At 44.8% G+C, this 922,746-nt stretch carries 868 protein-coding genes, 9 tRNA genes, 3 rRNA genes, 1 other RNA gene, 11 pseudogenes, 10 riboswitches and 4 other annotated features (2 of these 906 only partly in view); of the genes and pseudogenes, 754 read left to right on the top strand and 138 right to left on the bottom strand.

Translation table 11 applies throughout. The annotated features are described in order from the left end of the window. The 20 genes from DESYODRAFT_RS23125 to cdd form a co-directional block, all read left to right on the top strand. Positions 1 to 246, top strand: partial view of a cyclodeaminase/cyclohydrolase family protein gene (locus DESYODRAFT_RS23125; protein ID WP_007786782.1) — the 3' end only. The gene continues 381 nt to the left of window position 1, outside the view; 246 of the gene's 627 nt are visible here — the last part of the coding sequence; the start codon falls outside the window, past its left edge; its stop codon occupies positions 244 to 246. 157 nt (positions 247 to 403) lie between these two features. After that, entirely contained in the window at positions 404 to 1,279 is an 876-nt protein-coding gene (locus DESYODRAFT_RS23120) for an AraC family transcriptional regulator (protein WP_007786781.1), read from the top strand. 222 nt (positions 1,280 to 1,501) lie between these two features. After that, positions 1,502 to 3,307, top strand: coding sequence for a translation elongation factor 4 (lepA, locus tag DESYODRAFT_RS23115; protein ID WP_007786779.1), 1,806 nt, complete (start codon positions 1,502 to 1,504; stop codon positions 3,305 to 3,307). A 118-nt stretch (positions 3,308 to 3,425) separates the two neighbouring features. Then, positions 3,426 to 4,622 carry a radical SAM family heme chaperone HemW gene (hemW, locus tag DESYODRAFT_RS23110; protein WP_007786778.1) on the top strand — a complete coding sequence of 399 codons (1,197 nt, stop codon included), beginning with the start codon at positions 3,426 to 3,428 and terminating at the stop codon, positions 4,620 to 4,622. Between the two features lie 264 nt (positions 4,623 to 4,886). Further along, positions 4,887 to 5,918, top strand: coding sequence for a heat-inducible transcriptional repressor HrcA (gene hrcA / locus DESYODRAFT_RS23105; protein WP_007786776.1), 1,032 nt, complete (start codon positions 4,887 to 4,889; stop codon positions 5,916 to 5,918). 124 nt (positions 5,919 to 6,042) lie between these two features. Next, complete coding sequence (grpE, locus tag DESYODRAFT_RS23100) at positions 6,043 to 6,645, top strand: nucleotide exchange factor GrpE (protein ID WP_007786775.1); 603 nt, start codon at positions 6,043 to 6,045, stop codon at positions 6,643 to 6,645. 21 nt (positions 6,646 to 6,666) lie between these two features. Further along, positions 6,667 to 8,508, top strand: a complete 1,842-nt coding sequence (dnaK, locus tag DESYODRAFT_RS23095; RefSeq protein WP_007786773.1) for a molecular chaperone DnaK — start codon at positions 6,667 to 6,669, stop codon at positions 8,506 to 8,508. Positions 8,509 to 8,756: 248 nt separating this feature from the next. Then, a complete protein-coding gene (gene dnaJ / locus DESYODRAFT_RS23090; protein WP_007786771.1) occupies positions 8,757 to 9,863 on the top strand; it encodes a molecular chaperone DnaJ in 1,107 nt (368 codons plus the stop codon). Positions 9,864 to 9,878: 15 nt separating this feature from the next. Beyond that, positions 9,879 to 10,805: a 50S ribosomal protein L11 methyltransferase gene (gene prmA / locus DESYODRAFT_RS23085; RefSeq protein ID WP_007786769.1), complete on the top strand. Its 927-nt coding sequence runs from the start codon at positions 9,879 to 9,881 to the stop codon at positions 10,803 to 10,805. A 1-nt stretch (position 10,806) separates the two neighbouring features. After that, positions 10,807 to 11,544 carry a 16S rRNA (uracil(1498)-N(3))-methyltransferase gene (locus DESYODRAFT_RS23080; protein WP_007786766.1) on the top strand — a complete coding sequence of 246 codons (738 nt, stop codon included), beginning with the start codon at positions 10,807 to 10,809 and terminating at the stop codon, positions 11,542 to 11,544. Between the two features lie 26 nt (positions 11,545 to 11,570). Then, entirely contained in the window at positions 11,571 to 12,902 is a 1,332-nt protein-coding gene (gene mtaB, locus DESYODRAFT_RS23075) for a tRNA (N(6)-L-threonylcarbamoyladenosine(37)-C(2))-methylthiotransferase MtaB (protein WP_007786765.1), read from the top strand. Between the two features lie 57 nt (positions 12,903 to 12,959). Beyond that, positions 12,960 to 13,304 carry a histidine triad nucleotide-binding protein gene (locus tag DESYODRAFT_RS23070; protein ID WP_042340042.1) on the top strand — a complete coding sequence of 115 codons (345 nt, stop codon included), beginning with the start codon at positions 12,960 to 12,962 and terminating at the stop codon, positions 13,302 to 13,304. A gap of 111 nt (positions 13,305 to 13,415) precedes the next feature. Then, positions 13,416 to 13,592, top strand: coding sequence for a 30S ribosomal protein S21 (gene rpsU, locus DESYODRAFT_RS23065; RefSeq protein WP_007786763.1), 177 nt, complete (start codon positions 13,416 to 13,418; stop codon positions 13,590 to 13,592). A 13-nt stretch (positions 13,593 to 13,605) separates the two neighbouring features. Next, positions 13,606 to 14,058 carry a GatB/YqeY domain-containing protein gene (locus DESYODRAFT_RS23060; protein WP_007786761.1) on the top strand — a complete coding sequence of 151 codons (453 nt, stop codon included), beginning with the start codon at positions 13,606 to 13,608 and terminating at the stop codon, positions 14,056 to 14,058. Positions 14,059 to 14,193: 135 nt separating this feature from the next. Beyond that, on the top strand, positions 14,194 to 14,475 hold the full coding sequence (locus DESYODRAFT_RS23055; protein WP_007786760.1) for a YabP/YqfC family sporulation protein: 282 nt from the start codon (positions 14,194 to 14,196) through the stop codon (positions 14,473 to 14,475). After that, positions 14,475 to 15,665 carry a sporulation protein YqfD gene (locus DESYODRAFT_RS23050; RefSeq protein WP_007786759.1) on the top strand — a complete coding sequence of 397 codons (1,191 nt, stop codon included), beginning with the start codon at positions 14,475 to 14,477 and terminating at the stop codon, positions 15,663 to 15,665. The genes DESYODRAFT_RS23055 and DESYODRAFT_RS23050 overlap by 1 nt, the downstream gene beginning before the upstream one ends. Before the next feature lie 87 nt (positions 15,666 to 15,752). After that, positions 15,753 to 18,011, top strand: a complete 2,259-nt coding sequence (locus DESYODRAFT_RS23045; RefSeq protein ID WP_083842268.1) for an HD family phosphohydrolase — start codon at positions 15,753 to 15,755, stop codon at positions 18,009 to 18,011. 183 nt (positions 18,012 to 18,194) lie between these two features. Continuing rightward, positions 18,195 to 18,668 (top strand): rRNA maturation RNase YbeY, encoded by a 474-nt coding sequence (gene ybeY, locus DESYODRAFT_RS23040; RefSeq protein WP_042340038.1) that lies wholly within the window; start codon positions 18,195 to 18,197, stop codon positions 18,666 to 18,668. Positions 18,669 to 18,702: 34 nt separating this feature from the next. Then, the gene (locus DESYODRAFT_RS23035) at positions 18,703 to 19,086 is read left to right on the top strand and encodes a diacylglycerol kinase family protein (RefSeq protein ID WP_007786756.1); all 384 of its coding nucleotides are present in this window, start codon (positions 18,703 to 18,705) and stop codon (positions 19,084 to 19,086) included. Positions 19,087 to 19,165: 79 nt separating this feature from the next. Further along, entirely contained in the window at positions 19,166 to 19,606 is a 441-nt protein-coding gene (gene cdd / locus DESYODRAFT_RS23030; protein WP_042340037.1) for a cytidine deaminase, read from the top strand. A 134-nt stretch (positions 19,607 to 19,740) separates the two neighbouring features. On the opposite strand, the gene DESYODRAFT_RS23025 is transcribed toward cdd, so the two are convergent. From DESYODRAFT_RS23025 to DESYODRAFT_RS23015, 3 genes are read right to left on the bottom strand one after another with little or no spacing between them, the layout of a single operon-like run. Next, positions 19,741 to 20,640 (bottom strand): glycine betaine ABC transporter substrate-binding protein, encoded by a 900-nt coding sequence (locus DESYODRAFT_RS23025; protein WP_007786754.1) that lies wholly within the window; start codon positions 20,638 to 20,640, stop codon positions 19,741 to 19,743. 53 nt (positions 20,641 to 20,693) lie between these two features. After that, the gene (locus DESYODRAFT_RS23020; RefSeq protein ID WP_007786753.1) at positions 20,694 to 21,326 is read right to left on the bottom strand and encodes an ABC transporter permease; all 633 of its coding nucleotides are present in this window, start codon (positions 21,324 to 21,326) and stop codon (positions 20,694 to 20,696) included. Positions 21,327 to 21,337: 11 nt separating this feature from the next. After that, complete coding sequence (locus DESYODRAFT_RS23015) at positions 21,338 to 22,468, bottom strand: ABC transporter ATP-binding protein (RefSeq protein ID WP_042340036.1); 1,131 nt, start codon at positions 22,466 to 22,468, stop codon at positions 21,338 to 21,340. Positions 22,469 to 23,059: 591 nt separating this feature from the next. Here DESYODRAFT_RS23015 and era point away from each other — a divergent pair. The 18 genes from era (at position 23,060) to DESYODRAFT_RS22930 (ending at position 40,192) form a co-directional block, all read left to right on the top strand. Next, on the top strand, positions 23,060 to 23,995 hold the full coding sequence (gene era, locus DESYODRAFT_RS23010) for a GTPase Era (protein ID WP_007786750.1): 936 nt from the start codon (positions 23,060 to 23,062) through the stop codon (positions 23,993 to 23,995). Positions 23,996 to 23,999: 4 nt separating this feature from the next. Next, positions 24,000 to 24,635, top strand: coding sequence for a deoxyribose-phosphate aldolase (gene deoC / locus DESYODRAFT_RS23005; protein ID WP_007786748.1), 636 nt, complete (start codon positions 24,000 to 24,002; stop codon positions 24,633 to 24,635). An 87-nt stretch (positions 24,636 to 24,722) separates the two neighbouring features. Next, on the top strand, positions 24,723 to 25,508 hold the full coding sequence (gene recO, locus DESYODRAFT_RS23000) for a DNA repair protein RecO (RefSeq protein ID WP_007786746.1): 786 nt from the start codon (positions 24,723 to 24,725) through the stop codon (positions 25,506 to 25,508). After that, positions 25,501 to 25,935: a DUF4342 domain-containing protein gene (locus DESYODRAFT_RS22995; RefSeq protein WP_042339036.1), complete on the top strand. Its 435-nt coding sequence runs from the start codon at positions 25,501 to 25,503 to the stop codon at positions 25,933 to 25,935. The genes recO and DESYODRAFT_RS22995 overlap by 8 nt, the downstream gene beginning before the upstream one ends. Before the next feature lie 56 nt (positions 25,936 to 25,991). After that, entirely contained in the window at positions 25,992 to 26,555 is a 564-nt protein-coding gene (locus DESYODRAFT_RS22990) for an NUDIX hydrolase (RefSeq protein WP_007786742.1), read from the top strand. Between the two features lie 391 nt (positions 26,556 to 26,946). Then, on the top strand, positions 26,947 to 28,173 hold the full coding sequence (gene pduL, locus DESYODRAFT_RS22985; protein ID WP_007786741.1) for a phosphate propanoyltransferase: 1,227 nt from the start codon (positions 26,947 to 26,949) through the stop codon (positions 28,171 to 28,173). Between the two features lie 415 nt (positions 28,174 to 28,588). Further along, positions 28,589 to 29,479: a glycine--tRNA ligase subunit alpha gene (glyQ, locus tag DESYODRAFT_RS22980; RefSeq protein ID WP_007786739.1), complete on the top strand. Its 891-nt coding sequence runs from the start codon at positions 28,589 to 28,591 to the stop codon at positions 29,477 to 29,479. Position 29,480: 1 nt separating this feature from the next. After that, positions 29,481 to 31,556 (top strand): glycine--tRNA ligase subunit beta, encoded by a 2,076-nt coding sequence (glyS, locus tag DESYODRAFT_RS22975; protein ID WP_007786738.1) that lies wholly within the window; start codon positions 29,481 to 29,483, stop codon positions 31,554 to 31,556. 232 nt (positions 31,557 to 31,788) lie between these two features. After that, positions 31,789 to 32,427: a transcriptional regulator CcpN gene (ccpN, locus tag DESYODRAFT_RS22970; protein WP_007786737.1), complete on the top strand. Its 639-nt coding sequence runs from the start codon at positions 31,789 to 31,791 to the stop codon at positions 32,425 to 32,427. A gap of 167 nt (positions 32,428 to 32,594) precedes the next feature. Continuing rightward, positions 32,595 to 33,416, top strand: coding sequence for a pyruvate, water dikinase regulatory protein (locus tag DESYODRAFT_RS22965; RefSeq protein ID WP_007786736.1), 822 nt, complete (start codon positions 32,595 to 32,597; stop codon positions 33,414 to 33,416). Further along, a complete protein-coding gene (gene ppdK / locus DESYODRAFT_RS22960; RefSeq protein WP_007786735.1) occupies positions 33,409 to 36,066 on the top strand; it encodes a pyruvate, phosphate dikinase in 2,658 nt (885 codons plus the stop codon). Before DESYODRAFT_RS22965 ends, ppdK begins: the two co-directional genes overlap by 8 nt. A gap of 374 nt (positions 36,067 to 36,440) precedes the next feature. Then, positions 36,441 to 37,217 carry a DUF1883 domain-containing protein gene (locus DESYODRAFT_RS22955; protein WP_007786734.1) on the top strand — a complete coding sequence of 259 codons (777 nt, stop codon included), beginning with the start codon at positions 36,441 to 36,443 and terminating at the stop codon, positions 37,215 to 37,217. A 117-nt stretch (positions 37,218 to 37,334) separates the two neighbouring features. Further along, positions 37,335 to 37,967 (top strand): hypothetical protein, encoded by a 633-nt coding sequence (locus tag DESYODRAFT_RS22950; protein ID WP_007786732.1) that lies wholly within the window; start codon positions 37,335 to 37,337, stop codon positions 37,965 to 37,967. Between the two features lie 211 nt (positions 37,968 to 38,178). Next, positions 38,179 to 38,307, top strand: a complete 129-nt coding sequence (locus DESYODRAFT_RS30030; protein WP_083842267.1) for a toxin-antitoxin system HicB family antitoxin — start codon at positions 38,179 to 38,181, stop codon at positions 38,305 to 38,307. Positions 38,308 to 38,763: 456 nt separating this feature from the next. Then, on the top strand, positions 38,764 to 39,069 hold the full coding sequence (locus DESYODRAFT_RS22945; protein ID WP_007786730.1) for a hypothetical protein: 306 nt from the start codon (positions 38,764 to 38,766) through the stop codon (positions 39,067 to 39,069). Between the two features lie 216 nt (positions 39,070 to 39,285). Further along, positions 39,286 to 39,531, top strand: a complete 246-nt coding sequence (locus DESYODRAFT_RS22940) for a hypothetical protein (protein WP_007786728.1) — start codon at positions 39,286 to 39,288, stop codon at positions 39,529 to 39,531. Between the two features lie 120 nt (positions 39,532 to 39,651). Beyond that, positions 39,652 to 39,921 carry a hypothetical protein gene (locus DESYODRAFT_RS22935; RefSeq protein ID WP_007786727.1) on the top strand — a complete coding sequence of 90 codons (270 nt, stop codon included), beginning with the start codon at positions 39,652 to 39,654 and terminating at the stop codon, positions 39,919 to 39,921. Beyond that, entirely contained in the window at positions 39,914 to 40,192 is a 279-nt protein-coding gene (locus DESYODRAFT_RS22930) for a DUF4160 domain-containing protein (RefSeq protein WP_007786726.1), read from the top strand. The genes DESYODRAFT_RS22935 and DESYODRAFT_RS22930 overlap by 8 nt, the downstream gene beginning before the upstream one ends. A gap of 98 nt (positions 40,193 to 40,290) precedes the next feature. Here the strand turns inward: DESYODRAFT_RS22930 and DESYODRAFT_RS22925 are convergent, their stop codons facing one another. After that, positions 40,291 to 40,599, bottom strand: coding sequence for a DUF4386 family protein (locus DESYODRAFT_RS22925; protein WP_007786725.1), 309 nt, complete (start codon positions 40,597 to 40,599; stop codon positions 40,291 to 40,293). Between the two features lie 674 nt (positions 40,600 to 41,273). After that, positions 41,274 to 42,956, bottom strand: coding sequence for an IS1634 family transposase (locus tag DESYODRAFT_RS22920; RefSeq protein ID WP_007782527.1), 1,683 nt, complete (start codon positions 42,954 to 42,956; stop codon positions 41,274 to 41,276). Positions 42,957 to 43,176: 220 nt separating this feature from the next. On the opposite strand from DESYODRAFT_RS22920, the gene DESYODRAFT_RS22915 reads away from it, so the two are divergent. The 3 genes from DESYODRAFT_RS22915 (at position 43,177) to DESYODRAFT_RS26770 (ending at position 45,506) form a co-directional block, all read left to right on the top strand. After that, positions 43,177 to 43,488, top strand: coding sequence for a type II toxin-antitoxin system RelB/DinJ family antitoxin (locus DESYODRAFT_RS22915; protein WP_427854329.1), 312 nt, complete (start codon positions 43,177 to 43,179; stop codon positions 43,486 to 43,488). Then, the gene (locus tag DESYODRAFT_RS22910; protein ID WP_007786721.1) at positions 43,485 to 43,802 is read left to right on the top strand and encodes a type II toxin-antitoxin system RelE/ParE family toxin; all 318 of its coding nucleotides are present in this window, start codon (positions 43,485 to 43,487) and stop codon (positions 43,800 to 43,802) included. Before DESYODRAFT_RS22915 ends, DESYODRAFT_RS22910 begins: the two co-directional genes overlap by 4 nt. Positions 43,803 to 44,294: 492 nt before the next feature. Then, the gene (locus DESYODRAFT_RS26770) at positions 44,295 to 45,506 is read left to right on the top strand and encodes a GGDEF domain-containing protein (protein ID WP_157137236.1); all 1,212 of its coding nucleotides are present in this window, start codon (positions 44,295 to 44,297) and stop codon (positions 45,504 to 45,506) included. Between the two features lie 189 nt (positions 45,507 to 45,695). On the opposite strand, the gene DESYODRAFT_RS22900 is transcribed toward DESYODRAFT_RS26770, so the two are convergent. Next, entirely contained in the window at positions 45,696 to 45,989 is a 294-nt protein-coding gene (locus DESYODRAFT_RS22900; protein WP_007786719.1) for a hypothetical protein, read from the bottom strand. Beyond that, a complete protein-coding gene (locus DESYODRAFT_RS22895) occupies positions 45,986 to 46,210 on the bottom strand; it encodes a helix-turn-helix transcriptional regulator (RefSeq protein ID WP_007786717.1) in 225 nt (74 codons plus the stop codon). Before DESYODRAFT_RS22895 ends, DESYODRAFT_RS22900 begins: the two co-directional genes overlap by 4 nt. Positions 46,211 to 46,618: 408 nt before the next feature. Between DESYODRAFT_RS22895 and DESYODRAFT_RS22890 the strand changes: the two genes are divergently transcribed. Then, positions 46,619 to 47,107, top strand: coding sequence for a pyridoxamine 5'-phosphate oxidase family protein (locus DESYODRAFT_RS22890; RefSeq protein ID WP_007786715.1), 489 nt, complete (start codon positions 46,619 to 46,621; stop codon positions 47,105 to 47,107). A gap of 167 nt (positions 47,108 to 47,274) precedes the next feature. Here the strand turns inward: DESYODRAFT_RS22890 and DESYODRAFT_RS22885 are convergent, their stop codons facing one another. The 3 genes from DESYODRAFT_RS22885 to DESYODRAFT_RS22875 are packed head-to-tail and all read right to left on the bottom strand — an operon-like array spanning position 47,275 to position 48,425. Continuing rightward, positions 47,275 to 47,772: a hypothetical protein gene (locus DESYODRAFT_RS22885; RefSeq protein ID WP_007786713.1), complete on the bottom strand. Its 498-nt coding sequence runs from the start codon at positions 47,770 to 47,772 to the stop codon at positions 47,275 to 47,277. Between the two features lie 45 nt (positions 47,773 to 47,817). Next, on the bottom strand, positions 47,818 to 48,105 hold the full coding sequence (locus DESYODRAFT_RS22880; protein ID WP_007786711.1) for a hypothetical protein: 288 nt from the start codon (positions 48,103 to 48,105) through the stop codon (positions 47,818 to 47,820). Next, on the bottom strand, positions 48,102 to 48,425 hold the full coding sequence (locus tag DESYODRAFT_RS22875; RefSeq protein ID WP_242833506.1) for an ArsR/SmtB family transcription factor: 324 nt from the start codon (positions 48,423 to 48,425) through the stop codon (positions 48,102 to 48,104). Before DESYODRAFT_RS22875 ends, DESYODRAFT_RS22880 begins: the two co-directional genes overlap by 4 nt. A gap of 327 nt (positions 48,426 to 48,752) precedes the next feature. On the opposite strand from DESYODRAFT_RS22875, the gene DESYODRAFT_RS22870 reads away from it, so the two are divergent. The 14 genes from DESYODRAFT_RS22870 to DESYODRAFT_RS22805 all read left to right on the top strand — a co-directional run bounded on the left by DESYODRAFT_RS22870 (position 48,753) and on the right by DESYODRAFT_RS22805 (position 64,965). Then, positions 48,753 to 49,265 carry a GNAT family N-acetyltransferase gene (locus DESYODRAFT_RS22870; protein ID WP_007786710.1) on the top strand — a complete coding sequence of 171 codons (513 nt, stop codon included), beginning with the start codon at positions 48,753 to 48,755 and terminating at the stop codon, positions 49,263 to 49,265. A 162-nt stretch (positions 49,266 to 49,427) separates the two neighbouring features. Continuing rightward, a complete protein-coding gene (locus DESYODRAFT_RS22865) occupies positions 49,428 to 49,655 on the top strand; it encodes a hypothetical protein (RefSeq protein WP_242833505.1) in 228 nt (75 codons plus the stop codon). A gap of 662 nt (positions 49,656 to 50,317) precedes the next feature. Continuing rightward, positions 50,318 to 50,461, top strand: coding sequence for a DUF3102 domain-containing protein (locus DESYODRAFT_RS27670; protein WP_083842214.1), 144 nt, complete (start codon positions 50,318 to 50,320; stop codon positions 50,459 to 50,461). Between the two features lie 400 nt (positions 50,462 to 50,861). Continuing rightward, positions 50,862 to 52,904 (top strand): sensor histidine kinase, encoded by a 2,043-nt coding sequence (locus DESYODRAFT_RS22855; RefSeq protein WP_083842213.1) that lies wholly within the window; start codon positions 50,862 to 50,864, stop codon positions 52,902 to 52,904. 457 nt (positions 52,905 to 53,361) lie between these two features. Beyond that, positions 53,362 to 55,035, top strand: coding sequence for a methyl-accepting chemotaxis protein (locus DESYODRAFT_RS22850; RefSeq protein ID WP_007786707.1), 1,674 nt, complete (start codon positions 53,362 to 53,364; stop codon positions 55,033 to 55,035). 444 nt (positions 55,036 to 55,479) lie between these two features. Then, the gene (locus tag DESYODRAFT_RS22840; protein ID WP_007786705.1) at positions 55,480 to 56,160 is read left to right on the top strand and encodes a response regulator transcription factor; all 681 of its coding nucleotides are present in this window, start codon (positions 55,480 to 55,482) and stop codon (positions 56,158 to 56,160) included. 181 nt (positions 56,161 to 56,341) lie between these two features. Continuing rightward, positions 56,342 to 58,948 (top strand): PocR ligand-binding domain-containing protein, encoded by a 2,607-nt coding sequence (locus tag DESYODRAFT_RS22835; protein WP_007786704.1) that lies wholly within the window; start codon positions 56,342 to 56,344, stop codon positions 58,946 to 58,948. A gap of 174 nt (positions 58,949 to 59,122) precedes the next feature. Next, positions 59,123 to 59,635: an RNA polymerase sigma factor gene (locus DESYODRAFT_RS22830; protein ID WP_007786702.1), complete on the top strand. Its 513-nt coding sequence runs from the start codon at positions 59,123 to 59,125 to the stop codon at positions 59,633 to 59,635. Positions 59,636 to 59,637: 2 nt separating this feature from the next. After that, the gene (locus DESYODRAFT_RS22825) at positions 59,638 to 60,606 is read left to right on the top strand and encodes an anti-sigma factor family protein (protein ID WP_007786700.1); all 969 of its coding nucleotides are present in this window, start codon (positions 59,638 to 59,640) and stop codon (positions 60,604 to 60,606) included. Beyond that, positions 60,599 to 61,237, top strand: a complete 639-nt coding sequence (locus DESYODRAFT_RS22820) for a hypothetical protein (RefSeq protein ID WP_007786699.1) — start codon at positions 60,599 to 60,601, stop codon at positions 61,235 to 61,237. The genes DESYODRAFT_RS22825 and DESYODRAFT_RS22820 overlap by 8 nt, the downstream gene beginning before the upstream one ends. Beyond that, complete coding sequence (locus DESYODRAFT_RS29395; RefSeq protein WP_007786697.1) at positions 61,224 to 61,535, top strand: hypothetical protein; 312 nt, start codon at positions 61,224 to 61,226, stop codon at positions 61,533 to 61,535. Before DESYODRAFT_RS22820 ends, DESYODRAFT_RS29395 begins: the two co-directional genes overlap by 14 nt. A gap of 372 nt (positions 61,536 to 61,907) precedes the next feature. Then, the gene (locus tag DESYODRAFT_RS22815; RefSeq protein WP_007786695.1) at positions 61,908 to 62,591 is read left to right on the top strand and encodes a rubredoxin; all 684 of its coding nucleotides are present in this window, start codon (positions 61,908 to 61,910) and stop codon (positions 62,589 to 62,591) included. 523 nt (positions 62,592 to 63,114) lie between these two features. Next, positions 63,115 to 63,648, top strand: coding sequence for a rubrerythrin (rbr, locus tag DESYODRAFT_RS30085; RefSeq protein ID WP_042340030.1), 534 nt, complete (start codon positions 63,115 to 63,117; stop codon positions 63,646 to 63,648). 321 nt (positions 63,649 to 63,969) lie between these two features. Beyond that, a complete protein-coding gene (locus DESYODRAFT_RS22805) occupies positions 63,970 to 64,965 on the top strand; it encodes a deoxyguanosinetriphosphate triphosphohydrolase (RefSeq protein WP_007786691.1) in 996 nt (331 codons plus the stop codon). A 162-nt stretch (positions 64,966 to 65,127) separates the two neighbouring features. On the opposite strand, the gene DESYODRAFT_RS22800 is transcribed toward DESYODRAFT_RS22805, so the two are convergent. Continuing rightward, complete coding sequence (locus DESYODRAFT_RS22800; RefSeq protein WP_007786690.1) at positions 65,128 to 65,709, bottom strand: GerMN domain-containing protein; 582 nt, start codon at positions 65,707 to 65,709, stop codon at positions 65,128 to 65,130. Between the two features lie 417 nt (positions 65,710 to 66,126). Here DESYODRAFT_RS22800 and dnaG point away from each other — a divergent pair, with 417 nt between their 5' ends. From dnaG to rnpB, 15 genes are all read left to right on the top strand, one after another. Next, entirely contained in the window at positions 66,127 to 67,950 is a 1,824-nt protein-coding gene (gene dnaG / locus DESYODRAFT_RS22795) for a DNA primase (protein ID WP_085938803.1), read from the top strand. Then, positions 67,940 to 69,130, top strand: coding sequence for an RNA polymerase sigma factor RpoD (gene rpoD / locus DESYODRAFT_RS22790; protein ID WP_007786686.1), 1,191 nt, complete (start codon positions 67,940 to 67,942; stop codon positions 69,128 to 69,130). The genes dnaG and rpoD overlap by 11 nt, the downstream gene beginning before the upstream one ends. 456 nt (positions 69,131 to 69,586) lie before the next feature. Then, positions 69,587 to 69,661: transfer RNA gene (locus DESYODRAFT_RS22785), tRNA-Asn, on the top strand. A 21-nt stretch (positions 69,662 to 69,682) separates the two neighbouring features. Continuing rightward, positions 69,683 to 69,757: transfer RNA gene (locus tag DESYODRAFT_RS22780), tRNA-Ile, on the top strand. Between the two features lie 109 nt (positions 69,758 to 69,866). Then, positions 69,867 to 69,941 (top strand) — tRNA-Val (locus DESYODRAFT_RS22775). Positions 69,942 to 70,275: 334 nt separating this feature from the next. After that, complete coding sequence (locus tag DESYODRAFT_RS22770) at positions 70,276 to 71,889, top strand: IS1634 family transposase (protein ID WP_007783284.1); 1,614 nt, start codon at positions 70,276 to 70,278, stop codon at positions 71,887 to 71,889. A 452-nt stretch (positions 71,890 to 72,341) separates the two neighbouring features. Continuing rightward, complete coding sequence (locus DESYODRAFT_RS22765) at positions 72,342 to 72,881, top strand: MerR family transcriptional regulator (protein WP_007786683.1); 540 nt, start codon at positions 72,342 to 72,344, stop codon at positions 72,879 to 72,881. A gap of 3 nt (positions 72,882 to 72,884) precedes the next feature. Beyond that, a complete protein-coding gene (locus DESYODRAFT_RS22760; protein WP_007786682.1) occupies positions 72,885 to 73,133 on the top strand; it encodes a PIN domain-containing protein in 249 nt (82 codons plus the stop codon). A gap of 26 nt (positions 73,134 to 73,159) precedes the next feature. Continuing rightward, positions 73,160 to 73,438 (top strand): hypothetical protein, encoded by a 279-nt coding sequence (locus tag DESYODRAFT_RS22755; protein WP_007786680.1) that lies wholly within the window; start codon positions 73,160 to 73,162, stop codon positions 73,436 to 73,438. Between the two features lie 211 nt (positions 73,439 to 73,649). Further along, positions 73,650 to 73,943 carry a hypothetical protein gene (locus DESYODRAFT_RS22750; protein WP_007786679.1) on the top strand — a complete coding sequence of 98 codons (294 nt, stop codon included), beginning with the start codon at positions 73,650 to 73,652 and terminating at the stop codon, positions 73,941 to 73,943. A gap of 466 nt (positions 73,944 to 74,409) precedes the next feature. Continuing rightward, positions 74,410 to 76,077, top strand: a complete 1,668-nt coding sequence (locus DESYODRAFT_RS22745) for a thiamine pyrophosphate-binding protein (RefSeq protein ID WP_007786677.1) — start codon at positions 74,410 to 74,412, stop codon at positions 76,075 to 76,077. 274 nt (positions 76,078 to 76,351) lie between these two features. Beyond that, complete coding sequence (locus tag DESYODRAFT_RS22740) at positions 76,352 to 77,149, top strand: tRNA (adenine(22)-N(1))-methyltransferase (RefSeq protein ID WP_007786675.1); 798 nt, start codon at positions 76,352 to 76,354, stop codon at positions 77,147 to 77,149. After that, positions 77,140 to 77,979 (top strand): Nif3-like dinuclear metal center hexameric protein, encoded by an 840-nt coding sequence (locus DESYODRAFT_RS22735; RefSeq protein WP_007786672.1) that lies wholly within the window; start codon positions 77,140 to 77,142, stop codon positions 77,977 to 77,979. Before DESYODRAFT_RS22740 ends, DESYODRAFT_RS22735 begins: the two co-directional genes overlap by 10 nt. 231 nt (positions 77,980 to 78,210) lie before the next feature. Further along, on the top strand, positions 78,211 to 78,366 hold the full coding sequence (locus DESYODRAFT_RS28840) for a hypothetical protein (protein ID WP_007786669.1): 156 nt from the start codon (positions 78,211 to 78,213) through the stop codon (positions 78,364 to 78,366). A gap of 51 nt (positions 78,367 to 78,417) precedes the next feature. Continuing rightward, positions 78,418 to 78,856: RNase P RNA component class A (gene rnpB, locus DESYODRAFT_RS26845), an RNA gene on the top strand. Between the two features lie 335 nt (positions 78,857 to 79,191). Here rnpB and DESYODRAFT_RS22730 read toward each other — a convergent pair. Continuing rightward, positions 79,192 to 79,518: an SCP2 sterol-binding domain-containing protein gene (locus tag DESYODRAFT_RS22730; RefSeq protein WP_007786667.1), complete on the bottom strand. Its 327-nt coding sequence runs from the start codon at positions 79,516 to 79,518 to the stop codon at positions 79,192 to 79,194. A 272-nt stretch (positions 79,519 to 79,790) separates the two neighbouring features. On the opposite strand from DESYODRAFT_RS22730, the gene DESYODRAFT_RS22725 reads away from it, so the two are divergent. From DESYODRAFT_RS22725 to DESYODRAFT_RS22705, 5 genes are all read left to right on the top strand, one after another. After that, positions 79,791 to 80,876, top strand: coding sequence for a GGDEF domain-containing protein (locus DESYODRAFT_RS22725; RefSeq protein ID WP_007786666.1), 1,086 nt, complete (start codon positions 79,791 to 79,793; stop codon positions 80,874 to 80,876). A gap of 203 nt (positions 80,877 to 81,079) precedes the next feature. Continuing rightward, complete coding sequence (locus DESYODRAFT_RS22720; protein WP_007786664.1) at positions 81,080 to 82,348, top strand: double-cubane-cluster-containing anaerobic reductase; 1,269 nt, start codon at positions 81,080 to 81,082, stop codon at positions 82,346 to 82,348. Beyond that, complete coding sequence (locus DESYODRAFT_RS22715; RefSeq protein WP_007786662.1) at positions 82,345 to 83,085, top strand: acyl-CoA dehydratase activase; 741 nt, start codon at positions 82,345 to 82,347, stop codon at positions 83,083 to 83,085. The genes DESYODRAFT_RS22720 and DESYODRAFT_RS22715 overlap by 4 nt, the downstream gene beginning before the upstream one ends. A gap of 200 nt (positions 83,086 to 83,285) precedes the next feature. Then, entirely contained in the window at positions 83,286 to 83,672 is a 387-nt protein-coding gene (locus DESYODRAFT_RS22710) for an EamA family transporter (RefSeq protein WP_007786660.1), read from the top strand. A 170-nt stretch (positions 83,673 to 83,842) separates the two neighbouring features. Beyond that, positions 83,843 to 84,037 carry a hypothetical protein gene (locus DESYODRAFT_RS22705; RefSeq protein ID WP_007786658.1) on the top strand — a complete coding sequence of 65 codons (195 nt, stop codon included), beginning with the start codon at positions 83,843 to 83,845 and terminating at the stop codon, positions 84,035 to 84,037. A gap of 75 nt (positions 84,038 to 84,112) precedes the next feature. Here the strand turns inward: DESYODRAFT_RS22705 and DESYODRAFT_RS22700 are convergent, their stop codons facing one another. Both DESYODRAFT_RS22700 and DESYODRAFT_RS22695 read right to left on the bottom strand, forming a co-directional pair. Continuing rightward, a complete protein-coding gene (locus tag DESYODRAFT_RS22700; RefSeq protein WP_007786656.1) occupies positions 84,113 to 84,904 on the bottom strand; it encodes a CheR family methyltransferase in 792 nt (263 codons plus the stop codon). 104 nt (positions 84,905 to 85,008) lie between these two features. Continuing rightward, entirely contained in the window at positions 85,009 to 85,446 is a 438-nt protein-coding gene (locus DESYODRAFT_RS22695) for a YaaR family protein (RefSeq protein ID WP_007786654.1), read from the bottom strand. A 31-nt stretch (positions 85,447 to 85,477) separates the two neighbouring features. Between DESYODRAFT_RS22695 and DESYODRAFT_RS22690 the strand changes: the two are divergent. Beyond that, positions 85,478 to 86,511, top strand: a pseudogene (locus DESYODRAFT_RS22690) (M28 family metallopeptidase). On the opposite strand, the gene DESYODRAFT_RS22685 reads toward DESYODRAFT_RS22690, so the two are convergent. The 3 genes from DESYODRAFT_RS22685 to DESYODRAFT_RS22675 all read right to left on the bottom strand — a co-directional run bounded on the left by DESYODRAFT_RS22685 (position 86,508) and on the right by DESYODRAFT_RS22675 (position 90,488). Continuing rightward, positions 86,508 to 87,389, bottom strand: coding sequence for a flagellar motor protein MotB (locus tag DESYODRAFT_RS22685; protein ID WP_007786650.1), 882 nt, complete (start codon positions 87,387 to 87,389; stop codon positions 86,508 to 86,510). The pseudogene DESYODRAFT_RS22690 and the gene DESYODRAFT_RS22685 overlap by 4 nt on opposite strands. After that, positions 87,386 to 88,189, bottom strand: a complete 804-nt coding sequence (locus DESYODRAFT_RS22680) for a flagellar motor protein (RefSeq protein WP_007786648.1) — start codon at positions 88,187 to 88,189, stop codon at positions 87,386 to 87,388. The genes DESYODRAFT_RS22685 and DESYODRAFT_RS22680 overlap by 4 nt, the downstream gene beginning before the upstream one ends. Before the next feature lie 511 nt (positions 88,190 to 88,700). Then, the gene (locus tag DESYODRAFT_RS22675) at positions 88,701 to 90,488 is read right to left on the bottom strand and encodes a methyl-accepting chemotaxis protein (protein WP_007786646.1); all 1,788 of its coding nucleotides are present in this window, start codon (positions 90,486 to 90,488) and stop codon (positions 88,701 to 88,703) included. Between the two features lie 382 nt (positions 90,489 to 90,870). Between DESYODRAFT_RS22675 and DESYODRAFT_RS22670 the strand changes: the two genes are divergently transcribed. The 9 genes from DESYODRAFT_RS22670 to csrA all read left to right on the top strand — a co-directional run bounded on the left by DESYODRAFT_RS22670 (position 90,871) and on the right by csrA (position 96,649). Further along, on the top strand, positions 90,871 to 91,182 hold the full coding sequence (locus DESYODRAFT_RS22670) for an AbrB/MazE/SpoVT family DNA-binding domain-containing protein (protein WP_007786644.1): 312 nt from the start codon (positions 90,871 to 90,873) through the stop codon (positions 91,180 to 91,182). Between the two features lie 66 nt (positions 91,183 to 91,248). Then, the gene (locus DESYODRAFT_RS22665) at positions 91,249 to 91,566 is read left to right on the top strand and encodes a PIN domain-containing protein (RefSeq protein ID WP_207636352.1); all 318 of its coding nucleotides are present in this window, start codon (positions 91,249 to 91,251) and stop codon (positions 91,564 to 91,566) included. A 237-nt stretch (positions 91,567 to 91,803) separates the two neighbouring features. Beyond that, on the top strand, positions 91,804 to 92,082 hold the full coding sequence (gene flgM / locus DESYODRAFT_RS22660) for a flagellar biosynthesis anti-sigma factor FlgM (RefSeq protein WP_007786641.1): 279 nt from the start codon (positions 91,804 to 91,806) through the stop codon (positions 92,080 to 92,082). A 39-nt stretch (positions 92,083 to 92,121) separates the two neighbouring features. Further along, positions 92,122 to 92,604: a flagellar protein FlgN gene (locus tag DESYODRAFT_RS22655; protein WP_007786639.1), complete on the top strand. Its 483-nt coding sequence runs from the start codon at positions 92,122 to 92,124 to the stop codon at positions 92,602 to 92,604. A gap of 3 nt (positions 92,605 to 92,607) precedes the next feature. Further along, the gene (flgK, locus tag DESYODRAFT_RS22650; protein WP_007786637.1) at positions 92,608 to 94,413 is read left to right on the top strand and encodes a flagellar hook-associated protein FlgK; all 1,806 of its coding nucleotides are present in this window, start codon (positions 92,608 to 92,610) and stop codon (positions 94,411 to 94,413) included. A 10-nt stretch (positions 94,414 to 94,423) separates the two neighbouring features. Next, the gene (flgL, locus tag DESYODRAFT_RS22645) at positions 94,424 to 95,332 is read left to right on the top strand and encodes a flagellar hook-associated protein FlgL (protein WP_007786635.1); all 909 of its coding nucleotides are present in this window, start codon (positions 94,424 to 94,426) and stop codon (positions 95,330 to 95,332) included. A gap of 29 nt (positions 95,333 to 95,361) precedes the next feature. Further along, positions 95,362 to 95,910, top strand: a complete 549-nt coding sequence (locus tag DESYODRAFT_RS22640; RefSeq protein WP_007786633.1) for a DUF6470 family protein — start codon at positions 95,362 to 95,364, stop codon at positions 95,908 to 95,910. A gap of 45 nt (positions 95,911 to 95,955) precedes the next feature. Then, a complete protein-coding gene (gene fliW / locus DESYODRAFT_RS22635; protein WP_042340025.1) occupies positions 95,956 to 96,414 on the top strand; it encodes a flagellar assembly protein FliW in 459 nt (152 codons plus the stop codon). Between the two features lies 1 nt (position 96,415). Beyond that, complete coding sequence (csrA, locus tag DESYODRAFT_RS22630; RefSeq protein ID WP_007786629.1) at positions 96,416 to 96,649, top strand: carbon storage regulator CsrA; 234 nt, start codon at positions 96,416 to 96,418, stop codon at positions 96,647 to 96,649. Between the two features lie 272 nt (positions 96,650 to 96,921). On the opposite strand, the gene DESYODRAFT_RS22625 is transcribed toward csrA, so the two are convergent. Further along, positions 96,922 to 97,299, bottom strand: a complete 378-nt coding sequence (locus DESYODRAFT_RS22625) for a hypothetical protein (RefSeq protein WP_007786628.1) — start codon at positions 97,297 to 97,299, stop codon at positions 96,922 to 96,924. 324 nt (positions 97,300 to 97,623) lie between these two features. Between DESYODRAFT_RS22625 and DESYODRAFT_RS22620 the strand changes: the two genes are divergently transcribed. From DESYODRAFT_RS22620 to DESYODRAFT_RS22380, 47 genes are all read left to right on the top strand, one after another. Continuing rightward, positions 97,624 to 97,848: a DUF1659 domain-containing protein gene (locus DESYODRAFT_RS22620; protein WP_007786626.1), complete on the top strand. Its 225-nt coding sequence runs from the start codon at positions 97,624 to 97,626 to the stop codon at positions 97,846 to 97,848. A gap of 41 nt (positions 97,849 to 97,889) precedes the next feature. After that, positions 97,890 to 98,129 (top strand): DUF2922 domain-containing protein, encoded by a 240-nt coding sequence (locus tag DESYODRAFT_RS22615; protein ID WP_007786624.1) that lies wholly within the window; start codon positions 97,890 to 97,892, stop codon positions 98,127 to 98,129. Positions 98,130 to 98,588: 459 nt separating this feature from the next. Further along, positions 98,589 to 101,120 (top strand): flagellin N-terminal helical domain-containing protein, encoded by a 2,532-nt coding sequence (locus tag DESYODRAFT_RS30020; RefSeq protein ID WP_007786622.1) that lies wholly within the window; start codon positions 98,589 to 98,591, stop codon positions 101,118 to 101,120. 116 nt (positions 101,121 to 101,236) lie between these two features. Beyond that, entirely contained in the window at positions 101,237 to 101,626 is a 390-nt protein-coding gene (locus DESYODRAFT_RS22595; protein WP_007786620.1) for a flagellar protein FlaG, read from the top strand. Positions 101,627 to 101,653: 27 nt separating this feature from the next. Beyond that, the gene (gene fliD / locus DESYODRAFT_RS22590; RefSeq protein WP_007786618.1) at positions 101,654 to 103,915 is read left to right on the top strand and encodes a flagellar filament capping protein FliD; all 2,262 of its coding nucleotides are present in this window, start codon (positions 101,654 to 101,656) and stop codon (positions 103,913 to 103,915) included. Between the two features lie 31 nt (positions 103,916 to 103,946). After that, entirely contained in the window at positions 103,947 to 104,339 is a 393-nt protein-coding gene (gene fliS, locus DESYODRAFT_RS22585) for a flagellar export chaperone FliS (protein ID WP_042340020.1), read from the top strand. Beyond that, positions 104,339 to 104,671, top strand: coding sequence for a hypothetical protein (locus DESYODRAFT_RS22580; RefSeq protein WP_007786615.1), 333 nt, complete (start codon positions 104,339 to 104,341; stop codon positions 104,669 to 104,671). Before fliS ends, DESYODRAFT_RS22580 begins: the two co-directional genes overlap by 1 nt. A 28-nt stretch (positions 104,672 to 104,699) precedes the next feature. Further along, positions 104,700 to 105,068, top strand: a complete 369-nt coding sequence (locus DESYODRAFT_RS22575) for a flagellar protein FlaG (protein WP_007786614.1) — start codon at positions 104,700 to 104,702, stop codon at positions 105,066 to 105,068. A gap of 421 nt (positions 105,069 to 105,489) precedes the next feature. After that, positions 105,490 to 107,661 carry a chemotaxis protein CheA gene (locus DESYODRAFT_RS22570; RefSeq protein WP_007786613.1) on the top strand — a complete coding sequence of 724 codons (2,172 nt, stop codon included), beginning with the start codon at positions 105,490 to 105,492 and terminating at the stop codon, positions 107,659 to 107,661. Positions 107,662 to 107,785: 124 nt separating this feature from the next. Continuing rightward, on the top strand, positions 107,786 to 108,232 hold the full coding sequence (locus DESYODRAFT_RS22565) for a chemotaxis protein CheW (RefSeq protein WP_007786612.1): 447 nt from the start codon (positions 107,786 to 107,788) through the stop codon (positions 108,230 to 108,232). Then, entirely contained in the window at positions 108,216 to 109,469 is a 1,254-nt protein-coding gene (locus DESYODRAFT_RS22560; protein ID WP_007786611.1) for a protein-glutamate methylesterase/protein-glutamine glutaminase, read from the top strand. The genes DESYODRAFT_RS22565 and DESYODRAFT_RS22560 overlap by 17 nt, the downstream gene beginning before the upstream one ends. 4 nt (positions 109,470 to 109,473) lie before the next feature. Next, positions 109,474 to 109,962: a flagellar basal body rod protein FlgC gene (flgC, locus tag DESYODRAFT_RS22555; protein WP_007786610.1), complete on the top strand. Its 489-nt coding sequence runs from the start codon at positions 109,474 to 109,476 to the stop codon at positions 109,960 to 109,962. Positions 109,963 to 109,969: 7 nt separating this feature from the next. Beyond that, positions 109,970 to 110,305, top strand: a complete 336-nt coding sequence (gene fliE, locus DESYODRAFT_RS22550; protein WP_007786609.1) for a flagellar hook-basal body complex protein FliE — start codon at positions 109,970 to 109,972, stop codon at positions 110,303 to 110,305. A 209-nt stretch (positions 110,306 to 110,514) separates the two neighbouring features. Beyond that, entirely contained in the window at positions 110,515 to 112,113 is a 1,599-nt protein-coding gene (gene fliF, locus DESYODRAFT_RS22545; RefSeq protein ID WP_007786608.1) for a flagellar basal-body MS-ring/collar protein FliF, read from the top strand. Further along, positions 112,114 to 113,118 carry a flagellar motor switch protein FliG gene (gene fliG / locus DESYODRAFT_RS22540; protein ID WP_007786606.1) on the top strand — a complete coding sequence of 335 codons (1,005 nt, stop codon included), beginning with the start codon at positions 112,114 to 112,116 and terminating at the stop codon, positions 113,116 to 113,118. It abuts the gene before it with no gap. Next, positions 113,102 to 114,061 (top strand): FliH/SctL family protein, encoded by a 960-nt coding sequence (locus DESYODRAFT_RS22535; RefSeq protein ID WP_007786605.1) that lies wholly within the window; start codon positions 113,102 to 113,104, stop codon positions 114,059 to 114,061. Before fliG ends, DESYODRAFT_RS22535 begins: the two co-directional genes overlap by 17 nt. Continuing rightward, positions 113,943 to 115,238, top strand: a complete 1,296-nt coding sequence (gene fliI, locus DESYODRAFT_RS22530; protein ID WP_242833718.1) for a flagellar protein export ATPase FliI — start codon at positions 113,943 to 113,945, stop codon at positions 115,236 to 115,238. Before DESYODRAFT_RS22535 ends, fliI begins: the two co-directional genes overlap by 119 nt. Positions 115,239 to 115,252: 14 nt before the next feature. Beyond that, the gene (locus tag DESYODRAFT_RS22525) at positions 115,253 to 115,711 is read left to right on the top strand and encodes a flagellar export protein FliJ (RefSeq protein WP_007786603.1); all 459 of its coding nucleotides are present in this window, start codon (positions 115,253 to 115,255) and stop codon (positions 115,709 to 115,711) included. Positions 115,712 to 115,759: 48 nt separating this feature from the next. Next, positions 115,760 to 115,975, top strand: a complete 216-nt coding sequence (locus tag DESYODRAFT_RS22520; RefSeq protein WP_007786602.1) for a flagellar FlbD family protein — start codon at positions 115,760 to 115,762, stop codon at positions 115,973 to 115,975. After that, the gene (locus DESYODRAFT_RS22515) at positions 115,965 to 116,393 is read left to right on the top strand and encodes a flagellar basal body-associated FliL family protein (RefSeq protein ID WP_007786601.1); all 429 of its coding nucleotides are present in this window, start codon (positions 115,965 to 115,967) and stop codon (positions 116,391 to 116,393) included. The genes DESYODRAFT_RS22520 and DESYODRAFT_RS22515 overlap by 11 nt, the downstream gene beginning before the upstream one ends. A 164-nt stretch (positions 116,394 to 116,557) precedes the next feature. Continuing rightward, a complete protein-coding gene (fliM, locus tag DESYODRAFT_RS22510; RefSeq protein WP_007786600.1) occupies positions 116,558 to 117,553 on the top strand; it encodes a flagellar motor switch protein FliM in 996 nt (331 codons plus the stop codon). Then, the gene (gene fliY / locus DESYODRAFT_RS22505) at positions 117,546 to 118,796 is read left to right on the top strand and encodes a flagellar motor switch phosphatase FliY (RefSeq protein ID WP_007786599.1); all 1,251 of its coding nucleotides are present in this window, start codon (positions 117,546 to 117,548) and stop codon (positions 118,794 to 118,796) included. Before fliM ends, fliY begins: the two co-directional genes overlap by 8 nt. A gap of 62 nt (positions 118,797 to 118,858) precedes the next feature. Further along, positions 118,859 to 119,221: a response regulator gene (locus DESYODRAFT_RS22500; RefSeq protein WP_007786598.1), complete on the top strand. Its 363-nt coding sequence runs from the start codon at positions 118,859 to 118,861 to the stop codon at positions 119,219 to 119,221. A gap of 1 nt (position 119,222) precedes the next feature. Then, on the top strand, positions 119,223 to 119,690 hold the full coding sequence (locus tag DESYODRAFT_RS22495) for a flagellar biosynthetic protein FliO (RefSeq protein ID WP_007786597.1): 468 nt from the start codon (positions 119,223 to 119,225) through the stop codon (positions 119,688 to 119,690). After that, the gene (gene fliP, locus DESYODRAFT_RS22490; RefSeq protein ID WP_007786595.1) at positions 119,690 to 120,457 is read left to right on the top strand and encodes a flagellar type III secretion system pore protein FliP; all 768 of its coding nucleotides are present in this window, start codon (positions 119,690 to 119,692) and stop codon (positions 120,455 to 120,457) included. Before DESYODRAFT_RS22495 ends, fliP begins: the two co-directional genes overlap by 1 nt. A gap of 17 nt (positions 120,458 to 120,474) precedes the next feature. Beyond that, positions 120,475 to 120,747, top strand: a complete 273-nt coding sequence (fliQ, locus tag DESYODRAFT_RS22485) for a flagellar biosynthesis protein FliQ (RefSeq protein ID WP_007786593.1) — start codon at positions 120,475 to 120,477, stop codon at positions 120,745 to 120,747. A gap of 126 nt (positions 120,748 to 120,873) precedes the next feature. Then, positions 120,874 to 121,653 carry a flagellar biosynthetic protein FliR gene (gene fliR / locus DESYODRAFT_RS22480; protein WP_007786592.1) on the top strand — a complete coding sequence of 260 codons (780 nt, stop codon included), beginning with the start codon at positions 120,874 to 120,876 and terminating at the stop codon, positions 121,651 to 121,653. Then, positions 121,650 to 122,702 (top strand): flagellar biosynthesis protein FlhB, encoded by a 1,053-nt coding sequence (flhB, locus tag DESYODRAFT_RS22475; protein ID WP_007786590.1) that lies wholly within the window; start codon positions 121,650 to 121,652, stop codon positions 122,700 to 122,702. Before fliR ends, flhB begins: the two co-directional genes overlap by 4 nt. Before the next feature lie 134 nt (positions 122,703 to 122,836). Continuing rightward, positions 122,837 to 124,906, top strand: a complete 2,070-nt coding sequence (flhA, locus tag DESYODRAFT_RS22470; protein WP_007786589.1) for a flagellar biosynthesis protein FlhA — start codon at positions 122,837 to 122,839, stop codon at positions 124,904 to 124,906. After that, positions 124,896 to 126,065 (top strand): flagellar biosynthesis GTPase FlhF, encoded by a 1,170-nt coding sequence (gene flhF, locus DESYODRAFT_RS22465; protein ID WP_007786588.1) that lies wholly within the window; start codon positions 124,896 to 124,898, stop codon positions 126,063 to 126,065. Before flhA ends, flhF begins: the two co-directional genes overlap by 11 nt. Further along, positions 126,058 to 126,921 (top strand): MinD/ParA family protein, encoded by an 864-nt coding sequence (locus tag DESYODRAFT_RS22460; RefSeq protein ID WP_007786587.1) that lies wholly within the window; start codon positions 126,058 to 126,060, stop codon positions 126,919 to 126,921. Before flhF ends, DESYODRAFT_RS22460 begins: the two co-directional genes overlap by 8 nt. 47 nt (positions 126,922 to 126,968) lie before the next feature. Beyond that, positions 126,969 to 127,613: a flagellar brake protein gene (locus DESYODRAFT_RS22455; protein ID WP_007786586.1), complete on the top strand. Its 645-nt coding sequence runs from the start codon at positions 126,969 to 126,971 to the stop codon at positions 127,611 to 127,613. A gap of 2 nt (positions 127,614 to 127,615) precedes the next feature. After that, positions 127,616 to 128,212, top strand: a complete 597-nt coding sequence (locus DESYODRAFT_RS22450) for a chemotaxis protein CheC (protein ID WP_007786585.1) — start codon at positions 127,616 to 127,618, stop codon at positions 128,210 to 128,212. Continuing rightward, positions 128,209 to 128,688 (top strand): chemotaxis protein CheD, encoded by a 480-nt coding sequence (locus DESYODRAFT_RS22445; RefSeq protein ID WP_007786584.1) that lies wholly within the window; start codon positions 128,209 to 128,211, stop codon positions 128,686 to 128,688. Before DESYODRAFT_RS22450 ends, DESYODRAFT_RS22445 begins: the two co-directional genes overlap by 4 nt. Further along, positions 128,688 to 129,080 carry a hypothetical protein gene (locus DESYODRAFT_RS22440; RefSeq protein WP_007786582.1) on the top strand — a complete coding sequence of 131 codons (393 nt, stop codon included), beginning with the start codon at positions 128,688 to 128,690 and terminating at the stop codon, positions 129,078 to 129,080. Before DESYODRAFT_RS22445 ends, DESYODRAFT_RS22440 begins: the two co-directional genes overlap by 1 nt. 282 nt (positions 129,081 to 129,362) lie before the next feature. After that, positions 129,363 to 130,115, top strand: coding sequence for a FliA/WhiG family RNA polymerase sigma factor (locus tag DESYODRAFT_RS22435; protein ID WP_007786580.1), 753 nt, complete (start codon positions 129,363 to 129,365; stop codon positions 130,113 to 130,115). Between the two features lie 97 nt (positions 130,116 to 130,212). Beyond that, positions 130,213 to 131,952 carry a flagellar hook-length control protein FliK gene (locus DESYODRAFT_RS22430; RefSeq protein WP_007786579.1) on the top strand — a complete coding sequence of 580 codons (1,740 nt, stop codon included), beginning with the start codon at positions 130,213 to 130,215 and terminating at the stop codon, positions 131,950 to 131,952. A gap of 9 nt (positions 131,953 to 131,961) precedes the next feature. After that, the gene (locus DESYODRAFT_RS22425) at positions 131,962 to 132,528 is read left to right on the top strand and encodes a flagellar hook capping FlgD N-terminal domain-containing protein (RefSeq protein ID WP_007786578.1); all 567 of its coding nucleotides are present in this window, start codon (positions 131,962 to 131,964) and stop codon (positions 132,526 to 132,528) included. Between the two features lie 74 nt (positions 132,529 to 132,602). Continuing rightward, the gene (locus DESYODRAFT_RS22420) at positions 132,603 to 134,048 is read left to right on the top strand and encodes a flagellar hook protein FlgE (RefSeq protein ID WP_007786577.1); all 1,446 of its coding nucleotides are present in this window, start codon (positions 132,603 to 132,605) and stop codon (positions 134,046 to 134,048) included. A gap of 49 nt (positions 134,049 to 134,097) precedes the next feature. Continuing rightward, positions 134,098 to 134,889, top strand: coding sequence for a flagellar hook-basal body protein (locus tag DESYODRAFT_RS22415; RefSeq protein ID WP_007786576.1), 792 nt, complete (start codon positions 134,098 to 134,100; stop codon positions 134,887 to 134,889). 8 nt (positions 134,890 to 134,897) lie between these two features. Continuing rightward, on the top strand, positions 134,898 to 135,296 hold the full coding sequence (flgB, locus tag DESYODRAFT_RS22410) for a flagellar basal body rod protein FlgB (protein ID WP_007786575.1): 399 nt from the start codon (positions 134,898 to 134,900) through the stop codon (positions 135,294 to 135,296). A 13-nt stretch (positions 135,297 to 135,309) separates the two neighbouring features. Continuing rightward, positions 135,310 to 136,053, top strand: a complete 744-nt coding sequence (locus DESYODRAFT_RS22405; protein WP_007786574.1) for a flagellar hook-basal body protein — start codon at positions 135,310 to 135,312, stop codon at positions 136,051 to 136,053. Positions 136,054 to 136,072: 19 nt separating this feature from the next. Next, a complete protein-coding gene (locus DESYODRAFT_RS22400) occupies positions 136,073 to 136,549 on the top strand; it encodes a chemotaxis protein CheW (protein WP_007786572.1) in 477 nt (158 codons plus the stop codon). 51 nt (positions 136,550 to 136,600) lie between these two features. Continuing rightward, positions 136,601 to 137,230: a lytic transglycosylase domain-containing protein gene (locus tag DESYODRAFT_RS22395; protein ID WP_007786571.1), complete on the top strand. Its 630-nt coding sequence runs from the start codon at positions 136,601 to 136,603 to the stop codon at positions 137,228 to 137,230. A 221-nt stretch (positions 137,231 to 137,451) separates the two neighbouring features. Continuing rightward, entirely contained in the window at positions 137,452 to 137,898 is a 447-nt protein-coding gene (locus DESYODRAFT_RS22390) for a hypothetical protein (protein WP_007786570.1), read from the top strand. A 51-nt stretch (positions 137,899 to 137,949) separates the two neighbouring features. Beyond that, positions 137,950 to 139,053, top strand: coding sequence for a DUF362 domain-containing protein (locus DESYODRAFT_RS22385; protein WP_007786569.1), 1,104 nt, complete (start codon positions 137,950 to 137,952; stop codon positions 139,051 to 139,053). Positions 139,054 to 139,177: 124 nt separating this feature from the next. Next, positions 139,178 to 139,780, top strand: a complete 603-nt coding sequence (locus tag DESYODRAFT_RS22380) for an adaptor protein MecA (RefSeq protein ID WP_007786568.1) — start codon at positions 139,178 to 139,180, stop codon at positions 139,778 to 139,780. A 138-nt stretch (positions 139,781 to 139,918) separates the two neighbouring features. On the opposite strand, the gene DESYODRAFT_RS22375 is transcribed toward DESYODRAFT_RS22380, so the two are convergent. After that, complete coding sequence (locus DESYODRAFT_RS22375; RefSeq protein WP_007786567.1) at positions 139,919 to 140,122, bottom strand: hypothetical protein; 204 nt, start codon at positions 140,120 to 140,122, stop codon at positions 139,919 to 139,921. Positions 140,123 to 140,429: 307 nt separating this feature from the next. Here DESYODRAFT_RS22375 and selA point away from each other — a divergent pair, with 307 nt between their 5' ends. The 7 genes from selA to mobB all read left to right on the top strand — a co-directional run bounded on the left by selA (position 140,430) and on the right by mobB (position 150,012). Further along, entirely contained in the window at positions 140,430 to 141,845 is a 1,416-nt protein-coding gene (selA, locus tag DESYODRAFT_RS22370; RefSeq protein WP_007786566.1) for an L-seryl-tRNA(Sec) selenium transferase, read from the top strand. Positions 141,846 to 141,943: 98 nt separating this feature from the next. After that, on the top strand, positions 141,944 to 143,014 hold the full coding sequence (selD, locus tag DESYODRAFT_RS22365) for a selenide, water dikinase SelD (RefSeq protein ID WP_083842266.1): 1,071 nt from the start codon (positions 141,944 to 141,946) through the stop codon (positions 143,012 to 143,014). Between the two features lie 39 nt (positions 143,015 to 143,053). Then, positions 143,054 to 144,628 carry a bacillithiol biosynthesis cysteine-adding enzyme BshC gene (gene bshC / locus DESYODRAFT_RS22360; protein ID WP_007786564.1) on the top strand — a complete coding sequence of 525 codons (1,575 nt, stop codon included), beginning with the start codon at positions 143,054 to 143,056 and terminating at the stop codon, positions 144,626 to 144,628. 153 nt (positions 144,629 to 144,781) lie between these two features. Then, positions 144,782 to 145,930, top strand: a complete 1,149-nt coding sequence (locus tag DESYODRAFT_RS22355; protein WP_007786562.1) for an LCP family protein — start codon at positions 144,782 to 144,784, stop codon at positions 145,928 to 145,930. A 199-nt stretch (positions 145,931 to 146,129) separates the two neighbouring features. Beyond that, on the top strand, positions 146,130 to 148,064 hold the full coding sequence (locus tag DESYODRAFT_RS22350; RefSeq protein WP_007786561.1) for a FapA family protein: 1,935 nt from the start codon (positions 146,130 to 146,132) through the stop codon (positions 148,062 to 148,064). Positions 148,065 to 148,268: 204 nt separating this feature from the next. Further along, positions 148,269 to 149,483 (top strand): molybdopterin molybdotransferase MoeA, encoded by a 1,215-nt coding sequence (locus tag DESYODRAFT_RS22345; protein ID WP_007786560.1) that lies wholly within the window; start codon positions 148,269 to 148,271, stop codon positions 149,481 to 149,483. A 1-nt stretch (position 149,484) separates the two neighbouring features. Further along, positions 149,485 to 150,012, top strand: a complete 528-nt coding sequence (gene mobB, locus DESYODRAFT_RS22340) for a molybdopterin-guanine dinucleotide biosynthesis protein B (protein ID WP_007786559.1) — start codon at positions 149,485 to 149,487, stop codon at positions 150,010 to 150,012. Between the two features lie 36 nt (positions 150,013 to 150,048). Here mobB and DESYODRAFT_RS22335 read toward each other — a convergent pair whose 3' ends face one another. Continuing rightward, positions 150,049 to 150,972: a Na/Pi cotransporter family protein gene (locus DESYODRAFT_RS22335; RefSeq protein ID WP_083842265.1), complete on the bottom strand. Its 924-nt coding sequence runs from the start codon at positions 150,970 to 150,972 to the stop codon at positions 150,049 to 150,051. Positions 150,973 to 151,161: 189 nt separating this feature from the next. Here DESYODRAFT_RS22335 and DESYODRAFT_RS22330 point away from each other — a divergent pair, with 189 nt between their 5' ends. Then, positions 151,162 to 151,659 (top strand): GNAT family N-acetyltransferase, encoded by a 498-nt coding sequence (locus DESYODRAFT_RS22330; RefSeq protein ID WP_007786557.1) that lies wholly within the window; start codon positions 151,162 to 151,164, stop codon positions 151,657 to 151,659. A 78-nt stretch (positions 151,660 to 151,737) separates the two neighbouring features. Here the strand turns inward: DESYODRAFT_RS22330 and DESYODRAFT_RS28835 are convergent, their stop codons facing one another. Beyond that, positions 151,738 to 151,890: a hypothetical protein gene (locus DESYODRAFT_RS28835; protein ID WP_169315904.1), complete on the bottom strand. Its 153-nt coding sequence runs from the start codon at positions 151,888 to 151,890 to the stop codon at positions 151,738 to 151,740. Between DESYODRAFT_RS28835 and DESYODRAFT_RS22325 the strand changes: the two genes are divergently transcribed. The 76 genes from DESYODRAFT_RS22325 (at position 151,883) to DESYODRAFT_RS21955 (ending at position 231,495) form a co-directional block, all read left to right on the top strand. Then, positions 151,883 to 152,125 (top strand): hypothetical protein, encoded by a 243-nt coding sequence (locus tag DESYODRAFT_RS22325; protein ID WP_042339008.1) that lies wholly within the window; start codon positions 151,883 to 151,885, stop codon positions 152,123 to 152,125. The two genes, DESYODRAFT_RS28835 and DESYODRAFT_RS22325, sit on opposite strands and share 8 nt — an antisense overlap. A gap of 319 nt (positions 152,126 to 152,444) precedes the next feature. Continuing rightward, positions 152,445 to 153,938 (top strand): TldD/PmbA family protein, encoded by a 1,494-nt coding sequence (locus DESYODRAFT_RS22320; protein ID WP_007786556.1) that lies wholly within the window; start codon positions 152,445 to 152,447, stop codon positions 153,936 to 153,938. Then, on the top strand, positions 153,935 to 155,254 hold the full coding sequence (locus DESYODRAFT_RS22315) for a metallopeptidase TldD-related protein (protein ID WP_007786555.1): 1,320 nt from the start codon (positions 153,935 to 153,937) through the stop codon (positions 155,252 to 155,254). The genes DESYODRAFT_RS22320 and DESYODRAFT_RS22315 overlap by 4 nt, the downstream gene beginning before the upstream one ends. Before the next feature lie 26 nt (positions 155,255 to 155,280). Next, entirely contained in the window at positions 155,281 to 156,042 is a 762-nt protein-coding gene (locus DESYODRAFT_RS22310) for a histidinol-phosphatase (protein ID WP_007786553.1), read from the top strand. Positions 156,043 to 156,057: 15 nt separating this feature from the next. Then, complete coding sequence (locus DESYODRAFT_RS22305; RefSeq protein WP_007786552.1) at positions 156,058 to 156,552, top strand: hypothetical protein; 495 nt, start codon at positions 156,058 to 156,060, stop codon at positions 156,550 to 156,552. Between the two features lie 78 nt (positions 156,553 to 156,630). Further along, complete coding sequence (locus DESYODRAFT_RS22300; RefSeq protein ID WP_007786551.1) at positions 156,631 to 157,326, top strand: hypothetical protein; 696 nt, start codon at positions 156,631 to 156,633, stop codon at positions 157,324 to 157,326. Positions 157,327 to 157,463: 137 nt separating this feature from the next. Continuing rightward, entirely contained in the window at positions 157,464 to 157,823 is a 360-nt protein-coding gene (locus DESYODRAFT_RS22295) for a YlbF/YmcA family competence regulator (RefSeq protein WP_007786550.1), read from the top strand. 80 nt (positions 157,824 to 157,903) lie between these two features. Further along, the gene (gene bshA, locus DESYODRAFT_RS22290) at positions 157,904 to 159,058 is read left to right on the top strand and encodes an N-acetyl-alpha-D-glucosaminyl L-malate synthase BshA (protein WP_007786549.1); all 1,155 of its coding nucleotides are present in this window, start codon (positions 157,904 to 157,906) and stop codon (positions 159,056 to 159,058) included. Between the two features lie 961 nt (positions 159,059 to 160,019). After that, positions 160,020 to 160,931, top strand: a complete 912-nt coding sequence (locus tag DESYODRAFT_RS22285; protein WP_007786547.1) for an AAA family ATPase — start codon at positions 160,020 to 160,022, stop codon at positions 160,929 to 160,931. Then, positions 160,924 to 162,276: a vWA domain-containing protein gene (locus DESYODRAFT_RS22280; protein ID WP_007786546.1), complete on the top strand. Its 1,353-nt coding sequence runs from the start codon at positions 160,924 to 160,926 to the stop codon at positions 162,274 to 162,276. The genes DESYODRAFT_RS22285 and DESYODRAFT_RS22280 overlap by 8 nt, the downstream gene beginning before the upstream one ends. 358 nt (positions 162,277 to 162,634) lie before the next feature. Continuing rightward, positions 162,635 to 162,805 (top strand): DUF362 domain-containing protein, encoded by a 171-nt coding sequence (locus DESYODRAFT_RS27665; protein WP_007786544.1) that lies wholly within the window; start codon positions 162,635 to 162,637, stop codon positions 162,803 to 162,805. A 417-nt stretch (positions 162,806 to 163,222) separates the two neighbouring features. Further along, positions 163,223 to 163,651, top strand: a complete 429-nt coding sequence (locus tag DESYODRAFT_RS22275) for a Fur family transcriptional regulator (RefSeq protein WP_007786542.1) — start codon at positions 163,223 to 163,225, stop codon at positions 163,649 to 163,651. 161 nt (positions 163,652 to 163,812) lie between these two features. Continuing rightward, positions 163,813 to 166,011, top strand: a complete 2,199-nt coding sequence (locus DESYODRAFT_RS22270) for a glycoside hydrolase family 2 protein (RefSeq protein ID WP_007786540.1) — start codon at positions 163,813 to 163,815, stop codon at positions 166,009 to 166,011. Positions 166,012 to 166,041: 30 nt separating this feature from the next. Beyond that, entirely contained in the window at positions 166,042 to 167,106 is a 1,065-nt protein-coding gene (locus tag DESYODRAFT_RS22265) for a methionine synthase (protein ID WP_007786538.1), read from the top strand. A gap of 145 nt (positions 167,107 to 167,251) precedes the next feature. Continuing rightward, positions 167,252 to 167,446 carry a DUF1858 domain-containing protein gene (locus DESYODRAFT_RS22260; protein WP_007786536.1) on the top strand — a complete coding sequence of 65 codons (195 nt, stop codon included), beginning with the start codon at positions 167,252 to 167,254 and terminating at the stop codon, positions 167,444 to 167,446. A gap of 364 nt (positions 167,447 to 167,810) precedes the next feature. Then, a complete protein-coding gene (locus DESYODRAFT_RS28930; protein ID WP_157137233.1) occupies positions 167,811 to 168,404 on the top strand; it encodes a LysM peptidoglycan-binding domain-containing protein in 594 nt (197 codons plus the stop codon). A 201-nt stretch (positions 168,405 to 168,605) separates the two neighbouring features. Then, positions 168,606 to 169,988 (top strand): dihydrolipoyl dehydrogenase, encoded by a 1,383-nt coding sequence (gene lpdA / locus DESYODRAFT_RS22245; protein WP_007786533.1) that lies wholly within the window; start codon positions 168,606 to 168,608, stop codon positions 169,986 to 169,988. 437 nt (positions 169,989 to 170,425) lie between these two features. Continuing rightward, the gene (gene mraZ / locus DESYODRAFT_RS22240; protein ID WP_007786532.1) at positions 170,426 to 170,857 is read left to right on the top strand and encodes a division/cell wall cluster transcriptional repressor MraZ; all 432 of its coding nucleotides are present in this window, start codon (positions 170,426 to 170,428) and stop codon (positions 170,855 to 170,857) included. A gap of 16 nt (positions 170,858 to 170,873) precedes the next feature. Continuing rightward, a complete protein-coding gene (gene rsmH, locus DESYODRAFT_RS22235) occupies positions 170,874 to 171,806 on the top strand; it encodes a 16S rRNA (cytosine(1402)-N(4))-methyltransferase RsmH (RefSeq protein ID WP_007786531.1) in 933 nt (310 codons plus the stop codon). A 29-nt stretch (positions 171,807 to 171,835) separates the two neighbouring features. Beyond that, complete coding sequence (locus DESYODRAFT_RS22230; protein ID WP_007786530.1) at positions 171,836 to 172,330, top strand: hypothetical protein; 495 nt, start codon at positions 171,836 to 171,838, stop codon at positions 172,328 to 172,330. Between the two features lie 53 nt (positions 172,331 to 172,383). Continuing rightward, positions 172,384 to 174,438, top strand: coding sequence for a penicillin-binding transpeptidase domain-containing protein (locus DESYODRAFT_RS22225; protein ID WP_007786529.1), 2,055 nt, complete (start codon positions 172,384 to 172,386; stop codon positions 174,436 to 174,438). A gap of 107 nt (positions 174,439 to 174,545) precedes the next feature. Further along, complete coding sequence (locus tag DESYODRAFT_RS22220; protein ID WP_007786528.1) at positions 174,546 to 176,033, top strand: UDP-N-acetylmuramoyl-L-alanyl-D-glutamate--2,6-diaminopimelate ligase; 1,488 nt, start codon at positions 174,546 to 174,548, stop codon at positions 176,031 to 176,033. Next, the gene (locus DESYODRAFT_RS22215) at positions 176,014 to 177,450 is read left to right on the top strand and encodes a UDP-N-acetylmuramoyl-tripeptide--D-alanyl-D-alanine ligase (RefSeq protein ID WP_007786526.1); all 1,437 of its coding nucleotides are present in this window, start codon (positions 176,014 to 176,016) and stop codon (positions 177,448 to 177,450) included. The genes DESYODRAFT_RS22220 and DESYODRAFT_RS22215 overlap by 20 nt, the downstream gene beginning before the upstream one ends. Before the next feature lie 13 nt (positions 177,451 to 177,463). Continuing rightward, positions 177,464 to 178,465 carry a phospho-N-acetylmuramoyl-pentapeptide-transferase gene (gene mraY, locus DESYODRAFT_RS22210; protein WP_007786525.1) on the top strand — a complete coding sequence of 334 codons (1,002 nt, stop codon included), beginning with the start codon at positions 177,464 to 177,466 and terminating at the stop codon, positions 178,463 to 178,465. A 16-nt stretch (positions 178,466 to 178,481) separates the two neighbouring features. Beyond that, on the top strand, positions 178,482 to 178,829 hold the full coding sequence (locus DESYODRAFT_RS22205; protein ID WP_007786524.1) for a PAS domain-containing protein: 348 nt from the start codon (positions 178,482 to 178,484) through the stop codon (positions 178,827 to 178,829). Between the two features lie 47 nt (positions 178,830 to 178,876). Next, positions 178,877 to 180,250, top strand: a complete 1,374-nt coding sequence (gene murD / locus DESYODRAFT_RS22200; protein ID WP_007786523.1) for a UDP-N-acetylmuramoyl-L-alanine--D-glutamate ligase — start codon at positions 178,877 to 178,879, stop codon at positions 180,248 to 180,250. A 17-nt stretch (positions 180,251 to 180,267) separates the two neighbouring features. Then, a complete protein-coding gene (spoVE, locus tag DESYODRAFT_RS22195; protein ID WP_007786522.1) occupies positions 180,268 to 181,362 on the top strand; it encodes a stage V sporulation protein E in 1,095 nt (364 codons plus the stop codon). Between the two features lie 101 nt (positions 181,363 to 181,463). After that, entirely contained in the window at positions 181,464 to 182,573 is a 1,110-nt protein-coding gene (gene murG, locus DESYODRAFT_RS22190) for an undecaprenyldiphospho-muramoylpentapeptide beta-N-acetylglucosaminyltransferase (RefSeq protein ID WP_042340000.1), read from the top strand. A 147-nt stretch (positions 182,574 to 182,720) separates the two neighbouring features. After that, positions 182,721 to 183,593, top strand: coding sequence for a hypothetical protein (locus DESYODRAFT_RS22185; protein ID WP_007786520.1), 873 nt, complete (start codon positions 182,721 to 182,723; stop codon positions 183,591 to 183,593). Then, positions 183,508 to 184,440 (top strand): UDP-N-acetylmuramate dehydrogenase, encoded by a 933-nt coding sequence (murB, locus tag DESYODRAFT_RS22180; protein ID WP_052315278.1) that lies wholly within the window; start codon positions 183,508 to 183,510, stop codon positions 184,438 to 184,440. The genes DESYODRAFT_RS22185 and murB overlap by 86 nt, the downstream gene beginning before the upstream one ends. A gap of 56 nt (positions 184,441 to 184,496) precedes the next feature. Further along, the gene (murA, locus tag DESYODRAFT_RS22175) at positions 184,497 to 185,762 is read left to right on the top strand and encodes a UDP-N-acetylglucosamine 1-carboxyvinyltransferase (protein WP_007786518.1); all 1,266 of its coding nucleotides are present in this window, start codon (positions 184,497 to 184,499) and stop codon (positions 185,760 to 185,762) included. 108 nt (positions 185,763 to 185,870) lie between these two features. Continuing rightward, positions 185,871 to 186,596 carry a cell division protein FtsQ/DivIB gene (locus tag DESYODRAFT_RS22170; protein WP_007786517.1) on the top strand — a complete coding sequence of 242 codons (726 nt, stop codon included), beginning with the start codon at positions 185,871 to 185,873 and terminating at the stop codon, positions 186,594 to 186,596. Between the two features lie 18 nt (positions 186,597 to 186,614). Beyond that, positions 186,615 to 186,944, top strand: a complete 330-nt coding sequence (locus DESYODRAFT_RS22165) for a small basic family protein (RefSeq protein WP_007786515.1) — start codon at positions 186,615 to 186,617, stop codon at positions 186,942 to 186,944. Positions 186,945 to 187,425: 481 nt separating this feature from the next. Continuing rightward, entirely contained in the window at positions 187,426 to 188,487 is a 1,062-nt protein-coding gene (ftsZ, locus tag DESYODRAFT_RS22160) for a cell division protein FtsZ (RefSeq protein WP_007786513.1), read from the top strand. 140 nt (positions 188,488 to 188,627) lie between these two features. Then, positions 188,628 to 189,050: a hypothetical protein gene (locus tag DESYODRAFT_RS22155; RefSeq protein ID WP_007786512.1), complete on the top strand. Its 423-nt coding sequence runs from the start codon at positions 188,628 to 188,630 to the stop codon at positions 189,048 to 189,050. A 339-nt stretch (positions 189,051 to 189,389) separates the two neighbouring features. Further along, the gene (locus tag DESYODRAFT_RS22150) at positions 189,390 to 190,307 is read left to right on the top strand and encodes a sigma-E processing peptidase SpoIIGA (protein WP_007786510.1); all 918 of its coding nucleotides are present in this window, start codon (positions 189,390 to 189,392) and stop codon (positions 190,305 to 190,307) included. Continuing rightward, positions 190,308 to 191,033, top strand: coding sequence for an RNA polymerase sporulation sigma factor SigE (gene sigE / locus DESYODRAFT_RS22145; protein ID WP_007786509.1), 726 nt, complete (start codon positions 190,308 to 190,310; stop codon positions 191,031 to 191,033). 57 nt (positions 191,034 to 191,090) lie between these two features. Next, positions 191,091 to 191,864 carry an RNA polymerase sporulation sigma factor SigG gene (gene sigG / locus DESYODRAFT_RS22140; protein WP_007786508.1) on the top strand — a complete coding sequence of 258 codons (774 nt, stop codon included), beginning with the start codon at positions 191,091 to 191,093 and terminating at the stop codon, positions 191,862 to 191,864. 294 nt (positions 191,865 to 192,158) lie between these two features. Beyond that, entirely contained in the window at positions 192,159 to 192,434 is a 276-nt protein-coding gene (locus DESYODRAFT_RS22135) for a YlmC/YmxH family sporulation protein (protein ID WP_007786502.1), read from the top strand. Positions 192,435 to 192,603: 169 nt separating this feature from the next. Beyond that, positions 192,604 to 193,455, top strand: a complete 852-nt coding sequence (pgeF, locus tag DESYODRAFT_RS22130) for a peptidoglycan editing factor PgeF (protein WP_007786501.1) — start codon at positions 192,604 to 192,606, stop codon at positions 193,453 to 193,455. Between the two features lie 29 nt (positions 193,456 to 193,484). Continuing rightward, positions 193,485 to 193,622 carry a hypothetical protein gene (locus tag DESYODRAFT_RS28450; RefSeq protein WP_157137232.1) on the top strand — a complete coding sequence of 46 codons (138 nt, stop codon included), beginning with the start codon at positions 193,485 to 193,487 and terminating at the stop codon, positions 193,620 to 193,622. Then, complete coding sequence (locus DESYODRAFT_RS22125) at positions 193,600 to 194,286, top strand: response regulator transcription factor (protein WP_042338994.1); 687 nt, start codon at positions 193,600 to 193,602, stop codon at positions 194,284 to 194,286. Before DESYODRAFT_RS28450 ends, DESYODRAFT_RS22125 begins: the two co-directional genes overlap by 23 nt. 4 nt (positions 194,287 to 194,290) lie before the next feature. Further along, a complete protein-coding gene (locus DESYODRAFT_RS22120; RefSeq protein ID WP_007786499.1) occupies positions 194,291 to 195,661 on the top strand; it encodes a HAMP domain-containing sensor histidine kinase in 1,371 nt (456 codons plus the stop codon). Between the two features lie 66 nt (positions 195,662 to 195,727). Beyond that, the gene (locus DESYODRAFT_RS22115; protein ID WP_007786498.1) at positions 195,728 to 196,660 is read left to right on the top strand and encodes a biotin/lipoyl attachment domain-containing protein; all 933 of its coding nucleotides are present in this window, start codon (positions 195,728 to 195,730) and stop codon (positions 196,658 to 196,660) included. Positions 196,661 to 196,731: 71 nt separating this feature from the next. Beyond that, positions 196,732 to 197,430: a YggS family pyridoxal phosphate-dependent enzyme gene (locus DESYODRAFT_RS22110; RefSeq protein WP_042339998.1), complete on the top strand. Its 699-nt coding sequence runs from the start codon at positions 196,732 to 196,734 to the stop codon at positions 197,428 to 197,430. 24 nt (positions 197,431 to 197,454) lie between these two features. Then, a complete protein-coding gene (locus DESYODRAFT_RS22105) occupies positions 197,455 to 197,910 on the top strand; it encodes a cell division protein SepF (RefSeq protein WP_007786496.1) in 456 nt (151 codons plus the stop codon). A 31-nt stretch (positions 197,911 to 197,941) separates the two neighbouring features. Then, positions 197,942 to 198,184, top strand: a complete 243-nt coding sequence (locus DESYODRAFT_RS22100; protein WP_242833504.1) for a YggT family protein — start codon at positions 197,942 to 197,944, stop codon at positions 198,182 to 198,184. Continuing rightward, positions 198,181 to 198,978 carry a YlmH family RNA-binding protein gene (locus DESYODRAFT_RS22095; RefSeq protein ID WP_007786495.1) on the top strand — a complete coding sequence of 266 codons (798 nt, stop codon included), beginning with the start codon at positions 198,181 to 198,183 and terminating at the stop codon, positions 198,976 to 198,978. Before DESYODRAFT_RS22100 ends, DESYODRAFT_RS22095 begins: the two co-directional genes overlap by 4 nt. Before the next feature lie 11 nt (positions 198,979 to 198,989). Continuing rightward, entirely contained in the window at positions 198,990 to 199,451 is a 462-nt protein-coding gene (locus tag DESYODRAFT_RS22090) for a DivIVA domain-containing protein (RefSeq protein ID WP_007786493.1), read from the top strand. Positions 199,452 to 199,536: 85 nt separating this feature from the next. Beyond that, a complete protein-coding gene (locus tag DESYODRAFT_RS22085) occupies positions 199,537 to 200,022 on the top strand; it encodes a hypothetical protein (protein WP_007786491.1) in 486 nt (161 codons plus the stop codon). 66 nt (positions 200,023 to 200,088) lie between these two features. Beyond that, positions 200,089 to 200,296, top strand: a binding site (T-box leader). Between the two features lie 286 nt (positions 200,297 to 200,582). Further along, on the top strand, positions 200,583 to 203,360 hold the full coding sequence (gene ileS / locus DESYODRAFT_RS22080) for an isoleucine--tRNA ligase (protein ID WP_007786489.1): 2,778 nt from the start codon (positions 200,583 to 200,585) through the stop codon (positions 203,358 to 203,360). Between the two features lie 52 nt (positions 203,361 to 203,412). Next, positions 203,413 to 203,519: riboswitch (glycine riboswitch) on the top strand. Between the two features lie 3 nt (positions 203,520 to 203,522). Further along, positions 203,523 to 203,598: riboswitch (glycine riboswitch) on the top strand. Between the two features lie 200 nt (positions 203,599 to 203,798). Then, positions 203,799 to 204,893, top strand: a complete 1,095-nt coding sequence (gene gcvT, locus DESYODRAFT_RS22075; RefSeq protein ID WP_007786487.1) for a glycine cleavage system aminomethyltransferase GcvT — start codon at positions 203,799 to 203,801, stop codon at positions 204,891 to 204,893. Between the two features lie 107 nt (positions 204,894 to 205,000). Next, positions 205,001 to 205,387, top strand: coding sequence for a glycine cleavage system protein GcvH (gcvH, locus tag DESYODRAFT_RS22070; RefSeq protein ID WP_007786485.1), 387 nt, complete (start codon positions 205,001 to 205,003; stop codon positions 205,385 to 205,387). Between the two features lies 1 nt (position 205,388). Beyond that, positions 205,389 to 206,729, top strand: a complete 1,341-nt coding sequence (gcvPA, locus tag DESYODRAFT_RS22065; RefSeq protein ID WP_007786483.1) for an aminomethyl-transferring glycine dehydrogenase subunit GcvPA — start codon at positions 205,389 to 205,391, stop codon at positions 206,727 to 206,729. Continuing rightward, complete coding sequence (gene gcvPB / locus DESYODRAFT_RS22060; RefSeq protein WP_007786481.1) at positions 206,726 to 208,189, top strand: aminomethyl-transferring glycine dehydrogenase subunit GcvPB; 1,464 nt, start codon at positions 206,726 to 206,728, stop codon at positions 208,187 to 208,189. Before gcvPA ends, gcvPB begins: the two co-directional genes overlap by 4 nt. A 260-nt stretch (positions 208,190 to 208,449) precedes the next feature. Next, positions 208,450 to 209,181: a 2-phosphosulfolactate phosphatase gene (locus tag DESYODRAFT_RS22055; RefSeq protein WP_007786480.1), complete on the top strand. Its 732-nt coding sequence runs from the start codon at positions 208,450 to 208,452 to the stop codon at positions 209,179 to 209,181. A gap of 215 nt (positions 209,182 to 209,396) precedes the next feature. Beyond that, positions 209,397 to 210,005 (top strand): phosphate propanoyltransferase, encoded by a 609-nt coding sequence (gene pduL / locus DESYODRAFT_RS22050; RefSeq protein ID WP_007786479.1) that lies wholly within the window; start codon positions 209,397 to 209,399, stop codon positions 210,003 to 210,005. A gap of 177 nt (positions 210,006 to 210,182) precedes the next feature. Beyond that, a complete protein-coding gene (locus DESYODRAFT_RS22045) occupies positions 210,183 to 210,533 on the top strand; it encodes a DUF5665 domain-containing protein (RefSeq protein WP_007786478.1) in 351 nt (116 codons plus the stop codon). Between the two features lie 71 nt (positions 210,534 to 210,604). Then, positions 210,605 to 211,279 carry a TraR/DksA C4-type zinc finger protein gene (locus DESYODRAFT_RS22040; RefSeq protein WP_007786477.1) on the top strand — a complete coding sequence of 225 codons (675 nt, stop codon included), beginning with the start codon at positions 210,605 to 210,607 and terminating at the stop codon, positions 211,277 to 211,279. A gap of 132 nt (positions 211,280 to 211,411) precedes the next feature. Beyond that, entirely contained in the window at positions 211,412 to 211,885 is a 474-nt protein-coding gene (lspA, locus tag DESYODRAFT_RS22035) for a signal peptidase II (protein WP_007786476.1), read from the top strand. A 46-nt stretch (positions 211,886 to 211,931) separates the two neighbouring features. After that, complete coding sequence (locus tag DESYODRAFT_RS22030) at positions 211,932 to 212,948, top strand: RluA family pseudouridine synthase (RefSeq protein WP_007786475.1); 1,017 nt, start codon at positions 211,932 to 211,934, stop codon at positions 212,946 to 212,948. A 234-nt stretch (positions 212,949 to 213,182) separates the two neighbouring features. Next, positions 213,183 to 213,737, top strand: a complete 555-nt coding sequence (gene pyrR, locus DESYODRAFT_RS22025) for a bifunctional pyr operon transcriptional regulator/uracil phosphoribosyltransferase PyrR (protein ID WP_007786474.1) — start codon at positions 213,183 to 213,185, stop codon at positions 213,735 to 213,737. 204 nt (positions 213,738 to 213,941) lie between these two features. Then, positions 213,942 to 214,877 (top strand): aspartate carbamoyltransferase catalytic subunit, encoded by a 936-nt coding sequence (locus tag DESYODRAFT_RS22020; RefSeq protein ID WP_007786473.1) that lies wholly within the window; start codon positions 213,942 to 213,944, stop codon positions 214,875 to 214,877. Next, the gene (locus DESYODRAFT_RS22015) at positions 214,864 to 216,174 is read left to right on the top strand and encodes a dihydroorotase (RefSeq protein WP_007786471.1); all 1,311 of its coding nucleotides are present in this window, start codon (positions 214,864 to 214,866) and stop codon (positions 216,172 to 216,174) included. Before DESYODRAFT_RS22020 ends, DESYODRAFT_RS22015 begins: the two co-directional genes overlap by 14 nt. A gap of 104 nt (positions 216,175 to 216,278) precedes the next feature. After that, positions 216,279 to 217,391 (top strand): glutamine-hydrolyzing carbamoyl-phosphate synthase small subunit, encoded by a 1,113-nt coding sequence (gene carA, locus DESYODRAFT_RS22010; RefSeq protein WP_007786470.1) that lies wholly within the window; start codon positions 216,279 to 216,281, stop codon positions 217,389 to 217,391. A gap of 1 nt (position 217,392) precedes the next feature. After that, a complete protein-coding gene (gene carB, locus DESYODRAFT_RS22005; protein WP_007786468.1) occupies positions 217,393 to 220,566 on the top strand; it encodes a carbamoyl-phosphate synthase large subunit in 3,174 nt (1,057 codons plus the stop codon). Positions 220,567 to 220,613: 47 nt separating this feature from the next. Further along, positions 220,614 to 221,504, top strand: coding sequence for a dihydroorotate dehydrogenase electron transfer subunit (locus DESYODRAFT_RS22000; RefSeq protein WP_007786467.1), 891 nt, complete (start codon positions 220,614 to 220,616; stop codon positions 221,502 to 221,504). Then, positions 221,491 to 222,408: a dihydroorotate dehydrogenase gene (locus tag DESYODRAFT_RS21995; protein WP_007786464.1), complete on the top strand. Its 918-nt coding sequence runs from the start codon at positions 221,491 to 221,493 to the stop codon at positions 222,406 to 222,408. The genes DESYODRAFT_RS22000 and DESYODRAFT_RS21995 overlap by 14 nt, the downstream gene beginning before the upstream one ends. Before the next feature lie 82 nt (positions 222,409 to 222,490). Next, positions 222,491 to 223,201 carry an orotidine-5'-phosphate decarboxylase gene (gene pyrF, locus DESYODRAFT_RS21990; RefSeq protein ID WP_007786463.1) on the top strand — a complete coding sequence of 237 codons (711 nt, stop codon included), beginning with the start codon at positions 222,491 to 222,493 and terminating at the stop codon, positions 223,199 to 223,201. Positions 223,202 to 223,281: 80 nt separating this feature from the next. Further along, entirely contained in the window at positions 223,282 to 223,887 is a 606-nt protein-coding gene (gene pyrE, locus DESYODRAFT_RS21985; RefSeq protein ID WP_007786462.1) for an orotate phosphoribosyltransferase, read from the top strand. A gap of 148 nt (positions 223,888 to 224,035) precedes the next feature. Continuing rightward, positions 224,036 to 225,529, top strand: a complete 1,494-nt coding sequence (locus DESYODRAFT_RS21980) for an alkaline phosphatase family protein (RefSeq protein WP_007786461.1) — start codon at positions 224,036 to 224,038, stop codon at positions 225,527 to 225,529. A 49-nt stretch (positions 225,530 to 225,578) separates the two neighbouring features. Next, positions 225,579 to 226,280 carry a DUF1287 domain-containing protein gene (locus tag DESYODRAFT_RS21975; RefSeq protein ID WP_042339989.1) on the top strand — a complete coding sequence of 234 codons (702 nt, stop codon included), beginning with the start codon at positions 225,579 to 225,581 and terminating at the stop codon, positions 226,278 to 226,280. A 335-nt stretch (positions 226,281 to 226,615) separates the two neighbouring features. Continuing rightward, positions 226,616 to 227,305 (top strand): TorD/DmsD family molecular chaperone, encoded by a 690-nt coding sequence (locus DESYODRAFT_RS21970; RefSeq protein ID WP_007786459.1) that lies wholly within the window; start codon positions 226,616 to 226,618, stop codon positions 227,303 to 227,305. 171 nt (positions 227,306 to 227,476) lie between these two features. Beyond that, positions 227,477 to 230,056 (top strand): molybdopterin-dependent oxidoreductase, encoded by a 2,580-nt coding sequence (locus tag DESYODRAFT_RS21965; protein WP_007786458.1) that lies wholly within the window; start codon positions 227,477 to 227,479, stop codon positions 230,054 to 230,056. Between the two features lie 18 nt (positions 230,057 to 230,074). Then, a complete protein-coding gene (locus tag DESYODRAFT_RS21960; RefSeq protein ID WP_007786457.1) occupies positions 230,075 to 230,650 on the top strand; it encodes a 4Fe-4S dicluster domain-containing protein in 576 nt (191 codons plus the stop codon). A gap of 2 nt (positions 230,651 to 230,652) precedes the next feature. Continuing rightward, entirely contained in the window at positions 230,653 to 231,495 is an 843-nt protein-coding gene (locus tag DESYODRAFT_RS21955) for a dimethyl sulfoxide reductase anchor subunit family protein (RefSeq protein ID WP_007786456.1), read from the top strand. A 68-nt stretch (positions 231,496 to 231,563) separates the two neighbouring features. Here the strand turns inward: DESYODRAFT_RS21955 and DESYODRAFT_RS21950 are convergent, their stop codons facing one another. Next, complete coding sequence (locus tag DESYODRAFT_RS21950) at positions 231,564 to 233,402, bottom strand: Rqc2 family fibronectin-binding protein (RefSeq protein WP_007786455.1); 1,839 nt, start codon at positions 233,400 to 233,402, stop codon at positions 231,564 to 231,566. Positions 233,403 to 233,570: 168 nt separating this feature from the next. Here DESYODRAFT_RS21950 and DESYODRAFT_RS21945 point away from each other — a divergent pair, with 168 nt between their 5' ends. Together DESYODRAFT_RS21945 and dapF are read left to right on the top strand one after the other, a co-directional pair. Further along, positions 233,571 to 236,309 (top strand): calcium-transporting P-type ATPase, PMR1-type, encoded by a 2,739-nt coding sequence (locus DESYODRAFT_RS21945; RefSeq protein WP_007786453.1) that lies wholly within the window; start codon positions 233,571 to 233,573, stop codon positions 236,307 to 236,309. A gap of 303 nt (positions 236,310 to 236,612) precedes the next feature. Further along, the gene (dapF, locus tag DESYODRAFT_RS21940; RefSeq protein WP_007786451.1) at positions 236,613 to 237,464 is read left to right on the top strand and encodes a diaminopimelate epimerase; all 852 of its coding nucleotides are present in this window, start codon (positions 236,613 to 236,615) and stop codon (positions 237,462 to 237,464) included. Here dapF and DESYODRAFT_RS21935 read toward each other — a convergent pair. The 12 genes from DESYODRAFT_RS21935 to DESYODRAFT_RS21885 all read right to left on the bottom strand — a co-directional run bounded on the left by DESYODRAFT_RS21935 (position 237,459) and on the right by DESYODRAFT_RS21885 (position 245,887). After that, on the bottom strand, positions 237,459 to 238,700 hold the full coding sequence (locus tag DESYODRAFT_RS21935) for an MFS transporter (RefSeq protein ID WP_007786450.1): 1,242 nt from the start codon (positions 238,698 to 238,700) through the stop codon (positions 237,459 to 237,461). The genes dapF and DESYODRAFT_RS21935 overlap by 6 nt on opposite strands. Positions 238,701 to 238,773: 73 nt before the next feature. Further along, positions 238,774 to 239,409 (bottom strand): phosphate propanoyltransferase, encoded by a 636-nt coding sequence (pduL, locus tag DESYODRAFT_RS21930; protein ID WP_007786448.1) that lies wholly within the window; start codon positions 239,407 to 239,409, stop codon positions 238,774 to 238,776. Between the two features lie 31 nt (positions 239,410 to 239,440). Next, positions 239,441 to 240,922: an acetaldehyde dehydrogenase (acetylating) gene (locus DESYODRAFT_RS21925; protein ID WP_007786447.1), complete on the bottom strand. Its 1,482-nt coding sequence runs from the start codon at positions 240,920 to 240,922 to the stop codon at positions 239,441 to 239,443. 109 nt (positions 240,923 to 241,031) lie between these two features. Further along, on the bottom strand, positions 241,032 to 241,328 hold the full coding sequence (locus DESYODRAFT_RS21920; protein WP_007786445.1) for a BMC domain-containing protein: 297 nt from the start codon (positions 241,326 to 241,328) through the stop codon (positions 241,032 to 241,034). 90 nt (positions 241,329 to 241,418) lie between these two features. Next, entirely contained in the window at positions 241,419 to 241,688 is a 270-nt protein-coding gene (eutM, locus tag DESYODRAFT_RS21915; protein WP_007786443.1) for an ethanolamine utilization microcompartment protein EutM, read from the bottom strand. 13 nt (positions 241,689 to 241,701) lie between these two features. Next, positions 241,702 to 241,983: an ethanolamine utilization microcompartment protein EutM gene (gene eutM / locus DESYODRAFT_RS21910; protein ID WP_007786441.1), complete on the bottom strand. Its 282-nt coding sequence runs from the start codon at positions 241,981 to 241,983 to the stop codon at positions 241,702 to 241,704. Positions 241,984 to 242,021: 38 nt separating this feature from the next. After that, positions 242,022 to 242,612, bottom strand: a complete 591-nt coding sequence (locus DESYODRAFT_RS21905; RefSeq protein WP_007786440.1) for a cupin domain-containing protein — start codon at positions 242,610 to 242,612, stop codon at positions 242,022 to 242,024. Between the two features lie 30 nt (positions 242,613 to 242,642). Further along, the gene (locus tag DESYODRAFT_RS21900; protein WP_007786439.1) at positions 242,643 to 243,188 is read right to left on the bottom strand and encodes a BMC domain-containing protein; all 546 of its coding nucleotides are present in this window, start codon (positions 243,186 to 243,188) and stop codon (positions 242,643 to 242,645) included. 2 nt (positions 243,189 to 243,190) lie between these two features. Then, positions 243,191 to 244,525 (bottom strand): 4Fe-4S dicluster domain-containing protein, encoded by a 1,335-nt coding sequence (locus DESYODRAFT_RS21895; RefSeq protein WP_042338981.1) that lies wholly within the window; start codon positions 244,523 to 244,525, stop codon positions 243,191 to 243,193. Then, positions 244,518 to 244,808 (bottom strand): EutN/CcmL family microcompartment protein, encoded by a 291-nt coding sequence (locus DESYODRAFT_RS21890; protein ID WP_007786437.1) that lies wholly within the window; start codon positions 244,806 to 244,808, stop codon positions 244,518 to 244,520. Before DESYODRAFT_RS21890 ends, DESYODRAFT_RS21895 begins: the two co-directional genes overlap by 8 nt. 4 nt (positions 244,809 to 244,812) lie before the next feature. After that, positions 244,813 to 244,935, bottom strand: a complete 123-nt coding sequence (locus DESYODRAFT_RS29645; protein ID WP_007786436.1) for a hypothetical protein — start codon at positions 244,933 to 244,935, stop codon at positions 244,813 to 244,815. 10 nt (positions 244,936 to 244,945) lie between these two features. Beyond that, a complete protein-coding gene (locus DESYODRAFT_RS21885; protein ID WP_007786435.1) occupies positions 244,946 to 245,887 on the bottom strand; it encodes an amidohydrolase family protein in 942 nt (313 codons plus the stop codon). Positions 245,888 to 246,137: 250 nt separating this feature from the next. Here DESYODRAFT_RS21885 and DESYODRAFT_RS21880 point away from each other — a divergent pair, with 250 nt between their 5' ends. The 13 genes from DESYODRAFT_RS21880 to DESYODRAFT_RS21820 all read left to right on the top strand — a co-directional run bounded on the left by DESYODRAFT_RS21880 (position 246,138) and on the right by DESYODRAFT_RS21820 (position 261,581). Continuing rightward, entirely contained in the window at positions 246,138 to 247,529 is a 1,392-nt protein-coding gene (locus DESYODRAFT_RS21880) for a sigma-54 interaction domain-containing protein (RefSeq protein WP_007786434.1), read from the top strand. Positions 247,530 to 247,913: 384 nt separating this feature from the next. Next, the gene (locus tag DESYODRAFT_RS21875; RefSeq protein WP_007786433.1) at positions 247,914 to 249,245 is read left to right on the top strand and encodes an MFS transporter; all 1,332 of its coding nucleotides are present in this window, start codon (positions 247,914 to 247,916) and stop codon (positions 249,243 to 249,245) included. 101 nt (positions 249,246 to 249,346) lie between these two features. Further along, a complete protein-coding gene (gene hpsG, locus DESYODRAFT_RS21870) occupies positions 249,347 to 251,824 on the top strand; it encodes a (2S)-3-sulfopropanediol dehydratase (protein WP_007786432.1) in 2,478 nt (825 codons plus the stop codon). Between the two features lie 67 nt (positions 251,825 to 251,891). After that, complete coding sequence (gene hpsH, locus DESYODRAFT_RS21865) at positions 251,892 to 252,821, top strand: (2S)-3-sulfopropanediol dehydratase activating enzyme (protein ID WP_007786430.1); 930 nt, start codon at positions 251,892 to 251,894, stop codon at positions 252,819 to 252,821. A 157-nt stretch (positions 252,822 to 252,978) separates the two neighbouring features. Beyond that, on the top strand, positions 252,979 to 255,051 hold the full coding sequence (locus tag DESYODRAFT_RS21860; protein ID WP_007786428.1) for a methyl-accepting chemotaxis protein: 2,073 nt from the start codon (positions 252,979 to 252,981) through the stop codon (positions 255,049 to 255,051). Positions 255,052 to 255,209: 158 nt separating this feature from the next. Beyond that, on the top strand, positions 255,210 to 256,088 hold the full coding sequence (locus tag DESYODRAFT_RS21855; RefSeq protein ID WP_007786426.1) for a YicC/YloC family endoribonuclease: 879 nt from the start codon (positions 255,210 to 255,212) through the stop codon (positions 256,086 to 256,088). Between the two features lie 14 nt (positions 256,089 to 256,102). Further along, positions 256,103 to 256,378 (top strand): extracellular matrix/biofilm regulator RemA, encoded by a 276-nt coding sequence (gene remA / locus DESYODRAFT_RS21850; protein ID WP_007786424.1) that lies wholly within the window; start codon positions 256,103 to 256,105, stop codon positions 256,376 to 256,378. 11 nt (positions 256,379 to 256,389) lie between these two features. After that, positions 256,390 to 256,998: a guanylate kinase gene (gmk, locus tag DESYODRAFT_RS21845; RefSeq protein ID WP_007786423.1), complete on the top strand. Its 609-nt coding sequence runs from the start codon at positions 256,390 to 256,392 to the stop codon at positions 256,996 to 256,998. Continuing rightward, positions 256,995 to 257,201, top strand: a complete 207-nt coding sequence (rpoZ, locus tag DESYODRAFT_RS21840; RefSeq protein ID WP_007786422.1) for a DNA-directed RNA polymerase subunit omega — start codon at positions 256,995 to 256,997, stop codon at positions 257,199 to 257,201. Before gmk ends, rpoZ begins: the two co-directional genes overlap by 4 nt. Further along, positions 257,201 to 258,412, top strand: a complete 1,212-nt coding sequence (gene coaBC, locus DESYODRAFT_RS21835; protein WP_007786421.1) for a bifunctional phosphopantothenoylcysteine decarboxylase/phosphopantothenate--cysteine ligase CoaBC — start codon at positions 257,201 to 257,203, stop codon at positions 258,410 to 258,412. The genes rpoZ and coaBC overlap by 1 nt, the downstream gene beginning before the upstream one ends. Then, positions 258,413 to 259,603, top strand: a complete 1,191-nt coding sequence (gene metK, locus DESYODRAFT_RS21830; protein WP_007786419.1) for a methionine adenosyltransferase — start codon at positions 258,413 to 258,415, stop codon at positions 259,601 to 259,603. Between the two features lie 282 nt (positions 259,604 to 259,885). Further along, on the top strand, positions 259,886 to 261,175 hold the full coding sequence (locus tag DESYODRAFT_RS21825) for a phenylacetate--CoA ligase family protein (RefSeq protein ID WP_007786418.1): 1,290 nt from the start codon (positions 259,886 to 259,888) through the stop codon (positions 261,173 to 261,175). Between the two features lie 4 nt (positions 261,176 to 261,179). Next, on the top strand, positions 261,180 to 261,581 hold the full coding sequence (locus DESYODRAFT_RS21820; protein WP_007786416.1) for an ACT domain-containing protein: 402 nt from the start codon (positions 261,180 to 261,182) through the stop codon (positions 261,579 to 261,581). A gap of 202 nt (positions 261,582 to 261,783) precedes the next feature. On the opposite strand, the gene DESYODRAFT_RS21815 is transcribed toward DESYODRAFT_RS21820, so the two are convergent. Next, a complete protein-coding gene (locus tag DESYODRAFT_RS21815) occupies positions 261,784 to 263,001 on the bottom strand; it encodes a solute carrier family 23 protein (RefSeq protein WP_007786415.1) in 1,218 nt (405 codons plus the stop codon). A 436-nt stretch (positions 263,002 to 263,437) separates the two neighbouring features. On the opposite strand from DESYODRAFT_RS21815, the gene priA reads away from it, so the two are divergent. The 16 genes from priA (at position 263,438) to hslO (ending at position 280,433) form a co-directional block, all read left to right on the top strand. Further along, on the top strand, positions 263,438 to 265,714 hold the full coding sequence (gene priA, locus DESYODRAFT_RS21810; RefSeq protein ID WP_007786414.1) for a replication restart helicase PriA: 2,277 nt from the start codon (positions 263,438 to 263,440) through the stop codon (positions 265,712 to 265,714). A 31-nt stretch (positions 265,715 to 265,745) separates the two neighbouring features. Then, positions 265,746 to 266,198, top strand: a complete 453-nt coding sequence (gene def, locus DESYODRAFT_RS21805; RefSeq protein WP_007786413.1) for a peptide deformylase — start codon at positions 265,746 to 265,748, stop codon at positions 266,196 to 266,198. Between the two features lie 353 nt (positions 266,199 to 266,551). Then, positions 266,552 to 267,520, top strand: a complete 969-nt coding sequence (gene fmt / locus DESYODRAFT_RS21800; RefSeq protein ID WP_007786412.1) for a methionyl-tRNA formyltransferase — start codon at positions 266,552 to 266,554, stop codon at positions 267,518 to 267,520. Positions 267,521 to 267,554: 34 nt separating this feature from the next. After that, entirely contained in the window at positions 267,555 to 268,244 is a 690-nt protein-coding gene (locus tag DESYODRAFT_RS21795; RefSeq protein ID WP_007786411.1) for a zinc metallopeptidase, read from the top strand. Beyond that, entirely contained in the window at positions 268,237 to 269,595 is a 1,359-nt protein-coding gene (gene rsmB, locus DESYODRAFT_RS21790) for a 16S rRNA (cytosine(967)-C(5))-methyltransferase RsmB (RefSeq protein ID WP_007786409.1), read from the top strand. The genes DESYODRAFT_RS21795 and rsmB overlap by 8 nt, the downstream gene beginning before the upstream one ends. A 28-nt stretch (positions 269,596 to 269,623) precedes the next feature. After that, positions 269,624 to 270,688, top strand: coding sequence for a dual-specificity RNA methyltransferase RlmN (gene rlmN / locus DESYODRAFT_RS21785; RefSeq protein ID WP_007786407.1), 1,065 nt, complete (start codon positions 269,624 to 269,626; stop codon positions 270,686 to 270,688). Further along, positions 270,685 to 271,503, top strand: a complete 819-nt coding sequence (locus DESYODRAFT_RS21780; RefSeq protein WP_007786406.1) for an FHA domain-containing protein — start codon at positions 270,685 to 270,687, stop codon at positions 271,501 to 271,503. The genes rlmN and DESYODRAFT_RS21780 overlap by 4 nt, the downstream gene beginning before the upstream one ends. 26 nt (positions 271,504 to 271,529) lie before the next feature. After that, positions 271,530 to 271,979, top strand: coding sequence for an FHA domain-containing protein (locus tag DESYODRAFT_RS21775; protein WP_007786405.1), 450 nt, complete (start codon positions 271,530 to 271,532; stop codon positions 271,977 to 271,979). Then, entirely contained in the window at positions 271,960 to 272,679 is a 720-nt protein-coding gene (locus DESYODRAFT_RS21770) for a Stp1/IreP family PP2C-type Ser/Thr phosphatase (RefSeq protein ID WP_007786404.1), read from the top strand. Before DESYODRAFT_RS21775 ends, DESYODRAFT_RS21770 begins: the two co-directional genes overlap by 20 nt. A gap of 4 nt (positions 272,680 to 272,683) precedes the next feature. Next, positions 272,684 to 273,967 (top strand): FtsW/RodA/SpoVE family cell cycle protein, encoded by a 1,284-nt coding sequence (locus DESYODRAFT_RS21765; protein ID WP_007786403.1) that lies wholly within the window; start codon positions 272,684 to 272,686, stop codon positions 273,965 to 273,967. Continuing rightward, positions 273,967 to 275,409: a peptidoglycan D,D-transpeptidase FtsI family protein gene (locus tag DESYODRAFT_RS21760; protein ID WP_007786402.1), complete on the top strand. Its 1,443-nt coding sequence runs from the start codon at positions 273,967 to 273,969 to the stop codon at positions 275,407 to 275,409. Before DESYODRAFT_RS21765 ends, DESYODRAFT_RS21760 begins: the two co-directional genes overlap by 1 nt. Next, positions 275,402 to 277,144 (top strand): Stk1 family PASTA domain-containing Ser/Thr kinase, encoded by a 1,743-nt coding sequence (pknB, locus tag DESYODRAFT_RS21755; protein ID WP_007786401.1) that lies wholly within the window; start codon positions 275,402 to 275,404, stop codon positions 277,142 to 277,144. The genes DESYODRAFT_RS21760 and pknB overlap by 8 nt, the downstream gene beginning before the upstream one ends. A gap of 12 nt (positions 277,145 to 277,156) precedes the next feature. Next, the gene (gene rsgA, locus DESYODRAFT_RS21750) at positions 277,157 to 278,059 is read left to right on the top strand and encodes a ribosome small subunit-dependent GTPase A (RefSeq protein ID WP_007786400.1); all 903 of its coding nucleotides are present in this window, start codon (positions 277,157 to 277,159) and stop codon (positions 278,057 to 278,059) included. 1 nt (position 278,060) lies between these two features. Then, on the top strand, positions 278,061 to 278,720 hold the full coding sequence (gene rpe / locus DESYODRAFT_RS21745; RefSeq protein WP_007786399.1) for a ribulose-phosphate 3-epimerase: 660 nt from the start codon (positions 278,061 to 278,063) through the stop codon (positions 278,718 to 278,720). A gap of 11 nt (positions 278,721 to 278,731) precedes the next feature. Then, complete coding sequence (locus tag DESYODRAFT_RS21740; RefSeq protein WP_007786398.1) at positions 278,732 to 279,379, top strand: thiamine diphosphokinase; 648 nt, start codon at positions 278,732 to 278,734, stop codon at positions 279,377 to 279,379. A 178-nt stretch (positions 279,380 to 279,557) separates the two neighbouring features. Beyond that, positions 279,558 to 280,433: an Hsp33 family molecular chaperone HslO gene (gene hslO / locus DESYODRAFT_RS21735; RefSeq protein WP_007786396.1), complete on the top strand. Its 876-nt coding sequence runs from the start codon at positions 279,558 to 279,560 to the stop codon at positions 280,431 to 280,433. Positions 280,434 to 280,478: 45 nt separating this feature from the next. On the opposite strand, the gene rpmB is transcribed toward hslO, so the two are convergent. After that, on the bottom strand, positions 280,479 to 280,670 hold the full coding sequence (rpmB, locus tag DESYODRAFT_RS21730) for a 50S ribosomal protein L28 (protein ID WP_007786393.1): 192 nt from the start codon (positions 280,668 to 280,670) through the stop codon (positions 280,479 to 280,481). A 275-nt stretch (positions 280,671 to 280,945) separates the two neighbouring features. On the opposite strand from rpmB, the gene DESYODRAFT_RS21725 reads away from it, so the two are divergent. From DESYODRAFT_RS21725 to DESYODRAFT_RS21690, 8 genes are all read left to right on the top strand, one after another. Then, entirely contained in the window at positions 280,946 to 282,628 is a 1,683-nt protein-coding gene (locus tag DESYODRAFT_RS21725; protein WP_007782527.1) for an IS1634 family transposase, read from the top strand. A gap of 231 nt (positions 282,629 to 282,859) precedes the next feature. Continuing rightward, complete coding sequence (locus DESYODRAFT_RS21720; protein WP_007786391.1) at positions 282,860 to 283,216, top strand: Asp23/Gls24 family envelope stress response protein; 357 nt, start codon at positions 282,860 to 282,862, stop codon at positions 283,214 to 283,216. Between the two features lie 45 nt (positions 283,217 to 283,261). Beyond that, entirely contained in the window at positions 283,262 to 284,920 is a 1,659-nt protein-coding gene (locus tag DESYODRAFT_RS21715) for a DAK2 domain-containing protein (RefSeq protein WP_042339981.1), read from the top strand. Between the two features lie 51 nt (positions 284,921 to 284,971). Beyond that, complete coding sequence (sdaAB, locus tag DESYODRAFT_RS21710; protein ID WP_007786387.1) at positions 284,972 to 285,640, top strand: L-serine ammonia-lyase, iron-sulfur-dependent subunit beta; 669 nt, start codon at positions 284,972 to 284,974, stop codon at positions 285,638 to 285,640. A 14-nt stretch (positions 285,641 to 285,654) separates the two neighbouring features. After that, a complete protein-coding gene (gene sdaAA / locus DESYODRAFT_RS21705; RefSeq protein ID WP_007786385.1) occupies positions 285,655 to 286,518 on the top strand; it encodes an L-serine ammonia-lyase, iron-sulfur-dependent, subunit alpha in 864 nt (287 codons plus the stop codon). Further along, the gene (gene recG, locus DESYODRAFT_RS21700; protein WP_007786384.1) at positions 286,515 to 288,971 is read left to right on the top strand and encodes an ATP-dependent DNA helicase RecG; all 2,457 of its coding nucleotides are present in this window, start codon (positions 286,515 to 286,517) and stop codon (positions 288,969 to 288,971) included. Before sdaAA ends, recG begins: the two co-directional genes overlap by 4 nt. A gap of 2 nt (positions 288,972 to 288,973) precedes the next feature. After that, complete coding sequence (locus tag DESYODRAFT_RS21695; RefSeq protein ID WP_042338969.1) at positions 288,974 to 289,735, top strand: AAA family ATPase; 762 nt, start codon at positions 288,974 to 288,976, stop codon at positions 289,733 to 289,735. A gap of 139 nt (positions 289,736 to 289,874) precedes the next feature. Beyond that, the gene (locus DESYODRAFT_RS21690) at positions 289,875 to 290,003 is read left to right on the top strand and encodes a small, acid-soluble spore protein, alpha/beta type (protein WP_042338967.1); all 129 of its coding nucleotides are present in this window, start codon (positions 289,875 to 289,877) and stop codon (positions 290,001 to 290,003) included. Between the two features lie 75 nt (positions 290,004 to 290,078). On the opposite strand, the gene gpr is transcribed toward DESYODRAFT_RS21690, so the two are convergent. Beyond that, positions 290,079 to 291,065, bottom strand: coding sequence for a GPR endopeptidase (gene gpr / locus DESYODRAFT_RS21685; protein ID WP_007786380.1), 987 nt, complete (start codon positions 291,063 to 291,065; stop codon positions 290,079 to 290,081). A 274-nt stretch (positions 291,066 to 291,339) separates the two neighbouring features. On the opposite strand from gpr, the gene rsmD reads away from it, so the two are divergent. Both rsmD and DESYODRAFT_RS21675 read left to right on the top strand, forming a co-directional pair. Next, the gene (gene rsmD / locus DESYODRAFT_RS21680) at positions 291,340 to 291,891 is read left to right on the top strand and encodes a 16S rRNA (guanine(966)-N(2))-methyltransferase RsmD (RefSeq protein ID WP_007786376.1); all 552 of its coding nucleotides are present in this window, start codon (positions 291,340 to 291,342) and stop codon (positions 291,889 to 291,891) included. Positions 291,892 to 291,908: 17 nt separating this feature from the next. After that, positions 291,909 to 292,403: a hypothetical protein gene (locus DESYODRAFT_RS21675; RefSeq protein WP_007786374.1), complete on the top strand. Its 495-nt coding sequence runs from the start codon at positions 291,909 to 291,911 to the stop codon at positions 292,401 to 292,403. Between the two features lie 76 nt (positions 292,404 to 292,479). On the opposite strand, the gene ylbJ is transcribed toward DESYODRAFT_RS21675, so the two are convergent. Then, entirely contained in the window at positions 292,480 to 293,631 is a 1,152-nt protein-coding gene (gene ylbJ, locus DESYODRAFT_RS21670; RefSeq protein WP_007786372.1) for a sporulation integral membrane protein YlbJ, read from the bottom strand. A gap of 72 nt (positions 293,632 to 293,703) precedes the next feature. Between ylbJ and DESYODRAFT_RS21665 the strand changes: the two genes are divergently transcribed. The 47 genes from DESYODRAFT_RS21665 (at position 293,704) to DESYODRAFT_RS21440 (ending at position 337,928) form a co-directional block, all read left to right on the top strand. Further along, positions 293,704 to 294,468, top strand: a complete 765-nt coding sequence (locus DESYODRAFT_RS21665) for a patatin-like phospholipase family protein (RefSeq protein WP_007786370.1) — start codon at positions 293,704 to 293,706, stop codon at positions 294,466 to 294,468. A 167-nt stretch (positions 294,469 to 294,635) separates the two neighbouring features. Next, positions 294,636 to 295,829 carry an acetate/propionate family kinase gene (locus DESYODRAFT_RS21660; protein WP_007786368.1) on the top strand — a complete coding sequence of 398 codons (1,194 nt, stop codon included), beginning with the start codon at positions 294,636 to 294,638 and terminating at the stop codon, positions 295,827 to 295,829. A gap of 111 nt (positions 295,830 to 295,940) precedes the next feature. Beyond that, on the top strand, positions 295,941 to 296,450 hold the full coding sequence (locus DESYODRAFT_RS21655) for a YceD family protein (protein ID WP_042339979.1): 510 nt from the start codon (positions 295,941 to 295,943) through the stop codon (positions 296,448 to 296,450). Between the two features lie 32 nt (positions 296,451 to 296,482). Next, the gene (gene rpmF / locus DESYODRAFT_RS27655; RefSeq protein ID WP_007786364.1) at positions 296,483 to 296,662 is read left to right on the top strand and encodes a 50S ribosomal protein L32; all 180 of its coding nucleotides are present in this window, start codon (positions 296,483 to 296,485) and stop codon (positions 296,660 to 296,662) included. Positions 296,663 to 296,952: 290 nt separating this feature from the next. Beyond that, positions 296,953 to 297,543: a transcription factor FapR gene (fapR, locus tag DESYODRAFT_RS21650; protein ID WP_007786363.1), complete on the top strand. Its 591-nt coding sequence runs from the start codon at positions 296,953 to 296,955 to the stop codon at positions 297,541 to 297,543. Beyond that, a complete protein-coding gene (plsX, locus tag DESYODRAFT_RS21645) occupies positions 297,544 to 298,527 on the top strand; it encodes a phosphate acyltransferase PlsX (RefSeq protein WP_007786361.1) in 984 nt (327 codons plus the stop codon). Positions 298,528 to 298,564: 37 nt separating this feature from the next. Then, the gene (locus DESYODRAFT_RS21640) at positions 298,565 to 299,578 is read left to right on the top strand and encodes a beta-ketoacyl-ACP synthase III (RefSeq protein ID WP_007786359.1); all 1,014 of its coding nucleotides are present in this window, start codon (positions 298,565 to 298,567) and stop codon (positions 299,576 to 299,578) included. Next, positions 299,571 to 300,527, top strand: coding sequence for an enoyl-[acyl-carrier-protein] reductase FabK (fabK, locus tag DESYODRAFT_RS21635; RefSeq protein ID WP_007786358.1), 957 nt, complete (start codon positions 299,571 to 299,573; stop codon positions 300,525 to 300,527). Before DESYODRAFT_RS21640 ends, fabK begins: the two co-directional genes overlap by 8 nt. Before the next feature lie 2 nt (positions 300,528 to 300,529). Next, on the top strand, positions 300,530 to 301,468 hold the full coding sequence (fabD, locus tag DESYODRAFT_RS21630) for an ACP S-malonyltransferase (RefSeq protein ID WP_007786356.1): 939 nt from the start codon (positions 300,530 to 300,532) through the stop codon (positions 301,466 to 301,468). A gap of 1 nt (position 301,469) precedes the next feature. Further along, entirely contained in the window at positions 301,470 to 302,213 is a 744-nt protein-coding gene (fabG, locus tag DESYODRAFT_RS21625) for a 3-oxoacyl-[acyl-carrier-protein] reductase (RefSeq protein WP_007786355.1), read from the top strand. Positions 302,214 to 302,257: 44 nt separating this feature from the next. Then, the gene (acpP, locus tag DESYODRAFT_RS21620) at positions 302,258 to 302,485 is read left to right on the top strand and encodes an acyl carrier protein (protein WP_007786354.1); all 228 of its coding nucleotides are present in this window, start codon (positions 302,258 to 302,260) and stop codon (positions 302,483 to 302,485) included. A 271-nt stretch (positions 302,486 to 302,756) separates the two neighbouring features. Further along, positions 302,757 to 303,710: an NAD(P)H-dependent flavin oxidoreductase gene (locus DESYODRAFT_RS21615; protein ID WP_007786353.1), complete on the top strand. Its 954-nt coding sequence runs from the start codon at positions 302,757 to 302,759 to the stop codon at positions 303,708 to 303,710. Between the two features lie 3 nt (positions 303,711 to 303,713). Further along, positions 303,714 to 304,964 carry a beta-ketoacyl-ACP synthase II gene (fabF, locus tag DESYODRAFT_RS21610; RefSeq protein WP_007786352.1) on the top strand — a complete coding sequence of 417 codons (1,251 nt, stop codon included), beginning with the start codon at positions 303,714 to 303,716 and terminating at the stop codon, positions 304,962 to 304,964. A gap of 3 nt (positions 304,965 to 304,967) precedes the next feature. Next, positions 304,968 to 305,753 carry a ribonuclease III gene (gene rnc / locus DESYODRAFT_RS21605; protein WP_007786351.1) on the top strand — a complete coding sequence of 262 codons (786 nt, stop codon included), beginning with the start codon at positions 304,968 to 304,970 and terminating at the stop codon, positions 305,751 to 305,753. Next, on the top strand, positions 305,746 to 309,342 hold the full coding sequence (gene smc, locus DESYODRAFT_RS21600; RefSeq protein WP_007786350.1) for a chromosome segregation protein SMC: 3,597 nt from the start codon (positions 305,746 to 305,748) through the stop codon (positions 309,340 to 309,342). The genes rnc and smc overlap by 8 nt, the downstream gene beginning before the upstream one ends. A gap of 64 nt (positions 309,343 to 309,406) precedes the next feature. Then, positions 309,407 to 310,339 (top strand): signal recognition particle-docking protein FtsY, encoded by a 933-nt coding sequence (gene ftsY / locus DESYODRAFT_RS21595; RefSeq protein ID WP_042338964.1) that lies wholly within the window; start codon positions 309,407 to 309,409, stop codon positions 310,337 to 310,339. Continuing rightward, positions 310,339 to 311,121, top strand: coding sequence for an S-methyl-5'-thioadenosine phosphorylase (gene mtnP / locus DESYODRAFT_RS21590; protein WP_042338961.1), 783 nt, complete (start codon positions 310,339 to 310,341; stop codon positions 311,119 to 311,121). Before ftsY ends, mtnP begins: the two co-directional genes overlap by 1 nt. 15 nt (positions 311,122 to 311,136) lie before the next feature. Continuing rightward, positions 311,137 to 312,174 carry an S-methyl-5-thioribose-1-phosphate isomerase gene (gene mtnA, locus DESYODRAFT_RS21585; protein ID WP_007786347.1) on the top strand — a complete coding sequence of 346 codons (1,038 nt, stop codon included), beginning with the start codon at positions 311,137 to 311,139 and terminating at the stop codon, positions 312,172 to 312,174. Between the two features lie 39 nt (positions 312,175 to 312,213). Next, the gene (locus DESYODRAFT_RS21580) at positions 312,214 to 313,515 is read left to right on the top strand and encodes an amidohydrolase (protein ID WP_007786345.1); all 1,302 of its coding nucleotides are present in this window, start codon (positions 312,214 to 312,216) and stop codon (positions 313,513 to 313,515) included. Between the two features lie 101 nt (positions 313,516 to 313,616). Beyond that, complete coding sequence (locus tag DESYODRAFT_RS21575) at positions 313,617 to 313,985, top strand: putative DNA-binding protein (protein WP_007786344.1); 369 nt, start codon at positions 313,617 to 313,619, stop codon at positions 313,983 to 313,985. Between the two features lie 53 nt (positions 313,986 to 314,038). After that, on the top strand, positions 314,039 to 315,400 hold the full coding sequence (ffh, locus tag DESYODRAFT_RS21570; RefSeq protein ID WP_007786342.1) for a signal recognition particle protein: 1,362 nt from the start codon (positions 314,039 to 314,041) through the stop codon (positions 315,398 to 315,400). Between the two features lie 196 nt (positions 315,401 to 315,596). Continuing rightward, positions 315,597 to 315,863, top strand: a complete 267-nt coding sequence (rpsP, locus tag DESYODRAFT_RS21565) for a 30S ribosomal protein S16 (protein WP_007786341.1) — start codon at positions 315,597 to 315,599, stop codon at positions 315,861 to 315,863. Positions 315,864 to 315,889: 26 nt separating this feature from the next. Further along, positions 315,890 to 316,120, top strand: coding sequence for a KH domain-containing protein (locus DESYODRAFT_RS21560; protein ID WP_007786340.1), 231 nt, complete (start codon positions 315,890 to 315,892; stop codon positions 316,118 to 316,120). A 64-nt stretch (positions 316,121 to 316,184) separates the two neighbouring features. Then, positions 316,185 to 316,682 (top strand): ribosome maturation factor RimM, encoded by a 498-nt coding sequence (rimM, locus tag DESYODRAFT_RS21555; RefSeq protein WP_007786338.1) that lies wholly within the window; start codon positions 316,185 to 316,187, stop codon positions 316,680 to 316,682. A gap of 39 nt (positions 316,683 to 316,721) precedes the next feature. Beyond that, positions 316,722 to 317,537, top strand: coding sequence for a tRNA (guanosine(37)-N1)-methyltransferase TrmD (trmD, locus tag DESYODRAFT_RS21550; protein WP_007786336.1), 816 nt, complete (start codon positions 316,722 to 316,724; stop codon positions 317,535 to 317,537). Positions 317,538 to 317,648: 111 nt separating this feature from the next. Further along, on the top strand, positions 317,649 to 318,209 hold the full coding sequence (locus DESYODRAFT_RS21545) for an RNA methyltransferase (RefSeq protein ID WP_007786334.1): 561 nt from the start codon (positions 317,649 to 317,651) through the stop codon (positions 318,207 to 318,209). Positions 318,210 to 318,340: 131 nt separating this feature from the next. Further along, on the top strand, positions 318,341 to 318,688 hold the full coding sequence (gene rplS, locus DESYODRAFT_RS21540; protein ID WP_007786333.1) for a 50S ribosomal protein L19: 348 nt from the start codon (positions 318,341 to 318,343) through the stop codon (positions 318,686 to 318,688). Positions 318,689 to 318,852: 164 nt separating this feature from the next. After that, positions 318,853 to 319,368, top strand: a complete 516-nt coding sequence (gene lepB / locus DESYODRAFT_RS21535; RefSeq protein ID WP_007786330.1) for a signal peptidase I — start codon at positions 318,853 to 318,855, stop codon at positions 319,366 to 319,368. Between the two features lie 47 nt (positions 319,369 to 319,415). Further along, positions 319,416 to 320,246: a ribosome biogenesis GTPase YlqF gene (gene ylqF / locus DESYODRAFT_RS21530; RefSeq protein WP_007786329.1), complete on the top strand. Its 831-nt coding sequence runs from the start codon at positions 319,416 to 319,418 to the stop codon at positions 320,244 to 320,246. A gap of 111 nt (positions 320,247 to 320,357) precedes the next feature. Continuing rightward, positions 320,358 to 321,140, top strand: coding sequence for a ribonuclease HII (locus DESYODRAFT_RS21525; RefSeq protein WP_007786328.1), 783 nt, complete (start codon positions 320,358 to 320,360; stop codon positions 321,138 to 321,140). Between the two features lie 124 nt (positions 321,141 to 321,264). Further along, the gene (locus DESYODRAFT_RS21520) at positions 321,265 to 321,624 is read left to right on the top strand and encodes an NADH-quinone oxidoreductase subunit A (RefSeq protein WP_007786327.1); all 360 of its coding nucleotides are present in this window, start codon (positions 321,265 to 321,267) and stop codon (positions 321,622 to 321,624) included. Continuing rightward, positions 321,615 to 322,136: an NADH-quinone oxidoreductase subunit B gene (locus DESYODRAFT_RS21515; RefSeq protein WP_007786326.1), complete on the top strand. Its 522-nt coding sequence runs from the start codon at positions 321,615 to 321,617 to the stop codon at positions 322,134 to 322,136. The genes DESYODRAFT_RS21520 and DESYODRAFT_RS21515 overlap by 10 nt, the downstream gene beginning before the upstream one ends. Continuing rightward, entirely contained in the window at positions 322,126 to 322,614 is a 489-nt protein-coding gene (locus DESYODRAFT_RS21510) for an NADH-quinone oxidoreductase subunit C (protein WP_007786325.1), read from the top strand. The genes DESYODRAFT_RS21515 and DESYODRAFT_RS21510 overlap by 11 nt, the downstream gene beginning before the upstream one ends. A gap of 11 nt (positions 322,615 to 322,625) precedes the next feature. Further along, positions 322,626 to 323,729, top strand: coding sequence for an NADH-quinone oxidoreductase subunit D (locus DESYODRAFT_RS21505; protein WP_007786324.1), 1,104 nt, complete (start codon positions 322,626 to 322,628; stop codon positions 323,727 to 323,729). A 25-nt stretch (positions 323,730 to 323,754) separates the two neighbouring features. Beyond that, entirely contained in the window at positions 323,755 to 324,822 is a 1,068-nt protein-coding gene (gene nuoH, locus DESYODRAFT_RS21500) for an NADH-quinone oxidoreductase subunit NuoH (protein WP_007786322.1), read from the top strand. Between the two features lie 4 nt (positions 324,823 to 324,826). After that, on the top strand, positions 324,827 to 325,228 hold the full coding sequence (locus DESYODRAFT_RS21495; protein WP_007786321.1) for a NuoI/complex I 23 kDa subunit family protein: 402 nt from the start codon (positions 324,827 to 324,829) through the stop codon (positions 325,226 to 325,228). 2 nt (positions 325,229 to 325,230) lie between these two features. Continuing rightward, positions 325,231 to 325,734: an NADH-quinone oxidoreductase subunit J family protein gene (locus DESYODRAFT_RS21490; protein WP_007786047.1), complete on the top strand. Its 504-nt coding sequence runs from the start codon at positions 325,231 to 325,233 to the stop codon at positions 325,732 to 325,734. Then, the gene (gene nuoK / locus DESYODRAFT_RS21485; RefSeq protein ID WP_042339946.1) at positions 325,734 to 326,078 is read left to right on the top strand and encodes an NADH-quinone oxidoreductase subunit NuoK; all 345 of its coding nucleotides are present in this window, start codon (positions 325,734 to 325,736) and stop codon (positions 326,076 to 326,078) included. Before DESYODRAFT_RS21490 ends, nuoK (DESYODRAFT_RS21485) begins: the two co-directional genes overlap by 1 nt. Positions 326,079 to 326,099: 21 nt before the next feature. Then, positions 326,100 to 328,046: an NADH-quinone oxidoreductase subunit L gene (gene nuoL / locus DESYODRAFT_RS21480; protein WP_007786320.1), complete on the top strand. Its 1,947-nt coding sequence runs from the start codon at positions 326,100 to 326,102 to the stop codon at positions 328,044 to 328,046. After that, positions 328,046 to 329,593 carry a complex I subunit 4 family protein gene (locus DESYODRAFT_RS21475; protein WP_007786044.1) on the top strand — a complete coding sequence of 516 codons (1,548 nt, stop codon included), beginning with the start codon at positions 328,046 to 328,048 and terminating at the stop codon, positions 329,591 to 329,593. Before nuoL (DESYODRAFT_RS21480) ends, DESYODRAFT_RS21475 begins: the two co-directional genes overlap by 1 nt. Next, positions 329,593 to 331,035, top strand: coding sequence for an NADH-quinone oxidoreductase subunit N (locus DESYODRAFT_RS21470; RefSeq protein WP_007786043.1), 1,443 nt, complete (start codon positions 329,593 to 329,595; stop codon positions 331,033 to 331,035). Before DESYODRAFT_RS21475 ends, DESYODRAFT_RS21470 begins: the two co-directional genes overlap by 1 nt. Before the next feature lie 356 nt (positions 331,036 to 331,391). Beyond that, entirely contained in the window at positions 331,392 to 331,754 is a 363-nt protein-coding gene (locus DESYODRAFT_RS21465; RefSeq protein WP_007786319.1) for a YraN family protein, read from the top strand. Between the two features lie 112 nt (positions 331,755 to 331,866). Further along, positions 331,867 to 332,556: a response regulator transcription factor gene (locus tag DESYODRAFT_RS21460; protein WP_007786318.1), complete on the top strand. Its 690-nt coding sequence runs from the start codon at positions 331,867 to 331,869 to the stop codon at positions 332,554 to 332,556. Further along, positions 332,556 to 334,364, top strand: a complete 1,809-nt coding sequence (locus tag DESYODRAFT_RS21455) for a sensor histidine kinase (protein WP_007786317.1) — start codon at positions 332,556 to 332,558, stop codon at positions 334,362 to 334,364. Before DESYODRAFT_RS21460 ends, DESYODRAFT_RS21455 begins: the two co-directional genes overlap by 1 nt. 90 nt (positions 334,365 to 334,454) lie before the next feature. Continuing rightward, entirely contained in the window at positions 334,455 to 336,011 is a 1,557-nt protein-coding gene (locus DESYODRAFT_RS21450; protein WP_007786316.1) for a YifB family Mg chelatase-like AAA ATPase, read from the top strand. A 466-nt stretch (positions 336,012 to 336,477) separates the two neighbouring features. Continuing rightward, positions 336,478 to 337,413 (top strand): hypothetical protein, encoded by a 936-nt coding sequence (locus DESYODRAFT_RS21445; protein ID WP_007786310.1) that lies wholly within the window; start codon positions 336,478 to 336,480, stop codon positions 337,411 to 337,413. A gap of 83 nt (positions 337,414 to 337,496) precedes the next feature. After that, entirely contained in the window at positions 337,497 to 337,928 is a 432-nt protein-coding gene (locus tag DESYODRAFT_RS21440; protein ID WP_007786308.1) for an Hsp20/alpha crystallin family protein, read from the top strand. 73 nt (positions 337,929 to 338,001) lie between these two features. Here DESYODRAFT_RS21440 and DESYODRAFT_RS21435 read toward each other — a convergent pair whose 3' ends face one another. Beyond that, positions 338,002 to 338,193, bottom strand: coding sequence for a hypothetical protein (locus DESYODRAFT_RS21435; protein ID WP_007786306.1), 192 nt, complete (start codon positions 338,191 to 338,193; stop codon positions 338,002 to 338,004). Positions 338,194 to 338,415: 222 nt separating this feature from the next. Here DESYODRAFT_RS21435 and DESYODRAFT_RS21430 point away from each other — a divergent pair, with 222 nt between their 5' ends. From DESYODRAFT_RS21430 to DESYODRAFT_RS21240, 41 genes are all read left to right on the top strand, one after another. Then, positions 338,416 to 339,246, top strand: a complete 831-nt coding sequence (locus tag DESYODRAFT_RS21430; protein ID WP_007786303.1) for a TIM barrel protein — start codon at positions 338,416 to 338,418, stop codon at positions 339,244 to 339,246. Between the two features lie 120 nt (positions 339,247 to 339,366). Continuing rightward, the gene (locus DESYODRAFT_RS28820; protein ID WP_169315903.1) at positions 339,367 to 339,525 is read left to right on the top strand and encodes a hypothetical protein; all 159 of its coding nucleotides are present in this window, start codon (positions 339,367 to 339,369) and stop codon (positions 339,523 to 339,525) included. 122 nt (positions 339,526 to 339,647) lie between these two features. After that, entirely contained in the window at positions 339,648 to 340,253 is a 606-nt protein-coding gene (locus DESYODRAFT_RS21425; protein ID WP_007786302.1) for a DUF3786 domain-containing protein, read from the top strand. A 266-nt stretch (positions 340,254 to 340,519) separates the two neighbouring features. Beyond that, positions 340,520 to 341,509 (top strand): non-homologous end joining protein Ku, encoded by a 990-nt coding sequence (gene ku, locus DESYODRAFT_RS21420; protein ID WP_007786300.1) that lies wholly within the window; start codon positions 340,520 to 340,522, stop codon positions 341,507 to 341,509. A 2-nt stretch (positions 341,510 to 341,511) separates the two neighbouring features. After that, positions 341,512 to 341,661, top strand: coding sequence for a hypothetical protein (locus tag DESYODRAFT_RS28445; protein WP_157137231.1), 150 nt, complete (start codon positions 341,512 to 341,514; stop codon positions 341,659 to 341,661). Positions 341,662 to 341,740: 79 nt separating this feature from the next. Then, on the top strand, positions 341,741 to 342,871 hold the full coding sequence (gene dprA, locus DESYODRAFT_RS21415; protein WP_007786299.1) for a DNA-processing protein DprA: 1,131 nt from the start codon (positions 341,741 to 341,743) through the stop codon (positions 342,869 to 342,871). A gap of 183 nt (positions 342,872 to 343,054) precedes the next feature. Continuing rightward, positions 343,055 to 345,145, top strand: a complete 2,091-nt coding sequence (gene topA / locus DESYODRAFT_RS21410) for a type I DNA topoisomerase (RefSeq protein ID WP_007786297.1) — start codon at positions 343,055 to 343,057, stop codon at positions 345,143 to 345,145. 30 nt (positions 345,146 to 345,175) lie between these two features. After that, positions 345,176 to 346,495 (top strand): methylenetetrahydrofolate--tRNA-(uracil(54)-C(5))-methyltransferase (FADH(2)-oxidizing) TrmFO, encoded by a 1,320-nt coding sequence (gene trmFO / locus DESYODRAFT_RS21405; protein WP_007786296.1) that lies wholly within the window; start codon positions 345,176 to 345,178, stop codon positions 346,493 to 346,495. Positions 346,496 to 346,497: 2 nt separating this feature from the next. Beyond that, entirely contained in the window at positions 346,498 to 347,412 is a 915-nt protein-coding gene (xerC, locus tag DESYODRAFT_RS21400; protein WP_007786294.1) for a tyrosine recombinase XerC, read from the top strand. Between the two features lie 89 nt (positions 347,413 to 347,501). Beyond that, positions 347,502 to 348,032, top strand: coding sequence for an ATP-dependent protease subunit HslV (gene hslV / locus DESYODRAFT_RS21395; RefSeq protein ID WP_007786293.1), 531 nt, complete (start codon positions 347,502 to 347,504; stop codon positions 348,030 to 348,032). An 11-nt stretch (positions 348,033 to 348,043) separates the two neighbouring features. Next, complete coding sequence (gene hslU, locus DESYODRAFT_RS21390) at positions 348,044 to 349,429, top strand: ATP-dependent protease ATPase subunit HslU (protein ID WP_007786292.1); 1,386 nt, start codon at positions 348,044 to 348,046, stop codon at positions 349,427 to 349,429. A 61-nt stretch (positions 349,430 to 349,490) separates the two neighbouring features. Next, complete coding sequence (gene codY, locus DESYODRAFT_RS21385) at positions 349,491 to 350,285, top strand: GTP-sensing pleiotropic transcriptional regulator CodY (protein ID WP_007786291.1); 795 nt, start codon at positions 349,491 to 349,493, stop codon at positions 350,283 to 350,285. A gap of 25 nt (positions 350,286 to 350,310) precedes the next feature. Next, the gene (locus tag DESYODRAFT_RS21380) at positions 350,311 to 350,760 is read left to right on the top strand and encodes a hypothetical protein (RefSeq protein ID WP_007786290.1); all 450 of its coding nucleotides are present in this window, start codon (positions 350,311 to 350,313) and stop codon (positions 350,758 to 350,760) included. Between the two features lie 188 nt (positions 350,761 to 350,948). Continuing rightward, entirely contained in the window at positions 350,949 to 351,674 is a 726-nt protein-coding gene (gene rpsB, locus DESYODRAFT_RS21375; RefSeq protein ID WP_007786288.1) for a 30S ribosomal protein S2, read from the top strand. 212 nt (positions 351,675 to 351,886) lie between these two features. Then, complete coding sequence (gene tsf / locus DESYODRAFT_RS21370) at positions 351,887 to 352,540, top strand: translation elongation factor Ts (RefSeq protein ID WP_007786287.1); 654 nt, start codon at positions 351,887 to 351,889, stop codon at positions 352,538 to 352,540. Between the two features lie 97 nt (positions 352,541 to 352,637). Beyond that, complete coding sequence (gene pyrH / locus DESYODRAFT_RS21365; RefSeq protein WP_007786285.1) at positions 352,638 to 353,360, top strand: UMP kinase; 723 nt, start codon at positions 352,638 to 352,640, stop codon at positions 353,358 to 353,360. Continuing rightward, positions 353,360 to 353,917 carry a ribosome recycling factor gene (frr, locus tag DESYODRAFT_RS21360; RefSeq protein WP_007786284.1) on the top strand — a complete coding sequence of 186 codons (558 nt, stop codon included), beginning with the start codon at positions 353,360 to 353,362 and terminating at the stop codon, positions 353,915 to 353,917. Before pyrH ends, frr begins: the two co-directional genes overlap by 1 nt. A 279-nt stretch (positions 353,918 to 354,196) precedes the next feature. Continuing rightward, positions 354,197 to 354,961: an undecaprenyl pyrophosphate synthase gene (gene uppS / locus DESYODRAFT_RS21355; protein WP_042339968.1), complete on the top strand. Its 765-nt coding sequence runs from the start codon at positions 354,197 to 354,199 to the stop codon at positions 354,959 to 354,961. 8 nt (positions 354,962 to 354,969) lie between these two features. Further along, on the top strand, positions 354,970 to 355,752 hold the full coding sequence (locus DESYODRAFT_RS21350) for a phosphatidate cytidylyltransferase (protein ID WP_007786281.1): 783 nt from the start codon (positions 354,970 to 354,972) through the stop codon (positions 355,750 to 355,752). A gap of 10 nt (positions 355,753 to 355,762) precedes the next feature. Beyond that, positions 355,763 to 356,866 (top strand): sporulation integral membrane protein YtvI, encoded by a 1,104-nt coding sequence (ytvI, locus tag DESYODRAFT_RS21345; protein ID WP_007786280.1) that lies wholly within the window; start codon positions 355,763 to 355,765, stop codon positions 356,864 to 356,866. A gap of 54 nt (positions 356,867 to 356,920) precedes the next feature. After that, entirely contained in the window at positions 356,921 to 358,099 is a 1,179-nt protein-coding gene (locus DESYODRAFT_RS21340; protein ID WP_007786279.1) for a 1-deoxy-D-xylulose-5-phosphate reductoisomerase, read from the top strand. Positions 358,100 to 358,293: 194 nt separating this feature from the next. After that, positions 358,294 to 359,364, top strand: coding sequence for an RIP metalloprotease RseP (gene rseP, locus DESYODRAFT_RS21335; protein WP_007786278.1), 1,071 nt, complete (start codon positions 358,294 to 358,296; stop codon positions 359,362 to 359,364). 23 nt (positions 359,365 to 359,387) lie between these two features. After that, on the top strand, positions 359,388 to 360,467 hold the full coding sequence (gene ispG / locus DESYODRAFT_RS21330; protein WP_042339967.1) for a flavodoxin-dependent (E)-4-hydroxy-3-methylbut-2-enyl-diphosphate synthase: 1,080 nt from the start codon (positions 359,388 to 359,390) through the stop codon (positions 360,465 to 360,467). A gap of 148 nt (positions 360,468 to 360,615) precedes the next feature. Further along, positions 360,616 to 362,340 carry a proline--tRNA ligase gene (locus DESYODRAFT_RS21325; protein WP_007786275.1) on the top strand — a complete coding sequence of 575 codons (1,725 nt, stop codon included), beginning with the start codon at positions 360,616 to 360,618 and terminating at the stop codon, positions 362,338 to 362,340. A gap of 151 nt (positions 362,341 to 362,491) precedes the next feature. Next, positions 362,492 to 362,629, top strand: coding sequence for a hypothetical protein (locus DESYODRAFT_RS28815; protein WP_169315932.1), 138 nt, complete (start codon positions 362,492 to 362,494; stop codon positions 362,627 to 362,629). A gap of 386 nt (positions 362,630 to 363,015) precedes the next feature. Next, positions 363,016 to 364,296, top strand: a complete 1,281-nt coding sequence (kamA, locus tag DESYODRAFT_RS21315) for a lysine 2,3-aminomutase (protein ID WP_007786273.1) — start codon at positions 363,016 to 363,018, stop codon at positions 364,294 to 364,296. Continuing rightward, positions 364,289 to 365,113, top strand: a complete 825-nt coding sequence (gene ablB, locus DESYODRAFT_RS21310) for a putative beta-lysine N-acetyltransferase (RefSeq protein ID WP_007786271.1) — start codon at positions 364,289 to 364,291, stop codon at positions 365,111 to 365,113. Before kamA ends, ablB begins: the two co-directional genes overlap by 8 nt. A 109-nt stretch (positions 365,114 to 365,222) precedes the next feature. Next, positions 365,223 to 366,323 carry a GIY-YIG nuclease family protein gene (locus DESYODRAFT_RS21305; RefSeq protein WP_007786269.1) on the top strand — a complete coding sequence of 367 codons (1,101 nt, stop codon included), beginning with the start codon at positions 365,223 to 365,225 and terminating at the stop codon, positions 366,321 to 366,323. 365 nt (positions 366,324 to 366,688) lie between these two features. Then, positions 366,689 to 367,147 (top strand): ribosome maturation factor RimP, encoded by a 459-nt coding sequence (locus tag DESYODRAFT_RS21300; protein WP_007786267.1) that lies wholly within the window; start codon positions 366,689 to 366,691, stop codon positions 367,145 to 367,147. Between the two features lie 37 nt (positions 367,148 to 367,184). Then, entirely contained in the window at positions 367,185 to 368,555 is a 1,371-nt protein-coding gene (gene nusA / locus DESYODRAFT_RS21295; RefSeq protein WP_007786266.1) for a transcription termination factor NusA, read from the top strand. A 4-nt stretch (positions 368,556 to 368,559) separates the two neighbouring features. Then, positions 368,560 to 368,823, top strand: coding sequence for an RNase P modulator RnpM (gene rnpM / locus DESYODRAFT_RS21290; RefSeq protein WP_007786264.1), 264 nt, complete (start codon positions 368,560 to 368,562; stop codon positions 368,821 to 368,823). Then, the gene (locus tag DESYODRAFT_RS21285) at positions 368,820 to 369,116 is read left to right on the top strand and encodes a L7Ae/L30e/S12e/Gadd45 family ribosomal protein (protein WP_007786262.1); all 297 of its coding nucleotides are present in this window, start codon (positions 368,820 to 368,822) and stop codon (positions 369,114 to 369,116) included. The genes rnpM and DESYODRAFT_RS21285 overlap by 4 nt, the downstream gene beginning before the upstream one ends. A gap of 44 nt (positions 369,117 to 369,160) precedes the next feature. Further along, the gene (infB, locus tag DESYODRAFT_RS21280) at positions 369,161 to 372,067 is read left to right on the top strand and encodes a translation initiation factor IF-2 (RefSeq protein WP_007786261.1); all 2,907 of its coding nucleotides are present in this window, start codon (positions 369,161 to 369,163) and stop codon (positions 372,065 to 372,067) included. Positions 372,068 to 372,091: 24 nt separating this feature from the next. After that, positions 372,092 to 372,466, top strand: a complete 375-nt coding sequence (gene rbfA, locus DESYODRAFT_RS21275) for a 30S ribosome-binding factor RbfA (RefSeq protein ID WP_007786260.1) — start codon at positions 372,092 to 372,094, stop codon at positions 372,464 to 372,466. Continuing rightward, a complete protein-coding gene (locus tag DESYODRAFT_RS21270; protein WP_007786258.1) occupies positions 372,459 to 373,442 on the top strand; it encodes a DHH family phosphoesterase in 984 nt (327 codons plus the stop codon). The genes rbfA and DESYODRAFT_RS21270 overlap by 8 nt, the downstream gene beginning before the upstream one ends. Beyond that, positions 373,426 to 374,346 (top strand): tRNA pseudouridine(55) synthase TruB, encoded by a 921-nt coding sequence (gene truB, locus DESYODRAFT_RS21265; protein ID WP_007786256.1) that lies wholly within the window; start codon positions 373,426 to 373,428, stop codon positions 374,344 to 374,346. The genes DESYODRAFT_RS21270 and truB overlap by 17 nt, the downstream gene beginning before the upstream one ends. Positions 374,347 to 374,409: 63 nt before the next feature. Next, a complete protein-coding gene (locus DESYODRAFT_RS21260; RefSeq protein ID WP_007786255.1) occupies positions 374,410 to 375,345 on the top strand; it encodes a bifunctional riboflavin kinase/FAD synthetase in 936 nt (311 codons plus the stop codon). Between the two features lie 184 nt (positions 375,346 to 375,529). Next, the gene (locus tag DESYODRAFT_RS21255) at positions 375,530 to 376,186 is read left to right on the top strand and encodes a cobalamin B12-binding domain-containing protein (protein ID WP_007786253.1); all 657 of its coding nucleotides are present in this window, start codon (positions 375,530 to 375,532) and stop codon (positions 376,184 to 376,186) included. Further along, positions 376,183 to 377,190: a uroporphyrinogen decarboxylase family protein gene (locus DESYODRAFT_RS21250; protein ID WP_007786251.1), complete on the top strand. Its 1,008-nt coding sequence runs from the start codon at positions 376,183 to 376,185 to the stop codon at positions 377,188 to 377,190. The genes DESYODRAFT_RS21255 and DESYODRAFT_RS21250 overlap by 4 nt, the downstream gene beginning before the upstream one ends. Further along, positions 377,183 to 378,493, top strand: a complete 1,311-nt coding sequence (locus DESYODRAFT_RS21245; protein WP_042338952.1) for an ATP-binding protein — start codon at positions 377,183 to 377,185, stop codon at positions 378,491 to 378,493. Before DESYODRAFT_RS21250 ends, DESYODRAFT_RS21245 begins: the two co-directional genes overlap by 8 nt. Beyond that, on the top strand, positions 378,486 to 379,874 hold the full coding sequence (locus DESYODRAFT_RS21240) for a sigma-54-dependent transcriptional regulator (RefSeq protein WP_007786249.1): 1,389 nt from the start codon (positions 378,486 to 378,488) through the stop codon (positions 379,872 to 379,874). Before DESYODRAFT_RS21245 ends, DESYODRAFT_RS21240 begins: the two co-directional genes overlap by 8 nt. Here DESYODRAFT_RS21240 and DESYODRAFT_RS21235 read toward each other — a convergent pair. From DESYODRAFT_RS21235 to DESYODRAFT_RS21210, 6 genes are all read right to left on the bottom strand, one after another. After that, positions 379,871 to 380,425, bottom strand: coding sequence for a hypothetical protein (locus DESYODRAFT_RS21235; RefSeq protein WP_007786248.1), 555 nt, complete (start codon positions 380,423 to 380,425; stop codon positions 379,871 to 379,873). The two genes, DESYODRAFT_RS21240 and DESYODRAFT_RS21235, sit on opposite strands and share 4 nt — an antisense overlap. 139 nt (positions 380,426 to 380,564) lie before the next feature. Beyond that, a complete protein-coding gene (locus DESYODRAFT_RS21230) occupies positions 380,565 to 382,265 on the bottom strand; it encodes a recombinase family protein (protein ID WP_007786246.1) in 1,701 nt (566 codons plus the stop codon). Positions 382,266 to 382,348: 83 nt separating this feature from the next. After that, positions 382,349 to 382,642 carry a hypothetical protein gene (locus DESYODRAFT_RS21225; RefSeq protein ID WP_007786243.1) on the bottom strand — a complete coding sequence of 98 codons (294 nt, stop codon included), beginning with the start codon at positions 382,640 to 382,642 and terminating at the stop codon, positions 382,349 to 382,351. A 12-nt stretch (positions 382,643 to 382,654) separates the two neighbouring features. After that, a complete protein-coding gene (locus tag DESYODRAFT_RS21220) occupies positions 382,655 to 384,037 on the bottom strand; it encodes a relaxase/mobilization nuclease domain-containing protein (protein WP_007786242.1) in 1,383 nt (460 codons plus the stop codon). Beyond that, on the bottom strand, positions 384,037 to 384,342 hold the full coding sequence (locus DESYODRAFT_RS21215; protein ID WP_007786240.1) for a plasmid mobilization protein: 306 nt from the start codon (positions 384,340 to 384,342) through the stop codon (positions 384,037 to 384,039). The genes DESYODRAFT_RS21220 and DESYODRAFT_RS21215 overlap by 1 nt, the downstream gene beginning before the upstream one ends. A gap of 319 nt (positions 384,343 to 384,661) precedes the next feature. Beyond that, entirely contained in the window at positions 384,662 to 385,762 is a 1,101-nt protein-coding gene (locus DESYODRAFT_RS21210) for an AAA family ATPase (RefSeq protein WP_007786237.1), read from the bottom strand. Positions 385,763 to 385,929: 167 nt separating this feature from the next. Here DESYODRAFT_RS21210 and DESYODRAFT_RS21205 point away from each other — a divergent pair, with 167 nt between their 5' ends. The 43 genes from DESYODRAFT_RS21205 (at position 385,930) to dapA (ending at position 426,296) form a co-directional block, all read left to right on the top strand. Continuing rightward, the gene (locus tag DESYODRAFT_RS21205; protein ID WP_007786236.1) at positions 385,930 to 387,018 is read left to right on the top strand and encodes a DUF6076 domain-containing protein; all 1,089 of its coding nucleotides are present in this window, start codon (positions 385,930 to 385,932) and stop codon (positions 387,016 to 387,018) included. Positions 387,019 to 387,135: 117 nt separating this feature from the next. Then, positions 387,136 to 387,387: a helix-turn-helix domain-containing protein gene (locus tag DESYODRAFT_RS21200; RefSeq protein ID WP_007786234.1), complete on the top strand. Its 252-nt coding sequence runs from the start codon at positions 387,136 to 387,138 to the stop codon at positions 387,385 to 387,387. Further along, on the top strand, positions 387,384 to 388,796 hold the full coding sequence (locus DESYODRAFT_RS29640; RefSeq protein WP_007786232.1) for a LuxR C-terminal-related transcriptional regulator: 1,413 nt from the start codon (positions 387,384 to 387,386) through the stop codon (positions 388,794 to 388,796). The genes DESYODRAFT_RS21200 and DESYODRAFT_RS29640 overlap by 4 nt, the downstream gene beginning before the upstream one ends. A 142-nt stretch (positions 388,797 to 388,938) precedes the next feature. After that, positions 388,939 to 389,448: a hypothetical protein gene (locus tag DESYODRAFT_RS21190; protein ID WP_007786230.1), complete on the top strand. Its 510-nt coding sequence runs from the start codon at positions 388,939 to 388,941 to the stop codon at positions 389,446 to 389,448. Between the two features lie 41 nt (positions 389,449 to 389,489). Beyond that, on the top strand, positions 389,490 to 390,440 hold the full coding sequence (locus DESYODRAFT_RS21185; RefSeq protein ID WP_007786229.1) for a zinc-ribbon domain-containing protein: 951 nt from the start codon (positions 389,490 to 389,492) through the stop codon (positions 390,438 to 390,440). After that, a complete protein-coding gene (locus DESYODRAFT_RS28810; protein ID WP_007786228.1) occupies positions 390,437 to 392,326 on the top strand; it encodes a hypothetical protein in 1,890 nt (629 codons plus the stop codon). The genes DESYODRAFT_RS21185 and DESYODRAFT_RS28810 overlap by 4 nt, the downstream gene beginning before the upstream one ends. Before the next feature lie 13 nt (positions 392,327 to 392,339). Next, a complete protein-coding gene (locus DESYODRAFT_RS21175; RefSeq protein ID WP_007786227.1) occupies positions 392,340 to 392,831 on the top strand; it encodes an LptM family lipoprotein in 492 nt (163 codons plus the stop codon). A gap of 44 nt (positions 392,832 to 392,875) precedes the next feature. Beyond that, positions 392,876 to 393,436 (top strand): DUF4352 domain-containing protein, encoded by a 561-nt coding sequence (locus DESYODRAFT_RS21170; protein WP_007786226.1) that lies wholly within the window; start codon positions 392,876 to 392,878, stop codon positions 393,434 to 393,436. Positions 393,437 to 393,458: 22 nt separating this feature from the next. Beyond that, positions 393,459 to 395,450 (top strand): hypothetical protein, encoded by a 1,992-nt coding sequence (locus DESYODRAFT_RS21165; RefSeq protein WP_007786225.1) that lies wholly within the window; start codon positions 393,459 to 393,461, stop codon positions 395,448 to 395,450. A gap of 83 nt (positions 395,451 to 395,533) precedes the next feature. After that, positions 395,534 to 396,238, top strand: a complete 705-nt coding sequence (locus DESYODRAFT_RS21160; protein WP_007786224.1) for a hypothetical protein — start codon at positions 395,534 to 395,536, stop codon at positions 396,236 to 396,238. A gap of 12 nt (positions 396,239 to 396,250) precedes the next feature. Continuing rightward, entirely contained in the window at positions 396,251 to 398,563 is a 2,313-nt protein-coding gene (locus DESYODRAFT_RS21155) for a zinc ribbon domain-containing protein (protein ID WP_007786223.1), read from the top strand. A 17-nt stretch (positions 398,564 to 398,580) separates the two neighbouring features. Next, positions 398,581 to 398,967, top strand: coding sequence for a hypothetical protein (locus DESYODRAFT_RS21150; protein ID WP_007786222.1), 387 nt, complete (start codon positions 398,581 to 398,583; stop codon positions 398,965 to 398,967). 19 nt (positions 398,968 to 398,986) lie between these two features. Then, complete coding sequence (locus tag DESYODRAFT_RS21145) at positions 398,987 to 400,309, top strand: zinc ribbon domain-containing protein (protein ID WP_007786220.1); 1,323 nt, start codon at positions 398,987 to 398,989, stop codon at positions 400,307 to 400,309. Positions 400,310 to 400,323: 14 nt separating this feature from the next. Continuing rightward, complete coding sequence (locus tag DESYODRAFT_RS21140) at positions 400,324 to 400,683, top strand: zinc ribbon domain-containing protein (protein WP_007786218.1); 360 nt, start codon at positions 400,324 to 400,326, stop codon at positions 400,681 to 400,683. 501 nt (positions 400,684 to 401,184) lie between these two features. Further along, complete coding sequence (locus tag DESYODRAFT_RS21135; RefSeq protein ID WP_007786217.1) at positions 401,185 to 402,387, top strand: ABC transporter permease; 1,203 nt, start codon at positions 401,185 to 401,187, stop codon at positions 402,385 to 402,387. A 10-nt stretch (positions 402,388 to 402,397) separates the two neighbouring features. Next, the gene (locus tag DESYODRAFT_RS21130; RefSeq protein WP_007786215.1) at positions 402,398 to 403,111 is read left to right on the top strand and encodes an ABC transporter ATP-binding protein; all 714 of its coding nucleotides are present in this window, start codon (positions 402,398 to 402,400) and stop codon (positions 403,109 to 403,111) included. Positions 403,112 to 403,141: 30 nt separating this feature from the next. After that, positions 403,142 to 403,591 carry a DUF4418 family protein gene (locus tag DESYODRAFT_RS21125; protein WP_007786214.1) on the top strand — a complete coding sequence of 150 codons (450 nt, stop codon included), beginning with the start codon at positions 403,142 to 403,144 and terminating at the stop codon, positions 403,589 to 403,591. A 28-nt stretch (positions 403,592 to 403,619) separates the two neighbouring features. Continuing rightward, the gene (locus DESYODRAFT_RS21120) at positions 403,620 to 403,937 is read left to right on the top strand and encodes a hypothetical protein (protein ID WP_007786212.1); all 318 of its coding nucleotides are present in this window, start codon (positions 403,620 to 403,622) and stop codon (positions 403,935 to 403,937) included. Positions 403,938 to 403,971: 34 nt separating this feature from the next. Continuing rightward, on the top strand, positions 403,972 to 404,205 hold the full coding sequence (locus DESYODRAFT_RS21115) for a hypothetical protein (protein WP_007786211.1): 234 nt from the start codon (positions 403,972 to 403,974) through the stop codon (positions 404,203 to 404,205). Next, entirely contained in the window at positions 404,189 to 404,635 is a 447-nt protein-coding gene (locus DESYODRAFT_RS21110) for a QcrA and Rieske domain-containing protein (RefSeq protein ID WP_007786209.1), read from the top strand. Before DESYODRAFT_RS21115 ends, DESYODRAFT_RS21110 begins: the two co-directional genes overlap by 17 nt. Further along, positions 404,607 to 405,275: a cytochrome b N-terminal domain-containing protein gene (locus DESYODRAFT_RS21105; RefSeq protein WP_207636349.1), complete on the top strand. Its 669-nt coding sequence runs from the start codon at positions 404,607 to 404,609 to the stop codon at positions 405,273 to 405,275. The genes DESYODRAFT_RS21110 and DESYODRAFT_RS21105 overlap by 29 nt, the downstream gene beginning before the upstream one ends. A gap of 13 nt (positions 405,276 to 405,288) precedes the next feature. Then, positions 405,289 to 405,684 carry a cytochrome b family protein gene (locus DESYODRAFT_RS21100; protein ID WP_007786207.1) on the top strand — a complete coding sequence of 132 codons (396 nt, stop codon included), beginning with the start codon at positions 405,289 to 405,291 and terminating at the stop codon, positions 405,682 to 405,684. A gap of 38 nt (positions 405,685 to 405,722) precedes the next feature. Further along, a complete protein-coding gene (locus DESYODRAFT_RS21095; RefSeq protein WP_007786206.1) occupies positions 405,723 to 406,265 on the top strand; it encodes a hypothetical protein in 543 nt (180 codons plus the stop codon). Between the two features lie 52 nt (positions 406,266 to 406,317). After that, on the top strand, positions 406,318 to 408,216 hold the full coding sequence (gene nosZ / locus DESYODRAFT_RS21090; protein ID WP_007786205.1) for a Sec-dependent nitrous-oxide reductase: 1,899 nt from the start codon (positions 406,318 to 406,320) through the stop codon (positions 408,214 to 408,216). Between the two features lie 92 nt (positions 408,217 to 408,308). Then, positions 408,309 to 408,908, top strand: coding sequence for a DUF202 domain-containing protein (locus DESYODRAFT_RS21085; RefSeq protein WP_042339965.1), 600 nt, complete (start codon positions 408,309 to 408,311; stop codon positions 408,906 to 408,908). Beyond that, positions 408,889 to 410,400, top strand: coding sequence for a NosD domain-containing protein (locus DESYODRAFT_RS21080; RefSeq protein ID WP_007786201.1), 1,512 nt, complete (start codon positions 408,889 to 408,891; stop codon positions 410,398 to 410,400). The genes DESYODRAFT_RS21085 and DESYODRAFT_RS21080 overlap by 20 nt, the downstream gene beginning before the upstream one ends. Beyond that, entirely contained in the window at positions 410,397 to 410,936 is a 540-nt protein-coding gene (locus tag DESYODRAFT_RS21075; protein ID WP_007786199.1) for a nitrous oxide reductase accessory protein NosL, read from the top strand. The genes DESYODRAFT_RS21080 and DESYODRAFT_RS21075 overlap by 4 nt, the downstream gene beginning before the upstream one ends. After that, positions 410,937 to 411,773 carry an ABC transporter permease gene (locus tag DESYODRAFT_RS21070; protein WP_007786197.1) on the top strand — a complete coding sequence of 279 codons (837 nt, stop codon included), beginning with the start codon at positions 410,937 to 410,939 and terminating at the stop codon, positions 411,771 to 411,773. It begins immediately after the preceding gene. Positions 411,774 to 411,784: 11 nt separating this feature from the next. Further along, positions 411,785 to 412,708, top strand: a complete 924-nt coding sequence (locus DESYODRAFT_RS21065; RefSeq protein ID WP_007786196.1) for an ABC transporter ATP-binding protein — start codon at positions 411,785 to 411,787, stop codon at positions 412,706 to 412,708. Between the two features lie 274 nt (positions 412,709 to 412,982). Continuing rightward, positions 412,983 to 413,249 (top strand): 30S ribosomal protein S15, encoded by a 267-nt coding sequence (gene rpsO, locus DESYODRAFT_RS21060; RefSeq protein WP_007786194.1) that lies wholly within the window; start codon positions 412,983 to 412,985, stop codon positions 413,247 to 413,249. Between the two features lie 197 nt (positions 413,250 to 413,446). Further along, positions 413,447 to 415,594, top strand: coding sequence for a polyribonucleotide nucleotidyltransferase (locus tag DESYODRAFT_RS21055; RefSeq protein WP_007786193.1), 2,148 nt, complete (start codon positions 413,447 to 413,449; stop codon positions 415,592 to 415,594). A gap of 79 nt (positions 415,595 to 415,673) precedes the next feature. Beyond that, the gene (locus DESYODRAFT_RS21050) at positions 415,674 to 416,429 is read left to right on the top strand and encodes a polysaccharide deacetylase family protein (RefSeq protein ID WP_007786191.1); all 756 of its coding nucleotides are present in this window, start codon (positions 415,674 to 415,676) and stop codon (positions 416,427 to 416,429) included. A 24-nt stretch (positions 416,430 to 416,453) separates the two neighbouring features. Further along, complete coding sequence (locus DESYODRAFT_RS21045) at positions 416,454 to 417,614, top strand: D-alanyl-D-alanine carboxypeptidase family protein (protein ID WP_007786189.1); 1,161 nt, start codon at positions 416,454 to 416,456, stop codon at positions 417,612 to 417,614. A 24-nt stretch (positions 417,615 to 417,638) separates the two neighbouring features. Beyond that, positions 417,639 to 418,907 (top strand): M16 family metallopeptidase, encoded by a 1,269-nt coding sequence (locus tag DESYODRAFT_RS21040; protein WP_007786187.1) that lies wholly within the window; start codon positions 417,639 to 417,641, stop codon positions 418,905 to 418,907. Between the two features lie 131 nt (positions 418,908 to 419,038). Then, positions 419,039 to 419,491, top strand: coding sequence for a dUTP diphosphatase (dut, locus tag DESYODRAFT_RS21035; protein ID WP_007786185.1), 453 nt, complete (start codon positions 419,039 to 419,041; stop codon positions 419,489 to 419,491). A 154-nt stretch (positions 419,492 to 419,645) separates the two neighbouring features. Further along, positions 419,646 to 419,951 (top strand): hypothetical protein, encoded by a 306-nt coding sequence (locus DESYODRAFT_RS21030; RefSeq protein ID WP_007786183.1) that lies wholly within the window; start codon positions 419,646 to 419,648, stop codon positions 419,949 to 419,951. Between the two features lie 16 nt (positions 419,952 to 419,967). After that, positions 419,968 to 420,237: a YlmC/YmxH family sporulation protein gene (locus DESYODRAFT_RS21025; RefSeq protein ID WP_007786182.1), complete on the top strand. Its 270-nt coding sequence runs from the start codon at positions 419,968 to 419,970 to the stop codon at positions 420,235 to 420,237. Between the two features lie 112 nt (positions 420,238 to 420,349). Beyond that, positions 420,350 to 421,153, top strand: a complete 804-nt coding sequence (gene dapB, locus DESYODRAFT_RS21020; RefSeq protein ID WP_007786180.1) for a 4-hydroxy-tetrahydrodipicolinate reductase — start codon at positions 420,350 to 420,352, stop codon at positions 421,151 to 421,153. A gap of 84 nt (positions 421,154 to 421,237) precedes the next feature. Continuing rightward, complete coding sequence (gene dpsA, locus DESYODRAFT_RS21015; protein WP_007786178.1) at positions 421,238 to 422,155, top strand: dipicolinate synthase subunit DpsA; 918 nt, start codon at positions 421,238 to 421,240, stop codon at positions 422,153 to 422,155. Positions 422,156 to 422,159: 4 nt separating this feature from the next. Then, entirely contained in the window at positions 422,160 to 422,753 is a 594-nt protein-coding gene (locus DESYODRAFT_RS21010; RefSeq protein WP_007786177.1) for a dipicolinate synthase subunit B, read from the top strand. A gap of 98 nt (positions 422,754 to 422,851) precedes the next feature. Further along, positions 422,852 to 423,841 (top strand): aspartate-semialdehyde dehydrogenase, encoded by a 990-nt coding sequence (locus tag DESYODRAFT_RS21005; protein WP_007786176.1) that lies wholly within the window; start codon positions 422,852 to 422,854, stop codon positions 423,839 to 423,841. Positions 423,842 to 424,077: 236 nt separating this feature from the next. After that, positions 424,078 to 425,304, top strand: a complete 1,227-nt coding sequence (gene dapG / locus DESYODRAFT_RS21000; protein WP_007786174.1) for an aspartate kinase — start codon at positions 424,078 to 424,080, stop codon at positions 425,302 to 425,304. Between the two features lie 35 nt (positions 425,305 to 425,339). Continuing rightward, complete coding sequence (gene dapA / locus DESYODRAFT_RS20995) at positions 425,340 to 426,296, top strand: 4-hydroxy-tetrahydrodipicolinate synthase (RefSeq protein WP_007786171.1); 957 nt, start codon at positions 425,340 to 425,342, stop codon at positions 426,294 to 426,296. Between the two features lie 57 nt (positions 426,297 to 426,353). Here the strand turns inward: dapA and DESYODRAFT_RS20990 are convergent, their stop codons facing one another. After that, positions 426,354 to 426,872 (bottom strand): DUF6125 family protein, encoded by a 519-nt coding sequence (locus DESYODRAFT_RS20990; RefSeq protein WP_007786169.1) that lies wholly within the window; start codon positions 426,870 to 426,872, stop codon positions 426,354 to 426,356. A 154-nt stretch (positions 426,873 to 427,026) separates the two neighbouring features. Next, the gene (locus DESYODRAFT_RS27645; protein ID WP_007786168.1) at positions 427,027 to 427,164 is read right to left on the bottom strand and encodes a DUF1540 domain-containing protein; all 138 of its coding nucleotides are present in this window, start codon (positions 427,162 to 427,164) and stop codon (positions 427,027 to 427,029) included. Positions 427,165 to 427,493: 329 nt separating this feature from the next. Here DESYODRAFT_RS27645 and DESYODRAFT_RS20985 point away from each other — a divergent pair, with 329 nt between their 5' ends. The 5 genes from DESYODRAFT_RS20985 to DESYODRAFT_RS20965 all read left to right on the top strand — a co-directional run bounded on the left by DESYODRAFT_RS20985 (position 427,494) and on the right by DESYODRAFT_RS20965 (position 432,625). After that, positions 427,494 to 429,158 (top strand): ribonuclease J, encoded by a 1,665-nt coding sequence (locus tag DESYODRAFT_RS20985; RefSeq protein WP_007786166.1) that lies wholly within the window; start codon positions 427,494 to 427,496, stop codon positions 429,156 to 429,158. Positions 429,159 to 429,221: 63 nt separating this feature from the next. Next, positions 429,222 to 429,403, top strand: a riboswitch (cobalamin riboswitch). A 347-nt stretch (positions 429,404 to 429,750) separates the two neighbouring features. Then, positions 429,751 to 430,539, top strand: a complete 789-nt coding sequence (locus DESYODRAFT_RS20980) for an energy-coupling factor ABC transporter permease (RefSeq protein WP_007786165.1) — start codon at positions 429,751 to 429,753, stop codon at positions 430,537 to 430,539. Beyond that, entirely contained in the window at positions 430,536 to 430,826 is a 291-nt protein-coding gene (locus tag DESYODRAFT_RS20975) for an energy-coupling factor ABC transporter substrate-binding protein (protein ID WP_007786163.1), read from the top strand. The genes DESYODRAFT_RS20980 and DESYODRAFT_RS20975 overlap by 4 nt, the downstream gene beginning before the upstream one ends. Positions 430,827 to 431,020: 194 nt before the next feature. Then, a complete protein-coding gene (locus tag DESYODRAFT_RS20970) occupies positions 431,021 to 431,875 on the top strand; it encodes an energy-coupling factor ABC transporter ATP-binding protein (RefSeq protein WP_007786162.1) in 855 nt (284 codons plus the stop codon). 12 nt (positions 431,876 to 431,887) lie between these two features. Beyond that, a complete protein-coding gene (locus tag DESYODRAFT_RS20965) occupies positions 431,888 to 432,625 on the top strand; it encodes a precorrin-6A/cobalt-precorrin-6A reductase (RefSeq protein ID WP_007786160.1) in 738 nt (245 codons plus the stop codon). A gap of 76 nt (positions 432,626 to 432,701) precedes the next feature. Here the strand turns inward: DESYODRAFT_RS20965 and DESYODRAFT_RS20960 are convergent, their stop codons facing one another. Next, positions 432,702 to 433,625: a LysR family transcriptional regulator gene (locus DESYODRAFT_RS20960; RefSeq protein ID WP_007786159.1), complete on the bottom strand. Its 924-nt coding sequence runs from the start codon at positions 433,623 to 433,625 to the stop codon at positions 432,702 to 432,704. 238 nt (positions 433,626 to 433,863) lie between these two features. Between DESYODRAFT_RS20960 and DESYODRAFT_RS20955 the strand changes: the two genes are divergently transcribed. Further along, positions 433,864 to 434,904 carry a YeiH family protein gene (locus tag DESYODRAFT_RS20955; protein WP_007786158.1) on the top strand — a complete coding sequence of 347 codons (1,041 nt, stop codon included), beginning with the start codon at positions 433,864 to 433,866 and terminating at the stop codon, positions 434,902 to 434,904. A 9-nt stretch (positions 434,905 to 434,913) separates the two neighbouring features. Here the strand turns inward: DESYODRAFT_RS20955 and DESYODRAFT_RS20950 are convergent, their stop codons facing one another. Together DESYODRAFT_RS20950 and DESYODRAFT_RS20945 are read right to left on the bottom strand one after the other, a co-directional pair. Then, the gene (locus DESYODRAFT_RS20950) at positions 434,914 to 435,459 is read right to left on the bottom strand and encodes a hypothetical protein (protein ID WP_007786157.1); all 546 of its coding nucleotides are present in this window, start codon (positions 435,457 to 435,459) and stop codon (positions 434,914 to 434,916) included. Between the two features lie 173 nt (positions 435,460 to 435,632). Continuing rightward, the gene (locus tag DESYODRAFT_RS20945; RefSeq protein WP_007786156.1) at positions 435,633 to 435,857 is read right to left on the bottom strand and encodes a hypothetical protein; all 225 of its coding nucleotides are present in this window, start codon (positions 435,855 to 435,857) and stop codon (positions 435,633 to 435,635) included. 352 nt (positions 435,858 to 436,209) lie between these two features. Here DESYODRAFT_RS20945 and DESYODRAFT_RS20940 point away from each other — a divergent pair, with 352 nt between their 5' ends. The 7 genes from DESYODRAFT_RS20940 to DESYODRAFT_RS20910 all read left to right on the top strand — a co-directional run bounded on the left by DESYODRAFT_RS20940 (position 436,210) and on the right by DESYODRAFT_RS20910 (position 445,770). Continuing rightward, positions 436,210 to 436,854 (top strand): TetR/AcrR family transcriptional regulator, encoded by a 645-nt coding sequence (locus DESYODRAFT_RS20940; protein WP_007786155.1) that lies wholly within the window; start codon positions 436,210 to 436,212, stop codon positions 436,852 to 436,854. A 20-nt stretch (positions 436,855 to 436,874) separates the two neighbouring features. Next, positions 436,875 to 437,579 carry an ABC transporter ATP-binding protein gene (locus DESYODRAFT_RS20935; RefSeq protein WP_007786154.1) on the top strand — a complete coding sequence of 235 codons (705 nt, stop codon included), beginning with the start codon at positions 436,875 to 436,877 and terminating at the stop codon, positions 437,577 to 437,579. Further along, a complete protein-coding gene (locus DESYODRAFT_RS20930; protein WP_007786153.1) occupies positions 437,573 to 439,951 on the top strand; it encodes an ABC transporter permease in 2,379 nt (792 codons plus the stop codon). Before DESYODRAFT_RS20935 ends, DESYODRAFT_RS20930 begins: the two co-directional genes overlap by 7 nt. 69 nt (positions 439,952 to 440,020) lie before the next feature. After that, on the top strand, positions 440,021 to 441,313 hold the full coding sequence (locus tag DESYODRAFT_RS20925) for an efflux RND transporter periplasmic adaptor subunit (RefSeq protein ID WP_007786152.1): 1,293 nt from the start codon (positions 440,021 to 440,023) through the stop codon (positions 441,311 to 441,313). A 272-nt stretch (positions 441,314 to 441,585) separates the two neighbouring features. Further along, positions 441,586 to 442,191 (top strand): hypothetical protein, encoded by a 606-nt coding sequence (locus DESYODRAFT_RS20920; protein ID WP_007786151.1) that lies wholly within the window; start codon positions 441,586 to 441,588, stop codon positions 442,189 to 442,191. A gap of 209 nt (positions 442,192 to 442,400) precedes the next feature. Beyond that, positions 442,401 to 443,822 (top strand): MFS transporter, encoded by a 1,422-nt coding sequence (locus tag DESYODRAFT_RS20915; protein WP_242833501.1) that lies wholly within the window; start codon positions 442,401 to 442,403, stop codon positions 443,820 to 443,822. Positions 443,823 to 443,886: 64 nt separating this feature from the next. After that, positions 443,887 to 444,218: a binding site (T-box leader), on the top strand. A gap of 40 nt (positions 444,219 to 444,258) precedes the next feature. Continuing rightward, positions 444,259 to 445,770 (top strand): 2-isopropylmalate synthase, encoded by a 1,512-nt coding sequence (locus tag DESYODRAFT_RS20910; RefSeq protein ID WP_007786149.1) that lies wholly within the window; start codon positions 444,259 to 444,261, stop codon positions 445,768 to 445,770. A gap of 124 nt (positions 445,771 to 445,894) precedes the next feature. Here DESYODRAFT_RS20910 and DESYODRAFT_RS20905 read toward each other — a convergent pair whose 3' ends face one another. Together DESYODRAFT_RS20905 and DESYODRAFT_RS20900 are read right to left on the bottom strand one after the other, a co-directional pair. Further along, a complete protein-coding gene (locus tag DESYODRAFT_RS20905; RefSeq protein WP_007786148.1) occupies positions 445,895 to 446,332 on the bottom strand; it encodes a bactofilin family protein in 438 nt (145 codons plus the stop codon). Next, a complete protein-coding gene (locus DESYODRAFT_RS20900; protein ID WP_007786147.1) occupies positions 446,325 to 447,248 on the bottom strand; it encodes a M23 family metallopeptidase in 924 nt (307 codons plus the stop codon). Before DESYODRAFT_RS20900 ends, DESYODRAFT_RS20905 begins: the two co-directional genes overlap by 8 nt. Before the next feature lie 339 nt (positions 447,249 to 447,587). Here DESYODRAFT_RS20900 and DESYODRAFT_RS20895 point away from each other — a divergent pair, with 339 nt between their 5' ends. The 7 genes from DESYODRAFT_RS20895 (at position 447,588) to DESYODRAFT_RS20865 (ending at position 456,930) form a co-directional block, all read left to right on the top strand. Then, a complete protein-coding gene (locus DESYODRAFT_RS20895) occupies positions 447,588 to 448,568 on the top strand; it encodes a (Fe-S)-binding protein (RefSeq protein WP_007786145.1) in 981 nt (326 codons plus the stop codon). Continuing rightward, on the top strand, positions 448,565 to 449,779 hold the full coding sequence (locus DESYODRAFT_RS20890; RefSeq protein WP_007786143.1) for an LUD domain-containing protein: 1,215 nt from the start codon (positions 448,565 to 448,567) through the stop codon (positions 449,777 to 449,779). Before DESYODRAFT_RS20895 ends, DESYODRAFT_RS20890 begins: the two co-directional genes overlap by 4 nt. 153 nt (positions 449,780 to 449,932) lie before the next feature. Then, positions 449,933 to 451,147, top strand: a complete 1,215-nt coding sequence (locus DESYODRAFT_RS20885) for a BMP family ABC transporter substrate-binding protein (RefSeq protein ID WP_007786141.1) — start codon at positions 449,933 to 449,935, stop codon at positions 451,145 to 451,147. A 155-nt stretch (positions 451,148 to 451,302) separates the two neighbouring features. Next, positions 451,303 to 452,844 carry an ABC transporter ATP-binding protein gene (locus tag DESYODRAFT_RS20880; protein WP_007786140.1) on the top strand — a complete coding sequence of 514 codons (1,542 nt, stop codon included), beginning with the start codon at positions 451,303 to 451,305 and terminating at the stop codon, positions 452,842 to 452,844. Continuing rightward, positions 452,831 to 453,943, top strand: coding sequence for an ABC transporter permease (locus DESYODRAFT_RS20875; protein ID WP_042338938.1), 1,113 nt, complete (start codon positions 452,831 to 452,833; stop codon positions 453,941 to 453,943). The genes DESYODRAFT_RS20880 and DESYODRAFT_RS20875 overlap by 14 nt, the downstream gene beginning before the upstream one ends. Next, complete coding sequence (locus DESYODRAFT_RS20870) at positions 453,944 to 454,924, top strand: ABC transporter permease (RefSeq protein ID WP_007786137.1); 981 nt, start codon at positions 453,944 to 453,946, stop codon at positions 454,922 to 454,924. 323 nt (positions 454,925 to 455,247) lie between these two features. After that, a complete protein-coding gene (locus tag DESYODRAFT_RS20865) occupies positions 455,248 to 456,930 on the top strand; it encodes an IS1634 family transposase (protein WP_007782527.1) in 1,683 nt (560 codons plus the stop codon). 171 nt (positions 456,931 to 457,101) lie between these two features. On the opposite strand, the gene DESYODRAFT_RS20860 is transcribed toward DESYODRAFT_RS20865, so the two are convergent. Both DESYODRAFT_RS20860 and DESYODRAFT_RS20855 read right to left on the bottom strand, forming a co-directional pair. After that, positions 457,102 to 459,330: an acetyl-CoA hydrolase/transferase C-terminal domain-containing protein gene (locus DESYODRAFT_RS20860; RefSeq protein WP_007786135.1), complete on the bottom strand. Its 2,229-nt coding sequence runs from the start codon at positions 459,328 to 459,330 to the stop codon at positions 457,102 to 457,104. A gap of 401 nt (positions 459,331 to 459,731) precedes the next feature. After that, the gene (locus DESYODRAFT_RS20855) at positions 459,732 to 461,642 is read right to left on the bottom strand and encodes an LTA synthase family protein (RefSeq protein ID WP_242833500.1); all 1,911 of its coding nucleotides are present in this window, start codon (positions 461,640 to 461,642) and stop codon (positions 459,732 to 459,734) included. Positions 461,643 to 462,177: 535 nt separating this feature from the next. Between DESYODRAFT_RS20855 and DESYODRAFT_RS20850 the strand changes: the two genes are divergently transcribed. The 5 genes from DESYODRAFT_RS20850 to DESYODRAFT_RS20830 all read left to right on the top strand — a co-directional run bounded on the left by DESYODRAFT_RS20850 (position 462,178) and on the right by DESYODRAFT_RS20830 (position 468,847). Next, positions 462,178 to 463,125, top strand: a complete 948-nt coding sequence (locus DESYODRAFT_RS20850; protein WP_242833499.1) for an ABC transporter substrate-binding protein — start codon at positions 462,178 to 462,180, stop codon at positions 463,123 to 463,125. Continuing rightward, positions 463,122 to 465,254, top strand: a complete 2,133-nt coding sequence (locus tag DESYODRAFT_RS20845) for an ATP-binding protein (RefSeq protein ID WP_007786129.1) — start codon at positions 463,122 to 463,124, stop codon at positions 465,252 to 465,254. Before DESYODRAFT_RS20850 ends, DESYODRAFT_RS20845 begins: the two co-directional genes overlap by 4 nt. A gap of 3 nt (positions 465,255 to 465,257) precedes the next feature. After that, positions 465,258 to 466,712, top strand: a complete 1,455-nt coding sequence (locus DESYODRAFT_RS20840) for a sigma-54-dependent transcriptional regulator (protein WP_007786127.1) — start codon at positions 465,258 to 465,260, stop codon at positions 466,710 to 466,712. A gap of 389 nt (positions 466,713 to 467,101) precedes the next feature. Next, positions 467,102 to 468,214, top strand: a complete 1,113-nt coding sequence (locus DESYODRAFT_RS20835) for a YeiH family protein (RefSeq protein ID WP_007786126.1) — start codon at positions 467,102 to 467,104, stop codon at positions 468,212 to 468,214. A 174-nt stretch (positions 468,215 to 468,388) separates the two neighbouring features. Further along, the gene (locus tag DESYODRAFT_RS20830; RefSeq protein WP_007786122.1) at positions 468,389 to 468,847 is read left to right on the top strand and encodes a universal stress protein; all 459 of its coding nucleotides are present in this window, start codon (positions 468,389 to 468,391) and stop codon (positions 468,845 to 468,847) included. A 715-nt stretch (positions 468,848 to 469,562) separates the two neighbouring features. On the opposite strand, the gene DESYODRAFT_RS20820 is transcribed toward DESYODRAFT_RS20830, so the two are convergent. Next, positions 469,563 to 471,797 carry an acetyl-CoA hydrolase/transferase C-terminal domain-containing protein gene (locus DESYODRAFT_RS20820; protein ID WP_007786120.1) on the bottom strand — a complete coding sequence of 745 codons (2,235 nt, stop codon included), beginning with the start codon at positions 471,795 to 471,797 and terminating at the stop codon, positions 469,563 to 469,565. Between the two features lie 231 nt (positions 471,798 to 472,028). Beyond that, positions 472,029 to 473,351, bottom strand: a complete 1,323-nt coding sequence (locus DESYODRAFT_RS20815; protein ID WP_007786119.1) for a peptidoglycan-binding protein — start codon at positions 473,349 to 473,351, stop codon at positions 472,029 to 472,031. 170 nt (positions 473,352 to 473,521) lie between these two features. Here DESYODRAFT_RS20815 and DESYODRAFT_RS27640 point away from each other — a divergent pair, with 170 nt between their 5' ends. After that, a complete protein-coding gene (locus DESYODRAFT_RS27640; protein ID WP_007786117.1) occupies positions 473,522 to 474,760 on the top strand; it encodes a peptidoglycan-binding domain-containing protein in 1,239 nt (412 codons plus the stop codon). Positions 474,761 to 474,925: 165 nt separating this feature from the next. Here DESYODRAFT_RS27640 and DESYODRAFT_RS20805 read toward each other — a convergent pair whose 3' ends face one another. Continuing rightward, a complete protein-coding gene (locus tag DESYODRAFT_RS20805; RefSeq protein ID WP_007786115.1) occupies positions 474,926 to 475,753 on the bottom strand; it encodes a DUF2889 domain-containing protein in 828 nt (275 codons plus the stop codon). Between the two features lie 223 nt (positions 475,754 to 475,976). Between DESYODRAFT_RS20805 and DESYODRAFT_RS20800 the strand changes: the two genes are divergently transcribed. Further along, a complete protein-coding gene (locus DESYODRAFT_RS20800; protein ID WP_007786113.1) occupies positions 475,977 to 476,849 on the top strand; it encodes a radical SAM protein in 873 nt (290 codons plus the stop codon). Between the two features lie 287 nt (positions 476,850 to 477,136). Here the strand turns inward: DESYODRAFT_RS20800 and DESYODRAFT_RS20795 are convergent, their stop codons facing one another. The 3 genes from DESYODRAFT_RS20795 to DESYODRAFT_RS20785 all read right to left on the bottom strand — a co-directional run bounded on the left by DESYODRAFT_RS20795 (position 477,137) and on the right by DESYODRAFT_RS20785 (position 482,178). Further along, positions 477,137 to 478,033 (bottom strand): DUF3102 domain-containing protein, encoded by an 897-nt coding sequence (locus DESYODRAFT_RS20795; protein WP_007786111.1) that lies wholly within the window; start codon positions 478,031 to 478,033, stop codon positions 477,137 to 477,139. 170 nt (positions 478,034 to 478,203) lie between these two features. Then, positions 478,204 to 481,434, bottom strand: coding sequence for a carbamoyl-phosphate synthase large subunit (carB, locus tag DESYODRAFT_RS20790; protein WP_007786109.1), 3,231 nt, complete (start codon positions 481,432 to 481,434; stop codon positions 478,204 to 478,206). Positions 481,435 to 481,665: 231 nt separating this feature from the next. Beyond that, on the bottom strand, positions 481,666 to 482,178 hold the full coding sequence (locus DESYODRAFT_RS20785) for a flavin reductase (RefSeq protein ID WP_007786108.1): 513 nt from the start codon (positions 482,176 to 482,178) through the stop codon (positions 481,666 to 481,668). Positions 482,179 to 482,478: 300 nt separating this feature from the next. On the opposite strand from DESYODRAFT_RS20785, the gene DESYODRAFT_RS20780 reads away from it, so the two are divergent. The 5 genes from DESYODRAFT_RS20780 (at position 482,479) to DESYODRAFT_RS29635 (ending at position 489,475) form a co-directional block, all read left to right on the top strand. Beyond that, positions 482,479 to 483,195 (top strand): DUF169 domain-containing protein, encoded by a 717-nt coding sequence (locus DESYODRAFT_RS20780; protein ID WP_007786107.1) that lies wholly within the window; start codon positions 482,479 to 482,481, stop codon positions 483,193 to 483,195. A gap of 101 nt (positions 483,196 to 483,296) precedes the next feature. After that, positions 483,297 to 483,740 (top strand): MarR family winged helix-turn-helix transcriptional regulator, encoded by a 444-nt coding sequence (locus tag DESYODRAFT_RS20775; protein ID WP_007786106.1) that lies wholly within the window; start codon positions 483,297 to 483,299, stop codon positions 483,738 to 483,740. A 334-nt stretch (positions 483,741 to 484,074) separates the two neighbouring features. Further along, on the top strand, positions 484,075 to 486,369 hold the full coding sequence (acs, locus tag DESYODRAFT_RS20770; protein ID WP_007786104.1) for an acetate--CoA ligase: 2,295 nt from the start codon (positions 484,075 to 484,077) through the stop codon (positions 486,367 to 486,369). Between the two features lie 170 nt (positions 486,370 to 486,539). Next, positions 486,540 to 488,654: an ATP-dependent helicase gene (locus tag DESYODRAFT_RS20765; protein ID WP_007786102.1), complete on the top strand. Its 2,115-nt coding sequence runs from the start codon at positions 486,540 to 486,542 to the stop codon at positions 488,652 to 488,654. An 11-nt stretch (positions 488,655 to 488,665) separates the two neighbouring features. Beyond that, positions 488,666 to 489,475, top strand: coding sequence for a methyl-accepting chemotaxis protein (locus DESYODRAFT_RS29635; RefSeq protein ID WP_007786101.1), 810 nt, complete (start codon positions 488,666 to 488,668; stop codon positions 489,473 to 489,475). Positions 489,476 to 489,513: 38 nt separating this feature from the next. On the opposite strand, the gene DESYODRAFT_RS20755 is transcribed toward DESYODRAFT_RS29635, so the two are convergent. From DESYODRAFT_RS20755 to DESYODRAFT_RS20745, 3 genes are all read right to left on the bottom strand, one after another. Beyond that, positions 489,514 to 490,200 carry a Crp/Fnr family transcriptional regulator gene (locus DESYODRAFT_RS20755; RefSeq protein ID WP_007786100.1) on the bottom strand — a complete coding sequence of 229 codons (687 nt, stop codon included), beginning with the start codon at positions 490,198 to 490,200 and terminating at the stop codon, positions 489,514 to 489,516. 138 nt (positions 490,201 to 490,338) lie between these two features. After that, positions 490,339 to 490,650 (bottom strand): pyridoxamine 5'-phosphate oxidase family protein, encoded by a 312-nt coding sequence (locus tag DESYODRAFT_RS20750; RefSeq protein WP_007786099.1) that lies wholly within the window; start codon positions 490,648 to 490,650, stop codon positions 490,339 to 490,341. Between the two features lie 7 nt (positions 490,651 to 490,657). Continuing rightward, positions 490,658 to 491,266, bottom strand: coding sequence for a DUF1638 domain-containing protein (locus tag DESYODRAFT_RS20745; RefSeq protein WP_007786098.1), 609 nt, complete (start codon positions 491,264 to 491,266; stop codon positions 490,658 to 490,660). Positions 491,267 to 491,596: 330 nt separating this feature from the next. Between DESYODRAFT_RS20745 and DESYODRAFT_RS20740 the strand changes: the two genes are divergently transcribed. After that, positions 491,597 to 493,249 (top strand): methyl-accepting chemotaxis protein, encoded by a 1,653-nt coding sequence (locus tag DESYODRAFT_RS20740; protein WP_007786097.1) that lies wholly within the window; start codon positions 491,597 to 491,599, stop codon positions 493,247 to 493,249. 180 nt (positions 493,250 to 493,429) lie between these two features. Here DESYODRAFT_RS20740 and DESYODRAFT_RS20735 read toward each other — a convergent pair whose 3' ends face one another. Continuing rightward, positions 493,430 to 494,281, bottom strand: a complete 852-nt coding sequence (locus DESYODRAFT_RS20735; RefSeq protein WP_007786095.1) for a pyridoxamine kinase — start codon at positions 494,279 to 494,281, stop codon at positions 493,430 to 493,432. A 107-nt stretch (positions 494,282 to 494,388) separates the two neighbouring features. Between DESYODRAFT_RS20735 and pdxR the strand changes: the two genes are divergently transcribed. Together pdxR and DESYODRAFT_RS20725 are read left to right on the top strand one after the other, a co-directional pair. Further along, entirely contained in the window at positions 494,389 to 495,786 is a 1,398-nt protein-coding gene (gene pdxR, locus DESYODRAFT_RS20730) for a MocR-like pyridoxine biosynthesis transcription factor PdxR (protein WP_007786094.1), read from the top strand. Positions 495,787 to 496,183: 397 nt separating this feature from the next. After that, a complete protein-coding gene (locus DESYODRAFT_RS20725; protein WP_007786093.1) occupies positions 496,184 to 496,780 on the top strand; it encodes a DUF4352 domain-containing protein in 597 nt (198 codons plus the stop codon). Between the two features lie 110 nt (positions 496,781 to 496,890). Here the strand turns inward: DESYODRAFT_RS20725 and DESYODRAFT_RS20720 are convergent, their stop codons facing one another. Beyond that, positions 496,891 to 497,781 carry a formate/nitrite transporter family protein gene (locus DESYODRAFT_RS20720; RefSeq protein WP_007786091.1) on the bottom strand — a complete coding sequence of 297 codons (891 nt, stop codon included), beginning with the start codon at positions 497,779 to 497,781 and terminating at the stop codon, positions 496,891 to 496,893. 222 nt (positions 497,782 to 498,003) lie between these two features. Next, positions 498,004 to 498,264, bottom strand: coding sequence for a hypothetical protein (locus DESYODRAFT_RS20715; protein WP_007786090.1), 261 nt, complete (start codon positions 498,262 to 498,264; stop codon positions 498,004 to 498,006). A 405-nt stretch (positions 498,265 to 498,669) separates the two neighbouring features. Between DESYODRAFT_RS20715 and DESYODRAFT_RS20710 the strand changes: the two genes are divergently transcribed. The 10 genes from DESYODRAFT_RS20710 (at position 498,670) to DESYODRAFT_RS20665 (ending at position 508,188) form a co-directional block, all read left to right on the top strand. Beyond that, positions 498,670 to 498,885, top strand: a complete 216-nt coding sequence (locus DESYODRAFT_RS20710; protein ID WP_007786088.1) for a 4Fe-4S dicluster domain-containing protein — start codon at positions 498,670 to 498,672, stop codon at positions 498,883 to 498,885. Then, the gene (locus DESYODRAFT_RS20705; RefSeq protein WP_007786086.1) at positions 498,878 to 499,993 is read left to right on the top strand and encodes a 2-oxoacid:acceptor oxidoreductase subunit alpha; all 1,116 of its coding nucleotides are present in this window, start codon (positions 498,878 to 498,880) and stop codon (positions 499,991 to 499,993) included. Before DESYODRAFT_RS20710 ends, DESYODRAFT_RS20705 begins: the two co-directional genes overlap by 8 nt. Beyond that, positions 499,994 to 500,800 (top strand): 2-oxoacid:ferredoxin oxidoreductase subunit beta, encoded by an 807-nt coding sequence (locus DESYODRAFT_RS20700; RefSeq protein ID WP_007786085.1) that lies wholly within the window; start codon positions 499,994 to 499,996, stop codon positions 500,798 to 500,800. Next, on the top strand, positions 500,800 to 501,387 hold the full coding sequence (locus DESYODRAFT_RS20695; RefSeq protein WP_007786083.1) for a 2-oxoacid:acceptor oxidoreductase family protein: 588 nt from the start codon (positions 500,800 to 500,802) through the stop codon (positions 501,385 to 501,387). Before DESYODRAFT_RS20700 ends, DESYODRAFT_RS20695 begins: the two co-directional genes overlap by 1 nt. Beyond that, positions 501,350 to 502,777 carry a HEAT repeat domain-containing protein gene (locus DESYODRAFT_RS20690; protein WP_007786082.1) on the top strand — a complete coding sequence of 476 codons (1,428 nt, stop codon included), beginning with the start codon at positions 501,350 to 501,352 and terminating at the stop codon, positions 502,775 to 502,777. Before DESYODRAFT_RS20695 ends, DESYODRAFT_RS20690 begins: the two co-directional genes overlap by 38 nt. Further along, positions 502,767 to 504,212, top strand: coding sequence for a methylaspartate mutase subunit E (locus DESYODRAFT_RS20685; RefSeq protein ID WP_007786080.1), 1,446 nt, complete (start codon positions 502,767 to 502,769; stop codon positions 504,210 to 504,212). Before DESYODRAFT_RS20690 ends, DESYODRAFT_RS20685 begins: the two co-directional genes overlap by 11 nt. A 78-nt stretch (positions 504,213 to 504,290) precedes the next feature. Continuing rightward, positions 504,291 to 505,406 (top strand): ADP-forming succinate--CoA ligase subunit beta, encoded by a 1,116-nt coding sequence (gene sucC / locus DESYODRAFT_RS20680; RefSeq protein WP_042339951.1) that lies wholly within the window; start codon positions 504,291 to 504,293, stop codon positions 505,404 to 505,406. Positions 505,407 to 505,450: 44 nt separating this feature from the next. Beyond that, positions 505,451 to 506,323, top strand: coding sequence for a succinate--CoA ligase subunit alpha (gene sucD / locus DESYODRAFT_RS20675; protein WP_007786077.1), 873 nt, complete (start codon positions 505,451 to 505,453; stop codon positions 506,321 to 506,323). A 111-nt stretch (positions 506,324 to 506,434) separates the two neighbouring features. After that, positions 506,435 to 506,764: a DUF2680 domain-containing protein gene (locus tag DESYODRAFT_RS20670; protein WP_007786075.1), complete on the top strand. Its 330-nt coding sequence runs from the start codon at positions 506,435 to 506,437 to the stop codon at positions 506,762 to 506,764. A 245-nt stretch (positions 506,765 to 507,009) separates the two neighbouring features. Beyond that, the gene (locus DESYODRAFT_RS20665) at positions 507,010 to 508,188 is read left to right on the top strand and encodes a thiolase family protein (RefSeq protein WP_007786073.1); all 1,179 of its coding nucleotides are present in this window, start codon (positions 507,010 to 507,012) and stop codon (positions 508,186 to 508,188) included. Here DESYODRAFT_RS20665 and DESYODRAFT_RS20660 read toward each other — a convergent pair. Continuing rightward, positions 508,183 to 509,502, bottom strand: a complete 1,320-nt coding sequence (locus tag DESYODRAFT_RS20660) for a hexokinase family protein (RefSeq protein WP_007786071.1) — start codon at positions 509,500 to 509,502, stop codon at positions 508,183 to 508,185. The two genes, DESYODRAFT_RS20665 and DESYODRAFT_RS20660, sit on opposite strands and share 6 nt — an antisense overlap. A 499-nt stretch (positions 509,503 to 510,001) precedes the next feature. Between DESYODRAFT_RS20660 and DESYODRAFT_RS27635 the strand changes: the two genes are divergently transcribed. After that, positions 510,002 to 510,214, top strand: a complete 213-nt coding sequence (locus DESYODRAFT_RS27635; protein WP_083842209.1) for a hypothetical protein — start codon at positions 510,002 to 510,004, stop codon at positions 510,212 to 510,214. A 3-nt stretch (positions 510,215 to 510,217) separates the two neighbouring features. Continuing rightward, a complete protein-coding gene (locus DESYODRAFT_RS28435) occupies positions 510,218 to 510,364 on the top strand; it encodes a hypothetical protein (protein WP_157137229.1) in 147 nt (48 codons plus the stop codon). Positions 510,365 to 510,516: 152 nt separating this feature from the next. Here the strand turns inward: DESYODRAFT_RS28435 and DESYODRAFT_RS20650 are convergent, their stop codons facing one another. Then, positions 510,517 to 510,828, bottom strand: a complete 312-nt coding sequence (locus DESYODRAFT_RS20650) for a PQ-loop domain-containing transporter (RefSeq protein ID WP_007786070.1) — start codon at positions 510,826 to 510,828, stop codon at positions 510,517 to 510,519. Positions 510,829 to 511,340: 512 nt separating this feature from the next. Between DESYODRAFT_RS20650 and queC the strand changes: the two genes are divergently transcribed. The 19 genes and pseudogenes from queC to DESYODRAFT_RS20555 all read left to right on the top strand — a co-directional run bounded on the left by queC (position 511,341) and on the right by DESYODRAFT_RS20555 (position 530,693). After that, the gene (gene queC, locus DESYODRAFT_RS20645) at positions 511,341 to 512,003 is read left to right on the top strand and encodes a 7-cyano-7-deazaguanine synthase QueC (protein ID WP_007786069.1); all 663 of its coding nucleotides are present in this window, start codon (positions 511,341 to 511,343) and stop codon (positions 512,001 to 512,003) included. A gap of 134 nt (positions 512,004 to 512,137) precedes the next feature. Beyond that, a complete protein-coding gene (locus tag DESYODRAFT_RS20640) occupies positions 512,138 to 512,710 on the top strand; it encodes a hypothetical protein (RefSeq protein WP_007786067.1) in 573 nt (190 codons plus the stop codon). A 97-nt stretch (positions 512,711 to 512,807) separates the two neighbouring features. Continuing rightward, positions 512,808 to 513,093: a binding site (T-box leader), on the top strand. Between the two features lie 120 nt (positions 513,094 to 513,213). Next, on the top strand, positions 513,214 to 514,404 hold the full coding sequence (locus DESYODRAFT_RS20635) for an ABC transporter substrate-binding protein (RefSeq protein ID WP_042339950.1): 1,191 nt from the start codon (positions 513,214 to 513,216) through the stop codon (positions 514,402 to 514,404). A gap of 15 nt (positions 514,405 to 514,419) precedes the next feature. Continuing rightward, positions 514,420 to 515,295: a branched-chain amino acid ABC transporter permease gene (locus tag DESYODRAFT_RS20630; RefSeq protein ID WP_042338922.1), complete on the top strand. Its 876-nt coding sequence runs from the start codon at positions 514,420 to 514,422 to the stop codon at positions 515,293 to 515,295. Between the two features lie 32 nt (positions 515,296 to 515,327). Beyond that, a complete protein-coding gene (locus DESYODRAFT_RS20625; RefSeq protein WP_007786061.1) occupies positions 515,328 to 516,311 on the top strand; it encodes a branched-chain amino acid ABC transporter permease in 984 nt (327 codons plus the stop codon). Positions 516,312 to 516,551: 240 nt separating this feature from the next. Next, positions 516,552 to 517,364 carry an ABC transporter ATP-binding protein gene (locus DESYODRAFT_RS20620; RefSeq protein WP_007786060.1) on the top strand — a complete coding sequence of 271 codons (813 nt, stop codon included), beginning with the start codon at positions 516,552 to 516,554 and terminating at the stop codon, positions 517,362 to 517,364. A 7-nt stretch (positions 517,365 to 517,371) separates the two neighbouring features. Next, a complete protein-coding gene (locus DESYODRAFT_RS20615; RefSeq protein ID WP_007786058.1) occupies positions 517,372 to 519,888 on the top strand; it encodes an FtsX-like permease family protein in 2,517 nt (838 codons plus the stop codon). A 37-nt stretch (positions 519,889 to 519,925) separates the two neighbouring features. Next, complete coding sequence (locus tag DESYODRAFT_RS20610; RefSeq protein ID WP_007786057.1) at positions 519,926 to 520,468, top strand: PadR family transcriptional regulator; 543 nt, start codon at positions 519,926 to 519,928, stop codon at positions 520,466 to 520,468. Positions 520,469 to 520,924: 456 nt separating this feature from the next. Continuing rightward, positions 520,925 to 521,281, top strand: a complete 357-nt coding sequence (locus DESYODRAFT_RS20605; protein WP_007786056.1) for an NADH-quinone oxidoreductase subunit A — start codon at positions 520,925 to 520,927, stop codon at positions 521,279 to 521,281. Further along, the gene (locus DESYODRAFT_RS20600) at positions 521,272 to 521,793 is read left to right on the top strand and encodes an NADH-quinone oxidoreductase subunit B (protein ID WP_007786054.1); all 522 of its coding nucleotides are present in this window, start codon (positions 521,272 to 521,274) and stop codon (positions 521,791 to 521,793) included. Before DESYODRAFT_RS20605 ends, DESYODRAFT_RS20600 begins: the two co-directional genes overlap by 10 nt. Continuing rightward, on the top strand, positions 521,783 to 522,271 hold the full coding sequence (locus DESYODRAFT_RS20595; protein ID WP_007786052.1) for an NADH-quinone oxidoreductase subunit C: 489 nt from the start codon (positions 521,783 to 521,785) through the stop codon (positions 522,269 to 522,271). The genes DESYODRAFT_RS20600 and DESYODRAFT_RS20595 overlap by 11 nt, the downstream gene beginning before the upstream one ends. Before the next feature lie 13 nt (positions 522,272 to 522,284). Further along, positions 522,285 to 523,388 carry an NADH-quinone oxidoreductase subunit D gene (locus DESYODRAFT_RS20590; RefSeq protein WP_007786051.1) on the top strand — a complete coding sequence of 368 codons (1,104 nt, stop codon included), beginning with the start codon at positions 522,285 to 522,287 and terminating at the stop codon, positions 523,386 to 523,388. 26 nt (positions 523,389 to 523,414) lie between these two features. Next, a complete protein-coding gene (gene nuoH, locus DESYODRAFT_RS20585) occupies positions 523,415 to 524,470 on the top strand; it encodes an NADH-quinone oxidoreductase subunit NuoH (protein WP_007786050.1) in 1,056 nt (351 codons plus the stop codon). Between the two features lie 4 nt (positions 524,471 to 524,474). Beyond that, positions 524,475 to 524,888, top strand: a complete 414-nt coding sequence (locus DESYODRAFT_RS20580) for a NuoI/complex I 23 kDa subunit family protein (protein ID WP_007786049.1) — start codon at positions 524,475 to 524,477, stop codon at positions 524,886 to 524,888. A 2-nt stretch (positions 524,889 to 524,890) separates the two neighbouring features. Continuing rightward, a complete protein-coding gene (locus DESYODRAFT_RS20575; RefSeq protein WP_007786047.1) occupies positions 524,891 to 525,394 on the top strand; it encodes an NADH-quinone oxidoreductase subunit J family protein in 504 nt (167 codons plus the stop codon). Beyond that, positions 525,394 to 525,738 carry an NADH-quinone oxidoreductase subunit NuoK gene (gene nuoK, locus DESYODRAFT_RS20570; protein ID WP_042339946.1) on the top strand — a complete coding sequence of 115 codons (345 nt, stop codon included), beginning with the start codon at positions 525,394 to 525,396 and terminating at the stop codon, positions 525,736 to 525,738. Before DESYODRAFT_RS20575 ends, nuoK (DESYODRAFT_RS20570) begins: the two co-directional genes overlap by 1 nt. Positions 525,739 to 525,759: 21 nt before the next feature. Beyond that, positions 525,760 to 527,704, top strand: a pseudogene (gene nuoL / locus DESYODRAFT_RS20565) (NADH-quinone oxidoreductase subunit L). Then, positions 527,704 to 529,251, top strand: coding sequence for a complex I subunit 4 family protein (locus tag DESYODRAFT_RS20560; RefSeq protein WP_007786044.1), 1,548 nt, complete (start codon positions 527,704 to 527,706; stop codon positions 529,249 to 529,251). The pseudogene nuoL (DESYODRAFT_RS20565) and the gene DESYODRAFT_RS20560 overlap by 1 nt, the downstream one beginning before the upstream one ends. Continuing rightward, the gene (locus tag DESYODRAFT_RS20555; RefSeq protein WP_007786043.1) at positions 529,251 to 530,693 is read left to right on the top strand and encodes an NADH-quinone oxidoreductase subunit N; all 1,443 of its coding nucleotides are present in this window, start codon (positions 529,251 to 529,253) and stop codon (positions 530,691 to 530,693) included. Before DESYODRAFT_RS20560 ends, DESYODRAFT_RS20555 begins: the two co-directional genes overlap by 1 nt. Before the next feature lie 334 nt (positions 530,694 to 531,027). Here the strand turns inward: DESYODRAFT_RS20555 and DESYODRAFT_RS20550 are convergent, their stop codons facing one another. Further along, positions 531,028 to 532,746: an IS1634 family transposase gene (locus DESYODRAFT_RS20550; protein WP_007786042.1), complete on the bottom strand. Its 1,719-nt coding sequence runs from the start codon at positions 532,744 to 532,746 to the stop codon at positions 531,028 to 531,030. 212 nt (positions 532,747 to 532,958) lie between these two features. Beyond that, positions 532,959 to 533,242 (top strand) — a binding site (T-box leader). A 171-nt stretch (positions 533,243 to 533,413) separates the two neighbouring features. Between DESYODRAFT_RS20550 and DESYODRAFT_RS20545 the strand changes: the two genes are divergently transcribed. Further along, entirely contained in the window at positions 533,414 to 534,181 is a 768-nt protein-coding gene (locus DESYODRAFT_RS20545; RefSeq protein ID WP_007786041.1) for an ABC transporter ATP-binding protein, read from the top strand. Next, positions 534,165 to 534,893 carry an ABC transporter ATP-binding protein gene (locus DESYODRAFT_RS20540; protein ID WP_427854301.1) on the top strand — a complete coding sequence of 243 codons (729 nt, stop codon included), beginning with the start codon at positions 534,165 to 534,167 and terminating at the stop codon, positions 534,891 to 534,893. Before DESYODRAFT_RS20545 ends, DESYODRAFT_RS20540 begins: the two co-directional genes overlap by 17 nt. Before the next feature lie 123 nt (positions 534,894 to 535,016). Here the strand turns inward: DESYODRAFT_RS20540 and DESYODRAFT_RS20535 are convergent, their stop codons facing one another. From DESYODRAFT_RS20535 to DESYODRAFT_RS20525, 3 genes are read right to left on the bottom strand one after another with little or no spacing between them, the layout of a single operon-like run. Next, positions 535,017 to 536,480 (bottom strand): sensor histidine kinase, encoded by a 1,464-nt coding sequence (locus DESYODRAFT_RS20535; protein WP_007786039.1) that lies wholly within the window; start codon positions 536,478 to 536,480, stop codon positions 535,017 to 535,019. Then, a complete protein-coding gene (locus tag DESYODRAFT_RS20530; RefSeq protein WP_007786038.1) occupies positions 536,470 to 537,144 on the bottom strand; it encodes a response regulator transcription factor in 675 nt (224 codons plus the stop codon). Before DESYODRAFT_RS20530 ends, DESYODRAFT_RS20535 begins: the two co-directional genes overlap by 11 nt. 33 nt (positions 537,145 to 537,177) lie before the next feature. Beyond that, positions 537,178 to 537,723 (bottom strand): UBA domain-containing protein, encoded by a 546-nt coding sequence (locus tag DESYODRAFT_RS20525; protein WP_007786037.1) that lies wholly within the window; start codon positions 537,721 to 537,723, stop codon positions 537,178 to 537,180. A 333-nt stretch (positions 537,724 to 538,056) separates the two neighbouring features. On the opposite strand from DESYODRAFT_RS20525, the gene DESYODRAFT_RS20520 reads away from it, so the two are divergent. Continuing rightward, the gene (locus DESYODRAFT_RS20520) at positions 538,057 to 539,340 is read left to right on the top strand and encodes a homocysteine S-methyltransferase family protein (RefSeq protein WP_007786036.1); all 1,284 of its coding nucleotides are present in this window, start codon (positions 538,057 to 538,059) and stop codon (positions 539,338 to 539,340) included. Positions 539,341 to 539,433: 93 nt separating this feature from the next. After that, positions 539,434 to 539,660, top strand: a pseudogene (locus DESYODRAFT_RS30015) (DUF3102 domain-containing protein); the annotation flags it as partial. Between the two features lie 178 nt (positions 539,661 to 539,838). Here the strand turns inward: DESYODRAFT_RS30015 and DESYODRAFT_RS27625 are convergent. Both DESYODRAFT_RS27625 and DESYODRAFT_RS28425 read right to left on the bottom strand, forming a co-directional pair. Further along, positions 539,839 to 540,420, bottom strand: a complete 582-nt coding sequence (locus tag DESYODRAFT_RS27625; protein ID WP_157137228.1) for an IS1634 family transposase — start codon at positions 540,418 to 540,420, stop codon at positions 539,839 to 539,841. Then, positions 540,344 to 541,552, bottom strand: coding sequence for an IS1634 family transposase (locus DESYODRAFT_RS28425; RefSeq protein WP_007786035.1), 1,209 nt, complete (start codon positions 541,550 to 541,552; stop codon positions 540,344 to 540,346). Before DESYODRAFT_RS28425 ends, DESYODRAFT_RS27625 begins: the two co-directional genes overlap by 77 nt. A 679-nt stretch (positions 541,553 to 542,231) precedes the next feature. On the opposite strand from DESYODRAFT_RS28425, the gene DESYODRAFT_RS26755 reads away from it, so the two are divergent. Next, a complete protein-coding gene (locus tag DESYODRAFT_RS26755) occupies positions 542,232 to 542,594 on the top strand; it encodes a hypothetical protein (RefSeq protein ID WP_007786034.1) in 363 nt (120 codons plus the stop codon). A gap of 167 nt (positions 542,595 to 542,761) precedes the next feature. Here the strand turns inward: DESYODRAFT_RS26755 and bshB2 are convergent, their stop codons facing one another. The 3 genes from bshB2 to DESYODRAFT_RS20495 form a co-directional block, all read right to left on the bottom strand. Further along, positions 542,762 to 543,433: a bacillithiol biosynthesis deacetylase BshB2 gene (gene bshB2 / locus DESYODRAFT_RS20505; protein ID WP_007786032.1), complete on the bottom strand. Its 672-nt coding sequence runs from the start codon at positions 543,431 to 543,433 to the stop codon at positions 542,762 to 542,764. A 17-nt stretch (positions 543,434 to 543,450) separates the two neighbouring features. Beyond that, entirely contained in the window at positions 543,451 to 543,801 is a 351-nt protein-coding gene (locus DESYODRAFT_RS20500) for a YojF family protein (RefSeq protein ID WP_007786031.1), read from the bottom strand. Between the two features lie 114 nt (positions 543,802 to 543,915). Beyond that, entirely contained in the window at positions 543,916 to 544,797 is an 882-nt protein-coding gene (locus DESYODRAFT_RS20495; RefSeq protein ID WP_042339941.1) for a patatin-like phospholipase family protein, read from the bottom strand. A 264-nt stretch (positions 544,798 to 545,061) separates the two neighbouring features. Between DESYODRAFT_RS20495 and DESYODRAFT_RS20490 the strand changes: the two genes are divergently transcribed. From DESYODRAFT_RS20490 to DESYODRAFT_RS20475, 4 genes are read left to right on the top strand one after another with little or no spacing between them, the layout of a single operon-like run. Beyond that, on the top strand, positions 545,062 to 546,330 hold the full coding sequence (locus DESYODRAFT_RS20490) for a Zn-dependent hydrolase (protein ID WP_007786026.1): 1,269 nt from the start codon (positions 545,062 to 545,064) through the stop codon (positions 546,328 to 546,330). A 46-nt stretch (positions 546,331 to 546,376) separates the two neighbouring features. After that, complete coding sequence (allB, locus tag DESYODRAFT_RS20485) at positions 546,377 to 547,735, top strand: allantoinase AllB (RefSeq protein ID WP_007786023.1); 1,359 nt, start codon at positions 546,377 to 546,379, stop codon at positions 547,733 to 547,735. A gap of 13 nt (positions 547,736 to 547,748) precedes the next feature. After that, positions 547,749 to 549,098 (top strand): allantoinase AllB, encoded by a 1,350-nt coding sequence (gene allB / locus DESYODRAFT_RS20480; RefSeq protein ID WP_007786022.1) that lies wholly within the window; start codon positions 547,749 to 547,751, stop codon positions 549,096 to 549,098. Between the two features lie 56 nt (positions 549,099 to 549,154). Then, entirely contained in the window at positions 549,155 to 550,543 is a 1,389-nt protein-coding gene (locus DESYODRAFT_RS20475) for an NCS1 family transporter (protein WP_007786019.1), read from the top strand. A 239-nt stretch (positions 550,544 to 550,782) separates the two neighbouring features. Here the strand turns inward: DESYODRAFT_RS20475 and DESYODRAFT_RS20470 are convergent, their stop codons facing one another. After that, positions 550,783 to 551,304: an ureidoglycolate lyase gene (locus DESYODRAFT_RS20470; RefSeq protein ID WP_007786018.1), complete on the bottom strand. Its 522-nt coding sequence runs from the start codon at positions 551,302 to 551,304 to the stop codon at positions 550,783 to 550,785. 815 nt (positions 551,305 to 552,119) lie between these two features. On the opposite strand from DESYODRAFT_RS20470, the gene allE reads away from it, so the two are divergent. The 7 genes from allE to hgcB all read left to right on the top strand — a co-directional run bounded on the left by allE (position 552,120) and on the right by hgcB (position 559,114). Continuing rightward, entirely contained in the window at positions 552,120 to 552,881 is a 762-nt protein-coding gene (allE, locus tag DESYODRAFT_RS20465; protein WP_007786016.1) for a (S)-ureidoglycine aminohydrolase, read from the top strand. A gap of 138 nt (positions 552,882 to 553,019) precedes the next feature. Next, positions 553,020 to 554,684 carry a PucR family transcriptional regulator gene (locus DESYODRAFT_RS20460; RefSeq protein ID WP_007786015.1) on the top strand — a complete coding sequence of 555 codons (1,665 nt, stop codon included), beginning with the start codon at positions 553,020 to 553,022 and terminating at the stop codon, positions 554,682 to 554,684. A gap of 487 nt (positions 554,685 to 555,171) precedes the next feature. Beyond that, the gene (locus DESYODRAFT_RS20455) at positions 555,172 to 556,806 is read left to right on the top strand and encodes a class I adenylate-forming enzyme family protein (RefSeq protein ID WP_007786013.1); all 1,635 of its coding nucleotides are present in this window, start codon (positions 555,172 to 555,174) and stop codon (positions 556,804 to 556,806) included. Between the two features lie 24 nt (positions 556,807 to 556,830). Then, entirely contained in the window at positions 556,831 to 557,073 is a 243-nt protein-coding gene (locus DESYODRAFT_RS20450) for a hypothetical protein (protein WP_007786012.1), read from the top strand. A gap of 303 nt (positions 557,074 to 557,376) precedes the next feature. Continuing rightward, a complete protein-coding gene (locus DESYODRAFT_RS20445) occupies positions 557,377 to 557,733 on the top strand; it encodes an ArsR/SmtB family transcription factor (protein ID WP_007786011.1) in 357 nt (118 codons plus the stop codon). A gap of 58 nt (positions 557,734 to 557,791) precedes the next feature. Next, complete coding sequence (hgcA, locus tag DESYODRAFT_RS20440) at positions 557,792 to 558,802, top strand: mercury methylation corrinoid protein HgcA (protein WP_007786010.1); 1,011 nt, start codon at positions 557,792 to 557,794, stop codon at positions 558,800 to 558,802. A 12-nt stretch (positions 558,803 to 558,814) separates the two neighbouring features. Next, entirely contained in the window at positions 558,815 to 559,114 is a 300-nt protein-coding gene (gene hgcB / locus DESYODRAFT_RS20435) for a mercury methylation ferredoxin HgcB (RefSeq protein WP_007786009.1), read from the top strand. A gap of 98 nt (positions 559,115 to 559,212) precedes the next feature. Here the strand turns inward: hgcB and DESYODRAFT_RS20430 are convergent, their stop codons facing one another. Further along, positions 559,213 to 561,456 carry an RCC1 domain-containing protein gene (locus DESYODRAFT_RS20430; protein ID WP_007786008.1) on the bottom strand — a complete coding sequence of 748 codons (2,244 nt, stop codon included), beginning with the start codon at positions 561,454 to 561,456 and terminating at the stop codon, positions 559,213 to 559,215. A 145-nt stretch (positions 561,457 to 561,601) separates the two neighbouring features. Beyond that, positions 561,602 to 562,150, bottom strand: coding sequence for a hypothetical protein (locus tag DESYODRAFT_RS20425; RefSeq protein WP_007786007.1), 549 nt, complete (start codon positions 562,148 to 562,150; stop codon positions 561,602 to 561,604). A 630-nt stretch (positions 562,151 to 562,780) separates the two neighbouring features. Here DESYODRAFT_RS20425 and DESYODRAFT_RS20420 point away from each other — a divergent pair. Further along, positions 562,781 to 565,207: a cell wall-binding repeat-containing protein gene (locus DESYODRAFT_RS20420; protein ID WP_007786005.1), complete on the top strand. Its 2,427-nt coding sequence runs from the start codon at positions 562,781 to 562,783 to the stop codon at positions 565,205 to 565,207. Between the two features lie 186 nt (positions 565,208 to 565,393). Further along, positions 565,394 to 565,568: riboswitch (Lysine riboswitch) on the top strand. Positions 565,569 to 565,659: 91 nt separating this feature from the next. Then, positions 565,660 to 566,919 (top strand): diaminopimelate decarboxylase, encoded by a 1,260-nt coding sequence (gene lysA / locus DESYODRAFT_RS20415; RefSeq protein ID WP_007786003.1) that lies wholly within the window; start codon positions 565,660 to 565,662, stop codon positions 566,917 to 566,919. 59 nt (positions 566,920 to 566,978) lie between these two features. Here lysA and DESYODRAFT_RS20410 read toward each other — a convergent pair whose 3' ends face one another. After that, on the bottom strand, positions 566,979 to 568,478 hold the full coding sequence (locus DESYODRAFT_RS20410; protein WP_007783992.1) for an IS5 family transposase: 1,500 nt from the start codon (positions 568,476 to 568,478) through the stop codon (positions 566,979 to 566,981). 342 nt (positions 568,479 to 568,820) lie between these two features. Continuing rightward, positions 568,821 to 569,174, bottom strand: a complete 354-nt coding sequence (locus DESYODRAFT_RS20405) for a CGGC domain-containing protein (protein ID WP_007786002.1) — start codon at positions 569,172 to 569,174, stop codon at positions 568,821 to 568,823. 350 nt (positions 569,175 to 569,524) lie between these two features. Here DESYODRAFT_RS20405 and DESYODRAFT_RS20400 point away from each other — a divergent pair, with 350 nt between their 5' ends. The 18 genes and pseudogenes from DESYODRAFT_RS20400 to DESYODRAFT_RS20315 all read left to right on the top strand — a co-directional run bounded on the left by DESYODRAFT_RS20400 (position 569,525) and on the right by DESYODRAFT_RS20315 (position 590,874). Next, positions 569,525 to 570,208 (top strand): response regulator transcription factor, encoded by a 684-nt coding sequence (locus tag DESYODRAFT_RS20400; protein WP_007786000.1) that lies wholly within the window; start codon positions 569,525 to 569,527, stop codon positions 570,206 to 570,208. Next, on the top strand, positions 570,205 to 571,683 hold the full coding sequence (locus DESYODRAFT_RS20395; RefSeq protein WP_007785998.1) for a sensor histidine kinase: 1,479 nt from the start codon (positions 570,205 to 570,207) through the stop codon (positions 571,681 to 571,683). The genes DESYODRAFT_RS20400 and DESYODRAFT_RS20395 overlap by 4 nt, the downstream gene beginning before the upstream one ends. Before the next feature lie 310 nt (positions 571,684 to 571,993). Beyond that, complete coding sequence (locus DESYODRAFT_RS28805) at positions 571,994 to 572,155, top strand: hypothetical protein (protein ID WP_169315931.1); 162 nt, start codon at positions 571,994 to 571,996, stop codon at positions 572,153 to 572,155. Between the two features lie 219 nt (positions 572,156 to 572,374). Then, complete coding sequence (locus DESYODRAFT_RS20390) at positions 572,375 to 573,115, top strand: polyphosphate polymerase domain-containing protein (protein ID WP_007785997.1); 741 nt, start codon at positions 572,375 to 572,377, stop codon at positions 573,113 to 573,115. 26 nt (positions 573,116 to 573,141) lie between these two features. Next, positions 573,142 to 573,831, top strand: a complete 690-nt coding sequence (locus DESYODRAFT_RS20385; RefSeq protein WP_007785994.1) for a DUF4956 domain-containing protein — start codon at positions 573,142 to 573,144, stop codon at positions 573,829 to 573,831. 12 nt (positions 573,832 to 573,843) lie between these two features. Continuing rightward, positions 573,844 to 575,727: a carbohydrate-binding domain-containing protein gene (locus tag DESYODRAFT_RS20380; protein WP_007785992.1), complete on the top strand. Its 1,884-nt coding sequence runs from the start codon at positions 573,844 to 573,846 to the stop codon at positions 575,725 to 575,727. 799 nt (positions 575,728 to 576,526) lie between these two features. Further along, complete coding sequence (locus DESYODRAFT_RS20375) at positions 576,527 to 577,843, top strand: MFS transporter (RefSeq protein WP_007785989.1); 1,317 nt, start codon at positions 576,527 to 576,529, stop codon at positions 577,841 to 577,843. A 489-nt stretch (positions 577,844 to 578,332) separates the two neighbouring features. Then, the gene (caiT, locus tag DESYODRAFT_RS20370; RefSeq protein ID WP_007785987.1) at positions 578,333 to 579,940 is read left to right on the top strand and encodes an L-carnitine/gamma-butyrobetaine antiporter; all 1,608 of its coding nucleotides are present in this window, start codon (positions 578,333 to 578,335) and stop codon (positions 579,938 to 579,940) included. Between the two features lie 315 nt (positions 579,941 to 580,255). Further along, complete coding sequence (locus DESYODRAFT_RS20365; RefSeq protein WP_007785985.1) at positions 580,256 to 582,001, top strand: sigma-54-dependent Fis family transcriptional regulator; 1,746 nt, start codon at positions 580,256 to 580,258, stop codon at positions 581,999 to 582,001. A 256-nt stretch (positions 582,002 to 582,257) separates the two neighbouring features. After that, positions 582,258 to 583,784 (top strand): annotated as a pseudogene (gene mttB / locus DESYODRAFT_RS29370) ([trimethylamine--corrinoid protein] Co-methyltransferase). A gap of 44 nt (positions 583,785 to 583,828) precedes the next feature. After that, the gene (locus tag DESYODRAFT_RS20350) at positions 583,829 to 584,473 is read left to right on the top strand and encodes a corrinoid protein (protein ID WP_007785983.1); all 645 of its coding nucleotides are present in this window, start codon (positions 583,829 to 583,831) and stop codon (positions 584,471 to 584,473) included. 41 nt (positions 584,474 to 584,514) lie between these two features. Further along, complete coding sequence (locus DESYODRAFT_RS20345; protein ID WP_007785981.1) at positions 584,515 to 585,933, top strand: trimethylamine methyltransferase family protein; 1,419 nt, start codon at positions 584,515 to 584,517, stop codon at positions 585,931 to 585,933. 168 nt (positions 585,934 to 586,101) lie between these two features. Beyond that, positions 586,102 to 587,184, top strand: a complete 1,083-nt coding sequence (pylB, locus tag DESYODRAFT_RS20340; RefSeq protein WP_007785979.1) for a methylornithine synthase PylB — start codon at positions 586,102 to 586,104, stop codon at positions 587,182 to 587,184. Positions 587,185 to 587,324: 140 nt separating this feature from the next. Next, positions 587,325 to 588,143 carry a 3-methylornithyl-N6-L-lysine dehydrogenase PylD gene (pylD, locus tag DESYODRAFT_RS20335; protein WP_007785975.1) on the top strand — a complete coding sequence of 273 codons (819 nt, stop codon included), beginning with the start codon at positions 587,325 to 587,327 and terminating at the stop codon, positions 588,141 to 588,143. A gap of 17 nt (positions 588,144 to 588,160) precedes the next feature. Beyond that, positions 588,161 to 588,484: a pyrrolysine--tRNA(Pyl) ligase small subunit gene (gene pylSn / locus DESYODRAFT_RS20330; protein ID WP_007785974.1), complete on the top strand. Its 324-nt coding sequence runs from the start codon at positions 588,161 to 588,163 to the stop codon at positions 588,482 to 588,484. A gap of 97 nt (positions 588,485 to 588,581) precedes the next feature. Beyond that, a complete protein-coding gene (locus DESYODRAFT_RS20325) occupies positions 588,582 to 589,217 on the top strand; it encodes a cobalamin B12-binding domain-containing protein (RefSeq protein ID WP_007785972.1) in 636 nt (211 codons plus the stop codon). A gap of 28 nt (positions 589,218 to 589,245) precedes the next feature. Then, positions 589,246 to 590,043, top strand: coding sequence for a methyltetrahydrofolate cobalamin methyltransferase (locus tag DESYODRAFT_RS20320; RefSeq protein WP_007785969.1), 798 nt, complete (start codon positions 589,246 to 589,248; stop codon positions 590,041 to 590,043). Positions 590,044 to 590,160: 117 nt separating this feature from the next. Beyond that, positions 590,161 to 590,874, top strand: coding sequence for a hypothetical protein (locus tag DESYODRAFT_RS20315; RefSeq protein ID WP_007785967.1), 714 nt, complete (start codon positions 590,161 to 590,163; stop codon positions 590,872 to 590,874). Between the two features lie 558 nt (positions 590,875 to 591,432). Here DESYODRAFT_RS20315 and DESYODRAFT_RS20310 read toward each other — a convergent pair. Beyond that, a pseudogene (locus tag DESYODRAFT_RS20310) lies at positions 591,433 to 592,688 on the bottom strand (IS110 family RNA-guided transposase). A 101-nt stretch (positions 592,689 to 592,789) separates the two neighbouring features. Here DESYODRAFT_RS20310 and DESYODRAFT_RS20305 point away from each other — a divergent pair. Continuing rightward, positions 592,790 to 593,413 carry a hypothetical protein gene (locus tag DESYODRAFT_RS20305; RefSeq protein ID WP_007785963.1) on the top strand — a complete coding sequence of 208 codons (624 nt, stop codon included), beginning with the start codon at positions 592,790 to 592,792 and terminating at the stop codon, positions 593,411 to 593,413. Positions 593,414 to 593,593: 180 nt separating this feature from the next. Here the strand turns inward: DESYODRAFT_RS20305 and DESYODRAFT_RS20300 are convergent, their stop codons facing one another. After that, positions 593,594 to 593,779: a hypothetical protein gene (locus tag DESYODRAFT_RS20300; RefSeq protein ID WP_157137227.1), complete on the bottom strand. Its 186-nt coding sequence runs from the start codon at positions 593,777 to 593,779 to the stop codon at positions 593,594 to 593,596. A 138-nt stretch (positions 593,780 to 593,917) separates the two neighbouring features. Between DESYODRAFT_RS20300 and DESYODRAFT_RS20295 the strand changes: the two genes are divergently transcribed. The 13 genes from DESYODRAFT_RS20295 to DESYODRAFT_RS20235 all read left to right on the top strand — a co-directional run bounded on the left by DESYODRAFT_RS20295 (position 593,918) and on the right by DESYODRAFT_RS20235 (position 606,925). Further along, the gene (locus DESYODRAFT_RS20295; RefSeq protein ID WP_007785960.1) at positions 593,918 to 594,208 is read left to right on the top strand and encodes a nucleotidyltransferase family protein; all 291 of its coding nucleotides are present in this window, start codon (positions 593,918 to 593,920) and stop codon (positions 594,206 to 594,208) included. Positions 594,209 to 594,344: 136 nt separating this feature from the next. Then, a complete protein-coding gene (locus DESYODRAFT_RS29365) occupies positions 594,345 to 594,446 on the top strand; it encodes a HepT-like ribonuclease domain-containing protein (RefSeq protein WP_242833498.1) in 102 nt (33 codons plus the stop codon). A gap of 256 nt (positions 594,447 to 594,702) precedes the next feature. After that, positions 594,703 to 595,053: a helix-turn-helix domain-containing protein gene (locus DESYODRAFT_RS20285; protein WP_007785958.1), complete on the top strand. Its 351-nt coding sequence runs from the start codon at positions 594,703 to 594,705 to the stop codon at positions 595,051 to 595,053. Between the two features lie 208 nt (positions 595,054 to 595,261). After that, entirely contained in the window at positions 595,262 to 596,590 is a 1,329-nt protein-coding gene (locus DESYODRAFT_RS20280) for a WD40 repeat domain-containing protein (RefSeq protein WP_042338912.1), read from the top strand. 147 nt (positions 596,591 to 596,737) lie between these two features. Beyond that, positions 596,738 to 597,232 carry a GNAT family N-acetyltransferase gene (locus DESYODRAFT_RS20275; protein WP_007785954.1) on the top strand — a complete coding sequence of 165 codons (495 nt, stop codon included), beginning with the start codon at positions 596,738 to 596,740 and terminating at the stop codon, positions 597,230 to 597,232. A 447-nt stretch (positions 597,233 to 597,679) separates the two neighbouring features. Further along, positions 597,680 to 598,072 (top strand): GntR family transcriptional regulator, encoded by a 393-nt coding sequence (locus tag DESYODRAFT_RS20270; RefSeq protein ID WP_007785952.1) that lies wholly within the window; start codon positions 597,680 to 597,682, stop codon positions 598,070 to 598,072. Between the two features lie 2 nt (positions 598,073 to 598,074). Further along, a complete protein-coding gene (locus DESYODRAFT_RS20265) occupies positions 598,075 to 598,950 on the top strand; it encodes an ABC transporter ATP-binding protein (RefSeq protein ID WP_007785950.1) in 876 nt (291 codons plus the stop codon). Beyond that, complete coding sequence (locus DESYODRAFT_RS20260; protein ID WP_007785948.1) at positions 598,943 to 599,635, top strand: ABC-2 transporter permease; 693 nt, start codon at positions 598,943 to 598,945, stop codon at positions 599,633 to 599,635. The genes DESYODRAFT_RS20265 and DESYODRAFT_RS20260 overlap by 8 nt, the downstream gene beginning before the upstream one ends. A 43-nt stretch (positions 599,636 to 599,678) precedes the next feature. Continuing rightward, a complete protein-coding gene (locus DESYODRAFT_RS20255; RefSeq protein WP_007785947.1) occupies positions 599,679 to 600,386 on the top strand; it encodes an ABC transporter ATP-binding protein in 708 nt (235 codons plus the stop codon). After that, positions 600,386 to 601,606, top strand: coding sequence for an ABC transporter permease (locus DESYODRAFT_RS20250; protein ID WP_007785945.1), 1,221 nt, complete (start codon positions 600,386 to 600,388; stop codon positions 601,604 to 601,606). The genes DESYODRAFT_RS20255 and DESYODRAFT_RS20250 overlap by 1 nt, the downstream gene beginning before the upstream one ends. A gap of 290 nt (positions 601,607 to 601,896) precedes the next feature. Further along, positions 601,897 to 602,502, top strand: coding sequence for a TetR/AcrR family transcriptional regulator (locus DESYODRAFT_RS20245; protein ID WP_007785943.1), 606 nt, complete (start codon positions 601,897 to 601,899; stop codon positions 602,500 to 602,502). 107 nt (positions 602,503 to 602,609) lie between these two features. Beyond that, a complete protein-coding gene (locus DESYODRAFT_RS20240; protein WP_007785941.1) occupies positions 602,610 to 603,818 on the top strand; it encodes an efflux RND transporter periplasmic adaptor subunit in 1,209 nt (402 codons plus the stop codon). A gap of 2 nt (positions 603,819 to 603,820) precedes the next feature. After that, positions 603,821 to 606,925 (top strand): efflux RND transporter permease subunit, encoded by a 3,105-nt coding sequence (locus DESYODRAFT_RS20235; protein WP_007785940.1) that lies wholly within the window; start codon positions 603,821 to 603,823, stop codon positions 606,923 to 606,925. Between the two features lie 318 nt (positions 606,926 to 607,243). Here DESYODRAFT_RS20235 and DESYODRAFT_RS20230 read toward each other — a convergent pair whose 3' ends face one another. From DESYODRAFT_RS20230 to DESYODRAFT_RS20200, 7 genes are all read right to left on the bottom strand, one after another. Then, positions 607,244 to 607,462, bottom strand: coding sequence for a hypothetical protein (locus DESYODRAFT_RS20230; protein ID WP_007785939.1), 219 nt, complete (start codon positions 607,460 to 607,462; stop codon positions 607,244 to 607,246). Positions 607,463 to 607,505: 43 nt separating this feature from the next. Next, entirely contained in the window at positions 607,506 to 612,029 is a 4,524-nt protein-coding gene (locus DESYODRAFT_RS20225) for a Tc toxin subunit A-related protein (RefSeq protein WP_007785938.1), read from the bottom strand. Positions 612,030 to 612,273: 244 nt separating this feature from the next. Next, on the bottom strand, positions 612,274 to 619,503 hold the full coding sequence (locus DESYODRAFT_RS20220; protein ID WP_007785937.1) for a SpvB/TcaC N-terminal domain-containing protein: 7,230 nt from the start codon (positions 619,501 to 619,503) through the stop codon (positions 612,274 to 612,276). A 244-nt stretch (positions 619,504 to 619,747) separates the two neighbouring features. Then, a complete protein-coding gene (locus tag DESYODRAFT_RS20215) occupies positions 619,748 to 620,284 on the bottom strand; it encodes a hypothetical protein (RefSeq protein WP_007785936.1) in 537 nt (178 codons plus the stop codon). A 224-nt stretch (positions 620,285 to 620,508) separates the two neighbouring features. Beyond that, the gene (locus DESYODRAFT_RS20210) at positions 620,509 to 621,309 is read right to left on the bottom strand and encodes a hypothetical protein (protein ID WP_007785935.1); all 801 of its coding nucleotides are present in this window, start codon (positions 621,307 to 621,309) and stop codon (positions 620,509 to 620,511) included. Continuing rightward, a complete protein-coding gene (locus DESYODRAFT_RS20205) occupies positions 621,303 to 622,001 on the bottom strand; it encodes an ABC transporter ATP-binding protein (protein ID WP_007785934.1) in 699 nt (232 codons plus the stop codon). Before DESYODRAFT_RS20205 ends, DESYODRAFT_RS20210 begins: the two co-directional genes overlap by 7 nt. After that, positions 621,998 to 622,369: a GntR family transcriptional regulator gene (locus tag DESYODRAFT_RS20200; RefSeq protein ID WP_007785932.1), complete on the bottom strand. Its 372-nt coding sequence runs from the start codon at positions 622,367 to 622,369 to the stop codon at positions 621,998 to 622,000. The genes DESYODRAFT_RS20205 and DESYODRAFT_RS20200 overlap by 4 nt, the downstream gene beginning before the upstream one ends. Positions 622,370 to 622,609: 240 nt before the next feature. On the opposite strand from DESYODRAFT_RS20200, the gene DESYODRAFT_RS20195 reads away from it, so the two are divergent. The 10 genes from DESYODRAFT_RS20195 to DESYODRAFT_RS20150 all read left to right on the top strand — a co-directional run bounded on the left by DESYODRAFT_RS20195 (position 622,610) and on the right by DESYODRAFT_RS20150 (position 635,488). Next, entirely contained in the window at positions 622,610 to 623,263 is a 654-nt protein-coding gene (locus tag DESYODRAFT_RS20195; protein WP_007785930.1) for a response regulator transcription factor, read from the top strand. Beyond that, positions 623,263 to 624,708, top strand: a complete 1,446-nt coding sequence (locus tag DESYODRAFT_RS20190; protein ID WP_007785928.1) for a sensor histidine kinase — start codon at positions 623,263 to 623,265, stop codon at positions 624,706 to 624,708. The genes DESYODRAFT_RS20195 and DESYODRAFT_RS20190 overlap by 1 nt, the downstream gene beginning before the upstream one ends. Before the next feature lie 47 nt (positions 624,709 to 624,755). Next, positions 624,756 to 625,643: a hypothetical protein gene (locus DESYODRAFT_RS20185; RefSeq protein WP_007785926.1), complete on the top strand. Its 888-nt coding sequence runs from the start codon at positions 624,756 to 624,758 to the stop codon at positions 625,641 to 625,643. Between the two features lie 98 nt (positions 625,644 to 625,741). Further along, positions 625,742 to 625,843: riboswitch (purine riboswitch) on the top strand. 315 nt (positions 625,844 to 626,158) lie between these two features. Then, on the top strand, positions 626,159 to 626,902 hold the full coding sequence (locus DESYODRAFT_RS20180; protein ID WP_007785924.1) for a GntR family transcriptional regulator: 744 nt from the start codon (positions 626,159 to 626,161) through the stop codon (positions 626,900 to 626,902). Further along, a complete protein-coding gene (ade, locus tag DESYODRAFT_RS20175) occupies positions 626,899 to 628,686 on the top strand; it encodes an adenine deaminase (protein WP_007785922.1) in 1,788 nt (595 codons plus the stop codon). Before DESYODRAFT_RS20180 ends, ade begins: the two co-directional genes overlap by 4 nt. A 15-nt stretch (positions 628,687 to 628,701) precedes the next feature. Beyond that, on the top strand, positions 628,702 to 630,813 hold the full coding sequence (locus DESYODRAFT_RS20170; protein WP_242833711.1) for a xanthine dehydrogenase family protein molybdopterin-binding subunit: 2,112 nt from the start codon (positions 628,702 to 628,704) through the stop codon (positions 630,811 to 630,813). Between the two features lie 83 nt (positions 630,814 to 630,896). Next, positions 630,897 to 631,937, top strand: coding sequence for a BMP family protein (locus DESYODRAFT_RS20165; RefSeq protein ID WP_007785920.1), 1,041 nt, complete (start codon positions 630,897 to 630,899; stop codon positions 631,935 to 631,937). A gap of 53 nt (positions 631,938 to 631,990) precedes the next feature. Then, the gene (locus DESYODRAFT_RS20160) at positions 631,991 to 633,517 is read left to right on the top strand and encodes an ABC transporter ATP-binding protein (protein WP_007785919.1); all 1,527 of its coding nucleotides are present in this window, start codon (positions 631,991 to 631,993) and stop codon (positions 633,515 to 633,517) included. Next, the gene (locus DESYODRAFT_RS20155; protein WP_007785918.1) at positions 633,511 to 634,602 is read left to right on the top strand and encodes an ABC transporter permease; all 1,092 of its coding nucleotides are present in this window, start codon (positions 633,511 to 633,513) and stop codon (positions 634,600 to 634,602) included. Before DESYODRAFT_RS20160 ends, DESYODRAFT_RS20155 begins: the two co-directional genes overlap by 7 nt. Beyond that, positions 634,547 to 635,488 (top strand): ABC transporter permease, encoded by a 942-nt coding sequence (locus DESYODRAFT_RS20150; protein ID WP_007785917.1) that lies wholly within the window; start codon positions 634,547 to 634,549, stop codon positions 635,486 to 635,488. Before DESYODRAFT_RS20155 ends, DESYODRAFT_RS20150 begins: the two co-directional genes overlap by 56 nt. 148 nt (positions 635,489 to 635,636) lie before the next feature. On the opposite strand, the gene DESYODRAFT_RS29630 is transcribed toward DESYODRAFT_RS20150, so the two are convergent. Continuing rightward, complete coding sequence (locus DESYODRAFT_RS29630; protein ID WP_282433038.1) at positions 635,637 to 635,768, bottom strand: hypothetical protein; 132 nt, start codon at positions 635,766 to 635,768, stop codon at positions 635,637 to 635,639. Positions 635,769 to 635,975: 207 nt separating this feature from the next. On the opposite strand from DESYODRAFT_RS29630, the gene DESYODRAFT_RS20145 reads away from it, so the two are divergent. The 14 genes from DESYODRAFT_RS20145 (at position 635,976) to DESYODRAFT_RS20080 (ending at position 649,600) form a co-directional block, all read left to right on the top strand. Next, positions 635,976 to 636,431 (top strand): hypothetical protein, encoded by a 456-nt coding sequence (locus DESYODRAFT_RS20145; protein ID WP_007785916.1) that lies wholly within the window; start codon positions 635,976 to 635,978, stop codon positions 636,429 to 636,431. A 123-nt stretch (positions 636,432 to 636,554) separates the two neighbouring features. Further along, complete coding sequence (locus DESYODRAFT_RS20140; protein ID WP_007785914.1) at positions 636,555 to 637,460, top strand: FAD binding domain-containing protein; 906 nt, start codon at positions 636,555 to 636,557, stop codon at positions 637,458 to 637,460. Next, positions 637,436 to 637,900, top strand: a complete 465-nt coding sequence (locus DESYODRAFT_RS20135; RefSeq protein ID WP_007785912.1) for a (2Fe-2S)-binding protein — start codon at positions 637,436 to 637,438, stop codon at positions 637,898 to 637,900. Before DESYODRAFT_RS20140 ends, DESYODRAFT_RS20135 begins: the two co-directional genes overlap by 25 nt. Positions 637,901 to 638,262: 362 nt before the next feature. Further along, entirely contained in the window at positions 638,263 to 639,228 is a 966-nt protein-coding gene (locus DESYODRAFT_RS20130; RefSeq protein WP_007785910.1) for an HlyD family secretion protein, read from the top strand. Between the two features lie 15 nt (positions 639,229 to 639,243). Further along, complete coding sequence (locus DESYODRAFT_RS20125; RefSeq protein ID WP_007785908.1) at positions 639,244 to 639,897, top strand: HlyD family secretion protein; 654 nt, start codon at positions 639,244 to 639,246, stop codon at positions 639,895 to 639,897. Positions 639,898 to 639,912: 15 nt separating this feature from the next. Further along, entirely contained in the window at positions 639,913 to 641,544 is a 1,632-nt protein-coding gene (locus DESYODRAFT_RS20120) for a DHA2 family efflux MFS transporter permease subunit (protein WP_007785907.1), read from the top strand. Continuing rightward, positions 641,501 to 641,968 (top strand): MarR family winged helix-turn-helix transcriptional regulator, encoded by a 468-nt coding sequence (locus DESYODRAFT_RS20115; protein ID WP_007785906.1) that lies wholly within the window; start codon positions 641,501 to 641,503, stop codon positions 641,966 to 641,968. The genes DESYODRAFT_RS20120 and DESYODRAFT_RS20115 overlap by 44 nt, the downstream gene beginning before the upstream one ends. 1,022 nt (positions 641,969 to 642,990) lie before the next feature. Further along, a complete protein-coding gene (locus tag DESYODRAFT_RS20110; protein WP_007785905.1) occupies positions 642,991 to 643,974 on the top strand; it encodes a metal ABC transporter substrate-binding protein in 984 nt (327 codons plus the stop codon). A gap of 10 nt (positions 643,975 to 643,984) precedes the next feature. Continuing rightward, positions 643,985 to 644,761, top strand: a complete 777-nt coding sequence (locus tag DESYODRAFT_RS20105; RefSeq protein WP_007785904.1) for a metal ABC transporter ATP-binding protein — start codon at positions 643,985 to 643,987, stop codon at positions 644,759 to 644,761. Next, the gene (locus tag DESYODRAFT_RS20100; protein WP_007785898.1) at positions 644,739 to 645,578 is read left to right on the top strand and encodes a metal ABC transporter permease; all 840 of its coding nucleotides are present in this window, start codon (positions 644,739 to 644,741) and stop codon (positions 645,576 to 645,578) included. Before DESYODRAFT_RS20105 ends, DESYODRAFT_RS20100 begins: the two co-directional genes overlap by 23 nt. 21 nt (positions 645,579 to 645,599) lie before the next feature. Then, positions 645,600 to 646,019, top strand: a complete 420-nt coding sequence (locus DESYODRAFT_RS20095) for a Fur family transcriptional regulator (RefSeq protein ID WP_007785897.1) — start codon at positions 645,600 to 645,602, stop codon at positions 646,017 to 646,019. Positions 646,020 to 646,106: 87 nt separating this feature from the next. Further along, positions 646,107 to 647,096, top strand: coding sequence for a CobW family GTP-binding protein (locus DESYODRAFT_RS20090; RefSeq protein ID WP_007785896.1), 990 nt, complete (start codon positions 646,107 to 646,109; stop codon positions 647,094 to 647,096). Positions 647,097 to 647,100: 4 nt separating this feature from the next. After that, entirely contained in the window at positions 647,101 to 648,675 is a 1,575-nt protein-coding gene (locus DESYODRAFT_RS20085; protein ID WP_007785895.1) for a permease, read from the top strand. A gap of 1 nt (position 648,676) precedes the next feature. Further along, positions 648,677 to 649,600, top strand: a complete 924-nt coding sequence (locus DESYODRAFT_RS20080) for a TIGR03943 family putative permease subunit (RefSeq protein WP_007785894.1) — start codon at positions 648,677 to 648,679, stop codon at positions 649,598 to 649,600. A gap of 147 nt (positions 649,601 to 649,747) precedes the next feature. Here DESYODRAFT_RS20080 and DESYODRAFT_RS20075 read toward each other — a convergent pair whose 3' ends face one another. Both DESYODRAFT_RS20075 and DESYODRAFT_RS20070 read right to left on the bottom strand, forming a co-directional pair. Beyond that, entirely contained in the window at positions 649,748 to 649,987 is a 240-nt protein-coding gene (locus tag DESYODRAFT_RS20075) for a DUF2922 domain-containing protein (protein WP_007785892.1), read from the bottom strand. A gap of 34 nt (positions 649,988 to 650,021) precedes the next feature. Further along, positions 650,022 to 650,246 (bottom strand): DUF1659 domain-containing protein, encoded by a 225-nt coding sequence (locus tag DESYODRAFT_RS20070; RefSeq protein ID WP_007785891.1) that lies wholly within the window; start codon positions 650,244 to 650,246, stop codon positions 650,022 to 650,024. A 278-nt stretch (positions 650,247 to 650,524) separates the two neighbouring features. On the opposite strand from DESYODRAFT_RS20070, the gene DESYODRAFT_RS20065 reads away from it, so the two are divergent. The 19 genes and pseudogenes from DESYODRAFT_RS20065 to DESYODRAFT_RS27610 all read left to right on the top strand — a co-directional run. Beyond that, positions 650,525 to 651,388, top strand: coding sequence for a metal ABC transporter solute-binding protein, Zn/Mn family (locus tag DESYODRAFT_RS20065; protein ID WP_007785889.1), 864 nt, complete (start codon positions 650,525 to 650,527; stop codon positions 651,386 to 651,388). Beyond that, complete coding sequence (locus DESYODRAFT_RS20060) at positions 651,385 to 652,167, top strand: metal ABC transporter ATP-binding protein (protein ID WP_007785888.1); 783 nt, start codon at positions 651,385 to 651,387, stop codon at positions 652,165 to 652,167. The genes DESYODRAFT_RS20065 and DESYODRAFT_RS20060 overlap by 4 nt, the downstream gene beginning before the upstream one ends. A gap of 5 nt (positions 652,168 to 652,172) precedes the next feature. Then, positions 652,173 to 652,997: a metal ABC transporter permease gene (locus tag DESYODRAFT_RS20055; RefSeq protein WP_007785887.1), complete on the top strand. Its 825-nt coding sequence runs from the start codon at positions 652,173 to 652,175 to the stop codon at positions 652,995 to 652,997. A gap of 243 nt (positions 652,998 to 653,240) precedes the next feature. Beyond that, on the top strand, positions 653,241 to 653,987 hold the full coding sequence (locus DESYODRAFT_RS20050) for a class I SAM-dependent methyltransferase (RefSeq protein ID WP_007785885.1): 747 nt from the start codon (positions 653,241 to 653,243) through the stop codon (positions 653,985 to 653,987). 79 nt (positions 653,988 to 654,066) lie between these two features. Then, entirely contained in the window at positions 654,067 to 655,002 is a 936-nt protein-coding gene (gene nikB, locus DESYODRAFT_RS20045) for a nickel ABC transporter permease (protein ID WP_007785883.1), read from the top strand. A 28-nt stretch (positions 655,003 to 655,030) separates the two neighbouring features. Beyond that, positions 655,031 to 655,918: an ABC transporter permease gene (locus tag DESYODRAFT_RS20040; protein WP_242833496.1), complete on the top strand. Its 888-nt coding sequence runs from the start codon at positions 655,031 to 655,033 to the stop codon at positions 655,916 to 655,918. Position 655,919: 1 nt separating this feature from the next. Further along, positions 655,920 to 656,705 (top strand): ABC transporter ATP-binding protein, encoded by a 786-nt coding sequence (locus DESYODRAFT_RS20035; protein WP_007785879.1) that lies wholly within the window; start codon positions 655,920 to 655,922, stop codon positions 656,703 to 656,705. A 19-nt stretch (positions 656,706 to 656,724) separates the two neighbouring features. Continuing rightward, complete coding sequence (locus DESYODRAFT_RS20030; protein WP_242833495.1) at positions 656,725 to 657,669, top strand: oligopeptide/dipeptide ABC transporter ATP-binding protein; 945 nt, start codon at positions 656,725 to 656,727, stop codon at positions 657,667 to 657,669. 15 nt (positions 657,670 to 657,684) lie between these two features. Further along, entirely contained in the window at positions 657,685 to 659,307 is a 1,623-nt protein-coding gene (locus tag DESYODRAFT_RS20025) for an ABC transporter substrate-binding protein (RefSeq protein ID WP_007785868.1), read from the top strand. 72 nt (positions 659,308 to 659,379) lie between these two features. Then, positions 659,380 to 660,123, top strand: coding sequence for a class I SAM-dependent methyltransferase (locus tag DESYODRAFT_RS20020; protein WP_007785866.1), 744 nt, complete (start codon positions 659,380 to 659,382; stop codon positions 660,121 to 660,123). Between the two features lie 225 nt (positions 660,124 to 660,348). Continuing rightward, entirely contained in the window at positions 660,349 to 661,137 is a 789-nt protein-coding gene (locus DESYODRAFT_RS20015; protein ID WP_007785864.1) for a class I SAM-dependent methyltransferase, read from the top strand. Positions 661,138 to 661,203: 66 nt separating this feature from the next. After that, positions 661,204 to 662,847, top strand: a complete 1,644-nt coding sequence (nikA, locus tag DESYODRAFT_RS20010) for a nickel ABC transporter substrate-binding protein (protein ID WP_007785862.1) — start codon at positions 661,204 to 661,206, stop codon at positions 662,845 to 662,847. Between the two features lie 17 nt (positions 662,848 to 662,864). Then, a complete protein-coding gene (nikB, locus tag DESYODRAFT_RS20005; RefSeq protein WP_345788200.1) occupies positions 662,865 to 663,818 on the top strand; it encodes a nickel ABC transporter permease in 954 nt (317 codons plus the stop codon). Beyond that, the gene (gene nikC / locus DESYODRAFT_RS20000; protein ID WP_007785858.1) at positions 663,815 to 664,663 is read left to right on the top strand and encodes a nickel transporter permease; all 849 of its coding nucleotides are present in this window, start codon (positions 663,815 to 663,817) and stop codon (positions 664,661 to 664,663) included. The genes nikB (DESYODRAFT_RS20005) and nikC (DESYODRAFT_RS20000) overlap by 4 nt, the downstream gene beginning before the upstream one ends. Continuing rightward, positions 664,660 to 665,697, top strand: coding sequence for an ABC transporter ATP-binding protein (locus tag DESYODRAFT_RS19995; RefSeq protein WP_007785857.1), 1,038 nt, complete (start codon positions 664,660 to 664,662; stop codon positions 665,695 to 665,697). Before nikC (DESYODRAFT_RS20000) ends, DESYODRAFT_RS19995 begins: the two co-directional genes overlap by 4 nt. Next, entirely contained in the window at positions 665,694 to 666,665 is a 972-nt protein-coding gene (locus DESYODRAFT_RS19990) for an ABC transporter ATP-binding protein (protein WP_007785856.1), read from the top strand. The genes DESYODRAFT_RS19995 and DESYODRAFT_RS19990 overlap by 4 nt, the downstream gene beginning before the upstream one ends. A gap of 295 nt (positions 666,666 to 666,960) precedes the next feature. Then, a complete protein-coding gene (locus DESYODRAFT_RS19985; protein ID WP_042339923.1) occupies positions 666,961 to 667,554 on the top strand; it encodes a Uma2 family endonuclease in 594 nt (197 codons plus the stop codon). A gap of 238 nt (positions 667,555 to 667,792) precedes the next feature. Further along, complete coding sequence (locus DESYODRAFT_RS19980; RefSeq protein ID WP_007785853.1) at positions 667,793 to 668,875, top strand: YkvI family membrane protein; 1,083 nt, start codon at positions 667,793 to 667,795, stop codon at positions 668,873 to 668,875. 18 nt (positions 668,876 to 668,893) lie between these two features. Then, positions 668,894 to 669,352 (top strand): annotated as a pseudogene (locus DESYODRAFT_RS27610) (ATP-binding cassette domain-containing protein); the annotation flags it as partial. Between the two features lie 52 nt (positions 669,353 to 669,404). Here DESYODRAFT_RS27610 and DESYODRAFT_RS19970 read toward each other — a convergent pair. Beyond that, positions 669,405 to 670,034 (bottom strand): helix-turn-helix domain-containing protein, encoded by a 630-nt coding sequence (locus tag DESYODRAFT_RS19970; RefSeq protein WP_007785851.1) that lies wholly within the window; start codon positions 670,032 to 670,034, stop codon positions 669,405 to 669,407. A 192-nt stretch (positions 670,035 to 670,226) separates the two neighbouring features. Here DESYODRAFT_RS19970 and DESYODRAFT_RS29360 point away from each other — a divergent pair, with 192 nt between their 5' ends. Continuing rightward, complete coding sequence (locus DESYODRAFT_RS29360; RefSeq protein WP_282433068.1) at positions 670,227 to 670,529, top strand: GyrI-like domain-containing protein; 303 nt, start codon at positions 670,227 to 670,229, stop codon at positions 670,527 to 670,529. Positions 670,530 to 670,616: 87 nt separating this feature from the next. On the opposite strand, the gene yaaA is transcribed toward DESYODRAFT_RS29360, so the two are convergent. After that, positions 670,617 to 671,363, bottom strand: a complete 747-nt coding sequence (gene yaaA, locus DESYODRAFT_RS19960; protein WP_007785850.1) for a peroxide stress protein YaaA — start codon at positions 671,361 to 671,363, stop codon at positions 670,617 to 670,619. Between yaaA and DESYODRAFT_RS19955 the strand changes: the two genes are divergently transcribed. Continuing rightward, positions 671,304 to 671,858 carry a P-loop NTPase family protein gene (locus DESYODRAFT_RS19955; protein ID WP_169315930.1) on the top strand — a complete coding sequence of 185 codons (555 nt, stop codon included), beginning with the start codon at positions 671,304 to 671,306 and terminating at the stop codon, positions 671,856 to 671,858. The genes yaaA and DESYODRAFT_RS19955 overlap by 60 nt on opposite strands. A gap of 306 nt (positions 671,859 to 672,164) precedes the next feature. Here DESYODRAFT_RS19955 and DESYODRAFT_RS28415 read toward each other — a convergent pair whose 3' ends face one another. Continuing rightward, positions 672,165 to 672,341, bottom strand: a complete 177-nt coding sequence (locus DESYODRAFT_RS28415; RefSeq protein ID WP_007785848.1) for a hypothetical protein — start codon at positions 672,339 to 672,341, stop codon at positions 672,165 to 672,167. Continuing rightward, positions 672,329 to 672,793, bottom strand: coding sequence for an NUDIX domain-containing protein (locus DESYODRAFT_RS19950; protein ID WP_007785847.1), 465 nt, complete (start codon positions 672,791 to 672,793; stop codon positions 672,329 to 672,331). Before DESYODRAFT_RS19950 ends, DESYODRAFT_RS28415 begins: the two co-directional genes overlap by 13 nt. A gap of 494 nt (positions 672,794 to 673,287) precedes the next feature. Between DESYODRAFT_RS19950 and DESYODRAFT_RS19945 the strand changes: the two genes are divergently transcribed. Beyond that, positions 673,288 to 674,211 (top strand): Rpn family recombination-promoting nuclease/putative transposase, encoded by a 924-nt coding sequence (locus tag DESYODRAFT_RS19945; RefSeq protein ID WP_007785846.1) that lies wholly within the window; start codon positions 673,288 to 673,290, stop codon positions 674,209 to 674,211. A gap of 276 nt (positions 674,212 to 674,487) precedes the next feature. On the opposite strand, the gene DESYODRAFT_RS27600 is transcribed toward DESYODRAFT_RS19945, so the two are convergent. Then, entirely contained in the window at positions 674,488 to 674,742 is a 255-nt protein-coding gene (locus DESYODRAFT_RS27600) for a helix-turn-helix domain-containing protein (RefSeq protein ID WP_427854300.1), read from the bottom strand. Between the two features lie 170 nt (positions 674,743 to 674,912). On the opposite strand from DESYODRAFT_RS27600, the gene DESYODRAFT_RS19940 reads away from it, so the two are divergent. Further along, positions 674,913 to 675,389: a phosphotransferase family protein gene (locus tag DESYODRAFT_RS19940; protein WP_007785843.1), complete on the top strand. Its 477-nt coding sequence runs from the start codon at positions 674,913 to 674,915 to the stop codon at positions 675,387 to 675,389. Between the two features lie 119 nt (positions 675,390 to 675,508). On the opposite strand, the gene DESYODRAFT_RS19935 is transcribed toward DESYODRAFT_RS19940, so the two are convergent. After that, complete coding sequence (locus DESYODRAFT_RS19935; RefSeq protein WP_042338899.1) at positions 675,509 to 676,687, bottom strand: phosphotransferase enzyme family protein; 1,179 nt, start codon at positions 676,685 to 676,687, stop codon at positions 675,509 to 675,511. Between the two features lie 859 nt (positions 676,688 to 677,546). On the opposite strand from DESYODRAFT_RS19935, the gene DESYODRAFT_RS19930 reads away from it, so the two are divergent. Both DESYODRAFT_RS19930 and DESYODRAFT_RS19925 read left to right on the top strand, forming a co-directional pair. Then, positions 677,547 to 678,716 carry an iron ABC transporter substrate-binding protein gene (locus tag DESYODRAFT_RS19930; RefSeq protein WP_007785841.1) on the top strand — a complete coding sequence of 390 codons (1,170 nt, stop codon included), beginning with the start codon at positions 677,547 to 677,549 and terminating at the stop codon, positions 678,714 to 678,716. A gap of 71 nt (positions 678,717 to 678,787) precedes the next feature. Continuing rightward, the gene (locus DESYODRAFT_RS19925) at positions 678,788 to 679,381 is read left to right on the top strand and encodes a class I SAM-dependent methyltransferase (RefSeq protein WP_007785840.1); all 594 of its coding nucleotides are present in this window, start codon (positions 678,788 to 678,790) and stop codon (positions 679,379 to 679,381) included. A 108-nt stretch (positions 679,382 to 679,489) separates the two neighbouring features. Here the strand turns inward: DESYODRAFT_RS19925 and DESYODRAFT_RS19920 are convergent, their stop codons facing one another. Beyond that, positions 679,490 to 680,311 carry a class I SAM-dependent methyltransferase gene (locus DESYODRAFT_RS19920; RefSeq protein ID WP_007785839.1) on the bottom strand — a complete coding sequence of 274 codons (822 nt, stop codon included), beginning with the start codon at positions 680,309 to 680,311 and terminating at the stop codon, positions 679,490 to 679,492. Between the two features lie 5 nt (positions 680,312 to 680,316). Then, positions 680,317 to 680,847 carry an FmdE family protein gene (locus DESYODRAFT_RS19915; RefSeq protein WP_007785838.1) on the bottom strand — a complete coding sequence of 177 codons (531 nt, stop codon included), beginning with the start codon at positions 680,845 to 680,847 and terminating at the stop codon, positions 680,317 to 680,319. Positions 680,848 to 681,169: 322 nt separating this feature from the next. Here DESYODRAFT_RS19915 and DESYODRAFT_RS27595 point away from each other — a divergent pair, with 322 nt between their 5' ends. From DESYODRAFT_RS27595 to DESYODRAFT_RS19895, 5 genes are all read left to right on the top strand, one after another. Further along, positions 681,170 to 681,292, top strand: a complete 123-nt coding sequence (locus tag DESYODRAFT_RS27595) for an FmdE family protein (RefSeq protein ID WP_007785837.1) — start codon at positions 681,170 to 681,172, stop codon at positions 681,290 to 681,292. After that, complete coding sequence (locus DESYODRAFT_RS19910) at positions 681,289 to 682,410, top strand: iron ABC transporter substrate-binding protein (RefSeq protein WP_007785835.1); 1,122 nt, start codon at positions 681,289 to 681,291, stop codon at positions 682,408 to 682,410. The genes DESYODRAFT_RS27595 and DESYODRAFT_RS19910 overlap by 4 nt, the downstream gene beginning before the upstream one ends. A gap of 16 nt (positions 682,411 to 682,426) precedes the next feature. Then, a complete protein-coding gene (locus DESYODRAFT_RS19905; RefSeq protein ID WP_007785833.1) occupies positions 682,427 to 683,509 on the top strand; it encodes a FecCD family ABC transporter permease in 1,083 nt (360 codons plus the stop codon). Further along, positions 683,506 to 684,258, top strand: coding sequence for an ABC transporter ATP-binding protein (locus DESYODRAFT_RS19900; RefSeq protein WP_007785832.1), 753 nt, complete (start codon positions 683,506 to 683,508; stop codon positions 684,256 to 684,258). The genes DESYODRAFT_RS19905 and DESYODRAFT_RS19900 overlap by 4 nt, the downstream gene beginning before the upstream one ends. Before the next feature lie 62 nt (positions 684,259 to 684,320). Beyond that, entirely contained in the window at positions 684,321 to 684,473 is a 153-nt protein-coding gene (locus DESYODRAFT_RS19895) for a hypothetical protein (RefSeq protein ID WP_157137225.1), read from the top strand. 274 nt (positions 684,474 to 684,747) lie between these two features. On the opposite strand, the gene DESYODRAFT_RS19890 is transcribed toward DESYODRAFT_RS19895, so the two are convergent. The 4 genes from DESYODRAFT_RS19890 to DESYODRAFT_RS19875 form a co-directional block, all read right to left on the bottom strand. Further along, complete coding sequence (locus DESYODRAFT_RS19890; protein WP_007785830.1) at positions 684,748 to 686,448, bottom strand: ABC transporter ATP-binding protein; 1,701 nt, start codon at positions 686,446 to 686,448, stop codon at positions 684,748 to 684,750. Positions 686,449 to 686,523: 75 nt separating this feature from the next. Further along, complete coding sequence (locus DESYODRAFT_RS19885) at positions 686,524 to 687,369, bottom strand: ABC transporter permease (protein WP_007785828.1); 846 nt, start codon at positions 687,367 to 687,369, stop codon at positions 686,524 to 686,526. After that, positions 687,370 to 688,347 carry an ABC transporter permease gene (locus tag DESYODRAFT_RS19880; RefSeq protein WP_007785827.1) on the bottom strand — a complete coding sequence of 326 codons (978 nt, stop codon included), beginning with the start codon at positions 688,345 to 688,347 and terminating at the stop codon, positions 687,370 to 687,372. It abuts the gene before it with no gap. 3 nt (positions 688,348 to 688,350) lie between these two features. Further along, positions 688,351 to 689,925, bottom strand: coding sequence for an ABC transporter substrate-binding protein (locus DESYODRAFT_RS19875; RefSeq protein WP_007785825.1), 1,575 nt, complete (start codon positions 689,923 to 689,925; stop codon positions 688,351 to 688,353). 572 nt (positions 689,926 to 690,497) lie between these two features. Here DESYODRAFT_RS19875 and DESYODRAFT_RS19870 point away from each other — a divergent pair. From DESYODRAFT_RS19870 to DESYODRAFT_RS19790, 17 genes and pseudogenes are all read left to right on the top strand, one after another. Further along, entirely contained in the window at positions 690,498 to 691,277 is a 780-nt protein-coding gene (locus DESYODRAFT_RS19870) for an FRG domain-containing protein (protein WP_007785824.1), read from the top strand. A 40-nt stretch (positions 691,278 to 691,317) separates the two neighbouring features. Continuing rightward, a complete protein-coding gene (locus DESYODRAFT_RS19865) occupies positions 691,318 to 691,707 on the top strand; it encodes a CGGC domain-containing protein (RefSeq protein WP_007785822.1) in 390 nt (129 codons plus the stop codon). A 40-nt stretch (positions 691,708 to 691,747) separates the two neighbouring features. After that, a pseudogene (locus DESYODRAFT_RS27590) lies at positions 691,748 to 691,966 on the top strand (methionine adenosyltransferase domain-containing protein); the annotation flags it as partial. 267 nt (positions 691,967 to 692,233) lie between these two features. Continuing rightward, on the top strand, positions 692,234 to 692,614 hold the full coding sequence (locus DESYODRAFT_RS19855; RefSeq protein ID WP_007785821.1) for an RrF2 family transcriptional regulator: 381 nt from the start codon (positions 692,234 to 692,236) through the stop codon (positions 692,612 to 692,614). A 26-nt stretch (positions 692,615 to 692,640) separates the two neighbouring features. Then, entirely contained in the window at positions 692,641 to 693,846 is a 1,206-nt protein-coding gene (locus tag DESYODRAFT_RS19850) for an MFS transporter (protein WP_007785820.1), read from the top strand. A gap of 642 nt (positions 693,847 to 694,488) precedes the next feature. Next, positions 694,489 to 695,301: a class I SAM-dependent methyltransferase gene (locus DESYODRAFT_RS19845; RefSeq protein ID WP_007785818.1), complete on the top strand. Its 813-nt coding sequence runs from the start codon at positions 694,489 to 694,491 to the stop codon at positions 695,299 to 695,301. A 38-nt stretch (positions 695,302 to 695,339) separates the two neighbouring features. Beyond that, positions 695,340 to 695,840: a flavodoxin family protein gene (locus DESYODRAFT_RS19840; RefSeq protein ID WP_007785816.1), complete on the top strand. Its 501-nt coding sequence runs from the start codon at positions 695,340 to 695,342 to the stop codon at positions 695,838 to 695,840. A 56-nt stretch (positions 695,841 to 695,896) separates the two neighbouring features. Further along, on the top strand, positions 695,897 to 696,730 hold the full coding sequence (locus DESYODRAFT_RS29355) for an ABC transporter substrate-binding protein (protein WP_083842202.1): 834 nt from the start codon (positions 695,897 to 695,899) through the stop codon (positions 696,728 to 696,730). Next, positions 696,627 to 697,664 carry a FecCD family ABC transporter permease gene (locus DESYODRAFT_RS19830; RefSeq protein ID WP_242833710.1) on the top strand — a complete coding sequence of 346 codons (1,038 nt, stop codon included), beginning with the start codon at positions 696,627 to 696,629 and terminating at the stop codon, positions 697,662 to 697,664. Before DESYODRAFT_RS29355 ends, DESYODRAFT_RS19830 begins: the two co-directional genes overlap by 104 nt. Then, on the top strand, positions 697,657 to 698,427 hold the full coding sequence (locus DESYODRAFT_RS19825) for an ABC transporter ATP-binding protein (RefSeq protein WP_007785808.1): 771 nt from the start codon (positions 697,657 to 697,659) through the stop codon (positions 698,425 to 698,427). Before DESYODRAFT_RS19830 ends, DESYODRAFT_RS19825 begins: the two co-directional genes overlap by 8 nt. Before the next feature lie 134 nt (positions 698,428 to 698,561). Next, on the top strand, positions 698,562 to 698,795 hold the full coding sequence (locus tag DESYODRAFT_RS28800; protein WP_007785806.1) for a hypothetical protein: 234 nt from the start codon (positions 698,562 to 698,564) through the stop codon (positions 698,793 to 698,795). A gap of 370 nt (positions 698,796 to 699,165) precedes the next feature. Then, on the top strand, positions 699,166 to 699,558 hold the full coding sequence (locus DESYODRAFT_RS19815) for a sirohydrochlorin chelatase (RefSeq protein ID WP_007785804.1): 393 nt from the start codon (positions 699,166 to 699,168) through the stop codon (positions 699,556 to 699,558). Between the two features lie 314 nt (positions 699,559 to 699,872). After that, positions 699,873 to 701,498 carry an ABC transporter substrate-binding protein gene (locus tag DESYODRAFT_RS19810; RefSeq protein ID WP_007785802.1) on the top strand — a complete coding sequence of 542 codons (1,626 nt, stop codon included), beginning with the start codon at positions 699,873 to 699,875 and terminating at the stop codon, positions 701,496 to 701,498. 87 nt (positions 701,499 to 701,585) lie between these two features. Beyond that, positions 701,586 to 702,575 (top strand): ABC transporter permease, encoded by a 990-nt coding sequence (locus tag DESYODRAFT_RS19805; protein ID WP_007785797.1) that lies wholly within the window; start codon positions 701,586 to 701,588, stop codon positions 702,573 to 702,575. Continuing rightward, positions 702,565 to 703,416 carry an ABC transporter permease gene (locus DESYODRAFT_RS19800; RefSeq protein ID WP_007785795.1) on the top strand — a complete coding sequence of 284 codons (852 nt, stop codon included), beginning with the start codon at positions 702,565 to 702,567 and terminating at the stop codon, positions 703,414 to 703,416. Before DESYODRAFT_RS19805 ends, DESYODRAFT_RS19800 begins: the two co-directional genes overlap by 11 nt. A gap of 8 nt (positions 703,417 to 703,424) precedes the next feature. Then, positions 703,425 to 704,357, top strand: a complete 933-nt coding sequence (locus tag DESYODRAFT_RS19795) for an ABC transporter ATP-binding protein (RefSeq protein WP_007785793.1) — start codon at positions 703,425 to 703,427, stop codon at positions 704,355 to 704,357. Next, a complete protein-coding gene (locus DESYODRAFT_RS19790) occupies positions 704,347 to 704,964 on the top strand; it encodes an ABC transporter ATP-binding protein (RefSeq protein ID WP_007785792.1) in 618 nt (205 codons plus the stop codon). Before DESYODRAFT_RS19795 ends, DESYODRAFT_RS19790 begins: the two co-directional genes overlap by 11 nt. Here the strand turns inward: DESYODRAFT_RS19790 and DESYODRAFT_RS19785 are convergent. After that, entirely contained in the window at positions 704,961 to 706,265 is a 1,305-nt protein-coding gene (locus DESYODRAFT_RS19785; protein WP_007785790.1) for a sensor histidine kinase, read from the bottom strand. The two genes, DESYODRAFT_RS19790 and DESYODRAFT_RS19785, sit on opposite strands and share 4 nt — an antisense overlap. Further along, the gene (locus tag DESYODRAFT_RS19780) at positions 706,258 to 706,959 is read right to left on the bottom strand and encodes a response regulator transcription factor (RefSeq protein WP_007785788.1); all 702 of its coding nucleotides are present in this window, start codon (positions 706,957 to 706,959) and stop codon (positions 706,258 to 706,260) included. The genes DESYODRAFT_RS19785 and DESYODRAFT_RS19780 overlap by 8 nt, the downstream gene beginning before the upstream one ends. Before the next feature lie 144 nt (positions 706,960 to 707,103). Here DESYODRAFT_RS19780 and DESYODRAFT_RS19775 point away from each other — a divergent pair, with 144 nt between their 5' ends. From DESYODRAFT_RS19775 to DESYODRAFT_RS19705, 15 genes are all read left to right on the top strand, one after another. Next, the gene (locus DESYODRAFT_RS19775; protein ID WP_042338893.1) at positions 707,104 to 707,577 is read left to right on the top strand and encodes a MarR family winged helix-turn-helix transcriptional regulator; all 474 of its coding nucleotides are present in this window, start codon (positions 707,104 to 707,106) and stop codon (positions 707,575 to 707,577) included. Positions 707,578 to 707,721: 144 nt separating this feature from the next. Further along, positions 707,722 to 709,464, top strand: a complete 1,743-nt coding sequence (locus tag DESYODRAFT_RS19770; protein ID WP_007785785.1) for an ABC transporter ATP-binding protein — start codon at positions 707,722 to 707,724, stop codon at positions 709,462 to 709,464. Continuing rightward, positions 709,461 to 711,188, top strand: a complete 1,728-nt coding sequence (locus tag DESYODRAFT_RS19765; protein WP_007785783.1) for an ABC transporter ATP-binding protein — start codon at positions 709,461 to 709,463, stop codon at positions 711,186 to 711,188. The genes DESYODRAFT_RS19770 and DESYODRAFT_RS19765 overlap by 4 nt, the downstream gene beginning before the upstream one ends. Positions 711,189 to 711,474: 286 nt before the next feature. After that, positions 711,475 to 711,660, top strand: a riboswitch (cobalamin riboswitch). A 284-nt stretch (positions 711,661 to 711,944) separates the two neighbouring features. Then, entirely contained in the window at positions 711,945 to 713,507 is a 1,563-nt protein-coding gene (locus tag DESYODRAFT_RS19760) for an HAL/PAL/TAL family ammonia-lyase (protein ID WP_007785782.1), read from the top strand. Positions 713,508 to 713,617: 110 nt separating this feature from the next. Continuing rightward, a riboswitch (cobalamin riboswitch) is annotated at positions 713,618 to 713,806 on the top strand. A 676-nt stretch (positions 713,807 to 714,482) separates the two neighbouring features. Continuing rightward, a complete protein-coding gene (locus tag DESYODRAFT_RS19755) occupies positions 714,483 to 715,238 on the top strand; it encodes a class I SAM-dependent methyltransferase (RefSeq protein WP_007785780.1) in 756 nt (251 codons plus the stop codon). Positions 715,239 to 715,316: 78 nt separating this feature from the next. Continuing rightward, on the top strand, positions 715,317 to 716,885 hold the full coding sequence (locus tag DESYODRAFT_RS19750) for an ABC transporter substrate-binding protein (protein WP_007785778.1): 1,569 nt from the start codon (positions 715,317 to 715,319) through the stop codon (positions 716,883 to 716,885). A gap of 38 nt (positions 716,886 to 716,923) precedes the next feature. Further along, a complete protein-coding gene (gene nikB, locus DESYODRAFT_RS19745; RefSeq protein ID WP_007785776.1) occupies positions 716,924 to 717,877 on the top strand; it encodes a nickel ABC transporter permease in 954 nt (317 codons plus the stop codon). Further along, on the top strand, positions 717,864 to 718,676 hold the full coding sequence (nikC, locus tag DESYODRAFT_RS19740) for a nickel transporter permease (protein ID WP_007785775.1): 813 nt from the start codon (positions 717,864 to 717,866) through the stop codon (positions 718,674 to 718,676). Before nikB (DESYODRAFT_RS19745) ends, nikC (DESYODRAFT_RS19740) begins: the two co-directional genes overlap by 14 nt. A 5-nt stretch (positions 718,677 to 718,681) precedes the next feature. Then, positions 718,682 to 719,470 (top strand): ABC transporter ATP-binding protein, encoded by a 789-nt coding sequence (locus tag DESYODRAFT_RS19735; RefSeq protein ID WP_007785774.1) that lies wholly within the window; start codon positions 718,682 to 718,684, stop codon positions 719,468 to 719,470. Beyond that, entirely contained in the window at positions 719,467 to 720,207 is a 741-nt protein-coding gene (locus DESYODRAFT_RS19730) for an ABC transporter ATP-binding protein (protein WP_345788198.1), read from the top strand. The genes DESYODRAFT_RS19735 and DESYODRAFT_RS19730 overlap by 4 nt, the downstream gene beginning before the upstream one ends. 35 nt (positions 720,208 to 720,242) lie before the next feature. After that, a complete protein-coding gene (locus DESYODRAFT_RS19725) occupies positions 720,243 to 721,985 on the top strand; it encodes an ABC transporter ATP-binding protein (protein WP_007785772.1) in 1,743 nt (580 codons plus the stop codon). Next, positions 721,978 to 723,765 (top strand): ABC transporter ATP-binding protein, encoded by a 1,788-nt coding sequence (locus tag DESYODRAFT_RS19720; RefSeq protein WP_007785771.1) that lies wholly within the window; start codon positions 721,978 to 721,980, stop codon positions 723,763 to 723,765. Before DESYODRAFT_RS19725 ends, DESYODRAFT_RS19720 begins: the two co-directional genes overlap by 8 nt. A gap of 68 nt (positions 723,766 to 723,833) precedes the next feature. Next, positions 723,834 to 724,589 carry a class I SAM-dependent methyltransferase gene (locus tag DESYODRAFT_RS19715; protein ID WP_007785770.1) on the top strand — a complete coding sequence of 252 codons (756 nt, stop codon included), beginning with the start codon at positions 723,834 to 723,836 and terminating at the stop codon, positions 724,587 to 724,589. A gap of 412 nt (positions 724,590 to 725,001) precedes the next feature. After that, positions 725,002 to 725,277 (top strand): AbrB/MazE/SpoVT family DNA-binding domain-containing protein, encoded by a 276-nt coding sequence (locus DESYODRAFT_RS19710; protein WP_007785769.1) that lies wholly within the window; start codon positions 725,002 to 725,004, stop codon positions 725,275 to 725,277. A 128-nt stretch (positions 725,278 to 725,405) separates the two neighbouring features. Further along, the gene (locus tag DESYODRAFT_RS19705; protein ID WP_007785767.1) at positions 725,406 to 725,699 is read left to right on the top strand and encodes a hypothetical protein; all 294 of its coding nucleotides are present in this window, start codon (positions 725,406 to 725,408) and stop codon (positions 725,697 to 725,699) included. 162 nt (positions 725,700 to 725,861) lie between these two features. On the opposite strand, the gene DESYODRAFT_RS27575 is transcribed toward DESYODRAFT_RS19705, so the two are convergent. Further along, positions 725,862 to 726,062 (bottom strand): DUF3102 domain-containing protein, encoded by a 201-nt coding sequence (locus DESYODRAFT_RS27575; RefSeq protein WP_083842259.1) that lies wholly within the window; start codon positions 726,060 to 726,062, stop codon positions 725,862 to 725,864. 277 nt (positions 726,063 to 726,339) lie between these two features. On the opposite strand from DESYODRAFT_RS27575, the gene DESYODRAFT_RS19700 reads away from it, so the two are divergent. From DESYODRAFT_RS19700 to DESYODRAFT_RS19690, 4 genes are all read left to right on the top strand, one after another. Continuing rightward, positions 726,340 to 727,473, top strand: coding sequence for a glycosyltransferase family 2 protein (locus tag DESYODRAFT_RS19700; RefSeq protein WP_042339911.1), 1,134 nt, complete (start codon positions 726,340 to 726,342; stop codon positions 727,471 to 727,473). A 327-nt stretch (positions 727,474 to 727,800) separates the two neighbouring features. After that, positions 727,801 to 727,962 carry a hypothetical protein gene (locus DESYODRAFT_RS28795; RefSeq protein WP_169315929.1) on the top strand — a complete coding sequence of 54 codons (162 nt, stop codon included), beginning with the start codon at positions 727,801 to 727,803 and terminating at the stop codon, positions 727,960 to 727,962. Between the two features lie 409 nt (positions 727,963 to 728,371). Further along, complete coding sequence (locus tag DESYODRAFT_RS19695; protein WP_007785764.1) at positions 728,372 to 729,052, top strand: hypothetical protein; 681 nt, start codon at positions 728,372 to 728,374, stop codon at positions 729,050 to 729,052. A gap of 73 nt (positions 729,053 to 729,125) precedes the next feature. Then, positions 729,126 to 730,007 (top strand): hypothetical protein, encoded by an 882-nt coding sequence (locus DESYODRAFT_RS19690; protein ID WP_007785763.1) that lies wholly within the window; start codon positions 729,126 to 729,128, stop codon positions 730,005 to 730,007. A gap of 128 nt (positions 730,008 to 730,135) precedes the next feature. On the opposite strand, the gene DESYODRAFT_RS19685 is transcribed toward DESYODRAFT_RS19690, so the two are convergent. Further along, positions 730,136 to 732,268, bottom strand: a complete 2,133-nt coding sequence (locus DESYODRAFT_RS19685) for an ABC transporter substrate-binding protein (RefSeq protein ID WP_007785758.1) — start codon at positions 732,266 to 732,268, stop codon at positions 730,136 to 730,138. Next, complete coding sequence (locus DESYODRAFT_RS19680; protein WP_007785754.1) at positions 732,261 to 732,959, bottom strand: response regulator transcription factor; 699 nt, start codon at positions 732,957 to 732,959, stop codon at positions 732,261 to 732,263. The genes DESYODRAFT_RS19685 and DESYODRAFT_RS19680 overlap by 8 nt, the downstream gene beginning before the upstream one ends. Before the next feature lie 167 nt (positions 732,960 to 733,126). Next, positions 733,127 to 733,313, top strand: a riboswitch (cobalamin riboswitch). Positions 733,314 to 733,467: 154 nt separating this feature from the next. Here DESYODRAFT_RS19680 and DESYODRAFT_RS19675 point away from each other — a divergent pair. From DESYODRAFT_RS19675 to DESYODRAFT_RS19610, 13 genes are all read left to right on the top strand, one after another. After that, complete coding sequence (locus tag DESYODRAFT_RS19675) at positions 733,468 to 734,517, top strand: ABC transporter substrate-binding protein (protein WP_007785752.1); 1,050 nt, start codon at positions 733,468 to 733,470, stop codon at positions 734,515 to 734,517. A gap of 199 nt (positions 734,518 to 734,716) precedes the next feature. Continuing rightward, positions 734,717 to 735,766: an ABC transporter substrate-binding protein gene (locus DESYODRAFT_RS19670; protein WP_007785751.1), complete on the top strand. Its 1,050-nt coding sequence runs from the start codon at positions 734,717 to 734,719 to the stop codon at positions 735,764 to 735,766. 21 nt (positions 735,767 to 735,787) lie between these two features. Continuing rightward, complete coding sequence (locus DESYODRAFT_RS19665; protein WP_007785750.1) at positions 735,788 to 737,515, top strand: ABC transporter ATP-binding protein/permease; 1,728 nt, start codon at positions 735,788 to 735,790, stop codon at positions 737,513 to 737,515. 14 nt (positions 737,516 to 737,529) lie between these two features. Further along, positions 737,530 to 739,314 carry an ABC transporter ATP-binding protein gene (locus DESYODRAFT_RS19660; RefSeq protein WP_007785749.1) on the top strand — a complete coding sequence of 595 codons (1,785 nt, stop codon included), beginning with the start codon at positions 737,530 to 737,532 and terminating at the stop codon, positions 739,312 to 739,314. Between the two features lie 15 nt (positions 739,315 to 739,329). Next, positions 739,330 to 740,436 carry a FecCD family ABC transporter permease gene (locus DESYODRAFT_RS19655; RefSeq protein ID WP_007785748.1) on the top strand — a complete coding sequence of 369 codons (1,107 nt, stop codon included), beginning with the start codon at positions 739,330 to 739,332 and terminating at the stop codon, positions 740,434 to 740,436. After that, positions 740,437 to 741,198, top strand: a complete 762-nt coding sequence (locus DESYODRAFT_RS19650; protein ID WP_007785747.1) for an ABC transporter ATP-binding protein — start codon at positions 740,437 to 740,439, stop codon at positions 741,196 to 741,198. It begins immediately after the preceding gene. Between the two features lie 42 nt (positions 741,199 to 741,240). Next, positions 741,241 to 742,029: a class I SAM-dependent methyltransferase gene (locus tag DESYODRAFT_RS19645; RefSeq protein WP_007785746.1), complete on the top strand. Its 789-nt coding sequence runs from the start codon at positions 741,241 to 741,243 to the stop codon at positions 742,027 to 742,029. 41 nt (positions 742,030 to 742,070) lie between these two features. After that, positions 742,071 to 742,310, top strand: coding sequence for a type II toxin-antitoxin system Phd/YefM family antitoxin (locus DESYODRAFT_RS19640; protein ID WP_007785745.1), 240 nt, complete (start codon positions 742,071 to 742,073; stop codon positions 742,308 to 742,310). Between the two features lie 649 nt (positions 742,311 to 742,959). After that, positions 742,960 to 743,964 (top strand): hypothetical protein, encoded by a 1,005-nt coding sequence (locus tag DESYODRAFT_RS19630; protein WP_007785744.1) that lies wholly within the window; start codon positions 742,960 to 742,962, stop codon positions 743,962 to 743,964. Positions 743,965 to 744,430: 466 nt separating this feature from the next. Next, on the top strand, positions 744,431 to 744,997 hold the full coding sequence (locus tag DESYODRAFT_RS19625; protein WP_007785743.1) for a DUF3795 domain-containing protein: 567 nt from the start codon (positions 744,431 to 744,433) through the stop codon (positions 744,995 to 744,997). Positions 744,998 to 745,507: 510 nt separating this feature from the next. Continuing rightward, a complete protein-coding gene (locus DESYODRAFT_RS19620; protein WP_007785741.1) occupies positions 745,508 to 745,912 on the top strand; it encodes a type I restriction enzyme HsdR N-terminal domain-containing protein in 405 nt (134 codons plus the stop codon). Positions 745,913 to 746,079: 167 nt separating this feature from the next. Beyond that, positions 746,080 to 746,289 carry a sigma factor-like helix-turn-helix DNA-binding protein gene (locus tag DESYODRAFT_RS19615; protein WP_042338885.1) on the top strand — a complete coding sequence of 70 codons (210 nt, stop codon included), beginning with the start codon at positions 746,080 to 746,082 and terminating at the stop codon, positions 746,287 to 746,289. 129 nt (positions 746,290 to 746,418) lie between these two features. Further along, positions 746,419 to 746,886, top strand: coding sequence for a VOC family protein (locus DESYODRAFT_RS19610; protein ID WP_007785740.1), 468 nt, complete (start codon positions 746,419 to 746,421; stop codon positions 746,884 to 746,886). 56 nt (positions 746,887 to 746,942) lie between these two features. Here DESYODRAFT_RS19610 and DESYODRAFT_RS19605 read toward each other — a convergent pair whose 3' ends face one another. Next, positions 746,943 to 747,416: a Fas apoptotic inhibitory molecule (FAIM1) gene (locus DESYODRAFT_RS19605; protein WP_007785739.1), complete on the bottom strand. Its 474-nt coding sequence runs from the start codon at positions 747,414 to 747,416 to the stop codon at positions 746,943 to 746,945. A 226-nt stretch (positions 747,417 to 747,642) separates the two neighbouring features. On the opposite strand from DESYODRAFT_RS19605, the gene DESYODRAFT_RS19600 reads away from it, so the two are divergent. The 3 genes from DESYODRAFT_RS19600 (at position 747,643) to DESYODRAFT_RS19585 (ending at position 750,306) form a co-directional block, all read left to right on the top strand. After that, positions 747,643 to 748,347 carry a DUF3027 domain-containing protein gene (locus tag DESYODRAFT_RS19600; protein WP_007785737.1) on the top strand — a complete coding sequence of 235 codons (705 nt, stop codon included), beginning with the start codon at positions 747,643 to 747,645 and terminating at the stop codon, positions 748,345 to 748,347. Between the two features lie 812 nt (positions 748,348 to 749,159). Next, positions 749,160 to 749,441, top strand: a complete 282-nt coding sequence (locus DESYODRAFT_RS19590; RefSeq protein ID WP_042338882.1) for a type II toxin-antitoxin system PemK/MazF family toxin — start codon at positions 749,160 to 749,162, stop codon at positions 749,439 to 749,441. A gap of 340 nt (positions 749,442 to 749,781) precedes the next feature. After that, complete coding sequence (locus tag DESYODRAFT_RS19585; protein WP_007785731.1) at positions 749,782 to 750,306, top strand: GNAT family N-acetyltransferase; 525 nt, start codon at positions 749,782 to 749,784, stop codon at positions 750,304 to 750,306. Positions 750,307 to 750,584: 278 nt separating this feature from the next. Here DESYODRAFT_RS19585 and DESYODRAFT_RS19580 read toward each other — a convergent pair whose 3' ends face one another. Both DESYODRAFT_RS19580 and DESYODRAFT_RS28790 read right to left on the bottom strand, forming a co-directional pair. Then, on the bottom strand, positions 750,585 to 750,998 hold the full coding sequence (locus DESYODRAFT_RS19580; RefSeq protein ID WP_007785729.1) for a type II toxin-antitoxin system death-on-curing family toxin: 414 nt from the start codon (positions 750,996 to 750,998) through the stop codon (positions 750,585 to 750,587). A 2-nt stretch (positions 750,999 to 751,000) separates the two neighbouring features. Further along, complete coding sequence (locus DESYODRAFT_RS28790) at positions 751,001 to 751,171, bottom strand: hypothetical protein (RefSeq protein ID WP_007785725.1); 171 nt, start codon at positions 751,169 to 751,171, stop codon at positions 751,001 to 751,003. Positions 751,172 to 751,415: 244 nt separating this feature from the next. Between DESYODRAFT_RS28790 and DESYODRAFT_RS19575 the strand changes: the two genes are divergently transcribed. From DESYODRAFT_RS19575 to DESYODRAFT_RS26740, 5 genes and pseudogenes are all read left to right on the top strand, one after another. Continuing rightward, the gene (locus DESYODRAFT_RS19575; protein ID WP_007785723.1) at positions 751,416 to 752,321 is read left to right on the top strand and encodes a pentapeptide repeat-containing protein; all 906 of its coding nucleotides are present in this window, start codon (positions 751,416 to 751,418) and stop codon (positions 752,319 to 752,321) included. A gap of 476 nt (positions 752,322 to 752,797) precedes the next feature. Then, positions 752,798 to 752,896, top strand: a pseudogene (locus DESYODRAFT_RS29350) (helix-turn-helix domain-containing protein); the annotation flags it as partial. 75 nt (positions 752,897 to 752,971) lie between these two features. Then, positions 752,972 to 753,196 carry an AbrB/MazE/SpoVT family DNA-binding domain-containing protein gene (locus tag DESYODRAFT_RS19565; protein WP_242833704.1) on the top strand — a complete coding sequence of 75 codons (225 nt, stop codon included), beginning with the start codon at positions 752,972 to 752,974 and terminating at the stop codon, positions 753,194 to 753,196. Then, positions 753,190 to 753,528, top strand: coding sequence for an endoribonuclease MazF (gene mazF / locus DESYODRAFT_RS19560; protein WP_007785717.1), 339 nt, complete (start codon positions 753,190 to 753,192; stop codon positions 753,526 to 753,528). Before DESYODRAFT_RS19565 ends, mazF begins: the two co-directional genes overlap by 7 nt. Positions 753,529 to 753,634: 106 nt before the next feature. Then, the gene (locus DESYODRAFT_RS26740; protein ID WP_007785715.1) at positions 753,635 to 754,048 is read left to right on the top strand and encodes a hypothetical protein; all 414 of its coding nucleotides are present in this window, start codon (positions 753,635 to 753,637) and stop codon (positions 754,046 to 754,048) included. 12 nt (positions 754,049 to 754,060) lie between these two features. On the opposite strand, the gene DESYODRAFT_RS19550 is transcribed toward DESYODRAFT_RS26740, so the two are convergent. Next, positions 754,061 to 755,239, bottom strand: a complete 1,179-nt coding sequence (locus tag DESYODRAFT_RS19550; RefSeq protein WP_042338880.1) for a hypothetical protein — start codon at positions 755,237 to 755,239, stop codon at positions 754,061 to 754,063. Between the two features lie 1,592 nt (positions 755,240 to 756,831). On the opposite strand from DESYODRAFT_RS19550, the gene DESYODRAFT_RS19535 reads away from it, so the two are divergent. The 10 genes and pseudogenes from DESYODRAFT_RS19535 to DESYODRAFT_RS19495 all read left to right on the top strand — a co-directional run bounded on the left by DESYODRAFT_RS19535 (position 756,832) and on the right by DESYODRAFT_RS19495 (position 763,538). After that, entirely contained in the window at positions 756,832 to 757,518 is a 687-nt protein-coding gene (locus DESYODRAFT_RS19535) for a hypothetical protein (RefSeq protein WP_007785706.1), read from the top strand. Positions 757,519 to 757,660: 142 nt separating this feature from the next. Beyond that, entirely contained in the window at positions 757,661 to 757,972 is a 312-nt protein-coding gene (locus tag DESYODRAFT_RS19530) for a hypothetical protein (protein ID WP_007785704.1), read from the top strand. A 42-nt stretch (positions 757,973 to 758,014) separates the two neighbouring features. Continuing rightward, the gene (locus tag DESYODRAFT_RS19525) at positions 758,015 to 758,215 is read left to right on the top strand and encodes a hypothetical protein (protein ID WP_007785702.1); all 201 of its coding nucleotides are present in this window, start codon (positions 758,015 to 758,017) and stop codon (positions 758,213 to 758,215) included. Positions 758,216 to 758,435: 220 nt separating this feature from the next. Then, positions 758,436 to 759,224: a hypothetical protein gene (locus DESYODRAFT_RS19520; protein WP_007785701.1), complete on the top strand. Its 789-nt coding sequence runs from the start codon at positions 758,436 to 758,438 to the stop codon at positions 759,222 to 759,224. A 283-nt stretch (positions 759,225 to 759,507) separates the two neighbouring features. Then, positions 759,508 to 759,585: pseudogene (locus DESYODRAFT_RS30010) on the top strand (hypothetical protein); the annotation flags it as partial. A gap of 32 nt (positions 759,586 to 759,617) precedes the next feature. After that, the gene (locus tag DESYODRAFT_RS19515; protein ID WP_007785700.1) at positions 759,618 to 760,019 is read left to right on the top strand and encodes a hypothetical protein; all 402 of its coding nucleotides are present in this window, start codon (positions 759,618 to 759,620) and stop codon (positions 760,017 to 760,019) included. Between the two features lie 182 nt (positions 760,020 to 760,201). Continuing rightward, entirely contained in the window at positions 760,202 to 761,116 is a 915-nt protein-coding gene (locus tag DESYODRAFT_RS19510; RefSeq protein WP_007785699.1) for a TIGR01777 family oxidoreductase, read from the top strand. Then, positions 761,097 to 761,498: an acylphosphatase gene (locus DESYODRAFT_RS29625; protein WP_345788197.1), complete on the top strand. Its 402-nt coding sequence runs from the start codon at positions 761,097 to 761,099 to the stop codon at positions 761,496 to 761,498. The genes DESYODRAFT_RS19510 and DESYODRAFT_RS29625 overlap by 20 nt, the downstream gene beginning before the upstream one ends. A gap of 77 nt (positions 761,499 to 761,575) precedes the next feature. After that, positions 761,576 to 761,914, top strand: coding sequence for a DUF6054 family protein (locus DESYODRAFT_RS19500; protein ID WP_007785697.1), 339 nt, complete (start codon positions 761,576 to 761,578; stop codon positions 761,912 to 761,914). A 94-nt stretch (positions 761,915 to 762,008) separates the two neighbouring features. Then, entirely contained in the window at positions 762,009 to 763,538 is a 1,530-nt protein-coding gene (locus DESYODRAFT_RS19495) for a serine hydrolase domain-containing protein (RefSeq protein WP_007785696.1), read from the top strand. Positions 763,539 to 763,597: 59 nt separating this feature from the next. Further along, positions 763,598 to 763,786, top strand: a riboswitch (cobalamin riboswitch). Positions 763,787 to 763,841: 55 nt separating this feature from the next. On the opposite strand, the gene DESYODRAFT_RS19490 is transcribed toward DESYODRAFT_RS19495, so the two are convergent. The 4 genes from DESYODRAFT_RS19490 to tnpA form a co-directional block, all read right to left on the bottom strand. Then, positions 763,842 to 764,120 (bottom strand): hypothetical protein, encoded by a 279-nt coding sequence (locus tag DESYODRAFT_RS19490; protein WP_007783977.1) that lies wholly within the window; start codon positions 764,118 to 764,120, stop codon positions 763,842 to 763,844. Further along, the gene (gene tnpC / locus DESYODRAFT_RS19485; RefSeq protein WP_007783979.1) at positions 764,107 to 765,729 is read right to left on the bottom strand and encodes an IS66 family transposase; all 1,623 of its coding nucleotides are present in this window, start codon (positions 765,727 to 765,729) and stop codon (positions 764,107 to 764,109) included. The genes DESYODRAFT_RS19490 and tnpC overlap by 14 nt, the downstream gene beginning before the upstream one ends. A 77-nt stretch (positions 765,730 to 765,806) precedes the next feature. Beyond that, positions 765,807 to 766,178 carry an IS66 family insertion sequence element accessory protein TnpB gene (gene tnpB, locus DESYODRAFT_RS19480; protein ID WP_042338567.1) on the bottom strand — a complete coding sequence of 124 codons (372 nt, stop codon included), beginning with the start codon at positions 766,176 to 766,178 and terminating at the stop codon, positions 765,807 to 765,809. Further along, complete coding sequence (gene tnpA, locus DESYODRAFT_RS19475; RefSeq protein ID WP_007783983.1) at positions 766,175 to 766,510, bottom strand: IS66 family insertion sequence element accessory protein TnpA; 336 nt, start codon at positions 766,508 to 766,510, stop codon at positions 766,175 to 766,177. The genes tnpB and tnpA overlap by 4 nt, the downstream gene beginning before the upstream one ends. Before the next feature lie 309 nt (positions 766,511 to 766,819). Here tnpA and cbiQ point away from each other — a divergent pair, with 309 nt between their 5' ends. The 27 genes from cbiQ (at position 766,820) to DESYODRAFT_RS19345 (ending at position 792,641) form a co-directional block, all read left to right on the top strand. Further along, positions 766,820 to 767,590 (top strand): cobalt ECF transporter T component CbiQ, encoded by a 771-nt coding sequence (cbiQ, locus tag DESYODRAFT_RS19470; RefSeq protein WP_007785695.1) that lies wholly within the window; start codon positions 766,820 to 766,822, stop codon positions 767,588 to 767,590. Positions 767,591 to 767,595: 5 nt separating this feature from the next. Then, positions 767,596 to 768,438, top strand: a complete 843-nt coding sequence (locus DESYODRAFT_RS19465) for an energy-coupling factor ABC transporter ATP-binding protein (protein ID WP_007785694.1) — start codon at positions 767,596 to 767,598, stop codon at positions 768,436 to 768,438. Positions 768,439 to 768,560: 122 nt separating this feature from the next. Then, positions 768,561 to 768,740 carry a hypothetical protein gene (locus DESYODRAFT_RS19460; RefSeq protein WP_007785692.1) on the top strand — a complete coding sequence of 60 codons (180 nt, stop codon included), beginning with the start codon at positions 768,561 to 768,563 and terminating at the stop codon, positions 768,738 to 768,740. Between the two features lie 15 nt (positions 768,741 to 768,755). Further along, positions 768,756 to 770,645, top strand: a complete 1,890-nt coding sequence (locus tag DESYODRAFT_RS19455; protein WP_007785690.1) for a heavy metal translocating P-type ATPase — start codon at positions 768,756 to 768,758, stop codon at positions 770,643 to 770,645. A gap of 390 nt (positions 770,646 to 771,035) precedes the next feature. Continuing rightward, positions 771,036 to 771,674: a cobalamin B12-binding domain-containing protein gene (locus DESYODRAFT_RS19450; RefSeq protein WP_007785688.1), complete on the top strand. Its 639-nt coding sequence runs from the start codon at positions 771,036 to 771,038 to the stop codon at positions 771,672 to 771,674. 1 nt (position 771,675) lies between these two features. Further along, positions 771,676 to 772,821 carry a uroporphyrinogen decarboxylase family protein gene (locus DESYODRAFT_RS19445; protein ID WP_007785685.1) on the top strand — a complete coding sequence of 382 codons (1,146 nt, stop codon included), beginning with the start codon at positions 771,676 to 771,678 and terminating at the stop codon, positions 772,819 to 772,821. Positions 772,822 to 772,834: 13 nt separating this feature from the next. After that, positions 772,835 to 772,978, top strand: a complete 144-nt coding sequence (locus tag DESYODRAFT_RS28785; protein ID WP_007785683.1) for a hypothetical protein — start codon at positions 772,835 to 772,837, stop codon at positions 772,976 to 772,978. Positions 772,979 to 773,052: 74 nt separating this feature from the next. Continuing rightward, entirely contained in the window at positions 773,053 to 773,859 is an 807-nt protein-coding gene (locus DESYODRAFT_RS19440; RefSeq protein ID WP_007785682.1) for a methyltetrahydrofolate cobalamin methyltransferase, read from the top strand. A gap of 18 nt (positions 773,860 to 773,877) precedes the next feature. Continuing rightward, positions 773,878 to 774,567: a DUF1638 domain-containing protein gene (locus DESYODRAFT_RS19435; protein ID WP_007785680.1), complete on the top strand. Its 690-nt coding sequence runs from the start codon at positions 773,878 to 773,880 to the stop codon at positions 774,565 to 774,567. Between the two features lie 86 nt (positions 774,568 to 774,653). Further along, positions 774,654 to 775,331, top strand: a complete 678-nt coding sequence (locus tag DESYODRAFT_RS19430) for a cobalamin B12-binding domain-containing protein (RefSeq protein WP_007785678.1) — start codon at positions 774,654 to 774,656, stop codon at positions 775,329 to 775,331. Then, entirely contained in the window at positions 775,324 to 776,022 is a 699-nt protein-coding gene (locus DESYODRAFT_RS19425) for a GntR family transcriptional regulator (protein WP_007785676.1), read from the top strand. Before DESYODRAFT_RS19430 ends, DESYODRAFT_RS19425 begins: the two co-directional genes overlap by 8 nt. Positions 776,023 to 776,082: 60 nt before the next feature. Next, positions 776,083 to 777,930, top strand: coding sequence for an ASKHA domain-containing protein (locus DESYODRAFT_RS19420; protein WP_007785674.1), 1,848 nt, complete (start codon positions 776,083 to 776,085; stop codon positions 777,928 to 777,930). Between the two features lie 17 nt (positions 777,931 to 777,947). Beyond that, positions 777,948 to 778,658 carry a hypothetical protein gene (locus tag DESYODRAFT_RS19415; protein WP_007785673.1) on the top strand — a complete coding sequence of 237 codons (711 nt, stop codon included), beginning with the start codon at positions 777,948 to 777,950 and terminating at the stop codon, positions 778,656 to 778,658. A gap of 43 nt (positions 778,659 to 778,701) precedes the next feature. Continuing rightward, on the top strand, positions 778,702 to 779,940 hold the full coding sequence (locus DESYODRAFT_RS19410) for a multidrug effflux MFS transporter (protein ID WP_007785670.1): 1,239 nt from the start codon (positions 778,702 to 778,704) through the stop codon (positions 779,938 to 779,940). A 236-nt stretch (positions 779,941 to 780,176) separates the two neighbouring features. Then, positions 780,177 to 780,398 (top strand): helix-turn-helix transcriptional regulator, encoded by a 222-nt coding sequence (locus DESYODRAFT_RS19405; protein ID WP_007785668.1) that lies wholly within the window; start codon positions 780,177 to 780,179, stop codon positions 780,396 to 780,398. Continuing rightward, a complete protein-coding gene (locus DESYODRAFT_RS19400; protein ID WP_007785666.1) occupies positions 780,379 to 780,816 on the top strand; it encodes a hypothetical protein in 438 nt (145 codons plus the stop codon). Before DESYODRAFT_RS19405 ends, DESYODRAFT_RS19400 begins: the two co-directional genes overlap by 20 nt. A 433-nt stretch (positions 780,817 to 781,249) precedes the next feature. Then, complete coding sequence (locus DESYODRAFT_RS19395; protein ID WP_007785664.1) at positions 781,250 to 782,179, top strand: DMT family transporter; 930 nt, start codon at positions 781,250 to 781,252, stop codon at positions 782,177 to 782,179. A 77-nt stretch (positions 782,180 to 782,256) separates the two neighbouring features. Then, positions 782,257 to 782,586: a tRNA-binding protein gene (locus tag DESYODRAFT_RS19390; RefSeq protein WP_007785662.1), complete on the top strand. Its 330-nt coding sequence runs from the start codon at positions 782,257 to 782,259 to the stop codon at positions 782,584 to 782,586. 14 nt (positions 782,587 to 782,600) lie between these two features. Further along, positions 782,601 to 783,602, top strand: a complete 1,002-nt coding sequence (locus DESYODRAFT_RS19385; protein WP_007785660.1) for a 4Fe-4S binding protein — start codon at positions 782,601 to 782,603, stop codon at positions 783,600 to 783,602. A 132-nt stretch (positions 783,603 to 783,734) separates the two neighbouring features. Further along, positions 783,735 to 784,400: a DUF6198 family protein gene (locus DESYODRAFT_RS19380; RefSeq protein ID WP_007785658.1), complete on the top strand. Its 666-nt coding sequence runs from the start codon at positions 783,735 to 783,737 to the stop codon at positions 784,398 to 784,400. 246 nt (positions 784,401 to 784,646) lie between these two features. Further along, positions 784,647 to 786,032 carry an amidohydrolase family protein gene (locus tag DESYODRAFT_RS19375; protein WP_007785656.1) on the top strand — a complete coding sequence of 462 codons (1,386 nt, stop codon included), beginning with the start codon at positions 784,647 to 784,649 and terminating at the stop codon, positions 786,030 to 786,032. Positions 786,033 to 786,067: 35 nt separating this feature from the next. Continuing rightward, complete coding sequence (locus tag DESYODRAFT_RS19370) at positions 786,068 to 787,072, top strand: BMP family protein (protein ID WP_007785654.1); 1,005 nt, start codon at positions 786,068 to 786,070, stop codon at positions 787,070 to 787,072. 83 nt (positions 787,073 to 787,155) lie between these two features. Beyond that, entirely contained in the window at positions 787,156 to 788,685 is a 1,530-nt protein-coding gene (locus DESYODRAFT_RS19365) for an ABC transporter ATP-binding protein (protein ID WP_007785652.1), read from the top strand. After that, entirely contained in the window at positions 788,682 to 789,704 is a 1,023-nt protein-coding gene (locus DESYODRAFT_RS19360; protein WP_007785650.1) for an ABC transporter permease, read from the top strand. The genes DESYODRAFT_RS19365 and DESYODRAFT_RS19360 overlap by 4 nt, the downstream gene beginning before the upstream one ends. A 12-nt stretch (positions 789,705 to 789,716) precedes the next feature. Beyond that, the gene (locus tag DESYODRAFT_RS19355) at positions 789,717 to 790,655 is read left to right on the top strand and encodes an ABC transporter permease (RefSeq protein ID WP_007785649.1); all 939 of its coding nucleotides are present in this window, start codon (positions 789,717 to 789,719) and stop codon (positions 790,653 to 790,655) included. A gap of 109 nt (positions 790,656 to 790,764) precedes the next feature. Next, a complete protein-coding gene (locus tag DESYODRAFT_RS19350) occupies positions 790,765 to 791,568 on the top strand; it encodes a MerR family transcriptional regulator (protein ID WP_007785647.1) in 804 nt (267 codons plus the stop codon). A gap of 551 nt (positions 791,569 to 792,119) precedes the next feature. Next, positions 792,120 to 792,641, top strand: coding sequence for a hypothetical protein (locus DESYODRAFT_RS19345; protein WP_007785645.1), 522 nt, complete (start codon positions 792,120 to 792,122; stop codon positions 792,639 to 792,641). Between the two features lie 145 nt (positions 792,642 to 792,786). Here the strand turns inward: DESYODRAFT_RS19345 and DESYODRAFT_RS29340 are convergent, their stop codons facing one another. Next, on the bottom strand, positions 792,787 to 793,512 hold the full coding sequence (locus DESYODRAFT_RS29340) for a GGDEF domain-containing protein (RefSeq protein WP_242833492.1): 726 nt from the start codon (positions 793,510 to 793,512) through the stop codon (positions 792,787 to 792,789). Next, the gene (locus DESYODRAFT_RS29335) at positions 793,509 to 794,411 is read right to left on the bottom strand and encodes a histidine kinase N-terminal 7TM domain-containing protein (RefSeq protein ID WP_242833491.1); all 903 of its coding nucleotides are present in this window, start codon (positions 794,409 to 794,411) and stop codon (positions 793,509 to 793,511) included. Before DESYODRAFT_RS29335 ends, DESYODRAFT_RS29340 begins: the two co-directional genes overlap by 4 nt. 176 nt (positions 794,412 to 794,587) lie before the next feature. Between DESYODRAFT_RS29335 and DESYODRAFT_RS19335 the strand changes: the two genes are divergently transcribed. The 10 genes and pseudogenes from DESYODRAFT_RS19335 to DESYODRAFT_RS19295 all read left to right on the top strand — a co-directional run bounded on the left by DESYODRAFT_RS19335 (position 794,588) and on the right by DESYODRAFT_RS19295 (position 805,350). Beyond that, the gene (locus DESYODRAFT_RS19335; RefSeq protein ID WP_007785641.1) at positions 794,588 to 794,998 is read left to right on the top strand and encodes a hypothetical protein; all 411 of its coding nucleotides are present in this window, start codon (positions 794,588 to 794,590) and stop codon (positions 794,996 to 794,998) included. A 260-nt stretch (positions 794,999 to 795,258) separates the two neighbouring features. Beyond that, a complete protein-coding gene (locus DESYODRAFT_RS19330; protein ID WP_007785640.1) occupies positions 795,259 to 795,525 on the top strand; it encodes an Ada metal-binding domain-containing protein in 267 nt (88 codons plus the stop codon). A gap of 122 nt (positions 795,526 to 795,647) precedes the next feature. Then, positions 795,648 to 796,337 (top strand): DNA/RNA nuclease SfsA, encoded by a 690-nt coding sequence (gene sfsA / locus DESYODRAFT_RS19325; protein WP_007785638.1) that lies wholly within the window; start codon positions 795,648 to 795,650, stop codon positions 796,335 to 796,337. Positions 796,338 to 796,448: 111 nt separating this feature from the next. Beyond that, positions 796,449 to 797,531, top strand: a complete 1,083-nt coding sequence (locus DESYODRAFT_RS19320) for an AAA family ATPase (protein ID WP_007785636.1) — start codon at positions 796,449 to 796,451, stop codon at positions 797,529 to 797,531. Continuing rightward, positions 797,528 to 798,181 (top strand): hypothetical protein, encoded by a 654-nt coding sequence (locus tag DESYODRAFT_RS19315; protein WP_007785633.1) that lies wholly within the window; start codon positions 797,528 to 797,530, stop codon positions 798,179 to 798,181. Before DESYODRAFT_RS19320 ends, DESYODRAFT_RS19315 begins: the two co-directional genes overlap by 4 nt. Beyond that, a complete protein-coding gene (locus DESYODRAFT_RS19310; RefSeq protein ID WP_042338870.1) occupies positions 798,157 to 799,395 on the top strand; it encodes a vWA domain-containing protein in 1,239 nt (412 codons plus the stop codon). The genes DESYODRAFT_RS19315 and DESYODRAFT_RS19310 overlap by 25 nt, the downstream gene beginning before the upstream one ends. 560 nt (positions 799,396 to 799,955) lie before the next feature. Continuing rightward, a complete protein-coding gene (gene polC, locus DESYODRAFT_RS19305; protein ID WP_007785630.1) occupies positions 799,956 to 804,302 on the top strand; it encodes a DNA polymerase III subunit alpha in 4,347 nt (1,448 codons plus the stop codon). A 222-nt stretch (positions 804,303 to 804,524) separates the two neighbouring features. Next, entirely contained in the window at positions 804,525 to 804,812 is a 288-nt protein-coding gene (locus DESYODRAFT_RS19300) for a type II toxin-antitoxin system RelB/DinJ family antitoxin (protein WP_007785628.1), read from the top strand. Continuing rightward, positions 804,805 to 804,951, top strand: a pseudogene (locus DESYODRAFT_RS27565) (type II toxin-antitoxin system YafQ family toxin); the annotation flags it as partial. The gene DESYODRAFT_RS19300 and the pseudogene DESYODRAFT_RS27565, both read left to right, overlap by 8 nt. Positions 804,952 to 805,140: 189 nt before the next feature. Then, positions 805,141 to 805,350 carry a DUF3102 domain-containing protein gene (locus DESYODRAFT_RS19295; protein ID WP_007785627.1) on the top strand — a complete coding sequence of 70 codons (210 nt, stop codon included), beginning with the start codon at positions 805,141 to 805,143 and terminating at the stop codon, positions 805,348 to 805,350. A 1-nt stretch (position 805,351) separates the two neighbouring features. On the opposite strand, the gene DESYODRAFT_RS19290 is transcribed toward DESYODRAFT_RS19295, so the two are convergent. Continuing rightward, entirely contained in the window at positions 805,352 to 805,918 is a 567-nt protein-coding gene (locus DESYODRAFT_RS19290; protein ID WP_007785626.1) for a helix-turn-helix domain-containing protein, read from the bottom strand. 156 nt (positions 805,919 to 806,074) lie between these two features. Between DESYODRAFT_RS19290 and DESYODRAFT_RS19285 the strand changes: the two genes are divergently transcribed. The 7 genes from DESYODRAFT_RS19285 (at position 806,075) to DESYODRAFT_RS19255 (ending at position 811,980) form a co-directional block, all read left to right on the top strand. Next, positions 806,075 to 806,275, top strand: coding sequence for a helix-turn-helix domain-containing protein (locus DESYODRAFT_RS19285; protein WP_007785625.1), 201 nt, complete (start codon positions 806,075 to 806,077; stop codon positions 806,273 to 806,275). Positions 806,276 to 806,512: 237 nt separating this feature from the next. Continuing rightward, positions 806,513 to 806,686, top strand: a complete 174-nt coding sequence (locus DESYODRAFT_RS19280) for an aspartyl-phosphate phosphatase Spo0E family protein (RefSeq protein WP_007785624.1) — start codon at positions 806,513 to 806,515, stop codon at positions 806,684 to 806,686. A gap of 295 nt (positions 806,687 to 806,981) precedes the next feature. Next, positions 806,982 to 808,076: an iron-containing alcohol dehydrogenase family protein gene (locus tag DESYODRAFT_RS19275; protein ID WP_007785623.1), complete on the top strand. Its 1,095-nt coding sequence runs from the start codon at positions 806,982 to 806,984 to the stop codon at positions 808,074 to 808,076. 43 nt (positions 808,077 to 808,119) lie between these two features. Continuing rightward, positions 808,120 to 809,232: a histidinol-phosphate transaminase gene (gene hisC / locus DESYODRAFT_RS19270; protein ID WP_007785622.1), complete on the top strand. Its 1,113-nt coding sequence runs from the start codon at positions 808,120 to 808,122 to the stop codon at positions 809,230 to 809,232. A gap of 55 nt (positions 809,233 to 809,287) precedes the next feature. Next, complete coding sequence (locus DESYODRAFT_RS19265) at positions 809,288 to 810,298, top strand: ABC transporter substrate-binding protein (protein WP_007785621.1); 1,011 nt, start codon at positions 809,288 to 809,290, stop codon at positions 810,296 to 810,298. Between the two features lie 106 nt (positions 810,299 to 810,404). Then, positions 810,405 to 811,202, top strand: a complete 798-nt coding sequence (locus DESYODRAFT_RS19260; RefSeq protein WP_007785620.1) for an ABC transporter permease — start codon at positions 810,405 to 810,407, stop codon at positions 811,200 to 811,202. 1 nt (position 811,203) lies between these two features. Further along, positions 811,204 to 811,980, top strand: a complete 777-nt coding sequence (locus DESYODRAFT_RS19255; protein ID WP_007785618.1) for an ABC transporter ATP-binding protein — start codon at positions 811,204 to 811,206, stop codon at positions 811,978 to 811,980. Positions 811,981 to 812,259: 279 nt separating this feature from the next. On the opposite strand, the gene DESYODRAFT_RS28385 is transcribed toward DESYODRAFT_RS19255, so the two are convergent. Then, positions 812,260 to 812,433 (bottom strand): hypothetical protein, encoded by a 174-nt coding sequence (locus DESYODRAFT_RS28385; RefSeq protein ID WP_157137219.1) that lies wholly within the window; start codon positions 812,431 to 812,433, stop codon positions 812,260 to 812,262. A gap of 207 nt (positions 812,434 to 812,640) precedes the next feature. On the opposite strand from DESYODRAFT_RS28385, the gene rarD reads away from it, so the two are divergent. From rarD to hutI, 13 genes are all read left to right on the top strand, one after another. Beyond that, positions 812,641 to 813,579: an EamA family transporter RarD gene (rarD, locus tag DESYODRAFT_RS19250; protein ID WP_007785617.1), complete on the top strand. Its 939-nt coding sequence runs from the start codon at positions 812,641 to 812,643 to the stop codon at positions 813,577 to 813,579. Between the two features lie 223 nt (positions 813,580 to 813,802). Then, positions 813,803 to 814,084 carry a type II toxin-antitoxin system RelB/DinJ family antitoxin gene (locus DESYODRAFT_RS19245; protein ID WP_007785615.1) on the top strand — a complete coding sequence of 94 codons (282 nt, stop codon included), beginning with the start codon at positions 813,803 to 813,805 and terminating at the stop codon, positions 814,082 to 814,084. Then, entirely contained in the window at positions 814,074 to 814,349 is a 276-nt protein-coding gene (locus DESYODRAFT_RS19240) for a type II toxin-antitoxin system YafQ family toxin (protein WP_007785613.1), read from the top strand. The genes DESYODRAFT_RS19245 and DESYODRAFT_RS19240 overlap by 11 nt, the downstream gene beginning before the upstream one ends. Before the next feature lie 50 nt (positions 814,350 to 814,399). Next, the gene (locus DESYODRAFT_RS28380; protein WP_157137218.1) at positions 814,400 to 814,639 is read left to right on the top strand and encodes a hypothetical protein; all 240 of its coding nucleotides are present in this window, start codon (positions 814,400 to 814,402) and stop codon (positions 814,637 to 814,639) included. Positions 814,640 to 815,174: 535 nt separating this feature from the next. Beyond that, a complete protein-coding gene (locus DESYODRAFT_RS19235) occupies positions 815,175 to 816,551 on the top strand; it encodes a UbiD family decarboxylase (RefSeq protein ID WP_007785611.1) in 1,377 nt (458 codons plus the stop codon). A 330-nt stretch (positions 816,552 to 816,881) separates the two neighbouring features. Further along, on the top strand, positions 816,882 to 817,886 hold the full coding sequence (locus tag DESYODRAFT_RS19230) for a Bug family tripartite tricarboxylate transporter substrate binding protein (RefSeq protein WP_007785610.1): 1,005 nt from the start codon (positions 816,882 to 816,884) through the stop codon (positions 817,884 to 817,886). A 55-nt stretch (positions 817,887 to 817,941) separates the two neighbouring features. Then, positions 817,942 to 818,370: a tripartite tricarboxylate transporter TctB family protein gene (locus tag DESYODRAFT_RS30005; RefSeq protein ID WP_083842197.1), complete on the top strand. Its 429-nt coding sequence runs from the start codon at positions 817,942 to 817,944 to the stop codon at positions 818,368 to 818,370. 14 nt (positions 818,371 to 818,384) lie between these two features. Beyond that, positions 818,385 to 819,866, top strand: coding sequence for a tripartite tricarboxylate transporter permease (locus DESYODRAFT_RS19220; protein ID WP_007785607.1), 1,482 nt, complete (start codon positions 818,385 to 818,387; stop codon positions 819,864 to 819,866). Between the two features lie 206 nt (positions 819,867 to 820,072). Next, the gene (locus tag DESYODRAFT_RS19215) at positions 820,073 to 820,612 is read left to right on the top strand and encodes an RNA polymerase sigma factor (RefSeq protein WP_007785605.1); all 540 of its coding nucleotides are present in this window, start codon (positions 820,073 to 820,075) and stop codon (positions 820,610 to 820,612) included. Between the two features lie 285 nt (positions 820,613 to 820,897). Continuing rightward, complete coding sequence (locus DESYODRAFT_RS19210; RefSeq protein ID WP_007785604.1) at positions 820,898 to 821,899, top strand: ornithine cyclodeaminase family protein; 1,002 nt, start codon at positions 820,898 to 820,900, stop codon at positions 821,897 to 821,899. A 49-nt stretch (positions 821,900 to 821,948) separates the two neighbouring features. Continuing rightward, entirely contained in the window at positions 821,949 to 823,976 is a 2,028-nt protein-coding gene (gene hutU, locus DESYODRAFT_RS19205; protein ID WP_007785603.1) for a urocanate hydratase, read from the top strand. A 121-nt stretch (positions 823,977 to 824,097) separates the two neighbouring features. Further along, positions 824,098 to 825,000 carry a glutamate formimidoyltransferase gene (ftcD, locus tag DESYODRAFT_RS19200; RefSeq protein ID WP_007785601.1) on the top strand — a complete coding sequence of 301 codons (903 nt, stop codon included), beginning with the start codon at positions 824,098 to 824,100 and terminating at the stop codon, positions 824,998 to 825,000. A gap of 34 nt (positions 825,001 to 825,034) precedes the next feature. Beyond that, positions 825,035 to 826,297 (top strand): imidazolonepropionase, encoded by a 1,263-nt coding sequence (hutI, locus tag DESYODRAFT_RS19195; RefSeq protein WP_007785600.1) that lies wholly within the window; start codon positions 825,035 to 825,037, stop codon positions 826,295 to 826,297. Here hutI and DESYODRAFT_RS30000 read toward each other — a convergent pair. Next, on the bottom strand, positions 826,214 to 826,549 hold the full coding sequence (locus DESYODRAFT_RS30000; RefSeq protein ID WP_427854328.1) for a GGDEF domain-containing protein: 336 nt from the start codon (positions 826,547 to 826,549) through the stop codon (positions 826,214 to 826,216). The two genes, hutI and DESYODRAFT_RS30000, sit on opposite strands and share 84 nt — an antisense overlap. A gap of 173 nt (positions 826,550 to 826,722) precedes the next feature. On the opposite strand from DESYODRAFT_RS30000, the gene DESYODRAFT_RS19185 reads away from it, so the two are divergent. From DESYODRAFT_RS19185 to DESYODRAFT_RS19155, 7 genes are all read left to right on the top strand, one after another. Continuing rightward, on the top strand, positions 826,723 to 826,938 hold the full coding sequence (locus DESYODRAFT_RS19185; protein ID WP_007785598.1) for a hypothetical protein: 216 nt from the start codon (positions 826,723 to 826,725) through the stop codon (positions 826,936 to 826,938). A 1,059-nt stretch (positions 826,939 to 827,997) separates the two neighbouring features. Next, positions 827,998 to 828,675, top strand: coding sequence for a response regulator transcription factor (locus DESYODRAFT_RS19180; RefSeq protein WP_007785597.1), 678 nt, complete (start codon positions 827,998 to 828,000; stop codon positions 828,673 to 828,675). Continuing rightward, complete coding sequence (locus DESYODRAFT_RS19175) at positions 828,668 to 829,729, top strand: HAMP domain-containing sensor histidine kinase (RefSeq protein WP_007785596.1); 1,062 nt, start codon at positions 828,668 to 828,670, stop codon at positions 829,727 to 829,729. Before DESYODRAFT_RS19180 ends, DESYODRAFT_RS19175 begins: the two co-directional genes overlap by 8 nt. 83 nt (positions 829,730 to 829,812) lie before the next feature. After that, positions 829,813 to 830,835, top strand: a complete 1,023-nt coding sequence (locus DESYODRAFT_RS19170; protein ID WP_007785594.1) for a hypothetical protein — start codon at positions 829,813 to 829,815, stop codon at positions 830,833 to 830,835. After that, a complete protein-coding gene (locus DESYODRAFT_RS19165) occupies positions 830,835 to 831,752 on the top strand; it encodes an ABC transporter ATP-binding protein (RefSeq protein ID WP_007785593.1) in 918 nt (305 codons plus the stop codon). The genes DESYODRAFT_RS19170 and DESYODRAFT_RS19165 overlap by 1 nt, the downstream gene beginning before the upstream one ends. Next, entirely contained in the window at positions 831,737 to 832,591 is an 855-nt protein-coding gene (locus DESYODRAFT_RS19160; RefSeq protein ID WP_157137321.1) for an ABC transporter permease, read from the top strand. The genes DESYODRAFT_RS19165 and DESYODRAFT_RS19160 overlap by 16 nt, the downstream gene beginning before the upstream one ends. Before the next feature lie 137 nt (positions 832,592 to 832,728). Further along, positions 832,729 to 833,220 (top strand): CcdC family protein, encoded by a 492-nt coding sequence (locus tag DESYODRAFT_RS19155; RefSeq protein WP_007785590.1) that lies wholly within the window; start codon positions 832,729 to 832,731, stop codon positions 833,218 to 833,220. An 11-nt stretch (positions 833,221 to 833,231) separates the two neighbouring features. Here DESYODRAFT_RS19155 and DESYODRAFT_RS19150 read toward each other — a convergent pair whose 3' ends face one another. Next, positions 833,232 to 833,741 carry a nucleotide triphosphate diphosphatase NUDT15 gene (locus DESYODRAFT_RS19150; RefSeq protein ID WP_007785588.1) on the bottom strand — a complete coding sequence of 170 codons (510 nt, stop codon included), beginning with the start codon at positions 833,739 to 833,741 and terminating at the stop codon, positions 833,232 to 833,234. Between the two features lie 139 nt (positions 833,742 to 833,880). Beyond that, on the bottom strand, positions 833,881 to 834,831 hold the full coding sequence (locus tag DESYODRAFT_RS19145; RefSeq protein ID WP_007785587.1) for an alpha/beta hydrolase: 951 nt from the start codon (positions 834,829 to 834,831) through the stop codon (positions 833,881 to 833,883). A 299-nt stretch (positions 834,832 to 835,130) separates the two neighbouring features. On the opposite strand from DESYODRAFT_RS19145, the gene DESYODRAFT_RS28780 reads away from it, so the two are divergent. Then, the gene (locus tag DESYODRAFT_RS28780) at positions 835,131 to 835,277 is read left to right on the top strand and encodes a hypothetical protein (RefSeq protein ID WP_007785586.1); all 147 of its coding nucleotides are present in this window, start codon (positions 835,131 to 835,133) and stop codon (positions 835,275 to 835,277) included. A gap of 135 nt (positions 835,278 to 835,412) precedes the next feature. Here the strand turns inward: DESYODRAFT_RS28780 and DESYODRAFT_RS19140 are convergent, their stop codons facing one another. Next, on the bottom strand, positions 835,413 to 836,339 hold the full coding sequence (locus DESYODRAFT_RS19140) for a DMT family transporter (RefSeq protein WP_042338862.1): 927 nt from the start codon (positions 836,337 to 836,339) through the stop codon (positions 835,413 to 835,415). 489 nt (positions 836,340 to 836,828) lie between these two features. On the opposite strand from DESYODRAFT_RS19140, the gene DESYODRAFT_RS19135 reads away from it, so the two are divergent. The 20 genes and pseudogenes from DESYODRAFT_RS19135 to DESYODRAFT_RS19045 all read left to right on the top strand — a co-directional run bounded on the left by DESYODRAFT_RS19135 (position 836,829) and on the right by DESYODRAFT_RS19045 (position 857,821). Continuing rightward, on the top strand, positions 836,829 to 837,329 hold the full coding sequence (locus tag DESYODRAFT_RS19135) for a DUF6323 family protein (RefSeq protein WP_007785583.1): 501 nt from the start codon (positions 836,829 to 836,831) through the stop codon (positions 837,327 to 837,329). After that, entirely contained in the window at positions 837,313 to 838,680 is a 1,368-nt protein-coding gene (locus tag DESYODRAFT_RS19130) for a DUF6179 domain-containing protein (RefSeq protein WP_242833489.1), read from the top strand. Before DESYODRAFT_RS19135 ends, DESYODRAFT_RS19130 begins: the two co-directional genes overlap by 17 nt. Before the next feature lie 165 nt (positions 838,681 to 838,845). Beyond that, positions 838,846 to 838,957: riboswitch (TPP riboswitch) on the top strand. A 63-nt stretch (positions 838,958 to 839,020) separates the two neighbouring features. Continuing rightward, positions 839,021 to 840,319: a phosphomethylpyrimidine synthase ThiC gene (thiC, locus tag DESYODRAFT_RS19125; RefSeq protein ID WP_007785579.1), complete on the top strand. Its 1,299-nt coding sequence runs from the start codon at positions 839,021 to 839,023 to the stop codon at positions 840,317 to 840,319. Between the two features lie 39 nt (positions 840,320 to 840,358). Further along, positions 840,359 to 841,159, top strand: a complete 801-nt coding sequence (thiM, locus tag DESYODRAFT_RS19120) for a hydroxyethylthiazole kinase (RefSeq protein ID WP_007785577.1) — start codon at positions 840,359 to 840,361, stop codon at positions 841,157 to 841,159. Continuing rightward, the gene (gene thiE, locus DESYODRAFT_RS19115; protein ID WP_007785576.1) at positions 841,150 to 841,776 is read left to right on the top strand and encodes a thiamine phosphate synthase; all 627 of its coding nucleotides are present in this window, start codon (positions 841,150 to 841,152) and stop codon (positions 841,774 to 841,776) included. The genes thiM and thiE overlap by 10 nt, the downstream gene beginning before the upstream one ends. Before the next feature lie 12 nt (positions 841,777 to 841,788). Beyond that, entirely contained in the window at positions 841,789 to 842,580 is a 792-nt protein-coding gene (gene thiD, locus DESYODRAFT_RS19110; protein WP_007785575.1) for a bifunctional hydroxymethylpyrimidine kinase/phosphomethylpyrimidine kinase, read from the top strand. Positions 842,581 to 842,640: 60 nt separating this feature from the next. Further along, on the top strand, positions 842,641 to 842,772 hold the full coding sequence (locus tag DESYODRAFT_RS29620) for a hypothetical protein (RefSeq protein WP_282433037.1): 132 nt from the start codon (positions 842,641 to 842,643) through the stop codon (positions 842,770 to 842,772). A 269-nt stretch (positions 842,773 to 843,041) separates the two neighbouring features. Beyond that, the gene (locus tag DESYODRAFT_RS19105; RefSeq protein ID WP_007785574.1) at positions 843,042 to 844,196 is read left to right on the top strand and encodes a DUF4317 family protein; all 1,155 of its coding nucleotides are present in this window, start codon (positions 843,042 to 843,044) and stop codon (positions 844,194 to 844,196) included. A gap of 377 nt (positions 844,197 to 844,573) precedes the next feature. Beyond that, positions 844,574 to 846,139, top strand: coding sequence for an FAD-dependent oxidoreductase (locus DESYODRAFT_RS19100; RefSeq protein WP_007785573.1), 1,566 nt, complete (start codon positions 844,574 to 844,576; stop codon positions 846,137 to 846,139). Between the two features lie 247 nt (positions 846,140 to 846,386). Continuing rightward, positions 846,387 to 848,183 (top strand): sigma-54-dependent Fis family transcriptional regulator, encoded by a 1,797-nt coding sequence (locus DESYODRAFT_RS19095; RefSeq protein WP_007785572.1) that lies wholly within the window; start codon positions 846,387 to 846,389, stop codon positions 848,181 to 848,183. Between the two features lie 361 nt (positions 848,184 to 848,544). Continuing rightward, positions 848,545 to 849,888 carry an acetyl-CoA hydrolase/transferase family protein gene (locus DESYODRAFT_RS19090; RefSeq protein WP_007785570.1) on the top strand — a complete coding sequence of 448 codons (1,344 nt, stop codon included), beginning with the start codon at positions 848,545 to 848,547 and terminating at the stop codon, positions 849,886 to 849,888. 72 nt (positions 849,889 to 849,960) lie between these two features. Continuing rightward, the gene (locus DESYODRAFT_RS19085; protein ID WP_007785568.1) at positions 849,961 to 850,164 is read left to right on the top strand and encodes a hypothetical protein; all 204 of its coding nucleotides are present in this window, start codon (positions 849,961 to 849,963) and stop codon (positions 850,162 to 850,164) included. A gap of 72 nt (positions 850,165 to 850,236) precedes the next feature. After that, positions 850,237 to 851,466 carry a thiolase family protein gene (locus DESYODRAFT_RS19080; protein ID WP_007785566.1) on the top strand — a complete coding sequence of 410 codons (1,230 nt, stop codon included), beginning with the start codon at positions 850,237 to 850,239 and terminating at the stop codon, positions 851,464 to 851,466. Between the two features lie 82 nt (positions 851,467 to 851,548). Next, positions 851,549 to 853,384 carry an acyl-CoA dehydrogenase family protein gene (locus DESYODRAFT_RS19075; protein WP_007785565.1) on the top strand — a complete coding sequence of 612 codons (1,836 nt, stop codon included), beginning with the start codon at positions 851,549 to 851,551 and terminating at the stop codon, positions 853,382 to 853,384. A 171-nt stretch (positions 853,385 to 853,555) separates the two neighbouring features. After that, positions 853,556 to 853,864: pseudogene (locus DESYODRAFT_RS19070) on the top strand (ArsC/Spx/MgsR family protein); the annotation flags it as partial. Then, the gene (locus tag DESYODRAFT_RS19065) at positions 853,848 to 854,609 is read left to right on the top strand and encodes a glycerophosphodiester phosphodiesterase (RefSeq protein ID WP_007785561.1); all 762 of its coding nucleotides are present in this window, start codon (positions 853,848 to 853,850) and stop codon (positions 854,607 to 854,609) included. The pseudogene DESYODRAFT_RS19070 and the gene DESYODRAFT_RS19065, both read left to right, overlap by 17 nt. Positions 854,610 to 854,668: 59 nt before the next feature. Beyond that, complete coding sequence (locus tag DESYODRAFT_RS19060; RefSeq protein WP_007785560.1) at positions 854,669 to 855,217, top strand: pyruvate kinase alpha/beta domain-containing protein; 549 nt, start codon at positions 854,669 to 854,671, stop codon at positions 855,215 to 855,217. Between the two features lie 74 nt (positions 855,218 to 855,291). Continuing rightward, positions 855,292 to 856,239, top strand: coding sequence for an ADP-ribosylglycohydrolase family protein (locus tag DESYODRAFT_RS19055; RefSeq protein ID WP_007785559.1), 948 nt, complete (start codon positions 855,292 to 855,294; stop codon positions 856,237 to 856,239). A 189-nt stretch (positions 856,240 to 856,428) separates the two neighbouring features. Further along, positions 856,429 to 856,629, top strand: a complete 201-nt coding sequence (locus DESYODRAFT_RS19050; protein WP_007785558.1) for a LysM peptidoglycan-binding domain-containing protein — start codon at positions 856,429 to 856,431, stop codon at positions 856,627 to 856,629. Positions 856,630 to 856,831: 202 nt separating this feature from the next. Beyond that, a complete protein-coding gene (locus tag DESYODRAFT_RS19045) occupies positions 856,832 to 857,821 on the top strand; it encodes a diaminopimelate dehydrogenase (protein ID WP_007785556.1) in 990 nt (329 codons plus the stop codon). Between the two features lie 73 nt (positions 857,822 to 857,894). Here DESYODRAFT_RS19045 and DESYODRAFT_RS19040 read toward each other — a convergent pair whose 3' ends face one another. Beyond that, the gene (locus tag DESYODRAFT_RS19040) at positions 857,895 to 858,335 is read right to left on the bottom strand and encodes a DUF134 domain-containing protein (protein ID WP_007785555.1); all 441 of its coding nucleotides are present in this window, start codon (positions 858,333 to 858,335) and stop codon (positions 857,895 to 857,897) included. 146 nt (positions 858,336 to 858,481) lie between these two features. On the opposite strand from DESYODRAFT_RS19040, the gene DESYODRAFT_RS19035 reads away from it, so the two are divergent. The 17 genes from DESYODRAFT_RS19035 (at position 858,482) to DESYODRAFT_RS18950 (ending at position 887,293) form a co-directional block, all read left to right on the top strand. Then, positions 858,482 to 860,134: an FAD-dependent oxidoreductase gene (locus DESYODRAFT_RS19035; RefSeq protein ID WP_007785553.1), complete on the top strand. Its 1,653-nt coding sequence runs from the start codon at positions 858,482 to 858,484 to the stop codon at positions 860,132 to 860,134. Positions 860,135 to 860,435: 301 nt separating this feature from the next. Beyond that, the gene (locus DESYODRAFT_RS19030) at positions 860,436 to 862,223 is read left to right on the top strand and encodes a vWA domain-containing protein (protein WP_007785551.1); all 1,788 of its coding nucleotides are present in this window, start codon (positions 860,436 to 860,438) and stop codon (positions 862,221 to 862,223) included. A gap of 32 nt (positions 862,224 to 862,255) precedes the next feature. Then, the gene (locus tag DESYODRAFT_RS19025; protein WP_007785550.1) at positions 862,256 to 865,516 is read left to right on the top strand and encodes a tubulin-like doman-containing protein; all 3,261 of its coding nucleotides are present in this window, start codon (positions 862,256 to 862,258) and stop codon (positions 865,514 to 865,516) included. A 14-nt stretch (positions 865,517 to 865,530) separates the two neighbouring features. After that, positions 865,531 to 867,855 (top strand): hypothetical protein, encoded by a 2,325-nt coding sequence (locus DESYODRAFT_RS19020; RefSeq protein ID WP_007785549.1) that lies wholly within the window; start codon positions 865,531 to 865,533, stop codon positions 867,853 to 867,855. Positions 867,856 to 868,025: 170 nt separating this feature from the next. Next, positions 868,026 to 868,214 carry a ferredoxin gene (locus tag DESYODRAFT_RS19015; protein ID WP_007785546.1) on the top strand — a complete coding sequence of 63 codons (189 nt, stop codon included), beginning with the start codon at positions 868,026 to 868,028 and terminating at the stop codon, positions 868,212 to 868,214. A gap of 189 nt (positions 868,215 to 868,403) precedes the next feature. Continuing rightward, on the top strand, positions 868,404 to 869,768 hold the full coding sequence (locus tag DESYODRAFT_RS19010; RefSeq protein WP_007785544.1) for an APC family permease: 1,365 nt from the start codon (positions 868,404 to 868,406) through the stop codon (positions 869,766 to 869,768). A gap of 2,152 nt (positions 869,769 to 871,920) precedes the next feature. After that, on the top strand, positions 871,921 to 873,522 hold the full coding sequence (locus DESYODRAFT_RS19000; protein ID WP_007785542.1) for a hypothetical protein: 1,602 nt from the start codon (positions 871,921 to 871,923) through the stop codon (positions 873,520 to 873,522). A gap of 222 nt (positions 873,523 to 873,744) precedes the next feature. Then, the gene (locus DESYODRAFT_RS18995) at positions 873,745 to 874,185 is read left to right on the top strand and encodes an acyl-CoA thioesterase (RefSeq protein WP_007785541.1); all 441 of its coding nucleotides are present in this window, start codon (positions 873,745 to 873,747) and stop codon (positions 874,183 to 874,185) included. A gap of 144 nt (positions 874,186 to 874,329) precedes the next feature. After that, positions 874,330 to 875,892: an ABC transporter substrate-binding protein gene (locus DESYODRAFT_RS18990; protein ID WP_007785540.1), complete on the top strand. Its 1,563-nt coding sequence runs from the start codon at positions 874,330 to 874,332 to the stop codon at positions 875,890 to 875,892. 137 nt (positions 875,893 to 876,029) lie between these two features. Next, positions 876,030 to 877,046 carry an ABC transporter permease gene (locus tag DESYODRAFT_RS18985; protein ID WP_007785538.1) on the top strand — a complete coding sequence of 339 codons (1,017 nt, stop codon included), beginning with the start codon at positions 876,030 to 876,032 and terminating at the stop codon, positions 877,044 to 877,046. Positions 877,047 to 877,051: 5 nt separating this feature from the next. Next, positions 877,052 to 877,984 (top strand): ABC transporter permease, encoded by a 933-nt coding sequence (locus tag DESYODRAFT_RS18980; protein WP_007785536.1) that lies wholly within the window; start codon positions 877,052 to 877,054, stop codon positions 877,982 to 877,984. A 14-nt stretch (positions 877,985 to 877,998) separates the two neighbouring features. Further along, positions 877,999 to 878,985 (top strand): ABC transporter ATP-binding protein, encoded by a 987-nt coding sequence (locus DESYODRAFT_RS18975; RefSeq protein ID WP_007785535.1) that lies wholly within the window; start codon positions 877,999 to 878,001, stop codon positions 878,983 to 878,985. Next, the gene (locus DESYODRAFT_RS18970) at positions 878,982 to 879,950 is read left to right on the top strand and encodes an ABC transporter ATP-binding protein (RefSeq protein ID WP_007785534.1); all 969 of its coding nucleotides are present in this window, start codon (positions 878,982 to 878,984) and stop codon (positions 879,948 to 879,950) included. The genes DESYODRAFT_RS18975 and DESYODRAFT_RS18970 overlap by 4 nt, the downstream gene beginning before the upstream one ends. Positions 879,951 to 880,248: 298 nt before the next feature. Then, complete coding sequence (locus tag DESYODRAFT_RS18965; RefSeq protein WP_007785532.1) at positions 880,249 to 882,666, top strand: AAA-type ATPase lid domain-containing protein; 2,418 nt, start codon at positions 880,249 to 880,251, stop codon at positions 882,664 to 882,666. Between the two features lie 261 nt (positions 882,667 to 882,927). Further along, entirely contained in the window at positions 882,928 to 884,616 is a 1,689-nt protein-coding gene (locus DESYODRAFT_RS18960) for a LytS/YhcK type 5TM receptor domain-containing protein (RefSeq protein ID WP_007785531.1), read from the top strand. Positions 884,617 to 884,640: 24 nt separating this feature from the next. Next, positions 884,641 to 885,432, top strand: a complete 792-nt coding sequence (locus tag DESYODRAFT_RS18955; protein WP_007785530.1) for a LytR/AlgR family response regulator transcription factor — start codon at positions 884,641 to 884,643, stop codon at positions 885,430 to 885,432. Positions 885,433 to 885,637: 205 nt separating this feature from the next. Then, positions 885,638 to 887,293 (top strand): lactate permease LctP family transporter, encoded by a 1,656-nt coding sequence (locus DESYODRAFT_RS18950; protein WP_007785529.1) that lies wholly within the window; start codon positions 885,638 to 885,640, stop codon positions 887,291 to 887,293. 170 nt (positions 887,294 to 887,463) lie between these two features. Here the strand turns inward: DESYODRAFT_RS18950 and DESYODRAFT_RS18945 are convergent, their stop codons facing one another. After that, complete coding sequence (locus DESYODRAFT_RS18945; protein WP_007785528.1) at positions 887,464 to 888,276, bottom strand: ParA family protein; 813 nt, start codon at positions 888,274 to 888,276, stop codon at positions 887,464 to 887,466. Between the two features lie 271 nt (positions 888,277 to 888,547). Here DESYODRAFT_RS18945 and DESYODRAFT_RS18940 point away from each other — a divergent pair, with 271 nt between their 5' ends. Next, a complete protein-coding gene (locus DESYODRAFT_RS18940; RefSeq protein WP_007785527.1) occupies positions 888,548 to 889,042 on the top strand; it encodes a rubrerythrin family protein in 495 nt (164 codons plus the stop codon). 380 nt (positions 889,043 to 889,422) lie between these two features. Continuing rightward, on the top strand, positions 889,423 to 890,520 hold the full coding sequence (locus DESYODRAFT_RS18935; RefSeq protein ID WP_242833487.1) for a metallophosphoesterase: 1,098 nt from the start codon (positions 889,423 to 889,425) through the stop codon (positions 890,518 to 890,520). Between the two features lie 118 nt (positions 890,521 to 890,638). On the opposite strand, the gene DESYODRAFT_RS18930 is transcribed toward DESYODRAFT_RS18935, so the two are convergent. Continuing rightward, positions 890,639 to 891,802, bottom strand: coding sequence for an iron-containing alcohol dehydrogenase (locus DESYODRAFT_RS18930; RefSeq protein ID WP_007785525.1), 1,164 nt, complete (start codon positions 891,800 to 891,802; stop codon positions 890,639 to 890,641). Positions 891,803 to 892,465: 663 nt separating this feature from the next. Between DESYODRAFT_RS18930 and DESYODRAFT_RS18925 the strand changes: the two genes are divergently transcribed. After that, positions 892,466 to 893,731 (top strand): MFS transporter, encoded by a 1,266-nt coding sequence (locus tag DESYODRAFT_RS18925; RefSeq protein ID WP_007785523.1) that lies wholly within the window; start codon positions 892,466 to 892,468, stop codon positions 893,729 to 893,731. A gap of 305 nt (positions 893,732 to 894,036) precedes the next feature. Here DESYODRAFT_RS18925 and DESYODRAFT_RS18915 read toward each other — a convergent pair whose 3' ends face one another. Further along, positions 894,037 to 895,305 carry a M48 family metallopeptidase gene (locus DESYODRAFT_RS18915; protein WP_007785522.1) on the bottom strand — a complete coding sequence of 423 codons (1,269 nt, stop codon included), beginning with the start codon at positions 895,303 to 895,305 and terminating at the stop codon, positions 894,037 to 894,039. Between the two features lie 534 nt (positions 895,306 to 895,839). On the opposite strand from DESYODRAFT_RS18915, the gene DESYODRAFT_RS18910 reads away from it, so the two are divergent. The 16 genes from DESYODRAFT_RS18910 to DESYODRAFT_RS18835 all read left to right on the top strand — a co-directional run bounded on the left by DESYODRAFT_RS18910 (position 895,840) and on the right by DESYODRAFT_RS18835 (position 910,971). Further along, positions 895,840 to 897,407 (top strand): 16S ribosomal RNA (locus DESYODRAFT_RS18910). 365 nt (positions 897,408 to 897,772) lie between these two features. Further along, positions 897,773 to 900,681, top strand: a 23S ribosomal RNA gene (locus tag DESYODRAFT_RS18905). 178 nt (positions 900,682 to 900,859) lie between these two features. After that, positions 900,860 to 900,975, top strand: a 5S ribosomal RNA gene (gene rrf / locus DESYODRAFT_RS18900). Together the 16S, 23S and 5S rRNA genes with 6 tRNA genes alongside form the textbook arrangement of a ribosomal RNA operon. A 92-nt stretch (positions 900,976 to 901,067) precedes the next feature. Next, positions 901,068 to 901,143 (top strand) — tRNA-Glu (locus DESYODRAFT_RS18895). A gap of 43 nt (positions 901,144 to 901,186) precedes the next feature. Next, positions 901,187 to 901,270, top strand: a tRNA-Tyr gene (locus DESYODRAFT_RS18890). A gap of 19 nt (positions 901,271 to 901,289) precedes the next feature. After that, a tRNA-Ser gene (locus DESYODRAFT_RS18885) sits at positions 901,290 to 901,380 on the top strand. 9 nt (positions 901,381 to 901,389) lie between these two features. After that, positions 901,390 to 901,464 (top strand) — tRNA-Asn (locus tag DESYODRAFT_RS18880). 1 nt (position 901,465) lies between these two features. Continuing rightward, a tRNA-Ile gene (locus DESYODRAFT_RS18875) sits at positions 901,466 to 901,541 on the top strand. A gap of 5 nt (positions 901,542 to 901,546) precedes the next feature. After that, positions 901,547 to 901,620, top strand: a tRNA-Gly gene (locus DESYODRAFT_RS18870). Between the two features lie 95 nt (positions 901,621 to 901,715). Continuing rightward, the gene (locus DESYODRAFT_RS18865) at positions 901,716 to 902,750 is read left to right on the top strand and encodes an alpha/beta fold hydrolase (RefSeq protein ID WP_007785521.1); all 1,035 of its coding nucleotides are present in this window, start codon (positions 901,716 to 901,718) and stop codon (positions 902,748 to 902,750) included. Between the two features lie 247 nt (positions 902,751 to 902,997). After that, positions 902,998 to 905,562 (top strand): HD domain-containing phosphohydrolase, encoded by a 2,565-nt coding sequence (locus DESYODRAFT_RS18860; RefSeq protein WP_007785520.1) that lies wholly within the window; start codon positions 902,998 to 903,000, stop codon positions 905,560 to 905,562. A gap of 174 nt (positions 905,563 to 905,736) precedes the next feature. Beyond that, a complete protein-coding gene (spoVB, locus tag DESYODRAFT_RS18855) occupies positions 905,737 to 907,320 on the top strand; it encodes a stage V sporulation protein B (protein ID WP_042339889.1) in 1,584 nt (527 codons plus the stop codon). Positions 907,321 to 907,489: 169 nt separating this feature from the next. Continuing rightward, positions 907,490 to 908,125, top strand: a complete 636-nt coding sequence (locus DESYODRAFT_RS18850; RefSeq protein WP_007785517.1) for an HDIG domain-containing metalloprotein — start codon at positions 907,490 to 907,492, stop codon at positions 908,123 to 908,125. Positions 908,126 to 908,192: 67 nt separating this feature from the next. After that, positions 908,193 to 908,369 (top strand): DnaJ family domain-containing protein, encoded by a 177-nt coding sequence (locus DESYODRAFT_RS27550; protein WP_007785516.1) that lies wholly within the window; start codon positions 908,193 to 908,195, stop codon positions 908,367 to 908,369. 377 nt (positions 908,370 to 908,746) lie between these two features. Beyond that, positions 908,747 to 909,409: a fumarylacetoacetate hydrolase family protein gene (locus DESYODRAFT_RS18840; protein ID WP_007785515.1), complete on the top strand. Its 663-nt coding sequence runs from the start codon at positions 908,747 to 908,749 to the stop codon at positions 909,407 to 909,409. Between the two features lie 65 nt (positions 909,410 to 909,474). Continuing rightward, positions 909,475 to 910,971: an ATP-binding protein gene (locus tag DESYODRAFT_RS18835; RefSeq protein WP_007785514.1), complete on the top strand. Its 1,497-nt coding sequence runs from the start codon at positions 909,475 to 909,477 to the stop codon at positions 910,969 to 910,971. Here DESYODRAFT_RS18835 and DESYODRAFT_RS18830 read toward each other — a convergent pair. Continuing rightward, entirely contained in the window at positions 910,952 to 911,974 is a 1,023-nt protein-coding gene (locus tag DESYODRAFT_RS18830; protein ID WP_007785512.1) for an asparaginase, read from the bottom strand. The two genes, DESYODRAFT_RS18835 and DESYODRAFT_RS18830, sit on opposite strands and share 20 nt — an antisense overlap. Positions 911,975 to 912,076: 102 nt before the next feature. Continuing rightward, entirely contained in the window at positions 912,077 to 912,265 is a 189-nt protein-coding gene (locus DESYODRAFT_RS18825) for a ferredoxin (RefSeq protein WP_007785511.1), read from the bottom strand. Positions 912,266 to 912,756: 491 nt separating this feature from the next. Between DESYODRAFT_RS18825 and aroF the strand changes: the two genes are divergently transcribed. Beyond that, positions 912,757 to 913,899, top strand: coding sequence for a 3-deoxy-7-phosphoheptulonate synthase (gene aroF / locus DESYODRAFT_RS18820; protein ID WP_007785510.1), 1,143 nt, complete (start codon positions 912,757 to 912,759; stop codon positions 913,897 to 913,899). 97 nt (positions 913,900 to 913,996) lie between these two features. On the opposite strand, the gene DESYODRAFT_RS18815 is transcribed toward aroF, so the two are convergent. From DESYODRAFT_RS18815 to DESYODRAFT_RS18805, 3 genes are read right to left on the bottom strand one after another with little or no spacing between them, the layout of a single operon-like run. Then, positions 913,997 to 914,812: a GDSL-type esterase/lipase family protein gene (locus DESYODRAFT_RS18815; RefSeq protein WP_007785509.1), complete on the bottom strand. Its 816-nt coding sequence runs from the start codon at positions 914,810 to 914,812 to the stop codon at positions 913,997 to 913,999. 12 nt (positions 914,813 to 914,824) lie between these two features. Continuing rightward, complete coding sequence (locus tag DESYODRAFT_RS18810; RefSeq protein WP_007785507.1) at positions 914,825 to 915,835, bottom strand: ABC transporter permease subunit; 1,011 nt, start codon at positions 915,833 to 915,835, stop codon at positions 914,825 to 914,827. After that, positions 915,822 to 916,742 carry an ABC transporter ATP-binding protein gene (locus DESYODRAFT_RS18805; protein ID WP_007785506.1) on the bottom strand — a complete coding sequence of 307 codons (921 nt, stop codon included), beginning with the start codon at positions 916,740 to 916,742 and terminating at the stop codon, positions 915,822 to 915,824. Before DESYODRAFT_RS18805 ends, DESYODRAFT_RS18810 begins: the two co-directional genes overlap by 14 nt. A gap of 175 nt (positions 916,743 to 916,917) precedes the next feature. Here DESYODRAFT_RS18805 and DESYODRAFT_RS18800 point away from each other — a divergent pair, with 175 nt between their 5' ends. Beyond that, on the top strand, positions 916,918 to 917,244 hold the full coding sequence (locus tag DESYODRAFT_RS18800; protein WP_007785504.1) for a YnfA family protein: 327 nt from the start codon (positions 916,918 to 916,920) through the stop codon (positions 917,242 to 917,244). Between the two features lie 19 nt (positions 917,245 to 917,263). On the opposite strand, the gene DESYODRAFT_RS18795 is transcribed toward DESYODRAFT_RS18800, so the two are convergent. Further along, positions 917,264 to 918,049 carry an XdhC family protein gene (locus DESYODRAFT_RS18795; protein WP_007785503.1) on the bottom strand — a complete coding sequence of 262 codons (786 nt, stop codon included), beginning with the start codon at positions 918,047 to 918,049 and terminating at the stop codon, positions 917,264 to 917,266. Positions 918,050 to 918,339: 290 nt separating this feature from the next. Between DESYODRAFT_RS18795 and DESYODRAFT_RS18790 the strand changes: the two genes are divergently transcribed. Together DESYODRAFT_RS18790 and DESYODRAFT_RS18785 are read left to right on the top strand one after the other, a co-directional pair. After that, positions 918,340 to 918,660 (top strand): autorepressor SdpR family transcription factor, encoded by a 321-nt coding sequence (locus tag DESYODRAFT_RS18790; RefSeq protein ID WP_007785501.1) that lies wholly within the window; start codon positions 918,340 to 918,342, stop codon positions 918,658 to 918,660. 5 nt (positions 918,661 to 918,665) lie between these two features. After that, the gene (locus DESYODRAFT_RS18785; protein ID WP_007785499.1) at positions 918,666 to 919,337 is read left to right on the top strand and encodes an SdpI family protein; all 672 of its coding nucleotides are present in this window, start codon (positions 918,666 to 918,668) and stop codon (positions 919,335 to 919,337) included. A gap of 110 nt (positions 919,338 to 919,447) precedes the next feature. Here DESYODRAFT_RS18785 and DESYODRAFT_RS18780 read toward each other — a convergent pair whose 3' ends face one another. Then, positions 919,448 to 919,774 (bottom strand): DUF1904 domain-containing protein, encoded by a 327-nt coding sequence (locus DESYODRAFT_RS18780; RefSeq protein ID WP_007785498.1) that lies wholly within the window; start codon positions 919,772 to 919,774, stop codon positions 919,448 to 919,450. A gap of 253 nt (positions 919,775 to 920,027) precedes the next feature. Here DESYODRAFT_RS18780 and DESYODRAFT_RS18775 point away from each other — a divergent pair, with 253 nt between their 5' ends. The 3 genes in view from DESYODRAFT_RS18775 to DESYODRAFT_RS18765 are tightly spaced (at most 50 nt apart) and all read left to right on the top strand, a layout consistent with a single transcriptional unit that may run on beyond the window. Then, on the top strand, positions 920,028 to 921,038 hold the full coding sequence (locus DESYODRAFT_RS18775) for a class I SAM-dependent methyltransferase (RefSeq protein WP_007785497.1): 1,011 nt from the start codon (positions 920,028 to 920,030) through the stop codon (positions 921,036 to 921,038). Positions 921,039 to 921,086: 48 nt separating this feature from the next. Continuing rightward, complete coding sequence (locus DESYODRAFT_RS18770; RefSeq protein WP_007785495.1) at positions 921,087 to 921,965, top strand: ABC transporter ATP-binding protein; 879 nt, start codon at positions 921,087 to 921,089, stop codon at positions 921,963 to 921,965. A gap of 50 nt (positions 921,966 to 922,015) precedes the next feature. Further along, positions 922,016 to 922,746: the 5' portion of an ABC transporter permease subunit gene (locus DESYODRAFT_RS18765; RefSeq protein WP_007785493.1), read on the top strand. 76 nt of this gene lie beyond the right edge of the window; only the first 731 of its 807 coding nucleotides appear in the window; its start codon is at positions 922,016 to 922,018; its stop codon lies off the right edge, out of view.

Raw genomic sequence — 922,746 nt, 5'->3', positions numbered from 1 at the left:
GTCTTAAAGCTTTCCCTGAGGGTCTTAACCATTGGTAATCCAAATACGGCCTGCGATGCAGCAGTTTCCGGAGTTACGGCTTATGCAGGTTTTCAAGGGGCAATTTTCAACGTGAAGATTAATTTGAGTTCAATTAAGGATGAGACATTTCTTCAAAATGTCCGGGATAAGATCCTAGTGTTGCAAGACGAGGCGGATAAAACGAACCAATTAATTTTAGATCGAGCCCGGGAGGTCATTGGTTAAAGATAGAATGGATAAGAGAGCCTTCGACGGAGGCTCTCTTATCCATTCAAAGTGAAGAGGGGTCCAGCTCAGCGATTAACCCTACATAATTGTGCACGAAGTGTCGGACAGCTCTATTCGAAGTTTGCTATTCTATTGGTGAAAGGAGGTCAGATCAATGGATTTGCTTGAAAGGTTAAATGGAGCCTTAAACTATATTGAAGAAAACATTACGGATACTATTGAAGCTAAAGAAGTCGCGAGGCTGGCTTTTTGCTCTGAATATCATTTTAAACGGATGTTTTCGTTCCTTGCAGGTGTAACTCTGTCGGAGTATATTCGCCGCAGACGGCTTACCCTTGCAGCTTTTGAACTTAATAATAGCAACTTAAAAATCATTGATATTGCTCTTAAATATGGATACAGCTCTCCCGACTCGTTTACAAGAGCCTTTCAAAGCTTGCATGGTGTTACTCCGTCAGAAGCCAGAACTAATGGCCAAACCTTAAAAGCCTATCCACCGATGACCTTTCAGCTATCAATTAAAGGAGGCAATGAAATGAATTATCGAATTGTAGAAAAAGAGGCATTTCGCATCGTAGGTATTAAGAAACGAGTTCCTATAATTTTTAAGGGAGTTAATCCGGAGATTGCGTCTATGTGGCAAAGTTTAACCTTAGAGAGGATCGATGTCCTTAAGAAATTGTCAAATGTTGAACCGGTGGGGCTGCTTAGTGCATCAGCAAACTTTTCAGAAGGCCGGATGGAAGAGAAAGGAGAGCTTGATCACTATATCGGTGTGGCCACAAATAAAGAGTGTCCGGATGATCTGACTCAGCTTGAAGTGCCCGCTTTAACATGGGGAGTGTTCGAAGCTGTCGGGCCATTTCCTGATACTCTGCAAAATGTTTGGGGACGTATCTACTCGGAGTGGTTTCCCTCCTCAAATTATGAAGCAACAGAAGGACCGGAAATTTTATGGAACGAGCACAAAGATGTAACTTCACCAATGTTTAAGAGTGAAATCTGGATACCGATTAAGAAACGGAAATAGTTTAGCAGGGAGTGACAGGGGGACGGGGTTATTGACACAACAGAATTGTGTCGATACCTCCGTCCCCTTGTCACTGGCGTCCTCCTTCGCTGCCGGGAGCAGTGCAGCAATTACATTGCCAGGATGAATTCTTGCGGAATTCCCCCTTAAGCTGTTATACTAAGTATTTAGAATATCTAAATTTGCTTAATTAAAACTTGTTATAGAAATGAGGGCAGGACCTTGGCACAGGCTTCACAACGTATCCGGAATTTTTCGATTATCGCACATATCGATCATGGCAAATCAACGCTAGCTGACCGGTTGATAGAATATACCGGGGCCTTGAGTAAACGGGAAATGGAAGAGCAAGTCCTTGATAACATGGATTTGGAACGTGAGCGTGGAATTACGATTAAGCTTCAGACAGTGCGCTTAAGTTACAAATCTAAGGATGGTGAGATCTATGAGCTTAATCTCATTGATACTCCCGGGCATGTAGATTTTACTTATGAGGTATCCCGCAGTTTAGCGGCCTGTGAAGGGGCCCTGTTGGTGGTTGATGCAGCGCAAGGTATTGAGGCTCAAACTCTGGCTAATGTTTATCTTGCTTTAGAGAATGATCTGGAGCTGATTTCGGTTATAAATAAAATCGACCTCCCTAGTGCCGACCCTGAGCGGGTCAAACAAGAAATTGAAGATGTGATTGGCCTGGATGCAAGTGAGGCTGTTCTGGCTTCAGCGAAGACAGGGGCTGGAATCGAAGAGATCCTGGAAAGGATTGTAACCATGGTCCCGCCTCCCCAAGGGGATGATCAAGCGCCCTTGAAAGCGTTGATTTTCGACTCTAAATTTGATGCCTATAAAGGTGCTATTTCTTATATTCGAGTTGTGGAGGGCCGGGTTGCTAAAGGTACGACCATGAAAATGATGTCGACTGGAAAAACCTTTGAAGTAACTGAAGTAGGGGTATTTTCTCCTGCGATGCGCCTTGTTGATGAGCTTAAAGCGGGTCAAGTCGGGTTTATTGCTGCCAGCATCAAAAATGTTAAGGATACTCAGGTTGGGGATACGATCACGGATGCGGACAATCCGGCGGCTGAAGCACTTCCGGGGTATAGGAAGTCCACTCCTATGGTGTTTTGCGGACTCTATACTGTGGAGGCCAGTGATTACAATCGGCTGCGCGATTCGTTGGAAAAGCTTCATCTTAATGATGCAAGTCTGATCTTCGAACCCGAAACCTCGGTTGCCTTAGGTTTCGGATTTCGGTGCGGTTTTCTCGGCTTACTCCACATGGAGATTATCCAGGAACGGTTAGAACGGGAATATGACCTGAATTTGATCACAACGGCACCGAGCGTTATTTATAAGGTAAACACTATAAAAGGGGAAGTTTTAAGTATTGATAATCCATCCAATCTTCCTAAAGTCGATCAAATTGTTAGCATAGAAGAGCCCATCGTTAAAGCGACTATTTTAGTTCCCTCTGAATTTGTGGGCGCAATCATGGAACTTAATCAGGAAAAACGCGGAACCTATTGTAATATGGATTACGTGTCCACCAATCGGGTGAAGTTGGTTTATGAACTTCCTTTGAGTGAGATTGTCTTTGATTACTTCGATCAATTAAAGTCAAGGACCAAAGGGTATGCGTCATTGGACTATGAGCTGACGGGCTATAAAGAAACGAATCTCGTTAAAATCGATATCCTTTTGAATGGGGAAATGGTTGATGCCCTTTCGTTCATTGTTCACCGGGACAAGGCTTATAGCCGGGCAAGGAAGATGGTGGAAAAGCTCCGCGGCATTATTCCCAGACATATGTTTGAAATTCCAATTCAGTCAGTGATTGGCAATAAGGTTATTGCCCGTGAAACGGTTAGCGCCATGAGAAAAGACGTCTTATCCAAATGCTACGGCGGAGATATTTCCCGTAAACGCAAACTTCTTGAGAAGCAGAAAGCAGGGAAAAAGCGGATGAAGCAAGTAGGCAGTGTGGAAATCCCGCAGGATGCTTTCATGGCGGTATTGAAGATCGAGGATTAAACCATAGAACACTGCTTAAATGATCTTAGTGGCTTAAGAATTGGATTGTAAGTGGCTAAGTGATTAAGTGATCATAAGGCAGAGTATCTTTATTAACCAGGAAAAGGTGAGCAAGCGTATGCCATCCCTCTACGTTCATGTCCCATTTTGTCTGAAGAAATGCGATTACTGTGCTTTTTATTCCCACTCACTGGCGGATTCCGCCGAGGATCTTAGCGCTATGTATCTGGAAGGCCTGGAAATTGAGGTAGCTAAGAAGCAGCAAGATGCCCTAGAGGGGGTGTCTTCTCTTTTTATAGGGGGCGGAACTCCTACTGTACTAAAGGAAACGGATTTAGAAGGACTGCTGACCATGATTCACAGGTATTTCCCCATGAGTTCAAGCGTTGAGCAAACCATGGAGGGAAATCCGGGGACTCTGACGGATAGAAAGATTGAACTAATCCGCAGTTTTGGGATCAATCGATTTTCTTTAGGAGTTCAGTCGTTCGATGATCAGTTGCTGGGCGCTGTGGGGCGTATTCACACTGCCCAGCAAGCCCGCGAAGCCATTGGACGATTAAGACAGGCCGGTTTTAAAAACCTTAACCTGGATTTGATGTTTGGGCTTCCGGCACAGAACATGTTGATATGGCAGGCGTCCCTGGAAGAAGCCCTTTCCTATTCACCTGAACATCTTTCCCTCTATGGATTGATGATGGAAGAAGGGACGCCGCTTTTTGAGCGATATGCTGAGGTGCCGGGGGAGGCGCGAGGAACGGGTTTTGGTTCCGCGCTTGCCGCTGACACAGAGCAGGTTGATTTACTTCCGGATGAAGATCTTCAGGCCGAGATGTATGAATGGGCAGTGAAACGTTTAAGGCAAGCCGGATATAGGCAGTACGAAACCTCCAATTTTGCGCGTCCCGGGTATGAATGTCAACATAACTTGGGATATTGGCGGGGCGGTGATTATATAGGTCTTGGCCCGGGAGGGGTATCTTGTTTGAATGGGGCGCGCTGGAAGAACATTGAAGATGTAACTGCCTATGTAAATCTCCTGTATAAGGGGGAAACTCCCCTCGATGAGTCCGGGCTGGAGGTATTATCTTTGCGTGAGCGTATGGCTGAGCGCATGATTTTGGGATTGCGTCTTGAGGAAGGGGTTCATCTTAAGGGGTTTGAAAATGATTTTGGCGCGGATCTCAGGGATATTTATGGAACTGTTTTGGAACGATATAATCATCAGGACGTTTTTGTGCTCAAAGAGGATTATCTTTGCTTAAATCGGAAATATGCTTTTGTAGCAAATGCTATCTTACAAGAATTTGTCTAAATGACTCGCGGGTCGAACCAGTTCGCGGATAAGCTTTGGATATACACTTTTTGGTAGAAAGTGAGCAGTTTTTAAGCAGCAATCTTTAAGCAAGAATCACCTAATTGATTCTTGACAAAGTGAAAATGACGTGGTAATGTGAAGACATCAGTTGTTAGCACTCATCGAGATAGAGTGCTAACAACGAAAGACAAAAAGAGACGTTGATATGTTTTGATGTTGTACTTGGCGTGGGGATCTGTTTTGAAAGCGGGGGAAGCATGTATGCAAATGGATGAACGCAAACGCAAAATATTACGAGCGATAGTTCAAGATTATATTGCTACCGCTGAACCGGTTGGTTCTCGAACGATTGCACGTAAGTTTGATTTAGGAGTATCTTCAGCGACGATTCGCAATGAAATGGCCGACTTGGAAGAGTTAGGATTTATTGAACAACCGTATACATCTGCGGGACGAGTGCCTTCGGATGCGGGGTATCGTTATTTTGTAGATTGTCTGATGGATCCCCAAGTACTGAATGCCGAGGATATGGAAATTATTGAACGAGAGAGCACCAAAAAAATCAATGAGCTTCAGGAAATCGTAGCACATACCAGCAAATTATTATCTGAACTTACCAATCTGACCAGTCTTGTGCTTGGTCCGCATAAAGGGAAAAGCACGTTTGGGAAAATGCATTTTCTGCCCTATCAGCCCGGGCAGGTTATAATGGTGATCGTTAAAGAAAACGGTGTGGTAGAGAATCATATTGTTGATGTCGGTGAAAATCTCACAGCGGAAGAATTGCAGCATGTAGCCGATGTCTTTAACCAGAAAATGCGTGGATATTCCATAAGTCAAGTCAAACGCAGTCTGCTGCATGAGATTTACAGCGAACTGTCCCGGCAGAGACTTTTGATAGATAATGCGCTGGATATGTTAAGAGCTATATTGGATAACGGCGAGGAAGATGAACGTATCCACCTTGGCGGAACTCTGAATATGCTCAATCAACCGGAATTTCGTGATTTAGGTAAGGTTAAAACCTTGTTCAAAGTATTCGAACAAAATGAACCATTGAAAAAACTATTAACCCCCCGCCAGGAAGGACTAAATGTCACGATCGGTGGAGAAAATACATTGAAGGAATTTCGTGATTGCAGCTTGATATCCGCGACTTATAAAGTTAACGGATTAACAATCGGGGCGGTGGGCGTACTTGGGCCGACCCGTATGGATTACGCCAAGGTTATTGCTATCGTTGATTTTATGACGCGAAGTTTGACGGAGGTTCTTACGAAGCGTAGGTTGTGACGATTTAACGAGGGCCGGAGTGAAATTGCTCCGCTCACGAAGACTTAGAGATGCGGTGACTGAGCCTTTTGGTTCATTCTATATAAATAATTAATAGTGATTAAGTTGCGAGAGGTGATTATACATGGCGCGAATGAGAGAAGAAACTCTCAGAGGCCGGGAGCTTAAAGATGAAGGTCAAGTGGAGGATACGCAAGAGCGTGACCTAGAGAATCCTCCTGGTGAAGATACTCTTGACAGCAATGATATGAGTCCTTTAGAAAAAGTTATGACACTGGAGGCGGAGCTTATCCAGGCTAAAGCTAAAGCGGATGAGCATTACAATCATGCGTTGCGATTACAGGCGGAATTTGACAACTACCGAAAACGGACCCAGAAGGAGAAGGCAGAGATTATTAAACACGCGTCTGAGCGTCTTGTTGCAGAGCTGCTTCCGGTTTTGGATAATTTTGAACGGGCTGCCAGCTCAGCTCAATCAAACCCGGATATCAATGCTTTTGCACAAGGTGTGGACATGATTTTCCGTCAATTGCAGACGGTGCTTAATAAAGAAGGACTTACGGCAATCGAAGCCCTTGGGCAGCCTTTTGATCCGAATCTGCATGATGCGGTTCTTCGAGTCGAATCGGATGAACATCCGGAAAATACAGTAGTGGAAGAACTTCAAAAGGGATATTACCTCAAAGAAAAAGTTTTGCGTCCTAGCATGGTTAAGGTTTCGAACTAGTTATAAAGGAGGATGATTATAATGGGTAAAATTATCGGTATTGACTTAGGTACTACCAACTCTTGTGTGTCAGTTATGGAAGGTGGAGAAGCTGTTGTCATCCCTAATGCGGAAGGAAATCGCACAACTCCATCCGTCGTAGGCTTTTCTAAAACCGGTGAGAGATTAGTCGGACAGGTCGCTAAGCGTCAATCCGTATCGAATCCGGATAAAACTGTAAGCTCCATTAAACGTCATATGGGTTCAGATCACAAAGTGAAAATTGACGATAAAACGTATAGCCCTCAAGAGATTTCTGCGATGGTTCTCCAGAAGCTCAAAACAGATGCAGAGGCTTATATCGGGCAGCCGGTTACCCAAGCGGTTATTACTGTCCCGGCCTATTTTACAGATGCCCAGCGTCAAGCAACCAAAGATGCCGGAGCCATTGCCGGCCTGGAAGTTCTGCGGATTATCAACGAGCCCACAGCTGCGGCCCTTGCTTATGGTCTTGACAAAAAAGACGATTCGACTGTTTTAGTCTTTGACCTGGGAGGCGGTACGTTTGACGTATCCATTCTCGAATTAAGTCAAGGTATGGTGGAAGTTAAAGCGACCAGCGGCAATAACAACCTGGGCGGCGACGATTTTGACCAGCGCTTAATCGATTATATGGTTGCGGAATACAAGAAAAGCCATGGTGCGGATCTTTCTAAAGACAGAGTTGCCCTGCAGCGTTTAAAAGAAGCCGCTGAAAAAGCTAAGATCGAGCTTTCCGGTGTTACGAATTCTAATGTTAACCTCCCCTTCATCACGATGACGGAAGAAGGACCTCAACACTTGGATATGAATATTTCCAGAGCTAAATTTGAGGAAATCACCTCTGATTTGGTGGATTCTACCATTGGGCCGACACGTCAAGCGATTGAAGATGCAAAACTATCCTGGAACCAAATTGATCAAATCATTTTGGTAGGTGGATCAACCCGTATTCCTGCCGTCGTAGAAGCTATTAAGAAAATTAGTGGTAAAGACCCTCACAAAGGGGTTAATCCGGACGAAGTGGTCGCCATGGGTGCCGCAATCCAAGGGGGCGTGCTCAGTGGTGAAGTTAAGGATATGATCTTGTTGGATGTAACTCCGCTTTCCTTAGGGATTGAAACCCTTGGCGGCGTATTTACCAGGATCATTGATCGCAACACGACGATTCCAACGACTAAATCTCAGACGTTCTCAACGGCTGCGGACAATCAGACCTCTGTTGACATTCATGTTCTCCAAGGGGAGCGTGAAATGGCCAGCTACAACAAGACCTTAGGACGTTTCCAGCTCACTGGAATTCCTCCTGCACCACGCGGCGTTCCACAAATCGAAGTTAAATTTGATATTGATGCCAATGGTATTGTTCACGTCTCCGCTAAGGATGTAGCAACTGGAAATGAACAAAAAGTGACGATTACGTCATCGACCGGTCTCTCTAAAGAAGATATTGAGAAAATGAAGCAAGACGCTGAAGCGCATGCAGAAGAAGACAAGAAGCATAGAGAGCTGATTGATGCTAAGAACGCAGCGGATTCGATAAGCTATCAAACTGAGAAAACCTTGAAGGAATTTGAAGGTAAGGGCGACGCTGCCGAAGTGGAAAGCATTAAGAAGGCAGTGGAAGAATTAAAAACAGCAGCTGCCGGTGATAATGTCGAGGAGATCAATGCTAAAACTGAGGCCTTGAATAAAGTGCTCCATCCTTATATTGAAAAAATGTATCAGCAGCAAGCGGCTCAAGACCCGAATGCAGGGGCTGGAGCACAACCTGGAGCCGAGCAGGCTAAAAAAGATGATGATGTAGTGGATGCGGAGTTCACTGAAGTTAAGAAGGATCAATAAAAGGGCGTAGGTCGGGTCGACGGGGTGGGCTGGAGCGAACTTGCTCCGCTCACCACGGCGCCGTCGCTATGGGAGGAATTTTGAGGGGTACAAAGCTTTTAAGCCTTGTGCCCGCATTTGTTTGTAGAAAATTATTAAAAATACCATTTAAATGGATATTTCCTTGTGCTTCAGGCTGAAGGGTCATATAATACTATAGGACTTTGCTGTCTGAATTGGATGGGTAAGCAGGAGTGTGGAGGAAAATAATGAAACGCGATAACTATGAGGTGCTCGGAGTCGAGCGCAATGCTAGTGAACAGGAGATTAAGAAGGCCTACAGAAAGTTGGCCCGTCAATATCATCCGGATGCAAACCCGGGAAATAAAGAAGCGGAAGAGAAATTTAAAGAAGTTGCAGAGGCCTATGATGTTTTAAGTGATCCGGAGAAGAGAGCGCGTTATGACCAATTTGGGCATGCAGATCCTGGTATGGGCGGATTTGGAGATGCCGGAGGCTTCGGTGACATTTTTGATATGTTTTTCGGCGGCGGCGGTGGCCAGCGGCGTGGCGGTCCGCAGCGTGGTTCTGATTTGCGCTATGCAATGACGTTGACCTTTGAAGAGGCGGCGTTTGGCGTTGAGAAAGAGATACAGGTTCCGCGGGACGAGACTTGTATGGATTGTCAGGGTTCCGGGGCAGCACCTGGAACGCATCCTACGACCTGTTCCCAATGTCATGGCACAGGGCAGGTCAAGGTTACTCAGCGGACTCCTTTTGGTCAGATTCAAACGGCAAGAACTTGTCCAAACTGTCATGGAGAAGGTCGTACTGTCAGCAGTCCGTGCTCTGCTTGTCATGGTCAGGGAAAGGTTCGTAAGGTTAAAACGATTAAGATTACTGTTCCCCAAGGTTCTGAGGACGGTTTGAACTTAAGGCTTAGCGGGGATGGTGAAGCCGGATCTAAAGGCGGGCCTCCCGGAGATCTTTATATCGTTTTGCAGGTTAAACCTCACAAGTTCTTTGAACGGGACGGAAATGATGTGTATTGTGAGGTTCCAATCACCTTTGTTCAAGCGGCTCTGGGCGCTGAGATCGAGGTTCCGACTCTGGATGGGGTTGTTAGTATGAAAGTTCCGGAAGGAACACAAACCTCTACGATCTTCAGGCTTAAAGGGCACGGTATACCGCGCCGCCGGGGAACGGGCCGCGGGGATCAGCATGTTCGAGTGGTTTTGACGACGCCGACAAAGCTGAATGAAAAACAAAAGAAACTCTTGCGTGAATTTGGAGAAGTCACTTCAGAACAACAGCAGATGGGAAAAAAGTCGTTGTTTGAAAAGTTTAAAGAAAACCTTCGCGATGCGATGGGGTAAAAAGGAGTATCAACAATGAAGTGGCGTGAAGTGGCGGTAACAGTTTCATCTGAAGGTGAGGAAACTGTTGCCGATCTTTTTTATGAATTAGGTTGTCCCGGCGTCAGTGTGGAAGACCCGGAACTATTGTTAAAGTACATGGAATCAGGAGAGTGGGATTACCATGCTTTTGGAGAGGTAGAATCTACTGGAACCTCCGTAGTGAAAGGGTATTTTCCCGAAGATGAAGAGCTTTCAGATAAGCTTGAGAGGCTTGATCTGGGTATTCGTAATCTCCTGGAACGCTATCCCGGTTGGGTCGTACAGAGTAAAGGGCTCTCATTGAAGGAAGAGGATTGGGAAACGGCTTGGAAGGCTTATTTTAAACCGATTCATATTGGCCGGCATTTCCTCATTAAACCAACCTGGGAGCAGGCTGATCTGAGACCAGGGGATGTGGTACTCGAACTGGATCCGGGGATGGCTTTCGGCACGGGAACTCATCCTACGACGACCTTATGTTTGAAGGCCTTAGAGGACCTGGTAAAACCAGGTCAAAGGGTTTTTGACTTAGGAACGGGTTCCGGAATTCTAGCCATTGCGGCCGCGAAACTCGGTGCTAAGGTGGATGCTGTGGATCTTGATTCGGTGGCCATCAAGGTGGCTCAGGAAAATGTCGCTTTAAATAAAGTGAATGACCAAGTGCGTGTATTACGAGGTGATTTAGGGACCGTGCTGGTAGGACAGGCAGATTTAGTCATCGCTAATATTATTGCCGATGTGATTTTAGTATTACTTTCGGATTTAAAACGCATATTACGCTTTGACGGCGAATTTTTGGCTTCGGGAATTATTGATAACCGAGCTGATGAGGTGGAAACTGCGCTGAAGGCGGCTGGGTTGGAGATTGTAGAACGAGTTGAGGATTCCGGCTGGATTCTATTTAGAGCAAGGTGGGCTTAGCATGAACCGGTTTAAAATTACTGAGCTTGGCAAGGATGTTTTTTGGCTGCGCGACGCGGAACGAGAGCATCTTGTCCGGGTGCTCCGACTTTCGCCGGGAGACTTGGTGGTGGGTTATGATAATACTGGGAAGGAGTATACCAGTGTTATTGTAAAGATCGAGGACAAAAGTGTTACATGCCGGATTCTAAGTACGGACCAGCCTGATGTAGAGGCCCATACTTCGGTATTTATGGTGGCAGGGCTCTCCAAAGGAGAGAAAATGGATTGGGTGATTCAGAAAGGAACCGAATTGGGCATGGCCGGTCTCATTCCTTTGCGCGCTAAACGTTCTATTGTACATATTGAAGGAAAAAAGGCCCGGGATAGAGTTGTTCGCTGGCAAAAGATCTCCTCGGAGGCTTCTAAACAATCTCATAGAGTACAAGAACCTGAAATATCGGAGGTCTGTGATTGGAAGGACTTGAAGGCGCTCCTGCCGGAGGATACTCAATGGCTGATTCCCTATGAAGAGGAGAAGAGTCAGCGTTTGAGCACGGTGCTAGGAATGATGAATGGGAAACACCCGATTGCTGTCATTATCGGCCCTGAGGGAGGGTTTGAGGAAACTGAGGTCGCTTGGGCCCGAGAAAATCTTGGTGCTCAAAGTGTTTCTTTGGGACCGAGGATACTTAGAACGGAAACGGCGGCTTTGGCGGCGTTGACGATGGTGCTGGGGTATTTTGGGGATTTAGGGTAAACCACGGAAAAGGTGGAATTATTTTTATGCCATTTGCTAGTCAAGGTTCTAGGACCGAACCACGAAAAGCGGTTTGTTTCGTTACGTTGGGCTGTAAAGTGAATCAAACTGAAAGTGAAGCGATGGCCCAGCTGTTTCGAGAGGCGGAGTATCAGGTGGTGAGTGCCCAAGAGGAAGCAGATGTGGTTGTCGTTAATACCTGCACTGTGACGAATACGGGGGATAGTAAATCCCGTCAGGTTATTCGCCGGATGATTAAGGCTCACCCGGAGAGTGTTGTGGTGGTCATGGGTTGTTATGCTCAAACAGCGCCGGGAGAGGTTCTGGGGATTGAGGGGGTTGATCTGGTTCTTGGAACTCAGGATCGCTCGAAAATCCTGGAGTGGATTAAGCGTGTGGAGGCTGAGAGGGTGCCTCAGAATGCTGTGCGCGGGATCTGGGATGCTGAGGAGTTTGAAGAACTTCCTCAACTTAGTGAGGAGCACCGGACGAGGGCGATGCTGAAAATTCAGGAAGGGTGCAATCAATTTTGTACGTACTGCATTATTCCTTATGCCAGGGGTCCTTTGCGCAGCCGGCGTCCGGAGAAGGCGATTGCTGAGGCCCGGCGGCTGGTTGAAGAGGGTTATCCGGAAATTGTCCTGACTGGGATCCATACAGGGTTTTACGGACAGGATTTAGGAGAAGAATGGAATCTGGCCCGTTTAGTACGGGAGTTCGATAAAATTCCCGGACTTCGGCGTTTGAGACTGAGTTCGATTGAACCCATGGAATATACGGATGAGTTGCTTGAGAGCATTGTTGCGTCAGATAAAGTTTGCCCTCACCTGCATATACCCTTACAAAGCGGCAGTGATCATGTGTTGGCACGCATGAACCGACCCTACGATTTATCAGAGTATAAGGCATTGCTGGGAAAAATCCGCAGGCGGATTCCCAATCTTGCAGTTACAACGGACATCATTGTTGGTTTTCCCGGCGAAACGGATGAAGACCATGCCTCAACGATTCGATTCGCGAAAGCCTGTGACTTTTCCGGAATTCACGTGTTTCCGTATTCTAAGCGGCAGGGAACCCCTGCTGCGGATTATCCTGATCAAGTTTTGAAAAAAGTGAAGGATCAACGGGTCAAGGAACTTTTGGCGGTTGCTCGGGAAAGTCAGGCAAGGTTTAGTCGTCGCTTTATTGGAGATTCTCTGGAAGTGCTGATCGAAAGGGTTGATCCGGAGGGATGTGCGGTAGGGCATACGCCTCATTATATTCAGGTTGAGATTCCGGCTCGTGAGGATGGTAAGCTGTGGACAGCCGGGGAGTTCGCAACCGTTGTTTTAGAAGAGCATCATATTAAGTTATCCTAAGTCGCAAAACTCTATTGACTGGAATAAGATAAGGGAAGGCAGGGAAAAAGAATGCAGATCTCAGATTGTATCTTTTGTCAAATTGCCCAAGGGAAAATTCCCAGTGAAACCGTCTATGAAGACGATGGATTAATTGCGTTTAAGGACATTAACCCATTGGCCCCAGTACATTTGGTGGTTATTCCCAAAATTCATTTGCGTAGTCTTAATGATGTGACGCCCGAAAATGAACCGTTAATTGGGCATCTTTTGGGGGTTATCCGTCGGTTAGCTGAGGAGCTTGGGGTGGCAGAGTCCGGCTATAGAGTGGTCACCAACACAGGTACAGACGGAGGGCAAGTCGTGGGTCACCTGCATTTTCATTTGCTGGGCGGGCAGGCCCTAAACGCTAGAATTGGATGATTTTGGTGATAGACTTGAGTCATGACCTCAAAGTGAACTTGACTCAACCTAATTCATCCAGTATAATAATAAAGTATATTTGTGATGATCCAGTGGAGGGAGGGATAGACAATGAGTGAAGTCAAAGTTGGTAAAAATGAATCCCTTGATGCCGCACTCCGCCGGTTCAAGCGTTCTTGTCAAAAGGCAGGTGTCAGCGCAGAAGCTCGTAAGCACGAGGCGTATGAGAAACCAAGTGTGAGGAGAAAGAAGAAGTCTGAAGCTGCACGTAAACGCAAGTTCAAGTAAGGAGTGTCTCGAATTGACCCTGAAAGATCGCTTGGTTGAGGATATGAAGCTTGCCATGAAGGCCAAAGAGGAGGGGAAGGTAAGACTTTCCGTCATTCGAATGGCCCGGGCTGCCATAAAAAATGCTGAGATTGATAAGAAGATTGAGTTTAACGATGAGCAAGTCGTCGAAGTTTTAGCACGGGAAATGAAGTTGCGTCGGGATGCGCTTGAAGTTTTCGGGCAAGCGGATCGCCCCGATAAGGTTAAAGCTTTGAAAGAGGAAATGGAAGTTCTTAAAGATTACCTTCCTCAACAGCTTTCCGAAGGGGATATTCGCCAACTCGTTCAGGAGACCGTTACCGCAGTTGGGGCTCAAAGCCTTAAAGACTTGGGAAAAGTCATGGGGGCAGTAACTCCTAAGACGAAAGGTCGTGCTGATGGTAAACTTGTCAATCAGATTGTACGAGAAATTCTTGAGGCATAGCAAGATTAGGATTTGTAAAAGAGGCCTGGTTACATAAGTAACCGGGTCTTTTTCATATCTAAAATAATTTAATAGCAAGCTTGGACTATTATGGTTTTTCCCTTCATAAATATTCAGTGAAGGGGAGGGATTTCTTTGTTCAAAAAAATACAGACAAGCGTCGGAGAAGTTTTAGATTTTCCGCCGGATGTTGTAGGAGAAGGTCCTAAAATTACGATAATTGGTCGAAGAGAAATAATGGTTGAGAATTATATAAGTATTATTAATTTTTCAGAGGAAGAAATAAGGATAGAAACCGCGGAGGGGGATATCTATTTTAGGGGAAAAGGGTTAATGCTTAGAGTAATTTTGTCTTCGGAACTGCAGATTGAAGGGGAATTGTCTTCCTTTTCGTTTGGAGGAGGGGAGATAAAATAATGTTTGAATGGCTGAGAACCTTTTGGTATGGGCGGATTCTTTTCCTCGCACGGGGAGAGCAATTGGCGCGCTTCGTTAATCTGGTTTCCAAAGACGGTGTCATTCTTTATCATACCCAACGATCTGAGCATGGAATGCGTGCCCAGATTAAGCTGGCAGATTTTCGGCGGCTGCGCCGCTCCGCGCGCCTCACGCATACAAGAATACATATTGTGGCTAAGTATGGCTGGCCTTTTGTTGCAGCACGCTGGTGGCGCAGAAAAGGGCTATTGATAGGTATTATTATCATAGCTTCTGTTCTGACGTTTTTGTCCCAACTTGTGCTTTCAATTTCAGTGCTGGGAAATAAAAATCTTATGACGGCTGAGGTGTTGGAACGGGCTGAGAAGCTCGGACTTAAAACCTATGTTCATTCCAAAGATTTAGATCTGAACGGGATTGCTAAAGCGCTTCAGGAACAACTGCCGGATGCAGCCTGGATAGGCATAGAGCGTCACGGAACAAACATAGAAATCAGAGTTTCAGAGAAAATCCGCCCGACTATTCCTGAGGAAGCGGGGAACCTGGTCGCCAGCCGTGCCGGAATCGTCAAGGAAATTATGGTGATTGAAGGGACGCCTCAAATTCATGAGGGGGAAACCGTGCGGGCGGGGCAAGTACTGATATCGAGCCCTCCAGCCAATTATAGTCAGAGCGCACAAGACAAATCAAAACCTACGCCCCCGGCAGCCGTTGCCCGTGGGTTTGTGCGGGCGCGGGTGTGGTATAGTGCCGAGGCACAAGTTCCCTTGGTTGAGGATAAAATGGAGGAAAGTGGAAAAATTGCTGTGGGAAGGGGTATAAAATTTGGTTCCCGCGTTATAATGCTAACAGCACAGAATTCTCCCTTTGACCAATCTTGTAAAGAAGAGATCATTCAATCCGCAAAACTTTGGAGGAATTGGCGTTTTCCTGTCGAAGGTATTAAGGTAAATCATATAGAATTACGTAATGTGCATATTGAACGCTCCGTTGCTGAAGCCCGCAAATTGGCGGAACAAGCAGCCCGGCTTGAGGTTCAGAAGAAAATTACCCAGGGAGTCCCGATTGTAGAAGAGATAGTCAGGGTTCTTCCCGGCAATTCGGGTTCGGAGCGGGTTAGAGTTGAGGTAGAAACTTACGAAGATTTGGCCGTATATGCCAATCCATAGAGTTTGGCGATATTATTCAGCCCTCAGAAGCATGTGAGTCCTAAGCAGGGCACTGGGAAGTAAGGATGATGGTATTTGAAGAACAAAATGCTCAGAAGGATCTGGGGTGAGCTATCCAGCCGTCTTGATTGGCTTAAACATCACACCGCCTGGCTGCGTGCCATAGTTGGGGTGATGTATTTTCTGTTGTTAACGATTTTGTTATCCTCGAACATTTTTGTTTCGACACTGCATATAGAGATAGGAGAGCCCAGCCCTCAGCTCATCACTGCACCGTGGAATAGGGATATCGAGGATCAGGTGAAGTATGAGCGCGATAAGGAGGCGGCTGCAAGAGCTGTTCAGCCGGTGTATAAGGCGGATGAGGAGTATTTGATCTTATTGACCAAAACTATCGGAAACGCTTTTATCTCCTTGCGTGAGGCTTCGACATCAGAAAACGATGAAATCCTCAGCGAACTTAAAAAAAATCAGCTTTTTGCGGGTTTGCCGGAGGATGTGTTGGTTTCTCTCATTGAAACATTGCCTGAAGAACTAACGAAGTCCGAACAAGTTGGCCGGGAAATTATTTTAAGCAGAGCGCGTAGTTTGGATACAGGGCCTCGTACGAGCGAGAATGTGGCAGCGTTTCGTGATCGGATTAAAGCCGAACTTGATCAAGCTGAGCTAACTCAAGATGCTAAAACCCTATTTAAGGTTTTTTTGGATCAAGAGGTGAACCGGCCAACTTTGATTGTGGACGAGCCGACAACAGAAGCCTTACGGGCAGCAGCAAGGGCTTTAATAAAACAGGACAGCCTGCACTACAAGGCTAACCAAAAAATCATAGGGGCCGGCGAAATCGTTGATGAGACAATTTACCAGGTCTTGGTCGCTTATGGATTGATCAATAGCCACAATACATGGAAGTCTGTCTTCGGAATTGCCGTGATTGTACTTATTGGTATGGGCTCGATTTTAGCGTATCTATTTCAATATAAGCGGGATATTTTTAACTCGACGAATCGCCTTATCCTGCTTGGGCTGGTTATGAGTATGATTATGGCCATCGGACGTGGAGTGATTGCCTTAAATCTGGGCCCTGACTTTAATACTTTGTCAGGCATGCTGATTCCGGTAGCTTGGGCGACCATGACAGTGGCAATTTTAGTCGGCGTGGATGTTGCTATTATGGTTTCTGTGGTCTTAGGGATCTTTGTGACAGTCTTAGTGGACCCGGCTCTTTCCACCTCATTCAGTCTGCACTCGGGTGTTGTGGCTCTCTTTGGCGGGATTGTCGGTGTATATAGTGTATCTCGTTTAAGTCAGCGTTCTGATTTGGCGCGTGCAGGGATTTTTGTGTCAGGTATTAATATTTTGGTCATCAGCGGAATTGCCTTAACCTCAGACATGCGCTTAGCAGTTTGGGTAGTCGGCGTGATCCTGGGGATTGTCAATGGCTTAGCGTCTTCGTTTTTGACGGTAGGAGCCTTGCATTGGTTTGAATCCGGATTTCATATAACGTCATCCGTTCGCCTGTTAGAAATATCCGACCCCAATCGTCCCTTGCTAAAGCGCTTGTTAATGGAGGCACCTGGGACCTACCATCATAGCATTTTGGTAGGCAACCTGGCTGAAGCCGCTGCAGAAGCTGTTGGGGCTGATGCCACTTTAGTTAGGGTAGGCGCTATGTATCACGACATTGGCAAGTTAAAACGCCCTTACTTTTTCATTGAAAATCAATTTACCCAGGATAACCCCCATGATAAAATTGCCCCCACTCTTAGCGCATTGATTATTACGTCTCACGTCAAGGATGGGCTGGAACTGGCTAAGGAATATAAACTTCCGCAGCAGATCCAGGATATTATCGCCCAGCATCATGGAGATAGCCTGGTCAGTTTCTTTTATCATAAGGCTATTGAGGAATCTGAAAATGTTCCTGAGGAAGCGTTTCATTATGAAGGCCCAAAACCTCAGACCAAAGAGGCCGCCCTGGTCGCTTTGGCTGATACAGTAGAAGCGGCAGTCAGGTCAATGAAACAGCCAACTCCAGGGCGGGTCGAGGGATTTGTCCGGAAAATAATTAAGGACAAGCTGAATGATGAACAATTGGATCAGAGTGATCTGACCTTTCAAGACTTGGACCGTATTGCAATGGCCTTTGTTCGTGTCTTAAGCGGAATTTTCCACTCGCGGGTTGAATATCCGGAAATGCCAAGTATTCGGGGTAATAGTAACGATTCCATACCGAAAAGACTCCCGGGTGAAGTGCTTAAAGAGGATGATGAAAGCTCTCAAACGGAAAAGCCGTTGGAAAGTCTTGAGGAGACAGCAGCGGAAGCCAAGGTCAGACAAGAAAGTTAGATTGCTTCAATATTTGCAGAATAGCCTGTCATGTTGCTGTGCAGCACCTTACTACTCCGAAAATAAGGTTCAGTTGGCATACTACATAATAACCAGGTAATACAACAGCGTCGAAATCGAAGGGGGGAAAGAGTGACCGCATCTAAGTTATTGGTTTATCGGATGAGGTTTGCTCTGGATTATGTGATCATAGATATCTCTTGGGAAGAAGACTCAATCCTGATGGAACAACGTGAACCATTGGCTGCTTTATTAAATCAAGCGATCAATGAGGCCATTCGCATGTCAGAAGGCCCGGAAGAAGCAGAAGTAAGCCTAATGTTAGTTGATGATCAGCGCATCCATGCCTTAAATCTTGAATATCGGGGAGTAGACCGCCCAACGGATGTTCTTTCCTTTGCCTTACAAGAAGAAATGGAAGAAGAACCTGAAATAGAGGAAGAGGATGAGATGCTTGGGGATATTGTAATCTCGGTTGAGCGGGCAAGAGATCAGGCGGTGGAATATGGGCATTCCTTCGAACGGGAGATTATTTACCTTGCTGTCCATGGGACGCTCCATTTGTTAGGCTTTGATCATGAAGAAGAGATTGATAAACAAGAAATGCGCGTGAAAGAAGAAGCAGTAATGGCAAAATTGAAGCTGGAGCGAGTATAGAGGCTAAGAGCTTCTAACTTCAAATGGAGGTAAAATGGGGATATATCATAAACCAGGCTTTTTACGCAGTTTAAATCAGGCATGGCGAGGAATGCTGTATACTGTTAAGACTCAAAAACACGTACAGTTTCATATCGTGGCAGGGGTTAGCGTCTTGCTCTTTGCTTGGTGGAGTGAGGTTACACGGTTTGAATGGTTGAGTCTTATTTTTGCAATCGGCAGTGTCATTAGCGCGGAAGTCATGAATTCAGCGGTTGAAACAGTGGTCGATATGGTACAGCCAAATTTTCACCCTTTAGCAGGAATGGCCAAAGATATTGCAGCAGGGGCTGTATTAGTGGCGGCGATTCAAGCAGCAGTGATAGGAATGATCGTTTTTGTTCCTGTACTGTATCGCTTGGCGAGCAGGATGTTTTAGGAGTGAGGGTGATTAACCCGGTCTTCCAAGGAAATGGTTCGAAGGAGTTGTTTGCGTGCGGCAGAATCAATCTCAAACAATGGGAGTAATAGAGGCAGAGATTCGGGGAACGATTGCACCAGAGCTCCTGGATGAGCTTATTCATCAGGCTAAGGCAGCTTATGAGCATGCTTATGTTCCGTATTCTCATTACCCGGTTGGGTCAGCAGCAGTCTTTTCCTCGGGAACGATTTATAGTGGGTGTAATGTTGAGAATTCTAGTTATGGCTTAACCATTTGTGCAGAACGAAATGCAATTTTTAAAGCTATAGCTCGTGGAGAACGAGAATTAAAGGGAATTGCTATCGCGGTTCCAAGTGATGTTTTTCCGTCTCCTTGTGGCGCTTGTCGGCAAGTGATTCGTGAGTTTGCCGTGGATTGTCCGGTCATCCTAGTAAATGGTCAAGGACAAGTGCGGTGGACTAGCCTAAAACGGTTGCTGCCGGAGGCGTTTGGTCCGGAGTTTCTAGGACTGGCATGACACAGCGCCCGGGGCTTGTGACGGAGGATAATGTTACTCGGGAGAAGGCACATTTGATGTGCATGGTTTAGACACAAAAAGGACCGAGGCGCCTTAGCCTTGGTCCTTTTTACAAGGTTAAACTTTAAGGTTTACTAAATCAAACCTTGGGCTTTTAGCCACTCGTTGGCAACATCTTTAGATGATTGCTTGTCCAGGTCGACCTTAGCGTTAAGCTGCTGCATTGCTGCATCATCGAGTTTGCCTGCCAAAGAGTTGAGAGCATCTGCAAGCTCAGGGTGTTTGGCTAATGTATCATTACGCACGAGCGGAGCGGCGTAATAGGGTGGGAAAAACTGCTTATCATCCTTTAGAACTTTCAGATCAAACGCCACAATTCTTCCATCGGTAGCAAAAGCATCCAACACGTCTGCTTTACCGTCTTTGACGGCACCGTACATTAAGCCCGCATCCATTGCACTCGTAGCCTTAAAGTTCATGCCATACATTTTCTGAAGTCCTTTATATCCGTCTTCCCGTTCAAAGAATTCGCCCTCAACCACCAATGATAAATTAGTTGATTGCTTAGCAAGATCACTGAAAGTTTCAATACCCAGCTTTTCTGCATCTGCTTTACGCATGCTCATTGTGTAAGTATTATTAAAACCAAAAGGTTCCAGCCAGGTAATGTTCTTATTCTCATTGTACATTTTGCTTACCTTATCATAAACGGCAACCGGGTCGGTCATTGGCTCTTGTTCAAGTTGAACCATCAAAGCTGTACCGGTATATTCTGCATAAATGTCAATATCCCCATTATCTAATGCCTTTGACGCAACCATTGTTCCTCCAAGCCAGGGTTTAGTTTCGACTGTAAGATCAGTTTTAGCCTCAACTACTCCAGCCATTAAGTGAACCAAAATGTCTTGCTCCGTAAAGTTCTTTCCGCCAATTTTTATGGTGTCCCCTGCTTCGGTTTTGGCTGAGCAACCTACTAAACTAAGAGCCAATAATAACACAAATGCTAAAATGCCATATTTTTTTGCCTTTTTCATGAGTTATCCTCCTCCAAACTTATAATTATCTCAATAATATTTTTTAGACCAGTTTACCTGCTGCCTTTAGGAGTTACCCTAATCTCAATCCGTTTGATCAAATAATCGAAAATTACAGCCAACAGTGCGGCTGGGAGGGCCCCTGCCAGAATCAGTTCATTGCTTGACATCGAAATCCCTCTAAAAATCAGATCTCCCAAACCTCCGGCTCCAATTAAAGCGGCAAGAGTGCCAACCCCTACGATAAGAACAGTTGAGGTTCTTATGCCTGCCATAATAACAGAGAGAGACAGAGGCATTTCCACCATAAATAATACCTGAGTTGAAGTCATTCCCATGCCGATTCCTGCTTCAATAGCAGCCGGATTTACTCCTACTATACCTGTATATGTGTTACGTACGATAGGCAATAATCCGTAAATTGTTAATGCCACAATAGCAGGAACAAATCCAATGCCCAGTAGGGGAATCATCAAACCAAGCAGAGCAAGGCTGGGGATTGTTTGTGCTACTGCTGTCACACCGATGATTGTCTCGGCTAATTTGCGATAACGGGTTAATACAATTCCTAACGGAACAGCAATGCTAATCGCAAAAAAGAGGGCGACAAATGTTAACTGAATATGCTCACCGAAAGCTGTAACGATAGCCGGCCATCGTTCTTGGAAAATTTTGAATATTTCCATGGCTCTCCTTTCTAGGAATCCGTTGTTCCATTTCGGTATTTATCTGCCATGACATCGACTAAACTCGCTCTGGTAATAACACCTGCCAGCTCCCCTGCAGCGCTGAGCACGGGCAGGCTGGACACTTTATTTTCACTGATGACTTCTAAGGCCTCGCTTAAGGGCCGGTCTCTCTGAATGGTTGGAAAATCCTTCAGCATAATATCCTGGAGAGTTAAAGTTTCGTCACGGTAGTGTTGCTGGATGTCCCATGCTTTGGCAATACCCAGATATTTATTTCCTGATTTAGTTATGATCAAGCTGTCAACTTTATATTTATGCATTAGTTTGATAGCCTCTGCCAAGCCACGGTTAGGACCGGCTGTTACTGGCTTAACCATTACATCTTCAACATCAGGAAGGATACCTGCGGCATTTAGTCTGTCTTCTCCGATAAACGAGTGTACAAAATCATTGGCCGGATGACGCAAGATATGTTCTGGACTAGCTAACTGAACTATCTTGCCGTCTTTCATAATACAAATACGATCTGCAATTTTAAGGGCTTCATCCATATCATGAGTGACAAAGACAATAGTTTTCTTTATTTCCTGTTGCAGCCTGATAAGCTCGTCCTGCAGTTGTTCGCGGCTGATCGGATCTAAGGCACTAAATGGCTCATCCATTAAAATAACTGGCGGTTCGGCGGCCAGTGCTCGAATAACCCCTACCCTTTGTTGTTGGCCGCCACTTAATTCTGCGGGATAACGGTCACGATATGTATCCGGATCTAAGCCGACCATAGATAAAAGATCATCGACTCTTTTCAGATAGCTTGAAGCATTCATTTTTTTAAGTTTCGGTACTAAGGCGACATTCTCGCCAATTGTCATATGGGGCAGGAGTCCAATGTGCTGGATAACATACCCGATATTACGCCGCAATTCGACAGGGTTTTCCTTGCTAATATCCTTGCCGTCTATCCATATTGTACCTGTTGTCGGTTCGTTTAATCGGTTAATCATCTTCATGGTGGTCGTTTTACCACAGCCGCTGGGCCCGATTATTACAAACAGTTCCCCTTTATCAATGTGAAAAGATATGTTATCTAAAGCTTGAAACCCGTCTGAGAATATTTTAGAGACTTTGTCAAATCTTATGATTTTAAACACCTCCTTTTATGAATGCCCTCATATTAATTACACTATCTTACAACTTTGTCGATTTTGTAAAGTTGCCTGTAGTTTATCACGTCTTATAATAACGGTGCAAAGGCAAAATGATCGGAAATCTTTCAATTATTCAACTTTAGCTATTGATAACTCTGAATTTTATACTATAACTTCCAATTACAACCCAATAGTATTTACCCATTCAAATCATGCAGTTAAATCTCCTTAAGGTGGGGGGTTAAAATTTGACACGATTTCTCCCTCAGCATATAATTATTGCAATAAATGCCTTATAATATATGATGGGAGAGTTTTGTGAATCTTCTCTATATGATTTTGGATGAGTGGAAGCCGAATGAGAAGTGGATGGGTAGTTCTGAGCACATAAACGAAGTGGATCCTCAGGGATTAAAAAGGTGGAACTGCTGGAATAAGCTCCGCTTCAGTAGCTTAAAAATGCTACAGGGGTGAGGGCTTTTTGAATTAGAGGCCTAGAGGCGGTTAAGAATGAGGGTTCCATAATGGGTGCTGAATAGACGTTATTAGTTAAGGATAAGGTAATATAGACTACATAAAAAATTAATGCTGAAAGATAGGGAAGTGACTTCATCGTTGGTTTCGAAAAGTGAATTTCGTTCAGGCTTTGTGTCTGTGATTGGCAGACCGAATGCAGGGAAATCGACCTTGCTTAATCATTTATTAGGACAGAAAGTGTTGATCATGTCCGATAAGCCTCAGACCACGCGTAATCGAATCCAGTGTATCCTGACGGAGGAACGGGGACAAATCATTTTTCTGGATACCCCCGGCATACATAAGCCAAAGCATAAGCTTGGCGAATTCATGGTTGGGACGGCCAAGGAATCCATGCGGGAGGTGGATGTGATCCTCTATATGGTGGATCTGTCTTCTGACTTTGGTCCGGGGGAAGAGTTTATCATTGAGATGCTCAAGCAAACGAAGACTCCCTGTGTATTGGCTTTGAATAAAGTCGACTTATTAACGAAAGAGCAGTTAATGATTAAAATTCAGCAGTTTTCCAAGCTGGCAGATTTTAAGGCTATTGTGCCTATTTCTGCAAAAACGGGGGAAAATACCAATGAGCTGCTGAAGGTGATCTTTGCTCAACTCCCCAAGGGTCCGATGTATTATCCGGAGGATGAAGTGACCGACCAGCCTGAGCGTTTCATTATGGCTGAATTGGTGCGCGAAAAGGTACTTCAGCTGACCCGGGATGAGGTTCCTCATTCGATTGCTGTGGTGATTGAAGAGGTTCAAGAAAAGAAAACGTTAGTTAAGGTGCGCGCTCTGGTTATCGTTGAGCGGGAATCTCAGAAAGGAATTATCATCGGGTCAGGGGGCGCTCAGCTTAAAGAGATCGGTCGTTTGGCCCGGCAAGATATAGAAGCTTTGCTGGGCAGCAAGGTGTTTTTAGAACTGTGGGTCAAAGTCAAGAAGGACTGGCGCAACCGGCCGGACAGCTTGCGTAATTATGGCTATGGAAAGGAAAAGGGATAAGTCAATGAATCTTACTGGAATAACGGATCATACCTTGTTAAAACCGGAGGCCTGTGAAAAGGATATTGTAGCATTTTGTCATGAAGCTCAGCAGCACAGATTTGCTGCGGTTTGTGTTAATCCGATTCACGTGCAAACGGTGTCTAAACTACTGCACGGTACTGGGATCTGTGTTGCTGCTGTTGTAGGTTTTCCGCTAGGGGCGACATTTACAGAAATTAAGGTTCAAGAAGTATTCATGGTTAAAGCTCATGGCGGCAAAGAAGTCGATATGGTTATGAATATCGGCTGGGCAAAGTCCGGGAATTGGGAAGCGGTTGAGCGGGATATCAGCAGAGTGGTTGATGCGGCTCATGAGTGCGGATTAATCGTAAAAGTTATTATTGAAACCTGTCTCCTCACTGAAGAGGAGAAGAAATCAGCAGCCGAGATCGTCAAACGTTCGGGAGCGGATTTTATCAAGACTTCGACCGGCTTTGCCGGAGGGGGAGCCACTGTTGAGGATGTGCGTAATCTGAAAACATGGGTTGGGGAAAAGGTAAAGGTTAAAGCATCGGGCGGCATAAGGAGCAGGGAATTTGCGCTTGAGCTTGTGGAGGCCGGGGCGGATAGGCTGGGGACAAGCGCCGTTCTTGTGTGAAGGATGCAGAGCAAACTGCCGTTCAAGCGCCTGACTGTCATGCATACTAAGATCATAGAATACAAAGAATAGAAAGGGTGAGTGGACGTGGCCGTTTATCATGCGGACGCGTTGGTGATCCGCAGCAGGCAATTTGGTGAGTCGGATCGGGTGCTCACTCTTTTTTCCCGTGAGTTGGGGAAGCTTCAAGCTGTGGCAAAAGGAGTGCGCAAACCGAAGAGTCGTCAAAGGGCGGGGGCTCAGTTATTTACGTATGGAGATTTTTTGATTCACCGGGGGAAATCTCTCGATACTGTAAGCCAGTGCAGTCCTAAGGAAAGTTTCCCTTATCTATGGAATGATCTGGATCGTTCCTTTGCTGCTGCTGGGGTTGCCGAGCTCTTAGATATCTCAACGATTTCCGGGCAGCCTAATGCGGAGCTGTTTACACTTACTTTGACTAGTTTATTTCTGCTGGAACAATTTGACTCGTCTCTTGTGCTTAGTGCCTATGCTTTACGGTTAATGGAAGTGTTAGGGTATCGTCCGGGTTTAGGGGAATGCGCAGAGTGCGGGGGCAAGGCGAAGGGGGATCGTTTGTTTTTTAGTGCAGAGGCTGGGGGGATCTTATGTGGGAACTGTTGGGAGAACTATTCCGGACGATGGATTCGGGCCGGCAGTATTGCCTTTATGCGTCAGCTTCTTCGTCAGGATATTACCAAATTAGATCGCTTGCGTTGGAGTGCTTGGATGCAGCAGGAAATTTTGGAGATATTGAGGATTTATCTCGAACATAAGTTTGAGCGACCCCTTAAAGCTTGGAGAATGGGAAGTCTGACGCGGGATGACTCGGAGCGGGGCTTTGACGGAAAGGAAGGGAAAGACCATGAATGAATCTTGGACTGAACTTGAAAAGATAGATCTTCTGCGTGAGCGTATGGGGATCGGATATGAAGAAGCGCGTACAGCCTTAAATCTGGCTCAGGGTGACGTGCTGAAAGCCTTGGATGATCTGGAGAGGATTCGAAACGGTTTAGGAAACGATCGGAAGTTTGAAGAGTGCGGCCAGGGAATTTTGGAGAGTGTGAAGTCTACGTTGTCGAATATCAGTCACTCTACAATCAGTCTTAAACGGCATGATAACACGATTATCAGCGTTTCTGCTCCTTTGGGCCTGGCTCTGGCCTATACCATATGGAGGAAACCAGGCTTGAGATTGCTGGCTCTTGTCGGAGCTGTAGGAGCAGCTATGAATCACTTTGAATTAGAAGTTGCCTCGAATCAGGAGTATCTTTATGATAGGGAAACGGGCGAATTTTAGTCTTTGTTTTAGTATAGATACGTCACGAGCTATCCTTAATGTGAAAGAGAGAGAGTATGCAATTTATTGATGCAATTAAACGATATGCTCCATACAATGAGCAGGAAGAAAAGGATAAGGCCGTATTTCTGAAATGCCTGGAGATATTTGAGGATGTCTTAACCAGAAAGAATGTAATTGCTCATTTAACCAGCTCGGCTTTTGTAGTCAACAAAAGAAGAGATAGGGTACTTGTTATTCACCATAATATCTATAACTCTTGGTCGTGGACCGGCGGGCATGCGGATGGTGACGAGGATTTACAAGCCGTTGCTATTAAAGAATTGAAGGAAGAAACCGGAGTCAATCATATCCATTTGCTTACCCCGGGGATCTTTTCTTTGGACATACTTCCAGTGATAGGGCACATAAAAAGAGGGGAATACGTGTCTCCTCACCTGCATTTATCCGTCGCATTTTTAATGGAAGCGGATGAGAATGACGTCCTAAACATTAAAAAAGACGAAAATAGCGGCGTCAAATGGATACCTATAGAAGAGTTAAATGTCTATAGCAATGAACCTCATATGCATAAAGTGTATGATAAATTTATATGTAAAATTAAAGAATTGAGCCTATAAGAATCGTTTCCGTAAGAATGTTTGTTATTATAGACAACTAAAAGAGCCTTACAAAGATTAAAATGGTTTCCATAGCCTGTTGAATTAGGACCGAAGGTTGATATACTCAGTTTAATTGAAAATCCTCTGACCATTGACCAATGGTCTAGGGGCGTTTTTTATATCAGCATACCCTCCGGAAAGTATTCCATGACAAAAAACGGCGGCAATTGAAGAAGGTTTCGGTGGATAAAAATAAGGAGATTTAGCAAATACTTATAATTATCGCAATATTTTAGATTGTATTTGTGATTTAAAAAAATTATACTTTATAGTTTGGGGAAGATGTTTCAAATAATACTACTTTAATATAAAATAGTGGTACTAGTCTGAATTCAAGGAGGGCAAGAGAATGGAAATGAGTGATCCTAAAAAAGTAGACTTTAAGCAAGAAGCGAAATGGCTTGTTATGGTGGGAGTTTCCAGGGCACATGTCCATCTTACTCGTGAACATATGGAAATATTATTCGGACAGGGCAGTGAGCTGACCGTGCTGCGGGATCTAGGGCAGGCAGGTCAATTTGCTGCTAAAGAAACTGTCAATGTCGTAGGGACAAAAGGAGTTTTGGAAAAGGTCAGAATTATCGGACCAAATCGTACTGAAAGTCAAATCGAATTGTCGCGCACAGAGACATATCCTTTAGGGATTGATGCACCTCTGCGGGATTCCGGCGATTTAGTTGGTACCCCAGGAGCAGTACTTATCGGACCTAAAGGGGTCGTAGTACTGGATCACGGCTGTATTATTGCTAAAGCACATGTACATATGCTGTCTAAGACTGCAAAACGCTTGGACCTTACTGATTCAGATAAAGTCAGCATTTTACTCAAAGGGGAAAAAATAGTTTCCTATCATGATGTTACAGTTCGTCTGGTAGATGATGGAGTTACTGAATTCCATATAGATACGGATGAGGCTAATGCTGCCTTTGCAGACACGGGAGATATGGCCATGATCATCCATAAGGAGATAATTATCCGGGATGATTGTGGTAATGTTCTGGAAATTGATACCGATAATATTAAATTTGTTGAAGGCAAGGACCCCAACGGTTACTATACTCAAGCGGGCATTAAACTAATGGGATCAGTGTTTGAATACCCTGAATCTGTACAAGAAGAAATCCGGGATAAACTACTGAATCCTAAGTCTATCGCCCCCAACAAATATTATCTGCTGACCGCTCAAGAAAATGAAAAAGTCTTCGGAATCGCCTGTTTCTATTGGATGCCAAACGTGAAAATGGGCTATTTAGAGCACCTTGGGATTACTCCTGAATATAAAGCCAGGGGTATCGGAGGCTTTCTATTCCATAGGGTCAGGACGTTCCTTGAAAAGAAACATCCTGAGATCGAAGGGATTCTCCTTGAGGTCAGGAAGAATATGGAACATCTCGATGACAGGAAACCTTTCTTCCTGGATCTGGGGGCTATTCCTATCGATAGCGATTTTTATTCCGCAAAGAAAACCAAGGCCGGCGAAGAGTTTTCGCTCATGTTTAAACCTGAGACGGCAAATGCCAGACTTGATACGGCAACCATGGAAGCTGCCTGGCAAACGATCAACGAAATTTTATAAGATCTTTTTACTCTTTTATTTGACAGTGCATTTTCCTCGGCATATAATAGTAAAAATTAATACCTTTGATGTGATGACGAGAAAAAAGTTCGCGAATTCTCTCTATCAGCGAGTTCGGGCGGGTGGAAGCCGAACGGGAGCAGTGAATGGGGCAGCTCTGAGCATAGGAAACGAAGGGGACCCTATGGGGTCAAACAGGGTGGAACCGCGGGAACAAACTCTCGTCCCTGTAGCATAAAAATGCTACGGGGGTGAGAGTTTTTTAATTGGTTCCTTTGGAGAGCAAGGTCATTGGGGTCTGTGAAAGTAAGGGGTCATTGCACGTTCACACACGTTCCCGTTCACTTGCTCGTTGGATGCTGAAGGTATTAGTGTAGTATATCAGACCGATTCCATTATATAAGGAGGCTTAACTATGAAGTTTCAAGATATTATCCTGTCTCTTAACCAGTTTTGGGGAGAACAAGGGTGCATTATTGCGCAGCCGTATGATGTAGAAAAAGGGGCCGGCACGATGAATCCCGCAACCTTTCTAAGGGCTCTGGGGCCTGAACCATGGAATGTGGCCTATGTCGAGCCGTCCCGCAGACCGACCGATGGACGATATGGGGAAAATCCCAATCGCTTGCAGCACTATTTCCAATACCAAGTTATTCTCAAGCCCTCTCCGGACAATGTTCAGGAACTATACTTGCAGAGTTTGGAGCGGTTAGGAATTAATCCGCAGGAGCATGATATCCGTTTTGTCGAAGATAATTGGGAGTCTCCAACGTTAGGTGCGTGGGGGTTAGGCTGGGAAGTCTGGCTCGATGGCATGGAAGTGACTCAATTTACGTATTTCCAACAGTGCGGCGGAATTGACTGTAAACCAGTCTGTGCAGAGATCACTTATGGCTTGGAGCGTCTGACGACCTATATTCAAAACAAAGATAATGTCTATGATATAGAATGGGTTGGAGATGTCACTTATGGTGATATTTATCTTCAGAACGAAATTGATTACTCTCATTATAATTTTGAAGTGGCAGATATTGAGGCTTTGCAAACCTGGTTTGATATGTATGAGAAAGAGGCCAAGCGGGTTGTGGAGAAGGGTTTGGTACTTCCCGCCTATGATTACGTGCTTAAGTGCTCCCATACCTTTAACCTTTTGGACGCTCGCGGAGCTATCAGTGTCACAGAACGTACAAGCTACATTGCTCGTGTACGGGCGCTGGCTCGTCTTTGTGCTCAGGCTTATGTTGAGCAGCGGGAGAAGCTGGGTTTCCCTTTGCTGAAGACGAACTCTTTGAAAGGGGTGAAGTAAGATGGCCAAGGATTTTTTGCTTGAAATCGGAACAGAAGAAATCCCCGCAAAATTCTCTCCGGGGGCTTTGACCCAACTGGAAGAACAGGCACGCAAACGTTTGACGGAACTCCGCTTAACATTTAAGGAAATAAAGGTTTTCGCCACTCCGCGTCGTCTGGCACTTTGGGTCATAGATCTTGCGGAAAGCCAAGAGGATTTATCCCTGGAGGTTAAAGGACCTGCCGTCAAAGCGGCCTATGATGCCGGCGGGGCCCCGACAAAAGCGGCTCAAGGTTTTGCCAGAGGACAAGGGGTCTCGGTAGAAACTCTTTTTGTACAAGAAGTCAATGGGATACCCTATGTCTTTGCGCGGAAATCAGAAATTGGGCTTGAGACCAAAGCGCTCCTGCCTCAGCTTGCTGTTGACCTTATTAACTCATTGCATTTTCCGAAGCCAATGCGTTGGGGAGAACTTGATTTTCGTTTTGCCCGGCCTATCCGTTGGATTGTTGCACTTTATGGATCGGAGGTTGTTCCCTTTGAGTTCGTAGGTCTGAAATCGGGACGGGTTTCGCGCGGACATCGTACCCTGGCGACGGAGGAAGTGCTGATCGGCCGGCCCTCTGAGTATCGGGAAGCTTTACGCCAAGCTTATGTAATCATTGATCCTGAAGAGAGAAAGGCTGTCATCCTGGCTCAATTAAAAATCCTTGCTGAGAACGTCGGTGGTGAGGTGCCTTCCGATGAAGAACTTCTGGGTGAAGTCATTCACCTTGTGGAATACCCGACAGCCCTATTAGGGGAAGTGGCTTCTCAGTATATGCATTTGCCGGAGGCTGTAATTACAACTCCGATGCGGGAACATCAACGTTATTTCCCTGTCCGTGCCAAGGACGGAACACTTCTGCCCTATTTTATTACGGTGCGCAACGGGAGTGATTTTGCGTTGGACACAGTAAAAGCCGGAAATGAGAAAGTGCTGAAAGCCCGCTTGGAAGATGCCGCTTTCTATTATAGAGAAGATCAAAAGGTTTCTCTGGCAGATTTAGTTCCTAAACTGGGGAAAATTGTTTATCACGAGAAACTGGGTACGGTCGAACAACGGGTTGAACGCTTACGCGGCTTATCACGCTTCATGGCAGAGCGGCAGGGCTTTGAAGGGGCTAAACAGGAACAGATCGATCGAACGGCTTATTTGGCAAAGGCGGATCTGGTAACCCTAATGGTCAGTGATTTCCCCGAACTGCAAGGGATCATGGGGGCAGACTATGCCAAAGCGAGCGGAGAGAAAGCTGAGGTTTGTCAAGGGATACTTGAGCACTATCAACCTCGCTTCGCAGGGGATGCGGCACCTGCCTCTGATTCAGGACGCGTGGTCAGTCTGGCAGATAAGCTGGATGCGATTGTCGGAGCCTTCAGTATCGGGATTCAGCCTACGGGATCTCAAGATCCCTACGCCCTGAGACGGCAGGCTCAAGGGATTGTTGCCATTCTGTTAGATTCGGGCTGGGAGCTTTCCTTAACTGAGCTTATACGGGAGTCCTACAGCCTTCTGGAGAAGCAGGGAACGGTTCTTTTGCCGGCGGGGAACATCTTGCCCTTGCTGCAGGATTTTTTCCAGCAGAGGGTGCGTTTCGTGCTGCTGGAACAAGGTTTGCGCTATGATACGGTTGATGCAGTTTTGGTGCTCGGCAGTGACAATATTAACCGTGTTGTGAAAAGGGCTCGGGTGCTTTCCGAAAAACGAGTGGAAGAAGCCTTTAGTCTATATGCCCAAGCGTATACCCGCTGCTTTAACCTTACCAAAAAAGAAGCGGCACAGGAGTTGAATCCGGCTCATTTGGTCGACGAGACAGAAATAGCCTTAGCCAAGGGGATTTCTGCTCGTAAACAAGGATTTGATGAAATGATTGAACTGGGAAATTATGAGGAGGCCTATGATTTGGCGTGGGAAATAGTCCCGCAAATCGAAGCTCTTTTCCAGGCGGTCATGATTATGGTTGACGATGAGGACTTGAAAAAGGCACGCCTGGCTTTACTTGGGCAATGTGTGAAGATGCTGGGATGCTTGGGTGAGTTAAGTGTTTTGGCTTAAAACTGATACCTGAGTATTCGTTGATAGCCACTTGTCATACAAAACCAAGCCGCTATATTAATAAAAACACTCTTGTTTTTGACAGGAGTGTTTTTATATTGATAAAAATTTATAGGTTTTACAGGTAACACTATCTATTCAATGAACAATATTATATGGTATAATCGATCGAATCGAACTTTATTAGTATGTCACATTAAAGCCAGAGCAAGAACATAAGAGGTGAAATTGGTTGGAATGGACGGAACGGCAACAGCGAATTGTGGAGATCGTGAAAGCATCAGGTTCCATTACGGGTGAAAAGATTGCAGCAATGTTGAATTTGACGAGAGCTACTCTCCGCCCGGATTTAACCATTTTAACGATGTCAGGAGTCTTAGTAGCCAGACCGCGCGTCGGGTATTCTTATCGTGAAGATCTCGGGCCTTCTCCTATTATGGAACGCATGCTTCAGCTCCGAGTCTGCGCATTTAAGTCAATGCCGGTTACTGTACTGGAAGATGCCAGTATCTATGAAGCGGCGGTTACGATGTTTACGCAAAATGTAGGGAGTCTGACAGTGGTTCGGGAAGACAGGGTTCTTTTAGGAATGATCTCACGAAAAGATATTTTAAAAGCTTCTATCGGAAAAATGGATCTTCAGCAAGTTCCGGTCGGGGTCATAATGACACGCATGCCAAACATATACATGGCTACTCTAGATGAACCTGTTTTGAGTGCTGCAAAAAAATTGGTCCAACATCAGGTTGACAGCTTACCGGTGGTAGAAGAGTATGTGGATGAGAACGGGAACGAGTGTTATGAGGTCGTGGGCCGGTTTACAAAGACAAATGTCACTAAGCTCTTTGTAGAGATATCGGAAGCTGAGTAATCAATTTAGACAGAAATCAGAGATCGGAAAGCCGGAGGCCGGATCGTGGCTCATGGTTTGAGTTAATGGACGAGACTGAAGCCGGAGGGCTGAAATCGGAAGCTGAAGTTTTAGGACAGAGTCAAAGTTGGAGGTCGGAGGACTTCGAATAATTCGGAGGTGTAAATGTGGCCACTCAAACGTCTGTAATTTATGTCATTTCTGATGCACTTGGAGAGACGGCTGAGTTTGTAAGTCGGGCGGCAGCGGCACAATTTATTGGTGTAAAAACTCGGATTCGCCGGGTTCCCTATGTACGGGATCAGGTGCATTTAGAAGATATTATGGAAGAAGCTGCGGCTGAGCAAGCTATCTTGGTTTATACCCTTGTACTAAAGGACCTTCGGGAATACTTGGAGAAAAGGGCGTCAGAGAGAGGGCTCAAAACCGTCGATATATTAGGGCCGCTTATTGGAGTCATTGCCAGTCAAACCGGTATGGATCCTACCCATACTCCGAACATTATCCATCGTTTAGATGAACAGTATTTCCGGAAGGTGGAGGCTATCGAATTCGCTGTCAAATATGATGACGGCAAAGATCCCCGCGGGGTTCTTTTTGCAGACGTTGTTCTGATCGGTGTCTCAAGAACCTCAAAAACCCCGCTTAGCATGTATTTGGCACATAAAGGTCTCAAGGCCGCAAACATTCCTTTAGTTCCCGAAGTTAACCCCCCCGATGAACTGTTTAGTATTTCGTCGCGGAAAATAATCGGGTTAACCTTACGTCCAGAATTACTCAACCAAATTCGAACAGAGCGCTTAAAAACCCTTGGCTTGGGTGCGACTGCGGATTACGCTAACCTGGATCGAATTATGCGAGAGTTGGAATATGCCCGGGGCATCATGAAACGTATCGGCTGCCCAATTATTGACGCTACCGGGAAAGCGGTTGAAGAAACCGCGAGTATTGTATTAGAGATATTATTTAAGGGGGACAGAAATGAATAAGAAGTATGTATACTTATTTCAAGAAGGTAAAGCTTCTATGCGCGACTTGTTGGGAGGAAAAGGAGCTAATTTAGCAGAGATGACCCAAATCGGTCTGCCGGTTCCTCCGGGATTTACGATTACAACCGAAGCGTGTAATGAGTATTACAACAATGGGGAGAAGTTCCCGGAAGGTATTTGGGAGCAAGTCTGGCCGGCTTTGGCTGAAGTTGAGAAAGTTTCAGATAAACTTTTTGGGGATAAGAAAAACCCGCTCCTTGTATCAGTCAGGTCCGGGGCGAAGTTCTCGATGCCGGGTATGATGGATACCGTTCTTAATTTGGGACTGAATGATGATACTGTAGAAGCCTTGACTGCTAACACGCAAAACGAGCGTTTCGCTTGGGATTGTTACCGCCGCTTTATCCAAATGTTTGGAGATGTGGTCTTAGAAGTAGAACATTATAACTTTGAACAGATTTTAGAAACTGCCAAAGAGAAACAAGGAGTTCGCTATGACTCCGAACTCTCCGCCGAGAGTCTCAAATGGATGGTCAGTGAATATAAGAAAAAAATCGAACGTAAAACCGGTGCCCCCTTTCCCATGGATCCCAGGGAACAGCTAAAGCAAGCTGTTATCGCCGTTTTTCGTTCGTGGAATAATGATCGTGCCAATGTGTATCGTAAAATTAACAATATCCCTCATGATATCGGAACGGCCGTTAATGTTCAATCCATGGTTTTCGGAAACATGGGCTCCGATTCAGGAACAGGCGTGGCCTTTACCCGCAACCCATCCACTGGGGAAAGTGTATTGTATGGTGAATATCTGATGAATGCCCAAGGGGAAGACGTGGTAGCCGGTATACGGACGCCAAACCCGATTGCCACCTTGGCTCAGGAAAATCCGGAAATCTATCAGCAGTTTGTCGATATCTCCAAGCGCTTAGAGGCTCATTATCGGGATATGCAGGATATAGAATTTACCATTGAACGGGGCAAACTCTATATGCTCCAAACCCGAAACGGCAAACGAACAGCTTCAGCGGCGATCCGTGTAGCGGTGGAACTTTTCCATGAAGGCGTGATCACCAAAGAGGAAGCAGTAATGAGGATTGAACCGGACCAGTTAGACCACTTATTACATCGCCGCATGGATACGGATGCCAAGCTGCAAGTGGTGGCTAAAGGGCTTCCGGCTTCTCCGGGGGCCGCATCCGGCAGAATTGTCCTAAGCGCAGAGGAAGCGGAACGCTTAGGTAATTTAGGGGAGAAAGTGATTCTGGTTCGGACGGAAACCACCCCCGATGATATCCGTGGCATTTTGGCTGCCCAAGGTATATTAACCAGTCGCGGCGGTATGACGAGTCATGCGGCGGTCGTTTCCCGTCATATGGGTAAGCCTGCTGTCTGCGGATGCGACGCCTTGAAGATTGACTATACTCAAGGTTTAGTTGCTATTGATGGGGCAGAGTATCCTCAAGGAACGATTATGTCCATTGATGGAGCCACCGGGCGAGTCATCAAGGGAGAAGTATCCATGGTCGATCCGGAGCTGAGCGAAGGATTTAAAGAGTTCCTAAGCTGGGCTGATGAAATTTCCCGGCTCAAGGTCATGGCAAATGCAGATAGTCCGACGGAAGCGAAGAACGCTCGGGATTTCGGAGCAGTTGGGATCGGATTGACTCGGACGGAGCATATGTTTATGGACCCCGAACGGATACCGATCGTGCAGGAGATGATCCTGGCACAAACCTTGGAAGAGCGGGAAAATGCTTTAGCGAAGCTCTTACCGATGCAGGAAGAAGACTTCTATGGTATTTTGAAAGCTATGCAGGGCTTCCCTGTGACTATTCGCTTGCTTGATCCTCCCCTCCATGAGTTTCTCCCCCATTCTGAGGAATTGGTTGTAGAGATCACGAAACTCAGAATGAGCAAAGATAATCCGGATGCTTTACAGGCCAAAGAGTCCTTACTGCGCAAGGTTAGGGCTTTATCCGAACTAAATCCCATGCTTGGCCACAGGGGTTGCCGTCTGGGGGTCTCCTTCCCGGAAATCACAGTTATGCAAGCCCGGGCCATCTTCCAGGCCAGCGCTCGCTTGGTAAAGGAAGGGTATGACATTCATCCGGAAGTCATGATCCCGCTCGTTATGGGAAAAGAAGAATTCCTGATGATGCGTAAGCTGGTGGATGACACCGCGGCTGAAGTAATGAAAGAACAAAATGTTCAAATTCAATATCACGTTGGAACCATGATTGAGGTACCGCGGGCGGCTCTCCTGGCGGATGAGATCGGAAAAGTTGCAGACTTCTTCTCCTTTGGCACGAATGATCTCACTCAGATGACCATGGGCTTGTCCCGTGATGATGCTCAAGGAAAGTTCCTGCCGACTTATCTGGATAAGAATCTCTTGAAAACAGATCCTTTCGTTGTGCTTGATCGGGATGGGGTAGGGAAGCTGATCAATATTGGTGTCAATTTGGGCAGAAACGCCAACTCTAATCTCGGCCTAGGTATTTGTGGCGAGCACGGTGGGGAACCTAACTCTGTCGAATTCTGCCATATCGTTGGACTCGATTATGTCTCTTGTTCCCCCTTCCGTGTACCCATAGCGCGCTTGGCCGCCGCTCAGGCAGCAATAGGGACGGGCAATCTGGGGCAAAAATAAAAATGAACGCAGAGTAAAAGCCTCGTAACATGAGGACTTGAGATGATTTTACAAGAATAATAAACAGGGTGCTGACAAGCGAATTTTTGGCTTTCAGCACCTTGTTTTTTGATAAAAACAATCCTTTTTAGTGATTCAAAATCAAAAAAACATGCATTATGGGACATTTTTTAGGTTTGAATTATGGGACAGTTTTTGGTGCGTAAAAAATAATTTGCCTATTTCACAGATAATAACTTCGATACCACGTTTTGTGAAACAATTTTTAGGTTAAAACATTCAAGAAAGAAAAAGGCTACAATTTCTGAGGAATCGTGTATAATTATATACATTAAGCAAAAATTGGTAACGAATAAAGGGGAGGTTCGTTCAGTATGGCAGGAATGCAATTTACTCATTATGATTTGGGGCAAATGGAAAGAGGACAGATTGTTGAAATAACTCTATCTGGAAGTGCTGCAAACGTACAGCTTTTAGATAGTAGCAATCTAAGTAATTATAAAAATGGTAGAAATTACAGATACATAGGCGGCTTAGCAAAAAAATCACCTGTCAGATTGCAGATTCCTAATAACGGACACTGGCATGTCGCAGTTGATATGCGTGGTCTAGTAGGTACAGTGCGCTCATCTATTAGGGTATTGCCAAACCCGTTACCAACATTAACAGAGAGACCACTTTCATCAATTCCATCACTGGTGCGGAATCAGATTGACAGAGATGATGATTTTACTCCTGAATATGATGTTTTTATATCCCACGCTTCGGAGGACAAAGACGATATAGTCAGGCCATTGGCTCATTCCCTAAAAGATTATGGTTTAAAAGTATGGTATGACGAATTTGAACTAAAGATTGGGGATAGTCTGCGTAGAAAAATTGACAAAGGGCTTGCTAATAGCAGGTTTGGTATTGTCGTTCTTTCCCGTAATTTTATTGGCAAAGGTTGGGCTAATTATGAGCTTGACGGAATTATTACAAGGGCGGTATCTGGAGAGCAAGTAATTCTCCCTATCTGGCACAATATTACTAAAAAAGAAGTGATTGATTATAGTCCTTCTTTGGCAGATAAACTTGCTCGTAATACAGCTATCAATACAGTGGATGAAATTGCTCAAGAAATAGCTGACTTAATAAATTCTCATACCTAATAAATATAACAACACAAATGGACGGTTCTGTTGTGTTAGAAAGAAGATTCAGTTTGCACAGCAGAACCGTTCCTCTGTGCTCTTCAAATGGCAACTGCTGAAATAGGAGGCAATTCAATGGCTATTATACAACCCGCTTTTGAGATTTCGGAACAAGCAATGGCTGGACTGTTGTCAGGTGACCTTGTTAGGCATGGCGGCGTTATTTACAATGCGACGGGCGGGATATTTGAGCATCTAAAAGACGTTTCATTACCAGAAACTGAATCTGGCGCATTAGTAAAAGCGGTAAAGATACTTAAGAAACCACAGACCATACTAATCGGATTAGGTGCAGTTGCTGTTGGAGTGGGTATTGCCTTGTATGCTCATAGCAAGAGCAAACAAAAAAGAAGCGAGCATGGAACAGAAATTCAAGCACCAAAATGGGTAGAAACTTACAATGCATCCCTTTGTGCCTATTTGGATGCTATTCGGAACGGAAATATGAGCATAGACATAATCGCGCGACTAATGGCTGAACTGGATGAAATGAAGATCAATAGCGACAGCAGGAATGTAACCATTCAATTTTCAATTGAACAATTTGATACACTTGTAAATCTCGTCTTTGATTACACAAGGAAACTAGCAGAAGCAAACTCGGTCGAATTCAATATCTCCCGTGAACCTGTTTCCTCCGAAAATGCAATTGTTGACTTACAGTGTTACTTGGAAATCCAAAAACAAATTTTTGAAAACGCCGCCTAAAGGGACAGATTTATACAGGTTCAAAATTGAACATTACCGCATAGAATTCTCAATTGATATCAAAACTAATATCATTACTTATTGAAGCAATACATCCACGCGGAGAATTTTATAAGCATATATGAGTAATGAGGTCGTGAATATGAAAAAAAGCTGAAAGCTATTCCCGAAGTCGAACCGTATGCCGAAGATTCAGAACTTTTAAAAATAGCTGGACGTACAGAATACAACGGAAAGATATCCCTGCGTTTCGAAAACTCTGCATAAAGAGCTTATTGAGAATGCGAAAAAAGAGGGTATTTCCCTGAACCAGTTTATACTTTATAAGCTGGCAAAATAAAAGTGTCCCATAATGCGATAGGTCTATTTTGATAGCTGCAGCCAAATAGACTAATTGAAAAATAAATAGACGTTAATAGTTTACAGGGTAATGCAAAATAATACATTACCCTGTTTTCTTATTTTAGTCCTATTGGGTTATTGCCAATTGCTGTATAAAAAATGTGAGTTTGCTATGTCAGAAGTATCTGAGATAATATGTGAAAACTGCAAGGTCATTATATTAAGAGATTTATTTTATAATCCGACTGATTACTTGAATTGTGGGGAATATATTCAGGAATTAGTAGAACAGACGGTTTATTCTAATTAAAGATAAAATAAAAGATGAAAGTGGACACGGGTACGATGATATTATTGAGCACATAATCCGATGCATACACTGTGGAAAGCAAATTTTATGTTTTGCTAATACATATCATGGAAATGGAAGTTTTAGAGAAAGCAGGAGCAAATAGTGTGGAATATAATTAATAATGGTCTTACCATAGGAACAGAAGGAAGCGAAAGTGGAATTATCCTAAAAGATGAAGAGCACTGTGAAGGAGCTCGAATTACTTTGGAAAAAGATGCTCATGACATACCATTTGCTATTACCTGCAGTATATACGGCTTAATGATGCATACGACATTTGCCGGCAGCGAGCAAGAGGCATTGGGTAAGTATGATGAAATGAAGCAATGTATCCAATCTTTCTTATCAACAGATGCGAGTGAGGAAGAGATCAGCAATTGGTGTGGTTTGTTTACCAATAAGTTTTAAAAACAAGGTATTATGGGACAGTTCTTTGGGTTGAATTATGGAACACTTTCTGATAGAATCCCTGCAAAAGACTTCAAGACAATTCCAACAAAAAATGAGTTCTATCATTTTAGTCACGGCATAGATGAGATGCAACAGAGACTTGACGGCGATGAAGATAATTGACGCACATGAAGATTTTCTTGCAAAATAGTAATTTGTATGAAGGATAATGTCATGCCGGATTATATTGATGCTCATGAATTTTCATCTAATCATAAAGAACAATTGTCAAAGGATAAAATCTGTGGATGTTTCTATTGTCTAAAGATCTATAATCCCAATGAGATTGAAGAATGGATAAAAGATATAAATGGAACAGCGATATGTCCGTATTGTGGAATTGATTCTGTGATTGGTGAGAGTTCAGGCTACTCTATTACGGTAGAGTTCCTATCTAAGATGAAGAAATATTGGTTTTGATATTCTTTGCCTATAAGTATTATCGGAAAGTGTTCCACAATGTGAAAAACGGAGATAGGGGAACAAAGAAATCCAATTTGTGGTATACTATAGGCATAAAAGCATAGGAGGTCATGAGCCATGATGTATCCATATATGACTTTAGCTGACGAAACCGAAATTACACATTCCCATATCATTGATGAAAATGGTATGCAATGTGTGGAGGTTCATTTCGAGCGCCCCAGAGAAGGCGGATTTGACGCAGCCAGATGTTCTTTGCCTGCTTACACATGGATAAAGCGAAGCGGATTTTCGGATAAAGAAATCGAGAACTTCGATAAATTTTTACACAGCAATGCTCACTTGCTATATAAATATGCTGCTGCAGGAGGTATCCAAATTGCCTAGCCTGTTTCGGATTGGTGAATATCTCGTGTATTTTTGGTCGAATGAAAATAACGAACCGATTCACGTGCATATAGGAAAAGGTAAGCCGAATGCTAATGCGACGAAGGTATGGCTGACGGCATCTGGCGGGTGTATTGTTGCTAATAACGGAAGCAGAATACATCAAAAAGAGCTGAATGAGCTATTGAATATTATAGCTGCACAATATTTCATGATTTGTGCGGAGTGGAAGAATCATTTTAAAGAAACTGAAATCAGATTTTATTGCTAAAAGTGTTCCATAATGTGAAAAAAAGGTTGATTGGTCTATTTTGCTAGCAGCTGCCCCGGCAGCCGTGATCAACACAGACCAATCGAAGTAAGTAAGGTTTAAAATAAATAGATGGGTGAAGCTCTCAAAGCCTTATTAGTAATGGCTTCTGGCTTCAGGAGCTTATACAATAACAGGACAATGAATATATGACTGACCTGCACGACCAAAGCGCTCAGCGCGCTGAGCTGAAAAAGACTGCCGTTTGCAAGCACATTGGCTATCGTCGCTTCCGCGTTTCCCTCGGTGACAAGAGCCGCGGGGACATACATGATGCCGAACGCGGCAAGGGGAATCATCAGCGTGTATAAGAGCCCCGCGATTCTGGCAAGTTTATTTTGCGATTTAAAATATAAATGATTGTCCATAATTTTAACCTCCCCTTATGGTCGGATAACAAAATTATATATCCATTCTAAACGGTTCGCATTGACTTAAGTTAATCCAAAAACGGGCTTTTACGTATTTTAAATAACCGTCCATACTGGAGCATATATGAAGACTTCGATTATTTATTATTCACATAACCTTATGCGGATAGTCAGAAAGAGAAGCTTGCGGCCGAGCTTTCGTCCATTATCAGAAAGAGCCTTTCTGATACAGAAGAGCGCTATAAAAAAGGTTAACTGCTGATATGACTGGATATTTCAACCATTTGCAATTTGCGGATGCGTTGAGTGATATTGATGAAAACTAAAAAAATGCCTGAAAGTGCTGATATTGCTGCATTTGCAGGGAGTGTGCCATAATGTGAAAAAGTAGAGATAGGTCCTTTTTGATAGCTGCGGCTCAGGCCGCTGTTATCAACAAGGTGCAATCGAAGTAAGGCTTAAAATGATACAAGTAAGCTCATCAAACCTTATGTGCTAAGGCTTTGAGAAGCGTCTATAAAAATAGAACAAGGGTACTGACACTTCATATTTTTAAGGGTCAGTACCCTGTTTTGTAGGAAAGCTTACAATAGTTAAGATTTTTATTGAGACTGGGATTCAACCATAAATTAAGCTAAAAGCCCACACGATGCGGATTTCCGAAAAAATTTCTAGACTACATCTGGCAGTCCGATCTTTTTAATGTCATAGGTATTAAGTAATCGTCGTTGGTCTTTACCAATCGTCGTCAAGGAATATCTTTTTTCTCCAGTGGGAAGAAGAATTTCTATCAAGCCAATCTTATTTAATTCGCTTAAGATCTTACGTGCCGATTTCTTCACATTCTTCCGATGGGCAATGGTTTCAAGCGCAATAATTGTAAAATAAGCTAATACACAGACATAGATATGTCCTTTGACCCTCGCTTCTTTCCTATGATACATCGGTCGAATATCTAAGTCATTCTTAATGATGCGAAAAGCCGTCTCAACCTTATTTAGGTTTTTGTATATTTTGACAAGCTTCTCGCCCTCGTAACCCTGTTCATTCGTTTGAATGACAAACGTACCGTCCAGACGTTGATCCGATTCTACTTTATCCGATTTTAGACTGTACTCCAAAACAAATCCTAAGGGGCTGTTAGTGTCTTCTTTGCCTTGAACATCAAAATATTTGCCTGTTTTGTTTTGCTTTAAGATCGCGCCGACCTTTTTCATCGCTTCATCGCGTGTCTTAATACGGCTTTTTTTATCCTCAATTAAGGTCTTGTTTAAGGTATTGAGCCCTTCTTTAATAGCCTCTATACAATGATTTCGGTACTCTGTATCATCAGTTCTCTTCTGAGTATTTAGACATAACAGGAACCTTTGACCATCAATGGGAGGCAAAAACCGAACAAAGAGATTGTCCTGAATCTCCTGCATCTGAGTTTCATCGATAGCAATATCTATGAGGTATTTCTTGCTCCAGGCCCTCGGAATCGCCATAACGTATTTCTGTTCCAGGCCGATAATCGCTTTAATATTTTTGTCGCTTAACATTCCTCTATCCCCGACAAAAATGAATTCTTTGATCTGGTAGGTATTCTTTAGTTCCTCCACAATTCTTGGCACAGTCGTTTTATCGGAAGTATTACCCGAGTAGATGTTACATTTAATTGGAAACCCGTCCGGGGTAGTAACTAGGCCGATAACAAGTTGTTCCCGATCACCTCTGTGGTCACGAGAATACCCGTAGTCTGAGATGATACATTGATGACCTTCAAAATAAGAACTGGTAATATCGTAGTAAAGCTCCTGCATGTTCTGGTGGAAAACTAATTTGGCAAAATCATAAAGACACTGCTCTACGACAGGATAATTATCGTTTAAAACCTCAAGAGAACGGTAAATCGTTTGTAGATCAGGGACCTTCTCACCATCGAGAAGAAAATGGCGAACGGGAGTAGCATCGAGCCACTCCGTCAAAGCCAATTTACTATCGGGTTGAATAATACGCTGAAAAATCATGGTCATCAGGCAGGTTAATGCCGTGTCAATCGTAATATGTTTATCCTTTGAAACAAAGTGTTTCTTAAAAAGAGGGAACATCTTAAGTCTTTCAAAGATAGAGTGAATCAAGAAAAAGGAACCATAGGGTACTGCACTCAAAAAATCCACTTTATTAATGTTGGTAAACGAATCAAAATCCTTAGAGAATACAATTTTAAGTTTTTCAGCAATCTCTAGGTCTACACTACCAAAGTATAAAATTCGTTTATGTTTTACCTTGCCGCCTTCGCGGTAAGCCTCAACTAATTCGGCAAAATAATAAGTTTTCCCGCCCTTGGTACGTGGCGTAACTTTTACAAACAAGGTGATCCCTCCTCATAGGTCTACACTACAATTATAAGGGGTCATCCTTAAAAATCAATCTATTCCGACCACTTTCAAGGATAAATATTGTAAAAGTCTATACTACAACGCGTGTTGGATATGGCTTGATTACTGGGTTTGTGGAATTTTGGGGGTACTTATGGTTGAAGTCCAGTTGAGAAGTAACGACAAAAGCGTTAATACTATCAGAAGGAGATGAATTAACCTGGAAAAAACTACGACTTTAAATTTAAGAGTTAATCCTGACGTAAAAAGAAGGGCTGAGGAAGTCCTTTCACAACTCGGCATACCTATGTCCACAGCGATAGATATCTATCTGAAGCAGATTTCAATGACTGGCGGAATACCTTTCGCTGTAACGCTGCCGAAAGCACCGGTTTCAGTAAACGCCGATTTAATGACAACGGATGAAATTCATGCGAAGTTAAAGGAAGGGTACAACGATATCGAAAAAGGTAATGTGCAGGATGCATCTGCTGCCTTTCAGAGATTTCGGAAGACACACGCGTGAAGCAGTATAAGATTCAGATAACTGATATGGCGCTTTCCGATATGGAGGAGATTTATAATTATATCGTAGAGAAGCTACAGGCACCGGAAGCGGCCATGGGACAGTATAACAGAATAGCTGACGCAATCGAAACTCTTGATACGTTCCCGGAACGTGTGAAGTTAATGGAGACAGAAGAAGAACATGCGCTGGGACTCAGGCAAATGCCTGTTGACAACTTTTCTGTATTCTGTATTCTTCCATATCAGAGAAGAGCGGGTAATCATTACAAACGTTTTGTACAGTGCCAGCGATATAGCCAAGCGTTTACGTGATTCATGAAGACTTCAGGTGGGGGTAATTTGAGCCGAAGAGCGGTAAATCAGATCAAATCCTCTTTTTCAACAAAGACCAATCGAAGTAAGCTGAATAGTAAGATTGAGATTCCAGAGATAGTATACTGATTTAAAAAGATATTATAAAAACTAAAGCAAAGGGTATTGTCACTTTTCAAAGAGACAGTACCCTGTTTTTCCTGATTATCAAGTTTTTGGAGATTTTTTATGATATCCTTTGGGAGGACTCGGTTTTGCTTAGGACTTTTGAAACATAGTTTTATTAATAACAATTTTGTTTAGTCTAAAAGACGTTGCAAAGGTTATAGACTTTGAGCTGATCTGAGATAATCCTGGATGACATAACAAGGTGTTTATGATAGTCTAAACTGAGATTAGACCTAAAGGAAGTCATAACATAGAAACAAAAACGAAGAATTATTCTCAAACACCGCAGGGCACACTATACGCTATTGAAATATTAGAATGGGGGTGAAATATATAAAAAACACTTCAAAAAACCCCTGGTCATTTGCAGTCTTAAAGGAAAAAATTGCAAAAATTCTTCAGGCTAATAATAGCGTCTTAGGTGAATGTGCACTTATTAATATCCAAAGGATTTATTATTTATCAATTATTGCCATCCCGCTACGTATTATCAATATTTTTTTATTTACTTTAACCGTATCCTATGACACACTGGTTTTGAAGACGTGGAGCCAAGGGATTATTGCCTCCCATTTTATATTGCTTATTTTTATGATTGGATTTTTTTTAACAACTTATAAACTGAAAAATAAAATAGAACCAAATACAACCATGTTCGTATTGCAATACATTGCTGTGATTGTTATTATGGCTTCTGGTATTGCAATAGTCACGTTTGATCAACTGGTAACGACTAATATCACACCTTTTTTATTAATTTGCATTGTCAGTGGATCTGTTTTTTTAATTAGACCATTAATTTCCTTTGTAATATATTTAACCTCGTATGTGGCGTATTATTATTTAATAGCGTTAACTATAACCAACCAGCAGGTGCTGCTTTCGAATAGAGTCAACGGAATTACTGCCATTGGAATTGGTTTCTTGCTTAGCATTATTCTGTGGCATTATAATTACACCAATATAACCCAAAAGTGGCGCATTGAAATTCAACAAAAACAATTAGAACAAATGGCATATTATGACCCACTTACTGGCTTACCTAATAGGCGCTTTTTTGACAAATTGATTAAACAAGAATTTTCTTCAATGCAACGCCAGGGTCATGAATCGGTTATTATAATTTTAGACATTGATAACTTTAAAAACGTTAATGATACATACGGTCATCCGGTAGGTGACAATATACTTAGGCAACTGGCCGCTCTTTTAGAAAACAACGTTAGAGAATCAGATACTGTATCCAGGTTTGGTGGAGAAGAATTTGTTATCCTTATGCCCGAAACTTCTTTGGAAGGAGGATATGCTTTTGCCGAAAGACTAAGAAAATTAATTATGGAAAAAAGATTTACCATAGGGTCGATTACATTAAGAATTACTTCCAGCTTCGGTGTATCTTTACTGCGTGATATTAAAAATTTAGAGGATTACTATTCCCTTGCGGATAAAGCACTTTATTTGGCCAAACAATGCGGTAAAAATAGAGTTGAAATAGCTTGTGGAAGCGCGGAGACGGCAGACCCGTGTGAAAAATAGTCGCGAAGCAGTCGGTATAAACCGTTACATGGATAGACCCTGAACGGATAGAATTTCTTCAAAACCAGTGGCGAGATGGTATTGAATTGAAGTATATATTTATTGAATATTTAAGCCAAGGAGAGTTCTCCTTGGCTTTTGCAGTAGAAAAGGGATAAGGGATTTTATACGGAATCCTAATTAAGTCTCTTAAACTAAGATTAATGCTAAGATTATAGCAGAGATAATGCTAATTATAATTGTTGAACCAACAGTCTTAATCCAACTTTTTCCTAATATCTTTTGTTTATACTGATATACTACCATAGCGAAACCACTCATAATAATTATTGTAAATAAGTCCCATGGTGCTTCATTTAACCGGAAAGACCTGAACATAATATCAAGAAGTAACGCAAATGCAAGGAACTTATATCCGTATGAGAAACTTGTATTTTCAATAAAAGCTGTTCGTTCATCTTTTTCAACCATCTTCTTAATCATAGTTTTTTATCCTCCTCAAAGTAAAATAAATCTTCGAATTTTTTATCAAGCACCTTTGAAAGTATTAACGCCAACTTTGCAGTAGGGCAATATTGACCAGTTTCAATAGAACTAATAGTTTGTCGTGTTACTCTTGCAAGTATAGCAAGTTGTTCCTGTGACAGATTTTTTTCAGCACGTGCAATTTTTAAACGGTTCTTTAGTTGTATAGTTTCATCCAAACTATCGCCCTCCTTTAAATGAACTATAACATGTAATATCATAGATGTAAAGTGCACTTTGCATAACGACAAGTTAACTTGTAATTTCATCATATTGAATAAAAACCCGGGAGATATTATAAGTATCTTCCGGGTTTTATATTTTTGGCTAAGAAAGGAGTGAAAGATATAAAATGGGCATTGTTAGCTATGGCAGGGCTTCTTTGGGGACGGCTTACGCAATTTAGACAGGTATTGGTACAGTTGGTGCTGTAATTTTGAGAATAATACGATTCAAAGAACTTGTCGATCTTATAAAGTTAATCTTTATCAGATTTATCGTTTGGGAATTATAGGATTGAAAATTGTATCTGCTGTATAATGAAATAAAAAATGAATGATTAGGCGATGAAAGCGAGGAAATAATTAATGTTTAGAGAGATGAGAAGAGGTAAGCAATTGTTATCAATGGAAGACACTATGGCTGTTATGAACAGATGCACAAATGGTGTCTTGGCATGTTCGGGTGATGAAGATTATCCTTATGCAGTTCCACTCAGCTATGTCTACTTCAATGGCAAAATCTATTTTCATTCAGCAAAAGCTGGTCATAAAATCGATGCTATTACGCAGAACCCAAAGGTATCTTTTTCAGTAATAGATGAAGATACAATCGTAAGTGAAAAATTCACTTCTTATTTCCGTAGCGTTATTGCTTTTGGTAAAGCAAGATTTGTCGAAGGTGATGAATGGTTGGAAGCCATGAAAGCCTTAGTTGAAAAGTATTCGGCAGACCAGCCTGAAGAAGTTAAACATAAGGAAGTATCCGGATGTACGCAAGCTTATATGATTGCAATTGACATTGAGCACATAACCGGCAAGGAAGCTATTGAATATATCAAGGCTAAAAGAAATTAAAGTATTCCATAATGTAAAAAGCAGAGATGATTCTTGATAGGGACAGTGTTTGTATGGCAGACGATATGAATTCTCATGAGAAACAATTAAAATTACTCAGCCTATGAAACTGAGCGATTTTATGGATAGGGAATTATTAACCTTCGGTGTTTGCCCTATATGAAGCATTATGCAGTTTTCGAATTCTGCTTGGTCGTATAATTACTCTTCGGCTTGAAAACCGATATACCAATCATAATTAGCATAGTTAATATCTGCAAGGATATAAATAGAAGAACAAGTCCTCCATCAGAAAAGCCGCCATTAAAGCCGGATGTGTTTACCTTATCTATTACTGAAAATAGTTGACCAATAGTTCCAACACCAATACATGGTATAAGTAAAAACGTAAAAATCCATTTTAAAAGTACCCATCCGTATTTAAAGAATCCCCATCTTGTAAAAAATCCGTATACTAACCCTTGGATCATTGTAAAAATAGCTATGGGTAAGATAATTTTTTGATATAGATTCGGTATTAAAGGAGCAGCTTTTAGAAAATCGGATTCACCTAGATTGAAAAAAATTATAACAGCGAGAACGCCTATACATACCGTTGCCCCGAACCATACGCTTGCAGATATAATATGTAAAGTACGCAACCATTTCATACCATTACCTATCATCTTTCACCGAGCTCCTTTCGGCATTTATTGTTCTACTCACTTCATTTAACCAACCTCGCGAAGAATTTTTTCTATAGCATTAATACGGGCCTTCATTTCGGATAAATCGTTAACAATCGTCTGTTGACCTTCGGCCATTTTACGCTGAACTAAAATAGACTCTTCGGCTAGTTTACGATAAGCCTCGTCCCGGGCAATTTCGGCCATACTTGAAGCCCTAGCCCGCAAGCTTTTAAATATTTGTGATATAAGAACTACAATAACTATGGTAATTAGCGTTAGAATAAACAGCACAAATCCCATTTCGCCAATGCCAATAATTTGTTCATTCATTTATTATTTCCCCTTTCATCAGTAACCTCCAAGGTGGTGCCGCCGGTATTTTTAGTAGTAAGCGTTTTAACCGCTTCTGCAATGCTCTCGGAACTTATATTAAATGCAAAGGGTATTAATTCGTAATAATTCATTGCTTTTCCATCTTCTGATAATTCTATTTTGTTCGTTACTAATCCGGCATTTTCCAAACGTTTTAAATGCATATAGAGCAATGGCCGGCTGATCATAACCTCACGGGCAAGTTGACTTACGTGGATACGCCTTCCTCTTAGCAATGCAATAATTTTTAGTCGATGTGGGTTTGCTATTGCTTCCAAAATCGTGAGTAATTCATCTCCGGAAGGGGAGGTTGGTTTTAAATCATTTTTATCATTTATTTCTTGTTCCTCCTTTCCAAACAGTCAAATAGGTTTAGATTTTAGAAGAGGATTAAATAAAAATATAACACCTGTAAGAATTTTATTACAGGTGTAGTAATGTGTCAAGACGGGTAAATTTTCGGAGGATTTGTAATTAGATTAACTTTAACTCAAAATGAAACAGGGTATCGCGCTATGTGTTAGTGCTATACCCTGTTGTTTAGTAATTACAAGTTTTGGTTTATAATTGAGAAAACTTAAATATTTGATAGGAGAAATTTTAGCATGGTTATTTTGCAAACTCCCCGTTTGTACATGCGGAAAATAAAGACAGATGATTATAGTTCTGTTTGCGCAATTTTGCAGGACATTGAGGTTATGTATGCTTGGGAACATGCCTTTTCTAATGAGGAAGTAGTGCAGTGGATTGACAAAAATATTATGAGGTATAATAGGGACCGCTATAGTTACTGGGCAGTGATAGAAAAAGTGTCTAATAAGTTAGTTGGCGTCACTGGGTTAATTTCTGAACAAGCAGATGATGAAAACTATGTCGGAGTTGGTTATATTTACAGAAAATCATATTGGGGAAATGGGTATGCCTTTGAAGCTGCTTCTGCTTGTGTTGATTATGCTTTTAATAGTTTACATCTAAATGAAATTACGGCACAAATTCGTCCGGAGAATAAGGCTTCAAGAAAAGTGGCTGAAAGACTTGGTATGTCCATAAAGAAGCAGTTTATTAAACATTATAAAAACAAAGACATGCCTCATCTTCTTTATAGCCGTATACTATAAGTGAAAGATATTGAAGAATTAAAGAATTGATGGGCGGGACGCTACAATTGTTCTGAATTAATAGATATGGCTTGAACGCCACTTAGGGTACTTAAAAAATGTGTTATATAATACAGTAGAGAAAAGCGAAGCATAGATGATTATATTATGTGAAGGGGGAGGATGATGAAGAAAAAGGTAATCAGAATCGCCATTATTATTATTGCTCTGATTTTGATGATTCCAATTCCACTGAGCTATAAAGACGGTGGAACTGTTAAATTTCGGGCAGTCTTATACAGCATAACAAATTATCATGCGCTCGGAGAAGCTGATGGATACGACACGGGAATCGAAATTAAGATACTTGGTATAACAATATACGAGAATATGACATTTGACAGTAAATAATTAGAGGACAAGCGTTATTTAAGAAGTGTTCTGTAAATGCGAAAACACGGCGATTGGTTTTCAATAACAAACGGGCCAGGTGGTTTTACCTTAGATAATGAGTTATTGAAGTATTTTACATAAAGTCGAATTGGCTTAGCTGTCAATTGATATCCATCTGGGAAAAAGCATTAGATTAGTTTGAGCATTATCTTAAGGGGAGGATCGTTGTCTGGTTTCTGCTCAAATTCGGAATCGATTCCGAATTTGAGCTGCCATGGTTGGTCAGGTCAAAGCGGTTATTCCGGGTCACGGATACCAACAGATATTCCAGCAAATTGAATAATGTGGTTGCTGCTTCATTATTTCCTCATGTTTTGGATTTGCCCGGCCAGGCCTTGGTCGGCCTTTATTATCTTATGCACCTTGTCCGGCAGGGGTTACCCTTGTCTGGATATTTGTGACAAAAATAAGGACAAGCCGCAAAGTGCCTATGCTCTTTACGGCTTGTCCTTATTTTTGTCACAAATGAGGGCTTGAACCCATAGACTATGAGTAAGATTGTTCAAATCCGTCTTGTCTTATAGGGGCTTCTCCTCCAGAAAAGCTATGAATAGGAAGAGGAGCTCGAAAATCATGGCGAACGGAATAACTGATAGGCCTCTTGCAGAGGATGAGCCAAGCTGACCGCCGCCCAGGGCGGTTCAAATTCGGAATCGATTCCGAATTTGAGTTACATCCAGGCGATTATCCTCCTGGGAATTCCCGAGGAGAAACGGGAGTCATATATAGCAGAAAATGATGTAGCCATAAGGCATATTACCTAGATCTTCTCCTGTTAGACTTGAACCGTTATAATTATATAAATAACCTCTTTGGAATCCCTGTTTGTAGTCCCAAATACCACTTGTTCTAACTCTATTGGCAAACTCGAATCCTGCTCTTATAGGATATGTTCCTTGTTCTACGCCTGTCTGAGCATAGTACCACATCCAAGTACATTTCGAGCCATAGTTTGGGAATAACCCAGGGTATTTACAATAGCTCTAATTACATACCCTCGCTTATACCACCGGAGATAGAATATTGAATATAGAGCCCATTGAAGTTGAATTTAGTTATAATACTCATCTCATTCTTAAGCTGAGTATTATTCTATTATATAATTAATTTGTCTTATCTCTCTTTTTCATACGAATATATGATTGATTCTAACATTTATTCAGAATGGGTGAAGAAATGGGGAAAAGAAGGATTTCGCTGAGAAGTACAATGATTATTTCATACATGCTTATGATTATCACGTTTAGTACAATAATATGTTTAGTTTTTTTGAGCTGGAGAGTATCTGCCAAGAATATTATTACTAAAATAGTGGAGGACTCAAGTGAAGAAATTATATATAAAATTGAAAGAATCTTTCAGGCATCTTTAGCCAGAAATAATGCAAATCATAGTTTAATAGAAAATAAAATGGTGGATTTAGAGGATAAGAAAAAGCGAGAAATGTTCTTTGCAGGAGGCATAAAATTATATGACGAAGAAGTCTATAGTTTTAGCTATGGTACAGAAAATGGTGAATATTACGGAGCGCGCAGAAATGAAAAAAATAAAATTGAGATTATGGAAAACAATGCGGATACAAATGGAAAAACCCGTTATTATGCTACTGCGACAGATTTGACGGCTGGAGAATTTATAATAGAGACCGAAAAATTTGACTGCCGGACTAGAGATTGGTATAAAATTGCAAAAGAAAAAGGTAAAACAGTAGTTTCACCTATTTATAAACATTATGAAATGGATGATTTAGCTATTTCCATAGCTTCTCCTATTGTTAATCGAAACGGTGCTCTTCAAGGGGTTATGGGGACCCATATTCCTCTTTCTAATATAGATAATCATTTAAAAGAAATTGTAAAAGACAAGAGGACCGCCGTTTATATTGTGGAGAAAGGTTCCGGTGAATTAGTTGCAAATTCGATGGGAAGGTCTAATTTTAAAACTCTTGATAAGGATATTATTAAAAGAGTAACAATTGAAGAAATTGATAACAAATCCATAAGAGAGGCGTTTCAAGCGAATAAAAAGAATTCAGAAACTAATTTTATAATAGAAACGGAAAATGATATACTTCATATAAAACTTGCTGAATATAAAACAGAAGGGTTAGATTGGTTAATTATAACGGCTATTCCTGAAAGTCAGTTTACAGTTGAAATAATGAGAAGTGTTCATTTTTTGATTTTTTTAGCAATCCTTGCCTTAATTATATCTTTGCTTATATATTGGAAAAGCTCAGCAAAAATCCTTGAGCCCATCAACAATTTAATCAACGCAACAGAAAAGTTTTCCAGAGGAGATTTTTTGCAGAGAACGGTCGTCTTTAAAAATGATGAAATTGGCAAATTGTTAACTGCATTTAATAAGATGGCAGAAGAATTATATATACTGATCAACGGTCTTGAAGAAAGAGTCAAAAAGAGGACAATAGATTTAGAAAAAACAAACCTTGAATTAAATGCTGCAAAGTTAAAGGCGGACAACTCTAGTCAAGCAAAAAGTGAATTTTTAGCCTTTATGAGCCATGATATGAAAACGCCACTGACGATAATCTCCGCTTATGGTCAAGAGTTGAAAGATGAGAAAATTGGTGAACTCAACCCCGATCAGGCGGAGAGGGTAGATAATATCCTCTATGCTTCAAACCAGTTAACATCGATTGTTGAGAATCTGCTAGACTTTTCTAAACTCGAGGCAGAGGGAAAATCCTCGCTGCTTCTAGGTGAAGTTGATGTATCTGTTTTGGCTGCAGAAGTTGCTAACGGTATGAGCTCTATTTATCTGAGAAAAAATCTCCGAATGATTACAAGCATAGCAGATACTAACCTAATTATTGCGGATCGGAGAATGGTTAAGTGTGTTATGCAAAATCTCTTAAACAATGCAATAAAGTGCAGTAATTATGGGGATAAAGTGCATTTTAACGTAGCAAGTACCTATGAGCCGGTTGAGGGAGTCCTAATTGAAGTTGCCGATTATGGAATTGGGATACCTAAAAATATGCAGGAACTGATTTTCAATCCTTTCTTTCAAGTCAATGTTGCGCTTCAACATGAACAATCCGGTTCTGGTTTGGGTCTTGCAGTGGTTAAAAAAATCGTTGAAGCTCATTGTGGTAAGATCACTGTGATTTCCGATGAAGGGCGGGGAGCAAAATTTATCGTGTTTCTACCGTCCTATCCGGAATTCGATGACGCTGTATTATAAGGGGCGGGCGGGATTTTCATGTACAAGCTTAGAAAAACTTATCCAGGGACGTAGCAGCCGTTATCTCATCCTCACCGCTAAAGTTGTTCTATGTAATTTGCGGTTCGGCAAAAGCAACCTGCGCCGTTATGCTTTTCTTTGGAGCAGGCGGCTTGGGCGAAACCCTCACCCGGGTTTCGTCACCGGATGTTTTCGTACTTATAGAAGATGGGAGTCTTAGGGCTGGTAGTCATCGGATAAATTTGGTGTAGTTCTGGATGAATGCCAGAACTATTTTTATTGTCGCTTTGTAATGAATATGTAATATAGATGTTATTATTTGTTGGTATAATTTGTATTATGGAGAAAGGGAGATGAGAACTATTTGATGGGCATAGGAAAGGTTAATGATCAATTATTACTTATGCTTAATGTCTCAGCATTATTTATTAAATGAGAATTTGGAGGGGAATTGACCTTGAAACTATCGACAAAACTTCTTGCCAGCTATATTGTGCTAATCTTGCTTATGACTGTAATCGTGGGTGTAGTGTATTCAATGGTAACGAGTTTGGGCGGGGTTGTGCAGAACCTTAACAATCAACGTGTTCCCATGCAATCAACGGCACAGAACTTGTCCCTTCAATTTGCCAGACAAGCGGCTGGAATTCGCGGGTATCTGGCTACAGGCAACGAGAAGTTTCTTCAAGAACTACAGGATGCCATAGCTGAAAGCGATCAGGACTTAAAGTTTTTGCAGGAGCATTCTATCAATAAAGCAGTGCTTGATCCTGTCATAACAGCGACGGGTAAATATGCTCCCCACCCGCCGAAAATAGTAGAACTGTATAAGACCCAGGGGCAAGCGGCTGCAACTCAATATATGACCCAGGTTGGATCGGTTGACAATGAGGCCGCTCAAAAGGCCATAAATGAGTATGTTGCGTACCAGCAGGACCAGTTACAAGGCGAGGCAGCCAAAGCTCCCGCTTTGGTTGGTAATATTATCCGTTTCACCATCATCATGCTAGCCGCGTCCATAGTCATCTCGGTTGTTGTGCTAATCATTGTAGTTCGCACGTTCCGAGGCTCTCTGGCAAAAGGCCAAGCGGTAGCGGAAGCATTGGCCCAAGGAGACTTTACTATCGAAGTTTCGGCAGGCAAAGACGAAATTGGGATGCTTGTCACCAACTTAGGGAAAGCAGCCAATAGCCTTAGAGAATTGATTAAAAAGTCTATGGGTATAACTCAAGACGTAAACCAAGCGGCAACAGATTCTGCCGATGCCGTCACAAATGTTGCCAGCAGCTCTGAGGAAATTGCCGCTTCCACTGAGCAGGTTTCTGCAGGTTTGCAGGAGATGGCTGCGGCAGCTGAGGAAATATCTGCCTCCAGTGATGAGCTTAAGGCTTCGATCAAAGAACTGGAGCAAATGGCGCTCCAAGGCAGTCAAGAGGCGAAAGAAATAGAAAAACGGGCTCTAGAGCTTAAAACTGAAGCAATAACAGCTCAAACAAAGGCTGCCGGGATTTATGAGAAAGAAGAACAAGCTTTAGCAAAGGCTATTGAAGAATCTATGGTCGTGAAGAAGATTGCAGATCTCGCGAAATCTATTTCCGGAATAGCGGATCAAACCAATTTATTAGCATTAAACGCCGCGATTGAGGCAGCAAGGGCAGGTGAAAATGGCAGAGGGTTTGCAGTAGTCGCCGAAGAGGTCCGTAAGTTAGCAGAACAATCCTCTAAGACTGTCCAAGAAATTGAACAGTTAGTGGGGCAGGTTATCAATGCGACTGAAAACTTATCTAAAGGTGCCGCTAATGTATTAACGTTCATCAATGATGTGGTAGCACCAGACTATAGTAAATTAGTGCAAACCGGTAATCAATATGAATATGATGCTAAAACTGTCTTTACACTTACCGAAGGATTTGCAGGGACTGCAAAACAATTGACAGAAGTCGTTAATGCTGTGGCTGTAGCGATAAATGATGTAACCCAAACGATTGGACAGGGAGCGTCAGGAGCTGAAGAGGTTGCCGCCGCTTCCGGCAATGTGTCAAGTGAGCTGGAACAAGTAAACCAAACTATGGCTCAATTAAGCGAGCAGGCAAATAACCTTTCTGAAGCAATATCAAAGTTTAAGGTGTAGCTGTCAAGGTAATTGGGCCGGTGATGGCTGTACATAAATATAGAGGAAAAAAACTCTTCTAACGTTGGCAGGGTCCAAGAACAGACCCTTAAGGATCTCTTTGTAAGGGCGTTTGACAGCTTTATGCCGATCGGATTCAAGGTTTGGGTGATTAAAACGAAAGCTGGAAAAGAAAAATTCACTGAGTTTGACCATGAGCGCATCGCGAAGTTGGATGAGGAAATTGAGATCCTAATCCAGCGGGAACGAGCGCTCTTCTTATATCGAAGAAAAGGATTATTATATAGAATTAAATCTTTGAATTAATCTAACCATGTGTTTTATCCTACGCTGAAATGTTTTTCACGTCACTCGATTTAAAATTGAAATAGACTAATTAAGATTGGATTAGATCTGGTTAAGTGTGCAGGCCTGTTGCCATGAAGTATTATAAGGCGGGATTTTATGTACAGGATTTTAGTGATTGATGATGAGCCTATGATTCAAAAGTTTTTGGAAGGATTTCTATCCCGAGAGGGTTATTGTGTTAAGGTTTGGACAGATGAGGAAATTCATAGGTTAGTTGCAGAATTTGAACCGGATTTAGTTTTGCTGGATATTAAGATGCCTGGGAAAGATGGATTTGATGTCTGCAAAGAGATAAGAGAAACGAATCCTGTGCCCATAGTTTTTCTTTCTGTTAAGAACGATGTACTGGATCGGGTATTAGGGCTAACCTTAGGTGCGGATGATTTTCTGGCAAAACCCTTTGACAGTGCGGAACTGCTCCTCAGAATACGAGCAATCTTAAGGCGGACTGACAATATGAGAATTAGAGAAGAGAGAGAGGTCTTAAAAGTGGGGGACTTAATCATTGACTATAAGGCAAGAACAGTGAAGCAGAATGAAATTGTCATCGAATTAACTTCTAAGGAATTCGACCTGTTATGGTTATTAGCGAGTAATCCTAAACAGGTCTTTACTCGTAACCAGTTAATTAATCAAGTGTGGAATAGCGACTATTCTCAAGACCCTGCTGTTGTGACGACGTTGATCATGCGTTTACGAGGGAAAATTGAACCGGATGGAAGCAGTCCGATCTATATAAAGACCGTAAGGGGTGTGGGATATAAATTCGGAACATAGTTCTGAATAAATGTCAAGATATTATTATTGTCGTTTTGCAATAAATATGTAATAAAGATGTTATTTTTTGTTGGTATAATTTGTATTATGGAAAAGGGAAAGGTTTGGCCATATTAGCGAAGCCATTTAATAGTAAAGAGATTAAGTTATTGTTATCTCAGTAAAGGTAAGGTGTAATAGTATGGAACAAACGTTCACATCTGGGGATTATCTTGATATAACGAACTATGTATTTTCCGAGCTTTTCGATTTGGATGAGATTCAGAAAATTCAGGATTTATTTTCTGCTGCAACGGGTGTCGCATCAATTATTACAGAGCCGGATGGAACACCAATCACTGAACCAAGCGGGTTTTGCAGTTTATGCAACGAAATAATTCGAAAAACTGAAATAGGTCTTAGAAATTGCCTGATCTCGGATTCAATTATCGGTAGTCCTGACAAGGATGCTCCCAAGATCCAACGCTGCTTAAGTGGTGGGCTTATTGATGGCGGTGCAAGTATTATAGTTGATGGTAAGCATATCGCCAACTGGTTAATTGGACAAGTACTCGATGAAGACTATGAAATTGAAGATTTATTGACATACGCGGATGTAATTGGAGTCGAGCGCGAGGTTTATAAAAATGAATTACTCAAGGTCAAACGCATGTCTAAATTGCAATTTGAGCATGTATGTGAGTTTCTCTTTCAGTATGCAGGGCAGCTATCGAAGTATATCATTAAAAATATTGCTCTAACTCATGAAATAAACAGAAAACTACTTAATGAAGCAGAAATTAATAATATAAATAGAGAACTGGAAATAAGAGTAAAACGCAGAACGACACAACTTGAAGAGAGCAATGCGGAGTTGGAAGAAGTTAATGCAATACTTGAGGAAGAAATTATTGAGCGTCATCATGCTGAAGAAGAAATTAAGAAATTGAATGAAGCGTTGGAAAATAGAGTGATAGAGCGTACGATCCAGTTGCAGGATATGAATTCTATATTGGAAGAAGAGATTCTCGAAAAAAGACAGGCAGAAAATGAATTACATAAAGAAAGAGTTTTTACGGATGCTCTATTCCATAGTGTTCCGGGGATGATTTATCTCTACGATGATAAAAGCAAGTTGGTGAGATGGAACAAGAACCACGAGGAGATGACTGGGTATACCTCGGAAGAGCTAGCTCACATGAATTTATTGGATTGGTATAAAGGAGATGAAAAGAGTCAAAGGGCTGTTAGGGAAGGAATCCGCCGAGTTAACCAGACTGGATTTGGAGAAGCCGAGGCAGATTTGCAAAAAAAGGACGGCACAAAAATTCCTATATACTTTACTGCCAGTTCGGTAACTATTGATAACAAACAATATTTTGCCGGAATAGGAATTGACATCACCGAGCGAAAATTATTATATGAAAGGCTGCAAAAATATCAGATTCTTGCTGAAAGGGCTAATGATGCCATGCTATTCATAGATAAAGAAGGAAATATTCTCGAAGCTAATGACGCTGCGGTGAGAATTTATGGTTACACATATCAAGAGTTTTCAGCGATGAATATTTCCGATTTAAGGCATTCAAACAAATCTTATATAATTAAGCAAATGGAAGCTGCAGATAAAGGCGGAATTATTTTTGAAACGGTTCATTACCTAAAAGATGGGACTCTTATTAATGTTGAAGTAAGTTCGCAAGGGACCTTCTTAGGAGATAATAGAGTTCTTCTCAGCATAGTGAGAGATATCACCGACCGTAAAAAAAGGGAAGCCGAAAATCGCTATTTAAGTTATCATGATGTTTTAACCGGGCTTTATAATAGACGATTCTATGAAGAAGAAATTAAGAGATTGGACATTGAAAATAATCTGCCTATTTCCATAATTATGGGGGATGTAAATGGGCTAAAGCTTGTCAATGATGCCTTTGGTCAGGACACGGGTGACCTGCTTTTACAGAAAGTAGCCGCAGCCATCCGGAGGGCGTGCAGAACAGAGGATATAGTGGCACGTTGGGGGGGAGATGAATTTGTCATTCTTCTGCCAAAAACAAAAACAGAAGAAGCAGAGGAAATCGTCAACAGAATAAAAGATCTAAGTGATAACGAATATGTAAACTCTATTCGTGTCAGTATCACATTGGGTTGGGATACAAAGAAAACGATGGATGAAGATATACAAAAAGTTTTGAAAAATGTTGAGGACTCTATGTATAAACATAAAATTATTGAAAATGAAGGCATGAGGGGTAATACGATCAGCACAATAATTAATACCCTGCATGAAAAGAATCCAAGAGAAGAACAACATTCTAAAAGAGTAAGTGAATTATGCCAAAAGATAGGTGAGGCTCTTGGTTTCTCGGAAATTGAAGTAAGTAGACTCAAAGTTGTGGGTCTCCTTCATGATATAGGAAAAATTGCAATTGATGAAGGTATACTCAATAAATCTGGCAAACTTACAGAAACAGAGTGGGAACAAATTAAAAAACATCCGGATATCGGCTACAGAATACTTAGTTCATCCTTTGACATGTTAGAACTGGCCGATTGTATATTGGCACATCATGAACGATGGGATGGTGCCGGTTATCCTAAAGGATTAAAGGGTGCGGCAATTCCCAGGGTTTCAAGAATTATTGCTCTGGCTGACGCCTACGATGCAATGATAAGTGAACGGCCCTACCGCGATGCAATGAGTGAAGAACAAGCTATGATCGAAATTGAAAAAAACGTCGGTACACAGTTCGATCCCGAAATTACCAAGATATTTATTGAAAGGGTATTGATCAAGAGACGCGGCTAAGCAGAGCTGCTTTTAAAAGACAAAAAGAGTATAGAGTGACAGCAAATAAACGATGGGGACTATCTCTTTGTGATTTTAGGAGATAGTCCTTTATTTTTTGTGTAACTTTTTAACAGACAAAACAGTCTATAATTGTGAAAGAGGGTTACCCGTAACCTGTGAAAGGAAAGAGTCATGTTGGATGCTGAATTTTCTGCTTTATATAAGAAATATAAAAACCCCATATTCACTTATATTGTTTATCTTGCCGGAGATAAGCCGGCAGCTGAGGAAATATGTCAGGATGTTTTCTTAAAGGTGTACTTAAATATTGCCAAATTTGAGAACAGGTCTAGTTTTAAGACTTGGATTTACAAAATAGCCAGGAATGCATATCTTGACTATGTTCAAGCCCAAAAGAGGAAAGTGGCAATTGAAAATATAGAACTTTTTGCTAAGGAATTAGAGGATAAGGGTATGAGCCCGGAAGAACATGCAGTCAATATTGAAACCAAGGAGCTTATTCAAAAAACCTTAAATAAGATGAGTCAAAAATATCGGATGCTTTTAATTCTACGGGATATTCAGAATCTATCCTATAAAGAAATAAGCGATATTACGGAAACGGAGTTAAACACTGTTAAAGTAGGTGTTTTTAGAGGAAGAAGAGAGTTTCAGAAAATTTATGAAGAAATGGAGGAACTTTAAAAATGGCCTGTATATATAGAGAAAAAATAAAAGACTATTTGGAAGAAAAGCTCCCTCAAAAGGAGTTGGAGACCACGGAAAAACATTTAGAGAGCTGCCCGGAATGTCAGGAAGAATTAGATAAATACCTTGATAATAAGCTGAGTTTAGAAATAAAGCCATTGGAGGTGGATGACGAAGTCTTAGTTAGCAGAATAAAGGCCAGGATAAAAGGAATGAGACGAATTACCCTATATGGCTTGTTGGGATTTAGCATAGGGTTATTTTCCGGGTTTTATACCAGAGATGATTTTCTCTTAACAAAAGCCATGATGGCTTTGCCCTATAAATTAGCGGAATTTGCTCTGGGTATTTTTTTCTCGGGAAATGCCTTACCGCTTAGGGAAAGGATGAATTATTTTTATCAAGGAGAGATGGGCTTTTTTCCCTACCACCCCATCCTTGAATTTTTGGCAGCCACCATAACCCCAGCTATTATTGCGTCATTTATTGCTGTAGTGATTGGTTATTTCTTGAGTGATAAAAGGGTTTTCCGCCGCAAGAATATTATTAAGTTCCTTGTAACTTGGTCAATTATTTTCTTGATTTGGACAGGTATTCTGTACGGCACCTATAACCATGCTTTAGGCAAAATTGAGAACCTTGAGGGGATTAAAGCCATGACCGTTTGTACTGCAGAGAAAAATAGTACATCTTGGCTGGTGAGAATCGATAAAGAGGCCTTAAGAGATGAAAAATATTCTAAGTTAGTGACTATAATCTCTGAAGCGGAGGAAGTTGAAAGGAAGATCTATCCCCGGGAGAAAGATGGTTACGAAATTTTGGCAGACTTTTCCGGAGGAGGAACAATTCCCATTTACTTGAATCGGGATAGTGGTGAAATGATTGTGAGAAATGGCAGAGCTTATCAGATTTCACCTGAAAAGCTGGAATATATCAAGGAAGTATTAGGAGGCGGGAAGAATGGCTAAAGTTTTAAGGGATAAAATTATCACATTATTGGGAGCAGGTTTTTTGGGGTATTACCTGAGCATTTCCCTCTTGCACGACCTTATTCGAAATAATCTATTGAAACTATTACCGCCGATTAACGCCCGCCACCTTCCGGATAGTTATGTAAATATTATGGGGGCAGCAATATTTGCCATTTCAGCTTATCTATTATTTAATGTTGTGCTGGAAAAAAGGAGCTTTAAGCTTTATAAAAAAAGCTATTTAACAGCTATTTCTTTGTTGATCATAGTTCCCTTGGTGATTGCCGGTGTCTTTAGAGTCCATGCTGTCAGTTTGGTGCACAAGGCGGAAGCTACTACCCCTAAGGAAATTACAATCAGAACAGATAGAGAAGGGGATTCGCTTATGTTTGCTGTCGGTACATCGTCAGCGACCGGTGTAGCTAAATCCATTTTCTTCACAGAGCCTCTTTTGGATGATTTTGGCAAGGGTATTCGGAAAATGGAATTAAAGGAGGCCGTCAGCAGCGAAGAACAACGAATGGATTCTTCCTATCTGACAATGTGGATTCGTTATGAGATAGATGGTAAATGGTACTCAAAAATATTAAGCTATGGCCAGAGTTATAAATTCCGTGACGATAAATAGGGAAAATGGGGCTGAAGAAAAGAAACGGTTTTTGACTCCTGAGGATTTTCAAATATTAGTGGATTCTTTAAGGCCTGAGAATTTAATCTATCAGGATACGGATGGAGTTAAACGGATAAAAGAGGCTTTAACGGAATGGGTTCCTCAGGAGGAAACAAATATTTATGGTATAGAGCTTTGGCAAAAGGGTTCCGCTGAAAATATTGGTCAAAACTTTATGGTATATGATAAACGCACCCGGACTTTGATGTTTGAGGGTGCGTATTATCAAGTAGATTTGGATGATATAGTGGCATAGTGTAGTTTTTTGAATATTGAAGAAAGGATTAAGGGAAGTCATTTATGGCAGAAAATGATGTGGGGTTGTTAATCCGAATAATATGACCAAGACTTGTGAACGCAAGTAGTAGGGTATCCTGGGGGAAATTGGGAGACTCTGTAGAATAAAGCAAGGATAAGGTTTCTTAGGATAATTTTTCAAATTTACACCTTGACAAAAGATCATCAGATGATATAAATTAAATATAGTAATTATTCCTTATTTGTATTTATTAAATAATGATATGAGAACCTAGGAAACAAAAGAGTATTTGGAATAGAAAATAGTTTTCTTGGGGTATGGCTATAAGTTTTTATAACTTGTGATAATTCTAATATAAGGAGGAGGCAAATGAAAAAAATTAAATGTACAATTTGTGGCTATACATATGATGAAGCTGCAGGACTGCCGGAAAAAGGCATTGCTCCGGGAACCAAATGGGAGGATATTCCCCATGATTTTACCTGTCCCTGGTGCGGCGCGCCAAAAACAGTGTTTGAGGAAGCGAAAAAAAACAATGAAGTGAAAGAAAACAGTAGTGTAGAGACTCAGGAAACTGTGGAAGATGAGGACTTTGAGAACCTACGGGAGCTTACAGCCGGTGAAATCAGTGTACTGTGTTCTAATCTTGCCAAAGGATGCGAGAAACAGCGCCTGACAGAAGAAATGGATTTGTTTTATCAACTCGCCGATTATTACAAGGGCAAGGTTGTTTCGCAAGGCGGAAAAAGGTTTCGGGATGTGGCTGAGCTTTTAAAAACTGATTTAGCAGAAAGTTATTCTAAAGCAAACTCGTCAGCATCGGCGAAAGCAGACAGGGGGGCATTAAGAGCGCTGGTATGGAGCGAAAAAGTGAGCAGAATGGTAAACTCCCTCCTGGACAGATATGAAAAAGAAGGCGAAGCAGTATTTGAAGCCACAAAATTCTATGTATGTGATATTTGTGGTTTTATATATGCAGGCAATGATTTGCCCGAAGTCTGCCCTGTTTGTAAAGTACCGAATTTCAAAATTTCACAAATAGGGAGGAGATGAGATTATGCCGGCAGTAAGAAACATCAGATTATGTACAAAAGACTGTATGTGTCTATATGTTTGTCCAACAGGCGCAACGGACACGGAAAATAGTATAATTGATGTGAATAAATGCCTAAAAGGATGCAGAAAATGCGTTGATGCTTGTCCGTCGGGAGCAATTTCGCTTCTTCCTGACGAATATCCCCCCCAGCAGCCAAAGGCAGATAATGTGGTCAATGCTTTGCTTACCTTAGCCAAAATCAAAGCCGGGCAAGAGCGTATAGCCGCTGATATTGCAAAGACAAGCGAAAATGCCATCACTCGTCAATTTGCCGAGGCCATATCAAGATCCAATAGGCTTATGGCTGAGGACTTAATTAGGGAGTCCGGATATATGCTTCCCCAGAGTGAAGAAGTGAGAAATTTATTAGAAGGGATGCTTAATAAACCGCCAAAGGATTTTCCGGTTGAAGCAGCGGAAACCTTACTTAAGCGTTTGAAAAAAACAGAATCAACCAACGAAATTAAAGGAGAGGGTACTATGAGTATTAAAGGAACGAAAACGGAGAAGAATTTATTAGAAGCATTTGCAGGAGAATCTCAGGCCAGAAATAAATATACTTACTTTGCGTCCGTAGCTAAAAAACAAGGTTATGATCAAATTGCTGCAATATTTGAGGCAACTGCCAACAATGAAAAAGAGCATGCCAAACTCTGGTTCAAAGCTCTTGGCGAACTTGGGGATACTGCAGTAAATCTGCTTCACGCGGCCGAAGGAGAAAACTACGAGTGGACAGATATGTACGAACATTTTGCCAAGGATGCGGAAGAAGAAGGTTTTGCTGCTCTTGCAGCCCAATTTAGAATGGTTGGAAAAATCGAGAAGGCTCATGAGGAAAGATACCGTGCGCTTCTTAATAATATAGAAATGAAAAAAGTGTTTGAAAAAGCGGATGAAACTATGTGGGAATGCCGTAACTGCGGACATCTGGTAATGGGTAAAAAAGCGCCTGAGGTATGTCCTGTATGCGCGCATCCTCAGAGCTACTTCGAAGTGAGAACAGAAAATTATTAATTTAAAACAAGGGATGCACTATTTGATTCCGTGAGGACGCGTAATTCGTAATAGTTTATCAGGTACCAAGGCTTTAAAGGGCTGTATAAAATTTGGCCAGGGTATTGTCTCTTAGTGATTTTAGGAGACAGTACCCTATTTTGCTTGTCAAATTTCAGCTGGCCTGCTAAGTTGATGTATTAAACATTGCCGTTTAACAGTGGGGGCAGTCTTCCAATAGTTGTTCCGGTATATCATATTGTGAGATGGTGATTTTCTTCTGTCGACACGAATTTACCCGAGCAGTGTGTTAAACTATAGATGACAAGGGGGTAAGTCGAGATGAGCGGAATCCAGAACATCCGTCAAAGGACTGAAAGAGAAGAGAGAGAGCGTCTTTCGCTCTACGCGGCGAAAAGCAAGGATGCCAAACGTGAACGGACAGAAGAAGAGTGCCCGATTCGCACGAGGTTCCAACGGGATCGAGATCGGATTTTGCACAGCAAACCGTTTCGCCGCCTTAAACATAAAACTCAAGTCTATATTTCTCCGGCGGGAGATCACTACCGGACTCGCATGACGCACAGCCTGGAAGTCTCTCAAATATGCCGGACTATTGCCCGGGGACTGGGATTGAATGAGGACCTCATCGAAGCAATTGCTTTGGGTCATGATGTGGGGCACACCCCCTTTGGACATGTGGGAGAAGAAGCTTTAAGGCTAATCATTAACCATTTTGAACATAATGAACAATCCATTCGCATCCTAAAGGTATTGGCCAATGATGGTCAGGGATTAAATTTGACAGAGCCGGTTCTCGATGGGATCTTACATCACACGGGAGAGGGGATACCTAAAACGTTAGAAGGACAAATAGTAAAAACAGGTGACAGGATTGCTTATCTTTGTCATGATTATGATGATGCTCTGCGGGCCGGCTTGTTGACTCAAAATGACTTGCCCGGGACAGTTAAGCAGATGCTGGGTGTGAAACCAAGTGAGATGATTACCACAATGGTGGTTGACATGATTGAGGCATCCTGGGGCCAGGATCATATTAAGCAGTCCAAAGAGATCTATAATGCTATGCAGGAATTTCGGCAATTTATGTTTACAAGGGTATATAATAGTTCGGCCTTACGCGAAGAGCGGCGAAAAGGACAGTACATTGTTCAAGCTCTTTTTGACTATTATAGTCGGGATATCTCAAAGCTGCCTCAGAACTTTCTGGTTTGGGCGGGTGGCGACAAAACTCAGGCGGTTGTAGACTACATATCCGGATTAACCGATAATTACGCCATTGATCTATTTCAGAGTGTATTTGTGCCGCGAAAGTGAGAAGTAAGTGTCTTGTACATGATCAGGGTCAGAGCAGGGGAGCGTGAAAAAAGTGGTTGAGAGTAAATCTCAGCCACTTTTGTAATATATACCATGAATAAAGTATAAGTTTTGATTAAGAGAAGTAAAATAAGGTTACAACAAATGGATGCACCTGTCAGACTAGGACTTTATAATTAGGCTGGCATTAGGTTTAATTGGGTCTCTGGTGTCTAAATGACCTAGAATGCCATCGTGTTTCTCGCCCTCCAAAAGAAATTGAACACTTTGAACGTTTGGAAGGGTTGTCAGCGTGTTTACGATACTATACATCGTCATTTGTTCACCGGCAGAACCGCCTCCGAAGTTCTTTTTAAAGTCTGCGGAGAGATTAATGGTTGCTACTCCATCAGCATTGACGGTCGCGTCCAGAAGCTTGGTTCCGGAAGGAAGTGGTTTTTCTAATCCTGAAGGGGGATTGCCCAACTCAATAAACATTGCGTTAATCACTTCTTGATCCGTAAGTTCTATTGTTCGCTTTGTAGGGATTAATCCACTGGCATCTGAATTGGGAAAATATAGGGTTAATTCCACATTTTGAGGGGTAGGCTTAGGGTTTTCCGCAACCGGAGGAGTTGGGGGGGTTGTTTCACCAGCCGGTGGTTTCTCAGCTTGTGTTTTGGTATTACACCCTGTTAGAAAGGCGCCGGCCAAGACCAGGCAAAAGATCGTGAAAATGACAGTTACAAATGATCGTCTATACATATACTATCTACCTTTCTCATAAAGTTCTTTATTAAAGCTCACGCAATCATGATATGCAGGCCTTGATTCTGAACGAAGGCCGATGTTGTTTATTCTTCATATTATCATGCTTTTCAGATGTGCGAAAGGGTGAGTTGATGATTTTTAATCACAAGATAGACGTTGAAGACTAAATATTAAATGCAAAAAAATGTCGAAGCAAGCAGGTATTATCGCTAAAAAAGAAGAATTAATATAATTGGATAAGCGTATTTTACCCTTCCTGAAAACAGTTTCACCGAATGAAGAACAAAAAAAGAGGATTTTATGAAGTTTCGGCGAAAGAAATGTATACAGTAAGGGTTGACAAAATAAACAATATGTGGCTGAAAACTGAAAGGCGCAAGAAACGTGGATAATAGACTTCATCAACAATTTATGCCGGAAGAGGTTATCGAGGAAGTGCGATCGCGCACGGATATCGTTGAGGTTATATCTGAATATGTCAGCCTGCAGCGCAAGGGGAAGAATTATTTGGGACTTTGTCCGTTTCATTCGGAAAAAACCCCCAGTTTTACTGTAACCCCCGAGAAACAAATATTTTATTGTTTCGGATGCAACACCGGAGGGAATGTTTTTTCATTTCTCATGAAACGAGAGAATTGGTCCTTCGTTGAAAGTGTTCAGAACTTAGCCTCGAGATACGGCGTGTCCCTTCCGGAGAAAGAACTCTCGCCGCGTGAACGGGAAGAAAATAGACGTCGAAGGCGCTTCGAAGAAATCCACGAATTGGCAGCCAACTACTTTCATGAGCTTTTATTAAATGCGCCTGAAGGCGAACCTGGAAGACGTTACTTCACAAAGCGTGGAGTTGATCCTGATACGATGAAAGGCTTTCGTTTAGGTTATGCCCCAGAGCGCTGGGATGGGTTATTAAACTACATGCAGGAACGAGGGATTCAGCCGCATGAATTAGCAGAGAATGGGCTAGCCTTAGAAAGAGGAGCACCGGATAAAGGCGGAGGATATTATGATCGTTTCCGTAACCGCGTCCTCTTTAGTATTCTTGACCGGCGAAGCCACACCATAGGATTTGGCGGCCGGGTTTTGGATGATTCGCTTCCTAAATATCTAAATTCGCCGGAGACTGCGTTTTTCAACAAGGGTCATCACCTTTATGGGATGCATCGTGCGCATCAAGGAATACGTGAAAAAGGTTTTGCCCTGTTAGTTGAAGGTTATATGGATGTCATTGCGCTCCAGAAAGCAGGTTATCCGAATGCTGTCGCTTCTTTGGGGACAGCCTTAACACGGGATCAAGCGAAACTTTTGAGACGTTATACAGAGCGTGTCGTTTTACTCTATGATTCCGATGCAGCGGGAATCCAAGCCGCCTTAAGAGGGGGAGAGATTCTTCGAAATGCCGGAATGCGCTTGGATATCGCAACCTTAACAGGTGCGAAAGATCCTGATGAGTTCCTGAAATGTTATGGTGTGGAAAACTTTGAAAAAGCATTAAGCCAGGTTTTGAGCTATGTTGAGTTCAAATATCGGACGATGGTCAAGGAAGCGCCGCCACAGAGCATTCAGGAAAAAGCGGAATTAGTCGTGAAGCTTGCTCCTGACATTGTAAAGGTTAATAGTCCAATCGAACGAGAGGGGTACGAACGGTTTTTAAGTTTAGAACTTGGCCTTACTTTAGAAGCGGTACAACGTGAAATTGCAAGGCTGGAAAATAAAAAACCTAAAAATGAATATTTACAGGAATATTCTCATCAAAAACAGGTTAGTTCTGGAAAAAATAGAGATAATATTAAGGATGCAACTATTTGTAAAGGCGATGCCGTATCCCCTGCACCAACGGTCTATTTAGGGGTTTATCGAACAGAGCGTATGCTTTTACGTTTGCTTATAGAAGATATTTCTTATTTACCGAGAATCAGGGCTGAGCTGGGAGAATCCTTTTGGAAAGTGCCGGCCCATCAACAAATCTTTGATTATCTCAATCAGGAGGGCAGATTGCCTGTGCATAGCGAAGAAATGGTTCAAAGCCGTTTGGCCAGCTTGCTCCTGGAAGAGTTTGATATATCCCAATCTGAGCGGCTTCTAGAAGATTGTATCAAAGGAATTCTTTCTACTCAAGCAGAAGAAAAAGTTGAAGATCTTCAAGCCCGTATGGCAGCTTTAGAAAAATCCGGTGACATGGCAGGGGCTATGGCTCTGTTGAAAGAGATAGGAGAGCGGTTGAAACGTGGCAAATAGTAAGGTTATAGGCACCCCAAAAAAGGATCCGAGGGAAGGTGGGGGACAGATGAACGAAAATCAGATGATCGATAACGTCCAAGCCCTCATTCAGAAAGGAAAAAAGAAGGGATCTCTATCTTACAAGGAGATTATGGACGCTCTTCAAGGTATTGAACTTTCCGCGGATCAAATTGATGATATCTATCAACAACTTGGACGCATGGGAATAGATGTGGTGCCGGAGCCTGAGGAAGTTGAACTGGAAATTTTAAATAGTGTTAAAGTTGATGACGATGATGATATCATAGAGGACCCGGAAGAAGACGTCGAGGAAGAGACGGAAGTGGATCTTTCCGTGCCGGAGGGCGTGGGAATCGATGATCCTGTTCGCATGTACCTGAAAGAAATCGGACGAGTGCCTTTGCTCTCAGCAGATGAGGAAATTGAATTAGCAAAGCGAATGGAAGAAGGCGATGAGGAAGCTAAGCGACGCTTAGCGGAGGCTAACTTGCGGCTTGTCGTCAGTATCGCTAAGCGCTATGTGGGGCGGGGAATGCTCTTCTTGGATTTGATTCAGGAAGGCAATCTTGGTTTGATTAAAGCCGTCGAAAAATTTGACTATGTTAAAGGGTTCAAGTTCAGTACCTACGCTACTTGGTGGATTCGCCAGGCGATAACACGCGCCATTGCAGACCAAGCTCGGACCATCCGAATTCCTGTGCATATGGTTGAAACGATCAACAAACTTATCCGGGTTTCAAGGCAGTTATTGCAGGAATTGGGAAGAGAGCCGGCTCCGGAAGAAATTGCCAAGGTAATGGATATTCCAGTCGAACGAGTACGTGAAATCATGAAGATTGCTCAGGAGCCTGTATCCCTGGAGACCCCTATAGGCGAAGAGGAAGACTCCCATTTGGGCGATTTTATTCCCGATGACGATGCTCCGGCACCGGCAGAGGCTGCTTCGTTCATTCTTTTAAAGGAACAGCTGGAAGAAGTTCTCGAGACCTTAACTCCGCGGGAAGAAAAAGTGCTTAGGCTGCGTTTTGGGCTTGATGATGGGCGGACACGGACTTTGGAGGAAGTTGGACAGGAATTTGGGGTTACCCGGGAACGTATTCGTCAAATTGAAGCCAAGGCTTTGCGTAAATTGCGTCATCCAAGTCGCAGTAAAAAGCTAAAGGATTATTTAGAGTAGTAACTTTCCATGCCGCTGCTACGGCACCATCAGAGGATGAAAATAAGGTTCCTCGGGACGGGCAGCTTCTCGCACATCCTGCAAGAAAAGCTAATTCGTGCGAAGACAGTGTCTTCGTCACTCAGCACTCCGAGGCTCGCCCACTCACCGGCGCGGGAGCTACCTTCAGCGGATAAGTATTCTTTGGAGATAGCCGCTTCGGCGAAACTGTCCACCGGACACTTTCGTGCCAAACCTCCGGGTAGTACCTTGTGAAACCGTGGCGACCTGTCCCCGCACCGTCTTGTGGGCTTTTACCGCCTCTACGTACGATGAGTTCACTTCTGTGCGAGAATCTGCCTTTTTGGGGTCTTTAAGTTTTTAGGATGGTTTTTTCAGGATAGCCTCCTGAAGAAATTTCACAAAAGACCTTGACTATAGAGCTGGAATTACGTATAATAACCCGTGCAAGAGCATTCCTCGATAGCTCAATGGTGGAGCAACCGGCTGTTAACCGGTAGGTTGTAGGTTCGAGTCCTACTCGGGGAGCCATTTCTGTTAGATCCCTTGCAAGGGCCCATAGCTCAGCGGTAGAGCCCCCCGCTCATAACGGGTTGGTCCTAGGTTCGAATCCTAGTGGGCCCACCATATCGAAGTTCGAGGTACGAGGTTCGAATTGGCATGTGAAGTGAAATTGAGGTTCGTTGTTCGATGTTAAGCCGAATAACGAACCTTGTTGGCGAATATCAGTGAAATTGGGCGATTAGCTCAGCGGTAGAGCGCATCCTTCACACGGATGAGGCCACTGGTTCGAGACCAGTATCGCCCACCAGTAATACCAAGGGTTTTAGAGTTTTAAAAAAAGTGAATTGCATATTGTAGAGTTACGCCCGGAGTTACGGCGTAAATTTAGCGTATTTAGCACTTTCCTTTCAAGGGAGGTGCTTTCTTTATTTTTGTTTTTAGTAGGTTATTCATCTTGCTGGCGGTCCCTGTTCGTAGCTGGGGCATTAACATCCTAAATCCCGCAAAAAAATATCATATACCTGTATAAGAGCATAGAAATATAGCTTAAATACAGGTATTTTTTCATATTAGGGGGAAGATAAATGTTTATGTATATGGTATAATATAATCATATACATAAGGCTTTAGGAGGGATGTTTATGACGAAACTCTCAGCACCCGCATACACCTTCGTCTCCATGCCGAAAAGCAATGTCTCCTGCAAGAAGTCAGGATATGTGTACCATATTGGCAAAGGCTATCGAAATGACAAAGGCCAGCCGACGAGTTCCCAAACCATCATCGGCAAATATGACACGCAAACCGGTATGTTGATTCCAAACGATAATTATTTCAAGATTTACGGCGGGAAACCACAGCTAAGGACTGTTCCGATCGAGAGCATCAAGAATTATGGAAGCTACTTTCTGTTGAAGGCAATCACCCGGGAATCTCAGCTGGATACGTTGCTGTACAGAGTCTTCGGCGAAGATGCCCAAAGTATCTTAATGCTGGCCATCTATATGGCTCTGGAAGGCAATGTTTTGTCTCATTGTGAGGACTGGATGGAGGAAACGCTCACTGGAAGCGATGTTATCCTTGCATCTCAAGAATGCTCAAGGCTTCTGAAAGTTATTAATGAAGCTAAGCGCAATGAATTTTTCCGAGCATGGGTCCATATACGCCAACAGGAAGAATACCTAGCCTATGATATAACCTCCATTTCTTCCTATAGCAAGCTCAATGAAGAGGTGGAATTTGGTTATAACCGCGACAAGGAGAAACTACCGCAGATCAATCTGGGCATGTACTTTGGCGAGACGACGAAGCTACCGGTCTATTATCGAACCTATTACGGCAGTATCCCTGATAAAAGCCATTTAGTCGCCATGATGGAAGGCAGTGATAAGGTTGGCATTAAGAACGCGCATTTTGTGATGGACAGAGGGTTTTTTAGCAAAGACAATCTGCTTTATCTGAACCAACATACCCGTGGGTTTATTATCGGTATGCCCAATAGGCTGGTTCTATCTCAAGAGATTATTCAGGCCCATGGCGAAAACGTCAAGAGTTCGCGTTATGATCTGGGCATTGGCGATGTTAATGGCATAGCCCTTGAGCGCAGTGATTATGGCTTTCGCTGTCGAGTCCATCTCCTGTATTCCGATGAAAAAATGGCGGATGAAAAATACCGTTTCAAGATAGACTTCAAGAAGTGGCAAGCCTCCATAGCCAAAGGGCTCATTCCTCGTGAGGCGGAACCGTTTTTTCATATCACCAAAGACAAAAAGGATACTGTCCTCAGCGTAGAAGCCAACCACGAGGTCATCGATGCCTATATGCGGACCATGGGATATTTTCTAGTGATGAGTACGGATTTTCAGAAAAGCACGGCGGACATCCTGGAGATTTATAGGATGAAGGACGTCATCGAAAAATCCTTTGACAGTCTAAAAAATGATTTAGATATGAAACGATTAAGAATTCATTCCGCGCAGGCGGAAGAAGGAAAGATGTTTTTAGCCTTTCTGGCGTTGATTCTGAGGACGTATGTGTTCAATACGATAAAGCCCTATATCCTCAAGAAGCGTCTCTCCCTAGATAGAATCTTTATCGAAATGCGCAAGATCAAAGTCGTCGTCCACCCATCGGGGGTGATGATGCACAACCCGCTGACGAAAAAGCAAAAAGATATTCTTGCCTACTTTAATCAATCGGAAGAGAGTGTCACAGAAAGCTTAAAACACATCCTCAAGTATCAAAGTGTCTTCTGATGCTCCCAAAAACCAAGGCAAAAGATGGAACGTGTAGGTGTTCCAAATCTATTTACAGATGTTCGGTTGACATGCATTTTACAATAAGAGCTTTGGCTCAATGGCGAAAAGTGAAGACACCAGGGTTTGAGATCGGTTAGGCCGGAAACTCATACCCTTGGTGTCTTATTGCTTTTTGTATATGGTAAATTCATGCGGAATTTACGTAACATGGGAATAAATTTTTAAATCAACTTTCTGCTCAAGCAATCTCGCAGCATAGGTATGCCGGAAATGGAGAACTCTCTATTTTCGGCAATGCCGTTAAAGCCGCCGCAATGAATTTGATACTGAACAAAACCCTAAACTAGACACTAAATCTTGCACTTCAAGTATTTCAAGGAGATAGAAGAATTCTTTTTAATTGTTGTTTTTGGGGTTTTTGGGTATAATATTTCCAGGAGGTGTAAATTATGTTGGCTGGTTTTCGTGTCTCCCAAGATCAATCGAGGGGTAATCGTACTCGTGGACGAAGACGAATTGCTGCACTACAGGTAAATGGGGTTGCTAGGGTTAGTAATGAGGCTAAAGCTAAACTTGTAAAGCAAATGAATCAATCGTTTACAACCGGAAATAGTGAAGCATTTAAGCAAAGCTTAGAATCTGCTATTACTATCTTATCTAGAGAGGCCAGAGTATCGGATGCTCAAATTATAGGCTTACGTCGAGCCATTAGTGCCTTAAAGCTAGACCAAAATAAAGATGACCTCAAAATGCTTAGTACCGGAGATGTCGCCAAAAAGCTTGGAGTATCTAATCAAGCAGTAATAAACTGGATAGAAACTGGAAAGATGAAAGCATATCGTTCTCCTGGAGGTCACTATCGGATACCGGCTGATCAATTCAGGACTACCGATGAGCAGGATGCAACCAGCGAAGCAATTTTTGAAACGTTATGGGCCAAGAGAGTTGGCATGCCCCCGATCGATGAAGATGATCTGGGAGACTTGTAGGTAATGAAAAGAGTTTTGTTTGATACGACTGTATTATGTGGTGCCATCATTTCCCTGGGTGTCAATTACAAACTCATACAACTTGCTAGAAGCGCCGAATTCTTTGAGCCTGTTATTTCCGAAGTAGTGGTATGCGAATTTATTGAACATTGTAGAAAGGGCTTAAAGGGTGTTGTTTATTCTGAGAGTGAAATGATGCTTTCTTTACAGCTGTTACACCTGTCCTGGATTTTGAAAACATTAGAAGGATAGGGATTGGTAAGGAATTATGGATTGATATGACTCAATCCCAACGTCCTATTAATGAATATCTATACAATCTCTTTTATAGTAAAACAGGTAAACGAAACGATGATTTAGTCAGATTACTTGGTGATGAGGGCAAAAGGCTTGCGGACATTGATCATGGGGATATTCATGTTATGTATGCAGCTATCGAACTCAACTGTGATATAATACTTACCTCTAACACGGATGATTTTCCCTCTAGATTAGGCAAAATTGAAATCCTTCGTCCATGGGCCTTTTACGAATATATGGTTGAAGAAAGAATCTAAGGCATTAATTTGGCCGGACAGATATAGAAATGGACAACTTGTTAAAATGCAATTATAATAATAGTACGATTATAGATCATCAATACAGTTTCCATAAAATAAGACTGAAGCCTAACCCATTGACTTAGGTCATTGGGTTCTTTTTTTCTTGCTGAAGAGATCCGCATATTATTTGATCGTTAAATCAACCACAATGATTGGAGGAGTTGTCATGATAACCTTATCTTCAAAGATTGAATTTGTGAAATTTCTTCGGGAGAAGTTTTTAGGTAAGTACTTGAAGTGTATCGAAATCCTGGCTATCGTAGAGTGTACTCTGGATTTTGGAGTGGTAGGGACTATTGATGTAGCTGATGATAAGGTCTCAGTATGGAGCATTGAAAATGAAGTTTTTTGGATTAATTTAGACGATGTAATAGTTGTTAATTATAATCCAACTGAAGAGGATGTCTGTTTAGTGATCGAAGCTAAGAATGATGTCAAAGTCCAGTTTTATGTAGAATGAGCTAATAGTATGCTTGTTCAGGACTCGGGTCTTCAAGATGGCGTTAATCGAAGGCTTAGGGTCCTATGGCTGACAAGCAGCAAACGGATTCAGCTGACAAAACAGAGAATTGACAGAAAAGTTACAAAACCCTGATACTAAAGGTATTGCGCACATAAGGATTAGTATGATAGTATACGAATATAAAGAATTGAATAGACAGAGGTATTTTAAGAAAGTTATGAAACCAGGTTTCATAATGTGCAACAATAATTCCGCTTTTTAAGTACAACCCATAGTCCTAGGTCAGTTATGATGTAAAGCTAAGAGTATTCCGGAATTCGATTGATTTATAATGTAAGCATGTTATTAGGTTAGATCTTTGTCCGAGATGCAAAACGCGATTTTATTATGTAAAACTGTAATTAATAGAATTGGTCCGATCATATACAAAAACTAAGGTAACGATAATAAGGGGGAGACGGGTATGGTGCTTTGGGGAACAGAAGGTCAAGTAAAACATTATTTTGCAGATGAGCTGAATAAAGAAGTTGAAATGACAGGCGCACAATTTATTGTTAAGTTTTTGGAGCATAAAAGAGTAACCCATGTTTATGGTATTCCTGAAGCAGCTATGCTTTCCTTTTATGAGGCGGTATTGGAGAGGGAGCAAATGCATTCAATTAATGTTCGTCAGGAGCAAACAGCAATTTTTATGGCAGATGGCTATGCAAGGTCCACTGGAAAAGCAGGGATTTGTGCAACGACGTCTGGTTTTGGAGTGACTGATTTTCTGACAGGCCTTGATAGTGCTTATAGAGATTCAATCCCATTAATTGCCTTTGTAGCACAAGCTTCTAAGAACTTAAAAGGAAGAGATGGTTTTCAAGAAGGATCGATGATAGAAATGGCCAGGCCGGTTACTAAGGCGGCCTACCTCGTAACAAAAACGGCTGATTTGCCAAAGATAATGAGTGAGGCTTGGAAATTAGCGACTCAAGGCAGGAAGGGACCCGTCCTAATCGATATTCCGCCTAATGTCCAAAAAGGATTACTAATGATTAATTTTGAAGACTATATGGAAGAAGAAACAAACGAGCAGGATGATTTATTACAAGTCACAGAGCTCCAGCTTCAAGAAGTGTTGACAATGATTGAGGAGGCAGAAAGGCCGGTGCTGATGGCTGGAGAAGGGGTTGCACATGGAAGTGCAACTGAAGAACTCATAGACTTAGCCCAATTACTTCAGATCCCGGTCATATCCTCAGTGATGGGTAAAGATGGCTTTCCAAATTATCACCGTTTATATGCGGGGATGGCAGGAACACTCTGCCAAACTCCGCTGGGCTGTAAGACGCTTCTAGAATCAGATCTGATCATGAATCTAGGTGGGCGATTCGCTACTCAGAGTGCGGAGGAAATGGATGCCTACGGAAACGATCGTAAGATTATACACATCGCCGGCGACGAAAAAGAAATCTTGAGCCATGTCTCCGCTGAAGTTGTGATAGCCGCTGATCTGAAAAAGTTCGTCCGGATGTTGAACAGGTTTATCCGTAGTCGTGATTATAAACCAACACCAAAGGCTTTAGAAAGAATCGAATCTCTTCAAATAGAAAGAGCCGGTTTGTCTCGTCAGACGGAATTTGAGAGCGGTCCCCTCAAACCAGAGCGGGCGATTGCTGAGCTGAGAAAAGGGCTGCGGCCGGATGCCATTGTTACTTTGGATAATAGGTTAATTCGAATCTGGGCCGGTCAATTATATGAGACCTATGAACCTCGAACGTTTTTAGTCGGTGGCCGAGCCGGTAACCCAGCGTGGGGGATAGGTGCCGCATTGGGCGCACAGCTCGCATACCCGGAACGGCAGGTTGTAAACTTAATAGGGAACGCGGGTCTGAGTATGTCCCTTCAAGAACTTAGTACGGCTGCAAAGCATAATATTCCGATTGTTGTCGTTGTCCTCCAGAAGGGGTTAGGACTTGTGAATGTAGCCAAAGGAATGGGTGTAGAGGCTGAATTGGTTGAAAGGCCTGAGCAGATCGCGGATGCCTTAGTAAGGGCGTTTAGTTCCTATCGTCCTTACCTGATTGAGATCTTAGTTGACACGGATGAACAATACCCGGTTCCGACGGATGAAACGAGAAGCGCGTGAGGGAAGTATCCCAAATTGTATCCTGAATACTTCCCGCCTTGAGACCATAACGTTTTTAGGGCAGGGGAAATAATGATAGCTTTAGGCGTAGGAGAGTGGCTGGGTGCTAAAATCCTGAAAAACGGTGAGGTAGAAATCTACCCGCCTTTTTTCATTGTCCACAAGCACTTTGTCCATTAAGAGTGATATAATGTGAGGGATTTGAACCAAGAAGATTCCTTTTTGGTTATAATAGTTTACATAAACCTTTAAGGGTTTTTAATGAGGTGAAAATATGTCAGTGTCAGTTGTTTTAGGTCCACGGCTGCAAACCGTCGCATCGTTTGTCCCGGAGGGTGCCAAGCTTGGAGACATTGGGACAGATCATGCTTATTTGCCGATATTTCTCTATGAAGCCCGGAGAATAGAAAAAGCTGTGGCTATCGATGTCCATGAAGGGCCGTATCAATCGGCCTCGGCAGCGGTTAAAGGCCGGAACTTAGAAGCCGTTATTGATGTGAGGTTTGGGGATGGATTAATGCCGCTCAGGGTTGGGGAAGTGAATGTCTTATCTCTGGCAGGAATGGGCGGCAGAACAATGCTGGATATTGTTTCGGCAAGGCCGGATATTTTGAAAGGTGTGACTGATCTCATCCTTCAACCGCAGGGCGCAGAAGGGGCAGTTCGCCTGACGCTGCTGAATGAGGGATGGCGTTTAAAGACTGAGCGGTTGGTAGAAGAAGAGGAGCGAATTTATGTCGTTATGGCCTTTTCAAAGGAAGAAGGATGGGATATCATTGAACTGCAAAAGTACGAACAGGTTTGGCGTCAACGACTGCAGCCGATACTAGAGAAGGAGCAGATGCTGGAAACGGAGTTTCGGAGCTTAGTACATAGGCTGGTTTGGCATTTCGGACCTCTTGTTTTGGAAGGACGCACAAATCTCTTGAGCAAACAGTTTGACGAATACAGTGCCAGGTTGCTGAGGCAGATACAGCAGATGAAAAAATCAAAAAGCCCAGAGGTTATGGTTAAAATCAGAGAAATTTCACATATGCTGGATTTAGTGGAGGGATTGCGCAGATGGCAGTAAGCGTTGGTTTCGTTGCCCAGTTAATCGAAAAAATAGCTCCAAAATCCTGGGCTGAGGAGTGGGATAATGTTGGATTACTTGTCGGAAGTGGTTCAAAAACAATTGAGCGCATTCTGATTACCTTAGATGGGACATTAGAAGTAGTCGAAGAAGCGAAAAGTTTTGGAGCCCAGCTCATTGTGGCACATCACCCCATTATTTTTCGTCCTCTGAAAAACCTAAGGGCGGATAACCCTGCTGCCCAGGTTCCTCTACGTCTTTTGCAGCATGATATCGGATATTATGCCGCCCACACGAACCTGGATCAGTCTATACTTTCCTCAAGCCGGGTTCTAGGGGAATTACTGGGACTGGAAAAGATGGAACCCTTGGAGCGCGTGTATAACGTAAATCCAACACCTAATGAGGAAGAACGGGGCTATGGGGTGTGCGGATATTTGACCAGGCCAGAAAGGTTAGGGTTTTTATGGAGAAACTTTTTAGATCGTTTAAATTCTTCAGGGGTCTATTCCAATAACTATGAATTAACCGGAGTTCGTCTGGCTGGATCTTTAGACAAGGAAGTAAGGAAAGTAGCCATTGTCAATGGGAGCGGAGCGCGATTTGTACCGAAGGCGTTATTTAAGGGGGCAGATTTTCTTATTACAGGCGACGTTGATCATCATGCTGTCCTCGATGCCCTTGAAGGAGATATGGCTGTCGGTGATCTAGGGCATTTCTTAAGCGAGGCCCCGATGCTCCGAGCAGCTTATGACTATTTAATGAAAGAAAAATCTCTTCAGGGTCTGGAGATACGAGTAAGTTCGGCTAATCGTTCGCCCTGGCTATAAATCAAGATCCCTTATAGAGAGCTGATCTCTATAGGGGATTTTAAGGTTGGCAAGAATACCGATTTAGCTTGTGAAAGAAATAATTACCACTTGACATTGATTGTGAAATATATTACTATATAGTTGCAAGGAATAGTCAGACAATAGAGCCCTTCTAAGTAAATATTAAAGGTCTGTTTAGAAGATTTATTGATCCTTCGATAAAATTGGATTTGAAAGGAGAAATTTGTAATGATGAATCGAGTTGAAATTCTGAGACTTCAACGTGAAAAGGTATTAGCCAATATTTTAACGGATAATGCTAATCGTGCTAAATGGTTAACCGAGCTGATGGATATTGATGATGAGATAGAAGAAATGGCAAAAGAGAAACTCAAAGTTAATTAGCTAATAATATCCATTTGACCAAAGTCTGTTTTTTTAGTATGATATCTAAGCGAAGCCAACCAGATGATCGCGGGGGCATGGACCGAAAGGTCGCTTCTGAGGAAAGTCCGAGCTCCATAGGGCAAGGTGCTGGGTAACGCCCAGTGGGGGAAACCCTAAGGAAAGTGCAACAGAGATATACCGCCTAGCAGATGCCAGTTATCAGAGGCCAGAGGTCAGAACTGGTAGGTTCTAATTCCGGCTTCCGGCTTCTGATAACTGGCGTCTGAGTAGGTAAGGGTGGAAAGGCGAGGTAAGAGCTCACCGGCAGTCAGGTGACTGGCTGGCCATGTAAACCCCACCTGGAGCAAGACTGAATAGGGGAACTATGAACGGCCCGTTTTTGTTCCCGGGTAAGGTCGCTAGAGGCTGTCGGTAACGGCAGTTCGAGATAGATGATCATCACCTCCATGCGGAGGGACAGAACTCGGCTTATAGGTTGACTTCGCCTATCGCTACATAATCAAAGATAATACAATATTAGAAAGAGCAACCTTAGGGGTGCTCTCTTTTTAATATGAGAAAACATGAGTTTTGGGGTACCTTAAAGTAACCCTTTCCTTGATTTCCCGCACATTTCTCGATTGCCTGAGTAGGTGTCAGTCAGTAAATCCTAAGTTTTTAGGATAGTTTGTTTAAGCTTGGTATTTAGTTTTTCTCATGATTTCGTATGAAAGATTGGATATCATGAACGTAATTGAGGCAGCTCCCCCTGATGGGACTGCCTCTTTTGGTAATCTAAGTTATGATTGATTGTTCATTCATTGACAAAGGCGCAAAAATGGTTTATTGATATAACTTCACAATTTCTTGAAGCTTTAAGGCTAAGCCTAATTTTCCTTCCACCTTTAAGCTTCCCGTCATAAATGCCATCGTAGTATTGAGCTTGTCGTTAAGTAACTTGGAGAAGTTTTTCTCATTAAGGATTAGTGTGACTTCTGCATCTGGATTAGCCCCCTCGGCGATATCCACATGGCCAGCCTTAAAGATAATTTGTAAGGCTCCGCTTTCCTCCAAATTAATTTGGAAGACGCGGTCTTTTTCGGAAGCAATACGTTCAGGATTGGCATTCATTTTTGCTACAAGTTCTTGTAACTCAGCTCTGACAGACATAATCTTTCCCTCCTTCTTCTTTTTAAATATTAAATCTGAAAGTACGTTCCAGAAAAATATACCATAATATTTTAATATTTCAAACAAATATTTTAGTATTTGACTTCGCTAAGAATTATTATAAAATAACAATTGGTATTCCGATTTTGTCTGTCAAACCTATACAAGCGCCGATAACATTTTCAGGAACAAGCAGTCGGAGCGGAGCAATTGAACGAGGAATCTAGTGATAAACGTTGAAGTTTAGGTATTATCAGAATGCGGAGGGCGTCGTGTTAAAAGATCTTTTTTTAAACGTAACCACCATTATTGCTGTGGTTAGCATAGGAAATCAGATTCTCATCAATCAGGATATAACCCCTTCTTCTCCCTTGAAATTAAGGGTATTCTTTGGTTCGATGGCGGGTTTATTAGGAATATTGTTAATGCTCAACAGTGTTGAAGTTATGCCAGGGATTATTCTAGACTTCCGTAACATCGCTACAATTCTATCGGCAGTATACTGTGGCTTTGCATCTGCTCTAATCACAGGTTTAATAATTGCTGTTTTTCGCTTGTTTTTTTATGGGTTAACCTATTCTTCAGTGGTATCTGCCATGGCCGCCATTGTAATTGGAATTGGTTGTGCCTTTATTACCAAATGCAAAGCCGGTACTTTGAAAAAATGGATAATTATGAGTCTATTCGTCCTTGTCACGCCTAGTATTTCTATGGCTATGATAATTAATGACCTGGCGCTCTTAATCAGATCAATCTCGATCTATTGGACAGGCATCTCTTTGGTTTCAGTCCTTCTTTATCTTTATGTGCGTTATCTGGATCTATCAAGATTCCTCTATAGAAAGTATCAAATCGATTCGGCAAAGGACCATCGCACAGGATTAAATAATGTGAGACAATTTGATAATGAATTGAATAAGATCATCCGTAATATAGCTGAAGACAGTTTAATTGCCTTGCTGTTTATGGATATTGACTTCTTTAAGAAAATCAATGATACCTATGGGCATCAAAATGGAGATAAGATTCTTGAAGATCTAGGCAAAATCTTGTTAAGCGCCTGCAGTCATTCGGATATCGTATCCCGTAACGGCGGAGATGAGTTTTCCGTATTAATGACGGATTGCCCCGGTGATAAAGTGCTGGAAGTAGCGGAGCGGATCAGGGTGAAGGTGCAAGATCATAGCTTCTACTTAATCGACGGGCAAGTTATCAACATCACAGTCTCAATTGGAATTGCTGTTTACCCGGATACAGTCAACGATATTAATTTGATTGTCGAGAAAGCAGATTTAGCATTATACGAGGCCAAACGGGCTGGCAGAAATCGAGTATATCTATCGGAAAGTAAACCCTAAATAACAGCCATAATTTATACTTCCACGATCTATAAAGCCGATGACAACAAACATGTCATCGGCTTAATTAATTTTCAAGGAAATTAGGGCAGTGAACAATAAATTACCGTAAAGTTATATATGGAAATAACTATAACGTGATATAATTAATTACTGAACTGTTCATTAAAAGCAGATAACACTATTTGAGGGGGAGATTATTAATGGAGAACAGAGAGTTATGGGAACGTTTGAACATGGATTTAGAGAAACACGATGAGTTCTTAGCTCCGGTGCCGCAGATCTTTACTGAACTTTTCTTAAACAGGGAAAATCGTCCGGCCGGGATGAGCTATTTTGACGCTGTGGTTGGAGATGTCCATGGTATTCGGGTCCATGAACTTTATGCAATGAGAGAAGCCGGAGCAAAAGTATTCTCGACGTTTTGTGTTTATGTTCCCGAAGAAATCGTGGTAGCGACAGGGAGTGCCAGTATCGGCTTATGTGCCGGTGCCCAGTTTACGGTTCCTTCGGGGGAAAAAGTACTGCCGCGCAACCTATGTCCGCTGATAAAGTCAACAATGGGCTTTAAATTAGACCGGATTTGCCCCTATTTTCAAATTTCTGATTGGGTCATTGGGGAGACGACCTGTGATGGTAAGAAGAAGGCCTGGGAGATTTTAAATGAACATATTCCAACCTATGTTATGGATCTCCCTCAAAAGAAAGATGCAAAGGATGCTCGTCTTTGGGAAGAAGAAGTACGGGAATTTGCCTCCTTCATTGAACGTGAGACCAAAGTGAAATTAACCGATGAAAATCTTGCCCAAGGTATTGAAAAGATTAACCATAAGCGTCAAGCGCTGCAACGGCTGGCGGATCTAAGAAAACATAACCCAGCGCCTATTCACGGTTTAGATGTCCTCTTAATCAATCAGCTTTCCTTTTTTGATGATCCTGTCCGTTTTGCTGCTCAAGTCAATGCGCTCTGTGACGAGCTTGATGAGCGGGTCAAGGAGGGGAAGGGGGCAGTTCCTGCCGATGCACCACGGATTCTCGTGACAGGAACCCCTCAGCCTCTTCCGGCCTGGAAACTTCATGCCTTAATCGAGCAAGCCGGGGCAGTCGTGGTCGGAGAGGAAACCTGTACTGGGGAACGCTATTATAAGGACATGACGGAGCCTGCCGATAACCTTGAGGATATGCTTGCCAATATTGCTAAGCGTCCTTTAAAGGTCAATTGTGCATGTTTCACACCGAATCAAGGACGCTTGGAGGATATCACCAGCATGGCTAAAAACCTAAAGGCAGATGCTGTGATCGATTTTAACCTTCAGTTCTGTCAGTCCTATGGGATAGAAGGCTATTTCGTCGCTAAAGAGATGGAAAAACAAGAGATTCCTTTCCTGCGCCTGGAAAGCGACTTTTCGGAAGAAGATCAAGGTCAGCTCCTGACTCGGATTGAGGCCCTCTTAGAGATGATTCGTGCATGAAGCGAGCAGGGTTAGACCTGGGTTCGGTTAATACGAAATTAGTGGTGTTGGATCAAGAGCAGCAAGTATACCGCAAAGTGGTACCTTCCCGTTTCGATTCCGTCCAAGCAGGTATCGCTCTCTTAAAAGAATATACTGAAAAATTCGGAGAAAAGCCCGGGAAACTAGTAGTGACAGGGTATGGTCGTGTCAACTTTCCGGAAGGGCGAGTCATTACGGAAATCACCTGTCAGGGAAGAGGGTGTCATGCTCATTTCCCAAAGTATGCTTATATTCTCGATTTGGGAGGGCAAGACGCCAAAGTTATTAAAAAAAATGCAGACGGAAAAATCATTCAGTTTATCATGAATGACAAGTGTGCTGCCGGAACCGGTCGTTTTTTAGATGTTATTCTTAAAGGGCTTGATCTAACCCCGCAGGAATTGAATTCAGCGGCAGAAGCCAAGCCCATGCCTATTAATTCTATGTGTACAGTGTTTGCTGAATCAGAGGTCATTACCATGCTGGCCAAAGGGATTCCAAAGCCGGAGGTGGTGGCGGGCCTTTTTAAAAGCACTGCCAAACGTTTAACTAATTTTGTTGAGTCTGTCGGGCATCCTGAGCATTTGATTTTCACAGGTGGCGGCGCTCATTATACCCTCCTTGTTCGATTCCTCGAACAAGAGTTGAAGGGGAGTGTCGTGATCCCGCCTGAACCCGAATTAACAGCTGCCTTAGGTGCAGCGCTGTTCGCGTAGAAGAAAGCGAAACAAAGCCGAAGCTGATGAACCTCCTATAGAAGGTTGTCATCAGCTTCTTTATGCTTTTCCATGATTGATTTATTCCATCATCTGATTAAAAATAAAGTGTTTTTTAGCTGGTATAAATGATGGTTTTATTGAGAAAACTTAATTGATACCTAAATTTTAGAGTTTAAAGTTCAAGGAGTATTGATTTGATGTCGTTATTGTCTGAAGTGCGTCCTTTAGCCATTGCTTTGTTTTCCATCTTATTAGGAGCGACAGGACAGTTTCTGTTTCGTCTGGGTATGGTTGAGTATGGGAATGTTACAGTGACCGGTATCTGGAGACAACTGGGATCCATTATTTTAACCCCCGCAATTTTTATTGGTTTCGCCTGCTTTGGGATAAGTTCTATCCTTTGGCTCGTCGTGATTTCACGTTGGGAGCTCAGCTATGCATATCCGCTCGTCTCTTTAGGATACGTAATCGCTATTTTTTATGGCGTTTTTCTGCTTCACGAAGATCTTACGTTTCCCAAAATCATAGGATGTTTACTGATTTTGGCCGGAATGAGTGTCTTGGGATTTTGGGGTCAAGCTTAATTGTCATAAGAAGGAAGTATCAGAAAATTATATCTTTAATTATGGGAGTTGAAAGCATCCGCTGAATAAGATATGATAATCTAAAGCAAAACTTCATAAGCGTTTTCCAAATGGAACACCCAATATCTTTTTTGGAGTCATATCAGACAAGAAAAAGGGGCGTGTATTGGATGCATTTACAGGATTTCGGACGAGGTGCGCGGATTGAATTATCCAAAATGGCTAAACTACTCGGAATGAAGTTTATCGGTTTTAATCCAACGGCTCAGCAGGTTTCCTTGGAATATAAAGGCAAAGGAGTTACTTATCCACTTGCGGAATTTGTTCAACAATATGAACAACACTGCCCAACGTCGTTTAATTAAAAATTAAGAGGGCTCCGACTCATGATTATGAGTCGGAGCCTTAGTTGTTTGAGGGACTTGAAATTGTCAGGATTGTCAGAACCCCTTTTGATAAAAGAATGAGGACACGGGTTTGAGGCCAAGATGAGCCAGGCCAAAAAGATGTTCTGTGCTGCCGGTAAAGAGAATTCCGCCAGGGCGTAAAGCTTCTGTGAACTTTTTATAGAGCATTTCTTTAGCTTCTTCAGTGAAGTAAATGACGACATTTCGACAGGCTATAAAATCAAAGCCAGTTTGGAAGCGATCGGTTAACAGGTTTTGGTGTTGGAATTGGACGTTTCGTTTCACGGAATCTTTGATTTGATACCCTTTGTCAGATGAGGTAAAATACTTTTGCAAGAATTCCGGTGGTGTGCTTGCAAAATCATTTTGTTTGTAGAGTCCGTCGTTCGCCTGCCGCAGTACATTGACATCGATATCCGTACCCAGTATGCTAAACTTAGTGCTTGGGAAATACTCCATTAAGGTCATCGCTAATGAATAAGGTTCCTGCCCGCCTGAGCATCCCGCGCTCCAAAGTTTCAGCTGAGATTTGCTTTGTATGAGCAGGGGAATAACAGTTTGGCGCAGTGTTTTCCATTGGTTGGTATCCCGAAAGAATTGAGACACATTAATGGTTAAATGTTTGAAGAAGGCATCATATAGAACAGGATCAGCGTTCAGAGCTTTTAGAAACTCCGGATAGGTTGGGTAGCCGTGAGAGTTCATAAAACTGAGGATTCGACGCTGCATTTGATTTTGCTTATAAAACTTAAGATCGAGACCGCTCTTGGGGTGGAACCCTTTCACAAAGTCTTCGTAGGTATTAGATATTGATGTATGGGACAAAGGGGTTACACCTCTTTCCTTGTTAATTAATCATTAAAAAGATAATAAAGTTTTTGTAGCTCCTTAGAAAATGACGTTTTAGTATTGAAGCAAGGAGTTAAAGTTCAGGCAAATAGGTCAACGATCAATCCACGTATTTCGTCAATCTTGGTTAAGACTTCAAGGGGTTTGGCCTGCTGCTCAAGAAGCTGTTTACCAAGTTCATCTAACGCCTGATCGATTTTTCCGATTCGTGCCATTACCTTGGGACGACCCTGATAATCCCAAGAGGTATCTTCCTGCATCTTACGGCTTTGTCCGAAGGTTGAACGAAGAAAGGATTTGACCATGTCCCGGAAATCTTTAAGATCTCGGATAGAGAGGGAATGAGCTAACTTTTTTCCTTGAGTTTCAAGCTTATTGAGAAAGGTTTGGAGTTCAAGGCGCTGGATCTTTTGGGTTTGAGATAAAACGCCGCTGAAATCGCCGCTATGCTCCGGAGTATTTTGAGAGTCGTGGCTGGGTGACAGGGTTTGGGGCGGAGTATTGATACGTAAAGACATTGTTCATTCTCCTCTTAAGAAAGGATTAATCATGCAGACGCGCAGAGCTTTTATCAAAACCATACTGGGTCTGGGTGCCCTCATATTGCCATGGAGTTTTTTGCCGAACCGTTTTGGAGAGGCTGTCAAGGCCAGGCTAGGGCGTCCGCCGGTTAAATTGTTGCTGCCCCAGGTGGCTGAAATGAATAGTGAAATAGATTTAGAAAGCTTACACCGTACTGCCATGGAGGATATCTACATTTTAACCGCCCCTGAGATGCAAGGACGGAGAGCGGGATCTGTCGGGGAGAGCAAAGCCGTAGAGTATTTGGCCGCACAATTAAGTATGCTGGGCTTAAGGCCGATGGGGGACCCTAAAACAGGTTTTATACAGGCGTTTACGATTCCTCCGGTGGTGGAAACCTGGGTCAATGGCCGGCTGACCTTTAAACCAGGGGAAACCAGTAAATTGAGATCTCCATGTGTCAATCTAATCGGAGGCTTAATGGGTGAAAATACTCAAGAAATAATTCTGCTTTCAGCGCATTACGACCACCTGGGAGTTTTCGAGGGAAAGGTTTACCCTGGTGCCAATGATAATGCCTCTGGTGTGGGTTGTATCCTTGATGTCATGAGGCGGATTCTTCGGGAAGCGAAGGTCCCCAAACGCACGATCGTGATTGCTTTTTGGAGTGCTGAGGAAATGGGATTTATAGGGTCTAAGGCCTTCGTCGACTCTCCTTCTTTTTCTCTTCATCAGATCCAAGCAGTTCTGAATGTTGATACGGTAGGAAACGGAATGATCGGAAATTTTGCACTTTGGGCAGACGGAGATAATCTCGCAGTTAAAGCTATTCGTCAAGCTGCCTTAGAATGTGGGGCTAGTGCTCTATTAACTCCCACGGCTGGGCATAATAGCGACTCAATCAGTTTTGCCTCGGCACATATTCCGGCAGTGACCTTAATGGCGAAGGAGTGGCTCTATAAGAATCATACCCGGAAGATACGATCGCGCTGATAAAGACTGAACAGATTAATTTAGCGTCTGAGATAATTTATAGAGCAGTTCATAGTCTGGCCTTCTAAGGGGTTGCCTTCATAGCAGGAGCAAGCGGAGCGGAAATAGGCGTTTGCTGTGGCTCGGTCACGTCATATTTGGAGCGCAGAATTATCAGGTCAATCCGGCGGTTTCTGTCATGCCCCTCGCTAGTATCATTTGAAGCGATGGGCCTGTATTCTCCGTAACCCGCTGCTGAGAGCCGGCCAGGTGCGATTCCTTCGTGCTGTAAGATTTGCACTACGTTCGTGGCACGAATCACGGAAAGCTCCCAATTGCTGGGGAACTGTGCTGTATGGATTGGCAGATTATCCGTATGTCCTTCAACTCGAATTTGGTTAGGTGCTGAGGCGAGAACCGTGGAAATGCTTTGCAGAATTTCCTGAGCTCTCAAGTCAATTTTAGCGGAACCACTGGCAAAAAGTAAGGTTTCCTGAATACTAACGACCAGACCACGTTCTTCCATAGAAGAAACCAGCTTAGCCTGAATTCCGTTATCCGCCGCAAATTTATCAAGTTTGGCCTTAATCCCTTTGATGCTCATGTTTTCAGCGTCGGTATTTCCTTGACCGGCGTATTTATTTTCTCCATCCGTCTCTTGGTCGGCATTAACCGTGTTGCTGGGATCCGTTCCCTTTCCAGGAACAGTGGTCGTAGAGGAAGGGGTTCCGGATTGAAAGAGGGAGGGTCCGACTGGGCTTGTTGCCATCTCTATCCTAGCGGGAGTGCCTCCGCCGAGGGCCTTGTTGAGAGATTCTGCGATAGCCTGGAATCGTTCGGCGTCTACTTTACTCATAGAATAAAGAACGACAAAGAAAATCATAAGCAGGGTAATCAGATCAGAATAGGTAAGAAGCCAACGTTCGCTATTTTCTTTTTCTGCTTCATGCTCGCGTTTTCTACTCATCGGCTTTCACTCACAGCGGATCGGCCCAGTTCAGCTAATCTTTCTTCAGAAGGAAGCATAGTGCCAACATGGGTTTTCAATTTTTCTTTCAGAATAGAAGGATTTTCACCGGCTTGAATGGAGAGAATTCCGTCCAGGACCATCTCCATGGCCGCCACCTCTGCTCTGTCCTTCATTTTAAGCTTTGAGGCGATGGGCAGCAGGATAAGGTTTGCTGTACCCACCCCGTAAAGGGTGGCGATGAAAGCGGCGGCAATCGAGTGAGAGAGCGCTTCAGGATCGGAAAGGTTGCCTAATACCATGATCAGGCCCATAACCGTTCCAAGTATTCCCATAGTAGGACAATATCCTCCGGCAGCCTCGAACACTGCGATTCCAACTCTATGCCGTTTCTCAAGGACAGCGATATTGGATTCCATGATTTCCCGGGTGATTTCCGGGTCGGTTCCGTCAATGACGAGCTGCAGGCCTTGCTTCGTAAAGCGATCGGTGACGGTTTCAAGCTCTTGTTCCAGACTGAGTAAACCTTCGCGTCGTGCTTTTTCGGCAAATCGTATCAAAGTCTCGTAAGCCTCCTCGATTCCGAAGGATCGGGAGGTGAACGCAAGTTTAACCCATTTGGGAAGGTTCTTAAGGTCGTAAAGTGGAAAGCTGATCATTACCGCTCCGGCGGTTCCGCCAAAAACGATTAAGGCTGCCGATAATCCTCCCAGGGAGCTGACGGTTCCCCCTTCTAAAATATAGCCGAGGATCAGTAAACCGAATCCTGCGATAAGGCCAATGATAGTCGATAAATCCATGCGTCTTTTGCCACAATGACTAAATTAGCGTAACTTGCCAGATAAAGAGATGTGGCTTACCTCCCTTGCTAGTTTATGCGGTATTTTTAGCAACATTCTTAATAGAGAGGGTCTTGAAATTAAAGAACTAATTATAAACCCTCCTTTGTTTCTATCGTCAAATTTCGTGCTAAACTTTAGCCCCATAGAACTTATTATAACAGGAAACCGGGAGAGTGACTTCTATAATTCTTGCTTCACGAAGACATATATCGATATACTTATGAGTTTCACTTCAAAAACCTCAACAGTGCCAGACGTTTCACAGAGTTTCGACCGGCTTAAGCAACGTTTTCCGGATTGGGAGTAAATCTTAGCTGAGCCCCGGTTAACAAGAAGCAGGCCTTGGAGTGAGATATCTCACTCCAAGGCCTGCTTCTTGTTAACTAGCCTTCGTCAACCGATGACATATCCTCAAATAGTCGGAGTTGTTTCCCGTTGTGTGAGGGTCAGATCCCGGATTAGACTCGGATTATTGTATCTTAAACTTAGAGATCAGATTTAATAGATTCTGCGAGTATTCGTTTGACAGGGCGGCCTGCCCTAGCAGTTCATTTGATTTTTCAGTTACTAATAGTGTACTCTGGGCAATGTTAGTCGTTCCTGAGGCGCCTTCATTAGTTGCTGAAGCTATGGCCTCGATGACTTTCAGCATTCCCTTGATAGATTCCTGGAGTTCTTCAGCCGTTGAGCGAAAATCAGAAACCAATCCATCCATTTGCTGGGAATTATCGGCATATTCGTCTGAAGCGTTAAGCATGAGGTTATAATTAGTTGCGACATTCGTGGTCATAAATTCTAATAGTTGAGCTGAGTTTGTTGACAGATTATCCACTGAATGGGTTACAACTTTAATAATGCTCTGGATCTCGCCTACTGCATCTTTTGAGTTCTCGGCGAGTTTACGGATCTCATCGGCCACGACAGCGAAACCACGGCCCGCTTCACCAGCTCTTGCGGCTTCGATTGCGGCATTTAGAGCTAATAGATTTGTCTCACTTGCAATTTGGAGAATCGCATCGGCTAACTGATTGATTTGGGTTACTGCTTTGGACTCATCCAAGGCTTTGTCCAGGTTTTCCTTAGCTTGATTTAAGAGAATTGTACTATCTTGTATCGTTGAAGTCAGATCCCCTTTTAAGGAAAGCGCACGCTGTCGGATGTCTTTGACTACCGCTTCTCCTTCTTGAGCTTTAGATGCTATTGATTCAGCCGCCGTCAAAATTTCTATGGCTGAAGCATTCATTTCTTGGGTTGAAGCTGCTGTTTCCTCCATACCCGCCGACATCTCTTCTGTGGTAGAGGAGACTCCTTCCAACTGCTCATTTAACAAGGTCATATGGGTTCCAACCGTATTGGCGGATTGGGCAACGTTATCGGATTCCTTTTTAACACCGTTTATAAAATCTCTGATTTGGGCCGACATTTCATTAAGAGTACCAGCTAAAATAGCGATTTCGTCGTTTGAATCCAGTTCTACCGTCTGGAAACTTATCTGCCCGTTTTCATCTTTTGCAAAAGCCTTTACCAGTTTGTGAATAGGTTGGGATATTTTTCTCCCTAAAATTGACCCCGTTATACTTAAGGCTATGATTGATATAATGACAAAAGTGACAACAGCAATGATATTGTTCCTGAGGTTATTGTTTAGTTCCGCCTGTTTTTTCTCAACAATAGTATCAATACTGTCAACATAATTACCTGTACTAATGACCCAATTCCATTGAGGGAACAGCTTGGAATAAGCAATTTTGGTCGTTAATTTTCCCGTGCCGACATCTTCAGGTTTTTCCCACTCATAGGTGGTATAGCCATTATTTTTTTGATCTCGGGCAGCGCTGACAACCTCTTTGATCAATTCGACTCCATTGGGATCGGTCAAAGCGATCCTATTGCTGCCTTCTTGGGCGGGCAGCATAGGATGGGCGACCAGTATACCGTTTGTATTATCGATCCAAAAATATCCGTCGTTACTATACCGCAAATTCTTAATCGCTTTTTTAGCCAGGTCCTGGGCTTGCTGCTCGGTCATTTCACCTTCTTGATAAGCAGAATAACAGGTCGCCACTACCCCTACAGCTGTCTCCACTTCATTCTTTATCATTGCATTATAATCATCTATTAGTAGTGTTTGAATGTTTAAGACCTCTGTTGTATTCAGTTGGGTCAGATTGTAGATACCGTATCCGCCAGATAATATTATAAAAAACGATGATGTAATTAGGAAGGCGAATAATATTTTATACTTGATTTTACGCATGTTTCCCCCCCCATATTAAATATTTCACATATGATATTAAATATCTTACAACATTTGGGGCAGAATGTACATTAAAATAATAATAATAGTTTGTAAAGTATATGTTAAATTTTATAATCGTTATAGCTTGTGGCTTGCTTTTAGGTGGGGAAAGACTAGAGTGATTATCTATAACCGAAGAGATTCCGGTTTAACCAAGGTTATAGGATTGGATGCGGAACATAGAATAATCCCTGAAACCCTATACTGCAGGTTTCAGGGATTAATAGCTTATGATCCCATGAGAAGTACTAATAAGAACAATGATAATATTTGACAACAGAGATAGGTAAGATTATGGTAAAAGTAAGAATGAAAGATGAATAAGTAAGAGGGTTAATAAATGAGTATAAATAATTTTTCCGACGATCAAGCACCCGGTGTAGTAAAGGCTACGAGCAGAATATCCAGCCGTGGGCAAATAGTTATCCCTATAGAAATTCGAAAAAAACTAGGTATTGGTGAGGGAGATCACTTGACCTTTATTGCTGAAAAAAACGGTGAAGTTAAGGTTGAAGCGGTTAAGAGCCAACGTATTACGGAACTATTTGGTATTCTAAAAACACATAAGTCATTTAAACCAGTTGATGAAATCAGGAAAGAAGCGTATGAGAAGATGGCGCAACAAGAGTTACAGGATGGGGAGGAAGGATAGTTGGCGAGGAAGCTTTGGTTAGACACTAATGTAATCATCTGAATTATTACAGGTGATCCCAAAGAGTTGGCAAGAGAGGCTGAAGATATGATTCAAAAAGTTGAAACGGGTGAGTTAGTTTTGCGCTTGTCTGCCATAGTTGTGGCCGAGTGTTGTTGGGTATTAGAGTCTTTTTACGAAGCACATCCAACAGACATCTCAGATGCTTTGTTAAAATTCACCAATGCAATTGGCGTTGAAACTGAGGAAAAACTTGTTGTACAGCAGGCACTTCTTGATTTTTCCGTTAAAAAGGCAGATTTTGTGGATGCTTATATTGCGGCACATGCAAAAGCCAACCCCCCGAGGATGTGGTTACGTGGGATAAGCATTATAAACGTTTAGATATTAGTCATGACAGACCAAGAAGTTGGTAGTATTCCCCATCAAGTACGGACCTAGTCAGCTAGGTCTACTTTGATTTTATAGATTGTTTATTCGATCCGGGTCATGGGTTACTAGTCTCCGGCAAGCAATGGCATGTCCCTGAATAGTCACCCCCCAAAGACGAAAAGTTTCTCTTTAGTTTTAATGAGTTATCTTCGATATAGAGAATAAGACTATGATTTTGGAGTGAGCGATATGAAAATAGATGGGACATCTATGTCTCCTCTGGGGAGCGTTCAGGCGTCCAGTCGTTTGAAACAAGCAGAGAAGAAAACGGCAATTTCCGGAGCAGATAAGATAGCCGTTTCGGATAAAGCACAAGTTTATCAGGCTTTACTGCAGAAAGCCAAAGAGATATCGTCTGTCCGTGAGGAAAAGGTAAATGCCCTCACTGAACAGATCCAACGGGGAGAGTTTAAAGTAGACGCACAAAGGATAGCCGATAAGTTATTTACGGTATGTCAGAACGATTAAAGAACCATAATCCATCCATCTCAGAGGGGGGAGATATCCGTGTCTGAAGCCTTTCAGCAGTTAAATCAAAATTTGAGACAACAGGTTCAGCTTTACAACGAACTCCTAATCCTTGAAAGACACAAACGTCTGGCCTTGGTTGAAAATAATCTTCAAGAGATTGAAGCAACAACAACTCAGGAAGAAGCGTTTATTATAAACGTCAACCGCCTGGAAAAGGAACGCCTCTTGTGGGCTGAAGAAATCGGACATGAGCTTGGGAAACAGCCCGAAGATCTCACTCTGGCGGAATTGGCCGATCATTATCCCGCTTTGGTTGAGGTTAGCCGTGACCTCGATCAGGTTGTCGGCCAGTTACAAGAGATTCATAAGACCAACTCCCAGCTTCTGCAACAGGCCATGAAGATTGTCGATTTTACAGTAGGTCTGTTGACGCACCAAGCGAGCAACACTTATACATATCCGGGCCAGAAAGAAAGTGAGGATAATAAAAAACGGCATCTGATGGATTGGAGGATTTAAGATATGAGTTCCACTTTTGGTGGTTTAAATATATTGTCCCGCAGCTTATATACTCAGCAGGCTGCACTGAATACTGTCGGGCATAATATTGCGAATGCCGGTACGGAAGGTTATTCCCGGCAGAGAGTCAATATGGCTACCCTGACACCGACAGGAGAAGTCTATGGCAGCCGCGGCCTGAATCAGGCAGGTGCCGGGGTTACTGTAAGTTCCATAATAAGAGCAAGGGATGCCTTTACGGATCGGCAATTGTGGCAGGAATCATCGACCTTAGGCTATAGTCAAACAAGCAGCGAGTCATTAATCAGAATAGAAGATATCTTTAGTGAACCTTCAGATACGGGTGTTCAGACAGTACTTAACCAATTCTGGACATCTTTGCAGACACTCGCCACAAATGCTTCCGACTCGGGAGCCCGTACCGCAGTAGCCCAACGGGGAGTAGCCGTCGTGAATGCAATTGAGCATGCTGCCCGGCAGCTAAAGGACACGGTCGAAAACATTAACTCCTCGATTGCTTTGGACGTTAGAAATATTAATCAAATTACTTCGAGTATTAATACACTTAATCAGCAAATCGCCTTCACGGAGTTCGGGGGGAATGACCACGCCAATGATTTGCGTGACTCCAGGGATTTGCTGGTTGATCAATTATCGAAGTTTATTAATATTACAGTACAGGAAGATAGTGCGGGAAAATATATAATCAAGACAGGAGAGCCGGGGAGTTTAATAACTTTAGTAGATAACTCCGGCCATACCGAGTTGAGTACCGAGACGACCCTTGACCCAACCTTTGGGTATGAAGTGACGAAAGTGACCACTGCCATAGGTTCGAAACCCGTGGATTTCACGAACGGCGAAGTTAAGTCATTGCTTGACTCACGGGATTCATCATCAACGGGGATTTTCGCTTATATGACAAACCTGGACAAGGTCAGCCAGTTCTTGCTGCAGGACTTTAATGAAGTACACAAGGCCGGCTTTGGTACGGACAATGTCTCGGGGCGCAATTTCTTTGGCGATAGCTTTGGAGCTGTCATTGATAAGGATTATTCGGGTGCAGACGCACTGACCAATGGTCAGTGGATTAACGCCCTAACGGTAAATCCGGACATCACGGCTTCGGCCGGCGGGCTGGCAATTATCGCCGCTAAAACCGCGCTGAATGAAATTGCGGTTACAGCGGGTGCGGAGAATACCGGCGATGGGGTTCCAGCGGTATCAACTACGGGTATTTATAATGGAGGGACTACTCCGACAGCTGTAATGGTCAAGGTCGATTCGGTTGATGGCTCGGATGTCGACGGCATCACTTACTCCATCGACGGCGGAACTACTTGGTATCCGGCTGGGACCGGGTCAAGCCCATATTCTTTGACCATAAAAGGCCTGACGGTTAACATAGATACCGCCGCCCTGACTACTCCGGCTGTGGGCAATACTTACAACTTTACCTTGTCAGCCGGCAACAACGCCAGTGGGGATAATGCCCTATTGCTTGGCAACTGTCTGAAAACAGATACTTCACTCGTCCTGGGCGGTATTTCCCTGGATGCGTTTTATACCTCGATGATTGGTACTTTAGGAATCCAATCCCAAGATGCCCAGCGCCTGAACATTAATCAGCAAACCGTAATTGACCATCTGATTAACCTTAGGGCGTCTGTCTCCGGTGTGAATATGGATGAAGAAATGACGGACATGATCCGATTCCAAAAGGCCTATAATGCATCGGCCAGGGTCTTGACGGCCATGGATGAAATGCTGGATAAATTGATTAATGGGACCGGCATAGTGGGACGATAGGAGGTAACCAATGAGAATCACTAATAATACAATGATATACAACTTTTTGAGCAGCCTTAACAAATCTCTGGAAAAGGCTAATAAGATACAGGGACAACTGGCGGACGGCAGAGCACTGCATTCCCCTTCGGATGATCCTATTAAAGTAGTCCGAAGTTTGCGTTTTAGTACCAGTTTGGAGTTAAACAAACAATATGCCCAGAATGCCCAGGATGCGCTAAGTTGGATGACGACTTCAGATGATCATATGCAAGACTTAAGCGCCATTATGATCAGTATCAAGGAGCAGGTTACCCAGGCCAGCAACGGTACGAATCCTGAATCTGCCGTCCAAACGATTGGGGATGCCGTTGACAATCTGATTAACCAGATGATCAATATTGGCAACTCCCAGCTGGGGGGGCGCTATATCTTTGCCGGACAGAATGATAAGTCCACGCCATTTATCCGTAATGGAGATACTATTACTTATAATGGTGATAATCAAAAGATTTCCATGCCCATTCACCCGGGAATCGCAAATTCGTCTCAGGATAGCGTGAACCGCACGGGAGAGGACGTTTTTGGGCCTGATCTTAAAATTTTAAAGGACCTTATCGATATAAAAAATCACCTGAAATCCGGAACAAAGGAAGATCAGGAATGGCTTTCCAAGACCGGCCTGGCTAATATCGAGGATGGTCATACCAAAATGCTGCAGTCCCACACTGAATTAGGAACCCGCATGTCGATGTACGAGATGGCTAAAGGTATGTTGGAAGATAACTATACAATTATTGCGGGGGATCAAGCCGAGAATGACTCTATAGATATTGCCATGGGTATCATTGATTATAAAAATGCTGAAAATGTCTATAAAACAGCACTTCAAGTCGGTGCCAGGATTATGCCCATGTCTTTAGTGGATTTTCTTAGATAATAGTGTCTGATTGGAAGGGAGACACTTCTATGCTCCGAATCAATATTTCTACCCAGCCCTTTCGGGCGGATTACACCATTAATAATGCTAAGTTGAACCTCCAGACCACCCGGCCTGAGGTGCAAATTGAGACGACGCCGGCGACAGTAGAGATCCGCCAGCCCCAAGGGGAACTGACAATCGACCAGACTCCCTGCCGTTATTCCATAGGGCTCAAGAATATCGCTGACTTTGTCCGGGACAATGCGGCACTGGGCAGGCAGACTGCTCTGGAAACTATCGGCCGAATTGCCCAGGAAGGAGATCAACTGGCTCGGACCCAGAGTAAAACGAATGCCATCGCTGACATATCCGCCAGTTCCGCTGCTGGGAAAGCTCTGGATATTACTTATGCCCATATCGCATCACCGGAGATTCATTTTCAGGCAAATCCTGTTCAATTCAGTCCCAAGGAAGGAAATGTGGATTTCACCCCCCGCCCCGGCACTGTTCAAGGGGATTACCAGCCCGGCAGTGTGGATATTCGGATCACACAGTATCCTAGTGTTGAGATATCAACGGTGGATGTTAAGGTATAGAAAGAGGGGTAGGAAATGGATAAGCTCCCCCAAGGAGGCAATACTATGAATATAAAGTCCACGAGATTCGGAGAATTGGAAGTGACTGAAGAGCTGCTATTCAAATTCCCCCATGGAATCCCGGGCTTTCCTGAGGAAAAGACCTTTATTTTTATACCCCTTGACGAAAAAAGCCCTTTTGCGTACCTCCAGTCTGCAACAGAAGCTAATTTAACCTTTTTGTTAGTTGATCCCTTTGCTTTCTTTAGAGGTTATGAATTTAATCTGGATGATGAAATTGCTAAGGAATTGGGCTTGTCGGAGCAAAATCTGCCTCAGGTGTTTCTGATCGCTAATTCAAAGGACAATTTGGCGGATATGACGGTGAACCTATTGGCCCCTCTCGTTATTAATGGACTCAATCGTACCGGGAGGCAGGTTATCTTAGACAACCCGGACTATTCCATCTGTCATAAACTATTTCCTGACGGCTTGCCTAAAGAAGCAGTCAAAGGGGGAACGTGATATGTTGGCACTTACCCGCAAAGCCGGCGAGCGAATTGTCATCAACGACAATATCGTAGTGACGGTGGTCAGCATAAAAGGAGATAACATCCGCCTGACCATTGAGGCACCTAAAGAAATCAAGATTTATCGGGGAGAGATTTTCGATGCCATCGCGGCAGAAAATAAGCAAGCAGCCGTTGCCAATAACTTAACTGAGCTGGATAGATTAAAGGCATTACATATCAAGAAGTAAGAGCATGGTGCATCTTACTTCTTTATTTAATACTACCAGACTTTCATGCCGCTCAGACTGCACCACTGATGAATAAGTATAAATTGATTAAAGTTCTTGTATAAAGAGCATAGAATTGATAATGTGGGACTTTTAAAAGAAGTGACAGCGGGGGAATATAACGGCGGCATAACTAAGGGTCCTGGAAAGAATTATTCTGTCCAAGACCCTTAATTATGCGGTGGATGAATCGGGTGCGGAGATATCGAATCTAGATGAGGCACGGCCCTATTTTATCCATTCTTCACGGGAGTGTATCCTTGATTGAGAACCTCATTGTAATAGTCAAATACCTTATCTTGAAGTTCTGCTACACAATCCGGGCAAACACAGTGGCAAACCTTCTCCGAACCTTCCTCTTCCAGGAGCGGCGCCATTGAACAAAAGGCATATACTTCAGTACTTTTGCCACACACAATACAAGTTTCACAAGGAACGTCCGGTTCCAGGTTTTTTTCTATATGTTCAACACAATTTGGACAAACGCTATAGCATACTTTCTTTTCCTCACTGCCATGTTTTTTAATTTTGCAAAAAGCATGGACGTTTACAGTTGAGCCGCAGTAAATACAATTTTCACCGATAACATTTTCCTTATCGACCGTAGCCAAGATAAAAACCTCCTATTCAACTCGCTATTTTTGAAAAAAAGAAATTACCCCGTAAACCACAAATAATAAAAACAGCTATACTGCGCAGCCTAGCCCGGGTCTCACCTATATCATCTAGATTTAGTTTATTTTACTTGTATTTTAAACATTTGACAATGCCAATCTTCGGACCCCGGGGCTAACTTAGTCAGTTCATTCAGTCTTGTCCTTATTTTGTCATAAATACCCTTAGATAAAGGTAACCCCTGCCGAACAAGGTGCATAAGATAAGAAGACAGGCCAAGGGTTGGCCTATTAAAACCCAGAATAAGGGAGGATTTATCCATGCCCATTATTTCGTCAGGGATAGAAACCGAGATGGTTGTCCGTTATCAGACCGGTACGACTGCCGCCGGCTCCCCGGTATTCCGGCAAAAAGCCTTTTCCGGGCTGAAGATGGACGTGTCCGATGAGGATCTTTATGAAGCAGCAACCACATTATTTGCTTTGCTGGAATATCCCTTGGTATTCGTTACCCGAAATAACCGCTTTGACCTGATCGAAGAATAGATCCCTATTCAATATAATCATAAACGAGAGGAGGGATCAGGATGGTAACTACTCAGCAGAAAACCCTTCGGCTGACCTTTGCTACAACGCTGGGCAGCACATTTACGCTTACCCTGCCGTCGCCAAGGGCAGACCTAACCGCCGCGGAAGCTGAAGCCGCTATGGAACTGATTATTGCCAAAAATATGTTTTTCACCACCGGCGGTGAATTGATCGGGAAAAAAGATATCAAAATCACGGATTCAACAACCACCGATTTATATGATCCGCCACAGTATTAAAAACCCAACAGAGAGGGAAATGCACAGCCTGCCGATGGCAGTCGGTTTTGCGGCCCAAGGGCCGCTCTTATGGATAAAAACCCGACCATGGTATTTCAAATTCGGAATCGATTCCGAATTTGAGCTATACCCAGACGATTATCTTCCTGGGAAAAGTGAGGTAAGCGGGCTGATCTGGAAACTAGCGGAGAGACTGTAAGGCCCGAGGGCGCTGGTAAGATTATAGGCTAATAGACGGATTCTCAAGTAAAATAGAAATAATAAGCAGGCGAATGGGCTGCATCGCCGAAAAAGAGTGATTTTGGGCTAAAGTAAGATGGTTTAAATGCCGATATAATTAGTGAGGTGCTACTGACACTTTTGTCTCGACCGGCCGGTAGGTAAAAGGGGTCAGTTGCTACCAATCAATTAAACGTACGGGCAAGGATGCCTGGCGTATAAATCAAGGAGGAAAAGAATATGATTATCAGTCACAACATCGCGGCACTTAACACGTATCGTCAGTTGAGCAGCAACAGCACACAGACCAGTAAGGCGTTGGAGAAATTATCATCCGGTCTGCGTATTAACAAAGCCGGTGACGATGCTGCCGGTCTGGCTATCTCGGAAAAGATGCGTGCTCAGATCCGTGGTTTGGATCAGGCTGCACGTAATTCTCAAGATGGTATTTCTATGATTCAAACTGCCGAGGGTGGTCTTAACGAAACTCATTCCATCCTGCAACGGATGCGGGAATTGGCAGACCAGGCAGCCAACGACACCAACGTAGGTGTTGATCGTAATGAAATCCAAAAGGAAATAAACCAGTTAACTTCTGAGATTAATCGTATCGGAAACACCACGGAATTCAACACCCAGAAACTACTAAACGGTGGCGGGGAAGTAAAAGAAATCACCATGAACACTATGCAAGCCGGGGCCGCCAGTGGGGCGTTTAAGGGTGGAGCTAGCCTTGCTCCCGCAACGGCGGTAGCGGCAGAATGGGATACTGGGGCATTTTCAGTATTGTCAGCCGGTGAGGATGGTACTTTCGAATTTAATGGTGTAACTATTACTTTTGACTCAGTAGTTGCTACAGGCGGAGGGGGTACGTCTTCGCATACAATTAATGGTGACGGGGATATTTCAATAGCTATCGATACAGATGATGCGAGTACTGATGATGCTCAAGCTGCTCTTGTAATTGCGGCTTTAGAAGACTACCGTGATAACCACAATGGTGGTGTTAATGAGTTAACCGGATTTACCTTTGGTGGAGATGGATCAGGAATTACTATAACGGGAACAACCGCACAAGGAGACACAAACAATGGCTTGTTGGTCTCGGTTACCGGAGATGTTGGTATTGCTAATACAACTAAAAATGACCAGTTGACCACAGAAGGTGTTACAGAGGTTACAGCAGGCTCATCCTCCATCCCCATTACCACCGGAAAAACTAGCGTGGCTGCAGTTGCAGCCCAATGGGCCTCCGGCGATTTAACCGCTTTGACTGACGGGCAATCCGGTACAATCTCCTTTGCCGGTGTAACCATCAACATCACAGGTGCTGATGGCGCAACTCAGGGAATTAGCGGTGTTAACCAAGTAGGTGCTAGCCTTGCTATTGATACTACTGTTTCGGGTTTAGGGGATACCGCAGCTGAACAGGCCCAACTCATAGTCGATGCCTTTAACGCTGTAAAAGCTGCCCAGCCTTCGACAGGTTCTCTTGCTAACTTTACCTTTGAAGTGGAAGGCGATGCAATAAAAATCACCGGGACAAAAGCGGACGGCGCTAAAAACAACGATTTCACAATAACATCCACAGAAAATGTCCAATCAGCGGGTGCGGAAATTAATGCTGGTACCGCACAAGCAGGCATAACCGAAGTCCGCGGCGAATACAGCTTCGAAATCGGTACCGCTTTTGAAAAAGAGGGAGCCACCCTTAATATAGGCGGTCAAACCTTTACCTCCGTCGCCTCCGGTGCAAAAGCGGCCAGCGGTGAGTTTAATGTCGGTACCGATGCCAAACAACAAGCCATCAGCCTGGCTGCAGCAATCAATGCTAACAGCGACTTAAACGCCCGCTTTGACGCTATCGTTGACGGCGCAAAAATTACCCTGCGCGAAAAAGCTACCCAAGCCACAGGGGCAGCCGTTTCTAACGGTATGGTTACCGGTCCGACCAATGATGCCGTACAAGGCAAATATTCCTTTAATGTAGACCAATCAGTAGGAGTAGGCGGCAGATATGCAGTGGGCGGTGTAAACATCGAAGTAACTGACGATGTTAACCATGCCGGACTAGCCAAAGGCACAGCTGTACTCTACTCGGCAGATACTACCCAGCAAGCATCAAATTTAGCCAACGCTATTGCAGCCAATTCTGCTCTCAGTGAAAAGTTTGATGTAGAAGCTACCAGCAACCGCATTACTTTAACCCAAAAGACGAGTAAAGAAACCATGATCGCCGCTACAGCACAAACGAGTACTAATAAAAACGAGAACTTCCAGGCTTCCTTCCAAGTGGGTGCCAACAGCGGCCAAAGCATGACCATCGAAGTAAGCGACATGAGATCCGTAGCCCTCGGTGTTAGCGGCAAGGAAGCCAGTTCCAAAGTTACCGCTAAAAATGGCGTAGAAGCGTCCTATGTCGCTATTACCAATGTTACCAACGGTACGGACAATACTAACGTCGAATACGCCTTAGATGTTTCCGACCATAAAAAAGCAACGGCAGCCATCAGCGTTATCAACGATGCCATTGAAACCGTCTCCGCCGAGCGTTCCAAACTGGGTGCCTACCAAAACCGCCTCGAACACACCATCAATAACCTCGGCACTTCCAGTGAAAACCTCACCGCAGCTGAGTCCCGTGTTCGCGACGTAGACATGGCCAAAGAAATGATGGAGTTCACCAAGAACAACATCCTTTCTCAAGCCGCTCAAGCTATGCTGGCTCAAGCCAACCAACAACCCCAAGGTGTACTGCAGCTCCTCAGATAATCACACACCCGAAAAGGCCGGCCGAAAAAGCCGGCCTTTTTTTTATTTCCCCTAAAGCCCCCGCCCTTTTCTTCCGATAAAACTACTAGAACGATTGAAATTCAGAGGTGTTTGATTTGGATATCAGCGCAACAAAAAACCTCCTTGATTTTAGTGGTATAGCTAATTTAACCCAGACAAATCCCACTTTTCAACCTAATCAAACCCCCAAGGCCGACGCCGCCGCGGATATACCCCCGTCCACCCCGGCAACGGAGGATAACTCAAAAGAACCCTTGGTAGATCTGCAAAAACTAACCCCAAAAATTGATGCCTTAAATAAAATCTTTGCATTCATGGATGCCAATATCCGGTTCGAAATCCACGAAAAAACCGGTCAGCTAATGGTGCAAATTTATGATCAAGAAAACGATAAAGTACTAAAAGAATTTCCACCCAGCGAATTCCTGGATACTGTAGCCTCAATTCGCGATTATGTAGGAATCCTGCTGGATAAAAAAATATAACGATATTTAAATAGGGAGGGAGTGCACATGGCTGTTCAAGGACTCGGGGGGATATATGGCCTTTCTGGTTCGGGTATGGATATTGACTCACTGGTTAAGCAATTAATGCAGGCGCAGCAAATAAAGAGCGATGCCTTGTTTCAAAAGAAAACCGTAGCGGAATGGCAAAAGACCGCCTACAATACGGTGTATGATGAGATCAGTAAATTTCGGGATATGGTGTTTAACTATAAGCTGCAAGCGAACTTAAACCCTAAAAAGGTTACTGCCAGTAACTCGTTGGTAGCCACCGCAACCGCTAATTCGAGTGCCGCGAATGTGAGCCATTCCTTAGTGGTTGCCCAGTTGGCGGACGGAGTAAAGCTGACCAGTACCGCCAGCCTTTCAACAGCGGGTACTGCGGTAGATAGGACTACAATCGCTTCCCAGTTCTACGCCGGGACTGCGGTGGAGGATATTCCCAAAATGGTGATCACAATCGCCAACGGGCCGGCTCAAGCTACCCTGACCGTCGATCCCACCGGCAGCATCAACGATTTTGTCAGTCAGATTAACAAGGCCGGCCTGAATATAACCGCTAATTATGATGCAACTTTGGATCGTATCTTTCTTACGACGAACAATTCCGGCGCGGCGGCCGATATTAGTTTTGCGGGGAGCAATACCGCGGGAATGACCTTTCTAACGGATAAGTTGAAACTGCCCGTTTCTGTGCTGGCCGGTGGCTCGAGCCTGTCCAGCAGCGGAAGTATTCACTCCACGGTGCAGGTAGACTTTAATAAACCCCTTGCCACTCAATTTAAGGGTCTAACAGACTCTACGCTCAGGCTGGCCAATTCTGCTACGGGTACGACTCAGGACATTATTATAAAAATTACCGATACTTTGCAGGATGTGATAAGCAAAATTTTTGAAAGCGGCAATGCCGAGGCCTGGTTTGATCCTACAACGGGACAGTTTGGCATTAATCCGACGCAGAATGGCACTCTTTCCATCGAGGATAGTGATCAAAGTGCTAAGGATTTGTTTAGTCAGCTGAATATGCCGGCAACGTTTAATGTGGGAAAAGTAACGACCAGCAGGAGCAGCGTTTATATTCCCTTAGATAATGCTGCGGTATTGAAAAGTCAGTTTGCCGAGCTGGAGTCCGCAGACTCTTTCACCTTGAACATTGCCAATGGCGCAGATTCACCTACAGCCGTAGTGATTGATCCCGCTAATGACACCTTGGAGAGCATGTTAGCTAAAATCAGGGCCGTTCCGGGAGTGGACGCTTCTTATGATGAGACCACGGGCAAGGTAACTTTGAAGTCCGCCAATGGAGAAAATCTTAATTTTGCCGGCAGTGATGCGGCGGGAACAAGTTTTCTGGCTAACACCTTAAAATTGCATCAAGCCGGGCTGGATGCAGTCTTTAAGTTAGACGGGGTGCCGCTGAGCCAATCTGAAAATACATTTAATATTTCCGGGGTCACCTATAATCTTACCGCTGTCTCCCAAGATGCGGAAATGCTGTCGCCGGGTGTTATGAATCCTAACGTTGGGCAAGCCACTAATATCACTGTGGCAAATGATATCGAAAAAGCTGTGGATGGCATGCAAGCTTTAGTTGATGCTTATAATAAAATTATGGAATCTCTGAACAACAAAGTCAAAGAAACCCGTTATAAAGATTTCCCCCCGCTTACGGAGGCCCAGAAGAAGGAATTGAAGGAAACAGAAATTACCGCTTGGGAGACAAAGGCCAAAAGCGGTATGCTTCATAACGATTCCACCCTGACAAGCCTGTTAAATGCCATGCGTAATGCCTTTAACAGTGTTGTTTCCGGAGTGAGCGGCGACTATAACATTGCCGCCGCAATCGGTATAACCACCGGCCCGGATTACACCGAAGGCGGCAAGCTCTATTTAAATACCGACAAATTACGGAAGGCGCTCGAGACTGAACCTGATGTATTGACTCAATTATTCGGTGCCTCGGGGGCGACGAACCCTGACGGTACAATCGATAGCAAATCTCAAGGGATTGCCGGGCGGTTGTATGACGTTATTAAGATTACTATGGATCAGTTGAATGAGATAGCCGGAACTACGTCCAAGGCACAGTACGATACCGAGAGTAATTATGCTAAGAAGATCAGCGATTATGCTAAACAGATCAGCACTCAAGAACACAGATTTGAAAGTATGCAAACGGCCTATTATAAGCAGTTTAATGCCATGGAGGTGGCTTTACAGCAGTTAAGTGCCCAAAGCGGTTGGTTGGCAACGTTTGGAAACAATTCTTAAAGACCATATTACAGGAATAATTGGGGGGATTATGATGAATCCAGCAATGGCAAACGCTTATAAGAATCAGCAGATTATGACGTCGTCACCGGAACAATTAACCCTATTGCTTTATAACGGGGCTATACGATTTCTGACGGAAAGTATCCTGGCGATGGAACAGGGGGATATGCCAAAATCCCATAAAGCAAATCTGCGCGTGCAGGAGATTGTAACTGAATTTGTACGCACGCTGGATATGAGTTATGAGATGTCGAAAACTTGGGCGCAGCTTTATGAATATACGGAGTACTGCCTCATCCAAGGCAACATCAAAAAAGATGTGAGCCTGCTGCAGCAGGCAAAAGGTATGTTGACTGAACTACGGGATACTTGGGCTGAAGCCATGAAAAAGACTCATATGTCCCGGGCGGTTGGCAGGTAATGACTGAAAGAACTGCTCAGGCCTTGTGGCTGGATTATCGGTTCCTGACCAAAGAGATGATGAAATTCTTATCTAAACAGGACATGGAACTCTTTTATAATTTGCTGAATCAGCGGGAACAGCTGCAGATCCTTATTGAACAAACGCCTGATAATGGCTTTATAGCCTCACCGGAAGGTCGGAGTATGCTCAGTGAAATCCAGCGTGACAGCCAAGCTATTATTCGGGCAATGCAGATTCGAATGGGTAACAGCAAGCGGCAACATCAGATTTCCGAAGCCTACGGTGCAGTGAGCACTACGGCTGTCAGCCAGATGAATAGGAAACGATAATTGGTATGATTTAACGGGGGGATTTAGTTTGATCAATCCTATTCAACCGAATACTCAGACCACCATGATTCCGATGGATGCCTTTTCCGGGCAAAAGCTTGAACGATCCCAAGACACTCCTCGCCAGGTTGTAGACCGAAAGAAAGAAATCCCTTCTGCCCGTGAAGAAATACCCCGTGAGGAAATAGAAAAAGCTACGGAAAAGCTTAACCGTCTGATGGGAATCATTAATAAACGCTACGAGTTTAGCATCCATGAAAGTACCCAGCGTCTTACAGTTAGGATTGTTGATCAACAAAGCGGCGAAGTTTTACATGAAATTCCATCACAAAAGGCTTTGGAATTACTGGAGTCTTTCAGCCAGATGGCCGGTCTGCTTTTTGATGAACTGGTTTAAGCATAACATACGTTTTAGTAGACTAAACTACAAAATAAAGTTCAAAACAGGAAGCAAATTTTTTGCCCCCTGTTTATTTTTTTACCCGAAGGTCCTAGCAGTTTGTGAGAAACCGACTATTTGTTAGTGTTAGTGCATAATGTTAAGGTTGTCACAGAAAGAATCATGATGTAAATTAGTGAATCTTGCTATTTTAGCATAATTTGTCTGAGCTTTTTGTCGGATTAATAGTATACGTTTTTCTGACTTGATGCTAAGATAATAGAGAAACAAATGAAATTGTTTATATACTTTCTTTGGAGGAATTCTAAAAAGTATGGCGAATAACATCTAAATTGTATAAATAAAGACTGTGTCCTAATGGGCAGGTTTAGCTTGCGAAATAGTTGGTAATGTATCAAAAAGATAGGGGTGGCGAGGTGTGAGTCAGGATGATAACCAGAATATGGGGGTTGATCTAGGAGAATTTATAGAGTTTTATCTCTTGGATTCCCAGGAACAGATTGAAAAGCTTGGAGCTGGGCTCTTACAACTTGAGAAAGAGGGAGAAAATATCGGACTCATTAACGATCTTTTTCGCTCAGCCCACAGTTTAAAGGGAGCATCCGGGACAATGGGGTTCACGCCAATCGTTGCCCTGACTCATGCTGCTGAAGATTTGTTAGACCATTTGCGTCAAGGAAAAATGGATGTTTCGTTGGAAATGATCGATATATTATTGGCTGTGACAGACCGGGTGAAAGCGATGTTGGCTCAAGTGGAGCAGCGACAGGAGATAAGGGTTGAGTTTGAAGATTTGGCTTCCTCGATGCGGGATTTATTGAATGGAGAAAAGCCAATAGAACCGGTGCTTGCTCAGAACGTTCAGGAAGATACTAAAGAAGCTGCGGACTTTGTTCCGGTCAACTTTGCCCTGACACCCTCTGAATCGGAAAAAGTGAGCGATGCTCAGAGTTTAGGGCGCGGAGTTTATCAGGTCGATGTGAAACTTGGGTCTAATACGCTTATGAAGGCTGTTCGTGCCGTCATGGCAACTCAGCGGCTTGAGGGAATGGGCTCTGTGATTAAGCTTTTGCCGAGTATCGAGGAACTGGAAGTTGGCAGTGCAGAGGAATTTTTCCTGCTCGTGCTCTGTGATGAACCCCGGGAAGAAATTCAGAGAGAGCTATTGGAGATTTCAGAGATAGTGGAAGTCGTCGCACACCCTTACCCGAATTTAGAGACCGAAGACAACACTGCTGAGGATATGTCAAAACCTGTTGCGTCTGATGCGGAACTAGGGATGGCCCTTAATACTGCTAAGCTAAATGTCGTGTCTGAACAGAAAGCAGTTAAACCCCTGACGGCTCCGAAAACTGCTGCCGAACCAAAAGTTGAGTCTGCCGGTGTGGAAGGTAATACTCAAGTACATACAATTCGCGTAGATACGGGCCGGATGGATAATCTGATTAATCTTGTCGGGGAAATGGTCATTACCCGCACCCGTTTGGTGCAAATCGGTCTGGATTTGAAGGCCCAATACAGTACGGACAATATGGTGAACAATTTAAATGAAGCTAATGTTTACCTGGGACGATTAATGAATGACCTCCAGGAGAGTGTTATGCGCTTACGGATGGTAGCGATCGGAACCGTTTTTAATCGGTTCCCGCGTTTAGTCCGTGATCTGGCCAAAAAAACCGGCAAGGAAATTGACCTGGTCTTAAAAGGTGAAGATACAGAACTGGATAAGACCGTAGTTGAAGTCATCGGGGATCCCTTAATGCATCTCATTCGCAATTCAGTGGATCATGGCATCGAATCGCCTGAAGATCGCCGGGCGGCGGGTAAGGCTGAGGTTGGAACGATTACTTTGAATGCTTACCATGAAGGGAACCATATAGCGATTCTTATCTCGGATGATGGGGGAGGGCTGGATCTCGATAAAATCCGCCGGATTGCAGTTTCCAAAGGCCTGATTGGCGAGCGGGAGGAACTCTCTGAACGGGATATGGCGAATCTCATTTTTCTACCGGGCTTTAGCACTGCAAACGTAGTCACGGATATTTCCGGCCGCGGTGTCGGGATGGATGTTGTAAAAAAAGCCCTCAATAATCTTGGCGGGATGGTAGATATTACAACCCGCAGGGGAAAAGGAAGCACCTTTACTATTCGTTTGCCCTTAACCTTGGCGATTATTCAAGCCCTTCTTGTTGAAGTAGGACAAGAGATTTATGCTGTTCCGCTTTCTTCTGTTTTGGAGACTCTTTTGGTTGATCGAAAGGATATTAAGACTGTGGGCGGACTGCCAATGGTTCAATTGCGGGGAAATACCTTACCCCTCATATCTCTGCAGGAAAAGTTCGATCTTCCCACCCCGGAAACCGAAAGCAGTGAGGTTTACGTCGTCGTGGTAGGTTTCGGGGATAAAGCATTGGGGCTGATCGTGGATGAACTGCGCGGACAACAAGAAGTAGTGATCAAATCCTTGGGGGATTTTCTCAATAATCTCCCCGGAATTGCCGGCGCAACCATTCTCGGAGATGGCAAAGTCACACTGATACTTGATATAGGGTCTTTGATTCAAGACGTTTTGGTCACCCGCAAAGTATAGAACAATCACAATCCCTCATATCTAACATATCGAATATTCATAACAGAAACTTTAAATAAGTTTAACAGAAACTTAAAATAAGTGAGCCTCAAACATCGGGCATCGAATAAAAGGGGGTTTTTTAATGGCTGAAGAACAATTAGTAACCTTTAGCTTAGGTTCTGAAGAATTTGGTGTAGATATTATGCGTGTTCAGGAGATTATCCGTATTCCGCCAATTACCCGGGTTCCTAAAGCTGAGACTTATATTGAGGGTGTTATTAATCTGAGAGGGAATGTCATTCCGGTGATTAGTTTGCGGGCTCGTTTTGGCATGACTCCTGTGGAAGAAACTGACCTTAGCCGGATTGTCGTATTACAAGTTCAAACTAAAGTTTTCGGGGTCCGAGTGGATGCCGTAACTGAAGTCTTGCGTATTGACACTGAAGCAATAGAACCGCCTCCGCCGATCGCCTTAGGCATGGATTCACAGTTCATACGCGGAGTAGGGAAAATAGGGGAACGCCTGCTTATCCTCTTGGATCTCGATCACATCATGGGCGGAGAGACGAGTAATGTTGTCGGCGCATAGAGGTCAGATCGGAGTCCTGATCGTCGATGATTCCCCGTTCATGCGTTTAACTCTTCAGAAAATCCTCAATTCGGATCCGGGTATAAAGGTTTTGGATACGGCGAAAGACGGACGCGAAGGGATTTTGAAACTTCAGTCTCTCCGTCCGGACGTGGTAACCATGGATGTTGAGATGCCTGTCATGGATGGGCTTCAGGCCTTGGATGAAATCATGCGCTGGCAGCCTACCTCAGTGATCATCTTGAGTGCTGTGACGACGGAAGGCGCACAATCCACGCTGAAAGCGCTTGATTTGGGAGCTGTTGATGTTGTCGCTAAAGCGTCAGGAAAGCCCGGAGCAGATCTGCAGGCGTTTTCCCGTGATCTGATTGAGAAAGTTAAAGCCGCCGGGCTCGTCAATCCGGCTCGGCTAAAGCCTCAGGGATCACCGTTTTCTCCGCAGATTGCGCCCGCTCCGGCCCCTTCTGCAACAGTTCCTCCGATTATAGTTCCTTCCCCTGGGGCCCCTGCTGCTAAGGCTCCTTCTATAGCGGCGGGTGGAACAGTTCATTCCGGTATCTCAAAGCCGACGGCACAGACCTCAACGTCACTTAAAAGTCCGGGACTCAGCCCGCGGTCCATAAGTGCCGCTAAGACAGGTTTGCTGCCCAAACATGCCGTTGAAATTGTGGCTATCGGTACCTCGACGGGAGGGCCGACCGCACTTCAGACCGTTTTGCCTGCTCTTCCGGGAAATTTTCCGGTTCCGGTGCTGGTTGCCCAGCACATGCCCCCAGGGTTTACGGGTCCGCTCGCTCAACGATTGAATGGGCTGTGCGCACTTACTGTTCGGGAAGGTGTCCATGGCGAAGCCCTGAAAGCGGGAACTGTCTATGTGGCCCCGGCTGGTAAACAGCTTCAGGTTCAGCGCAGATCCGGTCAATTGGTTCTGCATATCGGGGATGAAGCTCCCATACCGACCCTTTATCACCCTTCAGTGGATGTGATGTTCCTTTCTTTAGGGAAGGAAGTCGGAAAAGGGACCTTGGGGGTCGTTATGACCGGAATGGGCAGTGATGGTACGAAGGGCATGAAGGAGCTTAAGAAGTTGGAGGGGTTTGCCATCGCTGAGGCAGAGGAAACTTGTGTGGTTTATGGTATGCCCAGGTCCTTGGTGGATGCCGGTCTGGCTGACCGAATTGTACCCCTGGGTGAGATCGGAAAAACGATTGTCGAATGTGTTATGAGGAGGGTATAATCCGATGGGTCTCTTTGGAGGAATTGAAATAAGTGCTTCCGGTTTAACGGCCCAGCGCCTGCGCATGGATCTTACGGCTAATAATATCGCCAATATCAATACCACTCGTACGGGAGGACTGACTCCGGCGGGAAACCAGATCCCTTACAGCCGGCAAGTCGCCGTATTTGTTCCCCGTCCTCCCGAAACATCCTTTTCCAAAATTCTTGGAGAAACGATGGATCTCGGAAATGTCGGGAAAGGGGTACAAGTAGCGAACATTCGTAATGACCTTACGGAACCTTATCGTTTAGAGTATAACCCCGATTCTCCTGATGCGGCCAGGGTGGCTGAGCCCGGATTGCCGGTAGGCTATGTGCGTCAGCCCAACGTGAATATTGTGACGGAAATGGTGAATATGATGACGGCATCACGGGCCTATGAAGCAAATGTGACCGCTCTTAATATTAGTAAATCAATGCTTTCTAAAGCACTTGAGATTGGAAGGGGTTAAAACATAAATGAGCATTCAGCCGATCCTACCTATTATGCCCCTTGGAGCCCTTAATCCGCTCACCCCAACTGCCCTTGAGACGACACCAAGGGTTAGTTCCGGTGAAGGTGCTCATAAGGCGGGGGCTGATTTTTCTAAGTTCTTAGGAGATGCCTTGAGAGAAGTGGACGCCCTGCAGACCAAGGCAGATACGGCCGGTCTGGCACTGGCGGCAGGACAGGTTCAGGATTTGTCGGAAGTGATGGTTGCCTTAGAAAAAGCCAGCCTGTCCTTGTCCTTAACGGTAGCGGCACGTGATAAAGTGATCGATGCCTACAATCAGATCATGCGTATGCAGATTTAGCGAGGTTCGGGGCGCGAAGCCCGATGGTTTGAGTGTTATAAGATAATACGATGAAGTCTTACTTTTTCCGGGGGTACTAATTCCAGTGATTCATATGAAATTTAAGAAGTGCAGATCCAAAGCGCCAGGAGCGACACACGAGATTCAGCCTCTGAGAGGTTTGAAACGAATGTCTCTGTTCGAGCATCGAATGAAAGGAGGAGCCAAGAGTGAATTTTTCTTGGGCGGGAATAAAGCAATCAGTCATGAATTTTTGGAGCAATCTTTCTAGCCCACAGAAAATAATAACGGTGCTTGCTCCCCTTTTGGTCGCCGGAGCGTTAATTTACCTGATTATGTGGGCCGGACGCCCGCAGTATGTGCCGATTTTTACTAAACTTAGTGATGCTGATGCCGGGGCAATTACGACGAAGCTGAAAGACTTGAAAGCGGATTATAAGCTGGCGGATAATGGTTCAACCATCATGGTTCCCCAACAGTCGGCCGCGGATCTTCGTTTACAACTGGCCAGTGCGGGGCTTCCTCAACAAAGTAAATTCAGCTTCGATAATCTGGATACCATGCGGCTGGGGGAGACAGATGCCGACCGGAAACTGCGTTATGTTCTCGGATTGCAGAACGAATTGGAGAATACCCTCAAGACATTGAATGGTGTGGAAGATGCGCGTGTACATATCGTAATGCCTGAACCCTCACTCTTTGTGGATAATCAAAAACCGGCAACTGCGGCGGTAACCTTGAAGCTTCTTCCGAACACGAAGCTTGGCGAAGACCAAGTACGTGCTATCGCTAATCTGCTGTCAGGCTCAGTCGAAGGATTGCTGCCGGAGAATGTGACGATTGTGGATACCGGCGGAAATGTTTTGTCCGATGATCTTGGCAAAGGTAATCCTGAAAAGCTGACAGTTACACAATATCAGCTTAAACAAACGGTTGAAGAAGATACCCGGAAATCGATCCAAAGTATGTTGGACCGTGTGCTGGGTTCGGGCAAGGCTGTTGTTCGGGTTAGTGCAGTATTAGACTTTGATCAGAGGAAAATAGTCAAGCAGACCAATGGCCCGGGGGCAGTCGTTAGTGAGCAGACCTCCAATGAAACCAATACGAACGGTACAGTGGGGGCCGGAGGGACACCGGGATTGGATGCCAATGGAGCACCGATCTATCCAACCGGCCAGGATATGAACTCAACCTCTACGAAGGCCACCAGCACCAGAAACTATCAGGTGGATACCACTCAAGAGGAACAAGTGGTAAACCCGGGCAGTGTTAAGCGGCTTTCTGTTTCCGTCATGGCGGATGAGGATGCGGTTGACCAGGAGCAGCTGGATCAGATTAAAACGATTGTGGCTTCTGCTGCCGGAGTGGACGCCAACCGGGGGGATGACGTTCAGGTCGCCGCTTTTCCCTTTAATAAGACGGACATACAGAAAGAAGCATTGGCGATGGAAGAGGCTCAGAAACGACAGCAGCTAATTATGTATGCTCAAATTGGTGCTGTTGCATTAATTGGCTTGATACTCGGGCTTGTGTTTCTCGGCAAGCGGTTACAAAAAGCACGCAAAGCGCGCGCTGAAAGAATGCTGGAGTTAAATAATTCAGAACCGGTAAATGTCGCTGAAGCTGAGCTGCTCCTGGCTCAACAGAAGGCTGAGGAAGAGGCTCAATTGAGTTTAGCTCAGAAAAATGCTAAGTCAGCGGAAGAGATTGGGAAGAAAAAGATTAAAGAGGCCGTGGAACTTTACTCACGCAATAACCCGGATGAGGCCGCCCGTCTTATGAAAACATGGCTATCGGAGGAGAGGTAGATGGCGCAAGCTTTAACGGGAATCCAAAAAGCTGCGATCCTGATGATCGCCTTGGGTTCGGAAAATTCGGCCAATGTGGTCAAACACCTTGGGGAATCTGAAATAGAACAATTGACTTTGGAAATGGCCAATGTCGGGAGAATATCGCCGGAACAGCGGGATCATGTTATCGAAGAATTCCATCAGATGTGCATGGCCAACGATTATATTTCCCAGGGGGGCATTGAATATGCCAGAGAAGTATTAGAACGGGCTTTGGGAGAAACCCGTGCCTTTGAGATCATCAGCCGCTTGTCGACTTCTTTGAAGATGAGGCCTTTTGATCTTGTGCGCAGGACAGACCCTAAACAGCTCTTTTCCTTTATTCAGGGAGAACACCCTCAGACAATTGCGCTGATCATGACCCATCTTCCGGTTGATAAAGCGGCCACTTTGCTCGCCAGTCTCAACCCGGACCGGCAGGCAGATGTGGCGAAGCGGATTGCAACCATGGGCCGTACAAGTCCGGAAGTGCTCAAAGAGATTGAGAAAGTTCTCGAACGTAAGATTTCCAGCCTGGCACCGACGGATTATACGGCTTCGGGCGGGATCCAAAGTATCGTGGATGTCCTTAACCGGACAGATCCGGGAACTGTGAAAGTTGTCATGGATTCTCTGGAGGTCGATGATCCTGATTTGGCAGAACAAATTAAGCGGCAGATGTTTGTCTTTGAGGATATTGTTATGCTTGACGACCGTGGTGTTCAACTGGTCTTACGTGAAGTGGAGACCAAAGACTTAGGATTGGCTCTCAAAGGGTCTAATCCGGAAGTGGTGCAGAAGATTTTGGCGAACATGTCCTCGCGGGCCAGTCAGATGCTCAAAGACGATATGGAATTCATGGGTCCGGTGCGGCTGCGTGATGTTGAAGAAGCACAGCAGCGTATTGTAAAAGTCATTCGGAAGCTTGAGGAAAGTGGCGCGATAGTCATCTCCAGAGGAGGCAGCGATGAGATTATCTATTAGCGGGCGGGTTGTTAAAAGTTACGATGTTGAGGTATCAACACCGCGCATGGTGGAATGCCATGAAGGGTTTCAGCAGTTGGGAACTTGCTTAGCTGTTCTTAGTGTGGGAGAAGAAACTCAGATTTCTGAAACAAAGCCTGAACCCGCAGACTGCCGGGATACTCCGGGGGAGGCAGAGAGCAAAGAACAAGCGGGGAGAATTCTGGCAGATGCTGAGGAGCGGGCGGCAAAGATTCTGGCTGATGCTAAAGCTGAGGCCAAGACAATTATTGCTCAAGCTAAAGCGGATGCCAAGAAAACCCTGGCTCAGGCTCAGAGTGACTCGGATCGTTTGCGCCAGGAGGTTAAAGAGAGTGCCCAGGCCGAGATTTATCCTGCAGCTAAGGCAGAAGGATATCGGGAAGGAAGGCAAGCCGGAGAGACCGAGGGAAAAATCCTGACGGATAAGGCCAATCAGCTTTTTAAGTTAGCCCAGAGGGCGGTCCAAGAGGAATTCTCTAAAGTTGATAAGGATTTACTTCATTTAGCGATCAAGATTGCCGAACGTATCGCGCGTTCATCTATAGCGGTTGAACCTCAGAGATTGCTGGACATCATCCGGGCTTTAGCCCTGTTGCCCTTGGAACGGGAGGGCTGGCGGCTGCACGTGGCTCCTGATGACGTCCGGTGGCTTGAAGGGAAACTGCCCTGTCCTTGGGTTGCGGATGAATCGTTGCAGACTGGAGACTGTTTCCTGGAATGTCAGGAAGGGATTTTTGATGGCCGGCTGGAAGCTCAATTAGATAAGCTGGAACATACCTTACGGGAGGAGCTCGAACATGGGGGTGTGGAATCGATTAGCAGTGGCGGCGGAACAGACGGAACCGATTTCGGCTCAGGGAAGGGTTGCGAAGATTGTCGGCCTGATGGTGGAGTCAGCCGGCCCGCGAGCCAGTGTGGGTGAATATTGTCATATCATCACGCGGGAAGGACGGGAACTTCCTGCAGAAGTGGTAGGCTTTCGGGATTCAACCACTCTGCTCATGCCTTTGGGAGAACTCGAAGGGATTGCCCCGGGAGACCGGGTGCTTTCTCAGCGGCAAAAGCTGACGGTGCCGGTGGGACCGGGACTTCTCGGTCGGATTCTGGATGGACTGGGACATCCCATGGACAATCGCCCGCTTCAGCCAGAAACAGCTTACCCGCTGCAAAACAAACCGCCCAGCGCCTTATTGCGTCCCCGGATTCAGGACACTCTCAGTGTCGGTGTTCGGGCGATCGATGGGATTCTCACCATAGGCCGCGGGCAGCGGATGGGAATCTTTGCCGGATCCGGGGTGGGGAAGAGTACCTTACTGGGTATGATGGCCAGAAATACTGTGGCTGATATTAATGTTATCGCCTTGATTGGGGAACGGGGCCGGGAACTGCGTGACTTCATTGAGAAAGATTTAGGCCCGGAGGGGTTAGCCCGTTCAGTGATTATTGTGGCGACATCGGATCAACCTGCTTTAGTTCGCTTAAAGGCAGCATTTACGGCCACAGCTATTGCGGAGTATTTCCGGGATCAAGGGAAGAATGTGCTTCTAATGATGGATTCGGTGACCCGCTTTGCCATGGCCCAGCGGGAAGTAGGCCTCACAGTGGGTGAACCGCCGGCAACCCGCGGATATCCTCCTTCTGTGTTTGCTCTTTTGCCCAAACTATTGGAACGCTCAGGTATGGCGGAAATCGGAAGTATTACCGGGATCTATACGGTTTTAGTGGATGGAGATGACCATAATGAGCCGATTGCAGATTCAGTACGTGGAATTCTCGACGGACATATTGTTTTAACCCGGGAATTGGCCATGCAAAACCAGTTTCCGGCCATTGATATCCTGCAGTCAGTCAGCCGGGTTATGAATGATGTTGTCAGTTCGGAACATAAGGAATTAGCAGGCAGGGTGAGGGAATATATCGCTATTTATCGTGATGCCAAGGATCTGATTGACATCGGGGCGTATACGCCGGGAAGCAGTCCTAAGATTGATGCCGCAATTGCCCATATGGACCGTATTCAAGCGTTCATCCGGCAAAGAGTCGACGAATATGTTACCTCTCAGGAGATGCTTCAACAATTGCAGGGAATCTTTAAATAAGGGGTTTAAAAATAATGGCTCGATTTCGCTTTCGCTTGGATGCCAGCCTTCAATTAGCTCAACAGATTTTAGAATCGGCCAGGCGGCAGTACGCTCTGGAACTGCAGCGCTGGCAAGCCTGTTTCGATGCTTTGGAGGTTCAAAAAGTTCGTTATAAAGAAGCCCAGGATGGTCAACGGGAAGCTGGTCGTCACCGGCCGGAAGACCTGGGGATCTGTCAAGTCTTTGCCAGAGAACAGAGGCGTCGATTGCTTGAATGCGAAGCAAAGCTGAGGGAGCAGGAACCTGTTCTGGAGAAGGCCCGCGGGTGTTTATTGGAAGCGCATCGTGAAGTTGAGAAATACGAGCGCCTCAAAGAAAAACAGGCGGCAGCCTTTCGGGCCGCAGAATTACAGAAGGAACAAAAGGTGTTGGATGAAACGGGTCAAGTACTTCACTGGCTTGGGAAAAAAGCCGTCGGTGAACTTGCTTAACTAAGCAAATGGAAATTAGTTTACGGATCAACGGAAGGGGATGAAGCTATGATTTATGTTACTCGCTTAAATGGAAAAACCTTTGCTTTAAATCCCGACTTGATTGAATTGATGGAAGAAACCCCGGATACGGTCATAACCTTAACGGGTGGAAATAAATACGTCGTATCAGAAGCCATCGAGGTTCTTATTGAGCGCATTGCTGAGTTTCGCAGGCGTTGTCAGACTTACAAAGTGGAGGAGCAAAAGATTTATGAATCGTAAATCCCTTATTTTTGTAATTCTAGCCTTGTTCTTGGGAGCGGCTCTTGGTGTGGGAGGGACAATTGGGGCTCAAACCTTTATCTTTAAGACGTTTGATGACAGTTCTAAAAAATCCCATGCCAAAAAAACAGGACCCTTACTGCCCATCGGTGAATTCACTGTGAATTTGCAAGGTGGAGCCTTTCTGAAGACGGCTATTACAGTTCAAGTGAGCGATGTAAAAGCGGGGGAGCATTTGAAGGAAGAGGATGCGTTCTTAAAAGACCGGGTTAATACGGTTTTGGCGGATAAATCCCTTGCCGATGTACAAACCACACAGGCACGTGAAAAATTGAGGAAAGAGTTAATTGAGAAGCTTAATGAAGTGGCAGAAGATCAAATCACAGATGTTCTCTTTCTTTCTTTGGTCTACCAATAACAGAGGTCAGAGGTCAGAAGCCGGAGGTCAGAGTTGCGAGGTTGGTATTTCTGGTGTGACGACGAATAACTCACAATCGAACATTGGTTATGAGTTTAAGCTATATAGATTGAGAATAAAGGTTCGAACCAGAAAGATCGAATATCGAGCAAGGGGGTGGTTTGATGGGAGACGTCTTGTCCCAGGCTGAGATTGATGCTCTGCTGAATGCGCTGTCCGATGGACAAGTTGACGTAGAGGAAATGAAGACAACCAAGACTCAAAAGCGGATTCGTGTATACGATTTTAAACGTCCGAATAAGTTTTCCAAGGATCAGATTCACTCCCTCCATAATATTCATGAGAATTATTGCAGAGGTCTTACTACTTTTTTTTCCGGGAATCTGCATTCTGTCGTTGAAAGCTCTGTTGTTTCAATAGAACAGATCACCTATGACGAGTTTATCCGGTCTTTACCTAACCCCACTGTCCTGGCCCTTTACTCCCTGAATCCGCTGGAGGGTACAATCTTAATGGAGGTGAGCCCTTCTCTCACCTTTGCGGTGGTGGACCGGCTTTTAGGAGGGCAAGGGCAAGGGACGGAAAAAAACCGGGATTTAACCGAGATTGAAAGGACAATTATAGAAAACCGCTTAACTCAAATGGTAAATATCACGGAAGAAGCCTGGTCAGAGGTTTACGCCCTTAAACCGCATTTTATATCGATGGAATCGAATCCTCAGTTTACACAAATTGTAGCTCCTAATGAAATGATTGTACTCATAACCCTTGAAGTCAAGGTCGGCGAAGCAATCGGGATGATTAATATCTGTATGCCCTATCTGGTCCTTGAGCCCATCTTAGATAAGTTAAGTACGTTTTTCCTCTTTTCCACAGAGGCGAAGGTCACTTCTCCGGAGCAGGTACAAGCGATTCGGAAAAAAATCGAATGGGCGAAAGTTGATATGATTGCGTTTTTAGGTAACTCGGAAATCCTGGTCAGAGACCTTTTGGATCTTGCTAAAGGAGATGTTATTCCACTGAACCAATCAGTTCAGGATCCACTGCCAATTTATGTGGGTGAATTTATGAAATTCAAGTCTATCCCTGGTCTTCACGGGGAACATCTCGCCGTTCAGATAACGGAAATAATAGAGGAAGGAGGGGAACAAGATGGGTAATGGGTCGCTCACTCAGGAAGAAATTGATGCGCTGCTTCGAGGAACACTTGAATCTGACTTGGACACACCACCTGAATTGGCCCCGGAGTCATTAACGGCCTTTGATTTATTGAATGAGATGGAAAAGGATACTCTCGGCGAAATTGCTAATATTTCCATGGGTACTGCTGCCACGACATTATCTCAGCTCTTAGGCAAAAAGGTGGATATTACCACGCCGAAAGTGGACTTAACGACCTCGGAACAGATTCGTCATGATTATCCTATCCCTTCCGTGATTTGTGATGTCAAATACAAAGCAGGAATTGAAGGCTCGAATCTCTTGATTCTTTCTCAACGGGATGGTTCAGTCATTGTTGACTTGATGATGGGAGGGGATGGAAAAAACCCGTCAGACGGGCTTTCTGATCTTCAAATCAGCGGTATCTCAGAAGCTATGAACCAAATGATGGGATCGGCTGCCACATCTATGTCGACCATGTTTAATGCGATGGTAGATATTACCCCGCCAAATTTAGTGCTTAATGACATGGCGACGGGGAGAGATGTGATTCATGATTTTTTGTCTGCGGATGAACCCCTTGTCCGGATCTCTTTCCGCATGGTTGTAGAAGATGTCATTGACAGTACTCTTGTTCAGGTAATTCCCCTTGACGTTGCTAAAAGAATGGTCGGTAAGCTAATGGGCGGGATGGATGGAGGCTCCGCTCCACCGGCTCCGGCTGCACAACCTGCAGCTCCTGCTCCCCCGCCCACAGCGTTTCAAAGCCCCCAGCCACCCTCAACACCAGTCTACGAAGCCCCGGCTCCGGCTTACGGAGCACCCGCTTACGAGTCTCCGATCTACGATGGGGCACCTTATTCGGCGCCAATGGATCATTCCTCCTATGGAATGGGGCAGCCTGGTCATCAAGCCAGAGTGCAGATGCCGGTTCAGCCGGCACAATTTGCACCGCTTCAGCCGGGACCTCCCCTGACGCAGCCTGATAATCTAAGCTTGATTCTGGATGTACCTTTACAAATAAGTGTTGAACTGGGCCGGGCGAAAAAAACGATTAAAGAAATCCTGGATATGGGACCCGGTTCAGTTATCGAATTGGATCGCTTGGCCGGGGAACCAGTCGATATGATTGTCAATGGCAAGTTGATTGCTAAATGTGAGGTTGTTGTCATTAATGAGACCTTTGGAATTCGGATTACAGATATTGTCCATCCCGTGGAACGGATGAATTCATTGAAGTAGAGTGAGGAGTCCTGGTTTAATAGAAATTGGAGTATTTGAAAGTAGATAAGGGAGGAAATGTGATGAGTGCTACCATAATGATTGTTGATGATGCTGCGTTTATGCGTATGATGCTAAAGGACATCTTACAGAAAAATGGGTTCAATGTAATTGGTGAAGCTGAAAATGGAGCGGTGGCTGTTGAAAAGTATAAGGAGTTGCAGCCGAACTTGACAATTATGGATATTACAATGCCGGAAATGGACGGGCTGCAGTCGGTAAAAGAAATCCGTAAACTGGATTCGAAAGCACGGATCATTATGTGCAGTGCTATGGGTCAACAAGCTATGGTCATCGAAGCTATTCAATCCGGGGCTAAAGACTTTGTCGTCAAGCCTTTTCAAGCGGAACGCGTGGTTGAGGCTGTCACGAAGGCGTTGAAATAACATGTCCTTTGAAGACCAAGTGTTTCCTTCAAGTGGAACCGCTCCGGCGGTTACCCAGTCTGTATTCTCATGGTGGGGGCTTCTGGGAACGTTACTGGTTTTCCTTATTATTTTACTGGTGTCTCTCTGGATTCTCCGGCGCCTGAATCGGGCAGCTATGCGGACGATGAATGCACCCTGGGCAAGGGTTCTCGACCGGCAAATTCTAAGTGGGCAGCAAAGCCTGTACCTGGTGGAGATTGCCGGAAAGTTACAGGTCCTTGGCGGATCGGATCACCACCTGGTGAAACTTAGTGAGATCAATGATCCCCATATCGCTGCTGAGATTTTGGAAGAGATCGCCACACGTCCCACGGAACGTGTGGAAGGATGGCTCCAAAGTGCCCGGAAGCTTTGGCCGAAGCAGTCCCGCAAGAAAGACACTTTTTCTGCAGAATTGAAGCGTTTGCTTGAGGAGGTCGAAAAGTAATGTCTTCTTCAGGCCGTACCATTAAACTCTTGACTTTAGGGCTGGCTTTTGGCGCTGCGCTGGGATTTGGATTGTTTTCATGTCCTGAAATTGCTTGGGCGGCAGGATTAACCTTAGATTTGGGAACATCAACGGCGGAACAAACAGGTACCTCACTGCAAATATTAATGTTATTAACGGTACTCTCTTTGGCCCCCGCCATTCTGATGATGATGACGTCCTTTACCCGGATTATTATTGTCTTGTCCTTTGTAAGAAATGCCTTAGGAACCATGCAGCTGCCCCCGAATCAAGTGCTCGTAGGCTTATCCCTGTTTCTGTCGTTTTTTATCATGGCCCCGACCTGGAATCAGATCAATACCAATGCCATTCAGCCTTATATGCAGAATCAGATTACCCAGGCAGAGGCCCTTGAGAGAGCGGAAGAGCCCTTGCGAATGTTTATGTTTAAGCAGACACGGGAAAAAGACCTGGAGCTTTTTGTGGGGCTGTCTAAAATGGAACGCCCCAAAACTTATCGGGACGTTCCCACCTATGTTCTGATTCCAGCCTTTGTGATCAGTGAATTAAAAACAGCGTTTCAAATGGGATTTGCTATTTTTGTTCCTTTCATAGTTATCGATATGATTGTTTCCACTACCCTTATGTCAATTGGGATGATGATGCTTCCGCCGATGATGATTTCTCTGCCCTTCAAATTATTGTTATTTGTCTTGGTGGACGGCTGGCATCTTGTCGTAGAATCCTTAGTGGGCAGCTTTAAGTAGGGAAAGGGGGAATGACAATGACCCAAAATCAGGTACTGTATATGGCTAAGGAAGCCGTTGGGACAGTGCTGCTTGTGGGAGGGCCTATTCTCGGGGTCGCTTTGTTGGTCGGTCTTCTGGTCAGCATCTTTCAGTCTATGACACAAATCCAGGAGCAGACGCTTTCCTTTATTCCCAAAGTAGTTGCCGTGGCTGTCGTTATGCTCTTGTTAGGTCCGTGGATGCTGTCAGTTCTGACCGCCTATGCGACCAATTTATTGACTCAGTTGGCGACGTTTGGAGGCATGTGAGCGCGAGGTTCGAAATTCGAATTCGGACTTGGGTCCTCTGACTAACGAAGTATTAACCGCGACCCCAAACATGATCTATAGATTTCGAACATCGAACCACGAACATCGCAACAGGGGGGAGAAAATTTGAGTCTGGCCCAGCTGCTCCAATGGAATCTCTCGTTATTCCTGCTGATTTTATCTCGTTGGGCGGGTATGATTATGCTGGCACCGGTTTTCGGCGCGAGGGGCGTTCCTGGTATGGCAAGGCTTGGCTTGGCGGCCAGCATCTCGGTAATTCTGTATCCCCTCATTCAGGCAGCGAATCCATCCATTCCAGAGGAGCTTTTGCCGTATGTTGCGGTGGTAATCAAGGAAGTTCTGGTGGGGCTGGTCATTGGATTTCTCATTTACCTGCTGACGGCTGTTTTACAAGGAGCAGGGCAGTTGATCGATTATCAAATGGGTTTTACGATGGGGTCGGCCATTGACCCTGTTTATGGTGTACAAAGTCCTATGATGGGTAACTTCCAGATAATATTAGCGACCATGCTTTTGCTTTCGACGAATTCTCATCACTATTTAATTGCCGCCATGGTTAAGAGCTATGCTTATATTCCTATAAACCCGTCCAGCTTGCCGCATAACTATCTTTTTTACGTTCAGCTGGTTGCTCATGTTTTTGCTTTAGCAGCTCAATTGGCAATGCCGGTTTTCGGAGCACTTCTTGTATCCGATGTCGGGGTCGGGCTCTTATCCAGAACAGTACCTCAACTTAATATTTTTGCGGTGATTTTCCCGGTTAAGATTGTTTTTGGACTTATTATTTTGTATCTCTCGATTCCCTTTTTCGGAGAAGCTGTTGCCCGGCTATTTGATACCAATATGTCTTGGGTCTTAGAACTTTATCAGGGGTGGAAACAGTGAGCGAAAAAAAACATCCCGCCACGCCCAGACGGAAACAGGAAGCGCGCAAAAAGGGTCAGGTATTTAAAAGCCAGGAAGTTATCTCTGCGTTGATGCTTTTAGGTCTGGTGGCTCTTCTTAGGTTTTGGATTCCGGCAATGTTTCTCCGTATACAGTATCTTTTTCCCTACGTTTTAGGGCTTTCCTCGGATTGGACGGAACGTTCGGTGGCCAGTCTCATGCTCAACGTTCTTTGGCTGGGGATTCAAATCATGGCCCCGATTTTAGGTACTGGGTTTTTAATTGCCCTAATCTCTAATTATATCCAAGTGGGATTTCTTTTTACGGGGGAATCCATGAAACCTCAACTTTCACGTTTAAGTATGATCAGCGGCGCGAAGCGAATGTTTGGCGTAAAGGCATGGGTGGAATTGGTCAAATCGTTAATGAAAGTGCTTCTGATCGGCTATTTTCTTTACGCAAGTGTCCGGGATCGCCTGCATATTTATCCAGCACTGCAACAACTCAATGTGGGGCAGGCGGCGGTTTTATTAGGCGAGGCCTTAATGGAACTTGCTTGGAATATTTCCCTTTCGTTTTTAGGTATAGCCGCTTTTGATTACATCTACCAGCGGTGGGAATATGAGAAGAATTTACGAATGTCTCATGAGGATTTAAAACAGGAATACAAACAAACTGAAGGAAACCCTGAACTGAAAAGTGAACTAAAAAAACGACAACGTGCGATGGCCATGGGCCGAATGATGCAGGACATGAAACAGGCGGATGTCGTTGTCACCAATCCAACCCACTTTGCAGTGGCCTTGCGTTATGACCCGAAAGTACAAAATGCCCCTTACGTCGTTGCCAAGGGTCAAGACCAGGTTGCGTTGCGAATGCGGGAGTTGGCCAAGGAATATGACCTTGTGATCATGGAAAACAAGCCGCTGGCCCGTGCTCTTTATGCCCAGGTGGAAATCGGGCAGGGGATTCCGGCGGATCTTTATAAAGCGGTTGCCGAAGTGCTGGCGTTTGTTTACCGGTTAAAGAAAAAGAAGAAGCGGGCATGAATGAAATAAATTTGGGGTTAGCATGAGGGTTCATTTGGCAATCTTATTTCATTCATGGGATCATAGGATGGCAGACGGAATGGTTTAAATTAAAATGCGGGTTTGCAAGTATGCTCAATGAAAGGAGGAGACCCATGTCTACGATGGTTAAGGGGCGGTTCTTGAATAATACGGACATTATTGCGGCATTGGGACTGGTCAGCATCGTGGTCATGATGGTTGTCCCGCTGCCTGCAGGACTGCTGGATGTTCTTATTACTTTGAATATTACAGCTTCTGTTCTAACTCTGATGCTGGCGGTTTTTGCCAAGGACCCTTTAGAGTTTTCTGCTCTGCCTTCCCTCTTATTGACGCTGACCTTGTTCCGCTTGTCTCTGAATATCTCAGCGACCCGCCTCATTCTCCTTGACGGGCATGCGGGGGAGATTATTCAGCAATTTGGGGAGTTCGTTATTCGTGGAGATGCGGTAGTAGGTTTTATTATCTTTATTATTTTGGTTCTTGTGCAGTTTATTGTGATCACCAAGGGAGCTGAACGTGTCTCGGAGGTGGCAGCTCGTTTTACCTTAGATGCTATGCCGGGAAAACAAATGTCGATTGATGCTGATCTTAATGCCGGGATGATTAACGAGCAACAGGCTCGTGACAGGCGAAAGGCGATCCAGCAGGAATCGGATTTTTATGGGGCGATGGATGGTTCAACCAAGTTTGTTAAGGGGGATGCCATTGCTGCAATTATTATCTTATTTATTAATATTATCGGAGGTTTTATCACAGGGGTTGCCATGCAGGATATGGCCCTGCTGGATGCCCTGCATAAATATACCTTACTGACAATCGGAGAGGGACTAGTCTCTCAGATTCCGGCCCTGATGATTTCGACTGCGACAGGATTAGTGGTCACCCGGGCGGCTTCGGAAAGTAACTTAGGGGACGATCTGGTAAAGCAGCTTTTTAAACAGCCGAAAGCTTTATTCATTACGGCTGGAGTATTATGCATGTTAGCTCTGCTTGGCCTGCCGAGATTACCGCTGTTTATGGTGGCCGCCGCTTTGGTTGGCCTGGGAGTCATGCTGCAGCGCAGTTCAAAGGTGTCTGTCATCAAAGAAACTGCAGCAGTACGAGAAACGGAAATTGAAGAGAGCAAGAAACCGGAAAATGTCCTGAATCTTTTACAGGTTGACCATATGGAGCTTGAATTAGGCTATGCGCTGATCGCCTTAGTTGATGTCCAGCAGGGGGGGGATTTGCTCGACCGGATTGTCTTGATTCGCCGTCAAATTGCCAGTGAGCTGGGTTTTATTGTTCCGGTGATTAGGGTTCGCGACAATATGAACTTGCAGCCTAATCAATATGTTATAAAAATCCGGGGAGCAGAAATTGCCGCCGGAGAAATATTGGCGGACCACTACATGGCTATGAGCGGAGGGTTTGATGATGAAGGGATTCCGGGTACTCCCACAAAGGACCCGGCCTTCGGGCTTGATGCTAAATGGATTAATGCCATGTACCGGGAACAAGCCGAGCTTAACGGGTGGATGGTTGTTGATGCCCCGACTGTGCTGGCGACCCATATTACGGAAGTCATTAAGAGTCAGGCTTGGGAGATTCTAAGTCGTCAGGATGTTAAAACACTGATTGATCATGCCAAGGAATTGGCTCCGGCCGTTGTGGATGAGTTAATTCCAGATATACTTAGCCTGGGTCAAGTCCAGAAGGTTCTTGCTAACTTGCTGCGCGAGAAGGTTTCAATCAGGGATATGGTATCCATTCTGGAGACTCTGGCGGATCATGCCCACGCCACAAAAGATCTGGACCGCTTGACAGAGCATGTCCGGCAGGCCTTAGCACGACAAATTCTGCAGCCGCTGCTTGGGAAAGATAAGAGCTTACCGGTGATGACCTTGGATCCGCAGATTGAGCAGCAGATATTAGACAGCATTCAGCCCTCTGATTATGGAACTTATTTAGCTTTAGATCCTAAAGTGCTGCATGTGCTCATGCAAAATCTTACGCGCGAGGTAGAAAAGGTTGTGCTTAAAGGCATGACGCCGGTCATTGTCTGCGCTCCGCTAGTGAGGATCAATTTAAAGCGGGTCACTGAGCGGCAACTGCCGCAACTTATGGTGCTTTCATATAATGAATTGGTCCAAGGGGTACAAGTTCAAGCTGTAGGAATGGTGGGGATGGATCTTGCGAGTTAGGCGATTTGTGGGAGATAATGTGTCAGAGACCATGGGAAAAGTGAAACGGGAACTGGGATCTGAAGCTGTTATCCTTCAGACACGTGAATTTAGTGATGGAGGTTTCTTTGGCCTGTTTGGCAAGAAGAAAATTGAGATCACAGCGGCCATTGAAGAAGCTCCGGTTACTCCAAAGAAGACTTCAGCTTCTAATTATGGCTTTAGTACTGAAGGCGTAAAACCGGCTTCAGCGAAGCTGTTGCCCGATGCTGAAGACCACTCTGAAGACCTTCAGGCGGAAATAAAGTCGATGCGCCTCTTACTTGAGAAAATGAATCACCAAATCAATAAACAGTCCAATCTTGAGGAGGACAAAAACCTTTGGCCGCCGGTTCTGCAAAGATGGGCGGACCTGCTGCAAAACAGAGGCATCAATGAAAACTTGGTTAAGCGCTTGATAAGTCATGTGCAGCAAACATTGCCCCCCAAAGAATGGGCTGACGATTCCCAGGTGTACCTCCGTATCCAAGCCAATGTCCGTCAAATCTGCGGACAGATTGGGCTTATTCAGCCTGGGATTGAGAAACCCAGGATTGTCGCCTTGGTTGGTCCGACGGGGGTGGGAAAAACGACGACGATCGGTAAGTTGGCAGCCGGTTTTAGTATTGTTGACAAACGCAAGGTTGCTTTAATTACAGCGGACACCTATAGGGTTGCGGCAGTTGAGCAGCTTAAAACTTTTGGGGAAATCATTGGAGTTCCGGTTGAAGTCGTCATGACACCATCAGGGCTAAGGAATGCTTTGCAGCTTCATGCGGATAAAGAACTGATATTTATTGATACTGCGGGCCGCAGTCCACAGCATGAGGTGCATATGTCTGAATTACGCGGGTTTTTGAATGAGGCTCAACCGGATTTCACCATGCTGGTTATGAGCGCCACTACTCACTCGGCCGATCAATATCGGATTTATAAGCGCTTCGAAGATTTAACCACACATCTCATCTTCACCAAGCTGGACGAGACGGGGAGTGCCGGGGCAATTTTAAATCTTCTGGGTCGAACAACACTTCCTACTGCCTATCTGACCAATGGGCAGAATGTCCCCGATGACATAGAAGCAGCGACTCCCGACCGTTTGGTGCGCTATGTGCTCGGGGAGGAGATGCCCCATGCATGATCAAGCGAGTGCTTTGCGGGATTTAGCATCCCGCCAAAATCAAAAAAAAGCAAAAATGAGGGTTATCGCTGTAACCAGCGGCAAAGGCGGGGTGGGTAAAACCACTATTACGGTTAATTTGGCACTGGCCTTGGCTGAATATGGGCAAAGAGTTATTATTCTTGATGGAGATTTAGGGCTTGCTAACGTAGATATTGCTTTTGGTCTATCGGCACGGTATACGGTTGAGCATTTATTATCCGGAGAAAAAAGCCTGGAAGAGATTCTGCTCAGGGGTCCCATGGGAATAGGTATTATACCAGGAGGGTCCGGAGTACAGGAACTGGCCAATTTAGAACGAGATAAGCTGATGAATGTTATCACTAATCTTGGGCGCTTGGAAAAGCTGACAGATCTATTGATTATAGATACAGGAGCGGGTCTTGGTCATACAGTGATCAATTTTTTACAGGCTGCGGATGATATTATTATGGTAACAACGCCGGAACCGACGGCAATTACGGATGCTTATGGGTTGCTGAAATCCTTGAGGCGGGAAGCAAGCGAGGTCCCAATTCACCTGGTGATTAACCGAGTGCGGTCCGAAAAAGATGCCTTGTCAACCTTTAAACGGTTAGATACTGCTGTGAGTAAATTTCTGGATGAATCACTGGATTTTTTGGGATGGGTTTATGATGACCCGCTTGTAGGGCACTCAGTGATGCAGCAGGAACCTTTGGGAATTAGTTTTCCTGATAGTTCAGCCTATCGGTGTACCAAGTGGATCGCCGGTAAAGTCGCTGGAATTTATCTTCGTCCGCCACGTCCGGCAGGCGGTGTAAAAGGTTTCTTAAGTAAATTGCTCCGCTCGTTTTAACCGAACTACGAACAACCACCACGATCATCGATAGGGGGGTGACGACATTGTCGTATAAGAAAAAGCTTTCCTTAGGGATGGCGGTAGAACTTACCGTGCTCGAAGGCGATTATGAAGGGCACTACCGATCACGTGTTGAAGAAATGGGAGAAAGACTCCTCTCGGTGGGTGTTCCTATTGAAAATGGTGAATTAGTTCCCGTTCGTGAGGGAACTAAGGTGAAAGTAACCTTTTGGGATGAAACTGCCGCCTATTCCTTTGAGGGGAAAATTATGCAAAGGATTGCTGTTCCATTTCCTATATTTGTTTTAGTATTGCCTGATACGGTAGCCAAAGTCCAACGACGGGATTTTGTGAGGGTGCCGGCCACATTTCCCATCACCTTTCGAATGGTGACGCGGGAAGGGCTCAGTGATAGTTTTAAGGCGGTAACCCTTGACCTGAGTGGCGGGGGTATGCGTTTCTCAACGAAGGAACGGATCGAGAATAAATCTTTGCTCTTTGTGCAATTCTCCCTTCCCCATGGAGAGATACAGACCCCGGCTAGTGTTTGCCGGGTGGTAAGTATTGAAGACACTAAACAATATAGTGTTTCAGTCAAATTTCATGAAATCTCGGAACGGGAGCGAGATAAAATTATCCGCTGCGTCTTTGATATACAAAGGGCAATGCGTAAGAAAGGATTGGTGTAAATTTGGAGATTACCCAATTGCAGCTGGACGCCTTACGTGAAATAGCAAACATTGGATCCGGACATGCAGCGACAGCTTTGTCCACTCTTTTACAGCGTCGAATAGATATGTCGATACCTGAAGTTTGGGCGGTACCCTTTGAACAAGTTTCAAATATTGTGGGACAACTTGACTCACCTCAAGCTGTTATCTATGTGAAAGTTGAAGGAGAGGCCTCGGGAAAAGCGGTTTTTTTCTTTCCGGTAGAAAGCGCCGAAATCGTGGTTCAGGCTCTGTTTGGGACGAACGAGCCAATGGACCTTTATATGAGTGAGATGGCCCAATCGGCTTTAAAAGAAGTGGGAAATATTTTAGTCAGTTCCTTTATCATAGCCTTAACACAGTTTTCGGGGATTCCCCTTCAACCTTCTGTGCCCGCTTTAGCGGTAGATATGATTGGTGCCAGTTTAGATGCTATTTTCCTTGAAGAAGGTGTACTGGACGATACCGTATTGTTTATCGATACTCAGCTTACCGGAATTCCTCAGATTGAAGGGCAATTTATCTTTTTGCCGGATGATGGTTCATTGAAAAAATTGTTAGGGGCTATGGGAGTATGAGTGTTATAACTGTCGGAATGGCTGATTTTAAAACCGCCGCCTCGCCTGACCTGTTACTAACGGCTGGGTTAGGATCCTGTATTGGGATTTGCATACATGACCCCTTCCTTAAAGTTGGCGGAATGGCCCATATTATGCTGCCGACGGCTAATGGAAGCATGGGAGGAAATCCGGCTAAATACGCAGACACTGCGCTGGAATTATTGCTTAAAGCCATCATAGGTATGGGTGCCAATAAAACCCGCTTGAAAGCAAAAATGGCCGGTGGTGCTCAGATGTTTTCCTTTCCGGGAAAACCTCCGGTTCTTAAAATCGGGGATCGCAACGCTGAAGCAGTGGAACAGGAACTTAAAAGATATGGAATTCCTCTTCTGGCGGCCGATGTCGGAGGAAGTTTTGGGCGTACCATTCATTTCGATGTCGGAACAGGAGAATTACGAATACGAACCATTAATCATGGAGAAAAGGTGGTTTGATGGTCGTCCTGAATAGAGAACAATATCAAATTTGGGCTATGCGCCTCTCAATTGTTACCGCCATAATCGTCGTATTGCTGAGCTTGATCAATGAGATAAGGTTTCTGAACATAATCGTTCGGGCGGGGGTTTCTTTTGGCGTCATCTATTGCTTAATCACTGGAAGTTTAGAGCTGTTTGAAAGGACGGCACACCAAAAACCTCAGGATATTCAGTCCGACACAACTTCTGACTGTGGAGGTAATATAGATTTCTCTGTCGGAGACGATGAACCTCTTAGTTCACAGGGAAACGATGCAGGATTTCCCGGACAGGTTGATCGTGATTTAAGCTCCGGGTTACCGGACAGCGAAAAACAAGCGGAAATGGTTCGCCGAATGGGCTGGCAATAAGCGAGGTCCGAAGTTCTAAATCCGATATCCGACATTTGAACGATTAAGCTTGTTTGGGAATTTGCGCTAAGAATATCAAGCTGATAACTTGTGTGGAGTTTAACTCTTCATCGAAACATAAAACATAGTCACTTATCTTGGGGTGAAATGCTGATGTGCGATTTTAGATAATCGTGGTTCGAATGCAGGAGACATAATTAATAGTTGATAACTACATACTCGATTCGAACTATGAATCTCGAACCACGAACCTCGAACTTCGATATAGGGGGTGAGTAAACCTTGATACCGAACGCCTATGAAGCCGCCTCACGCGGACCTTGGAAACAAGAGCATATAGAACGATATTTGCCTTTGGTTAAGCGGATTGCGGGTCGTTTAGCAATCTCCCTTCCATCTCATGTGGACGAGGATGATATTATCGGGTATGGTGTCTTTGGGTTACTCGATGCCTTGGAGCGTTTTGAACCGGCTAGAGGGTTTAAATTTGAAACCTATGCCTCAATCCGTATTCGCGGAGCAATGATCGATGGACTCCGAACGATGGACTGGGTCCCTCATTCGGCCAGACAGAAAGTGAAACGGGTTCAAGACGGCTTTGCCGAGTTGGAAAATCAGCTTGGACGGGCTGTTACGGCCGAAGAAGTCGCAGAATGGCTGAAAGTTGACGTAAAGGAGATAGAAGGGGCTTTGGCCCAGGCTCAGGTTCTAAACTTAACATCCTTTGATGAAAGCTCTGTCGATAGTGAAGGAGATAATAGCGGTACTCCCCTTAACCTGCTAGTGGACTTGGATGCCCAGGAAGCTTATAAGGTGATAGAAAAAGACGAACAAAAACAGATCCTGGCCCTGGCAGTGGAAAAGTTGCCGGAAAAAGAAAAATTAGTGATAGGGCTTTATTATCAAGAAGAACTAACCTTAAAAGAGATTGCTGCAGTCATGAAGCTCTCCGAATCAAGAATTTCCCAACTCCATTCCCAAGCGATTTTGCGGTTAAGGGGAAGGCTGAGCCGGCAAAAAAAGAATTTGTTTTAGTAAACTTGTTCAGCTATAACTGAATTATAAATACCTAATGTTTTGTGGATAGTTTGTCGATATAGGATATAGAGTCTTTTTAGTGAGGTGGTGGCAAATGACAGGTATTCATGTCCTTTCGGATAACCTTAAGAGTGGGTATAAATCAGAGAACTTGGTATCTTCAAAGGGAAAAGAGGCAGCAGGCTGCAATGATAATGCGGCGGCAATTTTTGCTGTAGTACTTAATGGCAAAATGAACTTAGACTCAAATCCGAAAGGGCAAAGCTCCTCTAAAGCGGATCAAGATTCGGAGGAAGTTCAGAGCAATGCTGCTAATCCAGGACAAAGTGATCAGAACTTGAATGGATTGGGAAGCATTCTCGGGTATGGTAACCATGTACTTCCGTTTCTTACAGAGATGATGCTTCAGAGTGATCTTCCGGCAGGCAAGGAGGCCAATTCCGGAGAACGTATAAGTCAGGGAAGTGAGAGTTCGTCATTAGCTAATCTGGCATTAACCAATGTGTCGGGTGCAGCAGGTAAAGATGTTGAGTTAGCTTCAAATGAGGATGATGTGCCGATAGGAATGTTGGCGCTAAACTCTCAGGGGGATAACCTTGGAAATGCGGAATTGGATAAATATAGACGGATAATAACCAATCTTTTAGTGGCACTATCAGGTACGATTACAGACTCCACCTCAGAGGGGAACTACCTGGGAGGGAGCACAGGACCAAAGGATTTAAGTCAGGACTTGGCGAGGATTGTTCAAAACTGGATAACGGTGACCGAGGGTGTTGGAGAAGAGAAAAATTCGTTAGCTGACTCGTCAGCAGCTAACAGCGGCGGAACTAAGGATACTCGACAGGATATCGGGAAAGTCGTACAAGACTGGATGTCTACTGCAGATATGTCGGCAGCAAATGATATAAAAAATGAATTAAATACCATTTGGAAAAACGGACTACACCTATTAATTGAGGGTTTAGCGGTAGGAAGTGGTAAAGTTGATGGTGGTAACCCTGAGCTGAACATGAAGGCAGCCAGTCTCTTAGCCGCCCTTTACCCTTTACTTAAAGAAGAGGCCGGAAATGCGCAAGCAGTTCCGGGATTAAAGGAAGCTCTCAAAGAGCTAAAGGGTCTTGGGATTGACTTGGAATTCATCAAATCAATCTCTGGCACCGTGAAAGATATGAATGCCGCAGGTTTTCTTTCTGACAATGTTCACAAGAAATTCGAGGCAATGAGTCAGCAGGAAAGCAAGGCCCTAAACAGTTTCCATGCTATTCTTAATGAAGAAGTTCCCAAAGAACATCTCATGAAATCCGTCGAACTCTCTGGGACAAAAGATAGTCATGCCCAGCCGCCAAGCACTGGAGCAGGGTCAGTTGCCAACCTATTACCTCTGACTCTTTCAGATGGAAAATTTGTTGCGATTCCCGTATGGGAACAGATCTCTGTGGTAGTTCGTGAGCAAATCATGAGCAGGCAGCAGGCTTTGAAGGAGTTAGATATTCAGCTCCATCCGGAAGATTTAGGGAAGATCAGGATATTATTACGTTGGGAGAGCGGGCAGGTCCATTTGCAAGTACAAGCTTCAGAGGCGGCGACCGGACAGCTTTTGCAGAATCAGCTCGCTGATTTGCGCCAGAATCTGATGAGTCAAGGTGTGAACTGCGGCTCGCTGCAAATGGGGCAAGAGGGAGAAGGGCGGCAACAGCCGCAGGGGGATGAGGCCCAAAGGACGTTCCGGCCAAGTAACTCACTCTCTAACGCAGATGAGGATCTGATCTCCATGGTCAATTCAATTTCTCTCGGTCAGGATGGAATCAATCGCATTAATGTCACGGCATAGGAGGGAACTATGACTAACACTATTAATGGAACGTCTAAGAGCGGTTCATCTAATACTTTGAGCGGAAGCCAATCAATCATAACTAATGATACACTGGGGAAAGATGATTTTCTCAAGTTGCTTATAGCCCAAATGCAAAATCAAGATCCTTTAAACCCAACAGATAATAAAGATTCGATTGCGCAATTAGCCCAGTTCAGTTCCTTAGAGCAAATGAATAATATTGCAACATCTATGGACGCTTTGAATAAAAATATGACTTTTTTCTCTCAACAATCGTCTCTTATACAAGGGGCAGCTATGATCGGCAAATGGGTGAGTGGCGTGGATATTGATGGGAAGACCATACTGGAAGGTACCGTTGAAGCGGTTAAGTGGCTTGACGGGGACCCTAAGCTCCGAATTCTCAAGGAAGACGGAACCGTTGTGGATTTGGAAATGGGTCTGATTACGCTCGTTAAAGAAAAAACCCCTGAGATAATTCCGCCTGTTAACGATGAATCCAGTGATATCAATGAAGATACGGGTGCGGAAGAAGATAAACCTGTAACAGAACCTGAATTGGAAACCGTTTAACCGTTCACGTTAACATAGATATTATCCCTGCTGGTTTAGCAGGGTATTAAGATAATAGGGAGGATATACGTTTTATGATGCGTTCATTATATTCCGCCATTTCGGGGCTGAAAAATCATCAAGTTAAAATGGATGTTATCGGCAATAACATTTCCAATGTTAATACGCCAGGTTTTAAGAGGAGCCGGGTGTCATTTGCCACCGAACTGAGTCAAACCATGAAAGGAGCCTCTGCTGCTTCCCCGACTCAAGGGGGGACAAACGCGACACAAGTTGGTCTAGGGATGAGAATAGGTTCCATCGATCAAATTATGACCCAGGGAAGTTCACAATCCACAGGTAAAGCGACGGATTTGATGTTACAAGGAACGGGATTCTTTGTCTTGAATTATAACGGACAGGAAGTCTACACTCGTGCCGGTGGGTTTGACCGGGACAGCAATGGTACTCTTATAGATCCGGCCACAGGAGCTAAGGTTCAGGGCTTCAGTTGGGGAGCTGATGATACGAGGGGGGCTGTATCGGATATAAGGTTTAAGATAGGGGATGTATTGGCGGCGGATAGCTTTTTCCCGATACCTGAGTCTGATAACTCGAACATTACTTTATCAGCAGCATCGGATCTTTCAGCAAATTACATGTATGAGGACACAGACTTGATAGGAGCCCAAAATTTGACAATTGATGGAATGACAAGGGTAAGTGGTACTCCATTGTCTGGGCAATTCTCTTTTGATCCAATACATGGATTAATAACATTTGCCTCTGATTGTGTTCCCAGTACAGCTAATCCAATAACTATCCATTTTCAGGACCCATCAGATGGTGGCACTAGCAATAGCCCAGCAATAATCGATAGTGTTGATGCGACTACAACAACGCTTGGTACTGTCATTGTAGCGTATCCACCCAAGCCAGGAGCTACGGTATATAATAATTCAGTTGATCCTTACACGTATACTGATTCTGATACGCCAGGAAATGGACAATATACAATAAAAGCTTTGAGCGGGGGAAATTATCAAATTACTTTTGGGCCAATGCACGCTGGAGTTCCTGCTTACACTGATGATGCAGGTGTTGTTCAGGATGCAGTTCCTCCAGATGATACCGTTGCAACAACCTCAATCAGTTACGATTTCACGAACAAACCCCATACCCTAAAAGACTTCAGCATCGACCAAAGCGGGGTAATTACCGGGGTATACAGTAATGGAGTAGACGAGGTGTCTCATAAAATAGCTCAAATCGCGGTAGCCTCCTTTGCCAATGATGCCGGTCTTCAGAATGTGGGCGGTAATTTTTTCACGATGTCTAATAACTCTGGAATGGCCAGTATCGGGGCTGCCGGTGAGGATGGCCGGGCAAGCATCATTTCCAATAATTTAGAAATGTCCAACGTTGACCTTTCCACGGAATTCACGGATATGATCGTAACTCAGCGTGGTTTCCAGGCTAATTCGAGGGTAATCACGGTCTCAGATACGCTCTTGGAAGAACTCATTAATCTCAAACGCTAGTGGTTATGATGAGCTCTAAACTAAGTTCGAGAAGACGGAGGGTTGCTTCATGCGCCTGGCAGGAACTGCTGCGTCGGGCCTCCGTGCCCAGCAGTTAGCAATAGACACTATAGGGAATAATTTAGCAAATGCCGGCACGCCTGGCTTTAAGGCCAATAAGATGGTTTTTGCAGAGGCGCTGGCGACAGAGGTGCGTTCCGGAAGAATAAATGCTGAAGATCCCAATACTGTGGGTACTCTGGACGTGGGAGCCGGAGTGCTGTATAGCGGAATTGAGACGAATCTTCAGCAAGGGGTTCTGGAACAGACTGAGCGCCCTTTAGACTTAGGGATTGACGGAGCGGGTTTCTTTCAGGTTCAAACTCCGGATGGAGAGATAAGTTATACCCGGGCAGGTGCTTTTCAGATCGATGAATCAGAGCAGCTTACGGATATGCAGGGAAATATTGTCCAAACCAATGGCTTGATTCCCTATGGTGCTTCAGAAGTAGCAGTTGCTGCCAATGGCGATATTACCGGGCTTATAGATGGGGAAAGCAGGGTATTTGGCCAGATTGTTCTGGCAGGATTTCAAAATCCTGAGGGCCTGCAAAGAAGCGAGAACAATCTTTTTGTGCCTACGCTTAATTCGGGTGAAGCCCAGGTTGGACAACCAGGTGGTATCACAGCCGGAAATCTGGTGCTTGGAACCCTTCGCAGTAAGTCTTTGGAACAATCCAATGTGGACATGGCTGCTTCTATGACGGATCTCATTCAGGTTCAGAGAGCGTATCAAATGAGTGCAAGGCTGGTTCAGGATGGAGATAAGATGTGGGGAATTGCTAATGCCCTGAGGAGGTAAAAAGCTGTATGGCTGGTTGGTTAGAAACACCGGTTTTAAACGTTTTACAGAAAGGACTGAATGCCTCGAGCCTGAGGCAACAGGTCTTGGCTGATAATGTTGCCAATATTGACACTCCGAACTTTAAACGTTCAGATGTTGATTTTCAAGTAGTTCTTAATGCAGCTTTAGGTGAAGAGAGTGGGAACCTGCCTATGAAGCTGACATCTCCCAAACACCTTCATGGTTTCGAAGACGGCAGTGGTTCGGGGATTGTGACGGATCATTCAACCTCTTTGCGCAATGATGGAAATAACGTGGATGTCGACCGTGAAATGGCTAATGTGGCTGAGAATGGCCTATATTATAATTCTCTTACTCGTACTATCTCTTCACAGTTGGGATTGCTGCGGATGGTTGTTAAGTAAAGGTGGGGTAAACATGATACGGGGATTATATACTTCAGCCACGGGAATGTTAGCCGCGCAAACCCAAAGCGAAGTAATAGGGGATAACGTGGTCAATATTAAGACAGCCGGCTTTAAAGAACAACTGGCCAGTAATATTTCCTTTCCGGCAAAGCTCATTCAGCGTATAGAAGGAAACCAGGTCTCCGGGGCTGTAGCAATTGGTGGGATGGGGACAGGGTTAGGGGTTGACCGGATTTCTTGGTCTAATGTTCAAGGATCTCTGGACGTGACAGATGCCAATGCTGACTTAGCTCTTACTACGCCAGGATATTTTGTAGTTCAGACTCCGGAAGGAGAACGGTATACACGCAATGGTCATTTCCAGTTGGATAGTGCCGGGATGCTTCGAACGGCTGAAGGCTTCACACTTCAAGGAGAAGAAGGTCCGATCGGACCTTTAAGTTCCGAATTCAGCATTAGTGCAGATGGCACGGTAATGGATCAAGGACAATACGTCAATCGTTTGCGTATTGTGGAGATTCCGGAAGATGCTTTACAGCGTGCAGGGCAATCCTTGTATAGTTCAGCTCAGCCGGTTCAAGCTTCGGTTGGGGCACAAGTTCGACAGGGAGCCATTGAAAACTCCAATGTAGACCTTTCAGGACAATTGGTGAACATGATGTCGGTCATGAAAGCCTATGAAGCTAATCAGAAACTGATTCAGACTCAAGATGAGATGTTAGCAAAAGCAGTTAATGAGGTCGGGAAGATATAGTTGCAGAGGATGTGTTAGGATGGCTGTTCAAGTGGTCGTTTTTACCCTAGGTCAGGAAGAGTATGCGATGCCAATCGAGGTAGTCCGGGAAATTACCCGTTTAGCGGAGGTACGTACAATTCCCAAAGCCCCCTCGTACGTACGGGGATTGGTTAATATTCGAGGTATGGCGATCCCAATTGTTGATTTACATGATCGGTTTGGCATCGAGCAAGCAAACGGTACAACAGAAGCTATAACATCTAAAGATGCAGACTCTATGGAGAACACATTCGCCTTAATTACCGAGGTTCATGGTAATCAGATAGGTTTTGCTGTGGACCAGGTTCGTGAGGTACGTATTTTAGAGAATATTGCCCCGCCCCCACCGCTGGTTACTGCACCCTTTATTGGTGGAGTAGTTAATCTGTCAGATCGGATCATTATCCAACTTGTTCCGGAAAAAATACTTGAGAACGATGAAGTGCAGGGACTTAGCCAATTATCCTTTCACTAGCAGGTGTATTACTTTCCAACCTTTTCAGGTAGAATAGGAGGTTTCTTTTAGATGAACGTCGCTCAAATGTTCCTCTTATTTCAACTTCTAGAGATGAATACTGCCTGGCAGTCTGCTCAAACTGAGCAGGCAGGTTTATCTGGAGCTGATGAAAGCAGCAGTTCAAAGGCCCTTCTATTTGCGACCTTGCTTAAAGCCGCTCTTGGAGGAGGGACAAGTTCTTTTGGAGAATTCAACTATCCGGTCAATGACTATAGCCGGGTTCAGGAACCTGAGGCTAAGAGTGGGAATCGCCGTTCGGTGGAACACCTTATTTATTCTATGGCCCAAAAATATGGAGTGGATCCGAGTCTTATTCAGCAGGTTGTCAAAGCAGAATCGGGATTCAATCCAGATGCAAAATCATCCGCTGGAGCTATGGGATTAATGCAGTTAATGCCGGGAACCGCCGCTTCTTATGGAGTACAGGACCCCTTTGACCCGATCCAGAATTTAGATGGGGGCACGCATTTCTTAAAGGATTTGCTCGATCGTTTTCAAGGAAATATTCCCTTGAGCCTGGCAGCTTATAATGCCGGACCTGGTGCTGTGGATAAATACAAAGGGATTCCTCCCTATAAGGAAACTCAGAATTACGTACAGAAGATCATGGTTGGATTAAAAAACGATTGGGAAGCCTAGTCAAAGTGGAATAGTGCGTCACGATTAAGATCGTTTATTTAGGGAGCGTGAGAAACACTGCTCCTTTTTGGTTTCGATCCATTAATTATCGTTATCAGGAAGGAGATAAGGCCTCTTTAGCGAACTAGATTAATGTTGGCAGACGTTTAAACTATTCGTGTTTAAGGAAACATTCAGCCTGTGATAAATTTTAGGTATACTGTTTTGCAAAGGGGTAAGAAATGGCAGACTATTATCGTTATCTATGGAGTACGACGTGGCCTAATCTAATCGTACTCTTTTTGATATATGGAGTAATACTCTCCCGACTGGGCTGGAAGTTCTTTAGAACCTGGCGTTATGCGCGTGATGCTTGGGGTTTTTTACTTTGGCTGGCGAAAGTCTCAATTTGGGTCGGAATACTGGGAGTCTATACAGAACTCTTCTTGTTTTCTCAACCGGATTGGTTTCATAAACCAGGGATAATCCAAGGTTCGGTTCAGGGAAAGTCCTTTGACTCAGGTTCAAGCTCATATGTTGTGGATATACGAAGCGGAGTACAGCAAACCCAGTTTTATGTCGATTCTTATGTGTATGAACAATTGAACGTTGATGATCACGTTAAACTTATGTATCTGCCGGCAAGACGGGAGGTTGTACGCTGTGAGCTTTTAGGGGACTTGCTATAGACTTAATTTGCCTATAACATAGAAATATTGACATTGTCAGGAGTGATTGTTTTGAGTTCGAAAGTCTATTTCACCAGCATGAAGACGAAACGAGGAGAAAGTCTCCTTAAGAAACTGGAGACTTTGATTGTACGAGCGGGATTACTGGATGTAATCGCCCCTAAAGACCTTGTGGCAATCAAGCTGCATTTTGGAGAACGCGGCAATCTTGCCTATGTTCCGGCACAATATGTGCGGCGTGTTGTTGAGCAGGTCAAGAAAAAAGGCGGACGTCCTTTCTTAACGGATGCTAATACCCTTTATGCCGGTTCACGTTCTAATGGGGTGGATCATTTAGAAACAGCTATTGAGAATGGTTTTGATTATTCTGTTGTGGGGGCTCCTTTAATGATTGCCGATGGCTTAAATGGGAAAGACTATGTAACTGTGCCGGTAAACCTTAAGCATTTCAAAGAAGTGAAAATCGGAAGTGCCGCAGTCCACGCGGATGCACTGCTGGCGGTTACCCACTTAAAAGGGCATGAAGCAACAGGGTTCGGAGGGACATTAAAGAATTTGGGCATGGGTTTAGGCAGTCGTGCCGGAAAACAACAGCAGCATTCGGATCTGCTGCCCCAAATTAATGAAGAGGCTTGCATCGCCTGTGGGAAATGTGCGAAATGGTGTCCTGCCGAGGCTATTGTGGTAGAAAGCAAGGCGAAGATTTCTCAGAGTAAATGTATAGGGTGCGGCGAATGTACGGTCACCTGCCCAGTCCGGGCGATTGCAATTAACTGGAAGACAGAAGCTGATACTATTCAGGAAAAGATAGCGGAATATACGGTTGGGGTCCTCAAAGGTAAAGAGGGGAAAACCGGATTTATTACCTTTGTGACCAACGTTTCGCCCCTTTGCGACTGTTGTGGTTGGAATGATGTGCCGATCGTCGGAGATATTGGTATTCTGGCGTCTAAGGATCCGGTTGCTATTGACCAGGCGGCTGTGGATCTGATTAATCAGGCCCACGGAAATCCCTTATCAGAGCTTGGTGCCCGCCATGGCGAACATGATAAATTCCGGGTACTGTTCCCGGAGATAGACTGGACAATTCAGCTTTCCTATGGAGAAGAGATTGGTTTAGGAAGCCGCGATTATGAGCTCATTCAGGTTGGATAATATTGAGAATCTGCAAATCTCATGATTTCACGGGAAAAGTATTGGCGTAATATGCTATAATGGGAATAAGATAAAGTAAGTATAGTTTTGAGTAAGAATCGATGCGGAAAGGAGAGTGTGGAATATGCGTGTACAAAAAGTTAATGAGCATACCATCCGCATCTTTATCTCTTTAACAGAATTAACTGATAGGGATATAACGATGGCTGATCTTTTTCAGAGATCGGCTAAGACGGAGCAGTTGTTTTGGGAACTCATTGCACAAGCCAGAGAAGAAGTTGAATTTAATTTAGATCAGCCTTTCTGGATTCAGGCAACCGTGGCAGCAAATGATGAGTTTGTAATCACGATTATGAAACAGGAGGATCAAGCTGAAGGTTCTGTTAAAGAGAAGGTGGTTCGGAAATCCTCTAAAGGTCGGGTGACGGAATTAGTCTATGTATTTGCCGATCTCGAAGACGTGATTTCGGCGGTTGGGCGTTTGCCGGAATTTGCTCAGCTTCGTTCAAGCCTTTATGAATTCGAAAAAGAATATTATCTCGTACTCAACCGGATGGGAACAGGTAAGAAACGGTTATTTGCCGAGGCAATCCTTGATGAATACGGTGAGATCGTAGGTACAACCGGAGTTTTCCTATCTGAACATGGAAAAGAGATTATTTCAGCCAGGGCCGTGCAGATTCTTAATGCTTCTTTCAATAAAACGGCACAAAGCGAGGTACTTTAAAAGGGAAGCAAATGCTTCCCTTTTGTTTGCTAGTCCAAGTGTATTACTTGGTTTCATTAATCCGGGGTCCAACTCACATTTATTTCCGGATCTAAGGTCCTTTTTGTAAGCAAGTTTGATCCCGGTGAAAAATCTGGATTAACCAAAGGAAAAAATCTCCGGGATTTCATGAAGACAGCTGATGCAAACGGTTTTTCCTTTAAATCTCTGAATCTTCACTGTTTTACCGCAAAAGATACAAGGAGAGAATTGTTCATTTGTTTGGGAGCGCAGTTTAAAGGGGAGAATAACAGCCTGCTGCGTTGGCTGTTCAAGTGGACCAGTTAGGCTGATGTTAGACATGAAATACCTCCTTGAATTAGAAGTTAGAGGAGCAAGAGTCAGAAGTCAAAGGTCAAAGGTCAATGGTTGAAGACCAGATAACAGATAACTTCAGCTAATAAAAAATAAAGGTCAGTATACTCGTTCAGTTTAAGCTTGGTCCTATGGAACTCCCACATAAGAACTGCGAGTTTACGGACTGGACAAACTCACTGCGTGAGTTTCCTTTATCATATGCTAATAGTGCTGTCGAAATCCTAAAAAGTCTGCGGGCCAGATTGAGGGAATTTGGTCGATAATAGAATCGGTCTATAAGGAGTGGGGATCAGTGCAAAAAGAGATACATAGACGTTTAAGGGCACTTCCGGCGGTTCATGAGGTAATTTCCCGGTTGGAAGACGAAACAGAATTCCGTCCGTTTATGACGAATGAGCGGTGCTTGCCCCGTTTAACTCATTGCGTTCGACAGGTTTTACAAAGTGCCAGGGAAACTATATCCCAAAATCATACAGATTCGTTCGAAGAATTTGAAGCAACCCTTTGGCCGGGGCTATTAAGTGAGCTTTTCCTGAGGTTGACGCGAGCTGAGTCCAGTTTGAGGCGGGTTATCAACGCTACGGGGGTTGTTTTACATACTAATTGCGGAAGAGCGTTGCTCGCGCCGGAAGTCGCGCGGTTTGTCGCTGATCAAGGGGAAAGATACAGCAATTTGGAGTTGAACATTGAGACTGGGGAGCGGGGCTCCCGCTATGCCCATGTTGAAGAGCTCCTTTGTCGTCTGACTGGAGCAGAAGCTGCAATGGTGGTCAATAATAATGCTGCGGCAGTGTTACTGATGATGAATACCTTTGCTCAAGGGAAAGAAGTTATCGTTTCCCGCGGGGAACTAGTGGAAGTTGGCGGATCGTTTCGAATACCGGAGGTCCTAAAAGCCGGCGGAGCAAAATTGGTGGAGGTTGGGGCGACCAATAAGACTTGGCTGAAAGACTATGAAGCAGTGATTGGCCCGGATACGGCTCTTTTATTAAAAGTTCATACGAGTAATTACCGGGTTGAAGGGTTTACTCATGCTGTTTCAGGGTCTGAGTTGGTAGAGCTTGGAGAAAAGCATGATGTGCCTGTAATGGAAGACTTGGGCAGCGGCAGTTTCTTTGATGGAACAAATCTGGGCTTCCCGCCGGAGCCCACCATTAAACAAACGGTTAAAGCGGGACTGTCCCTTGTATCCTTCAGCGGAGATAAATTGCTTGGCGGCCCGCAGGCCGGAATTATTGTCGGGAAACGGGTTTTTGTCGAGAAATTAAGGAAAAATCAATTAACCCGTGCTTTAAGGGTGGATAAATTAACCTTGGCGGCTCTTGAAGGGACCCTTCGCTTATATGAAAATGGAGGAATTGAAGATATTCCTGTCTGGAGGATGCTTTCGGTTCCTTTGGATAAACTACATAAAGTCGCTTCTGAGCTGGTAATGGCACTTCAGCTGAACCCCAAGATTTTTGCCGAGCTGCAAGAGGATGTCTCTCAGGTGGGTGGCGGGGCTTGGCCGACAGCTGAGCTGCCAACCTGGGTGTGTGCTGTTCGCCCGAAGCAGGGGAGCATTATTGAACTGGAAACCTTTTTACGCTTAGGTCCGGTAGCGATACTCTCAAGGATTCACAAGGATTGGGTCCTGATTGATGTGCGAACCTTGTTAAATGGTGACAGCGAGGAGATCGTCCGGCGGTTAGGGGAATGGGACCGTTAGATGAAGGTTGACGTAAGGTTATATTGGGTTATAATTAAAGAATAATGCATTGAATAGTTTGTAATCAGCGATGGGTGGGGTGAAGAATGGATCTTAATATGGCCCAGGATAAGGTGACGGATAAGGTCAGGCTGACCCAGATGTCGACGAAGGCTGGCTGAGGATGCAAAATAGGTCCTTCAGACCTGGCGCAAGTTTTGCGCTTTTTACCCCCTAATCAAGAGGATGCTAACCTTTTGGTTGGGATGGAGACGTCGGATGATGCTGGGGTTTATCGGATAAATGACCGGCAAGCCATTGTGCAAAGCGTTGATTTTTTTACTCCTGTAGTGGATGATCCCTATGCCTTCGGACAGATTGCGGCAGCTAATGCTTTAAGTGATATTTACGCGATGGGTGCTAAGCCGATAACGGCCATGAACTTGGTGTCATTTCCGGTTAAGAAGTTGGAGATGGAAGTTTTGGCTAAGATTCTTCAAGGCGGGAGTGATAAGATTCGGGAGTCGGGTGCGGTTCTGGTCGGAGGGCACTCAATCGATGATCCTGAGCCGAAATATGGTCTGTCGGTCACTGGAATCGTGCACCCGGACCAGGTTCTTTCCAATGCCAAAGCTGAGCCGGGGGATATCTTGGTTTTTACAAAACCGCTTGGAGTAGGAATCATCACAACCGGGATTAAGCGAGGAATTGTTTCACCTGAAGCCGAGGCGGAAGTCATTAGGGTTATGGCCGCCTTAAATAAGGGAGCTGCAGAAGCAGCCATATCGGTTGGTGTGCATGCGGCCACGGATGTAACCGGCTTTGGACTTTTGGGGCATTTACATGAGATGCTTGAAGCCAGCGCTTGTTGTGCTGAGGTGTATGCAGAAGCTGTCCCTGTTCTGGACAGCGTGTGGGATTGTATTCAGCAAAAGGCTGTTCCCGGAGGAACTCAGGCCAACCGGCGTCATCTTGAGGCTAAGGTTGCTTTCGAACCGGATGTTAAAGAAGAACTAAGAATTGTCCTTTTTGATGCAATTACCTCGGGAGGCTTATTGCTGTCCGTACCGGAAGATCGGGCGGACAGATTGATTAAACAGTTAAAGGAACATAAAACTCTTGCCGCGGCTGTTATTGGCCGGGTTAAAAAAGGTGAGCCCGGAAGAATTGCGGTTTCAAGCCGTGCATGATAAAATACCGTGTACTGGTAAGGTAGCGGGGGGATAGAGATGAGAAATCCAATGCAAACCATGGCTACTTGTTTTGAACAAGTAGCCTTATTTTTTCCGGGCGGTGATCCCAAAAGCCAAGAGAGTTTTAAACGCCGGGCAGCTTATTTAGATTCAAGGAATTATTCCAGAGAGGTTTTAGCGGATACCCTGAAGGAGTATCATAAGCGTTTAGGTGCTAATTCGGAAACCCTGCAAATGATTGAAGAGTTAAGAGAAAAAGAGACCCTTGCTGTGATCACGGGACAGCAAGCCGGAATCTTAACCGGTCCCTTATATACCCTCTATAAAGCCATGACGACCATTCAATTGGCTAAAGAGCAGCGTAAAAGGCTTGGCCGCCCTGTTGTCCCAATTTTTTGGATCGCCGGTGAAGATCATGATTGGCTTGAAATTCGCGAGACTTATTTTTTAAATTCGGATGGAAAACCATTTTCCTGCCTTCTGCCCGGCGATGGGGGTGGGGAATCTGTAGGGCATCAAAAGGTTCCGGCTTGGGACCGGATTGAAGCCCAACTCTTAGAGCTGCCTGAGAGTGAATTTAGAGTCTCTGTTTTGAAAAAATGCCGTCAGCTTACGGAGCAGGCAGAAAATCTGACGGAGTGGTTTGCCCTGACCTTACAGTGGCTTCTCCAAAAATGGGGGCTGATTTTCTTCGACCCAATGCTACCGGGATTTAAACATTTAGCGGCACCTATGTATGAACAGATTTTAAAAATGCATGTGGATGTTCGGGAAGCTTTAACGGAACGAACAAAAAAATGGGTTGAACTAGGATTTGATCCACAAATTCAACCAACCGGTGGGGAAGTTAATCTTTTTCTTGGCCTGCCTGAACGACGGGCGATCCTTTACGAAGATCAATCCTTTCATTTACGCGGGGAAAAGGAACCCTGGGATTTGGATAAGCTTAATGACTTGCTGATTCAAGCTCCTGAACGGTTTTCTCCCAATGTGGTTACTCGTCCGGTTGTGCAGGAATTTCTGTTTCCGACGCTGGCCTATGTTCCGGGGCCGGGAGAACTGAATTATTGGGCTCAGCTGGGTGGAGTTTTTTCTGCCCTGGGATTCGTTATGCCGATTCTCTTCCCCCGGCTGTCTGCAGTCGTGCTCACCCCTTCTTGGCAGAAATACTTAAATAAACAATCCTTAACTATTGAGGATGTTTATGGCGGCTTAGAAGTCCGGAGAGAGCGATGTGTGAGGGAGCAGGATACCCTGGATATTGATGAACGCTTTCAGCATTTTCGTGAACAGATTAAAAAGGGATATGCTGAACTTAAACCATTAGAAGAGATTCATGTCAATGTCCGGGACTGGTTAATTCGAAATGAGGAGAAAGTCAATTTTCAGTTGGAGTATTTGAAAGGAAAGGTTTGGCAGGCACAGCGCAAGCGCTGTGGAGATCAGTTAAAAATCCTGCAGCAGCTTGAAGATGGGCTTACTCCCCAGCGTTCCAGGCAGGAGAGAGTTTTAAACCCCTTAAGTTTTGTCAGTCGTTATGGTCTTAGCTTTGTTGACCAAGTTTCTGAAATCCCAATTCGGGATTTTTCTGAACATCAGATATGTTTATGATTTAAGCTTAGATAACGATAAATGAACGACAAATTACGTCCAGAAATTAGCAGTTTTCTTAATATTTTATAAAGATTTAATCATGATTCTTTTTTTACATTAAAAGTTGGGTATAATGGGTGTAAAGGATGTTACTTTATTGGAGTTGGTAGTGTGCGGCGAGCATTAAAGTTGTTTCTGATGGCAGCTGCCTTGACGGTCGTTTTAGCTGTTGGGTTTGTCGGCTATCTGGTAGCCTTTGAATCGGGAAAGATGCCGGATGGGTATCAATCAGATTCAACTCTAACCAATAATGCTGATGAATTAAAAAATCGGGTTAGCGTCTTGCTTATTGGGGCAGATCAGCGTCCTGATCAGAAAACATTTAGCACGGATACAATAATTTTAGCAAGTGTGGATCCGAAAGGCGGACAGATAAGCTTGCTTTCCATTCCCCGGGATACGCGGGTTTCTCTTAAGGGGCATGGTTATGTCAAGATTAATGAGATTGTATTATTAAAGGACTTACCGACCCTGCAAAAGACGGTAGAGGAGTTAACCGGGGAAAAAATCTCGGGATATGTTCAAACAAATTTTCAAGGGTTTAAGAAAATCATCGATACCCTGGGCGGAATAACGGTTAACGTTGAGAAAAATATGTACTATGAGACTGGTGACGATGAGGATGGGTATATCAATCTGCGTAAAGGCGAGCAGCGTTTAGATGGGTCTAAAGCCCTGCAGTATGCACGTTTCCGTCATGATGCTTTAGCGGATATCTCAAGAACCGCGAGGCAGCAGGTAGTGCTGAAAGCGGTTGCTAAAGAGATGTTTCAGTTAAGCACAATTCCCAAACTCCCCTTTCTTGTCCCCCAAATATTAGATGCGGTTAATACGAATGTATCCTCTAAGGACATTCTCAGGCTCGCTAAAGTGGCGGTTGGATTTGATAGTTCGAAAGTGGTTTCCCAGACCCTGCCGGGTTCGTTTTTAGACCTTGATGGGATAAGCTATTGGAAGGTGGATCCTGTTGAAGTTAAGAAAGTGGTTGCCAACTTGTTTCAAGGGAAGACTACCGATGAAATAATTGGGCAGGCCAGCGTTGATTTATTAAAGCCTGTCGTACCCACACCCAGTAAGCCTGTGCCTAAAGTCCCTGGTAATAGCCAAGATCCCAATGGGGTAAAGTCACCGGGAAATCAGCATGATGGGACTGACAAAGAGGACCTTGATTCCATTGTTGTTCCAGGTAATAATAAAGATCCAAATGGACGGGAATCTCCAGGACATCAGAAAAATACGACCACTGTAGAAATTTTGTAAGGAGCTGTCGGGGACGGCGTGTCACGGGGGTGGCCCTTTTGACACACTTGTAGTGTGTTAAAAGGGCCGCTCCCGTTGGCACGCCGTCCCCGACACATAATTGTTTAGAAATTTGTGATTTATTGGGACTAAAGACCTATAGGGATGGGTGGGAATTATGATATTATTTAAAAAACGGAATGAATAGCGGGGTGTTAATATGCCGGAAAAGGTCATTCAGGCGCATTCTCTAGAAGGGACTAAAGAGGAGTGGGCCCGTAAACTCAATATTTTACCAGAGAACATCACGCTTGAAGTTATAGATAAACCCAGTTTTTTTTCCCGGCAGTGGACAGTCAGGCTTTCTTGGCAGGATAAAACTCAAGCCCCTGTCTTAAATCCCAGTCAAGCCATTTGGAATGGCACTAACTATCTTATCAGCCCTGGCGAAGGGGTCAAACAGATTATTCCCTATGCGAAGGCTGGCGAAGTTTGGTATAATGGTGTGCTTCAAAATAAATCCTTTCAAGTGAGCTTAGGGGAGCAAGTGGAATTTCATCCCTTAATCCAAGCAGGTCAGCTGACATGGGAGCTGAACCTTCGATTTCAAGGTTTGTCTGTCGCAGCAAAAGTCAAACATGAACTGCCGGGGCGCTATAGCCTTGCTCCGGTAATTCCCGGTATGGAAGTGCTTGATTTGGCGCAGTATGTAGGTTGGGAGAACTTGCCTGCCCAAGGTGAGATTTGGGATGAGGCCAGGTTGAAAGCAGATCTGGAGCAATTAAAGGTGGTCCATGGATTAAGACAAGGGATTTGGGAGGAAATAATGGCAGTCGAAGGGGTTGGAGAAGTCGTTCTTGCTGAAGCGACTCTTCCGGTAGCACCCATTCATGCTCGGATTGAAGATTTTGTAGGACAGGCTCAAGTCCTGTATGGGGCAGAGGAACAAACCATTGATTTTTTTGCTTCTAAGGTGAAACTGGTTGAGGAAGGCGCCGTTCTTGCTCGTAAAATTCCAGGCAGGCCGGGGATTCCGGGCAAAGATGTGTTAGGTAAGGTTCTTCCCTCTGCCACTGAGAAGGATCTTAAGTTTAATCTGAAAAAGAATGTCTATCTTTCAGATGATGGATTGGAAGTAGTGGCTGCTTGTGCCGGTCAGCCCATACGTTTGGATGAAAGGACGTATATGGTTGAAAATGTTTATCTCATGGATAAGGATGTTGATCTGGCAACCGGCAGCATCGAGTTTCCGGGAGACGTTTTCGTCAATGGAAATGTCCAGGATGGACTGCATATTTTTGCCGGAGGGAAGTTGGAAATTAAGGGATCTGTCTCACATGCTGAGCTGAGGGCGGAAAAAGGGGCCAGGATTCATCAGAATCTTTTAGGGGGCAAGGTACTTGTTGGAGAGAAATTCGTGGTTCGATCAGAACTCCTGCGCCTTATCTCTGATTTGCGGGATCGTTTGAAGGTTTGTTTACAGCGTACCGGAGAGCTGATGAAGTCTCCGGGGGCTGTTAATCTTAAACCGGGGCAATGCTTAAAGCTGATTATGGAAAAGCAGTTTTCTGACCTTCCTAAACTTTCTAAATGTGTGGAGAAATTTGTTTTAGATAATAAAGAGGATGAAATGATTACAGAGGGCCTGATCGTTTCTGTCCGAACAGCAAAACACTTTTTGGGAGGATTAGGGCCCTTAGAACCAAATGCAATCCCTCTTTTGCAACGGGTGAATCAAGCCCTTGAACAATTTGCCGAAAGTCTGACGGTTGAAATTCCGGAGAAACTCAGTTTTATAGTAAGTTATGTCCAAGGAACATCTATTGAGTGCGGAGGTTCATTTGAGTGTCAGAAAGGAACCTATAATTCGGTTATTCGAGTAGAAGGAAATGTTACGATTAATGGTGTATGTCGGGGAGGTAAAATTTTTGCGGGGGGGATTGTAAAAATACGTGAACTTGGAGGCTCGGAGGTTAGTTCAACCTTTGTCCAAATCAGTTCCGGCGGCCGCCTTTACGTAGATTATTGCCATTCTAATGTTATTATCTCGGTTGGCAGGGAGATTGTCCGAATAGAAGAAGACTATCGTAACGTAGAAATCTATCGTGAGAATGGACGGGTTCAATTCGAAAAAATACGGGTGAATCCGCTTTAAAGGGGTGTCAGGTGTGACTAAGGGACGGGGTTATTGACACAAAATGCATTTTTGTGTCAATAACCCCGTCCCCTTGTCACGCCCCTGATGCCCGGCCATTAGTCAGTAGGTTTTTTTGACAAAATTTAGAATAATAGATACACTTAAGAAAAAAAGACAAAGCGTTTATAATATAACTCTAGTAGTGGAAGGAACAAGATAGGCATGAAAATAATGATTGAATTAGAAGAGGCTTTAGAGATAGTTCTTGATCGTATCCAATCGGTTGAAACAGAATGCATTTCACTTGCAGACGCTTATTATCGTGTATTAGCCCAAGATGTTGCATCTCAGATTGATATGCCCCCGTTTGCGCGCTCTCCGCTGGATGGGTATGCTTATCGGGCCACTGACGCTGATCCTCGGCCGCTCCGGCTGAAGGTCGTAAGTGAAATCCCGGCGGGTACTTTCTCAGAAAGGGTTATTGATAGCGGGGAGGCGGCCAAGATATTTACAGGAGCACCCATACCCCCGGGTGCTAACTGTGTCGTGCGGATGGAGGACACGGAGTCTGTCAGTGATAAAGTGACAATCCTTTGTCCGGTGTCGCCCGATTCTAATATTGTACATAAAGGAGAAGAAATCAGAGAGGGGGATATTCTGCTTAAACAAGGATTTCATTTAACCCCTCCTGCTATTGGGTTGTTTGCAGCGGTTGGTTTAGATCAAGTCAATGTCTATCGTCGTCCGCGTGTGGGAGTACTTTCCACAGGATCGGAGCTTATGGATGTGGGCCAGCCCTTGAATCCAGGCAAGATTTATAATAGTAACAGCTACACGCTGCGCGGAATGCTAATGGAAGCCGGCTGCGATGTTCAAGTGATTCCTATTGTTTCCGACCAAATCGAGGATACTCTCGAAGCATTGGAAAAGGTTGCGGAGGCTGATGTAATTATAACTACCGGCGGGGCCTCAGTGGGGGATTATGATATTATGCGTCATGCCCTTGCCGAGTTTGGCTGTGAGATGTTGTTCTGGAAGTTAAATTTAAAACCGGGGACTCCAGTTTCTGTAGGGCAAAAAGGAAAACAGTTCTTTTTCTCTCTTTCAGGAAATCCAGCTGCAGCGATGGTAACCTTTGAACTTTTAGTTCGTCCGGTCCTCCGTAAATTAGCCGGTCGTTCCACTCCTGAAGAAGGAGAATTTCCAGTCAAAATGGCAAGCAGCTTTGGCAAGGCCGGAAAACAAAGACGTTTCTTGCGCGGTCAGGCGGTGTTTAAAGACGGAGAGATATGGGCAGACCTCGCACTCGCTCAGGGCTCGGGAATTCTTCGTTCTATGATTGGCAGCCATTTGTTAATAGACGTACCGGCAAACCATGGGCCTGTAGAAGTTGGGGAACGTTTAATGGCACGCTGGATTGCGGAATGGGAGAGCTAAGATGAATGTAAGAGGGGAATGCTCTCCGATACCGGTTATTTCAATTGTCGGCGGAAAGTCGAATTCCGGAAAAACCACGCTCTTGGAAAAACTGATTCGTGAAGCTAAAAGCCGCGGCTGGAGGGTGGCGACTCTGAAGCATGATGTTCATGGGTTTCAGATGGATCAACCCGGCAAAGATACCTGGCGTCATGACCAAGCCGGTGCGGATATTGTGGCTATCAGCTCGCCCCAAAGGATTGCCATTTTAGAACGTGTCTCAGATGACCAGCCCCTAGATGAAGTATTGAACCGAATTCAGGGGGTGGATGTGATTTTCACTGAGGGCTATAAATATGCTGATAAGCCTAAAATTGAGGTTTTCCGCTTTGCTGTGCATGATAAGCTTTTTTCTAAACCGGAGGAGCTTATTGCCATAGCAAGTGATGTCAAATTTGATAACGGCATACCCTGTTTTGGGTTAGATGATGTTCAAGGAATCTGTGACTTAATTCAAGAGAAGTTCGGGATTAAGGAAAACCCTATTTGAGTTACCCAAGGCAGTAACTTCCTGATGGAGTATTTTTTAGGGGAGTACTTTTTTCAGGAACCTGGCTGACCATGGCAATAAGGGAAAGGCCAAAGCGGAGGACAATAGATTAAAAATGGTATGGGCGTTGGCCACTTGCCGTGCGAGGCTTCCGCCTAAGAGGGTCAGTCCATGGGCCATAGGTTCAACGAAGGGGAAGAAGAGTAAAACTCCAAAGATGTTTAGTAAAACGTGGAAGAGTGCCACCCGCTGAGCGGCCCGCGAGGAGGCGAGAGCTGCAAAAACGGCAGTAAAACAGGTGCCGATATTTGCGCCGAAGATAAAGGCGAGTGCCGTAGGGAGGGTTATCCATCCGTCAGCCGTGAGCAGCATAACAATGCCTGTCGTAGCATTGGAGGAATGAAGCAGGGCGGATATGATAGTTCCGGCGATAACTCCCTGGAGATGGTTGTCGCCTAGTTGCCGGAGGAAGTTTTGTATGCTTGGCAAGTCAACAAGGGGTGCCATTCCAACCTGTAGTAACCCCAAGGCGAAAAAGAGAACGCCCAGACCAAAAACAGATTGGGAGAGAAACCTCCAGCGGGAGGGGATAAAGAGAAATCCTAAAGAGCCGAAAACCATAATATAGGGAGTAATGTGGTCTAAAGGAAGAGCCAGAAGTTGGGTAGTTAAGGTTGTGCCGATATTACTTCCTAAGATCAGAGCGAAGGCATTGCCAAAGGGAAGGAGTCCGGCATCGACGAAGGATACAGCCATAACGGTCAAGGCAGTACTGGACTGAAGAAGAGCTGTGGATATTGAGCCGCTCCAGAACCCACGCCAGGGGGTTGCGGTCATCCAAAGAAGTGCTTGGTGGAGGCGATGCCCGGCAAACGCTTGAAGCCCCTGCCGCAGGATTTTCATTCCCCAAAGAAGAAGACAGAGGCCTAATACCAAGATGGCGATATACAGTGATTTCACCTCTTTCGGAGGAAGTTTCCCTTTCTCAATATATTGGATAAGAAATGTGACAAGAACAAAAAAAGGCACTATTCCAGTGCTGTGAGGAAATTTAATGGATGAGAAAAACGCTCTTTGGCTGCGAATAATGTTTGGCAGCTTGCAAGCGATACAGGAGATGACTGCATAGATTACCTAAGAGGTGATTTTATGCGAGTTCGTAAAGGTAATGTCCGTGATTGGCCTTTTATCTATGCTCTTGGAAAAGTCGGTATTCCTGATAGTATTTCTCCATGGCGCAAGCAGCCAATGAATGTAACGCTTAAATACAGAGAGGAATTTTTAAGAGGGTTTTGGACCTGGATTCAGCAATCTGAATCGGAAGTTTTTATTGTTGAGGAGCCGAGATCTGAGGAGGATGGGGAAAAACGTGCACAGCCGGTCGGGTATTTGGTTCTTCAGGGTTCGTCGCGGGAAGAGTTAACCGGTCTTACTCAGGGATGGATCATGGATATTGTCATTCTTCCTGAATGGAGAGGAAAAGGAGCGGGCCAGATGTTGCTTGAAGCTGCAGAAGACTATTGCCGCAAGCATGGGGTCGCTTACCTGGGTCTTGCGGTCAGTAGTCATAATGTGAAAGCAGTTCGGCTTTACGAGAAATTTGGTTTTGCAGAGGAAAGAAAACTCTTAGTTAAATGTTTAGAGTAGCCACCTTGCCGTTGCCGCGGTGCCATCAGAGGATGAAAGAGAGAGTGCTCCCGGGTCGGGCAGCTTCGCCACATCCGCTCACCGCAGCATTCCGAGGCTTGCCCACTCGCCGGTGCGGGACTTCGCCAAACCCTCGGGTAGTACCTGATGTGAACCCGTGGCTCCGTCTCCCCGCGCCGTCTTGTGGGCTTTTACTGCCTCTCCATGCAATGGGTTCGCTTCTGTGGACAAAGCTGCCCTGCTTGCGGGTCTGGGGATTCTTCTGCATGTCTTAGGGGCTTTCTTTAGATTAACCGTCCATGCCGCTGCCACGGCACCAGCAGAGGATGAAAGAGAGAGTGCTCCCGGGTCGGGCAGATGTATCTCGTTAACACTTGACACAAAAAAAGCTTGCGACGGATTAACTGTCGCAAGTGAAGTAAAAGAGAGGAGTGGGGATAAAAAATTAAAAAGTGAGACTATCTAAATCATGTCCTGAGGCTTAGCTATTTATACAAGCCTCAGGATATTTTTTTCCAAGGACTTCTTAGGGGTTAGGCGAGGTTCGAGGCTCGAGGTTCGAAAACTTCTCCGAAGAGTTTCTTTAATTGGCTAAGTGCCGCTAGGATTCCTCCTATGGGTTGAATACATGTCGAAGTCTCGAATAGTTGGGACAAAGCTCAAATGGAGTTTGAATTTCCTCTTGAAGTAACTTTGGTTGCTCCGTGGTATAATATCCATAGCGAGTAACAAAGCTGGTTTTTAAGCATAATTATACCAACTGTTTGATATAGGAGGGTTCACTTTTGGAGCAAAAAGAAATCCGGGCGTTGGTTGAATCCGTTTTGGCTGAGGCTAAGGAATTTGAAGGCTACTTTATTGTACGGGCTCAATCCCGTCGGGAGTGGAGTATGCGGCTAAGCAACGGACGGTTTGAAAGGGTATCGACAGGAGAAGACAGTGGATTTGGAGTTCAGGCTTTTACGGAAAAAGGGGCATCGGGCTTTGCTACTTCGGACGTTTTAGACACGGGGGTCGGGCACAAACTTGTGGAAAAGGCGATTCAGCTGGCCCGCAGAAATGAAGAGATCGGGTCGAAGCGGAATCGAAGGATTTGGGAGGCTCCCCGGGTTCAAGAGGAGGTCGGCAATTCGGTTCGAAAAGGGTTCGAGGAGATTCCTCTGACTGAACTTCAAGGTTTGGTTATGAAACTGCATGTTCGTTTGCGCAAGGCGTTTCCTGATGGAGTGTGGCAATCGAGTTATCGCCAGATCGAAGAGGTCTGGTGTATCGGACGGTCAGATGGAACCTTGGTGTCGTTTGTTATTCCGCGGGCGGTTCTGATGCATCAAGGAACTGTGCGGAATCAGGGCAAAGCTCAAAGCACCTTGATTCACCGCAGTGGAGTGGATGCAACTCTGCTTTTTGAGGAATTAGAGGACTATGTATTAGAAAGAAAAGCAATAGACCGGGCGGGATTTGCCAGAGCAGTGTGCGGCGCTCCCCAGCTGCCAAGCGGTCATTACCCTCTCATTATTGATTATGGGCTGGCGAAAGGGCTGGCGCATGAGGCATTTGGTCATGCGGTAGAGTCGGATCATATGAATGAGTCTGTGCTTGGTGAAGAAGGAAAACTAAGGAAAGGATTGCGTGTTGCAAGGCCGGGCGTCAGTATTATTGACGGGCCTCTCCTTGGGGACTGGGCTAATCAACCCTATTCGGCTAACGGTCTGCCCAGGCAGACTGTGACGATTGTGCGGGATGGGGTGTTGGAAGCCGGGCTAGGGGACATTTTTTCGGCGGAAGAAGCGGGAATGCCGGTCAGCGGAGCCGGACGTGCCGAGAGCTATGGGCATATTCCTTTACCCCGTATGAGCAATATCCGTTTACTGGTTGACCGCATGCTTCCTTTAACCCCTGCTGAGCATCTGATGGACGAAGTGAAATCCGTCAGGGAAACTCTTTTAGAACATGGTGAGCTGCGGGAGGGTGAGAAGAATTTACTTCTCTTAGGGTATCGAGGCGGTCAAGTAAACCCTAAAACAGGGGATTTCGTTTTTCAATGTGATGGAATTATCGATGTAGCAGACCCGGATCTGCCAATTTTCCAACCTTCGATTTTTAGCGGAAAGATTCTTTCCGCTTTGGAAGCGATTCGCGGAGGGCTGGGTGAAGGGTGCTATGATGCGATTGGTACGTGCGGAAAAGGTGGGCAATCCGTAGCCTCAAGCGGTGGCAGCCATCGCTATCTGCTTATGGATGCGGATCAACAAGTTAGCTTAGGGGGTGAACAAGGGTGAAACTTATTGCACAATTAGAGGATCTGCTCTATAAAGCTCAGCACGCACCCAAAAAGGACGATCTCAGGCTCTCAGCTTGGCGAATCGTCGTTCATGAATCCGAAGTGGTGGCCTTGGGAATCAAAGATAATTCTCCGGGCAGTGTTTATACTCCCCCAAGTTATCGACAGGGGGAGAGCGGGGATGTTTTCTTAGTTTGGGCGGATGGAACCTGCAGTCAGGCCATGGTTCAGCTTCCTTTTGCATGTAATTCGGAGTATTGGCATAAACAAATAGAACAATGGAGACAGGCTGCTTATAAAGACCCGGATGCCGTACATATACCCGCTCCGGAATCCTTACCCCTCGTTGCGGTTGAGGACCGGGCAATTCAAACAATTGTTTCCGGGGAGGACAAGCTTGTTTTTGATCAAGTGGATCAATGGCTGAGGGATAAACCTTCGGGAGCTAAAATGCAGGGGAGGATCCAGGCAGCTTGGGGTTATCGGCACGTTCGCACCTCAACAGGACTTGCTGTCACCTATCAGCAATCCCAATTTGTATCCGGGTTTTCATTTGACAGTTTAGTGGGAGGCGGGTTCGCTAAACGCAGATTAATCCGGCCCAATGAACAGGAGGAGCTATGGTCTCAGACGGTGAATCAATATGAGTGGATGCAGAAGGAAGCTGCTCCTGTTGGCCCCCAGACCCTGGTGATTCTGGCACCCTCTATGACAGAAGACATGCTGAGGCAGTTTGTACTGCCCAATTTTTCAGGAGATCGGGTGATTGAAGGGCAAGGGGCATTTTCAAAGGAGAGTTTTCAAGAGCACAAGCAAGTCTTTCATGAACAGTTTTCCTTAATGATTGATCCGCTCCGTCCGTTGGAACTGGGTTCTTACCTGGTTACACCCGAGGGGGTTCCTGCCGGGCAAACGGTATTAGTACAGAAGGGACAACTAAAGACTCCTTTTCTGAAAGTTAAGGATGCTGTGCGGTGGGGTACGAAACCGACTGCTGTCCCCCAGGGAACGGCGGGACTTTACATAAGGCATCAGGCAGAGGTTCCTTGGGTAAAGGCTTTAGAGGGGATAGAAGATGGAGTTCTTATCTTGTCGGTACTTGGGTTACATACACAGGACTCGGTTTCCGGTTCGTATTCTCTAAGTGCTCCACATAGCCTGAGGATCTTGCAGGGCCAAATTGTCGGGAAAACGGATTGTAAATTAATGGGCAACTTCTTCGCAGATTTGGCGGCTCCAACCACAAAGACCGCATTATCTGACCTCGATACACATCCCTATCTGATTTTAAGGACTGGAATACAAACTCTTTAACCACTATAGAGGAGGAGGGTTCAGAGATGTTGGATTTACATGTTCACCTTCTCGGGCATAATGATCGGGAGGCTAACCAGGGAACCATTCGGGCGTTTTTGGATGAAGCGTCCCGCCGGGGATTAAAAGAAATCGGGTTTGCGGACCATGATTACTATTGGGATCAAATGAACTTTCCCTTAATCCGGGAAATGGCCGAGGATTACCCGCATTTAGAGGTGCGAATTGGGTTGGAGGCTGAATATCGTCCCCATGAAGAAGGCAGAATCAAGAACTTACTCGAGCAGTATCCTTTTGATTTTGTCATAGGGTCAGTGCATGAGTTTGATGGATGGGCTTTTGATTATCCCGAAGAAGAACCTTTGCATTGGCAAAAGGATGCGGATGAGTTATACAGCAGGTACTTTGAAATAATAGCGCTTGCCGCTCAAAGTGGGTTATTTACAACGATCGGCCACTTTGATCTTATTAAAATTTTCGGAGTAAGGCCGGAGAAGGATATCTTAACTCTGGCAGATGAGGCCTTAACAATCGTTGCTGAAAAAGGTTTGGTTTTGGAAGTTAATACAAATGGCCGCTATAAACCAGTTCAGGAATTTTATCCGGAAAGACGTCTGATGGAGGAGATTCAGCGAAGAGGGATTGAATTCACCTTAGGATCGGATGCTCATTGCGCGGAAAATGTTGGACGGGATCTGGAAGAAGCGGGTCATATGTTACGTGAGATTGGTGTTCAATCCATCGTCGGGTTCGCTAAACTCGCTAAAGTAAGCTATTCGCTGGATTAGGAGGGACATAGTTTGGTGGATTTTCTTGATGAGAAATGGTTGCTTGAAGAAAATGCGGCTCTAGCTTTGGTAGAAATTTTAAATATCCAGCAGGGTAACAACTATAAAATTCTCATGCATGAAGATCGGCCGGATATTGTAATCGAGAATCAAACGGATGGTAAACGTTTAGGTGTTGAGGTGACACATCTTTTCTACGATTCAGAGGAAGCCCGTTATGTTTTTGGACGATCCAGCCAGCAGAATTTCCCGCCAAATCCTCAATACATTGAGGAATATGTTCGACGGCTTAACCTCTTATTACAACAGAAAAGTGAGAAGGCTAAAGGATATAATCATGACTACCCTTTGGCCCTCTTAATAAGAGTGGTTTCTCCGCTTTTTCACTTGTGCAATTTCAAGGTTTATGCCGATAGTGTTGTTGTGCCGTCTTCTGATTTTGATATCATCTGGTTGATGTTCTATGACTTTGAGGAGAGGCGCTGGACGCTTCTGAAACGATTGCGCTAAATGCGCTGAACCGGGGATAGACTTCACACTCTGGTGAAACAATAAACTTGTAAGCCGGTTTGTGAAGGAGAGAAGACTATGCCTTGGATTGAAATTGCTCTTTCCCCCCGTTCAGAATGGAATGAGGACGGTCTTGAGGATTGGGCCCTTGCCCTGGGGGCCTTTCTAACAGAAAAGGGAACGGGGTTAAACCCACAGATTCAGATGCTTCCAGGATATAATGTAGTTCAGTTAGGGGAGTCAGGAGTTGGAGATATTACGTTAAGCAGCGCAGAGCGGCTGGTTATTTTAGATGGATTGTCTTTAAAAGGAACTATGGAATGTGATTTTGCCCGCTTCGTGGTTCGTTTTGCTTTACAAATGGGAGCAGTTGGGGTCTGTGTCTCGAATGCTGCTTCCTCTGAAAAGAGCTTCTGGCGGAAACTGGGCGGGGTTGTTCAACCTGATCCTGTCTCTTTGGAAGAGCCCATTTGTCGTGAAAAAGTAGGTGTAAAGCAACTTGCCAAATTCAGCTTGCTTGTGACGTATAAAGACGAGCCTGTGTTATGTTTAGAACCGATTGCCTGTAATGCTCATGCGCCGGGCTTAATCAGCCTTGCCCAACGCCGGTTGGAAAAAATGCTTGGCGGAAGTCCCATAGGGTTTGCCAGCCGTGTCGCTGTTCGTTGTCCATGGAATATTACGCGGCTGCAGTGGGCGGATTTATTATCCTTTAGCCGTTTGCAGGCCTTTGATTTGTTGGAGAACATTGTGAATAACTGTCAGAGAATGTGATTTAGTGGAAGTCTTTTCCCGCCATCTATGGCCGTCAAAGGTCGTTTATATTTGTCGGATGCATGAAAATTATATATAATGAGATAATGCTTAGATATACTAGATAGATAGCCAGAGATAGAGGAGAGGGACAGGATATGTCTACTACTGATTTAGCTCATGAACTTGCCAGGACCCTTAAGGAATCGGATCAGTTCAAAAACTTTCTTAAATCAAAGGAAAAGGTTATGAGTGATGCCAATAACCATAAGGTGGTTCGAGAATTTCAATTGAAACAATGGGAAATTCGTGAGGCTCAAATGCTGGAGCAAGAGATAAGTGAGGAAAAACAGCAAGAATTAGAACGTTTATACAGTTTGGTAAGCATAAATCCAACAGCAAGGGAGTATTTAGAGGCTGAATTTAAAGTGTCTTGTATGGTTCATGATATTCAAAAAATTATCGGAGAGGCTATGCAAGATGCTATGCCAATAGGTTTTGAAGAAGTGGATTCCTGAATGTTAGCTTATGGCTGGAACAGAGCACCTTTAGACCACAATGACCTTTGAGAGATGTAAATTAAAAGAGGTGCGATTAATTGAAGATCGGAATGATTTGTTACCCGAGCTATGGCGGGAGCGGTGTTGTCGCAACTGAGCTGGGGTATGCACTGGGTGAACGAGGGCATGAAGTTCATTTTATTTCCTCAGCCCGGCCCTTTCGCTTACGCCGGTTTCATGAGAAACTGTTTTATCATGAAGTATCGGATGTAAGCTATCCGGTATTTAAATATCCTCCCTATACGTTGTTGCTGGCCAATAAAATTGTGGAAGTCGCAAATTATGTAGGACTGGATGTGATTCATGCTCATTATGCTATTCCGCACAGTATTAGTGCCTATTTGGCCAAACAAATGATGACCAAGCAGGTTCCGGTGGTTACGACGTTGCATGGCACAGATGTCACGCTAGTAGGTGCTTTTGAAGAGTTTAATCAGTTAACCTGTTTAGCATTACGAGTTAGCGATCGTATTACAGCGGTTTCCAATGCGCTGGCAAGGGAAACAGTCGAGACCTTTGGGCCGCTGAAACAGGGGATTGAGGTTATTCCAAATTTTATCGATCCTAAGATGTACCTGCCCAAGGAAGGTTTGAGGGCAAAATGCAGAGAACATTTTGCTCCCTGCAATGAAAAGATTTTAACGCATATCTCTAATTTTCGGGAAGTCAAGAGGGTCGTGGATGTCGTTAAGATATTTGCTCTCGTAGAGAAGGTGGTACCCAGTCGGCTCTTACTCGTCGGAGATGGGCCGGAGATGGCCAGAGTTGAACGGGAGGTCATAAAACTAGGGCTTGAGAGAAAGGTTCAGTTTCTAGGTAAGCAGGAAAATGTTCAGGATATTCTACAAATGGCCGATATTTTCTTACTCCCTTCAGCCCAGGAAAGTTTTGGCCTTGTTGCCCTGGAAGCGATGGTCTGTGGAGTTCCGGTTGTCGCCAGCCGGGTTGGAGGATTGCCTGAGGTCGTAAAGCATGGGGAAACAGGCTATCTGGCAGATGTCGGAGATATTCAAGGAATGAGTGAAGCGGTTCTCAAACTGCTGACGGATCCTTTACAGTATAAAGCTTTTTCCGAACAAGCTGCGAACTGGGCCAGAGAATCATTTCCAGTTGATCGGGCTGTGAGAAGCTATGAATCAGTCTATGAAAGTGTGATTTTAAGTTCTCACGCCGGTTCCAGGTCTGAAGTCTGAGGTGCCGCTTTAGCGGTATGGGCGCTACTTTGAAAAAAGTCTCCTGGGTTAGACAGGAGGTCGGTTCTACTGCCTGGCTCTGGGGCGGAGCGCCTTTTCAGCTGTGTTAACCCGTGCGAAGACGGTGTCTTCGGTCTGCACGCGTCTGCGAGTTCCGCCGCTGGCTCGCTGGACGGTTCGCGAGCGCGTCCGAACCTCTGGGTATTTCTGGCCGCATGCTATGCCATCCATGGCGCATGCGGCACTAGGAACATCGTGTTCCGTCGCATGTGAACCTGCGGCGCGCTACGGGGACGCGAACCGTCTGCGCTCGCCTTAGCGCGGCTCCACTGACGCATCCGCTTAGCAGACAAGCGCTCCTTCAGCCAGTTTGTTGGGAATGTAAGCAGAACTTTGGGGGGAGGCTGGTAAGGCTTCGTGGAATCTTTTTCATCTTCTGATGGTGCTGCGACAGCGGCATGGCAGGCTACTCTGAAAAAAGACCCTAAAGACTTACATAAGAATCTCCAGACCCGCAAGCGGGGCAGCTTCGTCCACAGAAGCGAACCCATTGCATGGAGAGGCGGTAAAAGCCCACAAGACGGTGCGGGGAAACGTAGCCACAGGTTCACATCAGGTACTACCCTGAGGTTTGGCGGAGTCCCGCACCGGCGAGTGGGCCAGCCTCGGAGTGCTGCGGTGAGCGGATGTGGACGAAGCTGCCCGACCCGGACACAGCTCTTTTTCACCCTTTACTGGCATCGCGGCAGCGGCATGAACGGCTGCCCTCCAATCAGATGTACTTTATCTCACACACAAACAATGCTTTTCATCACTCTCATTTTTCAGAATTTATGGTATAATTGATTAATTTCCATTGCTTTCTATTTAGGAAATAGGGAATATAGAAGTAGTCAAGTTATTGAATAAACGTGCTTGCATAGGTATTTGAATATGAATATCGAATCGGAGGTGGGCTTAGATGACAAACCGAAGAAATCTGGACCAGTTTGAGAGTGAGTTAGAAGCCATAGGATACATAACCGAACGGGATGATCGAATCGCGCTTACGGCGTATTTAGCAACGGAGTTAGGTAAACCACTATTAGTCTCCGGACCAGCCGGAGTGGGTAAAACAGAAATTGCTAAAGTGTTAAGCCAAGTGTTGGATGCTCCGCTGATTCGCTTGCAATGCTATGAAGGGTTGGACGAGACAAAAGCACTTTACGAATGGAATTATCAGCGACAACTTTTAAAAATTCAGATGGGTCGTGAGCATCTTCAGGAGGCGGACCTTTTCTCCACAGACTATCTGCTGCCCCGCCCCTTACTTCAAGCACTTTTAAGTGAGAAAAGGACTGTACTCTTGATTGATGAAATTGATAAGACGGATTCTGAGTTTGAGGCATTTCTTTTTGAACTTTTAGGGGAGTTTCAAGTGACCATCCCTGAGATGGGAACTGTTAGAGCTAAAGAACGACCGATGGTAGTCTTAACCTCTAATGGAGAACGAGAGCTTTCGGATGGCTTAAAGCGCCGGTGTATTTTCCTTCATGTAGATCCGCCTTCGGTTAATAAGGAAGTGCGCATACTTAGGGCTAAAGTTCCGGATTTACCGGAACGATTAGCGTTAGAAGTGGCAAGGGCCGTTAATGTGCTTCGAGAACATCTCACTCTAAATAAAATCCCCTCCGTATCTGAAACCATGGATTGGGCCAAGGCCTTGCTTGTGATGGGCAAGACGGGTCTCGATCCGGCTTGGGTCGATGCCACCTTGACCTTGTTACTTAAGAGCCAGGATGATGTTGAGCTTTTCTATCGTGAGATGGGAGCCGAGCGTCTTATTTTTGAGTCTGGTAAACTGGCCCAAGGTGAAAGGCATGTCCATGGATAATAGCTATAACGATTATCGAATCAGTGAATTAGATCGTCATTTAGTAGAATTTGCCCAGTTATTAAGAACAGTGGGTCTTAAAATCAGTCCTTCCGAGATATCAGATGCCACTGAAGGTTTATCCTTAGTCGGTTTAGCAGACAGAGATAAAGTGGAGGCTGTCCTGCAAGCGACCCTAGTTAAGAATGTCCAACATATTTCCGCATTTAAGGAAGCCTTTAGGGCTTACTTCGCATCCATGGAACAAAAGGAGGCGTGGCAGGAAGAGGTTGCTCAGAAAACAAGCCAATGGAACGAACAGATCGAGAGTACCTACCAAGATCTGCGTTTTCAAGATAATGAATTAGATATTAGCGAAGAACAGAGGGCTGTTTATGCCAGTCTGCCTGAGAAGGATAAACAACGGCTGCGCGACTTTCTGGAGAAATCATCGAATGGCACGCGAAGCGGAGTTCCTGTGGATCATACCTATCAGCCTATGGTTGAGCGGGTTCTCCGGGGGTCCTTGGAGTACTGGCGCAAAAAGTTAGAGGAAGATGACCCGATTTTTTCGCCAGGGTCTACGGATGGAGTCCTCTCGGAGGTGGAGCGGGCGCTGCGTGACCGGGAAGTGGAGGTCCTAAGCCGGGATCTAAAGAAGATTTCTCCTGAAGAGTGGCCCGAGGTTATTCGCTTAATCCGTCGGCTTAGTCAACGCCTGGCAAGTCAGGTGACTCGTCGCTATCGGGCGGCCCGAAGACGGGGCGGCTTGGATATGCGCTCTACTTTACGCAAAAACCTACGCTATGGTGGAGTGCTTGTTGATCGAAGCTATCGCAGCCGCCGCAAAGGCAGGCCGAGAATTGTTTTGCTTTGTGACATATCGGGTTCGATGCTCAAATACGCAGAGTTTATCTGGCAGTTTGTCTATGGACTATCCAGTGTTGTAAGTGGGATAAAAACCTTCGCCTTTGGTGAAACGCTGATTCCTTTAACTGGAAAGTTCCGCAAAGGGCAGACCTTTGAAATTATGGTTAAAGAAGCCCTCTCTCTATCCGGAAAGGAATGGGGAGGAGGAACCAACCTTGCTAAGGCTTTAGAAACTATGCAAACGAAATATCCGGATACCTTCACTAGACAAACCCTATTCCTTATTGTCAGTGATGGGCAAACTCTCGAAGGGGACAAAGCTGCGGCTTTATTGGGCGAGGTTCACAGACATGTTCGTCAAGTGCTCTGGCTGAACACGCTTCCTGAACGCCGCTGGTCGGAGACTCCTTATGTTAAGGCCTTTCTTCCATTCTGCCAAATGTATGAATGCTATACCCTTGGCCATTTGTCCCAGATACTAAACAAGCAATTCTAAAATGAAGTGCTTGTTTATTTTTTGTGGAAAAGGTACATACTATAACTAAAGTATTTGTACAGAAACACACAAAGGTGTGAGGGGGTAAAAATTATGTTGGAAAAATGTCGTGCTTGTGGTTTTGAACATGAAGATCTAGGACATATTCTCTTTCGCAGAAATCATGTAAGTAACCGTGTTCTGCCATATTGTTCACATTGTATGAGGCGGCTTTATCAAGTGCCTTATAGGCCGGGGAGAGATCTCTAAGGTGTAATAATTATCGCGCAATTGGAAATGCCAATATTTTTTAGCTTGCCTTTTTTCCGTGGCTTTGATATATTGATTTTGAAGTTCGGAGAAGAGGGGATGTTTGGTCATGGCATACGTTATTAGCTCAGAATGCATTAGTTGCGGTGCTTGTGAAGGAGAATGTACAGTATCTGCAATTAGTGAGGGAGACGGGCAATACGTCATCAATGCGGAACTATGTATCGATTGTGGTTCATGCGCTACTGTCTGTCCAGTCGAAGCACCAAACCCAGCGTAAAAGATTAATAGCAGAAATTGGAGTCAATAAAAAAGGAGAGTTGATTTTAACTCTCCTTTTTTATATAACAGGAAGTATAAGTTTTTGGGGTACCATAGGGTACCCTTTTACTTGCTAATCCATATAGCGGCCATGCTTGTTCCAAATTCCCAAACGTTTGGGAATTTGGAACAAGCATGGAGATCATCAATCCTCATCTCGCCGTCCTGCAAGGCTAATTCGTGCGAAAACAGCGTTTTCGTGGGCTACAGGGACACTCGGCCATCTATGACCTTCGCCTACAGATGGGAATTAATCTTTTTGTTGAAATATATTAATTTTTTTAATAAAGGCTGACTATACGTTGACAATTTTACTATGTTGACTTAAAATCTAATTAGAAGTAATTTTAAATATTTGTGAAAAGAGGAGACGGACATGAATGCGATTGGAATTCTAAAACAATTAAAAGATAAGGGTGTCCGTTTTACACCGCAAAGACAGGCGATTTTGGAATTCCTACTCGAGACTCGGTCCCATCCTACGGCTGATGAAATTTATCATCATGTAAAGGCGAAATTTCCAGGAGTAAGTCTCGGAACGATTTATAATACACTAAACATGCTCAAAGAGCATGGACATCTTCTGGAGTTGTCTTATGGGGATATGGCTAGTCGTTTTGACGGTAACCCAAACAACCATTATCATATCGTTTGTTCAAAGTGCGGCAAGGTAGCGGATTTCCACGGACCTCTAATTGACATGGACCAAGAAGTCATGGAGAAATCAGGGTTCCTTATTCAAGGGCATCGCATGGAGTTTTATGGTTTTTGCCCGGAGTGCCGTCAAGTTGAACAAATTAATTAAACACCTGCGAAGGTATTGTCCGAACTCATTTGGTTAACTTAGTTCTCTGAGGACTGGGTTTGACTAAATGAGTTTTTTTATTATTTGGCAAGGGTTTTAATCATCTGTCTAGAATATCTAAGATTATCGTAGTGATGTAATTAACATAAGAGGAGCTAGTTATGTTCAATCGCCGCTTCATGATTTATAGTTTTTTATGGACGTTAGCCTTAGGAATTCTTTGGTGGAACTGGACAAGTCCCCAAGGAGAACCTCTTTTTACAGAGAAAAGTGGTATAAGCTCGACACGATTTACTCAGAATTTAAACGGGAGTTGGAATCAGTTTTCCTCATTGCGCCAGGCTTGGACAACAGAATCCGAACGTTCCCAAGGGAAAACGAATCATTCCTTTCTTACGAAAGGAAGCTCTTTAGATCTTCCTTCAAGCACGAGAGTTTCAGTAGTAACCAAACGCCTGCAAATCCCCGGAGAGTGGAGTTCGCGGACCATGCTGCTGACATTTAACGGAGTTCAGGGGCATGCCAATGTTTATTTAAATGGAATCACTGGCAGCCAGAAAATTGGTGAATTTGAAGGAAGCGGTGGGGCCGACGAATTAGAGATTTTGCCTAAGGCATTCCGCTATGGAGAAGATAACATTCTCTTAGTTGAACTCACGGGAAGTGCAGCGCAGCGTGGGACATTGTTAGGTTCCGCTTGGCCAAGATCCGGGTATATTAAGGGTGACATTCGTTTGGAAGCCGTCGTAGAAACGACAATTATGCCGCCGGAGGTGAAGGTTGACTGGATAGAGAGCACTGCGCAAATAACGGTAACGGCTGATTTGCGGCATCGAGGTTTTTCACAGGAAGGGCCCTGGTCGGTTTACGGTGTGATCTCGGATGGCTCCGCTGGTTTGGCCGAGCAATCTCTTACCGTATATCCCGAGGAAAGCGGAGATCACCGACCTGTGACATTAATCTTCACAATACCGGAGGCTCGGCGTTGGACCCTGGAAGATCCTTATCTCTATCAACTACATTTAACCGCAACGAACAGTAAAGGAGACATCGATGATTTGTCACTGCCCGTAGGTCTTCGCACAATCTCTATGGAATCCGGGAATTGGCTATTAAATGGGCAAATGATCCAGATTAAAGGGGAGGCCTTAACTCCACAGGAGGAATATCGTCTTCGAAACTCCGGAGAGTTAGAGTCGTGGTTAAGATCAGAACGACAAAAAGGAAACAACCTTGTCTACTTTATTGGGCAGTATCCTGATGAACTTTGGCTGCAAACGGCAGATAGAGTTGGTATTGGTTTATGGGCTGAGTTGCCTGTTGAGCTGATTCCCTCTCAGCGCTTACCACAGCCGGATAGTTTTAGGAACGTGATTACAGAAAAAAAACGTCATCCATCCCTCTGGGCTTGGACGATAGGAAAAGGTCTGGATTCTGACGACTTGGCCCGAAACTATTTTAAACAGGCTGAAATGGAAGTCCTGCCTAATTTGGCTTTTGCTCTTAAGCTAATCCCTGACATTGATACAGGGCTCTCCGCAGAACAATCGATTTATGTCCAAGGATCGACTCTTCAAGGAGTATGGGGGGAAGTGGGAGTGTCCTCTTCTTCGAGTATAGGTGCAGGTTGGACTAAAGAACTTATGTTTGCGCAGATATTGGCTATTTTTATGGTATTTCTCGCTTGGATGAATATTCGATCGGTCACTTGGCGCTATAAAGAGATCGGAGAGAAAAAACCTAAACGCCGGTTGCGCAGTGCTTGGCTTTGGAATAGATTGTTTATGTTTGCACGTGTTTGTTTGTTGGCAGGTTTAGTTACTTCCGGGTTGTTTAGGATTCCGATTCATGCTAGCCCATGGTTTTCACATTTGTGGCCTGGGATTGAATTGCTGCAGGCGCAATCTCCTTGGCTGATTTGGATGACGCTTGTTGGGTTATTCATGCTTGTACGAATGATTCAAGTTGGGGTAGCCGCTCCTCGTTTGCCGGATGCACCACATGAGGCAGGGCTGATGTATTGGTTGGAACGGCGTTATCGCTGGGCTGTATTTATTGCAATTGCTTGGGCTTTGTTGCCTTGGGGAGTTCCGTATTATACACTGCTGACCGGATATGGTTTACTGGTATTCCTATTCCTTCCTATTCGTATTCGTGATATCCACCGTATTGGAGGGCGTTATCTTCCTTTCCTCTGGGTGCCGGGAATTATAGTTGTTTCTCTGTTAGTAGGGTCTTACTTTTATCTGGCGGATTGGATTTTTCTTTGGAATGGGCTGCAGCCCTATGCAGCGCCTATCATCGACCAATTACGGATGATGTTCAAAACTATATCTTCATTTATTAGTTTAATTTTATAAAGGAAATCTAAGTAGATGGGCGGTAGGATTATGAAAAACCAAGAATTTAAACCTAATTTTTTGGCAACGGGAGTGGGTAGTGTTCCTCAAACTACGAGCGAAGAGGCTTTAGAACTAATTTGGAAAAGTGTTCCTTTTGCTCCGCATTGGCCTCAACTGCCCAATTTGGGAGCAGAGAGTTCGTTTGTTGGGCAATACCTCAATGTTTTGATTGAAACCGGCATTATTGGGGATTTTGAAAATCCTAAATTTCAAACGGAAGCCGCGGATTGGGTAGAACGGATGACTATGTTTTATTCCTTATATTTAGAAGCCCTTGAGGGAAACGAACAAGCCTTAGAACGCTTTGGCCTTAGTCTGCAAGGGGGAGAAGGATTCGAAGCTTACTATCGTGATCTTGAGAGCTCCGGCACACGGGATGCCTTGCTGCTTAAAGGACAACTCAGCGGCCCGTTAACTGTGGGAATGCAAATTACGGATAAAAACAGACGATCAAGTTATTATGACGATACCCTTCGGGATATGCTGCTCAAAGCTCTTGCCCTGCATGCTGAGTGGCAGACAAAACGGCTCCGAAGGTTTGGCTTGCCTGTGCTGATGACAGTTGATGACCCTGGGCTTTATGGTTTTGGCGCTTCAACCCACGTAACCTTAAAGAGAGAGCAGCTCATTGAAGACCTGGATACAATATTTGAGGGAATTATTCGTCAAGGTGGGATTCCGGGGGCACATGTCTGTGCCGGCATGGATTGGACTCTTCTTTTTGACTCCAAGGTTCAAGTTGTTAATTTTGATGCTTATGATTATTTTCAGAGTATGATGGCCTTAGCAGAGCCGCTAAATGGGTTCCTAAAACGTGGAGGAGTTCTCTCCTGGGGAATTGTTCCTACCAATCCAATTGCTTGGGAAGAAACTGCTCAAAGTCTGATACAGCGCCTGGAAAACAATATAGCAGAACTCGTCAAACGTGGTATTGATGAAGGTCTGCTTCGCCAACAAAGTATGCTGACACCAAGTTGTGGAACAGGTGCTCTTCAGAAGGAATTGTCAGAACATGTCTATAAGCTTTTAGCGGAAATAAGGGGACTTATATGACACACACCCGAGAGGAACGTCCAACATGAAGTTCGGACTTCGTGCCTCTGATTTCGGACTACGAACAACTGGTTGCTTATCCGAATTTTTTACTTTATAATAAAAACCAAGTATTTCACTAAGAAATACAAAGGAGGAATTTTTCATGATAACGAAAGAGATGACGGTGGGTCAGGTATTGAAGCAGTATCCCCAAACCGTTCAAATGTTCTTGGAACTTGGGATGCATTGTTTAGGATGTCCCTCTTCGACCATGGAAAGTGTTGAAGGTGCGGCTCTGACCCATGGACAAAATCCTGATGAGCTGGTTGCAAAATTAAACAAGGCAATTGTTGTTTAGAATAATCTATGTTCTGCGGGGACAATAGATTTATTATATAGTCGTTATTTAGAGCTGGTCTAAGAGGCCAGTTCTTTTTTGTGCTATCATGCTTTCTAATTCGGACAGGATTATTTAACTTAAATCATTAAAAGGTTGTTTCTTGTATTCTAAGTACAAGGTCTTTGCTGAGATAACTTGATTATAGAGCTAAAGAGATATGCTAACTATTGGGTGGGTATAGAAATTTTATGTAGCAAATAAATAAGTCAAATTACTTTGTAGTACATACACAATATAACTATGTTTCCATATATTGTTATTAATTAAGGGGAAGAAAATGAATGACAAAGTATCTTGGGCCGAGTTAAAGGAGGAAATTAATATGGAATTACGTTCCGTTGCTTATAATCCAAATCTTACTTCTGGTATGTTCCCGGGAATGGGAGGAATGCAAAGTATGGGAGGAATGCAGGATATGGGAGGAATGCAAGGTATGGGAGGAATGCAAGGTATGGGAGGAATGCAAGGTATGGGAGGAATGCAAGGTATGGGAGGGATGCAAGGTATGGGAGGAATGCAAGGTATGGGAGGAATGCAAGATATGGGCGGAATGCATGGCATGATGGGTGGTTATGGAATGTGCCCGCCTGGAGGTTTTGTAAATCTGGATGTTGATATGGATCCTGGTTGTGCCACGCTCGATCTTGAGGGTCCAATGCCTTGTTCACCATGTGGAACACCTGTGATGGAGCATCATCATTGTTCGATGCCGGCTCCGGAACCTCTTCCTGTGCCTACCCCTTCATTCGAAGTTTATGTTGTAAAACAAGGGGATACTGTTTGGAAGATTGCTAAGCGCTTTGGTACGACAATGCAAGCGATAATTCTTGCCAATAACCTTCGTAACCCGGATCTTATTTTTCCTGGTCAGGTCTTATTGATACCTGGAGTATCTACAGGAGAGTTTTACGGCTAAACTTAAACACTGATAAATGTTCCGTAAATTTCGAGGGAACCTAAGCCCGAGTAAGGGGTTAGGTTCTTCCTTACATAAGATCGGATAACGATGGACATATTGATAGGGGTTTAGCGGTACAATTTTTTTGTTAATAATCAGGCAGGGGAAATCATACCATGAGTCGAATATTGGGGAATTATACGGAAGGAGAGAGGTAACGTGGATTATCAGGTTGGAATTCTTGGCGGAGGACCGGGAGGATATGTTTGTGCTTTAAGAGCAGCCCAACTGGGTTTATCAGTTGTACTGATTGAGGGTGACCGTTTGGGGGGGACATGTTTGAACCGGGGGTGTATCCCTACTAAGGCATTGGTAAAGAGTGCCGATTTATGGCGTGAGATGGGGCGTGCTGAGGAATTCGGCTTGTTTGCTGGTGAGAAGCGAATAGATTATGGTGCTGTACTTGCTCGCAAGGATCAAGTTGTCAATTCGTTGGTAGGCGGAGTTGAGAAGTTGATGAAAAATGCGAATATACGTGTGGTGAAGGGGTGGGGAGAATTCAAGAAGCCAGGGCAGATTTCAGTAACGACTGAAAGTGGAGTGGAGCATTTCGAGGTAGAAAATGTTGTGCTTGCTACAGGGTCTGTTCCTGCGCGTATTCCGATACCGGGGGCTGACCTCCCGGGGGTAGAGACCAGTGATGAGATACTTGAAGGATCAGACCTGCCTAAACGCCTTGTTATCATTGGCGGAGGGGTTATTGGTTTAGAATTTGCCTCAATATTCGAGGCCTTTGGAGTTAAAGTAACTGTTATAGAAATGCTCCCTACTTTGTTACCGACGATCGATGAGGAAATTCCCAAGCGCTTAACCCCCTTGTTAAAGCGCAGTGGAATGGATATTTTGACTAAGACCGCGGTTAAGCAAATTCGCCGGGACGGCGAGGGACTCGTAGTCGAAATTGAAGATGCCAAAGGGGTAAGAGATATTCCGACTGACCGTGTTCTTTTATCCACTGGCCGCAGACCGAGTATGCAAGGAATTGATGCGGAAGGTTTAGGTTTAGAAACTGAAAGAGGGGCCATTAAGGTGAATGCTCAGATGCAGACGAATCTTCCTAAGGTTTACGCGATTGGTGATGTCGTTGGCGGAATCATGCTGGCCCATGTGGCATCTGAAGAAGGAATTATTGCTGTAGAGCATATCGCCGGACATTCGGTTAATATGAGTTACAGAGCGATACCAAGTGCAATCTTCACTCATCCGGAAATTGCCACAGTTGGCTATACAGAACAGGAACTTAAAGCATCAGGGAAAGACTATCGCATAAGTAAGTTTCCATTTTCGGCTAACGGCAAGGCCCTTGCTTTGGGGGAAAGTATTGGAATCGTTAAGATTCTGGCAGATGCCGAAGGGGTAGTAGTAGGAGCAAGTATCATGGGGCCGCAGGCGAGCACCCTAATCTCAGAATTAGTAATTGCTGTGGAAAAAGGGCTTAAAGCTGAAGATGTTGCACGCACCGTCCACGCCCATCCCACATTACCCGAAGCAATTATGGAGGCAGCTCAGGGAATTAGTGGAAAACCACTTCACTTAGCTTAAGCTTTAGGATTAAATGTAGAATTATTCCAGATAAACCGGACCCATTTATTTATCTGTGCAGCGTTTAAGCAGCCCGCTTAAACGCTGCTTGTTTTTCGTTTAGGACTTAAGTAGGTAGTTTTAACGTTGAGCAATTCAGAATTGACAATGTTTATTGTTTTGTGCTAAAAAATTGCAGATAATACTAAAGCACTTGTCCGTTGTATGTTTTTACTGTCCGAATATAGGAGATTTATGGTTTTGATTTCTCACTTTAGACAGGTCAATCGACAGGATTTGTCAGACTGATGCTCAAGAGTAGTAGGACTTTCTTCCTTAATCAAGGAATTTGCCAGAAAGAAATCGATTAGATTGCAGGATAATTTTTTCTAACGTAGAATAAGTGGAGTAATGTGGAGTGAAGTGGGGCCAATTGCCACAGTAGTGGGGTGAACGACATGTTTATGGGGGAGTACATTCATACAATCGATGGAAAAGGCAGGTTAATTATTCCTGCTAAATTCCGGGAAGCTTTAGGAAAACAATTCATTGTGACCAAAGGCTTGGATCATTGTTTGTTTGTCTACCCTCTTGCAGAATGGGGTACTTTAGAAAAGAAACTGCGTGAGCTGCCGTTTACCCAACCTGACGTACGAGCCTTTGTCCGTTTCTTTTTTTCTGGGGCAACGGAATGTGAGCTGGACAAGCAGGGAAGAATTCTATTGCCGGCTAATTTGCGCGATTATGCGCAATTAGAGAAAGATCTGGTTCTGGTGGGAGTGTCAAGCCGTGTTGAGATTTGGAGCCAGACTCTTTGGACAGAATACAGTCAGCAAGCAGAAAGTGCCTATGCCAGTGCTGCTGAATCCCTTGTTCAGCTTGGAATATAGAAAGGAACGGATTAACTTGGAGTTTCATCATGTAACAGTGTTATTGGAAGAGACCGTAGATTCAGTTGTTAGGGACCCCTCAGGAAGATATGTCGATTGTACTTTAGGTGGTGCCGGACATAGCCAAAGGATTTTAGCGAAGCTTGGAGCATCTGGAAGGTTGATTTGCTTTGATCAGGATGCACAAGCCATTGGTCATGCCAAAGAAGTTTTTGGACAGGATGAACGAGTCATCTTGATCAATCGAAACTTTGAATTATTAGAGGACACTTTAAGGGAATTAGACTTGCTGCCGGTCAATGGAATCATTTTCGATTTAGGAGTTTCGTCTCCTCAATTAGATGAAGCTGAACGGGGTTTTAGTTATATGCAGGATGCACCTTTAGATATGCGAATGGATCCTGCGGGTGTTCTGAATGCACGGGAGATTGTCAATTCGTGGACTGAAGAGGAATTAGCCCGGCTAATTTGGAACTATGGAGAAGAAAAATGGTCGAAACGGATTGCGCAATTTATTGTCCGGACTCGCCAGGATCATCCTTTGGAAACTACCGGCGATCTGGTACAAGCGATTAAGGCCGCAGTTCCGGCTGCGGTTCGCCGAAGCGGACCTCATCCGGCAAAACGAACGTTTCAAGCCATTCGAATTGTAGTCAATGATGAATTGGGGGTTTTAGATCGGGTGCTGGATCAGGCGCTGCGGTGTCTGGATCATGGAGGACGGGTTGGGGTGATAACCTTTCACTCCCTTGAAGACCGCATTGTCAAAGATAGGATGAAATCCTGGCTTGGACGGTGCACGTGTCCTCCGGAATTACCGATTTGTCGATGCAACGCCCAAACCCTAGCCAAGGTGTTAACCAGAAAACCGATTCTTCCCTCAGCAGAGGAAGTGGAGGAAAATCCCAGGTCCAGAAGTGCAAAATTACGGGTTGCCGAAAAAATATAATGTCTAAAGCAAAAGGAGGAGGAATACCCATGGTAGTGGCGGAGGAATCAGTTGAATGGCAGGAGGTTTTACCACAAACACATGCCAAAAGAAATCCTCAACCCGCAAGAAGGGGGAAGAGGTATTCTAAGCTTAAAAGTATTCTGGCATTGGCGGTCGTCGTTGGTCTGACAGGTGCAATCGGGGCGGAAACGATTCATCTGACGGTTGTTCAAGGGGCGCAGATTCGGTCCTTGGAAAATGAAATATCCGAAATCAAAACGAGGAATGATCTTCTCCAGATGGAGGCAGACAAACTTAGGGCAGTAGGACGGATTGAGAGTGCAGCCCTGGCTATGGGCATGGAAAAACCTACGGGGAAAGTGTATATGGCAGGCGTAGTACCTGCAGCCAAAAATCAAGAGGGGGCTCCGTTGACCCAAACCGATACTCAAGCCCAAACTCAAGCCGCAGAGGATAAACTTTCTGCACTTAAACAATTCTCACAAAAATTTACCAGCTTTTTTGCTTCAACACAACGTTAAGAGAAAGGCGCTTTGGGTACGCGGAGACCCCGGAAAGGTGGGGGTGAGGGCTTGTGAGTCCTTATGTCGTCATGCGTAAACGAATCGCTTTTCTTTTTTTGTGTGTTAGTGCCTTCTTGGTCGTCTTAATTATCCGCTTAGGCTTCGTTCAACTTAGTCAAGGAGCGGATTTGCGAAAAAAGGCGGATGATTCACATTTTCGAGGGGTTCCTGTAGCGCCTAAACGCGGAAATATCGAAGATCGCGAAGGAAATATCTTAGCGATGAGTGTAAGTACTGAAACAGTGTATGCGATTCCGGCGGAGGTTCGGCAGTCCGGTCGGGCCAAAGAGATGGCGGCAACTCTTTCCTCGTTGCTTGGAAAACCTGCTGGTGAGATTGAAGCGCGTATTACGAAACGATCTGCTTTAGAATATGTCCAAAAGCGGGTTAGCCCGGAGGTAGCTGCTCAGGTACGGGCGTTAGCGCTGCCTGGAATAGGAACTACGGAGGATAGTCAGCGATATTATCCCAATGGCTCCCTGGCTGCCCATATTATCGGGTATTCAGGAATTGACAATCAAGGTCTTGAAGGAATAGAGTTGACCAGGGAATCTGAGCTAAAAGGGATTCCGGGAAGTATCCTTCAAGAATTCGGGGCCAATGGGATTCCTTTGCCTCAGGCAGAACATCAGTACTTAGCTCCTAAACAAGGAAACACAGTAAGATTAACCATCGATAAGAATATCCAGGCTTTTGCGGAACGGGAATTGCAAAAGCTGATGACCGGTCAAGGGGTTAATATGAACGGACAAGTGCCGAAGAACGCCTCGATTCTGGTGATGGATCCTAACACCGGAGAAATGCTGGCCTTGGCCTCAGCGCCGACCTTTGATCCTAATCGATATCAAGAAGCGGATCCCAGTACGAGGCGAAATATTGCTATTCAGAATGGATATGAACCGGGATCTACCTTTAAGATCATTACTTTAGCGGCAGCTTTAGAAGAAAAGAAAATTAAACTCAATGAGCATTTCTATGATAAAGGTGCTTATACGGTATTGGGAAAAAATGTACGCTGCTGGAAAGCAGGAGGGCATGGGGATCAAAGTTTTACTGAAGTGGCCGAAAACTCCTGTAATCCAGGTTTTATCGAGATGGGACAACGTCTCGGTATGGACACTTTTTATAAGTATCTGTATGATTTTGGATTTGGTCAGAAGACAGGAATTGAGATGTCCGGTGAGGCAAAAGGTATTTTGGCGAATAAGAAAAAGGCTACAGCCTTAGATTTGGCGACGATGTCTATCGGTCAAACCAATAACGTCACCCCTATTCAATTATTAACGGCGGTTTCTGCGGTGGCCAATGGCGGGACGTTATTGAAGCCACAACTGGTAAAGGAAATCATTGGACCTAGCGGTAAGGTAGTTACCCCCTTTAAAAAAGAAGAAATCAGGCGTATTATCAGTGAGGATACTTCAAAAACAGAACGTGAAGCTTTGGAAGCGGTTGTAACCAATGGCACGGGACGCCGGGCGTTCCTGCCAGGCTATCGTGTAGCAGGAAAAACAGGGACAGCGCAAAAGGTTCAAAATGGCGGGTATATTCAAGGGGAATATATTGCCTCCTTTGTGGCCTTTGCACCTGCTGACAAACCCCGTCTCGCCATATTGTGTGTAATCGATGGTGTTCCGTTTTATGGCGGGGTTGTGGGATGCCCGATTGTGCAGACCGTCATGCTCGATTCCTTGAGATACCTGGGTGTTAAGCCGGATCCCAAGGCACCCTTGACACCAAGTAAACCTATGCAGGGGCTGGAGTTTCCGCCGATTAAAAAGGCGGCTACCGTTCCTTCAGTGTTGGGTCTTCCTTTAGCCGAGGCCCAAAAGATTTTAGCTGAAGCTGGGTTTAAGACGATGACAGAAGGTAAGGGGGGAATCGTTTTGGATCAAATTCCGCATGGGGATGTGCAAGTAGAAGCCGAATCGAATGTTCTCCTCTATCTTGGCGCGGATGCCTCCACCCCGACCCTTGGTTCTTGGTGGGAAGATGGGGATGAAGATATTGAAGCCATTCGTAGTCTGACAGGGCGTGTACCGATTTCAGCCAGTCCATTAGGGCAATAATCCGTTGATCAGAGGTCTGCTGCAGGGTTAATTTGTCTATAATAACGTTAGGTTTATGAATTTATAATTGAACGGTGCTCAAAAACGTTCGAAAGGAAAGATGAGGAATGCCAACAGCGAACAAATCACTCACAGAGATTATAAGTGGGATCGAGGTTCAGGCTTCTTCGGGGGATTGTCAAGTCATCGTCCGTGGGATGTCAATGGATTCACGGCAAGTTCAGCCGGGGGATCTCTATGCCTGTGTGCCAGGTTTTAAAGTAGACGGTCATGACTTTGCAGCTAGTGCTGTTGCTTCTGGAGCTGTGGCCTTAGTTGTGGAACGGCTTTTGCCTCTTGAAGTTCCTCAAGTCAAGGTTCCGAATGTTCGTCAAGTTATGGGGACGCTGGCAGCTAATATTTACGATCATCCCAGTGAGCAACTGGAGTTAGTAGGTGTAACCGGGACAAATGGTAAAACAACCATTACCTATCTTATTGAGAAAATAGGGATAAAGCATGGCAAGAAGGTCGGTTTGATAGGAACCCTGGGATCCCGAATTGATGGGCGAACGATTCCGGGGGATAGGACAACACCGGAAGCAATAGATGTTCAGAAACTCCTGGGGGAAATGGTCGCCGAAGGAGTAAGTCTGGCGGTCATGGAAGTATCTTCTCACGCCTTAGTACTGGGGAGAGTGGCAGGATGTGAGTTTGATGCGGGAATTTTTACCAATTTGACACAAGATCACTTAGATTATCATAAGACAATGGAGGACTATCTTTACGCCAAATCCCGCTTATTTGCTGATTTAAAAGGTGACAAACAGCCTAAGATAAGCATTTTAAATGGGGATGATCCTGCCTTTGAAAAATTAAGGCAGGCTTCGGCCGCGACCGTTGTAAGTTATGGAATTCATAATTCGGCAGATTACCGCGCAGAGAATGTCGAAGTCACGACAGAGGGAGTCCGTTTTCAGGTTCATTTTCGGGGTGCAGTTCGGGATATTTGGTATGCTACCCCAGGATTTTTCAGTGTGTATAATGCCTTAGCGGCCTTTGCCTGGGGAGTTGAAAGGGGATATAGCCCTGAGATTGTCGCGGAAGCTTTAGCGGAAATATCCGGTGTGCCAGGGCGCTTTGAAAGTATTCGGCTTGGTCAGCCTTTCCAGGTTATTGTGGATTACGCACATACGCCCGATGGCCTGGAAAATGTTGTGCGAACCGCTCGGGACTTTACTAAAGGGAGGCTTTTAACAGTCTTCGGCTGCGGAGGAGACCGGGACCGGACGAAGCGGCCATTGATGGGGGAGGTAGCGGCCCAGTGGAGTGATTATCTCCTCGTGACATCGGATAACCCTCGTACAGAGGATCCGGGTCAAATCATCAGAGAGATTTTAACCGGTGTTTCAGGTGTGGATTATGTTGCCATAGCAGACCGACGAGAAGCCATATGGAGTGCTTGCCGGCTTGCGAAGCCGAGAGATACCATTCTGATCGCCGGTAAAGGTCATGAAACCTATCAGATCTTCGGCACGGAGGTTCATCCCTTTGATGATCGGGAAGTAGCGCGCGAAGCATTGAGGGGGCTAGGTTATGCGCAATTGGACAGCTGATGTGATTGCTCAAGTAGCAAAAGGGACGTTGTTTGGAAATCCGGAGGCAGAGGTTCAAGGCTGTATCATAGATAGTCGTCACGCGCAGGGTGGAGAAATGTTTTTTGCTCTGCCGGGGGAAAAAGTGGATGGGCATGATTATATCGAGGCTGCTTGGAAAAATGGAGCAGTGCTCGTGATTGCGGATGAAGCTCGCTTTCAGGAGGAAAGTGAACTTGTTTTGCCGGATAAAACAACTATCCCGGAAGGGAAAGCACTTTTGCTTGTCAAATCTGTCGTTTCTGCTCTCCAGGAATTGGCCGCCGGCTGGCGCATGGAACTAAAGGCCAAGGTGGTCGGGGTCACTGGGAGTAATGGGAAAACGACCACGAAGGATATGATTTATGCGGTTCTGTCCCAATCCTTTCGAGTCTATCGCAATAAACAAAATCATAACAACGAATTAGGACTTCCCTTGACAATCCTTAATGCTCCGCCGGGAACCGAGATTTTAATTCTGGAGATGGGTATGCGGGGCTTAGGAGAGATTAAAGCTTTATGTGAGATCGCAAAACCGGATATTGGGGTGATCACTAATATTGGTACGACTCATTTAGAGCTGCTTCTCACCCAGGAACGAATTGCTCAGGCCAAGTGGGAACTAATTGATGCCCTGCCGGACGATGGTAAAGGGATCATTAATGGGGAGGATTTGTTCTCTGTACAAAAGGCAGTCAACGATCCCCATCCCATTTGCTTTTATGGTCTTGAGGGCGCTTTTGCAGCTCCCCATATCAGAGGGGAGCGCCTCAGGCCTTGGGGAGTCCTGGGGACGGCCTTTGATGTAACTTATAAGGATGAAAAGACAACGGCTAATCTGCCGCTGCCGGGCACGCATAATGTCTTGGATGCTCTGGCTGCTTTGGCAGTGGGTACAGTGTTTGGGGTTTCTCTGGATAAGGGAAGCTGTGGACTAAGTGAGCTGGAATTGTCTAAGATGAGGTTAGAAGTCCGGCAAGGGGTTCTGGGAACGATCCTGATTAATGATGTGTATAACGCTAATCCGGTTTCGATGCAGGCTTCACTGCGAGTTCTCAAAGAGCGGGCGGCCGGGAACAAAACCCTCGCAATTTTAGGAGATATGTATGAACTTGGCAGTTCCGCGGAATCAGGGCATCAGGAAGTTGGGCGAACCCTCACCGAGTTAGGAATAAGCGAATTAATTACCGTGGGAAAACTGGCGGAAGAGATCGCCCAAGGGGCACGGATGGCCGGCTATGCTGGGGATCATATTAGAGTAACGTGCTCACGTGAAGAAGCTGTTGAGCAGGCGCTAAGCCTCCTTACCAGGCTGGGCCCGGGAACATGGGTGCTTATCAAGGGTTCGCGGGGAATGCGAATGGAAGAGATAACTGCAAAACTGGAAAGATCAGAGTAAAGGATGGAATGACATGTCTGAGCGTTTGGTCATGGCGGCAGGATTAGCCCTTATTATCACGTTGGTCCTGGGCCCTTTTTTGATACCGGTCTTAAGAATTCTTAAGTTCGGACAAAATGTGCGCGATGATGGCCCCAAAAGACACCTTAAAAAGGCTGGAACCCCTACGATGGGTGGAATAATTTTTCTCGTAGGCATTATTGTCAGTTCTTTGGTTATGGCGGAACAACCGACTTCTTTGGAAATGGTGACCTTGGTGGGTATCACCCTTGGCTATGGATTGATCGGGTTTGTGGATGATTTTATTAAAGTTGTAATGCATCGCTCTCTTGGACTCCGGGCCTACCAAAAACTGATAGGTCAGTTTGGTTTGGCCTTTATCCTAATGTGGGTATCAGTCCGTTGGTTGGGACGGGGAACAGATTTAGCGATTCCCTTCACTTCCATACACTTTGAATTAGGCTGGTTTTACTACGTTTTGATTTCTCTCGTTATTGTGTTAATGACCAACGCCGTTAATCTCACGGATGGGTTGGACGGCTTAGCAGCGGGAAGTACCATGTTTGCTGGAGCCGCCTACGTGGTGATTGCTCTTTTGGCGGCCATCCACGGAGTTGCAGTACTAGCGCATGAGACAGATATGGCAGTTTTCGCAGCAGCTTTGGTGGGGGGGAGTTTAGGCTTTTTGCGCTTTAATACCTACCCTGCACGTATCTTTATGGGAGATACGGGGTCTTTGGCCTTAGGGGGGGCATTAGCAAGTTTAGCCGTACTAACCAAGAGCGAATTTGTGTTTATCGTGATTGGCGGACTCTTTGCAGCCGAGGCTCTCTCCGTGATCATTCAGGTAATTTCGTTCCAAACAACAGGCAAGCGCGTTTTTCGTATGAGCCCGCTTCATCACCACTTTGAGCTCGCGGGCTGGAGTGAGTGGAAAGTTGTCATAGTATTCTGGTCTGTTGCTGTGATCTGCGCAGTCCTGGGGATTATGGGGTATATGCCGACGCTGGGGTAGAGAAGGAGGAATATTTGTGGATAAAGAAAAAATGCTGTCATATATTTTAGATTCATACCCCTACCCTATTGTATTTGTCGATTGCGACCATGTTATTAGATACCTTAACAAAAGGGCAGAATATCATTATTATCAAGAGCGTGGTTATCGTAATTTGATTGGAAAATCCATTTTTGCTTGTCATCAGAATCCCAAATCAGTGGAAATGATAAAGTCGACTGTGGAAAACCTCAAAAACCACGCTAATGAAGTCTTTCTCAAGGTTAGCCCCAGAAACGAAAGGATTTATATCGTACCGGTAAGAAACGAGAATGGAGAGTTAGTTGGATATTTTGAACGATTCGAATTGAATTTGCAAAAGTAACGTTTGCAGAACAGACAAGATACGACTCAGAAACGGAGGATTTTGACGTGGAATGGTTGGACAAACGCGTTCTGGTGATTGGTGCAGGTTTAAGCGGCCAGGCGGCAGTACGGAAGCTTAAGGGTTTGGGGGCTGAGGTTTTTCTGACAGATAGTCAGCCGCTTGAGAAGCTTGAAGGTGTAGAGAAGCTAGGGCTTAATTCTGAACATTTGCTTTTGGATGAGGTTCCGGAATTTTCCGGGATTAATCCGGAGCTGATTATTTTGTCTCCAGGGGTTTCTCCTAAGCTTTCTTTGGTCCGGGAGGGAATTTCCCGGAATGTGACCGTGTGGAGCGAAGTGGAGTTGGCTATGCACGATTGCCCTGCGCTTTGTGTTGGGGTAACCGGTACAAATGGAAAAACAACCACCACCACGTTAATCGGTGAGTTGGCTAAGCTCACGGGCAGACCGACCGTTGTCGCCGGAAATATCGGAGTCGCTTTAAGCAGCCAAACGCATGGCTTGGAAAACAACAGTATTGTTGTTGCCGAGCTTTCTAGTTTTCAGCTGGAATTTGTGGATAAGCTTCGTGTCCATATTGGAGTTTTGCTCAACCTCACACCGGATCATTTAGACCGTCATGGCACTTTAGAAAAATACCTGGAGGCCAAAGCTCAAATTTTTAAAAATCAAGCTGCAACGGATTTAGCGATCTTAAATTGGGATGACCCTTTAGTACGTAACTTGGGATCAGAATTGAAAAGCCGGGTGATCTATTTCAGTCCGACGACCTTTTTGCAGGATGGGATCAGTCTTTGGCACGACCAGATCGTCTATGCTGAGAAGGAAAAGAGGACGATGATTCCAATCATCTCCCGGAAGGACCTCCAATTACGGGGATCACATAATCTGGAAAATGTTATGGCAGCGGCTGCCGCGGCGAGAGCATTTGGTCTTTCCTGGACGGAGATATCTGAAGCACTGGCTCAGTTTAAAGGAGTAGAACACCGTCAGGAAGTTGTGGGCTTATATAACGGGATTCTTTTCATCAATGATTCCAAAGGGACTAACACAGATGCAGCGACTAAAGCTTTATTAGCCTTCGATGAACCCCTGGTTTTGCTTGCCGGAGGTAAGAATAAAGGGTTGGATTTCCACGAATTCATGAAAGTTGCCCAAGAAAAGGTTAAGAGCTTGGTCTTAGTGGGGCAAGCGGCTGAAGAAATGGCGCAGGCTGCCCAGGATGAAGGAGTTCAGAGGATTATTAAGGTCACAACCTTCGAGGAAGGGGTAGAGAAAGCAATCTCTGAAGCGATGCCTGGAGATGTGGTTTTATTATCCCCTGCTTGTACAAGTTGGGATATGTTTAAGAATTATGAGCAAAGAGGGGAATTGTTTAAGGAGTTAGTGCGTAGGCATTATAGGGAACCCATTCAATAATAAAGGGGGATCTATATATGCGAAAATTCCATCGGCCAGATTTAGTCTTGTTGGGAGCGATCATGGCTCTATTAGGGATAGGGTTTGTTATGGTTTACAGTTCTAGTGCTGTAAGGGGGTATATACAGTACGACGACCCCTATCACTATCTTAAGATGGAGATACTCTGGGTTACGATGGGATTAGTTGCGATGTTTATAAGTATGGTTATCGATTTAAGATGGCTGCGTAAATATGCGAAACCGGCTCTGATTTTAGCAATTGTCCTTCTGATTGCGGTTAAGATTCCAGGGATCGGACGCAGAGTCAATGGCGCGGACCGTTGGATTGGGCTGGGGCCCTTATCGATTCAGCCTTCGGAAGTGATTAAACTTTCCATGGTGTTGATGATGTCTCATCTGCTGGCCCTTAATCCCCATAAGATTGAATCCTTTCGCAAAGGGGTATTGCCCATTCTTGGCTTAATGGGAGTGATAGCAGGGCTGATTATGCTCCAGCCTGATTTAGGCACAACCTTAGTGATAGCTGCTACGACATTTTTTATGTTGATTGCCGCGGGGGCCAGGGCCAGTCATATTTTGGCCTTAGGTGGGGCCGGATTAGGGCTGGTGGTAGCGGCCATTGCGGCTGCCCCTTACCGAATGAAGCGAATCTTTGCCTTTTTGGATCCCTGGGCTGACCCATTGGGAAACGGATATCAGACGATTCAGTCCCTTTTGGCACTTGGTCCGGGCGGATTATTTGGTTTAGGCTTGGGGCAGAGCCGCCAGAAGTTTTTATATTTGCCTGAAAATCATACGGACTTTATTTTTGCTATGGTTGGAGAGGAACTCGGGTTTATTGGTGCTTCTTTAGTCGTATTAACCTTCTTTCTCTTTGCCTGGCGGGGGTTCCGGGTGGCAATGAGAGCTCCGGACGCGTATACGGGCTTTCTGGCGGTTGGATTAACTGCTATGGTATCTGTTCAAGCAATGATTAATATGGGCGTTGTAAGCGGGGTTTTGCCGGTTACCGGGATCACCTTACCATTTATAAGTTATGGGGGCACGTCTCTTGTTTTTACGATGATAGGAGTGGGAGTGCTGCTGAATATTTCAAGGGAAGCAAAGTAGTAAAGCGAGGCGCGATGTTCGAAGTTCGAAGTTCGAGTGCCGGTGCGATTCCGGGCCCTGATACTGTGGAAGGGTCATGATTGGAGGAAGGTGTATTATTGGTGCGTGTAATTTTAACCGGTGGCGGAACAGGTGGGCATATCTATCCGGCGTTAGCCATTGCCAAAGGGTTATTGGCGCGTGACGCTGAGACTCAAATTCTCTATGTGGGAATTCAAGATGGGATGGAAGCACGTTTGGTGCCGGAAGCGGGGATAGCTTTTAGGGGTATTTCCGGACAGGGACTGCCCCGTAGATTGAGCTTAGATACGTTGAAAGTCATTGGAAAAAGTTTTAAAGCTCTGTGGGAAACAAAGACTATTTTACGTGAATTCCATCCGGATCTTGTCGTAGGAACCGGGGGATATGTGTCTGGTCCAGTTGTATTGACGGCTTCCCTTTTTAATATACCGACATTACTTCATGAGCAAAATGCTTTACCTGGGATTACGAATAAGATTTTGGCAAGGGTTGTGCGCCGGGTAATGGTGACGTTTCCTGAAAGTATCGCGCACTTTGGTGTTAAGAATAAGTTAGAACTAGTGGGGCTTCCTGTTCGCCAGGAGATTGGTCAATGTTCTCGTGAAGTTGGGGCAAAGCGCTTTGGATTAAGGCCCGACCGTTTGACCTTGCTGGTCACAGGTGGGAGCCGGGGGGCTCGCACGTTAAATCAAGCCATGATTAATGTCTTAGAGCATCTTGCCCAGTATCCGGATATTCAAGTGATTTGGGCGACTGGAACGGCGACTTATTCGGAAACCATCGAGGAATTTGAAAAGAGAGGGATTTCTTGGGAACGTCCTCAGTGGCGTGTTTTAGAGTATTTGAAGGATATGCCGGAAGCGTTGGCCTGCACAGACTTATACATCGGCAGGGCAGGGGCAACTTCCCTGGCCGAATTGATGGTTGCAGGGATTCCCAGCGTTTTGATTCCCTATCCTTTTGCAGCGGAGAATCATCAAGAACATAATGCTCAGGCCTTAGTTCAAGCTGGCGCGGCTCAAATCATTTTGGACAAGGAATGTGATGGGGAACGATTGTGGAACGAAGTTGACAGGCTTATATCCCAACCGCCCCTTCTGACCAAAATGGGAGCCGCTGCCCGGACCTTGGCTCAGCCTCAAGCTTTAAATAAAATTTTGGATCTATGTTTAAAAACTGCCTGGCGATAATCGAGGCACGAGGTTCGATGTTCGAATTTAAACTAGAACTAAAAATCCAAAATCGGACATCGAGCATCGCACTTCGAGCCTCGATTTTGTTCACACCTTTTTGCTCCAATGCATAGCATATGGCAGGAAGAAAGGAAAGGAGTGAGCATGGTGTGGCCAAGGCGAAAAATACAACTGGTTGCTTCTTCTGCGGCTCCGGGAATTGCTGGAGTTCGGGCTGTGTTGAAAGGGATCCAGCTTGAATTTTCTGAGATCGAGCCGACGACTGAGAGGTTAAGCTCAGAATTTACGGAACGCTGGATGGAAAAACCATTTGCGGATCTAATATCTGAGTCTGAGGAGTTAAGCCCTGTAACTGAATTGGTATATTGGCCTGAGAGTCAGGCAGATGAGTTTTGGCGAGAAAAGGCAGTTGCGCAGGGGATTAGTCAGCAATCCGTTCAATCATTGCTACATAATATTTTGGAGGATGAATTAATTATATGGGTTACTGAACCCGCAGTTATTATTAATGAACGCCCCTTGTTAGGGCATATCTTAAATGAGGCGGGGTTCGAACCGTCGATACTCTGGCCGACCGCCGAAGGAAGATGGCATTGTGAGCGAAAGCAAGGCTTGCATTGGCTAATGCCGGAGTCCTGGTTAGAAGGGCTTATGGAGAAAGGTTCCTTGGGAAGAGACGTTATAGGGGATCATGAGATTACAAAAGCGTCTTGGGCGGTCCGGGAAAATCGGATTGATTTTTACCGTTCGCAAGATGATTATAAATTTGTAGGTCATTTACCGCGTTGGCCTGAATCGAATGAAGAACAAATGGCGGCCCAATGTATAGCTAAGTGTATAGATTTAGGAGTTTCGTGGCTGGACATAAGGCTGGCTCTTAGCTCTATTTGGGAGAACATAAAAATGGCAGATAACTTGAGGTGGAATTTTGATGATATTGGATGGAATGCCGGGGCGTGTGGAGAAGAACTATCCGCTTCAGCTCCTGAGCACGTGGAGAATTGGTGGGCCCGCTGAAGCTGTATACTGGCCAGAAACTGTGGAGGATTTATCGAGTGTATGGCGGCGTGCCCAAGAGGCGGAAATCCCGGTTCGCCTAATTGGACGGGGATCCAATGTACTTTTCCCGGATGAAGGGCTTCCCGGTATAACGTTAGTGACAACATCATTACGTGGAATCAGCTGGGGTGATCATGAAGTCCGGGTTGAAGCAGGGTATACCTTGGCCCGCTTAGCTCAAGAAGCAGGTGAACGAGGGTGGAGCGGGCTGGAGTTTGCACGAGGTATTCCGGGATCCGTTGGCGGTGCAATCATGATGAATGCAGGTGCCCATGGCGATGAAATGGCCTCATGTATTCTCAGTATTACTGCACTATGGGCGGACGGGAGTATTAAAAAATTAGAACGGACGGATTTCGAATTTGCCTATAGGTTCTGTTCTTTGCGCGGTCAAGCGTGGGTCCTGGAAGCTCAGCTTAAATTTTCGCCGGGAGAACGCGACCGGATTTTACAGGCCATGAAAGAGAACCTGACCAAAAGGACGGCTAATCAACCGCTTGAGGAGCCGAATGCAGGGAGTGTTTTTCGTAATCCCCCCGGAGATTCTGCGGGGAGATTAATCGAGGCCGCCGGCTGGAAAGGCAAATGTATTGGCGGAGCCAAAGTTTCAGAGAAACATGCTAATTTTATCGTGAATACGGGTAAGGCCATGTCAAAAGATGTGCTGGCCTTGATAGAGGCTATTGTACTCGATGTTCAACTGAAATATGGTATTACATTGCAAACTGAGGTAGAGAGTATCTTGACTGGAAATCGTGGGGTCAAAGCAAAAGAAGATATAGAAGAGCATAAAAGTATAAGGTAAAAGCTCCCGCTTGAAAAAGCAGGAGTCTTACTGACACACGAATGGGGGAGAAGATTATGGCGATGGATCGCTATGTTATTACCGGAAAACAGCGGTTAGAAGGAAGTATTCGGGTAAGTGGGGCGAAGAATTCTTCCCTTCCGTTGCTTGCAGCAACGTTACTGGCTGAAGGGACATCTAACTTGCTGGAAATTCCGGCCTTAGCGGATATCACGCATATGATTGAGGTGCTTGAAACTCTTGGCTGCAAGGTTGCGCGCCAAAATGAGGGAATGCTTGTCAATGCCGGAGGGTTAGTATCTTGTGAGGTTGATGAAGCATTAATGCGGCAAATGCGAGCTTCTAATCTTATTTTAGGCCCTTTGCTTGCCCGATATGGACGAGTAAAAATCTCCCGCCCGGGTGGGTGTGCTATAGGTTCGCGTCCGATGGATCAGCACATAAAGGGATTGCAGCTACTCGGCGTAAAAGTTAATGAGAAGCATGGCTATATTGAGGCTAAGGCGGATCAGCTCAGGGGGGGAGATGTCTATTTAGACATGCCGAGCGTAGGAGCCACTGAAAATATTATGATGGCTGCTGTTTTAGCCAAAGGGACTACAGTGATTCGAAATGCAGCCCGCGAGCCGGAAATCGTGGATCTGCAAAACTTCCTGAACAAAATGGGGGCAAAAGTGCGCGGAGCAGGAATGGATGTCATAAGAATCGATGGGGTAGATGCACTCCATCCTGCGGAACATACTGTCATTCCGGATCGTATTGAAGCAGGTACGCACATGATTGCCGCGGTCATGACGAAAGGAGATGTCGTCATCGAGAATGTTGTCCCAGAGCATTTGGAACCTGTTATTGCGAAGTTGAGGCAGGCGGGAGCAGCTATAACTCTCTTTGATGATTCAATTCGCGTGCAGCAGCAGGGCGGAATCCGAGGAATAGACCTTAAGACAATGCCCTACCCAGGATTTCCGACGGATATGCAGCCTCAGTTCATGGCTATGCTTTCCAGCGCTGAAGGAACTAGTATAATAACTGAAACAATCTTTGAAAACCGGTTTCAGCATGTCGATGAGCTGCGCCGTATGGGAGCACAAATTACAGTTGAAGGAAGAACCGCGGTAATTCGAGGGGTGGAAACACTTGAAGGAGCTTTCGTGGAAGCAACAGATCTTCGGGCAGGGGCGGCGCTCTTCCTGTCAGCTTTAGCTGCAGAAGAAGCGACTGTGCTTGAAAAGGTCGATTATATTGATCGTGGTTATGAACGACTAGAAGAAAAGTACTCTTGTTTAGGAGCCAAACTCCTTCGTGTTTCAAAGAAGGGCTAAGAATAAGAATTATTAATCCTAACAAAAATTTATTATTAAATATGCAAAAAGGCATGTACAGAATAGGACTGTATTCGTTATACTTGGGAGAAGGAGGAAAGTGCCAAAATGGAACCCAAGAAAATGAATACGTCCTTTTTTTATGTCGTGGTCTTGACGATTCTGCTGTCACTGGGGTTGGCGCTCTTTTTGCGCTCTAGTGCTTTTGCCATTCAAAAGGTTACAGTGCAGGGGCTTAGTCTAATCTCAGAGAACGAGATCCTAAAATTATCCGACGGAATTCAAGGACAAAACTTATTGCTCTTCGACCAAAAGGCTCTTGAATATAAGATTTCTTTACATCCCCTGCTGCAAAGCGTTCAATTCCAGAGAAAGCTCCCTCAAACACTTGTGATCCAGGTGAAGGAACGAACTCCGGCTGCCTTGGTGGTAGTTCCGAAAGGTGTCTTAGAAGTGGATGCCGAAGGAACGTTTTTACGACGTTTGGAGAGTTGGCCGAATGAAGATTATCCCGTGATTAGTGGAATCGAACTTCCGGACACAATAGGGCCGGGACAAAATCTTGCCAATCCGCTCCTTATGGCAGCACTGCGTATGCTTGGTCAAGCTCCTCCCGAATTGGTTGCTCAGATCGGAGAAGTTCACGTAAATGATGTTGAACAGATAACCCTATTTCTAACGAGTGGTGTGGAAGTTCGATTAGGACAGGCTAATGATTGGATAAATAAATTAAAGGCTCTTTATCAGCTGATAAACGATGCCGGGTATACATCCATTCAACAAGGGGTACGATATATTGATTTCACGGCGGCGAAACCTGTCATTGGCCGCTAAGTCAGGAGGATTTTGGATATGTGGTTACCATTATTAGGCTTGGTATTGGGATTGGCGATTGGGTATGTCAGCCCATTTTCAGTCCCGATTGAATATGCGAAATACTTATCGGTTGGAATCCTCGCGGCCTTAGACTCCGTCTTGGGGGGGATACGTTCTGCGCAAGAGGACCATTTCGACAGTACGGTGTTTTTGACTGGTTTTTTTAGTAATATGCTCCTAGCGGCCTTATTGGCTTACGTCGGAGACCGAATTGGTGTTGATCTATATCTGGCAGCGGTGGTTGCTTTTGGTGTGCGTATATTCCAAAACTTAGGTACTATACGGCGGCATTTAATTAAAAAGTAAGATTAAATCCAACCGGGTACAGTTTTTATCAATGGTCATTTTTTTGTTTGAGATTGGTATTATTTTGCTGAAATTTTTTATCCTAAAAAAAAGGGTTACGGCATAAGGATATAGAATTTGTAATGTCGTGTACATTAAGTTAGCTTTTTATACTACCGGAAGTATAAACTTGGGTCATATACTTTCGGGCAGGTTCTTTCTCGACGTCACGACACCGATGTCATCTAGCGGTGTCTAATCTTGAACATTTATGCTTGAGGCATGGTTTTCTCTACATGTTTATTAGCATGTCTCAACACACTGGGCTATCACATCGACGAATGTCAATTTCTATGTATTGCTAATGTTTGTACTCTAAAGAGTGAGGTTTTACACATAGGGCGTTTTGACTGGATAAGTGTTCAACTAAAGATGAATGGCAGCTAACCTATTTTAAAAAAGTGGTAGTACAGGTAAGAAGAGCGAGGGGGTTAAATCCTAAATGCTGGAATTTGATACAGACATAAACCAATTTGCAATGATTAAGGTTATTGGTGTTGGCGGTGGCGGAAACAATGCGGTAAACCGAATGATTACTGCCGGTTTACAAGGGGTGGATTTCGTTACTGTAAATACGGACTCTCAAACGTTACAGTTCTCTCGGGCGAGTGAAAAGATCCAAATAGGGATTAAGCTAACCAAAGGGCTTGGTGCAGGTGCAAATCCGGATATTGGTGCTAAAGCAGCGGAAGAAAGCCGTGAGGAACTGGCTAAAGCTTTAAAGGGGTCAGATATGGTCTTCGTTACTGCCGGGATGGGGGGCGGAACTGGTACTGGGGCGGCACCAATTGTTGCAGAAGTCGCTAAAGAAATGGGAGCATTAACGGTAGGAGTAGTTACTCGTCCGTTTACCTTTGAAGGGCGTAAACGGGCTATGCAGGCAGAAAAAGGGATTGCTGAATTAAAGAGTAAAGTGGATACGCTCATCACAATTCCAAACGATCGTTTGTTGCAGGTAGTGGACAAGCATACGACAATCCATGAGGCTTTTCGTGTTGCAGATGATGTACTGAGACAAGGGGTACAAGGCATCTCAGATTTAATTGCAGTTCCTGGTTTAATAAATTTAGACTTCGCTGATGTAAAAACGATTATGTCCAATACCGGCTCTGCCTTAATGGGCATTGGTCAGGCAGATGGAGAAAACCGTGCCGCAGATGCGGCCAGAAAAGCAATTTCCAGTCCATTGCTGGAAACCTCGATTGAAGGAGCCAAAGGAGTCTTGCTCAATATCACTGGGGGAACTAATTTAACCCTCTTTGAAGTGAACGAGGCAGCGGGAATTATTGCTGAAGCGGCAGATCCTGAGGCGAATATTATTTTTGGCGCGGTCATCGACGAAGATCTAAAGGATGAAATTAGAGTTACAGTTATTGCTACCGGATTTGATCAGCAGTGGGCTGGCTTTGGAACCCCGCCTGGAAAGGTACAGGAGAATATTATCAAGCCGGTCACTAAAGAAGTTGATGTTGATATCCCAGAGTTTCTTAGACGCAGACGTTAAGAGAAAAGCAACGTAATATAAGCGAGATGCAATTATTCTGAAATACGCGTTACATTTTCACTAAACTATAACGCACTTGATAATTGCACCTCGCTTTCATGTTGGGAGGACGAGTATCAACCTCTCAAGGGGGTGAGAATATGGACGAAAAACTGATGGAAGTGCTTAACAAAATCCTTGAGAGTCAAACAATAATGACAAAACGCTTAGATGCCGTAGAGACGCTGAAGGAAGACCTAAAGAAGAACACCATGGAATTGGGCACGTTGAGAGAAGATCTGAAGAACAATACCATGGAGCTGCATAATCATGGTTTGACACTTGAAGCAGTACAAACAAATATCAAAATTATTGTTGAAGTACAACAAAATTTTATGGTACAAAGTGAGCGGCGGTATGAAGAAATCAATAAGCATATTGACGATAAAACTAACCTTTTAGAGAGCATCTTAAAGCGTGTCTCAGCAGATCTTGAAGATTTAAAAGAGGACAAGAGGTCCACTGACGAAATACTTGGACGACATGAAGTGGCTATTAGGAGCCTTCGACGGAGGTATGTCTAAAGTCTCTGAGAGCAGCCGAAATGGGTCTTGGGTTTCAGGATAATTCAAAAATTGGATATCGTTTAACTGCAATAAAGCGGGCAGATCCATATTCGAAGGATCTGCCCGCTTTTATTCCCATACAAGACCTCGAATGATTTCATGTAAATGGGCTGATGTTTTGCGTTCTACAAAACAATCTTACGCATAAGCTTGAGTATCTTGTCGAGCTATATCCTTACTGGATATAAATCTACATCAATTTCCTAAAATATCCATTTATATCCCTCGGAAAACGACAGGTTTTACTTCATTAGTCAGCTATAATTTTTAGAGAAGCGTATAGAAAGGGTGCACCAGATGGGCGCTGCAGAAACTTATCTCGATCTGGTTATTCTCATTAATGGGGGAATGGACACTCTTCTGCTTATCCTTCTCGGTCGACTTCTTCACCTCCCGATCCGCCCAAACCGAATCTTGATCGCAGCTTTGCTTGGTGAAATCCCAGTCGTTTTAGCCTGTTATTCTGCTCCGCCATGGGCTATTTCATGTAAATGGATTATTCCTTTTCTTATGGTCGCAGTCGCTTTTCCAACCCTGAGAACAGGCAACCTAATTAAGGCATTCCTTGGTTTTGGGATCCTTTCGGCGGGATTAGGCGGATTTATGTATGCAGTATGGGGGTGGGCACAATTCGATAGCGGATTAAGTGGAGAACCATTAACCTTGGTAATAAACAATGTCTGGGTTCTTCCGTTAGGAGCAGCGCTATGGTGGTTAATACAGCGTCTTTGGCAACGATGGCAGGAAATGAAGTCGGTCCTGAAACGAACTATCTATGATTTAGAAATCAACTTTGGTGGTGAAGAACGTGGGGTTGTTCACATTAAAGCGTTAATGGATACTGGAAATCATTTGCGAGATCCCTTAACGGGATTCCCGGTTATTCTTCTGGAACAGGAGGTGGCCGCAAGTGCAATGCCGGAAAGTATTCGTGCATTCCTGGATATCCCTTGGAAGGATTACGCAGACCCTTGGCCATTATTGTGGAAGGTTAATCCTGATTTGGTAAAACACATTGTTTTTATCCCCTTTCAATCAATCGATACTCAAAGCTGGCTTCTTGGGATAAGACCTGAGCGAGTGATGTATTTCAGCAGTAAAGGGTCACAGCAAATCCGTGCTACGGTGGCACTTGTCAAGCAAGTGTTAAGTTCAGAGGGTGAATACCAAGCGTTACTACACCCAGAACATGTGCAGAAAGGTGGAGATGGATAAATGAAGTGGTGGAGTAATGCTCAAGGTAAGGTCAGACGCTTGTGGGTTATTTTTGTTCAAAAAATCTTTGGAGTTAGTGGAATTTATTATGTTGGAAGCAGTGAAGCTTTACCGCCGCCACTTAACTCGGATGAAGAAGGAGTTCTTTTAGAACGCTTAGAAATGGGAGACAGTTCAATAAGGGATATTTTGATTGAACGTAATCTCCGGCTTGTAGTCTATATAGCACGAAAATTCGAGAATACAGGGATCGGGATTGAAGACCTAGTTTCCATAGGTACTATTGGATTAATTAAAGCGGTTAATACCTTTGATCCTCAGAAGAAAATTAAGTTGGCAACCTATGCTTCGCGATGCATTGAAAATGAAATTTTGATGTATCTTAGACGCAATAACAAAACTCGCTCAGAAGTTTCCTTTGATGAACCGTTAAATATTGATTGGGATGGGAATGAATTACTTTTATCAGATGTTTTGGGCACGGAGAATGATATTATCTCAAAGCCCATAGAGGAACAGGTAGATCGGCAACTGTTGCATTTGGCTATGGGAAGGCTCACGAATCGAGAAAAGATTATCATGGAATTGAGGTTTGGTTTGGACGATGGGGTAGAGAAGACTCAAAAAGAAGTCGCCGATCGGCTAGGGATCTCACAGTCCTATATCTCTCGGCTCGAAAAGCGAATTATTCGCAGATTACGCAAAGAATTTTGTCGATTGGAATAACCTAAACTATCTTAGGGCATACTTCCCAACAGAATTGGCTGGGGAGGTGCTCGTAGTTTGGCATTGAATAAAGTTGAGATTTGTGGAGTGAACACCTCAAAGTTGCCTGTGTTGTCCAGCGCGAAAATGAAAGAGTTGTTTGTAATCTATCAAGCTGGAAACCGCAGTGCCCGAGATAAACTAATCCATGGGAATCTCCGCCTTGTTCTTAGCGTGATCCAACGGTTTACGAATCGTGGAGAGTATGTGGATGACCTTTTTCAGGTTGGCTGTATCGGGTTAATGAAAGCTATTGACAATTTTGATCTCGGACAGAATGTCAAATTCTCTACTTATGCTGTCCCTATGATTATTGGGGAAATTCGTCGTTATTTAAGAGATAATAATCCGATTCGGGTGAGTAGGTCCCTGCGAGATATTGCTTATAAAGCACTACAGGTGCGGGATCAGTTGGTAAGTGAACGTTCATGTGAACCAACCGTTGCAGAAATAGCCAACAAATTATCTCTGCCGCGAGAAGACGTTGTTTTTGCCTTAGATGCTATTCAGGAGCCGATTTCTTTATTTGAGCCCATTTATCACGATGGTGGGGATCCTATCTTTGTCATGGATCAAATAGGAGATGATAAACAGACTGATACCGGCTGGGTTGAAGGGCTCGCCGTTCGTGAAGCCTTGCGCCGCTTAAGCGAACGGGAAAAACTTATCCTATCTCTGCGCTTTTTTCAGGGAAAAACTCAGATGGAAGTGGCGGATGAGATCGGAATATCTCAGGCTCAGGTTTCCCGCCTTGAGAAGGCAGCTATGCAACACATGCGTAAGTACGTGTAATGCGATGCGCCAGGCACGAGGTTCGAAATTCGATTGCGGGATTAGTATCCCATCCATGGCCTTCGCCCTAAAGATTAGGCTGCTAATGTGAAAGATGAACCTTGTGCACGGAGCATTGAACTTCGAAATATATGTGGACTGTAGGCTATTTAGAGACCCTCCCTCATATTATGATATATGAAGTACGATGCATGAAAAGTGCATCGTCAGACTTATCTCGGGGCTGAGGCTTGATATTCGAACCTCGAACATCGAACATCGAGCTTCGAACCTCGCTAAAGGGGGGGGCTGGCAATGCGGGTCTCAGATTTAAGATTATTAGATATTGTGAACGTTAAAGATGGGCGCAGGTTAGGTCCGATTAAAGACCTGGATTTAGATCTGGAAAGGGGTGTCGTCAAAGGTATCATTGTGCCTGGACCCTCGCGGAGTTGGGGGCTTTTCGGGAGCGGAAAGACGGAAGACTTTTTTGTTCCATGGGATCATGTCAAAAAAATAGGAGTTGATGTCATCTTGGTGGATGTCAATGATTTGCCTGAATTCAATACAGAAAATGACGATCGTCGATAATTGTGCATCGGAAAAAACTTAACATGGAAGCATAAACCTTTGGTTGCTTAGCAAAGGCTTATGCTTATTTGTTTAGGCTGATGTAAGTACGATCTGACTAGGACCTTTAGAGGTTTGTCCTTAAGGTTATTAGATGATATATTAAATATAAACCGAAGGAGTTTGACGGATGAGCTGGAAGTGGCACAATAGTGGAAGTTTAACTTACTTAACTATTCCCAAATGGCAAGATGCAGGGATTGACCTAGGGTTTTCTACTCGGGTTGGTGGAGTCGGTCTGGTTCCCTATGATACGTTGAATTTAGGACTTCATGTTGGAGATGACTCTAAGTTCGTTATAGAGAATCGTAAACGTTGGTTTGATCAATGGGGAGTTCCTTGGACTAGGGTTACAGTGGGTGAGCAAGTCCATGGTACGGATGTAATATGGGTCAAGGAGAATGACGGGGGACGGGGAGCGAATGAAATGGAGACGGCAATCCCCGCCGTTGATGGCTTAATAACACAAACTACTATAGGGCTAATGGCATTTTTTGCAGATTGCGTTCCTCTCTTTTTTTACTACCCGGATCTTGAAGCAGTAGGCATTGTGCATGCTGGCTGGAAGGGAACTGTCAATAAAATTGGCCTGAAGGCTATGGAAGGATTTGAAAAAGCCGGGGGACGTACAGAAAATGCATGGGTTGCCATCGGACCAAGTATAGGTCCATGCTGTTATTCTATAGATGAACGGGTAGCTGAATGGTTTCGCTCTAATTTTAATAAAACGCCCTTTCTTCGTTCGCAGGGAGAAGGACACTACTTACTTGATCTATGGGAAGCTAATCGATCAATATTCCTGGAAAAAGGGATTCGTCCGGAAAATATAGATATCGCTGAAATTTGCACCGCAGATAATCCTGAGTGGTTCTTCTCTCATCGCCGGGATGGTGCTCGGACAGGACGGATGGCAGGTTGGATCAGAATGCGAAGCACGAGGTGCGATGCTCGGGGCACGAAAGGTACGGGAGATACGGAATAATAGAACTTCCGTGGAGCCTGATTTGAGAGGTGTACCGAGACAGAGCGGATAAAGAATCGATGTATGAAGAACGAGGGGAACGGGAAGAACGAAATTCGAGCATCGTGCTTCGGACTTCGAACCTCGATGAAGGGGATGGGACAGGTGGCGGCAATCTTAGTGGTTGATGATGAGGAACCGATTCTTGAGCTCCTCAAATTCAATTTAGAAAAGGAAGGGTATGGAGTTTTTCTGGCAAAGGATGGACAGGAAGCTTTGGATTGTGTTGAGAAGGAACAACCTGATCTTGTGGTGTTGGATCTTATGCTGCCGGGAATGGACGGCTTAGAGGTCTGCCGAAGAATTCGCTTAATTCCAAGATACCAACAATTACCGATTATTATGTTAACCGCCAAAGGTGAAGTTATTGATAAGGTTTTAGGACTCGAACTCGGAGCCGATGATTATATGACCAAACCGTTTAGTCCTCGAGAATTGTTAGCTCGGATCAAAGCACGTCTGCGCCGGATGAATTTGTCCGAGGAAACGGATTCTCAAGTCGTTCGAGGAGAATTGCGAATTGATATAAAGGGGTTTCGTGTTTATGTCCGGGGTGAGGAGACTGAGTTGACGCCCAAAGAGTTTGAACTGCTGCGTGTTTTGCTGGAACAACCTGGCAGAGTTTATTCCCGAGATGATTTGCTGGAACGAATTTGGGGCTATGAATATGACGGGGATACCCGCACAGTTGATGTTCATGTGCGTCATTTGCGTCTGAAGATCGAAAAGGATCCCTCAAATCCTGAGTACATTGAGACATTACGCGGAATAGGCTACCGCTTCAAAGGATAAAAAGATGAGTATAAAATGGAGAATAACTGGTCTATTTTTAGGTATGACAGGGCTTTCTCTATTGCTTTTTTGGATAGGAGAAAGTGCGAGGCTGGCATCTGGAGGACAACGAACTGAAATAGGGGTCATTATTCTTGCCCTGCTTCTACCTGCTGGAGTTGTCTATTTCTTCACCAGCCAATTAACCCGGCGAATGGAGAAGCTACACTTTGCTACCCAGCGAATTGCCCGTGGAGACTTTGGACAAATTGATCTATCAGATTCCACAGATGAACTAGGACAATTTACAGTGGAGCTTAACAGCCTTTCCCGCCATGTCGAAAGAATTGTTCAGAATGGAACCCAGCAAGCTCACAAGATGGAAGCAATTCTAGCGGGGATGCAAGAGGGTGTTGTGGCGGTAGATCATGTGGGGCGGGTCGTCTTAGTAAATGCTGCGGCGGAAAGAATTTTTGCAAGAGAAGGCACGGTTAGAGAATTAGGATATCTGTTAGAGCTGACCTATGATTCGGAATTGGAACAGCTAACCCGTAAGGTGCTTTCCGGGCAACCTTCAGCAATGAAAGAATTGCAGATCGCCCAAAGAACTGTGCAAAGCAAGATTAATCCCATATTAACCGAGCAGGGGCAATCAAGAGGTGCAGTTATAGTTTTTCATGATGTGACAGATTTACGCCGGCTCGAAAAAATGCGAACCGACTTTGTCGCCAATGTTTCTCATGAATTGAGAACCCCATTGACTTCTATTAAAGGGTTCGTAGAAACACTCCTTGATGGGGCCGCAGATGACCCATCCTTACGGGACCGATTTTTAAAAATAATCCAGGCAGAAACTTTGCGTTTACAGCGTCTCATTGAGGATCTGCTGACTCTGGCTCATATTGAAGGGCAAGGAAATCGCTCGGAAGTGAGACTCAGCAATGTGTCTTACGTACAACAAGCGTATAATAAAATTAAACCAGTCATTCAAAGTGTCGCTCAGGCTAAAGGAATTCAGGTGGAAGTTGATCTTCCCGATAACCTGCCGCCGCTCTTTATAAGTGAGGATTTATTGAGCCAACTTCTGCTCAATCTCTTAGAAAATGCAGTTAAATATACAGCTTCAGGTCGTGTCTGGCTGCATGTACAAACTGCGCCAAACCATCTTTGCTTGGAATTTGGAGACACGGGTTGCGGCATACCGGAGGATATTTTACCAAGAATCTTTGAGCGGTTCTATCGAGTGGACAGGGCACGTTCCCGGGAACAAGGCGGAACAGGGCTTGGGCTCAGTATCGTCAAACATATCGTGGAAGGCATAGGCGGAACTATTAGCGTGAATTCTGAGCTAGGGGTTGGAACTGTTTTTACATGCCATTTGCCAAGAGCTATATAGAGTTCGATGTGTAGTTGCGAATGTTGAAGATTGATTATCCGATATCTAATTCGCCGGAGGGATAATATGGAGGGGAAAAGGAGAAAACCCAATCATTGGTTTTGGGGTATTTTGTTCATTGTTATGGTTGGAGGAGTCGTATGGTGTTACCGTTCAACATTTATCTCGGGGACAATAAAATTTGCTGCAGCTCAAACCGGAACCATTAACCATGAACGCAGAGCAGCGGCAACATTTGCTAATCAAGAATCAATTGTACTTGCACCGTTTGCAGGGAAGGTGCAATACATAGGAGAAGATGGTCAGAGGATAAGACGCGGAGAGCCGGTGGCTACGGTTCTACCGGAAGGGGCGGCTCCCGGAACAAAAGAATATGCCCAGAACATGACCATAACGGCGGCTATGGGTGGGCTGTTTTTTCGCCAAAGTGATGGTTTAGAATCCATTTTGACGGGCCAAAACTTGATCACGATGGATCTTAATAAATTATTAACTCAGCCGGCCACTGTTAAAATGGGTGTAGAAACAGTACAAGCAGGGGAAGTTATCGGTAAAATAGTGAATAATCTCATTCCTACCGTAGCCTTTCTTGAACTGCCAGATATTGATGGACTTACTGATGGCAAATCCATACGTCTGACGGTTGGAACTCAGACGGTCAGTGCGAAAATATTACGAAGATCAGACCAACCTAAGGGAGTTATCGTACAATTTCCTCACTATATCGATGGGACAGGGCTTCAAAGACGCCAAGAAGTGAGCTGGATTTACCGTTCGCCGACAAATGGAGTTCTTATTCCAAAAACTGCCCTTTGGACAAAGGGGGAGGAACTGGGAGCGTTTGTCTGGAGTGAGGGGGTTGTGCAGTTTCGCAAGGTGAAAGTTCTTGACGAAGATGATGAATGGGCCTGCATTGAAAATCTGCCGAGCGGTATCCCCGTGGTAACAACTCCCCGTGATGGACTAGAGGGATTAGCAGCCAAAGTAAAAAATATCTAGACAGGGCTTTAGTTAGCAGGAAACACATGGAATGGCGTAGAATTTATTTTATTGTAAAGGGAGATATTCTAATGCTGGCAAAAACGGGCGTTGAGCAACGCTTAATTGAGGTTCGTCAGAGGATAGCCCAAGCTGCAGCTCGAAGTAAAAGAGACCCGAGGGCTATCCGATTGTTGGCTGTATCTAAGACCCAACCAGTTAGGAGTATAGAAGAGGCTTATCAGGCAGGACAACGAACCTTCGCAGAAAATCGTGTTCAAGAATGGCTGGAGAAAGCGCCTGATCTTCCCAAGGATTGTCAATGGCATCTGGTGGGCAGGCTTCAAACTAATAAGGTTAAGTATTTAGATCAAAACGTTGCAATGATTCATTCTTTGGATAGACTTTCCTTGTTGGAAACACTTAACGAGCAAGGAGAACGACGGGGGATTGTCTGGACGACATTAGTTCAGGTTAATATTGCCCGAGACCCTGCCAAGGCAGGACTTATGCCAGAGGAAGTTCCAGATTTCTTAAATTCAGTTAGGGATTGTCCTCATGTCCGGGTTCAAGGGGTTATGACTATCGGCGCTTTAGAAGCCAGTTTATCGGAAACTCAAGGTTATTTTCGACAGCTTCGGGAATTGCGTGATACTTTGCAAGCTCGAAAATGGCCCGGAGTTGATTTGCAGGAACTTTCTATGGGAATGAGTCAAGACTTTGAATTGGCTATTGAAGAAGGGGCAACCTTTGTTCGTGTAGGTCGCCAGATTTTCGGCGAACGTAATTAGATATGTTTAAGAGGAGGAAAGATAATGGCCAAGTTATTAGATAAAGTTATTGGAATTATGGGATTTGCCGATGAGGAACCGGAAGAGGAACTTTTCGAAGAAAATGAACGTGAGAAAAATGTTCAGGAAGAGGTGCGAACTAGCCGTAAAAATGCGCCGGTTGTAAGTATACATACACAAAAGCAAATGAGAGTTGTTGTTATGGAACCAAATTCCTTTGAAGAAGCTCAGAGCATAGCTGATCAGCTTAAAAACCGTCGTCCTGTTATTGTTAATCTTGAGAATGCGGAAAAGGTGTTAGCAAAACGGATTGTTGATTTTATTAGCGGGACAACTTATGCCTTAAATGGCAACATGCAAAAGGTGGGAAACGGTATTTTCTTGTTTGTACCAACTAACGTCGACATTTCCGGAGAGATGAGAGACGAACTGAAGGACAAGGGCTTATTTTGGCCCGGTTCAAAATTAGGGAGGGATTAGTATTATCTTCGCCGTTCAAATTATTAATAAAGTGATTACCATTTTGATATACGCAATTTTTATCAGGGTAATTTTATCGTGGTTTGGCCCCAAATTATCTCCGCACAACAATAAATTAGTCAGTGTTATCTATGACATTACAGACCCGCTCATCAAGCCGTTTCAACGGTTTCAAATAGGTAATGCATCAATGGGATTGGATTTTTCTCCAATCTTTGCGATCCTTGCCCTGAATATCATTCAATGGCTTTTAAGCCAGATTTTTTATAGATGAAGCAGTCAATCGATCGAAGTATCCTAAGATTTTGGGATGAAAAAGAGGTACGTCTGGAAGCAGCGCATCTGTTGGATCAGATAAATATGGTGCTGAATGGAGGAGGTCAACAGGTTACTCCATTTTTAAGCCTTGCTATGCGTGATTGGTCTGAAGCCGTTCTGCATAAGGTACACTTAGAGCATCTGGCGGAGGGAGGGTTCCCAGAGGCAGAACGGGTTAGAATTCTTATAGGTTCCAGGGGGGAAATTCTGGCTTCTGAAGATGCTCAAATTTCTATACTATCGGTTCGGCCTAAGGATTCCCGTGCTCAACTTGCACATCCCCAGATACTGGGATCTCTCATGGGACTAGGCTTTAGAAGGGATGTTTTTGGAGATATCCAGGTTGGGAGGAGTGGCTTTTATGTTGCAACGACCTCAGAAATTGCTCCCTTTTTGTTAAACCACTGGACCCAGGCGGGACGCGAGAAAATTGAGGTTCTGCTTGCTAACGGTGAACCGGACTTGCTGCCTGATAAGGGTGAAGAGCGGCGTATTACCGTTAATTCATCACGCCTGGATGCGGTAATCGCTAATGCTTTTAAAGTATCGAGGAGTACGGCACAGGAATTGATAATTCAAGGTAAGGTCAGAAGAGGGGGCATTGTGGTGTCCAAAGCGGATACGGAAGCTCAGCCTGATGATATGATCTCTTGCCGGGGGTATGGGCGAATTAAGCTTTTGGAAAGCACTCAGACGCGCAAAGAACGAATAGCATGGCAAATCATACTTTTCCGGTCACAACGGCATTAGGAGGGGATAAAATGGAAATGACACCTCTCGATATTCGAAATAAAACATTTCGCAAAGGCATTCGGGGCTTTCAATGTGAAGAAGTGGAAAAGTTTCTTGAGAACGTCAGTCAAGAATTTGAATCAGCCTATACTGAAAATTTTGAACTCCGAGAAAAAGCGAATAGGCTGGAAGCAGAAATCAGCCATTTTCGTGAAATCGAGAACACTTTACAACAGACGCTGGTGTTAGCTCAAAAAACCGCTGAAGATGTTAAAGAGGCGGCACGTCAAGAGGCAGCACTTATACTACGTGAGGCAGAGCATCAAAAACTGAGTAAAGTTTCTGAAGCACAGGAAAAGTGGGAAAGAATACAGGAAGAGATCCAGAGTCTTTCAAGAAAACGTGATTTATTGCGCACACAGCTGAAGTCTTTTCTGTTAGCCCACTTAGATCTGGAAGCTTTACAGGAGAAGAATGAAGGCATAGCTTAACGTGATTATAGCGAAGTGTTGCGAATCTGTTTATTTTTGTGGTAAAATGTTCTATAGATGACTTTGAAGGAGAAGGATTTCATCGATGTATAGATTAATTAGTGAGATATCTCCGAACTTTCTCATTCAAGGATTTGGATTGCATCAGGATGAGAATGAGATTTACGTTGGCAAAGTAGGGGGTCAAGAGGTTCAGCTTATCCCCATTGATCATTTACATTCAGATCATTTTCAAGCAGATGAGAAGGATACGAAAATTTTCAGCGTGGGGTTTGCGGAAGCGGACAGTCATTTTCGCTCTGGGGATGTGTTAATGACTGGGAGTGATGATTTATTGGATCGTGCATTTAGAGCCATGGATGAAATGGAGCAGCGTGGAGTTGTTGTCAGTTTGACGCCTCCTCAAGATTCTAAGCATTTATACCTATGTAAAGATCAAATGAACCCCTTTGTTCAGGAGTGGAGAAGCCGAAAGTTTTCCTTCCTGTGTCTGTGGATGGTAGATCCGGTCGACTCTGAAGGTCAAGCTAAACTGGTTTCTATCTTACGAAAAGTTATTTTAAAGGATTAATAATTGATACTGATTGTATAGTTTATAGCACTGATACCAATAATACGTTTAATACTATTAATATGTATAGACACGTTGAAAAGGACAGTCTTTGTCAGATAAGCTCAACAGCGAGCGGGGTATGGTGTGAGCCCGTGAGAAACGACAAAGAGAATCCCCTTGGAGTGAAACGCTGAATTTTAGTAAGCTTTGTTCGGTTTGTCTCCGTTAAAAGACTTCCGAGTGGCTATATGGCGACAAGGGTGGTACCGTGAGTGATAATCTCGCCCCTTTTTAGGGGTGGGGTTTTTTAGTTATACTATCTTGAAAAATTAAAAGACCTCAAAGGAAGGCAGCTTCTCGCACAGGAGTGAACTCATCGTACGTAGAGGCGGTAAGGCGCACAAAGCTTTCGTGGGAAGCGTAGCCACGGGTTCACTTCAGGTATTACCCGGAGGTTTGGCGAAGCTCCCCCGAAAGCGCGTGGGCGAGGCTCGGAGTGCTGAGTGAACGGATGTGCGAGAAGCTGCCCGACCCGAAGGAGTCTTAAGTCTTAAAATCTTAAAGGAGGAAAACAATTAATGGATTATCGCGATACATTAAACCTACCTGAAACTGATTTCCCGATGCGAGGAAATCTTCCTAAAAAGGAACCTGAAATCCTCAAAGCTTGGGAAGAAGAAAAGCTTTATGAAAAAGTACAGAAAGCCCGGGAAGGACGACCTAAATTTATCCTTCATGATGGTCCGCCCTATGCGAACGGAGATATTCATCTTGGGCATGCCATCAATAAAGTCTTGAAAGATATCATTGTCAAATACAAAACCATGATGGGTTTTGATGCGCCTTATGTGCCGGGATGGGATACCCATGGGCTTCCTATTGAGCAACAAGTTATTAAGAAATTAGGAGTCAACCGTCATGCGGTCTCGGCTCTGGAATTTCGGCAGAAATGTAAAGATTATGCTGAGAAATATGTCGGGATTCAACGTGAGGAATTTAAGCGGCTTGGAGTGCGCGGGGATTGGGACCATCCTTATCTGACGCTGCAAAAAGAGTACGAGGCCGCTCAAATCGGAGTTTTTGGGGATATGACCAAGAAAGGTTATATTTATAAGGGGTTAAAACCTGTCTACTGGTGCCCTTCTTGTGAGACGGCACTGGCTGAGGCTGAAATAGAATACGCAGATAAACCCGCTACAGCGATTTACGTTAAATTTGCAGTACGCAATGGGTTGAGTGTCCTTACCGAAGAAAATACATTTGTCGTTATTTGGACGACGACTCCTTGGACCTTGCCCGCAAACTTGGCGATCAGTGTACATCCTGAGTTGACTTATGCTGTGGTCAGTGCTCAGCAAGAACACTGGGTGGTTGCTGAGGGAATGCTGGATTCTTTACGATCTTTATGGCAATTGGAACTGCCGGTTGAGAGGACTCTCACTGGTAAGGAACTTGAAGGAGTCTTATGCAAAAATCCGCTCATGGATCGTGACTCCATGGTCATCTGCGGAGAACATGTCACCTTAGAAGCGGGTACAGGCTGTGTTCACACCGCACCGGCCCACGGGGAAGATGACTTCTTAGTTGGTAAGCAATATGGGCTGCCCGTCTTATGCCCGGTTGATCATCGAGGAAAGTTCACGTCAGAAGGTGGGGCCTATGCCGGACTTAAGACAGAAAAGGCGAATCCTGTGATCGTAGAAGATCTTAAGGGCACCGGAGATCTTGTTCTTGAAGAAACGATCAAACATAGTTATCCTCATTGTTGGCGCTGCAAGAGCCCGATTATCTTCCGGGCAACTGAACAATGGTTTGCTTCCATTGATGGCTTTCGTCAAGCGGCCTTGGATGAGATTGAGAAGGTTCGCTGGATTCCTGCCTGGGGAAGAGACCGGATCTTTAACATGATCGCAGATCGAGGAGACTGGTGTATTTCCCGACAAAGGACTTGGGGGGTTCCTATTCCTATTTTCTATTGTGAAGATTGCGGAAATGTGTTGGTGAACGACCAAACCATAGCAAAGGTTCAGGACTTTTTCCGTCAAGAAGGGTCAGATGCTTGGTTTGCCCATTCGCCTGCGGAATTGCTGCCTGAAGGAACCGCTTGTGAGTGCGGCGGTACGAAATTCCGCAAGGAGACGGATATTATGGACGTTTGGTTTGATTCCGGAACGAGCCATGCCGGCGTCTTAAAGCAGCGGGCTGAGCTTGCCTGGCCAGCGGATCTCTACCTGGAAGGGTCAGATCAGCACCGTGGCTGGTTCAATTCATCGTTATCAACTTCAGTTGCTGCTTTTGGTCAAGCACCTTATCGAAATGTGCTTACTCATGGTTTCGTCGTTGATGAGCAAGGTCGCAAGATGTCAAAATCTCTGGGCAATGGAGTCGATCCTCTTAAGGTTGTTCAGGAATTAGGTGCGGACATTCTGCGGCTCTGGGTAAGTTCCGTGGATTATAAAAATGATGTTGCTGCTTCTCCGCGTATTATGAAGCAAATGTCTGAAGCCTATCGTAAAATTCGTAATACCATGCGTTTCCTGCTAAGTAACCTCAATGATTTCGATCCGGCCAAAGATAAGGTGAGTTATCAAGAACTTCAGGAAATTGATCGCTGGGCTTTGCTTAAGCTATCTAAAGTCGTTGAACGGGTTCTGCTTGGATATGAGAGTTATGAATTCCATTGGGCTTATCATACCATTCATAATTTCTGTACCATTGAATTAAGTGCTGTTTATCTGGATATTGCTAAGGACAGACTTTATGTTGAAGGAAAAACATCCCTCCTTCGCCGCTCTGCCCAAACGGTCTTATACGAGGTTCTGGACGCCCTGGTCCGTCTCTTAGCTCCGATCTTGTCGTTCATGACTGAAGAAATCTGGCCGTATATACCGGGTGAAAAGACCACGGAAAATGTCCAAATGGCAGAAATGCCCAAGGTGAATCCGGAGTGGATGAATGAGGAGATTGCTGTTCTTTGGGATCAGATCTTAGAGCTGCGGGCGGATGTTTCTAAAGTCTTAGAAAAAGCTCGTCAGGAAAAATTAATTAATCATCCCTTGACCGCCCAAGTGGATCTTTATCCTACGGAAGATCAGTTTGAGTTCTTGCAAAAGGTTCCCAACCTTGCAGAAGTCTTTATCGTTTCCAACTTGACTGTGCACGGACCCCGGGAAAAAAGGCCTGAGGGTGTACAGCCTGCGGAAGGGCACGAGGGTTTAGGGATTCTCGTACTGCCGGCTAAAGGGGAAAAATGTGAACGCTGCTGGATGTTCCATGAGGAAGTTGGTAAGGATGAAGAGCATCCGACAATTTGCCCACGCTGCAGTACGGTTCTATCAGAGAGAAAAAACCAGTAGACATTTTGATGGAATTAGCATATTATTATGATAAGTTAATAGTTAAATCCGAATGACACTAGCGGGAGAGATCTGATTCGTCAGGCGCCGAAGGAGAAATTCCTTGAAATCGCTCTTTCAAGGAGGGAAGCTCTCAGGCAAATGTACTGCTAGAAGACGGGACTCTGGAGAGTTTCTTTAAAAGAGAACACCAAAGGGGAAGCTGGAAACAGTGAATCTCTCAGGTTAAAGGACAGAGAAAGTGCGCAATGTACTTTCTCTGTCCTTTTTTAATTCTTTAGTTTTCGAAAACGTTTGGAAGGATTTCTCACGGGTTTCATGAGCTATTAAGTGGAACGATAAACGTAATGACTCCAGAATTTCTTTTAAGAATCAGGTAAACGTCAAGAATCGTGTTGTAGGGTATTTAAACTAAACGTATTTGAAGGAGGTTCTGGTATGGTTGAGGCTAAACGAACTCCACTTTATGAAGAACATTTGTCTGCAAAAGCTAAACTGATTGACTTTGGCGGTTGGGAAATGCCTGTTCAGTATGCGGGGGTTATAGATGAACATCATGCGGTTCGTACAAAGGCAGGCCTGTTTGATGTTTCGCATATGGGAGAGGTGGATGTGCGTGGAGAAGAGGCATTGGCTTTTGTCCAAATGCTGATTACCAATGATGCTGGCAAACTTGAGGATGGGAAGATCCTTTATTCACCTATGTGTTATCCGAATGGCGGAATTGTTGACGATTTACTGGTTTATCGCTATGATCCTCAGCATTTTTTCTTAGTGGTTAACGCTTCGAATACGGATAAGGATTATGCCTGGATGTTAGAACAAGCCAAGAACTTTAAGGTTGTTGTGGAGAATGTTTCTGATAAATATGCCCAACTAGCGTTACAAGGGCCTCTGTCAGAATCTATTTTACAACGTATCACAAAGGTTAATCTTGCCCAAATTAAATACTATAGTTTTACACATGGACAAATTGATGGGGTTGAATGCCTGATTTCCAGGACGGGATATACAGGAGAAGATGGGTTTGAAATTTACTTTTCTCCCGAGTATGGGCGACAATTATGGCGAAAGATATTAGAGGCCGGTGCTTCGGATGGAGTACAGCCGATAGGTTTAGGCGCTCGTGATACCTTACGCTTTGAAGCTCGTCTCCCTTTGTACGGAAATGAGTTAGGTGCTGAAATTACGCCACTTGAAGCAGGTCTTGGAATTTTTGTCAAGCTTGATAAAGCGGAATTTATAGGGAAGGAAGTACTCCAGGCTCAGAAAGAACAAGGAGTTCCCCGTAAACTGGTAGGGCTGGAGATGATTGAACGAGGAATTGCCCGTTCTCATTACCCATTACAAAAAGACGGACAAGAAATTGGCTTTGTCACATCTGGTTCCTTCTCCCCGACCTTAAATAAAAACATAGCTTTAGGTTTGATTCGTGCAGAATTAGCAGTTCAAGGGGAAATTCTCGACGTTATGATTCGTGGAAAAGCAGTGAAAGCTAAGATTATTCCTTCTTTGTTCTATAAGCGAGGCTAAGCCGAGGCAAAAGCGAGGTTTGTGGTTCGATATTTCGAAATTCGAGAACTGTGGATGACCCTTTATAACCCGGGGTAATATAACCAAAAATGAGGAGGATGATTTTAATGAATCCAGTAGAATTGAAGTATAGCAAAGATCATGAGTATGCAAGAGTTGAGGGAAATGTCGTTACGTTTGGAATTACGGATCATGCGCAGCATAGCCTTGGGGATGTCGTATTTGTTGAGCTTCCTGAAGAGGGCGACACCGTAACGGCTGGTAAATCCTATGGTACGGTGGAATCTGTAAAAGCGGTCTCCGATATTATTGCCGCGGTTAGCGGGAAAGTTGTGGAAGTGAATACTCAGGTCATGGATTCCCCTGATTTGCTCAACTCTGATCCTTATGGTGAAGGCTGGCTGATTAAAGTCGAAGCGGATGACTTATCCCCTCTTGATAGTATGATGACGGCAGACGGATATGAAACGTTTTTGGCACAGGAGGAGCACTAGGATGAACTTTATACCGAATACGGACAGCCAAAATGAGCGGCTCTTAGCCCGTATTGGGGTTAAGTCCGTTGAAGAACTCTTTGCAGATGTTCCCAAAGAAGTCCGGTTGCAGCGTCCTTTGGCGATTAAAGGAGGAATGTCGGAGCAGGAATTGGTGAAACATGTCAAAGGTCTGGCAGATTTAAATAAAACCGTAGAAGGATACAGCTCATATCTCGGTGCCGGAGCTTATGAACATTACATTCCTAGTTTCATCGATCAATTGCTGCTGCGTTCTGAATTTTACACAGCTTATACACCTTACCAACCAGAAATTAGTCAAGGAACCCTGCAGGCGATTTATGAATATCAGACCTTAGTCTGTGAACTGACCGGAATGGATGTCACCAACGCTTCTATGTATGATGGTGCATCGGCTTTGGCAGAAGCAGCCCTTATGACTTGTGACGCTACCCGCCGGGAAAAAGTACTCGTCCTGCAAACCGTGCATCCAGAATATCGTGAGGTTTTAAAAACCTATCTGCCGCCCCGGGGTGTAGAACTTGTTGAGATTCCTTTTAAAGATGGTGTCATAGATCAACAGGCCTTGGAAGCGGCGCTTCAAGAGGATATTGCGGGTGTACTTGTTCAAAACCCGAACTTTTTTGGCAGTATTGAAAAGGCTGAAGAAATTGTCCGGTTGGCTCATGCCAAAGGGGCTCTCGTGGTCATGTCAGTCAATCCGGTTTCTTTAGGATTACTAAAGTCCCCAGGAGAATGCGGTGCGGATATCGTGGTAGGTGAAGGGCAGCCTTTCGGTAATTCTCTTAATTTTGGGGGACCTTATTTAGGATTTTTATCTTGTCGTGATAAATTTGTCCGCAGAATGCCAGGACGGATTGTTGGAGCAACGACAGACAAAAATGGGAAAAAAGGATATGTCTTAACTCTTCAAGCCCGCGAACAGCATATTCGAAGGGAAAAAGCTACCTCAAACATTTGCTCTAATGAGGCACTTTGTGCGCTCGCTTTTACGATGCATCTGAGTGCTTTGGGGAAAACCGGGGTCAAAGAACTGGCCTATCTAAATTTGCAGAATGCTCATTATGCTGCTCAGGAAATTGCTAAGATTCCAGGAATGAACCTGGCTTTCTCGAATCCGTTCTTCCATGAATTTGTCATTGTATCAACGATTGATCCGGCTAAAATAAACTCAGTGCTCCTGGAAGATAAAATCATCGGAGGCCTTGATCTGGGGCGTTTTTACCCTGAACTTGATCATCATCTCCTTTACTGTGTGACTGAAACGAAGTCTAAAGCTGATATTGACCGGCTCGTGGCCAGATTGGGGGCAATTCAATGAAAGTATTAGAACCGCTTATTTTTGATCTCAGTGCCAGTGGCCGAAGTGCTGTCAGTTTGCCAAAATGTGATGTGCCGGAAGTATCTGTGGAAAATCTGATCCCCAAGGATATGTTACGCCAACAGGAGCCGTCACTTCCGGAGCTTTCTGAAATCGATGTGGTTCGTCACTTTACTCGTCTTTCCACCTTTAATCATGGAGTGGATACAGGGTTTTATCCACTTGGGTCGTGTACAATGAAGTATAATCCGAAAGTGAATGAAATGTTATCCCGGCTTTCCGGGTTTACAGCCCTTCACCCCTATCAGCCTGAGTCGTTGACTCAAGGAGCTTTGCAACTGATGGCGGAACTTCAAGAGGATCTTTGCGAATTAGCAGGAATGGATGGCTTTACTCTTCAGCCGGCCGCCGGTGCCCACGGAGAAATGACTGGAATCCTAATCATTAAAGCTTATCATGATCATCGTCAAGACACGAAACGCAAAAAAGTCATCGTTCCGGATTCTGCCCATGGAACGAATCCTGCCACCGCAGCTATGGCCGGATATGAAATTATTCAAATACCCTCCAACGACCGGGGCGGGGTTGATCTGGAGGCATTGAAAAAGGTCCTGAATGACGAAGTGGCAGCATTGATGCTGACAAATCCTAACACCGTCGGGCTATTTGATGAAAATATTTTAGAGATTACCAAGCTGGTCCATGATGCCGGCGGTCTCTTATACTATGACGGAGCAAATACCAATGCAGTCATGGGTATTGCCCGCCCTGGGGATATGGGATTTGATGTTGTTCATCTTAATTTACACAAAACCTTTTCTACTCCACACGGTGGTGGAGGTCCGGGATCGGGACCGGTTGGGGTTAAAGATTTCTTAATGCCGTTTCTTCCTAAGCCCATGGTGGTTCGGAGTGGAGACGGGACGTTTATTCTCCAAAACGATATGCCGCTCTCCATCGGAAAAGTGCGCTCGTTTTACGCCAATTTCTCGGTTGTTGTCAGGGCTTATGCTTATATTCGAGGTCTTGGCGGAGAAGGGCTGCGAGCAGCATCGGAATCGGCTGTGTTAAACGCCAACTACCTGATGAGTATTCTCAAAGAGCACTATTTCTTGCCCTTTGACCGTTTATGTAAACATGAGTTTATTATTACTCCGAAAAACCTAAAATCTACTGGTGTGCATACCTTAGATATCGCTAAACGCTTATTGGATTATGGCTATCATCCTCCCACTATTTATTTCCCAATTATTGTTGAAGAGGCAATGATGATTGAGCCCACTGAAACCGAAAGCATTGAAACCTTGGATGAATTCGCCCAAGTCCTGATCAAGATTTCGGAAGAAGCCCAAACTGATCCGGATCTTGTTAAGAACGCACCCTACACTACGCTTGTGACACGATTAGATGAAGTTGGTGCAGTACGAAAGCCTAACTTACGCTGGCGTAAACAGGTATGATTTTGTAAAAGTTTGGTTTAACTTATTTAAAAAGTTAAAGATGTATGAAGTTGGGCATAGACACAAGATGCAATTTGTATCTTGTGTCTTTCTTTTTACAACTACGTTACATTATCTAGTTGTTTTTGTTAAAATGTACACTATTATCCATTTGTTAAATAACAATTTTCACAGCAGGCAGGATTTAAGAATAAATAAGTTGAATATATAAAAGGTTGTACAAAAAGTAAACATTTTTATTCAGTTATGGGGGTGATCGTATGCAAATAGAAGTTTTACCGAGTACAGGTTCTCCAAGAACCCCTTATTTAGAAGAAAGATTGGTCATTGTGATTGATGTGTTGAGGGCGACAAGTACAATAGTAACGGCGTTGGCAAATGGCTGTCAGGCCATTATTCCGGTTCTCACTCCTCAAGAAGCACTGGAAAGACGCCTGACCCTTCCCGGATCATTATTGGGAGGGGAGCGCGATTCTCTGATTATTGAAGGGTTTGATTTAAGCAATTCCCCTTTTGACTATGTTCCTGAAAAAGTCGGGGGCAGAAGAGTCATTTTGACCACGACAAACGGCACTCGGGCTATACGTGATTCTATTGCTGCGCCTATGATCTGGATGGCTTCTTTTATAAACATGCAGAGTATTGTTTCAGCGGTTCTGAGTGAATTTGAAACGAATAAGAAACTTCAAGGAATAGTGGTGTATTGTGCGGGCACGGAAGAACGTTTTGATCTTGCAGACACACTTTGTGCAGGTATGTTTATTGATGCATTGGGACCAAATGTCGTGCTGAATGATTTGGGTACTGCCGCTCGTATGCTATATCATAGTTCGGAAGATCAGCTTGTTGATATAATTCGTGACTCAGATCATGGAAAAAAGCTTATTTCTTTAGGACTTGAAAAGGATTTAGTTTATTGCGCTACTCCGAACATTTTACCAATTGTTCCTGTGGTTCAAGATGGAGAAATAGTATGGCTGACAGAGCAGTAGGACAATTATTGCAACGTTCAGACTATTTGAATTATTGTCTTTATTTCTAAATAATGAGAAGAAATAATAACTTTTTTTATGATTTAAAATAAAGTATAATAGCAGAAGAAGCAGTTAATGTAATATTAAATGTAACTTCTGCCATCTTTAATACTGGCATAAGCCAGTTTTTTTATACTGGACGGTGGCATACTTGCAAAAGGGAGGTTGAATATATGGAAACGTTTAAAGTTCCCGTTGGTATCTCAAACCGTCACATTCATCTATCCCAAGAACATATTGAAGCGCTTTTTGGCGAAGGATATTCTTTGACAAAAATGAAGGACCTTAGTCAGCCCGGCCAATTTGCCGCTGAAGAAATGGTTACGCTCATTGGACCGAAGGGTGAGATTTCCGGAGTGCGTGTTTTGGGTCCTGCCCGGAAAGTCTCTCAAGTAGAACTTTCAAAGACAGATAGTTTTAAAGTTGGAGTTAAGCCGCCAGTTCGGGATTCAGGAAGGCTTGAAGATAGCCCGGGTATTGATATTAAAGGTCCTAAGGGAATTGTTCATATTGAGCAAGGCGTGATTATTGCGGCCCGCCATCTCCACATGGCGCCAAAAGATGGATTTAAGTATTCTTTAAACGATGGGGATTATGTTTCAGTCATTGTTCCTGGTCCTCGCGGCGGAATCTTAGATCAAGTTCTCGTTCGCGTTAGTCCGGATTATGCCTTGGATTTACATGTGGATACGGACGAGGGTAATGCATTTGGTTTGGCAAATGGTCAAGAACTGGAAGTTTATTCTTACAATCAACGCATCTATCCGCAATCGGCTAGATAATCTATTTAAATCCTATCATGAGTTGAATAATTCTGTTTATTTCTGAAAGAGGCTTGTAAAGCCTCTTTTTTGTGTATAGTGAAACTATTTTTTAATCGTGCTATGGATGTTGAGATCCGTGTAAATTTTAGCGACATGGGAACACTAAACCTGATGTTCTAACGTGAGGTGAATAATGTGGCCGTTTCGGACGAAAAGGAGAAATTACCCATAACATCTTCGGCAGGTCAAGAGTTTACCGATACCGTGAGCGTTCCCGGGTTGACTGGATTAAGACATCAGGTTGCATTGTTGGCAGAAACTCTTGAAAAGATGAGATTAGCTGAATACATAGCGTATTTGAATCGTCCCGGACGACTTCTTTGGTTTAATTTCCTGGTCGGCCTCTTGCGAGGTTTGGGAACTGCTCTGGGGGCAGGACTTCTTGCAGGATTTGCTTATATCTTGTTAAAGCGAATAGTGGTGTTGAATTTACCGGTGATTGGCGGATTTATTGCCGAACTTAGTAAGTATGTTAATCAACCTTAAGAATTGGACAGCTAAAGTGAAATTTTACGTGAGAGTGTAAGTCTAGGAAAGAGTAATAGGGGGCGACTTATTTGAAAGATCAATCAAATTATAATAAATTGATCAAAACGCTGCGTAAAGAGAAAGCTGATTTGATGGAAACTACCGCAGAACTCTTTAACGGAGATATGAGAGAGTCTTTAGGTGAATTATCATTAGCAGACAATCACCCGGCTGATATTGGATCAGAAGTATATCAGCGGGCTCGTGATGTTGCCGAGCATGATCGGCTGCTCCACAGGGTTGAGGCTATTGACGATGCTTTAGAACGTTTTAAAAAAGGGGACTACGCCAAGTGTGAACACTGCGGTCAAGAAATTCCGTATGAACGACTTGAATTGCTGCCTTATACGACGGTATGCACAGAGTGCAGCCGGGAAGAGGAGAAAGAAGAGCAGCACTCCTTATATCGTGACCCGGTCGAAGATGAACTATTAAACCGACCGTTTTCCAGAACCTTTAATGATGGGACAGATCGGGTGGAGTTTGATGGAGAAGATTCCTGGCAGGCTGTGGCCCGCTATGGGACTGCAGATTCTCTCCAGGATCTGGGGACGAATCGGGATGTCTCGGATCCCAATGATATGTATGAAGATGCGGATGAAATGATTGGTGCTGTTCAATATATCGAAACCGTCGAAACTCAAAGAGAACCGGAGGGGCGGTTAAATACTATTCATTACAGCAAGGAGCACGGGCGGACTTAGCCGCTTCATGCCCTTACCTCTCGACCGGAGAAATTGTGCCAAAGTGAGAAAGTTAGCTCTCAGCTGAATGATTCGTTTGCTCCGCTTCGAGCCCTGTGTTAAGATGGGTAAAAGAGCAGGGGGGTTAGATCGTTGTTAGTTTGGCTTGCAATAATCGGAGCATGGGGAATTGATCGGGTCCTGAAGGTTCTGGTTCAAATCAACTTTATGCCGGGTGAGACGGTGAAAGTTATCCCTAAAGTATTTCATCTGACGTATGTCCTAAATCCAGGCGCGGCATTTGGTCTGATGGCCGGCCGAACCTGGATTTTTGTTGTTACCGCAGTATTAGTTCTAGGTGGAGTAATTTATGGACAGTTTCGTATTCCTCGTGAGGAGTGGATTACCCGTTTGGCTATAGGGATGATCGGTGGAGGAGCCATGGGGAATTTATATGATAGACTCACCATAGGACGAGTTGTCGATTATCTCGATTTTCAAATTTGGCCTTATGTCTTTAATTTTGCGGATAGCATGATTGTCATAGGGGTGGGGTTATTGATGCTTGCCATATATCGGGAGGAAAAAGCTCAAGGTAAATCCTCACCCGAAGTGCCTGAAAAGTGAGCTTGTCACCTAATAATCAGCTAATCAAGAATGAGCGGATAAGAGAGTGGAAAAAGTGTCAAGAAAAATATTAAGCGAATCAATAGAGAATGATCTCGATTTCGAATTCGGCGATCAAGTTTCAAGCGCGGAAAGATTGCCGATAGATTCCGCCCCTACGCCTGAAAGGGTAAGGCTTGAGCTTCCTGAGGGAATTCGCTTGGATGTAGGAGTGACTGATGTTTTAGGAAAGAGCAGATCGTTCATTCAAGGACTCATTGCCGGAGAATGTGTTAAGGTTAATGGATTCATTAAAAAAGCAAATTATAAAGTACGCCAAGGGGATATGATTGAGGTGATGATCCCTGCCCCGCGAGAGGCCGCTGCCGAACCGGAAAATATCCCGCTGGAAATCCTTTACGAAGATGAGGATGTTCTGGTGGTGAATAAGCCTCAAGGGATGGTAGTGCACCCTGCGCCAGGTGCTTGGACCGGAACAATGGTTAATGCTTTGTTATATCATTGTAAAAATCTCTCCGGAATTAACGGGGTCCTGCGTCCGGGAATTGTTCATCGTATAGATAAAGACACCTCGGGAATTTTAGTGGTTGCCAAGAACGATTCTGCCCACCAGGGACTTGCAGCGCAGCTCAAAGCCCATACGATGGAACGGAAATACTTAACTCTGGTTCAGGGAGTCATGTCAGAACCTTCCGGAACAGTGTCCGCACCAATTGGCCGGGATCCATCCGACCGTAAACGTATGGCGGTTGTTATGCTGCATTCGAAACCGGCTGTGACTTATTATACGGTTTTAGAACGTTTTAAAGAGACCACCTATTTAGAAGTGCGCTTAGAGACCGGCCGTACCCATCAAATTCGTGTTCATATGGCCTATATTAAGCATCCGGTTATTGGAGATCCTGTCTACGGGTCGAAAAAAAACCAGTTTGGGTTGCCAGGACAAATGCTGCATGCAGCACATCTGGGATTTGAGCACCCGGTGAAAGGGATATGGATGAGGTTCGATGCACCTGTACCTAAGATATTTGCCGAAGTCATTGAAAAACTTCGCAGCAATTAAAGGCAAAGTTTTCTATGTTTATTTCCTTTTCATTGCCTGCATTGACATTCGGCCAAACCTAAAGTAAACTAAGTAAAAGTATTAATAGCCTTTAATGAAGTCCTGAGAGGCTTGGGAAGGCAGACGGAAGTAAGTAGGGGAGAACTGTCTGCAATTCAGACAGTTTTTTTATACTACCATCTGATAGTGTCGTCAAACCAAGAAACAGACTCAAAGGGAAAGGAGTTAGTGACCTTGGAAGGAACATTTAAAAGTAAAATCTTAGATGCGGATGGAATCCGCAGGGCGATAACCCGTATAGCTCATGAAATCGTAGAGAAGAATAAAGGGACTGATAAACTGGTATTAGTTGGGATTCGTCGCAGAGGGGTGCCCTTGTCCGAACGAATTCAGCAGTATATCGAAGAGTTTGAAGGGGTAAAGGTTCCTTTGGGGATTTTAGATATCACACTTTACCGGGATGACTTAAGTACTATTGATATTCATCCGGTGGTTCATGAAACGGATATCCCGGTTAGCATTGAAGGGAAAGCCGTAATTCTGATTGATGATGTACTCTTTACCGGCCGAACAGCACGCGCAGCTTTGGATGCTACCATGGATATAGGAAGGCCTGATCGAATTCAGTTAGCCGTGCTTGTGGATCGGGGACACCGGGAGCTGCCAATTCGAGCGGATTATGTTGGTAAGAATCTGCCCACCTCCAGACGTGAAATCGTCGCTGTACGATTAAAGGAAGTGGATGGGGAGGAAGACGTACTATTGCTCGAACGGGATGATATTAAGTGACTATGAATTAAGCAAACGTTACCCTTTAAATGTTATCCAGAGAGATAGCCAAGGGGCGAGCGGGATAATAGGTTATGCCTATTTTTAAATCCTCTCCCTCTTTGGGATGAGGATTTTTTAGTTTAGGGTTAAGCAAAGCGGTCAGGGAATTAATTACAAATTCATTAGAGATAATAAGCTGAAAGAATTTAGGGAGGTTTACTGATGAAATGGCAGCGTAAAGACATTCTGGCGATCGAGGACATGAGTGTAGAGGAAATACGGCATATTCTGCATACAGCAAAAGTGATGAAAGAAATTCTGATGCGCCCTATTAAGAAATTGCCGACGTTAAAAGGGAAATCGGTTGTCAATTTATTTTATGAAGCAAGTACACGAACCCGTACCTCTTTCGAAATGGCTGCTAAAGTATTAGGGGCGGATACGACAAGTATTGCAGTCGCTCAGAGCAGTGTGAGTAAAGGCGAAAGTTTATACGATACGGCCAAGACGATTCAGGCGATGCGGGCGGACGTTGTGATCCTAAGGCACTCCAGTTCAGGTGCGGCCAACTTTTTGGCGGATATCCTTGATCCCGCGGTCATTAATGCAGGAGACGGGCAGCATGCCCATCCTACCCAAGCGTTATTGGATATTTTCACAATGCAGGAGCGTTTAGGTGAATTAGAAGGTAAAAATATCGTCATCGTTGGGGATGTGCTCCATTCCAGGGTTGCTCGCAGCAATGCCTGGTGTCTTCAAAAAATGGGGGTCAATGTGACCTTTGCGGGCCCACCCACACTTGTACCCGCTGAAATGGCGGGTCTGGGAGTTAAATTGACCCATGACCTGGACAGTGCTTTACCAGGGGCAGACATAGTGATGGCTCTTCGCCTTCAGCTGGAACGGCAAAAAAGCGGCCTCTTTCCCAGCCTGCGTGAGTACAGCCATCTTTATGGATTGACCACAGATCGTCTCAAGAAAACCGGAAAACAAAGCATTGTCTTACATCCAGGGCCGATGAACCGGGGCGTGGAAATTTCCGACGAAGTGGCAGATGGCGTAGACGCCTTAATCGAACGTCAAGTCACGAATGGTGTGGCTATTCGTATGGCACTAATTTACTTACTGATTGGAGGGTCAAGCAATGTGGTGGCTTAAAGATGTTTGGGTAATTGATCCGAGTCAAAAGATTTCATCCCCTCAAGATGTTCTTGTTAAAGACGGAAACGTCTTAGAAATATCATCTTCAATGACCGAAGAGGAAGTTCTGGCAAAAGCTCAGGGTGAGAATTTGGAAATTATTAACGGAACAGGGAAGTTTGTTTTCCCGGGGCTGATCGATGTGCACACTCACTTGCGTGAACCGGGGCAAGAGGATAAAGAAGATATTTTAAGCGGATCACGTGCTGCGGTGCGTGGCGGGTTCACTACAATTTTGGCTATGGCCAATACTCAGCCCCCGATTGATAATCGGGCTTTAGTCGAATTCGTGTGCAGGCAGGGAGAACGTGCCGGATATGCCCATGTGCTGCCGATTGGGACAGTCACTAAAGGTATGCAGGGGAGCGAACTCGTCGAAATGGCAGACATGAAAGCGGGGGGAGCAGCGGCCTTTTCCGATGATGGCAAAAATATTCAAAATGCGGAAGTGATGCGGCTGGCCCTGGAGTATGCTAAGCTCACAGGATTTCCAATTATCAGCCATTGCGAGGATAAAAATTTGGCCGGAGATGGGCTGATGCGCCGCGGAGTAAGTTCCGCACGAATGGGGTTAAGAGGAATTCCAGCCAGTGCGGAAAGTGTGATTGTTGCCAGGGATTTGCTTCTGGCTGAGGAAACCGGCGGGAAACTTCATTTAGCCCATATCTCGAGCGCAGAGAGTGTGGAGTTAATTCGGCGGGCTAAAGCCCGAGGGATCGATGTCACCGCGGAAGTTAATCCTCATCATTTGATCTTCTGTGATGAAGAGATAAAGATAACAGATACCGTTCTCAAAGTTAATCCTCCCTTGGGTTCTCAGGCGGACCGTGAGGCCTTAATTGAAGGTCTTAGGGATGGAACCATTGATATGATTGCCACCGACCATGCTCCACACACCCAGGCCGAAAAAGCGCGGCCTTTTGCAGAGGCACCCTTCGGCATTGCCGGCTTGGAGACGGCCTTAAGTGCAGTGTGGCAGTATTTAGTGAAACCGGGAAAACTGTCCCTGGATCGGGTGATCGAAGCTTGGAGTGTTTCTCCGGCAGATCGCTTCGGACTGGCGGGGGGAACCTTAAAGCCCGGAACCCCAGCGGATATAGTACTCTTTGACCCGGATTTTTCGGAAGTAATTGATCCGGCTAAGCTGGCTTCGAAAGCACGCAATACTCCGTTCCTGGGGAAAACCATGCAAGGTTTCCCTGTGATGGTTTGGGTAGAAGGCCGGCTTGTACAGCGAGACAGAACAGTACTATAAGGGAATTTTAATAAGATCTTTGAATTTAGATAAACGTGCAGGGAAAAAAGATAGAGCAAAGAAATTGCCTGCAGGAGACTATGTGGAGAGAGGAGGTGTCGGAGGTGGCTTATCTTGTTTTTAAGGATGGTAAAACCTTTGAGGGAGAAGAGTTTGGGGATTGGACGAAGAGTCCTGTCCAAACAGAAGAGCGGGAAGTCGTCTTCAATACGTCCATGAGCGGCTATCAAGAAATGGTCACGGATTTATCCTATGCTGGTCAGATTCTTGTCCTAACCCAGCCGCTGATCGGAAATTATGGCTGGCACCATGAGGAAAATGAAGCGGCTAAAACCCGCTTGCAGGGTTTAGTTGTTCGTGAACTTTCCGAGGGAGAGGGAAGTTTGCACTGTGAGGATTCTCTAGAGGACTATTGCCGGCAGCATGGGGTTCAAGGCTTAAAGGGAGTCGATACCCGGGCGTTAACCAGGTATCTGCGGCAATTTGGCACCCTGCCGGGGGTACTGGTTCAAACCGAGGAGGCGGGACGGGAGTATTGGGCTAATTCCCGGGGACAAGCTAAGATAGGGAGGGAAAATGAACCCTGGGCCTATCGATCAACCGTAAGGGAAGCTTATGAAATTCCAGGATTGGGTCCCTTAATTGCAGTATTGGATTTTGGCGTCAAACGAAATATTATTCGCAACCTACAAGAGAGAGGGTTGCGAATCATGGTGTTCCCTGCCCGTTCAACGGCTGAAGAAATCCTCAAGAACCGCCCGAGCGGAGCGGTGATAAGCAATGGCCCCGGAGATCCTGAGGAGCTGCCCGAAGGAATAGCAACGGTTCGTCAGTTATACGATAAGCTGCCAATCTTAGGTATCTGTTTAGGGCATCAACTTTTAGCCCTGGCTGCAGGTGGAAAAACCTACAAACTTCCCTACGGGCACCGCGGTGGAAATCATCCGGTTATTGATATTCGCTCGGGAAAAGCGACCATGACATCCCAAAACCATGGCTATGCCGTACAGGAAGCATCGTTAGAGGGGACGGGATTTGAAGTAACCTTACGCAATCTTAATGATGGAACCGTAGAAGGGATGGAGCATAGGATTTACCCCATTCTATCGGTCCAGTTTCATCCGGAAGGTGCTCCGGGACCGGAGGAAAACGCTGAAGTCTTTGACCGTTTCAAGGAGCTTATTTTAAAAAATTCAACAGGGAAGGGGAGGAGATAGCGTGCCCAAGAAGGAGTGGAAAAAGGTACTGGTGATTGGATCGGGCCCCATTGTGATTGGGCAGGCTGCCGAGTTTGACTACGCGGGCACCCAGGCCTGCCGTGCTCTGCGCGAAGAAGGGGTAGAGGTCATTCTCGTGAACTCCAATCCTGCTACGATTATGACGGACCGCGAAACGGCGGACCGGGTTTATATAGAACCTCTGACCGTGGAATCTGTAGAACGGATCATTGAACGAGAAAGGCCGGACGGGTTAATTCCTACGATGGGAGGGCAAACCGGCCTGAACTTAGCTTATCAGCTTGCTAAAAGAGGGGTTTTAGAGCGTTGTGAAGTCACTTTAATGGGAACGTCTCTCAAGAGTATTGACCAGGCAGAAGATCGGGAGAGTTTTCGGGCTTTGATGAGAGAGCTTGGTGAACCGATTCCGGAGAGTAAGATTGTTTCCCGTGTTGAAGAAGCGCTCATATTCGCGGATCAAACTGGATACCCTCTAATTGTACGGCCGGCTTTTACCTTAGGTGGAACCGGCGGGGGAATTGTTAAAAATGCTGTTGAGCTTAAGCAGATCTCAGAAAGCGGCCTGCAGGCCAGTCTTATCGGTCAAATTCTTGTGGAGCGAAGTGTGGCCGGCTGGAAGGAAGTGGAGTTTGAGGTCTTACGCGATGGGATCGGAAACTGTATCACAATCTGTCATATGGAAAACATGGACCCCGTAGGAATACATACAGGGGATAGTATTGTCGTTGCACCTTGTCAGACCTTGACGGATCGAGAGGTTCAAACCTTACGCAGCGCGTCTTTGCGAATCGTGAATGGTTTGGGGATAGAAGGGGGATGCAATGTCCAGTTTGCCCTCCATCCTTCCCGCAGGGAATATGTTGTGATCGAGGTTAATCCCCGTCTAAGCCGCTCCAGTGCTTTGGCCTCTAAAGCCACGGGGTATCCGATTGCTAAGGTCGCTGCTAAGATAGCTTTGGGATATGCGCTGACAGAACTCAAAAATGCGGTCACGGGAAAAACTTCCGCTTGTTTTGAGCCGGCCCTGGACTATGTTGTGGTGAAATTCCCGCGTTGGCCCTTCGACAAATTTACAGAGGCAGACCGGCATTTAGGCACCCAAATGAAGGCAACGGGTGAAGTGATGGGTATTGGCCGGAATTTAGAAACCGCTCTGCTTAAAGCTATCCGTTCGCTCGATATCAAGGTGTATGGGGTTCGTTTATTCGAGCTTGAAGAGCTTTCAGATGCTGAACTTAAAGCCGCCTGCTTAGAACCGGATGACCGGCAGCTGTTTGTTTTTGCTGAGGGTTTAAGGCGTGGCTGGGCGGTAGATTGGCTGGTTCAGGAAACAGGCTGGAATCGATATTATCTTAATATATTAAAACGTCTTGTGGATGAGACGACCTTATTAGAGCAAGCTTCATGGAATGAATTGAGCTTGAGGCGTGTCAAACGGCTTGGATTTTCAGATCAGGAGATTGCATCCCTCTGGAAGAGTACGGAAGATAAAGTACATCAGTTCAGAATGGAGCATGGTATTCGGCCGGTTTTTAAAATGGTCGATACCTGTGCCGGAGAGTTTGAAGCGACAACACCTTACTTTTATTCCAGCTATGATGTTGAAGACGAAGGGGAAGTTCATAAGCTGCCTAAAGTGGTGGTCTTAGGCTCGGGCTCGATCCGGATTGGGCAGGGAATAGAATTCGACTATTGTTCCGTTCATGCTGTACTGGCCCTAAGAAAAGCGGGCTTTGAGAGTATTATTATCAACAACAATCCAGAGACAGTCTCCACAGACTTCGACACAGCGGATCGTCTCTATTTCGAGCCTTTGACCTTGGAGGATGTCTCAGAGATTTTAGATAAAGAACAGCCCGACGGTGTTGTGGTTCAGTTCGGCGGGCAGACGGCAATTGGTTTGGCAAGCGGTCTGGCACGGCGCGGCTATCGGATTTTGGGTACGACGGTTGAAGACATTGACCGGGCGGAGGAGCGCGGAACCTTTGACCGTGTTCTTCAAGAGCTGGGGGCCAAGCGGCCGCGCGGAGGCGGGGCCAGGGATATGGAGCAGGTGCGGCGTGTCGCCCATGAGATCGGATTTCCTTTGGTGGTTCGTCCATCCTATGTTTTAGGTGGACGGGCCATGGAGATTGTGTATGAAGAGAAGGAATTAGAGCCGGTTATAAAACGTGCCCTATCGGCATCCTCGGATCAGGAGATCTGGATGGATCAATATCTGCTTGGAACTGAGGTGGAGGTTGATGCCATCTCGGATGGAGAAAAGGTCTTTATCCCTGGAATTATGGAACATTTAGAACGGGCCGGCGTCCATTCCGGAGATTCTATCGCGGTCTATCCGCCGCAAACCTTGGACTTGAGTATGCAAGAACGCATCATCGCCCTAACAGAATCCTTAGCACGATCCCTGAAAATTAAAGGATTACTGAATATCCAATATGTGATTTATCATCAGGAACTCTATGTCCTGGAGGTTAATCCCCGCTCAAGCCGTACGGTTCCCTTTTTGAGTAAAGTTACGGGAATCCCCATCGTAGACTGGGCCACTCAAGTGATCTTAGGCAGGAAATGGGAAGATATAGGTATTCCCCACGGCCTCTTGCCGAGGGGTGACCGGGTTGCCGTCAAGGCGCCTGTATTCTCTTTCTCTAAGCTTCAACGAGTCGAACCTTCTTTAGGTCCTGAAATGAAATCGACCGGGGAAGTTATGGGAATGGATAGGACCTACGAAAAAGCCCTCTACAAAGCTCTATTAGGAGCGGGACTGTCCTTTACGACCTATGGTTCTGTGTTGATAACCTTGGCGGATCGTGATAAAGCGGAAGGAGTAGCTCTTGCCCAGAGGTTCGCAGAAATTGGCTTTCGTATCTTAGCAACTGAGGGCACGACTCGTTATTTAAGGAATGAGGGATTAAGAGTTGAAACTATTGCCAAACTGCATGATGGTTCAAACGAAATTATTGACGGCATCCGGAAACAGCAAATTCAATATGTTGTCAATACAACAACCCATGGCCGGCTGCAGGAAAGCGATGGGTTCGCAATCCGCAGAGCGGCTGTGGAACATGGAATCCCTTGTTTTACAAGCCTAGATACCGCCGGAGCGCTGCTCCAAGTGCTGGAAAGTATTTCTCCGGGTCTATTGCCGCTCTAGTGCGAGGCGCGACGCGCGAAGTTTTAGAATAGAAAGGAGAAGATGCCATGCTTACCGAAGGACATGTGGTTGTTCATGAACGCTTGGGAGATGAAGATCAAAGGCTCAGGCGATTGGTTCTAAAGGGGCCGATTGCTCAGACCGCGAAACCTGGACAATTCGTTGCCATACAGGTGCAAGACTCCTCAGTCCCATCGTTCGATCCCTTATTGCGCCGCCCGCTTAGCATAGCTGGAATCTCTTCCGAACGTGACGAGATTACCTTGCTTTACCGCATACAAGGCCGGGGAACCGAAATACTATCGAGAGCAAAATGCGGAGAGAAACTCAGTATTATGGGTCCCTTGGGGCAGGGTTTTTCTTTGCCTGAAGAAGGGGAGCTATGGCTTATCGCCGGAGGGATTGGGATTTTTCCTCTTTATCCCTTAGCGCAAAGTGCTCTGGCGCAAGGGCTGGCAGTGCGTTTGTTTTGGGGAGGAGAAACTAAGTCCTTTCTGGAGAGTGCAGGGCTTTCCTCCTGGCAAGCACTGGGGATTCCGCTGCACTTAAATACACTGGATGGAAGTCTCGGACAAAAAGGTCTTGTGACTAGGCAGGTAAAGGAGTTGTTGGCTCAGTTATCTGAGGATAAGAACCATGAGAGACAAGAAGGAACATTAAAGGAAGACCGGCTGGCAGGGGACAGGGCGGGCAGCCCCAGTATCCGGGCCGCCGCATGCGGACCGAAGAAGATGATGCAGGCCGTGACGGATTTATGTCTGGACTATAAAGTTCCTGTGGAAGTTTCTCTGGAAGAACGCATGGGCTGTGCGGTTGGCGCTTGTTTAGGGTGTGCGGTAACTCTGACTGACGGAGCAGGGGCTATGATCCATAAGAAAGTATGCCAGGATGGGCCGGTTTTTCGGGGGGAGGAGGTTGTCTGGGATGAGTCCTGTTGATTTTACGACCCAGCTTGCGGGCATGACCTTAAGAAATCCGGTCCTTACATGTTCAGGTACTTATGGGTTTGGAGAGGAGTATGCCGCTTATTGTCCTGTTGAAGCCTTAGGAGGAATAACCTTGAAGGGGATCACTCCCTTGCCGCGCCTGGGAAATCCGGTTCCGAGGTTAGCAGAAACCCCGGCAGGTTTGCTCAATGCTGTGGGTTTGGAGAATCCTGGTCTGGAGGAATTTCTCAAATCCTACCTGCCTAAGGTGCGAGAACTGCCCACTGCGGCGATTGCGAATATTTCGGGGTTTTCTCTTGAAGACTATGTTCAGCTGGCGAGAGCGTTACAAAAAGAATCAGGGTTAGCGGCGCTTGAGGTGAACATTTCCTGCCCGAACGTTAAACATGGCGGGATGCATTTTGGTACGGACCCTCAGAGTGCTGCCGAAGTGATTGCGGCAGTGAAGGCAGAAACGGACCTCCCGGTTATCGCCAAACTTTCACCTAACGTCGCGGATATTGTGGGGATGGCACGAGCGGTCCAGCTTGGAGGAGCGGATGCTTTATCTCTTATTAATACGTTATTAGGGATGCATATTGATATAAACCAGCAGCGTCCGGTCTTGGCGAATACGTTTGGAGGGCTTTCCGGGCCAGCCATAAGACCTGTGGCAGTACGAATGGTTTGGCAAGTTTTTCAGGCTGTAGATTTACCGATCATAGGAATGGGCGGGATTACTACATGGCAGGATGCCGTGGAATTTCTGCTGGCAGGGGCGACGGCTGTGAGCATCGGTACGGGGAATTTTGTCAATCCTCAGGCGCCCCTGGAAATCCTCAAGGGAATCCAGGAATACTGCGAACAGCGTGGAGTGGCTTCCGTGCGTGATTTAGTGGGAGCAGCGCATAAGTAAACTTGTTCAACTAAACAAATCTCCATTGAGCTCAGGTGTATGATTGGTATCGTTAGAAAGACGGAATTGGAGGCTTAGCATTTTGGATGTCAGATTAAATAATCAGCGCGTCATGGTAGCCTTAGATGTTCAAGGGCGTGAGAAAGCCTTAGGCTTAGCTAAGGCGCTTCAAGACAGCGGGTGTTGGCTTAAAGTAGGGCTGGAGTTGTACGCGTACACTGGGCCCGAGATGATCCATGAACTGAAGTCTTTGGGATTTCCCATCTTTCTGGACTTAAAACTTCACGATATACCGACAACAGTGGAACGGGCGATTCGCGGTTTCGTTCAGTGTGGGGTTGATATGATCAATGTTCATTGCAGCGGCGGGTATGACATGATGGCTAAGGCCGCCAATGCGGTGCGGGAAGAAGGAAGTAAGCTTAAAAGCGTACCAAAAGTGATTGGGGTTACTGTCCTGACTAGTATGTCGGAAACTCAATTTAGAGAAGAGATGGGAGTTCAGCGGGATCTCAGGGATCATGTTGTTGAACTCGCCAAACTTGCGGAAAAAGCCGGACTTGACGGGGTGGTCGCCTCAGCCAGGGAGGCGCAAGAAATCAGAAAGAATACGAAACCTGATTTTTTGATTGTCACACCTGGAATCCGTCCGGCTTGGAGTGAAGCACAGGACCAGGCGCGGGTTCTTACCCCCCATGAGGCCTTGGCAGCGGGCAGTTCCTATCTTGTTGTCGGGAGACCGATTACCCGTGCTGAAAACCCCCGTCATGCCTTGGAACGGCTTTGGGAATAACGGAATTCGCTTCAATTGGCAGAGTCGGATAACGTGTTCATGTGCGAGAGGTACTTTAGAAAAAGGAGAGATAAACTATAATGACTCAGCTATCCAACCAGAACAAAATGCCGCTTACCCCGGCAGAGTATCTTGATGTGTTCAAAAAAAGCGAAGCCCTGCTGGATGGGCATTTCCTTTTAACCTCAGGCAAGCATAGTGCGCAATATATGCAGTGCGCTCAAGTACTCCAATATCCTGATCGTGCAGCCATACTGGCTGAAGGCTTGGCTTCACAATTCCGGGATATGGGCGTTCAAACTGTTATCGGGCCGGCTACCGGGGGAATTTTAGTGGCGCATGAAGTTGCTAAAGCTTTAGGAGTCAGGTCCTTGTTTACAGAACGGGAAAACGGAGTTATGCGTTTGCGCAGAGGATTTGCCCTTTCCCCCGGGGAACGTGTTTTAGTAGTGGAGGATGTGATCACAACCGGCGGATCTGTTCGGGAAGTTCTGGCAGTAGTCCAAGAGTTCGGAGCTACCGCTTTAGGCGTCGGTGTACTTGTCGATCGAACAGGAGGGAAGGTGGATTTCGGATTGCCGCAGTGTTCTATTATTCAGTTGAACATTCAGGCTTTCGAAGCTCAAGAATGTCCGCTTTGTGCTCAAGGAATTCCGGCCGTCAAGCCGGGAAGCCGAAAAATTTGAGATCACTAATCAAGGAACAGTTGGAAGTGAATATTCCGACTGTTCCTTAGTCGTTTATCTGATCGCAGTTGCTGCTGCAATACAGGTATCTAAAATCGTAACAGTTTGGTATACTTAAGTTTGTATGAATTTGTGAAGGGGGTTGATCATGAAAAAGTTAATCTTATTTGTGGTAGACTCCCTTCATCCTTCGGTCTTGGAGAGGATCCTTTCGGAAGGAAATGCCCCTGCTTTTCGCTTCCTGGTTAAGCACGGAACTTATGTTGATCGTGTTATCTCTTCTTTTCCAACCATGACTCCGGTTGCTATGAGTTCTATGATCACAGGAACTTGGCCGGATCAGCATGGGGTTCCGGGGTTTATTTGGTACAATGAGAAGATACGGAAAATTGTGGATTATGGAGCGACATGGCAAAGTATCCTAAAGATTGGTTTAGAAAACGTTCTGCGTAATTTATTGCTTAGGCTGAATGAAGATCACCTTAATGCTAAAATACCGACTTTGTATGAACAACTGGAAGCAGGCGGTTATAGTACCGGGAATATTAACTTTTTTATGCATCGGGCACAGCACTCTTACTTAGCGAATGTTCCGCTTTCTCTGGCTCTGGGGACTGGGTTTCGTCTCCATCGGGAAAAGGTATCAGGTCCTTCTCACTTAACCTTAGGTCAACTTATCCACCCCCCGTTCTCCGGACGTAAAAAAATCTACCCGAGAGGACCTTTCCATCGTTTCGGGTTTAATGATATTTTTTCTGGAAAGATTGCAGCTCAACTTGTACGAGAACGGCAACAGCCGGATTTTATGGTTGTTTATTTTCCGGATAATGATAAATACTCACACCAGCATGGTCCCTTGCGCTCCGGGTTTTCGATTGAACATGCGGATCAGCAGGTGGCCGCGGTCCTTGATGAATTCGGTTCGTGGGAAAAAGCATTAGAGAAGAATGTTATGATAGTTACGGGTGACCATGCTCAGTCAACGGTCGGTTTAGGAAGAGAGTACCTCATTGATTTAGACCGTGACTTGAAGTCGTTTAAACGCTTGAAAGCCACAGAAGAAGCAAATGTGGAAGATAACAAGCATGAGATTGCCATTTGCCCGAATGAGCGGATGGCCTTTATTTACCTCCTTCAGAAAAATGATGAAATTCTCCCTGAGGTAGTTGGGATTTTGGCCAAAGATCCCCGCAATGCTCAGATCAGTTGGAAGGTTTCCGATAATAAATTCTGTGTTGTTCAAGGCGGAACGGAAAAAAGGCTTTTCTTTTCCCGGACGGGTCCATATCAAGATGTTTACGGCCAAACCTGGTCCTGTGAGGGAGATTTATCGGTGGTTGATGCTCAAGTAATAAGCGAGCAAATCATTGAATTCGGGAAGTTCCCGGATGCCTTTAATCGTCTCATAACAGCCCTTGAGGCGCGAAGCGGAAGCAGGATTGTTGTATCCGCTGCTTCAGGGTATGAATACTTTGCCGGCGGCGCACCGATTCATCCGGGCGGAGGGAGCCATGGCTCCCTGGAGCAAGAAGATTCAACGGTGCCCATGATCGTTGCCGGTATGCCGCTTAGGTTAGAGCAGGCCAGGATCATCGATTTGTGCCCTATGATTTTAAACCATTTTGGATTATTAAAGGGTTAAAAAAGAAGGATTATTGAGGAAGGAGTTGAATGTTAAATTAACAGGGGGGATGGATGTGCGAAAAAAGTTTGTTTGGGCAGCTCTGGTGTTGCTGATCGGCGGTGTCGCGTGTGGTATCTGGACTTTTCGGAAACCCCGGCCGGAAATTCAAGTTCCAATTCAAGTTCCGTTTGTACCATCCCTGAAAATCCCGGCGCTTGTTTGTCCAATAGACAAAGATGAGGATGGCTTAGATGATCTTCAGGATATTGTGGCGGGTGCAAAAGCTGAGGTTCAGAGGAAGCCGCAGTATCGCAGCGCCTATTATCAGAAAGGGTATCCTCCGGAGAATGAAGGTGTCTGTACAGACGTTGTATGGCGGGCATTCCGTGATGCGGGCTATGATTTAAAGAGCTTAGTTGATCAAGACATTCGGGACAATCGGAGAGAGTACTCCCGTATAGAAGGTAGTCCGGATCCAAATATAGATTTCCGCAGAGTCCCAAATCTCATTGTCTTTTTTCGACGGCACGCTCAGGAATTAACTCTGGAGATCAAACCTGGGGACGTAGAAAATCTGACAAATTGGCAGCCCGGGGATATTGTAACCTATGCCACGCCCCATGAACATATTGTCATTGTATCTGATAAACGCAGACCGGATGGTGTTCCGTATATTCTCCATAACGCAGGTCCCATAGCCAGTGAGACTGATCAATTGGAGAGTTGGCCTTCCCGGATGACCGGACATTTTCGCTTTCCAAAGTTTTAGGTCTGAGCCTTAAATACCCGTGGACAGGAATAGGTCTGCGGGTTATTTAATTGGAGCGTTTTTTCAATTCATTATAAATCTGATCATCATTTCCCTGATTGTTGACTGTTTGTAAATTATGGAATTTTGAATAGCGCATAGCCTACATCTTGCTAGCCAAAAGGCATTGTGTTAAAATAGACAAGAATCGACTTATTACAACAAAAAACGAATTTTTTTAAAGGAGGTAAGTTGATTACTTGATCTTCACGGTATGAGTCAGTCGTGACTGCTACTTGAGTCAGTTAGACAAATCAGGCTTATTCTTCGTAAAAAACAAAAAGGCGGATCATTATATGACTACTCAAAACGATGGGATTGCTATAGTTCTTGCCAACCGACATTATCTTTATGGATTATTGCAGCATGTATTCGGCCATGAGCCAAGCTTTGAATTGATAGAAATCGCCCTAAGCGAGCATACTCAAAATGCTTTGAAGTTGGTACTAGATGAAGAACAGGATAAACTTGGAGATTATTTATTAGTCTTAAAGAAGTTGGAGCAAAGTTTTTCGGCTGATCGGCGTGGTACACTGGATAAACTGAAAAGTGAGTACACCTATTTAATGCTCGGCCCGAATAAGTTGCCTGCTCCCCCTTGGGAATCTGTTTATCTGACTGAGGAGCGGATGATATTTCAGGAAAGCACGTTAAAGGTGCGTCAGGCTTATCTTAACTATCAATTTCTGCCGGCGAAGTATCCACATGAAGCGGATGATCACATTGCTTTGGAGCTGGACTTTATGGCCCATTTGGCGCAGTTGGCTTTGCAACGCTTTGAGGAAGAGAAGTTTGAAGAAGTAAAGAAGTTGTTGATTGATCAGAGAGAATTTTTAGCGAGGCATTTGTTGCTTTGGATTAGCGGTTTCGCTGCGCAAATACAGGCGTCAAGAACCCATCTTCTTTATCCGGCGGTCGCGGCTTTGACTGAGCGGGTCTTGAAAAGAGACGCTACTGTTCTCGATGAACTTATTACCCTGCTTTAGTTCATGATTTCACTAAATGTCTTCATACCGAGATGTTTGGCGGTTTGCTTGTGACAAAATGAACAAGCGAAATTATTTACCCCCTTCTTGCCTGAATCCCCAAAAAGGAGAGAAGCAAATTCCGAATCTGAATCACTTCCAGTATGCTTAAAGGAGGCTGACTGAAACCCTATGACTAATTTTATTAACAAAATTAATGACTTAAACCTTAGTCGCAGAAGCTTTATTAAAGCAAGTGCGGCTGCAGCTGCTGCCTTACCTTTGACAGGCTGTGGGAACGCGTTAATGAAAACGAATGCTGAAACTATGACCAGTGAAAGTGAAGAGAAGTGGATTACTGCCGCCTGCTGGCATAACTGTGGCAGTCGCTGTCTCAACAAGGCTTTAGTAGTGGACGGCGTTGTTGTTCGTCAGAAAACAGATGATACCCACCCCGACAGCCCTGATTATCCACAGCTAAGGGCATGTTTGAGAGGACGTTCACAACGTCAGCAGGTATTTGGGGCCGATCGCTTAAAATACCCTATGAAGCGTAAACATTGGGAGCCGGGCGGCGGTGACAAGTCACTGCGGGGAAAGGATGAATGGGTCAGAATTTCTTGGGAAGAAGCCTTGGATGCTATTGCCGGCGAAATGAAGCGCATCAAAGAAGAGAACGGTAATCGGGCCTTCTTTGCTGATGGCGGCCCTGTTTCTAAGGTTTTATCCCTTTATGGCGGTTATGTCGGCAACTGGGGAACCACATCGCGGGGTACGTGGCATGGCACAAATGGTCCGATAGGTTTTACTCCATCGGCAGTTGAGGGTATTAATGACAGATTAGACATGCGCAACTGTGAGACGGTTATTATGTTCAGCATGAATCCAGCCTGGAGTGCTGGAGGGAACCCTTCCTACAATTTCCTTCAAGTTAAAAAAGCCGGCGCCGAATTCATAGCCGTTGATCCATATTATAATGATACCTATGCATTATTGGAGGCAGACTGGATTCCTTCACGTCCTTCTTCTGATACGGCTTTGCTGTTAGGCGTTGCTCATACGTTAATTGTAGAGGATAATCCGGCGACCAACCCCTTAATTGACTGGGAGTTCCTGAAAAATAATACCATTGGTTTTGATGCGGACAGCATGCCGGAAGGTGCTGACCCTAAGGAGAACTTCAAAGACTACGTTTTAGGCACTTATGACGGTGTACCTAAAACGGCTGAATGGGCAGCAGAAATTTGCGGGGCAGAGCCTGATCGAATCCGCTATCTGGCCAGGGCTATGAACAAAAACAAGAAAGTGGCAATTATATTCGGCTGGGCATCCGCTAGAACTCAAAATGCGGATAGTCTTCCTCACATTGTAATGACTATCGGGGCTATGACCGGACACATAGGAAAATCAGGGCATATGTGTGGGGTTAGCTGCCACACAGGTTCCAGTAATGGTGGTCCTTCGTTGGTAAGTGCCGGTAAAGATGGCTTGCCTTCTGTGAAAAATCCGGTCGATGATAGTATCAACCATACAGAAATGTGGCCGGCCATTCTTAAAGGCAAGTACAATTTCACGGGCAATATGCAATGGCTTAAAGGCGAAATGAGAGATATTGATATCCGCATGATTTATCATGATACCAGCGCAAGGCTTCAAACTGCGGACGGAATGACGAAAGGAATTGAAGCTCACCGCAAGGTTGATTTAGTCGTCAGCCATGCCCAATTTTTAACAACCAATGCCAAGTATTCTGACTTTGTTCTTCCGCTGACCACAGAATGGGAAAAAATCGGCGGTTTCCTGACAGGTAACCGTGAGATTTTGATTATGTATTCTCAAATCACCGAGCCCTTGTATGAATGTCATGATGATCAATGGATTGCCATGGAATTGGCGAAACGTCTTGGAGTAGATCCTGCAAAGGCATTTCCTATCGACGGCAGACAACAACTTTTTAATCAGATTATGGGTGCTACAGTCGTAGCTGAAGATGGAAAAACCATGGAGCCTTTGGTAACGATTACTCAAGCGGATATTGACGAGTGGAAGGTAAAAGGTAAACCTCAAACAGGTCGTATTACTCTGAAAGAATTTAAGGAAAAGGGTATTTACCAAGTTGAAAGAAAACCTGGTGATAACTATGGCTTTATTGCCTTGAAGGAATTCAGGGATGATCCAGCGGCTAATCCGCGTAAGACTGACAGCGGCAAACTGGAAATCTATTGTCAGGCATTGGCTGACAGAATTAATAATATGGGTTATAGCAAAATTAGGCCTATCCCTACCCATACTCCGCCTGTCGAAGGCTATGAAGCAACCTTTAAAGATTGGAAGGGTAAGGAAAAAGGGGATTATCCCTACCAGGTGATTAACCCACACTACTTGCGTCGTTCTCATTCAGTTTTCGATAATGTGCAGTGGCTCAGAGAAACATGGCCAAATCCTGTGTTCATTAATGTTAACGATGCCAAGGAAAAAGGAATAAAAGACGGTGATACTGTCTTATTGACGAGTCAGCATGGTAAAGTTTTGCGTACGGCCCTTGTTACAGAACGCTATATGCCGGGTGTGGTCGGGCTGCCTCATGGTTCTTGGGTAGATATGGATGAGAAGACCGGGATTGATACCGGCGGCGCAGATAACATTCTTTGTGGCCCGGTATCAACGGGTCAAGGTGCTTCAGGTTGGAATAGCTGTGTGGTTGATATTGAAAAATATTCAGATGCACCGTTAACTCCGGATGTCCAAAAACCACAAAGAATTATTTTCTAGAGAGGAGCGTGACTAATCGTGGGGCGTTTAGGATTCTATTTTGACATGACAGCATGCATTGGTTGCCGAACCTGCCAAATCGCTTGTAAGGATAAAAATGGACTTAAAGTAGGGACAATCTTTAGAGAAGTGAAAACCTTTGAAACAGGTGTTTTTCCTAAACCTGGGGTATACCACTATTCAGGTTCCTGCAATCACTGTGCTAATCCAAAATGTGTTGAGGGATGCCCGACTAAGGCAATGCATGTGGATGAAGATGGTACGGTACAGCATGACAAAAATAAGTGCATTGGCTGCCGTTACTGCACATGGGCTTGCCCTTATGGAGTGCCTAAATTCATCAAAGAAACAGGAAGAGCCGGCAAATGTGATGGTTGTAAAGAATTGCGTGACAAAGGGAAAGCACCTGTCTGTATCGATGCCTGTCCCATGCGCGCTCTTGAATGGGGAGATATTGACCAATTAAAAGCTAAACACGGCGGTGCTACGACGGAGCTGCCAATTCTTCCTCACCCCTCTGTCACTAACCCTTCAGTGCTCATCAAAGCTAAAACCCTTGCTTTCCAAAGTGATTTCCAGAAGAAGGAGGTTTAATAATGGGTGAAACTGCATTATTGATTTTTTCGTTTTGCATGGAAGCTGCCATTGGAATTATGCTGTTTACTACCCTTGGCAAACTTCTTTACAAAGATAAGCAATTTAGAATTGCTGCTTTAACCGCAGCCATTCTAAGTGTCATTGGAGTTTCAGCTTCTTTGGCGCACTTGGGGCGTCCTCTTGCAGCTTTGAATTCTCTCTCTAATTTTGGGAGCTCCTGGTTAAGCAGAGAAGTATTGTTTGCCGGGGTTTTCATGGGGATTACTGTGCTGCATGCTTTAGCCTTATACTTTAAACAAGATAATCAAAGCCTGCCTAACATTTTGAGATGGACCGGCAGTGTTGTTGGCTTGATTACAATTTTCTCAATGGCGAAACTTTACAGCACAGCCTCTGTTCCTGTTTGGCATGGAATTAACACATTTGTCGATCTTTATGCTACAACGATTGCCGTAGGTGCCTTAATCTTTTTAGTCTCCAGCCTTAAGGAATTACAAGACAGCAATAAGAAAATCTTTGGATTCATTATTTTAGCTGCTGTAATCTTCCAGGCGGCGGTGGCGGTACCCTATGCTGTCGGCTTAGGTTCCAATGGCATGGCTGCTCAGGCAAGCGCTGAAATACTCAGTGAAATGAGTGTTGCCATAGGTCTTAAATGGCTGCTTATCCTAGGTGGAGCCGGATTCTTAATCTGGCCGGTGACCCAGAAAATCAGTGCAAAAGAGGCAAAGCCGGCGACAAACATGATTTATGCAGCTGGTGCTGCTTTAATCCTCGGCGAGATCATCGGAAGATATGTCTTCTATGCGGCGATGGTCTCCACAGGTGTGGGCTTAACTTAATCCCTGCCTTATAAAGAAACCTGCTTTCTATCGATAAGAAAGCAGGTTTCTTTTCTTGCTGAACGGGTTCACTCCAAAACCTCTTCGCTGGCCAGAAGCCTTTCTAAGATCTCCTGTTTTGGCGTGAGGTATAAAGTCCAATTCTGTTCATATATCACCATGCCGGGCTTGGCCGAGTTAGGCTTCTTAAGTTGTTTGACATGGGTGTAATCCACGGCGACTTGAGAAGAACCGCGTGCTTGGCTGTAATAGATGGCCAGGGCGGCCGCTTCTTCAAGGGTAGTGTCGTCCGGAAATTCTTCCCCTTCTTCGAGAGGAATCAGGACGTGTGAACCCGGTATCACTTTGGTATGAAGCCAGAGATCGGTTGGTTTTCCCTTGCGCAAGGACAGCCAATCATTTTGAGCATTGTTTTTCCCGACCAGGATGACTCTGCCCTGGCTGGAATGATAGACACGGGGTTGAGGGACGTCTTTAGACGATTTTGTTTTAGACTTGGCATTTGTTTTAGGACGGCCTTTTTTTAGTTTAAGGTGCTCCTTTTTCAAATGCTTGCCGGCCACATACCCTTGCCCGGCAAGTTCATGATGGATTTCGTCCAGCTCGCTTAGAGTGCCCGCCTGGTCTAAATTGTACTGCAAGGATTCAAGGTAATTAAGTTCTTCGAGGGTGGTTTCCTTCAGTTCCTTTGTTTTGAGCAACGTCGCCTTGGCTTTGTTATAGAGCTTGTAATAGCGTTGAGCATTGTCAATGGCACTGATATGAGGGTTAAGAGGAATAACCACGAGAGAAGCTGAGGGGTCATAATAATCGTCTACGCTGGCCTCAGTCGCCCCGGGTGGAATGCGGTAGAGGTTTGCGGTAAGGAGTTCTCCCCACCGCTGATACGCCAGGCCTTTTTGAGCAGTTGATTCGGCTTCGTTATAGATTTTAAGCTTTTTCTTACTGTGGGTATATTGCTCTTGAACGATCTTGTGCAGAGAGCCGCGTTTTGATTCAAGGGAGTTGCTGCTGGATTTTGACTGATAGAAGCGCTGGACTGCATCGTTTATAGATGGAACATGTTCTAATCTCAGCTCTTGGTACTGTTGAAAGGGGACAAAGCTAAAGGCCGCGAGCTGAGGTCGGGGCGAAGAATTGTAGTAGAGACATGGCTCAATCTCCGGAACCCCCTGGGGGTTAGATAGCCTGCGATAAGCCTGGAAAAGCCGTGAAAGGTCAATATCTCCGCACTGCTGGAGAAGGGTTTCGTTATTTAATCCGGCTTGGATGACGATTTCCCGGGCCAATTCCGGGCTGATTCCGGCAAAACGAGCGAGAAGTATACCGGTTATAGAATGATCAAGAGCTTCCTCGTAGAGAATCCCGCGCCACAGCTCTTCGTTGTCCAGAGGAGGCTGTTTGCCCTGAGAGGGAGGGGCCAGATAGGTTCGTCCGGGCAACACTTCGCGATAGTGGCTGAGAGCATGGGAATAACGCTTTAGACCGTCCAGAATTGTATTTGTCAGGGGGTCAACGAGAATAAGGTTACTGTGCTTCCCCATGATTTCTAAGTGAAGATGCAGCGTGACTAAATCCCCGCGGTCATTATAATTTTGAAATTCAAAGGTGACCACACGCTCCAGGTCGCTTTGGTGCAGGCTGACAAGTTTACCCCCCTCAAGATGTTTGCGTAAAATCATACAAAACATAGGTGGGGACGCTGGGTTTTTTTTAGTCTCCTGAGTGAGGTGAAAGCGAGGGGAAGTGGCACTGGTGCTAAGCAGGAGACGCAGAGATCGTTGCTGGCGCATTTGGAAATGGACTTCATCCTTTTCAGGCTGAAAAATTTTATCAATACGAGCTCCGATCAGAAGCGGAGCAAGCTCGTTGACTAAATAGGCGAGGGTTACGCCGTCTAATGCCATGTAATTACATCCTTTCAATCGTTGAATCGCTTTTTAGTATAACACACTTGTTTTGTCTAGGCATTTTTCCATGCTTTCAGGAATAAGCATGTACTACAAAAGCGGACAAAGCCATTTGCGCTTTTGCAGAATGCGCAATGTGCGAAGCACGAAAAGGAGGAAAGGGGCATGCGGCAACAGGCATGGCATGTGCTGCCTTGGCTTGACGTGGCCAAGGCGTTGGATGTACATCCAGGTAAAGGTTTGAATGTCAAAGAGGTTCGGCGTCGGTTACAGGAGGTCGGAAAGAACGTCCTTGCAGTAAAAAAAGGGACTCACCCTGTCTTTTTATTTCTGGGACAGTTTAAAGATTTTATGGTGCTCGTCTTGCTTGCGGCAACGGTAGTCTCCGGGCTTTTGGGCGAGGTTGCGGATGCTATCACAATATTGGCCATTCTTATAATCAATGCCATTTTAGGTTTTGTTCAGGAGTTTCGGGCGGAGCGCTCTATGGAATCCCTGCGTTCCCTGACCGCTCCCGAGGCGCGAGTGTTGCGGGAAGGGATGGAGCAAAGGATTCCCGCTTCGGATGTTGTACCGGGAGATATTGTGCTGCTGGATACAGGGGATCGGATTCCGGCGGATGTACGCTGGATCCAGGCCGTGAATATGCAAGTGGAAGAGTCTGCTCTGACAGGAGAATCTCATCCGGTCAATAAAAGTATTTCACCTTTAAGTGATGAACTTACCCCTATGGCAGACCGTCAGAATATGGGGTATATGGGGACATCCATTGTCAATGGACGAGGGGCCGGGGTCGTTGTAGCAACCGGGATGGATACTGAGATGGGCGTTATCGCCGGTATGATTCAAAGTGTGGAAGATGAAGAAACCCCTTTGCAGAAACGTTTAGCTGAACTGGGAAAATGGTTGGTGCTGATCAGTTTTCTCGTCTGTGCGGCCGTTGTAGTAACTGGTATTTTACGAGGTGAGGATTTCTACAAGATGTTCTTCACAGGAGTTTCCTTAGCAGTGGCCGCTATTCCGGAAGGTCTGCCGGCTATTGTTACCGTGGCTTTGGCAGTAGGGGTGCAGCGAATGGTCAAACGGCAAGCCATCATACGCAAACTTCCCGCCGTGGAAACCCTGGGCTGTGCGACGGTGATCTGTTCGGATAAGACCGGGACCTTAACTCAGAATGAAATGACTGTTCGCCAAATTTACTCAGACGGACGAAGAATTTCAGTATCAGGGGAAGGGTATGATCCTAAAGGAGAGTTCAATGGTGCGGATCCGGAGAAAGAACGTGATCCCCTTAATGCAGCCTTGAAGATTGCTGCACTTTGCAACAACTCTACCCTGACTAAGAAGGGGGTTCAAGTGGCCGGGCTCTTTCGCTCCAAAGGCAAGGAGGCACCTTGGGGTATTGAGGGAGACCCGACTGAAGGTGCTATATTAGTAGCGGCGGCCAAGGCAGGAATATGGCGCGAAGTTCTGGAACGAAAGCAAAAGCGAATTGGTGAGCTGCCCTTTGATTCGGATCGGAAACGAATGAGTGTGGTCTATGAGACTAAACAAGGGCGTAAGGCCTATGTTAAAGGAGCTCCGGACATGGTGCTGCGGCTTTGTCAGCATGAGTTAACCCGCCAAGGGGTTGTGGAATTGTCCAATGAACGCAAGAAAGGTATTATGCGGGCCAATGATGAAATGGCTATGCATGCTCTCCGGGTTCTGGCAGTTGCCGAAAGACCGTTGCCAGATTCTGAGCCCCTTGATGAAAATGTGGAGCAAGGGCTGACCTTTGTGGGATTGTTAGGAATGATTGATCCGCCGCGTGTGAGCGCTGTCAAAGCGATTAGGGTTTGTCGGCAGGCCGGAATTAAGCCGGTTATGATCACAGGTGATCATCGTTTAACTGCCGAAGCGGTGGCCCATGAATTAGGAATTTTACGCGGCAAGGACAGCGGAGTTATTTCAGGGGCAGAATTAGAGCGAACGTCAGACCAGGAATTAAGCGAGAAGATCATGGATATTTCAGTCTTTGCCCGAGTGACACCTAAGGATAAGCTTCGAATTGTACGTGCTTACAAAAATCGTGGCCAAGTCGTGGCTATGACCGGGGACGGGGTTAACGATGCGCCGGCCGTTAAAGAAGCGGATATTGGGGTTGCTATGGGTAAAACAGGGACGGATGTAACCAAGGAAGCTTCATCGATGGTTTTGGGAGATGATAACTTTGCAACCATCGTGGCCGCTGTGGAAGAGGGTCGGGGAATTTACGACAACATTCGAAAGTTTATCCGCTACTTACTTTCCTGTAATCTCGGAGAAGTTTTGACCATGTTTTTAGCAACACTCGTGGGTTTGCCTCTCCCACTTCTTCCCATTCAGATCTTATGGGTTAATCTAGTCACAGACGGATTGCCGGCGATGGCCTTAGGGGTGGATGGTGCGGAACCGGGCATTATGAACCGCCCGCCGAGAAAACCTGGCGAGAGCATCTTTGCCAGAGGTTTGGCTTCTAAAATTGCCGTCAGAGGAACGTTTATCGGACTGGGTACGCTCTTTGTCTTTGTAACCGCGCTCCTTATGGGAGTCAATATGCTAGGTGCCCGAACCATGGCTTTTACCACTTTGGTATTCTCTCAGCTATTCCATGTCTTCGATTGCCGGTCTGAAGAACGAGGTATCTTTGAAGTAGGCCTTTTCACCAATATCTATCTTGTGGGAGCAGTCCTGGTTTCAACGCTCATGCAGCTCTGTGTCATATATCTGGCTCCTTTACAAGTGATCTTTAAGACGGCACCCTTAGTAGGCTGGCAATGGATTCTTATTCTGTGTGTTGCCGGTGGACCGTCCGTTTTGATCGGCTTTGCCCGGTTTTTAAAAAATAGCTGGCAGGGGAAAACGGTTATCGCCAAGGGGTAAATGCGAAGTTCGAGGTTCGAAATTCGAAATTCGAACGTAGGCCTAGTGCTGTTTGTCATCGGAGCACATTTGAGAATTAGCAGATGATTATAGTATAATGTAGCTTCTTAGCGTAGGGTGTCCTAATATATTCTTGGGTCAACTGGGTTTAACCAGTTGACCCACTTCTGTTGGCGTAGTATTCTTTTATGGAGATATTGTGAACCCTATAAATTGCCTCTTAATGAAGCTTTACTTCATTAAAAAATAGAGTTATGGTTTGGACAAACGACGAATATGGAACATCGAATAGGGGGGAACGAAGTGGAATTCATTAAAATGCACGGTTTGGGGAATGATTTTGTTTTTCTGGATCATTATTCAGTTTCAGATAGGGACGTAGATTATCCTGAGTTGGCAAGAAAACTATGCCATCGTCAGTTCGGAATAGGAGGAGACGGATTAGCAGTTATTCTGCCTTCAAACGTCGCTGACGCCCGGATGCGAATCTTTAATCCGGATGGTTCGGAACCGGAGATGTGCGGTAATGCTATACGCTGTTTTGCACGGTATGTATATGATCAAAAAATCGTAATTATTTCTGACCCGATGCTGGTGGAAACTGGAGCGGGTATCTTAAAGCTTAATTTATTTATCAAAGAGGGCCAAGTTCAAGGAGTACAAGTGGATATGGGCGAACCTATTTTACGAGCTGATCTCATTCCCGTTTTAGGAGTAGGGGAACCAGTTGTAGGGCAGCCAATTGAAGTATTAGGTGAGACCTACATGTATACCGCCGTTTCCATGGGGAATCCTCACTGCGTTATCTTTGTAGAGGATTTTTCGACCTTGGATTTTGATCGTGTCGGCCCGGCGCTCGAAAAACACCCGCTTTTCCCACGTAAGACTAACGTCGAGTTTATTCAGATCAATTCTCCTCAAGAAATAACTATGAAGGTTTGGGAACGGGGGGCCGGACCGACGCTGGCCTGCGGGACAGGTGCCTGTGCATCGACGGTGGCGGCTATACTTAATAATAAAACTGAGCGTGCCGTGACGGTTCATTTACCTGGTGGAGACTTATTTATTGAGTGGGGTCCAGATAACCATGTCTATATGACAGGACCGGGTGCTTATGTGTTTAAGGGTGAGTGGTTGGGGACCCAGCTCTCATGATAGACGCTTCAACAAAGCAACGCTTAAAGGGGCAACGATTGCACCTGCTCCCAGCATTAGGAACGGCAAAATCCATTGCTGGGCATAAATCGGCTCAGCTATTCCTTTATTCGTTAATTCGAGGACTTTACCAAAAAGGTAAGGGGATATGATGGTCATGGAATAACCGATTGCGGATTGAATCCCCAAGGCTGTTGCAGCGTTTTCTCCTCGTACCCTATCGGTTAATATCACTTTATATATTCCTGAATCTGCAACCGACCAGAAGCCGATCCACATTCCAAACATCGCTACGATAGATAAAGTGTGTCCGTATAAAAATCCAAAGAATAGTTCAGCTAGCAGACTTCCGAGAGCGGCGAGGATGATCATGCGTTCTTTGCCCCATTTATCTGCAGCTGTCCCGATAAGCCAGACTGCGGGTGCACCCAGCAGAATGATAATTGCCGACAACTGCCCCCCAATTAACACGGCATCTAGTTTGCTGTAACCTACCGCATAAGCGCTTGCCATCAGAAATGGACCGATCCATCCATAAAAGGCATAGAGCTCCCACATATGTCCCATATATCCGGTAATGGTCAACACCGGAGCCAGACGATGTTTCTTTAACGCGCCCAAATCTTGGTTGTCAATAGCGGGCAGCTTTCCGCCAATAGGGTTTTCCAGACATTGAGTGGGTTTTTCTCTTACAAATATTAAGATTATGGCAGCTGCTGCAAAGGCGGGAATCGAAGTAGCCAAAATTCCTATTCTCCAATTGTAAATTGCGGCTAGGGGTGCAGCGATAAAGTAGCCTCCGGCGAAGGCTGAGGTAAGTGCTCCTGTGTAAGCTCCAACAGCTTTTCCCCTCTCATTCGGAGGAAACCAGTTGATAAGAAGGGCTATTCCCGGGGCATAGATTGCACCTGCGGAGAGACCGGTCAGAACCCTTAGAACTAGAATACTGGTGAAACTATTCGCCATAATAGCAAAAAGTGTTGAAAATAGGCCCGTACACAATGTCGCCCAAGCCACGACCTTTTTCCTGCCCACCTTGTCCGCTAACCAACCAGTGAAAATGACCATTATGACATATCCTGCTTGAAATGAAGAGAGTATTAATCCCAAATCTCCAGTATCCAGACTAAACTCTGCTAATATATAACTCGAAACCGCTGAAAAGTTATACCAAGGCAGGTAGCCTAGAAGTATCGCTATAGCCATCCAAGCCAGAGTTCGATTCTTATTAGACATCGGAAGACCTTCTTTCACATAAGGGATATTAGTTTAGGGGGGTGCCCGTCAGCACCCCCCTAAACGTTAAATACTATACAATTTCTACCGAGTCGTTATTTTTCAGATAGGCAGCGTTTGCTTCATCGATATCGATATGCATTTCGAGTTTGTAGTTATCACTCACGCGGACAAGCATTTCATTAAAGACCAGGCCTCGAGCTCCGGGTGCTTTAACATTAATTCTGTCTTTATCCTTTACTCCGAATTGTGCCGCATCATTAGGATGCATGTGAATGTGCCGGGCTGCAATAATTGTACCTTCGGGTAAGGTAGTCGACCCCAAGGGGCCCACTAAAGTCAGGCTTGCTGATTTGATCAGCTCACCTGAATCTCGGATGGGGGCTTTAACTCCCAGCTTTATAGCGTCAGAAATGGAGATTTCGACCTGTGTTTTCGTTCGGGCCGGGCCAAGAATACGGACATTTTCGAGAACCCCCTTTGGTCCGACGAGAGTTACTTTTTCCTCATAAGCAAATTGCCCGGGTTGAGACAGATTCTTTAAGACTTTAAACCGATAATTAGTACCAAATAGTCTGTCCATATCCCCTTGTGAAAGATGAACATGACGATTAGATATTGCAACCGGAATTTTGTTAGCTTCGGAGTTATGACCCAATTGTTTTACCACTGCTTCAGTGATTAGGGCAATGAGCTGACCCTTATCCAATTTCATCCCCACCTTTTGATGCTGAAAAAAATTAACAAAGTTTTAGCTGTTTGAGGACTTGCTTGACGACGTCAGCAATATCATCGGATTTCAGATCACAGGAACTTGAATTAGTCTTAACTGGAGTAGGTGTCGAAGAGACGGCAGCTTTTGAATTACAGGCTGCTTTTTTAATTCCATAGGTTAAGCTTTTGACATTGATCAGGTGATGGGGGCCCAAGTTTTCAGAAATGCTGCTTCCCCCCCAAGTACCACAACCTAGAGTTAAGGAGGGCAATAACCCTGTGGTAGACCCGATACCGCCAAGAGCGGAGGGGGTATTGACTAAGATGCGATTGACAGGCTTTTGCAGGAACTCCCGGATGAGTTGATCATTTTGAGAATGGATGGCGAAGGAGTGTCCAATACCGCCAAGTTTTAAGAGTTCAATACTGAGGAGACAGGCATCATGCCAATCATTAACCGTATAGAAGCCTAGAACGGTGGTTAGTTTTTCATAGGATAGAGGGTAACCCGGTCCATAGCCATCGAGGGGAGCGATCAAAACCTTAATTTCTGCCGGGACGCTGAATCCGGCTTTGCGGGCAATCGTTTGAGGTGTTTGTCCGACTAAAGCGGGATACATTCCACCTTTAGGATTTATCACGACGCTGCTAACCTTTTGAACTTCTTCCGGAGAAAGGAAGTAGGCGCCTTGACGCTTTAATTCTGTGATAATTTCGTCTTTTACAGGCATATCCGCAATAATCGCTTGTTCGGAAGCACAGATCATGCCATTGTCAAAGGATTTACTGGTGATGATGTCAGAAACGGCTTGTTTGATATCAGCAGTTCGTTCGATAAAGACGGGGACATTGCCAGGCCCTACTCCGAAAGCGGGTTTTCCAGCGCTATAGGCAGCTTTCACCATCGCTGATCCTCCGGTAGCAATAATTACGGAGACATCGTTATGATGCATAAGTTCTTCGGTTGCCTTCATGGAAGATTTGGAGATACACCCGACGACTCCATCCGGAGCTCCGGCTTTTACCGCAGCATCATTGACAAGTTGAGCAGCGGCAAGACTGCACTTTCCAGCCGTGGGATGAGGGGAGAAAACGATGGAATTGCCTCCCTTGATGGCACAGATCGCATTATGAATAACCGTTGAAGTTGGGTTCGTGGTCGGAGTAATACCTGCGATGACGCCAACAGGAACAGCGGCTTTGATGACCTTTAATTCAGGATCTTCACTAATGATTCCTACAGTTTTAATATCTTTGGTGGCTTCATAAACCTCTCTGGAGGCAAAGAGATTTTTGGTGATTTTATGCTCAACAATTCCGTAATTAGTTTCTTCAACGGCTAGACGAGCCAGGGACTCCGCGTTTTCTTCTACAGCTTTCACGATCGAGACTAAGATAGTATCAATTTCTTTTTCACTAAAACGAGCCAAAGCCTGTTGAGCTTCCTTCGCTTTTTTAACCAAGTCTCGAGCAGCTTGAATAGAGGCCAAATCATAATCTAAACTCACTTAGAACCATTCCTTTCGAGTAATTCGAAGCTGATAACGGTTTTTACTACTTAGGTGCTTCGCTTAGTGCTTTTTCTGGTGCTTTTTTTAGCGGGTGGTGAGCTCTTGCTTACTTTTTTTCTGCTTGACCACTATCCTTGGGAAGGATTATTTCCACATCAGTGTGAGGCCTTGGAATGACATGGACAGATTTCAATTCTCCAACACGCTCAGCGGCAGCGGCGCCAGCATCTGTAGCTGCCTTAACCGCTCCAACATCACCCCGAACCATGACGGTAACTAAGCCGCCGCCAACGAGGGTTTTACCAATCAAACGTACATTAGCCGCCTTGACCATAGCGTCACATGCTTCTATAGCACCAATCAGTCCTTTTGTTTCAATCATGCCTAATGCATCTTGTTGCATAATTTAGCCTCCAAACATTTCATTTAAATTGAGTCATTTATCCAATCGAAAGACTCCCATTCTTCGAGCAGGAGCGGAGCCCCTTACTCACTAAGGCAGAATCATTTCCACATCGGTATGAGGTCTTGGAATAACGTGGACGGAAATCAATTCACCTATGCGATTAGCAGCAGCAGCGCCAGCATCTGTGGCCGCTTTAACGGCTCCGACATCACCCCGAACCATGACGGTGACTAAACCGCCTCCTACAAGAGTTTTACCAATCAAATGAACATTAGCTGCTTTTACCATAGCGTCCGATGCTTCTATAGCGCCAATCAGACCTTTTGTTTCAATCATTCCTAAGGCATCTTGCTGCATTTGAATATCCTCCTTACTTTTTACTGTCGTTGGGAAGAACTTTTTCCACATCGGTGTGAGGTCTTGGAATAACATGGACGGCAATCAATTCACCAACACGCTCAGCAGCAGCAGCGCCAGCATCAGTAGCGGCTTTAACGGCTCCAACATCACCCCGGACCATGACAGTGACTAAGCCTCCTCCGACTAGGGTCTTTCCGATTAAAGTGACGTTAGCTGCTTTAACCATAGCATCCGATGCCTCTATGGCACCAATCAGACCTTTAGTTTCAATCATGCCTAATGCATTATTCATGAATAATTCCTCCTAAAAATTAAAAGTTTTAATTTATCTTAAGCTGAGACATAGAATAGTCTGGCGTTTTGAGACGTTGAGAACGTGACTTTGGTGTTTGCAGGAATGAAAAATGTATCCCCCGGTTCACCGATATAGGTTTTGCCGTTCACGCTGCACTCTAAGCTGCCCTCGATAATATAATTGAGTTCATCGTGTTTGATGAGAGTAGAATAGGTTGTCCCCTCAAGGCTCATAAAGCCAGCTGAGAAATCTGAACTTTCCCTGGAATTGAAGAGTTCTTTAAGTTTTACTTTGTTTTGTGGGTTACCGGTGTCATAGTTTTCTAAGACGACACTATTCCCTTTGACAAGCCTTAGTCCACAGGGATCAACTTCTTTAATGAGTTGAGCAGACTTTGAAAGATTCAGACAGGCCATCACTTCCCCAACAATTTTGGCGACCAGGGTTGGATCAAGAGGAGAGGAGGGTAATGCTGCCGGGGCGGAACCCACGATGACCCGGATGCCTAAATCTTGGGCTGTATCAGTTGCTGAGGGAGTGATGATGCTGTCTTTTTGAATATATAATGTGGTTTCATGATTTTCAGCCGCCTTCTTCACGTCTGTAGCTGTAATTAACGTTTTCAAATAGTCATGTCACCTCCTGGTTTTCCTTCACTAGCAGAGACATTGCTTTAAACTATAGTGGGGGGAAGGAATAACGACCTTTTCGATGAGCATGCCTCGTTCTGAAGCCAAGACGACTCCGGCTTCCACAGATGAAGTTACAGAAGAGACGTCCCCGGTAAGGGTAACAAAGGATTTTCCGCCAATCCCCATACCAATTCGTATCTCGATCAAATCAACTTGCCCTGCTTTAGCTGCAGTATCGGCAGCGACGATTAAAGAGGAGATAGAGAAGGTTTCGATGATCCCTAACGCTTTAATCTCACTGATATCTGAAGCGGAAGATATGGCTTTGATGACATGCGGGTGGACGTTGGGGAGGAGAAAATCATCAATCACAGCACTGGCTCCGATACTCTTACCGGCATCAACGGCACTTTGTACAGCAGCGACATCTCCGCTGATCATGACGATATATTTTCCGGGACAAACAGGTTTTGCTTCAAGAAGTTCGACTTGAGCAGATTTGAGCATCGCATCGGCGGCTTCGATTCCTTTGGCTATACTATTAAGTTCTACTAACCCTATGGCCTCCATCTCTATTTGTCACTCCCTTCGGTCGAGGAGATTATGATGCTGTCGGTGATCTCCTTGATAACTCCACTGATACTGGCATGTATATTGGCGCCTAAGGCTTTGTCAGGAGTGACCGCAATCAGATCTCCTTTTTGTACCTGCTGTCCAATCTGTACGATCGCTTGACTTGGAGCACCGGCATGCTGACGTAACTTAATCTCAACTTGATTCACCGGGTATTCTTCTTCGCTTAATGGTGCACTCACGTCGTAACTTTTTAATCCCAGTCTTGAGACCAGTCGTTTTACCGGAACTTTTCGATGAACTTGCATCGGATTTGCTGTTTGATCAGCAGGAGGTGTCTCCGGTCTAATTCCCAGTTTCGCTAGTTCCTGTTTGATTCTGGAATTTACCGCTCTGGGTGAAAGGCCCATGATGCAGGCATACTGCTCACAGACTCCGCACTCGGAACAGGCTAAAGCCATTTTTAGAGTTTCTTCCTGACCTTGCCGATGTTTGATGGTGCGCATGATTTTGTGGGGCTCAATACCATGTCCTAACAAGTAGCGCGGACATAAATCCGTACAAAAACGGCATTGAATGCAGCTGATCTGAGCTTGCTTAGCGATCGTTTCAAAGGGTAAGGTTCTTTTCCGGATGAGAGGGTGATTTATGGATAAGACGATTAAACCTTTAGTCGTTTTCGTAATGGGTTGGTTTAAATCATCGATGATCTTTCCCATCATTGGACCGCCTTCGATGACCTTCATACCGGCTAAGTTGGTCTGTCCGGCAATCTTTAAGGCTTCCAGGACAGAGGTTCCTATGGGCAGTCTTAAAGTAATGGGCTGCGGTACTTGGCCGGTAATGGTGAGATAAGTATCCGTCACGGGTTTTCCTTCCAAGGCATCAGCGATATTGATGAGAGTTTCCACGTTATTTACCACGCAATCAACTTTAAGGGGGATTCCGCCTTGAGGTACGAGTCTGCCCGTGGATTCATAGACTGTGAGGTGCTCATCTCCTGCCGGATAAAAGTCCCCCAGTATATTGATGCGGATTGGCTTGCCGGCAATTTCTTTTTCCAACGAAGCGATGGCACTTTTATACTTGCTTTTCAGAGCTATAATCCCCTCGCTGGCTCCTGTGGCTTTCATGACGGCAACTAATCCACGGACCATCTTATCAGCCTTCACATCCATGAGCTGTTGGTCCACGCGAAGAAGAGGCTCACATTCCGCTCCATTAACAACTACGGATTGAGCATTGGCAGCGACTTTAATATGAGTCGGAAATCCTGCGCCCCCGGCACCGACGACACCAGCTTCTTTAATTTTTTCAATTAATTGTTCACGCATGATTAGGCACCCCATTAGATTTATCTTTCTCTTCGTCGATGATCCCGATAATGATGGAATCAATGGGCGAATCATTTAAGCGATCCATATTTCTGGCAGAACTACCTTCAGTGATGAGTACCTTTTCCCCAACCCCAGCCCCGATGATGTCTGCAGCAACGATTAATTTTCCTTCTTCAGCATCCGGCCGGTCTAAGAGCTGAACGATCATTAACTTCACTCCGATCAATGAATCGGCCTTTCGTGTAGCCCAGACACTGTTAACGACTTTTCCGATTTTCATTTATTCACCTCTTTACACCAAGTGCTATTCCTAAAGGAACCTTCTTTTTTTGCTCCAGACCTTGGGGGTGGTCAATCTTTTCTTGAAAGGTATGGATGATCTGATCTGCAGTTTCCAGATTATTCATCATATATCTCCTAGCGGCCGGCTAACGCACCTTTTTCAGCGAGTTCTTTAATCACTCTTTCGATAATGCTCTGGATATCAATTGTATCGACCGTATTTACTGCGGCGGGAGCCGCGACTTCCGGCAAGTCTAATACCTTCGCAGCGTTCTTGTACATTACTTTTTCAAGAACCTCGGGTTTGAAAGGAAGCTTTTCGTAGCTCTTCAAAGCTTCTTTGAAGTCTACAAAAGGATGGGCACTCGCATAGAGGACTTTATCACTGATAATCGTATTGGCTGCTTGAATATAGGCTTCTGATTGGGGGAAGAATTCATATTCGGATAATTCGAGGTACACATTGGCATTGCGTTGAGCGATCATAATCATTTCATTGACCCAAGGATATCCGCCGTGACTGATGATGATTTTTAGTTCCGGAAAATCTCTGGCGACAAAGTCAATATAGCGAGGGGCAACATGGTCAATCACGGCATGCGGTACTAAAGTTCCAGGTCCGGTCGCAATGACGATAGGGATATTTAATTCACAGCATTTGGAATAGATGGGGTAGTATTTCGCATCGTTCACATAAATTTGAGCAAGGTAAGGATCGATGGCTGCTCCCTTTAAGCCATGTTCGTGCACTGCAGCCTTAATTTCTTCAATAGCACTCATGCCCTTATGGGGATCCAGGCCAGCGAAGCCGATGAATTTATTAGGGAATTCTTTAACAAAGTCGATCACACTTTTATTATTTGATTTTGAACCATAGGTTGTTTCACAATCCCGGCCTGTAACGACAGCTTTTACGACATTGTACTTGTCTAGTTCTTTAACAACTTCTCCAACGGTTTGAGGGAGCATTTTGGAAAAATCGATTGAGGAACAGAGTCCTTTAAACATTTTGCTATTGGCAATCCCTGATAAGGTTTCTTCAGTATTTGGCCTGAATCTAAAGTCAATGATGTTCATGAATATCCTCCTTTTGTTTTCCAACAACCATGATCTATCAAAGCTCTTGCAAGAACCATACCAGTAGGAAAAAAGAGTTGTGGTGGAGTTTTTTGTCGAAACATGATAGAATTGTTGTAGAGTTGCAACTGTCTTGGCAAGCTTCATTAGTCGAATCGAGTGTGACTTTGTGAAAATTATCGTTATTAGTGTGGTGTGGCGTATTTGCATCTTGTTGTCATTGTGCAACATTAGGATTGGAGGCTCTTAAGTGGAGAAATCCATTAAAAAGCATGACCTAAAGAAACTTCATGCAGGAATACTTGACGTGTTGAGTGATGGAATCTATGTTACTGATGCCAAGGGCAAAACTCTCGCGGTTAATCGGACCTACGAACAGCTTACAGGGTTGAAAAGAGAAGAGATAATGGGTAAGTTAGTCACGGATTTGCGTAACCAGGGGAATTTCGATGTGGTTTTAAATCCCGAGATCGTTAGTTCGGGCCAGAAGAAAAGTTTGGTTCAGGTAACTAAAGAAGGAAGACGGGTTATCTTAAATGGATGCCCTGTCTTTGATGAAGCTGGCAAGGTGGCTTTAGTTGTCACGTTTGTCAGGGATATCACCTTGCTTTCTCAGCTTCAAGATCAAATTTCTAATCAGCAAGAAGTGATTGATAAATACCGGGAAGTCCAGAAACGGGATAAATTGAAACAGCAAAATGGTCCGGTCGTCTTTGAAAGTCAAGAAATAGTTCAATTGATGAATGTTTTAGATAAGGTGGCGAAGACGGATGCAACGGTATTGATGCTCGGGGAAACGGGTGTGGGTAAAGATGTTTTCTCGAGACTTCTGCATCAACGAAGCTTACGACAGGATGAACCCTTCTTTAAGGTGGACTGTTCTGCGATCCCGGAGAGCCTTATTGAATCTGAACTATTTGGGTATGAATCGGGAGCATTTTCGGGGGCTAATGCAAAAGGTAAACCCGGACTCTTTGAAATGGCTGATAAAGGGACTTTGTTTTTGGATGAGATCGGGGAGCTTCCCCTTTTGATGCAGTCCAAATTGCTTCGGGCTTTGCAGGATCAAGAATTGATTCGTGTGGGTTCGACAAAGGTCAGAAAGTTTGATGTCCGTTTTATTGCGGCAACTAACAAAAATCTAGAGGAAGAGGTAAAAAACGGCCGCTTTCGCAGTGATTTATTCTATAGGCTTAAGGTTGCTGTTTTACAAATACCTCCTCTAAGGGAAAGACAAGGGGATATTCTGCCATTGGCTAGTTTCTTTTTTGAAAAATATAATATTAAATATAGAAAAGAAGTTAATTTTACGAAGAAGTTTTGCGACGCTCTTCAAAACTATAAGTGGCCGGGTAATGTGAGAGAGATGGATAATTTTATTCAAAGTCTTATTGTCACTCGTGACAAAGAGATTCTCGATGTTTCAGATTTGCCCCATTATATGCTTCGTGATGCCATTGACATGGATCGATCGAGTCTGAGTGATGCCAATAAGTCTCTGGATGAGTTAATGCGGGATTATGAAAAAAATTTACTTAAAAACGCCCTTGAAATTAACGGATCAGTGGCGAAAGTAGCGAAATTATTTAAAGTCGATCGAACAACAATTTTTAGAAAAGCTAAAAAATACTCACTTTTATAGTGCTTCGTTGCAAAACAGAACGGGTGTTGCGAGATCGCAACACCCGTTATCTATTGAAGAACCGTATAACTATCATCAGTTTATACAATACGTTGCAGAGATGCACAAGGATTGCAAAGAATTACCTTAAATCTACTATTTTCGGGTTATTTCGCATTTGGCATGGCTTTTGCATTAAAAATATAAAGACTCGTGATTAGCTTTTTCTATAATTAGAAGAAGGCGGCCTGGATAAGGACGCTGCTTCCTAAAGAAACATTAAACAGGGGGTGACTACAAGGAATGGTCCGAATATTATCTGAGTCCATGAACAAGTTATCACAAGTTCAAAGTAAGCAGAATATAGGTTAAGTTCAGTGAAAATTTGATAGTGGAGGAAAATCAATGACTGACAAAATGACGGACAAAAAGAAAGCAATTAGGCAAGTTGCTATCTCAAGTATCATTGGGGCGACGATTGAATGGTATGATTTTTTCTTATATGGTGTTGTCGCCGGGATTGTATTCAATAAGCTTTATTTCCCGACAGATGACCCGGTGGTCTCCACGATGCTTGCTTATGTAACCTTTGCAGTTGGCTTTGTAGCCCGTCCTGTAGGTGGTATTATCTTCGGACACTTTGGGGATAAGATTGGCCGTAAAAGCATGCTTGTATTAACCATGATGATCATGGGTGGTTCTACCGTGGCGGTCGCTTTGATTCCAAGCTATGCCGTCATCGGCATCTGGGCACCTATCCTGCTCTTGACTCTTCGGATTGTCCAAGGGATTGGCCTGGGGGGAGAATGGGGCGGTTCAGTACTTATGGTTTATGAATATGCCCCGGAATCCAAACGAGGTTTCTGGGCAAGTTTGCCGCAGATTGGACTTTCCATTGGACTTACTCTGGCTTCCGGGGTTGTTGGTTTATTGTCCTTCTTCTTGACCGATGCTCAATTCATGGCTTGGGGATGGCGGATCGCCTTTGGAATCAGCATTGTGCTCGTTGGCGTAGGGTCTTGGATTCGGAATCACGTGGTTGAAACTCCGGAGTTCCAAAAAGTCAAAGAGAAAAAGAGTGGAGCTAAAATTCCGTTTTTGGCGATGTGGAAGGACCATACTGGCAACATTCTTGCAGGTATGGGTGCTAGATACATTGATGGAGTATGCTTCAACATCTTTGGTGTTTTCTCGATTACCTATCTCACCCAATCACTCCATATTAATCGTACAGATGCTTTGCTGGGAGTTTCCATGGCGGCAATCGTGATGTGCTTCTTTATACCCTACTTTGGACATCTTTCTGACCGCCTGGGCCGGACGAAAGTATATGCCGTCGCTTCCTTGATCTGTGGTCTCTCGGCTTTCCCGGCCTTTTACCTGATGGGTCACAGCGGGGCAAGCAATCTGGTGATGTGGTTGTCGATTATCATTCCTTTTGGCATCTTCTATGCAGCGGTTTATGGGCCGGAGGCTGCATTGTTCTCAGAGCTATTTGATGCTGAAGTACGTTACACCGGTGTCTCATTCGTTTATCAGTTTTCGGGAATCTTCGCCAGCGGTATTACCCCGATTATTGCTACAGCCTTACTGGCATCCGGAAACGGAAGACCGATTTACCTTTGTGCCTACGTTCTCTTTGCAGGTGTTGTCAGTGCAATTTCCGCATGGTGGATTGGAGCAAATGGAAAAAAGAAGGGGCAAGCTTTGAAAGTTTCAGAACTGAGCGCTAAGTAAATTTTTCTTGATAGTTTTTGCTTGCCTTGAAGTTCTCTATGATCTGCATGAGCAAGCAAATAATATTCAGACGGAATTGTGTATTTGAAAGGAGTACTAATATGACGACATGCTGTTTATCCCCTCATGAACAAAGAATCCAAGAAGAACAATTAGGTAAGAAAAATTTTGAAGGCCGCGAAAGGGTCTTTCAAATACTAACTAGTTTCCAAGACCTGCGTCCAAAAATTGATGTGGAAAGAGCCAAATACTTTACTCAATCCTTTATGGAGACAGAAGGTCAGCCCCTCGTATTGAGATGGGCCAAAGCTTTAAAACACACTGCCGAAAACATCACGGTTTACATTGATGATCATCAGCTTTTAGTCGGCAGAGCCGGCTATCAAGGACGCTATGGTATCCTCTTTCCTGAATTGGACGGAGATTTCCTGGATGTTGCAATTGAACAACTCCCGAGCAGAGTTGAGTCACCATTTGACGTCACTCCGGAAGATGCTCAGGTGATTATTAAGGAAATCGCGCCGTATTGGAAGGGTAAAACATTCCACGAAAATTTAGCAAAGGCTCTTCCCGAAGATACCTTCAAATTAACCTATGATCCCGAAAATCCTTTGAATTCAAGATTCCTCGTCAATGAGACGGCAACCTTCCGTTCCTCAATTCAGTGGGTTCACGATTATGAGAAAGTCCTGAAAAGAGGTTTTAAAGGAATCAAAGAAGAGGCTCAACAAAAGCTTGCAGCCCTTGATCCGCTCAGCCCTGTAGATAACATGGAGAAGAAACCTTTCCTGGAAGCGGTTATTATCACTTGTGATGCAATCGTTCTTTGGGCTAAGCGACATGCAAAATTAGCTGCTGAGCTGGCTGATAAGGAAACCGATGCCCAAAGAAAACAAGAATTACAAGCTATAGCTCAAAGATGTGAATGGGTACCGGAAAACCCTGCACGTGATTTCCGTGAAGCGGTTCAGTCTCAGTGGTTCACCCAAATGTTCTCCAGAATCGAGCAAAAGACGGGTACGATTATTTCAAACGGCCGGATGGACCAATACTTCTATCCTTATTATAAGAAGGATCTTGAAGAAGGTCGCATCAATGAAGACCAAGCAACAGAATTACTGGAATGCATGTGGGTTGCTATGGCTCAGTTTATCGATCTTTATCTTTCTCCAACCGGCGGCGCCTTTAATGAAGGGTATGCCCACTGGGAAGCAGTTACCGTTGGCGGCCAAACTCCGGATGGCTTAGATGCAACCAATGACCTGACCTATATCTTCTTGAAATCCAAACAAGAATTTCCTCTGAATTACCCTGATCTGGCTGCCCGGATTCATACTCGTGCCCCGGAACGCTACCTCTATGAAGTAGCGGAAACCGTTAAGGAAGGTACAGGCTTTCCTAAACTCATTAATGACGAAGAAGTTGTTCCCCTCTTACTTTCTAAAGGCGCTTGCTTCGAGGAAGCTTACGATTACGCTGTATCCGGTTGTGCGGAATGCCGAATGCCGAACCGCGACACCTATACGAGTGGTAACCCCTATGTAAACTTTGCGGCAGCCGTAGAACTTACTCTCTATAATGGCAAAATGCTTAAATTCGGGGAAGATTCAATTGGTCTTGAAACAGGAGATCCCACGAACTTTAAAACCTGGGATGAGTTCTGGAAGGCTTATCTGGCTCAACAAACCAACTTCCTGAAGCATGCATTTATTCAACAACACATCATTATCAATATGCGTCCCAAACATTTCGCGACCCCACTGGGTTCCTTGATGCATGACCTCTGCATGGAGACTTGTAAAGATCTGCATACTCCAGTCATCGAGGGCGGCATTGATCTTGGTTACTTCGAATTGATGGGATATGGCACGGTTGTCGACTCTTTAGCGGCTATCAAAAAACTGGTTTTTGAAGAGAAGAAACTAACTATGGCAGAGCTGGTAGAAGCCACGAAGAGCAACTTTGAAGGGTACGAAGCCATACGCGAAATGCTTATGAATGCTCCTAAATATGGTAACAACGATGCTTATTCTGATATGATTGCTAAAGACGTGGATAGAGAAGCCCTTAAATTCACAAAACAATACTCGAAGGAACTTGGTGTTCATCTAGATCTAAGACTGGTCCCTTTCACCTCTCACGTTCCATTCGGTAAAGTCGTCAGTGCTACACCTAATGGCAGAAAAGCCTGGACTCCTCTTTCTGATGGATCTTCCGCATCCCATGGTGCTGATGTCAATGGTCCTACGGCAGTTCTTATGTCAAACTTTAACTCAAAGAACTATAACTACAGAGATCGTGCGGCCAGATTATTGAACATCAAATTGAGCCCATCTTGTGTAACCGGAGAAGAAGGAACCGCAAAATTGGTATCCTTTATCCGAACATGGTGCGATCTGAAATTATGGCATATCCAATTCAATATCGTTAATAAAGAGACATTGATTGCCGCCAAAAAAGACCCTTCGAAATACCGCGGGTTGATCGTACGGGTTGCCGGATATAGTGCCTACTTTGTCGAGCTGTCTCCTGATTTACAAGATGATATTATTGCCAGAACCGAGCACATTGCGATCTAATTAAATCTTTGTAAGTCCTGTCCGAGATAAAGGCAGGACTTACATTCATCGTAATTAGGAGGAAACAATGGGAGAAACTATTTTAATGGATAAAAAGAAATATGGATATGTGTTTAATATTCAACACTATTCAGTTCATGATGGTCCAGGGATAAGAACCATCGTTTTCTTAAAGGGATGTCCTCTAAAGTGTCAGTGGTGCAGCAATCCTGAATCTCAGTTGTCACACCCTGAATTAGGGTACAACCCCAATAAATGTATTGGAATCAGTAAGTGTCTAAGATGTGCTGAAGCGTGTGTTTACGGAGCCGTCAAGCAAGATTCGGAAGAAAATGACAAGATTGCAATTGATCGTGAACTTTGCGAGGAGTGTATGGCCTGTACGAAGGCTTGCCCTTCCAAAGCCCTCGAAGTTTTCGGAAAGCAAACAAGTATTGATGAGATTATCCAGGCGGTAGAGAAAGACAGTGCTTTTTATGCCCGATCAGGCGGAGGCTTAACCTTTAGTGGCGGGGAGCCACTGATGCAAGCGGATTTTATCACTGAGGTGCTAAAAGTTGCCCGACGCAGAAGAATCAATGCGACGATAGAAACCTGTGGCTACGCGGAGTGGTCACAATTTTCAAAAGTATGCCAACACCTTAATTCGCTGATTATGGATATCAAGTGTATGGACGATGAGAAGCATAAAAAGTTTACAAACGCTTCAAATGAACTGATTTTAGAAAACTTCAAAAAACTTGTCGTTGAATTCCCCAACTTGCCCATCCTCATACGAACGCCTGTGATTCCTGGATTTAATGACACAAAAGAGGATATTCAAGCGATTGTTGATTTTATTAAAGGGCACTCTAATGTTCGATATGAACTTTTGCCCTATCATCGTCTGGGTCAGCAAAAATATAACTACCTGGGTAAAAAATATCCTTTAGAGGGTGTAAAGTTAGACGATGAACTATTTAATCGTCTAAAGGTGATTGCTGATTCTCTCAAATAATTGAGATTTACTGCCTATATAGATATGAATGAACCGCAGGTGACTGCGGTTTTCTTTTCGATTTGAACAGCCTGCACTTATGAAGTTGGTTAGAAAACTGCAATAACGATATTTATTCATAAGGGTATTATCTCGAATATGAAAGGAAGCGTCTTTATTGAAAATCAATCTTAGAAAAAGTCTTCAGATTAAAATTACTGCTATTTTGCTGATGGTTGTTATGCTTGCTATTGTCATAATGGCTTCTATTTCAATTTATTTTTCGAATCGCAATATCAAAGCGGAAGTATATCATAAGCAGCGGCTCTTAGCAGAATCATTTCAGGTGATAGTAAAAGACTATATTAACCAACACAAAAAGGTGATGGAACTGACCGCCAAGCTTCCAGTTGTGAAAGATATGTCCGCCGCAGAATTAGGGAATGTAAATCATCGTGGTGTGGCCGAAAATGAAGATCTCGAAAAGCGTTCATTAGCCAAGCAGTTATTAGAGATATATCCATCCTTTGCCTATTTTGAATCGTTTACACCGAACAAGGGTATAAGTATTATGCTGGAACCCTATGAAGTCCAGCAGAAGATAAGCGCCGAGGCCTATAATAACGGCTTTTCGAGTAGAGACTGGTTTAAAGGCGCTCTTACAACACGGCAGGGAGCCTATCTATCTGAAGCGTATATATCAGCATCGATAGGAAGACAGGTATGCGCACTTTCGGTGCCAATAATAGATCCAAGTGGGGAAATTACCGGAATATGGATGGCCGCAATACCTTTAGATACACTGAGTCAAATGACAAATGACCTTACGTTCGGTGAAACAGGTCATGCCTATCTAATCGATAAAAACGGAACATTGTTAGCTCACTCAGATACGCAGGTATTCGGTGATCAATCAGCCTTAGTAAGCCTACAAGATACTCCCATAGTACAGAAGGCGCTTCAGGAAGAAAAGGGATCTGGGACTTTCTATGATCCTTTAACTGAGACAGAGGTACTTGCATATTATTCCGCTATCGAAGGAACGGATTGGAAAATAATTGTCGAGCAGGACGTAAATGAGGCCCTTGCCTCCAGCAAACAGGTACAAGCTATTATGATATTACTTGGATTAGGCCTGGTATGTCTATTTAGCATTGTTGTGTATTTTGTAACAAGAGGCATAACAAAGCCAATTATTGCAGTGACTAATGCTGTTAAGGAAGCCGCAAATGGAGATCTTACAGTCCAAACTGCTGTAACTTCAGACGATGAGATTGGACAACTCGCTGTGGCGGCCAATGCCATGACCACCAATTTGCGGAACTTGGTTCGGGAGGTTCAGACGAATAGCCAACAGGTTGCGGCCTCATCGGAGGAACTTACAGCATGCGCGGACCAGGTGGCCCAGGCTTCAAGCCAAGTCGCAGCGGCTGTAGCAGAGGTTGCCAAGGGAACTGAAAGGCAACTAGGGGCGGTTAATGATTCTTCCGCAGTAGTAGGGCAAATGTCGTCCAACCTGGAACACGTAGTCATTGAATTAAATGGGGTTTCGGTGGGAATGGGCAAGGCGGCGCTATCGGCGCAAGTGGGAGTGAGGTCTGCACAAATCGCGATTAGTCAGATGGAAAAGATAGAAAAAACGGTTAGTACCTCCGCCCAGGTTGTTGCCAAGCTGGGTGAACGTTCGATGGAGATCGGACAGATAATGGATACCATCTCAAATATCGCAGGACAAACTAATTTGCTGGCCTTGAATGCCGCTATCGAGGCCGCCAGAGCGGGAGAGCAGGGGCGTGGTTTTGCCGTAGTAGCGGAAGAAGTGCGGAAGCTTGCTGAACAATCCCAGGAGGCAGCTAAAGAAATAGCCCCTTTAATCGATGAGATACAGAGTGAAACAAAACAAGCTGTATCCTCAATGTCCGAAGGTACTTGTGAAGTGAAAGTGGGCACTGAAGTAGTTAACGATGCAGGAACTGCCTTCCAGGAAATTGCGAGCATGTCTGAGCAATCAGCTGAAATGCTGAAAGGGATTTTATCGGAAATTCAGCAGGTAACAAGTGGAAGTCAAAGGATTGTTGAATCTGTGAGAGAGATTGAAAGCATAAGCTCAGTTGCGGCAGGAGAATCTCAAACAGCTTCCGGAGCGGCGGAAGAACAATTGGCTTCGATGGAAGAGATTGCATCATCCAGCCAGAATCTTGCCCAGATGGCCCAGGAACTTCAGGCAGGGATCAGCAAGTTTCGTATATAAATCGTGAATCCGCTGGTCTGAAAGGTGAAGGGATCGGTGAATATATCTAATTGGGTATAATCTGTTATAATAGAAGGAAGATGTAAGATTAGTAACTATAAGATTGGGTTAGTAATTAGGAGGTGAACGACCTGGGTGATTGATTCGCCAGGTTACATATGGCAAATAGTATGACTGGATTTGGCCGTGGAGAGGCGAATGGAAACGGGTATCAGTTTTCCATTGAGCTTAAATCTGTTAATCATCGCTTCTTAGAAGTCGTGGTAAGAATGCCCCGCAATTTTAGCAGTTTTGAAGAACGAATTCGCAAAATCTTACAAGATAAGTTCCAGCGCGGTCGGATTGAAGTACATATAAATGTGGTGGAAACAGAAGAACGAAAGAGATTGGTGAAGGTTGACAATGATTTAGCCCTGTCGTATGATAAGACATTGAAAGAACTCGCTTTAGCTCTACATACTGCGTATGAAACAGATATTTATCGTTTAGTCAGTTTTCCTGAGGTTCTTTCCGTCGTGGAGCCTGAAATCGATCTTGATGCTTTATGGGGCACGTGTGCTGAGGCACTTTCCAAATCGACGGATGGATTCGGGCAAATGCGTCGTTCTGAAGGAGAAAAGTTGACTCTTGATCTACTGCAAAGGATTGATCTAATTGCTGATCATTTGCACACGATTGCTGAGCGAGCGCCATATGTTGTAGCAGACTATCAAGAACGCTTGCAGGAACGCCTTCAGACCCTTTTAGGTGAGGTTGAATTAGATGGTGTTCGTCTGGCGAACGAAGTGGTGTATTTCGCGGACCGCGCATCAATCACGGAAGAGCTGGTTCGTTTTGACAGTCATCTTGCCCAAAGCCGGGAGGCTTTGCGAAGCAGCGAGCCGGTAGGGCGTAAACTTGATTTTTTAGTTCAGGAAATGAACCGGGAAATTAATACAATCGGATCAAAAGCCAATGATTTAAAGATCGGACAACAGGTCATAAAGGTTAAAAGCGAACTGGAAAAAGTACGCGAGCAAATTCAAAATTTAGAGTAATGGAGGATTCAACCTTGGACATCAAGCTCATAAACATTGGATTTGGCAATATTGTATCGGCTAACCGCATTATTTCGATTGTCAGTCCGGAATCCGCCCCAATCAAACGCATTATCCAAGAAGCCCGTGATGAGGGCATGCTCATTGATGCTACTTATGGCCGGCGTACGCGTGCAGTGATCATCTGTGACAGCCATCATGTGATTCTGTCAGCAGTTCAGCCTGAAACAGTGGCTCATCGTCTTTCGGCAAAAGAGTCAAGCAGCCACGCGGAAGATCCGGTAGATTAGGAGTGGAGGCTGTGGAACAAAGTCATGGATTGTTAATCATCCTTTCAGGTCCTTCCGGAGCAGGCAAAGGAACGCTTTGCCAGGAATTGCTTCGCCAGTTACCCGATTTAAACTATTCTGTCTCAATGACGACCCGGTTATCCCGGCCTGGTGAGGTGGATGGAATTCATTATTTTTTCCGCCAAAAGGAAGAATTTGAAGCGATGATTCAGGGGGATGAGCTGTTAGAGTGGGCTCAGTTTTGTGATAATTATTATGGAACGCCACGCTTTGCGGTCGAACAAGCGATTCAGGCAGGGCGGGATGTTATTTTAGAGATCGAAATTCAAGGGGCATTACAAATTAAAAAACGGTTTCCTCAAGGGGTTTTTACCTTTATCGTTCCGCCTTCAATGGATGTTCTCTCCGAGAGAATTCACAAACGGGGAACCGAGAGTGAGGAAGTTATTCAGAAACGGTTAGCTACTGCCATACGGGAACTGGAATATGTTAGTGAATATGATTATGTCGTTATTAATGATGAAGTTCCTGCGGCTGTTGAAAAATTAAAGAGTATTCTTATAGCTGAAAAATGTCGGGTTAAACGAAAACCGTTTGTTTTTAAGGGGGAATCAATATGAAACAACCTTCACTGGATGTTCTGATGAGTAAGGTTGACAGCAAATACACCTTAGTTAAAGTGGTTGCCAAGCGGGCGCGTATGATCATGGAAGAAGCCAAACACGAGGATTTAGCCAAGGGGGTTAAACCAGTAAGTATTTCACTTGAGGAGATTTCTCATTCAGATACCAATTACGAATGTACTCCTGAAGAGAGCTTATAATGTTAGCAGGTAAAAAAGTTCTTGTTGGAGTTACGGGTGGGATTGCAGCTTACAAAGCAGCGGAAGTTGTCAGCCGTTTGCGGAAATTGAACGTTGAAGTTCATGTTGCCATGACTAAATCCGCAACTGAGTTTATTGCTCCTCTTACCTTACGCAGCCTATCTGCCAATCCAGTCCACGTGGAGATGTTTGAAGAACCCAGATTATGGAATGTTGAGCATATCGCGCTGGCAGAACATGTCGATGCAGTCATTGTTGCACCGGCGACGGCCAATATATTGGCTAAGATGGCCACAGGGATTGCGGACGATTTTCTTTCGACAGTTCTTTTAGCAACTCGTGCACCGGTTCTCGCAGCGCCGGCCATGAACCATGCAATGTATCATCATCCGGCGACCCAGGAAAATCTAGCCCGCCTCAGAGAACGGGGAATTAAGATTATTGGCCCTGGCACAGGGTTTCAAGCGTGTGGCACAGAAGGGGATGGACGGATGAGTGAAGCGTTGGAAATCGTTGAAACAATAGCTCAGTTGTTCACTGAATCGGATTGCTTAAAAGGGAAAAAGGTCTTGGTGACAGCAGGTGGAACCCAGGAGCCCCTTGATCCCGTGCGCTATCTTGGGAACCGAAGTTCAGGCCGAATGGGATATGCCGTTGCCCAGGCGTTGCAGGAGGCAGGTGCAGAGACCATCTTGGTTAGTGCACCTACGGATTTGCCTGCCCCGCAGGGGGTTAGACGTGTGTCGGTCCAAACAGCCCTTGAGATGCATGATGCGGTTCTCGAAAACTTTGCCAACCTGGATGTTGTGGTTAAGGCAGCGGCGGTTGCGGATTATCGTCCTGCAACTCAAGCGGAGCAAAAAATTAAAAAGGATGGGACAAACCGCACAATTGAGTTGGTCCCCAATCCGGATATATTAGCCGAACTTGGGCGCAGGAAAACGTCCCAAGTTCTGATTGGGTTTGCGGCTGAAACTGAGAATCTCTTAGCCAATGCCCAAGAAAAAATGCACAGGAAGAATGTCGATCTCCTGGTAGCTAATGATGTCACTAAGCCAGGTGCCGGTTTTGGCAGTCTGACGAACATTGTCAGTTTTCTCTTTCCCGATGGAAGAAGAATAGATTTTCCTCAAATGAGCAAATTGGAGGTTGCACAGAATCTCGTTGGTGAGATTGCTAACCTCCTCGGCAGAAACAAAGGAGTGAAATAATTGGTTAAAAAACTATTTACATCTGAATCTGTGACAGAAGGACATCCTGATAAGATCTGTGACCAGATTTCCGATGCCATCTTGGATGCAATTTTTGCCTTAGATCCCAACGCGCGGGTTGCCTGTGAAACCACCGTAACAACAGGACTAGTTCTCGTTAGTGGTGAGATTACGACTTCATGCTATGTGGATATTCCCCATGTTGTACGAGAGACAATCCGAGAGGTGGGTTATACTCGGGCCAAATATGGCTTTGATGCAGATACCTGTGCAGTGTTAACTTCGATTGGAGAGCAGTCTGCGGATATTGCTCTGGGTGTGAATCAGGCGTTGGAAGCAAAAACCGGCGAAATGACTGACAGTGATATTGATGCCATAGGAGCCGGAGATCAGGGGATGATGTTCGGTTTTGCAACCAATGAAACTGAAAGCTATATGCCGCTGCCCATTGATTTAGCTCACCGTTTAGCGCGGAGACTGAGTGAAATGCGCAAATCGAACCACTTGACCTATCTGCGTCCAGACGGCAAAACTCAGGTTACTGTGGAATATGAGGACAATAAACCAGTTCGGGTGGACACTATCGTCATCTCTACTCAGCATCACCCGGATGTAACGAACGAGCAAATACGCAGGGACTTGCTTCAATATGTCGTCTATCCCACGGTGCCGAAAGAACTGCTGGATGAAGATACAAAGTACTTCATTAATCCGACGGGACGCTTCGTCATTGGCGGACCCCAAGGGGATTGCGGTCTTACGGGCCGGAAAATTATTGTCGACACTTATGGCGGGATGGCCCGCCATGGCGGTGGTGCATTCTCCGGTAAAGACCCCACAAAAGTTGACCGGTCCGCAGCTTATGCTGCTCGTTATGTAGCGAAGAATATTGTTGCGGCTGGATTGGCGGATCGTTGCGAACTTCAAATTGCCTATGCCATCGGTGTCGCCCGACCGGTGTCTGTCTCCATTGAGACCTTTGGCACAGGGAAAATAGCGGATGAAAAAATTATTGAATTCGTTCGGCAGACCTTTGATCTGCGTCCGGCAGGTATTATTAAGGCCTTGGATCTTCGTCGCCCAATATATCGCCAAACGGCAGCTTATGGGCATTTTGGGAGAACGGATCTTGATCTGCCCTGGGAACAAACAGATAAGGCTGAAGCATTGAAGAAACTAGCTGGCTTGTAAGCTGCCTCAGGGAATCCCAATAATAGCTTAATCAGGTCATGTAAACTATAAAAAACGGAGAGAAGGCAGGTGAGAATAATTCACCTGCCTTCTTTAGGAGTTTGTGAGTCTTTCACAACCTCAGCAGGTATTTCCCCAAAAGGGATCTGTAAGTAGATAAAATAGTGGTACGATAACTGAAACTGTAGTATATTAGATCATATAATTGCATCTCTGATGTAATGTGTTAAGAGAATCAGCTTTATTTCGAGAAAATTTTATGCAAAAGTAGGGGATAGGGTTATGGACATAGTTAATGACACTAAGGGAACCTATCAGGATGAGGAACAATTACTCAAAAGCCTTCGGAAAACAGTTGAGAGAGTATTGCCTATTGCTCATTATCAAGAAGGTTATGGCAGGATAGGAACTACCCGGGCGGAGGATATCAAGTCACTTAAGGATTTTCAAAGACTTCCGTTAACGACTAAAGAGGATCTGCGTAAGAATTATCCATTTGGGCTTTTTGCCGAACCCATGGAAAACATCGTGCGACTGCACGCCTCCTCCGGAACGACGGGTAAACCGACGGTTGTAGGTTATACTCGCCAAGATATAATCCTTTGGTCTAAGATTGTGGCCGATGAGCTAAAAAGAGTGGGTGTGACCAAAAGGGATGTCGTTCAAATTGCTTACGGTTACGGCTTGTTCACTGGCGGAATGGGGCTGCACTATGGCTGCGAAGAACTGGGTGCTATAGTCGTTCCTATTTCGGGTGGAAATACGGCACGTCAATTAATGCTGATGCGAGATTTTGGTACGACGGTTTTAGCCTGTACCCCATCCTATGCGCTCTATTTAGCGGAAAGTCTGGAGGAATCCGGCATTTCACGGGATGAGTTGAAGTTAAAGATCGGGATTTTCGGTGCAGAGCCATGGACAGAAGGCATGAGAGAAGAAGTTGAAGCGCGATTGGGCATTAAAGCCTATGATATTTACGGGCTCAGTGAAATCATGGGGCCGGGTGTAGCCTTGGAATGTTCCGCGCAACAAGGGTTACATATTGATGAACATTTTTATCCTGAAATTTTAGATGCGGAAGGAAATCCATTGCCGAGCGGAGAACGTGGAGAATTAGTCATTACGAGCATTGATAAAGAGGGTTTTCCGGTTCTCCGTTATCGAACCAAAGATTTGACGACCTTACATTATGGCACATGCTCCTGCGGACATGTCGGCTGGACAATGGAACGTGTTTCGGCTCGAGTGGATGATATGTTAATTATCCGGGGGGTAAACGTCTTTCCGAGTCAAGTTGAAGAGGCAATCCTCCTTGAAGGATTTGAACCCCATTATCTGTTGGTCGTATACCGGGTTGGGAACCTGGATCAATTAGAAGTTCAAGTTGAGGTCAATGAAACGACGTTCTTTGACGAAGTTCGAGAGCTGGAAGGTCGTCAGGACCGGCTTAGAAAGAGAATTGAAGATGCCTTGGGAATTTCTGTAAAAATACGTCTGGTGGAACCAAAAAGCATCCCACGGAGTGAAGGGAAAGCGGTAAGGGTTATCGATAAGCGTAAAAAGGAGGGTTAGGAACATGCTGCAACTGTCTATTTTTCTGGAGAATGCCAAAGGAAGATTAGCTGAAGTACTCAGTCTTCTCGCCGAATGCAAGGTGAATTTGCGGGCCTTGTCATTAGCGGATACCAAAGATTATGGGGTATTGCGTATTATCGTGGATGACCCTGAGGGGACGGCCGTAAAATTACGGGAACGTAAAGTGGTTGTTTCCCTGACGCATGTCTGGGTACTCAAGGTTCCTGATCGCACCGGCGGACTAGCCGAGGTGCTTAATCAATTAGTTCAGCAAGATGTGGTTGTGGAGTATATGTATGCTTTTGTGGAGAAGGAGAATGAGCAGGCCCTTGTTGTCCTCCGGGTACAGGATAAGGCTATTATGGAAAAAGCAATGGAGGCGCTCAATTTGCCTGTGCTCTAAGGTGAATAGTAACGTATACCTACACGCCAAAGGAACTTCGCCGGAAAGGAAGATCCAGTTTCATTTAACGGAATTTAAAGCAAAAAACCGGTTGTTCCCCAGTGCCTCCCTAGACAGTGGGGTACCCCATGGGACAAAAAACTATGCCAACACTTAAAGGACGCTCTCGCGTCCTTTAAGTGTTGGCGTTATTACTTTTATCTTATGCTTTGGCGTTCTCAGAATGTCCTCTCAAGATGAGGTTTAAGGCTATCCCGATGACGGTTGCCCAGGCTACACTGTGTTCCGGCAGCCCGATTCCCAGAGCAAAGATGACGGAGGCAATAATCAGGTTTTTGGTTTCCGAGAAATCAATTTTTGCTTCGATAAGTGTGCGTAATCCCGCAGCGCCAATCATACCAAAAAGCAGAATGCAGACCCCTCCCATAACAGCTGTAGGAATAGACATGATGGCGACCTGCAGAGGGTTAATGATACTGAAGATAATTGCAAGGATTGCGGCAATCCAGATATTAAAAGTGCTGTAGACCTTTGTTACGGCAAGGACTCCTATGTTCTCACCATAAGTGGTTACAGGAGGGCCGCCGATTAAGCCGGCGAGACCGGTAGCCAGACCATTGCCGAGGAGGACCCGATGAAAGCCCGGCTTTTTTAGGGGATCGGAATGGGTGATATTACCTAAGACAATCATATGTCCCAAATCTTCGATGACTGTTACCAGTGCCAGAGGAGCAAATGCTAATATAGCAATTTTATCCCAGCTGGGCCATATAAAATCCTTTCCTAGTGCGACGGGGAAGGCGATAAAGTCTTCAGGATTAAGAACGGCATAGATTGGCTTGAAATCCACCATGCCCATGATCCCTGCAACAATATAACCGGCAATAATAGCTATAAGAATTGGAATTATTTTTAAAAAGCCTTTAGCATAGACGGAGAGTATAGCGGCAACAGCTAAAGTGAAAGCGGCAATATACCAATTGCCGGATGCCATATCTGCGGCTACCGGGGTTAAGCTTAAACCAATGATGGAAACGACGGGTCCGGCAACGATGGGGGGAACAATCGTATGAATCCAGCGGGTTCCAAAAGCAGCCATCAGAAGGAAGAGGATAACATACACCAGACCGACAGCTAAAACCCCACCCATGGCTCCGGCAGAATTATTACTCTGAACAAAGATGGTTAAAACTCCGATGTAAGCAAAGGAGGAACCAAGATAGGCGGGAACCTGACTTTTGGTTAATAGTAAAAATATAATAGTGCCGATCCCTGAAGAAAGGAGAGCCACCGATGGGCTGAGACCCGTTAAAAAAGGAACTAAGACTGTGGCGCCAAACATGGCAAAGACGTGTTGTAAACCGAGAGGGATCGCTTGGGCAAGGGGGAGCTTCTCGTGAATCTGAACTTCTGTAGACATTAATTCGACCTCCTTTTTCTAACAAAAAACCTCTTCCCCGCCCGCAAGCAAGAAAGAGGTGTCCATGTTCCATAAATCATGGTTCGCCATTCCCTTCTTAGTCTCACGGGACTAATTTAAAGGTTAGGGATTAACTGTCCTAAAGCATACCATACTATATTCTGGTTTGACAAGAGGTATATAAATTGTTCTTATAATTAATTAGCCGGATTAAAAATGCGGAAATCGGGCATGTCCCAGGATGCGACACGATGTCGCGTTCTGGGACATGCTTGTGCCGGTTGTATCAACCCAAAATGAGGTTGGAGGGGTGCAAAACTTCTTAATTATTTATGAAGCAGCCAGGATAAATTGTAATGCAAGGGTGAGATTTGATATAATATATTTTGACCAATATTGACATTAGCGTTAACGTATTAATAAGGAGGACTTCATCATGTACCGCTATGCTGAGGTATTGGTTGATGTGGCAAATCGACGCTTAGATCAAAGTTATCATTATTTTATTCCGGATTATCTTTGTTTAAAGATAGGAATGCGTGTTTTAGTCCCTCTTCAAAACCGAAAGGTACAGGGACTTGTAGTGAATGTGACGGATGATCTGCCAGAGGGAATGGAGGGCATTAATCTTAAATCTATATTAGAGATCGGGGATCAGGATAGCCTTCTTCCCGTGGAACTAATTGAACTTGCCTATTGGCTGTCCCAAACGACGATCTGCTCAGTTGCTCAAAGTTTACATACGGTTTGGCCGCTGCTTAAAGGCAAGATAGAAGACTGGATCATTCTTTTGGCTTCTGTTGAAGATCCGGATGTGCAGACCTTGCAGTGGCTGGATCCGGAGGCTTTTCGGGCATTAACAGTGCTTAATCGGGCAAGAAGAAAGGCTGTTTCTCTTAAAGTTTTCTTAAAACGAGCGGCTATATCCGTGGAAACACTGGATAAACTTCTTAAACAGGGATGGGTAAGGAAAGAAGTTCGCTTTATTACGCCGGCGCAAGCTTCTCTTGAGCAAAAAACTCATCTTGGACAAACTAACATAGCAAATCCTTCTATTATTCCAACGCCCAGACCCTATGAATTGACCGCAGAGCAAGCGGCGGCAGTAAGGTGTGTGCTGACCGCCTTAGAAGAAGGCTTGCCCCAAACGGTCTTATTGCATGGGGTGACTGGCAGCGGAAAAACAGAAGTCTATCGGGATTTGATCACTCAAGTATTAGCTCAGGGTGGAGATGCCATTCTTCTTGTGCCGGAAATATCATTGACATCCCAAGTGGCCCGTTATTTTGAAGCTCAATTTGGTGAGCAAGTGATTATCTTACATTCGGGTTTACGGCAGAAAGAAAAAATGCAGGCCTGGGCGGACATATCAGCAGGGCATAAACGGATTGTGATTGGAGCTCGTTCGGCTGTGTTTGCACCTTTGCCCCGCTTGCGCCTCATTATCTTAGATGAGGAACACGATGGAGCCTATAAGCAAGACGAGAATCCCAAATATCATGCGCGTGATGTCGCCCGCAAGAGGATGGAGCAACGCAGGGGTGTTGTCTTACTGGGAAGCGCAACCCCCTCTCTGGAAGCTTACGCAGCAGCAAAATCGGGCAAAATAGGCTTGGTGGTAATGTCAACAAGGATCGGAAAGAGTCTGCTGCCTCCAGTTGAAATTGTGGACATGCGGGATGAACTCCGCCAGGGAAACCGAAGCATATTTTCACTGTCCTTAAAAGAAAAATTACGGGATAGAATTACCCGAGGCGAGCAAACCATGCTTTTTCTCAATCGCAGAGGGTATTCCACCTTCGTAGTTTGTCGGGAATGCGGGCATGTGGTCAATTGCCCAAGCTGCGATATTGCTCTGACCTATCATACTCAAGGTCAGGCCATGCGTTGTCATTATTGCGATCATAAAGAGCTGCCGCCTCATACATGCCCGAAATGCAAAAGCCGGTATATTCGATTTTTTGGGCAGGGAACTCAACGTGTTGAAGAGGAGCTTCAAGGACTGTTCCCGGAGGTCCCGGTTCTGCGCCTGGATTTTGATACCACCCGCTCCAATGAAGCACATCACATGATTCTGGATAGATTTCGCCGTCAGGAAGCTTCTGTTTTAGTCGGGACGCAAATGATGGCTAAAGGATTGGATTTTCCGAATGTCACCTTGGTTGGGGTGATTGCAGCCGATCAAACTCTCAATATGCCGGATTTTCGGGCCAGAGAACGAACGTTTCAGTTATTGACTCAGGTGGCAGGGCGCGCGGGACGCAGTACCAAACCGGGCGAGGTTGTGATTCAAACATATTCTCCAAGAGATAGTGCTGTTGTGAGAGCGGCTCATCATGATTTTGAAGGGTTTTTTTGGGAAGAAATTCGCTATCGCAAAGAGCGAAAGTATCCGCCCTACACTCATATTATTCGAGTTTTGTTATTGCATGAAAAAGAGGAGCGGGTTATAAAAGGAGCTAATGAATTAGGCACCTGTTTACAACAAGGAATGCAGGAACCTAAATTTGGAAATACTGAATTGGATATTCTCGGTCCCGCACCGGCGGTGTTATCCAGGCTTAGGGACCAATGGAGATGGCAAATATCTGTTAAAGGAACAAGTCAGGATCTCCTGAGATCGTTTTTACATCAGGGGGTTCAAAGGTTTTTTAAGAACTCAGCGAGTAATGGTATAATCTTGAATATTGAAGTTGATCCGCTTTCAAGCTAGAGGTTTTTAATTGAAAGGAGTAATTAAGAAAATGGCAGTTTATCAGATTGTAGAAATAGGTGCAGAAGTCCTGCGTGAAAAAGCTAAAGAGGTTAAAGAGGTTAATTCTTCGATCAAAAAACTCCTGGACAATATGATAGACACATTGCATGATGCCCAAGGAGTGGGATTAGCGGCTCCGCAGATCGGGGTTTCCAAGCGAGTCATAATCGTCGAAGTTGACAATGTACTGTTGGAACTCATTAATCCGGTTATTTTGGAAAAAGAGGGAGCGAACAGTGCCGAGGAAGGGTGCCTTAGTATTCCCAATACAACCGGAGATGTCGTGAGGGCAGCAAAAGTTCGTGTTCAGGGGCTGAATCGGCAAGGAGAGATGGTCGATATTCAGGCTGATCGTTTATTGGCTCGCGCTCTGCAGCATGAGATAGATCACCTTGAAGGGATTCTTTTTGTTGATATTGCCAAGAAAACCTATCGGAGCTAAGTGTGAGGCGCGAGGCACGATGTTCGATGCTCGTGTTAACAGAGGGCGTAAAGTACAAAGCGGCACAGCGAGATGCCGATAAACAATAGGAATGGAATACACGTTCTTCGAATAATAGAATAGTAGAATTTAATATCAAAATTCTATTCATAAAGGGAAAGCATAATTTTAATTTTTTAAGTGAAAAAGCAAATGGCAATTTGACTATATAAAACCGGAATCACAGGCTACAGCTTACGCCTTAGTTGTTATCCTTCGCTGACGTCCAGGATGACAACTTTCCGAAGACTATGGTTTTCAGGTTCGAACCACGAATATCGAGCTTCGTACCTCGCGAAAGGGGGATATTAGGTATGCGAATAGTTTTTATGGGTACCCCTGATTTTGCTGTACCTACGCTGCGGGCCTTGGTGAGTGCGGGTCATGATGTGGCAGGGGTTTTTACTCAGCCTGACCGGCCGGCCGGAAGAGGGAAAAATTTAAAACCCAGTCCTGTAAAAATAGCGGCTGGGGAATTAGGTCTGCCTGTTTTTCAGCCTGAAAGGATTAAAACCCCGGAATCTATCCGGCAGCTAAAGGATTTAGCCCCTGAGAGTATTATTGTCGTGGCTTACGGACAGATACTTTCCAGGGAGATATTGCAACTGCCCGGAAAAGGGTGTATTAATGTGCACGCTTCGCTGCTCCCCGCTTATCGTGGAGCTGCACCGATTCATTGGGCGGTTATCAATGGAGAATCCTTTACGGGAGTGACTATCATGTTGATGGATGAAGGTCTTGATACAGGGGATATGCTCTTAAAACGGGAAATCCCCATTGCTCATGAATCAACCACGGGTGAGATTCATGACAAGTTAGCCATTGTAGGAGCAGAACTCTTAATTGAAACCTTACATGAGCTGGAGATGGGGGGTATCATTCCAACCCCTCAAACCGGTGACTCGAATTATGCGCCTCTTTTGAAACGTGAACATGAACGCTTAGATTGGACACGCAGGGCGGCAGAATTACACGATCAGATCCGGGGTTTAAACCCTTGGCCCGGTGCATTCTCAAGTTTTCGAGGAGAAAACTTGAAGATATGGAGGAGCACCCCTTTTTTACAGCATGACGGAATAGCCCCGGGAATGGAGGCTGAAGACTTCGAGAGGGTGTTGACTGACCCGGGTCAAATTATTCAGGTAGTTGGAGACAGCTTGCTTGTTCAAACCGGGGAGGGAATTCTCCGTGTTTTGGAGGTTCAACCTGCAGGGAAACGGGTTATGGCCGCACGAGACTTTTTTAATGGCCGGCATGGGCAAGTTGGGGAAAAATTTGATTGAACCATAAACTATGAGTGAAAAGGAGGCAAAGCCTATGCTTTTTTGGGATCCGACAATGGTTCTTTTAATTCCCGCCATATTACTTTCTTTGTACGCACAATTTAAGATTTCCTCATCTTATAAACGTTACTCTAAGATTCGCTCACAGTCGGGGCTTACGGGAGCCCAAGTCGCACGAGGCATCTTAAAGAGCAATGGTCTTTATGATGTACGTGTGGAACCGATTGGCGGGCGGCTTTCCGACCATTATGATCCGCGGACCAGGATCATCAGGCTGAGTGAGGACGTATTCCACGGCAGCTCACTTTCTTCTATAGCAGTCGCCGCTCATGAGACAGGACACGCGTTGCAACACGCTTCCGGGTACTTCCCCATGCAGCTCAGATCATCCTTCGTACCGGTTGCGAACATCGGCAGCGGAGCAGGTCCTATTTTAATCATGGTGGGTCTTTTCATGCCGACCTATGGCTGGCTGCTTGAATTGGGAATATTTGCATTTGCCTTTGCGGTGCTTTTTCAGGTGATTACTCTTCCTGTAGAATATAATGCCAGCAGCAGAGCTTTATCCCTGCTTCAGGAGGGGCGAATAATAGGAAGTGACGAGGTTCGTGGTGCGCGTTCAGTGTTAAATGCTGCTGCTTTGACTTATGTGGCTGCTGCGTTAGCCGCGATTCTCCAATTAGTGCGTTTTATGCTGATTGCCAGGGGTAGAAGTGATGACTAAAGAAACCGCTCGTAAAATGGCTGTCAACATGCTGACACGTGTTGAGGCAGAAGGCGCCTACGCCAATCTTCTTTTACAGAAAAACAGTCTCAGGCTGACAGATTCCAGGGATCGCCACTTTGTAACCTTGTTAGTCAACGGTACTCTTAAACACCGCTTGACCTTAGATTATGCCTTAAGAAGGCATTTAAGCAAACCAATGTCTTCGCTTCCCCATGAGGTTCGGGCAATTTTACGAATTGGTGCTTTTCAAATACTTTTTCTTGATAAAGTTCCCTCTGCTGTGGCGGTTAATGAAAGTGTGGAATTAGCCAAGGAATTCCCCAAATTTACGGGGTTGGTAAATGTGGTCTTGCGTAAGGTGATGGAAAGAGGATGGGATATCGACTGGCCGGATTTAAAACGCGAACCGGTTCGTTATCTGTCTGTACGATATTCACATCCCGAGTGGCTGATTCAACGCTGGCTGAACCGCTGGGGTATTGAAGAAACCGAAGCCTTGTGCAAAGTTAATAATGAGCCTTCTCCGACTTGGATTCGTACTAATACCCTTAAGATCTCGCGGGAGGATTTGACGGAACGGCTAAGAGAAGAAGGAATTACGGTCCAATTGGGAAGTCGCGTGCCTGAAAGCTTACAGATCTCAAATTTCGGGGCTTTAGATCAACTCGATAGTTTTCGAGAGGGGCTTTTTACTGTTCAGGATGAAAGTTCGCAACTTGTCGCCCATGTGGTAAATCCGCAGCCGGGTCAATCTGTGTTGGATGCTTGCAGTGCTCCGGGAGGCAAATCAACCCATCTTGCTCAAATGATGAAGAATGAAGGAAAAATCCTGGCCTTTGATATTCATGCCCATAAATTGGAGCTTGTTGAGCAGTTAGCTCAAAAACTAGGGATCACAATCATTGAGACACAAGTAGGAGATGCCCGGGATTTACCGGGAATAAGGCTTGAGTCCCAAGATTGTGTGCTGGTCGATGCTCCTTGTTCAGGGCTGGGTATTATTCGACGCAAGGCTGACTTGCGTTGGCAGAAAGAAGAACAAGGTCTTAAAGATTTGCCGGCACTGCAGCTTGCTATCTTGGAGAGAGCGGCGTCTTGTGTTAAAAATGGAGGAACTTTGGTTTACTCGACTTGTACGACTGAACCAGATGAGAACTTCGAACTGGTCAAGCGATTTCGCTTGTCGCATCCCGAGTTTGAACCGGTTGATCTGGCGGATGTGTTGCCCTTTATTTTAGAGGAGCCCCGGGATGTTAAGCAAGGGCGTAAAGGGATGTTACAGCTCTTACCCCATCGCCATGGGATGGATGGCTTCTTTTTGGCAAAATTTCGTCGATGTGAAGTTTAACTGGAATGAATTGGGTGAATAATATAGTATGGAAAACATTGAGCTGCGCGGTTGTTTGGAAGACGAGCTGACTGAGATCTGTCTGCAGATAGGTTTAAAACGGTTTCGGGCAATTCAATTGTTCGAATGGGTGCAACAAAAAGCAGTACGTTCTTGGGATGAAATGAAGAATGTGGGAAAGAGCGATCGGCACACCTTAAGTACCCGCCTGCGTTTCTATGCGTTAGATAAGATACGTGAGCAGCGTTCAAAGGATGGCACGCGTAAGTACTTGTTTCGCCTTGAAGATGGAGAGACCATCGAATGTGTTCTAATGGACTATGCCCGGACAACATCCCGCGATAGACATACTGTTTGTGTCTCTACTCAAGTCGGATGCCCGGTGGGATGCTCGTTTTGTGCGACTGGGTTAGAAGGGTTCCGAAGAAACTTGAGCGTCGCTGAGATTGTGGGCCAAGTCTTGGATATCACCTATTATGTTCGGCAGGAAGATCCGGATTTTCAGGTGACCAACCTTGTTTTTATGGGTATGGGGGAACCCTTACTCAATTACGACCGGGTTCTTAAAGCGATTCAATTATTAAATCACAGTCGAGGATTAAACATTGGCATGCGGCGAATGACAATTTCAACATCCGGAGTCGCACCAAAAATTGTTCAGCTGGCTGAGGATAATCCCCAAGTAGGCTTAGCGGTATCCCTTCATGCGGCTCAGGATGCTATAAGAAATGATTTGATCCCGATGAACCGACGCTATCCCTTAGAGCAGCTTATGAAGGCTTGCCGGGAGTATACCCAGAGAACGAAGCGCAGGATCACCTATGAAGTTGCTTTGACCTCAGAAAATGCCAAGCGAGAGGAGGCAGAAGCTCTGGCCCGATTACTGAAAGGACATTTAGGGCATGTCAACCTGATTCCTGTCAACCCGGTAGAGGGAACGGGGATGGAGCGCCCTGATCCGGAGAAGATAAGGAGATTTGCCCAGGTGTTAGAAGAGGCTGGGATTTCTGTATCTTCACGTGAAGAGCGGGGAACGGATATTGATGCAGCATGCGGTCAACTTCGCCGACAATGGGAGGGAGAGTTAAAATGAGCTTACTTGCCCGATTCGAAGGGGTGGCTGAATTCCTTTTTACTGAAGCTTTTAAAAAAAGTTCATCCCGCCTTCAACCCGTGGAAATAGCTAAGGAACTTGTGAAGTCGATGCTCAGGAACAAGCAGGTCAGCATCTCTCAAGTGTATGTGCCCAATATTTATCGGGTTTATCTCCATTCCAAGGATTGGGGGCCAATAGCAAGTTTCGGGGATGCGTTTCTCATTGAGCTGTCAAAATATTTATTTGCCGAAGCGGAACGAAATGAGTACACATTTTTAACCAAACCAGCCATAGAATTGCATGCAGATGATACTGTGAATCCCCGGCAAATGGTTATCGAAGTCGATTTTGATGATTCCATTGTTGTAGACTGGGGAGAGGAAGAAACGGATATTGAACCAGAAAACGAACATCTCCGGCTGAATCAATCGAACTGGCGGGAAAGCACAAGTATCTTCAGAGAAAGTGTCATGAAGAACTTGCCGGCTGAGGGCTTGGTCAGAAGGAATTTAGATTACTTTCTCGAAATTATAGAAGGACCTGATATCGGTCAGACCTTTGCTCTGCAGGATGAGGAGGTTATCATTGGCCGGCATGGACAATGTGATCTGGTTTTACATGATCCTGAGATCTCACGAAGACATCTGAAGATTGCACCTGGTAGGGAGAACGGTTGGTGGCTTGATGACTTGGGAAGTACGAATGGAACGTTCGTTAACGGACAAAGAATTACCCATCAAACGGTGGCTCCCGGAGATCGCATAACCATCGGACAAAGTGTCCTGGTCATACAAAGATTCCCTCTGACCTAACCGCTATTTTTGATTGGGAGGATTGTATGCAATTTGTGTTAGTCATAGGACGGCTCGTTTTTGTCGCCCTCATTTATCTTTTTATTTTTCGTATTTTTACGGCTCTTTTAGCAGATCTTCAACTAAAGGGTGTTTTTCAGCGTTCCGCCAATGAGTTCGGACGTTTAGAGGTGCTTACCGGAGGAGAAACACTCTCTAGGGGATGTGTTTTTAAAGTGGATGGAAAAGGGCTGCGTGTAGGACGGGGCAAGCACAATGATATTGTCTTGCCGGATCATTTTGCATCCATTGAGCATGCAGTTTTTCGGTTGCAAAAAGGACAAACTATTCTGGAAGACCTGGGAAGTACGAATGGAACTTGGGTTAATGGAGAGCAGATCCATTCTCCGGTACAACTGGTAGCCGGAGATTATGTGAAAATTGGAAGCATTACCTTCCAATACACGAGGTGGCAAAATGAGAGTTCTAAGCTTTAGTGAAAAAGGGTGTATTCGAAAAAATAATGAGGATTCGTTTTTAGTGTTATCTGATGAAGGTCTCTTTGCTGTGGCCGATGGGATGGGAGGGCACCGGGCGGGAGAGGTAGCGTCTTCTGCGGCCTTGCATGAATTAGAAACCTGGGTTCCGCGTCTTGCTGAGCTTGAAGATCAAGCGTTGGAAAAAAGTTTAACGGAAGCTTTCATTCAGGCCAATCAGGTCGTGTATGAATCCTCCACGACCGTTCCGGAAAATGCGGGTATGGGGACAACCTTAACCGTCCTGCTGATTCGCAAGGACAAGGTTGTGATTGCTCATGTGGGAGACAGCCGGGCTTACCTTTGGCGTAATGAGACCTTAACTCCTTTAACAATGGACCATTCGCTGGTCGGTGAGCTTATGAGATTAGGTCAGATTACACTTGATGAAGCAAAAAGACACCCTCAACGCAATGTTTTGATGCGTGCGGTCGGAGCAGACCCAACGATTGAAGTGGATTGCAGGAGTATTGGTTTGCAAACAAAGGATGTTTTTCTTTTGTGTACGGATGGTTTTTCTAATATGATAAGTGATCAGGAACTTTCAGAAGAATTTCTCGAACCAAGTCCTTGGGAAGAACGGTTGGAAAAATTAAGACAGCTTACCCTGGAACGGGGTGCCCCGGATAATTTCACAGCCTTGTGCTGTATTATGGAGTAAGCCTATGATTCAGCGTTTAATTTTACGAATTCTAGTCTTAGGAATGATGTGGATAGGAATAAGCCTGCTGAAATTAGACGGCGATACAAGCCGGCTCCTTTGGCAAGCACTGATTTTTACGGTCATTGTTCTGGCAGGGGGCTTAATGGAGCAGGTCTTCCATTATCGGGGAGATCCTTATATTCTGCCTGTTGTCCAGGCTATAATGGCTTTAGGACTGGTATTTGTGGTGAGAATTAATCCGGATGTTGCTTTGCACCAATTCTGGTGGGCAAATCTGGGGCTGCTGATCTTCTATGTGGTTTTATGGTCAATCAGGGATTATCGCTATTTTGGCAGGTTTCGATACATTTGGGGACTTCTGGCGGTGGGGTTGCTGCTGGTTACTCTTTTGTTTGGTTCTGAACAAGGAGGAGCAACAAGCACCTTTAAATTTGGGAGTATTGGGCTTCAGCCGGAGGAGTTTGTTAAGCTGGCCCTGCTCTTATTCATGGCTACCTATTTGGAAGAAAATGAAGAATTGCTGCGGATTGGAACGGTACAATGGGGAAAATTTTCATTACCCGATTGGAGGACAGTGAGACCGTTTATGATCATGGTGGCTTTCGTGCTGGGAATTTTAGCTGCCCAGAGAAGCTTGGGAACGGCCTTGGTCTTTTATATGCTTTTTGTACTTATGCTTTATGTTGTAACCGAGCGGAAATTATATTTAGGCATATCAATGCCGGTGTTCCTGCTGACTGGGACTGTTGGATATATGCTCTTTGGGCATGTTCGCGTTCGGGTAGCTATGTGGCTGAACCCCTGGCAAGATCCAACCGGAATGGGGTATCAAATTGCTCAATCCCTGTTTGCCATTGGGGGCGGGAAAATCCTGGGTACGGGGTTAGGCAATGGTATTGGGGCTTCAACGGTACCCGTGGCCATTAGTGATTTTATCTTTTCCGTTATTGCAGAAGAATTGGGATTTGCCGGGGCTATGGCCGTACTGGTGCTCTTCCTGATTGTCGTAATGAGAGCTTTTTCCGTCAGCCTGAAAGCTAAAGATCGTTTTGGACAAATCCTGGCTGCCGGGATTGGGATCCTCCTCGGTACAGAAACGTTAATTATTCTGGCCGGGGTTACCAAGCTGCTTCCTTTGACAGGGATTCCTCTTCCCTGGGTGAGTTATGGCGGAAGTTCCCTCATTATCCATTTTATTTTGCTGGGTGTTCTGCTGAATATTTCTAATGCCACAGCGGTGAGTTCTCATACCGCCAAGAATAAGGGAAGGGAGTATGCAACATAATGCGAGGGGTACGTCAGGTAGCATTGGGCATGGCCTTTAGTTTTTTTGTTCTTAGTCTTGGCTTAGTCTATTGGCAGGTTGTTCAGGCAGATACTTTGCTGGAAAATCCGGCTAATCGCCGGCTGATTCTTATGGAAAGCCGCGTGACTCGGGGAGGAATTTTTGATCGTAACGGCGAAATATTAGCCCAGACTCAGATTGCAGAGGGAAAGAAGGTTCGGGTCTATCCCAAAGGGGAGATGTTTGAGCCTGTCCTTGGTTATTCTTCGGTGAAACTTGGTGCTTCCGGTCTTGAAGGAAGCCTGGCAGACTGGCTGTTAGGAATTAAGAGGGCCACCCCCACTCAGGCGGTTCAGCAGCTTTTTGCACTGCCGCGTCAAGGAGATGACGTGGTGCTTACTTTGGACTCCCGCCTGCAAAGCATTGCTTATAATGCACTTAAAGGAAAAATGGGGTCTGTAGTGGCCCTGGACCCGCAAACAGGTGAAGTGTTGGCCATGGTCAGCCAGCCCAGTTTTAATCCCACAAACCTTGATCAAAAATGGAATGAAATAATAAGTCAGGAAGAAAAGAAACCCCTTGGCGAAAAGCAAAGACCCCTTGAACACCGTTATTTTTCTCTCTATCCGCCGGGATCAACTATGAAGGTAGTCACCTCGGCAGCCTTATTGAGAAGTGGTTTGAATACTACAGATTTATATCAGTGTCAAGGATCGACGATTATTAATGGACAAGTCATTCGGGAACAGAACGATAGAGCACATGGTTGGGTTAATTATAATATGGCTTTGGCCGAATCATGCAACACGTACTTCGCGACATTCGGAGTGCAGGCTGGAGATCAAGTCTTTCTTTCAGCGGTCAAAGGATTTGGGTTTGGACAAACGATTCCTTTCGAATTAAAGGTTCCAAGGAGTTCAATTACCAAGGAAACCATGAATCCGACGTCGTTGAATACGAATCTGCTGGCTGCCAGCACATTTGGCCAGGGAGAAGTTCTGGTAACCCCTTTCCATATGGCGTTGATGACGGCCGGAATTGCCAACGATGGAGTTATCATGACTCCCCATCTAATTGAAAGAGTGCTTGACTCCTCCCAGAATGTCTTATTTCAACAGAAACCTCAGCCTTGGCTGACAGCGCTTTCTAAAGAGGAAGCGGATAAGATAACGAGCGGTATGGTCACAGCGGTAACGGATGGTACGGCTGCCCCCGGAGCCTTACCCGGTGTTCAGGTCGCAGGTAAGACGGGCTCAGCTGAGCCTGGAGGAAATGTGCTGACCCATGCTTGGTATATCGCATTTGCACCCGCGGATAACCCGCAAATTGCGGTTGCCGTAATCGTAGAAAATGGCGGAACCGGAGGAGGAGCCGCAGCTCCGATCGCACGACAGATTATTCAGGAAGCATTGAACCAGAAAGTTGGTGACAAAAGTGAGTAAAATCTTCGGGGAACGGTATGAAGTTATCGAGCAAATTGGTGCCGGGGGTATGGCGATTGTTTTTAAGGCCAAGGATCTGTTACTGAACCGAGTTGTGACCATTAAGGTCCTTCGAGAACAGTTTGTCACTGATGAAGACTTTATTCGTCGGTTTCGGAGGGAAGCCCAGTCCGCAGCAAGCTTATCTCATCCCAACATTGTTTCAATCTATGATGTAGGTAAAGATGGAGATATGGAATACATCGTTATGGAATATGTGGAAGGCCGTAATCTCAAAGAAATTATTCGGGAGTATGCCCCGCTTTCCAATGACCAGACCATTAATCTTGCCAGACAAATCACAGGAGCCATCCAAAACGCTCATACACACCATATTATTCACAGGGACATTAAGCCTCACAACATATTAGTAACGGCAGACGGGCACGCTAAGGTCACAGACTTCGGTATCGCCAGGGCCGTATCTTCAGCGACTGTGACCCATACCGGAGATATTGTAGGTTCGGTTCATTACCTATCGCCTGAACAAGCCAAGGGAATTCAAAGCAATGAGCAGTCGGACATATATTCTCTGGGGATTGTTCTGTACGAATTGCTTACCGGTAAAGTTCCTTATGACGGCGAAACTCCGATTGCTATTGCCTTGAAGCATTTACAGCAGGAGCCTGTTCCGCCGAGCAAGCTCAATCCCCGAATTGGTAAAGAACTGGAAGGGGTTATTATGCGGGCAATCTCCAAAGCCCCCGAACGACGTTACCAGACGGCGAAAGATCTGCTGGAAGATCTAAATCATATTCAGGCGGGTCAGCCTATAGCTTGGTTCGATGCTTTTCAAGCAGATGATCCCGAAAAGACTCAGACGCACAAAGGAATGAGTGAGGCTCTGGCTCCGATTGGAATAAAAAGCTCGGCCCCTCCTAGGGCTGTAAATAAGAAACGCCGGCTAATGATTATTGGGGGATTCGTGCTTCTTCTCGCTCTGCTGGTCGGAGGCCTTTGGAAATACCTTGCAGTAGAATCGACGACGGTTCCGAATTTAGTAGGTAAAATTGTGCCTGTTGCAGAGGAGTATCTAAAACAGCGTAAATTAACTCTCGATCCGGAGATAGCTTATGAATTTAATAGTGAAGTTAAGGAAGATTATATTATTAAACAGGACCCTCAGGCAGATACCTCGATAAAAGCTGGACGAACAGTAAAAGTAGTAGTAAGCAAAGGTATTGAGCTGATCGAATTTCCAAATGTAATGGTTGGTCAGATGTCAAAGGAAAATGCCATAAATATGATTACCAATGCTGAATTCACAGGAGAGATTAAATTTGCCTATAAGACAGATGACGCGGCAAAAGATTCTGTTATTGACCAGAATCCAGCGCCAAAAGCAGCATGGCCTAAGAATGGCAACATCACTTTGACCCTAAGCGCAGGACCGCAATGGGAGACAATCAATATGCCAAATGTGATTGGCAGGCTATCTTCCGAAGCCAAAATGATTCTCGAAGATCAAAATAAGCTGGTACTGAGGATAGAGACCGAACTTTCTGATACGTCCCCGGAAGGTGTAGTGACGCGCACGGTTCCTAACCCGGGAGAAAGCGTTCAGCAGGGTTCAGAAGTGACAATGTATGTTTCGCGGGGACCTGGTCCTTATGCTCAAGGAATAGGTGATCAGGCAGGAAATAATCCGGTATCGGTTGCCCGGCTCTTGACAAATCTTCGCCAGTACAATGATTAGTGAGGAATAAAAATGATTGATGGAGTCCTTCTCAAAGGATATGGCGGATTTTATTATGTTTATGCGGAAGGCCGAGTATGGGAATGTTCCCTGCGCGGTCGCTTTCGCGTTAAAGATCAAGAGTTTTTGCCGGGAGATCAGGTAAGCATTCTCTCGGAAGAAGCGGAAGGCCCACACTTGGCTAAGGCGACGATTGAATCTGTAGGGTCACGCCGGAATGCTTTAACACGACCTGCAATTGCTAATGTGGATCAGGCTATTTTGGTTTTTGCCATGACTTCCCCGAGGCCGGACCTTAATCTTCTGGACCGCTTGTTAATCCAAGTGATTGAGGCAGATATTGAGCCTATTTTAGTCTTTACTAAATTAGATAAGTACCGGGCGGACCCCTTAAATGATGGACCAGATCACGCTTTAACAGATGTTTACCGTAATATAGGATACAAAGTGTTTGAGGTTTCCAGCGAAACGGGTCAGGGAATTGAAGAAATCCGTGCCCATCTGGCGAATAAGATTAGTGTGCTCGCCGGGCCTTCAGGTGCCGGAAAGTCCAGTCTCTTTAATGCCTTATCTCCTGGAAAGAAACTGAAAACAGGACGAATAAGTCATAAGTCAAAGCGCGGCCGCCATACGACACGGCATGTAGAATTAATGGTTTGCGCAGGAGGACTGGTTGCAGATACACCTGGTTTTTCCTCTCTTTATTTACCGGAAATGAAGCGGGCGGAATTAACGGACTTTTTTCCCGAGTTCGCCCAGCGTCGAGGACTCTGCCGTTTTAATAGCTGTTTACATGATAAAGAACCCAATTGTGCTATTAAAGCCGCACTGGAAAATGGAGAAATTTATCCGGAGCGTTATGAGCATTATCTTATTTTCTTGAAAGAAGTAATTGAAGCAGAGAGGAAGTATTAATGTGATTCAAATGGCCCCTTCTATTTTATCCGCAGATTTTTCCCGCCTGGCAGAACAGGTTAAACTGGTTGAGGAGGCAGGTGCAGAAGTTTTACATATCGATATCATGGACGGGCATTTTGTCCCCAACCTTACCTTTGGACCGGCCCTGGTTAAGTCAATAAGAGACCATTCGCGAATGCGTTTTGATGTGCACCTGATGGTTGAAGAGCCTGAGAAGTTTATTGCAGATTTTGCAGCGGCTGGTGCCGATCATATCACCTTTCATTTAGAGACAACGCCACATGTTCATCGTGTCATTCAACAAATCAAGGAACGTGGAATGACAGCTGGAATAGCACTTAATCCTGCGACACCACTGGATGGGTTGAAGTACGTTTTAGGAGATTTGGATATGGTGCTCTTGATGACGGTCAACCCAGGATTTGGGGGGCAAAAATTTATACCTAATGTTGTTCCGAAAATCCAGGTTCTTCAGCGTCACCTTGAACAAACTCAATCCTCTTGTCTTATTGAAGTAGATGGAGGAATTAATATGGAAACTGCTCCGGTAGTCGCCAAGGCGGGAGCCCATATTTTAGTGGCGGGAGCAGCCGTCTTCGCTCAACCGGATCCACAGCAAGCGGTTAAGAATATTCGCCAGGCTGCGAACCTAAAGTAGGGTGATTAAAAATTAAGATAGCGGTCTTAGCAAATGGTGCTTGGGATTTGGAATGGGGAAAACAGACCCTTAAAGAGGTTGATTTCTTGATATGCGCGGATGGGGGAGCAAATTATGCTGCCCTTTCTTCACGCATGCCTGATCTAGTCATCGGAGATTTAGATTCTATTTCGCCCGAAAATTTGAGTCAATGTGCAAAGAGCGGCTGTATCATTGTGAGTTATCCCAGTGAAAAGGATGAGACGGACCTTGAATTGGCTCTTTTGCGGGCTGAGGAAGAGGCTCGCAGGCTTGATGAACGAGATATTTGGCTGTATGGAGCGACAGGCAAACGCCTCGATCATTTCTTAGGTAATATTTCGCTTATGCTGGACTATGCTCAAAAAGGGTATCGGATTCGAGTTGTTGATCCTGAGCATGAAATGTGGATTGTTCAGGGCCGGGAAGAGATAGGGGGTTCCTCTGGGCAGGAACTCTCCTTGATTTCTTTGTCCGAGAAGTCCGTTGTCTCGACAGAGGGCTTGTACTATCCGCTCCGGAAGGGTGTTCTTCTTCAGAGCCGCCCTCGGGGGATAAGTAATGTGTTTCTGGGGGAGAAGGCAGTGGTTGAGATTCATGAGGGTTGGGTCCTGCTGGTTATTGTGAGAGCAGGGGTGTGACAGAGGGATAGGGTTGTTGACACATTTCTATTTAATGAATTATGGTGTGAGCAGTGAGTTGCAATGGAGTGTAAGGATTGAGTTCTAAGGAAAGGCTATAACTGAGATACACAAGGAACCATTTTACCGTTTATTATAGATATTAGGACAAATAAGATTAAATAAAGGATTGACGATTATGCAACATGATGAACTGTGGATTGGGACTATGCTTGAAGGAAATGCCCGTTGGGTTCTGGTGAAGTCGACGGATACGGTGGAGGAAGCCCGGAGACGTCATGGGATGTCTCCCCTTGCAACTGCTGCGCTGGGAAGGTCGATGACTGGGGCTCTTGTTTTAGCCAGTTCCCTGAAAGGGGAAGAGAATGTTACTTTGCGTTTATTAGGCGACGGCCCTTTAGGAGGAGTAGTTGCTGTTGGAAATGCGCGGGGTGAGGTGCGGGGATATGTCCGGGAACCTTTGGTGGATTTACCCCTTAAGGCTTCTGGTAAACTTGATGTGGGTACAGCAGTCGGGCGCGGAGAATTGACCGTCAGCCGAAGCTTGCAGAATGGCGAGGTTTATACGGGAATGGTTCCTTTGGTTAGCGGGGAGATTGCTGAGGATCTGGTGCATTATTTATTATCCTCTGAACAGATTCCTTCTGCCATGCTATTAGGGGTATTGGTAGAAAAAGATTATCATGTGGCCGGAGCCGGCGGGCTCTTGATTCAGCCTTTGCCCGGGGCGCCTGAAGAGGATATTCAAGCTATTGAAAACCAGCTCGGAAGGCTGCAGACAGGAATTAGTGAATTGGTCGCCCAGAGTGAATCTATGGAGGAGTTATTGAGTCATTTGCTGGGGAAGCTCCCTTATCATGTTTTAGAGCGGCGTCCGGTTGGGTTTACCTGTATGTGTTCAAAAGAACGCTTGAGTGGAACGTTGGTTTCATTAGGTAAAAAAGAAATAGCAGACCTGATCTCGGATGGGAAAGCCGAGATGGTTTGCCATTTTTGCAACGAACATTATCAGTTTAGCATGGATGAGCTTCAGGAGATTTGGGAGAGGGCATGATGATAAAATGAAAAAAGCCCGAGCATAAGTCGGGCTTTTGATTCATTAGATTGCGCGTTGAACTTTACCGGAACGCAAGCATCTGGTGCAAACTTTAATCCGGGTAGGGGTGCCGTTCACAATCGCACGAACATTTTGTAAGTTTGGTTTCCAAGTACGTTTTGTCCGTATATGAGAGTGGCTGACTTGAAATCCAGTAACTACTCCTTTAGCGCATACAGCACAAACATTAGCCATGTGCTAAACCTCCTTTGCAGCCGAAATGACACTTATTCATTCTATCAAATGTCTTACGGGTTGGCAAGGTTTCCCGGTGAATATTTGTTGATTGCTTGAAACTGGACTTCAACCATAAGTACCCCAAAATTCCACAAACCCAGTAATCAAGCCATATCCAACACGCGTTGTAGTATAGACTTTTACAATATTTATCCTTGAAAGTGGTCGGAATAGATTGATTTTTAAGGATGACCCCTTATAATTGTAGTGTAGACCTATGAGGAGGGATCACCTTGTTTGTAAAAGTTACGCCACGTACCAAGGGCGGGAAAACTTATTATTTTGCCGAATTAGTTGAGGCTTACCGCGAAGGCGGCAAGGTAAAACATAAACGAATTTTATACTTTGGTAGTGTAGACCTAGAGATTGCTGAAAAACTTAAAATTGTATTCTCTAAGGATTTTGATTCGTTTACCAACATTAATAAAGTGGATTTTTTGAGTGCAGTACCCTATGGTTCCTTTTTCTTGATTCACTCTATCTTTGAAAGACTTAAGATGTTCCCTCTTTTTAAGAAACACTTTGTTTCAAAGGATAAACATATTACGATTGACACGGCATTAACCTGCCTGATGACCATGATTTTTCAGCGTATTATTCAACCCGATAGTAAATTGGCTTTGACGGAGTGGCTCGATGCTACTCCCGTTCGCCATTTTCTTCTCGATGGTGAGAAGGTCCCTGATCTACAAACGATTTACCGTTCTCTTGAGGTTTTAAACGATAATTATCCTGTCGTAGAGCAGTGTCTTTATGATTTTGCCAAATTAGTTTTCCACCAGAACATGCAGGAGCTTTACTACGATATTACCAGTTCTTATTTTGAAGGTCATCAATGTATCATCTCAGACTACGGGTATTCTCGTGACCACAGAGGTGATCGGGAACAACTTGTTATCGGCCTAGTTACTACCCCGGACGGGTTTCCAATTAAATGTAACATCTACTCGGGTAATACTTCCGATAAAACGACTGTGCCAAGAATTGTGGAGGAACTAAAGAATACCTACCAGATCAAAGAATTCATTTTTGTCGGGGATAGAGGAATGTTAAGCGACAAAAATATTAAAGCGATTATCGGCCTGGAACAGAAATACGTTATGGCGATTCCGAGGGCCTGGAGCAAGAAATACCTCATAGATATTGCTATCGATGAAACTCAGATGCAGGAGATTCAGGACAATCTCTTTGTTCGGTTTTTGCCTCCCATTGATGGTCAAAGGTTCCTGTTATGTCTAAATACTCAGAAGAGAACTGATGATACAGAGTACCGAAATCATTGTATAGAGGCTATTAAAGAAGGGCTCAATACCTTAAACAAGACCTTAATTGAGGATAAAAAAAGCCGTATTAAGACACGCGATGAAGCGATGAAAAAGGTCGGCGCGATCTTAAAGCAAAACAAAACAGGCAAATATTTTGATGTTCAAGGCAAAGAAGACACTAACAGCCCCTTAGGATTTGTTTTGGAGTACAGTCTAAAATCGGATAAAGTAGAATCGGATCAACGTCTGGACGGTACGTTTGTCATTCAAACGAATGAACAGGGTTACGAGGGCGAGAAGCTTGTCAAAATATACAAAAACCTAAATAAGGTTGAGACGGCTTTTCGCATCATTAAGAATGACTTAGATATTCGACCGATGTATCATAGGAAAGAAGCGAGGGTCAAAGGACATATCTATGTCTGTGTATTAGCTTATTTTACAATTATTGCGCTTGAAACCATTGCCCATCGGAAGAATGTGAAGAAATCGGCACGTAAGATCTTAAGCGAATTAAATAAGATTGGCTTGATAGAAATTCTTCTTCCCACTGGAGAAAAAAGATATTCCTTGACGACGATTGGTAAAGACCAACGACGATTACTTAATACCTATGACATTAAAAAGATCGGACTGCCAGATGTAGTCTAGAAATTTTTTCGGAAATCCGCATCGTGTGGGCTTTTAGCTTAATTTATGGTTGAATCCCAGTTGAAATCCTTTCAAGCTTGCTTAAATTCTAGGCTAAATCCTTGGTTTTAGGGGTTATTACATTAAAAAAAGGAGTATTCCTAAAAAAATTTAAGTTTTTCTTTGAACATTTAGCATTTCCTTGGTAGAATAAGTTCAACGTGGACGATACCGGAAGGGGAGGGTCCTTTTATGGGAAAAGAAATTATTAATCATTTGGGCAAAATTGAAATCTCTGAAGAAGTCATTTCCACGATAGCAGGTGCTACAGCGGTCGAGTGTTACGGTTTGGTCGGTATGGCCTCACGCAAAATTACAGATGGAGTTGCCGATTTGCTGGGACGGGAGAATTTGGCCCGGGGTGTGGTGGTCACAGTTAAAGACAATGAAGTTGTGATAGATCTTTATATTATCGTTGGATATGGGGTTAAGATTTCTGAAGTCGCCGCTAGTGTTATGGAACGCGTTCGTTATACAACTGAGAAGCTCACGGGATTAAACGTGTCCCAAGTGAATGTGAACGTAAAAGGGGTTCGCGTTTTAGAGTAGGCGAAAGATTAGGGGGATACGGTTTTGAGACCAGCAGCTACGAAGATGGCAAGTGTTTTAGATGGACAGCTATGGAAACAAATGATGGTGTCGGGGGCGAAGGCCCTGGAATTAAAGAAACACGATGTGGATGCCCTGAACGTTTTTCCAGTACCGGATGGTGATACAGGGACGAATATGTTTTTGACGATTCAGTCTGCGGCAAGGGATGCGGAAAAGATATCGAGCCAATCGATCGGAGAAGTGGCGGCCGCAGCTTCGATGGGTTCCTTAATGGGTGCTCGCGGTAATTCAGGGGTTATACTTTCACAGCTCTTGCGAGGTATTGCCAAGGGGTTGGAAGGATTGCAGACGGCCAATTCTCTTCAGGTCGCCCAAGCTTTGCAAGCGGGAGTAGATACAGCTTATAAAGCAGTTATGAAACCTGTAGAGGGTACGATCCTGACGGTTTCGAAGGAGACAGCGCGGGCAGCCTTAGCCGCGGCCAAGAGTGGCGGATCTTTGCTGGAAACTCTTCAAGAAGCCCAGGAAAAGGGCTTTAAAAGCTTGGCAAAAACACCAGATATGTTGCCGGTGCTGAAACAAGCGGGAGTAGTGGATGCAGGCGGGCAGGGTTTCCTCGTTATATTAGGCGGATGGATCTCAGCATTAACGGGAGAAACCTTAACTTCAGATACCATCAGCGATGGAGAAAGTTCGCCAGAGCAGCACATTCATAAGTCTGTCGAACTTAAACAAGAAGAATTTTTGCAAGTCGAAAGCCTTGATTATCCTTATTGTACGGAGTTTTTAGTTAAGGGAACGGATTTGCGTGTTGAACAGATGAAACAGGATTTGCTCGATCGCGGGGACTGCCTGCTGGTTGTAGGAACTCCCGAAGTGGTGAAGATTCATGTTCATGTCAAGAATCCGGGCAAAATCCTGGATTACGCGATACAGTGGGGCTCGCTTCACGAAGTGCAAATTCATAATATGTTAGAACAAAACGAAAATATGGCTCATGCTATGAAAGAAAAAACGTCTGAAAATCCTTCTCAACCCTTAAAAGAGTTCGGCGTGGTAGCCGTAGCCATGGGACAGGGAATTGCGGATGTCTTTATCAGCTTAGGTGCGGATGAAGTTGTATTTGGCGGCCAAACCATGAATCCCAGCACGGAGGATCTTGCAGCAGCAGTCCGTAAGGTTCCGGCAAAACAAGTGTTTATTTTGCCGAACAACGGTAATATTGTCATGGCCGCTCGTCAGGTTAAAGATGTGGTATCGGAACGCCAGGTGCATGTAATTCCCAGTAAATCCATACCCCAAGGGATTTCTGCCTTACTGAGCTTTAATAGTGAGGGAGATGCTGAGGGGAATATTCAAACTATGGAGCGAGGGCTAAGTGGTGTTTGCTCAGGAGAAGTAACTTATGCGGTCCGGGATTCCCAGTATGGGGATTTGACCATTTCGGACGGAGACCTATTAGGATTAGTAGAAGATGTAATAGTTACAACGGGAAAATCCTTACATGAAGTAGCACAATCAACCTTGGACAAAATGGAATGGAAAACCCACGATCTGGTTACAATATTTTACGGTGAAGACACAAAACTTGAAGAGGTTGAACGTCTCCAGGATTGGCTTCGGGAAGAGAATCCAAGTGTCGAAGTTGAGGTTCATCCCGGTAGGCAACCGCTCTACTATTATATCTTTGGTGTGGAATAGGTTAACCTCCGGAATTATTCCGGAGGTTTTTTGCTTATAGGGGGGAACATCGTGGGAAAGAGTAATGTATTTGATCTTCTGGGGCCGATTATGGTTGGTCCGTCCAGTTCACACACAGCTGGTGCGGTTCGCTTGGGAGGAATGGCCAGAAAGATATTAGGAGAAGAACCTGTTAAAGGAACGATTTCACTGCACGGCTCCTTTGCAAAAACAGGGAAGGGACATGGAACAGATCTGGCATTGCTGGCAGGGCTATTAGGAATGTTTCCTGATGATGAACGGATACCGGATGCTCCTAAACTGGCAAAGGAACAGGGACTAAGCATTGATTATGAGTCTGTCGATCTCGGTGAGGTTCATCCTAACACCGTAAAGTTTGATTTAGTCGGAAAATCGGGTGGACGTGCTCAGGTAATTGGTTCGTCAACTGGAGGAGGGACCATTGTTATACATAAGATCAATGACTTTGAAGTGGAAATCCGGGGGGATTACCCAACCTTAGTCATCTTGCATCAGGATCTTCCGGGATTGGTGGCTCAAGTGACTCTTCTCCTGGCAACGGCTCAAATCAATATAGCCAGTATGCGGGTTTCACGTGAAAAAAGGGGAGCTCAAGCCCTGATGGTTTTAGAAACAGATCAAACAATTGATGAAGCCGTTCTGGATTTAATGCGAAAACTACCTAGAATTGAGCAAGCGATGGCTATTGAGCCTTTATGATTAGGAGGTAACACATGCGCGCCTATGAAGATTGGGTTATTCTGGCTGAAGCAAACGAACTGAAGCTCAGTGAAGTCGTACTGCAAGATCAAATGGAAGAGCTGGAACAGACTGAGGAAGCACTGTTCGAACGAATGAGGGCGAACTTAAAGGTGATGAGAGAGTCTGTAGAAGCTGGTTTAATCGGAAAACGACGTTCCTTATCCGGTTTGGTCGGTGGAGACGCGGCTAAAGTTGAGAGTCATCGAAAAATGGGGGCCAGCTTGGCCGGCGAAATAATGAGTGGTGTTATCGCTAAGGCGCTTGCGGTGGCCGAGATTAACGCCTGTATGGGTAAAATTGTGGCTGCGCCGACGGCTGGTTCCTGTGGGGTACTGCCTGCGGTATTATTGACCGTTGAAGAGAATCATCAAGTTTCAGAACGGGACCTTCTGCTTGCGCTTTTTACAGCTGCAGGATTAGGGATGATTCTTGCGGAACGGGCCAGCGTTTCTGGTGCTGAAGGTGGATGTCAGGCGGAAATTGGCTCAGCAGCGGCAATGGCGGCTGCTGCGGCCGTGGAATTGGCTGGAGGATCGCCGAGGCAGACGGCTGATGCTGCCGCGATTGCCATGAAATCAATGCTCGGTTTAGTCTGTGATCCTGTAGGCGGGCTTGTCGAGGTGCCCTGTGTTAAACGAAATGCAACTGCGGCAACCATTGCTTTGTCGGCGGCCGAAATGGCGCTTTCCGGAGTGAAGAGTGTGATCCCGATCGATGAGGTTATTGATACAATGGGCCAGATTGGGAAACAAATGCCGTGTACTCTGAAAGAAACTGCCCAAGGTGGTCTGGCTGTTAGCTCAACGGGACGACGAATCCAGGCTGATTTTCTATGAAGCATTCTCAGGTCCAAATAGTTTTAAGCAATTTTCAGCGGGCTCTTTTAGCGGAAGAGAAACAGGGATTTACGAATGCGGGGGTATTAGGAGGATTCAATATCTTTTTGCGAGGGATTCTTCCCCGGTTGGAACAGCTTTTTCCGGGTAAGGATCTGGATTTGCTGAGAGAACTGGCTCAGAACTATTCTGCCTTCAGCCCCCTTCGCCGCAGAGAAGCCTTTTCGGAAATTCGCCGCTTTATGCAGGAAATTAATCTTGAAGCACAGGACATCTTCACCCGGAGCGGATCAATAACAGACGCTCAAAAAAGTCCGAAGCAACAAGAGGGATCGGATAGAAACTTAGATCAAATAGATAACCGTCATAGTTTCCAAGAACACAAAGAGGCGCTAAATTCCAAACGTCCCAAAAGCAAAGATCATTCTTCGCGGACCAGGCCTTTGCAATACCTTAAAGGGGTTGGGCCGGAAAGAGCCAAACAGCTTGAACAGCTTGGAATCCATACTATTCAAGACTTGCTGCAATATTATCCTCGCCGCTATGAAGATCGCCGCAAGCGAATGATAGCAGAGTTGAAAGACGGAGAACTGGCAACCATCGAAGGCAAAGTAGTAGCAGGGCATGTGACCAGTGGTAAAATGAAAGTGATCAAGTTGAGCATTGAACAAGCCGGTCGCTTAATCCAGGCTACTTGGTTTAACCAAACCTTTGTTCTCAAACAATATCCAGTCGGAACACAAGTCGTCATTACCGGTAAGGTTCGCTGGCAGCAGCAGATTCCTGAAATTTTAGCGACAGATATTGAAAAAGCAAGTACAAATTTGCCGGCTAATGACTGTGAATTTAGCAGCCAAACGATTTTGCCGATTTATTCAGAAACAGCACGCTTATCTACAAAAGTAATACGCAATTTAATCCAAGGTATTATAGGACAGGTGGAGGGAGAGTTTCCGGAGATCTTGCCGCCGGAGGTTTTGAGAGGATGGATGGATCGTCCCAGTGCTCATCGGGAGATCCATTTTCCCAGGAACTATGCCAATCTTAGGTTAGCGAGGGATCGATTGGTTTGGGAAGAAGTTCTCTTTTTGCAATTAGCAGTTGCCGGACTACGCCAGGGAATGGTGCGGCTTGGCAGTCCTTCTCTGTTGGGCGGGGAGGAGCTGATCCAGAGTTTTTACAGGGGTCTGCCGTTTCAATTAACTAAGGCTCAGCAACGAGTGATTCAAGAAATATTTCAGGATATGGCTAAACCGCAAGGAATGGCCCGCTTGGTCCAGGGGGACGTGGGATCAGGTAAAACTGCGGTTGCCATGGCTGCTCTGCTGCGGGCAGTTGGCTCAGGTTACCAAGGTGCTATGATGGCACCTACGGAAATTTTAGCATTACAGCATTATCAATCTCTTGAGAAAGTGTTCACTCCTCTGGGAATTACGGTCGTTTGTTTATTGGGCAGTCAGAGTAAAGGCCTGCGGGAGAGTGCCTTAGCGATGATTGCAGAGGGACAGGCTCAGGTTGTTGTAGGAACCCATGCCTTGATTCAGGAAGGGGTGGTGTTTAAAGCATTGGGCCTTGCGGTGACGGATGAGCAGCATCGCTTTGGTGTGCGTCAGCGAACCATGCTGCAAGGCAAGGGAAAGAACCCTCATGTTTTGGTTCTCACGGCTACCCCCATTCCACGAACCCTGGCGTTAACCCTTTACGGAGATTTGCAGCTCTCTGTTCTTGATGAAATGCCGGCAGGGCGAAAACCAATCATCACCCGCAAATTGACAGAACGTACTCGCCCGAAAATGGAAAAATTCCTAGACGAGCAAATCAATCTAGGCAGGCAGATTTACGTTGTCTGCCCATTAGTTGATGAATCAGAAACCTTGGATATCATCTCTGCGACTCAGCGGGCGTCTGACTTGCAAGTGAGATTTCCCAACCATCGTGTCGCCCTTTTGCACGGAAAAATGAAGGGCCCGGAAAAAGAAGGGATTATGAAGGCTTTTAATGGGGGAGATATCGATATTCTGGTTGCCACGACTGTGGTGGAAGTCGGGGTGAACGTTCCCAATGCTTCAGTTATGGTGATTGAATCGGCAGAGCGCTTCGGTCTTGCCCAATTACATCAATTAAGAGGACGAGTAGGGCGGGGGAGTGAGCAATCTTACTGTTTTTTGATGACAGGAAACGCCAATAGCAGACGCTTGGACATTTTGTGTCAAACGGAGGATGGCTTTAAAATTGCGGAAGAGGATATGCGCCTGCGCGGGACAGGGGAGTTATTAGGAACCAGGCAGCATGGTTTAGCTGAATTACGTCTTGCGGACCTCTCCCGGGACGGGCAGCTTGTTGAAAAGGCCTATCAGACGGCCCAGGAAGCGTTGCGAAATCCGGAGAAGTATGAATTGCTTTGGAAAGAAGTACAGAAGAGATTTCCACCGGAGAGGATTGGGGTAAATTAGAGATGGGATCGAGAAGAATGGATCAGTTCATAAGATCACTCACCTTGAACCGAGCAGAGGTTCCCTCATTCTTGGAATATCCTTTCAATTTGGCGGCAATAAGGAATTTGGAGATTTTGTCATTTCATCCCCAAGTGACCTTTATCGTAGGAGAAAATGGCTCCGGGAAGTCGACGATACTGGAAGCGATAGCAGTTGCTTATGGCTTTAATCCCGAAGGAGGAACAAAAAATTTTAATTTTTCATCGAAAGCTACTCATTCCCGGTTAAATAACTATATAAGACTGGTCAAAGGGTTGAAAAAACCTGGGGATGGTTTTTTTCTGCGAGCGGAGAGCTTTTATAATTTAGCGACGAATATCGACGAATTGGATTCAGCACCTTCCTTTGGACCGCCTTTAATCAATTCCTATGGGGGGCGTTCTCTACATGAACAATCCCACGGAGAGTCTTTTTTTGCTGTTTTTCAAAACAAATTCCGAGGTAACGGAATTTACATTCTTGACGAGCCGGAAGCCGCCCTATCTCCTTCGCGACAAATGTCCATGATTGCGAGAATACATGAACTGGTCGGACAAGGGTCCCAGTTTATTATTGCTACTCATTCCCCCATCATAATGGCCTATCCTCAGGCATGTATCTATGAAATACAAGAAGGCTTTGAGTCTGTAAAGTATGAAGAAACAGAACATTATCAAATAATGAAAGTTTTTCTGAATAACACGAAGAAGATGTTAGCGATACTAATGGAAGATTTAAAATGATTGGGAGGTTAACCAGGAATTGCCGAGTATCAACTCAGTCATAATGTCAATAATAATAACACATTAAAGAGGAATTAACTTAGCTGACAGCAGCGAAGCAGGTCTGCTGTCTCTATAAAAATCTAAGGAGGGGTAAGCTTTGGCTAAGTCAACTCAACCTATGGTTCAACTGACACCCGAATTAGAAAAATTCAAGTATGAAGTCGCTCAAGAAATTGGGATTGCTAACCGAAAACATAAGAGTTTTCCCAATTCACCGCAGCAATAACCCAAAAAGGAGAGGGTCAGGTAACAACCTGCCCTCTCCTTCCTTACCTTAATGACGTATGATTAACGATGAAACTTATTGTAAATATCTCTCATAATCTTCCCGATCAATTCCCGGATGCAAGCTGATCGCCAAGGCTCCGGCGATTATTTTAGCTACGGTTTTGATCAGAGAGTCAATTTCTTTCGGTGTAACCATCAAATTTCCTTGGAACGGAGACAGCACATCATCAATAATTTGACTGAATACTTCAGGTTTTATCCCTTTATAAAGCTGATAGAGTTTGGGGCTGGTGACGAATTCTTTGAATACTCCTTCGACCGCATCGTGGGCAATAACTCCGGCATTAACAACGGTTGGAAGCCCGATGGCAATTACTTTGCAGCCTAATGTTTCTTCAGTAATCCCGGCCCTCCGGTTGCCAACCCCTGAGCCTGGATGAATGCCGGTATCGGCAAGTTGAATGCTTGTCCCGATACGTTCCAGGGAACCTGCGGCCAGGGCATCAATGGCAATGACCAGATCAGGCTTAACGTGTTCAACAAGCCCTCGGATGATCTCGGCAGTTTCGATTCCGGTGAGTCCCAATACACCAGGTGCAATAGCACTGATTTTTCTCAATTGCCCTTTTAATTCATCAGGAGAGAGTTGGTATAAATGGCGGGTCACCATCGTTTTGTCAACGACCTGGGGTCCCAAAGCGTCCGGCGTAGCATTCCAGTTTCCTAATCCTACGATTAAAATGCTGGCATCTTCTTTAAGATTCATTAGATCAACTAATCTATCTGCCAGTACATGAGTGATTTCCTCATGTACGACATAATTATTCGTCCGGATTTCAGGAGCATCTATGGTTATGTATTGTCCTTTCGGTTTGCCGATTGCTTCGGCCCCTTCGTCAGTTTCAACCGTGATAATGGTGACCTTAGCATGTTCGTGTTCTTGTTCGTTCATCAGGACACCAGGAATTTCCTCTCCGCTTTCTCCCCGCAGGAGCTGATGAGCCTCAACGGCTAAATCCAGTTGAACATTAAGCTGCTGATAAAGTTCTAATTTCTTCAAACTATGATACTCCTTTAACCCTAATTTGTTGGGATAGTGTAAAAAAGTCACTGGGGCTATGAAAAGCTCCCAGTGAACAGAGGAAAAACGAAGGAAGAGCTAGATGGGGGAAGGGCACTCGATGATTATGTCATCATTGCCGAGTCTAGTATATGACAAAATCCGAAACGATATACTAGGATATACAAGGAATTTAGGGATTTCCTGTGGTATACTATAGAATAAAAAATGGATTAAATTTTTTTGCTCTGTTATAATGTAACGTGGAGGGTTTATGCGTATTATTGCAGGAGAAATGCGTGGTCGGCAACTAAAGGCGGTTGAAGGAATGCATACCCGCCCAACTTCGGATAAAGTCAAAGGTGCTATTTTTAATGTTTTAGGGGACAAGGTCTTAGATTCGCGTGTATTAGACCTCTTTGCCGGGACAGGAAACTTGGCCATAGAAGCCCTTTCCCGAGGCTCTTGTGAAGCAGTGTTGGTGGAAAAGAGTCACAATGCCTTTCAAGTTATACAGAAAAACCTGCAGCAGCTTGGGGTTAACCAAAAATCCAGACTCTTTTTAATGGATGCTTTTCAGTATATACATAGATACCCCAATGAAGTTTTTGACCTGATTTTTTTGGATCCCCCTTATCGACAGGAACTGATTCAAAAGGTTCTCCAGACCTTAAAGGAATACTCATATTTGACTCCTGATGGCGTGATCGTCGCTGAGACGGCTAAAGATGAAGAATTAACAGGTGATATTTATCCGTTTGAAATTCGTAAAACAGGAGAATACGGAGACACAAAAGTATGGTACCTACAGAGAATGGATGTATGACGAGGGAGAGGATATAAATGGAAACTGATATTCAGGGTTTAATCAATGAAATAGAAGAAATTGTAGATCATGGAACTAAAATCCCGATGACGGGAAAGGTTTTAGTGGATGACGCCGTAATTTTTGAATTACTGGATCGCGTGCGAGCGGCCTTGCCTGAAGAAATTACCAATGCCAAATGGGTTTTGAAAGAACGCCAGCGTATACTTGATGAAGCTCAGGCGGAAGCTCAAAAACTCATGGAGCAAGGGAAAGTTTATGTTGATAAGATGGCTTTAGAAAATGAAGTGGTTAAACAAGCTCAAGATTATGGAGAAGATATGGTCAGGCAAGCCCAAACCTTTGCCCGGGAAGTAAAGACCGGGGCAGTTCAATACGCAGACGAAATGCTTCAACATGTAGAACAGAGCTTGTATGAAACTTTACAGGCTTTGCGCAAAAACCGGGAAGAATTAAAAGGATTAGCCAGAGAGGACCGAAGCGGTAAGTCCGAAAATGTGGAGAGTGAGTAAATCTCACTCTTTTTTCTTAATTTAGGGCAGAGGACTGGAAAATCGGATAAATGGGTAGAAATGTTAATGAGTGAGTCTAGGAATGACGAACTCTAACTAAAGCGAGGACGGCGAGGATGGATAGGCACCCCATAAATACTAAGGAGCTTAAGTGCCAAGTGTTCCAGAAAAACACAGGGGTTTCCGAAATTTGAACAAGTTGGTTCGAGGTGGGGACTTTAGCAATCATGAGAAAAACTTGACTTAGTCCAAGTGCTATAATGGCATGCAGTGTTCTGGCTATTAAAAATGAGGAGAAGCGCAAGTCTGTGCCGCTGATCAGACCGGCAACTTGAGCAAAGACTGAAAGTCCGCCCCAGCCCATGAGCAAAGCCAGGAGGGCTACTTGTTGATCGAGCAAAAACAGGGCTTGGATCGCTTCCTGGCAACCTAAGGTCATTTCAAAAATTCCATTAAAAAGCGCTTGGAAAACCGAGACCGGAATGATTTGAATAATATGATGGCTAAGACTCGCTAATAGGAATGTAATGTGCCAAAGGTTTAATAGTCTCAAAATGACAGCGAAAAAAGCCATAAAGCCGGCCACCATTAAGACAGTATTAGTGCTTTGCTTGATGGCATCCCCGAGAACTTGACCGAAGGTGCGTCTGTCTCGGTTTTGGGCATTTTTCATTTCTTGCCAGGCCCGCCTGAATGAAGGGAAAGAGGAACTTTGTTGGGAGACGGATGTAACCCGGTAGAATCGGAAGAGGAAGCCAACGATTAAGTTAGCAAGATAGACAGAGCCGGCCAATAATATTCCCAGCGATGGTTTTCCAAGCATGCCGGATGCCACAGCACCGAACATAAACCCTGGACTGGGGTTATTCGTAAAGGCTAAGAGACGTTCCCCTTCTTCACGGGTTATTTCTCCGTCATTGCGAAGCCGTGCGGTTAGTACTGCTCCCATGGGAAATCCGGAAGTATAACCCATTGCCACAACGAAAGCGGCTTTGCCGGGAAGCCGGAAAACCGGGCGCATAAATGATTCAAGAAGGACACCGAGAAAATGAACAAACCCTGAGGTCATCAGGAGTTCGGAAAGAATAAAAAAAGGAAGCAAGGCAGGGAGAACAAAACGCCACCATAAGGTCAATCCTTCTGCAGCAGAACTAAGTACTTCCTGGGGATAGATAAACATTGCCAGGGCCAGGAAGCTCAAAGTAAGAACACGAGCCACATTGAACATGAATATACACCTTCCTTCATAATTTATATGGAAGAATGCCGGACCCTAGAAGTCGTGGGGAGGGAAAACTCAATGAATCCAAAAAAAGGACTTGTTTTGGGTGCGGGAGGTGCGCGGGGATTTGCTCATTTAGGATTTCTCCAAGTAATGGAGGAACAAAGGATAAGTATGGATGTTGTGGTCGGATGTAGTGCAGGGGCTATATTCGGTGCTTTGTGGTGTGCCGGAATGGATCTTTATCGTATCGAGCGTCTCTTAACCTATCCGGGCTTTGCTAAGAAAGTATTGGACCCTGCCGTTTCTAAAAAGGGACTGATCAAAGGAGACAGAATCCTTGAAGTGATACGCCTTTTAACCAAAGATATGTCATTTGCTGATCTGAAAATTCCTTTAGCTATCGTAGCGACAGATATCCAAACAGGTGAGCTTGTGGTATTTCGTGAGGGGAGTGTAGCACAAGCAGTTCGGGCTAGTATTTCGATCCCGGGATTTTTCAAGCCTTATCGTTATCAAGACAGGCTCCTTGTTGATGGTGCCGTTAAAAATCGTTTGCCGATACATATTGCCCGGGAAATGGGCGCGGAGAAGGTTTTAGCAATCGACGTTAAAAAAGGAATGGTGAATAAGCTTAATAGTGCCATGGACATCTTATTGCAATCCATCGAAATTCTGGAAGATGAAGTTTTTCGTGCCAATTGTCATGGGGCGGATCTGCTTATTCAGCCGGATATTGGACATATCGGAAGTCTTCAGTTTGACAAAGCTGAAGAAGGAATCCGGCTTGGCCGGGAGATTGCGTTGACCAAATGTTCTGAGATTAAGAGAATAATGGCGTAAGGGGTTAAAAAACCCTGTATTTTATGCTACACTTTTTAATGAAACAAATAGTTCCTGGAAAGATGTGGAACTATAGATCAATTGAAATCCGTTTTTCGGGAAAGACTATAGTCATTAATACTTATAGGCTGCTTTGAGAGCGGAAAATTATAAAGGGGTATATAAAAATGAAGATTCTTGTTATCAACTGTGGAAGCTCTTCCCTGAAATATCAAGTTATTGACATGGCTACGAAAAACGCCATTGGCAAGGGTTTAGTAGAAAGGATAGGGCTTGCGGGTTCAGTCCTTACTCACCGTACCAAATCCGGAGCAAAAGAAGTTATTACGGCTGAGATCCCCGATCATACTGTGGCTATCAAACTCGTGCTGGAAGCCTTAGTTTCTCCTCACTACGGTACTATTGAAGATTTAAAGGAAATCTGTGGAGTAGGGCATCGCGTCGTTCACGGGGGAGAAAAATTTTCAAAATCCGTACTGATCGATGACCCTGTTATGGAAGCACTGGAGGAATGCGTAGAACTAGCCCCTCTTCACAATCCGCCCAATATCGCAGGGATTAAGGCTTGCCAAACGATGATGCCTGGAGTTCCACAGGTAGCGGTCTTTGACACAGCATTTCATCAAACGATGCAGCCTAAAAGCTATATTTATGGATTACCCTATGAGTACTATCAAACGTATGGAATTCGAAAATATGGTTTCCATGGGACATCTCATAAATATGTCAGTCAACGTGCAGCTGTTCTTCTCCAGAGGCCACTAAGTGAGTTGAAGCTTATTAGCTGTCACTTAGGAAACGGTGCTTCGATTTGTGCCATCCGTGGGGGAAAATCAATTGAAACTTCCATGGGCTTTACTCCCTTGGACGGTCTTATGATGGGAACACGCTCAGGAGCTTTGGATCCGGCGATTGTTACCTATATCATGAACAAAGAAAATCTTACGGTTGATCAAATGAATGATTTTCTGAACAAAAAATGTGGCGCTTTAGGGGTTTCGGGGATAAGCAGTGATTTCAGAGACATTGAAGTGGCCGCGGCACAAGGAAATGCCCGTGCACAGCTCGCTTTAGATATTTTTGAGCACGATGTCCGGCAGTTTATCGGCTCCTATGCCGCAGTATTAGGCGGAGTTGATGGAATCATATTCACAGCCGGAGTCGGAGAAAACTCTGCCAGCATGCGGGAAGGTATTTGCAATAATCTGGAATATATCGGTGTGGATCTCGATATTGAAAAGAATAAGGTCAGAAGCGAAGAAGTGGATGTTTCCAAACCCAATGCCCGCTGTCGGGTTCTCATCATTCCGACCAATGAGGAACTGATGATTGCTCTGGAAACCAATGATTTAATCCGGTAGGGGCCATTTGTAAATTGTCCTTACCAGGGAAAAACCTAAATGTGTAAAGAGTTTTCCTTGACAAAGAAAAATGTGCCAACTATAATAATGAATGTGTATTGGGGTGGTATTATGAAAGTGAATGTAGCCCAGGTTCGTCTTAGCGGTGGAGAAACCGTCCATTATGATTTGGTGGAGGATTTTTCGGCCTTCGATTTGGGAATTGACGACCTCTCATTTCAAGCACCGGTACACGTGCAGCTTCAGGTAAATAACACCCGTAAAGCAATGCTGGTCAAAGGGACTATTCACACGAAACTAAATGCAACGTGTGGACGCTGTTTAGAACCCTTCGTCTATACTTTGGATCTTCCCTATGAAGATGAATGGGCATTCCGATGGCTGGCGACAGAAGATCTCCTTGAGACGGCACTCCTTTTAGACAAAGATGAAATCGATATCAAAGATCGCATCTTTGAACAAATTGTGTTGGCTTTACCGATGAAGTTTACTTGTTCAGTAGAGTGTCAAGGGCTATGCCCAAACTGTGGTGCGAATAGAAATCTTGCCCCATGTAATTGTGGGGAGGGAACAATTGACCCCCGGTTAGCAGCACTGGCCAAGTGGCAATCCAATGACTGATTAAGTTCAGAAAACATAAAGGGGGTGTAATTATGGGTGTTCCGCAACATCGACAATCAAAATCAAGGGTTCGTAAACGTCGGGCTATGTGGAAACTAACTGCACCAAACCACATCGAATGCCCTCAATGCCATAAACCAAAGATGCCGCATTATATTTGCCCTAGTTGTGGGTTTTATAATTCTAAGGCAGTTATTGCTATTGAATCATAAGCTTTGCAATAAGAAAAAGACAAAGGACTTTAGAGTTCTTTGTCTTTTTCTTATTGTCTTAATTGCTTTAGCTGGCAAATAGTCTTATTTCATTGGCATTCGACATGGTTATTTCTTGATAAGCGTCCTGAGATAGTTTATAATTGTGACCAGGTCATAAAGCGAGGCGCGAAGTGCGATGCACGAAGTTCGAACCTGGGGCTTGTAACTCACTTTAGTGATCAAATATTAGAAGGTTAGTACAAGGCGCTTAGAACTTAGAAAATGCAAGGTGAGAAATGGTGATATAGATGACTCGATATAGTAAAGAAGAACGCCGCAAACGATTAGGAGAAGCACTTTCCGAGAATCCGTTTTTTACTGACGAGGAGCTTTCCGAACAGTTTAAAGTTAGTGTATCAACCATTCGTTTGGATCGGGGAGAACTTGGAATTCCTGAACTTCGGGAACGAACCCGTGCAGTTGCTCAAGAAGCCTATTCGACGCTGAAGGCCTTAGATGATCAGGAACTTATCGGAGAGTTGCTCGAACTTGTTATTGGTGAGAGAGCTTGCTCAAGGCTGGTGATTGATGAGAGTATGGTTTTGGCAAAAGCCAGAGTGGCTCGTGGTCATTATCTGTTTGCTCAGGCTAATTCTCTTGCTATTTCCTTAGTAGATGCTCCCATAGCCTTAACGGGAAGTGTTGGGTTGAAATTCAAAAGACCTGTTCAATTAGGTGAAGTTGTGATCGCTAAAGGAACCGTTCTTAAGCGAAAACAAAACAAATATTGGGTTCAGATATCAGTGAGTGTCGGCGCGGAGGAAGTGCTTCGGGGAGATTGGATTCTTTTTGCGATGGAGGACGTTACAGCTATAAGGGAAAGGGAGATGGAGGAGTAGATGAGAATTGCAGTGGATGCAATGGGCGGGGATTTTGCTCCGGAGGAGATCATCAAAGGGACGCTGATGTCTGCGGAAACGAGTCCGGATGTTCAGCTCATACTGGTAGGGCGTAAAGAACGGATTGAACCCTTTTTAGCCGGATCGCTGCCTAAAAACGTGTCAATCTTTGAAGCGTCTGAGGTTATAGAGATGGACGAACATCCAGCCAATGCGGTGCGTAAAAAGAAGGATTCCTCCATAGTCGTGGCAACCAGATTAGTAAAGCAAGGAGAGGCTGATGCTGTTGTAAGTGCCGGAAGTACCGGAGCCCAAATGGCGGCAGCACTTTTAGGATTAGGGCGGATCAAGGGAATTGAACGTCCGGCGATTGTTACCATCCTGCCAACCTCAGAAGGCGGAAAACTTATTCTTGATGTAGGAGCAAACATGGATGCCACGCCCGCACAGCTTTGTCAGTATGCGCTAATGGGCAGTATCTATGCAACCAAGATCTTAGGGATTTCCAATCCTCGCGTAGGCCTGCTGAACGTAGGAAGTGAAGAAGGTAAAGGAAATGAACTGACCCAAAAGGCTTATCCTTTGCTGAAGGAAGCTCCGATTAATTTTATCGGCAACGTGGAGGGCCGTGATGTTCCCTATGGACGTGCCGATGTGGTTGTTTGCGACGGTTTTGCGGGAAATATTCTTCTGAAAACCGCCGAAGGACTGGCTGGAGTATTGTTTGACCAGATTAAGGAAAAGATTACTTCAAACATGGTTCGTAAGCTGGGTGCCCTGGCTATCAAACCGGGTTTAAAAGAGATTGCCCGAATGATGGACTATGCAGAATATGGTGGAGCGCCATTGCTTGGAGTTAATGGAATCAGCATCATTTGTCATGGAAGTTCAAAATCCAAGGCGATTTTGAATGCGATCCGGGTAGCCCGGGAATGTGTGCAAGTGCGTTTGATCGATCAGATTCGACAGGATCTGCTTAAGTAAAGTTTGTTAACTTAGTTAGAAAAGAGGACTGCGACAAATGCCTAGTGTGCGTAGTGTGGGTATTGTGGGAATAGGGTCATACGTTCCGGAAAACATTATGACCAATAAGGATATGGAACAATTTTTGGACACCAATGATGAATGGATAATTTCGCGTACCGGAATCAGGCAGCGTCATATTGTCCCTAAGGACATGCCTGTCTCGGAATTATGTTACCAAGCAGGATTAAAGGCCTTAGAAGATGCTCAGATCTCTCCTGAAGAGGTCGATCTGGTTATTGTTGCCACCATAACACCGGATTACGCCTTCCCGGCAACTGCTTGTCTCGTGGCTGACCGCTTAGGGGCCAGAAATGCAGGGGCTTTTGATTTAGAAGCGGGGTGCACCGGTTTTATTTATGGAGTGGTGACCGGCAGTCAGTTTGTTGCGACAGGTTTGTACAAAACCGTGCTCGTTATCGGCGGAGAAACCTTAAGCAAGGTCCTTAATTGGCAAGACCGCTCAACTTGTATCCTGTTTGGGGATGGGGCCGGGGCGGCAGTTTTGCAGCCGGTGAAAGATGGTTTCGGGTTTTTAAGTTTCGAATTAGGCTCCGATGGTTCCGGTGGTTCTTTGCTCAGTCAGCCGGCCGGGGGGTCAAAATATCCGGCAAGTTTGGAGACGGTTGAGAAAAACCTGCATACCCTTCAGATGGAAGGGAAGGAAGTGTATAAATTCGCGGTCCGGGTTATGGGAGATGTTTCAGTCAAAGTTCTGGAGAAGGCCGGTTTGTCAAAAGACGATGTGGATCTTCTAATCCCACATCAGGCCAATATTCGAATCGTTGATGCAGCTGTTAAGAGACTTCGTATTTCTCCGGATAAAGTGATTGTAAACTTAGACAAGTATGGCAATATGTCCGCCGCGTCTATTCCAGTCGCTTTAGATGAGACGTTCAAAGCCGGACGTATAAATGAGGGGGATATTATCGTGATGGTTGGATTTGGTACGGGATTAACTTGGGGAGCATGTGTTTTGAAATGGACGAAAGTGGGAAAAATGGATGATTAAAACGAGAATATGTGACTTGATAGGAATTGAATACCCTATTTTCCAAGGTGGTATGGCTTGGGTTTCAACGGGGGAATTGGTGGCGGCGGTCTCGGATAGCGGAGGATTAGGAATTATCGGTTCAGGACAAGCTCCGGCAGATTGGCTGCGTCAAGAAATCCACAAGGTCAAAGCGATCACAAAAAAGCCATTTGGAGTTAATGTCATGCTCATGTCCCCGTTTGTTGAGGAAGTCATGCAGGTGATTCTTGAGGAACGTGTGCCTGTAATCACAACTGGGGCCGGAAATCCCGGGAAATATGTGCCGAAGCTTAAAGAAATCGGAACTAAGGTGATACCGGTGGTGGCCTCGGTTGCTCTGGCCAAACGCCTGGAAAAGGCCGGGGTTGATGCGCTCATTGCGGAAGGAATGGAGTCGGGCGGGCATATCGGTGAAATCGGAACCTTACCCCTCGTTCCTCAAGTAGTTGATGCAGTGAACATCCCGGTGATTGCAGCCGGAGGAATCGTGGATGGCCGGGGGCTGGTGGCAGCGTTAGCCCTGGGAGCTGAAGGAGTACAAATAGGTACACGTTTTATGTGTGCGGAAGAATGTACAATTTCTCCGCTCATTAAAGATAGAATTCTTAAAGCTAAAGACCGCTCAACTGTCATCACAGGACGTTCAACGGGTCATCCCGTTCGCTGTTTAGATAATCGCTTTACCCGTGAAATGGATCAATATGAGCGGGAAGGGATGGCGGCTGAGGAACTTGAGAAAATGGGTGTTGGAAAATTGCGCTTAGCCATGGTAGAAGGGGATACTGAAAATGGTTCGATTATGGCGGGTCAAGTGGCTGGAGCAGTTAATTGTATTGAACCTGCAGCCCGGATAATAAAGGACATTATGCAATCCGCAGAACGGGAATATGAGCGTCTCTCTGCACGGTTTAGGGATAGGAGGGCCTAAGCTTGGCTAAACTTGCTTTTGTTTTTCCAGGTCAGGGATCTCAGTATGTGGGAATGGGAAAAGAACTTTTTCAGACTCCCAGTGGAGAAAGAACTCGGGAGACAGCACGTGAGATCCTGGGAAGCGAATTTATCTCGTTGATCGAAGAGGGGCCGGCAGAAGAACTTCAAAAGACAGTAAATACCCAGCCGGCCATCTTGCTGGTCAGTGTAGTGGCTTGGCAGCAGCTCAGGGATGCTGGGATTGAAGCGGATTATGTTGCCGGGCATAGCCTGGGGGAATATTCTGCCCATGTAGCCGCAGGCAGTCTTGATTTCGCAGAGGCTTTACGCGTGGTAAGATCCCGGGGAGAGCTTATGGAAGGAGCAGTTCCCAACGGTGAGGGCGGGATGGCTGCGATCCTTGGACTCTCAATGGATCTGGTGGAAGAAGCTTGTCGTCAAGCATCCGGGCAAGGTATCGTAGCCCCGGCAAATTATAATTGTCCGGGACAAGTGGTTATTTCCGGTGAAAAACGTGCTGTAGATCGTGCGATAGAAGAAGCCAAAAAATTAGGGGCAAAACGTGCAGTTCCTCTTATGGTGAGCGGGCCCTTTCACTCCAGTCTGATGGAGAAAATGGGAGAAGAGCTGCGCCAGGTTTTAGAGAGAGTCTTGTGGCAAACTCCGCGTTGTCCTGTGATTGCCAACGTTGACGGAAAAGAGGTCAGCTCCTCAGAACGAACGGTTCAAGCTTTGGTCGATCAAGTCAGTAATGCAGTTCTCTGGGAACAGTCTGTTCGTCATCTTCTCGAACTAGGTGTGGATACCTTCGTTGAGTGCGGACCCGGGAAGGTCTTAACCGGTTTAGTTAAGAAAATAGCTCCCCATGCCAGCCTCCTCCGCGTAGAAGATAAGGCGTCTTTGGAAAAGTCACTTGCATATTTGAAGGAGAGTCGTTAAAATGATGCTGAAAGATAGAGTGGCCATTGTTACAGGGAGTGGACGGGGAATAGGCCGAGCCATAGCTTTAGAATTAGCAGCCTCGGGTGCAAAGGTGGTTGTCAATTATGCCGGCCGCCCTGATAAAGCCGAGGAAACTCTTGAGATGATCCGAGGAGCTGGCGGAGAAGGCTTGGTTGTGCAGGCCGATGTCAGCCAACAGGCTGATGTCGATCGCTTGGTACGAACAACTCTGGAGCATTTTGGCAGGATTGATATTCTTGTCAACAATGCCGGGATTACTCGCGATACCCTGCTCCTTCGCATGAAGGAAGCTGATTGGGATGCGGTCATGGCAACCAATCTCAAAGGGGTTTTCCTTTGTACCAAGGCTGTGAGCAAAGGGATGCTTAAACAGCGCTCAGGCGCGATTGTTAATATTTCTTCAGTTGTGGGCCTTTCCGGAAATGCAGGGCAAGCCAATTATGCCGCAGCTAAAGCCGGAATTATTGGATTTACGAAGTCGGTTGCCAAAGAATTCGCCTCCCGTGGAATTCGGGTCAATGCGGTTGCGCCGGGGTATATTTCTACAGATATGACGGAGGCATTAGCAGAAGGGACACAAACTGAAATTTTGCGGGCTATTCCTCTCGGCCGTATAGGGAATCCTGAAGATGTTGCCAAGGTTGTGCGGTTCCTTGTTTCCCCGGAAGCATCTTATATAACAGGACAAACCCTAAGTGTTGATGGGGGTATGGAAATGTAATGATGATTAAATCTTGTATTTTTGAGAGGAGGTGAAGAAACAGCATGGGAGTTTTTGAAAAAGTGAAAGCTATCGTCGTCGAACAATTAGGGGTAGATGAAGCCACTATTACCCCGGAAACCTCCTTTGAAGAGCTAAATGCAGATTCTTTGGATATCGTAGAATTGATTATGGCCCTGGAAGAGGCATTCGACTTGGATATTCCGGATGAGGAAGCCGAAAAGATTCGAACGGTCGGAGACGCAGTAAACTACATCACGGAAAACAAATAAACACAAAAAGGTCCCGTATTCAATGCGGGACTTTCTTTTAAGAGTGTTTCTTTCTCCTTTATCCAAAAAAGATAACCTTGAGATAAGATTTTTAACTATGTTGAATTAGTCGTCTGATCTTAGGTTAGTTTTAAAGATTAAGTTGGATACAGATATTCTGGTGTAATATTAGTATTTCGAAGGATGAATATCGAACCAAGAATATCGTGTTGGGGAAGTTTAAATAGATATCAGAACTGACAAGGGTAGAAGTCGAACAGGAGGAAAGATCGTGAAAATACCCGACCTTCGTATTGCAAATTTAGTGGCTAAGATTCCAATTATTCAAGGAGGAATGGCCGTAAGGATATCCATGGCTCCTCTCGCTGCAGCGGTAGCTGAAGAGGGGGGGATTGGCATAATTGCCGGCAGCGGTCTGTCGGCAGAGGAGCTGAAAGCTGAAATTCGTGAGGCAAGACGACGTACCAAAGGGATCATTGGGGTAAACATCATGTTTGCTGTCCGTGAATTTGCCCAATTGGTTCACGCCGCCTTTGAAGAGAAAATTGATCTTTTAGTTTCGGGAGCCGGCTTTTCCAGGGATATGTTTACCTGGGGTAAAGAAAAGGGCATTCCGGTCGTGCCCATTGTGTCATCAGCAAAACTGGCAAAACTATCCCAAAAGCTAGGTGCTGCCGCTGTGATCGTGGAAGGGGTAGAGGCTGGAGGACATTTAGGGACAGACCGTTCTATACACGATATTCTTCCGGAAGTCGTGGCAGCGGTCAATATCCCTGTCATTGGCGCCGGAGGAGTTGTGGATGGACAAGGTGTAGCAGAAATGTTGAAGAAAGGTGCGGCAGGGGTACAAATGGGAACCCGGTTTGCACTCAGTGAAGAGAGCAGTGCAGCTCCCGCCTGGAAAGCGGAAATGTTAAAGGCTACCGAAGAGGACATCGTGTTTGTGCATAGTCCGGTAGGGTTGCCGGGCCGGGGAATCCGCAACCCCTTCACACGGGCCCTTGATGAAAAGGCGGACGTCACCCCTACCTCCTGTGAGGGTTGTCTCAAACACTGTGAGGGGAACTTTTGCATTATGAGCCGGTTAATTATGGCTCAGCAAGGGAATGTTCAGGAGGGACTTATCTTTTCCGGCGCAAAAGTCCATAAAATTAAAGATGTTTTGTCTGTGCATAAGATTTTTGAAGATATTAAAGAAGGAATACTCAGCGCTAAGGAGGAATAAAGTGTGCATCAAGCAGTTATAACGGGGATGGGCGTGATCTCTCCTTTGGGAAATGACCTGGAAAAATTCTGGAATAATTTAATGGAAGGAAAATCCGGAATTGGGCTCTTGACACGTTTTGATACGTCAGATTTACCCACGAAGGTTGCGGCTGAGGTCAAAGACTTCGAACCGACAGATTGGGTTAGCAAAAAGGAAAGCCGTCATATGGACCGCTTTGCTCAATTTGCTATTGCAGCCGCGAAGATGGCGGTGCAAGACGCAAAACTGGATTTGGAGAACGAAGATAAGGAACGAATCGGAACAGTCATGGGGTGTGGAATTGGCGGCGTGATCTCCTTTGAGGACCAAAAAGAAATACTGATGAGCAAAGGGAGCAGCCGAATCAGCCCGTTCTTTGTGCCAATGTTGATTAGCAATATGGCGGCAGGGCACATATCCATTGAGTTTGGCTTACAGGGTTCCAGTACCACGATTGTTACGGCCTGTGCTTCCGCAACCAACGCAATCGGTGAAGCTCTGAGATTGATTCAACGCGGAGAAGCTGACGTTGTGCTTTGTGGCGGGACAGAGGCTCCGATTACTAAGTTGGCTTTCGCCGGTTTTTGCGCGATGAAGGCAATGTCAACCGAGAAGGAACTTTTTGAACAAGCCTGCCGACCCTTTGATAAACGTCGGAGCGGTTTTGTCATGGGAGAAGGAGCGGGAGTATTGGTTCTTGAATCCGCGGAACATGCCAAGGCACGTGGTGCACACGTTTACGCTGAATTGGCCGGCTATGGAAGCACCTCGGATGCTTATCATATTACGACTCCGGTTCCAGGCGGTGCAGGTGCGATTCGTGCCATGAGCCTTGCTTTAAAGGATGCAGGGGTAAGTCCGGAAGAGGTTAATTATATTAATGCGCACGGAACGGGCACCGGACCTAACGATGTTACGGAAACAGAGGCCATAAAACGTCTTTTTAACGATCATGCGCCGAAGCTGGCCATTAGTTCGACGAAATCTATGACCGGTCATTTAATGGGAGCTGCCGGAGCCATTGAGGCGGTTATTTGTGCGCTGGCTATTGAGCGGGGAGCCATCCCGCCTACGACGAATTATGGAGAGCCCGACCTGGAATGCGATCTTGACTATGTCCCAAACAGCGCACGAAAGCAGGACGTAGATGTCGCGATGTCCAATTCATTAGGTTTTGGTGGGCATAATGCCACTATTGTTCTGAAGAAATCGCCTAAAGATAAGGAGATCTAAACTATGGTCGAAAAAAAATCCAGTGTATCTGAGAAACCGAAGAAAACGGGAGGAAGGCCGGGGCGGAAAAAATACGCCCTGACTTCCCCAAAACTTGAGCCAGGGGTAAAGTTAGCTAAACGATTGGAGTTGGGAATTCCGCCCAATCGGCTGTTTACCACGGCCTTGACCCATCCTTCATATGTGTTTGAAAATCCTCAATTTGGCAAGGAAAATAACCAACGCTTAGAGTTTTTGGGGGATGCAATCTTAGATTTTGTCGTTGCCGAATATTTGTATTTGAGTTACCCGGAAAGACCTGAAGGGGAGCTTACGAAGATGCGGGCGGCTGTGGTCAACGAAACGACCCTGGCTCGTAAGGCGCATGAAATAGAGTTAGGGCAGGAATTATTATTGGGCAAGGGAGAACTGGTGTCGGGTGGCCGTGAACGGCCTTCTATTTTAGCGGATGCCTGGGAAGCGGTTATCGGAGCGATTTACTTACAATATGGGTTTCAAGAAGCCCGCAGAGTTATTTTAGAATTACTTAAACCTGCCATCGAAGAAGTGGCAAAAGGGAATTACGGGGATTATAAAACCGTGCTTCAAGAAAAAGCACAGCGGGAAGAAAAAGAAGTCAGCTATCAGATCCTCTTGGAAGAAGGTCCTGATCACAACAAATGCTTTACAGCCGGAGTCTTTGTAGCAGGGGATCTTATGGGGAAGGGTACCGGACGAACCAAAAAAGAAGCCGAACAACATGCTGCTCAGCAAGTTCTGGATCATTGGAGGAGGGAGAGCGATGACTAGACCTGAGAATTTCCCGGTTTTTTTAAAGGGAATTCATATTCAGGGATTCAAGTCGTTCGCTGATTCTGTTAAATTAGAGTTGGGTCAGGGATTAAGCGTGGTTGTTGGTCCAAATGGGAGCGGAAAGAGTAATATCGCCGATGCGGTTCGCTGGGTTTTAGGAGAGCAAAGTGCCAAAAGCCTTCGGGGATCAAAGATGGAAGATGTTATTTTTTCAGGCAGCACCCAGCGCCGCCCGGTTGGAATGGCTGAAGTTTCCCTGATTTTTGATAATACCACTGGGATTTTTCCATTGGATTTCCGGGAAGTCACGATTACACGCAGAGTTTATCGTGATGGTGAAGGTCAATATCTTATTAATAAGGCAGCTTGCCGGCTCAAAGATATTCAAGAACTATTTATGGATACGGGAGCCGGAAAAGAAGGGTTTTCGATCATTGGGCAGGGGCGGGTTGAGGAAATCTTAACCTTGAAATCAGAAGAACGCCGATCACTAATTGAAGAGGCGGCGGGGATTACTAAGTTCCGATCCAGGAAACGCGAGGCACTAAAGCGTTTGGATGCAACGACTTTGAATCTCCAACGCATCGAAGATATTGTGCAGGAAATTGAGGGACAACTGACTCCTCTGGCTGCCCAAGCCCAAGTGGCCGAACAGAGCCTCGCGCTTTCCAAAGAGCAAAAGAGCCTGGAAATTCAGGCCGTCGTGCTCGACATTTCTGAGGTTAAACAAAAGCTGACCCAAGCTGCGCAGGATTTAGAAATCCTTCAAGGGAGCGCGGTGGAGGCTCAGACAGCTTTAGGAATCAAGGAAACTCAGAGTCTGAAACTGAAAGATGAACTTCAACAGTTAGAGGATAAGATACAGCGGAAGCAAGAAGAGGTTTTTCTTGCAGAACAAACGTTAAACTCCTTAAAACATGACCAGAATCTTCGCCAAGAGCGTTTTAATTACTTCGATGAGCAAATTGAACGATTGAGCCAAGAGATTCTTGCGGATGAACATAAAATCAATGTTTTACGGGAACGGATTAAAACCCTGGCTGCCAAACAGACAATTTTAAAACGAACCGTTGAAGAGTCGCTCCATAAAGTCAGTGCGCAAGAACAGAAATTAGCTGAAGCAAGAGAGAATACCTTAGCCAAAGATATTGAGCGCATTAAAGCCGACCTATTCCAAGCGCTGACAGAGCAAGCCAATTGTTCTAATGAACTGACTGGCACCCGTCATACCCTTGCTTCGCTTGAACAGCGAATTTTTCATATTGAGCAAGAGCAGCAAACCAAAGAAACGGAACGTCAGTCTTTGGTGGAGACCGGTGATCATCAGAAAAATGAACTGATCAAGCTGGCAGCGCAATCTCAAGCTGCGGAAAACGAAGAATCAGCGTTACGGGCAGAGTTAGATAAACTGAAACCTCTTCGTCAGGAAAAAGCCCTCGGGCTCCAGAAGCACAAATCCCGAACGGATCAAGCCAGAGCACGGCTGCATGCTTTGCAATCCTTAGAAGATTCTTTAGAAGGTTATCAGCGCGGAGTTCGCGAGGTGATGCTGGCTAAGAAAAAGGGGATCAATGATTGTCAGGGACTCTGTGGGACAGTGGTTGACCTGATTGCGGTTGAGGAAAACTATGAGTTAGCTGTGGAAATTGCTTTGGGAGCCGGAATGCAAAATGTTGTTGCGGAAAATGAGCAGGCGGCCAAACGAGCCATCGCCTATTTGAAGGCCCATCAATTAGGCCGGGTAACCTTCCTTCCCCTTGATGTGATTCAAGGGTACAGGATGTCCGTGAGCCCAGCGGTAGCGAAGGATAGTGGTTATATAGGGATCGCAGCTGACTTAGTCACTTATGATAAAGTATACCGGCCTGCAATAGAGTTCTTGCTCGGCCGTATTGTTGTTGTTACGGATATGGAAGCGGCGACTCGGATTGCGCGGGCATCAGGATATAAATTGCGTATTGTGACTTTAGAAGGGGACCAAGTTTACCCGGGAGGCTCTCTTAGTGGAGGGAGTATTCAACGTAAAGGCGGGAATTTACTCGCCAGGTCACGTGAAATAGAGGCACTGCGTGAAGCCTTGGCGCAATTAGAAAAGGATTTAGCGGCAAAAGAACGGGAATGCTTAGCACAAGATCAACATCAAACGGAAATTCAGGAAAGCATTGAGAGGTTAGCCCTCCAACTTCGGAATGAGCAAGAACTTCAGGTCAAGCTTAAGGCGCAGCACGAGAATGTATTGAGCCAAATCCGGCGGTTAGCAGGGGATTTGCTGGGGTTAGGCCTGCGTCATGAGGAGACAACAGCAGAAAAGAATGAACTCCTTATTCGCCTGGCGAGTTTAACGGAACGAATGGAAATTGCGGAAAAAACCTCAGTTCATTTACGTGAGGAGTTTAATCTCAGAGAGGCCGAAGCCAAAGCTGTGGCAGAAGAAATTGAAACTTATGTAGAAACCCTGACTCAGGAGAAAATCCAGCTTGCCAAGTGGGAGCAAGAATTAACTCAATGCTTAGATCAATTTGCCCAAGAGCGCAAAGAAATCCGGGAAAACGAGTTGAACCTTTCTGAGAAGAAGCAGAAGAAGGTTAGCATCCAAGAAGCCCGTCGAAACCTTGAAGAGGAACTCGATTCGCTGAGCCAGCAGCTGGCGCAGCAATCAGGAGTCCAGGAAACACAGCAATATGCCCTAATGGAATGCAGACGAGCCCGGGAAGGGTTATCGAGCAGCGTCCTTGAATTAGAGCAAGAGATTCATACTATGCGCCAAGGGGCGCATACACTTGAACAGCGCCTGCATGCTAATGAACTCCGGAATGTCCGCTGGGAAACGGAGTGTCAGGCAGGGTTAGCCCGTTTAGCTGAGGAATTCTCTCTGACCTGGGAAGAGGGAATGCTTTATCGGACCGAAGAAAATAAAGCCGTCTTGTGGAAAAGAGTTCAAGTAATTAAACGGGAAATAGAAGAATTAGGTCCTATCAATCAAGCGGCTATTGAAGAATATCCAAAGATCCTTAAGCGTCGGGAATTCATGTTGACTCAACAGAAGGATTTAGTCGAAGCGAACCAGACGTTGCGCCAATTGATTTCCGAATTGGATAAGACTATGAGTGAACGATTTATTGAAAGCTTTACAGCGGTGAATCAGGCTTTTCAAGAGGTATTCAAAGAGCTTTTTGATGGCGGACATGCTGAACTTCAATTAGTCGAACCAGAACGTATCCTGGAAACAGGCGTTGAGATTATAGCTCAGCCGCCGGGTAAAAGGCCTCAGCTCTTATCTCTTTTGTCTGGGGGAGAACGGGCCTTAACGGCAATTGCTATTTTGTTTGCTCTCTTAAGAGTAAAACCAAGTCCTTTTTGTATTCTGGACGAGATTGAGGCTTCACTGGACGATGCCAACGTTCAGAGATTTGCCCAATACATTCACCGCTTATCAGATTCCACTCAGTTTATTGTAGTCTCACACCGTAAAGGGACCATGGAATCCGCCGATGTATTATATGGAATAACTATGGAGGAATGCGGAGTTTCGAAGCTGCTTTCAGTTAAGCTGGACGGACGGCAGAAGACACCGGTTGCCCTTTAGAACTTCGTGTGTTTGGAGTCAGTGGCTTTAGAGAGTATAATTGATATTACAGGAGGATTTAACCATGGGCTTTTTTGCCAAGCTGAAAGAAGGGCTTACCAAAACCAGGCAGAACTTTGTAGATAAAGTAGAAGAAGTCTTTACAGGCCGCAAGAAAATTGATGAAGAGCTGTATGAAGAACTGGAAGAGGTCTTAATCCGCTCGGATGTGGGTGTTAACACATCCTTCGAATTGGTTGAACGGTTGCGTAAAGAAGTTAAACAGCGCAAATTATCAGATCCCAATCAGCTTACTGAGGTCCTTCAGGAATTGATTGCAGAGTTGCTGGGAGAAGAAGCAAGCCTTATGTTTGCCGAGAAAGGTCCCAGTGTTATTCTTGTAGTTGGGGTCAACGGGGTTGGTAAAACCACGACCATTGGGAAGCTGGCTAATTGGTTAAAGAGAGATGGAAAACGAGTTATGATGGCTGCTGGAGATACCTTTCGAGCGGCGGCCATAGATCAACTGGAAGTTTGGGGAGAGAGATCCGGGGTTGAAGTGATCAAGCAGCGGGAAGGAGCGGACCCGGCCGCAGTCGCTTACGATGCGGTACAAGCTGCCAAGTCGCGCAATGTGGATGTTGTGATTGTGGACACCGCTGGCCGTCTGCATAACAAAGTCAATCTTATGGAAGAATTACGGAAGGTTAAGCGGGTTATGGAACGGGAAATCCCGGGGGCACCTCATGAGGTGCTGCTGGTACTGGATGCTACTACGGGACAGAATGCTTTGCAGCAAGCAAAGCTTTTTCAGGAAGTGGCTGGTGTTACTGGAATTGTCTTAACGAAGCTGGATGGTACAGCGAAAGGGGGGGTGGTGTTAGGAATTCAAGGAGAAACCCGAATTCCGGTGAAGTGGATTGGGATCGGTGAAGGAATGGAAGACCTGCGTCCTTTCGTTCCTAAAGATTTTGCGGCAGCACTTTTTGGAGAAGTTGATGAGGAGGAGAGATTCTGATAGACTATGCACTTATCGGAGGAACCGGGATTGAACATTTCGAGCTGACCGATCAGCGTGTTATCTCCGTGGAAACTCCTTATGGAACAGTTGAGCCTATGATTGGCAAACTTGCTAAGCATGACCTGGTTTTTATGAGTCGCCATGGACGGGACCATGCGACTCCTCCTCATCTTGTAAATTATAGAGGTAATATTTGGGCCCTACGGGAACTTGGGGTACGAAAGATCGTTGCCACGGCGGCGGTCGGCTCCCTGTCCCCCAATCATCACTTAGGCGAGCTGGTGCTCTTAGATCAGTTTCTCGATTTTACGAAGAGCCGTCCACTGACGTTCTACGAAGGAGGACAACAAGGTGTGCTCCATGTGGACATGACTGAGCCCTATTGTTCATCTGTGCGGCAAGTAATTATAGAGGCGGCGAAGCATCTGGGACTTGTGGTTAAGAACGGGGCATGTTATGTTTGTACAGAAGGCCCTCGTTTTGAAACCCCTGCAGAGATTCGGATGTTTCAGCTTCTGGGGGCTGACCTTGTCGGAATGACAAGCGTTCCCGAAGCGGTTTTGGCTCGGGAACTTGGAATGTGTTATGCCTCCATAGGAATGGTTACCAATGAAGCAGCTGGAATCGCTGACCATCCGTTAAACCATGCAGAAGTTATGCAGAACCTTAAAGAGCTGGAGATGAACGTCGCCCAGCTCATTCAAACAACCTTTGAGTTATTGACTCCCGGTCAGAAATGCCTATGTGCATCGGCAAATGCCGAAGTCGGTAAATTTTAGAGAGGTGGTGGGGCGTTGAAATCGATCGAATGGTTAGGGAATACCTTGCGAATATTAGATCAGAGTAAGCTTCCAACGGAAATTGTCTACCGGGATGCGGTGTCCTATAAGAGTGTAGCGGAAGCTATTGAAAACATGGAAGTTCGCGGCGCACCGGCTATCGGAGCAGCTGTTGCTTATGGTTTTGTGTTAGGAGCTTTGGAGTATCAAGGGGAAAGAGACGGCTTGCCGGCCTTCATGGAACGGGTGCAAGCCAGACTTGCAGAGACTCGTCCCACGGCAGTTAATTTATTTTGGGCTTTACGCCGTATGGAGGATCGCCTGCGCGAGTGTTGGGATATGGATGACATAGAAGACGTACGCCGGGTTTTGATTGAAGAAGCGGGTCGTATCGCCGAAGATGATCGCCGTATGAATCGGCTTATTGGGGAACATGGGAATGAGGTTGTACCGGAGAAAGCTAATATTTTAACTCATTGTAACGCAGGTGCCTTAGCCACTGTGGAGTATGGAACTGCCCTGGGGGTTATTCGATCCGCTCATCAGGCCGGTAAAATGATTCATGTTTATGCGGATGAAACCCGTCCTTTATTACAAGGGGCCCGGCTAACGGCTTTAGAGCTTCTCCAAGACAAGATTCCTGTGACACTGATTGCAGATAATATGGCAGGGTACTTGATGCAAATAGGGAAGGTTGACCTTGTGATTGTAGGAGCAGACCGAATAGCGGCCAATGGGGATACCGCTAACAAAATCGGAACTTACTCCGTAGCAGTCTTAGCCCATGCTCACGGTATTCCTTTTTATGTTGCTGCACCTACTTCCACGATTGATTTAAAAGTTGCCAGCGGTCAAGAAATTCCCATTGAAGAACGGCCCGCTAAGGAAATCAAAGAGTGTTTCGGGGTGTCAGTCGCACCTGACGAAGTGAAAATTTTTAATCCGGCCTTTGATGTTACCCCGGCCAAATATATCACTGGAATAATTACAGAAAAAGGGATAGTGGCAGCGCCTTATTCCGTTAATCTTCTTAAATTAATGGTTCGATCTTAATATTTAGAACGCAATCCTTAGGTGATAGGAGATTTTATAATGTCCAAAACAATAATTCGTGCAATGGTTTTGCCCATGACTGGACCGGATGCGTTTTTCCCTGAAGGGGAAATTTGCATCGAGGATCAAAGAATAGTTTCAGTCGGCGAGACAGGTTCTGCACCAGCTGGATTTATACCGGATCGCATTCTGGAATTGCCCAATGATGTGGTTATGCCTGGTTTAATTAATACTCATACCCATGCGGCCATGACCTTGCTTAGGAGTTACGCGGATGATCTGCCGCTCATGCCTTGGCTACAGGAGAAAGTATGGCCTTTCGAAGATAAATTAACAGATGAGGATATTTATTGGGGTACTTCCTTAGCGCTTTGCGAGATGATCCGCTCCGGAACAACCACGATGCTCGACATGTACGCGTCGATGGATCAAGTTGCGGAAGCGGTACTGCTAGCCGGAACCCGTGCTGTACTTTCACGTGGATTAATCGGGAATGGACCTAATGGGAATCGGGCTTTACAGGAAAACATAGACTTAGTACACCGCTATCATGGAGCAGGTAACGGACGGGTGAGCATCATGTTTGGTCCCCATGCCCCTTATACTTGCTCAGCAGAGTATCTTCAGAAGGTTAAAACTGAAGCAGACCGCCTGAAGGTAGGAATTCATATCCATGTGGCGGAGACTCAGGATGAGATCAATATTATTAAAGAACAGCAAGGCAAAACCCCTGTTCAGTGGCTGGATGAGCTTGGGCTTTTTGGCGGACATGTTGTAGCAGCACACTGTGTACACATAACACCACAGGACATGGAAATCTTTGCCCGGCAGCATGTTTGTGTTGCTCATAATCCGGAAAGCAACATGAAGCTGAGCAGCGGAACTGCCCCTATTACTGAGCTGCGCTCTAAAGGGGTTGTTGTAAGCCTTGGAACTGACGGTGCCTCAAGTAATAACAATCTGGATCTCTTTGGGGAGATGCGTTCAGCTTCCTATCAACAAAAACTGCGGGTCAATACGACGGCGCTTCCGGCATATGACGTATTGGAGATGGCAACCATCGGCGGGGCACAAACCCTCGGTTTGGAAGATGTCGGAATGTTGGCGCCAGGCTTTAAAGCAGATTTGATTACGATTGATATGGATCAACCACATTTCTATCCTCGTTTTTCTATTCCGGCCCATTTGGTCTATGCAGCTCATGCAGGAGATGTCCGCACGGTGATGGTCGATGGCAAACTTCTCATGGAGGAACGAAAGCTATTGACGATGGATGTCGGTAAGGTTTGCCATGAAGCAGAGATTCGGGCTAAACGAATTTTTAAGGAATTAAATGGTTAGGTGCAAGTAGGGGCAATTCATGAATTGCCCCTACTTGACAAACCGGGAGATTTAGTCTAATATTCCGATGTAAAGTAAAATCGCTTTACAGGGGGTTGCACATGGAGAAACTAGCCAAAAGGGCTCTCTTAGTCGATTTTTATGGCCCGCTTCTCACGGAAAAGCAACGAAACGTTTGGGATCTTCATTATCAACAAGATTTGTCCTTGACTGAGATTGCTGAAGTAGAACATATCAGCCGTCAGGCAATTCATGATTTGCTCAAACGCACCGAAAGGATTCTCACGGAATACGAGGATAAATTGGGGCTCGTTCAGAGGTTTTGGCTAGAACGTGAGAAATTGATGGAAGTACAGACTTTATTAAAAGGATTAACCAGAACGGATTTTTGCAGTCAGGCAGCCTATGATTGTCATCAGAAGATCCATACTATGATCGAAGATGTTTTTACCAATATCGCGGCTTCCTGAATAAACTCTAAATATATTCTTCCAAGTGGATCAAATGGAAAGCGAGGACAGCCATGTTTCAAGGACTAAGCGAAAAACTCCAAGAAACATTTAAGCGGCTTAAAGGAAAGGGTAAGTTAAAGGAATCTGATGTCAATGAGGCTATGCGTGAAGTTCGTGTTGCTTTGTTAGAGGCAGATGTCAACTTTAAAGTAGTCAAGGACTTTGTAGCCAAAGTTAAGGAGCGTTCGATCGGACAGGAAGTTCTCGAATCTCTGTCACCGGCCCAGCATGTAATTAAGATCGTGCATGAAGAGATGATTGAGCTCATGGGTGGTGCAACCGGTAAAATACTTATCTCCTCAAAACCACCTACTATCATACTGTTGATAGGCCTTCAAGGAGCAGGAAAAACAACTCATGCAGCTAAATTAGCCAATATGTTAAAGAAACAAGGCAAGCATCCTTTGCTGGTGGCTTGTGATATTTACCGTCCGGCCGCAATCAAGCAATTACAGGTTTTAGGCGGTCAGCTGAACGTTCCTGTATTTTCTATGGGGCAGGAGGCTCCCCGGGATATTGCTAAAGCGAGTATTGCGCATGCTAATCAGAACGGACAAGACGTTGTCATTATCGATACCGCCGGCCGTTTGCATATTAACGAAGAGTTAATGGGTGAACTCCGAGATATTAAAAGCGCCGTGAAACCTCATGAAATCTTGTTAGTTGTGGACGCTATGACTGGCCAGGATGCGGTTAATGTTGCAGAGTCGTTTCATAACGAACTGGGGCTTGATGGTGTCATTCTCACAAAACTCGATGGAGATACACGCGGCGGTGGCGCGCTTTCTATTAAAGCAGTGACCGGGTGCACCATAAAGTTTGTAGGAATCGGGGAAAAAATGGATGCCCTTGAACCTTTCCATCCGGACCGAATGGCTTCGCGGATTTTAGGAATGGGCGATGTCCTCACTCTTATTGAAAAAGCACAAGAGTCTTTTGATGAGAAAAAGGCCAAAGAAATGGAACAAAAGCTCCGCAAACAGGAGTTCACTCTTGATGATTTTTTAGATCAGATGGAGCAAATGAAAAAAATGGGGCCTCTTTCCTCAATCTTAGAAATGATTCCAGGGGTAGGGAAACAGGCAAAAGATATAAAGATTGATGAAAAAGACACGGCTCATGTTGAGGCGATTATTCGGTCCATGACGACAGAAGAGCGTCGTAAACCGGTCATCATAAAAGATTCCCGCAAAAAGAGAATCGCTAAAGGGAGCGGTACCTCGGTTCAAGATGTTGGGCGTTTATTAAAACAGTTTGAACAAATGCAAAAAATGATGAAGCAGTTTTCTGCCCCCGGCGGCATGGGAATGCTTGGAGGCGGAAAAAAAGGCAAAAAGGGCAAAAAGCCCAAGTTTCCTTTTCCAACCATGTAGGGGACATCGCATACGATGGACACACGCTATAATATAGCGTTGTTTATATAAAAGACTTACTTTATTTGAGTTTATACTCTGTTTTAAAGTTTAGTTGAACTAATCAAGGGGCAAAATGTACGAAGCGAGATATTGAATGTAGACATTCGAACCTCGAACTTCGAACTTCGAACCTCGATATTGAGGAGGTGAAAACATGGCTGCGAAAATTCGTTTGTGCCGTATGGGCGCAAAAAAGAATCCTTTCTACCGTATGGTAGTTGCTGATTCCAGAGCCCCGCGTGATGGGCGGTTCATTGAACAACTTGGATATTATGATCCGACTAAAAGCCCTGTAGTTCTGAACATTGACGAGGAAAAGGCTCTGAAATGGCTTTCAACTGGTGCTCAGCCTTCAAATACTGCTAAGTCTTTGTTAAGTCAGGCTGGCATTATGACCAAATTCCACGAGTCCAAGAACTAAGTGCAGAGTTTGGGGGGGTGGTTCCTGTGAAGGGACTTGTAGAGATCCTCGCGAAAGCGTTAGTAGATCATTCGGACCAAGTTCTCGTTATCCAGACTGAGACAGAAAAGAGCGTTCATTTGCAGCTGACTGTCGCACCTGAAGACATGGGAAAAGTTATTGGAAAACAAGGAAAAATCGCAAACGCTATTCGTACGCTGGTTAAAGCGGCTGCTGTCAAGGATGGCCGCCGGGTTCATATGGACATTGATCAATAACGTTGAGAAGGGCTAAGGCCCTTCTCAACGTTTAAAACTATCTATTGGGAAAGGGACAATGATTATGGATGAAGTGCTGATTGGAGAAGTGTTGCGCCCGCATGGAATTGATGGAGAAATGAGAGTTTATCCTGTGACCAACAGTCCTAAACGCTTTTTAAAACTGCAGGAAGTTATTTTGCGCTGCGGAAAGACCGATCAACGCTTTAAAATTATCAAAGCCCGCGTACAGATGGAAAATGTACTGCTCAAAGTTGAGGGGATAGATACTGTTGATCAAGCCGAAAAACTTCGGGGGTGTGAAGTTCGGATTGATCGCTCGGAGGTCCCTCCCCTTAAAGAAGGATGGTATTATTTTGAGCTGGAAGGGATGCAAGTTTATGAGGGGGATCTCTTATTAGGTACTCTATCCCAAGTCTTGGAAACCGGAGCGAATGATGTTTATGTAGTTAAAGGGCCTAAAGGAGAACTATGCGTGCCGGCACTGAGAAGCGTTGTTCGGAATGTAGATGTCCCAGGCCGTCGCATGGATGTTATACTTCCACCTGGGCTTCGAGATTGATAGTTCGAACCACGATTAGGCTGGAGGGTTAAACTAGGCATGATGCAAATTACGGTTGTAACCTTATTCCCGGAGATGTTTGTACCTTTGCAAGAGAGCATTATAAAACGCGCCCAAGAAGCGGGACTTATAGAGATTCGACTGATAAATTTTCGGGATTATGCAGCCAGTAAACATAAAAATGTTGATGATGTTCCTTACGGTGGCGGAGCAGGTATGCTTTTAAAGCCCGAACCTATTTTTGCTGCAATAAGGGATTTGCCTCAGACCTCTGCCGGACGGAGGCTGATTCTCATGTCTCCCCAGGGCCAGGTCTTTCATCAGGAGAAGGCTAAGCAATGGTCTGAGCAGGAGGAGCTTGTCTTTATATGTGGGCACTATGAGGGATTCGACGAGCGGATTCGAGAGTTGGCTGATGAAGAAGTTTCTTTGGGAGACTATGTCTTGACAGGAGGGGAACTTGCTGCAATGGTTATGATTGATGCAGTGGTAAGGCTCATTCCCGGAGTTCTTGGAGAAGAAGCTTCTGCAGAGGAAGATTCACATAGCATCGGACTCTTAGAGTATCCCCAATATACCCGCCCGGCCGATTTTGAGGGGCAGAAGGTACCGGATGTTTTGTTATCCGGACATCATGCTCAGATTAAACGTTGGCGGAGAAAAGAGTCTCTAAGGCGTACCTTTTTAAGACGGCCGGATCTGATCAATGGGGTTATTTTTAGAACGGATGATTATCCTCTTTTAGAGGAACTTATCCTTGAGCACGAAGAAATCGCCCGCTGGCGAGGAAAATGGGAACATCTTTGCCCACCCCCTAAGCGACGGCGGCGTTCTTCTAAGAGCATACATAAGTAAGGCAATTCATTGTCCCCACCATCAGCAAGGCAGTTTGCCGCGAATAAATAATACACGAATCAATAATAATCAGAGAGGATCTCTGATTTCAGTAAGTGTTGGAGGAATCTCATGGCAGCAGATATCTACTTAGCTCTGGTCCATTCCCCAGTGTATAATAAAAATATGGAAACAGTCGCGACTTCGATCACCAACTTAGACCTGCATGATATTGCCAGATGCTCGACTACTTATGGTGTAAAACGCTATTATGTCGTTCATCCGGCTGAAGCGCAGCGTCAGCTGGCTAAGCGCATCATGGGCTTTTGGCAGGAGGGTTATGGGGCGGAGTACAATCCTGATCGCCAAGAAGCTTTCGGGCGGGTGAAAATTGCCAATGATTTAGCAGAAGTCTATGCTGAGATTGAGGCGGAACATGGATTAGCTCCTATTAAAGTGGCGACGGATGCCCGCAAGTATGCCAATACAGTCACTTATGCACAACTCCGTGAAGATATAGAAACTATAGAAACACCGATCATTTTATTATTTGGTACAGGATGGGGATTGCTCAAAGAAGACGTTGAGTCGATGGACCGGATTCTTGAGCCAATCTATGGGCCGACAGAGTACAATCACTTATCCGTACGTTCGGCAGTGTCGATCATTCTAGATCGCCTTCGCGGGCACTGATCAACAACAATAGCTTCGAAATCTGTTGCATAACTAATTGAACTGTGATAATATAACTAAGTCTGATGATAGATGGTCCGCTCGCTGAGAATCAGTGTATGAACATCTAGGCAAGGAAGGGGGGATTTTTAATGGATTATATTCGCATGATTGAAGAAGAGCAAATGAAAAAGGATCTTCCTAACTTCCGGCCGGGTGATACAGTACGTGTACATGTGCGCATTGTTGAGGGAACCCGTGAACGTATCCAGGTTTTTGAAGGGCTTGTCATCGCAATGAAAGGTGGCGGCATTCGCGAGACCTTTACTGTTCGGCGTGTCTTCGCTGGAGTCGGGGTAGAACGAACATTCCCTTTACATTCACCTCGCTTGGAAAAAATCGAGGTGGCTCGTCGGGGTATTGTTCGCCGGGCTAAGCTTTACTATTTACGTGGACTTTCTGGTAAGGCGGCACGGATTCGCGACCGTCGTATCGGCTAGGAAAAGGAAAAAAATGAGCTGGAGTAATCTGGCTCTTTTTTTTTACTTCTCCCCATTCTGGGCTGCAGGTTTAGAATAATTCATGACCAATTTCCATTGATTTTCGTGTATGCTCAGAAGAATCTTGTTCATACTAATGAGTAGTACAAGAGGGGAGCGAAACGATGGAAAATAAGAGATCAAAAACAAAATGGCTTTTAGGTATTATTGTCCTGGTTTTATTGATTGGCGGAGTATTGCGTTGGGGAGTTTTGCAGCCCTATCTTATTCCATCTCCTTCGATGGAACCTGGTATGGCTCCAGGTGATCACATTCTCGTCAATCGTCTTGCTTACCGCCTTTGGGCCCCTACACGAAGGGATGTCGTTGTATTTGCTTTTCCAAAGGATTTAAAGCGAACGTTTGTAAAACGAGTCATTGCGGTAGAAGGGGAAACAGTAGAACTTCGTGATAATAAAGTTTTCGTAAATGGAGATCCTATTGATGAGCCTTATGTCAAAGCGGGGGATTACCCTCCCTATGGCCCGGAAGTTGTGCCGGAAGGCAAAGTATTTGTCTTGGGGGATAACCGTCGCGAGAGTGAAGATTCGAGGGAATGGGGTCTTCTTCCGAAAGAGTACCTTTTGGGAAAAGCATGGTTGGTATACTACCCTTTTTCGCGGTTTAGGCTGATTCCCTGAGTCAGCTAAAGGATGACGAGTTTTTAGAGGAATGAAGAGAGGTATTCATGAGTATTCAATGGTTTCCGGGACATATGTCCAAAACGAGACGTCTCTTATTAGAACAGCTAAAATGGGTTGACGTTGTTTTAGAACTTGCTGACGCCAGGATACCTGCCAGTAGTCGTAATCCAATGCTACATAAGTTGCTGGGCAATAAAGCAAGGTTATTGCTTCTCAATAAAGCTGATTTGGCGGATTCTAATTGGACGTCAAAATGGCTTAAGTACTTGAAAGAATCAAGTCCTGTATATGCCGTTAGTGCTACCACGGGAGTTGGCATTAAACAGATCGTACCGGAACTTGAACGAATGGTTCTCGCTAAGCAGGCAAAACAAGCTCAAAAAGGCATACGCCCACAGATGATAAGGGTAATGATTGTTGGTATTCCCAATATTGGAAAGTCATCTCTGATTAATCAATTAACAGGTGGAGCTCAGGCGAAAGTGGGTAATAAACCAGGCGTGACCCGGGGAAATCAATGGGTACGGATTCACGAACGGGTGGAACTCTTAGATACCCCTGGAATGTTATGGCCTAAATTTGATGATCTTGATGTAGGGCGAAAACTTGCAGCCCTTGGAGCTATCAAAGATGATGTTTTTGATATTGAGGAATTATCAATTTGGATCATAGATTGGCTGAATTTACATTCCCCGTCTTCTCTGGCCCGCTATCAAAATGAGGATACTGAAGTTACACTTGAGGGCCTGGGCCGCAAACGCGGATGCTTAATTCACGGCGGGCGTATTGATACCCTAAAAGCTGCTCAGATTTTTCTCAGGGAACTGAGGATGGGACAACTTGGACCGATCACTATGGACTACTTAGAAGAATGATCTTTCCAAAAATTCAGATGATTTTGTGTATATCTAAGATTGATACCTAAATAAAGGGAATTGTCTTTAGGTGTCGAACTGAAATTTTAGGGAGAGAAGAGGAGAAAAAGTGTGGAACCGTTATCCCAAATGAGTATCCGGGAAGTTCAAGAAGCACTATATAAAGACCCTTCCCCTCGTATGATATGTGCATGTCAGAGCGACCCGCGTCAAGGAGTTCGGAAACTAGCCGATCAATTAGTTAAGTACCAAGAAGCACAAGCACTGGAACAAGCTCGTATTCAGCAACTGCTCACTGAAGAGAACAAGCTATGGAGACAAGGGTTTTTGTTGTTGGCAGGAGTCGATGAAGCAGGCCGGGGGCCGCTAGCTGGGCCGGTTGTCGCCGGAGCCTGTATTCTGCCGGCGAAGTTTGATTTGCCCGGCCTTAATGATTCCAAAATGCTGACTGAGAGTAAACGAGAAAAACTATATACGCAAATCTGTAATCAGGCCATTGATTATGCCATCGGAAGTGCAGAACCAGCAGAAATTGATGCCTTAAACATTTTGCAAGCAACTAAGTTAGCCATGAAGCGCGCGATAGAAGGGTTGACGGTTCGTCCACATTACCTATTAATTGATGCCTTAAATCTCCCGAATGTTCATCTTCCACAGCTTCCCTTAGTAGGGGGGGACCGTTTAAGTGCCTCGATTGCAGCTGCTTCGATCCTGGCAAAAGTAACACGTGACCGCTTGATGGTTCAGCTTCATACTCTATATCCAGAATATTCGTTTTCTAAAAACAAAGGGTATGGCACTGGTGAACATATGCGAACTTTAAAACGAATCGGACCATGTCCGATTCATCGCAAAAGTTTTGCGCCAGTGAATCAAAGGGCATCAATGGGTTAGGAAGGAGGAGATAACTGAAAACTAAATCATTTGACCGTTAGTCTGGATTGTGGCACAATGGGCTTAGTGAGGGCTTAGTTATTTTATTGTGGTATTTAATTTTTCTATGAAGGGAGGTTAAGCGATGCCTGATAATAATTTTGCCGATATAGGAGTATTCCTAGTGGGTGCCATGGCGGTAGCTATCATTATGATGATTATGCCTAAGATTTTCGCACCCAATAAGCCGCATAAAGAAAAGCTGACAACGTATGAGTGCGGCAACGAGACAATCGGGCGAACATGGCTTGGATTTAAGAGCAATTATTTTTTGTATGCTTTAGTTTTTACTGTCTTCACCGTTGAATCAGTGTTCTTATTTCCTTGGGCTCTGACATTCCAAAAACTGGGGACATTTGCTTTCGTGGAAATGTTCATCTTTATTGTCATTCTCTTAGTCGGTTTCTGGTATGCTTGGAAGGAAGGTGCACTAGAGTGGATGTAGCATCCGAAAAAATGCTTCGCGAAGAAGAAGCATTAGCGGAAAAAAATGTATTCGTAACTACAATTGATAAAGCTTTGAACTGGGCTCGAGGGCATTCCTTTTGGCCAGTGACATTTGGCTTGGCCTGTTGTGCGATTGAAATGATGGCCGCAGGCGGACCACGTTATGATTTATCTCGCTTTGGCTGGGAGGTTTTCCGTGCTTCTCCTCGACAAGCTGATGTCATGATTGTAGCCGGAACCTGTACTCGAAAAATGGCTCCGCTGCTGCGTCGTATCTATGATCAAATGCCTGAGCCGAAATGGGTTATCGCTATGGGAAGCTGTGCAAGTGCAGGGGGTCCTTTTGTCGATTCTTATGCCATGATGTCAGGCGTAGATAAGATTGTGCCGGTCGACGTTTATGTCCCAGGCTGCCCTCCGAGGCCAGAATCCTTAATTTATGGGCTTTTGCAACTTCAATTTAAAGTTTCAAATCCCGCTAAGGTGAGGTTAATGAGACATGGAAAATAATGCATTGAACCGATATGTCGAAGAACTTGCAACTCGGGTTAACGGGGAAGTCGAAGAGAGTTTTGGAGTTCTGATTCTGAAAGTTAAAGCCGCTGTTGTAACTGAAACGCTAAGGGAGGCGAAAAGCTTTCCTGATGCGCCATGTGATTTTCTGCACGATTTATGCGGAGTGGATACGTCAGAATATTTTGAAGTCGTTTATCAATTATCAAGCCTGCACGGACCACAGCGTTTGCGTGTTAAGGCGATCGTGGACCGTGAAAATCCTGTCATTGATTCTGTGACTCCTATCTGGGAAGGTGCGAACTTTTTAGAGCGTGAGGCCTATGATATGTTCGGAATTAAGTTTAAGGGGCATCCAAATCTCAAGCGTATTTACCTATGGGATGATTTTGAAGGTTATCCAATGCGCAAGGACTACGTGACCGAGCCCATAGAGGTTCGTAATGTCGTGCGCAAACGAATAGAAGGGGAATAGGGGGGAAAGCCATGACAGTTGAAAAAACGGAAGAACTTATCATGAACATGGGCCCCCAACACCCGAGTATGCACGGTTTGTTTCGGATGGTGGTCCATGTAGAGGGTGAAACGATCACTAAAATTATACCTAAAATGGGTTATCTCCATCGAGGAATGGAAAAGCTTGCTGAAAGCCGAACTTATTCGCAGTTTATTCCTTACACAGATCGTTTAGATTATCTTGCTTCTCCGCATAATAACTGGGCTTATGTACAAACTGTAGAGAAACTGATGGGGGTTGAGGTTCCCGAACGTGCGGAATATCTGCGGGTTATTTTTGGGGAACTTGCTCGAATTGCCAGCCATCAGGTTTTTATCGCCAGTACGGCACTTGATTTAGCGGGATGGACGCTATGGTCTTATGCATTCCGTGATCGGGAACGTATTTTAGACATGTACGAGATGACCGCCGGTAATCGAATGACAGTCAATATTATGAGAATCGGCGGAATGGTTGCAGAGCCTCCGGAAGAATTTTGGACTGCCTTAAAATCCTTCCTCGATGATACACCGGAGATGCTCGAAGAGTATTATGGCATGTTTTTCGGAAATGAGATTGCCCAAGGACGGCTGAAGAGCGTTGGTATCTTAACCAAGGAACTTGCCGAAAATCTCTCCATTACTGGTCCGGTATTAAGGGCGTCGGGTGTAGATTATGACGTTCGTAAAGCAGAACCCTACAGCATCTACGATCGATTTGACTTTAAAGTCCCGGTACTGACAGGGTGCGACAGCTATGACCGTACCATTATCCGGATGGACGAAATCGTTGAAAGTATTAAGATTATTAAGCAAGCCGTTCGTGATATTCCGGGAGGCCCGATTATGGCCAAAGTGCCTAAAGTTATCAAACCTCCGGTTGGTGAAGTCTATCACCGTGTTGAGAACCCCAAGGGAGAATTGGGTTTCTATATTAAGAGTGATGGAACGACTAAACCAACACGGGTTCGTATCCGGCCAGCTACATTTATCAACATTCAAATGCTCCCAATTGTAGCTAAAGGATTGAAAATTCAAGATATTGTGGCGATCTTTGCGACATTAGATGCTGTATTGGGTGAAGTCGATAAGTAGTAAATTGCAATGAGGGGAGAATAAGATGGAGACTCTCTATAATCTGTTTGAGACCCTAAATAATCTATTTTTGATTATTGCGGCTTTCATCCGTGGATTGTTTGCGGATCCCCAATCAGTTTGGGCTAATTTAACCATGGATGTTATTGGTTTTATCATCGTGGTTGTGATAATCGTCCTGGCTGCTTTAATTTTGATCTTACTTGAACGTAAAATAGCAGGATGGACCTCGCAAAGACCAGGGCCTAATCGTCTCGGTCCCCGCGGATGGTTTCAGACAATTGCCGATGCTTTAAAACTGATTGGAAAAGAAGATGTTACTCCCGCCGGCGCAGACAAGTGGATTTTTAAGATTGCGCCAATGATGATCTTCTGTATTCCGATGATGACCTTAGCTGTTATACCGTTTGGAAGAGGCATGGCGCCTGCTAATCTGGATTTGGGTATTTTTTACTTTGTAGCCATGTCTTCTATTTCGACAGTCGCTTTTTTGATGGCAGGATGGGGATCTAACAACAAGTACTCCTTACTTGGAGGCATGCGGGCGGTTGCCCAAATGGTCAGTTACGAAATTCCCTTGCTCTTTTCTTTGCTTGGTGTAGTTATGATCACTCAATCCTTTAATCTTGGCGTCATTGTTGATGCGCAAGCAACGATTCCTTTTATCATCCTTCAGCCTCTTGCCTTTGTAATCTTTGTTATTGCAGGTATGGCAGAACTGAATCGTGCTCCCTTTGACCTGGTTGAAGCGGATCAGGAAGTTGTCGCCGGACCATTTACAGAGTATACGGGACTTCGTTGGGGCTTGTTCTTCCTTGGTGAATACGGAAACATGACTGCTTTGTCGGCACTCGGTGCTACCGTGTTTCTAGGTGGATGGCAGGGACCGGCATTCTTGCCGGGGTACGTTTGGTTCTTTATGAAAGTCGGAGTTTTCATCTTCTTTATGATGTGGGCTCGCTGGACTTTCCCAAGAATTCGTATTGACCATCTAATGCACTTAGCCTGGAAAGTCTTGTTGCCGCTTGCGATTTTAAACATTTTGTTAACGGGTCTGGGGATCTACATTTACGGATTCGTGATAGGAGGGTGACATAGTGTTTGGTAAAGGTCTACTACAAGGTTTAGGCATCACGCTCAAACGCATGGTCGGTCCCAATATCACTGAGTTTTACCCCGAGGTAAAACCAACCCTTCCGACCAAGGTGCGTAGTTCCATGGGGCTGCAGCCGGACAAATGCATCTCTTGTAACATGTGTGCGATGGCCTGTCCAAACTCGGTTATTAAACTAACCAGTGAAAAGAATGAAAGCAACAAAAAGGTTCTTAAAAGCTATCATATGAATGTTGGGCGTTGCTTGTTCTGTGGTATGTGCACAGAAGTATGCCCGACCAAAGCTTTGACAGTCACGCAGGAATTCGAGAACTCTATCTTTGAACCTGACGATTTAATTTGGGATATGATGCAACGGGCTGAGCGGAAAGGGCAGGTGAAGTAAGCGTGAGCACTATCGTTTTCTTTGTATTTGCCATATTGGCGATTGCTGCTGCATGGGGTGTTGTTACATCAAAGAACATCGTGCATAGCGCTTTCTATCTGGCACTTTCCTTTGCAGGGGTTGCGGTCCTTTACATTCTGATGAATGCAGATTTTTTGGCGGCTGTACAACTGCTGATTTATACAGGCGCGGTGGCCGTCATGGTTGTCTTTGCAGTCATGTTAACCCTGCGGGGTGATGTTCGGGAAAGCAGTCCGGAAAACCGTCGTTGGATGGTAGGTGCGCTGGTAGCTGTGTCCGTGTTTGCCATGATTGCGCTGGTCGTTCTCACCAATGCGGACTGGCGGGTGTTACCGACACCGTGGACAGGCGGAGGGTCGGCTGAAGACATGTCATTACTCTTACTCTCCCAATTTATGATTCCCTTTGAAGCTTCAGCTGTTTTGCTTACCGTTGCCTTAATTGGAGCCGTAATCCTGGCGAAGGGAGTGAAAGAAAGCAAATGATGAATTTGAGTAATTTAAGTGTTGGGCTTTCTACCTATCTCTTAGTTGGCGCCATGCTCTTTTGTTTGGGGCTGTACGGAGTCTTTGCCAAGAGAAATATTATTGCCTTGCTCATGTCCATTGAGCTGATGCTTAATGCCGTCAATATCAACTTTGTGGCCTTCAATCGCTTCCTTTGGAACCAGAAGATTGATGTGCACTACTTGCTGACCGGGCATGTGGCAGCCATATTCGTAATTGTCATCGCAGCTGCTGAAGTAGCCGTTGGACTGGCTTTGATTATTACCATTTATCGTAATCGCCGGTCAACCAACGTGGACGAATTAAATTGGTTAAAGTGGTAAGAGAGACTATGGAGAAGGTAGGTGTTCAAGGAAATGCATGATCTCTTTCAGTGGGCATGGTTAATTCCCGCTTTGCCCTTCTTGTCGTTTCTAATCATCGCCTTTATCACGAAACGATCCAAACGACTGTCTTCCACAGTGTCGATTCTCGCTATTCTTACCGCGCTCGGCCTGGCCATTGCTATAGGCTTAGGCGTTATTCAAGCGGGTGAAAAAATTGTGGAACATCCAGCGATCGTCAATGTGAATTGGCTGAATATTGTGGGACTGCAGATCGATTTTGGAACCATTGTCGATCCCTTAAGTGCCATGATGTTGTTTGTTGTTACCCTGGTGGCCTCAATGGTGCAAATCTACTCCTTAGGATATATGCATGGAGATGAAGGATTTTCCCGTTACTATGCATACCAATCCTTGTTTGCATCCTCGATGCTGGGTATGGTTCTGGCAACCAATCTATTGCAACTCTTTATTTTCTGGGAATTGGTCGGCTTATGTTCCTATCTCTTAATTGGATTCTGGTTCTTTAAAGTATCTGCCCGGGAAGCCGCCAAGAAAGCCTTCATTACCACTCGTGTCGGAGACTTTGGCTTACTGCTGGGGATGCTGTTCCTCTATACGAAATTTGGAACCCTCGACTTTGCGGCACTCTCTGCGGTCTTGAATACCAACATCCAAGACGTCGCAATCATCGGCACGGCAGGCTATGTGACCATCATGGCGTTCCTTGTCTTTATGGGCCCCATCGGGAAATCCGGACAGTTTCCCCTTCACGTCTGGCTCCCGGACGCTATGGAAGGCCCTACACCGGTTAGTGCCTTGATCCATGCTGCAACCATGGTTGTTGCCGGTGTGTATTTAGTGGCGCGAATGTATTTTCTCTTTGATCACGCCTCCCCGATGGCCTTACAGTTTATTGCAGGTTTAGGAGCGTTTACGGCCATCTTTGCGGCATCCATTGCCATCGCTCAAGACGACATCAAGCGGATTTTGGCCTACTCTACCTTAAGCCAGCTGGGCTATATGATGTTTGCCCTCGGTGTCGGTTCCTACTCGGGATCCATGTTCCATTTAATGACCCATGCCTTTTTCAAAGCGTTAATGTTCTTAGGTGCCGGTTCTGTCATCTATGCCATGCATCATAAGCAAGACATTTGGGATATGGGCGGGCTTTGGAAAAAGATGCCGATCACAGGCTGGACCTTTTTCATCGGCGTATTAGCCATCTCCGGAATGCCGCCCTTTGCAGGCTTCTGGTCGAAAGACGAAATTCTGGCCAACGCCTTGCATAACGGTCATCCCATTATTTATGCAGTAGGTCTGTTTACGGCCTTCTTAACAGCCTTCTATATGTCAAGATTGTTCTTTGTCGTCTTTATGGGGCCGGAAAAGCCGGAAAACCATCCCCATGAGTCGCCCTGGAGCATGACCATTCCCCTGATGATTCTGGCCTTCTTTAGTGTATTTGGCGGATTTGTAGCCTTACCGGAGCATAACTTTGCTTACTATGTTCACTATGGAGTCCATCATCATGAAGCAATCGACTGGTTCCTGGCCGGAATTTCCGTTCTCGCGGGACTGATCGGTATCGGTTTGGCTTATGTCACCTACGTCAAGCACCTTATCTCGGCGGATCATGTAGCGGCACGCTTCTCAGGCGTGTATAAGCTGCTCAAAAACAAATATTATATCGACGAGATCTATCTCTGGCTGATCCATCACATCATGGATGGAATGGCAAAAGTTCTCTACTGGTTTGACATCTATATCGTTGACGGCGTGGTTAACGGGCTTGCTTTAATGACACGGGGCAGCGGTAAAGTTCTTCGCCGGACCAATACAGGACAACTACAAACCTATGCTATGGTCTTCTTTATCGCGGTCGTCGCTATATTCATGGTCTTCGCCTTCGGGGAAGGTCAGCTGACAGCGCTTAACCCCTTAGCGACGCTGGGAGGTGTGAAATAATGTCTGCACTACCAACAGTGGGTTCACTGTCCATGCTGCTGCCCTTCACCATACTGGCACCCTTAGCGGCCATGCTGCTGATCGTCTTCTTGCCCAAAGAAGAGACCAAAACCATAAAACTAGTGGCAGCCATGGGGATGTTTGTCTCCTTAGCCTTCTCCCTTTACGCCTTCTTTAACTATCAATGGGCACTGGGCGGAATGCAGTATACCCTGACCATTCCCTGGGTTCCCGATCTTGGCGTCAACTTAGCCCTGGGTGTTGACGGCTTAAGCTTACCCATGCTTCTGCTGACCAACCTCATCGGTTTCGCTTCGATCTATGCTTCCTGGAATATAGATAAGCGGGTTAAAGAATTCTTCATTTTACTGCTGATTCTGATTGCCGGGGTTATGGGAACCTTTATTGCCCGGGATCTGTTTATCTTCTTCCTCTTCTATGAAATCGTGGTCATTCCCATCTATATCATGGTAATCATCTGGGGCAGCACCAAACGGGTTACCAAAGAATACGCAGCCATGAAGCTGACCATTTACCTGCTGATCGGATCAGCCTTCCTGCTGGTCGGAATGGTGGCTCTCTACCTGGCAGCCGGTGCCAATGGCAACCCGACCTTTATGTTTGATCAGCTGGCAGCAAGGCAAGACCTCTACAGCCCCGCTTTCCAAAAGGTCGCCTTTGCCTTAATGATCATCGGATTCGGATCTCTGATTTCCATGTTCCCCTTCCACTCCTGGTCACCGGACGGATATGCCGGCGCGCCTACGGCGGTCAGTATGATTCACGCGGGTGTCCTGAAGAAAATCGGGGGCTATGGCTTAATCCGTTTAGGAATCTATGTCCTGCCCATCGGAGCAAAATTCTGGGCTCCGTACATTGCGACTCTGGCCGTTGTCAGTGTGCTTTATGCCGCGTTCATCGCCCTGGCTCAGAAAGACCTCAAATATGTCGTGGGATATTCCTCCGTCAGCCATATGGGGTATGTAATCATCGCCGTCGCAGCCTTGACGCCCACCGCAGCAACCGGTGCCGTGGCCATGATGTTTGCCCACGGTGTCATGGCAGCGCTGTTCTTCTCCATGATCGGTTTTATCTACGAGAAGACTCATACCCGCAATATCGCCGATCTCGGCGGACTGGCCCATCAGGTGCCGCGCTTGGCCATCGGATTCGTGATTGCAGGTATGGCTTCCCTGGGCTTGCCGGGAACCGTCAACTTCATTGCGGAATTCACGATTTTTATGGGAGCCATTAAGGTATTGCCGGTCCACACCGTGCTGGGAATTGCCGGGATAATCTTTACAGCCGTCTATATTTTACGGACGATCGCCAACGTTCTCTTCGGGCCGCGCCGTTCCGAATGGGATCATCTGACGGATATTCGCGGACCTGAACTAGTTCCGCTGGTATTATTCACTGTCGTGATCTTTGCTGCAGGAATATTCCCGAACCTTTTACTGGGTATGATTGATACCGGAGTTACCTCCTCAGGCCTTGCCAAGGTCCTTGAGACGGTGAGTCAGGCGAAGATGGGAGGGTTGTTCTAATGGTAGAGTTCAATATCACTACAGTGCTGGCACCTGAAATAGCTTTAGCTCTGCTGTCCTTGATTCTGTTGGCCATTGGACTACTGATTCCAGCCGGCGCTCGGAAAGGCATGATGCCGCTCACGGTTTTCTCCTTATTAGGCGTTCTTGCTTATACCTTGTATGACTTTTTCTGTGGTCCGGAAGCAGCCTTTTTAGGCGGATTGTATATGCACGATCAGTTTGCCGTCTATTTCAAAGTGCTCTTCCTGTCGGCTGCCCTGCTCGTGGTGCTCTCTTCAGGCGGGTATGTGCAGAAATTGCCGAAACATCGCGGGGAATTCTATGCCCTGCTCTTAGCGGCAACCTTGGGAATGATGCTCATGGCCGGGTCGGGCGAACTGATTACCATGTATGTGGGCCTGGAGCTAATGACGATTTCCTTCTATATTCTGGTGGCCTATCTGGCCGATGATCCGCGTTCTTCAGAAGCTGGAATTAAGTACCTGGTACTGGGTGCTACATCATCAGCCATCTTACTCTACGGCATCAGCCTGATTTACGGACTGACCGGATCAACTCAGCTTATAGAAATTGCCGGCAGGCTGGGCGGCACCTTTACCCCCGCAAGCTTCCTGGCGACGGTTTTCCTGCTGGCCGGATTGGGCTTTAAGATTTCCCTGGTTCCGTTCCATCTTTGGGGACCGGATATCTATGAAGGGGCACCGACACCGGTCACAGCCTTCCTGGCGATCGCCTCCAAAGCAGCAGCCTTTGCCGTGCTGATCCGGGTTTACCTCTTGACCATGAATAGCCAAGCCTTTACGGCGACGGGACAAACCCTTCTCCTTGTTTTGGCGGCGATCACCATGATTGTTGGAAACTTGGCCGCTATTCCTCAAACCAACATCAAACGTCTGTTGGCGTTTTCCAGTATTGCTCAAGCCGGTTATTTAATGGTAGGTATCATTGCTGAATCGGCAGCGGGTATCAAAGGGGTTCTTTTCTACGCGATGATCTATGTCTTCGCCAATATGGGAGCCTTTGCCGTAGCGACGCTTGTGGCAGAGAAGCAGGACAGCAGTGAAATCAGGGATCTGGCCGGATTGTGGCACCGATCTCCCTTGTCAACGGTTGTCATGACGGCATCGCTGCTGTCTTTAGCCGGAATTCCGCCGCTTGCCGGATTCGTAGGGAAGTTCTATCTCTTCTCAGCCGCTATGGATCAAGGATATGTGGCTATTGCTTATATCGGGTTCGTCATGAGCATGATTTCCGTCTATTATTATCTGTCGGTGGTTAAGGTGATGTTCCTTGCTGATGGCGAGGGCTTGCCTGAGGTTCCAGTCCATGGGGCTGCGAAGTTTACGATGGTATTTACTATGTTAATAACCATTGCCATTGGTCTTTATCCGACCCCGCTGGCTAAGATGGCCATTGCCGCAGCGCAAAGCTTGTTCTAAGGGCGTGTTTGTCAGCATTGTTCTTGAATAGTTTCTTTAACTATGACGAAAAGAGATTCTCAGTATTTACTGGGAATCTCTTTTCTAAACATATCATAAAGTATAAGTCTGGGGGTGCATAAGGGCAACCAGCGACTTCGCCTCACTTAAGAGTATGCGTTTAAGGTACGGCGAAGCCGGGTTTTCTTTACCTGCACAATAACTGAAACGGGTGTTGCTGCAAATGGATTTGAGCTTCATTTTGTTATTGAGTTTTGATTTTGTAAATGAGGCATTTAAAGGTACAATATAGATAGTCTTGGTATAGGTCGTGTTGGATATTAAGAACGTTTTATTAAAAGGAGCTGTCTGGCTTTGTGGAGAATAAACAATCTTTAGGGAAATCCGGTGAAGAATTTGCAGCACGCTTATTAATAGAGTCCGGCTTAAAAATAGTTAATCGAAATTATCGTTGTCCAAAAGGAGAAATGGATATAATAGTACGTGATGAAAAAGTACTAGTATTCATGGAGGTACGAACCAGACGCTCTTCGTATCGAGGATGGGGTGAAGAAAGTATTACTCATCAAAAAGCCCGGAGATTAAAGGCAATCGCGTCGTATTATTTACTCCAAAAAGGATATTCCAGCTGGCCGTGTATAAGATTTGATGTAATGGCAATCCGTTGGATTGGGGAACAGCCAGAGGTGAATTGGATAAAAGCGGCTTTACAAGACTAGTTTTCTATATACATCATAGTTTAATCACACAATATTCACGGATAAGTGGTAAACTTAATGTTAGAAAATTGTTAGAATGGATTAATCGGTTAGCCAAAGGAGAGTTTGTAAATTGGATCCGATTTTAATTGTTGATGACGAAGAGAAAATCAGAAGTCTAGTAAGATTATATCTGGAACGAGAAGGTTTTGTTGTAGAAGAAGCGGAGGACGGTCGGGTCGCCTTGAATAAGTTTCGTTCAGGGCAGTTTTCTCTATTGATTGTCGATCTTATGATGCCTGACATTGATGGATGGCGTGTCTGCCGCGAAGTTCGAGAGAGTTCTGCGCTCCCAATCATAATGCTAACCGCTCGGGGAGAGGAGTTTGACCGTGTCCTGGGTCTCGAACTGGGTGCGGATGATTATCTGGTCAAACCGTTCAGTACGAAAGAGTTGGTCGCACGGGTAAAAGCACTTTTGCGACGGTCGAGAGGCCAACTTCAGATGGTATCATCGGAGATAACTGCGGGGCTGCTCAGAATCGACAAAGAACGGCACCGGGTAAGCATTGGAGATGACGTGATTAACTTAACTCCTCTGGAATTTGACTTGCTGTATTTCCTGGCTAAGAATCAAGGGCGGGTTTTTTCGCGGGAACAACTTATGGAAACAGTTTGGGGATATGATTTTTATGGAGATGCCAGAACGGTTGATACACACGTCAAAAAGCTTCGCGAAAAGCTGTTCCATCCAAGTGTTAAAAAGATGTTAGTCACCGTATGGGGCGTTGGTTATAAATTCGATCCTGATCAGGTACAGTAATGGCTACAAAAATTCACGCCTGGTCGATTTCTATCAAACTATGGTTAGCGATGACCCTACTAATTTTAGCGGTTTTAGGAGGATTAGGGTTCACGCTTACTTGGCTTTTTGGGGATTTTTATCTTCAACAAAAATTAAATTCCCTTCGCTCAGAAGCAATCGAGATTTCAGCCCGTTTTGCCGCTGTTTCCGATTGGAACTCAAGGTTAAACCTACTTGAATCCCTTAAGTTAACCTCTGGAACTCAATTAGTTTTACTCGATCCCCAAGGCAATGTAATCGTTATATCAGGTTCGACCAGCAATCAAAGCATACAAAATAATTTAGAATGGTATCCCGGAGGATTTGTGGGAGGCCCAATAAGCGGGTTGCATCGAAACTTAAGGCCTTCGGATTTCTTTACCGAGGGGAATTTAAAACAGGTTCTGGCGGGTCAAACCATCTCAATTAAGGCATTGCCGATTAATGGCGGGGCACAAGCTATGTTGCTTGCCGCTACCCCAATGGGTACTGATCCAGTCAAAGGGGTAGTGTTATTGGGGAGTTCTCCTATTCCTATTCAGGAGAGTATTGCGACCTTTCGTCGCTTGATTCTATACGCATCACTCATTGCTGTTTTCTTAGCAACTGCAGTCAGCCTCTTTTTTGCCCAGCATGTCACCCGTCCCCTTGGGCTAATGCAGCGGGGAGCAAAACGAATGGCCAAAGGGGATTTTATGCCTATTCAAGGAGTCTCAAGTGAAGACGAAATCGGTGAGTTAGCAGAGGCTTTAAATTCCATGGGTGAGAGCCTGAAAAACCATATGGCTTGGCTTTCTCAAGAGAAAAACTTACTTCAAGGGATTCTGGAAAGCATCAGCGATGCAGTTGTTATGTTGAGCTGTGATGGTTCAATTCAATATACTAATGATTCGGCCAAGGCCTTGTGGCAAGACGATGAAATAGAAGTTAAGGAACGAAAAACCCAAATTGCGGATATTCTCCAAGCGATAGCCTTACGGGAGGAGCAAAGCGAAAAAAACGAAACAGTTGCCATAGGGATTCAAGTTTTGCAGATTGTTATGGCCCCTATGGAGGAAATTGAAGGGATATGCGGCCATGTAGCTGTGCTGCGTGATGTCACTGCCTCTTTGCGAGCGGAAAAGACACGACGGGAGTTTTTGGCTAGTGTTACACATGAGCTTCGGACTCCTTTGCATCTTATCCAGGGGTATTTGGAAGCTATTCAAGATGAAGTTATCCCTAAAGATCAACAGGAAGAATACATTGACTTAGTTTTGGAAGAAGCCAAACGATTGGCCCGTTTAGTGCAAAATTTACAGGAAATTAATTGGATGGAACGGGGGCAGGTTTTACAGCCTATGGCTATCGATTTAGAAGGTTTTATGTTAGATATAGACCAACGCTTTCAAGGCAGAGCACAGGAATTAGGCGTCAATCTGGAAGTCGCCAAGGGGTCAGGAGAATTGTATGCCAACCCTGATCAGCTCTTGCAAGTCTTTATCAACCTTCTGGACAATGCCTTGAGTCATACTCCACAAGGAAAGACAGTCAGAGTTTTTATGGTGGAAGAACAGAATGAGGTACGTTTGGTCGTTCAAGATGAAGGGGAAGGAATTCCTAAAGAAGCTTTACCCTACATCTTCGATCGTTTTTTCAGGGTGAATAAAGCACGCTCTCGAAAAGATGGAGGTATGGGCCTGGGTCTTGCTATTGTGCGTCAGATTGTAGAGGCTCATGGTGGCAATGTACGTGTTGAGAGTGATATGGGAAAAGGAACAACCTTTTGGATTTGTTTTCCGCGTTAGTGAGAATGACAAAAATATCGTCCAATTATAACTATTTGGAAGGAATTTATAGAATTAACACGAACATTCTATCTTTGAAGAGGTGATTGAATGTTCGCCGCCGTATATGGAATGAGTGTCCTTGGCTTACAAGCTCATATAATACGAGTAGAAGTTGATGTGTCAAATGGGCTGCCAAGCTTTGACATAGTTGGTCTTCCTAACCCTGCTGTTAGAGAGGCGCGGGATCGGGTGCGTTCAGCAATACGAAATTCAGGCTATAAGTTCCCCTTTCAGCGGGTCACGGTCAATTTGGCTCCTGCGGATTTACGTAAAGAAGGGTCTGGACTCGACCTGCCGATTGCGATCGGGATACTTGCTGCGACGGGGCAATGCATGCCCTCATCACAGCGCTACGTTTTCTCTGGGGAACTTTCTTTAGAAGGAAGTCTCCGACCAGTGCCAGGCGTGCTGACCATGGCGATAACTTTAGATAAAGAAAATACTGAATCTGGCTTAGACGAGGCTCAGACCGGAGAAACCTTGATTTTGATTGTACCGCCGGATAATTTGGCCGAAGCTCGTTTAGTGTCTGGGCTGATAACCCATAGTACAGACACTCTGGCACAAGTTGTAAAAGGGATAGAAAACGAGGGCAGCTTTCAGGATGACCTACTATCCCGCTCTCCCGAACCGGAATTAAATAAAGGGGTAAATGTAGACTGGGCAGATATTCATGGACAGCAAAATGTAAAGCGAGCTTTAGAAATAGCAGCTGCCGGTGGGCATAATGTTGTCTTAGTGGGGCCTCCAGGCTCAGGGAAAACCCTGTTAGCTAAGGCTTATTCAGGGATACTTCCTCAATTAAGCGAGAAGGAGAGCATTGAGGTCACTCAGCTCTACAGTGTTTGTGGTTTGCTAAATTGTAATGGCTCTTTGGTACAACATCGTCCTTTTAGGAGTCCTCACCATACGGTTACTAAGGTGGGTATGATTGGAGGAGGAAGGAATCTGCGCCCGGGGGAGTTAAGTTTAGCCAATCACGGGGTGCTGTTTCTTGATGAACTTCCGGAGTTTTCACGAGAAGTATTAGAATGCTTACGCCAGCCCCTTGAAGACCGGGAATTGACAATTACCAGACAAACAGGGAGTATAACCTATCCCGCCCATGTCAGTGTCATCTCCAGCATGAATCCATGTCCTTGCGGATTTTTTGGTGATCAGGGAAGAGTTTGCCACTGTACACCCCAGCAAATCCAAAACTATCGGGGAAGAATCTCCGGACCACTCCTGGATCGTTTTGATATGCATGTTGAAGTGCCCAGGCTGAATTATTCTGAGTTGAAGGACAATTCCAACCTGGAATCGTCTAGGGTTGTCAGGGAGAGAGTAATGTCGGCTCGTCAGAGACAATGGGCCCGTCTGGGACCGGCAAAAACGAATGCTGAGATGACGGCGAAGGAAACCAAAGAATTTGGTAAGCTGACTCTGAGCGGAGAATCGCTCTTACAAAGGATTTTTGAGAGCCAGCATCTTAGTGCTCGCGCTCATGATCGTATTTTAAGGGTTGCATGTACGATCGCGGACCTGGGTGGGTCTGCAGATATTCTTCCAGAGCACTTGGCTGAGGCAATACAGTTTCGTGCTTTGGATAAACGGTTCTTTTAGTTATGATTAATAACCAGATATCATTGATTATGAGGTGAATAATAGGTAGAAAATTCTTATCCGCTCTAAAAGGATATTCGGAACACGTGTTGAATATAATTAACTGAATATAATGAATATTATGTTCAGAGGAGGTATTATAAACTGGCTTTAGGCCGAAAAAGCCGAAAGACATTATATTCTTTAAATTATTCAATTTGAGAAAAGCGATAACTTATGTTTATGAAGATCCTTGAATTTACAGATAATAAAGATTAAAATATTAATGATTACCATTGAAATCCAATAGATGTCGAAGTATCCAAGTTGATTTGCTGAGCTAATTAACGCAAATGAAAAATAGAGACTTCATAGACACTAAAGAACCAGGGATTTTTGATAAGACGGGACAATTCTTTCATTCTAAAGCCGCAGCACATACGCTTGACAAGAGAAATGTCTAATAAATTAGGATAGGAGTAAAAAGATGACAGCAAATAAAGTCGTTGACTGGCTTCTACAAGGGGATGCCGTTATACAGTATCAAACACACAGGGATATATTGGAGACTGATCCAAGACATACGGAAGCGCTTAAAAAGCGCATTCAATTTGAAGGCTGGGGAAAACAATTTTTTAATGGTCGCCATATCAAGATTAATATGGGCCGAGGATTTTACCAGCCTAAATGGGTAAATACACATTATATTCTCCTAGATTTAAAAAATATGGGTATATCTTCAGATATTAAGGAAATAAAGGATACCCTAAGTGCTATTTTCAGATACGAAAAAGGTCCGGACGGCGGAATCAATCCATCGAATATTATTAAACAGAGTGATGTTTGTATTAATGGAATGGTTTTAAATTATGCTTCGTATTTTGGTGCAAAAGAATATTATTTACACTCTATTATTGATTTTATTTTGCTTCAACATATGAACGACGGCGGCTTTAATTGCAGACTTAATAGAAAAGGGGCAACACATAGTTCATTGCATTCGACGATAGCGGTGATAGAGGGAATCTTAGAGTATGCGAAGAATGGATATACATATCGTTTATCAGAGTTACAAGAAGTAGAACGTCAGTCAAGAGAGTTTATATTACAGCATAGACTTTTCAAGTCGGATAAAACAGGAGAAATTATTGATACCAAAATGCTTCTCTTCTCCTACCCTCTGAGATGGCGTTATGATGTGATTAGGGCACTCGATTATTTTCGTGATGCAGAAGTTCCCTATGATCCGAGAATGCAAGATGGCATTGATGTTCTTAAAACGCAGCAAAGCATGGATGGCACCTGGCCTATGCAGATCCGACATGCAGGAGAAGCTCTGTTTGAAATGGAAGAAGTCGGCGAACCCAGTCGCTGGAATACTCTGAGGGCGTTACGAATCTTTAAATACTATAATGTAAATTAAACTTTGATAGCACAGGAATTAGTCTACATAATCTTTCATTGTCCAGCGCATCATAAGAGAAACTGATATAGAGGTGATAGATTATGTCCTTAATTCCAAATGAACCGTACCGCATGTTAGACCCGTTCTGGCATGAGATGAACCGGTTCATAAGACGCGGAAAGGAAAACTTTTCAGATGCTTTATATCCTATTGATGTAGAAGAAACTCAGAATAAGGTTATTGTAACTGCAGAAATTCCAGGAATTGAAAAACCTGAAGATCTCAGAATAACTCTAGATGAAAATCGCTTAATGATTGAGGGCGAAATTCGGCGTGTTATCCACGAAGAAGAAGCGGAAAGCATCGCTCGGCACTCGGAACGATATTATGGAACGTTTTCTCGGTTATTGACTCTTCCTGCGCTCGTAAAGACGGATGGAGCCCACGCAAGTTATAAGAATGGGCTATTAAAACTGAGCTTTTTGAAAGATGATCATCCGGCAGCACGACGGATTGAGGTTGATTTTCACTAATGAAAAATAAGCTAAGGATGAAATAAGAATGAAAAAGTGAAGAGCCGAGCATCAATTGCTCGGCTCTAAATTATTAGGTGAAATTAGAAGTATTGTTAGGCAGATTTCTTTCGGCAAGTTCAATGGCCATTTTCACCATATTGCCGCAGTTACGCGAAGAAACTCCTCCAAATCCTTCTTGATGAAGGGTTCCCGCAAAACCTAACTCTTGAGCGATCTGTTCTTTCAATGCGTCAGACATAATGCTGCTACGTCGTCTTGACATATGGAATCCTCCTTTCAAAATTGGGTCAGTTTCTTTCAACACTCTATGATGAAAGTAATATTAGTATAGCTAAATTTTGAATGCAATATGTAGAAGAACTTAGCGTTTTACTGGTAAATCAGGCTAATATATCTTTGAAATTTTGTTCTCCTTTGGGCTTTCATTGGCTTTTTAACGGAAAAAAGATATAATATGAGAAAAAATAGCAATGGAGTGAACCTTTTGCCATTATTATTTGGAACCGCAGGTGTTCCGCTTTCCTCCAAGGACCGATCCAGCGAGGGAGGTGTGCGCCGTATCAGAGAATTGAATCTCGGTGCCCTGGAATTAGAATTTGTCCAAGGAGTTCGAATGGGTGAAGAGAAAGCCAGAAAAGTTGGTGCCGCCGCTAAAGAGGATAATATCGCCTTAAGTTGTCATGCTCCCTATTATATCAATCTGAACTCCCGTGAGTCGGAGAAAATTACGGCAAGTCGGGATCGGATAATACATACCTCAAGAATTTCCCAAATTATCGGTGTACGAAGTGTCATTTTCCATCCTGCCTTCTATCATAATGATCCGTCAGAGGCAGTATTAGAACGAGTGGTCCGAGAACTTACTCTTGTGCGTGAAGTCCTTGATGCAGAGGGAAATGATGTTATACTTCGTCCGGAAACCACCGGAAAAGGAACTCAGTTTGGAGACCTGGCGGAAACAATTCAGATTGCTAAAGAGGTTCCGGGGGTATTGCCCTGTATCGATTTCGGCCATCTTCATGCCCGAACAAATGGAAGGTATAATTCCTATGATGAATTTTGTGAGATCCTGGATAAAACTGCTGAGGAACTTGGGGATCGCTGGGTAAAGAATGTGCATTTTCATATATCAGGAATTGAATATGGATTGAAGGGCGAGAAGCGTCATCTTGTAATAAAGGAATCTGACTTACGTTATGAAGAGTTAATGAAAGCATGTCATAGTTTTGGAGTGGAAGGATTGGCGATTTGCGAAAGCCCAAACTTAGAAAATGATGCTTTGCTCTTACAACAGACCTACTATGCACTAAGCTGACTACTCAGAAAAAGAAGACGCTCGTTTTCATCCTTTGATGGTGCCGCGGCAGACCCTAAAGACATGCAGAAGAATTCCCAGACCCGCGAGTAGGGCAGCTTCGCCACAGAAGCGAACCCATTGCATGGAGAGGCGGTAAAAGCCCACAAGCCGGTGCGGGGAGACGGAGCCAGGGGTTCACATCAGGTACTACCCGGAGGTTTGGCGGAGTCCCGCACCGGCGGAGTGGACGAGCCTCGGAATGTTGCGGTACGAAGACACTGTCTTCGCACGAATTAACTAATCTTGCACGGATGTGGCGAAGCTGCCCGACCAGAGCAACCCCTGATGATTTTCAAAACGTTACGGTTAAATAATGATTCCGGCAGAGAGAGTAAGTTGATAGGTCAGGAGGAGAAGTGATGAATTACACTGCAGCCTATAAGGTGGCTCTTGAAAAGTTCCGTGCGTGTTCCTTAGAGGATATGGCCCGTTGCTCTGGCTATTCTATTGAGGGTAATGCCCTCGTTCTTGAATTCCTGGGCCAACATTTTAAGATCGATTATCCCGGCGGGAAGTTTGTGCCTATGAATACTTCTGACGGAGAGCTGCCAATTGCTGCTCAAATATTAATTTTGCATTACGTTTCGAACCTCAGCGAGCCTTTAGAAGTGGGGAAGTTCATTTCTTTCAAAGAATTACCGGGGGGGGCCATTTATATCAAACCGTTTACCGGCCGGGCTATTGATCCACTGGTTCGAGTCTTTGGTTCTGATCCGGATAGCCTTCTAGAAGTGGTAACACGTTTAGGCGGACAATCTAATGGGCTTGGAGATGTCGGGGTCACATATAGAGTATTTCCGCGCATTCCTGTGGCCTTAATTCTTTGGAGAGCGGATGATGAATTCCCGGCTTCCGGTAATATTCTGTTCGATGCTTCGGCCCCTTTAATACTACCAACTGAGGATTTTGCAGTCTTGGCTAGTATGGTCGTTTTCGGACTTAAACGAATTAAAGCGATGTTATAGGGAGGCGCAGTGAAGCTAAGAAATTATTCAAACCTATGTTAGTTATGACATTACAGATGCTTACAAATGAAGGAAAATGGATTTATTTTAGCGAATTGAACTTCAAATGGAAGCTAATGATTTTAGGACTATTAAAGAAAAAATAATATTAGGTTAAACTTTGTCTATAAACAAAAGGCAAAGTTTTTTGTTTTGCCTCCTTTTCAACACTCGGTTGCATTAATACATCCTTTGTTGATCACACTAAACTTGAGGAGGAATGTTATATGCATACGTTATGGAAAGGGTCCATTAGTTTCGGCTTAGTTAATGTTCCTGTTAAAATGCATGCGGCAACAGAATCACAAGAATTTAAGTTTAATTATCTTCATGAAGATTGTAAAAATCGGATTCGCTCTATTAAAAGATGCCCGGCTTGTGATGTAGAGGTTGGTGCAGATGATTTAGTGAAGGGATTTGAATATGAAAAGGATCGGTATGTTGTTTTAAGTAAGGATGATCTTGCAACCTTGGAACAACCCATGAGCAGGTCTATTGATATTTTAGATTTTGTTAATCTTCAGGAAATTGATCCGATTTATTACCAAAAATCCTATTATCTTTCTCCGGAAGAAACTGCCATGAAAGCCTATCGCTTACTATGCCAGTCTATGGAGGAAAGCGGCAAAGTTGCTTTGGCTCGGGTTACAATGCGTTCCAAGCAGCATCTCGCCTGCCTGCGTGTCTTCGAAAAAGGGTTGGTTATGGAAACCATGTATTACCCTAAGGAAATTCGTCATATGGATGTGGATTGGGATCAAGTAGTTTTGACAGAGGCAGAACTGACCATGGCCAGGCAATTGATCGAAAATTTAGCTCACTCATTTGAACCTGATAAATATAAGGATGAGCTGCATGAACAAATGGTTCGGCTGATAGAGAGCAAAGTAGCGGGAGAAACCTATCAGGTGGAGCCTCCTGTCCAAGGTGGGAAAGTGGTCGATCTTATGGAAGCTCTCCGAGCCAGTATTGCCCAGACAGAAAATCAAAAAGGTCAATTAATAAATAAGGCAGAGGAAGTAACAAGTAAGCCAGTTAAACGGGTTAAGGCTGATAAGTCCGAGCAAGCAGCAGCAACAGGATCTGTTAAGACAGCTGAAAAGGACAAAGAGTCAACACCTGCTCAGCCTAGTGATACATTAGAGAAGCCTATTCTGAAACCAAAGTCGACCTTGACTCCACGAAAACGGACAACTCGGCGTGCTAAGGAAGCATAGGTATGGCCGGAGAACGACAAAGTAAAGTGGTCTCTACCCCTCTTTTATGGGAAGAAGTTGTTCAAGGGGTTAACCCAGATGACTTTCACGTGCGCTCCTTTCGAAAACGGCTGGAAGAGGATTTCTCATCAATCTTGCACTATTTCGCATAATATAAGTAGATACGACAAGATTCTGCGCAGGAGAAGGACCCTTATGTCCCGAAAAGGAGGGCTAAGGAGGGTCACTGCTATGGATAGAGAACAGGAAAAGGTTGTGAGGGCAACATTCCGTACAATTACAGGCGTTGGAAGTCAGCGATTGAGACAGCTTATAGCCTACTTCGGCAGCGCGGCTAAAGCTTGGAAGGCTTCCACGAGTAAATATCTTCAAATATCTCATCAGGAAGAATGGATTAAGGAAGTATTGAAAGCGAGACAATCAATTGATCCGCAACGGGTCGGAGACACACTGAAAAAACAAGGAATCCAGATAATAACTCCGGATGAAACAGATTATCCCTGTCTGCTGGCAGAGTTATCGGACGCTCCACCACTTTTATATTACCGCGGACACCTAAGAGGAAAAGTGGAGGGGATTGCGATTGTTGGCTCTCGAAAAGCAACCGCTTATGGCAAAGCGGTTGCCAAGATGCTTGCCCGGGAGGCTGCAGCCAAGGGAATTGTCATAATCAGCGGCCTTGCGCGAGGAATTGATGCGGCCGCTCATCAAGGTACACTTGACGCTGGAGGGATAACCTGGGCTTTCCTTGGATGCGGGCTAGACCAGGTATATCCACGGGAAAATCAGCGATTGGCTGAAGCTATTTTAGAAAAGGGCGCTCTAATTTCTGAATTTCCACCCGGCTCTCCGCCGAATGCTCAGCATTTTCCAGCGCGTAATCGCTTGATCAGTGGCTGCTCCCGCGGTGTTGTAGTCGTGGAAGCAGCGGAAAGAAGCGGGGCTCTGATTACAGTTGATTTTGCCTTGGAACAAGGACGAGAAGTATTTGCAGTTCCGGGACCAATTTTTAGTGAGGTGAGTAGGGGGCCTCATCATTTACTTCGTCAAGGAGCAAAAATTGTTGAAGGGATCGATGATATTTATAATGAGTTACCCCCATGGTCCAACTATGTGGGGCGTATTTTGCTGCCCAAGGCATCTTCAGCTCAAGACGATGAAGGGTCTGACGGAACAGAAGACGTTGGGGAATATGACTTGATCTTAAGTCAGTTAAGTGATGTTCCATTACATATTGACCAAATTACGTCGAATTCAAATCTTTCGGTATCAACCATCTCTCTGGCCTTATTAGAGCTTCAATTAGGCGGAAAAGTCACGCAATTGCCGGGTCAATACTATGTATTAGCACGAGAACGCTAGACATACTACGAAAAAGGCGTTAAGATAGGGCTTAGTTTTACCAAATCTTAACCTAAGTACTGAGATTAATCTAATCTGGATATAAGTGTAGTATAAGAAAGAGTCTTCTCCGCCAAGTTAACACGTGCGAAGACAGTCTCGCGGGTACTAACCAAGTTTTCAAAAGTTTATTGAGGTGAAATAATGTCAAAAACGCTTGTAATAGTTGAATCCCCAGCTAAAGCAAAATCAATCAGCAAATTTTTAGGCAATCGATATACAGTTAAAGCTTCAATGGGCCATTTGCGTGATTTACCAAAAAGTCAATTAGGCGTCGATTTAGAAAATAATTTTGAACCGAAATATATTGCTATACGCGGACGAGGGGATTTGATTAAAGAACTACGTGCAGCAGCTAAAGGGGCGGATAAAGTCTTCTTGGCTTCTGACCCCGATCGTGAGGGGGAAGCTATTGCCTGGCATCTTTCTCATCTGTTGGGGCTGAACAAAGAGGATAAAATCCGGATCGAGTTTCATGAGATTACTAAACAGGCTATACAATCTGCGATTAAACATTCCCGGCAGATAGATCAAGATCGAGTAGATGCTCAGCAGGCCCGCCGGGTATTGGATCGTTTAGTAGGTTATCAATTAAGTCCGTTACTCTGGAGAAAAATCAAAAAGGGGTTAAGCGCAGGGCGAGTTCAGTCTGTGGCGGTCCGCCTAATTGACGACCGGGAAGAAGAAATACGGGCCTTTGTATCTGAAGAATACTGGAGTTTGATGGCAAACCTTGAATCAGCCGGAGGAAAATTTCAAGCAAAACTCATGAAGAAAGCAGGTAAGAAAATCTCAATTTCCAGCAGATCGGAAATAGATATTATCTTAGCCGACTTAGCCGGAAAAGAATTTCAGGTTTCTGATGTTCGTACCAAGGAAAAGAAAAGGATGCCTGCACCACCCTTTACAACGAGCAGTTTACAGCAGGAAGCTCACCGTAAATTAGGCTTTTCACCCAAGCGTACCATGATGCTGGCTCAGCAATTGTATGAGGGTCTTGACCTGGGCAAAGAAGGTACTGTTGGTTTAATTACCTACATGCGTACAGACTCAGTTAAGATTGCTGAAGTTGCTCAGGATGAGGCCAGGGAATGGATTCTGACGAACTACGGGAATGATTATTATCCCCCGGAACCGCGTCAATTTACCAGTAAGGGACGGGCTCAGGAAGCCCACGAAGCAATCCGCCCCACCGTGCCTCTGCGTACCCCGGATTTATTGAAGGGAATCTTATCACGGGATCAATTGCGTTTATACCGCCTGATTTGGGAGCGCTTTATGGCCAGTCAGATGAGTATGGCTGTCATGGATACTTTAACCGTTGAAGTCCTTGTGGATGAATATTTATTTCGAGCCAATGCATCGACCGTTCGCTTCCCTGGATTTTTAGCTATCTATGAGGAAGGCAAAGATGATGTTGAGACAACAGAGGATGAGCAAACTTCCTTGACACTTTCTGTTTCTTCGGGAGAAAAATTAAATCTGATTAAACTCCAGGAAAAACAGCATTTTACGGAACCCCCACCTCGTTACACTGAGGCCTCTCTCGTTCGCAAGATGGAAGAGGAAGGAATCGGAAGGCCAAGTACTTATGCGCCGACGATCGAAACCATTCAGACCCGAGGCTATGTTGTTAAAGAGGAAAAACAGCTCCTGCCTACGGAACTTGGAGAGATCGTAATAACCTTATTAAAGGAACATTTTCCGGATATTTTGAACTTGGAGTTCACAGCTAATTTAGAAGAGAAACTCGATCTGATTGAAGAGGGAAAAGCTCCTTGGAAATCGGTTGTAGAGGACTATTATACGCCTTTTTCCGTGACCCTGGCTGAGGCCGAAGAGAAGATCGGGAAGGTGAAGATTGAGGACCAGGTCTCAGAGGAAATTTGTGAAAGCTGTGGCCGGAATATGGTAATTAAAATGGGACGCTACGGCAAATTTTTAGCATGTCCAGGCTTTCCGGAGTGTCGAAATACAAAACCGCTCTTTGAAGAAGCAGGTGCAAAGTGTCCTACCTGCGCTAAACCCCTGGTGGTTCGCCGTTCGAAAAAAGGACGTAAGTTTTATGGGTGTCTTGGCTACCCGGAGTGTGACTTTGTTTCTTGGGAAATGCCGGCTCCTGATCCTTGTCCGGAGTGTAAGCAAATGATGGTGGTTAAATCAACAAAACGTCAGAAAAAGCATGTCTGCACAAATCCGGAATGCCGTCATACAATCGTGCTTGAAGAAGACTAATTTTAAGAAGGTATAGGAGCGAATAATTACATGCAACAGTCAATAACTGTTATCGGGGCAGGTCTTGCAGGCTCGGAGGCCGCTTACCAATTGGCCGAACGCGGTGTTAAGGTAGATCTCTTTGAAATGCGGCCGTCTAAAACGACTCCTGCCCATAAAACAGATCAATTTGCAGAACTCGTCTGCAGCAATTCGCTTCGAGGAGCTGCTATAGAGAATGCTGTAGGGCTATTAAAAGAGGAAATGCGCCGTTTAGGGTCTCTGATTATGAGTGCGGCAGATCACAATGCGGTTCCCGCTGGCGGCGCTTTAGCTGTCGACCGGGAACTGTTTTCAAGTGAAATCACAAAACGGCTGGAACAACATTCCAAGATCACTATTCATCGAGAGGAAGTGCGTGAAGTTCCTCAAGCCGGAATAACTGTAATAGCTAGTGGTCCCTTGACATCAGATGATTTAGCAGAGGATATACTAAGGCTGACCGGCGAGCAGGCCTTATCCTTTTATGATGCCGCCGCTCCTATTGTTACGCTCGAATCGATTGACTTAGATAAGGCTTTTTGGGCTTCCCGGTATGATAAAGGTGAAGCAGATTACTTGAATTGCCCTATGAGCAAAGAAGAATACGAGACCTTTTATAAAGCATTAATCGGGGCAGAGATGGCTGAAGTTCAAGGATTTGAGCAGGGTAAGGTTTTTGAGGGGTGTTTGCCTGTCGAGGTCATGGCTAAGCGCGGTCCCCAAACCCTTACATTCGGCCCCCTGAAGCCGGTGGGTTTGGTGGACCCAAGAACAGGCATCCGGTCTTATGCAGTTGTACAGCTGCGAAAAGAAAATCAAGCGGGAACATTGTTTAATCTGGTAGGATTTCAAACCCATTTAAAATGGGGAGAACAAAAGCGAGTGTTTTCCTTAATTCCGGGTCTGGAGAAAGCTGAGTTTGCTCGTTATGGTGTCATGCACCGCAATACCTTCCTTAATGCCCCAAAAGTGCTCAAAGCGGACTTTAGTCTACGCCATAAACCGGAGCTTTTTTTTGCCGGTCAAATGACAGGGGTAGAAGGATATGTTGAATCCGCTGCCAGCGGGCTTCTAGCAGGTCTTAATGCATGGCGGAGGCTAAGTGAGATGACAACCATAGTGTTTCCACCCGAAACAGCGTTAGGAGGGTTAGCGCGTCATTTAGAAGGTTCCCCCAGTCAAAGTTTTCAGCCGATGAATATCAATTTTGGCTTATTGCCTCCATTAGCTGAGCGGATAAGGGACAAGCGGGAAAAAAATACTAGAATTTCAGAACGGGCTTTAGCAGCATTGCATGAATTTTGTGCACGAGAGGAAATGGGGAGATAAAAATGCTTGTCGATGAAGCGCTAAATCTCTTTGTGGGCTATCAATATTCCCAAAATCGATCCGAGTATACGGTTGTTGCTTATCAAACGGATCTGAATCAGTTTTTTAGATTTGCCGCATCTGAACTAGGTCAAGAGCCCGAAAACCTTACAGTGGATCGAGTGGACATTTATGTTGTTCGTAGTTTTTTGGGAACCCTATCGGATCATGGATTGGCAAGAAAAAGCATGGCGCGTAAGCTCGCTGCGCTGCGCTCGTTTTTCAAGTTCTTATGCCATAAGGAAATTATTCGTAATAATCCTGTGCAGCGGGTAGCGAGTCCTAAATTGGGACGCAAACTCCCGCATTTTCTTTATCTGGACCAAATTGAGAAGCTTCTCGGAGCTCTTGAGGAGAAGGATTTATTAGGTTGCCGGGATAAAGTAATTTTAGAGCTTCTCTATGGTTCGGGCCTTAGGGTTAGCGAATTAGTAGGTTTAAATCGACAAAATCTCGATTTAGATAGCGGACTGATTCGGGTCCTCGGAAAAGGGAGTAAGGAACGAGTAGTTCCCGTGACAAGTTATGCAATTCAAGCAATCAAAACCTATCTAAGAATGCGGGCAGATCACAATCAGGCACTTCTGCTTAATTATCAAGGAAGTCGTTTATCCGAGAGGTCTGTGCGCCGAATTTTGGATAAACTAGTTGCTAAGATTAGTTTGGACCAACACATCAACCCTCATATGCTGCGCCATTCCTTTGCTACCCATTTGTTAGATGGAGGAGCGGATTTAAGAAGTGTTCAAGAGCTGCTGGGACATAAAAAGCTTTCGTCCACCCAAATCTATACACATCTAACCCGCGAGCGTCTCAAAGAAGTCTTTACGCAAGCCCATCCAAGAGCCAGATCATCCAACAGGAAGACGTCTCCATAAATTTTCACAAAAAAATGTTAATTATCTACAATTCAGCTTGACATGCTGAAATAGCCCATGTAAACTTGATGATGAAAAGGGGGGGGATTATGTTTCACGCAACAACGATTGTCGCTGTAAAAAAAGGGGAACACGTAGCTATCGCGGGTGACGGTCAGGTAACAATGGGACAGGCAACGATTATGAAACATACGGCCCGCAAGGTTCGTCGCTTATTTCATGGAAAAGTCATTGCAGGGTTTGCCGGATCCGTTGCGGATGCGTTTACTCTTTTTGATAAATTTGAGCAAAAACTCGAAGAATATCATGGAAATCTTCAGCGTTCAGCCGTAGAATTAGCGAAAGAATGGCGAACAGACAAAATGCTGAGGAATCTAGAGGCCTTACTTCTGGTTGCGGATACGAATAATCTCTTAATCGTATCCGGTTCAGGCGAAGTGATCGAACCGGATGATGGAATCGCGGCCATCGGATCCGGGGGGAATTATGCTTTAGCTGCGGCACGGGCCCTGGCCAAACATTCAGACTTGCCAACATCCGAAATTGTGCGGGAAGCGATGCTCGTAGCGGCTTCAATATGTGTGTACACCAATGAGCAAATTATCGTCGAAGAGTTATAGGGGGTGTGACTATGGATCGCTTGACTCCACGTGAGATTGTCCATGAATTGGATCAATATATAATTGGACAGAATACTGCCAAAAGGGCTGTTGCAGTTGCTTTGCGTAATCGTTACCGGCGTTCTTGCCTGCCGGAACAGTTGCAGGAAGAAGTAATACCGAAAAACATTCTGATGATAGGGCCAACAGGTGTGGGTAAAACGGAGATAGCACGGCGTCTGGCAAGGCTGGTAAAAGCCCCCTTTATTAAGATCGAAGCAACAAAATTTACTGAAGTTGGCTATGTAGGCCGGGATGTGGAATCGATCATCCGGGATTTAATCGAAATATCGCTGCGTATGGTCAAGGCGGAGCGCATGGAACAAGTTCAGGCTCAGGCTGCGGTTAACGCCGAAAAACGCTTACTGGAGTTGCTCGTTCCCGAAAAACGCAAAGAGAGTTCCTCTGGTAACCCTTTTCAAATGTTATTTGGCCAGTCGGCAAATCAGGAGAAAGAACCTGAAATAACTCCGGAAATCGAAAAAGAACGTAAGATTGTCAACGAACATTTACGACTTGGAGAGCTTGAAGAGAAAATTATTGATATTTCGGTAGAAGAAAGTATGCCTCTTTCAGATATGCTGGGTAACAATAATATGATGGAGATGGGTTTGAACATTCAGGATATGATGTCTGGGATGCTTCCAAAGCGGCACAAAAAGAGGAAAGTTACTGTACGTGAAGCGCGAAAGATCTTAATCCAGGAAGAAGCTCAAAACTTAATCGACCACGATGAAGCGGTTCAGGATGCAATACGAAGAACTGAGCAAGAGGGAATTGTATTCTTAGATGAAATCGATAAAATTGCGGGGCGGGAGAATACCAGCGGTGCGGATGTTTCCCGGGGAGGTGTCCAACGCGACATTCTTCCGATCGTTGAAGGATCTACGATAGTAACAAAGTATGGGCCTGTAAAAACTGATCACATCCTATTTATCGCAGCAGGAGCTTTCCATGTCAGTAAACCATCGGACCTTATCCCCGAACTACAGGGCAGATTTCCAATTAGAGTGGAACTTGAGTCATTGAGCGTTGCGGATTTCAAACGAATTCTTACCGAACCTCAATCCTCGCTTATTAAACAATACAGCGCCTTATTGGGAACTGAAGGGATAAACGTTGAATTTACAGAGAATGCTATTGATGAATTAGCAGAAGTTGCATACAAAGTTAATTCTACGACAGAAAATATAGGTGCACGCCGACTTCACACCATTGTCGAAAAAGTCCTGGAAGAGTTATCGTTTGAAGCCTCAGAACTGCCCGATGACTACACGGTGACCATTAATCGGGAATATGTTGAGCATCGCTTGGGAAATGTTGTTCGGAACCAGGATTTGGCACGCTATATTTTGTAGAATATAGAATAAGTTTAACAAGTTAAATAATAAAAGAATGTTTTAAGGAGGATAAAAACTTATGGTAACCACATTATTAGAAAAAACAAGATCGATAAATAAGTTAATTCAGCGCGCTGCAGGTAATCCTGTAGATTTTGAGGAAATGGCCACAGTACTTCGGCAGGCGGTGAATGCCAACTGTTATATTGTAGGACGGCGCGGAAAAATTATGGGATATAGTTTTATGGATGGTTTCGTATGCGGAATCATGGAGGATATTGTTATTCACAGCGAACGGTTCCCGGAAAGCTACAACGAAGGGTTGATGAAAGTTACCGGAACAACGACGAATACTACCCAAGTCGCTAATGGCTGCATCTTTAATAATAATGAACGGTGTGGTTTTAACAATAAACTGACAACGACCGTACCGATCTTAGGTGGGGGAGAACGCGTCGGGACGCTTGTGCTCGCTAAATATGATGTCGAATTTGATGAGGCCGATCTAGTTCTCGCCGAATATGGTGCCACAGTTGTAGGTATGGAAATTTTGCGAGTTAAGGCTGAACGGGCAGAAGAAGAAGCACGTAAAAAAGCAGCAGTTCAAATTGCCGTAGGAACTCTCTCCTATTCCGAACTTGAAGCAGTTGAACATATCTTTGCTGAATTGGGCGGCGGAGAAGGACTATTGGTAGCCAGCAAAATTGCGGATCGAGTGGGGATTACCCGTTCTGTAATTGTCAATGCCCTGAGAAAATTTGAGTCCGCCGGAGTAATCGAGTCAAAATCACTGGGAATGAAAGGAACTTATATCCGAGTTCTTAATGATTATTTGCTGGATGAACTTGATAAACACACTAAACACATGAAGTAGGCCGCTTATAGCAGGAGGTATTTCGATGGAAGAACATGATTATGTTTACCAACTGAGACCCCTTATTATTCCAGGCCTTGTGTTTCTCATTCTATACCCCCTGATTGTTGGAGGAATCCATGGTTTCAGCACGCTGCCAACCCTGGAATTAAGAGTGCTCATAGGAATCTATGTGATTTCAGGGCTTGGAATTCTAACATTATGGGTCGTCGCCAAGAGCAAACGCATTATTACGAACGGTGAGCAAATTGTCTTTCATTCCTTACTGGGCGAACATATCCTTGAGCCAAAGGATATTCGACGGGTCGCCTTTTATTTTGATGACAAGGGGCAGGAAATTGCTCAGATTCGGACGAGTGAGGATTTATATTATGTAAGTGAATTCTATTTTCCTTTTCCCGAACTTATGAGCGATTTAGAGATTTTTATTCAACAGCATGATATACGTTCCAATCTTAATCGGTATGCTAATTAAGCAAGAGGGAATTTGAGGCTCAGAAGTGCAAGCTCGTTGCAAAGCTGCTAAGAATATGCTAATCTAGTAACAGTGTGATTTAACGACACACGCAGTGGGATGAAGGTGTCAGTTCCTTGTCGATGAGAAAAGGGGCACTTTGAGATGAACCTGCGGCGGAAAAAACAAAAAGAAAGTAGGTTGAACAAATGGCTGTTATTTCAATGAAACAATTACTTGAAGCGGGTGTACACTTTGGACACCAAACACGTCGGTGGAATCCTAAAATGGCACGGTACATTTTTACCGAGCGTAATGGAATCTACATTATCGATTTGCAAAAAACCGTAAAAAAAGTAGATGAGGCTTATAACTTTGTTCGGAATCTTGCTACTGAAGGAGGTACCATGCTGTTTGTAGGTACCAAGAAACAAGCGCAAGAGTCGGTTAAAGAAGAGGCTGCACGTTGTGGTATGTACTTCGTTAATGAGCGTTGGCTTGGAGGAATGCTGACCAACTTCCAAACAATTCAAAAGCGTGTCGACCGGTTGCGTGTTTTGGAAAACATGGAAGCAGAAGGCGTTTTTGAAGTGCTTACCAAAAAGGAAGTTTCTGCACTGCGTCATGAGATGGAAAAACTGGAGCGTTTCCTGGGCGGAATTAAGAATATGAAGAAACTCCCGGATGCTCTGTTTATTGTAGATCCGCGTAAAGAACGCATTGCCGTTGCGGAAGCACGCCGCCTTAATATTCCTATCGTTGCAATAGTGGATACGAACTGCGATCCGGATGAGATCGATGTTGTTATTCCGGCTAATGATGATGCTATTCGTGCGGTCAAGCTGCTGACCGGAAAAATGGCTGATGCCATTATCGAAGGACAACAAGGCAGCGAGGAAGATGCTGAAGAAGCCGCAGAAGCGGTCGAAGCGTAATTGATGTGCGAGGTTCGAAGCTCGAAGCTCGAGCCTCGCATATTTCATATTTTCTTACTTATCGCGACCCTATAATGATATTATAGGTTGACTTTATTCTTATGCAGACAACACATAATTATAGTGCACGTTGGATTTCGAGCATCGGGCAGAGATTTAATATCGAGCCTCGTTCCTCGAGCTTCGTGCATCGATATTAGGAGGGTAAAATAATGGCAGAGGTAACTGCAGCTCTAGTTAAAGAGCTTAGAGAACGGACCGGTGCAGGCATGATGGACTGCAAAAAGGCACTTACAGAATGCGGCGGAGAAATGGAAAAGGCTTGTGACTTTCTCCGTGAAAAAGGATTGGCTGCGGCAGCTAAAAAAGGTGCACGTATCGCGGCAGAAGGATTGATTGAGTCCTACATTCATGGCGGCGGACGAATTGGCGTTTTGCTGGAAGTAAACTGCGAGACAGACTTTGTCGCTCGAGGGGACGAATTTAAGACGTTAGTCCGTGATCTTGGTCTGCATATCGCAGCTGCGAATCCACAATATTTAACTAAAGAAGAAGTTCCGGCTGACGTGCTTCAACATGAAAGAGATATCTTGAAGGCCCAAGCTCTCAATGAAGGAAAGCCCGAAAAGGTCGTTGAAAAAATGGTTGAGGGCAGAATCGGAAAATTCTACAAAGAAGTATGTTTAATGGAACAAGCTTTTGTCAAGGATCCAGATAAGAGCATTAGTGAACTTATTCTGGATAAGACAGCTAAAATTGGTGAACGCATCGTAATTCGCCGCTTCACACGTTATGAGTTAGGTGCAGGCATTGAAAAAAGACAGGATGACTTTGCTGCTGAAGTTATGAAAGAACTAAATAAATAATCTCTGATAAACGATCTAGAGAACACCCTGGTGTTCTCTTTTTGGAATGTGAACTATTTTTTCAATGGAAAAGAATTAGATTGATGGAGGTTAATCCATGGAAAAGCCGCAGTATGAACGAGTTGTCCTTAAGATAAGTGGGGAAGCCCTTGCAGGTACTCAAGGATTTGGCCTTCAACATGATATGCTGGTTTCCGTAGCAGAGCAGGTGGCAGAAATTCGCGATTTGGGAGTTGAAGTCAGCCTGGTAGTTGGCGGAGGAAACTTATGGCGTGGTATTACGGGCAGTGCCCAAGGTATGGACCGCGCTCAAGCCGATTATATGGGTATGTTAGCAACCGTGATGAACGCCTTGGCTTTACAGGATGCCTTGGAAAAAGCAGGATCAGATACCCGGGTCTTATCAGCTATTGAAATGAGACAAGTCGCTGAGCCCTATATTCGGCGCCGGGCCATTCGTCATATGGAAAAAGGACGGATTGTGATTTTTGCAGCTGGGACAGGCAATCCCTACTTCTCTACAGATACTACGGCAGCTTTAAGAGCCGCTGAGATTGAAGCGGACGTTATTTTGATGGCTAAACGGGTGGATGGAGTTTACGATTCAGATCCGATGATTAATTCCGAAGCTCAGAGATTTGAGCGTTTAAGCTATTTGGAAGTTCTTAGTCGGGGACTTGGGGTTATGGATTCAACTGCGACCTCACTTTGCATGGATAATAATATTCCGGTTATCGTATTTGACCTTACGAAACAGGGCAATATTCGGCGTGTTGTCATGGGAGAATCAATTGGAACATATGTTGGGAGGGATAGTTAATGATTTCAGAGGTAATTAAAGACGCGGATGAACGTATGCATAAAGGGGTTGATGCCTTACGCAGGGAATATGCTTCGATCCGCGCCGGCCGTGCTAATCCAAGTGTCTTGGACAAAGTGCTGGTTGAGTATTATGGAACTCCTACCCCCATTAATCAGCTTGCGAATATATCTGCTCCTGAAGCAAGATTGCTGATGATTCAACCTTGGGACAGATCCGTTCTGCCTGCCATCGAAAAGGCCATCATGAAATCCGATCTTGGTCTTAACCCCTCAAGTGATGGATCTGTAATTCGTCTCATGATTCCTCAGCTCACGTCAGAACGGCGTGTGGAGTTGGTGAAGGCGGTGAAAAAGAAGGCCGAAGAAGCACGAGTTTCTGTTCGGAATGTGCGACGGGACGTTAATGATCAGTTAAAGAAATTAGAGAAAGATCACGAGGCTTCTGAAGATGAAGTCAAACGTGCCCAAGAAGAAGTACAAAAAATGACGGATAAAATAATTAAAGAGATTGAGCGTGTAATGGAAGCTAAAGAAAGCGAAATCATGGAAGTATGATTCAGGCTTGGCTCGGTCGTGATTGGACTAAGATTAAGCCCGAAATTGAACGGTTGGGTAAACCTTGCGCTTTCCAAATGACTCATCCTCATGGTAATATAGAATCATGGGGAAACTACCGAGTTGTTCGAGTCAGAGACTTCGATGATCGTGTAGAGGTTGTATTAGCGCACGAAAATTATTCACCAAGACAGACATTGACCCCCTGATATACAAAGGGGGTCAATCTCGTAATTTGAGGTTAGTGGTTCGAATATCGAGTTAGGGGTGCAATCGATGATGTGGCTAAAGGCTTGGAAACAAAATAAGGTGGATTCAATGGACCAAATTGCGCTGGAACGCCTTCCTCGCCATATTGCCATTATCATGGATGGGAATGGGCGATGGGCTCAAAAGCGTGCGCTTCCTCGTTCGATGGGACATCGGGCAGGTGTCGAGGCCCTGCGGAAGGTTGTTAAGGCCTGTTCTAAAATAGGTATTGAGGTCTTAACTGTGTATGCATTTTCTACTGAAAATTGGAGCAGGCCTAAAGATGAAGTGGGTGTGCTCATGACTCTGCTGACAGAGTATCTGAGAAAGGAACTCCAAGAACTTCATCAGAATAATGTAGTTATTCGTGCTATAGGGGGCATTGCCGGCCTGCCTCGGGAGGCACAGCGCGAATTAGAGAATTCTATGAAACACACGCGTAATAATACGGGTCTCATTCTAAACCTTGCTTTAAATTATGGTGGGCGATCTGAGATCATTGGTGCTGTCAAGACATTATGCAGTGATGTTTTGAGCGGGAAGCAAAAAATTGAAGAGATTGGTGAAGCGCAATTTAGTGATGTACTCTTTACCAAAGGGTTGCCGGATCCCGATTTAATGATCCGAACCTCAGGGGAAATGAGGCTAAGTAACTTTTTGCTCTGGCAACTAGCCTATACAGAAATCGTCGTAATTGAAGATCTTTGGCCTGATTTTGGCGAAAAGACGTTACTTGATGCGATTAAAACATACCAGAAACGGGATCGCCGCTTTGGTGGAATACATACAGATTGAGGTAGCACATGTTTAAAAGAATAATGAGTGCCTTGGTTGGCGCCCCAATTTTACTAGGTTTAATTTATTTGGGGGGACCTTATACAGCTTTCTTAGTCGCTGTATTAACAATGCTGGCCTTGCGGGAATTTTGGCAAATTGGCGTGCAAATGGGTGTGCGCGCTTGGTATATACAAACTGCAGCGGCCACGGTTGTTTGGCTGACTAGTTTGTTCATTGGCGGGGAAGAATGGATATTAGCAGCTCTTCTCTTCTGGTTTTTAATTTGTCTGGGACGACTTGCTCTGACTTATCCGAATTCGCCCCTTGCAGAAGCAAACTTTAACTCCTTGGCTGTCCTTTATGCTGTTGTCCTGCTATCCCATTTATATTTGCTCCGGCAGCTTCCGCGAGGACTTGAGTGGACTTTTATGACAATCTTTTTGGTATGGGCAACGGATACTGGTGCATATCTTATAGGGAGACAATTTGGCCGTCATCTCCTGGCACCTCAAGTTAGTCCGAAGAAAACTGTGGAAGGCTCGCTAGGGGGATTAGCATTCAGTATCATAGTAGCCATTGCTTGTTGGCGGCTGATTGGTGGTGCTTCTTGGCTCACTTATGTTGTTTTAGGAGTGGTTATTGGGATTAGCGCTCAAATAGGGGATTTATTTGAGTCAGCCTTGAAACGCAGCGCAGGGGTCAAAGATTCTGGAACAATAATTCCAGGGCATGGTGGGATTTTAGATCGTTTTGATAGTCTTATTTTTGCCCTGCCGTTAGTATACTATGGAGTAATCTTGTTATCATGAGGTGAAACCATTGAGTATCCAAAAACACCCTATTTGGACAAATATCAATCGATTAGCGATTGTGACAAGTTTCCTTGTCATATTGAAGCTTTTTACATATTTTTTTCAAGATTTCCTGCCTGTTTTTGGTGAGGTTATCAGCGAGCTGTTCAGCGCTTTTTTGCCATTTATTATTGCTATTATTATTGCCTTCTTACTCGAGCCGCTCCTTGTTGGAGTGATGCGGGCCATGAGGATTCGCCGGCCATATGCTGCAGTCGTTTCCTTACTTCTGGCGATTGCGGGATTAAGCCTGTTTGTTTTTATAATTGTTGCCCGCCTTTATACAGAATTATCTGAGTTAGCCATAAGTTTACCAAACTATGGGTATCTTATTGATCTTGTGGCAAAGCAAGTCGATACTGCGGAGAGGTTTGTTGAGGTGAACCCTCAAATCCAAGATACATTGTTTACCGCGACACAAACCTTGGCCACTATGCTTCAAGCATGGGCTAAATCAGCGAGCGCATTTTTACTTTCGTTTCTGACCGCTTTACCTCGTGTATTTATTGTGATTATAGTGTCCATTGTGGCGACTATACTAATAAGTTCAAGTTACCCGGATGTAAAACTGTTTATTTCAAACTTATTTCCTCGCCGTTTCCGTGTCAGTGCTCAAGCGATCAGTGAAGATTTGGGGGCGGCCGTTGTTGGGTTTGTACGGTCTCAGGCTATTTTAGTTTCCGTGACGTCACTAGCAACTATTGTCGGGTTAGTGCTCATGGGGAATAGATATGCTGTTACTCTGGGTGTTATTGCGGGATTATTGGATATAGTCCCGATTGTTGGGACAGGGATGCTGTTTGTACCTTGGGCCATCGGGCTCTTTATTATGGGATCCTTTGGAGAAGGACTAAAACTCTTGGTAATGTGGATCGTGATTATGGTAATACGGCAGTTTCTTGAGCCAAAGGTTATGTCTAAAGGAATTGGTATACATCCGCTGCCAACGCTTATTTCCATGTATGTAGGGCTTCAATTGCTAGGAGGTTTCGGTCTTATTGTGGGACCCGCAATCGTTATATGTTATGAAGCTGTGCGAAGAGTCAGCGCTTTTGGACATCCTAAAGAGTAAAATCTTTGGAAATTTATTAAAAATTGCTTATGGAGCAGGGAGAGATGATTTGCGTTGAAAACGCTGACTCTATTAGGATCGACAGGGTCAATCGGCCGTCAAACTCTAGATGTTGTTCGTCATGCCGAAGGGGAACTTAAGATACATGCTTTGGCCGCCGCTAAAAATGTGAAACTCATGGAAGAACAGGCTCGGCTCTTTAATCCGGCTGTAGTAGTGATGATGGACGAGGGTGCGGTTCGTGAACTGCGTGGCCGGCTAAGAGATTTACCTATTAAAGTCGACCAGGGCATGGAGGGGATAATTAACTCTGTTACCGCTCCTCAAATAGATACAGTCGTTACGGCTCTTTCAGGTCGAATTGGCTTAGAGCCCACCCTTGCTGCCATAGAAGCTGGAAAGACGATTGCTCTGGCCAATAAAGAAACTTTAGTAGCCGGCGGGGATTTAGTTATGTCCTCCGCAAAGAAAAAGAACTGCAAAATCCTGCCGGTTGATAGTGAACACTCAGCAATTTTTCAATGTTTAGAGGAAGAATCAAAAACCATAGAAAAAATTATTCTAACCGCTTCGGGAGGGCCTTTTTTTGGATGGACCAAGGAGAAGTTAGGGACGGTTACCTTAGAGAAAGCTCTCCGCCATCCTAACTGGGAAATGGGTGCAAAGATCACGATTGATTCGTCAACGATGATGAACAAGGGGCTTGAAGTCATTGAAGCGCATCATCTATTTAATATAGAATATGATGGAATAGAGGTGCTGATTCATCCCCAAAGTGTAGTCCATTCTATGGTGGAATATTGTGATGGGTCAGTCCTTGCTCAATTAGGCAGGCCGGATATGCGGCTGCCAATCCAATATGCCTTAAGTTATCCGACACGTTGGAAAAATCCCTTTGAACGCCTTAACCTTCGGGGGAAAACATTAACCTTTCACGAACCCGATTTTGAAGCCTTTCCCGCTTTAGCAATGGCTTATCAGGCCGGCCGGCAAGGGGGAACTCTGCCAGCGGTTATGAATGCGGCTAATGAAGTTGCAGTATCGGCATTTCTGCAGAAGAAAGTATCGTATTTAGGGATCCACGACATCGTCGGAAACGTTTGTTCCGAGCACCATGTTTTAGATAATATGGATTTGGAAAGCATACTCGATGCGGATACTTGGGCACGGCGCCGGGCTGAAGAACATATTGCGAGGCTCGAGGCGCGATGTTCGAATCGTAAGGACTGTTAAGCATGAACCTTGAAGCCATGAACTCTGGTACACTTGACGAAATAGTACTCTCAGCCTGAATTTGGATACACCAGCTTGAGATCAGATGAGTAGCCCTTAGATGATTAAAAGAACCACGGAATGGAACAAAGTACGCAATACTGGATATTCGTAAATGATGTTCGAACCACGAACATCGAAAAGGGGGGATTAAAGTGTTAACGACACTCGCCATTGTTTTTGTATTTGGAAGCATGGTTATGATTCATGAATTCGGACACTATATTGTCGCAAAATGGATTGGCGTCAAGGTTATTGAGTTCAGTTTTGGTTTCGGTCCGAAAATCGTGGGTTACCAGGGGAGAGAAACACTTTATGCTCTGCGTCTGATTCCTCTGGGTGGGTTCGTTAAACTTCATGGGATGGATGCAGAACTCGATAAAAATGGCCAGCCAATGATTGTCTCAAATAATGATGCGAGAAGCTTTATGAATAAGCCGGTGTGGCAGCGCATGGCTGTCATTGCGGCCGGACCGATTATGAACTTCGTTCTGGCGATTATCATGTTTATAAGCGTCTTTGCTTATCTGGGGATTCCAGCCCAAGGGAATAGCAATATGGTTGGTTCTTTAGTTAAAGGTAAACCAGCGGCGACAGCCGGAATTCAACCGGGAGATAGAATCATTGCGGTCGATCAGGAAATAACCGCAGATTGGGCTCGTTTGACAGAATTAATTCATTCCAAACCAGACCAGGTTTTAAGCTTAACTATTGAACGAGGAAGCGAACAGCAACGCCAAACGGTGTCAATAAAGACAGAAAAGGACCCACAATCAGGGAATGGTATGATTGGGATTGCGCCGGAAGTCACGTATGTTCATGCCTCCATCTTTGAATCAACTCGTGTAGGAATTCAACGCTCTATAGATTTTACAAAGTTAATTGTTGTGACTTTGACCCAAATGGTCACGGGAAAGATCCCGGCTGATGTCGGAGGTCCCGTCATGATTGCCCAGGTGATCGGAGAAGGGGCTAAGGAAGGATTCTCTAATCTTTTGGGCTTAACGGGAGTTTTAAGCATTCAATTGGGTCTAATTAACTTATTTCCTATCCCTGCCCTTGATGGAAGCCGGCTGGTTTTCCTGCTGATTGAAGGTTTGAGAGGGAAACCGCTTAATCCGGAAAAGGAAAATATGATTCATTTAGTAGGGTTTGTGTTACTTATGGGCTTAATGCTTGCCGTAACCTACAAAGATGTCCTGCGCTTGTTTGTGAAAGCCGGGTAATGTTTACAGGGGGAAGAGTCATGATACAGAGAAAGATGACCAAGCCAGTGCAGGTTGGGTCTGTGAAAGTCGGTGGCGGAGCCCCAATTGTCATACAATCCATGACCAATACGGATACACGTGATATTCCCGGCACTCTTGCTCAAATTCAAAGCTTAGCTGATGCCGGGTGTGAAATCGTGCGTCTTGCCGTTTTAGATGGAGAGGCGGCTAAAGCCCTCAAAGAAATATCTGCAGCCAGTCCGCTCCCCGTTATTGCAGATATTCACTTCGATTACCGCTTGGCCCTTCAGGCAGTTGAACAAGGGGTCCATGGATTGAGATTAAATCCGGGTAATATTGGTGCGCGCTGGAAAGTTCAGGAGGTTGTGCGCGCTGTTGGAGAACGACAGATCCCTATCCGTATCGGGGTGAACGCTGGGTCATTGGAAAAGGAACTTCTTGAAAAGTACGGAGGACCTACTGCTGCGGGTATGGTTGAAAGTGCCTTAGGGCATATACGGATACTTGAAGAGGAAGGGTATGATAAGCTTAAGGTCTCCCTTAAAGCCTCTTCGGTTCCCTTGATGCTTGAGGCATATCGCAAGATTCATGAAGTTGTCGACTATCCTCTGCATCTGGGGGTAACTGAAGCGGGGACCGTGCGCTCCGGTGTCGTGAAATCAGCGATAGGAATCGGAACCCTGCTTGCGGAAGGAATTGGGGATACGGTTCGAGTGTCCCTAACGGGAGACCCTGTGCGGGAAATTCCGGTCGCTTTAGAGATTTTACAGGTCCTTGGCTTGAGACAGCGCAGCGTAGAGTTAATTAGCTGCCCAACCTGTGGTCGGACACAGGTTGATCTGGCTGCACTAGCGGAGCAAGTTGAGGAACGGCTGTCTCAACTTCCGCCACTGGACAAGCCTTTAAAAGTTGCGGTTATGGGATGCGCAGTTAACGGACCGGGAGAGGCTCGTGAAGCTGATTATGGGATCGCAGGCGGAAAAGGTATGGGGCTGTTATTTCGCAAAGGTGAGATTGTAGCCCGCCTTCCGGAACAAGAATTGTTAGCTGCCCTGCTCCACGAAATTGAGGAATATGTTCAAGGGCATCAGAAGCTTTAGGCGACGCTGCTATCCAACACTGGCACTTCTAATAAATTAAAAAAACGATAGATTACCTACATTTATATAGAAAATCGATGATATACTTAGAGAATTTATTTGCGAAACTGATAAAAAAGCAAAATCATAACGGAAAGGAATGGACAACATGCTTGTCAGTCAACTATTAAATCCTACACTCCGCGAGGTGCCAGCTGAAGCTGAGGTTATCAGCCATCAACTGATGGTTCGGGCAGGTTTAATTCGTAAATCGGCATCGGGTTTATACACTTATTTGCCCTTAGGATTACGAGTGCTAAAAAAGATTGAAGCGATTGTGCGGGAAGAAATGGATGCCAGAGGCGGACAAGAAATCCTTATGCCAATTATGCAGCCAGCGGAATTATGGAAGGAGAGCGGACGCTGGGATGTCTATGGCGCAGAGTTATTTCGCCTAAATGACCGCCATAATCGAGAATTCTGCCTTGGCCCAACCCACGAAGAAATTATTACCGACCTTGTGCGTGGTGAAATCCGGTCTTATAAACAACTGCCGCTGCTTCTTTATCAAATTCAAAATAAGTACCGGGATGAGCGACGCCCGCGTTTCGGGTTAATGCGCGGCCGGGAATTCGTGATGAAAGATCTCTATTCATTTGACCGTGATGAGGCAGGTTTGCATGAGAGTTATCAGAAAATGTACGATGCTTATTGCCGTATCTTTTCTCGTTGCGGGTTAACCTATCGTCCAGTTGAAGCAGACCCTGGTGCTATTGGAGGGACAGGCGGATCTCATGAATTTATGGTTCTGGCCGATTCAGGAGAAAATTCAGTGGTTTATTGCTCAGGGTGTGATTACGCTGCCAATACGGAAAAATCCGAATGCCGTCCCCAAGCGGTCGAAGATATATCTCCTGAAGGAGAAATGAAGCTAGTATCTACACCGGGAGTCAAGACGATTGAGGACATTAGTGAGTTCTTGGCAGTACCGAAGACCACCTTAGTTAAGTCCTTATTGTATCAAGGAGATGAGAAGACCTTTTTGGTCTTGGTCCGCGGAGACCGAACCCTGAATGAAATTAAATTAAACAACGCTTTAGGTGGATTTGTATCCCTCCAACTAGCCTCCCCCGAGGTAGTTGAGGAGATTATGGGGTGCGGGCCGGGTTCTGTAGGGCCTGTTAAGGTGCCTGAAGGGCTTATGGTTGTCGCTGACGCAGAGGTTCCTCTCATGAAAAAGGCTGTGTGTGGAGCCAACAAAGCGGAACATCACTATGTTGATGTTGTTTCCGGGAGGGATTTCCGCATTGACCAGGTCCTGGATTTACGGATGGTTGAGCCTGGCGAAGCTTGTCTCAAATGTGGTGCTCCCCTTAAAGAAGCTCGGGGAATTGAAGTAGGCCAAGTGTTTAAACTGGGAACAAAGTACAGTAAAGCACTGGGAGCAAACTTTTTAGATGAAAAGGGAGTAGAGAAAAGTTGTGTGATGGGTTGCTACGGTGTTGGCGTAAGCAGAACAATTGCCGCTGCCATCGAACAAAATCATGATGAGTTTGGCATTGTCTGGCCTATGCCCATTGCTCCCTACCAATGTGTCATTGTAACAGCAAGCACGAAAGATACCTTAGTCGTGGAGACCGCGGATAAACTTTATCAGGAGCTTAAGAGTCTTGGCGTGGAAGTCGTTCTCGATGATCGCGATGAACGCGCGGGTGTGAAATTTAAAGATGCCGATTTGGTCGGATATCCTTTGCGGGTAACCCTGGGAAGCAAAACTCTGGCTAATGGTCAAGTTGAACTGAGAGAACGCAAATCTGGTGAGACTCAGCTGGTGAAGGCAGAAGACCTTGCTCAACAGGTAAAAACCATGATTGAAAAAGCTTTACAGTGCTAGTCCTACTCTTTGGTAGCACAAGCTGAGCTTGTTAACTCTTATCCTAATATACTGTTTTATACAGGAAAGTACCCTGCTGTCTTGACCAGACAGCAGGGTACTTTCCTGTATAAAACTAGATATCCTATGAGTGAAATTAGCCCCCAGGAGTGTGATATCCACGACTGATACAGGAACTGATGTCATCAGTGGACGCACCACCCAGGTAATCGCGGCTGAAATTAACCTGATCAAATACCAGGCTGAGAGGGTTTGCCTTGCGCCGCCGTTGAGACCGGAAGGCGGCTGACGGATAACTTACCTCCTCAAATTCGGATCCGGATCCGAATTTGAACGGGCGCAATTTATCCTCGATAGGGATATCCAGGGAATGACCAATCAGGAACTCGGGCAAGCGGTCAATGAATGGACGCAGACCCTGCTGTCCAATAAAAAATTCCATAGGGTAGGAAGTAAATTAGGAACTGAGAACCTGTTATGACAAAATTGTGGTAAATATTACAAGAGCAGGGGGTTGACATTTACTAACAGACAACTTATGATTACACATGGGGTTGTTAGTGTTTGTGCGCTATCGATTGTTCCTTAGTGTTAGGCCAAGTTTTTATGAAACCGAGCCTGGCGCTGTTGATAACAGAGTGCATAACTCTTGTAAAAGACGAGGAGGTAGAACAAATGAACGAACAACGACTGAAGTTATGGCCACATATAACTGACGAGCAATGGAATGATTATCATTGGCAAATGTCTAATAGAATTTCAACCCAGGAGGAATTGCTCAAAGTTATGTCTCTCCCTGCCGCGGAAGCAGATCAAATTAAGCGTTGCCTAGGTAATTTCCGCATGTCAATCACACCTTACTATTTTTCCTTAATAAATCCCCAGGATTCGGAATGTCCCATTAGAAAACAAGCAGTGCCTTCAATTCATGAGTTAAACAAATCCTCATGTGATTTAGAAGACCCGCTGCATGAAGAGGCCGATTCACCTGTACGTGGACTGACACACCGCTATCCTGACCGTGTTCTGCTGCTGGTAACGGATCAATGCTCCATGTATTGCAGACATTGTACCAGAAGAAGAATGGCAGGACAGACAGACCAGGCGTTACCTTTAAATCGCTTTAAGGCTGCCTTGGAATATATTCGTTCCAATCATCAAATACGTGATGTCCTCATATCGGGAGGAGATCCATTAACCCTCTCTGATGAGCGCTTGGAGTATATTTTGTCGAATCTGCGTGCAATTCCGCATGTTGAGATTATCCGTATTGGGACAAGAACCCCAGTCGTTCTTCCTATGCGCATTACGGATCACCTCGTGGGGGTTTTGCAAAAATACCACCCGATTTGGATCAACACACACTTTAATCATCCCCAGGAGCTTACAGCTGAAGCCCGCAATGCCCTCAATAAACTAGCTAATGCAGGAATTCCGCTTGGAAACCAATCGGTTTTGCTTAAAGGAATCAATGATTGTTCTATAATTATGAAAAAGCTGGTTCATGAACTAGTAAAATGCCGGGTAAGGCCCTACTACTTGTATCAATGCGACTTATCTACTGGCATTGAGCATTTCAGGACATCCGTCAGTACAGGCTTGGAAATTATCGAAATGTTAAGAGGGCACACTTCCGGTTTCGCCGTTCCCACCTTTGTTGTTGATGCCCCAGGAGGAGGCGGGAAAATCCCCCTTCAACCCAACTATATGATTTTGCATTCAAACGATAAAGTCATTCTGCGTAATTATGAAGGTGTTATCACCGTATACCAGGAACCGGAAAATAAAGCAAGCCGTTGCAAGACATGCTCTGAGGTCTGTACCAGCTCGAAAAAGCGCCAGACTGGTCTTGCTAAATTGCTGAGAGGGGAACGAATCAGTCTGATACCTCAGGATAATATGCGATTGGAGAGGAGAAAAGTTTCCGGCAGTTACGGAGGAAAGGCAAATGCTTAATACTCTGAATCCAGATAATTTCTCAAGCCACATCCTTATGGATGAAAGGAATAAACGTTTGGTTATCAATGGCTATACACGAGGTTTAAAGCCGTCTTTGTTTAGCAGACAGCTCATTGATTTCGCGGTAAAAAAGAAGCTGGAGAAAATCTGGCTATGGACATTTCCGACAGATGTTCCCGAATTTTTAAAGGCTGGCTTTTGTACCGAAGGCCATATTTTCCGAGGTAACGGTAAGGAATTTTCGGTCAGTCTCGCCTATTATGTCAGTAAGGTAAGAGGTCAATCCAATAAGTTACAAGCAGAGAACGATCTTATTCATGCTGTTCGGACAGAACCTACGAGACAGTTACAAGCCTTGCCTCACGGAATGGAGTTAAAACTCTTAAATGAATCCTTTGCTGAACAAATATCACAAGTATTAACCCGGGTTTTTACGAGTTATCCCACTTCTATGTACCCACAATATATTGCCTCCCTGATACAGAATGGGAACATTTTTGCCGGTGCATTTTTACAAGAGAGGCTGATTGCCGTTTCAGCTGCTTACCCTGACCCAGTTTTTAACCGTTGTGAAATGACAGATTGTGCTACGATAGAAGAATACCGTGGCCATTCCTTAACGGAACGCTTATTAGTTATTTTAGAACAGGAAGTTCAAAAGTTAGGTTCATTTAACATCTACACTTTAGCACGTGCCCGGTCTTTTGGAATAAACAGGGTATTCCATAAACTTGGCTATAGATATCAAGGACGCCTGATTAACAATTGTCATATCGCAGGTTCTTTTGAAGACATGAATCTCTGGGTCAGATAGGGCAAGGGGACACTTTTTCACCATTCCTATGGTAGTGAACTCATGCCAATGAAAATGCGGTATGCTATAATAATAGGTAGTCTAAGAAAATCTTACGGAGACAAAGATTTTGAAAGAGGAACTCAAGCAACTTCCAAAAAGACCAGGTGTTTATATGATGCTCGATTTATTGGGCAATGTAATCTATGTCGGAAAGGCTAAGGATTTAAAAAACAGGATATCTCAATATTTTCATTACCAAAAGGATAGAGATCCAAAAGTTGAAGAAATGATACAGCATATTCATAGGTTCAATTATCAAGTTACGGATACTGAGTTGGATGCCTTAATTGAAGAATGCTACCTTATTAAGAAAATAAAACCCCGGTATAACAGGCAAATGAAGAACTTTAAGAAATATCTTTATATAAAGATACCAGCCGAACAATACCCGAAGGTGATTGTCGTAAATGAAAAGGCGGACGAAGATGCTCTATATTTTGGTCCATTCACCAGTTCGCATCAGGTAGAGAATGCTGTAAAATACCTAAATGATTTTTACCCTATTCGAAAATGTACTAGTCCTAGATTAGTCAAGAGTACTAATGGCTGCTTGTTTCGGCAGTTGGGTAGGTGTTTAGGGGTTTGTACCGGGCAAGTACAACCTGATGAGTATTGGGATTACATTGAAAAAATACAACAGCTTCTCAATGGAAATGATTTCCTACCTGTCCAGGAACTTTCTCAACAATTGGACACAGCTATTGAAAATCTTAAATTTGAAAAAGCGGCCAAGTATAGAGAGTATTACTTAGGTCTGAGGCATGTTATTGGAAAACAAACGTTAGTTCAGTCATCAAGTAAAAATAGAAATATCTTAGCAGTCGAATTCTTAGACGATGATCGTGCTAAATTGTTCCTGATCAAAGGAAATAAGTTGCTTTATGGAAAAATGATTGATGGAGTAAGCTCAGACAGTATAGAGATGAGACAGTCCCTAAGCCGGATGATCCGGGAAAAGTTTCTGGATATAGATAAACTTGATTTTGGTAAGTTAACCCCTCAGGATATTGATGAAGCGCAAATAATCTACACTTATTTAAAAAAGAATAGGAAAAAAGTTATTACTTTCTGGATACCGTCAGCAAGATTAAAGAATGAAACATCCTTGGATGCCACAGTTATTAAGATCATAAGTCGGATTAATGCTAAACTTTCGACACGATATTAATAAAGTCAACTGAAGCTTTCGGGAGTATTAATGTTCGGCTTTAGCTGAACGGGATCACTAAGTTTATAATTAATGGTTCGAAGAATATTATAGCTGATGAATATCAAATTGCGGTAAGCTTTTCGGTTCAGATGTGTGGAAATGCGGCGAATGCTTTAAATTCTAAATTAGTAGTAGGTTGCACAGTTCCAATGAATATGCTATATTAGTATAAGGAAATTTGTAGTCTTGATGGTAAGGAGTGGGTTCTAACCCGCTCCTTCGTTTGTCCAATACGTAACGTAAAGTATAACTTTAAGGTATCTTCGTCAGACTATGAGAAAGAAGAATGTTCGTTACGTTACGTTTTAAAGGAGCGATTTCAGATGAATAAATCAATAGAACAACAAATTCACATCATGGTTGAGCCTATTGTAGAAGAAAAAGGGCTTGAATTGATCGACGTTGAGTACGTGAGAGAAGGTGCGCATTGGTATTTGCGCCTTTACATAGATAAAGACGGTGGTGTAGACATGGATGATTGTTCATCTATCAGCCACGTTGTGAGTGAAATGTTGGATCGGAAAAATCCTATTCCTCAAGCCTACATGCTGGAAGTGTCTTCTCCTGGACTTGAACGTCCGCTTAAAAAGGAAGAGGACTTTGTTCGTTTTCAGGGAAGTTTGGTTATGGTGCATACGACGTCTCTTTTTCAAGGATTCAAGAAATTCACGGGAAATCTTGTTGGACTAATTAACGATGAAATCGTTTTAGAATACAATGATGAGCGCGTCGCTATTCCACGCATTTTGGTAAAGAAAGCTCATTTGGCACTGGATTTTTAAATTACTTGCACAATAGAATAAGGAGGAACAAGGAAAAATGAATATGGAGTTCATCGAGGCCCTTCACGACTTGGAAAAAGGACGGGGAATTTCTGCAGAGATTCTGTTTGAGGCAATTGAGGCAGCACTGATTTCAGCATACAAGAAGAATTTCGGATCCTTACAAAATGTTCGAGTTCTGATTGATCGCTTAACCGGTGAGTTTAAAGTTTATGCCCGTAAAACCGTTGTAGACATCGTGGAGGATGCTCGGACTCAGGTTAGCTTGGTGGAGGCGCGTAATCTCGATCCTAATTACCAACTTGAAGACATTGTTGAATACGAAGTAACTCCTCGTGATTTTGGACGAATTGCGGCGCAAACTGCGAAGCAGGTTGTTGTACAACGCATTAGAGAAGCGGAACGAGGCATGATATACGATGAATTTGTTAATCGTGAAGGGGATATCGTGACCGGTGTCGTCCAGCGGTATGAACAGAAGAACGTCATCGTAGATTTAGGGAAGATAGAAGCGGTACTTCCCGCTCAGGAACAAATACCTGGAGAAGTGTACCAATCCTTTGATCGTATCAAAACCTATGTTGTAGAAGTTAAGAAGACAACGAAGGGACCGCAAATTATGCTGTCTCGCACCCATCCGGGGCTGATAAAACGTTTGTTTGAGCTTGAAGTGCCTGAAATACATGACGGGATCGTAGAAATAAAAGGGGTTTCGCGTGAAGCTGGGGCACGCTCCAAAATTGCAGTTTATTCACGTGATCCTAATGTAGATGCTGTTGGAGCCTGTGTTGGACCTAAAGGAGTGCGTGTACAGACCATTGTCACAGAATTAAAAGGGGAAAAGATTGACATTGTGAACTTTTCAATTGATCCTCAGGAATTTGTGGCTAATTCCCTTTCTCCGGCAAAAGTAGTGCAAGTCTATCCAAAACTCAATGAGAAAGTCGCCATTGTTGTAGTTCCTGACTATCAACTTTCGTTAGCCATTGGAAAAGAAGGTCAAAATGCTCGTCTGGCAGCTAAACTTACGGGCTGGAAGATTGACATAAAAAGTGAATCCCAAGCAATTGCTCACAATATCATTCCCCAAGGGCAAGGGAAGTATGAAACTTATGATGAGTACGGCGACTATGAGGAGTACTCAGAATATGATGACTATACAGACACAGAGGATTTTCAAGATTATCAAGAGTACGAAGAAGACTCAATTGAAGCGGGTTCGCAGCTTACAGAAAACAATACCGACAAAAACGATGAAACCTATGCCGGGTATGCAGAGGAACTCGACTCTCTTGAAATGGATGACTTTGAGATAATTACTGACGAAGAAGTGGATCAAGCCGGGGAAGATTTATCGGGCTATAATACCGAAGCTTCTAAGGAAAGAAAAAAGAAAGGGAAGAGGTGATGGTATGAAGACACGAAAAGTCCCGATGCGGATGTGCTTGGGGTGCCAGGAAATGAAGCCCAAAAAAGAGCTGTTGCGAATTGTAAGGACTCCGGAAGGGATTGTAGAGCTTGATCCCACTGGAAAACGGAATGGTCGTGGCGCATACCTTTGTCCTAGCTCGGTCTGTTTTCAAACGGCTGTCAAAGAGCGGCGTTTCCGGAAAGCATTTGGAGTGGATGTAGACCCAGAGGTATTTGCGAACTTGGAAGGAAAACTATCTTCGTGAATACACGTATCCAATCCTTAATTGGAATTGCCCGACGGGCTGGTAAAATTGCTTCCGGTGATGCTCAAATTGAAGCCATGGTCAAAAAAAGAAAAGGATCTCTTCTTATCATAGCTGAAGATGCTCACGGGGCACAGAAAAAGTATACTCAGTGGGCTAATGATATTAAATTACCAGTGCTTGTCACTGGGACAAAACTGGAATTAGGATGTGCTATAGGACTTTCGCCGCGTTCAGCAGTGCTTGTTTTGGATCAAGGGTTTGCTAAAGCTATATTACTAGCAAGGAGCTGATGCTTGGAGCGTAATGTGGGAGCCGATTATGTGGGGGTGGTTAAATGAGTATTCGTGTTCATGAATTAGCAAAAGAATTAAATTTTAGCAGTAAAGAAGTGATGACAAGACTCGTGGCTATGGGAACAGATGTGAAAAATCATTTAAGTACAGTTGATCAAAAAGATGCGGATCGTTTACGGAACCAGCTGAAAGGAAAGGAGACAAATTTGGAGCATTCTGAACACAAAAATACTAAAGAAACTAAGCCAATTGCAACTGAATCAGAACAAGACAGTAAGCTGAAAGAACCCCGTTCAGCAATAGAACGACAGCCACAAAGTCCCCGTCCTGGAACAGAAGTGCGTTCCCAAGGTCCCCGTCCTGGAACAGAAGTGCGTTCCCAAGGTCCGCGTCCGGGAGCGGAAGGGCGTCCTCAAGGACCCCGACCGGGTTATCAAGGTCAGCCCCAGGGACCCCGACCGGGTTACCAAGGTCAGCCTCAGGGACCCCGACCAGGTTACCAAGGTCAGCCCCAAGGACCCCGTCCAGGGTATCAGGGACAGTCTCAAGGGCCCCGTTCGGGCTATCAAGGTCAGCCCCAGGGACCCCGACCGGGTTACCAAGGTCAGCCCCAGGGGCCCCGACCGGGCTATCAAGGTCAGTCCCAGGGACCCCGACCGGGTTACCAAGGTCAGCCCCAGGGACCCCGACCGGGCTATCAAGGTCAGCCTCAGGGACCCCGACCGGGTTACCAAGGTCAGCCCCAGGGACCCCGTCCGGGGTATCAGGGACAGTCTCAAGGCCCGCGTCCAGGCTACCAAGGTCAGCCCCAGGGACCTCGTCCAGGGTATCAGGGACAGTCTCAAGGCCCGCGTCCAGGCTACCAAGGTCAGTCCCAGGGACCCCGTCCAGGGTATCAGGGACAGTCCCAAGGTCCGCGTCCAGGCTACCAAGGTCAGTCCCAGGGACCCCGTCCAGGGTATCAAGGACAGTCTCAAGGTCCGCGTCCAGGCATGTCTTCACGTGCAGGTGCGGGTGCGCCACCGTCTCCAATGATTGTAGAGCAAGCCAAGAGACAGATGCCTGCTAACAAGAAAGCTCAAGACAAAGCCTACGAGCGCAAACGGGAACAGGAAAAAGAAAGAGAAAATGCACTTCGCTCACAACATAAACGTTTTCAAAAGCGTCCCAAAAAAGAAGTGCGGGATACTACTCCGAAGCATATTGTGATACAGGGTTCGATATCCGTTCAAGATTTAGCCTCCAAAATGAGTCGTAAGGCGGGAGAACTGATTAAACAGCTTATGAATCTGGGAGTTATGGCTACTATTAATCAGGAGTTGGACGTTGAAACCGCAACGATTTTGGCAGGCGAAATGGGTGTTACAGTAGAGGTTAAGGCCGAGAAATCATTGGCAATTATTGAGGAGATCCAAGATGATCCTGAAGATCTTGTTTTCCGTCCACCGGTCGTTACCGTAATGGGACACGTTGACCACGGGAAAACCTCTCTCTTAGATGCCATTCGTACGACTCATGTAACTGCTTCGGAAGCAGGAGGAATTACGCAGCATATCGGGGCTTATCAAGTAGAAATCAATGGTCAAAAAATTACCTTCTTAGATACCCCCGGACACGAAGCGTTTACTTCAATGCGTGCTCGTGGTGCGCAAGTTACAGATATAGCCATATTAGTAGTAGCTGCTGATGATGGAATCATGCCACAAACTATTGAAGCGATTAATCACGCAAAGGCTGCTGAGGTTCCGATCATCGTGGCTATTAATAAGATAGATAGAGAAAATGCATCTCCGGATAAAGTAAAGCAAGAACTGACTGAGTACGGTCTCGTTGTTGAAGAATGGGGCGGAGATACGATTGCCGTTCCTGTATCTGCAAAGAATAATATTGGCATCGAACAACTGCTTGAGATGATTTTATTGGTCGCTGAAATCCGTGATTATAAAGCAAATCCGAATCGGCCTGCGGCTGGAAATGTTATTGAGGCAGAGTTAGATAAGGGAAAGGGTCCGGTGGCAACCGTTCTGGTTTCTAAAGGAACTCTTAACATCGGGGATGTGGCAGTTGCCGGGTGTGCTTATGGCCGGATTAAGGCCATGTTGGATGAAAAAGGCCGGCGTGTCAAAAAGGCCGGGCCATCTATGCCGGTTGAAGTACAGGGTTTATCTGAAGTGCCTGAAGCGGGAGAACCTTTCTACGTTGTGGCCGATGAAAAATTGGCTCGCCAGATAACCTCAGCACGTATCGCTGTACGAAAAGCAGAAGAATCCAAGCAAAGCGTAGCTGTCAAAGTCAGCTTAGAAGACCTCTTTGATAAGATTAAAGAGGGTGAAATCAAAGAATTGAATATTATTATTAAAGCGGATGTGCAAGGATCCGTCGAGGCCCTAAAGCAGTCCTTGCTGCGCCTTTCGACAAGTGAGGTACGTGTTAACCCAATCCATGGCGGAGTCGGTGCAATCAATAAAACAGATATTATGCTGGCCTCAGCTTCAAATGCCATTATTTTAGGCTTCAATGTCCGACCGGATGCTAATGCAAAGGCAACGGCCGAACTGGAGGGTGTCGATTTACGTCTGTATCGAGTCATCTATGATGCCATTGAAGATGTCAAAGCAGCCATGACCGGTTTGCTGGATCCTTCCTTTAAAGAAGTTGTGGTGGGCAAGGCAGAAGTCCGCCAAGTCTTTAAAGTTCCAAAAGCAGGCACAGTGGCTGGATGTATGGTAATCGAAGGGAAAATCATTCGTTCTGCAAAAGTACGCGTTATCAGGGATAGCATAGTCATTCATGAGGGTGTTATGGAATCATTAAAGCGATTTAAGGATGATGCTAAAGAGGTTGCCGAGGGTTTTGAATGCGGAATTGGAATCGAAAAATATAATGATCTCAAGGAAGCAGACATTATTGAGGCGTTTATCATGGAAGAAGTTAAGCGCACATTATAGTAAATTCCCCCTGGAGGTATAGGTATGTCAAAACATCGACCTAATCGGTTGGCAGAAACACTTAAAGAAGAGATATCTCAACTTATTCGAGTGGAATTAAAAGATCCCCGTATAGGTTTTGTAACTCTGACAAGTGTTGATGTCGCTGACGATTTATCACATGCAAAAGTGTATGTTAGCGTTTTGGGAACTGAGGAAGAAGGAAATGCTTCATTGAATTCCTTAAATAGGGCAGCAGGGTTTATTCGCAGTGAGATCGGAAAACGAGTACGGCTCCGGCATACGCCATCCATCGTTTTCAAATACGATCCTTCCATTCAACATGGTGCACATATTGCCAAATTGTTGAAGGATGTTGGGGCATCCGATGAAACGGGTAAGGAAGATTCTCATGAATAAAAATAGCCTTGTCGAAGAATTCATCGCGGTTCTAAGAAAAGCGCCAAAAGTGGCGCTTTTCTCCCATGTATCGCCTGATGGAGATTGTTTGGGATCAATGCTGGCAATCGGACTGGCATTAGAGAAAATCGGGAAGGAAGTATCCTTTTACAACCCGAATTCCGTACCTGGCAATTTAGTGTTTTTGCCGGGAGCGTCCCGAATAAGTCAGCAGTTGCCTGATCCTCAGCCCGAAACCCTGATGTTTGTGGACTGTACTGATTTAGGGCGTGTTAGTCTTTCTATGTCGGATATTTCAAAAGATACTATGGTGCTTAACCTAGATCATCACATCTCGAATCAGTACTTTGGGCACGTGAACTGGGTTGATTCCCGAGCGAGTGCTGTCGGAGAACTGGCCTTGATTCTCATTAACCTGCTTGGCGTAGAGATCGACAGGGACATAGCTACTAACCTTTACACAGCCATCGTGACAGATTCGGGCTGCTTTCAGTATAGCAACACCACAGCGCAAACTCACCGTTTGGCAGCTGAGTTGATGGATAAGGATATTAATATCTCGAATATTCACCATAGCCTTTTTGATCAAAAGCCTCTTTCTCAAATCAAGTTGCTGCAATATGCTTTAAATGGGCTCGAACTATACGCTGAGGGTCAGTTAGCCCTCATGACCTTAAGCTTAGAGGATTTTCAAAAAAGCGGTGCGGGGCAGGAATTGAGTGAAGGTCTGGTCAATCACGCACGCAGTATTGCGGGCGTAGAGGTGGCGGTGCTGCTAAAAGAAGTGGGACCTCTGGAAATTAAAGGAGGTCTGCGATCGAACCTCTGGCTGAACGTTAATGAGATAGCCGCTCAGTTTGGCGGAGGAGGGCATAATCGGGCTGCGGGTTGTACATTCCGTGTCCCAATAGCAGAAGCAAAACAAAGCATCATTACAGTGATTGAGGAGGCGTTAAAGGTTGGAAGGAATCATTAACGTTCTCAAGCCGACAGGAATGACGTCTTCGGATGTCGTTGTCTGGATAAGGAAAACTTTGAAACTAAAGAAAGTAGGACATACCGGAACGCTGGATCCTGGTGTGGCCGGCGTATTGCCAATTTGTGTGGGCAAGGGAACCCGTTTAGCAGAGTATATAACAGAACAAGGGAAAGCTTATATCAGCGAAGTAACCTTTGGGGTTACAACGGATACTCAGGACTCATATGGTAAAGTAATTCGAGAGATTTCTCCCCGGCTGAAGAGAAAGGATTTAGAACGAATTTTACCCGGCTTTATAGGGAAAGTGTCCCAGGTGCCTCCGATGTATTCCGCTGTTCGCAAAGAAGGCAAGCATCTCTACGAATATGCCCGGCAAGGGATATCGATAGATAGACCCTCACGTGAAGTGTCTATCTATCGCTTGAACCTGAAAGAATGGTTTGAGGAAGAGTATCCTAAGGCGATTTTAGAGATTGAGTGCTCAAAAGGAACTTACATAAGGACATTATGTCATGATATGGGACAAGTTTTGGGCTGTGGAGCGCATATGTCCTATTTGCTGCGAGTTCGTTCCGGGCCATTTAAGATCCAAGACAGCTGGACACTTGAGGAAATTGGAGAGGCTGTACGTACCGGTAACGATTCTTTTCTGCTTCCGTTGACCGCTGGCCTTGATCTGCCAAGGGTATTCTTAGCCGAAGCGCGTGCCAAGGCTTTTCGCCACGGATTGCCTACAAAAAAAGCACAAGTCCTTATTCATTCCGCCGAAAAGAATTCGCTGCCCGAGGCGGGATCCTACGTTGGAACATCGAGTTTTGTTCAGGTCATGGAGGGTGAAGAATTAATCGGAATTGGGGTCTGGCGAGAGGACAGTCTTTATCCCCATAAAGTTTTCGCATGATACTTGGCTGCAAAACTTGAAAGCTTGGCAGCCAAGTTTAGATAATATAGGAGGGTCAAATCGGTGCAAGTTCGAACTAGTTTACCTATAGAAAGAGAGCCATGTGTCTTAGCGTTAGGTAATTTTGATGGAGTACATCTGGGACATCGTCGATTACTTGAGCATGGACTGGAACAAGCTGAACGTTTAGGAGTGGGACTCGACGTTTTGGTCTTTGAACCTCACCCTCTAAAAGTATTATTCCCCGAACGGGGAATAAAGCTATTATCCACGACTCAGGAACGATTGCATTATATGGAGGAGATTGGGGTCCGTACTGTTTACCATCTCCCCTTTAACATGGAGATGGCGAACACTTCCCCGGAACAGTTTGTAGAGAAGATTCTCATACCCCTTGGAGTGATTCATGTTGTGGTGGGGTTTAATTATTCATTTGGTGCCCAAGGTAAGGGTAATCCTGAGTTGATTCAGGCCTTAGGGCAGAAACATGGATTTGGAGTTAGTGTACTTCAAGCTCAGACAATGGGTGGCCGGGTGATTTCCTCGAGCAGTATCCGTAAAGCATTACTTCAAGGGGATATTCAATCGGCGAGTTCTCTGCTTGGGAGACTTCCTTGCTTGCGCGGGATAGTGGTACATGGAGAAGAGCGCGGTCGTCAGCTTGGTTATCCAACTGCCAATATTCTCACTTCCGAAGATTATCTGATTCCGAAGCGGGGGGTCTACGCGGTTTGGAGCTTGATTGACGGAACGCGCGTCTTAGGGATGATGAACATCGGTATGAAGCCTACCTTTCATGAAATGTATGATACGGTGGTTGAAGTTCATTTCATTGATTTTGACGGTGATTTGTATGGCAGGGAGATTACAGTAATGATCGTAGAACGTTTGCGTGATGAACGAAAATTCAATGGGGTAAACGAGCTTTTAGCTCAGTTAGAAAAGGACTGTTCTAATGCCAAAGGTGTATTGGAACTGTGCAACTTTACGAAACTATAATTGCCATGTATTCTACTGTCTTTGACAGTTATGATGCTATAAAAAGCTTGAAGACCCTTGTATTCACAGGGTGTTCAAGCTTTTTTTGACCTAAAGCTGTTCAGCATCTAGTAAAATAGAGGTATATAGCTGTTGTCGGGAGAAATAAAAGGTTGGTAATAGTCCATAGAGAGAAGGTGAAGATTTGGACGATGTCGCCGACTTAGTGGAAACCGTCATACAAGGGAATGCAAAGGAGTCTGTTTTTATCGCAAGGGATTTATTAGCCAAAGGTTATAGGATAACTCAATTAGTAGAAGGGCTGACAAGAGCTTTGGATTCCCTCGATGCAAAATGCAATATGAATCAATTCAATCTCTTAGAAATTTTATTAGCGGCCAGAGCAATGAAAGAGGTTGTCGATGAGGTGGTTTGTCCGGAGATGGAAAAATTGCCTGCCGAGTTTGGTTCCTTCCGGTTAAAAGGAGTATTTGTCATGGGTACAATTCAAGGGGATATCCATGATTTGGGGAAAAACATCGTCACGACTCTCTTAAGAACGGTGGGTTATAAAGTAATCGACTTAGGCAAAGATGTTCCACCTGCTCAATTCGTAATGACTGCTAAAGCGGAAAAGGCAGATTTTATCGGAGTGAGCAGCTTAATCTTTTCCTCAGCGGCGGGCATTAGAGAGATAAAGAGGTTGCTAAGGGAAGAGAATAGGGCGGATATTATGGTGATAGCTGGGGGGGCTTCTGTTAAACAATTAGAAAAAGAGGATCTCGATGTGGATATGATAGCGAAAGATGCCTTTGAACTGATAAGATTTCTCCAGGTTTATGAAGGGAATGTTGTGGAGTGAATAGGTTACAGAGGTTAGAGGCTGCTCTGGCAGGTCATGCTTTTGGTAAGTCACTTTGTATTCCGTTGGTATTTGGAGGGGCGGCATTTTTAACAAAGGTAAAATTAAAAGAATATCTGCAAAACGGAGAAATTTTGGCGCAATGTCAGTTGAATTCACAGCAGAAATTCGACTATGATGCGGTCTTTGTCTATGGAGATAACTGCATCGAAGCAGAGGCTTTGGGATCAAAAATATATTTTCCGGAAAATGCTTATCCGTATATTGAAAAATACAGATTGGAAGATCCCAAACAATTAAAAGAATTACCGGATTTCAACCCTTTAACAGATGGCAGAATGCCGGAATTACTGCGGGCTGCCGCCTTTCTAAAGGCTGAGCTGGGAGATAATCTGCCTATTGTAGGAGTGGTATTGGGACCTATGAGTATTGCCAGCCAATTGATGGGATTGGAAAGACTCTTATATCTTTTGCTTGATTCGCCTTGTGAATTTGAAGACATAATAAGGTTCGCTTCCGGAGTTTCTTTAAAATCCGGCTTGGCCTTACTTGCTCAAGGCGCTCATATCTCGGCGGTAATCGATCCCAGCTCTTCTCAAAGCATTCTTCCCAGTGAGATGTATGGCCGCTATATATTACCCCATATCCGTGCTGTTTTTTCCCAATTCAAATCAGCGGGGGCGAGAGCCTCCTGGCTGATGATAACGGGAAACAGCCAAGGGCTTTTGCCCTACTATCGCCAATGCGGAGTGGATATTGCCGGTATAGATTATGAAGTGCCGTTGGAAGAAGCATTAAAGTGGGAAGGAGACTTTTTGGTGTCCGGAAATATTAAACCCTACCGCTTTATTAATAAAACGCCTCAGGAGATCCTTCGTGAAGGTAAAGAGTTGATAAGTCTGGCAGCCGGTAGAAGGTTTATTTTAAGTTCAGGATGTGAAATACCTTTGGATACCAAGCCGGAGAATCTTGCCGCATTAATTAAGGCTGCTAAGGATGTGTGACAGGATGGATATGAGGCAAAGCATGTTGTCATCTTCTGAAGAGGAACTGAAAAAACAGATTATTGCACTTCATAAAATAAACAATTTAACGGGTTTTTTGCCCATAAAAATAGAAGAGCTGTTACCGGCAATAAAAGAAGAGATCGAGGAGATTTTTGTTCACTACGAATGCAATTTTAATATATTGGCTGAAGATTACGCTTGCAGTGGGTTAACATCGGGAGATTGCAAGGCTTTACGGGATCAATTGCCGATGATTTCAGGGCAGGATCAAGCTTGTCCCTGTAGTGCCGGGGAAACCTGCAGAAGAATTTTCCGGTCCCATATTTGTGTGCCGTTGATCTCAGGTACGGAAATATTTGGCGTGATTACCCTTAAGAGCACCGTTAAAGAAGGGCTAAGCCGGGATTTTCTGGAAATTATCTTAGCCATAGCCAACCAAGTCGCGGCGACTCTGCAACGCTCTCAATTACTGAATCGCCTGGCCCGGGAAAAGAATAATTTGGAAGAAGCTAATAAGGAAATTACTCAGCTTAATAGGTCATTGCTCAGAACCATTAAAGAGCTGGAAAGGACCCAGCTTCAGCTGATCTATTCTGAGCGGTTAGCTGCTGCAGGAAGATTGGCGGCTAATCTTACTCACGAGATTAACAATCCTACAGGGATCATTCTGTCCAGATTAGAATGGCTTCTTTTAGAGGCCTCGGAAAAAGAATTGCCTGAAGAGGTCGTCAAAGACCTGCTGGTTATAAAAAAGCATACAGAACGGATAGCTCATATCACTCGAGGGTTACTCTCTTTTTCCAGACGAACGAAAAACGAAACAGCCTTAGTCGATCTGGGGAATTTAATCAAGGAAACGGTGGTTTGGCTGGAAAGACAGTTTTCCCGCAAGGATATCATCTTTATTCTTAACCTCAACCCCCTACCAATCGTTAACGGCAATAAAGACCAACTGGAGCAAGTGCTTGTCAATATCTTAACCAATGCCAAAGATGCACTGCCGGCAGGAGGACAGATTATCATCACGACGAAACATGATACCGAGCAAAATAATGTTCAAATAGATATTGAGGATAATGGCACGGGAATACCGGAAGAACTGATGACTGCTATTTTTGACCCCTTTTTTAGTACAAAAGAAAAAGAATTGGGCACAGGGTTGGGATTACCGATTAGCCTGACCATTATGAAAGAGCACGGCGGTTTTTTGCGAATGGAGAGCACTCCCCATGAAGGCAGTTGCTTTAGTATGATTTTGCCCTGTGCGCCAAAGAACCGGGAGGATGATTTGAGTGGGTGAGGATCGACATATCGTTGTCATCGATGATGAGCCGGATATGCTGGAAACCTGTGCCAGGGTTATCCACCGCATGGGATATAAATGCACTACCTATGAAGATAGTTGTGAGGCTTTGGAAGAAATTTACGGGCTGCAGCCTGACCTGATCATAACCGATATCAAAATGCCTAAATGCGGCGGATTTGAAGTGCTGGAAAGAGCCAAAGTATGTGCCCCCAAGGCAAGAGTCATTGTGATCACAGGTTATGCTTCAGTAGATTCAGCTGTACAAGCCATGAAAGAAGGGGCCTATGATTATCTTTCCAAGCCTTTTCCCATCGAACAGCTGCAGTTGACCATTAATAAGGCGCTTCAGCATATCGCCTTAACCGAGGAAAACGAACTGCTGCGGGCTCAGCTGCAGGAAGGTCTAAACACCGATAATATTATTGGTGCACGGGGAGGGCTGCAAGATGTCCTGGCAACTATTGGCAAGATTTCCAATAGTGATGCCTCCATCCTGATCCTGGGGAAAAGCGGTACCGGTAAAGAAGTCATCGCTCGGGCTATTCACAAAAACAGCAGACGTTCCACAGGACCTTTTATTCCCGTGGATTGTGCATCCTTACCGGAAAATCTCTTGGAAAGTGAATTATTTGGTTATGAAAGAGGAGCCTTTACAGGAGCGAACAACACTAAGCAGGGTCTGCTGGAAATGGCCCATGGGGGGACTCTCTTTCTGGATGAATTGGGGGAGCTGACTCTGGCCATGCAGGCCAAGCTTTTAAGAACCTTGGAAGAACGGGCGATCCGAAGGGTAGGGGGCAATCGCTTGATCAATATCGATATTCGGGTTTTGGCCGCTACGAATCGCGATTTGGAAAAAGCAGTCCGCACCAAAGAGTTCAGAGAAGATCTTTATTATCGAATCAACGTCATTACCCTTAAGCTTCCCATCTTGTATGAACGGCAGCAGGACATTCCTTTATTGGTTAATCATTTCTGTAAGAAATTCTCGCAAGATATGGATAAGAGGGTGGGAGGCTTCACTCCTGAGGCAATGAAGGCAATGAAACGTTATTCTTGGCCAGGGAATATCCGTGAGCTGCGTAATGTTGTGGAAAGAGCGATCTCCCTGTCGGAGTCGGAGATGGTTAAAATTTGTGATCTGCCGGAAAAAGTCATTGAAGAACAAAAAGAGATTCTCCCTGAGCAGGAGAATCTGGGCTCCTTTACCTTTCATGAGGCAAAGGATATTTGGTTGAAACGATTTGAGATAAAATACCTTAAGGAACTTTTGGACAAACATAATGGCAATATCACTCAGGCGGCTAAATCAGCCGGGATGAATCGCAAGACAATCCATAGATTGATAAATAAGTATGACTTCAGACGTGGCTAAGCTTCTAAATCGTCAATGAAAATGGTGTACTCTTTGGCCTCAGTGGCTGAGCCATCTTGATCTGTGGTAGGGGGAATGGCTAATTGCAATTCCTTCACGGAGGTGACTTCATGTTCCCTGACGGGAAACGTGATAAAGCCTTGTTGTACCCTCTGAGGAGGGTAGGTCCCGCCTAAAGATGAAGTCAAGGTAAGATCCGGTGAGGTAATTTCTTTGCCGTCGATGGTCATTTTGAAGTCCTCAGGATGAAATTGGATATCTTGTTTGGAGGTGTTCCCGATTTCCACACCTAAAGCGATTTTACCCAAGGGGGCATCTGGGTCGGGATCGGTGTTTCTTACCAAACTGACATTAATGATCCTTATTTTCATAGTCTCTAAATCAACAATTTCATTAAGCTCCATAGTTTTGCTGAAAACCTCAATCCCGGCTTTTCCTTTTGGAGCCATAGTGGCGGCCGGACTGGGTTCTTGGCCTGAGGAGCAGCCGTTGATGAGGAAAACCAGGCTTAGGACAAGACTGAAGATGATTTTAGCCGCTGCTTTTTCCATAAATAAAACCTCCTTATGATTAGGTCTAAAGAAAAAACACTCTTGCTTTTAAGCGGGTGTTCATAAGGATACTTTGTGAACCGCCTAAAAAAGCGGGGTATAAGGCGGACAGTTTCGGCTGTCCGCCTTTTGCTATGCCTTAAATTGCGGCTGGCAGCTCATCATCAAATATCATTTCATCATCCATTCTGTAGAACTCTTCCATGGATGGAATATCGAATTCCTCTTTGACATCATTCAGCATCCCAATGTCACGGTAGTGAATCCAAATATCCTGCGGAGCAGTGCGGGAGTATTTCTCAGCCTTTTCGCCCACCACAACTTTTGCAATAAACATCCGAAGCAGTTCCGGAGTCAGTTCGGTAAGGTCGGTATACTTTTTCGCCTTTTCAATAAACCTGTCCACGTTGGTAAGGGAGTTTTTGAGCTTATCCATTCTGACTTCAGTCTTTGGCATGCGTTCCCGTAAGGCTTTTTGCTCTACGGTGTACTCATCGGACAGGGTTCGGTAATGCTCATCGGGGATACGACCCAACACATTGTCCTCGTAGAGGCGCTTAAAAAGTGCCGTAAGCTCCAAATCCCTTTTTCGCATACCCTCCAGCTCTTTTTGCAGCGCGGTAATTTCTTTCCTCGTATCGGCGGTGTTTTTGCGGTTGATGCACTCTGCAAACAGCACTTCATCTTGCCTTGCAAAGTGGGTGACACGCTTTAGATCATCCAAAATTACCGCCGCAAGCTGACTCTCCCTGATGTAATGGGCGGAGCAGGTTTCTTTGCCATACTGCTTGTAGGTGGAGCAGGCGAAATTGTTTTTACTCTCGTCCATGGTGTGGGCACGGTGTAGCACCAAAGGCTTTCCGCAATCGGCGCAGAATACAAGTCCTGAGTAAGGGTTAGGGTTCTCCATGTTTTTTCTCGGACGCTTTTTGTGCTCTCGAACCGCATGGGCAATATCCCAGATTTCTTGGTCGATGATGCCCTCATGGGTGTTTTCAAACCTTAGCCATTCGGATTTCGGGCGGATGATCTGCTTTTTGTTTTTGTAAGATGCTGTGGTGTGCTTCATGCTGACCGTGTGCCCCAGATAAGTTTCATCATCCAAAATATTGACGATGGAGTTATCTCGCCATCTGTAGGGCCTGGTGGTATCCAAGTTCGTCAATGCCACTCCGGTCTGATTAAAATAGTAATTGCTTGGATTTACCACCTGTTCTCCCGTGAGTTGCCTTGCGATTTGCTTGGGGCCCCTGCCCTCGGCACACAGCTTAAAAATGTGCTTGACCACTTCGGCGGCTTCTGGATCGGGAACAATCTGTTTGGGATTGCTCTCGTCTTTTTTGTACCCATAGGGTGGTCTTGTCCCAACCCGTTCCCCGCGCTCAGCCTGTGCTTTCTTCACCGACCGAATCTTTTTGCTGCAGTCTTTCGCATAAAAATCGTTAAATAAGTTCCGGAACGGAGCAAAGTCGTTATCGCCGTAGAGCGTGTCCACCGCATCATTGATCGCAATGAAACGAACATTGTTGTTGGGGAAGGTATGCTCCATGAGAAAGCCGGTTTGCAGATAATCCCTGCCGAGTCGGCTCATATCCTTGACAATCAAGGTTTCCACCTGTCCGCTTTCAATCAGCTCCATAATCTCATTCCACGAAGGACGATTGAAGTTTGTTCCGCTGAAACCGTCATCGAAAAGAAAACGAATATTGCCAAAGCCCTTTTCCTCTGCGTACTTGGTGAGAATCAGCCGCTGATTTTGGATGCTGTTGCTCTCACCCTCACGGTCATCTTCTTGGCTTAGTCTGCCGTAGAGTATGGTATATTTTTCGTTGTTTGCCATCGTTTAAAATCCTCCTTCTTGTTGTGGCAAACTGAATACGGTAACCCAAGCATACCGCAACAGGTTCCACAAGTCTACTGAAATCAAGCATTTTTAAGCGCTTTTTCGAGGTCGTTTTCAATCACTGAAAGCATCTTTTTTGTGGGGGTAGAGGCGTTTTTTACGGGGAACACAGAATGCACCCGGAACACTCTGTCCTCCACCACCATATCCCGTTCAATGGTATGGGAGGTTTCATCCGTGTAAACAAAGCTGTCTGCAAAGGTGCGGTGAGAGGTACCCTCGCTGTCGCTTTGCCAAATGATATCGGCGGTTTCGTAAGCGCCGAGGATATTGGTTTTCAGATAATGCTGTGCCGCTAATTTCTCGTTTGTCATATCGCATCTCCTTTACATCTTCATTTCAAAATCGTGTCCGCTATGGTCATCTTCCTTTTGACCGATAGCTAATTTTTTCCTTCTGCCGGTATTCTGCGGTGGTTTTGTGGAGGCATCCTTTAGGGGAACAGGGTTGTCCAGCCGTTCCAAAGCGCGCCCCAGCTGAACCACGCTGCCGCCAATGCCAGCAAGGTCAAAGGGATTATCACCCACAGCGGTGTCCATATCAAGTGCGGCAGCCGCAGCTTCGGCAGAGAAAAATGCTTCTCTTTCTGATTCCCAGCCGGTGACACCGTCTGCTGTATCTGCAACAGGATCTTGCTGCTTTGCTCCAGCTCCGACCTCGCAGGAAGATTGTCCAGTTGTATTTTGATGCTGTGGAGCTGCTGTTGTAAGGTTTTCTGCTGTTTCTCCAAGTTCTCGATTCCATCCCAAATCAGTCCTTGATTGTAGAACAGGTTGTCCAGCTTCTCCTGTGTCAGAGGACAAGACGGGCTGTTCTGCAATGGCTGCTGGGGAATCGGGTCGACTGGCTGCGAGCCTGCGTTCCGTTGCTTCAATTCTTCTAAACTCAAATTCACGCTCCATCATCTCCTTTAAATAGCGGTTGTCATGGAGCTTCAAATCCCGGCAGGACATGGTGTTGGGGCAGGTATAGGTGATATATTTTCTGTTCTCTGTCCATTTTACCGCGTAATCTTGTTGCTCCATATTCTTGATAAACTCTGCTTTTGTGCCACTGATTTTCATCGCCGTATCAATTGCGTTCATCAATGAAAACTTCCAACTTTGCCCCTTGGCGGCGGCACGGTATTCCCGAGAGGCAAGGCTTTTCGATTTACCGCCGTTGTATGGCTCAAGGGTGGTCAGCCCATATTGCCGACAAATTCGGTCGGAATATGCCCGGAGTTTTAGTAGTGTTTTGGGGCCCTGGTGTAATTTTTTGCCTGTTTTAAAGCTGACCGAGTTGATAATAAAGTGAGAATGCAGATGTTCGTTGTCCACATGGGTGGCGATGACCACTTCATAATCGGGATAATTATCCTCCGCAAATTTAACAGCAATCTCATGTGCGGTTTTGGGTGAAATGGTTTCGCCGTCCTTGAAGGCTTGGTCGTAATGATAGAACATGGTTTGGTCAGCCTTTTTAAAGCTGTTCTTGGTTGCCATGAATTCTTGGAAGGCTGTTTCGGGACAGCAGTCCTTGCCGGAGATTAAGCGGATACAGCCTGTCTTATCTGCACACTCGGAATAGGTTTGGTAGTTGACGGTGTGGTCACAATTGAATTTCTCCGGTTCGATGCACACCTTGAAATCCTGCAAAATATATTCGATTTCATTTCGCATGGAGAAGGCATTTTGCTTTTTACAGGGGATGAAGTTGACCGTTGCCATTACCGGTTCACCTCGCAAAGTGCAGAGAGTTTTTCATAGATACCACTTAACTGCGCCTTTGTTTCGGCAAGATAAACGGCATCCACTTTTCCCATATTGGCAAGAGTGGTAAGCTGATTAAGATTTCTGCCGATGGCTTTCAGCTCACTGATAAGCTCCTGAATACCGTCTACCAAAACGATTTCCTTATCGGTTATGGCTCGTTCTAAAAATTCCGTCATGGTAACCCTGCCACGATTGGCTTTTCGTTTCAGGGTTTGATAGGTGCTTTCGCTGATGCGAAAGGCAAAGGGCTTCTTTTTCATGCAACGCATCCTTTCCGTATTATTTCGTTTCTGCCCCCTCGGAGAGCGGAGGGGGCACACGGGGGAACTGGTTCCGCCCGTGAGGCACATCGCCGCTTTCGCGGCTCTGCATTTCCGCAGAAATGCTATGTGCCAAAAGTGGGGTCCGGGGCTTCTGCCCCGAGCGAGCTGTGGCGGGCGTATAGCCCGACGCTCTGCTCGCCTCACCCAAGGGGTGAGAAATGTAGCCGAAACGCCCTCGTTTTATCTGAAATAAGTGCAAATCCGAAGTTGTCCGCAACAGTGGCTCAATTTGCGGTTTTATTCGAGTTAGGTGGAGTTATGCCAATCCACCGTTAATCTCGCCACACAGGGGCGAACAGGGGGCAACGGCGGCGAGATGACTGTCCTGTGACAGTGCTGACAGCAAAGACGGCAAGTTTTGGGGGCGTGATTCTGCCGTCATATCGTCATTACCGTCATAGCGGAGAGTAAATTCCCGCCGCTCAAAAGTCCTGTTCTCGGAATAATGAATGCCGTTTCTACCCAGATGCTCCATATGCCTAATGATTCTCTTCTTCAGAATTGCAGGGCTACAATCCAGATTCAAGTTTTCTATTAGCTCGGTTGCCGTCCCAGTGAAGCTGCCTGCCGATTTTATCAAATCACAGAGAAGAAAAATTTCCTCCGGTATGATCCGCTGCTCCATTTTAATCGGTTCCAGCAGCTCCCATAAAAATTTGTTCTTGTTGAACTCCAAGAACAATTCCCGTCCCTCGATATCTCTGCCGGTGCAGATGAGCGTTGCGGTACTTTCCGTTCGCTTGTCTTTTTGCAGTACAAAGTTTGTATCAGCACCACCAGCAATACCGCTGGTACCCGAAATCATATTGAGCGGATCGGCATCACTTGTTTTTCGAAGATGATGTACGAGCAGGATGGCAAGATGATGACGGTCCGCGATCTGCTTCAGTGTGTTGATGTCATCATAATCTGAGGCATAAGGATTCACATTTGCTGACACTGTTTTGCGAACCTTTTGCAGGGTGTCAATGACAATCAAGCCTGTGTCGGAATGCTCGGTAATAAAACTTTCAATCTGATGCTCTAAACCATTGCCAATGGTTGCACTCATGATTGCAAAGTGCAGCGTAGGCGGTGCTTCGTCGGTAATTTCAAACAACCTGCTTTGGATTCTTGCAAAACTATCCTCTAAACAAAGATACAGGACTTCGCCTCGTAGCGTTTCGAATTTCCATACATTTTCACCCTTTGCCACCTGTAAGCAGATCCACAGGGCTAACCAGCTCTTGCCAATTTTCGGTGAGCCTGCAAGCACATGCAGTCCTTCGGGTAGCAGACCGCTGACAATAAATTTCAGCGGCTCCATGGGTGTGGTCATCAAGGTTTCCGCATCCATGGTTTTTAATTTTTTTGACATTTGTGATTCCTCCTCTTAATTCAACTTGCTTTAAAAGTGCAACAAATCGAATGTTGAAAACTTCTATTCCTTGTGATACCATTGTCCTATATCCAGAAACAGAAATACACAGCGAATCGCAGAAACGCTGGTTTGAGGAAAATCGATTATTTGCGAGAGGAGTGCCTATGGAACAGTACCCACTGATTAAAGTTTTTGAGGGAAATGATAAGCTGATTTACTCCATGGCTTATGCCTATCCGGACAAAGTGACGCAGTATGCGCAAAAGTTCACTGGGAATGGATTGATTGAATTTGTGGAAATGGATTTCGAGGAATACACAACACTGCTCACCGAAACGAAATCCATTCCGCTGACGATGGAAAACTATCAGACAATCAGGAACAAAATATTTGATGTTGCGGAAACCATTGCGGATAAGCACCGCTATGTTTATTTCTTCTTGGTGGGCTTGCTGAACAACATTTTGAAAGAACCCATCTATGCCAAAGACGAATTTGAGGCTGCCTTGCTTAGACCTCTTACAACCTGTATAGAGGAATTGGAACACATTTTAGAACTACAGGAGGTATGCACGAAAGCGGTTATCACCTGTTTAGATAAAGAAAGCCACTCGGACAAGGAAATGTCCCAGCGGCTTTGTGAGTTTGTATCGGAGTACCCCGGCTTTGCCGAGGCTACTGTGAAGATAAAATATGAGCTGCTGCCAAAGAAAAATGGCAAGGTGGATATGGATACGCTTAAGGATATCCATGATTGGAATCTGCGGGAAACAGATGAGTTTTTGGAAATCATGCACCAGGATGGCGGAGGCGTCAGTCTGATGCCATACTATCTGTTTGAATATTTGGATGAGATTCTCTATTTTGAGTTTACCGAGATGCTGAAAAATGCCCAGTTCATTAAGCGATGCAAACTGTGCAGCCGCTATTTTGTGTTGACCGATAAGCGTAAACGGGATTTCTGTGATCGGCCATATAAAGGTGATCGCACCTGCAAGCAGGTTGGCGCAAAGCTGTTTTATGATCAGGGCCTGCAGGGAAACGATTATTTGCTGGCTTTCCTGACCGAGTACAACAAGGTGTACTCTCGCCGTTACCGTGCGGACGGTAAATCGCCAGAAGAGTTTAGCGGTAAGGACATGTCCTCGGAGGAGTATGCCCGATGGGCAAAGCTGGCGCGGCAGGCTCGGAGTGATTATCTTGACGGTAAAATTACGGGCGAAGAAATGCTGGAGAAAATTAAAATGGAATAATAATTTACCAAAGTTTTCAGGGCAATTATTGAGAAATCCTATTCACTAAACAACTAAATACTACATAAAGCTACAATAGAGATTGCTTTCATACCTTGTTTGGAGTACCATTATTATATGGTCAATCGCATGCCTTTGAAAGAAAGCGAGGTGCTTAACATGCCGGAAAACAACATTCAAGATAGATGGATATCCCTGCAAGAGGTCTGCGATTATCTTGGCGTGAAGCGCCACACGGTCATGCGTTGGATTGAACAGCGGGGTATGCCCGCATCCAAGGTGGGAAAGCTCTGGCGTTTCAAAACTGCCGACATTGACGAATGGGTTAAAAAAGGCGGAGCCTCCGATGAGCGGGAGGTTATCAAATGAACGGACTTAAATCTTTAAGTGCCCGCAGGCTTTCTGTTGCCGGATTTTCATTTCTCTTTGCCTATATTCTGTCCTTCCAGTTTGAGGGACAGGTGCTGTATAGTCTGTTGGATCTGCGTGGAACAGACGCCGGCCATTACATACTGGCTGCGATTATCGCACATTTTACAGGGCTTTTCACCTGCGGCCTGTTTGTCAAAACCCAGGCGGCAGCCAAAAGCATGATGATGGGCTCAATGGTCGTATGCTTAGCCGTCACCATCCCCTTCTTTTTTACTCCCTCCGCTTTATGGGCCGGCGGCCTGATTATCGGCGGGTATGCCAGCGGCTGCGCGGTGGCGGCATGGGGATATTTTCTCAGAGCCTTTACGCCCAAAAACGAGCGTATCAAGTCCTGCGCCGACGTTCTGATTTGCTCCAACCTATTGATGATTGCGGTCAACGTGGTTGCCATGAACCGATCGCCCTTTATCGGGCTGGGTCTTTCTATGCTTTGTCTTGTTCTTGGCATGGTTTTTATTTGGATGCTGCCGTTGGAGCAGGAGAATGAGCAAAACAAAACATTTAAAAATAAGACGAATGGCGGCATTAAAAACCCGCTAATATTGCTGTGTCTTTTTGTCTTTATCATTACAATTAATTCCGGACTGATGTATCAGGTCATCAACCCCGCTTTTGAGCATCTGACAGGGCTGGTGAGTTGGTATTGGGCAGTGCCGTATATCGTGGTGCTTGCTATTATGCGCAACCTGCCTATGAAAGCAAAGCGTTCCAGAATTTTGTATATCGGAATGGCAATGATTATGGGAGCGTTCATCAGCTTTATGCTGTTAGGGCGAAACACCTCCGGCTATCTGATTGTGGATACGCTGATGCTCGGTGCTTGCGGTATTTTCGATCTGTTTTGGTGGAGCATCCTTGGAGAAATGCTGGATTATAGCGATAACCCGGCACAAACCTTTGGCATCGGTCTTTCCGCCAATGTATTCGGCGTCCTTTGCGGAGGCGTCTTGGGGATGGCTGTGACATCCATGGGGCTTCCCGGTGCGGAGGTGGCGGTGATTGCCCTGACGGTGGTATGCGTTACATTGGTTATGCTGCCGCCCCTCAACCATCAGCTTGTTCTGTTGCTGAAAAGCCATGCCTACCTTGCCGCTTATGACAATATGAGTCAGTCACAGCAAACGGACATTGTTCGTCAAATTAAAACTCTTGACCCGCTGACCGTCCGGGAGCAGGAGGTATTGCAGCTGATCCTTTCAGGAAAATCCAACCGCGAGATTGCCGGGGCTTTGTTCATCAGTGAGAATACCGTTAAAACACACGCAAGAAGTATTTTTTCAAAATACGATGTAGGGAGCCGTGCGGAGCTCATCAGTACCCTGCTGAAGAACCAAACGGTTGGATGAACCATAAAACCGCATAAATACTGGGTTTAACCGGCCTCTCACCCAAAAGGGTGAGAGGCTTTTTTCTGTAAATTCACCCTTTCGAACGATGCTTTTTGAGGCATCCTTCCCTAAAATGAATACTGGAGGAGGGTTGGTGCAAATGAAATTAATCCGCAAACGACGTAATGGATATGCTTTATTGTTCGCAGCCAGTATTTGTTTGGCGGTGTGGCTCGGCATGGCATTCATGTTAGAAGCGGTTTTCGTCTTTGGATCGATCAGCCTTATCTCTCTCGTGTTATTGGTGAGGCAGAGCCGTCTGCTCTATGACGCAACACTCATTTGGGATAATCGCATCCTCGCAGTGCCATCGGCTCTTATCTCCATACCGGGCCGCCAAATAAAAAAAGACACCGAGGAAACTGTAGTATCTACCTTTGGTGTGTTAATTGGCAGCAGAATCTACCGATGGGGTCTCGACGGGGTACATGGCGTGCGCCTGAGCGCCGTTCAAATTGATAAGGAGCGGATGTACCTTACCTTTGGCGATAAGGATCAGACCATGCGGGTAGAGCTGCTGCACGGAATGACTCAAAAGCAGGCGGTACTGGATGCCGCACAAAAGCTGCTTCGTGAAACCGGCGTAACGGCAGACATCACCGGATGGTAACGCGGCAAAAGCGAGTGATTAATGAAAGAGGAGTGAGTATTATGGGTAAATTCTGCACAAGCTGCGGCACGGCTCTGAATGAGGGAGCGAAATTCTGTGCAAAGTGCGGAGCCAATGCTTTTCAAAGCAATGAATCTGCACAAATAAGTACGGAGACACCACCGCAGGCCGCAAAATCCGAGCAAGGAATTCCGAAAACAATGAACAGTACAAAGAAGAAGCCGCCGATAAACCGGGCTTCGGGTAATGCTCCACAGCACAGTCCGATGGGTGCGGGAAAATTCATCATTACATATATCCGCCAGTCGTTGACGGTGCTGAAAAATCCCAAACATATTCTCCCTACCGCACTGTTGGGGCTTGTCTGGCTGGTGCTTGCGCTGCTGGGTTCTTTCGGAATCAATCCGCTTCCGGTACGCATTCTCAGCTTCCTTACCTTTGCACAGGGCGGGATGTTCGGCGGCGTATTCGGCGCTGTGGGCGGAATTTTAGGCAAGGTGGCGGTCGCTGCTTTTCTGAACGCCGCCATTGTGCCGCTGTTCCAGAAAAAAGCGCCGTTTTCGGGGATAGGCGGCGGTATCAAGGGCTTTTTCAGTGGGATTGCAGTTAAGAGCATAACTGCTGTTGCCCCGCTTTTGGGCGGAGTAGGCGCTTCTTTGCTCCTTTACGCTTTCATGAATAGCACCCAGTCACTGCAAAACAGCATGGTGGGCATTATCGCCTTTATAATGCTGCTGCAGGGCATCGGTAAGCAGGGCGGGTTTTTATGGGGGCTTGCTTTTTCGGCTGCAAACAGTCTTTCCAAGGGCAGAACGCCGTCCTACATAGGAGTCACGCGCTGTATAAGCGGCATGACGCTGGGCTTTGCCCTTGGCGTGGCTCTATCGGCTATGGGTCTGCGCTGGTGTGCGTGGCTGGGAACGGTGCTGCTAATTGCTGCTTTGATATTCGTCATTGTCTCAAAAGGCAAAAAGGAGGTGGCTGTGGCATGAAAAAGATAGGAAAAAAACTCTCCGCAATTTTATTCGTGGCGCTTTGTTGTGTGCTGCTTTTCCCCATAACAGCCATGGCAGAAGAAATAATCGAAGAGCCTATCGCATTGCCGGAAACTATGACAATAACAAAACAATTGTTCAGTGATTCCGGTGAATTGGAACCGGAAAAAATCACCATTAAATCCCACGAAGACGGGCGGTTCTATTTTGAATATCCTGCCAACACCGTATCGGATATGCGCGGTTATGGCGACAACCATTCGATAACAGCATTCCACGTTGAGGGAAGGGCTAATTACAGGATAGATAAAGAAATGGAGCGCAAATTCGGTGCGACAGATAGCAGATGGATTGTAGGGAAATTTTCAGTGCCGGATGAGATTGTCTATACCGTGCTGACACCTTCGGTCTCGGAAAACTATTCCAACGTCAGTAAATTTAGAATGGTTCCTTATGAAGGCTCTCTTGAGACAACGAGCTATGACGATGAGGAATTGGAGCATCATATTTTATTCAAACTAAAATTTCATTGTACCAGAACCGAGACAATTTACGATGTGGAGGGGGGGAGCACAACAAATGAACATTCATACGACGACGAATGGACTTTTGATATGGAGACAGTTGGATTTTCCGACCCATATCCAATAGAGGATACCGACTCTACACAAAACGCAGGAGCTAAGGGAAAGTGGGAATATTACAAACCGGAGGACGGAGGCTGGGGCTTCCGATATAATTTTGGTGGCAATAGCGCAAAAGACGCCGACCATGCCGGACCGTTGGCCACCATTACCATCAGCATTCTTGCGATTTTGCTGTCCATTCTGTTTGGGAATACGGGCGGCTTCATCCCGACTGTGCCCGTGGGGACAGGCGGCGCACCCGCTCCCGTACCTTCGGGCAGCGGTCTGAGCCGATGGCTGCGCTTTGACGGCGACGGAGATATTGAGGCAACCGACCCTGTAAACGGGCAGAAGCGCACCTTTGTCCAAAACGGCGACGGCACCTATACCGACCCCGTCAGCGGTGCTACCTATACCCCCGAGGAGCTTTCCGAACAGCTTGAGCACCGCGCGGATAATGCAAAGACCATCGGGCAGGATGAAGCGCAGTTCAGGCAAAATGTCAGCGAGGATTCTCAGCGCAACCAAGAGCGCAGTGATGAGAGCCGTCAGCTTGAGAAGGACTTGCAGCGTGAGCGGCAGGAGCGAAGCCGCAAGGAGAAGGTTGAGCGCGTTGCCACCGACCTTGGCATGAGCGGCGCCAGCGAAAAGCAGGTTATAGATGAGCTTAAACGACGCATGGAAAGAGACGAGGAGTATCGTCAGAAGATGAACGATTACGCCCAGCGGCGAGACACAGCTGTCGATATTCTCGAAGCTACCGTGGATATTGCCGATTACACGATGGCTGCGGGCGAAGCGGTAGTTCCAGGCGGAAAGACTGTGTCCGCCACCTATAAGGGAATCAAAAATGTCGGCTCCACCATGATGGAAAAGGGTGCAAGCTGGGGCTCCTTTACAGAGGGTGCAATCAAGGGCGGCACCGAAGCCGCAACCACCATGATGAAAGGCGGTATCGGCAAGGCGGGCGTATCCTTCGGCGGCACGGTTGCGGGCGAGGTTGCAGAGGCTGTCAACGACGGCGAGGATTTGACCGACGCATTGGTAAAGGGCACAGTGAAGGGGACCTTTAACGCAGCCAGTGGCGCAGTCGGTGATGCCTACGGCGATGCCGTCGGCGGTACCTACGGCGAGATGCTTGGCAAAGACAGCACGATAAAAAAGGTGGCAGAAACCGCCGGGAAGCTTGGCGAAGTCGGCTTTGAAAAAAACGTCACAGGAACCGTTGGGGATAACCTGAACGGAGAGAACAAATGATGGAGGTAGTATCGTGAAAAAGCTTATGGTTTTATTTCTGGTGTTTATAATGATTTTCACTCTCGCCGCCTGCGGTGAGAAAAGAGAAGGAGGATCGCAAGCTCAAGGTTCTGCTCCGGCTGAAGCAAGCAATGCCCCTTCCGGCGAAGAGGAAAAAGGAAAGGCCGGGCTTTCCCTTGACGATGTCGCCGGGACGTATTCTATGAACACCTATTATGACGGCAAAGAACAGCAGCATACTGTCGTGTTCACAAAGAACGAAAATAAATTGGTGGCATCCAGCGATGCTAAAGGTGAAGAACCTTTTGAATTATCCTATGATCCGGCTTCGGGAACAGCTTCATATGTTCAAAAGATTCCCCATGAAGACAGTGAAATCACAATAGATTCAAAATATACTTTTATCCTTGAGGATGGGAGTACAAAGGTAAACGGTGAAACGACTATATTATTTAAAGGCGAAACAAAAGATGGACCCCGGTATGAAGGATACAAGATCGACTGACTGGAAGTTGGCTTGCTATAACAAGAATTTTAGGAGGTAATCTTATGAAAAAGACATTAATTATATTTTTATCATTGGTACTTATGCTCACCTTCGCCGCTTGCGGTGAAAAGAACGGCGGTAAATCACCGTCAGAAAGCTCCGCGCCCACCGAATCGGGAAATACTCCCTCCAGTAAAGCGGGAGCGGATGAAAACAAGTATTACGGCATCGGCGAGGCGGCAGAGGTCGACGGCATTGAGATTACAATCGACAAGATCGAAATTATTGACGATTCGAGCATTCTCCAGAAATATGTGGAGGGGTCCGTCTATGTCAAAGTTTATGCCACTGTAAAAAATATCTCTGATGAAATACAGTTTGCAAAGGATCCGCTGCTCTGCATCGTTCGAGACGGAGAGTACGACGCCGAGCTATCGGACGAGTCGCGCAACAGAGATGTATGGAATTTTGAAACCGAAGGAATGTATTTTGAGGAGGCGATCGACCCCGGTGAAACGAATAGCGGTTGGATGGTGTTCCAATTAAAACCGGACGAAAAAGAAATCATCATGAAATATAACGTCATGTACGATACCGTTAAATTTAAGCTTCCAATAGCCTAAGCGTGCGAAAGGAGATATCGTTATGAAACGAAAAATACTATCCTTCCTGCTGGCAATCACCATGCTGCTGTCTTTGACGGCGGGGCTTTCCGGCTGCGGCTCTGGTAATCAGGCTAAGACTCCCGGCACACAGAAATCCGAAACCTTTACGGTGGAGGAAAACCAGACGGCCGTTGCCTCAAAGGACGGCGCAGCAATGGACTTCGGCTGTCTGTTGGAGACTGGTGAGAAGATTACCATACAAAAGGTAACGCCCACTCCCGTTGACAGTGATGTTGACATCTACGCCTACGATTTTACGCTGTCCTCGGGTCAGCCCGATGGGGTTGTAGAGCTTGCAATTCCTTATGACGACGCGGGACTTAGTGCCGACGAGGAAATTCTGTCGGTCTGCGGCAAGTATCTAAACGAAGAAACAAAGCAATGGGAGGATGTCCTTTATACGGTGGACGCTGAAGCCAACAAGGTGCATATTCTCACCGACCACCTCTCCACCTATAGCGTGTTTAAGGTCACGAACGCAGGAAAGCGCAGCGAATACATTTCCGATGTCAACGTCTACGCCGCTTACATGACGACAAAGCAAGCGGAGCAGCTGCTCAAAACCTACGCCGAGCAGGGTGTGTCGTGGCAAGAGGATGTTATATCAGCGTTTTTAAATGCAAACAGCTCACTGCCGATGTTCGCTGAAACAAATATCCCCACTCTCGTATCGCTTGGAGGCGCATACGACGATATGATCACCGAACCGTTCGGCAACGCGTTGACGGTTTTGGGCATCGCGACCTCCTGCACCCAGTTCGCGTATGACGCATACAGCAACGGACTGACAAGCAAAGAAACGTCGATCAGCGGAATGAAAACCGTGTTGAATCTGGGGCTGAATTTGGCATCGTCAAAAAAATATCTATTGGATTCATTTCAGGTGGCCTATGTGGGCGTTGGAGTGATTGACATCGCGCTTACCGATGTGATGAATTTCGCCATCGACACCAAGTATGAAAGCACAAAAAATATGTACAACGCCTATTACGCAAGACCCGAAAACAAGCGCCGTGTCAAGGATTGGTACGATCTATTCAAGAAGATAAACAAAGAAAACAAATCCGCCCCGCAGACAGCTCTCGACAAAATGCAGAGCGAGATTGACAACTATGTAAACAAATACTGGGAGGTTGCAGCAAGCGACTGGGATTCATGGATAGACGCATATGAAAAGAACGGCAAGCTGTCCAAGTATCCGTGGCCGTCGGAGAGCGACCGCAATAAAATATCAAGCAATTACAAAGCTGAGATCTATGATTACCTTCAGGTTATGTTCCAGTCTCTGAGCCGGGATATGTATTTTGATGCCCTAACTCAGCGGGAAAAGGAGTATAAAGAACTTGCCGCACTGCTAAATAGGGTATACACCTTGAACTTCAGGGAGGATTATGACACTGAGAAGGCAAAATGGGCCAACGCATATGTCAAACTGGCCCCGCTTTCAGATAAAACCACGGCAAAAGAGTGGACCATCCGCCTTGACGACGAAGCAAACGGACAGATGAAGTTCACTCTGGGTGCCCATGAAACGGCGAGATTCCCTATGAAGGTGGAATTCTATAAAACAGAAAAGGACTTGGAAGAGGGTAAGGTTGCCTTGAGTGCCAAGCTCAAACCCTTTGTAAAAACCGAAATGGAGGTCATTTTAAATACAAAAACCAATAAGGTGGACTATTCCGGAACATATACAGGGGTCATGAATGTTACGGAAACAGGTAAGGATATTGATGTGACAACTGTAGTCACATTTGAAAAGGATTTTGGAGACGGCTCTTACTATAAAATCGTCTGCTCAAATAATGAAACCGGGAGCACCTACATCAACGGCAGCTATTTTGTGCGGTGGTCGACAGGCGAGGCAAATATTGCGGGAGCAAAATTTGTATTCTCCGCTGACGGAACATCGTTCAGCGCCTCAATGCGAGACCACAACGATAAAGAGTGGGGCGTGATTACCTGTCAGAAGTGAAAACGACCCCAAGCACAAGATATGTCGGCCAACATGAGAAAACAGCGCACAATAATCGGATCAAACAAACTGGAGGCATATCCATGAGAGATAATATTCCATCTGCGGGCAGAGGCAATAAAATCTTGCCCGCAATACTGATCGCGGCCAATCTGCTGATGCTTGTGATAGGCGTTCTCACCATACCGCCCAATTTGCCGTCAGCAGCAGTAAAGCAATCTCCTGCGCCGAAGACGGAGCAAACAGCGCTCGTTACACCGGCATCGGAGAAAGAAACCCCGCCTGCGGCCACGGAAAGCGGCAGTATTCCCGCGCCGGAGGTAACAGGCGTGAGCTTATCCACGGAGGAACGCCCCGATTTGGAGGACTTTCTCTGGTACACAGAGGACATGGCTTACGACGGAGTTCCCTCCGACGCAAATATCATCGACAACATCGACCCGCTGACCGGAAGCTGGAAAGCACTGATTATTTACGACCCCGATAACGAATATGACGCGGGCGCTATGGAGTTTCTCAATGTCGCCCTTGCAGGTGCGGCGGAGAGCCTGAGCCTCACCCTCGACTGGTATCAGATTTTTTGGGCAAACGAGGGAGAACGCTTCGACGAAACGGATATGGAGGACGGCGTATTTCTGGGCAAGTGGGAAAACGGCGGCCTGTGGGCATCCGGTGCGGGAACGATTCGCCTGACACAGTTCTACGAGCAAAGCGGAAAGCAATACGCCATCGGCACGATGGATACGCCCGACGGGATACCGGCGCTTGTGGCGCTGGTGCGGCCATAAGGAGGTGCAGATATGGGAAAATATTGTACGAATTGCGGCAAGGAGCTTCATACCGGCGCTCGCTTCTGCGCCAAATGCGGCGCGGCGGTGCTTGACGTGCCCGCGAATCCTGTCCCCGCAGCACAGCCGAAACCTGTGCCGCCTATGCAGCCGATAGTCGAGGCACAGCCTCAAAAAAGCGCCCCACCTGCTGTGCCGCCAAAACGAAAAAACACCGCAGCACCGAAGAAAAACGGCGGACGCAATACGCTGTGCATTGTGTTGTCCGTCCTGCTCTTAATACAGATCGCGGCGGTGGCCCTCTACGGTTGGCCGGGGTTTATGGTCGGCGGCGGGGTCAAGCGCCCTTCCGTACAGAAAAGCGACAGCTTTACCTTGCAGGAAGGGCAGACCGCAGTTTCAACCGATAGCGGCGTGACGGTGGACTTTGGCCCATATAACGCAATGGACGGAGAAAAGGTGTCGGTAAAGGAGCTGTCCGCCGACAGCGACAGCATAGAGGGCGGCACACGCACGGCCTATGACATTTCAGCCGGTGAACGCACCGAGTTTGACGGGCTTTTGACTATCACGCTGCCCTATGACGAAAGCGAAACCGATTCCACCGATGAGGAAGGCTCCGTGCTGGCGGAGTATTACAACAGGGAAACCGGCGAATGGGAGCTTGTGGACTACACCGTAAACACCACCGACAACACTGTTGCCATCACCACCGACCATCTTTCGGAATACTGCACCGTCACACTGAAGGACGCCGGTTCGCCCTACGCGCTGCTGTCCAAATTCAGCAGCAAACGTCTGGACGATGAAACCGCCCTCGCCATTTTGCAGGAATTTGAAGCGTCCGGCAAGCCCGGCGAGGTGGGTGACAGTTTGCTGCGCGGATTTTACAAGCAGTTCTTACCCATACAATACCAGCAATATCTCGGTGACGCTGAAGCGGAACTGGTACATGAGGTGCAGGGCTGGCTGATAGACGTAAGCGAACTGGCGGCGCAAGGCGGCGGCTATAAACAGGCGGCAAACATACTGGAGAAAAGCGGCTATATGCTCCTTGGGGTTTCCGCCTTATCACTGGGCGACACCATGATAGACGCATATAAGGGCAACGAATCTGCCGAAACGGTGGCGGCTGAGGCATATAAGCTGTCCTACAACGTGGGCGTGGCATTGCTGGACTATAAAAAAATCACCACCGGCATGGTACAGCTCTCCATGCTGGGGGTCATCGCCCTTGACTACTCTCTGAACAAGTTCATGGTCGCAGCCGACCAAACCTATAAGGACGCCCTGTTTAATGTGGTCATCGCTTACAACGAGGAGATACACCCGTGGACGGAGGCCGAATGGTACGCCCGTATTATGGGACTATACAAAAACCGTGGCGACGACCCGGAAAAGTTCAACGCCGCCCTGCGCGGTATTATGGAGAATTACAGCGCCCGTTACTTTTTCGATAACCCGGAGGAGCAGCTTGTAGCCACCAACGAAGCTGGGCTGCACGCCTACACCACGGGGCTTCTTCCCGAAACAGACGCCGCCCGTGAGTATTGCATCGAGCAGTATATGGCGCGTTTGGGCGAAAGGCTCCAGCCTGTGCTTTCGGACGTTGCACAGCGGATGCGCTATGATTCCCTCAAGGCTTACAGCAAAAACGCCACGGAGCTGCGTCAGGCGCTTAATGCGCCGCTGGAGTTTGAAATCATTGAGGAAATCCCCGACGGTGAAAAGAGTAAATACGCAGGCGCAACCGTGGTAATCTCCCGGCCGGGTGCACCTGTGGGCGGAGCTTGGACGGTGGGGCTTGATAAGGACGGGCGAGCTTCACTTGACGCCACCATCGTGGGCTACATACAGGCGGGATTGCCCACCCAGCTTCGCCTATGGAACAAGGGCGATGACCATTACGAGGATGCCCCGGCGTTGACGCAGGAATTTAAGGTGAAAGAAAAGATCACGGTAATCCCGCTGGGAGGCATGAGGATAGAAGCTAAATGGTTTGAGGGTTACTGGTCACAAGACCCGGATTATGATCCATATCTCGACGTAGCAATTAAGATATTGGACGAGAAAACCTGTGCATTTTATGTAGGCATCATGTCCCGTTACACGGAACTGGATGAGTCGAAGTATTATACGTGTAACTATGTATTTGACCCGGTAGGACATACTCTTATCATTGAAAACTATAAAGATTTCCCCGATGGCGTTATGCTGATTGCATGTGACAAATCCGAAGGGCAGTACGGGGCTGACTATATTCAGTTCAGGAAGGGAGAGGGATACCAATATTCAGCACTGGGGGATGTCATTCGTATGGAATAAACAACAGGAGGGAAAATGTGACAAAGAAAGGAATCAGCAAAACACCGCTCTTTTTGCGAGTTATATCCATACTGATGCTGCTTGCCGCCCTGCCCATGCTGCTGTGGTGCTTGAATCTCATTGACAACGCGGCGCTGGACCACACCTACGCCGGAGCTGGCTGCTTCGCGGCTGGAATAGCGTACATCTTTTCTATGGTAACGGCCATCGCGGGCCTTGCCTTTGCAGGGAGACTCCACCGACATTGCTGGTGTCAGATGCTTGGCTATATACAACTGGCGGCGGTGGTGCTGCTGATCGTTCCGCTTTACTCCTATGCCGCGCTCGCGCTACCGCCGCTTTTCATCGTGACCGTCCTGTATTTGTTCGGCGTGGGCTGGCGTGAAAAGCGGGACTACGAATAACAATGAAAGGAGCGTCGAGATGGCAAAGAAGAAAACAAGCAAAAACATTCCTCTGCCCATTCTCATCCTTATCAGCGCCGTGCTGCTGTTTGCCATGTATTTGAGCCTCTCTACGCTGGCGCTGGCGATATGGGGCGATTCCGTCATGGGTACGGTGGACAGCTATCAGGCGCGGTTGGATGATACCGACGCAGGGCAAAACCGCTCCCGCACCGTTTCCAAGGGCTATTGGTTTGTGGTAAACGGCAAAGAGTACCGAGGATATGTGATATATAGCAGTGACGAGGCATGGCCGTCCTTGGACGAGGGCAAAACGCGCTCCGAGCGCATCCGCTACCTTGGCCTTTTCCCATACGTCAACAAGCCCTCCGCGTTGTGCGAATTTGACGAGATGGGAGAGGTGGCAATTATTTACCATATTCTCTCGCCCATCGGTTATCTGCTTTTGCTGCTACTTGTCATCCGCACAGCCAGACGCGGGAAAAAGAAGAAACCAGCGGCGAGGAAACCCGCCGCGCCTCAAATAGTAAGGAGTGATACGGATATGTTTTGTCGGGGCTGTGGAAACAAACTGACGGAGGGTGCGGCTTTCTGTTCTGCCTGCGGCGCAAACACACAGACCGGCGCCCCCGGCGTGTGTACGGCCTGCGGCGCGAAGCTGCCGGAGGGAGCCGAATTTTGCATCGGTTGCGGCAAGGCGGTGAATTTGAGAACGCCGGAGCCGATGGAGGTAAGCCAAGCGGCATCTTCCGCTCCCCCACAGGGCGGCTCGGGGCTGGTCGGCTTTTCCGACAGGTGTAATTCGCCGGAGATACTGGCCGCCGCACAGAAAAACAAGAAATCCTCTATTGGCTGTATGTGGATATTGGTTTTCGTGCCACTCATCGGCTTTCCCGTCGCCGGTCTGCTGATGGACGATTTCCCCTTTGGAGAATCCCTTGTCATCGGTGTTGGCATTGCTCTTTTCATGCTGGTCGTTAATCTGCTGGCGTTGCGAAAGACCAAGCAGCCCATGTGGGAGGGCGTGGTCGTCAATAAGTACAGCAAGGAGAAAAGCGAGCATAGGGGCGGCGAGGACGACAACTGGCGAACTTATACGGAATATAACACGATCATCAACACCGACGCGGGCAAGAAAAAGACCATCGTGGAAAAGGACAGTGGTCGGCATATGTACGACTATCTTTCCGTTGGCGACAGGGTGCGGTTTCACCCAAGATTCGGTACATACGAGAAATACGATAAATCCAAAGACCGCATCATCTACTGCAACGTCTGCTCCATGATGAACCCCATACAAAATGATCGCTGCAAGAGGTGTAATAACCTGTTATTCAAATAAGGAGGCTTTTCGTAATGGATAAATTTATTACCATGCTGGAGGCGGTGGAGTTTGCCGCCACGCGCTGCACAAGCTGGCGCTTTGCCACTGCCGATGATAAATACGACGTAAAAGGCTTGCTGGTGCTTGCCGAGACAAGCGACAGCGAAGACCCCATCGATGAGGACAGCTTTTATGTGGTTTCGCCCGCCGGAGCCATCGGCTTATGCGAGGACGGCGAGGACATCAACTGGCTGTTTCTGTCCGATAATGCACCGAATGAGGATTTGCCGCTCACACACCAAGCTGCCCCGCAGATAAGATTCTGCCCCAAATGCGGCGCTCTCGTCGTTCCAGCCACACGTTTTTGCGGAAAGTGCGGCAATAGACTATAAGACATCTTTGAATAAACAGAAGAATTCTAAAATGTGGCATAATAGTTAAGACGAACAGGCAGTTTTACCTGCTGTCTGTTCGTCTTTTATATCATTCTTTTTTCCGTATTCAGTTTACCTTGACCCTCGGTTCACAAGTTGTCTTTATGGCTACTTGTATTTGAGCGAGGGTTTTTTTTATTGCTCAGAGACCTCATTAGATTCCAATGCAAATAGCGTACCAACACAATTTTAGACAATCCGTCACTTTGCCTGAAGTTAAGGTCGAAAACCGGGGCATTTGTGGGACGATTGAGTGACATTCCTGCCCCAATGGATCATAGCCGGGATTCACAAAGATGTCCTTAAACCTTCACATACCTGCAGATCAGCAGTTTAGGGGCTGTTGGCACAATAATTGCAAAAAAATAGACTTTGAGTAACAATCTTCAGCATTTGGAAGGTATAGCTTTTGAAGGTATAGCCCCAACGATAGGTATAATTGGGCATGGAGGTGAAAAGATGTTTGCAAAATTGATTTGGCGGAATGCCAAAAGGCGGCCTTGGCAGCAAGGGCTTACCCTGTTTGTCGTTATGGTCTGCGCGGCCGCCCTGGCAGCCGGGATACTGTTGGTCTGGGGTATTGAGAAAGCAGGGCAAAGTGCCGTCGATAATCTGGGAGCGGACGTTATGGCTATACCGGCAGATGCTCACTTTGAACCTGGTCAAGTTCTATTTACCGGGGTGCCTGCCAATATCTATATGAATTCAGAAGTGTTGAAGGAGATTGAGACGGTTCCCGGTGTGGAAGCCCTATCGGCACAATTCTTCAGCCAGACTCTTAATCAAAGCTGTTGCAGCCTGCCGGAAGAATACCGGCTGGTTGGCTATGATCCACAAACGGATTTTCTGGTCAGGGAATTATTAGCGAAAGGGGTGGGCAGGGATTTAAAAAACACAGAGGTTATTGTCGGTGGGAATGTACCTGCTTTTCTGGGTGACAGGGTGGTGGTCTTAGCGGAGCCCTTTGATGTGGCCGGTTATTTGGAGCCGATGGGAGGAAGTATTGACGACACGATTTTTGTGCCCATCGAAACGGCCCGAAGACTTGCCGGAAAAAGTCCCTATTTACAGGAATATTGGCAAGAAGATGGGAACCCGGATGAGTTGGTTTCGACGGTGCTGATTAAAACCAAAGAGGGGGCCGACCCGAGTCAAGTCGCCAAAGATATCGACAGGATCCGTGGGATTAAAAGCGTGACAGCAGGGAAATTATTTTCCGAGCTTAAGGAAGAGCTCCTGGTGCTTAAAGAAATCCTGCGTTTGATGTTGGTCATTATCTGTGGAATCACCATAGCTTCTCTGGCATCACGCTATTCTTCCCTGGTACTGGAAAGACAGCAGGAATTGGCACTGCTGCGGGCACTGGGAACGGAAAAAGGAAGCCTGTTTAAGCTGGTCATGCTGGAAACCCTTTGCAGCGGACTGGCGGCAGCCGTCATGGGCTGTCTGGTCGGATATGGCTTGGTGCTTTATCTGGCGAAATCCCTTAGCAGACACAGTTCCTTTCCCTTTATGCTGCCTGAGGCAGCCCAGCTTTGTGCCGCGTGCTTGGGGGTCATCGTTTTTATTCTGCTCATCTGTTGTTTGGCAGCCTTCTGGCCGGCAAGAAGTTCGTCGCGCTTGGATCCCGTCATCGCTTTGACTGAAGGAGAGCTGAAGTAGGGAGGTTTCTATGGAAGTATCATTAAGAAACATTACACACCATTACCGGGATGGTATGGGAGAGCGGGTTACTCCCCTGCGCAATCTTGATTTAACCATGCGGAGCGGAGAGTCTCTCGTGCTCTATGGGCCGTCTGGGTGTGGCAAGAGTACGCTGCTGTTTATCTTGGGTTGTATGCTAAAGCCTTCGGAAGGACAGGTGACGATAGACGGGTGCTCTCTCCTTCAATATGGTGAAAAGGATTTAGCCGAATTAAGAAACCGTAAAATTGGTTTCTTGTTTCAGATGTGCTATTTGCTCCCTACCCTGACTGTCAGAGAAAATATCATGCTTCCGTTCTGGATCCGGGGAGGGAAAGCAGGGGATAGAGGGGCGGATAGCAAGGCAGTTGAACGTTTGCTGGAACAGTTGGAGCTGGAGGAACGGGCTGATTTTTTGCCGTATCAGCTCAGCGGTGGTCAGAGACGCCGGGTGGCTATGGCCAGGGCCTTGGCTAATGACCCGGAGATGATTTTGGCCGATGAGCCTACGGCGGAGCTTGATGAGGAGAAAAAGGGCTTTGTGGGGAAGTGGCTGGGTGAGCAGGCAGGAAAAAAGAAGATTGTGGTGGTGGCTACTCACGACCCTCAATTAGCGGCTTATGCCGGGCGGGTTTACAGCTTAAGTCAGGGACAGCTGCAGGAAAAGGTTTTGGCAAGGGAAACCGTTTGTAGTTCGGGATAGGCAACAGCCAATGGATGGGTGGTTAAATGAATGAAGGTTAAAATTTTAAACGGAAAATTAGCTAAGGTTCTTGGCGGACTGGGGGCAGCGCTGGGCCTCTTGATCGTTTTGACTCCATTTCATCTTGCTCCCGTTTGTCAAGGTTTACTGGAATTAAACACAGGGAAGATGGTCCACATGCGCTGTCATTATACAGGTCAAGGGGAGATATTCTTCGGCATAATCATTGTTTTGGTCTCTCTAATCTTCCTGTTCAACCAATCCCTTCCTGCTCAGAAAAGTTTGGGCGGGGTTCTGATGATTTTGGGTTTAGGCGTGATTATTCTGCCCACCAATCAGGGGATCGGAGTTTGTATGAGCCCGATGGAATGCCATGCCACCGCTAAAGTGCTCTGTGTCTTGGGTGGCTTGACCATAATCGTTGGCTTGGCTGCGGTTTTCCAGGAAAAGATCCCTGGTTCGACTTCGAAGAACATTTAGGATGGATAAACAAAGGAGGTTGGATAATTTGCGGGGGTTGGTCGCCGAAAAATTAAGCAAAGTTTTAGGGCTTAATATGGTTGTTATTGGTTTGGTGATTGGCTTTGCCCTTTTTGCAGCCTATGCTATTCCGCTGCCGGAAGGGGCGGAGGCTGAAGGGCAAGCAGGATACCTTACCTTCCAATCAACCTGCACAGCCTGTCATGATGCGGATACTGTGCAGAATTATCAGGGTTCTTCTTCTTGGCCGGAAATTATTGATTTGATGAAGGGCTATGGGGCGTTCATGAAAGAGAAAGAGGAAGAAGAGATCCTTCACTATTTAGAGGAAGCTTACCCCAGATGAAGTGGAGTTCTAAGGAGGAATGGGGGAATAAACGATGAGTCTTTTTGATGAAGAAGGGGATAAGGAAGGGTTTGCGGTTTTGGCACTGGGAATATGGGCGGCCATAACGCTGGCCTTCATGATCGCCAGGAGTTGGACAGCCGGAAACGCTTATTGGATCGTAATTTTTATGGGGTTGATTTGCTTTGCAGCCGCCTTTTCCGTTTATACATGGAGAGTTTTGATTTTGGATCGCAAAGGGGGTATGGAAAATGGAGAACAATCCTAAAGGGGAACTATCAAGACGCAAATTCCTGGGAATCATGACAGGGGTGCCCTTGGTTTTAAGTGTGGGAGTTCCGGCAGTCGCGGTAGGGAAAATGATCAGCCCCCCCGGGGCTCTAAAGCCCCTTCCTCCGAAAATGGCGATTTTCAAGGAAGGGGAACTGTCGGAGAAGCCCAAAGAAATCGTCTATGATGGTCTTCCGGCTATGATTTTCAAAAAGGGCAATGAATATAGAGCCTTTTCCAGGGTCTGCACCCATCTTGGCTGTACTGTAATGTGGAATGAAGCAGAGAAACGCTTTGAATGCCCTTGTCATGGCGGAATATTCGATGAAGACGGGAATGTTCTGGAAGGGCCGCCGCCGAAGCCTTTAACCCGTTTGAAGGCCTGGGTGGAAGAGGGGTATGTCATGGTACAAGAGGAGGTTGTTTAGCGTGGCGCTTGAGCCTAAAGAGGTCGGGGTAAAAGACATGCTTAAAGAAATCGCTGAACATCCTGTCCCTAAGCATGCCCGTAGTTTCATATTCTGTTTTGGCGGGATTGCGTTTTTGTTGTTTTTGGTTCAGGTTGTTACGGGCATCGTGCTGGCCTTTTATTACAAGCCGACCATGGAAGGGGCCTATCAGAGCGTGATGTTTATCAATAATGAGGTTTTTATGGGCAAGGCTTTGCGTTCGGTTCATAACATTGCGGCCAACCTGATGCTGGTTATGGTAGTTTTGCATTTTTTGCGGGTTGTTTTTACCGGCGCCTACAAGCCGCCCCGTCAGTTCAATTGGGTAGTAGGCGTATTCCTGCTGCTTTTGGTGATTATGTTTTGTTTCACGGGTTATCTCTTGCCTATGGATCAAGTAGGCTACTGGGCGGCAATTATCGGCACCAAGATCTTGGGGTCAATTCCTGTCGTCGGTGATCAGCTTTTACTGTTGGGACAGGCCGGAAGCAAGGTTACGGATTATACGCTGATACGGTTTTTTATTATCCATATCGTGATCCTGCCGGTCATTACCATCGGCTTGCTGATTGTTCATTTTTTAATGATCCGTAAACAGGGAATTTCCGGTCCACTGTAGGAGGTGATGAGGAATGGATATCAATAAAAAAGAATTGGATAAGGATGCGGTACCGTTTTTTCCCAACCATTTAACCACTGAAGTCAGCGTGGCCCTTGGTATCTTTGGCGTTGTTCTTTTTCTGGCCGGAGTAATTCCCAAGGATCTGGGTCCCCCGGCCAATCCCGTCATGACCCCGACTCATATTGAACCGGATTGGTATTTTATGTGGCTTTTTGGCCTGTTAAAGATTGTCCCTCAGCTTTTGGGGTTGCTGATTCCGGCGCTGCTGGTTATCGGGGTTATCTTATTGCCATGGCTGGACAGAAGCACATCCCGCAGGCCTGAAGAGAGGCCATGGGTGATTTGGGGAGCAGAAATCGTACTGATCCTCATGGTGGTTTTGACTTATATTGCCCTGCATGTGTAGTTATGGATTAGAATTTGGACCGGTAGGGGGGTGAATCAATGACGGGAAAAGAGCGGAATAATCCATCCTTTCACTTGCTTTCATTTTTTTGCATCTGGCTGGGAATGGGTTTTTTGGTAGGAATAACAGGGAGTGTCATCGCTGCGCCGAATTATGCTTTGCCGGATGAGCGGGAAGCTGAGCTGGTCTATGCGGCCGGCTTGCAGCCCCAGAAGTCTGCAGACACCCCAAGAGGCGATCCCGGCGCTGCCGCTGGTGAAACTTCCAAACGAGGAGAGCTTTTTTTGCAAAAGGGCTGTACTCAGTGTCATGAAGTGAGTTATTACGGAATAGCCGGTGGTGTGACAGGGCCTGATCTTACCAAGGCCTATGGGGATGTGCCGGATCGTTTTGGGAAGACTCTTGCGGAGTTTTTACAGGAACCGGAAGGAACAATGGCGGAAATGTTCGCCAGAATGGATATTAGCGATGAGGAAAAGGCTCAGGTTCTCGAGTTATTAACTGAAGCGGGCGGAGAGGCTGCCCGGCAATCCGACAGTGAAGAGCAAAAGAAGGACGACACTAGGGATAGCTCAGAGTGAAGAGTGATATCCGCGATAGAGTAATGCAAATGGACAGGGAGGTTTTTAGCAAGTGGAAAAAGGACTATTTAAAAAAATTGCATTGTCCCTGGCGGGGCTGTTGGTGGGCTTGATACTAGCCGTTTTCTTATCGTCTCAGCTTAATCCCAAAGCGGAAGAGTCCGCTGCCATCGGTGGAAAAAAGATATCCGTAGACGGGGTGCCGGATGATGTGGTGCAAGCGGCTTTAAAGACCTATGTGCCGCCCGGCCAGTTGGATGAGTATTATATGTTTGCCTCAGGCGGTCATTCCGGCAGTGTCTTTGTTTATGGGGTACCCTCCATGCGGCGCATCAGAACCATTCCTGTATTTACCCCCGAGTCCGCTGTAGGGTACGGCTGGACCACGGAATCCAAGGAAATGCTGGGAAAATGGAGCTGGGGGGATGTTCATCACCCTGCTTTAAGTGAGACAGGCGGCGACTATGACGGGCGCTGGCTCTTTGTCAATGATAATGCCAACAGCAGGGCGGCCCGCATTGATCTGGATTCTTTCAAAACCAGCCAGATTTTAGATATTCCCAATATTTACGGGCCCCACAGCGCTGTGTTTATGACACCGAACTCCGAATACTTTATGCTGGGTTCCCGCTTCGCCGGACCGATACCTTACGGGACCTATTCCCCCATTGAGAATTTATCGAAAGATTACAACTGCGTCTTGGCGGCGGTAGCGATTGATCCCAATGAAGGTGAGATGAGTGTGGGGTGGGAAGTGCTCATGCCCCCCTGGTCCTTTGATTTATCAGATGCCGGCAAGCTGGACAGCGAAGGCTGGGCCTTCCTGACAACCTATAATACCGAAGAAGCTTATGAACTGCTGGAGGTCAATGCTTCTCAGCGGGAGATGGACTACGTGGTCGCTGTCAACTGGAAATTGCTTGAGCAAGCCGCCAAGGACGGCAAATATGAAATGGTTGATGGAGCCAAAATGATCAATCCCCTTGATGTTCCCGGTTCCATCTATTTGATCCCGGCGATGAAGAGCCCCCATGGCGTCGATGTAACCCCGGATGGCAAATATATCGTGGCCAACGGCAAAGTTGCTCCGGTAGCTACCGTATTCAGCTTTGAGAAATTTAAGGAATGTATTGAAAACAAAGACTTCCAGGGCGAAGAGCGGGGCTTCCCGATTGTCAATTATGAGAAAGTAAGAGTGACTGAAGTGCCGGTGGGCTTAGGGCCCTTGCATACCCAATTTGATGGCAACGGCTATGCCTATACTACTTTGTTTATTGACAGTACTATTGCTAAATGGAGTCTGGATACCTTTGAAGTCGTTGATATTACCCCGGTTCATTATTGCCCGGGTCACTTGTGTGCCGCCGAGGGGGATACCGTCGATCCCGACGGCAAGTATTTGGTCTCCCTGAATAAGCTGGCCAAGGACAAATTCTTGTCCGTTGGGCCATCTCATCCGGAAAGTGCCCAGCTGATCGATCTGACAACAGATAAAATGAAAATCTTGATGGATGTTCCCACAGACCCCGAGCCTCATTTTGCCCAGATGATCAAAGCGGATAAAATCACGACCTGGGAAGTATTTGACAAGGATCCCAACCGGCCGGGGGCTGTTTATGAAAAGGAAAACGCCCGCGTCGAACGGGACGGCAATCAGGTCACGGTCTATCAGATGGGCTTCCGCAGCCGTTATTACCCGGATCATGTGGAGGTCAATGAAGGAGATCATGTGACCTGGTATTTAACCAATACGGATTTCGATGAAGATATTACCCATGGCTTCGGAATTTGCATGTATGACCTTAATGCGGAAGCACAACCGGGTGAAACCATAAAATTTGAATTTGTTGCGGATAAGGCGGGAGTTTATCCCTTCTATTGCACTAACTTCTGCTCGGCTCTTCACCAGGAAATGCAGGGGTGGTTTATTGTAAAACCCAAAGACCTCTAAAGCTCGGCATAGCGTTAGCACGAAACTCGACGGGAGGGATCCCGGTTCAGGGATCCCTCCCCCCCTAATGGCGGGGAAGGTGGTATTTAATGATGAATATTATGAAGAAACTTCTCAAGGGAAATCTCAATAGCATAGGCAGAATCATGTTCGGCGCAGCGGGTTTAGTTCTTTTGGCTTCTCTCTTCTTGCCTTGGTGGCATTTGGATTTGGTGGCCCCTCAATATCCGGAAGGCTTGTCTGTGATTGTCTATGCGGACAAACTGGACGGACGGATTGACATTATCAATAATATCAATCACTATATCGGCATGAAGTGGATTAGTGAAGAGGACTTCCCTGAATTTCAGGTTATTCCCATTGCAGCCTATGTCATCATTGGCCTGGCTGTTATTACGGCTTTGGTGAAGAAAAGGTGGCTGGCTTGGCTTAGCGCCGGTTTGGCATCTGTGGGCGGTATGATTGGAGTATACGATTTGTGGCGCTGGCTGCGGGATTATGGGACCCAACTGGATCCCAGGGCGGCCATAAAGATAGATCCTTTCACCCCTCCGATTATCGGCACAAACAAGCTTGCGAATTTCATTACGCATACAGGCTTCAATTCAGGCGGATATTTGCTGGGGCTGAGCATTATCCTTATGCTGCTGGCCGCTTGGAGGTTTAAGGAACATGAAAAGCAAAAGGAATAAGCGATGCTTTTGGCTGAGTTTGTTTTTTTTTCTATGGGTTATCCCGTGGACAGTTCAAGCCGCCACCCTGGAGGTTCAGGGCGGCGGCTCGGCGGAGAGTATTCAATCCGCTCTGGAAAGGGCTGTTCCCGGGGATAGTATCAATGTCCGCAGCGGTACTTACCTGGGAAGAATTGTGATCGATAAGGCTGTGTCCCTGATAGGAATCGGTGCCCCGGTTCTCGATGGGGGAGGGGAAGGAGATGTGGTCAGCATTAGGGCTGATGGGGTGACGGTGAAAGGATTCCAGATCATAGGGAGCGGTAAAAAGTTACAGGCCTCCGATGCGGGGATAAAAATTCATTCGGCTTACAATGTTATTGAAGAGAATAAGTTAGCGAATAATCTCTTTGGGATATATCTGCTGAAGTCTCCCCATAATAGGATCCGCAATAATACGATTGCCGGGAGACCCGCTAAAAGCAAGCTGAAAGAGTCGGAAAAAGAAGCCGGAGAGGCCGGAAAGGATGGTACCTATGCTATACTGCCGCTTTTTGAAGGGGAAAGCGGCGACGGGATTCACCTTTTTGCGGCATCCAATAATTTGATCGAGAATAATAAGATTACGGATACCAGAGATGGCATTTACTTCAACTATGCCCATGACAATCGTCTTTTGCATAACACCATTGAGGGGGTGCGCTATGCCATTCACTATATGTATTCCGATGATAATTATTTTGAAGGGAATATTGCTACGAATAATGTGGCAGGGGCGGCTCCCATGTATTCCAAAAGAATAACCTTCCGGCAGAATGTCTTTGCCTATAACCGTGGTCATCGCTCCTTCGGAGTACTGTTCTCCAGCTGCAACGACTGCCTGGCAGAAGAGAATATTATTTTCGGCAATACCAGGGGGGTTCTTTTTGATGTCTCCTATCACAATACCTTTCGCAATAATTTAGTGGCCGCTAATGATATTGGCATTGATCTGATTTCCAGTTCGGGGTTTAATACGTTAGTGAAGAATAATTTCATGGATAATATGGAGCAAATTGCCTTTCGGGCAGGGAGAATCGGGGAAGGGAATGTGTTCTATGCTGAAGGGACAGGAAATTACTGGAATGACTATAGAGGATTTGATCTGGATCAGAACGGCATAGGGGATACTCCCTATCTCACCGGGAATATTTTCACTTATTTAATGAATAAAATGCCCGCTGTGCGTCTTTTTTTGAACAGTCCCGCTGCTACAGCGTTGGAGTTTGCCGAAAACATGTTTCCGGTTATAGAAATTCCTAAAGCCGAAGATTTGTATCCTTTGATTGAGCCAGTGGAGATTGAGAGGACGACACAGTTTCAAGTCGAGGAGAATCAGGTTTCCAATAAGATCTTTGGTGTCTATTCTTTGCTGATGCTCCTCGTTGCCGGGATAATAATCGGCCGAGCGTTGGGGACGAGTTCTTATGGTGTTAAACTGAGGGAAGATTTTCTGAGAGGAGGCCGAAAATGAAGCGCAGGATGATGGCTCTGGTGATAGGGCTGTGTTTCTCTCTTCTGGGATGTTCGGCGGGAGAAACTGACAGGACTCCCCGGGAGATTGATCCGACAATCGATGTTTGTCCTGTATGCAGGATGACTGTCATTGATGAGCGCTTTGCGGCACAGACAATCGATAGTCAAGGACAAGTTGAAATTTTTGATGATATAGGATGCCTGTCTATTTTTATGCGCAGATTAGAAGCAGGGAAAAAAAACGGCATAGCCGCCGCTTATGTAAAAGATTTCGAGAGCGTGGAGTGGCTCAGCGCTCAGGAGGCCTTTTATGTACAAGGTCGGATCGATACCCCTATGAGTTTTGGAATCGTAGCCTTTGCGGACGAAGAGACGGCCCGGAAATTTGCCGAAGAGGCAGGGGGAAGACAAATGACCTGGGAGCAGGTGCTGACAGAGCAATTAACCATCGGCTTGGATATTGAGTTCAATCAGGAAGAATTCAATGTGCAAAACCGGGATGCAGAGGAGACTCGGGAAGAGGGTGGGAATTAGATGCAGCGGATCAATGTAGTTACCATAGCAGAAAAGGAACTCTTGGAATCCATACGCAGCAAATGGCTGGGAACATTTACCGTTGTTTTCGCTTTAATTGCCCTGGTGGTTTCCTTTTTTGGCTTGTCCAGTCTTGGGATCGGAGGGCAGCAGGGATTTAACCGAGTTACGGCCAGCCTTTTAAATCTGGTGCTGTATTTGCTGCCCCTGATTGCGCTGGTGATGGGTTCGGCGACAGTAGCCGGCGAAAAAGAGACCGGCTCCCTTCATGTGCTTCTCACTCAGCCGATTAATAAAGCTGAGGTAATTATCGGCAAGTTCGGTGGTTTGGCTTTGGCTTTAATTGCCTCGATTTTAGTTGGTTTTGGGGGGGCGGGGGTCGTAATAGCCTGGAAAACAGGGGCAATCAACATTATGGATTATCTTATGTTTGTGCTCTTATCCATGATACTGGCCCTGGTATTTCTCAGTATAGCCATACTCATTTCTGTCATTGTGTCACGAAGAGCTCAGGGCATTGGTCTGGGGATTTTTATTTGGTTTTTAATGATTTTAGTTTACGATTTTTTAGCCATAGGGGTGGCGGGATTGTCGAATGTATCCATCATCATACCCTTATTGCTGCTGCTTCTGCTTGCCAATCCCGCGGATATGGTGCGTGTATTGGTCATCTTACAGCTTGGCGGTGAAGAAACCTTTGGTCCCACGTTGGTCGCTTTGACGAGGATGTTCACTCAAGGGTCGGGGGAATTTTTATTATATGGGGCCCTTTTGTTGTGGATGATCATCCCGCTTTTGCTTGCGGCCATCCTCTTTGGCCGCAAGCAGGATTATTAGGAGGGGACCCTATGGAAGCAATGAATACGTTGGAAGTGAAACAGGCCCAGAAGTTTTATGGTCAGTTTCAAGCAGTTAAGGATATTGACTTAACTATCGCAAAAGGGGAAATCTATGCCTTGTTAGGGCATAATGGGGCTGGAAAATCAACATTAATAAAAATGATTTTGGGGTTAGTCAAACCTTCAGCGGGAACGATCGTAATTGAGGGATTGAATTATGATGCCAAAAATAAAGAGATTAAGAAAAAGGTGGGTTATTTGCCGGAGAGAATGAATTTCTATGATAATTTAACGGCTTGGGAGACGATAGGGTTTTACGCCAAATTAAAAGGGATAATGAAGAAACGATGTGAAGAGGTGCTGGAACAAGTTGGCTTAAAGGAAGCGGGACACCGAAGGGTGGGGGCTTTTTCCAAAGGAATGCAGCAAAGACTGGGCTTGGCCCAGGCGATTATCCACAAGCCTGATTTGCTTGTACTGGACGAACCGACAACCGGACTGGATCCCATTGGCATCCTGGAATTAAAAGAAATGATCCGGAACTGGAACAAGGAGGGGACAACTATATTATTTTCCTCTCATAATCTTAATGATGTCGAAGAACTGGCCCAGCAGATTGGCATTATGAATCGCGGGGAAATTATTGCTCAAGGCAGCTTGGCGGAATTACAGGATAGGTTAGGGTTGCCAACGAAAATTGAAATAGACCTTGCTGTGATTCCGGTCGATTTAGAGAAGATACTCGCGGTAAAACGAATTGAAACGTTTCTGGTTGAAGGAAGGACTATAAGTATTGATTGTCCAAAAGCTAAAAAGGCACAAGTCATAGCGGCTGTAATGGATGGAGTGCTGAAAGTACTTGACCTTCGCTTGGCAGAACCGGGACTGAATAGTATTTATCAGAGTATCATGGAAAAACCGGCTGTCTTATAGAATTAAGGAAAAACTTAGGTTGGCTTGATATCATTACCTGAAGATTATATACTGAGTGAACGAACTTTTAGTACAGTTAGGAAAAGATTGTTCAAATGCCAGGTGTTCAAATGCAGGTTCAAATGCCAAATGTGTTAGAATTGTGCAACTTTACAAAAGCATAATTACCATGTATACTACTTGAGAAACTATTAGGACCCGCTGACTCGGCTAAACGAAGTCTCCAACGTTCACCTGGGCAGTAGGGAATTATAAAAATTGGAGGAAAACTGTCATGATGACACCTGAGAGAAAACAAGAGATTATTTTAAAGCACGCCCAACACGAAGGGGACACTGGGTCTCCGGAAGTGCAAATTGCGCTTCTCACTGAGCGGATTACGTATTTAACAGAGCATTTTAAGACGCATAAGAAAGACCACCATTCCCGTCGTGGACTTTTAAAAATGGTTGGTTCGAGACGTGCGTTATTAACCTATCTGAAAAATGTCGATTTCGATCGTTATCGTAATATCATTGGTGTACTTGGGTTGCGGAAATAATCCTTATCCTAAAGGAGAAAGAAGGGGCTGCCTCAAAATGATGTCTAAGGACATTCATGAAAAGGACAGCTCCTTTTTACATTTTCGATTATTATTCCTTATTTAGTTTTATTTCTGCAAATTGCAGGAAATAATAAGAATATGTCGAAGAGGAAACAAGTTAAAAAGGATTTGAATAGATTTAAGGAGGTTCCATTGTGAAACAGGAAATACTTGAAAAGTCGCTCTCGGTTGGCGGAAGAACTATGACCTTCCAGACCGGGAAACTTGGTAAGCAAGCGGGAGGTGCGGTTTTTCTCCGCTATGGAGATACAGTAGTAACTGCATTTGCGACCTGCAGTGCTGCAGCTCGGGAGGGTATTGATTTTTTTCCCTTGACCGTTGAATTTGAAGAGCGAATGTATGCCGCAGGGAAAATCCCAGGAGGATTTATTAAACGTGAAGGAAGAGCGAGTGAGAAGGCTACCTTATCAGCACGTTTAATTGACCGCCCCATTCGCCCCTTATTTCCACAAGGCTTTCGCAATGAAGTCCAGGTAGTAGCAACCGTTATGTCGGTTGATCAAGATTCTGCAACAGACATCACAGCTATAAATGCTGCATCGGCGGCATTAACCATATCGAACATTCCCTTCGAAGGTCCTATCGCGGCAGTGACGGTTGGACTTGTAGAAGATGAATACATCATTAATCCTACCATAGAACAGGCTGCAAAAAGCGAAATGCTTCTCACAGTAGCAGGAACACAGGATGCGGTTATGATGGTAGAAGCAAGTGCTCATGAAGTACCAGAGGATAGAATATTAGAAGCGATTATGTTCGGGCATGAAGAAATCAAGAAAATTGCTAAGTTCATTCAAGACTATCGCGAGGAAGCAGTTCAAATGGGCCTTGCCAAAGAAAAACTTGAAGTGGTGATTGCTGGGAACCCGGAAACTATTGTTGAGGCGGTTAAGGCCTATGCCTACGAAAAATTAGATAAGGCCGTCCGTGTCGAAGAGAAAAAAGCACGGGAGAGTGCTATCGATGAGGTTAAAACTGAAACCTTGAGCCACTTTGCAGAAGAGTTCCCGGATGATACAAAAGTCATAAAAAACGTCCTGGAAGATATTGTGCATCAGATTGTGCGTAAATTGATCACACACGAGCAGATCAGGCCGGATGGTCGGGCAGTGGATGAAGTTCGCCCAATTACCGTCGAAGTTGGAATTCTGCCCCGCACACATGGGACAGGCTTGTTTACCCGTGGTCAAACCCAGGTCATGACGGTCACGACTCTAGGCGCTGCCAGAGATGAACAGATTTTAGATGGTTTGGGTCTGGAAAGGTCGAAACGATATATACATCATTACAATTTCCCTCCCTACAGTGTTGGAGAAACCCGGCCTATGCGAGGACCGGGACGCAGAGAAATTGGTCATGGTGCTTTAGCGGAGCGTGCTTTACTCCCTGTGCTTCCAGACGAAAATGACTTTCCTTATACCATTCGCTTAGTTTCAGAGGTCTTGGAATCCAATGGGTCTAGTTCAATGGCCTCGGTTTGCGGCAGCACTCTTTCCTTAATGGATGCAGGGGTACCCATTTCGGCACCTGTAGCAGGTATCGCCATGGGTCTCATTAAAGAAGAGGATCAAATTGCAATTCTTACGGATATCCAGGGTATGGAAGATCACTTTGGAGATATGGATTTCAAAGTGGCTGGAACCAGCAAAGGGGTAACTGCTTTGCAGATGGATATTAAAATCATGGGTGTTTCCAGAGAAATCCTATTAAGAGCTTTAACTCAAGCTAAGGCGGGACGGCTCTTTATCTTAGATAAAATGTTGGCTGTTATGGATAAACCACGTCCGCAGCTTTCTATCTATGCGCCAAGAATAATCACCATGACGATTCATCCGGATAAGATTCGGGATGTCATTGGACCCGGCGGAAAAACCATCAAGAAGATTGTTGAGGAAACAGATGTTAAAATCGATATAGAGGATGATGGCCGTGTCTTCATATCGTCTGTCGGTGGTGAAGGCGGAGATAAGGCCATGAAAATTATTCAGGCCTTAACTCAGGAAGTAGAAGTCGGTAAAATCTATCAGGGTAAAGTAACCAGGGTCATGGATTTCGGAGCTTTTGTAGAAGTTATACCAGGAGTTTTAGGCCTTACCGGTAAAGAAGGGCTTGTTCATATTTCGCAGCTGGCTCACGAGCGCGTCGAAAAAGTTGAAGACATTGTTAAAGTTGGGGATGAGATTACGGTTAAAGCAACTGCTATCGACAAACAAGGCAGGTTAAATCTATCTCGTAAGGAAGCTATGCCACGTAAAGAGAACCCAACCATTCCGAAATCTTGACGACTTTAACCAAATAATCCATGATGATCAGTCTGTGAGTCCTCCTCTCCGCATAAATTTTAAGGAAGGGGGGACGCATATGTTCATTAATTTAAAAATCTCGCGGCGAATGCTCTCGTTTGGCGGGATTTTCTTTCTCTTATTTGCTGGAATTGCAGCACAGCGTTGGGTTGCCACATCCAATACGCCAGTCTCTAAGCCAATTGAGCAAGTTAAGACGAATCAGAAAATCATGGCGTTAACGATTAATGTGGATTGGGGAGAAGAATATATACCACCAATCTTAGACGAATTGGCCAGGAACAAAGCAGCGGTTACTTTTTTTGTTACAGGGCGTTGGGCTAAGAAAAACCCGGACTTATTAAAGGAAATAGCTGGCAAGGGTCACCAAATCGAAAACCATGGATATTCTCATCCACACCCTGATCAACTGTCCGTAGGAGCTAACCGGGAAGAAATCAAAAAAACAGAAAGTATTATCGAGGGAATCATCGGCAAGAAAACCCACCTGTATGCTCCGCCTTATGGGGAGAAGGGTGTGTCCGGATTACGAGCTGCTGATGAGCTAGGCTATAAGACGATTCTCTGGACCTTAGATACGGTAGACTGGCGTCCGGACAGTACGCCGGAAATTATTACAAAACGTATCGTCAATCCAGCGGTACGATTTGGAATTAAGCCGAATAAGTCTGGTGCCATCGTCTTAATGCATCCCAAAGCAAATACAGTCAAAGCTTTGCCGACAATTCTCGAACAACTGACAAGAGAGGGATATATTTTCCAGACGCTTGATGAGCTAATAACATCTGAACAGAGCGGAGATACTACCTCATGATAAATTAAAAGTTGAGGTGGTTAAATGACTCGGTTAAAGTGCTCGCGGACTTGGTGCTGCGTTATTCTTTGTGTTATTAGCATAAACTTAGTACTGGTGAACCCTGTATATAGTGCTCCAGCGACAAAGCCCATAGATAAACAGGCAGCTACACCGGCAGGTCCTTCAGGAGTCACCGCTAATGCCGCAGTGCTGATGGACGTGGCAACAGGGGATATTCTTTTTAATAGACAGGCTCATAAACGCCGTCCTCCAGCCAGTACCACAAAAATTATGACTGCAATCTTGGGCTTTGAGTTAGGCCGCCCAGATGAAGTCGTTACTGTAAGTGAAAAAGCGGCAGCTGTTGGAGAGTCAACCATACATCTTGATCCAGGAGAAAAAATTACTCTTTATGAACTAATTACAGGAGCCTTGGTCCGCTCTGGCAATGACGCATGTGTTGCGATCGCGGAACATATTGCCGGAAGTGAAGAGCAGTTTGTTAAATTTATGAATCGTAAAGCCTTGACACTTGGTGCCCAAAATACGAATTTTGTCAATACGAATGGCTTACCGCGTCAGGAACATTACTCTACAGCCTACGACTTAGCCGTAATGGCACGATATGGTTTGCAGATTCCCCAATTTCAATCAATAACCCGGCAAAAGGAAACCGAAATTCATTTTATTGAGCCCGACGTCTTCATGGATGTCAGGAACACGAATAAGTTGCTTTGGAACTATCCTTATGCAGATGGAATAAAGACAGGTACGACGACCGCTGCAGGCAAATGCCTGGTGGCTTCCGCAACTAAAGAAGGACGTCAACTATTAGTTGTTGTTCTCAATGCACCTGATCGCTTTGGGGATGCTAAGAAACTTTTAGAGTGGGGCTTCGAAAACACAGAGACTGTTCGCCTGGCTGATGTCGGACAGGTTATTGCTGAATTTCCGCATGTTAATAAACCAGTCAAAGTCCTAACAACAGATCCCCTCGATGTCAGCCTTCCAAAGGCTGACCGGGAAAAACTATTAACCCGTATCGAATGGGAGAAATCAACGGATCTTCCCATTCAAGCCGGAGAACGACTAGGTCGTTTTGAGGTTTGGTTGGGAGAAGAAAAGATAAATAGCATTCCTTTAATCAGTGAAAATGAAGTTAAAGAAAAGTCGTTCCTTAAGAGGTTTATTTCCTTTCATTAGAGGAAGTAAGAGGGAGTGAATTTATTGTATAAAAAGACGCTGCTTCCTAACGGAGTTAGGATTATTACAGAAGAACTCGACCATGTTCGTTCGGCCGCCATAGGAATATGGGTGGGAGCCGGGTCTCGGGATGAACGTGAAGGATTTGAGGGGATTTCTCACTTTATCGAGCACATGTTTTTCAAAGGAACGGAACATCGAAGCGCTCGTGTTTTAGCAGAGTCACTTGAGGCGGTTGGCGGTCAGTTGAATGCGTTCACGACCAAGGAATATACTTGCTATTATGCTAAAATACTTGATGAGGACTTGGATCTTGCCATTGATGTTCTAAGTGATATGTTTTTCAGTTCCCTTTTTGATGAAAAGGAAATTGAAAAAGAAAAGAATGTTGTCATAGAAGAGATTAAAATGTATGAAGATTCTCCGGACGAGTTAATCCATGATGTCTTTTCAGAACGTGTATGGAATGATCATCCCCTTGGCAAGCCAATATTAGGAACAGAAGAGAGTATCAGAGCTCTGAGGCGGGATAAAATCATGCATTTTCTGACCGAGCATTATGCACCTGATAATGTTGTGATTTCTGTCGCCGGCAAGATAAAGCATGATGATGTTGTGGCAAAGCTTTCCCCACACTTTGGCACCTTTAAGCGGGGAGGGCGAAGGGTACTTGAGGAAACGCCTAACGGCCATACCATTGAATATTATCAGAAGAAAGATACAGAACAGATGCATATCATCTTGGGAGTACCTGGGCTGGGTCAAGATGATGAGGATATCTATGCTATGCACATATTTAATAATATTCTAGGGGGTGGACTGAGCTCTCGTTTGTTTCAAGAGATCCGGGAACAGCGCGGATTAGCTTACTCTGTCTATTCTTATCATTCAACCTACGTTGACACCGGGTTATTTGCGATCTATGCGGGAACGAGCCCGAAAAACACTCAGGAAGTTATCGTATGTATTCTCGAAGAATTGATGGAGATGAAGAAAAAGGGAATCAGCCTTGAAGAATTGACAAGAACAAAAGCTCAAATTAAAGGCGGGTTATATCTGGGCTTGGAAGCAGTAAGCAGTCGGATGAGTCGTCTGGGTAAGACAGAACTGACCTACAATCGTGTGCTTTCGCCGGAGGAAGTCGTAGAGAAACTAGAAAACGTAACTCAAGAGGATGTTTTGCGCTTGATTGGGCGCCTTTGGCAAAAGGATAAAATCAGCATTATGACCTTAGGGCCTGCTGGTCATGAAGTGGTATTATCTGATTTGTTAAAGCAAACAGGATGGGAGTAAATCGTGGTTTGAGGATCATCGTTCGAATATCTGGGTTTAGTTTTGCAGTCTTAGATCCGATAGTCGATATTCGTGGTACGGATAGAATATCGACTATCTAACCACGAACATTGAGTTTGGGGGGACCTTAAGTGTCAGACTCTATAAGGGTAAAAATTAAAAAGGTAAGGGACCAGTCATTGGCTCTTCCTGCCTATGCAACAGCTGCCTCAGCAGGGGTTGATCTCTGTGCTGATTTAGTAGACTCATTAACCGTAAATCCTGGAGAGAATGTTAAGATTCCAACGGGTCTGGCCATTGAACTTCCGGGTCCGCATGTAGTAGCCCTTGTCTTTGCCCGCAGTGGTCTGGCCAGCCGTTACGGAATTGGGCTGACAAATGGTGTAGGAGTGATCGATTCCGATTATCGAGGGGAAATTCAGGTACTGCTCCAAAATCTTGGCCCAAAAGCTATTATAGTAAATCCCGGAGACCGAATAGCTCAATTAGTATTCATGCCGATTTTTAAGGCGGTCTTTGAAGAGGTCGCGGAACTTGGAGAAACTGCTAGGGGAACAGGTGGATTTGGCTCAACGGGGGTTTAAAGTATTGGCTGGCAGTTAACTCGATGATTAGTATGGTGAGTTGACTTATTTCAACCATATAAAGGATCTTCAAACAGAAGGGTATAAAATCCTTCTGTGTTTTTGTTCTAAGCAAATTTGTCTTATCATAAACTCCCCATAAGGAGGAGTGAAAATGCAAGCCCTTGGGGTGACACTTCTGGTTATGGGTATTATTGTATCTGTTCGCGAACGAAAATATCGGTTGATGTGGCGGACATCTCAGCCTTCATCTAATATTCTTGCTGCGGCCTTAAGCCAATTGGTGGGTACCGCAGGGGGGATTTACCTTTCTCTGGAACTCTTGTTTTCCTTTTTAAAGATACCGGAAGATTGGTGGAATAACTCGGTATTTTTTGTTGAGCCATTAGCCGTTATTTCTTTATTATTGGCGATTTTACAACCATTTGTTTTAAAGGCATGGATAAGACTGCGGAAGTGAGTAGGGAGAGGATTAGATGCTTTTAAGTGATCTTGGCGGAAAAGAAATCATTAATCTCTTTGATGGAGCAAAACTGGGATTGGTTGGGGATGCAGATCTTGATATTTCTGCGAACGGATCTGTTGAAGCGATTATTCTAACTTCCCGAGGCGGTTTTTCGGGCTTTTGGGGTTCTAAAGGGGATCGTGAACGTGACCATCTCGTAATTCCATGGCAAACCGTTAAAAAAGTAGGGTCTGAGGTCATTATTATTGATTTGCAGAATAGAACCGATAGAATACGTTGAAAATTCAATTTGACAGAGGACGGGATACCCAATAAAATGAATGGAAAAGCTTTAACCCCGGATTGCGTTTTAGCAACGGGGTTTTTGACTTATCATCGCAGGAGGGGTTTCGTTGAAGAAAATTCGTGTTTTCGTCGCTGGAGCTAGTGGGAAGATGGGTCAAGAAGTGATCCGTTCGATTTTAAGAGAAGATGATCTCCTTTTAGTGGGAGCTTCAGATACTCGGCATCAGGGTATGGATGTTGGGTTTGTTGTTGGTGCTCCGAGAGTTGGAATCGATATTACGGGTCCATTGGGGCTTGAATTTTTACGTTCTTCGCGAGCTGATGTCTTAGTTGATTTTACGAATCCCCAATCGGTTTTTAATAACGCCAAGATTGCTATTATGGCTGGAGTGGTTCCGGTGATCGGGACAACAGGCTTAGATGAAGCTGAAATAGCTGAAATTCGTACCCTTGTAGAAAAACAAAACGTAGGTGCTTTTTTGGCACCAAATTTTTCGATCGGGGCAATCTTGATGATGCGTTTTGCCGGAGAAGCCGCAAAATATTTTCCGAATGTTGATATCATCGAAATGCATCATGATCAAAAGCTGGATGCTCCGTCAGGAACTGCCTTAAAAACGGCGGAAGGAATTTTAGAAGTCCGTCAACCCATGATCCAAGGACATCCGAACGAATACGAAAAAATCCCAGGTGCCCGTGGCGCCGACCTTGGAGGAATTCATATTCACTCTGTACGTTTACCCGGTCTGATTGCTCACCAGGAAGTTTTATTCGGTGGGCTGGGTCAGGCGCTGACGATCAGACATGACGCTTTTTCCAGAGAGACCTATATGCCTGGGGTGATTCTGGGTATACGAAAAGCCGCGGAACTGACGGAACTGGTAATAGGGCTTGAGAATTTCCTCGATTAAATAATTTTGAGCGTAACCGGAGCCTGCATACCCTCATATAATGGATAGTAGTCAATTGGACACTGTCTCAAAGGGGGCATAAAAATGAGTGCGGGTTTGAAAGGAATGCGTTTGGCTGTAATCGGGGGAGATGATCGGGAACTGTATTTAATTCCCGAGCTTCAAAAACAGGGAGCCTACATAGTCGGGGTCGGATTTGAAAAGGCTTCTCCCATTTCGGGAATGACGCTTGTGCCATCCCTGGAACACGCTGTTGGCCAAGTGGATGTGTTGCTTTTTCCGTTGTTCGGCACGGATGAACGTGGGGAGGTCAAAGCAAAATACTCGGATTCACCTATTATCTTAAACAAGAAGGTCCTGGAAGCTATTCCAGCCCACGTACCATTGTTCATTGGCTTCGCGCGGTCAGCGCTGAAGTCAGAAGCAGATAATCTGGGAATCCAATTGGTAGAAACTGCAAAGTTAAATGAACTTGCTATCCTTAATTCTATACCTTCGGCAGAAGGAGCTATTCAAATGGCCATGGAGGCCACGACGATCACAATTCACGGCAGCAATAGTTTTGTTCTTGGTTTAGGTCGTTGCGGTTGGACTCTGGCCCGTATGTTACAAGGAATTGGAGCCCGGGTAACTGGTGTGGCCCGTAAGCCTTCCGATTTGGCACGTGCGGTCGAAATGGGACTTCAGGCAGTCGATTTTGCTGAGCTTAAAGATGAGATTGGTCACGCTGAAATCATCTTTAACACAGTTCCTGATTTGATCCTGAATCCCATGATGTTAGACAATGTCGCGCGGGATGCTGTTATTGTTGATTTAGCGTCCAGACCTGGAGGCACGGATTTTGAGTATGCCCGGAGTCTGGGTATCAAAGCGCTGTTAGCTCCAGGACTCCCCGGCACTGTAGCTCCAAAGACAGCCGGACGAATTCTAGCTCATATTTACCCGCAACTTATTCTTCGTCACTTGACCACAGTGAACGCTACTTGTAAAGTGGAGGTGTAAAGGGATGAAGTTTGCAGGGTTGAAAATTGGGTTTGCTATTACAGGATCACACTGTACGATACATGAGGTTACCCGGGTTATGAAACTGTTGGTGGATGAAGGTGCTGAATTGACACCAATTATCTCTTATTCCGTAGAGAGAATGGATACGCGATTTGGTAAAGCTGAGGATTGGAAAAATCAATTTAAGGAAATTACCCATAAAGAGATAATTCATACGATTCAGGGAGCGGAGCCAATTGGACCTACTAAAATGTTTGATTGTGTCGTGATTGCTCCATGTACCGGAAATACGTTGGCAAAACTCGCTAACGGAATTACGGATACTCCGGTGCTCATGGCTGTAAAATCTCATCTTCGAAATCAAAAACCGGTAGTTTTAGCAATTTCCAGCAATGATGGTTTGGGATTAAATGCTCGAAATATTGGAACCTTACTCATCACAAAAAATATTTACTTGGTGCCGTTTGGGCAAGATAATCCGGAAGCTAAAGCGAATTCTTTAGTAGCACATATGGATAAAATACCGGATACCATTCTCATGGCTTATGCTGGAAAACAGATTCAACCGATATTAGTAGATTATTTGGCAAAATGATCTTTGTTTAGCAGCACAAGGTGCCTTGCTCATACAGTAAGGCACCCCCTACCTAGTTTTTGATTCCAGATAAATAGTATTAAGGAGGAACATAAGTAATGTCAAATGTAGCAATTGTTGGAGCCACAGGTGCAGTAGGACAAGAATTTCTTAAAATTCTGGAAGAGCGTAAGTTTCCGGTGAGTGAACTGAGGTTATTGGCGTCGAAGCGTTCTGCGGGAAAACGTATTACCTGGCAGGGTCAAGAACTTGAGGTTCAGGAGACGACCCACGAGAGTTTTAAAGGAATAGACATTGCCCTCTTTGCCGGCGGATCGGCGAGTACAGAATATGCACGTTCTGCTGTAGACAGCGGAGCGGTGGTAATTGATAATAGCAGCGCTTTCCGACTTGATCCGGAAGTGCCTCTTGTCGTACCTGAAGTTAATCCTGAAGATGTAAAGTGGCATAAAGGAATTATTGCCAACCCTAATTGTTCGACGATCATTATGGTAGTGGCACTTAAGCCAATTTATGATCTGGCGGGAATCCGCCGTGTGGTAGTTTCTACTTATCAAGCTGTTTCTGGAGCCGGGCGGGAAGGGATTGAAGAATTAGGCGAACAAGTTAAGGCCTGGTCTCAGGGGGGGGAGCTAATACCTGGCGTCTTTCCTCATCAAATTGCTTTTAACCTTGTTCCTCGGATTGATGTATTTCAAGAAGGCGACTATACCAAAGAAGAGTGGAAAATGGTTAAAGAGACTCAGAAGATTTTTCATGTACCGAGTATGGCCATTACTGCCACAACAGTTCGAGTACCTGTTTTCCGAAGTCATTCGGAATCCATTAATGTGGAGACGGATAGGCCAGTCAGTATTTCAGAAGTACGGGAGGCCTTAAGCAAAGCTCCTGGAGTCATAGTGATCGATGATCCAGGTAAGGATCAATACCCCATGCCATGGTTTAGCTCGGATAAAGACGAAGTCTATGTGGGACGTTTGCGTAAAGACTTCTCTATTGCCCAGGGATTGAACATGTGGGTGGTTGGGGATCAAATCCGTAAAGGTGCAGCTACAAACGCTGTGCAAATAGCAGAACTGCTACTTTAATCGTGGTTCGGGATTTTGAGTGCGGTTAAGGACTATGATTAAGATGAGGCCCAAGCGAAGTACGTATTTATACAAATTGAGTTAGGAAGCTAAGGCCCGAAGTTGGTTGATCAAAGATTGAGTATTGTATCGTATGATGATCAAGGATTGAAGTGAACGATAAAACTTAGAGATTAGAAGTTTGAGTTCGAGGTTCGAACCACGAACCTCGAACCATGAAAAGGGGGGTAAGGGAATTGAGAGTTCTAGTACAGAAGTTTGGCGGTACCTCCCTGGCTACAGAAGAGCGGCGAACTCAGGTGGTTTCCAAAGTTTCAGAGGCCGTTCAAGAGGGATATTCGCCAGTTATTGTGGTTTCAGCTATCGGGCGTTCTGGAGACCCTTACGCGACGGACACCTTTTTAAATATGGTCAAAGGAATACATCCGGATTTACCCAAACGCGAGTTGGATCTTCTCATGAGTTGTGGGGAAGTGATCTCAGGAACCGTCTTGGTAAGCACCTTAAATAGCCTTGGTTTCAAAGCGGTCCTCTTAACAGGCGGGCAAGCAGGAATTATTACGAATGATGATTTTGGAGATGCACGAATTATCCGAGTAGAGCCCGGACGCATTTTAGAGCCATTGGCTGAAGGTAATGTGGTTGTCGTGACAGGATTCCAGGGAGTTACCGAAGGCGGTCAAATTACAACCCTTGGACGGGGAGGAAGCGATACCACTGCTTCGGCATTAGGGGTTGCCCTTGAGGCAGAATCTATCGATATCTATACCGATGTGGAAGGGATCATGACGGCAGATCCCAGGATTGTAGACAATGCACGAATTTTAGATACGGTTACCTATAACGAAATATGTCAATTGGCTTATCAAGGGGCCAAAGTCATACATCCACGTGCTGTGGAAATAGCAATGCAGCGGAATATCCCGCTGAGAATAAAATCAACGTTTTCTACTGCTCCAGGGACCTTGGTTACCAACATACATCCCGATCGGGAAGTAGGAACAGATATTACTAATGACCGAATCATTGCGGGAATTGCTCATACACCAAATGTTACGCAATTACGGATTTTAACGACAGATCCTACGAATAAACAGCTTACAGACAAGCGGATTTTCAAAGCAATGGCTTTAGCAGATATAAGTGTCGATTTTATCAGTGTGCAACCAGAGGCAGTGCTTTATACGATTTCAGATGAGGTTGCAGCAAAAGCAGTGAAAATATTACAGAATATGGACTTTGAACCAGAGGTTGTACCCAGTTGTGCAAAAGTATCCATAGTAGGAGCTGGAATAGCTGGTGTTCCAGGGGTTATGGCAGATATGGTTGAAGCGCTCTCAGATGCCGGGGTGACTATCCTGCAATCGGCCGACTCGCATACTACCATTTGGGTATTAGTTCATCAAGGTGACATGGTGACTGCAGTACAAGCTTTACACAAGAAGTTCAAGTTAGATATATAGGGGTAATCTGGATGTGGGAAGAAAGGATGAGAGAGATGTCTTTTGGAAGAATCTTGACAGCCATGGTAACTCCCATGAATGAAGCGTTAGAGGTAGATTATCGGGAAGCTGTTCGCTTAGCCCAGTATTTAATCGGCCACGGATCAGATGGGGTTGTCGTTTGTGGTACGACAGGCGAATCTCCTACTGTAACCGCTGAGGAAAAAGTGAAGCTTTTCAAGGTGATTAAAGATGCTGTAGGATCGAAAGCAACTGTGATTGCAGGAATTGGGTCGAATTCGACGAGTTCCAGTATTTCACTTGCCCGTATGGCGGCAACAACGGGTGTAGACGGAGTGATGGCAGTTGTACCCTATTACAATAAGCCTTCCCAAGAGGGAATGTACCAGCACTTTAAGGCGATTGGAGAGGCGACAACCTTACCGTTAATGCTTTACAATGTACCTGGCAGAACCTCAGCTAATCTATTGCCTGAGACTGTAAAAAGGTTGTCAGAAATCCCTAATATAGTCGCTTTAAAGGAAGCCGCAGGTTCTCTGGATCAAGTCAGTGAGCTTAAGCGGTTGTTACCGTCTGAGTTTGCGGTATACAGCGGAGACGATTCTATGACCTTACCTATGCTGGCCTTAGGGTGTAGCGGAATCGTCAGCGTAGCAGCCCATATAATTGGAGATGAGATGAAAGCCATGGTGAATGCATGGTTTGATGGGGATACAGCACTGGCAACAAAATGGCATCTGGAACTCTATCCAATCTTCAAAGGTATATTTGTAACCTCAAATCCCGTTCCCATTAAAGCCATCATGAATATGATCGGGATTAAAGCGGGTGGAGTTCGTCTGCCCCTAGTTGAGGCAACGAGTGAAGAGATAAGATTTTTGCAGGATCTTTTGAAAAGTGCTAAATCCTTACAGGTAAATAATAGAACTCAGGCACAAGTGGTATCCGAATTGAAGGTTGCTTCCGGAAAACCTAGTCAACCAATTGTCTAAGAGTCTGTGAGACCATAAAGAACCCCTGCTGAGGCAGAGGTTCTTTATCATTTTTGATTATGCATCGTTAAGGGTAAACTCCCAGCCGCAATAGAATTCTTCGGGATGAGGATCCGGAGGACAAGCGATGCAGCTTGTCTTAATCCGCGAGTCAATTGTTGAAGCAAATAAAGAATATTCTACCTCTCCCACAGGCTTACAAGGATGATCAGGCATATTCTTTCGTTTGCGGGCGGATTGAACCCGGCAGTCTTTCATTTTAAAAATCAAAGTATGGGCATCAGGCCTTGAGCATTCCTGCACATTAATAAAGGCATAAAGTCTGAATTTTAAAGCTCTTTCCAAGGCATCAAGCCCTCCATCCTTAGGTAAGCCAAGAAACTTCATAATGCGTTTAGCTTCTAAGACGGTAAAGATCTTCCACGCCTCAATATCAAGCTCGACAGCTTCTTCAAGACCTCTCTTTTTTTCAATGGCTTGGAACCATAATCCATCGTGAGCCAGCCAACGTACGGCAAAGTCTTCCAATAGGTCTAGAGCCTGATCTCTGGTAAGGTCTTCCTTAGAGTTTAACATTCTCTACTACCCCCACATCATAAATATTAATATTTGAATATTTTTTATATTAAGATAGTATTCTCTAGCCGCTGCGAAATTCCTGCTTCAAAATAATATAAGTCATCACCTAAAGAAGTGATGACTTATATCAGAGAAGAGACAGTCTTCAAACTTATTTATTTCCGGGTTCGTAAAAAGCACATTCGGCCTCACGATCCATTAAGCTGGATGTAACACTTAATGTCTCTAGCTGACAGTGTCCATCCTCGTTATGATTACATTGGGTTGCAGAACATACAACATTGGTCATGACTATTTCCACCTTTCTAGCAACATTAAGGCTATAGTTCCCGAATTATAGTTTTTAATGCATGATCCATGTCAAAATAGGTAATTCGGGGGGTTTGCGTGAATACGAACTAACTTGCAAGCCTTCGTTTTTCGCGCTATAATGTAGTATCTTTATTGTGCGGCTAGTTTCATAGATGATTATCGAAGTACTGGCGAATACTGGGCGTCATTGTGTTCGTTTTGTTATTTCGCGTCTTTTTGTTGCTTTATTTTATCTTCGAAGAAACCACGGGGGACCCCGTAGCTATATAGGCACAAGAGATAGAAAAAATAGGAGGTGGATTTAGATTGCCAAAAGAACACAAACTGCAAATTATTCCCTTGGGCGGGCTTGGTGAAATTGGAAAGAACATGACAGTGATTCGCTATGATAATCAAATGGTCGTTGTGGATGCCGGATTAGCCTTTCCGGATGAAGACATGCTCGGAATTGATATTGTAATACCGGATTACACTTACTTAATTGAACACAAGGAAATGCTTTTAGGCATATTGCTCACTCATGGACATGAAGATCATATCGGTGCATTGCCATATTTGCTGAGAGATGTGGATGTGCCCGTTTTTGGAACTCGTTTGACTTTGGGTATCATACAATCCAAGATGAAAGAAAATAACTTACCCAATATCCAAGCAACCGTTGTACAGCCACGGGATGTCATTAAGCTCGGAGTTTTTCGCATTGAATTTATTCGTGTCAACCATAGTATACCGGATTCGGTATCAATCGCTATCCATTCCCCTCTAGGCACGATTGTTGTGACAGGGGACTTTAAATTAGATCATACGCCTGTTTCAGGAGAAATACTAGACATTCATAAGTTCTCTGAACTAGGAGATAAAGGAGTCTTGTGTTTACTTTCAGACAGTACAAATGTAGAAAGAGCGGGATTTACGCCTTCAGAGAGTCATGTTGGAGAAATGATTGATGAAGCGTTTCGTAACGCTAAGGATCGTGTCATTCTCGCTAGTTTTGCTTCAAACGTCTACCGGCTCCAGCAGGCTATCACTGCGGCTGTAAATACAAACCGTAAAGTTGCGGTTGTAGGACGGAGTATGGTGAACATAGTAGGGATTGCCGAGGAATTAGGATATCTGGATATTCCCGAGGGAACCTTAATGGATATCGATGAAATAATCGGCTTACCAGGAAATCAAATCTGTATTTTAACGACAGGAAGTCAGGGTGAACCAATGTCTGCCTTGACTAGAATGGCGAACCACGACCATCGGCATGTAGCGATTCAGCCGGGAGACACTGTGATTATTTCCGCCAGCCCCATCCCGGGTAATGAAAAATCTGTAGCAAAAACGGTGGATCAATTATTCAAGCTGGGTGCCAATGTGATTTATGAATCAGCGGAAGGAATGCACGTATCCGGACATGCGAGCCAAGAAGAGCAAAAGTTAATGCTAAGTATGGTCCGTCCACAGTATTTTATGCCGGTCCATGGGGAGTACCGTATGTTGATTAAACATGCGCAATTAGCAGAGCAGCTTGGTATCCCCAGAGAGAATATTTTTATCACTGAAAATGGTGGGGTCGTTGAGTTTACACGACATGGTGCCGCTTTAGGCAGCAAGGTTATGGCCGGCAAGGTCTTGATCGATGGCTTAGGGATCGGGGATGTCGGGAATATTGTGCTGCGGGATCGTAAGCAACTCTCCCAAGACGGAATTTTAATTGTTGTTATGACAATAAGCCGTGCGAGCGGGGCGATTGTGGCAGGGCCGGACGTAGTCACGCGGGGGTTTGTTTATGTTCGTGAGTCGGAGACCATGCTAGATGAGGCTAAACAAAAAATCAAGCAGACCATGGCTCGTTGCCGAGAGAATCGTATTACGGAATGGGCTGTCTTAAAAAACCAGATCCGTGAGGTTTTAAGTAAGCACTTTTACGAAAAAACCCGCCGCAGGCCTGTGATCTTACCGATTATTCAAGAGGTTGAATAGTTGCTAAATTGGGAAAACTTGTGCTTGACTAGGAAGAACATTCATGTTAAGTTTATAAAAAGTAAATACTTCGAGCCAGTAATTTTTCTGTGTAAGAAAAATTCGACAGGGAAGCCGGTGTGAATCCGGCGCGGTCCCGCCACTGTAAATGGGGAGCTTATTGCCATATCCACTGAGGAAACTTGGGAAGGAGGCAATGGGCGAAGAACCTAAGCCAGGAGACCTGACTGCTCGTCTGCTTTAACTCACGATGGATGGGTGGCAGGGTTTTTGTCGATTAAGCCCTCCATATCGTGGAGGGCTTTAACTGTTTATAACATAAATAGTGGTTTCCTGAGGGAAACCGACCTGCGGGTAGATGTCTTGTTCAAGCGGGATCTGCTTCAAAATGCGAGTGCGACTTGAAAGTGGAAAAGACCGTATAGTTCGAGGCAACCAGTACATTACTGTCTAAAGACAGTAATGTACTGGTTGCCTCGTTATTTTTAGAAAGGAGAGGTGGAAAAGAGTATAGTGGCAGGTAAAGCTTATCTGGGCAGTTTGCTAAATTCTTAATTTTTATTGGTGTCTAACATAAAAAGGAGTTGTTGATATGAAAGGTCTTCCTAAGATAAAAAATATCGGTTTACTGATGATCTATGTTATGGCTGTATACATCTTCTTCCCGGATAACGCTTATGGTATGCATATCATGGAGGGATTCTTACCGTTTAACTGGGCCGCCTTCTGGTGGATCGCTATGATACCTTTTGTTATTGCAGGAGTACGCTCCATTAAAAAAACACTGGCACTCCATCCGAATTTGAAGATGCTGCTTGGGATGGCAGGGGCATTTGCTTTTGTTCTATCCGCTTTAAAGATTCCGTCAGTTACCGGCAGCTGCTCTCACCCTACAGGTGTCGGCTTAGGCGCCATTCTATTTGGACCTGCGGCTATGACCGTTTTAGGAATGATAGTCTTAATCTTCCAGGCTCTTTTGCTGGCCCATGGGGGAATAACGACCTTAGGAGCAAACACCTTTTCAATGGGAATAGTAGGCCCTTTTGTCTCATATGGTGTTTACAAAGGCCTGAAAAAACTGGGGGCACCCCAATGGCTCTCGATCTTTACGGCAGCAAGCTTAGGAAATTTAATGACCTACGTAACAACCTCCATTCAGTTAGGTCTTGCGTTTCCGGCGGCTTCAGGTGGAGTGAGTGCCGCTATCCTTAAATTCATGGGCATTTTTGCAGTCACTCAGGTTCCTTTAGCGATTAGCGAAGGTCTGCTTACGGTAATGGTGTTTAATATTCTCATGGTTTATAGCCAAAAGGACTTGCAGGTTTTAACCGCATTTACAGGCAAGGCCGTATCTTCCATTAAACGGGGGGTTAAAGCATGAAACTCTTTACCAAGAACATGATAATTCTATTATTTGTAGTCTTATTAGCAGTCGTCCCTCTTTTTGTAGCAAAGGATGCAGAATTTGGCGGTGCCGATGGTGAGGCATCAGAAGCGATCACGGAGCTTAACGCTGACTATACCCCTTGGTTTGAATCATTTTGGGAACCGCCCAGCGGTGAAATTGAATCCTTATTGTTTGCTTTGCAGGCTGCGATCGGGAGTGGATTTGTCTTTTATTATATTGGGCTGTCAAAGGGTAAACATAGTTTGAGTAAGAGGGATTAAACGCTCACCCTTCGGAAAAAACTTTATTGCAATTGTGACTATGATTATAGGTATTATTCTATGTCAGAACGGTGTTCTACGGAGAAATCAAGGTGCCCGACCCCGAAATACCCCGTTGATCTTATAAATTATCTTGTTATAATAATAATCGGGATTCCCCTGATCGTTTTAAATTTGCTTTGGAGGTAATGCGTTTGTCTAAGTGCATACTAGAAGTAGTTAATTTAGAGTATTCCTATCCAGACGGTACAAATGCTTTACGCAAAGTTAATTTACCGATTATAAAGGGTGAAAAGTTAGCTATTTTGGGTTCAAACGGGGCGGGAAAATCCACCTTATTTATGCAATTGAACGGAACATATCGTCCGGATTCAGGGTGTATTAAATATCGGGGAGAGGAGATTTCCTACAAAAACAAAGCGTTAATAGAATTACGCAAAAACGTAGGAATAGTCTTCCAAGATCCTGATAGTCAATTATTTTCCGCCAGTGTTTATCAGGACATCTCCTTTGGTCCGCTCAATCTCGGACTTTCAGAAGAAAAAGTCATTGAGAGAGTTGAACGGGCTCTGGTAGATACAGAGACTAAAGACCTTCAGGATAAGCCTACGCATTTATTAAGCTATGGGCAGAAAAAACGTGTTTCGATTGCGGGGGTTCTGGCTATGGAGCCGGAAGTCATTATTTTTGATGAACCAACCGCCGGAATGGACCCTCGTCACTCACAAGAGTTCATGCAGCTTTTGGATAAGTTAAGTGATCAAGGCAAGACTATGATTCTATCGACTCATGATGTCGATCTGGCATATAGCTGGGCAGATAGGTTAGTCATTATGTACCGTGGGGAGATCATTGCTCAAGGATTACCCGGCGAATTATTTTTGCAGCCGGAAATTGTGCAGCGTGCCGATTTGACAATTCCCTGGCTGATTGAGACACATATTGAGTTGGTCAAAAAAGGATGGCTGCTTCCTTCGGCCCCTTTGCCGAAATCAAAAGAGGATCTGTTTAAAACTATTGCGATTAAAAGCGGTCAGCAAACAGCATAGAGTGAGGTAGCCATGATTTTACTTTTAGGAGAAACGGCCGCGGCACGTGAGATTAGTGAATATCTCAATAGCAGAAGGTATGAGCTGACACGGATGCAAACCTGGAGTGAAAAGGCTTCGCTGCATTTACCCTCATTGGTCATTGATGCCAGTCCTCCTTCCAGCAGTGTGAAGTTTGCCCATCTGCGCCAATGGTGTGAAGAGCAGGATATTCCTTATCTTCGCTTAGAAAGACCTGAGACAATCGTTCCTGTCAGCCCCTTAATATATTCAGTGAATAATTGGGAGGAAGCACTGATCCAATTGGAAGACCGCGTAGGTACTTTGTATCAAGAAAAAGGACGGCTGGTAACAGTTTTTGTTACGACCGGAAGTCACCAATTGGAAAGCATCGTCCGAAGTCCTTTTGCTCGATTGGCCCGTATCGTTGTCAGGGTTCTGCCGGAGGGCCGTTTGGTTCAGAAATGCCAGAATATGGGTATATCGCCTAGGAATATCATTGCTATGCAAGGACAATTTTCTAAAGAGGTCAATAAAGTATCTCTTAAATTCTATGGAGCAGATATTCTTTTGACCCGTGATAGCGGGTCCGCCGGCGGAACTGATACGAAAGTCTCGGCTGCCTTAGAGTTGGGGATAGAGATTATTTTCATTAAAAGAAACAACCCGCATACAGGGTTGACGGTGTATAGTGTCCATGAATTGTTTGATTGGGTAGATGCTAATATTCCTGCTCCAAAATGCACATAACTACTAAAAAAGACATGCCCCTAACATAGTTAGCAGGGGCATGTCTTTTTTAGTGCCTGAAAACAAGCTGGTTTTCCTAACTGATTACGGAGGGATTATGATCCATAAGCGAAGAGATAAAGTCAGGTGAAAGCAAATTTTCTGTAAAAATGCCCATGGCTTTGGTCATTTCACTATTCTTGGGCCTTATTATTGAAAATGTACGAATTAGTTTTTTGCCTTTTATTCGGATGGCCGTTAATTCTTTTGCTTTTAATTCCTTTCGTACAATCCAGCCAGAGACAAGTGCAATTCCCAAACCAGCAATAACCGCTTGCTTTACAGCCTGACTGCTGCCAAAGATATGAGATTTTTTTACATTGACTTTCCAATCCTTGATCAGCTTATCACTGAAATCACGAGTCCCGGAACCAGTCTCTCTGAGAATCCACACCCGGTCTTGAAGATGATCCGCAGTGACGATGGGAAGTCTTGCCAAAGCATGTTGGTTAGGGACTACCAAAATAATCTCATCATCCATCAAAGGCTGGATATCGAGGTCGGAGTGATGGACTTCCCCTTCGACAAGTGCAAGGTCCAAATGATTAGATCGAACCGCATGAGTGATTTCTACCGTATTTCCGATCGAGGCTGCTATGTCTACATTTGGAAATTGATCGGAAAATTCAGCCAGCGCGAAGGGTAGAATGTACTCGCCAATAGTATAGCTTGCTCCCACTTTCAGCGAGCCTGTGACAGTGGTTGTCAACTGTTCGATTTCTTGTTTTGCCTTGTCATACAGGAACAGGATCTGCTTTGCTATTCCATAAAGAAGTTCACCTGATTGAGTAAGCTCCAAGTGTTTCGGAGAACGGTTAATCAGTTTTGAGCCAAGTTCATTTTCTAAATTTCGGATTTGTAAGCTGACACTGGGCTGGGATAGAAAGAGCTCTTCTGCTGCACGGGAAAAATTCTTAAGTTCAGCAACTGTTACAAAGATTTTTAAAGGATCGGCAATCATGACTACACCTCAAGTTCATTTAAACTAGGTCAAATACTTTGGGTTCTAATAACTTAAAATTCGATAGGGTTCGACATAATGATATAACAACTTTGAAAGAAGTAAAAAATATATTTTCCTGATGATACCCTAAAGAAACCTATATTGCTCCTTTACCTTAATCAATCTATAGTTTTTGTAGAGGCTCAGTTCTTTGGAAAGTGAGAATCTAGAATAGATGATTGGGAGGCCTATGGAAATGTGGTTGCAGGCAAAGGAGAGTTTAAGTGTTCAACAGACTTTAGTGATAGATCAAGAGAGGCGGAATCGTTTTATACTAGGAGTTCTATTTACTATGGTTATCGCTGGTACCGGAACATGGGTGGGAGCCTTACCGGGAATCAATCGAATCGGGGCTATGCTGAGTGCTATTCTGATTGCTGTAATTTATCGCAATGTGCTTGGATATCCGGAGAGTATTCGTGAAGGAATTCAGTTTTCCGCACGTTTTCTGATGCGTTTTGCCATCGTGCTCTATGGATTCAAACTTAATATTGATATGGTTCTTCACAAAGGCGGGATGCTGCTTGTTTATGATACTATGATCATTATCATTGCGATTACAGCGACTATGTTATTGGCCAAGTTGTTTAAAGCAGATTTGAACCTATCATTGCTGCTGGGAATTGGGACGGGCGTATGTGGGGCTGCCGCGATTGCGGCGGTATCCCCGATTTTAAAGGCAAATGACGAAGATACTGCGATTGGAGCGGGAATCATTGCCTTAATAGGAACCATCTTTGCTTTGACATATACCTTTCTCATGCCGTTTTTACCGATCAGCGCTCTTGAATACGGGATATGGAGTGGCATGAGTTTACACGAGATCGCTCATGTGGCGGCAGCTTCTATGCCGGCAGGTCAGGATGTGATGGCAATGGGATTGTTGTCCAAACTGGGAAGAGTATTCCTGCTGATCCCTTTAAGTATCGTTCTTTCTCTTTGGATGAAGCGCAAAGGAGAGGGGGAGGGTAAGCAAAGCGCACCCTTTCCCTGGTTTTTAGCCGGATTCATGTTGACAAGTTTAGTAGGCACGTATCTGCCAATTCCTGACGTTGTTCTCAACGATATTTCCAAGGTGTCCTCTTTCCTTTTGGCAGCTGCTATGGTTGGGTTAGGCCTTAATGTCCATCTTTCAAGTTTGCGGAATCGGGCACTGCGTCCGCTTGGGGCCATGATCATTGCTTCGATCGTAGTATCAGCGGTTTCTTTCTTTACTCTCCTGTGGTTTGGTCTGTAGTTTGTAACCCTAATGAGAAAACGCAAAATGCCGTCGAGCACGGATATGAGCTTTAAACGCATAGAAGCTAATGGCATTTTTAGTTTTTGGCATGAATCTTAATTTTGAAATAAGGTACTGTTCGTCTTCTCTGTTCAAGGAACGCCGGCTAAGATTATGCGTTTTTCCGAATAGCTCTTCGTAAACCATATCCTTATTAATCGTTAAGCAGCGTTTATAGATAAAATAGCGTTTGCCGTGGGAAAACTGGATATAGAGAATCTTAGGATTTTGATTATGAATACCGATCACTTTCGTAGGCTCGGTTTTATCGATCCTGGTCCATCCTGCGTATAAATCCCGGATTTCTGCAACAGCTTGGTTATAGAACCTCGAACAAATTGAATACACTGCTATTTGTTCTTCATTATTGACAGAGTTGGGATTCGCAAAAAAACGTTCTCTCTCATAAACGTTTAAGGTTGTAACATCTGGATCAGACTCTAACTGCGATACAATCACTAAGTCGGAAGGACCTAAATCAATAATGTCATTGGGTGAATATATCTCTTCCAAGCGTTTAGCCCCCTTTAGCTTACGTATCATTTAGTTATTTCCACGTAAAGGTATCTTTAGCCTGAAAATACTGTTGTAATAATATATACTATGGCAGAAAAGCTTAGCACTTTAAATTAATGTAGGTTAAGCTGTAGCTATTTGCAGGAAGCAGGGGGCAACCCCTGTTTTTTTTATACTATCAGACTCCCATGCCGCTGTGCGGCACCATTGATGAATGAAAATAGGTCCAGGTCCCTCGGGTCGGGCAGCTTCTCCCACATCCGTTCACTCAGCACTCCGAGGCTCGCCCACTCACCGGCGCGGGACTCCGCCAAACCTCCGGGTAATACCTGATGTGAACCCGTGGCTCCGTTTCCCCGCACCGGTTTGTGGGCTTTTATTGCCTCTCCATGCAATGAGTTCGCTCCTGTGGGAGAAGCTGCCCTGCTTGCGGGTCTGGGGATTCTTCAGATTGTTTTGGAGCTTTCGGGTTCCTTTTTTTAGGGCAGAAAGTATAAAACTTACGTTATTATACTGCAAGAAGGTCTAACCCGTGCGAAGACAGTGTCTTCGTCTAAGCATAAGGGCAACCAACGGTTTCGCCTCATTTGTGAGTATGCGTTTAAGGCTCGGCGAAGCCGGGTTTTCTTTATACTTCTGGAAGTGTTTAGGGTATACTTTCATTATCTTTTTTTTGCATTGACCACCTGGTCAAAAGAGGTGTATAATCCTATCATCATAAGTAAATTCTTACGAGGAGAGAACAGTTTGTACGATAGTTTTGAGAATCTAAAGGACGATAAAAAGAAAATTATTTTAAATGCCTGTATTCATGAATTTGCTGACAAAGGATTTGAGCAGGCCTCAACTAATCGGATAATTAAAGAAGCAGGCATTTCTAAAGGAATTTTGTTTCATTATTTTAAGAATAAAAAACGTCTCTTTTTCTATGTCATTGATTACTGTGTACAGACAATGATGGATGAATTTAAGAAATACCCATTGAAAGAGACTAAGGATATCTTTCAAAGGGTAAGTGAAGTAGGAGTGATCAAGCTTGAGATAGCGCGGGAGCATCCCTATATGGTTAAACTATTTATGAAAGCCATTGCAAGTACTCCTCAAGAGATGCGTTCTGAGATCGAGATGAAATATCTTCAAGTCTCAAGAGAATTTATGCCCATGCTCTTTGAGAATATTGATTATTCAAGGTTTCGAAGCAAAGTGGAGCCCGCTAAGGCAATTCAGGTTATTATGCTTTTTCTGGGGGCTCTGGGAGAAAAATATCTCAAAGACTATAGAGGTAAGGAACGAGAGATGTTAGAAGACTATGATAAAATCCTGGCAGAGTATATGGAATACATGGAAATTTTAAAGTATGGGATGTACGCTCAGAAAGGATCGAATTTGTAACCTTTGAGGAGGTGAGCGGGATGAACGTTCTTATGGAAGGAAAGGACCTGCGTAAGCATTATCGTACCGGTGAAGTGGAAATCGAGGTTCTGAAGGGAATTAACTTCCAAATTTTTTATGGAGAATTTATCGTCGTATTAGGCCAAAGCGGCTCTGGTAAGACAACCTTGCTAAATATTATCGGTGGGATGACTCAGGCCTCTTCAGGGGAGCTCTATTATAAGGAACAGCCTCTTCACAAGATTAATGATCAGCAGCTTACGCTTTATCGGCGCAATGAAGTGGGCTTTGTCTTTCAAAACTATAACTTAATGCCAAATCTTACAACCTATGAAAATGTAAGACTAGCGGTGGAAATCGCTCAAAATCCACTCTCCGTCTCAGATATCTTGCGTGAAGTCGGTCTGGAAAACTGGTCGAATCATTTCCCTTCCCAACTCTCAGGAGGACAGCAGCAGAGGGTGGCTATCGCTCGGGCCATCGTTAAAAATCCAGAGCTTCTCCTTTGCGATGAGCCGACGGGTGCCTTAGATATTCAAACAGGCATTCAAGTTCTAAAAGCCTTGCAGAAGTTAAATCGTGAATACCATAAGACCGTCATGATCATCACTCATAATGTAGAAATCGCTAAAATGGCGAACCGGGTTTTTTATTTAAAAGACGGGTTGCTGGATGATGTCAAAGTGATTGAAAAACCACTTTGTCCTGAGGAGATATCATGGTAATGCTGAGAAGAAAGATTTGGAGAGATATTAAAGAAAATTTTGGAGTATACCTTGCTTGTGTCATGGTTATTGCCCTAGGCTTAATCCTCTATACTTCAATGTCCGTTGCCGTGGAAAGTATGGATAAGGCACAGCAGGAGTTTTATGCGGAAACAAACTTCGCTGACGGATTTATCACTGTAACAGGGTATCCTGAAAACAAAGTAAATTCTCTCACCTTGCTGCCCGGGATTGATCAAGCCGCAGGACGGATTGTCAAAGAAGTTCGGGTGATAGAGGAGCAGAAAAACTCGAATCGATATTTAAAAATGGTCACTCTGGGCGGAGAGAATACTCCCCCTATTAACCAGGTTCATCTGATCGAAGGTCAGCTTCCCAAGGAAAACCAACCGGAAATTCTGGTAGACCCTAAATTCTTAGCGGCAAATCATTTGTCCCTGGGAGATTCAATAGATGTAAGTATCGATGGTAATCAAGTCACCTTTTATATCACAGGTACTGCGCAAAGTCCGGAATTTATCTACATTATGAGAAATGCTCAGGACATTTATCCTTCACCTGAAGAATTTGGCATAGCCTATGTTTCCCTTAATTCACTCAAAGCTATAGTAAAGGAAAAAGGACAAGTCAATGATATTGTGATTACTTTGCAGAACGGAGTAAGTTTTGATTCGGTAAAAGACAGTCTCCAGGCTGAATTAAAACCTTATGGTGTCCGAAGTATTGTTCCCCGTAAAGATCAGACAAGTCACGCCATTCTGACCAGTGAAATAAAACAAATACGAACCATGACCAAAACCCTTCCTGTCGTTTTTTTAGGAGTAGCCGCTATTATCTTATACACCATGTTGAGACGTCTTATTGAACAGCAGCGAGTGTCCATTGGTAATCTTAAGGCGTTCGGTTTCACGGACCGGGAGATTGTCTTACATTATCTGACCTATCCCGTAGTTATTGGAACGGCGGGCGGGTTACTCGGAGGATTATCCGGAGTCGCTCTCTCATTTCCTTTAACGAATCTCTACAGAGAATTTTTTGCTCTGCCTGGTCTTAAAAGCGAGTTCTCACTAAAATACCTCTTTTTCAGCCTGGCGTTGGCGTTTATCTTTAGCGTACTCAGTGGAGTAAAAGGGAGCCTGGATATTTTGCGCCTGCAGCCGGCCGAGGCCATGAGGCCTCCAGCTCCAGGGACTGCGCGCAAAACGTTGATCGAAAAGTTTGCGTGGTTTTGGCAAACCCTTTCAGCTCAAGCCCAGATGGGTATTCGAGATGTCTTTCGTACTCCAACCAGGAGCCTCTTTAACGTCCTGGGAATTGCCGTTGTCTTTAGCCTAATGACAGTGTCTTGGTCCATGCAAAACATGACTGATTTGCTAACCGTGGTTCAGTTGGAACAAGTTCAAACCTTCGATGTCAAGTTACAGCTGGCCCGGCCTTCTCCTGCGGGGACAACAAAATATGCTGTTGCGCATGAACCGGGGGTATCCAAGGTTGAACCTTTATTAGAAGTACCAGCTTCTTTGCGAAACGGTTGGATGAAGAAAGAAGTGGCGCTCATGGGTCTCTCTAAAGACTCGACACTCTACAATATCTTGGATAAAAACGGCCGGCGGCTGGAGGTTCCTGACCACGGAGTTTTACTATCGGAGCATTTAGCCAAATCCTTGAATGTCAAAGTTGGAGACACCATTTACGTGGAAAGTCCCTTGCGGAGAGAAACCCTTAGCCAAAAGGGTGAGAATTTAGTGGTCCAAGGGGTCGTTCCCCAATACGTTGGACTTAATGCCTTTATGATAGATACAGAACTACAGAGATTTTTACGGCAAGGAGAAATCAGTACAGCAATGCTGATTGAGATGGACTCCGCTGATATAGGGTCCATGAAAAGCAAATACCAAAATGCCAGCAATGTATCCTCGATCGAATCCCTCGAAGATACAGGGGAAAAAATCAAAAAAATGATGGAATCCTTCGGATTTACGGTTTGGCTGCTTGCCATTCTCGGAGGTTTTTGCGGTTTTGCTCTTATTTATAATGCCAGTATCATCTCCCTCTCTGAACGGAAACGAGAATTAGCGTCTCTACGTGTGCTGGGAATGACACCCAGAGAGGTATTACGAGTGATTACCTCAGAACAATGGACACTATATGTTTTGGGGATCTTGATTGGTATACCAATGGCCTATGGATTAAGCATAAGTATGGCACAGTCCATGAGTAACGATATGTACTCTCTTCCTGCCGACTTGCCGCCTATGGCTTTGCTTGGGGCGGCTGCAGGAACGGCTTTTTCTGTTCTGGTAGCCCAAACCAGGGCTTACTACAAAATCAAATCTCTTCCTTATGTTGAGATTCTTGCAACTCGAGATTAAAGGGATCTATCAGAAACTGAATCATGAGTTAAAATTGTTAATTTGATAGTAGAGAGTAGGAGGAGAAAAATGACCGTTGAAAAATCTAAGCTGAATCTAACTCCGAAACTGTTTAAATTACCCAAACCTAAAGTCTTAATAGTTGGAGGGCTTGCACTCCTGATTCTTATTTCGGTCATCATTTCTAAAGCCATGCCTTTGCCGGTCGACGTTCTTACTCTGCAGCCCCGGGACTTTAGCAAAGGGTTTACTGAGGAAGGGGAAGTTATGGCAGCCCAGGAGTGGCCAATCTTCAATCCCGTTGAGGGGAAATTACAATCTCTCAAAGTTCAAAATGGAGACATCGTAAAAAAGGGACAGGTGCTTTTAGAGATAAACACCAGTGATTTAAAGTATCAACTGGAGGGGCTGAAGGCCCAATTGCAAAGCCTTGAAGGGCAACGCTTACAGAATTATAAGAGTCCCGATCAGGCACAAATAGCCCAACAAACCTTACTCATAGAGCTGGCGGAAAAGGATGCTCAGGCCGAGGAAGAAAATCTGGCTCGAATGAAGGCTCTCTATGATAGCGGTTCGATTGCCCGTGTTCAGTATGAAGAAGCAGAGAGAACCTTCGAAAGAGCTAAAAATCTCTTAGAGCAGCAGAAATTAGGCTTACAATTAATCTACGAGCAACATCAGACCTCTCAAGGGACAGAACTATATTATAGTAATCAGAAAAAAGCTCTTCAAGCGCAAATAGACCAGTTAGAAGATAAGATTAGTAAAGCTGTCGTGATTGCATTGCAAGACGGGGTTATCAAAGATCTTACTCTTAAAGAAGGCAACGTCATTTCTCAAGGCCAGCAAATTATGACTGTGTTCACAAATGAGGGTTATAAATTAGAGAGCTTTGTTCTGGCCAGTGATGCCCTGGATATCAAGGTGGGGAGCTTAGTTCAAGTGATTCAGGCAACCAGCTCAGGTAATAAGTCCTTTGCAGGTACGGTTGATGAAGTCGCTGTCTCAGCGGTGGAGAGGGTATCTCCCCTTGGACTTAAGGAAAACCGTGTTAAGATCACCATTCTGCTTGCAGAAAACGCTCCCAATGTGGTTCTGGGCAGCAACGTAGATGTGAAATTCACCACTGTAGAAGTACCCGGTCAGCTTATGATCCCTAAGACAGCCCTTTTTCCCTATCAAGAGGGGGATGCGGTCTGGATAATGCGGGAGGGCAAAGCAACTATTCAACCGGTCAAAAAAGGATTAGAAAATGACAGTCAAGTCATAATTGAGGAAGGATTAACGGTGGGGGATCTTGTTTTGCATGATCCTAACCTGAAGGAACTTAAAGAAGGTAAGCGCCTTAAAGGGATTCTCTAAACGAAGTTACATCGTCAAATAATCATAACAAATGAGAACCGCGGCTGGATAGGCCGCGGTCTTTTATCGTGTCCATAATTTCTGGCCGAGTCTATTGACAGACACAGCAATGGGATAACATTCAAATAGAATAAGAAACAACGATGACAGTTAAACTAAGAAAGCTTCTATGGCTTTTTCTCATAGCCTAACTAAAGTCTGAGGTAAATGCCAAGATGGGAAAGCTGAAAAATTGAAGAACGTGAACAATAAGGTGAGAATGGAGGATTCATATGAAAAAACAGAGCGGTATAAAATTGCGAAACCTTGTAGATCGGGCAACAAATCTTAAAATTAAAGACTCTGTTGTATTAGCCGCCTTTAGTGGATTCCTCGGTGGTGTTGCAATGGATATTTCTAATGCATTCTTATGGAGAGTTGGCAAATCCGAGGTTCTCTATGGACATTTAGGCGGCTCTGTCTTTATGAAAGCTTTTCGGACAAATCGGGCTAAAAATTTCTTTTTAGGGCAGATCTTTCATTGGACCACCAGTGCTGCGCTTGCCATACCGTTTTTTCATTTTTTAAAACATACCGGTAAAGACCATCACTTGTTCAAAGGAGGCGTATGGGGTCTCTTTATTTGGGCGACTTTATATAACGGTGGTCAACGAGTGGGCCTATACAAAGCAAAACCCCATTTATCCAAAAGCCATTATGCGGCTATTTGGCATAATGTTTTATATGGCCTTGCCACGTCTTGGCTGATGGTCAGGTGTGCTGATCCATCCTTGTTTGATAAACGAATTGAAAACCCTGAGACAATGGTAAGCATTAGAAATCATTTAACGACAGAAAATAATGAAGAGAGGATTCAAGAAATACCGGCATTTCACTGAACGATGGGACGATGAAATAGAACCGCCAAAGTGTGGTTCTATTTCATCGTTTTACAACATTTAAAGAGCCGTTGATGATTTTGACCCCTCTTGATATAATAGGCTTAAAAATTATCGAAGACAACTATTGCTATAGCAAGTAATGTTGGACCAATGTAATAGGTTTTTGGATGCCGACAAGATGGGTGCTTACATAGAGGAGAGGGAAAATGATGTTAGAAACTATTAAGAGTTCTCCGAACTACCGCTGGTATGTCCTGGCCACGGTCGCGATCGGCACGTTTATGTCAACATTGGATAGCAGTATTGTAAGTGTTGCCCTGCCAACCATATCCAGGCAACTGCATTCGGACCTTGCGACACTTCAATGGGTGGTTAGCGCCTATCTTTTAACTATCACCAGTTTATTGCCCGTCTTTGGTCGGATAGCTGATATGTTCGGACGTAAAAGGGTCTTTGCCCTTGGTTTTCTGATGTTTACTCTGGGTTCGGTTCTCTGTGGCTTTGCCCAAAATATCTGGTTTCTGGTTGGAACCAGAGTGTTGCAAGCGGTAGGTGCTTCCATGTTAATGTCTAATGCTCCTGCTATTATCACTGCCATTTTTCCGCCGAAGGAACGGGGAAGAGCCCTTGGCCTGACAGGAACTGTCGTTGCCCTTGGTTCGCTGACAGGACCGGCCTTAGGCGGTGTTATCATTGGCTTGACTAGCTGGCGCTCGATTTTTTGGATAAACATTCCAATTGGCATTATTGGATATATAGCGGTTCTAATGATTTTACCCAACGATGTATCCACTAAAGGCCAAGAGAGTTTTGATTTTATAGGTGCTTTCACATTTACGTTTGGAATGCTGGGTGTACTCTTGGGAATTACCAATGGCGAGACGTGGGGATGGTTTAGTCTTCCGATTCTATTAAGCTTAGCGCTGGGGATGATATCCTTGGTCTTCTTCGTTAGGACGGAACGCAAAGTCCCACATCCCATGATTAACTTATCCCTTTTTCGAAACCGTCCATTTCTTATAGGAAATCTCTCAGGGGGACTATCCTTTGTCGCTATGTTTGCCAATAACATGCTCTTACCTTTTTACTTACAAGGGGTACTTAACTACGAGCCCCATCAGCTTGGGCTGATGTTAATGATCTTTCCATTTGTAATGGCCTTTACAGCGCCTATCAGTGGTCATGCCTCTGACAAATTTGGGCCGATGATTCTCACGACGAGCGGGTTAGTGATAACAGCCCTTGGCTTGTTCTATTTTTCGACTCTTTCGACCACGGCAAGTTTTATGCAGATCATCCCCGGCCCGATCCTGATGGGTTTAGGTGCCGGTATGTTCCAATCTCCGAACAACAGCAGTGTGATGAGCTCAGTTCCTCCTCATAAACTGAGTATAGCCGGAGGGATCAATAGCTTAGTGAGAAATTTAGGAATGGTTATAGGTATTGCTTTATCCGTATCCTTGTTCGACGCATGGGGCGGCGTTTCCCTGCCCCAACCTGGTCAAGTCGAAGAGTTCATGTTTGCTTATCATTCGGTTATGTTGGTGGCGATGGGCATTGCTATTCTGGCTGCCGTGATTTCCTACAATCGTAAAAATTACATTAAGCCAAATAATTTATTGCCGTAAAATATTCGGAAAAACCCTTGACATCTAAAGAAACTAGTGTAAAATAAAAATATTTACAACTGTTAAAATGACGATGAGAGGAAATAGTACATTTCCTAGTGCTGTTTTTAGAGAGCTGCCGGGTGGTGAAAGGCAGTAATGGTATGGAATTGGAACTCTTCCTCGAGTAGCCGACCGAAATGATAAAAGTAGGCTCGGACGGAGCTTCCGCCGTTAAAAGGAAGGAGATATCGGAACCTCGATGTTCGATGCCTGTAGTTCGACCCGTAAAGTTATTTTAAAGTTGAACTTCGCACATCGTGCCTCGAACCTCGCGTTGCTCCCGTATCTTGCAGAGAAGACGGCTTTTTTGCTGTCAACTTGAGTGGTACCGCGAACTAACCCTTCGTCTCAATCAGAGACGAAGGGTTTATTTATTTTAAAGGAGGATTTAATCATGCGCAGGTTATATGTATTTGACACGACTCTCAGAGATGGGGAACAATCCTTGGGGATTACTCTAAATGTCAAGGAAAAATTAGAAATTGGTCGGCAGTTGGTCAAGCTTGGAGTCGATATTATTGAAGCAGGTTTTCCAGCATCCTCCCCCGGAGATATGGAATCAGTCCGCACGCTTGCTAAGGAACTGAAAGGAGTTGTCATCTGCGGGTTAACACGGGCTGTAGCGCCGGATATTGATCTTTGTGCTGAAGCTCTGCGCAAAGCGGAGTATCCCCGAATTCATACGGGTATAGGAGTTTCTCCCGTGCATATGGAAAAGAAATTAAAACTAACCCCGGATCAAGTTGTAGAACAAGCTGTGGCGGCTGTTAAGTACGCTAAAAAATATGTAAGTGATGTGGAGTTTTACGCAGAAGATGCTTTTCGCAGCGACCCAATCTTCCTGGCAAAGGTGATTGAAAATGTGATTTCAGCAGGAGCCACTGTAGTAAATCTGCCGGATACGGTAGGCTATGCAAGTCCTTGGGAATACGGGGAATTGATTGAATCGGTTTTTAAAAACGTCCGGAATATTGACCGGGCTATCGTGAGTGTTCACTGTCACAACGACTTGGGAATGGCAACAGCGAATTCCTTGGCGGGCATTAAGGCGGGAGCAAGCCAGGTAGAGGGAACGATTAATGGTATTGGTGAGCGGGCAGGAAATACATCTCTTGAAGAGGTAGTTATGTCGATTTACACTCGGCGCGATGGCTACGGCGTAGAGAGTAAAGTCAATACCCGCGAGATATCGGCCACGAGCAGGCTGGTCTCCAGGATAACAGGAGTGACCGTTCCAGATCATAAGGCGATTGTCGGAGCCAATGCCTTTAATCACGCCTCGGGTATTCATCAAGATGGAGTTCTCAAAGACCGGAAAACTTATGAGATTATTCAACCGGAAACAATCGGAGTTCCAAAAAATTTGATCAGTCTTACGGCCAGATCGGGAAGGCATGCTTTGAAGCATTGCCTGCAGGAACTGGGATACGAAGTGGAAGGTGCCCAGCTTGATGATGTTTATCAACGGTTTTTACAGTTAGCAGATCTGAAAAAAGAAGTGTTTGATCAGGATCTTTATGTCTTAATGGGGGATTCGGGAAGTATGGCGAACAATATTGTCTTCCAGAGTATGTCTATCGCAACAAATGGGGTTGAGATGGCGACGGCTACCGTAACTTTGGAAATAGAGGGCAACATGATGACCGATGCCGCTTGTGGCAATGGTCCGGTGAACGCGCTGTTTAACACGATTGACCGAATAACAGGAAATACGGCAACCCTTGAGGATTATACGCTTAAATCTGTGACACGGAGCAGCGAGGCCCTGGGCGAGGCTACGGTTAAACTGCGTTATGAAGATGGCCGCCTTGTAGTAGGAAAGGGTTTTTCTACAGATATTATTGAAGCTAGTGCCAAGGCTTATATCAATGCTTTGGATAAGAAAGATCTGCCTATTGAAGTGTGAGCGAGGCATAAATTAAAATCAACCTGTTAGAGGGTTATATACTCTGACAAGCCAAAAAGAGGGCAGTTTAACCAAAGTTAATGGTTTAGCTGCCCTCTGGACTTTGAAGAAGAAATTTCAATGTTTAGGCTTGGGAAGAGACTAGCTTTGTTTCCTTAGTTGAGTGGGGTTCCTTATTCGTTTCATGGATAATCAAAGAAGGGGCAGATTCTTCAAGAAGCTGACTCATCCCAGTGAATCGCGCACCTTGTTCAACTTTAAATTGACGTGTGCGTATATCACCAAATAAACGGGCAGTCGTATTTAACTCTAAAAGATCCGTCGTCTTTAGGTTTCCGTGTACTTCCCCAGCCATGCTGACCGTATTTGCTTCGATATCAGCCTTTAGGTAAGCGGTCGTGCCAATGATTAAGTCCCCGGTTACTTGAACACTTCCTTCGATTTTTCCGTCAATTCTTGCATTTCCATTAATGACAATGGTTCCGGTTATTTGGCAGTCAGCCGCGATGAACGTCGTGTCTCCGTTAGATTGGGAGTTGGAATTGGTAAGCTTTTTAAACATTCTCGTTGTGCTCCTTTGGTATTTTTGTATAAGTTAGGGGATCCACATTCTTTCCATTAACAATCATTCCGTAATGAAGATGGGCTCCTGTACTTCGCCCGGAATTTCCGCTATAGGCTATGAGGTCATGTTTTTTCACTAAGTCCCCTTTCTTTACCAGAAGGCGGGAATTATGACCGTAGAAGGTTTCGATTCCATGACCGTGATCAATATCTACTCTCAGGCCGAAAACGGGATTGCTGCCCGCAAAGGTAATAATCCCATCTGCAGTAGCCAAAACTGGAGTTCCGTAGTCACAGCCGATATCAATTCCGCTATGAAACTCTTTGGAAAGACCTCCAAAGGGATTCCGCCGATAGCCATAAGGAGATGTAATTTCTCCTTCGGCCGGCAGTATGCTGGGAGTGTGGTCCAGATGGTCTTTTTTAAGAATAGCCGCCCCATAATATCTCTCTAAGAGACTTAAATAGTCAGCGACGATTTTGGCGCTTTGCTCAGGAGTTTGAACGGTCGGGTTCGCTAGAATAAAGTTTTGAGCATCAGGGTTAACACTGCGGCTTAGGGATGTGGTTGGTGAGGAAGCCGGATGTAGTTGCAACATAGAAGAAAGTCTTTTCTCTAAGTCCTCGATTCTTGAGAGGTCTTTAGTCATTTGAAGAGACTTTTCATTTAAAGCGGATATTTCCTGATCACGCTCTTCAATGGTGGATTTGAGTTGTGTAATGTGCTTAATAGCGGGGGTGAGATCTTTTATGTAATGGCTAAGATAGAAATTTCGAGCGAATAGTCCGATAATCAAGACTCCTAAAAGGAATATACCCAGATTTAGATATCTTTTCCCATGCTTAGAAAGTTGAAATTGATGAGTTGTGGAATGATCGGGTGGTATGAATATTATGGTATATTTATCTTTCATTGGTTCCCCCAAATAATAAAACTATTTTTTATAGAGGCTATTTAAATGATGACTGAAATGAGTTGAACAAGCTTTGTTCTAACTAATTAGTAAGTATAACTCTTTAAAAGGATAAATATACAAAGGATACTAATAAATGTTAAATTAAAAAAGGTATACATAATACAATACACGAATGGGGTTACTTTTGGTTGATTTTTTAGATATAATGAAATACATGCAGTTTAATTGGTTTCAAATGAGGAATAATGAAGGCGCGCTAAGAGTGATTCGATGCGCGCTTTCTGAATGAAAGAATGTCTGTTTTCAGATATTAATTGGGGGAGGAAGTGTTAGGTTGTGGAAACAAAAATGCCAATGGTACTTGACGTTATAAGTGAAAATATTATTAAACATGGCAGCCCATTAGCCTTAAAGGGTTCTGAGGTTGCTTCATGGGCTAAGGAACTTAAATTACCGGCTAAAGGAGAAATGCTTTTTTATACAGGTGGGGAATACCAGATGCTCCCCTTTATCGACTCCTTAGTTAAAACGATTACACATCTTGATCAAGGCAGCAAAGTATTTTCCATGATGATGGGTGCCCGAAATATCCTCAATAAAACTGGGTTCAGCCCGGAGAAGATGTACGCTTCAGTACTTGCTAAAGATAAGGATCGCTATAATTCGGTTTGCTTTAAAGCTGCTAAGGTGCTTCAAGAGCTGGGCTATGAGTTCTGTTACTCTGGAAGCGAGGAACTGTATAGTGGTGCACTGTTATATGAATTAGGTTATTTAGAAGATATGAAGGATTATGTCAAAAGAGTGGTCGAAGTTATTAAGAGGAGCGGTGCTAAAACTATTGTTTGTCTCTCTCCTCATGCGGCAGAGGTCTTTAAGTTTATTTATCCAAAAATGGTTGAGGATTTTAACTTTGAAATCCGTACTTATGTGGATCTCGTCTGGGAACGCCGGGATAAGTTAGCTAAGATCCAATCCCCGGAGTCGGTTGTCATTCATGACTCATGTCGTTTGGCTCGTGAATTAGGCATACACCAGGAATTGAGAGATATCTTGGAAAGTGTTGGGGCAGAGGTGAAAGAGGCTTCTATGAATCGGGAATGGACGTCTTGTTGCGGCGGGCCTATCAAAATTTTGTTCCCGGAGTTATCTCATGTCATTGGCGGCCGACGAGTGGTCGAATTGAAGGAAAGTGGTTCAAAGCACATTCTGACGTCCTGTCCTTATTGTCTGTCGGCGTTAGAGGGCGGACTGGCCAAAGGGGATTCGGCTGTGATCGAAGATTTAATTGAATTCCTATATAGGGGGGTTAAAGCATGACAGTGGATTTGAGAAAGGACTTCGTCAAGTATGCCAAGTCCCTTAATGCAGCAAGCGAGGACAATAATATTCGAACTGCGATCTCACGGGCGGTCACTTCTTATCGCAACACAGTTTCTGAAACCTTAGAGCGCTTTCCGCATACTCCGAAGCTGGCAGAAGAGGTGCAGGAGATCAAGAGCCAATCGATGGCTGATTTAGACGACTTACTGAAACAGGCAATGGCTTCTGTAGAGCGCAACAGGGGAAAAGCATTTTATGCTAAAGATCATCAAGCTGCTTTGGAAATAGCCCTGGGACTGATTGGCAAGGGTAAAACCGTTGTTAAAGGGAAAAGTATGCTGGGTGAAGAGCTTCATTTGCGTGAATACCTGGAGGAGAATGGCAACGAAGTTTGGGAGACGGACTTGGGTGAGTTTATACTGCAGCTGCGTAAGGAACGCCCAATGCACATTCTCTCTCCATCCGTTCATGTGCCCCGGGAACAGGTGGCAGAGGTTTTTAGCAAGTTCTTTAATAAAGAAGTTCCGCCGGACATCGCTGAAGAAGTGAAGGTTGTAAGAGAATTCATGCGTGAAAAATACTTTACTGCGGATGTGGGCATCAGCGGGGCCAATGTAGTGGCAGCGGATACCGGTGCAATGGTGATTATTGAAAACGAAGGAAATATACGGCTGGCTACCGGTGCTCCTCCGGTTCATATCGTGATGGTGGGAGTCGAGAAATTAGTGCCTACGTTCCAGGATGCGATGAAAGTTGCTGAGGTTACTTGGAGATATGCTCAGTATGGTGTTCCAGGGTATGTCAACATTGTGAGCGGACCCAGTAAAACCGGGGATATTGAAAAAGTAACGACTTATGGAGCACACGGTCCTAAGGAATTCTATGTCATTTTTGTCGACAATGGCCGGACTGAAATGGCCAAGGAGGATAAATTCAGCCAGGCTCTGCATTGTCTGCGTTGCGGCGGATGTATGTATGAATGTCCTGTGTTCCAGGTAACAGCCGGTCATTTTGGACACACCTATATGGGCGGCATAGGTGCGATCTGGACGGCATTTGTGTCGGGAGGAATGGAGAAAGCGGCACCGCTTGTTTATTCCTGTCTGAGATGCGGAAGATGCGTAGAGCGTTGCCCGATGAGTATCAATGTTCCCGGCATGATTGGAGAACTTCGTGAACGTATCGTTTATGGCAAATTCTCGGATTAAAAGAAAGATATGGGCTAAAACTGTTGGAGGGGCAATTTATAAATTGCCCCTCCAACAGTCGAAACTAGGTTATTTACTAAAAAATACATATGTTATACAATAGGGACATAAGCAGACATAGGTTGGGGGATAAAAGAATTAGGGGGGCGTTAGATGAAAAAGATTTGGAGTTTAGTGCTAGTATTGCTGGTGGTTCTCTTGATGTTGCCTGGTTGCGGGCAAAAGGATGTTGCGGCGGACAAATCTAAGGATGAGCAAACAACAAAACCCTCGGTTAAGGTTGGTATAATTTATATCGGGGACGAAAATGAAGGTTACTCAGAAGCCCATATGCACGGAATTAAAGAAATGATCAAGACCCTTGGCCTGTCCAAAGATCAGGTGATCGAAAAAACAAATATCAAAGAAGATGAGTCCTCCTATGACGCAGCGGTTGATTTGGCGGAGCAGGGCTGCAATATTATTTTTGCCAACAGCTTCGGCATGGAAGACTATATGATTCAGGCTGCCAAAGAATACCCCAATATCCAATTCGCACATGCTTCGGGATTCAAGGCAAAATCTTCCGGTTTACCTAATATGCATAACTATTTTAATGCCGTCTATGAATCACGTTATGTAGCCGGTGTAGCAGCGGGATTAAAACTTAACGAAATGATTGAAGGCGGAAAGATTACCAAGGACAAAGCGAAAATAGGTTATGTCGGAGCATTCCCTTTTGCTGAGGTTGTTTCCGGTTATACGTCTTTCTTCCTTGGCGCCAGAAGCGTTTGCCCCACGGTTACGATGGATGTTCAATATACCAACAGCTGGTCGGATATGGCAGGCGAGAAGGAAGTCGCCACACAGCTGATTGCGAAGGGCGCAGTTTTAATCAGCCAGCATGCGGATACTACCGGTGCTCCTACGGCTGCTGAAGCCGCAAAAGTTCCCGTCGTCGGATACAATGTTGACATGATATCTGTTGCACCTAACACCGCATTGACATCAGCAGCCATGAATTGGGGCTCTTATTATACATATGCGGTTAAAAGTGTCATAGATGGTACGACTATGCCGAGCGATTGGTGCCAAGGTTTTAAAGATGGAGCAGTTGCCATTACTTCCCTCAACGAAAAGGTCATTGCCAAAGGGACAGCTGATAAGGTGAAGGAAGTCGAAGACTCTCTCAAGGCCGGCACTCTTCATGTTTTTGATACTAAAACCTTTACCATTGGCGGAAAATCCCTTGAAGACCTTATCAGTTCCGATACGAACTTCGCTAAATATGCGCCTTATGTTAAAGATGGCTATTTTCATGAATCAGAACTTATATCCTCACCGGCCTTTGACCTGAAAATTGACGGAATTAAAGAATTAACAAATTAGTAAATTAACTAAATAAAATCCTCCCAGTGTCTGTAAAAGCCTAGATTGTATAAATTTTAATTTATGCGGAGCTGCCCTTGTTCGCAGTTCCGCAGATTTGTTTATTCGGATAATTAATGGACAGTGATATATGACTTTTACGGGGGAGGCTTCTCATGGAACATGAAATCGCAATTGAATTAAAGGATATTACCAAACGTTTCGGTGAGGTTGTAGCTAACGACAAAGTCTGCTTATCCGTGAGAAAAGGTGAAATCCTGGCGATCTTAGGGGAGAACGGCAGCGGAAAAACGACACTGATGAACATACTCTCCGGTATTTACTTTCCTGATGAAGGGCATATTTTTGTGGGCGGTAAGGAAGTGACCATCCGTTCGCCAAGGGATTCTTTTGCCCTTGGCATTGGCATGATCCATCAGCATTTTAAGTTGGTCAATGTTTTAACAGCAGCGGAGAATATTACCCTTGGACTGCCCGGGGAAGAAAACCTGAAAATGAAAACCATAACAAAGGAAATTGAGAGGCTCACCGGGCAGTATGGCTTTGAGTTTAATCCTGCCCAGAAGATATATGATATGTCCGTTTCTCAAAAGCAAACCGTAGAAATCATCAAGGTCTTATACCGCGGCGCGGAAATTTTAATCCTTGATGAGCCCACGGCAGTCCTTACTCCGCAGGAGACCAAAAAGCTTTTTGGCGTATTAAAAAATATGAAGAATGACGGCAAATCCATCATCATTATTACCCATAAGCTTAATGAGGTTCTTGAATTGTCCGATCGTGTTTCCGTACTGCGCAGGGGAAAATATATCGGGACAGTTGATACCAAAGAGGCCACAGCCGCTTCTCTGACCGAAATGATGGTTGGGGCAAAGGTCACTTTGGATATAGCCCGCACTGATCCGGTGGGGCAGCAGAAACGTATTGAGGTACGGGGAATCACCTGTAGTAACAAGGAAGGCACCACAGTACTAAAGGATGTGTCTTTTTTGGCTTTTAGCAATGAAATCCTTGGTATAGCCGGTATTGCCGGAAACGGACAAAAGGAGATACTTGAATCCATTGCGGGGCTGCAGGAAATTGAATCGGGAGAGATATTATACTATTCACCCGAAGGAGATACCATAAAGATCTCTCAAATGAAGGCGGCGGATATCTATAAACTGAACATCAGCCTGGCTTTTGTGCCCGAGGATAGGTTGGGCATGGGACTGGTAGGTTCAATGGATCTGACGGATAATATGATGCTCAGATGTTACAAAGAGGGCAGGGGTTTTTTTGCCGATCGCAAAAAGCCGAGGAATCTGGCCCTTTCTATCGTGGATCAACTGCAGGTTGCCTGTCCGAGTGTCGAAACTCCTGTACGCAGACTCTCCGGCGGAAATTTACAAAAGGTTCTGCTTGGTCGTGAGATTGCCTCGAATCCCAGCGTCCTTATGGTGGCCTACCCTGTAAGGGGACTCGATATCAATTCCTCCTACACAATCTATAATTTGTTGAACGAGCAGAAAAGCAAAGGGGTTGCGGTGATCTATGTGGGCGAAGATCTGGATGTACTCCTTGAGCTTTGTGATCGGATTCTAGTACTGGCCGGCGGTAGTGTAGCGGGCATTGTGGATGCCCGGCAGTCGACCAAGGAAGAAATTGGACTGATGATGAGCACAGGAAAGGATAGATATGCACATGAAGAGCATTAATACGAGTGCCAACAAGGAACCAATCATGCGCATCACTAAGCGCGGCAGCATTTCCTTATCAAAGGCATGGCTTGTGCGCGTTATAGCCATATTGCTTTCCCTGGTTGTCTGTGCTCTTGTAATTGTTGTGATTACCAAGCAGAATCCATTTGAAGTATATCTCGGGATTATCAACGGGGCAGTCGGTACCAACCGCCGTTTATGGGTGACAATCCGCGAAATGCTGACGCTGCTTATTATAGCGGTTGGTCTGATTCCGGCCTTTAGGATGAAATTTTGGAATATTGGGGCAGAAGGTCAAATATTGATGGGCGCGGCTGCCACAGCCGCCTTAATGATCTATGCCGGCAGCAATATTCCCAATTGGTTGCTGCTGATCCTAATCGTCATAGCCAGTGCAATTGCGGGCGCGATTTGGGGCTTGCTGCCGGGAATATTCAAGGCTTATTTCAATACCAATGAAACCTTATTTACCCTGATGCTTAACTATGTGGCGATGCAGATCGTTAACTTTTGCATCGTGTTTTGGGAAAGTCCCGCGGGCTCCAATACTGTCGGGATTATTAACCAGGGCACCCAAAAGGGGTGGTTCCCCTCTGTATTTGGCTTGAACTATGGAATGAACCTTGCCGTTGTTTTCATTATTACAGTTATGGTTTATATCTATATGAAATACAGCAAACAGGGTTATGAAATTGCGGTGGTCGGTGAAAGCCATAATACCGCGAAATATGCCGGTATCGATGTAAAAAAAGTTATAATCCGGACAATGCTTATTTCAGGAGCGGTTTGCGGTATTGCCGGTGCCATCATTGTCAGCGGTTCAAGTCATACCATTTCCCTGAGTACCGGTGGCGGAAGGGGTTTTACGGCGATCATTGTGGCTTGGATGTCCAAGTTTAATCCACTGGCCATGGCCGCAGTATCTTCATTTTTAGTATTCATGCAGCAGGGAGCTATTCAAATTGCTACCCAGTATGGCTTGAATGAAAATGCCTCGGATGTTATTACGGGAATCCTTTTGTTTTTCCTAATAGGCTGTGAATTCTTCATCGAATATAAAGTTGTCTTCGGTAGAAAGAAAAGGGAGGTGCTGTAGGTGGAAATAATCCTGATATTTATTCAAAAAGCTATCGGGCAGAGTACCAGCATTCTCCTTGGCGCGACCGGTGAAATCATAACCGAAAAATCCGGCAATCTTAATCTTGGTGTTCCGGGTATCATGTATATGAGTGGTATCGCCGGCCTGATGGGTGCCTTTTTCTATGAAAAAGCAGCGGTTGATCCCAGCGGATTCATTGGGTTGATCGTCTCCATGCTGACGGCAATGTTCGCCGCCGCTATTGGGGGAGGGATCTATGGTTTTCTCACGATTTCTCTGCGTGCGAATCAGAACGTAGTCGGTTTGGCTTTAACGACCTTTGGTGTGGGCTTCGGAAACTTTTTCGGAGGCTCCATCTCCAAGCTGGCCGGCGGTGTCGGCCAGATTTCCGTGGCAACGACTGCAGCCGCTTATCGCGCCACCATCCCGGGCCTCTCCGAGCTGCCTGTCATCGGGAGGTTGTTCTTTTCCTATGGCTTTTTAACCTATCTGGCGATTGCTTTGGCGATCTATCTAACCTTTTTCTTGAGTAGGACAAGAAAGGGACTTAACCTGCGTTCAATAGGGGAAAGTCCGGCCACAGCCGATGCCGCGGGTATTAATGTGCGGCTGTATAAATACTTGGCCACAGTGTTCGGCTCCGTTATTTCCGGTTTGGGTGGATTGTATTTTGTTATGGAATACCTTGGCGGGACATGGACCAACAATGGCTTCGGAGACAGGGGCTGGCTGGCCATTGCCTTGGTAATCCTAGCCTTGTGGCGGCCGGTCAATGCCATTTGGGGGTCGTTCCTGTTCGGCAGTTTATTTATCCTTTACATCTATTTGCCGGGACTTACCCGTGCCACTCAGGAGCTTGTCAAAATGCTGCCCTATGTCGTAACCATTTTGGTTTTGGTTATTACCAGCAGGCGCAACAATTTGGAAAGCCAACCGCCGGGTAGTTTGGGCAATCCATATTTCCGGGAAGAGCGATGACGGTACTCGGCGGAACTTGTCGTTCCGCGAAGGCCCCTTGAACCCTTTAAAAGGAAACACGCCTATGAGTAGCTCTTTGCTCTACTCATAGGCGTGTTTTTCTTGTACTATCAGACTCCCATGCCGCTGTGCGGCACCACTAGTGAAACTGGACTTCAACCATAAGTACCCCCAAAATTCCACAAACCCAGTAATCAAGCCATATCCAACACGCGTTGTAGTATAGACTTTTACAATATTTATCCTTGAAAGTGGTCGGAATAGATTGATTTTTAAGGATGACCCCTTATAATTGTAGTGTAGACCTATGAGGAGGGATCACCTTGTTTGTAAAAGTTACGCCACGTACCAAGGGCGGGAAAACTTATTATTTTGCCGAATTAGTTGAGGCTTACCGCGAAGGCGGCAAGGTAAAACATAAACGAATTTTATACTTTGGTAGTGTAGACCTAGAGATTGCTGAAAAACTTAAAATTGTATTCTCTAAGGATTTTGATTCGTTTACCAACATTAATAAAGTGGATTTTTTGAGTGCAGTACCCTATGGTTCCTTTTTCTTGATTCACTCTATCTTTGAAAGACTTAAGATGTTCCCTCTTTTTAAGAAACACTTTGTTTCAAAGGATAAACATATTACGATTGACACGGCATTAACCTGCCTGATGACCATGATTTTTCAGCGTATTATTCAACCCGATAGTAAATTGGCTTTGACGGAGTGGCTCGATGCTACTCCCGTTCGCCATTTTCTTCTCGATGGTGAGAAGGTCCCTGATCTACAAACGATTTACCGTTCTCTTGAGGTTTTAAACGATAATTATCCTGTCGTAGAGCAGTGTCTTTATGATTTTGCCAAATTAGTTTTCCACCAGAACATGCAGGAGCTTTACTACGATATTACCAGTTCTTATTTTGAAGGTCATCAATGTATCATCTCAGACTACGGGTATTCTCGTGACCACAGAGGTGATCGGGAACAACTTGTTATCGGCCTAGTTACTACCCCGGACGGGTTTCCAATTAAATGTAACATCTACTCGGGTAATACTTCCGATAAAACGACTGTGCCAAGAATTGTGGAGGAACTAAAGAATACCTACCAGATCAAAGAATTCATTTTTGTCGGGGATAGAGGAATGTTAAGCGACAAAAATATTAAAGCGATTATCGGCCTGGAACAGAAATACGTTATGGCGATTCCGAGGGCCTGGAGCAAGAAATACCTCATAGATATTGCTATCGATGAAACTCAGATGCAGGAGATTCAGGACAATCTCTTTGTTCGGTTTTTGCCTCCCATTGATGGTCAAAGGTTCCTGTTATGTCTAAATACTCAGAAGAGAACTGATGATACAGAGTACCGAAATCATTGTATAGAGGCTATTAAAGAAGGGCTCAATACCTTAAACAAGACCTTAATTGAGGATAAAAAAAGCCGTATTAAGACACGCGATGAAGCGATGAAAAAGGTCGGCGCGATCTTAAAGCAAAACAAAACAGGCAAATATTTTGATGTTCAAGGCAAAGAAGACACTAACAGCCCCTTAGGATTTGTTTTGGAGTACAGTCTAAAATCGGATAAAGTAGAATCGGATCAACGTCTGGACGGTACGTTTGTCATTCAAACGAATGAACAGGGTTACGAGGGCGAGAAGCTTGTCAAAATATACAAAAACCTAAATAAGGTTGAGACGGCTTTTCGCATCATTAAGAATGACTTAGATATTCGACCGATGTATCATAGGAAAGAAGCGAGGGTCAAAGGACATATCTATGTCTGTGTATTAGCTTATTTTACAATTATTGCGCTTGAAACCATTGCCCATCGGAAGAATGTGAAGAAATCGGCACGTAAGATCTTAAGCGAATTAAATAAGATTGGCTTGATAGAAATTCTTCTTCCCACTGGAGAAAAAAGATATTCCTTGACGACGATTGGTAAAGACCAACGACGATTACTTAATACCTATGACATTAAAAAGATCGGACTGCCAGATGTAGTCTAGAAATTTTTTCGGAAATCCGCATCGTGTGGGCTTTTAGCTTAATTTATGGTTGAATCCCAGGTGAAAATGGGAGAAGCTGCCTGACTTTGAGGTCTACAGGTTTTTTGAGTGTTTTTGGTTTTTTAGGGCAGAAAGTATAAACTTGCATTATATACTGCAAGAAGGTTAACCCTACTTGGATACTACGCGGGATGATGCTTGCAGAGGAAGAGAAGCAGACGATTGAAAGACATTGGCGTTTCTAAGGGCAAAGACGACAATCTTTCTCATGATTCTCTCATTGATAGAAGAAGGGTGGAGAAGATTCATCCTTTCCAAGTAGTGTTGGGCCGCTGTTCCAGGAATTGGTCTGAATAATTCCAGCGCCATTCCTTTGACCAGTTTAAGTCGATTTCCCTTAGCAAGTCCTTTTAAGCCCTTCAAGGCTTTAACTAGGGTCAGGTCAACCTCTGGCAATTCCGTACCGAAGGGAAATTGAGGAAAGAGCCCTTGAGATTGATAGGGCTTAAGAAGGGCAGAGATTTTTTGCGGTAAATTATTTCGATACTCTTCCGGGATTTCATAATCCAGAGGAAGCTTTCCGGCTTTCTTTGCCTGCTCAACTAACTGCTTTTGAAACCTGGAATCGGAGATGTTTATCATTTCAGCAATAACTTCTTTTTCTGGTTTGCTTCGAATGTCAGCAATTCCATACTCAGTTACTACTATATCTCTCATATGTTTAGGGATAGAACAATGGCCGTAGTTAAAGACTATGTTGGACTTAAGGCTCCTGCCCGATCCTCTTGTGCTTTTGATCATGATAATAATTCTAGCGTCGGGCAGGACATGGCCCATTGCCACAAAGTTATATTGTCCGCCAATTCCGCTGACAACTTGACCATTCTCAAGTTGATCTGATGCAATGGCTCCAAAAACGCTGGCAACCATGCCGGTATTAATGAAGCGGGCATCCTTTCGTTGTAAGGTTCGTAATTCCTCGTCGCCATAAAGCTGATTGACCTTTTCCACACCGGACATAGCGAAAACTTGCCGTTCTTCTTCACTCATGTTGTTGAGGGCCTGATAGAAGGCTTTCGGACCTAGGAAGAATGCTCCCAAGATTACGGTTCCCTTAAGGAGTTCTTTTCCGAGCAGTTTTCTGATTTCTAGTCTGTTTTTCTCATCATTCATATCGGCTGAATAACGTTTCTCTCCATCAAAAATGGTATAGTTTTCATAGAAAAGGCCTTTTTTCAGGATTCCGAATTCCGTGAGGAAAGCGAAGTCCTTAGCCTTCAGTTTTCTATGCACTGCTTTCATCCCGATCAGTTGATCTATGATGTCCGGAGGAATGTTATCGGCGTCGAGCTTTCCGGCATTGATCAATTGCATAAGGGGGATGCTGTCAAAGACTTTTCGTTTGAGGATCTTGCTTTTGTACATCTGCATAAAGGCATCGACAAACATCTCGGATGAGCCGTAAAGCCCTTCTTCAAAGGTACCGGTATCCCCCCAGCAGGAGATTAGTTTGTCATATCGCTTTTTAATACCAGCCTTCTCCAAGATTTCCTGATATACAGCATTATGTTCATTACGCAAAATAAGCCCCGAAACGATTGCATCCCCCAGGGCGCCAATCCCGACCTGGATTGTGCCGCCGTCTTTGATCAAGGGGCTGACATTGATGCCAATCATATGATCAGTTAGGGAAACAGAATCTTTAGGAGGACAGAAAAGTTCGTAGTCAAATTGCGGGCCCTGAAGAATCATATCATAGGTTTCTGCTTCTACGACAGCATCTCCATACATAAAGGGCAGCTTTTTGTTTGCTTCCCCTATAACAAGGACTTTTTCACCTTTGGCCTGTTTCTCTTTAAATAATCGTATAGTTTCGAGACAGATATCTGGATTACAGGCCATTGAATACATGGTTTTACCGTTAATTTCCTGGTAACTTATAAGCTCGCCAAAGACGTTTGTTCCGAGAGCTATAGCATCTCGAACCACATGTGTGTAGTGAGAAGACAAATGGTGCTGCTGGGCTACAGGATTATTGATAGTAGAACCTGCTTTAGAGTAGAATTCAAAGACTTCGACATTTTTAGGAAGGGTACCTGCTCTGAAATCAATCACATAGTCAAATTCAGGGACACCGGCAAAAACCCGATCCATAATAGGTTCCATTAAGCGTCGTTCGAGTTCAGATTTGCCTTTAGGTATTTCCAGAGAAAGAGCGGTAATGATCTTAAGATTCAGCTCGGGATCCTTTTTGGCCCGACTGTAAAGCTCATTGATAAAATGAACTGGTTTGCCTAGGGCAAGGGTCATAGCATAGGTGATATCCTTCCCTATGTAGCGAATAACTTCATCGACACATTTGGTTACATCGTCATAGATTATTCCTGAGGTTTCTTTCATTTGAAAAGTCACCTGCCATCTAAGAAATTGATAAATGAGTGCATCACAGACTAATTGTTATTTACTTAGGCCTAAGAGCAAATAACGTCAAGAGAAACATAAAATTTAGGTGAATGACAATTCATTCACCTAAATTTTATCACAACTCCTAAAAAAATGTAATAGCAATAATCTAAATTATTTATAAATTTATATTATTCCAAAACTTGATATAGATCAAGTTCGTGGGGAATTTGTTTGCGTCACTCCTGTTTAGTACGGATTCCTTACAGAGCAGGGTTGTGCAAGAATCGGGAGCAAGTTTCTTTAAATAATAGCTAAAAAAACTCCCCCAGGAGTGCTTTTCGGCATCTGAGGGAGTTGCATTTCTTAAAAGAATGCAGACTTTTAGAGCAAATAGTCTAAAATGTGTCAAGTTTAAACGTATTGGATTCTGAGATAACGTTCCCCATACTATCGGTTAACTTGATTTGGATATCAAGTGGTTCCGAAAGACTATTTAAGCGCTCGGGAAGACTGGCCGTCATATAAGTCGGATTTTCAAAATCGGTGTGAACGAGCTGACCGTTCACATAGACCTTGTGGTCATGCAAAAAATGTTCCCCTTGTATTTCGATAACAGAGGTATTGGGAGGTGTCGCATTGACAATAATAGCCCGACCGTCTCCTAAAACATAATCATTATTTGGCTGGGGTTTATGGTCCGGTTGTAAGAGATAGGCATACTCATTGCCAAAAAGAAGATCATATTGAAGCAGCTGGTATTGATCAATTTCCTTCTGAGAAATGGCCTCTCTCATTTGATGATGTTCACTGATTAAGACATTGGAACCATTTTGCGTAAGGGAATTAAGGAAGTCTGTCGTCGGACTTCCTGTTTTTTTAGTGCGTTCTAAAATATAGGAACTTAAAAAGTTGGCGGAAATACGAAGTTCTTCCTTGTTGCCGGAATAGTTATCCCAAACGACAAAAGGGACACTGTACATATTCAAATAATCCTGGTAATTAAGTTCATCCCGGAAGAAATTTGCTTCACTATAAACGTCAAAATTCGTTCCCAGCATAGGTAAGTGATCTCCAAAGAAAACGACGATTGAAGGTTCGTTCAACTGCTCTAATCCTTCAATTAAGAGCTTAAGGGATTGATCAACATCGGAAATGGTTTGAGTATAGTTTGCTAAAATAGCCTTGGATGAGGGACTTATATTTCCGCTTACTTCAATTAACTTATCTGGGTTTTCTTCTGTAGAGTATGGCCCATGGGCTTGCATAGAAATAGCATAAACGAAATCAGGCTTTTCTGTTTTCTTAATTTCTTCGAGAATTCGTTTGGAAAGCTCCGTATCACGAATATATTGGCCGTAGTATTCGGGTTGATCAAAGAACTCTTTGCTGATGAATTTATCAAAGGTAAGATTTTTATAAACATTATTACGGCCATAAAACCAGTTATCATAGGTGTGAATAGCTGTTGTTGTATACCCTTGTTTTTTTAAGATGGCGGGTAAAGCGACGATAGGTTTACGAACATATTCGACATAAGGAATAACACCCTTAGGAAGAAATTGGGTTGACAGCCCTGTTAATACTTCGAATTCAGTGTTAGCCGTACCACCTCCATAAACTGGAGAAAGCATCATGCCGCTGGTGTAATCATTTTGCAGAGATCGAAAATAGGGAAGGGGGTCTTCACTAAACGAAATTTCATTTAACAGAGTCGGATCCCAAAAGGCTTCACTCATAACGAAAATAATATTTGGCTTAAAGTCAGGGTCAACAGCATAAGCCGGCTCTGTATTGTCCATGATCTCTTTTACAAGTTCCTGTTCGTAATCCTTCGGCTTATCAACGGTCAGATAAGCAGTGTTAAGAATAAAGCCCAGAAACATACCATTTTCGTCATAGTTAAGTTTTTGGCTCCAGTTAATCTGACGCAGCGAAAAGGTCCTTTCCAGAGATAGTATTTCTGTTGAAAAGGAGACAAGCACGGCTAAGGATAAGGTAAAAGTTGCTAGTTTCTTTTGCCAACTGAAAGTTTCCCTAGGAATCAATCGAATAAATGCTAAAAGAACAATTGCAGAAACACCTATGTATAATAGGGGAATGATCTCAATAGCACCGCTGAAATTTTTCGTTATATTAAGAGCTTCTTTACCGAGGATAAGGTCCCAAGGCAGAAGGGGTTCTCCTCTAAGGACTAATTTTTGTCTGCTAATCAGGCCTATAATCGATAATAGAGAAATTAATAAGACGCCAATCACCAGATATAGTTTTCGATGCAAAATATAAAAAAAATTAATAAATCCAAACATCAGGATATAGCTCACCAAGAATTGTTTGGGATAATTTATCATCCAGGAGAGTGCACTAGGGAATGCTCCTCTATAAGCTGTCTCCAGGGCTAAGAGCATTGATAGGGGAAGACAAGTGATCAAACTCAGATTAAGGAATCTAGTATGACATTTAAAGTTGGGATTATGATTTGAAATCCTTTGAAGCAACATTTGACCCCCTATTTTTGGCAGGTTTTCCCCATTACTGGGATAGGATGGGTTAAATTAGTTTCCTAAGTCCAAACTTTATCATAATAGCATTACAAAATGCAAGAGTAGGTGCAGAATCAGGAATCACAAATTATTCAGAGATTATTTTGGTTCTTATCCAATTAGTATGGAATTTTTTACATTACAATGAAGGTGGTGCTATATTCTTTTACTTCTGATAAAATGAAGAATAACCAACTAGGTTATTATAGACTTTAAATTAAAACTGAGATGAGGCGCTTTGAATTTGGGACGTATTATTTATATAATTTATATATTATACTTAATTGGAGCGGGTTTTTATATGAGTAAAGTGTCCATCGGTGATGAGAAGGTTATCAGAATTGGAGTTCTGTCTCAGAATGAGGGTCGTTTGGAGAAGTTTGAAGGGCTTAAGGACGAACTGAAGAACTTAAATTATGAAGAGGGTAAGGATGTTGTCTATGAGGTAATGACTGCCCCAAACGATTATACGGAAATGGATCAGCTCGCGGAGAAATTAGTCTCTAAGAAATTTAATGTTTTAGTTGCTTCCGGGGAGGGGGAGACTCGTTCTCTGGCAAAGACAGTAGCAAAGCTTAACGATCCTCCGCCGATCATTTTTATGGGGACACTTTCTCCGATAGCCATTGGCTTGGTAGAAAACGAGGTTTTCCCCGAAACAAATGTTACAGGACTCAATAACTATCATTATGAACTCATCTCGAAAAGACTTGATCTGCTCAAACGGTTGATTCCTCAGGTTGAAGAGGTCGCAGTTCTGGGAGATCAGCGCACAATTTACTTTCAGGATTCTCAGCCGGGTCTTAGTCAGACAGCTCAGGCATTGAATATCAGGTATAAGATGTATGACATAACTAACGAGCAAGATATTCCTGGAATTGTTGATGAAATCAGCAAAAATAGCCACGCTATTCTCATTATGCCGGGATCTTTTCTGGAAACACATACAGAAGAGATAGCAAGCTATGCATTATTAAAGGGTGTGCCCGTTTTTGGGGTTTACCCTAGTGATATTGAGAGAGGATGTATTGCCTCTTACGGGACGTCTTATTACAATCAAGGCGCTCAAACCGCACATATGGTTCATAAAATCATAATTGGGTATTCTCCTAAGTCTATCCCTGTTGAAACAGCCGAAAAACTAAGTTTTAAGGTTAACCTAGAGGTCGCTCGAAAATTAGGGATTTCTCTTGAAGAAGCTTATTTAGGTTTCGCAGATGAAGTGATTGGACAAGGAGGTTATCATTGAAAGCGGGAAAGACGCCCTGGAAGCAGCATATTAAAATTAGAGTGTTAGTTTTTGGAATCTTAATGTCAATTATTCCGATGGTGTTTATCTCCCTGACTACCTTTAATACGGTAACGTACAAGTTTAAAGAAAGTATTAGAGAACAAAACTTACAAAAGGCTACACTCATTGCCACAAAGCTCCAGGTTTCAATTACGAATATTGTAGAAAGTTTGTCTAATCTTACCGATGTAAATTCTTCAGCCCTAATCAAAGGGAAGGATAAAGAACAAGAGGGGATCCTGAATATCGTATTGCGTCAGGAACCTTACTTAGAGGATATTAAGATTTTGGATAAAAACCACAAGATTTTGGTTCAAGTCTCCAGGCGGGAAGTCATAACAAATGCTAATCTTAAAAATGTGGATTACATTGGCCCGGAAACAATACCTGAATACTACGTTGTAAGTGATATTTTTTTCTCTAAAGACCGACGGCCTCAATTTTATATTACCTTAGGAATAAGGGATTCGCAGACACGTGAACCCCTCGGATATCTTCAGGCTAAAGCTGATTTGAAATTAATGATTACCCAATATATAGATACGCGTATAGGGCATAAAGGCTATGTTTTTTTTGTTGATGAAAAGGGTTCCCTAATTGGTCATACCGATTTTAGCAGGGTCTTGCGCCGGGAGGATATTAGAGAAAATCCGGCAGTAAGTAGTTTTTTAAATAGTGAGGATCCCCCGAATGAGTATACAGGCGAACAAGGAGAGAAGGTTATTGGGTTGTTTGCTCGTGTGGAAAAAACTAATTGGGGAGTCTTTATTGAGCAACCTGCTAAAGAAGCGTACGAACCGATTTATGCGCTGGCGAGGAACTTGGGGGGGGTTTTATTCCTAACCATTGCGGTGGTGACAATGCTTAGCATTGTCTTTGGACTAAGGCTGGTACGGCCAATTGAAGACCTTGAAGCTCAAGTCCAAAAAATCAGGGCAACAGGAGATTTACAGGCAGATATTTCTCATTCAACTCAAGACGAAATCGGTAGACTGGCCTACTCATTTAAACAACTTATGGCGATGTTGGATGAAAAAAATCAAAACATCAAATCAGAAAAGGAGCTTTTAAGAACGGTTGTCGATGGCATTGGCGCAGGCATGGTTTTGTTAAACTATCATAAGCAAATCATATGGTGGAATCCGACCTTTTCGAAATGGTTTGGAGAGAACAATTATTTAAATCTTTCCTGTGAAGACGTTATGCAGAGTGAAGAAGACGTTGATTGTTTGCTCCTCGAAAGCGGTCGTGTGAGCTCCTTTAATTTGAACGGGGAACGGAAATATCTCAGGCAGCTACACTATCAAATTCCCAGTGGAAATAGTGAAGGGGCGGAATACCTCGTCATACTGGAAGATGTCACCCAACAGGTTGAGATGGAGTCCAGAGTTATCGAAACAGATAAAATGGCTACTTTAGGGCTTTTGGCATCAGGGATTGCCCATGAAATCAATAATCCCCTGGCGATCGTTTCAGCCTACAGTGAGGATTTGCTGGATTGCTTAAATGAAAAACCGGATAAAGTCGATATTGACGAAATCAAGGAGAGTCTGCGAATTACATCTGAGCAAATTGTTCGCTGCAAACAAATTACAAATGGTCTTTTGCAATTTTCACGCAAACGCACCTATGAATATAATTTACTGGATATTGGGGTTTCCAGTTCTCAAATGATTAAGCTTTTAGAATATAAAGCGAAACAAAGATATATAACCCTTAAAAAGCGGCTGGATCCGGGTCTATATATTATGGGCAATGAAAATGAATGGCAGCAAGTGGTCTTAAATATAGTATCAAATGCTTTAGATGCTTCCCCAGCTAATGCCCTAATTGAAATAGAGACTTATCCCAGCGGTCAGAGTATTTACTTTGTTGTAAAAGACTATGGTCAAGGTATACCTCAAAATGAACTAAAGTATGTCTTGAATCCGTTCTTTACCACGAAACCTGTGGGCAAAGGGACCGGTCTTGGATTGTTTGTAAGTTACGGCATCGTACGACGTATGAATGGACGATTAAGTATAGAAAGTACAGAAGGTAAGGGGACTATCGTGAGTATTGCGTTGCCTGCTTATAAGGGGGGTTAAACAGTGATATATAAGCATCGAATCCTGATCCTGGATGATGAAGCTGAGTTGCGTTCCGTCATTAGCAAACGTTTAAGTCGTAAAGGGTATGAGGTTCTCGAAACAGGGACGATCGAAGATGCGCTTGCTCTTTTGCGGGCAAATCTTTTCGACGGGGTGCTGTTAGACCTAAAGTTGCCTGATGGCAATGGACTTGATTTCTTGGAACAAATAAAAGTTCAACAACCGGATGTGCAAATTATTATGCTGACCGGACATGGTACGATCGAATCCGCAATTGAGGCGATGAAGTTAGGCGCGTTTGATTACCTGACGAAACCTTGTAATTTATCCGAATTGGAAATTACCCTGCAAAAAGCCTGTGCGCAGCGCAAGCTGCTCGTGGAAAACACAGGACTTCGAGAAGTTCTTCACCGCCAAACCCCTGGATTAGAGATTATCGGGGAAAGTCCTTTACTGAAAGGCCTTTTGGCTATTACGAAGAAAGTTGCTCAAACGGATGAAACTGCTCTTATTAAGGGAGAAAGTGGGAGCGGGAAAGAACTCATCGCCCGGGCGGTGCATCTTTGGAGTCCGCGTGCCGACCGTGCCTATATCCCAATAAACTGCGGAGCAATTCCCGAGACTCTCTTTGAGAGTGAGCTTTTTGGTCATGAAAAAGGTGCTTTTACCGGAGCTGGAACTAAAAAGATAGGTCTTGTTGAAATGGCAGATCAAGGGACGCTGTTTTTAGATGAGATCGGAGAAATGCCGTTATCCATTCAAGTTAAACTCTTGCGATTTTTAGAAACCGGGGAATTCAGACGTGTTGGAGATAATCGGCTGCGTCAGGTTAATGTGCGAATTGTTGCGGCGTCCAATCGGGATTTGCAGAATGAGATGAATCTGGAACGGTTTCGCCAAGATTTGTTTTATCGTCTAAATGCTATTTCTTTAGACGTTCCATCCCTGCGCCAACGTAAGAGCGATATCCTTCTTCTGGCAGATTATTTTCTCAAGACATCCCCGGCCAATCAAGAAGATGGTTTCGATAAGTATGTGCTATCTGAGAAATCTAAAGAAATGTTGTTAGACTATGATTTTCCGGGGAATATTCGAGAACTTTCGCATTTAATTAAACGTGGTCAGATTTTGGCGACAGGTAATGTAATTCATCCTCAAGATATATGGCCTGAGAAATACCGGGAGGACTTAAAACAAGAGAGAGATCAGATTGAACAAGAAAAGGTATGCGACTCGGATTTTGTGAAAACCTTTATTCAAATTCAAAAGACCCAGGGTAATCCTAAGCTTGAAGAGGTGGAAAGACTATACATTCTTTCCGCTCTCAAATTAGTCGAGGGAAATAAAGCCCAGGCGGCAAAATTACTTGGCATCAGCGTACGAAACTTATATCGCAAAATAGAATCGTATGCTAGCAATGAAGTGACACAATGTCATGACATAATGTCATGGTGACATCTTGGCACGAGTGTGAACTGATAAATAGGTGATAAATAAGGATAATTATTGACCTAAAAAACGACTCTTCGAGTCGTTTTTCCTATATAACATGAAAACAAAATTTTACGTTCTAAAATGTCGAATAAATACCCAGACTCAGCTTCTGTGACGAAGTTTCAAGTTGAAAAATGAATAGTATCACTGAGATAAGGCAAGGTGCGAAGCAGTTGTAAGTGGAATTATAAAATTTTTCAATAGTACTTATGAAAAAATGGTATAAGACTTGCAATGAAATTTAGTGAAAGAAGTTACAATTAATTAAAATGGAAAGAGGGTGTTTTGTTAAAGTGAAAATGTTTAGTCAAGAATAAGAAAGAGAACGAAAATTTAAAGGAGGCATTTTTGTGAACGAGAGTACAGCTAGTAAATGGGCTAAAGTTATCCCCGGACTTCTATTTATGTTTATTATTGCCTTGCTAACCATGGGTACAAAAACATTCGGTGGTGAGTGGACCGGTATAGAGGGGTGGATAAAAACCAACTCCAACTTTTTGGGCAATGTATTGAAAATCAATCACGTTATCATTGTTATTATCATTGGTATGGTGATTCGAAATACCATTGGAATTCCTTCTTGGGCTCAGGCCGGTGTAAAAACATCCCGTATTTTTATTAAGATGGGTGTAATCCTGCTTGGATCGCTTTATAGCTTAACCGAATTGGCTACATTGGGTTCGACGTCTGTCTTACTCATTGCCACCTTTATGTTTTCAACAATTATTTTTACGATGTGGCTAGGTAAGAAATATAATATGCATCCCGGTTCCGCAGCTTGCCTGGCCGCCGGTGCCGGTGTATGCGGTGTTTCCGCTATCGTGGCAGTTGCTCCGGCTGTTAAGGCCCGAGGGGAAGACATTGCCTACTCCATTGCCACAATTCTTTCCTTTGGTATCGTTTGTTTATTTACCTTTCCTATTCTTGGTCACTTATTAGGATTAACCCCTGAGCAGTTCGGAATGTGGGCTGGCACAGGTATCTTAAACTCCGGGCAGGTATTAGCTGCAGCCCTGGCCTTTGACCCCGGTACTGCCGATGTTCCTTCCATCAGTTTAAAGGTGGGAGAGATTTACAACTTGACCCGTGTTGTGTTCCTGCCCCTGGTCGTTCTATTAATCACGATTCTTTATGCTCGTATGTCTGATGACAAAACCGTAGATACAACGGCTAATGCAGGGAAAACCTTCTTTAGCAAGTTTCCTTTATTCGTTCTTGGTTTTATCGCAACGGTTACATTAACGTCCTTTGGTGCTTTCGGCCCTACAAATCCTGTTTCCGCAGATCTGAAAGCATTTCGTGAAATTTATGGTTGGTTCTTCTCCATCGGTCTTACTGGCTTAGGTTTGCAAATTTCCTTTGCCGAAATGAGAAAAGCAGGAGGAACCCCGCTGGTTATCGGCTCTGTAGCAGGCTTTTTGAAGGCTGCACTTTCCTTAATCGTGGTTCTATGGCTCTTTTAATTAGAGTTTCTATTAAAGGGTTATAATCTAAGGAGGTAATGATATGTCAGAGAAAAAAGAAGAAAAGCAATTATCCCTATTTAGTAATGATAAACATGAGGATTTAGTAGCTATTTTTGGGGCAGCCCTTGTAATGATTCTAGTTTTGATTTTTTAGTAAGAAAGGGGTTTCCAATGAACGGTCAAATTCTATTGATTACCGATGGCTCACCTTCGGCAGATGCAGCCGTGCAAATGGCGACCGAGCTGTCCCTGGGTCTCAAGCAGCCTTTGCGAGCAGTCTTCATTTTAGATGAAGGGTGGAAAAACTTTCTCGGGGATGAATGGATCAATACGTCTTCGACGCGAATGAAATTTTTTCACTGGTTCGAGGATGGTCTTCATAAGCATTCTGAAGATGTACTGGCTGAGGTTGCAGAAAAGGTCAAGGAGAAGGGCGGACAAGTCGAGACTGAGATAAAGGTCGGGAAAACAGAGAAAGTCATTGTAGAACTGACCGCTGAACAGGAAACCGCCTTGCTGGTTTTGCCAAACCCTCATGCTACCGCTCCGGCGGCCACTGCAGGTCTTCGATATAATCTCAATTCTTTAAGCAAAAAGGTGAAATGCCCTATTTATATTGGTCCCCAATAATCAAAACGCTCCAAGCATTATCTATCGTTCAACTCCCACAGCTATAAGTGGGAGTTGAATCCTTGATGAGCATAACGATCAAAAATAAGCTTCCTCTTAGCAATGCTAATTGAGAGGAAGCTTATTTTAATACTCTGAAAAACTGAAGACACGATGATAGACCTGCAGGAGAATCCCCAGACCCGCAAGCAGGGCAGCTTCGCCCACAGAAGCGAACCCATTGCATGGAGAGGCGATAAAAGCCCACAAGACGGTGCGGGGAGACGGAGCCACGGGTTCACATCAGGTATTACCCGGAGGTTTGGCACGAAAGTGTCCGGTACGATAGTCTCCGGCGGAGAGTATCGCCGAAGCTGTGATCCCTTAAGGAATCCTCACCGGCGTAGGATACAGTTTCGCCGAAGCGGCTATCTCCAAAGAATACTTATCCGCTGAAGGTAGCTCCCGCGCCGGCGAGTGGGCGAGCCTCGGAATGCTGCGGTACACGAAGACACTGTCTTCGCACGGATTACCCTTCTCGCAGACACTGTCTTCGCACGAATTAACTAATCTTGCACGGATGTGGACGAAGCTGCCCGACCCGGACACAGCTCCTTTTCATCCTCATGCTGGTGCCGCGTCAGCGGCATGGGCAGCTATCCTGAAAATAAACTTAATACCTGCGAAGACAGTATCTTCGCAGGTACAGCCAAATTTTCTTCACCTGGGTGAGAAATTAAACTGAGTGTTTATCCGAGACCCGATTTAAAACCGCTCCTTGAGGAGGAGGCGACTTGAGAAGGTTATGGTTCCTTAAAGCGAATACGACGAGTTTTCGCGTGATTCTTTCTTGGATAGACGACGGCGCGAGAAGGTTTAATCGTTCCATGTAGGGATAAGCAGATTCTGGGATCGGTCTAAGAAATTCCTGCAGCAACCCTGTAACCATCTTAAGACGGTTGCCAGTGCTGAGCCTCTTCAAACCCTTCAAAGCTCCCCCCAGAGCAATTTCAATCTCCGTCAAATCTGTTCCGAAAGGAAAGGGTCGGAAAACTCCGTGGGTTTGTTGATAGGGTTTTAGCAGAGAAGTGATCTTTTCCGGGTAATTATGCCGGTATTCTTCTGGGATCTCATAGTCTAAAGGTATTTTACCCGCTTTTTTTGCCTGATCCAAGAGCTGTTTTTGAAATCGGGAATCAGCGACGTTGATGATTTCAGCGATAACTTGCTTTTCTGGCTTGCTGCGAACATCGGCAATCCCATACTCTGTAACAATGATATCTCTCAGATGTTTGGGTATAGAGCAATGACCATAGCTGAACACAATATTAGACTTAAGGGTTTTACCGGAACCTTTTGTGCTTTTAATCATTATGATAACCCGGGCATCCGGCAGAGCGTGCCCCATAGCCACGAAATTATACTGACCGCCAATTCCGCTGATAATCCGGCCATCCTCAAGCTGATCAGAAGCAATCGAGCCTAGAACACTGGCTACCATTCCGGTATTAACAAATCTCGCGTCTTTCCGCTGCAGGGTTCTTAGCTCTTCTCCGCCATAAAGCTGATTAACCTTTTGCACGCCGGACATACCAAAGAGTTTTCGTTCTTCTTCGCTCATGTCATTGAGAGCTTGATAAAAAGCTTTTGGGCCGACAAAGAAAGCACCAAGGATAACCTGACCGCCCAGCAGCTCTTTGCCAAGCAACTTTCGAATCTCCAGGAGATTTTGTTCATTGTTCATATCCCCGGAGTATTTTGTTCCTCCATCCAGAATGCAGCCTGATTCATAGGAGAGTCCCTTTTTTAAGATTCCAGATTCAGTAAGAAATGTGAAGTCTTCTTCGCTTAGTTTGGAATGAATTGCTTTCATTTCAATAAGTTGATCTATGATGTCTAAAGGAATGTTATCTGGCGCGAGTCTTCCTTCATTAATAAGTTTCATTAAGGGGATGCTTTCAAAGACTTTTCGTTTTAGAATTTTACTTTTATACATTTGCATGAAGGCATCAACAAACATTTCAGAGGAGCCATACAGTCCTTTCTCAAAAACTCCTGTATCTCCCCAGGCGGCGATTAGTTTTTCATAGCGCTTCATGATACCGGACTTTTCCAAGATTTCTTGATATAAATCGTTATGTTCATTACGCAGAATAAGTCCTGATACAATAGCATCGCCCAAAGCGCCGATTCCTACCTGTATGGTGCCCCCGTCTTTGATCAAGGTGCTGACATTGATTCCGATCATGTGATCACTCAGGGCAACGGGATCTTTAGGAGGGCAGAACAATTCATAATCATATTGTGACCCTTGAAGAATAATGTCATAAGTATCCGCCTCTACAACGGCATCTCCATACATAAAGGGCATGTTTTTGTTTGCCTCTCCTATGATAGCAACTTTTTTTCCCTGGGCTCTTAACTCTTTAAAGTTTTTACAAGCCTCAAGACAGACATCCGGATTACATCCCATTGAGTACATTGTTCTTCCATTGATTTCCTGATAACCAATCAACTGACCAAAAACATTAGCTCCCAAGGCCTCAGCATCACGATTGGCATGGGTGTAGTTGGTGGCTAAATGATTTTGTTGGGCTTCGGGGAAGGAAAGATATCCTCCCGCTTTACAGAAGAATTCAAGCACTTCAACATTTTTAGAGAGTTTGCCGGCTCTGAAATCAAGCATAAAATCGAATTCCGGAACACCGGCAAAGATCCTATCTGACAGAGGGCCTAAAAATCGCTTTTCCAGGTCGCTGTGACCTTTAGGCTTTTCAAGGGTGAGAGCGGTGATGACTCTAAGCCTTATTTCAGGGTCTTCTTTTGCCCGGCGGTAGAGTTCATTCATAAAGAGTACAGGTTTGCCTAAGGCTAGGGTCATGGTAAAGACTATATCCTTACCAACGTATTGAATAACTTCATCGACACATTTTTTGACGTCAGTATAGATTGCCCCTGATTTTTTATTCATAGCTTCGCCTGCCATTCATTAAATTTTATTAAACAACAAAAAGGTTGCTAAAAATAAGTGAATGAAGGTTCATTTACTGAATTTTACCATGGATTTAGATATTTTACAATAATCAAAATTTTTATATTAGTTAGATAAGTTGAGTTAAAGAGGGGCCCCTATAGTACAGATGTTAAATTATCTGTACTATAGGGGCTCTTTTTAGATGAGTGATATTGAGTGATAGGCAGTCTAGAATTTGGCTCTGATAGTTTCGTAAATCCTCGGATCCTCAGCACCTAGATGCCAGATACAGATCCCGCGCAGATCATATTTGTTTACCAGGTCTAAAAGTGTGCCGAAATAAAGTGCATCCACAAACCAGACTTCATGATGAACTCCGCTGGCATTGATGTAGGTATAGTGCGGACCCAGCAAAGTATCTGAAATAATTGGAACATTATACTGGTTGGCTCTCGCAACAGCAGTGGCATAGGTAACACTGGTTGCAGTTTGATCTTGCGGCCAATCGTAACCATAGACCGGGACACCGAGTTCTATCTTATTTCTGGGAATGGTTGAGACAGCATAGGCCAGGACCGCATCAACCCAATCAGCCGGGGCAATCGAGCCTGGGCCGCTGCCTTGCCAGTGGAAGTCATACCCCATTACCCGGACGACGTCAGCTGCTTGCCCGATTCCTGCATAATCATGCGCCTCGGAGCCGCTCCAGGCTCCCGTTGAATCCGTCTTAGCATGAACACTTACGATGAGCAGTTTGCCTAAGGCAGAAAGAGCAGCCTTGAGTTCTTGTACAAAGACGACAAACAGTTCGCGGTCCCGGACATACAAATTCTCATAATTAATATCGATTCCGGGATAATTCATTTGGAGTAATTTATTGACGATGTTTTGAACGTGTCTTTGGCGAAGAAGGGGGTTATTGAGAACGGTCGAGATAAGATCACTGTCAAAACTATTGGTTATAAGAGGGAAGACCTTGATGCCGCGGGAAGTAGTGTAGGAAAGAAGGGTGCTGTCTTCTGCGTTAGGAAGATTTAAGACCTCACCAGAGGGTGTCATTACATACCAAAAGGGAGAGATTGAACGAAATATCTCCGGATGGTTTTGAACGGATTGAAAAGCCAAAGATTGGACCCAATATGGAAGCCATCCTGTTACGACCCGTGTAAGACCTGGCTCCGGTCCAGGCCCAGGGAGGGGAATCCTAATTTGTTGGCCGATTTGTAATTGATTGGGGTCGATCCCAAGGTTTGCAGCTAACAAACTTGATAAACTGATTTGAAATCTCAAGGCAATTTTATAGAAAGTGTCACCCGCTTGAATTGTGTACATTTGGTAGCCTGGTTGTTGACTTTGAAGAGCTCCCCAAGTTAGGGGTCCGACAATTCCGTCTGCGGCTAATCCGTGATCCCTTTGGAACTGAAGGACAGCCTGTTCCGTCCTGGCTCCAAAAATGCCGTCGATCGGTCCCGGGTTGTAACCCCATTTCAGTAACAGTTTTTGAAGCTCTCTGACTTCGTTTCCCCGAGATCCTCGTCGTAAGGTTGGCAATATCGTCACCTCTTTCATCTGAAATTAAAAGTCACTTAGCTGGGATTTTATTATTTTATGCACCTTTTAGAGTTCGTGATTACCCGATTTATTTGATTTCCCTTAACCGTGGACAATTTACATTGTTTCTCTATCCAACATATGCTAGAAAAAAAGAGGAGGGCTTTGACTTGCACAACATACAATCGCAGTGTCCCTTATTAAAAATGGGTTCCTCCGGCGCCAGCGTTAAACGATTACAAAGAAAATTAGCATCAGCCGGTTTTAACCCTGGGAAAATTGATGGAATCTTTGGTTCAAATACCAGAGCAGCTGTTCTTGCTTTTCAAAGAAGCAAAGGGTTGGCGCAGGATGGGATCGTCGGGGTAAGAACCTGGACGGCACTAGGCGTAAATTGTCATACCCCAACCCCGCCGCCGGGTAATCATTGTCCGACTCTCCGACAAGGAAGTACCGGACCAGCAGTTTCAGATCTTCAGAGACGATTGAAAAACAGGGGATTCTATAAAGGAAATATTGATGGTATCTTTGGGCCACTTACCAGGTCAGCTGTCGTTGCCTTCCAAGGAAGCATGGGTCTGGTACAGGATGGAATCGTCGGGATAAGAACCTGGACAGCATTAGGCGTAAATTGCCATACCTCAGCTCCACCATCGCCGCCACCACCGCGACCGCAACCTCCGGCAAATTATTGCCCGACACTTCAACAAGGGAGTACCGGACCAGCAGTAGTCCGGCTACAAGAACTATTGAAATCGAGAGGATTCTATACGGGAAATATTGATGGAATTTTTGGGCCTATTACCAGAGCAGCTGTTGTTGCCTTTCAAGGGAGCATGGGTCTGGTGCAGGATGGAATTGTCGGAATAAGAACCTGGACAGCACTAGGCGTAAATTGTCATACCCCAACTCCGCCACCACCACCGCCGCCGCCAGTCAATCACTGTCCGACCCTTCAGCAAGGGAGCACCGGGCCAGCTGTAGTCAATCTACAAGGGCTTTTGAAAGCCAGAGGATTCTATGCAGGAAATATCGATGGGATTTTCGGGCCTGTTACCAGAGCGGGTGTCGTTGCCTTCCAGGGGAGCATGGGTCTATTACAAGATGGGATTGTCGGAATAAAAACCTGGACAGCACTAGGCGTAAATTGTCATACTCCAACTCCGCCACCCCCACCCCCTCCGCCGGTCAATCACTGTCCCATCCTCCAGCAAGGGAGCACAGGGCCGGCTGTAGTAACCCTGCAGGAACTCCTGACAGTAAAATGTTTCTATACAGGTTGTATTGATGGGATCTTTGGACCTGTTACCAGAGCGGCTGTTTGTGCTTTCCAAGAGTGCATGGGGCTTGTGCCGGATGGGATTGTCAATATACAAACCTGGACTGCTTTGGGCGTAAATTGCTGTTAAAGTCGGCATAGATTATCAGAGCTATTAAAACAACCCCCAATCCTTTAACCAAGGTTTGGGGGTCTTCATTTAGAGACTCCTTAATTAGTTTGATTTTGGTCTTTAATTGCTAATGGAGCTTCATTCTTACGAGCTGCCAATCATTCGATGTTCTCCTTCGTTGGCTTAGAGCCTGAAAGAGAAGGTGTCTAACATTTGCATACAATCGTTCACTAAATCAATTAAATGAACACATCCTTGCCCATTGCCCAAAATGCTTGCCAGTTCTTTTTTAACCATCCCCTTTAGCTTGATGCCTTCCAGATTTACTAGTAAAGAGGCTGTCTCACGGCAAATTATGTCTGGGCTACGCAAAAGAACCCCATCCGCCTCTTTAACTATAAATTCATCATCTATCCTAAGACTTACATTAACCTCATGGAATGAGTCGCTTAAATTCCCAGTTAATAAGTATTGATTCTCTCCCAACTCAAAGAGGCTTTGGGTTTTGAAACGTACAAACAAGTTGCCGGTTCGTTTACTTCCCCCAATATATTCATACCAATCCTTGGCGACCTGGTCTAAGTTGCTGTAATATCTGCAGGAACCGGCATAGAAGTCAGACCATTTCTTTGTATAGTCATCCTCTGAATTGTAGCCCCGCTCGCTTAGAAGAAAGGTTTCTGCCTGAATAATCCCTTTGACGGTTTCGGAAAACAGAGCAGCCGCAAGAGGATCTTTGAGGAATGCTCCTGCCTCTTTAAGAGCTGGGCCGGAACTGAAGTAGGCTTCTGTACCTTGCAGAGGTGTGACCTGACGGGTTTGGGCGGGGATTGGATTTGAAGATCTCTGTTCTTCCCACCAGGCCTCATTAATAATAAATGAATGAACATCAACCAAAAGATATGCTGCAGCTTCACGAAAAGTATCTACATAACTTGTTTTTCCCGTAAGCTCTCCATTGCCGCTGCGTCGTACTTCCGTATACCAATTGCGCTGAGCGATATTTTTCATAAAGTGCCTCCTGCTTAGTGCTTATTAATCAGATTATTCTGTATTAATGGGTTAAATCCTTCTGTTTTGACATATTTTTAGCAGCATTTTGGTTTATTGTTGCAGGAGATTTCCCTGTATTTGTATAATAAAGGATGGATTGGAGTTAACCTTGTGACAAGAGTTCATCTGTGCATAAGGCAGCTGAGTTCTTGAATTATTTGTTAGAGAGGGGCTTAGAAAAATGCGTTACGAAGGAACTGTTTATCGTCCGCCCAGTGAAGCCGAAAGTTTACTGATTCAAGCAACCATCGGCTGCCCTCATAATAAATGCACTTTTTGCGGTATGTATCGAGAAACAAAGTTTCGTATCCGGTCAGTATCAGATATTAAAGAGGACCTCCAAGCAGCCCGAAATTATTATGGCGAGAACGTTCAGTCGATCTTTTTTCCCGATGGGAACACGATCTTAATGAAGACGGACCAGCTTGTGGAAATCCTGAACTATGCTCAAGAATTGTTTCCTTTCTTGAAACGCATGACAGTTTATGGCTCTGCCAAATATCTCAAATTGAAAAGTTCAGCCGAGCTTCGCCGTCTGAAGGAGGCAGGTTTAGCCCGCATACACTCCGGAATGGAAAGCGGGGATGACGAGGTTTTGCGAAGAATTAATAAAGGGTTCACATCTTCAGAAATGATTGAACAAGGTCTCAAGGTGAAAGGAGCAGGTATTGAACTGAGTGAATATATTCTCATTGGGATTGGCGGACGTGAGCGCACCCAAGAACATGCTATAGAAAGCGCTCGGGTACTAAACGCTTTTACCCCAGACTTTGTTAGATTGCGTACGTTTGTCCCGTTGAGGGGAACTCCGTTATATGAGGATTATCAACAGGGGCACTTCCAATTACTTAGCCCTCATGAAGCTTTAAAAGAAACTCATCTCCTAGTTGAAAACTTAGAGGGGCCTTTTGAACTGCTCAGTGACCATTACTTGAATTTTGCTTGGGTTAATGGAACTATCCCTGAAGATAAGCCTCAAATATTAGAGTTGCTCAAGCAACGTTTATGTATTCCGGAAGATCAATTCAGACAGGCGGATTCAGGCAGCCTTTAAAGCGGCCTTACAATAATGCCGCTGGGTTACCCGGGAAGGAGTAAGGCTGCGATGAACTTAAGCCAGAAGATCTGCTTGTTGCGGTCACACAGGAGCCTGCGGAAGATAGGTCAGGTGTCGTTAATGTCCGGAAATCAGCGATCAATGTCCGGCTAACGGAATTGGAAAAACCTCTACAGATGCCTGTAGAGGTTTTTGGGCTTTAAGTCAACCATAAAAACTTAATAATCCTATAATTTGTAGATTCAGGTATCGGGCATGAGTGCGAGGCCATATTTGTTAAAGGTTCAACTCCCGGAAGAGCCGGTATTAATCTCTAAATTTGTCTTGACAATGGGGGGCCACACTTCTATTTGCTTAGCCAGGTTCTGAAGCAGGGTATGCAATTTCTCCCTGTAATTTTCCTTGATCTCAGGATCGATCCTGTTTAAGGCGGAGAGGATTTGTGAAAGCTCGTTGAAAGCATTGAGAATGACATCCCGGTGAATGGTGAATTGTGCATCAGCCTTCGAGATGGGGGATTGGCTTTTTTCAGCTTGAAGCTTATTTTCCAGTTCGGCGGTCTCTTTGGCGGAGGGGACCTCTTCCTTGGCTGCTGCTTCCAGTTCTTTTAGCGTCGACGTGACTTTTTCTTGTTCAGCCACGTAGTTCGCTTGGCAGTCCTCCACCTGTTTTTTGAGACGTTTGGCTTGATCGGTTAATTGAGTGATTTCGCTGCTTTTCGCGTCCAGATCCTTTTGGAGGGCATTCTTATCCTCAATGGCTTGGTCTCTGTCCTTGACCGCCTGCTGCAGTTCCGATTTAGTCATACTCTCGATATCATGCTTTTCGATAAATTCCTCCCGCTCCTCTTCCGGGATTCTAAGGAGGATGATCGCCTGGGTGTAGGTCAAATGCGTCACCAGTGACGCATTTGAGCCGTCGTTACTGTCGAGAGAAGCCAGCTGCTTCTTTCCATACTCTTGGAAGAGCTGTATCAGCCTTTGGGCCGTACGCTGGGAGTAACTGACGGATTCCTTCAGCCAATCTCCCCATTCCCCATGGGGGAACAGATCCTTGGCTTCCTTTAGACGCCGGCCTATCTCAATGGCGTTGGCAAGCAGGACTCTGGAAGTCTGATGTTTAATAGTATTGATTTCAGCCGCGATAACCAGCGGTGTGCGTTTGGAGATTACATTGTTCATGTTTTCGGCCCGTCCTTTTTTGGAACTTTATTGATAGAATATGTGGCCGGGCCTGTGGAGGTGAAGATTTCTGACAAGGTTTAAAGGATCAATTCCACTTTAGAAGAAAAAGGGCAAGGGCCATGGACCCCCTGGCAAATGTTTTGCCGGGTCAATGAACATGCACCGGGTTAGTTTGTTTGGGTATTCATGATATTTAAATGATATTCTTGTAAAGAATTTAAGGGGGCGGAACTTTTTTCACTATAGGCTGCAATCCCTTTAGCACTTGCTAAGGCTGCCGCCATGGTGGTAATATACGGAACTTTATATTTAATAGCGGCCTTGCGGATATAGGAGTCATCATACTGACTGCGTTTTCCGAAGGGAGTATTGATCACTAAATTGATTTCCTGATTTGTAATACCATCAACTATATTTGGGCGTCCCTCATGTAACTTTTTGATTGCTTCGGAAGCAATCCCATTTTCTCTAAGAAATTTATGGGTTCCATCGGTTGCTTTGATTTTGAAGCCCAGCTTGACAAATGCCTGGGCAGCTTCCAGCGCTGCTGGTTTATCTTGATCTGTCACACTAAGCAGAACCCTTCCGGATGTGGGAAGAGGAGATTGGATAGCCTCCTGTGCTTTATAGTAAGCAAGCCCAAAGGAATCGGCAATTCCTAATACTTCGCCGGTAGAACGCATCTCCGGTCCCAGAATGGGGTCGACTTCTGAAAACATGTTAAAGGGGAAGACCGCTTCTTTGACTCCAAAATGAGGGATCTCTTTAGCGGTTAGACTACTGACAGGAGATTCATTGCCGGTAAGGGAGGCTAACATAATTTCAGTGGCGATTCTGGCCATCGAAACATTACAGATCTTAGAAACAAGCGGAACCGTCCGTGAAGCTCTCGGATTGGCTTCCAGAACATAAACCCGGTCGTCAGCAATGGCGTATTGCATATTCATTAGTCCAATCACGTTCAGCTCTTGGGCAATCTTCTGAGTATAGCTTACGATAGTATCAATATGCCGGGCGGGAATACTAATCGGTGGAATCACACAGGCTGAGTCTCCGGAGTGGATTCCAGCGAGTTCAATATGCTCCATAACCGTCGGAACGAAAGCATTGGTTCCGTCCGCAATGGCGTCTGCTTCAGCTTCGATTGCGTTATTCAAGAAGCGATCGATCAGAATCGGTCTTTCCGGAGTAACTCCGATGGCTGCATCCATGTACTGACGAAGCATTCCTTCATCGTGTACAATTTCCATCCCGCGACCACCTAAAACATAAGATGGACGAACCATCAAAGGATAGCCAATTTGGTCGGCAATGGTCAAGGCTTCCTCAAGATTGACCGCCATATCAGATTCGGGCATAGGAATATCCAACTTCTCCATAATCTGACGGAAGCGATCACGATCTTCGGCAAGGTCAATCGTATCAGGTGTCGTGCCGAGAATTTTCACTCCGGCTTGGGCCAGTTCGGCTGCGATATTCAAGGGGGTCTGTCCTCCAAACTGAACAATAACTCCCAGCGGTTTTTCCTTTTCGTAGATGCTTAAGACATCTTCGACTGTGAGAGGTTCAAAGTACAGCTTATCAGATGTGTCATAGTCGGTAGAAACCGTTTCCGGATTACAGTTGACGATAACTGTTTCATACCCTAAATCACGCAGGGCGAAAGCGGCGTGCACACAGCAGTAATCAAACTCAATCCCCTGGCCAATCCGGTTTGGTCCGCCGCCCAGAATCATGACTTTCCGGCGATCCGTATTTTTAGTCTGATCCGGAGCGTTGTAGGTAGAGTAATAGTAGGAAGCATTTTCGACACCGCTTACGGGGACGGCTTCCCATCCTTCGACGATGCCTAAGGCGGTTCTGCGTTCACGGATGTCTGTTTCGGGCGTTGTTAAGAGCAGCGCTAAATACCGGTCGGCAAAACCATCCTTTTTAGCCTGGATCAGCAGTTCATCAGGCAGGTATCCTCCTTTATACTGGAGAAGTTTTTCTTCCAGGGTAACAAGCTCTTTCATTTGCTCAAGGAACCAATGTTTAATATGGGTTAACTTGTGAAGCTGTTCGATGTCCGCACCCTTGCGTAAAGCCTCATAAAGGATAAACTGACGTTCGCTCGTTGGCTCCGCCAAGAGTGCCAGCAATTCTTCCAAGGATCTCAGGTTAAAGTCTTTGGCAAAGCCCAGACCGTACCGATTAGTTTCAAGGGAGCGAATAGCTTTATGAAAGGCTTCTTTATAGTTCTTGCCAATGCTCATTACTTCGCCGACAGCGCGCATTTGTGTTCCCAGTTTATCTTCAGAGCCGGGAAACTTTTCAAAGGCCCAGCGGGCAAATTTTATGACGACATAATCTCCTGATGGGGTGTATTTATCCAGGGTTCCTTCCCGCCAGTAGGGAATTTCATCAAGGGTTAAGCCGACTGCCAACATCGCTGAAATCAAAGCGATGGGAAAGCCGGTGGCTTTGGATGCTAAAGCGGAGGAACGGGAGGTACGGGGATTAATTTCTATAATAACAACTCTGCCGGTTTTAGGATCATGGGCAAATTGTACATTCGTCCCGCCGATGACTTCGATTGCTTCGACAATGGCATAGGCATAGTTTTGCAAACGTTGTTGAAGTTCAGGGCTGATCGTCAGCATTGGTGCCGAACAAAAGGAATCCCCAGTATGCACACCCATGGGATCAATGTTTTCAATGAAGCAGATGGTCAGCAACTGATTTTTAGAATCCCGAACGACTTCTAATTCCAGCTCTTCCCAACCCAGCACGGATTCCTCAACAAGGATTTGACCAACCATACTGGCGGCAATTCCCCGGTTGGCAATGGTTCTTAACTCTTCCAGATTATAGACCAGCCCCCCACCTGTGCCTCCCATCGTGTATGCGGGACGGATAACGACGGGATAGCCCAGTTCTTGGGCAATCATTTCCGCTTCTTTAACACTGTAAGCTGGTTTACTGCGGGGCATTTCAATCCCCAACTGGGTCATCGTCTCTTTGAAAGCGATGCGGTCTTCACCCCGTTCAATGGCGTCTACTTGAACCCCGATGACTTTGACAGCGTATTTTTCTAAAATACCGGCTTTATGCAGTTCGGAACATAAGTTAAGAGCGGACTGACCACCTAAATTCGGAAGCAGTGCGTCAGGGCGTTCTTTGGCGATAATCTCGGAAAGACGTTTCACATTTAAGGGTTCTATGTAGGTTGTATCTGCCATTTCTGGGTCGGTCATGATCGTTGCAGGATTTGAATTGACCAGGACAATCTCATATCCCAATTTTCTCAAAGCCTTGCAAGCCTGGGTTCCGGAATAGTCAAATTCACACGCTTGCCCAATCATAATCGGACCTGAACCGATAATTAATATTTTATGGATGTCAGTTCGGATTGGCATAATTCTCCTCCTCTATATATACTGAGCTATTTTTACTAAATAAAGGCAGCAAAGTAATTATATCAGAAAGAATGCAAATTTATAAGTACTAACGAATAATTATGCAGATCAATAACGCCTTCTAAAGGTATTTTTTATAGGTATAAAATCAGAGTGTGCGGAAAATTTATTAATCGTTGTCAAATGGTGATATAGAAGACAGGAAGCATGTTCGCTTCCTGCCTTTCCTCATTACGACTCTTTAATAAGTATTTTTGTAATCTCCGCGATATATAAAGTATGGTAATCAACCTCAGGATACCATTTTTCATTCAGTTCGGGAGTGATGAAACACTCAGGTTTATAGTCTTGAGCGTATAGTTTCTTGCAGAGAACGGCGATATTAGCTTCTTCAAAATACGGTATACTCTCACTATGGAGGACAGTTAACTTGGAGTTTGTGATTTTATCTTCATCTCTGCCGGATTTGGTCCCAAGATAAGTCAGTGTAGTTTTAAAGCTGTTATCCAGAAAGGAGAGTGAAAATGTATCCGACTGGTCAACAAACTCCTTAGTGTAACGTTGGGGGCGGAGGACAATATAAGCAACATTCTTTCCCCACATTACGCCAAAACCGCCCCAAGAGGCCGTCATGGTATTCATTTTCCCATCCTTTTCAGCAGTAATAAGCATCCAATCTTTACCTATCAGTTTAAATGGACTCTGTTCAAAAAGCTCAGGATTAATTTCGGTAAAATTCGGCATTACCATTGTCCCCCTCAAAATAAATTTTTGAATTTGAAAAGTTTAATTATGTACTAAATACCAACTCCTAGAACTTGAATGAAACCAGATTAACATCCCGTGAGACTATTGAGCCTCTTATATCATACCAAATTATTCTGCCAGTATTACAGTAGGTATAAGGTATTTATTTTTTATAATTTTTTAATGGAATAAGATGTTAAAATGATTGACAAATAAAGTTGCTGTACCTACAATTGTTGTAACAATATTACATTATGCATAGCTATAGAACAAACTATTATGAAGGAAGTGTTGAAATTGAAAAGTAAGATCGCCCAGGCTATTAAACTTAAAACACAACCTGTAGCAGTATTTCGGACGGATCAAAAACCTGAGGGAGCCCTACAATTTCAGGAGGGAAAGTGGGGCTGTGTTATATCGATGTTAAATGCCGCAACTAAGGGGCGGAGCGCAGTGTTTGATGCTAAAACCACTGGGTGCGGAGGCGGCTCCGTTGGTCTGGGATTTAATCAGTTCGGCTTAGGATATATAGAGTATTTTTTGTCTACTGGCGGGGTAGGTAATAAGGAAGGAGAATATTACAAAAAGAATCCTGAAGTGGCCGCTAAGTTTGCTACAGGGCTGCCGGTTGTGGCTGCCAAGACGTATATTGTCTTTAAACCATTGGAAGAATTAGCAGAGGATGAAACGCCGGAGGTTATCGTTTTTCTGGCCAATGCTGATCAAATATCGGCCCTGGTGGTTTTGGCCAATTATGACAAACCAAGCCAGGATAATGTTAAAGTAGACTTTGGAGCCGGCTGTCATCAATCTATACTTTATGCGCTGGATCAAGTGGAGGAGGAAAATCCCAAATGTTCTATTGGGCTGACTGATCCCTCGGCACGTAAATTTATCGATAAAGATATCCTGTCGTTTAGTCTCACTTACAAACGTTTTTTAGAGTTGGAAGAGCAAGCGGAAGAAAGCTTTTTGACGAAAGAAACCTGGCTGAAGGTTGCGGAAAGGATCTAGCCTTGGAGTAAAGGGGCTATTACCCCTTTCGTCCTACTCCAGGCGGGTTGAAAATCAGGCAATTAATGTCCTTAGATGTCTAGGGTTAAGAAGGGATATATATGAAAGATTTTGATATAAATGATTCTTTGGGGTTTATAGTTGCAAAAACAAACTATTACATGAAAACTTATTTTAGCAAGTCAATAAAAGACCACGACTTAAACGTTACGACAGAACAATGGGCCATTCTAAATGCGGTGTATCACAATCCGGGAGCCTCACAAACTGATTTAGCCCGTGCTTGTCTTAAAGATAAGACAAACGTAACACGAATTTTGGACTTGTTAGTCAAAAAAGGCTATGTTATTAGAAATATTGATATGAATGATCGCAGAGTCTATAGCATTACCCTTACGGAGTTAGGGGAAAAGGTCCTGGAACAGCTGATTGAACTATCTGATGATGCTAATAAGGTGTTTGCTTCTGATTTAAATAAAGATGACTATCAAGAACTTCTCAGATCTTTGAAAACGATTTCCTCCACGCTGGAAAAGCTAATATAATATCGCATCAAAACTAAGTTGAACAAAGTGCTTTGGCGTATTATGCCGGGCATTTTGTTCAACTTTTTTGTATCTGATCCTTGGACAGTGAGCTCCATCATCGAAAGCTGAACATCACGACTTCGATGACCGAAGTTTCCGGTGTCAATACAATACTGTGGACTTTAAGGTAAGATAGGAAAAGGTTCTATAATATTGATAAACAATATCTATGCTGAGATTGCAGATATATATGTTAAAAAGACTCAATGTTTTCAGAATTGCAATAATAATGACTTAACTATTGCCCGAAAAGGTGTATTATAGAACTAATAAGAAAAAGGAGGGGGATTATATGAAAGAGAAACTCGGATCAGTGGAGGAGAGAGAACTATTTTTCCCTCCTAAGGAATTTTGCTCAAAAGCCGTCATTCAAAACCCTGAGATTCATGAGCTAGGGCAAGATCGAGAGGGGTTTTGGAACGAACAAGGGAAACGATTGAATTGGTTTGAGCCTTGGGATACTGTTTTTGAGTGGGATTATCCATTTGCCAAGTGGTATGGCGGCGGAAAGTTAAATGCAGCTTATAATTGCTTGGATCGTCATCTGGAAGGGGCACGCCGGAACAAGGCAGCTTTAATATTTGAAGGAGAGTCGGGAGATCGGCGAGTTCTCACTTATCAGGATCTTTATCGTGAAGTTTCCCAGTTTGCGAATCTCCTAAAGTCTCTTGATGTGGAAAAAGGAGACCGAGTGACAATCTATATGCCCATGATTCCGGAGACAGTTATCGCGATGCTCGCCTGTGCCAGAATAGGCGCTGCGCACTGCGTTGTATTCGGTGGATTCAGTGCAGAAGCTTTGAAAGATAGAATTCAGGACTCACAGTCAAAGGTTGTCATAACGACAGATGGGAGTTATCGACGGGGAAATACTATCCCTTTGAAAGCCAATGTGGATCAAGCGCTGCCCTCAATAACTTGTATTAATAATTGTGTAGAAAGTGTCATTGTCGTGAAGCGGACCGGTCAGACAGTAAACATGATCGAAGGACGAGATATCTGGTATCACGAGGCTATAAAGAATGCTTCGATTCATTGTCCAGCCGAGCCTATGGAAGCGGACGATATGCTTTTCATTCTTTACACCAGTGGAACCACCGGCAAACCCAAAGGAGTTGTCCATAGGGTAGGGGGTTATATGGTAGGAGTATCCACAACCCATGAATGGATATTTGATCTCAAAGAAGAGGATGTTTATTGGTGTACAGCGGATGTTGGCTGGATTACAGGACATAGTTATTTGGTGTATGGGCCATTGTCGAATGGGGCAACAATCGTTCTGTATGAAGGAGCCCCGGATTATCCGGAAAAGGATCGCTATTGGGAGATCGTTGAGAAAAATAGAGTCACGATTTTATATACTGCCCCAACTGCCATTCGTACGTTTATGAAATGGGGAGAAAGCTATCCTTTAAGTAAGGATATTTCAAGTTTGCGGCTCTTGGGCTCAGTTGGTGAACCGATTAATCCGGAAGCCTGGATGTGGTACTACAAACACATTGGAGGAGAACGCTGTCCCATAGTAGATACCTGGTGGCAAACAGAAACAGGTATGATTATGATGGCACCCGTTCCAGGGATCACTGCTCTCAAGCCCGGATCATGTACGAAACCATTCCCTGGGGTCCATATAGAAATCGTGAATCCTATGGGTGATCCTGTCCCAAAAGGTGAGAGTGGTTATTTAGTGATTCGTGAGCCCTGGCCGGCGATGCTTAAAACGGTCTATGGTGATGACAAACGTTATGCGGATACCTATTGGAGCCAATTTTCAGGGGCTTATTTTACCGGGGATGAAGCAAAATGGGATGACGATGGATATTTTTGGGTGACCGGCCGCGTGGATGATGTCATCAATGTCTCGGGGCATCGGATTGGAACGGCAGAAGTAGAAGGAGCTTTGACAGATCATCCCTTAGTTGCTGAAGCAGCGTGTGTCGGCAGAACACACGAGGTAAAGGGTCAGGCAGTGTTTGCCTTTGTCAGCTTAAAAGAAGGAATTTCAGCCTATGAGGGGCTGATTAACGAACTAAAAACCCATGTCGTCCAAAAAATCGGCTCACTGGCACGGCCGGATGACATTTTTTTGAGTACTGAATTACCCAAGACCCGAAGTGGAAAGATTATGAGACGCCTTCTCAAGGACATCGCAGAGGGCCGGGAAATAGGGGATACCAGCACTCTGGCAGATGCTGCTGTGCTCAATTTTCTTAAAGAGAATATGGACGCACAAAAAGCCAAATCTAAGCGCTATATGGTTTCAATTCCTGACAATGCCACGTTTAATCGCAGTAAGGATGAATTTTATGACGGGTATAGTTATACAGTATGGTACTGTACACCTCCTAAGGATGGATCCCGTCACCCAGTTACACATTTTTATTGCTTCCAGTGGATTGAAAGACTTAAATCGGTGGCAGAAGTTGCCTTGGCTATTTCAAATATCCTGATAAATAACAAGAACGCCTTCGATACAGTCTTTGGCTACGAAACACCCGATTTTAGCTATGCTGTTATCAATGAGGGAAGTATTAAAGATGATTTAGCAGAGGAGGGGCAAATCTGTTTCTGCGGGTCAATGAACTAGGGTAACAAGTAATATTTAGAAAAATTGGCATAAGTCCTCAGAGGCACTCAAGAAATTGAGTGCTTTTTACCGTACTCCAACTGTGTTTGCGGCCTAAGATTATGTACTATTGTTAAAGGCAATGATACAATAATGAGTATTGATTACTGAATAAAAGTGGGAGAGTTGAGTTGTATAACGAAAACGAATTCTTTGCGGAAATTAAATCGAGAGGCCTTAATCTGACAAGCCAACAAAAAAGAGCCGTCATTCATGATCAGGGTCCGCTGCTGCTTTTGGCAGTTCCCGGTGCGGGAAAGACGACGGTCTTAACAGTTCGCCTAGCTTACTTAATATTGGTTAAAAAGGTAGATCCGCGAACGATCCTTTGTCTAACCTTCGGGAGGGCGGCTGCCAAGGAGATGCGCGAGCGGTATAGAAAACTTCACGAGGACGAAATTCAATTTTCCACAATTCATAGTTTTGCCTATGAAGTGGTTCGGTCAGTTTTTCGTGAAAAGGGCATTCGCTGCGAGATTATGGAGGAGCAGAAAGGTCCTCAAAGCAAGACCGGGGTACTGCGCAGAATCTATGAGAAGCATAATGCCTTAGCGATTACGGACGAGCAGCTGGAAGGGCTGCAGAATACCATTTGTTATGTGAAAAATACATTAAAACCAGCCGAAGAGTTTGAGCAGGCAGATATTAAGAATTTCCCCGTAATTTATGAGGACTACGAGGGGTATAAGAAAAATAGCCAGCCAAGGTTAATCGATTATGATGATATGCTTTCCATAGCGTTCCGGGAGTTAAGTGAAAACCCTCAGCGTCTTGAGGTATATCGCAAGCGTTTTAATTATATTCTCACAGATGAAAGCCAAGATACGTCTCTTCTCCAGCATAAAATCATAGAAATTCTCGTAAAACCCAAAGAGAATATTTTTGTCGTTGGGGATGATGACCAGAGCATCTTTGGGTTTAGAGCCGCTGAGCCGGATTATTTATTGAATTTTAAGAATACTTATTCTAGCGCAAAGATTCTCCGCATGGAACAAAACTTCCGCTCTACTCCTCAAATTGTGGATGTCGCCTGCCGATTCATTCGCACCAATAAGCTGCGTTTTGATAAGCAGATGTTTACCCGGAATCCCAAGGGAGGCATTCCTCAAATAAGGCACTTTAAAGGAATGAGAGAGCAATATCACTTTTTAATCCAGAAATTCAGGAACCAAAAGGATTTATCTCAGATCGGAGTGCTTTACCGAAATAATCTATCCGCAATTTGTTTGGCTGAGGAATTAAGCAGGGCGGCTATTTCCTTTTATATGAGAGAAGCAGGCAAACAGAAGTTTTTCTCACACTGGGCTGTTAATGATGTTCTGAACTACCTGCGCTTTTCTTTTAGTGATAAAAGCTTGCTGATCTTAGAACGGATTTGGTCTAAGCTTAATTGTTATATTAGAAAAGAACAGCTCGATTATCTAAGGCGAAAGCCAATTGACCGCTCAATTTTTGATGTTTTAGCAGAACAACCGGAGGTCACGTCAAAGCGCAAAATTGAGTATTTGGAACTTAAAAAACAGTTTAAAGTACTTAATACTCTTCCTCCTGATAAGGCTATTCATTTTATCAGAAACGAGCTGGGCTATGATAAAGCGATTGAACAAGTATGTGATTCCTTAGGATTTTCGGAAGAGTATGTTAAGGGTCTTTTGGATATTCTGATCTTAATTGCTCAGAATGAGCCTACTATTGTGAGCTTTGCCAATCGTTTAACTTATCTTGAAGAGCAAATGAAGTCTTCTTATAAGAATAAGTACAATAATGCTGTGACCCTTTCAACCATCCATTCGGCTAAAGGTTTAGAATGGGAACAGGTATATTTACTTGACCTCGTCGAAGGGGTTATACCTGAGCGGGAGGCAATCAAGGCCGCTCAAAATGGGAAGGTAAACTTATTAGAAGAAGAAAGGCGCCTGTTCTATGTAGGTATGACTAGAGCCAAACAGCACTTGACACTATGTTCGATGGATTATTTTAACAATAAACGTGTTAACGCTTCGCGTTTTGTTCGTGAGGTTTCTCTGGTTATGAAAGGGAAAGATCCCGAAGAAGTTAGCCGAAAAGAAGCATTAAATCTGCAAAGTGATTTAGTTGCTGGTTTAGTAATACGGCACAAAATCTTTGGCGAGGGTGTCATAGCCAAAGAAGATGGAAATATGATTCTGGTTCGCTTCAATGATGGTTCTCAGCGTTCATTTATGAAAGACATCTGTGAAAAACAAAAATTAATATGGGCGGTTTAGGAGGAAGTTAAGTGAAAAAATTTGAGGCTTACCAGATTATTGCTGCAGAGGTTCAGGAGTTTTTCGATGAAGATGTTGCCGTCACACTTTTCGATACGGGGGAGATTGTTGCGTATTATCCTGGAAAGACCATTGATACTAAAGCCAAGCTTGGGAATCCGCCTACGCCGGGTTCAAATGTTTTGGAAGCCCTGGAAAGTGGAAGGCGGGTTGTGCGGCGTGTATCAAAGGAAGTGTTTGGCGTTCCTTTTGTCGGTATTGCCTTACCTATATTCGAAGAGTCAAAGATCGCTGGCTGCCTTGCCATTGCCTGTTCCCTTGAGCATTATGACAACCTTATCGCAACCGGTCAGGAAATTCTTGAGTCTGTGATAGCGATTTCGGCTTCAGCACACAATTTGTCGGCTTCAACTGAAGAGCTGGCAGCAACCCTGCGCAATATGGATAATGAAACAGAACAAGTCAGCACGGAGATGTGCAGAACAAACGAATTAACACAGCAAATTAAGAAAATTTCTAAACAGAGCAACATCCTGGGAATCAATGCAGCCATAGAAGCATCCCGGGCGGGTGAGCATGGCAAGGGGTTTGCTATTGTCTCGGAAGAAGTCAGAAAGCTCGCCAAGAATACAGATGCCTCTACTCAAGCGATTGAAAATAATGTTCAGGAGGTTCAATCATCTGTAGGACTTTTAATCGAAGCTATCAGGCAACTAACCGAGGTAACTGAAAGTCATGCTAATGACGTGACAGAGATTGCTAATAGTTTGGTAAGGATAGAGAATATGGCTAAACAACTGGTAAAAATGGGACAACACTAAACAGACCTGACAGACTATCATGATTTACCAAGAGGTCGTTAATCAAACCGATGAACCTTAAGGCAAGGATCGTTTTTCAAGACAAAATATCTATTTTCCCGGTCAATTATATTAGCTGCTTTCAACTCTTTAAGTGCTTGGACAACCATTACACGCGAAGAGCCAATCATATCAGCCAATTCCTGCTGAGTTATTTTCAGATCAATTAATGTTGAGGCTGATGTTTTTAGGCCAAATTCTTCGGCAAAACGGTAAAAAAGCTGCAACAATCTTTCTTTAACAGGGAGCCCGGATTCTTTTCCTGACTTCTGCAGGGTTTCATAACGCTTTTGCCCTAGGTAGCCAATAATCCTCATAGCAAAAGAAGAGTCTTGTTTGATTAACTTCTCAAATTGTCGTTTGCTAAAACAGCAGACACAAACTTCTTCCATAGCCTTGGCGCTGGAATGTGAGTTTTGTTCCTGATATAAGGACAATTCACCCAGGACTTCACCTGGCCCGCATACATCAAGAATTATTTCGTGGCCATCCTCTGCAGTTTGTACAAGTTTCAGCTTACCTGATTTTATTAAGAATATTGTGCCTATTGTCTCACCTTGATGGAAGAGGTAATGTCCTTTAGGTAATCTCTTTCTCATTGTGCATTTGCATAAGTCGGAAAATTGTTCTTGTTTTAGCCCTTGAAATAGGTCTAACTCCTGCAAACAGATGATACAATGTTTCATACTTTTCCTCCTTTCCTCTTTAAAGATTATAAGGTTACCATAAATTGAGTGTATCAAAAAATGTCCGATGCCACTAGATAAACAGAACGAATAATCCCGCCCATCATGAGCGGGATTATTCTGTGTTTCAGATGGCTCCTATAGGAGTCCCTCTGCTTTTTCTGCCTTAAACAAAACCATTTTTTCATCTACGCATGCTTTACCTGTAAGCCTGAAGCCTTTAGGGCCGCCTTCCATTGATGCTATTATAACTTGCATTAGTCCGTTCTCCTTGATATTCTGCCGGGTCAGCTCCATTTTGTAAATACCAAACCCTAGTACATCCTCTTCTCTTATTTCCGCTACTTTTCCGACAACGATCAGGTGTGGTTCCCCCTGAGTGGAAACAGTTGTTATGGGGATAAATGGAGCTTTTGCTGCCAAATCTTTAATTTCTTGTGTTATTATCATAACAAATTCACTCCTTAAAGTTTGCTAATGCTTTTTCGAGGGTTTCAGCCATATGCTTTTTGAAAACTGTCAGCTCAACCCTTTTAATTTCGATAGGTACCTGTGTATATTCGAAGAATTCCAGAATATCCTCGTCATCGAACTCACAAACGCCGGTGTCTAGAAGCAGAATCTTATCGTAAAAACCAAAGTTCTGTCTGGCATCAATGTCGTCCCAGCCCTGTCCTTGCCTGAAGATTTTCTGCCAGTTCTTTAGCCATCCTGGCGTTAGGTAAAAAAGCCTGGCCGATTTTTCTAGCTCAACCTGTTTTTCCTTATCTAGTATTAATTCAATACAATTTTGGGGTTGTAACTTGATAACGGAAGAGTTTTGGGTAAATTCGCTGATTTCGGGGTGGCACATAGAGCCGAAGAAAAGAATTATCGTTTCTTCGCTCGCAGTATTATTTAGAGCTTCGGTGATGCCATCTTTTAACTTAGCGTAGTCTACATGCAAAGCTGGTTCGGTGAATGTAACTCTAAACTCAGCATCAGATGACCATTCTGTTTTTAGTTCCTTTAGTACTCTCTCGAACTCTAGTTGAAAAATGCCGCAGGCAATTATGTGCACCTCCATATTGATATCACCTCCTCCCGTTCTACGAACCTCATTAAATTGGACTTAAACAGATCAGCTATCTCAGAAATTTTAACATGGTAGCTAAAAAATAAATGTTAAATAATTAACAGTATTCAATTTAATTAAATTAACTAAATGTGATAAAAGATCTATACAAAGTGTGATATGAGTCAAATCCAGATAGATAATTTTGGTTTATAATTAATATGCGTTCTTGGGAGAAACTGCGTTTACATAATAAGTATGGCAGGTTATACCAGCCGAAAAACGATAACTGGAGAATAAGTGCACTGTGGGAAAACCTCATTGAGCAGAAGGGGTGAGAAAATGAGAATTAAGGTGAAGCTTTTATTAGTGTTTTCCATTATGATGTTCCTATCAGTTGCCATTGTGGGTTTGAATTTAATGACCTATAAATCGTTGGACAGTGATGCTGTCTTTGTAAACAATTCCGGGAAATTAAGGGCGAACAGTTACAGAATGGCATACCTTTCTGAGCAGATTCTTAACAGTGGTGCTGGTCAACAAAGAGCAAGTGAACAGCTCTTGGAAAGAATTGCATTTTTCGACAATTTAATTAAGTCATTGATCAATGGAGATACTGAGCTCGGACTAAAAAAGCTGGAACAACCAGAAATGCTGCAAAAACTGCAAGCTATTAAGAACAAATGGGAAAATCAATATAAACCTGTCTATGAGGATATAGCCAAGAATGGAGACAGACAAGGACTAAGCAGTATTGAAGGTTCAGTGGATGACTTTGTTGCCGAAGTGGAGCAGCTCGTTAGCGGGTATTCGGCTTTATCGCAAGGTAAAGTAGCCAATGCCAAAGTAATCAGCGAGCTTATGCTTCTAACCACTGTTCTCTTTGGAATATTTGGTGTGATTATGGTTAGGGCTCAAGTCATACGCCCCATTGAACGTCTTTCCATGGAAATGAAGGATATTTCCTCTGGTGAGGGGGACTTAACCAAGATCATCAAAATTGTAAGACAGGATGAACTTGGAGAATTGATCATGCACTTCAACAGCTTCGTAGCTAACATCAGGGGTATAGTTAATACTATTGCTAATTCATCTGAGGTGCTCAGTAACTCGATGCAGGGTATTTCCGGGACTAGTTATGAACTAACTAAATCTACCGAAATGATTGCCAATGCCGTAATGGAGGTTTCTAACGGCAGCGTCGAGCAAACAGAGATGATCAGCAATCTAAATACTTTGATGGAGCAGATGAATGAGGAAGTAAGCAAGGTGCTTTATATGGCGGAAAAACTGCTTCAAGGTTCAGCAAGTTCTAAAGCGTCTGCGGGAGAAGGAAATCAACTCCTGGAGCTGCAGGCAAGAGGTCTGACGGAAGTTGTATCAAGCTTAGCGGATGCCAATGCAGCTGTAAGACGTCTTGAAACATACTCCAACGATATTAAAGATATCTTGGAAATTATCGATAATATATCCAGCCAAACTAATTTGCTGGCCTTGAATGCTGCTATAGAGGCTGCTCGTGCAGGTGAGTCCGGAAGAGGATTCGCGGTAGTCGCCGGAGAAATCCGAAAACTGGCAGAGAAAACGGGTCAGGCAACCGTTCAAATAGCTGAAATTATAGGAAACATTACCGGGCAAACCGGTATGGTAAGAGATAGCATGACCCTAATGGCTGAACGTATTGACAGTCAGTCCCAGAGTATGGATGTTGTAATGAGTAAGTTAAGTGAAATTGTTCAAAAGGCGGAAACTACTTATGCAGATGCCAAAGAAATTGAATCGATTAATTTGGCAGTTAAGAACAATTTCGGGACAATTACAGAGTCGGCCGGCAAGATTTCAGAAGTCGTGACCAATAACTCCAGCAATACACAAAACGTTGCTGCAGCAGTACAAGAACAGACAGCTTCGTTTGAAGAAGTAAGTTCGAATATGAATGCCTTAAATGATCTTTCCAGTGAACTTAAGCTTGTGGTCGGACGATTCAGAATTTGAGCGAAGTATTTGATCACAAACGACCCACACCCATGGTGTGGGTCTGAAAAATAACCCAAAAATAATAAGTATCATTTAAGCCTGAGCTTATAATGATACTTATTATTTTTGGTAAACCTTAAGGCACAGCCTGATTTGTGTGCCTTAAGGTTTTCAAACTATTCAGAGGTAATAACTATCTTAAGAAAGACCCAATTGTTTTATCAAATAGGGTATCGCTCGTTCAAAGCAGACGCCATATCGTTTTTCCAGCTCTGCTTTGTGGGTTAAACTTATGCACTCATGAGTATAGTCAACGGCTATTTGGATAGCTTCTTCAAGAGGGAACTCATTTAATAGTGCAGATAATAAGGTACTTCCAAAGACATCTCCTGTACCATGAAAATAACCCTCGATCTTATCGTTGAAAGCATAGCTGACCTTACCGGTGCCGCTGTCAAAGGCGGCGGCTCCTAATTGGTCCTTTTCAAACGAAACCCCGGAAAGAACAACCTTTTTTGCACCTAGAGAGGAAAGCTTTTTCAAAGTGGTCTCAATATACTCCTTCGAGTAATTTTCTCCGATATATTCTTCCCCTAAGAGGAAAGCAGCTTCTGTCAGATTTGGGACAATAATATCCGCTTTGGCACATAATTTAGTCATTCCCATAGCCATTTCAGGGGAGTAAACCGAGTACAAAACTCCATTATCCGCCATCACAGGGTCAACCATTACGAGTGTGTTGTCATTTCTAAAGGTATCAAAGAGGTCTGCAACTAAATCAATCTGCTCAAAGGAGCCCAAAAAACCGCTGTATAAAGCGTCAAATTTTATATTCAGAGATTGCCAATGATTTGAAATAGGCTTTATATCCTCGGTTAAATCTCTGTAGGTGAAGCCCTCAAAACCACCGGTATGAGTGGATAAAATCGCTGTTGGCAAGACACTCGTGTCAAATCCTGCCGCTGAAAGAATTGGCAGTGCAACTGTAAGTGAACATCTTCCCACACAAGAAATATCATGAATTGCAGCTACCCGCTTTTGTGTATTCATGAAAACAAATCCTCCTTGACAATTAATGAATTGATTATAGACTATAGCTGTTACCTAAAAAAGTATCAGTTTTGCATAGATGTATAGTAACAGTTTGGGGGATGTCCATGATTACGCTGCCACTTTGTACGAATAAAGCACCCTTATATCAGCAAATTTATCAATGGTTGAAAACTGAAATTCAGAGTAAAAATTATAAACCTCACCATAAGATACCATCAAAACGAAAGCTATCGGAACACCTTTGCGTCAGTATAAACACCATCGATACAGCATATAGCCAATTAATAGATGAAGGATATATTGTAGCTATTCCAAAGAAGGGATATTTTGTTTGTGATATTGACGTATATCACAGTATAAACGTTGCTGCTCACGAAAACACACAGCCCAAAGAAGTAAGCAGCAAACTTAGAATCGATTTTTCGCCGAGCGATATAGACCATGGTGCATTTCCCTACAAAATCTGGCGTAATCTTTTTAAAAGTTGCTTTGATGAATCTGATCAGAGTATTTTAAAGAAAACCACAGCTCAGGGAGATGGGAATCTAAGACGAGAATTAGTTTCTTTCTTGCATAGTTCAAGAGGGGTCAACTGTGATGAACGACAAATCATCATTGGGGCAGGGACTGTAAATTCACTGCATACCTTAAGCCTTATATTAACTAAAAATACCAGCGTCGCCCTGGAAAATCCCGTTTATCGGAAGGCATATAAAATGTTTGATCATATGGGTCATTCAATTATACCCATACCCATCGATGACAAAGGGATAGAAATTGAACCCCTTAAAGACCTTTCGAATGTGGCGGTCTATGTAACCCCCTCACATCAGTTTCCCCTTGGAATCAGCATGCCCATAGGCAGAAGGGTTGAGCTGCTTAATTTCGCCAACAAAGCGGATGGACGATATATTATTGAGGATGATTACGACAGTGAGTTCAGATATATTACCAAACCCCTGCCGTCACTGCAAAGTATTGACCAAAATGGTAAAGTTATTTATATTGGCACATTTTCAACCTCAATTGCGCCATCCGTCAGAATAAGTTATATGGTATTGCCTGTAACCTTACTTAACAGTTATCATAGAATATTTAGTGAGTTCGGTTCGGACGTGTCGATTCTTGAACAAAGGTTAGTTGCGAAATTTATTGCGGAAGGGAATTACGAAAAACATCTCAATAAAATGCGCAAGCTATACAAGGACAAAAGGAGGCACTTAACCAAAGAATTATCGATCTTCGGAGATAGCATCAAGATTATTGGTGAGAGCGCAGGGAATCGCTTATTGATAAAATTGAAAACAGGAGACAGTGGACGGGATATGTGTAAAGCGGCAGCTGAAAATGGTGTTAAGGTATATCCCATCTCAGATTATTTGATCGGTGCAAGGTTAGACAAGTATGATAATACATTTTTATTAGGGTACGGAGCATTGAGTAAAAAGGAACTATCTGAAGGCGTAAACTTGTTATATGGTGCCTGGAATTATGATGAGTGATCAAAGGTCTTCACTGTTACATGAAGCGTATAGTTTGAAGGATACTTTCAGGCGGATAAGGGGATGACGCCCTTTTAGGAGACATAGTTAAGGACGTATTAGATCTTGAACTAGGTATTCTAAGTATAAGTTTAGTTAACGTTATAAGAATTAGTTATCATAGTTTATGGCTATTTATGTAATAAACATAATTAATGGAACTTAACTATCAAGAAATGAGTAATCTTCCTGATTTAGGAGACAGTTGGCTCAATTTAACAAAAATAGTCATTAAATTAATTAATTGTATCATATTGTGAAACTATAGACAAAAAAGTGCTATCGTGCTAATATTCGTTTAACAAGGTATTTACAGCAGTTTCCTGTTGACAAACTAAGATGAAGGGGGATAAAGAATATGTGGAAATTTGCGGCGACACGTAAGGCGGGAAGGCAGCGTAGGTATTGCTCACAGTTTCAATATTGTTTGCTTGTCCTCCTTGTTCCGATGATAGTTTTCTTACTGGGAGCCGGCGCTTTAACGACTCAAGCTCATACTAATTCGTCACTATTTCGGACACAGCAAATTGAAACCATACCTCAGCAAGAAATTTATGTTCTGGGAGAAACCTTTAAGCTGGGTAATCTTCAATACAAAATAAACAGCGTAGGGACTTCGAATGGCAATGGCAATATATTCAAGTCGCCTAGATCCGGGAATACGTTCCTTCTTGTGGATTTAACCATAGAAAATCAAGGAAATACTGATATTGAGGTCAGAAGCAAGATCGGTTTTAAGCTTAAAGATCAGGATGGCAAAAAGCAAAAATCCAGTCTGGGAGCCACTCTGGCCGTTAAGGATGCTGTTAACGGGACAATTAAGGCTGGAAGCAAGATAACAGGACAATTAGGATATGAAGTGTCAAAAGGAGCAAAGGCTTTTGAGTTAACGGTTATTCCTGATCCCTTAAGTTCTAAATCCAGAAATGCAAGCGTACTGATCTCCCTGCCATGATAGATGGTTGTGAAAACGCTCAAAATAAAAACTCCTCCTAGTCTATTCAAGATTTGGAAGGAGTTTTTAAGTTTTATCGAGACTCCCGAATGAACTGACCTCTATTATGTTCACTTTGCGGTCAGGCGAAATCGAATTCTGCGGAATTGAGTTTTGAAGCGTTGTTTAGAAGCACCCTTTTCCAACCTATATAGATTTGGAATGTACTTGTAGCCGGCCCAATAGGCTAGTCCTACAAAGAAAGCACCCCCAACGATGTTGCCCAGGGTAACAGGTATCAGATTCCAGAGGATTGGCATAAGTTGAAGATTGGTGATTGTATCTCCGACATGGGAAACAGCAACAAATGTGCTATTAAATTTTGCTAGAGTAGCTATAGTGAAATAGTACATGTTGGCAACACTATGTTCAAATCCGGAAACGATAAAGGTCATGACAGGAAACCAAATGATCAGGATCTTGCCAAAGACATCACTTGCGGTATAGGATCCCCAAACTGCAAGGCATACCAGCAGATTACAAAGGATGCCGCTCGAAAATGCCTGGAAAAAGGTTAGCCCCCCTTTGATTGTGGCTGCCTTGATAGCATACCCCCCGAGCAGTCCGTCATTTGCAGACAGCAGTCCTGAACTGAATACTAAAACCGCTACTATAAAGGTCCCAATAAAGTTGCCAATGTACACAATCGTCCAGTTTTTAAGCATTTGTCTGGCGGTTATCTTTTTTTCGATAAAGGCCAATATGAGGAGAGTATTTCCTGTGAAAAGCTCTCCTCCGCATATTACGATAAGTATTAGTCCTACGGGAAAAATAGCGCCTGCCATAAACTTAGCCAGCCCGGGATTTGCTATGGCATGAGATGCTGTGGCTGCGGCAAATGCTCCGAGTGCTATAAACGTACCAGCCAGGATTCCAGCTATGAGTGTTTGGAAGATATGAGTTTTAGCAGCCTTTTTTTCACCCACTTTGATGGTTTCCTCAACTGCTTCAACGGTATTCATGGGTCTTTGTTCCAAGCAATATCACCACGTTTCTATTTAATAAAAGATCTAAGTCTGGAATTTTTATAGGATTTTCGGCGCTTAAACTGGTAAGCAGTTTCGCCTAGTATGATCCAAGATTTAACCAGGTTATACATATCAAATTAATATAAAAATTATTTTAGAGAAAAGCCTTAATATAACTGGGTAATTCACTCATCCAATTCTGTAATTGACTAAAGGTTATAGTTTGAATAAAAACCAGCGGCAAGTACTTAACTCATATTTCAGCTCGAACAGCCTGAGTACCCCATTAATCTCGCTTTGACAGCGGTAAAGGATCCTTCTATTTCCAGCCAAGGTTTCTTCTGTTCTGAAGAGAACTTTATCGACTTGAATTACTACTGGTTCGTCTTTAAGCGTGACCCTATATTTCACAGGGCGTGGGGTACCATCTTGTGAAAAACGAGCGACCATTTCGACGGGTTTCATGAGCACCTTCATTTAGTATCCTCCTTAAAGCAGACTGGACATCATTGGATATTCCTCATCTTCAACGGTACATAGAAGATTTGTTCTCATTTTACCAGAACATACATTCTATGTGAAGTTGAATCTTACTCCATTTTATGGAAATTTTAATTTAATGAAGCCTTGATAATCCCCCCTTCTAAATGGTGGGTGGAATTCAGGAACCGGTTGATTTTTCGAAAAAATTATAATATTCTTTAATTAAGATAATTGAAAAAGGGATTATACGAAGGTTTGGCTCTGATTTCCAATTTAACTGATAAGAAAGGGGTTAACGCAGAGAGATTTTTTAAGAAATTATGAAAGTTTCGGAAAATATTTGTAAAAGAATAAGAAAATAGACACATATACTGTGGAGAGTTAGGGGATGGAAAAACATTGGTTGCTTCAATTCTCGATACAAACGTAATTGTGACTGACCATTGGTGTAAAAAGTGTGGAATATGCATCGTGTTTTGCCCTAAAAAAGTCCTGGAAAGTGATGAATTAGGCAGGGTTGTGGTTGCCAAACCCGATCAGTGTATAGCCTGTAGGATTTGTGAACGGCTTTGCCCGGACTATGCTATCAACATTGAGGTGAAAAACAATGAGTGAAGCCAGACTAATGCAAGGAAATGAAGCTGTAGCCGAAGGTGCTCTGGCAGCCGGGGTTCGTTTTTATGCAGGATATCCGATTACTCCCTCCACAGAAATAGCCGAAATAATGGCCGGGAGGCTGCCTTCAATAGGTGGCACTTTTATCCAAATGGAAGACGAAATTGCCAGCATGGCTGCCGTCATCGGAGCTTCTCTGACAGGGGCCAAATCCCTTACGGCTACCAGCGGGCCGGGATTTTCACTCAAACAGGAGAATCTGGGGTATGCCATTGCCACAGAAGTTCCCTGTGTTGTGGTTAATGTCCAAAGAGGAGGACCCAGTACGGGACTGCCGACGGCTCCCGCTCAAGCTGACGTTATGCAGGCCAGGTGGGGTACTCATGGCGACCACCCGATCATTGCCTTAACCCCCTCCTCAGTCCAAGAATGTTATGAACTTGCAGTCCAGGCCTTTAATATGGCGGAGGAGTTTAGAATTCCGGTGATCTTACTTATGGATGAAGTCATTGGGCATTTGCGGGAGAAGGTTGTCTTACCGGAAGGATTAAGGATTGTTGACCGGAAGCGGCCTGATTTGCCGCCCGGTGAGTACATCCCTTATGAAAATAATGAGAGCCTGATCCCGGCGATGGCGAACTTTGGCGACGGTTACCGCTATCATGTCACAGGGTTAACGCATAATGAAAAGGGATTGCCCACAGGAAATCCGGAAGTGACCAGGAAGTTTATGCAGCGGTTAACCCAGAAGCTCAATCCTTATTTAGATCGGATTCAGTTAGTCGAAGAGGCGGAACTTGAGGATGCGGAACTGATCGTGATAGCCTACGGCTGTACGGCCCGTTCAGCGTTGGAGGCAGTTCATCTGGCCCGGGGCATGGGCTTAAAAGCGGGACTCTTCCGTCCCATCACAATTTGGCCTTTTCCGCACAAACAACTGGAGGCGTATGCTGAACGGAAGTACCTGGTTGTGGAAATGAACAGCGGGCAGTTAGTGGGCGAAATCGAACGCATCTTTGGTTATAAAGCCGTTGAACGTCTCAATCGTGTTGACGGAGAGCTAATAACTCCCAAGGAAATTCTTGAAAGAATCCGGGAGGTAATATAAATGTTCAAGGAGATTGCTCAGTATTTTCGAACCGAGACATTACCCCATATCTGGTGCCCGGGGTGTGGCATAGGAACTATAACGGCAGCGATTGTCAGAGCTATCAAAACGCTGCAGCTTGACCAGAACAAGGTGATCTTTGTTTCCGGAATCGGCTGTTCTTCCCGCATGCCGGGGTACTTGGATTTTAATACGATTCATACCACCCATGGAAGAGCCTTGCCTTTCGCTATAGGGATTAAGGCGGCCCGCCCTGAGCTGGATGTCTTCGTCATCATGGGAGATGGCGATTCGACGGCTATTGGGGGGAATCATCTAATTCATGCTGCCAGGCGGAATATTGACCTGACAGCTATAGTTATCAATAATAGTATTTATGGGATGACGGGTGGTCAGACGTCTCCCTTAACCCCTCATGACAAACGGGGAACCACCTCTCCTTTTGGCAACCTGGAGAGACCCTTTCAGGTTTTGGAGGTGGCTAAAGCAGCCGGTGCTACTTATGGCGCAAGGGCTTCGGCCTTTCATAATCAACTCCTCACTAAGCTGGTTATAGACGCGTATAATAATCTTGGTTTTTCGCTGGTAGAAGCGGTTTCTCAGTGTCCTGTGTCCTATGGCCGCCGAAATAAGTTTAAAACCCCGGCCGATATGCTGCTCTGGCAAAAGGAACACGCTTTCAAAGCGGGGCAGCAGGCCGTCAGTGAGGAGGATTTTCAGATCGGCGAGATTTTCAAGCGACAAGCCCCGGAGTATACGCAAGAATATGAGAAATTAAGACAGAGGTTAAGGGAGGGCATTATCTGATGGCTAAGCAGGAATTTCTGTTAACCGGAACGGGCGGACAAGGGTTGATTTTAGCGGCGATTATGTTGGCTGAGGCAGGAATCAGTGCCGGCCAAAATGTAGCTCAGAGTCAAAGCTATGGTCCTGAGGCCAGGGGGGGTGCCAGCCGGGCAGAGGTCATCATTGGCGATGAAAGGATTCATTATCCAAAAGTCGAAAAACCTGATTTTGTCTTAACCCTCAGTCAGGAAGCTTATAAAAAGTATGGGCTGCCCCTCAATGAGGAGGCCGTCCTGATTGTGGATAATTCTCTAGTCACTGAAGTTAAGCCGAGGAGTAAAAATTTTTATTCGCTGCCGATTACTAAAGCGTGCCGCACTCATTTTGGGTCTGAACAAAGCGCTAATGTCGTAGCTTTGGGAGTGGTAGCCTCCTTAAGCAGCGAAATACCTTGGGAGCACCTCAGGCAGGCCGTCGAGAGCCGGGCTCCCAAAGGGACGGCGGAACGAAACCTCAAAGCTCTGGAATTGGGGTGGCAAATGGGCATGGAAGCTGGGAAGGTGATGAACAGTGGCGGAAATAACAAACTTAGCTTGGACCAAGCATGATTTAGCCAGCTTAAAAGAAAGCCTCTCGGCAGTTTTGTTAGAGGAATGGGGCGGGCCCAGAAGCCCGCTGGCTCTTAAATATATTGATGAAACCATCATTCCGGATCTGGTGCATTGTTTTTTCAGCAATGCGGATTTGCTGACAAATCCTACCTTTGCCGAGATTGTTCAATGGAAACTTAAAAACCAGTTTGCTAATCCTGCGGCAGTTGTCGCGGATTTAGCCAAAGACTTGCTTGTGCCTGCTCAAGGGATCATCAAACGTCCGCAGGTTATGGACCCTAAAGAACCCTGGCGGCGAATTTTCCGGCTCTGGATCGGCGGCGAATCCTTGCCCAGTATAGCTGAAAGGACCGGCTACCCCTTAGATTATTTGGATTTGCTGATCCTGAGATTAAAAAAACTTAAAGGGTTTACGGCCAATACCAGGGCAAGCCTTTTAGAATGCCAGCAGAACGCTGAATTGAGAGAATTTGGCTTTGAACAGCTAAGTTTCTTCTACCAATTCCAAACAGCGGTGGAGGGAGAACCTTTATATAGGGAACGTTTAAAATTGGAACAAGTGATTTTGGACCTGGGAATGCCTATGCAAGTTCCGGATTTAGTGGCCCTGCTGGAGATTATTCATACTCATGAGGGCCAATTGGATGAGGATTCGCTGATTTCAGCCATGGGTGAGGCCTCCGGAATATGGGGATACGGAATAGGAGGCAACGGAGGAGACCAACGAGGTAATTTATTTTCCTTCGCCGTCATAGAGGGGCTGATTTCACTCCATTATATTCAGAAGAATAAAGCCGGGAAATTAACCCTTAGTGAAAAAAGCGCCCAAACAATTGCCGGCTTTTTGCTTCCTAAACTGGGGGAACAATTGAAAAAGGCAATTTTAATCCATGATCTGGAATTGGCGAAAGGAATTTTGCTTAGTCAGAATGAGGCGGTATTAGTGCGGCTGATTGATTGGTCTTTGGGCGAATTAAGTCAGGAACAAGCGTTTGCAGTCTTAAACGGAATTTATCAAAAGGTTAGCAGACGGGTGGATATATACCTGATAAAAGTGTTTGCCGGCCTGCCCCTGGCTTTTAATCTGCTCATGAAATGCTTGGCTGATAATGACAGCTTAATTCGAGCCGGGGCCTGTGAAGCCTTGGGAAGGATAGGAAATAAGGCAGCTGTTTTTTCCCTGATCCAATTGCTGCGGGATCCGGTGGTTGGGGTGAGGGAAATGGCCGCTAAAGCTCTCGGGGAAATGGAAGCTGTTTCAGCGGTCAAAGAATTATCGAGAGTAGCTGATGATTATGGTGAATCAATTAATGTAAGAGAACAGGCACGGGAGTCGATTCAAACAATTGAAAGACATAGTGGGGAGGGTTTTCCTCATGAGAAATAAGCGTCTCGAAACGGATGAATTTAAGGCCCGGCGCCAAGAGGTTCTTAAGCAATGGCCAACGGGAGAAGGGGTTAATTTCCAAGAAGCAGTCGCCTATCATAAGGCTATGCCAAGAGAGAACGTATTTGCGGAAGTGTTGGCTAAAGCTAAGGCAGAAGGACGAACCCTGGCCCAACCCAGGGCGGGAGTCTCTTTAATCGATGAACATATAGCCATGCTCAAATATCTTCAAGAGGAGGGTGGAGCGGATTTATTGCCCACGACCATTGATTCCCTGACCAGACAAAACCGTTATGGGGAAGCGGGAAAAGCGATGGACGAAGGCAAGATCGCCGGACACTCCATGCTGACCGGTTTTCCGGCGATCAATTATGGAGTAGTGGCTTGCCGTGAGGTCAATGAGTCAGTGAAGTTACCTTGTCAGGTACGCCATGGTACACCTGATGCCCGTTTATTGGCGGAAATTACATTAGCCGGTGGGTTTACGGATTTCGAGGGCGGCGGAATTTCTTATAACATTCCTTACGCCAAGAACATTTCTTTGGAAGAAACCATAACAAACTGGCAGTATGTGGATCGCTTAGTCGGTATGTACGAGGAGTATGGAGTTAGAATTAATCGCGAGCCCTTTGGCCCTTTAACAGGTACCTTAGTTCCTCCCTGTATCTCTCATAGTGTCTCAATGATTGAGGCTTTGCTGGCGGCCGAACAGGGTGTGAAAAATATTTCCCTGGGGTATGGGCAATGCGGCAATTTGATTCAAGATATAGCGGCAGTACAAAGTTTAATTGAACTGGGGGAAGAGTACTTAGCACGCTTTCATTATCAAGGTGTCATGTTGACCAGTGTCTTCCATCAGTGGATGGGAGGGTTCCCTCAAGATGAAAGCAAGGCTTTCGGAGTGATTTCCTGGGGTGCTGCTACAGTAGCCTTGGCAAAAGCGACTAAAGTACTCGTCAAGTCCCCCTACGAAGCCATAGGAATTTCAACGAAAGAGGCCAATGCTTCCGGGATTAAAGCGACAAAACAAATTTTGAGTATGCTTAAAGACCAAAGTTTCCCCGATACTCCCGAACTGCTGCGAGAAAAAGAGTTAATCAAGTCAGAAACCAGGTCAATCCTCAATAAGGTCTTGGAGTTAGGAGAGGGAGATATAGCTCTGGGCACTGTGAAGGGATTTGAAGCAGGGGTGTTGGATATTCCCTTTGCCCCCAGCAGGTTTAATGCGGGAAGAATACTGCCGGTTCGTGACTCCCAAGGTGCAGTGCGTATACTTGATCATGGAAATCTGCCCCTTAGCAAGGAATGTTTGGATTTTCACAGGGAGCGTATCGCAGAGCGCGGTAAGGAAGAAGGCAGAGAGCCGTCGTTTCAAATGGTTGTCGATGATATCTATGCTATCGGTAAAGGAAGGCTGATCGGCCGTCCGAGATAGGTAGGATTGCTGCGTGCGGTGGGGCAAAGGGCGGAAGATAAAGACACGCGTATTCTGACGAGGGGAGAGATTAGGCGAGTGAAAATGTTTGAATATATGGGCAAGGAAATTTTCGCCAAGTTCGGCCTTCCGGTACCGAAGGGCAGAATGGTTGCCAGTCCCGACGAGGCGTTTCGGGCAGCAGCGGAAATTGGAGGCCCTGTGGTGATTAAATCCCAGGTTTTGTCCGGCAAGCGGGGTAAAGCAGGCGGCATCAAGTTCGCCGATGATCCGGACGGAGCAAAAGCTGCAGCCCGGGAACTCTTTGGCCTGACTATCCAAGGACTGGCGGTTGATACCCTCCTTGTGGAAGAAAAACTTCAAATCGACAAGGAATTATATTTGTCCATCACCATCGACTCGGCAGCCAAAATGCCGGTGCTTATCGCATCGGCTCAAGGTGGAATGGATATTGAAGAGGTCGCTGAAGAGTATATCGTCAAGAAACATATCGATGTAGAACTTGGTATGCAAGGCTTCATTGCCCGGGATGTGGTCAGAAGAATGGGCATATCTTTGAATACCGCCCCAGGTAAGGAACTTGTGCAAATCATTAGAACCCTGTACCAAATTTTTATTCAAAAAGATGCGGATCTGGTGGAAATTAATCCGTTGGTGATCAGCGGGGATAAAGTCATTGCCGCGGATGCTAAAGTGACAATTGACGATGAGGCCCTCTACCGACAATCAGACCTGCCTAGGGTGGAAGAACGTACCTCCGTAGAAAAAGCGGCTCACGACCTGGGTCTTTCCTTTGTAGAACTGGAGGGAGACATTGGAGTTATGGCGAACGGTGCGGGGATTACCATGGGAACCCTGGATACCCTCACTTACTACGGCGGAAAACCGGCCAATTTCCTTGATGCCGGCGGCGGCACAGGGGAGGAAGGCACGGCCAAGGCTCTTGAACTTATTTTGTCCAGAAACCCTAAGTCAATTATTATCAACATTTTCGGAGGCATTACTCGTTGCGACGATGTTGCAAGGGCCTTTGCCTCTGTGAAAAAAAATAGAGGGATCCCGGTTCCGGTGGTTATTCGACTGGTAGGAACCAACCAGGAAGCCGGACGGGCTATACTTAAGGAAGCAGGCATAGAAGCCTATGACTTCATGCAGGATGCCGCCGAGAAAGCCGTTGAATTAGCCAAGTTGTAGTTCAATAATGGATCTGGGCAAGTTTTTACAAGGAGGGCAAGTTATTGGCTATAATAATTGATGAAAATACGAATGTATTAGTTCAGGGGCTTACCGGTAAACAAGGTCTTTTCCATACAAAGCAAATGCTCGCTTATGGCAGCAAGATCGTCGCCGGCACTTCCCCGGGCAAGGGCGGTGCCGTCATCGAGGGTATCCCTGTCTATGATAGTGTAAGGGCTGCCTGTGAACGTCAGCGGATTGATGCTTCTGTGATCTTTATACCGGCGGCCTTTGCCAAAGATGCTGCCTTGGAAGCCCTGGAAGCAGGAATAAAAGTTGTCGTAGTGGTTACTGAGCATATACCGGTCCATGATGAAATGGCTATTGTGGCTTATGCCAAACGAGTAGGAGCTGTCATTATCGGCCCCAATACCTTTGGTATTGTTTCCTCCGGTAAATGCAAGATGGGGATCCCGCCTAATCAGTTTTTCATCCCAGGTTCAGTGGGGGTTGTGGCCCGCTCTGGGACTCTCACCTACGAAATCGTCGGCAACCTCACCGCTCAGGGTATGGGACAGTCCACTGTGGTGGGGATCGGTGGGGATAGAGTCGTGGGTCTGAGCTTTGTGGACGTTTTAAAGATGTTTGAGCAAGACCCGGAGACCAAGGCCGTTGTTTTAATCGGTGAGATCGGGGGTAAATCTGAAGAAGAGGCTTCTCTTTATATAAAAGAAATGACAAAGCCGGTGATTGCCTATATCGCAGGGAAAAGTGCGCCCCCAGGCAAACGGATGGGACATGCGGGAGCTATCATCGAACGGGGAATGGGGACGTATGAGGGCAAAGCTAAAGCCCTAAGTGAAGCGGGGGCAAGGGTTGTGGAACTGCCCTTTCAAGTTCCGGAGGTTATTAAAGAGATATTGGGCAGAGAATAAAGGCGAGGTATGCTATAGGCAGAAATTAAATTAAATCATGTAATAAGAATTCTTTGATCGGGCATTCTAAGATTGTTTCCGGCAAAAAAAATGAATGAGGAGGAACGGCATATGAGAAGATTGGCTGCAAGCATTTTGGCTTTGGCTATGTTGGTTGTAGGAGCTGTGCCTGCCTTAGGGGCTGTTGATCAGGGTAAATTGAAGGAGATTAAAACCCTCCATCAGCAAATGTACACTATCAAAGCTCAGATTATTGATAAGGAAGTCGAGGCCGGAATTCTGGATCAAACAAAAGCCGAAAAAATCAAGGAAGCCATGCAAAAACGTCAACAGAAGATTGAGCAGGATATGGACAAAGGCGAATTTCATGGTTTTGGGCACAAAAAAGGCTGCGGTCATAAATCCTCTAAAGATTCTCCATCTGCTCAAAAAGCAGAGTAAAATCATTCACTGCTGACCCATGTCGGATAACAATGTAAGGAGCGAATCCCTAAAGGAAATTTAGGGGTTCGCTCCTTTTGACTTTTTAATTAAGTTTCTTTATCAAACAATTGAAAATAATTGCCTCAAAGTATAAGCTTATAAAGGAATCCAATTTTAGGCAGAGGGATCACCTATCTCCTAAAGTGGGAGTCTTCATCCAGTAAACCGGGGATTAGAAAAACATAAGGGAGAGGAGCAAGCAAATGGAAGAGGTTGTTATAGTAGGCGCGGCAAGAACACCCATTGGGGATTTTCTGGGATCTTTAAAAGATGTTTCAGCAGTGGAACTCGGGACGATCGCGGTAAAAGGCGCATTAGACAAGGCGGGAGTCGAGGCAGGCCTTGTTGAGGATGTTGTCGGAGGAATGGTCTACAAAGCGGGAGTGAAAGGAAACCCTGCACGTCAGATACAGCTGGCAGTTGGTATTCCCATTGAAGCTGTAGCGACGACAGTTGACCAGCAATGCGGTTCAGCCATGAGGGCTTTAGAGATTGCAACCCAACAAATGCTCTTAGGTAAATCGAGCATCAGTGTTGCGGTAGGAATTGAAAGCATGTCAAGAGCTCCTCATTTACTGCTTAATTCCAGAAAAGGTATTAAGCTGGGGCCGGATACATTACAAGATCATCTGACGTATGATGCCTTAGTGGATGCCTTTATGGGCTATCATATGGGCGTGACGGCTGAAAACCTTGCTGAAAAATACAACATCACCCGGGAAGAACAGGACAATCTGGCTTACCTCAGTCATACACGGGCCACAGAAGCTATAAAAAGCGGCCGGTTCAAAGATGAGATTATACCCGTCGAAATAAAGACACGTAAAGTCACAACCGTTGTTGAAGTCGATGAGCATCCCCGGGCCGATATATCCATGGAGGGTTTGGCCAAACTTAAGACCGCGTTTAAAAAAGACGGAACCGTCACGGCAGGGAACGCCTCCGGCATGAATGACGGAGCAGCAGCCTTAGTTTTAATGACAGCCGCGAAAGCAAAGGAACTGGGAATAAAACCGATCGCTAAAGTTCTTTCTACAGCTTCCTATGGCGTAGCTCCTGAAATTATGGGAATTGGGCCGGCCTATGCTATCCCTAAAGCTCTAAACTATGCCAATCTTGAATTGAAGGATATCGATTATTTTGAAATAAATGAAGCCTTCGCTGCACAGTTTTTGGCGGTCAACAGAGAGCTGAACCTTGATATGGATAAAGTCAATGCCAATGGCTCCGGAATTGCCTTAGGCCATCCTGTGGGATGTACAGGTGTCCGCATCATTGTGTCCCTGCTAAGCGAATTGAAACGGCGCGGCGGAAAATATGGTGTTGCCTCCTTATGTGTCGGTGGCGGGCCGGCTATGGCAACCGTTGTTGAAATGTTATAGGTTTTTAGGCTGATTGGCCAGGGCTGCCCCGATGGCTGCCCCGGTAAGGGTGCCTCCGGCTGATAATTTTACTCTCACTGGGCTGGCGTTACTATCTAACCCTTCACTTAAGGCAGCAGTCAGTTCCCCGGCGTAGCCAGGCAAGCCTTCGTACAGGGAACCGTCTATGGCCACAGTGTGAGGCTTAGTGAAGTGTGGGTCGAGATGCTGAATTATTCCGATCAAGCTGGCCGCTGCAAGCCGTGCCGAACGTTTTGAGAGCAGCAGGGCGATCCTTCGGAGGGCATAGCGCTCATGCTCTGGTAAAGGGAATAAGTGATTACCCTCCCCTGTCAGGATTAGAGTCATGTCTTTGCTGCTGACGGCATAAGGATGGTTCCAGCAGGCAGGAGGAGCAAAGTTTCCAAGGAATCCCCTCCGGAAAAAATCCAGGACAATCTGACGAAAAAGCTCTCCGAGGTATTTGCCGGAGAGCTTTTTTTCAAATAATTGTTCCCCGGGATTATTACTTTGCTGATCAAGGCTATGATCGTAAGCAGTTTCGGGAACAACTGAGAAGTTCCCGGACTCGGTGTTGATGATAACGGGTTCAGTGAAGCCCGGTGCTCTTTGTTCCAGGTAGCAGGTGTTGTGCCCGGTGCCGATGATCGAAGCGATGTCCACGCTGGGGTCTTGATAAGCCGCGGTCAGGAAAGCGGCTACAGTATCATTAATAATGGCGTCAGGTCTGACAACATTGCCAATGCCCAAGCGTCTCAGAGCCGCTGAGAGCAATTGGCCAACGTCTTTCCCAACCACCCCGGATGTTTGGATTTCTTTACCCCAATTGAGGAGAAACCCTTCTCCTATCCTTCGTTGGTGATAGGGGAAAGAAAAGGCAAAGCCCAAAGAAACTGGTTTTGAAGTGCTGGAATTCAGGACGGGACTGAAAGAAGAAACTGAGAGTGCTTTATGGACGATTCCTGCCAGGAAATCAAAAAGCTCCTCGCCTGTCACGTCTGAGGCACGGAGGTCATAACCGGAGTCAGGGTTTGACAAAGACCGGACAACTCGATTGAATTGCAGAAACTTTCCCTCTCCTTTAAGATCAACGACTGCAGCACGGGCATTTGAACCACCAAAATCAAGGGCCAAAAAGGTTCCTGATTCATTGCCCCTTGGAGCTTGAAGATAGGAAGGAAACATCTTAAGCGAGCTTATATTCCCGCTCAAGCCTTGCTCCATGTGCTCCTGAAAACGGGAGGCGATTGTTAAGATATGAGTCTTAGAGATCGATAAATTGTCCTCTAGTTGCGTAAGCGCTTGCTTTAACAAAACTCAACTCACACTTCCTCTCTGTGACGATAGGTAAGTTTTCAAATCATATGATTATAGTTTTCGTAGCATTCACGCCTTAATAATATCATTTTAGCTGTTCGTGTCTACTCCGAAAAAAGCCTCCTGGGTTAGACAGGGGGTCGGTTCTACTGTCTGGCTCTAGGGCGGAGCGCTTTTCAGCTGTGTTAACCCGTGGGTCGACGGTGTCTTCGATCTGCACGCGTCTGCGAGTTCCGCCGCTGGCTCGCTGGACGGTTCGCGAGCGCGTCCGAACCTCTGGGTATTTCTGGCCGCATGCTATGCCATCCATGGCGCATGCGGCACTAGGAACATCGTGTTCCGTCGCATGTGAACCTGCGGCGCGCTAGGGGGACGTGAATCGTCTGCGCTCGCCTTAGCGCGGCTCCACTGACGCATCCGCTTAGCAGATAAGCGCTCCTTCAGCCAGTTTGTTGGGAATGTAAGCAGAACTTTGGGGGGAGGCTGGTAAGGCTTCGTGGAATCTTTTTCATCTTCCGATGGTGCTGCGACAGCGGCATGGCAGGCTACCCTGAAAAAAAAGACCCTAAGGACATGCAGAAGAATCCCTAGACCCGCAAGCAGGGCAGCTTCGTCCACAGAAGTGAACCCATTGCATGGAGAGGCGGTAAAAGCCTACAAGACGGTGCGGGGAGACGGAGCCACGGGTTCACATCAGGTATTACCCTGAGGTTTGGCACGAAAGTGTCCGGTGGACAGTTTCGCCGAAGCGGCTATCTCCAAAGAATACTTATCCGCTGAAGGTAGCTCCCGCACCGGCGAGTGGGCGAGCCTCGGAGTGCTGCGGTACGAAGACACTGTCTTCGCACGAATTAACTAATCTTGCACGGATGTGGATGAAGCTGCCCGACCCGGGAGCACTCTCGTTTTCATCCTCTGTCCGGTGCTGCAGCAGCATAGAGGTCTGCCCAATATAAAACCCCTCCCATCGCCATCAATTTCCATGGCTATAGAAGGGGACTTCATTCCTTGTTACTTAGCTGATGCCGCAGAGTGGGATCTTTCCGGCGGATAAAGGCTGGCAGAAATGGCATTAATTCGACGGTTGCGATAGTAAATTAAGAGATCAGTCAACACCATCATGAAATTCAGAATGTATAAATACATGACAATATCAAACTGATAAAAAACTTTATGCAAGATCCCGGCTACATAACCAACCAGGATAACAATAAGAAACGATATGCTTTTACCTTCGGTTGATCGGGAAGTGTAGGACTTATAAATGGAAAAGGGCCAGGCAGCTCCGAAACAAACCAGCATAATGACTTCAAAGATACTCATTAAAACCACCCTATTTAAGTTGTATTGTCGTTACCGTCATAACAAAATTGACAGGGCTAATTATACAACGTTTTGAGGTTCAATAGTTAAGGTTTGTTAAAGTTCTATAATTCTAAAAAGACTGAAAAAGTCAAAAAAGGACCCGCATGGTTTCCAATACATGGGTCCATACATAAAAATCCCTAAAGACGGAAAATTACCTAGTAACTGACCCTTCGGAAGATATGTATGGCTGCGGTTGAGAAAGCAAAAGAACCCGGTTCTAATTTTTTAGGTTGTATGCGAAAACTGCATCGAGTTAACCTTAATGCCGGCAAAAAGTTAAAGAGAATTGCCAGGAGGTTTTTTAGAGGCCGAGATCGAGGTAGTTGTTCAATCTAAACTAATGAATACGGACGCATAACGAAAAATTGGACATTAAAAGCTAAGGGAAATGATTTAGAATCGGTATTGTGCTATGATTAAAAATATCCCTATAGAGAATTATGTTAGCCAGGTAGGAGGAAATAACAGTGAATCGGTCAGCATTAGTGGTCTTTAGTGGCGGACAAGATAGTACCACATGCCTGTTTTGGGCGATGGAGAACTTCGAAAAAGTAGAAGCAATCACCTTCAATTATAATCAAAGGCATAGGGCAGAGATTGATTGTGCGAGTAAAATTGCCAAGGAGTTACATATACCCCATTTGGTTCTGGATATGAGCCTGCTTAATCAGTTAGCACCTAATGCACTAACCAGAAATGATCTTGAAATTAAATCCGGCGATAATGGACAGCTTCCCAACACCTTTGTAGATGGACGTAACTTGTTATTCCTGTCTTTTGCGGCGGTCTCGGCAAAACAAAAAGGTATCCGCCACATTGTTACGGGTGTTTGTGAGACTGACTTTAGCGGCTACCCGGATTGCCGTGATATATTCATAAAGTCCTTAAATGTGACCTTGAATTTAGCCATGGATTATACTTTTGTCATTGATACACCTCTGATGTGGATCGATAAAGCGGATACTTGGGAATTGGCGGATCAATTGGGAAAATTGGAGTACATCCAGAAAAACACCTTAACCTGTTATAACGGTATTATGGGTGTGGGGTGTGGTGAATGTCCGGCTTGCAAGCTTCGAAGTGCCGGGTTAGAAAAATATTTGCAAAAGAAAGCTACACACAATCTATAACAGAAATGATTAAGCGTTCTTTTCTCACGATCAAAGTGAGTAAGGAACGCTTTATTGTTTAAATTTCCTAGTATAGATCTAAGTTGAAAATCAAACGATACAAAAAGGAGTTGAAAATAAGGAGGCTCAATTGAATGCGAAAAATTAAGGATAGATATGTCTTGACGGTAGTCACAGGTTTATTGGGTTTACTGGGAGTTACGTTTCTTGACAGAGTATCACTGAAATTAGGGTACTCAAGTCGTTCGTACCGGCACACCGCAGCAGGATTGTTTGTTAACAGCAAGTTTGGTGCAAGATCTAAAAGCGGACAAGCCTTCGGATTCATTATGAATGGCATTGCGAGCATTTTGGGGGCGGGGCTTATCTCAAGCCTAATCACAAAAACCGGTCGGGATTTCTATGCTTTAAAGGGATTAATTTCCGGAATCACTCATGGAGCTTCGTTAATGCTGCTCCAGGCTTACTTGCCCTGGAATAAAATGAAACCTATCAATGCCGTCAGCAATTTGTCTTATGTCGTGATTAACGGAATCTATGGGCTGATCTGTGGAATTGCTATTACTAAACTTGGGGACGATTCCTTGTTTGATATAGAACCGGCTAATGACTATTTATCTCCAACTCTAAAAACCTCCGAAGAAGGCAATCAAGAATTTCATCAATACCCGGTAATTGATACAATGATCGAAACGACGTTACATTAAAGCGAGATGATTTGGGTCTGAGAATTTAAGAAACCACAAAACTTCTTATTGACCTGGGAGGAAAAACCTGATAGAATCCACCCAATAACTTAATCATCTAATTGTGATGACGGGGTAAAGTAAACGGAACGATCTTTCCAGGGAGGCGGCGTCATAGACTGAAAGCGCTGTTAAAGTATCAACCGTCGAAGGTTCACCTCTGAGCTGCCAGACTGAAACCCAAGGGTAAGTAGGTTTGGTCGGAGACTTCCACCGTTAAAAGGAAGGGGGTATAAGGAATAGATATTGGAAAATATTATTATTCCCGTACTTTGAAATGAGGAGGGGTCTTTTTATAGACCCAATCTGGGTGGTACCGCGAAAAAACACTTTTCGTCCCTTGAGGGATGAGATGTGTTTATTTTTTTGTCCTGATTTTGCAAACCGAAGGTGAGAGGGGGAAAGCGGACCGTATACGTGATGAACCGTTGTTGAAATAAAAACTTGAGGAGTGATAAATGTTTATGAAAAAGATGATAAGGGGATTAAAAGGTAAACTGGGGATTGTTCTTTTGTTGGTATTCAGCTTACTAATCAGTGCCTGCAGCCCTTCCAAGGAGGCCCAAGTTAATACAACAGGAAAAGAACCCTATAAGATTGGTGCGGTGTTAGATATCAGCGGCAATTCCTCTTCTCTGGGGGTTCCCGAACGGGACACCTTGTTAATGATGGTTGAGAAGCTGAACGCCAATGGCGGGATAACCGGACATCCTGTTGAATTAATGATCATGGATAACAAAAGTGATGAGACAGAAGGGGTTTTGGCGGTTAAAACATTGATCGAGAAAGATGTGCTGGCCATTCTAGGCGCCAGTTCGAGCGGAACATCCATGGCGATGATTAAAACCGTTCAAAGTGAAAAGGTTCCTATGATTTCTCTGGCTGCCGCCAGCAGCATTGTTGAGCCAAGCAATGAACGGCAATGGGTGTATAAAACTGCCCAAAGCGATATTGTAATGATCAATAAGATTATTAGCTATCTTAAGAACAATCAGTTAAATAACGTAGCTTTTTTGTATATGAATAATTCCTACGGCGACAATGGGAAGAAAGCGATCTCTGAAGCAGTAAAGGATAGCGGGATTAAGATTGTCGCGGAAGAAAAATTTGATGCCAATGACAAGGATATGACAGCCCAGTTAACCAACGTAAAAATGAGCGGGGCACAAGCCGCAATTGTTTGGGCGATACCTCCCTCCGCCTCAATTCTGACCAAAAATTTCAAAGATGTAGGTCTTTCCATCCCGCTGATTCACAGCCATGGAGTAGGCAATCAAAAATTCATTGAACTCGCTCAGGGCGCAGCGGATGGTGTTATCTTGCCAATCGGTAAACTTTCCGTTGCACAGCAAATTCAAGATAATGACCCTCAGAAAAAAGTACTGGAAAGCTATATCGCCGACTATACCAACAAATACAACACTGAGCCTAATTCCTTTGGGGGGTATGCCTGGGATGCGTTTAGTTTGTTAGTAAATGCCTTAGAGAAGGCTGGCCCCGATCGGGCTGCGATCCGGGATGAGCTGGAAAAGACCCAGGAATTTGTCGGTATTTCAGGAGTGTTTAACATGACTGCCCAGGATCATAATGGTCTGAAGGAAGATTCTGCTGTTTTGGTACAGGTCGATCAAGGAAAATGGAAGCTTATAGAATAATGGGGTGTTTTATTGATGGGAGAACAACTATTGCAGCTATTATTCACCGGATTGACCTTGGGAAGCATCTACTCCATTATTGCGCTAACCTTAGTTACAACCTTTAATGTTACGGGCATATTGAACCTGGCTCAGGGCGAGTTTGTCGTGATCGGGGCTTTGCTGGCCGTCAGTTTACAGGGAACCGGGATGCCCATGCCCGTAATTTTTATAGTTTCAGTGATCTTGGTCGCTATCCTGGGAGGGTTGCTGGAACGAGTGGCAATCTACAGAGCGCGAGGCGCCAGCAGTCTAAGCATGCTGATAATTACGATCGGCCTTTCCATTGCTTTGCGGGGATTAGCCCTCCTGATTTGGGGAACCGAAACTTATTCCCTGCCCGCCTTTTTTAAAGGCGGGCCCATACTCCTGGGAGGTGCTTCCCTAAATCCTCAGAGTATCTGGATTTTTGCCTTAGTTGGGATTACCCTCGCCGGGTTATATGGTTTTTTTGAGCATACCTTCTGGGGTAAAGCTGTCAAAGCTTCCGTTTATAACCAAACCGGAGCGAGGCTGCAAGGCATAAACTTAAATACTATCTCCTTTTTGGCCTTTGTTGGAGCAGGAGGGTTGGGGGCAGCAGCCGGGGTAAGCATCGGTCCGATTACCATGGTAACCTATGATATGGGGTTTATGCTGGGAGTCAAGGGTTTTGTGGCTGCCACAATCGGCGGTTTGAGCAATGTTGGCGGTGCAGTTATAGGTGGGATTCTCCTGGGGCTTTTGGAGTCCTTCAGTTCCGGACTTATTTCTTCGGGGTTAAAAGATGCTATCTCCATGATTATTTTGCTGGCAGTTCTTTTGTTTCGGCCTGAGGGAATTATTGGGGCAATAAGAGAACGCAAGATATAAGTTGCTAAACAGCTTAGATGAGAGGTGAAACAATGAAACTGAAAAATCACAGAGGCTTGATCTTCTTAATGCTGCTCCTCTTAATTCCTCTGATAATCGACAGTAACTACCTGTACAGTACCCTTGTCATTATCGGTCTTTATGCGATTATTGTCCAAGGTTTAGGGATTTTAATGGGATATGCCGGTCAGGTTTCTTTTGGGCATGCAGCTTTTTTTGGGTTAGGTGGATATTCGGCGGCAATATTGACCACCCAATTTAATTGGCCTTCGCTGCTAGCGCTTTTGGCCTCGGTAATACTTCCGGGAATGATTGCCCTTCTTATCGGCCGGCAAACCCTTAAGCTGCGCGAACTTTATCTGGCCTTAGCAACCCTGAGCTTTGGTATTTTAGTGCATATTTTCTTCAATGAGGGAGGGGAACTGACGGGTGGGCCTTCAGGAATCAGTGGAATCCCTGATCTTTCGATCGGCGGCTTCAGTTTTGACAATGATCTTAAATTCTATATACTTGTTTGGATATTAGTGCTGCTGCTGCTAATCGGGATCTATAATCTGGTCCATTCCCGGACCGGCCGGGCGCTCTGCTCAATTCGGGAAAGCGAGTATGCGGCGGAAAATGCCGGGATTGATTGTGCCCGGCTCAAACTCCAGGCGTTTATCTTCAGTGCCTTGTTAGCGGGTCTTGCCGGAGGATTATATGCTTTCTTCGTGACCTTCATCAGTCCCTCTCCGTTCAGTTTTCATACGTCGGTCCAATTTGTCCTGATGGCGGTCATCGGCGGCTTGGGTACTTTTTGGGGGCCTGTGATTGGCGCGGCTGTGGTGGTTGCCATAAACGAACTGCTGCGTGAAATTGTACCCATATTGATACCGGGGGCGGGCGGTGAGTATCAGATTATTATTTATGGAATTATCCTAGTCGGACTCATGATTTTTCAGCCTAAAGGACTGAGCAGTATCACTCAATATTTCAGACTGCCACTCAGAAAGGAACTGAAAACGGGTGTTAAATAGGCTAAAAGGGGATTAGCGAATGCTTCCTGAGGGAATTCCTTTAACAATGTGGAGACATTTACTTCTATAGAAGTGGGTGTCTCCACATTCTGCTATTGTCTATAGGAAGCTTTAGCAAACGAGTTTACTTTGTTTTGAGCACTTACTAAATATACTTATAGTACGAATGGGTTTGGTTGTTCGTTTACAGATGGTTTCTAGGGCATATAGTTCCTTGCAATTATTGGAAGGCGGCTATTGATGTTTGCACTTCCTTTGGATATACTTTTAGCATCATATATACTTTTAGCTACAGGGGGAGGGGATGCAGCTATGGTGGAAATGACAGTAGAAAAAGGTAGGGAATCAGCAGGAAAAAACCAAATCGGAGGATGTGAGGTTAGGTTAGTTCAAGTAACTAAACAATTCACTCAGGGTCAGGAGCGGGTAACAGCCTTGGATAAAGTGAGTATAGAAGTGAAAACAGGCGAATTCCTGGCAGTTATGGGGGCAAGTGGGTCGGGTAAGTCTACGTTGTTAAATTTGGTAGCAGGATTAGATAAGCCCACTCAAGGAGATATTTTTCTTAACGGGCGGTCAATTTCCGGTTGGAAGGATAATCAGCTGACCCTTTTTCGGAGAAGGGAAATCGGGTTTGTCTTTCAGCTATTCAATCTGATCCCTACCTTAAGTGCTGAGGAGAATGCCGCTTTGCCTTTACTTATGGCCGGCCAGCCCCGCTCAGCTTGGCAACCAAAAGTAAGTGACTGGCTAAAGCGAGTGGGTCTCGAAAGTCGACGTAAACACTATCCGACAGAATTATCAGGGGGACAGATGCAAAGGATAGCCATCATACGCGCTCTCATTCACCACCCTTCCCTTATTCTGGCTGATGAACCTACCGGTAACTTAGATTCTAAAACCGGGGATCAGATGCTGTTTATATTGAAAGAAATAACTGAGGATCTGGGAGTTACAGTCATCATAGCCACCCATGACCCCATGGTTGCCGCTTATGGTCACACTCTGATCACCCTGAAAGACGGACGAATCCTCGATCCGGCGGCGAGGTGAGAGATTTGTGTTAAGTATAAAGTTGGCCCTGGCCTATTTTTGGCGTCGTAAATTGCGGGCAATTCTAACCACGCTGAGTGTGGCGGTAGCTATAGCGGCTTTAGTTGCTTTGCAGGGTTTGAATAGTAGTATTGATTATGCGAGTGAAGAGTTATCCGGTTTACTAGGGGGCAAAGCCCATTTGGAGGTAAAAGCTCCTCTGGGTGGTATAAGTGATTCTTTATTGGCTGCAGTACAAAAGACTGCCGGGGTACAATCGGCAGTTCCCTTCGTACAGAGCTCCACGCAAGTTAAAGAATTGTCGGGATTTGCCACGATTATGGGCATTGTACCCGGAGAAGATGTAAAGATCCGAACTTACCGGTTAATGCAAGGTCGGATGCCAGAAGAGGGTCAGCGGGAAATAGCCGTACCAGAGGAATTGTTGTGGGGTACGCAAGGGCAAGTAGGGGATAGCTGGCGAATCCAGACCCTGCAGGGCATGCAGGAATTTAGCTTGGTTGGGATCTTGGAAGCCAGCGCAGTGGCCAAGACCAGTAGCAGCGCAGTGGTCTTTATGCCCATGACTACGGCTCAAAAAGCTTTCGGGCTGGAGGGCAAACTATCACACATAAGCGTTGTCCTACAAAACCCGGACAATACACTGGCGGTGCAAAAAGCCTTACAGGAGAGCTTGGGTAATAGCGTCGAAGTGCTCACTCCCATGAGTCGGAGTGGGAATGATGACAAAATGCTGGTTTTCCTTAAGAGCCTTAATAATGTCTATGGGTTTATGGGATTGTTCCTGGCTTTGTATGTCATGTATAACTCCATGAGAGTCTCGGCATCCGAACAACGCAGTCAACTTGGCATCCTGCGTGCCTTAGGCTGGCGACGTTGGGAAATTTACAAATTAATCATTACCCAGGCTATCCTAATTGGTGTGACCGGCAGCACTCTGGGGCTCTTCTTAGGAACCTACTTGGCTCAAGGGTTGCTGAGCACAGTGAGCGATACTCTTCTTGAAGTGTTCAAGATTTCTATTCCCCGCATTCGTTTGGCAGCGACTGATTACGCCATAATCTGGCTGACCGGCGTGTTGACATGTATTATCTCCGCCTGGCTGCCTGCCTGGAAGACCGCCGATATCGCTCCGATCGAGGCTATGAATAGCCGATACTCTAAAATAGAACTCGGTTACGCTCGCTGGCGGGTCGCGGCCGGTGCCATACTGAGTCTTTTGTCAGGGTTGATTCTGATCTATGTGAATAACATGTCCTTATTATTCCAAGCCGCGTTATCCGGTATTGTGATTGGGGCAGCCGTCTTGATGCCGCCTTTTTTGATTATAGCTTTACAGAAGTTGGAACCCGCAGCTGAAACGTTCTTTGGTTTAACTGGCCGTCTGGGGTTAAGCTCCTTCCGGTGTAATCCAAGACGCGCGGTGTCGACCGGGATGCCAATACTTCTGGGGTTAGCTGTGGCGTTCGGCTTTTTGGGAATACTCGCCAGTGTTAATCAGACATTTTCCAACTGGGTTAATGCCGTAATTTCGTCAGACATTGTAATTACCCAGGGACTACAGACCTTCTCCAGTAATCAAGTAGGTTTACCTGAAGAGCTGCTGGAACGGGTCAGTAAGGTGGACGGGGTAAAAGTCGCCGGCGGATTACGTACCACCGGTATTCAATGGCGCGGCAATCCTATTGATCTTCAACTGTACGATTCCTCAGTTAGCCGCCAATTAACCAAGCCCCCTGTGCTTGAGCCTGGGAAGGATGAAGCCTGGGATGCCATTGAACGAGGAGGAACTATCTGGGTTTCTCAATCAATGGCTTTAAAATATGGCGTGCACATAGGAGAAAATCTGGAGATTCCTACTCCTGCCGGTACTATCGAGTTTCCGGTTGTTGCCATAACGAAAGATTTCTATAGCTATAATGGCAGTGTGTATATGAACCGCCAAGACTATACCCGGTATTGGGGTGACAACTCTATTGATCATATCTACTTAGCCGTAGAACCGGGCGTGCCACCTGCCTTAGTACGGGATCGGTTGGAAGCAAATCTTAAAAGTGACTTTCAGGTGCAGGTAACCTTAGCTTCAGAATTCAGGGAAAGCATGATTGAGTTAAACAGAAGTTTATGCGATATTTTCAACTTGATGATTATCGTGATCCTTCTGGTGGCAGCAGTGGGGACTGCCAATTCTATGCTGATTTCAGTACTGGAGAGGGGCCGTGAAATCGGTGCTCTCCGGTCTGTGGGGCTTACACGCGGGCAAATTAAAGGTATGTTGATGATTGAAGTAGGGTCTTTATTCATAGCCGGAATTCTACTAGCCATTCCAGTGGCAGCTAGTATTCAGATGGCGGGCATAATGTTTGATAAAAACGTGAACGGGTGGGTCTTGGAGGTAACTATCCCTTGGGTTGAAAATTTCGGCATCGCTGTCGCCATGGCCTTGGCAGTTGGCCTGAGTGCATTGTATCCAGCCTGGTTGGCCTCAAAGATTGACCCAGTCAAAGCGTTGCGTTCTGAGTAAAAACGAATAAACAGAAAGCTAAGGAGAGTAGTTAGGAATGCCGGTTAAACACGCCATCTTAGGTATCTTAAAAGAAGCCCCACGCCATGGATATGAACTTAAAAGTATTTTCGATGAACGGATAGGGAACTTTTGGAACCTTAATTACGGACAAATATACACGACACTGGACAGGCTGGAAAAGGAGGGTTACGTTAGTGGTACTGAAGAAGAGCAAGATTCCCGGCCGGACAAGAAAGTGTACAATACCAGCCCAAAAGGGGTCCAGGAGTTAGAGCGTTGGCTCCAGGAACCGGCTACCAAACCCAGGCCTTTGCGAGATGAACTGTTTATCAAACTATTGTTCATTAGCAGGGAGAATCCGGAGCTAGCCCTTCGTCTCATTGAGCGACAGACTCAAATATACATGGAGCAAATGAGAGAACTGACTAAAACTAAGTACCGTCTGGCCAAAGACGGCATTAACCGGGAGAATATGATGACTGATCTGCTCACGGATGCGGCATTGTTTCACGCGGAAGCCGATGTCCGGTGGCTGAACCATGTAGAGGCTAAGATCCTTGAGTACGCCAAGACGTAAATGCTTTTCTTTTGAGTAAGTTTCCTTCGGTCCCCCTATCCAATTGGAGAAGGGGGGCCGAAGTTTTTTTATAACAAATGTCCCTTGTCGTTTTCCCATTTTATGCCGTGAATTTAGGAATTAATTAATATGTCCTGGCAGTTTATGCAATATAATAGGATATTTTACAAGTTTACAAATTATCTATTAATTGTAGTCAATATTTTTTACGTATATACTAATAGCTATATATATACTTTTAGCTATATGTTTGAAAGTGTGCAACTATGGTTTTAATCATAATTTATGAATAACTCAAGCGCCGAGACTGATATTAGCAAATTAATATCAGTTTTAAGGTAGATATAAAGGAAGGAGGAAATAAGGTTAGATGATATGAACTATGTCACAACCTTAACGCGAATGGAAGCGAACTCATTCAACTAACGTTGAAGTTAAAGCGAAAGGGGGAGAAAAATGTCAGACAACTTTGCTGCGGTGGGATTATTGCTCGTGTTTGCAGTAGTTTTACCAATCGTCGTTATGACTGTAGTTCATCTGTTGGCACCCCATAAACCGCATAAGGAGAAATTAAAAACCTATGAATGCGGTAATGAGCCAATTGGTAAGGCCTGGATAGGATTCAAGAGCAACTACTTTTTATATGCGATTGTCTTCGCCGCCTTTGATGTGGAAGTGATTTTTTTGTATCCTTGGGCATTAACGTTCCGGAGACTAGGAACATTTGCTTTTATTGAAATGTTTATTTTTATGATTATTCTTATCGTCGGTTTTTGGTACGCCTGGAAAGAAGGTGCTTTAAATTGGATGTAAAAATAGAGAAAGCGTTGCGCGACGCTGAGGCTTCGGCTGAAAAAAACATTTTGCTTAGCAGCATTGAAAAGTTCTTGAATTGGGGGCGGGTACATTCTTTTTGGCCTAATTCTTTCGGCCTGGCTTGTTGTGCTATTGAGATGGCATCAACAGGAAATCCACGCTATGATTTATCCCGTTTCGGTTATGAAGTGTTCCAAGCCTCTCCGAGACAAGCTGATTTGATGATTGTGGCGGGAACTTTGACGAGGAAAATGGCACCGGTGGCACGGCGTATCTATGATCAAATGCCGGAGCCAAAATGGGCTATCGCTATGGGCAATTGTGCTTGCTCGGGGGGGCCGTTTGCAGATTCTTATGCGGTGGTACCGGGGGCGGATAGTATAATTCCAATTGATGTCTATATACCGGGATGCCCTCCCCGGCCGGAATCCTTGATTTTTGGAATGTTGCAGCTAAAACAGAAGATCCAAAATCCTGCTAAGGCGAGGTTAATTAAGTATGGCAAATGATATTTTGAAGGTTCGAGTGGGGGAGTTAGCAGCTAGGGTTAACGGAGAGGTTGCAGAGAGCCTTGGTGAACTCGAATTAACCGTTGACGGCGGATATTCAATAATAGCGTTAACAGAAGCTAAGAATTTTGCGGATGCCCCGTGCGATTTCTTGCATGACTTATGTGGAATGGATTTGGAGGATCACCTCGAAGTTGTTTATCAATTATCCAGTCTTCGCGGTCCTCAGCGTTTACGAATTGTAGCCAGAGTTGAACGGGACAATCCTGTGCTTGATTCGGCTACCCACATTTGGAAGGGAGCGGACTTTTTAGAGCGTGAGGCCTTCGATATGTTCGGTATACAGTTTAGAGGACATCCTAATTTAAAGCGTATCTATATGTGGGATGATTTTGATGGGTATCCACTGCGGAAAGATTATGTTACCGAGAGTTATGAACAGCGTGCTGTTATGCGAGTAAGAAAAGAAGGGGAATAGAGGTGGGGAAACTATGATGATTGAAGGAACTCAAGAGTACGCCATAAACATGGGCCCCCAACATCCGAGTACCCATGGCGTGTTTCGCATGGTGGTCCATTTGGATGGAGAAGTTGTTACCAAAATTGAACCTAAAATTGGGTATCTCCACCGTGGGCTGGAAAAAATGGCGGAAAGCCGGACCTATAACCAGTTTGTTCCATACACCGACCGCTTAGATTATCTTGCAGGCCCGCATAACAGTCTTGGTTACGTCCAGGCAGTTGAAAAATTGATGAACATAGAAGTGCCGGAACGTGCTGAGTACCTCCGGATAATTTTCGCGGAATTGGGACGGATTGCAAGCCACTTAGTTATGATTGCGAGTGGGTCTTTAGATATTAGCGGCTGGACTCCCTGGAGTTATTGTTTTCGTGACCGCGAGCGGATTCTCGACCTTTTTGAGATGACGGCGGGTAATCGTATGACCCCGAATTACTTTCGAATCGGCGGGGTCAGTCAGGATGTTCCTGACGAATTTATGCCTGCCCTTAAGAGCTTTCTGGAAGATATGCCGGAGATGATTGAGGAGTACTACGGTATCTTTTTCGGTAATGAAATTGCCCAGTCACGCATGAAAAGTGTCGGCATTCTCCCTAAGGAATGGGCAGAAAATCTGCTTATAACCGGAGCGAATCTACGAGCTTCCGGAGTACAGTATGATGTGCGCAAAGCTGAACCTTACGGCATTTACGACAGGTTTGATTTCAATATCCCGGTGTTGTATGGCTGTGATACCTATGACCGGCACTTTATTCGGCTGCTGGAGATTCAAGAGAGCAAAAAGATTATCCAACAGGCCTTTAAAGAAATCCCAGCCGGGCCTGTGATGGCCAAGGTTTCCAAGGTGATTAAGCCGCCGGCCGGCAAGGTTTACCATCGAGTTGAGAACCCTAAGGGAGAAATGGGCTGGTACATTGTCAGTAATGGGACGACGAAGCCGGCTCGGGTTCGCATTCGTACCGGCGCATTTGTTAATGTTCAAATGCTGCCGGATATTGTTACCGGCTGGAAGATACAAGATCTTGTGACTATTTTCGCATCTATGGATCTTGTTTTAGGTGAAGTTGACAAGTAAGAACGATTCAATGAGGGGAGAAGAAGATGGACGCTTTAAATAAACTGTTTGTCAATATTGCGGCTGCCATCCGTGGACTTTTTGCCGATTCCCACTCGTTTGGGGCTGACTTGACCATTAATATTATTGCTTTTATTGTGCTCTTCTTAATTATGGTCGTGGCAGCTTTGTTTCTTAGTTTGGTGGAACGCAAATTTGCCCACTGGGTATCACAGAGATCAGGCCCTAATCGACTGGGGCCACACGGCTGGTTCCAATTTATTGCCGATGCGGTCAAAATGTTGGGTAAGGAAGATATTACACCTGTTAATGTGGATAAATTCCTCTTTAAAATGGCTCCCATGATGCTGGTAGGGATTACCTTGATGGTCTTTGGGATAATTCCCTTCGGAGAAGGAATGGTGGCTATTGATCTGGATCTGGGTATATTTTACTTTTTTGCGGTTTCGTCACTGTCTACGTTAGCGATGTTAATGGCCGGCTGGGCGTCTAATAATAAATACTCCTTACTTGGCGGACTGCGAGCGGTAGCTCAAATGATAAGTTATGAAATTCCCTTGCTCTTTTCTTTGCTTGGTGTTGTCATGATTACGCAGACCTTTAATCTATCCTCCATCATTGATGCTCAGAAAACGATTCCCTTTATTTACCTGCAGCCTTTGGCCTTTGTAATTTTTCTGATAGCCGGGATTGCTGAGACTAACAGGGCTCCTTTTGATCATATTCAAGGGGAGCAGGAGATCGTTGCCGGACCTTTCACGGAGTACTCCGGACTTAGATGGGGACTGTTCATGCTGGCTGAATATGGTAATGTGGTCGCCACCTCGGCAATCGCTGTTTCGATGTTCCTGGGCGGTTGGCACGGTCCTGAATTTTTGCCGGGCTGGTTGTGGTTTATTCTCAAAATCTGGCTGGTAATTTTCTTGATGATGTGGGTTCGCTGGACCTTCGTTCGAATGAGAATTGATCACCTTATGCATTTTGCCTGGAAGATCTTGCTTCCGTTAACGTTGGTGAATATTTTCTTAACGGGTTTGGGCATTTATGTTTATGATTTGCTCATTATGCGGATGGGAGGGTAAAAGAGTGTTTGGCAAAGGTTTATTAAAAGGCTTGAGTATTACGATTAAACGTCTCTACGGTCCCAATCTCACGGAATATTATCCTGAAGTAAAGCCGGTTCTTCCTTCTCGTACAAGGAGTTCTATGGTTCTTGAACCCGAGAAGTGTATTGCTTGCGGGCTTTGTGTCCACGCTTGTCCGAATCAGGTTATTAGTCTAACCAGCGAAAAGGATGAGAAGAATAAAAAAGTATTAAAGACTTACGAAATGAACATGGGCCGCTGTCTTTTGTGTGGATTATGTACGGAAGCCTGCCCAACCAAAGCACTTAAACTCTGCCAGGTTTATGAAAATGCGGTCTACCACCGTGAAGAATTAATCTGGGATATGATGGCGCGTTCTAGGCAAACGAACAGGTCAAGCAGGAAGGAGGATTAAGCGTGAGCACTATCGTTTTCTTTGTATTTGCCATATTGGCGATTGCTGCTGCATGGGGTGTCGTTACATCAAAGAACATCGTGCATAGCGCTTTCTATCTGGCACTTTCCTTTGCAGGGGTTGCGGTCCTTTACATTCTGATGAATGCGGATTTTTTGGCGGCTGTACAACTGCTGATTTATACAGGCGCGGTGGCCGTCATGGTTGTCTTTGCAGTCATGTTAACCCTGCGGGGTGATGTTCGGGAAAGCAGTCCGGAAAACCGTCGTTGGATGGTAGGTGCGCTGGTAGCTGTGTCCGTGTTTGCCATGATTGCGCTGGTCGTTCTCACCAATGCGGACTGGCGGGTGTTACCGACACCGTGGACAGGCGGAGGGTCGGCTGAAGACATGTCATTACTCTTACTCTCCCAATTTATGATTCCCTTTGAAGCTTCAGCTGTTTTGCTTACCGTTGCCTTAATTGGAGCCGTAATCCTGGCGAAGGGAGTGAAAGAAAGCAAATGATGAATTTGAGTAATTTAAGTGTTGGGCTTTCTACCTATCTCTTAGTTGGCGCCATGCTCTTTTGTTTGGGGCTGTACGGAGTCTTTGCCAAGAGAAATATTATTGCCTTGCTCATGTCCATTGAGCTGATGCTTAATGCCGTCAATATCAACTTTGTGGCCTTCAATCGCTTCCTTTGGAACCAGAAGATTGATGTGCACTACTTGCTGACCGGGCATGTGGCAGCCATATTCGTAATTGTCATCGCAGCTGCTGAAGTAGCCGTTGGACTGGCTTTGATTATTACCATTTATCGTAATCGCCGGTCAACCAACGTGGACGAATTAAATTGGTTAAAGTGGTAAGAGAGACTATGGAGAAGGTAGGTGTTCAAGGAAATGCATGATCTCTTTCAGTGGGCATGGTTAATTCCCGCTTTGCCCTTCTTGTCGTTTCTAATCATCGCCTTTATCACGAAACGATCCAAACGACTGTCTTCCACAGTGTCGATTCTCGCTATTCTTACCGCGCTCGGCCTGGCCATTGCTATAGGCTTAGGCGTTATTCAAGCGGGTGAAAAAATTGTGGAACATCCAGCGATCGTCAATGTGAATTGGCTGAATATTGTGGGACTGCAGATCGATTTTGGAACCATTGTCGATCCCTTAAGTGCCATGATGTTGTTTGTTGTTACCCTGGTGGCCTCAATGGTGCAAATCTACTCCTTAGGATATATGCATGGAGATGAAGGATTTTCCCGTTACTATGCATACCAATCCTTGTTTGCATCCTCGATGCTGGGTATGGTTCTGGCAACCAATCTATTGCAACTCTTTATTTTCTGGGAATTGGTCGGCTTATGTTCCTATCTCTTAATTGGATTCTGGTTCTTTAAAGTATCTGCCCGGGAAGCCGCCAAGAAAGCCTTCATTACCACTCGTGTCGGAGACTTTGGCTTACTGCTGGGGATGCTGTTCCTCTATACGAAATTTGGAACCCTCGACTTTGCGGCACTCTCTGCGGTCTTGAATACCAACATCCAAGACGTCGCAATCATCGGCACGGCAGGCTATGTGACCATCATGGCGTTCCTTGTCTTTATGGGCCCCATCGGGAAATCCGGACAGTTTCCCCTTCACGTCTGGCTCCCGGACGCTATGGAAGGCCCTACACCGGTTAGTGCCTTGATCCATGCTGCAACCATGGTTGTTGCCGGTGTGTATTTAGTGGCGCGAATGTATTTTCTCTTTGATCACGCCTCCCCGATGGCCTTACAGTTTATTGCAGGTTTAGGAGCGTTTACGGCCATCTTTGCGGCATCCATTGCCATCGCTCAAGACGACATCAAGCGGATTTTGGCCTACTCTACCTTAAGCCAGCTGGGCTATATGATGTTTGCCCTCGGTGTCGGTTCCTACTCGGGATCCATGTTCCATTTAATGACCCATGCCTTTTTCAAAGCGTTAATGTTCTTAGGTGCCGGTTCTGTCATCTATGCCATGCATCATAAGCAAGACATTTGGGATATGGGCGGGCTTTGGAAAAGATGCCGATCACAGGCTGGACCTTTTTCATCGGCGTATTAGCCATCTCCGGAATGCCGCCCTTTGCAGGCTTCTGGTCGAAAGACGAAATTCTGGCCAACGCCTTGCATAACGGTCATCCCATTATTTATGCAGTAGGTCTGTTTACGGCCTTCTTAACAGCCTTCTATATGTCAAGATTGTTCTTTGTCGTCTTTATGGGGCCGGAAAAGCCGGAAAACCATCCCCATGAGTCGCCCTGGAGCATGACCATTCCCCTGATGATTCTGGCCTTCTTTAGTGTATTTGGCGGATTTGTAGCCTTACCGGAGCATAACTTTGCTTACTATGTTCACTATGGAGTCCATCATCATGAAGCAATCGACTGGTTCCTGGCCGGAATTTCCGTTCTCGCGGGACTGATCGGTATCGGTTTGGCTTATGTCACCTACGTCAAGCACCTTATCTCGGCGGATCATGTAGCGGCACGCTTCTCAGGCGTGTATAAGCTGCTCAAAAACAATATTATATCGACGAGATCTATCTCTGGCTGATCCATCACATCATGGATGGAATGGCAAAAGTTCTCTACTGGTTTGACATCTATATCGTTGACGGCGTGGTTAACGGGCTTGCTTTAATGACACGGGGCAGCGGTAAAGTTCTTCGCCGGACCAATACAGGACAACTACAAACCTATGCTATGGTCTTCTTTATCGCGGTCGTCGCTATATTCATGGTCTTCGCCTTCGGGGAAGGTCAGCTGACAGCGCTTAACCCCTTAGCGACGCTGGGAGGTGTGAAATAATGTCTGCACTACCAACAGTGGGTTCACTGTCCATGCTGCTGCCCTTCACCATACTGGCACCCTTAGCGGCCATGCTGCTGATCGTCTTCTTGCCCAAAGAAGAGACCAAAACCATAAAACTAGTGGCAGCCATGGGGATGTTTGTCTCCTTAGCCTTCTCCCTTTACGCCTTCTTTAACTATCAATGGGCACTGGGCGGAATGCAGTATACCCTGACCATTCCCTGGGTTCCCGATCTTGGCGTCAACTTAGCCCTGGGTGTTGACGGCTTAAGCTTACCCATGCTTCTGCTGACCAACCTCATCGGTTTCGCTTCGATCTATGCTTCCTGGAATATAGATAAGCGGGTTAAAGAATTCTTCATTTTACTGCTGATTCTGATTGCCGGGGTTATGGGAACCTTTATTGCCCGGGATCTGTTTATCTTCTTCCTCTTCTATGAAATCGTGGTCATTCCCATCTATATCATGGTGATCATCTGGGGCAGCACCAAACGGGTTACCAAAGAATACGCAGCCATGAAGCTGACCATTTACCTGCTGATCGGATCAGCCTTCCTGCTGGTCGGAATGGTGGCTCTCTACCTGGCAGCCGGTGCCAATGGCAACCCGACCTTTATGTTTGATCAGCTGGCAGCAAGGCAAGACCTCTACAGCCCCGCTTTCCAAAAGGTCGCCTTTGCCTTAATGATCATCGGATTCGGATCTCTGATTTCCATGTTCCCCTTCCACTCCTGGTCACCGGACGGATATGCCGGCGCGCCTACGGCGGTCAGTATGATTCACGCGGGTGTCCTGAAGAAAATCGGGGGCTATGGCTTAATCCGTTTAGGAATCTATGTCCTGCCCATCGGAGCAAAATTCTGGGCTCCGTACATTGCGACTCTGGCCGTTGTCAGTGTGCTTTATGCCGCGTTCATCGCCCTGGCTCAGAAAGACCTCAAATATGTCGTGGGATATTCCTCCGTCAGCCATATGGGGTATGTAATCATCGCCGTCGCAGCCTTGACGCCCACCGCAGCAACCGGTGCCGTGGCCATGATGTTTGCCCACGGTGTCATGGCAGCGCTGTTCTTCTCCATGATCGGTTTTATCTACGAGAAGACTCATACCCGCAATATCGCCGATCTGGGCGGACTGGCCCATCAGGTGCCGCGCTTGGCCATCGGATTCGTGATTGCAGGTATGGCTTCCCTGGGCTTGCCGGGAACCGTCAACTTCATTGCGGAATTCACGATTTTTATGGGAGCCATTAAGGTATTGCCGGTCCACACCGTGCTGGGAATTGCCGGGATAATCTTTACAGCCGTCTATATTTTACGGACGATCGCCAACGTTCTCTTCGGGCCGCGCCGTTCCGAATGGGATCATCTGACGGATATTCGCGGACCTGAACTAGTTCCGCTGGTATTATTCACTGTCGTGATCTTTGCTGCAGGAATATTCCCGAACCTTTTACTGGGTATGATTGATACCGGAGTTACCTCCTCAGGCCTTGCCAAGGTCCTTGAGACGGTGAGTCAGGCGAAGATGGGAGGGTTGTTCTAATGGTAGAGTTCAATATCACTACAGTGCTGGCACCTGAAATAGCTTTAGCTCTGCTGTCCTTGATTCTGTTGGCCATTGGACTACTGATTCCAGCCGGCGCTCGGAAAGGCATGATGCCGCTCACGGTTTTCTCCTTATTAGGCGTTCTTGCTTATACCTTGTATGACTTTTTCTGTGGTCCGGAAGCAGCCTTTTTAGGCGGATTGTATATGCACGATCAGTTTGCCGTCTATTTCAAAGTGCTCTTCCTGTCGGCTGCCCTGCTCGTGGTGCTCTCTTCAGGCGGGTATGTGCAGAAATTGCCGAAACATCGCGGGGAATTCTATGCCCTGCTCTTAGCGGCAACCTTGGGAATGATGCTCATGGCCGGGTCGGGCGAACTGATTACCATGTATGTGGGCCTGGAGCTGATGACGATTTCCTTCTATATTCTGGTGGCCTATCTGGCCGATGATCCGCGTTCTTCAGAAGCTGGAATTAAGTACCTGGTACTGGGTGCTACATCATCAGCCATCTTACTCTACGGCATCAGCCTGATTTACGGACTGACCGGATCAACTCAGCTTATAGAAATTGCCGGCAGGCTGGGCGGCACCTTTACCCCCGCAAGCTTCCTGGCGACGGTTTTCCTGCTGGCCGGATTGGGCTTTAAGATTTCCCTGGTTCCGTTCCATCTTTGGGGACCGGATATCTATGAAGGGGCACCGACACCGGTCACAGCCTTCCTGGCGATCGCCTCCAAAGCAGCAGCCTTTGCCGTGCTGATCCGGGTTTACCTCTTGACCATGAATAGCCAAGCCTTTACGGCGACGGGACAAACCCTTCTCCTTGTTTTGGCGGCGATCACCATGATTGTTGGAAACTTGGCCGCTATTCCTCAAACCAACATCAAACGTCTGTTGGCGTTTTCCAGTATTGCTCAAGCCGGTTATTTAATGGTAGGTATCATTGCTGAATCGGCAGCGGGTATCAAAGGGGTTCTTTTCTACGCGATGATCTATGTCTTCGCCAATATGGGAGCCTTTGCCGTAGCGACGCTTGTGGCAGAGAAGCAGGACAGCAGTGAAATCAGGGATCTGGCCGGATTGTGGCACCGATCTCCCTTGTCAACGGTTGTCATGACGGCATCGCTGCTGTCTTTAGCCGGAATTCCGCCGCTTGCCGGATTCGTAGGGAAGTTCTATCTCTTCTCAGCAGCGATGGATCAAGGATATGTGGCTATTGCTTATATCGGGTTCGTCATGAGCATGATTTCCGTCTATTATTATCTGTCGGTGGTTAAGGTGATGTTCCTTGCTGATGGCGAGGGCTTACCTGAGGTTCCAGTCCATGGGGCTGCGAAGTTTACGATGGTATTTACCATGTTAATAACCATTGCCATTGGTCTTTATCCGACTCCGCTGGCTAAGATGGCCATTGCCGCAGCGCAAAGCTTGTTCTAATAAGTTGATTTAAGTATCGTTCTGAGACTATTGTTCCTTTATCTTGCTTATAGCACGGTATATAGTGGAAGTGATATAAACGTTAATAATTAGTAATTTCCAAGTCAATACTATCGTATCGCCCGGTGTTCTTTAAACTGTTTCAGTGCGTATGATCGTAAGAGTGATCTTACGATCATACAGCAGGCCCGGAAAGATTCAACACTAACTATTGACCTTAAAAGAAGAAACTGGTAAAATCTCATCTTTGACAGTTTAAGAACTATAAAAAGCTTGGATGTCCTGTATTTACAAGGCGTTCAAGCTTTTTTCATATTCTTAAAAAGTGAGTAATTTATTTAATTTTTTTAGTCGGATTAAAAAGTTTTTTCATCTCTGCTTTTTTAATAATCTCGTAATCTGTTCGGAAACCAAAAATCTCATGCAGTGAATCTGTAAAATCAGTTCTTGTGTAAGTCGGTATATACCCCTCGCTCTTGATCTCATAGAAATTCATTTCTCTCAATCCATTGATGACTTCACTGCATGTAAACTTATTGCCTAGTTTCTTTTCCAATAATCGATAAATGATGAGTGAGATAAAGCAGGTAGTAAAATGTGCTTTAATTCTATCTTCGCGGCTTAAGTACACAGGGCGGGCTTTAAACTCGCTTTTCATAATACGGAAACATTCTTCAATCTCCCAACGTCGCTGGTTAATCCGGATGGTTTTCTGAGCACTTCCTTCGAGATTAGTGCAAACGGCATAAAATCCGTCATAGGCCTCTTCGGCAACGATGGTTTCGTTATTTAATGCATAGAGTTCATTGTCAGCAATTTCGCCATCCGACGTACAGCTGGTTTTCTTAATAAAACGTTTATAGTCGTTCTGATGGCTTTTTGAAAGTTTCGTCGGATTCGAATCGAGTAATTTCTGAGCACGTTCGATTTGTGAATGACGAATTTGGCGTTGATAATTTTTGTACTTGATGGAGTAAGTGACAATAAGTTTTTGTTCTAGGCCGTTTTCCTTAATCCAGCGTTCTTTGAAGAAACATTGGTCTTTATTAGCTTCCTCGTCAAGTTGGGCGATATCATAAGGTTTATCATGATCTGCAAGATGCCAGCCGCTTGGGTCAAGAGCCCATTCTTTTAAATGCTTTTTTAGTTTTTTAATGGATTGGGTCGTGATAAATGCGCGTTCGCCTTCATTGTTGAACCTTCTGTTGTTTTCAGAAGCCAGCCCGGCATCGGTACAGACAACAAATTTGGAAAGTTTGAAATCGGAAAGTATTTTTTGCTCTAAGGGTTTAAGCGTAATTTGTTCATTTGTGTTGCCGCTGTTGAGACTAAAAGCAAGAGGAATGCCGTCTCCATCCATGAACAGGCCCATTTGGATGATAGGGTTGGGCCGGTGTTCTTTTGAAGCGCCATACTGTTTAAGGCCGTCTGCTTGTTCGATTTCAAAGAAGTAATTGGTACAGTCATAATAGAGAATACCTGTGTTTCTCTTTGAAATTTTAAGGCTGTTGCTATAAAGAGACGACTGAATGAAATCCATTTCTTTGGAAATGACTTCAAGTGCTCTGTACACATGCTGCAATTCAAAGTCAGTTTGTTCAACGAACTTTGAGGAAAGCTTATAGGTAGCAAGTTTGGAAGAAGGAAAAAGGATCCGTCCGTAAAGGAGGCGTGAAAGGATAGCATTCAGATCAAACGAGAACCTATATTTTTTTGATATCGCTGCAGAAACCTTGTGAAGGTTAAGTTCGTGATAGATATGCTGAAGAAAAAGATAGCCGCCATTAAAAGAACGTTGATCATCTTTAGAAATCAGCTTTGAGGGAAAACATTTAATCAAGACCTCGCGATTGTTTTCTTTTTCTTTTTTGTTCAATTCTTCAATATATTTTTTAGCCCATTCGATGGGATCTTCACCATTTAACTTTTTTTGTAGTTCATCATAAGTTCCTAGTTTTTCGACAATTTTAGAAGAGTGCTTTTTGTTTTCGTAAGTAGATTGAATAACATAAAGGGAAGATGCGTTTTTTGATTTGGTTATCTTTAGTCTCAAATCAAAACCTCCAATCCCTTACATTATAACACAGTACTCAAAAGTACCCAATACGTAGATGTGAAAATTGACAAAAAAATTAGCCTATTTCAAGCCTTGAGAATACTTTTGTCTAGAGTGAACTGTCAAAGACCCGGCCCGGAAAGATTCAACACTAACTATTGACCTTAAAAGAAGAAACTGGTAAAATAAAATTTATATTATTTATATTTTTATTTGTGATGACGGGGTAAAGTAAACGGAACGGTCTTTTCAGGGAGGCGGCGTCATAGACTGAAAGCGCTGCTAAAGTATCAACCGTCGAAGGTTCACCCCTGAGCTACCAGACTGAAACCCCAGGGAAAGTAGGTTTGGTCGGAGACTTCCACCGTTAAAAGGAAGGGGGTATAAGGAATAGATATTGAAAAATATTATTATTCCCGTACTTTCAATGAGGAGGGGTCTTTTATAGGCCCAATCTGGGTGGTACCGCGAAAAAACACTTTTCGTCCCTTGAGGATGAGATGTGTTTATTTTTTTGTTCTTTATTCTTTAAAACGGAGGTGAAAGGCACAAAGGCTAAGGACTTAAGTATATACTCCATCATTGCTTTGATTTTGGTTACGACCTTAATATTTGGGATATTTTGAACTTGAAGAACTAAATTAATAGAAAGGGGGATTAGCGAATGCTTCTTGAACTTAGCGGAGTCACGAAACATTTTGGAGGTATTGCTGCGGTTGAGGATATAAGATTCGAGGTAACTGAAGGAAGTATCCTTGCTTTAATTGGTCCTAACGGGGCAGGCAAAACCACACTTTTTAATATCATTACGGGGGCACTTTCACCTGAAAAAGGTTCAGTCAGGATTAAGGGACGGGAGATGGTGGGGCTAAAACCGTTTCAGATTGCTTCGGCCGGCATCACAAGGACATTTCAGAATCTGCAGCTTTTCAGCAGTATGACAGTGCTGGAAAACGTCATGGCCGGTGCCTATCTCAGAAGCAAAAAGGGATTTATCCGCTCCTTTTTCTCCTTCCCCGGAAATTGCCGCGAAGAAAAAAGGATTCGGGAAGAATCCCTGATCTTACTGGATGAGATTGGATTAGGGTCGAGCGCAGGACTTCTGGCTTCTGAGCTGCCCTTTGGCAAGCAAAGACTTTTGGAAATAGCCAGAGCCTTGGCTTCTGATCCTGCTTTGGTCCTCCTTGATGAACCGGCAGCCGGTTTGAACCCTGCAGAAACAGAGGTCCTGACGGGCTATCTGAAAAAGCTTAAGACCAAAGGAACGGCGATGGTTCTGATTGAGCATGACATGCAAACCGTGATGGAAGCAGCGGATAAGATTGTGGTTTTAAATTTCGGTCAAATGATTGCCGAAGGAACGCCTGCGGAAATTCGGACTAATCCGGACGTGATTAAAGCCTATCTCGGAGAGGATGAAAAGATTGCTTAAAATTAAAAACCTAAGTGTCTATCACGGCTATGTGCAGGCGATCAAAGAACTATCCTTTGAGGTCAGGGAAGGGGAGCTGCTGACCATTCTGGGAGCCAATGGAGCAGGTAAAAGTACTCTCTTAGGGACGATAGCCGGATTGCATAGACCTGCTGCAGGGGAAATTATTTTTCGAGGTAAACCGATCACCGGTCAAAAACCGGAACGGGTCGTCAGGCAAGGGATTAGCCTGGTTCCCGAAAAGCGAGAAATCTTCAGCACATTAAGTGTTCTTGATAACCTTATGTTAGGAGCTTTTCACCGTTATCGAAAAAATAAGTCGGTTTTAAGGAAGGATGTTGAAGATATACTGGAACTCTTTCCGGCATTGCAAGGAAGAGAGAGTGAAAAAGCAGGCAGCTTAAGTGGTGGCTTACAGCAGATGTTGGCGATTGGAAGGGGTTTAATGTCCCGTCCTGCCCTCTTAATGCTGGATGAGCCCTCGATTGGGCTGGCTCCCTTAGTTGTCCGGGAGATTATGTCTATTTTAGTCCAGCTAAAAAAGACCGGAGTCACAATTGTACTTGTCGAACAGAATACTAAATCAGCTCTCAACGTTGCTGACAGCGTATTAGTCATGGAACGAGGCGGGATTACTCATAGCGGCAATTCTCAGGATATCATTGCCGATGCCTTGATCCAAGAGGCTTATCTGGGGCGGGCTCAGGCTTAATGTGTGAAGCGGCCAATATCAACAAGTGCTTTGAGGCCGGTTACAATTAGTAACCGGCCTCAAAGTACTTCGTTCAGCTAAACTTGGGGCTTCGGCGGAGCACCAATCTCCTATAGACAACCTTTATACCTCGGGTGCAGAAGGGAGGAGAATGGAAATCCGGGTGCCGATATCCAGCCTGCTCAAAACCTCTATATGCCCGCCATGCCGCTCCGTGATCCATTTGGCTATAGATAAGCCTAATCCCGTTCCGCCTGTGGCCCTGGCGCGGGATTCGTCGGCGCGGAAGAAACGGTCAAAAATCTTTGGAACTGCTTCCGGGGGAATGCCAATACCTTCATCCTGGACCGTCAGCCGGGCAAAGCCATGTTCACTGGAAACAGAAACTTTGATCCGTTTACCCGGGGGCGTGTATTTCATAGCATTATCAATGAGGATTCTTGTCCCCTGTTTGATTAAGCTTTTATCAGCCTTAATGAAAACGGGTGAAACACTCGATTCATATTCGTGGCCGCCGTCGATCATCTGGGTCTCCCGCAGTACTTCTACGGCAAGGTCGGATAGCTCAAAACGCTCGATTTGCATAGCCATGGTATTGTTGTCGCCCCGGGCCAGAAATAAAAGCTGTTCCACCAAGCCCTTCATATTAGCTGTTTCATCTTTGATGGCATTAATGGATTCCTGTAAGGTCTTTTCGTCCTTTTTCCCCCACCGGTCCAGCAGATTTGCATACCCCTGAATGACGGAAATCGGCGTTCTTAGCTCATGGGAAGCATCTGAGACAAAACGTACCTGGGAACGATAGGATTCATTGATCCGATCCAGCATCCCGTTAATGGCGGAAGCCAGGGTTTTCAGTTCGCTTTGGGTATCGTCCACAGGAATTCTCGTATCCAGCCTTGTGGCATTAATGTCGTCCAACTTACCGGCCAGAACTTCAAGCTGCTCTGGTGTAAAGACCCCACCGGTATGCAGGTTTTGCGCTGTTTTAGCAAATTCTTCAATGGGCCGCAGGGCTTTACGGATTGTCCCGGCACCTGAGAAAATGCTCCCGAGCAGTATAAAAAGTTCCATCGTTAATAATAAGACAAATATCCCTGCAAGGATTTGCAGAGTTTCCTGAAGACGAATGGAAATAAGATAAGAACGTCCGTTATAATCTGTCGTCAGATTATAAGTAATACCGTCTAATTGTTCCCAAGAGGCTATGTCATCCGGGTCCGGCAGGTCGATACTCCTTACCCCGGAAGCAGTTTGCTTGGAAAGATGGTTTAGTAAGCTTTCCGGCACCGGAAAGCCTTGCGGCTCACCTGTGTCCAGAGAAACACTGTATCCTGTCAGCTCAAGCCAGTTTTCCGCATCCGGGCTGGGGAGCCCTGTCTGGCTCAGCATTTTGGCCGCCGCTGCTGCAGTTTGATCAGCGCGCACAATCAGCCCTGTCACGGAGGCCAGGAAAAGAAGAGTATCAAGCACCAAAAAAATCCCCAGCAAACGGAGAAAAAGTTTGAAGTTAAGCTTCCATACGAGGGAAAACCGCAGTTTATGGCCGATACGGTTTGTGGGTTTGTTTAGCGGTTCATGTTTCATCCTTAATCACATACCCCACTCCTCTTACGGTATGAATCAGTTTAATATTGAACACTTCGTCGATTTTGCCGCGCAGAAAGCGCACGTAGACATCGACAGCATTGGTTTCTCCCGTAAAATCAAAGCCCCAAACATTTTCCAGCAGTGCTTCCCGGGAAACGACCAATCCTTTATTTTTAAGCAAATAGTGGAGAAGGTCAAATTCCCGTTTGGTCAGGTCGATGGGAGTGCCCTTGAAAGTCACTGTACGCCGGCCCGTGTCCAACAGCAGACCACAGGCGGACAACGTCAGATCTTCAGGCATGGTTTTTCGGAGAGCAGTGCGGATCCGAGCGAGAAGCTCCTCAATAGCAAAGGGTTTGGTGATATAATCACTCGCCCCGCTGTCAAGTCCGAAAACCTTATCCACTACGCTGTCCCTCGCCGTCAGCATGATGATAGGAACAGAGGAGGTTCGGCGGATTCTGCGCAGCACTTCCATGCCGCTTAACTGTGGCAGCATAACATCCAGCAGAATGAGGTCGAACTCGCCGGTTTCGGCGAGTTCCAGCCCCGTTCTGCCATCAAAGGCCTTTTTCGTGATATAGCCTTCATAGCCAAGCTCCAGCTCGACAAATCGGGCAATTTTTTCTTCATCCTCAATAATCAGTATTTTAGAACTCATTGGAAGCCCCGCCGTTTCAAATAAATTTTATCCTTATCTGATTGACTCCTTGAAGTTTTCCGCAGCATCCGCCGCACTATTCATCGCGTCGTTGACAGTGTTTCCCTGAAAGTCCGGTCCGTGGAAGCGATAGCGGAAACCAAAGAATAGTCCGACAATAATCAGGGGAATGGTTATCCAGAAGGCGAATATAAGCAATAGTGCCAGAACGGTAACTGGAAAAGACGCTTTGCTCTCCCGGCCCTTGAGTATTTCAAAGGAATTTAGATTGCCTTTACGGAACATGTCTAAGCAAAAGGTTCCTATTCCTTTCATGAGAGACATAAAGGTTTTTTTGCCGTGGCAATGGTTATGCCGTTTTCCCCAATCAGTTTCTTTATAGGCAAAGTTACTTGAGTCCCGGTTGTTTTGACTGCTATAGTAACCGCCTCCGCTGGGCGGATTTACCTTTCCTTGTTTCTCCAGATAAATAATTGCCTCAAGCAAATCCCCGTTTACCGCATCCAGGGCAGTCTTTGCCTCGTCGTAACTGACATTGGCCATGGCACGCAGTTTTTCCACTTGGTCTAAGGTTGTCATGTAATTTCCTCCCTGTTTCTTTTGTGCTCAATTGAGTATATTTGTATTCTAACCCAAAAAGCTTCAAGGAGAATTTGCCCTGTATTAAAATAGGGTTAAAAAATTTTATCGCATAATGAGGTTCTTTTCAACAGTATGCTGGGGCAATTTGCCAAATAAGACTGGACTGACACCGAAGGATAGGGCATTCCTGAATATTTTTGACGCAAAAGATGTTCCTTTGGGACTTTTGAAGTATACTAAACAGGGTTAAGAGCAAATATTCGTGCTGATAGCAGACTTATAGGATGCTTTTGGATCATACAATGATTGCGCAATGGAGGTAAAATGCTGATGAAACGTTTTCTTAGTTCCGTCCGGGAAAGGGTTCTATTATACGATGGTTCTAAAGGGGTCATGCTGCAAAAGAGAGGTTTAACAGGAAATGAAGCCGCTGAAGCCTGGAACTTATCGAAACCTGATGAAGTGAAAAATCTCTATAATTTATACAAACAAGCCGGCTCTGATGTCATTCAAACCAATACCTTTCCGGGCAATAAAGTTACCTTGGAAAAGCATGGTTTAGGGGATAAGACTTATCCAATAAATTTTGCAGGTGTGAAATTGGCGAAAGAAGTTGCGGGCGAAACCACCTATGTTGCCGCTTCGGTGGGCCCTACGGGTATGATTTTAGAACCGGCGGGGGACCTGAGTTTTGATCAAGCCTATACTGTTTTTAAAGAGCAGCTGAGAGCTATAGAAGATGCAGGCGCGGATCTTGTTAATTTTGAAACCTTTACGGATTTGAATGAATTAAGGGCAGCTATCTTGGCTGCTAAAGAAACCACGTCACTTCCTATTATTGCCTCAGTAACCTTTAATGAAAACAGCAGAACCATGTCCGGCAACTCGGCAGAGGTATGTGCCATTGTGTGTGAATCTTTAGGAGCGGAAGTCGTGGGTGCCAATTGTTCAGGAGGCCCGGATAGCTTAATTGAACCCATTAAAAAAATGCGTTCCGTTGTCTCAATCCCACTCTCGGTAAAAGCAAATGCCGGGATGCCTGAATTAGTGAATGGAGAGGCCGTTTATGGTCAAAAACCGGAACAATTTAGTTCCTACACTAAAGAATTTATCGAGAATGGAGTAAGGCTTATTGGGGGATGCTGCGGAACGACCCCGGAATTTATCAGGGCAGTGAAGAAAGAACTTGAGGGGATTAAAGCCCCGGATTTAGAGTTGAAATCCAGCTCAGCTCTGGCATCGGCGTTCAATCATCTCTTGTTTGCGAATGACAAGGAATATTCGGCTGCAGAGCTTTCCCTAAAGGATGATAAGGCTGTCAATATGTTAAAGAAGGGTGATTTTTATCAACTGCTGCAAGACTATAGAACAGCGGCTATGGATTACCTGCTAATAGATTTCGGTGATATGACCGAATCCTTTGATGTTTTAGGATTCAGCAATACTATTAGCTTTGCCATTAAAAAACCGCTCATCCTCAAATCTGAGTCGGTTGAACTTCTTACCAAATTTTTGAGATATTACCCGGGAAGAGCCGGAGTCATTTTAACAGAGAAGACGAAAGGGTCTCTCCCGCAATTAAGACACTACGGTGCCCTAATTCTTAATAGTTGATAGGTTATACCCAACCAAGCCTTCACCGTCAGAAGCCTGTCTGCGTATGCTGTGATTAAAACTATTAACAAGGCGGGATTCAAAATGAATGAACAGGAGGCCAAAGCCCTGTTCCCCTATGAAGAATGGGGAACAGGGCTGGTTGAATCGGTGAGCTGTTCCCAGCGTACAGCGGACAGGCTGATGCAGTTCTTTGAAGAATAGAGATAAATTGTTTGCTTCCGGAGACTTGGTAGTAGGTCAAATTCGTCGGCGCTGACGAATTTGACCTACTACCAAGTCTCCTACTTTCGGGGATTCCGGAAGATGAGCGGGAGAAATTAGGCGAACGAATATTCGTCTAAAAAGTTTATTACAACCAGGCAGTTTTGTATTGATATTCGTACGGAATATGGCTATAATCTCTTTTTTGACAGTTGAAAAATATAAAAAGCTTGAAAGCCCTGTATTTGCAAGGTGTTCAAGCTTTTTTTGCATTCTTAAAAAGTGAGTAATCTTTTATTTCTTAGTCATGTTAAAAATTTTTTTCATTTGTGTTCTCTTAATAATCTCGTAATCTGTTCGAAAACCAAAAGTCTCATGCAGCGCATCTGTAAAATCAGTTCTTGTGTAGGTCGGTATATATCCCTCACCCTTGATCTCATAGAAATTCATTTCTCTCAATCCGTTGATGACTTCACTGCATGTAAACTTATTCCCTAGTTTCTTTTCCAATAATCGATAAATGATAAGGGACATAAAGCAGGTAGTAAAATGTGCTTTAATTCTATCCTCGCGACTTAAATATACCGGTCGCGCTTTAAACTCACTTTTCATGATCCGGAAACATTCTTCAATCTCCCAGCGCCGCTGGCTAATCCGGATGATTTCCTGAGCACTACCTTCGAGGTTCGTACAAACGGCATAAAATCCGTCATAGGCTTGTTCGGCAACGATGGTTTCGTTATTTAAGGCATAGAGTTCATTTTCAGCTATTTCGCCATCAGACGTACAGCTGGTTTTCTTAATTAAAACGTTTATAGTCGTTCTGATGGCTTTTTGAAAGTTTCGTCGGATTCGAATCGAGTAATTTCTGAGCACGTTCGATTTGTGAGTGACGAATTTGACGTTGATAATTTTTGTACTTGATGGAGTAAGTGACAATAAGTTTTTGTTCCAGGCCGTTTTCTTTAATCCAGCGTTCTTTGAAGAAGCATTTGTCTTTATAAGTTTCCTCGTCAAGCTCGGTGATATCATAAGTTTTATCATGATCTGCAAGATGCCAGCCTTTTGATTCGAGAGACCATCCTTTTAAATGCTTTTTTAGTTTTTTGATTGATTGGGTCGTGATAAATGCGCGTTCACCTTCGTTGTTGAATCTTCTATTTTTTTCAGAAGCCAGACCGGCATCTGTACAGACAACAAATTTTGAAAGTTTGAAATCGGAAAGTATTTTTTGCTCTAAGGGTTTAAGTGTAATCTGTTCATTCGTGTTGCCACTGTTGAGGTTAAAAGCAAGAGGAATGCCGTCTCCATCCATGAACAGACCCATTTGGATGATAGGGTTCGGTCGATGCTCTTTTGAAGCGCCATACTGTTTAAGGCCGTCTTCTTGTTCGATTTCAAAGAAATAATTGGTACAGTCATAATAAAGAATACCCGTGTTTCTCTTTGAAATTTTGAGGCTGTTAGTATAAAGAGAAGACTGGATGAAGTCCATTTCTTTGGAAATAACTTCTAGTGCTCTGTACACATGCTGCAATTCAAAGTCAGTTTGTTCAATGAACTTTGAAGAATGCTTGTAGGTAGCGAGTTTGGAGGAAGGAAAAAGGATCCGTCCGTAAAGGAGCCGAGACAGTATAGCATTCAGGTCAAAAGAGAACTTATATTTTTTCGATATATCAGCGGAAACCTTATGAAGGTTAAGATCGTGATAGATTTGCTGAAGAAAAAGATAACCGCCGTTAAAGAAACGTTGTTGATCTTTGGAAATGACTTTGGATGGCGAATATTTAAGGATGACTTCACGTGATTGCTCTTTCTCTTTTTGGTTAAGTTCTTCTATGTATGATTTAGCCCATTCAATAGGGTCACGCCCATTTAATTTTTGTTGTAATTCAGCAAGCGTTCCTAACTTTTCAACAACTTTTGTGGAACGCCTGCCATTCTCGAAAACAGATTGTATGACATAAAATGAAGTAGCATTTTTAGACTTGGATATACTAAGTCGCATAGTACGATCTCCTCCAATCCCTTATATTATAACACATTACGATAAATTACTCACTACCTATTGGGGGGAATTTGACATTTTTTCAATGAAAAAAGCCCTGTTTTCAAGGCTTGTAGAAATTTCTATATTAAAGGCAAGTGTCAAAGACCCGGGCTGGTTGAATCGGTGAGCTGTTCCCAGCGTACAGCGGACAGGCTGATGCAGTTCTTTGAAGAATAGAGATAAATTGTTTGCTTCCGGAGACTTGGTAGTAGGTCAAATTCGTCGGCGCTGACGAATTTGACCTACTACCAAGTCTCCTACTTTCGGGGATTCCGGAAGATGAGCGGGAGAAATTAGGCGAACGAATATTCGTCTAAAAAGTTTATTACAACCAGGCAGTTTTGTATTGATATTCGTACGGAATATGGCTATAATAAGAACATAGGTTCGTATAAAATACAAATACATGTACTGCGAGGCGGATGAAATGAAGGATGTATGTGTGAATTGCCATCGAAAGACTTATTGCACAGCCCCCTGTGAACAGTGGCTGATCCAGAACGGCAAATGCCCAGTGTGCCGGAATAAGCTAATACATGTTAGCGGATGTACCGAGTGCATTACTGGAGATTGGGCCATGTGCGGTTAAGACGGAATGCCATGTCAGGGCTGTGCAATATGTGGTGGAGGTGGAAATATGCCAAAAGTAACCGCTGTTAGCTATAGTTTCTCTTTGCTATTCTATGGACTGGGCTCTTGGAAAACCTCGGTCATCAATAGCGCAATGACAGGACCTATGAATACTTATAACTTTACGATTAATGCGTCCCTTGCCATTGGGTATTTTGTATTAGCAATCTTCTTTGCTCTAACCGGATCTCTTCTCTACTATGTCAAGTATAGAGATCAAAAAAATATTAAAATGAAGAACTTTGAATTGCAGGTTTTCTCAGGCAGGGGATTAGATGATAGACGACGGGCGAGTATACCTGAGCTAAATGCCAAATTGAGGCGGCGGCCTAAGTACGGTTTGGATCTGTATAGAAGGATGTCCTCTTGATGGAGAAGGCATTGGAGATCAGCCGGTATAATCCTATGATGCTGAGCAAAACGCCGAAATCAGACCGCGGGGGCTGATTTCGGCGTTTTGTTTTAGGTTGTGCTATTCAGGTATGGTTTCTTTATCGATCAACTCCTGGGTTAGAGATAGGCTACTAATTTCGGAACTTATGAGAAACGGTAAGTCCAGAAAGATTCCCTCTCAAGCATATGGCTAAATGAGCTCTTCGGTGATGGTTTCTTGACCGGCCCATTTGCGATACGAGGGTAAAACACTTGTGACTGCGACTTATGTGCCCGGATCGCGGCCAGTTTTACTTCTGCCACAGAGGAAATGTCCTTGATAATATCCGGCGGGCCGAGCACATTCTGACAGTCCCGGGCAAACGCATGAGCGTATACCATGGGGCGTTCCTGAACGGGAAAGCGGGAAATTGCCCGGATTGTTACTTCAGCCAGAGCATTGTGATCCGGATGAACTGAATATCCCGGATAGTGGGTGAGGACCAGAGAGGGCCGCACCTCCCGGAGGATCTTCTCTAACCGGTCAATTAATAAGTCCGGGTCTTCAAACTCAATGGTTTTATCCCGTAACCCGAGTTTAATCAGACGGTGAATGCCAAGAGCCCGGCAAGCTTCTTCCAGCTCTGCCTCCCGAATGTTCGGCAATGATTCCCGGGTGGCAAAGAACGGTCTTCCCATGTTGCGTCCCATTTGTCCCAGAGTACCGCAGACATAAGTGACCGGAACGCCTGATTGGGTGAACAGTGCTATGGTTCCGCCACAGCCAAAGGTTTCGTCGTCCGGATGGGGAAAAACTACGAGAACATTTTCTTCCAAAAATAACTCCTCCTAAGTTACAGTTCGAATGGGGACAAACTAAGTTCCAGAGCCACAGCCAGCCGTCCCTCTTGATCATGCCCGGCAAGCAATAGCCGGCCAGCTGAGTCCAGCTCGAAATCGGTTAATCCTTCAGCGTAAACCCAGCCGAGTTCCATTTTAAGTCCGACACGGTAAGGGCCGTCCCCTGTAATAATCCCCCGTTCAAAGCAGATCCGGCCATTGCGGATATAGGCACCTACGGTCATATTGCTCTCCTGCCTATGGACCGCATAGGCTCCATTCGTTGTCTCCAGGTGGAGGTACACGTCGCGGTTAAGAAAATAATCCAGTGCAGATTGCACAGTTGACTTATGAATAGGGTTCATAAACGATTGCCACCTCAAAACAATGATTTTTCCTCATTATATACCATTTGGCATCTATTTTCACCGCTGCTGCATTGGGCAAATGCCGGATTTTCAGCAGGAAAACAGCCGCGATCAGCGTGGCTGTTTTTTTATATCGCTGAGGGATATTCCGGCGATGAATTCTCTTATTTGTTGATAAGAGCTTTTAGTATCCTCGTATCCCTGGTGAAGCAGTCTGTAAAGCTTTTGGGGATCTTTTTCTAATCGATCCACCTCTAATTCCTGGGTAGGTCTTATGACAACTGCCTTCCCTTGGTTTTCCAGGTGTTCGATATAATCCAAGGTTTCATTGTAATTCTTATAACGGTTTAGCATGGTTTCAATTAAATGTGGGTAATTTTTATACTTAAATTTTAATAAAGCCGTAAATCTCCCGGGACGCTTGCGATAACCTTTATTTCTGGTCAGAACGATAATATTTTTGGTATTGCCGTCTTGAATAGATTTTCTGATGGGAATGGAATCGGAAATACCGCCATCTAATAGTTCATACCCTTTATAGTTCACGATCGGTGATAACATCGGCAGAGAGGCGGAGGCCCTTAAAGCCTGGAATTGCTTACCTAAATCGTCCTTATTCAGATACATGGGCTTACCCGTCCGACAATCCGTTGTTCCGACCAAAAAAACTCCGGGGGACTTATAAAAGGTTTTAAAGTCGAAGGGAACATGCTTATTAGGAATCTCGTCAAAAATAAAATCCATGCCAAAGTAGGATTTGCTTAAGAGTAAACTCCTGAAACTCATGTACCGCCAGTCCTTAATGAACCCAATAATGACCTTTTCATTTCTTCCCGGCTGCCTCGAAATATAGGAAGCGGCATTACATGCCCCGGCAGATACTCCTATTACATAATTAAAATATAAATCATTTTCCATAAAATACTCTAAGACACCACAGGTATATAGTCCTCTCATACCCCCGCCTTCAAGCACTAACCCTATATTTTCCATTGAACACACCACCATTTTACTCCTCTTTGCTGCTACATCAACCACTATATCATGGTAAGTTTTAACATACAACAAGCTGGGAGGGACTCTAAGTTATGCGGATTTGACACTAACCTTCTGATTATTATGACTTATCAACCAAGGATAGTTAGGTGAGAAATCTTTATCCTTTTTATGAGAAGACAACATGACCAAAATTGTAGAAAATATTAGTATAAAGCAAAAAATTGCGAAGGAAATTAAACATTTTTAAGAGGTGGCAACGTGATTAACAAACAACGACTATTTAACAGGCTGCTCCAGTTAGGGGAAATAGGAAAACAGGAATCCGGCGGTATCACCCGGTTAGCCTTTACCCCAGAAGACCGCGCAGCAAAAAATCTCGTCGCTTCCTTTATGAAAGAAGCCGGTTTAAGCGTACGGGAAGACGCGGTTGGCAATATTATTGGGCGCTTAGAAGGTCGTAATCCGGAAGCCCCAGTGCTGCTCACGGGGTCACATATTGATTCTGTATATAACGGAGGGATCTTCGATGGCGCTTTAGGGATTATCGGAGGAATTGAGGTTCTCCAAACTATGAAGGAACAGGGTATTGAGACCGAACATCCGATTGAAGTTTATGCGTTTAATGATGAAGAAGGGGCTCGCTTTAGCTACAGTATGTTGGGCAGCAGGGGGGTTATTGGCACTCTTAGACCCGAAGATTTGGAACTTAAGGATAAAGAGGGTATCTCGATTGCAGCTATTATGAAAGCTCAGGGCTTAGATCCGGCTCTTATTCGATGTGCCGCTCGCATTAAGGGAAGTATCAAAGCCTTTGTTGAACTGCATATCGAACAGGGCAAAGTGCTTGAAAGCAATAATCAGTCGGTCGGTATCGTCACAGGGATTGTCAATGAATTATGGCTTAAATGTACCTTCAAAGGTGAGGCAGGGCATGCGGGTACGACACCGATGGCTATGAGGCATGATGCTTTAGTAGCAGCCTCGGAATTTATTCAAGCGGTTGAAAGGGAAGCCAGACAAACCGGTACAACGGTTGCGACCGTGGGGAAATTAAATGTTCTACCCGGAGGAATCAATATAATCCCGGGTACCGTAGAACTTACACTTGATCTGAGAGATCTTAACCAAGCAGTCAGTGATCAAGTAGAAGATAGTATTTTTAGGGAAGGGAAGCGAATTTGCCGTGAACGAAGTCTGGAAATGCGCACTGAAGTCTTGCAGCGGATTCCCCCTTCTCTTTGTTCTGAAGAGTTTCAGCGTGCGGCCAAAGATGCTTTTGACAAATTAGGACTCAAGCCCTTTTATCTCCCTAGTGGTGCCGGGCATGACGCGATGCAGCTTGTCAATATCTGTCCGATCGGCATGATCTTCATAAGATCTAAAGATGGAATCAGTCATAATCCAGCTGAATGGAGTTCCCCGGACGATTGTGCTAATGGTGCTAATGTTCTCTACCACACACTATTGAGGTTAGATAGCCTCGACGAGGAAGAATCCAAACAATTTTCTTCGATCGCGTGCTCTTAAGGTTTTAATTAAGAACAGCATTTTGAGAAGAGAGAGGGGTAGGCATTTGTTTAATTTAGTCATTAAAAATGGTAAGGTCGTAACTTCGGACAGAATTTTCGAGGCATCCATTTGTGTGATGGATGGGAAAATCGCAGCCATCGTTGAAGCCGGAACTCCGGTTGAAGCTGAAGAAGTCATCGATGCCCAAGGGAATTATGTTTTTCCAGGTGCTATTGACAGCCATGCTCATTTAAACGATCCGGGTTACCTTTGGCGGGAGGACTATACTCATGGTACAGCTGCCGCAGGAGTTGGAGGCTGCACTACAATCGTTGATATGCCTCTTCAGAATGAACCCGCCTTAACCGATGCTTTGATTTTTGATAAGAAGGAGGAAACGGTTTCTGCCAACGCCTATGTGGATTATTGTTTCTGGGGCGGTCTGGTGGACTACAATTTGGATAAATTAAGGGAACTGGATGAAAAAGGATGCGTTGCTTTTAAATCCTTTATTGGTCCTGTTTCCCCTGATTATGTGTCATTAACGATCGGACAAGCTAAAGAAGCCTTGGAAATTTTAAAAGAATGTGATGGCCGTGCAGGTTTCCATTGCGAAGATTATTCGATTATCAAATGGGAAGAAGCAAGAGCACAACGAAAAGAAAAAAATGATTGGCGGGATTTCCTGAATTCAAGACCGGTTATTGCGGAACTTATCGCTACCCAAAACATACTTGACCTTGCCAGGGAATTGGATGCCAAGGTCCATATCTGTCATGTCAGCCACCCCAGAGTCGCCCAGATCATCAGGGAGGCTCAACGGGAAGGGGTGGATGTAACCGCCGAAACCTGTGGTCACTACCTTACGTTTACGGATAACGATGTGATTGAGAACGGCAGTCTGTTCAAATGTGCCCCTCCGTTAAGAGAGGCTGCGGCAGTCGAAGAAATGTGGGAATACGTCAATAATGGAACCTTAGCCTGTATCGGTTCGGATCATTCGCCTTGCGAATTGAGTGAGAAAAGCGAAGAAAAGCATGGAATCTTTGGAGCCTGGGGTGGTATTAGCGGAATCCAAAACGTCATGCAGGTTGTCTTCAGCGAAGGCGTCGTAAAGAGAGGGTATAATCCCACCTTACTGGCACGCTCCTTAAGCGAAGGTCCGGCTAAGACCTTTGGAATCTATGGCAAGAAAGGCGCTATAGAAGTTGGATTTGATGCAGACCTTGTCATTCTCGACCCGGAAAAGGAATGGGAAATTACACCGGATTCCTTGTATTACGTTAATAAGATTTCTGCCTTCGTGGGTTTAAAGGGTAAAGGTCTGCCTGTCTGCACCTTAGTAAGGGGTCAGGTGGTTGCGAAGGAGGGCCAATTAGTCGGGCAGAAGGGATACGGAAAACTTATTAAAAAATCAAAGTAAGGGGGGATAAACGTTGAGCAGATATGATTTAATCCTTCGAAACGGGCTGCTTGTTTGTCCGGAGGGCGTAAAAAAAGCGGATGTTGCGGTCTGTGATGAAAAGATCGTAGAAATAGCCGGGGAAATCTCCGGCAGTGCCCAAGAAACCATTGACGCCGCAGGAAGTTATGTCTTTCCCGGCACCACAGACGGGCATGTGCATTTTAATGATCCGGGAAGAACGGATTGGGAAACCATCACCACCGGAAGCAGTGCCCTGGCAGCGGGCGGCGGTGTGGCCTACTTTGATATGCCGCTGAATTGCAGCCCTTGTACGCTTGATGCCAAAAACTTTAAGGCTAAGCTTGCTGTAGCCCAGCAGGACTCTTTAGTCGATTATGGATTTTGGGGCGGGCTTACTCCCAAAAATCTGGATAAGCTTGAAGAGCTGGCAGAGTGCGGTGTTGTAGGTTTCAAAGCTTTTTCCTGTCATAGTGGTATTGATGAGTTTGAAAGAATGGATGATTATACAGCCTTAGTCGGTATGGAAACATTAAAGAAGCTTGGCTTGCCGCTGATGGTTCATTGTGAGAATGCTGAAATTACCAAAGATTTGACAGCCCTTGCCCTTGCCAATCATAAAACCACAGTCCGGGATTATTTTGCGGCACGTCCCCCCATTACGGAAATAGAAAATGTCTCCCGCATGATTTCAATCGCAGAGCAGACCGGCTGTAAATTAATCATTGCTCATATCAGCACGGCAAAGGCTATCGAGCTTGTCACACAAGCAAGAAGCCGGGGAGTTGACGTAACTTGCGAGACCATTGGGCACTATTTAATTCTTACGGATGACGACGTAGAGCGGATGGGAACCGTCGCAAAATGCTCTCCGCCCATTCGCGATACTGAAAACCAAACGAAGATGTGGGCAAAATTATTTAACAGCGAGATCGCTTTTGTTTCCTCGGACCATTCGCCCTGCGATCCGAAGCTGAAAGATGGAGAGTTTTTAAAGGTTTGGGGTGGAATATCTGCTTGTCAAACGACCCTTCAAGGCCTGCTTACTCATGCCTACCATGACAGAAAGTTTCCCCTTGGGAATATTGCCAAACTGACCTCCCAAAATGTTAACGAGATATTTGGCATCCAGGGAAAAGGCAAAATCGCCCTTGGCTGCGATGGGGACTTCGCCCTGGTAGACTTGAATAAGGAATTCACCTTGCAGGCAGACGATCTCTTCTATTTGCATAAAGTAAGCCCTTATGTAGGTGACCGCTTCCGTGGGACAGTGACCCAAACTATTCTCAGAGGGACAACCGTTTTCAAGGATGGAAAGATTGTCTCAAAGCCTATCGGCAAACATCTAAGACCCAATTTATAAATTACTCCCCAATCAAAATACAGAGAAATGTAAAGAGAAAAGGAGTTGGGTGCTACATGGCTACAGAAAGTCACGTTTCCGCTGAAACACAGATCCAACATGCACCGGGTGTCGATGAATCACTTAAACCGAAAAGTAAAGAGGGCAGAACGGTAGGTCCCTTAGACTATATGTTTATGTGGATCGGCGACGGTGTCAATTTAGGGAATATGACCCTGGGGGCGAGTTTGGTTGTCGCAGGAATCGCAACGCTGAACCTCTTTCAAACCTTTGCCGCGGCGGTTATCGCGATTGGGATTATTTCGACTGTTTTTGCTTTAAATGACCGGCTGGGATATAGAACGGGAATCCCCTATGTTGTACAGCTCAGAATGTCTTTCGGGGTTAAAGGGTCCGTCATTTCCTCACTTTTACGTGGTATTCCCGCTATCGTTTGGTATGGTTTTCAAAGCTGGATCGGCGGCACTGCCCTAAATGAAATTGCCAAAGTTCTTACAGGCGGCAGCTTTGACAGTGTTGTCATTTGCTTTGTAGTACTTCAGTTCGTGCAAATTGCCCTGTCACTGTACGGTTTCCATGCCATTAAATGGGTGGAATCCCTTACATCGATTGTTATTATGCTGGCACTTGTCTATGTATTTACGATTCTCCTCAAAGATCATAGCGCTGTTATCGTTGAAAAATGGGTTCAGGCCAAAGGCTCATGGGGCTTGCCGTTCTTTGCCTTCATCATGATGTTCATGGGAAATTATGCAGCGATCTTCTTAAGTGCGGCAGACTATTCAAGAGAGCTCAAAGCGGGTATTAGCGACGCGAAACGCGGATTCTTATACTTTCTCCCTATTTTAATAGCCTACGGCTTCGTACTTGCCATCGGAGCAATGCTTGCTTCCGCAACCGGTATCTCTAATCCGGTGAAAGCCTTTGCAATCGTAGTAAATAACCCTTATATTACCGTCTTTGTTTCAGCATTTATTGTGATGGGTGCTATTGCAGTGAACATGGTTGCCAATATTATTCCGCCGACCTATGTCATTACGCTGCTCACAAAACTAAAATACAAAGTTGCTGTTACCATAACCGGACTGCTTGCCCTAGGTTCTTTCCCCTGGGTGCTTGTCCAGGATTCTTCGGCAAAAGGTCTGGGAATGTTCATCCTAATCTATTCCGCATTCTTAGGCCCGATAGTTTCAATTTTGTTAATCGAATACTATATTATAAGAAAACAAAAAGTAAACATTGCAGATCTGTATGACGAAAACGGTCCCTTTGCCGGATATAATCCGGCCGCAGTACTGGCAATGCTGATCGGTGCCGGAGCAGCCTTTATGAAAGTAGAGCTGGCCTGGGTTATCGGAGTTGTCGTGGCGGGTATTGCCTATATTCTTCTGATGAAGTATGCCTTTAAAGACTCCAAATTCAAAAAGGGTACGATTTTTGAATAATTCCAAACCTATTGAAGCATAAACATCTTCATAACAAATGTCCTGTGCAGGAAAGTAAAAGGTATGATCCCGGTATTGCCGAGGGAATTATACCTTTTTGCTTTGTAATCAAGCATGTCAGGGGGACGGGGTTGTTGATATTTAACTTATCCAGGTGAGAGGGGGGCAAAAAGACAAGATGCTGATTCCCGCGTATCGGAACCGGCATCTTGCAGATGTTTATAAATTAAGAGCATTCATTAAAGCTGAATCTCAAACGTTACCCCAAGATCGCGAATCTGGCAATCCCCATCATAGAGGGGGTCGATGGAATCATCGGTAGTCTCTTTTCGTGTAGCAAGAATATACCCAAACGACTCTTCCAGGGGAAGAATAGTTCCGTGCCACACTCCACGATGAATGACAAAGGCAGTGTAACTTTCCAGTAAGAAGCATCGTACAGAATCTGGTGAAGGAAGAGCTTCAAGGTCATTCGGGTCGGTTGCCGGTGCAACACTAATAATGGCCGGCCCGCCAAAGAGGGGGAAGAATCCTTGTGTAACTTTCAAGTGGCGTTCTAACGCTGAAAACTTAAATTCCTTACGTTTAAGTAAAGCATAAACGAATTCAGCCCCACCGTCATCCACTTCAAAGGGTATTCGGTCGGCAAAAACCGGAGGCGAAGTCTTAATAGGGGGCACTCCCGGCTCCCGCATAAGCACATGCCCGTAAGGTGCAAAGGCTTCTTTGCTAAAAGGTTCGACTTTAATTATGCGATTCATTTCAGAGATGTCCCCTTTCAATTTCAGTTTCGCAAGGCAGTTGTGTCTATATATAATTAGTCGTTCTAGAGAATTATCCTTTTACCACTATTGATGAGAGTGAAGATGATTCTTTATCCTAGTTTTCTAAATTGGATGATCTCGGGCATTTAGCTTAGCAGACAAGCGCTCCTTCAGCCAGTTTGTTGGGAATGTAAGCAGAACTTTGGGGGGCTGGTAAGGCTTCGTGGAATCTTTTTCATCTTCTGATGGTGCTGCGTTAACGGCGAAAAATTAAAAGACCCTAAAGACATGCGGAATAATCCCCAGACCCGCGAGCAGGGCAGCTTCGTCCACAGAAGCGAACCCATTGCATGGAGAGGCAGTAAAAGCCCACAAGACGGTGCGGGGAGACGGAGCCACGGGTTCACATCTTACAAGGTATTACCCGGAGGTTTGGCGGAGTCCCGCACCGGCGAGTGGGTGAGCCTCGGAATGCTGCGGTGAGCGGATGTGGGCGAAGCTACCCGACCAGAGAGCGCTCTCATTTTCATCCTCTGCTGGTGTTGCATCAGCGGCATGGCAGGCTACAAAAGACGACTCGCATTTTCATCGTCAGATGGTGCCGCGCCAGCGGCATGGAGGGCTATCCTACTCTATAAAGACAGCAAGTTTATAATTGATGGATGGATAACGCATTATAAAGTAACACACTATCCAATAATGGTAGTCATAACCGCTTGATTTTAACCATTTATGCCAAAGGTCTCCTCAGGTCAAGCCACGAATATATGACTATTCAATATTATTATTAAATTTAAAAGGAGAGGTTATCCATGGGTTACCCAAGTGAGCCGTTAGCAACGAGAGCTGTTATCCAACATGGCAGATATGCATTGATCCCGCCGGAAGGACGTGTAAAAAACGTTATCCCAAATTTGGAAAACTGTAATACAAGTATCATCGCATCTCCTGAGTTAGGAGCGAAATTTGCCATGTATACAGTTGAAGTATTGCCGGGCGGCGGTACAGCATGGGATTTTAAAGAAGATGGTATCGAAACGTTTGTTTATTGCAGGGGTGGAGCGGGTACTGTAACCATAGAAGGTGAAACCTACGAACTTACAAATGGCGGCTTTGTTTTTGCACCTGCTTCCTTGGGAGTAGGTTTGAAAAATGCAGGCTCCGAACCTTGGACCCTTATTCTCTATAAACAACGCTATCTTCCCTTAACCGGGTATGAAGCCAGAATCATTGAGGGCAATCTAAATGATATCCCTAATGAAGCTTATGATGATATGGAAAACGTCCGAATTCAAAACCTGCTCCCTTCAGAATTGGGTTTTGATGTTAATTTTCATACCCTTAGCTTTTATCCCGGGGCCTGTCACCCTTTTGCAGAAACTCACGTTCAGGAACATGGACTCTATTTCCTGGAGGGAGAGGGCATGTATTTAATTGACGACAAATGGATTCCTGTAAAAACCGGAGACTTCATCTATTTTGGCCCTTACGTTCCACAGGCTTTTTATGGGACGGGAAGAACGCCTGCCACCTATATCTACACTAAAGATTGTAATCGCGACATTAAGTTGTAAAATAGAATTAGCTAAACAGGATACGAGGCTCGATGATTAAATCGGACCTCGTAATTCCCAAAAGGTTTTGAATAAGTTCTTCTTCGCTACATAAAACTTGAACATCGAACTTAAATAAACGCTTTGGTGGTGGCAGCATTGGAGATTACAGTAAAAAATGCTATGAGAATTGGCCCCTTAAGTACGTCGGAAATTGTGGCGGGTCATCAAAGGCTGGATAATGTAGTTAAAGGTGTTACCATTATTGAAGCACCGGATATTGTAAACTGGCTGGCCGGGGGAGAGTTACTCCTTACCAGTTTGTATGCCGCTCCTGTAGGAACCTTAAACTATGACGATTTCGTCAAAAAACTGGCAGATAAAGGTGTAGCGGCTATTGCCATTAAAGTTGGACGTTTTGTTGACCATATCCCGGAGGATATGATTGAAGCGGCCAATCAATATGGAGTACCCATTATAGAACTTGAGCCCAATGTGCGCTTTGTTGATGTAATGTATCCTATTATGGCCGAACTTTTTAATAATCAAGTCGTTAAATTAAATTACTACAAAGTTATTCAAGAGCGGTTTACGGCTCTGGCGTTGCATTGCATAGGTCTTGAGACGATTATTAAAACTTTGGAAGAATTAATTGGCAACCCAGTTGCCGTATATGATCGTAATTTTAAAAGCATGAGCACGACAGATCCCCAGCTTGAAACGTTTGTTGAAGTAGAAGATCTATATAATCGAGAGAGTTTGAATGATAAACTATCGTTTTACCGGCAAATGGTGCAATACCCGGCCTTAGGAGAGGAACCCGTTCCTCAGGTTGTCGTACCGATCCGGGCGTTTAATCAAGTAAAAGCTTACCTGACGGTGGCAGAATTGCATAAACGACTTCAAGAAATGGATTTGATTTGTTTAGAACACGCGGCTACCGTCGTAACTCTTGACTTAGTTAAGAAAGTAGCTGTACAGGAAGTTGAACAGAAATTCCAAAATGATCTTCTGGAGAACCTGATAACCGGGAACATAGGGTTAAATAATACGCTGGAGCGGGCTGCGTTAATTGGCTGGGACTTGTCTAAGCCATATACGATTGTCCTTTTTAATATAGATAACATCGACGGGATTTTAGCTAAAAGCAAAGATAGTCCGGATAAGATGTATTTGCAAGGGCTGAAATCTGATGTCGTTTCGATAATTACGGGTGCTGTCAGAAAACATACCAAAAATTATATCCTAGGGACTAAAAATGATGCCATCGTCCTGTTGTGGCCGTCGCCAGGCGACCAAAACGGGCTCTTGGAAGTGATAAAGAAGACAGGTAAAGAGATTCAGGAACAAATTAGAAATAAAGTTAAGAAAGTCTCTGTGGCCATAGGAATTGGAGATGCCGCCCTAAAGGTTCACGAAATTCCGCGGAGTTTTAAAGAAGCCCAAGATGCGATCACCTTTGGTCGTATGATTCAAGGGCAAAACGTTATCGGGGTTTTTTCCGAGCTGGGTATATTTCGTATACTTTGCAAATTTGCCAAACAAGATGAATTACAAAATTATGTCCCAAAATCACTGCTTAAATTGATAGAGCATGATAAAGTCAATGAAACAGATCTTCTAAAAACTCTGGAAATTTTCCTGGACTGTAATGGAAATGCAAGTAAAGCAGCCAAAAAGCTGTTCATACACTATAAAACCATACTCTACCGGCTGGAGCGGATTAAAGCATTGACCGGAATGGATCTGGAGATCAATGAACATCGCCTGGAAATCGAAATGGGTTTGAAAATTATCCATTTGCTTGGCAAAGAGGGGATGTAAAAAGCAGTCAAAGCCAAGCATGGTTAGAAATTCCAAAAGTAAGTGTTTAGAGAGCGATAATCAATGGTATGGGAGTTTTAAAAGGTATTGTCGGCTTTGGAAAAAATATTAACTGGATTTTAACAGTGAAGTATGGTATTTTGTTTATGTAGAGCATACTTATAGTATGTAATGGTCACTGTGCAGCTGGATGTTCTGCAGGGATGCAGGGAGTTGCAACAGTAAGTAATGTGGTATGTAGGTAATGTAGGAATCCCTGGTTAATAGGCAATTTCAAAAAAGTAGGACATTGTAGGATGGTAGAACATGGGAATGTCGTGCCCTATCCGTTTTTGCTGCGGATTGCGGGTATTTTCACAGCTTTCTAAACTCCTATATTCGGGAGTTTTTTTATTTCCCAAAAATTATTGCTAAAGGCTCAGTGACAGAGCAGGCAGAGCGGGCTCATTTAATATAGTTTTTAAACGTAATTGGAGGAATCAGCAAAATGCTTATAACAGAAATCCTTTCTCGTAACGCCAGACTCTATGGTGATGATATCAGCCTGATTGAAATCAATCCGGAGCTGCAGGAAAAGCGTGAAATTACCTGGCGTGAGTTTGAATTGATAGAACCTAATCCGACGGCGGAATTCCGGCGGGAGATGACTTGGCGTGAGTTTGACGAGAAGGCTAACCGATTTGCCAATCTTCTCCTAAACAGGGGGGTTAAAAAAGGATATAAAGTTGCCATCTTATTGATGAATTGTCTGGAATGGCTGCCTATTTATTTCGGTGTTCTTAAAACCGGCGCCTTGGCTGTTCCTTTAAATTATCGCTATGCCGCAGAGGAAATTAAATACTGTTTGGAATTAGCGGAAGCCGATGCATTAGTCTTTGGCCCGGAATTTATTGACCGTGTAGAAATGATCTGTGATCAGATTCCTAAGGTTGAACTAAGCTTCTTTGTAGGAGAAGGCTGCCCCTCTTTTGCGGAAAGCTATGAACAGCTTACAGCGGATCGCTCGGCGTTAGATCCCCAGATCACCCTTGGCGAAGACGATAATGCGGCCATTTACTTTTCCTCCGGGACGACAGGTTTTCCCAAAGCGATTCTCCATAATCATCTTAGTCTGGTATCATCATGCTATACGGAACAAAATCATCACGGTCAGATGCGGGAGGATAATTTCCTGTGTATCCCGCCGCTTTATCATACTGGCGCAAAAATGCATTGGTTCGGCAGTCTTCTGGCCGGAAGCAAAGCTGTTTTGCTGCGCGGAGTTAAACCCCAATGGATATTGAAAGCGGTTTCCGAAGAAAATGTCACCATAGTTTGGCTTCTTGTGCCCTGGGCTCAGGATATTCTCGATGCCATTGAAAGAGGAGATGTCAAGCTGGAGAATTATAAGCTTGACCAATGGAGGCTGATGCATATCGGTGCCCAACCGGTTCCGCCCAGCCTGATTAACCGCTGGAAAAAATACTTCCCCAACCATCTCTATGACACGAACTATGGTTTGAGCGAATCTATCGGACCGGGTTGTGTCCATCTTGGCACGGAAAACATTCACAAAGTCGGGGCAATCGGGAAACCTGGTTACAATTGGGAAGCTATGATTGCGGACGAATCGGGCTGCCCTGTGTCACAGGGCGAGGTGGGCGAATTGGTTGTGAAAGGGCCTGGAATAATGAAATGTTATTATAACGACCCGGAAGCAACTGCGGCCGTACTCAAAGATAATTGGCTCTTTACCGGTGATATGGCCCGTATGGATGAAGATGGCTTCATTTATTTGGTAGACCGTAAGAAAGATGTGATTATCAGTGGCGGCGAAAATCTCTACCCGGTACAGATCGAGGATTTTCTCCGGGGGCATAATTTGATCAAAGATGTAGCTGTCATTGGCCTGCCCGATCAGCGTCTGGGAGAAATTGCAGCGGCTATTATAGAACTGAAGCAGGGTTGCAAGTGCACAGAAGGAGAAATAATGGAGTTCTGTTCGTCACTGCCGCGCTATAAACGCCCACGCCGAATAATATTTAATGAAGTTCCACGCAACCCTACCGGAAAAATTGAAAAGCCCTTGCTTCGGAATAAATATTGCGGAGGAAGTGTCGTGGTGGCTCAAACCCAGAGCTAGGATAGGCTGAGAGAGGACCGATGCATGGCTAATAATCTTAAAAAAGATGCTGAATGGGCTGAGGCTAAAAAGAGATGCAGACTTAACGAAGAGACCATTAAAATGGCCAAAGAGATGGGATTGAATCCAAGAAGTCTAATCAAAAATATACCCAGCAAACGTGAACAGTGGAAGGCTCCTGTAAGTGTTTGGATTCAGGAGATGTATCAGGAACGCCAAGCAAAGGCCCTTAAGAAAAAAGCCCGGAAAGAGAAGGCAGCAGAATGATTTTGATGATAAAGTAATATGGATGAGATCAAGTTTCTCTCAATAGGAGTTATATCTAAATAACGATTTCCAAGCAGCTATACATGGCAAAGCGGTTAATTTGGCGCTAAGGCATGTGCAGCTGCTTTTTTTAAAGTCAGTTTTTTAGATGAATGATTCGGACCGGTTTTTAGTTTACTCTTCCAAGCCTAACCGATAGTTCTTTGATAGTGATTATATAGACAGTTATCTATATAAAGGGTATAATAAGGATATAGATATTTATCTATATCCTTACCTGAAAATCAATAAGGAGTTGATTCTATGAAGTATAGTTATGCAGAATATGTTTTGTTATTTAAGGCAATAGCGGATCAGACACGTCTGAACATAGTCGACCTGCTTTCTTGCGGTGAAATGTGCGCCTGCCAACTCTTAGATAACTTTAAAATCACGCAGCCAACCTTGTCATATCATATGAGAATTCTGTGCGATAGCGGAATTGTTAAAGGAAGACGTGAAGGGGCATGGATGTATTATAGTATCAATGGTGAGGCAATAGAAACTATCGCTGAGTTTATTTCTAAGATTAAATCTAAAAAGGACAAAAGTATTAATCAGACCTCCACAGATTACGATTGCAAACGGGATTGTAAAATAAATAACGATAATTCTAAATGAAATTGACTTACTAAATAAGCTGATAATGCTTAAATGATCTTGAAGAGGTGCAAGTAATATGCAAATTTCCAGCAGAGAACTGAACATCACGCCAACTTCAGCCCAATTAACATTCAGTGATATTTTAGGAACTTGGAAAGCCCGCTGGGGAATTGGCAGAATGAAGTATATGGTGGAACCCGGCCTTTATAGTTTGGGAAAACCAGATAGCAATTCTCCCGTTCTGGTTTCGGCAAATTACAAAATGAGCTTTGATAAGCTTAGGAAAGAACTAAAGGGTATCGATGCCTGGATTTTGGTACTGGATACCAAGGGCATCAATGTATGGTGTGCTGCCGGAAAGGGAACCTTTGGAACCCAAGAACTACTAAACCGTATGGCCATAGTACAACTGGAGAAGGTTGTCTCGCACAGAACGGTAATAGTACCACAGCTAGGTGCTCCGGGCATAAGTGCTCACGTGGTCGCCAAGTTTTCGGGTTTTAAAGTAGTTTATGGGCCGGTCAGAGCTGAGGATATCAAACAATTTATCAAGTCAGGTATGAAAGCGACCCAGGAAATGCGTACAGTGAGGTTCGGCATCTATGATCGCCTGGTTTTGACCCCTGTGGAATTAGTCGGTACGTTCAAAATTTCCTTAATGATTTTTGGAGTTCTCTTTTTACTAAATCTCCTTGGCTTGGGTCCTTTCGGACTGGTTGATTTTTACGCCTATATGGGTGCGGTCGTGGCAGGATGTGTTTTAACCCCAGTCCTGCTGCCGTGGATTCCGGGCAGGGCTTTTGCCTGGAAAGGTTGGGTATTAGGTTTTATTTGGGCTATCATCGTTAACATACTTAATGACTGGAATGGGACGGGTGCTTCAGAGTACAGTAGTTTGAGGGCTCTGGGGTATCTGTTCCTTCTTCCGTCAATATCAGCATTTCTAGCGATGAATTTTACAGGATCTTCAACCTTCACATCCTTTTCGGGTGTCTTAAAAGAGATGAGGAAAGCTGTCCCCGCGATTATTATCTCGACGGTTCTGGGAATGGTTCTGATTTTGGTTAATAGCTTTATGAAACTCTAAGGAGTGTTAGATATGAAGAATCGATATTTAAAAAACGTGGCAACGTTAAAAATAAACTCAGATCTATGTACGGGCTGCGGCAGATGTCTTGAAGTTTGTCCCCATAATGTATTTTTATTAAAAGACAAAAAATCAGTGATTGTTGACAAAGATCAGTGTATGGAATGCGGTGCCTGCGTCAAAAACTGTCCCTTTGATGCCTTGGAGGTTAAGCCGGGTGTGGGTTGTGCCTTCGCTGTCATTATGGGCTGGCTGACCGGAACGGAACCGAGCTGCGATTGTTCAAGCGGCAGCGGAGGCAGTTGTTGCTAATTAACCCCCTTGAAACCACGAAATATGTTATCATACTTCGTGGTTTCAAGGGGGTTTTAAAACAGAAATGACAGATAATCAAGAGTTTACATAAGGGTTTATAACATAAAGAAACGTGTGATTTTCTCCCAGACCGCTGGAGTTATTACCGCGGTTCCTCCTAAAATAGCAGCATCCGTAACAGCAAGGTTGTGGTCTATCAAGAAATTTGTAACGGCGGTGCTGTTCAGATATTTATCCACCAAAATGATGGGACTTCCGGTCCGGGCAGCCAATGCCGAACCCGCCAGAGCATCCGGGAAGTTATCCCCTGTTGCCAGGTAAATAGTATCAAAGTTATTCCCTAACCCCTTAGCAATAGCGATCCCGGTTTGATACTGGTCAATACCGGCATAGCGTTTTACACCATTTAACTGGGCTTCAACCTGTGAACTGACGACTGCAGTTCCGCCGACAATGATGGTTTCCGTGACATTGAGGTCTTGAAGAGCAGTTTTAGTGGCTGCAGGAAGCTGTGCCTGTTCTGTAAGCAAGATAGGGATTCCTTGATATGCGGCTAATGAGGAGATAGCTAAGGCGTCCGGGAAATTTCCGCCGTAGGCAATTACGGCTTTCCCAGAGATTTCGGGATTCATAGTATGGAGGTCGGCGGCAATTTCCGCCGCAGTTTCATACTGATCATATCCGGATAAACGTGTAACCTCATAGGTTTGCTTAAGAAGATCCTCTATCTCCTGGGAAACAACCGCTGTTCCGCCGACAATGATGATTTTGGAAGGTTTTAAGCGGCCAAGTTCCTGTTCGACACTGGGTGTCAGCTGTTTGCTCTCAGTGAGCAGAACCGGAGCATCATATTGATGAGCTAAAGGCGCAGCGGCCAGTGCGTCCGGAAAATTGACAACGGTTGCCAGAATAGCTGTCGAAGCCCTATCAGGCCAGCCTTCCCGGGATATTTTTACCGACGTTTCCATGGCATCAAGACCGGCTAATCTGGTAAAGGAAGTAGTTTCGAAGGAACCTGCCTGGATTAAACTTTTAACCGGTGAATTAACACCGGATATGATTGTTCCGTCCGGATTAAAAATATCTCCGGTGACAACCGGTCCGCCAAACGTGTTGTTTCCAAGCTGTCCCTCACTATTGGCTCCCCAAGCCCAGATAGTCCCCCCACTTTGACGGGCAATAACAAACCCTAACCCTGAAGCAAGGGCTGTAGCATTAGTTAATTCATTAACTTGTACCGGATTCATGGACAAGGGCTCTTGTTCAAAGGGAACCGCATCGCCGAGCTGCCCCCACAAGTTACCTCCCCAGGACCATACGGTACCGTCTGTTTTTAAGACGAGACTAAGATAACTCCCGGCTACAATAGAATGCACATTATTAATCCCGCTGATCTGAAGCGGTGTATTCCAACTTTGTTGGGTATCGCGATCTCCAAGTTGAAATAGATCATTCTTTCCCCAGCCCCAAACCGTACCATCGCTTTTTAAAGCAAGGCTGTGATTATAACCGGCACTAATATTAATGACATCTGTTAGGGAGTGTACCTGTATAGCTGCAGATGTCACATTGTGAACTCCTTCCTCATCTACGAGCAGGCCTCCCCAGGTCCAGACAGTGCCATCGTCTTTAAGGGCTAAAGCAAAGGCACTTCCGGCAGAAATCTTAGTGATCCCGGTTAATGCCTGGCCATTAGTATCAACTACGACCTTTGCTGGGATATTCGTAAAGAGTCCCTTTCCCGAAGGGTTTCCAAGCTGTCCGTTTTGGCTACTTCCCCAGGACCAAATGGTTCCGTCCGCCTTTAAGGCCAAACTATAGTCCATTCCTGCTGCGATAGCGATCACATCAGTAAGCCCTTGAACTTGAAGGGGCGTATAGGATTTTAAATATTGTTCGGGCATATAGAAGTCAGGTCCGCCGGCGATTAGTTCTATCTTTCCGAATCCGGCCTGTCCGAATTCATTATTTCCCCAGCCCCAGACGGTTCCATCGTTTTTCAAGGCCAAACTATGGGCACCCCCTGCGGCAACGGCGACAACGTTCGTCAAATCGCTTGCTTGGACAGGAGTCGAACTATCCGGAAGCTCACTTTGGTTATTACCTAGCTGTCCCTCTGAATTATCTCCCCAAGCCCATACGGTCCCATCACTACTAAGAGTTAAACTATGAAACATACCTGCAGATACGGTGGATAAACTGGCACCTCTGGTTTGCACAGGTGCATCCGCGGCAAATGCCGGTTTTGCATAGGAAACGACTGAGGCCGGAAGGATCGTTCCTATAAGAAAGAGTACGCTGAATAAGCTTAAGAACGTTTTCCTCAGTGGTTTAATCATAGTTATCTCCTTTAAAATTCATTATTAAAGCTAATGTTATTTAAGCTTACTTCTGCTTAAACTTCAAGTACAAGAATTTGGAAGTTTAAAATAGAAAGAGCGGAAGCAGGCACATGGCCTGTTTCCGCTCTTGTTAATAATTTTTTTATAGATCGATGGATTTCTTTAATTTTTCGGCAGCATCCGCAGCGCTGTCCATGGCGTCATTGACCGTATTTCCGCTGAAATCGGGTCCGTTGAAACGATAACGGAAACCAAAGAATAGCCCTATAATAAGCAGAGGAATAGTAATCCAAGGAACAAAGATCAACATTAAGACCAAGCCGGTGACAGGAGCAGAAGCTTTGCTCTCCTCACCCTTGAGAACTTCGAAGGAATTCGCATTACCCTTGCGAATCATCTTTCGGCAAAATTTTCCCAATTTCTTCATATGAGACTTAAAACCTTCTCCATGATGACAGTGATGATGACTTTGCTTTTCCCAGCAAAAATCGTTGCTTGGTCCTGAGCTGCCGCCGGCGGTTTGACTGTTGTAATAACCGCCTCCTGCCGGTGCGATGATCTTACCTTGTTTCTCCAAAAGAATGATGGCTTCAAGCAAATCCCCATTGGCTTCATCCAGGGCAGCTTTGGCCTCGGCAAAGCTTATATTTGCCATCGCTCGTAATTTTTCTACATTTTCTAAGGTTGTCATTTAGAATTCCTCCTTGATTTTTGTTATGTGCCGTAACTGACTATGTATGAATTCTACCCTAAAAGTCTTCAAGGAAAATTTGATGAAAATTAAAATAAGATTAAAATTTAATTCTTTAAAGTTAATGAAGAGCTGTTGAAATCCCCTATATTTCAAGGCTTTTTAGATTTTAAGAATCTACAAAGTGCAAATAGAAAAAAGCTCCCGGAGACTGCGAATTCAACCGGTGCTCATAGTGACATGGATTACTTTAGTTTATAGACAGTGCATCAGCCTTGATAAACCCCTTAATTCAGTGTGCCCAAGCAATGTAATTATGCAATAAAATTCTGAAATGAAGCTGAGGCTTAACTGAAAGTCTACTGAAAAAATTAAAAATAATCTTGCCCTGACAGTGAACTTGTTTAGGTAAAGCCGAACATCAAGACTTAGGTGGGAGACTGCCTCCACTGAAGATGAAAAGGAACACCCTCGGAAAGAAATAGTTTCTAACACAGGAAGGATTATGAAGATATAAAAAGAATAAAGTAAAAGTAAGCGGAAACCGGGAGGAACGTGATTCAACCAGACAATAGAAAAGGCTTTTAAAGGGAGATATGAGAAAAAACTCTTATAATAGGAGGTAGAGTAATGAAAAAAAACAGTCTGAGATTATTAACTTTAGTACTATGTTTCTTTTTTGCTGTCCTAATAGTTCCGAAAGTTACGCTTGCGGCGAGTATTCCTTCAGCACCGACTGATCTTACGGCCAGCGCCGAAAGCTCCAGCGAAATTTACTTGGATTGGGATTCTGTAAGTGATGCAGCATCCTATTATGTCTATAGGGCAACATCATCGTCAGGTACTTATTTCAAGATCGCCACAACCACAACCTCTCGTTATACAGACTCCAATTTGAAATCGGAAACCACCTATTATTACAAGGTAGTCTCAGTAAACAGTTCTGGAACAACAAGTGCCTACTCTTCTAGAACCTATGAAACTACTCTGGATTCAGATGAAGATGACTCATTGTCAGCACCAACCGGCCTCACCGCCACCGCGGAAAGCTCCAGTGAAATCTATCTGGATTGGGATTCGGTCAGCAATGCAACATCTTATTATGTATACAGATCAACAACTTCGTCGGGCACCTACTCTAAGATTGGGACAGCCACATCCTCGCGCTATACAGACAGTGATTTAGAATCAGACACCACTTATTACTATAAGGTCAAGACAGTTAGGAACTCAAAAACGAGTGAATATTCCTCTAAGGACTATGCCAAGACCCTGGATTCTGATGAAGATGACTCATTGTCAGCACCAACAGACCTTAGGGCCAGCGCTGAAAGCTCCAGCGAAATCTATCTGGATTGGGATTCGGTCAGTAATGCAACATCCTATTATGTGTACAGATCAACAACTTCGTCGGGCACCTACTCTAAGATTGGGACAGCCACATCTTCAAAATATACAGACAGTGATTTAAAATCAGACACCACTTATTACTATAAGGTCAAGGCAGTCAGGAATTCAAAAACAAGTGAATATTCTTCTAGAGATTATGCAACGACAGATAGATCTGACGAGTCAGATCTATCCGCTCCAACAGATCTGACCGCAAGGGCCGAGAGTTCCAGCAGGATCTATCTGGATTGGGATTCCGTGAGTGAAGCAACATCCTATTACGTATATCGCTCGACGGCTTCTTCAGGAACATACTCCAAGATCTCGACAACAACTACTTCGAACTATACCGATACCGGCTTATCGCCGAATACTACTTATTACTACAAAGTCACTGCTGTAAACAACTGGAGCAGCAGCGGCTATTCCTCAAGTGCTTATGCAATCACTGCTAAGACAGATGGCACCATTCCTACAGAACCTTCCTCGGATATCCAGTCTGATCGCTTAGCCGGCGAGGATATGTATGGAACCTCTGCAGAAGTTGCTAAGTCTGGATGGATCACTTCTTACTATGCTGTTATCGTAAGTGGGGAGAACTTCGCGGATGCCTTATGCAGCGCTCCTCTTGCCCAAAAATATAACGCTCCTTTATTACTAACAACTAAGAATATCTTGCACGAACAAACAAAGACTCAGCTCGTCCGTTTAAAGGTGAAAAAAGTAATTATCATCGGTGGAACCGGTATTATATCCTCCGGAGTTGAGCAAAGTATAAAAGACCTGGGGATAGGGGTAACCAGGATCGCTGGGACTGATAAATATGACACATCGATCAAAATTGCCCAGGCAATCGGGGAATTTGACCAAGCGGTGATTGCCAGTGGAGAGACCTTTCCCGATGCTTTATCCATTGCGCCCATAGCTGCCATGAAAGGAATGCCTATTTTACTCACCCCCAAAGATAAATTACCTGAAAACATCAAAGGGTATTTAGAAAAAAATGCCCAAAGCACCTATGTAGTGGGAGGGACAGGGATCATCAGCGATAATGTCCTTAAACAACTTCCCTCTCCCAGAAGATTAAGCGGAAATACCAGGTATGATACAAATATTAGTATTATTAAAGAATTTGCTGATGAACTTGATTTCAGCACATGTTATGAATCAACCGGGGAAAACTATGCCGATGCCCTAGCCGGGGCCGCCTTAGCTTCTATAACAAATTCCCCCGTGTTTTTAGTCAGTGATCCTGTAGATCCGGTTACCATAAACTTCTTTAAGAGCAAAATTAGGAGTATTAAGAAAGAAGTTATTTTTGGAGGAATAGTTGTAGTACCCAACAGTATTCTTATCAACATTGATGAAGAAGATTATGATGATTACGATACACCAGCGGCTCCGACAGGGTTAGAGGTAACGGCGGTGAGTTCCAGTCAAATTAATCTAACCTGGGATTCAGTCAGTAATGCCACATCCTATTATGTTTACGGTGCCACTTCCTCTTCCGGAACCTACTCTCATATTGCAACAGTTTCCACCACCAGTTACACGAATACAGGCCTCTGGGCAGATACAACCTATTATTACAAAGTAAGAGCGGCAAACAGTGCCGGCTCGAGCCCTGAATCAGCAATGGATTATGCTAAGACGGATTTGCCTGACTAAGATTATTAGGTTTTTAAATGAAGGCTTCGGATGCATTGTGCTATTCGAAGCCTTTTTTACTTCCAGACAGGTTTACCCTTACTTTGCGAGAGAGATGCTACAAGATTGCCGCTTATTTTTATTAACCCATCTCTAAACGAGTTACTTGACTTTTATCAAGCCTTTATTGCATAATAAACCAATGATAAATTAGATAGAGGTGCGGTTATTAAGAGTAAGTACACCAAGCAATCCAGCGATGAAGTGTGCCGAAAGGAATAATCGCCGAAGTAAAAGGCTGTGGCATAAGGACTTTTACTGGTTATGTATTTAATAGGTACATAACTGTCACCTAGTCATTGGGTGGAGCACTATCACTTAAAATTCGCTTGCATATTTAAGCAGTTTAAGAGTGCGCTCATTAAACTGCTTTTTATAGTTGGAGATTAAATTGTAGTAGGGGGAAAACATTCGTGGCAGAAAAAACATTACCTTTTAGCAAGCAGCAGTTAGAGACAATGATCGATCAGTATGGTTCACCATTTCATATTTATGATGAACAGGCCATTCGGAAAAATGCCCGTAGATTAATAGAAGCATTCAGTTGGGCTCCTGAGTTCAAAGAATACTTTGCTGTCAAAGCAACACCGAACCCCTATATCCTTAAAATCTTGCGGGAGGAAGGATTCGGAGCGGATTGCAGTTCGATCGCAGAACTTATTCTGGCGGAAAAGGCTCGGATTCTTGACGAAAATATTATGTTTTCTTCTAATAATACCCCTGCTGAAGAATATCAAAAGGCGAAAGAATTAGGTGCAATCATTAATCTCGATGATATTACTCATATTGATTTTTTGGAGAAAAGTGCAGGAATGCCTGAAATTATCTCTTTCCGTTATAATCCTGGTGATCTGCGCGAGGGCGGAAATGCGATTATCGGGAAACCTGCTGATGCTAAATATGGTTTAACCAAATCTCAAATTTTCGAAGCCTATCAAATTGCCCGGGAAAAAGGAGTCGAACGCTTCGGAATCCACACGATGATTATTTCGAATGAGCTTGATCCTAACTATTTTATTGAGACGGCCACTATGATGTTCAAGCTAATAGGAGAGATCTACGATAAGCTAGGGATCAAAATTGAATTAGTTAATTTCGGCGGAGGGATTGGTATTCCTTATCGTCCGGATCAAGAGCCGGTTAGCCTTGAGATGATAGGTAAGGGGATCAAGGAGGCCTACGATCAACTGATTGTTGATAAAGGCTTGGACCCATTAAAGATCTCTCTGGAAAGCGGACGGATGATCTTGGGTCCCTATGGTTATTTGGTTGCCAAGGTGCTGCATAAAAAAGAAATCTACAAAAATTATGTTGGTTTAGATGCCTGCATGGCCAACTTAATGCGTCCTGCTCTCTATGGTGCCTATCACCACATTACAGTGATGGGAAAAGAGGATTGGCCGTGTGATCAGATTTATGATGTCACAGGAGGTCTGTGTGAGAATAACGATAAATTTGCCATAGATAGAGCGCTGCCTAAGATGGATATTGGAGATATTGTCGTCATCCATGATGCCGGGGCCCATGGCCATGCTATGGGATTTAACTATAATGGTAAATTACGCTCGGCAGAGCTGCTCCTCAAGACGGACGGCAGTGTGGAAATGATCCGACGGGCTGAGACGCTTGAAGATCTCTTCGCTACGTTAGATTTCTCGGGGTTGGAAGATTAATTTTAAATAAGTCTGCTTCTAAATAGGGCTTGCTAACCGAATCCTTTTTATTCGTTCGATTACGCAAATACACCAATATCTGTAATTTGAAAATACCTCTTCAAAATTTGGACAAAAAGAACCCTGAGCTTATGCTCCAAGTTCATGACAAAGAATTGCATGCTAATCATGCACTCTGCTGTTTCTTTCAATTTAGCATAAACACGATCAAGGCCATATTTCCTTTTACCCTCGCCAAACTTGCCTTCTACAGCATTACGCATCTTGGCATCCATCCGTTCAATGGCCTTCTCTACTTTTTTCAGGGCATCTCCTGAGGGCCTGCCTAGTTTGGGACCGCTGAGCCGGATGTTGTGGTTTTTGCAATACGCCAGATTTTTGCGGTTACGGTATATCTTGTCGGCCAGCACCGCCTCAGGATAGCATCCATTACGGGCTCTGTAACGCTCTACGCTATCTATCAATGTTTCTGCTTCATTAAACGCGTCCCAAGACAATTTTTCGATGCGGCAGAATCCCTTCTCGATGCTTATGGCTACCTTAGCCCCGAATTCTACTTTGGCACTGGCTTTGCCGCGTACAATCGGTCGGACATGATCCTGATAGAGGTTGACGATTCGATCCGGTATCTGATGTTGTTTTGTCTTATACATTGTTTCCTGCTGCTCAATTACGGTTCGAATGGTTTCCAATAACTTGACTTGTCGGTTGCTTAAGGCTTCAAAGCCTGAGGGAATTTCTTTCAGCATTTGGTCAACGTGGCGAAGGTTTCTTTTACAATATTGCAATTGCTGCTTGATGCCTTTTCTAAGTTGCTTCTTTCTCGGACTCCGCTGTTTAGACACACTCAGATAAGCTTTTCTCGCTTTTTCACGGTAAGTTCTCGGCCGTTTGGTTGCTTTACCCTTCGCTTTATGAAGCGTATCAATGATCTCATCCAGTTTCTCGCGGGATTCGTTAAGCAGTCCGAGGTCTGTCGGATATTTTATATCGGCCGGTGTGCAGGTGGCATCAAGGATCAACATACCTTGATTCGGTTTGGATTCTTCTGAATCAGAGTCAGCAGGGGTTTTCTTCTCTTCCTTATCCGCATCCGGAAGATTAGGTCCTTGTTGATCATCATCGTTCTTCTCGGCTTCCTTTTCAGATGTTTTTGCCGCCCGCTCAGCTAAAGCAATGCGCTCGTTGATTTTAGCCATGCGGTCTTTCTTAAAGCGCTTGCGAAATTTCACCAGGGCGACTGGAGTCAAAGGACGAGTCAATTGAAACTCCTTGAGGCCTATGAACCATTGGAGATAAGGATTCTCCGTAATCTGCTGAACCGTTTCACGGTCAGTATAACCGCAGCGAGCTTGGATGATTAACGTACCGAGTGCCATACGGACCGGTTTGGCCACATTGCCACGATCACTCGGAAACATATGGGCGTATTCTTTTTCATACTCATCCCAAGGAATTATATTAGCTAATTGAACCCAACGATTTTCGGGATCCAGTTTCCCCGAAAAAGGCAGGATGAAATCATCTATGGTTAGCTGGGGACTCGGTTTACGGTACATTTTCAACCTCCAAGTGCACGGTTTTTTTAATCTAAATTCATATTTCCTTGCACTAAAGATTCGACGTAAATGCCCAAAAACCCTTGTTAAATCAGGTTTTTCCCTGGCGTTTAGCACTCGTTAGCAAGCCCTAAATACAAAAGAGCCTGCTTTGCCAGCGGGCTCTTTTTCTGTGTCAGGGTTCCATCTGTCAGACATGACTCCAGGAAAATATTCTCGTTTTTTACAATATAAGTTATAATGACGAACACGAACGTCGAAATCAGACCACCCGGCCTGATTTCGGCGTTTTTAATATAAAGTGTTGCTGTACAGCAGAGACCGGCTAACCCCTGAAATTAATTAGTAATTATGGGTTCCTATAACCACTGGCTTCCCGAATTTTCCTTCCAGCTTCGCCTTGATACCGTCAAGGTCAATGGGACAGGCAGCAGTGTTTCTGGCCCGGACTATACAGGAGCCAATATGAATAGCATCGATATCCTGCATCAAATAATCGGCCATTTCCATAACCAAATTGATTTTAGGCATAACTAAGCCTGGGCAATCACCGCAGCCACTAATACCCACGATCTTAACGGAGTCATACTTTTTGAACTCGCCTTCTTTAAGGTCAGCTGCTTTAAAACACTTCAGGCAAGCTACGCAACTTACATCGCGTATTTTTGCACAAGAAACAATTAAAATATTAGCCATTAGTCTAATCCCCCTTTTTTTTAGTTATGAACATTATTCTATAACTAATCCTAAAATCCTTCTGGACGGAATTGGATAATTTTCTACAGAGAGCGCGAATTATATTAAAAGACTGATTCGTGCTTTATTGCATACTTGATGTGATCCCAAAAGCGCCTATGCTTTGAGTTTTAAGAGAACGTTCAGGGGTCATTCAGCCTACATTCAGCTTTGTCCTGCATAATTAGCTAAAACAATAAATTATTGGAGGCTGAAGAGCCTGGTTTAAGCTTTCCTTTATTTAGTTAAGCTTTATAATTAGATAGTAATAAACCGCTTTGCGTGTATGGGCATAGGCGAGGAGAAGATGTATGCAAAAACTAACAGGAATTAAAGTATTGCTGGTTGACGACGAACCTAATATTTTAGACTTTTTAGAGATAGGCCTTATCAATGAGGGGTTTGAAGTGGAAACGGCCCAAGACGGGATGACTGCGGTGAGCTTGGTCAAGCAATTTAAGCCTCATATTGTCATTCTTGATGTGATGATGCCTGGCATGGATGGATTTGAAGTGTGCCGTATGCTCAAAAAAACTGAGAATATAGCGATTATCATGCTCACAGCAAAGGAGGAAGTGGATGATCGTGTTAAAGGACTTAAGCTGGGTGCGGACGATTATATGGTAAAACCCTTTAGCTTCGAGGAACTACTCGCCCGAATCTACGCCAGAATCCGCAATCAATTTCCTGAGCTAGTGGGAGAGGTTGTGCAAGGACCCTTTAAAATTAACGACCGGCGCAAAGAGATCCTCTACAATGATTGTGTTCTGGAACTTTCTGCTACTGAGTATGAACTCCTTAAATTTATGGTTTTTAATCAAGGTTTGGTGCTGAGTAAAACAACGATTTTAGATAAGGTTTGGGGCTACGATTTTGCCGGGGAGGAAAACATTGTAGAAGTCTATGTCCGCTCCCTGCGGGACAAACTGAAGGACAAAGAACATCGTCTCATCCGAACGCTGCGAGGGTCGGGATACCGGCTTGACCTGACATGAAAAAACTCATCCGGAGCTACATCGTACCAAACTCGCTGCTTTTCCAGCTCTTATCCCGGTCTTTGCTGGTAATGGCAATCCTTTTGGCAGTGATTGGTCTTTTTCAGTACCTTTTTATGCGCGAGGTAACTTACAGTAACCGGGCTTCCAGCATTAGAAACCAGATTTTATCGGCTCCTCCTGATTTATGGGAAGAGGCGGTGCGAAGCGTTGAGTCCAATATTCCTGGTCGTTTCCCGGTGTTTTTTATGCCTGATACCAGAATAAGTTTTATCGATGCACAGGGTAACTTCTTAGACCTGCCTAATGACCTTGCTGATCACCAGCTTGGAAATACGCCTCAACTTACTAAAGAAGACTACCAAAAGGCACTAAGTTCCAAACAAAAATTGACTTACAAAGTAGTAAACCAGCCTGATGTGGGAGAGCAGTTGGTTGTACTTCAACCCATCGGGAACAAATTTCACAATACCGGACTGATCCAGGTTAGCTTAAGCACTAAGCCTTTAAAGGATGGGTTAATCCGTCAACTGCTTATTTTCATGACCCTGGCTTTCCTGGCCTTAATTGCAGGCATGTTCGCCTTGATCTCCGTGCTGCGAAAAACCTTGGAGCCTTTATCCAATATGACCAAAACCGTAGAAAAGATTAACGCAGGAAATCTTCAGGAACGTTTTCCCCCGGAACAGGGTCAGGTCGAGATCGACCGTTTGGCTTTCTCCTTTAACGGAATGCTTGAAAGACTGGAGACATCCTTTGAGGCCGAAAAAGAGGCTAAAGAGCAAATGCGCCGCTTTGTCGCGGACGCTTCCCACGAGCTTAGAACTCCCTTGACCTCGATCCATGGATTCTTGGAGGTGCTGCTGCGTGGAGCTATGAATCAACCGGACAAGCTCGACAAATCCCTGCGGAGCATGCTTACGGAATCCGAGCGTATGAAAAAGCTGGTACAGGACCTCTTGCTCCTTGCCAAGCTGGATCGTTCTCCAACCATTAATCCGGAAGAGGGAGACGTAGAGGTTCTCATCAAGGAGATGGAGCCTCAATTAAGGTTGTTGGCCGGAAACCGCACCGTGAACTTGCGGCTTACTGCACCGGCAAGGTGTTGGTTTGATGAGGATAAACTTAAGCAAATCATCCTGAATCTGTTCCATAATGCAGTTCAGCATACCGATGCGAACAAAGGACAGATTAACATTACCCTGGAACCTATGAACGGAGGTCTGGAACTCGTTGTTAGAGATAACGGCCCCGGCATTGGAAAAGAGCATTTGCCGCATCTGTTTAACCGCTTTTACCGGAGCGATCCCTCCCGAACCCGCAAATATGGCGGTGCGGGACTGGGACTGGCAATTACAAAAACGATCGTAGAACTCCACGGAGGGCTCATTCGCGTAGAAAGTTCCCCAGGTGAAGGAAGTGCCTTTTATGTATGGATTCCGGTAAGGCCTGCAACAGCGAACGCTATCAAGTAGTGTCGTGGGGATCGGGGCTATTGTCATAACCCCGTCCCCCTGACACTCTTACTGATGAAGTCTTCAAAAAAGTTAACACATGCGAAGAGAGTGCCTTCATAGGCACACCAGCCGCGTTTTCCAATAGCCCATTCGAGCTTACTCAAATGGGCTATAATTTTTTTCACCCTGAAAAGGAAGACAATCATTTTCATCCTCTGCTGGTGCTGCGACAACGGCATGGTCGGCTAACTCTGAAAAAGACCCTAAAGACATACAGAAAAATCTTCAGACCCGCAAGCAGGGCAGCTTCGCCACAGAAGCGAACCCATTGCATGGAGAGGCGGTAAAAGCCCACAAGCCGGTGCGGGAAGACGGAGCCACAGGTTCACATCAGGTACTACCCGGAGGTTTGGCGAAGTCCCGCATCGGCGAGTGGGCGAACCTCGGAATGCTGCGGTACGAAGACACTGTCTTCGCACGAATTAACTAATCTTGCACGGATGTGGCGAAGCTGCCCGGCCCGAGCGACCCCATTTTCATTCTCTGCCGGTGCCGCAGCAGCGGCATGGCAGGCTACTCCGCCAAGAAGTTTCAGCAAACATTCAGTTAACCATCAGTTGAATTTCAGGAAACCATCATATACTTGAAATCGAGCACAATGGATGAATGTAAGCGAGGCCGATCAAAGGCTTCTAAGGAGGAATGCAAAATGGCAATAACAACCTTCAAGCGTTATGAAATCAAATTCATGCTATTACAAGCACAATTTGATACGCTTATCCCTCGATTGTTAGAATACATGGTTCCCGATGCTCATTGTCAAAACGGAAAGGAGTACAGCATTTACAATATTTATTATGATACCCACGACAATAATCTAATCCGGCATTCAATTGCCAAACCCTACTATAAAGAAAAGCTTCGCCTGCGAAGCTATACTATCCCGGGCTCACTTGACGACGAGGTGTTTTTAGAACTAAAAAAGAAAATCGGCGGAATTGTCAATAAGAGGCGTGCAATCTTACCTTTAAAGGATGCCTGTGATTTTATTCGATCAGGGAAATGCCCAACGACTACGAACAAGCTCAATCTACAGGTTGCCAACGAAATTGAATACTTTTTAAGTCGCAATGATGTTCAGCCGGCGACTTACATTAGTTATAAACGACTGGCGTTTTTCGGCAAAGAGGATAGGGATTTTCGGATAACCTTTGATTACGATATCTTAACCAGAAGACACGACTTGTGTTTGAAAACGGCCAGTTTCGGAGACCCATTATTAGAAAAAGGACAGTATTTGATGGAAGTTAAACTATCCAGTGCAGCACCGATCTGGTTATCCCGGACGTTATCCAATCTGAAACTCTATAAAATGAACTTTTCGAAATACGGTAAGGAATATGAAAACGCCTGTACGTTTCTTAACCCAAGCCTATGTGCTAATTACTAATAAGTTTGGAAAGGAGCCTTTCGTCAATGTTAGAAACCTTACTAGCCCCTACGGGCGGAGATTCCCTTACTTTGGCCCATTCGCTTGCTATTTTGGGTGCCGCCTTAGCACTCGGTCTCTTTATCAGCCTGGTTTATATTCACACCCACAAAAAGCAAGGCTACTCCGCAGGATTTACCCTAACTATGATTATGCTGCCTGCCATTATTTCCGTGATTATCTTATTGATCGGGAATAACGTGGCACGAGCCTTTAGCTTAGCCGGGGCCTTCAGCCTCATTCGATTTAGAAGTGCTCCCGGTGAACCAAAAGATATTGCTTATGTGCTATTTACCTTAGCAACGGGTCTGGCCTGTGGGATGGGATATATCGCCTACGCTGCGCTTTTTGCGTTCATATTATGTTCGGTCATGGTTCTGCTTCATTACACGAACTTCCCAAACCCAAAGGCTAATGCCATGCAACTGAAAATCATCGTCCCGGAAAATCTTAACTTTCAAGGCTTATTTGATGACATCCTCAATCAATATACTGATTCCTGGGTTATGAACCGGGTTAAGACAAAAGATTTTGGAACCCTTTTTGAAGTTGTTTACAATATCAACCTGAAACGATCCATCAATCAAAAGGCATTTTTTGATGAACTGAGATGCCGCAATGGCAATCTGAATATCTCGTTAACCTCTCATCAATTAGAGGATAAAATTTACGCGTAAAGGAGACTATTCATGAAAAAATTGCTGGGGATTATGTTATCCCTGACCCTATTAACGACAGGCCTGGCAGGGTGTGCTTCCACGAAAGAAAGCCTCAATGCGGAAAGCCCAAGTCCAAGCGCCGCCATCGCGATTAATGCCATTTCTGTAAACTATGATAGCGATGATTATTATTTTGACTGGAAAAACGTCAGCTATAAGACGATCGGGTTAAATGGAAGCTCGGTCACGGTAATGGGGGACGGCTTAGCCGCAGAAGGCTCTTCTGTTACGATCTCCGCATCGGGAGTCTATGAAATTAGCGGAACGTTGACCGATGGGAGTATAATCGTCGATGTGAATAAAGACACGGATGACGAAACGGTCTTTCTTGTGTTAAACGGAGCCGCTATTAATAGCCAAACAAGCGCTCCGATCTATATTAAAGGTGCTAAAAAAGCAGTCATACTCCTTGAAGATAACACTAAAAACTCGGTTTTAGGTGGAAGCGGCAATCTTGTAAATGCCGATAATGAACCGTCTGCAGCCATCTTCAGCAAGGCTGATCTTACGATCACGGGCAGCGGATCATTAACAGTTACAGGAGATTATAATGATGGAATTACAAGCAAGGATGACTTGAAAATAACGGACGGAACCCTGATTGTAAACGCCAAGTCTGACGGAATCGTTGGCAAGGACAGCCTGAGTGTTAAAAATGGAAGCATCACCATCACCGCCGGTAAAGACGGCCTGCGCTCAACCAATGAAACCGATGAGGGCAAGGGAACTGTTGTTTTACAAAATGGACAATTCACAATTACTGCCGCCAACGATGCCATACAAGCCTTTAAACAAGTGCAAATTGAGGATGGTACCTTCAATCTGAACTCCGGCGGTGGTTATCCTGGTAAGAGTATCAGCAGCGGCAGCAATGACTTTGGCCTTGGCGGCCGCCCTGGTCAAAACCCCCAGGCAACGACAGCGAGCACAGTGAGTACAGAGGAAGAAAGCAAAAAAGGCTTAAAAGCCGGGCAAGGTATCCTGATAAATGGTGGGACCATCAATGTTTCTTCCTATGAGGATTCAATACACAGCAACCAGGATATTGCCCTGAATGGGGGCAACCTGACCTTGCAAAGCGGGGACGATGGGGTACACGCTGATAACAACTTAGTTATCAATAACGGTGAACTATTTATAAAGAACTCCTATGAGAGTTTAGAGGGTTTAAATATCACGATAAACGGCGGAAAAATTAACGCTGCCTCGACCGATGACGGAATTAATGTTAATAACCGAGAAGGTGTTTTGACGATCACGGGCGGCGAGATTGCTTTAAACGCAAACGGTGACGGAATAGATTCTAATGGGAGTATCAACATGACAGGTGGCACGGTCTATGTTGACGGCCCATCAGCAAATGGCAATGGGGCTATCGATTATGACAACGGCTTTACTATAAGCGGGGGAACACTCGTAGCATCCGGCAGTTCCGGGATGGCTCAAGGTCCAAGCAGCAATACGCAGCCATCGATCCTTATGTCTTACAGCTCTACGCAAGCGGCAGGAACGACGATAACCCTTAAAGATAAGGACGGCAATAGTGTTGTAACTTATACACCTACAAAAGACTATAGCTCCGTGGCAATTTCCGCGCCTAAGTTAGCAGTAGGCTCAACCTATACGCTATACAGCGGAAACACAAAACTAGTAGATGCTGCACTCTCAGACTCCATCACCTATCTTTCGGAATCGGGTGTGACCAGTAAACCGCAAAATTCCGGACCCGGGGGCGGAGGCGCGGGCGGCAGGAGGCCTGGCGGTGCCGGAGATATGCCTGATGGTAAAATGCCTTCTGGCGGCATGCCTCCTAATGAAGGAGGGATGCCGCCGGCTGAAAGGCTCCCGGAATAATGCAACAAGTATCTGTAGTGTAAGATTTGACCATTGGCCGAGGGAGGAATATAGTTCGGCTTTATCAAGAGAATGACTCATAAAGGCAGTCATACCGCATACCGCATATTGAACTAGATAACCTAGAGAAGAAGCCTGGAAAGCAAATTTCCAGGCCTCTTCCAAGTTTATACATCTCATTGCCGCCTCAGCATTTTACTGCCGGTCTACTCCGCCTATCGGCTCATTTTAACGATAAGGTTCTACGTCTGATTCAGAGGATTGAATGTTCATTTCGCAATTAATCACATTAACGTTGCACGGTGTATGAAACTGTAGTAATTTCTATGCTTAAAGTTCTACACTATTTTTCGTTATAGTTACACATCCCTGTTTAAAGAGCGGTGAAATTAACGAATGACATTACAGAATTTACAAAAGAAATTCGCTGTAATATTCCGAACTTTAATAGGATTAAGAATATTAATTAATAGCTATTGTGATATGCCCCTTTTTGGCACAATTATTGCGTTAGATATCAAGCAGGATAATGAAATTTTCAACAAGCGCGAACTCCAAACAGACTGTTTAACGTTTCCATACGATAACTCTGTTCCGATACACTAAAGGGTTAACCTAAGGCGCATATGCCAGACCAATCTTATCCTCATATTATTAGCGTTGCTTTGAGATGAAGGGGTGATGCAGATCTTTCAATTCAGGTACATTCAAAGTTATACTTACTTATTCGACCAACCTTAAGGGACTATATTTTTATGAGTTGTAACCTTAAATCAGTTAAAGAAAAGGGGACGGATATATGGGATCAGGGTTAGAGGATGTCGAGTTTAATCCTTTTCTTAAGAAGTTGATAATTTTTGCGAGTGGCGGTCCTTTTTTAGATGGATATATCATGGTTATTATTGGATTGGCGCTTACACAATTAGGTCCTCAGCTTAATTTGGATGTTTTCTGGACCGGATTGATTGGGGCATCTGCACTTGCCGGATTGTTTGTCGGAGGCTTGGTTTTTGGCTATGTTACCGATTTAGTGGGGCGTCAGCTTATGTTCACCATCGATCTGGTCGCGATAATAATCCTTTCAATCTGGCAGATATTTATCACGACTCCACTTGAACTTTTTTTACTGCGCTTCGCTATGGGGGTTGCCGTAGGTGCCGACTATCCCATTGCGACCTCCCTGATAGCGGAATTTACGCCCCGGAAGTACCGGGCTATGTCTATGGGATTTATTGCGGGGGTTTGGTATGTCGGGGCAACCGTGGCAGACGTTGTGGGTTACTTTCTGCTTGATGTGAATGGTGGTTGGCGATGGATGCTGGGAAGTGCTGCCATACCGGCTATCATACTCATAATTGGCCGTATAGGCACACCGGAATCACCCCGATGGTTAGTGAGTAAAGGGCGTGTTGATGAGGCGCGCGTAATTGTGAAAAAGGTATTTGGCCCTGATGCCGAACCTATTTTGGAAGATGAACATTTCGAAAAGACACGGTTAAGTAAGTTCATTAAATTAGGGTATTTTAAGAAACTTCTATTTGTTGTCATCTTATATACAGCCCAGGTTTTGCCGATGTATGCGATTTATACATTTGGCCCTCAGATATTAACGGCATTTGGCCTGGGGTCAGGCAATATGGCGGTATTAGGAGATATAGTAATCAGCGTTTTTTTCTTGATCGGCTGTATACCGACCATGTTTTGGCTGGAGTCATTCGGACGCCGCCCCTTGTGTATTATAGGTTTTGTTTTTATGACCTTAGCAATGTTGGTGTTGGGCTTGTTCCCGGGTGCATCGATCGTTATTATCGTTGGTGCCTTTGCACTTTACGCATTCTTTTCCGGCGGCCCCGGTATTTTAGAATGGCTTTATCCAAATGAGCTTTTCCCAACTGAGATTCGGGCTACGGCAATAGGGATCGCAGTGGCCTTTAGTAAAGTTTGCACGTTTTTAGCCATGTTTATTTTGCCCTATAGTATAAAGGAGTACGGAATCGGACCAACTATGCTCATGGGTGCGGCAATATCGGCTATTGGCTTGGCGGCATCAATCGTTTGGGCCCCGGAGACAAAAGGTATGACGCTTTCTCAATCATCAAGTGTTATCATTAAATGACGATTTTTCTTAAAAGCTGCGGTTGCAAAACAGCTTTCGGAAAATAATATGCACAATAAATCAGCCCGAGAGGACGTTTTTTAACGCCTTTCGGGCCTTTTTATTACCTTATTCATTTTGCATCAGCCCCTTTACCTTCAGAGTGTAAAATAGTGTAGAATGAAAATTCTACACTATTTTTCGTTATGTATACACTGCGTTGGCCTTTAAGGATAATGAAATTAAGCAAAGATAGTTTACGAAACAAAGTGGCCTAAATATTCATAATTTTAGTAGTTTTGAAAACTTAAACTAAATCTGGCTAAAGGTTATGGTCTCTGGCATGAATCTTGCGATATATAACAGACAGATGACAGGTGCTGTTGATGGATAAAGAAATTCAAAAAGGAGGTAAGGTAAGGGGTGAAGGGATGATGCAGATTCGCAGCATCGTGAAGAAGAGAACTAAGACTACACGACAAAAGAATCTCGAATAAAAGGAGAATGGTGATGAGTAATACACCGAAAACGGTGGAAAAGTTAGAGACTGATAAAATCTTGTACTTTGCGCCGATTATTTTGATTATAGGGGTTTGTATTTATCTGGGCCTTAACTTAGAAAGGGCCAGCGAGTTGATCAATATCTCTTTTGCATTCGTGACCGGTAATTTCAGCTGGTTTTATCAGATATTTACGTTTGGGTGTTTGTTAGTTTGTTTGTACATGATCGTCGGTAAATACGGTAGTCTTAGATTCGGAAATGAAAAACCCGAGTTTTCCACGTTCAGCTGGCTGTCTATGATTTTCACCGCAGCACTGGGCGGATCAGTGGTTTTGTGGGCGACGATTGAACCATTTTATTATCTGATGGGACCTCCCTTTGGCGCAGAACCATTCTCCTATGAGGCCTATCAATGGGCGACCAGCTATCCCTTGTTTCACTGGGGTTTTACCGGCAACTCTATGTACTGTGCCTTGGGTGTAGCCTTTGGTTATATGTTCTGGGTGCGCAAAAAAGATGTGAATAGAGCCAGCAGCGCTTGTGCTATGCTCTTAGGCGAAAAAATCACCCGCGGCTGGGTTGGCAAGGTGATCGATGTTCTCTTGATCCTGTCCATTGTGGGCGGTATCGCTACAACCTTAGGCTTAGCGACGCCATTGGCCAGCGAACTGATTGTATCCGTTTTCGGCATCCCGCGGACAATGACTATGGATATTAGTTTGATCCTTTTCTGGATCATCGCTATTTCTCTCTGCGTTTACAGCGGACTTCATAAAGGAATCAAATTGATCAGCAACTTTCGGATGTGGCTAATCTTCGCAGTTCTGGCTTATGTTTTTATCGTCGGACCAAAAGTTTTCATGTTAAATAATTTCTGCGAAGGCTTGGGCAATATGATGAATGACTTCTTTAAAATGAGTTTTTATACAGAGCCTTTTGCCAACAAGGATTTTAACGGTTTCCCCCAATGGTGGACTATTTTCTATTGGGCCTGGTGGGCAAGCTATGCCTCGCAAATGGGTATTTACTTTGCCCGGATCTCTAAAGGGCGTACGGTCAGAGAATTCTGCATCGCTATTTTGACCGCCACCGGACTGGGAGTATGGATTTTCTTCGCTGTATTTGGCAACTACACATTGCATACCTTTATGAATGACCGGCTGCCCCAGCTGACAGACACCTTGAACAATTTGGGCAACGCGTCAGCGGTGGTTCAGGTCTGGTCAACCTTACCCCTGACTAATGTATTCCTGTTCGCGATGCTGTTAATGACCTTGGTGGCGACGATCACCTTGTTAAACGGTACTGCCTATACCTTGGCCATATTGAGCACCAAAAAAATGACCGGCGAGCAGGAGCCGCCCGGCTGGAACCGGATATCCTGGGTGTTAGTCTTAGGCATTTTGGCTTTGGTCCTCATGGCCATCGGCGGTCTGAAAGCGGTTCAAACCTCCAGCGTTTTGGTATCATTCCCTATGCTGTTCATTTTTATCATCATTATCATTGGATTCTTCAAAGTGATTAGGGAGGATGACTGGGGCCATTTCCAACGAGATGCGGCCAAAACGGCACCGATTACAATTGAAGCTGACGGTTCCCCTGCCAAATCAGTTTAACTTTTTAATTGGAAATAAACTTAAATAACGTTATAACAAACCTACTGCCGGGGTCACCCCGGCTTTTTACAGTTTCCGGCCCATTTTAATGCGGCAAAAATAAAATTAGATAATTTCAACTACTATCTATATTCAGTACCTTTTGTTATAATCCAATAAATATGTGAATTTGACCTTAAACCCGAAAAATTGCTCGTTCCTTATTAACCCTAATTTGAAAGATTTTAGCAGAAATACAGAAAGCTGAAACCATGAATATTACACATGAATTTTTATTGATGTAAGCGAAAAATTTGATGTAAAGCAGGTGACCTTATGGTAGAGAATAGCTCTCTTATTAAAGACATATTTGGAGCATTCATTTCGGATATACATCAGGGATTAGCTGTCATTGATTCAGCAGGTATATTGGAGATTTGCAATCTGCGTTTTGCTGAAATATTGGGGAAAGACCAGGTAGGTTTAATTAACAGGAACATTTCGGACCTTATTCCCGGATTTGACGAGGATTGCTATGGGAGAGAGAGGTCTCTCAATCTTCATCCTTATCAAAGCATTTCTTTAAAAACCCTGCCTGTCGGAAACCAAACCATCGGAACATTTTTTTTGGTCATTCTATCTGAAGATGAGGACCAGGAAAGGGAAAAAACCTTATTTTTAAATCAGGCATTTGAAACGATTCTGGATAATATCGACGAAGGGGTGATGGTCGTTGATTCTAAAAGCAGAGTCGTTTACTGCAATAGGGTTCAGCTGGAGTTTGACGGGCTGGAACTGGAAACTATTCTTGGCCAGCCAACCCCGGAAATTTATAACTTTGATCCGGAAAGCGGCACCCTATGGAAATGTATAAAGACAGAGAAATATTTTGGCCCTTACGTTCAATACTACTGTTCTAATTACGGTCAGTATATTCGTGTCACTGGAAATAATTTTCCGGTCAAACAAGGAGAAAGAACTACGGGAGCAGTAGCTATCTACAGGAATTTGCAAGAGAGCGAAGAAATGGTTGCCAAAATAATTAACCTGCAAAAACGGATGAATCTTGAGCAGTCGGATTATCTAAGTGTCTTAGTCAGCGGTTCGTCAGCAAAAGAACGCAAGTTTTCGTTTGACGATATCCTTGGTGACAGTTCCCGCATTCGTGACAGTATCTTCTGGGCGAAGGGGGCGGCTAAATCGGATTCACCGGTTTTCATTTACGGGGAAACCGGTACCGGCAAAGAGATGTTCGCCCAGAGCATTCATTGCAGCAGCAGGAGATGCCAGAAACCCCTGGTCTCCATTAACTGCGCTGCTATTCCCGAAACATTACTGGAGGGCATAATTTTCGGTACAGTCAAAGGTGTGTTTACCGGTGCGGTTGACCGTAAAGGTCTATTTGAGGAAGCGGACGGCGGCACGCTCTTTCTGGATGAGATTAATTCTATGCCCCTTGGCTTACAGAGTAAACTGCTCCGCGCCCTGGAAGAACGAAAGATCAGAAGGCTGGGCGGCAAGAACGAGATTCCTGTCGATGTACGCATCATCAGCACTTGCAATATCGAACCCCTGGAGCTCATCCGTCAAAACCTTCTGCGAACGGATTTATATTACCGGCTGGCGGTGATTAACCTGGAAATCCCGCCTTTGCGCGCCAGGAAAGAGGACATCAATCTTCTGGTCCGTTTTTTTGTAAAAGGTTTTAATATGAAAATGAAAAAGAACATTTGCGAAATTTCTCCGGATGTTTTTGCGCTTTTAGAAAGCCACGACTGGCCGGGCAATGTCAGACAGCTGAAACACTGGATTGAATCGGCGATGAATATGGTTCCTGAGGATGAACCTGTTTTCAGCAAAAAATATATGCCCCGAAATTTCAAATCCTTTATGGGCACCATATCTTTAAACAATGAACCCATAAAGCAAGGCGAAGTGTTTGAGGAAATTAAGGAGCAGGAACGTGCCAGGTTGATCAATGCTTTGAAGCAGCATGGCGGCAATATCACCAAGACTGCCAATGAATTGAATATCAGCCGGCAAGTCCTCTATTACCGATTGCGTAAACTGGGCATCAAATAAGAGGTTTTCCTTAAATAAGAAAAGCAGTGTAGATATATGTAGAAAAGTTAATGCTACATATTTTTACACTGCTTTTAATGTTGCCTGTATCTAAGCCGAATAGGGCAGATAGGATCAGGAAAGTGAACTAATTCAAGGGAAAGAACTGAGGAAATCCAACCATTTAGAAGCGAACTCAGAGATAAATCAAGAAGTTATCTAAATGTTTTTGCAAATGTATTTTTTGGTATGACTCTTGCAATAACTTAAGACTCAGATGGCAGTTGTTGTTGATCGAAAAAGAATTGGAACGGAGGTTAAGAAAATGTCAAGAAATGCACATGCCAGATTTACCATGACGGGCGGTTTTGGAGTTGATGTTCTTTCACAGGATGAGCTTTACGCTATTCACTGTTCGACTCTCGATGTGTTGCAGCATGTAGGCGTGCGGGTGGACAGCAAGGAAGCCCAGGAGATATTTTGCTCTGCCGGATGTACCCTGGATCCAGGCTCGGACATAGTGAAAATCCCTCCCTATATTGTCGAGGAGGCGGTACGCTCCGCACCGAGCAGTATTTTGCTGGCAGCCAGGGACCCCAAGAAAGATTATATTTTAGAAAGCAACCGGGTGGGATTTGTTAATTTCGGTGAAGGGGTTAACGTTATCGACCCGGTTAACAGAAAGTTTCGCCGCAGCACTAAGCAGGATGTGGCTAATGCGGCAAAAATGAGCGACTATCTTTCGGAAATGGATATCAGCTATCGGGCGGTGGTAGCCCAGGATTATCCGGGACCGGTTCAGGCGCTGCATAATGCGGAGGCGATCTTCCCTAACACCAGCAAACACTTTTTCATTGGCGCAGACGGGGTGAGCAATGCCCGCAAATTAATTGAGATGGCGGCAGCGGTGGCAGGCAGTCGTGCTAAATTGAAGGAAAGACCTCTTATCAGTTTTAACGTTTGCCCGACCAGTCTGCTCAAGCTGATTCCGGAATGCACGGATGTGATAATTGAGGCTGCGCGAGCGGGAATTCCGGTTAACATTATTTCTATGGCCCTGGCGGGCGCGACATCCCCTGTGACCCTGGCGGGAACCTTGGTCACCCATAATGCGGAGGTATTGAGCGCCATTATTCTCAGTCAGTTGTCCTGCAAAGGAGCGCCCTGCATTTACGGGTGTTCGACGACGATCATGGATATGCGGCATACTACGGCGCCTGTGGGTTCACCGGAATTAGGGATGATCAGCGCGTCGGTAGCCAGAATGGCTCAATATTATAATCTGCCCAGTTTTGTAGCCGGCGGATAGGCAGACAGCAAAATACCCGATGCCCAAGCAGCTCATGAAAAAACTCTGACAGGTCTCCTCGCAGCCCAGGGCGGCGCGAATTTGATCTACGGAGCGGGTATGCTGGACATGGGAATGACCTTTGACTTTGCTCAATTTGTCATGGATAACGAAATCTTCAAAATGATCAGGAAGGTTATTGGCGGAATCAAGGTAACTGACGAAAACATGGCTGTGGACATAATCAAGGAGATTGGTCCCGGCGGAGAATTTGTCAGCCATGAGCACACCTTTGATCATTTTAGACGGGAGCAGTCCCATACAAAACTGTTCGACAGATCTATGCGGGAAACCTGGGTACTTGAAGGGGAGACTAATTTGACGGACCGCGCCTACGCAGAAGCTAATTATATCCTCAATAACCATACGCCAATGCCCCTGGCTGAAGACGTTAAGCAAACCATTCGGCGTATCGTGGAGGAAGCGGAAAAAGAGTATGGCACGGTAAGAGAATAATTCCGGGAATCCGTTGACTAAAAAGAAAAACAGGAGTGAAGATAATGGCTAATGAAGAAATTCTGGATAAGCTTATTGAAGGCGTGCGCGAAGGTGACGCTGCGCAGGTAAAAGAGTGGACAGATAAAGCGATTGCGGCCGGGATGCCACCCCTCACTATAATTAATGAAGGTTTGACCTTAGGGATTCAGGCGGTAGGCGCTTTGTTTGCCGACGGGACTTACTTCCTGCCGGATTTGCTCTTAGGCGCTAAAGCTATGGATGCGGGAATCAAAGTCATAGAACCGCTGATGGCCGACGAAAAAAGAGAATTCTTAGGCCGGGTGTTAATGGGAACTGTAGAAGGCGACTTGCACGAAATCGGCAAGAATATTGTCATTATGATGTTAAAGACATCCGGATTTGAAGTACTGGATATCGGAATTGACGTTCCGGCCAAGAAGTTTATCGAAAAGACGCAAGAATTTAAACCGGACATTATTGGCATCTCGGCGCTTTTAACAACCACTGTCGGGCGGCAGAAGGAAATTATCGAACTTCTGCAGGAAGAGGGTCTTAGAGACAAAGTTAAAGTAATGATCGGCGGCGCACCGATTAACCAGAACTGGGCGGATACTATTGGAGCGGACGGCTATGCGGAAGATGCTACGGTAGCGGTGGATGTTGCCAAACGGCTTTTGGCGGTATAGTTGGATAATTAACGGCGTCAATAGAAAATGGAGGTAGAACGATGAGATTCGATTACTATTCTGAAGAGCAACTTTTACAGGTTCATGAAGCAAGCCTGGATCTTCTCAAAAAGGTGGGAATCAGCACCAGCTCGCAAAGGTTCAGGACCTTGCTCCTAGATCATGGCTGTATTGAAAAGGGGGATAGAATCCTTTTCACTCAGGATGTTATTGACAAAGGAATGAAGACCGTACCGGCCGTTTTCAATCTTTACGGCCGCAACGATCTGCATAAATTGGAAATCGGGGCCAAAAAGGCCTACTGCCAGACCTTGGTTGGCGCACCGTCAGTCATTGACCTGGAAACCGGCGAGCGCCGGGATGCCATGCTCAAAGATTTAGAGGATATGACCCGCCTGGCGGATGCCCTGGACAGTGTCAATATCATATCGCCCCTTTTTCCCAGGGACGTGCCCCAGGAAATCATTCTGACGGTTGAGACGGCGACTTGTCTGCGCAGCACTTCCAAGCCCTTAAGTATTTGTGTGGAGTCTTCCCGGGAATTGAAATTTATCCACGAACTTTTGGTAGCCGCTGCGGGCAGCGAAAAGGCTCTCAGGGAAAAACCGCTGGCCCAGCTGCCTGTTTCACCGGTCAGTCCTTTGGGTTATGGTTTTGATCCGGCGGAAGCCTTGCTGGATGTGGTGGAAGCAGGCCTGCCTTTGGGTGTTGAGCCTTGCCCGCAAATGGGCGCTACCGGTCCGATGAGCATGAACGGGCTGGTGGCTATGCACAATGCGGAAGTCCTGGCCGGCGTGATCGCGGCCCAGCTTTACAAACCCGGCGCTCCTTTAACCATGTCCACCCGGGCTACATTTATGGATATGAGGACGGGCCTCGGTTTATGGGCGGCACCTGAAATGGGCATGATGTCCGCGGGGCTGAACCAATTGGGACGCCATTATCACATCCCGGTTGCTCCCGGCGGCTATTGCGGAAGCTCCAAGATCGCGGATATGCAAAGCGGCTATGAGCATCTTTACAACGCCTTAATTGAGGCTTTAACCGGCAGTGATATCATCGGCTCGGCAGGGTCCCTGGATAATGCCTTAGTGGAGTGTTTCACTATGCTGGTCATGGATAATGAGATTTCTTCGATGGTGCAAAGGACCATTAAAGAGTTTGAAGTCAACGCGGATAACTTGGCTGTAGATGTTGTTACGGAAATAATCGAAAACAACGATAATTTCCTCGGTCATAAACATACCAGAAAATATCTGCGCTCCGGGGAACTATGGGTACCAACGATCAGCCAGAGACAAACCTTCGAACAATGGGCCGTTAAAGGTCAGAAAGTCGAGGATATAGCGAAAGAAAGAGCCAAGAACTTACTGGCTGCACATCAGCCGGCACCTCTAAGTGCCGAAGTTGAAAAAGAATTTACAAGGATACTTGCCGATGCCAAAAAGGCATTAATGTAAGTCTGAAGAATGGGTTTAGACAGGGGGGCAGGACAACCCGTAGGTTTGTTTATGGCAATTGAGGATCCTGCCTTCCTGGATTAAGACAATAGTTTGATTTTCCGCATTTGGACTGGAACATCTGCTGATGAGTAAGGCAAGGCTTACTGCTGACAAGAAGGTGACTTAATGGCAATAAATCCTGCTGCGTCTAAATTAGATAGGATATTGGAAAAGTCAAGTAAAGAGATTCCCTTAGAAAAAGAAGAACTCTTGTTTTTGCTAAGGCTCTCCGACGAAAGAGACCTTTCCAAGGTTTTTGAAACAGCCAGGTTGCTTCGGACCCGCTACTTTCAGAACAGAGTATTTATCTATGGTTTCGTTTATTTCTCAACCTATTGCCGAAATGAATGTGCTTTTTGTTTATATCGCAAGTCAAATTCTTCTTTAGGGCGTTACCGCAAAACTGAGTTGGAAATCATGGAGACCGCTTTGAGTCTCGTTGAATTAGGAGTACACTTGCTGGATTTGACGATGGGGGAAGATCCCTTTTATTTTAATAACCGGGAGTTGGGATTTGAGCCCTTGATAAGAACTGTAAAACATATTAAAAAACGTACTGGTATACCGATTATGATTTCCGCGGGTGTTCTTCCGGAGCAGGTACTTATGGACTTCAAAGAGTCCGGCGTGGACTGGTATGCAACTTATCAGGAAACCCATAATCAGGATTTATACCGTAAACTCAGACTTGGCCAGAGCTATGATGAACGGATGGAACGGAAAAAATCAGCCCGATCGCTGGGGTTTCTCCTGGAAGAAGGATTGCTTACCGGAGTGGGGGACAAGGATGAGGATTTGGTGGATTCTCTGGAAGAAATGAAGAAGCTGGGGGCAGACCAACTCCGGGTGATGAGCTTTGTTCCTCAGCAGAATACGCCCATGGAGGATGTTCCGTCCGTACCCCGCTTGAAGGAGCTGCTGATTATCGCAGTGATGCGTTTAGTTTTTCCGGATCGTTTGATTCCGGCCTCCTTGGATGTGGATGGCCTCAGTGGCTTAGCGGACCGCCTTAACGCCGGGGCGAATGTCGTAACCTCGGTCATTCCTCCGCATGCCGGCTTGGCCGGAGTATCGAATTCTTCGTTGGACATTGAAGATGGAAACCGGACCATAAGCAAAATCATTCCTGTATTGAAGGATTGCGGGCTGGTTTCAGCGAGCCGTGAAGACTATGCCGAATGGATCCGGCAGCATAATAGAACGTTATGAGTGGGCAGCCACTCTGATTATCACAGGGGAGGACTCTCAAGCTGTGTGGGACAAACGGGAGATTGTTCTTCAAGAGATTCGGAAGGCCTTCGGGATTACCTATTACGACGATCGTTGTCTGTTGATTGGAGCTGATCAGTTTGACTCGACTCAAACAGGATGATGTTGCTGCGCTTGCCGCTGGGTTAGAGGAATATAACGCGGAACTGGTGGGAATGACCGGTTGTTCGTTACGGGAGATCGCGGCCCATGCAGCAGGCAAAGGAGACCGGGAAGACGGTGCCCGGAAATTCAGTGTTGCCGTGATCCCCATGACCTGTGGTCAGGGCATTATAGAAAGCTTTGCGGAGTCGGTGGCCGGTATCGTAAATTATCTGGGATTTAAGACGGTTATTACCGAAAACCGGGACGTAGGCGGTGTGGCTGAAGCTGTGCAAAATGGCTCGGAAATTTTGTTCATGGCAGATGATGATTGTTTTATAGCCCTTAACCTGAGAACAGGTAAGGTCTCTGACAATGGAGATGCTACCGGCAGGGGGTATGTGGCAGGCCTGGTGCAGATGTGCGGTGGATTAAAGGGTAAAAATGTCCTGGTGATCGGGGCAGGTCCTGTTGGCACCAGTGCAGCTTTGGCCCTGGTAAGGGTTGGAGCGGAGGTTTCAATATATGACATAGATCCGCCGGCCAGTCAAAGATTGTCCGGGAAGATCATAGAAGAGGGGTATACAGCAAAAATAGCGGCTGACTTGGAGAGCGCATTGGCGGAACATGCCATTGTGGTGGACGCCTGTCCTGCTGAAGGCTTTATTATGCCCCGGCACATATCGGAGAAGACAATGATAGCGGCTCCCGGCATTCCCTTGGGAGTACAGGCGGCAGGTCTGGCGCGGATTTCAAACCGGCTGCTTCATGACCCGCTGCAAATCGGAGTGGCCACGATGGTTTTTGATGTTTTGTGAACGAGGAGCTGAGATAGATGACAGCTGATTCCGCAAATAAGAAGCGCTATTACCGTAAGAATGTCGATTTCTTTAAGTTTGTAGAAAAACTTAAGCTGTGGCCCTCCAGAGCCGGGACTCTGCATGGCATTAAAAGCATGATAATCAGGGGAAACAGGGCTGAGGTTATCACCCACTGCAATGAAACCTTCGAAATATTAAATTCCAAGCATAGCCGCGCGGCACGAAGTCTTAGAAATAAGTTGTTTTTTCAGGCGTGCAGCAATTGCAAGATTCCTGATTGGAAGCTGAAAAAATACTCTGCCACCTATGTTAATCAAAATTATGGAACCCGATTGTAGAAACTTAAGATCAATAATGCTTGTTTTATCCATTCGGCGGATAGCAGACGAATTGGCAAAGCAGATTTGCAGTTGATAAAAGAGGAGGAAGTTTGTAATGGCAACTTATGCAGAGCTTGCCCAAAGTGTTATTTCGGGCCAGAGGGATCAGGTTAAGGATCAGGTTACGAGTCTTATCGCAGCAGGAAAGAGTCCGTTGGAGATTGTGAGCGAGGGCTTAATTGCCGGAATGGATGTAGTGGGAGTTCGATTTAAGGCCGGGGATATGTTTGTTCCGGAAGTGCTCATGTCCGCCAGGAGTATGACCGGCGGGCTGGAGATTGTTAAACCCCTGATCGCTGCAGCCGACCAAAAAAGCAATGGAAAGATTCTGATCGGGACGGTAAAAGGCGATCTCCACGACATCGGCAAAAACCTTGTCAGCATGCTGATCGAAAGCGGCGGCTTTGAAGTAATCAATATGGGAGTGGATATTTCTACGGAAGACTTTGTTGACGCCAGTATTAAGCATGAACCGGATATTATTGCCTTGTCGGCGCTCTTAACCACAACCATGCCGGCTATGAAAGATATTATTGATTCTTTAAAGGAAAAAGGCTTAAAAGATAAAGTTAAGGTAATTATCGGGGGAGCACCGGTTTCCCAGGAGTACGCCGAGAGTATTGGAGCGGACGGTTATGCCCCGGACGCCGGTTCAGCGGTAGAGCTTTGCAAGCAGCTTCTGGGCTTGTAAAGCCAATCTAACATAAGGAGGACATGAAATGATCATTGTAGGAGAATTAATTAATGCCAGCCGTAAGGTCATTGGAGAGGCCATCAAAGCACAAGATATTGACTACATTCAAAAGGTGGCGAAGGATGAGTTCGCGGCCGGGGCAAATTATATAGATGTTAATGCGGGTATCTTTGTGGGCAAAGAACCGGAATACCTGCAATGGCTGGTTAAAACCGTGCAGGAGGTCGTTGATGCACCTTGTTGTATAGATAGTCCTGACCCAAAGGCGATTGAGGCTGCCTTATCCGTTCATAAGGGGATCGCGATGATTAATTCCATATCCTTGGAAAAAGAGCGCTATGATGCTTTGATTCCGGTGGTTGCGGGCACTGATTTAAAAGTGGTTGCTTTATGTATGAGTGATGATGGAATGCCTGAAACCATGGATGACCGCTTAAAAATTGCGGATAAGCTCATCAATGGGCTCGTCCAAAACAATGTGTCCCTTGATAACATTTATGTCGATCCTCTGGTACAACCGATCTCTGTAAACAGTACCTTTGCCGCAGAATTTATTAACGCCGTTGAAGCCATCATGACGCGCTTTAAAGGAGTTCATACTATGTGCGGGCTATCTAATATATCCTACGGCCTGCCTGAGAGAAAATTCATGAATCATGCGTTTGCTATTATGGCTATTGGTAAAGGGTTGGATGGTCTGATTATTAACCCATTGGATAAAATGATGATGGCCAGCCTGATCACGGCGGAGACACTGGCCGGCCGGGACGACTATTGCGGCAGATATCTCAAGGCATATCGCAATAAACAATTTGAAATGTAAAAAAAATAGGGGAGCATCTTCAGGTCTGAATAAGACAAGGGGATGCTCTGTCTACGCTCATTAGAGCTTAGTGTGATCCTTAGAACGAAGGAGATTTTATTGGTTGAGGAGGTTTATATGCAGCGAATTGAGTGGAACCATCTAAACATAGAGACTTCCGAGATTTACCGGCGGATTGGGATGCCGGATGCGGACTCGAAACGGAGTCAGAATTTCAGGCCGGTGGTTGAAAGGATGCGGCTCAAAGCGTTGGAATTGATTGACGTTCGCTGCATCTATGCTTATGTACCGGTGAAGGTCACGGGTACAGGAGAAATCCTGCTGGCAAATCAGTTTCCTGTTAAAGCTCCGACCTCCTTTTTTGAGGGAGCGCAGGAAGTATTAATAGCGGTCCAAACCATCGGCAGCCGCCTGGAAGCAGAATCCGCCCGTTTGTTTAATGCTGGTGAGGGGCTGGAGGGGATGGTCCTGGATGGCTGCGGGTCAGTCGCGCTTGATGAATCTCTGGAATTGTCCAGAAAGATGGTAATTGAGCAAGTGACTGCCCGCGGTCTGCAGACAGGTCATAGTTTATATCCCGGGGGGCATTATATTTCTCTGGAGGTTCAGCAAGTCTTGTTTAATCTGCTGAATGCGGAGGAAATTGGCGTTACTTTAGGGAACACGATGCTGATGACTCCGATAAAATCTCATACCTTGATTATCCCGGTCGGAGAAAAACTGAGTAAGCCCAACCTGTCCTGCACTATCACCTGTGAGATGTGCGCTCAGCAGCAAAACTGTGCCCATAGCCGCTTGAAATTTGGGAAAGCCAAGTCGGCTGCGCTTTAGGCGCTGACTGTGATTTAATTAGCTATCACAAAGCGAGGGAAGCTTAATTAAACACATTAATATAGACCTGAAGAAAATCGGGTGATAATAAAAAATACGACTTTTAAAAATACTCGGTTTTCAGCTGAGTATTTTTTGTCGTTTAGGAAAAATATAATTTTAACTTTGAATAATTGATGTAAATGCGTGCGGCAGCAGACATTTTTGAATATACAGGCTTTCATGCCGCTATGTGGTACCATCAACTCTTTGGTAGGGATGAGCAAAAATATATGTAGAGATTTGCAACTTTTCACAAAGGTGGTTGTGAATACTTTATCGAATTATGAAATGAAAGTCTTGGCTGGAAAGTATGAAAATTTCCCGGAAACTTTAAAGGATCAAGTTGCTTTTCTTGAGCAACGTCTTAATTACTGGATGCCAGGCAGAAGGAAATCATAAAAGGTACATAGGAAGGAGTTAGTTTGAAAGAACCCGGAAATATGATCGCATTTAAAAAAGGTCATAACAAAATAAGCCTGCTAAATAGCGGCTTTCAAAAAATTTGTTTGTAAGGTTTTAAGTTGTATTAGGCATATCGGGTATTTGGTAGCCTAAAGTTTGCAGGTAGCGAATAGCCATTTCCTCAGTGATCTGCGATGCATAAGTTTGTTTTGGTTTGGAGTCGATTTTATATAGTTCAAAATTAAACGTCTCACCCTTATCTAGCATATGGTAGATACATTTTAGCAGTGTATGTGCAATAGCAATAATGGCCTTTTTGTGACCTCGACGTTTCTTAATCTGGTCATATCGGTTTTTGAAATACGGACACTTTTTACTCTTAATTGCAGCATTTGCACATTGAACTAGTAATGGCTTGATATATACACCAGCTCGTGAAATACGAACAGATTTCTTCTTGCCAGCACTTTCATTGTTTTGAGGAGTAACTCCAGCCCATGAGCATAGATGCTTGGAGGAATTAAAAACTGCCATATCGCTACCGATCTCACCGATTATAGCGATGGCAGTAAAAACATCCTTGATACTTGGCAATGATAAAATTATCTCTATTTGTGGCAAATAGGGCTGAGCTAAGCCTAAAACAACCCGTTCGATATCAGTTATATGTTTCTCGATGTTCTCAAGATGATGCAGACAAACACGCATTTTATCTGCTTGAGGCTTAGTTAAATTCCCATTGATTGATTTTGTAATTGTTTCTGCTTTATCTTGCATTCTTCCGTGTAACATTGATGAAACCTCGAAATCCATATCATCCGGATTATCAAGTATGTGATTAATGATTCTCATCGAGCTTACGCCAAAAGTATCAGAAACAACACTAGAAATCATAATATTTGAAACAGTTAGAGAGTTTTGGATGCGGTTTTCTCGCTTGACTTAACATTGATGAGCTTAAACCGATACCGCATTAAATCACGAATTTGACGAATTGGTAAGGGTGGTATAAAGCTACTGGGAACTAAACCGTGCTTATGTAAATCGCAAAGCCAAATAGAATCTTTCTTATCGGTTTTCTTGCCTCGAATACCTTTAACATACTTTGGATTAGCAACGACAACATCACAGTAATCTTCCAAAATGTTAAAAACAGGGTGCCAGTACTTGCCTGTAGACTCCATACAGACATGAACGCAAGAGTGAGCTTTCAACCAATCCAAAAGTTGAAGCAAACTCTGGGTAAAGGTTGAAAATTGCCTCGTTTGGTAATCCGTAACCCCCGATTTGTTAGTAGTACCAACCGTTGCAACAACAAACTTCTTGTGGACATCAATTCCACAGCAAATAGGAAAAACAATTTTGAGCATAAACACATCCCCGCATAAGTTTATAGTGGATAAAGCAGACATTGACTGTTTGCTACATAATAAACGGGAATTGTTTATACAAGGATTAGTTTACGTGCTCTATGGCACACTTATTTGTACTTGAAAATAGCAAACGGCACATCTTAAAATGCGGGCAGGGTGCTAAACCCTGGACCACTCACCTCCCCGTGCTCTGTAGTGTATCTGCTTATCCAATTGGATTATATCCACTAGGAGACACTTTCATAAATTTTTGTGCCTTGAGCACAGCGAAAGGAATGGAACTTAAAATGAGAAAGCTATTGGTATATACCGGGGTTTTAGTTGTCTTTATCCTTTTGATGATTTTTATAAATAAAGCTACCTTCATGGCTACTAGGCCTTTTGATTACCTTAACTTAGGATTTTTATTTATAATAATTGGTTCATTTCTTTTTGGAGTGTTTTTAGGCAGTTTTAATTTTATTAGAGATTGGAAGGTAGATGGACAGTGGAAGGTAGATAAAGTAAGCCTACTGGCCCTAGGATTACCTTTGTTTATACTATTATTATTGGTATATATTACATATTTGGGGATGAGATTGCCTCAGGCGATACATAGGCTTATTTTTTACATACTAGCAAATAACATGTTTGAATATATCTCGATTTTTTTGGGATATATAACAATTTCCTCCTTTGCTAAGAAAGGCAAATTAATAGTTAATGTTAACAGTGATCGCTGATACTAAGGGGTTAGTTGCTAACTAGATAGAGAATCTTTCAAAATCAAAGTTGGAGATCCAGTCGTTGCTATTAGAAACTCCGGCAGACATGAATTTTCTGCCCGGTGACCATAGGTGTACCGTGCTTGAAACTTATGTAAAATAGTCCAAGAGAATGTAATTGCTGTGAAATTACGATTATTAATTCCCTTCCCGGTCCCATGAATTAATGGCTGGTCCACAATAGACATTAAAACCACTGTGATGCCAGCTCAGCATAGTTTCAATAATGTGGTCGTCTATTTTTCCTATCTTTTTTAACATCTTGAATACTTTCTCACAAAACAAGTCTATGAGGTTTGAAGCATCCGGTTCAGTCTCCACCATAAATCCCCATCTGTTGCAAAACGGTCATTGCTGAACGTAATAACCAGACTTCCCCTAATACCAGAATTGATAGACGAAAGCCTAAATAGTAGTTTTTCTTTGTGGTAAAATAAGGTATAATTAATCTGAGGTGATTAGATGCCTGCAATTGAATATATTTTAAGTAAGAGAGAAAAAATTATTAGTTTAGCAAAACAATACAAAGCTCATAACGTCAAGCTATTTGGTTCTATTCTTAGAGAAGAGGAAACTATCGAGAGTGATATTGATTTTTTAGTGGAGTGCCAGGATGATTGTTCTCTTTTTGATATCATTTCTTTGAAGTATGATCTTGAAGAATTTCTAGGGAGACGAGTAGATATCGTAACACCTGATTCTTTGCACTGGACTTTAAAGGATAAAATTCTTCTGGAGGCAAGGCTGATATGAAAAATGCAAACGTTTTTCTCCGGAATATATTCGAATCTATTGAAAAGATAGAAGACTATACATCTTCAGGAAAAGATGAATTTATGAAGTCGACTCTCATGTCAAAGAACATAACAGCCAAATTCCTTGGAGGCAAATGGCGGGACTTCGTGACGTGCTAATACATGATTATATGGGTATAAGTTTAAAAATTGTATGGAATGTCGTGCAAAATGAGCTCCCCAACTCAAGACTATGATCAAAAAATGCTATAATTTATTGGCACTGGGCAGATAATGTTCAGTGCATGTTTATATTTGGGGCTTGGGCCTTCGTCTATCCGAGGGTTGGCGACTTTGCGAAGATGAATGTTGGTTGGGGGCGTCGCAAACCCTCGGAACGTTTTGTGGCATTTGGCTCCAATGGTTTACCTATTCTTTTGTAAATGGCTGCTATTTTCCATCTGGACTGTCTTGTAAATAGATGTAGAACGGGATTAGAGAGAGGGGGATACTATGGAGAGAGGGCAAAAGGTATTGGCTTTATCTATCATGTTTCTTGCATTATCAATTTTGGTCGGCTGCTATTGGATTAGTAGATCAATCGAGAATGGTATTGTGAGTAATTCAAATAGCATTGTTAAAGCCTCGCAAAACATTACGGATTATATGAGAAGGGTAAACATTTCTCAAGATGATATATTAAGCCAGGCTCAGGCGGCTAATTACCTGCAGATTTCAGAGGATCGGTTGTTTAAAGTGATTGATGCTATACCACATGTAAGGATTGGCGGCCAAAACTTATTTACGAAAAAGGCGCTTTCGGAATGGGTAGAAAAATCAAACTTCAGTTCCGATGCAAATTAGATATGATGAGCCACGTCAGATAACCGAGGGTTTAGCGGCACTTTATTATGTATTGGATAAAGACTTCTTGAATACATATGAGACGAGGGGCAGCCGTCCAAACTCATCCCGCTCCTTTTCCGGATCTAAAGAGGGATGAGCGCTGGGTGTAAGGTCAAATGCGTCACCAGTGACGCATTTGGATGGCCGCCACTGCCGGGGAAGATTGATGAAAGAGAATTTTATTACAAGGGAAAGGAAAAAGATAATGCGCAACTTATGGGCGTTTAGCTTTTTGTTATTTTGTTTCCTGATGCTAACATTTTCGATGAACACTCTTAAGGAGACTCCCCTAAGAGAGAGTAAAGACACCAAGCAAAATGAAGCCCCTTTGCCGACTAATGGGATGGAAGCCACGCCAGAAGTTTATTATCCAGACTATAGAGATGGGTTATCCGCTAATTTGAAGGATAACAATCCTGTGTTGGTCAATATCTTAGAAGGATTAAAAGAAGAAAGTGCTGGCGTAGCAGGGTGGCTGGTGGGCTTTGCAAATGACGAGAAGGTAGTTTTTTATAATCATGCGTATATGTTGGCTTATAGTTTTACTGACCGACGCTTTTTAAGTGCTATTGATTTATTGAGTTTAGATGCCGGTCATATCCAAGGGAGTATTGTTACTAATTTTTCGTTCAGTCCCAGCGGAGATTATGTAATTATAAATAATGGACAAAGTGAAAATGATCCAATTTGGAAAGCAAAAATGTATCTTGCGGATGTGCGAAATGGTTCAGTTATAGAAATTGGCTCTGCAGACTATTTTAAAATTCTAAATTCCTGGTCTTCAAATTCGCAATTTTTTGTTTTCGCTGATCGTGATGGGACAAATGTGAACGTTTATGATGTGCTTAACAGAACTCAAAACAGCGTTAAGCTTGAACAAGGTCAAGTGAAGGGTATTTTGGTAACTGGCAAAGGGGATATTGTTCTGGAAACAAACAGTATTTTTCTTTTGGCAAGTGACAGCGGTTATCGTTTTAAAGACTTGGATATTAAAGGGAATATATTGACTGCGCGTGGCTTGGACATAGTGTATTATAGCGACGAAAAAGTACAGAAATACAGTATTGATTCTGGAGAGAACACTGTTCTGAAGGGCATGCCGGCGGGACTTGAGTTGCGAGGGGTAACCAAGGGACAGGCTATCTTTACCACCAAAAGCGGTTCCACTACGATGGTTTATAATGTAGTTGATAATAATTTATATAAATATGACTATACCTATGAGAGTTCCCCAGGGCTGCTCAACTGGTCTTTTTCACCGGATTCTAAGCATTGCGTAGTGCTCGACGGCGATAGTTATCGGGTAATTGATGAACGGGGAAACGAAGAGAGAGCACAGGTAGATGAAAATAGGGTTAACTATCGTTGTGAGTGGGTTAATAACACTACCTTTGTCGAGGTAGTCATCCAGGGCGAAACAAATGTAAGTGCGGATTTCGCAATTGCAGTTTATGACGTAAAAGCGAAACAGAGGAAAATACTATATGAACAATAAGAATTGTTGAAGAGTTAGGGGATAAAAATGTACAAGGCGATTGTAATTGAAAAGTACTTCAAGATGTACCCCTTGGAATTGAATTGACGGAATTGATATTCAGATACAAAAATCGTGACAGCCAATTAAACGGAAAGGTGATATCATATGATTCTTGAGAAAGCACATATTAAAGAAATCACGACCGAGGAAAGTTTAGCAAATAGCTTAAAAGTTATCAAGGATTCATTTATTACAGTTGCAAGACAGTTAAGCCTAACGGAAGAGAATTGTCCTTCGAATCCAGCTTTCACAAATTTAGAGAATCTCAAGAAAATGAAAGATAAGGATATCAGAATGTTTGGTTTATTTGAAAAAGGAAATCAAATTGGATTTGTAGCAATTGAAAAGACTGACGATATTTTCTATATAGAAAGATTATCTGTGTTACCGGGATATAGGCATAAAGGGTATGGGAAACTTTTAATAGATTTTGTCTTTAATTATGTGAAAGCTCAAGGAGCAAAGAAAGTTTCCATTGGTATTATTAATGAAAATTCAGTTTTGAAAAATTGGTATATTATGTACGGTTTCAATGAGACTGGATTAAAGAGATATGAGCATTTACCATTTACGGTATGTTTTATGGAAAAGATAGTTTGAGAAGCTGTCGTTCAATATAGTATTCGTTGTCGTGTTAATTATCGTAACGGTATCAGAAAATGGATTTGAAACATATGCATACAAAAGCTCTTGAATCTGAAGGTTGCCCTTCTCGCATATGTTCTTCTTGTCCAGTTCATCATTTAAATAATGTCGGGACAGAGGGGACAGGTACATCGTTTCAAATAATTGGAACGGTATACCTGTCCCCTCGTTTCTAGCATTCCACTTCTTGACAGCTTCGTCATTACTGTATATATTGTATATGTACGGTATGTTTTTATTGCCATTTTTACTTAATTTCGATTATCAGGTTTATTCAGCTTCTATTTTGGCGGTTAGATCCACATCCTGTGTTCAAGTGAGCCAGTCGCTCATTTCAAACGGCCGTATTTATTCAGTTCTAAATTCACGGATCAAGTAAAGAAAGGAGGAGGCCGTCTTGCTATGAATATTACTATAGCCAATTCTTCACCCGAACCAATCTATCAACAGATTGTTACCCAAATAAAAAATCTTATCCTAAAGGGCGATTTGACGGAAGCAGAGGGGTTGCCCTCAATTCGTATTCTGGCAAAGGAATTACAGATCAGCGTAATAACCACGAAGAGGGCTTATGAGGAGCTGGAGCGAGAAGGCTATATTGAGACTGTGGGCGGTAAAGGTTCCTTCGTTTCCGCTCAAAACAAGGAATTATTGTATGAGAAGCGACTACGTGTCGTTGAAGAAAAAGTAATGGATGCCATCGTTGCTGCCAGAACCGTCGGCATAGAGCGAGAAGAACTGCTTGAAATGTTTAAACTGCTTTTTGATGAACGCAACGGGCAAGAGGAGGAATAAGGATGGTTGATGCGGATAACATACTAACTGTCGATAAATTGACTAAGCATTTCAAGGATTTCTCCTTGAAAAATGTTAGTTTTCGGCTGCCCCGGGGCTATGTTATGGGGTTTATCGGACCGAATGGAGCGGGAAAAAGCACCACGATCAAACTAATTTTGAATTTATTGAGTAAAGACAGTGGTCAGATCAAAGTGTTCGGTCTTGATAACCTACAACATGAACTCGTTATAAAGAATCGCATTGCCTTTGTCTTTGATGAGAACCACTATTATGAAGAACTTTCTATCAGAGATATGGCCCGAATTGTAGCTCCCTTTTACAAACACTGGGAGACCCAGACCTTTGAAAAGTGTTTGAGGGACTTTGAACTTGACCCTAAACAAAAGATTAAACAACTCTCAAAAGGAATGAAGATGAAGTTTTCTTTGGCTGTTGCCCTTTCCCATGGAGCTGAGCTTTTAATTATGGATGAGCCAACCTCTGGTCTTGACCCGATGGCGCGCAGCGAGCTCTTGGAAATCCTGGCTACCCTGATTCAAGATGAACGAAATTCCGTCTTTTTTTCTACTCACATTACCCCGGATTTAGATAAGATTGCCGACTATGTAACCTTCATTAATCAGGGTGAGATCGTCTTGAGCGCCCCGAAAGATGACATCTTAGAGAAATATGGGGTAATCAAAGGGGCTTGCGATTTGCTCGACGAAGAAAGCAAAAAGCTTTTTGTTGGTATCAAGACGAACAAATTTGGGTTTGAAGGACTGGTACGAGATAAAGAAAAGGCTATTCGCCGCTTTAAAGGACTAGCCGTCCTAGAAAAGCCATCCTTGGAAGACATCATGCTTTATACAGTGAGGGGGGAGCATCATGTATAATTTGGTGTGGAAAGATCTCTTGCTTTTAAAACGGTCTCTGTGGATCACTGGGTTATATGTGCTTTTTGCGCTCTCTGTTTTTAGAACTATGCCGGGTGGAGCCCTCACTGCTGCCATAGTAGGCGCTACCTACATGCTTATGATTCAAGCCCTTACCCAGGATGACAAGAATAAGTCTGAAATAATGTTAAACAGCCTTCCCCTGCGTCGTCAGGACATTGTCCTAGCTAAGTATTTTTCCGTCTTCATCTATGCTGCCCTTGCAATCTTATGCTGCCTGCTCGCTCAAAGTGTGGTGTCGATCACGGGAATCCCTATCCCTATAAGCCGGATTTCTTTAGAAGGAATTTCAGGGGCTCTGCTCACCATGGCTGTCTTAATATCTATCTATTTTCCGATTTACTTCAAGTTTGGGTATCTCCGCTCCAGAATGATCGGTATGTTCCTGTTTTTTGTCTGTTTCTTCTTTTTGCCTATGGCAGTTGGCTTGACGGTACAGGGGCTTGGAGGAGTAGACAACCTCGCCGCTTTCCGAAATATTGCAGCTGTGATGCAGGACTTCGGGAACTGGCTGCAAACCCAAGCAGATTGGCAAATCGCCAGTTATATATTGGCCTTAACCTTGATCATAATGGCCGCTTCGGTTCGCCTTTCTTTAAGGGTTTATAGCAGAAGAGAATTTTAGAGTTATATAATCATGAAAATCGACAACAAATGAGGATGAACCAATGGAATTACTTAAGGTAGATATTAAACACGCCGGTTATTCTGACAACAGGGATGTCATTAAAAATGTGGCCTTATCTGTAAAATCAGGAGAGCTTGTAGGACTGATCGGCCCTAACGGAGCTGGGAAAAGCACCACGATTAAGGCGATCATAGGGTTGTTGCCAGTGATGGATGGCAAAGTGGAATTTGCCGGGAAGAGAAAAAGCTATGCTTATATCCCAGAACAGCCCGTACTGTATGAAGGGTTAACACTCTGGGAGCATTTAGAACTAGCTGCTGCTGCCTATGAAATTCAGCGAAACGTATTTGTACCTAGAGCTGAGGAGCTTCTTAAACTCTTCCACCTAACTGAAGTCAAGCACCATCTGCCGGGTACCTTTTCTAAAGGCATGCAGCAAAAGGTCATGCTTATTGTGGCTTTTCTACTAGAACCATGGGTTTTTGTGGTGGATGAGCCTTTTATGGGCCTGGACCCTAGGGGGATGGGGGACTTCCTGGCTTATTTAAACCAGGCCAGAGCTAAAGGAGCAGGGGTCTTGATGTGTACGCATATACTGGATACTGCGGAACGAATCTGTAGTTCTTTTGTATTGATGAACGCTGGGACAGTAGTAACCCGAGGAGACCTTAAGGAAATCAGGAAACAATGCCGGTTACCCGAGGGTTCCCTGGGGGAATGCTTTGAGAAACTCTTGGAGAATAGATAATGATTACTGTGGCAGGACTATTCTTTCAACGAATTGTTTCAGACTGGAAATATCAGTATCAAGTATGGAGAAGCGCCGTTGATTGGATTGTAGCGCTTTATATTGTCATCCCTTTTTCTGCGGGCTTCATGTATTATTATCTTTCCTGGTGGAGGGCGGTTCCTTGGTGGCTGGACTATATTCCCCTCAATGCTCTATCGGGTATTATTCTCCTATTTGCTTGGTTAGGTACAATTCGTATTTTTGTGGAAGACGCGGATCAACTTTTTCTGTTACAGCGTAAAGTATGGATCGGACGGATTATTAAGTATAGTTTAGGCTATTCCGTTATCTATAACCTTGGGGCAACCACGTTATTGATGATTATCCTGGCACCATTTTTATTATTGCATTACGGTTTTTCTCTGATAGGTGTTGTCTGGCTAACCGTTTTCATCTTTGTCCTTAAGAATTGCATGAGTCTTATAAAACAACTTCTCGAACTTCGTTTCAAAGGTTGGGCTAAACGCATTGTGAGACTGGTTATTTTTTTAACAACCAGTGTGTATGTAAGTCAATGTGTCGATCTTTTATTGAGTGGCAAGGGCCTGTTTTATCTCTTAATTTTAGTACTCTTAATCCTTTTAAGCACGCTCTTATACAAACGAGCAAATCTGAGAGGGACATTCTTTGACGATGTAGCGAGGGAGCAAACTGCGAAGCTCAGACTAGCCAGGTACATGCTGCAGAGTGCGGGAACCTATGTGAAAAGGCCCAGATTCTCCAGAAAACGCCCCTTGTTATTCAGAAACTCTAACTTGATCTTTAAAGAACGCACCCCTGTGAATGGGTTGGTGGAAATGTGTCTTAAATCTGAGCTGCGTAACGAGAAAGATGTTATGGTTTACCTCAGAATGATGGGGTTAAGTAGTTTGGCTATCTTGGTCTTTCCCCCGGACTACGGATGGCTTCTCTGTTTTGTCTTTTCAATAATGATAACCAACGTTGTTGGGTTGTTTTGGCAAGAGGCAATTAAGAACCCTTTTGTTTGTTTATTTCCTTGGAGTGCAGAGACGAAGATTGCAGCAATGAAGAAAGCCATATTTCGAATGGCCCTGCCTGGGCAACTTATCCTGGGTGTTGTGGTGGTAGCGAAGACACACTCCTGGTTGGGTGGGCTGGTGATGGTGCCTATCGCAGTTCTGACAAGCTATTATATTGCCATAAGACAGAAACACTAGGGATCATCAAGTGAAGTAGGTGAAGGTGGGGTGATAACCGTCTATAAATTTAGCAACTTAACAGATGAATACTTTAATGTTTGCACCCTTTAGCTTTTCTGATATTCTTTATATTTTTCCATGATGAGAATAACGCCATTAGCACCATCCCCATATTTTTTAACGTTTTCGTAAATAACCTTTTGTATGAGGCATTTTTTCGACCGCTTATAAATGTAGCAGCATGTGACATTTTACTCTTGACAATGAAGTCAGATCAGTATATTTTAAAAGAGAACGGAGGTTCATTTATGCAATACCTCAAAGATGAAATTAAAAACAATATCATTAGTGCAGCCCTCGATGAATTTGAGGAAAAAGGATTTAATGATGCATCCATCAGAACCATAGCTAAAAATGCCGGCATAGCTACAGGGAATCTTTATCGTTACTTTACGGGCAAAGAAGAGTTGTTCAAGCATATTATGAATCCTGTTTTCGAACGCTTCAGTGGTCTCATTTTCAGTGAGTTTAAAGCCGATGCCAATGATCTGCCTGCTTTGACAGATGTGGTTGACACGATCATGAGCTTTTATGACCAATGCAGCAGGGAATTGATGATCCTGCTGGACAAAAGCGAAGGTTCAGTCTACCAGAATTTAAAAGAAGATTTAATTGTTCTGATCGAAAAGCGGGTAAAAGAAGAGGTTGTGCATAAGTTGAAGGCTGAAGGAATTATCATTGCCGACGAATTTGTTTTTCATGTGATGGCTTCGATGTACATGGAGGGAATTCTGAGAATCTTAAGGCAAGCTAAAGGGGATGACGGCAGAATCAGGAAGCTGATCAGCCAGATGCTGGCTTTAAACATGAATAACTTCGTGGTCATGAAGGAAGCTCCTGAGTTCAAACTATAAGTCCACAGGTGTTAAGCCTAAATTTAACCATAAAACACGAAGTCTTTTTTTAAAACCTAATAATGAACAAAGGTTCGCTATTTGACGAACAAAGGAGCAGAAAAGAGATGAAGAAACTTTTAGCGAAGGTAAACACGAAAAAAGCAGTTTCCTATCTGGCAATTGTCCTGGTACTGGCCATGGGAGGCTTTTTGCTCCATAATACGGGCTCCTGGGCAGCAATGCAGAATAATCCGCAGGTGACCTCTGACAGCAAAGTCTCGGTAGAGGTTCGGAAAGCAGAAACCATGACCATCCGGCCGTTCATGTCCTATGACGCCACGCTTTTGTCAGGAGAAGAAGGTGTGGTTGGGGCAGATGTGCCGGGAAAAGTGGTCCAGATCCTGTTTAGTGAAGGGGATATAGTGAAAAAAGGGACATCTTTGATTGTCCTGGACAGCCAGGATATGAACGACCAGCTGAAAGGAGCTCAGGCCCAGTTGGCTGCGGTGCAGGCTACATTACCTAAGGCTGAAGCCAATGTGCAAATCTCCCAGCGCAATTTCAATAATGCTAAAGCTCTTTATGAAGCCGGCGCCGTATCTGCCAACGATTTAAGCGATGCCGAAACCGGGCTTAAGGTGGCTCAAGCCGACCTGGCTGCTTTGCAGGCTAATATCAGCGCGGCTCAGAGCGGGATCGACCGTCTGGAACATAATATGGCTAATCTGGTGATCAAAGCCCCGATGGACGGTGTTGTGGAAGATAAAAATGTAGCTATCGGCCAATATGCAGGCCCTGGAGCGCCCCTGGCCATGATTAAGGACACATCAACCATTCAGGCGGTTATTAAAATAGCCCAGGAGGATGCGGTAAAAATCCAGGCCGGCCAAAAGGCGCAAGTAAGAGTCAGTGGTGATACCCAGGTTTATGAAGGCACTGTGAGTTATGTGAGCACAACGGCCAGCATGGCTTCCCGGACATTTACAGCAAAAGTGGAAGTGCCGAATCCGGGCAAGCGGTTGAAGCCCGGCAGTTATGCCAATGTGAATCTGGTCTCCGGCACGGAAGTTTCGGCACTGACTATCCCGCTGCGGTCCGTTGCAGGAAGTAAAGGCAGCTACTATGTTTTCACGGCAGAAAACGGAGTGGCCCGCCGTACTGCGGTGACCCTTGGTGCCACCTACAACGATAGGATCGAAGTCCAATCCGGTCTTACCGATGGTGCTGATGTAATCTGCACCAATATCAACTCGCTTCAGGACGGTGATCAGATTTCAATAGCTGAACCATTAACTGAACAAACATCGGAAGCAGCCGCAGAGCAGGGGGAATAGAGATGTTTTTGACCGACTTAAGCTTGAAACGTCCCGTTTTCACCGTGGTGATCATTATCGCTCTGTTGGTGACTGGAGCAGCCTCCTTTCTCGGACTTCCCATCAATGATTTGACCGAAGTGGATACGCCGGTGGTTTCCGTTACCGTGATTCAGGCGGGAGTTGCACCGGACCAGATCGAAAGCAAAGTGACCCGTAAAGTGGAAGACACGGTGGGGCAGATTTCCGGGGTGGATCATATCAACTCTATCGTCAGGGACAGCGTTTCTGTGACGGTGGTGCAGTTTGAGCTGGAAAAATCAGCCGATGAGGCGGTTCAGGAAGTGCGGGATAAACTGGGAGCCGTGCGCGGTGAGCTGCCCCGGGATATCCAGGAGCCGATCATTGCTAAATACGATATGACCGCTCAGCCTATTATCTCCCTGACGGTAACCGGTTCAGTAGGGGACCGGCAGCTGTCGGAACTTGTGGACCAGACCATCACCAAGCAACTAAGCACTGTCAAGGGTGTGGGGTCTGTCAATGTCTACGGGGAACAGCAGCGGGAGATTCAGATCCTGCTGGATAAGGAAAAAATGAATGCTTTCGGCGTCACGGCTGCGGAGGTAGCCAACAGCCTGGGCTCAGATAATTTGGACATTCCGGCCGGTAAAGTCTCCGACGGCAGCCAGGAGATTTCCCTGCAAACCACAGCCAGTGTTAAAACCGTAGAGGATTTCGGCAAGATTCTGGTGGGTAAACGGGGCACGGATGAGATTCATGTCAGCGATATCGCCCAAGTGGTGGATGGCAGCAAAGAGATGGACAGCATCTCTCTTTATAATGGACAAAGGGCCATCGGTATTGATGTGGTCAAGCAATCGGGAGCTAATACGGTGGAAGTCGCTGAGGTCATCAAGCAGGAGATTGAAACTATCAGTCAAAGTCTGCCTGTGGGCGTTACCATCGACGTTGTCAGGGACAACTCCGTGATGATTCACGAACAGGTCAGTAATATGGAAAAAACCCTTTTGGAAGGCTGCGTAATCGCGGTTGTTATCATCTTCCTGTTCCTGGGTAATGCCGCCAGCACCATCATCAGTGCTCTGGCACTGCCCACTTCGATTATTGCTACTTTTATCATCATGAAGCTGATGGGGTTCACTCTCAATCTGGTGACCCTGGTGGCTCTGTCCCTGTCCATTGGACTATTAGTGGACGATTCTATCGTTGTTATTGAAAATATCGTCCGTCAGATGAAACTGGGCAAAACACCCTTTCAGGCGGCGAAAGAGGCCACTGCGGAAATCGGTCTGGCCGTTTTGGCCACAACCCTGACCATTGTCGCAGTATTCATGCCCGTGGCGATGATGAAAGGTATTATTGCCAGCTATATGCGGGAATTCGGACTCACCGTATCCTTCAGCGTCCTGATCTCTCTGTTCGTCTCCTTTACCTTGGTCCCTATGCTTGCTGCCAAGTATTTGAAGGGCGAAGAAGAGCAGGGGGCGAAGAATCCGGGGCTGCTGGGACGGTTTTTAGAGTGGTTTGACCAATTATTTGAAAAGCTGGGCAGAGGGTATGCCAAGTTCTTAGACCTGGTCTTGAATCACAGACTGATGGTGGTTGTCGTAGCCGGGGGACTGTTGGCTCTGAGTGTGGCCATTATGCCGCTGCTGGGAACGACCTTTATCCCTGCGGAGGACAAAGGGCAGATCACGATTACGGCAGCTCTGGATGCCGGGGTGTCTCTGGATAAAGCCGGCTTCACCGCTCAAGCCATGGAGCAGGCAGTGAGGGAATACCCGGAGGTGCAATATACTTATTCCGTGGTGGAAGCGGATAAAATATCCATGTTTGTCCAAGTCCCCAATACGGAGAATCGTCAGGAACCCATCGAAGATATTGTGGACGGGATGAGGAGCAGTCTCCTGAAAATACCCGGTATCGAGGTTTCTTTGAGCGGCAACAGCTCGATTGCCAGTATGGGAGGTGCTTCCGGTAAGGATTTTGAATACCATATCACCGGTAACGATTTTGAGAGTCTCCAGCAGTATGCCCAGACTCTGAAGCAAGTGGTCAGGAATTTGCCCGGTGCTGCAGATGTGAGCTTAAGCTATCGGGCAGGCAACCCGGAAGCCCATCTCCAGGTGGACCGGGATAAAGCAGAAGACCTGGGGGTCAGCCCGGCTTTGGCGGGAACCACTCTGCGGATTTTATACAACGGCGCAACGGTCGGGCAGTATGAGAGCGGTGGTGACCGTTATGATGTGACGGTAAAGCTGAACTCTGAGGAAAGCAAAAATCTTAGCAGCTTTGAGGGAATTTATGTTCCCAGCGACAATGTGGAATATAATAACCCTATTCTGGTACCTCTGACTCAGGTGACTAATCAGGAATTTACAACTTCAGCGGCCATGATCAATCGTTACGACAAAGAACGTGAGATTCAGGTTACCGCCAATGTCATTGGTACCTCCAGCGGGGACTTTGAAAAGGCGTTTAAGGCAGAGGTTGAGAACATCGGAATTCCGGAGGGCATCAGTCTGACTGCCGGCGGAACCAATTCCATGATGACCGATGCTTCCGGCGGAATGGTCCTGGCCATGATATTGGGCGCTTTGTTCATCTTCCTGATTCTGGCCGCTCAATACGAAAGCTTTGTCGATCCGTTATCCATCCTCTTTTCTCTGCCCCTGGCCATTATTGGCGCTGTCCTTGGTTTGATGGCCGGGCAGAAGGAGCTCAGCTTTGCTGCGATGATTGGCATTGTCCTGCTTTTAGGATTGGTCACCAAAAACGCCATTCTGCTGGTGGACTTTACCCGGCAGCGCCGAGGGGAAGGTCTGGGACGCCGGGAAGCGATTCTGGAGGCAGCTGCCATCCGGCTGAGGCCGATCATGATGACTACCCTGGCCATGATCGTCAGTATGATTCCGGTAATCACCGAAGGAGGGGCCGGAGCTTCCTTCCGTTCTCCTATGGCCTATGCGGTGATCGGCGGTTTGATTTCCTCCACGCTTTTGACCCTGGTAGTCGTTCCGGTGCTCTATACGTTCTTTGATGATGTAAGGAGTAAGCTTATGCCCCGCAGGAAGCATGTCTCAACCCGGGAACTTTCTGCTTAATAATTATTGCAATGTAAAAATAATATAGTAGAATCATCACTTAAAAACAAAAAATCCCAGACATTTCAGCCTGGGATTTTTTATTTTTGATATTTAAAATTGGTTCCGAATGGAAACAGACTCAGGAGGCTCCTCCGAAGAGTTGTCTTGAATTTGCTGGCTTTTAAGTCATTATTAGAATGTCCTTTCGAGCGGCTCAGTGATCAGGTCTCGGATTTTGCTCGGATTAATGGGGACATACCTAATGATACGCCAGAAATGCTGGAAACCATAGATAGGCTCTTAGCGGTACCATGTTTTTTATCTTAACTCACTCCATTACTTTAAAAGGTGTTTTGCTATCACTGTATAAATGACACCGCCAATAACAAGAACTATTGCCCAAAAAACAATGACTACAGCTAATCTGATACTAAGGGGTAATGCCGTTAGCATAGTTTTATGTGAGGTGACTGTTTGGACTATATGAATAATTGCGGCAATTACGATAGCTACAACGCCAACAAATGCAATACGGTTTAACATAAGTTTTGTCAAAAAATCCCTCCTTAATTTTCACTAAGTTTACTGCAATCTTTCCTTAATACATGGTTATTTCTTCAGCTTCGTATTCCAAAGCCAATACAGCATCCTCAATTTCAGACAGGTCCATAGTTTCGCGGCCTGTGGAGTCAACAACTTTTAAAAATGGATTATTGGCCGCCGTTATTGTCAGCTGCCAGTTATCGATGGGAGAATGCTCGCCGTTCCCGAACACCCGCCTGCTCAAATCATTGGCTGTCCCTGGTTTTAAACTTCCCTGCTCGTCAAACTCCCGGTTAGTCGCAGTTCTAAGTCCCGGCAGGGTTAGTTCCGCTGCCGTCGGATCATAGCATTGCGTACCTGAAAAGTGGACAGCCAGATTTCGGATGGCTATACACAGCAGCTCGCATTCCCGGTCTTTGGGCAGGGTCAGGAAGCAGGAGGCAGTTCCGCCGGCGCGCAGTGAGCCTGATTTTACAGAAAGGGTGGCTTGAACTCCTGACGGAAGGCCGGAATTGATCACCAATTGAAACTGGTCAGATGATATCTCTGGTATTGCTTTGGCGGTAAAGGTCAGCGCCGGTGTCAGGGGCGAACTCAGATCTTCATCCCCGGATACGGACACTTTGGCAGTATATTCATACAGCTGCCCGGAGACTACGGCCCGAAGGGTTACCACATAAGCGCCTGCTTTGGTATAACAGTGTTCCTGACTATAGAGCGGATATGCCGCGCCATCAGCATTCGTTGGCTGCCATCCGGAATGATCCCCAAAGTCCCACATTACCTGAGTAACCTGTTGGTTGAAAACCACGGTGGCGCGTAGAGTCAGCCTCGCCGTTTCGAAACTAAACCTCGGCAGCAAGGATAAAACATCAAGGTTCCCGGTGCGGGAGTCGAATTTGATGCGCAAGCGCTGGACGGAGAGCAGGCGGCCAAATTGAGGACGGTCACTGGAAGGCAGCAGGGATAAACCGATGTTGCGCAGACGGCCGGCTTGAAGACCGGTAGGGATAAACCGTTTATTAACAGACCAGGTCATGGTGCCGCTGTTCTGTAAGTGGTAATAACCGTCCGGGAAGTATTGATGCCCGGACAACAGCAAAGTTTGGGTTGAGCGGCTGGGAATGCAGGCCTGGACGCGGTTTTTTAATTCTTCGCTGAAATATCCGCTGAAGTGGAATACCAGAACAATGTCGGCCAGGGTTGTCGGATCGACACGGTTTTCCCGCATTGACATATCCAGGCGCCATGCCGAAGCTGCTCCGAGGCCCTCGAAGGCAGTTTGCTGGTTATTGGAGAAAAAGGAGTCTCCGGCAGTTTGATCTTGCGGGGTGACGCCGGTGTAAATTTCCGTCTGGGGTGAAGCTGCCCGCACCTTTACCGGCCAATCCTGATCCAGTGCAGTATCACTTGCGGCTGTCCAGCTGGGCATATCAGTTTTATTAAAGGGATCCTCCGGTGCTGTTTTGTCTGAGCGCACACGGATGCTGCTGGCCCCCAGATGGGTCAGGTTAACACTGAAACGCGTGGGGTCCATTAAGGCGACGGGATGGATATCCACAGAGGAGACCCGCAGGTTGAACAATCCTGGGAAGCGCTGTTCCAGGGGCAGCAAGGTTAAATGCAGCACGCACCAGCCATTGTTCCGCAGCTGCTGCAAGGCATCCGGGAAATCCCGCGCTAATGAGACAGTGTAGCGGACCAGTCTCCGTCTCTCAATTTCACCGGTGATAAGCTCCTGTTCCAGATAATTAAGGTCACGCAAGAGGAAATCGCCGGACAGAAAGTCCCCGGTTTCCTGCAGATCATAATCGAAGCGGATCACGTCTACCCTGCGATTGCTTTCAAACTCAAAGGCTTGCTCCGCCAGGAAGGCCAATTCGACTCCGTATTTAAGGTAGGTTTCGGCTACCCCTTTAATTTCGCTGGCCAGCCTGTACCAAAGCTCGGAGGTGAAGGTGCGGTTTTTCATAAATTCTACGGTTTGCAAAGCATACTCATGGCGCATCAAGGCGACCACGCGCTGAAGGGCGGCGACGTCTACGGAAGCGGCTGCAGCGGCTTCCTGAGCCTGGGTTACCTTAACAGACTCGGCAGCTTCTCTGGCCGCTAGAATAAGGTTTTTCTTTTCCAGCTCCCGCTGCTGGTTTTGCATCTCCAGGCTGATATCCTGCATGCTGTACTGGTCGTAAGCCTGCCAGCTCCCAATGCCTACCCCTGCCACTGCACCGACAATCGCCCCAATCCAGCCGCCCATGGAAAATCCGGATTGCATGCCTTGCAGGGAACTCGTGACGACATTAGAAATCGAGCTGCTGAGGGCATGCCCCATGTACTCTTCGGTTAAGCGGTCCATTTCTTCGTCAAAACTAAGATAATTGGAGTAGCGGGTCTTGGCATTCTGGGCCATTAGTTTGGCCAACTGAGTCGATGCCTGAGCCGCTGCGAACTGCAGGTTAGATTGTTTCAGCCTCGATGTCTCCAGGTCTACATTAGCCAGCTCTATTATCGCATTCTGTCCAATGGTTTTCTCCTGGGCCTCTTCCTTTTCGGCAGTGGAGAGGAAAGTTAAATACAGATTCTGAACCTGACTGGCATGCCCGGCAAAATAGCGGGCCCGCTCCAGTAAATATTGAAAGCGCCAGGGCGATACATAATCATCCCGATAGCCCAGCCAGTTCAGTCCGCTGTCAAGCTGGTGCAGGCGTGCCTGGGCCTGAGCAATGAGGGCATAAATCTGGGGATTGGACTCTCTGGGCAGGAGACCGTCCATATCAAAGCGGATCAGCCGGTCATAGGGTGTGTGGCGGCCTTTGCTGATTCCGAGCAGATTAGAGTTAAAGGAAACCAGGCCGGGAATCCGGGGATCATGACCGAGCTGCTGCAGGGCTTGTTGGTTCTTGGTCAGATCATTTCCCGGGATCAGGGCCGGGTAATTTATTTGCCGGGCCATCTGGACGACATGGGCATCCAAGGCCGCTGAGCGCAGATCCGCGATGGTTTTTTTAAGTTTGTCTCTCGCAGCCCGGACATTAACCATGTAATCTCTGTACCCTGTTTGATAAAAGGTATCAATGACGCCTTGGTAGGTTCTCCCTGCCTTAAGCCCCTGGTAACGCAACTGTCCTGTAGCCGGATCTTTATCCGGCGAGGGATCATTTTCCCTGGCTTTGTATTGGAATTCGGCTTTTAAGAGCAGAATACGGGCTTTTAGCATGGTCGCAAAAGGAACCTCGATAAATTCGCTCATAATCCGGTGCTTGTCGTGATACTGCAGGGCCAGTTTGATACTGGACAAAGGCCCGCTCCTGACTCCCAGTCCCGGAGCTTCGTCACTATCCTCAAAACGCCTGCGGGCCAGGCCGCATTCCGCAATTGCCATGGGGAGAAAATTGAAAAGCATGACAGCCAGAGGGCCGTCAACTTTCTCAACCCATTTTCCCTGCCAGCCGATGGTTTTGAGCATATCCAAGTTGCTTCCGTAAGCGTCCCAGCCTTCGGGACTACGGTGCGGCCGAACCCAATCCAGGTTATAGAGCTCCTGAAGACTTAGGGCACGGTTGCGGTCGCGAATATAAGTGATCAGCCATTTATTTGATTCATACTTAGTGCCGTCTCTTTCCCAGGTCTGGTTGTAATGCAGCAGCTTGGCCGGATCTGCCGTAGCATAGTAGGCCGTAAAATACCCGGTAATTTTATCAGATGCCTCCAGGTAATAATTCGTGGCCTGAATATAGTTTTTTCTGGCAAAGGCTTGATTGGCTGTATTCCAGAGGCGATGGCAGTCGAGAGTCATAATAATCCGTTCGATCAATAAATCGGCGGCGGCTTCGGACTGGGCGATCGTTTTCTTGTCCGAGGGGCTCATTTTCAACAGTTCCAGCTTGCGCTGTTCGATAATATCGTTGGTTATTAAGCTGTTGAGCCTATGATCGCGGTATGTATAAAAATTGCAGGGGTATCTGTCCCAGGCTTTGCCGGCTTTTGCCTCCAAAGCCCGGCGTATAGGTATGACCCGGTAATGGTTCCATAATTTCGGGTTGGCCAGCAGGCGGCGCACGGCATCGTAATCCCGGACCATGAGATAATATTTGGCCAGCAAGCTGCGCAAACCGGCGGTATCGATCTTATGGACGATAACCTCTTCCAAATAGTTCCTGAGGGCGGGGGTATTCCCTTCGATCATATACTTGGCCACGGCCAGCAGGCCGTAAGCTTGGGATGAAGGTTTAAGAATGGCTTGTTCATAATGATCAATAGCTTGGAGGGCATAACTCCGGCACTGAAACCACTCATTGTCTTTAGCAAAACACAAAGCCATATCCAGGGTGGCCTCGGCCCTGCTTTTGTCTGCGGCAGTCACTGCTGCTCCGAAGGCACCGCCGCTGCCGCCGCCTTGGCCTCCCAGTTTGTAGGTACTGATGGCCGTTTCGTATTCCTCCAGCCAGCGGCGGATGGCATCCCGCTCCTGCCGCAGCACGTCAGGGTGGGTGGCAGGCTCTCCCTTGGGAAGAGTCCTGCGCCGGGGCCGGGCCTTGAGAAGATCGTATAATTCCTGGGTCGTCATTTGAGGGGGCATAAACATCAACCTCCGTTATAATTTGACATAACTTCCTTTTTTTGATATAATATTAACGAGTTCTAGTTTTTGCGCGCAAGCACTGGACGTTTAACATAGGGCTCTATGACCACGCTTCTCTCCTTGCTCCCGGTTCAAGCCGGGGTAAGTTTGAGAAGCTTTTAATTTCTTTTATCCACTCTGTCTCTGTGTCTATCACACCCGCCGGCAGGCGGGTGCGACTATTTTATATAGAAGAATCAGGTTAGTGAGAATTGGCAGCCGGTGCGAAGGGGTCACGCCTTAATCGTAAAAACGGCTTTCCATTTTCCTTACTTTGACTTAAGCTAAACGAATCCGCCGTAAAACCTGCCCCTTTTTTCTCATAGACCCAACCAAGTGAAGTTCCAGGTGCCGCATCATAATCTAATCGCCCGGCGCTAATTTCAGTTCTTCCGTAAAAAGTTGTTCCTTCAACTCCTACAGCTTTAACTCCAAGTTCTCTGGTAAACTTCTCTGCATATAACCATGAATTGCAGGTTGCAAAAACTGCTTCCGCATTAGCTGAAAATTTGGAGGCATCAAATTTATCCGGCTGCGGAAAGCCATAATTTCCATAATCAAACAAGGGATAAGCCTCGATACCATGTCCAAAATAATATAGGCTTTTAATATTTGAATAATTGTTGATAGTTTCCGCTACATCATTTCCCGGAACCTTCTTTAATTCGTAGGTGATCCCAGGCTTATCGGCTATATTGAATCGGTCCTGGAATTTTTTGGCATAAGAGTCCAGATCCGTTACAAGTTCCTCGCTCATGTCTTCCGGGACCATTATGATGATATGGTCTCCGTGCTGCACACGCCGGTCAAACATTTCCACCGTTTGTTTGTTCAGAAGTGTATCGGTCCGCTTGGTAAAACTTTTGGTACTGCGGTGCGCGTGTTCCTCCCCAGGGGCCGCATCTTTCCCGACAAGGATCATATGAGTCGCCGGGGGAGGCGGACTCTCGGCCGCAGTTTCACTTTCCCAGCCTGTTGGATCAATTAAACGAAGAGGGTTATTTCTTACATAGCTATAGAGATTAAGCCCATCCGACATTCCCAGCGGATCGCAGCTTACCCATCTGCCCAGCCAGGGCGCGTAATACCTTGCACCATGATAATATAATCCGCTCTCCTCATCACGCTCCTTGCCGGTAAACCTGTAACGCTTGCGGGCAAAACTGCCAAAGCTGGTCTCCCCGTAAGGGTAATATTCCTCCCGGTTGATAAAGCCATTGACCGAGCTGTCTTTACCGCCGACCACAACACTGCTGCTGCCCAGGTGGTCGCCCAATTGGTATTTCACCACTATTTCCGGCGCCCCATCATCCGGAAAGGCGGGACCAATGCGCACCATGGCAATACGGTTCAGGTTGTCCATGACGTGCAGTGTGTTATTCTCCTTAAGTTCATTGCCTTTTACAAGGCGGCGGTACTCAAATAGGCCATCGATATACACCGTGACTTCGTAGTCTCCGCCTTGCTTTTGCACGATCTTTTTCACCCGCTGCCCGCCGGCATCGTAAAGGTACTGGACCTTGAGGGAGGCAATATCTGAGCCGCTGGGCTGACAGAAGAAGGTGGTCAGCCGGTTGCTGTGGTCCCAGCCAAAATGACGTTCAGTATTCTCAGCCGTCAGGTTGCCGTTGGGGTCATATTGACAGGTATATGGATTAGTCCCGTTTTTTACCGAGATGAGGCGGTTGCTGCCCTCCGGATGAGTAAATATCCGCTTAAAACTATGTTCTGTCCCTGCCTCATGGCTCAGTTCAAGCATGTTTCCTGCGGGATCATAGGAGTAGCGCTGTTTGTAGCCCCGGGTTAAGGTGGGATCAGTGCTGTGTGCTCCGTCTTCCCAGGGTTTTGGCAGGGGAGTTGTGTCTTGTTCCCGGCCGGTGGCCGAAATCAGGCGATAAAGGTTGTCATAGATAAATTGACGGTCCAGTGCGTCTGCTTTGCCCACGCCGCATTCCGGTGTGCGATCCCGGATGGCTAGGATATTACCGGTCAGATCATACCCGTAAGCAAAATCCTGCAGTGGTGTGCCCGTGGGGTGATACTCCCAGCCGCCCGGCGAAACTGCTGCATAGCACTCGGTTCTCATCCGTTCCAGGCGGGAGTTCAGCGGGTGGTAAGCATAGCGGGTCATCAGCTTATTGCCATAGGCGATGAAGGTACGCTGCCCTTTAGCATTATAGGCAATATGCTCAACGTAGGTTTGGTCATCCACTTGTACACGTTCTAAGTTTCCGGCCCGGTTATAGTGCGGGCGCAGCACTTTACGGGAAGGGTATTCCGCCGAACCTGATACATCCTCCGGAAAGTGCAGGGTCTTTATCCGGCTCAGGGCGTCAAAGGTCAGAGAAGTCCTGTAGGGGGTAGGGTCCAGCAGGTTAAGGGTATGGTCGTCAAAGGACACTCCGGACGGTGGTTCCCAATCCACCCGGTATACCTTAATTCCGGTGTCCGGGGCAGGGGCGGCAAAAACCCTCAGTATCCGGTCGTCTTTGATAACCTGCCGGGTTTTTTCCAGAATAGTTCCTTTGAAGTCGTATTTGTCAACCGTAAGCAAGCCCGCTTCCTCATAATGCCGGTACAAACGGCCCAGCCGGTTCAGGGCCCGGTGAGCGGTGCGCTCTCCCGCGGGCTGGAGAGGATCACTTCCATCTCCGTATTCCAGCCGTTCACGAAGAGTAAGAGGAGTGTCGGACTTGTCCCGCGCCCAAAGTCTCAGAGGCCGGTGCAGTGCATCATAGGTTCTCAGCTGGATGGCACCTTTGCTGTCCCGCTGCTCCACGGGATTGCCGGCGGCGTCCATAATCGTAAGCCGGGTGCCGGCATCCATGCTTTCCACGCGCAGGAGCCGTTTGGCCAGGTCATACTCATGTTTAAAGGCAACCCGCCCCAGGGCATCAATAGCCGTCAGCAGGTTACCCTGGATATCATAGGCAAAGCCCGTGATGTATTGCTCTGCCGGTTTTACCGGTTCACCTGGTTTGGGGCGGGAACGAATCCATTCCCTGGCTGTGATTGTCCTGCCCAAGGCGTCCATTATAGTGCTCCCGGGCGTGTTCCAGTGATGTTCGTACTCTGTCGCCTGGGAATCGGCCGCCGGTGTGCGGCCTGCATTATCATTAGCATCGTAGATATAAATTTCCCAGGGTGAAGGAGCATAGTGCGCCGGGTCGGCTAAGTCGAAGGGTATGCCGTGCACTGCCAGCCGTTCGGAAGTGTCCGGATTAATGGTTCGGAACACCCGGCCGAGAGGGTCATAATTCATGGTTATTTTCTGACCGCAGTCATTGTTCCGGGGGGAGCTATAATCCCAGCCTGTGGAGTAAAAAGGCTCGTATTGCTCGACCACCTGGCCCTTGTTGTCGTATACTTGCCAGTCGCTGACGACGACATTAGGATTCAGAGCATCAATGTTTGTTCGGCCGGCGATATCTTTTAGGGTGCCGGCCTGATCATTTTGGTTTTCCGGGAGAATCTGATCCCCCCCGCCGAAGACCCCATGACCGAAGCGGATGGTTTCGTCCTGAGTACGGGTCTGCAGCAGTCTGCCGAAGCCGTCTGAGTACTCAACGGTTTCTATTGTCTCCTCCCGTTCGGGTACAGGAACATCGATTTCCGTATCGTGATACAGCCGGCGCAGTGTGCGGACATTAACCGGCTGCCTGGTTTCCGCGTAGGCCAGAAAATTATAGCTAATTTTCACACTTGGCTGCTGTTGATCACCTTCATCATGCCCGCCTTTAACCCATAGACTGTCTAAAAATCCCAGGGGAGTATAGGCAAAGCTGGTGCGGTTGCCGTTGGGATCGGTCAGCTCCCGGGGTTGCAGGACACGGTAGTCATAATCCACCAGGGTCATTAAGCCCACAGGGTCTGTGACTTTTTCCGGTAATAGCCGGTAGTTGTCCGGTGTGATGAAGGTGATATGCCCGAGGGCATCCTGGGCTGCGATCACAATGCCCCGTCTGGGAAGCTCAGTGTCCCCTGAACTGCTCTCCTGAAAATCATACTTCCGGCATTTTGTATTGCAATAATAACCATCCTGGCAGCCGCCGTCAGATTGCCGTTCCAGACGATAGCCGAGGCTCAGGCCAAAATCTGCAGGAGCCCCTTCCGGCAGGGAAGCGCTGCCTCCCAGATAGGAGGGACAGTCATGACCATATGAGGCAGTGAGCACATCCTTCGTAAAGACCAGGGATTCGCTGCGGACCAGGGCCCCATAGGGGCCGACGACGCCTGCCCGGCGGCCTGTAAAGGCTTGGCTGTCGTCCCCGTCGTAGTGATTGATGATATGGGCGATCAGCCGGATTCCGGCGGGAAGTCCCTGCCCGGCCTGCCCCTGATCCGGCAGAGCCTGGAATTCTTTGTACAGGGCTTGGGCCGCCGCTGCCTGGTCCTTAAGCACTAAGCTGATTTCTGATGAATCGGATTCTCTTACCTGCGGGGGATTCACCAGTTCGAAGGTTCTCTGCTGGGCAATCCGGTCGCCGATGTACAGACCCGGATCAGGCAGGGCGTAGTCCGTGCGGGTGTGAGTGGCCAGAATCCGGGTTTCATTCAGCTCTCGGCCGTTGGCTGTCGGCTGCCTTTTAGCGGATCGTCTGGGCAGGGCGATGGAAGTCTGCTGCCGCGGCTGTCCGTAATCGTCATAGTCATTGGTAAACCGGCAGCGGGTCAGGGGATCGTCGCCGCGCTCCCATTGGGTTGTGCGCTGGCCAAGGGGGTAGGAAAAGAACACTCTCAAGCCAGGGTTATCATTCCGGCTTAAGGACTCTTCCTCACGGACGCCGTAAAGATATTCAGTAACTGTGTATGGGCGGTCCTGGCAGGCAGTGTTGTCCAAAGCGTACAGTTCAGTCCTCAGGACGCTGCCCCGGAGTGCTCTCAGGGCATCACGCCGGGCTTGGCGGGGCAGATCATTGGGGAAATCCGCACCCGGGCGTTCTAACATTTGGGCATCAACCGGCCAGAATTCCCGGCTGTAGTCTGCCTCACCCCATTGGAGCTTGTCGCCGAGCGGTCCTTGGTGAAACCATGTCCTGCTGAGAGTCGGAGGTGCATAATGCGGTTGCGGCGTGTCCCTAAATGTTTCAGTATCGTATTGCTCGACCATGCCGAAACCGCAAAACTCGCGTTCTGCCCCGTCCCAGCAGCCGTGATGATATGCGTATTTTTTAATAAGTCTGCCTTTGGATAAGGCATCATATAGTTCAACTCGTTCAACCACCTGTACCGGGAAAGGCAGATGAGTTTGCCAGGGGATGCCCCCTTCCTGGTCGGCTATGGCAAACTTGGCTGAAGAGGCATAATTGACGCGGGTAACGGCCCCGATATTATTGTCCATTCCATTGAGAAGATAAGGCTTAACTCCGCCGGTCAGATCAAGATATTTATAATTAGCAGGGTTTTGCTGAGAATAATCATAGGTCCATAAAATCCCCGCAGTACCCGTGCCTTTCATATCCGCCACCCGTACTGCGTCCATATCGCTTACTGCCGGTGTGCCTTCAATTACGTACTCTTCACTCCAGGCATTGCCGCTTTGGTTGATCCAGCAGTGCACCCGGCCATAATTGATGTAGACCAGATCGGCATAGCCGTCGCCGTCAATATCCGTCAGGAAGAGCCGCCGGGGATCATAGCCGGGAGGCAGCTGGGGCGCGTTGCCCATGGTGATCCGGCGGCCCCAGCGTCCATAACCCAGGTTGGGCCAGTACTGGATAAGGCGGTCGTGAATTAAGACAATGTCCTGCAGACCGTCCCCGCCCAGGGAGGCCAACCGCACCCGCTGCTCGGGTGCCGAGAAATAGACGTCCGGGAACTCTTCCGGATCACGCCTGGGAACATACTGAACCTGGCTGTCCCATCCCTCAGACCCTTTATTGTAGTAAATCAGGAAATGGCTGTTACCTGTTTGCAGGACATCGATGACGCCGTCGCCGTTCATATCAACCAGCTTGACATCAGGGTCTTCAAGGTTGAAAGAGGGGGCTTGCTGATATCTCTTAAATGAGGCGGAGTCCCATTGAGCCTTAAACCTGGTAGGGTAGTATCCTGTTACCGGCCCACTGGAAACAAGCAAATCCGCCGTACCATTGCCTTCCATATCGGCGAACCGGACCCCCGGATCGGCCAGCGTGACCCTGGCCGGGGCCTGGTGCATCGGCCTCGGCCGGTCAAACCGGCAATTCCCCAGGTTGCGCCAGTACCTGAAACCGGAGGGGGAGGTATGGACCACATCCGGAAGACCATAGCCGTGCAGATCGATAAGCTCGTATTCCGGCGCATTAAGCGCCCGTTCAGGGAGATGGGCGGCTGGGGCAGCGAAGGTCTCATAGTGCTTTTTTTCCGGTTCAAAGCCCGTATATTGGAACTCCAGGGCAGGCATGGACTCGGTTTCGTTAAGATTTCCGTAGCCGGTTAATGTGATTTTAGCTAACAGAGAAACCCGATTCCGAGGCAAAACCGCTTTCCGGGCTTCTGTTTCAGAGAGTTCATCAAGATACTGAAAACTGTAGGATTTGGTAAGCACACCCGCCGGCGGGCTATCTTGTTCATGCCGTTTAATCAGTATACGCCGGCAGCGGCGTAGGCAACGGATCTCAAAACCGGCGCGGAAGGAAGAAAAAGGGTCGGGCCGATAGGCCCATGGTTTGACGGGTGAGGGATTGGCGGCCAAATCTCCGGTCTGATCCGGATACTCGCCGTAATCAAAGGCAATGGAAAACAAAAAACCTTCTTCGCTGCCGGCTGTTAAGTAGTCCAGGTAGTCTATTTTGGCGAGAAACACCTGGTTATAGTTGTGGTTGGCTTCAAAGCTCTCCTGGGCCAGGTTGGCCTTATCTTCCTGTTTATAGGTATAAACAATGCGGCTGCCGAAGGGGTCCTCGGTTTCCGAAAGCAGCCATTGGAAAATGCGCTGGGGAGTGTCGGAACTTTGATCATACACCCGGCTGGACCTGGATTTGCCGTAAATACTCTTGAGACCGTCTTTACTTGTGACCTCCCATTGATTGATGTCCGCTGAGGTGGTATGGATAATGCGTGCGAAAAGCCCTTCTGTGCGCGGGCGATAATAACGTCTTTTGACTCCGGGGGCAGTTTCTTCCTTGATCAGGACCAGGTCTTCGGCCCCGGATAGGACAAAGGTATCCTGGCCCTGATACCTGGGTATCCCTTTGGAGGTCTTGCAGGAGACACTGGGTATATTAAGGTTCCACCCCAGGCCGAAGGGCCCGTTGGCATTTCCGGTGCTGTAGGTCAAAGTAAGCTGCGGCTGAAATCCGTTGCGTCCTGGGGGCAGTTCAATGGGAACACTGAAGTTGCCCGTGCCGGTATGGGGGTTGGGCTGAAATTTTTCTCCCAATCCTGAAAGGGCGCCGCCTCCTTTGGGCAGCGCAATAATTTGTTCGGCAACGCCTGACTTGTCTGGCATAGCAGTTCTCCTCTTAGTGTCTTAATAAGTCCCAAGATATGCGGTTTTTGACAGAATAGCTTATAATACCCCAAAAATGAGTCACAAAAAAATTGCCTAACGCGACTATCATTAAGTTCGGATGGCAATTCGCCTGAAGATTGTTGAGGAACTTCCTTATATTGGTGTTTGCTTATAAATTATAATAGCACTATTTTCCTGTCAATAGGACTTATGGGAAATTATAGGATTAGCTATAACGAAGCTAACTTAGTTTGAGTGATGGCTGAATTTTGTCCGAAGGATTACTTGGAACACAAGGTTTTGCTTCCAATAAGTCCTTATCACCTAGCAACAGGGTAAGTAATCCAGCTGTAATCCCCCATACAGAGCTGGTTATACTCATCGTTATGTTCGTAAGCATATCCTTGGGATACGCTTTAGGACATTTGCTCGTCCCAACTTTTATAAACAGCCCTCTAAAGATCCCAAAACTAACCAGACCACTCAATAAGCCTTTAATTAACGCATTCTTTTTAGTAACCTTTCCTGTGGATGTAATCAAATAAACGGTTGCTATTCCGCTCAGACTTCCCACAACAAAATCACATAATATTCCAAAGAGCGTTCCTTTTTTACTGAAAACTTTGTATGTAGGAATAAAAACGCTTGCGGCCAGGTCGCTGCACTTGCGGGTCGTTATATCAGCTTTAAATAACGTCAGGCATAATAGATTCTTAGGAATGTCAGCTAATAAACCCACCACTAGACCAAGGATTAACTTATCTTTGATTTTCTGCATTATTCTCCACCTTCTTTTTCAAAATCTGGTTATATCTTTACCATTTCTTAAAATACTACTAAGGTAAATATTTACTAAGAGTTGCTTTAGGGTGGGGGGTTGATTTAATACCCTTGCTTGAAAGGCGGGAATATTAATCAGAGAAAAGCAAGTAAAGAGAAGAGACCTGGAAAAGGATTTTTCCAAGTCTCTTTCTTAATTTACCCATTCCGGGCGGATTAGTTTTACTCCAAGTTCAATCGCTTGCTTAAAATATAATTCGTTATAGTGAAGTAAGCTGCACATAGAAGGACGGAGGAGATAATTCCATAGACCATCAACCCTTGAATCAGCGGCTGCCGGCTGATGAAATCACCGGCTGACACATGAATAGTGGGAAAATAGGTGCTTCCGTGGATCAGAGCGATGAGCGTATAAAAAATTTGAGAAAGAGTACTTAAGACAATGAAGGCACCGAAGGAGGCTAACAGTTTATGTCTGTTGAATAGATGTCCGATAGCAATTGACGCATAAACGATCAAAATACCCGAAGCTAAGGCTATTAAAAGGACTATGATCAGCTCGATCGATAAAAGGTATAGGGAAGCGCCTAAATAATTATACGCCTGGTGGTATAAGACTGAAAGTTCTGCGCTTATTTTCGTGAGGTCACCTTTTTGAAGAGCGATCATCAGGATTGAAATAAAGGCGGCGATTCCACTGATCACGATCCACATCATAGATACCAGAAGTTTACTGACGATGTGTTTCCAGGGCTTTACCGGCAAGGTAAGCATCAAATAGCCCTCATCGGAAAGCAGATTTTTATAAAAGCGCTGAATCATCATAATGAAAGTCATGACGAACATTCCGGCCATAATCATGATATAGATGACCATGATAATGAATGCGGGGGTATCCCATTGCTCCGGACCTACCGCGGAAAAGAATCGTGTGATTCCTGCAAACATCAACAGAGCAAGGAAGATCGGCAGAAATATTCTTCCTGTGGCTTTAATTTCATACTTTAAGAGCCTGCTTAACATTTGAACACCTCCCTGAATAAAACATCCACCGATTTACCTTTTTCCTCCCGGATAGCATCGACAGAAGAGGTTAATACGACTTGGCCCTGATTTATAAATACCACGTAATCCAAGACATTCTCAATATCTGAAATGAGGTGGGTTGAGATAATCACCGTAGCATTTTCATTGTAATTGCTGATAATGGTTTTAAGAATATAATCCCTTGCCGCCGGGTCTACTCCGCCGATAGGTTCATCCAAAAGATAAAGTTCTGCTTCGCGGCTCATGACAAGAATTAACTGCACTTTTTCCTTGGTTCCTTTGGACATGGTTTTTAGTTTATCATCAGGGTTAATATTAAGGCTTTTAAGCATATCGTAAGCTTTCTCCGGTTTAAAATCAGCATAGAAATCGGAGAAGAGCTCAATGATTTGGTGTACGTGCATCCAATCATTCAAATAGGTCTTTTCCGGCAGGTAGGATACAATCTTTTTAGTCTCGACACCGGGTTTCCTGCCTCCGATCAGAATTGTTCCGCTGGTGGGGGTCAGGAGTTCATTGGCAAGTTTGATGATGGTGCTTTTGCCGCTTCCGTTCGGCCCCAGAAGCCCTACGATTTGTCCGCGCTCAATTGTTAGATGAATGTCGGATACCGCTGTTTTCCTTCCGAACGTTTTAGTAAGACCGTTACATTCCAATATTGCGCTCATTTCTTCATCTCCTTTACCATGGTATCAATTAGGGTTAAGATTTCCGTTCGTTCAAAGCCCAGCAACTGCATTTTTTCCAGGAACTCTGAGATTTGCTCTTGAGCTAATTTGGTTTTTGCCTTTTCAATCATACTGGCATCCTCCGTTATCGATCGACCGCTGGTGCGGTGGGTAATAATTAAACCATCTTCCTCCAATTTCACCAGAGCCTTTTGCATGGTATTGGGATTGACGGCGGCATCTTGCGCCATATCCCGTACTGAAGGGAGTTTGGACCCCAGGGGATAAACCCCGGAAAAGATCATCAGCTTGATTTGTTCGATCAGCTGGGTGTAAATAGGTCTGTCAGATTTTAAGTCCCAAGGCATTTATATCACCTCTTTGTATTATTGTATTATGCACTTAATACAATAATACGTTCTTTTTGAATTATTGTCAAACATAAAAAGGGACCGTTCTTAGGCATTTAAGAAAAGGCTCCGGGCAAAGCTGGGGCAGGATCAGTGAAAACAGCCGCCATTCTGACGGCTTATGAATTTGGGGCTTTTTACAACCCTTTTACATCTCCTATTTAATATCTGTGCTAAAATAAACGCGGAGGTGGTTTCATGGCCCACATACTCATAGTTGAGGATGAAAAGCCCATTAACGACCTCATTGCCATGAATTTGGAGCTAGTGGGACACACCAGTCAGCAGGCCTTTGAAGGCGATGAGGCTCTTGCCTATATAAATCACAATACTTATGAACTCATAATAATGGATGTAATGCTCCCGGGACTAGACGGTTTTTCCCTGATGCGGACAGTTCCGGAGAATACACCCGTCATTTTTCTTACTGCAATGGGAAATCTGTCTGATCGGGTCAAAGGGCTTAAGCTAGGTGCTGACGATTATATCATTAAACCCTTTGAAACAGTCGAGCTGCTGGCGCGTATTGAAGCTGTGCTCCGTCGTACTCAAAGGTCAGTGAATATCTTTGCTCTTGACGGCACTGTAGTAAACCTTCAAAGCCGAGTGGTTACTGTAAACGGTAGTGAAATCGAGCTTACCCTTCGGGAATATGAATTACTGGAAATACTGATTAAAAATAAAAATATCGCTCTGTCTCGTGAAAAACTGTTGAAACAAGCTTGGAATTATGACTACTTTGGAGAGACTAGAACAGTGGATGTGCATATACAAAAATTGCGTAAAAAGTTAAACTGGGAAAACAGAATCAGAACGGTCTATAAACTGGGGTATCGCCTGGAGGTGGATTAGTGAAGTTCTGGCAAAAGGCATTTATCACCATCTTGGTAGTTTTCATAGCTTCTATTAATACCTGCCTCTACCTGACTTCTAAATACTCCTTTTCCCTTAATATGGAGAGAGATATGGGCCGGGCGACAAGTGAATATCATTTCATCACGAAGAGCGTTAATGAAACATTGAACAGCCTATACTACCGTGAACAAAATGAGCCAACGTCCTCTTCTATAGAAAGCTTGATGCGCTCTTATGCTGATTATTATAAAAAGGAAAATGTATTTCTTGAACTTAATCACGCTAAGCAGCGCTTGTTCACCAATATCCCCGACCTCGTCACATCCGGAATTAACGATGAAGGCCTTGCTAAAGAGGCCAATCAAACTGAGGTCCTGTCGAGCAACGGAAAATACTACTTAGCTATTACCGGCAGAGTTGGCGGGCAATATGAAGACTACACTCTGACCTACGTACGTGACCTGTCTGAACTGTTTCAAACCCACGCCCGGCTCAACCGATATCTGATCACGGTAACGGCGGCGGTAGAAACAGTGCTGGCTTTAGTTTTACTATTGCTGTTAAGAAAGCTCACGCATCCGATAAGGATTATGCAAAAGGCTACTAATAAAATATCCGGTGGGATATATAACGAGCGAGTTAGTCTGCCGGGTAAGGATGAATTCCATGAACTGGCAGAGAACTTCAATCAGATGGCCATTAGCATTCAGGAGAAGATTAACGAGTTAGATAAAAATGTCCAAGATAAACAGCGCCTTGTTGATAATTTGGCTCATGAGCTGAGAACCCCTCTTACGGCGATTCGCGGCTATGCCGAATATTTGCAAAATGCCAATACCAGTGAACAGAACCGTATAAAAGCGGCCGGTTATATTATGAGCGAAACTGACAGAATGAAAAACCTGGCCTTTAAGCTCCTTGATTTGGCACTTGTAAAAAACAGCAAGCTGGATTTGCAGCGAATGAATCCCAGAGAATTGTTTGATCAAGTCCAAAGCGGGATGCAAACAAAATTAAGGTCGAAAGGTATCAAATTAGAGATCTCTTCCTCATTAGAGGAATTAACAGGGGATTCCATTCTTCTGCAGTCAATGTTGGTGAACCTTGTAGATAACGCCCTCAAGGCATCGGCCAGGGATTCGATCATCGAACTGAGAGCCTATTGTGAGCGGTTCCCTATACTTGAAGTAAGAGATTATGGCTGGGGCATGGACGAAGAACAAACGGCATTAGTGTGTGAACCCTTTTATCGTGTCGATCCGGCGCGTTCACGAAGCGCAGGAGGGATAGGACTGGGGTTGTCACTTTGCAGGGAGATTGCCCACTTACATGGAGCGGAGTTAAGAATTAACTCCAGTTCAGGAATCGGGACAACTGTACAGGTTATTTTTACAACTCATTTACAACCTCCTGAAAACTTGGTAATGCACAAGGAGGTATGATGTACTTGTAGGACTACAATACATCAATTGAAAAGGAGATTATTGAAATGACAAAGTTCCGAACAATCGCTAATAAAACCTGGGTATTCGCTGCAGCAACTGCTTTAATAATAGGAAGCAGCTCTGCAATGGCTTACGCTCTAAGTCCTGATGTGCCAACAAATGCTTTAAACAATGCGGCTCCTATTACAGCCCCTGTTACCCAGACTAATCAAGGCCAAGCTTCCAACGCCGGAGTTTTACCGAACTATACCGTAATCGACCTATCCAAGAGCGTAAATGACCGGAAAGCGTTGATTGAACAAAAGTTAAGCATGATAGAAAGCATCACTCCCGAACAGATCGAGGAAAAATGCAAGGCGATTTTGGCCAATATGATTCCCGGTGAAAAGGATATTTCAGCGCAGCAAGCTGCCGCTGAAGCCGAAAGCATACTAAAAAAGGCTTATGGAGTCGATTTCCAAGGGTACACTGCTGAAGCAAGCTTTTCAAGAAGCTCCGTTCCAAACTCCGATAATTGGACCGTCATCTTTCGCTCACCCGAAGAAATGCAGAATAAGGATCGCAAGGATGTTAAATCATATCTTGCCGGCGTGGACTCTGTGAACGGAACCATACTTAATCTAAGTTCTTATGACCGTAATTTCACAGAGAATAATAATAACGACAAAAACCTCGGCGATCCGGAATGGAAGAATAAGGCTGAGGAAGCCATAGCCAAATTAATGGCTGAGAATGTTTCAATAACCGGCAGTAAAGTGGTATCGGCAACCCCGGCAGGCGGCGTCTCGGTTGTATGTGAATTATCGGATGGATCTGCATGCGCAGTTCGCTTAACCGGTGAAGATAAGGATATGGCAGCCTATGTATATTTCCCCAATGGTTATGACGGCAGTTTTGATTACAATCCGCCGACAACTGATGGGGTTGGTTAATGGTTTGGGACACCAATCAGTTAAAGTTTCCCATCTGAGAGCAAAAAATGTTCGATTTACTAGTTGACCAACCCGCATGTCTTTGTTAAACTTTAAACAAGTTAATATCCATGAGAGTTCATATAATAGCGGAGATAGGGTCCGCAAGTTTCTACCAAACAACCGTAAATTGTTTGACTATGAGCGAAAAGTACACCGACAGGAGAGAACCCAGGCGGTCAAATTTCACTCATTTTTTTGAGTTATGATTTGATGCCTGGGTTTAACTTTACTTAAAAATAAGTATGACTTATGACTTATTACTTATCGGTTGTCATTTAATGAGGCTATTTTATACGATCAGACCACATGCCGCTTTGCGGCATCAGCAGAGGATGAAAATGGAGTCGCTCGGGTCGGGCAGCTTCGCCGCATCCTGCAAGAAAGTCAATTCGTGCGAAGACAGTGTCTTCGGGTGCCAGCTAAGTTTACTTTAGCAGGTGATCAGAAAAATTCTAACAGTTAAGAGGTGCATTATGCCACAGATTCCTAAGATAGATAACGAAGAGCTGTCCGATAAAGCCCGTAAAGTCATGATTGCCATGCTGCGTGACGGTGCGTTTGAAAAGACGGGGAGGCTGCCTTCGGAAGAGCTTCTTGCCCAAAAACTAGGGGTTAGTCGAAGCGTTGTCCGTGATGTGCTTGCCGCCTTAGAAGGTCAGGGTTTTATAACCCGGCGCAGGGGAATCGGGACGATCATCAATAACCATGTTCTTCAAGTTGCTTCGCGACTCGATTTGGAGAAGGAGTTTCTCGAAGAAATTGCCGATGTGGGATATATTCCAAAGATTGCTTATGTAAAACCCAGTATGAGTAAGGCCGGTCCAATCGCCGCGAAGCATCTTGGGGTTAATGAGGGGGACGGACTAATCGTTGTTGAACGGCTCATTCTTGCCGATCAGAAGCCGGCCATCCTCTGTGTTGACCATATACCTCAGAAATTGGTGATGGACCCAACCTATCAGACCAGTGATTTAGAGCCGCCCATTTTCCAGTTCCTGGAGCGTTTCTGCCATTGTTCAGTCGAAATGGATCTCACGAAGATAGAGCCTTGCTTAGCCGATCAGAATCTGGCAGCCGCTTTGGGAGTTCCTGAAGGAAGTCCCATCCTGTACCTGGATGAGGTGGGGTATGACATTCAACAGCGGCCGGTTCTATGGTCCAAGGAATATTATGCACCTGGAATTTTAGAATTTACTGTTTTAAGGAGAAAGGTTTGAGTGTAACTATGAAAGAAACGGTTTTGACATTAGCTCAGGAACTCAGAGTTGCCTTAGGGGAAGAAACGGCAGATCTGCATATTACCAATCTGCAAATATTAGATGTTTTTACGGATACCGTCTACCCCGGAGAAATGGTGATCAAAAACGGGCGCATCGTTGCTATTAATCCCTCTTGGAAGGTTAAAGCCGAACATGTCTTTGATGCAGGGGGCCGCTATGCTGTTCCCGGTTTTATGGATGCTCACATTCATATCGAACCCACCTTACTCACACCCCAGGCATTGGCCAGTGTCATTGTTCCTTGGGGTACGACCGTTCTCTTCGTCGATGCCATGGAAATTGCCAATGTTGCAGGGATTAAGGGCTTAGAAGCTTTATTAAGTGATATCTCGGAATTGCCTTATCGCATCTATCTTGAAGTACCTTCCAGAGTTCCGACGGCTCCAGGCTTGGAGACAACCGGCGGAGTCTTAGGAGTTGCAGAAGTCGAAGAACTTTTAAAATCCTCTATTTCCGCCAGCCTTGGGGAACTTGATCCCTCGAAAATCTTAGGGGTTCGTGAGGAGTATTTAGCTAAGGTTTTAAGTGCCCGGGCCCAGGGCAAGGTCGCCAATGGTCATGCCATCGGACTGACATGGGATAAATTGAATGTCTATGCCACGGCAGGACTCTCGGATGACCACGAATCCGTGGTTTATGAGGAACTCTTTGAACGTCTTCGCTTAGGAATTAAGGCCTTGATTCGGGAGGGCAGTACAGAACGCAATGTGGAGGCGCTGATCAAAGGGGTCATCGAACATAACCTGCCCACGGAGAACCTGATTTTCTGTACCGACGATAAACATGTCACAGATATCGCCACCGAAGGACATATCAGTTACAACGTTCAAAAAAGTATCGATTTAGGTCTCGACCCGATCAAGGCAATCAAGATGGCGACCATTAATACCGCCAAACACTTTCGCTTAGATCATCTTGTCGGAGCCTTAACTCCGGGGCGTTATGCCGACTTCCTGCTCTTGGATGACTTAAAAACCATTAAACCCGTTTATGTCTTTAAGGATGGCCAAATTGTAGCTCAAGAGGGCAAACTTATCCAGGAAGTAGGGATCATTCAGTTTCCGGAGTTTCTTAATGAAACCGTCAAATTAGCGCCGGGCTTTAAGCCTGCTGATTTTGCCGTTGCGGCCGGCGGAGACAGTGCAAAGGTTAACGTGATCAATCTCTATCCGGATCAAATCATTAACTATGGCACCCAGGAATGGTTAAAGATCGAGGCCGGTCAAGTTCAGCCTGATCCTGCCCAGGATATTCTGAAGCTGGCTGTTGTGGAACGATATGGGCAGAACGGGCAAGTCGGGGTGGGATTCGTCCGGGGATTTAAGCTTAAATCCGGAGCACTGGCTTCGTCCGTATCCCATGACCATCATAATATTGTTCTCGTAGGAACGAATGATCAGGATATGTATCTTGCGGCCCAGGAGATCGCCAAATACCAGGGGGGTTTCGCTGCCGTTCAGGACGGTCAGGTGTTAGGGGTTCTGCCATTGCCCATCGGGGGTCTGATGAGTCCCCTGCCCGCCAATGAAGTCATGGAGCAATTGCTGCAAATCAATGAGGTTGCCCGAAGCTTAGGGTGTGATCTGCCCGCTCCCTTTATGACTCTTTCCTTCATATCCTTGCCCACGGTGCCTGAACTGGGTCTCACGGATCATGGACTGATTGATGTACTCGAACATCGTGTTATTAAAACCGTTCTGGAAACCCGGTTTGAGAGGTGAAAATCGTTGAACATTGTGGGAAGCTCCCTGCCTCGAATTGATGGGGCTGCCAAGGTTACCGGACAAGCCCGCTACCCCAGTGATTATTCCTTGCCCGGCATGTTATACCTGCAACTGGTTCGCTCAGCGGAACCTCATGCTGACATTCTGGCCCTGGATACAACGCCCTGCCGGGGAGTTGAAGGGGTTTATTGCTTTACGGCAAAGGATGTCTTAGAAAATAGTTTCGGAAGCATCCTGAAAGACCAGCCGGTGTTTGCCAGGGAAAAAGTGCGCTATTATGGTGAACCCCTGGCCCTGATTGCCGCCGATACTCCGGAAAAGGCCCGCCGGTATGCCGGCTTGATTAAAGTGTTTTACGACCCCCTGCCGGTGATCGCAGATCCGGTCACAGCTCTAAGGGAGAATAGTCCTGCCCTTCATGAAGGGGGCAACCTCTTATTACATATTCCCTTTGCCAAGGGAAAGCCTGAACAAGCCCTGAAGGATAGTTTTCTTGTGCTTGAAGATGAGTTCCGGGTTCCGGTGGTCGATCACCTTTATCTTGAGCGGGAGGCAGGGGTGTCTTTTCTTGATGAGGCAGGGGTGTTAAACCTCATCGCCGGTACTCAGAATCCTTTTTATGACCGGGAGGAAATTTCGCGCTGTTTGGGGATTCCCCTGGAGCTGATTCGGGTCCATGCCGCAACCATCGGAGGAGGCTTCGGGGGTAAGGACGGAATTACGGTACAGCTTTATTTAGCCTTAGTGACCCTGAAGACAGGCAGACCTGCAAAATTAGTGTTTACCCGGGAAGAATCCTTAGCAACGACCTATAAGCGTCATGCCGCCAGGATTCAAGTCAAGGTGGGTTTTGAACCCTCCGGACGGATTACCGCTTATCAGGGTGTCATCCACTATGATACGGGCGCTTATGCGGCCTTAGGGCCGGCCGTTCTTGGCTTGGGAATCGAACATGCCGCCGGACCTTATGTTATAGATCATGTTTCACTGGAGGGTTATCTCTGTTATACCAATAAACCCCCTGCCAGTGCGATGCGGGGGTTTGGCGCTCCGCAGACCGCTTTTGCCATGGAAACCCTCTTAAATAGGGCCGCCAAGCTTCTGAAGATCGATCCGGTTCAGCTGAGATCCCGCAATGCCTTATATAAAGGGGCCGAGGGGAGTCTTGGCCATACCATGGAGCATACGGTGGGGCTCAAAGAGGCCCTGGGATTATTAGAGAATTCTTCACTTTGGCAGGAACGCAGCCGCAACACAGACCCTGCTATTGGCTACGGAATGGCCGCCGGCTATCTAAGCTGTGGCATGGGGAAGGGAATCAGGGATCAGGCCAAAGTGGAAATTGAAAGCTTAGCCGATGGTACCTATCAGTTAAAGATTGGCACTGTCGAGATCGGCCAAGGAAGCAGTACGCTCTTTGTCCAGTTGGCGGCCGAGGCCCTCCAGGTGACTCCGGAGCGGATAAACATTGTGATGGGGGATACGGCGCGGACCTATGAATGTGGTTCAACGGCCGCCTCCCGAACATCGTATATCTGTGGCAATGCCCTGCTTCAGGCCATCGAGGATTTGAAACGGCAGCGGAAATCCGGTGTCCCGTATCCCAAAGGTGTTGGGGAAGCCGTTTTTCCGGAAGTCAGAAAATCGGACCTGGGGATTGGCTTACCCCACAGCATGTATACCTTTATTGCTCAAGCCGCTAAGGTACGAGTACAAAAAACCGGTGAAATCGAACTGCTCGATGTCTTTGCCGTGACTGAGGCCGGGAGAGTGATTAACCCCACTGCCCTAGAGGGACAAATCCAGGGGGGCATCGTTATGGGGGTTGGCTACGCCTTAAGCGAGCATCTGGAATTTAACCGGGGGATTCCCCGGAATACAAGTCTGTCAACCTATTTAATTCCTACCAGTTTAGATTCCCCGGCCATGACCGCGGTTAATGTCACCGAATATGAGGAATCAGGTCCCATGGGACTGAAAGGAGCCGCCGAGGTGGGCACGGTTGTGATTTCGCCGGCGATTACCGCTGCAGTGAGTGATGTCCTGCAATGTTCCGTTTCCGAGCTTCCTATTTCTCGGGAGAAACTTGTGAAGCATTTAATAAAAGCTAAAGGGAGTGATTGAGGGGGGATCTGAGTCAGCAGGGATAAAGTATCGACATCAAAGGTCAAACAATCCAATCTGAAATCTGGAGGAGAGAAGATCAAATGAAAAAGAAACTCAGTTTGTTATGTATGGTTATGTTGGTGATCAGTTTATTGGTGACCGGGTGCGGGGGCTCGTCGGCTCCTGCTTCAAACTCAGGGGATGATGCCAAAGATTCCGGGGCTAAACCTTTAAAGGTTGCTTTAATTCTCCCCGGCAAGGTGGATGACGTTTCCTGGAACCAAGCGATGTATGAAGGAATGAAGGCTTTAGAGCAAGACTATGCCGGAAAAATTCAGGTAACCTACTCAGAAAATGTTTATGAAGTTGCTAATATTGAACCTGCTTTACGTGATTTCGCAACTCAGGGTTTTGATCTGATTATCGGCCATGGATTTCAATTCCAGGAACCTCTGATCAAAGTCGCCGCGGAGTTTCCCAATACCAAGTTTGCCTTAGGAACGGGCTATAAAACCGCTGCCAATACTTGTCTTTATGATATTCAGCTGGAAGACGGGGGCTATCTCATGGGAACCCTCGCCGGACTCATGACCAAGACCAACAAGCTTGGGGTGGTAGGCGGCGCTGACGCTGTGGAAATCTATCGCGGACATGAGGCCTTCAAATTTGCTGCGAAAAAGGTTAATCCTGAGGTTCAGATCCAGGAACTCTACACGGGTGACTGGCGTGATGCTGCCAAGGCTAAAGAAGGCGCCATGTCAATGTACGATGCAGGTGCAGATGTCATCTGGCATTCAGGGGATGGCATCGGGCTGGGAGCCGTTGATGCGGCTAAAGAAAAGAAGAAGTTCGTCTTAGGCAATGTAGCCGATCAAAACGTTTTAGTGCCCGATTATGTCTTATCAGGAATTGTCTACAACTGGACACCTGTCATTAAGCAGATGATCGATGATATCTTAGGGGATAACTTTCTGAACAGAACGGATAAAAAGTACATGTTGACCGTCGCTAATGGCGGAGTTACGGTTGCACCCTTCCATAGTCTGGATAGCCAGGTTCCTGCCGAGGTTAAAGCAAAACTTGAAGCTGTCAAGAAGGAGTTTGTCGATAACAAAATTGAAATGCCCAAATTCGAAAAGTAGTTCTCCCGCGGGGCCTGCAGGCCCCGCTCGTCTACATGAGGGGGTAGGAGCAGATGGATTTAGCCGTTGAGATGCAAGACATTACCAAAGTCTTCAAAAAGATAGCCGCTAATGACAGCGTTAAATTTCAGTTGAGAAGAAGTTCAATCCATGGACTGCTTGGCGAAAATGGTGCCGGAAAAACCACACTTATGAATTGCCTTTATGGCCTTTACCAGCCGGAAAGCGGCAAAATCCTGATTAATGGCCGGGAGGTTAAAATCGATAGTCCTCAAAAAGCGATGAGCCTGGGGGTTGGTATGGTTCATCAGCATTTTATGCTTGTACGCCCAATGACGGTTGTAGAGAACATTATGCTGGGGCTTCCTTCGAAGCGGGGGCCGCTGCTTGATACGAACCGGGTGGAGCAAGAGCTGCTTGCTCTTTCCCAACGCTTTAATTTAAATGTAGAACCGAAAGCGAAGATTTGGCAGCTTTCAGTCGGTGAACAACAAAGGGTTGAGATTCTCTCCGCTCTTTATCGCGGGGCAGAAATACTGATTCTGGATGAGCCTACGGCAGTATTAACCCCCAATGAAGCCCGGGAGTTATTTGAAATATTGAGAATGATGCGGAACGACGGAAAGTCCGTTATTCTGATTAGCCATAAATTGGAGGAAATCCTGGCTATCGTCGATGAGGTCACGGTTTTACGTGACGGACGCCTCGCCGGTCAGACTAAGGTCACTCCTGAGACCACCAAGGGTGACCTTACGAGTATGATGGTGGGCCGGGATGTTTTATTTAACTTTAAACACGAAGCCGCGAAAACAGGGGCAGCCAAGTTAACGGTCAACCAGTTAGGTACTCAAAATGATAAAGGTCTTCCTGCCCTGAAAGGGGTTTCCTTTTCCGTAAGCGCCGGCGAAATCTTAGGCTTTGCCGGGGTCGATGGCAATGGACAGAAAGAACTCTGTGAAGTCCTGACCGGATTAAGGCCGGCGACCTCGGGAGAAATCCTCTTAAGGGGCAAAGAACTCAAGGGTTCCAGCCCCCAAACCTTTATTAAGGAAGGAATCGCTCATATTCCCGAAGACCGCCACAAGACGGGCTTAGCCATGAATATGAGTATCGCCAGGAACTTAATCATCAAAGACTTTAAGCAAGGCGGTTTTTCCCGCCGGGGCCTGCTCAATTTCAGGGCCATTAAGAAGAATGCCGAAAGGCTCATGGAGGAGTATGCCATCAAAGCGAATGGTGTCCATATGAAAGTTAAGGATCTTTCCGGCGGGAATCAACAAAAGGTTATCTTGGCCCGTGAATTAAGTTCTAAGCCTGAGATTATCATTGCCAATCAACCCACCCGGGGGTTAGATATCGGAGCAACCGAGTATGTTCGTCAAAAGCTCCTTGAGGAATCAGGCAAAGGTGCGGGGGTATTGCTGATTTCAGCGGATTTAGAGGAAATCCTGCAGCTGTCCGATCGGATTGCCGTGATGTACGAGGGACAGATTATGGGCATCCTTGACCGGCAGGCCGGTGTGGAGCAAATCGGTCTGCTTATGGCCGGGGTAAGGACGGAAGAGGTGAAAGTATGTTAAAGGAAAACGGTATTGTCAAAGGGTTTTGCCACAGTGTCCTGCCTGCGGTTGTCACCATAGCCCTGGCCTTTGGGGTTAGTGCCCTATTGCTCCTGGTTTCAGATCATCATCCCCTCGAAGCGTTCTCTACCTTACTCACCAGCGCCTTTGGCTCCCCGAGCCGCATAGCGGAAGTGCTCATTAGAACAGCCCCGCTGATGGTGATGGCTTTAGGAATCTCGATTGCCTTTAAAAGCCAGGTCTGGAATATCGGAGGGGATGGGCAGTTTACCCTTGGCGCAATCTTTGCGGCCTTCGTCGCTTTAAACCTGAATTTACCCGGGTTTATAGTCTTGCCCCTCTCTTTTTTGGCGGCCTTTCTCGGAGGGGCGCTTTGGGGTGGATTGGCCGGATATCTGAGGGCAAAATTTAACGCTAATGAAGTTATTACAACCCTGATGCTGAACTACATTGCAGGTTATCTGTTAAGCTGGCTGATTCGTTATCCGATGATCGATCCCGACGGACATGGTTTTCCCCAAACCCCTTTGCTCGCCCAGCAGTATCATTTGCCGGTTATTCTGAGCGGAACACGTCTCCATATGGGAATCGTTGTCGCCCTGATCATTGTTCTTTTAGGTTATTTATTCTGGCGTTCCAGCTTAGGCTTCCGGATTGAGCTGGTGGGAGAAAACAAGGAGTGCGCCAAATACTGCGGGATCGACGTTTCTAAAACAATTATCCTGACCATGGTCATCTCGGCAGGACTTTGCGGAGTGGCCGGCTGGGGAGAAGTGGTAGGGGTTCAATACCGTCTCTTGGATAATATCTCCTCAGGCTATGGAAACCTGGCCATTGTCATCGCCCTGCTCGGAAATCTGAATCCTTTGGGAATAGCCGTCTCCTCCTTTTTCTTTGCCGCCTTAATGGTGGGGGGGAACACCATGCAGCTCATGGCAGGAATACCGTTCTCATTAATAACTGTCATTCAGGGTTTGGTCATTGTCTTCGTAATAAGCCGGGTGGTATACGCCCAATGGAGGGATAACGTTGCAAACAGACATTTTAACAGTGGGGTTCGTCAGTCTGCTCGCGGGAGCCATTAGAATGAGTATGCCGATTCTCTTGCCGGCCTTGGGGGAAATCTTTACCCAGCGCTCGGGAATTCTTAATCTGGGGCTTGAAGGTATTATGCTCATGGGTGCCCTGGCCGGTTTTGCGGGAACCTTTTTTACCCAGAACTTATGGGTAGGACTATTAGCTGCGGTGATCACAGGAATCCTGTTCTCTCTGATCATGGGTTTTTTAAGTATTACGGTCAAGGCCAACCAGGTCATTGCCGGGACGGCCATTACCATATTAGGGACAGGATTATCCACGTTTTTGTTTCGGGAGATGTTTGGGATTCAAAAACTCCCTCCTCAGATTGAATCCTTTGCTCCCCTTGAAATTCCTTTGCTTTCAGATATCCCTTTCCTCGGGCCGGTGCTTTTTAATCACAATGCTATGATCTATCTCACCCTCATTCTCGTCGTTTTTACGGCCTTCGTGCTGGAGAAAACCCGCTTCGGGCTTCAAGTCCGCGCGGTTGGGGAAAATCCCCGGGCCGCAGATTCCAAAGGAATTAATGTCGCCTTAGTCCGCTACCTTTGCGTGATGATCGGCGGTGCTTTTGCGGGCCTGGGAGGAGCCTTCCTTTCCATCGGCTTTATGAATACCTTTATCGACGGGATGGTTGCCGGCCGGGGGTTTATTGCCGTGGCTGTGGTCATTTTTGCCCGCTGGAATCCTTATAGAGCTTTGGGTGCGGCGCTTCTCTTCGGAGGGGCAAGTGCCCTGCAAATGAGGCTTCAGGCCATTGGGGTTCCTATTCCGCATCAGTTTCTCCTGGCCTTGCCTTATGCGTTGACTATTCTGGTCTTGTTGAGTGTTTCTAAGAAGGCGGAATTTCCGGCGGCTTATACGTTGCCTTATTCGCGGTCGGAACGGTGAAAATGGGGTCGCGCGGGTCAGGGGATTCTTCAGATTGTTTTGGAGCTTTTGGGTTCCTTTTTTCAGAGTAGTCGCCCATGCCGCTAAGGCGGCACCAGCAGAGGATGAAAATAGGTCCTTTGGGTCGGGCAGCTTCGCCCACATCCGCTTACCGCAGCATTCCGAGGCTGGCCCACTCGCCGGTGCGGGACTTCGCCAAACCTCCGGGTAATACCTGATGTGAACCCGTGGCTCCGTATCCCCGCACCGTCTTGTGGGCTTTTACCGCCTCTCCATGCAATGGGTTCACTTCTGTGGGCGGAAGCTGCCCTGGCTTGCAGGTCAGGGGGTTCTTCTGCAAATCTTTAGGGTTTCTTCGGAGTCTTTTCTCGGTTAGATCTCCATGCCGCTGGTGCGGCACCAGCAGAAGGATGAAAAACCTAACAGTTTGATAATTACAAAATGCTTAAAAACATTGGTCATTAAGACGTAAAAAGAGGTTGAAAAAATGAGGAGCTTAAAGTGCGGACTTCGAATCGGCGGAGTTGTAATGATCGCTGTACTGCTTTTCCTCGGCACAGTGAGCTCGAATGCTCCGGGTCAAGTACAAGCAGAACTGCAAGCTAACCGGTTTGCCCAAGCCATCAACGAAAATAATCCGGGGGAACTATATTCTTATCTTCTGCCTGAAATCCAAGGGCTGTCAGGCAGGGAGGAGTTTGTTAAGAATTTTGCTCATGAACGATCCTATCCTTATCTCACACCACTTTACATTTACCTGGATAACCTCACGTTAGATGAAGGGAAGCGGTCGGGAGAAGCTGTCTTTACTGTCGCCTCACGTTTGCCCGGTGAAAAGATGAGAGTTAAGCTGTATTATCGTGAGCAGCAGTATTATATGGACGCCTTTCGGGAAATCGCTGATGGAAGTTATATTGAGAAGTTCAGGAAGCTTAAGCAATGAGTTTTATAAAAACACGGCTAAGAAACGAAATCAGAAATAAATCCCGAATAACTAAGATATAACCTAAAAAAAAAAACCTATAAAGAAATGATATAAAAAAGAACAGTAATCGAGGAATGTATTATGAGTATTAAAGCCCTTTCTCCCGAGACCCCCGTTCAGGCACTCCAAGCTTTAAGCTTACCCGGGAAGTATCTGCCGATTGCCGGAGGAACGAATGTTTTGGTGGACCTGGGTAAGGGAAAAATTGCCCCGGAGGGTTTGATCGATTTATCGAGGCTCGAAGCCTGGAAAAGTATTCAACTGAAGGGCCAGGTCTTGGAAATTGGTTCCCTGGTGACTCATTCTCAACTTGAAGCGCATCCTCTTATTAAAACCTATTGCTCGGCACTGAGTATGGGGGCAAGGGCTGTAGGGAGTCCGCAAATACGAAACCGGGGAACATTGGGGGGGAATTTGCAGAGTGCTTCCCCCGCCGCTGATTGTGCTCCTCCGCTGTTAGTCCATGATGCTGTTCTGACCCTTGTCAGCGCGGCGGATTCTTCCGGTCTGGTGAAGGAACGGCAATTAAATTTAACGGACTTTTTCTTAGGAGTGGGTAAAACCGACCTTCGTTCTAATGAGCTGATTGAAAAGGTTAGTATTAATATTAACCCTAACCGGCGATCGATCTTTTTAAAGTCAGGTCTGCGTAAGGCCTTAGCAATCTCCCTCGTCAATCTGGCCGTTAGCTTCGAACTTGATGAGAATACGGTTGCGTGCTTAGAGGCTCGTATAGCGTTGGGATCAATTGCTCCAACGCCTGTTCGTCTAAATAAGGCTGAAGAGTTTCTCAAGGGTCAAAGGCTTGATGAGAAAGTGATCAAAGAGGCCGGTAAGATCGTGCAAAACGAAATTTCACCAATCTCAGATCTCAGAGCGTCTGCGGAATACAGACGTTATCTTGCTCAAGTCTTATTTGAAGAGGCACTGCGCTTACTTACAGGTTCAAAGGAGGGTGGGCAATGGCAGCTAAAACAGTTCGATTAATTGTCAACGGCAGCCCGGTTGTCGTTCAGGTCGAAGAACACCGCACGCTGCTTTATCTTCTTCGGGAAGTCCTGGGACTCACAGGAACCAAGGAAGGATGCGGGGAAGGAGATTGCGGGGCCTGCAGTGTGCTTCTGGATGGAGAGCTTGTTAACTCCTGCTTGGTACTGGCCATTCAGGCAGAGGGCCGAGAGGTGCTGACGATTGAAGGGGTGGGGAGGGAAGATCATCTTCATCCCATTCAACAGGCTTTCATTGAGGTGGGAGCCATTCAGTGCGGTTATTGCACCCCGGGTATGGTTTTGGCGGCCAAAGCACTCCTTGATAAAGTGCCAAGTCCCAGCGAGGAAGAAATCCGGCGTGGCCTGTCGGGCAATTTGTGCCGCTGTACGGGTTATCAGAAGATTGTTGATGCGGTTAAAATTGCGGCTCGTGCATAGCAAGGAGCCAGGAAAGCAGTAAAGGCATATCAAAATTGACCTGTCTCAATAACACGTACTTTCCGGAAAGGTTGTTCTATCCCTTTGTGACGGAGGTTGAAACCCGGATAAAATAACCATATAAAGGGCGCCCATCAGGTTTGGCTGATGGGCGCCCTTTTATAAAACTCAGGAGCAATCCTGTTACATTTATGGCTTTTGCGTTCGAGAAAGCTTTAGCACTTCCGAATGTCCTCAATGATAAAATCTGAATAAAAATCATCGAAAAAAGGTATTGACATAGAATTCAAATGGCAGTAAATTAAATCGTGCTCTAAATGTATGTATACGAACGATTCTTACACAAACGAAGGAGGATTGGAATGAAAAGGGCGGTTGGTATTTTATTAATGATGAGTGTTTTGCTTACAGGGTGCAGTGGTTCAAGCCCAAAGGTTGAAACAGATGCTGTGGCTGAAGTAAGTAAACCGGTTTTTGTAATGGCTGGAATTATAGACGCCAACGAAAAAGCTCAAATCACCAGTAAGTTGTCTGCTAAAGTAGCTAGTATTTCCGTTGAGGTTGGCTCAGTGGTGCAGAAGGGTGATTTGTTAATTACCCTGGACACGAAGGATATTGAAGCCCAGGTGGCCCAGGCTCAGGCAGGTGTTAATACTGCTCAGGCCAATCTGCTCAAGATGGAAGCAGGAGCGCGGCCCGAGCAGATTGCCCAGGCAGAGTCAGCCTTAGCAAGTGCCCAAGTTAGCTATACCAATTCTAAAACTAATGTTGATCGGAATCAACAGCTTTTAGCAGCCGGAGCTATATCTCAAGCCCAGTTGGAATCTGCTCAGACTCAGTTGGCTGCGGCTCAGGCACAATACGATTCCGCGCAAAACCAACTAAACCTATTAGTCAAAGGTGAATCTGAAGAGTCCCTGAATGTCTTAAGGGCGCAGGTAGCTCAATCTCAGGCAGCCTTAGAACTTGCCCAGACTCAGTTAGCCAATGGATCCCTTGTAGCGCCGATCTCCGGAGTTGTAAGTGCAAAAAATATTAATCTGGGCGAACTTGCCGCTCCGGGAGTCACCTTGATTTCAGTCGTTAAGCCGGACTCGCTGTTTGTTAAGGCTTCATTGCCGGATGGACTTATTGGAGATGTTCATGTTGGAGACGAAGTTGTGGTTAAAGTACCGGACATTCAAGAACAACAGTTTAAGGGAAAAATATCTGTGATAGATCCTGTTATTGATTCCCGCAGTAAGAGTGTTTTAGTGAGAATAAATGTCGATAACCAGGATTCAATATTGAAACCGGGAATGCTGGCCGAAATTGGCTTGATTAAATAAGGGTGGGTGAGGAAGATGGCTGACAAGCGAAAGAAATTAATCACGTTAATAATTGCAGCAATGATTATAGCGTTAGCCAGTGTTGGCGGCTATTACTGGTACCAAAATGCTTATTATGTTTCAACAGAAGATGCCCGGGTGACAGGAGATTTGGTAAGTGTCAGTCCCCAGATTTCCGGGAAGCTTTTAGAACTGAATGTTGAAGAGGGAGATATTGTTGTTAAGGATCAGATCCTGGGGCGTCAAGGACTGAGCAGTCTCCAAGAGTCCAACATTGATCAATCTGTTTTTAGAGCACCTATCGGTGGGATCGTTATTAAGAAGCAAGGGACTGTCGGGGAATATATTTCTACCGGTCAAACAGTTGCCATCATCGTTGACCCGGAAAAGCTCTATATTAGCGCCAACATTGATGAAACAAAGCTGATAAAAATCAAGGAAGGGCAGCTTGTGGACATCACCATTGATCAATATTCTGACAAGTCATTTACAGGAAAAATAAAGCAGGTGGGAAAGGCTTCAAACTCAACCTTTGCTTTGCTCCCTTCATCCACCAGCGGTACATTTACCAAGGTAATCCAGAAGATTCCTGTAAAAATAGAGTTTGATAAAAATGATGTCACGTTACTGCCTGGCACTAATGCTATTGTGAAGATCCATATAAAGTAATGAGGTGTGTGTAAGATGGCGGGGAATGACATGCCTGAAAATGCGGGTGATGGCTTATATAAATGGTCGGCCTTGCTCGTCGTTGTGATTGGAACGTTTATGGTAATGCTGGACAGCAGTATTGTTAATATTGCGATTCCGAAAATGATGAATGTTTTTGGTTCGGATTTGGAAACCATTAAGTGGATACTAACGGGATACACTTTGACAATGGGTGCGGTAGTCCCTATAACAGGCTTCATCAGTGATACCTTTGGGATTAAAAAACTCTTTATCGGGGCCTTGGGTATTTTTACCATAGGATCATTTCTGTGCGGCCTGGCCTGGAGTACCAATACCATGATTGTCTTTCGCGTGATACAGGCTATTGGCGGCGGGGCAATCATGCCTGTGGGAATGGCCTACATCATGCAGATCTTTGCTGTTCATGAACGTGGTAAGGCGTTGGGCTTTTGGGGTATCGCTTCAATGTCCGCCCCGGCAATTGGCCCGACCTTGGGCGGCTATATTATAGCCCATATGGATTGGCGCTTTATTTTTTACGTTAATGTTCCGGTGGGTGTGATCGGAGTTATTGTTGCAGGGCTGTTGCTGAAAGAAACCGCTTTAAAACCCTATAAAGGGAATTTTGATTACATCGGATTTATTTCTTCGATTTCAGGTATTGTCAGCGTTCTCTATGTTTTCGGCGAAGGCAATTCCATTGACTGGGGGAATGTTAAATTTCCTTTGATTCTCACCTTCGGCTTATTTAGTCTGCTGATTTTCGTCGTCAATGAATTGACTCATCCGGACCCTTTGCTTGATTTGCGAGTCTTCAAAGTTTATAATTTTACTCTAAGCCAATTTATTACGGGTGTGACGACTCTGGCTTTGATGGGCGGAATGTATGTCTTACCACTGTTTTTACAAAATATAAGAGGTTATACTGCAATGGAAACCGGTTTAATCCTGTTTCCCTCAGCCATAGCCTCAGGGTTGATGATGCCTATAAGTGGTGCGCTTTTTGACAGATTTGGGGCAAAGGTTGTGACAATTCCCGGTCTTATTATCGTGGCCTTTGCCACTTATGAAATGTCGATGTTTAATATGAATACACCTATGTCAACAATTACTTTAGTAGCAGCGTTAAGAGGGGTTGGACTTGGCTTTGCCATGATGCCGGTTAATACTGCAGGTATGAATGATGTTCCCAAACATCTTTTCGGGAAAGCGACTGCTTTGTCCACGACAGTCCGCAGTATCTTAAACGCCTTGGCTATTACATTTATGACAACCATGATTTCGTCGCGATCAACGGAAAACTACGCCCGGCTGACTGAGCAGATTACTCCGTTTAATCATACTGCAGGCTCTGTCCTGCAGGGCTTGCAAGGAATTTATATGAAAAACGGATTATCTCAAGGGGAGGCTTACGGGTCAGCGTTGACAACTCTCGGGAAAATGGTTTACGCACAGGCTTATCTGGATGCTATGAATTATGTCATAGCTGTAACGGTTCTGGCCGTGTTTCTGGCGATCTTTATGGTACTGATGATGAAAACCAGAAAAAAGCCCAGGAAGGATCAAGCCGGGAAAGGTCTTACCAAAGGGGAGGTATTAAATGGAACAGAATCAGAAGCCCGAATGGCAGCAGCCCTGGAGTAACGATTCTGAACGAATAGTATTTCTATTTAAATCTATCCACAAAATCTATCGGGATCATATCTACAAGAAATCAAGACAGTTTGGTTTTACCGGGCCCCAAATTGGCCTGATTATGGGTCTGCATAAGAATCCCTTTTCAACCTTAAACGAGCTAAGTGACTGTTTAGGTCTTTCCAAAAGTACGGTATCAGGAATCGTAGATCGTTTGGTCAATCAGGGCGTAGTAATCAGGGAAATCCCGGAAAGTAACCGGAGGACCGTTCGTCTGTCATTGTCGCCTGAATGGCAGAAAAATAATGCCCTGCATGATTTAATCCATAAATACATTTACGATATCCTTAAGGATGCCAGTAAGGATGATCTGCATAAAATTATTGTCGGATTAGAGACATTACATTGTTTAATCGCTAAGGATGAACTTTAAAGCGAAGGTTTGAAAAGAACGCTAAGAGAAACCACAGATTAACACAGATTTTACAGATTAAAAAGGATTAAGTATAAAAAATGGCGAAGATGGGAGTCAATGAAAGCGACGATAATGATTAATTATCTCAAAGCTACAGGATTAAATCGGCCTTTTATCAGCTTTGGCGACTATCAATTGCGTTACAAGCGATTGATAGTTTGGAGCTAAAAATGTATTTTTTTAATCTGTGTTAATCTGTGTAATCTGTGGTTAATTAACTGAGTACCTGAATAGTCACAAAAATAATGATTTGCAATTCAATTTGTAGGTATAATTTTTCATACCAATCAAGATTATTTGAGTAGGATCTGTCAGCTTGGGTCTTCTTTTTTTTGAGTAAACCCGGTTGATTAAAGAACGATTGTATCCGTTTATCCGATGACTACCAGCCGTAAAACTCCCATCTTCTATAAGAGGGAGATAACGGCTGCTACGTCCCTGGATAAGTTCTTCTAAGCTTCAGCTGGAGTAAGTATTCCTCTTGGGCAAACTCCATCTGAAGCTAAGAATCACTTGATCCGGCATCTGCTTTGCTGAGAATTCTAAATGGTGTGAAGCGAAGGTATGCCTGTTATGGAGGGTCCCTCCATAACGGGCATACCTTCGCTGTTCGTCTATTCATTAGGTAATCTTCACGCCATGTTTCCTGGATTAGTTACATTTTAGAAGCGAATACAAACACTATTGTATTTAAATAGTTGTATTATTTTATGCCGATTTATTCCGGCTACCCCTTTTATATTCAGTTAATACGCTTTTTGGAGACCTATAATTTGACTTGACATCTCTAATTTACCAAAATATAATAAATGCAAATGCAATGCATTTGCATTTAAGGTTCCGGTGTGGCATATATTTACAAAGAAGAGGGTTGAAGAGGGCTGTGTACACCAACAAGATTCTCATCTGCAAGGAGTGCTTTCAACGGCGCAAACAAGAATGGTTATAAAAATTACATAATTGGAGGAGGTTATTGAAACATGAAAAGGTTCTGGAGTTTACTTTTAGCTGGGAGTTTGGTTTTATTTCTGCTTGCGGGGTGCGGTACCACGTCCCCTTCATCAAAGGCAGACGACAGCCAAACTCAAAAAGAAACGCTGTCCGTCTATGCAAGCTTTTATCCGATGTACGATTTTGCAGCAAAGATTGGCGGGGATAAAGTTTCTGTCGTGAACATGGTTCCGGCCGGAAGCGAACCCCATGATTGGGAGCCGACGGCCGCCGATATCACAGGGCTTGAAAAAGCCGCCGTCTTCATTTATAACGGAGCCGGTATGGAACACTGGGCTGAGGACGTTTTGGAATCCCTGCAAAACAAAGACCTGGTTGTTGTTGAAGCGTCGAAGGGCTTAACTCTTAGGGAGGGGCACCACCATGAGCATGAGGGCGAAGAAGAGGCGCATGCTGATGCAGCAGCAGATGAACATTCCGACGAAGAGGAGAAATACGATCCCCATGTTTGGCTAAGCCCCTTAAATGCCAAGGCGGAAATGGAAAACATCAAAAACGCCTTTGTCCAGGCGGATCCTGATAACAAGGATTATTATGAGGCGAACTATGCGAAATATGCAGCCGATCTGGACGTACTTGACAAAGAGTTCAAAGATACCCTTACCCCTCTGCCGAACAAAGACATTATTGTTGCCCATCAAGCATTTGGTTATTTGTGCGCGGCCTATGGCTTAAATCAGGTTGGGATCGAAGGTCTGTCCCCCGATTCCGAACCCGACCCGGCGAGGGTGGCTGAAATCATTGAGTTCGCTAAAGAGCATAAGGTAAGGGTGATCTTCTTCGAGGAATTGGTAAGTCCCAAAGTGGCCGAAACCATAGCGAAAGCCATTGACGCCCGCACGGATGTTTTAAGTCCGATAGAAGGTCTGAGCGACGAGCAGCGGGCGGCCGGTGGGGATTACTTCTCCGTTATGCGTCAAAATTTAGAAAACCTCAAGACGGCACTGCAGTAAGGGGATTATAATGCCTAAGGTAATCGAAGTGGATAATTTGAGTTTCAATCACGGGAATGAGCCGGTTTTCAGGAAAATCGGCTTTTCCGTTTCTCAAGGGGATTTTGTCGCTATCATCGGCTCGAATGGTACGGGCAAAAGCACCTTATTGCGTCTCCTATTGGGAGAGCTTGCCCCGGCAGTGGGGAACATCCGGCTATTTGATCAGGATATCCATCAATTCAGGAACTGGCCGAAAATCGGCTATCTGCCGCAAGCCGGATTCCAAAGCGGTGCCGGCTTTCCCGCTACTGCTGAGGAAATCGTCAAAGCAAACCTTTTTTCCCAGATTGGGCTGTTGCGGTTTCCGAAAAAGGAGCATCGTGAGAAAACACAGCGCGCCCTTGAGCTGGTGGATATGGCTGCCTACTCCAAGCGGCTGATCGGCGAGCTTTCGGGAGGCCAGCAGCAGCGGGTCATGCTGGCGCGGGTGCTGGTGAACGATCCGGTGCTTTTGCTGCTCGACGAGCCCACCACCGGCGTGGACGCCCAAACCGTACGATCCCTTTATGAATTGCTGTCACAATTAAATCGGAAAACAGGTCTTACGATTGTGATGGTTACCCATGATACGGGCAGAGCGGCAAACTATGTTTCACGGATTTTATGTCTGGAAGAAGGGTCTCTTGTGGAACTGGAAAAATCCCAGGTCGATGAAGAGCTTTTACACAGGCACAAGCACCCGGCCAACGACGATCAACGCCGGCAAGAAGGAGATAAAGGGTATGGCAGTGATTCTGGAATATGATTTTATGCGGCGGGCTTTCATAGTCGGAATTCTGTTGGCCCTCATCATCCCCTGTATCGGGATCATTGTGGTGTTAAAGCGCCTCTCGATGATAGGGGATGCCTTGTCCCATACCTCCCTGGCCGGTGTGGCCGCCGGCCTGATCCTGGGTATCAACCCCATATTGGGCGCGGTTGCCGCCTGTATCGCCGCCGCGCTGGGCATTGAGGTCATCCGCAAAAAGATACCTAAGTTCTCGGAGATGTCCATCGCCATCATCATGTCGGCAGGTGTCGGGCTGGCTGGTGTATTATCCGGCTTCGTGAAAAACGCGGCTAATTTCAACAGTTTTTTGTTCGGCAGCATCGTTGCCATCAGCGATTTTGAAATGATACTGGTGGCTTGTATCAGCGGTACAATTATGCTTGCCTTTGTTCTGTTGTATAAAGAGTTGTTTTATATCGCTCTGGATGAAAGAGCCGCGCGGCTCGCGGGGGTTCCGGTAAGGGTTATCAACGTTATCTTTACCATACTGACAGCCGTTACGGTATCTGTTGCCGCACGCACGGTGGGTGCCCTGATTGTTTCCTCACTGATGGTTGTTCCGGTGGCCTGCGCCATGCAGTTGGGCAAGAGCTACAAGCAGACGGTCATATACTCGGTCTGCTTCGCTGTTTTCTTCATGGTAACCGGGCTGTTCACGGCCTATTATGCGCGCTTAAAACCCGGAGGAACCATCGTGCTGATAGGTGTTCTATGCCTGGTGTTGATTTTGTTGACGAAAAAAATGTTGGCCCGCATTGTATTGACTGCGGATAAACGTAGTTATGTCAAGTAAATGTAAAGGGGTGAATAACCATTGAAAGAGGAACAAAAAGGCTGGCCTTCCGGCATGAAAAAGACTAAACCCCGTGAAAGTGTGCTCTCCGTGCTGGAACAGGCGGATAAGCCTCTAAGTGCCATGGAAATCTACTCCGAAATCGAAAAAGACGGTGAATCCGCTTGGCGTTCTACCGTCTATCGCATATTGGAGCTTTTTGTGAAGAAAGGCCTGGTTGTCAAAATTGCTATGATGAGCAATGATATGGCCCTTTATGAGCTCAACCGTTTTCAGCATAAGCACTATGCCGTATGTTTGTGCTGCCACAAAATTCTCTCAATGGATAATTGCCCGGTGGAGAAGTTTATGCCGAAGATCAAAGATGATGATTTTCGTGTTATGGGTCATAATTTGGAAATATATGGGTATTGCGGGGAGTGTTCGTCTGTAAGCATATGATATTGGCGCTCCCCTGTCATATGCTTGTCTGGTGTGCATAGACATACTTACTGTACAAACATATTTGCTGATTAAAGGAGGATGCCAATGGCCGCGGAACTATACGTCATCTCAGGTTTCTTAGGAGCGGGAAAAACCACGCTGATCCAGAAACTGCTCAAAGAGGCTTTCCGGAATGAGAAGGTCGTCCTCATTGAAAATGATTTCGGTGAGATCAGTATCGATGCCGCACTGCTCAAATCCAGTGGTGTTGAAGTAAAAGAAATCAATGCCGGGTGCATTTGCTGCAGCCTTTCGGGCGATTTTGTAAAAGCTCTCAAAGAGCTTTTGGATCGCTTCCGCCCTGACAAAATCATCATTGAACCATCCGGCGTCGGTAAACTGTCGGACATTATAAAGGCCTGCTCTGATCCCCGCCTTAAGCCCCTGGCAACGGTTAAGTGTAAAATTACCGTCGCGGATGTGAAACGCTGCAAACTGTATCTGGACAACTTCGGTGAGTTTTTTGAAGATCAAATCAAACATGCGGATGTCGTGCTGTTAAGCCGGACCGAGACGTTCCCTGACAAGGTGGACTCCGCCTATAAGCTGGTGAGAGAGCTGAATGCCCACTCGGCTATCATTGCCAAAGCGTGGAGCCGTATCACTGCCGCTGAGATCCTGCATCCGGAGCACGAGCATCATAAGCATCATAAACACCATGGGCATGGGGAGCACTGCAGCCACGGGCAGGGGTGCAGCTGCGGACATCATGGTGCCCAGGTTCACGGGGAGCATTGCTCTTCCGGTCATCATAACCATGGGGCAGAAGATATCTTTGACACAGTAACCATACGGACAAAGCGGATTTTCAGCAGGGAGGATCTGAAGGCCCGGGTTTCGAAGATGGAGCAGGGTGCAAAAGGCACCATCCTCCGTGCTAAAGGTATCGTTCGCGGTACAAGCGGATGGGTGAATCTGCAATATCTCCCCGGAGATTTAAAGATCACAAAATGCGCCGCCGGCGGTGATATGCTGTGCTTTATTGGCCGGAATTTAAACCGGCAGGAGTTGGTCATTCTCTTTGGCGGAGAGTGAGGTTATGGCGATACCCGTTTATGTTGTGACCGGTTTCCTGGATGCCGGTAAAACGACATTTCTGAATCATCTGCTGAACAGGCGGGACTGGCGGGATGTCAGGATGATTGTCATTCAGTTTGAAAGCGGCGAAGAGGATTTTCAAAGCCGGTATGGCAACTGCCCATGCTTCTCCGTCCCCAAAAAGATTTTGGAACAGCAGCCAAAGCAAATTGTCGAACAAATCCGCAGCTTGTTGCAAAGCCGCGAGCTTGATGAAATATGGATCGAATGGAACGGTGTCGTCCCCTTTGCGCAGCTGCAGGCTTTGTTTTTGCACGCTTCACTGCGCAGCCTGTGCAAGATTCAAAAAGTCATACATATAGCCGACGCGGGGAATATCGAAAATTTGCTGGGCAGGACGGGAGGCGCTCTGCCCGAGCAGATTTCAACTTGCGATTTGGCCGTTGTACGCAATGCGGGTTCGGCAGCGATGTTTAAGCGAATTCGGCACCTGTTGAATGAAATTAATCCCGGGGTTAAGATCATCGAACTGAAGGCCTATCATGATTTATATAAACAGCTTTTCGTGAAAAAAGAGCGCCCGCTCAATCGATTCTTCCTGATGATCCTCTTGCTTGCCGTCCTGTACTTTGCGCTCAAGCCGCTGGCGGAGATCCTGCAAATTCCGGTCAATACAATCATCAACGTGTTTTTGGGGATAATGCTGCAGGCTGTTCCGTTCTTACTGATAGGGGTATTGCTATCCTCTGCAATTCAAGTTTTTGTCCCTCAAGACGCCATTGAACGCAGGTTTCCTAAATCAACCGGCTTGGGTATGGCGGCTGCAATATTGGGCGGCTTCTGCCTTCCAGTTTGCGACTGTGCTTCTATTCCCATTTTCAGAAGTTTGGTTAGAAAGGGTATTCCGCTTCCCGTCGCCGTTACCTTTATGACAGCGACGCCGGTGATCAATCCGGTGGTTATGCTATCCACCTATTATGCGTTCAATGGGGATATGACGATTGTGATCAGTCGCGTGTGCTGGGGGATTGCAGCCGCTGTCAGCATTGGACTTATCGTTGGCAGCTGGGCAGCGAAAGGCCGTGTATTGTCCGGAGGGGCTCTTGACCGGCTGATGTGCAGCTGCGGCTGCTACGAGGACGCCGAATCCATTACTACTTTTAAAGGCAAGGCCGGTCTGTTTATACGGCATTCCCAAGCGGAATTTTTCAGTGTGGGTAAATATTTGGTGATTGGCATCTTTATCTCCTCCCTATTTCAAACCTTGGGAACAGGGATATTCACCACTGCTCAGAGTGGCGCAGGCTTGGCAATTTCCATGGCAATTATGATGGCTATGGCCTTTGTCCTATCTCTATGTTCATCCTCCGACGCGGTTGTGGCGCGCAGCTTTGCCAACCAGTTCCCCATGGGTGCGATCATGGGCTTCTTGGTGTTTGGGCCGATGATGGACATTAAAAATGTGATGATGCTTTCCTCCGGGTTTACCAAGGGTTTTATTGTCAAACTAGTATTGACGGCTTTTATTGTATGTTTTGCCATAGTCTTTTTATTCTCCAGCTTGGGAGGGATGTAATATGCAGGCAAGGGCCTTTAATCCGCAAAGTTTCTTAGAGTTCCTGTGCTATTCTGCTTTTGGAGGATTGATATTCTTTTTGGTGCGCAGTGGCAAATACCTTTCTTATGTCACGCCCAGAATGGAGCCTTATCTCTATTTCACGGCAATTGTCATGGGAATCTGGGCTTGTACGGGGCTGGGCAGGCTTTTTCGCCCGCAGCACAAACTACGCTCCGCTCATTGCCTGGTCTTGGCAATTCCTATTTTATTGCTGTTGCTCCCTCATACCTCTCTCAGCGCTGCCGATCTTTCCGGCAATTATATGGGCGGAAATGCTTTTTTAGGTCTATCCGCTCAGAATTCTTATGGCACACCCAAAAAGCAGACTCCCCCGGGCAATTCCAGCGTTAATGCCGCAACCAGTATGCCGGCCGCGGATCTCCCGGAGAACAGCGTTGATCCCGCCGGGGATAATCCATCCGATTCGATAGACATCCCTGTTCCCGCTCCGCAAACCGATGTGTCCGAAGAGAAATATTCGACCGACCTGCCCGGTCTGGATGTCAGGAATAAGAAAATCACAGTAGCCAATGAGGATTTCGGCGTGTGGATTTCCGAACTATATGGGAATATGGAACGCTATAAAGGGTACACGGTCGTGATAACGGGGTTTGTTTTCAAAGACCCTGGAATGCTCCAAGCAGATGAATTCGTACCCGCCCGTTTAATGATGTCCTGCTGTGTCGCAGATTTAGCGCCTGCCGGACTGCTCTGCAACTATGATAAGGCTGCCGAGCTGAAAGCGGATTCATGGGTTACGGTTGAAGGTACTCTATTTATAGGAAGCTATATCTACAATGATGTGGAATACGATGACCCGCAGATTTCCGTGACGAAAATTACACCCGCGGAAGAAGTGAAAGGGTATGTATCTCCCTATTAAATTAGGTCTTTTTATTTGTGTATTCTAATGACGGCGGAATATGGGAGGCAATGTGATGAATGTGGTTAAGGCGCGGCCGGCCAGGTCAGACTTGGCCGGCCGTTTGCTTGTTGCCGGGGTTAGGTCCGTGTTGGATAAAGGTGGCGCTTAAGCCTGCGGCGGGTCAAAAAGATCTTCGGTAATAGTGCCGATGACCTTAACGTCCCGTATGCCTGTGAGGGCACCGCTGCTCGTCAGGAAAATATTACCGGAAACAATCGTATTCATAGCGGCCAGGACCTCAGCTTGATTCAGGTCTTCCCGGGGATTGGGAATCGTTATGGTAAACGTCTTTCCTCCCTCGGTGCTGAAACTTAACCTGATCACTTTGGTATTGGTAATGGTCACAAGCTCACCTCCTTTGCTTTGGATTTTTTAACGGTTACTCCTCTATCAGCCGGAAGTTTTTGCGCTGCAGCACTTCCAGCAGCGGATGCAGTGACAGGCTGAATAACGCCCGGGCAACATCGTAAAGGGCTTCTTCAGAGGCGTCGGACCGCACATAGTTCAGGCTTTTTTGCCTGGTCACCGGGCTCCCGGTGGGAGTAGATCCGCTTTGGTAAACTGCTACCAGGGTCGAATTCAAAGATTCAGTTATTATTGGCATTTTTGTCCTCCTTTCTGATCGTTTTGACAAACCGGCTGTTCCGGCATGTCCCTATATTCTATGGGCTTGTACACCCGAGAGTTACCCTCTGAAACAAAAAGAATCTCCGAACCAGCCAACCTCTTGGGTTGTTTGTAATTTTGGCAGGATTATCCTGAAAGTTACATTATTTTTTATTGACATATGCTCATTAAACAAGATAATATAAGTCAAATGCAGATGCATTGCATTTGCATTTGACTTATATTATCTGATGAAGTGAGAATTGGAGGAAAAAAATGAAAAGAGTAATGATTATTCTGGTGACGCTCATGAGCTGCTTTCTCTTGATGACCGGGTGCAGCAGAACCGAGAAAACAGAAGCATCGGACATAAAAACAACGGTTGCTGTAACCGTGCTCCCCCAAAAAGCTCTTGTTGAAGCGGTAGGCGGGAATTTAGTGGAGGTAATAGCCATAGTTCCGCCGGGAAACAGTCCCGGCAATTATGAACCAACACCGCTGGAAATGGAAGCTTTCAGTAAATCAGCTATTTATTTCACAATTGGAGTACCTACAGAGAAGGCCAATATTTTGCCTAAAGCCAAAGATATGATCGTTGTGGATCTGAATACTAAGGTAGCAGAAAAATATCCTGACCTGGAGTTTAGCCCGGGAAAACGGGATCCCCACATTTGGCTGTCTCCTAAACGAGCAAAGGTTATGGTGGAGACCATTGCTCAGGAAATGAGTTCTTTGGATGTGAAAAACGCAGAGATCTACAAGCAAAATGCGGAAGAGTATCTTAAGAAGTTAGATCAGCTTGATAGGGATATAAAAGCAATGGTTGAAGGTCTGAATAACAAAACGTTTATTGTCTTCCACCCTGCTTATGGGTATTTGGCCGATGATTACGGACTGACCATGTATGCCCTTGAACAGAGTGGTAAAGAGGCTACTCCACAGCATTTAGCGGAAATGATTGATCTTGCCAAAGCCGAAAACATAAAGGTTATCTTTTCCCAGGCCGAAATTGACAGCAAGCAGCCCCAAGCCTTCGCTGAAGAAATCGGAGGGATAAAAGAGATGCTCAATCCTCTTTCGGCGGACTATATAACCAACCTGCAGACCATGGCCAAAGCCATAACGGGAACAATGAAATGAGCGGCTTGAATAGTGTCACTAAAAAGGCTGTTCAGATAGAGAATTTATCGGTGTATTATGGACAAACACCTGCAATTGCAGGTGTTTGTCTTGATGTGGACGATGGCGGCTATTTGGGAATTATAGGACCTAACGGAGGCGGAAAATCAACCTTATTAAAAGCAATTCTCGGGCTGGTACCAAAGGCGTCCGGAACAATTCAGATCTATGGCCAAGCCTTTCGCGGGAATAAAGGCTTGGTAGGATATGTCCCGCAGTTTAGCGGCTTAAATCGGAGCTTTCCCATAACAACACGAGAGGTAGTGTTAATGGGGAAATTAAAACCGGGATTAACACCCTTGCATAAATTTACCGGAGCTGATCAAGAGGGTACGGAAGAGCTGCTTGAACGGGTAGGCATTTATCACCTGGCAAGCAGACAAATAGCGGCTCTATCCGGCGGCGAGTTTCAAAAGATGTTGATAGCAAGAGCACTTGCTGTCAACCCCAGGTGTTTGCTGCTGGATGAACCAACGGCCAGCGTGGATGCAAGCTCGCGGGATCAAATATACGACTTGCTTGCGGAATTAAATACACAAATGACCATCATCTTGGTAACCCATGATTTAAGGGCTATTTCCTCTCAGGTTCGAACCCTGGCTTGTCTCAATGGACATTTAGTGTATCACGGAGAACCAGAGCTTAGCGAAAGGCTTGTCAATAGCCTCTATGGCTCTCCCGTTGATCTTATTGCCCATGGAGTACCTCGCCGGTTGATGAAAGAGCATAAGGAGGGTTAACTAACATGATGAAGGCACTCTTGGAATATCAGTTTCTGCAAAATGCGGTACTTGCCAGTATCCTGGCCAGTATTGTCTGCGGAATGATTGGCGTGGTTATAGTAGAAAAAAGGTTAATTATGATGAGCGGAGGGATCGCCCATACTTCTTATGGGGGGGTAGGCTTAGGGTATCTCCTGGGTTTTGAGCCGATCCTGGGGGCTTTTTTGTTTTCCATAGGCGCAGCCCTGGGAATAGGTTTCATTAAAAGAAGAGGCAGTGCAAATTCTGAAGTAATCATCGGCATGTTCTGGTCACTGGGCATGGCCCTGGGCATTCTTTTTATTGCCCTGATGCCGGGATACCCGCCGGACCTGAGTTCATATCTCTTCGGCAGTATTTTATCCGTGACCAAAGCGGATCTTTATCTGATGATCAGCTTAACTTTCATTGTATTGTTTATAATGATCCTATTGTTCGATAACTGGAAAGCCTTTCTTTTTGACGAGGAGTTTGCTTCAATAATCGGTATCAAAACTGCCTTTTTGGAATATCTTCTTCTGGTTCTGATAGCAATGACTGTGGTGGTTCTGATCCGGGTGGTGGGCATTATCCTGGTGCTTGCTTTACTGACGGCACCAGCAGCCCTGGCAGGGATGCTTTCTTCAATACTTAGAGACCGCATGATTTATGCGGTGATTCTTGGCAATATTTTTTGTCTGACGGGGCTTGGGATTTCCTATTGGCTGAATATTGCGTCCGGTGCTTCTATCGTGATTTTATCCGTAAGCTGTTATTTTTTAGCGTATATTTTCCGTTGGGTAGTGAGGTCAGCTTTCGGTCGCAACTGAGCATAGGGTATCCATGTTCTGTTTACTAATCTATCCGGCTCCTCAGGCTGGGCGGCAAAATAAACTTTTTTGAAAATATAAGTATTTAGCAGGAATTTACGAAGAGATTGTAGAATCAACTCTAAAATAGCCAGAAAATATCTATCGGCAAAACCATGAAGGTATTGCAAAGACCATGGAGGTTGACCCATTAGGGTCGGCTTCGTGGTCTTTTTTTATGATTGAAGAAATGGAGTGAAAGGGATGGAAATGCAGACTAGGATTAAAAATTACTGGGAGGGGGAGGCTTCCCGCTACAGCGAAGGGATTTGGAGAGAGATGAACAGCTTCAAGAAACAGGCTTGGGCAGGTTTGATTCAGCGGTATAGGCCGGCCGGCAATCCCTTAAAGGTTTTGGATATCGGCACCGGCCCGGGGTTTTTTGCTATGCTGACCGCTGAAATGGGGCATAAAGTCACGGCCACCGACTGTACACAAAACATGCTGCTTGAAGCGCAAAACAATCTGGAACAGCTGGGGTTGAGAGCCGAATACGTTTTAATGGATTCACATGCTCTTTCGTTTGCGGATGATTCCTTTGATCTGATTCTCTGCCGGAATCTGACCTGGACTCTTCGTGATCCCCAGACTGCCTATAGAGAATGGCATAGAGTTCTTAAGCCCAAGGGGAGATTGTTGGTATTCGATGCTAATTGGAACTTACGCCTGAACGACCCTGAATGGCAGGCCAGATACCTGGCAGACATGGCCGAGGCTGAACGGAGAGGGATTCACCGTCGAGGACATGTTGATCCTGCAGAAGGGGAGCGCATAGCCAAAGACCTGTTCTTAAGTTCCCGCCTTCGTCCTCATTGGGATGCCGGTGCGCTGATTGATGCCGGGTTTAAGGAAATCTTTATTAACATGGATATTTCCGACCTGGTTAGGGATGAGGATGACAAGGTCTTGTATAGGTCGACCCCTATGTTTCTGGCAGGCGGAGAAAAGTAAACTGAGCAACCCCCCTGACAGGAAGGCTGTCCCGGAATTGATCAACAGAAGGATGTGAGGAGTTGGAAGGCGAGAAGACATGAAAAAATCTAAACTCATTATTAAACGGGTGCTGCAAGTCATCCCCATGCTGATGATCGTCAGTATATTGGCCTTTGCCTTAAGCAACCTGTCCTCCGGGGATGTTGCGGAGATAATCATACGCAGTGAAGGCTTAGAGGTTACTGAACAAAACGTTGCAGCCGTACGGGAAGAGTTGGGACTGAATGCACCGCTGCCTGTCCAATATGTTAACTGGCTGACCAAAGCAGCTAAGCTGGATTTTGGGGTATCCTTTCAAACCAAAAAACCCGTCTCGGAAGAAATCCTCTCCAGATTTCCCGCAACTTTAAAGTTGGCTGTTGCAGCAATGACTATTTCAATTCTCTTGGCTATACCCATAGCCCTGCTTTCAGCCAGATACAAGGATTCCATAATTGATCACTTTTTCCGATTTCTATCTACTGTGGGTGTTACAATGCCGGATTTCTGGCTGGGTCTGATGCTTTTATATATTTTTGCAGTTCAGTTGAACCTTGTTCCGGTCATCTCCGGAAGTAAATGGCAGAATATTTTCCTGCCGGCCTTTACCCTTAGTGTCAGTCACATAGCTATCTATACCAGAATTTTAAGAAATAATCTCATAGAAATCAGCCATTACGACTTTATGAGAGCGGCAAGAGCCAGAGGACTAAGCCAAAACGCTGCCTTGCTGAAGCATGGCTTGAAAAACGCGGTGCTGCCCTGCATTACCCTTATAGGAGTGGACTTCGGACATCTATTAGCAGGTCAGTTTGCCTGTGAGACCATCTTTTCCTGGAACGGTATCGGGAAATTTGCTATTGACAGTATCAAACTTAAAGATTTGCCGGTTATCCAGGGATATATAATGATCGTTGCCGTTACGTTCATTGCCGTAAATCTTTTGCTGGATATTTTATACCTTTACATAGATCCCAAAATACAACTAAAGTAACAGGAAATACCGGGAAGATATCTTTTGGTTGCCGCAGAGAGGGATGGTCAGTATTTTAGTCAAAAATAGCTTGCGGAAGTTCAAAAAACAAAAATTAGCCATGCTGGGATTAGGTATTATAAGCATCTTTATATTGGCCGGTATTTTTGCCCCGTATGTGTCCCCTCATAATCCCTATGAGGTGGATCTAACCGCCAAATTGCTTAAACCTTGTCTGGAATTCCCCCTGGGAACAGACCAGCTGGGCAGATGTATCTTGTCAAGGCTGATCTATGGTATCAGGACAAGCCTCACCACAGCCATTATGGCCACAGCGCTTATGCTGGCAATCGGAGTCCCTCTCGGTATTCTGGCAGGTTATGGGGGAGGATGGCTGGATAATGCCGTTATGCGTCTGGCGGATATTGCCTCAACCTTTCCCTCCAGCCTTTTGGCCTTAGCAATCGTAGGAGTTTTAGGCCCCAGCATCGTCAATATTATGATTGTTTTCGTCCTGCTATGGTGGGCCCCTTTCGCCAGAATTGTGCGCAGCATGGTGATAAAGCTTAAAGAAAAGGAGTTTGTCATGGCGGCCATCGCTGCCGGCAGCAGCCGGACGACGATCATCCTTAAACACATCACCTTGAATGCCATTTCTCCCATCATCGTCTTGGCCACCCTGCGAATTGCAGCGGTCATTATGCATGTCGCCGGCTTTTCCTTTATCGGCTTGGGTTCCCAGCCGCCCACCGCCGATTGGGGCGTGATGCTGAGCGACAGCAGACAGTATTTGACTTCTTATCCCTTAATGCTGCTTTGGCCTGGGCTGGCAATTATGCTGGCCGTGTTTGCCTTCAATAGTTTAGGGGAGGGACTGAACGATATTCTCATTCCATCTTCAGGAGATATGGCAGTCATAAAGGAGGATAAGGACTGAAATGACTGAGCAGCCCATTCTATCCATCATCAACCTTAAAACTCACTTTTATTTAGAAGAACAGGTGGTCAAAGCTGTGGATGGGGTCAGCCTGGATGTGTACACAGGCAGAATAACCGCCGTTGTAGGCGGTTCCGGAAGCGGAAAGTCGGTAATGTCTTTATCGGTTTTTAACCTTATCGACAAGCCGGGAAAAATTAGCGGGGGAGAGATATGGCTCAATGGGGTTAACCTGAGAAATTTATCGGAAAAGCAGCTTTTAAAAATCAGGGGCCAGGAAATAGCCATGATCTTTCAGGAACCCACCAGTTCCCTGAATCCTGTGGAAAAAATTAAGACCCATCTTTTCGAGGTAATCCGCACCCACAATAAAGGAATCAGCAAACAAGAGGCTTTAAGCAGGTTCAGAGAGGTGCTTGCCCGTGTCGGCCTGAGGAATGCGGATCAAATTCTGGAAAGCTATCCTTTTGAGTTAAGCGGAGGAATGTGCCAAAGAGTCATGGTAGCCATGGGCTTGCTGGCCCGGGCCAAAGTGCTTATTGCCGACGAACCCACCTCATCCCTGGATCTGACAACCCAGGCAGCCATCCTGGAAGAACTGGTGCGTTTAAAAAATGAAGGCATGGCTATCCTCTTGATTACCCATGATTTAGGAGTTGTAGCTCAAATGGCCGATGATGTTTATGTGATGAACGACGGAAAAATAGTCGACAGCGGAACCGTGTATGAGGTCTTTGACCGGCCTAAGCATGAGTATACAAAATCTCTGCTTAAGTCTATTTTCTAATTCGAAAAAGGGTGAAAGCGTGAATCTATACGAAATCAAAGGAGTTTATAAGTCCTACAACAGCAAAGAAAAGCCTCCGGTATATGCTGCGTTTAATATCAACTTGACCATCAAAAAGGGAGAGGTTTTAGGCTTAGTCGGGGAGTCGGGCTGCGGCAAAAGCACCTTGGCAAAAATGCTTTTAAAGCTGGAGCAGCCAACCCGGGGCAGAATTATTTTTAAGCAGCAGGACATAACAGATTATTCCTTTAAGCAAATGCGGAAAATCAGAAGCAGCATGCAGATGATCTTTCAAGGAACCGCTAATGCCTTCAATCCCTATTTTACGGTCGAGCAAATCATCAGTGAACCCCTTAATAATTACAGCCGGGAAGCTAAAGAGCTGAAAAAGAAAAAAGTTGTGGAGATCATGGAAAGAGTGGGGCTTAACAAAACCTATCTGACCCGCTACGGTCATGAAATGTCCGGAGGACAAAGGCAGCGGGTGGGTATCGCCAGGGCCTTAATTCTCAATCCTGAATTCGTGGTCTGCGACGAAGCCGTGTCCAGCATCGACTATGCCTTAAAGAACCAGATTTTGAGCCTTTTGACGGACTTAAAGCGGCAGTTTGGTTTTACCTATTTATTTATTTCCCATGATCTTTCCGCGGTCAATAAGATCTGTGACAGGGTGGTGGTCATGTATCTGGGAAATATTGTGGAAATCATCCCTCATATTAATGAGCAGGTACAGCATCCCTACACGAAAGCGCTGCTTGCGGCGACTCTTATCCCCAACCCTCATCAAAGAGAAAAAAACAGGGTGTTGTTTCGAGAAGGTGAAGGCTTAAAACTACCTGAAAGAGGGTGCATTTTCCAAAATCGTTGTCTTTATGCTCAAAGCATTTGCTTAACCGACCAGCCGGCCTTGATGTCCAAGAATGACGAGTATTATGTGGCTTGTCATCTTTGCCATAATCATTAATGTAGGAGGAAAACCATGAGCAAGAAATTTTTCACATCCCTGACAGCCTTTTTGCTTTGCCTGGCCCTAATCCTTTCCGGCTGCAGCCAAAACCCTGCAACGGCAAATAATCCGGAGGGGACAAAGGCAAAGGATGTTGTCGTAGCCATTTATCGTGACGGCGCCATGGAGGACCTGGATGCCGCAACCTATAACGGACCGCACTTTTTATATAAGATGATTTATGAGGGCTTTGTTGAAGACGGCGGAGCAGGAAAGATTCTTCCCCAACTGGCGACCGGCTGGGACATTTCCCCGGATGGAAAAACCTATACCTTTAAGCTCCGTGAGGGGGTAAAATTTTCTGACGGAACGGAGTTTAATGCAGATGCCGTAATTTTCAACCTGAAACGCTGGGTCAACAACAAACGTCATTCCACCTTAAGGTCTTTCAATGTAGAGAGTATGGAAGCGGTGGATAATTATACCGTGAAAATTGTCTTTAAGGACGGAGCCTATCCGATTTTGACAGAGCTGACCTATCCCCGGCCGGTGCGATTCTTAAGCCCTTCTTCCATCACGGAAATTTCCGGAGAGGTTATGGGCAAATTCACCAAGCCTGTGGGTACGGGCCCCTGGATGCTGGAATCCTATACGAAAGACCAGGAATTCACCCTTGTTCCCAACCCCTATTACTGGGGAGAAAAACCTAAGGCCGATAAAATAACCTTCAAGGTAATTACGGACGGGCAGGCGCGAGTCCTGGCTTTGCAAAGCGGCGAGGTTGACATTCTCGGCGGTGACCTGATCGGCAAGATCCCTATGGAGAGTCTTTTAGAACTTAAAAACTCGGGAAAATTTGCGGTCTATACCCAAGGAACTATGTGCTCCCACTTTATAGCCTTCAATCAAAAGGTGGAAGCACTTCAGGACAAAAATGTCCGCTTGGCCATGAACTACGCCATCAACAAGCAAAGCATTGCCGCCGATCTTTTTGACGACATCGGCTTAGAGGCGAAGGGATTGTATCAAAATGGGGTTCCTTATACCACAAGTGAAAACAATTACGGGTTTTCCAACGATAAGGAAAAAGCCAGGCAGCTGCTTGATGCTGCCGGCTATAAAGATAGCAATAACGATGGAATTCGGGATAAAGAAGGGAAAAATCTGGAGTTAAACTTTGTATTGTCAACGGAAGAATTCCCTGAATGGAAGCCCCTGGCCGAGTTTGTTCAATCCGAATTCTCAGCTATCGGTATCAAAGTAAAACTCAATATTTTGGACAAAAACGGCTACGAGGATGCCACCATGAATACAAAGGCTTTTGACCTGGCTCTCATGAGAACGGCCTCAGATTCCTGGATGCCTCACGGTTCCTTGCTTGAGCTTTTCTCCATTATCCCTACCAGCAACGCCGCCAAAGCCTGGTATGATGAAGGGCTGTACAACAATATTATTAAAACCCTAAATACGCTGGACGAAACCGAAAGACAGCAGAACTATGACGGAGTCTTTAAATTCATCAGCGAAGAAGCACTGACAATTCCTATTTACTATCCAATTACGTCTTTTGCAGTCAATACGGAAAAAATAGCGGGTTTTGAGATTGGCGTGAATAACTACGCGCCTATTGAATGGCAGAAACTTAACGTAAAGTGACCTGATTCAGTCCAGGTGGAATAACCGGGCTTCAGGTGTGTATTTAAGAAAAATAGTCAGGGGTGAGCATAGATGAACAGCGAAGAAAAACTGATTAAGAATTGGACCGACGGTTCCAACAATTACAGCAATATCGTCAAAGTGGAGCTGAACAGCTTTAAAAAGCAGGCCTGGACGGACATCATCCTTGAAAATGCCGGAAAAACCACCGCAATGGATATTCTAGATGTGGGTACCGGCCCGGGGTTTTTTGCCATCATCATGTCCCAGGCCGGGAACAGAGTGACCGCCATTGATTGTACCGGGGCCATGATTGAGGAAGCCAAGGCTAATGCCGAAAATGAAGGGGTTACAGCGGATTTCAGAGTGTCCGACGGTCAAAATCTGGAGTTTGAAGACGAAAGTTTTGACCTGATTATCAGCCGGAATGTGACCTGGACTCTCATCGATGCGCAAAAGGCTTATAGAGAATGGAAACGGGTTTTAAGGCCCCAGGGCAGAATTCTTATTTTTGATGCCAACTGGAATATCCGGTTTTTCAATGAAGAATACATGAGGAAATTTGAGGAAGATCAAGAGGACTACCGAAGAGTGTTTGGCGAGGAGCCTCCTCAGTACACAGCCGAGATGATCGATTACCGGAAAAGTATGCCCATGTGCCGAAGAATCAGGCCCCAGTGGGATTTTAATGCTCTAGTGGAACTGGGTCATAAGAAGATTTACTATGAGATGGATATCGGCAAGCGAGTCTATGACGAACGGCAAAAGGTCATTCACCGCTCGACTCCCATGTTTATGCTGGTTGTAGAAAAGTAGATTCTCCATTTACTGTAAGCGACAGCGCTGCTCTCAACATTAGAACAAGTTATTATTTTAAAATTATATAATTTTGTAGGAAACCATGGAGGTTTAGCTAAGCTATTAGCTTTTTCTCCATGGATTTTTTTATTGGTTCGATGATTTGGGGGGTGATTTTTCAAAAGTAAAGGGGGAATGGGCAACGATTAAGGGTCTGATAAAAATTTAAGGAAGGGTGAGGATATGCATATTCAAAAACGGATTGAAAACTACTGGCAGACGGCCAATGAGCGTTATGACGAGACGATTCAAAGGGAATTAAAAGGTGTTCAAAAAGAGGTTTGGCTTCGGCTGCTCCGGGAGAGCCGACCTCCGGGAGAAAAACTGGAAGTTCTGGATATCGGCACAGGCCCCGGTTTCTTTCCCTTGCTCCTTTCCGAAATGGGGCATCAGGTTACAGCCATCGACTGTACGGAGAGCATGCTGGCTACCGCCCGAGAAAATGCAGAAGGGGCAGGCTTTGATGTTTCCTTTCATTTAATGGATGCTCATAAGCTGGCCTTCGAGGACAACTCCTTCGATATGATTCTGACCCGCAATGTCACCTGGCTGATGTATGACCCTCCTGCCGCTTACCGGGAATGGCACAGAGTCTTAAAGCCCGGAGGCCGGCTGCTGATTTTTGACGCCAACTATTATTTGTGGACCCAGGACAGCCAGTGGCAGGAAGAGTTTGAACGGGACACGGAAGAAGCGGTTAAGCTGGGCTTTAAGAAGTTTGAGGCGAGCAATGTGGAAGAAAGCAACCGGATTGGGCAAGACTTGTTTTTCAGCAAAATCCGCCGTCCCCAGTGGGATGTTCCTGTCTTGTTCAATCTGGGCTTCGGCAAAATTTACGTGGAGGGGGATTTAAGCGAACTGATCAGTGACGAGATAAGCAAGGTTCGCTACCGCACCATGCCGCCCTTTATGATCCGGGCGGAAAAAACGGAGGTCAACTATCTCTATGGATTAAAATCACAGGATTTTTAAGGGCAGAAACCCTGGGGCAAAAGACCGTGCTTGTGCGAAAGCAAATCAGAGGAGGGTAAGAGAAAGGTGAAAAATGAATCAGAGGTGGATAAGAGAAGGTTGAAACTAAGAATAAATACAAGTAAAAACAGGGCGGTTCTCTGTTGGCTGCTCATCGGCCTCTTATTTTTCAGCGGCTGCGGGACGGGGGGGACGGAACAAACCGGGGGCAAGAAGGGCGTTCCCCAGGAATTGACCATTGCCAGAGTAGGGGATGTGGGGACTATGAACCCTCATCTTTATGACAGTGATATGGGGGCCCAGACTCTGGTGTATGAACCTTTGGTCAATTTGGATAAGGAAGGAAATATCATTCCTTGTCTGGCAGCTTCCTGGGAGTTTAAAGACCAGGGACTGAGCTTAGTCTTTCAGCTGCGGGAAGATGTAAAGTTTTCTGATGGACAGGACTTTAATGCCCAGGCTGTCAAACAAAACTTTGAAGCGGTCCTGGCCAATGCCAAACGGCATAGCTGGCTGCCTATGATTGATAATCTGAAGTCCGTAGAAGTGACGGCTCCCTATACGGTGGTTTTGCATTTAAAGAGTCCATATCCCTTTACCCTGCTGGAACTGACCATGGTGCGGCCCGCCCGCTTTTTAAGCCCGGGAGGGTTCGGGGAAAATGGGATTGCCTTTGCCAAGCCGGTAGGAACAGGACCCTATATCTTAACAGAGTATGTCAAGGATGAAAGAGCGGTCTTTGTCCGCAATGATCAGTACTGGGGGGATAAACCCAAGTTGGAGAAGATAACCATCCGTCCTGTACCTGACTCCAACGTCCGTTTAAATGCCCTCCTGGCGGGAGAGGTGGACTTAATTGTGGGCAGCGGTCTGAGTGCGGTTTCTTATCTGGATTTAAAAAATCTGCAGGGTAAAGCCGATTTAGATACTAACGTGGAAATGGGGGATGTGGCTCAGTTTCTGCTGCTTAATCCCAGCGCTGAGTTTTTGACGGATAAGGCCGTTCGGAAAGCCATATGTCTGGCAATTGATAAGCAGGAAATTAATCAGGTGGCTTATGAGGATATGGAAAGTGTGTCGGATACCATGTTTTCCACCAAGGTTCCGGAGATTCTGGGAGAGGTCAAGGGACCGGGAAGGGATCAGGAGAAAGCTAAGCAGCTTTTGGCCGCTGCCGGCTGGGCGGATAGTAACGGGGATAAGTTTATGGACAAAGATGGCAAGACCTTAGAGATCCTGTGCAACATCCCCTCGGACGCTCTGACCACCAAAACCTTGGCGGAAGTGGTTCAGGCCCAGCTTTCAGAAATCGGGATCAAGGTTAAGATCAGCTCGGTGGAATCGGCGGTTTATTATGAGCGCAAAGAATCCGGCGAATTTGGCATTATGCCGGATATTTCCTGGGGTGTCCAATACGATCCTCAAAGCATTTATAAGTCCTTCAGGGATGTCAGACCTTTTTTAGGAAAGATATTTCAGGGAGAGGCAGGCCCCCAGTTTGAACAGGCCCTGCTGACCATGGAACCGGCGGAACGCAGAGCCAAGTTTGAGCGGATTGCCGATATCTTCATGAACGAGGAATTTATCGTAATTCCAACCACCGTTACCCCCAATGTGGCCGTATATAATAAAAAGGTTCAGGGCTTCAGCTTCTCGGCCAATGTTTGGGAATTAAGTACGGGACTGTCTAAGGTGGAGCTCGTAAAATAGATGAGTTATCGAGGTAGATGATAGTGCTGAGATATATCTGCAAAAGAGTCGTGGTTCTGTTCTTTGTCTTGGTCGGGGTGTCTCTGCTTACCTTTGGGATGGTTCACCTTACCCCGGGAGATCCGGCGGAAATTTTGCTGCGGACAGAAGGGATTGATGCCACACCCCAGGCGGTGGAGGAGCTGAGGGAGAAATTGGGTTTAAACCATCCTCTTCCCCTTCAATACCGCAACTGGATCGGTAAAGTCCTGCGGGGAGATCTGGGAGTTTCTTTCGAGACCGGACTTCCTGTGCTCCAGGAGCTGAAACTGCGTATGCCCGCCACCCTGGAACTGACTGTGGCGGGGACCATAGTGGTCCTTCTGGTTTCCTTACCCTTAGGCTTGGTTTCCGCCTTGTTTAAGAATACCTTTGTGGATCATCTTAGTCGGTTTTTCGCTTTGCTGGGTGCCTCTCTGCCTTCCTTTTGGCTGGGGCTGATTATGATTTATCTTTTGGCAGTGAAATACTCCCTGCTGCCGGTTATGGGACGGGGCAGCTTGGCTCATCTGGTGCTGCCGTCCTTGACTCTGGGCTTAGGAATGTCCGCCACTTATGCCCGCTTGCTGAGGGCCAGCATGCTGGAGGTTCTGGGACAGGATTTTATTCAGGCAGCCCGGGCCCGCGGGCTGCGGGAAAATACGGTTCTGCTGGGACATGCTTTTAAAAATGCCCTGCTGCCGCTGGTCACCGCTTTCGGGATGAGCTTGGGCCATTTGCTGGGCGGGACGGTTATTGTGGAGACGATTTTTGCCTGGCCGGGGATGGGCCACTATTTGGTGGATTCAATTTTTGGCAGGGATTATGCCGTGGTGCAGGGATATGTCCTGCTGATGGCCCTGATTTTTGTTGTGATTAACCTGCTGGTGGATATTTCCTATGCCTTTATTGATCCCCGGATGCGTCTGGGCAAAAAGGGGGCGGAGGGATGAAACTAAAAAGCTTAGTGCACGATCCTTTGGCCTTGTTGGGCTTGATCTTAATCGCGGTCATACTGGCCGCTGCTGTTTTAGCCCCTTGGCTCGCTCCCTATGATCCCCTTCAGGTTAATACGAACCACAGGCTGGAAAGCCCTTCGTCCGGTTATCTTTTGGGAACGGACCACATGGGCAGGTGTATTCTGTCGCGTATCCTGCACGGGGCACGGAGTTCTCTGAGCATTTCTTTTCTGGTCTTAGGTATGACCTTGTCTCTGGGAACTCTGGTGGGCACCCTGGCAGGCTATGCAGGGGGAAAACTGGATGATCTGATCGTCGGTATCATAGATATCCTGCTGGCCTTCCCGGGCTTGATTCTGGCTTTGGTCATTGCCGGGATGCTGGGACCCAGCATTGCCCATGTCATGATTGCCATAACAGCCGTTCAGTGGGTGGGGTATGCCCGGATTATCCGGGCCATGGTGGCTTCCGGTAAAGAAAAGGAATACATTAAGGCTGCCCGCACCGGGGGAGGCAGTCACTTATCCCTGGTTCTGCGTCATATTCTGCCGAATGTATTGTCTCCGATTATTGTTCTGGCGACCTTGGATATGGGGGCTACCATTCTGACTATTTCCGGCATGTCTTTTTTGGGGCTGGGGGCTCAGCCCCCTCAGCCGGAATGGGGAGCGATGCTTAACGATGGTCGTCCCTACATGTATAGGGCACCCTGGATCATGATCTTTCCCGGTCTGGCTATATTAATGACCGTCCTGGCCTTTAATTTATTGGGGGATGGGATGAGAGATTGCTTTGATCCGCGGGAAGTGCAAAAACCAGGAAAGCAGGTGACAGGATGAAGAGTTCGGAGTCTATTCTTGAAATAAGCGGCCTTCAGGTGGGCTTTGCCAGGGGAAAAAGGATTCTGCCCATTATCCAAGGACTGGATTTAAAATTGTCCCGGGGGCAGGTTTTAGGGCTGGTAGGAGAGAGCGGCTGCGGCAAAAGCATGGCTGCCCTGTCCGTTCTGCGCCTGCTGCCCCCAGGCGGAAGAATAACCGGCGGCAAAATCCTGTTGGGGCAGGAGAATCTCTTGGAGCTCTCCCGGGGAGAGATGCGCCGGATTCGGGGAAAAAGGATCGGGATGATTTTTCAGGATCCCAATACGGCCCTTAATCCGGTGCGGCGGATTGGCGGTCAGTTTGTGGAGACCTTGCGGACCCATTTGGCCCTGGAAAGGCAGGAGGCTAAGCTTAAGGCAGAAAGTATGCTAAGCACTCTGGGCCTGGCTTGTCCGGAGCGGCTGATGAGATCCTATCCCTTTCAACTAAGCGGAGGAATGCGGCAGCGGGTGATGATTGCTCTGGCCCTCTCTTTGCAGCCCGACGTGCTGCTAGCCGACGAGCCTACCACGGCTCTGGATGTTACCATTCAGGCTCAAATTCTTGCGGAATTGAAAGGATTGCAGGATCAATTTCAAACTGCCATCCTCCTGGTATCTCACAACCTGGGGGTGATTGCCCAGCTTTGCGATGAGGTGGCCGTCATGTACGGAGGAACTATTGTGGAAACCGGAACGGTGGAAGCTCTTTTTAGGCAGACGTCTCACCCTTATACCCAGGGGTTGCTTCAGGCAATTCCCCATTTAGACAAAGGCAGGGGTCAAACCCTAAGGGTTATCAAAGGGCAGCCTCCTGAAGCGGGCCGGATTCCTCAGGGGTGTCCCTTTGCTCCTCGCTGCGCCGCCGCCGCGGAGATTTGCCGGCAAAGCCGCCCAACCCTGCAGCAGGTAGGAGAAAGGCCAGGGCATCAAGGAGCCTGCCATTTCCCCTTGACCTGGATGACCAAGAAAAATAGGGCTCAAGGCCTGAGCAGGAAGGCGGTGTCTTCGTGAAGCAGACCCTGCCTTTGCTGGAGGTCTCAGAGTTAGGCAAATATTATGCGGGACCAGGGGGAGTTAAGCAGAGACGGAAAAAGCTCCGAGCTGTAGACGGGGTTTCCTTTGATTTGAAGCAAGGGGAAACTCTGGGCTTGGTGGGGGAAAGCGGCTGTGGAAAAAGTACCCTGGGCCGCCTGCTCCTGCGCCTGGAAAAAGCAGATCAAGGGAGAATCCTTTATGAAGGGGCAGACATAACAGCCTGGCAGGGGAGGAGGCTGCGCCAATGGCGGCGGAATGTGCAGATGATTTTCCAGGATGCCTTTGCCTCCCTTAATCCCCGCTTGTCTGTGGAGGAGATTATCAGGGATCCCCTGAGAAATTATGAGCGGCGGGGAGCTAAGGCCTGGGCCGCCCGGGTGGAGGAATTGCTGGAGATGGTGGGCTTGGAGCCCGGCGCGCGCTTTCGTTATCCTCATGAATTCAGCGGGGGGCAGCGCCAGAGGATCGCCATTGCCAGAGCGCTGGCCTTGGGGCCCCGGCTTTTGGTGTGTGACGAATGTGTAGCCAGTCTGGATGTATCGATTCAGGCCCAGATTCTGCAGCTTATCCAGTCTTTAAAAGAAAGGCTGGGGCTGTCCCTGCTTTTTATATCCCACGATCTGGCTGTTATTAACTATATCAGCGATAGAGTCGGAGTGATGTATCTGGGAAAGATTGTGGAAATTCTGGAAGCGGGCAATCTCCTTGAGGCGGCCCGGCACCCTTATACTCAGGCTTTGTTTTCTGCCGTTCCCCTTCCTGATCCCGCCCAAAGAAACGCCGCTCAGCTTCTGCTCAGGGGGGAACCGCCGAATCCTTTAAACCGGCCTGCCGGCTGTTCCTTTCATCCCCGCTGTCCTCAGGTCATGGAGAGGTGCCGGCAAGAGGAACCGGCAGTCAGGGAGATATCCCCAAAACACTGGGTTGCTTGTCATGGGATATGATGTCAGCCGGCCATCGAAAAGGGCTGTCAAGATATAAACTGCTTCAGAATTTAACCCCTGATGATTGTTCCCCCAAGGCAATATTTTCCTTTTTATGGTATAATGATATTGTTCGGTTTATAAGGCAAACCAGAAAACTTAAATGTAATCTTCCCTGGTGAATGAGTTATTATAGAGTTTGGCAATAACTGTTCACCACGAATTATTGCACTGCATATAGCTATGGGGGACTCCTGTGTAAATTGTCATTCCATCATATACACAATATCGGATAAAGGAGAGTGTTATTATGCCGATGCCGGTACCCCAAGAAGAAAGACAATACACGTATGCAGACTACCTAGCATGGCCTGAAGATGAAAGAGTAGAAATTATAGATGGTGTGCCCTATCTGCAAGTAACGCCTTCACCGGAGCATCAGGAAATATCCATGAATTTATCTACTCAGATTTCAGTCTACTTAAAGGGAAAATCCTGTAAAGTTTATGCAGCACCATTCTCTGTCAGGTTGACTAAGGGTGACGAGAAGAAGGACGAAGACTTTAAGATAGTCTTTGAGCCTGACATTACCGTTGTATGTGATAAATCTAAAATTGACAAACAAGGCTGTAAGGGTATACCCGACTGGATCATTGAAATTATTTCTCCAACTTCGATTAAACATGATAGAATTACCAAATTTAATCATTATGAAAAAGCTGGAGTTGTAGAATACTGGATTGTAGAGCCAGAGGGTAAGCTTGTAAGTGTATTTTTGTTGCAAAGCAACGGTAGGTATGGCAGGCCGGAAATATACACAGAAGAGGAAAAAATAACTGTATCAATATTTCCGGATTTGGCTCTAGATTTGAGTGCGGTGTTTCCTTCTATATTAATAACTGAGCTATAGATCTACTGACTAACAAGCATATTAGCGACCTGGATTAAAGGCGGGTGTGATAAAAATCGCACCCGCCTTTAACTATTAAAATGACCGGTTATGTTCATGACCATATTATCTTCATGTTTGAAAATGAGATGAAAATCATCTTTACTGAATAACTAGAATTATCCGGTAAAGATGATATCATGGATATAGATTTATTAAAATCAATCCAAGCACCAAAAGAGGAATTGAGGTTGAAGGAATGGATGGGCAGAATAAATGTAATAAAAAGGCGGTAATAAAGTTTACAGGAGCTTTTATAGCGTGGGTCATTGGTTCGGGCTTTGCAACAGGACAGGAAGTATTGCAGTTCTTTACAAGTTACGGATACTTAAGCTATGGTGTTGTTTTGCTTAATTTAATAGGTTTCTTATTTTTTGGTCAAATTTTATTAGTGACAGGATATGAACATAAATCTGAAAGGTTATTTAACCATTGTAAATACTTCTGTGGTGAAAAGTTAGGGGCATTTTATTCATGGCTGATTCCTCTTACTCTGATTTTGATTATGCCTGTTTTAATATCCGGAGCTGGTGCTACTCTTTCTGAGTACTATGGAATCAAACACTATATTGGTTCTGCTATCATGGCCGGGATGGTTTTATGTGCTTATTTAATTGGATTTGAACGATTAATAAACGTCGTTTCGACGATAGGACCATTTATCATTATTTTTTCTTTACTTGTTGGAACGATTACGGTAATCCATGATTTTCAAAATTTTGGGGAGGTGCCTAAATACGAATCCATACTGAGTGAGTCGCAATCAGCACCTCATTGGATTATCAGCTCTATTCTATATTTATCGTTAAATTTCCTGAGTGGTAGTGTATATTTCACAGGACTTGGTATGTCAGCAGATAATCGGAACGATGCAAGATATGGAGCATTATTTGGAGCTATTGCTGTAATTCTGTCTATTACAATCATGAATTCAGCTATCTTGCTGAATGCGGAATATCTTGCATCCTTGGCAATCCCGACATTATATTTAGCAAAAAAAATATCTTACATATTTGGAGCAGTTTTCTCAATTGTGTTGATATTAGGTATGTTTTCTTCTTGTTCCACAATGATGTGGTCCGTATGCAGCCGATTTACACTAGGCGGAAAAAGAGGGAACCAGATATTTGCAACCCTGGTTGCAATATTTACCTTTGTATTAAGTTTATTCTCGTTCAGTGAACTTGTAGGTATCTTTTATCCACTTGTAGGATATGTCGGACTGATATTTATTGGTTGTGTAATATATAAAGGAATAAAACAACTAATTCTCATGCCCTAAAGGATGTTTCCTTTAACTATTAAGGACGGAGAAATGGTAGGATATATCGGCCCCAACGGTGCCGGAAAAAGCAGCACCATTAAAATAATGAGCGGAATTTTAACTCCGGACAGCGGCACATGCAGCATTAACGGCAGAACACCCTGGTAGGAGAGGATCGCCCATGTCAGGGAAATCGGCGTTGTTTTCGGTCAGCGCATGCGCTGTGAAATTGCAGCTTCTCTGCTGCACAATCCTAAAATCCTGTTTTTGGACGAACCCACAATCGGACTGGATGCGGTTTCCAAAATTGCGGTGCGCCAATTTATTAAAACCATAAACAGCGAACGTAAAACCACCGTCATCCTGACGACTCACGACATGCAGGACATCGAAGCACTAGCGGAGAGAATTCTCTTGATTGGCAAGGGAAAAATCTTGCTGGATGGTTCTTTGAGCGAGCTGAAAAAGAGAAATGCCACGGGACGGGGATCATAGGCAGAATAGTGAGAACCGTACCGGAAAGGAAGAGTCCTCTATCTCATAATTTTTAAGCGAACACTTTTCTCATCTTTATAGTCCCCAAAGTACAAATTCCCAAGTATGTTAACCAACATAATCCATAAGTAATAAATGAATTTCCTAATAACGGATAAGGAGCGATAGACCCTGAAAATCCACCAAAGAAACCATCTAGTACATTGAAAGAAACTGATAAGGGGATCAAGACTAACACCCACAAATTAATCGGCCAATAATGTTTCTTTGCTTTGCTCTTGGTTTCATCAGCCCCCACAGTTTGCCCCAATGCAAAACTCATACACCCGATAGCCATAAATATAAGTCCAATTGCTACGGAGGATGCTGCTTGTTCCTCATGCCACACCATAATTGCCGCAATCAATCCTATAAAATTCAGTGCAGTACCGACAATTGAAAAGATTCTTGCATCCGGTTTTTTCTTCACAGCTTCTTTTGGGTGTTCAATTCCTTTTAAAAGATAATCTATAGTCACTTCAAAATAATCACTGATCATAATTATTTTGTCAATATCCGGTGTACTCTGATTACTTTCCCATTTTGAAACAGCCTGCCGGGAGACACCAATCTTGTCGGCAAGTTCCTCTTGCGAAAGACCTTTGATTTTTCTTAAAGTTTGAATTCTGTTTGAAATACTCATTGTGTGACACTCCTTCCCTTGCTGGTGTCATAATAGCAAAAAATAAGGTTGCATTACTACCAACTACACTTAGAAATATGTCAACCGCCAGTTGCGGTTGGACTTTCTTCAGCAACCTATATCGAGCTGAAGGAAAAATGGCTTCGTTTTATGGTAAAATATGGATATTACATTAAAGCATAAACGCTATTTATTGAGAGGTTTTACGACGACCCTGCGATCACCGGCTCGGACAATTGCATATGCGATATTTGCATGACGGCGGATGAGTTCCGGGCACCGGAAAATATAACAACGATAAAAGGCGGTAAGTTCGCAATTTATCACTATGAAGGAAAAATACGTAACATATTCTGCTCGGTACAGGGGGTATTCAGCATCCGGCTGCCTGAGAGCGGCTATATCATGGATAAGCGATACGGCTTGAACATCTATCAAAAGATCGACGGAAACAGCGAATATGTAAGCATGGATTTATGTATCCCAGTTAAATAGAATAGAGCAAGAATTCAGAAGTTATGAAACAGACTTTTCTCTATAATGAGAGCAAAGTGACTTAGCTTGCTTTAGCAATTATTATTTTTAAAGTTCTTTAATAAACACAAAATTGTTGTCAGTAGAAAGATCTTTGCAGTATGTATACCCTAAACGGTCAAAAGCTATAAGGCTATCGGGGTCTGTTAAGGCGTTCTCAGCCAGCCAGCGGACCATCTCACCCCGGGCCATTTTGCACAGAGTACCCTTTTCAATAACCTTGCCCTCTTTCCGCTCACCGAAAGTACAGGTGAGAAAACGCACCGGCTTAGGCAAATGAAGGGAAACCGCCTTGCTGTATTCTTTGGAAGCCAGATTTAAAATCACATCCGTTTCGGCTGAGAGGAGCTGAGCCGGTTTTTTGCCCCAGAAGGCATAGAGGTATTTACACCCGGCAGCTGAAAGTTTGGCCTGCATTTCCAAACGGTAGGGCGTTACCCCGTCGAAGGGACGCAGCACTCCGTAGAATCCCGACAGAATGCGCAGGTGTTCCTTGATGTAGACGAACTGACGGTCTTCAAAGACGCTGGGAGCCATATATTGATACTGAATGCCCTCGTAGGCCAGCAGAGCCGGGGTCAGATTGCGGCGCAAATCCATCTCCCGCAGGCGCCCGTAATTAAGGGAAGCGATAGAATCATTGCAGCGCCACAAGGATTTCAACGCAGCATAATCCATACTCTGCAGGACCCGCAGCAGAGTTTCTGCTTCAGCCGTAAACTGGGGCAAGGTCTCATGAGGCAGGCAATCGTTGTCGGTTTTCATTTTCTTGGCTGGGGAAATGATGATTCTCACGAGGTCACCGTCCTTTTCACTTCCCTCTACTTTAGCATGATTGAAAAGCTGCGTACAGTGCTCCCTAAAGACCTTATACAAGCCATCACAATAAGCGGCTCTGCCCCTGCTATACCTTATATGGGATATAATCCTAAACTGTCTGTAAATCCTATCAATATTGATAAATACACACAAGTTTTTATAGACTGCTGGCGGCGGTTTTTGCGCCCGGACCAAGGTAACGAGGATTTTGTGATTTTTGACGGCAGTTTTTTATTTCACCGCGCAAATGACCTGATACAAAATTACAATGCCACCGATGAGATGATTGCTGCACACTTGAAAGCATTACTTTCAGCAATGGCTCCGTACAACCCGCTTCTCTTCTATCTTTCTTCAAGAGATGTCGGCGCACGGCTCATTCAGGCACGAAAAGGCCGTGGACAAGCCACGGCGACTGATGCGCAAATTGCTTCTGAGGTTGAGAGGAAAAGTCGGCAAATGCAGATATAAGAATTGCTGCCCATCAAAGCGCACATTTTCGATATTTCAAGGGGTTGGGAGAAAGCGAAAAATGAGATGATGGATATTATCTCGAAGGAAAGCCTATAACCAAATTCATTTACGGCACCAGCAATGCAGGCAAAATTCAATTTATGCGGGAAGTTTTTGCACTTTTGGATTTTTGCGTTGAGATGCTGAACCAGCTAAATTTTCTCTGATTGCCACACTGAAAATACCATATTTAGCGCCGCATATGGTGGAGAGCATGGGTGTTAAGTTAAGAAATTGGAATTTAACAACACATAGTTTATATTATTAAGATTTACGTATTGAATTTTGACACCATTTAAATAACGCACTAAAATACTCGTCAAAATCGTACTCCTTTTTATTTTTCAATTCCATAGCTTTAAGCAGAACCTTTTTATCTTCCTTGAAATTTTGCTTTAACAGGCCAATCAGTTCATCAATATAAGTATCTATTCTAAGCATTTCGGATCCCCCGCTTCTTCATTCCCTAAATATACTTTGTGTGGGTTTCCTGCATAAAGGTTCATAATCTGCCTACGCAGTATTGAAGGATACAAGGGTTGAGTATTGAGCGTTTTTATATCTATCCAGTCAAAGCCAATTTGGTTAGTATCACCGTGTAAGGCGGCGTTGGGAATTTCGGCGATATATTCACACAGAAAGACTAAATCCACTCGATGAAAACTCTCACCATGAATGCCTTCAACAACAAAAACCAATTCTTTCGGAGCGACACTTATTCCTAATTCTTCGGCAACCTCACGACAAGCGGCATCAGGAAGAAGCTCCTCCGTTTCCTGCCCTCCACCAGGCATGATATACCATACTTCACCATTCTCCTGCAATTTTATTGCGAGCATCTTGCCGTCTTTAATTATCAAAGCTTTTGCAGAATTCCTTATCGATCGATTCATAAGTTGCTCCCCATGTAATCTCTGACAAATTCCTGTTTATCGTTCTCAATAATTATAGCAGAGCGCACTGAATAGGATATAATTTCCATAATAATCGAACCTAAATATGCTGATAGCGAAAAAGCACTCCCTGCCCTTCTTCCGAACCACATTTCATAAACAAAGACATCCCCTCCTCTCGGCAGAAAGTATATCTTTATTTAGAAGTAAACTATAATTGTCCTCAAATCAGACTAATTTTATCTTCCATAGCAATACCTCTAGAATAAAAATGTATTATCTGTGTAAGCAGCCGTGTTCGGCTATTTCGATCTTAAAGAACTGCCGTTGGAAAGGCGCTTAGCCTTTACCCGCAGCCAATATAAGAATTGCTGAAGACTTTCCTTTATCCTTAGGTTGCTTAATGGTATAATATGGTTGAGCGCTTTGCATGACTTAGGCGTCAATCACTGCCTGTTCGCTTAGTTTCTATATTTAACGGGGGAGTGACTACTATGTCCTCATTTGAAAAAAACAAAGGCCTGTCAATTCCAACGGACGATGGCTTTCTAATGTCTCCTAAAATTGATTTTGTCTTTAAACTTATCTTTGGTCAGGAAAATAATAAAGATCTATTGCTGGCTTTTCTCAAAGCCGTTCTCGGCGATTCGGCTGATGAGTATGAAGGGATAGAAATCATCAACAATGAACTTCTCCGGGAGTTTGCCGAGGACAGGAAAGGAATTCTCGATGTACGGGCAAAAACAAAATCAGGCAAACAGATCGACATCGAAATTCAAATCTTGCCCACCCAATTCATGCCGGAGAGAACACTGTTCTACTGGTCAAAAATGTTCACAAGTCAGGTTAAACCGGGGGATACCTATGACCGGCTTAAAAAGTGCATTACTATCAACATAGTGGATTTCATATGTACCCCACTTCCCAAGTTATACTCCGCTTATCATTTGACTGAAGATAAGACCGGTTACCGCCTGACGGACATCCTCGAAGTTCATTTTCTGGAGATTGCCAAACTCGCGGATTTAGAAATTTCCCGGGATCTCAGGGACCCGGTGGTTGAATGGATGGAATTTTTGGATGCCAAATCCAAAGGAGTGATTGAGATGCTAGCCGAGAAAAACCAGGACATTAAAAAGGCCTATGATTTATTACAGATCATTAGTAAAGACGAAAAGGCGAGAATGCTTTATGAGGCCAGGGAAGCCGAGCTTCGAGACCAGCTGACCAGGCTGAAAGTTGCGGAAGATAAAGGTAGGGCTGAAGGAATGAATATGGGGGAAACACAAAAGGCTCTTAGTATAGCTGAAAAAATGCTGAGACGGGGAGACTCGGTTGAAGAGATTTCCGAATTAACCGAGCTTTCGCCGGAAAAAGTGGCGGAACTGAAAGATAAATTATTTTTCCGGAATCCATAGTCCGAGTCAAATAAACGAGAGACCGGGGCTGAGCAGCTTCAGTCTCCTGTTTTTTTCCGGGGTCCCCGGGAGGATAAACTATAGAAGGCAAGTGAGATATGCAACGTCGCGAAATCTCAGCCATCCCCTGCGGGGTTTGAGTCAGAGATGTTCTTGCTCTCAGGCTCAAGATAGAGGTCTTCCTTTGGAATACCTAAAAGAAGCCCTGCCTGACTGTAATTCAAATTCGGATTCGAATCCGAATTTGAGGGGCCAAGCTGTCCGGCTCTGTATTAATCAGTTTTTCGGATAGGGCTTTTTCCGATTCGTTCTGTTTAAAAGATAGTCGGTACTGGTCTCATGGAATTCAGCTAGTTTGATTAAAATTCCCGTAGGTAAATCTACCTCGCCTCGTTCGTAGTTGCTATATATCCTTTGGCTGCAATTAAGATAGGCTGCGATCTCTGTCTGGGTCAGGTCTTTGTCTTCTCTTAATTGCCTTATGAAGAAATTCAGCAGGTTCAGCGTCAGACCGAAGAAATGTATATTCACAGCCAGAATCGTGAATTGATTCTTGTGAAATCAGGCAGGGACTCCGAAGAGCCGGAGAAGAACAAATAAAGTTCAGCTAGGTCTCATAGGCCGTGGGTTAAAAAAATGAGGCAAATATTATTTGACTCAAACTGCCTGAGGATGACGAAGACTGAGGGGGCGGTGACTGAATGCAGGATATAGAGCTTTTTAACAGATTCATAAAAGTCGAATCGGTCAACAAAGGTTGGTCTGGGGACAAAAAATACTGCGTGACAAGGGCAGACAGAATGAGGTATCTGCTTCGTATCTCGCCCGCCGAGCAGTATGAAAAGAGAAAAGTCTTGTTTGAACTATTGGAACGTGTAGCCGGGTTGGGCATTCCGATGTGCATGCCGATTGAATTTGGCGCTTGCGGAGACGGCGTTTATATCCTTGAAAGTTGGATTGACGGCGAGGGCGCCGAAGCAGCAATCCCGATGCTGTCCGAAACAAAACAATATGGGTTGGGGCTAAAATCCGGCGAAATTTTGCGAAAGATACATATAATTCCCGCGCCAGATGAGCAGGAAGATTGGGTGGTGCGGTTCAATCGTAAAACTAATTATAAAATACGGAAATACCGCGAATGCGGTAAGCCGACTTTTTTATCATACTACATTTCATAAGCAAAGACATACCTTGCTCTCGGCAGAAAGTGTTTGTGCTCTATTTGTGGAAGTTTATATCCTTATATCTACAGGTTGCAATTTTGCAGCAAATGAAACTTTACTGCTTCGTATTATATTTATTTGGGACATATTAAAGAATCTATTTCAAACCAGTGTTCAGTCAACCAAAGCATTTCATCCTTGAAACGTTTTGGGGTTTCGTCACAATTCCCAAGAAATTCCGACCGTATCCACCAAGGTGTTTCAATGCACCAAGATAGCCGCAAAGCATCTGCTATATTAGGTAAAGTCAATGCTGAATACTGCAAATAGCCTTCAAGGAAAGCGCATACCTTTTTGACGTTCATTTTATTTCCTTCCAACGCAAAAGACAGTATCGCTCTTCCTATATCATGCCAAATATAGCTGTAGCAATTACGGTCGAAATCAATGACAGCGGATACGCAATCCACATCGAACAGGATATTGCCGGAGTGAAAATCTTCGTGTGCGAATCCTTTGGGAAACTTATCAAAAAAATCGGTGTTAAGCTGCTTCAAAATCGGCTCCAGCGCAAGCAAGGCTTTTCGATATTCAACATGAGCGTCCGGCGAATATTTCGTCATACAGGAGTTAAAGTTTCCCCATAATAAAGCTGTCGTATAACCGCCGAAAACAGGTAGATTCCTGACCGAAGGCGTCGGCACCTGCGAAAAAGCCCTGTGCATTATGGCGCAGGTGCTGCCAAGACTGCGCATTTGCGGTATTGTGATTGTATCGGCATTTTCGGTCTTTCCCGTGCAAAAATCCATAACCATATAAATCGTTTCGTCATCCAGCCAACGAATTATACGGCCTTCACACTGCCAGAGAAACGGACAGGAAACGCCGTTTTTTCCAAGGATAATCTGCCGCTGTAGCGCAGACTCAATTCTCTCAATTTGTTCTCTGCGAAACCGCTTGATACTATACTGTTTAACCAATAATTCGCCTTTTTCGGTTGAAAGTTTCCATTTCTGATTTAACAATCCACCTATTACTGGAGTAATTTTATTAAAAGTTAACCCATAACTGTCTTTCAAATCAGCTATAATTTTATCTTCCATGCAATAACCTCTAAAACAAAATAATCCACAGTTCAATACAAGGTCTCTAAAACGACCATGACTGGCCTTGTTCAGCAGATTGGTCAGTTTCCGGGTGGAAACGGCAGGCATATCCTCCGGCGTCGGGCACTGCAGCAGCAACTTCTTGGAGGTAACACCAAAGGTGTTGGAAAACAGACTGGCGTATTCGGGAAACACCTGATCCAGCAAGGCGATAGTTTTCTAATTCTGACAGTATAAGAACCAACTTAAGCTTATCAGCCTAAAAAAGCCGCTTAAGGCTGCTGAGTTAGTTTTGAATAAGCTTTGGCTTTTTTCAGGATACAATATTTTACATTATCAAATTGATTTTACCATAATAATCCATCGCGTGTAAGTAGGAATGGCAGGACAATTTTCTCAGGCTTTCAGAAGTTCTGAAGCAGTCCATACCCACCAGAATAATAGAGATTACCGGAGAATAGCGGATACTATTTTCAATAATGAATACAGAGGATGATACGGTCTCAAAGCGAAGACTCACCAGTTTACTGGTATAGCTTTCTTTGGGTCACTTGTTGGCAAGCAAAGTTAAAATCCGAAAGAGGGAGAGAGCTTTTGTGAGATGATACATATTTCATGGTTTTGAGTTCTTTGATGAAATTCAACCGTAGCAATAGTAGGCAATGTAAAATAAACTTTTTTGAAATAAGTATTTAGCAGGAATTTGCGAAGAGTTTGTAGAAATTAATGTAAAAAAAACCAGAAAATAATTTGTCGGCGAAACCATGAAGGTATTGCAAAGACCATGGAGGTTTGACCCATTTAGGGTCAGCTTTGTGGTCTTTTTTTTATGAATGGAGAAATGGAGTGAAAGGAATGGCGCACTGATTGATGCCGGGTTTAAGAAATCTTCAGCAATGGGGATATTTCCGACCAGAGAAGGTTTCTTGGAAATGAGCAAGAGGCAAGGTATGGTTTTTAGGTATTATTAAAGGTTGATTAGAGGTGATTTTTATATAGCAAAAATAGTAAAACACCTGGAAATGGTTGAGGATTATGTTTAGAAATTTGAAGGGGGAAAACGAAAATGAGTAGGGTGCTTTTGAAGAGAAGCGTGTGGTTTCTCAGTTTGTTGCTTGTAGGACTGCTCTTAGCGGGTTGTTCAGCGGTTAAAACTGCTAACGAAGGCAACAAGTCGGAGACAGGCAAAGTTGCGGTAAGTACACAGGGAACCGGTAATTCGGAAATGCAGACAATCACTGATCTGGTTGGCCGGGAAGTGAACGTGAAGGTTCCGGCTCAACGTATTGTAGCCCTTGGACCAGGTTCGTTAAGGCTGGTTGCTTATGCTAAGGGAACTGATCTGGTGGTTGGAATTGAGGATATGGAAAAGAAAGTGCCGACGGGAAGGCCGTATATGTTTGCCTATCCGGAATTGAAGGCTCTGCCGACAATTGGGCAGGGCGGAATAGACACTGTGCCGGATGAAGAAGCATTACTGAGTGTCAAGCCCGATGTTATTTTTATAGCTTATCTGGTGGACAAGGCTAAAGCAGATAAGCTGCAGAAAAAAACCGGGATTCCTGTTGTTGTCTTGAGTTATGGGCCATTGGCAACCTTTAATGAGGAAGAGATCTATCGCTCTTTAGAACTGGTCGGGAAGGTTATCGGAACTGAACAGAGAGCGAAAGAAGTCATTAACTATGTTAAAAAAAGTCAAGAGGATTTGAGAGAGCGCACGAAGGGGATTGCAGACGTTGATAAACCTAAGGTCTATGTTGGAGCTTTAGGAGTGAAAGGAACTCAAGGTATTGAAAGCACTCAGGCCGAGTATCCGCCGTTTGTAAACATCGGAGCGCGCAATGTTGTGGATGAAACCGGAAAAAGCGGCAGCTTGATGATTGAACGCGAGAAACTTGTGAGCTGGGACCCCGACATTCTTTTTATTGATGAAGGCGGTTACAGCAAAGTGCTTGCCGACGCGCAGAAGAACCCGTCATTTTATCAGGCTCTGCGTGCAGTCAAGAACGGCCAGGTTTACGGCCAGATTCCCTATAATTTTTATACCACAAACATCGATACTGCCTTGGCAGATTCTTATTATGCCGGGAAAGTGATTTTCCCGGAAAGATTTCAGGATATCGATCCCGTCAAGAAAAGTGAGGAGATCTATACCTTTCTTTTAGGTAAACCTGTCTATGAACAAATGGCTGAGGATTACGGTGGGTTTAAAAAACTCGAATTAACTCAACCGTAAGAGATAAGCAGATGCATACCGGAGACAAAACGTAGCTATGATTATTAAGTGAAGAAAGTAAGGTGGCAGTTGTGCCTAAAAAAGCCTATTTCGACGAGAAAGCAGCGAAGTGGGATACCCTTATCAAAGATGAGGTAATCATCCGCTTGCAAAATATGGTGTCAGAACTTGGTTTATCACAGGGCAGTAAGGTGCTCGATCTGGGAACAGGTACCGGAGTGCTCATTCCAATGTTGATGGACGCCGTTGGTTCCTCCGGAGCGGTAGTGGCCATAGACTTTGCTCCCCAGATGCTGGCTGAAGCCCGAAAGAAGTATCAGTGGACTAATTTAGAGTTCTTGGAGGGAGCTGCAGAGGCAATTCCTTTAGCGGACCAAGTTGTGGATGAGGTTGTGTGCAACTCGGCGTTTCCGCACTTTGATGATCTGAGGCGTGCCGCTCAGGAAATGGCTCGTGTGCTGAGACGCGGGGGACGAGTTACCGTAATGCATCCCCATAGCAGGGAGTACATTAATGAGCTGCACGCCTCTCTAGGAGGTGCAGTTGAGAACTGTTTGTTGCCTGAGGAGGAAGTTATGCAGACTATTTTTACTGAGGCGGGTTTTGAGTCTATTACCCTTGAAGATGTGCCTCAGCGTTATTGCTTGTCGGGAAGAAAAAGATGAGGGAGCATCAATTATGAAAACTCTCTCATTTGAAAAGGGGATGAACAGATGCTTAAACGTATCGGTTCATCCCTCTTCTTATTAGAATCAGTTCTGATCTTTCTCAGATCAGGCTTTCCAATAGATCCAGGCAGTTTTGGTCCGAACTCTCTCGTGAACAAATCCATTTTGAGAGATCTTTTCCAGATAATTTCTAATTAAAATGTATTTCTGATCATCTGAGTTATTTACAGCTTCAAAGAGTGTACCATAATAAATACAAGCTTCTTCAAGTGAGCGGACATGCTCCCGATCAGTATCGACATAGGTAATGTAGGGATAATACCCTATTAGCCAAAGAATATTAAAAATACAATAGACTGTATTAACATAAAATTTTGGATCTTTAATTTGAAGGACTTCCGTGCGAATAATGTCCTGAACCGAATCGGAACGATCCACAAAATTAGATAGAAAGCAGTATCCCCTGCTGGCAGCGATCATCTTTTCCAGGGTGATTTGATCATGAATTCCCGGACTGTTGATGGCGGCAACCAAGTCAAACCTTTTTTCCCAACCGTATTCTTCAAGATTGACTTCATCCCAATTTAAGTTTTTAAACGAGACATTGGGCAGGTTTGCTACAGCAGCGTTTTTTTGCGCATAGTCTAACATTTTAGCGGATATGTCCAGGCCGGTAACCTCACGGGATATCTTGGCAAATTCAACGGCAAACCCTCCCGGACCGCAGCCTATATCCAAAACGCTGCTGTCTTTGCTAAGAAGATTATTGCTGAACATAAATTCAACGATTTTCCCAATCCGTTGGTCAGGGGTACCACGAGAAACTAATTTATTGAACTCATCCGCCCGATTGTCCCAAAAGGATGCCCCGGAAGGGTTAGCAACCTTTCCCTCGCTCCATAGACGGGTGTATTGTTCTATGTCCATCTATTTTACCACCCTCTCGAATAGTCCTTGAAGCAGTCCAGGCACACTTTTTTGCCCTCATTGATGCGTATCTTGTGCTCGGGAGCGCCTTCCCCGCAATTTTCGCAAATTACGGTCTTAAAGAGTCTTGCTTTCTCGGGCAACTCAAAGGAAGGCTTGGAGAAGTTAAAGAGTTCCGCTGCAGGTGAGTTCAGAAGGTATTCCTGACGCTGCCGGCGATCCATTTCACCATTGAAAGGCTTGATGATCATTCTCAGGCTTTCGCCATTGGACCGGTTATAAAAACTAAAGGCCATTTTTCCTGTACCTTTATACAAAAGATTTCCCTTTCCAAACGTACAGCCCGTGATCACCTGTACAGCATCCACTCCGCAGGCGTCGTTTTCAGTAACACAGACAATTTCTTCATCCGCAGAAAACCGAATGCCCAGCTTCTTGATGGCAGCTTCACAAGCTTTGTAGCCAATTGCCAGACCTGGGCACTCATGCCCGTGAAATTCTACTGCTTTTTCCCACCGTGTTTTCTCTTGACACATACCATTAATCCCCCTTTTGCAAAATAAAAAAGACCAAAAGAAAACTGACCTATCAAAGTCAGACCTCCATGGTCTTCACAAACACCTTCATGGTCCTGCGAGCTATGATTATACTAGTATTCTACAACATCTCATGAATTCCTGCCAGACATATGTTCAAAATGTATAAAAGGGCAAGGGAAAAAGAAGGAATTCTTAAATTCATGTAGAACTACCAACATTAAACAAAATACTTAAAAATTAGACCATGGAGGTCTGGCTTCGATAACGAAGTCAGCTTTGTGGTCTCTTTTTTTATTAAACTAAAGGAGCGGATGAAACGATGGAGAAACAAGTTCAGATGGATTGGGAGCGTTGTGTAGAGTTTCACGGACATATTTGCCCCGGTTTGGCAATCGGTTTCCAGGCGGCACAGATCGCCTTGAAGGAGGATGAGTTTCAATGAGAAAACTGATGGCGCTATTTTTGACGCTAACTATGTCCTTAGTCCTTTTAACGGGATGTGGAGGAACTGCAGAGAAGGAAGGGGGAACGGTTCCCACAACGGCTCAGGTCCAAAAACAAAAAGTTACGGATTTGCTGGGCAGAGAAGTGGAGCTGGCGGTCCCTGTTCAAAGGGTCGTGGCCATCGGACCGGGTGCCTTGCGGTTGGTGACTTATGCCGAAGGCACCTCTATGGTAGTGGGTATCGAAGAGACTGAAAAAAAAGCTTCCCCGGGAAGATCCTATATGATGGCTAATCCGGATCTGAAAAAACTGCCCGGCATTGGGCAGGGCGGGCCGGATACTGCCCCGAATGAGGAAAGCTTGGTCAGCGTCCAACCGGATGTGATTTTTGTCTGTACCCTTGTGGATAAAGAGAAGGCTGATCAATTACAGGCCAAAACAGGTATTCCGGTCGTCGCTTTAAGCTATGGCGATTTGGCGACCTTTGGCGAGGATTTGTATCGTTCTATCAATATAATCGGCACAATCATAGGCAAGGAGAAGCGGGCTCAAGAGGTTGTGGCCTATCTTAAACAAAATGAAAAGGATTTGGGAGAACGGACGAAAGATCTTGCCGATGGGGACAAAGCAAAGGTTTATGTAGGTGCTGTGAGCATGAAAGGAGCGCGGGGGATTGAAAGCACTCAGGCCCAATACCCTCCATTTAAGTATATCGGTGCCAAAAATGTGGTTGATGAAACAGGCAAAAACGGAACGGTTATGATTGATAAAGAAAAACTCATCAGCTGGAATCCGGTTTTCTTGTTTCTTGATGCGGGAGGGTATGCACTGGTTACGGAAGATTATAAGAGAAACCCTGCTTTCTACCAATCCTTGCAGGCTTTGAAAAATGACCGGGTCTATAACTTGATTCCCTTTAATAACTATAACCCCAATATCGACACGGCCTTTGCAGACGCCTATTACGCGGGAAAAATTATCTTCCCTGAACAGTTTAAAGACATCGATCCGCTCAAGAAAAGTGATGAAATTTATCAGTTTCTGTTAGGCAAACCTTTATATGCTGAAATGGAACGGGATTTAGGCGGCTTTAAAAAGCTTGAGCTGGGAAAGTAATTTGAGGTGATTAGAATTGGTTCGCAATGAAAGCGTGCCGGATAGCGGGACGGCAAATCATTATTTGAGATATACTTGGAAGAAAAAATTAATCATGCTGGCACTAATCCTTCTGACTGCAGTGCTCGCCCTCTATGCCATCAGTGCCGGTTCAGCTGAGCTTTCACCCTGGCAGGTCCTCTTGACGTTGCTCGGCCAAACCGAAGGACAGTCTCAGATTATCATTTGGTCAATCCGCTTACCCCGAGTATTGGCAGCAATGGTGGCGGGGATAGGTTTGGGGGCTGCCGGTGCGGTCATGCAAAATGTTCTCAGAAATCCCTTAGCCTCTCCGACTACCGTCGGTATAGCTCAAGGCGCAGCCTTTGGGGCTGCGCTGGCCATCGTTGGCTGGGGAGCAGGTAGTTCTTCAAGCACAGGTGGAGGAACGATTCTGATTAGCAGTCCTTATCTTGTCACTATTTCCGCCTTCGTGGGGGCTATGCTTTCGACTATGATCATTATTTTTCTGGCCCAATATAAGGGTGTGTCACCAGAGTCTATGGTGTTGGCCGGGTTTGCTTTAGGATTTTTCTTTCAGGCAGGCACTATGCTTTTACAGTATTTTACTAATGATGTCAACGTTGCAGCAATTGTCTTCTGGACGTTTGGAGATATCGGGCGGGCAGCATGGGGAGAGTTAGGGATTATGTCCTGTGTAGTCTTCGGCTCCGTACTCTTTTTCTTATTTAACCGTTGGAATTATAATGCTCTGGACAGTGGGGCAGAAACCGCCAAGGGTCTGGGTGTCAACGTGGAAAAAACGAGACAGTTGGGGATGTTCTTTGCTTCTTTGATTACTGCTACGGCAGTTTCCTTTTTAGGCATAATTGCCTTCATTGGTCTTGTTGCGCCCCATCTTGTGAGGCGCTTGATTGGCGGGGACAATCGCTTTCTTATTCCGGCATCCGGGGTGATGGGGGCTTTGCTGCTTCTGGCTGCGGATACTCTGGCCAGGCGGATCATCGCACCCGTGATCTTGCCTGTAGGGGCAGTAACCTCTTTTCTGGGAGCTCCTCTCTTTCTCTATCTGCTGGTGAAGGGGGCTAAGTTGCGATGATCCTGTCTGCCAAAGAGATCGAATTTAGATACAGTTCCCGGACAATCTTGGATAAGGTAGGTTTTTCCGTGCAAAGAGGAGAGTTTCTCTCCATTCTAGGGAACAATGGCGCCGGGAAATCCACACTGCTCAAGACCTTGAACAGGATTTTGCAGCCTAAAAAGGGCAGCGTTTTATTAGATAACCAGGAAGTGTCTGAGCTTAGCCGTTTGGCAATAGCCCTGAAGATGGCCTATGTCGCCCAAAACTACGAGAGCAATCGGCAGACTGTCTTTGACGCTGTCCTTTTAGGCCGCAAGCCTCACATTAAGTGGGAGGCGACAGCGTCAGACTTGGCGCTGGTGCAAGAGGTATTGGCAAGAACCGGTCTGGAGGAATTTGCGCTTCGCTACTTAGATGAACTGAGTGGAGGGGAACTGCAGAAAGTCGTGATTGCCAGGGCCTTAGCTCAGGAACCTGAGGTTCTCTTATTAGATGAGCCAACCAGCAACTTGGATCTGAGAAATCAAATTGAAGTGCTGAGAACCATTCAGGCTGCTGCTAGAGAGAAGAATATTGCGGTGGTTGCGGTGATGCACGATCTGAATCTGGCATTACGCTTCTCAGATAAATTTCTGTTATTGCAGAACACCAAAGTTTTTGCCGCCGGAGGCCCGGAAGTGATGACCGCTGAGAACATCTCTCAGGCTTATGGAGTTCCGGTAAGTGTGGAGCGGGTACGGAACCAAATGGTCGTGATTCCAAGTTAGGGAGGGCATTTTCCCAATGAAGCCGGCAAACTTTCCTGGTCTTTTAAAGGAGGAAGAAAATTATGATTTTAAAACCCCAAAAGAGAGGGCAAATCATACCGGTTCTGCGGCCCCTCTCTATTGTGATCGGGGAGCAAGGAATGCAGTTTACAAGACCGGTCGCATCGGCAAGAAGGGCCGACTGTGGGGAAATGTTCATAAAAAAGGAAGAGTAAGGTAAAGAGGTAATGTGATTGGCGCGGACATCGGCGGCAAGCGCACCGTCTGCACCGAGTGCCGTTTCTCTCTCGCGCCTTTTCCGGACGAGCCCAGCGTGTGTATACTCCGGGAATGGCTGATGATGCCCTGCGCGTAAGACGCGAAAAAGCGCCGGTATGGAAGCGGTATCCACACCGGCGCTTTGCCGTTCTTTACAATAAATCCGGTTAGTTGCGCGGTCCGTAAAGGATACGGACGACATACACGGACTTTTTTAATCACCGGTCTATCTTAAAGGGACTGTTTCACCAGCTTGCCGGTATAGTCTTCCCTAGGGGAATCAAAGACCTCCACTACAGACCCATCCTCGATAATCCTGCCTTGATACATGACATAAACCCGATCGGCAATCTTGCGGGCCAGGGCCAGATCGTGAGTGATGTAGAGCATGGCAAACCCCTTGGCGTTCTGCAGTCCCTTGAGGAGTCTCAGGACATTGGCCTGAGTGGAAGGGTCCAGCATGGAGCTGATTTCATCGGCAATCAAGAGCCGGGGTTCCATGATCAGACTGCGGGCCAGAGCCACCCGCTGCCGCTGGCCGCCGCTTAAGCTGTGACATTTTCGGGCCATAAACTCATCGTCAGCGGGAAGCTGAACATCCTTGAGAGCCTGGCGTACTGTTTCCATTCGTTCCCCTTTGCTGCCCAGTTTCAGGATATCCAGAGGTTCCCTGACCACTTGGGCAATACTCAGGTGTTCATTAGTAGCGGTAAAGGGGTCCTGAAAGACGATTTGAATACCCTTTGGCCGGCAGGTGGCGCTGTTTCCCCTGACTTTTTCCCCGGCAAAGAGGACTTCGCCCATGTCCGGGGTCAATACTCCGGAGAGAAGACCGGCCAGGGTGGTTTTGCCGGAGCCTGATTCGCCCAGGAGGACGGCCACTTCCCCCGAGCGGACGGACAGATCGCAGTTGTCGCAAGCCTTAACGGCTCTGCCTTTAAACACAAAGGTCTTTTTAAGCCCGCGGCCCAGGAGCAGGGTGGCAATCCCCCCTTGGTTGCAGGCCACTTTCCGTTCCAGGGAAATATACTCCAGGAGAGGCCCCTTGGTCCGGCATTCCGCCAGCTTTTGCTGGCAGCGCCGGTAAAAGGGACATCCCTCCGGGCTGTTTTGGTCCGATTCCCCCGGTATACCCCACAAATCCAGGTAGGGGTTAAGGGCGGGAGAAGCCTGAATCAGGCCCCGGGTGTAGGTGTGGAGGGGATTTTTCAGGACGTCCCTGGTTAAGCCTTCTTCCACAATGTGTCCCCCGTACATGACCATCACCCTGCTCGTCAGTTTGGCGACAATCTGCATCTCATGAGAGATGACCAGCAAGGCGAATTTCCTTTCCTTGTGGAGCCGGAGCAGGAGACTGACAATTTCACTCTTGGCAATAGCGTCCAGGGCCGTGGTGGGTTCATCCACGATTAAAACCTCGGGATCGCAGGACAATGCCATGGCCAGCAAGACCCTCTGGCGCATGCCTCCGGATAACTGATGAGGGTAATAAGTGTTCCAGCTTGGCTTAAGACCCACCAGTTCCAGAAGCCGGAGAACTTTTTCAGCGGCGGCCTGCCCGGTCAGGTTCGTGTGCCTGAGAAGACATTCCAGGATCTGCTCGTGGACCGTTAAGACAGGATTCAGCACATCCAGACTGTTTTGAAAGACAATGGCAATCTTTCCCCAGCGATAGAGATTCCGTTCCTTTTCTGTCAGGCTGTTTAATTCCCGATCTCCAAAGTAAATCCGGCCGCCGGCGGAGGCGGGTTTTTTAATCAGCCCCATCAGGGCCAGGGCCAGAGAGGTTTTGCCGCTGCCGGACTCGCCGATGATTCCTAAACTGGCCCCTCTGTCCAGAGTAAAGCTGACCCGGCTGACTGCCGGAGGGCATTCCTGATCCGGCCGGTAATCTACGGAAAGGTTTTCCACCCTTATAAGTGAATCCTCCATAATAACCTCCATTCCGCCGTTATTACCGGCGGCATAAATAATCATGAGAAAGGGTGAGCAACAGGCAAACCCTGCTTAGGTTTTAGTGCTGATGACTTTTTCCAGATCCCTGCCGATAAAGGCCAGGGCGGTAACCAGCAGCATAATGGCGGTAATGGGACTGACCACCCACCATTTCCAGTACTCCGTAAAGTAAATCCCCTTAAAGTTGATAGCATGGTTCATAATCAGGCCCCAGCTTTTGGAGGTGGGGTCTCCCAAGCCTAAAAAGGCCAGGCCGGCCTCGGCAACGATAGCCCGGCTGGTCAGGCGAACGGTGCTGACCATGACCAGGGGAAAGATATTGGGCAGGAAGTGGCGCAGAGTCAGATGCCAAAACCCCGCCCCATAGCTGGCAGCCGCCGTCACATAATTTTCCTGTTTGACGGCAATGATCTTGGAGCGGACGATTCTCGCCGGTATCGTCCAGGAAAAAAGAGCCAGGACGATAATAATGTTGCGGACACTGGGACCGAAAAAAGCTCCCAGCACAATCATCATGGGCAGATCCGGCAGGACAATCACCAGGTCGGTGAGGCGCATGACCACTTTGTCCGCCAGCCCGCCAAAGTATCCCGCAAAGATGCCGATGATGCTGCCGCCGATTCCTGCCAGCAAAGCGGTGCCCAAGCCCACGCTGATGCTGATCCCGGCACCGTAGCAAATCTGTGCCCAAAGGTCGATGCCCAAATCATCCGTACCCAGCCAGTGGCCGGCCCCGGGGGGCTCCAGAGCCTTTCCGGAGGGGACGCTCCAGGAATGAGGGGCCAGCCAGGAGGAGAAGACAGCCAGGATAAAGACGGCTGAAATCACGGCCAGACCCGATTTTCCCAGGAAGGATAAGCTCCGGAGAGTTGCAATTGCTTGTCTGACATACTTCATTTAACTCACCCTCGGGTCTAATCTGCTGTAGATGAGATCGGCCAGGAGATTCATAGTCAGGACCGTAACGGCTACGAATAAGAAGATTCCCTGAATAAGGACATAGTCCCTGACCAGGACCGCCTCTCTCATCAAAAACCCCACCCCCGGATACTTGAAGACATTTTCCACCAGGATAGCGCCGCCAAAGACGGCGCCAAGGGACAAAAACAACCTGGTTACGATAGGCAGAAGAGCGTTTTTAAGAGCATGGCGGAAGATAAGCCGCCTTTTTTCCAGCCCCTTGGCCCGGGCCGTTCTCATGTAATCCTTGGAGAGCACTGAGATCATGCTGTTGCGGGAGAGAAGGTAGAATTCGCCCAGGCGGACCAGGGACAAAGTAAGAACAGGCAGGAAAGCATGGGCCATAAGATCTGAGAGTTTATCTGTCCAGCTGCCGTAGTCGGCAAAGGGCTTCATGCCTCCCGACAAAGGGAAGAGTTCCAGCTGGGCGGCCAGGATAAAGAGAAAGAGAATGCCGATTAGAAAAGCCGGTATTTCAGAAAGAGCAATGATAAGAGAATACATGATCTTATCAAAGGCTCCGCTGCGGTGCCAGGCGGAAAGGCTTCCCAGCACCGTACCCACCAGGCAGCTGATCAGAAGTGCGGCCAGAACAATGGCCAGAGTCCATAACACCCGCTTGCCGATCACCGAGAGAACACTGTTGTTGTAGTAAATGCTGTAGCCGATATTACCCTGCAGCAGGTTGGTCAGATAGATTGTGTACTGAACCGGCAGGGGCTTGTCGAGTCCGTAATAAGCCTTGTATTTGGCGATTTGCGCCTCGGAATAAGTGACGGTGATCTGTCCCTCACCGGAGGATAAAAAGGTAAAGGGGTCTCCGGGCATAAGTCGGGGGATGAAAAAGTTCAGAGTGATAATAACCCAAAAGGTCAGCAGGTACTCGCCGGTTTTTTTAAGGATGCTTTTGCCCATTCACTAGTTCACATCCAGGTAGGAGAGCTTGTTGTGGGTTACCTCGTGATGGTCGAACATATATTTCCAGCCGTCAAACTTGGCCGGCTTGAAGACCACATAGCCGGTGGTGTTGTAGAGGGGAAGTTGGGGAACTTCCTCAGCGATCAGCTCCTGGATCCGGAAAACCATGGCTTTGCGCTTCTCAGCGTCCAATTCATACAATTGCTGCCGGCAGAGCTCGTTGAGCTGCTCATTGCTGTAGCCGCGGATGCCGTCGGCAGAGGGACTTTGGCTGGTGGTGATTTTACTGGCATAACTTGTTCGCAGCAGGTCCGCATCGCCGCCCCAGCCGCCGTGGCCGTTCAAAACCAGTTCATAGTCGCCTTTTTTAACGGCCGCATCCCGGGTTTTAGTGTCCGCACTGGTAACGCTGAGTTCAATTCCGGCCTGGGCCAGACTTATTTTGAGCAGCTCTCCGATTCGCAATTCTTCATTGGAGTTGCCGGTTAAGAGCTTAACGGAAAGGGTCCGGCCCGCCAGGAGCTGCCTGGCCTTTTCGAGATTAAACTCGTAGTCTTTAACTGCCGGATTATACCAGAGGTGTCCCACAGGCAGGTAGCCCGCGCTTGCCGGTACGGCCGCGTTCCTGGCCACCTTTTCCACCAGTTCCCGGCGGTTGATGGCATAGGCAAAGGCTTGACGAACAGCCTTATCTTTGAGTTCCGGCCTTTTTTCCATATTGAAAATGAGGCGATACCCCCAAAAGCCGGGGTTTTGCAGGACCTTATAGTCTTCGCTGTTTTGATACTTAGGCAGGATATCCGTAGTAATACTGCCGGTTAGGTCGATTTCACCCTTGTCAAAAGCCAGAACAGGATCACTGACAGGGACAAACTGGAGGGTATCCACCAGGGGCTTCGGTCCCCAGAAGTCTTTAAAGGCTTCAAACTTATAGGCACCCTGTTCCTTATTGTATTCCTTAAGCAGGAAGGGCCCCGTGCCGACGGCGGCTTCAGGGGCGGTGAACTTAAGGGGGTCATCTACACTTTCCCAGATGTGGCGGGGAATAATCCGGGTATTTCCGATTTTACCCAGGACAATGGCCAGGGGTTTTTCCACCTTAAAGCGCACGGTTTTGGCGTCCGTAGCTTCTACCGACTGAATGAAGCTTTGGTTGTCAATGGTCAGGTCATTGGAGACCGGGGGATGAACCGCGTAATAATCGAAGGAAAACTTGACATCCTCCGCCGTCATAGGCCGGCCGTCCTGCCATCTGACATTGTCTTTGAGCGTAAAGGTGTAGGTCAGACCGTCTCCGGAGACCTCCCACTTGTCAGCCAGCCAGGGAATATAGCCTTTTTCCCCTCGTTCCAGGAGGCTGTCGAAGATCAGGGCCATCTTAAAGCTGCCCGGCCCCCGGGAATAATGGCTGAAGGGAGTGGGATAGCCCCAGTCTCCTCCTTCCAGGTTGATAACCAAGGGGCCGGAAGATTGTGGCCCGTCGCCGGCGGCGGGTTGGGAATTCGTGCAGCCCGTCAGCCCCAGAGTGGCTGCAAGAGCCAAGGATATTACAGTTTTTAATAGTTTCTTAAACATACTGAACCTCCACAATTCTAAATTTTCCAATACATCCAGGTAATCCTGGCCTCGATTTTTTCCTTGATCTGACCGTTCCGGGAAATCTCCCCAGATTCTTCATGATTTCAACTCCTTTTCATAACCTCAAATATTGGCTGGATTTTCGCCGTCTCATACTCAGTTGACGATGTGTTCTCACTTCCCCTCAGATAAAATAAAAAAAACCACAAAAGCGACTCTGAGAGTCGAACCTCCATGGTTTTGCAAAAGCTTTCATAGCCTTAACTTAGCATGTATTTTCCTAATTATTCTACATATTTTATATATTTCCTGCCGGGTAAGATTATTTTAAGGATAATTTTAACTTAAAGTGCTGTCTGCCCGGACCTGCTGATAGTTTTAGGAAGCGCTTTATTTTTTCCGGGAAAACTGTTAAGCAGGAACTTGCCAACAATTGTAGAATACTAATCATTAGCAAGAAAGCAAGTAAATAGCCGGGGCAAGGCCACGAAGGTGTTTGCAAAAACCATGGAGGTTTGACTCATTACAGTCAGCTTTCATGGTTTTTTGTTTTTTGAGGGGGGAGAATTATGATCTTAAGCGGCGATTATATGAGGGGTAATTTTGATGAAGGAGTTCTTAAGCTTGATCTTTCTTCCTGGCGGGAGTTTTCCCGCCTGGTAACAGGGAGAACCTTCAGCACAAGTCAGGTTATTTGGCGGGGGCAGCGGGTCGCCGAATGGTTATTAGAATCAACTTGGGGAAGAACGCTAAAAAAGCTGGATATTGACGGTTTGCTGCCTTATAGACATTTTAAGTATGCCGGCAGGGGAAGAGGACGGGAAAATCCGGAAATAATGGAATCTGACGATGATTGGTGGGCATCAGGACAACATTACGGTTCCGTTACGCCACTTCTGGAATGGACCGCCTCGCCTTTTACCGCCGCCTATTTTGCGTTCTGTAAGGATAGTGATGAACAGGATCAACGGGCTATTTATTCCTTTGCTTTGAGAACAGCGAAGGTCATTAATTCGAAGTTGAAAATAAAAAATCCTGGCATTCATGAAGACAATTTATTGGTTAGATTCATAAATCCAGCCTTCGACAATCATTCCGGCTTAATAAAGTCGAGAGGTCTGTTTACAAAGTCCCCAACCGGAGTAGATATTGAGCAGTGGGTCAGAAAAAACGTTAGTTTAGTTGATGATAAAGAGATAGTTTTAGTTAAGCTGACCTTGCCTAACTCTGAACGAACCAAGATCTTGAAAGCGCTGAATAGAATGAATATAAATCAGGCAAGACTTTTTCCTGATCAACAGCAAGCCTTAAACTATAAGAAGAGACGATTAATGCTTATTAAGCGCTGAGCCGTGAAACAGTGAAAGAAGGATAAGGAGGTGCTGATTAATGACAAATATAGCAATTTTCAGCTGTCCGAAAGTAACTAATAAATTAGGATGCTCCGGTTCTGATTGTTTAGATGAACTAAGAAACAGGCTAGGCCCTTATGAGATATACGATAGTTCTGAAAGCCTTGAGATGATAGGAGTTATTAATTGTCCGGGATGCCCTGCAGAAGCTGATTCAGAAAGAATTATCAATCAGGTTCAGTATCTGCTTAAATTTAAGGTTGAGAAAATTCATTTCACTAATTGTCTGAGTTTTTATTGTGCTTTCAGATACAATTATCAAGTTCTGATTGAAGGAAAGTTTCCGAATATCGAAGTTGTACAGGGAAAATATGAATCAGCGGTACTTTCCTGTATTCCTAAATCACTAAACTCAGTTAAGATGTAATTTGTGCTTTTATAATGACCCCGGAAAACATTGAAGAAGTGGCCCCCAAGGTGATGCTGGTTTAACCGGACGGAAGATTATTGTCGATACCTACGGCGGTATGGCTTGCCACGGGGGCGGAGCTTTCTCGGGTAAAGACCCAACAAAGGTAGATCGGTCTGGAGCTTATGCTGCTCGTTATGTAGCCAAAAACATTGTTGCCGCTGGTTTAGCTGAGCGTTGTGAGATTCCGGTAGCCTATGCTACCGGAGTTGCCCGGCAAGACTATGAAGGTGTTTGCTGGCGTCGGCAGTATGTTTCGTAGGGTTAGAAATTATCAGGAGCAGCCTGGGCAAGTTAAGCATTGGAGCATTGAAAAACCGCATTGTCATCATTTGCGATATGCGGTTTTTCAACGTTCGAACGGACAGAGAAGCAACTGTATGCGCCTAAGCTTTTCCGACTCTGTGAAACATTTAAAAATCATTGACAGTTAGATTGTTCCTGGATATTATGGATACATATAGTCTATAATTGGAGGGTTTTTATGAAATATTCCAAAGCAACAGATTATGCTCTTCACACAGTCTTATTTCTTGCCAGGAGCAGTTCGGAAAAAAAATTGGGGGTTCAGGAATTAGCTGAAAAACAAAAAGTTTCTCCTACTTACTTATCGAAAATACTTAACAAGCTGGTTAAAGAAGGGATTATTCACTCTTCACCAGGAGTTAACGGCGGATATTCCCTAAGTCCCCATTGGGAGAAGATATCTTTCTTGGATATCATTCAAGGCATAGAAGGAAAAACCTCCTTATTTGATTGCTGTCTGAACTCAAACCCTGAATGTTCAATAAAAAAAGTTATGCTTGCGGCAGAGAAAAATATGGAAGAGGAATTAAGAACTATAAAAATATCAGATCTTGTCTAGCATCTGATGAAAGAGGGGTTATTTTTATGGCCATTACAGCAGAACAGCCTATTCAAAAACAGCCTATTCAATACTCTAAAATCGGTATCTTATCCTTAGCTCATATGCTCAATGATCTCTATAGTAACTTTCTTCCCCAGATGCTTCCCTTTCTAATTATTTTACACCCGGATTTTACAGCAACTCAAGCAGCAATCCTGGTAGCTTCCTTTACCATCTCATCATCCTTAGTACAACCTTTTATCGGCTATTATCTGGATCGCCGAGGCAAACGTTGGTTTGTCTATGTCGGGACCCTTTGGATGGCCATCATGCTCAGCCTGACAGGGGTTGTTCATGAGAACTACCTGCTTTTGGTTACCTTAGCGACTCTGGCCGGTCTTGGTACGGCCGCTTTTCATCCTCAAGCTTCCACCATGGTCAATATTTTAAGCGGGGATTATAAAGCGGTTTTACTTTCAACCTTTATCGCCTTTGGTAATTTCGGTTTTGCCCTTAGTCCCTTGCTTTTGGTACCCTTATTTGAGACCTATGGCTTACAGGGAACCCTTTACTTTGTGATTCCCGGTATCATCGTATCCCTGCTCCTTTTGTTCTTTGCTCCCCGGGTCGATGTATCTCCCCAAAACCCTCCTGAGTTTTCCGCTCTGGCAGCATCCTTGCAAGCCGCTGCTAAGGAACTGATCGCTATCGTCGGAGTTATCGCCATCCGCTCTTTAGCTTATACAGGATTGCTCACCATACTTCCTTTGTATTTTAAATCCCAGAATCTATCCAATATTGCCGCCAGTCATCTGGTAACAATTATGCTGGCTGCCGGTGCAGCAGGCGGAATTATCGGCGGTTTTATCTCCGATAGGTTTGGCCGAAAGCCCTTAATCGTAGGATCCCTCCTCCTGGCTACACCTTTGTTCTTTGCTTTCCTTTACACCGAAGGTGCCTTGAGCACTATGTTCCTAGCCTTAGCCGGAGCTTCTTTACTTTCGAGCTTCTCGGTAACCGTGGTCGCGGCTCAAGAAGTTATTCCCAATAATAAGGCCATGGCAGCAGGATTAACTTTAGGCTTTGCCGGAGGGGTCGGGGGGCTTGCAGTGGTGCTCATCGGCCGCATCGCCGATCTTTGGGGGCTTCAAAGTGCCATATCCACCCTCTTTATCCTGCCTCTCATCGCCGGTCTGATAGGGCTATTTATGAAAAGCCGTCCTGCAGCACGAGCTCAGCGGGGTATCTAACATCAAGCCGACCTGCCCAAAGAGGTTCTCTGCTTCGAGGATAACTTTGCACAGATCGCACTGAAGGTTCCAAGCACCGGCGGCGGAGCGCTGCTGATTAACAGCCCCTATATTGTCACAATTTCAGCCTTCATAGCGGCCATGCTTACGACGATGATTATTCTTTTTCTTAATTTAACCGTTGGAATTACAATGCTCTGGACAGTGGGGCAGTAACCTCTTTTCTCGGAGCTCCTCTCCATTTTAGGGAGCAATGGCGCTGGGAATCCACGCTGCTCAAGACCTTAAACAGGATTTTGTTGCCAAAAAAAGGCAGCATTTTATGGGATAACCAGGAAGTGTTTGAGCTTAGTCGTTTGGCAATATTAAAACAAAGGAATTTGTAAAAAAATCTCTTCTATTTTAAGGAGGAGAGATTTTTTGGATCTGAAGGAAATTTATTCATGTATGTAGAATATAAGACTATAAAATACAGATGTAGAAGCAATGCCATGTAGGTGTTTGCAAAAACCATGGAGGTTTGACTCATTAGGGGTCAATTTTCGTGGTCTTTTTATTTGCTTGAAAGGAAGGTGAAAGATTAATAGGGGATAGAAAAGCGTAAGAATTCGGAATTAATATCAAAAGAATGGATGGATTAAGATGGACATATCAAAGATTAGGGAATTGTGGCAGCCGAATCTCCGCAATCTGAAAGCGGGGATGGAGTGGTGGAACAGCAAGGCAGAGAAATTTTCCGTAAAGGAACTGCCCACGGTGGAAAACAGCATTGCTATGCGGATCATCCAACTCGAGAATATGGTTGGCAAGGGAAGCAGAACGCTGGACGTAGGCTGTGGCGGAGGAAGATTCTCTTTCGTACTTGAGGCTATGGGCGCGGAAGCGACCGCAACTGATTTTTCGTCCGAAATGATCAAGAAAGCCCTGGAGAAGGGAAAGGAAAGAGGTTCGAAGGTGCGCTTTTCGGCGGATAACTGGCACACGGTGAATCTGCAAGAAAAGAACTGGGAAAAACAATTCGATCTCGTTCTCGCACACATGACGCCCGCAGTTGTTTCCGCAGACACATTTTTGAAGCTCAGCGAAGCGAGCCGCGGCTGGGTGATCATGGTAAAACCCACCAGACGTACGAACTCGATTTTGGACGAACTCAACAGACTGGTAAAGGCTGAACAGGACACCAAAGCGCTGGATGAAACGATGGTCTACGCATTTGACTTGGTGTGGCGCACCGGAGGCCGCCCGAAGTTTGAATATGAGGAACAGATTTGGAAAGACGATCAGCCGCTGGAAGAGGCAATCAAAGAATATACGCTCCGTATTTCTTCCACCCATGAGCTTTCGGACAGTGACAGGGAAACGATTAGAGAGTATCTCGAAAGCATTGCGGTTGACGGTATCGTACATGAGGTCAGTAACACCACCATTGTGGTTATGTATTGGCATGTGAACTGAAAAAAACGCTGAATAACAAATATGTAAGGAGCAGAATTGTGAAAATAACGATCTTATACTTCAGTCAGACAGGCCACACCGAAAAGATGGCTGGCGTCGTCCGTGAGGGCATTTTAGATGCCGACAAAAATATTGAGGTTTCACTGATGAATATCGCAGACCAGGAAAACATCAACCAGGAATTCCTAGAAGCAAGTTCTGCTGTAATCTTCGGCACGCCGTGCTATGTCGCGAACACCTGCTGGCAGATGAAAAAATTCTTCGATACAAGGTTTGACTGCAAGCTGGAAGGGAAGCTGGCAGCCTGCTTTGCAACGGCAGGTTGCTTGTGGGGCGGGCCGGATATTGCGTTGCAGAGCATTCTGGGGATGGCTTTAACTCGGGGAATGCTTGCCTATTCTTCGGGAACAGAGTTTGGACGTCCTTATATACACTTGGGGCCGGTTGCCCTTATGGCATCTTTGGATGAACAGGCCGGTATATTCAAGCTGTTCGGTAACAGGGTTGCGCAGAAGACGCTGGAACTCTTTAATAAATGAACCTATACGGGAATCTATTCTCAAAATTTCTATAATTTATGTAGGGGGAGGTTAGTTTGAAAAAAGCCTTGTCATTATGCGTGGTCTTGTTTATGCTGCTAACCCTTTTAGCCGGCTGTGGAAATAGTAAGGCAACCGGGTTCTTGGCTGCCACCGTCCCGGAAAACACGCCTTCCGGAACAAAAACGATAACAGACAGTGTCGGACGCACGGTCGAGATACCCGCGACAGTAAAGAGAATGGTTCCTCTGGGGAACACGCCGCGCATGATTACATATCTCGGGCTGGCAGATAAAGTGGTGGGATTAGGCGGGATGGATCCGGATAAGATAAACCCCGTTACAGCCTATGCTTACGCCAACAAAGACCTGTGGAAAAGCGTGCCCATCGTTGGTACGGATGCAGCCGGTGCAACCGATTATTATCCGGAACAAATCATCAGTGTTAAGCCGGATGTGATATTATGCTCATACACAAAGGAACTGGCGGACGAAATCCAAACTAAAACAGGTATCCCGGTGGTTGCTGTGCCCATGGGGACGTTATTCGGAAAAGACTATGAGGACGCGCTCCGTCTCCTGGGAGATGTCTGCGGCGCGAAAGACAGGGCCGAGAAAGTTATTTCCTACATTAACGCTTGTCTGAAGGACCTCGCATCCAGAACATCAAACATCCCGGATACGGACAAACCCACTGTTTTAGGAGCTGCCGCAACCTTCAAAGGCGCGCACGGAATAGAGGGAGTTTACACCAAATATGCCGTATTTGAAGCAATATCCGCCAAGGATGTTACTAAAGGAATCTCTGACATTAGTAATAGCAATTTTTGCAACGATTGTAATAGCGCTTTTTGCAGTCAGCGCCGGTTCCCTGCATATTCCAGTATCTGAAGTGATCAAATCAATGTTTGGCCAAGGAGACGCACAAGCCCAGATGATCCTGCGAGGTATAAGACTGCCGCGAGTCATAGCGGCCGTCATTGTGGGTGATACTTTGGCTGTCTCCGGTGCCGTCATGCAGTGTGTGCTGCAAAACCCTCTGGCGTCGCCTTCGACACTTGGAGTATCTCAGGGTGCCGCCTTCGGCGCGGCGTTGGGCATTATTGTGTTTGGCGGTGGAGTTGTGAATTCCGACTCCGCCGCAACAGCAGTTTCCATAAATAATCCATACATTGTGACCATTTGCGCTTTTTTGTGCGGCTCATTGTCTACTTTTGTAGTCATTATTCTATCCCAGTTTAGAAAAGATCTGGGCCCCGGAGGGCTCATACTGGGCGGAGTTGCCTTAAGTTCATTATTTACCGGCGGCAGTGCTTTGCTCCAATATTTTGCGGATGAAACAAAAATCAGCGCTGTTGTGTTCTGGACTTTTGGGAATCTGGGATCGGCAGGCTGGACCGAGCTCTTAATTCTTGCGGTGGTATTTTTCTCTTCACTGACGTATTTCTTGCTGAATCGCTGGAACTACAACGCAATGGAAAGCGGAGCGGATACGGCAAAGAGTCTTGGAGTTAACACGAGAGCAGTCATGCTGATCAGTATGGGTATTTGCTCTTTGACTGCAGCGGTGGCGGTATCTTTTGTGGGTATTATCAGTTTTGTAGGACTTGTGGCTCCGCACATAATGCGCAGATTTGTTGGAAACGACTACCGGTATCTGATACCCTGCTCCGCAGTTGCCGGGGCGCTGCTTCTTATTCTGGCCGACACATTCGGCAGGCTGATCATTGCGCCCGTTATACTTCCGATTGGAGCTATCACGTCATTTTTAGGTGCTCCTTTATTCCTATTCCTTCTATTCAGGGGGTTCAAGACCAATGATTGAGATAAAAAATATCAGTTTCGCCTATAGCCGAACCTCAAGAAACATACTGGAAAATGTAAGCTTAGATATAGAAAAGAATCGATGTATAGCCATTTTAGGTAATAACGGAGCAGGTAAAAGCACATTGATTAAATGTATTGACCGCATTTGTCCCCCACAGCAAGGGGTAGTGTTGGTTGACAGCGAAAACGTGTTTAAAATGACTAACAATATGTTTGCACAGAATATTGCCTATGTGTCGCAACATAATAGATCGCTTAACATGACTGTGTTCGATGCGATCCTTTTGGGCCGAAAACCATATATCAAGTGGGATTCAACATCAGAGGACAAGCAAATTGTGTGCGACATAATGCATAAAATGAAGTTGGATGATTTTGCACTGCGAAATGTAACGGAGCTTTCAGGTGGCGAAGTGCAAAAGGTAATGCTGGCAAGAGCGCTGGCACAGGAACCGAAGCTCCTGCTGCTTGATGAGCCCACAAGCAACCTTGACCCACGCAATCAACATGAAGTGCTTCAAATAGTCAAAGAAATTGCTCAGGAACACAATACCTGCGTGGCTATCATTATTCATGACCTCAACCTTGCCATTCGTTACTGTGATCGTTTCGTATTTCTAAAGGATTCACGGGTCTTTTCCTATGGCGGATTAGATACAATGACCCCGGCAAACATCAAAGAAGTGTATCGGATCAATGTTCATGTTATTGAATACATGGGAATCCCCGTTATTGTTCCTTTTTTTCCTGACGAGAAGTAGGGCTGAATTCTACTGAGGGAAAAGTTGAGGGTTTGATCCTTACTAGAGGTTGAAATAGCTGCGATTACAAGGAATAAAGCTGGAATCCTTTCCTCATACTATTAGTGTATTGAAGAAAGGATGGGTGAAATTTCATGAGCTGCTCAAGTTTAAAACATCGTTATGAACAAATGAAGGGTCAGGGGGGGATTCGCTTTAAAGATGCTATGACTCTTTATAGTGACCTTAAAGGGTCGCTCGATGCCCATAATTTAGAAATGACAGAGTTGCAAAAAAGCAATGATCAATCTAGCATTCAGCATTTACAAAACCATATTACAGAGGGGAACCAATTGTTATCTGAGTTCGAGAACATGACATTTCACTAATTATTAAACCAAAGGAATTTGTAAAAAATCTCTCCTGTCTTAAGGGGAGATTTTTTGGATTTTCAAGCAGATTCATGGAGGTTATGTTAACCTGGAATCATATTCCGGGTGAACTTTTCGTTCATGTTATTCTGTGGTACAAGTTGCGGATAGATAGCGCCCACAGCAGGGGGGTATCAGGATTCAATTCAATCAGAAGAAGGAAAGTATTTCTTATGAATTTTATGCTAATTGACGTACACATTCCAAATTGTGTATTGACAAAGAGATAAATGCGGATACTATTAATATAAATGCAAATGCAACGCATTTGCATTTATATTAGAGATGTTTACTCAATAAGACTAATAATGAGGATGGAGGAGGAGTAATGCAAACGGAAATAATCTTACTTGGACATGGCAGTCGAAGCTTAGAAGCGAATCATGGACTAATCAAAGTGGCAAATAAGGTTACTCATCTTGTCAATAGACCGGTTACACCCGCTTTTGTGTCTCATGGTACACCGGACCTGCCGAGTGCTATTATTGTAAAAATATTAAGTGGGGCTACGCGCATTATCATCATGCCCTTGTTTTTATTTCGTGGGATGTATGTTAGTACAGGCATTTATGAAGAAATTAAGGACATTAAGGAACAATTTCCTCAAATTGAAATTATAGTTGCCAAAGAATTAGGAGCAGATGATATCATAGCCAATTTGGCATACTCGCGTATTAAGGAGACCATCGGCCATGAATTTTCTGACGAACCCTTTCAGTAATTAATACGAGAATATTTGCGATGCAGAGGAAGGGAAATTGAAGCGATAGTGATCATACCATTATTTGCAAGCAAAAGGGCCGTGAGAAACTAAGTTTTCAACACGGCCCCGTGTTTTTAAAGAGTACCTTATGTTTCTTAAAGATGGCGGCGGAATGGTCCTATAATCAGCTAAGACGGATAGATTATAATGGGTCTTAAAATCTTAAATAATCTGAAATCTGGTTGTTAATTATTGTGATAGATGAAAAACAATACTATAATTTTTAACAGAGAATGATAATTACTCTTAATTAGAAAGGTTGAAGAATTTTTATGAAAAAACAATGGATCAAAACCAAACTAGTAGCAGGGCTCATGGGCATTTTACTTCTTGTCACAGGTTGTTCGGCACAAACACCGGCAAACTCTTCCGGTAACCCTTCAGCTGTGAAAGACGAAGTCATCGTGGCCGTTGGCGGGGAGAAAGAATCCGGCTATGACCCTTGCACGGGATGGGGCAGCCATGGTACTCCGCTTTTTCAAAGTAAATTGCTGGATACGGATACCAACAATCAGTTGAAAAATGACCTTGCTACCGGCTATAAAGTCAGCGAGGACGGCCTTACCTGGACATTTACCATTCGTGACGACGTGATTTGCCACGATGGTGAGAAGCTCACCGCAAGGGATGTGGCCTTTACTTACAACAAGACCAAGGAAAACGGTATTTCCACCATTGACCTGACCCTGCTTGACAAAGCAGAGGCAACTAATGATGCTACGGTCGTGTTTCATATGAAATCGCCCATGTCCACCTTCGTTTATCAGACAGCCGCCTTGGGAATTGTACCGGAACATGCCTACAGCGACCCGGCAGCTTATGCCCAAGCCCCCATTGGTTCCGGCCCTTATAAATTTGTCCAGTGGGATAAAGGACAGCAGCTGATTGTGGAAGCAAATGAGCAATATTACGGCGGAAAGCCTCCCTTCAAGCGTCTTGTACTCCTGTTCCTCAGTGATGATGCGGCCTACGCGGCATTGCAGGCCGGACAAGTTGATGTAGCGAAAATTTCGGAAAACCTTGCGGTCAAGGGAATGTCCGGCTACAATCTGGTCGATTGCAAAACCAATGACTTCCGTACAGTAGCCCTGCCTGTACAAAAGCCTGGTGAAACCAGTAAAGAAGGGTATCTAATCGGTAATGAAGTGACCAGTGACCCGGCAATACGTAAGGCCCTGGCCAACGGGATCAATCGTCAGAAGATCATTGATACGGTGCTCAACGGTTATGGAGAGGTTGCCTATACCATTGCTCAGGGTCTGCCATGGGATAACAAAGAGGTGATCCTCACCGATGGCAATGTGGAAGCTGCCAAGCAGATTTTAGAAGATGCCGGCTGGGTGGATACGAATGGTGACGCTATCCGCGAAAAGAATGGCTTGAAAGCGGAGTTTAAATTAATTTATGCTTCGGACGATTCTACCCGTCAATCCATTTCCATGGCCTTCAGCGAGCAAGCCAAGGTCTTTGGCATCAACGTGATCACCGAAGGACTTTCCTCCGCTGACCGTAACCCCCGCAAGCACAAGGATGCCTTTATGTTAGGGGGCGGCGATTATAACCCAACCCCTGTTTACAATGCACTTTATGGCCCTTATGCGGCAAAAGGCGGCTGGTATAACATTGTTGCCTACAATAACGAAACGGTGGATAAGTATCTTAAGGCAGCCATAGCGGCAACCACCCAGGAAGAAGCCAATCAATACTGGCAGAAAGCCCAGTGGGATGGAACCACCGGAGGCAGTATCCTTGGTGACGCACCCTATATTTACATCGTAAACATCAGTCATCTGTATTTTGTCCGTGATGGAATCAGCATCGGCGAACAGAAGATCCACCCTCACGATCATGGCTTTGCGGTATTGGGCAACATCATGGATTGGAGCTCTGTAAAATAAACCGGAACTAAGAATCAGAGTGAAATGCGGCCATACCCGGTTGTGGTTTGGCCGCATTTTGCATGAAAAGGGAGAAATGAGTGTGAGATGAATAAAAGCATAGCAAAAATGATCGGGGTGAGCTTTATTCGGGGAGTAACCTTACTGGTTGCAGTGGTCATCGTTACCTTTTTGCTGGCAGATGCATCCCCCATTGATCCGATCAGTGCTTACGTCGGATCAGAAAGTGCCATCAGTCAGGAACAACGAGAGGCGATTGCCAAGTACTGGGGACTTGACCAGCCTCCCGCCGGCCGCCTGGTAAGCTGGCTTAAGGCATTGGCTCAGGGTGATATGGGAAAATCGTACTATTTTCAGCAGCCGGTGACGGCGGTGATCGGAGAGCGTTTTACCCAATCTATTATGCTGATGGGAGTTGCCTGGGTGCTGTCCGGGGTTTTTGGCTTTTTGCTGGGTGTGATTGCCGCCGCCTTTCGCCATAAGCCCATTGATAAAGGGATCAAAGCACTTTGCCTATTATTGTCCTCCAGTCCATCATTTTGGCTGGGGCTGCTGATGATGATGGTCTTTGCGGTGAAGCTGGGCTGGTTTCCCCTGGGGCTTGCCGCACCGATCGGTAAGCTGACACATGAGGTGACCGTCTGGGAGCGGTTACATCATCTGATCTTGCCGGCGGTGACACTTTCCATCACCGGGGTGTCCAGCATTGCTCTGCACACCCGGCAGAAACTGATCGACATTCTGGAAAGCGACTTTATGCTTTTTTCCCAGGCCAGGGGAGAAGGAAAATGGCAGGCCATACGACGTCATGGACTGCGCAATATTCTTTTGCCGGCGGTGACCTTGCAGTTTGCGGCCATCAGTGAACTGTTCGGCGGCTCGGTGCTGGCTGAAAACGTCTTTTCCTATACCGGCCTGGGGCAAGCCGCGGTGCTGGCAGGAACCCATGGGGATACGCCGCTGCTGATGGGAATCGCATTGTTCAGTGCATTGTTCGTATTTTGCGGGAATATGATTGCCAATCTGCTTTATCCGGTGATCGACCCTCAGATTAGGGAGGCAGCCCATGGTGAATGAAATCGTTGCAGTAAAAAAACCTTTAGTTAACCGCCGCACCTGGACCTTAACCATTATCACAGCGGCAATCGTTGTTTTGCTTGGCATCGTGGCAGCGGGTATTTTCATGTCGCCGGAGGCCTATGCCACCAATTTTGAAAATAAGAATCAGCCGCCCTCATTTTCCCATCTGTTCGGCACCGACTGGATGGGGCGGGATATGTTTGCCCGTACCATCAAGGGACTTTCCACCAGCATTCTGATCGGGGTATTGGCGGCAGGTATCAGCTCTGTGATCGCGGTCATTATGGGCACCTTTTCGGCGGTGATGGGGAAAAAAGCGGATCAAGTGGTTTTATGGCTGATTGATATGGTCCAGGGTATTCCCCACCTGATTCTGCTGATGCTCATCTCTTTTATGCTGGGCAAGGGATTGCAGGGGGTTATGATCGGCATCGCTATCACCCATTGGCCCAATCTGGCCCGTATTGTCCGGGCGGAGGTCATGGCGGTAAAGAATGGGCAATTTGTGCAGGCATCCCGCAAGATGGGGCGCAGCCGAATGTTTATTGCCGTGCGGCATATCCTGCCTCATGTGATTCCTCAGTATATTGTAGGGCTTATTTTATTGTTCCCCCATGCCATATTACACGAGGCGTCCATCACCTTTCTGGGCTTTGGGCTGTCTCCGGAACAACCGGCGGTGGGTGTTATTTTATCCGAATCCATGCGCTATCTGACTTCCGGATTTTGGTGGCTCACCGTACTGCCCGGCGCAGCCCTTCTGGCAATCGTGTTATTGTTCGATGCCATCGGGGATAATCTGCGAACGATTATCGATCCCTACAGCGCACAGGAATAGGAGGAACTATGTCACAGAATAAAGCAAAGCCTCCCGTCTTGGAGGTCAACGATTTATCCATTTGTTTTCGGATGTATGACCGGGGACTGAATCAGAAAGAGCTGAAGGTCATATCCAGCCTGGACATAGCCATAAAGGCAGGGGAAATCCTGGCGGTCGTCGGTTCGTCGGGAAGCGGTAAAAGCTTGCTTGCCCACGCTGTTTTAGGAATATTACCTCACAACAGTTCCTACTCCGGCTCCATGAAGTATTGCGGGCAGGAGCTTACTCCCCGCCTGCAAAAAAAACTGCGGGGCCAGGAAATCGCCCTGGTTCCCCAGTCGGTGGGTTATTTAGACCCGATGATGCGGGTCGGCAAACAGGTTCGCGGTATTCATGGCACGGAAAAGCAGCAGCAGGAAGTGTTCCGGCGCTTCAACCTGGCACCGGAAACGGCCCGGAAATATCCCTTTCAGCTTTCCGGAGGCATGGCGCGCCGGGTGCTGGTGTCTACGGCGGTCATTACGGACGCCCATCTCATCATTGCCGATGAGCCTACCCCGGGGCTAAATCCGGAAGTGGCGGAAGAGACCATGCGCTATTTCCGCGAGATCTCTGATGCAGGAAATGCCGTCATGCTCATCACTCACGACATTGATTTAGCCCTCAGGATTGCCGATAAAATTGCCGTTTTTTATGCCGGAACAACCATCGAAATAGCTCCGGTACAGGATTTTATCGCAGGAAAGGAGCAGCTGCGCCATCCCTATACCAAAGCCCTGTGGGATGCGTTGCCCCAGAACAACTTCGTTCCCATTTCCGGGCTCCAGCCTTATGCGGGCAGCTTGCCCAGCGGTTGCCCTTTTGCGCCGCGCTGCCAGTACCGCACCGACGACTGCTCCGGTAGTGTGGAAATGCGTGAAGTGCGGGGAGGAGAGGTGAGATGCAAGCATGCTACTTGAGGTGAAAAATGTCAGCTTTGGTTATTCCAAAAAAGAGTTGATTTTAAAAGACGTGAGTTTTGCAGTGGATAAAGGGGAACGGGTCGGCCTTGTGGGCCCCTCCGGCTATGGCAAAAGCACCCTTTCCAAGCTCCTGGCAGGTTATCTGGCCCCCACAGAGGGAGAAGTTCTGTTTGAGGGAAAGCCCCTGCCCACCACCGGTTACTGCCCTGTCCAGCTTATTTATCAGCATCCTGAAAAGGCCGTGAATCTAAGGTGGAAAATGCGCCAGATCCTGGAGGAATCATGGACTCCCGATGAGGGGTTCCTGCAGAAAATCGGCATTGAAAAGCAGTGGCTTAACCGCTGGCCCAATGAACTGAGCGGCGGCGAGATGCAGCGTTTTTGCATTGCGCGGATCTTGGGACCTCAAACCAAATTTCTGCTTGCAGATGAAATCAGCACCATGCTGGATGTCATTACCCAGGCGCAAATCTGGCAGCTGGTGCTTTCAGTCGTGGAAGAGCGTAATATGGGGATGATCGTGGTGACACACAGTGAAGCCCTGGCTCAAAAGGTCTGCACACGGATCATCGACCTTCCGGCCCTTAACGCAGCACGCTGTTAAGGTATTTCCGGGATAAAGAGAATGCATTGAAATACACCATCGTGCTTATGGGTGCGCAGATATCCACCGTTCTGCCTGATAATTTCATCGGCACTCTTGAGGCCAATTCCGGCACTGGAAACAGTGTCGGTTTTTTCCTGCCGAATATGGTTGGTAAAGGATATTACCAAGCCCTTATCCGATTTATGGCATGATAAATCTATTGGAAAGGCCGGATTTGCATATTTAAGAAGATTGGAGAAAATATTATCGAATACCCGCTGCAACGAAGTCTTGCGAATGGAAAAGAAAGCCGGATCTCCTTCGTATTTTGCAGCAAGGCACTGAAATAAATGGGATTCCAGAAGAACAAGTCCATCGTCGATTAAAAGATTGATGGCAGAGCTGTCGCAAAATATATCTTCCGATTGGGATTCATCCATACTGGTCAAAAAATGCTTGAACATATTTTCCGAAAGCCCTTTTAGCTGGAGCGCTTTTTCTTCCGCCTTATGAAGATACTGCTCCTGTACTTCTTTACTGGGGCAGCGTTTTTGATTGACAATATCCAGATAACCAATCAGGCTGGTTACGGGAGTACGCAGGTCATGGGACATGTGCACCGCAAATTGATCGCGATCCTTGCGTACTTTTTGAAAGCGGATAATTTGCTTCAGCAAGGCATGGCGCATTTTGTCAACATCCCGGGCCAGGGACGAAAGTTCATCATCCCCCTTTATGGTGATGGGGAAATTAAGGTTTCCCGTTTCGATATTTTTTATCTCCTGGGCCAGACGGTGTATATAAACGACTTTTCTACGCACATAGTAAAGCATGATCAGGAAAAAGGTAAAGAAAAACACGGTCAGGCAGATAAAGTTCAGCCTATCCTCAAAGCGGTGACGGGAAAATGTACTGACAACAGCGGTAACCTCAACGTCACTGAACTGCAGAGAATAGGTTTTTTGCCATGGCAAAGGGGCCGTTAATCTGCCGCTTGCTAAATTTCCCGCGTGATAAGAAATAGTTGAGTCGTAAATCAGGCGGTCTCCATAGTAGAGAAATAACGTGGTAAGCTCGCGCTCTTTTACCCAACGGGAGACAAAATGATAGTCCAGGGCGGAAGCCTGACTGTTATTGATATATTCCTGCAGGTTTTGGATTTCCAAATCCTGCTGCTGCTCCACAAAGGCAAGATCATGGAACTTATCGTCAATCCATAAAGCACCGATTTTATGTACAGCTAAAAAAACAACCGAAGCAAGCAAAAATGCCGATAAGGTGCAAAGAGCCAGTTTGGAACCTAACTTAATCTTAAACAATTTTATACCCCTCCCCCCAAACAGTGAGGATATATTTAGGGCACTGCGGATCCGCTTCTATTTTTTGCCGCAGGTTTCGGATATGCACCATGACAGTATTGTTGGCCGAGGGAAGATAGGATTCCCCCCAAAGCTGTTCATAAAGACGTTGGACGGAAAAAACGGTTTCCCGGTTTTGGGCCAGAAAGGCCAGCAATTGGTACTCTTTAGGACGTAAACGTATGGGTGTTCCATTCAAAAACACTTCTCCGGAGGTAGGATGCACAGCGAGATTATTGATCCGGATAAAATCCGGGTCAGCATTTGAGCTGTGATTTTTCCCCTGATAGACCTGATAACGCCGGAGTATCGCCTTAACTCTTGTTAAGAGTTCTGCCGGAATAAAAGGCTTTGTCAAGTAATCATCGCCGCCCGAATCAAAGGCGGTTTCTTTATCTGCAGTCAGACTTTTAGCGCTCAAGTACAGGATGGGCGCGGTGGTGACCCTGCGCATCTTTTCGCAAACAGTAAAACCGGAATCACCGGGCATCATGATATCTAAAATAATCAGATCGATCCTGCTGTTCAGCAAGGATAAAGCCTCTTGTCCATTGCAAGCCCGCAATGTCAGGAAGCCCTCACTTTGCAGCAATGCCGCAATGACTTCACATATATCACTGTCGTCATCTACGATCAGTATCGTTGATGTCGGCATCGTAAGTATCCCTCCAGGCAATTGCAAATAGTAGGTTCAGTATATCATACGGGTAAATAGCAGGAAATAATCAGTATATTTTGACCAAAAACATTTTGCGGTATTACTCTTGACAAAGGTGTAAGGTTGCCATATACTTTTGCCATGAATAAAGTTAGAAGCATTAAACAAAAGATTGGATATGACATACTGAATTTAGCCATGACCTATGTTGAGTTGGACAAAAAGACCCGGTATTATGGAACCGATGTACCGATTTTTCACTCGGAAATTCATATGATATCGGTTATTGCCGAGTACCCCGGAGTTCATGTGGGAGGGTTGGCAGAAATCCTTGGTATTACAAAAGGTTCGGTTTCCGAAATTATCAAAAAGCTGGAGAGAAAGGCTCTGGTTGTAAAGGAAATTGATGTTCAAAATCTATCCAAGCTTGCCTTAAGGCTGACTGAGAAGGGTGAAAAGGCGCACAGCAATCATATGCGCTATCATACAATTTTGAACAGCATGGTAGAGGAAGAGCTTGAAACTGTCTCAGAACATGACGTTAAGTTTTTATCGTGTTTTTTATCCGCGATTAAAGCTAAGGTAGAGAAATTCAATGAAAGCGTAGAAGGGTAAAAATTTTTACCCTAAGAGTATGGATGCCATACACTTTTTTAAGCTTAGAAAGTATAAACTTTCGTTATAACTTTCAGTGCAACTTAGCTGCTGCTTTTACCAGCTAAGTTTTCTTTAAAAATAAAAAGTTAGGGGGTTCTAACATTGAATACAAAAACACTGACCAAACAAATTAAGTCAAAGAACAAAGCATTGGATATCTATATGTTCGTAAGTGTATTGTCCGGTATTGCCACTACCTTTTTGGTAGTCTGGCTGGTTAACTTGTTTATATCGGGACAGGTATCACTACAGAAAATTGCAATGGTGGGAGCAGGTATTTGTATTTCGCAGACTGTTAAGGCTATCTTTTATGCCATAGGTATCGGGCGTGCCCACGATGCGGCTTACCGTTCCCTTGCAGAGATCCGGCTTGATATTGTGAGCCATCTCAAAAAACTGCCCCTTAGCTTTTTCCAAAAGCGCAAGACAGGAGATTTGACCAATATTATCAATCATGATGTAGAACAGATTGAAATTTATCTGGCTCATGCCCAGCCGGAAATCAAGATCACTCTACTGCTTCCCCTGCTGGCAGCCGTCAGCATGCTGGTAATCGACTGGCGTTTGGCGCTTGCTCTGATTACACCTTTTCCGGTAATGGCCATTTACCAAAAATTCATCTATAAACTATGGGGCAAGACGCTGAAACGCTATATCCAGAGCACGAAGGAAATGTCGGAGGATTTAATTGAATACATTGGAGCGATGCCTGCAGTAAAAGCCTTTTCTACCGATGAGCAAAAAACAGGTAAAGTACTTTCGCGTATGCAAGCCTACATCACTTGGGTCAAAAAAATCATGTATACGATTTCCGTACCTCTCAGTATAGTTCAGATGCTGCTGGAAATCGGGCTTATCTTGGTGGTTATTGTCGGCGCAGGGCTGATGATCAACGGACAGCTTTCAATTATACGCTTTATCCTGGCCTTAATCCTTTCTAATTTGTTTTCCGCTGCACTAATTAAATATATGTCTTTCCATCATTCGGATATTATGCTGAACAAGTCGGCGGAAAGCATTGTCACAATTTTAGGAGAAGAGCCGCGGCCCGATTATTCCCATGACAAGGAGCTTCGACCTGGGGATATTGAATTAAGGAATGTGACCTTCAGTTATGATGAAAAGAATAAGGCCCTCAAGGAGGTTAACCTTACCTTCAGGCAAAATACCATCAGCGCTATTGTGGGCTCCTCCGGATCGGGTAAATCCACCATCGCCAATCTCATCATGGGCTTTTGGCAAGCCGAACAGGGAACTATAACCATTGGAGGGAAACGCATCGACAAAATGAACGAAAGAGACTTGTCAAGTCTTGTTTCCATCGTGCAGCAGGAAAGTTTCCTGTTCAATGCAACCATTGCGGAAAATATCCTCATCGGAAGTGGGGAGGCAACCAGGGAAGAGGTTGTGGAAGCTGCCCAAAAGGCGCGTATTCACGAAATGATCAGCAATTTGCCAAAGGGTTATGATACTATGGCCGGCGAGGGCGGCGCAAAGCTTTCCGGCGGCGAAAAACAGCGCATTGCCATTGCCCGTATCATACTGAAAAACGCACCGATTATTATCCTGGATGAGGCCACTGCTGCCATTGATCCCTATAATGAGCATCTGATTCAAGAGGCCATCAGTAACCTGAGCAAGAGCAAGACATTGATTGTTATCGCTCATCACCTGAACACCATTGTCAATGCCGATCAGATTGTTGTTATGGATCAGGGGTGTATGGCTGCCAGCGGCAAGCACAGCAAGCTGCTTGATACCTGCCCGCTTTACTCGGACATGGTGAAAGCACAGAATGAAGTGGATCATTGGGAAATCAAGCAAACGAAGGAGGTATCGGCATGATCAGAAAACTATTTTCGGTAGTGACGGGCAAAGGAAAAGCATTGATTGCAACAGCCACTCTGGCCTTCACTGCTGCCGGCCTTTTAGGGGCCTATCTCATGTATCTTGTGATTGATATGCTCAATAATATTCATACCTATAAAGACGGCAGAGAACTGACCGGGCTATGGATTGCTCTGTTTGGCATCGTGCTGCTCAAAACACTGATGGCTGTGGTGGCGGATATGTCCAAGCACTTTGCCGGTTTTGATGTAGTGCTTACTGTAAGGAAAAGCATTATAAACAGGCTTAAACAGTTTTCACTTGGCTTTTACAGCAAAGAGCGCCTGGGCAAAATCAGTACTATCATCCATAAGGATGTGGATAATTTGGAGGGTGTTGTGGGGCATTTCTTCTCCATTATGTTCTCTGATATCCTCATTGCGCTGCTCCTGGGCATCTGGTTATTTATGAAAAGTCCTTGGATGGGGTTGGCCATGGTATCCCTGCTGCCTTTAGCGGTGCTGATGCTGGGAATGGGTTTCCGCAAAAATCTCAAACTGCAGGAGAAAACCAATGACGATCTGGCGGATATGGTCAGCTTGTTTGTCGAATACACCAAAGGAATTCCCCTGATGAAAGCATTTTCCGAAAATGCGGCCTTTGAAACAAAACTGCGGAGCAGCATCGAAAGATTCGGAGTAAGTGCCCGGAGGCAATCTAAAACAGTTGCGGGCTATGTCGGCAGATTCTCATTTTTCTTCGAGCTTTCCTATGCGGTAATGATTATAGTAGGAGCATTAATGCTGCATCAAGGAAGCCTTAACTTTGAAACACTATTGATATTTATCATTTTCAGTGTGGAATTTTACAAGCCTTTCCGGAAAATTGAGAAGTACTGGCTGGACTACCTGCAGGTAAAGGACAGCTATCGACGGGTGGAAGGGGTGTTGGAGGCCCCCACTGTACCGGCGGCAGTTTTTCCAAGAAAAACAAGCGCTTTTGATATCACTTATGAAAAGGTTGATTTTTCCTATGAAACCGATGAGTTCGCGCTGAAAAATATCAATTTTAAGCTGCCTCAGGGAAGCTTGACGGCATTGGTAGGTCCCTCCGGCTCCGGGAAGACCACGATCACCAATTTGCTGCTGCGCTTCTGGGACATTGGAAGAGGTTCCATCCAGGTAGGTGGTGTGGATATCCGGGATATGGACTATGACGAGCTGCTTTCCAATATCAGTATTGTCATGCAGAATGTCGTGCTCTTCGCTGACAGTATCTATGAAAACATCCGGCTGGGCAACCGGAACGCAACACGGGAACAGGTTATCGAGGCGGCAAAAAAGGCACAAATCCATGACTTTATCGCCGGGCTGCCGGAAGGATATGATACAAGAGTGGGGGAAAACGGTGTGGGCTTATCCGGTGGTCAAAAACAGCGTATTTCCATTGCCCGCGCCTTCCTTAAAAATGCACCTATTGTTGTGTTGGACGAGATCACCAGCAATGTGGACCCTGTGAACGAGACCAAGATCCAAAAAGCCGTCAGTGCTCTGGCCAAGGGACGGACAGTGCTTGTCATTGCCCATCATTTGCGTACCATTCAGACCGCAGATCAAATTCTTGTTTTTGATCAGGGGAGTCTTGTAGAGCAGGGTGCCCATTCATTGCTCCTTGAGAAGGGAGGCTTGTATGCACAGCTCTGGAAAGCACAGGAGGTGGCCAAGGGGTGGAAGATCGCGTAATTGAGCTTTAGAATAAGGCAATCCGGCGAGGATAAGGTGATGTGCAAAGCATTGCTATACTCTCCTCCCCCGAGGGGGAAGAGAGCCTAAATGGTGCATCGATGCAACATTTGAACTACACCCAAGGGCTCATCCTTTTTGGGATTTCAGGGCCAAGGCGTTCAACCTGGATAAGTCTGAGTAGCGACTATTGTTCTCAGTTTCAAGGGGAAAATCATGCTTCAGCTCTGTTCAACTGTTTTAATGGTTGACATATTAGACTAATATACGATAACATTAAAACAATTGTATATTGGAAAATAAAGGTGCGCGTACTACATAGTACAGCTTAAAAGGGAAGCAGGTAAAATTCTGCACGGTCCCGCCACTGTAATGGGGAAATGTTTTATACTAATAGCCACTAGTCCTACCGGGAAGGCGTAAAGCATTGATGAACCAAAGTCAGAAGACCTGCCTTTGTTGAATGAACCAATAACTCTACGAGCGATAGGGGGTTCTATAAAGTAAGTGTTGTATTTAGGGAAATACACAGCCTCTTGGCGCTCATCGTCAAGGGGCTTTTTGAATTCAAAAAAGGGGAAGATAGGGCGTAACGGATGATAAGAGAATTATTAAACGAGATGGACGATCGCATCGGCAGTTTCACGCAGGGCTGTAATTTAAAATGTAGTCATTGTTATAACGTCAGCCTTACTGACCGATTTTATTTCTTAATTTCTTTTGTTCAATGATGGTTCCGTATAAAGGAGAGAATTCATGCATACGCATAGTCTGGAAAATACGCTAAAACGAGCTAAATGTATCAGTAAAGTGATATTAGGAGATAGCCCGATCGAGTTAAACCAATTTGTCGGAGTCGTACGATATAATGCCAAGGTAGAGTTTTCGGCTCAATACCGTGATAGAGTTAATCGTTCCCGATTTTTAGTGGATAAATTTACGAATGAAAACAGAATTATCTATGGTGTCACAACCGGATTGGGAGAAAATTGGAATAAAGCAGTATGTCCTGAAGACTCAGCGCTTTTACAAAGAAACACACTCCTGTCCCATGCCACCTCGGTAGGAGAACCTTTGGACAAAGAAGTAGTAAGGGGAATACTTCTGATGATGCTTTTAAACCTGGGACAAGCTTATGCCGGAGTTCGGATGGAAACTCTCGAGCAAATAGCAGGACTTCTCAATAATGGCATTATCCCGTTTGCACCAAAAGATGGTTCCGTAGGCTATCTAGGGCCGGAAGCTCACGTTGGCCTCGTTCTAATTGGGCTAGGTAAGGCTTGGTTTAACGATAATTTACTGCCCGGAGATAAAGTTCTTGAAGAGGCGGGTATGAAACCAATCGCTTTAGCAAGCAAAGAGGGCTTATCCCTTGTTTCTGGAACGACATCAATTACAGCACTAACTGCTTTAACATTATATGATGCAATTAATTATTCGAAAACAGCAGACATCTCTGCAGCCATGTCTTTAGAAGTATTAAAAGGAACCCTAGAAGCTTATGACCCAAGGATTCATGCTGTAAGACCACATGAAGACCAAATAAATACTGCTGAAAACATTAGAAATATATTGAAAGATAGTGAGATAATTGCCCAATACAAATCCTACAGAGTACAGGATGCTACGTCATTAAGAAATGTTCCTCAAGTACACGGGGCAGCTAAGAAGACAATCAAAGATGCATATCAAACAGTTCTTACTGAAATGAACTCCTGTTGTGATAATCCTTTAATATTTTCAGACAGCGAAGATGACGGACAGGTATTGATGGGATGTAATGCTGATGGTTCATTTGTTGGAATTGAAGCTGATTCTTTATGCATGGCCATGACGATGATGGCAAAAATGTCAGAAAGAAGAACCCATAGACTGGTTAACCCGCATGTAAGTGAGCTTCCCGCCTTTTTAATTAGAAATAATGGCGTAAATCACGGCTTCATGATTCCGCAATATACGTCAGCGGGTATCGTAGGTCAAATGAGAATATTTAGTCATCCAGCAACAATTGATAACGCCATTACAAGTGCATTTCAGGAAGATTATACGAGTATGGGTTATAATGCTGCATTAAAGGCCTATAAAACTGTAAACCTTTTGAAATATGTTTTAGCGATTGAATTAATGTGTGCTGCCCAAGCACAAGATTTTATTGCAGAACTTTTGCCATCCCCCACAACTTTAGCGGTGAAAAATCTAATCAGAAAGAATGTTCCTTTTCTCGAAAAGGATGAATTTTTACAGCCTTATATTGAGCATGTCTCCAGCCTCATCGCTGAAGAGAAAATACTTGATATAGTTGAAAATCTAAAATATTAACATCCATTTTTGCTATAGTAGCTGATACCCTGTTTATGTGACGTAGTAATCTTATCAGGTGTACTTCATGGTTGACACATGAGATTAAGATGCGTTAACATTATAGTAATTAAATATTTGAGAATAAAGGTGCGTGTACTTAAAGTACGGCTTAAAAGGGAAGCAGGTTAAAGTCCTGCACGGTCCCGCCACTGTAATGGGGAGATGTTTCATACAATAGGCCACTGGTTCATACCGGGAAGGCGTGATGTATTTAAATGAACCAAAGTCAGAAGACCTGCCTTTGTTAATGAACCAGTAACTCTACGAGCGATAGGGAGGTTCTATAAGTAAGTGTCGTATTTAGGAATATACACGGCCTCTTGGCGCTCATCGTCGAGGGGCTTTTTGAATTTAAAAAGGGGAAAGATGAGGGCGCGTAACGGATGATAACAGAAATTATAAAAACGAATGGGTCCTTCGCGTTTCGACGGTTCTGTTAAGGTATAAAATGATGGGGATATTCTGAGAGGGCGGAAGCAAAAACCATGGAGGTTTGACTCATTAGGGTCAACTTTGTGGTTTTTTTGTTTCTATACTGAGAGGAAGTGAAAGACAGTGCCTTAAAGTAAACTTGTTCAGTTAAAATTATAACTTTAAAATTTATTTTAAAAATAAGACATTAAGCAGGAATCTATGAAGAGTTTGTAGAATCAATGTACAAAATTATTTTAAATGCAGAACCACGAAGGTATTTGCAAAGACCATGGAGGTTTGACTCACTAGAGTCTGCTTCGTGGTCTTTTTTATTTTAAGCAAATTGTCGAAATTCCGACAGCTGATGAAAAATAATTAACAGAAATGGAGTGGATGCTGGTGTCCTGATCGATGTTGGGTTCAAGGAAGAATTTATCAGTCCAGATATTACTGAACTGTATCAGGGCTGAAAAGGACAAGGTTATTTGATGATTGAAACTAAAAAAGAGGAGTGTTTTGATGGCCGCCAAAGAAGAGGAACTACAACAGACTATTGAGAACTATTGGACGGGTTCAGCGGAGGGATACAGCGGGCTGATAAAAAACGAGCTTTCTTCGTTCCGCAAAGATGCCTGGAGAAACAAGATACTGGCTAACGCTCCCAGGCAAGAGTGCCTGGAGATTCTGGATATTGGAACCGGCCCCGGCTTCTTTCCCATCATTCTCGGGGAAGCGGGTCATCGCCTGACGGCTGTTGACTGTACAGAGAAAATGCTGGCCGAGGCCAGAAACAATGCTGCGGTTGCCGGCGTAAAGGCCGGCTTTTATCAAATGGATAGTCATTCTCTGGATTTTCCGGACAACAGCTTTGACCTGATTGTCAATCGCAATGTCACCTGGACGCTGTATGACCCTTCGGCGGCCTACCGTGAGTGGCAGCGGGTTTTGCGGGTGGGAGGGAAACTGCTGATTTTTGATGCGAACTGGGGCAGGTACTGCTTTGATGAAGAGATCCGGCAGCAGAACGACAAAAATGCAGCCTTGTACCGCAAAAAGTACGGAGAACCGCCCAAAACCAATAAGGCGGATGAAGAGTACATCGACCAAATGTTTCTCAGCAGCCGGCTGCGCCCGGACTGGGATATCGAGGCCCTGAGGCAGATGGGGTTTGCGGTTTCCTGGGAGAAGGATGTGACGGGGGAACTGTGGGGCGAACCGGAACAATTGCTCTACGGCGCCACCCCAATGTTTATGGTGGTCGGGGAAAAACAATAGCAGGCCTTGCCCGGCATGCTGTCCGGACCTGCTAGAGCGGAAGCATATTATGAACAAGCTTAGAAGGAGTCGTCAAACATGAAAAAAAATCTTAAATCTATCTTGGCCTTGTTGATTTCCCTGTTATTTATGATTTCCCTTACCGCCTGCGGGAGCTCACCTGCCAGTACCGCCAGTACCGGGACTCCCGGCCCTAAAGTCATGAAATTCGGCTCCACCGGTTATTTTGCCACAGAGAAGCTGGACCCCGCCAATGGCTGGGATGGCTGGTATATGACCTATGACGGCACGCTGGAAACTCTTTTCAAGCTGGATCAAAACTGTGTGCCCCAGCCTTGCTTGGTTAAATCTTATGAGAATGTGGATAATCTGACCTGGGTGTTTACCCTGAGAGATGATGTTACCTTTCAAAATGGCGAAAAAATGACGGCGGCAGCGGTGAAGAAGTGTTTTGAACGTACTTATCAAACCAATTCCCGGGCTAAAGCCCAAATTTCCATCAAATCCTTAGAGGCCGACGGGCAGAAATTGACCTTCCAGCTGGAAAAACCCAGCCTTACCCTGATCTATGACCTGAGCGACCCTCTGTGGAGTGTTTATGATGCGGAAAAAAGCAACTACACCGACACTCTTTATGGCACAGGTCCCTACAAGATTACTAAGTTTGAGCCTTTTAAGGAAACTGTGGTTGTCAAATATGCCTCTTATTGGGGCGGTGAACCTAAACTGGACGAAGCTCATCTGATAACCGTCAGCGATACGGACGCCCTGACCATGGCCCTGCAAAACGGGGAGATCGACATGGCCGTGGCTATGCCTGTGGCGGGCATCTCCCTGTTTGCCAACAACAAGGAGTTTGTTGTGGACGCCGCCACCACTTCCCGGGGCAACCGCCTGTACTTCAATATGGACAGAGCTGCCATGAAGGACAGCGCTGTTCGCCAGGCTATTGCCATGTGCATCGACCGGGAAGGGATCGTCCGCAGTCTGTATAATGGCATGGCTGAGGCTTCTTACGGATTCTTACCCGCCTTCCTGCCTTACGGCGGCAGCGATGGTCTTAAGCTGAGCGTTAGTTCGTACAATCCCGAAGGTGCCAAACAGCTATTAGCCGACGCAGGCTATGCGGATACGAACAAGGACGGTACCTTGGATAAAAACGGCACGGAGCTTTCTCTGAAAATCGTTACCTTCAGTTCCCGCAAAGAGCTGGGCCAATTCTGTGAGTTGCTTCAATCGGAGCTTGCCAATATCGGCATTAAGCTCAAAGTCGACATTCTGGAAAGTGTTAGTGATGTTCATGCCTCCGGAGATTATGATCTGGAGTGTGCAACCGGTGTTATGGTACCGACGGGCAATGCCCAGTACTTCTTTAATATTATTGCTGTCACCGGTGCCAGTTCCAACTGGTCTCATTATTCCAACACAGAAGTAGATAGACTTGCCAAAGAGCTTGAAGCCACCTCTGACGAAGGAAAACGCAATGAAATCATTCGCAGCATGGTTCAAATTATGCTGGACGATAATATGATGACGGTTTACAACCATCAAAAACTCACGAACATTTATTCCAGCCAGGTGACGGGATTTAAAACCCACCCCTCGGAATACTATCTCCTTGATGTCAATACTGACATTGTCAGGTAAATTTAAGAAAAACCATAGGTGAGAATGGCGTGTGAACTATGTTTAGCTTCTTCATCAGAAAACTGGGAATGATTCTGACCATCTTGGTTGGGATTACCTTTCTTTCCTTTGGCATGATCTATCTTTCTCCCAGCGATCCTGCGGAGATCAAGTTAAATAGAACCGGGGTTACCCCAACCCGGGAACTGTTAGATTTGACAAGGCAGGAAATGGGATTGAACCGGCCGTTAATTGTGCAATACGGTTCCTGGCTGATCAACCTGGCTCAGGGGGAAATGGGAACTTCCCTGCGCACCAACAAACCGGTGGTCAGTGAATTAAAAAAAGCGCTGCCTAAAACCCTGGCCTTAACCTTGCTGTCCATGACCCTGGTTCTGGCGGTTTCCATCCCTGTCGGAGTCCTATGCGCCAAATACCGTGACAGCATCTTTGATAACCTCCTGCGTTTTATTACTTATCTCTTTGCCTCCATCCCCGCTTTTGTGCTGGCTCTGTTGTTTTTATATGTTCTGTGTGTTCAACTGGGCTGGTTTACCGTGATCTCTGCCCCCGGCGCCAAAGGGATTATTATGCCTGCCCTGGTGCTGGCCCTGACTCTGAGTGCCTGGTACATTCGCCAGGTGCGGGTCATTGTTTTAGAAGAACTGGGCAAGGATTACATCGTTGGAGCAAGAGCGAGGGGAGTTCCGGAAGGTCATATTATGTTCGGCCATGTGTTATACAACTCTTTGCTGCCTATTTTAACCCTGGTAGGTATCAGCTTTGCAGGTCTGCTGGGGGGAACAACCATCGTTGAGACGATTTTCTCCTGGCCGGGCTTGGGGAAGCTGGCCATGGATTCCATTTCGGCGCGGGATTATCCGGTGATTCAGGGTTATGTTGTTTGGATGGCCATGATGTTTCTTTTAGTCAACTTTATGGTTGATCTTTCCTACGGCCTAATAGACCCCCGGGTCAGAAAGCAGGGGGGGAAGGAGCATGACCAAGGGTAATTTGAAATTAATGCTGATCCTGGGTCTTTTGGGGATCGTGCTCCTGGCCGCTTTGGGTGGGGATCATCTGACAGTGAACGACCCTTACAGAACTGATTTAGCCCAATCCCTTATCCCGCCTTCCCCTCAATTTCCTTTTGGTACGGATAATTTGGGCCGCTGTGTTTACTCCCGGGTTATGGAAGGTGCCTCTGCTTCCATTTTTTCCGCCCTGATCGTTGTGGGAGCGGTTTTTGTCCTCGGCAGTTTGCTGGGCATTCTGGCCGGCTATCTGGGTGGCTGGTGGGACAGCGCAATCATGAAAATTACCACGATTTTTCAGGCCTTTCCCAGCTTTATCCTGGCGGTGGCCATCGCGGGCATGTTGGGCCCGGGAATCCGGAACGCTATTTTATCTCTGGCTGCCATGTATTGGACGACTTATGCCCGGCTGGCACGGAGTTTAGTTCTGAAACTTAAAGATGAGACGTATATTCAGGCCGCCCGGATGTGCGGCGCTCAAAAGCGGCATATCATCCTGAAATATATTTTGCCGAATACGCTTCCTCCGTTAATTAATACTGCGGTCTTAGACATCGGCAATGTGATTTTGAGCATGGCGGGTCTTTCCTTCCTGGGCTTGGGTGCCCAGCCTCCTTTGGCAGAATGGGGGATTATGATCAGCAATGCCCGAAGCTATTTGCAGACCGCTCCCTGGTGCATGGCCTTTCCCAGTATGGCCTTGTTCATTGTGGTGGTACTGTTTAATCTTTTGGGAGACAGCATCAGAGACCGCCTGGACGCAAGAGGGGGAAGGTAAACGAAATGAAGGAAAAAGCTATGCTTGAATTGCGCGGAGTTAATGTTGCTTACCGGGAGAATGCCGCTGTCAGAAATGTCAGCTTTAAGGTTCACGAGAAGGAGATTGTCGGCATTGTGGGCGAGAGCGGCAGCGGCAAAAGCACCTTGATCCGCAGCATCATCAAACTGCTGGGGAATCAGGGACAGGTAACTGCCGGCGAAATCTCATTCCATGGCCGTAAGCTGCTTGACCTCTCCGAAGGGGAAATGCGCCGAATCAGAGGAAAAGAGATTGCTCTGGTGATACAACATCCCGAGCTGGCTCTGGACCCTCTTTGGACCATAGGCAATCTGTTTTTCGAAAGTATGCGCTTTCATGGAAACATCTCGAAAAAGCAAGCCTTAAGCCTGGCGGAAGAACTGCTGAGCAGTCTGTCCCTGAAGGATACGGCACGCATCTTAAAATCCTATCCCTTTGAGCTGAGCGGAGGCATGTGTCAGCGCGTGGCTATTGCCATCGCCATGGCTAACGGCCCCAGGCTGCTTTTGGCAGACGAACCGACCAGCGCCTTGGACGTCACTGTGCAGAATCAGGTGATAGAAACCCTGCTGCAAATGCGTGAGATGTTTCAGACCGCCATTCTGATGGTTTCTCATAATATGGGGGTTATCGCCCGCCTGGCGGATACAGTGGGGGTTATGTACCGCGGGGAATTGGTGGAATGGGGGAAAAAAGACGACGTGCTGCATCACCCGTCCCACGACTATACGAAAGCCCTGGTTCGGGCTACTCCCAAAATGGAGGGGACATGATGGATCTCATTTTAGACGTGCAGGGGCTGGAGAAACGTTTTGCCGCCAAGCCCAAACAAACCGTGGCGGTTGCGGGGGTGGATTTTTCCATTAAGCGGGGGGAATGCCTGGGTTTGATCGGGGAGAGCGGCAGCGGAAAGTCCACTGTGGCCTATATGACGGGAGGACTTCTGCCGCCCAGCGCCGGTAAGGTGTCCTTTTACGGGAAGCACCGGCAGATGGTTTTTCAAAATCCCGTCATGTCCTTCAGTCCCAGAATGCGTCTGCTGGACAGTATCGGTGAAGGCTTGCGCTACAAGACGAATTTATCCGGGGCGGAAATTAAAGAAAAAGCCCTGGAGGCTATGGACATGGTGCTGCTGAAAAGGGAGTACGGGAACCGTTACAGCTGGCAGCTGAGCGGCGGTGAGTGTCAGCGTGCCGCTATTGCCAGGGCCATTCTCATCCGGCCGGAACTGCTGATCTGTGATGAGGTGACCAGTGCCCTGGACGTTTCCGTTCAGGAGCAGATCATTCAGTTGCTTATTAAGTTAAAAAAAGAGCTGGGCTTAGCTTATCTTTTTATTTCCCATGATATCGCACTGGTCAGCAGCATTTGCGACCGCCTTGCCGTGATGTATCAGGGCAGGATTGTGGAAACAGGCAGCACCCGGGAGGTTATAGCTAATCCTCAAAAGGATTACACAAAGTTGTTGATTTCTTCAGCTTTGACTCTGGCTGACGCTGCTCAACAATAATAAGGGTGCCTTAGCGCACAAAGAAAGGATAAGAAATGGGAGCATACGGACGATTGCTGCGCTATGTGGCAGCTATTAAAAATGAAGTGGCCTGGAAAGTCCTGATCGGCCTAGCCATTAGTACTACCTATATCGGGCAGGCCTTTGCCATGGCCAAGGCCGTTTCTGTGGTCTTCCTGGGGGGGAGTGTCTCCGACATTGCCGGGTACCTGGTCATTGCTTTGGCCGCCGTTTTTCTGAGGGGATTCCTGACCCGGCTGATGGAAAGCTATAGTAAAGTCGTGGCCGCTAAGGTCAAGAATAAAATCCGTCTGCTGATTTTTGACAAGATTCTGCGCCTGGGACCGGGCTATCTGAGCAATAAGCGCAGCGGGCGGGTGCAGTCCCTGGTGTTGGACGGTATTGAATCATTGGAGCCTTTTCTGGTTTATTATGTCCCGCAGATTATCACCATTGCCATCTCCGGCTTGGTTATCGGTTTTTATCTGACCCTGCTGGACGGGGTTACAGGAATCATCATTATTATAGCAATGATGCTCTGCGTTATCGTTCCTTACCTGACCGTACCCTTGGTCAGCCGCAGCATCGTCACCTATTGGCGTTCCTATGCCCTGCTTAATGCCCAGTATGTGGACGCTATGCAGGGAATGACCACCCTGAAGGCGTTCAAGGCCAGCCGCTCCAAGGGTGAGGAACTGGCAGGCAATGCTCTGGCCTTCTATCGCCAGGCTATTCGCAACACCACCTTTTCCCTGATTGACTCCGGCCTGATGATGCTGCTGACCTCTATAGCCGCCAGCGTGACGGTGGCGATTGCCGCTTATCGGACGGATCTGGGGATTATCCCTATTGGGGCCGTCTCCGCTTTCCTGTTCCTGGCCGCCGAATGCGCCCGTCCCATGGTTGATCTGAACAATTACTGGCATAACAGTTTTTTAGGGTTGTCTGTGGCGGAAGAGCTTTTTGAAATTGTGGACCAAGAACTGGTGATTACGGAAAGGGAAAATCCCGACCAGACTTCGTTGGAGCAAGGGCTTCCTTCCCTGCAGTTTTCCGAGGTGAGTTTTGCTTATCAGGAGGGGGAAAAACCTGCCCTGGACAAAGTAACCCTGGATATCCAACCCGGCCAGACCATAGCTGTGGTGGGCAAGTCCGGCTCAGGCAAATCCACTCTCGTCAATCTGCTGCTCCGCTTTTATGATCCCTCCCAAGGGAGGATTCTGATGAACGGTGTGGATCTGAAGGATTATGCCATCGACTACCTGCAACAAAAAATTGCCGTGGTCTTTCAGGATACGTATCTTTTTCACGATTCCATCGCTGAAAACCTGCGTATGGCCCAGCCTCAGGCCGATGACCGGGCCCTCAAGGCTGCGGCAAAATCCGCCGGAGCCCATGATTTTATTAGGGCTCTGCCTGCGGGTTATCAGACGGTCATCGGGGAGCGGGGGGCAACTCTTTCCGGCGGGGAGAGGCAGCGCCTGGCCCTGGCCCGGGCTATACTGAAAGATGCGCCTCTTTTGATTCTGGATGAAGCCACTTCCAGCGTGGATGCCAAAAGTGAAGCCTTGATTCAAAAAACCTTGGAATCCCTCACCCGGAACCGTACCACCATCATCATTGCCCATAGGCTCTCCACGATTCAAAATGCGGACAAAATCTATGTTCTGGATGAGAGCAGGCTTGCAGAAACAGGAACTCACGAAGAATTGCTGCAATTGAAGGGTGTCTATGCCGGATTGGTAGATGCCCAGAGAAGAGGGAATGGACATGAATAAAGCAATCAAGAGGGAAGAGACCAATAAGCAGGGAACCCGCCTGAAAAACACCTTTTTGCTCATTGCCTCTATGAAGCCTTACAGGTTAGAGATGATCTTAACCATCCTCGCCACCTTTATCAAGCATATTGCCACCATCGGCGCTGCGGCCCTGGCCGCCTACATGGTAGGGCTGGCCATGCTGGGTCAGCTGAAAGGAGAGTTTGCCTCACTTTTTGCTTATTTAAGCCTCTGTATCCTTTTGCGGGCCGTGATGTATTACGGAGAAATGTGGTTTGGACATGATGTAGCCTATCGGGTCTTGAAGGATTTTCGGATCAGCCTCTATGCCAAAATTGACAAACTGTCTCCGGCCTTTCTCTTGAAAAAACATTCCGGCCAAATCGGTTCTACCTTAATGAGTGATGTGGAGGTGCTGGAATGGTTTCTGGCCCATACCTTCGGTACCTTTCTGGTGGCTTTGGGAGTCACCGGACTGATCCTTGTTCTGCTGGCCAAGATCCATATAGCCTTAGCGGTGTTGATGCTGATCTTTGGTGTTCTGACAGGCTGGACGCCTTTCCTTCTGAAAAAGCAGGCGGACAGCCAAGGTACGGAAGTGCGCGCCAGGCTGGCGGAAGCCAATGGGGTCACTATTGAAGGGGTTCAGGGTCTGCGGGAGATTTTGTCTTTAAATTACCTGGAACGCTATAAGCTGAAAAACAAGGAGAGCATGCAGCGGCTCTATGACGCCCAATTGCGCTACGGGAAGCGGCTGGGGACGGAAAGTATGCTGATGCAGATCTTTATCGGGGTTTTTACGGTCATCGTTATGGGAGTGACTGCCGGCTTTGTGGCCCAAGGCTCTGTTGAATTTGCCATCTATCCTATGGTTGTCATCCTCTCCGCTTTGCTCTTTAATCCTATCATCGAAGTCTGCGCGGCGGCCCGCAATCTGGGCTTGGTCTTTGCCGCCGCTGACCGCATTCAACGGGTGCTGGAGAGTGAGCCTGTCGTCAAAGACGAGGGGCCGTCAATTAAGGTTGACCAGCTGGCGCCCAAGGTCAGCTTTGAAAACGTCTCCTTCCGCTATGATCGGGACTTGGAGGATGTGCTGCACGGGGTAAGCTTTGAAGCGGAACCGGGGCAGACCGTGGCCTTAGTGGGCCCTTCAGGGGCAGGAAAAACCACCTGCGTCAGTTTGCTGCTGCGCTATTGGGAGGTCGGTGCCGGAGCGGTTAAAATCGGGGGACGGGACATCCGGGAAATGTCCCTGGACAATCTCCGTGATCTTACCTCCGCCGTGCTCCAGGATGTCTATTTATTCAATGTCTCGGTGCGGGAAAATATCCGTCTGGGCCGGCCGGGTGCCGGTGATGCCCAGGTGGAAGAAGCGGCCAAAGCGGCTTATGCCCATGACTTTATCATGGGGCTGCCTGAGGGTTACGATACGGTAACCGGGGAGCGGGGCTTTCAGCTTTCCGGCGGACAGCGGCAGCGTATTGCCATCTCCCGGGCTATTCTCAAGAATTCTCCCATCCTGATTCTGGATGAAGCGGTTTCCAGCTTGGATACGGAAAATGAGCGGTATATTCAGAAGGCCCTGAAGGAGCAGTCGAAAAACCGGACGACCCTGGTGGTGGCCCATCGCTTGTCTACCATTATGGCGGCGGATAAGCTGGTGGTTATTAACCAGGGCCGGGTCATGCAGGTGGGGACGCATGAGACTTTGATTAAAGAAGAGGGTTTCTATAAGAATCTGGTGGCAGCCCAGTTTGACAAAACCGGGGTTCTTAAATGAGGCGGCTCGATTGAGGGGAAGTCAGTCCGGGAAAGGCTCTGATGTCACAAAAAGAGGAGGAATAGCTCATGGCTTACCTTGAAGCAATTAAGGATTATTGGACGACCCAAGTGGCAGGGTTTGCCGAAATTAATCTTGACGAGTTAACCTCGGATAAATACGAGTTATGGCTGTCTGTGCTGGAAGAAAATCTGCCGGCGGAAAAGGGTCTTGCCGTTTTGGATGTGGGCTGCGGTACGGGATTTTTTTCCATTGTTATGAGTAAGCTGGGTCACCGGGTGACGGCGGTGGACTACAATGAAGGCATGCTGGAACAAGCCGGGAAAAACGCCCAGGCCTTTGGGGTGGGCGGGACTATCGATTTTTTGAAAATGGATGCTCAGAAGTTGGAGTTTGCTGACCAGGTTTTTGATGTGATTCTGAGCCGTGATATTACCTGGGTGTTGGAGAACCCGGCGCAGGCTTACGGGGAATGGCTGCGTGTGCTTAAGCCCAAGGGCCGGTTTCTGAATTTCGATGGCAACTGGTTTCTGCATCTCCATGATGAGAAAGCAAAGGGAGCGTATGAAAGGGGCCTGGAAAAGGTTATGGCCCGGGGCTTTGAGGTTAAAGAAAGTGATCATAATGAAGAGTTTGAAACTATTGTCCGCAGTTTACCCTTGTCCAAGGAACGGAGGCCGGCCTGGGATATAGGCGTTCTGACCGATCTGGGCTGCGAAAAAATCATGATTAAACCGAAACTTCCGGGTAAGATCCACGATGCCTATTATGAATGTCTGTACGCAGAGATTCCCACGTTTATGGTTGCGGCTATCAAAGAGTGAAATATTATGGCCCCGAAGGTCTTGAAAAACCATGAAGGTTTGACTCGATTGAGTCGACTTTGTGGTTTTTATTTTTTATTAGGAAGGTGGATAGCAGAAGGTCGATATCGAGGAAATGGAAGTGCGTTTATGGGAAGAATCCGTATTCATCGATAAATTTGTCCTGATAACAGGGAGGGCATACTTTCAAATACGTCACCAGTGACGAATTTGGATGGGTATAACAACTACTATGGACTGATTGGAAACTACAGCAGTCTAAGCAAGTTCTATGAACATGTAAACTGGCGCATCTACCGTGACTATGAAATACCATGCAAAAGTGTTTGGAATAGTATGTAAATAAATGGTTGATTAAGCATAATATGTGATATAATAAAAAGTAAGGAATGTAAGGAACGGAGTGGTTGTAATGGAGCTTGCTAGAATAACATCAAAAGGACAAATTACAATACCAATAGGAATAAGGAAGAAACTTAATTTAAAAGAAGGGGATAAAGTTATCTTCATTGAAGAAGGCGATAAGATAGTTTTTGCTAATTCCTCCATGATAGCGCTGAAAGAAATACAAGAAGGAATGCAAGGGGTAGCCGAGAAGCAAGGCATGTATACAGAAGATGATGTAAATAACTTAGTTAAAGATATTAGAAAGGAGATTTGGGAGAAGAAATATGAGAATCATGATTAATACGAATGTGCTTATTTCGGCTATTCTTTTCCCAAAATCTCAGCTTACCAGAGTAATAGCCAGGGGTATGTTTATTACATAGCCAATAAAATAATAATTGTGAGGGGTATTATATTGGGGGTGTATGATTGAAAAAGTTAATTTTAGTTTTAATGATTTTGACATTGGGTTTGGCTTTAGATGGTTGTAGCAATATAGAAGAATTAACAGTGAAAGAAAAACAAGAAAGTACTTTATTTACTGGAAACGATCAGCTGAAACGGAAAATTATTATTAGGGATTCTGTATACGACCCATTGCCGTCAGAAGCTATTAATATTTTGTCTTTGCCAGATAATAATGAACTGCAACAACTTCCAAATGTAGATTTAAACACTCCTATTATAATTACTAAAATGCCTTATCATAAAAACATAGAATAGCAATAACATTCGTTTGTTTAAAGACCTAACCAAATTATCATTAAATCTTGAGGACAAACAAGCGACAGTGAATCCTTGTCCAATTGCAAAAAAATAAAACAAAACAAATGGTTATGTTATGTCGTATTTCTAAGTGAAATGTATAACCTCAACTGTAATTTGTTAAGGAAGTGATTTCTTCCTAATAAGGATGAGCGCCTGGGTGTAGGTCAAATTCGTCACCAGTGACGAATTTGGATTACCGTCACTGTCGGTTGAGGCAAGCCGTTTCGTTCCATACTCTTCGAGAAACTGGACCAGCTTTTCAGTCGTTCGCTGACCGGTTCCTTCAACAGATGCCCTATTTCCTGTATTTAAGCGGATCCTTGGCTGCCTTCAGTCGAGATAATGAGTGGCGTACCGTTTAATGATCAGAACTGGTGTTAAGGGTTAGTGGAGTTGTCAATTTCGGTAATCCCATAGTTACCCGAAATATCCGTACCCAAGCATTCTTAATACTGCTTTATTTAGAACGGTTTACAGGTGGATATGAATAAGAGGAGTTGATAGAATGGCCTATTGAATTATTTCATTAACACTACGATTGTATCAATAAGGGTTTATCCGAAAGCGTAATTTAATTAAGGGAGGAGAGAAAATGATGAATGTTCTTTTTTCAGTATTGTCCTTAATTAGTGCTTTTATAGGGATAAGTACAGTCTTGCTTTGGTTTAAATATATGAAAAAAGTAACAGTATTTTGCAAAGTGGATAGTTCGAATTATAGGGCTGAATACCCATCATTATCTGTAATAATTCCTGCTTGTAATGAAGAAGAATCCATAGAAAAGACCGTTAGGCAGTTAATCAGTCAAGATTACCCTAATTTAGAGGTAATCGTAGTGAATGACCGCTCTACGGATAACACTGGTATGGTATTGGAGAAGCTTGAAGTTCAGTATCCTCAACTAAAAGTTATAACTATTTATGATTTACCTCCGAACTGGTTAGGTAAAAACTATGCTGTTTACCGGGGCGTAAATGAGGCTACGGGCGAGTGGCTACTTTTTACCGATGCCGATGTTATGTTCTCCCCTAGCAGTTTAAAGAAAACAGTTAGTTATGCTTTGGAACACACGCTCGACCACCTAACAATAGTACCTGATACGTTTTACGGAGGTGTTTTCTACCGTGCTTTTCTTGCTTACTTTACCTTTGCAGCTGCCTCTGTAATAATGTTTACCAAAAAAGTAGGATTAGGGGCTTTTAACTTAGTAAAAAAATCAGTATATGATAAAATTGGCGGATATGAAGCAATAGCCATGAAGATAGCGGATGACATGTCTTTAGGGGCACTGGTGGTAGATAAGGGATACAAACAGGAAGTGGGTTTATCAGGAAAAGGGTTTATTTCAGTAAAATGGTATGACAACCTTTTTGCCTTGCTCAAAGGCTTTGAAAAAAACCAATTTGCGGTTGCAAAGTACAGTATTTTTACATTATTAGCATCATGCTTATATGTACTAATAGTGGGTGTTTACCCATTCGTTGGAATATTCCTTGGACCAATTTGGGCAAGAGGTTTGTGCAGTGTTTCTATCCTTAGTTTGCTTGCTGTTTATAATTACTTATCCAAGCATATTGATATTTCCCGTAGTTATGTTTTAATTCACCCTATATCTATTTTGCTGTACATTGGAGCAGCAATTAATTCGATGGTTAAGACAATAAGCCGTGGCGGTATCGAATGGCGAGGAACTTTTTACCCCATTAACGTGTTGAAAAAACATATTTAAGGGACCAGGAGTAACTGAGACAAGAGTAGTCTTGTTGAACTAAGGGATTTCTTTGGCAAGCCTTTGCCGCGGCATCAGATAACAGAGTGTTTTCGACACTTAGCCTGATGAATGCGTTATGTCGTGTCGCAAACAACTCGGAACGTTATACAGCATATCATGCAAAGATCGTTGCCCTCCTTGGCGCGGACGAAAGGGATTTAGAGTATTTCCTCTAGTAGTAGGGTTATGTGTATTGTTTGTAGCCCTTTTAGCTAAAAGGGGCTTAAAGTAGAAGAACTATCTTGTGGGCTTAATACGCGAAGAGAAAGATGGGAGGTGAAAGTGTTGGATGTAAGTCAATACGCGGTAGGATGGGGTACGCTAACATTAATAAATGCTGGAATAGCACAGGGTAAAAATAGATCAGGCTTCAATTGGTTCTTGTTAACTTTAATTTTAGGGCCATTAGCTACATTTTTCCTGGTCATTACTGATAAAAAGGAATAAATATTACTTGAAATTATAGCATTGATGCGTAACATTCTTAGTTTGCGCATTAAGGGTATTGCGGCGATGTTCAAGGCAGTGCCGTCATGGTGCTGTCTGAGTCTGGAGGCACGATACGTCGTAAACAAGGTGTTTCCGAAGTCTACCTTTTAAGTGAAAATTATTCATTGTTAAGGAAATTTATTGTTGTCGTCTTACCATGGAATTATTCGATGCTCTTTGAAGGGACACATTAGCTAACAGAGGGTTTGCGACATCGGAGAGAATATAAATGTAGTAACTCGACGTCGCAACCCCTCGGAACGTTAGATGAAATTTCCTGAGGATGAGGCTTAATCCTTAGTTTATTTTTATTACTCGTGAAACAATATAGTTTAACGCTTATTAGAAAAGGGAGCATAATCTATAAATGAAACGGCTTATTATACGGATTATACTATTTATCTTGACAGTTATATTTATTATTGCTTTTTTCATTCTACTAGGTCTTACTCAAGAGAAATTATTTTTACCAAAAGAATATATAATGTGGACTTTCAAATATCCAATTTCAAGATTAACCTTTGTCTTCATTTTCGAACTTACATTTCTAGTATTTATATTTGATTTTCACAAAATAAGTCAGTTTTTGAAAGGTAAAAGAAGATGGTTTCTTCCGGTTTTCTCAATTGTAAATATATTTTTGCTATATATTTTGCTCTTTAATGTTTGCGTTATAACAACTGACAAGATAATTGACCGTTCTTTCCTTTTCCCAAAGGGAAGGGTCTACAATCACACTGATATTGTTAGTATTGAAACTGGGGTCTATGGCAAAAGGAAACTTAGCAATATTCTGTTTACAGATAAGAGCGGTCAGTTTTACTATATTGTCACTTTAAAAGATGGGACCAAAATAGACCTAAATGGTGACGCCGGTGGAACAAAACATAACAAGGAAACCAATGCGGTCTTTGAAGAAATCGATAAGGTATTTGTAAATATGGGTATCAAGAAGACAGCAAGAAAAGATAACTTTGAACTAATTGAAAAAGATATTGACAAAGTCTATTCTGATAAAATTAAAAACATATTAAATAATATCAAATAGAATTTCTGAGCTTATTTTGGGGGCAGGAACTTCATCTGCCACGAGGATTCCTTATATTTTACGGAGGTGTGTTATGGAAAGAAAGAAGCTGCTACTGACTGCTTTTATCAGCTGCCTGTTTGTGATCGTCTTGCCAACAACCTCCTATGCCGATATGGGTCCGAAAGACGAACTGACAGTTTATGTGGAAAACCCTCCGAATCAAGTTTATTATTTGGATTTATTGACGCAGAAAAGCAGTAGTTATAACAATTTTCATAAGGATGGCGAGCGAGAAGCCCTGGACGAGAAGATGGTGGAGCTACTGTACAGCTATGAAAATGAAGGATGGATGCCTGCGCTAGTTGAGGGTACGGGAGTTCCAATGTGGGGAAACCTGATTGGCGAAGCGGATAGCGAGCGCATGGTGCACAAATTTGGATATGTCGGTGTGCCGGATACTTACAGAATCATTCTTGTTACCCAAAGCGGAAATGTTTCTGTATCAGATGTTTATACAAGAGAAGCTTTGCAGAGCAGTGTAACTTTTGATTACGCAACCGGCAAAGCGGTTGTACCGTCGATTTTCTTAATTTACTTTCTGCAATTTGGTTGGACATTTGTTATTACACTATTGATCGAAGGTGTTATTCTATGTTTGTTTGGCTTTAAGTTAAAAGGAAACTGGAAAGTTTTCTTTCTGACAAATTTGCTGACTCAAATCGTGCTAACCGTAACAGTAGGCGCAACACTTATCAAAAGCGGCACGTTTTCCGCACATCTTGTTCAATTTCCGGTTGAAACCGCAATCCTTGTTTTTGAAGTTCTCGTCTATAAGCACTTTTTAGTCGGTAACAGTAATAAGCGTAAAGTCGTTTATGGTATTGTTGCCAATTTGGTAAGTTGGTTCGGCGGGTTTTTCTTGCTTAATTACCTGTTTCAGTTTTTGGTCAAGGTAGTATACCAGGTAGTATAGCATAATAAAACGAGCATAATCTGCAGTTATATTTATGTTGCTATCTTCATATTTAGTGACTTAGAGGGTTTTCTATGGCGAAGCTAAGGCAAATGTCAGCCGAAGTAGCGATAACGGCATTGATAATGCTACTGCCGCTGGAATTGGAGGTGGGGATAAAAGCCTTGAGCCAGCTTCTCTACGCAATCAGCGTTGCGGGTGCCGGGCAGAACCTCGTTAAGACTGACAATGACAAATTGATTGTTGACCACCGCAGGCACTTCGGCGAAGAGGGGGTTGTTTTTAAACGAGGCAATTTTATCCCCGGCACTGGTCTCTCCATAATCAATAATGACAACAACCTGGGGCTTGCCGGCTGCAATCGTTTCGTAATTAACATACAGCCAGTTTCTATTCGCCTCGGAAAAGATATTCTTTCCGCCGGCCAGTTGGATCAGGCTGGAAAGAAGGGCGGCGCCTGCCGTAAAGATCATTCCTGCTTCTTCAGTATCAAAGACAAACACAGGCAGAAGCTCTTCCATGCCGCCTGATTTGTCCCGCACCGCCCTGATTTTTGCCGACATAGTTTGCACTAATTTATCAGCCCGGTCCTCCACATTAAAGATCCGGCCTAAAGTCAAGATTTCGTCATAAACATCCTCCAGCTTGGCGTTGAGCAGATCAGTGGGCTTGTTTACATAAGTAGCAATGCTGGTCTTATCAACATTTTTCAATAGGGAAATAATTCCGGTGGTGTCTAATGAGAAGGATGTGCCGTAAATAAAGTCCGGTTTTGTGCCAACAACAGCTTCAAAGGAAGGATAGCGGTGACCCCGGATAAGCTTACCCTCTAAGCGGTTTAATGAATTATAAATTTTCCGGTGTTCAGGTAAAAAGTCAGCCTCGTGACCCGGAGCCACACCCACAATTTTCTCTTGCAAACCAAGGGCGATGAGGGTTTCAATATTCGTAGTCTGCACTGCAAAAACGGCTTTCGGCATTTCCACAGGGATGGAAAGCTCAATTGAGTAGTCATTTTCAACCTTGCTTTGGGTCATCCTGCCGCGATAGCGTTCCACAATAGCCCGTGTGTTTTTAAGACCCATGCCGGTGTCTGCGGAAGGCCCGGCATCTGTCTTGGCTTCATTTTTTAAGCATAAGGTCAGAATCTCCTTGGCTAATTCCATTTTGATCATAACAGGTTTATCCGCCGCCGCATATTTCAGGATATTTGAAAACATATTATCAAGCACCCGCTGCAGGGCGTGTTTGGGTATCTTCAGATAATACTGAAGGTGAGTCAGAGTTATATTTACCGTAAATCCGCTGGATTCAAGCAAGAAAATCCCGTCAAAAATCAGTTTTTCAAAATCAGTGCGGCTGAGATTCTCAGCCGCTTCTTTCGGCTGCTGTTCGGAAGCAACGAAATAATCAAAAAGATGATCTGTGAGACTTTTCAGTTGATTGGCCTTTTCCACGCTTTTGGCCAAAAATTGCTGCAAACGCTGTTCATCGGAGGTGCGCTTGTTCACAATAATATCAAGATAACCAATGAGGGCCGCTAATGGCGTGCGAATATCATGGGACATAGCAGCCGAAAATCGTTGCCGGGCTTCCTGAGCCTGTTTTTGCTTAATAAAAGCCTGACGCATGCCATCGATATTTTCGGCTAAAGAGGTGATTTCATCCTTTCCTTTCAGAGGGATGGTTATGTCCAGCTTTCCGCCCTGCATCAGCAAAACCTGCTGCTCTAATTGCAAGAGGTAGGATGTTTTGCCATGAACGAAAAATAGTACGATTCCCAAAAAAACAGCAAAGAATGTGGCTAAACTAAAGAGCAGGGCAATATCATAATCATAATGCTTTAAATCAAGGGATAAACTCAGTAACACGTCGGCATCCTTGAAATGGATCGGATATAGTTTTTCCCACGGCAAAGGCTGATGGGGGATACCCGAGCTGAGGGTTTCCTCCATGTAAGGGATCCCGGAATTAAAAATGATCCGATTATCATAGTACAGGGAAATGGTCGTGATCTTAGTGGTATCCAGCCATTTCGAAATCATAGGAAAGTCATGGATGGCAAGATCATTTTCCGTGATATAGTGTTGGAAAGCGGCTGCCTCTTTCTCCATTCTTTGTTCCAGATAGTCCCCATTCTTATACTTAGCTTCTATCTTGTAAGAAGATACTTGTTGAAGCAAGGCAAAAACAGTTCCGGCACAGACAAAGGCCAGGACAACAGATAGTATCAGCCTTCTTACAAGCAGCTTTTTAAACAATCTGATACCCCCTTCCCCAAACTGTGAGGATATACTTGGGATTCTTGGGGTCTTTTTCGATTTTTTGGCGAAGGTTCTTGATATGAGCCACTACCGTATTATTGGAGAGCGGCAAAAAAGGCTCCTCCCAGATGGTTTCATACAGTTCCTGGGCGGAGAATATTTTGCCTCTGTGGGAGGCCAACTGTACCAGCAGGCGGTATTCCATATAGCGCAAGGAAATAGGTTCATCCGAAAGTATCACCTCACCCGATGACGGATGAATAGACAATTCCCGGATTCGTATCACATCTGAGCTGAAATTATGATCTTTGCCCTGATAAATAGCATATCTGCGCAGCAGAGCTTTTACCCGGGCAACCAGCTCAACGGGTGAAAAGGGTTTTGACAGGTAATCATCTCCTCCGATAGTAAGGCCGGTTTCCTTATCCTCAATATGGGTTTTGGCGGATAAAAACAAAACCGGTGCAGTGGTCATTTCTCTGATTTCCCGGCAGGTTTCAAAACCGGATTTACCCGGCATCATAATATCCAATATGATTAAATCAATGGCTTGATGAGTTTTCAGCAAGTTGAGAGCCATTTCGCCGCTGTCGGCAGGGATAACTTGATAACCCTCACTGCCCAGCAGGACTTCAACGACTTCACGGATATCCTTGCTATCATCAACAATCATAATCATGGCACCCATTTTCTCGCACACTCCTTGCCCAAAACCTAAGTCTCTGTGAATCTATTATAACAGCATAATTTATCATAATTTAAAAGACAACGGTAACAGGTATCCTATATAGTCTTAGATTTGTGAAATATTATGAAATCATAAGCGGGCTGCTGCAGACGTGCTATAATGAAAAAAATCGAATATTGGCGATAAGTGATCTTTGCTCGAGGGCAAGGATTGAAAAGGGAAGTCAGATAAGCTGACGCGGTACCCGCCACTGTATAAGGGAGTCGATTCATAGATTGTCACTGGGCTGCGCCCGGGAAGACGTGAATGGATAAGGATCTTGAGCCAGGAAACCTGCTTATGCCGACCACTGTAAATACCTACGGGATGTTAGGAGGTGATAGCTGTATTTTCTGACTCTTTGCTCGTGAGGGCAAAGAGTTTTTTCTGTTTTCCGGCTTTTATCCCATCGTCCAATAAGTGAGGTTATTCTAACTCAAATGCTCGTATAAATTGGGGAGGTCTTATTGTGAAAAAAGAGATGAATTCTATTATGACGTTATTATTGGTGGCGCTGCTTGTTTTTTCGATTTCTGCTTGCGGCCGAAGCCCCTCGAATGAACAGGCAAATAAATCCGAAACCGATAAAAGGACATCTTCTCAAGCTAGCCAAACAGCAGATTTTAAGCCGTTTGTTATTCAGAACTATAACCGGCAGCTTGCTATTGAAAAAGTGCCGCAAGCGGTTTTTGCTGTTTCCACGCCAAATACCGAAATTCTTATGGCTCTTGGCCTAAAGGATAAAATTGTCGGTGTGGCGCCGGGTGTCAGTGAGGTTGATATTTTACCCCAATTTCAGGACGCTTATAATTCCTTAAACCGCCTGGAGGGAAAACTTATCCGGGGTCACAACTACCCTTCCTTTGAAGCGGTTGTGGGTACAAACCCGGACTTTATTTACGGCACATCCTTCTCGGTGGGAAACGCCGGCAATATTACATCCCTGGATAATATCACTAAAACCGGCATTACCACCTTTATAAGCAAGCCTACCGATATGCTCAATGCCGGGATGGATGATGTGTATGAAGAAATTTTGACCATAGGGCGGATCTTTGCCGTCGAAACTCAGGCTCATGAATTAGTACAGAACATGTCGGAAAAGATTGGCAGGACCCAGGATAAACTAGGGGAGATTGAAAAACCAATCCCTGTGTTTGTCTACGATTCCGAAGAAGAAGGCATGATCTTTACAGCAGGCCCGGCGCTTATTACCAACATAATCGAGCTGGCCGGCGGGAAAAACATTTTTTTTGACACTAATAAAAACTGGCTGTTTGCCAATAAGGAAAAAATCGTCAACAGCAAGCCGGAAATTGTTATCATTATCGATTATGGGGAGACCAGTGCCGAGGATAAAATTGCCGCCTTTAAAAATAACCCTCTTTTTGCCGAACTGCCTGCGGTAGTCAATGATCAATTTGTCGTTGTCAGCTTTAATGACGTTTTGCCCGGCATCCGCAACGCTGATTGCATCGAGGAGCTTGCCAAAGGCTTTTATCCGGAAAAATTTAAATAACAAACATTAAGGTTATGAAATATTATGAAATCGTCTGTGAATCTATTGTTTTATATGGATTCAACCGTATAATTAAAAACTGTAAGTTAGATTGAACTAACTTTATTAGGTCAATCTAACTTTATTCATAAAATGAAGGGGGTTTTAATGGAAAAAATAGTCTGGCTCAAATACTTGTAAGAATTTGGAGGTGCTCAGCGTGAAAACAGTGATGAATCGTATTATGGTGTTATTTATGGTGCTGTTTCTTGTTCTTTCGATGTCTGCCTGCGGCCCAAGCCCCTTGAATGAAAAGGTAAATGAATCCGGCACCGATAAAGAGGCATCTGCCAAAGTTAACCAGGAGACGGACTTTAAGCCTTTTGTTGTCCAGAACTATAATCGGCAGCTTGTCATTGACGAAGTGCCGGAAGCCGTTTTTGCAGTGCAGACAACGAATATTGAAACGCTTATAGCCCTTGGCCTGCAAGAGAAAATTGTCGGTGTGGCTCCAGGCTATGACGCTGACTTTTTGCCTGAATATCAGGAAATCTACAACTCATTAAATATTCTGGGAGATAATCTCGTTGGCGGGGCAGGCGGTTATCCATCTTTCGAGGCCGTCGTTAATACAAAGCCTGATTTTATTTACGGCACGTCCTTTTCTTTAGGAAAAACCGGCACCATTTCACCGTTGGAAAATATTGATAAAATGGGCATTGCTACTTATATAAATAAGCCCACCGATATGCTTAACGCACAAATGGATGATGTATATAATGAAATTTTAACCCTGGGCCGTATCTTTAATGTAGAAGGCCGTGCCAGCGAATTAGTACAAAACATGTCAACAAAAATAAGTGGGGTGCAGGGCAAATTAGGCATCATCGAAGAGCCTGTATCCGTGTTTGTTTTTGATTCCGAAGAAGAAGGAATGATCTTCACAGCAGGCACTTCTCTGCTTTCAAACTTAATTAAAATAGCAGGCGGAAAAAATATTTTTTCTGACGTTAATAGAAACTGGTTGTTTGCCAACAATGAAAAAATTATAGGAAGCAAACCTGAGATTATTGTCATCGTTGATTACGGCGAAGCTGGAGCGGAGGGGAAAATCACTTCGTTTAAGAATAACCCCCTCTTTGCTAAACTGCCTGCTGTGGTCAATGATCAATTTGTAGTGGTAAATCTCAACGATGTTTTGCCCGGCACCCGCAACGCTGATTGCGTAGAAAAACTTGCCAAAGGCTTTTACCCGGAAAAATTTAAATAACAAACATTAGGAGAAGATGAGATGCTGATCAGTAGAAGATTGTTTGCCATAACCAGGGGCATGCGGGGAAGTGTTGTGCTCAAAGTGCTAATCGGTGTATTGGTGACAGGCACATATATTATTCAAGGCGTGCTTACAGCTACGGTTTTAAGCAAGGTTTTCGCAGGCGAAGCCTGGGATAAGTTCGTCACAAACTTTGTTGTCATCTTAGGGATGATATTGATACGGTCTGCCCTTAACTGGTTCAATGAAGTGCAAAGCAAAATCCTGGCCGGCCAAGCCAAGGAAAAACTCCGCTACATTATGTTTGAGAAGCTTTTGAGCCTCGGCCCCGGTTTTTTGCAGAATAATCGTTCCGGCAGTATTCAGTCAGTGTTTGTGGATGGCGTGGAAGCAATAGGACCTTATATAGCCTACTATATACCCCATTGCTTCGTAACTCTTATCAGCTCCCTGGGAATACTTGCTTATGTGTTTTATCTGAATACCATGGTGGGAGCCATTATGCTCCTGGGTATGATAATTGTCATGGTTGTACCTTCCCTGTGGCTTAAAGTAATGCGCTCAACAGGTATGACCAGCTGGGAAAAGCGAAATCATTTCAACGCCCAGTTTCTTGACGCTCTCCAGGGCATGATGACACTCAAGGCCTTTAATGCCTCGGCTGCAAAGGGAAAAGAACTGGAAACCAACTCTCGGGACTGGTATAAGTCCATCATGCACAACCTGGCAGTCTCCCTGCTGGATTCCTGCCTGATTGGACTGGGAGCGGCGATCGGTTCGGCTTTTTCGGTGGGTGTGGCCGCTTATCTTTTTGCTGTCGGACAACTTAATATCACAAGTATATTTTTAATCCTCTTTTTGTCTGTAGAATGCTTCCGGCCGATGACCGACCTTGTGAAATACTGGCACGTTGGTTTTCGGGGCCTGACAGCTGCGGATAAACTATTTGCCTTTTTAGATACACAGCCGCAAGTTGCAGAGCCAATCGATGCCCCGCCCCTGGAAAAAGGGGACTTCCATTCGGAAATCGTTTTTGACAATGTAACCTTCGGCTATAACGAGGGGGTGCGGCAGGCCCTGCAAAAGGTAATATTCACCATTGGCCAGGGTGAAAAGGTAGCGGTTGTAGGAAAATCCGGGGCAGGTAAATCCACCCTGGTCAATCTGCTGTTGCGCTTTTTTGACCCTCAGGATGGAAGTGTCCGCATCTCCGGGCGCGACCTTAAGACCGTGCCCAGTGTATCTTTTCACTCCTTGATTTCGGTGGTATGGCAGGATACCTATCTTTTTCACGGGACAATAGAAGAGAACTTACGTATTGCCAAGCCCGGCGCAAGCAATGAGGAAATTGAAAAAGCGGCAAAACTGGCCAATATTCACGAATTTATTGTCTCTTTGCCGGAGGGTTACCATACACAGGTGGGAGAACGGGGAGTGCGCTTTTCAGGCGGCGAGCGGCAGCGGATAGCCGTGGCCCGGGCATTTTTAAAAGATGCGCCTATTTTGATCTTAGATGAGGCCACCTCCAGCCTGGATGCTGAGAATGAAGCCGCCATTCAGAAGGGATTGCAGCACCTGATGCAAAACCGTACGGTGCTGATTATTGCCCATCGTTTCTCAACCATTCGTGAGGCCGACCGTATTATCGTGCTGGATGATCACAAAATTGTGCAAACCGGCACTCATGACGAACTCATGGCCTTTGGCGGCGGCGCATATGCCCAGTTGTTGAGAGCTCAGCTTTAGAAAAGGAGAGAGACATGGAAACCAGTAAAAAAAACCATCGAACAGAAATGGATAACACCGCATTCCTGGCAAAATTCGGGCGAGTGATGAAGCTTACGCTCTATATAAAAAATCATTATTGGTTGATCGGACTTTCCGTATTGACAGGTATTTTCAATAAAACGTTGCCGGTCCTGAGTGCTGCCCTGGTGGCGTATGTTGTCGGTACAGCAGCTTCGGGCGCAACTGCCGAAACCATTATTGGTTATCTGGTTGTTTTGGGTATCGTGGTTTTGCTGCGGGCACTGTTTGAATATTTGGAGATGTACATTGCTCACGCGGCTGCCTTCCGCATGCTCCATGATTTCCGCATGATGATCTACCGCAAGCTGGAACAGCTTTGCCCCGCCTATATGATCGACAAAAAATCCGGTGCCGTTACTTCAACCGTCATGGATGATGTGGAGCAGCTGGAGTGGTTCTACGCCCACACCCTGGGCACCTTCTTTATAGCGGTGCTGGTACCGGCCGCGATTTTGATCTATATGCTTTCTCTTCATTGGCTTCTGCCTTTGGTATTGATACCATGGATGGTGCTGACAGCAGTGACACACCTGTGGTTCAGGAAAAAAGCCGACACCCAGGGCAGAGAAGTAAAGGAAAGTCTGGCCGAAGTCAATGCCGAAACCATTGACGGTGTGCAGGGGTTGCGGGAAATCATTTCCTTTGGCCAGCAAAGCCCCTACCTCAGCCGTCTGGTCGGTAAAACGAAACGCCTTAATGAAGCCCAGGTCAAAGATGGAAAACGGTTGGGCCTTGAACAAGCGCTTATTAAGACCTTCACAGCCCTGGGGATGCTTTCTGTGCTTATTGTATCATCCCAAATGGCCTCAAGCGGAGTGATTCACGAATCCCTTTATCCTGTGGCGGTTATTTTAACCGTGTATGCCTTCAACCCTCTTTTAGAGCTTATGGAGATGATCACTAATTTTGGCTTAATATCCGCTTCCGCAGATCGTGTGTTTTCCATCCTGGAGGCTTCGCCGGCCGCAGTGGACCGGGTGACTGAATCCCCTGCCCGGTTTAGTTTGCCCCATATTGATTATCAAAAGGTCAGTTTCCGGTACCAGGAAAAACTGCCTTTGGTGCTGGACAAGATCAGTTTTGAAGTGAAGCCCGGGGAGACTGTGGCATTGGTGGGACACTCCGGAGCGGGGAAATCCACCTGTATCAGCCTGCTTCTGCGCTTTTGGGAGGTAACAGGCGGTTCCATATCCATCGACGGCGTGGATTTACGGGACATGCCTCAAAAAGCCCTGCGGGAAACAATTTCCTTAGTGTCACAGGATGTTTATCTGTTCAACACCACTATCCGCGAGAACATTTCCCTGGGGCTGCCTGCTGCCGGGGATAAAGACATCGAAAAGGCAGCCAGAGCCGCTCTGGCCCACGATTTCATTATGGAGATGCCTGATGGTTACGATACCATTGTCGGGGAGCGCGGTGCCCAGCTCTCGGGCGGTCAGCGCCAACGCATCGCCATTGCCCGGGCCTTTTTGAAAAATTCGCCTATCCTGCTCATGGATGAGGCGGTCTCCAATCTGGACACTACCAATGAACAATTGTTGCAGATTGCTATTAAAAATCTGCAGAAAAACCGGACGACCCTGATCATTGCCCACAGATTGTCAACCATTATGTCCGCGGACCGTATTGTAGTGCTTGACAATGGATATGTGGCAGAAAGTGGTTCCCATCAGGAACTGATCGCTAAAGACGGTATTTACGCCAGACTGGTGGCGATTCAGGCCAGTGCCTAGAAAGGAGAGGATGGATTGAAAACGAAATTATCTAAAGACGATGCCATAAACAAGAAACTATCGGCCTGCACTTTTTCGAATAGGCGCTTCTCCCTGATTATCACGGCATTGCTGGCTTTGCTTATCCTATCAACGGTGTTGTGCATTATCCTGGGACCTGTTCACGTGGAACCCCGGTTTACCTGGCGTATTTTGCTGCATCAAATTCTGGGGGATCGGAGTTCGCTGGAAGTGGACTGGGACAAATCCCAGTTTATTATCGTCTGGCTGATTCGCTACCCCCGGGTTTTGCTTGGCTTGGTTGTAGGGGCGGGACTGGCGGTGGTAGGCACCGGATTGCAGGCCCTCACCCGGAACCAGCTGGCTGATCCTCATTTGCTGGGTATATCTTCCGGTGCTTCCGTAACAGCTGTGTTGTCCATCCTTTTCGGCGTATTTTCAGCCTTTGGGCAATACGGCCTGTCCTTGAGTGCTTTTATTGGGGCACTGGGAACCATGGTTTTAGTCTATTTTATTGCCCAGGAAAATGGCCGCGTCATCACTACCAGGCTGGTCCTGGGCGGTGTGGCTCTCTCCATGACCTTGGGGGGCGTTACCAACCTGATTGTTACCATGGGAGGCTCGGAAGCCGGAATACGTTCGGCCTTGCAGTGGATGCTGGGCAGTTTGTCCAGCGCTTCCTGGGAGCAGCTGCCCATTCCCGCCATTGTGATGCTGCTGGGCACCGCGGCCCTGTTTATAACCTACCGTTCTCTTAACGGGATACTGATGGGCGACGATGTGGCGGTATCCATGGGGATTAACGTGGTTCGCTATCGGAAGTTCCTGTTGATCACCACCTCCGTCATTACCGGAGTCCTTGTGGCAGTAAGCGGGGCTATTGGTTTTATCGGACTGATGGTACCCCATGTCTCCAGGATGATTGTCGGCGCCGACAACCGCAAGGTTATTCCGGTGAGCATGCTTATCGGCGCTATCTTTACCATTTGGATGGATTTGCTGGCACGAACTGTGGCCGCTCCGTCGGAATTTCCCATCGGTGTGCTCACCTCCATTGTGGGCGGCCCGTTTTTTATCTGGATGCTGCGCAAGAAAAAGAGAAGCGCGGCAGGGAGGGGTTAGATGGAACTGAAAGTAACAGGTGTCGCCTGCAAAATTCAAGAGATCACTATTGTTCAGGATGTCAGCCTTGAAGTAAAGAAAGGGGAATTTGTGGGCTTGATCGGCCCCAATGGCAGCGGCAAGACCACTTTGCTTAAAAACATTTATCGGGTCTATTCCCCCAGTAAAGGCGTGATTTCCTTAATGGGAGAGGATATTTCCAGGCAGCCTTTCAAAAAGACCTTTCAAAAAATGTCGGTTGTGGCGCAGGAAACCACCCATGATTTTGATTTCACCGTCCGGGAAGTGGTGATGATGGGGCGCACACCTCATAAAACCATGCTTGAACAGGATACGGAAGAGGATGAGAAAATTATCAGTGAGTCCCTGGCTGAGGTGGGCATACTTGAACTGATGGACCGGCATTATGCCACCCTTTCCGGGGGGGAAAAGCAGCGGGTGCAGGTGGCCCGGGCTCTGGCCCAGAAAGCGCAGCTGCTGATTATGGATGAGCCTACCAATCACTTGGATATTGCCTATAAACTTCAGATCATGAAGATGGTCAGGGACTTGGGAATTACCGTGTTTACAACTCTCCACGACCTCAATATAGCTGCCCTCTATTGTGACAGGCTCTACGTAATTAATGAAGGAAGAATTGTTTGCGAGGGAACTCCTGAAGCCGTGCTTTGCCCCGAAATATTGGCAAGGGTGTTCGGCGTTGCGGCTGAAGTAGCGATTCATCCCTTGACGAAAAAGCCGAACATCACATTTTTACCTTAATAATAGATAGAGATTTCAATAAACGCCAAAAGGAGGATGCCGGTGGATACTCAAGTAAAAATTGAAGAAAAATGGAACAAAGCTGCCAGCGAATACAACGACACTGTTCGGAATGAACTGAAAAGCTTTAAAGCAGCCGCCTGGCTTGATCTCATTCAAAAACAGATTCCGGAGAACAAAACACTGCAGATCCTGGACGTGGGTACCGGTCCCGGTTTTTTTACACTTTTAATGGGAAGGGCCGGCCATCAGGTGACGGCCATTGACAGCAGTCCGGAGATGATTGAAAAGGCCGGAAAAAATGCGGAAGGCGCGGGAATTAAAGCAGAGTTTGCGGTTATGGACAGCCATCGTCTGGACTTTGCCGACCAATCGTTTGATTTGGTGATCAGCCGCAATGTGACCTGGACTCTCCATGATCCGGTTACAGCTTATGGAGAGTGGAAACGGGTTCTAAAACCAGGCGGAAGGCTGTTGATTTTTGATGCTAACTGGCATCTCTACCAATATGACAGCGGGTTAATGGAAGAGGTGAAGAAACGGGATTGGGAATACAGAAGCCGATATGGCGAACCGGATGACGACTATTATGGACCCAGGGCAAAGCGTGATGAATCTTCAAAGCTGCTTCTTCACGATCAGCATAGACCTTCCTGGGATAATGGTGCCCTGGCAGCTTTGGGTTTTGCAGAAATCAATAATGTGATTAATATTTCCGATCGGGTATGGGATGAAAAAGAACAGCTTTTGTATGGAGCAAATCCGCTGTTTATGATTTCGGCCAGGAAAGCTGCAACGATAGAATCGTCCGCCTGGTCTTCTATGAAATAACAGATTTTGTACTTCAGCATCCTTAAAAGGCTAAGTCTGATTTGAGAAATAAATTTCCGGAAATTGAAAATTTATTTATAAAAGAAGGAGAGCCTGTTTATTTAACGAAAAACGGTTATGGCTCAATGGTAGTGTTAAGTCTGGAAAAATATGCGGAATTGACGGATGATATAGAACTGAAACTTGATGAAGCGGATAAAGAGGCAGATTCAACAGACATCTGCTATACTCACAATGAGGTTTTTTCAAAGGTGAAAGAGAGAATCAATGGTGGAAGGTAAATATACTTTAAGATATATTCCTAGATTCGAAGCCGATCTTAATAACATTGTTGATTACCTGCCGCCAAGGCCCATCAAGGCTCAAGCGGCATCTTTTTTTTATCCTCAAGGCACGTGGAATGCTGCTGCTTGCTGCAACGAAAATAGAAATGCTGTACGGTTTGGGCCCAGATCATGGATATGGGCTGCGAAAAAATCATAATTAAACCGAAACTTCCGGGTAAGATCCACGATGCCTATTATGAATGCCTGTACGCAGAGATTCCCACATCTATTATTACTGAGTTTGATATTCTAGCTCTTCAAGACTATCATCCTCCGAATATTGTTCAATACTCTATGTTTATTTTTTCCAGATTAGAAGGGAATAATCGATAGCTGGAGAATAATGCAAATAATAAGGAGAATTTTGCAAGTCGTATTTACAAGGACTGACACTTCAGGTAACAGAGGGGTTGCGACATCGTGGAGTGATATGAATGGACAACTTCACTTTGATTTCTAATGCTGGAAGTACGGAAGCAAGTATTTTTGAAGAGCCCGGTGCTAGAAATTTGTACGCCGGGATGTGCGGGGGACATTGGGTAACTGGCGTCTCATGACGGCGACAGACTCTACTAGGCTGTTTTTTGGAGAGGAGGGATTCTTTATGAGGAAATTATTGTGGGTCTTAATTTCCATTTTGCTTACTAATGTCTTTGTTATTACAGGATGTTCTAATCCAGATAATTTAAATAATAAGATTCAATCCTTAGAAAATGAGAATACAGAGCTAAAGTTAAAAATTGACCAAGTTAATTCATTGTCTATAGCTTCAATCATATCAAACGGTTCAGCTTCACCGGAACAATTAAAGTCTATTCTCGCGAAATACACGACAAATCAAATTGTGGTTTTTCAGAGCATGACAATTGGTGACAAGCAAAACGCCGCATTTGCAATTGTATCTGGCGGTGATGTTTGGTATATCACCGCCTCCAGCGCTCAGAAATTAAAAAGTGATATTGCATTTTCAGCAGACAATCAGTCTGATGCGCCCTTGCTTTGGACAGTCGGCGACGTCAAGATATTTAAATGCGAAAGTAATCCCGGCGGCAGCAGTTCAGCATCCTGTGCCTGGTATGTAAAAGACGGAAAACCTGTTGAACTTCCCTATACCGGTATGGGCCTTTCTTATAGCGGCAACGGTCAGTTTACGACAATAGGCGATAGTTTTGATTCGAATTTTATAGATGGGGTAGGAGCAGGGCATACCTATAAACCCTATTACCTTTATTGGGCAACCGATGGGCTAAGGGAATACGGCGGGTTAAAAATCACGCGGCAACAGTTGTTAAAAGTGAAAGGCTCACAGGCGATAATCGATGCAATTACCAAATCCGGCCATACTATCGACGATATTTATTATCGTGCCAACAATTTAATAAACATTAATTATCATTCCGGCGATAAAAATAACGTTGATTTTGACAATGTTACACTCGTCTATAAAAATAATACCGTTGCTCCTGAATTGGCTTATGTGGGCTCAAATAGTTCTAAAACGGAGAGTTTTGCCGAGAGAAATTTAAGCGATTTTTCTTATGGCGGTATTTATCAGGCAGCGCTTTTTCCCGAAATTGCGATCTATCCAGATAAGTTTCCGATGAATTAGGAAAAGTTGAGAATTATGGCTAAGAAGAATAATGCTTATATTACTAAGCGTTGACAGAGTATAAGTTCCGGATATGTCGGTCTTGCTTGGGTCTTGGAAATGAATGATAAGTTTCAGGAGGCAGAGGTTAAGACAATAAGCCGTGGCGGTATCGAATGGCGAGGAACTTCTACCCCATTAACGTATTGAAGAAACATATTTAAGGGCCAGGATTAACTGAGACATAAGTAGTCTTGTTGGACTAAGGGATTTCTTTGGTAAGCCTTTGCTGCGGCATCAGATAATAAAGTGTTTTCAACACTTAGCCTGATGAATGCGTTATGTCGCGTCGCAAACAAGTCGGAACGTTATACGATATATCGTGCAAAGATCGTGCCCCTCTTTGGCGCGGACAAACAGAATTTAGAGTATTCCTTCGCAGTAGTAGAATAAAGTGAAGCCCGTTATTGAAATCGAGGTGACAAAAATGGATTACAAGCAAAGGAAATATCCTTTGTTTTCGGCTTGTGGATTAAATTGTGGACTGTGTCCCCGTTATCATACAGATGGAAAATCTAAGTGTCCCGGATGTGCAGGAGAAGATTTTTTATCAAAACATCCTACATGTGGTGTTTTATCTTGTAGCCAACGACACGGAATTGAATATTGCTATCAGTGTGATGAATATCCCTGCAAGAAATTTGAAGGCGTTGACAATTCAGACTCCTTTATTACTCATAAGAACCAATTAACGGATTTTGATAAGGTTAAAAACATTGGACTAGATGCTTATGAGGCTGAACTGAACATCAAAGTCGAATTACTGAAAGTCTTGTTAATGAATTATGATGATGGGCGACGAAAGAGTTTTTTTTGTATCACTGTTAATCTGTTAGACTTACAAGACTTAAAGAGTGTTATGGAGCAAACTAAAGATGAAACGAAACCCGATGATACATTAAAAGAAAAGTGCACAACAGCAGTTCGATTATTGCAAACTATGGCAAAGAAGCGAGATATTTCATTACAACTGCGTAAAAAGCCCAAGTCATAGTAAAACATATAGTATTGTGCCTTAGAATCATTGCGGGTGAGATTTAAGGCAGCGCAGCCCGTGGCGCTGTCTGAGTCACGGGGCACGACGTCGTAGACAGCGAATTTGCGAAATCTGAGAAGATATGAATGTTGTAACCAGACTTCGCAAATTCGCAGAACGTTAGGCGAAATACCGCGGAAAGCTAAGCCTGGTGTCCTGCCTCACGTTTTAAGTTGTTCTATGTAACTGGGGAGGAAATAGATGTTTGAATTATTATTTTTGATGTCCTTTACATTACATAATATTGAACTTGGCAAGAGATTAATTGATGAGTATTAATGTGAGAAGATCCAAGGTGCCGCATCCGTGTAGCTCTGGCTTAGCGGGCCCATGGCACTCCGCCTAACGCGAGGATTCCCGCGAGGGTGCGGTTATGAATGTTTTGATACGGGTAGGGCTTGCATGATGATATGTAATATGGGAGGTTTTAGTAGATAATAATAGTTTTTAGAAAGAGGGGGAATCCCGTTGGACCAAAATAGGAATCAGATGGTTAGTAAAACAAAAGATTTCTTGGTAGAGTATTACAAATATCGACCTGAACACATATTAATTGATTATCCCATTAATTTGACTGATGGGAGTACTGAGTTAGCGGATTTAGTGGTTACTACGAAAAAAATGAACGCGTATATGGTTATATATGTAACAACAGATCATATACCAATGGATAAAATAAAAAATATTTTATCTAAATCCGATTTGATTTATGGTTTTGTCCGTCAAGGAAAAATTGATGAAGTTCCTGAATTATGGGGAATTAGAAAAAAGAGTGGGTTTTTTAAAGATAATGATTTTGAACATATTTCTGATTATCCTAGCTCTATGCTTGGGGAAAATTTATTAGAAATATTTTTACGTCTACCTTTTTGACTGTTTAAGTGAAAACTATTCATTGTTAAGGGAATTTATTGTTGTCGTCTTACCATGGAACCATTTGTAAATATGGGTATCAAGAAGGCAGCAAGAAAAGAGAGTAATTGCGAAAGATCGAAGAATTGGTTCTTAACAAAATAGAAATTTTCGATAGGAGTGGCCAATTGTATACACGTGAGCAAGTTTTGGATGCTATTGAAAATTGTTTAAATGGAAGCGAGAGACAAGTTATTATTACTAGATTTGGAATAGAGGATGGAGTTACTAAGTCCTTGAGTGATATTGAATCGATATTTGGAGTATCAAGAGAACAAGTCTGCGAAATTGAGAAGAAAGTACTCCGTTATATTAAGGAACATTCAAGAAAATCATAGATATTATTTTCTCGTGCAAAGGACGCGCCCTCCTTGGCGCGGACGAAAAGAATTTATAGTATTCCTTCAAATGCAGTAGGAATTAGTGAAGTTAAGAATATTAATATAATGTTTGTGAGGAGGAGCACAATGAAATTCTCAGGTCCATTGATGGTTGTTTCGAATATGGAAAACTCAAAGCGATTTTACTATGAAGTGCTTGGTTTAGAAGTTGTTGTTGATTTTGGTGCGAATGTAACTTTAACAGGCGGCATTGCATTACAGACAAAAGAAACTTGGTCGACTTTTATTCATAAACAGGATAGTGAAATTGTTTTTGGAGGAAATGTAGCCGAGTTATATTTTGAAGAAGATGATTTTGATGGTTTTATTCAAAAGATGAATGACATTACAAATATTAACTATGTACATCCTATAGTAGAACATTCTTGGGGACAGCGTGTTGTTCGTTTCTATGACCCTGATAAGCATATTATTGAAGTCGGAGAAAATATGATTATGGTTGTCAGACGATTCTTAAATAGTGGGCTATCAATTGAAGAAACCGCTATTAGAATGGATGTACCAGTTGATTATGTGAAATCCTGCTTAGAGTAGTTACAAGCATAACCTGTAGTTAAACATTAGCAGAAAATCGGCATGTCGGAGTAGTCTCATTGGCTTCGTAGATAGAGATGTCGAAGTATAACGTAAATAATTAATACGCCAAAAGCCAAGCCTATTATTAAGTCGATTTTAGCTGAGCCCAAGCCAGTAAGAGCACTAATTATTCCTATTACAATTGTCATGCTTATCAAATACCATAGTTGCATTAGAATTTGCTTAAGGCACCCTTGCTTTGGTGGGCTCCACTCTGGCGGAATCTCGGATTTCTTTTGAGTTTCAATTGAAGTGCCATCAATGACGCATTCGTATTTAGCGCCACCTTCTATAAAATAGATTAATAGCACGCATGAATGTGAGTTTATATTGAAAGTAAGTTTATCTCCTTTTTCAATTATTGTTCTTTGCGGGTTTATAATGTCGCCATTAAGTTTTACATAATATTTTCTCAGAAGAGCTCCATGCTTTAAGGAAATCCTATATTCGCCGTCTTTGAGTTTAATTAGCCATTCTTTTTCTGCCAAATATAGCACCTGCATTTCATATTCAGAAAATAATTTCGTAGTAATATATCTTGTACACCCGTGAATGAAATATACAAGCTGTGCCGACTTCAGCTAATGAGATAACTTTGTCAATATGGAAGTAGTATATGACGCTGCGGCAATCCCCAAAACGTTATATAAAATCGTGTGCATGGATGTCAAGTCGGGTGGATAGTTGTAGGTCATTGATCGAAAGGTGTATATTATGAATGCTAAGTTCGAAGAAATCAGGAAAAATATCACAGGTTTAGATCACTGCTATATAAGAGTAGGATATGGTGGGAAGTTAAGGCTTGGATTGGGTAATAAAATATATTACAAACACCCAAGACTACAAGGGAAATTTTATGGGGAATGGGATATTTCATCTCTCTCTTGCTCATGGCGCATTGCTGATGGCAAAAAGTTATTATGTGGATATGATGATGAGGTAAAATTCTGCAATGAAGTTATAGAGTCACTTCATTTTGGGCGTATCAGTGAGGTGATTCAACTATCCTTTTTCGATATAAGACTAGTGTTTAATTCAGGAAAAATTATTGACTACTTTTTACAATCTAAAGAAGATGTAAGTTTAGTTATATCAGGAGAAAAAGAGAAAGTTACCTATGAATTATTTTCTGATGGATGGGAAAAAACGAGTTCTAAAGAAAGCTCTAGCAAACTTACTAGAATTGAGGAGGTTTTAAGTTCGCTTTCTGAGAACTGTCATAATAGATGGAACCGCGTTGTGAATCATGTAGAAAGTGATTTGCAATGTAATACATGTTTCTATTTTCGTGGCTTGGATGGTCACTTTTACTTTTGGGACTATGGTATATGTAGTAATGAAGACTCAATGTTTGATGGGAAACTAGTTAGTATTAATAGCAGTTGTACTTGTCACAAAGAACTGAAAGACATCTTTTAAGGGGGCGATTCCAGTCTATATCTGAGGGTGTGCGACTTTACATAATACGGTATTCCCGACACTTAAATAGATGAATGTGGTTGGGACGCGTCGCAGATTCCCGCAACGATCTATGACATGGTGCTGCCGGGTCAGAATTGTGGGGTATAAATTGAAGTATCTAATTACTGTTTTAATATGGACTGGGTTCGGAGTAATTCATAGTGCTCTTATTAGTTTGCAATTTACCAATTGGGCAAAGCGGGTAATGGTAAGATACTTTGCCTTTTACAGGTTAGGATATAATCTACTATCCATTGTCCTATTCATTATTCTGTTTTCGATCACAAAAAGCCTGGATTCCGAATTAGTCATTAATTTTGTTCCGCCATGGATGATTCTACAACGAGTCTTACTTATAACTTCAGGTGTCATGATTATCTGGGCTTTTCTGAGCTATGATGCTTTAGAGTTTATCGGTATTCGCCAGATCCTAAACATTGGTAATAAAATGAATTCTGCTCAACCACAAATAATTACTAAAAAGGGCCTGCTAGGGATGGTTCGCCATCCAATGAATTTGGCAACTATAGTATTTATGTGGAGCCTAGACTCAACAAGGGTAGATGTACTCGTTCATTTGATCCTTACTATCTACATAATCATTGGAATTTGGTTAGAAGAAAGGAAACTAATTAGGGAATTTGGTTCTGCGTACATCGAATATCAAAGGGAGGTGCCGGCGTTAGTTCCGTTCATTAAAAAGTGGAAATAGCGCAATTTAGTGAAGCACCACATCATATAACTACTAGAGATTCTTGTACCCTATCTAGATCACCGGTCATGAACAGCGAGGGACTAGACCTGCCTTGGTTATATCCGCAAAGGAATATAATAGCAAGACTGGGATGGGCATTTTTTGCCCGATTGCCAGCTGGGTAAAGGGATTTCCGTTCGAAGTTAAACTTCCAAAAGAATTAGAAATCAGAGGTGTTGTTTTGGTAGATCAAATTAAATCTCTAGACTGGAGAGTTAGAAACGTGAGTTTTATATGCAAAGTGCCGGAAGACACGATTGAAGAGGTTATTCTTAAATTAGAAGCGATCGTAAAGTAAGTCGTAATTAGGCTAGGGGTTGCTTAGCTGTCCCAATTCCTAGTTTTATTAACTTTTTGCCGGTTTCATTGTGTCTTCCAGATTTGCCAAATATTAACCATTCGTTGTGACAGAGCCAATCGATTAAACATTTTAAGACATAATAAGTAAAAGAGGCTATGTATATGGTGGTACAGGAGATGAAACCGAGTACGCTCAAAATTGTGCCACAGGATATAAAACGCTTGAATCAGGTTACATGTATTAAACAGTAGTAGTAAATTGAATTCTGTTGTATATTGTGGGAAATGGTATATTATAGGATAATAAGCAGAAATTCTAAAATATGAGGAGTAAACTAATGATTATTAGAGAAGGTAATATAGCCGAGAAAAATGAAATAATGACCTTTTATGATAAGATGTGTAAGATACTTGATAATTCATCTTTCTTACCTGATGGTAATAAAGGTGGATTTCCACCTAAAGAAATGATAGTAGAAGCGATTAAAAACAAAGAATTATTTGTTGGAATAAAGAATGATTGTGTAATGGCTGCATATATCATGGATCATCTATGTGATAGTGCCTATGATAAAGTAAAATGGCAGATTGATGCTGATAAAATAGAAGTTTTCATTCTTCATGCTCTACGGGTTTCACCTGAATATGGTGGACGTGGTTACGCAAAGAAACTGGTTGAACATGCAATTCAGATCGCAAAACAGAATAAACAAAAGGCTATTCGCTTGGATTGCATTGAAGGAAATGATGTACCACAGAAAATGTATATGTCATACGGGTTCAAGTATATTGACACCGTAGGTATTTTTTACGAGGATATTGGGACAGAAATGAACTTTCTATTGTTTGAGCTTCTATTATAAATTCCAATTTGAATAGTTGAGTAAATGAGCATAGCATAAAGTTAAGTTGATTCGCGTTTTTCTTATTTTGCGCCTTAGAATTATTGTGGGCGAGATTTAAGGCAGCGCCGTCCATGGCGCTGCAGGGGTTACTTCCTATAACACGTATTCCCGACACTTAGAGGATGATAAATGTGGTTGGGACGCTTCGGGAATGCTTGCAACGTTATCGGAAATGTTCCTTGCCTGTAAATCTGATGGGCCTTGAAAAATCAAAAGCAGATCTCTCAGGATCTGCATTAATCAGTAAATCTTTTTTCCAGCCATGTTGAAAGCTCATTTATATATTGGTCTAAGTCATTGCCAGTTAAGTGCGAACACGTTATTTCAATAGCTTTTTCATATGCTTCATCGTCATTGATTTGATCGTAAAAGCCGTTAATTTTTAGTAGGACAGTTGCGGCATAAAATCCAACTCTTTTATTTCCATCAACGAAACAGTGGTTCTTGGTAAGAAAATACCAAAGCATGGAGGCTTTCTTAAAAGGCGTTGGATATTTATCGTGATCGAAATGAGGGTATTGCTGGTCAATTATGCTTTTAATCCTTGTTACGGTATCCTGATAATATTCGGAGCTTCCACCGAACATCCAGATGGCTTCTTTGTGAATAACAAGAATGTCGTCAATACACAATAGCTCAACATCTTCCATAATTACTCGGCTAACTTCTTGAGTAGTTTTGAGTGTTTAGAAGTAACTTCCTTAATAGCCTTTGAGATTTTTTGGTTATGCTCATTAGCGGTGTTTTGTTGAAGATTACTTTTAGGTTCTTTCGCTAAGGCCATAGGATCATCCCTTTCGATACTTTTACTATCTATATCCATATTGTACCACCCTTCATCAATTGGAACAATTGTAATGATACTATTATTATGCATAATGAAGGGATTTAGTCTTGGGTTGAGAGACGGAAAACTTCCGATAACACAATGTTTCCTACACTTTGCCAATATGCAAGTGGTTGGGACGCGCCATCCTTGGCGCGGATGAAGTGACTTTGTAGAGGCGTTTCCTATTTACAACAATACTTGTAGAAGATTATTTATTGCGAATGTGAGATGATTGGATATGAAGTATCTATATGAGAATAAGGGGAAACAGATATTGTCCAGGAATGACGAATACTCAGTACCTTTCTCTGATAAGAGTTGCCAAAATTTACGACCTGACTGCGAAAACTGTTTTGGTCTGTGCTGTGTTGCGCTGTATTTCTCAGCTTCAGAAGGCTTTCCAATTGACAAAGACGCAGGTCAGCCTTGCCTTAACCTGCAATCAGACTTTCGGTGTTGCGTTTACAAAAACCTCAGGGAACGAGGCCTTAAAGGTTGCATTGCTTTTGACTGCTTTGGTGCAGGGCAAAAAGTTTCCCAAGCCAGCTTCGGGGGGCACGACTGGCGGAAAGTTCCAGAATCCGCGACGCAAATGTTTGAGGTGTTCCTTATCATGCGGCAACTCCAGGAGTTACTATGGTATCTGACGGAAGCACTTACATTACAACCAGCCCACCCTATTCATAGTGGGCTTAACTCTATGCTCAACAAGACGGAACGCCTCACTCACTTGAGCCCCGGTTCTCTCATTGAACTGGACGTAGCCCTACATCGATCAGATGTTAATACTCTGCTGCTAAAGACTAGTGAATATGTACGAGCTGAAGTTTATCTCGGGCGGAAGACTTCGTCAATAAGCAAAAAGACTCTTGGACGGGGATTAGACCTTATAGGGGCGGACCTCAAAAGAACTGATATGAGAGGTAAAAACTTAAGAGGAGCATACCTTATTGCGGCTGATCTCAGAGGAGTAGATTTGAGCGGGGCCGATCTTATTGGGGCTGATTTGCGAGATGCTGACATCAGAGGAGCAGATCTATCCAATAGCATCTTTCTCACCCAAGCCCAAATTAACACGGCGATAGGAGATAAAAGCACAAAATTACCTTCTTTACTCAATCGCCCAACGTACTGGGGCGGTTAAGGAATAATGTGAATAGTTTCGTGACGTTAAGATACTACTCTTATTTTATAACGTAAAGGTTTTGGCGGTGAATATTTATTTTGCTTGGGTGCAGTAATTAAAATTGTATTGCTCTAATCTATTCAGGGCCTGATTTAGCGAATAATGAATAACGTTCTTATACTGTTATGCATTGGTAAGATTATGTGTAATAAAATTATCATTTTGACGAGGTGTAAAATGTTTAAAAGAGCACTAAAGTTTGCTATAGGTCCTAGCATAGGGATTACAATAGGCGGTATTCTTATTCCAAGAATCATGTTTTCAAACCTATATAATGAAACATATCCATCTATACTATTACACGCTAGTTTATATTTTGTTGTGGGGTATATTGTATCTTTATTAGTTTTCTTGCTCATTGAATGGGTTAAACCAAAAATAAAAAAGTAAGTAGCGAGATTATGAGTGCTTGTTCTGATTGAGCCTTTAGATTTCCGTTATATCCAACCAAAGAACAGATAGTACTCATTAACAAAACGATAGGTTGTACTCGATTCGTCTACAATCACTTCCTTGATGTATACACTCCTTAACTTGATAAATTTCATTACTTTGTTTATACTTTGTATAAACAAAGTAAAAGAAAGAGGTGACACACTGTGGAGGCAATGGCCCGGAAATGGGGAAATAGCATTGGTATTAGGATACCGGCTTCAATGGCTAATTCAATAAAAATTAATGACGGGACCTCAATTAATGTTGAACTTGACGGGGATAAAATCATCGTCACTCGAAAAAAATACGATTTAAAAGAATTACTTGCCCAAATCCCTGATGAATATGAACCGAAAGAAATAGATTGGGGAGAGCCGGTTGGAGGGGAAAAATGGTGAATCAGTATGCGCCGGAACGTGGTGATATAGTATGGATTCAGTTAAATCCACAGGCCGGTCATGAACAGCAAGGGACTAGACCTGCCTTGGTTATATCCGCAAAGGAATATAATAGCAAGACTGGGATGGGTATTTTTTGCCCGATTACCAGCCGGGTAAAAGGATTTCCGTTCGAAGTTAAACTTCCAGATGAATTAGAAATCAGAGGTGTCGTTTTGGCAGATCAAATTAAATCTCTAGACTGGAGAGTTAGAAACGCGAGTTTTATATGCAAAGTGCCGGAAGACACGATTGAAGAGGTTATTCTTAAATTAGAAGCGATCATGAAGTAAGTCGTAATTAGGCTAGGAGTTGGTTAGTTGCCCCAACTCCTAGTTTAATTAATCTTTTGTCAGCTTCATTGTGTCTTCCGAATTTTACAAATGTGACCATTAGGCATTGGCCCCAGCGTACATAAGAAAAAATATTGTTAGGGGTTATGCTAGGCATTTTGCAGTAGATTTACTTTGCGCAGTTAAAGAATTGGAAATGTTGGGCAACCAGTTTAAGCCTGAATATGTTGAGCAATTGAAGCGGACTATTGCAGGCCAAATAGAGAAAAAACAGGAACGGAAAAGTTTAAAAGTGAAACAGGAGTTATTTACATCGTTTGAATCTGACGATCAATTTAGTTATATTGCGGGATATACGTCTGGTGGTGCACCTTATGGATTGACCTGGGAAGAGATGGACCCCGATGAGAATTCGGGTGATTTATATAAAGGTCGGCGAGAAAATATGGATAAGGATGAGACTGAGGAAGTAAATATAGATTTAGATGAATCAGGATTATTTTTAATGATTAAGGAATAGGAAGATGACATCTTAGGGCATAAACACGAAATACATGTCGTCCACGGAATACCTCCCATTCGCACTCCAGGAAAGGGTGGTCACCAAGTATCCAAGGCCATCCACGTGAACGCCGGTAATCCCCGCGACATACTGGGAAACTTTGACCACGGTTCTGCCGCTTTCCTGTTTCAGGGCAATGTCGCAGATGGAATCTGCCGCGTATTCCTCATGATAGTCTTTGCCCTTCACCTGCTCCCGCTCGTATTTGTTGTCGCTTGCCGCATAATGCGCAGTGAGTAGCGCATCGCACGCTACGGTTTCGGAATAATCCCCGCTGGTCACCGTTGCTCTGCCGTCTTTGTAATCCAGTGCCAGGGGAAACCCGTGGTGCGGCGCATCCATCAACATCCAGCCGCTTCCCATTCTAACATAGGGGTATAAGCCAAAGCTCCCCCTGCCGCCCTGACCGCCCAAGTCAATCAGAAGCAGGATTTCGTTCTGCCCATCGCCGGTCAAATCTGCGGACTCGATCAAAAAGCTGCCGCCCCAACTGCTCATCTGCTCTAGTTCATCGGAATCGGCTATGATGCGCTCGCCGTTGCCCAGTTCCGCCACCACCCGGTTACGATAGTTGTACCCCGCAGCCTGTGTGGGTTCTTCAGAAAAATATGCCCGGTCAGCCTTTCCGTCGCCGTCCCAGTCGCCGGAATATTCCTGCGCGCGCAAATCTTCGCCCCGGGGGATTTCGGCAAAGTCTAAAAGGTGTTGGGTCAGCCGTTTGGCCTGAATGCCGGCAAAATCTATCTCAGAAACGGGTGATTTGTCGCCGCGCTTCATTTCTCCCTCAAAGAATACCCATTCGTTTTGCAACATGACAACCAGGCCACCATCATACAAAGCGTATTGTGCGCCTTCGCAGCCAAAATTGCTTTCACCATTTTTGGCTGGCTTTTCTGTACCGTCTACTGATGATGTGATTGTTCCTAAAATCGCTGAATCGTCAATTTCTATCGCCATTTGTTTTCCGGTATCCATATAGATTTGGCCGTCAACCATAATCATTGGACGCCTATCCCATTTTTCACTCGTTTCATCAGCCCTGTTCACCGCAAACCCCACAATCAACACAGCCGCCAGAGCCACTGCCGCAGCAATAATCACGAGGGAGCGTTTTTTGAAATTCAGCATATTTTTTATCCTCTCTTTCATACTGCCCTCTCCGAACGCAAGCGGGCTTCCATTCAGGACTTTGAGCCCCGACGCTACTCGGGCAAGCGACAGTGAAGGCGGTTTTGATATCCTCACCGAGTTCCAATATTACAGTTGGTCGCTTTTTAATAAAGGGTTTTGTAGAAAAATAGAGAATAGTAAAATCATGGAAGGGGTTGTTCCGTACTTATCTTCTCATCTCTTCATCCGGGTTAAAAGTCATCTGTCATTCGCGTATCGGGGTTGCTTCTTTAGCATAAAGTTTTAAAAGTGGTTCTCGCAAGGGGTGATGTTTTGTTCAGCGTAATTTACTTTTTTGTCAGTATGTTTGTGATGTTCCTGCTAGTGTTTGAAACTATTTCTCCGAATTATGCTTTGCTTATTTTTCTCAGCCATGATGTATGAGATATGACGCGTCGTCGATTCGCAGGACGTTATCTGAAAGATGGCAAGAGACCTGCCATCCATGGCCGGAACCGTAGGAGACTAGCTTTTGAGGTTGAATGTTTGATGGAGGATTGTATATGCTGTTTATCACTTCTGACCCCAAAGATGATGTTTATCAAGATGTAATTGATAAGGCCTTTAAGTATTGTAATGAGTTTATATTAGTGGTAAGAAAAGACCTTTTTTTATCTTCTCAAGCTAAGTTAGTCTTGAGTAGTTTATCCAATTCGCTTATGAAATCAGAGAACAGTTTGAATGGCCAGGAACTATATTAGGCGGTGGAGAACCTGCCATAGTATGTTATTTCAAAACTGATAACCATGCAAAGAAAATATTAAAAGAGGTTTCGAATTCTTTACACTCATGGGTGCAACCTGATCTGCCAGAAGATTTATCATTTATGAAAGGGAATAAACTTTGGCTCGTTAATACATCCCATGAATCATCAAGCTATTTTGTTACGGAAGAAAAGGAAGATCTTGAGGAGATTTTAGGGATTAGGAATTTAAAAATAAAGCAGAAATAGTCAAAGGGTCTGTCGTCCATGGCAGCCTGTGAATCAAGGGTCGCCATCTATATAGAAATTGGCGATAATGGGTACTATTCATTTTTCTGGTAAAAGGAGGATTTGGATAGCTTTATGGAGAAAACTGTTGTATGTTAAATTATTTGTGATGAAGGAGAATAATCATTATGAATTATATGGGACCAAGCGTTGGATTCGGCATACTTAGATTTCTTGGCTTAGTGATCTATATTGGTCTTTTGGCTCTGATTGCATACTTAATAATTAGTACTATACAATTCTTTAAACGGAAAACCGAGAATGACAAGGAACTACTAGTAAAACTTGATACTCTTATCCAGTTACAATCTCAAAAGAAAGGCATTCAGTCATAACAAGGTAGAGGTTTTACTATTTGCACGGGAGCATAGTTGAAACCCCTACCTTTATTTCTATATGGCATTATTACTTGCGTTTGATAATTTAAGGTACAATCTGTCGTTACGCCGTATAACAACGTATTCCCAAAATCTGAGAGAGATTATGAATGACGTTATATGCTATAGCCCGTTTTAGAGTTTTCTTTGAAGATTTATCATAATGTAGATTGAAATTTCGAGAATAAAGTGAGGGATATAAATTGAAAATTTCAAGGCAGGCGATAATTTCGGTACTATTAATTTTCTTCGCTATTTTTTTAGGACATACGACTGAAACTGGATTTTCAATCGGGGACAAGATGTTATTAGGGTTTGGGATATCCCCATGGTCGAATGGTCAAACTGGTTTTCACTATCCTATAATAATTTATTATGTATTATTTATTATCGGATGTCTTGAGGCAAGAAGGGTGATGTCTAGCCGACAACTTATCGTACTGCTAATTTTTTTATTAACAATTACTCCGTCAGTTGTGTCTCTAGTAAAACCGGTTTATTTTAGAATGCAGAGCGGTCTGGCTACAGTTGAATATGACTCTAGAAACAGCCATTTTAATATTAGGAGCTCATTAGACAATAACAAGCTTGAGATAATTGGCGCAATTCCTCTTACAAATTACGGAAACGATCCGGTAGAATTTGGTATTAAGATTCCATCAGATAGCTTTATTGCCCATGAATGGTTTTCAGGGGATTTGATTTTGACAAGTGTAGAGAGTTTAGAAGATCCTGGGACTTTCATTCTATACCCTGGTCAAAGACAAACAATTTTATCTTATACAACTATTCCATTGAAGAATGACAATAATGGAACGGGAACAATGAATGGTCCAGATCTTATTTTGTTTTCTAATAATGAAAATCGGAAAGTTGGACATAATCTTTGATTAGCTCTCTAAGCCGGACTACCCGACCTCGCAAACCCGCGGGACATTATGAAAAATGGCATTTCGGAGTGTCATGTTGATCATAAAACAGTTCCAAGCGAACTATATCTGATCCAGGTGATCGACAAGAGGAGTGATGTCTATGGAAATGCTTTATGGATTGCTAAGAGCGCTTATTGGATGGCCCGGAATTATTACGGCAATCGTTCTTGTAAGTATCGGAATATCCTCCAAGAGGATTTGGTTAATAATTTTAGGAGCGATTTTTGCTATACCAATATCCTGGTATTTGGGCTCCACTCCGAAATTTAGATATATCATGTATGCTCTTCCCACATTCTTTATTGGTTCGGCGTTGGCTATAAAATATGAGAAAAATAGATTAGCGTGGATTTTCGTATTACCGTATGTTGGTATTATCGGGTGGTTAGGATTAACGGTTTTAAGCCAATAATTAAAACCCTGATTGAGGAACTTGTAATTGGGGGTATGTGTAATGGAGTTAGGATTAATATTAGGCTTAATTCTTTCTGCTTTCGGGATTATTCTGACTTTTTTATCGTACCAAGAATGGTATATCAATTGGGTTAAGGAAAGGATTCCGATGGAAATAAATAGGCTTGTCCGAGGAGAAAGAATTTCAGGATTAGCACTATTGACTATTGGCTTACTGCAAACAATGAAGGTTTTAATATAACATTAGCTGAGTAAGGTTTTCCTTGGAAGGGTTGCCGTCCATGACTGGACTTCATAAACCCTATATGCTGTTGTCTTTAAAATCATCGTTATGAGAAAAACACATAACGAGTTAAATTTTTAGTATTGATGTGGGTTGAGGTCCTTCTCGTTACGTGTTTCCGGAAATCCAGCTTACATCTTATTAAAAAAGACCAAATAATAAATCGGGAGATAGTATAATGAAAAACAAAAAGATTCTTGTAGTAGTATTATTATGCATATTTATGATGCTTTCTGGATTTTCTGCATATGTGGTAACATCAAACGAAAATATTGAATCAGAATATAATATGGGTAATGGCGGTGGCTATCTTAGCGAGGAAGAGGTTTTTGAAGCTCTTGCGTTCACCTATAATGATTCTAAGCTATTGAGTGCTATAGATTCCTCAAAAGTTAAAACACCAAGCAACTTTATTATTAAAGAGTTTCATGCAGAAGATTATAGTAAGTATACAAACAATCAATATGGCGGGATGTATATGGAGGAAAATGGCGAACTGGTGCTTTGCTATAGAAATGGCAGTGATATGTTAAGCAAAGCCATGAACAACAATGAAGAGTTTTCTGGCAAATTACTAAACTCTTCTAATAAAGTAATCGCTAATTCAGTAACTGTAAAGAGTGTAAAGTATAGCTACGCAGAGTTATTGAAGGTCTATACTTATTTAAATGAAAATGCTAATCAACATAAAGGTATAGGTAACTCTTCAATTGATATAAGAAACAATAAAATTTCAATTGGTGTTTATGCTAGCAGCGAAGGTGAAGAAGCAAAAAGGGATTTAACTTCCCTTTTTGGTGAAGATATGTTCTCCTTTGTTGAGATTGATCCGGATGATCTACCTAAATTTATAGCTAATATTGGTGGAACTTCTGAAATTCGTAACAATGGCATTCTCGGTTTTAACCCACTAAATCTACTCCGGCAGGACGTATGTATAGTCCCGGTAAAGGTTATTGTGGGGTAATAACATGCGCACACGGTTATTCAAATGGTGATTCGATTTACACAGGGTTCACAAAGATAGGACAAATAACTTGGCGCAACCTCAATGTACTTCATTTTTAGAAACGTTGGGGCAGAAACGATCGGGAAAAAGAGTATGCCCTGTCTCATAAGGCGATCTGTATGCATCTCCATCAAAACGGTGAATCCCGATGAGTAGACCAGAAAAGCGACTTTCGAGAACGGGATAATCTTACCTCTCATGAGTGAGTTTCTTAACAACGAGGAATATAGAGAGGTGGGGATCAAATTCGTCGGCGCCGACGAATTTGGGTTACTGCCAGACCCTTCTCCTTCTGGGGATTCCCGAAGATGAGCGGGAAAATTTATCTTGCAAGGGAGGTATAGTGGTACGGTGGGAATTAATAATAGATTCATATTACAGACTATTATCTACATAGTTACTTTAGTAGGCATCATACTTGCATTTGTGATTTATACCTCGTTATATGATGTTCCGTGGCGAATGCCGGAAGGATTTCAATTTTTGCATTTTATTTTTACAACACCAATTGTATTTGGGGCAATTGGCATAGTGAATCTATTCATAAATAGAGAAAAGCAAGGATTAATTGGTATTTTAAATAAATTACACCCATTCTTGATAATTGTTGCTCTTGCTCTACCAATTTTGATTGATGATTCGCTATCTGAATTGACAACAATGACAGGGAGCGTATTGTGTATCGGGTTTATTATTAGTAATACTTTTTTATATGTCAATGATCTTGTTGAGTTTAAAACTATGAAAGCGTAACTAAATAGGTGATCTCATTGGATTAATTCAATGGTTTGGAAAGTCTATAGAAAAGACTGACCATGCAAAGGAATGAAGGCCAATTATCAGATTCGATAATACTGAAGACCGGCTGAAAAAGATTAGAAGTACCGTTGGACGGTTGAGCGCAGCAAAGATAATTTTTTGAGGTGTGGGTGTATATGAATGTTTTAATTTTTGGCGGAACAGGTTTTTTGGGAAGGCATCTGACTGAAGAATTACTCTCTTGTGGTTATCAGGTATCGGTCATAACGAGGAATCGGCAAATGATAGCAAACAAAATTGAAAGTGATGTTGAGTTGCTGGAATGGGACAATACGACTCCTCTATCGTCAATTCGCAATCTCGGCGCCATTGATGGAGTGATAAATTTTGCCGGGGAGTCAATCGGTAATCGTCGCTGGACCGATTCAGTGAAGCCGGAAATTTTGAATAGTAGGATCAATAGTACGCGGGCTATTGTTAATGCCATAAATGATGGGACTATAAAGCCAAAAGTTCTGATTAACGCATCAGCGGTAGGATACTATGGATCTCATCAGAATGAAAAGATAACTGAGAGTGAAGCTCCGGGACAGGATTTTCTTGCTGAAGTTTGCCGGAAATGGGAAGCGGAAGCTTACAAGGTTCATAAGCAATCAACGAGAGTTGTAACCATTCGCATCGGGATAGTATTAGGCAGCCAAGGTGCACTTGCAAGAATGGTAACGCCCTATAAATTTTATGTGGGCGGTCCGTTGGGGAAAGGAGATCAATGGCTTTCCTGGATACATATTCAAGACCTATTAAGGATGCTAAGATTCATTATTGAACAGGATCAAGTTACGGGTCCTGTCAATGGAACTGCCCCAAATCCGGTGACTATGAAAGACTTCTCTAAAACTTTAGGAGAAGTATTAGGCAGACCATCCTGGCTTCCAGCTCCGGAATTCTTGTTGAGAATGGCGCTGGGCCAAATGTCAGAAATGCTGCTGCACGGTCAACGGGCTATTCCTAAAAAAATTGTTGAGGCCGGTTTTGAATTTCGGTTTCCTGATTTGAAATCCGCCTTAGAGGATGCTTTGGGAACATTTTAATATAAGGAGAGGTTTCGGTTTGAGGCTCATGTACTATTTGAAAAAAATAAGAGATGGCTATGTTATCAATCAAGTCAGTCATATTAAGTTACCTTTATTTGAACCATCGCCAATTATAAGGAACAGGCTAATATTTTCGGGAAGAGTACAGAAGGTGGGGTTCAGATTGGAAACCTATGAACTGGCGAAACGCCTGTGTTTAACCGGATGGGTAAAAAATAGAAATGATAAAAATGTTGAGGCTGAAATACAAGGAGAAAATGCGAAAATCCTTTTCCTAATTAAATGTTTAAAATCATTAAAAAGAGCATCAGTCAGTGATGTGGCAATTCAAGAACTGCCCATAGTAGATGATGAGACAAATTTTACGGTAATAAAGTAATCCCTGTCGTTTCATAGGGGTACTGATATAAACAAATCGAGTAAATGTTTTTTACTAATAGTGGAGGCGGAAGAAACATGGCAAAGTATGAAGCATCTATTACAGGCCAATTTCAAAAAGTACTCAATCGTTTAGAAACCGATATTGGCAATAGTGGTTTAACTATGAAGTTAGTTGATGAAAGTAATTATGCGGCGGGAGATACAAATATAGCAGTTCGGGTTTATGATAAATATTTTATGAGAAACGGAAACAGAGCAAGCTTAAGCCTTACCATAGCTGGCCGCGGAAATAATATATTCATTTCAGCAATTGGTGCCGGCGGAGGACAGGGTATTTTGTTTAACTTTAGTCTTGGTGCAGAAGATGATATGGTGGCAATCGTGCAAAAGAGTATAGAGCGAATGGAACAATGATATGCCTTTGAAGACCTGCACGATCTGACGTTGGAAATAGTCTGCTCAGAGTAGTAGTAATAGGTAAAGAATAAGGGGAGAAGACTAAATTACTATGAGTGTCAAAAAAGTAGGTGTATCAAAGCTCATTGATAAATTATGGTTAAGACTATCCCTGTCCTTAATTATTTCTTTCGTACTGGTGCTTTCAGTTTCGAATGTTCACAAAATAACGAAGGTGAAAAAAGATGCTTCTTTCCAAGAGTTTACCACACATCTTGACGAATGTATTCCTGTCCTGATGAAGGACTATAATATTCCGGGAGTGAGTATTGCTCTGATTCAAAAGGGTGAGACCATCTGGGCCAAAGCTTATGGTTATGCCAACCTTGAGCAGGGACGAAAAATGACGGCGGATACATATTGCCGGGTAGAGTCTATTTCTAAGTCAGTCACTGCCTGGGCAGTAATGAAATTAGTTGAACAGCGAAAAATAGATCTGGATCAGCCTGTGAAACAATACATAAAAAACTGGGAGTTCCCGGAATCTCAATTTTCCGAGGAAAAAGTAACCGTAAGGCAGCTGCTTGCCAATACATCCGGTATGCCTTTAGGGGATATCTTTGAACGTTATTCCCCAAAGGATGAAATCCCTTCCTTAAAAGAAAGTTTAACGAAACAAGCGGTTCTTATACAAGAACCCGGTGTATCATTTCTGTATTCAAATACAGGATATAACTTGCTCGAATTATTGATCGAAGAGGTTACCGGCCGTGAGTTTGCGGAATATATAACAGAAGAGGTTTTACTTCCCATGGGGATGGACAATTCCAGCTTTACCTGGAGTGAGGAACTCAAGCCGGCTGTTCCTATAGGTTATAACTCCAAAGGTAATCCCATACCGGTCTACATTTATCCTGAGAAAGCTTCAGGCGGTCTTTTTGCTAGCGTAGAGGATATAGCTGCCTTTGTCGGGGCCGGAATGACAAACTATTTCCATTCGGAGCAGAGAGTTCTGACCCCTGAAAATATCAATAAACTTTATAGTCCCATGGTTGAAAACCCAGGTATTTACGGTCTGGTTTTTGATTCATATGGATTAGGATATTACATTGAGACCTTAGCTAATGGTAAAAAGTCCGTTGCTAATGGTGGTCAAGGTGGTGGGGTAATGTCTTATTTTCAGGCTGTTCCGGAAACAGGTGATGGTATTGTTATTTTGACAAACAGCCAGCGGAGTTGGCCGTTTTTCGCTTATATATTAGATAAGTGGGCGGCGTGGAGCGGGTTTGAATCAGTTGGAATGAGTAAGATCATTTGGGTACAAAATGCCCTGTGGCTTTTAATAGGTCTATTTTGGTTTAGCATGTTGCGGCAAGTTTGGGGAATCGGGCAAGGGTTAATTTCCGGAAAACGTCGTTTTTTACCGCTATGGAAGGATTTTGGACTCTTACGCTTAGTACAGAGCGGGTTGTCTGTTATTTTGGCTGCAGGTCTTTTATGGTGTATCAGTCAGGATTATTTATTTATATCCTCGGTATTTCCGATTGCCGCCGGTTGGCTGGGAATTTCATTGTTTATTTTTGCGTTGATTTTATTGTTGCTGGCATGGTTCCCCTATGATGGTCCTAAACTATTGAGTTAAGGAGCAATCTGAACAATTTTATGATTACAAAACAGTTTATTTAGGTTATAATGAAAGCAATTTAATATCCGGGAATGAGTGATTCTTTTCTGAGGAAAAGAATTTAAAAGGGAAGTCAGTAAGAGTCTGACGCGGTCCCGCCACTGTAATAGGGAGTTGCTTCACATAGTGTCACTGGATTTGTTTCGGGAAGACGTGGAGTAATGATGACCTAAAGCCAGGAAACCTGCTTGTTTCGTAAGCGGTGGAACACATACCGTGTGGGATAAAAACAGCCCCACTGTTTTTGAAGTGGAGCTGTTTTTAATAAAATCCTTCTCGGGCAATTTTTTTGATGTAGTTATACTGTTTCCGTATCAGCTTTTTGAATTCCCCATCGGATAGCTCATTATACATGCCTATTCCTTCTTCATAAAGACACTCATAAATCAGTTCACAATAATCATCATCTTCACGATGCGCCTTTTTGTATCGCTGATCAAGCTCATGGGGAAAATCCAGGCTGTAGGTCATGCTGTCAATCTTACCGTCTAGATATTCCTTGGTCATGTTCATTAAGAAATCAATATTAGGCAGTTTCATCTCTTTGGTCATCCTTCTCTTTAACTTCCGTTTTGGTATTTTGCATCCGACATTCAAGCTGCACCTTCTCGGACCATGGCAGATAGTCATCCAATATCGTATCATCCGATGTAAACTCCAGATTCGGCAACGCGCGGAATATATACTCCAAATATTTGTAGGGATCCAGGTTGTTGGCATTTGCTGTCCCTACGATGCTAAATATGATAGCGGAAGCTTTGGCCCCTGCCACTGAATCCGAAAACAGAGAGTTCTTCCTCGTGAGAGCTACGGGTTTCACGGCGACTTCGGATAAATTATTGGACAGGGGAATTCTTCCGTCCAGCAAGAAGTTGGTGAAGTATTTCTTGTGGTTCAAGGTATAATTCAAGGCTTTTCTCAGATTCTCCTGCTGGGTCCTTGTCGTTTCCGCCCACGCGAAAAAGGCCTCCAACACAGGGACGCTATAAATAAGCCGGTTCTTTTTCCTCTCCGCCGGTTGTAGTTTCTTCCACTTGCGTTCCAACCGGAAAAGTTTATCACAGTAAGCCCGTCCGATCGCCCCGCCGGAACCAGGGATCTCTTTTCTTCCGGAATCTAAGGGGATGGCTTCCAGGTAATATCGCCGCAAGTGACTATAGCAGAGGCACCGTGTGATGCCTTCCACCTTTTCATAGCCCGCGTAAGCGTCGCTGACATGAAAACCGCTAAATCCTGCGAGAAATTTCCTGGCATGGTCTCCCGAGCGGGTTCGTGTGTATTCGTAGAGAATAATGGGCGGCCCCTCGCAACTACCACTCCGGTGGATCCAGATATACGATTTGCTTGAAGCCTTTTTCCCTGGCTCGCGGTTGACCTGCCAAGAAGTCTCGTCACTCATGATGATGCTGCATTTCAGCAATTGTTCGTGCATTCGGTCATACAGCGGTCTCAGCCAATCTTCAGCGCATCGTATGGCCCAGTTGGCCATGGTATCTCTTTTCAGTGCTGCACCCATCCTTTTAAAATCCCGTTCCTGCCGGTATAAAGGGACCGAAAGCACATATTTTTGGTACAGGATCCAAGCTGCGCTGGACGGGGAGGCTATGGAGTGTGTTAGTACAGGTGCCGGCACCGGCGCGCTGTATATCGCATCGTAGGGATTCTCGTCGTTCTTTCCGCATTCCACACATTTATAAACCATTTGGACATAGTCTTTCATAACCAGCTTTGCTGGGATATATTCCATCTCAGAACGAACTTTTTTCTTCCCAATGACGTTTAGTTCACTGCCACAGATCCCACAGGCCGATTCATCAGGATTCAGAACACATTCCACGGTTTCTCTGGAAAGCCCTAACGTGAGTTTCTCACGATCGCCTTTTTTTCGTACAGGTCGTTTGTGTTCCTTGATTTGAAGGACGGGCGCATAAGGTAAAGGAATGTTATCTGCGTCTTCCTCGCCGAACAGGGATGCTTGTCCTACTGTTGACGGCGTTTTCTCACTGGATGCCCCGAAACGCTGCTTTGCTGCATGCAAAACGGCCTGCGTGAGAGCTTCGACATTGTGTTCTAACCTGTGAATTTTCTCATGCAGTCTTTGGTTTTCCATTTTAAGTTGTGCTATACGCAGATCTTTTTCGTCGTGCATGGCGCTTTCTTCCTAATCAAATTTCTTACTTCCATTATACCAAAAAAGTGCCATTTTCTCAGCATTTTAGAGCATTTTCAGTAAATAATGCCAGTCGTGTCAACCATGTCTTGGTGCGCTTTTTTCTGGTCAACCTGCAATCCTTCCAAGAGCCATGCCAGTTGCCGCTTGGTAATGTCCCTTACTTCGCCCTGATTCTTCGGCCATTGGAATTTCATTTCGTCGGAGAGCGCTTTGGTGACCAGGATAAAGCCGTTGCCGTCCCAGCGTAAAGCTCGCAAGGCATTGTGACGTTTATTGCAGAACAGGAAGACGTTTGTTCCCGCATGGGGATCCAGTTTAAATTTCAAGGCCACCAAGGAGGCTAGTCCACTTTGCTGTTTGCGAAAATCGGTGGCTCCCAGGGCCAAGTAAATATGGTCCGCCTCATCGGCGATATGCTGCATCATAATTCCTGCAGGACCTTCATTAGTCTCGCCAATGCGGCTGGATTGAAATTACTAGGAACGGTTACATGGATGCTTTTGAAAGAGATCTGAAAGTCGGAAGATAAAACCGAATTCTGACTTGCTGTATCGACAGGTGAAAGGATGGGGGTAACCTCGGCGAAGGTCGGTTCTTCACCTGCTTTTAGTTTTTCGCGTACCCGCTTATTCCAATAATTGTACCGGTACTTGCTCACTCCATTCTTCTCGCACCATTCTCCGATCGTCATGCCATTTTGGACTCTTTCCTTTATTCGCTGTTCCCAGAGCTGCAGGGTTTCAGCTTTGGATTTCAACCTAAAAACCTCCCATCTGATTACTTGCCCTTAGTGTATCAGATGGGAGGTTGAGCTACACGACGGTGTTTGTTCCACCGCTTACGCTTGTTTCGATCTGATTCTTGCACCTGCGACGGATAGGGCGGCGGGATATTTGTGTTTACTAGAGTATCCATGTCCCTGTCTGATGTGCAGGAGGGATGGATACTTTCAGTTTGTGGAGGTGTGTGAAACAACAATTGAACCAAGAGAAAGGGGTTGCAGAGACAATGAAGTCAGGTGCAGGTGTCATAGCCAAGACAGAAATGAAAGAGAGACGATTTATAGATGATAAGTATTGATTGTTATGCCTACAGTAATAATCTAAAGACAGTGCATCCAGCCGAAAAGTGTCTTTTTGCAGTTATTACTATGGTCGTATGTCTGACTTCTCCGACGGTTACGACTCCTTTTATCATTCTCTTACTTATGGCAGGGGGCATTATCTTTAAAGCAGGTATCCCGGTCCGGGTTTTCGTCAAGCTTATGTTCATTCCCTTTTCATTTCTGCTGATCAGCGTTCTGACCGTCGCTTTTTCAATTTCCCGTGACCCTGCAGGATTTTGGCTGGCTCAAACAATTAATGGTCTGACAATCGGGGTATACTACTCAGATTTTATTACAGCTGTTAATTTATTCCTGAGATCCTTGGGGGCTGTGTCTTGTCTCTATTTTATGGCCCTTACTACCCCCATGACTGAAATAATTTCACTGCTTCACAGGCTAAAGGTTCCAAGTATCATCACAGAGTTGATGGTGCTTATTTACCGGTTTATCTTTGTCTTTATGGAAACGGCTGTCACAATTCACCGTGCTCAGACTTCCAGATCAGGCTATGTCTCAATGAAAAGTTCCTTTCGCTCCATGAGCCGGCTTTTTACAGCGCTTTTAGGCAAAGTCTTTGTAAAATCTCAAGAACTTTACAATGCCATGGCTGCCCGCTGTTATACAGGGGAAATTAAGGTATTGACCAAAAAGTATCCGGTCAATTTAAAAAATTACATGGTTATTGTGATGTTTGAACTGGCTCTGATCCTATTGAATGTACTTGGGAGGTGATCAATTTGCAGGAAATTATACTAGAAGCCCTTGACTTGGAATATCATTATCCTGATGGGACTAATGCCTTGCGCAAAATAAATCTGCGTGTTAAACGAGGAGAAAAAGTAGCTATTTTGGGATCAAACGGTGCCGGCAAATCAACGTTATTTATGCATTTTAACGGAATCTACCAGCCCTGCTCAGGTTCCGTCAGGTATCGCGGGCAAAAGATTTCTTACAAAAACAAAGATTTAATAGAATTGCGGAAGAAAGTCGGAATTGTCTTTCAAGATCCGGACAGTCAGCTCTTCTCCGCCAGTGTTTATCAGGATGTATCCTTTGGGCCTATTAATCTGGGGCTGTTAGAAGAAACAGTGGTTTCCAGAGTGAACCAATCCTTGGCAGCAACAGAGACAATGGATTTGGAGGATAAACCGACTCACTTATTAAGTTATGGACAGAAGAAACGAGTTTCTATCGCCGGCGTTCTGGCAATGGAACCGGAAATAATTATTTTTGATGAACCCACAGCAGGGATGGACCCTCGTCATTCTCAAGAGTTTATGCAGCTTCTTGAAAAGCTGAGTAAGAAGGGGATAACGATTATCCTGTCAACTCATGATGTGGATCTGGCTTATTCCTGGGCAGACCGGATTGCCATAATGTATAAAGGAGAGGTCATTGCGGATGGAGAACCCGGCGAGCTGTTTATACGTCCGGAGATTGTAAAACGAGCTGATTTAGCGCTGCCTTGGCTCATCGAAATGCACAGTGAATTAGTGGTAAAGGGCTGGCTGGCTTCCTCTGCTCCCCTGCCTAAAACTAAAGATGATCTGTTGCAAACCATTCCCAAGCTAGTACCATAGAAGTGAGACATTTTAATTGGGTGATGCGGGGTTAACAAGGAAATCGAAACGCAAGTTTTGTTTTATTTTTGCCTCAAATAACCCCCTGGGGGGGATATTTGAGAATTAAGGAGGGTTTAACGATGCATGAAGGACATCATGGAATTTTAGAAGATATTGAGAAGGATCAAGGCAATCAGAATCACAGCCACAGCCACAGTCATGCCTCCTCTGCCAAGCATTCCGTCCTCATAAAAATTGTGTCCGGAATTATTGTTGTTCTGGCCATAGCCGGTTTGCTGATATGGAAAACCCAATTCTAAGAAAGGGGATTGAGTGTGAAGAATCCCAGCTTTACTAACCTTCGAAAATTTCTGTTTCCCGGGACCTTATTGCTTTTGATTATCTGTGCTGCCCTTCCGGGTCAGGAGGCATGGGTGGGCTTTGATCTAGCCGTTATCCCGCTGATTTTAGGCGGGGGTTTTATCGCTTGGTCAACCTTGGTGGCGATGATTGAAACGAGAAAAATTACGGCGGGTTTGCTGATCGTATTTGCTCTCATCGGGACGACCTTTGTTGGCGAATACTTGGCCGGAGCCATTGTCGCCTTCATGATGGTCGGCGGAGAGTTCTTAGAAGATATTACTTTGGAACGGACACGCAGCGCGGTACGAGAGCTGGTGCAATTGTCGCCGGATACGGCCTGGGTCAAGCGGGATGGGGAGTATATCTCTGTTTCGGTTGAAGAGGTGAGTTTAGGAGAAAAGGTGCTGGTTAAACCCGGTGAACGGGTTCCTGTTGACGGGACCATAGCTGCGGGAGAGGCGGTTATCAATGAGGCTTCCATAACCGGAGAATCTCTTCCTGTGGAAAAGAGCAGCGGAGCAAAGGTTTTTGCAGGAACGATTAATCTAAGCGGGGCCATTGAAGTGCAAACTGAAAAAACGGGCAGTCAGACCACTTTGGGAAAAATTATTAAAGTGGTTTATGAAGCTCAGGAAAGTAAAGGCAGCACCCAAAGAACGGCAGACCGATTTGCCAGGTATTTTACCCCCATCATTTTAGCAATCTGCGCCTTGGTCTGGATCGCCGAGCAGGATTTAATGCGGGTGATGGCGGTTCTGGTTATCGCCTGCCCCTGCGCCCTTGTCTTAGCAACGCCGACGGCTGTTGTGGCAAGTATCGGAAATGGGGCCAAGCGCGGGGTCCTGATTAAAGGAGGGATTACTCTTGAAACGGCAGGCCAAGTGACCGCCATTTGTTTGGATAAAACCGGCACCTTAACCACGGGCCGGCCTCAGGTTGTGGAAATCCAGCCTTTCGCCTCTTATACTCCTGATGAAGTTCTCTCGGCAGCAGTCCTTGCGGAAAAGCATTCCGAACACCCTCTGGCCCAGGCAGTTATGCGGGAAGCTGAGGGAAGGAAATTGTCCCTTCAGGAAGATCCCCAGGAATTCAAGTCTGTTTTTGGCTGCGGGGTCCAATGCCTGCATAAAGGGGCAAGGATTGAGGTAGGCAATCGGCGTATTCTGGAGAAATTAACCGACAGTGATGCCGCCCGGGGGTTTTTGGACTCTCAGGAGGAAAAAGGACGAACTGCCCTTTTGGTTCTAGTCAATGGAGAAGTTATAGGGGGAATTTCCATCGCCGATACCCTTAGAGAACAGGCGGTAAAGGCAGTGGAAGAGATCAAAGAATCCGGTGTGAAGAGGATTATTATCCTGACAGGCGACAATGAAAAGGTTGCGCGTTCCATCAGCCGGCAAGTTGGTATAAAGGAATTTAAGGCCAATCTTTTGCCGGAGGAAAAGCTGGAGTTTATCCGGTCTCTCCAAAAAGAGGGGGAAATTGTGGCGATGGTCGGCGACGGAATTAATGATGCCCCGGCTCTGGCTCTCGCAGATGTGGGGATCGCCATGGGAGCGGCAGGAACGGATGTAGCCATTGAATCCGCAGATATGGCTTTAATGGCCGATGACTTAAGAATGGTTCCCTTTACCCTTGGTTTGAGCCGTAAGGCTTTGCAGATTATTAAGCAGAATATCTGGTTCTTTGCGGTGTGTGTCAATATTGCGGGAATCACCCTCGCCACATCCGGTCTCCTTTCACCCATAGCTGCGGCTGTGGTTCATAATGGGGCATCTTTTTTAGTGGTCTTAAATTCAGCGAGAATGCTGACCTTTAAATTCCGGGGTATAAACGGAGGGCAGCTTTGGACACAGGCATAGTCTGGGATCATATCAAATAAGAAATGACGTAGTATTTAAAGGACTTGATCCGAATTGGTACCTCCTCAGGCCGGGGTGGGGAAACCCAAGAAAAAGATATCCGGAGCCGAAAGAATCGGCTCTTTTTTTATTGCTGATCAAAACGCTGGAATAGGATACAGGTTAAGAAACTTCCTCTGAACATGGGTGCAAGAGAGCTTGTTCCACGTATGGAGGCCCGTAGCGGCTCCAATAATTTCCCTCAGCGGAAGATTTCGATATTATAAATTTTTAGAATATTGCCTATTGACTTTTATATGTAAAATGGTAAACTAAAGCCATGAAGATCCTGTTTATACTTGTATATACAGGTATATGTAAGTAAATTAATAGTTAGGGGAGTGAAAGGGTATGCTAGATTTAAATGTATTGACCCAAGCCATTGGCGATTTAGATGAGGGTCAGGTGGTAAATCTGCTGGAAGAGTTCGTTGCTTCCAAGCCCAGCAGCGCTGATGCCAATCTGGTAGTGGGAGCATGTCAGCAAGGAATGAGCATAGTCGGAGATTTCTTTGAAAAGAAAGAGTACTATGTAGGCGACCTTATTTTCGCTGGGGAACTCCTGAATCGGGCCATTGATATTTTAAAACCTGTTATCGGCGGGGAAAACAGCAGTAAGATCGGCAAAATTGTTGTGGGTACAGTTCAGGGCGATATGCACGATATCGGCAAAAATATTTTTGCCAGCATGGTCGAAGCCGCTGGTTTTGAAGTATATGATCTGGGCATCGATGTTTCTCCTGCTGCTTTTGCTGAAAAGGTTAAAGAGGTAAAACCGGAAATTTTAGGTTTAAGCGGAGTACTCACCCTGGCAATTGATTCAATGAAAGCAATTGTTAAAGCCTTAGAAGAGGACGGGATGCGGGATCAGGTAAAAGTGATCATCGGCGGCAACCCAGTTACCGAAGAGGCCTGTAAACAGATCGGTGCTGACACGTTTACCACGAATGCCGCCGAGGGAGTAAAAATTTGTCAGAAGTGGGTGAGCTAACATGACTGATATGATGGCAGAAAGAACACAATTAGTTACGGATATCATGGATGGAAAGATTCCTAAGCGTGTACCGGTTGTTGGTTTATTTGCTCATGAATTTGCCATTCAATATGCCGGCAAGGATTTAAAAGAAGTTCAATGGGATACGACTGACCTGGAAGCCTGTTTTGAAAAAGTATGTGATGACTTCTATTCTGACCTATTGCCGGTTTCGGCCTTTAGAATGCCGTCGTTTTATAAAGTATTAGGGTCCAGAAACTTTGTGATGGGTTCCAATGGCTTTTTACAGCATCCGGAGGTGGAAGGACTTAAGGTCGAAGATTATGATGATTTTATTGCCTCACCTTATAACTGTATCGTTGAGAAGGTCTTACCCAACTTGTATTCAGAACTTAATTCCGATCCTGCAACAAGATCTCTGGTTATGGCTAAAGCCTTCAAAGCCTATACTGATGAAAATAATAATCTGTTTAGGATTTATGGCAATCTAGTCAATAAATATAATTATTGCACATCCACCTTTTTTGCCGGCTTCTGCGAGGCACCCTTCGACATCCTGACGGATCAGTTAAGAGGCTTTAAGAACATTTCCTTAGATGTAAGAAGAATTCCCGATAAAGTAGAAGCCGCAGTCAATGCGGCAACCCCTCTGATGATCAAAATGGGTACCCAGCCTTTCCCGAATAAATATAATGCTACCTTCATTCCCTTGCACATGGCTCCCTACCTTCGTACGAAAGATTTTGAAAGGTTATACTGGCCAAGCTTTAAAAAATTAGTTGAAGGACTGGCTGAAAAGGGCATGAGAGCTAATCTGTTCGTCGAACAGGACTGGATGCGTTATCTCGATTATTTGGAAGAACTTCCTGCAGGAACCATCATGCAGTTTGAGTATGGAGATCCTAAGCTTATTAAGGAGAAATTGGGCAAAAAGCACATTATCGGTGGTTTATACCCTCTTACCCTTTTAAAAACAGGAACAAAGCAAGAGTGTGTTGACAAGGCCAAAGAACTGATTGATATCATGGCGCCAGGCGGCAACTATTGCTTTGGTTTTGATAAAGTTATTATCACTTTAGATAGTGTTAATGTAGAGAATACCAAAGCTGTCCTGGATTATGTTGCTAATAACGCCAGCTATTAAGGAGGGACTCTTGATGAACACAAATTACTATAAAACATGGGAAGAATATCTTGCCGAGCATCCCGAAATTGACGAGCAAGAGGCTCAGGTCATGGCTCCGAAAATGCAGAGTTATGAGGATATGATGTTTTCCTTCATTATGTTTCTCTGTGCCTAAGGCAACGCAGCAATAAATAAAGGGAGGGAGCAAGACGCTCTCTCCCCTTTTACAAACGAGAAGGAGATTCGACGATGATTATTATAGGAGAAAAGATTAACGGAACGATCCCCAGCGTAAAAAATGCGATTGTTGAGAGAAATGAAGAGTTTATCCGCAACCTCGCCATTAAACAAACAGAGGCGGGAGCCCATTATCTGGATGTCTGTGCCAGTACCGCACCGGAATACGAAGTCGAAACCCTAATCTGGCTGATGAATCTGGTTCAAGATACGGTGGATACCCCTTTGTGCATCGACAGCCCAAATGCAAATGTCATTAAGGAAGTCCTGAAGTACGCCAGACGCCCCGGGTTAATCAACTCTGTTTCAGAAGAAGGGGATAAATGTGAGATCATTTTTCCGCTGATTGAGGGGACAGAGTGGCAGGTTATCGCCCTGACATGTGATAACAGAGGAATTCCTTCGGATGTGGAGACGAGGGTGGAGATTACCCGCAATATTGTGGAAAAGGCAGAAAAACATGGGATCTCTCCTGACCGAATTCATCTTGACCCCCTGGTGCTTGCCCTGTCCGCCGATAACAAATCGCTGCTGAACTTTACCGAGACCTTAAAACGGGTTAAGGAACTGTACCCCACCCTTAAAGTGACCTCAGGGTTAAGCAATATTTCCTTCGGCATGCCCCTGCGGAAAGTTGTCAATCAAGGTTTTCTGACCATCGCCCTTTATGCGGGAATGGATTCCGCCATTATTGATCCGGTTAACCGGGACATGATGGCAACCCTCATGGCAACGGAAGCTTTGCTGGGCCGGGACCGCCTTTGCAGAAACTTCTCGAATGCTTTCCGAAAGAATAAGATTGGACCGATTAAGGAATAAGGTTAGGGGTAACTAGGTATGACTGGGGATAGGAAACATCGGCGTACTGCACTCATTGCGTGCAAAACACTTCGTCACGAAATTAATCAGGCCATGCATGATTTGGGTTGTCAGTACCCAATAACTTGGGTGGATTCTGAATACCATAATGACCCCGATGGTTTAAGGGTTAAGCTCCAGGAGGAAATAGACAAGATTAAAGACGCTGACACAATTCTCTTAGCCTATGGTTGCTGCGGCAATGGCACAGTTGGCTTGAACGCTTCCACCGCTGATCTGATCGTTCCCAGGATCGAGGACTGTATAGCAATGGTACTGAGTAAATCCGGTCAGATATATAAGAAACAAAAGGCCACCTTTTATCTCACCAAGGGTTGGCTGGAAGGCACTAACAGTTTGACTAAAGAAATTGAGCATGCCGTAAAGCGTTATGGAGAGCAACAGGCTAAAAGAGTTTTTGAGCTGATGTTCAAACACTATAAGTACCTGATGCTCATCGATACGAAGGCCTATAGTCTCGATGACTGCTTGGCTGAAACGAAAACACTAGCGGAAAGCCTCAACTTGAAACTGATCCTTGCCCAAGGCGATATTTGGCTGCTGAAGAAACTTCTTGCAGGAAGCTCTGACCAGGATTTCTGTTTAATCCGAAAAGGAGAGACGGTAAGCAATCAGGATTTTGGTATTATCACCCAGGACCTTCCATAACAGGTTGACAAACATTTTTGAGGGCAATAAGATATTTTTGTAAATACCAATACCCCTTTGTGTAAATCTGTTTTATGGAGGGCGTAATGAAGGGCTTTTTTGAAGATAAGGAACGTTTAATCGACAGTGTGGAACAACTTGAAGAAACAAAGGTAATAGAACTGACTAATCAGGCTTTAGATCAAGGCATAAATCCTTTAGATGTCATTAATATGATCATCGAGGGTATGGACCGGGTAGGAAAGCGTTATGAAGGCAAAGATTACTATATAGCTGACTTAATCATGGCGGGTATCATCTTTAGAGAAGTCTTGGGACTCAGCAGAATGATCTCTTATACCAGCAGCCACAATATGAAAAGCGGCAAAGTCTTAATCGGTACTGTCAAAGATGATATTCATGATATTGGTAAGGAAATTTTCAGGGCTCTGTTAGAGACCAATGGTTTTGAAGTTATGGATCTTGGCGTGGACGTGCCCGGAGAAACATTTGTGAAAAAAGCCAGGGAATTTAAACCTGATATTATCGGGTTGAGCGGAGTTTTATCGAATACCATCGATCAAATGAAACAGGTGGTTCAAGAGTTTACTAAAGCCGGATTAAGGGACCAAGTTAAAATTATTGCCGGAGCAAATTATCTCAATGCTAATGGCTGTCGTTATATCGGCGCCGACGCTTTTGCCGCTGAAGCGTCAAAAGGAGTCGAAATTTGCCTTCGTTGGATGAAAGCTTCCGGGGAGATGGGAGAATCAGATAATGATTAATCCCATGTATCTGGCGATTGTTGAGGATATCAAACAAAAAATTAATAGCGGTCAGTTAAAGCCAAGTGATGCTGTTCCTTCGGAGAATGCCCTCAGCAAAGAGTATGGCGCCAGCCGGATGACCGTTAGAAAAGGGCTCGCTATTCTGGCCAATGACGGATACATTTATTCAATTCCGGGCAAGGGCAGTTTTGTACGGAAACCTGAATTGAATAAGTATACCATTTACTATAATGAAATGAACAACTCGATTAATAAAGTAGACCAATCCCGGCTGTTAGAAGTTAATATCATCATGCCTGACGAGAAACTTGCCGGCGAACTTCAGACGACCATTAATAAGAATGTGATTGTTATTCGCAGATTGTTTTATACAGAGGGTAAACCGGTTGCCTATGATCTTAAATATCTGCTCTATTCCAAAGGAATGCCCATTGTAGAAAAAGAGATTGAACAGGCCACCTTTCCTGAAATGGTTTCGGGCAGTATAGCTGCTTTTTCTTTAAAGAAAGAATTATCCATCTCTGCTCAAATGCCTGATGAGGAAATCAAGAAGCATCTGAATATTTATGATGAATTAGCCTTACTGGTGGTTGAGCAAAAGATCTTTAACGATGACAATAAACCCATCGGCTTTTGTGTAACCTATTTTCGGGGGGATTATATCAAGCTAAAAGGAAATAGCGAGTAATTTAACAACTGCATCATGTTTCGATGCAGTTTTACGTTTAAGCGGACAGGAGGTATTTTCTTGAAAGACTTTAGGATAATATTCCAACCTGGAGCTCTTCGTCAACAAGCAGCAGCGGGTACTTCCATTATGGAAGCTATGAGTCAGGCGGGACTGGAGTCTGATTTCCCTTGTGGGGGGATGGGAAAATGCGGAAAGTGCCGGGTGAAGGTAATAGAAGGATTGGCTAAGCCGACTTCGGCTGAGCAGTCCCGACTGACAAGGCAGGAACTGGAAGATGGAATTCGTTTGGCTTGTATGACTGAGATTCAGGAGGATATGGTCGTCGAAATTCTCAATCCCAAACAATTGAAGCATAATATTCTTATGAATTCGGTAGACAGGCCCTTCTCAGTTCAACCTCATCTTAGAAAGTTTTTTGCTGAAGTGAGTCAGCCGACCCTAAGCGAGCATAAATCTGACTGGCAGCGTCTTCGGGAAAGTCTGGCCGCTCAGGGAGATATGAACAACTTGAAGGCGCCTCTCTCTACTTTGCGCCGGCTGCCGGACATGTTACGGGAAGCCAATAATAAGCTGACGACAGTCGTATATGACTCGGAGGTGCTAGGGCTTGAACCGGGCAATACCACCGAAACTATGTTAGGAATGGCTTTCGATATCGGGACGACGACGATTGTAGGATACTTGATGGACTTAAACTCGGGCAAGGAACTTGAGGTGGTGTCCACTCTTAATCCTCAGGCTCAATATGGAGGGGATGTAATCTCCCGTATCACCTATGCAGGAAAACAGGAGAATGGCCTGGCTTCACTGCATAAAGCCGTAACAGACGCCATTAATAAGCTGATCGGGGAAGCAGCCGGCAGGGCAGGAACAAGCAGAACCAATATCTATGGAATCTCTATCGCAGCCAATACAACCATGCACCACCTTTTCTTAGGAATCAATCCTAGAAGTATTGGCGTGTCACCCTATGTTTCAGCAGTAAATCAGGGACTTGTCGTCGATCCCTCAGAGTTAGGACTGGAAATTAACGGAGCCGGTCAGGTTTTTGTACTGCCCAATATTGCAGGATTTGTGGGAGCAGATACCACGGCTGTTTTATTGGCCACGGAACCCGACCGGCGTGAGGATGTCACCCTTATTTTGGATATTGGCACCAATGGGGAAATTGTGCTGGGTTCAAGCAAGAAAATGGTTGCTTGTTCAGCCGCTGCGGGCCCGGCCTTTGAAGGAGCACAGATAACCAATGGCATGAGGGGCGCCGTTGGAGCTATTGATCATATTAAGTTTGGAGACAACTTGGAGTTTACAGTCATTGGCGGAGGGAGCCCCGCGGGAATTTGTGGTTCTGCTCTTCTCGATGGAGTAGCGGGCCTGGTTGAACTGGGTATGCTTAACAAACGCGGTAAATTTCTTATGCCGGATCAGCTCACCAACCCTGAATCCTTAAGATTTAAGGATCGGCTGATTGAATATGAAGGAACATGGGCATTTTTGCTGGCTGATGCCGGTGAAACCCTCCACGGCAGGCCGATTATGATCACTCAGAATGATATTCGCGAGCTCCAGCTAGCCAAAGGAGCAATCGCCGCAGGTGTCAGGATCTTGATGGAGAGCAGCGGTATTCAGCCTGAGGATATTAAAGAAGTGTTGCTGGCAGGGGCCTTCGGCAATTATCTGAATCCCCACAGTGCCTGTGTAATAGGCTTAATCCCCAGGGAACTGGAAACTAAAATTAGAATGATCGGCAATGGGGCAGGTACAGGAGCAAAGATTGCTTTACTTTCCGCAGGGGAATTTTCCAGAGCCGGCGATATAGCTGCCGCAGTCTCATTTATCGAACTAGGCAGTTACTCTCGATTCAATATTATTTTTGCTGAAAATACCTACTTCAAGTTGGATTAAAGGAGAGAACAAAAAAAATGCCTGAAGCAAGACTATATGAGGTAAGTCTGCCGGAGGTAACCATACAGGACCTATTTACCGCCCAAGGTGCAGATTACAGTAAGCGACCGCCGCGACCGGGAATCGCCGGCTTGAATCTGCGGATCCTGGAGGAAGCTAAAGGGTTGGTAAGGTCCAGGGTTATCTGGCAGGAAGCCAAGGTTCTTGGTGTCGGAGAGCAGGAAATTTATTTAGAGGACGACCTGACGTTAAGAGGAACCTTATTGCCTAAGGTGTTAGGTTCTGCCGAAGGTGCCGTTTTATTCGCCATGACGATCGGCAGTACTATCGATCAGAGAGTAAAAGATTATACCGATCAAGGTCAAACCTTGGAAGCCTTTATTTTAGACTCTGCGGGGTCGGCGCTTATGGCCAAAGTGGCTGATACTGCCATAGCTGAAATCGCGGAGACTTATAAGGCCGGACAGTTTAGCACAACGTTCCCCTTGGGGCCCGGACATTCCTACTGGAAAGGTCTTGAGGATGTGAGATCCATTATTAGTTTTCTCAAGGGGGACCGGATTGGTATCAGATTAACGGACTCCAATCTAATGCTGCCCAAGAAATCGATTGCCATGGTGATGGGGGTAGGGCGCAATTTGCCTGATTTTAGCGGCAAAACTCATTGCGATTTCTGCCATCTTAAAGGAAATTGTACTATGAGAAATTTAAGCTCTAACAATTGCTGACTATCTATCCAACACGTTCACAAGATAGGAAAGGAATCATAAGATGTCATTTAGTAACAGTAATCAAGGAATTTTAACCGGCAAAGAGTTGTCTGATTCTAAAAAACTGCGTTATTGGACAGCCTTTGTCTTAGGCTCCCTGGCAGCTATCGGGCCCTTATCAATTGATATGTATTTGCCTTCTCTTCCGTCCCTGACAACAGACCTCCAGACGAGTGCATCCCTGGCTCAGCTAAGCATAACTGCTTGCTTACTGGGGATGTCATTGGGACAATTATTGATGGGATCTTTAAGTGATATTCGGGGGCGCCGCCTCCCTTTGTTAATAGGCCTGATTGCCTTCACCGCCGCTTCTCTTTTGTGCGCAGTAAATACATCCATTGGAGGTCTTATTGCCTTAAGGTTTATTCAAGGCGTAGCAGGGTCGGCAGGAATAGTGATTTCAAAAGCAATGGTCCGGGACCTTTACTCAGGTGCCGAAATGATGAAATTTCTATCTCTATTAATGTTAGTCAATGGCTTAGGCCCTATCATGGCTCCGATCATAGGGGGACAACTTTTGGAGTTCACCTCCTGGAGAGGGGTTTTTGTTGCCCTGTCTCTATCGGGCCTGGTGATGTTTTTAGCCGTAATTTTCGGTTTAAACGAGACCCTGCCGGTTAAAGGCCGTACGGCAGGTGGTCTTGCGAATACTCTCACAACCTACAGGAAACTTATTTCTGATCGTGATTTTATTATGTATGCCTTGCCCCAAGGATTTGTTACGGCAGCCATGTTTGCTTATATTTCCGGTTCGCCTTTTGTAATCCAAACTATATTTGGTGCTTCCCCTCAAACGTTTAGTTTGATTTTTGCCATGAATGGTCTCGGAATTATTCTTGCCGGTCAAATCACCGGCCGGCTTGCCCCGAAAATAAAGGGGGTTAAGTTATATGTAGGCGGGCTCATTCTTGCGGCTGTAAGCGGTTTTGCTTTACTGCTTGCCATATTATTTAAGGCAAGTCTTCCAGTCGTCTTAATCCCCTTGTTTTTTGTGGTCTCTTGTGTTGGCGCCGTAGGTACAGCCGGTTCGGCACTGGCCATGGAGAATTACGGGCATGCCGCAGGAAGTGCTTCAGCGTTGCTTGGTCTGCTTTCCCTTATTTTTGGTGCTTTTGTAGCGCCTTTAGTCGGTATAGGCGGGAGCAATAATGCTGTACCTATGGGTATCATTATTGCAATATGTGATGTAGGGGCGCTCCTCATCTTTATTTTATTAAGACGGCCCAAGGGCAAAGGGTAATAACAAACAAAGAAAGGTGCCAATCAGATTTTATAGACTGATTGGTGCCTTTCTTTGTTTGGTACGGAAAACTATTTGGTGAAGATGCAGGGAGCCAGTGATGCCCATGACTTGATCATGGGGATGCCTCAGATCTTTCAGTTTACATTTTTTACTTTACAACCCAAGTCTTTCAAATTATAATATGAAGTATACTTCGCGTGAAGCTTTCTTCATAATAACATGGAGGTTAATAGGTGAAAAATAGAGTAAAAGAATTGCGAACCCTTGCTAATATGACTCAACAGCAATTAGCTGATTTGGTCTGTGTTTCTTCAAGAACGATCATTTCACTGGAAAAAGGACAGTACAATCCATCGATTATGCTAGCCTATAAAATAGCTCGCGTGTTCAACACGACCATTGAGGATTTATATAATTTAGAGGAGAATTTGGAGAATGAAGAAAAAGATATATAACAAGAAAAGGTTTTGGAGTGGCATTGTGTTTTTACTGCTGGCGGCAGTTGGAATTCCCCTGGATATTATCCGCTTTGATGAGCTAAGCACCCTGAGAAATATCAAACATGTTTTAATAGATATTTTTTGCGTCCTATTCGGGGTGACGGAGGTATTGAGAAGTTTAAGCAGCAGCTTCAGCAAAGTAGATAAACAAAATAATGATGAACGAGAAAAACTAGTTACACTAAAATCAAAAAGCAGCGCTTATAATATTACATTTTCTATTTGTGCTGCTATTACAGTGTTATCCGCAATGGCCTTTGGATTAACAAAACACGAGGAGTTTATCGGTATTTTTATTGGGATTGGCATTGTTCCCACGATTATGATAATTGCGGAAATAAGTTGTTATTTTTATCATGATAAACGAACTTAAGTGTCCAAGAAAATGAGCATTAAAAGAATTTCACATAGATAAAAAGCAAGCCAAGGTGAGTCAACAATATTACGTAAACGCATATTACAAAGGAGAACTTGTTGCACAGTACAAGATTATTGAAGGTATTTATGATAAGTGATAAGAAGTGCTTCGCGGGGCACATTCCTTGCATAACTTCCGGAGATTTATAGGGCTTAGATACAAAAAAAGCAGTGATGAAAAATCAGTGGCTTTAAAATGATAATTGATAAAATAGATAAGAGCAGCCGGAAATCCGGCTGCTTTTTGGATGTGCATTTTGTCAGGACTTGAATTAGAATTAACTATTGAGAGCTATTCGGGCTAAGTAGTGCTATGATAGTACTATTGCGATGTTCAAAAGGATGTCCTGAGCTGCAACATGAATTAAACGATGGATGGAGATAATGTAATGCCAACAGGAAAGAAACAAATCTATCTCATATTGCTTTTAGTAGTTATGCTTTGGGGTCTAAACGTTATTATGATTAAGTACTTAGCACAGCTTATGCCGCCCATACTGGTAGCTGGACTTCGAATGCTGTTGGCAGGAGGTTTTTTGCTTATTTTTGTTTTTAAAACATACGGATTCTATAATCCGGATAGAAAACAGTGGAGACTGCTTTTTTTAATCGGATTAATATCTGTTTTTATTCATCAGTTGTTTTTAGGGTATGGTGTTCTTACGACATCTGCCACCAATGCCGCCCTTATTCTTGCCTTAAATCCGTTAACAACGGCGCTTTTAGCCTCCCTCTTTGTGAACGAAAAATTCACCAGGAATTTAGGACTGGGAATCTTACTGGGATTTACAGGGGTTGTGCTCGTAGTATTCTCCAATTCCTCTGACGGTTCCGTGGAGTTTTCACTGATCGGGGATATCCTTATGGTTTTAGCCATGTTAACCTATGTCATCGGGGCGCTGCTTATCAAAAAATTAATGGAAACTTCGATTCCCACTGTAGTTGTAACAGCTTATTCTACCTTGATAGGAGGGATATTGTTAAATATTGGAGTGATGGGTTCCCTTGGGCTTTCGGTTTATGGGCAGATTCATTTTTCTGCAACAGCGGGACTGGTTTTATTATTATCAGCCTGGGGAGCCACAGCCTTGGGTACCTTAGGCTGGAACCATGGGATTAAACATTTGGGGGCAAATCGAACGGCTATGTTTTTAAATGGTATGCCTTTTGCGAGCATGGTTGGCGGTGTGGTTTTTTTAGATGAGAAAATAGGCTTAATCCATATCATCGCCCTTATGCTCACAACATTGGGGATTGTGATTGGAAGCATAAAGCCAAAAGAGGTTAAGAGCATGTATGCCGGCATAAGCCCGGACTGACGGGCTTTCCTAAGCCGCGCGCTTTTATTTGCCCAATTGGAACGTTAAAGATTATAAACTTAACTGGAGGGTTTGAAGTGGCAGAGTTTGATGATTTTATGAAATTAGATATAAGAGCCGGTGAAATTGTAAAGGCCGAGGTTTTTGAAAAGGCAAGAAAACCGGCCTATAAATTGTGGGTTGATTTCGGGGAAGAAATTGGCATCAAGAGATCGAGTGCTCAAATTACCGAATGTTATAAAATCGATGATCTGATGGGGAAACAAGTCTTAGGGGTCGTTAACTTTCCGCCCAGACAAGTCGCTGACTTCATGTCAGAAGTGTTAATTCTGGGAGTATACGCAAAACAAGGGGTTGTTTTGATTCAGCCGGACCAACCGGTAAGTAAAGGAAGCAAATTGGGGTAATCAAAGGGGGACTTATGTTTAATCCTAAAGGTAACTACATTTGGCGCAGGAGTATCCAGGCTTTATTTGCAATCATGGTTGGCCTGATTGGGATTCAATTTATAGGCTTTGTTCAAAGTGTCTCCGATCCAAACGCAACCTTGTTTAAAGCAAGACCGGCGGGTGTGGAAGCATTTCTGCCCATCAGTGCTTTAATCGCTTTCAAATCATGGCTGACCACCGGGGTTTTTGACCGGATTCATCCTGCCGGGCTTGTGATTTTTCTGGCCGCAATGAGCGTATCCCTGTTATGGAAGAGGGCATTTTGTTCCTGGATTTGTCCTTTTGGTACTTTATCAGAGGGCTTAGCTTTGCTGGGGCAAAGGATATTCAAGAGAAAGTTCATGCTCCCGCGTTGGCTTGACTATGGTCTGCGCTCTTTAAAGTATTTAATTCTGGGTTTCTTCATTTTTTTTATTTTCGTCCTGATGGATGGGGTATCTGCCTATGCCTTTTTGCAGACCCCCTATAACATGGTTGCGGATATCAAGATGCTAAGCTTCTTCACCAATATGACTTGGGTAGGATTCAGCATTATCGGCGGTTTGATCGTTCTATCGGTTCTTATTGAAAATTTCTGGTGCCGGTATCTCTGTCCCTATGGAGCGTTACTGGGTTTATTAGGCATGATAAGTCCCTGGAAGATACGAAGAGCACCTGAAACCTGTATCTCCTGTACACGATGTTCGGTCGCTTGCCCGAATCGTATCAATGTCGATAAAATGCCGAGCGTTTGGTCGCCGGAATGTACCGGGTGTTTAAATTGTGTCCGGCAGTGTCCTGTGAGCAACACCTTGAAGTTTGATCTTCCCAAACCCTTTTTCTCACTGACGCCAAAGAGCTTAGCCTTGTGTGTGGTGGGGTTATGGGTCGGGATGATTGGAATCGCGAAGCTGACGGGACACTGGGAGACCAGTATTTCAATGGAAATGTATAGGATGCTGATTCCAAGGCTGGATCAGTTTAGTCACTTTTAACAATCTTCCCTATTGACGGCCAGTGGATTTTGTAATAGGCTTTATCTAATTATATAGAAGAAAAGCTATAACTTTTGCTGTTTCTGTATCAAACAGCGGCTGGGTTATAGCTTTTTTGTGTTGGAGGAAAAAATGACAAAGATAAAAAACTTTGCCGAGCTGGCCTATTTGTTGGGTCTGATCATTCTGGCCCTCGGTGTGGCGCTTATGGAAAAGGCGGACCTCGGTATTTCCATGGTAGTTGCTCCGGCCTATTTAATTTCGCTGAAAGTTAGTTCTCTCACATTCGGCATGGCGGAATATACACTGCAGGCCGTACTATTAGTAGTTTTGTTTCTGGTGCTGCGCCGCTTTAAGCTATCCTACTGTTTCTCGTTTGTCACGGCGGTTATTTATGGTGTGATTCTGGATAGTTGGATCCGGATACTGAATGATGTGGCTGCTGATGCGCTGAGTATACGTATCCCTCTATATCTTGCGGGGATGCTCTTATGCTCTATGGGTATCTCCTTGCTTTTTCACACCTATCTTTCCCCCGAAGTCTACGAGTTGTTCGTGAAAGAAGTGTCTAAGAAATACCATATAAATATTAATAAGTTTAAAATCGGCTATGACTGTACCAGCTGTGTTGTGGCCATCGCAATGTCTTACCTTTTCTTCGGCGGCCTGCGCGGGGTTGGGATCGGAACAGTTATCTGCGCTTTAGTCAATGGTATTATCATCGGTCAATGCAGCAAGTTTTTAGAGAAATATATTGATTTTTCCCCGAAACTTCCTTTGGCCAAATATTTCGACTGACATGTGTCAACAATTTTATTATGGTTTGAATCTTCTTACCTAATGAATTTAAGAAACTATTCCGAGAGTTCCTTTCACAAGATGAGAGGCTCTTTTTTTATTGGTTCTACCCCTGCTTTTTTGTAAGAAAATGCTTGACCCTATAGTAACTATAGGTTATAGAATATTTAAATATAGCGGTAAAATATACAACGATTGCCGGTATAAAACGATAGTTTCGATAAACAGAAAGGCTATGAAAGTAAGATGACTAAAAAAATCCTAATTAAAAATGCCCGGGCAATTGTAACCTGTGATGCCTCAGATCAAGTATTTTATGACACGGATATGCTTATCGAGGGACCTCAAATCAGGCAGATGGGCAAGAATTTGCCAACCCAGGACGCCGAAGTGATCGACGGACGTGACAAATTTATTTATCCCGGCCTGATTAACACCCATCACCACTTTTTCCAAACCTTTGTGCGAAACCTGATGACCATCGATTATCCGAATCTGCTGGTGGTCGAATGGCTGGATAAAATCTACCGTGTTTTTCAAAAAATCGATTCCGAAGTTATCTATTACTCTTCATTGACTGCCATGGGAGATTTGCTTAAACACGGATGCACTTGTGCCTTCGATCACCAGTATTGCTATACACGTTTGTCAGGAAAGCTGCCGGTGGACCGGCAGATGGAAGCGGCTGCCCAACTGGGCATTAGGTATCATGCAGGCAGAGGTACAAATACACTTCCGCGCAGTGAAGGAAGTACGATTCCTGACGATATGCTGGAAACGACCGATGAATTTATTGCCGACTGTGAACGTCTGATTGATTTGTATCATGATCCCTCACCCTTTTCAATGAAGCAGATCGTGGTAGCACCCTGTCAGCCGATTAACAGCTACAGAGAAACCTTCCAGGAATCGGCCGCTCTGGCCAGGGCAAAGGGCGTGCGCCTGCATACTCATCTTGGCGAAGGAGAAAACATCATTATGCAGGAGCGCTGGCATAAGCGGACCCTTGAATGGTGTGAGGAAATCGGCTTTATTGGCCCGGATGTCTGGATTGCCCATGGATGGGAGCTGCAGCCCGATGAATTCAAGGTGATGGGGCAAGCCGGCACAGGTGTTTCTCATTGTCCCGCGCCGGCGGTTCTGGGCGGGTTCCCGATCCTTGATATGAAAGCTCTGCAGAATGATAAGGTGATCATTAGTCTTGGATGCGACGGTTCCGCAACCAATGACAGTTCGAATATACTCGATTCGCTCAGGATGGCCTATCTGATGCAGGCTTACCACAGCAAAGCACGGGGAGGGTGCCTTTCTCCCTACGAATTGCTGAAAATCGCGACAATTAATGGTGCAAAAACCCTGGGACGGGACAACTTGGGGTCGTTGGAGGTTGGAAAAGCTGCTGACCTGTTCATGATCAACACAGGGGTGCTGGAACTGACGGGTACCCTGCATGACCCGAAAAATATTCTCGCCCGGGTCGGGGTGACTGGTCCGGTTTGGCTGACCATGGTTAATGGTAATGTTGTGTTTCGGGATGGCCGGTTGTTGGGTGTTGATGAACAGGCCTTAACCGAACAGGGGGAAAAGGTTTGTACGCGGGTGCTGCGCAATGAATGTGACGCATTCCGTTAAAAATAAATAAGAAATCAAGAGGAGGAATAAAGAAGATGAGAGTTGTAAAAGGTTTAGCACTTCTAATGTGTCTGTTAATCCTGTTAACCGGCTGCGGCAGCGGAGGTGCAAAAGAGACGTCCTCTAACGAGCAGAAAATGAAAGTAGCGCTGCTCCTCTCGGGTCCTGCCAATGATCAAGGCTGGAATGCAACAGCCTTGGAGGGACTTAAGGCCGCCGAGACGAAGTTTGGCTTGGAGACAACCTACACGGAAAATGTCGGTGTCGCCGATACAGAATCAGCCTACAACGATTATGCTGCACGGGGATATGACTTAATCATCGGGCATGGTTTTCAGTTCGGGGACCCGGCAGTCCGTGTGGCCGGAAAATTCCCCAAGCTCCATTTCATGGCCACTGAGTCCAATTCACAGGCTGAGAATATGGCTTCCTATGTAATGAGCTGTGAGCAGGGCGGATATTTGATGGGCATCCTGTCCGGTTCCATGTCCAAAACCGGTAAAATCGGGGTAATAGGCGGGATGGAGCAGCCCTCTATTGTTAAGGAGCTTGAGGCCTTTAAGCTGGGCGCGAAAAAAGTAAACCCGGATATTGTTGTGTATGAGATTTATGTAAATTCGTTTACGGATGTTTCTGCCGGTAAAGATGCCGCACTGTCCATGATCGACAAGGGCGCGGATGTTCTCTACCATGTTGCCAACCAAGCCGGCACCGGCGCGATTAAGGCGGCAGAGGAAAAAGGCATACTGGCTTGCGGCAATTCATACGACCAGAATTCCATCGCCCCGAACACTGTCATTTGTTCCACAATGTATAATATGCCGACAGTCATTCTGACTGCTGTCGATGCTGTTAAAAATGGCACATTTAAAGGCGGTATTACTCACTTAGGAATGAAAGAAAAGGTCGTCGATATTTCCCCCTACCATTCTTTCGAGAGCAAGATTCCCGAAGCTGCCAAGAAGCTGATCGAGGATACCAAGCAACAGATTATTGATGGAACCTTAACCGTTCCCGTTATCGAGAAATCCACAAAATAGGCATAACCATTCAGAAGGTGTCTCGATGGATGATGTTGCAAACTGTCCAGAGGCATCTTCTTCTGTTTAGGGGAGGATTAATCATGGCTTTGCTTTCCATGAAGAACATCAATAAATCGTTTTTTGGGAAAATGGCCAATAAACAGGTAAGTTTCGATTTGGAGCAGGGAGAGATTCATGCGCTCTTAGGAGAAAATGGCGCCGGAAAAACGACCTTGATGAATATTTTATACGGCATCTATGCCAAGGATTCCGGCAGCATTCTCTGGAAAGGGCAGGAGGTTTCCTTTACCTCGCCCAGAGACGCCATTGCTTTCCGTATTGGTATGGTTCATCAGCATTTCATGCTGGTTCCTACTCTGACCGTGTCGCAGAACATAACCCTTGGGCTTAGAGAAAAGGGATATCCCTTTCCTAACCGTAGGGCACTTAAGGCAACCATCGCGGAGGTTTCGAAAAAATACGGGCTGCAGATCGATGTTGATGCTTACGTCTCCACGCTGTCCGTGGGGGAACAGCAAAGAGTTGAGATTATTAAACTTCTCTACCGTGATGCGGAATTGCTTATCTTGGACGAGCCTACTGCCATGCTTACTCCCCAGGAGACCGAATACTTTTTCCAGGTATTGCGCAAACTGCGCGCGGACGGCCGTTCGGTTATCATAATTACTCACCGCATCCCTGAGATCATGAGCATTACAGACCGTGTCACAGTTCTGCGCGATGGGTGCAATGTGGTGACGGCCAAAACAAGTGACATTACAGAGCAAGAGTTATCACAGTATATGATCGGACGCCAGCTTAACAGTATCCAGCGGGAGCCCGTTGTGCCCGATGCCGGCAGGGAGGGACTTCTCCTGGAGGATCTTTCATTGAAGGAAAAAGGTATACAGCGGCTTGATTCGCTTTCCTTGCGGATCGCGCCAGGGGAGATTGTCGGTGTCGCCGGTGTTGATGGCAACGGGCAAAAGGAGTTAGTCGAGGTCATTCTGGGCATCCGCAAACAAAGCAGAGGGAAGATCAGACTGGACGGCGCAGATATGAGTTCAATGAGCGTACTTGAGCGCAAGAAGCTGGGGATTGGTTATATTTCAGACGATCGTCAGCAGGACGGCCTGGTTATGGACATGGACCTCAAGGATAATATGCTTTTAAAAACACACACTGCCCCCCAATTCATTAAGGGCGGACTGATCAATACCCGTTTAGTGCGGGAAGACACACAAAAGGCAGTGGAAGAATACGCCATCAAAACTCCGGACTTGAATACTCCCATGCGCAACCTGTCCGGCGGAAACCAGCAAAAGCTGATCCTGGCACGGGAAATGGCGGGCGACCCCAAAGCTCTTGTGGCCCATCAGCCCACAAGAGGTCTTGATATTGGTGCGACGGAGTTCGTCCAACAGCAGCTTCTCCTGCGCCGGTCGTATGGGTGCTGTATTCTCCTCATCTCGTCCGACTTAGAGGAAGTCCTCTTACTGAGTGATAGGATCGCCGTGATTTATAAAGGACGCTTCATGGGAATTTTCCCTAACACTAAAGAACTGAATCTCTCCCGCATCGGTCTGATGATGGCTGGGAGAACGTCTGAGGCAAGGGAGGAATCACTTTGAAAACGTCTGGAAACGTTCTGTCCTTGCTCGGTATTGCTATCCTGACCTTAGCAATCTCAATTTTACTGATCCTTATGGTTGGCAGCCATGTAAACCAGGCATTCTTTAGCTTTCTATCCGGAATCTTCGGCTCCTTTTATTCAGTTTCAGAGGTTCTGGTAAAGGCAACTCCCTTGATCCTGACGGGTTTGGGCGTGGCCGTAGGTGCCCGGAGCGGTTTTATCAACATCGGTGCCGAAGGGCAGCTTTACATGGGTGCCATTGCCGTTACCGGCATTGCTTTCTGGTTTAATGATCTGCCGGCAATCCTTATGATTCCGCTGGTGATCCTGGGCGGGTTCGTTTTAGGCGGTGTATGGTCGGTTATTCCGGGATTTTTAAAGGCCCGGTTCGGGATCTCGGAAGTGATCACCACGCTTATGTTCAATTATATTGCTATAAGTATTGTCGGAATTTTGGTGCGTACTGTGCTGAAGGACCCCGCCAGTTCGTTGCCAATGTCGGCCTTTCTGCCCGACAGCGCCACACTGCCGGTCCTTATGAGCGCTACCCGGCTGCATGCAGGTCTCCTGGCTGCTCTGATCAGTGTAGCCCTCATTTGGATTCTGGTTTGGAAGACGCCTGCCGGCTATGAAATGCGGGCGGTTGGTCTAAATCCCAGGGCCTGTAAATGCTCCGGTATTTCCGTGTATAAAAACATCGTTCGTTCCTCTTTGATAAGCGGCGGCCTTGCCGGAATTGCAGGTGTATGCGAGGTGTCCGGGCTGCATCATAAGCTGCTTGAAGGTATCTCCCCAGGCTATGGGTATATCGCGATTATCGTTGCGCTGCTGGGAAAAAATCATCCTCTGGGCGTGGTCATCTCTGCCCTGGGCATCGCGGCGCTTCAGGTTGGTTCATTAGGAATGCAGCGTATGGCTGGTGTGCCGACGTCCATTTCATCGATCATCATGGGGGTTGTCGTCTTATTAATTCTGGCCCGTAAAAGTCTGTTCCGCCGGCTTTTAACGGACGAATAGGAGGATCGCAAAATGGATTCTGGATTTATTGCGCTTGTTACGATGTATTTAATAGCCTCTGTGAGAATGGCAACCCCTCTTATCTTAGCGGGACTGGGAGAGGCTGTTTCCGAGAAAGCCGGGGTCCTGAATATCGGGGTTGAGGCAATTATGCTTTCCGGAGCGTTCTTCAGCTTTATAGCAGCGTTTTTCACCGGAAACCTGGTCCTGGGTCTCTTGGCGGGTATCCTGGGCGGCATCTTTGTCAGCATGATCCATGCCGTCCTGAGCATCCATTGCAAAGCCAACCAGACCATTGCGGGTCTGGCACTTAATTTTATGGTGATGGGGCTTACAAGCTTCCTGTTCTTGATCGCTTTTGGGCAGACAACGACCCTCCCATCCTGCAGTGTGTTCAGTGAGATAAAAATCCCTTTGCTGTCCGATATTCCGATTATCGGCCCGGCTTTATTCAACCAGAATGCATTTGTCTATATTGCCCTGATCGGCATGGTACTGACAGCCGTTTTCTTTTATAAGACGGAGTGGGGCATTAACCTGCATGCCGTTGGTGAACATCCCCAGGCCGCCAATTCCGCCGGCCTTAATGTCTTTGGGATTCGCTATTTTGCTTGTTTTGTAAACGGTGTGTTGGGCGGTTTGGGAGGAGCAAGTATCACCTTGGGGCAGCTGGGTTTCTTCATGGAGAACGTTACCTCCGGCAGAGGGTATATTGCCTTAGTGGTGGTAATCCTGGGACGGCGCAATCCAGTGGGGATTTTTGCCGCCTCCATGGTGATCGGATTTTCCCAGGCCCTGCAGTACAACCTCCAAACCTTGGGCTTCCCGATTCCCACACAGGTATTCAGCATGTTCCCCTATGTAGTTGCCGTTATCGTACTCTTCTTGTCCATTGGCAAAAGCATCGATCCGTCTGCGCTGGGTGTCCCCTTTGAGCGCAATAAACGGTAACGATGATCTACGTTTCCGACTCTGGATAAGGCCGGAAAAATGACAGGATTGCCTGTTCAGCCATTGCCGGATATAATGACCTTATCACAGGAAAGGAAAACGCCCTGACATGAAAGAAACCCTTAGCATTGGCGAAATAAGTGCATTGTTTAATTTGAATGTGCAAACCCTCATCTATTATGATTCAATCGGCCTGCTCGTCCCGGCCGAACGGAATCCGAAGAACGGTTACAGACGATATCGGTTCGACCAGATCTACAGGCTGGCGACCATACGCTATTTACTTCGCCTTGGTTATTCTCTCAAGGAGATTCACGCCTCCTATTTAGAATCCCGTGATATTGATTCCACATTGGAGCAGCTAAAAAAACAGTCCGGTATTTTAAGGAAAAAGGCAGAGAACCTGCTCAATACTGACAGAGCAATTCAGCAGAAGATCCGTTTCATCGAGCAGGAATTGCCGAAGGTTGACATAGAGCGCGTTTCGGTCAAGGAATTCCCCGAGAGGCGCTATTTTCCTATAGGCGGCGAGGAACTGCTCTATGGAGATGATTCGTTCTACCTAAACCCGACTGTGGTGTTTTACAAAGATGATTCTAAATATTTCGGTGCTTATCTGTTCGATGACGGGGAAAACCCGAATCAGCAGAAAGAAACCACTGATTTTCTGCGATTTCCGGTGATACCCGCCGGGCGTTTTCTCTGTGGATATCATCAGGGGGCGTATGAGCATATCTATGAAAGCACCCGGCGCATTCGTGATGCGGGCGGGGAGTTCGATCTGGCGGATATAACAGTTAACTTTAATATCATCGACCAATTTGTAGAGCGGGACAGCAAGAATTATATTACTGAAGTGCAAATTCCGATTATCGATAGCGAGGAACATCGCGTGCGGCTGCTAATCCTTTAGAGTTTTCCTTCTAAAGTCCTCGGTTATGTATAGCCTTTTTTAATGAATGCCGATAATGATAAATACTTCTTTATTGAACTCTAAAGCATAGGTAAGGGATATAGAACACTATTATGGAATCATTTCGGCTTTATGCCTGGGTTAACGAGTCTGATGAATATCCATTGCAGCATGAAAAAGTGAATGTGAACAATGTGCTGACGGATGTGATGTCGCTGTTTTATTATGATTTCTTGGCGAAAGGAGAAGAGCGAGGCCTCCAAATCCCTTCTTGACCCGGATCTTTCAAAATCTGCTTAAGAACTATCTGACTCATGGCATTGGTGGCATCCTTATTTCAGTCATAGAAGCGGAAAGAAAGGGTCTATGTTTGTTTCAAAAATCAGGTGCCTGATTTGGCACAGGCAGAGATTGAAACCACAGGCTTGGGCCTGGCAATTGTCAAACACTTCAGTAATAATAGGTATTCTTGGAGAAGAAACGTGCTGATATCATGAGGTCGGAATGGCGATTATTCGGAGAATGAAAATAGCTTTGGGAGAGGTGATTTTGTGAAAAAGGCAGTTAAGTATATGGGTATCGCCGCAGTTATGATAGCCGGTTTATTTTTGAGTTTATACTTTAACAATGCGATTGGTACCCCTAAATCAAAGATTGAGAAGGATGCAAGAATTTCTCATAAAATTGATCCAAGTTGGCAAGTGGCAAAATCAACAACAGATACCCTGTCTGCCATGCTTTTTTATGATGAAAATCTTAGTCGCTACACCTTCTCGATCTATGAAAATAGAGAAGGGTTATCATTTGGCTACTTCTTTCGCAGCGGAGGGTCAGCCAATGTGGAAAATGAAGGTATTGCTGAATACAAAGCACAAGGACGTCAGGAAAAGGTTTATCTTTCAATGAACAAGCAGCAGGTTATAAAAATTGAAATTGCCAATGGCAACACTGTCGAAATTATTGATATTGATCATACAAAACCCTTTGCGGTTGTTCTGCCTGTCGGCCTGGGGGCAATAAAAATTTGCGATATAGATGGCAATGTGTTGCCAACAATCCTCCAAACATTATGAGTTCATGAGGGTTATGTTAGAAACAGACGAGTTGGCTTTACACTATATGGTGCAGAAGATGCATGGCTGTCGGTAGAACAAATAAGTATGATCTGGTGTCGATTGTGTAAAAGAGTATAAAAATGGAATTATGTAAATAACAGAGCTATGGGATATCTACGATAAAAACAGGACTATAAACAACCTTATTCCTTCCGCTGCTTTTGGCTAAATACAGATCATTATCAGCTCTTGTTATTAAATCCTTTTTATTAACGTTAGGGGTTGAACAGTATGCTGCGCCAATGCTGACTGTCAGGTTGCCACCCGGCTGTTTATCCTGAAACCTGAAATCATAATCCTCCACAGTCTTTCTGATCTTTTCCGCAGCTATTTCAAGCCCTTTCTCTGAGGTATGGCAGCAAATAACGGCAAACTCTTCTCCGCCGTATCTGCATAATATATCAGTCGGATATAATACCCCTTTAACAACCGTAACGATTGTCTGTAAGAGCTCATCTCCCGCCAAATGCCCATTATTATCATTATAATTTTTAAAATAGTCTATATCAAACATGATTAACCCAAAATTATTGACACTTTTTTCTGATTCCTGACCATAGGCCTGCAGCCTGTTTACGAGGTCAATCTCCTGCTGCAATCTTTCATCAAAGAAATATCTATTATAAGACTGCGTCAGCCAATCCCGGGTTGCCAGACTCTGCAGCCTCTCATTGAGCTGCATAACCTCTATCAGATTATTTTTATGCTCTGTAATATTCTTTTTTAAAATGATAGTTCCTATAGGATTGCCGCTGACATAAATGGGGGTGATTTCCACCCTATAATAAACAATAGCTTCATTCACAGGCTTGGGCATTTCAAAGCTCACTTTTTTTGCTCACGAACAGCTTCGTCCAGAAAGCCCTTGAACCTCTTAACATCAAGATCACTATAATTCTTTTTGATTATTGCCATAATGTCGGCTTTCCTGGATACCCCGCTAAAATCGCCTACAAAAGCTTGGTTGTAATCAATGATTTCAAGATCCTCATCAATCACCACGTAGCTGTCAGAAATCAAATCAACAACGGTTTGCAAGGCGATGGGTATTACGTTCAGGAAATCAAACTTAACCGTGGCTATCACAAAAAAGCTAATCGTCACGGCAAAGGCAATATTTTCGAGTGCCGTTGACCAATCAAAGATTTTAAATGTGCTGATCGCATCCATGATCAGCGCAATCATAATTCCAATACCTATTAACGAGGATTGTTTGGAGAAAACGCCATAGTTTTTTATGGAGAAAATCACAAGATAGGCCAAGCCAATCCCTATACACAAATAGGAATATATGGTATGTATCGTAAAATAGATACCAAAATTTTGCTTGGAGGGTATCAGGCTAAAGACAGTATAAAACAAGTGATGACTCTGGTTCGTAAGCAGCACCCCAATAGAGATGACAGGAACAACAAACAGCAGTGCATGCTTCCATGTGAATTTTATTTTGGTTCGGGCAAATATTAACCCGGTAAATAATATGGAAACTGATACAAGAATCGTACCCAAAAAGTACAGCCGCTCACAAACTGCCAGTATCCAGGGGACATTGTCAAACGTTATATACAATAATACCGCCATATTCCATAGGAGAATGCTGGCCGTCATACTTAAAACAGCATAATGAATTTGCTTTTTCCGCGTTCTTTTGGCGATTAACAACAAAAAATATAATATCACCAAGGTGGATAAAACCAGCAGCATATTAATGATACTGACATTGTCCAAAGTATAAAATCCTCCTTATAGATGATCCGGAATGACGGTTGTATCATTTTTTTCAGTCTAACATAGGGCTATCAAGTGTTCAATGTAAATGTCGGTCCCCTGAAGCCCTCGATTGATGTATAGCTTTTTTATGAATGCTTATAATGTTAATATAGGTATCCAAAGAGGAGATTGATATGACAGAAAATGGTTTTATTCAAAAAATTAAAGATGGTTACTTTGAAGAGCTGACGATTGAACTTGAAGAATTAAAGAAGATGCTGAAAGAAGTTATGCCTGTGGAAGGCTATGTAGATTCTGAAATGTTCGAAGAGGATGGAGTTATAACCTTTGTTCTTAAGGACTACTACAATGAAGATAAGTGGGATGTGGCAGACTTGCTTTGTAAGTTAACCGTCAATTCCGAAGGAATCATTCAAGTTGTTGAACACGACCTTCCCCAGCTTTTTAACGATAAAAACAAAAAGATAAGTCTATTTCTCTCAAGTCTTGTTGGGAAGAGGTTAAATTATAAAGTAAAGGATGACGCTATCGACCCCCTTGAACCGGTGGTTGATTATTTGTATGACGAAACGAAAGGTTCGTGATAGGTTTAATGCGCATGTATCCTTTTGAGGTTAGATGCAGACCTAAGCCCGCGAATGGTGGTTTAGTCTGCATCCGTAAATGGAGCAAGTGAAACCATATAGAATCGGAGTTAGCTCACAATTGAACCTAAACGGTTCGATTGTGAGCTGATATTTTTAATAATAGTCTGTATTATGATTATGCCGATGATATAAAATGGCATGACGTTACATAATAATCCATGGATCTTTTAAAAACGAAACAAGAGGTGGATAGATTAGTGGAAAAAAGCTCAATAAAGGTTTTTAACCTTCTTGATGCAAGTGGTAACCCCTATATAAGTGATACTAAGGGAACAATAGGAGGTCATCGTGAGCTTAAAATATACGGTCGCTTAGATTGTCCATCAGCACTGCGTTTTATTCGTAATGGGCAATATAAATATCGTGTGTTTTTCGCAGACGAAGATACAGCAATTGCAGCAGGATATCGTCCATGTGAGAATTGTATGCCCAAAGAGTATGCCAAATGGAAAGAAACTAATTAAGGCAGGAACAATTTTTGGGTTGGAATTATGTCTTGGGGGTAACGCCATGTTAAACTATAGTTGTCAAGTATTACTTGATAATTCAAGAAAAGGACTTGGCACTAAATGCCAGGAGATTAAACATGATCTATAAAAATATACGAAAAGCGATTTTCATGACTCGTCCTAATCGATTCATTGCTCACATCCTGCTGGAAGGGAAAGAAGAAATCTGCCATGTAAAGAATACGGGGCGCTGTAAGGAACTGCTGACTCCAGGCGCTGAAATCTATGTTCAAGAGTTCGATGAAACTAAGCGTAAAACCAAATATGATCTGATTTCTGTCTATAAGGGCCGGAGATTAGTGAATATCGATAGCCAGGTTCCTAATAAGCTTTTTCGGGAATGGGCAGAGAGAAACCAATTTTTCGGGGAAGATGCCACTATTCGTCCGGAATTCACTTATGGTCAATCCCGATTTGATTTTTATGTCGAATCCGGTGCCCGCAAGATTTTGATTGAGATAAAAGGGGTGACTCTCGAAGAGCACGGGGTGGTACTCTTTCCCGATGCCCCCACTCAGAGAGGAGTCAAACATATCCAAGAGCTGCAACAAGCCTTAGACAAAGGGATGGAGGCTTATTTGGTCTTTATCATCCAAATGCAAGGTGTACACTATATGTCACCCAATTGGCGGACTCACCCGGCGTTTGGACACGCTCTTGTACAGGCCGAACAAGCCGGACTAAAGATTATGGCTTTGGATTGTCAATTGGGTGAAGATTGGATCGAAGCCAGAGAGTTCGTGGAAGTGAGGTTGGGGAATTTTTAAATGAAAGTCCGGATGGGCTTTTTTGTTTTATGAGGGGTTATGGAGCGATTGCTTATATTTTAGAGATAAAATGGAAAGGATTTGATTGATGAAATATGAGGTGAAAACAATATGTCTACGAATTGTGCTCTTGCTATTGCTATTCAGGCTGGAGTCCCGATCCTGACCTGGGGTCCTCCAGGTGTGGGAAAAACGGCAACCATTACTATGCTTGCGGATGCGCTGGAACTCCCGCTCGAAGTTGTCCTGGCCTCTATTCGTGAACCTTCGGATTTTTCCGGTCTTCCGGTCATTGAGGAGAAGGGTGTCCGTATGGAGCCCCCTGCCTGGGCACATCGCCTGGCACTGGCTGGAAAAGGTCTGCTTTTTCTGGATGAAATCTCCACAGCTCCGCCTGCGGTCCAGTCTGCCTTATTAAGAGTCGTATTAGACAGGGTCGTTGGGGATTTGGCTTTACCCGCCAGTGTATCGGTTGTTGCATCGGCGAACCCGCCTGAACAGGCTGTCGGCGGATGGGATCTTTCCGCTCCTCTGGCAAACAGGTTCTGCCACCTTTTTTGGTCTCTGGACACTCAGGGCTGGGTAGACGGTATGATCGGGGGATGGTCTGTCTCCGGCCTGCCCCATCTGCCTCCGGCCTGGGAGAATTCCATACCGGACAAAGAGGTGCTCGTAGCCTCTTTTATCCGGCACAGGCCGCATTTATTGCTCCAGGTGCCTGAAGATGAAGGTCAGGCCGGGAAAGCTTGGCCCTCTCCCAGGTCTTGGTCTATGACAGCCAGATTACTGGCAGCTGCTGAAACTGTGCAGGCAGAGGAGGATGTCGTCGCTTCTCTTGTAGCCGGATGCGTTGGCGAAGGAGCCTGTCTGGAGTTTTTAGCCTGGCGCCGGGATTTGGATCTGCCGGATCCGGAAGAGGTGCTGGCCAATCCGACCTACCTTCAGCTGCCGGACCGGGGGGACCAGGCCTTTGCCATACTGACGGCTGTCATCACTGCCGCTGTCGGCAGGCTGACAGAGGAACGCTGGTTTGCTGCCTGGTGCGTACTTGCCCTGGCATCGGAACACGGAATGAAAGATATCGCAGCGGTTGCTGCCAAAAAATTAGCCGCAGCCAGGAAACCGGAATTATCCATACCCCTGAAAGAACTACAGGAATTCGCGCCGCTGCTGCAAAAAGGGGGGTTGATGTGAATCCCCCTTATGAGTACCGAGACATCCCCTGGAAGGAAAATGCTTACGAGCAATCCGGCCGGGTTTTGGTGAGCATGGAAGGGATAAGGGAATCCCGGCTGAACGTATATAATTATGAAGGCTCCCAACTGCCGGCTTATCACATTTATGCTGTTCTCAAAGTGGCACTGACTGAGGGATGGGTCGATACTCTGGAAAAGCTGCATCAAAACCGTAAAAGTAAATGGAAGACGGAAATGGTTTTGATATCTGACGGAGAGAAAGAGTACCGGCTTTACACAACCGGACAGAAGGAGCCTGTCTGTTCGTCGCTGATCTCCATAGCCAATGACCAAATCCAGACCTTTTCCATTCTGTCCGAAGACGCAGCCCCTCTCCTGAAAAAAATCATGGAGGATTATCCTCCGGTTTTTCTGCCGCGCTATCGAAACAGCCGGAAAACGAATGCTGTCCCTGTTCTTCATTATTTAAATGCTCTTAATTTAAAATTTTATGAACCGCCTGAGCCGCTAAAAGTGCAGAGAGAGCGAACCCAAGGAATTAGGGTGGCTAAGGATATTTTTTCATCCGGAACCTTTCAGGCGGGTGAAACGTCTGGAATCAGGGAAACAATTGAAGCCTTAAAATGCTTGGAGGTGTTGCAGGCGTGATTCTTCCCCTTGAGCTGCAGGCAGCCCGTATCCGCCTGGCGAAAGAACGTCCCTATTTGGCCTCTGCTGCCTGGGCTCTCCAGCCGGTGCCCAAGCCCGGCCTGAAATCAATGGCAGTCGATATGTATTGGAGACTCTATTACGATCCCGACGTATTATCAGGGTGGCCGGCGGAGGTTCTTGCCGGCGCTTTATACCATGAAGTTTGTCATCTTCTCCGCAATCATGCTGAAAGGCTGAAGCACTTTAATCCACGCTTAAGCAATATCGCCGCAGACGCGGAAATTAATGACGACCTTATCCGTGAAGGTGTTGAATTTCCGGCACAGCCCGTGACTCCCGAATTCATCGGGCAGCCGGAAAATCTCCTGGCAGAGGAATACTATGCGGCCTTGGAGAATCAGGAATCCTCTTCAGCCGATCAGACCAAAAATAAAGCGCAGTCAGATTTAAAAGAACCTCCTTTGCCCGGTTCCGGCCGGTGCGGCTCTTGTGCAACGGGTCAAATGGCGTCTTGGGAGGATAAACCGCTTGGCAAAGGGTCTTCTTCCGGTCTCAGTCTGACGGAAGGGGAGTTAATCCGCCGGGATGTAGCCAGGCAAATCAGAGAACATAGCAAAGGCCAAGGGTGTGTACCAGGTCATTGGGCCCGGTGGGCAGAAGAAAAGCTTTATCCGAAAGTAGACTGGCGAAAAAAGCTGGCTGCGGCTATCCGTTTTGCGGCAGCAGATATAACCGGGTCAGTGGATTATTCCTACCGGCGTCCCTCACGCCGCCAGGGGCAGGTTGGAAAGGGAAAGGTTATTTTTCCGTCCCTGCGCTGTCCTGTACCTTCAGTAGCCGTTGTGGCAGACACCAGTGGAAGTATATCAGAGAAAATGCTCGCCCAGTCTCTGGCGGAGATATCCGGTATCCTAAAGTCTCTGGGACAAAGGGAAGGAATCCACGTCTTGGCTGTGGATCAGACGGTTGAGTTTTGCCGCCGGGTGTTTCGGCCGGAGCAGATCCGGCTCGCGGGAGGCGGCGGAACGGACATGGGGGTTGGCTTAGAAGCTGCGGCAAGAATAAAGCCTTCGCGTCAATTGGGAATCGTTATTACTGACGGACAGACATCATGGCCTGATCATCCACCACGAGGGATGAACGTCATTGTCGTTTTGTTTGGGGATGCAGCGGCCCCGGATTGGGCTAATGTAATCCAAATCAGGGCATAGATTAATTCGAATCTCCGGCAGCCTTAGATTGGGAACAGCATCTTACCAAAATGGCTTATAAGTATTACCAGGCCCAGCGCCTTATTCTCAAAAAAGGACATTAACAGACCTTCTGCCGTAAGATATAAATATCTACAGCAGGAGGTTTATTAACTGGCATAATGAATCCTTCTTAGCAATTACGATCCTTCATCACAATTTTTTAACAAATTTAACCTTTTCATAGGACAGTCATTGGTGGTAAAATTAAATAAGACACGATTTAACGCCAAGTCGTGTCTGTTTTTTACCAATCAGAAAGCACCCCGCAATGTATACTTTCTGAAGGTCCCTTTCCGCCATCCCTGGCTGGCACATCAGCAACTAAGGCGGGGCCGCCGTCGCCTGCGGCTTTTGCGATAAGCTAACCCCTGCGAAGACGTGTCTTCGCTCCGCTAAGCTGACAGGTGCCAGGACAGTGTATGCAAGAAGGGCTAATACGTGCGAAGACAATGTCTTCGTGGGCGCTAGCCAAGTTTTCTTTAACCGGCAATAATTTTTAGGAGAGACTTAGAAGTGCCATGAAACGAATAAGTGAAATTTTTAGTGATTATAAAACAGAGGGTAATATCAAGACTGCTATTGTACAAGCAGTGGTTTTAACCAAAAGTACAAAAACTCTGGAGATGAAAATCAGCTCTGATCAATACATTGAAACCAGAGAAATTGAAGCCCTTAATCAGTTTATCAGAGAACGATTGGTTTTAAATGATTCAATTATTACGGTAATGTATACTGAGGGAACCCCTAGAAAGCCCTTGGAAGAGGCACTCCAAGATATTTTATGCTTATTGGCGGATAAACATCCGGTCTTAAATGGAGCGTTCAAAAATAGTGACCATGAAATAGCCCAAGATGATACGATCAAATTTACCTTTAAAACGGCAGTATCCTACTTATTAAAAGCGAGGGGTTACGATAAAGTAATCCAAGAGACCATAAGAAACCTCTATGGCGCTACTTATCAGATCAAGTTTGTGGATAACGTAAGCAGTGAAGAATTAAAAAAGCTGCGGGAAGATACCCAAGAAAGTGAAATTCTGCTTCTGCAAAAGGAAGTGGCTGCACCATCCAGCCATAATGTCCATGAATTACCGAAGGAAGCCGGGCCCATAAAACCGGAAAATAACGGTGAAAAGGACGGGAAAAAAGCCGATCCTTCCTTGATCTTGGGCAGAAATTCGAATATCAAGGATACGGTCATTAAAATTACGGATATCACACCTGATGAAGGCAGGATTGCTATCCAGGGCGAACCATCCAATATCGATGCCAAGGAATTGAGAAGCGGCAAAACCTTAATCTCCTTTGATTTATATGACGGCTCAAGTTCCATGACCTGTAAGGCGTTCCTCAAGCCTGGTGAAGATGGAGAGGTATTAGCCAGGCTTAAAAAGGCTAAGGGTGTCAAGCTTGCCGGAAATGCCGGCTTTAGCCAGTTTTCCGGGGAAATTGAGCTTATTGCTAATACGATCGTAGAAACAGCCGGCATGAAGAAGGCTCAGCGGCAGGATAGGGCAGAGGTGAAGCGGGTCGAGCTGCACATGCATACTCAAATGAGTCAGATGGATGCCATGACCAGTGCCACTGATCTGATTAAAAGAGCCATGAGCTGGGGTATGAAATCCATTGCTATTACGGATCATGGTGTAGTTCAGTCTTTTCCCGAGGCCCATAAACTCTTAGGACGAGATAATCCGAACATGAAGGTTATCTATGGAGTCGAGGCTTATTTGGCACCGGATAAAAAGCCATCAGTAACCAACGTCAAAGGCCAGGGGATTGATACCACCTATTGTGTGCTGGACTTGGAAACCACCGGCTTCTCAGCGGTAACCGAAAAAATCACGGAAATCGGAATCATGAAACTCAAAGACGGTAAGGTCATCGACCAGTTCAGCTGTTTTGTCAATCCGGAAAAGCCGATACCGGCAAGGGTCATAGAGGTTACCAACATTACCGATGATATGGTAAAAGATGCCGAAACCATAGACCAGGTCTTTCCTAAACTGCTGGAATTTATTGAGGGAAGCGTTTTGGTGGCCCATAACGCTGAATTTGACATGGGTTTCTTAAAGCATAATGCTAAGGTTTTAGGCTATGACTTTGATTACACCTATTTGGATACCTTATCCTTGGCTAAGGAGCTCTTTCCGGATTATAAAACCTATAAATTAGGAAGAATCGCCAAGAACTTAGGCTTTAAGGTGGAGGTAGCTCACAGGGCCTTAGACGACGTGGATACCACGGTTAAAGTTTTTAAAGTTATGCTTGAAAAGCTGAAGCAACGGGGAGCAGAAACCCTTGAGGATATCGAGCTCTATGGTTCTGATGAAGATGCGAAGAAGGCAGAGTATAAGAAGCTTAAAACCTATCACGCCATCATCCTAGCCAAGGACTATGTGGGATTAAAGAATTTATATAAGCTGGTTTCCTATTCCCATTTGGATTATTTTTATAAGAAACCCCGGATCTTAAAGAGCCTTTATAAAAAATACTCCGAAGGGTTAATCCTGGGCAGTGCCTGCAGTGAAGGCGAGCTTTACCAGGCCATCTTACTGGGAAAATCCAATGAGGAAATTGAAGCCATTGCCAGGGCCTACGACTATTTAGAAATCCAGCCTCTCGGGAACAATGATTATTTAATCAGAACAGAGCAGGTACCCGACCAAGACTATTTAAAGGAAATCAACCGCAAAATTGTGGCTCTGGGTAAAAAATTAAACAAGCCTGTGGTTGCCACGGGTGATGTTCACTTCCTGGACCCGGAAGATGAGATTTACAGGAGAATCCTGGAAGCCGGTCAAGGCTTTAAGGACGCCGATAATCAGGCCCCCTTATATTTAAAAACCACCGAGGAGATGCTTAGGGAATTTTCCTATTTAGGAGCGGCAAAGGCCTATGAGGTGGTGGTAACCAACACCAATCTGATAGCCGATATGTGCCAGCAGATCAGTCCTATTTCAGCCGAGAAGTGTGCGCCTCATATTGAAGGCTGTGAGCAGACGATTAAGGATATTACCTATGAGAAGGCCCATGCCCTCTATGGAGACCCCTTGCCGGAAATTGTTCAGCAAAGGCTGGATAGAGAGCTGGATTCCATCATCAAAAACGGCTTCTCTGTTATGTATATCATCGCCCAAAAGCTGGTCTGGAAATCCAATGAGGATGGCTATCTGGTCGGCTCTCGTGGATCGGTTGGTTCATCAGTGGTTGCCTATATGACCGGCATTACGGAAGTCAATGCCCTGCAGGCCCATTACCGCTGCCCCAGTTGCCGGTATTCGGACTTCTCGGATCATGGGGTTAAAATCGGCTTTGACCTGCCGGATAAGGTGTGTCCCGTTTGCGGAGAAAAACTGGCCAAAGATGGCATCGATATCCCCTTCGAGACCTTCTTGGGCTTCAATGGCGATAAAGAGCCGGATATTGACTTGAACTTCTCAGGAGAATATCAGGCCAAGGCTCACAAATATACAGAGGTTATCTTTGGCAAGGGTACCACCTTTAAAGCCGGAACCATCGGTACGATCGCCGAAAAAACAGCCTTCGGCTATGTGAAAAAGTATTATGAAGAAAAAAGCCGTACCGTAAGCAAGGCAGAAACCCTGAGAGTCTCCAAGGGTTGCACCGGGATCAAAAGAACCTCGGGGCAGCACCCGGGAGGAATCATCGTCGTACCGAAGGGACGGGAAATCTTTGAATTTTGCCCCGTCCAGCATCCTGCCGATGACTCCAATTCGGATATCATAACCACCCATTTTGATTATCACTCCATTGATTCGAACCTTTTAAAGCTGGATATCCTGGGTCATGACGATCCGACGGTTATACGTATGCTTCAGGATATCACCGGAGTAGACCCTCAAAAGATACCCATGGATGATCCGAAGACCATGTCCATCTTCTCCTCCACGGAAGCCTTAGAGGTAACCCCGGAGCAGATTAATTCCAAGGTCGGAACCTTTGGAATTCCTGAGTTTGGCACTAAGTTTGTCAGAGGAATGCTTTTAGATACCAGGCCTAAAGCTTTCGAAGATTTAATCTGTATATCCGGACTTTCCCACGGTACGGATGTCTGGCTGGGAAATGCCAAGGACCTGATTGATGCGGGAACCGTGACCTTAAGTGAAGCCGTGTGTACCCGGGATGAAATTATGACCTATTTAATTAAAAAGGGTCTGCCGCCCAATACGGCGTTTAAGATCATGGAGCTGGTGCGTAAAGGAAAGGCTCTGTCCAACCCGGAAAAATGGGCGGAATATGAAGCTTTAATGAGAGAGCATAAGGTACCGGAGTGGTATATCGATTCCTGCCGGAAAATAAAATACATGTTTCCTAAAGCCCATGCAGCAGCCTATGTCATGATGGCCTTCCGCATAGCCTGGTTTAAGGTGCACATACCCCAGGCGTATTACGCAGCCTACTTCAGCATTCGGGCCAAGGCCTTTGACGCTGAGTTTATGATCTTCGGCAAAGAAAAGGTTAAGGCCAAAATGAAGGAAATTGAGGAGCTGGGTAACACTGCCACCCCTAAGGATAAGGATATGTACGATGATTTGGAACTGGTTTTGGAAATGTATGAGAGGGGCTTTAAATTCCTGCCCATTGATTTATACAAATCCCATGCCACGAGGTTTCTGGTTGAGGAAGAGGGCTTAAGGCCGCCCATCAACAGCATATCCGGCATGGGAACGGTGGCAGCCGAAGGACTGTATAACGCGGCCCTGGAAAAGCCCTTCAACTCCATAGAGGATGTCAAGAAACGGGCTAAAATTGGGAATTCTACGATTGATGTACTGCGGAAATTCGGCTGCTTTAAGGGAATTCCGGAAAGTGATCAGATGAGCCTTTTTGATGTGATTTAAGGAAAGTGATAAAAAAGTATAACAAGCCACCGTTCACATTTAACGGTGGCTTGAAAAGTTTAAGTGGCTAACTGGTTTAAAAAGGCCGCAGTTGCTTGGCAACCAGTACAATGTGTATAAAAACAGAGGAAAGAATAGAGTGGAATAATACGTGCAATGTACTTACATTGCACATAATTTTGCATTAAAATGTATATAATAAATCGTAAGGAGGCATTGCATATGGCTGAAACGACAAATTTAAGTATCCGCATGGATAAGGAACTGAAAGAGCAGGCAGAACAGCTTTTTTCTGAATTGGGTATGAATATGACGACGGCATTCAATATCTTTGTCCGGCAGGCTGTACGGCAGGGGAAAATACCCTTTGAGATTTCCCTGAATGTTCCCAACGCCGAAACAATAGCGGCTATGGAAGAAGCCGATAAAATAAGCCGCGACCCGAAGGCAAAACGCTATTCGAGTTTTGAAGAACTGGTAGCGGAGGTTCAGAATGAAGTAGAAAAATAAGAACCATGCGCTGTCTGGGAATTGGACCGGGCATAGAGAGTGCCATATTACTCCCGATTGGCTTTTGGTTTACAAGCTTAGCGCCAATATTTTAGTTTTGACGCTTACCAGAACAGGTACGCACAGCGACTTGTTTTAGCTGTATGCTATTGTCGATTATAATTAGGGAATTCCTAATTCTGCTTATGTTGATTCCGAAAATTAATTTATAGAAGTAATTCGCCATAACGTTTGCAGTTTCTCGCAAACTGATTAAGAATAGTACTCGTACTTTACCGAAATGCCTTATCTTTGGAGGTTAAGAATCTGCTTCCCCATGGATGGAGCAATGGTTGAAGGAATCGGTCAGCGAACGGTCGGCAGGCTGATGCAGCTCTTCGAAGAGTATGGGACGAAACCACTTGACTCCCCCGACAGTGATGGCAATCCAAATGCGTCACTGGTGACGCATTTGACCTACAATAGTATGATTATTCACATTATTCTTATTGCGTTCAGAGTTCTATGTGTTAACCAAACTCCGCAAAGTGAGGTCTAGCCTAATTGTCTTTACGGTATTTATTAAGAATGAATTCTTTGAATTCTTCAAGGGATTTTTTCGCTTCTTCCGGCAGATCCTTCAAGGGGTCGTCTGAAGGGTAAGCAGCTAAACTACTGTAACCTTGTTGGCTTTCAAGTAAATAAGATCTTGGTTCAGTGATTCGCCCGAGGAGAAAGTCAACAGAACAAGTCAGGCTCTCTGCCAAAGCTTTCAAAGTGGAGGGGTCAGGATTTTTTTCACCGGTTTCAAATTGTGATATTTCGGTTAGAGGTAGGTTAAGACTTTCGGCTAATTGTTCTAGTGAGATATCATTTAGTTCACGTATCATCCTTAGTCTGCTGGGAAAATAAGATTCTTCAATTACAGAGTGCTCTGTCCGCCCTAATAGGAAATCAGTAGAGACTTTAAAATAATCCGCAATTCTTTGCAGAGTATCATAATCAGGTTTACGCCTATCTACTTCATACTGTGCATACGTACTTCGGGACATACAAAGTATTTTTGCCAGTTCCTCTTGGGTGAGTCCGAATTTATTTCTTAGCTGTTGCAGCCTTTTCCCTAACATTATAACGTCCTCCTCTCTATTATAGTATAGTCGCAATAAGCGACATTTAAAATAAGTGTCGCGAATCTCAACAAAAACGTTGACAGTCGCGAATTGCGACTGTATTATTAAGGTAGATTTAAGTCGCGTTACGCAACGTGACAAAGGGGGGGGATTGTGGCTGAATTTGGCAAGACGAGGCTGTGGCTAATAAAATGTCGGGGAAATTTAACACAGCAACAAGTTGCAAATAAAGCAGGAATAAGCAGATCATATTATGCAGAAATTGAGTCAGGCAACAAAAACCCTGGTGTTAAAACAGCTAAAAAACTTAGCAGCGTTTTAATGTTTGATTGGACTATTTTTTATAAATCATGAGAATTATGTATTAAAGTAAAGATTCTCATAGTATTAAACTTAAACTTTACCTAAATAACCGGGTATAGGTTGAACTGGAGTTAATGATGAAGAACGTAAAAGTATCGGAGGGGGCTGTCATAAGCGCTTTCCTTATTTGTTTATTCTTCATGAAACGTAAAATCAAGTCCTCGGTATTGCCGGGGACTTGATTTTTAGGCGCACTAATCCCCAAAATAATAATTAGCGGAGGATAGTATGTCTGAGATCAGCGAATTGATAGAGCGAATTGAAGAATTACGCCTGAACATGATAAAGACAAAAGAGGGAAGAGCTTATACGGATCCGGTAGTTGTAGCTGCAAGTCAAGAGTTGGATCATGTCTTAGACTTGTATCAAGAGATGCTAATGAAAAAAGCGGGGAACGGTTAGGTTAGCGACCGGATTTCCATTTTTTTTAGAAGCAAAAAGTGCGGCAGTTTTTGCTCCAATCTTAAAAAGCGAAAAGAACAAACCACCGTCACACAGGCGGTGGTTTATTACAGTTTTGGCTAATTCTTTATCAAATGGTTCCGCACGACAACCTTAAGTGGCGGTTATATAGAAGTTGTCGTCGTAGAACCGACAAAAGATGGTTGACAGGCTCAAAGAATCTGCGTAGAATTAGAAGAGTTTGAATAAAATTGCACAAAAACGTATAAATTCGCGGGCAACCTGGAGGAGTAGCATGAAAATTGTTTCCGGACATGGTAACTATATTCGAGGGCAAGGATTGATCGGTCAAATCGGAGAGTATGTAGGTGCTTTTGGTAAAAAGGCCTGCCTTTTTGGCGGAAAAACAGCCTTGAGCCTCACATCAGATCCCATTAGTCAAGACCTTTTGCAACAGGGCATCGAGTTGCTTCCGCCCATCTGGTATGGGGGAGAATGCAGTGAAAGGAATATAAACAACCTAAAAAGTCAAGTTGAGGAGTTCCAGCCTGAGGTTTTGTTGGTCGCGGGCGGCGGAAAAGCAATCGATACTGTGAAAGTATTGGGGTACCTAATGAAACTCCCGGTGATAGCAATTCCCACCATCGCTTCGACTTGTGCGGCAGCGACATGTATATCCATTCTCTACGATGATAAGGGAGAGTATCTTGAGATTAGCCGGCGATCGAAAGCCCCTGATCTGATCCTGGTTGATACACAAATTATACTTGAAGCACCGGTTCGCTATCTGACGTCAGGAATTGGGGATACGCTGGCAAAATGGTTTGAATCTAAAGCATCCAACCAAAAAGCCCAGCCGAATGCCTTTAACAACGGTGCTGTTGTGTTAGCACGATTTGTCTATGAACTTCTCTTAAAAGAAGGGAAACGTGCTGCCGAGTCGATTCATCAGAGAGTCATTTCAAGGGAACTGGAAGATGTTATCGATGCCATTATTGCCGTGAGTGGCAGTATCAGCAACTATGGCGGTGATGATTGCCGGACAGCCGCAGCCCATGCCGTCTATTCCGGCTTGACCATTTTCCCGGAAGTTCATGAAGTATACCATGGAGAAATCGTTGCCTTTGGAATACTGACCCAATTGGCTCTCGAAGGTCGTCCGGATGAAGAAATCCTTGAGGTCATCGCTTACTATCAGCAAGTCAATTTACCGAAGACCTTAGGTGAGATGGGGATTGATTCTTCTCTCATCTCCGAGGAACAATGGCAAACTTTGGGCAGTGTTACCGTTGAAATTGAGGATATGGCGAATATGCCCTTTGAAGTCACTCCGCAAATGGTGATTGATGGAATTCATCGTGCAGATCAACTGGGGCGCACAGCGGTCTAAAATCCAAGCAATTATTGCTTTGCGGGGAGAAGGAGAGAATTTTATGAACATAAACAACATCGTCCGCAAGGTTTATCCTAAGTTAACACCTTATAAGTGCAAGCTGGCGGATCTACCAGTCGAAGAGATTAAAGCGATCCTCGGAAAAGAGACGGTCTACAAGTTATCCTTCAATGAAAGTCCTTTAAGCCCGTCGCCTAAGGCGATCCAAGCCATGACAGAGTCCCTTGGCAAGCTAAACCTTTATCCCAGTTCGTCAGGCGATCCGATTATGAAGAAAATCGCTGAGATTGAGGGAGTCGGCCCGGAGCAGGTTATTCTCTCCAATGGTGCTGATGAGATGATTATCCTCATTGCCCAAACCTTTTTAGAGCCGGAAGATGAAGTCATCATACCAAAGCTAAGTTTCATTCAATACCTTGCGGCCACGAATCTCATGGGAGCGACACCCGTCTTTTCTCAAATGAACGAGGATCTCTCCTATGACTTAGACGATATACTGAGCAAAATAACCTCGAAGACTAAGGTTATCTTCTTGTGTAATCCGAATAATCCAACCGGTACCATCATGCCTAAGCATGAGCTTGTAAAGTTTTTAAGCAAAGTACCGGAGCAAATCCTCGTCGTTATCGACGAAGCTTACCAGGAATACGCTGGTTTACCCGAATTCGAATCCGGGGTTCGTCATTTAAATCAGCACAGATTCCTCTTTGTAGTCCGTACTTTTTCCAAGGCTTACTCATTGGCCGGTGCGAGGCTTGGATATGGTATCGGGACCCCGGAGGTGATCGCTGCCATCAATCATGTTCGCCCGCCCTTTAACGTCAATGCAGTTGTTCAGGCGGGAGCCTTAGCGAGCTTGGATGATTTTGAGCATCTTCAAAAGGCGAAGGTCCTCAATGATCAGGGTAAACAGTTGATTTATGAAGCTGCTGAATCATTGGGATTACCCTATCTGAAAAGCTATACTAATTTTGTTTACATTGATACCAAAATCGATAGTGATCTGGTTTTTGAAAAATTAGCAGAGTATGGTGTGATCGTAAGAACGCTCAAGGGTTATGGTCTGGATACCTCCATTCGTGTATCCGTAGGAAAGCAAGAAGAAGTCCTTGCTTTTGTTGAATCCTTTAAGGAAATAATGCTCCAAGCGTAACGGTTTGCAAAGTATTTATTAGGCAGATGTGCCCAAAGATGGAAGGAGAATCGACATGAAAAAAATTGTATCCCTGATTCTGGCTCTTGTTCTGGTACTTGGTTTAGCAGGTTGTGGTGCCTCGAATACCCCTAAAGAGCAACCTAAAGATGGTCAAGCTTCGGCGGAAAAAACACCCTTAAAAGTGACATTGCCAACTTGGACCGGTTATGGCCCCTTATTCCTTGCTCAAGAAAAAGGACTCTTTAAAAAACACGGTGTGGATGTTGAGCTGAGCATTGTCGATGGTTTGGCGGAGCGCAAGCAAGCTTTAGCCGGCGGCAAGGTTGACGGCATGGCAACGGCTCAAGACGTTCAAGTAACACTGGCTGCTTCGGGAATTCCTGTTCAGGTTGTCTGGCTGTTAGATGATTCTTTCGGCGGGGACGGGGTCTTAGTAAAGAAAGAAATCACATCAGCTGCGGATTTAAAAGGAAAGAAAGTTGCTTTTGAAGTCGGTTCAACAAGTCACTTGCTGATGCTGACGGTATTAAAGAAAGCGGGATTAACAGATAAGGATGTCGAAGTTGTACCCATGTCTGCCGGAGACGCCGGAGCCGCTTTTGTAGCCGGTAAAGTCGATGCGGCGGTCACTTGGGAACCATGGCTCTCTAAAGGAGCAAATGCCGATGGCAAGATATTAGTGTCTACGAAGGATCTCCCAGGGATTATCGTTGACAGCATTAGCTTCAGACAGGAAATCGTTGAAAAACGTCCGGACGATGTTAAGGCCTTTGTTGCCGCAATGGCAGAGGCCATGGACTATTGGAAGGCCAATAAAGACGAATCCGATCAAATTATGGCAAAAGGCCTAAAAATTGATTTGCAAGAGTTTACCTCTACAGTTCCTGGTCTCAAGTTCCTTAATAAAGAAGACAACAAACAGATATTTGGAACAAGTGCCAATCCAGGTTCGATCTATCAGGCAACCAAGAATGATATTGATTTCTATGTCGAGCAAAAGATCATCGAGAAAGCTATTACTCCGGAAAGTATCATCAATTCCAAGTTTGTTGAAGGACTTTAGGAATGAAGTAGGGAGTGCCCGCAAGGGCCTCCTTATTTAATATTTAACACCCAAAGATCAAAGTTCAGAACCGGGCACTTAAAACACATTGAAAGGGGGAGTCGCCATGTGGAAAAATATCTTTGCTCCGAAAAAGGAAATCTCCAAGCCTCTTTATTCCTCGGCAGGACTCTTGGCCTTCATACTATTTATCCTTATGTGGTCAACACTTAGTTATACGGGAATTGTAAATCCTCTATTTCTGCCAAGTCCCGGGAAGGTCATTGATACGGCGATTGATCTGTTTGCTCAAGGGGATATCATCGCTGATATAGGAATCAGTTTTACAAGGGTGAGCTTGGGCTTTTTGATGGCTGCAATGATCGGGGTTCCCCTGGGGATTCTTATGGGGACGCTTCGCATCGCGGAAGGTTTTTTTGAACCCATCATGGGTTTTATTCGTTACATGCCTGCTTCAGCGTTTATCCCCTTGTTCATTCTGTGGATTGGTCTCGGTGAAGGGGAAAAAATGAGCGTCATTTTCTTTGGAACGTTTTTTCAGTTAACCCTGATGGTGATGGATGTCACCAAGAATGTTCAGAACGAATTAATTGAAGTATCTTATACCTTAGGAGCCAGTAAATCTCAGATCTTCAGCAAGATAATCCTGCCTGCATCTCTGCCGGGTATCGTAGATACTTTAAGAATTACCTTTGGGTGGGCCTGGACCTATTTAGTGGTCGCTGAAATTGTGGGTGCGTCGAGTGGTTTAGGGTATATGATCATGCAGTCCTCCAGATTCTTACGGCCTGATAAGATTTTTGTGGGTATCATAATCATTGGTTTATTAGGCCTCATGACAGATATTATTTTCAAGTTCATCTATCGAACTTCCTTCTCTTGGATGAGAAAGGAGGGAGTGTAAATTGGATCACAAATTAGTCATTGAGCAGGTGGGCAAAGTATATTCGACCAAGGGCGGAGAAATGGTTGCTCTTGATCGAACCTCGTTTAAGGTAAAAGAAGGTGAGTTCATCACGATTCTCGGACCTTCAGGGTGCGGCAAATCCACCATATTACGGATCATAGCGGGACTTGAAGAACCAAGTTCGGGAAAGGTATACCTTGATGGACATGAGGTCAAAGGCCCGGGCGCTGAGCGAGGTATGGTATTCCAATCCTACACACTTTATCCTTGGTTAACTGTGGAAGATAATATTGCTTTTGGCTTAAAGCTTAAGGGAACCTCTCAAAAACAATGTAAAGAAGTGGCTCAGCATTATCTTGAGCTGATCGGATTAAACGGGTTTGAAAAACACTATCCCATCCAACTGTCCGGGGGGATGAAACAGCGGGTGGCGATTGCTCGTGCGCTGGCTAATGATCCGGAAATACTCTTAATGGATGAACCTTTTGGGGCCCTGGATGCTCAGACTCGGAGCATCATGCAGGAAATCCTGCTCAAAGCATGGGAGGAGTCAAAAAAGACGATTCTCTTTATCACCCACGATGTGGAGGAGTCCATCTTTTTAGCGGATTCTGTTTATGTTATGACAGCCAGACCAGGACGCTTAAAAGAGAACATTCCGGTTGATCTGCCCAGACCCCGGGATTATCAGATGAAGAACAGCTCAGAATTCCTAAATCTTAAGACGCGGTTACTGGGTCTTATTCGCGAAGAAACCTTGAAAGCCATTAAGTAAAGTCCGGACGAAGACGTTGGGCTTTTTGGGAAAGGATATTTTTGGAGATTGGCCATAGATTAGATTGAGTATATAGCTTTACTGATGGTTTTTGGGAGATTATGTCTGCCAAATTTTCCATCAGTTTTTTATATATCAAAGTAGCCGCCCATGCCGACTACGGCACCATCAGATGATGAAAATAGATCCTTTGGGTCGGGCGGCTTCGTCCACATCCGTGCAAGATTAGTTAATTCGTGCGAAGACAGTGTCTTCGTACCGCAGCACTCCGAGGCTCGCTCACTCGCCGGTGCGGGAGCTACCTTCAGCGGATACGTATTCTTTGGGGATAGCCGCTTCGGCGAAAATGTCCACCGGACATTTTCGTGCCAAACCTCCGGGTAATACCTGATGTGAACCCGTGGCTCCGTTTCCCCGCACCGTCTTGTGGGCTTTTACCGCCTCTCCATGCAATGGGTTCGCTTCTGTGGACGAAGCTGCCCTGCTTGCGGGTCTGGGGATTTTTCTGCATGTCTTTTGTGGGTCTTGATTTTTCAGGGTAGTCTTTTGAGGGGTTCCTCGTTAGATTTTTTCGAGGGCAGGATAAATGTGAAAGAGGTAGTCTTATTTAATTATTTCGTGTAGAATGTAAGTCAATGGCTGGATTGGAGATGTTTGTCGTTGAATAAATTGATGTGTGCTCTAAGTGAACGATCTCAAAGGATGGGAGTCCTCTATGCAATTTTGGCTTATACGATTTGGGGAATCCTTCCCTTGTTTTGGAAAGCCTTGAAGCAAATCGGGGCAGGTGAAATACTTGCTTCCCGAATATTGTGGTCTTTCGTTTTTTCGTTGCTGATTCTCATAATCCTCAGAGGCTTAGGAGATCTCAAAAATGCTTTTTCAAACGGCAAAACCATATTAAGTGTGTCTCTGGGGGCCTTGTTCATTACTGCTAACTGGTTTATTTATATTTGGGCGGTTAACAGCAACCGGGTCATAGAGACAAGTCTGGGGTATTATATTAATCCCTTATTCACGGTTCTATTAGGTGTCATTGTTTTGAAAGAGCGGATCGATCGTTGGCAAATCGTCTCGTTATTATTAGCATTGTTAGGTGTCATTATCATTACGGTTCAATATGGAAGGGTTCCCTGGGTGTCCCTGTTGCTGGCAATTTCGTTTGGTTTATATGGGCTGGTTAAGAAGCTTTCAAATCTTACTTCAATTATCGGTCTGACCATGGAAACTATGATTATTGCCCCGCTGGCTTTAGGGTACATAGTTTATAAACAGGTTGAAGGAACGAGTTCATTAGTTGCCTTGTCTTGGGAGGTTTCAATACTGGTAGTACTTACGGGAGTGGTAACTGCCATACCCCTTTTATTATTTGCCCAGGGAGCCAAATGTGTACCCTTATCAACCCTGGGGTTTATTCAATATCTGGCTCCCAGCATTGCTCTTATCCTGGGGATCTTCTTGTTTAAAGAAGACTTTAGCAGGGTAGATTTAATCAGCTTCGGACTAATATGGATGGCCTTGGGGATATACTCTTTTTCGAGGAAGAATTTCCTTGATTTCAGTATTAATAAACGGTTTCTTAGATTTTTTCGTGTATAAAGTGCTGAAGCAAGTGTAGCCGCCGCCCAGGCAGCGGTTAACAACAAAGACCAATCAAAGTAAGGCTAAAATAGGTTAGCTGAAGAAAGGATAAAATACTTAAGTTTGAAAGAATAAAGTAGTTATAGCTATATGAAGGATAGACTATTTTTATGTGCATTGTATTTGCGATGCACATTTTTTGTGTTAAAATATATAATGATAGTAAAGGGAGGGAAGTTAAATGTCCGAAACCACAAATTTAACCATTCGCATAGATAAAGAACTTAAGGAGCAGGCAGAACAGCTTTTCTCTGAATTGGGTATGAATATGACGACGGCACTCACAGTCTTCGTCCGACAAGCTGTTCGGCAGGGGAAAATACCCTTTGAAGTTTCTTTGAATATTCCGAATTCGGAAACGATAGCGGCTATAGAAGAAGCCAATAGAATAAGCCGTGACCCAAGTGCAAAACGCTATTCAAGTTTTGAAGAACTGATAGCGGAGGTCCAGAATGAAGTATGAGATTCTATCGACAGGTAGATTCAAAAAGGACTTAAAGACAATTATTAAGCGAGGATACAATATCCAGTTACTGCAGGGTGTTGTTTCTCTGTTGGCAGCCGGAATCCCGCTGCCGGAAAAAAATAAAGACCATATGTTAACAGGTGATTGGACCGGGCATAGGGAATGTCATATTACTCCCGACTGGCTTTTAATTTATAGGGTTGACAACGATGTTCTAGTTTTGACCCTTACCAGAACAGGTACTCACAGCGATTTGTTTTGATAATATATACTAGAGTTCAGGAGGACTGCCCGACATGGGCAAGAGGGCAAGTGAACTCGCTTACGCTAAAGCTGAACATCGGGGCTTCGGTAGGGGATTCTACCTCCTTCGCCGCTAAGATTTCTATTGGGAAAGGCGGCTCGGCGAAACCCTATCCTACGCCGGTAAGTATTCCTATAGGGATCACGGCTCCGGCGATACTCTCCGCAGGAGACTATCGTACTGGAGGCTTTCGTCACCGAAGTGGAAATCGGAACACCCACTTAAAGAAGTGGGAGTCTCGGAATTGATCAAAATGCCAAAAGCAAAAAGAGGTATTTTAGATTACAATCCAATTAGTAAGTTTAATTTATCCGATGACTACCAGCCGTAAAACTCCCATCTTCTATAAGTACGAAGCATCCAGTGACGAAATCCGGGTGAGGGTTTCGCCCAAGCCGCCTACTCCAAAGAAAAGCATAACGGCGCAGGTTGCTTTCGCCGAACCGCAAACTAGACAGAACAACTTTAGCGGTGAGGATGAGATAACGGCTGCTACGTCCCTTGATAAGTTCTTCTAAGCTTCAGCTGGAGTAAGTATTCCTCTTGGGCAAACTCCATCTGAAGCTAAGAATCACTTGATACTCAACAAGCCAAAGAAATGGGCGGTCCTAAAACATATTTTAATGAACATTAGTAGGAAAATGCGAATTAGTACGATTTTGTGAAGTTGTCATCCTGAGCGTGAAGTATTTCCAAGAAATAAATTGTCTTAATATGTAGAGAGGATAATCTGGTCTGATTGACTGGATTATCTTTTTATTGTGAATAAAAGGTGGAATTAACATGTCACAGGATTTACGAAAATTTATAAGTGCATATGAGACTGCTTTTCCAGGAGAAGTATTAAGAATCAATCATGAAATAGACAAAAGATATGAACCTACTGCGTTAATAAAGGAGCTTGATAAGAAAAACAGGCAGCCGATTGTGATCTTCAATCATATTAAAGATTCAAGCATTCCGGTTGTTACAAATATTCTAGCCTCCAGGAACAGCATCGCATTTTCCCTAGGCATAAAAGAAGAAGAACTGGTAAAGCAATGTGCGAAAAGAGTAAAGAATAGATTTACGCCAAAGGTGCTGCCAGATGCTCCGTTTAATGATAATTATAGGACCAATGAGCAGATAAACCTATATAATTTCCCTATATTTACCCATTATCCCGTTGATGCGGGTCCATATATTACCGGAGGTTTAGTAGTTGCCAGGGATCCGGATACCGGAGCTGCCACATGTGGCTATCATAGAATGCAGTTAAAGGATAAAAACAAATTGGGCATAAGCCTGCATTCTCGAAAACGCCTATGGGATTATTACCGCAGAGCAGAAGAAGCGGGTAAGAATCTTCCGGCTGCTGTGGTATTTGGTGTTCATCCGGCCATATCATTGGGCGCAATGGCCGTATTGCCCTTAGACCAGGGTAAGTTTGACGTAATTGGTGGCTTGCTTGATGCACCTGTGGAGCTTGCTGATTGTAAAGATATTGATGTGCAAGTCCCATACTGGTCGGAGATTGTCATAGAGGGCGAAATCATGGCAGGTGAACGGGAGAAGGAAGGCCCATTTGCTGAGTTTACTAACTACGCTGCATTTAGGAGTACGGAAAATGTATTTAGGGTTAAATCAATATCTTATCGAAATAATCCTTTATTCCAATCGATTACAGGTGGTATGTCCGCCGAGCACAATAATATCATGGCGGTACAAAGAGAGGGCGATGTATTAAAATCCTTAAATGAAGGCTTGCCCAATATAAAAAAAGTAAATATTCCGATGTCAGGCTGCGGCTTTTTCCACTGTTATATTTCTATGAAAAAGTCTGCGGAAGGCCAGCCAGTGCAAGCCATTATAAAAGCTCTTTCCCTTGATCATAACCTTAAACTGGTTATCGTAGTTGATGAAGACGTTGATGTTTCTGACGAGACTAGTGTACTATGGGCGGTGGCAACCAGAGTACAGGCGGACAGGGATGTTTTAATTATTCCTCAGCACCAGGGAATGGGCTGTACGCTTGATCCTTCAAGTGATGAATTAAGCAGGTCATCTAAAATGGGCATTGATGCAACTAAACCCTTGAGTGGTTTTTCTGGTACGAGCTTATATTTACCTGAAGAGCAAATAGAAAAAATGAAAAAATTGCTGAAAAATATTGGATATTGATATGAGAGATGTAAAGTCATTGCTTTGAAAGCACCACATGCATCCCTCAGGATGACATAGTGCTTAATTATCCTGCGAATTTTACAATTTTTTAACAACCTCTAATAGGGCTGTTAAAAAAATAGAAATTGGGTTATATTTTTTGAAGTAAATATTCTTTAAAATGTGTCTAATAGTTAAGAGTATTTAGCAGAAGCAGAGCATCTGTCTAGATGCTTTTCTATTTTAAATTATGATGTGAATAGTTTTTCCAGCTTAGGAGGTGTAAGCAAAAACAGCTAATGCTAAGGCAGGTAGTATAATTAATTTACAAGGAGGAGGTTATTTTATATGAAGAAGTTTTCCTTTGTGTTGTTAATACTAATATTAGTATTTGGTGTAGTGGGATGTACATCCAATACGCCTCAGACTGGACCGGAAAAACAAGAGGATCAAGGGGCACAAGCAGGTTACCCAACAAAAGCAATACAACTAATAGTACCTTATGCGGCTGGGGATAATTCGGACCTGAGCGCACGGACCATGGCGGACAGAGTTGGTTCAATATTGTCCCAACCAATGGTAGTAGTAAATAAACCGGGCGGCGGCGGAAGCATCGGTGCGGCCGAAGTTGCCAAGTCAGCTCCCGACGGACATTTGATATTAAATGGTTCCTATGGTTTAATTACAGCAAAACCCTATATGGAAGAAGTAGGCTTTAGCTATGAAAGCTTTAAACCTATTGCCCAATTTACGGAAATACCTCTTGCCCTAGCTGTAGGCAAGAATGCACCATTTAGAACATTACCAGAGTTTGTAGATTATGCAAAAGCAAATCCTGGAAAAGTAAGAGTTAGTGTACCGGGTGCCGGAACTATTCAGCATATTACCATGCTTGGTTTTTGCAAGGATTTGGGAATTGATATGAAAGTCATGCCCTATGAAGGCGGCGGTCCTGCCTTGACAGCAGTTCTTTCCAAGGATGTTGATGCAATATTCGTGGGAGCAGGTGTACTTGTAGGCCAATATACTTCCGGAGATATTAAAGTAATAGGTGCAACCAGCCCGGAACGACTTGACATCATGCCTGATGTGCCTACCTTTACAGAACAGGGGCATGATTTACTTGCCGGTGTGTGGTTTGGGGCTTTTGCTCCTAAAGATACTCCGGATGAAGTAATTAAAACCTTGGAAAAAACCTTTAAAGAAATTTATGATATGCCGGAAGTACAGGAGCAATGGAAAAAACTAAACCTGCAGCCATCCTTCTTGAATTCAGAAGAATTCTCTGAGCGGGTTAAACAGGATGCTGAAAAGACTTATAATATCTTAAAAGAATTAGGCAAAGCAAAATAATTCACGAGGAGGACCTTTTTAAGGTCCTCCCCACTGTAATTGCAAAAGAGGTGTTATGCATATGCGAGATCAGGACATCACAATGGGGATAGGTTTAGTACTGTTATCAGTGATGGGGGTTGGTTTTTCCATACAGCTTCCCAATGATGACTTTGGATTATCCCCAGGTTTTTATCCAACCTTTTTATTTGCCTGTTTAGGTGTTTGCGGACTTATTCTAGTTTGGCAGGGTTGGCGGAGGAGTGAGAAGGTTCCCTTACCCTCCTTTCTAAATAAGAGGCTTTTAACAATAATTGTACTTTTATTTAGTTATATCTTTTTACTGCAACTCATTCATTTTCGCGCTGCAACTTTTCTATTTGTTCTATTTACCATGTATTTTCTGGGTACCAGAAAACCTGTTTTACTGATATTGGTTCCTGCTTCCAGTACCTTTATTATTTATTGGTTATTTGTTTATGTTTTTAAGACTGCAATCGTGTAACAGGGGGATAAAAGATGCAGATTGACATGATACAGCAGCTTCAAGAGGCAATTATAAGGACAATTTCACCGGAAACTCTTCTTTGGATATTAATCGGCGTTTTCGTAGGAATAGTGTTTGGGGCGCTGCCGGGCTTGACAGCAACAACAGGTGTGGCGATATTTACTCCTTTGACCTTTTATATGTCTTTTGAAGTTTCTATGGCACTTTTATTGGGTCTTTTTTGTGGCGGATACTTTGCGGGGAGTATTCCGGCAATTTTGATTAAAACACCTGGTGCTCCGGGAAACGCTGCGACCATTATGGACGGTTATCCAATGGCGGCAAAGGGCAGAGCGGGAGAGGCCTTAGCCTTGTCAACCGTTTCATCAGTTTTTGGCGGCATTTTTTCCGCAGTTGCCTTAGTATTGTTTGCCCCTTTATTAGGGAATTTGGCAACAAAATTTGGTTCTGCAGAGTATTTTGCCATCGGAGTTTTAGGCTTGGTATGTGTGGCCAGTGTTTCCGGAAAATCTATCGTTAAAGGAATTGCCGCAGCAATTTTCGGCATGCTTCTAGGATCTATTGGCATGGACCCCATCAGTGGTGTACTGCGCTTTACCTTTGGAAACCCAAATTTGAGCGGAGGTATCGCCTTAGTTCCGGCGCTGATTGGTTTTTTTGCTATTACAGAGGTTCTGTTAAAGGTAGAGGATTTCTCTGATATCAATACGCAAAATATATTGAAGGTAAACAAGGTATTAACTAATTTAAAAGATTGTTTTAAATACAAGTGGCTGCTGGTAAAAAGCGCTGTAATCGGTACTCTGATTGGGGCATTACCCGGTACAGGACCCACTATTGCCTCATGGGTCAGCTATAACGAAGCAAAAAGAGGTTCAAAAAATGCTAAAGATTTTGGGACGGGAATTCCGGAAGGAATAATTGCCAGTGAGGCCTCGAATAACGCCGTAACCGGCGGGGCGATGATTCCCTTATTGACCTTGGGCATCCCTGGAGATACCGTAACAGCTATTTTATTAGGTGCCCTGATGGTACAGGGTATCACCCCAGGGCCGATGCTGATAGAACAGAATTACGGTTTGGTTGCCTCCATTTTAATCATCCTGATTATTGCCAATTTATTCATGTTAGGTTTAGGTTTATTAGCCAGTAAAATGTTTCCCTATTTGGTAAAAACCCCGCAGCCTATCTTAATTCCCCTGATCATAGTCCTATGTGTCGTGGGAGGATATGCCAACGGAAGCTCATATTTTGATGTTCAAATCTTAATGATTATGGGTATTGTTGGATTTATTCTGATGAAATATGGTTTTCCGGTGCCGCCAATTGTCTTGGGATTAGTTCTGGGCCCGATTATTGAACCCAATTTTAGAAGGGCTCTTATTTCCGCAGATATGAACCCGCTCATTTTTTTCCAAAGGCCCATTAGTCTTACGTTAATCATATTAACTGTGGCTATATTGTATTTTTTACTAAAATCCCCCAATAAATAGGCTGATATAAAAGCAATCCCTAAAAACCACAGAGGTTTGTTCTGTGGTTTTTAGGGCAGGGTAGATACAAATTTATAAATATTTATTTCTTTATAAATATATTAAGCTGCTGTACAATTAATAAATGTTGAAATTTAAATTGCTGCTTGTTTTAGGCAATGTTAATTTATTTTAACATAATTCAGACTTATTGAGGGGGTCTCTGTATGGAATTGACTGATCTTGAGCTGGTAAATATGACTTTAATGGGTGATAACAAAGCATACGATGAGTTGGTGAAAAAATACCAGACACAAGTATATCTGTATATTTGTAAGATTGGCTGCGATCCAGAGGATGCGAAGGGTGTGACCCAGGGAGTTTTTCTTAAAGCGTTCTTGTCATTAAATAAGTTAAAAAACCCCTCAAAAATAAGGTCCTGGCTGTATACAATCGCTACCAATAGATATCGCAACTGGGAGCGTAAAAATAAATATATCAGTGTTTCTATTGAAGATAATATAGACTACAAAGACGATATTACTCCCGAGGAAATGTATTTGAAAAAGGAAAATGTTAAAGAAATAAAGAATGTATTGGATAACCTGGAGGATAAATACAAAGAAGTCTTATTACTCCACTATTATCATAACTACAGTTATGTGCAAATTGCCCAAATAACCGGTTTAAATATTCGTACAGTGGAAACAAGAATATATCGGGGCAGACAATTAATAAGAAACCGGGCAGCGAAAATAGCATTATAATAATATTGTCATTCTTTTATTTGAAGTATTTAATTAATAAAATGTGTCTTATACAATAGATGCCTAAAAGATACCCAAAAGATATCTGGCTTAACGCCGGGTATCTTTTTTGGTCTATCAGAATTTATAAGTTTTGGGGACTAGGTAGGTTCTTTTGTTTGTCATTGCTATAAAAGCAACTTAAGCGCTATGTCATCCTGAAGGAGGAACGAGTGAAGGATCTAGATCCTTCGCTTAAGCTCAAGGATGACAGAATAATCTTAATTAAATTAGGGGGTTTGAAAAATGAAATCACTGGAATTTATGTTTGTTAATGCCAAGGATATTGAAAAAATGAACCTGACAAATGAAGAAATAATGAAGGCTGTGGAAGACAGCTTGTTAGCCCAGGGAAATGGTCAGGTAGTAATTGAACCAAGGGAGCATTTGATCCCCAATCCTGAATTCCAGGGACATTTCAACATATTAAGAGGTTATGTTGAACCTCTTAATGTAGCGGGGGTAAAGGTTGTCGGAGACTATGTAAATAATTATAAGATTGGCCTCCCCTCGGAGCTGGCTTTGGTGACACTTTATGATCCTCGGACAGGCATGCCTTTGGCGATTGTTGATTGTACAGAAATCACAAATATGCGTACCGGTGCCTTAACTGCCTTGGGTGCCAAATATCTGGCCAGGAAGGATTGCAAAGTATTAGGTCATCTGGGTTCTAGAGGAACTGCCTGGTGGAATGTTGTTTTGTTGGACAGTATTTTTGATTTTGAAGAGATCAGAGTTAACAGCAGAAGACCGGAATCTATGAATGATTTTGCCCAGAGGTTAAGCGACCATCTTGGTAAACCTGTTAAGGCTGTCGAAAACAGTGAAGAGTGCCTAAAGGGTGCGGATATTATGGTTGAAGCAACGAGACTGATCGAGCCTCAAGCTTTGTTAAAGACGGAATGGGTTACACCCGGAACCTTTGTGGTGCCTTATGGAACAATAAGTGCCGTGGAGTTTTCCCTAACCGATGTCATGGATAAAATGGTTGTTGACGATTGGGGTCAATGTAAAGGCGGTAAATTTGGCAGCCTGCGCCGTCATGTAGATGCGGGTAAATTATCCGCGGAAACCCTCCATGCCGAACTGGGTGAAATCGTCTCAGGGAAAAAAGTGGGACGGGAAAATGATGAAGAGAGAATCCTCTTCTGGCACAGGGGGTTATCCTTGAATGATATTGCCCTTGGTCATTTAATCTGGGAGAAGGCGAAAAACCTTGGGTTAGGGACCATGATTGAATATCGTTAAGTCATGATTTCATCACACCTGTTTGATATGTTAAGGGAGGTCGAAAGTAATGACAAGTAACTATGACATCGGACAAGCAATGACCATAAAAATAGATGCAGATCTGCCGGAAATGTCTGAATTTGCCGCAGGTATCAGAAGGGCGCCCGACAGAGGGTTTAAGCTGACAGCAGCTCAGACCCAAACAGCTTTGAAAAATGCCCTGCGTTATGTACCGGAAGAGCTTCATGAGCAGCTGGCCCCGGAATTTTTAAATGAATTGGTAACTTACGGGAGAATTTATGCTTATAGATTTCGTCCCGCGGGGAGAATTTTTGGTAAGTCTATAGATGAGTATTCAGGGAAATGTATGGAAGGTAAAGCCTTCCAGGTGATGATTGATAATAATCTGGATTTTAATGTAGCCCTTTACCCTTATGAGCTTGTTACCTATGGAGAAACAGGGAGTGTATGTCAAAACTGGCTCCAGTATAGATTAATAAAAAAATATTTGGCAGTAATGACCCAGGATCAAACCTTGGTTATAGAATCGGGGCACCCTCTGGGACTCTTCCCCTCCAAGCCTGAAGCCCCAAGGGTAATTATTACTAATGCCCTGATGGTTGGTATGTTTGATAACCAGGAAGACTGGGAAACTGCAGAACAGATGGGTGTGGCCAATTATGGGCAGATGACTGCCGGAGGATGGATGTATATAGGCCCTCAGGGTATTGTTCATGGAACCTACAATACCCTGCTTATTGCAGGCAGAAAAATTCTGGGTATCCCCTCGGATGGAGATTTAAGGGGTTGCTTGTTTATTTCTTCAGGCTTGGGCGGTATGAGCGGTGCTCAACCCAAGGCCGTGGAAATAGCAAATGGTGTGGGTATAATCGCGGAAACAGATTATTCCAGAATTAAGACCAGACATGATCAAGGCTGGGTAAGCAAGGTTTCCTCAGATTTGAGGGAAGTATTTAAGATCGCCGCTGAGTATCAGGAAAAGAAAGAACCGGTTTCTATTGCTTATTATGGAAATATAGTTGATTTGCTGGAGTATGCTGTCGAAAACAATATTAAAGTGGATTTGCTGTCTGACCAAACCTCCTGTCATGTGCAGTATGACGGCGGCTATTGCCCTCAGGGAGTAACCTTTGAGGAAAGAACAGAGCTTTTGGCCAAGGATAGAAAAAAATTCCGGGAGCTTGTGGACAAAAGCTTACAAAGACAATTTGCCTTAATCAAAATTTTGGCGTATAGGGGCACATATTTCTTTGATTATGGCAATGCCTTTATGAAAGCCGTTTATGATGCCGGGGTAAAGGAAATCTCCAAAAACGGTATTGATGAAAAAGATGGATTTATTTTCCCCTCCTATGTTGAGGACATTATGGGACCGGAGCTGTTTGATTTTGGCTATGGTCCCTTCAGATGGGTTTGTTTAAGCGGCAATAATGAGGATTTAATTAAAACAGACCAGGCAGCTATGGATTGTATTGATCACAACAGGAGATTTCAGGATCGGGATAATTATAATTGGATTAAAGATGCAGCCAAAAATCAACTGGTTGTGGGCACACAAGCCAGAATCCTGTATCAGGATGCCGAAGGAAGAGTAAAAATCGCCCTTAAATTTAATGAGATGGTACGAAATGGGGAAATAGGCCCCGTGATGTTAGGCAGGGACCATCATGATGTCAGCGGCACTGATTCCCCCTTCCGGGAGACAGCTAATATCAAGGACGGCAGTAATGTCATGGCGGATATGGCAGTCCAGTGCTTTGCCGGTAATGGGGCAAGAGGTATGAGTTTAATAGCTCTGCATAATGGAGGCGGCGTTGGGATTGGAAAAGCCATCAACGGCGGCTTTGGCTTGGTTCTTGATGGTTCGGCCAGGGTGGACAGTATTATTAAATCGGCGATGCTGTGGGATGTGATGGGGGGAGTTGCCCGTCGGTCCTGGGCCAGAAATAGTAATTCCATAGAAACAAGTATTAATTTTAATAAAAATTATACGGGAACCGGCCACATTACCATACCCTATATACCGAATGGAGAGTTGATTGATCAACTGGTTGCTGGGGTTTTTAACAAATAATTTTAAATGTAAAAAAGAGTATATCCTTAATGAAGGAAAGCAATTGCAGGAGGAAATACTTAAAGCAGTGCATGATAAATTAGGCTGTTAATCGGGGTTTAATGAAAGCGAGGATAAAGAAATGTCACAACTTATTGAATGCATTCCTAACTTCAGTGAAGGACGGCGAACTGAAGTTATTGAGGCGATAGCAGAAACGATTAAATCTGTTCCCAATGTGATCTTATTGGATTATTCTTCGGATTACAGCCATAATAGAAGTGTTTTTACTTTTGTAGGTAAACCTGAGTCCGTAATTGAGGCTGCTTTCTTATCTGCGAAAAAAGCGTCTGAGCTCATCGATATGAACGTTCATACAGGGGAGCACCCCCGTATGGGCGCCGTTGATGTCATCCCCTTTGTTCCGATAAAATATGTAACAATGGATGAGTGTATTAATTTTTCCAAGCAATTAGGAGAAAGGCTTGCTTCAGAGCTTTCTATTCCGGTGTTTTTATATGAGGAAGCTGCGGTGAGTGCTGAAAGAATAAATTTGGCCAATATCCGCAAGGGGCAATTTGAAGGGATGAAAGAAAAAATCAAAGACGCTGATCGGAGGCCTGATTTTGGGGCACAAGAAGTCCATCCCACGGCAGGTGTCACCGCAGTAGGGGCAAGAATGCCTCTGGTGGCGTACAATGTGAATTTAAATACAGCAGATCTAAATATATCCAAACAAATTGCCAAGACAATCCGGGAAAGCAACGGTGGTCTTAAGTATGTCAAATCCATCGGGGTAATGCTGGAGGACCGGAACATAGCTCAGGTTTCCATAAATATGACCAACTATGAAGTTACACCTTTATACCGGGTTTTTGAACTTATTAAAATAGAGGCACAAAGGTATGGGGTTAATGTCATAGGCAGTGAAATTATTGGTCTTACGCCGATGAATGCTCTGATAGACTCCGCAAAATACTATTTACAGCTGGAAGAATTTAATGAGAAAAAACAGGTTTTGGAAAACTGCTTGTTAAGCAGCTAAAGATGGTTTTAATGCTTGAAAGTAGGTGCAGCAAATGAACAAAAAACCGGATTTACTCATTAAGAATATTGGTTTACTGGCCACACCCCAAGGTAATCGCAGCTTAGCCGGTACCGACCAGAGGCAAATTAAGTACATTAAAAATGCCTATATTTTAGTTTCCGGACAAGATATTGTAGAGCTTGGGGAAGATCATGAATTACCCAGTCAAAACATTTCAGCGGATAATATTACCATCATAGATGCCCAAGGTTTGCTGGTGACACCGGGTTTGGTTGATGCCCATACCCATCTTGTTTTTTCCGGCTGGAGGCAGAAGGAGTTAGCATTAAAGCTTCAGGGTGTTCCGTATCTGGAAATATTAAAAATGGGTGGAGGTATTCTAAATACTGTCCGGCATACCCGGGAAGCAGACTTGGCTGAATTAATCAAGAATGGTGAAGTAAAGATTAGAAGGATGTTAGCGCACGGCACAACCACATGCGAGGCAAAAAGTGGTTATGGGCTTAATTTCGCAGATGAAATTAAATCTTTAAAAGCCGCCGTGGAACTAAACAAACTAGGTATTATTGATATTGTTTCCACATTTCTCGCGGCGCATGCCATACCTGAGGAATACAAGAATAACAAGGAAGAGTATATCAGGCTTATCATGGAAGAGATGATCCCTGTGGTAAGCGAAAACAGACTGGCTGAGTTTTGTGATGTTTTTTGTGAAGAAGGGGTATTCAGTCTGGAGGAATCAAGATTAATATTGGAATGCGGCAGAAAATATGGCCTGATGCCCAAAATGCATGCTGATGAGATAAACCCTTTAAATGGGGCAGGCTTGGCAGCTGAATTGGAAGCTATTTCCGCTGATCATCTGATCCAGGCCACAGATGCCGGTATAGATGAAATGGCGAAGAAGGGTACCATTGCCGTATTATTGCCCGGGACATCATTTTACCTGGGGGAAAATTTCGCTAGAGCGAGAACCATGATTGATAAAGGTATTCCGGTGGCTGTGGCCAGTGATTTTAACCCGGGCTCCAATCCCAATGAATCACTGCAATTACCGATGAATATCGCCTGTCTAAAGTATAAAATGCTGCCTGGGGAGGTACTTACCGCAGTTACTTTAAATGCTGCGGCAGCTATTAATAGAGCAGCTGCCATAGGCAGCATAGAGGTGGGTAAAAAGGCCGATATTGTGATTTGGGATGCCCCTGATTTAGCTTATATATTCTATCGTTATGGGACAAATCAGGTTAAGATGGTTATTAAAAATGGAAAGCTTGTTGGGCAAGGCAACTAATGGTGTTACAATCCGACAGCTGGTAAGAGTGATAGGGGTAAGCAAGTATCTGGTTGAAAAAGCATATTCTTCTCCACCTAATCTGCCAATAACATCTGCACATCTAATTTCTTCTACCAGTACTTTTGCAAGATGCTGAAGCACCTTATCTCCATTTATATGACCATATGTATCATTTATAGTTTTAAACCTATCTATATCTATTATAAGTATTGATATAAGCTGAGTTGAAGCAGCATCAGTGTTATTTATTATTCGATCAAAGGCAATTTAAGCCCGTTTCTATATTAATAGCCCTGTAAGTCCATCACTATAAGCTTTGGCTTTCAAGTATTGTTCATGATTTTTCTTCTCTGTAGTATCATTAATTATAATAACAGAACCAATTTTGTCTTGGCCATCTATAAGCAATGGAGATACAGAGATTGAAGGAGCAACTGACGTCTCTTGAAAGAGAAACTACTCAACAAAGGAATGAATTACAACAGAATAACGAATATGTAAACAAATTGAGAACTGAACTTAAATTATTAAATAGACAATTGAACGATAAAAATAGAGAGCTAGTAGCTATAAAGATTGAAAATGAGCAGCTAAAGAAATCTTATTGGTATAAGTTATCAAAAATATTTAAACGATAAATGTTCACTTGAACACCCAAAAAGATTTTAGATTAAGTATTTAATGTTACATTAAACATTATCTAAATAGAGGATACATATGTTAAGGAAGAAAAATTCTGAGAAATTTAAAAGAATATTGTATTTGTTTTTTAAATTTCATTAACTACATGAAGTGTTCCATAATGGTGAAAAATTGAGATTGGTCTATTATGATAGCTGCCGCCCATGCCGCTGCGCAGCATCAGCAGAGGATGAAAATAAGAGTACTCTCTGGTCGGGCAGCTTCGCCACATCCGTGCAAGATTAGTTAATTCGTGCGAAGACAGTGTCTGCGTACCGCAGCATTCCGAGGCTCGTCCACTCGCCGATGCGGGAGCTACCTTCAGCGGATAAGTATTCTTTGGAGATTGCCGCTTCGGCGAAACTGTATCCTACGCCGGTAGGGATTCCTTAAGGGATCACGGCTTCGGCGATACTCTCCGCTGGAGACTATCGTACCGGACACTTTCGTGCCAAACCTCCGGGTAATACCTGATGTGAACCCGTGGCGACCTGTCCCCGCACCGTCTTGTGGGCTTTTACCACCTCTCCATGCAATGGGTTCGCTTCTGTGGACGAAACTGCCCTACTTGCGGGTCTGGGGATTCTTCTGCATGGCTTTGAAGTCTTTTAATTTTTAAGAGTAGACCCCCATGCCGCTGCAGCAGCACTATAATTAAGAATTTTGCCGAGCATGTAGGATGTTTTTGCTGAGCTTCCGAGTGTGTCAGAACAAGCCCCTTGATCATTGTTGAACAAGTTACTAACCTAAGCCCTCGGCATCAGCCGAGGGCTTAGGTTGTTGCTGGAATAGTCATTCATGTATGGCACTTGTGATTTGGGCACATTCAAGTCACAAGATTAAGTTACACTTATCAAGAGATGAATTTAGAAAAGGATTTAGAACTATGAATAATCGTCCGGTAAAAGTGAAAATAACAAACTATTAGATCAATGCAGATTCAATGCAGATAGTCGAAAAAAAGGCTAAAATAAACCCAAATAATAAGCATGTAATCGTCTGAAAGAAGGTTTGTCATGTTTCAAATATTGGTCGTCGAGGATAATAAAAGCCTGCTTATGTTAATGAAGGCCCGTTTGGAACAAGCGGGCTATAAAGTTTTGCAAGCTGAAAACGGTCAGAAAGCTCTCCAAATTCTTGAAGAGCATCATGTGGATTTAATGATTAGTGATATAATGATGCCCCTTATGGATGGTTTTGAACTTATTGAAAGCCTTAGGGAAGCCAATTTTAACCTGCCTATTTTAATGGTGACAGCTAAGGAAGGGTTTGAGGACAAAGAAAAAGGTTTCAGATTGGGTACAGATGATTATATGGTCAAACCCATCGATATGAACGAGATGATTTTGAGGGTAGCGGCTCTGTTGCGGCGGGCTAAAATTAACAATGAACATAAGATAGTTATCGGTGAACTCATCCTGGACTATGACAATTTAAGCATCAATGGGCCGGATCTTCAGATTGAATTGCCCAAAAAAGAATTTCTGCTGCTTTTCAAATTGTTAAGCTATCCAAAGCGAATTTTTACAAGGCAGCAGCTTATGTCGGAAATCTGGGGGCTGGATACGGATATAGATGAACGAACGGTGGACAGCCACATTAAAAAGCTTCGTAAAAAGTTCGAGGACAGACCGGAGTTTAAAATCGTCACAATTCGGGGACTTGGTTATAAGGCGGAAAAGATCCATGATTAAAACACTGTCAAATTCAATTCGCGCCAAAGGAACCTTGATTGCCATTGGAATCTTGTTTTTCTCCTGTTTGGTTTCCTTTGCTCTGATGACGCTACTTTTCTTAGTGCTCTTCCATGGCGACCTGAGTATCAGCGAAGCCCACTCGGTTTTTGGCCGGTTCATGTTCGTAACCCTGATTTTATGTGTGGCCTTAGGTGGCTCATTATTATACTTTGCCATTCGGAAAATTTCCGACCCTATTATTCGGATCAGCAATGCAGCTAAAGAAGTTGCTAAGGGGGATTTTTCGATAAAGATGGATTATAAGAGCAATGATGAGCTAGGTATTTTGGTTCAAAATTTTAACTTGATGACCACAGAACTCGGTAATATGGAGTATCTCCGGAAAGATTTTATTAGCAGCGTATCCCATGAGTTCAAAACCCCTCTTGCCTCTATTCAAGGCTTTGCTGAAATGCTTCAGGATAAGGATTTATCGGAAGACGATTTTCAAGCTTACACAACCATTATCATTGAGGAGACAAAGAGATTAAGCCATTTAAGTTCCAATATGCTGCGCCTTTCGAAACTGGACCATCAATTTATTCCTGAGAGAACAAAATCCTTTTCCTTAGATGAGCAGATTCGGCGGACAATTGTCCTTTTGGAGGAAAAATGGTCTAAGAAAAATTTAGAACTCAACATAGATCTTGATGAAATAGTTTACACAGGTGATGAAGACCTGATCCAACAGATCTGGTTGAACTTGATCGAGAATGCTGTTAAATTCTCTGCAGAATCGGGAACTATTTTTATTCAGGCGAAAAAAACTCCCGACATGGTCGTTGCGGAGATTAAGGACCAAGGGGTTGGGATATCCAACATCGATCAAGGACGAATCTTTGAAAAGTTTTTTCAAGGGGATAAATCCCATTCCAAAGAGGGCAGCGGTCTTGGTTTAGCCATTGTAAAAAAGATCGTGGAAATTTATGACGGAGACATAAGCTTCACAAGTGAAATAGGCCAAGGGACAACCTTTGTCGTCAAATTGCCCTTAAAGAAGCGGGAGTCTTAAAGGATTAAGATGAGGTCACATTGAGGACATATTTTTAAGGTAAAAAGAGGAGAGCAAACTAATAAAGGAAAGGATTGAATGGTATGAAACGAAAAATTTCCATCTTAGCTTCATTAGCGCTTGTGTTGGCACTTATTACCTTTGTTAAACCGGTGCAAACCTTAGCGCTGGATACTCTATCGATTTTCCGCGTAAACAATGTGAAAACCCTTGAAATTACCATTGCGGACCTGCAAGAAGGTATGCAAACACTTTCTAATCTGAAAGAAGCTTTCAAAGGAAAGACATTTGAACACAACTCTCTGATTAACGTTGTTTCAAAATCACAGCATCAAGTAACAAAACTGAACGCGGCTGAAGAGTTTGAGGCTTTCAAACTTCGTTTGCCGCGTGAATTGGCAGATCAAACCCCTGAGATCACAGCGCTGGATTCGGGTAAAATGACCTTCACGCTAAATGTGGATGCCGGCAATCAACTGCTGAAAGCGGTTAATAGCCCGAAACTCCTTTCCAATAATCTGCAAAATGTCGAAATGTCCGTGGTATCTTCGGCGGCTGCCTTCGCAAACTATGGGGATGTGCTATTCGTAGCAACTCAGAAATCCTACTTAGATGCGCCCCAGGCTGCAAAAAGTGAATTGCGGGATGTCATGTTGGATATGCCGTTAATTCCTGTGAATCTGCGCCAACAACTTGCCGAAATCGATGAGGATAGTTCGGATATCTATCTTCCTGTCCTGGTTGGTTTTGGAAGAGAAGTGGATTTGGGCGGGAAAAATGGTTACATTTACACATTGTCTGATTTGAAAGGACTTACTGAAACTATTCCCCAGGATATGATAGCCCCGGGATCGCATAGTCAGGCTCTGAAAGGCTTACAAGATAAGTCCCAGGTCGGGATGGATGAAATGAGCCAAAAACTGATGAGCAAATATGGTGAAGAAAAATTGGCTGCTCTGAAAGAAGCACATAAGATGGCCATGGAAAAAATGCCTGATCTGGAGAACGCTTCAGTGCTGATTTGGACTAAAGATGGCAATTTGTATAGTTTAATTGGTAATAAGACGGATGCCGAGCTGGTGAAAATCGCCGGGAGTGTTCGTTAATGATTATCGAGACACATGCTTTGACTAAAACCTATGGCAATAAAACGGCATGTGACAATATCAACCTTGCAGTAGATGCCGGGCAAGTCTATGGATTCCTGGGCCGTAACGGCGCCGGGAAAAGTACTTGTATTAAGATGTTAACCGGTCTTGTGTTTCCCACATCCGGAAGCGGCACTGTATTAGGCAGGCCCCTTGGGGATGTTTCCGCGAGAGAAAAGATGGGTTACCTCCCTGAACTCTTTCGATACCAGGATTGGATGACAGGGTTGGATCTGCTCAATTTCCACGCTCAATTAATCAGATTGAAAAATAAAAAGGATCAAATTGCCAGAGTCTTGAAGCTGGTAGGTCTTGAAGGGCAAGAAAAATACAAAGTGGGTTCGTATAGTAAAGGAATGCAGCAACGCATCGGGTTAGCCTGTGCGCTGCTGCCTGATCCACAACTGGTTTTCCTGGATGAACCGACATCTGCTCTGGATCCAATTGGCCGTAAAGATGTCAGAGACATTATCGTAGCTTTAAAAAATGAAGGAGCAACTGTCTTTCTAAACAGTCATCTTTTAAGTGAAGTAGAAGCAGTTTGCGACAGTGTTACGTTTATTCATAAAGGGACCGTTGTCAGATCCGCACGGATGGATGAGCTGCTCATGAATAAGATTTCCTTAACTATTCGGGCCAAGGGCATAAGCGACGATTTGTTGTCAGGGATAAATAATCAGCATGAATCCTTGCAAATACTAGCTGATGGCAGTCTAACCGTTTCTTTAACCGATTACGAGGAGATTCCTGCTCTGGCAGCGGCACTTATTGCAAATGGTGCGACACTTTATGAGTTAACACCCCATCGGGAGACGCTTGAAACGGTGTTTATGCAGATCGTGGGGGAGGAGGGAGCACCATCGCTGCCATATTAATCACAACCCTTAAGGAAGCCATTCGTAAAAAAACCTTTATCGTAATGGGTGTTGTCACCTTTTTGTACTTGGTATTCTGGACCTTAATGCTCAATTATTTTCCCAACTCATCCGTGACTCATGGAATGGGAAATCAATTCAGACCCTTTGCGATCCAAATGGTTACCAAAATGGGGTTTCAATTTTCTGCTATGTTAATAGCTTTGCTGACGATTATGCTTGGATCGGGTGCCATTGCCTCGGAACTGGAGTCCGGATTAATTCAAGGGATTCTCTCTCGTCCGATTCACCGCTATCAGTATATTCTTGGCAAACTCGGCGGACTGATGATTTTAGCCTGTACGTACGCGACGCTGCTTTTCTCATTAATTCTGGTCATCGGAGCCTTATTTGGGTTGAGCACCATAACCAGTCTGACGTTCTCTCAAATCCTTACAGGATGGCTGCTCTATCTTTTGCTGCCGGTCGCAGTCCTTTGCCTGACATTGTTTGGATCTGTGTCTTTAAAAGCAGTATCCAATGGAATCTTAATGATCTTTATATACATTTTAGGGAATGTTGGCGGAATGGTCGAGATGATCGGACAGTACGTGAATAATAACTCGGTGATTGGGACAGGAATTTTTATTAGCCTGGTTTCCCCTTTCCAAACGATTTATAGCACGATGGAACGGGTCATGGTTCCTAATTCTCAACTTGCGGCAAGTGCAATGTCAGCAGCCAGTTTATCCGGCAGCGGCAAACCGGCAAGTGTCTGGATGTTTGTATACATTGCTGTCTACATGCTCGGATTTGTGATGTTAGCGATCCGGAAATTTTCGAATAAAGATATCACTTAGAACAGGTCTATAAATTAAATAGCCAGACAAAAAAGCTAACTATCTCTTTACGTCTGCAAAAATATAACTCTTTGCTTGATTATAGAAGCAAAGAGTTATATTTTAATAGGGGTACAACTGAAGGATAGAAGGGTTTAATGATGTTAACAAAACAGTTTTTAGTCATTGCATCAATCGTAGTGTCATTGTTAATGGTTGTTGTCGTCAATTTAGTACGGCTGAGAAACACAAAAAAACCGGCAGCCGCCAGAACGATCATTTTGCCGCCGCTTTTCATGGCTACCGGCGCGGGTATGTTTATCCTGCCAATGTTTAGACCAACATTACTTGAACTAATAAGTTCCGTTGTCATGGGAATGCTTTTCTCGATCATTTTAATTAAAACGTCTAAATTTGAAATTCGTGACAACCAGATCTATCTCCAAAGATCAAAGCTGTTTTTAGCAGCCTTGATAGGCTTAGTCGCTTTAAGAATGACCGGAAAGATTGTCCTTGCGGAGACCATCAATATTGATCCCGCGCAAATGAGTGGTATTTTCTTTATCCTTGCCTTTAGCATGATCCTGCCGTGGCGCATTAGCATGTTTATGGAGTTCAGAAAATTAAAGAGACAACTGGATAATAAGTAATCTTGGGTTTATCAAAATATCAATCCCTTATTAACAAGAGCATCTAATACTTTGATATCTGTAGGAAAGGCAAGCACTATATTTTGTGCTTTAATCTCTGCACTTGAAAAGAAATCTAATGCTTCGATATCATCTCCGGGAGCTATATCCCCTTGGTAGGCTTCCGCTAAAAACCATATTCCGACAGTATGCTGAGCCGGATTATGGAAATTTGAATGTATGTCAAATACCGTACCTAATTTAATCTCCAGATTGGTTTCTTCTTTGATTTCCCGAATCAAGGCTTCTCTGGCATCCTCGTAATACTCCACATATCCGCAGGGAATACACCACATATCCCGATAGCTTGAATTTCTTCTCCCCAAAAGTATCTTTTTGTCACGGATAATGATCGCAGCAACTCCTACAGCAGGATTCTGATAGAATACTCTATTGCAAGTCAGACATTTCGGTCTGCTGAGGGAAAGCGTCTCTTTTGCGGATAGCTTTCCGCCGCAATGGGGGCAAAATTTGTACCGCATGTTGGCTTCAAAGCTCCTTAACTCTTCTGAATTCAGTTTTTCCACCTGCCTTTTAACCAATCTAATTCTTTATCCACTAAGATATCAATTGAACGTTGTAATTTCAATTTAAATTTGGCCTGCTTAACATTGAGGCAGGTCAGTATCCAAGCAACTTATGCCCGGCGAGAAATCCCTTGACTTTACTGACATATTCCTCCTTATTGGTAAGATAAGACATTGCATGCTCCGCACCAGAAGAGATATATAGTTCTTTCGGGCCTTTTTTGCTTAAGTATAATTCTAATGACATAGAGGCTGGTATGAAGGTATCATTACTGCCATGGATAAACATTATGGGGGTTTCAATATCGCTGATTACAGTGATTGGGGATACTGCATGAAGTGAAAAGTTTGACTTAGTTAAGGCAATAATATTTGCATAAAATAAGATAAATGCTCCGGAAAGCCGGAAACTGGGCCGTAAATTACCTGTGAGTTTAATATTCATTAAATCCCATAAATCTGAATAGGGGCAATCTACTACGTAAAAATCGACAGACCTTCTTGTTTGATCCAACTCTGCTTGAAGCAGGGCAGTAACAGCCCCTAAAGATTCTCCGTGCACGCCTATAATCCCATTTGGGTTAACCAATTTGACCCAATTTACTACGTTGTTGAGGTCGGTCTTTTCAAAAAAACCAAGAGTTATGTCTTTCCCTCCGCTATGGCCATGCTTTCGTGAATCATAGGCTAAAACATTAAAGCCCATGTCAATATACATATCTGAATATTTCATGGCTTCCCACCGGTCAGCACCTATGCCATGAACTAAAATTACAGTGTTATTGGTCGGTTCAGGATTTAATATATATGTACCGGAAAGCTGATAATCAAAATCTGATTCAATCCACAATTTATTGGACTGCAATTGGGTAAATCTCTCATAATTGAAGCTGGTTTTATAATACTCAAGCCCTGTAGTTGCCGGATTTATATTTAGCATGCAGACTTTCTGGTAATATTGATTACCGATATTGATTCCAACAATATTTGTAATAATTACAAGAGCAGTAAGAATTACAATCCCCGCTTTATAGCTAGTCTTCATATAATCATCTCACTATTTTATCTAGGTCACTCAATAGCGGCACCAAGTATTTTTGAAGTTTGATATTGTTACAGTTCTTTAATTGTATTTCCTTATGGTGATCTATTATATTCAAAGAGCCTTGATATTGAGATTATCCAGGGTCCGATTCTAATTCCTGATCATTCTGTTAAGGTAGTGTTTGCTATTTAAACCTTTTCTATAAATAATAATGAAAGGACAATGGTATAAATTGTCGTGTTAGAAATTTGCCTTTTGCAGAAACTAAATTCAGATTTTAGAGTAAAGGAGATTAAAACATGGCAACCTTAGGTAAAAGCAGAAATACGAATTTCTTGCCATTGGGAAATACTCCCAAACCAGGTATAATAACACCTAAAACAAAAGTGATTGCGAAAAAGACGGATATACCTACTAATGAAAATACAGATCCTACTCATGGTTAAGGGTTCATTAAATGCATCACCCCACCGACACATTGTCAGTGGGGTGATTTTTTGTGTGGCTATTTCAGATAGTCTGCTTATAACCGGAGCAATCCATTCGCTTGCCTGCCCAACTCCTTTACCCTACTCTTTTGTCTACTTGCTATTCAGCGTATGGCTTTTATCAGAAAACGTCCGCCGAAGGGCTCCCAACTCAAAATTAATGATTAATATAGCCAGAATTGTTATTATCCCGCCGATAAGCTGGATGGGCAAAACAGTTTCTTTCAGTATCAGGTAACCGCTGAGGACCCCAACGACGGGAATCAGATTTAAGTAAATGGTCGTCAATGCCACATCCAAACGCTTCAAGGCGTAGTTATATAATAAATAGGCTATACACGAACAAAAAATTGCCTGAAACAAAATATTGACGAAAGCTATAAGAGAAAACAATGCCCATTCTTTATACTCGATGAGTGATAAAGGGATAAAACACAGGGTTCCAAAGATGGTTTGGTAAGTCGTTAAAAAAAACCCTGAATATTTTTCTTGAAGCGTCCTGTTAATCAACGTGAAAAATGCCCATGACAGCATGGCAGCAATCATCAAAATATTTCCGACAAAATGAGCGGAATTCAGTTCAACCTTACCATTGGCAGTAACGGCAAGGTAAGAGCCCACTAGAGCTATGGTAACCCCCGCCAGCTTTATCAAGGATATCCTGCCATGAAAGAACAGTACATCCAAAGTGATTGTAATAATTGGAACGACCGAAACGATCAGGACAGCATTGGTTGCTGTGGTGAGTTTGACTCCGATGTTTTCAAAAATGAAGTAAATGGTGATGCCAAAAATTCCGCCTAAAAACATTTTCGGCAGATCAGACTTATCCAGCTTCGTCTGAGGTTCAACTCTGCGGATCATTATCCCGAGTATTAAGGAGGCTATGGCAAAACGAATAAGTGCCATGGTAATAGGGGGAATTTCAGCAACTGTTACCTTAATGCTGACATAAGATATTCCCCAAATTATTATGACAGCAACCATTGCTATATTGGCCTTTAAAATATCCTTCATCATAATTCCTCTTTTCTATGGGCTGCAACTGAATCGACAAAATCCATTATACTATATATTGCTATCTAGTTGCTGAATTTTAAGTAATTTTCAACAAAAAGCTAATCTTAACTTAGGTTTCATCTGCGGAATAGGACAAGAAAAGGCCCTTCAAAACGATGTTTGAAGGGCCTGAAAACGCCATTATGAGCTGCCGCAGATAAATGGCAAAAACTCTAGTGTTATAGGTAAATAAACAATTAGCAAAAGCGCCGTAAATGGCAATCGGATATAGGAATATTGACACTTGAACCAGCAAAAAGGGAAAAGGAGGGAAAGTTGCCCAAAAGAAAAGACAAACAAAAGAATGTTGTCTTTTGTTTGTCTTTTTAACTTAAAAATGATAAGGTATACAGTGAACTATGTAAAATATCCATATAACTACAACTATATCATATCATAAATTCAGTTACATGTCAACCTTTTTGTAAAATTCTTTTGGGGGTGCCGCTATTGTCTTTTGAAATAATGACTCTATCCTCAGGACTAATCCAAAAACAAGCGGTGGCAGAACTTGAAAAATGTAATGAATTTACCGCTCAATTCGGATTGACATTATCTAATTACGATGCTGTTGAATTAGTTGAAACTCGTACTCTGGCCTTGAAAAACAATGGGCGAATCGAATTCGGAGGAGGAGTCATAGAAAAAATAATCCGGGAATTTTATAACTCTCCTTATCTTTCGATGCACAATTATGCAGAATCCCTCCATGACTTGACCGATATGTTTTATTTTTACAAAAACGAAACTCTTGAGCTCATGAGTGACGACGATCTTATAAAATTTATGAAAAGAAAGTTTGATGGTATATGTAAGGGCTCCCTGGAACTGCTTTCGGGACGTGAGCTTGCAAAAATGGCACGGAACGTACGATTCGGGTACGATCCTGAACACTCGGAGGATTGTACGTCTGAGGAGAACCATGAGGAGGATAATGATGCTGAATATTGAAAAACGACAAATCATTAACCCTAACAATTTAAGCGGTGAATTCTATTTTACTTCAATTCTGGCAGAAGTCTATGCCAACCAGCTCATGAGCAATTCCGAAATTGAAACTATTCAAATGCAGTGCTTAAAATTTCTGGCCAATAAAGTTGAAAGGTACAACTGTGGCGATAGTAGTTCAATCAAAGTGGAAACCGCCGAAAGTATTATGAAATCCAACCTCTATACAATAGGTATTTATCTAAAATCCTTCCCCGATGCCGACAGCGCAGTCAAGGCACTTAAATCAGCCGGCATTCCGGAAATGTATCAAAAAGGAAGAGCTTTAATCAATGCCAAAATACATTCTTCTAAGCATATTTATGAACAAGTTAAAGGTAATAAAATAATGACCTTAAACTATACCTATAACCAGACACTTGATGATACGGGCATTGGCAGTTTTTTTATGTCCTACGATCCCGATTATGCAGCTCATGAAGTAGCGGCGTCCTTTGACTACCAGCTTTGTAATCCAATAACAGATTTAACCGGAATCGAGTATATTCAAAAATACCTCGACAACTTACTTCTCGAAAATCGATTTTGCAGCTATTTTGACCCGGAAAAGATTCACCATCTGCTTAGCGGATATGATGAGGGATACCAGGACTTGTTAATTAATATTTTTGAACAAGTGATGACGGCGGCAATCGGATGTATTCTTACAAACCGCAAGGTTGTAGAATTAGCCCTTTCCAAAGAAGAAGTCCAAGGTTTGAATTACAACCTTTTAAAGGATGACGATTCTTTACTTACTTTGAAGATTTGTCAGGCATCTGAAAAAGTGCTGAAAGAGTTAAAGGTTACAAGTCTTTTACTGAAAAACTACGTTGATCGAAGCTTGCCAAGAATCACAGCAACTATCCTTAATGCAGTCAGGACAAAAACTCTCAGTAAAACTTTCGTAGCTCCTGTTAATCCAGACCTTAAACCTAAAATACAGTTTATATCCGGAGAGAAAATGGATGATAAGGAATATCGCAAATTGATTGATGAATTGTTAATATGCCGGTATTCATCGGATAAGCTTGCCCTTATTAAAGAAAAGGTTCGATCCTTTGGAGATATGGAAGATATTCTTTTAGACGCTGAGTTAAGCGGAGAAGAAATTACCTCAGTTCTTAGTATCCTTGGGGATGTCGAGATCGCCGCACTGATCAGAAAGTATCCATTCAACTCAGAGATTGAAGCAGTCGATTTATCTGAACCTGAACGGGCCTTAAGGTCATATTTAAGACGTTATTTTCAGCTAGTCGGGTCAGAACAGCAGGAGCGGATTTTGGAAATTTCCAATCAGCTGCATCGTTTCTGATTAAGGTGCCGATTGAACAAAAGCATAATCATAACCTTCGACAGAAATGAGAGAAAAATATAGATAATCAACCAGTACATCGGGTAAATAATTAGGACATGGACCCGGTTATAGCAGCTTGATACTTGCCAATTATTATGATAGAATCCTCTCAACGATAAACTGAATAGTTCCTGGGGGTGCCGAAAAGGTCGGCTGAGATTAAGGACTGATGAATCCTTTGACCCTTTAACCTGATCTGGGTAATGCCAGCGTAGGGAAGGTGGACAGATAGCGTTAGCTTATAGAACACAGACCTGCACGGGTCTGTGTTTTTTAAATTAGAAAGGTGTGAATATCAGTGACTCAATTAGAAGCAGCCAAAAAAGGAATCGTCACGGAGCAGATGTCAAAAGCGGGTGAGTTAGAAGGGATCAGCGGGGAAGAACTCAGGCAGAAGATTGCCTCAGGTGAGGTGGTTTTGCCCTGCAACATAAATCATAAAAACATACGCCCAATTGCTGTTGGCAAAGGATTGTCAACAAAAGTCAATGCCAATATCGGAACTTCCGATGCTTACCCGGAATTAGCTAAGGAAATGACGAAACTAGACGTCGCGATTCAGGCCGGTGCCCATTCTATTATGGACTTAAGTACAGGGGGAGATATTGATCTGGTCAGGAAAAGCATTATCGAAGCCTGCCCGGTCATGGTTGGAACGGTTCCTTTATATCAAGTATTGGTGGATACTCAGAAGACAGGCAGGGGTTTAGTAGAAATGACGGCCGATGATATTTTCACCGGCATAGAAAAACACTGCCAGGATGGAGCGGATTTTATCACAGTTCATTGTGGGGTTACGATGGACGTGATCAACGAACTCAAAGAAAAGGGCCGGGTCATGGATATCGTTTCCCGGGGAGGTTCCTTTATCACGGCTTGGATGCTCCATCATCAGAAACAGAATCCGCTCTTTGAGCAATATGACCGGCTTTTGGAAATGGCCTTAAAGTATGATGTGACCTTAAGTTTGGGTGACGGGCTCAGGCCCGGTTGTCTGGCTGATGCCACGGATGCTCCGCAGATTAAGGAATTGATCACCTTGGGAGGGCTGGTAAAACGTGCCTGGGAGGCTGGAGTACAGGTTATGGTAGAAGGGCCCGGACATGTCCCTTTAAATCAGATAACCGCGAATATGCAGCTGGAAAAGACCCTTTGTCATAATGCACCTTTCTACGTTTTGGGACCCTTGGTTACCGATGTGGCCCCGGGATATGATCATATCACCTCAGCTATAGGGGGAGCTATTGCCGCTTCCAGCGGAGCAGATTTCCTGTGTTATGTTACACCGGCTGAACATTTGGGTTTGCCAACTGAAGAGGATGTTAAAGAGGGGGTTATCGCTGCCCGGATCGCAGCACATGCAGCAGACCTGGTTAAAGGGGTCAAAGGAGCGTGGGAGTGGGATCTCAAGATGGCAAAAGCCCGCAAAGCGCTTGATTGGAAAAAACAAATTGAGCTGTCGATTGATCCCGAAAAAGCCGCCAAAATGAGAAAGGATAAAAACGATGACGATCAGGAACGCTGCACCATGTGCGGAAAGTTCTGTGCCTATCAGTTGATAAGTGAGTATATGGGGACCAGTTTCACAGGCTGTTAGGTATCTTCGTATAAATTAAAAGGTGAAAGGGTGACCATTATGAATCATAAACTAATAGAATGCCTGAAAGCCGTTAGACAAACAACACCCCTTGTTCAGGCGATTACCAATTACGTGACAGTCAATGACTGTGCCAATATCCTGTTGGCAGCCGGGGCCTCCCCCGCTATGTGTGAAGCTTCCGATGAAGTTTTTGAATTTAGTCAGATGGTTAATGCTCTCTATCTCAATGTCGGCACCCTGACGAAAGAACAGGAAATGTCCATGTATCTTGCGGTTCGGGGAGCATCTCTTAAAGGGAATCCGATCATTCTGGACCCGGTAGCCTGCGGGGCGATTCCGCGTAAAAAAGAGACCATTGAGAGGCTGCATAAATTCGGTCAATTTACGGTAATCAAAGGGAATCTAGGTGAGATCAAAGCCCTGGCGGGAGTTGAGGCTAAAGTGAGAGGGGTCGACTCTCTGGACGAAGGAGAGGATGGTTTAGAGTCCTGTAAAAAACTGGCGCAGGAATACGGGTGTGTCGTGGCCGCAACGGGTAAAACAGACATCGTTACCAACGGTCAAAGAGCTTGCCTGATTGAAAACGGCACGGAAATACTGACCCGAATCACAGGTGCCGGCTGTATGGCCGGGGCTCTGGTTGCGGGATTCTGCGGGGCAAATAATGATGCTTTCCTATCAACGGCTGCGGCACTGCTTACCATGAGTATAGCCGGCGAATTGGCTCAGGAAGCACCGGGAGGGGATTTGCCCGGGACGTTCCGGGTACACCTGATTGACCAGATCAGCCTTATGGATGAGGAAGCTCTGAAACGGGGGCGGGTACAATGGCTGTAGACTATACCCTGTATTTAGTGACGGATCGTAAGCTGGTTGGTTCCAAGGATTTTTTAACATCTGTAAAAAGAGCACTGGAGGGAGGGGTAACCCTTATCCAGCTTCGGGAAAAGGATGCCGGCTCCAAGGAGTTTTACGAGCTTGGGCTGCAAGTCAAAAAAATCGCGGCAGAATTTGGAGTGCCGCTGATTATCAATGACCGGGTGGATCTGGCCCTTGTTCTTGATGCCGACGGTGTGCATATTGGCCAAAACGACTTGCCCATAGAGCATGTAAGACGCATGATCGGCAAAGATAAGCTGTTAGGGTATTCCGTTGCTAATCAGGAAGAGGCTGTCTACGGAGAAGCGATGGGAGCGGATTATTTGGGAGCAGGCCCGGTATTTCCTACCGGCAGCAAAAAGGATGCCTCGGAACCGATTGGTTTAGAGGGGCTGAAAACCATCAAGCAGTGTGTAAACATTCCGGTTGTAGGAATCGGCGGCATAGGGACAGCCAACCTGAGCCAGCTTAAAAGCATAGGCATTAATGGGATCTCGGTGATTTCAGCGATCCTAAGCGAAGAAGATCCATATTGTGCAGCAAGGGAACTGAAGAATTTATGGAAAGATCATTGAGGAGGGAAAACCATGAAAAATCTCTTAACGATTGCGGGCTCGGATTCCAGCGGAGGAGCAGGTATTCAGGCGGACCTCAAAACCTTTGCTGCTTTAGGGGTTTATGGGATGAGTGTTATTACAGCGGTTACGGCTCAAAACACCCAGGGTGTAGAACGGGTTGAGGAGATAAGCAGAGAGATGGTTAAAGCCCAAATTGATGCCGTCTTTAATGATATCCCCGTTGATGCCGTTAAGATTGGGATGGTATCTAATCCTGAGATCATTCAGCAAATCGCCTTATCTTTAAAGGACTGGAAGGCCATAAATATTGTGGTAGACCCAGTGATGGTTTCCAAAAGCGGTTATCATCTGCTGAAACCTGAAGCCATTGAAACACTGAAGAAGGAGCTCCTTCCTTTGGCCAGGGTGGTTACGCCCAATTTGCCAGAGGTGAAGGCTATGCTCGGTTGGGAAGTGACAGACGAAGAAAGGATGGAGTCAGCTGCCCAAGAAATCTTTTCCTTAGGCCTGGAAAGCGTTCTGATTAAAGGCGGGCATTTAGAAGGGGCAGCAAATGACCTTCTTTTCGATGGAAAAGATCTAACCTGGTTTAAGTCCCCGCGCCTCAATAAGAAAAATACCCATGGAACCGGATGTACCCTCTCCGCGGCTATCGCCGCACATTTAGCCTTGGGTTATGATTTAATGACAGCTGTCGAAAAATCAAAATCCTATCTTTCAGGAGCTATCGAGCATTCATTTCCCCTAGGCCATGGAGTAGGTCCGGTACACCATTTTTACCGCTTCTTTAAGGAGTTGTAAGCCTTTGAAAAATCCAGGGACCCCAGAGAAAGGGCAGCTTCGCCCACAGAAGCGAACCCATTGCATGGAGAGGCGTTAAAAGCCTACAAGCCGGTGCGGGAAGACGGAGCCACGGGTTCACATCAGGTATTACCCGGAGGTTTGGCGGAGTCCCGCACCGGCGAGTGGGCCAGCCTCGGAATGCTGCGGTAAGCGGATGTGGGCGAAGCTGCCCGACCTGGAAGAACTCTCTTTTTCATCCTCTGCTCCGCCAATTGAGCCACGCTAGCCTGATGATAATTCTGGTTAACGGCTTTCCGCCACGATTTATGTTTCTTAAGAGGAAATGAAGGGAAGACGGCGAATAATGTACACATAACATGGAATTTGTAGGTATAACTCGAAATTCCATCAATGCTTAAGTTTAAACAGAGATCCAGAGGCGGAGGCTTCTGCCTAAGGTAAATAAGGGAGACAGATGAATGAATAAGGAAGATATTGCCGGTATTCGCAGAGAATTAAAGATTAACAACTCAAAGTTAAACTTACAAGAAATTTGCAGCTATTATGTAAAGCAAGAAAGCAAAGACATTCTTTGTTCGGAAGAATTGTATTTCGATATGATGGATGAAGAAAAGAAAGAGTTATACTTAAAAAACTTCAAGAAGGTATTATCAGGAAAGATTGACTCTAAAATTTTTGAGTTAGAGTTCAAAGATAATAAACTAGGCGAAAATATAACTCAAAAACATCTGCTTCATACCTTGCAGACCAAGGATTTTAGAGATGCTACTCTAACAATCGTCAATAGAATTTTAGAAGAAACCTGCGAAGGTTATGATAAAGATTTTATGATCACCTTCGTAAGAGGAGAGGTTTATAAATCGGCCAGAAGGGAAAATAATGAGCTTGATGATGAAAAAGCCTATACCTTGGGATTTTTTATAGGGAGTATTTGTCCGATTATTATCCCTAAAAAGTCGCTCAAATTTGACTTTGAAGAAAGAGGATTCAAAACAAGTGTGCCGATGAATGTGACCATCAATACCGAGGCTCCTTATGAGGGTTTTATGTTTCCTGCCTTTAGTGAGGATGCAGCCGAGACCGATAAAGTTGTCTATTATACTCAAAAGGAGAACAAGCCCAATCCGTTGTTTGTGGAAAATATCCTTGATTGTGCCTTCAAGTCTACAGCGAAAGCTGACAAAGAGCGTTTTTTAGAAGTTGTTCGTGAGGTTGTAGGAGGAGAAATCGAGCCGGAAGTTGTTTCGAATATTTATGAGGAGCTTGGTCGCCGGCTTGACGCAGAAGCTGAAAGCGGAGAAGTCTCTCTGATCGGTTTGAACGATATAGAGAGAATTTTAGAGCATAGCGGTATTGACACCGGGGATAAGCTTAGAACCTCGTTTCTGGAAGTTATGGGAGCAGAAAACTACGAGTTCAAAGCTTCAAGCATTACCCCTAATTATGGCACGAAGTCGATAAAAATTGATAATAATACGGCAGCGATTACGATCGACCCTCAAGATATAAAAAATGTTAAGCAAGTAACTAAGGATGGTATAAGATACTTGATGATTCGGATTGATGATACGGCCACCCTTGATGGCTTTGACTTAGTAACTGAGGAACTATAACGGAATAAGGAGAGGATTAAGTGATTCTTAGCTTCAGATGGAGTTTGCCCAAGAGGAATACTTACTCCAGCTGAAGCTTAGAAGAACTTATCCAGGGACGTAGCAGCCGTTATCTCATCCTCACCGCTAAAGTTGTTCTGTCTAGTTTGCGGTTCGGCGAAAGCAACCTGCGCCGTTAAGCTTTTCTTTGGAGCAGGCGGCTTGGGCGAAACCCTCACCCGGGTTTCGTCACTGGATGCTTTCGTACTTATAGAAGATGGGAGTTTTACGGCTGGCAGTCATCGGATAAAATCAAAGATGTAAAAGTGGATATTTCGATGTCCGGCGGCAAAAGATAAATACTAGTTTGCAGATTATGGGTAATTGGAGGAACTAGTATGAAAACTGTGGAGCAAAGGCATTTTGAAAACCAACCTCAATCATTTTGGATGGCATCGACTTCCAGTCTAGGTTATCCATCCTTAAATGAGGATTTAAAGCTTGATGTGGCAATAGTCGGAGGCGGTATTACCGGTATATTATGTGCGTACCTGCTTAGTAAAAAAGGATTGAAAATTGCTGTTCTTGAAGCGGATCGTATTTTGCAAGGCACAACAGGGCATACCACGGCAAAGATTACCTCACAGCATGGGCTGATATATAGTAAAATCAAGAATCAATTAAGTGAGGAATTGGCAAAGCAATACGCGGAGGCCAATGAATCGGCGATTCGGATGATTAAGACGATAGCGGAAGAAACTAAAATTGAGTGTGATTTTCTTCCCCAGTCCGCGTATGTTTATACATTACAGGATAACTATGTTGATAAAATTCAAGACGAAGCCGATGTCGCCGCCGCTCTTGGCATAAAAGCCAGTTATCTGGAAGAAATACCTTTGCCCTACCCTATTAAAGCCGGGGTACGTTTTGAGGATCAGGCTCAATTTCATCCGCGCAAATTTTTACTGGCTCTTGCTGAGAAGATTACCCATGATGGGGTTCAGATTTTTGAACAAAGCAGGATTGTAGACATTGAAGAAGATGGCGGTTATGTATTAACTACCAATCAGGGAAAAAAGGTTATTGCTGAAAAGACGATCATTGCTTCCCATTATCCTTTCTACAACAAGCATGGATTATATTTTTCCAGACTATACCCGGAACGGTCCTATGTCCTGGCTATAAAGGCAAAGGAGAGTTATCCCGGCGGCATGTATATCACCGCAGAGGATCCTGGCCGGTCACTCCGCAGCCAATCATCTGATAAGGGAGAATTGATACTGGTAGGCGGTGAGCATCATAAAACAGGCCAGGGAGAGGATACAACCAAGCATTACGAAGCTTTATTAAAGTTTGCTGATGAAACCTTCAGCGTTGAAGATATTCCCTACAGATGGTCTACTCAAGATTGTATGACTCTGGATGGACTGCCTTATGCGGGGCATTTCACCTCAGATACTCCCAATTTATATATTGCAACCGGCTATGGCAAATGGGGAATGACTAATAGTATGGTTTCCTCAATGATATTAAGGGACCTGATCATTGAGGGAAAGAGTGCCTGGCAGGATGTTTACAACCCTTCACGAGAAACTATATTAGCTTCTGCCAAAAGCTTTATTGTTGAAAATCTGAATGTTGCAGAGGAACTGATCAAGGGCAAATTTTCTTCCCTTCCAAGCGATGCTGAAATCAGGCCGGGTGAAGGGAAAATAATTGAAGCCAATGGACAAAGATCCGGCGCCTACCGGGATGGACAAGGCACACTGCATGTGGTAGATACAACATGTACACATATGGGGTGTGAATTAAACTGGAATTCGGCTGAAAAATCATGGGATTGCCCTTGTCACGGCTCAAGGTTTTCTTGCGAAGGAGATGTAGTCGAGGGCCCCGCTCTAAGACCTTTAGACATACATAATAATGTAAATACTATAGAAAAACTCATTACGGATGATTTCTAGCGAGAATAAAGCAAAAAGGCCAGGGGATTGATCCAGGCCGATTACAAGAACTATCTCTCTCATTCAGGGAGGTAGTTCTTTCTGTGTTTAATTCTAAAGAACGGGAGTCCCATTTGCGATGTAAATTATAGATCTAGCAGGGATAAACAAAAAAGTAGAGAATATTTAGATAATACAAATAACCTGCTTAAAAAGACATTACTTAGTGGTGTTTTATTGATTTATACTAATGAAAGGGGGATGCGGGGTGGATCATTTCTCAGTAGATAGCATGATTGCACTGGATTTTCCCAAGGTTTCCGTTGAGAGGGAGATTTCTAAGGTTTACGAAGAATTTGGCCACACGTCAGCTTATGTTTATGTGGTAGACAAAGATGGATTATTAGTTGGGCTGCTTGATCAGTCAGCTATGATACAAGCCGGAACAGATGAAAACCTGCAAAAACCTGCGGGAGAGCTTATGTGTAAAGCGCCAAAGTGTCTCGCCTCCGGCAGCACACTTGAGGAGGCGGTTTCTTATTTCTCCGCACATCAAATAACCGAAGTTCCGGTTATCGACGAGGCGGGACGGATGATTGGATTGCTAAAGGTTTGGCCGCTGCTTGATTACCAGGCAAGCAAGCTGAAAATGATCGATTCAGAGCTTAACGAATCCAAGAGGCTCACAGCGACCTTGGAAGCGGTAATAGAAAATCCGTATGAAGGCTTAGTCGTAGTTGACGAAAATAGCCGTGTGATTATTATTAATAACTTCTATTTAGAGGCTATTGGCATAACCAGGGAGCAGGCTCTTGGACGACATATTCGCGAGCTGACCCCGCATTCGGAACTTCCGGACATTGTGCGTACAGGAAAGGCTCAATTTGTAGATTACTGGAAAGTCCGGGATAGGGATTTCATGATTATACGGGCACCGATTAAAAGAGATGGAAAGACAATTGGTGCAATGGGCAAGACACTTTTTAAAGATATGGGGCTGGCTCATGTCTTTGCCCGGAAACTGGCCCAAATGGAAAATGACTTGAAGTTTTATAAAGAGGAGTTGCGAAAAATCCACAGCGCGACCTACACTTTTGAGGATATTGTGGGAGAAGATATAAAAATGACATCAACCATATACTTAGCGAAACGAGTGGCTCGAGCAAGCTCTACCGTTCTCTTGACAGGAGAGAGCGGAACCGGAAAGGAGTTGTTCGCCCATGCTATTCATAATGACGGCGCGCGTCGCTATAGCCCGTTTATAAAGGTTAATTGTGCCGCAATTCCGGAACAGCTCCTGGAATCGGAGTTGTTTGGCTATGCAGAAGGGGCCTTTACCGGGGCGTGCAAAGGTGGTAAACCTGGTAAATTCGAACTGGCAAACCACGGTACTATCTTTTTAGACGAGATCGGGGATATGAGTCTAACCATGCAGGCCAAGCTTTTGCGTGTGATTCAGGAACGGGAAATTGAAAGGGTAGGCGGAACGCAAACATTCAAAATCGATGTGCGTATTATTACAGCGACTAACCGCAAATTAGACATAATGGTTCAGGAAGGAATGTTTCGGGAAGACCTTTTCTATCGGTTAAATGTCATAGTTCTTGAATTGCCGTGTTTACGTGAAAGGCCAAGCGACATTCGCTTACTGGCAAATTATATGCTGACTAAATTAAAACAGAAACTAGAGACGGGTGTGAAAGGAATTTCTCAAGAGAGCATGCAGCTATTACAAAATTATAGTTGGCCGGGTAATGTACGGGAACTGGAGAGTGTCTTGGAACAAGTAATGAACATAGTTGATGAGCCGTTCATTTTGCCCGAACATTTACCGGCGCGGATACCACATTCCAAAACGGCAGCGGAGGAGACTCAGAGCATGGAAAAAGGCCGTTTTGAGGAAGGAGTAAAATGTGCTGAGAAAGAGCTGCTGGTTGACGCTTTGAAGCGTTCTAAGGGCAATAAGTCCCAAGCGGCAAAAATCTTGGGAATTCACAGATCGGTTATGTATAAGAAATTAAGAAAACATGGACTTGGTGGTATGACTTTGTCCCAGGAATATTAAATTCAAACATTATACTGATACTTATGGTGGTTCCTGATCGAGACAAAGTGTCCTTTTGGGGAACAGATTATCTCAAAATAGAGACACTATCAGCATGATTTTGTAGGGGCGTTGATTATTTGCAGATAGGATTGACTGCTAAGGCCGGGGATTTCCCCGGCCTTAGCAGTTTTCTTAAAATATTATGAATAATTCTGAAAGTTGGATTTATTCTTGCATATTAAATGACAAAGGCAACCGTCCTTGATTGGCATTTTAGCAAAGTAGGAGATGGGCACCTTGCCAAGAAGACCGGCAAAGAATTCTTAGGTGTTCTTAAGGATGACGCAGCCGGTTGGAAAATAATTAAAGGGGGATTAACGTGGATTATAAGAGTGAATACCTGAGGAAATTGGTGACTGCTGACGAAGCAGTCAAGGTTGTAAAATCCGGAGATTCTGTTCATTACGGCGAATTCGTGATGGTTTCCCATGTTTTAGATGCTGCTTTAGCTAAGAGAAAAGATGAATTGGAAGGAGTTAACATTAGAACGGTTACCTGTCCCTTTCCGCCGCAAACTGTCTTAAATGATCCGGAGAGAAAGCATTTTATTTATAATGACTGGCATTTCAGTGGAGCCAGCAGAAAGCTCCACGATAAAAATTTATGCAACTATAGTTCGCTGACCTATCACGAAGGACCCAGCTTTTTTGAGCGCGGGTATGTTCCTGTCGATGTAGCCATGATCAAGGTCACTCCACCTGATCAACACGGCTTTGTAAACCTGGGTACGTCTAATTCGATCACCCATGCCCTCTGTGATGCCGCTAAAGTAGTTATTGCCGAAGTCAATGAATCTGTACCAAGATGTATGGGTGGATCAAGAGAGACCTTACATGTATCTGAAATCGACTATTTTGTCCAGGGAGACAATAAACCCCTAATTCAGCTTCCCGCAACACCCATATCCGAGGTTGATAAAACGATTGCTAAGATTATCCTGGAGCAAATAAACGATGGCGCTTGCCTGCAGTTAGGGATTGGAGCCATGCCGAATGCCGTTGGCGCAATGATTGCTCAATCAGATTTAAAAGACTTAGGTGTTCATACTGAAATGCTGGTAGATTCCTTTGTGGATATGTATGAAGCCGGAAGAATTACGGGTTTGCGCAAACAACTTGACAAAGGCAAGATGGTCTATACCTTTGCCATGGGAACCAATAAACTTTATGATTTCTTGAATAACAATCCAGTATGCGCAAGTTATCCGGTCAGTTATACCAACGATCCTGACACCATTTGTCAAAATGATAATATGATCTGCATTAATAACGCCATAGAAGTGGACCTCTATGGTCAGGTCGCGTCAGAGTCATCAGGAACCAGACAAATTTCAGGAACCGGCGGCCAGTTGGATTATATATACGGGTCTTATAAATCAAAAGGTGGTAAGGGGCTGATTTGCCTTACCTCGACCTTCGTTGACAAGGATGGCAAGCTGAGATCGCGCATCAAGCCGACTTTGACTCCCGGGGCAATTGTTACCGTACCGAGAAGCATTAACTATTATGTAGTCACTGAATACGGTATGGCAATGCTCAAGGGCAAGAGCACCTGGCAAAGAGCCGAAGCCTTGATAAATATTGCTCATCCTGATTTGCGGGATGAACTGATCAAAGAAGCAGATGCCAATAAGATTTGGATAAGATCCAATAAACGATCCTAAAAAATACCCAAAAACATTCAAAGAATCTGTAGGCTTCAGAGGAAGGCAGCTTCTCGCACAGGAGTGAACTCATTGCATGGAGAGGCGGTAAAAGCCCACAAGCCGGTGCGGGGAGACGGAGCCACGGGTTTACATCAGGTACTACCCGGAGGTTTGGCGGAGTCCCGCGCCGGTGAGTGGGCGAGGCTCGGAGTGCTGAGCGAACGGATGTGCGAGAAGCTGCCCGACCCAAAAGACCTACTTTCATCCTCTGATAGTGCCGCCTCAGCGGCATGAGGATCTATCCTAAAAACCCCAGCCCTTGAAATCCAAGGGCATTCTAACAATTAAAGAGAGGTAACATTTATTATGACGATTGAACTTAATGAAGTTGTAATGGTTAGCGCCTGCAGAACGCCTATTGGCGCTTATGGAGGTTCGCTTCAACCTGTACCGGCCAACGAATTGACTAAGATTGCTGCTTCCGAGGCTATCAGGCGTGCAGGAATTGAACCTAAACAGATCGATGAAATCGTGTCCGGCATGTGTTTAGGCCATGGCAATGGTTCATGCCCGCCCCGTATCGTAGCCATGGAAATAGGTATGGATCCCAAATCAAGTGCGTCCATGGTTAACCAGAACTGTGCATCGGCAATGAGGGCACTGGAAATCGCGGCCATGAAACTGCAGCTGGGTAAATACGATATAGCACTGGTAACCGGTACGGAAAGCATGAGCAATATTCCCTACATCTCTACAACCGCCAGGTGGGGGGCAAGAATGGGGGATATTAAACTTCAGGACGCCATGCTGGCAGATGGATTGGTATGTCAGCTGGCCGGTTCCCACATGGGCGGAACAGCTGAGAATATTGCTGAACAGTATGGAATAACCAGAGAAGAATGTGATGAGCTGGCACTGCTCAGCCACCAGAGGGCTGTAAGGGCCATTGACGAAGGTCGCTTTGAGAGAGAAATTGTTCCTGTTCCGGTCAAAAAGGGCAAGAAAGAATACGTTTTCAAGCAGGACGAACATCCTATCAGGGGAGCAAGTCTCGAAAGTATGGGGAAACTGAAAACCGTCTTCAAAAAAGACGGAGTTGTAACTGCCGGCAACGCTTCCGGTCTTAATGACGCAGCAGCTGCCGTAGTGCTAATGACTAAGAGAAAAGCTGAAGAACTAGGGATTAAACCCCTGATGAAACTCATAAATATTTGTGATGAAGGGGTAGAAGCAAGGGTTATGGGCTTAGGCCCGGCTGTTGCTATTCCGAAATGTCTGAAAGAGGCGGGAATGAAGTACGAAGACGTTGATTACTGGGAAATCAACGAAGCCTTCGCAGCCCAAGTTATTGGTGTTGGCAAGAAGATTAAAGATGAAGCAGGCATTACGTTGAACATAGGCACTTTTGAGCAGGACGGAAACATCAACACCAATGGCTCAGGAATTGGCCTGGGGCATCCTGTGGGGGCTACCGGACTCCGTATCATTGTCAGCCTTTACTATGAACTGGAGAGACTTGGGAAAAACGTCGGCGGCGCTTCCCTTTGCGTAGGCGGAGGGGCTGCTATGGCTTCTCTATGGACTCGGGAGATATAGAGCTTCTTATACCGGAGAGTCTGTGGATAATACCAATGAAGTAAGAACTTACTGAGAACGATTTTCGAGGAGGACACAATACATGGCTTCTAATTTTGCGGTTAATAATATTAGGGATTTTGAATTTATTATGCAAGAATGGCTTCCCACTGAGGGAGTGTTTAATTACCCGCAGTTTGCGGACTATTATTCCAAGGATGATATTAAATCAGTTTTGGAACCCGTTTTAAAAATGTGTAAGGCAGTCATTGAGCCGACGAATGATGAAAACGAGACTCACCCAGCTACGTTTGCCGACGGCAAGGTGACGACTCCGCCCAGCTTTGGACCTCTTTTTCACAAGCTGCAGGAAGAGGGTTGGGGTACCAGCAACATCGATAATTCCCCTGATGCCATGGTATTGCCGGAAATGTTGAATGCAGCGGTTTGGGAACTGATTTGTGCGGCTAATCCTACCTTTATGCCCTACGTTTTGCTGACTTCCGGAGCAGCAGGCCTGATTCAAAGCTTCGGCGATGATAAATTAAAAGCAATGTTCCTGCCTAAGATGATGAATGGAACCTGGTCGGGAACTATGTGCCTTACCGAGCCCGGCGCCGGGTCTGATGTAGGGGATATTCTTTCCAAGGCTTATCCCACTGATAATCCGCGGATTTTCAAGATCAAAGGTAATAAAATCTTTATAACAGGCGGAAATAATGATTTTACAGAAAATATCATTCACCTCTATTTAGCTCGGGTAGAGGGTGCCAAGCCTGGAACGGGCGGTATTTCTTTGTTCGTAGTTCCGAAGCTGTGGGTCAACGAAGATGGCAGTCTTGAAGACAACGATTTTATAAACACCGGGATAGAGCATAAGATGGGTCAGCATGGTTCAGTCACTGCCGCATTATCTGCGGGAGAAAACGATAATTGCCGGGGTTGGCTGCTCGGTATCGATCCGCGTGAAAACGATGGCAAGGGTCAAGGTATGGCCCAGATGTTCCAAATGATGAATATGGCCCGTATGGAAACCGGCCATATGGCTCTGTCCTGTATTGTCAATGCCTTCGCCAATGCCCGGGATAATGCTAAAGAAAGAGTTCAGGGCCGCTTGCTGACAAATCCCAAGGCTGGCCGGGTAGCTATCATCAACCATGAAGATATAAAGCGTACCTTAATGATGGGCAAAGCGCATATCGAAGCTATGAGAGCCATGATGTACCGGGTTTATCTGGCATTTGACCAGCGGCATCGTGATCCCGACCCGGCCGTCAGACAAGCAGCCAATGATCTGATTGAAATAACTACCCCGCTTTGTAAAGCTTATCCTTCTGATGAAGGCTGGTGGCTTATTGGTGAGGCTATTCAATCTTATGGCGGATATGGTTATTGTGAAGAATATCCAATATCCCAAATTGCTCGTGACATGAAGATTTATTCTATTTGGGAAGGCACAAACTATATTCAGTCCATGGATCTGGTTGGCCGCAAAATGAGCATGAAGGGCGGCACCGTGTTTGCCGCCTGGGTACAGGAAATGGTAGACTTTTATGAAACGAATAAAGACTATGAGGGTTTAAATAAAGAATTTGCAAATTTAGGCAAGGCTCTTGATGCCTATAAAGAAATGCTCAAAGCTCTAAATGGATATGCCAAAACTAATATGAGTATGGTTCCCCTCTATTCCCACCGTGTCCTGACAGCGACTTCCCAGCTATACTGTGGCCGTCAGATTCTTGATCAGGCGGTTTTGGCTGATAAAAAAGCTAAAGAAGTTGGACCGGAGCACTTTGATTATAAGTTCTACACCGGCAAAGTCGCCGCCGCCAGGTACTACTTACGCAATGTCGTTCCCAATGTATGGGCAACAGCGGAGATCGTAATCGATGGAGATACCTCTGCTCTTGATGTTCCGGTTGAGGTTTTCGAGTACTAAACTATAATCATGTTAAAAAATGGCCTTCGCCTAATAAGCGAAGGCTATTTTGATTGATTTACCGAATGCATCCATTTGTGGAATCATCATTTATTTTTTGATAAAATGACATTGAAGAGGAGGCGTAAAATGATTACCTTTTATTGTTTTCCCCAGTGAACGACTTGTCGTAAAGCAGAAGCGGGTCTTCTGCAGGAAAATGTTCAGTTTGAATACCGGAACATAGTAAAAAATCCTCCCTCAGTGGATGAATTGCTTGCCTTAGCTAAACTTGGCGGAACTGTCGTGCAGGGGCTGCTTAATAAGAGGAGCAAAACTTACAAGGATCTTGGCAAGGGACTTGAGGAGTCAAACGAATTGGCGGTCGCCGGTTTTATTGCAGCCAATCCAAAAGCAATGATCCGACCCTTGGTTGCGGGGGCTAACAAGCTTATTATTGGATTCAAGCAAGGAATGAAGATCGATGTCGATTCTGAATAACGCGGTAATCAATTATGCTCACAGGGGGGCGAGCGGTAATTATCCTGAAAATACCATGCTTGCCTTTGCCAAAGCAGTGGAAATGGGCTGTGATGGCATCGAGACTGATGTCCAGATGACGAGGGACGGGGTACTTGTTCTCATCCATGACGAAAGGGTTGACCGCACCACCAACGGCTCCGGCCTGGTTAAGGATTATTCCTATGCGGAACTCTGCCGTTTAGATGCCGGGTTATGGTACGGTGCCTCTTTTGCCGGAGCTGGAATTCCAAGGGCGGAGGAACTTCTCCTTTTGGCCCGGGACGCTGGAATACGTCTTAATTTTGAGATTAAAAACGGCATCGTTCAGTATGAGTTTATCGAAGAAAAATTGATTGAGCTTATTTACAGCTACGGTTGGCAGGACCTTGTGATTCTCTCCAGTTTTAATCACTATTCAATGGTGCACTGCAAAGAAATTGCGCCAAGCCTTAAAACCGGACTTCTGTATATGGAGGGCTTATATAGGCCGGGTCTCTATGCCAGGACAGCCCGCGCAGACGCTTTACATCCGTATTTCTACGCTGTTAACGAAGAGATTATTTGTGAAGCTCATTCAGAGGGATTATTAGTAAATACCTTTACAATAAATGATCCTGCAGCAATGAGAAGACTTGTTCAGACAGGTGTGGATGGTATAATTACCAACTATCCTGACAGACTACGTTCTGTGATGGCTGAGTTAAATTGTCTAAATTCAAATTGATTGTCAGTGACTTGAAAGTGGGAGATTCAGGCAAAGACTAAAAGAAAGGGTGTTAATTTATGTATTTCGATAAAACAGGTAAGGTAAATACAAAGGATACAGCGGTGTTAGCCTTAAAAGCTGCGGCAGAAAAAAATATTAAATACATTGTTGCTGCATCGTCCAGAGGTGAAACTGCAAAACTATTAAAAAACTCAGACGGACTTAATATTATTTGCGTGACCCATGCAAATGGTTTTTCAGGACCGGGTCAAAGCGAAATGTCCCAAGAAATACGCAATGAACTCGCGGGTATGGGAATAAAGGTATTGACAACAACTCATGTGCTGAGCGGAGCTGAGAGGGGGATCAGCAAAGCATTTGGAGGAGCATATCCTGTCGAAATCATAGCTCACAGTTTGCGCATGTTTGGTCAAGGGATGAAAGTATGTGTCGAAGTAGCAGTTATGGCTTTAGATGCCGGTTTGATACCCTATGGAGAACCCATTATTGCAATAGGCGGTACGGGCAAAGGCGCGGATACTGCTGTCATAATGACACCGTCCCATGCCAGCAGCATATTGGAAACTAAAATTCATGAAATAATCTGTAAGCCTTCAATTTACTAAATCATTAGCTGATGTTCGAGATTATCCTCAGCTAAGAAGCTATTTAGTGAACTAAAATTCGAGGGAGTATTTGGATGTACGAAGAGAGAGTCTGCGGGGGAATTTTAGGCTTGGTAACAGGGGATGTCATTGGATTGCCCATACAAGGCTTGTCACGCACCGAAGTTCGGCGGAACCCAGTGACAGGAATACGTGGCGGCGGAGTCTCTGATACTCCGCCGGGTACTTGGTCGGATGACAGCTCTCTGACCCTTTGCTTAGTTGAAAGTCTGGTCGAAAAGGGATTTGATATGTCGGATATTGCTGATCGATTCGTCCGCTGGTATCAAGAGGGCTATTGTACACCCTTTGGCCGGGCCTTTGACATTGGTTTTACCACAAGTGAGGCGGTAGAACGCTTAATCAAAGGGATTTCACCCTTAGAAGCCGGTCCGGCTGACGAAAATGATAATGGTAATGGGTCTCTCATGCGTATTCTTCCCGCGGCAATTTACTTTGCCCATCTGCCGGATTTGGAGTTAATTAAGAGGGTATGTGAAGTTTCAAAAATAACTCATGGTCACCCGCGCAGTCAGTTGGGCTGCGCCTTGTACGCAATGCTTGTTAAAGAGCTATTAGCAGGCGAAAAACCGGAGGCCGCCTACCGGACCATGGGAGAAAAGGCGCAGACGGTTTTTGCGGATTCTGAACTGGAAGGAGAGTTGGGCCGCTACCGGCGCTTAATCGATGGAAGTCTGCCGAAGCTTTCCGAGGATGAGATTAAATCCACAGGGTATGTGGTTTACACTCTTGAAGCAGCCATTTGGTGTTTTATGACGACGGTCAGCTACAGAGATGCTGTTCTTAAGGCAGTGAACCTCGGTCTTGATACTGATACAGTTGGAGCAATTGCCGGAGGGTTGGCCGGAGTATACTATGGACTGGGGGGGATCCCGGAGGATTGGCTGGCCAAGATCATTAAGAAAGACTGGATCTTGGAGCTGAGCGGCAAATTTGCTGCTCTTTGTGATTCAGTCTATTAGGCCGGGGGATCCGCTTCTGCCAATGAAAACAGCAAAAACAGCGAAAACAACCACTGACGCAGATTGCCAGGGGTTGTTTTTTTGCTATAGCATCAATTACTTGAATAAACAGACAAAGCCGGACATATTTATTTTCATCGATCATTTTCCTGCCTAGGTTCCATAACACCATAAGCAAGGAGGACTATAATGGGTGATAATAGAAATGGGTGCCAAAAGAATCAGTTATACACAGTTCAAGCCTGGGATACTCTGTTTTTGATTGCTCGTCGATTTGGAGTAACAGTCCAACAGATTAGAGATGTAAACCCACAAATCATTAATCCGAATCTTATCTACATTGGACAGGTGATTTGCATTCCAACTGTCCCCTTCTCCTGGAGAAATTAAAACGACAATATCTCTTATGCCGGGGTTAATGAGATTTGACATTCGCCGCAGACACTCCAGCAGGATTCCTCCTTTGCCAATGGTATCTGGTCTTGATTTTGTTTTTTCCGCAAATTTCAATAGTTTTGCTTTATCCTTGTATAGGTGTATAGTAAAATCACTTATGTATAACCAGAAGTAACAAATCTGCGGGGGTGCAAAATTGAATAAGATAAGAATCGGTATTGTTGGCTATGGGAATTTAGGGAAAGGTGTTAAGGCTGCGCTTAAACAAAATTCTGATCTGGAGTTGGCAGCCATATTCACTAGAAGGGCTGCTCAATCCATTGAAATTGCAGATGAACCAATAGAAATCGTGAATATCGATAAGGCAGTGGATTATACCGGCAATATTGACGTCATGATCCTGTGCGGTGGTTCTGCTACTGATCTGCCTGAACAAGGTCCATACTTGGCCAAGATGTTTAATACAGTGGATAGTTTCGATACCCATGCTAAGATTCCGGAGTATTTTAAAGCAGTTAACGAAGCGGCTCTGAAAGGCGGTAAAGTTGCGGCTATTTCCATAGGATGGGACCCGGGACTATTCTCGATGAATCGAATGTTAGCTGAAGCTGTGCTGCCGGATGGCAAAGAATACACCTTTTGGGGGCCTGGGGTCAGCCAGGGGCATTCGGATGCTATTAGAAGGATTCCAGGAGTCAAAGGTGGAATTCAGTACACAATTCCTGTGGATAAGGCCATCCAAACCATTCGAAACGGCGATGTTCCGGAATTGACGACCAGGGAAAAACATATTCGGGATTGTTATGTGGCCGCAGAAGAAGGGGCCGATAAGGCAGAGATAGAACGACAAATTAAAAGCATGCCTAACTATTTTGCGGATTATGATACTAAGGTAACTTTTTTAACAACGGAAGAGCTAAAGGAGAAACACTCACATATGCCTCATGGCGGGTTTGTTGTTCGAAGCGGTGTGACAGGAGAAAATCAAAAAACCAGGCAAATTATTGAGTTTTCCCTCAAATTAGGCAGTAATCCCCAGTTTACGGCGAGCGTTTTGATTGCTTACGCCCGGGCGGTTTATCGCCTGAACCAAGAAGGGCAGGCAGGTGCTAAAACTGTATTTGATATACCCTTAGGTTATCTGTCCGGTAAATCACCTGAGGATTTGCGCCGGGAACTGCTCTAGATAACCAAGACCTCTGCTGAAAAAGAATTCAGCAGAGGTCTTTTTAAATCTCACACGTCTGTAGAGTGAGGTGTCATCGTTCACACTGGGTGATACATTTCTTTTTATTACACACGACCCTGTTTGAGCCGCAATGATGGCACACAGGACCATGTTCCTCATAGGTCATTTGAGTTTCATTCCCACAGGAAATACATTTGAACTCGCAGACATTTCTGGTGTAATGTCCTCCTCCGATCCTGATCGCTTGATTTTCCATGAGTGCTGTCACGACTTTCTTTCTTGCCTCATCGATAATATTTTGAAAGGTTTGTCGGGAAATCTGCATCCTGGCTGCGCACTCTTCTTGATTAAGCTCTTCTATATCCTTGAGTCTCATGGCTTCTAATTCTTCGATTTTAAGCTGAACCTCATCGAGCCCCTCAAAACAGCCGCATTTTCCCTTTGAACAGGGCGCAAAATATTTATTTTCAGGAATATACTCAACCCTTCTCCATTTTACCGGCCTAGGCATAGGATTCTCCTCTCGCATGGATATTGTGATTCTATCACAGATGAGAGTAACACAATTATTGTCAAATGCCAATAACCATGTTATTATTTTCATAAAATAATGTCGTTAAATCTAAGGTTAAATTTATAGCTGAAGGGATGTTTTTGATGGGCAAAAAGGTACTCATTGTCGGCGGAGTGGCTGGAGGAGCCAGTGCCGCAGCACGCCTGCGTCGTTTAGATGAAGAGATGGAAATCATTATTTTTGAGCGCGGAGAACATATTTCCTATGCTAACTGCGGCTTGCCCTATTATGTTAGCGGGGTCATCGCCGAGCGGGATGCTCTTTTAGTGCAAACGCCTGAAGGAATGGTACAACGCTTTGGAATTGATGTGCGGATTTATAGTGAGGTTACCCGGGTTTTTCCTGAAGAGAAAGTTGTCGAGGTTCAAGAGGCCAATGGCAGGACTTATCGCGAATCCTATGACCAGTTGATTCTTTCTCCGGGAGCAGCCGCCCTTCGCCCTCCGATTCCGGGGATCGACGATGTCCAAGCCCTTGTGGTGCGTAATGTTACAGATATTGACCAAATTAAGAACTATATCGACGAGCAGCAGCCTCAAACAGCCGCGGTCATAGGTGGGGGTTTTATCGGCTTGGAAATGGCTGAAAATCTCCATGCCAGAGGAGTAGAGACAACGATTATCGAAATGAGCAACCAGGTCATGGCTCCTCTGGATTATGAAATGGCCGCAATCTTACATGAGCAAATTTTTAACAAAGGTGTCAACCTTATATTAGAAGACGGGGTACAATCCTTTGCTAAAAACGGTAAGTCAACCACCATAACCCTCCAAAGCGGAGCGCAGGTTGAAACCGATTTGATTATTATGGCTATTGGTGTAAAACCTGAAATTAAATTAGCGAAGGAAGCTGGATTAGAGATCGGGGAACTAGGCGGAATAAAAGTTAATGAACGGCTCCAGACGTCAGACCCGAATATTTTCGCTGTTGGGGATGCTATTGAGGTAAAGCACTTCGTAACAGGACAGGCGGCGCTCTTACCCTTGGCCGGACCCGCCAATAAGCAAGGACGTATTGTCGCCGACATTATTGCCGGGCGGGACAGCAAGTATGAAGGTACCCAGGGGACAGCTATTGCCAAGGTCTTTGATTTAGTGGCCGCCTCCACCGGTGCCAACGAAAAATTGCTGAAGAAATTAGGAATTCCTTATGAGATTTCCTTTACTCACTCCAGCTCCAATGCTATGTATTATCCGGGATCGACAAGATTATCGGTTAAGCTTATCTTCGAACGAAGCGGCGGCCGGGTCCTGGGGGCTCAAATTGTCGGAGCTCAGGGTGCTGATAAACGAATTGACGATATCGCCGGCGTGATCCGTCGTCAAGGAACCATCTATGATTTGCAGGAACTCGAATTGGCGTATGCTCCGCCCTTTTCATCCGCTAAAGATCCGGTTAACATGGCCGGCTATGTGGCTGAAAACATTATTAACGGGGATGTACGCATGATACAGTGGACTGAATTAAGTAAGATGAATATGAAAGAGCTGTGTATCATTGACGTACGGACCGAAGAGGAACGGAAAAGTAAATTCATTCGGAGTTCCCTGCATATACCGATCGATGAACTTCGCGGCCGCTTATCCGAACTGCCTAAAGATAAGGAAATCATTGTATACTGCGAAATCGGGTTACGCGGCTACTTAGCGTATCGAATCTTAACACAGCACGGATTTACTAAGGTTAGGAATTTAGCTGGAGGCTGGGTCACCTATTATCCGGCTGTATTTGGATAATATCGGAGAATATGAAGAAAAAAAGAATCCTTTAAAGGCTTGTTGCGGCCTTTAAGGGATTCTTTTAGTATGTTAGAAAGTAAGTCTTTGGGGGTACCATCGGGTACCCTTTACTTGTTGATCGATATAGTGGTCATGCTTGTTCCAAAATCCCAAACGTTTGGGATTTTCCCTATATTAATAAGGAAGAAAAATGGAAATCACTCATATTACTCATCCTCTAAAATAAACTGTATAAGCTTGAAGTTTCAGACAACCCATAACGGGAACGAAACTTGGAATTTCAGCGGGGGAGAATGATATGAACTCAGGAAAGAGTATGATTGTGTTTCTAATCTTAAGTGTGTTTCTCGTAACTATATGTTTGAATCCCGTTACAGCACGAAGCAGTTCCGACGACCATAACCAAGCAGTTATCAATCTGGTCATTGTCCTGGACCGAACCGGAAGTTTGCAGCACTCTGATCCGAACCGGCTGTCTCAGGAAGCGGCTAAGCTGATCATTGATTTGATGGTTCAAAAGGGGAGTAAGATTGGCTTAGTGCAATATACGGATAAGGTTACAGACCGGCTTGATATAACTGATCTAAATGGGCAAGGAGAAAAAAATAAGCTTAAATATTACCTTGATGGTTTAGGTATGCCCAAGGGACAAAGCACAGATATTTCAAGCGGCCTTAAGGAAGGGGTTTTGATGCTTTCAGGATTAAAAACCTTGGAAAATCCGGTCATCATCCTCTTAACCGATGGGAAGAACGATTTCGACGGAAGTGATAGAACACCGGATATTTCCCGGCGGGACTTGGAGCAGGCCCTTGAGACAGCTCGGAATAAGGAGATTCCCGTCTATGCTATTGGCCTGAATGCAGACGGCTCGGTCGATCAGGATATGTTGTCCTATATCGCTGAAAAGACCGGCGGCAAGTCGTATATCGTCGATAAGGCTGACGATCTTCCGAATGTGATCAGTAATGTCTATACAGATGCTCTGGGCGGTAAATTATTATCCCTCGAACCGGATAGAACTGCCTGGAGTGAGAATTTCGATACTTATAGTTTCGACGTTACAAACAGCAGTGTTGCAGAAGCCGATCTTGTAATTCGCAGTGACCAGGATGTACAAGTCAAGTTAATTAAGCCGGATGGCAGAGAGGCTTTCTGGGATGACAATAGGTATATTGCCTCCCCCTCCCGGAATTACATGTCCTATAAGATTCTAAATCCTGAGCAAGGCCAATGGAGGTTCCTGGTCAAAGGAACGCAAACTAATGAGGCTAAGATCAGCCTGCTTTATAACTACGATTTAGGGATCAGCCTGGATAAGCTTTCGCCGAGCAGTTCTACCGGAGAGGAAATCATAGTTAAAGCACACTTTTGGAGACAAGGCAGGGTGATTGAGGATAAAAATTTATACAAAGATCTGTCTGCAGTGGCTGTTGTCGAGAATGAATCGGGGGATATTTCCAAGAAAGTACCTCTTACGGCCGGAGAAACGGATTATCAAGGAAAAATTAAGTTTGAGAAGCCAGGAAACTATCAGGTTTATGTGCAAGCGGAAGGCAAAGCATTAAGCAGAAAGAGTGAGCCTCAAACGATTCAGATAACCGGGAATCATGGGTTGGCAGAAACGTCCTTTAAGAACCTCTTTCCTTGGAGCCCCCTTTGGATTTTGTCAGGAATCGTAGCAGTGGCTGCCCTTGTTCTTATCTGCCTGAAAGGGGTTCCCGAGTTCATCGAAGCTACCAAACCGAAGCTGCTTTTCGGCAAAATCAGCCTTAGGGTAATCAATACAGAAACCGGCAGGGAAGAAATGCGGCAAAGCAAACTGCTTGCCCCTTACGGAACCTCGGTTACTATCAGCAAATTGACGGAGAATTCCACAGGCCCGTTCGACAAAATAGTCATCTCAAGAAATAGGCAAGGAGTCTGTCTTAGCTACTGTGAAGGGGGCAGTGGGGAGGCAGCGGTGAGTGTCAATGGAGAAAAGGTCGCGCCAAGTCAAACCGTTCAGCTGCCCAATGGATGCTCTCTCCGAGTGGTGTCGGCCGTTCACTCGCTTAAAGTAGAAGGTCGCTTTATAGCGTTTTAAAGGATAAACAAGACTAGGAAGGTGTATGAGCAATGGATATGCGTTTAGCAGAAAATCTTAACCAGCTCCGGCTCAATAAAAGCGGGATAACCAGCGACCTTTCCAGGGTTGATGCGATTCCCAACCCAATCCTTGTCATTGGGCTGGGGGGGACAGGGGTAACAGCTCTGAGCAAAGTAAAGAATGCCGTCTACCGCCGTTTTAATCTGCCCCGTGACAGTGCGACAGGCCACTATAAAGACAAACCGGATAATATTGAGTACCTTGGTTTGGATACGGATGAGCATATAGTTTATGACGATGATAAAAATTCCGGCCGATCCATCGAGCTTAACACCTCAACTGAGTTTTTAAGGATTTACACTCCCGCAGTACCAAGGATGCTGGCTAATCGAGCCGGGCTGCCCCGCACAATCACAGACTGGTTAAGTCCTGATTTGAGTCCTAACGATTTTGATCAAGGGGCCAATGGGATTCGCCAGATGGGCAGATTGGCTTTATTCTTACGCATGACAGATGTGGTCAATATGATTGAGCGTAAGTTAAACAGCGTTCTGCAAGGCAAAAAAGGGAATCTGTATGTCTTTGTCTTAAGCGGCTTATCCGGGGGCACGGGCGGAGGCACCTTTATTGACGTCCCTTATATTGTACGATCGATTGCCCAGCAGATGGGTGCCTTAGACCGGCTGAAGACCATCGGATATTTATTTTTGCCGGATGTAAACATGAAGGAAAATAAAGCAGACTTTGTTCAATCCAATGGCTTTGCGGCCTTGAAAGAACTTGATTATTGGATGACAGACCACGGACAACCCTTTGTCCAGGAGTATACTAAGAATTATTCGCACAGCTTGGTTGCCGCTCCGTACAATTATTGTTACCTGATTTCATCGATTGACAGGAATAACATCTTATTAACGGACCCCAAAAGCAACTGTATGGAAATCGTCACTGAAAACCTGGTCCATTTTATTAGTAAAGGTAAGGTACAGAACACGACGTTCACCCTGCCGGCTTTCTTGTCTAATTTGGACCAAATTAAGCTTAATATTTTTTCCGGCATGAAGCCCCCTTTTCAAGCAAACTACGAGTACTTCATTCTCGGGGCCGGCTCGTATCAAATTCCAATCGAACAAATGATGAATTATGCCGGGTATATTTTAATGGAACGGATCAAAATCATTGAAGAGAATGAACCGGGCACAGGGGACATCGGCGCTTTTATCGAAAAGTTAGAGTTGGGTCACGAGGATTTAATCCAGCGTTATTTTGCGGATGGGTTAAGCTTGTTGTCCGGGTGGCAGCAGAATCCTTACTACAGCGCTGAAAACGCCGGAAAAATTGACCTCGATGAACAGCTGGCGAAAGAAATGCGTGCTTTTCTGGACCACGTTCAAGACGGCAAAGCTAAAAATAATGCTAAGGAAGCTTATAAAGATCTGAAGGAAAGAATCAGAAAAGAACTGGATCAGTTATTCGTTAATCCGGAAAAGGGGCCGGTCTTTGTTAACCGGCTGCTCTTCTCACCTGGCGAAGATTGTGTGCTGCGCAGGATTGATCAGTTAATGCAGGATGCTGAGCAAGAACAAAAGAATAAGGAGAGTGAAAGGCAGATCAGGAAAGAAAGTGCAGCGGCTCTCTTCCCCAAAACCCTTCCTGCATTGTTCAATTTCAGTCGTAAGAACAACTGGGAAACGTATGTTCAGACTAAGATTAAGGAGTATAAGGCCGCATTAATGGCGAAAGTCATCAATGCGCTTGTACTGCCAATCTATGAAGAACTTGCTAATGATCTTCGAGTGCTGAATACAGGAGTATACCAAGTCTGGGTTGATATTATCAGACAACTCACCGAAGTATTGAAAAGTAATGCGGAGATTGTTGCCAATCTGAAAAACACTAAAAACCCCAATCTTGAGGTTTCTACCTGGAATGTTCTAGAGCCGCAGGATTGGATCAAAGAGATTGGTGAAATTTTAAACGAGAAAAGCCGGGAGGAAATTCTCTATATAACTCAGGAGTTTTTGCGAGACTTGCAGAAAAACTCAATTGATTGGCTTGATAATCAAGGCAAAGAGGTTGTTAGAATGATGTCTTATTTCGTTTCGAATAAGTTCAGCGAGGTGGCTTTAAAAAGCTTAGAAACTTATTTGCAAGAGAAATATGGCAACATGACCTTCGAGGACATTGTGTCTCTGGAAATTGGCCCCAAATTGCACAACGGTTCAGCTCCGATTTTCCATATAGATAACACAGTCACCGCGAGTTTGAACGATTTCCCTACTCACTTTACGGTTTCGATACCTGAGAATTGCGAAAAGCTGCACAGTGCCTTTTCAGACTATGTGGAAAAGGCGGAGGTTAAAGGTACATCTGAACAAGTAGCCAGCAGCGAAGTAAAACACAGTATTTATTGGGTAACTACATCGATTGGTGTTCCGCTCTTTGCTTATAGCAGACTTCGGAGTTTAGAGACTATCTATGAATACCGGGCCCCCAATGATCCAGGCATCCATTTACGGGACGAATGGCGTGCTTTTCCTTCGCCCTTTCCCGACAAGGCAGACCCGGCAAATCGAATGGAACGGAACCGGGATAAACGAGAGTTGTTCAGGCGGGCTTTAGACCTTGGAATGATTGTAGAAGATAGTAACGTTAAACCAAAATTTAAGATCAAGCAGCTTCCGCCGGTAACTGTTCAGAATCGCACTCATATTTTTGACATGCCTGTACAGCTAATTCCGATTTTTCAGAGTATTGATCTTGAATCAGCGGAAGACAATTTCTTGCGGGTGCCCAGTTATTCAGAGATCGTAAAGACACAACTTAAGGAAATTATGCAGGCAGACCTGGAACTTGAGAGAATAGAACGAATAGGCCGGGAAGAAAAATTGAAGCGGGAGAGATTAAACAATTTGATCTTAGCCCTGGTAAGCGGCACCTTGTACTGGGCAGGCCCCAAGCTGCTGTATCACAATGATCCGGATGAGGAAGTATGGTCTCCCTTAGCGGATAAGCTGGAACATGAAGATTTTTATTTAATTGCCTTTGATACTTACTGCAGAAAGCCTGAACGCCAAATTCAAAAACTAATACGTGCAGATAGGGCGAAACGGAATGAGATGGATGGGGGTATCATTAAACAGCGTTTGGTCGGGCTAAAAGAGGAGTTTGTGGGGATCAAGGCCTATTTTGATGATAAAAAACTTGCCGGCAAAGCGGTCGATGAGAAACACCTGGCGTTTTTGACGGAGGCTCTGGACAGGGTTAACTTTTTGACAAGTGTTTACTGAGCGGAGGGTACGACATGCTCAATATCTTGGATGTAAAGACCGCACTTGCCGAGCAGATCCGCAGGTATATTGACCAGGAGCATCTTGAGCTGGAATGTAGAGGGGATTCGGGAGCCCCACTCAACCTCAACTCTTGTGTGCTGTTAGCAGGTATAGGCAACCAGGGAGCGAAAATGGTCTCCCAGATAATGCGCCAACTCGTTACGATTGGGGTTTCCTCTGACAACTATACCGGTCTGGCCTTAATTGACGCTAATTGTCCGGGAAGGGATGACCAGATTGAGTATATTGTTATGGAAGATTGCCATATACCCCGGAGCAGGGTACAAGAGAAACTCTTGGAAAGGACAGACTACATTTCAGGAACGTTAGAAGTACTTAACACGCGGCTTATGAATGTCATGGGAAAGACCAGTGCTAATCTAAAGATCTATGTCGTTAGTGATTTGGCTGAGAACTTATTTGCAGGCTGTCCCATGCTTTTATGTTTGTTGGAAGACAAGCTCAACAGTTTTTTTGCAGCTAATACCGGGATCGAATTTACGGGCCTGTTTTTTCAAAGTGCGATGCTGAAGACCAAACAGGAACAGGCAGGGGTTTTTGCCGCTTGGCAAGAGATTAACTATATGTCGTCTCCTAACTTTAAATTTGAGATCGGCCTGGGGAGCTTGCCTGGGCAGAGAGCGAACAGACTTATTCGGGATAAGCCGATTTTAGCCATATCTTACTTGTACTCCGATTTTAACGAAAATTTCTCTCCTATCTTAAAGACTGTTGAGGGTGAGTTCAGTAAGGCAGAGATGTTAGCCGTGCTAGTCTATCTGAAAAGCAGTTCACAATTCAATGAAGCAAGAATTTTTAATTCCCTGCAGATGCCTGCCCCAACTCTGCCCAATGGTCTGCCGCGTTATGCGGCAATAGGGTACAGCAAAAAATCCATTAAGATCACTCCGATTTTCTGTTATACCTGTTGGTACCTTTTGCAAGAAATCTATAGCTCAAACAAGGGCAAGGCCGGGTACATCAGTCAGGACTGGGAATCCGTGCTGAGCGAATTAGAAATCGATAACGTTGGAATTGAAGCATTGGGGTCCGAAGTCTATTCGCCTGTTAAGGAGACCCTCAAAGATATCGAAGAAATTCACCTTCGCTTAGAGAAAAACGTTGTTAAAGAACTGTCTGCGGAAACTTTGGATACAGCTGAAAAATTACTGATGGGTGATAAGGCTGAACTGATTTTTGAGGAAAGAATTATTAAGTCTGCCCGACAAATTACAGAAGGCTATCTCCCCAAGCAATTAGAAGGTTTTAGAAGAATTCTGAGAGGTTATTTGCAAAATGAAAGGCGCGGCTTGTTTTTTGTTAAGTGCCTGCTAAGATCTGATGAAGGAAACAACAAGCAAAGCCTTATTAAGCACCTCGAGTTAAAAATCAATGAGTTAATGGTTCGGAGCGACGCATTGCGCCAAAGGGCAGACCGTGCTTCTCAGCAGGCTCTATCCAGACTGGAAATAGAACCGGACAAAAAAGGGTTGCTGGGACTCGGAAACAAGAAAAATAACTTTTTACAGCGCTTAATTGAGGTGAAATATGAGCTGCTGCAAAAGGCTGTTGTCTACGATCAACTAAGGGAAATCCTGAGGGCTTACCTTAGCTGTGCCAGTGATCTGTATGCCATCGTTCTTAGACAGGAAGAGAACATCCTGAGTTTGAAAAAGGCTTTATCTGATATTTGTAATGCGGAACAGAAGAGACTTGTTGCAGCAGGTGAGGATGGCCTGATCGGCTTGGTTAAAGATCGGTTTAACGAAAACCAAAAAGACGAAATTTCTAATGTTGCCTTAGCAAGGATTTTCAGAGATAACGATCCATCCATTTTCCGGGAAGATGGGAAACTCCTGAAAGAAGTGGTTAAGTCATTATTGAATAACACCAGGAAATTGCTGGGGCAGACCCATATTCAAACCCTTTCCTTAGAACAATTGTTGGAAACTCTTACCCAAACCCAGCCGGCTAAAGGCAAGCAGGTGGTTGAGGATCTTTACGCAAAATGCAATCTTGCCCTAGGTTTAAGTAAGGGAGTAATGTCCAGGCAGCCTGAAACACATTACTACTTCTTTAACAATGTGGGTAATTCAAGCTTGCGTAATTATATAAAGGAGCTTTTCCAGAGCAAGGCCAATGATGTCTCATTTGTTGACTATAAGTCAATCAAAAGTATACGCATGGTCAAGGCTTGTTTTGGTTTTAGCATAACGGACATTTACTTTTATAGGAACTATGAGAAAGCCTATCAACTGTTTTATGCTGACCTGAACGGCCAGGATGAGCATGTTTGAAGGAAAGTGGGGGTCATAGTCAGTGAAGATGGCGCACAGCAAAACAAAAACGAAGAAATAAAAAGAGTACTAGGAGGAAAGTGTACTTTCTAAGGAACCTTTACTATGATAAACTGATTTGGGGAATAGACATTTTAATTAAAGAGAGAAAAAATTGAGGAGGTTGTGTTATGATTGCTGAAGTAAACAAAGATGAGTGCATAGGGTGCGAATCCTGCCCTGAGTTCTGCCCGGAAGTATTTAAAATGGAGGACGATGGGTTAGCGGTTGCTTATACCAACCCGGTTCCTCCAGAGTTTGAGGAAGCTGCCAAAGAGGCCGCCGAAGGTTGCCCGGCGCACTGCATAACTCTGGAATAGTAGGGTGTTGTTGTGAAGATTCAGTGAAATATGTTTAAACTGTTATTATAGAGGCCGCTCAAAGAGTGGCCTTTTTTGTGTATAGATAATTTACATAACTCAGTGTATTTTTTATTGATATCGTGTTACATTATGTAAGTATGTTCGAAGTAATTTTAACTATAAAATTCTACTTATAAGGAGATGTTTATGGAAAACGAACTGCAGAAAAAGTATGGTCTTTTAACCGCTATAGCAATGGTTATCGGTATTGTCATCGGCAGCGGGGTATTTTTTAAGGCGGAGAAGGTTTTAATCGCTACGGGCGGCGATCTTCCCAAGGGGATTTTGGCATGGATGTTAGGCGGAATAATAATGATTATTTGTGCTTATGTTTTTGCAACCATGGCCACCAGATATGAGAAAGTAAATGGTATCGTTGACTATGCTGAAGCAACTCTTGGCGGTAACTATGCCTATTTCATTGGTTGGTTTATGGCTGCTATCTACTATCCAACCTTAACCTCTGTACTTGCATGGGTTTCAGCCAGATACACATGCGTCCTGCTGGGATGGGATATTGTAGGCCCTGAAGCCATGGCGATTTCTGGTTTTTATCTGGTCGGAAGCTTTGCTTTAAACGCTCTTTCTCCAAAGCTCGCCGGCAAGTTCCAAGTCTCTACAACTATAATTAAACTTATTCCGCTTGCTCTAATGGCTGTTGTCGGAACCATCGTTGGCCTAAGCAATGGTATTTTGGTCAGTAACTTCACTAGTGGTGTCATTGCTGATGTGGCTAGCACTAATCCGCTATTTACCGCTGTTGTCGCAACCTCTTTCGCTTATGAAGGATGGATTATAGCAACCAGTATTAATGCCGAGCTGAAGGATGCCAAGAGAAACCTGCCTCTGGCACTTACCTTTGGAACATCATTTGTAGCGTTGATTTATATTCTCTACTATACAGGACTTGCAGGTGCTGTTAGTAACAGCGTTATGATGAAAGGCGGCGAAACGGGAGCAAAGCTGGCATTTTCTACGGTATTCTCCGAGATAGGAGGTACTGTTCTGTTCGTATTCGTTGTAATTTCATGTTTGGGTACGTTAAATGGTCTGATGATGGGCTGTACACGTGGTTTCTACTCATTGGCGGCCAGAAATTTAGGGCCACTGCCAAAAGTTTTGAAACAAATCGATATCAACACCAATATGCCGGCTAACTCCTCTATTTTAGGTGTCCTGCTAAGTGGTGTATGGCTGTTGTACTTTTACGGTGCAAATCTGACAGCTGTCCCTTGGTTCGGTCCATTTAGTTTTGACAGCTCTGAACTCCCCATTGTTACCATTTATGCTATGTATATCCCGATATTTATTATGATGATGATAAAAGAGCAGTCTTTAAATTTCTTCAGACGTTTTCTTATGCCATCGCTTGCTGTTTGTGCCTGCATCTTCATGGTGGTTGCTGCATATTATGCCCATGGTAAAGCAGTGGGCTACTACCTTATTATTTTTACTGTTATTATGGCAATCGGGATCATTATAAACTATAAACCTAAGCAGGCAGGTTTGTAGTTGGAATTATTTAGGAATGTTTTTGACACAAGCTTTAAAATACACTATAAGTTTTTGGGGTACCATAGGGTACCCTTTTACTTGGTAATCGATATAGTGGTCATGCATGCCAAAATCGTAAGCGCTTACGATTTTGAGGCATGCATGGAAGGTTTGGCACCGGCCAAGGTTTCTAATGCTACTCTACCCTGAAAAATTAAAGACCAAAGACCCTAAAGACATGCGGAAGAATCCCCAGACCCGCAAGCAGGGCAGCTTCGTCCACAGAAGCGAACCCATTGCATGGAGAGGCGATAAAAGCCCACAAGACGGTGCGGGGACACGGAGCCACGGGTTCACATCAGGTATTACCCTGAGGTTTGGCGAAGTCCCGCACCGGCGAGTGAGCGAGCCTCGGAATGCTGCGGTAAGCGGATGTGGGGGAAGCTGCCCGACCCGGACACAGCTCCTTTTCATCCTTTGCTGATGCCGCTCAGGTAGCGGCATGGGTGTCTACTCTCAAAAAAGACCCTAAAAACATGCGGAAGAATCCCCAGACCCGCAAGCAAAGCAGCTTCGTCCACAGAAGCGAACCCATTGTATGGAGAAGCGATAAGGCCCATTTTGGGATGTTAAATTTCTATGAATTATGCACTTGACAGCTGCTAAAATTCTGTTATAATAAAACCATAAAAGTTGATCAAAAATTCAGTTTTGCTTAGAACTTGTTGGTCGCGTGCTAGGTAAAGTTTCGATTCATCGAAGGTTTATGCATCGCAATTAATTAAGTGGGTGCAGAATCTCGAAGAATTGGAGCCGCCTAGAAGGGTGGTTTTTGTTGTCTAACGAAAGATTTCCCGCAAAGTTCCTCTTGACGATTAGAAAACCTAAGTTAGAGAAGTAGTTTAGTCATTTGGGAAACGTTGATCATTTCAGTTTCGTAATTCAAGAGTTCGTTCTGTCAATGATGTGTTTGTCAAATCCAGTGTCTATCCTTATTCAAAATCTAATTTCCCCTTAGTGACGAGTTTGTGATAGGTTCAAAGTTAAACCCAAACTATTAAGAAATAGTGGAGGATTTGTCCAGATTAGTTTCAATTACCCATAGACTTGGTTTTTGACTGGTCGAGTTTGGTTCGTAAAGCGTTAAGATTCCCTTACTAGGTATTTACGGAATGTGTGGCTTGTCATTCTAGTGGTAAGGTATTTGCTGAAAACCTATAATACCCGGTTAAAGGTTCGGTTTTGTTGAAGATTAATCTAGAGCCGTTTATCCATTAATTCTGGAGGAACTTTGCGGGATCAATTTTAAAAGGCTGCTCAAGTGAGCAGCTTTTTTCTTGTGCAACACGCATGACGTGAATAAACCTATCCTCGATCATTTTAGAAATTAGTTAATTATGATAAGTGAACTTGTTCAGCCGATGTGCAAAATGAGACTTCGCTGGGGAGGCTGCTGCCTTCGCCGAAGTAAAATAAAAACACCCCATTTTTTTAGGGTGCTTTACAGAAACGATAAAAAATGATTTTTCAAAGATAAATAAGAGCACGTAATGATCTACCTAACACCAGTATAGATCGCTGATTACCCAACTAGGATCTTCCGACCATAATCAAGCAGGTTACCACCTATACTCATGATTCGTTCGACCTTACAAGATATCTAACCAGCTATAAACAACCTCTCGGCTGCATATAACCGGATTTCTTACCCATGCATATATCTTCCGACATATGGTTGCGTAAGAACATTCAACACCCGGTAAAATCTTAGCTCGACCTTTTACGATAAGTTAGAACCTTAAGACAATCGAATCGACCGCAATAAAGCTTTTCCCCACCACTAAAAGATCTTCCCTCCGACTAGATACAAGCGTTTTACCACCTGTATATAATCTTTGGCCGACCCATACACACCCGGTAAAGAGCATATATAAATCTTGGCTCAACCATTACGTACCCTTATGATCATAGTATGGTTCACAGAACTTAATATTATTCTGGTAATTTGAGGGATTTAAATATTTTCATCCTCTGCTGGTGCCTAGACAACGGCATGGGCTGCTACCCTAAAAAGGATTTTAACTACTTTTAGCGAAGTGTTTAAGTGGTACCTAAAACGCCTGATTACTCGAATTAATAAACTGAACAAATTAGAAAGGATTAGGACAATATGAAAAATACAACAGGCAGAGTTATTACAGTCATCATATGGCTTGCACTTATCCTAATTTCGTATTACTTTCTGCTCATACCTATGAATATTCAATCGCTAGGCTTTTGGATATACTTATCCTTTGTCCTTCTCTTGGGTGCAGGATTGTTCTTTCTGCAGCAACTGGCTGTCGAAAAAAAAATGACCATGAAGAAGCAGGTCTGGTCATCTTTGCTTATCCTATCAATGCTGGTCGCCGCAGCCGGCGGAATAATGGCAGTTTATTCAATGCCCATATTCCATGCCCAACAATACGCAGGGTTGATTGAAAAGCAGGAAGGAAATTTCTCGCAAGATGTTGCAGAAATTACCTTTGATCAAGTCCCGGCCGTTGATAGGGATACAGCTCAAAGGCTAGGGGATCGAAAAATGGGCGAGATTGTTGAGTTGGTTTCACAATTCAGCGTTGCTTCGGATTATACTCAGATTAATTATCAGGGAAAACCAGTTAGAGTATCTCCCCTGGAATATGCCGGCTTTTTCAAATGGCTTAATAATCGGCAAGCCGGAATTCCAAATTATATTGTGGTCGATATGATTAACGGAGAGGTAACCTTAGAAAAGCCTAAACAAACTATTATGTATTCTGAAAGCGAAAGGTTTGGAAGTTATGTTAAACGATACTTAAGATTTAAGTATCTGACCGATATTTTTGGGGACTTTAGCTTTGAAATCGATGAAGAAGGAACGCCTTACTGGATTGTATCAGTTCACAAAAATAGTATTGGTCCATTCGGCGGGACTGATGTCAAAGAAGTGATCATGTTAAATGCCTCAACGGGAGAGCATCAAAAAATAAGTATTGAAGATGTTCCTACTTGGGTTGATAGGGTTTTTGAATCCGAACTTGTGTTAGATCAAGTTAATTATAACGGCAAATATCAAGGAGGATTTTGGAATTCCTTATTTGGGCAGCAAGGGGTCTTGGCGACAACCGATGGGTATAACTACCTGGCTGTTAACGATGACGTCTATTTGTACACAGGAATAACCTCTGTCGTGCGCGATGAATCAAATATTGGTTTCATTCTGGTCAATTTACGGACAAAAGAGACGAGTTTTTACAGTATTCCTTCGGCTGAAGAATATTCTGCTATGGACAGCGCCCAAGGTGCGGTACAAGAAAAAGGTTATGTCTCTACTTTTCCGATTCTCTTAAATATTAGCGGAGAACCAGTTTATTTCATGTCCTTGAAAGATAATGCCGGGCTGATTAAGATGTATGCTTTAGTAGATGCCGCGGACTATCAAAAAGTCGTCATAGGGGTAACGGTTGAAGAAACACTTGGAAAGTTTACGAATAAAGGTATTGGAACAACAGAAAAAGATCCTCAAGAACCCAAGGAACAGTTTGAATTGGCAGCTAAAATTACCGATATCAAAAATCTGGTGATTGAAGGGAATACCTATTACTATATCCTGTTAGAGGGGCAGGCGGATATTTACACTGCGAATATCTCTCTATCGGAAAGATTACCCTTCCTGAAGATCGGTGATGAGATCAGCATAAACTACGTGGAAGTCAAAGAAACGGTCAATAGCATTGTCAAGCTGAATTAGACGCTGGCATTGCTTCACAACTATCAGGAATACGTGACAGGGGATTAGGTTCAATGTTTTGCGGATGAAGGGCAATACATTGAACCAGTCCTTATTTAAGTGAAGTCTTAATTTTTGCAATCATCTGCCTATGAATGGATTTTAGCAGGTTTTCCTGATACACTAGGGATGTATTCCTTTGTGAAAATTGGAATTAGAAATTTTAAGTAAGGAGCCGAATGTATGACGGAAGCTGTACAAAGTTTAAAAGATTTTCCTGTCCAAGTGAAGATAACCCTTGCTAAAGAAGAAATGCGCGGCGATAGCCATGTAAAAAACATTTGCTATATCCAATACTTCGAAAACGCGCGGATTCAATATATTCAATCGATCGGGCTGGATGAGCTGAAGAGTGCGGGTATAGGGCAGATATTAGCGCAGTCAGTTTGCAATTATCGAAAACCGCTGGTCTATCCGGACCAAATCACTGTGGGTGCAAAGCTTAAGTCCCTAGGCAAATCGAGCTTTGTTATAGAATACATCATTGTTAGCGATAAAATCGGAATAGCGGCTGACGGAGAAGAAGTTATTGTCATATATGACTATAATCATTCGAGGAAAACGGAATTACCTGCAATTATTAAAGAAGGCATTGAGAAATTGGAAGGAAATAATTTCCGGTAATAATCCTCAAGGGATTGTACAAAATATACATAAACAGTAAATGAACTATTGCACAGACAAATTTTGAGTGATACTATAAAAAAGGCGGAAATTTAGAGCTTTATGTGCTCTGAATTTGATACTAAAAAAGGGGGAGGAAAAATAATGAGAAAGATGAAAAAAATTGTCGCTCTTGTTCTGGCTGTAGCGCTAGTCGGTATTTCTTTGGCTGGCTGCGGATCCAAGACAGATGGTGGCAAAGAGGCACCAAAAGCAAATGATACCTTAATCTATGCTCAGGGTGCGGAGCCAAGAGGACTTGATCCTGCATTGGTTGACGATGGCGAGTCTGCTAAGGTTATGATCAATATCTACGAGGGACTTCTAAAGTACAACAAGGATTCGACAAAAGTTGAGGCATCACTGGCTAAAACCTGGGAGGTAAGTACGGACGGTCTTACTTATACGTTCCATCTGCAGGAAGGTGTAAAATTCCATGACGGCACTGATTTTGATGCTGAAGCTGTGAAGTTTAACATCGACCGCCAGATACCGCCTCAAGTGACTGCGGACATGGCTTACGGATCGTTCGTTTATGGATCTGTAAAAAATGTTGAAGTTGTGGATAAGAATACTGTAAAAGTTAATCTAACAGAGCCCAGCACTCCGTTCCTCAGTAACCTGGCTATGGTTATGAGCGCACCAATGGTTAGCCCCAAAGCATTGAAGGAAAATAACAACAATGTTAACCAAGCTCCGGTTGGCACAGGTCCCTACAAGTTCGTGAAATGGGCAAAGGACGAAAACATCGTTTTAGTTGCCAATGATGAATACTGGGGAACCAAGGCCCTTACCAAGAACGTTATTTTCAAGTTCATCAAAGACAACTCGGCCCGTGTGGTTGCTCTGAACAATGGCGAAGCTGATATGATCGATGGTATTGATGCCACCGTTGTCAAGCAGATCACAGATGCCGGCAACAAGATTTTCCAGGCCCCGGGCATGAACGTTAACTATATGGCTTACAATACATCTAAAGCACCATTTAACAATGCTAAACTGAGGGCTGCGGTTTCTCAGGCTATTAATGTACCTGAAATGGTCAAGAGCCTGTATCAGGGTTACTCTGAACCTGCTACTTCCATTCTTCCAACCTTTGTCGAGGGTTATGACAAGAGTATCGCTCAAGTTGCCTATAATCCTGAGGCTGCTGCCAAGGCAATCAAAGAAGCTGGTTTGACATCTGTCAAAATCATGACGTATACTAACCCCAGACCCTATAACTCAGCTACCGGACAGGCCCTGGCTGAATCCATCCAAGGGTATCTCTCTAAAGTTGGGATTACCGCTACAATTGATTCTTATGACTGGACAACCTATAAGGAAAAATTAAAAGCCGGTAATTATGACATCTGCTTCTACGGCTGGATTGGGGACAACGGAGATCCGGATAACTTCATGTATCTTTTAGCTCACGAAGACCCAACCATGAACGTAGCACTCTACAAGAATGAGGAATTCAACAAATTAATCGCTAAAGGTATAGCTACGCCTGCAGGTCCGGACCGTAATGCAATTTATACCGAATTGGAAAAAATTGCTGCTGCTGACGCTGCATGGCTGCCGATTTCCCACGCTGAAACACTCTGTGCCTACAGACCGGATGTCAAGGATTTCTATTTCCATATGACCGGTGTTACTCCGTTTGTTGGAGTATCAAAACAATAAATGCAGAAATGCTTATTCAGTGTAAGCTGCCGAGAACCGGTTTTCATACCGGTTCCCGGTTTTGTTTTTTAAGTTAGATGGAGGAAAATTACTCCATACCTCATATGAGCGTTTTAAATTTGAAAGGTTGTTGGCTGATGCTCAGATATATCATTAAACGAATCTTGATGTTAATTCCCGTATTGATTGGGGTTTCCATTATTGTATTTCTCATCATGCGCGTGTTTTCACCGGATCCTGCTCCGATTGTTTTGGGCCAGCATGCAACGCAGGCAGCTGTCGACGCGTGGAGACAGGCAAACGGACTGAACGATCCTATTTACCTGCAATATCTGCATTTTATTTCAGGTGCCCTTACCGGCGATCTTGGTAACTCTTATTATACTAAAGCGCCCGTTATTAAAGAGATTTTTGCCCGCTTTCCGGCCACGATTGAGTTAGCTCTGCTCGCCATATTACTTGCTTCCCTTTTCGGTATTCTGATTGGCGTGATTTCTGCGGTGAAAAAGAACTCTATTTTTGATAACGCCGGTATGTTTCTGGCGTTGATCGGTGTTTCTATGCCAATTTTCTGGCTTGGTATTTTGTTAATTATTTTCTTCTCGGGTACTTTGCATTGGCTGCCCTCCAGCGGAAGAATCGACCCATTGCTTCAGCCTTTAGATATTACAGGTTTCTATTTAATTGACAGCCTGATCACAGGCGACATAAACGCATTTAAAGATACCTTGATTCATTTGATCCTGCCGGCTAGTGCCTTGGCCATGTATTCGATGGCCATCATTGCCAGAATGACCCGATCCAGTATGCTGGAAACCTTGCAGCAGGATTATATTCGTACAGCCAGAGCAAAAGGAATTTCCGAAGGCAGAGTCATTGGCAGGCATGCTCTTCGCAATGGACTTATTCCTATTGTCACGGTTATTGGGCTGCAGCTTGGCAGCCTTCTCGGCGGTGCCGTGCTGACAGAAACGGTGTTTTCCTGGCCGGGAATTGGCGCCTATACTGTGGCCTGCATCTTAAAGTCGGACTTTCCCGTGGTACAGGGCGTGGTATTGCTCATCGCTACTGTTTTTGTTCTTATGAATTTGATTGTCGATGTGATTTATGCATTCCTTGATCCGCGTATTAAATATTCGAAAAAAGAGGTGTAGCTTGTATGCAAAAGGATAATAGTGCGAAGGCAGAGGAGAATTTGATGCAGGCTGCAGAATACGTGGAGAAACCGGAATCTCAGCTGAAAGAAATGTGGGCAACGCTCAGGCAGAATAAGGCCGCAGTTGTGGGATTGCTAATTATCGGTATGTTGACACTGATTGCTCTGACCGTATGGGTAAGTGAAATGTTGGGCCTGCAGATTTTGCCTTATGACCCTAATTATTCCGATATGAGCAAAAGTTTTATATGGCCGAATGCTGAGCACTGGTTTGGCACAGATCAGTTGGGCAGAGACATGTTCAGCAGAATCCTTGACGGGACGAAGATCTCTCTGTTTGTAGGGGTTGCGGCTGTTGCAATCTCGCTTTCCATTGGTGTGCTGTTAGGCTCTATTGCAGGGTACCGCGGTGGAAGGACGGATGCGGTCATTATGCGGGTCATGGATATGATGCTGGCTATTCCATCGATTTTGTTAGCTATTGCGTTTATGGCGGCGTTAGGCAAGGGATTGGACAAAGCTGTTATTGCTATTGGTTTAGTGTCCATTCCAGAGTACGCCCGTATTGTCCGGGGGAGCATTCTCTCCGTAAAAGAAAATGACTACGTTCAAGCGGCTAAGGTTATTGGCAACGGAGACAGTCGTATTATTTTCAAGCATATTTTGCCGAATATCATCTCCTTGATTGTTGTTCGGGCTACCCTGGGTGTATCCAGTGCTGTACTGGATACTGCTGCACTTGGCTTTTTGGGTTTGGGGGTTCAGCCGCCGTTTGCCGAGTGGGGTGATATGCTGGGCAGAGCAAGGGGCTTTATTTTCACCGCACCTTATACACTCATTTTTCCGGGGATTGCCATCACACTTACAGTCTTGGCGTTTAACCTGTTCGGCGACGGGCTTCGGGATGCTCTTGATCCGAAGTCCAGAATAAAATAAGGGTGGTGAGTAGGATGTTGCTGGAAGTTAAAAAATTGAGGACGGAATTCAAACTGAAGCGAGGTACTGTTACAGCAGTCGATGATCTCAGTTTTACCATAGATAAGGGCGAGATTCTGGCCATTGTCGGCGAATCCGGCTCCGGAAAAAGTGTAACATCACTTTCCATTATGGGACTTTTACAGAAACCCGGCAAAATTGCCGGCGGAGAAATTTTGTTTAAGTCTCAGGACTTAAACAAAATGAGCCAAAAGGAACTGCAAAAAATACGGGGCAATAAGATTTCTATGATTTTCCAAGAGCCGATGACTTCATTAAATCCGGTCTGGCGTATCAAAGATCAAATCATGGAAAACATCATGACTCACATGAAGATTTCTAAAAAAGAAGCACTGACACGCACGATTGAAATGCTGGAAACGGTAGGCATACCTTCGCCCGCTGAACGTGCCAACGACTATCCTCATCAGATGAGCGGCGGTATGCGCCAGAGGGTTATGACAGCGATGGCCCTTGCTTGCGATCCGGAATTATTGATTGCCGATGAACCTACTACGGCACTTGATGTGACAATTCAGGCCCAAATTTTAGAGCTGCTTTATCGTATGAGAGAAAAATTTCATATGGCTGTTTTGCTTATCACTCATGATTTAGGCGTAGTTGCCGAAGCTGCCGACCGGGTTATCGTGATGTATTGCGGTAAGATTGTGGAGGAAGCTGCTGTGAAGGATTTGTTTGCCCAACCGCTGCATCCGTACACAGTAGGTTTGCTGCAATCTATCCCTCAGATCGATGATGATAGTGACAAACGGTTATATATGATTAAGGGCATGGTGCCCAACCCTCTGAATATGCCGCCAGGCTGTAATTTTTCTGACCGCTGCGACCGCTGCATGGACCGCTGCACTAAAGAGATGCCGGAACTGCAGGACATTAATGGGCATAAGGTACGCTGCTTTCTATATGACAAGGCCAAGGAAGGGGAATTGAGCGCAAAATGAACGAAGTATTAATGAAAGTTCAAGACCTTTCCAAGCATTTTACCATTGATACTGATTGGTTCGGGAAGCCCGTTTCTGTTTTAAAAGCAGTTGATGAGGTGTCCTTTACCATTAACAAGGGAGAGGCGTTTGGTCTCGTTGGCGAATCCGGCTGCGGAAAAACAACTCTGGGTAAAATACTCGTCAATCTTTACAGCCCTACAAGCGGGAAACTGTTTTTTGAGGGTAAGGAACTGTCTGCTCTGAATAAAAAGCAGCGTAATTCCTATTGTAAGGATATCCAAATGATTTTCCAGGATCCATACGCTTCTTTAAATCCTAGAATGACGATTGGGGATATCATCGCCGAACCGATCATCATCAATCGGCTCTTGCCGATGAGTGAAGTCGAAGAGCGTGTCATCTTTCTTTTAAATTGTGTTGGACTGGCAAGACACCAGCGAAACCGCTATCCCCATGAGTTTTCCGGCGGTCAGCGCCAGAGGGTGGGTATTGCCCGGGCACTGGCTGTGGAGCCCAAGCTAATCGTTTGCGATGAGCCGGTTTCCGCCCTTGATGTTTCTATTCAAGCCCAAGTTTTAAATCTGTTGGATGATTTAAAAGCGGAATTCGGGCTTACCTACTTGTTTATTGCCCATGGCTTAAACGTTGTCAAGCACATCAGCGATCGGGTGGGTGTCATGTATCTGGGTAAGCTGGTGGAAATCGCACCGAAAAGGGAGCTTTATGCTAACCCCCTGCACCCTTATACTCAGGCTCTTCTATCGGCTATTCCAATTATTAATCCGGAGAAGAAAAAGGAGCGCATTATATTAAAGGGAGATGTGCCCAGTCCTATTAATCCGCCTGCCGGCTGCCGCTTCTGTTCTCGTTGTTTTAAAGAGTTGGAAGGATGCAAACTAAATGCACCGATACTAAAAGAGATTACACCTGACCATTGGGTTGCCTGTCATTTATTTGACTAATGTTTAATCAAGGAGACAGTCTTTATATCTATTGAGAAAAGGATAATTGAGCAACAATTGTTAGATTACTTTATAGCAAACGAATTAGCCAGTTAAGCCGGTTATTCTTTTTAAGGATAACCGGCGTTTGTATTTGAACTGGAAAAAAGTTTATATTGTCAAGAATCTTTATATAAGTTATAGTTTTATGAATATTGGTATTAATTTTAATTAATAATCGGATGTCACGTTTAGCAAATTTGCGCAGAACTAATCATAAGTATGTACGCAATTGCCTGCTATACGTCAAGGAGGGCATATGATTTGTGATAAAGCTTATAGCCTGTCAAATATTGAGTTGTTTTCAGATCTATCATCGGTTGAATTAGAGGAACTTGCTCAGGATTTTCGTTGGGAGGACCATGATTTAGGTTCTGAAATCATCAAGCAAGGTCAAAAAGAACATGACTTCTATATCCTGATTAAGGGAAAAGTTGATGTTATGATCCGAAAAGAAGAACATCAGCCGATGCGGCGGGTCAGATCTTTGAGTCCGGGAGAGACCTTTGGTGAATTTTCCCTGCTAAACGGAAAACCTGCTGAAACAACCATTCTCTGCCAAGAAAAATGCCAGCTTCTAGTGCTGGATTCTGAAGGCTTTGCTCGTATGCTCCTGCGCTGGCCGAAACTTTACCAAACATTTATCGCTCAATTGACCCAAAATCTGAATGATGCCAATCTTATTCTTTCAGAAGCCAGATATAAGGAAATTTTACGCGCTAATTTGCAGCTCACCCAATATAAGGATAAGTTTTATGGAGTTTGGGGAGGTAACCGGACGACGGCCGAAGTTAATCGAAAGCTGGAAGAACTCGCCCAGCCTAAAGGACATTTGCTTTTGACCGGAGAACGTGGAACTGGCCGCCAGATGATGGCTTGGTACGTCCACCAACGCCTATTCGGTACGGAAGCTCCTTTTGTCGTTGTGGATGGACGTCGCTTCGATCATCAGTGGAAGGACTTAATCATGGAGCCCGCTGGTCAAGAACACACTACCGCTGTACAAAATGCCAATCTTTTTGATATTGCTGAGGGTGGAACCTTGCTTATTCGGGGAATCAATCTTCTATCCCCCCATACCCAGCTTAAATTAGCCCAATCCTTAAGCCTTCAAAGGAATAAGTGCTTTGTCATCGGAAGTTTGAATGAGGAACCTGATAATCTCGATAGAACGATTATTCCGGAATTACGGAAGTGTTTTGCTCATACCTATGAAATACTCCCTTTGCGTAAACGCAAACGGGATATTCCTATATTAGCACAAGGTTTCCTGGAAAAACTGGCCCAGAAGAACCATCGAAATGTTCCGACTCTGAGTCAGGAAGCAACACGATTACTGCTTTCTCATCATTATCAGCAAGGAAATGTCTCGGAATTAATTCAAGTCATTGAACGCGCCTTTTATATAGCAGACCAGGATGTCATTGGGTTAAAACAGATCTTTTTCGGCCCGACCGCGGAGCAAAATGAGCATACCATCAACCTTTTAACGTGGCCAGGGATCAATAAGTTATTGAAGAAAGGAAATTTTATAGGCTGGCTGAGGGTTGGGGCTGCGGCTCTATTTATAGCTTTAGTTTCATTATTGCTTTTTAATCCCGAAGTGGCGGTTTCCACTAAGATATTTGCTTTAGTTTGGGGTTTATGGTGGCCGGCTCTTGCCGTTATCTCTCCTTTTTTAGGCAGATTGTGGTGTACAGTCTGTCCATTTTCAACAATTATGGATTTTGTGCAGAAAAGGTTCCATAAAAACCGTGTGATTCCTGCATTCATCATAAAATACGATTACCTCTTAGTCAGCTTTCTGTTTCTTATGATTTTCTGGGTTGAAGTAATTACGGATATGCGTTTTAATCCTAATTACACAGCCATTTTGTTAATAACCATTCAGCTCAGCGCGATTTTCATCGCAGTTCTCTATCCGCGCCATACCTGGTGCCGGCATTTTTGTCCCTTGGGCGGATTTATCGGGACTGCTTCCATTGGTTCAATGTTAGAGGTTCGTGCAGATGCCGCCGTTTGTTTGAACAAGTGTACTACCTTTGAATGTTATGTAGGTACCAAAAATGTTCCAGGCTGTCCGATGTCCCAACATCTTCCCTTCTTAGACAATAACCTGGACTGTAAACTGTGCTTTAATTGCGTACGAAATTGCCCTAATGGTTCTGTGCAGGTTAATTTAAGACTTGCTGGTCGTGAGGTATGGCATTTAGTTCGGGCTAACCAAGGGTATGTTGTTTTTATCGGAGTTATGTTAGGTATTTTGGTTCCCCTTAACTACTTCGGAGACTTCCAAACACAAGATACATCTGTCAATTGGAGAGTTTGGTTTAGCTTGTGTTATTGGGGGGCCGGGCTGACAGGCGGAATGCTTGCCTGGATGATCGCCAAACCCTTTAAATCAAAAGCAGCTTCCCTGCGTGTTAAACTAATTTTTGCTTTAACTCCTTTAGTACTGGCTGGGCATATTGTATATCAAGTAGCGCATATTCCTGGGATTCGCTTGCTTTTTTTAGGGGTGGGATATGAAGTGCAGTCAGGTCTGCAGGCCTTCTATATTCCCGCTGCAGCCCTGGTTCAGGGTATTGCTGTTATCTTTGGCATGGTGTTAACAGCGGTAACCGTTACGCTGGTTTTAAGGCGCACGAAAGAAAGGCGGGCCCGCTTGAAAGTATAACCGATACGTATAGAACAAGGGTTCATTGCAAGGTTGGTGTTGGATTAAAATAACATTGGACATCTTAACTAAAAAGATGTATGCTAGCTGAGCATAGTGATAAGTTGGACCAAAGAATTGTTCTCTCATAACACTAATATAAGTAAGTTTGCAAACCTTGAAATCTTCGCAGGGCGTGGATTTTAAGGTTTTTATAATTTTACAGTTTTTTTTCAACAAAGAAAATTTAATGAATTATATACGCAAAGGGGATATAGAAAGATGTATTCTATTCTTTTCAAGCAACTAGCCTTAGATACGAGTTTTCTAATCACCATTGCCTATTTATTAAGTCTGACTCCTTTATTCAAAAGGACTATGCGAGGGACTATTAATACCCGGGAAAAACTTATTTTAATAATTGTATTTGGAAGCATAGGGATCGTTGGAACCTATTTGAGCCTGCCAATAAAAGGGGCGTTAGCGAATTCCAGAATTGTAGGCGTAGTAGCCGGAGGGCTTCTGGGCGGACCTGGCATTGGCTTGGCTGTAGGAGTCATTGCAGGTGTGCATCGCTTGTTCCTAGGAGGAGCAACCGCCTTAGGTTGTGGAATTGCTGCGGCTTTAAATGGTTTATTGGCGGGAATATTCGTTAAATATTTCTCCTATAAAAATTTAACTTGGAAACAGACCTATCTAATCGGGGTTATGTCAGGAATATTGGAGATGCTTATGATTTTGTTAACTCTCCCAGCACCCAGCGGTTGGGAGGTTGTCAAGACCTTGGGGCCGCCTATGATTGTTATGAATGGCCTGGGAATAGCAATTTTTTATGGAATTGCGCAAAACTCGATTCTTGAGGAAGAACGAATAGGAGCCTATCAGGCCCAAAATGCCTTGGTTATCGCCAACTTAACGTTGCCTATCTTACGCCAGGGATTAAATGAAGAGACTGCTGAAAAAGTATGCAAGATTATTCTTGAACGGACAGATTTTGCCGCAGTTGCTATTACAAGTGAACAGAAAGTCTTATCTCATGTAGGAAAGGAGTCGGATCATCATACTGCCGGCATAGATATCCTTACAAAAGTAACTATGGAGGCTATAGACTCAGGAGAAATCAGGTTAGCTAAAAATAAAGAAGAGATCGGATGTCCAAATAACGCTTGTTGTTTAGGGTCGGCACTCATTGTACCCTTAAGGTTTGAGAATACTGTAGCAGGTGCCCTTAAGGTTTACAGAGAGGAAAAACAAAGTTTAACTAAAGTTGATCGAGAGTTTGCTGCGGGGCTGGGTCAACTGTTCTCAACTCAATTGGAGCTTGCAGCCTTGGAAATAAAAGCGAGTTTGGTTAGTAAAGCAGAACTTAAAGCACTTCAAGCCCAAATTAATCCCCATTTTCTGTTTAATGCTATTAATACCATTGTCTCTTTTTGCCGAACAAATCCCAATAGGGCGAGAGATTTGCTGTTACAATTAGGGGATTTTTTCAGAAAAAATCTCCAAAGCTGCGATAACTTTGTTTCTCTGCAAGAAGAGTGTGATCACATACATGCCTATTTAACAATTGAGCAAGCACGTTTTTCAGATCGATTAGATGTTATTGCACAAATATCAGAAGAAGCCCTGAAATGGCAGATACCTGGACTAACCCTTCAGCCCCTAATCGAAAATGCTATCAAACATGGAATCTATCCTCTGAATTCAGGGGGTCAGGTGGTTGTTTCAGCAGTAGAGAAAGAGGGCTTTCTTATTATAGAAATCAGGGATAATGGAGTAGGTATACCTGAGGAAACCTTGAACCTATTGAAATCGGGGGCGGCCATTCAATCGAAAGGGTTAGGTATTGGCCTCAAAAATATCGAGCAAAGATTAAGGTATGCTTATCATGGGCGGGCGGAGTTTGAGATTAAAAGTAAGGCTGGACATGGAACTGTGGTTACTTTAAAGATTCCAGAGATCCCCATGTAACAGTATCATAAGGAGTTGGATTAGATGAGAGTTATCGTAGCAGATGATGAACAACCGGCTCGTGATGAATTAATTTATTTGTTAGGCAAAATGCAGGAAGTTAATATCATTGGAGAAGCCGCTACCAATGAGGAAGTGCTGAAAAAAGTCAGGGAATTAAAGCCGGACGTTGTTTTTCTGGACATTGAAATGTCGGATGGCTCCGGCTTGGAGACTGCAAAAAAACTTTCCAGGGATACAAACAATACGGCAAAGCCGGCAGTCGTTTTTGCTACTGCTTACAATTACTATGCAGTACAGGCTTTTGATTTAAATGCTACAGATTATTTGTTAAAACCCTTTAGAGAAGAAAGAATAGCTGAAACTGTTCAGAGATTGAAAATGCGTCTCAATCGATTGAACCATTTAGATGAACAAGAAGACGAACCTTTACAAAACGAGTTTATGGAAAAGTTAAATAGAATCTATTCAATTCTTCAGCCGGATAGCGGACTGTCAAAACTAAAGGTTGAAGATAATGAGAAGATCTATTTAATTCCTTTTGAAGATATCCTTTATGCAACGATCGAAGAACGATCAGTAAGGATCTTTACAGACAAGCGCAGCTATTTGGCCAGCTATAATTTAGGTGAATTAGAGAGTATCTTAGGAGATTCCTTTTTGAGAATTCATAAGAGTTATATTGCAAATTTAAATATGGTTGAGGCTGTTGTTCCCTGGTTTAATAACACTTGTAATCTAACAATGCAAGATGGCTCGGAAATCCCTGTTAGTCGGACATACGTGAAAACTCTTAGACATCGTTTGAAACTATGAATCGTTTCAGGCAGGATTTGTGGCAATTCAGTCATAAAATCCTGCCTTTTTTGTTGAAATTTCAGCATGCTTAAAAATATTTTGTACAATAAGTCTCGGAATATTATTTAAATTAAATATTATCAATAAGGCGGTGATATAAGCTAAAGTAAAACGGTTTCGTGTTTTCAAAATGCTGTAATTATTGAGAAAGAAGGCGGAGTAAATGCCATGGTATCAAAATTATGCAGCTCTTAACAATAGCATTGGACTAACTGCGCTTGCAGTGTCTATTCCAATTCTATTCTTGTTTTGGGCGCTGGCAATCAAACAAATGAAGGGGTATATCGCAGGAGTATTAACCTTGCTTTTGACCTTAGCTGATGTGATTATCGTTTATAAAATGCCTGTAGGAACTGCGCTTTCAGCTAGCTTCTTAGGAATTGTTAATGGATTGTTTCCAATTGCCTGGATCGTTGTGGCAGCTGTTTTTTTGTACAATTTGACTGTTGAGTCAGGACATTTCGAAGTTATTAAGAGTTCCATTGCCTCAGTTTCTGATGACCGCCGGATTCAAGCCTTACTGGTAGCCTTTTGCTTCGGTGCGTTTTTAGAGGGCGCGGCAGGTTTTGGTGCCCCGGTTGCTATTTCAGGGGCCATTCTCATTGGTTTAGGTTTTGAGCCCTTGTATGCTGCCGGTTTGTGTCTGATTGCCAATACCGCTCCGGTTGCTTTTGGTGCGATCGGCAGCCCAATTATTGCTGCCGGTAGTGTAACGGGTTTAGGTGATTTCGTTATCTCTCAAGCGGTAGGACGTCAATTACCATTTCTATCGGTTGTGATTCCCCTCTATTTAATTATCCTTATGGCAGGTTGGAAAGCGGCTAAAGAAGTGTTGCCTGCCATTCTAGTAACAGGTGTATCCTTTGCAGTTGCCCAGTGGTGGTCCTCTAACTATTTGGGAGCTTATTTGCCTGATATTATTTCTTCATTGACCTCGTTAGTAGCTACTACGGTATTTTTGAAGTTCTGGAAGCCCAAAACTATCTGGCGTTTTCCAAGTGAGAAAAAGGATGCCAATGCTAAGGTTACGCATTATAGTTCCGGAGAAGTTATAAAGGCTTGGTCGCCATTTGTTATCCTGACCGTAATGGTGGCTATTTGGGGTACTCCGGCCTTTAAAAATTGGGTTGTTAAGGATTTGCAATGGATCATTAATATTCCCCATTGGCCGGGTCTTGATGGCCTGGTCTATAAAATGACGCCTATTGTGTCGAGTCCATCAGTCTATGGAGCGTCTTACAAATGGGAATTCTTTTCCGCCGGCGGTACCGCAATATTAATATCAGCCATAATTTCAATGGCCATTTTACGCATTTCTCCAGCAAAGGGTGCTGTAGTCTTTGTTCGTACAGTTAAGCAGCTCATATACCCAATTATTACGATGGGTTCCGTTCTCGGTTTTGCTTATTTAGCAAACTATTCAGGGCTTTCCTTTACACTTGGATTACTGTTTGCATCAACCGGTAAAGCATTCGCATTCCTTTCGCCAGTTCTTGGCTGGATGGGTGTATTCCTTACGGGTTCGGATACTTCAGCCAATGCACTGTTCGGCAAGCTGCAGCAAGTTACGGCTGAACAAATAGGGGTTAATCCGGTTCTTACAGTAGCGGCCAATAGCTCGGGCGGAGTTGTCGGAAAAATGATCTCTCCACAGTCGATTGCCGTCGCTGCTGCAGCAACATCCCTTGTTGGGCGGGAATCGGATCTGTTCCGATTTACGATTAAACATTCCCTTATATTCCTGGTTGCGGTTGCTATAATGATCACGTTGCAAGCCTATGTCGTTCCCTGGATGATACCTGTGGTAGCATCGTTCTAAAATCATAAAAGCAGGTTAATGAACCTAAGATAGAACAGTTAGGGCAAACTAAAAAAGTGCAGCGACGTTAAATTGCTCGATGCAAAGGACTCAGCCGTCTTAGGGCTGAGTCCTTTGTAATCAAATTATAATTTAAGAAACTAAATTATTGAATAGTCTAGAATCCGTTTTTAGGCTATAGCGAACGCTTCCTTCACAAATGTGAGATACTCCGGTGCTTTGTTAATGTCGGGTTCGCCGTGAGTTTGCGCTAATCCGTGCCGTATGGCTCGTTTGATAACTGTGTCAAAAACTTTTATGTCTGGGGTTTCCGCAAATTCTTTACGTAGTTCTTGAAGTTTAACATGATGAAGATTAGTATGATCTTGAACCATAGTAGGGAGCACACCTAAAATATTTATCTTAGTACCTTGTTCCTGGAGCTCTTTTATTAGAAGAATTGTCTCGTAGATACCATCTATAGAAAGGCCTTCAGGAAGCACGGGGATGATAATATCTGTAGAAGCTAAAAGGGAATTTATCGTTGGAATGTCATTGCTTGGAGACGTATCAATTAGAATGTAATCGTATTGGGTTTTTATCTGACCGATTGCCTTTCTTAGTAGGTATTTGGGAGCAGGAAACAGCTTGGCGTTAAGATGAGACATTACTTTTGGGCCAAGATCGGCAAGAGAACTGTTGGATAAGTAGAGGTCTACTCCAAATTTAGTATGTTTAATATCATCCATTGCTGCTTCGCCTATTAACACGTCATAAATAGTTTTCTCTAAGTCAGCCTTTTTGATTCCGAATGATAAGGCAATGTGGCCTTGAGCATCCATGTCAATGACGGCAGTTTTGTATCCGAGACTGGCTAACCCTACAGCCATGTTTGTAACGGTTGCCGTTTTGCCAACTCCACCTTTTTGTGAGGCAATAGAAATGATTCGTGCAGGTCTTGCGTTATTCAGATTAGTAGCTTTAGATTTAGAACGTTTTGACATCTCCAACAACCCCTCCTTAAAATATGTTGTAATTTATTCTACCATAATTTACCAAGAAGGTATATACTGAGATTGAGATCTTTTTGGAAATTATACAAATTTTGTAATGAGTATTTTTGTGACGTTTAATGCTATCATAAAGTTTTAAACTAGAGATCCGTCTACACTAGGTTATATAGCTGCAGATGTGGTATATTATAGTAATGAGTTAATCAGTACGGTGGTAGTCGACCTTGCATGCTGAGATCAAGAATTAATAGGAGGAAACAACATGGATAACCAAAAAACATTACAAAATTTGATGGAAGCTTTTGCTGGTGAATCACAGGCTAATCGAAAATATTCCGCTTACTCCAAAAAAGCCGAGGCGGAAGGAAAAAAGAATGCTGCAAAACTTTTCAAAGCAGCTTCTGATGCCGAAATCCTTCATGCCCAAAAGCATTTTGAGGTTGCCGGTAAGATCATGTCCACAGTTGAAAATTTGAACGATGCCATCAAGGGAGAAAATCATGAATATCAAAGTATGTATCCGGAATTCTTAAAAGTAGCTCAAGAAGAAGGTAATCAGGCTGCAGTAAGAACGTTTACATATGCTCTTAAAGCGGAAGAGGTTCATGCAAGATTATATAAAGAAGCGCTGGAGAATATAGAGCAAGAGGAAGAAGTCTTCTACTATCTTTGCCCTGTTTGCGGAAACATTGAGAAAGTAGTACCTGAGAAATGTCCTATTTGCGGAGTTCCTGGGACGAAATTCATCAAATATTAGAACGGAATTCCTTCGAATAATCCCCACCCTATTAACATGGTGGGGATTATTTTTTAATGTATCATAAGTTTTTTGGGGTACCATAGGGTACCCTTTCACTTGCTAATCCATATAGCAGCCACGCTTGTCCCAAATTCGTAAGCGCTTACGAATTTGGGACAGGCACGACCGCCTTGGCACCAGCCAAGTTTTCTTTAGTTAATTATGCTGTTCTGCGTCAGAAATCGAGAACTTAAATAGGGGAGGAAAGAAGGGGCATAGAAGGATTTCTTCTGATGAAGTAGAAGTTACTCATATAGTTTCGGCTTAAGATTAGTGAACGGAGGATGCCAGGCGTGTGGGGTTTGATTACAACAGCTTTCTTAGGAATTTATTGTCTAATGAGCTTTTATATTGGACGCAGGGGTTGGCAGATCGTTGATAAGTCAGGGAAGAGAAACAAGATAATTTATGGCTTATTGCTCGGATTGTTAATCATTACGTTTCCCATTGCGGAAATGGGACAAAATTGGCTTCCTCAAACCCTTGTGCCAGCGGCAAGCATTACTGGCTGGTACGCAATGATTGCAGTAGTATACCTATGCTTCTTGCTGATGGTCATTGATTGTTTGAGATTAATGAATAGACGTATTCCCTTTGTTCCTAAAGTTATCAGGGATCACGACCGCACCCCCAAAGTAGTGGCCTTCTTAATGCTTGGCTTGATTGTAATTATCCTAATATATGGCACTTGGAATGCCCGTCATCCTGATATCACACATTATGAACTGGCAATCGATAAAAAAGCTGGTTCAATGGAGCAGCTCCGGATTGCAATGGTCTCCGACATTCACTACGGAGCGATTATTGATGCTCCACGTTTGAATAGAATGGTTGAAGCAATTAACGAACTTCAGGCAGATGTTATTGTCATGCCAGGCGACATCGTTGATGGAACAGTTGGTCAGGAGGAATTCCAAATCCTTATCGAAATCTTTAAACAAATGAATTCAAACTATGGGACATACATCGTTCCAGGTAATCACGATCGTTGGATACGCAGCCCGGATTTAGTCCAGGATTGGGAGGAAGCGGGGATAGTGGTTCTGAGAGACCGGCAGATAAAGGTCGGAGATTGTTTTTATATTATAGGAAGGGATGATCCCGGGCACCGGCGTGAGCTGGGACGTAAAGGTTTAGAGGAATTAATGCAGGGAGTCAATCCTTCACTGCCTCTTATTCTATTGGATCATCAGCCTATCAATTTGGAAGAAGCCGAAAAGAATGGAATCGATCTTCAATTATCTGGACATACCCACATGGGGCAGATCTTTCCCGTTCATCTTATAACCAGCCAACTTTATGACACAGACTGGGGATTACTTACCAGAGGTGGTTATCATCTTATCGTGTCCTCCGGCTATGGAACTTGGGGGCCGCCGTTAAGAATTGGTACAAACCCCGAAATCGTTGCTGTTACACTCAAATTCGCTCGCTAAGACTGGAAAAACAAGGTGTTTCGCGCTTTATGCGAAGCACCTTGTTTGGGGATAAAAGTATAATATGGATTAATAAACGGTCCGGTTGCAGTACAGTTTTATTCTTGACGGGTTGGGGTTAGAGGGCAGATTTTAAGATCTGGAGAACATCTTCTGCGTTAATTGGACGAAATTCACCCAGAGGACCATGTTTAGTAGCGGCATTTGCCATGAGTTCAAGCTTTTCTTCGTCAATATTTACTGAACAAAGGGTTGATGGCAGATCTAAGGAACTAAAGAAGGCTTTTGTTTTTGAAATCGCAGTTCTGGCTATAGTATAGGCGTCTTGCATTGGGTCTAATCCCCAAACATTGATGCCGTAGTCTTTAAAAACATCAACAGTGCTATCCTCCAAGATATACTCCATCCAGTGCGGGGTTATAATTGCCAGTCCAACTCCATGAGTGATGTCATAATAAGCACTTAGTTCATGCTCGATGGGGTGGCAGCTCCATTTTCGTTGTTTACCATAGCTCAGAAGTCCGTTTATTGCAAGGCTGGAGGCCCACATCAAATTAGCGCGGGCTTCATAGTTTTCCGGTTCTTCTAAAGCTATGGGACCATATTGGATACAGGTTTTCAGAATAGCCTCTGCCAGCCGGCTTTGTAGATAAGCACCCCGTATGCCACTGAAATAGGCTTCAAAAGCATGGCTCATGATGTCGGCTGTACCCGCTGCGGTTTGGTTTCTGGGGACGGAATAGGTGTAGGTGGGGTCTAGGATTGAGAACTTAGGAACCATCGCGGGATGTCCCATCCCAATTTTCTGATTGGTTTTTAGGTTGCTGATCACAGCAATGGGATCCATTTCAGAACCTGTGGCGGCGAGAGTTAAGATTGTACAGAGGGGTAAGGCCTTTTCAATTTGAGCCTTGCCGATCATTAAATCCCAGGGGTCGCCCTTATAGAAGAACCCTGCGGCAATCAGTTTAGCGCAGTCGATGGTGCTTCCGCCCCCGATCGCCAATATAATGTCAATTTGATGGTTGCGACAAAGGTCGATCCCACTGCGAACATTTTCAATCCTGGGATTAGGATCCACGCCGGAAAGTTCCCAAAATGAAAGCTGTTTTTCGTTTAAAAGAGCGATAGCCTTGTCATATAAGCCGATTTTTTTTATGCTTCCTCCACCGTAGACTAGAAGGACCCGTGAGCCATAGAGACTTATCTGTTCAGGCAACTTCTGAATTTGATCTTTACCGAAGAAGATTTGCGTTGGTATTGAGTAGTCAAAGTTAAGCACTGCTTTACCCCCTTCTTTATACTACTGATTTTATTGGCTGAAGCTATTCTTTGCAAGTTCGTAACTATTTTTAGACTATCTTAGAGGCTTATCCGCTCTTAATGGCGCTTTTCGTAAACGATTAGATTTCCAGTATTATACATAATGCGTTAGATTATCCGCTATTGATTAACTGGATTTGCTTATGTTATAATTAAAATCGTCTTTATGAAATGGAGGGGTTCCTTGTGGTAGCATCTATTAGACTTCGATTTCAAACTTTGAATGGTTAATTGAATACGTTCAAAGACTCTGCCTGCTTGTAGAGTAAATGGGATTGGTCTGTCTATTTTTAGAGGAACCTTATTGGCGTTTATGTAAAGAAGGAGGGACAATTTTGCCCTCTTTTTGTAGTAATCAGAATGTATAGTGTATGTTAATACTGCAAGATTGCTAATACGTGCGAAGACAGTGTCTTCGTCTGGAGTATAAGGTTAACTAAGACGGTTACCTGCGCCTATGGTTTGGTGGCGTAAAGGTTTCTTTGTCGACTGAAGATAAGATTGTTTTGTTTACTTTTAAGCACGGGCAGGCGGCCTGTGCTTTTTAGGTTTTAAAACACGGCTGTCAAATAAGTGTCATGAGTCTGACGATTGGATGAGACTATATAAGGATGTGAATTGGATGAGAGAAACCAAGGACCTTGTAATTGAGGTCGATAAGGAAACAACGTTTAGAAGAAACATTATTCTTTTTTTAGGCAGCCAGAGTATCTCGCTCTTTGGATCGGCCTTGGTTCAGCATGCCATTATGTGGTATATCACGTTAACTACGCAGTCGGGTGCTATGATGACAATAGCTATTATTTGCGGTTTTGTGCCTGCGTTTATCCTATCTCCGGTTGCGGGGGTATGGGCAGATCGATACAATCGGAAAATGCTTATTATTTTATCCGATGCCTTGATCGCGATTGCAACTCTAATATTAGCCATTTTATTTTTAATCGGATATGATGCACTTTGGTTGCTCTTTGTGATGTCTGCTGTCCGGGCGATCGGGACAGGTATTCAAAATCCGGCGGTTGGGGCCATCCTTCCGCAGATTGTGCCTGAGGATAAGCTTACTAAGGTGAGCGGAACAAATGGAAGTATCCAAGCTCTCGTAACGCTCGTGTCTCCTATGGTTAGTGCGGCACTTCTTACAATAGCTTCACTTGAAGTCATTTTCTTTATCGATGTGATTACCGCGGCGATAGCGATCATTATATTGCTGGTATTTTTGGATATTCCAGTTCATGCGAAGGCATTAAAAAAGCAAACAACCAGCTATTTCAATGATTTCAAACAAGGTTTGGTCTATATTAATAACCATAGCTTTCTGAAGAGCTTTTTTATATTTTTTGCTTTTTTCTTTGTCCTGGTTGCACCTGCAGCCTTTCTAACACCACTTCAAGTTGCGCGCAGTTTCGGTGAGGAAGTTTGGCGTTTAAGTGCGATTGAAGTCACCTTCGCTATAGGTATGACGGCCGGTGGACTCCTCATCGCTGCCTGGGGCGGGTTTAAGAATAAGATTCATACCATGGCATTATCGAGTTTTGTGATTGGTGCTTGCACATTCGCACTCGGGCTTGTTCCTGTCTTTTGGATCTATTTAGTCTTCATGGTTCTGACCGGTGTGGCAATGCCTATCTTTAATACTCCTTCTACAGTTTTATTACAAGAGAAAGTTGAAGGGGATTATCTGGGAAGAGTATTCGGGGTATTAGGAATGATAGCAACATCCATGATGCCGTTAGGAATGCTCGTCTTCGGACCAATATCCGACGTTATTAAAATCGAGTGGCTGCTTATAGGAACGGGTTTATTGATGTTTTTACAGGGGTTTTTCTTATTAGGCAGCAAAGTATTAATTGAGGCGGGAAAGTCTATTTCAGATGAAGCTCATAGTTGAATTTAATAAAGGAGGGGATCTGCAATTTTTGTCAGATCCCCTTCTTTTTAAGTGCGCCCAATTTGAATGTTGTTACTCAACAGATAGTCAATACCTTGTTTTAGGGCTGTATAAAGCTCTCCTGAGAGTGGAACAAGATTATAATAAAAGTGATGGATACTAATTTTGCGATATTACTTGCCTTATTATAAAAAGGTTGAGTTCAGCCTGTCAGGGGAAGGCCAATATGATTAAGTCTCGATTTAACGCTAAGCCAATTAGTCTGATATTGACCTTGGCATGAGGTGGATAACGAAGAAAATTGACTACTTAGCAGAATGAGCGGAATCTTGAGTCTCAATGTATACTTTTTCTAAAGAGTTTATTCTGGATAGAGCAGGCGGATGGCTATAGCTAAACCAAACAATGAAGCGGGGAGGAGACAAATCAGACAAACTTCTGCTGGCTAGATTTTTCTGCAGCTGGATTTCTCCAGAGAGGTCTCCTGTCAGCTCCAGGGAAAATCGATCCGCACGTAGTTCCATTTCTCTGGAAATCCCATTTTGCAAAGGAGTACTCACAAAAAGAAGAAGGATAAGCGCCAGTTGTAAGGCAGCCCAGAGCTGGGGCGGCTTGTTGCGGTTGTTAGATAACCAAGGTTTCAAGAGAATTCTTAGTAGAGCGAAGAAAATGAAGGTTCCTATTATTCCGTAGAGAAGCCCATGGACGATATCATTATTTCGCCAATGTCCTATTTCGTGGGCAATTACGGCTTTGATCTCTGGCAAGGAGTAATTATCTAAGAGCGTGTCGTAAATTACAATTCGTTTAGTTGTTCCTACCCCAGAAAAATAGGCATTTGCTAAGGTCGTTTGTCTGCTGGCATCCATCACAAAAACACTATCAATGTTTAGCCCTGCACGTTGAGCAAGATCATCAACCATGTTTACGATAGCAGGATCGGTTAAGGGTTCAAAATCGTTAAAGAGTGGAGAGATGATGACGGGCAAAAAATAGTGTGCAATAACGAGCCAGAGACTAAAAAGAATTGCACCGACCAACCACCAATAACGTTGAAACCGGTTGACCAGCCAGAAAAAAAGCAAACCTCCTATTAGAAAAGTGAGGAGATCTATACCGGTATTTTTTAAATAGTCGATCCACCAACCTCCTGGGGTTTGAGTACTAAAACCCCAGACTTTCTGCCAGTAATATCCGGTGTAATAAGAAAAGGGCAGGGCTAGGACTTTGGATAGGAGCCATATGCTCAGAATGGATATCACAGAGGTTAAGGTATAATTCCTGCAAGTCCTTTGAATGCGCTGAAAGAACCTTTGTCCCCTGGAACTAAAGATCAGCCAAAATAAAAGGAAGATCTGCAGAACAAACTTAACTATAAAGAGGATTCGGGGCGTTGAATTATATATTCTAGCCTTGTCAGCCATTGCAAACGAAAAATACTTTGTTATAGCTGGATCGATAGGACCGGGAATGAGGGCTGATTTAAGATATAGAAACATAAAAATCACGGTTAATCCTATAAGGAGAAACCAGCCGATTTTGGTTCGACGGATACTGTCATTGGGATAATGCATTTTTAATCTCCACCTTTAAGCTAAAATTTCCATCTGGTAGCTATAATTACTTGTGGTTATAATTATAGTCCTAATTCAGAGTTCAATGAAGGATATATTAAGATCCAAGCAGAGGTTGTTAAAATTCTCTAGAAGTCCGATGCTCTGGAATACTAGAACTATATATATGAAATTAAACGGAATTTATTAGTTCTTTTCTAATGGATTCATTCTACCGGAGTGATTAAAAAATATGAGGTGAACATTCCTGGAGACTGACGGACAAAAATAATAGTAGACAATATCGGCTAAAAGGTGTATTCTAACAAAGCGCCGAAATGACGCACACTGACTGAATAACTCAGCAAAATTAGTGGTTGACAACTTAAGTTCAAAATGCTAATATGTTAATCGGTCTTGATATTCAATGAGACATGGTCTTTGAAAACTAAACAACAAGGACAGCCAATGAGAGGAATTCTATAGAATTCCGCAAGAGTTTCAAAATAAATCATGAGTCAATCATCTTCTTCAAGTGAGAAGTTTGAATAACTTTTTTTGGAGAGTTTGATCCTGGCTCAGGACGAACGCTGGCGGCGTGCCTAACACATGCAAGTCGAACGGAGACTTTCGAAGAGTTTACTCAGAGAAAGTTTTAGTGGCGGACGGGTGAGTAACGCGTGGGTAACCTACCCATAAAGCCGGGACAACCCTTGGAAACGAGGGCTAATACCGGATAATCTTAAGATGTGGCATCACGACTTAAGGAAAGATGGCCTCTTTATATGCTATCGATTATGGATGGACCCGCGTCTGATTAGCTGGTTGGTGGGGTAAAGGCCTACCAAGGCGACGATCAGTAGCCGGCCTGAGAGGGTGAACGGCCACACTGGGACTGAGACACGGCCCAGACTCCTACGGGAGGCAGCAGTGGGGAATCTTCCGCAATGGACGAAAGTCTGACGGAGCAACGCCGCGTGTATGATGAAGGTCTTCGGATTGTAAAGTACTGTCTTTGGGGAAGAACGGTCTTCTTGAGAATATTGAGAGGACATGACGGTACCCAAGGAGGAAGCCCCGGCTAACTACGTGCCAGCAGCCGCGGTAATACGTAGGGGGCAAGCGTTGTCCGGAATTATTGGGCGTAAAGGGCGCGTAGGCGGATTTTTAAGTCTGGTGTGAAAGATCAGGGCTCAACCCTGAGAGTGCATCGGAAACTGGAGATCTTGAGGACAGGAGAGGAAAGTGGAATTCCACGTGTAGCGGTGAAATGCGTAGATATGTGGAGGAACACCAGTGGCGAAGGCGACTTTCTGGACTGTAACTGACGCTGAGGCGCGAAAGCGTGGGGAGCAAACAGGATTAGATACCCTGGTAGTCCACGCCGTAAACGATGAGTGCTAGGTGTAGAGGGTATCGACCCCTTCTGTGCCGCAGTTAACACAATAAGCACTCCGCCTGGGGAGTACGGCCGCAAGGTTGAAACTCAAAGGAATTGACGGGGGCCCGCACAAGCGGTGGAGCATGTGGTTTAATTCGACGCAACGCGAAGAACCTTACCAAGGCTTGACATCCTCTGAACCCTGTGGAAACATGGGGGTGCCCTTCGGGGAGCAGAGAGACAGGTGGTGCATGGTTGTCGTCAGCTCGTGTCGTGAGATGTTGGGTTAAGTCCCGCAACGAGCGCAACCCCTGTATTTAGTTGCTAACAAGTGAGGTTGAGCACTCTAGATAGACTGCCGGTGATAAACCGGAGGAAGGTGGGGATGACGTCAAATCATCATGCCCCTTATGTCTTGGGCTACACACGTGCTACAATGGCCGGTACAGACGGAAGCGAAGCCGTGAGGTGAAGCCAATCTGAGAAAGCCGGTCTCAGTTCGGATTGCAGGCTGCAACTCGCCTGCATGAAGTCGGAATCGCTAGTAATCGCAGGTCAGCATACTGCGGTGAATACGTTCCCGGGCCTTGTACACACCGCCCGTCACACCACGAAAGTCTGCAACACCCGAAGCCGGTGAGGTAACCCGAAAGGGAGCTAGCCGTCGAAGGTGGGGCCGATGATTGGGGTGAAGTCGTAACAAGGTAGCCGTATCGGAAGGTGCGGCTGGATCACCTCCTTTCTAAGGAGAACGGTTTAGAGCTAAGGCTTTAAACGAACATCCTATTGGTCGGTTCTTTCGGAGAGCAAGGTTGAGAAACTGAGTTTGAGGAGAGATCAATATGAGTCGCAAGACTCAAGCCGAGGGATCGGCAACTCATTGGAGAGAGCTGTTGTTTAGTTTTGAGAGACCAGGAAGATCAAAGCAATTTGATCCATCATGGAACCTCACTCACAAAGGATTGAGGGAAAAGCAGACATGCTTGACTAACAGTCCTCTATTTTTATACTGTTCTTTGAAAACTGCATAGAGAAGAAAACTAGTAAAGTCGAAAGAATTCACATCAAAACGCAAGTTTTGAGTAAACCTAGATGTAGCGATCAATAGGTCAAGCTACTAAGGGCGTACGGTGGATGCCTAGGCGCTAAGAGTCGAAGAAGGGCGCGGTTAACAGCGAAATGCCACGGGGAATCGTAAGCAGGTCTTGATCCGTGGATACCCGAATGGGGCAACCCAACCGGAGTCATGTCCGGTTATCCTCAACTGAATACATAGGTTGATGAAGACAACCCGGGGAACTGAAACATCTAAGTACCCGGAGGAAAAGAAAGAATAATCGATTCCCCTAGTAGCGGCGAGCGAAACGGGAAGAGCCCAAACCGAATCCTTCGGGATTCGGGGTTGTAGGACCCTCTTTTAAGTGAAGATCTCTAGCTGAAGAAGACTGGAACGTCTCGGCAAAGAAGGTAACACCCCTGTAAACGAAAGAGAACTAAACTGTGAGGGAATCCTGAGTACCGCGGGACACGTGAAACCCCGTGGGAAGCAGGGAGGACCACCTCCCAAGGCTAAATACTACTTAGCGACCGATAGCGAACCAGTACCGTGAGGGAAAGGTGAAAAGCACCTCGGAAGAGGAGTGAAAAAGAACCTGAAACCGTGCGCTTACAAGCAGTCACAGCACTTCGGTGTAGTGGCGTGCCTTTTGTAGAATGAACCGGCGAGTTACGGTATGCAGCGAGGTTAAGGCGGGAAGCCGGAGCCGAAGCGAAAGCGAGTCTGAAAAGGGCGAAAGTTGCATGCTGTAGACCCGAAACCGTGTGATCTACCCATGGCCAGGGTGAAGGTGGGGTAAAACCCACTGGAGGCCCGAACTCACTGTCGTTGAAAAGGCAGGGGATGAGCTGTGGGTAGGGGTGAAATGCCAATCGAACACGGAGATAGCTGGTTCTCCCCGAAATAGCTTTAGGGCTAGCCTCAATTGATGAGCGATGGCGGTAGAGCACTGAATAGGCTAGGGGCCTTACCAGGTTACCGAACCTTATCAAACTCCGAATGCCATTGGATTTAGATTGGGAGTCAGACTGTGGGGGATAAGCTTCATAGTCGAAAGGGAAACAGCCCAGACCATCAGCTAAGGTCCCCAAGTATACACTAAGTGGGAAAGGATGTGGAATTGCACAGACAACCAGGATGTTGGCTCAGAAGCAGCCACCATTTAAAGAGTGCGTAATAGCTCACTGGTCGAGTGGTTCTGCGCCGAAAATGTAACGGGGCTCAAGTGTATCACCGAAGCTATGGCTTGCGCTTGATGCGCAGGGGTAGGGGAGCGTTCTATCAGCAGAGAAGTCATTCTGTAAGGAATGGTGGAGTGGATAGAAGTGAGAATGCCGGTATGAGTATGCGAAAAGGAAGGTGAGAATCCTTCCCGCCGAAAATCTAAGGTTTCCTGGGGAAGGCTCGTCCGCCCAGGGTAAGTCGGGACCTAAGCCGAGGCCGAAAGGCGTAGGTGATGGACAACTGGCTGAAATTCCAGTACCACCTGGAAATGGTTGAGCAATGGGGTGACACAGAAGGATAGGTTAAGCGTGCCGTTGGTTGAGCACGCCCAAGCGAGTAGGAGGTAGGGTAGGCAAATCCGCCCTGCGATACTCTGAGACGTGATGGGGAGCGAACATAAGTAGCGAAGTAACCGACTCCAGGCTGTCAAGAAAAACCTCTAGTGAGTGACCAGGTGCCCGTACCGTAAACCGACACAGGTAGATGGGGTGAGAATCCTAAGGCGCGCGAGAAAACCCTCGTTAAGGAACTCGGCAAAATAGCCCCGTAACTTCGGGAGAAGGGGCGCTCACTGAAGAGTGAGCCGCAGAGAAATGGTCCAGGCGACTGTTTAACAAAAACACAGGTCCCTGCAAATCCGAAAGGAGAAGTATAGGGGCTGACACCTGCCCGGTGCTGGAAGGTTAAGAGGAGAGGTTAGGGGCAACCCGAAGCTTTGAATTGAAGCCCCAGTAAACGGCGGCCGTAACTATAACGGTCCTAAGGTAGCGAAATTCCTTGTCAGGTAAGTTCTGACCCGCACGAAAGGTGTAACGATCTGGACACTGTCTCAACGAGGGACTCGGCGAAATTGTAATACCCGTGAAGATGCGGGTTACCTGCGACAGGACAGAAAGACCCCATGGAGCTTTACTGCAGCTTGACATTGGATTTTGGTATAAAATGTACAGGATAGGTGGGAGACGGAGAAGCTAGGGCGCCAGCCTTGGTGGAGTCAACGGTGGGATACCACTCTTTTTGTACTGAAGTTCTAACCTAGGCCCCTGAAGCGGGGTTGGGGACAGTATCAGGTGGGCAGTTTGACTGGGGCGGTCGCCTCCTAAAGAGTAACGGAGGCGCCCAAAGGTTCCCTCAGCGCGGTTGGAAATCGCGCGAAGAGTGTAAAGGCAAAAGGGAGCTTGACTGCGAGACCAACAAGTCGGGCAGGTACGAAAGTAGGGCTTAGTGATCCGGTGGTACCGAGTGGAAGGGCCATCGCTCAACGGATAAAAGCTACCCTGGGGATAACAGGCTTATCTCCCCCAAGAGTCCATATCGACGGGGAGGTTTGGCACCTCGATGTCGGCTCATCGCATCCTGGGGCTGTAGTAGGTCCCAAGGGTTGGGCTGTTCGCCCATTAAAGCGGTACGTGAGCTGGGTTCAGAACGTCGTGAGACAGTTCGGTCCCTATCCGTCGCAGGCGCAGGAAATTTGAGAGGATCTGTCCCTAGTACGAGAGGACCGGGATGGACGAATCCCTGGTGTACCAGTTGTCTCGCCAGAGGCACAGCTGGGTAGCTATATTCGGAGCGGATAAGCGCTGAAAGCATCTAAGCGCGAAACCGGCCTCAAGATGAGATTTCCCACAGAGTAATCTGGTAAGACCCCTGAAGGAAGATCAGGTAGATAGGCCAGGTGTGGAAGCACGGTGACGTGTGGAGCTGACTGGTACTAATCGGTCGAGGGCTTGACCTAAAGTCACAGAGGTCGGAGGTCGGAAGCCAGAGGTCAGAAAGGACGGACGGTGAAGACGGAGGACTCTGAGATTGCGAACAACTAGGTGAGTGGCTCAAATTCTAACGACAATACTAGATAAACGACTCTGTGCAGTTTTGAGAGAACAGCGTTCGAAAGAAAGCGGCTATCTCAGAGATCTGGTGATTATGCCGGAGGGGTTCCACCCGTTCCCATACCGAACACGGAAGTTAAGACCTCCAGGGCCAAGGATACTTGGAGCATAGCTCCTGGGAAAGCAGGTCATCGCCAGGTAAGGTTCAAACCTTACCATAGTTAACCTTAATTATGGTAAGGTACTTGAATACTTCGTCGTGCACATATATACTATATTCATGCAGAAATATGGCCCGTTGGTCAAGCGGTCTAAGACACCGCCCTTTCACGGCGGTTACACGGGTTCGAATCCCGTACGGGTCACCAGAAAATGTTCAAGTCGAGTCAATAAGTGTAAGCTTCATAACATGGGTAGGTGGCCGAGTGGTTAAAGGCGACAGACTGTAAATCTGTTCCGCGAGGTACGATGGTTCGAATCCATCCCTGCCCACCATTAACTTAGAATAAAATTTGGAGAAGTACTCAAGTGGCTGAAGAGGACGGTTTGCTAAACCGTTAGGGTGGGTAACTGCCGCGAGGGTTCAAATCCCTCCTTCTCCGCCAAATAAATATTCCTCGATAGCTCAATGGTGGAGCAACCGGCTGTTAACCGGTAGGTTGTAGGTTCGAGTCCTACTCGGGGAGCCATGGCAGGGTAGCCAAGTGGTCTAAGGCAAGTGGTTCATACCCGCTCATTCGAGGGTTCAAATCCCCCCCTGCTACCACACCTGCGGGTGTAGCTCAATGGTAGAGCACTAGCCTTCCAAGCTAGCTACGTGAGTTCGATTCTCATCACCCGCTCCATAAGAATTACTAACCGCGCTGTAAGGTGCGGTTTTTTTAGTATTGTCTTAAGATTATGGTTGAAAACCATTTGAAAGTTGATTGGTGGTTCAAATATGAAACGAAAAATTACCAGAAGAACAATGAAGTTCATAATGTTTGCTGTGATACTAGGGTTGCTTTTCCCGACATGGACGCCATCAATAAAAGGTTATGAGAACAGTATAAGTGTTTTAAAACAAATTGAGCTAAACGGCAGCAAACATGAGGTGCTGATCAGAGGGAATGATAGAGAAAATCCTGCGATTATATTTGTACATGGAGGTCCGGGTTGTCCGGAAATTGCTTATGTCAGAAAATATCAAGGTTTTTTAGAACAAAATTTTACGATAATCCAATATGATCAGCGGGGTTCAGGAAAATCCTATCACTTCACAGAGGACTACTCTAATTTGTCAATTAGTCTTCTGGTAGATGATCTGCTGGCACTTACAGATTACATAAGAAACGAATTAAAAAAAGATAAGGTAATTTTAGCAGGACATTCATTTGGATCAGTAGTAGGTATTAAAGCAGCATATCGAGCACCGGAAAAATATATAGGATATCTCGGGATTGGACAAGTAGGTGATTTTTGGGCGGGAGAATTAGAAGCCTTGGAATATTGTTTATTACAGGCTAAAACTCAAAAAAATAGATTGGATATAAACGCTATAGAAGCTCGGCGGGAAAGTATTTTAAACCATAGAGAGGAATTTCCGAGAAACTTTGTTTGGAAATATGGCGGCGGAGCACGGCTTATTAATGAAAAAAGAGATTTGGCATTAGGACTATTATTTAGTCCTGAATACAATTATTTTGATGCGATACGCTATGCTGCGGGGTTATTCAAATCTGATAAGACATTATGGCAGGAAATAAGGCAAAGCAATTTGCCGGAGGAGGTACCGGAATTAAAGATACCCTGCTATTTCGTTTCAGGAAACTATGATTATCTAACTCCAATTGAGAATGCCAATAACTATCTTAAGTCAATTATTGCTCCTAAAAAGGAGTTTATTGTTTTTGAGGATTCGGCGCATTTTCCGCAGTTTGAAGAGAAAGAGAAGTTTTTTGACTTGATGAATGAGCTAAATAATAGTTGGAAGTAAATGCTGTAAAACGAGAAGTGTTATTAAAAAGAACGAAGTTGAACATGTTTTATGGTTCAATTTAATAAAGTTGAGTAAAAATTCATTTTTTACTTAATGAGGAAGGATTTTCAAAAAAATTGAAGAAGAATAATGAAACCGAGTATTTAATGTCGTTTTCAAGGAAAAGGAGGAAGTTAGATCAACGAGATTTCTGGTTGTAGAATGTGGGATGGGATTTTTGAGGGGTAAGAGGAGGTTATGTTTCATGATGAATTCAAAACGGAAATATAACTTTATTTGGATCCTGGGCTTGACATTTTTGCTTGTCATCACGACCTATGTACAGGTTATTGCTGCTCCTGATATGAAATCTATTAGCGTTGTTATGGATGACAACTATCCTCCTTACTCATTTCGAAATACTCAGGGAGAACTGCAAGGAATCACAGTTGATCAGTGGAAACATTTTGAGCGCATGACGGGAATAAAAGTGAACATAACAGGGATGGCTTGGAATCAAGCCTATCAAAGTATGATACAAGGAAAGTTCGATGTCATTGATACCATCTCCTATCGGGAGGAAAGAGCCAAGTTCCTGGATTATTCCGAGCCTTATGCAACTATAGAAGTTCCTATATTTTTTCACAAGAATATTTCTGGAATTACGGATGTCAATTCGTTAAAGGGATTTAGAGTTGCAGCGAAAAAAGGGGATATCTGCATCAGTGTTCTCAAAGAAAATGGGATTACCGATATTGATGAATACGAAACAGCGGAAGCTATCGTTCAAGCAGCCAAGGATAACAAACTCGCATTATTTGTAATGGGAAAACCTCCGGCACTATACTACCTATATAAAATGGCAATTCATGATGAATTTAATTATACGAGTTCATCTGTATACACCAGCCAATTTTTCAGAGCTGTTAATAAAGGTAATTCAGGGCTTCTGACAACACTTAATGAAGGTTTTGCGAAGATTTCTAAGAGCGACTATCAGGCTATAAATAACCAATGGTTTGGTTCGAATATGCCAATTCATGAAATTCTCCTCTTCAGAGTGATCATCATCATCGGAGGTGCAGTTTTTCTGCTGGGATTGTTGCTATTTGCCTGGAATAGAACCCTTCAGCGAATGGTTAAACAAAGGACCTGCGAGTTATTTTATGCTCTCGAAGCGAAGGAACGAACTGAAGCAGAAATTCGATCGTTAAATACAGAACTCGAAAAGAGAGTTATAGAACGAACAGTACAACTGGAAGATCTGAATAGTGAGCTTGAAGAAAGCAATGCGATGCTTGAGGAACAGATCGGCAAACGTGAAAAAGTTGAAGAAGAAATCAGGCATCTGAATGAAGTTCTCGAAGATAAGGTAAAAATACGTACAAGTCAGCTGGATGAGCTCAATACCGTATTAGAAGAACAGAATGAGCTGTTGCGTGAATCACAAAGAGTGGCAAGTTTGGGAAGCTATGTTACGGACCTCAAAACAAGAGAATGGAAGTGTACGCAAGAACTTTATGAGGTTTTGGGGATCGATGCAGCTTATCCGCACACAAAGGAAGGGTGGCTGGGGATCGTTCACCCAGATTGGCGGGACCAGCTTTCTAACTATTTCTTGGATATTACAAAGGAACAGCAACGGTTTGATTTTGAATACAAAATCATTCGTCTAAACGATAAAGCAGAACGCTGGGTGCATGAACTGGGCAAGATTGAGTTTGATCACCAACATCAGGCGGTTCGTTTAATAGGCATGATACAAGATATTACGGATCGAAAGCGTGCTGAAGAGAAAATTCTCTATTTAAGCTTTCATGACCAACTGACGGGGCTCTATAATCGGCGCTTTTTTGAAGAGGAGTTAAAACGGCTCGATGTACCGGGAAACTATCCTTTAGCCCTTGTCATGGGGGATGTCAATGGGCTTAAGCTGATCAATGATTCCTTTGGTCATGCGACTGGAGATGAACTCCTAAAAAGCGTTGCGGAAGTGTTAGGCAAGGGCTGCCGAAACGATGATATTATTGCACGGCTTGGGGGAGATGAGTTTGTAATGCTCTTACCTAAAACGGATACTGAGGAAACAGAGCAAATTCTCAAACGCATCACCACCTTAGCTCTTCAGAAAAGAGTAGGTTCAATTGAAATCTCAATTTCGTTTGGATATGAAATCAAACGTTCCCAAGAAAAGAATATCCTTGAGCTATTTAAAAAAGCAGAAGATTGTATGTATAAGAAAAAACTCTTCGAAGGTCCAAGTATACGCGGAAAAACCATAGAGACGATAATTAGTACTCTTCATGAGAAGAACAGAAGGGAAGAACAGCACTCACATCGAGTTTCAGAACTTTGTCAGCGTATGGGAGAGGCGCTTGGTTTACGGGAAGGGGAAGTTCAAGAACTAAAAAGTGTGGGCCTGCTTCATGATATCGGCAAAATAGCTATTGACGAAAATATACTGAATAAGCCGGAAAAGCTAACCTCTGACGAATGGGAAGAAATCAAACGTCATCCGGAGATTGGGTATCGTATTCTCAGCACAGCCAGTGGTATGGGAGAAATAGCGGAATACGTGCTGGCTCATCATGAACGTCTGGATGGCTCAGGTTATCCGAAAGGCTTAAAAGGTTCAGGGATTCCCATTCAAGCAAGAATCATTGCCATAGCAGATGCCTATGACGCCATGACGAGTGCACGAAGCTATCGTGGTGCATTATCTGATGAAGTAGCTGTTGAAGAGCTCAAGAAAAATGCCGGGACCCAGTTCGACTCAGACTTAGTAAACCTATTTATTGATAACGTCATCCATTCTCCTCAGAAGACTTAAGGCGGCTTTACTCTAAAGGAGCTTTTCAGTTCGCAATTTATGAACTGGAAAGCTCTTTGTTGTTGAGTGAACTTGTTAGAGCGGATCTTAATAAATTCTTAATCTCCAAGGAGTTTTGAAATGCACTTTGCTTACATAGACATAGATCAAATATTGTGTAAGAAAGGTTTATGCATGAAGAAACAAAGTTTAGTCAAAGGGGCCTTTGTTCTAACTGTGGCCGCTTTTATATCAAAGATGTTGGTTTTCAGTAATTCCATTGTCTTATCTAGAGTTTTAGGTCCCGAGGGAATTGGATTAAAAAAGATGGTCATGCCCTTTATGGGCTTGATGATGACCCTTACCACCATCGGTTTGCCGGTAGCAATTTCCCGCTTAGTTGCCGAAGCAGATGCTCAAGGAAATCGGGAAAAAGTTAAGAAGATACTCATTATATCGTTAGTCATTACGGGAAGCTTAAGTATCCTCGCAGTTTTTCTCTCGGTTTTCGGTGGAAAGGTTTTAGCACGCTACTTTCTGACAGATCCGAGGTCCTATAATTCGTTCATGGCAATGATCCCGATTATTCCCATTGGGGCAGTTTCAGGTGTACTCAAAGGTTATTTTCGCGGAAGGCAAACTATGAATCCTATCGCTTTTGCGCAAGTCCTTGAACAAATTGTTCGGGTATGTTTAACCTATGTTTTAGTACAGCAGCTGATTCCTTTAGGTATTGAATATGCCGCGGCCGGGGCAGTGTTTAGCAGCGTGTTAGGGGAAGCCTGTTCCTTAATCTTCTTTATCGTCATGTTTAAAATCTCACATCATAGAAAATTCCGGGTATCTGGCCTTCGCTGGAGTCACGCAAGGGAAGCAAAAAAAGTTCTGAGTGAACTGCTGCAGACCGGACTGCCTACGACAGGCAATGGTTTTGTGATGTCAGTTTCCCGTGCTATGCAGCCGATCGTGATAACAAAAAGTCTGGCTATGGCTGGAGTAAGCACTGCCTTGATTACAAGACAATATGGGATGTTGACGGGTTTTGTCATGCCTTTGGTCTTTCTCCCTGGCTTTATCAACCAGTCACTTGGGGCTACTTTGGTTCCGGCTATTAGCGAAGCAAATGCTAAAAACAACCTTCATCTAATTAACCGCAGGCTGAATCAGGCTGTTGGGGTTGCCTTGATCGTTGGAGTACCCAGTACTATTTTGCTGTATATATATGCCCATGAATTAATGTCAGTCATCTACCATGCACCGGCAGCGGCTCCATTGCTCAAACTAATTGCGCCGTTTTTTTTGTTGAATTATCTTCAGTCACCCCTTCAGTCTGTTTTAGTCGGAATGGGTTATGCGAAGAGAGCGATGATCAACAATATCCTGGCCAAATGTACTACGGTAGCTCTTATTTATCCGCTGGCTTCTAATCCGTCGCTGGGGATCAAGGGGGTTATCCTGGCTATTTGTATTGGCGTCATTTTGGAAACGATCCTGCATTACTTTGCTGTCCTGAAATTAACTGATTATGCTCTGGATACCCCAACTATCATTAAGATTTTGGGAGCAGGCATGGCTATGGGATGCATTGGAAGGGCATTCTTTATATATCTCAATGATTCCCTGCCTCAATTGGGAGGCACCTTAATCCTGCTGACAGGAATCCTGGTCTCTGTGATTGTTTACCTATTGTTGTTAGGTTTATTGAAGGTAATTCGCCGTCACAATATTATAAAGATTCCTTTGATAGGCAGGGTTCTATACGTATTATTTCCTAAGTGATCTTAGCCAAAAAAGCCGGCATTTAACAGCTAATGGGTAAAGAGCATGTATTTTTCCCGGACTGGGCGGATGATAGGGAGGACATAAGAGGAGACTGAAAAGAAGTGTATTAAAACTAGAAAGCAGGGTAAGCATAGAAGCAACTATTATTATATTGGAGCAAGCTAACATGCAGACGTTTATGGAATTCGATGCTCATTTAATGAGTGACAAAAAACCTTCAGACTACTTTAATAAGTTAAGTAAAACAGGAATTTTTGAAGAAAAATATCCTTATACATTACTGGGCGACTTAATAAAAGTACCCCAATCTCCGAAGCATCATCCGGAAGGCAGTGTTTGGAACCATACCATGTTAGTTATCGATAATGCGGCGGAAAGGAAACATCTTAGCCAAAATCCTAAGGTACTGATGTGGTCTGCTTTGCTCCACGATTTGGGTAAAGCGTCTGCAACGAAGATAACTAAGGGAAGAATAACATCATACGACCATGATAAAATAGGAGAGAGGCTTGCCGGTAAATTTCTAAAGGAATTTACTCGTGATCAGGAATTCATACGCCGGGTTGAAAAACTGGTTAGATGGCATATGCAAATACTCTTTGTTACGAAGGGATTACCCTTTGCGGATATCCGAAGAATGGCTTCAGAAGTTTCCCTTGATGAAGTAGCATTGTTGGGACTATGCGATCGCTTAGGAAGAGGAAATATGACCCTTGACAAAAAGCTGGTTGAGGAAAAGAGTATAATTTCGTTTTTAGAAAAATGCCAAACCTATTTGCAGGAGAAAGGTATAGCGACTTAATTGGCAAACTTATGAGTTCTTCATATAATAAAAAAACCACTCATTTAGATTGTCAGGGGGCGGCAGCATGAAGGATATCTTTAGTGTTCTTACTGAACGGAGAATTCAAGAGGCTATGGCCAGGGGGGATTTTGATAACCTTTCTGGTGCAGGAAAACCTTTAAAGATCGAGGGGCTTTTCTTTCTGCCCCGTAAACTTAGAGCTGCATACATTGTCCTGAAAAACTCCGGCTACCTGGATTAAACCAATACAAACGATTTTATTCCGCCATTCACGACAGATGATTTATGCGTACATAAGTCTGCAACTATTACTAAAAACGAGTTTTCCGAAAAAGTTTATAATCATCAGGTTATGATGGATTGCAGAAGGATGCGTAATAACTAAATATAAACGTGAATGCCTGGACTGCAAGGTGTTTCGCATATTAAAGCGAAGCACCTTACTGTTTTGTTTGAAAGCAAAACAGTTCCCTGCAGAGAAATAATCGTCAAGAGTTAAATGGGTTACGATTGATAAGAAGGAAATTAAAGAAATATGTGGTAATGTTATGTATGGGAGTAACAAAATATTAAGAAAGATTGGCATAGAAGAAACTATTAAATTAAGGAGAGATTATTGTGGAAATAGTTGAAAGTAATAAACCCTGGATTGGCGAGGGCATCAGAAACATTTATTGTGTAGGTCGAAATTACGTTCAACACGCACAAGAACTCAACAACGCAGTTCCAGACGTTCCGTTATTGTTTACAAAGCCGACACATTCTTTAGCTGAGGCCAACGGTCATGAGATAATCTTCCCAGGAGACCGTGGAGAAATCCAATATGAAGCAGAACTTGTATTCCATATTGGCAGAGGATATGAACCTGGGATTAAGCTTGATGATCTTGTCGATCAAATAGCTATAGGTATTGATTTTACATTACGTGATGTTCAAACAGAATTAAAAGGAAAAGGCTATCCTTGGTTACTTGCCAAAGGGTTTATCAACTCTGCTGTAATAACGCCCTGGCAGTCGTTTGCAGGGCTTAATGCATTAATGGAACTTGACTTTTCTTTGGACAGAAATGGTCAAGAGGTTCAACGGGACAATATGAAAAACATGATCTTCGACTTACCGACGGTCGTTGGATATACTGCGATGCACCTGGGCCTTGGTCAAGGGGATATTATTTTCACAGGCACTCCTGCTGGTGTCGGACCAGTCTCAGACGGAGATAGTTTCACCTGCAAATTGGCGGACAATGTTTTAGGGAGTTGCATTATAAAACTTTCAAAATAAGTTTTTCATAAAACAAACAAACCCCTTTTGAAATGCCTTAATCTTTTAGGAAGAGTGGTATATAAATGCCTAAAGAGGAAGAGATCAAAGAGTTAAAACAAAGAGTTGCTGGTCTTGAGAGAGAAAACAGACAACTACAAAGAGAGATTGAACAAATAAAAGCCGTTGAACAAGAATTAGCCGCAGCAAATGAAGAGATGATAAACATTCTGGAAAGTATTAGCGACGCTTTCCTTAGCATAAACCGGCAGTGGGTAATAACCTATGCTAATAAAGCAATGATTAAAGCACTTAAAGCCAATGGGAATAATTCTAATATAATAGGAACCAACTTTTGGGAAGCATATATGTATGGTAATGAAGAGATAAAAGACGCTTGCCTGAGCTCAATGAATGACAGGCAGTCATCAAGATTTGAAACCTACGCGCCAATAATAGGGTATTGGGCGGATTGCAGTATTTATCCAACCGATAACGGAATCGCAGCATTTTTCCGCAATATAGATGAACGAAAGAAAAACGAAAAGATTATTAAAAAGGAGCATCACCGGCTGTATGCATTATTTGATAGCTTTCCCGGCCTGATCTGTCTTCAGGAAGAGAACTTCATGATACGCTTTGCTAATAAGAGTTTTCAAGCAAAGTTTGGTCCTTGTGAAGGCCAACCTTGTTTTAAGGCTATCGTAGGCTTGACGTTACCGTGCCCGGATTGCTATACTCCATATCTTCTTCACAACCCTACGGCTCTGTGGAATGAATTAGCCCTTGAGGACCGGACCTATGAAGTATATACCCGGCCCTTTATCGACGCTGATGGAACGACGTTAATTCTCAAAGTATTGATTGATGTAACGGATAGAAAGAGGGCTGACCGGGAATTAGCGCGTTTGGAGAGGTTAAATATGGTAGGGGAAATGGCAGCAGGTATCGCTCACGAGGTAAGAAATCCACTGACTACCGTTCGTGGTTTTCTGCAGCTGCTCGATTCTAAGGACAATACTAAACATAATCATGATTATTATGAGTTAATGATTCAAGAATTGGATAGAGCAAATATGATTATGACGGATTTTCTGTGTCTCGCTAAAGAAAAATCGGCTGGCTTCACACAAATTAATATAAAGGCTATAGTAGAATCTCTTGCCCCCCTCTTATCAGCGGATGCTCTTAATCAAGATAAAGAAATCAGCCTTGAACTTGAGGAAGTTCCGGATTTTCAGGGGAATGAAAGTGAACTTCGGCAGCTGCTCCTCAACTTGGCCAGAAATGGATTTGAAGCGATGAAAGTGGGTTCGACTCTCACCATTCAAACGTTAGCTTGGGAGGATTATGTAATACTTAAAGTATGTGATCAGGGTGATGGTGTAGATCCCATGATATTTGAAAAGCTGGGCACTCCGTTCCTGACAACAAAGGAGCGGGGAACTGGATTAGGGCTGGCAATTTGTCAGAGAATCGCTGCACGGCATAATGCAGTCCTGAATTTTGAATCGACTCCTACGGGAACTACAGTTACAGTCAAATTTGCCTGTAAAGATTATTCTAAGTTGATTGTTCAATAGTCTTTAGGTGGAAGACAGGAAAAACCTTTCCTACGATATTCCCGAAATTATTTGTATTATCGAGTTCCCTATATTTTTTCAGGGAATTGAGTTCTTCTTTTGTTAAAACATTTAAATCATCGAGGCATCTGAGAACGGTCGGCCCTATTGTTCGGTTGGTGTTGCCATCTTCAATTTTAATGGCTAAACCAATATCCCTGTCTTTAACTCCGATACAATATACTCCTTCCGCACCGAGCTTAGCGGCAAGTTTTCCATGAGTGCATCTTAATAACTCTGTACAAAAGCCATCGGTTCCTGCCACCATTTCCGGGTGACGGTTCATCGCCCTAAATAGTTGCTCACAGGCAGATTTATACTCTTCGTCAAGATCTTGGGGATTTGCGAATTTGGCAAAGCCAAGTGCCATATTGTAGAGGGGCATGCCATATACCGGTACTGAACATCCATCTGTTCCAAGCTTTATATGTTTCTCGTTAATCTCGCAGATGGTTGAAACTGTTTTCAAGATATCCTTTTGAAGAGTATGAGTTTCATTGGTATAGTCATGGATACTAAGACCAGTATGAACACAGGTGGCAAGCATACCTGCATGTTTACCTGAACAGTCGGAATTCGTTGGATTAAGTTCAAAATGCTGGGATACTAATTCAAGGGCATAGGATGGGTTGATTGACAAGGTAGTCCCGCAGAGGAGTGAGTCGATTGGGAGGCCGATTTTTTCCATAATGCCTGCAACAGTATCCCGATGGAATTGCTCTCCATAATGTGATGCACACATTATGGAGAGTTCAGCATCACTAAAGTCAAACCTTTTTGCTGTTCCGCTTAAGATGACATTAAGCGTTTGAAGAGGTTTTCCGGCGGATCTAATGTAGGTAATCTTATAGGGATCTCCTATATACGCTAAAACCCTGCCCTGCTTGTTGACAGCCACAGCATCTCCTCTGTGACAGCATTCGACTAATGGTCCTCGTGAGACATTGATAAGTATTTCCGGCAAGTTCGAATCACCCCATATCAAGTTAGCTCATTATCTAGTTTGAGATGTTAGAGATATCAATATGCAGGGTTGGAGTGTTTTACGAATATTTATAAAGTTGGCTTACCCTTCTAAAATTATGGCAGCTACTGGGCAGCTTTTTGCTGCTAACTTAGTTGCTTCTTCGACATCTTGAGGAATCGGATTTAAATATGCTTCGGCAATCTCATAGCTATTCATCCTGAATACCTGAGGGCAGATCGCTTCACAAGCACCGCAGCCGATACAATCTGAATTCACGGTAGCAAACATTGATTACGGGCTCCTTTCTCTAACACTATTAATCAATTAAAGTCAGAATAACCCAGAAGCTGAATAGGAGTCAATGTGAAAGGTAATATATTTTTATGGTATTGAAATCTATCCCGTGGAGTGCTATTATTATCTAAACCGTTGATGGGGAAGTAAAACCGCAAGACCAGCCACACAGAGAGCCGGGTATGGTGGAAGCCCGGCAGGTAATGGAGCGGGTAAATGGGCCTCAGAGGGTGGAGCGAAAAAGCTTAAGCTTTAGTAGCTACCAACGCAAAGCCAGCGTTAAAGGGCAAAGGGTGTGTTGGCACTCTGCATGAGAGGATGCATGTATTTGTGCATCTGTTAAGGTGGTACCGCAGATTAACGTCTGTCCTTATTCAAGGACGGACGTTTTGTGTTATGGCCACTCTTCGTTCTATTTCAATATAGGAATGGAACGTGCAGAGAAAAAAACCCGCAAATGATAAAATTTGAGGGAGGCTATTATTATGAAGGACCTGATTTTGGCGGGGCGAAAAGCTGAACGAAGTGTAATTGAGGTCAATGGTGTCACAATCGGTGGAAACGAGATTATTCTAATGGGAGGTCCCTGTGCTGTCGAATCCAGTCTCCAGATGAGCCGTTCAGCCGAGACAGTTAAAGAAGCGGGAGGAAAAATTCTCCGGGGCGGGGTTTTCAAACCGCGCACTTCTCCCTATAGTTTCCAAGGATTAGGCTTAGAAGGAGTAAACTATCTTGTTCAAGCCGCCAAAGAACAAGGCTTGCTGTGTGTAACCGAAGTGATTGATGCACGAAGTTTGGATCTGGTCATTGACAAAGTTGATATTATTCAAATTGGTGCCCGGAATATGCAAAATTTTGAACTCTTGAAAATAGTAGGCAGAATCGACAAACCGGTTATCCTTAAAAGAGGATTATCCGCAACCGTTGAGGAGTGGTTGTTAGCCGCAGAATATATATTATCTGCCGGCAATTCACAGGTTATCCTTTGCGAACGAGGTATTAGAACGTATGAACCTAGTACACGAAATACCTTAGACCTTAGCGCTGTCGGAGTGGCTAAAGAACTCTCTCACTTGCCGGTTATCGTTGATCCCAGCCATGCGGCCGGGCGCAGAGATTTAATTTCCTCCTTATCCAAGGCAGCTGTTGCAGCGGGCTCTGATGGCTTGCTCATTGAAACCCACCCTAATCCAGCCGAGGCCACTAGTGATGGACCCCAGTCTCTTACTCCGGAACAGTTTATCCAATTAGCCCAAGAGCTTGGAGCGGTCGCAGCTTCGGTTAAGAGATCCTTCACTTATGGGAGGCATCAACCAGACACCATCGAATCCCTGCGAGCACAGATTGATAGTGTTGATCAAACGATTCTCAAAAAATTGGCAGATCGCATGCAAATCGTTCGAAAATTAGGGGATCAAAAGCGTCTGGATCATGTCAAAGATTCCAATCGGCAAAAAGAAATTGTCCAGCGCTTAGTAAACCTGGCCACAGAACTGGAATTGCCTGCTGAATTAGTCAAGAAGATATATCCTTTGATTTTTGAGTTCGGGGTTCAATCTCAAATTAAAAACAGATTGGCCCAAGAAAAGGAATTGGATCGAACAATATACCCTTTGGGCAGTAAATAAATAGAGTAAGTATTGGGAACGAAACCAATATTGTATGTAAAGACAAGGTGTGATAACAAATCCAGAGATTAGTTTGTTATCACACCTTGAGTTTTATCTATAGTCCGGAGATGATTATTTCCACCGATTTACTAATTCTATTGGCGAGTACTTGATACCCTGCCGAATTTGGATGCAGGCCATCCTGAGCAATATATCTCTCCAAATTATATTTCAGTAAGTCATGGGTAGGAATAAAAATCGTCTTCCCATCTTCTTCAACGAGTTGTTGGGTATTATAGTTCCAAGTGTTTAGAAGTCTGGCATCTTCAAGACTGGTAGCTCTTTCGTACGGATTATAAAGACCTAGAAAAACTATTATGGAATTCGGGTTGGTTTTCCTTAGTTCTTTAAACATTAGCTTTAAATTGTTCTGATAAGTGTTTAGCCTCACATTAAATTCCTCTTCTTTTTCAAGAGTATTCAACGTAAGGATGCTTCGAACATCATTTCCGCCGATAGAGATAAGGATGACATCTGAATTGGTGATCAGTTTCTCAAGCCGTTGACTTTGAAGTTGTTCCAGAAGGCCTAGGCTTTCCAGACCATCTATGCCTGCGTTCTGTACAAGGATCTCTTTAGAAGTGTTGTTTTTAAAATTCTCTGTTAGATAGCCGGAAAACCCTTTGCTCTTTTCGTCTCCCGTTCCTTTAGCAACAGAGTCTCCCAAGATAAGCAATTGGATGGTGTTCGGATTCTTTGACAACTGTGTGGAATCCTCTGGGGTTTGGGTTATTGGGATTGGGGGTGCCGAGGACGGTTGAGGGCTATCCATAGTTGTGATCATGATCGCTTGATAGAATCCGCTGGCTAAAACGATGAAGCCCGCGCAGGCGATTGCAAGAATAGAGTACCACATGCTCTTTTTTAACATGTTCCTGTCTCCTTAGACCAGAATATCTTGGTTTATAAAGTAGAGAAAGCTAACAAGGAGCGAAGCGATCGTCCATCCTACCAGAACCGTAATCGAGAACAGCATCGTCATCCCTTCGATCGGTTGGAACGATCCCGATAAATAATCTGTAAGCCGTAAATTGACCATGAACATATAGCGTGTAATTTTCCAATCAGAGAGAAAGTAGCTGATAAAATTACCCGCTACGAGGGTGGACATGATAATTCCAATGGAAGCAGCCGTACTTTTAACAAGAATAGAGATCATAAACGAGATACTGCCTATGACGACTGCTACAAAATAAGCTAAGGAATAAACCATGAGAGTATAGTGCCACTGAGGGACATTGAGAACTGTGGAGGTATCCAGTTTTCCCGCTATAACTTTAAAACCTGTCGCCACCGGGGCAAGCCATCCGCCGAAACCGAAAAAGAAGCCTGAAATAAGTACGGATAACACAAAAGCAAAGCATAAGACGATGATCTCCAAGATCCTCAAGGTCAAATATTTGCTGAGCAGAATCTTCCATCTGGGAACATTTCTGACGAGGAGCAATTTAATGGTTCCGTTGGATGATTCTCCTGACACCATATCGGCAGCCAGCATAATAATTAATAGAGGCAGAAATAAGAAAATCGATTGTTCCATAAATTTAGTGGTAAATTTCGCTGCAGACTGTTCTAACGGGTTAATATTATTATCGAGGTTATATTGTAGTTGTTCAATTCTTACCCGGAGTGAGGATTTATCGTTCTCATCCCTATAAGGGCTATCGAGCCTGTTTTTCATATCAATTAACTGTTGGTCAGCCAGCTTGCGCCAGTCATCCGTTGCCGCAATTCCCATTCGTTGAGTAAGTTGGGCCTTAGTTCGTTCGGTGGTATGGTTTTGACCATAGGCAAAAACTGAGATTAGCACAACAAGAATGGCAAAGACAAACATCAGTCGCTTCTTGGCAATCATCTTGATTACTTCATTTTCTATCAGGCTAAACAATTTCATCACCTTCCGTAAGGTCCAGAAATAAATCTTCTAACGTGGTTTGCTTTGCCGAGCAATAGGTAAGTGCCAGCCCTTCCCGTATTAAAAATTCATTCAGCTTATCAAGGGGATGTTGGCCTATGTCAGCGCAGATCGTATTCTTCTTTAGCTGAACAGCTTCGATTTGCCAATGGTCCCTGAGCAGAGTGATTGCTTTATCAGGAGCATTTAACTGCCATTCTATCGCATCATTGTGTTTTAGTATTTCTTGAACATGGGCAGTTTTTATGACACTTCCCTGTTTGATAATTGAGACAATATCACACATTTGCTGTATTTCCAACAATAGATGGCTCGATACAAAGACCGTCATCCCTTCCTCATAGGCAAGTTTACGGATTAAGGTTCTGAACTCTGTAATACCGGCAGGGTCGAGGCCATTTGTAGGTTCATCCAGAATTAAAAGTTTGGGTTTTGCGATAATGGCCTGAGCAATTCCTAAACGTTGACGCATACCTAAAGAATAGGTACTGACTTTGTCATTGACCCGATGCTGAAGCCCAACCATTTCCACGACGTCTTTAACCCGTTGTTGACTGATAGTTTTATTCATGGCGGCAAATTGCAATAAATTTTCCATGCCCGTTAAGTATTTGTACATATCAGGGCTTTCAATTATGCAGCCGACATTAGACAGAGCTTTAACAAACTCCTTAGTTACTGAATAGCCGCAGATCCTCACAGATCCTTCCGTAGGTTTTATTAATCCGACAATCATGCGTATGGTTGTTGTTTTTCCCGCACCATTAGGACCAAGAAAACCAAAAATTTGGGAAGGATATAATGTCAAGTCTACCCCTTTGACGATGGCCTTACCTTTAATTGTTTTTCTTAAGTTTGTTAGTTCCAAGACCGGAGCTTGCTGCATAAATACTCCTTTAAATTTAGTTTAAAAATAATGTCAGATTGATTTTTTTATTATAAATAAAATGTGCTCAAATGGGAAGTTGTATTTAAATATAGTGTGTTATTAATTCCAAAGAACGTTATAATATTCATGTCATCCTATCAATAGTTGATATGAATATGGGGGGAATGATTTTATGGTGCAGGCTATTTTCCTATTCATACTGGCAGGTTTAGCCGAAATCGGAGGAGGGTATCTGGTGTGGCTTTGGCTTAGAGAAGCCCGGCCTGTTTGGTACGGAATAATTGGGGGACTCATCCTTGTTCTTTACGGTATCATACCTACTTTACAGAAGTTTCCGAGTTTTGGCCGTGTATATGCCGCCTATGGAGGGGTTTTCATTATTTTGGCCGTTTTATGGGGATGGGGTATCGATAAAAAAGTTCCCGACACCTATGATTGGATAGGTGCCGTCATCTGTATGGTAGGTGTCTCTGTCATGTTATGGGCTCCCCGGCATTAGTATTTGCAGCCAATGATCACTATCGACCGTATTTGACAGCCTGGATCTCGGCTAGGATAGCTAAGGCGATTTCTTCAGGGGTTTCTCCCCCGAGATTGAGACCAATGGGAGAATGAATTTCGTTTATGGTCTCTCGCGCAACCCCTTGTGCCTCGAGATGTTGGAAACACAAAGCAACCTTTTTACGGCTGCCAACCATTCCAATGTAACGGTGCGGCTTCAGGATTGCCGCTGCCAGGGCTGCTTCGTCCAGCGTATGTTGATAGGTACAGATTACAATTGAGGACTGTTCGGTTGTTTTGTAGTTCTTGAGTTCAGTGACAATATCTCCGGATATCAACTCATTAGCATCCGGGAACCATTCTTTCGTGAGCATCCCGGGCCTGTCGTCAATAATCGTGATGAAATAGCCTAAAACCCTTGCGAATTGATAAAGGGCTCGGGCGATATGACCAGCACCAGCGATCAATAAATGATCAGGCTGTTTAAAAACACGAATAAATAATTCAATTTTACCCCCACAAACCATCGCAAGTTTCTGGGGGTCATTTGATTCAACTTCAAACTCATAGCGTATGGTCTTGGAAACTCCTTCTTTAAGGCATTCGGCTGCTTCAAGTGCCGCTTTGGATTCTGCAATCCCTCCGCCGATTGTGCCTTCTACTAAGTGCCCGTCACGGTCAACCAGCATCATGCTGCCAACCCCACGGGGACTGGAACCTTCCGTTTGAGTAATCATGACGAGCGCAATATCTTTACGCTGCTCAATGGCCTGGGCCAATCTCTGGATTACCTTGTTATTCAAAATCTACACCTCGCTTTTTAGAATACTTACCAATTTGTTTCTTGTAAAGTTGTCTATTTAAAATAGGTTATGTTTGGATAAGGAGAATAGTAAGTTCAGGGCATCTTAGCCTTTCAGCTTAGAATTAGTTTACCCCCCAATAATACGTAAAATATGGAATCAGAGAGATAGACTTGAATCATTGGAGCAATTGTTGTAAAATAAACACATAGACATTTAGAAGTTTATCTAAATATATAAATATCCAAGTATCTAAACTAACTGTTGTTTTAATGTCTGGAGGGGGCCAAATGGGGGTGATTTTAATGTCCCATCAGGACACATTCAAAGCGTTGTCAGATAACACTCGTCGTCAGATCCTCAGGTATTTAAAAGAAGGGGACATGAGTGCCGGGGAAATCGCTGAGAAGTTTAATATGTCAAAGCCAAGTATTTCTCATCACTTAACCCTTCTTAAGCAAGCCGATTTGGTTAGTGACCGGCGACAAGGGCAAAGTATCATCTACTCGTTAAATACTTCAGTGTTTGAAGAACTATTAGGCGTAATCATGGAATTTATCCGTAAGACGCCGGGTGAAGATGAGGATCGAAATAACATCAAAAGGAGCTGAATGGTATGACCGAAATGAAAAAGGCTAGAGATGGCCGATTGTTTATTATTTTGTCAGGGATAGTGGTGCTTGTGTCATTAATTGCTGGACTTATCTTATACCCTCAGTTACCCGAACAAGTTCCTTCTCATTGGAATGCGGCAGGAGAGATTGATGGTTATATGGGGCGGCTGGGTGGAGCCTTTTTTCTGCCTGCAGTCATGTTAGGCCTACTAATAATGCTGACGGTTATTCCCAAGATCGATCCTAAGAAGAGAAATTACCAGTCAATGGGAAAGGTTTATTCCTTAGTTGTTTTCACAATCATCGTCTTTATGGGCGCTATCTATGCCGGAACCATTGCTGCTGTATACGGGCATCCGATGGCTGTTCCGCGTATTGCAATGCCGGGGATCGGCTTACTGTTAATCATTCTCGGTAACTATATGGGTAAGATTAAGTATAATTACACCTTTGGTATCCGAACGCCCTGGACCTTGGCCAGCGAAGAGGTGTGGTACAAAACTCATCGTGTTATGGGGCCATTATGGGTTGTGGGCGGACTGATTCTCTTGCCGGTGGGTTTTTTGCCGGCAGGTTGGACTATGCCTCTGATCGTTGGTGTCAGTGTGCTATTATCGCTGGGTTCCATGGGGTATTCCTTCCTAGTATACCGTAAAATAATGAAGGACTCTTAATGACATCACTCCTTGTAAGAATGGCCTGCAATTTACTTGCAGGCCGCTTTTGTTCACTTTATCATTCCTACTGCCAGAGCTCCCCGCTGGCCGTATTCATCAAACTATTCTCAGTAATGCTCTCCATTCTCGTAGTAGCGAGGTTTCTCTAAAATTGTAAACATAATATCGACGCTCGGGCAGCCCGCTTGATTAATCAAGCGGCTGATGGTTTTAGCAACTTGATCTTGAGCCTCTTGCCCCCGGTCGAACCAGGCAACCTCCACAAAAGGATAGCCTGAAACTATCTCCCCATTTTGAATAAAGGTAGAGTTAATGACTTCAAGGGTGAAGTCATCCTTTGGGGAGTTTGTCAGCAGTGCCAGTTCGTCAATAAGTTGACTGCTTAATTTAAGGATAGTGTTTGTCCCGATTCCGCGAATTTTAATTTGGGGCATTATGAATCCCTCCATATAATTTTTATTACAAGGTGTAGTCAGTCTATCCTTAGGACGGGCTGCGTTTTGTTTTAGCGATGTAATGTTCAAATGGATGCTGAATCCGAGATCATTCAAAATATATTAACTCATGACGTGTATACCAGAGGACTAGGGAGACAGGCACAACTAGTTCACCTCTGCACATACAATAGAAGTGTGGAAAAGGACAATTGGTGCAGCCATGATATTATTATATAGGAGGAAACCTCCAGTGGAAATAGGTATGCTGGCGCTTTTTGGAAAGACAGTTACCCTTATGGAAAGCTTAGGATTTATGTGGATTGTGCATACGGGTTTTGAACTTAGACTATGGGAACGCCTTCTTAAAGGAGCATCTAAGGAACAGATCCTTGCGGAAAATTCGAATTGGGACTCACTTTTACTGGACCATTGGCTTGAACAAGCAAGAATTCAAGACCTGCTGGTTTTTAAAAATGGAAATTATCAGCTGAGTAAAATAGGGAAGGCCATTTGTGATTACCGTGACTATGGCTTAGAAGCGATGTACAAAGAGTTCGTCCTTCACTGGGGGCCATGCTTTGCCAAAGTGCCCGATTTGATAAGACGGAAAATCCCGCGGGATCAGTTAGATCGTGAAATGGAAAATGAGCTTATTTCCAGGGCCTCTAAAGCTTCTGAACCTTTTGTCTGGCCATTGCTGAGGGGAAAATGTGAAAAAGATCATTGGCTGAAGGTTTTAGATGCAGGCTGCGGCGAAGCAGTGTTTTTACGGAGACTCGTCGAAGAATTCCCAAATCTGAAGGGGGTTGGACTGGAGATCAATCCCTCTGTAGCCCATAGGGCTGCGGCCCAATCTGAATCTTATCAAGAGCGAATTCGAATCGTTGCCACAGATGTCTTTGAGTTTACTGACACTTTGGGATCCTACGATTGTTGTCTGCTCAATAACAATATCTACTATTTCAGCCATGAAAAGCGCGTAGAGCTTTTGAACCTTATTAAGGGTCTATTAGCACCGGGAGGCCAAATTGGGATTTTAACGGCTCTGCGCGGAGTAAATGCTTCCTTTCAACTTTTCAATACTCATATTCCACAAAACTTAATGAGCTTTTTCCTGTCCTGCCACGAGGGTTTTGCTGGATTACCTCTGGAAAAAGAAATGCTGGATCTCTTGGATCAAACGGGTTTCACCGAGATTGAGACGATTCCGCTCCCTTTTAAGGTCTCGCATTATTTTTTTGCTAAAAAGCCCTTGGCTTAAATTGAGCGTTAAGCATTCTAAAAGGTCTTGGCAGGAAGTAGGGAGGAAATGATTGAGGTTGAGGGATTAACCAAAGTATATCGTCAAGAGGGACGGGGAATATGGGATATAAGTTTTCAGGTGGAACCTGGGACAGCCTTCGGATTTCTCGGGCCCAATGGAGCAGGCAAGACGACGACCATCCGACTTTTAATGGGTTTTTTAAAGCCCGATTCCGGACGAGTAACCATCAATGGGCTTGATTGCTGGCGGGAAAAGACGGAAGTAAAGAAGATTGTCAGTTACCTTCCTGGTGAACTTCATTTTATTGAGAACCTGACAGGAGAGGATTTTTTAGATCTTATCGCAGGCATGCATGGCGACGGTCTTCAGATAAAGAAAAAGCGGGGTTATTTGTCAGGGGTTTTTGAATTGGACTTAAAAATACTAATTCGTAAGATGTCCAAAGGAATGAAGCAGAAGTTGGGAATTATCGCGGCATTGATGCTGGATGCAGATGTACTCATCCTTGATGAACCGACCTCCGGGCTGGATCCTTTAATGCAAAACGTATTTCTTGAATTAATCCTTGAGGAAAAGAAGAAGGGGAAGACTTTGTTTATGTCTTCCCATCAATTTTCTGAGATCGAGCGATCCTGTGAGCAGGTTGGAATGATTCGAGAAGGAAAACTTTTAACCGTTCAAAGTATTTCCCAGCTAAGAGAAGCCGAGTATCAAACGTTTGAAATTGAAGTCGAAAGTGACGAGGATGTGGCCCTTCTAAATGAGAGCCCATTCGATCTGATCCCTATTAAGAAGAATTGCTTTATGGTCCGTGTAGCAGGTGAATTGGATACTTTGTGGTTAATTCTCGGGCAAGTGCGTGTTAAACGCTTTAGGGAACATTTTATGGAGTTGGAAGAGGCCTTTATGGATTATTACCGATAGTCCCCGTTACCGGGCTGAGAGATCAATGACAAATTTAAGGTGGGTTAACTATGAATAGGGCATTGTTTCGGGCAATGTATAAACAATATCGCAAGAAAGTAGCAGCCATTTCAACCGGAATCGTTCTTTACGAAGGACTTTTGACATGGGTTTATCCTATTATTGCGAAAAATCCGGCGGTGATAGAGGTTGCAGAGTCTATGCCTTCTACTGTAAAGACTGTTTTTGGAATTTCGGAAAATGCACGGACGGATACATTTGAAGCCTTTATATCGGGCCAGTTTTATGCCAGGATTTGGGTTATGCTTATGGCCTTATACGGAATACAAACCGCCAATGCCTTACTTGCGAAAATGGTGGAGGATGGGTCTTTGGCCTTACTTCTCTCTACACCTGTATCCCGCAGTGAGATTCTTTCAACTCAAATGGGAGTTTTGCTTAGTACAAACGCTATTCTAGTCGCTGTTACGATCGCCGGGCTCTTTATCGGCACGTTCTGCTCCGGAATTGAAATCAATCGCTGGAATTATTTATGCTTGGGTGTTCTGGGAATTGCCTTTTTCTCTGTGATTGAAGTCTATAGTCTCTTCTTCTCAGCCTGGTTTGTTGAGGAAGAACAGGCTTTAACCTATGCCGCAGGTTTAACGCTGGCTTTTTACGGTCTGGATATCGTCGGAGGACTCAGCGATAAATTATCCTGGTTAAAAAACCTCTCCCTCTTTCAATGCTTTCAGCCGCAAGAGGTACTAGAAGGAACGAGAGGCACGATGCCGACCATTAT

This window comes from Desulfosporosinus youngiae DSM 17734, from assembly GCF_000244895.1.
Classification (GTDB): Bacteria; Bacillota; Desulfitobacteriia; order Desulfitobacteriales; family Desulfitobacteriaceae; genus Desulfosporosinus; species Desulfosporosinus youngiae.
Note: the sequence above shows the minus strand (reverse complement) of the source record. Positions and strands in the feature narration are given on the sequence as shown.

Bases quoted from the DNA above. Each gene is read 5' to 3' on its own strand.
- DESYODRAFT_RS23120 (WP_007786781.1), top strand. From the start codon at position 404: ATGGATTTGCTTGAAAGGTTAAATGGAGCCTTAAACTATATTGAAGAA.
- hemW (WP_007786778.1), top strand. From the start codon at position 3,426: ATGCCATCCCTCTACGTTCATGTCCCATTTTGTCTGAAGAAATGCGAT.
- hrcA (WP_007786776.1), top strand. From the start codon at position 4,887: ATGCAAATGGATGAACGCAAACGCAAAATATTACGAGCGATAGTTCAA.
- grpE (WP_007786775.1), top strand. From the start codon at position 6,043: ATGGCGCGAATGAGAGAAGAAACTCTCAGAGGCCGGGAGCTTAAAGAT.
- dnaK (WP_007786773.1), top strand. From the start codon at position 6,667: ATGGGTAAAATTATCGGTATTGACTTAGGTACTACCAACTCTTGTGTG.
- dnaJ (WP_007786771.1), top strand. From the start codon at position 8,757: ATGAAACGCGATAACTATGAGGTGCTCGGAGTCGAGCGCAATGCTAGT.
- prmA (WP_007786769.1), top strand. From the start codon at position 9,879: ATGAAGTGGCGTGAAGTGGCGGTAACAGTTTCATCTGAAGGTGAGGAA.
- DESYODRAFT_RS23080 (WP_007786766.1), top strand. From the start codon at position 10,807: ATGAACCGGTTTAAAATTACTGAGCTTGGCAAGGATGTTTTTTGGCTG.
- mtaB (WP_007786765.1), top strand. From the start codon at position 11,571: ATGCCATTTGCTAGTCAAGGTTCTAGGACCGAACCACGAAAAGCGGTT.
- rpsU (WP_007786763.1), top strand. From the start codon at position 13,416: ATGAGTGAAGTCAAAGTTGGTAAAAATGAATCCCTTGATGCCGCACTC.
- DESYODRAFT_RS23050 (WP_007786759.1), top strand. From the start codon at position 14,475: ATGTTTGAATGGCTGAGAACCTTTTGGTATGGGCGGATTCTTTTCCTC.
- DESYODRAFT_RS23045 (WP_083842268.1), top strand. From the start codon at position 15,753: ATGCTCAGAAGGATCTGGGGTGAGCTATCCAGCCGTCTTGATTGGCTT.
- DESYODRAFT_RS23035 (WP_007786756.1), top strand. From the start codon at position 18,703: ATGGGGATATATCATAAACCAGGCTTTTTACGCAGTTTAAATCAGGCA.
- cdd (WP_042340037.1), top strand. From the start codon at position 19,166: ATGGGAGTAATAGAGGCAGAGATTCGGGGAACGATTGCACCAGAGCTC.
- DESYODRAFT_RS23025 (WP_007786754.1), bottom strand. From the start codon at position 20,640: ATGAAAAAGGCAAAAAAATATGGCATTTTAGCATTTGTGTTATTATTG.
- DESYODRAFT_RS23020 (WP_007786753.1), bottom strand. From the start codon at position 21,326: ATGGAAATATTCAAAATTTTCCAAGAACGATGGCCGGCTATCGTTACA.
- era (WP_007786750.1), top strand. From the start codon at position 23,060: ATGCTGAAAGATAGGGAAGTGACTTCATCGTTGGTTTCGAAAAGTGAA.
- deoC (WP_007786748.1), top strand. From the start codon at position 24,000: ATGAATCTTACTGGAATAACGGATCATACCTTGTTAAAACCGGAGGCC.
- DESYODRAFT_RS22995 (WP_042339036.1), top strand. From the start codon at position 25,501: ATGAATGAATCTTGGACTGAACTTGAAAAGATAGATCTTCTGCGTGAG.
- DESYODRAFT_RS22990 (WP_007786742.1), top strand. From the start codon at position 25,992: ATGCAATTTATTGATGCAATTAAACGATATGCTCCATACAATGAGCAG.
- pduL (WP_007786741.1), top strand. From the start codon at position 26,947: ATGGAAATGAGTGATCCTAAAAAAGTAGACTTTAAGCAAGAAGCGAAA.
- glyQ (WP_007786739.1), top strand. From the start codon at position 28,589: ATGAAGTTTCAAGATATTATCCTGTCTCTTAACCAGTTTTGGGGAGAA.
- glyS (WP_007786738.1), top strand. From the start codon at position 29,481: ATGGCCAAGGATTTTTTGCTTGAAATCGGAACAGAAGAAATCCCCGCA.
- ppdK (WP_007786735.1), top strand. From the start codon at position 33,409: ATGAATAAGAAGTATGTATACTTATTTCAAGAAGGTAAAGCTTCTATG.
- DESYODRAFT_RS22955 (WP_007786734.1), top strand. From the start codon at position 36,441: ATGGCAGGAATGCAATTTACTCATTATGATTTGGGGCAAATGGAAAGA.
- DESYODRAFT_RS22950 (WP_007786732.1), top strand. From the start codon at position 37,335: ATGGCTATTATACAACCCGCTTTTGAGATTTCGGAACAAGCAATGGCT.
- DESYODRAFT_RS22940 (WP_007786728.1), top strand. From the start codon at position 39,286: ATGCCGGATTATATTGATGCTCATGAATTTTCATCTAATCATAAAGAA.
- DESYODRAFT_RS22935 (WP_007786727.1), top strand. From the start codon at position 39,652: ATGATGTATCCATATATGACTTTAGCTGACGAAACCGAAATTACACAT.
- DESYODRAFT_RS22925 (WP_007786725.1), bottom strand. From the start codon at position 40,599: ATGGACAATCATTTATATTTTAAATCGCAAAATAAACTTGCCAGAATC.
- DESYODRAFT_RS22900 (WP_007786719.1), bottom strand. From the start codon at position 45,989: ATGATTAAGAAGATGGTTGAAAAAGATGAACGAACAGCTTTTATTGAA.
- DESYODRAFT_RS22890 (WP_007786715.1), top strand. From the start codon at position 46,619: ATGTTTAGAGAGATGAGAAGAGGTAAGCAATTGTTATCAATGGAAGAC.
- DESYODRAFT_RS22885 (WP_007786713.1), bottom strand. From the start codon at position 47,772: ATGATAGGTAATGGTATGAAATGGTTGCGTACTTTACATATTATATCT.
- DESYODRAFT_RS22880 (WP_007786711.1), bottom strand. From the start codon at position 48,105: ATGAATGAACAAATTATTGGCATTGGCGAAATGGGATTTGTGCTGTTT.
- DESYODRAFT_RS22870 (WP_007786710.1), top strand. From the start codon at position 48,753: ATGGTTATTTTGCAAACTCCCCGTTTGTACATGCGGAAAATAAAGACA.
- DESYODRAFT_RS22865 (WP_242833505.1), top strand. From the start codon at position 49,428: ATGATGAAGAAAAAGGTAATCAGAATCGCCATTATTATTATTGCTCTG.
- DESYODRAFT_RS22855 (WP_083842213.1), top strand. From the start codon at position 50,862: ATGGGTGAAGAAATGGGGAAAAGAAGGATTTCGCTGAGAAGTACAATG.
- DESYODRAFT_RS22840 (WP_007786705.1), top strand. From the start codon at position 55,480: ATGTACAGGATTTTAGTGATTGATGATGAGCCTATGATTCAAAAGTTT.
- DESYODRAFT_RS22835 (WP_007786704.1), top strand. From the start codon at position 56,342: ATGGAACAAACGTTCACATCTGGGGATTATCTTGATATAACGAACTAT.
- DESYODRAFT_RS22830 (WP_007786702.1), top strand. From the start codon at position 59,123: ATGTTGGATGCTGAATTTTCTGCTTTATATAAGAAATATAAAAACCCC.
- DESYODRAFT_RS22825 (WP_007786700.1), top strand. From the start codon at position 59,638: ATGGCCTGTATATATAGAGAAAAAATAAAAGACTATTTGGAAGAAAAG.
- DESYODRAFT_RS22820 (WP_007786699.1), top strand. From the start codon at position 60,599: ATGGCTAAAGTTTTAAGGGATAAAATTATCACATTATTGGGAGCAGGT.
- DESYODRAFT_RS22815 (WP_007786695.1), top strand. From the start codon at position 61,908: ATGAAAAAAATTAAATGTACAATTTGTGGCTATACATATGATGAAGCT.
- rbr (WP_042340030.1), top strand. From the start codon at position 63,115: ATGAGTATTAAAGGAACGAAAACGGAGAAGAATTTATTAGAAGCATTT.
- DESYODRAFT_RS22805 (WP_007786691.1), top strand. From the start codon at position 63,970: ATGAGCGGAATCCAGAACATCCGTCAAAGGACTGAAAGAGAAGAGAGA.
- DESYODRAFT_RS22800 (WP_007786690.1), bottom strand. From the start codon at position 65,709: ATGTATAGACGATCATTTGTAACTGTCATTTTCACGATCTTTTGCCTG.
- dnaG (WP_085938803.1), top strand. From the start codon at position 66,127: ATGCCGGAAGAGGTTATCGAGGAAGTGCGATCGCGCACGGATATCGTT.
- DESYODRAFT_RS22770 (WP_007783284.1), top strand. From the start codon at position 70,276: ATGACGAAACTCTCAGCACCCGCATACACCTTCGTCTCCATGCCGAAA.
- DESYODRAFT_RS22765 (WP_007786683.1), top strand. From the start codon at position 72,342: ATGTTGGCTGGTTTTCGTGTCTCCCAAGATCAATCGAGGGGTAATCGT.
- DESYODRAFT_RS22760 (WP_007786682.1), top strand. From the start codon at position 72,885: ATGAAAAGAGTTTTGTTTGATACGACTGTATTATGTGGTGCCATCATT.
- DESYODRAFT_RS22755 (WP_007786680.1), top strand. From the start codon at position 73,160: ATGACTCAATCCCAACGTCCTATTAATGAATATCTATACAATCTCTTT.
- DESYODRAFT_RS22750 (WP_007786679.1), top strand. From the start codon at position 73,650: ATGATAACCTTATCTTCAAAGATTGAATTTGTGAAATTTCTTCGGGAG.
- DESYODRAFT_RS22745 (WP_007786677.1), top strand. From the start codon at position 74,410: ATGGTGCTTTGGGGAACAGAAGGTCAAGTAAAACATTATTTTGCAGAT.
- DESYODRAFT_RS22740 (WP_007786675.1), top strand. From the start codon at position 76,352: ATGTCAGTGTCAGTTGTTTTAGGTCCACGGCTGCAAACCGTCGCATCG.
- DESYODRAFT_RS22735 (WP_007786672.1), top strand. From the start codon at position 77,140: ATGGCAGTAAGCGTTGGTTTCGTTGCCCAGTTAATCGAAAAAATAGCT.
- DESYODRAFT_RS28840 (WP_007786669.1), top strand. From the start codon at position 78,211: ATGATGAATCGAGTTGAAATTCTGAGACTTCAACGTGAAAAGGTATTA.
- DESYODRAFT_RS22730 (WP_007786667.1), bottom strand. From the start codon at position 79,518: ATGTCTGTCAGAGCTGAGTTACAAGAACTTGTAGCAAAAATGAATGCC.
- DESYODRAFT_RS22720 (WP_007786664.1), top strand. From the start codon at position 81,080: ATGGAGAACAGAGAGTTATGGGAACGTTTGAACATGGATTTAGAGAAA.
- DESYODRAFT_RS22715 (WP_007786662.1), top strand. From the start codon at position 82,345: ATGAAGCGAGCAGGGTTAGACCTGGGTTCGGTTAATACGAAATTAGTG.
- DESYODRAFT_RS22710 (WP_007786660.1), top strand. From the start codon at position 83,286: ATGTCGTTATTGTCTGAAGTGCGTCCTTTAGCCATTGCTTTGTTTTCC.
- DESYODRAFT_RS22705 (WP_007786658.1), top strand. From the start codon at position 83,843: ATGCATTTACAGGATTTCGGACGAGGTGCGCGGATTGAATTATCCAAA.
- DESYODRAFT_RS22695 (WP_007786654.1), bottom strand. From the start codon at position 85,446: ATGTCTTTACGTATCAATACTCCGCCCCAAACCCTGTCACCCAGCCAC.
- DESYODRAFT_RS22685 (WP_007786650.1), bottom strand. From the start codon at position 87,389: ATGAGTAGAAAACGCGAGCATGAAGCAGAAAAAGAAAATAGCGAACGT.
- DESYODRAFT_RS22680 (WP_007786648.1), bottom strand. From the start codon at position 88,189: ATGGATTTATCGACTATCATTGGCCTTATCGCAGGATTCGGTTTACTG.
- DESYODRAFT_RS22675 (WP_007786646.1), bottom strand. From the start codon at position 90,488: ATGCGTAAAATCAAGTATAAAATATTATTCGCCTTCCTAATTACATCA.
- DESYODRAFT_RS22670 (WP_007786644.1), top strand. From the start codon at position 90,871: ATGAGTATAAATAATTTTTCCGACGATCAAGCACCCGGTGTAGTAAAG.
- flgM (WP_007786641.1), top strand. From the start codon at position 91,804: ATGAAAATAGATGGGACATCTATGTCTCCTCTGGGGAGCGTTCAGGCG.
- flgK (WP_007786637.1), top strand. From the start codon at position 92,608: ATGAGTTCCACTTTTGGTGGTTTAAATATATTGTCCCGCAGCTTATAT.
- flgL (WP_007786635.1), top strand. From the start codon at position 94,424: ATGAGAATCACTAATAATACAATGATATACAACTTTTTGAGCAGCCTT.
- DESYODRAFT_RS22640 (WP_007786633.1), top strand. From the start codon at position 95,362: ATGCTCCGAATCAATATTTCTACCCAGCCCTTTCGGGCGGATTACACC.
- fliW (WP_042340025.1), top strand. From the start codon at position 95,956: ATGAATATAAAGTCCACGAGATTCGGAGAATTGGAAGTGACTGAAGAG.
- csrA (WP_007786629.1), top strand. From the start codon at position 96,416: ATGTTGGCACTTACCCGCAAAGCCGGCGAGCGAATTGTCATCAACGAC.
- DESYODRAFT_RS22620 (WP_007786626.1), top strand. From the start codon at position 97,624: ATGCCCATTATTTCGTCAGGGATAGAAACCGAGATGGTTGTCCGTTAT.
- DESYODRAFT_RS22615 (WP_007786624.1), top strand. From the start codon at position 97,890: ATGGTAACTACTCAGCAGAAAACCCTTCGGCTGACCTTTGCTACAACG.
- DESYODRAFT_RS30020 (WP_007786622.1), top strand. From the start codon at position 98,589: ATGATTATCAGTCACAACATCGCGGCACTTAACACGTATCGTCAGTTG.
- fliD (WP_007786618.1), top strand. From the start codon at position 101,654: ATGGCTGTTCAAGGACTCGGGGGGATATATGGCCTTTCTGGTTCGGGT.
- fliS (WP_042340020.1), top strand. From the start codon at position 103,947: ATGATGAATCCAGCAATGGCAAACGCTTATAAGAATCAGCAGATTATG.
- DESYODRAFT_RS22580 (WP_007786615.1), top strand. From the start codon at position 104,339: ATGACTGAAAGAACTGCTCAGGCCTTGTGGCTGGATTATCGGTTCCTG.
- DESYODRAFT_RS22565 (WP_007786612.1), top strand. From the start codon at position 107,786: ATGGCTGAAGAACAATTAGTAACCTTTAGCTTAGGTTCTGAAGAATTT.
- DESYODRAFT_RS22560 (WP_007786611.1), top strand. From the start codon at position 108,216: ATGTTGTCGGCGCATAGAGGTCAGATCGGAGTCCTGATCGTCGATGAT.
- flgC (WP_007786610.1), top strand. From the start codon at position 109,474: ATGGGTCTCTTTGGAGGAATTGAAATAAGTGCTTCCGGTTTAACGGCC.
- fliE (WP_007786609.1), top strand. From the start codon at position 109,970: ATGAGCATTCAGCCGATCCTACCTATTATGCCCCTTGGAGCCCTTAAT.
- fliG (WP_007786606.1), top strand. From the start codon at position 112,114: ATGGCGCAAGCTTTAACGGGAATCCAAAAAGCTGCGATCCTGATGATC.
- DESYODRAFT_RS22535 (WP_007786605.1), top strand. From the start codon at position 113,102: ATGAGATTATCTATTAGCGGGCGGGTTGTTAAAAGTTACGATGTTGAG.
- DESYODRAFT_RS22525 (WP_007786603.1), top strand. From the start codon at position 115,253: ATGGCTCGATTTCGCTTTCGCTTGGATGCCAGCCTTCAATTAGCTCAA.
- DESYODRAFT_RS22520 (WP_007786602.1), top strand. From the start codon at position 115,760: ATGATTTATGTTACTCGCTTAAATGGAAAAACCTTTGCTTTAAATCCC.
- DESYODRAFT_RS22515 (WP_007786601.1), top strand. From the start codon at position 115,965: ATGAATCGTAAATCCCTTATTTTTGTAATTCTAGCCTTGTTCTTGGGA.
- fliM (WP_007786600.1), top strand. From the start codon at position 116,558: ATGGGAGACGTCTTGTCCCAGGCTGAGATTGATGCTCTGCTGAATGCG.
- fliY (WP_007786599.1), top strand. From the start codon at position 117,546: ATGGGTAATGGGTCGCTCACTCAGGAAGAAATTGATGCGCTGCTTCGA.
- DESYODRAFT_RS22500 (WP_007786598.1), top strand. From the start codon at position 118,859: ATGAGTGCTACCATAATGATTGTTGATGATGCTGCGTTTATGCGTATG.
- DESYODRAFT_RS22495 (WP_007786597.1), top strand. From the start codon at position 119,223: ATGTCCTTTGAAGACCAAGTGTTTCCTTCAAGTGGAACCGCTCCGGCG.
- fliP (WP_007786595.1), top strand. From the start codon at position 119,690: ATGTCTTCTTCAGGCCGTACCATTAAACTCTTGACTTTAGGGCTGGCT.
- fliQ (WP_007786593.1), top strand. From the start codon at position 120,475: ATGACCCAAAATCAGGTACTGTATATGGCTAAGGAAGCCGTTGGGACA.
- flhA (WP_007786589.1), top strand. From the start codon at position 122,837: ATGTCTACGATGGTTAAGGGGCGGTTCTTGAATAATACGGACATTATT.
- DESYODRAFT_RS22460 (WP_007786587.1), top strand. From the start codon at position 126,058: ATGCATGATCAAGCGAGTGCTTTGCGGGATTTAGCATCCCGCCAAAAT.
- DESYODRAFT_RS22445 (WP_007786584.1), top strand. From the start codon at position 128,209: ATGAGTGTTATAACTGTCGGAATGGCTGATTTTAAAACCGCCGCCTCG.
- DESYODRAFT_RS22440 (WP_007786582.1), top strand. From the start codon at position 128,688: ATGGTCGTCCTGAATAGAGAACAATATCAAATTTGGGCTATGCGCCTC.
- DESYODRAFT_RS22430 (WP_007786579.1), top strand. From the start codon at position 130,213: ATGACAGGTATTCATGTCCTTTCGGATAACCTTAAGAGTGGGTATAAA.
- DESYODRAFT_RS22425 (WP_007786578.1), top strand. From the start codon at position 131,962: ATGACTAACACTATTAATGGAACGTCTAAGAGCGGTTCATCTAATACT.
- DESYODRAFT_RS22420 (WP_007786577.1), top strand. From the start codon at position 132,603: ATGATGCGTTCATTATATTCCGCCATTTCGGGGCTGAAAAATCATCAA.
- DESYODRAFT_RS22415 (WP_007786576.1), top strand. From the start codon at position 134,098: ATGCGCCTGGCAGGAACTGCTGCGTCGGGCCTCCGTGCCCAGCAGTTA.
- flgB (WP_007786575.1), top strand. From the start codon at position 134,898: ATGGCTGGTTGGTTAGAAACACCGGTTTTAAACGTTTTACAGAAAGGA.
- DESYODRAFT_RS22405 (WP_007786574.1), top strand. From the start codon at position 135,310: ATGATACGGGGATTATATACTTCAGCCACGGGAATGTTAGCCGCGCAA.
- DESYODRAFT_RS22400 (WP_007786572.1), top strand. From the start codon at position 136,073: ATGGCTGTTCAAGTGGTCGTTTTTACCCTAGGTCAGGAAGAGTATGCG.
- DESYODRAFT_RS22395 (WP_007786571.1), top strand. From the start codon at position 136,601: ATGAACGTCGCTCAAATGTTCCTCTTATTTCAACTTCTAGAGATGAAT.
- DESYODRAFT_RS22390 (WP_007786570.1), top strand. From the start codon at position 137,452: ATGGCAGACTATTATCGTTATCTATGGAGTACGACGTGGCCTAATCTA.
- DESYODRAFT_RS22380 (WP_007786568.1), top strand. From the start codon at position 139,178: ATGCGTGTACAAAAAGTTAATGAGCATACCATCCGCATCTTTATCTCT.
- DESYODRAFT_RS22375 (WP_007786567.1), bottom strand. From the start codon at position 140,122: ATGTCTAACATCAGCCTAACTGGTCCACTTGAACAGCCAACGCAGCAG.
- bshC (WP_007786564.1), top strand. From the start codon at position 143,054: ATGAGAAATCCAATGCAAACCATGGCTACTTGTTTTGAACAAGTAGCC.
- DESYODRAFT_RS22350 (WP_007786561.1), top strand. From the start codon at position 146,130: ATGCCGGAAAAGGTCATTCAGGCGCATTCTCTAGAAGGGACTAAAGAG.
- DESYODRAFT_RS22345 (WP_007786560.1), top strand. From the start codon at position 148,269: ATGAAAATAATGATTGAATTAGAAGAGGCTTTAGAGATAGTTCTTGAT.
- mobB (WP_007786559.1), top strand. From the start codon at position 149,485: ATGAATGTAAGAGGGGAATGCTCTCCGATACCGGTTATTTCAATTGTC.
- DESYODRAFT_RS22330 (WP_007786557.1), top strand. From the start codon at position 151,162: ATGCGAGTTCGTAAAGGTAATGTCCGTGATTGGCCTTTTATCTATGCT.
- DESYODRAFT_RS22310 (WP_007786553.1), top strand. From the start codon at position 155,281: ATGTTGGATTTACATGTTCACCTTCTCGGGCATAATGATCGGGAGGCT.
- DESYODRAFT_RS22300 (WP_007786551.1), top strand. From the start codon at position 156,631: ATGCCTTGGATTGAAATTGCTCTTTCCCCCCGTTCAGAATGGAATGAG.
- DESYODRAFT_RS22295 (WP_007786550.1), top strand. From the start codon at position 157,464: ATGTCTACTACTGATTTAGCTCATGAACTTGCCAGGACCCTTAAGGAA.
- DESYODRAFT_RS22285 (WP_007786547.1), top strand. From the start codon at position 160,020: ATGACAAACCGAAGAAATCTGGACCAGTTTGAGAGTGAGTTAGAAGCC.
- DESYODRAFT_RS22280 (WP_007786546.1), top strand. From the start codon at position 160,924: ATGGATAATAGCTATAACGATTATCGAATCAGTGAATTAGATCGTCAT.
- DESYODRAFT_RS27665 (WP_007786544.1), top strand. From the start codon at position 162,635: ATGGCATACGTTATTAGCTCAGAATGCATTAGTTGCGGTGCTTGTGAA.
- DESYODRAFT_RS22275 (WP_007786542.1), top strand. From the start codon at position 163,223: ATGAATGCGATTGGAATTCTAAAACAATTAAAAGATAAGGGTGTCCGT.
- DESYODRAFT_RS22270 (WP_007786540.1), top strand. From the start codon at position 163,813: ATGTTCAATCGCCGCTTCATGATTTATAGTTTTTTATGGACGTTAGCC.
- DESYODRAFT_RS22265 (WP_007786538.1), top strand. From the start codon at position 166,042: ATGAAAAACCAAGAATTTAAACCTAATTTTTTGGCAACGGGAGTGGGT.
- DESYODRAFT_RS22260 (WP_007786536.1), top strand. From the start codon at position 167,252: ATGATAACGAAAGAGATGACGGTGGGTCAGGTATTGAAGCAGTATCCC.
- DESYODRAFT_RS28930 (WP_157137233.1), top strand. From the start codon at position 167,811: ATGGAATTACGTTCCGTTGCTTATAATCCAAATCTTACTTCTGGTATG.
- mraZ (WP_007786532.1), top strand. From the start codon at position 170,426: ATGTTTATGGGGGAGTACATTCATACAATCGATGGAAAAGGCAGGTTA.
- DESYODRAFT_RS22230 (WP_007786530.1), top strand. From the start codon at position 171,836: ATGGTAGTGGCGGAGGAATCAGTTGAATGGCAGGAGGTTTTACCACAA.
- DESYODRAFT_RS22220 (WP_007786528.1), top strand. From the start codon at position 174,546: ATGCCAACAGCGAACAAATCACTCACAGAGATTATAAGTGGGATCGAG.
- DESYODRAFT_RS22215 (WP_007786526.1), top strand. From the start codon at position 176,014: ATGCGCAATTGGACAGCTGATGTGATTGCTCAAGTAGCAAAAGGGACG.
- mraY (WP_007786525.1), top strand. From the start codon at position 177,464: ATGTCTGAGCGTTTGGTCATGGCGGCAGGATTAGCCCTTATTATCACG.
- spoVE (WP_007786522.1), top strand. From the start codon at position 180,268: ATGCGAAAATTCCATCGGCCAGATTTAGTCTTGTTGGGAGCGATCATG.
- DESYODRAFT_RS22185 (WP_007786520.1), top strand. From the start codon at position 182,721: ATGGTGTGGCCAAGGCGAAAAATACAACTGGTTGCTTCTTCTGCGGCT.
- murB (WP_052315278.1), top strand. From the start codon at position 183,508: ATGATATTGGATGGAATGCCGGGGCGTGTGGAGAAGAACTATCCGCTT.
- murA (WP_007786518.1), top strand. From the start codon at position 184,497: ATGGCGATGGATCGCTATGTTATTACCGGAAAACAGCGGTTAGAAGGA.
- DESYODRAFT_RS22170 (WP_007786517.1), top strand. From the start codon at position 185,871: ATGGAACCCAAGAAAATGAATACGTCCTTTTTTTATGTCGTGGTCTTG.
- DESYODRAFT_RS22165 (WP_007786515.1), top strand. From the start codon at position 186,615: ATGTGGTTACCATTATTAGGCTTGGTATTGGGATTGGCGATTGGGTAT.
- ftsZ (WP_007786513.1), top strand. From the start codon at position 187,426: ATGCTGGAATTTGATACAGACATAAACCAATTTGCAATGATTAAGGTT.
- DESYODRAFT_RS22155 (WP_007786512.1), top strand. From the start codon at position 188,628: ATGGACGAAAAACTGATGGAAGTGCTTAACAAAATCCTTGAGAGTCAA.
- DESYODRAFT_RS22150 (WP_007786510.1), top strand. From the start codon at position 189,390: ATGGGCGCTGCAGAAACTTATCTCGATCTGGTTATTCTCATTAATGGG.
- sigE (WP_007786509.1), top strand. From the start codon at position 190,308: ATGAAGTGGTGGAGTAATGCTCAAGGTAAGGTCAGACGCTTGTGGGTT.
- DESYODRAFT_RS22135 (WP_007786502.1), top strand. From the start codon at position 192,159: ATGCGGGTCTCAGATTTAAGATTATTAGATATTGTGAACGTTAAAGAT.
- pgeF (WP_007786501.1), top strand. From the start codon at position 192,604: ATGAGCTGGAAGTGGCACAATAGTGGAAGTTTAACTTACTTAACTATT.
- DESYODRAFT_RS22120 (WP_007786499.1), top strand. From the start codon at position 194,291: ATGAGTATAAAATGGAGAATAACTGGTCTATTTTTAGGTATGACAGGG.
- DESYODRAFT_RS22115 (WP_007786498.1), top strand. From the start codon at position 195,728: ATGGAGGGGAAAAGGAGAAAACCCAATCATTGGTTTTGGGGTATTTTG.
- DESYODRAFT_RS22110 (WP_042339998.1), top strand. From the start codon at position 196,732: ATGCTGGCAAAAACGGGCGTTGAGCAACGCTTAATTGAGGTTCGTCAG.
- DESYODRAFT_RS22105 (WP_007786496.1), top strand. From the start codon at position 197,455: ATGGCCAAGTTATTAGATAAAGTTATTGGAATTATGGGATTTGCCGAT.
- DESYODRAFT_RS22095 (WP_007786495.1), top strand. From the start codon at position 198,181: ATGAAGCAGTCAATCGATCGAAGTATCCTAAGATTTTGGGATGAAAAA.
- DESYODRAFT_RS22090 (WP_007786493.1), top strand. From the start codon at position 198,990: ATGGAAATGACACCTCTCGATATTCGAAATAAAACATTTCGCAAAGGC.
- DESYODRAFT_RS22085 (WP_007786491.1), top strand. From the start codon at position 199,537: ATGTATAGATTAATTAGTGAGATATCTCCGAACTTTCTCATTCAAGGA.
- ileS (WP_007786489.1), top strand. From the start codon at position 200,583: ATGGATTATCGCGATACATTAAACCTACCTGAAACTGATTTCCCGATG.
- gcvT (WP_007786487.1), top strand. From the start codon at position 203,799: ATGGTTGAGGCTAAACGAACTCCACTTTATGAAGAACATTTGTCTGCA.
- gcvH (WP_007786485.1), top strand. From the start codon at position 205,001: ATGAATCCAGTAGAATTGAAGTATAGCAAAGATCATGAGTATGCAAGA.
- gcvPA (WP_007786483.1), top strand. From the start codon at position 205,389: ATGAACTTTATACCGAATACGGACAGCCAAAATGAGCGGCTCTTAGCC.
- gcvPB (WP_007786481.1), top strand. From the start codon at position 206,726: ATGAAAGTATTAGAACCGCTTATTTTTGATCTCAGTGCCAGTGGCCGA.
- DESYODRAFT_RS22055 (WP_007786480.1), top strand. From the start codon at position 208,450: ATGCAAATAGAAGTTTTACCGAGTACAGGTTCTCCAAGAACCCCTTAT.
- pduL (WP_007786479.1), top strand. From the start codon at position 209,397: ATGGAAACGTTTAAAGTTCCCGTTGGTATCTCAAACCGTCACATTCAT.
- DESYODRAFT_RS22020 (WP_007786473.1), top strand. From the start codon at position 213,942: ATGAAATGGCAGCGTAAAGACATTCTGGCGATCGAGGACATGAGTGTA.
- DESYODRAFT_RS22015 (WP_007786471.1), top strand. From the start codon at position 214,864: ATGTGGTGGCTTAAAGATGTTTGGGTAATTGATCCGAGTCAAAAGATT.
- DESYODRAFT_RS22000 (WP_007786467.1), top strand. From the start codon at position 220,614: ATGCTTACCGAAGGACATGTGGTTGTTCATGAACGCTTGGGAGATGAA.
- DESYODRAFT_RS21995 (WP_007786464.1), top strand. From the start codon at position 221,491: ATGAGTCCTGTTGATTTTACGACCCAGCTTGCGGGCATGACCTTAAGA.
- pyrE (WP_007786462.1), top strand. From the start codon at position 223,282: ATGACTCAGCTATCCAACCAGAACAAAATGCCGCTTACCCCGGCAGAG.
- DESYODRAFT_RS21980 (WP_007786461.1), top strand. From the start codon at position 224,036: ATGAAAAAGTTAATCTTATTTGTGGTAGACTCCCTTCATCCTTCGGTC.
- DESYODRAFT_RS21975 (WP_042339989.1), top strand. From the start codon at position 225,579: ATGGATGTGCGAAAAAAGTTTGTTTGGGCAGCTCTGGTGTTGCTGATC.
- DESYODRAFT_RS21970 (WP_007786459.1), top strand. From the start codon at position 226,616: ATGACTACTCAAAACGATGGGATTGCTATAGTTCTTGCCAACCGACAT.
- DESYODRAFT_RS21965 (WP_007786458.1), top strand. From the start codon at position 227,477: ATGACTAATTTTATTAACAAAATTAATGACTTAAACCTTAGTCGCAGA.
- DESYODRAFT_RS21955 (WP_007786456.1), top strand. From the start codon at position 230,653: ATGGGTGAAACTGCATTATTGATTTTTTCGTTTTGCATGGAAGCTGCC.
- DESYODRAFT_RS21950 (WP_007786455.1), bottom strand. From the start codon at position 233,402: ATGGCATTAGACGGCGTAACCCTCGCCTATTTAGTCAACGAGCTTGCT.
- DESYODRAFT_RS21945 (WP_007786453.1), top strand. From the start codon at position 233,571: ATGCGGCAACAGGCATGGCATGTGCTGCCTTGGCTTGACGTGGCCAAG.
- DESYODRAFT_RS21935 (WP_007786450.1), bottom strand. From the start codon at position 238,700: ATGTCTAATAAGAATCGAACTCTGGCTTGGATGGCTATAGCGATACTT.
- DESYODRAFT_RS21920 (WP_007786445.1), bottom strand. From the start codon at position 241,328: ATGCAACAAGATGCATTAGGCATGATTGAAACAAAAGGACTGATTGGT.
- eutM (WP_007786443.1), bottom strand. From the start codon at position 241,688: ATGCAGCAAGATGCCTTAGGAATGATTGAAACAAAAGGTCTGATTGGC.
- eutM (WP_007786441.1), bottom strand. From the start codon at position 241,983: ATGAATAATGCATTAGGCATGATTGAAACTAAAGGTCTGATTGGTGCC.
- DESYODRAFT_RS21900 (WP_007786439.1), bottom strand. From the start codon at position 243,188: ATGGAGGCCATAGGGTTAGTAGAACTTAATAGTATAGCCAAAGGAATC.
- DESYODRAFT_RS21895 (WP_042338981.1), bottom strand. From the start codon at position 244,525: ATGCGTGAACAATTAATTGAAAAAATTAAAGAAGCTGGTGTCGTCGGT.
- DESYODRAFT_RS21890 (WP_007786437.1), bottom strand. From the start codon at position 244,808: ATGAAAATCGGAAAAGTCGTTAACAGTGTCTGGGCTACACGAAAGGCC.
- DESYODRAFT_RS29645 (WP_007786436.1), bottom strand. From the start codon at position 244,935: ATGAATAATCTGGAAACTGCAGATCAGATCATCCATACCTTTCAAGAA.
- DESYODRAFT_RS21885 (WP_007786435.1), bottom strand. From the start codon at position 245,887: ATGAACATCATTGACTTTAGATTCAGGCCAAATACTGAAGAAACCTTA.
- DESYODRAFT_RS21875 (WP_007786433.1), top strand. From the start codon at position 247,914: ATGACTGACAAAATGACGGACAAAAAGAAAGCAATTAGGCAAGTTGCT.
- hpsG (WP_007786432.1), top strand. From the start codon at position 249,347: ATGACGACATGCTGTTTATCCCCTCATGAACAAAGAATCCAAGAAGAA.
- hpsH (WP_007786430.1), top strand. From the start codon at position 251,892: ATGGGAGAAACTATTTTAATGGATAAAAAGAAATATGGATATGTGTTT.
- DESYODRAFT_RS21855 (WP_007786426.1), top strand. From the start codon at position 255,210: ATGGCAAATAGTATGACTGGATTTGGCCGTGGAGAGGCGAATGGAAAC.
- rpoZ (WP_007786422.1), top strand. From the start codon at position 256,995: ATGAAACAACCTTCACTGGATGTTCTGATGAGTAAGGTTGACAGCAAA.
- coaBC (WP_007786421.1), top strand. From the start codon at position 257,201: ATGTTAGCAGGTAAAAAAGTTCTTGTTGGAGTTACGGGTGGGATTGCA.
- DESYODRAFT_RS21825 (WP_007786418.1), top strand. From the start codon at position 259,886: ATGGACATAGTTAATGACACTAAGGGAACCTATCAGGATGAGGAACAA.
- DESYODRAFT_RS21820 (WP_007786416.1), top strand. From the start codon at position 261,180: ATGCTGCAACTGTCTATTTTTCTGGAGAATGCCAAAGGAAGATTAGCT.
- DESYODRAFT_RS21815 (WP_007786415.1), bottom strand. From the start codon at position 263,001: ATGTCTACAGAAGTTCAGATTCACGAGAAGCTCCCCCTTGCCCAAGCG.
- priA (WP_007786414.1), top strand. From the start codon at position 263,438: ATGTACCGCTATGCTGAGGTATTGGTTGATGTGGCAAATCGACGCTTA.
- def (WP_007786413.1), top strand. From the start codon at position 265,746: ATGGCAGTTTATCAGATTGTAGAAATAGGTGCAGAAGTCCTGCGTGAA.
- fmt (WP_007786412.1), top strand. From the start codon at position 266,552: ATGCGAATAGTTTTTATGGGTACCCCTGATTTTGCTGTACCTACGCTG.
- DESYODRAFT_RS21795 (WP_007786411.1), top strand. From the start codon at position 267,555: ATGCTTTTTTGGGATCCGACAATGGTTCTTTTAATTCCCGCCATATTA.
- rsmB (WP_007786409.1), top strand. From the start codon at position 268,237: ATGACTAAAGAAACCGCTCGTAAAATGGCTGTCAACATGCTGACACGT.
- rlmN (WP_007786407.1), top strand. From the start codon at position 269,624: ATGGAAAACATTGAGCTGCGCGGTTGTTTGGAAGACGAGCTGACTGAG.
- DESYODRAFT_RS21780 (WP_007786406.1), top strand. From the start codon at position 270,685: ATGAGCTTACTTGCCCGATTCGAAGGGGTGGCTGAATTCCTTTTTACT.
- DESYODRAFT_RS21775 (WP_007786405.1), top strand. From the start codon at position 271,530: ATGCAATTTGTGTTAGTCATAGGACGGCTCGTTTTTGTCGCCCTCATT.
- DESYODRAFT_RS21770 (WP_007786404.1), top strand. From the start codon at position 271,960: ATGAGAGTTCTAAGCTTTAGTGAAAAAGGGTGTATTCGAAAAAATAAT.
- DESYODRAFT_RS21765 (WP_007786403.1), top strand. From the start codon at position 272,684: ATGATTCAGCGTTTAATTTTACGAATTCTAGTCTTAGGAATGATGTGG.
- DESYODRAFT_RS21760 (WP_007786402.1), top strand. From the start codon at position 273,967: ATGCGAGGGGTACGTCAGGTAGCATTGGGCATGGCCTTTAGTTTTTTT.
- rsgA (WP_007786400.1), top strand. From the start codon at position 277,157: ATGATTGATGGAGTCCTTCTCAAAGGATATGGCGGATTTTATTATGTT.
- hslO (WP_007786396.1), top strand. From the start codon at position 279,558: ATGCAACATGATGAACTGTGGATTGGGACTATGCTTGAAGGAAATGCC.
- rpmB (WP_007786393.1), bottom strand. From the start codon at position 280,670: ATGGCTAATGTTTGTGCTGTATGCGCTAAAGGAGTAGTTACTGGATTT.
- DESYODRAFT_RS21720 (WP_007786391.1), top strand. From the start codon at position 282,860: ATGGGAAAAGAAATTATTAATCATTTGGGCAAAATTGAAATCTCTGAA.
- DESYODRAFT_RS21715 (WP_042339981.1), top strand. From the start codon at position 283,262: ATGGCAAGTGTTTTAGATGGACAGCTATGGAAACAAATGATGGTGTCG.
- sdaAA (WP_007786385.1), top strand. From the start codon at position 285,655: ATGCGCGCCTATGAAGATTGGGTTATTCTGGCTGAAGCAAACGAACTG.
- recG (WP_007786384.1), top strand. From the start codon at position 286,515: ATGAAGCATTCTCAGGTCCAAATAGTTTTAAGCAATTTTCAGCGGGCT.
- DESYODRAFT_RS21695 (WP_042338969.1), top strand. From the start codon at position 288,974: ATGGGATCGAGAAGAATGGATCAGTTCATAAGATCACTCACCTTGAAC.
- rsmD (WP_007786376.1), top strand. From the start codon at position 291,340: ATGCGTATTATTGCAGGAGAAATGCGTGGTCGGCAACTAAAGGCGGTT.
- DESYODRAFT_RS21675 (WP_007786374.1), top strand. From the start codon at position 291,909: ATGGAAACTGATATTCAGGGTTTAATCAATGAAATAGAAGAAATTGTA.
- ylbJ (WP_007786372.1), bottom strand. From the start codon at position 293,631: ATGTTCAATGTGGCTCGTGTTCTTACTTTGAGCTTCCTGGCCCTGGCA.
- DESYODRAFT_RS21665 (WP_007786370.1), top strand. From the start codon at position 293,704: ATGAATCCAAAAAAAGGACTTGTTTTGGGTGCGGGAGGTGCGCGGGGA.
- DESYODRAFT_RS21660 (WP_007786368.1), top strand. From the start codon at position 294,636: ATGAAGATTCTTGTTATCAACTGTGGAAGCTCTTCCCTGAAATATCAA.
- DESYODRAFT_RS21655 (WP_042339979.1), top strand. From the start codon at position 295,941: ATGAAAGTGAATGTAGCCCAGGTTCGTCTTAGCGGTGGAGAAACCGTC.
- rpmF (WP_007786364.1), top strand. From the start codon at position 296,483: ATGGGTGTTCCGCAACATCGACAATCAAAATCAAGGGTTCGTAAACGT.
- fapR (WP_007786363.1), top strand. From the start codon at position 296,953: ATGACTCGATATAGTAAAGAAGAACGCCGCAAACGATTAGGAGAAGCA.
- plsX (WP_007786361.1), top strand. From the start codon at position 297,544: ATGAGAATTGCAGTGGATGCAATGGGCGGGGATTTTGCTCCGGAGGAG.
- DESYODRAFT_RS21640 (WP_007786359.1), top strand. From the start codon at position 298,565: ATGCCTAGTGTGCGTAGTGTGGGTATTGTGGGAATAGGGTCATACGTT.
- fabK (WP_007786358.1), top strand. From the start codon at position 299,571: ATGATTAAAACGAGAATATGTGACTTGATAGGAATTGAATACCCTATT.
- fabG (WP_007786355.1), top strand. From the start codon at position 301,470: ATGATGCTGAAAGATAGAGTGGCCATTGTTACAGGGAGTGGACGGGGA.
- acpP (WP_007786354.1), top strand. From the start codon at position 302,258: ATGGGAGTTTTTGAAAAAGTGAAAGCTATCGTCGTCGAACAATTAGGG.
- rnc (WP_007786351.1), top strand. From the start codon at position 304,968: ATGGTCGAAAAAAAATCCAGTGTATCTGAGAAACCGAAGAAAACGGGA.
- smc (WP_007786350.1), top strand. From the start codon at position 305,746: ATGACTAGACCTGAGAATTTCCCGGTTTTTTTAAAGGGAATTCATATT.
- ftsY (WP_042338964.1), top strand. From the start codon at position 309,407: ATGGGCTTTTTTGCCAAGCTGAAAGAAGGGCTTACCAAAACCAGGCAG.
- DESYODRAFT_RS21580 (WP_007786345.1), top strand. From the start codon at position 312,214: ATGTCCAAAACAATAATTCGTGCAATGGTTTTGCCCATGACTGGACCG.
- DESYODRAFT_RS21575 (WP_007786344.1), top strand. From the start codon at position 313,617: ATGGAGAAACTAGCCAAAAGGGCTCTCTTAGTCGATTTTTATGGCCCG.
- ffh (WP_007786342.1), top strand. From the start codon at position 314,039: ATGTTTCAAGGACTAAGCGAAAAACTCCAAGAAACATTTAAGCGGCTT.
- rpsP (WP_007786341.1), top strand. From the start codon at position 315,597: ATGGCTGCGAAAATTCGTTTGTGCCGTATGGGCGCAAAAAAGAATCCT.
- rimM (WP_007786338.1), top strand. From the start codon at position 316,185: ATGGATGAAGTGCTGATTGGAGAAGTGTTGCGCCCGCATGGAATTGAT.
- trmD (WP_007786336.1), top strand. From the start codon at position 316,722: ATGATGCAAATTACGGTTGTAACCTTATTCCCGGAGATGTTTGTACCT.
- DESYODRAFT_RS21545 (WP_007786334.1), top strand. From the start codon at position 317,649: ATGGCAGCAGATATCTACTTAGCTCTGGTCCATTCCCCAGTGTATAAT.
- rplS (WP_007786333.1), top strand. From the start codon at position 318,341: ATGGATTATATTCGCATGATTGAAGAAGAGCAAATGAAAAAGGATCTT.
- lepB (WP_007786330.1), top strand. From the start codon at position 318,853: ATGGAAAATAAGAGATCAAAAACAAAATGGCTTTTAGGTATTATTGTC.
- ylqF (WP_007786329.1), top strand. From the start codon at position 319,416: ATGAGTATTCAATGGTTTCCGGGACATATGTCCAAAACGAGACGTCTC.
- DESYODRAFT_RS21520 (WP_007786327.1), top strand. From the start codon at position 321,265: ATGCCTGATAATAATTTTGCCGATATAGGAGTATTCCTAGTGGGTGCC.
- DESYODRAFT_RS21510 (WP_007786325.1), top strand. From the start codon at position 322,126: ATGGAAAATAATGCATTGAACCGATATGTCGAAGAACTTGCAACTCGG.
- DESYODRAFT_RS21505 (WP_007786324.1), top strand. From the start codon at position 322,626: ATGACAGTTGAAAAAACGGAAGAACTTATCATGAACATGGGCCCCCAA.
- nuoH (WP_007786322.1), top strand. From the start codon at position 323,755: ATGGAGACTCTCTATAATCTGTTTGAGACCCTAAATAATCTATTTTTG.
- nuoK (WP_042339946.1), top strand. From the start codon at position 325,734: ATGAATTTGAGTAATTTAAGTGTTGGGCTTTCTACCTATCTCTTAGTT.
- DESYODRAFT_RS21475 (WP_007786044.1), top strand. From the start codon at position 328,046: ATGTCTGCACTACCAACAGTGGGTTCACTGTCCATGCTGCTGCCCTTC.
- DESYODRAFT_RS21470 (WP_007786043.1), top strand. From the start codon at position 329,593: ATGGTAGAGTTCAATATCACTACAGTGCTGGCACCTGAAATAGCTTTA.
- DESYODRAFT_RS21455 (WP_007786317.1), top strand. From the start codon at position 332,556: ATGGCTACAAAAATTCACGCCTGGTCGATTTCTATCAAACTATGGTTA.
- DESYODRAFT_RS21450 (WP_007786316.1), top strand. From the start codon at position 334,455: ATGTTCGCCGCCGTATATGGAATGAGTGTCCTTGGCTTACAAGCTCAT.
- DESYODRAFT_RS21445 (WP_007786310.1), top strand. From the start codon at position 336,478: ATGACAGCAAATAAAGTCGTTGACTGGCTTCTACAAGGGGATGCCGTT.
- DESYODRAFT_RS21440 (WP_007786308.1), top strand. From the start codon at position 337,497: ATGTCCTTAATTCCAAATGAACCGTACCGCATGTTAGACCCGTTCTGG.
- DESYODRAFT_RS21435 (WP_007786306.1), bottom strand. From the start codon at position 338,193: ATGTCAAGACGACGTAGCAGCATTATGTCTGACGCATTGAAAGAACAG.
- DESYODRAFT_RS21425 (WP_007786302.1), top strand. From the start codon at position 339,648: ATGAATTACACTGCAGCCTATAAGGTGGCTCTTGAAAAGTTCCGTGCG.
- ku (WP_007786300.1), top strand. From the start codon at position 340,520: ATGCATACGTTATGGAAAGGGTCCATTAGTTTCGGCTTAGTTAATGTT.
- DESYODRAFT_RS28445 (WP_157137231.1), top strand. From the start codon at position 341,512: ATGGCCGGAGAACGACAAAGTAAAGTGGTCTCTACCCCTCTTTTATGG.
- dprA (WP_007786299.1), top strand. From the start codon at position 341,741: ATGGATAGAGAACAGGAAAAGGTTGTGAGGGCAACATTCCGTACAATT.
- topA (WP_007786297.1), top strand. From the start codon at position 343,055: ATGTCAAAAACGCTTGTAATAGTTGAATCCCCAGCTAAAGCAAAATCA.
- trmFO (WP_007786296.1), top strand. From the start codon at position 345,176: ATGCAACAGTCAATAACTGTTATCGGGGCAGGTCTTGCAGGCTCGGAG.
- xerC (WP_007786294.1), top strand. From the start codon at position 346,498: ATGCTTGTCGATGAAGCGCTAAATCTCTTTGTGGGCTATCAATATTCC.
- hslV (WP_007786293.1), top strand. From the start codon at position 347,502: ATGTTTCACGCAACAACGATTGTCGCTGTAAAAAAAGGGGAACACGTA.
- hslU (WP_007786292.1), top strand. From the start codon at position 348,044: ATGGATCGCTTGACTCCACGTGAGATTGTCCATGAATTGGATCAATAT.
- codY (WP_007786291.1), top strand. From the start codon at position 349,491: ATGGTAACCACATTATTAGAAAAAACAAGATCGATAAATAAGTTAATT.
- DESYODRAFT_RS21380 (WP_007786290.1), top strand. From the start codon at position 350,311: ATGGAAGAACATGATTATGTTTACCAACTGAGACCCCTTATTATTCCA.
- rpsB (WP_007786288.1), top strand. From the start codon at position 350,949: ATGGCTGTTATTTCAATGAAACAATTACTTGAAGCGGGTGTACACTTT.
- tsf (WP_007786287.1), top strand. From the start codon at position 351,887: ATGGCAGAGGTAACTGCAGCTCTAGTTAAAGAGCTTAGAGAACGGACC.
- pyrH (WP_007786285.1), top strand. From the start codon at position 352,638: ATGGAAAAGCCGCAGTATGAACGAGTTGTCCTTAAGATAAGTGGGGAA.
- frr (WP_007786284.1), top strand. From the start codon at position 353,360: ATGATTTCAGAGGTAATTAAAGACGCGGATGAACGTATGCATAAAGGG.
- uppS (WP_042339968.1), top strand. From the start codon at position 354,197: ATGTGGCTAAAGGCTTGGAAACAAAATAAGGTGGATTCAATGGACCAA.
- DESYODRAFT_RS21350 (WP_007786281.1), top strand. From the start codon at position 354,970: ATGTTTAAAAGAATAATGAGTGCCTTGGTTGGCGCCCCAATTTTACTA.
- DESYODRAFT_RS21325 (WP_007786275.1), top strand. From the start codon at position 360,616: ATGCTTGTCAGTCAACTATTAAATCCTACACTCCGCGAGGTGCCAGCT.
- kamA (WP_007786273.1), top strand. From the start codon at position 363,016: ATGAACGAACAACGACTGAAGTTATGGCCACATATAACTGACGAGCAA.
- ablB (WP_007786271.1), top strand. From the start codon at position 364,289: ATGCTTAATACTCTGAATCCAGATAATTTCTCAAGCCACATCCTTATG.
- DESYODRAFT_RS21300 (WP_007786267.1), top strand. From the start codon at position 366,689: ATGAATAAATCAATAGAACAACAAATTCACATCATGGTTGAGCCTATT.
- nusA (WP_007786266.1), top strand. From the start codon at position 367,185: ATGAATATGGAGTTCATCGAGGCCCTTCACGACTTGGAAAAAGGACGG.
- rnpM (WP_007786264.1), top strand. From the start codon at position 368,560: ATGAAGACACGAAAAGTCCCGATGCGGATGTGCTTGGGGTGCCAGGAA.
- infB (WP_007786261.1), top strand. From the start codon at position 369,161: ATGAGTATTCGTGTTCATGAATTAGCAAAAGAATTAAATTTTAGCAGT.
- rbfA (WP_007786260.1), top strand. From the start codon at position 372,092: ATGTCAAAACATCGACCTAATCGGTTGGCAGAAACACTTAAAGAAGAG.
- DESYODRAFT_RS21270 (WP_007786258.1), top strand. From the start codon at position 372,459: ATGAATAAAAATAGCCTTGTCGAAGAATTCATCGCGGTTCTAAGAAAA.
- DESYODRAFT_RS21245 (WP_042338952.1), top strand. From the start codon at position 377,183: ATGTGTGACAGGATGGATATGAGGCAAAGCATGTTGTCATCTTCTGAA.
- DESYODRAFT_RS21235 (WP_007786248.1), bottom strand. From the start codon at position 380,425: ATGGAAAAAGCAGCGGCTAAAATCATCTTCAGTCTTGTCCTAAGCCTG.
- DESYODRAFT_RS21230 (WP_007786246.1), bottom strand. From the start codon at position 382,265: ATGGCAAACAACGAAAAATATACCATACTCTACGGCAGACTAAGCCAA.
- DESYODRAFT_RS21225 (WP_007786243.1), bottom strand. From the start codon at position 382,642: ATGACAAACGAGAAATTAGCGGCACAGCATTATCTGAAAACCAATATC.
- DESYODRAFT_RS21220 (WP_007786242.1), bottom strand. From the start codon at position 384,037: ATGGCAACGGTCAACTTCATCCCCTGTAAAAAGCAAAATGCCTTCTCC.
- DESYODRAFT_RS21215 (WP_007786240.1), bottom strand. From the start codon at position 384,342: ATGAAAAAGAAGCCCTTTGCCTTTCGCATCAGCGAAAGCACCTATCAA.
- DESYODRAFT_RS21210 (WP_007786237.1), bottom strand. From the start codon at position 385,762: ATGTCAAAAAAATTAAAAACCATGGATGCGGAAACCTTGATGACCACA.
- DESYODRAFT_RS21205 (WP_007786236.1), top strand. From the start codon at position 385,930: ATGGAACAGTACCCACTGATTAAAGTTTTTGAGGGAAATGATAAGCTG.
- DESYODRAFT_RS21200 (WP_007786234.1), top strand. From the start codon at position 387,136: ATGGTCAATCGCATGCCTTTGAAAGAAAGCGAGGTGCTTAACATGCCG.
- DESYODRAFT_RS29640 (WP_007786232.1), top strand. From the start codon at position 387,384: ATGAACGGACTTAAATCTTTAAGTGCCCGCAGGCTTTCTGTTGCCGGA.
- DESYODRAFT_RS21190 (WP_007786230.1), top strand. From the start codon at position 388,939: ATGAAATTAATCCGCAAACGACGTAATGGATATGCTTTATTGTTCGCA.
- DESYODRAFT_RS21185 (WP_007786229.1), top strand. From the start codon at position 389,490: ATGGGTAAATTCTGCACAAGCTGCGGCACGGCTCTGAATGAGGGAGCG.
- DESYODRAFT_RS28810 (WP_007786228.1), top strand. From the start codon at position 390,437: ATGAAAAAGATAGGAAAAAAACTCTCCGCAATTTTATTCGTGGCGCTT.
- DESYODRAFT_RS21170 (WP_007786226.1), top strand. From the start codon at position 392,876: ATGAAAAAGACATTAATTATATTTTTATCATTGGTACTTATGCTCACC.
- DESYODRAFT_RS21165 (WP_007786225.1), top strand. From the start codon at position 393,459: ATGAAACGAAAAATACTATCCTTCCTGCTGGCAATCACCATGCTGCTG.
- DESYODRAFT_RS21160 (WP_007786224.1), top strand. From the start codon at position 395,534: ATGAGAGATAATATTCCATCTGCGGGCAGAGGCAATAAAATCTTGCCC.
- DESYODRAFT_RS21155 (WP_007786223.1), top strand. From the start codon at position 396,251: ATGGGAAAATATTGTACGAATTGCGGCAAGGAGCTTCATACCGGCGCT.
- DESYODRAFT_RS21145 (WP_007786220.1), top strand. From the start codon at position 398,987: ATGGCAAAGAAGAAAACAAGCAAAAACATTCCTCTGCCCATTCTCATC.
- DESYODRAFT_RS21140 (WP_007786218.1), top strand. From the start codon at position 400,324: ATGGATAAATTTATTACCATGCTGGAGGCGGTGGAGTTTGCCGCCACG.
- DESYODRAFT_RS21135 (WP_007786217.1), top strand. From the start codon at position 401,185: ATGTTTGCAAAATTGATTTGGCGGAATGCCAAAAGGCGGCCTTGGCAG.
- DESYODRAFT_RS21130 (WP_007786215.1), top strand. From the start codon at position 402,398: ATGGAAGTATCATTAAGAAACATTACACACCATTACCGGGATGGTATG.
- DESYODRAFT_RS21125 (WP_007786214.1), top strand. From the start codon at position 403,142: ATGAAGGTTAAAATTTTAAACGGAAAATTAGCTAAGGTTCTTGGCGGA.
- DESYODRAFT_RS21115 (WP_007786211.1), top strand. From the start codon at position 403,972: ATGAGTCTTTTTGATGAAGAAGGGGATAAGGAAGGGTTTGCGGTTTTG.
- DESYODRAFT_RS21110 (WP_007786209.1), top strand. From the start codon at position 404,189: ATGGAGAACAATCCTAAAGGGGAACTATCAAGACGCAAATTCCTGGGA.
- DESYODRAFT_RS21105 (WP_207636349.1), top strand. From the start codon at position 404,607: ATGTCATGGTACAAGAGGAGGTTGTTTAGCGTGGCGCTTGAGCCTAAA.
- DESYODRAFT_RS21100 (WP_007786207.1), top strand. From the start codon at position 405,289: ATGGATATCAATAAAAAAGAATTGGATAAGGATGCGGTACCGTTTTTT.
- DESYODRAFT_RS21095 (WP_007786206.1), top strand. From the start codon at position 405,723: ATGACGGGAAAAGAGCGGAATAATCCATCCTTTCACTTGCTTTCATTT.
- DESYODRAFT_RS21085 (WP_042339965.1), top strand. From the start codon at position 408,309: ATGAATATTATGAAGAAACTTCTCAAGGGAAATCTCAATAGCATAGGC.
- DESYODRAFT_RS21080 (WP_007786201.1), top strand. From the start codon at position 408,889: ATGAAAAGCAAAAGGAATAAGCGATGCTTTTGGCTGAGTTTGTTTTTT.
- DESYODRAFT_RS21075 (WP_007786199.1), top strand. From the start codon at position 410,397: ATGAAGCGCAGGATGATGGCTCTGGTGATAGGGCTGTGTTTCTCTCTT.
- DESYODRAFT_RS21070 (WP_007786197.1), top strand. From the start codon at position 410,937: ATGCAGCGGATCAATGTAGTTACCATAGCAGAAAAGGAACTCTTGGAA.
- DESYODRAFT_RS21065 (WP_007786196.1), top strand. From the start codon at position 411,785: ATGGAAGCAATGAATACGTTGGAAGTGAAACAGGCCCAGAAGTTTTAT.
- rpsO (WP_007786194.1), top strand. From the start codon at position 412,983: ATGATGACACCTGAGAGAAAACAAGAGATTATTTTAAAGCACGCCCAA.
- DESYODRAFT_RS21050 (WP_007786191.1), top strand. From the start codon at position 415,674: ATGTTCATTAATTTAAAAATCTCGCGGCGAATGCTCTCGTTTGGCGGG.
- DESYODRAFT_RS21045 (WP_007786189.1), top strand. From the start codon at position 416,454: ATGACTCGGTTAAAGTGCTCGCGGACTTGGTGCTGCGTTATTCTTTGT.
- DESYODRAFT_RS21030 (WP_007786183.1), top strand. From the start codon at position 419,646: ATGCAAGCCCTTGGGGTGACACTTCTGGTTATGGGTATTATTGTATCT.
- DESYODRAFT_RS21025 (WP_007786182.1), top strand. From the start codon at position 419,968: ATGCTTTTAAGTGATCTTGGCGGAAAAGAAATCATTAATCTCTTTGAT.
- dpsA (WP_007786178.1), top strand. From the start codon at position 421,238: ATGAGTGCGGGTTTGAAAGGAATGCGTTTGGCTGTAATCGGGGGAGAT.
- DESYODRAFT_RS21010 (WP_007786177.1), top strand. From the start codon at position 422,160: ATGAAGTTTGCAGGGTTGAAAATTGGGTTTGCTATTACAGGATCACAC.
- DESYODRAFT_RS21005 (WP_007786176.1), top strand. From the start codon at position 422,852: ATGTCAAATGTAGCAATTGTTGGAGCCACAGGTGCAGTAGGACAAGAA.
- dapA (WP_007786171.1), top strand. From the start codon at position 425,340: ATGTCTTTTGGAAGAATCTTGACAGCCATGGTAACTCCCATGAATGAA.
- DESYODRAFT_RS20990 (WP_007786169.1), bottom strand. From the start codon at position 426,872: ATGTTAAACTCTAAGGAAGACCTTACCAGAGATCAGGCTCTAGACCTA.
- DESYODRAFT_RS27645 (WP_007786168.1), bottom strand. From the start codon at position 427,164: ATGACCAATGTTGTATGTTCTGCAACCCAATGTAATCATAACGAGGAT.
- DESYODRAFT_RS20980 (WP_007786165.1), top strand. From the start codon at position 429,751: ATGAAAGGTCTTCCTAAGATAAAAAATATCGGTTTACTGATGATCTAT.
- DESYODRAFT_RS20975 (WP_007786163.1), top strand. From the start codon at position 430,536: ATGAAACTCTTTACCAAGAACATGATAATTCTATTATTTGTAGTCTTA.
- DESYODRAFT_RS20965 (WP_007786160.1), top strand. From the start codon at position 431,888: ATGATTTTACTTTTAGGAGAAACGGCCGCGGCACGTGAGATTAGTGAA.
- DESYODRAFT_RS20960 (WP_007786159.1), bottom strand. From the start codon at position 433,625: ATGATTGCCGATCCTTTAAAAATCTTTGTAACAGTTGCTGAACTTAAG.
- DESYODRAFT_RS20955 (WP_007786158.1), top strand. From the start codon at position 433,864: ATGTGGTTGCAGGCAAAGGAGAGTTTAAGTGTTCAACAGACTTTAGTG.
- DESYODRAFT_RS20935 (WP_007786154.1), top strand. From the start codon at position 436,875: ATGAACGTTCTTATGGAAGGAAAGGACCTGCGTAAGCATTATCGTACC.
- DESYODRAFT_RS20930 (WP_007786153.1), top strand. From the start codon at position 437,573: ATGGTAATGCTGAGAAGAAAGATTTGGAGAGATATTAAAGAAAATTTT.
- DESYODRAFT_RS20925 (WP_007786152.1), top strand. From the start codon at position 440,021: ATGACCGTTGAAAAATCTAAGCTGAATCTAACTCCGAAACTGTTTAAA.
- DESYODRAFT_RS20920 (WP_007786151.1), top strand. From the start codon at position 441,586: ATGAAAAAACAGAGCGGTATAAAATTGCGAAACCTTGTAGATCGGGCA.
- DESYODRAFT_RS20915 (WP_242833501.1), top strand. From the start codon at position 442,401: ATGATGTTAGAAACTATTAAGAGTTCTCCGAACTACCGCTGGTATGTC.
- DESYODRAFT_RS20910 (WP_007786149.1), top strand. From the start codon at position 444,259: ATGCGCAGGTTATATGTATTTGACACGACTCTCAGAGATGGGGAACAA.
- DESYODRAFT_RS20905 (WP_007786148.1), bottom strand. From the start codon at position 446,332: ATGTTTAAAAAGCTTACCAATTCCAACTCCCAATCTAACGGAGACACG.
- DESYODRAFT_RS20900 (WP_007786147.1), bottom strand. From the start codon at position 447,248: ATGAAAGATAAATATACCATAATATTCATACCACCCGATCATTCCACA.
- DESYODRAFT_RS20890 (WP_007786143.1), top strand. From the start codon at position 448,565: ATGACAGTGGATTTGAGAAAGGACTTCGTCAAGTATGCCAAGTCCCTT.
- DESYODRAFT_RS20885 (WP_007786141.1), top strand. From the start codon at position 449,933: ATGAAAAAGATTTGGAGTTTAGTGCTAGTATTGCTGGTGGTTCTCTTG.
- DESYODRAFT_RS20880 (WP_007786140.1), top strand. From the start codon at position 451,303: ATGGAACATGAAATCGCAATTGAATTAAAGGATATTACCAAACGTTTC.
- DESYODRAFT_RS20875 (WP_042338938.1), top strand. From the start codon at position 452,831: ATGAAGAGCATTAATACGAGTGCCAACAAGGAACCAATCATGCGCATC.
- DESYODRAFT_RS20860 (WP_007786135.1), bottom strand. From the start codon at position 459,330: ATGAAAGAAACCTCAGGAATAATCTATGACGATGTAACCAAATGTGTC.
- DESYODRAFT_RS20855 (WP_242833500.1), bottom strand. From the start codon at position 461,642: ATGTTTGGATTTATTAATTTTTTTTATATTTTGCATCGAAAACTATAT.
- DESYODRAFT_RS20850 (WP_242833499.1), top strand. From the start codon at position 462,178: ATGAGTAAAGTGTCCATCGGTGATGAGAAGGTTATCAGAATTGGAGTT.
- DESYODRAFT_RS20830 (WP_007786122.1), top strand. From the start codon at position 468,389: ATGAACGGTCAAATTCTATTGATTACCGATGGCTCACCTTCGGCAGAT.
- DESYODRAFT_RS20820 (WP_007786120.1), bottom strand. From the start codon at position 471,797: ATGAATAAAAAATCAGGGGCAATCTATACTGACGTCAAAAAATGTGTC.
- DESYODRAFT_RS20805 (WP_007786115.1), bottom strand. From the start codon at position 475,753: ATGAAAAATATCGCTCAGCGCAATTGGTATACGGAAGTACGACGCAGC.
- DESYODRAFT_RS20800 (WP_007786113.1), top strand. From the start codon at position 475,977: ATGCGTTACGAAGGAACTGTTTATCGTCCGCCCAGTGAAGCCGAAAGT.
- DESYODRAFT_RS20795 (WP_007786111.1), bottom strand. From the start codon at position 478,033: ATGAACAATGTAATCTCCAAACGCACACCGCTGGTTATCGCGGCTGAA.
- carB (WP_007786109.1), bottom strand. From the start codon at position 481,434: ATGCCAATCCGAACTGACATCCATAAAATATTAATTATCGGTTCAGGT.
- DESYODRAFT_RS20785 (WP_007786108.1), bottom strand. From the start codon at position 482,178: ATGCCGAATTTTACCGAAATTAATCCTGAGCTTTTTGAACAGAGTCCA.
- DESYODRAFT_RS20775 (WP_007786106.1), top strand. From the start codon at position 483,297: ATGAAAGATTTTGATATAAATGATTCTTTGGGGTTTATAGTTGCAAAA.
- acs (WP_007786104.1), top strand. From the start codon at position 484,075: ATGAAAGAGAAACTCGGATCAGTGGAGGAGAGAGAACTATTTTTCCCT.
- DESYODRAFT_RS20755 (WP_007786100.1), bottom strand. From the start codon at position 490,200: ATGAAACATTGTATCATCTGTTTGCAGGAGTTAGACCTATTTCAAGGG.
- DESYODRAFT_RS20750 (WP_007786099.1), bottom strand. From the start codon at position 490,650: ATGATAATAACACAAGAAATTAAAGATTTGGCAGCAAAAGCTCCATTT.
- DESYODRAFT_RS20745 (WP_007786098.1), bottom strand. From the start codon at position 491,266: ATGGAGGTGCACATAATTGCCTGCGGCATTTTTCAACTAGAGTTCGAG.
- DESYODRAFT_RS20740 (WP_007786097.1), top strand. From the start codon at position 491,597: ATGAGAATTAAGGTGAAGCTTTTATTAGTGTTTTCCATTATGATGTTC.
- DESYODRAFT_RS20735 (WP_007786095.1), bottom strand. From the start codon at position 494,281: ATGAATACACAAAAGCGGGTAGCTGCAATTCATGATATTTCTTGTGTG.
- pdxR (WP_007786094.1), top strand. From the start codon at position 494,389: ATGATTACGCTGCCACTTTGTACGAATAAAGCACCCTTATATCAGCAA.
- DESYODRAFT_RS20725 (WP_007786093.1), top strand. From the start codon at position 496,184: ATGTGGAAATTTGCGGCGACACGTAAGGCGGGAAGGCAGCGTAGGTAT.
- DESYODRAFT_RS20720 (WP_007786091.1), bottom strand. From the start codon at position 497,781: ATGAATACCGTTGAAGCAGTTGAGGAAACCATCAAAGTGGGTGAAAAA.
- DESYODRAFT_RS20715 (WP_007786090.1), bottom strand. From the start codon at position 498,264: ATGAAGGTGCTCATGAAACCCGTCGAAATGGTCGCTCGTTTTTCACAA.
- DESYODRAFT_RS20705 (WP_007786086.1), top strand. From the start codon at position 498,878: ATGAGTGAAGCCAGACTAATGCAAGGAAATGAAGCTGTAGCCGAAGGT.
- DESYODRAFT_RS20700 (WP_007786085.1), top strand. From the start codon at position 499,994: ATGTTCAAGGAGATTGCTCAGTATTTTCGAACCGAGACATTACCCCAT.
- DESYODRAFT_RS20695 (WP_007786083.1), top strand. From the start codon at position 500,800: ATGGCTAAGCAGGAATTTCTGTTAACCGGAACGGGCGGACAAGGGTTG.
- DESYODRAFT_RS20685 (WP_007786080.1), top strand. From the start codon at position 502,767: ATGAGAAATAAGCGTCTCGAAACGGATGAATTTAAGGCCCGGCGCCAA.
- DESYODRAFT_RS20670 (WP_007786075.1), top strand. From the start codon at position 506,435: ATGAGAAGATTGGCTGCAAGCATTTTGGCTTTGGCTATGTTGGTTGTA.
- DESYODRAFT_RS20665 (WP_007786073.1), top strand. From the start codon at position 507,010: ATGGAAGAGGTTGTTATAGTAGGCGCGGCAAGAACACCCATTGGGGAT.
- DESYODRAFT_RS20650 (WP_007786070.1), bottom strand. From the start codon at position 510,828: ATGAGTATCTTTGAAGTCATTATGCTGGTTTGTTTCGGAGCTGCCTGG.
- DESYODRAFT_RS20640 (WP_007786067.1), top strand. From the start codon at position 512,138: ATGCGAAAAATTAAGGATAGATATGTCTTGACGGTAGTCACAGGTTTA.
- DESYODRAFT_RS20635 (WP_042339950.1), top strand. From the start codon at position 513,214: ATGAAAAAGATGATAAGGGGATTAAAAGGTAAACTGGGGATTGTTCTT.
- DESYODRAFT_RS20630 (WP_042338922.1), top strand. From the start codon at position 514,420: ATGGGAGAACAACTATTGCAGCTATTATTCACCGGATTGACCTTGGGA.
- DESYODRAFT_RS20625 (WP_007786061.1), top strand. From the start codon at position 515,328: ATGAAACTGAAAAATCACAGAGGCTTGATCTTCTTAATGCTGCTCCTC.
- DESYODRAFT_RS20620 (WP_007786060.1), top strand. From the start codon at position 516,552: ATGTTTGCACTTCCTTTGGATATACTTTTAGCATCATATATACTTTTA.
- DESYODRAFT_RS20610 (WP_007786057.1), top strand. From the start codon at position 519,926: ATGCCGGTTAAACACGCCATCTTAGGTATCTTAAAAGAAGCCCCACGC.
- DESYODRAFT_RS20605 (WP_007786056.1), top strand. From the start codon at position 520,925: ATGTCAGACAACTTTGCTGCGGTGGGATTATTGCTCGTGTTTGCAGTA.
- DESYODRAFT_RS20595 (WP_007786052.1), top strand. From the start codon at position 521,783: ATGGCAAATGATATTTTGAAGGTTCGAGTGGGGGAGTTAGCAGCTAGG.
- DESYODRAFT_RS20590 (WP_007786051.1), top strand. From the start codon at position 522,285: ATGATGATTGAAGGAACTCAAGAGTACGCCATAAACATGGGCCCCCAA.
- nuoH (WP_007786050.1), top strand. From the start codon at position 523,415: ATGGACGCTTTAAATAAACTGTTTGTCAATATTGCGGCTGCCATCCGT.
- nuoK (WP_042339946.1), top strand. From the start codon at position 525,394: ATGAATTTGAGTAATTTAAGTGTTGGGCTTTCTACCTATCTCTTAGTT.
- DESYODRAFT_RS20560 (WP_007786044.1), top strand. From the start codon at position 527,704: ATGTCTGCACTACCAACAGTGGGTTCACTGTCCATGCTGCTGCCCTTC.
- DESYODRAFT_RS20555 (WP_007786043.1), top strand. From the start codon at position 529,251: ATGGTAGAGTTCAATATCACTACAGTGCTGGCACCTGAAATAGCTTTA.
- DESYODRAFT_RS20545 (WP_007786041.1), top strand. From the start codon at position 533,414: ATGCTTCTTGAACTTAGCGGAGTCACGAAACATTTTGGAGGTATTGCT.
- DESYODRAFT_RS20540 (WP_427854301.1), top strand. From the start codon at position 534,165: ATGAAAAGATTGCTTAAAATTAAAAACCTAAGTGTCTATCACGGCTAT.
- DESYODRAFT_RS20535 (WP_007786039.1), bottom strand. From the start codon at position 536,480: ATGAAACATGAACCGCTAAACAAACCCACAAACCGTATCGGCCATAAA.
- DESYODRAFT_RS20530 (WP_007786038.1), bottom strand. From the start codon at position 537,144: ATGAGTTCTAAAATACTGATTATTGAGGATGAAGAAAAAATTGCCCGA.
- DESYODRAFT_RS20525 (WP_007786037.1), bottom strand. From the start codon at position 537,723: ATGACAACCTTAGACCAAGTGGAAAAACTGCGTGCCATGGCCAATGTC.
- DESYODRAFT_RS20520 (WP_007786036.1), top strand. From the start codon at position 538,057: ATGAAACGTTTTCTTAGTTCCGTCCGGGAAAGGGTTCTATTATACGAT.
- DESYODRAFT_RS28425 (WP_007786035.1), bottom strand. From the start codon at position 541,552: ATGCGACTTAGTATATCCAAGTCTAAAAATGCTACTTCATTTTATGTC.
- DESYODRAFT_RS26755 (WP_007786034.1), top strand. From the start codon at position 542,232: ATGCCAAAAGTAACCGCTGTTAGCTATAGTTTCTCTTTGCTATTCTAT.
- DESYODRAFT_RS20500 (WP_007786031.1), bottom strand. From the start codon at position 543,801: ATGAACCCTATTCATAAGTCAACTGTGCAATCTGCACTGGATTATTTT.
- DESYODRAFT_RS20495 (WP_042339941.1), bottom strand. From the start codon at position 544,797: ATGGAAAATATAGGGTTAGTGCTTGAAGGCGGGGGTATGAGAGGACTA.
- DESYODRAFT_RS20475 (WP_007786019.1), top strand. From the start codon at position 549,155: ATGGCTACAGAAAGTCACGTTTCCGCTGAAACACAGATCCAACATGCA.
- DESYODRAFT_RS20470 (WP_007786018.1), bottom strand. From the start codon at position 551,304: ATGAATCGCATAATTAAAGTCGAACCTTTTAGCAAAGAAGCCTTTGCA.
- allE (WP_007786016.1), top strand. From the start codon at position 552,120: ATGGGTTACCCAAGTGAGCCGTTAGCAACGAGAGCTGTTATCCAACAT.
- DESYODRAFT_RS20455 (WP_007786013.1), top strand. From the start codon at position 555,172: ATGCTTATAACAGAAATCCTTTCTCGTAACGCCAGACTCTATGGTGAT.
- DESYODRAFT_RS20450 (WP_007786012.1), top strand. From the start codon at position 556,831: ATGGCTAATAATCTTAAAAAAGATGCTGAATGGGCTGAGGCTAAAAAG.
- DESYODRAFT_RS20445 (WP_007786011.1), top strand. From the start codon at position 557,377: ATGAAGTATAGTTATGCAGAATATGTTTTGTTATTTAAGGCAATAGCG.
- hgcA (WP_007786010.1), top strand. From the start codon at position 557,792: ATGCAAATTTCCAGCAGAGAACTGAACATCACGCCAACTTCAGCCCAA.
- hgcB (WP_007786009.1), top strand. From the start codon at position 558,815: ATGAAGAATCGATATTTAAAAAACGTGGCAACGTTAAAAATAAACTCA.
- DESYODRAFT_RS20430 (WP_007786008.1), bottom strand. From the start codon at position 561,456: ATGATTAAACCACTGAGGAAAACGTTCTTAAGCTTATTCAGCGTACTC.
- DESYODRAFT_RS20425 (WP_007786007.1), bottom strand. From the start codon at position 562,150: ATGACAACCTTAGAAAATGTAGAAAAATTACGAGCGATGGCAAATATA.
- DESYODRAFT_RS20420 (WP_007786005.1), top strand. From the start codon at position 562,781: ATGAAAAAAAACAGTCTGAGATTATTAACTTTAGTACTATGTTTCTTT.
- DESYODRAFT_RS20410 (WP_007783992.1), bottom strand. From the start codon at position 568,478: ATGTACCGTAAACCGAGTCCCCAGCTAACCATAGATGATTTCATCCTG.
- DESYODRAFT_RS20405 (WP_007786002.1), bottom strand. From the start codon at position 569,174: ATGGCTAATATTTTAATTGTTTCTTGTGCAAAAATACGCGATGTAAGT.
- DESYODRAFT_RS20400 (WP_007786000.1), top strand. From the start codon at position 569,525: ATGCAAAAACTAACAGGAATTAAAGTATTGCTGGTTGACGACGAACCT.
- DESYODRAFT_RS20395 (WP_007785998.1), top strand. From the start codon at position 570,205: ATGAAAAAACTCATCCGGAGCTACATCGTACCAAACTCGCTGCTTTTC.
- DESYODRAFT_RS20390 (WP_007785997.1), top strand. From the start codon at position 572,375: ATGGCAATAACAACCTTCAAGCGTTATGAAATCAAATTCATGCTATTA.
- DESYODRAFT_RS20385 (WP_007785994.1), top strand. From the start codon at position 573,142: ATGTTAGAAACCTTACTAGCCCCTACGGGCGGAGATTCCCTTACTTTG.
- DESYODRAFT_RS20380 (WP_007785992.1), top strand. From the start codon at position 573,844: ATGAAAAAATTGCTGGGGATTATGTTATCCCTGACCCTATTAACGACA.
- DESYODRAFT_RS20375 (WP_007785989.1), top strand. From the start codon at position 576,527: ATGGGATCAGGGTTAGAGGATGTCGAGTTTAATCCTTTTCTTAAGAAG.
- caiT (WP_007785987.1), top strand. From the start codon at position 578,333: ATGAGTAATACACCGAAAACGGTGGAAAAGTTAGAGACTGATAAAATC.
- DESYODRAFT_RS20365 (WP_007785985.1), top strand. From the start codon at position 580,256: ATGGTAGAGAATAGCTCTCTTATTAAAGACATATTTGGAGCATTCATT.
- DESYODRAFT_RS20350 (WP_007785983.1), top strand. From the start codon at position 583,829: ATGGCTAATGAAGAAATTCTGGATAAGCTTATTGAAGGCGTGCGCGAA.
- DESYODRAFT_RS20345 (WP_007785981.1), top strand. From the start codon at position 584,515: ATGAGATTCGATTACTATTCTGAAGAGCAACTTTTACAGGTTCATGAA.
- pylB (WP_007785979.1), top strand. From the start codon at position 586,102: ATGGCAATAAATCCTGCTGCGTCTAAATTAGATAGGATATTGGAAAAG.
- pylSn (WP_007785974.1), top strand. From the start codon at position 588,161: ATGACAGCTGATTCCGCAAATAAGAAGCGCTATTACCGTAAGAATGTC.
- DESYODRAFT_RS20325 (WP_007785972.1), top strand. From the start codon at position 588,582: ATGGCAACTTATGCAGAGCTTGCCCAAAGTGTTATTTCGGGCCAGAGG.
- DESYODRAFT_RS20320 (WP_007785969.1), top strand. From the start codon at position 589,246: ATGATCATTGTAGGAGAATTAATTAATGCCAGCCGTAAGGTCATTGGA.
- DESYODRAFT_RS20315 (WP_007785967.1), top strand. From the start codon at position 590,161: ATGCAGCGAATTGAGTGGAACCATCTAAACATAGAGACTTCCGAGATT.
- DESYODRAFT_RS20305 (WP_007785963.1), top strand. From the start codon at position 592,790: ATGGCACACTTATTTGTACTTGAAAATAGCAAACGGCACATCTTAAAA.
- DESYODRAFT_RS20300 (WP_157137227.1), bottom strand. From the start codon at position 593,779: ATGGTGGAGACTGAACCGGATGCTTCAAACCTCATAGACTTGTTTTGT.
- DESYODRAFT_RS20295 (WP_007785960.1), top strand. From the start codon at position 593,918: ATGCCTGCAATTGAATATATTTTAAGTAAGAGAGAAAAAATTATTAGT.
- DESYODRAFT_RS29365 (WP_242833498.1), top strand. From the start codon at position 594,345: ATGGCGGGACTTCGTGACGTGCTAATACATGATTATATGGGTATAAGT.
- DESYODRAFT_RS20285 (WP_007785958.1), top strand. From the start codon at position 594,703: ATGGAGAGAGGGCAAAAGGTATTGGCTTTATCTATCATGTTTCTTGCA.
- DESYODRAFT_RS20280 (WP_042338912.1), top strand. From the start codon at position 595,262: ATGAAAGAGAATTTTATTACAAGGGAAAGGAAAAAGATAATGCGCAAC.
- DESYODRAFT_RS20275 (WP_007785954.1), top strand. From the start codon at position 596,738: ATGATTCTTGAGAAAGCACATATTAAAGAAATCACGACCGAGGAAAGT.
- DESYODRAFT_RS20270 (WP_007785952.1), top strand. From the start codon at position 597,680: ATGAATATTACTATAGCCAATTCTTCACCCGAACCAATCTATCAACAG.
- DESYODRAFT_RS20265 (WP_007785950.1), top strand. From the start codon at position 598,075: ATGGTTGATGCGGATAACATACTAACTGTCGATAAATTGACTAAGCAT.
- DESYODRAFT_RS20260 (WP_007785948.1), top strand. From the start codon at position 598,943: ATGTATAATTTGGTGTGGAAAGATCTCTTGCTTTTAAAACGGTCTCTG.
- DESYODRAFT_RS20255 (WP_007785947.1), top strand. From the start codon at position 599,679: ATGGAATTACTTAAGGTAGATATTAAACACGCCGGTTATTCTGACAAC.
- DESYODRAFT_RS20250 (WP_007785945.1), top strand. From the start codon at position 600,386: ATGATTACTGTGGCAGGACTATTCTTTCAACGAATTGTTTCAGACTGG.
- DESYODRAFT_RS20245 (WP_007785943.1), top strand. From the start codon at position 601,897: ATGCAATACCTCAAAGATGAAATTAAAAACAATATCATTAGTGCAGCC.
- DESYODRAFT_RS20240 (WP_007785941.1), top strand. From the start codon at position 602,610: ATGAAGAAACTTTTAGCGAAGGTAAACACGAAAAAAGCAGTTTCCTAT.
- DESYODRAFT_RS20235 (WP_007785940.1), top strand. From the start codon at position 603,821: ATGTTTTTGACCGACTTAAGCTTGAAACGTCCCGTTTTCACCGTGGTG.
- DESYODRAFT_RS20225 (WP_007785938.1), bottom strand. From the start codon at position 612,029: ATGCCCCCTCAAATGACGACCCAGGAATTATACGATCTTCTCAAGGCC.
- DESYODRAFT_RS20220 (WP_007785937.1), bottom strand. From the start codon at position 619,503: ATGCCAGACAAGTCAGGCGTTGCCGAACAAATTATTGCGCTGCCCAAA.
- DESYODRAFT_RS20215 (WP_007785936.1), bottom strand. From the start codon at position 620,284: ATGCAGAAAATCAAAGATAAGTTAATCCTTGGTCTAGTGGTGGGTTTA.
- DESYODRAFT_RS20210 (WP_007785935.1), bottom strand. From the start codon at position 621,309: ATGTTAAGCAGGCTCTTAAAGTATGAAATTAAAGCCACAGGAAGAATA.
- DESYODRAFT_RS20205 (WP_007785934.1), bottom strand. From the start codon at position 622,001: ATGAGCGCAATATTGGAATGTAACGGTCTTACTAAAACGTTCGGAAGG.
- DESYODRAFT_RS20200 (WP_007785932.1), bottom strand. From the start codon at position 622,369: ATGCCTTGGGACTTAAAATCTGACAGACCTATTTACACCCAGCTGATC.
- DESYODRAFT_RS20195 (WP_007785930.1), top strand. From the start codon at position 622,610: ATGGCCCACATACTCATAGTTGAGGATGAAAAGCCCATTAACGACCTC.
- DESYODRAFT_RS20185 (WP_007785926.1), top strand. From the start codon at position 624,756: ATGACAAAGTTCCGAACAATCGCTAATAAAACCTGGGTATTCGCTGCA.
- DESYODRAFT_RS20180 (WP_007785924.1), top strand. From the start codon at position 626,159: ATGCCACAGATTCCTAAGATAGATAACGAAGAGCTGTCCGATAAAGCC.
- DESYODRAFT_RS20165 (WP_007785920.1), top strand. From the start codon at position 630,897: ATGAAAAAGAAACTCAGTTTGTTATGTATGGTTATGTTGGTGATCAGT.
- DESYODRAFT_RS20160 (WP_007785919.1), top strand. From the start codon at position 631,991: ATGGATTTAGCCGTTGAGATGCAAGACATTACCAAAGTCTTCAAAAAG.
- DESYODRAFT_RS20155 (WP_007785918.1), top strand. From the start codon at position 633,511: ATGTTAAAGGAAAACGGTATTGTCAAAGGGTTTTGCCACAGTGTCCTG.
- DESYODRAFT_RS20145 (WP_007785916.1), top strand. From the start codon at position 635,976: ATGAGGAGCTTAAAGTGCGGACTTCGAATCGGCGGAGTTGTAATGATC.
- DESYODRAFT_RS20140 (WP_007785914.1), top strand. From the start codon at position 636,555: ATGAGTATTAAAGCCCTTTCTCCCGAGACCCCCGTTCAGGCACTCCAA.
- DESYODRAFT_RS20135 (WP_007785912.1), top strand. From the start codon at position 637,436: ATGGCAGCTAAAACAGTTCGATTAATTGTCAACGGCAGCCCGGTTGTC.
- DESYODRAFT_RS20130 (WP_007785910.1), top strand. From the start codon at position 638,263: ATGAAAAGGGCGGTTGGTATTTTATTAATGATGAGTGTTTTGCTTACA.
- DESYODRAFT_RS20125 (WP_007785908.1), top strand. From the start codon at position 639,244: ATGGCTGACAAGCGAAAGAAATTAATCACGTTAATAATTGCAGCAATG.
- DESYODRAFT_RS20120 (WP_007785907.1), top strand. From the start codon at position 639,913: ATGGCGGGGAATGACATGCCTGAAAATGCGGGTGATGGCTTATATAAA.
- DESYODRAFT_RS20115 (WP_007785906.1), top strand. From the start codon at position 641,501: ATGGAACAGAATCAGAAGCCCGAATGGCAGCAGCCCTGGAGTAACGAT.
- DESYODRAFT_RS20110 (WP_007785905.1), top strand. From the start codon at position 642,991: ATGAAAAGGTTCTGGAGTTTACTTTTAGCTGGGAGTTTGGTTTTATTT.
- DESYODRAFT_RS20105 (WP_007785904.1), top strand. From the start codon at position 643,985: ATGCCTAAGGTAATCGAAGTGGATAATTTGAGTTTCAATCACGGGAAT.
- DESYODRAFT_RS20100 (WP_007785898.1), top strand. From the start codon at position 644,739: ATGGCAGTGATTCTGGAATATGATTTTATGCGGCGGGCTTTCATAGTC.
- DESYODRAFT_RS20090 (WP_007785896.1), top strand. From the start codon at position 646,107: ATGGCCGCGGAACTATACGTCATCTCAGGTTTCTTAGGAGCGGGAAAA.
- DESYODRAFT_RS20085 (WP_007785895.1), top strand. From the start codon at position 647,101: ATGGCGATACCCGTTTATGTTGTGACCGGTTTCCTGGATGCCGGTAAA.
- DESYODRAFT_RS20080 (WP_007785894.1), top strand. From the start codon at position 648,677: ATGCAGGCAAGGGCCTTTAATCCGCAAAGTTTCTTAGAGTTCCTGTGC.
- DESYODRAFT_RS20070 (WP_007785891.1), bottom strand. From the start codon at position 650,246: ATGCCAATAATAACTGAATCTTTGAATTCGACCCTGGTAGCAGTTTAC.
- DESYODRAFT_RS20065 (WP_007785889.1), top strand. From the start codon at position 650,525: ATGAAAAGAGTAATGATTATTCTGGTGACGCTCATGAGCTGCTTTCTC.
- DESYODRAFT_RS20060 (WP_007785888.1), top strand. From the start codon at position 651,385: ATGAGCGGCTTGAATAGTGTCACTAAAAAGGCTGTTCAGATAGAGAAT.
- DESYODRAFT_RS20055 (WP_007785887.1), top strand. From the start codon at position 652,173: ATGATGAAGGCACTCTTGGAATATCAGTTTCTGCAAAATGCGGTACTT.
- DESYODRAFT_RS20050 (WP_007785885.1), top strand. From the start codon at position 653,241: ATGGAAATGCAGACTAGGATTAAAAATTACTGGGAGGGGGAGGCTTCC.
- nikB (WP_007785883.1), top strand. From the start codon at position 654,067: ATGAAAAAATCTAAACTCATTATTAAACGGGTGCTGCAAGTCATCCCC.
- DESYODRAFT_RS20035 (WP_007785879.1), top strand. From the start codon at position 655,920: ATGACTGAGCAGCCCATTCTATCCATCATCAACCTTAAAACTCACTTT.
- DESYODRAFT_RS20025 (WP_007785868.1), top strand. From the start codon at position 657,685: ATGAGCAAGAAATTTTTCACATCCCTGACAGCCTTTTTGCTTTGCCTG.
- DESYODRAFT_RS20020 (WP_007785866.1), top strand. From the start codon at position 659,380: ATGAACAGCGAAGAAAAACTGATTAAGAATTGGACCGACGGTTCCAAC.
- DESYODRAFT_RS20015 (WP_007785864.1), top strand. From the start codon at position 660,349: ATGCATATTCAAAAACGGATTGAAAACTACTGGCAGACGGCCAATGAG.
- nikB (WP_345788200.1), top strand. From the start codon at position 662,865: ATGATAGTGCTGAGATATATCTGCAAAAGAGTCGTGGTTCTGTTCTTT.
- nikC (WP_007785858.1), top strand. From the start codon at position 663,815: ATGAAACTAAAAAGCTTAGTGCACGATCCTTTGGCCTTGTTGGGCTTG.
- DESYODRAFT_RS19995 (WP_007785857.1), top strand. From the start codon at position 664,660: ATGAAGAGTTCGGAGTCTATTCTTGAAATAAGCGGCCTTCAGGTGGGC.
- DESYODRAFT_RS19985 (WP_042339923.1), top strand. From the start codon at position 666,961: ATGCCGGTACCCCAAGAAGAAAGACAATACACGTATGCAGACTACCTA.
- DESYODRAFT_RS19980 (WP_007785853.1), top strand. From the start codon at position 667,793: ATGGATGGGCAGAATAAATGTAATAAAAAGGCGGTAATAAAGTTTACA.
- DESYODRAFT_RS19970 (WP_007785851.1), bottom strand. From the start codon at position 670,034: ATGAGTATTTCAAACAGAATTCAAACTTTAAGAAAAATCAAAGGTCTT.
- DESYODRAFT_RS19955 (WP_169315930.1), top strand. From the start codon at position 671,304: ATGAGGCAGGCAATCGTTGTCGGTTTTCATTTTCTTGGCTGGGGAAAT.
- DESYODRAFT_RS28415 (WP_007785848.1), bottom strand. From the start codon at position 672,341: ATGCTTAGAATAGATACTTATATTGATGAACTGATTGGCCTGTTAAAG.
- DESYODRAFT_RS19950 (WP_007785847.1), bottom strand. From the start codon at position 672,793: ATGAATCGATCGATAAGGAATTCTGCAAAAGCTTTGATAATTAAAGAC.
- DESYODRAFT_RS19945 (WP_007785846.1), top strand. From the start codon at position 673,288: ATGTCCTCATTTGAAAAAAACAAAGGCCTGTCAATTCCAACGGACGAT.
- DESYODRAFT_RS19940 (WP_007785843.1), top strand. From the start codon at position 674,913: ATGCAGGATATAGAGCTTTTTAACAGATTCATAAAAGTCGAATCGGTC.
- DESYODRAFT_RS19930 (WP_007785841.1), top strand. From the start codon at position 677,547: ATGAGTAGGGTGCTTTTGAAGAGAAGCGTGTGGTTTCTCAGTTTGTTG.
- DESYODRAFT_RS19920 (WP_007785839.1), bottom strand. From the start codon at position 680,311: ATGGACATAGAACAATACACCCGTCTATGGAGCGAGGGAAAGGTTGCT.
- DESYODRAFT_RS19915 (WP_007785838.1), bottom strand. From the start codon at position 680,847: ATGTGTCAAGAGAAAACACGGTGGGAAAAAGCAGTAGAATTTCACGGG.
- DESYODRAFT_RS27595 (WP_007785837.1), top strand. From the start codon at position 681,170: ATGGAGAAACAAGTTCAGATGGATTGGGAGCGTTGTGTAGAGTTTCAC.
- DESYODRAFT_RS19910 (WP_007785835.1), top strand. From the start codon at position 681,289: ATGAGAAAACTGATGGCGCTATTTTTGACGCTAACTATGTCCTTAGTC.
- DESYODRAFT_RS19900 (WP_007785832.1), top strand. From the start codon at position 683,506: ATGATCCTGTCTGCCAAAGAGATCGAATTTAGATACAGTTCCCGGACA.
- DESYODRAFT_RS19895 (WP_157137225.1), top strand. From the start codon at position 684,321: ATGATTTTAAAACCCCAAAAGAGAGGGCAAATCATACCGGTTCTGCGG.
- DESYODRAFT_RS19890 (WP_007785830.1), bottom strand. From the start codon at position 686,448: ATGGAGGATTCACTTATAAGGGTGGAAAACCTTTCCGTAGATTACCGG.
- DESYODRAFT_RS19885 (WP_007785828.1), bottom strand. From the start codon at position 687,369: ATGAAGTATGTCAGACAAGCAATTGCAACTCTCCGGAGCTTATCCTTC.
- DESYODRAFT_RS19880 (WP_007785827.1), bottom strand. From the start codon at position 688,347: ATGGGCAAAAGCATCCTTAAAAAAACCGGCGAGTACCTGCTGACCTTT.
- DESYODRAFT_RS19875 (WP_007785825.1), bottom strand. From the start codon at position 689,925: ATGTTTAAGAAACTATTAAAAACTGTAATATCCTTGGCTCTTGCAGCC.
- DESYODRAFT_RS19870 (WP_007785824.1), top strand. From the start codon at position 690,498: ATGATCTTAAGCGGCGATTATATGAGGGGTAATTTTGATGAAGGAGTT.
- DESYODRAFT_RS19865 (WP_007785822.1), top strand. From the start codon at position 691,318: ATGACAAATATAGCAATTTTCAGCTGTCCGAAAGTAACTAATAAATTA.
- DESYODRAFT_RS19855 (WP_007785821.1), top strand. From the start codon at position 692,234: ATGAAATATTCCAAAGCAACAGATTATGCTCTTCACACAGTCTTATTT.
- DESYODRAFT_RS19850 (WP_007785820.1), top strand. From the start codon at position 692,641: ATGGCCATTACAGCAGAACAGCCTATTCAAAAACAGCCTATTCAATAC.
- DESYODRAFT_RS19845 (WP_007785818.1), top strand. From the start codon at position 694,489: ATGGACATATCAAAGATTAGGGAATTGTGGCAGCCGAATCTCCGCAAT.
- DESYODRAFT_RS19830 (WP_242833710.1), top strand. From the start codon at position 696,627: ATGTTACTAAAGGAATCTCTGACATTAGTAATAGCAATTTTTGCAACG.
- DESYODRAFT_RS19825 (WP_007785808.1), top strand. From the start codon at position 697,657: ATGATTGAGATAAAAAATATCAGTTTCGCCTATAGCCGAACCTCAAGA.
- DESYODRAFT_RS28800 (WP_007785806.1), top strand. From the start codon at position 698,562: ATGAGCTGCTCAAGTTTAAAACATCGTTATGAACAAATGAAGGGTCAG.
- DESYODRAFT_RS19815 (WP_007785804.1), top strand. From the start codon at position 699,166: ATGCAAACGGAAATAATCTTACTTGGACATGGCAGTCGAAGCTTAGAA.
- DESYODRAFT_RS19810 (WP_007785802.1), top strand. From the start codon at position 699,873: ATGAAAAAACAATGGATCAAAACCAAACTAGTAGCAGGGCTCATGGGC.
- DESYODRAFT_RS19805 (WP_007785797.1), top strand. From the start codon at position 701,586: ATGAATAAAAGCATAGCAAAAATGATCGGGGTGAGCTTTATTCGGGGA.
- DESYODRAFT_RS19800 (WP_007785795.1), top strand. From the start codon at position 702,565: ATGGTGAATGAAATCGTTGCAGTAAAAAAACCTTTAGTTAACCGCCGC.
- DESYODRAFT_RS19795 (WP_007785793.1), top strand. From the start codon at position 703,425: ATGTCACAGAATAAAGCAAAGCCTCCCGTCTTGGAGGTCAACGATTTA.
- DESYODRAFT_RS19790 (WP_007785792.1), top strand. From the start codon at position 704,347: ATGCTACTTGAGGTGAAAAATGTCAGCTTTGGTTATTCCAAAAAAGAG.
- DESYODRAFT_RS19780 (WP_007785788.1), bottom strand. From the start codon at position 706,959: ATGCCGACATCAACGATACTGATCGTAGATGACGACAGTGATATATGT.
- DESYODRAFT_RS19775 (WP_042338893.1), top strand. From the start codon at position 707,104: ATGAATAAAGTTAGAAGCATTAAACAAAAGATTGGATATGACATACTG.
- DESYODRAFT_RS19765 (WP_007785783.1), top strand. From the start codon at position 709,461: ATGATCAGAAAACTATTTTCGGTAGTGACGGGCAAAGGAAAAGCATTG.
- DESYODRAFT_RS19760 (WP_007785782.1), top strand. From the start codon at position 711,945: ATGCATACGCATAGTCTGGAAAATACGCTAAAACGAGCTAAATGTATC.
- DESYODRAFT_RS19755 (WP_007785780.1), top strand. From the start codon at position 714,483: ATGGCCGCCAAAGAAGAGGAACTACAACAGACTATTGAGAACTATTGG.
- DESYODRAFT_RS19750 (WP_007785778.1), top strand. From the start codon at position 715,317: ATGAAAAAAAATCTTAAATCTATCTTGGCCTTGTTGATTTCCCTGTTA.
- nikB (WP_007785776.1), top strand. From the start codon at position 716,924: ATGTTTAGCTTCTTCATCAGAAAACTGGGAATGATTCTGACCATCTTG.
- nikC (WP_007785775.1), top strand. From the start codon at position 717,864: ATGACCAAGGGTAATTTGAAATTAATGCTGATCCTGGGTCTTTTGGGG.
- DESYODRAFT_RS19735 (WP_007785774.1), top strand. From the start codon at position 718,682: ATGAAGGAAAAAGCTATGCTTGAATTGCGCGGAGTTAATGTTGCTTAC.
- DESYODRAFT_RS19730 (WP_345788198.1), top strand. From the start codon at position 719,467: ATGATGGATCTCATTTTAGACGTGCAGGGGCTGGAGAAACGTTTTGCC.
- DESYODRAFT_RS19725 (WP_007785772.1), top strand. From the start codon at position 720,243: ATGGGAGCATACGGACGATTGCTGCGCTATGTGGCAGCTATTAAAAAT.
- DESYODRAFT_RS19720 (WP_007785771.1), top strand. From the start codon at position 721,978: ATGAATAAAGCAATCAAGAGGGAAGAGACCAATAAGCAGGGAACCCGC.
- DESYODRAFT_RS19715 (WP_007785770.1), top strand. From the start codon at position 723,834: ATGGCTTACCTTGAAGCAATTAAGGATTATTGGACGACCCAAGTGGCA.
- DESYODRAFT_RS19710 (WP_007785769.1), top strand. From the start codon at position 725,002: ATGGAGCTTGCTAGAATAACATCAAAAGGACAAATTACAATACCAATA.
- DESYODRAFT_RS19700 (WP_042339911.1), top strand. From the start codon at position 726,340: ATGAATGTTCTTTTTTCAGTATTGTCCTTAATTAGTGCTTTTATAGGG.
- DESYODRAFT_RS19695 (WP_007785764.1), top strand. From the start codon at position 728,372: ATGAAACGGCTTATTATACGGATTATACTATTTATCTTGACAGTTATA.
- DESYODRAFT_RS19690 (WP_007785763.1), top strand. From the start codon at position 729,126: ATGGAAAGAAAGAAGCTGCTACTGACTGCTTTTATCAGCTGCCTGTTT.
- DESYODRAFT_RS19680 (WP_007785754.1), bottom strand. From the start codon at position 732,959: ATGGGTGCCATGATTATGATTGTTGATGATAGCAAGGATATCCGTGAA.
- DESYODRAFT_RS19665 (WP_007785750.1), top strand. From the start codon at position 735,788: ATGCTGATCAGTAGAAGATTGTTTGCCATAACCAGGGGCATGCGGGGA.
- DESYODRAFT_RS19660 (WP_007785749.1), top strand. From the start codon at position 737,530: ATGGAAACCAGTAAAAAAAACCATCGAACAGAAATGGATAACACCGCA.
- DESYODRAFT_RS19650 (WP_007785747.1), top strand. From the start codon at position 740,437: ATGGAACTGAAAGTAACAGGTGTCGCCTGCAAAATTCAAGAGATCACT.
- DESYODRAFT_RS19630 (WP_007785744.1), top strand. From the start codon at position 742,960: ATGAGGAAATTATTGTGGGTCTTAATTTCCATTTTGCTTACTAATGTC.
- DESYODRAFT_RS19625 (WP_007785743.1), top strand. From the start codon at position 744,431: ATGGATTACAAGCAAAGGAAATATCCTTTGTTTTCGGCTTGTGGATTA.
- DESYODRAFT_RS19610 (WP_007785740.1), top strand. From the start codon at position 746,419: ATGAAATTCTCAGGTCCATTGATGGTTGTTTCGAATATGGAAAACTCA.
- DESYODRAFT_RS19600 (WP_007785737.1), top strand. From the start codon at position 747,643: ATGAATGCTAAGTTCGAAGAAATCAGGAAAAATATCACAGGTTTAGAT.
- DESYODRAFT_RS19585 (WP_007785731.1), top strand. From the start codon at position 749,782: ATGATTATTAGAGAAGGTAATATAGCCGAGAAAAATGAAATAATGACC.
- DESYODRAFT_RS19580 (WP_007785729.1), bottom strand. From the start codon at position 750,998: ATGGAAGATGTTGAGCTATTGTGTATTGACGACATTCTTGTTATTCAC.
- DESYODRAFT_RS28790 (WP_007785725.1), bottom strand. From the start codon at position 751,171: ATGGATATAGATAGTAAAAGTATCGAAAGGGATGATCCTATGGCCTTA.
- DESYODRAFT_RS19575 (WP_007785723.1), top strand. From the start codon at position 751,416: ATGAAGTATCTATATGAGAATAAGGGGAAACAGATATTGTCCAGGAAT.
- DESYODRAFT_RS19565 (WP_242833704.1), top strand. From the start codon at position 752,972: ATGGCCCGGAAATGGGGAAATAGCATTGGTATTAGGATACCGGCTTCA.
- mazF (WP_007785717.1), top strand. From the start codon at position 753,190: ATGGTGAATCAGTATGCGCCGGAACGTGGTGATATAGTATGGATTCAG.
- DESYODRAFT_RS19550 (WP_042338880.1), bottom strand. From the start codon at position 755,239: ATGAAAGAGAGGATAAAAAATATGCTGAATTTCAAAAAACGCTCCCTC.
- DESYODRAFT_RS19530 (WP_007785704.1), top strand. From the start codon at position 757,661: ATGGAAATGCTTTATGGATTGCTAAGAGCGCTTATTGGATGGCCCGGA.
- DESYODRAFT_RS19525 (WP_007785702.1), top strand. From the start codon at position 758,015: ATGGAGTTAGGATTAATATTAGGCTTAATTCTTTCTGCTTTCGGGATT.
- DESYODRAFT_RS19520 (WP_007785701.1), top strand. From the start codon at position 758,436: ATGAAAAACAAAAAGATTCTTGTAGTAGTATTATTATGCATATTTATG.
- DESYODRAFT_RS19510 (WP_007785699.1), top strand. From the start codon at position 760,202: ATGAATGTTTTAATTTTTGGCGGAACAGGTTTTTTGGGAAGGCATCTG.
- DESYODRAFT_RS29625 (WP_345788197.1), top strand. From the start codon at position 761,097: ATGCTTTGGGAACATTTTAATATAAGGAGAGGTTTCGGTTTGAGGCTC.
- DESYODRAFT_RS19500 (WP_007785697.1), top strand. From the start codon at position 761,576: ATGGCAAAGTATGAAGCATCTATTACAGGCCAATTTCAAAAAGTACTC.
- DESYODRAFT_RS19495 (WP_007785696.1), top strand. From the start codon at position 762,009: ATGAGTGTCAAAAAAGTAGGTGTATCAAAGCTCATTGATAAATTATGG.
- DESYODRAFT_RS19490 (WP_007783977.1), bottom strand. From the start codon at position 764,120: ATGAAACTGCCTAATATTGATTTCTTAATGAACATGACCAAGGAATAT.
- tnpC (WP_007783979.1), bottom strand. From the start codon at position 765,729: ATGCACGACGAAAAAGATCTGCGTATAGCACAACTTAAAATGGAAAAC.
- tnpB (WP_042338567.1), bottom strand. From the start codon at position 766,178: ATGATGCAGCATATCGCCGATGAGGCGGACCATATTTACTTGGCCCTG.
- cbiQ (WP_007785695.1), top strand. From the start codon at position 766,820: ATGATAAGTATTGATTGTTATGCCTACAGTAATAATCTAAAGACAGTG.
- DESYODRAFT_RS19460 (WP_007785692.1), top strand. From the start codon at position 768,561: ATGCATGAAGGACATCATGGAATTTTAGAAGATATTGAGAAGGATCAA.
- DESYODRAFT_RS19450 (WP_007785688.1), top strand. From the start codon at position 771,036: ATGCTAGATTTAAATGTATTGACCCAAGCCATTGGCGATTTAGATGAG.
- DESYODRAFT_RS19445 (WP_007785685.1), top strand. From the start codon at position 771,676: ATGACTGATATGATGGCAGAAAGAACACAATTAGTTACGGATATCATG.
- DESYODRAFT_RS28785 (WP_007785683.1), top strand. From the start codon at position 772,835: ATGAACACAAATTACTATAAAACATGGGAAGAATATCTTGCCGAGCAT.
- DESYODRAFT_RS19440 (WP_007785682.1), top strand. From the start codon at position 773,053: ATGATTATTATAGGAGAAAAGATTAACGGAACGATCCCCAGCGTAAAA.
- DESYODRAFT_RS19435 (WP_007785680.1), top strand. From the start codon at position 773,878: ATGACTGGGGATAGGAAACATCGGCGTACTGCACTCATTGCGTGCAAA.
- DESYODRAFT_RS19430 (WP_007785678.1), top strand. From the start codon at position 774,654: ATGAAGGGCTTTTTTGAAGATAAGGAACGTTTAATCGACAGTGTGGAA.
- DESYODRAFT_RS19425 (WP_007785676.1), top strand. From the start codon at position 775,324: ATGATTAATCCCATGTATCTGGCGATTGTTGAGGATATCAAACAAAAA.
- DESYODRAFT_RS19415 (WP_007785673.1), top strand. From the start codon at position 777,948: ATGCCTGAAGCAAGACTATATGAGGTAAGTCTGCCGGAGGTAACCATA.
- DESYODRAFT_RS19410 (WP_007785670.1), top strand. From the start codon at position 778,702: ATGTCATTTAGTAACAGTAATCAAGGAATTTTAACCGGCAAAGAGTTG.
- DESYODRAFT_RS19400 (WP_007785666.1), top strand. From the start codon at position 780,379: ATGAAGAAAAAGATATATAACAAGAAAAGGTTTTGGAGTGGCATTGTG.
- DESYODRAFT_RS19395 (WP_007785664.1), top strand. From the start codon at position 781,250: ATGCCAACAGGAAAGAAACAAATCTATCTCATATTGCTTTTAGTAGTT.
- DESYODRAFT_RS19385 (WP_007785660.1), top strand. From the start codon at position 782,601: ATGTTTAATCCTAAAGGTAACTACATTTGGCGCAGGAGTATCCAGGCT.
- DESYODRAFT_RS19380 (WP_007785658.1), top strand. From the start codon at position 783,735: ATGACAAAGATAAAAAACTTTGCCGAGCTGGCCTATTTGTTGGGTCTG.
- DESYODRAFT_RS19375 (WP_007785656.1), top strand. From the start codon at position 784,647: ATGACTAAAAAAATCCTAATTAAAAATGCCCGGGCAATTGTAACCTGT.
- DESYODRAFT_RS19370 (WP_007785654.1), top strand. From the start codon at position 786,068: ATGAGAGTTGTAAAAGGTTTAGCACTTCTAATGTGTCTGTTAATCCTG.
- DESYODRAFT_RS19365 (WP_007785652.1), top strand. From the start codon at position 787,156: ATGGCTTTGCTTTCCATGAAGAACATCAATAAATCGTTTTTTGGGAAA.
- DESYODRAFT_RS19355 (WP_007785649.1), top strand. From the start codon at position 789,717: ATGGATTCTGGATTTATTGCGCTTGTTACGATGTATTTAATAGCCTCT.
- DESYODRAFT_RS19350 (WP_007785647.1), top strand. From the start codon at position 790,765: ATGAAAGAAACCCTTAGCATTGGCGAAATAAGTGCATTGTTTAATTTG.
- DESYODRAFT_RS19335 (WP_007785641.1), top strand. From the start codon at position 794,588: ATGACAGAAAATGGTTTTATTCAAAAAATTAAAGATGGTTACTTTGAA.
- sfsA (WP_007785638.1), top strand. From the start codon at position 795,648: ATGATCTATAAAAATATACGAAAAGCGATTTTCATGACTCGTCCTAAT.
- DESYODRAFT_RS19320 (WP_007785636.1), top strand. From the start codon at position 796,449: ATGTCTACGAATTGTGCTCTTGCTATTGCTATTCAGGCTGGAGTCCCG.
- DESYODRAFT_RS19310 (WP_042338870.1), top strand. From the start codon at position 798,157: ATGCTTGGAGGTGTTGCAGGCGTGATTCTTCCCCTTGAGCTGCAGGCA.
- polC (WP_007785630.1), top strand. From the start codon at position 799,956: ATGAAACGAATAAGTGAAATTTTTAGTGATTATAAAACAGAGGGTAAT.
- DESYODRAFT_RS19300 (WP_007785628.1), top strand. From the start codon at position 804,525: ATGGCTGAAACGACAAATTTAAGTATCCGCATGGATAAGGAACTGAAA.
- DESYODRAFT_RS19295 (WP_007785627.1), top strand. From the start codon at position 805,141: ATGGTTGAAGGAATCGGTCAGCGAACGGTCGGCAGGCTGATGCAGCTC.
- DESYODRAFT_RS19290 (WP_007785626.1), bottom strand. From the start codon at position 805,918: ATGTTAGGGAAAAGGCTGCAACAGCTAAGAAATAAATTCGGACTCACC.
- DESYODRAFT_RS19280 (WP_007785624.1), top strand. From the start codon at position 806,513: ATGTCTGAGATCAGCGAATTGATAGAGCGAATTGAAGAATTACGCCTG.
- DESYODRAFT_RS19275 (WP_007785623.1), top strand. From the start codon at position 806,982: ATGAAAATTGTTTCCGGACATGGTAACTATATTCGAGGGCAAGGATTG.
- hisC (WP_007785622.1), top strand. From the start codon at position 808,120: ATGAACATAAACAACATCGTCCGCAAGGTTTATCCTAAGTTAACACCT.
- DESYODRAFT_RS19265 (WP_007785621.1), top strand. From the start codon at position 809,288: ATGAAAAAAATTGTATCCCTGATTCTGGCTCTTGTTCTGGTACTTGGT.
- DESYODRAFT_RS19260 (WP_007785620.1), top strand. From the start codon at position 810,405: ATGTGGAAAAATATCTTTGCTCCGAAAAAGGAAATCTCCAAGCCTCTT.
- DESYODRAFT_RS19245 (WP_007785615.1), top strand. From the start codon at position 813,803: ATGTCCGAAACCACAAATTTAACCATTCGCATAGATAAAGAACTTAAG.
- DESYODRAFT_RS19240 (WP_007785613.1), top strand. From the start codon at position 814,074: ATGAAGTATGAGATTCTATCGACAGGTAGATTCAAAAAGGACTTAAAG.
- DESYODRAFT_RS19235 (WP_007785611.1), top strand. From the start codon at position 815,175: ATGTCACAGGATTTACGAAAATTTATAAGTGCATATGAGACTGCTTTT.
- DESYODRAFT_RS19230 (WP_007785610.1), top strand. From the start codon at position 816,882: ATGAAGAAGTTTTCCTTTGTGTTGTTAATACTAATATTAGTATTTGGT.
- DESYODRAFT_RS30005 (WP_083842197.1), top strand. From the start codon at position 817,942: ATGCATATGCGAGATCAGGACATCACAATGGGGATAGGTTTAGTACTG.
- DESYODRAFT_RS19220 (WP_007785607.1), top strand. From the start codon at position 818,385: ATGCAGATTGACATGATACAGCAGCTTCAAGAGGCAATTATAAGGACA.
- DESYODRAFT_RS19215 (WP_007785605.1), top strand. From the start codon at position 820,073: ATGGAATTGACTGATCTTGAGCTGGTAAATATGACTTTAATGGGTGAT.
- DESYODRAFT_RS19210 (WP_007785604.1), top strand. From the start codon at position 820,898: ATGAAATCACTGGAATTTATGTTTGTTAATGCCAAGGATATTGAAAAA.
- hutU (WP_007785603.1), top strand. From the start codon at position 821,949: ATGACAAGTAACTATGACATCGGACAAGCAATGACCATAAAAATAGAT.
- ftcD (WP_007785601.1), top strand. From the start codon at position 824,098: ATGTCACAACTTATTGAATGCATTCCTAACTTCAGTGAAGGACGGCGA.
- hutI (WP_007785600.1), top strand. From the start codon at position 825,035: ATGAACAAAAAACCGGATTTACTCATTAAGAATATTGGTTTACTGGCC.
- DESYODRAFT_RS19180 (WP_007785597.1), top strand. From the start codon at position 827,998: ATGTTTCAAATATTGGTCGTCGAGGATAATAAAAGCCTGCTTATGTTA.
- DESYODRAFT_RS19175 (WP_007785596.1), top strand. From the start codon at position 828,668: ATGATTAAAACACTGTCAAATTCAATTCGCGCCAAAGGAACCTTGATT.
- DESYODRAFT_RS19170 (WP_007785594.1), top strand. From the start codon at position 829,813: ATGAAACGAAAAATTTCCATCTTAGCTTCATTAGCGCTTGTGTTGGCA.
- DESYODRAFT_RS19165 (WP_007785593.1), top strand. From the start codon at position 830,835: ATGATTATCGAGACACATGCTTTGACTAAAACCTATGGCAATAAAACG.
- DESYODRAFT_RS19155 (WP_007785590.1), top strand. From the start codon at position 832,729: ATGATGTTAACAAAACAGTTTTTAGTCATTGCATCAATCGTAGTGTCA.
- DESYODRAFT_RS19150 (WP_007785588.1), bottom strand. From the start codon at position 833,741: ATGCGGTACAAATTTTGCCCCCATTGCGGCGGAAAGCTATCCGCAAAA.
- DESYODRAFT_RS19145 (WP_007785587.1), bottom strand. From the start codon at position 834,831: ATGAAGACTAGCTATAAAGCGGGGATTGTAATTCTTACTGCTCTTGTA.
- DESYODRAFT_RS28780 (WP_007785586.1), top strand. From the start codon at position 835,131: ATGGCAACCTTAGGTAAAAGCAGAAATACGAATTTCTTGCCATTGGGA.
- DESYODRAFT_RS19140 (WP_042338862.1), bottom strand. From the start codon at position 836,339: ATGATGAAGGATATTTTAAAGGCCAATATAGCAATGGTTGCTGTCATA.
- DESYODRAFT_RS19130 (WP_242833489.1), top strand. From the start codon at position 837,313: ATGATGCTGAATATTGAAAAACGACAAATCATTAACCCTAACAATTTA.
- thiM (WP_007785577.1), top strand. From the start codon at position 840,359: ATGAATCATAAACTAATAGAATGCCTGAAAGCCGTTAGACAAACAACA.
- thiE (WP_007785576.1), top strand. From the start codon at position 841,150: ATGGCTGTAGACTATACCCTGTATTTAGTGACGGATCGTAAGCTGGTT.
- thiD (WP_007785575.1), top strand. From the start codon at position 841,789: ATGAAAAATCTCTTAACGATTGCGGGCTCGGATTCCAGCGGAGGAGCA.
- DESYODRAFT_RS19105 (WP_007785574.1), top strand. From the start codon at position 843,042: ATGAATAAGGAAGATATTGCCGGTATTCGCAGAGAATTAAAGATTAAC.
- DESYODRAFT_RS19100 (WP_007785573.1), top strand. From the start codon at position 844,574: ATGAAAACTGTGGAGCAAAGGCATTTTGAAAACCAACCTCAATCATTT.
- DESYODRAFT_RS19080 (WP_007785566.1), top strand. From the start codon at position 850,237: ATGACGATTGAACTTAATGAAGTTGTAATGGTTAGCGCCTGCAGAACG.
- DESYODRAFT_RS19075 (WP_007785565.1), top strand. From the start codon at position 851,549: ATGGCTTCTAATTTTGCGGTTAATAATATTAGGGATTTTGAATTTATT.
- DESYODRAFT_RS19065 (WP_007785561.1), top strand. From the start codon at position 853,848: ATGTCGATTCTGAATAACGCGGTAATCAATTATGCTCACAGGGGGGCG.
- DESYODRAFT_RS19060 (WP_007785560.1), top strand. From the start codon at position 854,669: ATGTATTTCGATAAAACAGGTAAGGTAAATACAAAGGATACAGCGGTG.
- DESYODRAFT_RS19055 (WP_007785559.1), top strand. From the start codon at position 855,292: ATGTACGAAGAGAGAGTCTGCGGGGGAATTTTAGGCTTGGTAACAGGG.
- DESYODRAFT_RS19050 (WP_007785558.1), top strand. From the start codon at position 856,429: ATGGGTGATAATAGAAATGGGTGCCAAAAGAATCAGTTATACACAGTT.
- DESYODRAFT_RS19040 (WP_007785555.1), bottom strand. From the start codon at position 858,335: ATGCCTAGGCCGGTAAAATGGAGAAGGGTTGAGTATATTCCTGAAAAT.
- DESYODRAFT_RS19035 (WP_007785553.1), top strand. From the start codon at position 858,482: ATGGGCAAAAAGGTACTCATTGTCGGCGGAGTGGCTGGAGGAGCCAGT.
- DESYODRAFT_RS19030 (WP_007785551.1), top strand. From the start codon at position 860,436: ATGAACTCAGGAAAGAGTATGATTGTGTTTCTAATCTTAAGTGTGTTT.
- DESYODRAFT_RS19025 (WP_007785550.1), top strand. From the start codon at position 862,256: ATGGATATGCGTTTAGCAGAAAATCTTAACCAGCTCCGGCTCAATAAA.
- DESYODRAFT_RS19020 (WP_007785549.1), top strand. From the start codon at position 865,531: ATGCTCAATATCTTGGATGTAAAGACCGCACTTGCCGAGCAGATCCGC.
- DESYODRAFT_RS19015 (WP_007785546.1), top strand. From the start codon at position 868,026: ATGATTGCTGAAGTAAACAAAGATGAGTGCATAGGGTGCGAATCCTGC.
- DESYODRAFT_RS19010 (WP_007785544.1), top strand. From the start codon at position 868,404: ATGGAAAACGAACTGCAGAAAAAGTATGGTCTTTTAACCGCTATAGCA.
- DESYODRAFT_RS19000 (WP_007785542.1), top strand. From the start codon at position 871,921: ATGAAAAATACAACAGGCAGAGTTATTACAGTCATCATATGGCTTGCA.
- DESYODRAFT_RS18995 (WP_007785541.1), top strand. From the start codon at position 873,745: ATGACGGAAGCTGTACAAAGTTTAAAAGATTTTCCTGTCCAAGTGAAG.
- DESYODRAFT_RS18990 (WP_007785540.1), top strand. From the start codon at position 874,330: ATGAGAAAGATGAAAAAAATTGTCGCTCTTGTTCTGGCTGTAGCGCTA.
- DESYODRAFT_RS18985 (WP_007785538.1), top strand. From the start codon at position 876,030: ATGCTCAGATATATCATTAAACGAATCTTGATGTTAATTCCCGTATTG.
- DESYODRAFT_RS18980 (WP_007785536.1), top strand. From the start codon at position 877,052: ATGCAAAAGGATAATAGTGCGAAGGCAGAGGAGAATTTGATGCAGGCT.
- DESYODRAFT_RS18975 (WP_007785535.1), top strand. From the start codon at position 877,999: ATGTTGCTGGAAGTTAAAAAATTGAGGACGGAATTCAAACTGAAGCGA.
- DESYODRAFT_RS18970 (WP_007785534.1), top strand. From the start codon at position 878,982: ATGAACGAAGTATTAATGAAAGTTCAAGACCTTTCCAAGCATTTTACC.
- DESYODRAFT_RS18965 (WP_007785532.1), top strand. From the start codon at position 880,249: ATGATTTGTGATAAAGCTTATAGCCTGTCAAATATTGAGTTGTTTTCA.
- DESYODRAFT_RS18960 (WP_007785531.1), top strand. From the start codon at position 882,928: ATGTATTCTATTCTTTTCAAGCAACTAGCCTTAGATACGAGTTTTCTA.
- DESYODRAFT_RS18955 (WP_007785530.1), top strand. From the start codon at position 884,641: ATGAGAGTTATCGTAGCAGATGATGAACAACCGGCTCGTGATGAATTA.
- DESYODRAFT_RS18950 (WP_007785529.1), top strand. From the start codon at position 885,638: ATGCCATGGTATCAAAATTATGCAGCTCTTAACAATAGCATTGGACTA.
- DESYODRAFT_RS18945 (WP_007785528.1), bottom strand. From the start codon at position 888,276: ATGTCAAAACGTTCTAAATCTAAAGCTACTAATCTGAATAACGCAAGA.
- DESYODRAFT_RS18940 (WP_007785527.1), top strand. From the start codon at position 888,548: ATGGATAACCAAAAAACATTACAAAATTTGATGGAAGCTTTTGCTGGT.
- DESYODRAFT_RS18935 (WP_242833487.1), top strand. From the start codon at position 889,423: ATGAGCTTTTATATTGGACGCAGGGGTTGGCAGATCGTTGATAAGTCA.
- DESYODRAFT_RS18925 (WP_007785523.1), top strand. From the start codon at position 892,466: ATGAGAGAAACCAAGGACCTTGTAATTGAGGTCGATAAGGAAACAACG.
- DESYODRAFT_RS18915 (WP_007785522.1), bottom strand. From the start codon at position 895,305: ATGCATTATCCCAATGACAGTATCCGTCGAACCAAAATCGGCTGGTTT.
- DESYODRAFT_RS18865 (WP_007785521.1), top strand. From the start codon at position 901,716: ATGAAACGAAAAATTACCAGAAGAACAATGAAGTTCATAATGTTTGCT.
- DESYODRAFT_RS18860 (WP_007785520.1), top strand. From the start codon at position 902,998: ATGATGAATTCAAAACGGAAATATAACTTTATTTGGATCCTGGGCTTG.
- spoVB (WP_042339889.1), top strand. From the start codon at position 905,737: ATGAAGAAACAAAGTTTAGTCAAAGGGGCCTTTGTTCTAACTGTGGCC.
- DESYODRAFT_RS18850 (WP_007785517.1), top strand. From the start codon at position 907,490: ATGCAGACGTTTATGGAATTCGATGCTCATTTAATGAGTGACAAAAAA.
- DESYODRAFT_RS27550 (WP_007785516.1), top strand. From the start codon at position 908,193: ATGAAGGATATCTTTAGTGTTCTTACTGAACGGAGAATTCAAGAGGCT.
- DESYODRAFT_RS18835 (WP_007785514.1), top strand. From the start codon at position 909,475: ATGCCTAAAGAGGAAGAGATCAAAGAGTTAAAACAAAGAGTTGCTGGT.
- DESYODRAFT_RS18825 (WP_007785511.1), bottom strand. From the start codon at position 912,265: ATGTTTGCTACCGTGAATTCAGATTGTATCGGCTGCGGTGCTTGTGAA.
- aroF (WP_007785510.1), top strand. From the start codon at position 912,757: ATGAAGGACCTGATTTTGGCGGGGCGAAAAGCTGAACGAAGTGTAATT.
- DESYODRAFT_RS18815 (WP_007785509.1), bottom strand. From the start codon at position 914,812: ATGTTAAAAAAGAGCATGTGGTACTCTATTCTTGCAATCGCCTGCGCG.
- DESYODRAFT_RS18810 (WP_007785507.1), bottom strand. From the start codon at position 915,835: ATGAAATTGTTTAGCCTGATAGAAAATGAAGTAATCAAGATGATTGCC.
- DESYODRAFT_RS18805 (WP_007785506.1), bottom strand. From the start codon at position 916,742: ATGCAGCAAGCTCCGGTCTTGGAACTAACAAACTTAAGAAAAACAATT.
- DESYODRAFT_RS18800 (WP_007785504.1), top strand. From the start codon at position 916,918: ATGGTGCAGGCTATTTTCCTATTCATACTGGCAGGTTTAGCCGAAATC.
- DESYODRAFT_RS18790 (WP_007785501.1), top strand. From the start codon at position 918,340: ATGGGGGTGATTTTAATGTCCCATCAGGACACATTCAAAGCGTTGTCA.
- DESYODRAFT_RS18785 (WP_007785499.1), top strand. From the start codon at position 918,666: ATGACCGAAATGAAAAAGGCTAGAGATGGCCGATTGTTTATTATTTTG.
- DESYODRAFT_RS18780 (WP_007785498.1), bottom strand. From the start codon at position 919,774: ATGCCCCAAATTAAAATTCGCGGAATCGGGACAAACACTATCCTTAAA.
- DESYODRAFT_RS18770 (WP_007785495.1), top strand. From the start codon at position 921,087: ATGATTGAGGTTGAGGGATTAACCAAAGTATATCGTCAAGAGGGACGG.